Source organism: Microbacterium aurugineum (assembly GCF_023101205.1).
In the GTDB taxonomy this organism is placed as follows: domain Bacteria; phylum Actinomycetota; class Actinomycetes; order Actinomycetales; family Microbacteriaceae; genus Microbacterium; species Microbacterium aurugineum.
Window position 1 is genome coordinate 1,525,516 of the sequence record NZ_CP078078.1, and the last position, 653,795, is coordinate 2,179,310.

Here is a 653,795-nt window from a genome sequence, read left to right on the forward strand (position 1 = left end):
TCCGTCATGTCGAGTCCCAGGCGCGAGCGGCTCTCCTCGATGCTGTCGCGCGCTCTCTCGGACGGGTGGTGGCGGCCGGGGAGCTTCGTCGTGACGACGATCTCCGAGCGATCCACCTCTGCGGCGGCGACTCCCCGGCCGACCGAGCCCTCATTCTCGTAGTTGAAAGCCGTGTCGATGAGCCGGTAGCCCGCCCCGATGCCCCCGGCGACGGCATCCGCTCCGCTATCGCCGTTCAGTCGATAGGTGCCGAGGCCGATGGCCGGAAGGGCGAAGCCGTTGTGCGCGGTGAACGAGGGGACGACGGGTCGAGTGGTCACGATTCTCCTTCTGGGCGTTTCTCCCGAGCGTACGCTGGAGGGATGACAAAGGACGCGGACACGGCGCTGGATGACGCTTCGGCTGTCGAGACGTCGCGGTGCCCGTGCTCCTCCGGAGACGTGTTCGGACGGTGCTGCGCACCGTTGCTGCGAGGCGCACCGGCCCCGACCGCGGAACGGCTCATGCGCTCCCGCTACACCGCGTTCCGCCTCGGCGATGCCGCGCATCTGTTGCGGACCTGGCACCCGACGACGAGGCCCCAGGCCATCGAGTTCGACCCGGAGCTGCACTGGCGGCGTCTGATCGTCCTGGATCGCGGGGCGGGTGGTCCGTTCGATCGGGAGGGCGTCGTGGAGTTCGAGGCCTTCTGGCGCCAGGGCGCGGAGCGCGGTTCCTTGCACGAGCGCAGCCGCTTCGTGCGCGAGGACCGACAGTGGCTCTACGTCGACGGAGACGTCCGCTGATGGGCGGATGTCGCTGTAGCGACTAGATTTGAGAGCGTGAACGCCAGCCCCGAGAACCAGCGCACCCTGCTCGACATCGCCGACCTGGATCGGCGCATCGCGCAGGCAGAGCGTGCACGAACGAAGCCGAGTCAGGCGGGCCGCATCACCGAACTCGTCGCCATCCGTCAGGAGCAGCTCCGTGAGCTGACCGCTCTCACCGGTGCCCGCGATGACGTGCGCACCGAACTGACACGGCTCGAATCCGACGTCGCGGTCGTCGCGGCGCGTCGGAACCGCGATGCCGAGCGCCTCGCCACGGCCACGAACCCGAAGGACGCACAGGCCCTCGAGCACGAACTGGCGAGCCTCGCCAAGCGGCAGAGCGATCTCGAAGACGCGCAGCTCGACGTGATGGGACGACTCGAAGAGGCGGAGGCCTCCGTCGCCGCGCAGCAGGCGCTGCTGGAGACGACGACGGCGGAAGGCACGTCGCTCACGGCCCAGGCGAAGGCCGACGTCGCGGCGGCGACCGATCTGGGGAGTCAGCTCGCCCGCGACCGTGCGGCTGTCGCCGAGAGCGTGCCGCCGCAGTTGCTCGCCGAGTACTCGCGCCGCGCAGCGAACAGTGCGGGCGCGGCGTTGCTCACCCGGGGAACCTGTGAAGGCTGCCGCATCCTGCTCCCCAGCACCGACCTGAACGACATCCGTCGTGCGGCGGACGACCTCGTCGTGTCGTGCCCCGAGTGCGGCTGCATCCTGGTTCGTACCGAGGAGTCCGGGCTCGCATGAGCGGTGCCCGCACGCACCGCTCATGACGGTGCCGGCGTCGGGCGTCGAACGGCGGATCGCGCTGATCTCGCTGGGGCCGCAGGACCACGTCGCCATCGAGCTCGATGCCGACGACGAAGAGCAGAGCCGCACGCCACTGCGCTCAGACGATCTCGCGACGTGGGTGCAGTCCGTCGAGGCCGCCGACGCTCCGCGATGGATCATGCGTTCGGCCGTGGAGACGTACGCGCTTCTGCTCGCCGACGGGGTGCGGATCGCGCGCAGTCATGATCTGGTACTCTGCCACGCGATCCTCCGGGACACGTCCTCGGTGGAGACTCCGCTGCCGTCCTCCCCGGAATGGGAGCGTCGCGAGCCCACCGTGGCGTTGCCCTCGCTGTTCGATGTGTTCGACGATGAGCGAGGCGACGATCCGATCGCCTCGACCCTCGATCAATACCGTGCGCAGCGCCGGGTGATCGCTGGCGCGCCGGACGGACGCCTCACTCTGCTGTGCGCCGCGGAGTCGGCGGGCGGTCTCATCGCGGAGGAGATGCGGGTCGCGGGCCTGCCCTGGGATGAGGACGTGCACGATGCGATCCTGACCGAGACCCTGGGCACCCGTCCGGTCGCCGGAGGCGTGCCGAGCCGGATGGTCGAGCTCGGTGATCGCGTGCGAGACCTCTTGGGGGACGCATCCCTTCACCTCGACAGCCAGCAGAAGCTGCTCCGCGCGTTGCACCGCGTGGGGGTGCAGGTCGAGTCCACGAGTCGGTGGGAGCTCGCTGAACACGATCACCCGGTCGTCGAACCGCTGCTCGCGTACAAGAAGTTGTCCCGGCTCCTGAGCGCCAATGGCTGGGCCTGGCTCGCCGAGTGGGTGCATGACGGGCGGTTCCGTCCGGTGTACATCCCCGGGGGCGTGGTCACCGGACGATGGGCGTCGGCCGGCGGGGGAGCGCTGCAGTTGCCTCGCAGCCTTCGTCCTGCGGTGCGTGCCGATCCCGGATGGACCCTCGTCGTCGCCGACGTGGCGCAGCTGGAGCCCCGCATGCTCGCCGCGATGGCTTCGGACGAGGCGATGGCGCTCGCGGCGCGGGGGAGCGACCTCTACGCCGGCGTCGTCGACTCCGGTGCGGTCGCGACGCGGGAGGAGGCGAAGTACGCGGTGCTGGGAGCGATGTACGGCGCCACGACGGGAGACAGCGGACGATTGGTGCCGCGCCTGCGCAAGGTGTACCCGCGCGCGATGGCGTTGGTCGACGCGGCGGCACGCACCGGTGAGGACGGAGGAATCGTGTCCACGTGGCTCGGCCGTTCGTCGCCGCGGCCGTCGACGGAGTGGATGCGTCTGCAGTCGGATGCGACGGGGGCCGATGCCGAGCCGGCGGTGGTGGCGCTCGCCCGACGCAGGGCACGCGATTGGGGACGCTTCACGCGCAACTTCGTGGTGCAGGGAACCGCTGCGGAATGGTCGCTCATCTGGCTCGCCGAGATTCGTCATCGCCTGCAGCTGATCCCGGAGGTTTCCACGGCGGCCGCGGCCTCCGGTCCGTTCGCGCGGGTGCCGCACCTCGCCTTCTTCCTGCACGACGAGGTGATCCTGCACGTCCCGCAGGAGCATGCGGAGACCGCGGCTGAGGCGGTCCGGGAAGCCGCGTCCGTCGCCACCACCCGTCTCTTCGGCTCTTTCCCGATCGATGTGCCCCTCGATCTGCGCATCGCCGAGTCCGCCGAGAAGTAGCGGGAGCGTGCGCGGGGAGAAAGTAGACTGGGTATGCGAATGGGTCGACTGGACGGTCGCGTTGCGGGGAACCGCACCGAGGAACGTCCGGGCTCCACAGGGCAGGGCGGTGGGTAACACCCACCCGGAGCAATCCGCGAGAAAGTGCCACAGAGAGTAGACCGCCCCGCAAGGGGTAAGGGTGAAAGGGTGGTGTAAGAGACCACCGGGGGACATGGTGACATGGCCCGCCAGGTAAACCTCGTCCGGAGCAAGGTCAGACAGAGGATGTTGACGCGGCTCGCCGAGTCCTCGGGTAGACCGCTAGAGTGCCACGGCAACGTGTCGCCGAGAGAGATGACCGTCGAAGGGGCGAAGAACCCCGGAACAGAACCCGGCGTACAGGTCGGCCCATTCGCACCGCTTGTATCGATCGTCTCCTCCCGAAAGGGTGAGCGGCGGTTCCCGCACGAGGAGCCGCTTGCTACGTTCGCCTCCATCACGCACGAAACGACGGAGGAGAGCTCATGGCGAAGAAGCCCAACATCATTCTTTTCATGTCCGACGACGTCGGGTGGGGCGACCTCGGATGCTACGGAGGCGGCGAGAACCGCGGTGCTCCGACGCCGAACCTCGACCGACTCGCCGCAGAGGGACTGCAGTTCATGTCCTTCTACGGACAGCCGAGCTGCACGCCCGGACGCGCTGCCGCTCTGACGGGCCGCCTCCCGATCCGCAGCGGGATGACGACGGTCGCGTTCCCCGGAGACGGGGGAGGGCTGCCGGCCCCGGAGTGGACGCTGGCGAGCGTGCTGAAGAAGGCCGACTACGCCACGTGCCACATCGGGAAATGGCATCTGGGTGAAGCGGACTACGCGATGCCGACTGCGCACGGCTTCGACGAGATGTACAACACGACTCTCTATCACCTGAACGCGTACACCTACACCGACAAGGCGTTCAACCCCGACTTCCCGTTCGACGACGAGGCCACCATGAAGATGTGGGGCAACGTCATCGGAGCGCTCGACGGGAAGGCCGGGGAGGAACCGACCGAGGTGGAGAAGCTGAGTTCCGAGAACATCCCGTTCATCGACGAGAAGTCGACGGATCGCGCGATCGACTACATCGAAGCCCATGCGAATGCCGATGAGCCGTTCTTCCTCTACCTGAACACCGCCAAGCTGCACCAGCCCAACATCCCGCACCCGGACTTCGAGGGGGCTTCGATGGGCAAGTCGAAGTTCCTCGACTCACTCGTCGAGCTCGATCACCGTGTGGGGACCGTCATGGACAAGATCCGTGAACTCGGGATCGCCGAAGACACCCTCGTCGTGTGGACCACCGACAACGGTGCCTGGCAGGACGTGTATCCGGACTGCGGATACACGCCGTACCGCGGGACCAAGGGCACGGACTACGAGGGTGGCAGTCGGGTCCCCGCGATCGCCTGGTGGCCCGGAACCATCGAAGCCGGTCGTCGCAACTCGGAGATCGTCGGATCGCTCGACCTGATGGCGACGTTCGCGAGTCTGGCGGGAGTGGACCTCCCCACGGAGGATCGCGAAGGGGAGCCGACGATCTTCGACAGTTACGACCAATCGGCGCTTCTGAAGGGCGAGAGCGGCTCCACGCGAGACCACTGGCTCTACATGACGGAGACCGAGATGATCCCCGGAGCCGTGCGCGTCGGTAAGTGGAAGGCGATCTGGAACGTCCGGGATCAGTGGCGCGGGCCTTCGTCCTACACGGCGATCGTGCCCGAGCTCTTCGATCTCTGGCAGGATCCGCAGGAGCGGTACGACATCTTCATGACGAGTTTCGCGGAGAAGACGTGGCAGGCGCCGCAGATGGCAGCGCGACTGCTGAGCGTTCTTCCCAGTTATCAGAAGTATCCGAACCGACCTCTCCAGTCGGCCGGCATCAGCTACGCGATGTTCGATGTCGAAGATGCGCAGGTGCAGCAGCAGATCCAGAAGATGCTCCACGGCCTGACATCCAGCGCCTGAGTCCGCGCGGGACGGATGAAGGCTCCGACGACCGCGTCGTCGGAGCCTTCACTGTGTCTGGAGGGACGGGATCAGTCGCCGGCCAGAGACGCCGCACCGATGATGCCCGAGTTGTTCCGGTGGATCGCCGGGACGATCGGCGTCTTCAGGTCGAGCAGCGGGAGGAAGTCGCCGGCGTTCTTCGACACGCCACCGCCGACCACGAACAGGTCGGGGCTGAACAGGAACTCGATATGCGAGTAGAACGCCTGGAGGCGCTCCGCCCACTCGGCCCAGGTGAGGCCTTCGCGTTCGCGCGCCGACGTCGCGGCGTAGGTCTCGACCGACTCGTACTCGCGGAAGTTGAGGTGTCCGAGCTCGGTGTTCGGCAACAGGATGCCGTCGTAGAGGAAAGCGGAACCGATGCCTGTGCCGAGTGTCGTGAGCAGGGTGAAGCCACGCACATCCCTGGCCGCGCCGTGTCGGGCCTCGGCGACGCCGGCCGCGTCCGCATCGTTCACGAACACGATGTTGCGGCCGAGGCCGTCGCGGAAGAACCGCTCGGCGTCGAAGTCGATCCATTCCTTGGACACGTTGGCAGCGGAGAGCGTCTTGCCACGCTTGACGATCGCCGGGAACGCCACGCCGAGCGGAAGCGTGGATTCATGCACGTCAAGGGTCTTCAGGACCGTCTGCACGGCCACGAGCACGTCCTGCGGCGATGCGCCCGCCGGAGTGGGGACCCGCACCCGATCGGATGCCATGACACCGTGCTCGAGGTCGACGATTCCCGCTTTGATTCCCGTGCCGCCGATGTCGACGCCGATCGCTTTTGCCATGGGGGATAGCTTAGCGACCGCCGTGCACGCCAGTAGGATCGATGACATCACGTGAAGAAGGGGCAGCCATGACTGACGGTGACCACAAGTACTGGTACAACTCGGAGACCGGCGAGGTCGAGTTCGGGATGATCTCGCCCTCCATCGATCGCATCGGTCCGTTCGACACGGAAGCGGAAGCCCGCCGCGCGCCCGAGGTGCTCCGCGAGCGTTCCCGCGCCTGGGCGGAGGAAGAGGCCGTCGAGCAGGGCTGGGACGTCAAGGGCGACACAAAGGGCCAGGGCACGGAGTAGCAATGGACAAGCAGAGGGACTTCGTCCTGCGGACGATCGAAGAGCGCGGCGTCAAGTTCGTGCGCCTGTGGTTCACGGACGTCATCGGCACGCTCAAGTCGGTGGCGATCGCCCCGGCCGAGGTCGAGGGCGCGTTCGCGGAGGGGATCGGCTTCGACGGCTCCGCCATCGAAGGACTGACCCGTACGCAGGAGTCCGACCTGCTGGCCCAGCCTGATCCGACCACGTTCCAGACGCTGCCGTGGCGCGGCGAGATCGATCCGACGGCGCGCATGTTCTGCGACCTGACGACGCCCGACGGTCAGCCGGCCGTCGCCGACCCGCGGCATGTGCTCAAGCGCACACTCGCGAAGGCCGCGGACGCGGGCTTCACCTTCTACACGCACCCCGAGATCGAGTTCTACCTGCTCAAGTCGTCGTCGTTCGGGCCCGAGGGACCCGTCCCCGTGGACTCGGCCGGCTACTTCGACAACGTCCCCGGTGGCACGGCGCACGACTTCCGCCGCCGTTCGGTGCGCATGCTGGAAGACCTCGGCATCTCCGTCGAGTTCAGCCACCACGAGGGCGGTCCCGGACAGAACGAGATCGACCTGCGGTACGCCGATGCGCTGACGACGGCCGACAACGTGATGACCTTCCGCACCGTGATCAAGGAGGTGGCGATCGAGCAGGGCGTCTACGCGACGTTCATGCCGAAGCCGCTCAGCGGGCAGCCGGGGAGTGGGATGCACACCCACATGTCGCTCTTCGAAGGCGACCAGAACGCCTTCTACGAAGAGGGCGCCAAGTACCAGCTCTCCAAGACCGGGCGCCACTTCATCGCGGGCCTGCTGAAGCACGCCAACGAGATCTCCGCGGTCACGAACCAGTTCGTCAACTCCTACAAGCGGCTCTGGGGCGGCGACGAGGCCCCGAGCTTCATCACCTGGGGACACAACAACCGCTCCGCGCTCGTGCGGGTGCCCATGTACAAGCCGAACAAGGGGCAGTCGTCACGAGTCGAGTACCGTGCGCTCGATTCCGCGGCGAACCCGTACCTCGCCTACGCGCTCATGCTCGCTGCTGGGCTGAAGGGCATCGAAGAGGGCTACGAGCTCCCGCCCGAGGCTGAGGACAACGTGTGGGCGCTCAGCGACGCCGAGCGACGTGCGCTGGGCTACTCGGCTCTGCCGGCGAGCCTCGACCACGCCCTCGAGTACATGGAGGAGTCGGAGCTCGTCGCCGAGACGCTCGGCGAGCAGGTCTTCAACTACGTACTGCTCAACAAGCGCAAGGAGTGGGAGGCGTACCGGGGGCAGGTGACCCCGCTGGAGCTGAAGAACAACCTCGAGCTGCTCTGAGTCGCGCATGGTCCGTCCGGACGACTCCGTCTCGCTCTCGGCGCTGGCCCGGCTCGGCTTCGCGGAACTGAGCGAGGCCGCGGCTTCCCTCACGGAACTCGCCGAGATCCTCGACCGACCGCACGGCGTGCTGCTCGAAGCAGACGACGCCGCGGACCCCGATGCCGCCGTGCGCGGGCTCCTCCGAGTGGCGCGCCGGGATGCGGGACCCCTGCGGGCGCTTCTCGACGACGAGGTGACCCGTCGACAGGTGTGGCGCGTGTTCGGTGCGTCGGAAGGGCTCGCCGACTTCTTCCTCCGTCACCCCGAGCAGCTCTCGGTCCTCGAAGGCTCGGTCAGCGGTCTGCCGACCTCGCAGGAGATGCAAGAGCGTTTGCTCGCGTCGGTGGGCGCGCGAGACGGATTCGCGCAGACGGGTGATGACGACGCCGTGGTCGCGATCAGGGTCGCGTACCGTCGCAGCCTCGCCGCCATTGCGGCATACGACCTCACGCACCCGTCGCCCGCGACCATCGTCGCCGAGGTGTCGGCCGCACTCGCTGATCTCGCCGGCGCCGCACTCGAAGCGTCGCTCGCCGTCGCCAGGACGCGCCTCCAGGAGTCGTTGAGCACGGACGAGGTCGCCGCCACGCGCCTCGCCGTGATCGGTATGGGCAAAGCCGGTGCCAGGGAACTGAACTACGTCAGCGACGTGGACGTGATCTTCGTCGGCGGCACCAGAGACGAAGACGTCGTGAGCGAAGCGAAGGCGATGGACATCGCCACCCGACTCGCGCGCGAGACCATGCGGAATCTGAGCGGCATCGAAATCGAGCCGCCGCTGTGGGAGGTGGACGCCGCGCTCCGACCGGAGGGCAAGCAAGGAGCACTGGTCCGTTCCGTCGCCTCCCATCTGGCGTACTACGATCGCTGGGCCAAGAGCTGGGAGTTCCAAGCCCTGCTCAAAGCGCGCCCCCTCGCAGGGGACCCCGAGCTCGGTGCGGAGTACATCGCTGCCGTGCAACCGAAGATCTGGTCGAGCGCGGCCAGGCAGGACTTCGTCGAGAGCGTCCAGCGGATGCGTGAGCGGGTGATGGAGTACATTGACCCCGAAGACGTGCCCTATCAGCTCAAGCTCGGCGCCGGTGGACTCCGGGACATCGAGTTCACGGTCCAGCTTCTGCAGCTCGTCCACGGCCTCACCGACGAGACGCTGCGTACGCGCGGCACGCTCGAGAGCCTCGATGCACTGGTCGCCGGCGGATACATCGGGCGCACGGACGCGGCCACCTTCGCCGACGACTACCGGGTGTTGCGCCTGATGGAGCACCGTCTGCAGCTGCGCGAGCTCAGCCGGACCCACCTCATGCCCCGAACCCCCGCGGGGCTGCGGGTGCTCGCTCGTGCCACCGGATTGGCCGAGAGCGGTGGCGCGGTCTGGTCCCGCTGGGAGAGCGTGCGGCGTGAGGTGCGGGAGATCCACACACGGCTGTTCTACCGGCCGCTTCTCAGCGCGGTCGCCGGACTCCCCGAAGAGGAGCGCACGCTCTCGGCTGCGCAGGCACATGACCGACTGGCGGCGATCGGGTTCCGCGACCCCGCGGGAGCCCTCCGTCACATCGGCGCTCTCACGAGCGGGATCTCTCGCAAGGCCACCATCCAGCGTCATCTGATGCCCATCATGGTGCGCTGGTTCGCCGACGGGAGCGACCCCGACTATGCCCTCCTCGCCTTCCGGCGGATCAGCGAGCGCCTCGGCGACACCCCCTGGTTCCTCCGGATGCTGCGGGACTCCTCCGGCGCTGCCGAGAGCCTGACACGCTTGCTCTCCTCCTCGCGGTACATCGGTGAGCTGTTGGAGTGGATCCCCGAGTCGGTCGCGTGGCTGGACAGCTCCGGACGGCTGCGCCCCCGCGGAGCCGCGGCGTTGGATGAGGAGGCGCGGGCGATCCAGGCGCGTCACGAGACCATCGGCGACGCCCTGCGTGCCGTGCGCGCGCTGCGTCGCCGGGAGCTTCTCCGTACGGCGATGGGGGCGGTCCTCGGCGTGCTCACCATCGAAGAGGTGGCGACGGCACTCACGGACATCACCGAGGCGACCATCCAGGCCGCCCTGCGCGCCGTGCTCCGCGAGGTGGTCCCTGCGGAGGACGAGGATCTGGACTTCGCCGTCATCGCGATGGGGCGTTTCGGGGGAGCCGAACTCGGTTTCGGTTCGGATGCCGACATCCTCTACGTGTACGACGCGAACGGCGTCGACCCGCCGCGCGCGCAGAAGCTCGCCACGCAGATCGTCGCCGGACTCCGCGAGCACGTCACCGACCACAGGCTCCCGCTCGACCTCGATGCCGATCTCCGTCCGGAGGGGCGCAACGGTCCCGTCGTTCGATCCATCGAGGCGTACACCGAGTACTACCGTCGCTGGTCGTTGTCGTGGGAGGCGCAGGCGCTGCTGCGCGCACGAGGCGTGGCCGGGAGCACGAAGCTGATCGAGAAGTTCACCGCGCTGGCGGACACGATCCGCTATCCCGAGGCGGTCGACCTCCAGAGCACGCGCGAGATCAAGCGCATCAAGGCCAGGGTCGAGGGCGAGCGACTGCCGCAGGGCGCGGACCCCAGGCGGCATCTGAAGCTCGGCCCCGGAACGCTCAGCGATGTCGAATGGCTGGTGCAGATGCTGCAGCTCCAGCACGCTCATGCGATTCCCGGTCTGCGCACGACCTCGACGTTGGGCGCGCTTGATGCCGCCGTCGAAGCGGGGCTCGTGACCGAAGACGACGCCGAGCGGCTGCGCGAGGCGTGGCGACTGTCGAGCAGGCTCCGCTCGGCGATCACCCTCCTGACGGGCAAGACGAGCGATCTGCTTCCGGTGGATCGACGACAGCTGGATGCAATCGGTCGCCTTCTGGGCTATCCCGACCGGTCGGCGACCGAGCTCGAGGAGGACTACCTGGGTGTCACACGGCGTGCACGCAAGACCTTCGAGGACCTGTTCTACGGCTGAATCCGCGCCGCGAGTTTGCAGTATCGGGGCGCGTGTCCCAAGCTGACGATATGACTCACGCGCGCATCGGCATCGTCTGGAATCCTTCGAAGGTCGAGCAGGCGGATCTGCACGATGCGGTAGCCGGCGTCTTCGACGATTCGTATGACGTCCGTTGGTGGGAGACGACTCCGGAGGACCCCGGTCGCGGCATGGCTCGGGAGGCGCGTGCTGACGCCAGGGACCTGGTGATCGCGGTCGGTGGTGACGGCACCGTCCGCGCGGTCGCAGAGGCGCTGGCAGGCTCGGAGACGGCGCTCGGGATCGTGCCGCAGGGGACGGGCAACCTTCTCGCTCGCAACCTCGAGGTCCCGCTGAACGATGTGACCGCCGCGCTGGAACGCATCCGTGATGCCGAGGCACGTCGCATCGACCTGGGATGGGTGTCGTACGACGGAACCGAGCATGCGTTCGCCGTGATGGTCGGCTTCGGTATCGACGCGCAGATGTTGGTCGAGACCGACGACGACCTCAAGTCGAAGGCCGGATGGCTCGCCTATGTCGAAGCGATGGGCCGCGCCCTCGCCGGCACAGAGATGACGGAGATCACTCTCGCCATCGACGGGGAGAAGGCGGTCGCCCTGCGCGGGCACACCATGCTGATCGGCAACTGCGGGATGGTGCAGGGCGGGATCAGACTGCTGCCGGACGCCGTGCTCGACGACGGCAAGCTCGATGTGCTCATGGTCAGTGCAGACGGGGCGCTGCAGTGGCTCGACACCCTGCGGTCCTTCGTCTGGGACAACGGCATCCGCCGTCTGTTCGGCGCCACGGACGAAGCCGTCAGCACGGATTCCACACGCCACCTTCCCGTCGAGCGCATCGACGTCGAGTTGGCGACGCCGCTCATGTTCGAGATCGATGGCGAGGAGATGGGGGAAGTCTCCGCCTTCGAGGTGCGCGTGGAGCCCGGCGCCCTGCTCGTCCGGTAGGAACTCCGCATCCGCGAACGGCGGCGGAGTCCGATCAGTGCGACGTCGCCGGGGGAACGATCTTCCGGTCCTGCGCAGGGAACGTCACCTTCTGCACGATGATGATGATGCTCGCCGCGACCGGGATCGCGACGAGCGCGCCGAGGATACCGCCCAGCGTTCCGCCGGCCACGGCGGCGATCACCACGAGCGCTCCCGGCACCGCAACGGCTCTGCTCATGATGCGGGGGGAGAGCACGTATGCCTCGATCTGCATATAGACCAGGTAGTAGATGATCGCGATCAGGGCGGTCAGGGGTGACACGAAGAGGCAGATCAACGAGTTGATGATCGAGGCGGTCAGCGTTCCCACCAAGGGGATCAGGGACCCGATGAAGGCGATCAGGGCGAGCAGCGCAGGAACGGGCGCGCCGATGATGCTGAGGAAGATCAGGCTCAGGATGCCGTTGATGAGCGCCAGGCTCGCTTGGCCGATCACATAGCGGCCGACGGCGCCGGAGACGTCTTCGAGGAGTCCGCTGAAGGTGTCGCGCTGGTAGGCCGGCACGAAGCGGGCGGCCACGTGCTTCATGCTCCGCAGCGAAGCCATGAAGTACAGGGTCAGGATCAGGACGATCGTGACGCCGGTCACCCCGCCCGCGATGCCCGCTCCGACGGCGAAGACACCACCTCCGATGTCGAGGAAGTTGTCCGGGTCCTGGACGAAGTCGAGAACGCCCTGGACGGCGTCCGTGATGGTGGAGCCGAACTGGCCGCTGACGTCCTTGTACCAGGCGCTGGCCATGAAATCCTCGACCATCTGCGGGCCGTCCTTGATCAGGTTGCTGATCTGCTCGACGAGGAGCGGGATGATGGCGAGGATGATGCCCGCGAAAGCGAGGATCACGCCCGCTACGACGATCGTGACGGCTGCCGGTCGGGGGAGTCTCCGTTCGATGAACGTGACGATCGGGTCGAGGCCGAGCGCGAGGAACACCGCCACTCCGATGTACACGAGCACGGTGGCGAGCTGACCGATGACGCCGCCGATCGCCAGGGCCACGAGCACACCGAGTGCGCCGAGCAGGCCGAACTTGAACGGGTTCGTCCGCGCATACGCGCTGACGGCGTTCGATCGCTGTGTCGCGGTGTCTTCCGCGGGCGCGCGCAGCTCGGTCTTCACGGTCATTCTTCTACGGCGCATGGTTCCCCCGGTCGACGCTCAGACTCACAAGTTGATCACCCGGATGCCACGCGGTCAAGCGCGCCACGGCGCAACGAGCAGCGGGTTTCAGAGACGCGAAGGGCCCTACCGCCGCAGTCGCGACGGCAGGGCCCTCTCCGTGCCGTTCCGAGGTGGTCAGACCCCGAAGTACAGCTCGTACTCGAACGGGTGCGGGCGCTGTGCCATCGGCAGGATCTCGTTCTCGTACTTGTAGGAGATCCAGGTCTCGATGAGCTCCTTGGTGAACACGCCGCCCTCGAGGAGGAACTGGTGGTCGGCCGCCAGCGCGTCGAGCGAGTCGAGCAGGGAGTTCGGGACCTGCGGGATGTCCTTGGCCTCCTCGGGCGGGAGCTCGTAGAGGTCCTTGTCGACGGGCTCGTGCGGCTCGATGCGGTTCTTGATGCCGTCGAGGCCCGCCATCAGCTGTGCGGCGAAGGCGAGGTAAGGGTTGCCGGAGGCGTCGGGCGCGCGGAACTCGATGCGCTTGGCCTTCGGGTTGGAGCCCGTGATCGGGATGCGGATCGCGGCGGAACGGTTGCCGGCCGAGTAGACCAGGTTGACCGGAGCCTCGAAGCCCTTGACCAGACGGTGGTAGCTGTTCAGGGTCGGGTTGGTGAACGCGAGCAGCGCCGGCGCGTGTGCCAGGATGCCGCCGATGTACCAGCGCGCGATGTCGCTGAGCTGACCGTAGCCGGCCTCGTCGTAGAACAGCGGCTCGCCGTCGTTCCACAGCGACTGGTGCGTGTGCATACCCGAGCCGTTGTCGCCGTAGAGGGGCTTCGGCATGAAGGTCGCGACCTTGCCCCACTCCTGGGCGGTGTTCTTGACGATGTACTTGAACTTGAGGATGTCGTCCGCCGCGTGGACCATCGTGTCGAAGCGGTAGTTGATCTCCTGCTGACCGGCGGTTCCCACCTCGTGGTGCGAACGCTCGAGCGTGAACCCGGACTCGATGAGCTTGAGGGTGATGTCGTCACGCAGGTCGGCGGTCTTGTCGACCGGGCTCACCGGGAAGTAGCCGCCCTTGTACGGGGTCTTGTTGGCGAGGTTGCCGCCCTCTTCCTCACGGCCGGTGTTCCACGCGGCCTCCTCGGAGTCGACCTTGTAGAAGCTCTCGCCGGCGGTGACCGAGTAGCGGACGTCGTCGAAGATGTAGAACTCCGCCTCGGGGGCGAAGAAGGCGGTGTCGGCGATGCCGGTCGAGGCCAGGTACTTCTCGGCCTTCTTGGCGACCTGACGCGGGTCCTTCGAGTAGATCTCGCCGGTGCGCGGGTTGTAGATGTCGAAGAGCATGACGAGCGTGCTCGCCTCGCGGAACGGGTCGACGTACGCCGTCGTGACATCGGGGATGAGCTGCATGTCCGACTCGTGGATGCTCGCGAAGCCGCGGATCGAGGAACCGTCGAACAGCTGGCCGTCGGTGAAGAAAGCCTCGTCGACCGTCGATGCAGGAATGTTGAAGTGCTGCTGAACACCCGGGAGATCGGTGAAGCGGATGTCAAGGAACTTGACGTCGTTCTCCTTGATGTAGGTCAGTACTTCGGACGAATCTTTGAACATGTACGACTCCTGTAATGCGGATCGATGGCTTCACGGCCACTCTGCAGAGTACGGACGGGGGATTTCTCTACGGTATCCGCTTTGTTTCGGGCGTGTTACAGGCGTGAGGTCGTCACCGCGACTTTTCGGGCTCGGTAGGCTGGGGGAGTGACGGATGCTGTGAACACGTACCCCGGTGAGCGACTCGGACTCCCGGAGTCGGGTACCGGGAGCATCGCCCGCCCCGGTCGGCGCATCGGCGCTCTTCTGATCGACTACGCCGCGGCGACGATCATCGCGACGGGCTTTCTCGGATACGACCAGTTCGCGCTCCCCACGGAGGCCGGGCTCACCCAGTTCGCGCCGATGCTCGTGTTCGCGGTGCTTCAGATCCTCTTCATCCCGACGGCGGGCGGCAGCCCGGGCCACCGCATCCTCGGAATGCGTCTGGTGCGTCGAGACGGCGGCTGGATCGGTCTGTGGCGTCCTGTGGTGCGGACACTGCTGCTCATCGTCGTCGTCCCCGCGGTGATCTGGGACAGCGACCAGCGCGGCCTCCACGACAAGGCCATCGGGACTATCCTGATCCGCGCCTGAGCCGTGATCCGAGCCTGCGCCGAGGGCTCAGACCTTGCCGCGGTTGCGACGTCGCGCGTCGCGGGGTGCGCGGCCGCCGAGGAAGGATCGCGCCGGGTCGACGGAGAAACCCTGTCGAAGGGCCTCGCGTCCGATGAGCATGCGGAACCCCATCTCGTCGCGGTTGCTCAGCGTCACCTCCGCGAGCACTTCGCGGTCCACGAGACGGATCAGCAGCTCCACCACGAGACGCTCCTGCGCGTGCCCTGAGGAGCTTCGTACGGCCCGACGGTCGTGCACGGGGCACTCCACGACCACGGCATCCTCCTGGCTGTCCTGCCAGGGCTTGACCTTGAAGCGGACCCAGTTCTCGCCGTCCTGTGCGAACTCCACGATGTCGAAGGCGTGCAACGACGAGGTGCGCGCGCCCGTGTCGATCTTGGCCTTGATCCAGTCCACTCCGAGATCGGGCAGGCTCACCCATTCTCGCCACCCCGTAAGGGTGTTTGAATGGGGGGTAGACCTACTCACCTGATACATCCTGGCAGGAAAAATCCCCCGTGAAGATCGCAGTGCTCTCCCGCGCGCCGCAGGCGTACTCCACTCAGCGACTGCGCGCCGCGGCGCTTCAGCGCGGACACAACGTGAAGGTGTTGAACACCCTGCGTTTTGCGATCGATCTGACTGCCGATGAACCCGATCTCCACTACCGCGGTCGCCAGCTGAGCGACTACGACGCCATCCTGCCGCGCATCGGCAACTCGATCACGTATTTCGGCACCGCCGTGGTGCGGCAGTTCGAGCAGATGGACGTCTACACGCCGAACACCGCCAACGGGATCTCGAGTGCCCGCGACAAACTGCGGGCGAACCAGATCCTGTCACGGCACAACATCGCGATGCCGCCGACCGCGTTCGTGCGCAACCGCGCCGACGTGCGACCGGCGATCGAGCGGGTCGGTGGTGCTCCCGTCGTGATCAAGCTCTTGGAGGGAACGCAGGGGATCGGTGTCATCCTCGCTCCGCAGGTCAAGGTGGCCGAGGCGATCATCGAGACGCTCCACTCCACCAAGCAGAACGTCCTGATCCAGAAGTTCATCTCCGAGAGCCGTGGGCGCGACATCCGGGCGCTGGTGGTCGGCGATCGAGTGGTCGCGGCGATGCGTCGTTCCGCGGCCGGAGACGAGTTCCGCTCGAACGTGCACCGCGGCGGATCGGTCGAGGCGATCGAACTGGACCCCGTCTACGAGCGTGCGGCCGTGCGGTCCGCCCAGATCATGGGTCTGCGGGTGGCGGGTGTCGACATGCTCGAGGGCGACGACGGCCCGCTGGTCATGGAGGTCAACTCCTCGCCGGGCCTTCAGGGGATCGAGTCCGCGACGAAGCTCGACGTCGCCGGTGCGATCATCGACTACATCGCCGGGCAGGTCGCTTTCCCCGAGATCGATGTCCGCCAGCGTCTGACCGTCTCGACGGGCTACGGCGTCGCCGAGCTCATGGTGCACGGCGCCGTCGACCTGGTCGGGAAGACTCTCGGCGAGGCAGGGCTCTGGGAGCGCGACATCACGGTCCTCACGCTCCACCGCGGCGTCAGCGTGATTCCCAATCCCCGCAAGCACGTCGTGCTGGAAGCGGACGACAGGCTGTTCTGCTTCGGCAAGCTCGACGAGATGCGTTCGATGGTCCCCGAGCGACGCCGTCGTCGCGCGAAGGTCCGCCGCCTGCCACGTCAGCCGCTCTCGGAGTGAGCGAGAACGCGGCCGCCCTCGAAAGAGGACGGCCGCGTTCTTCGTGCGGGTGTCAGATCACCGCGGACGCTGTGAGCGTACCTTCGTGGGGTCGATCCCCTTGGGAATCGGCAGCGACGACAACGACTGCGACACGGACTCCACGCGGCGGATGACGGCAGCCATGGTGGCCTTGTCGATCGCCTTGGGGATCTTCTTGATCGTCTTCGCGAGGTCGGCGATCGCGACCTCGTCTTCCCCGTGTCCGACATAGATCACCGTGATCGGGACGCCGTGTGCGACGCGCTGGGCCTTGCTGCGCTCCTCGTTGACCAGGCGGGTGAGTCGGCCACGCGCGCCCTCGCCCACGACGACGATGCCACCACGGCCGATCGTGCGGTAGACGGCTTCCTGCGTCTTCGGGTTGATGCCGACCGGTGTCTCCGAGGCCTGCCACTTGCGGCCGAGACTGGTGCTGAGCACGTGGCCGGTGGCGCCGGGCATGCCGTCGATCTTCGCGTACATGGCCGACGTCGACAGGCGCGTCATGAGGAACAGCGCGCCGAGGATACCCAGCATCAGGCCGGTGATGCCCCAGAGGATGAGGGTCCAGACCTGGAAGGGCGGGATCAGATAGCCGGCGACGAGGCCGAGGAGGACGCCGCCGATGAGGATCGCGAGCTGTGCCCAGGGAAGCCACGAGTAGGCCTCGCGGGTGAACCGGAAGAGGGACTTGATCTGGGAGAAGAACCCAGGACGCTTTTCGGGTTCAGAAGCACGCTTTGCCATGAGGACCAGCCTACCGAGTCCTCGACCCTCCTGATGTCGGCGTTCGCGCGAAGCGGAGGCGCACGCACCTCTTCTGCACATGCGTGGAAACCCTCGGAGTCTATTCACAACGCCTCCGAACACCCCGTCGAGCGCGCTCGGTGCGCTCTGATGGAGCAATGGCGGAGATCGAAGCGGGTGCCCGACGGGGCGAGGTGCTCCTTCCCGGGGCGCACCGGGTGGTTCGGACACTCGATGGCGCGGAGGGGCCGTTCGCCGGTGCGCTCGTCACCTCTGGGGAGGGGGTGGCAGTGCGTGTCGATGCAGCGGCACTCAGCGGCTGGGTGGGGTGGCGCTATGCCGGGGCGGAGCATGTCGCTGCGCCTCTCGATGTGGTGCGTCGGAGGGGAGGGCATGACGTACTGCTGCCGTGGTGCACGGACCGGGTGCTGGGGTTCCTGGTCCGTCGCACGGCTGCGGGCACGGTGCTGACACCCGGGGAGTGCAGCACTCTCGTCATAAGCCTGTTGCGCGGTCTCCACGAGGTCGGGGAGGACCCCGGGGAGGCCCGCAGCGGGGAATGGTGGGTGACCGACGGCGGACGCCCCGTCTTCGTCGTCGGTCAGGGAGGGGATGTGCGGGAGGGCATCGGCGTCATCCTCGAACGGCTGCAGGAGCACAGCCCCGACAAGGTGGTGAAGCGGGTGCTCGACAGCGTCGGGCGAGGGCTGGAGAAGGCGGCTGCGCAGCCGCGCCTCCCGGTCAAGCTGCTGGCACAGTGGGAGCAGGAGTTGCTGGGAGTCGCTGCTCCGCAACCCCTCGATCGCGCGCTGCATGCTCCGGAGCGCGCGCGGGAGGTCGCGCGCGCCGTCACGTCGCACGACCTTCGCGTGTCACCGCGACGCGGGGAGCCTTCTCGATCCGCAGAGGGCCTGCGTGGTCGTCGTCGCGGGAGGAGAGAGTTCCGCCGCTCGCGGGGCGACAGGGACATCGCGGACCGGGTGCGGGCGGCGGGCGCCCTCGCGCGTGTGCTCGGCGTAGCGGTGCGGGAACGGACGGCGTTCGCCCGCCGGAACGGGCCCAGGCGAGCGACGGAGAGTGCGGGCGCCGGGAGCGCCGATGTGTCGCGGCGGCGGCGGGCTCTGCTCATCGCAGGTGCGGCCGCCGCGGCGGTGCTGGCCGTCGGGCTGCTGTGGCCCAGCGGGGGCGTGTCCGGAGAGGCTGCGGATGTGGAGGCAGCGGATGTGGAGGGCGGTGCGACTTCCCCGGAACCTTCCACTGCAGCGTCGACCGAGGCCGGGGCGGACTCCGAGGCGACGCAGGATCCCCGTCGACGCGCCGGGTCGCCGGACCCCGACGAGGTGTCGCCGGAGCCGGACGAGGTCACTCCCGCAGAAGACGACCCTGCCGCGGCGGCAGCGTCGTTGCTCCGTGTCATCGCGGACTGTCGGGTTCAGAGCGACGTGTCCTGCGAGGACGCCGTGGCGGAGGGGGCGACCAGGGTCCTGGATGCCCTCGACGCGGCGACGGACGGAACACCGACATTCGAGTTGGTGGATGAGTACGGGGACATCGCCGTCGTTCGTGTCGCCGTGGACGCAGAGGCGGATGCCGCGAACACGTCAGGGCGTCTCATCATGGTGCTTCTCCGCACGCAAGAGAAATGGCTGGTCCGCGACGTGTATGACGTCGCGGACCAGCCAGGGTGAACTCTCGGGTCAGGCGCCGAGCTGAGCGGCGAACTGAGCCGACTCGAGGCGTGCCTTGACGGCGCCCAGGAAGCGGGCAGCGTCGGCACCGTCGATGATCCGGTGGTCGTAGGAGAGTGCGAGATACACGTACGACCGGACAGCGATGGCATCTGCACCGCCGACCTTCACGAGACCGGGGCGCTTCACGACCGTTCCGGTGCCCAGGATCGCCGACTGCGGGAGGAAGACCACCGGAGTGTCGAACAGGGCACCACGGGAACCCGTGTTGGTCAGCGTGAACGTTCCACCGGCGAGCTCGTCGGGCTTCAGCTTGTTGTCGCGGGTCCGGGCGGCGAGATCGGCGATCTCATGAGCGATCTGCGCGATGTTCTTCGAGGCGGCGTCGCGCAGCACGGGGGTGAGCAGTCCGCGCTCGGTGTCGACCGCGATCGACACGTTCTCGCTTTCGGGGTACACGATGTTCTCGCCGTCGACCGTGGCGTTGATGATCGGGAAGGCCTGGAGGGCCTCGGCGGTCGCCAGCGCGAAGAACGGCAGGAAGGAGAGCTTGTCGCCCGTCTTCTCGAGGAAGGACGCCTTGACGCTGTCGCGGTACTCGGCGAGAGCCGTGACATCGACCTCGACGACCGTCGTCAGCTGAGCGGTCTGCTGCATCGACTCGACCGCACGCTTGGCGAGGACCTTCCGCAGACGCGACATCGGCTGGGTGGTGCCGCGCAGCGGGGAGACCTCGAGCGGCGCCGGGGCGGGAGCGCTGGCTGCGGCGGGCGCAGCGGACGCGGTCTCAGCGGCCTTGAGGACGTCTTCCTTGCGGATACGACCCCCCACGCCGGTTCCCTGGACGGAGGCGAGATCGACTCCCTGCTGCGAGGCCAGACGGCGCACGAGGGGCGTCACGTAGAGGTTGTCGCTCTCGGTCGGCAGCGTGAGCTTCGGTGCAGCGGGAGCGGCGGCGGGTGCCGGAGCAGCGGCCGCCGCGGGAGCAGCCGGAGCCGCAGCCGGTGCAGGAGCCGCAGCCGGCGCTTCGGTGGCCGGGGCCGGGGTAGCGGCGGGTGCCTCCGCAGCGGGTGCCTCCGCAGCGGGCGCTTCCGGCTCGGAGGCGGATGCCGGAGCAGCACCCGAACCGACGCGGGCGAGCACGGCGCCGACGGCGACGGTCTCGTCTTCTCCGGCAATGATCTCCTGGAGCACGCCGGCGACCGGCGAGGGGATCTCGGTGTCGACCTTGTCGGTGGAGATCTCCAGAAGAGCCTCGTCGACGGCGACCTCGTCACCCACCTGCTTCAGCCAACGGGTGACGGTGCCCTCGGTGACGCTCTCGCCCAGTTCCGGAAGCACGATGTCGGTCGCATCGCCTGCGGACGCCGACGGCGCGGACTCAGCGGCCGGGGCGGGTGTCTCCGCCGCAGGTGCGGGTGCCGCCTGCTCAGCCGGCGCGGATGCCTCGGGTGCGGCTTCGGCAGGAGCCTCTTCGGCAGCCGGGGCGGCAGCGGACGGGGCGTCCTGGGTCGGAGCGGCACTGCTGCCGTCGCCGATGCGGGCCAGGAGGGCACCGACCTCGACGGTCTCATCCTCGGCCACGAGGATCTCCTCGATCACACCGGTGACAGGGGAGGGGATCTCGGTGTCGACCTTGTCGGTCGAGATCTCGAGCAGGCCCTCGTCCGCCTGCACGGTGTCTCCCACCTGCTTGAGCCAGCGGGTGACCGTACCCTCTGTGACGCTCTCGCCGAGAGCGGGGAGGACGACGGATGTGCTCATGACTGAGTCTCCTTCAGGAAGTTGTATGACGCTTGTCTAGCTTAGTGACTCGGGCACCGGTTGGTGCTCAGAGGGCGTGCAGGGGCTTGCCGGCAAGGGCGAGGAACGCCTCGCCGAGTGCCTCGCTCTGGGTCGGGTGCGCGTGGATGAGAGGCGCGATGTCCTCCGGGTGCGCTTCCCAGGCGACGGCGAGCTGCCCCTCGGTGATGAGCTCGCCGACGCGGTCTCCGAGCAGGTGGACACCGATGACGGGGCCGTCCTTGAGGCGGACGACCTTCACGAGACCACCGGTTCCGATGATCTCGCTCTTGCCATTCCCCGCGAGGTTGTATTCGTAGGCGACGATCGCGTCCGCGCCGTGTTCGGCCGCGGCCGCTTCCTCGGTCACGCCGACCGAGGCGACCTCAGGACTCGAGTAAGTGACCTTGGGGATCTGCGCATCGGGGATGTTCACCGGCGAGAGACCCGCGATCCGTTCGGCGACGGCGATGCCCTGCTGGAATCCGCGATGCGCGAGCTGGAGGCCGGGGACGATGTCGCCGACGGCCCAGAGCCCCGGAACACCGGTGCGCAGGTCTTCGTCGACGATCACGAAGCCGCGATCGAGCGTGACGCCCGCCTCCTCGAAGCCGATATCGGCGGTCACCGGACCACGCCCGACGGCGACGAGCAGGTAGTCGGCGGTGAACTCCTTGCCGTCTTCGAGCGTGACGGTGACGGAGGAATCGTCTTGAACCGCGCTCTGGAAGCGGGTGCCGAGGGAGTACTGGATGCCACGTCGGCGGAACGCCCTCTCCAGCCCCTTGCTGAGGGCGATGTCCTCGTTCGGGACGAGATGGGGGAGCGCCTCGATGATCGTGACCTCCGAGCCGAACGAACGCCACACGCTGGCGAACTCGACTCCGATCACGCCACCACCGAGGATGAGGACCCGCTCCGGGATGACGTCGAGGGCGAGGGCCTGCTCGCTCGTGAGGACGCGTCCGCCGATCTCGAGGCCAGGGAGCGATCGGCTGTACGATCCGGTCGCGAGCACGACATCCGCACCGACATAGACGTCGTCGCCGACGCTCACGCTGCGGTCCGGGTTCAGGCGACCGAGTCCGGCGACCGTGGTGATGCCGCGAGCCTTGACGAGTCCCTCGAGGCCCTTGAACTTCTTGGCGACGATCCCCTCGCGGTACGTGCGGACGCCTGCCGGGTCGACGCCTTCCAGCGTGGCGGTCACGCCGACGGAAGCGGCATCGCGCACATGCTCGGCGACCTCTGCCGCGTGCAGCAGGGCCTTGGTGGGGATGCACCCGCGGTGCAGGCAGGTCCCACCGACCTTGTCCTTCTCGATCAGCGCGACGGACTTGCCGAGTTCACTCGCGCGCAACGCCGCGGCGTATCCGCCGCTTCCGCCGCCCAGGACGACGATGTCGAAGGTGTGGGTTGTCATAGGTCATGCCTCCTTGTGGGATGCTTCGGCGAAGGCGACGATCGATCGGACCATCGCTCCGGTGGGGCCCTTCTCCGTGAAGCCGTACGGGGCGCCGGCATGTTCGCCGGATCCCGCGATGTCGAGGTGCACCCAGGGGATGCGGGGGGCGTCCTCAGCGTCCGAGGTGCGCCCGACGAAGCGCCGCAGGAACAGGCCTGCATAGGAGGCGCCGCCCATCCGGTCACTCATATTCGCGTTCTGCAGGTCAGCGATGGGGGACTCGAGCGACTCCTCCATGTAGTCCGGCAGCGGCATGTGCCAGGCGGGCTCGTCGACCTGGGCGGTTGCCGAGATGAAGGACGAGACCGTCTCGACGTCGCCGAAGACTCCGGTGTGCCGGTGGCCGAGTGCGGCGACGATGGCGCCCGTGAGGGTCGCCACATCGATGATGACGTCCGGATTCTCGCGGCTCGCGGCCACGAGGCCGTCTGCGAGGACGAGCCGTCCCTCGGCGTCGGTGTTCTGGACCTCCACCGTGGTGCCGTCGAGGATGCGGATGACGTCGCCGGGGCGCAACGCACGACCCGAGGGCATGTTGTCGGTGATGCAGAGCCACGCGGTCACGTGGACGGGGAGGCCGAGTGCGGCGATCGCCCGGATCGCGGCGAGGGACGTCGCGGCGCCCGCCATGTCGAACTTCATGCCGACCATCGAGGCCGCGGGCTTCAGGGACAAGCCCCCGGTGTCGAACGTGATGCCCTTGCCGACGAGCGCGATGTGTCGCACAGCGTCGGCGGGGGAGTAGTCGAGGCGAACGAGACGCGGCGGTCGGTCGGAGCCCTGTCCCACGCCCAGGATGCCGCCGAAGCCCTGCTCGGCGAGGGCCTTCTCGTCGAAGATCTCGACCGTGACATCGAGGTCGGCGACGCTGTCAGCCGCGCTCTGAGCGAGCTGCGCGGGGCTCTGCCACTCGGCGGGCACGTTCACGAGGTCCTTGATGAGCGCGACCGCCTCGCCGATGACCTGGGCGTGCGCGACGTCTTCATCATCGAGCGCGGCGTGCAGCGTGATCTCACCGGCGCGCGTCTTGCCTTTCTCGGTGCGGTAGCCGTCGAACTTGTGTCCTCCGAGCACAGCGCCCTCTGCGGCTGCCGGGGCGAAGCCCTCGAGCCCGTCGGCGAGGGCGACCGCGACGTGCTCGAAGCCGGTCAGCGTGCGCAGCGCCGTTCCGGCCGCATTGCGCACCGCCGCGGCATCCGGCGTGCTGCCGGCGCCGACGACGGCGAACGGCAGGGAGGTCACCTCGGGGGCATACACGCGGGTGAAGGATCCGGCGGAGCCGGTGAATCCGACACCGGCCAAGGCATCCGCGAGGCCGGGATAACCGGCCAGTGATTCCGCCGACTCGGGGAGAGCGGCGACGACGAGCACTGCGGCATCGGCAGCGCTTCCGGGGAACTGAGCGGTGGTGTGCGAGAGCACGGGAAGCGTCATGCCTCCATCCTAGGATCTCCGCCGGTGCGGGGAGTCGCGCGCCGGGTGGGTGTGTTCGCTCTCAGCGAGACGGCTCGGGGCCCGGCACCGGGACCTGCTCGTAGCATGGACACATGCCCTTCTCCGGAGAGATCCACGAACGCGTCGCGAATGCGCCGACCGTGCCGCACGGCCTGCCACTGGTGCTGCTTCTCACCGGCTTCACCGACGCGGGGAGTGCAGTCTCCGGGCTCATCGAGCACCTGCGTGAGACAGCCTCTCCTGAGCCCGTCGTGGTCTTCGACAACGATGCCCTTCTCGACTACCGCGCGCGGCGGCCGGTGATCTCTTTCGATCAGGACCATCTCACCGAGTTCAAGCCATCGCGACTCGAGCTGTCGCTCGCGACGGACGCGCTCGGTCGTCCTTTCCTGCTCCTCGCCGGCTACGAGCCTGACTTCGCCTGGAACCGCTTCGCGGACACCGTCCTCGCGCTGGCTGCGGAGTTCGAGGTCTCCGGGTTCCACTGGGTCCATTCGATCGCCATGCCGGTTCCGCACACGCGTCCCATCGGTACGACGGTCAGCGGCAATCGTCGGGAGCTCACCGTCGCGCACTCCGTCTGGCGTCCGCGCACCCAGGTGCCGGCGACGGCAGGGCACCTGCTCGAGTTCCGTTTCGTCGAGCGCGGCGACCGCGCCGTCGGTTTCGTGCTGCTGGTGCCGCACTACCTCGCCGAGACGGAGAACCCGGATGCGGTGATCGCCGCCGCCGAGCGTCTGATGGCCTCGACGGGGCTCGTGCTGATGCTGGACGAGGTGCAGGAGCGTCGCGAAGACTACGTGGCGCGTGTCGACGAACAGGTCGCCGGGAACGATGAGCTCCAGCAGATGGTCCACAACCTCGAGCGCCGATACGACGCGTACATGGCGGGTCGGAACCCCGACGACGACTCGTACGACGAGGGCGGGTTCAGCGAGCGTGATCTTCCCAGCGCCGACGAACTGGCTGCGGAACTGGAGCGCTACCTCGCCTCCCGTCCCTCCGGCGACGAGGACAAGCCCGGCCGCGCCTGAGTCCGTTCGGGGAGAACTTGGTCGGAATGCGCCTGCATCGCCACACGTGTGCGATACTAGGACTCTGACCCGTTGTCAATCGGCGTTTTCGAGCGCTGGACTTGACAAGGGTCTTACTAGTGTCCGAAATGTCCCGGGGTGAGAGATTCGCCCCGTGAAAGGCGAAACGTGACTCCTGCCACGACGAAGAACACCCGGACGAAGAAGGCTGCCGCTGAGACCGCCGTCGACGCCCAGGTCGAGGCCGAAGCGTCTGAGAAGCCCGCGCCCTTGAGCGCTGCCAAGCGCGCTGCTGCCAAGCGCGCACCGGTCAAGAAGAAGAAGTCCGACGACGTCGTCGAAGAAGACGAGGCCCCTGTCGTCGCGGCGGAGGACGCCGACGAAGAGGACGAGGATTCCAAGCCGAAGTTCACCGAGCCGCTGCCGACCGGCGCGATCGTCATCTCGTCGAACGACGACGAAGACGTGCCGGTCTACTCGACGCAGATCACCGGCGCCACGGCTGACCCGGTCAAGGACTACCTGAAGCAGATCGGTAAGGTCGCTCTGCTGAACGCCGCCGAAGAGGTCGAGCTCGCGATGCGCATCGAAGCCGGTCTCTTCGCCGAGGAGAAGCTGTCAGCGATGACGCCGGCCGAGAAGACGAGTCAGCTCGGTCTCGACCTGCAGTGGGTCGCCCGCGACGGTCAGCGCGCGAAGAGTCACCTGCTCGGAGCGAACCTCCGACTCGTCGTCTCGCTCGCGAAGCGCTACACGGGCCGCGGCATGCAGTTCCTGGACCTGATCCAGGAGGGCAACCTCGGTCTCATCCGCGCGGTCGAGAAGTTCGACTACACCAAGGGCTTCAAGTTCTCGACGTACGCCACCTGGTGGATCCGTCAGGCGATCACGCGCGCGATGGCCGACCAGGCCCGCACGATCCGTATCCCGGTGCACATGGTCGAGGTCATCAACAAGCTCGCCCGCGTGCAGCGTCAGATGCTCCAGGACCTGGGACGCGAGCCCACTCCGGAAGAGCTCAGCCGTGAGCTCGACATGACGCCCGAGAAGGTCGTCGAGGTCCAGAAGTACGGCCGCGAGCCGATCTCGCTGCACACGCCGCTCGGTGAGGACGGCGACAGCGAGTTCGGTGATCTCATCGAAGACACCGAGGCCGTCGTGCCGGCGGATGCCGTGGGCTTCACCATGCTGCAGCGCCAGCTCGAGCAGCTCCTGGACTCGCTGTCCGAGCGCGAAGCCGGTGTGATCCGCATGCGCTTCGGCCTGGGCGACGGTCAGCCGAAGACCCTCGACCAGATCGGCGACACGTTCGGGGTGACGCGCGAGCGCATCCGTCAGATCGAGTCGAAGACCATGGCGAAGCTCCGGCACCCGAGCCGCTCGCAGTCGCTGCGGGACTACCTCGAATGAGCCAGGCGAACGACGGCAAGGCACTCGAGACGAGCGTCGACGGCACGAGCTACGCGCGCATCCCGCTGCGCACCCGCGTGGTCATGCCTGAGGACGACCTCGACGCGATCATCACGGAGTATGCGAAGGATGCGGTGCAGCCGGGCGACCTGCTGTTCGTGACCGAGAAGATCGTGGCGATCACCCAGGGGCGGTCGTACCGTCTCGACGAGATCAAGCCGCGCAAGCTCGCGCTGTTCCTCTCGAAGTACGTCACGCGCACGCCGTACGGGATCGGACTCGGCATGCCCGAGACGATGGAGATGGCGCTCCGCGAATGCGGCACGCCCCGAATCCTGTTCGCGTCCGCCGTGGCCGCCGTCACCAAAGCGTTCGGTCGCCGTGGTGACTTCTACCGCATCGCGGGTGACAAGGCGCGTGCCATCGACGGTCCCACCAAGCACACGATCCCGCCCTACAACGAGGCGGTCGTGCTCGGACCCAAGGACCCGGATGGCGTCGCCGCTCGGCTGAAGGCGTTGATCGGTGGCCAGGCAGAGGTCGCCGTCGTCGACATCAATGACCTGGGTGGCAACATCCTCGGCTCGACGCTCGACAAGAACGGTGAGCACCGGCTCGTGAAGATCCTCGGTGACAACCCGCTCGGTCAGGGACTGGAGTCCACGCCGCTCGGGATCGTCCGCGCGGTCTGATCCGCTCAGATCTACGGAGAAGGCCCCGGATGCGCAGAGCATCCGGGGCCTTCTCCGTTTCCTCAGAAGCCGATGACCTCGCGGTAGCGCGGCTTGTGGCCGGTGCGGATGCCGGTCACGCTGGGCTTGTTCTCGTACACTCCGGCTCCCCAGTTGCCCTCGACGAGAACGGGGCCGTCGGGGGAGACCACGATGTCCCAGCCCACGTACTGCACCTGCGGCACGACGCGCGCGACGTCGTCGATGAAGGCGCGAACCTCCTCCATGTACGGCAGCTGGAAGTCGGCGATGCGGAAGCCGGAATCCGGATGCGTCTCGTGCACATGTCCGTGGGAGTCGTACCCGGCGCCGATCGCGTGCCCGTTCTGGTCGAGCATCGTGTAGAAGCCGCCGAAGGTCATCTGGTCGCTGACAGCGCCACGGCCGAACTTCTGCGCGATCGCGAGGATGTGCGCTTTCTCACCGTCGAAGAAGGCGGTGATGCGCGTCGTGTTCACGGTGCCGGGGCAGACGGCGGCCAGGGCGTCGTGCTGCCGGATCACCTCTTCGATGAGGAGCTCGCCGCGGTCCAGCAGTCCGCGATGGAACTCGTCCCAGTCGTCGATGTCCGCCGCGTGATAGCGATGCACACCGGTTCCCGCCTGCCCGACCGGCTCCTTCGTGACGATCGTGCCGAGGCGCTCGGTCAGCTCGCGCACCGCGTCGGCGTTGCCTTCCTCGACCGTCATCCACTCGCGTTTCAGGAAGGGGGAGAACTGCTTGTCGAACTCGACCTTGTCCTGGAAGATCCAGCGGTAGTCAGGGTGGTCGAATCGCTGCGAGAGCTGGTTCGACACGGGGTGGGTCATGTAGGTCTCGCGCTCCGCCTTGGTGAGCATGGCGAAGTCGTAGTCGATGTAGTCCTGGAACCCGACGTTGTGCCGGGCCGCGGACCAGAGCATGTCGACGACGATGGCAGGGACGGCCTTGTGGTGCTGTTCCGATGCCTCCTTGGCCCGTTCCACCACCGATCCGACGTCGATGCGGCGAGCACGTCCCAGCAGGTAGCGGATGCGGGGCGCGAGGGAAAGACGAGACATATGGCTCCAGGGTCGGGGTCCCCACCAGTCTACGGGGGACTCGGAGGTCCACCTGGGAGGCGGAAGCTAGGGTGGAGGACGTGTGTGAGACGACTTCCAGCGCCCTGCCTTTCGCGATGATCTCCCGCTCGGCGCTGGCGGCAGGCGCGTCGGCGGCAGTGCGCGCAGGCGGACATGTCGCGGATCTGCGACGTGATGCCTGGGGCCACGGAATCCTCGCCGTCGCGCAGGCGGTGACCGCCGCCGGCGCCGAACGGGTGCTGGTCGATTCCGTCGGTGAGATCGAGGCGCTGCGGTTGGAGGGAATCGTCGGGGTGACCTCGGATGAGGCGGATATCGAACCGACTCTGCTCTACGGGCTGCCGGACGAGCACGGAGTCCTCTCGACGCAGCCGGTGATGCGCCTCAGCGGCCGAGTGATGTCCACCAAACGTTTGCGCGCCGGGGATGCGGTGTCGTACGGATACACCTACCGTGCGCCCGCGGAGACCACCGTGGCGTTGGTGACGGGCGGTTATGCGCAAGGGATCGTCCGTGCTCTCGGGAATCACGCACACGTCGACGTCGCCGGGACGGCGCGACCCATCATCGGACGGGTCGCGATGGATGTCTGCGTCGTGGACCTGGAAGGCCCGGAGAGCGACATCGCGCCCGGATCGGAGGTCACCTATTTCGGTGGGTGGGGCGCGGCCAGGGCCGGAGTCGCCCGATGGAGCGCGATCACCGGGCTGACGGCGGCGGAACTCGTCACGGTCGCGGGCGCGCACGCTGTGCGGGGGTGGGAGGCATGACCCGCCCGCAGCTGCGGATCCGCAGTGACGTCTTCCGCGCGAACGTCGATGCCGTTCAGGCGCGGATCGCACCGTCGACCCTCATGCTCGTGCTCAAGGACGATGCCTACGGCCACGGGCTCGCGTGGGCGGTCGAGGCCGCGTCGAAGGCGGGCGTCGACTGGTTCGGGAGCTACGACATCGCGGGCGGCTCAGAGGTTCGGCGCGTCGTCGGAGGAGACGCGCGCATCTTCGCCTGGGCTACCTCGACGGACGCGGAGGTCGATGACGCTCTGCTGCACCGCATCGATCTCGGAGTCGGCACCGCCGAGTATCTGCGACGGATCATCGCCCGCGTGGAGGCGCTGGGCGCACGGGCGCGCGTGCACCTCAAGATCGACACGGGCCTGCACCGCAACGGCATACTCCCAGAGGACTGGGCCGACGTCGTCTCCGAGGCCAGGGCCGCGGAGGCCGCAGGACTCCTCGAATTGGAGGGGGTCTGGAGCCACATCGCTGAGGCGAGCGATGCGGAGGACGACGAGGCGCAGGCAGTGTTCCTGGACGCCGTGCGAGTGGTGGGGGAGTCGGGTCCGGTTCCGCGCGCATTGCACCTGACCGCGTCGGCGGCATCCTGGTGGCGACCGGAGCTGCGTGGCTCGGTCTCGCGCATCGGAGCGTTCTGCTACGGCATCCGATCCGCGGACGGCCCGGACCTCGAGGGTGTGCGACCTGCAGCAAGCCTCGTCGCGACGGTCGTCGAGGTCGACGGTGATGATGCCGTGATCGCGATCGGCAGCTTCGACGGTCTCCCGTCGACCTTGGGCGGAGCGAGCGTGGGGACTCCCGGTGGAGCCCGAGTGCTCACCGCCGTGGGTCAGACGACGTCGATCGTCGACCGCTGGCCGGGAGCCCGGGTCGGCGACGAAGTGACGCTGTTCGGCGCGGGCGAATCCGGGGAGTCTTCCGCGACCACGCTCGCCGAGCGGATCGACACGGTCGGCGAAGAGATCCTCACCCGGCTCACCGCGCGAGTGCGCAGGGTAGTGATCGACTGACCGCTGGCCCGTCGAGGGTGATCAGACGGCTTCGATGAGACGCGCGGTCTCGTCGTGCCAGCTGGTTGCGACGCTGCGGAGCTTCTCTTCGTACTTGCGGCCGTGGTGAGCGCAGAACAGGAGCTCGGAGCCGTTCACCTCGGCGGCGATGTAAGCCTGCGCACCGCAGGAATCACAACGATCCATGGCGGTCAGGCGGAACTCGACGGTGGAGGTGTCACGTTCGGTCGTTGCGTTCATCTCGGTGCCTCCTCGGGTGTCGGCTTCGCTTCGTGATTTGGTCAATACAACCACGCTGTACCTGTGTGCATGCCCGGTTTGCGGCGTGTTTCGCTCAGCGCGTACGCGTGCGCCTCGGACTCGCTCCGCGTGGGGAGTGTCGGCAGCCCGAGCGGAGGTGGCGAGAATAGACTCGGAGATTGTGAATGCCGAGTATTCTGCCCACCATCTCCAGGTGCTTGAGGGGCTCGAGGCTGTCCGCAAACGCCCGGGTATGTACATCGGGTCGAACGGCTCCCCGGGTCTCATGCACTGCCTCTGGGAAATCATCGACAACTCCGTCGACGAAGCGGTGGCGGGCAACGGCTCGAAGATCGACATCATCCTGCACAGCGACGGCAGTGTGGAGGTGCACGACCGCGGGCGCGGAATCCCCGTCGACGTCGAACCCCGGACCGGTCTGAGCGGTGTCGAGGTCGTCTACACGAAGCTGCACGCGGGTGGGAAGTTCGGAGGCGGCTCGTACGCTGCGTCCGGTGGTCTGCATGGCGTCGGTGCCTCGGTGGTGAATGCGCTCTCCGAGCGGCTCGACGTCGAGGTCGACCGCGGTGGCAAGACCTATGCGATGTCCTTCCACCGCGGCGAACCGGGCATCTTCACGGACTCCGGCGAGAAGCGTCCTGACGCGCCGTTCACCCCCTTCGAGGAGAAGAGCGAGCTGCGGGTCGTGGGCAAGGCGCCACGAGGGGTCACCGGCACGCGTGTCCGTTACTGGGCGGATCGTCAGATCTTCACGAAGGACGCGGCGTTCCAACTCGCTGAGCTCGAGACCCGTGCGCGGCAGACCGCCTTCCTCGTTCCCGGTCTCGAGATCGTGGTGAAGGATGAGCGCGCCGTCGCCGTCCCCGAGCTCTCGAACGTCACCGAGGAGGAGGGCGCCGGGCCCGTCGCGGCCCCCGCGCCCGTGGAGACCTCGTACCTCTATGAGGGCGGTATCTCCGAGTTCGTCGACTACCTGGCGATCGACCCTCCGGTGACCGACACCTGGCGCATCCAGGGAGAAGGCACGTTCAAGGAGACCGTCCCGGTGCTCCAGGCGGACGGTCACATGATCGCCACCGAGGTCGAGCGTGTCTGCGCGGTCGACATCGCGCTGCGCTGGGGAACCGGCTACGACACCCGGGTCCGCTCGTTCGTCAATATCATCGCGACGCCCAAGGGCGGAACCCACCAGCAGGGCTTCGAACAGGAACTCCTCAAGGTCCTCCGGACCCAGGTCGAGCAGAACGCCCGCCGCCTCAAGGTCGGCAACGACAAGCTCGAGAAGGACGACGTGCTGGCCGGACTCACCGCGGTGCTCACGGTGAACGTTCCGGAGCCGCAGTTCGAGGGTCAGACCAAAGAGGTCCTCGGGACGCCGGCCGTTCGACAGATCGTGGCGCAGGTGATCCGCAAGGATCTCGCCCAGCGCTTCACGTCGACCAAGCGCGACGACAAGAACCAGGCATCACAGCTCCTGGACAAGATCGTCTCGGAGATGAAGGCCCGTGTCTCGGCGCGCGCCCACAAGGAGACGCAGCGACGCAAGAATGCGCTCGAGTCCTCGACGCTTCCGACGAAGCTGGTCGACTGCCGCACCAACGAGGTCGATCGCAGCGAGCTGTTCATCGTCGAGGGCGACTCGGCTCTCGGCACGGCCAAGAACGCACGCAACAGCGAGTTCCAAGCCCTCCTCCCGATCCGCGGCAAGATCCTCAATGTGCAGAAGGCTTCCGTGGGGGACATGCTCTCGAACGCGGAATGCGCATCGATCATCCAGGTGATCGGCGCCGGCTCGGGCCGGACGTTCGATCTCAGCGCGGCACGCTACGGGAAGATCATCCTGATGAGCGACGCCGACGTGGACGGCGCGCACATCCGCACACTGTTGCTCACCCTGTTCTTCCGCTACATGCGGCCGCTGATCGAGGACGGCCGTGTCTTCGCTGCCGTTCCCCCGCTGCATCGGGTGATCGTGATGAACCCGGGCTCGAAGCCCAACGAGACGATCTACACCTACAGCGAGCAGGAGATGCAGGCCTTGCTCACCAAGCTCCGCAAGGCCGGCAAGCGCTGGCACGAGCCGATCCAGCGCTACAAGGGACTCGGAGAGATGGATGCCGAGCAGCTGGCCAACACGACCATGGACCGCTCCGGGCGTCTGCTGCGTCGGGTGCGCATGGAGGATGCGGAGGCGGCAGGCCGTATGTTCGAGCTGCTGATGGGCAACGAGGTCGCCCCGCGGCGCGAGTTCATCATCGAGTCCTCCGACCGGCTCTCGCGCGAGTCGATCGACGCCTGACCTGAACTGATTGCGGGACGTCCGGGAGGCCGCCGATGACGGAGGCCTCCCGGACGACGTCACACGATCGTGCGTCCGATGGTCCCGATCACACCGTCGATGGGCTGGCCGGAGGCGTCGCGACGGGCACCGGCCTCGGGGAGCTTGCGCACCGCACCGGTCGGGTCCACGGCCTGCGCCGGACCGGGGCCCACCCACGCGACCGTGAGCCGATCCTCGCCCTTCAAGAAAGCGTGCGCGCGCACGCCACCCGTCGCGCGCCCCTTGGCGGGGTACTCAGCGAACGACGACACCTTCGCGCGACCCGGATCCGTTCCCGGCAGGATGCTTTCGCCGCCGGACACCGTGGCGACCACGGCATCGCTTGTCGGATCGACCACGCCGAAGAAGAGGACGGAGGTCCCGGGGCCGAGCTTGACCCCGGCCATACCTCCGGCGGGGGCACCTTGGGGACGTACCGATGACGAAGGGAAGTGGAGCAGCCGGGCGTCGGTCGTCACGAACACCATCTCGGAGTCGTCCGCTGCCTCCGCCGCGCCGATGACCGTGTCACCGGCCTTCAGGCCGATGACTTCGAGATCGGGGCGCGCGGAGAGTGAGGACGGAACGATGCGCTTCACCGTGCCCTGGGCGGTGCCGAGAGCGATCGGGATGTCGCTGTCGAAGCGCACGAAGCCGAGGACACGCTCGTTCTTGGTCGTGATGCCCAGGTAGTCGCGCAACGGCGTACCGGCCGCCAACTGCACCGAGGAGGAGGGGACGGAGGGAAAGTCGACGGGGGAGAACCGTACGACTCGGCCGAGACTCGTCAGCGCTCCGATCTCGGCGCGTACCGTGGTCTCGACCGTCGCGAGGATGGCATCGTGCTTGCTCCGACGCGCCGGAACCGTGAGCTCCTGGCCCTCTCCGAGATCGACGCGCACGGCTCTGCCGGTGGTCGAGAGGACGAGCACCGTGGGGGCATCGGCGATCTGCAGGTCGACCGCGCCCTTGGTCGCCCGGGGCTTCGGGGGAGCCGCGTTCATCAGGAGCGTCCGGCGAGGTGTGCCGTAGGCGTCGGCAGCGGCATCCAGCTCTCTCGCGACCGCCGCGCGGAGCAACACGGGGCTCCCGAGGAGTTCACGGAGCGAGGCGATCTCGGCCAGCAACGCGTCACGCTCGCTCTCGAGCTCGATCCGCGAGAACTTCGTCAGGCGACGCAGCCGCAGCTCGAGGATGTACTCGGCCTGGAGCTCACTCAGATCGAACACCGAACGCAGCCGGGTGCGGGCCTGCTCGGAGTCGTCGGAGGAGCGGATGACCTGGATGACCTCGTCGATGTCGAGGATCGCGATGAGCAATCCCTCGACGAGGTGCAGGCGCTCCTCACGGCGCGCGAGACGGTACCGGCTGCGCCGTGTGATCACCTCGAGGCGATGCCCGACGTAGACGCTCAGCATCTCCTTGAGACCGAGCGTGCGCGGCTGGCCCTCGACGAGCGCGACGTTGTTGATGCTGAAGGAGTCTTCGAGCGGCGTCAGGCGGTACAGCTGCTCGAGGACGGCGTTCGGGTCGAAGCCCGTCTTCACGCCGATGGCGACGCGCAGTCCATGGTTGCGGTCGGTGAGGTCGGTGACATCACTGATGCCCTGCAGCTTCTTCGCCTGTACGGCGTCGCGGATCTTCTCGATCAGACGCTCGGGCCCGACCATGTACGGCAGTTCCGAGACGATGATGCCGGTGCGCCGCGGGCCCAGAGGTTCGATGGACGTCTTGCCCCGGACCTTGAGGGCGCCACGTCCGCTCGTGTACGCGTCCTTGACGCCGTCCAGACCCATCAGGATGCCCCCGGAGGGGAAGTCCGGCCCGGGTACGAACTCCATGAGCTCTTCGGTCGTGGCGTCCGGATTCTCCAGCAGGTGGGTCGCCGCCGCCACGACCTCGATGAGGTTGTGCGGGGCCATGTTGGTGGCCATGCCGACCGCGATACCGCTGGCACCGTTGACGAGGAGGTTCGGGAACGCGGCCGGCAGTACGGCCGGCTGCTGGAACTGTCCGTCGTAGTTCGGAATGAAGTCGACGACATCCTCATCGAGGTTCTCGGTGAGGGCGAGCGCGGCGGCGGCCAGTCGGGCTTCGGTGTACCGCGCGGCGGCCGGACCGTCATCCAGGGAGCCGAAGTTGCCGTGGCCGTCGACGAGCGGGACGCGCAACGCCCACTCCTGGGCGAGGCGCACGAGCGCGTCGTAGATCGCGGAGTCGCCGTGGGGGTGGAGCTTCCCCATGACCTCACCGACGACGCGAGCGCTCTTCACATGGCCGCGATCCGGGCGCAGGCCCATCTCGGCCATCTGGTAGAGGATGCGGCGCTGGACGGGCTTGAGGCCATCGCGGGCGTCGGGCAGGGCGCGCGAGTAGATCACCGAATACGCGTATTCGAGGAACGAACCTTGCATCTCCGTGGAGAGGTCGATGTCCTGGATGCGCTCCTCGACGGGCTCGGGCGGCGGGGTTTTCGGCATGGACTTCCTGAGGGCGTACGGGAGCCTGTGTCAGACTGGCTCGGATGTCCTTCATGCTACCGTCCGACTCTGCGGGCGCCCGGAGCGTCGTCGGGGTGGCGGCGGACCTGTTCGCCGCCCTGCGCGGCGAGTCGGAGGTGCTGCCCCCGGCGGAATCGGTCGTGCTCGTCGTCATCGACGGGCTCGGCGCGATCAGCCTTCGCGGACACGCCGGACACGCTCGGGCGCTGACGGCGGGCATGGTGAAGAAGGACGTCGCCCAGTCGGTGTTCCCCTCGACGACGGCCGCAGCCCTCACCAGCATCGTCACCGGCGCGTGGCCGGGTGCGCATGGCCTCGTGGGGTACCGCGTGGTCGACCCGAGTCGCGACGTGCTCGTCAACCAGCTCAGCGGCTGGGAGAGCGACGGGATCGACCCGCTCGTCTGGCAGGCGGCGCCCACGATCTTCGAGCGCGCTGGACGCAGCGGTCATGAGAGCTTCGCCGTCGGTCTGGCCGCCTATGCGCACAGCGGTTTCACGAAGGCGACTCTTCGTGGCGCGGAGTTCGTCGCGGCGGACACCGCGGCATCGCGGATCGAAGCCGCCTACGCACTCGCTCAGACCCATCCGGGGGCGCTCGTCTACTGCTACCTCCCCGAGGTCGACAAAGCCGGCCACAAGCACGGGATCGCTTCGCGCGAGTGGGTCGCAGCGCTCGAGGACGTCGATGCGGCGCTCTCCGCACGCGTGCCTCCAGGGGTCGGCGTTCTCGTCACGTCCGACCACGGGATGGTCGACGTGCCGCAGAAGCGTCAGATCGTCCTGGAGGAAGCGCATCTCGCGGGGATCCGTCATCTGGGGGGTGAACCCCGGATGCTGCACGCCTACCTCGAGCCTGAGGTCGATGTCGCTGAGGTGATGACGCGCTGGCGTTCCGACCTCCACGGGTCGGCCGATGTCCTCACCCGCGGCGACGCGGTGGATGCGCGCCTCTTCGGCCCGACGGTCACCGATGCCGCAGCGTCACGGATCGGTGACGTGCTGGTGATCGCGCGCGGAACCTGGGCCGTGTACGACGGCACGGCCGCCGACCAACGCGGGCGGGCGATGATCGGTCAACACGGTGCTCTCACGCCCGAGGAGCGTCAGGTTCCGCTGATCAGACTCGGGGCTTTCGCCCGCTGATCGTCGTCGGTGCGGCGACGACGATGTGGCGTCATTCGTCCGTGCGAGCGCCGAAGACGATCTCATCCCACGAGGGCATCGCGTTCCGACGGCGACGGCGCCCACCGGACTCGCCGGAATCCGTGGGTGTGGGCTGCGACGATGCGGGCTGCGAGGCCTCCGGCTCCTCTTCCGGCTGATCCAGCGCGTCGAAGAGGGAGATCGGGTCGGAGCGCTCTGCGTCTTCCGCGTCGTCGAGCAGAGGAGCTGTCTCGCGCTGTCCGCGACGGCGTCGCAGTGCTTCGAGCAGGTCGGCCGTCTCGGGGTTCGTGCTCGGTGTCGAGGGCGCACGCTTGATCGCAGCGTCCTGCGCCGCGAGATCGGAGCGCTCCGGGAGGGAGGGATCTTCGAACTCCGCCTCCGGAGTCGGCAGGAGACGCGGACCGAACGCCCCCGAATCGAAGCGGCTCTCATCCTTGTAGGGCGATGTCGTACGTTCGGCGTCGACCGCACGCAGTCGCGGGATGAGTCCTTCCGGCAGGGATCCCTGCCGTGAGAGCTGGGTCGCGTCGGCGTTCAGGGGTGACAGTGCACTGCGGCGAGGATCGAAGCTCCAGCGCGCGTCGTGTTCGACATCGTTGGCCGTGAACTCGAGCTTGATGGTCCAGCCGGAGTCCTCTTTCCAACTGGCCCAGCGCTCTGCAGTCGCCTCGATCTCGGCCAGCTTGGCGCGGACGGCGACGCCGAAGGTGGGTTGCGCGTCGGGCTCGACCTCGCTGCCGATCAACACCGGCACAGCGAGAGCCTGGCCGATGATGTGCTCTCGCTCGGCGAGGACCGGACCTTCGAACCGGGCGACGTCCTCCACGCTGATCCCGAGCAGCTCGGCGACTTCGGGAGCTGTCAGCCCGGCGCGGATCTGGGCCTGGATGTCACGAGGGCTCGCCGCAAGTTTCTGAGCGGTCGGCTCGGCCTGTCGGGTGGCGCGACGGATCTCGCGCTGCAGCATGTCGTCGATGGGCAGCGCGAACCGCTCGCCCGACTCGGTCGCGAGTACGAGGACTCCTGCTTCTGTGCCGACGATGGTGACGTTTTCCATGCGAATGCCCCTCTGATGGGTGTCCGTTCATGGTGTCACGCGAGGGGGCTCGCGACCGGGAATAGCGTGGGCGTGCCGTGAGTTTCCTCTGTCGCACGGACGAGCATTTGCGTTATGACCTCGGGTCGTGCAAACTATGGCCGCCGAATACCCGACGGCGCACCACCCACTCGCACCATGAAAGTGGAGATCTACCGCATGGCAACCGATTACGACGCCCCCCGAAAGAGCGAAGACGACTCCGAGTCGATCGAAGCCCTGAAGGAGCGTGTGCCGGACAAGCTCTCCGGCTCAAGCGGGGACGAAGACTCCGACAACCCGTCGAGCTTCGACCTTCCGGGTGCCGACCTTTCCGACCTCGAGCTCGACGTCGTCGTGCTGCCCGCGCAGCAGGACGAGTTCACATGCATGAGCTGCTTCCTCGTGAAGCACCGCTCGCAGCTCGACCACGAGGGCGCATCCGGGCCCATCTGCAAGGAGTGCGCTGCGTAGCAGCCCTTCGAGCGACGTCTCACGCGCCCCCGACCATCGTGGTCCGGGGCGCGCTGTCGTCTCCGGTCAGGCGCCGGTCTGCGCCGCGCGGATCGCTGCGGCCAGGCGGTCCGGAGTCCGCGTGGAGATGGTCCAGGCGTCGACCGGGTCGTCGACATCGAGATTCGGCACGACGACGATGCCGTCGATCCCACCGCGGATGAGATGCCAACCGCGCGCCGGGAGTCCGGGCCCGCGTGCGTGACGCGCATCCGCTCCGGTCAGCGCCACGGGATCGCCGAGGTGCCCGACATCGATATGTGCGCGGCCGGCGCGCAGGATGGCGCCCTCGACGGACACGACCGGTGTCGCGGCGACGAACGTCAGTACCAGGAGCGCGGAGACGGCCGCTCCGACGACGAGCGCGACCGTCGATCCGATCGGGACGAAGACGAGCGACACCATCGGCCCCGCCACCGCGACGGTGACCAGCAGCCACAGGCTGGGAGCGAGTCGTTCGCGATAGCGCGGGCGTGTGTCTGTGCCGGTGTTCTGCATTAGCCTCATGGGGTGACCGATTCCGTTGATATCCCCATTATCGCCGCGGCGGTGCCCGGATACGCGCATCCGGGTGATGCTGGCGCTGATCTGGTGGCGGCCGAGGCCGTGCATCTCGGTCCGGGCGAGCGCGCCCTCGTCGGCACGGGCGTCCGTATCGCCCTCCCCGACGGTTACGCCGCGTTCGTGGTTCCGCGCAGTGGTCTCGCAGCTAAGCACGGGATCTCGATCGTGAACTCGCCCGGGACGGTCGACGCCGGATATCGGGGCGAGATCAAGGTGAGTCTGATCAACACCGATATCCACAGCGCGTACGATGTGGCGGTCGGCGATCGCATCGCACAGCTGATCATCATGCCGGTGACTCGCGCCACGTTCCTTCCGGTCGATGAGCTGCCGGAGAGCGTCCGCGGCGCCGGCGGATTCGGCTCCACCGGCTACCAGGCGGGGCACACGCAGAACGAAGCAGGGCAGGCCAATGACTGACAACAACGAGACTTCCCCGAAGTCGGCGCCCGAGAACCGCGCCACCGAGGGTCCCTTCGACGATTCCGAGGCGAATCCGGTTCGTCCCTACATCGACCTGGGTGGGATCAAGATCCTCCCCAGGGAGGGCCTGAACCTTCGGCTCGAGGTCGAGGAGCAGACCAAGCGCATCGTCGCCGTGGGGCTCGACTACGCGGACTCCTCGCTGCAGGTGCAGCCGTTCGCCGCACCGCGATCGGGCGGTCTGTGGGATGAGACCCGTGTGCAGCTGCGCGACCAGGTCAAGGCGCAGGGCGGTCGCGTCGAAGAGCGCGAGGGTCCGCTCGGCAAGGAACTCCTCGCCGAGGTTCCCGCCACCGCGAGCGAGGGGTCCGGGCTGCGTCTCGCGCGCTTCATCGGCATCGATGGTCCGCGATGGTTCCTCCGCGGCGTCATCGGGGGAGCAGGCGCGTCGGATCCGGAGGCGGGTGCGAAGGTCGAGGATCTCTTCCGATCGATCGTCGTGGTCCGCGGCGGCTCGCCGATGCCCCCTCGTGACCTTATCCCGCTCAAGATGCCGGCGACACCGGGATCCGCGTGAGCACCCCGGACCAGGACCCCGAGCGAGAGAAGCGCACCTCCGAGATCCTCGGTGAGGCGCTCGGCGGTGCCGCTCGCCGGGCCGGCCTCGACCCGGCGGAGAGTTCGAGCACGCACAAGGTCGTGTGGTCCGCGATGGGTGGGTGGCGCGGCATCCTCGAGTCGGTGCTGCCCAGCCTCGCATTCGTCATCATCTTCACGATCCGCCCCGAACCGCTGATCCTGTCGCTCGGCGTCTCGGTCGGGCTCGCGGCGGTCTTCACGGTCGTACGACTCCTGCAGAAGTCACCGCCGTCGGCCGCGCTCGGCGGTCTCATCGCTGCGGTGGCTGCCGCCGCCCTCGCACTGTGGACCGGTCGAGGGGCGGACAACTTCGTTCCCGGACTCATCACGAACGCGGTGTACGGGTCGGTGATCCTGGTGTCGGCCCTGATCGGATGGTCGCTGATCGGCCTCGCGGTCGGATTCCTGATGGGGGAGGGCACCACGTGGCGCAGTGATCGCCGCAAGCGCCGTGCCTACTTCTGGCTCGGGATCGCATGGGCTGCGCTGTTCTTCGCGCGGCTCGCCGTGCAGCTGCCGCTCTATCTCGCGGGAGACGTCACCGCCCTCGGCACCCTCAAGCTCGTCATGGGGTTGCCGTTGTTCGCTCCCCTCATCGCGGTGACCTGGCTGGTCGTCCGCGCTCTGCACCCGCGAGAGCCGGCGCGCGAGGATGCCTCCGAGGCGTGATAGATTTATCTTGATATCAAGATAAATCGCAGGCTTTCGCCCGCGGGCTGCGCGGAGCAGACTGGTTAGGTCCGCCTTGCTAGCCGCAGGGGCTCGCTGGCGAGCAAGATGGAGGCGCCTGTCGCTCCCATCCGAATAGAAGGAGACGGATTCGTGTCCACGGTGAACAGCTTCGGTGCCAAGAGCACCCTGACAGTCGGCAGCACCGACTATGAGATCTTCCGCATCGACACGGTGCCCGGTTTCGAGAAGCTCCCCTTCAGTCTCAAGGTCCTCCTGGAGAACCTGCTTCGCACCGAGGATGGCGCGAACGTGACGAAGGCGCAGATCGAGGCGCTGGGATCGTGGGATGCCGCGGCAGAGCCCAGCACCGAGATCCAGTTCACGCCGGCGCGCGTGGTCATGCAGGACTTCACCGGCGTCCCCTGCATCGTCGACCTCGCCACCATGCGTGAGGCCGTCACGGCACTCGGTGGCGACGCGAACAAGATCAACCCGCTCTCGCCCGCCGAGATGGTCATCGACCACTCCGTCATCGCCGACCTGTTCGGCTCGGAGAACGCCCTCGAGCGCAACGTCGAGATCGAGTACGAGCGCAACGGGGAGCGGTACCAGTTCCTGCGCTGGGGTCAGACGGCGTTCAGCGACTTCAAGGTCGTCCCGCCGGGAACCGGCATCGTCCACCAGGTGAACATCGAGCACCTCGCCAAGGTCATCTACGACCGCGACGTCAACGGCGTGCTCCGCGCCTACCCCGACACCTGCGTCGGCACCGACTCGCACACCACCATGGTCAACGGCCTCGGCGTGCTCGGCTGGGGCGTCGGCGGTATCGAGGCCGAGGCCGCGATGCTCGGTCAGCCCGTGTCGATGCTCATCCCGCGCGTCGTCGGCTTCAAGCTGTCCGGCGAGATCCCCGCCGGCGTGACCGCGACCGACGTCGTGCTCACGATCACCGACATGCTGCGCAAGCACGGCGTGGTCGGCAAGTTCGTCGAGTTCTACGGCGAAGGCGTCGCTTCCGTTCCGCTCGCCAACCGCGCCACCATCGGCAACATGTCTCCGGAGTTCGGCTCCACCGCCGCGATCTTCCCGATCGACGACGTGACGCTCGACTACCTGCGCCTCACCGGCCGCAGCGAAGAGGCCGTCGCGCTGGTCGAGGCCTACGCCAAGGAGCAGAAGCTCTGGCACGATGCCGCGCACGAGCCGACCTTCAGCGAGTACCTCGAGCTCGACCTCGGCACGGTCGTCCCGTCGATCGCGGGTCCGAAGCGCCCGCAGGATCGCATCCTCCTCTCCGAGGCGAAGTCGCAGTTCGAGCAGGACATCCTGAGCTACGCGTCGCCGTCCACCTCGGACTCGATCGTCGACCTCGAGTCGAAGCACTCGTTCCCGGCGTCCGACCCCGGTCAGGCACCCGGCGACGAGGAGCCGTCCACGCGTCCGGTGCACATCAACAGCGGTGCTCCCGCCAATGCCTCGAAGCCCGTGCCGGTCACCACGCCGTCGGGGGAGAAGTACATCCTCGACAACGGTGCGGTCACCCTCGCGGCCATCACCTCCTGCACCAACACGTCGAACCCGTCGGTGATGATCGCCGCCGGCCTCGTCGCACGCAAGGCGCTCGAGAAGGGCCTGAAGCAGAAGCCCTGGGTGAAGACCACGCTCGGTCCGGGCTCGAAGGTGGTCACCGACTACTACGAGAAGTCCGGTCTCGACAAGGACCTCGAGGGCCTCGGCTTCTACACCGTCGGCTACGGCTGCACGATCTGCATCGGCAACTCGGGTCCGCTGATCGAAGAGGTGTCGGAGGCGATCAACTCGCACGACCTCGCCGTCACGGCGGTCCTCTCCGGTAATCGCAACTTCGAGGGACGCATCAGCCCCGACGTGAAGATGAACTACCTCGCCAGCCCGCCGCTGGTGATCGCGTACGCTCTCGCCGGCTCGATGCACTTCGACTTCGAGAACGACGCGCTCGGGAAGGGCACCGACGGCGAAGACGTCTTCCTGAAGGACATCTGGCCGACGCCCGACGAGGTGCAGGAGATCGTCGACTCGTCCATCTCGCGAGACCAGTTCATCAAGCAGTACGCGACGGTCTTCGACGGCGACGAGCGCTGGCGCAGCCTGCCCACCCCGGATGACGCGATCTTCCAGTGGGACGAGAACTCGACCTACGTCCGCAAGGCTCCGTACTTCGACGGCATGACGATGGAGCTCACCCCGGTGAAGGACATCGAGGGTGCTCGCGTCATGGCGACGCTCGGCGACTCGGTCACCACCGACCACATCTCGCCGGCCGGAAACATCAAGCCCGGTACGCCCGCGGCCCAGTACCTCACCGAGCACGGCGTCGACCGCAAGGACTTCAACTCCTTCGGCTCGCGTCGCGGCAACCACGAGGTCATGATCCGCGGCACCTTCGCGAACATCCGTCTGAAGAACGCGATGGTCGCGGCCGTCAACGACGGACAGGTCGTCGAGGGTGGATTCACGCGTGACTTCACCCAGCCGGGTGGGCCGCAGTCGTACATCTACGACGCGAGCATGAACTACCAGGCGCAGGGCACGCCGCTCGTCATCTTCGGTGGCAAGGAGTACGGCTCGGGTTCGTCGCGTGACTGGGCGGCCAAGGGCACGAGCCTGCTGGGCGTCAAGGCGGTCATCACCGAGAGCTTCGAGCGCATCCACCGCTCGAACCTGATCGGCATGGGTGTCGTCCCGCTGCAGTTCCCCGCGGGCGAGAGCTGGGAGTCGCTGGGTCTCGACGGCACCGAGATCGTTTCGATCTCGGGTCTGGAAGAGCTCAACAACGGAGTCACGCCGAAGACGGTCAAGGTCACGGCCACCCCGAGCGAGAACTCGCCCGAAGGCAAGCAGCCGGTGGAGTTCGACGCGGTCGTCCGCATCGACACCCCCGGAGAGGCCGACTACTACCGCAACGGCGGCATCCTGCAGTACGTGCTGCGTTCGCTCGTATAGTTTCTGAACCGATGAGCGCCCCGTCCGGCATCAGCCAGGCGGGGCGCTTTGCGTTGGGATCGCTCATAGAATGACGGGATGAGCCGTCGCCAACGCTAGCCCCATCCAGGGGTCGCGATCGACGAGGGGATACCTCCATGCGCAAGGTGCTCTGCGACAGCCTCTATCAGCGCACCGGGCACCGTATCTGTTGCGGCCGCATACCGGCGTGGACCGCCTACGTCGGCCAGCGCTGGGACACCTACGACGTCGCGCCGTGGAATCTCTACAACATCGTCTGGCGGGCGCAGGAGTGGGTGCGTGGTGGGATGAGCTGACGCCCTCGCAGCGTCCGCCACACAGCGAAGGCCAGCTCTGTGCTACGGCCGCAGGCGCAGAACGTCGCCTGGCTGGATGGTGCCCTGCAAGTGAACGTCGTTGAAGTAGAACAGGCCTGTCCCGAACACGCAGAAGCGGGTAGCGATTCCCTGGATCGCATCGCCCGGTGCGACGGTGTAGGTCGTCGGGATGCCGTCGACTAGGCCGACCTCGCCCACCGCGAACTCGCGCGGACCGCTGTCGACGGGTGCGTCGAGCCGCGGCTTGGCCTCCGGAGTGTTCGGGTAGTACAGCGCCTCGCACTCGCCATGCGTGCGGTCCGTGATCGGCGCGGCAGACGTGACCGGCTCATCAGCCGGAGCGGCAGCGGCCGTATGGACCGGAGCGGCAGCGGCCGTATCGACCGGAGCAGCAGCGGCGGTCTGGTTGAACAGTGCCCAGCCGCCGACCGTTGACGCGACCGTGCCGACAACAGGAGCAGCGACAGCGGTGAGGCCCGCGACGACGAGCACGGACACGACGGTGGCGACCTTCTGAGAGCGGTTCATCCGTCTCAGCTTGGCACCGAACCGCTGTGGATGCCAGAGCCAGTGGGCAAGGACGGGACGTGCAGTGGTTCAGTTGTGGCCGACCCCACGACACGGCGGCGCCAGGTCTTGTTCGCCGCGCAGCAGCGCGAGCGTGGCGCGTGCCCTGGCGAACCGCGGGCGATGCGCCGGGGCCGACTTCACAACCGTGATGGAGATGTCGTGGTTCGCGCCGACGATTACGTACGAGAACTCGTGGACGTCGAGGTCGCGCAGCTCGTAGGCCTTGGTGCCGTCCTTGAGGGCGACCTCGGCGGCGTCGTGCACCTCGTAGGTGAACGACAGTGCGCGGTTTCTCGGTGTGAAAGTTGCCCTAGTAGCTCACAACTCACACCGCAGTACGTACTGCGTTCGCTGGTCTGATCGCAAGGACGATGGGGCTCGGGTCTTCGGACCCGAGCCCCATCGTCCTGTCAAGGGGGTCCTCGCTCACCCGGTTCTCCCGTGTGAGCGCGATAGGATCGGGATGGCGTCGGCGCCCTGTCCGACGCTTCCGGTGAAGCCTGTGAGGAGGCGCAGATGCCCATTCTTCCGAGCATCTCAGGACCCCGTGATCTGGATGCGCTGTCGACGGATCAGCTCGCAGAACTCGCCGCGGAGATCCGCACCTTCCTCGTCGAGAACGTGTCCCGCACCGGCGGCCATCTCGGCCCCAATCTGGGCGTCGTCGAGCTGACCATCGCTCTGCACCGGGTTTTCTCCTCGCCGGACGATCCGTTCATCTTCGACACCGGCCACCAGTCCTACGTGCACAAGCTGCTCACCGGGCGACAGGACTTCTCCGGCCTCCGGGTGCGCGGCGGGCTCGCCGGCTATCCGCAGCGCGGCGAGAGCGACCATGACGTGGTGGAGTCCTCGCACGCGTCGAGTTCCCTCAGTTGGGCGGACGGCATCTCCCGGGCGCTGACGGCGACGGGGCGTGCAGATCGTCATGTCGTCGCCGTCGTCGGTGACGGCGCGCTCACCGGCGGCATGACCTGGGAGGCGTTGAACAACATCTCCGACGACAACGACCGCAACCTGGTGATCGTCGTCAACGACAACGGCCGTTCGTATGCGCCGACGATCGGCGGCATGTCGCGGTATCTCAACCGCGTGCGCACCGCTGCCGCGTACAAGGATCTCCACCGCAAGTCGGACCGACTGTTCCGCGCCTTCGGTCCGGTGGGGCGTGCCGTGTTCCGCGGTGTCCGGGGCGGCACGCACGGGTTCCTCTCCCGTTTCGCCAACAACGAGGCGCTGTACTCGAACCTCGACATCAAGTACCTCGGCCCGGTCGACGGACACGATCTTCCCGCCCTCCTCGAGACGCTCGAGCTCGCGAAGTCGTACGGCGCACCGGTCATCGTCCACACGATCACCGAGAAGGGCCGCGGCTACCAGCCGGCGCGTGATGACGAGGCGGACCAGTTCCACGCCGTCGGCAAGATCGATCCGACGACCGGTGAGACTCTGTCATCGGGTGGGCGCGGCTGGACCGACGTCTTCTCCGATGCTCTGGTCTCGGTGGGGGAGCGCCGGAACGATGTCATCGCGATGACGGCCGCGATGCTGCGACCGACGGGTCTCGCGCCGTTCGCCGAGCGGTTTCCGGATCGGGTGTACGACGTGGGCATCGCCGAACAGCACGCGGTGGCGTCGGCCGCCGGACTCGCCTTCGGTGGGCTGCACCCCGTGGTCGCGTTGTACGCCACCTTCATGGGTCGCGCTTTCGACCAGGTCCTGATGGATGTCGCGCTCCACCGCGCGGGCGTCACCTTCGTGCTCGACCGTGCCGGCGTGACAGGCCCTGACGGCCCCAGCCACCACGGCATGTGGGACCTGGCGATGCTGCAGATCGTTCCCCACATCCGCATCGCGGCTCCTCGAGACGGCGCGCGGCTGACCGAAGCGCTCGATGAAGCCGTGCAGGTCGATGATGCGCCGACCGTCATCCGATTCCCGAAGGGGGAGGTGGCGCCAGACCTTCCGGCGATCGAGAGGCTGCATGACGGTGTCGACGTGCTCGCCCGTGGTGAATCCGAGGACGTGCTGGTCGTGGCGATCGGTCCCTTCGCCGAACTCGCGCTGGATGTCGCCGACAGGCTGCGGGCGCAGGGGATCGGGGCGACCGTCATCGATCCGCGGTGGGCCATCCCGGTGCAGCCGTCGATCGTCGAGCTGGCCGCTCACCACCGCCTCGTGATCACGTTGGAGGACGGCATCCGCGTCGGCGGGATCGGTACGCGGGTGCGGCAGGTGCTCCGCGAGGCCGGGATCGACACCGCTGTCGACGAGCTGGGCCTCCCTGACGAGTTCATCGATCACGCGTCACGGGACCAGATCCTCGGTGACGCGGGTCTGACAGCGCCGAAGATCGCCCAGGACATCGTGTCCCAGGTGCTCGGCACCCGGATCCCCAAGGCGCGTCACGCAGGGGAGACCGGGACGATCGACCTGCCACTGCGCGAAAGCCGCTGATACGGCGTCTGATCGTTCAGCCGAGGCCGGCGAGCGTGTGCGAGACGATCGGTGCGATGATCGGTCGGCAGCGTTCGCGATCGGCACCGACGAGACCGATGCGGGTACGGCGGTCGAGCACGTCCTCGACGGTCAGCGCCCCCTCGACGCGCACCGCGAAGTCGACCTCAGCATGGGTCAGGCCGGTGGACGCGTCGATCACCTCGTCGGAATCGGCGACCACTCGGTCGACGAGCCGGAGCGAAGAGGTTCTGCTGGACGATGCCGGCAATGCGCGCGTGCGGACGGCGACATCGACCGCGTCCTCGGCCATCCTCCGATAGGTCGTCAGCTTTCCGCCGAGCACGGTGATGAAGCCGTCGTCGGCCGTCGTCACCAGGTGCTTCCGCGAGACGTCCGCTGTCGTGTCGCTGCCGCTGTCGACCAAGGGGCGCAGCCCCGCGAAGGCGCCGCGCACCTGGTCACGCCGGATCGATGTGGCCACGACACGGTTGAGGCTGGACAGAAGGAACTCGATCTCGCGTTCCGTCGGCTCAGCGACCTGAGGCACCGGACCGGGGGCGTCCTCATCCGTGAGGCCGACGATCATGCGGCCGTGAGCCTGCGGCAGAGCGAAGATGTAGCGACTGATCGATCCCTCGTGCGGGATGGTGAGCGCGGCCGTCGGGTTCCCGAGATCGGCGGCGTCCAGCACGATGTGCGTTCCTCGACTCGGCCGCACGCGGATCGTCTGGTCGAGCCCTCCTGCCCAGACACCCGTCGCATTGATGACGGCGTGTGCGCGGAGCTCGAACCGCTCGCCGGTGATCGTCTCCTCCACGGATGCCCCATCGCCGCGCAGGGCGACGGCGCGGACCCGGGTGAGGATGCGGGCGCCGAGTGCTGCGGCTGTCCGGGCGACGGTCGTGACGAGCCTGGCGTCGTCGACGAGCTGGCCGTCGTAGGACAGCATGCCGCCACGGAGGCCTCGTGGATCCAGCGCGGGCACCAAGCGGGTCGCCGAGCGGGCCGACACGAACGAGGGGGCGGGGAGGACCGCGCGGGGCGTACGCGCCCGCATCCGAAGCAGGTCGCCCATTCCCATGCCCACCGCGCCCGCGACGCGCTGACGCAACGAGATGCCGGATGCGAACGGGAGGAGTTGTCCGAGCGGGTGGATCAGATGCGGGGCGATCGTCGTCAGGAGCAGATGCCGTTCGAGCGCGCTCTCCTTCGCTGTCTCGAAGTCGCCGGTCGCAAGGTAGCGCAGCCCGCCGTGTACGAGTTTCGAGCTGAAGCGGCTGGTACCGAAGGCGAGATCCTCCGCCTCGATCAGGGTGACGCGAAGCCCGCGGGATGCCGCATCGAGAGCGACGCCCGCGCCGGTGATTCCGCCGCCGACCACGAGGACGTCGACCTTCTCCTCCGCGGACCGCGCCAACTCCACGCGTCGCCGCGCGACGTTCAGTGCGGACGACTCGGACATCATGGCCGGAGCAGTCCGTCGAGTGCCGCCCGCAGCTCGCGTTCCCACGCGTCCTCGGAGATCAGCTCCGACACGGTCCCGTGCGACAGCACCGCGGATTGGGCCACGAGCAGGAGCATCACCGCGATCTCCGAGGGCGGCGCCGGGCGGACCGAGTCCTGAGCCTGCGCGGTGTCGATCGCGGTGGTCAGCCACTGCAGGATCAGGCGCTGGCTCGATCCCACCCGTTCGAGCGTGTATCGGGTGAAGGCTTCGGGTTCATCCGCGAGCAGGCGCGCGAAGAGCGGGTCGCGGCGGAAGAGGGCGGTGAACAGCAGGATGTCGTCGACGAGCGCCGCACGGGTGTGCACTCTGGCGGGGAGCGCGCTCAGGATGCGTTCGACCCTGCGCAGCAGCGTCGAGCGGACGACATCGTCGGCGTCGGCCCAGTTGCGGTAGATCGTGGGGCGGCTCAGCTCGGAGCGACGCGCGAGCTCTGCGATCGTGACACCGCGGACGCCGCGCCGTTCGAGGAGGTCGTCGGCGGCATCGAGGATCCGGGTCTGTGTCGCATCCCCGAGAGGTTGACGTTCTTCCATGATGTGTCACACTGTAACGCATGGCGCAAGGAGATGTCGTGGTCGATGCGGACCCGTCGATGAGATGGAACGGCTGGGGTGATCCGGCGAAGGCGAAGGACCTGCCGCTCGCCGTGCGAGCGTTGCTTCCGATGCTGCTCGGGCGGGTACGCAAGCCTGACCCCGCCGTGGAACTGGCACACGTGCAGTTGGCACCCTCACGGTTGACCGATGAGGACCATGCGGCGTTCTGCACCGCGGTCGGCCCGGAGAACGTCGATGCCGCCGCCGAGGCGCGTATCCGTCACGCCGGCGGGCGGTCGACACCGGACCTCCTCCGGCGCCGCGAGGTCCATCAGGTCGCGCCGGACGCCGTTCTTCGTCCCGCGGATCATGCAGAAGTCCGAGCGTGCCTCGACGTCGCCGTCGCACGGGGGATCGCGGTGATCCCGTTCGGTGGCGGTACGAGCGTCGTCGGAGCGCTGGATCCCGAACGGGGCCTGCACCACGCCGTCGTGAGCCTCGATCTGCGACGCCTGAGCGGTCTGATCCGGCTTGATGAGATCAGCGGGGATGCCGTGCTGGCGGCAGGAACGACGGGGCCGGAGGCGGAGGCGCTGCTGTCTGCGCGCGGATACGAGCTCGGCCACTTCCCCCAGAGCTTCCGCTACGCCACGATCGGCGGATTCGCGGCGGCGCGGTCCTCGGGGCAGAACTCCGCGGGCAACGGGCGCTTCGACACGATGGTCACCGGGATCAGGGTGGCGACACCCACGGGTGACATCGAACTCGGACGCTCTCCGGGGTCCGCGGCGGGGCCCGACCTGATCAGGATCTTCCTCGGTTCGGAGGGCATCTTCGGTGTGATCACCGAGGTGCGGGTACGTGTGCACCCGATCCCGCGCGACCGGTTGTTCGAGTCGTGGTCCTTCCCTGACTTCGCGAGCGGTGCGGAGGGACTCCGCGGGGTCGCCCAGCAGGGTGGCGGCCCCACCGTCATCCGGCTGTCGGATGAGGCGGAGACCGCGGTGAGTCTCGCCCAGGTCGGCAGGATCGGCAAGGCCCTCGCGAAGGGCGCGAGCGTGGTGACGGTCTACGAAGGAGAGGACATCGCCGAGCGGCGCGCCCGGACAGGAGCCCGACTCGCTGCCGCTGGAGGGGTCTCTGCGGGCGAAGGTCCGGCCGAGGAGTGGCGGAAGGGCAGATTCGACGGGCCCTACCTGCGCGATTCGCTGCTCGACGCCGGGGTCTTCTGCGAGACGCTCGAGACCGCGACGACCTGGTCGAACCTGAAGGCGCTGCGTTCGGCCGTCGAATCGGCGCTCAAGGCCGGCTTCGCCGACGTCGGTGCGAAGTCGTACGTCATGTGCCATGTGTCCCACATCTATCCGAGTGGGGCGTCGCTGTACTTCACGGTGCTCGCCGCCCTCCGTGGAGAGCCGCTCCGGGTGTGGGACGCGGTGAAAGCGCGCGTCAACGATGCGATCATCAGCTCGGGCGGGACCATCAGCCACCACCATGCGGTCGGCAGGGATCATGCGCCCTGGCTCCGTCAGGAGATCGGCGAGACCGGCATCCGCATCCTCTCCGCCATCAAGCGCGAACTCGACCCCGCCGGTGTCCTCAACCCCGGCGCTGTGCTCCCTCTCGAGCGGATGCACTGACGTGTCCGAGCACATCGCCGTGCTCGCGAACCCGTACGCAGGCAAAGGCCGAGGCGAGCGGGCGACCGAGACGGCCGTCCGTCTCCTCCGGGAGCACGGCGTCGACGTGCGCACCTACGCGGGTGTCTCGGCAACGGATACCGCCCAGCTCGCCGTGGCCGCGCTGGCGGATGAGCCGCGTGTCCTCGTGGTAGTGGGGGGTGACGGCACGCTCTCCGGCGTGCTCGACACGGTGTGCGACGCCGCCGTCCCCATCGTCCTCGTGCCCGCGGGCACAGGGAACGATCTCGCCCGGGCGCTCGGGCTCCCGCGCGGAGACGCCCGGGCTGCCGCCGAACTCGCCCTCAGGGGCGTGCCACGAGCGATCGATGTCGGCGTGGTCCGCACCGCGGAGGGCAGCCGGAGGTTCCTGACCATCGCGGCGCTGGGCTTCGACGCGAAAGTCAGTGATCGCACCAACCGGCTCCGCTGGCCGCACGGCGCGCCGCGTTACTACCTCGCACTGCTCATCGAGCTCCTGCGACTGAAGCCGATGGACTTCACGCTCGCGGTGGACGGTGAACCCGCCAGGAGGTCGCCGGGGACGCTCATCGCTGCCGGCAGCACCTCCAGCTACGGGGGCGGGATGCCGATCTGCGCCGGGGCTGTGCCGGACGACGGGTTCCTCGACATCGTTCATGTCGCCCCGCTGGGCCGACTGCGCCTGCTGCGGCTTTTTCCGCTGCTGCTCCGCGGAACGCATCTCGCGCGCGGTGAGGTCGCGCATCGTCGCGCGCAGTCGGTCACGGTGTCGGCCCCGGGTCTCGTGGTCTACGCCGACGGCGAGCGGATCGGCGAGGATGAGTGCACGATCTCGGTCATTCCGGGAGCGCTCACGATGATGGTGCCGAAGGAGGGCGATGACTGAGTTCGATGAAGATGTCGTGGTCGTGGGTTCCGGATTCGGCGGTTCCGTTGCCGCACTGCGACTGGCGGAGAAGGGATACCGTGTGCGCGTCTACGAAGCGGGGCGTCGCTTCGAGGACGACGACTTCGCGAAGACCAACTGGAACGTCCGCCGGTACCTGTGGGCACCGGCCCTGGGCTGCTACGGGATCCAGCGCATCCACCGACTGCCGCATGTGCTGATCCTGGCCGGGGCAGGCGTGGGAGGCGGATCGCTCAACTACGCGAACACGCTGTACCAGCCCGGATCGGCCTTCTTCGCGGACCCGCAATGGCACGGTATCGCGGACTGGGAGACGGAGCTCGCACCGCACTACGCCACGGCGAAGAGGATGCTCGGCGTCGTCGAGCACTACCCGCATACGGGACCTGTGGAGAGGATCATGGCCGGTGCCGCGGAGGACCTCGGCGTCGGCGACACCTTCCGGCGCGCGCCGGTCGGCGTCTGGTTCGGAAAGCCGGGGGAGCGCACACCAGACCCCTTCTTCGGCGGCGAGGGCCCCGATCGCACCGGATGCACCCTCTGCGGGAACTGCATGGTGGGTTGTCGTGTCGGCGCGAAGAACACACTGATGAAGAACTACCTCGCTCTCGCGGAACGCCGCGGGGTCGCGATCGAGGCGCTGCGCACGGTCAGCGAGGTGCGGGAGCTCCCCAGCGGGGGGTTCGCGGTCACGACACAGCGCAGCGGGGCGTGGCTCCGGCACGCGCGGAGGACGGTGACCGCCAGGCAGGTGGTGCTGGCGGCAGGCACATGGGGCACGCAGCAGCTCCTGCATCGGATGAAGGAGTCCGGCGCACTGCCGCGGATCTCGGGGTCGATCGGCCGTCTCACTCGCACCAATTCGGAAGCGCTGGACGGCGCGGTCGCCACGGACGTCCCGGAGTCTCTCCAGCTCGCTCGCGGCGTCGCGATCACGACCTCGTTCCACATCGACGAGCGCACGCACGTCGAGAACGTCCGCTACGGGCCGGGCTCGAACCTGATGGGGGCGCTGGCGACGGTCATCGTCCCCGGAGGGCGGCCGCTGGGGGTGCGGCTGCGCAGCCTCGTCGCGCAGGTGCTCCGCTCCCCGCTGCGGCAGTTCCGTCTGGGGAGCCTCCGGCGCTGGAGTGAGCGGGGGATCATCGCGCTGGTGATGCAGACGGCGGACAACTCGCTCACCCTCTCGCTACGCCGCCGCTTCGGTCGCCTCGTGATGACGAGTGCGCAGGGTCACGGATCGCCGAACCCGAGCTACCTGCCCCAAGCTCACACCGCGGCTGCGGCGATCGCCGCGCGGGTCGAGGCTGAGGGCGGGGTGCCCGCAGCTCCGCGCGGATCCTGGCCGGAGGTGTTCGGCATCCCACTCACGGCGCACTTCCTCGGAGGTGCCGTGATCTCCGCATCGCCGGCACACGGGGTCATCGACGCATATCACCGCGTCTGGGGGCATCCCGGGCTGCACGTCGTCGACGGTGCCGCTGTGCCCGCCAATCCCGGGGTGAACCCCTCGCTCACGATCACCGCGCTCGCGGAGAGGGCACTGTCGTACTGGCCTCGCTACGGTGAGGTCGACGGCCGACCGGTTCAGTCCGCCGGTTGAGCCTCGGCGACGGGAATCTGCGGTGCCGCGTCATCGCAGAGCGGACGACGAAGCGCCCCACCGGATTCGCGGGGAATCCCGTGGGGCGCGTCGCGTGATGGTGTTCGCGGTCAGCGGCTCTCGACGCCGCGGATCTGCGGAGTGTGGAACGAGCTGCCGAAGGCCCGCTCGGACGCTCCCTCACGGTCGAGGTACGGCGAGGCGCCCCCGTCGATGAACGGCCAGCCGGCGCCGAGGATGAGGCACAGATCGATGTCCTCGACCTCGGGCACGACGCCTTCGTCCAGCATCAGCTTGATCTCCTGGGCCAGGCCGTCCTGAACGCGCTGCAGGATGGTCGCTGCGGAGGCAGGGGTCTTGCCGACCGCCGGCTTCAGCACCTTCTCGGCCTGCTTGGTCCAGCCGATGACGCGTCCGCCCTTGTCCTTCTCCACGACCGCGTCGAGTTCCGCGAGCGCATGGAAGTTCTCGTTGGCGTAGAACCGGTCGGGGAAGGCGTGGACCATCGTGTCCTGCACGTGGGCGGCGACCTTCCACCCGACCAGGTCGATCAGCTGGAACGGTCCCATCGGGAGGCCGAGCGGGCCGAACGCCTTCTCGACGTCGGCGATCGGCGTGCCCTCGTAGACCGCGCGGGCCGCCTCGCCCATGACCTTGGCGAGCAGTCGGTTCACGACGAAGCCCGGCGCGTCGGCGGTGAGCACCGCGTTCTTCCCGAGATTCTTCGCGACGACGAAAGCCGTCGACAGCGCGGCATCGTCCGTCGCCGGTGTCTTCACGATCTCGATCAGCGGCATCACTGCGACCGGGTTGAAGAAGTGGAAGCCCACGAGACGCTCGGGGTGCGCCAGCTTGGAGCCGATCTCCTCGACGGACAGCGACGAGGTGTTGGTCGCGAGGATCGCGTCCTCGGCGATGACCTTCTCGATCTCGCCGAACACCTGCTGCTTGACGCCGACCTCTTCGAACACGGCCTCGATCACGAAGTCGCAGTCCGCGTAGAGGCTCTTGTCGGTGGTGCCGGTGACGAGCGCGCGCAGCTTGTTGGCCGAGTCGGCGTCCAGGCGTCCCTTCGCCTCGAGCTTGCCGATCTCCTCGTGGATGTACGCGACGCCCTTGTCGACGCGCGCCTGGTCCAGGTCGGTGATGAGCACGGGCACCTGTAGCTTGCGCACGAACAACAGCGCGAACTGGCTCGCCATGAGACCGGCGCCGATGATGCCGACCTTGGTGACCTTCTTCGCGAGCTGCTTGTCCGGAGCGCCGACAGGACGCTTCGCGCGCTTCTGCACGAGGTCGAACGCGTACATGGACGCCGCGAACTGATCGCCCGTGACGAGTTCGGCGAGCGCCTCGTCCTCGCGGGCGAAGCCCTCTGCCTTGGTTCCGGCTTTGGCCTTGTCAAGCAGGTCCAGTGCGGCATAAGGCGACTTCGGCACGGTGCCGATCTTCGACTCGAGCATCCCGCGTGCCATCTTGATGGCGATCGGCCACTTGGTGAGGCGTTCGATCTTGCCGGGCTCGTTCTTGCGCTCGACCTTCTTGCCGCCGAGAACGGCGTCCGCCCACGACAGGGAGTTCTCGAGGTAGTTCGCCGCGGGGAAGATCGCGTCGAAGATGCCCAGATCGAATGCCTGCTGAGGCTTGAGCATGCGGTTCTGCTTGAGCGGGTTGGAGATGACGACCTCGAGCGCGTTCTCGATGCCGATCAGGTTCGGCAGGAGGTATGCGCCACCCCAGCCCGGGATGATGCCGAGGAAGACCTCGGGCAGGGCCACTGCCGCCGCCGAGGCGTCGACTGTGCGGTAGCTGGAGTTCAGAGCGATCTCCAGGCCGCCGCCCAGAGCGAGGCCGTTCACGAACGCGAACGAGGGCACACCGAGATCGCCGAGCTTGCCGAGCACCTTGTGGCCGAGCTGCGCGATCAGGCGGGCGTTGTCACGCGAGCCGACCTTGCTGATGTCGGACAGATCGGCGCCCGCGGCGAGGATGTACTGCTTTCCCGTGATGCCGACAGCCTGGATCTCGCCCGCGGCCGCTCGTGCCGTGAGAGCGTCGAGTGTTTCACCCAGCTGAGTGAGGGTCGCCGGACCCAGTGTGTTCGGACGCGTGTGATCGCGGCCGTTGTCGAGGGTGATCAGGGCGAGCACCTTGCCGGAGGCGAGACGGATGTCGCGCACGGGCGACTGCGTGATGACCTCGCCCTCGGTGAGCGCCTGGATGGGGGAGAAGTCGATCTCGTCGTAGTTGGTCACAGTGGCGCTCACTTCTTCTTCTTGCCGTCGTAGTGCGGGTTCTCCCAGATGACCGAACCGCCCTGACCGAGGCCGACGCACATGGCGGTCAGACCGTAGCGGACATCGGGGCGCTCGGCGAACTGGGCCGCGAGCTGGATCATCAGGCGCACACCGGATGCCGCGAGCGGGTGTCCCAGCGCGATCGCGCCGCCCCACTGGTTGACGCGGGGGTCGTCATCGGCGATGCCGAAGTGGTCGAGCAGAGAGATCACCTGGATGGCGAATGCTTCATTGAGCTCGAACAGGCCGATGTCGTCGATCGTGAGTCCGGCCTTCTTGAGGGCCTTCTCGGTCGACGGGATCGGTCCGATGCCCATGATCTCGGGCTGCACACCGGCGAAGGCGAACGAGACCATCCGCATCTTCGGCGCGAGTCCGAACTCCTTCACCGCTCCGCCCCCGGCGAGCAGCGACATCGTCGCGCCGTCGGTGAGCGGGGAGGAAGTGCCGGCGGTGACACGCCCGTGCGGGCGGAACGGCGTCTTGAGGGACGCGAGATCTTCCATCGTGGTCTGCGGGCGGCGGCCCTCGTCCTCGGTCGCGAGGCCCCAGGCGCCATCCGGACCCTTGGTGGCAACCGAGACGAGGTCGGGCTGGATCTTGCCAGCGTCGTACGCTGCCTGCACCTTGTGCTGGCTGAGCATGCCGAATCGGTCCGAGCGCTCCTTCGTGAGGTGCGGGAAACGGTCGAAGATCCGCTCCGCGGTGACGCCCATGTTGAGCGCGCCGGGATCGACCATCTTCTCGGCGACGAAGCGCGGGTTCGGGTCGGCGTTGCCACCGATGGGGTGGTGGCCCATGTGCTCGACGCCGCCGGCGAGGGCGAAGTCGTACATGCCGACGCCGATCGACGCGCCCATGGTCGTCACGCTCGTCATCGCGCCTGCGCACATGCGCTCCACCGCGAGACCGGGCACGGTCTGCGGAAGGCCGGCGAGGATCGCCACGGATCGCCCGAGCGTCAGCCCCTGGTCGCCGGTCTGGCTCGTCGCCGCGATCGCGACATCGTCGATGCGGTCGGCCGGCACGGCGGCGTTGCGCTCCATCAGGCCGATGGTCGCCTTGACGGCGAGGTCATCCGCGCGGGTGTTCCAGTACATGCCCTTTTCGCCGGCGCGCCCGAAAGGGGTGCGTACTCCATCGACGAAGAAGACGTCCGAGATCTCGGCCACTCTGCCTCCAAGTTAGTGCGTGGCCTCAGTCTACGAAGCCGGTGAAAACCGGGAGGAATCGGTTGGATCGAACCTACGAAGCGGTCGCGGGGGTCGCGTCGGGCGTTTGCGCGGCTTCTACAAAGGCCGCAGCGATCTTCTGTGCGGTCTGTGCAATCTGCCAGGGGCGGGCGCCCAGTGCGGCCAGTGCAGCGCCGATCTCCTCCGGAGTCTCTCCCGGCAGCTCCCAGGCCACGCGGCGCAGATACTCCGGCGTCAGGAGGTTCTCGGTCGGCATCCCCAGCTCTTCGGCCGTGGCCTCCACGACGGGTCGCGCAGCCTTGAGTCGCGCATCCGCTTCGGGGTTCCGGTCTGCCCACGCGCGGGGCGGGGGAAGGCTGTCACTCGGCACGCGCTCACGGGGGAGGTCTTCCGTCGCCCTGCCCTCGACGATGGCCTGCCACCAGCGGTCGAGCTGTGTGCGACTGGCGCGCCCCTGGAACTCCTTGACGCCGGCCAGAGCCTGCTTCGACGGCGGGTTCGCCATGACCGCGGCCACCAGGGAGCGGTCCGGCACGAGTCGTCCGGGCGAGACGTCCTGGTCCTGCGCGTATGCCTCGCGGGCTTGCCACAGAGAACGGGCGACCGCGAGGTTGCGGGCGCCGCGCACCTGATGCAGGCCGCTGAGTCGGCGCCAGGGGTCTTCTCTCGGGGGTTTGGGTGCGCGTGTCAGGGTGGCGGCGAACTCCTCCGCCGCGATCTCCGTCTTGCCCTGCTCCTCGAGCTCCAGGACGAGGACGTCGCGGACGTCGATCAGATGCAGGACGTCGAGAGCGGCATACTCCAGCCAGGAGTCCGGAAGCGGACGCGTCGACCAGTCGGCGGCGGAATGCTCCTTCTTGAGCGTGATGCCCAAGGTGTCCTCGACGACCGCCCCGAGCCCGACGCGCTCGTGACCGAGCAGGCGGGAGGCGAGTTCGGTGTCGAAGATCGTCGGCGGTTCCAGGTGGAGCTCCCGAAGGGACGGGAGGTCCTGACTCGCGGCATGCAGCACCCACTCCACGTCGCCGATCGCGTCCTGGAGCGGAGCGAAGTCACCGATCGCCGGTGGATCGAACAGGAAGACCCCGGCGTCGCGACGGAAGACCTGCACGAGGTAGGCGCGTTGCGAGTATCGGAAGCCGGACGCGCGCTCCACGTCCACGGCCACGGGCCCGGTGCCGGCGGCGAGCACGGCGCACGCCGCGCGGAACTCCTCAGCATCCGAGATCACGGAGTATTCAGTCACGTACAGCCTTTCGCGCGCCGATCACGGCGATGCCCTCGGAGCCGGGCGGAAGTCCCGCCAGCATTCCGACCAGCTCGGCCCATGCTTCGACGTGGGGTCGGAACGGGCCTTCCGGAGTCCAGGACGCCCGCAATTCTATCTGGGCCCCGTCGCCCTCGATGGCGAGCCCGCCGAATCCCTTCGACAGCGTCTTGGTCGAGGTGCCCGATTCCGAGTGGTAGACGGCCTGACGGGAGTCGAGCGCATCGACCAGCCACGACCACGTCACATCGGCCAGGAGGGGGTCGGTGCCGATCTCGGTCTCGAGCGGGGCCTGCGCGAAGATGACGATGCGCCAGGAGCCGCCCCATGCCCCTGGTTCCTCCGGATCGTGCAGCAGGACGAACCGGCCGGTGCCGTACACGGACTCGCCGTCACCCTCCGGGCGCACATCGGCGGCGAGGGCGATGGCGAAGGGCGCGAGGCCCTGCGGTGTGGCGATCTCGCGCACCGTGATGTCATCGCGGAACTCGGTCGCGCGCAGTTCGGCCACGGCGCTCTCGAAGGGCGTCCCGGCTTCGGGGGGTGCGGTCACGGCAACAGGCTAGAGTCAGGAAGCGATGAAGAGTCTCAGGCACGCCGTTACCCTCCTTGTCCCCGCCCTGTTCGCTTTCGGGGCGGCGTTCGCTCTCGTCGTGTTCGCCGTGGCCCGGCGAGTGGTCACCCCCATGCGTCGCGCGACCGACACCGAGATCCTCGCCGTCGACACCGGCGCACAGACCATCGAGCTGCAGCGCACTCCCGACACCGAGCTTCCCGGTCGTTACGGCCTGTTCACGACGGGCACCTACGGCTATGTCAAGCTCGGCGCCGTGCTCAGCGCGGACGCGGGGACGGTGCGTCGCAAGCTCCTGACACAGATCGAGCCCGGTGCTCGCGTCGACCGCGCCGCGGCCTTCAGCGGTTACTACTACTCCTCGCCGAGTGAGCTTCATCTGCGGTGGGAGAACCTGCTGATCGGTTCGCCCGCGGGGCCGTGCCCGGCCTGGTATTTCCCGGCGTCGTCGAAGACTTGGGTGGTCCAGGTGCACGGCCGTGGGGCGACACGCGCCGAGTGTCTCCGTGCGGTGCCGGTGCTGCATGCCGCCGGCCTTCCCAACCTCGTCGTGTCCTATCGCAACGACGGCGAGGCCCCGCGCACGAGGGCGGGTGCGTACGCCCTCGGTGCCTCGGAGTGGCGTGACGTCGATGCCGCGATCGCTTATGCGTTGCGGCACGGTGCCGAACGCGTCATCTTGATGGGTTGGTCGATGGGAGGTGCGGTGTCGCTGCAGGCAGCGGTCACCTCCGGGCACCGCGATCGCATCGCCGGGATCATCCTCGAATCGCCGGTCGTCGACTGGCGCACGGTGCTGAGATTCCAGGCGAAGCTCGCCCGCGTACGGGCGCCGCTTCCGGGGCTGGCCATGGGGGCGCTGCAGATGCCCCTCACCGCACGCCTCAGCGGAGCGGATGCGCCGATCCCGTTCGACCGGTTGGACATGGTCGCTCGTGCGGACGAACTCACCGCGCCGGTGCTGATCCTGCACAGCGACGACGACGGATTCGTGCCGGCGGATTCCTCACATGCGTTGCAGGAGGCGCGCCCCGACCTCGTGACCATGCCGCGGTTCACGGTCGCCCGCCACACGAAGCTGTGGAACTACGATCAGGTCGGCTGGACGACTTCGATCACGGACTGGCTCGAGGCTCAGGGCTTCACCGCTTCTGAATGACCTGGTTTTTCGCGCGCATGAGCATTCCGGTCATGCCCCCGATCCGCAACGGCGATACGGCCTTGGTGAGTCCGATCGACTGCGGGTAGTCGTTCGGTATCGCGAGCACCTCATCGGTGGTGAGGCCGGTCAGGCCCTGGACCAGGATGCTCGCGAACCCACGCGTGGTCGGCGCCTCGGGCGGCGCTGAGGCGTGCATGGTGACGATGTCGTCGTCGACCTCGACGTGGATGTACACCGGCGACTGGCACTCGGCGACCCGTTCGTACATCTCCGGGTGCGCCGCGACCTCTGCGGACACGTCGGGAAGTTCGTCCGAGAACTCGAGCAGCAGCAGGAGACGGTCGGCTTCGGGAATCTCCAGGAATCCGTCGCGGATGTCGGCGAGGGCCTCAGGAACGTCGCTTGTGCTCATCCCTGTCATTGTCACATGCTCAGAGCGTGCCGGGCTCGGATCCGGTGACGATGGGAACACGTACAGCGCTACCCCACTCGGTCCAGGAGCCGTCGTAGTTGCGCACGTTCTCGAAGCCCAGGAGGTGCTTGAGGACGAACCAGGTGTGGCTCGAACGCTCCCCGATGCGGCAGTAGGCGACGATCTGATCGCCCTCGTTCAGGCCTGCTCCGTCGCGGTAGATCTCATCGAGCTCGGCGCGGCTGCGGAAACCGCCGTCTTCCGCGACCGCCTTCGCCCACGGCACGCTCTGCGCCGTCGGGATGTGGCCGGCACGGAGCGAACCCTCTTCGGGGTATGCGGGAGCCGTCGTGCGCTCTCCGTTGTACTCCTCGGGGGAGCGGACATCGATCAGCGGGTTGCCGATGTGGGCGAGGACGTCTTCCTTGTAGGCGCGGAGCACCGAGTCGTCGCGCTCGACCACCGGGTACTCGGTCGCCGGGCGGCTGGTCGCTTCGCGGGTGATCTCCCGGCCCTCGGCGATCCAGCGATCGCGTCCGCCGTCGAGAAGGCGGACGTCTTCATGGCCGAACAGGGAGAAGACCCAGAGGGCGTAGGCCGCCCACCAGTTGTTCTTGTCGCCGTAGATCACGACGGTGTCGTCACGGGAGATGCCCTTGCGGCTCAGCAGTTCTGCGAAGCCCTCGCCGTCGACGTAGTCGCGGACGACGGGGTCGTTGAGCTCGGTGTGCCAGTCGACCTTCACCGCACCCGGGATGTGGCCCGTCTCATAGAGAAGCACGTCCTCATCCGACTCGACGACGACGAGTCCGGGCGTCCCGAGTCGCTGGGCGAGCCACTCCGTGGTCACGAGGCGACCGGGTTCGGCGTACTCGGCGAACTTGGGGGAGGAGGAATCGAACTCGATGGCCATGGGATCTCCGAAGCGTGTGAGCGGACGAGGGGGTGATTACGGACGGCGTAGTGTTGATCCGTCCCTTCGACGATAGATCCCCGCCGAGCACCCTGCGCCCGATTCGTAAGACTTCGACACAGGCCAGCACCCGATTCAGGACCGTGATGACCGACACGACCAGCCGCACCGTGCACCTCACCGATCGTCAGCCGACGGTCACCGGACCCGAGATGCTGGCGAGCCTGGTGCCGCCGCCCCAGTTCGACACGGCGACTTTCGACAGCTATCGCGCGGATCCTGCCTATCCTTCGCAGGAGGAGGCGAAAGAGACGTTGATGCGTTTCGCGGGCCGCGGCCCCGCGGTGAAGCGCGGCGGCCTCTTTAGCCGCGCGAAGAAGGAACCCGAGCTCAAACCCGGTGTCTACCTCGACGGCGGCTTCGGTGTCGGCAAGACCCACTTGCTCGCCTCCATCTATCACGCGATGCCGGCCCGACGGAAGTACTTCGGTTCCTTCATCGAGTACACCGCCCTGGTCGGGGCCCTCGGGTACAAGAACACCGTCGACCTGCTCAAAGGCGCGGATCTACTGTGCATCGACGAGTTCGAGCTCGACGATCCGGGCGACACCATGGTCATGACCCGCCTCATCGGAGAGCTCGTTCCCACGGGGACCCGCCTGGCGGCGACCTCCAACACCCCACCGAACGCGCTCGGCGAGGGAAGATTCGCCGCACAGGACTTCCTCCGCGAGATCCACGCCATGTCCGACAGCTTCCAGACCCTCCGCATCGACGGAGTGGACTTCCGCCAGCGGGCGATCGACGGACACGCCGTGGTCCTGGATGACGACGCCTATGAAGCGGCAGCAGCGACGGCGGACGGCACGGCATCCGACGACCGCTTCGACGATGTGATCCGTCACCTCGCCCAGGTGCACCCGTCTCGCTACATCCGTGTGATCGAAGGTCTCGACCAGGTCGGGCTGCGCGACGTGCATCAGCTCACCGATCAGTCCGAGGCGCTGCGCTTCGTCGCCTTCGTCGACCGCGTGTACGACGCCCAGATCCCCGTCATCGCGACCGGGCTCGGGCTCGATTCGGTGTTCTCCGAGGAGATGCTGGCCGGCGGATACCGCAAGAAGTACCTGCGCGCCGTCTCTCGACTCAACGCCTTGACGCATTCTGCGTAACCCCGAAGGGCCGCGTAACGCGATGTTCATACCAGGAGCGGCGCTGTAACAGCGGGGAAACAAACCTCACGCATGCGCGAAACGGCGCGTCGTCACACTGAAGCTCTCAATTACTTCGGATGTGAGGTTTTCCTATGGATGCTCCCGGCAACATCTCGTGGGCGATCACCGCGACAGCGCTCGTTCTGCTCATGACGCCCGGCGTCGCCTTCTTCTACGGAGGTCTCGTCAAGGCGAAGAGCGTCGTCAGCATGATGATGATGAGCTTCGGCTCGATCGGACTTGTCGCCGTGCTGTGGATTCTCTTCGGCTTCTCGATGAGCGCCGTCGACAGCCCGACCGCCTTCGCAGGCAACCCCTTCGCCGACTTCGGGCTGTCCAGCCTGGCGTCCGGTGAAGGATCGAACGTCGCGCTCCTGGGCGTCGCTTACGGCGCGACCTTCGCGATCATCACCGTCGCGCTGATCTCCGGAGCGATCGCGGATCGTGCCAAGTTCGGCAGCTGGCTGATCTTCGCCGGCATCTTCGCCACGGTCGGCTACTTCCCGGTCGCCGCGTGGGTCTGGGGTGGCGGCTGGATCATGAACCTCGGCACGACGCTCTTCGGTGAGGACAGCGGCATCGGCGTGATCGACTACGCCGGCGGTACTGCGGTCCACATCAACGCGGGTGCAGCCGCCCTGGCGCTCGCTCTGGTCCTCGGAAAGCGCATCGGTTTCCAGAAGGGCATCCTGAAGCCGCACAACGTGCCGCTGACCCTCCTCGGTGCCGCACTGCTGTGGTTCGGCTGGTTCGGTTTCAACGCCGGTGCGGAGTGGCTCGCTGAGGACATGGGCGGAGTCGGACTCATCGGGCTGAACACGCTCGGCGCCACCGCGGCCGCGATCCTGGGCTGGATCCTCATCGAGCGCATCAAGGACGGCAAGGCGACTTCGGTCGGTGCAGCCTCCGGTGCCGTCGCCGGTCTCGTCGCCATCACCCCGGCCTGCGCCAACCTCACCCCGGGCTGGTCCCTCCTGCTCGGTGCTGTCGCCGGTATCGTCTGCGCCCTCGCTGTCGAGCTGAAGTTCCGTCTCGGCTTCGACGACTCGCTCGATGTGGTCGGTATCCACCTCGTCGGCGGTCTGATCGGAACCCTGTACCTCGGCTTCTTCGCCACCGACACGGGTCTGTTCGTCGGCGGCGACGCCCGCCAGCTCGCCGTGCAGGTCATCGCCGCGGTCGGCGTGCTGATCTACTCCTTCGTGGTCGCCTTCCTCATCGGCTTCGCGATCGAGAAGACGATCGGATTCCGCGTCACGAGCGAGGACGAGATCGCCGGTGTCGACCAGGTCGTCCACGGCGAGGAGGGATACGCACTCGTCGACGCGTGAACTGCGGTTAGGGTGACCGAGTGGGCAAGAGCAACAGCATCCTGACATCACTCCTGGACATCCTGCGCAAGGCAGTTCGTTCTGGCCGGGCGCCTCGGACATCAGGTCCGAGGCGCCCGGTCGCGCGTCTGCGGACCGAGGAGCAACGACCCGCGCCGTCGTCGTCGACGGTGGAGCGGGGGCGGATGAGTGGCAGCGAGACCGTTCGCGTCGATCCGGACCGGATCACGCGTCTGGAGGTCGCCTACGCGCCGCAGCGCGACGGGGCGCCGGATGCCGGGGAGATCGTCTGGACCTGGGTGCCCTACGAGGAGAATGACGGACGCGGCAAGGATCGTCCCGTTCTCGTGATCGGACGCGAGTCCGCTGAGCGCGTGTACGCCGTACGCATGACGAGCAGACCCCACGACGGCGATCGCGACTATCTCTCGATCGGCACGGGGGAGTGGGACGCGCAGAGACGCGAATCCTGGGTCGACATCGAACAGCTCTACAGCGTGCACGAGCGAGGACTCCGTCGAGAAGCCGCTGTCCTGGACCGACGCCGCTACGACCGGGTCGGTGCCGCTCTCACACGACGCTACGGATGGTCGGCCGCGGGGTGAGGGCGGGGAACGCCTGCAGCACCATGTCGACGAGTTCCCCCAGCGGGCGGGTCAGCGGATCCGTGGCGGGGAGGCCGGTGTCGATCTCGATCCCGTCGATCGCCGCTGTGAGCTGATCCGCGGAGAGGTTCTCGTGATTCACGGTCACACCGATCACACGCGTGTCGGCGAAGGCCTCGATGAGAGCGACCTCGCTGTCGACCGTCGGCATCGCGACCATCGGGAAGTCTCCGAGCACCGTGCGGCCCGGGGCATGCTGCACGATGACTCCGGCAGGCCGACTCCCACGGAGGATGTGCGCCGACGTGATGTACGCCGGGTGGCTGAGCGCGCCTTGCCCCTCGACGATGATCACGTCCGGGTCTTCGCCCTCGAATGCCGCGACCACCTGGTTCTCGACCTCACCTGAGCAGTACTGCGGGACGAGTGCGTCGAGCGCCACGCCGTAGCGGCCGCCCTGGATGATCGTGGTCTGCCCGGTGCCGACCATGACGGCATGGATGCCGCGTTCGTTCAGCGCCCGAACCAGGATCGTCGCGGTGGTGCGCTTGCCGATGGCTCCGTCGGTGCCGAGAATCGCGATGCGCGGACAGGTCACGTCGAAGATCCGCCCGGAGAACAGGTGGAGTTCCTTCTTCTCGCGCGGGCGGCGGATGTCGGTGATCGTCACTCCGGCCAGCAGCGCGGCGGCCACGAACTCGGCGTCGTCGGTGAGGAACTCGTGCAGACCGTTGATGATGTGCATGCCTCGAGCGATCCCGTCCAGGAGTACGGTGCGCTGACCTGCCGAGAGGAGGCCGTCTGCCGGTGCGACGCCGCAGATCAGGTAGTCCGGGACGTGACCGGCGTGCGCGATGCCGGTGACGAGATCACTGACGATCGGGAGGCCGTTCGCGGTGCCGTCCAGCAGCATGCCGGCATCCGCACCGGCGTGGGTGCTGTCGATGACACTGAGGATCTCGTACTTCTCGGAGTGGCGGACCAGTCCGTTCGCCGTCTTGCCGTCCTGCTCCCCGAATTGACCTTCGCAGTAGACGATCGCCGTCGAGCCGCTCGGGAGGGCGATGGGGGCGGCCCATGCGTGCGCAGGGTCTCGGAAGGCAGGGGTTGACGGGATGGGCATGACGCTCCTCGGGTTCACACAGAGGAGGCGACGGAGAACGAAATGACCGATGAGGCCCGTTGGTCGACGAGAAGTCTTCCCTGATGCCGGCGAGTTGCCGACTCTGCTCACCGTAGCAGCGCCGCCTGGGGCCGAGCCGCGAACACTCGTCCGCGACCCTTCCTCACGCCGCGGGCAATCCGATGCGAGGAGGGCTTCGAACCAGTGGTGAGTCGCGTTCAGCGGCGCCACACAAGGAGGAATCATGCGTTTCATTCCCACCAAGGTCCACGGAGCTCTCGACTACATCGTCGGCATCGCCCTGATCGCCGCGCCCTGGCTGTTCGGCTTCGCGAGCATGGGCGGACCCGCGGTCATCATCCCGATCGTCCTCGGCATCGGGCTCATCGTCTACAGCCTGTTCACGAAGTACGAGTGGGGGCCGTTCGGCTTCATCCCGATGCCCGTGCATCTCGTGTTCGACATCGTCGCCAGCCTGTTCCTCGCGCTGTCGCCCTGGATCTTCGGCTTCTCCGGAGAGGCTCTCAACGTCTGGCTGCCGCACGTCGTGGTGGGGGCAGCGGTGATCGTCGTCGTGCTCTTCTCGCAGCCGGAGCCTGCGAACGCACGAGGACGCGCAGCCACGGCCTGATCACCTCCCGATACGCGGTGCCGGGCGACTGGACTTCCCGAAGCAGTCGCCCGGCATCGTCATGTGACGGTCTACCCGCGGTCATCGTCTCCGTGCAGCGCTGCGCTCAGCCAACGCGCGTAGAGCACCCAGGGTTCGCCCTCGTGGTGGAGCTGCGAGACATGCGCGCGCAGAGCGGGCGTGAAGGTGAACCACTCGCCGCCCTCGCGGATGGAGGCGAAGTCGCGGTGTCGCTGCTGCTCCAGGGACCGCCCTCCTCGTTCGAAGGCGAGGAGCTCGTCGTGCCGGAGCGCGGCGAGGCGTCTGCGGGGGTTGCTGCTCGTCCCGATCTTCACGCGCTCGTCGAAGCGGATGTAGTAGACGACGTCGACGCGGGGGAGCGGGAGGTCGGCGTCCGGTACATCACCGTAGCCCCAGCCGCACGCCGCACAGCACCAGTGCTCCTCGGTGCGGAACCCCGTACCGCCGCCGCAGAGCGTGCACGGACCGGGGAGAGCGTGAGTTATCGACACCGGGGCAGACTACACGCACGGTCGGACAGAACCGACGATGCGACCGAGGAACGGTGCCCCCGGGTCTTCTGCCTGCGTGGTCGTGCGTTTAGCCTCGAGGGGAAGCGTACGGTCCGGAAGGAGCGGTGATGGAGTCGAAGGTGCGACGTGTCCTGTGCGCGTTGGGCATCGCGTCGTTGTCCGCGTTGCTTCTGAGCGCCTGCGCGCCGCTACCTCACAGCGTCTCTGAGGGCGAAGCCACGGGGGAGACCTCGACGGTCGTCGAAGATCTGGCCGCGCCGTGGTCCATCGCTTTCCATGAGGGGGCCGCGCTGATCAGCGAGCGCGACACCGCGCGGGTGCTGGAGATCTCCGACGACGGGGACGTGCGTGAGGTCGCCGTGATCGACGGCGTGGAGCCACGAGGCGAAGGTGGTCTCCTGGGCATCGCCGTCCAGGAGGGATGGCTCTACGCGTACTCCACTGCGGCAGACGAGAACCGGGTGCAGCGGTTCGCACTGTCCGGCTCCCCGGGATCGATCGAGCTCGGTGATCCCGAGATGGTTCTCTCGGGACTCGCGGCCGCGACGAATCACAACGGAGGCCGCATCGCGTTCGGTCCGGACGGCATGCTGTACGTGACCGTCGGTGACGCCGGCGAGCGCGAGAGCGCACAGGATCCGAGGAGTCTTTCGGGGAAGATCCTCCGCATCGCACCGGACGGCGGCATGCCCGAGGACAACCCGGTCGTGGGCTCACCCGTGTACAGCCTCGGCCACCGCAACCCGCAGGGACTGGCCTGGGACGATCGCGGCACGATGTACGCGAGCGAATTCGGCCAGGACACCTGGGATGAGCTCAACGTCATCGAGGCGGGCGGCAACTACGGGTGGCCGGAGGTCGAGGGCGTCGGAGATCGTGGCACCTTCATCGATCCCGTGCAGCAGTGGGCCCCGGATGCGGCGAGTCCCAGCGGGATCGCGATCGCGGACGGCGCGATCTTCGTCGCCAACCTTCGCGGTGAGCGGGTGCGTCGCGTACCGCTCGGCGACCTGTCCGCCTCCACCGAGTTCTTCCCGGGTGAGTACGGTCGGATCCGCGATGTGGCGGTGGCTCCGGATGGCGCGCTCTGGGTTCTGACCAACAACACGGATGGCCGTGGTCGCCCTGCGACCGGTGACGACAGGGTCATCCGCATCATGCTGGAGTAGCGGCGAATCGGAGGTTATGGTGGGCGATACCGGACTCGAACCGATGACCTCTTCCGTGTGAAGGAAGCGCGCTACCAACTGCGCCAATCGCCCATACCCGCGGGGTACGTCAACCGATACTACCCGACGCTCGGAGCCCTCGCGGACCAGTCAGCGAGACACGCGCGAGATTCGCAACGGGTTTGGCGGACGGGAAATCTTCGGCTAATGTTTCATGAGTGCCCGGGACAACCGGGAACGAAATGCGGATGTAGCGCAGTTGGTAGCGCACAACCTTGCCAAGGTTGGGGTCGCGAGTTCGAGTCTCGTCATCCGCTCGAGTGCAGAAGATCTTCTTCGGAAGGTCCTTCGCACGTGGGGTCAATCCACACGGTGGCGTGGCCGAGCGGCTAGGCACCGGCCTGCAAAGCCGTTTACACGGGTTCGAATCCCGTCGCCACCTCACGGGAAAACTGAATAGCCCCAACGGGCGCGATTGGCGCAGCGGTAGCGCGCTTCCCTGACACGGAAGAGGTCACTGGTTCGATCCCAGTATCGCGCACAGACAAACCCCCGGGATTTCCGGGGGTTTTTTCGTGTTCCCACCGAGTTGGGCAACATCTGGGGAATAAGAACCTGCGCGTCTCCCGCGACGGACTGTGGGTTCGAAACTACCCGCCGGGCGTGGCGGCTCACCCTGTCTATCACTCGCTCCCGCATGCCTCGGGGGGAGGGCAGTCTAGTGGGCTACACGTGTACGCGTCTGTAGGCCGAAGAGGGGACAGCGCTCGGCGCTCATCTGTTCGTAGGCTTCAGACCATGAGCGACCTAACGATTGGCGTCAGCGCGGTAACCGTGATGGACGGTGACCAGTTGACCACCTTCAGCTACAACGATCCTGACGCGCTGATTCAGGCGCTCACCGATGCGTTCGGATCCTCACCGAGCATCACTGAGGATCCGAACGGATACGAAGTGACTTTCTACGATTGGCAAGGCGCGCGGGTGCTGCGCCTAACTGACGCTCGTGCGAGCATTACGATCTCCGCTCCGGTTGTGGGTGGTGTGAACGCCGCAACGCTCGAGGGGATCAAAGTCGGTTCGGATCGTGCTTCGGCGCTGGCAGGTGAGGCGCGTGACGTCGGAGAGGGCGCGGACTTCCTCGGCATCACCGCCCGTGAGGCAACGAACACTCAATCGCTCACGAGGCCAGGCGAAGTGGGACTCGACTTCGTGAGGCTTCGCTTCAGCAGCGATCAGGTAACTCACATCCAAGCGCCCGCCTTCGACTACGGAGACGTATGACGGTCAAAGAAACTCACATCCTTCGAACAGCGAGATCGAGAGCATGACTGAATCGAGCGCACCTGTGTCCCCTGACATCCCGATGATGAGCGCGCACGGGATCTCGCGTCGAACGCTCCTATCGTCTGCCGGGGTTTTCGTCGCCGCATCGTCAGTCGGAGCAGACCTCTTCTCCAGACCTACGAGCGCGAGCGCAGCCTCTCTCGTGGTCAAGGCGGGCGCATGGGGCGGGCATGCGAACGGCAGGATCCCACTGTCAGCGCTGTCCACCGTGCCGTGGAACACTGCCCGACGGTTGCGTTCGGATGCTGTGACGGCATTGATCGCCTTGAATAAGGCCTTCCGGGCCGCATTGGGACGAGACCTGCCGCTAAGCGATGCCTACCGCGATTTCGCGGGCCAGGTTGAAGCCCGCAATTACTGGTGCGGTCAGGGGAACTGCGGGCTGGCAGCCGTGCCGGGGACATCCAACCACGGCTGGGCACTCGCGATCGATATCGGCGTCGGACGCACGGATTGGAGTAATCCCATCTACGTGTGGATGAAGGCCAATGCGCAAAAGTTCGGATGGTTCCATCCCTCCTGGGCGGAACCGAACGGAGCTCACCCAGAGGCGTGGCACTGGGAGTACTCAGGATCAACCACGCCCACACCACTACCGGAGGATGACGTGCCGATTTACCACCGCAAGCAAGGCGACTACACCGTGCCGATTGGTACGACATCGAACACTCGCCTGTACTTCTCATCGGGTGTGTTCGATATGGCCGGGGGAGCCGGAGGCGCGGGACTCTATCAGATCACCACCCATGCCTACTTCACGGGTCTTACGCCCGAAAAGACGCTCATGCTCCAGTACTACCTTCTGCACGCTAGCACTGGCGTGTACAGCGGTGGGTTCGCGGCAACATTCCCGGGCGTGACGGATGGCGTCGCACAGATCGAATTCAGCACGATCATTCCGGTGCCGGCGGGAAACTACTTGTTCGTGGCGGCGCGATCCCCGCAAGGTGGCGTCAACCAGACCCGAGTTGCCAAAATGAGCCTAAACTACGGCTCCGTCTAGAGAGCGCATCGGCGGCCCCATTCAACTTCGGTTGGGTGGGGCCGTTGCTCATTGGTGCCGGATCGGCGCGGAGGGGTGCGCATGCGGCGCCGCGGTTGGAGCGTGTTTGCGGGGCTTCTCTGACCTCCAATCCCATCGGTGACAGCAATCACAGATCGACCGAACCAATTGATTTCGCGCCTTCTCACGCTGGCTCAAGAACGCGAAAGGGCGACACGAGGATCGCGGCGCGGGCGCCGGTACGAAAGAACCTGTGCGTGCCGGAGCGCGCGTGGGGATCTCTCAACGTATCTCGCGTTCGCATGGCATGTCTGTAGGCAGAAGAGGGGACAGCGCCGCGTGCACGCCGATCGGTAGCGTGAACGTGAAACGCCCTCGGCCGCGGGTACCCATCCAACTTTAGGAACTGAAAATGAAGAGAACCCAGGCGCTTCGTCGCGCCCGAATCGGAATCATGACGGCTCTCGCGGTCGTCGTCGGTGCGCTCGTACCCTTTGCGGCACCGCCCGCTGCGCAAGCCGCATACGGCGTGATGATTCAACCGGCAACCGGATACATCGTGTCCCGCGTCGCCGATGGCTGCGGAGGCGAGCGGCCCAGCCACACTGGCATCGACATCTCGCACAACGGAGGAACGCCGATCGTGGCTGCCTACGGTGGGACGGTCAGCACTCGCACGTTTAGCAGCGGGTATGGCAATTATGTGGTGATCTCCCACCCGAGTGGATACACCACGTTGTATGCGCACATGGCGTCCCCCGGCTCAGTGAACCCTGGGCAGACGGTGACGAAGGGCCAGCAGATCGGCGTCGTGGGAAGCACCGGAAACTCAACAGGAGCCCACCTTCACTTCGAGATCTATCGCAACGGTACCAACGTCGCCAACCAGGGGTACACCTGCAAGACGAACGTCACACGAGGCGCCGCGATCCCCATGGACTTTCCGGGTCTCGGAGGCAGCAGTACCGGCGTCAATGCTGACTACAACGGGGATGGCAAGGCCGACGTGCTCGCAGTGTCGACCACCGGTCAGATGACCGCCTACAACGGCAATGGCAACGGTGGGTGGGCCACCGACACACTCGGCGGCGGCTGGGGAACGACTCGCGCTCTTATCCACGGTGACTACAACGGGGATAGCAAGGGGGACGCGATCGCTGTGCGGGACGACGGCACCCTCTGGTTCTACCGAGGCGTAGGAGGCAACTCGTTCCAGGCCTCTCAGGTTGGGCACGGCTGGGGAACCATGCGGCTAGTGACAGGGGGTGCCGACTTCAACAGTGACGGACGGGCCGACCTCGTCGCCATCGGCAATGACGCCAACCTCTATCTGTATCCGGGGAACGGCGCGGGCGGGTTCAACGGCGGAGCTATACAGATCGGAAACGGCTGGGGCAATTTCAGCATGATCCTCGCGGGAGACTTCGGGACTGACGGCAAGGGTGACATCCTCGCACGTGACACCAGCGGCAAACTTCTCCTCTATCCTGGCAACGGGTCAACGCTCAACAACCCTTACCAGGTCGGTCACGGCTGGAACACCATGACGGCGATCACGGGTGGCGTCGACTTCGGTGCGGACGGCTATGCCGACGTCCTCTCGCGTGACGAAGCAGGCGATCTCTGGCTCTACCCAGGGCTCGGTGGATCCGGCTTCGGCACTCGCATCAAGGTCGGACACGGCTGGAACATCCACCGACTGATCGCCTGACCTAGGCGTGACGAAAGACCCCCACCCGGGCGAAAGCCTAGGTGGGGGTCTCTCTCGCGAGTCGATCGCAGGCTGCACACCCGCGTGGGTCGACCCTCCTACGTGCGCCATGCGCTCACTCCAGAACGTCGCCTCATGTCAGGAGCGTCTCACCGATGAACCCGCCCTCCGCGCAACCCGGCGGGATCGCGAAGACGGCCGAGCCGATCGGGACCGTCCACTCGTTGAGCAGGTCGAGTTCGTCGAGCCTCCGCTGCATCGGGACGAACTGCGCGTCGACGTCGGCCTGGAAAGAGACGAAGAGCAGGCCCGACTCCGAGACGGAAGCGCCCGAAGGGCGTTCGTCGTAGTTGTACCCGCGCCGGAAGATCCGTTCGGCACCGTCGCCGCGGGCACGGCGGATGTGAGCGAACTGCGGGATGACGGGGAAGCCGAGGGATGTCTTCGCCTCGAAGTCCGGTTCATCGAACTCCTCGGCGCCGGTCAGCGGCGCTCCATTGGCGAGTGTCCTCCCCACCGATGCATCCCGTCCGCTGCGATCCAGCCGGTCCCACTTGTCGAGGTCCATGTGGATGCGTCGGAGCACCATGCCCGTCCCGCCGGCGAGCCAGCCGTCCGCACTCCACACGACCTCATCGAAGTCCGCCGTGCCGGGTTCCGGGTTGGTCGTGCCGTCCACCTGGCCGAAGAGGTTCCGCATCGTCGTGCCGGGGCGCTCCGTTCCGTACGCGCGGCGGAAACCCTGCTGCGTCCACCGGACGTCGGCGAAGCCCCGGGCGTCCTTCAACAGCATCCGGGTCGCGTGGGCCACGGTCAGCGGGTCATCGGCGGCGATCTGCAGGAGGAGGTCGCCGTCGGAGAATTCCGCTTGCAACCGGTCCACCCCGAAAGCAGGCAAGGTGGCGAGCCACGATGGACCCACGCCGCCTGCACGCGCGACGAAGTTCGGGCCGAAGCCGAATGTCACGGTCAGCCTCGCCGGAGCGAGCGCGAGCTCCGGCTCGGAGTCGGCGAGCGCGGCGCGGCCCTGCGTCAGGCGTGCGGCGTCATCGGTCAGGAGTCCCATCAGCCGGGCGAGCCCGTCGCGATCGACGTCGTCATGCAGGTCGAGGGCGACGAAGAGCCCGTGCGCCTGCGCAGCCGTGTCTATGCCCGCTTGATGGTCGCCGAAGAACGGTACGGTCTGCTCACCGTTCATCGGGGTGGAGGCGGGTGCCTGATCAGCATCCGCGCGGTTCAGGGCGAGATCCACTCCGACGGCAGCGACCGCGCCGACACCGGCGACAGCTCCTCCGAGAAGGAACTGTCGCCGGGTCGACCCGGAGCGTCGGGAGCGGGCGCCCTCAGAGGGCGCCGACATCAGTGATCCATACCCTCGTGCTCTTCGCCATCCTCATAGTTCTCGTTCGCGCCGGAGTAGTCCTTCACCGGGGCCGTGAACTCGTAGGTGGAGTCGTCCGAGAACGTCACGGTGAAGGTGACGTCGTTGCCGGCGGTGAGCGGGGCGCTCAGATCCATCAGCATGATGTGGTTCGCTCCCGGCTCCAGCGCGAGCGTCCCTCCGGCGGGGATGACGAATCCGCCGGCCTTCTCGCGCATGACCATCTCGCCTGCCTCGTTCTCGACGGTCTCGTGCAGCTCGATCATCGGCGACGCCTCGGACGTCACCGACACGACGGTCACGTCTTCGTCTCCGCTGTTGACGAGGGTTCCGAAGCCGGCGGACATTCCCTCTTCAGCCGACTTCACCCACGCATCCTCGATGGTGATGGTGTCACCGGCGGGACGCGTCGTGGGCTCACTCGTGGGGCTCTCAGGAGCGCACCCGGTGAGCGCGAGCAGGGAGACCGCGATCACAGCGGCGAGTCGGGGGAGGTTCTTGGTGGTGTTCACAATGGTGCCTTTCACAGGTCATCTGCTGTCGTCCGGGGACGACGAAGGAATCGAATGAGCACGAGGAGGAGGACGGCCACAGCCGCTCCCCCTGCGCCGATGAGCAGCACCCGGAGGGTGGTGCTCGAACCTGTTGCGTTCTGATCCGGTTGTTCTTCGCCTGCGGAGGATGTCGTCGCCGTGTCACCGGATGTCGGGACCTGCATCGGTTCGGCATCGCCGACCGTGAAGGGGATGACCCCGGCGATCGGGTGACCGTCTTCTGACACCACCTGCCATCGCACCTGGTAGCCGGCAACGGGCATCCCCGCTTCGAGTCTGGCGGTGACCGTGCGCCCGGCGACCGTGACGTCGCCGGAGACCCAGTCCTTCCCCGAGGCGTCGACGACCATGACGACAGCCCCGGTCAGCGACTCATCGAGGACCAGGAGCTCACCGGAGAACGACATCGTGATGTCTTCCGGCGCGGCCGCCAACTGCTCGTCAGCGGCCGGGGAACTGGATACCAGCTGGTCGTGGGCGGACGCGGGCGTGGCGATCGCGAGGGTCGCGATCGTCGCCAACGCCAACCCGGCCGCAATCCTGCGGACAGGGGACATGGGATGACCTCTCATCAGACGCCGCGTGTGCGGCGTTCATGCATGCGTTCAGAACCCGCGCGCGACGATCGCGCACGGTGTGACGCGCCTCTGGACCGTGAGGGTCCAGGGCACGGATCAGATCGCAGCGGAGAGAGGAGGAGCGCGGCCCCGAAGGGTCGCCAGAAGGATGAGGCCGCGGCTGCAGGCGAGGTCGAAGACGCCGCGCAGACGGCGGGGCAGACGGAGCGCCGGGAGGAGCAGGACGTGATCGACACGGCGGCGCAGCCATCGACTCAGCTGCCGGGCGAGGTCTCGCACGGCGAGGACCAGACGCTCGCCCCGGTACAGCGCGGCCACCGTCAGCAGTGCCGCGACCGTGTGGCCGAGCCACATCGAGGTGTCAGCGGCGACCGCCTCCGGGATGCCGGGCCCCGCGGGGATCACGAGCGGTCCACCGTGCACGTGCGGCGTCGAGACTCCGGAGGGTGTGACGGTGCCGAGCACGAACAGCGCATGGAACAGGAACTGACTCACTGCGACGGACACTCCGAGGCGGATGAGTGACAGAGAGCGCCCGGCGAGGAGGACGCAGACCATGAACGAGAAGATCCACGGGACGAGGATGCCGAGCGCGCCGGGCACCTCCCCGCCGCCGGTCACGTGGCCGGCGAGTGCGACGAAGATCGCGAGTGACGACGCAGCGAAGCCGCGGATGACGGCTGGCTTCCTGGATTCGGTCACGCTTCCAGTCTGGCACGGACGGCGCGAACCACCGTCGCACGCCTACCGATCGCGGACGCCGTCGTTCCCCTCGCGCCGTGTCTTCGGGGCCCGCTTGACGGCGTCGTACGCTGCGAGCGCAGCCTTCCGTGTCTCCGCGAGGTCGACGATAGGCTCGGTCGGCGCCTTCGATGCCCAACGCGAGATGTAGACGCCCTGCGGGTCGAACTTTTTCGCCTGGAGCTCGGGGTTGAACACGCGGAAGTACGGTGCGGCATCCGCTCCGGAACCCGCTACCCACTGCCAGTTGAAGGGGTTGCTGGCTTCGTCGGCGTCGACGAGCGTGTCCCAGAACCACTCCTCGCCGAGTCGCCAATCGACGAGCAGATTCTTGATGAGGAACGACGCCGTCACCATCCGCACCCGATTGTGCATGTAGCCGGTATGCCAAAGCTCGCGCATCCCGGCATCCACGAGCGGCACACCCGTCTCCCCGTGGTGCCAGGCATCCAGCTGCGACGGGTCGAGCGGCGGCCAAGGGAAGGCGTCGAACTCCGGCCGCAGGTTCTTCGCCGCCAGATCCGGGAAGTGGTACAGCGTGTGCCAGGCGAACTCGCGCCAGCCGAGCTCCGAGAGGAAGCCACCGGCGCCATCGACGCCGACCGCCTCATGCCAGACCGTGAACGGACTGATCTCCCCCCAGCGCAGGTGCGGCGACAGCAGCGAGGTGGCGCCCGCAGACGGCTCGTCACGGGCGCTGTCGTAGCCGGGAAGGTCGTTCTCGAGGAACTCCTTCACACGGCGCCGCGCGGCCGGCTCACCCGGCTCCCACGTCTCGCGGAGTCCCGCTGCCCAGTCCGGTGTCGTGGGGAGAAGCGCCCAGTCGTCGAGGGCGTCGGATGCCGGCGGACGCGGTGCTCCCGGGATCTCCCGGGGCTCGGGGAGGGGAGCGCGAGGCGCAGGGAGGGCGAGGCACGCGCGCCAGAACGGCGTGAAGACCGAGTAGTGGGTGCCGCTGCCGGTCGTGACCGTCCACGGTTCGTGGAGGAGCGACGCGGCGAAAGACGCGACCGTGACGCCCTCCGCGCGGAGGGCCGACTTGATGCCCGCGTCGACGGCGCGTTCCGGGCCGCCGTAACGACGGTTCCAGAACACGGCCCCGGCTCCGGCATCCGTCACGAGCTCTCTCAAGACGCCGGCTGCAGCGCCCCGCTTCAAGACGAGCGTCGCCCCCTTGTCATGCAGGCGTTCCGCGAGGGAGGCGAGCGAGTGGTGCAGCCACCACCGGGCTGCGCCGCCGAGCGGACGGAGCCCCTCGGATTCCTCATCGAGCACGAACAGCGCGATGATCGGCTCGCCGTGCTCGATCGCCGCACGGAGTGCAGGATTGTCTGCCAGGCGAAGGTCGTCACGGAACCAGACGATCGAAGGAGAGGACATCGCCCCATTGTCCCTGACCCCGAGGACGATGGGCGCTGTCCGCGGAGGCGGGTTCAGCGGCCGCGCGGGGGACGCTCGTCCGTCGCCCAGAGCGCCCACAGCACGAGCAGCGGCTGCAGGAAGAGGCGCCCGAGTCGTCGGGCATCCGTATCGAGTCCCGGGGTGGATCGTCCGGTCCGCCACTGATGGACGTTCCCGGGGAAGACGGCGACGAAGAACGCGGCGGTCGCCCAGCCGATCCGGCGACGTTCGCGGGGGAGCGCGATGAGGCCGGCGGACAGGGCGATCTCGGCGGCACCGGAAGCGAGGACGATGTCGTTCTTGTCGAGCTTCGTCACCTGCACCGCCCAGTCGGGCACGACGATACGGAAGCCGCGGGTCGAAGTGAAGTGCATGATGCCGATCGCGCCCAGCGCGATCGCAAGGATCCATCGGGCGACTGCTCTCATGCCCTCACGCTACGTGATGGTCCGGCGATCCGCGCCCTGTGAACTCATACCGAGGGGGCATACGAGGTCCGTACCCCGGTGGGTGGCGGACTCCGCCGGACGCTTCGTACGCTGAGACCATGCGCTCACGTCTCGTCGGTTCTTCCGTCCTCCTCCTCGCCCTCTCCGCATCGGCGCTGACGGGGTGCGCGTCGTTCGACGCGGGACCGGTCGTCTCGCAGGAGCGTGCGGTGCCGGATGTCGCCGCGGTCGAGCTCGACACCTCCGGCGATCTGACCGTGACTCTCGGCGCGACGCCCGCACTCACCGTGACGGCGGGCGAGCGGGTCATCGAGCACCTGACCGCCCACGTCGAAGGCGGCGTCCTGCGGCTCGGGATGAACGGCGAGCCGGTGCTCCGGAACGGCGAGATCCGCTACGAGCTGACCGTGTCGTCTCTCGAATCGCTCGTGGTGCAGGGGTCAGGCGATGCCCGCATCGACCTGTCCGGTGCGATCGCCCCGACGGTGACCGTGCGCGGCTCGGGCGACGTGGAGGCCACGGGGATCGATGCTGCGACGGCTGTGCTCCGGGTCGACGGCGCCGGCGAGATCGTCGCCCATGACACCGTCGTCGAGGACCTGACCGTGCGCATCGACGGCTCCGGCACGGTGGCGATCGACGGCGCGGCGCGCTCCCAGGACGTCTCGATCCGCGGTTCCGGCGAACACACGGCCGAGGATCTGCGCAGTGAGGACGCTTTCGTCTCGATCCGCGGTTCAGGGAGCGCAGATGTGACCGTGGACGGAAACCTCGCGGTCGTCATCGACGGCAGCGGCGACGTCTCCTATGGCGGTGAAGCCCGTGTCACCCAGGAGATCGCAGGATCGGGAGATGTCCGGCGCCGATGACGAAGAGCGGGTGCGACGCCGTCGCGTAGCGGTCCGGAGCGCCCGACCGTACCGGTAACCTGGGTACCGACCCAGATGGAGAGTTTCTGTGCCTGAAAACGCCCGGCCGAATGACGGCTTCGCCCTGTTCACTGACCGAAACGTCGTCGCGATGCGCGTCAACGGCGAACTCAAGGATCTCGCCACGACCCTGACCGACACCGACGAGGTCGAGCCGATCACGATCGACAGTCAGGACGGGCTGAACATCCTCCGCCACTCCGCGGCCCATGTGCTGGCACAGGCGGTGCAGCGCATCAACCCGCAGGCGAACCTCGGCATCGGTCCGCCCATCACCGACGGCTTCTACTACGACTTCGGCGTCGAGACCCCGTTCACGCCCGAAGACATCAAGGCCATCACCAAGGAGATGCAGCGAATCGTCCGCGAGGGCCAGCGCTTCGTCCGCCGGGTGGTGACGGACGACGAGGCGCGCGCCGAGCTCGCCGACGAGCCGTTCAAGCTGGAGCTCATCGGGCTCAAGGGCGGGAAGGAAGCGGCGGAGGGTGCCTCCGTCGAGGTCGGCGAGGGCGAGTTGACGATCTACGACAACACCACCCGCGACGGCGAGGTCGTCTGGAAGGACCTCTGCCGCGGCCCTCATCTGCCCAACACGCGCATGATCGGCAACGGCTGGGACCTCACCCGCATCGCCGCCGCGTATTGGCGGGGCAGTGAGAAGAACCCGCAGCTGCAGCGCATCTACGGCACGGCGTGGCCCACCAAGGACGAGCTGCGCGCGTACCAGCACCGGCTGGAGGAGGCCGCCAAGCGCGACCACCGTCGCCTCGGCAAGGAGCTCGACCTGTTCTCGTTCCCCGAGGAGATCGGCTCCGGCCTCTCGGTCTGGCACCCGCGCGGCGGCGTCATCCGTGGCGAGATGGAGCAGCACGCGCGCAAGCGCCACATCGAGGGCGGCTACACCTACGTGTACACGCCGCACATCTCGAAGGAAGACCTGTTCCTCACGTCGAACCATCTCGTCACGTACAAGGAGGGCATGTTCCCGCCGATCGTGATGGACGAGGAGCGCGACGACGAAGGCAACGTCACCAAGCAGGGCCAGGACTACTACCTGAAGCCCATGAACTGTCCGATGCACATCCTCATCTACAAGGAGCGCGCGCGCAGCTACCGTGACCTGCCGTTGCGGTTCGCCGAGAACGGCACGGTCTACCGCAACGAGCTCTCCGGCGCGCTGCACGGCCTCACCCGCGTGCGGGGCTTCACCCAGGACGATTCGCATCTGTTCGTGACCCCCGATCAGCTCGAGGCCGAGGTCGCCAAGGTCCTCGAGTTCATCCTCTCGATGCTGCGCGACTTCGGTCTGACCGATTTCGAGCTCGAGCTCTCGATGAAGGACGACGAGAAGTCGAAGTGGATCGGCACGGACGAGTTCTGGGAGTCGTCCACCGATGCGCTGCGCCGCGTCGCCGTCGCCTCCGGCCTCAAGCTGACCGAGGTCCCCGGTGAGGCCGCGTTCTACGGTCCGAAGATCGACCTCAAGACGCGCGATGCGATCGGTCGCACCTGGCAGCTCTCCACCGTGCAGGTCGACCCCAACCTGCCCGAGCGCTTCGACCTCGAGTTCATGGACAAGGACGGGCAGAAGAAGCGCCCGATCATGATCCACCGCGCGCTGTTCGGCTCGATCGAGCGGTTCTTCGCGATCCTGCTCGAGCACTACGCGGGCGACTTCCCGGTGTGGCTCTCGCCGGTGCAGGTCGTGGGCATCCCGGTCGCCGAAGACTTCGCCGACTACCTGGGCGAGGTCGTCGACACGCTGCGCGCCGAGGGTGTGCGCGCGGAGCTCGACACTTCGGACGACCGCATGCAGAAGAAGATCCGCACGCACACGACCGGCAAGGTGCCGCTGCTGCTGATCGCGGGGGAGAAGGACCGTGACGCCGGCACCGTCTCGTTCCGCTACCGCGACGGCGCCCAGGAGAACGGGGTTCCGATCGCGGACGCCGTGGCTCGGATCCGCGCAGCCATCGACAGCCACGCCCTGGTGCAGACAGCAGGGGACCTGGCGTGACCGAGGGGGAGCAGCCGCTGGAGGACGCCGGACATCTGGCCGGTGTGCCCGACGAGTTCCAGCGGCTGTGGACCCCGCATCGGATGGCGTACATCCAGGCCGGGCCTGAACCCCTCCGTGAGGAATGTCCGTTCTGCGAGGCGCCGAAGTTCCCGGACACCGAGCGCCTCGTGGTCGCTCGCGGCGAGACCGCCTACGTGCTGTTGAACCTGTTCCCGTACAACTCGGGCCATCTGCTCGTCTGCCCGTACCGTCACATCGCCACCTACGACCAGGCGACGCCGGAGGAGGTCGCCGAGATCGGTGCTCTCACGCAGACCGCGATGCGCGTGCTGCGGGAGGTCTCCCGGTGCGACGGCTTCAACCTCGGCATGAATCAAGGTGCGGTGGCAGGAGCCGGTGTCGATGCCCATCTGCACCAGCACGTGGTGCCGCGGTGGACGTCGGACGCCAACTTCTTCCCGATCATCGCGAAGACCAAGGCGCTGCCGCAGCTCCTCGGCGAGGTGCGTCACGCCGTGGCTGCCGCGTGGCCGCAGCCGGAAGGGCCTACCGAGAAGGTCAGCGCACCTGACGCGCCGTGAACTGCATCTGCGGGTTCGCGTAGAACTCCTGCGCCTCGACCAACTGGAGCTCACGCTCGCCGGACTCCAGCGTCGCCTTCAGCAGGTCGTACACGCTGGACGCCGTGCGTTCGAGCGCGACCTTCGCGCTCCCGGTCTCGACGTAATGCGCGGTGAACAGTGCTGCCGTCACGTCACCGGAGCCGTTCGCCTTCATCGGAAGGTGCGGGGTCTGCACGACCCAGGCACCCTTCTCGTCGGCGGCGAGCATCTCGATCGTGCCCTCTTCGCGGTCGGGTCGTTCGACGCTCGTCACGAGGACGGTCCGCGGACCCATCGCGTGGGCGAGGTCGACCGAAGCGAGCGTGGACTCCAGCGTGTCCGGCTCGGTGTCGGTGAGGAAACCCAGTTCGAACTGGTTCGGCGTGATGATGTCCGCGACCGGCACCACGCGCTCGCGCAGGAGTACGGGGATGGCCGGGGCCACGAAGCACCCCGACTTGGCGTTGCCCATGACCGGATCGCACGCGTAGACGGCGTTCGGGTTCGCCGACTTCACCCGCGCGACGGCGTCGATGATCACGTCGCCGATGCCCTCTCCGCCCTGGTAGCCGCTGAGGATCGCGTCGATGCCCCCGAAGACGCCACGCTCTTCGATCCCGGTGATGACCTCACGCACGTCATCGGGGGCGATCAGCGGTCCGCGCCACGCGCCGTAGCCGGTGTGGTTGGAGAAGTTCACCGTGTAGACCGGCAGCACTTCGACGCCGATGCGCTGCAGCGGGAACACGGCCGCCGAGTTGCCGACGTGTCCGTAGGCGACGGCGGACTGGATGGAGAGGATCTTCATTCTCCGACCCTTTCGTTCAGGGCGGGGCGTTGCCCGCGACAGGTGGTGGTCATCTTCCGGCGGCGACGAGGTCAGCGACGAGCGTCTCCGCGTCGGCATCGGACAGGTCGTGAACGGTCAGACGCAGGTGGTGGGAGGGCTCCGCGCGTTCGTCGAGCGCGAAGTCGTCTCCGGTGCGGGCGAGCCACCCGCGTCGCATGAGTCGATCGGCAACCGTCCGTGCGGGTTGCGACAGCTCGACCCACAGGCTGAGACCGTCGGACTCGGTCGCGTCGATCCCGTGCGCGCGCAGTCTCTCGACGAACGACGCGTTCCGCTCGGCATAGTGCGCAGCCGCCGCGGCGACCTCGGTCCTGACCGTCTCGTCGGTCAGTTGCGTCAGCGCGAGGCGTTGCAAGAGGTGACTGACCCACGTGGTTCCCGGGCTCAGGCGCATCGCAAGCCGTTCCGCGGTCTCGGCATCCGTCGCCGCGATCGCGAGGCACATGTCGGGTCCGAGGAACTTCGACACCGACCGCACGAGGGCGAACCGTCTGTGCTCGGCGCCGATGAGGGACTCGTAGGGCCGCTGCGACAGCATCGAGAAGTGGTCGTCCTCGATGATCAGCACGTACGGATGGTCGGCGAGGATCGCGCGGAGCTCGGCCGCCCGCGTCGCCGTGAGGCTCGCCCCGGTCGGGTTCTGTGCGCGCGGGGTGCAGATGATGGCACGGACGCCCGCGTCCAGCGCCGCTCGCAGTCCGTCGACGGTCATGCCTTCGCCGTCGACGGGCACGGGGACCGCCCGGTAGCCGCCCAGACGCACCGTGTGGATACTCGCGAGGAAGCAGGGGTCTTCGAGCGCCACGGCGTCGTCGCGCATGAGTGCCTGCGCGAGCAGACGCTCGACCGCGTCGACGGCACCGCTCGTCACCGTGATCCGGAAGTCGTCGGCGCGGAGATCGGACGAGATCCACTGCCGGGACCATTCTTCGAGGCCACGATCGATCACGGGCTCGCCGTAGAGCACGGGACGGGAGGCGATCGTCATCAGCGCGGGTGCCGGGTCGGGGATGAGCCGGGGATCGGGGTTACCCGTGCCGATGTCGCGAAGGACCGTGTCGGGCGCGTATCCCTCCTGGGCCACCGATTCGAGACCCGCCACGACGGTGCCCGCACGCCCGCGCGAGACGACGAGGCCGGCCTGGGCGAGCTGCCGGTACGCGGCCACAGCCGTGTTGCGGTTGACGCCGAGCGTGGCAGCGAGCTCGCGCACCGGGGGGAGGACAGCACCGACCCGGAGGATTCCGCGGTCGCGCAAGGAACGCACGCTGTCGGCGATGTCCGCTGCGGTCGTCCCGGTGATCTGGTCGCTCATGGTCCTCCTTTGTGATTCTAGGTCGAATCGGACAGTGCTATGTTTGACCTAGATCAAACCCGACTTCGGTGCATCCGACAGGAGTTCCCCATGGCAGAGCAGACAACCACCGGATCCGCGCGCGTCAAGCGCGGTCTCGCCGAGATGCTCAAGGGCGGCGTCATCATGGACGTCGTCACGGCAGAGCAGGCGAAGATCGCCGAAGACGCGGGCGCCGTCGCCGTGATGGCTCTCGAGCGTGTGCCGGCGGACATCCGTGCGCAGGGCGGTGTCTCCCGCATGAGCGACCCCGACATGATCGACAGCATCATCGACGCCGTCTCCATCCCCGTGATGGCCAAGGCCCGCATCGGGCACTTCGTCGAGGCGCAGGTGCTGCAGGAGCTCGGCGTGGATTACATCGACGAGTCCGAGGTGCTCTCACCGGCCGACTACGTCAACCACATCGACAAGTACGGCTTCACCGTCCCGTTCGTGTGCGGTGCGACGAACCTCGGCGAGGCGCTCCGCCGCATCAATGAGGGAGCGGCGATGATCCGTTCCAAGGGAGAGGCCGGGACCGGCGACGTCTCCGAGGCGATGAAGCACATCCGCAAGATCCGCGGAGAGATCGCCGCGCTCACCGCGCTTCCCAAGGACGAGCTCTTCGTCGCGGCGAAGGAGCTGCAGGCGCCGTACGAACTCGTCGCCGAGATCGCTGAGACCGGCACGCTCCCGGTCGTGCTGTTCGTGGCCGGAGGGGTCGCGACCCCCGCCGATGCCGCCATGATGATGCAGCTCGGTGCGGACGGCGTCTTCGTCGGCTCCGGCATCTTCAAGTCGGGCAACCCGGCAGAGCGGGCCAAGGCCATCGTCAAGGCGACGACCTTCTATGACGACGCCAAGGTCATCGCCGAGGTTTCGCGTGGGCTGGGCGAGGCGATGGTCGGCATCAACGTGAGCGACCTCCCGGCACCTCACCGACTCGCCGAGCGTGGCTGGTAGAGGCAAGGTCGGCGTCCTCGCATTGCAGGGCGACGTGCGCGAGCATGTCGCCCTGCTGACGGAACTCGGCGCCGATGCCACTCCGGTGCGTCGCCCCGACGAGCTCGCCGCGGTCGACGGACTCGTGATCCCGGGGGGCGAGTCGAGCGTGATCGACAAGCTCTCCCGGATCTTCGGCATGCAGGAGCCGATCCGCGACGCGATCGCCTCGGGCATGCCGGTGCTCGGCACCTGCGCGGGCTTGATCATGCTCGCGGATGACATCGTCGACGCGATCGACGGGCAGGAGTCGTTCGGAGGGCTCGACGTCGTCGTGCGCCGGAACGCCTTCGGTCGCCAGGTCGAGTCGTTCGAGGCGGAACTCGAGGTCCCTGCGTTCGGCGGGGGCCCGGTGTCGGCGGCCTTCATCCGTGGGCCCGTGGTCGAGTCGGTCGGTCCGCGCGCGACCGTGCTCGCGGCGCTGCCCGACGGGCGTGTGGTCGCGGTGGAGCAGGGGAATCTGCTCGGACTGAGCTTCCACCCCGAGATCACGGGGGAGCGCCGTTTTCACGAACGCTTCCTCGCACGGGTGGAGTCGCGGCACCGCACGAGGGCGCCGCAGAGCGCCTAGGTCCGTCCGAGCGTCGCGGTCAGACGTGGCGCCGGTGGGAGAGGAGCCAGTCGTACAGCTCGGGGTTCTCATAGGTCTCGGTCCAGGAATCGTGACCGACGCCTGCGTATCGAGTGAACCGGGCGTCGGCACCGAGGCCTCGGAGTTCGCTGATGATCTGTTCCGTGGCGGAGATCGGCACGACATCGTCGGCATCACCGTGGAAAGCCCAGACGGGGACGTCACGGAGCGGCGCAGCGCTCTGCATCCAGAGTCCTCCGCAGATCGGCGCGATCGACGCGAACCGTTCGGAATAGCGCACCGCCAGGCTCCAGGCCCCGAATCCGCCCATGCTGAGTCCTGTCACCGATATGCGGGACGCATCGATGCGGTGCGCCGCGACGACCTCGTCCAGCAGGACGGACAACGTCGAGAGCTCGGCGACCCACTGACTCGATTCGCCGCACTGAGGCGTGACGAGGACGAAGGGGAACTCCTGCCCGGCATCCGCCAGACTCGGCGGACCGTGCACGGCGGCGAGCTCGACGTCGGTACCGCGCTCACCCGAACCATGCAGGAACAGGACGAGTGGCCACCGTCGGTCGGGGTCGGCGTCGTAGTCGTCCGGGAGATGGAGCAGGTACCGCAGGGAGTCGGCCGGCGTCGGCTCGCCGTCCCGCACGTCCGAAGAGCGGGAGGCAGGAGTGATGTGTCGCGATCTGCGCATGCGTCCATCCTGCGCTATCCGTGGCGGTCGTCCGAGCGAACGATGTGCGGAGCGGGCAGCCGGATGTGAAGCCCACGGTCTCGGTCAACCGGCGGGTGACCCTGCGGCGACCAGGCCGCGGATGGCTTCGACCGTGCGGACGATGTCTTCCGGGGTGGTCGCCCAGGACGACATCGAGCACCGCAGAGCCGCACGACCTTCCCATTCGGCACCCGTCATCGCGGCCGTCCCGTCGACGAGGATCGCCGCGCCGAGCGCACGCGTCGCTTCGTCGGAGCCGAGGCGGAACATCACCTGTGTGTAGTCGACGTCGTTGATGACTTCCACCGACTCCACGGTTCGCAGTCCCGCCGCCATCGCGACGGCGTTCGCATGGAGGCGGTCAATGAGTTCCGCGATGCCCGACCGACCGAGACTGCGCAGTGCGGCCCACGCGGGAACCCCGCGGGCGCGTCGTGAGAGTTCCGGGGTGACATCCCACGGGTCGAGCCCCGAATAGATCAGATAGTCGCCTCCGGTGCGGAATGCGGCGATCGAGTCGGCCGGGTCGCGCACAATCGCGATGCCGCAGTCGTACGGCACGTTGAGCGTCTTGTGCGCGTCGGTCGCCCAGGAGTCGGCGTCCGCCATGCCGGCGGTGAGGTGGCTCAGCCCGGGAGACGCCGCAGCCCACAGTCCGAACGCGCCGTCGACGTGGATCCATGCACCGTGCCGGCGGGCAAGGGGGATCAACGCCGCGAAGTCGTCGAAGGCACCGGTGTGCACCTCTCCCGCCTGCAGGCACACGATGAGGGGTCCCTCCGCGCCGACGAGTGCCTGATCGAGCGCCTCCGGGCTCATGCGCCCTTGGCCGTCGGTCGGGACGATCGTGAGTTCGGCCCGCCCGATCCCGAGGAACCGGGCGGCGCGGTCGATGGAGCCGTGCCGGTGGGTGCCGACGACGAAACGCAGCGGCGGAGACCCGTGGAATCCCTGCTCGGCGATGTCCCACCCCGCGCGCGCCAGCACGGAGTGCCGCGCGGCGGCGAGGCACGTGAAGTTGGCGAGCTGCCCGCCCGTGACGAAGCCGACGCTGGCGGTCGCGGGGAGCCCGAAGGCCTCGAGCATCCATTGCCCGGCGATGCGTTCCATCGCCACAGTGGCCGGCGTGAGAGTCGACGAGCCCGAGTTCTGATCCCACGTCGAGACGAGCCAGTCCGCGGCCAGGGCTGCCGGATGGGTTCCGCCGATCACGAAACCGAAGAACCGGCCGCCGGGGATCGCGACGAGTCCGGGGTCGGCGAGCACGGACATCTCCTCCACCACTGCCGCCGCGTCCACGCCATGTTCCGGGAGCGGACCCCCGAAGGCGGTGAGCATCTCGTCGAGCGAAGCCCTCGGCCACACCGGCCGCTCGGCCACCGAGTCCAGGAAGCGGAGCGCGGCATCGTGCGCGGTCTCGAGTGCGCGGGTCCGGTCGTCGGGAGCCGTCTCTTTCATGCCTCAGGCCTACACCCGGAGGCCCCATCGCACCAGTGGTCACGCGAGGCTGACACGGTCGCAGTGGCTGCCCGCGCGAGACCCACGCGAGTGACGGCCGCGCGGTCGGCCGCGGTGGTCGCCACTCGGGCAACCGTGGCTTTTCGATAGAATGGTCGATGCCCTGGGCACGCTCCGGGGCGGATACGACGAGCGGAGACTTATGTCCGGGCATTCCAAGTGGGCGACCACGAAGCACAAGAAAGCCATCATCGACTCCAGGCGCGCGAAGTCCTGGGCCAAGCTCATCAAGAACATCGAGGTCGCGGCGAAGCTCGGCGGACCCGATCTTGCGGGCAACCCGACGCTCTTCGACGCGGTGCAGAAGGCCAAGAAGACCTCGGTCCCCAAGGACAACATCGACCGTGCGGTGAAGCGCGGTGCGGGCATCGGCGGCGAGGCCGTCGAATACCTCTCGATCATGTACGAAGGCTATGGACCCAACGGCGTCGCCCTCATGATCGAGTGTCTGACCGACAACAAGAACCGTGCGGCTGCAGAGGTGCGTACGGCTCTCAGCCGCAACGGCGGCACGCTTGCCGATCCGGGTAGCGTCGCCTACAACTTCAGCCGTAAGGGCGTCATCGTCGTCGGCTCCGAGGGCACCACCGAGGATGACGTCATGATGGCCGCGCTCGAGGCGGGCGCCGAGGAGATCGAGCCGCACGCGGAGGGCTTCGAGATCATCACCGAGGCGACCGACCTGGTGGCCGTGCGCACCGCGCTCCAGGAAGCGGGGATCGACTACGAATCCGCTGACGTCGAGTTCGTTCCGAACCTCAAGGTCGAAATCGACGCCGACACCGCACGCAAGGTCTTCCGTCTCATCGATGCGCTCGAAGACAGTGAAGACGTGCAGAACGTCTTCACGAACTTCGACCTGAGCCCCGAGGTCCAGGCCGAGCTGGAGAACGACGAGGCCTAGGCGCGCCGGACCCGCGGTGTCCGCTCCGCCGCCTAGCCTGGGGGAGTGGCTTCCTCTCTGCGCGTGCTCGGCATCGACCCGGGCCTGACCCGGTGCGGTGTCGGTGTCGTGGACGTCGACCGTTCCCGTCGGGGAACCCTCGTGCACGTGGGGGTCATCCGATCGTCGCCGGAGACGGAGATCGGTGATCGCCTCGCGATCGTCGCCGCAGGGATCCGCGCCGTGATCGCTGAGCACCGGCCCGATGCCGTCGCCGTCGAGCGGGTGTTCGCTCAGCAGAACACGCACACGGTGATGGGCACGGCGCAGGCCAGTGGGGTCGCGCTGCTGATCGCGTCCGAGTCCGGGTTGCCGGCCGCCACGCATACCCCGAGTGAAGTGAAAGCGGCCGTCACCGGGTACGGTGCCGCCGACAAGCGGCAGGTGCAGACCATGATCGCGCGGATCCTGCGTCTGGATGCGCTGCCCCAGCCCGCCGACGCGGCGGATGCTCTGGCGATCGCGCTCTGTCATGCCTGGCGTCGCGGAGGACCGACCGCATCCGGTCAGAGCGCGTTGACGCCCGCGCAACGCGCCTGGGCCGCGGCGGAGCGTGTCGCTCGAACATAGCTACGAGCGACACCGTAGGCTGAGACGATGATCTCCTCTCTGCACGGCGTCGTTCTGCACGCGACGTCCGATCAGGTCGTCATCGATGTGGGCGGGGTCGGGTTCGCCGTCGCCGTCCCGGCCGATGTCGCGCACACCGCCACGGTGGGGGAGAAGCTCCTCCTGCACACGAGTCTCATCGTGCGAGAGGACTCCCTGTCGCTGTTCGGCTTCGCGGACCGCGGTGAACTCGAGATCTTCGGCCTCCTGATCGGGGTGACCGGAGTCGGGCCGAAGTCGGCGCTCGGCGTGCTGTCGCACCTCACCACCGATCAGATCGCGGAGGCCGTCACCGCCGAGGACGATGCGCCGTTCCGGCGTGTCTCCGGGATCGGCCCGAAGACGGCCAAGCTCATCGTGCTTCAGCTCGCGGGCAAGGTGCAGGCGTTCGCCGCCCCGTCCACGTCCGTCGCCGCGGGGAACACCGATGTCGTCACCCAGGTCTCCGCCGCCCTGGTCGGCTTGGGGTGGTCGGAGAAGATCGCCGCCGAAGCGGCAGCCCAGACGGCGGAGGAGGCCACGGAGGCGGAGCGTGCATCTGTCGCGGCGCTGCTCCGACGCACCCTCGCCCTGTTGGGCCCGGCGAAGGGAGCCCAGCCGCATGTCTGACCCTCTCGACGCGTCGGAACCCTCGGACGAGACCGAACTCGCGATCGAGGGCGCACTGCGCCCCACGAGCCTCGGAGACTTCGTCGGGCAGCAGAAAGTCCGAGGACAGCTGCAGCTGCTCCTCGAAGCGGCGCGACTCCAGAGCCGGCCGGCCGATCACATCCTTCTGGCGGGCCCGCCGGGGCTCGGGAAGACGACGCTCGCGATGATCGTCGCGCACGAGAGCGAGCGGCCGCTGCGTCTCTCGAGCGGCCCCGCGATCCAGCACGCGGGCGACCTGGCGGCGCTACTGTCGAGCCTGGTCCCGGGGGAAGTGCTCTTCATCGACGAGATCCATCGCATGGCCCGCTCGGCGGAGGAGATGCTCTACCTCGCGATGGAGGACTACCGGATCGACATCATGGTCGGGAAGGGCGCGGGCGCGACCAGCATCCCGCTCGAGCTCTCGCCGTTCACTCTCGTGGGGGCGACGACCCGCTCCGGCCTGCTGCCCAACCCGCTGCGGGACCGCTTCGGGTTCACAGGGCACCTGGAGTTCTACGAGGAGTCCGAGTTGGAACAGGTCATCGCGCGCTCCGCCGCGGTACTGGGCGTCGACCTGCCGACCGACTCGCTGTCCGAGATCGCGCGCCGTTCTCGGGGCACACCGCGTATCGCGAACCGTCTGCTCCGCCGAGTCCGGGACTATGCGCTCGTGCACGGCCACGGCGCGGCCACGATCGGCGACGTGCGGGCGGCGCTGGAGCTCTATGACGTGGACGCGATCGGCCTCGATCGGCTCGACCGGGCGGTCCTCGATGCCCTCGTGCGGCGCTTCCGTGGAGGTCCCGTCGGCCTGAGTACCCTCGCCGTGGCCGTCGGAGAAGAGGGCGAGACCGTGGAGAGCGTGGTCGAGCCGTATCTCGTGCGCATCGGCTTCCTGGGCCGGACTCCGCGCGGCCGTGTGGCGATGCCCGACGCATACACCCACCTGGGCGTTCCTCATCCGGACGGGATGCTTAAGTTGGATGACCTATAATCACTGAAGACTTCCCGGATACCTTCGCGCGCCCAAAGGCTGGAGCGTGCACCTGAGAAAGGCGCTTCCCCCATGCCCATGGAATTCCTGCTCTTCGGCCTTCTTGCCGTCCTCCTCGTCTTCATGATCTTCAACACGCGTAAGCGCACGAAGCAGATGAAGGCCGAGCAGGAGGAGAAGGCGACCAAGACCGTTCCCGGCGCCAAGGTGCTCCTGCAGGGTGGCATCTACGGCACGATCGTCTCCTACGACCCCGAGGACCTCGACACCCCGGCGCTCGTCGAGATTGCGCCCGGCACGATCATCGACGTCCACAGCCAGGCGATCCTGCGCGTCGTCGAACCGAAGGACGCCGTCGTCGAGACGCCCGTCGACGCCGTCGAGGAGCAGGATGCGGACGAGCCGGCCGCGCCTCCGGTCGAGACCCCCGAGGAGACCCGGGCCCGCCTCGAGCGGGACGCCGACGACAAGTAAGTCCGCGGCCGACACGGCCCGCCGGATCTCCGTCCTTTCAGAAAGCTGAACACACGTGGCTTCATCCTCTCCCGTCCGTCACGCCTGGCGGGTCCTCCTCGGCCTGCTCCTCGTGACCGGCGTGCTCTTCGGCATCAACTCGCTCGGTGTGTACGTCTTCAAGGACGCTGAGGGGGCGCCGGCGAGTTCGTGGACGCCCGAGCTCGCGCTGGACCTCCAGGGCGGCACCCAGATCGTCCTGAGCGCCGAGACGGAAGACGGAGCTGCTCCCACGCAGGAACAGCTCGACCAGGCCGCGGCGATCATCCGGCAACGTGTCGACGCGTCAGGTGTGGCTGAGGCCGACATCACGACCGAGGGCGGGCAGAACATCGTCGTCCAGATCCCGGGCGAGGCCGACGCGCAGACCCGTGAGCGGATTCAGGCGAGTGCACAGCTCGAGCTTCGGCCCGTGCTCTACACGAACGCGGCGGGCACCGAGTTCGTCGGGGAGGATGGGAACTCCACGCCGTTCCCGACCCCCGATCCCACCCTGAACGCGACGCCGACCGCGACGCCGACCGATGCGAGCGATCTCTCCTGGGTGACCGAGAAGCTCGCGGCGGAGTTCCAGGCATACGACTGCGCGAACCCCGACAACGACCCGGCCCGGGCGCCGAAGGATGAGCCGGTCATCGCCTGCTCGCCGGATGACACGCAGAAGTTCCTGCTCGGTCCGGCCGAGCTCGACGGCACCGCCATCACCGACGCTTCCGCCGGTCGCGACCAGCAGTCCGGCGCCTGGATCGTCCAGCTCACCATGAACGGCGAGGGCGGAGACGCCTTCGGCAAGGTCAGCACGCGCCTGAACCAGAACCGCATAGATGGGCTCTCGCCGCGCGATCAGTTCGCCTTCGTGCTCGATGGAGACGTGATCAGCGCGCCGCGCATGAACGGCGTCATCCTCGACGGACGCCCCAGCATCTCGGGCAGCTTCACGCAGGAGACCGCGACCACGCTCGCGGATCAACTCAAGTTCGGTGCGCTGCCGCTCAGCTTCACCGTGCAGAGCTCCGACACGATCTCCGCGACGCTCGGTACCCAGCAGCTGCAGATCGGTCTGATCGCCGGTCTCATCGGTCTCGCCCTCGTCGCGATCTACTCACTCATCGTCTATCGCGCGCTCGGATCGGTGATCATCGCCTCCATCGCGGTGATGGCGATCTTGACCTACATCATCATCTGCATCCTGGCCTGGCGCATCGGCTTCCGCCTGTCGCTCGCCGGTGTCGCGGGTCTCATCGTCTCGATCGGCTTCACGGCCGACTCGTTCATCGTCTACTTCGAACGAATACGAGATGAACTCCGCGACGGCAAGTCCATCACGGCTGCCGTGGAAGACGGCTGGGGTCGCGCGAAGCGGACGATCTACATCTCGAAGTCGATCAACGTCCTCGCCGCTGTCGTGCTGTACATCCTCGCCGACGCCACCGTGAAGGGCTTCGCGTTCACGCTCGGACTCACGACGCTGATCGACGTGTTCATCTTCGTGATCTTCACGCACCCGGTGATGCAACTGCTCGCCCGCACGCGCTTCTTCGGCGGGGGACACAAGCTGTCGGGGCTCGACCCCGAGGCGCTCGGCGCCGTCTATCGGAGTCGCTCACAGTACCGGGAGGTCTCGACGGCCTCGGCCGGGCGCGGCGCGAAGAACTCGCGGTCCCGCGGCGAAGCAGAACGTCGACAGACCATCGCCGAACGCAAACGCGCGGAGGCGCTCGCGGGCGACAGACAGACCAACGCCGGAAGTGAGGGAGACGCCTGATGCCTTCCATGAATGAGTTCGGCAACAATCTGTATTCGGGGAAGACCTCCTTCCCGTTCGTCGGCAAGCGTCGGCTCTGGTTCATCATCGCGATCGCCCTCGTGGTCGGTTCCGCGCTCGTTCCGCTGTTCCGTCCCATCCAGTTCTCGATCGAGTTCACCGGCGGGTCGCAGTTCACGGTGCAGGCCCCCGAGACGCTCGACCAGGGCGCCGCGACCGAGGCCGTCCAGTCGGTCGTGCCCGGCGCTTCGACCAAGGTCGTCGTCGTGAACAACGCCGACATCCGCGTGCAGACCGACCAGATGAGCGCCGCCGAGACGCAGCAGGTCGCCGACGCACTCGCAGAGGCCTACGGCGTCGAGGCCGCCAACGTCACCTCGTCGTTCATCGGTCCGGCGTGGGGTGAGAACGTCACCAAGCAGTCACTGTGGGGTCTCGCGATCTTCCTCGCCCTGACCTTCCTGATCCTGGCGATCTACTTCCGCACCTGGAAGATGTCGGCCGCGGCGATCATCGGCCTGCTCGACGTGCTCGTGATCACGGTGGGCGTCTACGCCCTGGCCGGATTCGAGATCTCGCCGGCGGCGGTGATCGGCTTCCTGACGATCCTCGCTTACTCCCTGTATGACACCACCGTCGTCTTCGACAAGATTCGAGAGAACACGACGGAGGACGGGGAGAAGTCTGCCCGCTTGTTCGGTGAATCGGTGAACCTCGCGGTGAACCAGACGCTCGTGCGCTCGATCAACACGTCTGTCGTCGCCGCCCTTCCGGTCGGCGCGGTGCTCTTCATCGGTGCCTTCTGGCTCGGTGCGGAATCGCTCACCGACATCTCCCTGTCGATCTTCGTCGGCATCCTGGTGGCCACCTACTCGACGCTGTTCGTGGCCGCGCCGCTCTACTCGCTGTTCCGCGAGAACGAGCCGCAGCTCAAGGAGCGGGACGCACGCATCCGCGACGCCCGCAGCAGGGCATCCGTCGAAGCCTGATCGGCTGCCCGCAGCGGGAGCTCGGCCCGCACAGCACGCGTAGGATGAACTGATCGGGAGGTGAGTTGATGGCGGAACCGCAGACGTCGACGCAGGGTTCTAGTCTGCGACGACTGGTTCCCAGGATCTTCTCCCGCGCGTCGAGGATCAACGACCTCGACAATCTGATCCGTACGGTGCGTGTGAACCACCCCAAGGGTGACTTCTCGGTCATCGAGCGGGCCTATGCCGTCGCCAAGGAGAAGCACGAGGGGCAGAAGCGTCAGAGCGGTGAGCCGTACATCACCCACCCTCTCGCGGTCGCTCAGATCCTCGCGGAGCTCGGTCTCGGCCCCCGAGCGATCGCGGCCGCCCTTCTGCACGACACGGTCGAGGACACGGGCTATGCGCTCACTGATCTGACTGCCGAGTTCGGCGACGAGGTCGCGATGCTCGTCGACGGCGTCACCAAACTCGACAAGGTCAAGTACGGTGAGAGCGCCCAGGCGGAGACCGTCCGTAAGATGATCGTGGCGATGTCGAAAGACATCCGCGTCCTGCTGATCAAGCTCGCCGACCGCCTGCACAATGCGCGCACCTGGGGCTTCGTCCCGCCGGAGAAGGCGGCGAAGAAGGCCAAGGAGACCCTCGAGATCTATGCGCCGCTGGCGAATCGACTCGGTATCCAGGCGATCAAGTCGGAACTGGAGGATCTCTCCTTCGCGGTCCTGCACCCGAAGATCTACAACGAGATCCACAGTCTCATCGCCCAGCGCACGCCTCAGCGGGAGAAGTACCTGAACCAGGTCGTCGAGGAGATCGACGAAGACCTGCGCGACCTCCGCATCCGCGGCAAGGTCGTCGGCCGTCCGAAGCAGCTCTACTCGGTGTACCAGAAGATGGTCATCCGCGGCCGGGAGTTCGACGACATCTACGATCTGATCGGCATCCGCGTGCTCGTCGCGTCCGTGCGCGACTGCTATGCGGTCCTCGGCGCGATCCACGCACGGTGGACACCACTGCCCGGACGGTTCAAGGACTACATCGCCACGCCGAAGTTCAACCTCTACCAGTCGCTCCACACGACGGTGATCGGTCCGTCGGGCCGAACCGTCGAGATCCAGATCCGCACCCACGAGATGCACCAGCAGGCCGAGTACGGAGTGGCCGCGCACTGGATGTACAAGGAGCGGATGAACGGCGGCGGCAAGACTGAGGTGCGCGCCTCCGACACCGACATGGCGTGGCTCGCCCACATCTCGGACTGGCAGGCGGAGACCGCCGACCCGGGCGAGTTCCTCGAGTCCCTGCGTTTCGAGATCGGCGCGAAGGAGGTGTACGTCTTCACGCCGAAGGGGCGCGTGATCGGTCTCCCGTCGGGTGCCACTCCGGTCGACTTCGCGTACGCCGTCCACACTGAGATCGGCCACCGCACCATGGGGGCCAAGGTCAACGGCCGACTCGTGCCGCTGGAGTCCGAGCTCAAGAGCGGCGACGTCGTCGAGGTCTTCACGTCGAAGAACCCCGACGCCGGCCCCAGCCAGGATTGGCTCGGGTTCGTCGCGAGCACGCGCGCCCGCAACAAGATTCGTGGCTGGTTCACGAAAGAGCGCCGCGAGGAAGCGATCGAGCAGGGCAAGGAGGCCATCGCACGGGCGATGCGTCGACAGAACCTGCCGCTGCAGCGTCTGATGAGCCACGACTCTTTCGCCGAGGTGGCTCGGGGGATGCACTACGAAGACGTCTCCGCGCTCTACGCCGCCGTCGGTGAGGGTCATGTCTCGACGCAGTCGGTCCTGGAGAAGGTCACCGCTCTGGTGGCGGCGAACGACCCGACGACCGGTGCCATCGACCTGCCGGGCAGCGTACCGAGCCGGGAGCCGCGTTCCGGTGACTCGGGCGTGCTCGTCCGGGGGGCCAACGACATCCTCGTGAAGCTCGCGAAGTGCTGCACCCCGGTGCCCGGTGACCAGATCGTCGGCTTCGTCACTCGCGGCAGCGGAGTGTCGGTCCACCGGGCGGACTGCGTGAACGTGAAGGCGTTGGAATCCGAGCAGGATCGTTTCGTCGAGGTGTCCTGGGCTCCGACCACGAAGAGCGTGTTCCGCGTCCAGATCCAGGTCGAGGCTCTCGACCGGTCGGGGCTCCTCTCCGACGTGACGCGTGTCCTCAGCGAACACCACGTCAACATCCTCTCCGCCACGGTGACGACGACGGACGAGCGGTTGGCACTCAGCCGCTTCGTGTTCGAGATGGGTGACGCGGTGCACCTGGACCGCGTGCTCAACGCCGTCCGACGTATCGACGCCGTCTACGACGTCTATCGCGTCACCTCCTCCTGAGCGCGAGTCGTTCCAGCGCGGCCAGCCCGACACGGCTCCCCGGTACCCTCCGCAGATCGCGCAGCGCGGCGACAGCCAGCTCCGCAGTACCGGGGGCCGCGACGGCGAGTCGGTCCATCCAGACCAGGACGCGGGGGTCGCGATGGAGGGTCGTGGCGAGGTCGAGCATCGTGCGCCCCGGTGTCGAGACCGGAACGCCGCCGATCAGCTCGACATCGGCGTCAGGCAGCACGGTGTCGTGGAAGACCAGGCGCGCACTCGTGATCGGTCGGATCCGACGTTCGATACAGCGCCTCACATGATGAACGACCGGGGGAGCGTCTCCGGCGCCGTGGATCCATGCGGCCGTCTGCGTGCAGGCGGCCGTGCCCGGCTGGACGAGCGCGGCCACCGAGCTCGCGCGGACGTCGGGTCCTGCGACCAGGTCGGCCGGGATGTAGGCGTCACCCACCTCGACGACATGGCCGTCGATCCGTGCGGCGCTGAGCTCGCTCTCGCTCAGACGTTCGCCGGGTAAGTAGAGGAAAGCGGGGTGCATGACGTCAGTCTGACGTCTTGCACCCCGCCTGCGCCGTGGGCGCGGAGAACTGTGGAGAAACCGATCAGCCCCCGAGAGCGCTCAGCCAGGCGCGACGAGCCTCGAGGGCGTCCGTCGCTTCCTTCGCGGCCTTCTTGTCACCGGCCTTCTCGGCTGCGGCCACCTCGGCCTCGAGCTTCTCGATGGCCTCGAGCAGCTGCGAGCTCATGTCGTTCGCGCGCGCCTTGGTCTCGGGGTTGTTCTTCTTCCAGTCGACGTCCTCGCGGGCCTTGAGCGCCTGCTCGATGGTGCGGAGCTTGTCGTCGAGAGCACGCTCCTTCTCGCGGGGGAAGATACGACCGATCTCATCCCACTGCCGCTGGATACGCGTGAGAAGGGCGCGAGCGCGCTTGATGTTCGACTCGTCAGCGACAGCCTTGGCCTCTTCGAGGAGAGCTTCGCGTGCTTCGATCTTCGGCGCGGACTCGGCTTCCTCGGCGGCGGACTGTTCCGCGCGGGCGGCATACAGGGCGTCGCCTGCAGCCTTGAACCGGGCCCAGAGTGCGTCGTCCGCCTTGCGTCCTGCGCGTCCGGCGGCCTTCCACTCGTCGAGCAGAGTGCGGTACGCCGGAATGCCGTCCGTTCCGCGCGGGGCGAGAGCCTCGGCGCGCTCGACGAGACGTGTCTTCGCGTCGCGAGCGAGCTTGTGCGCATCGTCGAGCTCCGAGTAGAAGGCCCGGCGCTGCTTGTCGACCACGGCGCGTGCGTCTCGGAAACGCTTCCACAGCTGCTGCGAAACGCCCTTCGACAGACGAGGGCCGTTCTGCTGCTGGGCCTGCCAGGCGTCGAACAGTTCCCCGAGCTCGGCGGTCACCTGCTTCCACTGCACCTTGCTGAGATCGCGGGCGGCGATCGCCTCCGCCTTCTCCACCAGGGCGGTGCGCTCGGCGATCGCCTGGTCGACGAGCGCCTTGGCCTGTTGTGCCTCCTGCTCGGTGGCCTCGGACAGTGAAGAGGTGAGGGCGTTCAGGCGGTCGCGGAGTCCTTCGAGGTCGCCGACCGCGGCGGCATCCGTCGCTTCATCGATCAGGTGACCCGCCTGCTTGACGAGGTCGGCGGCCGATGCGCCACCGGACTGATGGCGCTGTTCGAGCGTGTGCACCTTGAAAGCGATGTCGTCGAACTTGCGCACGAAGTAGGCGAGAGCCTCCTCCGGTGTGCCGTCGGGGTACTGTCCGACGACGCGCCAGGCGTCGCCTTCGCGGACCTCGACGGTTCCGTCGTCGGAGACGCGGCCCCATTCGGCGGATGTCGACGATGCGGCCGGCACCGAGGCGACGGGCGCGACGGCGGCCGGCGTCGGCGCCTTTCGCGGCATCGGCACGGCGGGCGGTCCGGGGACGGGGGGAGTCGGCTTCGAAGGCTCGGTGGCAGACACGTGATTCTCCTTGCGCGGTAGGGCCGCGGGAGGCGGAAAGGACGAGGCTCAGCCTAGTACGCCCGAGCACCGGGGGTGAGGCCGTCGTGCCCGATGCCGCGTCGTTACCGTTCTGTGAGCAGAAAGTTCGACGGAGGAAACATTCGACGTCACCTCCGGGAAACACGACGCTCCTATCGTCACCAGGACGACAGTCTTCCGGTCGACAGGAGCACGATGAACGGCACGGCACCCGCGGCGAGCGAGATCCTGATCGTCGGAGCGGGTGTCGCAGCCCATCGGTTCGTCGAACAGCTGCTCCGCGATCCCGATGCGCCGGTGCGGGTGACCGTCATCGGTGACGAAGGATCGGGCCCGTACGACCGCTCGGCGCTGGTACGCGTGTTCTCGGGTGTCGGTGCGGAGGAGATCCAACTCGAGCGAAGCGTGTTCCGCGACGACCGGGTTCGGCTGATCCGCGACGACCGGGTTCTCCGGATCGACCCTTCGGGACACACGGTGCGGACGCGAGCACGGCGCACCTACGCCTACGACACGCTCGTGTTGGCGACCGGTTCCTTCGGGGCGAAGGTCGCCGTGGACGGCGCGAACCTTCCCGGGTGCTTCGGGTTCCGCACCGTCGAAGACGTCGAGGCGATCCGAGCGTTCGTGGGGTCGAGGTCCCGGGAACTCGGGCGTCCCTTGCGCGGGACCGTGGTCGGTGCGGGGTTGCACGGTCTTCAGGCCGCCGAGGCGTTGAACGAGCTGGGGGTCGACACGACGGTGATCGAGTTCTCGGACCGCGTGATGCCCCGCCAACTCGATCGGTCGGCCTCAGCCGTGGTGCAGGGCGTCTTCCGAAAACGAGACATCCCGGTGCGCACGGGCGTCCGCACGACGCGACTCGATCCGGACGAGTCGGGCTCGGTCGCCTCGCTGGAGTTTCAGGACGGCTCGTTCCAACGCGCCGACGTGGTGGTGTTCACCGTCGGGGTGCGTGCCCGCGATGAGCTCGCTCGCAACGCCGGTCTCGGTGTGCATCCTGAAGGGGGCGTGCTCGTCGACGAAAGAGGTGAGACCTCGGTTCCGAGCATCCTCGCGATCGGAGAGGTGGCGCGCCTCGAAGGACGAGGCCCCGGGTACGTCGGCGCGGTGCGGGTCACGGCTGACGTCGCCGCAGCGCACGTGCGAGGCAGGGACGCACGTCTCCCTCGCGACCTCGAAGGCGGGAACGTCGCGGTCGCCGGGGTCGACATCGCGACGTTCGGCGATCCGCTCGCCTCGCCGGCGTCCGCGGTCGAGATCGTCACGCACGATGATCCCCAGGCGGGGATCTATCGCAAGCTCGTGGTCTCCGACGACGGACGCACGGTGGTCGGGGGGATCCTGGTCGGCGACACGAGCGGGTATGCGGCGCTCCGGGCCCTGGTCGGAGAAGCGTGGCGGCCCGCTCACGCCGCACGCCTGCTCTCGGCGGTCGGCGGCTCGGATGCTGTGGAGAACTGCGATCACGCCACCCTGAGCGCGCACGACCTCCTTGCTACCGCGGCTGGAGCCGGCGAGGCGACGTTCACGTCGATCCGCGACCGTTTCGGCTTCGCACGTGGCTGTCGGCGATGCACACTGGCGATCGCTCGAGTTCTCCTGCAGATCGCCGTCCAGCGGGATCTCCGGCATGCGACGGCGGCGCCCGAGGCGCAGAGGGAGGGTCACAGCCGGGTCCTGGCGGACGGAACGCACGTCGTCTCTCCGGTGATGCGCGACGGCACGCTCACCCCGAAGGAGCTGCTGGCCATCGGGGAGCTCGCCGAGCGGTACGGATTGCGAGCACGGATCACGGACGCGAGGATCGAGTTGCGAGGGGTGCGGACCGAGCACCTGCAGTCCGTGCGTGCCGGTCTGGCTGCGGCGGGACTCGCGTCGGCGTCAGGCGCCGGCGAACAAGCGGTGCTCCTCGTCGCCGAGGATCTGCCGCGGCTGGACGGTCCGCGCGTGGCATCGGACGTGCAGGAGAAGGGCCTGCCGCATCAGGGGAAGCCGGGGAAAGCTCGCGCGGGCGAGGGGAGCGCCCGCCGAGTGCCGCTTCGTCGAGTGGGGAGTCCTGCCTCATGACCCCGGTGACCGGTCGACGCCCGCCGCTCGCGGGATGCAGGATCATCGTGTCGGATGATGCGAGATCTGCGGAGCCCCCGCGCGATGGGGTTGCCGACGGACGATCGGAAGGTCTCATCGGGGTGTTGACGGATGCGGGGGCGGCGTTGTTCCGCGTCGCGGTGCCGCGAGGGGGCGCGCGGACGTCCGCCTCGCTGCGGAGCGTCGTCCAACGTGCGGCGCGAGGCGGGATCGACGCCGTGCTGTTCCTGGCCCCGACAGCTCCCTGGCTCGAGACGGCCGAGAGCACAGGAGCGCTCGAGGCCATCCGCCGAAGATCGGATTCGGGGAGGTTGCTGCTCGGAGCGCTCCATCGGGAAGATGAGGACCGACTGCGCCTCGCCGGCCTCACCGTGATGCGCACGGAGGGATCGAGCGTCACAGCACTCGCCCGGGGGGTGGTCGCGCACTACGACAGCGGTACGGCAGCGCTGGTCACCGACGCGGGCCGCCTCGAGGTCCGCAGCGGTGGTGTCGTCGTCGACGAGCGGTTCATCCCCCTCTCTCGTGGGGCCACGGGCGTCATGGAAGCGCTGTTCCTCGCAGGTGGTCGGGTCCTCTCGCGCGCCGAACTCGGCCGAGGTCTCCCGGGTGGGGAACGCAGCGGCCGGGCGGTGGAGGTCGCCGTGGCGCGCCTTCGCGAGTCGCTCGACGGTATCGATCTGGTGCAGACCGTCGTCAAGCGCGGCTATCGCTTGGCCGTCACCGAGCAGTGATCAGGTCGCGGAACCTGCTATCCGGCCGGGGTGTCGGAGGGGAGCGGCGTGGGAGTCTCCGACGGGGCGTCCGTGGGAGGGGTCGTCGGTTCCACGGTGGGAGCGGGCGTGGGTTCCGGCTCGGGTGCGGTGACCTGTGCATGCACGACCTGGCTACCGATCGCGGCGACGACGATGAGGCTCGCGGCGACCGCGGCGATCGTGTTGTCCCGGACGCGACGACGGATCTGGCCCTCGTGCCACTGCGTGCGCGCGGCGTGCAGCCGTGCGCGCTCGGCTGACGTGCGCGACTGTGCCTTCTTGGAACCGCGTGCGGCCATGCCTCGATCTCCCATCCCGACGTCATGACACGACGTCGCCTGAGAGCCTACCGGGATGCGCGCGGTCGCCCGAAGTGTCCGAGCCCGCCGGTAGCCTGGATGGATGACGTCCCCCGCCGCGCTGCTCTCCGGGCAGACGCCCCTCGCCGTGCGCATGCGCCCGGTCTCCCTCGATGAGGTCGCGGGGCAGCGTCATCTTCTGCGAGCCGGTTCCCCCATCGTCGCCCTCGCCGACCCGCAGGCGACCTCGCCGGGTGCCGTGTCGATGATCCTGTGGGGCCCACCGGGCACGGGCAAGACCACGCTCGCTCAGGCCATCGCACGGTCCTCAGGGCGCCGCTTCGTCGAGCTCTCGGCGATCACCGCCGGTGTGAAGGACGTCCGCGAGGTGATGCAGGAGGCGATCACGCAGCGCGATCTTTACGGGCAGACGACGATCCTCTTCCTCGACGAGATCCACCGCTTCACCAAGGCGCAGCAGGACGCGCTGCTTCCCGGCGTCGAGAACGGTTGGGTCATCCTGATCGCGGCGACGACCGAGAACCCCTCCTTCTCGGTGATCTCGCCGCTGCTGTCGCGCTCCTTGCTGCTCACGCTCCAGCCCCTCACCGATGAGGACATCGGGGTGCTCGTCGATCGTGCGGTGACGGACGCGCGGGGGCTGAACGGCGCCGTGGTCCTGAGCCCCGAGGCGCGTGCATCTTTGATCCGGCTCGCGTCGGGGGATGCCCGGCGTGCCCTCACGGGTCTCGAAGCAGGCGCGGCGGTCGCTGTCTCGCACGCGGCCGACACCGGCGAAGAGGACGAGTCGGACGACGGAGCCGCAGCGGCGCATGCGTCGTCGGGCGCCGCGGAGATCACCGCCGACCACATCGCGCAAGCCGTCGACAAGGCTCTGCTGCGATACGACCGTCAGGGTGACGAGCACTACGACGTCATCAGTGCGTTCATCAAGTCGATCAGAGGATCCGACCCCGATGCCGCACTTCACTACCTCGCTCGCATGATCGAAGCAGGGGAGGACCCCCGCTTCATCGCTCGGCGTCTTGTCATCTCGGCCTCGGAAGACGTGGGCCTCGCCGATCCCCAGGCTCTCGGCATCGCCGTCGCGGCGGCAGATGCGGTCGCCTTCATCGGCATGCCGGAGGGGCGCATCCCGCTCGCTGAGGCGACGGTGTATCTCGCGACCACGGCGAAGTCCAATGCGGCCTACGTGGGCATCGACGCGGCGATCGCCGACATCCGCTCCGGCGGGTTCGGACGGGTGCCGCTGCACCTGCGCGATGCCCACTATCCGGGAGCGAAGCGTCTCGGACACGGCAAGGGATACGTGTACTCCCACGACAGCGAGTACGGCGTGGTGCCGCAGCAATACCTGCCCGACGAGCTCGACGGCAAGCACTACTACGAGCCGAAGAATCTCGGTGCTGAGCGTGACATCGCCGCGCGACTCGAGCGCATCCGCCGCATCCTCGGCGACCGCTGAGCCGCCACGCAGCTGCGGAACCGCGATCTGTTAGACTTGAGCGGCTCGAAACCGAGTTTTCGGGCATCTCCTCGTTCACACCCCACCTTGCTGGCGCCCCGGCGTGCGCTCCAAGGCAGAACGCGGACGATACGTCCGTGAGTCGTGAAAGACGCGACCACGTCATCGGAAGGAAAGCTTCGTGACCACGAAGTCCCAGGACCGTCGCAAGGTTCGTCTGAGCCGCGCCCTCGGTATCCCGCTCACCCCGAAGGCCGCCCGCTACCTCGAGAAGCGTCCCTACGCTCCCGGCGAGCACGGCCGCACCAAGCGCAAGGCAGACAGCGACTACGCCGTCCGTCTGCGTGAGAAGCAGCGTCTTCGCGAGCAGTACGGCATCCGCGAGAAGCAGATGCGCAACACGTTCAACGAGGCCCGTCGTCACGACGGCCTGACCGGTGAGAACCTGGTCGAGCTCCTCGAGATGCGTCTCGACGCTCTGGTTCTGCGTTCGGGCTTCGCCCGCACCACCGCGCAGGCTCGTCAGCTCGTCGTGCACCGTCACATCCTCGTCGACGGCCAGCTCGTCGACCGCCCGTCCTTCCGCGTGAAGCCGGGTCAGCTCATCCACGTCAAGGCCAAGAGCGAGGGCACCGAGCCCTTCCAGGTGGCAGCAGCCGGCGGTCACGCCGAGGTTCTGCCCCCCGTTCCCGGCTACCTCGAGGTCGAGCTCGACAAGCTCCAGTCGCGTCTTGTCCGTCGCCCGAAGCGCGCCGAGGTCCCCGTGACCTGTGAAGTGCAGCTCGTCGTCGAGTACTACGCAGCTCGCTGATACAGCGAAAGAGCAATCAGGCAGGAGGCGTCGGGATTCCCGACGCCTCCTGTCGTTTCCGCATACGATGGTGACACCGCGCCTTCGCGGGTCAAAGGCAAGGATGACGACATGAAGAACGTGCTGTGGTTCCTGATCGGTGTGATCGGCGGCTTCGTCGCGGCTCACTTCATGAACAAGGACCCGCGTGGTCACGACATCCTCGCTGAGGTCGACGCCCGGATCAACGGATTCACCGCGATCCTCGGCGACGCCTACCGCGAGCAGGAGGCACGGCTCACGGAGCCGGGCGACAACTGAACCACCGCAGCAGCGCCCCGGCGCGGCATCTTCACGCAAGGACACCCGGCACTCTATGAAAACTGCGGAGATCGCGCAGCGTTACCTCGACTACTTCGAGAAGAACGACCACCTCATCGTCCCCTCGGCCTCGCTCGTCAGCGACGACCCGTCGCTGCTGTTCACGGTCGCCGGCATGGTGCCGATGATCCCGTACCTCACGGGCGTCGTCCCTGCGCCGCATCCGCGGATCGCGGACGTCCAGAAGTGCATTCGCACCAACGACATCGAAGAGGTCGGTCGGACCGCCCGTCACGGCACCTTCTTCCAGATGCTGGGCAACTGGTCGTTCGGCGACTACTTCAAAGAAGGCGCGATCCGTTACGCCTGGGAGCTTCTGACGGGTTCCGAGTCGGACGGGGGGCTCGGCTTCGACGAGAAGGACCTGTGGGTCACCGTCTACGAGACGGACGACGAGGCCGAAGCCATCTGGCGCGACATCATCGGTCTCAAGCCGGAGCGCATCCAGCGCCTCGGGCGCGCGGACAACTACTGGAACACAGGGCAGCCCGGACCCGGCGGTCCTGATTCCGAGATCTTCTTCGACCGCGGGCCGGCCTACGGGAAGGACGGCGGTCCCGCCGTCGACGACTCACGGTTCCTGGAGATCTGGAACCTCGTGTTCATGCAGGACTTCATCGAGAACATCCGCAGCAAGACGGAGTTCGACATCGTCGGCGAGCTGCCGATGAAGAACATCGACACCGGGATGGGACTCGAGCGTGTCGCGTTCCTCAAGCAGGGCGTCGACAACATGTACGAGTCGGATCAGGTGCGTCCGGTGCTGGATCGCGCCGTCGAGCTCTCCGGCCGCCCGTACGGTGTGCAGCATGAGGATGACGTGCGATTCCGCGTTGTCGCCGACCACGTGCGTTCCTCCCTCATGCTTCTGTCCGACGGGGTGCGTCCATCCAACGAGGGGCGTGGGTACATCCTCCGCCGTCTGATGCGCCGCACGGTCCGCTCGATGCGACTGCTCGGCGTCGATGAGCCGGTGTTCCCCGAGCTGTTCGCCGCATCGCGCGATGTGATGAAGACGACCTATCCGGAACTCGAGAGGGACTGGGCGGTACTGTCCGCCTCGGCGTTCGCCGAAGAGGAGACGTTCCGCCGGACCCTCGTGGCCGGCTCCACGATCCTCGATCTCGCCCTCGACGAGACCAGGAAGGGCGGGGGGAAGACGCTCAGCGGTCCCGAGGCGTTCCTGCTCCACGACACTTACGGCTTCCCGATCGACCTCACGCTCGAAGTCGCTGAGGAAGCGGGACTGGACGTCGACCGCGCCGCTTTCGACACGCTCATGCAGGAGCAGCGTCAGCGGGCCAAGGACGACGCTCGCAACCGCAAGCGTCAGCTCGCCGACGTATCGGTCTACCGGGAGCTGCGCTCCCTGGGCGAGACCGGTTTCGACGGATACACCGCCCTCGAGGTCGAGTCCCGTGTGCTCGGACTCCTCGTCGACGGAGTGCCTGTGCGCAGCGCATCCGAAGGGCAGATCGCCGAGGTCGTGCTCGCCGAGACGACGCTGTATGCCGAGTCCGGTGGTCAGGTGGCCGACAAGGGCACGATCGTCGGCCCGGGCTACGCGCTCGAAGTGCTCGACGTTCAGAAGCCGGTCCCCGGACTCATCAGCCACACCGTCGAAGTCACGCGCGGAAGCGTGGCCGTCGACGACGTCGCGACGTCGGTGGTGGACGCGGCGAACCGCCGTGCAGCCCGCCAGGCGCACTCGGCCACGCACCTCGTGCACGCCGCGCTCCGTGACACCCTCGGTCCGACGGCGACGCAGGCCGGTTCTTTGAATCGTGCCGGCTACATGCGCTTCGACTTCGCCTGGTCGCAGGCGCTCTCGACCGATACGCGCAGCGAGATCGAGGAGATCACCAACCGCGCAGTGCAGGACGCCTTGGAGGTGACCACGCGTATCGTCTCGCTCGACGAGGCCAAGGAAGCCGGCGCCATGGCGCTGTTCGGCGAGAAGTACGGCGACGTCGTGCGCATGGTCGACATCGGTGGGCCATGGTCGCGGGAACTCTGCGCCGGGACGCACGTGACCACCAGTGCCGAGATCGGGCTGGTCAGCCTGGTCGGGGAGTCCTCGGTGGGCGCCTCCAACCGTCGTATCGAAGCTCTCGTCGGCGCCGATGCTTTCCGTGAGCTCGCGGCTGAGCGGGCGATCGTGTCGCAGCTGACGAGTTCCCTCAAGACGCCGCGTGAGCAGCTGCCGGAGCGGATCGCCGACCTGACGGCCAGCCTGAAGGCTGCCGAGAAGCGCATCGCGCAGTTCGAGGCGAAGGAGAGAGCCGGACAGGTGCCGGCCATCGTCGACGCCGCGACGCGCGTCGGTGCGTTCCGACTGGCCGCGCAGAGTCTGGGCGAAGTCGCATCGGCGGATGACGTGCGAGACCTCGTCAACGGCGTGCGCGATCGGCTCGGCTCGGATGCCGCTGTGGTGGCACTCGGCGCGGTCGTGGGCGGGCGGCCCGTCGTCGTCGTCGCGACCAATGACGCGGCACGCTCGGCGGGAGCGAAGGCCGGTGCGCTCGCGAAGCGGGCGGCCGGGGTGCTCGGCGGCGGCGGTGGCGGGCGCGATGATGTCGCGCAAGGTGGCGGCGCCGACACGGCGGCTCTGCCGTCGGCGCTCGAAGCCATCGCACAGGAGCTGCGCGGCGCGTGAGCACTTTCCGCCGCGGTGTGCGGCTCGGCATCGACGTGGGGCGCGCGCGGGTCGGTGTCGCGCGCTGCGACCCCGACGGGATGCTGGCCGTCCCCGTGGAGACAGTGCCTCGCGACGAGGCCTCGATCGCCCGGATCCTTCAGATCGCGAGCGAGTACGACCCGTTGGAGTTCGTGGTCGGTCTGCCGGTCAACATGCAGGGTGCGGATACCGCGTCGACCACGGACGCGCGGGAGTTCGCCGCCGAGCTCTGCCGGCGCAGCGGCACTCCGGTGCGGCTCGTGGACGAGCGGTTGAGCACCGTGACGGCGCATGCCGCATTGCGCAGTTCCGGGAGATCTCAGAAGAAGTCTCGTAGCATTGTGGATCAGGTCGCCGCCGTGGTGCTTCTGCAGCAGGCGATCGATATGGAGAAGAGCACCGGAAACCCGGCCGGTGCCGTCATCTCGCCTGACGAGGAGCACGCCTGACGATGTCCGAACGCGACAACGAAACGCCGCGGCACGACGCAGATTCCCGCCTGGGGGATCTCTTCGAGAACCTGCCCGAGCCGACCGCGCAGATTCCCACGGTCGACAACAGCGCGCCCGTTCCGGGCTCGCGTCGGGCGGCCAGAGAAGCGGCCGCGGGGGAGTCCCGCCCCGTCACCGGTGCCGATACTCCGGCCGAGGCTTCTCCCGTGCCGGTTCGCGCTTCTGCGGACGACGCCGTCGCCGCCGCCGGTGCGGTGCCCTCGCCGACTCCGCTCCGTGCCTCGGCGGATGCCGCGGACACCCCCACCCGTGCCGTGCCCCGGATCGAGTCGCCCTCGGGTGCCGCGGCGACACCGGAGCCTGTGCTCGGCGGTGGGCTGGACGACCTCTTCGTCCCCCATGACGATCACATCGACGCCGCGCCGAAGAAGAAGCGCCGCAAGGGGTGCTTGATCGCGCTGATCATCGTTCTGGTGATCTTCGGTGGTATCGCGGCGGCCGGAGTCTGGGTGGCGAACACCTACGGCGAGAAGATCAGTGACGCGATGGGCTGGGGCGATTCGAAGGACTGGGAGCCGGGTCTGGCGACCGGCGAGGCCTTCGTCACGATCAAGGAGGGCGACACCGGCTCTCCCGTGTCGACCGCACTGTACGAGGCGGGGGTGACGAAGACCGAGAGCGTCTTCTACGACTACCTCGTCGACGAGAACATCGCCGTGATCTTCTACCCGGGCGTGTACAAGCTGCAGACGAAGATGACGGCCGAGGCCGCCCTCGCGGCGCTCCGGGACGACGCGAACAAGCTCGAGAACACAGTCTCCGTCGCTGAAGGTGGAACCATCGTCTCCTCCCTCCCTGCCATGGCCGAGACCCTCGGTCTGCCGCTGGCGGACTTCGAGGCGGCCGTCAAGGATCCTTCGCAGTACGGGGTGGAAGCACAGAGCCTCGAAGGCTGGTTGTTCCCGGCCGTCTATACGTTCGATCCCGAGGTCACGGCCACGCAGGTCATCCAGCGCATGGTCGATCGCACCCGCGAATCGCTGGCCGCTGCGGGGGTCCCCGCCGGTGACGAGGAGCGCATACTGACCATCGCCTCGATCATCCAGCGAGAAGGTCGGCTCGACGACTTCGCGAAGGTCTCGCGCGTGATCCAGAACCGTCTCGATATCAATATGAAGCTGCAGATGGACTCGACGGCGCAATACGGCTACGGCTCGCTGCACGAGGGCGTCGTCTCGAGTTCCAAGGAAGCGCTGGAAGACGACAACGCCTGGAACACATACGTCCGGGAGGGCCTCCCCGCGACGCCGATCGCGAGCCCGAGTGACGCCGCGATCTCGGCGGCGATGAACCCCGTCGATGGCCCGTGGCTCTACTTCGTCACGATCAACCTCAGCACGGGGGAGACGCAGTTCTCCGAGACCATGGCCGAGCACGAGCAGGGGATCGAGAAGTGGCGCGAATGGTGCCGCGCGAACCCCGACGCCGGGTGCTGACTCGGTGACGCGCACGCGACTCGCGGTCTGGGGGGACCCGATCGCGCACTCCAAGTCCCCTCACCTGCATGCCGCCGCGTATCGGGTCCTCGGTCTGAGCTGGGAGTACGGACGGCGTCAGGTCTCTGCGGAGGCCTTCACCGTCGCACTCGGTGGACTCGACGACACGTGGCGCGGTTTGTCGCTGACCATGCCGTTGAAGGGGGAGGGCTACCGCGCCGCTGCGACGAGGGATCGCCACGCAGACCTCACGGGCGCCGTCAACACCCTGTTGCTCGGGGCGGCGCCCGCCGGTTTCAACACCGATGTCGGCGGGATCATCGACGCGCTGTCGGAGGCGGGGATCACCGCTGCGGAGACGGCGCGCATCATCGGTGCCGGCGCCACTGCCGCGTCCGCGCTCGTCGCCGCCTCCGAGATCGGGGTGAAGCACGTGGAGGTTCGGGCTCGACGCCCGGAGCGGGCGAAGGCACTCGTCGCCCTCGGCGACCGCTTGGGTATTCCGGTCGAAGTACGCTCCCTCGACGGCGGGCGCGACGCGGTCGACCTGACCCTCTCGACCTTGCCCAGTGCGACCGCCCTTCCTGTCGAAACCGCGGTGGGGTTGGCCGAGACCGGCGGAGCCTTGTTCGATGCTGCCTATGCGCCCTGGCCCTCCGCCCTCGCGTCCCGCTGGAGCGACGGCACGGTGGTGTCCGGCTTGGGGATGCTGCTGCATCAGGCCGTGCGCCAGATCCGGATCTTCCGGCACGGGGATCCGGCGCTCCCGCTGCCCGCCGAAGCAGAGGTCGTCTCGGCCATGCGCGCCGCGCTCTGAGCGGACGGCGTCGAAACGCGGCGCGGCGAGGGGGCCAACCCGTGGGAGACTGGAGCAATGCTCCGCGTGCTCACGGCCGGCGAATCGCACGGCCCAGAACTCATCGCCGTCATGGAGGGCCTGCCCTCCGGCGTCCCTGTGTCCTCCGAGGCCATCCAGGCCGATCTCGCTCGTCGCAAGCTGGGCTATGGCCGTGGCTCGCGCATGAAGTTCGAGCAGGACGCGCTGACCATCTCCGGCGGTGTGCGGCACGGCAAGAGCCTCGGCAGCCCGATCGCTCTTCGCATCGGCAACACCGAGTGGCCGAAGTGGATCGAGGTCATGAACCCCGAGCCCGTGGAGCTCACCGACAAGTCCCGTGGGCGCAGCGCGCCCCTCACCCGTCCACGTCCGGGGCACGCCGACCTCGTGGGCATGCAGAAGTACGACTTCGACGAGGCGCGTCCGATCCTCGAACGAGCGAGTGCTCGGGAGACGGCTGCGCGTGTCGCGCTCGGGGCGATCGCCCGATCGTTCCTCGGTGAGCTCGGTATCCGCCTGGTCAGCCACACCCTGTCGATCGGGCCGGTGCGGGTGCCCGAGGGGTCTCCGCTCCCCACGCCCGACGATGTCGAGGCGCTCGATGCCGATCCGCTCCGGTGCTTCGACACCGCGACCTCCGCTCTGATGGTGGCCGAGGTCGATGACGCGAAGAAGGACGGCGACACGCTGGGCGGCATCGTCGAGGTGCTCGCGTACGGCCTTCCTCCGGGACTCGGCTCCCACGTGCACTGGGACCGACGCCTCGACGCGCGTCTCGCTCAGGCGCTCATGAGCATCCAGGCGATCAAGGGCGTCGAGGTCGGCGACGGCTTCGAGACCACGCGCCGCCGAGGTTCGGCCGCCCACGATGAGCTCTTCGCCACCGCGGACGGCATCACGCGCGGCTCGGACAGGGCCGGAGGCACGGAAGGCGGCATGTCCACCGGAACCGTGTTGCGCGTCCGCGCCGGGATGAAGCCGATCGCGACCGTTCCGCATGCCCTCCGCACGATCGACACCGCCACGGGTGACGACGCCACCGCTCACCACCAGCGCTCCGACGTGTGCGCTGTGCCCGCCGCCGGAGTGGTCGCCGAGGCGATGGTCGCCGTGGAGCTCGCGAACGCCGTGCTCGAGAAGTTCGGTGGCGACAGCATCCGCGAGACCCGTCGCAACCTCGAGGGCTACCTCGAAGGCATCCCGGCGGGGCTGCGGACGACACCGGCGTCCGAGGCGGCGCTCATCGCGCATGACGAGCGCGGCTGATCCGCTGACGCTGGTGCTGGTCGGCCCGATGGCCGCAGGCAAGACCAGCGTCGGACGCCGCGTCGCTCGGCGACTCGGCGTCGCTTTCGTCGACACGGACAAACGCATCGTGGCGGAACACGGTCCGATCTCCGGCATCTTCGCCGAGTACGGAGAGGCGCACTTCCGGGAGCTCGAACGCGCCGCGGTCGCCCAGGCCCTCGCCGACGGGGGCGTGATCTCCCTCGGTGGAGGCGCGGTCACGCAGGCGGCCACCCGCGAACTCCTGAAAGCGCATCCGGTCGTCTTCCTGACGGTGAACCCAGACGCAGTGGCGGACAGGCTCCGCGGCAGCAACCGCCCCCTCCTGTCAGGGGATGAGGATCCGGTGGAGCGCTGGAAGAAGATCTTCGAGGAACGCCGGGGGTGGTACGCCGAGGTCGCCTCGACCACCTTCGACACCTCACGTCGTCCGATGCAGAAGATCGCGGATGACATCGTGACATGGAGGAGAGAACAGCGATGAGCACGACGACCATCGGCGTCACGGGGAACGACGCCTACGACATCACGATCGGACGCGGAATCCTGGATCGGGTCTCCGCCGCGCTCGCGCCGGGCGTCCGCAAGGTGCTGGTGGTGCATCCGCCCACGCTCGCGTCCCGCGCTGCCGAACTGCGCGACAGACTTCTCGCCGACACCACCGACGGTCCGCGCGAGGTACTGCTCGCGGAGATCCCGGATGCCGAGCAGGGCAAACGGATCGAGGTGGCGGCCTTCTGCTGGCAGGTGATGGGCCAGGCGGACTTCACCCGCAGCGATGCGGTCATCGGATACGGCGGGGGAGCGGTGACCGACCTCGCCGGGTTCGTCGCCGCGACCTGGCTGCGAGGCGTGCAGCTGATCCAGGTGCCGACCACGGTACTGGGCCTCGTCGATGCGTCGGTCGGTGGCAAGACCGGTGTCAACACCGCGGAGGGCAAGAACCTCGTGGGGGCGTTCTGGGCGCCGAGCGCCGTGGTCGGCGACCTCGACGAGCTCGCCAGCCTGAGTCCCAACGAGGCGACCGCAGGATTCGCCGAGGTCGTCAAGGCCGGATTCATCTGGGCTCCGGAGATCCTGGACATCATCGAGGCCGATCCGCTCCGCGCCGTCGACACGACATCCGAGGAGTTCCGCCGCGCGGTCGAACTGGCGATCGACATGAAGGCGAAGGTCGTCTCGGACGACTTCCGCGAGGCCGGACTCCGCGAGATCCTCAACTACGGGCACACGCTCGGACACGCGATCGAGCATGCGGAACGGTACCGCTGGCGGCACGGCGCCGCGATCTCGGTCGGGATGCTCTACGCCGCCGAGCTCTCGCGGCTCGCGGGTCGTCTGTCCGACTCCGCTGCCGAGCGGCACCGGACGATCCTGGAGTCGCTGGGCCTTCCGACCTCGTACCGTGCGGGGGCATGGCCGCAGTTGCTCGCCACCATGCAGCGCGACAAGAAGAGCCGCGGCGGGATGCTGCGCTTCATCCTCCTCGACGACCTCGCGAAGCCCACCGTCCTGCAGGCTCCTGACGAGTCGCTGCTGTTCGCCGCCTATCAGGAGGTCGGGGAGTGAGCCGCCGGATCCTCCTGGTCAACGGGCCGAACCTGAATCTCCTCGGTACCCGCGAGCCCGACGTGTACGGCACGGCGACTCTCGCGGACGTGGAGCGGATCACCGCCGAGGCCGCAGCCGCGGTCGGGTTCGAGGTCCGGGCGCTGCAGAGCAACCACGAGGGAGTGCTGGTCGACGCGATCCATGCGGCACGGGAGGACTGCGCCGGAATCGTGATCAATCCGGGCGGACTCACGCACACGTCGGTGGTGCTGCGTGACGCGCTCACCGGGGTGGCGCTGCCGTTCGCGGAGGTCCACATCTCCGATGTGCTCGCGCGTGAGGCCTTCCGCCACCATTCCTACCTGGAAGATGTGGCGGCCGTGCGGGTCGCCGGCCGTGGCGTCGACGGCTACGCAGACGCTGTGCGACAGCTCGCCGCACTCATCCCGTAGAATCGACTGTCGGTCTCGTCCGACCCCGCAGACACACGAACGGAACTCGCAGCGCATGGCATCTACCGCAGACATCAAGAACGGCGTCGTCCTCAGCATCGACGGGCAGCTCTGGAGCGTCATCGAGTTCCAGCATGTGAAGCCCGGCAAGGGTGGCGCGTTCGTGCGCACCAAGCTGAAGAACGTCGTGTCGGGGAAGGTCGTCGACCGCACCTACAACGCCGGCGCCAAGATCGAGATCGAGAACGTCGACCGCCGCGACTACACCTACCTGTACACGGACGGCGACGGCTACGTGTTCATGGACCAGACGGACTTCGACCAGATCACGGTCGGGGCCGCCACGGTCGGCGACGCGAAGAACTTCCTCCTCGAGAACCAGGCCGTCACGATCGCCCTGAACAACGGCAACCCCCTGTACCTCGACCTCCCGGCCTCCGTGATCCTGGAGATCACCTACACCGAGCCCGGCCTGCAGGGTGACCGCTCGTCGGCAGGCACCAAGCCCGCCACGCTCGAGACCGGTTACGAGATCCAGGTGCCGCTGTTCGTCGAGGCCGGCACCAAGGTCAAGGTCGACACCCGCACGGGTGACTACCTCGGCCGCGAGAAGTAAGGCGTGAGCGCCCGGACGAAGGCGCGCAAGCGCGCTCTCGACATCCTCTTCTCCTCCGATGTGCGCGGGGACGACCTCGCCGTGACCCTGGCCGCCGAGGCCAAGCGTGCCGCGAGTGAGCCCGCACGCGAGGCCTCGTGGCTCTACGCGCGCGAGATCGTCGACGGCATCATCGACACCCGCGACGAGATCGACGAGCAGATCACGACGCACAGTCGGGACTGGAAGCTGGAGCGCATGCCCGCGGTCGATCGCGCGCTGCTCCGGATCGCGGTGTGGGAGATCCTGTACAACGACGAAGTGCCGACTGCGGTTGCGATCGACGAGGCCGTCGAACTCGCGAAGGAGTTCTCCACCGACGACTCCGGGGCGTTCGTGCACGGCGTCCTCGCCCGGGTGGCTCGCGCAGCCTGACCCGTCCGACGCGTCGTACTGTCGGCGGTGGCGGAGAGGATGGAAGCATGGCTCTTCCGTTCGAACCGTCCCGATCCGAGGGGCCGCCGTACGCAGACTGGCGTACGATCCTCGGTCCTTCGCGTGACGACGCGAAGACGCCCCTCGCGCTCGGTGTCGAGTTGCGGGTGCGCGACGGACGCGGGGCGAACCCCTGGGCCTCGCGCCCGCAGCGTACGGCCACAGCCCGCGACGTGGCGAAGCGCACGGGGGAGATCCTTCTCGGGATCCGCCCGCTCGAGCGGAGCGCCGCGACGGATGCCTGGGTGCAGGGGTCTGCGACGTGGGACGCGGTGCGGCGTTCGTCTTCGCAGTACGGGCGGGATCGATCACGGTGGTTCGCCGACCTGCTGAGCATCGCCCGGGACACTCTCTTGTCGGGTACCGCCGGTGACTGGCTGGTCGCGGATCTGATCGAATCCGGCCTGCTGTGGGGGCACCTGCGAACCGCTGCGGACCTCGGGATACCGCTCGTCGCCACGCAGAAGAACACGAGCGTCGCCGTGGCGGAGCAGGCCACCATCGGCGCGACGATCGGACGCGCCGAGGACGGAGGACTCGTGGTGCGCCCCGACATCACGATCGACGGCCGCGAGGTCGAGCCCCGGGACGTCCGGGCGATCGGTCGCAGCGGCGTGTACGAGATCGCGCAGCACGGCACGCGCCTGCACGTGACACTGGCGGAGGTGCCGCTCAGCGAGCCCGTCCACGCCCTGATCGGTCCCGCGGCGGGTCTCGAGGTTCCGGCGGGCGACGAAGCGGCGTTCTTCCAGGATGCGTATCCGCTGCTCGGGCGTCGGATCACCGTGCGCTCCGCAGACCGTGTCGAACTGCCTGCGCTGCCCGCACCTCATGCCGTGCTGGAGCTGTCTTTCCGTCGGGGTGACACGGTCTCCTATACCTTCGCGTGGGAGTATCGAGGATTCGGACGGGTTCCGTTCGCCGCCAGCGACCATGCGGTGCGCGACACCACGGCGGAGGCGGCGCACCGCGACGCGCTTCAGAACGTCTGGACCGAGCATCTGGGGGAGGCTCTCCAGGCAGCGGGCTCGTTCCACGACGTCGCGGCAGCCGAGTTCGTCACCCGGATCGTCCCCGCTCTCGAAGCCCACGGCGTCACGGTCGTGGTCTCGGGTCGGCGCAAGAGCTATCACGAGCTGACGGGCGACCCGGAGATCACCGTGTCGACCGTGGAGAGCACGGATCCGGACTGGTTCGACCTCGGCGTGCTGGTCAAGATCGATGGGCGCACGATCCCGTTCGAACCGCTGTTCACGGCACTGAGCACCGGTCGGAAGAAGCTCCTCCTCGTCGACGGCAGCTACTTCTCGCTGAACCATCGCGCCCTCGATCACCTGCGTGAGCTCATCGACGAAGCGGGCGCGCTCGACGAGTGGGAGACGGGTCCTCGGATCAGCCGGTATCAGACAGACCTCTGGGAGGAGTTCGAGGACCTCGCCGACGAGGCTCTCCCGGCCGTCACCTGGCGCGCCACCGCCGACGCTCTGCGTCGTGCTTCCTCCGTGCCCTCGGTTCCGGTGCCGCCGGCGGTGAACGCCACGCTGCGGCCGTACCAGAAGGAGGGGCTGGATTGGCTCGCATTCCTCTGGAACCACGGCCTAGGAGGAATCCTCGCCGATGACATGGGACTCGGCAAGACGCTCCAGCTCCTCGCACTCATCACACACGCCAGGGAGGCGGGGGAGCATCGCCCGTTCCTGGTCGTCGTACCCACCTCCGTGCTGGCCACCTGGCGGAGCGAGGCCGCTCGATTCACGCCCTCGCTTCGGGTGCTGCTCCGGGCGAGCACCCAGGGTCCCGGGTTGGTCGACCACCTCGGCGAGACCGACCTCGTGATCACGACCTATGCCGTCGCCCGGCTCGACGAGGCCGAGTACGCGGCTGTGGATTGGGCGGGGCTCATCCTCGACGAGGCGCAGTTCGTCAAGAACCCCGCGACGAAGCTGCACCGCGCCGTCGCCTCCTTCTCGGCCGATGTGACCTTCGCCGTCACCGGAACCCCGATGGAGAACAGCCTCAGCGAGCTGTGGGCACTGTTGAAGCTAACGGCGCCCGGACTCTTCCCGTCGGCGCGGAAGTTCCGCGAGCGGTACATCCAGCCGATCGAGCAGGGCAAGGTGCCGGAGAACGAGGAGGGCGGCGAGTACCGGCAACGACGCCTCGCGCAGTTGCGACGACGGATACGCCCGTTGCTGCTGCGGCGCACGAAGGAGATCGTCGCTCCGGAACTCCCTGCGAAGCAGGAGCAGATCCTCGAGGTCGAGCTCGGTGCCTCCCACCGTGCCCTGTACGAGACGGTGCTGCAGCGGGAACGTCAGAAGGTGCTGGGCCTACTCGAAGACCTCGATCGCAACCGCTTCATCGTGTTCCGCTCGCTCACCCTGATGCGCATGCTCAGCCTCGCTCCCGGTCTCATCGACCCGGAAGACGCGAAGATCGGTTCGCGCAAGCTCGACGTCCTCCTCGAGCGGGTGATCGAGCTCCAGGCCGAGGGCCACCGGGCCCTGGTGTTCAGTCAGTTCACGTCCTTCCTCGACCTGGCCGCAGCCCGCCTGGATGCCGCGGGAATCCCCTACGCCCATCTGGACGGGACGACCAGGCACCGCCAGAAGGTGGTCGACGGATTCACCGGCGGGGAGCAGCCGGTGTTCCTGATCAGCTTGAAGGCAGGGGGATTCGGCCTCACGCTGACCGAAGCCGACTACGTGTTCCTCCTCGACCCGTGGTGGAATCCCGCGGCGGAGGCGCAGGCGATCGACCGCACGCACCGCATCGGACAGGACCGTCAGGTGTTCGTCTACCGGATGATCTCCACCGGGACCATCGAAGAGAAGGTGCTCGAGCTGCAGCGCCGCAAGGCCCGATTGTTCACCGCCGTCCTCGATGAGGAAGCGCTGTTCGCACAATCGCTGACCGCCGACGACATCCGCGGCTTGTTCGAGGGGTGAGATGAATACTCCCGGCTCGGTCGACCGGCCGCACAGGGAGCCCTCGGTACAATCGAACGGTTCACTTTCGGGAGGAATGCAATGCGGATCACCGGACTCGGCCACGCCGGGATGTTCATCGAGACCGTGGGCGGGAACATCATCTGCGACCCGGTTCTCGGACCCTCCTTCTACGGATCCTGGTTCCCGTTCCCGGACAACCGGGGGCTGGATTGGGAGCGATTCGGCCGCGAAGCCGACTTCCTCTGGATCTCGCACCGCCACCGCGACCACTTCGATCCGCGTCTCCTCGAGCGCTACATCCGCAAGGACATCGAGGTGCTGCTCCCGGAGTACCCGACCGATGATCTCGAGAAGGACATCCGCGCGCTCGGCTACACGAACATCACCTACGCTCCGGCAGGTCAGGTGATCCAGCGCGGCGACCTCAAGATGATGATCACGCCGCTGCGCGCTCCCAGCGACGGACCGATCGGCGACTCCTCGTTGAGCGTCGACGACGGCACCGGTTCGGTGCTCAATCAGAACGACTCGCATCCGCTCGACCTCGAGAAGCTGCTCGACTTCGGCACGCCCGACGCCTACTTCACCCAGGTCTCCGGCGCCATCTGGTGGCCCATGGTCTACGACCTGCCGCTCGACGCGAAGCAGAACTTCGCCCGCCTCAAGCGCGAAGCGCAGAACAAGCGCGCCATGTACTACATCGAGAAGGTCGATGCTCCGCACGTCTTCCCGATGGCCGGTCCGCCCATGTTCCTGCGCGACGATCTGTTCGACTTCAACGGTCTGGGCAAGAACGGCGAATCGATCTTCACGGACCAGAAGCAGTTCCTCGCGCACATGAAGGAGCTCGCTCCGCAGTACGACGGTCAGCTCTTCATCCCCGGGACCGTCGTCACGGTCGAGGGAGGCAACGTCACCTCCGAGCAGACGCTCTACACCGACGCCGAGATCGCTCACATCTTCGACGAGAAGTGGGAGTACCTCGAGGAGCAGCGCGCGAGCCGGCAGCAGGAGATCCGCGACGAAGAGGCGTCTCGTGCCGAGATCATCCCCCCGGCCGAGATGCTCGAGGCGATCAAGACCTGGTGGGAGCCGCTGCTGAAGAAGTCCCGCACGATCCGGTTGGGCGTCGGCGGATGTGTGCGCTTCCGCATCGGCGAGCTCGACATGGTCGTCGACTTCCCTCGTGCGAAGGTCCGCGAGTACGCGGGGGAGGAGTGCGTGTACTGGTACACCATCCCCGCAGATCTCGTCTCCACGAACATCGTCGATCACGAGATCGACTGGTCGAACTCGATCTTCCTCTCGATGCAGTTCTCGGTGGGGCGCAGCGGCAAGTTCAACGAGTTCCTCACCACGTTCCTCAAGTGCCTCTCGGTCGACCGGATCGAATACGTCGAGAACTGGTATCAGGAGCAGACGGATCAGACGGAGGATGCGGAGATCGGCGACTGGGTCGTCCAGCGGCGCTGCCCGCACCTGCGCGCCGACCTCACCCGAACGGGCACCGTCGACGAGGACGGGATCCTCACCTGCAGCATGCACGACTGGAAGTGGGACCTGAAGACCGGTCGATGCCTCTCCACGGCCGGGCACCCGATCCGTTCCGCCAAGGTCGACGACGTCACCGATCCCGTGCTGCAGGAGGCGAGCTGATCGCGGAGGGTCCGCGCTCCGATAGACTGGCCTGACTAGCAACCTTTAACACCGTCCTGTGAGGCGGAGAAGGGAGCGGCCGATGAGCATGCGCACCGTGCTGCACGAAGCCGACATCTCACGCGCGCTGACCCGTATCGCGCACGAGATCCTCGAATCCAATCGAGGAGCCGAGAACCTCGTCCTGCTGGGAATTCCGACCCGCGGCGTCACTCTCGCCCATCGCCTCGGGCTGCTGATCAGCGAGATCGCTCAACAGTCCGTTCCCGTCGGCGCGCTCGATGTCACCCTCTTCCGGGATGACCTCGCCAAGCACCCGACCCGTTCGCCGCAGCCCACGGATATCCCGGTCGGCGGCATCGACGGCAAGACGGTCGTGCTCGTCGATGATGTGCTCTTCTCCGGGCGGAGCATCCGGGCCGCACTGGACGCGATCCAGTCCATCGGCCGCCCCGCTGTCGTCCGGCTGGCGATCCTGGTCGACCGCGGGCATCGTGAACTTCCGATCCGGCCGGACTTCATCGGCAAGAACATCCCCTCCGCGCGCACGGAGCGCGTCAATGTGCGCCTCTTCGAGAACGACGGGGCCGAGGAGGTGACGATCGGCGAATGAGGCATCTCCTCGACACCCGCACCCTCGATCGGGCGACCGCACTGCGCATCCTCGATGTCGCCGAAGACATGGCGGACACGCAGTCCCGCGAGGTCAAGAAGCTCCCGACACTGCGCGGCAAGACCGTCGTGAACCTCTTCTTCGAGGACTCGACCCGCACGCGCATCTCGTTCGAGGCAGCCGCCAAGCGTCTCTCCGCCGATGTGATCAACTTCGCCGCGAAGGGCTCCAGCGTCTCCAAGGGCGAGAGCCTGAAAGACACGGCGCAGACGCTCGAGGCGATCGGCGCCGACGCGGTCGTGGTCCGGCACCCCGGCTCCGGAGCGCCGCAGACCCTCGCCACCAGCGGCTGGATCTCGGCCGGAGTGGTGAACGCCGGGGACGGCACCCACGAGCACCCGACGCAGGCGCTGCTCGACGCCTTCACCATCCGCAAGCGTCGCTTCGGTGGCGACAGCCGAGGACGGGACCTCAGCGGGCTGCGGGTCGTGATCGTCGGTGACGTGCTGCACTCCCGCGTTGCCCGTTCCAACGTCTGGCTGCTCACCACCTTGGGTGCCGACGTCACCCTGGTCGCACCACCCACGTTGGTGCCGCAGAACGTGTCTCTCTGGCCGGTGCGGGTCGAATACGACCTCGATCAGGCGCTGGCGGAGGACCCGGACGCCGTGATGATGCTACGTATCCAGCTGGAACGGATGAACGCGGCGTATTTCCCGACTGAGCGGGAGTATTCCCGCCGCTGGGGCCTGGACGCACGGCGTGTGGGCGGTCTTCCGGCAGGTAGCATTGTCATGCACCCCGGACCCATGAACCGGGGACTGGAGATCTCTTCGGAAGCTGCCGATTCCCCCCGCTCGACGGTGCTGGAACAGGTGACGAACGGGGTGTCCGTCCGCATGGCGGTGTTGTACCTGCTGCTGGCAGGAGAACGAGACGACGAACGAGGGGGAGACCTGTGAGCGAGACCCTCGTCATCACTGGCGCACAGTTGCTCGGTGCCGAGAGCGCCGACATCATCATCGAAGACGGCCGCGTCGCCGACATCGGTCAGGGATTGCATCGCGCCGGTGCGCGCATCATCGACGGCGCGGGGCTCGTGGCCCTGCCCGGGCTCGTCGACCTGCACACGCATCTGCGGGAGCCCGGCTATGAAGCGTCGGAGACGATCCTCACCGGGACGAGGGCCGCAGCCGCAGGTGGCTTCACCGCGGTGTTCGCGATGCCCAACACCTCTCCCGTGGCAGACACCGCCGGAGTGGTCGAGCAGGAGCTCGGCCTGGGCGAGGCAGCCGGTTATGCCACCGTGCAGCCCATCGGCGCCGTCACGGTCGGGCAGAAGGGCGAGCGTCTCGCGGAACTGGGAGCGATGGCGTCGTCCCGCGCGAAGGTGCGCGTCTTCAGCGACGACGGCTTCTGCGTGTTCGATCCGCTCATCATGCGCCGTGCGCTGGAGTACGTGAAGTCCTTCGGCGGCGTCATCGCCCAGCACGCTCAGGATCCTCGTCTCACCGAGGGTGCCCAGATGAACGAAGGCATCGTGTCGGCCGAACTCGGTCTGAGCGGCTGGCCCGCGGTGGCGGAGGAGTCGATCATCGCCCGCGACGTGCTGCTGGCCGAGCACGTGGGATCCCGCCTGCACGTCTGTCACCTCTCGACGGCAGGGTCGGTCGACATCATCCGCTGGGCCAAGAAGCGCGGCATCGACGTCACCGCCGAGGTCACCCCGCACCACCTGTTGCTGACCGACGAGCTCGTGCGCGGCTACGACGCTCGCTACAAGGTCAATCCGCCGCTGCGCCGCGAAGAGGATGTGCACGCCGTGCGCGAGGGCCTCGCCGACGGAACGATCGACATCGTGGCCACCGATCACGCTCCGCATCCGAGCGAGAACAAGGCGTGCGAGTGGCAGGCAGCGGCGAACGGCATGGTGGGCCTCGAGAGCGCGCTCCGCGTGGTGCATCAGTCGATGGTGCAGACCGGGCTGCTCGAATGGTCTGACGTCGCGCGCGTCATGAGTTCGACACCGGCACGCATCGGTCGGCTCGCCGGCCACGGCACTCCGCTCGACGTCGGACAGCCGGCCCACCTCACGCTGTATGACGCTTCTGTCGACGGCGTCTTCACGGAGGCGGATCTCCACGGCCGGAGCGTGAACTCGCCCTACCTCGGCCGGACGCTCCCCGGACGCGTGGAGTACACCATCCACGGCGGCACCCTCACCGTCGACGGCGGACACGTCGTCGAGGAGCTCCGCGCATGAGCGCTCGGGACCTCGCCGTCGCGATCATGATCGCGGTGGCGCTCCTGATTCTGCTGGCGATGCTCTTCGCCTGGCGACGACGAATGCGCCGCGATTCCGTGTTCACGGCGCCGCTCGGAGTCCCTGAGCATGCGGAGATCGTCCGCCGCGACGAGGTGCTGTACGTGTCGACGACACGACACGCGCAGCCGCTCGAACGCCTCGCGGTGTCGCCTCTCGCGTATCGGGCACGCGGCGAGCTCGCCCTCACGGATCGCGGCATCGCCCTCTGCCTCGACGGAACCCCGACGGTCTTCCTCGCGAACGACCGGCTCGTCACCGTCGATCGTGCCACCGTCACGATCGACCGCGTGGTCGAGCCCGGCGGCCTCGTGCGCATCGCCTGGAAGATCGCCGACGACACCGTCGTCGACAGCTACCTGCGCCTCGCCACCGGCGAGCCTCAGAACCTCATCTCCGACCTGCAGCGGCTCGTCCCCGCCGCCCCCGACACAGGAGCAAAGTCATGACTCTCTCGACACCCGCCGGGCAGGCCCCCGCGGCCCAGTTGCCCGACCCCGCCGTGCTCGTCCTGGAGGACGGCACGCGTCACGCCGGACGCGCCTACGGCGCACGCGGACGCACCCTCGGCGAAGTCGTCTTCGCGACCGGCATGTCCGGATACCAGGAGACCATCACGGATCCCTCGTACGCGGGCCAGATCGTCCTGCAGACGGCACCGCACATCGGCAACACCGGCATGAACGACGAAGACGCCGAGTCGCGTCGCATCTGGGTCTCCGGGTACATCGTGCGCGACCCTTCGCGCGTCGTCTCGAACTGGCGCGCCAACGCGTCGCTCGACGATGTGCTCGTCCAGGACGGCGTGGTGGGCATCAGCGGGGTCGACACCCGTTCGATCACGCGCCACATCCGCTCAGCCGGCTCCATGCGCGGCGGCATCTTCTCCGGCGCCGATGCGTCGCTCGACCCCGAGGAGCAGGTGCGCATCGTCCGCGAGGCACCCGAGATGGCGGGACGCAATCTGTCCGCCGAGGTCTCCGTCGACGTCGCGACCGTGACGACCGCGATGGGGGAGCGGATCGGCAACCTCGCCGTGCTCGACCTCGGTGTGAAGCAGGCGACGATCGACAATCTCGCGGCCCGCGGCTTCGAGGTGCACGTACTCCCGCAGAACGTGACCATCGATGAGATCAGAGCCGTGGACCCCGTCGCCGTCTTCTATTCGAACGGCCCCGGTGACCCCGCGGCCTCGGGCGATCACGTCGAGCTGCTGCGTGCGGTGCTCGACGACGGGCTGCCGTTCTTCGGCATCTGCTTCGGCAACCAGCTCCTGGGCCGTGCGCTGGGTCTCGGCACCTACAAGCTGCCGTTCGGCCACCGCGGCATCAACCAGCCCGTGCTCGACAAGCAGACCGGCAAGGTGGAGATCACCGCCCACAACCACGGCTTCGCCGTCGAGGCTCCGATCGAGGGGACCTTCGACAGCCCGAACGGGTACGGCAAGGTCGAGGTCAGCCATGTCGGGCTGAACGACAACGTCGTCGAGGGACTCCGCGCTCTCGACATCCCGGCCTTCTCGGTGCAGTACCACCCCGAGGCGGCAGCGGGCCCGCACGACGCCAACTATCTCTTCGACAGGTTCCGCGACCTGGTCATCGCCAGCCAGAAGGACTCCAAGTAATGCCCAAGCGCGACGACATCAACTCCGTCCTCGTCATCGGTTCCGGCCCGATCGTCATCGGCCAGGCCTGCGAGTTCGACTACTCCGGTACTCAGGCCTGTCGTGTGCTGCGCGAGGAGGGAGTCCGGGTCATCCTGGTCAACTCCAACCCCGCCACGATCATGACCGACCCCGACTTCGCCGATGCGACCTACATCGAGCCGATCACGTGGGAGGTCATCGAGACGATCATCGCCAAGGAGCGCCCCGACGCGATCCTGCCGACCCTCGGTGGACAGACCGCGCTCAACGCCGCGATCGAGCTCCACAACCACGGCATCCTCGAGAAGTACGACGTCGAGCTCATCGGCGCCAACTTCGAGGCGATCAACAAGGGCGAGGACCGCCAGATCTTCAAGCAGCTGGTCCTCGACGCCGGCGCCGACGTGGCAGACTCCCGCATCGCGCACACGATGGAGGAGGTGCTGGCCGCCGCGGACGAGCTCGGCTACCCGATGGTGGTCCGTCCCAGCTTCACGATGGGGGGCCTGGGCTCCGGCTTCGCCTACGACGAGGAAGACCTCCGTCGCATCGCTGGAGCGGGCCTGCGCGACTCGCCCACCACCGAGGTGCTCCTCGAGGAGTCGATCCTCGGGTGGAAGGAGTACGAGCTCGAGCTCATGCGCGACACGGCCGACAACACGGTCGTCGTCTGTTCGATCGAGAACGTCGATCCGGTCGGCGTGCACACGGGTGACTCGATCACGGTCGCGCCGGCACTGACCCTCACCGACCGCGAGTATCAGAAGATGCGCGACATCGGCATCGACATCATCCGCGCCGTGGGCGTCGACACCGGAGGATGCAACATCCAGTTCGCGGTCGATCCGAAGAACGGCCGGATCATCGTCATCGAGATGAACCCGCGTGTCTCGCGTTCGAGCGCCCTGGCCTCGAAGGCCACCGGCTTCCCGATCGCGAAGCTCGCAGCCAAGCTGGCCCTGGGCTACCGCCTCGATGAGATCCCGAACGACATCACCGGTGTGACGCCGGCGAGCTTCGAGCCGACGCTCGACTACGTGGTCGTCAAGGTCCCGCGCTTCGCCTTCGAGAAGTTCCCGGCTGCGGACGCGACGCTGACCACGACCATGAAGTCCGTGGGCGAGGCGATGGCGATCGGCCGCAACTACGCGACCGCCCTGCAGAAGGCGCTCCGTTCGTTGGAGAAGCGCGGGTCGAGCTTCCACTGGGGTGCGGAGGAGCGTTCCGTGGAGGAGCTGCTCGAGATCTCGAAGACGCCGACCGACGGTCGTATCGTCACGCTGCAGCAGGCATTGCGCAAGGGCGCCACGGTCGAGCAGGCCTTTGAGGCGACCGCGATGGACCCCTGGTTCCTCGACCAGATCGTGCTCATCAACGAGGTCGCGGAGATCGTGCGCACGGCGCCCGAGCTCGATGCGGCCACTCTCCGCTACGCCAAGGAGCACGGCTTCTCGGACGCTCAGCTGGCCGAGCTCCGCGGAACCTCGGAGGCGGAGATGCGCGGGGTGCGCCATGGTCTCGGGATCCGACCGGTCTACAAGACGGTGGACACCTGTGCCGGCGAGTTCCCGGCGCTGACTCCGTACCACTACTCGAGCTATGACTTCGAGACCGAGGTCGCTCCGTCCGATCGGACCAAGGTCGTCATCATCGGCTCCGGTCCCAACCGCATCGGTCAGGGTGTCGAGTTCGACTACTCGTGCGTGCATGCCTCGTTCGCGCTGTCGGATGCAGGCTTCGAGACCGTCATGGTCAACTGCAACCCGGAGACGGTCTCGACCGACTACGACACCTCGGATCGCCTGTACTTCGAGCCGCTGACGCTCGAGGACGTGCTGGAGGTGCTGGACGCGGAGGCCGCGAGCGGGACGATCCTCGGTGTCGTCTGCCAGCTCGGCGGTCAGACGCCGCTCGGCCTCGCGAAGGGTATCGAAGCCGCGGGCTACACCGTGCTCGGCACCAGCCCCGAGGCGATCGACCTGGCGGAGGAGCGCGAGCTCTTCTCCCGCCTGCTCGATGAGGCCGGTCTGGTCGCCCCGCGCAACGGCACCGCGATCGACGTCGAGGGCGCTGTGCGCATCGCCGAGGAGATCGGCTATCCGGTTCTGGTGCGTCCGAGTTTCGTGCTCGGCGGCCGCGGTATGGAGATCGTCTACGACACCGCGTCGCTCCGGGACTACTTCGTGCGCACCGCGGGTGAAGTCGTGATCGAAGAGGGCAAGCCGCTCCTGGTCGACCGATTCCTCGACGACGCGATCGAGCTCGACGTGGACGCCCTCTACGACGGCACCGACCTGTTCGTCGGTGGTGTCATGGAGCACCTCGAAGAGGCCGGAATCCACTCCGGCGACTCCAGCTGCACGCTGCCGCCCGTCTCGCTCGGCCGCACCGACGTGGATCGCGTGCGGGAGGCCACGCTCGCCATCGCGAAGGGCGTGGGCGTACGCGGACTGCTCAACGTGCAGTTCGCCATCAGCGCCGGAGTGCTCTACGTCATCGAGGCGAACCCGCGCGCCAGCCGTACCGTGCCCTTCGTCTCGAAGGCACTCGGCATCCCGATGGCCAAGGCGGCGAGCCGCGTGATGACCGGTTCGACGATCGCCGAGCTGCGCGCCGAAGGCATGCTCCCCGAACAGGACGGCTCGCGGGTCCCGCTCGACGCGCCGGTGTCCGTGAAGGAAGCGGTGCTTCCGTTCAAGCGATTCCGCACCGCCGACGGCAAGACGGTCGACTCCGTGCTCGGACCGGAGATGCGGTCCACCGGTGAGGTCATGGGGATCGACCGCGACTTCCCGACCGCGTTCGCGAAGAGTCAGGCCGCGGCCTACGGGGGCATGCCCACGTCGGGGACGGTGTTCATCTCGGTCGCCGACTCGGACAAGCGGGCCGTCATCCTTCCCGCGCACCGTCTGCGACAGCTCGGCTTCACGATCGTCGCGACCGAGGGGACCGCAGAGATCCTCTCGCGCAACGGCATCGCGGTCACCGTCGTCGAGAAGTACAGCTCGACGCAGGAGACGGGCGCGAAGAACATCGTCGACCTCATCAACGAGGGCGAGATCGACATCGTCGTGAACACTCCCTCCGGTGGCACAGCCCGCGCGGACGGCTACGAGATCCGTGCCGCAGCAGTCGCCGCCGACAAGGCCCTGTTCACCACGATGGCGGTGCTCGGGGCGGCCGTGAGCGGAATGGACGCCGCCCACGAGGGCTTCCAGGTCAAGAGCCTCCAGGAGTACGCACTGGACCGGAAGGCGGCACTGTGAGCGCACGCTTCGGCGAGCGGGTCCGCTCCGTGCTCGGCGCACGAGGACCCCTCTGCGTCGGCATCGACCCCCACGCCGCGCTGCTCGCGTCGTGGGGACTGTCGGACGACGCGCAGGGCGTGCGGGAATTCGGCCTGCGGACCGTCGAGGCTGCCACCGGGAGAGTCGGCTTCGTGAAGCCGCAGGTGTCGTTCTTCGAGCGCTTCGGCTCCCGGGGCATCGCCGCGCTCGAAGACGTCCTCGCCGCAGCGCGCGCGGCCGGCCTCATCGTGATCGCCGACGCCAAGCGGGGCGACATCGGGTCGACCATGGATGACTACGCGCGCGCCTGGCTCACGCCGGGTTCGCCGTTGGAGGCGGACGCACTCACCGTGAGTCCTTTCCTCGGTGTCGGAGCCCTCGACGGGGCCTTCGCCCTCGCCGGAGAGCACCACAAGGGGCTCTTCGTCCTCGCGGCGACCAGCAACCCCCAGGCCGAGGGACTCCAGCGGTCCACGGCGTCCGACGGGGCGACCGTGTCGGCATCGATCATCTCCGAGGTCTCGGGGCGCAACGCCGAGCAGGTCGGGGCAGGGGAGTGGGGGAGCTTCGGCTTCGTCATCGGTGCCACCGTGGAGTGGGCACAGGCGGGTATCGAGCCCTTCGAGCCCGTCGCCCCCATCCTGGCCCCGGGCTTCGGTGCGCAGGGTGCTGCTCCCTCCGACCTGCGGCCGCGCTTCGGTGCGCTGTCGGACGCCGTGATCGCGAGCGAGAGCCGCAGCATCCTCTCCGCACGCCCGGTCGACCTGGCCCGGACCGTCGCCGCACGCGCGGCCGAGTATCTCGAGGTGGCCGGTGTCTGACGCCCAGCGGACCGTTCCTGAGGTCGATCGAGCTGCGGCCGCCCGCCGTGCGGTCGAACGTCGCCGTGCCAGAGCCTCCGTCAAGCGCGACCTGACGATGCGGGTGGTCACGCCGCAGGCGGTGCTGCGTCGCGCCACAGCGGACGCCGACTCCGTCGAGGGGTCGATGCGCATCACCGACTTCCTGCTGGCTCTCCCCGCCATCGGTGCGGGCAAGCGCGACCGGATCCTGGAGGAGCTCCACATCTCGCCGGTCAAACGTCTCGGAGGCCTCGGCGCACGTCAGCGCCGTGCACTGGAGACGTGGCTCGACACGCGCTTCCCGGTACCGGAGCCGCGTGGAGAGCGGAGTCGCCTGCTCGTGCTCGCCGGCCCGACGGCCGTGGGCAAGGGAACGGTGGCCGCGCATATCCGTGAGCACAACCCGGAGATCCATCTGTCGGTCTCGGCGACCACGCGGCCGCCTCGTCCGGGCGAGATCGACGGTGTCCACTACTACTTCGTGGACGACGCGGAGTTCGACCGGCTGATCGCCGACGATGAGCTCCTCGAGTACGCGGTGGTCCACAACCGATCCCGGTACGGCACCCCGCGCGCACCGATCGATGCCGCTCTGGCCGAGGGCAAGACGGTCCTCCTCGAGATCGACCTGCAGGGGGCGCGTCAGGTGCGGCGAGCGGAACCCGCCGCGACGCTCATCTTCCTGCTGCCGCCGAGCTGGGATGAGCTGGTGCATCGACTGGTCGGGCGCGGCACCGAAGAGGCCGAAGAGAGGGCCCGCCGATTGCGTACCGCGAAGGTCGAACTGGCCGCCCAGAACGAGTTCGATCACCTGATCGTGAACGAGGACGTCGCCACCGCGGCCCGCGAGGTCGTAGAATTGTCTTCAAGCTCTGCGCGCTGAGCGTCTTCGCGCGCCTTTCGCACCGTCTTCGCGACGATCCCGTCGCCTGATCAGGAGGTCTCACCATGGCCGGACACAACAACGGCATCATCGATCCCCCCATCGACAACCTGCTCGACCGCGTCGACTCCAAGTACGAGCTCGTGATCTACGCCGCAAAGCGCGCGCGCCAGATCAACGACTACTACTCGGACCTGCACGAGGGCAACCTCTTCGACAACGTGGGCCCGCTGGTCGATTCCTCCGTCGAGGACAAGCCGCTCACCATCGCGCTGCACGAGATCAACGAGGACAAGCTCCGCCTGCGTCACGCGGAGTGATATTCGAGACTGCGCCTCCCGTCTGTCGGAGGCGCAGTCCAGAATGGGTGCCACACCCCCTTCTGTCCGTCCCGTTCTGGAGAATCGATGAGCGCGCTGCGTCTGTTCACGTCCGAGTCCGTCACCGAAGGGCATCCGGACAAGATCTGCGACCAGATCTCGGACAGCATCCTCGATGGTCTGATCGCGAAGGACCGCGGTTCTCGCGTGGCCGTCGAGACGCTCGTCACGACCGGCCTCGTCCACGTCGCCGGTGAGATCCGCACCGAGGCCTACGTCGATATCCCGACGATCGTCCGCCAGGTCGTGAACGGTATCGGCTACACCTCCAGCGAGACCGGCTTCGACGGCGCGTCCTGCGGTGTGAGCGTCTCGGTGGGGGAGCAGTCCACCGACATCGCCCACGGCGTCGACAGCGCGCAGGAGCACCGCGACGGGGCGTCCGTCGATCCGCTCGACGGGCTCGGCGCCGGCGACCAGGGCATCATGTTCGGCTTCGCGACGAACGAGACGCCCCAGCTGATGCCGATGGCTGCCTGGACCGCACACCGCCTGGCGGAACGTCTCACCGAGGTCCGTCGCAGCGGAGTGCTGCCGTTCCTGCGCCCCGACGGCAAGACTCAGGTCACGCTGGGCTACGACGGCTTCACGCCGAAGACCGTCGACGCGGTCGTCGTCTCCACGCAGCACCACCCGGAGATCTCCCAGGACGAGCTGCAGGATCAGGTGCGCCGGCACGTCATCGACCCGGTCCTCGCCACGACGGGCCTCGACCTCGACGACGTCACGCTCTACATCAACCCCGCGGGCCCGTTCGTCACGGGAGGCCCGAAGGGCGACGCCGGACTCACCGGACGCAAGATCATCATCGACACCTACGGCGGGGCAGCGCGACACGGCGGTGGAGCGTTCAGCGGGAAAGACCCGTCGAAGGTCGACCGCTCCGGTGCCTACGCCACGCGTTGGGTGGCCAAGAACGCGGTGGCGGCAGGACTCGCCGACCGTCTCGAAGTGCAGGTGGCCTACGCGATCGGCGTCGCGCGTCCGGTCGGCCTGTACGTCGAGACCTTCGGCACCGGAAAGGTCTCGGACGAGGTGATCACCCGGGCCATCACCGACGTGTTCGATCTGCGCCCGCAGGCGATCATCGAGCAGCTCGACCTTCTGCGGCCGATCTACGCCCAGACCGCGGCGTACGGTCACTTCGGTCGAGAGCTCGCCGACTTCACCTGGGAGCGCACCGACCGCGCCGAAGAGCTTCGCCGCGCTGCCGGGCTCTGATGGGACCACGGCCCTGATGCCTCCGGAGAGCCGGCGCATCGCGCGCGTGCTCCTCGATTCGCCGCTGCCTCAACTCGACCGGCTCTTCGACTACGCGCTTCCCGCAGAGCTCGGCGACGTACCGCTCGGCGTCCGGGTCCGCGTGCCGTTGCGCACCGCGGGGCGGGTGATCGACGGATACATCGTCGAGATCGACACCGAAGACGACGCCGACCGCCCGCTGTCCGAGGTCGAGAGCGTTGTCTCGGCCGTGCCCGTCCTTCCCGAGCGCCTCTACACGCTGGCACGTCGAGTCGCCGATCGTGCTGCCGGGTCGGCCTCGGACGTGCTGCGCCTCGTGATCCCCAAGCGTCAGGTGCGGGTCGAGAAGGCCTGGACGGCAGACTCGCCCGAAATGCAGCCTGATGCCGCCGCTCGCGAGATCGCGGAGGAAGCCATCGCGGCATACGACGGCCTCGGCGCCGTCCTCGATACCGGAGGACGCGCCGCGGTCGAAGCGATCCCGCAGCTCCTCGACGGCGTGCAGGGGTGGGCGAAACTCCTGGCCTCGGCTGCAGCGCGGACATTGTCGTCGGGTCGGTCCTCGATCATCGTCGTTCCGGACCATCGCGATCTCGATCGTCTGCTCGCCGCGCTCGAGCCGCTCGTGCCCGCTGGCACGGTGGTGCGTCACGACTCCCGGCAGACCAACCCCGACCGCTATCGGGCCTTTCTGCGCACACTCGAGGACGCTCCCTGCATCGTCGTCGGCAATCGCTCCGCGGTCTACTCGCCTGTGGCCGCCGGGCTGGTGGCGATCTGGGACGATGGCGACCCATTGCTCGGAGAACCGCTGTCGCCGTACGTCAATTCCCGTGACGCGGCGCTCCTCCGACAAGAGCTCGAGGGCTCCGCACTGCTGTTCGCGGGGCACTCGCGTACGACCGACGTCGAGCGCCTCGTCGTACTCGGTTGGCTGCAGGATGTCCGGGCCACGCGTCGCGTGCTTCCGCGGGTCGTCCTCAGCACGGCACAGGAGATGGAGCAGCCGACGGCTCAACGCATGCCGTCATCGGCGTTCCTCGCTGCGCGCAACGCCGCGGCCGAAGGACCCGTCCTCGTCCAGGTTTCGCGCCCGGGATTCTCCCCATCCTTGGTGTGCGCCGACTGCAGAGCACCCGCACGCTGCCCGCACTGCGGGGGACCACTCGGTGCGCGGCATCGTGGGGCCGTGCCGGTGTGCGGCTGGTGTGGGCGGGGTGCGAGCGCGTGGACGTGCCCGTCGTGCTCCTCGACGAAGCTGCGCCTCGCGTCGTCCGGGAGCGAACGCACCGCCGATGAGCTCGGACGCGCCTTTCCGGGTGTCCGCGTGATCGTCGCCGACAGTGCGCATCCGGTCGAACGCGTCACGGACAGACCCGCACTCGTGGTCGCGACCCGTGGAGCGGAGCCGATCGCCGACGGCGGCTACCGAGCGGTCGTCCTGCTGGACGGGCCGCGCATGCTCCAGGCCCCCGACCTGCGTGTCGCGGAATCGTGTCTGCGCTGGTGGTCGAACGCCGCGGCCCTCGCCGCGCCCGGAGCGCCCGTCCACCTGGTCGGAGTGAACGGCGCAGCGGCCAAGGCGCTCGCGACCTGGAACCACGCGGCCCATGCGCGCGCCGAGCTGGAGAGTCGGGCGCCCCTGCACATGCCGCCCACGACGCGCGTGGCACTCGTGCAGGGGTCGGCTTCTGCCGTCGGTGACGCTCTCGCCGCGCTCAAGGAACTCGCCCTCCCCAGCGATGCCGTCCTAGGACCTGTTCCCGTCGAGTCCGACGAGGTGCCTCCCCGCGTACGTGCCCTCGTGCGTTTCGACTACAGCGCCGGCAGCCGTGTCGCCACGGCCCTGCGCGCGGCAGTGGTCGCCGAAGCAGTGAGCGGCCGCCGACGCAAGGGGCGGTCGACGAAGAGCACACTCTCGGTCCGTCTCGATATCCTCGATCCAGAGCTCTGACCCTTCCGGAGAACCTTCATGCGCCTCGTCTTCGCCGGCACACCCGCTGCTGCCGTGCCCACCCTGCGTCGTCTCGCGACCTCGCACGACATCGCCGCGGTCGTGACGCGGCCCGATGCCGCACTCGGGCGTCGGCGTGTGCTCACGCCGTCTCCGGTCGCGCAGGCGGCCCTCGAACTCGGACTTCCCGTGATCAAGGCCGCTCGGCTCGACGACGCCGCGACCGCGGAGATCGCGGCCCTGGAGGTGGAACTCGGCGTGATCGTGGCCTACGGGGGCCTGGTCCGCGAGCCGCTCCTGTCCATGCCGACGAGCGGATGGATCAACCTGCACTTCTCTCTCCTTCCGGCATGGCGCGGAGCCGCCCCGGTGCAACGAGCGCTCATCGCGGGAGACGACGTTCTCGGCGCGAGTGTCTTCCAGCTGGTCGCCGAGCTGGATGCGGGCGACGTCTATGCGACGCGGGAGATCGGGGTCGCGGAGACCGCGACCGCGGGCGAGGCGCTCGAGACTCTCGCCCACGACGGTGCCGACCTGACGGCCCAGGTGGTCGACGCGATCGCTGACGGCACAGCCGACGCGCGACCGCAGGTGGGGGAGCCGACTTTCGCCGCCAAGCTGTCACACGCCGACGGCCTCCTCGATTGGAACGCGCCGCTCGACACGGTGTTCGCACGTTTTCGAGGTGCGACTCCCGAGCCCGGCGCGCACACGACGGTCGGCGGTCAGGCGCTCAAGGTGCTCGAAGCGGTGCCCGCTGCCGATGCGGAGCCCCTCGCTCCCGGACGTTTTCGCGGCACGAAGAAGGCCCTCCTCATCGGGACGGGCTCGGGGGCGCTGGCGGTGACTCGCGTGCAGCCGGCCGGCAAGGGAGCGATGAACGCGGTCGACTGGTGGCGCGGGCAGCGCGGTGGCGATGAGCTGCAGGCAGGATCATGAGCGGCGAAGGACGGGAGCGTCGCACCCCGAGACCGCAGGGACGACGTCCGTCCGGGCAGTCCTCCCGCGAGGGACGGGGATCGGTGCGGCGCGGTCCTGTGCGCGCTGTTCAACCCGCCCGTCGGGTCGCGTACGACGTGCTGCGCGCGGTGTCCGAGACCGATGCCTATGCGAACCTCGTGCTCCCGCCCGCGATCGCCGACGCGGGGCTCACGCCGCAGGACGCGGCGCTCGCGACCGAGCTCACGTACGGAACGTTGCGAAGGCTCGGCACGTATGACGCGATCATCGCATCGGCAGCCGACCGCCCGACGGACGGCATCGACCCTGCGGTGCTCGACGCACTGCGGCTCGCGGTGCATCAACTGCTCGCCACCCGCGTCGCTTCGCACGCGGCTGTGAACGAGTCGGTGAACCTCGTGGCGACGACATCAGGGCGTGGGGCGTCGAGCTTCGCGAACGCCGTCCTCCGTCGCATCACCCGCGACTCGGGAGAGGGCTGGCAGGCGCGCATCGAGGAGCAGGCGCGCTCCGATGACGAGCGGCTGGCACTGCGCACCGCGCATCCGGTCTGGGTCATCAGGGCGCTCCGTCGGGCCCTCGCAGCCGAAGGGCGCGGCGACGAGCTCGAGGCGCTTCTGGAGTCCGACAACATCTCGCCCGAGGTGACCCTCGTCGCGTTGCCGGGGCTGGCCGAGCCTGCCGAGCCTCGTCTTCCCTACGCGCCGACCGCTTTCGCGTCTCCTGGGGGCGACCCCCGGCGCTCGGTCGAAGCCTCCGGCGGTACTGTGCGCGTGCAGGACGAAGGCTCCCAGCTCGTGGCCCTCGCGCTGGCGGGCGCTGCGCCCATCGCCTCGGGGGAGCGCTGGCTCGACCTCTGCGCGGGTCCGGGAGGGAAGACCGCGCTCCTCGCCGCGATCGCGCTCGAGCATGACGCCACGCTGGAGGCGAACGAGGTCGTCCCCGTCCGCGCGCGACTCGTCCGCAAGGCTCTCCGGGCCGTACCGGGTGACATCGTCGTCCACGAGCAGGATGGGCGGGCTCTCGCGGCATCCCGACCGGGGGAGTTCGACCGGATCCTCGTCGATGCGCCCTGCACGGGTCTCGGCGCGCTTCGTCGCCGCCCCGAGGCACGCTGGCGGAAATCGCCGGCGGATGTCGCCGAACTCGTCCCGCTGCAGGTCGAGCTGCTGTCCGCTGCGGTCGATGCGCTCGCTCCCGGTGGCGTCGTCGCTTATGTGACGTGCTCGCCGCATCTCGCGGAGACCACCGGCGTCGTGCAGGAGGTGCTGCGGGCGCGCACGGACATCGTGGAGCTCGATGCCCGTGCGGCGATCGCGGATGTCTCGATGTCGCCGATCGATCTCGCGGTCGAGGGCCGTTCCGGCTCCGGCAGCGCCCAGCTCTGGCCGCACCGACACGGCACCGACGCCATGTTCCTCGCGCTCCTGCAGCGCCCATCGACCGAGAACACCTCATCCGGGAAGGAAGACTAGGACCGTGGATCTGCCCCGCGCCCCGCGCATCAACCCGAGCATCCTCGCCGCCGACTTCGTGAACATGCAGGCGGATCTCGCCCGGATCGCCACCGCGGACTTCGCCCATGTCGACGTGATGGACAACCACTTCGTGCCGAACCTGACGTTCGGCCCGCAGATGGTCGAGCGGATCCAGGCGACCAGCCCCATCCCGCTCGATGTTCATCTGATGATCACGGAGCCGGAGCGGTGGGCACCGGAGTACGCCGAGATCGGCGCCGCGAGTGTCACGTTCCATCTGGAGGCCGCGTCCGACCCCGTGGCGCTCGCTCGCCGACTGCGTGACATCGGATCCCGTGCGGGTATCGCGGTGAAGCCGGCCACGCCCGTCGACTCGTTGTTCGAGATCCTCGATGAGTTCGACCAGATCCTCGTGATGACGGTCGAACCGGGCTTCGGCGGGCAGAGCTTCATGCCGGAGACGATGCCCAAGCTCGAGGCGCTGGCGGCAGAGGCGCGTCGGCGGGGATCCCGGGTCTGGCTCCAGGTCGACGGGGGCATCTCCGATCGCACGATCGAGATCGCCGCGGCGGCCGGCGCCGACACCTTCGTCGCCGGATCGGCCGTGTACGGGGCTGATGACGTCGAGGCGGCCGTCACCCGGCTGAGAGACCTCGCCCGAGCCGCTAGCCTGGAAGCGTGAAGACTTTCGACGAGCTGTTCGCCGAGCTCAGCGTCAAGGCAGAGACCCGCCCTGAAGGATCGGGCACGGTCGCCGAGCTCGACGGCGGCGTGCACACGATCGGCAAGAAGATCGTGGAAGAAGCCGCCGAGGTGTGGATGGCGTCGGAGTACGAGTCCGACGACGCTGCCGCCGAGGAGATCTCCCAGCTGCTGTACCACGTCCAGGTGATGATGCTCGCGAAGGGGCTCAGCCTGCAGGACGTCTACCGACATCTGTGATGCGCTCCGTTCCGACCTCCTCGAACTGAAAGCCATCCATGCTGCGCATCGCTGTTCCCAACAAGGGCTCCCTCTCCGAGACCGCCGCCGAGATGCTCGCCGAAGCGGGCTACGCCGGGCGTCGTGATCCCAAGACCCTCCATGTCGTCGACGCCGAAAACGACGTCGAGTTCTTCTTCCTCCGTCCCAAGGACATCGCGACCTACGTGGGCTCCGGCGCCATCGACGTCGGCATCACCGGACGCGACCTCCTGCTCGACGCGCGGATGCCCGGCGCGCGCGAGATCGAGGCGCTCGGGTTCGCCGGCTCCACGTTCCGCTTCGCTGCACCGACGGGGCGTTACACCGACGTGTCGGAGCTCGACGGGCTGCGCGTCGCCACCTCCTACCCGGGCCTGGTGGATGCGTTCCTCGACGAGCGCGACATCGCGGTCGACCTGGTGCCGCTCGACGGCGCAGTCGAGTCCGCGGTCCGACTCGGGGTCGCCGATGCGGTCGCCGACGTCGTCGAGACCGGGACCACACTGCGTCAGGCGGGTCTCGATGTGTTCGGCCCCGTCATCCTGGAGTCGGAGGCGGTGCTCATCGCCGGACCGGTCGATGCGGACGGTGCGGAGACGCTGCTCCGCCGCCTGCGTGGCGTGATGGTCGCACGACGGTTCGTGATGATCGACTACGACCTCCCGGTCGCGCTCCTCGACGACGCTGTGAAGATCGCCGGAGGCGTGGAATCGCCGACCGTCTCCCCGCTCCGCGACCCCGAGTGGGTGGCCGTGCGCGTCATGGTCGCGCGCTCGCGCGTCAACCCCGTCATGGATGCGCTCTACGCCCTCGGCGCGCGCGCGATCCTGGTGACGGCCATCCACAACGCGAGGCTGTGATGACTCTCGCCAGTCGTGTCATCCCGTGCCTCGATGTCGCCGCCGGTCGCGTCGTCAAGGGCGTCAACTTCGAGAACCTGCGGGACATGGGTGATCCTGTCGAGCTGGCGCGGCACTATGCGGCACAGGGTGCTGACGAGATCACCTTCCTCGATGTGACCGCGACGGTCGACGCCCGGGCGACTACATACGACGTGGTGCAGCGCACCGCCGAGCAGGTCTTCGTGCCGTTGACCGTGGGCGGGGGAGTGCGCACCGTGGAAGACGTCGCCCGACTGCTCTCGGTCGGTGCCGACAAGGTGGGCGTGAACTCCGCCGCGATTTCGCGCCCCGAGCTCATCGGAGAGATCGCGGACCGCTTCGGCGCCCAGGTGCTCGTCCTGTCCCTCGACGTGAAGCGCGCCCCCACCACGTCCTCCGGGTTCGTCGTCACGACGCACGGCGGTCGCACGGAGACGACGCTCGATGCACTCGACTGGGCCCGTGAGGCCGTCGATCGAGGTGCCGGGGAGCTCCTCGTGAACTCCATCGACGCCGACGGCACGCGAGACGGTTTCGATCTCGAGCTGGTGCGCCTGATGCGTGAGGTCGCGTCGGTGCCCGTGATCGCCTCGGGCGGTGCGGGGAAGGCCGCCGACTTCGCTCCGGCCATCAAAGCGGGAGCCGACGCGGTCCTGGCGGCGAGCGTGTTCCACACCGGCGCGCTCACGGTCGGCGACGTCAAGGATGCGCTCCGCGCAGAGGGAGTGGTGATCAGATGACCACCGTGGACGAGCGCATCGCGCAGGTCGACTTCAATCCGGACGGTCTCGCCCCGGTGATCGTGCAGCAGTGGGACACGCGAGAGGTCCTCATGCTCGCGTGGGTCGACGCGGAGGCCCTGCGACGCACCCTGACCTCCGGCCGCGCCACGTACTGGTCGCGTTCACGTCAGGAGTACTGGCGGAAGGGCGACACCTCGGGTCACATCCAGGTCGTGCGCGAAGCGCGGCTCGACTGCGACGGGGACGCCATCCTGCTCCTCGTGGCGCAGCACGGTCCGGCCTGCCACACGGGTACCCGTACCTGTTTCGACACGACCGATCTCGGCGCCGTGGTGGGGGAGGAGCAGTCGTGACACTCGCGAAGCGCGGTCGCTCGATCTCGGTGTCCGGCTTCCTGCTCGCCGGCGCGATCGGCATCATCTCCTCGACCCAGACCTGGTTCACGGTCGAGCGCGCGGATGCGGGAGAAGCGATCCTCGTGCCCGGCGCGTCCGCCCTCGTTCTCCTCGCCCCGCTCAGCCTTGCGGTTCTCGCCCTCGGTGCGGCGCTCTCGATCGCCGGCAAGGCGGTCCGCTTCGTCTTCGGAGTGCTGGCGGCCGTGACAGCACTGTTCCTCGGCTGGTCGACGCTCCAGCTCCTGCTCACCGAGCCGTTCGGCGCCGTCGCCGCCACCGTGACCGAGGTGACGGGTCTGGCCGGTGGCGCGGCGGTCCACGAGACGGTCTCGAGCATCGTGCCTTCCGCGTGGCCGTACATCGCGCTGGTCGGCTGGGCGATCCTGCTGGTCGCGTGCGTCGTCGTCCTCGTGACCTGGCGCGGATGGAAGACGGGCGGACGGCGGTACCGCACCGATCGCGTCGACGTCGCCCACGATGGGCCTGTGGATGCCGTCGATTCGTGGGACGAGCTGTCCCGCGGGACCGATCCGACTCGTTGACCCCGATAGACTGATTCCGAACTGCACGTCGTCCCCCGGAGGAGAACATGACCAACCCGATCGCCGATCCCGGCCACGGACATTCGCCTGCCGCCTGGACCGCCGTCGTCATCATGCTGGTCGGCGTCGCCGCCGCCACTGTCGCGTTCTGCTTCGAGCAGCCGGTCCTCGTGATGATCTCGATCGCTCTCGTTCCCATCGGCGCGATCATGGGCTGGGTGCTGGCCAAGGCCGGCTATGGCGTGAAGGGTCCGAAGTACGCTCCGAAGGCGCACTAATGGTCCTCGCCGACCTGACGGCCGGCGCTGTCGCAGACGCTGAGCGTCGCGCCTCATCGCGCCCGTTGGCCGCCGTGGAGCGCGATGCGCTCGCGCGTCCCGCCGCGAAGGACGCGCTGGCGTTCCTCGCGCCGGCCGATCGTGTGAAGATCATCGCCGAGGTCAAGCGCGCGAGCCCCTCGCGCGGCGCTCTCGCGGAGATCCCCGACCCGGCGCTCCAGGCATCTCTCTACGAAGAGGGAGGCGCCTCGGCGATCAGCGTGCTGACCGAGGAACGTCGATTCGGGGGGAGCCTCGCCGACCTCGAGGCGGTCACCGCCAGGGTCTCGCTGCCGGTGCTGCGCAAGGACTTCATCGCCACCCGCTACCAGGTCCTCGAGGCCCGTGCCGCGGGCGCCGATCTCGTCCTCCTCATCGTCGCCGGTCTCGACGCCGAAGTGCTTCGCGACCTCTTCGGGTTCATCACCGAACTCGGCATGACCCCCCTCGTCGAGACGCATTCGGCCGAGGAGCTCGAAGCCGCCATCGACCTCGGTTCTCCGCTGATCGGTGTGAACGCGCGTGATCTGAAGACACTCGAACTCGACCGCGACCTGTTCGGTCGCCTGGTGGATCGGATCCCGGACACCGCGGTGAAGATCGCGGAGTCCGCAGTGCTCACCCCCGAAGACGTCGCGCACTACCGCTCCGCCGGCGCCGACGTCGTCCTGATCGGCGAGGCTCTCGTCACCGGCGACCCCGTCGCCACTCTCACGCGTTTCCTGGAGGCATGATGAGCCTGCGCGACCAGCACGGTCCCTTCTTCGGCGAATTCGGCGGGCGCTACATGCCCGAGTCGCTCATCGCCGCGATCGACGAGTTGACCGTGGCGTACGAGGCGGCGATCATCGACCCGGATTTCCGGGCTGAGCTCGCGCACCTGCTGAGCTCGTACGCCGGGAGGCCGTCCGCGATCACCGAGGTGCCGCGGTTCGCCGAGCACGCCGGTGGGGCACGCGTCTTCCTCAAGCGGGAAGACCTCAACCACACGGGTTCGCACAAGATCAACAACGTCCTCGGACAGGCGCTGCTGACCAAGCGGCTCGGCAAGACCCGTGTGATCGCCGAGACGGGCGCTGGACAGCACGGCGTCGCGACCGCCACCGCTGCGGCGCTGTTCGGCTTGGACTGCACGATCTACATGGGTGAGGTCGACACCGAGCGTCAAGCGCTCAACGTGGCCCGCATGCGCCTGCTCGGTGCGGAGGTCGTTCCGGTGACGTCCGGTTCCCGCACGCTCAAGGACGCGATCAACGATGCCTACCGCGACTGGGTGGCGTCGGTCGAGACCACCAACTACATCTTCGGCACCGCCGCAGGACCGCACCCCTTCCCGGCGATGGTCCGCGACTTCCAGAAGATCATCGGCGAGGAGGCGCGTGCGCAACTCCTCGACGAGGTCGGACGGCTCCCCGATGCGGTCCTCGCGTGCGTGGGCGGCGGGTCGAATGCGATCGGCATGTTCGATGCGTTCCTCGACGATGAGGGCGTCGCCCTCTACGGCGTGGAGGCGGCGGGCGATGGCGTCGACACCGAGAAGCACGCGGCATCGATCGAGCGTGGGCGGCCCGGTGTGCTGCACGGCGCCAAGACCTACGTGCTCCAGGATGAGGACGGCCAGACCATCGAGTCGCACTCGATCTCCGCAGGGCTCGACTATCCCGGTGTCGGCCCGGAGCACGCCTGGCTCGCGGACATCGGCCGCGCCGAGTACATCCCGGCGACCGACGACGAAGCCATGCAGGCTCTGCGTCTGCTGAGTCGGACGGAGGGGATCATCCCCGCCATCGAATCGGCTCATGCCCTCGCCGGTGCGCTGCGCGTCGGGCGCGAGCTCGGTCCCGACGGACTCATCGCCGTGTGTCTCTCGGGTCGTGGCGACAAGGACATGGACACCGCAGCCCGCTACTTCGAGCTCTACGACCAGGCCGCTCTGGCCCACGAAGTCGCGGAGGAGAGCGCCGAGGAAGAGCTCGCATCGAAGGGGGAGCCCCAGCTATGAGCCGAGTCGAACAGGCGATCCAGCGCGCCCAGGACGCCGGCCGCAGCGCGTTCGTCGGCTACCTGCCCGTCGGATTCCCCGACCTCGAGACGAGCATCCAGGCGGCCATCGCCCTCGCCGAGAACGGCGTCGACATCATCGAGCTGGGGCCGCCGTACAGCGACCCGGTGATGGACGGCGCGATCATCCAGGAGGCGACCACCACGGCTCTGGCTGCGGGCTTCCGGATGGCCGACCTCTTCACGGCGATCCGCGCCATCACGGCTGCGACCGATGTGCCGGTCCTCGTCATGACGTACTGGAACCCGGTCATGCAGTACGGCGTCGACCGGTATGCGGATGACCTGCTCGCCGCGGGCGGCGCCGGACTCATCACGCCCGACATCACGCCCGATGCCGCGGGGGAGTGGATCGCCGCGAGCGAGCGGACGGGCCTCGACCGCGTGTTCCTGGCTGCGCCCACCTCCTCCGACGAGCGGCTCGACCTCGTCGTGAAGTCGTCCACCGGGTTCGTGTACACCGTCTCGACGATGGGTATCACGGGCGAACGCGCCGAACTCGACCGCGCCGCACGCACCCTCGTCGGACGCCTGCGCGCGCACGGCGCCCGACGCGCGTGCGTGGGCATCGGCATCTCCACGGCCGAGCAGATCGCCGGGGTGTCGGAGTACGCCGACGGTGCCATCGTCGGCACAGCCCTCGTCCGTGCCCTGCGTGACGGCGGCGTCCCCGCCCTCGCCGAGGTCACCCGCAACCTGGCAGCCGGCACCTCGTCGGCGCGCCCCGATCACGAGAACTAGAATCGCACTCATGTCACTCGCGCTCCACAGCACCTTCACCGGTGTGCTCGCCAGCATCCCGAGCCCCCCGGTGTCCTACTTCGACCTCGGGCCCATACGGATCCACTTCTATGCGCTGTGCATCATCGCGGGCATCATCGCCGCGACGCTGCTGACCAACCACCGTCTCACCAAGCGCGGTGCGGAGCCGTGGGTCGTGATCGACATCTCGATCCTGGCGGTGCCCCTGGCGATCATCGGCGCCCGGATCTTCCACGTACTCACCCACCCGAACGACTACTTCGGCGAGGGCATCAACACCTGGAACCCCTTCCAACCGGGCTCGGTGTGGGCCATCTGGGAGGGTGGTATCGCGATCTTCGGTGCGCTCATCGGTGGCGCGATCGGTGCGTATCTCGGCTGCCGCTGGACCGGCATCCGGTTCTGGACGTTCGCCGACGCTCTGGCCCCAGGGCTGCTGCTGGCGCAGGCCATGGGACGCTTCGGCAACTGGTTCAACCACGAACTCTTCGGCCTCCCCACCGACCTGCCGTGGGGGCTGGAGATCGAGTCCACGAACTCCGCGTTCCCTCCCGGTCTTCCCGAGGGCACGCTGTTCCACCCGACCTTCCTCTACGAGGTGCTGTGGAACGGGCTGGGCGTCATCGTCCTGCTCTGGCTCGGTCGCAAGCTCTTCTTCCAGTGGGGTCGCCTGTTCGCGATGTACCTCATCTGGTACAGCGCGGGACGCATCGTCTGGGAGTCGATCCGCATCGACCCGAGCGAGATCATCCTGGGGCTGCGCAGCAACGTCCTCGCGGCCATCATCGGCGTCCTCGTGGGTCTCGCGATCCTCATCGTGCAGACGCGTCGCCACCCCGGTCTCGAGCCCTCGCCGTATCAGCCGGGCCGCGAACGGACCGACGCGGACGCTGATGTACAATCGCAGAACAATCCCTCTGACTTCGTAGACGTGAGCGAGCCTCCGACCGAAGAAGTCACCGCAGGAGCCACCGCCACAAGCACTGCTCCCACGAGCGAGGACGGCTCTCGATAACGCCGCCTCGTGGCGGGAGAACCATTGCACTGAACGAGCGGGCCGACGTCGTCCCCGGGTTTCACTCGACGATCTGAGGACGGTAACTGGTGTACTTCCAGCCCCCTTACGGCGCCTCCGGCGCATACCCCCCGAAGCAGGGCATGTACAACCCGGCGTTCGAGAAGGACGCCTGCGGCCTGGCCATGGTCGCCACGCTGCGCGGCGAAGCCGGGCACGACATCATCGCGTTGGCCCTTCAGGCTCTTCGCAATCTGGAGCACCGTGGTGCCATCGGTTCCGACGCCGGAACCGGAGACGGTGCGGGCATCCTGACGCAGATGCCCGATGCGTTCCTCCGCGCTGTGGTCGGCTTCGAGCTGCCGCCGGTGGGCGAGTACGCCGCGGGGCTGGCGTTCCTGCCTCGCGATTCGAGCGAGCGTCGTCAGCAGAAGGCCGGGATCGAGAAGATCGCCCGCTCCGAAGGACTCCGTGTCCTCGGATGGCGCGATGTCCCTACCGCCAACGAGAACCTCGGCAAGCTCGCCGATGAGGCGCGTCCCGCCTTCGAGCAGCTCTTCGTGAGCGCCGGGGGAGCGACCCACGCCGATGCGCCGCTCACGGGCATCGCCCTCGACCGTGTCGCCTACCGCCTGCGCAAGCGTGCAGGTCACGAACTCGGTGCGTACTTCGTCTCGCTCTCGGCCCGCACGCTCGGCTACAAGGGCATGGTCACGACGCTGCAGCTCGAACCGTTCTACCCCGACCTGCAGGACGAGCGTTTCGCGTCCGAGCTCGCGGTGGTGCATTCCCGGTACTCCACGAACACCTTCCCGTCATGGCCGCTCGCGCAGCCGCTGCGGATGCTCGCGCACAACGGTGAGATCAACACCGTCGGCGGGAACCGCAACTGGATGCGTGCGCGCCAGTCGCAGCTGGAATCGGAGTTGCTCGGCGACATCGATCCGTTGCTGCCGATCTGCACCGACGGCGCGAGCGACTCCGCCTCTTTCGACGAGGTGCTCGAGCTGCTCACACTCACCGGACGGAGCCTGCCGCACGCCATCATGATGATGGTTCCGGAGGCTTATGAGAAGCAGACCGACATCTCGCCGGAGCTGCGTTCGTTCTACGAGTACCACTCGAACCAGATGGAGCCGTGGGACGGTCCCGCTGCCCTCATCTTCACCGACGGCACGCTCGTCGGCGCCACACTCGACCGCAACGGTCTCCGCCCGGGACGGTGGACGGAGACGACCGACGGTCTGGTCGTGATCGGCTCCGAGACCGGTGTGCTGCAGTTCGAGCCGGAGCGCATCAAGCGTCGCGGCCGACTGCAGCCCGGAAAGATGTTCCTCGTCGACACGGCACAGCGTCGCATCGTCGAGGACAGCGAGATCAAGCGCGACCTCGCCACCATGCACCCGTGGCAGGAGTGGCTGGATGCCGGCGCCGTGCGTCTCGCCGAGCTGCCGGAGCGCGAGCACATCGTGCACCCTCCGGCCTCGATCACCCGCCGTCAGCGGACCTTCGGATACACCGAGGAAGAAGTCCGCATCCTGCTCACCCCGATGGGTCAGACCGGCGTCGAGCCCCTCGGTGCCATGGGCTCCGACACGCCTATCGCGGTGCTCAGCAAGCGTCCGCGACTGCTCTTCGACTACTTCACGCAGCAGTTCGCACAGGTGACGAACCCGCCGCTCGACTCGATCCGTGAAGAGGTCGTCACGAGTCTCAAGCTGGGTCTCGGGCCCGAGAGCAATCTGCTCTCCTGGGGGCCGGAGCACACCCGCACCGTGTCGCTCGATTTCCCCGTGATCGACAACGACGAGCTCGCGAAGATCCGTCACATCGACAAGGCGATGCCCGGCCGGTCGAGTGTGACCATTCGCGGCCTCTACCACTTCGATGCGGGTCCCCAGACCCTGCAGGACCGTCTCACGGAGATGTGCGCGGAGGTTGACGAGGCGATCGAGAACGGCGCCGAGTTCATCATCCTGTCGGACCGCGACTCGAACAAGGACCTCACCCCGATCCCGTCCCTGCTGATGGTGTCGGCGATCCACCACCACCTCATCCGGCGTGAGAACCGCATGAAGGTCGGGCTCATCGTCGAGGCCGGTGACGTGCGTGAAGTGCACCACGTCGCCACGCTGATCGGTTACGGCGCATCTGCGGTGAACCCGTATCTCGCGATGGAGACGGTCGAGCACCTCGTACGCACCGGCTACATCAACGGCATCACGCCCGAGAAGGCGGTCAAGAACCTGATCTACGCCCTCGGCAAGGGCGTGCTCAAGATCATGTCGAAGATGGGCATCTCTACCGTGTCGTCCTACGCGGGCGCTCAGGTGTTCGAGGCCGTCGGCCTCAGCCAGGAGTTCATCGACGCCTACTTCACGCGCACCGAGTCCAAGCTCGGCGGCGTCGGCATCGAGGAGATCTTCGCCGAGAACCAGGCGCGTCACGACTACGCCTACCCGGAGGACGCAGCGGCGCGTGCGCACGAGCGTCTGTGGACCGGTGGCGAGTACCAGTGGCGCCGTGACGGCTCTCCGCACCTGTTCAACCCGGAGACGGTGTTCAAGCTCCAGCACTCGACCCGTACGCGTCGCTACGACATCTTCCGGGAATACACGAAGCTCGTCGACGAGCAGGCGGCGGAGCTGAAGACGCTGCGCGGGCTGTTCACGCTGCGCACCGGCACCCGCAAGCCCGTCCCGCTGGACGAGGTCGAGCCGGTGTCCGCGATCGTCAAGAGGTTCTCGACGGGGGCGATGAGCTATGGCTCGATCTCCCGGGAGGCGCACGAGACGCTCGCGATCGCCATGAACAGGATCGGCGGGAAGTCGAACACCGGTGAAGGCGGCGAGGATCCGGATCGCCTGGTCGACCCGGAACGCCGCAGCGCGATCAAGCAGGTCGCCTCCGGACGTTTCGGTGTGACCAGCCTCTACCTCACCGAGGCGGACGACATCCAGATCAAGCTCGCTCAGGGGGCCAAGCCCGGCGAGGGAGGACAGCTGCCGCCGACCAAGGTCTACCCCTGGGTCGCCCGCACCCGTCACGCAACGGCCGGTGTCGGTCTCATCTCGCCACCGCCGCACCATGACATCTACTCGATCGAAGACCTCAAGCAGCTGATCTTCGACCTGAAGCGGGCGAATCCCGAGGCGCGTATCCACACCAAGCTGGTGAGCCAGTCGGGCATCGGTGCGGTGTCTGCGGGTGTCGCCAAGGCTTTGAGCGACGTGATCCTCGTCTCCGGCCACGACGGTGGAACAGGAGCGAGCCCGTTGAACTCGCTCAAGCACGCCGGCACGCCGTGGGAGCTCGGTCTCGCCGAGACCCAGCAGACGCTCATGCTCAACGGCATGCGGGACCGTGTCGTCGTGCAGGTCGACGGTCAGCTCAAGACCGGTCGTGACGTGATCATCGGTGCGCTGCTGGGAGCGGAGGAGTTCGGTTTCGCGACGGCGCCCCTCGTGGTCAGCGGCTGCATCATGATGCGGGTCTGTCACCTCGACACCTGCCCGGTCGGCGTCGCGACCCAGAACCCGGTGCTGCGCGAGCGCTTCACGGGAAAGCCGGAGTTCGTCGTGAACTTCATGGAGTTCATCGCTGAAGAGGTGCGCGAACTCCTCGCTGAGCTGGGATACCGCTCTCTCGACGAGGTGATCGGGCGCGCTGATCTCATCGAGGTGAACGCCGCCGTGGAGCACTGGAAGGCAGAGGGTCTCGACCTGACGCCCGTGCTCGAAGGCCCGGCCTTCCCGGCGGGCGAGCCGCGTCGCAGCGGCCGCGCGCAGGATCACGAACTCGAGAAGCACTTCGACGTGCAGCTCATCGACATCGCGAAGGGGGCGCTGCTCAACGGCGAACCCGTCGTGGCGGAGTTGCCCATCGCGAACACCGAGCGTGCCGTGGGGACGATGCTGGGGCACCAGGTCACGTCACGCCACGGCGCCGCGGGCCTCCCCGAGGGCACCATCGACGTCACACTGCACGGCACCGCGGGGCAGTCGCTCGGCGCGTTCCTGCCGCCGGGCATCGTTCTCCGACTCGAGGGCGACGCGAACGACTACGTCGGCAAGGGGCTGTCCGGTGGGGACATCACCATCCGCCCGCCGCGGGGGTCCGCCATCGCTCCGGAGGACAACGTGATCGCCGGAAACGTGATCGGCTATGGCGCGACGTCGGGGACGATGTTCATCTCCGGTGTCGTCGGCGAACGCTTCCTCGTCCGCAACTCGGGCGCGACCGCCGTCGTCGAGGGAGTGGGCGACCACGCGCTCGAGTACATGACGGGTGGTCTGGCCGTGATCCTCGGCTCGACCGGCCGCAACTTCGGCGCCGGTATGTCCGGGGGAGTGGCCTACGTGCACGCCCTCGACACCAGCAAGGTGAACGCGCAGTCGCTCGGAAGTGGAGAACTGCGGCTCGAACCACTTGATCGCGCAGATCTCGAGGTGCTGCGAAGCCTGTTGGTCGCGCACGCCGAGCGCACGGCCTCACCGCGGGCCTCCGCACTCCTCGAGAACTTCGATGACGTCGCCGCGGAGTTCGTGAAGGTGCTTCCTCGCGACTTCGCCGCGGTGCGGAGCATGCGCGAAGAGGCACTGGCCGAGGGGATCGACCCCGACGGCGACATCGTTTGGAACCGCATCCTGGAGGTGACCGGTGGCTGACCCCAAAGGCTTTCTGAAGGTGACCGAGCGGGAACTTCCCGCACGACGTCCGGTGCCTGTGCGCATCATGGACTGGAAAGAGGTCTACGAGCCGGGCGACAAGCAGGTCCTGCGTCGTCAAGCCGGACGCTGCATGGACTGCGGCGTGCCGTTCTGTCATCAGGGATGCCCGCTCGGCAACCTGATCCCCGAGTGGAACGACCTCACCTGGCGCGGTGAGGGCCGCGCGGCGATCGAGCGCCTGCACGCCACCAACAACTTCCCGGAGTTCACGGGGCGGCTGTGCCCCGCGCCCTGCGAGAGCTCGTGCGTGCTCGGCATCAACCAGCCGGCGGTCACGATCAAGCAGATCGAGGTCTCGATCATCGATGAGGCCTTCGCCAAGGGGTGGGTCGAGCCGGAGCCGCCCGAGCGCCTCACGGGAAAGACGGTCGCCGTCGTCGGATCGGGCCCCGCGGGTCTCGCTGCCGCCCAGCAGCTCACCCGAGCCGGGCACACGGTCGCGGTCTTCGAACGGGACGACCGCATCGGCGGCCTGCTGCGCTACGGCATCCCGGACTTCAAGATGGAGAAGACGCAGCTCGAATCGCGCCTTCGCCAGATGCAGGAGGAAGGCACGCGTTTCCGTGCCGGCGTGGAGATCGGCAAGGACATCTCCTGGCCCGACCTGCGTGCCCGCTACGACGCCGTCGTCATCGCGACGGGGTCCACGGTTCCGCGTGACCTCGCCATCCCCGGCCGTGATCTCGACGGCGTGCACTTCGCCATGGAGTACCTCGTCGAGTCCAACCACGCGGTCGCGGGCGACAAGGTCACCGACCAGATCAGCGCGGAGGGCAAGCACGTCATCGTCATCGGCGGTGGAGACACCGGCGCGGACTGCATCGGCACCGCGCACCGTCAGGGAGCTCTCAGCGTCACCAACCTGGCGATCGGCATGCAGCCGGGCGACGTCCGTCCGGACCACCAGCCGTGGCCGATGATGCCGACGATCTTCGAGGTGTCCTCTGCGCACGAGGAGGGTGGAGAGCGGGTGTACCTCGCGTCCACCGTCGAGTTCCTCGGCAACGACGTCGGTGAGGTGCGTGCGCTGCGCGTGGCCGAGACCGAGTACGTCGACGGCCGCCGCGTCCCCAAGAGCGGCACAGAGCGAGAGATCCCCGCGGACCTCGTCCTGATCGCGATGGGCTTCACCGGACCCGAGCAGGAGGGGTACACCGAAGACACGCTTCCGCAGGTTACCGACCGCGGCGCCTTCCGCCGCGACTCGTCGTACGAGTCGACGGTTCCCGGAGTGTTCGTCGCCGGAGACGCCGGTCGCGGTCAGTCGCTCATCGTGTGGGCCATCGCCGAGGGTCGCGCAGCTGCCGCGAACGTCGATCGCTTCCTGATGGGCACCACCGTGCTTCCCGAGCCGGTGCGACCGAGTGATGTCGCGATCGGTCTCCAGCCCGCGTAGGCTGAGGCCGGCACCGTCGCCTGATTTACATCCCCCATTTCTACCCTGGAGTATCTGTTGAGACGCGCGAAAATCGTCGCCACCTTGGGCCCCGCAACTTCCACGTATGAGACGGTGCGCGCACTGATCGATGCGGGGGTGGACGTCGCGCGACTGAACCTCAGCCACGGCGACTACTCGGTTCATGAGAACAACTACGCGAACGTGCGTCGTGCCGCAGAGGATGCCGGCCGGGCCGTCGCGATCCTCGTCGACCTGCAGGGGCCGAAGATCCGCCTCGGCAAGTTCGAGGACGGGCCGTACGAGCTCGCCAAGGGCGACATCTTCAAGATCACGACCGAAGACATCATCGGCAACAAGGAGATCTGCGGAACGACCTTCAAGGGCCTCCCGCAGGACGTCAAGCCGGGCGACTTCCTGCTGATCGACGACGGCAAGGTCCGCGTCGAGGTCGTCGAGACCGACGGCGTCACGGTGACCACCAAGGTCATCGTCGCCGGCGCCGTCTCCAACAACAAGGGCATCAACCTCCCCGGTGTCGCCGTCAACGTCCCCGCTCTCAGCGAGAAGGACGAAGACGACCTGCGTTGGGGACTGCGCATCGGCGCCGATCTGATCGCGCTGTCGTTCGTGCGCAATGCCGCCGATGTGACCCGCGTTCACGAGATCATGGCGGAAGAGGGCGTCAAGGTTCCCGTCATCGCCAAGGTCGAGAAGCCGCAGGCCGTCGATGCGCTGGAAGAGATCGTCGACGCGTTCGATGCGATCATGGTCGCCCGTGGTGACCTGGGCGTCGAGCTTCCGCTCGAGGCCGTGCCGATCGTGCAGAAGCGCGCCGTCGAGATCGCTCGCCGGATGGCCAAGCCGGTGATCGTCGCGACGCAGATGCTCGAGTCGATGATCAGCAGCCCGGTTCCCACGCGTGCCGAGACCTCGGACGTCGCGAACGCCGTCCTCGACGGTGCGGATGCCGTCATGCTCTCCGGTGAGACCAGTGTCGGCGACTACCCGGTCGTGGTCGTCGAGACCATGGCACGGATCATCGCCTCCACGGAAGAGCACGGCTTGGAGCGCATCCTGCCGCTGACGACCAAGCCCCGCACGCAGGGAGGCGCGATCACGCTCGCCGCTCTCGAGGTGGCGGAGTTCGTCGAGGCGAAGTTCCTCTGCGTGTTCACGCAGTCCGGGGATTCCGCGCGTCGTCTGTCGCGTCTGCGTTCGCGCATCCCGATGATCGCGTTCACCCCGGAGCCGGGAATCCGTCGCCGCATGGCTCTGACCTGGGGCATCCGCTCCACCCTGGTCGACATGGTCCAGCACACCGACCTGATGTATCACCAGGTGGACGAGTATCTGCTCGGCAACGGTCTCGCACAGGAGGGGGACAAGGTCGTCGTGATCTCCGGTTCCCCTCCCGGAATCGTCGGATCGACCAACGACCTGCGCGTGCACAAGGTGGGCGATGCGATCCGCGGCGCGGCACCGATCTACAAGGCCGGCGTCTGACATCGCGCATTGAGGGGGCGGAGCTTCGGCTCCGCCCCCTCGATGCGCGATCCGGTAGTTTTCCCTCATGGGTCCGCATCGTCTTCTGAGGAGCACGTCATCGGCGCGCTGAGGAAGGCGGGGTGGTGGTGCGCGGACTACGCGTACGCGGGGTTCTGGCAGCTGCGCGCGATGTTCGACCGCACGGATCCTGCGTCGTTCACCTCCGGGAGCGGTGCACGGATCGTCGTCCTTCCCGGCGTCTACGAGACGTGGAAGTTCATGCAGCCGCTCGTCGCGGCGATGCATGAGCGAGGCCATCCGGTCCAGGTCGTCGACACCCTCCATCGCAATCGACGTCCGGTGGTGGAGATGGCGCAGAGCGTCGGGGACTTCCTGGAGCGCCATGACCTCACGGATGTGATCCTGGTCGCCCACAGCAAGGGCGGGCTCGCGGGCAAGCTGGTCATGACGGGACCGGCGGCCGGCCGTGTGCGCTCGATGCTGGCGATCGCGACACCGTTCGGCGGTTCGAGCTATGCCCGTTTGATGCTCTCGCGGACGCTGCGGGAGTTCGCCCCCGATGACCCGGGAATCGTGAGCCTCACACAGAGACGGTCGGTGAACGATCGGATCGTCTCGATCTACGCGGAATTCGACCCGCACATCCCGGAGGGCAGCGAACTCGTCGGTGCCAAGAACGTCCGCCTCGACACCGGGGGGCATTTCCGGATCCTCGCGCATCCCCGGGTGCTCGCCGAGCTGGCTGTCCTCGCCGAGGAGCCCTGAGGACTCTCTTCATCAAACGGTGCCGGCGGTGGGACTCGAACCCACACGCCCTTTCGGACAAAGCATTTTGAGTGCTCCGCGTCTGCCATTCCGCCACGCCGGCTCGTGTGTCGCGTCTACGACTTTAGCGCAGCACGAGAGCCGGATTCTCCGCGCCGACCGCCTGGGGCCTGCGAACAGGGGCTCTCCACTAGGATGGTTGTGTGACAGAGCAAGAAGAGCAGGCTGAGCAGCCCACGTCATCCGCACCCCGACGCGTCGTCGTCGCTGAAGACGAGTCGCTGATCCGTCTCGACATCGTCGAGATCCTTCGCGACAACGGCTTCGATGTCGTGGGCGAGGCGGGGGATGGAGAGACCGCGGTCGCTCTGGCGACCGAGCTCCGACCGGACCTCGTCATCATGGACGTCAAGATGCCACAGCTCGACGGCATCAGCGCTGCGGAGAAGCTGCACAAGGGCAACATCGCGCCGGTCGTCCTGCTCACGGCGTTCAGCCAGAAGGAGCTCGTCGAGCGAGCGAGCGAGGCCGGTGCTCTCGCGTACGTCGTGAAGCCGTTCACTCCGAACGACCTTCTGCCCGCGATCGAGATCGCGCTGGCTCGCCACGAGCAGATCATCACCCTCGAGGCCGAGGTCGCCGACATGGTCGAGCGCTTCGAGACCCGCAAGCTCGTCGACCGGGCCAAGGGTCTGCTCAACGAGAAGATGGGCCTGAGCGAACCTGAGGCGTTCCGCTGGATCCAGAAGGCGTCGATGGACCGCCGTCTGACGATGCAGGACGTCGCCAAGGCGATCATCGAGCAGCTCGCCCCCAAGAAGTAGCGGTGAGCGCCGGCACGATCCGGCTCGATACCGAGCACATCCTGCGGCCGGTGAGGCGGGGGGATGGGGTTGCGCTCGCCCGCGCGTATGTCGCGAATCGCGAACATCTCGCGCCGTGGGAGCCGACGCGCTCGGAGGCGTTCTTCACCGTCGCCGCGCAGGAGCAGCACGCCCAGCTCTGCGTGGAAGACGCGGACGCCGGGCGGAGTCTCCGCTTCGTCATCGAATCCGATGACGGGGAGATCCGCGGTCGGATGAACATCAACAACATCGTCCGGGGGGCGTTCTGGAGCGCTGACCTCGGCTACTGGGTCGATGCCACGCGGCTGCGCCGCGGCCTCGCGAGCCGCGCGGTCGCTCAGCTCATCGAGTATTCACGGACGCAGCTCCGCCTTCACCGGCTCCAGGCCGCCACCCTGCTGCACAACCTCGGTTCCCAACGCGTGCTGGTCGGCAACGGCTTCGAGCGTATCGGCATGGCGCCGAAGTACCTCCGCATCGCGGGGGAGTGGCAGGACCATCTGCTGTTCCAGCGACTGCTCGAGGAACCGCTCAGTTCGCGGCGGGAAGGTCCTTGATCATGTTGGTGATGCGGATCGTGGAGCAGCGGCGTCCCTGATCGTCGGTCACCACGATCTCGTGCACGGTGATGCTCCGTCCCAGGTGCACCGGTGTGCACACACCGGTGACGACGCCTGACGTGGCCGATCGGGTGTGCGTCGCGTTGATGTCGACGCCGACGGCGAGACGGCCGGTACCGGCGTGCAGGTTCGCCGCCATCGAACCGAGCGATTCGCCGAGCACCACGTACGCGCCTCCGTGCATGAGGCCGACCGGCTGGGTGTTGCCTTCGACAGGCATCGTCGCGACACAACGGTCGATGCCGAACTCGACGAACTCCATGCCCATCTTCTCGGCCAGGGCGCCCATTCCGCGGGCCGTGGCCCAGTCGAGTCCCTCGCTCGTCGCGACGTCGCTCATGCATCCTCCTCAGCGGGTGTCTGTCGTCCTCGTTAGGCTGACAGGGTGACGGACTCCGCAAAGCCTACCCTCATGGTCGTCGACGGCCACTCGCTCGCCTACCGCGCTTTCTTCGCGCTCCCGGTCGACAATTTCACGACCAAGGACAATCAGCACACCAACGGCATCTACGGCTTCCTCTCGATGCTGGTGAACCTCATCAAAGCCGAGCAGCCGACGCACTTGGCGATCGCCTTCGACACCTCGCGTCACTCGTTCCGCACGGAGGAGTACTCCGAGTACAAGGCCACGCGTTCCGAGTCGCCGCAGGAGTTCAAGGGTCAGATCCCGCTTCTGCAGGACTGCCTCGCCGCCATGTCGATCCCTGTCCTGACGAAGGAGGGGATCGAGGCCGACGACATCCTCGCGACGCTCGCTTCACAGGGCGCCGAGCAGGGCTTCGACGTGCTCGTCGTCTCCGGAGACCGTGACACCATCCAGCTCGTGAACGACGACGTCACCCTGCTCTACCCGTCGGTGCAGGGCGTCTCGCAGCTGAAGCGCTATGACCCGACGACGGTGCAGGAGCGCTACGGTGTGCGTCCCGAGCAGTACCCCGACATCGCGGCCCTGGTCGGCGAGACCAGCGACAACCTGCCCGGTGTTCCGAAGGTCGGGGAGAAGACGGCGGTCAAGTGGCTCACGCAGTTCGGATCGCTCGATGAGCTGATCGCCCGTGCCGACGAGATCAAGGGAGTGGTCGGCGGCAACCTCCGCGACCACATCGACGATGTCCGACGCAACCGCAAGCTCAACCGTCTCCTCACCGATGTCGAGCTCCCGGTCGGGCCCTCCGACCTGGCCGTGGCACCGATCGATGCGCAGGCCGTGCGCGACATCTTCGCCCGGCTCGAGTTCCGCACCCTGCTACCGCGGGTGTTCGAGGCCGTCGGAGCCGGTGAGGTCGCCGATGACCCGGCGTCGGTCGTCGTGGTGCCCGCACCGGTCGAGACGTCACCGGCGGAGCTGGCGGCCTGGGCTGTCGCGCAGCACGGCGATGTCTCCCTGCGGATCATGACGCAGGGAGGTTCCCCCACACGGATCGGCGCCGCGACTCTCACCGACCTCCGCGAGTCGGATTGGACGGAGAGCGCCGCAGAGGCTCTGCGCGAATGGATCGAGTCCGACGCGCCGAAGGTGCTGCACGATGCGAAGCCGCAGGTGAAGGCCCTGATCCGTCAGGGAATCCGCCTCCGCGGTCTCGCCTACGACACGAGCCTGGCCGGCTGGCTCCTGCGGCCGAGCTTCCCCGACAAGACCCTGTCCGACCTGGTCGAGCGCTACCTCGGCGAGAAGCTGCCCGAGGCCGACCCGTCCCAGCTGGTGCCCGAGACCGAGGGAGCCACACCGTCGCAGGAGGCATGGTTCGCGTTGCGCGTCGCCGATGCGCTGCGTGAAGACATCCCCGAGTCGGTCGCCGCTGTCCTGGTCGACATCGAACTGCCGACCCTGCTCACACTCGCCGACATGGAGGTCGCGGGCGTCGCGGTCTCGCACGAGGTGCTCTCCACGTTCTCCGGCGAGCTCGCCGCTCGCGCCGAGGGACTCGCGCAGGAGGCGTTCTCGGTCGTCGGTCGTGAATTCAATCTCGGTTCGCCCAAGCAGCTGCAGGAGGTCTTGTTCGAAGACCTGCAGTTGCCGAAGACCCGCAAGACCAAGACCGGCTACTCCACCGACGCCGCGGTACTCGCCGACCTGCAGGAGAGCAACCCGCACCCGTTCCTCAGCCTGTTGCTGCAGCACCGTGAGGCCACCAAGCTCCGGCAGATCATCGAGTCCCTCGACACGGCGATCGGCGACGACCACCGCGTGCACACGACGTATGTGCAGACGGGGAGCCAGACCGGGCGACTGTCCAGTACCGATCCCAATCTGCAGAACATCCCGGTGCGTACGGAGGAATCGCGCCGCATCCGGAGCGCGTTCGAAGTCGGCGAGGGGTACGACGCTCTCTTGACGGCCGACTATTCGCAGATCGAGATGCGCATCATGGCCCATCTGTCCGGCGACGAGGGGCTGATCGAGGCCTTCAACAGTGGCGAGGACCTGCACCGGTTCGTCGGCGCCCGCGTGTTCGGGGTCGAGCCCAGCGAGGTGTCTCCGGCGATGCGCACGAAGGTGAAGGCGATGTCCTACGGCCTCGTCTACGGACTCTCGGCGTTCGGGCTCTCGAAGCAGCTGCGCATCGAGCAGTCCGAGGCCAAGCAGCTGATGGTGGAGTACTTCGCGCGATTCGGCGCGGTGCGCGACTATCTGCGCGCCTCGGTCATGAAGGCGAAAGAGGTCGGCTACACCGAGACGATCTTCGGGCGCCGTCGGCCGTTCCCCGACCTCGCGAGCCCGAACCGGGTGTTGCGCGAGAACGCCGAGCGCGCTGCCCTCAACGCGCCGATCCAGGGGAGCGCCGCCGACATCATGAAGATCGCGCTGCTCCACATCCACGACGATCTCCGCTCCCAGCAGCTGTCCTCGCGCGTGCTGCTCCAGATCCATGACGAACTCGTCGTCGAGGTCGCCCCGGGGGAGTGGGACGCGACGGAGCAGATCGTTCGCGCTCGAATGGGGGATGCCGCACAGTTGTCGGTGCCGCTCGATGTTCAGGTCGGGCGCGGCCGTGACTGGAACGAAGCCGCGCACTGACCTCCGCCACGGGAGGGGCCGGGGCTAGGCTGGCAGTTATGACTTCAGCTCCCCGCACCCCTTCCGCCATCGACGCCGTCGCCGATGAATGGGTCGACACGATCGCGGTTCTGGCACCCACTCTCGGCACCTACATCGGGCGCGACGAGGTGAACGACCGCTTCGGCGACCTGAGCCCCGCCGGTCATGAGGAGATCGCTGCGGCGACGCGTGCGACGTTGGACAAGCTCTCCGCGCTCGAGCCCGTGGACGCGATCGACGAGGTGACGAAGACCGACCTCGGTGCCGAGCTCCGGCTCGACCTCGAGCTGCACGACGCGAAGTGGCACCTGCGCGATCTCAACGTGATCGCTTCTGCTGCACAGGATGTGCGCGCGGCGTTCGACCTGATGCCCACGGCGACGGTGCAGGACTGGGACGTGATCGCGACCCGCCTCGCCGCGGTGCCCGATGCCCTTCGCGGCTACGTCGAGACCCTCAGGACGGGTATCGCGGAGGGCATCGTGCCGGCGCGCAGGCAGGTGACCGAGGTGGCGACGCAGATCGATCGCTACACCGCCGATGACGGCTTCTTCGCTGCGTTCGTCGCGAACGCGGACCCCGAGGAGGGGCAGCTGCCCGCGTCTCTCGCCCGCACTCTCGCCGACAATTCGGCCTCGGCCCGTGTCGCCTACGACGAGCTGCGCCGTTTCCTCGCGGAGGAGCTCGCTCCTGCCGCAGGCGACGACGACGCAGTGGGGCGTGACCTCTATGCGCTCAACTCGCGTCGCTTCCTCGGGGCGACCATCGATCTCGACGAGACCTACGAGTGGGGGCGCGTGGAGCTCGCGCGTATGGTCGAGGAGCAGACCGCGATCGCGAACGAGATCCTCCCCGGTGCGTCCGTCGAGGAAGCGGTCGCCCACCTGGAAGCCGACCCCGCGCGCAAGCTCGTCGGCACCGACGCTCTCCAGAAGTGGATGCAGGAGACGAGCGACCGCGCGGTCGCTGAACTCGGCGTCTCGCATTTCGACATCCCCGAAGCCATTCGCACGCTCGAGTGCATGATCGCCCCCACGCAGGAGGGCGGCATCTACTACACCGGCCCGACCGACGACTTCTCACGCCCCGGTCGCATGTGGTGGTCCGTCCCCGAGGGCGTCACGGAGTTCGACACGTGGCGGGAGCTCACCACGGTCTTCCATGAGGGCGTCCCGGGTCACCATCTGCAGATCGCTCAGGCGGTGTACAACCGGGCCGAGCTCAATTCCTGGCGTCGGCTGCTCGCGGGAACCTCGGGTCATGCCGAGGGCTGGGCTCTGTACGCGGAGCGTCTGATGGAGCAGCTCGGCTACCTGGACGACCCCGCCGACCGGCTCGGCATGCTCGACGGACAGCGGATGCGGGCCGCCCGCGTCGTCCTCGACATCGGTGTGCACCTGGGCAAGCCGCGTCTCGACGGCACCGGAGTGTGGGACGCGGAGTACGCACTCGACTTCATGCGCCAGAACGTGAACATGTCGGATCAGTTCGTGCAGTTCGAGGTGAACCGCTACCTCGGCTGGCCGGGCCAGGCGCCGTCGTACAAGGTTGGTCAGCGCATCTGGGAGCAGGTGCGCGACGGAGTCCGTGCCGCCGAGGGAGATGCCTTCTCGTTCAAAGACTTCCACAAGAAGGCGCTCGACCTGGGCGGCGTCGGCCTCGACACGCTGCGCAGCGCTCTGCTCCCACGCTGACGGGAATGGGATCCGGTCCACGAGTGTTCATTCACCTGAATAGAGAGGGATGACGTGGGCATCGAATTCGGACTGGACACCTTCGGCGACATCACGAGGGACGCGGGCGGGAAGCTCCTGACCGGGGCGCAGACGATCCGCAACGTCGTGGAGCAGGCTGAGCTCGCAGACACGGTCGGGGTGGACTTCTTCGGGGTGGGGGAGCACCACCGCGAAGAGTTCGCGGTGTCCGCGCCGGAGATGGTGCTCGCCGCGATCGCTGCGCGCACCGAACACATCCGTCTCGGCACGGCGGTGACCGTGCTGTCGTCGGATGATCCGGTCCGCGTGTTCGAGCGCTTCTCGACGTTGGACGCACTCTCGAACGGCCGAGCCGAGGTCGTCCTCGGCCGCGGCTCCTTCATCGAGTCCTTTCCGCTCTTCGGCTACGACCTGCGGGACTACGACGCGCTGTTCGAGCAGAAGCTCGAGCTGTTCGTCGAACTCCTCAAGGAGGAGCCCGTGACATGGTCGGGCACCATGCGCGCCTCGCTGGAGAATGCGAACGTGTTCCCCAAGACCGAGAAGGGTCTTCGTACCTGGGTGGGGGTGGGTGGCAGCCCGGAGTCCGTCGTACGGGTCGCGCGCCATGGCCTGGGGCTGATGCTCGCGATCATCGGCGGGCCGGCGGCGCGGTTCAAGCCCTTCGTCGATCTGTACCACCGCTCTGTCGCGTCTTTCGGAACCACCTCGCATCCTGTCTCGGTGCATTCGCCCGGCCACATCGCCGAGACGGATGCGGAAGCCTGGGACGCCGCCTACTCCGGGTTCGAAGCGATGAACAACACCATCGGCCGGGAGCGCGGATGGCCGGCGTACAGTCGCGCGCGCTTCCAGAACGACGTCGGGCCGGAAGGCGCGATCTACGCGGGTTCACCGGACCGCGTCGCCGCGAAGATCGCAGACACGATCACGACCCTCGGGCTCGGGCGGTTCGACCTGAAGTACGCCACCGGCACCCTGTCGCACGAGTCGATGATGCGCAGCATCGAGCTGTACGGGACCGAAGTGATCCCGCGCGTGAAGCGGATCCTCGACGCGCAGGACTGACGACATCCCGCGCAGGACGTCGGGCGCTCGGCTCTACGATGAAGAATATGGCCAACTCTGCCCTGCCGGGCCGCTCATCGCTGGCTGAGCGCCTGGACGTCCTGCCGTTCACACGTCGACACCTCCGCCTGCTGACAGGGTCCGGGGTCGGTTGGGCGCTGGACGCGATGGATGTCGGCCTGATCTCGTTCATCCTCGCGGCGCTCACGCAGCAGTGGGGGCTGACGAAAGGCGAGGCCGGCTGGATCGCCTCGGTCGGATTCATCGGCATGGCCGTCGGGGCCACACTCGGTGGGCTCCTCGCCGATCGTTTCGGCCGGCGGCAGGTCTTCGCCCTCACGCTGCTCGTGTACGGCATCGCGACCGGTGCCAGCGCCCTGGTCGGAGGACTGGTGGCGCTCCTGGTCCTGCGGTTCCTGGTGGGACTCGGCCTCGGCGCAGAGCTCCCGGTGGCGTCGACCTATGTGAGCGAGTTCGCACCCGCGCGGATCCGCGGCCGCCTGATCGTGGTGCTGGAGGCTTTCTGGGCGCTCGGATGGACCGCCGCCGCGGTGATCGGCTTCCTGGTCATCCCGGCTTCGGACGACGGCTGGCGCTGGGCGTTCGCGCTGGGCGCGATCCCCGCGGCGTACGCACTCTTCGTACGTTGGCGCATGCCGGAGTCACCTCGCTGGCTCGCCTCACGAGGACGCATCGCGGAGGCAGACCGCATCGTGTCGGCGTTCGAGACCGATGCCGGTGTGGAAGTCGCACCCGCGATCCGGAAGGAACCCGCCTCCCGTGCGATCGCGGTCACGGCGAGGGCGCGGCTGGCGACACTCTGGAACCCGGAGTTCCGGCTGCGCACTCTGTGCCTGTGGGTGGTGTGGCTGGGGGTGAACTTCGCCTACTACGGAGCGTTCATCTGGATCCCGAGCATCCTCGTCGATGCCGGGTTCGATCTGGTGCGTTCAATCGGTTTCACGTTGATCATCACGTTGGCGCAGCTTCCGGGCTATGCGGTCGCCGCGTGGTTGATCGAGGTGTGGGGGCGCCGTGTGACGCTGTCGGTGTTCCTTCTCGGCTCGGCGGTCTCCGCCGTGGTCTTCGGCACCGCGACGACAGAGGGTGCGATCATCGCGGCGGGCATGGCGCTGTCGTTCTTCAACCTCGGTGCGTGGGGTGCGCTCTACGCCGTGACGCCGGAGATCTATCCGACGTCGCTGCGGGGGACAGGAGCGGGCTGGGCTGCCGGAGTGGGCCGTATCGCGTCGATCGTGGCTCCTCTGTCCGTTCCCGTGCTGCTGGTCGCCGGGGGAGCGCCGCTGCTGTTCGCGGTCTTCGGGGCATGCTTCCTCGGAGCTGCCGCCGCCGCCTGGGGGCTCGTCGATCGGCGCGGGCGAGCGCTCGACGATCGCTGATCCCCGTTGTCGCCGACCCGCAATAGGCTGGGGCGATGGCAGATGTGCGGTTCGTGGCGATCGGCGACTCCTTCACGGAGGGGGTCGGTGACGTCCTTCCGGATGGGCGGGAACGCGGTTGGGCGGACCTCGCAGCTCAAGGATGGGCCGATGCAGCCGGATACCCGATCCAGTATGCGAACCTCGCGATCCGGGGCAAGCTGGCCTGGCCGATCGTCGAGCAGCAGTTGGAACCGGCGCTCGCGCTGCGCCCGACCCACCTCTCCTTCAACGGCGGTGGCAACGACATGCTGCGACCGCGTACCGACGTCGAGCACATCGCCGACGCTTTCAGCCGGGTGCTGCGTCGCTGCGACGAGGAGGGCGTGACCATGATCCTGCTTTCCGGTGCGAACCCGAGCGGGCAGCTGCCGATGGGTTCCCTCGTCCAGCGCAGGGGAGACCTGCTCTCCGAGGCGGTGCTCCGACGCATCGAAGGACGCCCCGACGTCATCCGGGCGCTCAACTGGCCCGATCGCGAACTCTCTCGCGGCGCGTACTGGGCCGACGATCGTCTGCACATGAACGCGGCTGGCCATCACCGTGTCGCTGCCAGGGTGCTCCACGCGCTCGGGTTCGAGCCTCCGGAGACCTGGTGGGCGCCGAGCGATCGCATGGGCGGAGGACCATCGGGCCTCGCGTACTACCGCGAGTTCGTCGGGCCCTGGGTGCGCCGACGAGTGACGCGTACCTCGTCGGGCGACGGCCGTGCGGCGAAATACCCGGCCTGGGTCGAACGGGTCCCGTCGTGATGCCGCGGAGTGACGCGAAGTGACCGACATCGAGCTCGCGCGAATCCCCGCCGGGGTCGTGACCCTCCGCGATGCGCGACGCGGTGAGCAGCGTGAGGTGACGCTCGAGCCGTACGAGATCGGCGTGTACCCCGTGACCGAGGCGCAGCTCACCGAGGTACTGGGCATTCCGATGCGCCACCCGCGTCGCCCCGCAGCCGACCTGAGCTGGTTGCGCGCCGTCCATTTCTGCAACGCCGCCTCCGAGTGGGAAGGGTTGGACCAGGTCTATCTGTTCGACGGCGAGGAGGTCGCCTGGGACACGACGGCCGACGGCTACCGACTGCCCACCGAGGCGGAATGGGAGTTCGCGTGTCGGGCGGGGTCGACCGGGCCGCACTATGCGCCTCTGGCCGATGCGGCGTGGACGAGTGCGGACGGCGTCTCGTCTCCGCAAGATGTCGGGGGGAAGCTCCCGAACCTCCACGGTCTCTTCGACACCCTCGGCAACGTATGGGAGTGGTGCTGGGACCTCCTGGATCCTGCCCGCTACGACGACTACCGGGTGTTCCGCGGGGGCGGATTCGCTGACGATGCGTGGAGTGTCCGCGCCTCGGTCCGCCGAGGGGGAGCGCCGCGGATGCATCACGAAGACGTCGGCCTCCGGCTTGCTCGAGGGGCGTTCGACACGCTCGAACAAGCGCAGGGGTGGTCGGCTCGAGCCGACCGCGAGCGTGCTGTGCAGGACGGGCCGCTTCCGTCGGGTTGGACGCCGCGTCGACGGTGACGTCTCTCTCGCAGTCTCCGAAGTCCGCAGAGGGAAGGCTCGCTGTCCGACGGTTTTGGCGGGGAGCAGCACGGGTGGAAAGCTGGTTCCATGGCATCGGAATATTCGCTCATCGTCTCCCAGGGCCGCGTCGCCGACCGCACCGATGGGGCGCTCGCGGGTGCACGACGCGTCGGCGAGGCGGTCTCGTCACTTCTCGCTGTCGACCCGCTGATCATCGGCACGCCGACACCGAGCGAGATCGATGATTGGTCCGTCGCACTTCCCGAAGCGGAGACGACGTTGAGAGGGCTGCGCACCGCGGTGAGCGAAGCCATCGCGGATGGCACGACGCCTCTTCTGATCACCAACACCTGCGCGGCGAGCCTCGGCACGTTGCCGACGGCGGCCGCGCATCATCCCGAGGCCGTCGTGCTCTGGATCGACGCGCATGGCGACTTCAACACACCCGATACGACCGATTCCGGGTATCTGGGAGGTATGGTCCTGGCCGCTGCGTGTGGGCTCTGGAACAGCGGGCACGGGGCGGGCCTCGATCCGAGAAAGGTGGTGGTGGTCGGTGGCCGGGACATCGACACCGCTGAGGAGCAGCTGCTCGCCGATGCCGGCGTCACCGTCATCCCCCCGTCGGAGAGCACGCCCGAGCGCGTCCTCGAGTCGGTCGCGGGTCGCCCGGTGTGGATCCACGTCGATTGGGACGTCCTCGAGCCTGGCTACATCCCTGCCGCGTACCGCGTCGGGGGAGGACTGCTGCCTCACCAGATCGCCGCGATCTTCGCTGCGCTACCGCCGGACTCCGTGCGGGGGATCGAACTCGCGGAGTTCGAAGCAGGCGATGCGGAGGTGCCGGAGCGCGTCAGCGTCGAGTTGATCGTGGAGACACTCCAGCACCTGCTCCGCTGAGCGTCCCTCAGCGCCGACGTTCCGGATCGAGGCCGATGCGGATCCGAGTGCGTTTGCGTTCGATCAGGATGAAGGTCACCCCGAGGATCCACAGCGGGATGGGCATGAGGAAGGCGATCCTGAAGGCCTCCAGCGAATAGGTCTCTGGGGTCCCCGCGCCCTGCAGGTCGAGCGCGAGTCCGATCAGGAAGATCGCGATCAATGCGGCGATGAAGCCACCCGCGTTCGTGACACCGGTCGCGGTGCTCAGACGATGACTCGGGTTGTGCGTCCGAGCGTGGTCGAAGGCGATCATCGAAGCGGGGCCACCGGTGGCGAGAGCGATCGCCAGCACGTAGAGGAGCCAGATCGGCGCCGCTCCGGGGAGAGCGATGACAGCGATCCACGCTGCCATCTGCACGCCGACGGCGGGGAGCACGAGCGCGAGTGAGCGGTGATTCGGGTGTCGGCGGGAGAGGTCGCCGATGATCGGCCCGAGAAACATTCCCGCAACGACATATACAGAGATGATGCCGGCGGCGTGCGCGGTGTCGAGACCCTCACCGGCGGTGAGGAACGGCATTCCCCACAGCAGCACGAAAGCAGTACCCGCAAAGGGAGTGGTGAAGTGCGACCAGAAGGCGAGCCTGGTGCCGGGGTGAGCCCACGCCGCGCGTATGCCGACACCGGTGTCTATCGCAGACGTGACGACGCGGACCACACCCGTATCCGTGTTGACGGTGACGTCCGCGCCCTGCTCCGGGGGATGGTTGCGGATCACCAGCGCCACGAGGATCGCGAACAGCAGACCGAGTCCCGCGATGCTTCCGAACGTGATGCTCCAGGTCGTCGCGTGGAGCAGCGCCGCGAGCGGGACCAGCGCGATCAGCTGGCCGGCCTGGCCGATGATTCCGGTGAACTGCACCATCAGCGGTCCGCGCTGCGCGGGGAACCAGGTCGCGACGAGTCGAAGCACGGCGGGGAAGATCGCGGCGTCGCCGGCGCCGAGCAGCACACGCGCGAAGATCGCGATCCCGATGTTCGGAGACAGCGCCATCGTCAGCTGACCAGCCGCCATGAGCAGCATGCCGACCGTCATGATCGGTCGTGATCCGAAGCGATCGAGGAGCACCCCGACAGGAATCTGCATTCCGCCGTAGACGGCGAGCTGCACCACGGCGAACAGGGCGAGCGTCGACGCATCCGCCTGGAACCGGTCCGCCGCTTCGACGCCGACCGCGCCGAGGGACGTGCGATTCGTGATGGCGAGGACGTAGGCCGCGACACCGACCGACCAGATGATCCATGCGCGCAACCCCGGGGTCGACACGGGAGAGGGGGAGACCGGCGGCACGCCTCAACGCTACTCCTCTGCCACCGGGCTTCAGTGCCCTCGGAGCGTTGTCGGTGACGGTGGCTACGGTGGCGTCATGACAGGTTCACCTCTGCACCACTCACTGGACTACATCGAGCTCGTCGTCACCGATCTGGAGAAGTCGAAGGATTTCTTCCGTGAGGCCTTCGGTTGGGGCTTCCACGACTACGGCCCCGGATACGCAGGGATCGTTTCACCGCGCGACGACGGCAATGAATCCGGTGGGCTGATGCTCGCGGATGAGCCGCGGCCGGTCGGCGGTCCTCTCGTGCTCCTCTACTCCGAAGACCTCGACGCCACGCAGGCTGCGATCGAGAAGGCCGGCGGCGCGATCCTCCAGGCGCCGTACGAGTTCCCCGGTGGACGACGCCTCCACTTCGCAGACCCGACGGGCAACGAGCTCGGCGTCTGGTCCACACAGTAGGAGTCCCGCCGGGGCTCTCATCTCACCGCGGCCCAGGCGCTACGAAGCGTGACGGAGACGTGCTATCCAGGGAGTTCGATCTCCCGCGCCTTTTGGAGCAACAAGCGGAACTCAGCGAGGTCAAGGTCGTCGACCGACCGGAAGGTGATCGCCGCAGCGCCGACCTTGACCTTCCCGAGCTGATGAGCGCGCGCACGCACAAGGTACTCGCCGTTCTCGGCCGCGTTCACGTAGACCGACAAGTGGCTCTTCTGCTCCGCGAGCCCCACGAGGAACCAGTCGACGCTTCCGCCCCGAGGGCGGGGCTGAGCGATCGTGCCGTAGCCCACGATCGCCTGTTCCGTGCCGCCCCACATCTTGCCTCGCCACAGCACACGGTCCACCCCAGGCAGCGCTTCACGGATGATCTCGTCCAAGCGCACGAGTTCATCGGCGCGTGACGCCGCCACCAGGAACCCATACACGTCATCTTTCACTCTGTCCACGATCGGAGCCTATCGCCGAGGTTCATTCGTCGATGCCGACTTCGGACTACGCGCTTTCGCTCGTCGGGTTGTGTAGCCCCGGACGCCCGAGGTTCTGCAGGATCGATGACACCAGTTCGTCGGTCGACACCTCGCGGCCCACTCGCGTCTCTTCGAACCAGGGGAGGGGCTGCCATCCGTCGTACCATTCGCGGAGCTCGTCCTCTCCGAAGGCGGTCGCGAGCGGTCTTCCCGCATGACGCCGAATCGTCTCGTCGAGCCCGACGTCAAACTGGTAGATGAGCGTGGTTCCGAGGTGATCGAGATGCAAGCGTTCGAAGATGTCGGAATAATCGCGGAGATTGAAGATCCCGTCAAGGATGACGTCATATCCGAGGTCCAACGCCTGTCTGGCTGCACCGATGATCAGCGTGCTCGCGTCCCGGGATAGCCGGCGCCGATCGGGGTCGTGCAGCACCTCGCGGCGAAAGTGATCCTGAGAGATGAGAGCCACCCGCCGCCCGAGGAGATTCTGCCGCAACGCCGTCGCCGTCGTCGTCTTGCCTGACGCGGCGTCGCCGCGCAGGATGACGAGACACGTGGAGTCACTGCCGGTGGGAGTCATCGAACCTATCCTCGCAGTTCCTGCCGCAGCGAGAGGAGGAGAGACCTGATCGACACAAACTGACATAATGTGCATTATCGGATATCACTCGAGCGAGAGTGGGGTGCTCGATAGGCTCGCTGCGTGAACGGGAACAACGTCGACATCGACTGGGAATCTGCGCGGCTGGCGAACCAGGCGAACTGGGAAGATCGCGTGCCTGTGCACGAAGAAGCGTACGGACTCGACACGTTCGACGACCCGGCTCATCTCAGCGACGTCGTGCGCGACGATCTGGTCGCGATGAAGTCGTTCCTTCCGTCCGGTTCGCTCTCCGGGCTCGACCTGTGCCATCTGCAGTGCCACATCGGCACCGACACGGTCTCGCTGGCTCGAGCGGGCGCCACAGTCACCGGCGTCGACTTCTCGCCGTCCGCGCTCCGTGCTGCCGCCCAGCTTGCTGCACGCCTGGGTATCGACGCCACCTGGGTGGAGACCGACGTTCTCGATGCGCGTGCCGCAGTCGACGGCGTCTTCGATGTCGTCTACACGAGCATCGGGACGATCACCTGGCTCAGCGACCTGGACCGGTGGGCCGCCCAGATCGTGGCCCTGCTGCGCCCAGGCGGCATGTTCTTCATCCGAGACGGCCATCCCGCGCTCTACGCACTCGATGAGAACGCTGCTGAGCTCACCACACGCTATTCCTACTTCGCGACCGGGCATGCGCAGCAGTGGGATGACGACAGCACCTACGTCGGCGACGGACGCCTCGCTCACACGCGTACGTACGAGTGGCCGCACCCCCTGTCCGAGATCCTCGGCGCTCTGTTGCGCGCTGGTCTCCGACTCATCCACTTCGACGAAGGCCGAACGCTGCCGTGGCGCTTCAGCGACCGCATGGTGGAGGTTCCCGGCGGCTATGCCTGGCCCGATGCAGAGCGCGACAAGCTGCCGTGCACGTACACGATCATCGCCCGCCGGGACTGAGACCGCGACGAAGCGGGGCGCAACGCCGGGCGGACTATCCCCCTGCCCGACTCACGCTCCGACGTACTCCGCGAGGTGCTCCCCCGTGAGCGTCGCCTTTTGGGATACCAAATCTCTCGGGGTTCCCTCGAAGACGATCTTCCCGCCGTCGTGACCGGCGCCGGGGCCGATGTCGATGATCCAGTCCGCGTGCGCCATGACTGCTTGATGGTGTTCGATGACGATCACGGTCTTCCCCGCGTCGACGAGTCGATCCAGCAGGCCCAGGATCTTGTCGACATCCGCGAGGTGCAAACCTGTCGTGGGCTCATCGAGCACGTAGACGTCGCCCTTCTCCCCCATCTGGATCGCGAGCTTGAGACGCTGGCGTTCGCCGCCCGACAGCGTCGACAGCGGTTGCCCGAGCGACAGATATCCGAGTCCCACGTCTTCCATGCGACCGAGGATCGCCGCCGCGGCGGGCAGCTTCGCCTCGCCGTCGCCGAAGAAGACCCGGGCCTCGGCGACCGGCAGATCGAGGACCTCGGTGATGTCCTTGCCCGCGAGCTTGTACTCCAGCACGCCTGCCTGGAAGCGCTTACCTCCGCAGTCCTCGCACGGCGTCTCGATCGTGTCCATGAAACCGAGTTCGGTGATGATGACGCCCGCCCCCTTGCATGACGGACACGCGCCTTCCGAGTTCGCGCTGAACAGCGCCGGCTTCACGCCGTTCGCCTTCGCGAACGCCTTCCGGATCGGTTCGAGGAGTCCTGTGTAGGTGGCAGGATTGCTGCGGCGGGACCCCTTGATCGCGGCCTGGTCGATCGCGACGACGCCATCCTGATGGGACACCGATCCATGGATGAGTGAGCTCTTGCCCGACCCGGCGACGCCGGTCACGACGGTGAGGACTCCGGTGGGGATATCGACATCGACGTCCTGCAGATTGTTCGCCGACGCGCCGCGCACTTCGATCTTTCCCGACCCCGTTCGCACCTCGTCCTTCAACGTCGCGCGGTCTTCGAGATGATCTCCGGTCTTCGTTCCGCTCGCTTTCAGCCCCTCGACCGAGCCCTCGTAGCAGATCTCTCCGCCCGCGCTGCCGGCTCCTGGCCCCAGATCCACGACGTGATCGCCGATCGCGATGGTCTCAGGCTTGTGCTCGACGACGAGGACGGTGTTGCCCTTGTCGCGCAGTTGCAGCAGCAGGCCGTTCATCCGCTGGATGTCGTGCGGATGCAGGCCGATCGTCGGCTCGTCGAACACGTAGGTGATGTCCGTGAGCGAGGAGCCGAGGTGCCGCAGCATCTTGATGCGTTGCGCCTCTCCCCCGGACAGCGTGCCCGACGGCCGCTCGAGGCTGAGGTATCCCAGTCCCAGCGTCACGAATGCGTCCAGGTTGGCGCTGAGCGCCTGCAAGAGCGGTCCGGCGCCGGGAAGATCGAGGCCGCGCACCCACTCAGCCAGGTCGGTCACCTGCATTCGGCACGCATCCGCGATGCTGACGCCCTCGATCTTCGAAGAGCGCGCACCTTCAGTGAGCCGCGTGCCGTCGCACTCCGGGCAGACCGCGAAAGTGGCGACGCGTTCGACGAAGGCTCGGATGTGCGGCTGGAGTGCGTCGAGATCCTTCGAGAGCATCGCCTTCGTGATCTTGGGGATCAGACCTTCGTAGGTCATGTTGATCCCCGAGATCTTCACCTTCGTGACCTCGCCGTAGAGGAACAGATGCCGCTGCTTGTCCGTGAACTCCGCGATCGGTTTGTCGGACGGATAGAACCCCGACTGGGAGAAGCCCTTCACCATCCACCCGTCGGCGGTGTAGCCGGGGACCATGATGGCGCCCTCATCGAGCGACTTGGACTCGTCGACGATCTGCGTGAGATCGAGGTCCGACACCGCTCCCCTCCCCTCGCAACGCGGACACATGCCGCCCAGATAGATCGCATCCTTCACGATCTTCTTCTCGCCGCCGGGACCGGTCATGACGCCGCTGGCCTTCTGCGTCGGGATGTTGAAAGAGAAGGCCGTCGGTCCGCCGATGTAGGGCTGCCCGAGCTTGCTGAACAGGATGCGCAGCATCGCGTTGGCATCGGTGACCGTTCCGACGGTCGAGCGCGGATTCGCGCCGAGTCGCTCCTGATCGACGATGATCGCCGTGGTCAGCCCCTCCAGGACGTCGACGTCGGGACGCGGCACCGACGGCATGAATCCCTGCACGAAAGCGCTGTACGTCTCATCGATCATCCGGCGGGATTCCGCGGCGATCGTGTCGAAGACGAGGGAGCTCTTGCCTGAACCCGATACGCCGGTGAACACGGTGAGACGTCGCTTCGGGATCTCTACGCTGACATCCTTCAGATTGTTCTCGCGCGCGCCCTGAACGCGGATCAGGTCGTGGGTGTCGGCGGGGTGCTCGGTGGTCATCAGCGTCCTTCGTCGATTCGGTGGAGGGTTCAGGCGGCCTGGTTGATACGGAGCAGGTTGCCTGCCGGATCCCGGAAAGCACAGTCGCGGACGCCGTAAGGCTGGTCCATGGGTTCCTGCACGACGTCTGCCCCGCCTTCGACGAGCCGTTCGAAGAGCCCGTCGAGGTCGTCGCTCGCGAGGGTGAGCGCGGCATAGCTGCCCTTGGCGATCAGCTCGAGGATCGTCTGCCGCTCGGCGTCGGTGATGCCGGGGTCGGTTGCCGGTGGGTGAAGCACGATCGATGTCTCGGGCTGTCCCTCCGGTCCGACCGTGAGCCAGCGGAGACCGTCGTACCCGACGTCGTTGCGCACCTCGAAGCCGAGCGCATCTCGGTAGAACCCGAGCGCAGCTTCGGCGTCGGTGTGAGGCAGGAAGGCGTAGTGGATGCTGATGTTCATGGTTTTCACGTTAGATGGGCATCGATGCGGGGTGCTTCTTGATTCCTGATCGGTCGTGTGACCTGCTTGGCCTGGAACGAGGGAATCCCTTCGACGTGCGCTGCTCGTTCACGGTACACGCGGGGTGAGACACCGACCAGCTCGGTGAACCGGGTGCTGAACGTGCCGAGCGATGAGCAGCCGACTTCGAAGCAGACCTCGGTGACCGTGAGGTCGCCACGGCGCAGGAGCGCCATGGCCCGCTCGATCCGTCTCGTCATCAGGTACGAGTACGGCGATTCGCCGTATGCGTCCCGGAAGCACCGACTCAGGTGCCCCGCCGACATGTGCACACCCCGGGCCAGCGCCTCGACATCGAGCGGCCGGGCATACTCGCGATCGATGCGATCCCGCACTCTTCGCATCACTGTGAGCTCGCGCAAGCGCGCATCATCCGGACCCGTCACGAAGTCGATAGTGCCATGACGCCGGGTGTCCTGGTGTGACGGAATGAAACGCGAACGGCGACTCCTCCCCATCTGGGGCGGTGAGGGCGCTACCCTGAGGAAGCATCCTCACAGGATCTTCTCAGAAAGGGGTCCCCCACCATGTCTGAACCACTCACCGAGGCGAAGTCACTGTTCAAATCGATTCGCATCTCGCTCGCCGTCGCCGGTGTTCTCGCGCTCGTCGCCGGAATCGTCCTCCTCGTCTGGCCGGTGAAGTCCGCGGTCATCGTGACGGCGATCTTCGCCTCCTACCTGGTCGTCGCCGGACTCGTCTACATCGGGCTGGGCATCTTCTCGAGCGCCAAGGGCGGATGGGCCCGCGTGGGGCACATCGTCCTCGGACTGCTCTACGTCGCGGCGGGCATCATCGCGTTCTTCAACTTGAATGCAGCCGCGGCCACGCTCGCGTTCGTGGTCGTGATCTTCATCGGCATCAGCTGGATCGTCGATGGCGTCGTGGCCTTGACGCTTCTGGGCAGCGATGGCTCGCGCGTCTGGACCGTTCTCTACGCGCTCCTGAGCATCGTCGCCGGAATCATCGTCCTGTTCTCGCCGCTGATCGCCGGCTTCGCATTCTGGCTGCTGCTCGGCATCTCGCTGATCGTTCTCGGCATCATCCAGATCGTGCGCGCTTTCACGCTCGGCAAGGACGAGAAGGAGTATGTGGCCGCCGTTCAGGGAGACACGGCCAGCTGATCTCCCCCGCGAACAGAACGGCCCCGTCCTGCATCCAGCAGGACGGGGCCGTTCCGTAGGTCGGAGGTCACTCCGCGGCGAACGCGCTCACATCGCCGACCAGGCGTGTGTTGTCAGCCGGAACAGGATCGACCGTGGCCTTGGCCACCTCGGCAGCGAACTCGGAGACGTTGTAGAGCTTGCCTGCCGACTCCCGCCGCTCGGCGATCGCGCCGGGGTTCGCCCGCTCCAACAGGGTCGCAGTGATCGTTCCCTCGATCATGTCTCCGGAGACGACCGTGAAGCCGATCCCCTTCTCGGCAAGGCTCGGGATGAGCTCACGAAGCGCGTCTTCCCCGGCTCGCTTCGACAGCGCGACCGGCTCGTACTCCGGCATCGTGGGCGTGGTGCGGATGAAGTGGGCCTGGTGGCTGGTGACGAAGACCACCCGTGCACCGTCTCCGAGCAGCGGCGTCGCAGCCTCGAGCACGTTCAGCTGCGCGTCACGGTTCAACGTGAGCGCGTAGTCCTCCGCCATCCCCGACTCCATGCCACCGGACGCGTTGAGCACCAGCACGTCGAGGCGTCCGTACTCAGCGCGGACCGCCTCGAACATCTCGGCGACCGAGGCCGGATCGGTGAGATCCGCGCCGACGACGAGCGCGCGGCGACCGAGCTCGCGCAGCTGCGTGGCGAGCTTCTCCGCACGCGGCGCCTTGTTGCGGTAGTTGATGACCACATCGGCGCCGGCCTCGGCGAGGTAGCGCACGGTGTCGGCGCCGATCCCGCGTGATGAACCGGTGACAAGCGCGACCTTGCCTTCGAGGGATCCTGCGGGAAGAACGTCGGTCACGGTGACTCCTCATGATGCGTGAAAAAGCCGTGATCGCACGGCCCTCTCACACTATCAAGCGCGCGCCGGGGCACCCCGATGGGCGGGCCTCCGCGTGGTACGTTGACCAGAAAGGAGGCCGCATGGACAACTTCACGACATTCGTCACGTTCATCGACCAATGGGCCTGGATCGGCTGGCTGGTCCTGATCGCCGTCTTCCTCGTCATCGAGATGCTCTCGCTGGACTTCACGTTCCTCATGCTCGCCTTCGGCAGCGTCGTCGGTCTCGTGACCGATCTGCTGGGTGTGCCGGTGTGGGTGCAGGTGATCATCGCAGCGGCCGCTGCGGCGGTCTTCATCCTCTTCCTCCGGCCCCCGTTGCTCAAGCGTCTGCACCGCGGGGAGGATCCGACGAAATCGAACGTCGACGCCCTTCTCGACCTGCGCGGTGTGGCCCTGAGTGAGATCACCCAGATCTCCGGGCAAGTGAAGCTCGCGAACGGCGACACCTGGACCGCGCGGACTTCGACCCCCGTTCCGATTCCCTCGGGGGCGCCGATCGCCGTGAGCGTGATCAACGGCGCCACCGCCATCGTCCGACCCGTCAACGACTAGGAGTTCCCGTGGACGACGCATCGTTCATCCCCGCAGCGATCGGATGGATCCTCGCCATCGCCGTGATCATCTTCGTGGTGGTCACCGTCGCACGGGCCATCCGCATCATTCCGCAGGCGACTGCCGGCGTCGTCGAGCGCCTCGGGCGCTACCACAAGACGCTCACGCCAGGTCTGAACATCCTGGTCCCCTTCATCGACCGTCTTCGTCCGCTCATCGACATGCGCGAGCAGGTCGTCTCGTTCCCGCCGCAACCGGTGATCACCGAGGACAACCTCGTCGTCTCGATCGACACCGTCGTGTACTTCCAGGTCACCGATGCCCGCGCCGCCACCTACGAGATCGCGAACTACCTCGGTGCCGTCGAGCAGCTGACCACCACCACCCTGCGTAACGTCGTGGGTGGGCTCAACCTCGAAGAGGCGCTCACCAGTCGCGACAACATCAACGGCCAGCTGCGCGTCGTGCTGGACGAGGCGACGGGCAAGTGGGGCATCCGTGTCGGACGCGTCGAGCTGAAAGCGATCGACCCGCCCATCTCGATCCAGGACTCCATGGAGAAGCAGATGCGCGCCGAGCGTGACCGTCGCGCGGCGATCCTCACCGCCGAGGGCACCAAGCAGTCGGCGATCCTCGAAGCGGAGGGCTCCCGTCAAGCCGAGATCCTCCGGGCAGAGGGCGACAAGCAGGCTGCGGTGCTCCGTGCCCAAGGTGAAGCCGAAGCGATCCAGAACGTCTTCAGCGCCATTCATCAGGGTGCGCCGGACGACAAGCTGCTCGCCTACCAGTACCTGCAGATGCTCCCGAAGATCAGCGAAGGCCAGTCCAACAAGCTGTGGATCATCCCGAGCGAACTCACCGAGGCGCTCAAGGGCATCGGCAGCGCGTTCACGCCGAAGCCGGGCCAGGGCCCGACCAACACACTGCCGGGCGCGTGACGCACCCGTACTTCTCGAAGGCACGGCATCCCCGAGTCCTCGCCCACCGCGGTCTGATCACCGCGGCCGGCGAGGACTCGGGCGTCTGGGAGAACTCGGCCGCAGCCATCGCCGCCGCCCATGCCGCCGGCGCCGAGTACGTCGAGACCGACTGCCAGGTGACCGCTGACGGTGACGTCGTGCTGTTCCACGATTCGACACTCGATCGCCTCCTGGGCGACAAGCGAGCCGTCCGCGACGTGCGCACGCGCGAACTGCGCGAGATGTTCGCCGACCATGGCGGGTTGCTCACCGTCTCGGAGGCGTTCGATTCGTTTCCCGAGGTCCGTTTCAATGTCGACGTGAAGACGTCCGCCGCTGTCGAGCCACTCGGGCCGATCCTCGCCGACCACACTCACCGCGTGCTGGTGACGAGCTTCTCTGACTCCAATCGCCGTGGAACGGTCGCGTCCGTGCTGAAGGCGGGCGCCGCGCTCCGACCGGCCACCTCCGGGGGGAGCCGCACCATCGCCGCTCTCCGAGCACTCTCCGCACTGCACCTCTCCCCCGGTCGTGTGCTCGAAGACATCGATGCGCTTCAGATCCCGGAGCGCCACGGGAAGCTGACCGTACTCACCCCGGCCCTGCTCCGCGCCGCACGCCGCCGCGGCGTCGAGATCCACGTCTGGACCGTGAACGACCCCATCGACATGCTCCGACTCGTTGCGGCCGGAGTGGACGGCATCGTGTCCGACCGTGCCGACGTCGCACTGGCCACGCTCTCTGCGAAGTAGACGCCGACGCGCCCCATAACCTCCGGCGCTGGGATTCGGCTGTGAATTCCGCCGCGAAGTCGCCCGCGTGGATGAAGCGCACAGGCTGGAGCGTTATACCTGACAGCGACGAGAGGACCACAAAATGGCAGATCGCAGCCTGCGCGGCATCCGGCTCGGCGCCCAGAGCCTACAGAGCGAAGAGGGCGTCGTTTTCATGGAGCGCCGCGAAACGACCTATACCTGTGACACGTGCGGACACGTCACGAACCTGATGTTCGCAGCGGACGCCGAGCCGCCCCAGACGTGGGAGTGCCGTGCGTGCGGCGCGGAAGCCCGTCTGAACGTCGACGGCGAGGCCGTGACGCTCGAAGCAAGCGATGAGAAGGCCGCACGCACCCACTGGGACATGCTGATGGAGCGCCGCACGCGTGCGGAGCTCGAGGAGCTCCTGGAAGAGCGCCTCGCCTTCATCCGCGCCCGTCGCGGTGCAGGAGAAGACCCGACGCGGGAGAAGATCGGGGCTTAACGCCCCCTGGCGCGCCACCACCCGAAGAGGAGCGCGCCGACACCGCCCCAGAGCAGCAGCTGCTGGATGACGGGGCCCAGGAGCACACCCGCTGTGAGGCCGGTACGAAGTTCGACATCGTCGAGCATCGCACCGGCCTCTCCTGCATCGAGGCTCGTGACGGTCGAACCGTCCGCGCGGATGACCTGGCTGGTGCCGACCGTCGACACGTTCACGACACTGCGACCGGTCTCGATCGCCCGCATCCGTGCGAACGCGAGCTGCTGGAGGTTCTCGTCGGTGCCGCGGAAGTCCGCGTTGTTGGTCTGGAACACCAGGACCTCTGCGCCGTCGTTCAGGCCTTCCCAGATGACGTCGTCATAGATGACGTCGAAGCAGATGGCCAGGCCGATCGTGACGCCGTCCACGTCGACGACCGGCGGGTTGGATCCGGGCGTGTACTCCCGTTGGATCAGACCGATCAGATCGGGCGCCAGCGCGTTGAAGAAGGGACGATCCGGAACGTACTCGCCGAACGGGACCGGATGTCTCTTGTCGTGCAGCTGCGTAGCCGTGCCGTCGGCCGTCCAGAGCATCGACGTGTTGAAGTAGACGTCATCGCGCCCCGTCGCCGCGTTGGCGAGCAGAGGCGCATCGATGCGGTTCGAGACGAGCGTCATCCGCCGGGCGATCGCGTCGTTCTGGAACGGATCGGCGTCCAAGGACCCTTCCGGCCACACGAGCAGGTCGACGTCTTCTCCGTACAGAGGTGCGGTGGCGTCCGTCTGCGCCTGGATCACGGCGAACGCTTCGCGCTCATCGAAGTATCCCGTCGGGCCGTTCCCCTGCACCGCCGCGATCCGCATCGAGCCCGAGGGCGAGGTCGGGAAGAGCGGGGTGAACAGCAGCACGAGGATGACGACGGCCGGCGCCGACAGTCGGAGCGGCCACCGCCACAGGCGCAGCCGCACCACCTCGACCAGCATCGCGACCAGCAGCACCATCAGGAAGCTGAGTCCGCTGACCCCGAGCCAGGAGGACACGGGGGCGAGCGGGCTCTCGGCCTGGCTCATGCCGAGCCGGGCCCATGGGAAGCCGCCGTAGGGCCAGGAGCCGACGAAGAGCTCCCTGCCGACCCAGAGAGCGGCCACGACAGCCGGAAGCCCCAGGAGGCGCCCTGCGGTACCGGGGAAGGCACGAGGCAGCCACCGGTAGGCCAGAGCGATCGGAATGAGGGCGAACGCGGTGAGTCCGCCTTCGACGACACTGAGCGCGCCCCAGGGGATGGGACCGAGATAGCGCGACGTCCACGACACCAAGAGCGCGAAGAAGAGAACCCCGTACACGAGTCCGACGAGCAGGGCGCCACCGAAGCGACGGCCGATCAGCGCGACGAGCAGAAGCCCCACGGCGGGGAAAGCGAGAACCCAGACGGCCCCCTCCGGATACGCCAGGTCCATGAGGACGGCGGCGACCCCCGCGGTGAGGACGGCCGCCCAGAGCGGGAGAAGGGCGCGCTGCGGAGCGGGGCGTTCGGGCATCGTGTCCACCCTCACATCGACGAGTAGGCCACGATGCCGCGGCGGACTCCGTCGAGAGCGCTCCGCGCGGTACGCGCCAGCGCGGCATCCTCCGCGACGATCGAGAGTTGATCCAGCAGATCGATGGTCTGCTTGGCCCAGCGCACGAAGTCTCCCGCTGCCATGTCGGCGTCGATCAGGACCCGGTCCAGCGCTCCCCCGCGCGCCCAGGCGTGCATGGCGCCCGCCAGACCGGCGGCGAGCGGCTCGCTGCCGGGAAGATGGTGGTCCTGTTCCAGGTCATCCAACTCAGCCCAGAGCGTGGTGGTCTTCTCGTAGGCGGTGCGGAATGCGCCACGCGGCAGGCCGCGCTCCCCCGAATTGGCTTCATCGCGTCGCGGTTCGTACACGAGGCAGCAGGCCATGGCTGCCAGCGAAGGAGCATCCAAGCCCGCCCAGAGACCCTGTCTCAGGGACTCGGCCACCAGCAGATCCCGCTCGCCGTAGATACGGCGCATCGTGCGTCCGGCATCCGTCAGCGTCGTGTCCGCGCCATCATGCGTCACGTATTCGAGTGTCTCCAAGACCTCGACGACGCGGTCGAACACCCGCGCGACCGTTCCGGTGCGTGTCTCGATCTGGCGCCGGATCCGGTCTGTCTGGCGCTTGAGCTTCCAATAGCGCTCCGCCCAGCGGGCATGAGCCTCGCGGTCGGGACAACGGTGGCACGGGTGGCGCTGCATCTGCGTACGCAGGGTCTGGATGCGCTTCATCCGCTTGTCCCGTGACGCTCGCGGCGCCTGGGAGTCCTGGCGGTTCTTCTTCTCGAGATCGCTCAGTTCGCGGCGGATCGCGGCGTACTCTGGGAAGCTCCCGTGTTCACAAGCCATCGCGCTCTGATAACCGGCGAGCGACTCCTCGGCTTCGCGCACCTGCCGAGCGAGGCCGACGACGGCACGATCCGCCTGGAACTGCGCGAAGGACGACTCGAGGATCTGCCGCGCTCGGGGTTTGCCGAACATGTCGATCAGATTCACGGCCATGTTGTATGTCGGACGGAAGCTCGAGTTCAGGGGGTATGTGCGTCGGGACGCGAGGGCAGCGACGGCCTGGGGATCCATCCCCTCGGTCCACTGCACGACGGCGTGGCCCTCGACGTCGATGCCACGGCGTCCGGCGCGACCGGTGAGCTGTGTGTACTCCCCCGACGTGATCGCGACGCGTGCCTCGCCGTTGAATTTCTCCATCTTCTCGAGCACGACCGTACGCGCCGGCATGTTGATGCCGAGAGCCAGGGTCTCGGTCGCGAACACCACCTTGACGAGCTTGCGCTGATACAGCTCTTCCACGACCTCCTTGAAGGCGGGTAGAAGACCGGCGTGATGAGAGGCGACACCGCGTTCGAGGTTGTCCAGCCACTCCCAGTAGCCCAGGACGTCGAGGTCTTCGTCCTGGAGGGTGCGGGTGCGGTCCTCGACGATGGCCCGGATCTCGGCTCTCTCCTCCGTCGACGTCAGACGGACGCCGGAGCGACGCACCTGCTGCACGGCCGCGTCGCACCCCACGCGACTGAAGATGAAGAAGATCGCCGGGAGGAGGTTCGAGCGCTCCAGAAGGCGCACGACACCCGGACGATCCATCCGTTCGATCCGGCGCGCATTCGCGGCACGGACGGGACGGCGGCCTCCTCGGGAAGGGCGCTGCGCCTGTCGGCCCGCATGCCGGTTGCTCCGATACGCCTGCGCCTGTCGGTTGTTGTCATACGTCGACGTGGTCGATGAGCGGATGCGCATCAACTCCTGGTTGACCTGGGCCGTGGCGAGGCCGGCGCGGTCATCGAACAGGGGAAGCAGGTCGTCCCGCACGAGCACGTGCTGCTCCAACGGCACCGGCCTGATCTCGGAGACGATCACTTCGGTGTCGCCGCGCACCGTGTCGAGCCAGTCCCCGAACTCCTCGGCGTTCGAGACCGTGGCGCTCAGGGAGACCAGCCGCACCTGCGCAGGCAGGTGGATGATGACCTCTTCCCAGACAGCGCCGCGGAAACGGTCAGCGAGGTAGTGGACCTCGTCCATGATCACGTAACGGAGATCCCGGAGCGCCGTGGAGTCGGCGTAGATCATGTTGCGCAGGACTTCGGTCGTCATCACCACGATGCGCGCATTGCCGTTGATGTTGGTGTCGCCGGTGAGCAGTCCCACCTGATCGGCGCCGTAGACGTCGACCAGCTCCCGGAACTTCTGATTCGACAAGGCCTTCATGGGTGTCGTGTAGAACGCCTTGTCGGTCGGCGTCTGCATCGCGAGGTGAATCGCGAACTCGCCGACGATCGTCTTTCCTGCTCCGGTCGGTGCGGCGACGAGCACGCTGCGTCCGTTCTCGAGCGCGTGGCACCCCGCCACCTGGAAGGGATCCAGCTGGAACTTCTGCAACGCCGCGAACGCGGACGACTCCGGGTGCTCGGCCGCCTGGCGCGCCCGGGCGTACTTCTCGGAAGGTGAACTCATACCGCGTCCGGCAGGAGCCCTGACGCATCGTCGCGCTTCCGCTTTCGCCGATCGAAGATGAGGGACAGTCCGGCGGCGGCGAAGAACAGGACGATCAGGATTCCGGCGAGCATCAGCATGCTGACCACGTCGGCTGCCGGCGTCGCCAGGGCCGCGAACACGGTCGCGATGAGGATGGCCACACGCCATCCCTTCAGGATCGCCCGGCCCGACATGACCCCGGACAGATTCAGCGCCACCAGGAACACGGGGAGCACGAAGGAGACGCCGATCACGATCATCAGCTTGAAGACGAAGTCGTAGTACTCCTGCGCGTAGTAGAAGTTGGTTGCGCCGTCCGGGGTGAAGCTCCACATGAGCTCGATCACGTGCGGCATGATCATCACGCCGAGATAGCAGCCGGCGAAGAACAGCGGAACCGCCGCGACGACGAACCCGACGGTGTACTTGATCTCCTTGCGGGTCAGTCCGGGCATGATGAACGCCCAGATCTGCCAGAGCCACACAGGCGCCGAGATGAACAGACCGATGGAGAAGGCGATACGCATGCGCATGTCGAACGCCGACGTGACCGTACCGAAGTTCAACGCGCTGAAATTATCGCCGCGCTTCTCCGTGATGATACGGATCGGTTCCGTGATGAAGTGGATCACGGGGTCCGCCACGATGAACGCGATGACCATCCCGACCACGAGTGCCAGCGCCGCGTACATCAGACGCTTGCGCAGTTCGACGAGATGCGCGCCGAGCGACATCCGTCGATCCCGATCCGCCTTCGGCATCACGGACGGTTCGATGGCTGCCACGGCCGGTCAGGCGCGAGGCGGAGTCTCAGGGTCAGCGCCCGAGTCCTTGGCCGAGGTGGGGTCGGCGACGGTCGAATCTGCGCGGGTCGCGTCTTCTTCCTTCATCGCCTTCATCTCGCCCTTGAACACGCGAGCGGACTGGCCCATGCTCTTCGCGAGCGCCGGCAGCTTGGCGGCACCGAACAGAAGGAGGATCACGGCGAGCACGATAAGCAGGTGCCAGCCTTGCATTCCAGCGAACATGTCAGGATTCCCGTCGTCGGTGAGCGTTCGATTCAGTCTACAGATCAATTCTTCGCATCGGGCTGGTGATACAGCGCGAGTCCCGAGGCGGCCCACTCCCTGGTGGCCGTGCGTGCGACACCGGGATCGATGACCTCCATCGCCCCGCCGAAGCGCGCCGCGAGCCGCTTGATCCCGCGCGGGTCGGCGAGGTGCAGTTGCGTGGCCACGAAACCGTCTACCACCTCGAGCTCCCCCGTGGGGACGAATCCGGCCAGCAGCGGGGCGAGGCGTTCCGGCACGCGCACCGTGACCTCGCGCTCGTCGTCGAGACCGGCGAACGCCTCAGGTACGTGATCCCCGCCGTGGGTGATCGGGATCTGCGTCAGCTGGGGCGCGCTCACACGATCGAGATGGAACGTGCGCATCGCCTGACGCAGGTGGCACCACCCCTGCAGGTACCACTGCCCGTTGGTGATCAGGATCTGCATCGGGTCGACCGTGCGTGTGGTCGGGGCGGCGTCAGGGGCCTGGTAGGTGAAGGAGATCGCGACACCGTCGTGAAGACCACGCGCGACCGCTTCGCGGACCTCGTCGACCGCGCTCGGCGCGACGACGACATCTGCGGGCGCATCGGCGGCGCCACGGGACAACTTCGAGATGAGACCCGCGACGAGTCCGGAATCCGACACCGCGGGCACGGCCGCGACCATCTGGAGGCCTGCGAGCAGGGCCGCGGCTTCACGAGCGGTGAACCGAGGCACTCGCCGCAGCGCGACGTCGTTCGTGATCTCGATGACGTCCTCGAGATCGAGCAGGTCCCAGTTGATGTCGAACATCTCCTGCGGCTGCTGCCAGTACCCGGACTCCCCGGGAAGCCCGATGACGGTGAGCTTCTCTACCATCCCGCGCATCTCCTGCGGCGTGACGCCGAACTCCTCCGCCGCTTCCGCGAGCGAGACCTGGCCGTGTTCGAGGAGATAGGGGACGAGCGTCAGATAGAGCCGGACCCGTTCGGCGGCGAGAAGCGGCTTGGGCTTCGGATTCATCCTGCGTCCTCCGCATCAGCATGCGCATCGACGACTGCTTGGAGCCGGGAGATCACCGCATCGCGGAGCGGGGCGGGCTCGACCACGCGGACCTCTGGGCCGTAGGACGCCAGCTCATCCGCGAGGATGTGCAGATCGACGAAGGGAACATGGATCCCCTGCGTCGCCGGAACCGCGCGTCGTCCGAGGCGGAGCGCGGCTTCGGTGCCGGGCGTGACCTCGAGCAATGCCGAGTTCTCCGACGCGACGCGTTCGAGCCCGGCGAGAGCCCTCTCCCCCGCACCGTCGCGCAGGGACGCATCGAAGCCCGTCGAACTCACCTTGACGTCTCCGACGATCCGGCCCAGCAGGAACGTCCGGTCCTCATCGACATCGACATCGATCCCGAACACATGCCACCGAGCCTCGTAGTCGACGAGGGCGAGGGGACGAATGCGTCGTCGCCGCGGCGCCTCCTCGCCGGGCTTCAGGTAGTCGAATGTGACGACACGACAGCGCTCGATCGCATCCTGGAGAGGAGCGAACGCCGCGTCACGCGCCGTGATGCGTGGGGCGAAGCCGATGATCGGCTCGTCACCGTCGATCCCGAGAGCGCGGATCTTGCGCACGCCGGACTGTGCATCCCCGGAAACGGACTCCGCGCTCCAGACGCTGCCGGCGAGACGCAGCACTGCCAGTTCCGCCGGAGAGAACACGATGTCACTCGGAAGGTCGTATTCTGCCTGCGGAATACGGTAGCGGGCCTCGCGGAGATCGTTCGGATCAGCGGCGTCACCGATCGTCTCGATCGGTACGCCGAGCGTCCGCAACTCGTCCTTGTCGCGTTCGAACATCTTCTCGAGCGCATCGGAACGCGTGCCCGCTTCCGCTCGTTGGCGGTAGCCGGAGACGTTGTCGAGGATCTGCTGCTTCGTCAGCCCGATCTCCGTGGCCATCAGCGCCACGACGAGATTCGTCAGGCGCTCCTCCGCGGGGATACGGGCGGCCATCACTGCGTCGGCGCCGCCACTGCGCCCAGGATGTCGACGACGATCGCGGTGGCGGGAGCGCTCTCTGTTGCGGGGAACACGACGAGGAGCTGCGAACCGACGGTGGCACCCACCATCTGCTCGGCGGCGACGCTCACGCTCGCGTCCTTGCCCCACGAGGACGTGGTCACGGTCTTCTCATCCCAGTCGACGCCCATGACATTGGAGACCACGATGTCGCCCTCCTCGACCTTCGGACCATCGCCCTTGATCAGCGTCTGCGTGACGATCTCGGTCGGCGCCGGAACGTCGGGGACGATGATGCCGGGTGTGCCGTCGGGAGCCCGCACGACGCTGGGAAGGCCGCGCGCGTCATTGAACTGCAACGCACCGGACGCCTTCGACGGCATGACATCGAGCACATCGATGACCGCGACGATGTTCTCCCCCTCGTCGAGTCCGAACGCCTGGACGTTCTGGGCCCCGAAGTCCTCCGGAGTCAGGACGGCGAGGACACGGCTGCCACCGGTGGCGCACTCCAGCACGTCTGCAAGACCCGCGGAACGCTGAGCCCAGTAGTCGATGCTGTGCACGCGGCTCGGGTCGCCGTTGAACTCGGACTTGTAAAGAGCCTTGCCGCTGTCTCCGCCGAAGAAGGCGATATCGAGCACCACGGGCTGGAAGTCCGATCCGAGTGCCAGACCGTCCCCGACGGTGACGTCGGCGAACGAGGTCTCGTCCGTCTTGACCGGGCCGAAGACGTCGACGTCGGGAACCGAGCCGAGGTCACCGCTCACGTCGGCGATGTTCAAGACCTTGTCGTCGGTGCCACGATCACAGGCGGCAGCACTGTCGGGCGACGCGACGGTGCAGCCGGTCAGGGCGAGGACGGCAAGGCTGAGGGAGGCCAGAACGGCGGACGTTTTACGCACGCGCTCCAGTCTATTCCGTCGGGTGCGAGGAATCGCGCGAAGCGGCCGCCAGGCGCGCCCCCTCTGCCGCCTTCTTGGCCTCCCGCGCGCGCTTGCGCAGATTCTTGTCGCTGATCTCGCGGTCGCCGACGGCTCCCGGCGTCCAGGCCTCCACGTCCTCGTCGCCGTAGCTGCTCTTGGACGCACGGCGCTTGACCGAAGGAGCGATCGCTCCCGGGGCGAGTCGGCGCGCGGTGAGGAGGAAGCCGGTGTGGGCGACCATCCGGTGGTCGGGGCGCACCGCGAGTCCCTCGACGTGCCATCCGCGGACCATCGTCTCCGACGCGTCCGGGTCGGTGAAGAGCCCGGTGCCCCTGATGTACTCCGCGACTCGCGAGAGCTGCGTCGCCGTCGCCACGTAGCAGAGGACCACTCCACCCGGGGTGAGCGCGTCGGCGACGGCGTCCATGCACTCCCACGGCGCGAGCATGTCGAGCACGACGCGGTCGACGGATGCCGCCGGCACCTCGGTCGGCAGGGCTTCGACGAGGTCTCCCACGACGACACGCCAGGTGTCCGGGTTCTCACCGAAGAAGGTCTCGACGTTCGCGCGCGCGACATCGGCGAAGTCCTCGCGGCGCTCGAACGAGATCAGTTTCCCTGCCGGACCCACCGCGCGCAGCAGCGACAACGACAGCGCACCGGAACCGACACCTGCTTCGACCACGGTCGCCCCAGGGAAGATGTCCGCTTGCATGACGATCTGGGCGGCGTCCTTCGGGTACACGATCGCCGCGCCGCGCGGCATCGACATCGCGAAGTCACGCAGCAGAGGCCGGAGCGCCAGATAGTCGTGCCCGGAGCTGTTCGCCACGACGGAACCGTCCGGAAGCCCGATCAGGTCACGGTGGCGCAGAACACCCTGATGCGTGTGGAGCTCTCCGTCCTCGCGGAGCGTCACGGTGTGCAGGCGTCCCTTGGGTCCCGTGAGCTGGACACGATCGCCCGCGCGGAACGGGCCGCTCGGCCGCGGCGCGGCGGTATCGGTCATCGGATCGCTCCCGTCGCGGCGCTGTGGCTGTCGAACAGGTCGGTGAGATCGTCGGCGCCACGTCCGGCGAGTGTCGCCCACAGATCGTGCGCACCGAGTCCGTCCAGCGGCACGATGTGCGGCACCGCCAGCGTCACTGCGCCCGAGGCAAGCCCCGCTCGCACCCCGGTGGGCGAGTCTTCGATGACGATGGCCTCGGCGATGTCGACGTCCAGGAGTGCCGCCCCCTGCAGATACGGCTCCGGATGCGGTTTCGGGTTCTCCACGTCATCACCGGCGACGACGATGTCGAACGCCTCGAAGTCGATCAGTTCCACGACGTCCAGTGCCATTCGGCGCAGAGACATGGTCACCAGACCGGTGGGGATTCCCGCGTCCCGGAGATCACGGAGCAGTTCGCGCGCGCCAGGCCGGAACGGGACACCCTGAGTGCGAAGCGACTGCTGCACGACGTCGGTCAGGTGCGAGACGATCGCCTCGGCTTCCATCGCCACACCCGCGTTCTGCAGGATCACGGCGCTGTCGATCAGACCGCTGCCGACGAGTCGCAATGCGTCTTCGTGGCTCCATGATCCGCCGAAGGACTCGACCAGCGCCGTCTCGGCGGCCATCCAATACGGTTCGGTGTCGACGAGTGTTCCGTCCATGTCCCACAGGACTGCGCTGGGCTTTCTGCTCACCGAACCCATGCTAGCCGGGGTGCCACCCGCATCCCGCCGTCGCGGACTAGCCTGGAAGGATCACATCTGCGAACTCGAAGGGAGCCCTCGATGGATGTTCTCGGTCCGCGCATCGTCATCGCCGCCTTCGACGGCTGGAACGATGCGGGTGAAGCCGCAAGCGCTGCGATAGAGGCACTGCGCACATCGACGGAGTACGACCTCGTGCACTCGGTCGACCCCGAGCTCTACTTCGACTACCAGTACACGCGACCGTCGACTCGCATGGATGCCGAGGGCCGCCGCCAGCTCACCTGGCCGGAAGCCGGGCTCTGGCGCCCACGGAACCCCGCGCCCGGCCCGGAGTTCTGGCTGCTCACGGGAGCCGAACCGGCACGTACCTGGCAGGCGTTCGCCTCGGAGTTCATCGACGTCGCTCTGCGCGACGACATCACGGGATTCGTCACCCTCGGTGCGATGCTCTCGGATGTTCCGCATACCCGGCCGATCTCGATCTTCGCGTCCAGTCAGAACGAGCAGCTCCGTGAGGCGCATGGACTCGAACGCTCGCTCTATGAGGGACCGGTCGGGATCCTCACCGTGTTCGAGCACTTCGCCGAGAACGCGGGAATCCCCACGGCGAGCCTCTGGGCCAGCGTCCCCCACTACGTTGCCTCGGCGACGCCTTCACCGAAGGTGACGCTCGCTCTCCTGGATCGGCTGGAGGAGCTCACGGGCGTCGACGTCGACCGCCAGGCGCTCCGCACCGAGGCCGCCGCCTGGGAAGCCTCGATCGATGCGGCAGCGGCCGATGACGAGGACATGGCCGAGTACATCCGCCAGCTCGAGCGCACCCGAGACACCTGGGACTCCCCCGAAGCCTCCGGCGACGCGATCGCGCAGGCTTTCGAGCGCTACCTCCGTCGCCGCGACGACGGACCGGGCGACCGCAAGCGCTGACGCCGGATCAGGCCGCGATCACGCCGGTCCCGAGCAGCACGAGCAGTACCGTGCCCAGCAGGATCCGGTAGATCACGAACGGCAGGAAGCTGCGCTTAGAGATCCAGCTCATGAAGAACGCAATCACCCCGAGTGCGACCACGAAAGCGATGCCGGTGGCCGCGAGAGTGTCCCCGAACGAGAAGAACGACGGCTCGTCCCAGCTCTTGAAGACCTGGTAGAAACCGCTGCCGAAGACCGCGGGAATCGCCAGAAGGAAGGCATAGCGAGCGGCGGCAGCGCGCTCGTAGCCCAGGAACAGCCCCATGGTGATGGTGCCACCCGAGCGGGACACCCCGGGGATCAGCGCCAATGCCTGAGCGAATCCGAAGGCGACGCCGTGGGGGTAGGTCAGGTCGTTGAGCTTACGACGCTTCGCACCGACGTGGTCGGCGACGCCGAGCAGGATTCCGAAAACGATGAGCATGATCGCGACGATCCACATCGACCGCAGGACGGTTTCGATCTGGTCCTGGAAGAGCAGACCCAGGACGACGATCGGGATGCTGCCGATGATGATCATCCACCCCATGCGGGCATCCGGATCGTTGCGCGGGGCCTTGCCGACGAGGGATCGGAACCACTGCGTGATGATGCGGACGATATCGCGCCAGAAGAACACGACGACAGCCGCCTCGGTGCCGATCTGGGTGATGGCGGTGAAGGCCGCGCCCGGGTCTTCCCCTGACGGAAGGAAGGTTCCGAGGATACGGAGGTGGGCGCTGGAGGAGATCGGGAGGAACTCGGTGAGTCCCTGGACGATGCCCAGGATCAGTGCTTCGAACAGGTGCATGGAGGGGCTTTCGGTGTTATCGCGGCACGGAGCGGCCGGCGCTCAGTACGTGCGCAGCAGATCGGCCAGCACACGCTGGCCGAAGACAAGCGATTCTACGGGCACTCGTTCATCGACTCCGTGGAACATCCCTGTGAAGTCGAGATCGGCGGGGAGCTTCAGCGGTGCGAATCCATACCCCGTGATCCCGAGGTAGGCCAGCGCCTTGTTGTCGGTGCCCGCACCGAGGAGGTAAGGGATCACCGGGATGCCCGGGTCGTGACGCCCGATGCTCGCGACCATCGCCTCGACCAGCTCGCCTTCGAATGGCGTCTCCATGCCGATATCTTGCACGACCGTCTCGATCTCGATGTCGTCCCCCACGATGCTCTGGAGCTCGGCGAGCACGTCGTCCTCGGTCCCGGGGATCACGCGGACATCGATGAGCGCCTCCGCGCGCTCGGGAATCACGTTGTGCTTGTATCCCGCGCTGAGGACCGTGGGGTTCGTGGTGGTCCGGAACGAGGAACGCAGGAACGCCTCGGCAGGTCCCGCGGCTTCCGCGAGGGCGTCGGGGTCGTCCACGCTGCGTCCGCTCAGCGCGCTGAGCCCTTCGAGCAGCGCCGTCGTGGTCGGCGTCAGGCGGATCGGCCACCGGGTGCGACCGATCGCCGCCACCGCTTCGGCGAGCTTCGTGACCGCGTTGTCGTCGTGCAGGCGACTCCCGTGTCCCGCGCGACCCTTCGCGACCAGACGGATCCAGATCAGGGCCTTCTCGCCGACTTGCAGCAGGTACGCCCGACGGTCGTCCACCGTGATCGAGTAGCCACCGACTTCGCTGATCGCCGCCGTCGCCCCGGCGAACCACTCGGGTCGGTTCTGCACGACGAGCGTCGACCCTTCGACACCGCCGTTCTCTTCGTCAGCGAAGAAGGCCAGCACCAGATCGCGCTCCGGGCGCTCTCCGGCGCGGAGGATGTCGGCGACTGCGGTGAGGATCATCGCGTTCATGTTCTTCATGTCGACGGCGCCGCGCCCCCACAGCATGCCGTCCTGCACGATGCCGGCGAAGGGGTCAACACTCCAGTCCTCGGCCATGGCCGGCACGACGTCGAGGTGCCCATGAACGACCAGTGCAGGCTTGTCGCGGTCGCGCCCGGGCACCCGCGCCATCACGTTGGTGCGCCGCGCAACGGGTTCGTAGTACTCGACCTCGAGCCCCAACGCTTCCAGGTAGGCCCCGACGTACTCCGCGGCCTCGCGTTCGCCCTTCGCGTTCCCTCCGCCGAAGTTGGATGTGTCGAAGCGGATCAGGTCGCTCGCGACGCGCGCGACCTCCGGGAGAGACGGATCGGTCATGGCTCCAGGCTATCGAAACCACGCGCCACGCCCGGGCGTATGGTTCGGTTCGAGTGCCCGCTGAGGACGTGGTAATGTCATTCTTCGGTCGGCAACGATCATCCAACACCTGCGCGGGTGGCGGAATGGTAGACGCGCTACGTTGAGGTCGTAGTGCCCGTAAGGGCGTGGGGGTTCAAGTCCCCCTCCGCGCACAGACAGCCCCGGAGCATGACTGGTTCGCCAGGAATGCTCCGGGGCTTCTTCGTTCCTGTTCCGGTTCGATCGTGGTCGCTACCTGGTCGGCCATCCGATCGCGGGATACTCCATCGGAGACCGCACCCCGGGCATCATCCATGACGAGGACGGCGCTCTGACGATCACGATCTCCTCGCCTGGATCGGTCAGACTGCCCCGACGCCGAAGAGCACGCCGAGCACATAGGTGATCGCTGCCGCTCCGAAGCCGATCGCGAGCTGACGGAGTGCGCGCCGCAAGGGCGGTCCGCCCGAGAGCACCCCGACCATGGCGCCGGTGCTCAGCAGCGCGATGCCGACCAGCACCAGTGCGACGACGATCGCGTTGGTTCCTTCCAGCCCGAAGATCCACGGCAGCACGGGGATGATCGCGCCGGAGGCGAACAGCAGGAAGCTCGAGACCGCCGCAGTCCAATCGCTGCCGACGATCTCATGGTCGTCCGCGCGCTGGGCGTTGATCGGACCGGTCGCGGCTCCGCGTACCCCGGCCTGCGCGGCGGTGACGATACGCCGAGCGCGAGCCAGCGACTCCTCCTGTTCCATGCCGCGCGCGCGATAGACGAGCGCCAGTTCGTTCTCGTCGATGTCGAGGTCTCCCGCGGACGCCGTGGCATCGTCGTTGGCGGCGGTGGCTGCGAGCAACTCGCGCTGCGACCGCACGGACACGAACTCTCCCGCGCCCATCGACAGGGCGCCGGCGAGGAGGCCGGCGATGCCGCTGAACAGGACGAACCCCGAGCTGACCCCGGTCGCACCGATGCCGAGCACGAGAGCGAGATTGCTCACGAGGCCGTCGTTGGCACCGAATACGGCAGCGCGAAACGAGCCGGAGAGGCGCCGTCGGCCTCGAGCCGCGAGCCCACGGACGACCTCATAGTGGACCTTCTCGTCGGCACGCATCGCCGGGGTCGCATACTGCTCGGAGTCATACGGCGAACGCGCTTCGGCGTTCTGCGCGAGGGCCAGCACGAAGATCGATCCGAACCGACCGGCCATCCAGCCGAGCATCCTCGACCGGACACCCGCCCGGGGGAGCTTCTCGGGCTCCGCTCCGAGCAGATCGAGCCAGTGCTGCTCGTGTCGACGTTCCGCATCAGCGAGGCTGAGCAGGATCTCCCGCTCCTCCCCCGTGCGTCGGGCTGCGAGCTTCTGGTAGACGGAGCCCTCAGCGCGCTCCTCGACGAGATAGCGGGCCCAGCGCCGACGGTCGGCGGGGGTCGGGGTGTCGGCAGCGGGCGCTGTCATGGATCCTCCAGAACGGGCAATGCCCGGGCGCGGGCAACCGTTCCACGCTATCCGGACCGCCCCGCCGACACCTCGCTCAGACGCGGATTGACAGCATTTCGGGGATCCGAATCGGGCGGCACGAGGTCGCGTCCGACACGCACCGATCGCTCAGCTCAGGAGCGCACGCGCTTGCGCAGGACCTCGATGCGCGACTGCAGTTGCGTCACCGTGGCTTGTGCGACCGCGGGGCCGCCGCAGATCCGCCGAAGTTCGGCATGGACCGCGCCGTGCGGTTCGCCCTTCTGCCGGGCGTACAGGCCGACGAGGCTGTTCAACAGCTGTCGCTGCTCCTTCAGCGTGCGGTGAAGCGGCGGGGGCAGCGTCGTCGTCTCGGCGGGGCCCGCGGAGGCCTCCCGAGCCTCCCGCAACCGGGATTGCCGCGATTGTCGCTGCATGAGCAGCTCATGCACGTGCTCGGGTTCGAGGAGCCCGGGGAATCCGATGAACTCCTCTTCCTCCGGCGTACCCGGCTCGGCCAGCTGACCGAACTCCTGGCCCTCGAACACGACCCGATCGAAGTGGGCGACCGAGGAGAGCGCCTGATAGCTGAACTCCTGTGTCAGCGCGTCAGACGTCTCCTCTTCCCGGTTCGCACTCTCGAGCAACGAATCATCGAGACCGTCTTCCTCTTTCGACTGACGGTCGAGCGCGTGATCGCGCTGTTTGTCCATCTCGTTCGCCAGGCCCATGAGCACAGGCACCTGCGGCAGGAACACACTGGCGGCCTCACCGCGACGGCGGGCTCGCACGAACCGACCGATGGCCTGCGCGAAGAACAGAGGCGTCGAGGAGGAGGTGGCGTACACGCCGACAGCGAGCCGCGGCACATCGACGCCTTCCGAGACCATGCGCACGGCGACCATCCACCGGTCCGTGCTCGCGCTGAACTTCTCGATGCGTTCGGAGGCCGTGGCGTCGTCGGAGAGCACGATCGTCGGCTGTTGACGTGTGATGCTGTGGAGGATCTTCGCGTAGGCGCGCGCGACCGTCTGATCCGTGGCGAGGACGAGCCCGCCGGCATCGGGAACGTGGTGGCGGATCTCGGTGAGGCGTCGGTCCGCTGCGGACAGCACCGCGGGCATCCAGTCGCCCTCGGGATCGAGTGCCGTGCGCCAGGCCTGCGACGTCACGTCCTTCGTGTTGTCCTGACCGAGATGCGTCTCGAGCTCGTCGCCCGTGGTCGTGCGCCAGCGCATCTTTCCGGCATACATGTGGAACAGCACCGGCCGCACGACGCCGTCCGCCAACGCCCGCCCGTAGCCGTAGTTGTAGTCGGTGCGTGAGACGCGCGCACCGGACTCGTCGGGGTGGTACTCGACGAACGGGATCGGTGCCGTATCGCTTCGGAACGGGGTCCCCGACAACAGCAGACGCCGCTTCGCGGGGCCGTACGCATCGCGGATGGCGTCTCCCCAGCTCAACGCATCCCCGCCGTGATGCACCTCGTCGAGGATCACGAGGGTCTTCGCGTCTTCCGTCAGATGCCGATGCACGGAGGACTTCGCCGCGACCTGCGCGTAGGTCACGACGGCACCGTGATAGTGCCGCGCCGGTGCCCAGTCGCTGTTGCGGAACCGAGGATCGAGGCGGATGTGCACCCGCGACGCGGCATCCGCCCACTGCGTCTTGAGGTGTTCCGTCGGCGCGACGACGATGATCCGATTGACCTCGCCCGTGCGCATCAGCTCGACCGCGAGAGTCAAGGCGAAGGTGGTCTTGCCGGCACCGGGTGTGGCCGCGACGAGGAAGTCCCGTTGGTCGTCGCGGAAGTACTGGTCCAGCGCTTCCTGCTGCCAGGCACGCAGCTTGCTCGCGGTTCCCCATGGGGCACGCTGAGGAAAGGACGGAGAGAGCATCGACTCCACGATAATCGTTGCCGACGACACTGCGTCACTCGCCGCACTCCCCCGCGCGCGCCCCGCCCATCAGTGGGTCCCTCGGGGTAGGATCTGTCACGGCGCTGCGGCCACCGCCGCTCCGCGGAACGTTCGCGAAGGAGAGCTGGATGACCGACCAGGATTCGACTCGGACCCCCTATGTACCCAACGAGACGGCGCATCCGTGGCGCCGGTTCGTGGCACTCGGCGACTCGTTCACCGAGGGGATCGGCGACCCCGATCCGGCACATCCGGGAAGCCACCGCGGCTGGGCTGACCGCGTCGCCGAAGTCCTCGCCGCGCAGGTGGACGACTTCGCCTATGCGAACCTCGCGGTGCGCGGCAAGCTGATCGCGCAGATCGTCGCCGACCAAGTCGAGCCCGCGGTGGCGCTGCGCCCGGACCTCGTGTCCATCTGCGCCGGCGGCAACGACGTGATCCGCCCGGGCACCGATCCGGATGCGATCGCCAGCCAACTCGACGACGCCGTCGCCCGCCTCGCTTCGACGGGGGCGGCAGTGCTGCTCTTCACCGGTATCGACACCGGCTTCACGCCGGTGTTCCGCGCCTTCCGAGGGAAGGTCGCGATCTACAACGAGAACGTCCGTGCGATCGCCGAGCGCCACGACTGCATCGTCGCCGACCAGTGGGCGCTCAAGGTCGTGCAGGACATGCGCTTCTTCGACGACGACCGCCTCCACTACAACGCACTCGGCCACCACGAAGTCGCCCGGATGGTGCTGCGCGCCCTCAACGTCCCGAACGATCTCGAGTCCATGCAGCCCGAGCCCTTCCCGCTGCGGACCTGGCGGGAGGCGCGGTCGGAAGACCTCGGCTGGGCACGGGAGCATCTGGTCCCGTGGGTGCTCCGTCGGCTGCGGCACCAGTCATCCGGCGACAACATCGCCGCCAAGCGGCCCGAGCCCTCGCCGGTCGTGCTGCCCGAAAGGGACTGAGCTTCAGCGCTGCATCGCCCAGAGCGCGACCGCGGCCGCCGATGCCACGTTCAGCGAGTCCACTCCCCCGCTCATCGGGATCGTGACGATGTGATCGGCCGCGTCGAGCGCCGTCCGGGAGAGACCGTCCCCCTCGGAGCCCATCACGAGTGCGACGCGCTCCGGCCGTGCGGCTGCGTACGCATCGAGCGACACGGCATCATCGCGCAAGGCGAGCGCGGCGATGTCGAACCCGGCGGCGTGGAGGTCCTCGACCGCGGAGCCCCAGTCGACGATGCGTGTCCACGGCACCTGGAACACCGTTCCCATGCTGACTCGGACGCTCCGCCGGTACAGCGGATCCGCGCCACCCGGCGACACCAGGACGGCATCGGCGCCCAGTCCGGCCGCCGCCCGGAAGGCCGCCCCCACGTTCGTGTGATCGCCGATGTTCTCCAGGATGAGGACGAGCGTCGCCCCTTCCAGCACCGTGCGAACGGACGGCAGCTCCGGGCGGTGCATCGACGCGATCGTCCCGCGATGCACGGCGAAGCCGGTGACGGCCTCGGCGACCTCGTCGGGGACGACGTACACCGGCACGTCGAAGGCACCGACGATCGCACGGATGTCCTCCACCCGGCGCTCCTGCACCAGGACGGAGCGCGGAAGGTGTCCGGCGGCGATCGCCCGGGCGATGACCTTCGTCGATTCCGCGATGTACAGCCCGCCCGCCGGTTCATTCAGTGCTCTGAGAGCCGTGTCCGTGAGCCCGCGGTAGTCGTCGAGGCGTGGATCGTGGACGTCGGTCACCGGGAACAGTTGCACGACTCCCACTCTGCCACCGCCGCGCTCGACGCGCGCAAGGGGCGTCTCGCGCGATCCCCCGTCGACGCCACACCGTAGACTCGCTCGAGGAGGTCCCCGTGAGCGTGTCGAACACCGCCGAGCTGTCGGCCACCGTCGCCTACGCCGCAGAGCTGCTGCACGGCAAGCGCATCGCCCTCTTGACCGGAGCAGGCATCTCCACGGACTCGGGCATCCCCGCCTACCGCGGCGAGGGAGCCCGAACGCGCAGCGACCCGATGACGATCCAGACCTATCTCGGCGACGAAGCGGCGCGGCGACGCTACTGGGTGGGCGGGCATCTGGGCTGGCGTGCCTTCGCCAGTGCCGCCCCCAACCCCGGGCACACAGCTCTTGCTCGACTCGAAGCCGCCGGCAAAGTGTCCGGGGTCACCTGCTCGCGGATACGCCGGCGAAGTCGAGATGGAAGACGTTCGTCGAAAAGTACCTGCCTGAGCGGGCGATCTGGACGTCCTTGTCGATCGCGCCGTTCTACATCGCGCTGATGCTCCTCGGTATCGGCGTGCTCGCCGTGTCGATCTGTTGAGCTCGCATCACCGATCCTGTCGAGGACGCCTCAGGGATTCGGGCTCATGGAACCAGCGGGCAGGTTCGGCGCCTAGGCAACACTCTTGACGCGCCCGGGTAATTCCGCGGTGTTGATGCCGGCGCGCCCTTGGCCGTCTCACGTGGGAGGACCGCGAAGTACGTTCTTGCCAACACGGCGTCGCCGACCTCGACAGGGATGTCACTGCAGATGTCGTCACTTGAGTTCGCGTAGAACAATTCGAGCGCCTTCAACGACGGGCTGCGGAGATTCGCGTCGTCGTGCGTGTGGTGCCATGCTCGGGACGGCGCGCACGAAGAAGTATCGAGGAGGATATTGCTCAGGCCTTGCCGACCTAGCGAAGCTTGTCGTCGCCCGACGCTCTTGTCGCGGTGCGCCACCCGGATCTGCATGGAGCCTGAAATGCCGTTGAACCTGCCCGAATTTCTCGCCGAGCATCCAGTGGATCGAACGCGAGTTGACGCGCACCATCAACGTCTACTCACTGAGGTTGCGAGGCTCGCCGCGGATAGCGCACGAAAAGATGACCAGCCAAATAACTGCTCACCCGCGCCTCAGCCCTCATCGCCAACGAGGCGCAGCACTGGGCGCTGATCGGGCTCGCCGAGCAGGTCACGGACCTGGGCAGGCGCCAGCCGCAAGATCTCAGCGAGCGCGGGCACCGTCGCCCCCTGCTCAGCGGCGAACTCCGCCGCCTTGCGCAGCAGTGTCGGCATCTCCCCCGGGTATGCGCTCGTCGGGTCCGCGGACGGATCGTCGACCTTGGCGAGGCGCTGATAGGCGCGTCGTGCCGAGGAGTCGGTGGTCCGGCCACGCTCCACCATCCGCCGAACGAGCGAGTGCGGCGAGACCCCCCAGGTCCGCCCGAGTCGATCGAGGGCCGCGAGGTCGAGACGCTGCGGAAGGGCAGCGTCCATCGATGCCGCCGGTGTGAGGAACGCCGCCGCGAACTCATCGGCCTCCCGCTCGATGGCGGTGCTCTGCTCCCCCGACTCGGCGTGGAGCAGCAGGTGGCCGATCTCGTGGGCGATCGAGAACCTGTGCCGGAAAACATTCTCGCTGCGGCGCGGCGTCGTGACCACGATCGGTCGGTCCAGGATCACAGACGAGAACGCGTCCACCGCATCGACCTCCCCCAGCGGGCGCACGACCACGACGATCCCCCGCGACTCCGCGGTGGCGACCAAATGCCGCACCGGCCCATCCGGCAGACCCCAGTGCCGACGCAGCGACGCAGCCGCTTCACCCGGGCTCGTCCCAGACAGCAACTTCGGAAGATCCGCCTCCGGGAGCTTGACGTACCGCTCTAGCGCGAAAGTCAACTCCCACACCAGCGTTGCGGTCGAGAGCGCTCGCTGGCGGTCGCTGACCCGCGCCGAGCGCAGGCTCCGGAAATGCGCGTGCACGGTGTCGATGCGCGCGAGCGGCCTGCCCACGGTGAAGAACCCGGGACGCACCTTCAACGTCGTCGCGATCCGCTCGACCACATCGGCACGAGGAGAGTTCACCCCCGCCTCGTACTGACCGATCGCTGCAGCCGAGACCCCGACCGCTGCCGCGAGCTCCGTCTTGCTCAGGCTCTGGCGCACGCGAGCCTGCGTCAGCCGCGCAGGCTCGAACCTCCCCTGGCCATCCGAGGAGCCTGGGAGATCGAACAGCCCAGGGTACTTGTCACGCATCCAACGACCGTCCCTGCTTCTGCAACTCGAGCGAAGGCACGATCGGAGTGCCGCTGTCGAACGACTCGACGTCGGCGGTCGCGTCGCCGCTCTCGGCCGGGTGCTCCCAGATGGTCTCCATGCCGAGAGGGCGCACCGTGCCGTCGACGTACTCGGCGACGGCCCACTCAATCGAGGTGAGCTGACGCGGAGTGGAGTGGACCATGACGAGCACCACGGACATGACCTCGCCCGCCGCGCGCACAGCACGTTCGAATTCCGCCTGCTCGCTCGCATTGCGGACATCGTCGCCACCCTCGACGAAGCTGGTGCCGAACAGCCCCACCGGCTCCTGCGCGAAGAACCCGTTCATGCGCGTCTTGCTCGACGCGAACCCGCCCACAGCGTCCGGCGTCGCCGGTACCCGCCAGACGAACAGCAAGCACCCGTTGACGATCGGCAGCCGGTAACCCGCGGGCTTGAGCTTGTACGGCAGATAGCCACGCTCCTTGAACGCGTCGACCGTGTCCTCCTGGAGATCCCGCCACTGCCCACCGAAGCCGATCGCGTACCGCGTCGCCGCCGCCTGGTGCGCATCCGCCGCCAGCGCATGACGCGCCTGCACGACCTCGACAACCAGATCACGCGCGCCTTCAGAATGAGCACCAAACGCTTCGAAGGGAGAACTCGGGACCATCGCGACCTCCAGAAAGTCAAACTCCGGTGCGCGCAGTTACCCGCCGGATATACTTTAGTATCGCACACGGAACGCGCGTAATTGCTTTACTGGAGTTCCGGCGTGTCCCATTCGTCGGCGCGGGTCAGCATGAAGCGCGTCTAGAGGTATCTGAATCCGCCGGAGCAGAAGTCGGGCGATGCTGCGGCCGCGGCGAGGATCGTGGGTCGCCAGTGGTTCACGCCTACACGCCGCGCCGCGCTTCTTGCATCGCGGTCCAAGTACTTCATCACGTCGGCCGCCCCACCATCGCCGAAGTACTCTTCAAGAGCTTCGCGGCGCTCAAGAAGGAGCTCAACCGACGCCCCCGAGTAGGCGGCGTCCAGTTCGAACAGCTCGAACTGTTGCGCAATGACGGTGAACTGCGATGCCGACATTCCTGCGGGTTGGACCACGTGAAACGACGGGGTCACCGTTGGCGCATCACTGAGTGAAGCTCGGAGGAAGGGAAGCGAGTCCGGGAGGTCATCGAGATAGGCATGAATGAAGGTCTGCTCGCCCCTCTCGTTGCGAAAGTCCCGTCGTTTCTTGTTGTTGCACACTGAGCAGGCAGGGACGAGGTTCAAGCTGAGGGCCGCAAACTCGGGGAAGTCCTCCTGCGGCAAGTAGTGATCGAGTTCACTCGAATCCCGTAGGGCGCAAAGACAGCAAAGACTGCTGCGCGCCAGGAGTTCCGCCCCTATCTCCTTGAGCGCGCCAGACCGCAGGACCCCGTAATTGGACCGAAGCACGTCCGCGACCGGCTTGTCCCCGAACGACGAATCAAGTTTCCACACCTCGCCGTCGACGTAGATGTCGTACGCCTCCATCACATCTCGTCGCGCTGCCTCGAGCATGGCCTTTCCAGCGCGATTGCGGCGTTGCGACAGAAGATCGTAGAGCTCAGGTTCGTCCGTCGAGGGCCAATCTACTGTGCGCATTCCTAGTCGGACTCTCGGCTCATTCTCAACGCGAGGGCTCGGGCCTGGCTGCTTGCCCCGTCGGCGAAGAGTCGCTCGAATTCTTCAACGTCCATGCGGGAGATCAAGTCGCGAATGACACCCCTGTGGCCCGAGATCGAGTTGTCCAGTCCGAAGGCTTCGGTCGTGAGTTCGCCCAAGCCTGCTGCGAACGTCTCGAGCTTGGGCGGCGCGGCTCGCACGATATCACCGAATCGCTCGACCACCAACACATCCTTGGCAGCCACCTCCTGAAGCACCACGGGCTGTGGGTGGCGACAACGGCGAACGAATCGAAGGCATCGAGCAAGTGATGGACGCCGCGAAGAAGCGCCGCGAGCAGTGGCGGGTGAAGATGCGTCTCGGGTTCATCGAGCAGCACGAGCGAACGCTTCCGCAAGTGCGCTGCGAGTTGGACGAGAATGTTCATCACAATTTTCTGACCCGAACTCAGGCGGGAAGGATACTCGGCAGGGATCTCCGCGGACGCCACCCACGTCGCCAAGCTAATTCCAGATCGACCAAAGGATGGATCGGACTCGATCGTCTCCATAACCTGCGTAAGCAGTGCCGAATCTCTCGCGCATGCTGTGGCGAAAGCGGTGACCAACTCATCGTCGAGCTCTCGAATCGACTTGAGACGCGTGGTTTGGGGATCCGCCTGTACCTGGCGAAGGCCGCAATAGGTGTAGCCGAAGCGAGTCGTTGACGAAGCTTCCTCTAGCTTGAGGTCATCCTCGCTCGCGTTAAGGATCGGCGGCAGTTGAAAGTGGTCGAAGGCACTGTAGGAGACGGCCACCACGGAGCTGAAGGATCGGCTGGCTCCAGATTTCGGATCTGCAGCGGCCAGTCCCACCCGGCTGACATCGCGCGCCAGCTCTGCGAGCAATCTAGTCTTGCCGACGCCGTTGTAGCCGATCAGGACCTTGCACCTCCCGGGAAGCGTACGGGTGTCGTCGAAGTGGAATTCAAGGTTGAGCCCGAGCTCGCGGCTCTGGTGGGAAAGCGTCGCAATTCCACCCGCGTTTGTCGCGGGCTCGAAGAGCGCGCTTGCCATGGCGAGCGTGTGCTCAGCCTGTCCGAACCTTGTGACTGAGGACGTCCACCCCTCCTCGTGCTCGAACTCGCGGGCGATGGTGCTGTCTACTGCAGCATCTCGCATGGCCACGAGAAAGGCATCTCTGACTTTTGTCGGAAGCTCTGCCAGCTTCTCGTAGTACTCGATGTCCTGCCCTAGCGAGCAGTAGCGCTCGTCGAGCGAGCGGAAGACAGGCTTGTCGAACTGAGTTCGACCTCCGGTCTGTCCAGCCTTCAGGATTTTCACCAATCCGACGTCGATGGTCTCTCCACGCGCAGGAGTGAACTCGGCGTGGAAGAGGGTTTTGAACCCGAAATCGTCCCACCCGTCGCGACGCAACACCACCAGGTCCTCGCTACTCTTCTTGTGCGAAGCAAACCGGTCGACGACTCGAATCTTCACTTGCTCGCTCTCCTAACGAAGGACCTCGCGGCCACCCATGATGCATAGAGTGCGGACTACACGGAGACAGCCCTGCAACTAAGCGCAGTTTGCCACGCCCAGGGATACTTACCGAAACTCTCGATTTGATTCAACGCGGCGGTGCACGCCGAACTTGATGAGGCGACGAACTGCTGGATCGTAGTGGTCGCGTCATGGGTCTCAACTTGGTGGGGATCGCCTCGTTGCGTAGAACGTGACGGCGGACGCTCCTGCGACGTTCAACGAGTCGACGCCGCTCATCATCGAAATCGTCACACGGCGATCGAGCAGCGCGTCGGTGTGAGCCGAGATGCCGAAGCCCTCGGAACCGAAAACAAGAGCGAGCCTCTCGTGGTCCTCGGCAACGAGCTCATCCAGTGTCACCGCTCCCTCTCCCCACGTCATCCCGGCGACCACGTAGCCGGCGTCCTTGAGATCCTTAATGCGTGAGGGCCATTCAGGGATGCGCGTCCATGCCATCTGGAAGACGGCGCCCATCGACACCCGGACGGAGCGGAGATAGAGCGGGTCGGCACAGTCGGGCGTGACCAGAACGGCATCCACGCCCAGCGCGGCGGCCGACCTGAACAGTGCACCGACACTCGTATGGTCGGTCACGCCGTCCAGAATCGCGACGCGAGATCGATTCTTGACCTTCGGTGTTCTTGAACACCCCACGTTCGTGTGGTCGCCGATGTTCTCCAGGATGAGGACGAGCGTCGCTCCTTCCAGCGAACCCGGTGACGGCGTCGGCGACCTCGTCGGAGATGACGTACACCGGCACGTCGAAGCCACCGCCGCGCTCGACCCGCGCACAGGGCGTCTCGCGCGATCCCCTGTCGACGCCACACCGTAGACTCGCTCGAGGAGGTCCCCGTGAGCGTGTCGAACACCGCCGAGCTGTCGGCCACCGTCGCCTACGCCGCAGAGCTGCTGCACGGCAAGCGCATCGCCCTCTTGACCGGAGCAGGCATCTCCACCGACTCGGGCATCCCCGCCTACCGCGGCGAGGGAGCCCGAACGCGTAGCGACCCGATGACGATCCAGACCTATCTCGGCGACGAAGCGGCGCGGCGACGCTACTGGGTGGGCGGGCATCTGGGCTGGCGTGCCTTCGCCAGTGCCGCCCCCAACCCCGGGCACACAGCTCTTGCTCGACTCGAAGCCGCCGGCAAAGTGTCCGGGGTCATCACCCAGAACGTCGACGGACTGCATCTGCGTGCCGGAAGCTCCCACGTGATCGAGGTGCACGGCACGATGCGCCGGGTGCTCTGCCTGCACTGCGGCCAGGTCTTCGATCGCCGCGACATCGCCGTGCAGATCGAGGAACGCAATCCCCGGATCACCGTCCCCGAGAACATCGCTCTCGCGCCCGACGGCGACGTCCTCCCCGAGAGCACGGACGGCTTCATCGTCCCGGTGTGCACGGTGTGCGACGGGATGCTGAAGCCGGATGTGGTCTTCTTCGGCGAGTACGTGCCGCAGGACCGCTTCCGCGCGGCCGAGTCGCTGCTCCGCTCCAGCTCCGCCCTGATCGTCGCCGGCTCGTCGCTCGTGGTCAACTCAGGGGTGCGCCTCGTCGAGCGCGCCCGCCGCCGCAGCATCCCCCTCATCATCGTCAACCGGGAGCCGACGCGTGCGGACACCTGGGCCGATCTCACCATCGCCGCAGGTACCAGCGACGTGCTCCCCGCACTCCAGGAGCTCCTCACGTGACCTACCTCACGCTCGTCCGCCATGGCCAGACCGACTGGAACCTCGCACGGCGCATCCAGGGATCGACCGACATCCCGCTGAACGAGACCGGTCGGGAAGACGCACGTTGGGCCGCGGAGAAGCTCGCGGGGACGACCCATCACGCCGTGTACTCGAGTCCGCTGCTTCGGGCCAGGGAGACGGCGGAGATCATCGCGGACAGGCTCGGACTGGAGCTCGCCGCCGTCGTCCCGGACATCCGTGAGCGTGAATTCGGCGACGGCGAAGGGCTGCTCGTCGAGGACTACATCCGCACCTACGGAGACTGGCACGCCGAGGTGCCGGGTGCGGAGACGCTGCACGAGGTGGGTGTGCGCGCCATCGCCGCGCTCCACGCGATCGACCGCGAAGCGCGGCGCCGTTCAGCTCCGCAGGCGGAGTCCGTTCTGGTCGTCGCGCACGGCGGCGTGATCCGCGCGGTGATCGACCACGTCTCCGGTGGCACGCTCCCCCGTGAGGGCGATGTCCTGCGCAACGGCTCCGTACACCGCTTCGTCGCGGCCCCCGGGTACCTGCGCCTGCTGGAGGAGTCACCGGTCCTCTGAGCTGATCCTCGCGCGCGCTGTCAGCGTGCGCGGTAGACGACGGAGCGCGCGTGGCGAAGCACGGGTTCGTCGATCATGCGTCCTTCGAATCGGAACACACCGCGTTCGCTCTCGGCGGCTGCGAGCACCGCACGCGCCCAGTCGATGCTCGTGTCATCGGGCCGGTAGGCGGCACGGATGAGCTCGACCTGACTCGGGTGGATGCAGGCGGTCGCGCGGAAACCGGAGGCGGCGGCATCCCGCGCCTCCCGCTGAAGGCCGTCCGAATCGTCGAGATCGATGTGCACGGCGTCGATGGCCGCCTTGCCGTGTGCGCCCGCCTCGAGGAGAACACGCGCGCGAGCGTACCGGGCGATGTCGCGATAGCCTCCGTCGGCGTTCCGTGACGAGGTCCCTCCGAGCGAGGCGACGAGGTCCTCGGCGCCCCACATCATCGCGGACACCGTCGGGTGCGCGGCGATGCGGTCCGCCGCGTGGACGCCACGGGCGGTCTCGCAGAGGGCGATCAGCGAGTAGCGCTCATCGAATGCCGCCAGGCTCTCCGCGCTCTCCGTCTTCGCGACCATCACGGTGCGGAAGTCGGTCTGCGCCAGCGCCGAGAGGTCGGCCATGAAGGCATCAGTGTCCGGGGCGTTGACCCGCACGATCACGCGGTGAGGATCGATGTCGGCGGCGATCACGTTCCGGCGCGCGGCATCCTTCGCATCCGGGAGCACGGCATCCTCGAGGTCGAGGATGACGGCATCGGCTCGCTCAGAGGCCTTCTGGAAGCGCTCAGGGCGATCGGCGGGGCAGAACAGCAAAGCGGGCCCGAGGTCGAAATTCACGCCGTGGCTCCTTCCGGAAGGCAGTGCACGAGCACAGAGCGCACGGCGGTGGCGACGACCGTCCCATCCTGGTTGCGTCCGGTGTGCGCGATCTTCACGATGCCCTGCCCCAGTCGCGATGAGGACAGCCGCTTCTCCACGATGACGCTCTCGGTATAGAGCGTGTCGCCGGCGAACAGCGGATGCGGGAATGCCACGTCACCGAAGCCGAGTTGTGCCACGAGGGTCCCCTGCGTCAACTGGGCGACCGACGAGCCCACCATCGTCGACAGGGTCCACATCGAGTTCATCAGCCGCGCGTGGAACGGATCCTGCGCATCGGCGAACGCCGCGTCGAGATGGAGCGCCTGCGTGTTCATGGTCAGTGTCGTGAAGAGAACGTTGTCGACCTCGGTCGCCGTGCGCCCCGGACGGTGCAGGTAACGGGCGTCGATCTCGAACTCCTCGTAGTACAGCCCCCGCTGGAGGATGTCGTGCGTGGTCATACCGGCCACGCTACCCGGCGAGCCCGAGACCCCGTGCGATCACGAGGAGCTGTACTTCGGTGGTGCCCTCACCGATCTCGAGGATCTTCGAGTCGCGGTAGTGACGCGCCACGGGGAACTCGTTCATGAACCCGTTCCCTCCGAAGATCTGGGTCGCATCCCTGGCATTGTCCATCGCGGCTTCGCCGCCGACGAGCTTGGCGATCGCCGCCGCTTCGGCAAAGGGTTTGCCCGCATCCCGCAGCCTGGCGGCGTGGTGCCAGGCGAGTCGGGCGGTATGCACCCGCGCACGCATCCGTGCCAGTGTGAACTGCGCGTTCTGCCGAGTACTCAGCGCGGCGCCGAAGATGGTGCGGCTCTTGGCGTACTCGACAGCGGCCTCCAGACACCCCTCGGCTGCACCGGTCGACAGCGCAGCGATCGCGATGCGCCCTTCGTCGAGGATGCTGAGGAAGCTGCGGAAGCCCGTTCCCCGCTCACCCAGCAGGTTCGATGCGGGCACCCGGACACCGTCGAAGGTCAGTGGATGCGTGTCGGACGCGTTCCAGCCCACCTTGTCGTACGGTGCCTCGACCGTGAACCCCGGCGTGCCGTTGGGGACGATGATCGTGGAGATCTCCTTGCGACCGCTCTCGTTCCCCGTGACGGCGGTGACGGTCACGAAGCGCGTGATGGGCGTGCCCGAGTTGGTGATGAACTGCTTCGAGCCGTCGATGACCCATTCGTCACCGTCGAGTCGGGCCGTGGTCCTGGTGGCACCGGCATCGCTTCCCGCTTCCGGCTCGGTGAGACCGAAACCCGCCAACGCTCGTCCTGCGAGAAGATCCGGCAGCAGCTCGCGGCGCTGCTCCTCGGTGCCGAAGCGGAAGATCGGCATCGCGCCCAGGCTGACACCTGCCTCGAGCGTGATCGCGATCGACTGATCCACGCGACCGAGTGCCTCGATCGCGATGCCGAGCGCCATGTAGTCGCCGCCCTGGCCGCCGTACTCCTCCGGGAACGGCAGTCCGAACAATCCGAGATCGCCCATCTGCGCCACGACATCCATCGACAGCGTGTGCGAGCGGTCGGCCTCGTAGGCCTGCGGCGCGACGACGGTGTCGGCGAACTCCCGCACCATGGCAGCGAGCTCGCGCTCCTCCTCGGACAGATCTTCCATGTTCAGCTCTCCTCCGTCGTCACACGGGCGACCGGTTGGTCGCGCCGTACCTGGTCGCCGACCGCGACCAGCAGATGCACCACCCCGTCGTGGGGTGCGAGCACAGAATGTTCCATCTTCATCGCCTCGATCGAGACGAGTGCATCACCGGCGGACACCGGATCCCCGTCCGCGACGTGCACCGCGACGACGCTGCCCGGCATCGGGGCGCGTCCTTCCGGTTCCGTCGCCGCAACCCCCGCGTCACGCGCGGACAGTCGTCGCAGCATCCGCTGTTTCCGGTCGAGGGGCCGGAGGCGCACGGTGCGGCCGCCCTCGGCGACCCACACGGCTCCATCGCCATCCACGGCGGCACGGATCGCTTCGCGCGACCCGGTGGGAGACGTCTCCGTGAGCGCGATCTCGTCGTCGGCGTCCGTGAGTGCGACGAACGGTGCGACTGCCACCTCTGCGGCCCCCAAGCGCCACCCCGGAAGCTCACGCCACAGGGGGCTCGTCCGCACCGGCTCGGAGTGCCCGGCTACCGCCTCCTGCGCCGCGGCGAGCTGCGCCGACGAAGGCCTCTCCGCGTCGAACGGAAGCAGGGTGTCGATGAGACCCGTGTCGAGGTCGCCGGCGAGGACACGCTCGTCCTGACAGAGGGCCCGGAGGAACGCGATGTTCGTCTCGACGCCCAGCACGACCGTGCGTGCGAGCGCCTCGTCGAGACGAGCAAGTGCAGTGGCACGGTCATCTGCGAACGCGATCACCTTCGCGATCATCGGGTCGTAGAAGCCCGTCACCGCGCTTCCTGACTCGATCGCCGCGTCGACGCGGACGCCGATGGGGGGCTCGAAGAGCAGAACAGTCCCGGTCGAGGGGAGGAATCCGCGCTCCGGCGACTCCGCGTACACGCGGGCCTCCACAGCGTGACCGCGTAGACGTGGTGCGATCGCGAGCGGAAGCCCATCCGCGGCACGGAGTTGAAGAGCGACGAGATCGAGCCCGGTGACCTCCTCGGTCACCGGGTGCTCCACCTGCAGCCGGGTGTTCATCTCGATGAAGAACACCTCATCGGGAGCATCGGCGTCGATGAGGAACTCGACGGTGCCCGCGCCGACGTACTCGACACTCTCAGCCGCGAGGACGGCCGCCGCGAGCAGCTGTTCCCGGGTATGTGCGGGGATCCCGGCGGACGGTGCCTCCTCGATGACCTTCTGGTGCCGTCGCTGCAGCGTGCATTCCCGTTCGCCGAGCGCGACGACCGTCCCGTGCGCATCTCCGAAGACCTGAACCTCGATGTGCCGAGGGCGCCTGATCAGGCGTTCGAGGATCAGAGCATCGTCCCCGAACGCCGCGGCCGCCACACGTCGTGCGGAGGCGAGCGCGCCTGGAAGCCCCTTCGCGTCGGCGACGACCTCCATACCTTTGCCGCCGCCGCCGGCGCTGGGCTTCACCAGCAGCGGGTACCCGACGCGCTCCGCCTCCTCGGCGATCTCGAGATCGGACAGGCCCTTGGCATCGAAGCCGGGGACCACGGGAACGCCGTGGCGCAGGACATGGTCACGAGCGCGCGCTTTGTCCCCCATGATCTGCAGAGCCTTCACCGAGGGGCCGATGAAGACGATGCCGCTCTCCGCGCAGGCCTCCGCGAGTCCGACGCTCTCGGAGAGGAACCCGTAGCCGGGGTGGATGGCCTGGGCGCCGGTGCTGCGGGCGGCTGCGATCACGGCATCGATGTCGAGGTACGACTCCGCCGCCGGTGCAGGACCGATCCGCACGGCAACGTCCGCCTCGCGCACGTGCGGTGCCGAGGCATCGGCGTCGCTGTACACCGCGACGCTGCGGATGCCGAGGGCGCGGAGGGTGCGGATCACGCGCCTGGCGATCTCGCCGCGGTTGGCGACGAGGACGGTGTGGAAGGAGATCTCGGGTGACGACGACATGGCACTCACATCCGGAAGACGCCGAAGCGCGGTTCGGGCAGCGGACTACGGGCGACGACATCGAGGGCGAGGCCCAGGAGGTCGCGGGTCTGAGCGGGATCGACGATGCCGTCGTCCCACAGTCGAGCAGTCGCGTAGTACGGCTCTCCCTGATGCTCATACTGTTCGCGGATCGGCGACTCGAAGGCGGCGCGCTCGGCACTGCTCCAGCTCTCGCCGCGCGCGGAGAGCTGGTCTTCCTTGACGGTCGCGAGAACCGAAGCCGCTTGCGTCCCGCCCATCACGGAGATGCGGCTGGCCGGCCAGGTCCAGAGGAAGCGGGGTGAGTAGGCCCGTCCACACATCGAGTAGTTGCCCGCCCCGAAGGATCCGCCGATGATGACCGTGAGCTTCGGCACCCTCGTGCTCGCGACAGCTGTCACCATCTTTGCGCCGTCCTTGGCGATACCACCGGCCTCGGCATCGGAACCGACCATGAATCCCGTGATGTTCTGCAGGAAGAGCAGAGGGATGCCGCGCTGGTCGCACAGCTCGATGAAGTGCGCTCCCTTGAGCGCGGACTCGCTGAACAGCACCCCGTTGTTCGCGACGACACCGACGGGATGCCCGTGGAGTCGGGCGAAGCCGGTGATCAGAGTCGTGCCGTACTCGGGCTTGAACTCGAGGAAGGTGTCGCCGTCGACCAGCCGCGCGATGACCTCGTGCACGTCGTAGGCGGCGTTGACGTCGACCGGAACCGCGTCGTAGAGACTGGATGGATCCGACGGCGGGCGGCTGGTGGAAACTTCCCACGCGGGTGCTGCGGGCGGGGGAAGCGTGGCGACGATGTCACGAAGGATCTCGAGTGCGTGCTCATCGTCTTCGGCGAGATGGTCGACCACGCCGCTGCGTCGTGCGTGCAACTCTCCGCCGCCGAGCTCCTCCGCGGTCACGACCTCGCCGATCGCGGCCTTCACGAGCGGTGGCCCGCCGAGGAAGATGGTGCCCTGCCCCTTCACGATCACCGTCTCGTCACTCATCGCGGGCACGTAGGCGCCACCCGCCGTGCAGGAGCCGAGCACGGCGGCGAGCTGCGGGATGCCTTCCGCGGACATGCGCGCCTGATTGAAGAAGATCCGGCCGAAATGCTCCCGGTCCGGGAACACCTCGTCCTGTTTCGGCAGGAATGCCCCTCCCGAGTCGACCAGGTAGAGGCACGGCAGACGGTTCTCGAGCGCGATCTCCTGCGCCCGCAGGTGCTTCTTGACCGTGAGGGGGAAGTAGGTGCCGCCCTTCACCGTCGCGTCGTTGCAGACGACCATCACGTGACGGCCGTGGACGAGACCGATGCCGGCGATCACGCCTGCTCCCGGGGCCTCTCCCCCGTACAGACCGTCGGCCGCGAGCGGGGCCACCTCCAGGAACGGGCTGCCTTCGTCGAGGACCCGTGCGACACGGTCGCGCGGGAGGAGCTTCCCCCGGGAGACATGGCGTTCTCGGGACGCCTCCGGTCCCCCGAGCGCGGCCGTCGCGAGGCGTTCTCGCAACTCCCGCGCGAGTGACTCCTGAGTTGCGGGCATCGTGATGTCCTCCTCGACCCACGTCCGCGCAGGCGACAGCCCTGGCGCGGTGCATGCACTTTCGGTTAGTGTTCACTAACCCGTTGCTTCAGGTTAGCGAGGATTAACTGAGATGACAAGCCCGGTCACCGCCCGAGACCGCGCCAAGGCCGAACGGTCCGATGCGATCCTGCACGCCGCCGCACGACTCTTCGCCGCGCGCGGGTACAGCGGCGTGAGCCTGGAAGACATCGGCGCAGCCGTCGGTGTCTCCGGTCCCGCCGTCTACCGCCACTTCGCGGGGAAGCAAGCCCTGCTGGGCGCAGTTCTCGTCAAGGTCAGCGAGGACCTCATCCGAGGGGGTCAGCGCGTCGCCGAGGAAGCTCCGACCGCCGACGAGCGGATGCGCGCGTTGATCCGATTCCACGTCGACTTCGCTCTGGGCAACGCCGAGGTCATCCAGGTGCAGGATCGTGACTTGGCTTATCTGAGCGACTCCGACCGCGCCGATGTCCGCCGATTGCAGCGCTCCTACATCGAGCTCTGGATGTCGGCACTGTCGCCGTTGCACGCGGCTGCCGAGGGCGGCGTCGACCAAGATGAACTGCGCCTTCGTGTCCAGGCGTGTTTCGGACTCATCAACTCCACCCCTCACAGCACGCGCGCCGCTGCCAGGCAGCGCTCCGCCACCGCGACCGTGCTGGTCGCGATGGCGGAGGCCGCTCTGCGCGCGACTACCTGAGGAGCATCGCTCTTCCCGGTTCCTCGAGGATGTCGGCGACGTCCTTGAGGAACCGCGCTCCTTCCGCGCCGTCCACCAAGCGGTGGTCGAACGAGAGGCTGAGCGTCATGAGGTCACGAAGCGCGATCTCGCCGCGGTGCTCCCATGGCTGTCGCCGAACAGCACCGATCGCCAGGATCCCGGACTGCCCCGGCGGGAGGATGGGCGTGCCTGCATCGACTCCGAAGACGCCGATGTTCGAGATCGAGAACGTGCCGCCCGCGAGCTCGGCGGGCGATGTCTTTCCCGCGCGCGCGACCTCGGCCAGCGACTTCACCGCATCCGCCAGGCCGAGCAGCGTGAGCTGTTCCGCGTCCCGGATCATCGGAACGATGAGGCCTCGATCCGTCGCGGCGGCGATCCCGAGGTCCACGTAGTTGTGCTGGACGATCTCGCCGGCAGCCTCATCCCACCGGGAGTTCAGACCAGGAGTGCGCCCCAGCGCGAGGCAGACCGCCTTCGCCACGACGGTCAGCGGGCCGATGCGGTGCTCGGCGAGCGAACGGTCTTCGCGGAGACGGGCGAGGAGTTCCATCGTCCCGGTCACGTCGACCGTGTGGAAGACGGTGACGTGCGGCGCAGTGAACGCGCTCTGCACCATCGCCGCAGCCGTGTGTCTGCGCACACCGCGGATCGGGATGCGCGTCTCGCGCTGTTCGTCGCCGAGAGCTGCGGCACTGGACGGCACGGTCGATCCGCTCACCGCGTCTTCCTCGCCCCCTGTCCCCACGGCGCCGACCCGCTCCGCATAGGCGTCGACGTCCGCGCGGGTGACGACGCGGTCGCCCACCTCGGCGGCGACGAGCACCAGATCGATCCCGAGACGTTTCGCATGGGCGCGCACCGGTGGTGTCGATCGCGGCCGCTCGATCGGGGCCTCGACGGCGGCGGACGAGGTGGCATCATGCGGCGCCGCCTCGAGGACCGCCGTGTCGACCGCAGTCGCGGTGACGCCGACTCGCCGGGCACGTCGCGCTGGACGTCCCGCAGACGTGGGTGCCGCTCCATAACCGACGAGGTTGGGCTGGGCCTTCTCCCCCGATGCGGCGGCCGGAGTCGGCCCGCTCTCGTCGCCGACCACGTCGAAGTCGATCAGGGGTGCTCCGACGGCGACGGTCTCGCCGGCCTCGGCGTGGAGCGTCGCCACCGTTCCGGCATAGGGAGAGGGAAGTTCCACGATCGCTTTCGCGGTCTCGACCTCGGCGAGCGTCTGGTTGAGCGTGACCGTGTCGCCGGGAGAGACCAGCCAGGACACCACTTCGGCCTCGGTGAGCCCTTCCCCGAGATCGGGAAGGCGGAACTCGGCGTTCATGCGTCTGCTCCCGTCAAGCTGTTCGGCCGATCCAGCACGCGATCGACCGCGTCGAGCAGGCGATCGAGGTCGGGCAGGTGGTACTTCTCGAGCTTCGCCGGCGGATACGGGATGTCGTGTCCGGTGACGCGCAGCGGCGCCGACTCGAGGTATTCGAAGCAGCGCTCGGTGATGCTGGCGATCACCTCGGCCGCGACGCCGGCCTCACGGGAGGCCTCGTGGGCGACGACGACTCGTCCGGTCTTCCGCACGGAGGCGGCGACCGAGTCATAGTCGACCGGCGAGAGCGAGCGCAGGTCGATGACCTCCAGGGAGACGCCCTCGTCCTGTGCAGCCTCGGCGGCCTGGAGCGCGGTGGACACCATGGCTCCATAGGTGATGAGCGTCGCGTCCGTGCCGGCGCGGACGACACGCGCCAATCCCATCGGAGGTGCGTCGGCGAGGGGTGCGTCGAGGTCGACCTCTCCCTTGTGGTGGTAGAGCCGCTTCGGCTCGAAGAAGATCACGGGATCATCCGAGGCGATCGCCTGCCGCAAGCTGCGGTACGCGTCCTCGGGATTCGAGACCGCGATCACGCGCAATCCGGCGGTGTGGACGAAGTACGCTTCCGGAGACTCGGAGTGATGCTCCGCCGCACCGATGCCTCCAGCCCACGGGATCCGGATGGTGATGGGCATCTTGACGCGCCCTTGCGTGCGGTAGTGCAGCTTCGCGACCTGCGCCACGATCTGATCGAAGGCCGGATAGACGAAGCCGTCGAACTGGATCTCGACCACCGGTCGGTAGCCGCGGAATGCGAGCCCGACCGCTGTACCGACGATGCCGGACTCCGCCAGCGGGGTGTCGATCACGCGCGCGGCGCCGAACTCGTCCAGGAGCCCATCGGTGATGCGGAACACCCCACCGAGCTTGCCGATGTCCTCGCCGAGGAGAACGACCTTGTCGTCGTCGCGCATCGCCTGGCGGAGTCCTGCGCCGAGGGCCTTTCCGAGCGTGAGTTCGGTCATGCTCAGACCTCGCCTTCGAAGGTCGCGAGGTACGCCGCGTACTCGTCGCGCTGGCGCTCGAGCCCGGTGTGCGGATCGGCGTAGACCCCATCGAACACGGCCAGCGGCGGGCGCGTCACCATGTTCAGGCACGCCGCCCGCATCTCCGACGCGATGACGTCGGCGGCCGCCTGAGTCTCGGCGAGATCCTCGTCCGTCAGGTCTCCGGTGGCGCGCAGGTGTGCCTCCAGCCGCGCGATCGGATCGCGGCGGCGCCACGACTCGAGTTCGTCCTGGTCGCGGTAACGCGTCGGATCGTCGGCCGTCGTGTGCGGACCCATGCGGTACGTGACCGCCTCGATGTAGGCCGGCCCCTTGCCGGAGCGCGCGTGATCGAGCGCCCAGCGCATGGCCGCCATGCAGGCGAGGACATCGTTTCCGTCGACGCGGACGCTGGGGATGCCGAACCCCGGCGCCCGCCCGGCGATCGGATATTGGGACTGCACCGCGACCGGCTCCGAGATGGCCCAGTGGTTGTTCTGGCAGACGAAGACGACCGGTGCCTGGTAGGACGCGGCGAAGATCATCGCCTCGTTCACATCGCCCTGGCTGGTCGCGCCGTCTCCGAAGTACGTCACCGCGACTTCGTCGGCACCGTCGTGCTGAATGCCCAGGGCGTAACCGACCGCGTGAAGCGTCTGCGCGCCGATGATGATCTGCAACGGAGCAACGCCGAGTGCAGCGGGGTCGTAGGCTGCCCCCTCTTCACCGCGCCACATGCGCACGTAGTCGCCGGGCTCTGCGCCGCGCGCGTAGATGACGCCGGTCTCCCGGTAGCTGGGGAACACGAAGTCGTCCTTCGCGATCGCCCGGGCAGTACCGATCTGCGTGGCCTCCTGGCCTTGGCAGGGAGCCCAGAGACCGAGCTGCCCCTGCCGCTGGAGCGCCACGCCTTCGGCATCGATCCGGCGGAGGATGACCATGTCGCGGAGCAGGGAGCGCAGCTGTTCGGCATCGACGTCCGAGACGAACGGGTCCAACCGAGGGTTCGAGACACGGCTTCCGTCCGGGGCCAAGATGCGCTCGGAGAGCTCCAGGTCCTGGGCGGTGTCTGCGATGGGGGTGATCTGCGGTGACATCATCGTCCTCCTCGTCCTCGGCGGCCCTCGTGAGGCTCCGCGCGGTGATGCCGGCGTCATCACCGGCATGGTCCGAGAGTACGTCTGCTGAACACCTCGCTCAAGCATTCGAACCCCGCTTGAGCATGTTGCTCAATTTGCGTCGGGGCTGTGCTGCTAAGGTTTGGCACTATGCCCGGACTGGACCGTATCGATCTCGAACTCCTCGCTGCTCTCGCCGACGACCCGAGGACGACGATCGTGGCGTTGGCGGAGAATCTGGGGCTGTCACGCAACACGATCCAGGCGCGGATGGCACGGTTGGAGCAGAGCGGGATCTTCCTCTCCTACGAGCGGTCCTTCTCCCCCGACGTCCTGGGCTTCCCGCTTCAGGCGTTCGTCAGCATCGGCGTGCGACAAACGGAACTCCCCCGCATCATCAACGAACTGGCCCGGATCCCCGAGGTCGTCCAGGCGCACGGACTGAGCGGGTCGATCGATCTGCTCGCGCGGGTCGCATGCCGCGATGCACGCCATCTCTTCGACACCGACGCCCGTATCCTGTCGATCGAGGGGGTGGAACGCACCGAGACGTCGCTCGCGATGGGCGAGGTCATCCCGTTCCGCGTCGCGGGCCTCATCGGCCTCGCACGACGGGAATCCTGAGGAAGCGACGCACCGCACCCGCCGCTTCGGCAGGCGTCTCATAGTGGATGAGATGACCGACGTGAGCGATCTCGACCAGTTCGGCATCCGGGAAGGTCTTCGCCAGCTTCCGCTCGGCCTCGATCGGGGTGATGTCGTCGCGCTCCGCAGCCACGAGCAGGGTCGGGACATCGATCTCGGGCGCGAACTCCCGGACGTCGTGCGAGACGCTCGCGACGAAGGCGTCGCGCAGCACGTCGCGGTCTGAGAAGCGCGAGAAGTAGGTGTCGTGCTGGTCGTGGATGAACCGGCGCAGCGCGGGATCCTTCGTCTTCGCCATCGTGATGCTCATCACCCGGACGATGACGCGGTTGCGCAGCAGCGCGGTTCCGAGCCGCTCCGGAAGACGGGCACCGAGCGCGTAATAGAGCACGGCAAGGCGCGTCATCAGACCTTTGGGGCCCTCCAGCGCCGGAGCACCGATCGGGTTCAGCAGGATCAGCCGGGGAGTGCGCAGACCTCGCGCGACGGCCGCTGCCGTCACGATAGAACCGAACGAGTGCCCGAGGATCACGGCACCCGGCGCCACCGTGGCCGCGAAGTCCATGAGCCAACCGGCGTACTCGTCCAGGTCGTGCCGCCGCCCGGGCAACGGTGCCGACTCGCCGAAACCGGGGAGGTCAGGGGCGATCACACGCACTTCGGGAAGGTAGGCCAACACCGGTTCGAGGCCGTGGTGCTCGCCGCGGAAGCCGTGCACGGCGATGACGGTGGTCTCGGCATCCTCGGGCCCGTACACCCAGTACGCGGTCATCGCACCCCGCACCTCGACCTCGTGTCGCTGCACGGGGAGGCGACGCAGGCGGTCTGCATACGGGGAAGGCACGGTCATGATCCGAGTCTACGAGCCGACATGCGTCTGCCCGACCCGGAAACGATCAGACACGGTGCTATACGCTCCTGGTGATGTGCTGCCGAGTGGGATCGCAGCGCGAGGAACAAGGAGCACGGCCATGCAGTTCACATCCACCGACATCGCACAGGTGGAGTCCACGTGGCACCAGTTCGTCCCCTCGTCGTCGCTGCAGAACGCCGACCCTCGCCACTTCCGCTTCGACTGGCATTCCGAAACCCTCGACAGCGTCGCCGTCGTGAACTACCGACTCGCCGCACAGATCCACTCCCTCGCCGAACCGCAGGACCAGTTGCTGGTGTGCCGTGTCGACGCACCCGACGCCAGAGTCTGGTCCGCTCGCCACTCGCTCGACCCGGGGCGACCGTGGATCTCGGACGGCACCCGCGTCGAGGCGAGATGGGATCGCGCTGCACGAGTCCGCGCGTTCGTCGTCGATCGCGCCGCCGCGGAGACCCGCGCTGCACAGATCACGGGGGCCGACGGACGAAAGCTGCGCACCACGGGATTCGCTCCGCCCTCCGCCGTCGCCGCGCAGCGCTGGGAGAGGGCTTTCTCCTATGTCGAGGGAGTCCTCGACGACGACGCCGCAGAGCCGCTCCTGATCGCCGAGCTCGAACGACACGTCCTGATGATGACCCTCGCCACCTTCCCGACGACGTTCTCCGAGTATCTCGATCGCCCGGCCCAGCGCGCCGCGGCACCGGCAGCCGTCCGGAGGGCGCTCGCGTACATCGACGAGAACGCGCATCGTGCGATCACCATCGACGATGTCGCCGCGGCGTCGTTCATCTCGACGAGGGGCCTGCAGTACGCATTCCGTCGGGCTCTCGACATCACTCCTGCGGAAGCGCTGCGTCGCGCACGCCTCGACGGCGCCCGGCGTGATCTCCACGCGGGCAACGGTCGCTCCGTCACGGAGATCTCCCGTCGCTGGGGCTTCAGCAACTCCTCGCGGTTCAGTGCCGCCTACCGAGAGGTGTACGGCAACACACCGTCGCTCACGGGACCGTGACACGGGGCGAACAATCTTTTCGTATCCGACGGCGAGTCGATCTCCCGCCCCCGTCGCTTCGCCGCCGTGTGGTTAGAGTTCAAGTACCCGGAGCACCCTCCCGGTCTGTCGCGCACACCGTCGAGGAGTCCCCATGATCCAGATCCGCTCTGACGTCGAAGCCTCCGCCCGCTGATGGGCAGTCTCTACTACGGCGACGCCCAGACTCCGATCCAGATCGACGACCGCGCGCTCGCGCACCTGAAGGTCGTCATCGCGACCAAACTCCGCCGCAACGAGAGCTTCACCCTCTCGTGGCGACACCCGGAAGGGGATGCACCCGGACGCTCGACCCTGTGGCTGCACCCCTCGATCCCGCTCCGGTTCGTGTTCCAGGAACCCGAGTCTCCGGAGCTGAGCCGGAAGTGGATCGAAGACCTCGCTCACTCCGCCAGCTCCAGTGGAGGGATCCTCCTCGTGGAGGAGCACCTCGAGAGCGGCGCTGCAGACTGACGGTCCCGGATGGCTCGACCACCCGGAACCGTCAGTCCACCCTCAGACCGCCTCGTCGCCGCTCGAACTGACGGAGCGGCGAGTGGTCGGTTCCCCGGTCGCGGGGTCGACGAAGGTGCGTGAGACGGTCTCGGTCCGACGACGACGGGCGAGGAGGATGATTCCGATCAGGAATATGACGACTCCGGCGCCCATGAGGATGTATCCGACCATGTCGAGGTCGACCCATTCGATGTCGACGTTCACCGCGAAGACGAGGATTGCTCCGATCACGAAGAGCGCGATTCCGCTGCCGATGCTCATGGTTTCTCCCGTTCTGCGACGCGATGCCGCTCCGTCGAAGAATGGCGTGGCAGAGTCACGCGCGGGAGGGGCTTGACAGCGGCGGATCGGCCCGGGCGCGCCCGTGTTCGTCTCACGAACGCAGGTAGCTCGCCTCGGGAGCGAAGAGTAGGGCGGGCGGGACTTGAACCCGCGATCGTTGGGTTATGAGCCCACTGCCTTAACCAGCTTGGCCACCGCCCCTTACGCACCTCAGCCTATCGTTCGGCGAGGTCACGCAGCGGTCACACAGAGGTCGCTGCGGAGTGCGTCTGCGAGTGCCCCAGATAGACGTCGGCATTGCTGATCAGGCCTGCACGCTCCTCCTCGCTGAGCGCACGGCGGACCTTCGCAGGCACACCGGCCACCAGTGAGCCCCCGGGGACTTCCGTCCCACCAAGGACGACCGCGCCGCCGGCGATCAAGCACCCCTCGCCGATCACCGCACCACTGAGGATCACCGCCCCCATGCCGACGAGCGATCCATCGCCGATCGTGCAGCCGTGCACCACGGCATTGTGTCCGATCGACACCTTCGTACCGACGATGACCGGGTGTCCTCCGTCCACATGGACGGAGACGTTGTCCTGCACGTTCGACCCCGGGCCGATGACGATCTCCGCCGAATCGCCACGGAGCACGGCGTTGTACCAGACGCTGGATCCTGCAGCGAGCGAGACGTCTCCGATGATGCGCGCCCCCGCGGCGACGAATGCCGTGGAATCGACCGACGGCGCGCTGTTCGGCAGGGCGAGGAGGGAGGCTTCCACGGCGATGGTCATGAGGCGAGACTACCCTCAGATCCGCGGAATGACAGGGAAGTGAGCCGAGCCTCAGCTTGCTTGCGGAATGTCTGAGCCTGAGTAGCGTTGTCTTCATCAGGTAAGAGAACCGTTCCAGGAGGAGCACAGGATGAGCAAGGCACAGACCGTTTCCACCACCGCCATCGACCCGACCGTGGCTGCGGGGGCGGCCCAGTTCCTCTCCCCCGTCGTCCTCGGCCTCCAGGCCCTGACCGTCAACGGCAAGCAGGCCCACTGGCACGTCCGCGGCGCGAACTTCGTCGGCGTCCACGAGCTGCTGGACACCATCGTCGCCCACGCCGGTGACTTCGCCGACACCGCCGCCGAGCGGATCGTGGCCCTGGGTCTTCCGATCGACGCCCGTGTGAGCGCCGTCGCCGACAAGGCGGGAGCCACCTCGGTTCCGGCGGGCTTCACGCAGTCCGACGAGCTGATCCGTGCGGTCATCTCCGACATCGATGCGATCCTCGTCGATGTCAAGGCCGCCGTCGAAGGCCTCGACGAGGTCGACCTCACGAGCCAGGACGTCGCGATCGAGATCCAGCGCGGCCTCGAGAAGGACCGCTGGTTCCTTCTCTCGCACATCGCCGCCTGACCCGTCATCCCGAAGGGCCGGTCCTCCGTCATCGGAGGGCCGGCCCTTTCGGCGTTCGACTTCGGACTATCCGAAATGGGTGACGTTTCCCGCCAGCAGGGTCGCGCTGATCGGCATCCGCCGCAGCGTGTCGCCGCTCGCCGTGAGCGGATCCGCACCGCACACGACGATGTCCGCCGGCTCGCCGGGGCGCAGCGCGGTCCGAACACTCGCATCGATGGCCTGCTCGACACCGAGCCGCTCCTCGGGGTGCCAGGGCGCGCGGTCATCGTCCGTGCGGGAGACGGCCGCGGAGATCGCATGCCAGGGATCGAGAGCCGCTACCGGCGCGTCCGAGCCGAACCGCAGCTCCGCCCCGGCCGCGTGCAGCGAGGCGAGCGGATATCCGATCGCCGTCTGCTCAGCCCAATGCCGCTCCACCAGATCCCGGTCATCGACCGCATGCTGCGGCTGGAGGCTGGCGACCACTCCGAGGCGCGCGAACCGCGCCAGGTCCGCGTGACGGACCAACTGCACGTGTTCGATGGAACCGACAGCCCCGGTCGTGGTGAAGGCATCCAGGGCGTTGGTGATGGCACGATCGCCGATGGCGTGCACGGCGACAGCCAACCCCGCCCCCGTCGCACGTGTCAGTAGGGAGACCAGCTGCTCGGCCGGCACGGTCAGCATCCCGAAGTTGTCGGGATCACCGGGATAGGGGTGCGAGCACGCAGCTGTGCGCGTACCCAGCGAGCCGTCGGTGATCATCTTCAAAGATCCGACATGCACGAGCCCACGCCCGCGTTCGGGGACGTTGACATCCTCACGGACGTCACCGGTACGGAGGCCGGCCTCGATGGCCCGATCGAGGTCGAAGGGATAGACGGCGAACTCGACGCGATGGGAGGCGAATCCGTTCCGAACTCGGCGAGGCCACGCCTCCGCGCCCCACGCCATGTCGAAGTCGACGAGTCCGGTGACGCCCCGAGAGGCCGCCTGCCGTCCCGCACGCTCCATCGCCTGATCGCCGTGCTCGGCCTCAACGGCGTTGAGGCGTCGGGAGATCTCGAACGCCTCCGTCTCCCGGAGCATCCCATCGGCACTCCGGAAGCCCTCCCGGGCCAAGGCCGCGCTGTTCAGCCACACGCTGTGGACGTCGGCATTGATGAGATATGTCGGCACCGCGCCGGTCTCGGCATCGAGGACTTCCTGCGTCGGCCGATCGGGCCACAGGGCATCACGGAAGCCGGTCCCCACACGGCGGCCGTCCGCCAGCGGTACGACATCGCGCATCGCCCGCGCCGCCTCGACAGCCGACCGGGCGTGTCCGAGCGGTTCCCGCTCCGACGTCAACGCCCATTGAACGGTGTGGACGTGGTTGTCCCACAGACCCGGCAACGTCCATGCGCCTTCGACATCGATGACCGTTCCCCCCGCACGCAAGGCTCCGGTCGGCGCGATGTCGACGATGCGCCCGTCGGCGATGTGGATGTCGACCGGTTCATCGTCGATCAGGAACTCGCGCCCCGGACCCGCGATCCGCGCGGCTCGGACGGTGCTGATCGCGGTTCCACGTTCGGTCACTGCGCTCCTCCGCGGCGTGCGTCCTGCGCGCGCCGCATCTCCGCGGCCAGAGCCGGGTTCGAGTAGGGCCCCTCCGCGTCGAGCGCGGCGATCACCGTCTCGATGGTCTCCGGAGGCTTGTTCTGGCTGAGCTTCCGCTTCGCGACGACGCGTGTCGGCACGAGCCGGAAGCCCACCGTCCCCGCGGCGAGACGTTCCACGAAAGCAGCGTCGTTCGGCCGCTCCCACATCAGCCTCGGGTCCGGCATGCGTGACTCGAATCGAGCGACCAGGCGATCGAGCACCCTGAGGTTCTCCTCGGCATCGAGGATCTCGGGAACGCCTGCGAGGTGGACGGCCGTGTAGTTCCACGTGGGAACCGCCGGCACATCGCCGTACCACCCCGGGGACACGTATCCGTGCGGCCCTTGGAAGACGACGAGCAGCTCACGCTCCCCCATGCCGTGGAGGAGATCGTCCGGCCGTCCGACATGCCCGACGATCGTCAAGTCATCGCGCCCCTCGTCGAGGAGCACCGCATAGTGGGAAGCGACGAGTCCGCCCTCACCCGCGCTCATGATCGTGGCCCACGGATGGGCGTCGATCACACGGCGGATCTCGTCGACATCCGCCAGGGTGAAGCTGGGGTTCTGTCGCATGCCAATAGCCTAGAGCCGCGACGTCGAGCCACTCGCCGCGTCAGCGTCGACGGCGCCCGACCACAGGGATCGCCTGCGTCTTCCACTCCTCCCACCCCGGAGTACCGGCCATGAAGGCATCGATCTGCGCGCGATCCGCGCGCAGCTTCGGATCGTTGTCGAGGTACTTCTTGGTCTCCCTCGCCACCAGGCCGGAGAGGAGCAGGAGACCGATCAGGTTGGGCAGCGCCATCAGGCCGTTCATCGCGTCCGAGAAGGCCCACACGACGCCGAGCTGCACGGTGCACCCGATGAACACGACGAGCGAGAAGATGATCCGGAAGGGCATGACGGCACGTCGGCCGATGAGTCGCTCGACGTTGCGCTCCCCGTAATAGGACCATCCCAGGATGGTCGAGCCGGCGAACATCACCAGCCCCAGCGTCACGATGATGTGTCCCCAGTCCCCGGGGAGTCCGTGGGAGAACGCCGCCCCGGTCATGAGAGCGGGACTCAGCTGCTCGCCCGTCTCAGGGTCGATCTCCTTCCACGTGCCGGTCGAGATGATGACCAGACCGGTGCACGTGACGACGATGATCGTGTCGATGAACGTCTGCGTCATCGACACGAGACCCTGCCGCACCGGGTGGCTGGTCTTCGCGGCCGCCGCGGCGATCGCCGCGGATCCCATTCCGGACTCGTTCGAGAAGATGCCGCGTGCGACACCGAACTGAACGGCGATGATGATCGCGGACCCCGCGAAACCGCCCACAGCGCTGGTGCCGGTGAACGCCTCGGAGAAGATCTGGGCGAACGCGGCAGGGATCGCCCCCACGTTCGCGATGAGGATGTAGAGGGCGCCGAGCACGTAGAAGATGATCATGATCGGCACCAGGCCTGCCGTCACACGCCCGATGGACTTGATGCCGCCCACCAGGACCACCAGGGCGAACGCGGTGAGGACGATGCCCGTCACCCAGGTCGGCACGTCGAAACTCGCCTGGAGGTTCTGCGCGATCGAGTTGCCCTGCGTCATGTTGCCGATGCCGAAGCAGGCGATCACCGCGAACACGGCGAAGGAGAGCGCCAGGACCTTGCCGAAGGGACCCCGGATGCCGCGCTCGAGGTAGTACTGGGGCCCACCGGACTTCTCCCCCGCGTCGTCGGTCTTGCGGAAGCGCACGCCGAGGAACGCCTCGGAGTACTTCGACGCCATGCCGAGCAGCCCGGTGATCCACATCCAGAAGAGAGCGCCAGGACCGCCGATGCCGATCGCCGTCGCGACGCCGACGATGTTCCCCGTGCCGACCGTGGCGGCGAGGGCCGTCGTGAGGGCCTGGAACTGGGAGATGTCACCATCGGCGCCGGGGTCGTTGCGCGTGAAGAGTCCGAGTCGCAGAGCCGAGCCGAGCCGGACGAACTGCAGGCCTCCCAATCGGATGGTGAGGTACAGACCCGTGCCCAGCAGCAACGGGATGAGGAAGAACGGTCCCCAGATGAATCCGCTCACGGTCTCGAGAACTGTCTGGAGGTTGGTGAGATCCATGTCGGCTCCTGTCGGTGTCGGCGTATTCGACGCTGTCACCATATTCACAGGAAGCGGACCGGAGCGGACCCCCACCCGCGTGTCCGGGGAACCGACCTCACGCCTGGCAGCGCGGGCACCAGTAGAGCTTGCGCGCGCCGATCTCCTCGAGAGCGATCTCGGTACCGCAGATCCGGCAGGGAAGCCCCGCCCGGTGGTACACCCAGTGCCGATCGTCGCGGTTGGCCATCGCCGCCCGGTAGTCCTCGCCGGTGAGACCGTCCATGGTCATCATCTGCCCGGTCTCGACGCCGATGGCGAGCAGACGCACCCAGTCGTGCCAGAGCGCCCGGACGATCTCCTCCGGAACGTCTCGCCCCGGCGTGTGCGGATTCAACCGCTGACGATAGAGCATCTCGGCACGGTAGACGTTGCCGATACCGCTCACGACCGACTGGTCCATCAGCAGCAGCGCGATGACCGTCGACTTCTTCCGCACGGCACGAACGAAACGCTCCTCGTTCTCCACCGGATCGCCGACCAGCGGGTCGGGACCGAGCTTCGCGATCGTGGCGAGCATCTCTTCGGGCGACTGCAGCACGCAGGCGGTCGGTCCGCGCAGGTCCGCGGCGGTGATGTCCGTCATGAGGCGCAGACGCACCTGCCCGACGACCGGAGGCGGCCATTCCAGCCCCTCGTCCGCGAGCCCCTTGGTCTGCTCCGACATGCGCACGTGGACCCGCGTGCGACGAGGTGCTCCGATCGACGCCAGCGAGTTCTCCCCCGCGTCGTCCAGGATCGGTTCATCCAGGACGGTTCCCCGCTGATTCGTCTGTCCCATCCGACCGTTCGCCGACGCGATGGTCGGGTCGACGAGGATGTCGCCCGCGAAGTCCCAGGCCCCGTAGAGACCGAGGTGCACCCGTAGCCAGATGTCCCCCTCCGCCTCCAGGAACATCTGCTTCCCGACGGCCTGCACGCTCACCGCCGCCCGCCCGTCGAGGACCGCGGCTCCCTCGGCGAATCGTCCTTGCGGGCTCGATGCACTCAGCGTCTTGCCGACGAAATTCCGATCGAACTGCCGCGCGATCCGGTGGACGGAATGCCCCTCGGGCATGTCAGGCCCGGGGATCCGGGAGAAGCGACCCGTCGCGCTCGAAGTCCGCGATCTGACCGATGCGACGGACATGGCGCTCGTCACCGGAGAACGGCGTCTCGATGAACCGGTCGATGAACGACGTGACCTCCTCGTAGGAGTGCTGCCGCGCACCGATCGAGATCACGTTGGCGTCGTTGTGCTCCCGGGCGAGCTCCGCGGTCGACAGATTCCACACGAGGGCCGCGCGGATTCCACCGACCTTGTTCGCAGCGATCTGCTCACCGTTCCCGGAGCCGCCGAACACCACGCCGAGCGCATCGACACCCGCACGCTGATCGGCGACGACCGCCTGCGCGGCGCGGATGCAGAATGCGGGGTAGTCGTCGACGGCGTCGTACTCGATCGGCCCGTGATCGACGACCTCATGGCCCGCAGCGCGCAGATGATCCTGGAGCTGGGTGGAGAAGTCGAGGCCCGCGTGGTCGGTGGCGATGTGGATGCGCATGGCTCCCATCCTAGAAGTGCCGGATCGCGATCGGGATGTCAGGGAACGAGGCCTGCGGCTGCCGGCTTGAAGCCCGCGCGCACGTTCTCGCAGCAGCCGGGACGGCACACGTCGAACGCTCCGGGAAGCGACGTCACGTGGGGTCGGTCCTCGTTGGGACGGCCCTGAAGACGCTCCTCGATCAGGTCGACGATGCCCGCGACGAAGGCAGGTGACACACCCGGGGTGGGAGTGCGGGTGAACGACAGGCCCGCTTCCTCCGCGGCTTCGGCCGCCTCGGTGTCGAGGTCCCAGAGGACCTCCATGTGATCGCTCATGAAGCCGACGGGGACCACCGCGACGGCTTTGCGCCCGCGGCTCGGCAGCTCGGCGATGACGTCGCACACGTCGGGCTCGAGCCACGGCTGCGAGGCGGGCCCGGACCGCGACTGGTACACGAGCTCCCACGACACGTCCTCCGCACCGGGTACGGTCCGGCGGACGCGGTCCATCACCCAGGCGGCCACGGCCAGGTGCTGCGCGGCGTAGGCGCCGCCCTCACCCCACTCGATGTCGCGGGCTCCGGAGCGTTCCGCGTCGGCCGTCGGGATGCTGTGGGTCGAGAACAGTATCTGGATGTCGGTGGCCGCGACGCCCTCGGCGAGGAAACCCTCGACCGCATCGCGCACTCCGGTCTCGAAGGCCTCGACGAAGCCCGGGTGATCGTAGAACGGACGGATCTTGTCGATCGTGACCGTCTCTCCCAGACCCGTCTCCTCCAGCACGCGGGCGAAGTCCTCGCGGTACTGGCGGCAGCTGGAGAAGGAGCTGTAGGCGCTCGTCGCGAAGGCGAGCAGGGAGTTGTGTCCGTTGACGGAGGCTTCGCTCACGACCTCCTCGAGATACGGAGCCCAGTTCCGGTTGCCCCAGTAGACCGGAAGATCGATGCCGCGCTCGACGAGGGCCTTCTGGAGGGCCTCCTTGAGCACGCGGTTCTGCCCGTTGATCGGGCTCACTCCACCGAAATGACGGTAGTGGTGCGCGACCTCTTCGAGCCGCTCGTCGGGGATGCCCCTTCCCCGGGTCACATTCCGCAGGAACGGGATCACGTCCTCCTGCCCTTCGGGGCCCCCGAACCCCGCGAGGAGGATCGCGTCATAGGCCACGGGCGTGGTCACGTACGGTGCGCCATCGGCGGCACCGGGCGAGGCAAAGGGAACAGCATTCGGCTCGATCGCAGTCACGACTCCATCCTTTCACCTCCGCCGCGTAGGAGCGTCCACCTCGATGCGGGTGGACATTCGCCGCTCTGGCGTAGGCTGTCATGGTTGCCGTCGGCGCCACCTGCGCCAAGCCCCGGTGACATCCCCTCACCCCTGGGAGTACAGCTGTGCCTGGAGAGAACCTCACCCGTATCGAAGCGCAGGAGCGCCGCGACGTCATCGACACGCAGTCCTATGAAGTCGCCCTCGATCTGACAAAGGGCGCCGAGGTCTTCGGCTCTCGCAGTGTCGTGCGCTTCACCGCGACGCCCGAGAGCTTCACCTTCATCGATCTCATCGCCCGGGATGTGCGCGAGATCTCCCTCAACGGCGAGCAGCTCGACCCGAGCGAGGTCTTCGCCGACTCCCGCATCGCGCTCACGGGGCTCCAGGCGGAGAACGTCCTCGTGGTCGATGCCGATTGCCTCTACACGAACACCGGGGAGGGTCTGCACCGCTTCGTCGATCCCGTCGACGGCGAGGTCTACCTCTACTCGCAGTTCGAGGTCCCCGATTCACGTCGTGTGTTCGCGGTCTTCGAGCAGCCCGACCTCAAGGCGACCTTCCAGTTCACCGTCACCGCTCCGGCGGCGTGGAAGGTCATCTCCAACTCCCCCACGCCGGAAGCCATCGTGCACGACGACGACGTCACCGCGACCTGGGGCTTCGAGCCGACCCCTCGGATCTCGTCTTACATCACCGCCCTCGTCGCCGGGCCCTACGAGTCGACCTTCTCGGAGCTCACGAGTGCGTCCGGCCGCGTCATCCCCCTGGGCGTGTACGGCCGCAAGAGCCTGTGGCAGCATCTCGACGCCGACTACATCTTCGACAAGACCCGCGAGGGCTTCGCCTACTTCGAATCGAAGTTCGGCGTCCCGTACCCGTTCGCCAAGTACGACCAGCTGTTCGTGCCGGAGTTCAACGCCGGCGCGATGGAGAACGCGGGAGCGGTCACGTTCACCGAGACCTACGTGTTCCGCAGCAAGGTGACCGACGCCGTCAAGGAGCGCCGGGTCGTCACGATACTCCACGAACTCGCGCACATGTGGTTCGGGGACCTCGTCACCATGAAGTGGTGGAACGACCTCTGGCTCAACGAGTCCTTCGCCGAATGGGCCTCGACCATCGCGACGGCCGAGGCCACCGAGTGGACCGAGGCATGGACGACTTTCAACGCCATGGAGAAGACCTGGGCGTACCGCCAGGACCAACTTCCTTCGACTCACCCGATCGTCGCCGAGATCAACGACCTGGAAGACGTGCAGGTCAACTTCGACGGCATCACCTACGCCAAGGGCGGCTCCGTCCTCAAGCAGCTTGCCGCCTGGGTGGGCATCGAGGCCTTCTTCGCCGGAGTATCCCAGTACTTCCAGAAGCACTCCTGGGGCAACACCGAGCTGAGCGACCTGCTGTCGGAGCTCGAAGCCACGAGCGGCCGCGATCTGAGCACGTGGTCGAAGAAGTGGCTCGAGACCGCCGGCGTCAACACGCTCGAGCCGGTCATCGCCGAGGGTGACGACGGCACGATCTCGCGCTTCGCCATCACCCAGACCGCGCCCGCAGACTACCCGACGATCCGTCCTCACCGCCTCGGTATCGGCTTCTACACGCTGACCGACGGCTCGCTCACCCGCACGCATCACCTCGAGGTCGATGTCGACGGGGACCGCACCGAAGTGCCCGAGCTGCACGGCCTCGCCCGACCGGACCTCGTCCTCCTGAACGACAACGACCTCGCTTACGCGAAGATCCGTCTCGACGAGAAGTCGCTCGCGACGGCGATCGCGCACCTGGCGGACATCCACGACCCCCTCGCACGTTCGCTCGTGTGGGGTGCCGCCTGGGACCAGACCCGCGACGCCGAGACCGGTGCATCGGAGTACATCGACCTCGTGCTCGGCAACATCGGCCGCGAGACCGAGTCGACCACCGTGCGCACCACGCTCGCTCAGCTCCGCTCCGCCGCGACGCTGTACGTCGCGCCCGCTGATCGCGAGGCTGCCCGCCTCAAGGTCGCCGACGGCCTGTGGAGCCTCGCAGAGGCAGCGGAGCCCGGCAGCGACAGTCAGCTGCAGTTCGTCACCGCGTTCGCGAACGCCCTGGTCACCCCGGAGCACGCAGGCATCGTCGGACGACTGCGATCCGGAGAGGACACCCTGCCCGGATTGGAGGTCGACGCCGACCTGAACTGGCAGCTCCTCGTCGGCCTCGCCACGATCGGTGCCACGGATGCCGCGACGATCGATGCCGCCCTCGCTTCGGACAACACGGCCAAGGGCGGAGAGTTCGCGGCGCAGGCACGCGCTTCCCTTCCCGACTCGGCGTCCAAGAAGGCGGCGTGGGCATCGCTGATCGAGCGTGACGACGCTCCGAACACGATCGTCCGCTCTGCAGCGCTCGGGTTCACGCATCCGGCAGGTACGGCGGTGCTCGCCGAGTTCGTCCCCGCGTACTTCGACATGCTGCTTCCGGTGTGGGAGTCGCGCAGCTATCAGATCGCGCAGTACCTGATCGTCGGACTCTTCCCGACGGCGCTGGCCGATATCGCGCTACGCGACGCGACCCGCGCCTGGCTGTCCGCCCACCAGGACGCGGCGCCGGCGCTCCGCCGACTCGTGCTCGAGAACCTGGCGGATGTGGAGCGCGCGCTGGCCGCGCAGGCGCGCGACGCCGAGGACTGATCCCCGACGCATCCGAAACGGAGACCATCCGTCCCGCACTCGGCGTGTCCCTCACCGACACGGCGACAGGGGGACGGATGGTCTCCGTTTTCGTCTGGTGCCCGCGCCCAGCCCGCGCAGAGAACCGATCGCTAGGATCGTGACTGATGATCCTCCCCTTCGCCGACACCGACTCACCCGCGGAGACGCCCCTCCCCGATGGAGTGGAAGCGTTGCTCGCCTGGCTGACGCAGGTCGGCAAGAACGCGCTCACCGTCGCGCTCATCATCGGCAGCTGCATCGTGATCGGCCTGGTGCTCCGTCTCATCATCCGACGGGTCGTGCGTCGCATCGTCGACAGCGCCAAGAACAAGGCCTCGGTCGACGACACGCAAGCACTCGAGCGCTCGCCGCTCGCAGACATGCGACTGGTGCAGCGCACCAGGACACTCGGCACGATCCTGCAGAACATCGTCAACGTGATGCTGGTCGTCATCGCGATCGTGCTCATCGTCAATGCTCTGAACTCGTCGCTCCTCGGCTCGCTGACGCTCCTCACGGCCGCCGTCGGTGCCGGATTGGGCTTCGGCGCACAGAACATCGTGAAAGACGTGCTCAACGGCATGTTCATCGTGGCCGAAGACCAGATCGGTATCGGTGACGTGGTCGACCTCGGCCTGGCGAGCGGGGTCGTGGAGTACGTCAGCGTGCGGATCACTCAGGTGCGCGACGTCAACGGCACCCTCTGGTACGTGCGAAACGGAGAGGTCACCCGCATCGGGAACATGTCCCAGGGCTGGGCGCGATCGATCATCGACATCGGTGTTCCTGCAGACTCCGACCTCGACCTGGTCGAACACACCATGCTGGAGACGGCACAGGGGCTCGCGAAAGACCCGAAGTGGCGCACCCGCATCATCGACAAGCCGGAGCTGTGGGGCCTCGAATCCATCGACGGCGACGCGCTCGTCGTCCGCATCGTGATCAAGGCCCGAGCCAACGCGAAGGACGATGTGGCGCAAGAACTGCGCCGCCGCCTGCGCGCGGCCCTCCTCGAGAAGGAGATCAGCGTCCCGCGGATGGCAGATGTCGTCCCCACCGGCCTCGACGGCGCACGCCGCGTGCGAGGCGCGAACCCGCCCAGGACGCGCCCGAACGCCGTCACCGGCGTTCCCGTCATCCCCGATCGCGGGATCTGGCGGCGCAAGAAGCCCACCGACGACGGGAGTACCCCGAAGTGACGTTCTACGACGAGGTCGGGGGTCACGAGACCTTCCGCAGGATCGTCTCTGTGTTCTACCGTGAGGTCGCACTCGATCCCGTGCTGAAGCCGATGTACCCCGAGGAGGATCTGGGGCCCGCAGAGGATCGGCTCCGCCTCTTCCTCGAGCAGTACTGGGGCGGACCGACGACCTATGGGGAGACCCGCGGGCATCCCCGGCTCCGGATGCGCCACATGCCGTTCCACATCGACCCGGACGCCCGGGATCGTTGGCTTCGTCATATGAGGACCGCCGTCGACGAGGCGCAGTTGTCCCCCCTGCACGAATCGACGTTGTGGGACTACCTGGAGCGCGCCGCCTATGCCATGGTGAACACATTCGAGCCGTCGGGCATCGGCGCCGCAGCTGGCGACCGTCCCACGCTCGAGACCCGCTCACGTCAGGAATCAACGGAGAACTCATGACGACAACGCCCCTGTCCACGGATGTCCTGGTGATCGGATGGGGGTTGTCCGGCCTCGTCGCCGCCGCAGAGGCGCTGGATGCGGGGCGGCGCGTGGTCCTGATCGATCAGGAGCCGCGCACCAATCTGGGCGGTCAGGCTTGGTGGTCTTTCGGCGGCCTGTTCTTCATCGATTCCCCCGAGCAGAGGCGTCTCGGTATCAAGGACTCGCTCGAGCTCGCGACGCAGGACTGGTTCGGCAATGCCGCCTTCGACCGCCCGGAGGATGAATGGCCACGGCGCTGGGCCGAGGCATACCTGCAGTTCGCGGCCGGTGAGAAGCGCTCCTGGCTGCGTGAACGCGGCGTCGGCTTCTTCCCGGTGGTGGGGTGGGCGGAACGAGGCGGATACGGCGCGATCGGCCCGGGCAACTCCGTGCCACGGTTCCACATCACGTGGGGAACCGGACCCGGGATCGTGGCACCGTTCGCCGCTGCCGTGGAGCAGGGCGAACGTGAGGGGCGCCTGACCGTGCTTCCTCGACACCGCGTGTCGGAACTGATCGTGACGGACGGCACGGTGACGGGTGCGCGCGGCAGCATCCTCGCATCGAGCGGTGCGGAGCGGGGTGAGCCGACCACCCGCGAGGTCATCAGGGAGTTCGAGATCTCAGCGGGTGCCACGATCGTCTCCTCGGGCGGCATCGGTGGCAACCACGACCTCGTCCGCGCCGCGTGGCCGTCGAGGCTCGGCGCGCCGCCCGCGCACATGCTCTCCGGCGTGCCGGCCTACGTCGATGGATCGATGCACGGCGTGAGCGAAGCGGCGGGCGCGCGGCTGATCAACGGTGACCGGATGTGGCACTACGTCGAAGGCATCACGAACTGGGACCCGGTGTGGCCCTCTCACGGCATCCGCATCCTCCCGGGGCCCTCGTCGCTCTGGTTGGATGCCACCGGACGACGTCTGCCGGTTCCGCTGTACCCGGGTTTCGACACCTTGGGCACCCTCGAGCATCTGCGCTCGACAGGGCACGACCACTCCTGGTTCGTCACGTCGCGGCAGATCGTCGAGAAGGAGTTCGCGCTGTCCGGGAGCGAGCAGAACCCCGACCTGACGGGCAAGGATGTCAGGCTGCTGCTCCGTTCACGGCTCGCGAAGGGTCCGACAGGTCCCGTGCAGTCGTTCCTCGACGAGGGCGAGGACTTCATCGTCGAGAACGATCTCGAATCACTCCTGGAGCAGATGCAGCGCCATCCCGGCGGAGAGCTGCTCGACATCGACGCCGTGCGCAAGGAGGTGGTCGCCCGGGATCGTGAGGTCGAGAACGACTTCACCAAGGACGCACAGATCGCGATGCTGCGGTCCATGCGGAACTATCGCGGCGACAAGCTCATCCGCACCGCCGCACCTCATCGACTGCAAGAGCGCAGCGCCGGCCCGCTCATCGCGGTGAAGCTGCACGTCCTCACGCGGAAGTCGCTCGGCGGCATCAACACCGATCTCGACGGTCGCGCATTGAACGCTCAGGGCGCACCGATCCCCGGGTTGTTCGCCGCAGGCGAGGCGAGTGGCTTCGGCGGAGGCGGGGTCCATGGCTATCGTGCACTCGAAGGCACGTTCCTGGGCGGCTGTCTCTTCAGCGGTCGTGCAGCCGGACGTGCGGCCGCAGCCGGGAGCTGATCCTCGGGTCTGCCGCGCGTGTCGCCGTCGACGTCTCAGCCTGCGGAGCCCGTGTCGCGGACGCCCGTGAGTCCGGAGGCGATCGGCCCTCGCACCAGGACATGACCGCGGCGGAAGGACAGCCGGGTCCACCGACCGGACCGGGTGACGGGCACCTGTTCGTCCCCGGAGATGAAACCCATGGCGTCGGCGGCGAAGGCGATGCCACGCGGCAGTCCGCCCAGCTCCTCATCCGGTTCCCCCCAGATCGCTGCGCGAAGCGCCCGGACGGCTTCCTCGCCCGATCCTGCACCCGCGCCCCGAGCCACCGCGGAGATCCCCCACTGCGCGCGCTGCGCAATCGTCGAGGCCGGGAGCGCGGAGGCCTGCTCCCATCCGGAGCGAGGCGGTGCGACGCCGGCCCACGCGGGCGATAGTCCCGTGTCCGGGAACGCGAGCTGGGCCTGCTCGTCCGTCGTGGTGAGCTGATCCACGACGACATCACAGCGGAGTTCAGGGTCAGCATGCACGATACGCATGGCGAGGATCGTCGGAGTCTGGTCGAAGAGACCGTGCGGCGCCAGCGCGGCGGTGGTCAGCGCGAGGACGCCGTTCGCTGCCTGCAGCCGCACCCCGTCGTCCGTGATCCGGGTCGCTCGACCGACGAAAGTGAGGACATCCTTCGCGGTGTCCGGGTCGGCGAGGAGGAGGTGATGCGGCACGCGTTCTAAACTACCAACGGAGCGGCGTGTGCGGTCGCGGGGAAGGAACATATGAGCGCGGAGGACCATGCCGTCCGGACCGTCGAGCGGCTGCGTGAGATCCTCGATCTCGATGCGACGCAGGCACGGACCACGGAGGACATCTTCACGGGTTCGTCGCATCCCATGCCGAGCGGACGCATCTACGGCGGTCAAGTCCTCGCGCAAGCGCTCCTCGCCGCCGAACGCACACTTCCCGAAGACCGGGCTGTGCACTCGATGCACGGCTATTTCCTGCGCCCCGGCGACGCGAGTCAGGGAATCACGATCGCCGTCGATCGGATCCACGACGGCCGTTCCTTCTCGACCCGGAGGGCGCAGGCCTATCAGAACGGTGTGCCGATCTTCTCGATGATCGCGTCGTTCCAAGACGGTAATCCCGGTGTGGAGCACGCCCAGCCGATGCCGGAGGGCATCCCTTCCCCGGAGGAGCTCACGCCGGACGAGGAGCGCGTTCACGGCCTTCCCGAGGGCACCACGCGCATGTTGAGCGAACGCGCTGCCGACATCCGGCACGTCGACTCTCCGCTGTATCTGCCGAGTGACGACCAGCGTGTCGCGCGCCAGGCGGTGTGGATGCGTCTGCGTGCACCACTCCCCGACGATCAGCGCCTGCACCGTGCCGCGCTCGCCTACCTCAGCGACATGACGATCCAGGAGTCGATCCTCCGCGCGCACGGCGTGTACTGGGCGTTGCCCGGGTTGAAGGTCGCGAGCCTGGACCACGCGATGTGGTGGCACCGTCCCGCCCGTGTGGATGAGTGGCTGCTGTATGTCCAGGAGTCCCCGAACGCCCGCGGTGGCCGCGGGCTCGCCACCGGACGGATCTACACACGCGATGGCTCTCTTGCGGCGAGCGTCGCGCAGGAGATCATGATTCGCGTCCCTGAAGACGCCTCCTGACGCCGCCCCGGCCTCGCGCTGTTCCGCGGGGGCCTCAGCGGTGGGAGTACTCGATCGATGGGCCCACGTAGGGCTCCCAGGCGTCACGCATCTCCGGGGTGAGCCGGGTCGGGCGCCCGGTCTGCGCATCGACGAGCACGATGATCGCGGTCGACCGCGCGTAGATCTGTCGGGGCGCGGCGGTGGGGTCGTTGTGGACTTCGTAGCAGACTTCGACGCTGGAGCCGCCGAGCTTGCCGAACCACATCTGGACTTCGAGAGGCCGGCGTTGATAGGGCACCGGTGCGAGATACTCGATCTCCTGGCGGGCGATGAGGGTCAGGATGCCCTCTTCAATGCCGGAATCGAGCACCGCGGTGGACGGCGCCTCTTCGCCGGGACCCGCCCGCCAGAATGCCCGCACGCGAGCCTCCTCGAGCAGTTTCAGCATCGAGGTGTTGTTCACGTGGTTGAAGGCGTCCAGATCCCCCCAGCGAAGGTGGATCGGGATGTGCAGGCGGGTCCCCGGCGACGTAGACATCGCGGTCTCAGTCGCGCGTCAGCTTGCGGTGCGTCGACCGGTGCGGCTTCGCGGCGTCCGGTCCGAGGCGCTCGATCTTGTTCTCCTCATAGGCCTCGAAGTTGCCCTCGAACCAGTACCACTGGTCGGGCTTCTCGTCGGTGCCCTCGTACGCCAGGATGTGCGTCGCGATGCGGTCGAGGAACCACCGGTCGTGAGTGATCACCACGGCGCATCCGGGGAACTCGAGCAGAGCGTTCTCGAGCGAGCTCAGCGTCTCGACGTCGAGGTCGTTGGTCGGCTCGTCGAGCAGCAGCAGGTTGCCACCCTCCTTGAGCGTCAGAGCGAGGTTCAGACGGTTGCGCTCACCGCCGGAGAGAACGCCGGCCTTCTTCTGCTGATCGGGCCCCTTGAAGCCGAACTTCGAGACGTAGGCACGCGAAGGGATCTCCGTCTTGCCGACGGTGATGAAGTCCAGGCCGTCGGAAACGACCTCCCACAGCGTCTTGTTCGGATCGATGTTGGCGCGAGACTGGTCGACGTAGCTGATCTTGACCGTCTCACCGATCTTCAGGTCACCACCGTCGAGCGGCTCGAGTCCCACGATCGTCTTGAAGAGCGTGGTCTTTCCCACACCGTTCGGTCCGATCACGCCGACGATGCCGTTCGGCGGAAGGCTGAAGCTCAGCCCGTCGATGAGTGAACGCCCGTCGAATCCCTTCTTGAGGTTCTTCGCCTCGATGACGACCGTGCCGAGACGCGGACCCGCCGGGATCTGGATCTCCTCGAAGTCGAGCTTTCTGGTGCGCTCCGCCTCCGAGGCCATCTCCTCGTAGCGAGCCAGGCGAGCCTTCGACTTGGTCTGACGGCCCTTGGCGCTGGACCGCACCCACTCCAGCTCCTCCTTGAGGCGCTTGGCGAGCTTCGCGTCCTTCTTGCCCTGGATCTCGAGGCGCTCGCCCTTCTTCTCCAGGTAAGTCGAGTAGTTTCCCTCGTAGCCGATGAGACGACCGCGGTCGACCTCGGCGATCCACTCGGCGACGTGGTCCAGGAAGTACCGGTCGTGGGTGATCGCGATCACCGCGCCCTTGTACGCCTGCAGGTGCTGCTCGAGCCAGAGCACGCTCTCGGCATCGAGGTGGTTCGTGGGCTCGTCGAGGAGCAGGAGGTCGGGCTTCTGCAGGAGCAGCTTCGCCAGCGCGACACGGCGCTTCTCACCACCGGAGAGCGGGGCGATCGCGGCGTCGGCGGGAGGAGTGCGCAGCGCATCCATAGCCTGATCGAGCTGGGAGTCGAGGTCCCACCCGTCGGCGGCATCGATCTCTTCCTGCAAGGTGCCCATCTCGGCGAGGAGGGCATCGAAGTCGGCGTCGGGCTCGGCCATCAGCGCGGAGATCTCGTTGAACCGGTCGAGCTTCGCCTTGATGGCGATCCCGTCCTGGATGTTCTCGATCACCGTCTTCGACTCGTCGAGTTCCGGCTCCTGCATCAGAATGCCCACCGAATAACCCGGGGAGAGCTTCGCCTCACCGTTCGAGGGGGTGTCGAGACCGGCCATGATCTTGAGGATCGTGGACTTTCCGGCGCCGTTCGGACCCACCATGCCGATCTTTGCTCCGGGCAGGAACGCCATGGTCACGTCGTCGAGGATGAGCTTCTCGCCCACCGCCTTGCGCGCACGCACCATCGAGTAGATGTACTCAGCCACCGAAAACCGCTCCTTCTGTTGGCGTCGAAGATCGACACCCCAGCCTACCGGCCCCTCGGCCCGTCACCAGTCGATCGGGCGCATGGTGCCTACGAGACACCGCCCCTCGGCGAGTTGCGGCATCACGGTCGCGACGACCTGACCCGTGGACGGTCCGACCTGTCCGACCAGGCAGGCTTCATCACCCCACCGCACGGAGAACTGAAGGCTCTCCGCCGGATTGCCTACCGTCGTCTGGTCCTGAGTCACCTGCATGGCGTCGCGATCGAAGCCGGCCTCGACCAGGGCATCCACGTATGCGCGGCCGGAACCACGCTGATCGGTCGCCCATACGCGCTCAGCGACCGCCGTGAAGACAGGAAGGTTCTCTTCTGCCGTGCCATCGGGAACCAGTGCCGGTTCGGGAACGGGCGTGGGGCCCGCCGACACCTGAGCCGTCGGAGAGGCGGAAGGCTCAGGTGTCGGCGCGCAACCGGCGAACAGGAGGACGGCAGCGACCGAAGCCACCACGCCGGCCGTGCGCGCCGGGGAGAAGACCGTTCGACGAATCACGTGCCGAGTCTACGGCTCCTGTCGAAGCGCCTCGGTACGTCACGGAGATCCCGCGTCGCCGTGGGAGTCGCGTGCGAGCTCACCGCACCGCTTCCATCGTGGCGCTCGACTCCGTCCAGGAGAGACCGAGCGGAGTCGTCTCCTCGCCGCGGACGGACTCGTCGTCTCGAAGGTCTTCGGCCGGCGACATGGACCGGTCGCTGTGGACAGCGTGCAGGCCCGGCTCCGCAGTCGGGCGGGCGCGCGGTCGATACGCCGTCGTCCCCCAACGCAGATCGTGTCCGATCGCATCGGCCTCGATATCGACACTCGTGCCATGCTTGCCGTTGCTCTCCCACTCGCGGATCTTCAATCGTCCGGTGACGATCACGCTGTCACCGGTGCGCAGTGAGGCCCTCACGTTCTCACCGAGCTGCCGGAACGCCGCGACGGAGAACCAGTTCGTCCCGGAATCCGTCCACTCCTGCGTCGCCGGGTCGAACCGCCGGTGGGTGCTCGCGAGACGGAAGTTCGTCACGGGTATACCGCCGCCCGTCTGCCCCTGCGTCGGATCTGTGGCGACTCTTCCCACGATGGTCAGCGTGTCGATCATGTCCTGTCCTTCCGGTGACCGGACGCGTGTCGTCCGGGTCTCCAGCCTGCATCCGCGACCACGACTCGATAGCTCGGAATCACGCGAAACGTGCACCGATCGCGTCCCGGGCCTGTCAGTGCAGAAAGGGCCGATCAGGCCGCGTGTCGGAGCGGAGACCGAATGTCGGAGGTCGGTCATATCTTCGAAGGAGCGAAAGGGGTTCCGATGTCCGACAACCTGATCACTGCCCTCCCCGACGTTCCGTACGCAACGCCTCGGCTCTCTTCCAGCCGTGAGCACCTCGTGCGTGCCGCAGATCACCTCTGGCGCGTGCAGGATCGGAGGGAGCACGTCCTCGGGCATCTCAGGCTCACGGCCGATCCGCTCGGGCTCCGGTATCGCGCCGAGCGCCTGCACCTGGCCACGGGCTCTTTTCGCGTCGTCGGCGAGTTCTGGAACGTGGACGACGCCGTTGCTGCGCTGCGCCACTCGTGAGACACGGACCACACCTGCCGACAGCTCAGGCTGACGCAGTCGAAGTGCCCCCGGCAGGATTCGAACCTGCGACCAAGAGATTAGAAGGCTCCTGCTCTATCCCCTGAGCTACGGAGGCGCACGCGTATAGAGTATCGCGGTCGTGCGGCCTTGCACGAAGCCCGCCACGTCAGCGATGTCGGGCCCGTCGATAGGATGGCCGCATGGTAACTGCGTCCGAGAACGACCGTCTCGTATGGATCGACTGCGAGATGACGGGACTCGATCTGGCGGTCGATGAGCTCGTCGAGATAGCCGTCGTCATCACCGACTTCGAGCTCAACCCTGTCGATCCCGGCTTCCAGGTGGTGATTCGCCCCAGCGCGGACGCTCTCGCGCACATGAACGACTTCGTCACGAAGATGCACGAGGCCTCGGGCCTGATCAATGAGATCGCCGGCGGTGTCTCCGTGGAGGAGGCCGAATCGCAGACCCTCGCCTACATCAAGCGCTTCGTGCCGCTGGAGCGCAAAGCGCCGCTCGCCGGCAACACGATCGGGACAGACCGGATGTTCCTCGCCAAGTACATGCCACAGGTCGACCAGTGGTTGCACTACCGGAACGTCGACGTGTCCAGCGTCAAAGAGCTCTCGCGACGCTGGTACCCGCGTGTGTTCTTCCAAGCGCCGACGAAAGACGGCGGGCACCGTGCGCTCGCTGACATCCTGGAGTCGATCCGAGAGCTCCGTTACTACCGCGAAGCGGTCTTCGTCGATGAGCCGGGGCCGTCCAGCGACGAAGCACGAGAGATCTCGACCCGCACGGTGTCAGAGTTCACTCCGAACATGTAATAGACTCGTATGGTTGCCCGCTCCGGTGGGCGCATGGTGGGTATAGCTCAGCTGGTAGAGCGCTGGCTTGTGGTGCCGGATGTCGCGGGTTCGAGTCCCGTTACTCACCCTCAGGAAGAAGGCCCGGGTCGAATGATCCGGGCCTTCTTCGTCCCCTCGTGAACAAGCCGGGCACGTCACCCCGAAGCTCTAGACTGACCTCGTGTCACTCGCGGTCTGGTTCTCGTTGCTGACCGCGTCCGTCGTGATCAGCCTCACGCCCGGTGCGGGCGCCATCAACACCATGTCCAACGCCATGAGCCAAGGGTGGCGGCGCTCGATCTGGGGCATCATCGGCCAGCAGATCGCTCTGGTCGTCCACGTGGCGATCGTCGCTGCCGGCGTCGGTCTCCTCGTCTCACGCTCGGAACTCCTTTTCAACGCCATCCGCTATGCCGGAGCCGCCTACCTCGTCTTTCTCGGGGTACGGCTCCTGCTCGCCCGGCCCGCTGCGGTCAACGTCGATGTCGACGCCCCGGCCCCGATCGACCTCCGTGAGAGCCACTGGTCGATGATCCGACGGGGGTTCTGGGTGAACCTCTTGAATCCGAAGGCGATCGTCTTCTTCCTGGCGTTCATCCCCCAGTTCGTGCGGCTCGATGAACCGCCACTCCCCCAGTACCTCACCTTGATCGCCACCGTGGTCGTGGTCGACGTGATCGTCATGTGGGGGTTCTTCGCTGCTGCCGCACGGCCCTTCCGACGTCTGACGGCGTCCGCGCGTGGACAACGTGTACTCAACGTGGTCTTCGGAACGCTGTTCATCGCCGTCGCCGGTGTCCTCGTCGTCGTGCACTGAGCGGGCGCCGGGCGGCTACCGCCTCTAGGCTGGATGCGATGGAAATGAACGCCGACGCCTTCGAAGAGCTCGTGATCGACGAGCTCGACCGGCTCCCCGATGACATGGTCGAGGGGCTGGAGAACATCGTGTTCGTTGTCGAAGATCGCCCGGAGGACGGCAGCCTCGATCTTCTCGGTCTCTACGACGGTCTGGCCCTCACCGAGCGCACCCAGTACGGCATGGGCGAGCTCCCCGACCGCATCGTGGTCTACCGTGACCCGCACCTGGCACAGTGCGATTCCGAAGACGAACTCCGCGATGAGATCCATACCACACTGGTGCACGAGATCGCCCACTTCTACGGCATCGACGACGAGCAGCTGCATGAGATGGGATGGGCATGACGACACCGGCTGCGCTTCCCGAGCTCGACGAGACCACCGATCTTCGGGCCGCTCCCCTCGAGCCGTGGCAGGTCGTCGTCTGGAACGACCCGGTGAATCTCATGAGCTACGTGGTGCGCGTGTTCCGGACGTACTTCGGCTACTCGGTCGACCATGCCACCGCACTCATGCTCGCCGTCCACCACGAAGGCCATGCGGTGGTCGCGACCGGCCCCAGAGAGACGATGGAGGTCCATGCCCAGGCGATGCACGACTTCGGGCTCTGGGCGACAGTACGGAAGGCGGCATCGTGACCGCTGAGCGCATCCTTCAGGAGATGACGTTGATCGAGGCGTTCCACCTCGCGCGACTGGTGGACGACTTCGTGGAACTCGTCACCGATTCCCGGGACATCGCTGACCCCGCCGTCGATCGGCTGACTCCGACCCCGTATCCGGAGGACTCGGACGCGGCGGCGGAGTTCAGCGTCGCGACGAGAGACGATCTTCTCGACCGTCGCCTCGCCGACGCCCGCATCGTACGGTCGGCTCTCGGCACACTGCCCCCGGACTCCGACGCGCTCACGGAGGACACGGCTCTCACGACGCGAGAGGTGTTCGTGTCCATCGAGAGCGTCGACGCCTGGCTGCGCACGCTCACTGCCATCCGTCTCGTCATCGCCACCCGATTGGGCATCACCTCCGACGAGGACCCCGGCGGGGACGATCGCCACGGCATCTACGACTGGCTGGGTTATCGCCTGGATCTGCTGATCCACGCTGCGGATGAAGCGGAAGGACTTCCGATCGACTGACCGCTAGGGGATCTCGACGATACGCGTCGCGAGCGCGCGTGGGTCGTCTCGGTCGATGTGGCGTCGCTCCTGGGCCGCCCATCGGTCCCAATGTGGGCGATAGGTGTCACCATCACGGGCGAGCGCGCGCCTCTTCCGGGATTCTTCCGTCGATTCAACCCAGATCCGGACGTCGGCGAGGCCTGCGGTCGACGGCCGCAGGATCCCGCTGCCCTCGACGATCACGCCGAGAGCAGGGTCGACGGCGTGGCTCTCGGCCTCGGTCTCCGCTTCCCAATCCCAGCGCCGCCAGGTCCCCAAGTACCCCCGCCCGTGCGGGCGCAGAATCCACTCGAGAGCGCGTTCCGCGCCCTGATCGAGCCCGTCCCAGCCCGGGTAGATCGAGTCGAGCGCGACGAGCTGCACGTGGCCGAGCACAGGCCAGCGCCGCACGAGCCGCGCAGCGAGGGAAGACTTGCCGGCACCGCTGCCGCCGTCGATGAGGACGACCGGGTTGGCCGCAGCCAGTGATCGGATGTCCTGCGCGATCAGGGTCGCCGCATGCTCGAGTGCTGCCGCGACCGGGTCGTCACTTCTTGAGGGCACGGATGATACGTGCGAACGCTCGTCCGGCGACCCAGACGAACGGCACGGCCACAACGAGCAGAGTGACGATGTTGGGCTCGAAGCGCAGGCCCTCTTCACGCCGCACGTAGACACCGACCGGAACGGAAACGCCTCCGCCTCCACCGCCTTCGGCGCCGTCCCCACTCCCCCCGCCGAATCCCGAATAGGTGAACGCGACCGGCGTGATGCTCACCCCATCCACGTCCTGCGGCTCTCCATACGCGCTCTTCACGCCGAAGGACGCAGCTTGCTTTCCGAGTTCCAGTGCAATGTTCGGCATAAGCCCACGGTAGTCGAGGAACGCCGAGCGTGTGGGATCAATCCACGCCGTGCGCCTTGGGATGTTGGGCCGCGCCTCGCCCTTCACCGCGTCCGATGTGCCGCGCGCGGCTGATCGTCGTCGAGCCGAAACGAGCCATGGCTTCATCGACCGCGCCTTCGACCTTGCGCCAGTCCTCGTCGTCGTCCCAGAGTGCCATTCCCGCGCCACCGGCAGGTCGCAGATTCTCTGCCCGAACCCCCACGAGACGGACGGGGTCGCGTCGGTCGATCTGCTCGAAGAGCGTCTGTGCCGCCTCGCCGATCCGCTGTCCGACTGCCGTGGGCTCCGTCAGAGTATGGGATCTGTTCACGGTGCGGAAGTCGTCGAATCGGATCTTGATCGCGACGGTCGACGCCTCCCAGCCGGCGCGTCGAAGCCGGACCGCGACCCGGTCGGCCAGACGCAGCAGTTCCGCACGGAGGAAAGGCCGGTCCAGGATGTCCGTGTCGAAGGTCTCCTCATGGCCGATGCTCTTCTCCACTCGCTCCGTATCGACGGCTCGAGGGTCTTCTCCGCGGGCGAGTTGTCTGAGGCGGGCCCCGAGCGCGGCTCCGACGGCACGATCGATCATCTCCGTCGGCGCGTCGCGGACGTCCTGCACCGTGCGGATACCTCGTGCTTCGAGCGCCTCCGCAGCTTTCGGTCCCACTCCCCACATCGCACGTACGGGCCGAGGCGCGAGGAAGTCGAGCGTGTCGTCGCCGGCGACGATGAGCATCCCGTCGGGCTTGGCGATCGTCGAAGCCATCTTGGCGACATGCTTGGTCGCCGCGACGCCCACGCTGCACGTGATGCCGACCTCGTCGCGCACACGTTCTCGAATCAGCTCGGCGATGCGCGCCGGGCTCCCCCACAGACGCCGCACGCCCTGCACATCGAGGAAGGCCTCGTCCACGGAAAGCGGCTCGACGAGCGGCGTGAACGACTCGAAGATCGCCATGACCTGTCGGGATACCTCTTGGTAGCGCGCGAAGTGCGGCGGGACGATGCGCGCGGACGGACACAGACGCAGCGCCTGCGACACCGGCATCGCGGCGCGTACGCCGTATCGCCGGGCCTCATACGAGGCGCTCGACACGACGGAACGACCATCCGGTGCACCGATGATCAGCGGCAGACCCCGGAGCGTGGGGTCATCCAGCACCTCGACGGCCGCATAGAACGCATCCATGTCGACGTGCAGGATACGCGTGCCGGTATCCTCCGCACCCGCGTCGGAGACGATCCGCCCTCTGCCGTCACCGTGTCCCATGCGAGGATTCTCCCCCGAGCCTCAGACATGAGGCCCGGGGGCGCGCGCTACTGCGCCGCGCGCTCGAGGATGAGCTCACGGACGCGCGCGGCATCCGCCTGGCCCTTCATCGCCTTCATGACCGCTCCGATGACCGCTCCGGCCGCCTGCACCTTGCCGTCCTTGATCTTCGCCATCACGTCGGGCTGTGCCGCCAGAGCTTCGTCGATCGCCGCGATCAGCGCGCCGTCATCAGACACAACCGCGAGCCCGCGGGCATCCACGACCTCCTGCGGAGTGCCCTCACCGGCGATGACGCCTTCGAGTACCTGGCGGGCGAGCTTGTCGGTGAGCGTACCCGCGTCAACGAGCCGCTGAAGAGCAGCGACGTTCTCCGGGCTGATCAGCGCGGTGGCGTCCTGGTCCTGGGTGTTGGCGATGCGAGTGATCTCACCGGTCCACCACTTGCGTGCAGTGGCGGGTGTCGCCCCCGCGGTGATCGTCGCCTCGACGACCTCGAGCAGGCCGCCGTTGCGGACGTCCTGGAACTCCAGATCGGTGAATCCCCATTCCGTCATCAGACGACGGCGGCGAGCCACCGGCTGCTCGGGAAGAGCCGCACGCAGCTTCTCGATCAGCTCGGCGGCCGGTTCCACGGGCAGCAGGTCAGGCTCCGGGAAGTACCGGTAATCATCGGCGTCCGACTTCGGGCGCCCTGGAGAGGTGGTCCCGGTGTCCTCGTGCCAGTGACGCGTCTCCTGGGTGATCGTGCCGCCGTCGGCGAGGATCTGCGCCTGGCGCTGGATCTCGTACCGCACGGCCCGCTCCACGGAGCGCATCGAGTTGACGTTCTTCGTCTCGGTGCGAGTGCCGAGCTCGTCGGTGCCACGTCGACGCAATGAGACGTTCGCGTCGCAACGCAGGTTGCCCCGCTCCAGTCGCGCTTCGGAGATGCCGAGGCCACGAACGATGTCGCGGATCGCCTGCACGTAGGCCTTGGCGACCTCCGGTGCACGGTGCTCGGTGTCGTAGATGATGTTCGTCACGATCTCGACCAGCGGGACACCCGCCCGGTTGTAGTCGACCAGCGAGTACTCGGCCCCCTGGATGCGTCCGGTCGCCCCACCCATGTGAGTGAGCTTGCCGGCGTCCTCCTCCATGTGCGCGCGCTCGATCGGGATCGTGATGAGCGTGCCGTCGTCGAGCTCGACCTCGACCGACCCGTCATAGGCGATCGGCTCGTCGTACTGCGAGATCTGGTAGTTCTTGCCGAGATCCGGGTAGAAGTAGTTCTTGCGGGCGAACCGGCTCGACTCCGCGATCGAGCAGCCGAGGGCGAGACCCAGGCTGATCGAGGAACGGATCGCCGTCTCGTTCACGACCGGCAGCGAGCCGGGGAGACCGAGATCCACGGGAGCGATGAGAGTGTTCGGTTCCGCGGCGTGGTAGGCCTCGTTGGCCGGGTTGGGCGCGTCGGAGAACATCTTCGTGTTCGTGTTGAGTTCGACGTGCACCTCGAAACCGAGGACCGGCTCGAACAGCTCGAGCGCCTTGTCGAAGTCCATGAGCTTGGCGGCGGCCATCAGCGGGTCCCTCCTGCGAGCTGGGGTGCGCGGGTGAGCAACGGAGCGCCCCACGAATCGACGAGCAACGTCTCCAACGCGGCGCCGACGCGATACAGGCGCGCGTCCTCACGCGCAGGAGCGATGAACTGGATGCCGACGGGCAGCCCGTCCTCGTCGGCGAGACCGCTCGGGATCGAGATGCCGGGGACGCCGGCGAGGTTGACCGGAATCGTGGTGATGTCGTTGAGGTACATCTGCAGCGGATCGTCGACCTTCTCGCCGATCTTGAACGCCGTGGTCGGAGCCGAGGGCGTCGCGATCACGTCCACCTCCGCAAAGGCGTTCGCGAAGTCCTGCTGGATGAGCGTGCGGACCTTCTGCGCACTCCCGTAGTAGGCGTCGTAATATCCGGCGGAGAGCGCGTACGTGCCGAGGATGATGCGGCGCTTCACCTCGTCGCCGAAACCGGCATCGCGCGTCGCGGACATCACATCCTCGACCGTGGGCGTGCCGTCGGGAGTCACACGCAGGCCGAAGCGCACGGAGTCGAACTTCGCCAGGTTGCTCGATGCCTCCGCCGGCAGGATGAGGTAATAAGCGGCCACGCCGTACTCGAAGTGCGGAGCACCGATCTCGACGATCTCCGCTCCCTGAGCCTCCATCATCGCGAGTGCGCTGCGGAACGACACTGCCACACCGGGCTGGAATCCACTGTCGGGCAGTTCACGGATGACGCCGACCTTGAGTCCCTTGAGGACGTCCCCTCGCGCGCCTTCGCGCGCCGCCTCGGCGAACGACGGCCATTCGTCACGCAGGGAGGTGGAATCCTTCGGGTCGTGCCCGGCGATCACATCGTGCAGCAGCCCCGAGTCGAGGACCGTTCTCGAGACCGGACCGACCTGGTCGAGGCTGGATGCGAGAGCGATCGCGCCGTAGCGGCTCACGCCGCCGTAGGTCGGCTTGACGCCCACGGTGCCGGTGACGTGCGCGGGCTGCCGGATCGAGCCACCGGTGTCCGAGCCCAGGGCCAGCGGTGCTTCGAAAGCCGCCACCGCCGCGGCCGAGCCGCCGCCCGAGCCGCCCGGGATGCGGTCGAGGTCCCACGGATTGCGGGTGGGGCCGTATGCCGAGTGCTCGGTGGACGATCCCATCGCGAACTCGTCCATGTTGGTCTTGCCCAGCGGCACCAGTCCCGCCGCCCGCGAACGGGCGACGACGGTCGCGTCGTACGGCGAGCGGTATCCCTCGAGGATGCGCGAACCACTGGTGGTGGGCTGATCGGTCGTGACCAGGACATCCTTGATGGCCAGCGGCACACCGGCCAGCGGGCCGAGAGTCTCACCCGCGGCACGACGGGCATCGATCGCCGCCGCGGCCTCGAGGGCACCCTCGTTGACATGCAGGAACGCGTGGACGTCGCCGTCGACCGCGGTGATGCGATCGAGATGGGCCTGCGTCGCTTCGACGCTCGACACCTCGCCCGCGACCAGCTTCGCGGCGAGATCGGCCGCGTTCAGTCCGATGATGTCGCTCACTGCTCTTCTCCCAGGATCGCGGTGACGCGGAAACGGCCGTCGGCGGCGTCCGGCGCATTCTGCAGTACCTGCTCGTGCGTGAGCGTCTGTCCGACGACGTCGGGACGGAACACGTTGCTCAGCGGGATCGGGTGGCTCGTCGCGACGATGTCAGCGGTGGCGACCTCCGACACCTTGGCGATGTTGTCGACGATGGCGTCGAGCTGGCCCGTGAGCCGCGTCACCTCGTCGTCGTTCAGCTGGATGCGCGCGAGCACGCCGAGATGGCGTACAAGATCAGGGGTGATTTCAGACACCCCTTCAGTCTAGTTGGCGCGTTCCCCGGTCCTCCGTCCCGACGAGCGACTCGACATATGCTGGGCGGGTGAGCACGTTCCAGCCCCCTCGCCCGTGGATCGCCAGCTACGCCGCAGGCGTCCCGGAAGACCTGCCTCCCGTCGACGGATCTCTCGTGGACATCGTCACCGCGTCGGCCCGCGACTACCCGGACGCACCCGCCCTCCAGTTCTTCGGGCGGGAGACGACATATGCGCAGCTGCAGACCGCGATCGACCGCGCCGCGACGGGACTGCGCGACCTGGGCGTCCGCGCCGGCGACCCGGTCGCGATCGTGCTGCCCAACTGCCCGCAGCACATCATCGCGTTCTACGCCGTCCTCCGTCTCGGTGCTGTGGTCGTCGAACATAACCCCCTCTACACGCCGCGAGAGTTGCGCAAGCAGTTCGAGGACCACGGTGCGAAGCACGCGATCGTGTGGAACAAGGTCGTCTCCACCGTGCAGGAGTTCCCCGCGGATCTTGCCGTGACGAACCTCATCGCCGTCGATGTGACGAGGGCCATGCCATTCCTCACCCGCGTCGCTCTGCGACTTCCCGTGGCGAAGGCGCGCGAATCCCGTGCAGCGTTGACCGAGAAGGTCCGCGGGGCGGTCGCCTGGGAGACGTTGCTCGCGGCGGCTCCGATCCCGGAATCGCATCCGAGACCGGGAACCGACGACCTCGCGATCATCCAGTACACCTCCGGCACGACCGGGACGCCGAAGGGCGCAGCCCTCACCCATCGCAACCTGCTCGCGAACGCCGGCCAGGCGCAAGCCTGGGTTCCGTCGATCGAACGCGGGAACGGCTGCGTCGTCTACGCCGTGCTGCCGATGTTCCACGCCTACGGCCTCACCCTGTGTCTCACGTTCGCGATGTCGATGGGTGCACGACTCGTTCTCTTCCCGAAGTTCGATCCCGACCTCGTCCTCGACGTCGTCAAGAAGCACCCCGCGACCTTCCTGCCGCTCGTGCCGCCGATCGCCGACCGTCTTCTCGCTGCGGCAAAGGCGAAGGACGTGTCGCTCGACGGCATAGAGGTCGCGATCTCCGGCGCGATGGCACTGCCGCATGAGCTGGTGGTCCCCTTCGAAGAGGCGACCAACGGCTACCTCGTCGAGGGCTACGGGCTCAGCGAGTGCTCGCCCGTCCTCATGGCGAACCCGGTCGCCGACAACCGTGTGCCCGGCACCGTCGGGCTCCCCCTCCCGGGGACGGAGTGTCGCGTCGTCGACCCGGAGAACCCCCGCCACGACGTCGAGGCCGGGGCGGCCGGCGAACTCGTCGTGCGCGGGCCGCAGGTCTTCTCGGGCTACTACGGCAAGCCCGAGGAGACCGAAGCCGTCTTCGTCGACGGGTGGTACCGCACGGGCGACATCGTCACGATCGACGACGCCGGCTTCGTACGGATCGTCGATCGGATCAAGGAACTCATCATCACGGGTGGCTTCAACGTCGCTCCCACCGAGGTCGAGAACGTCCTGCGCCAGCACCCGAAGGTCGCCGATGCAGCGGTCGTCGGTCTGCCGAGCGAGCATTCGGGCGAAGAGGTCGTCGCTGCGATCGTCGTGGACCCCGGAACCGATATCGATGTCGAAGAGATCCGTGACTTCGCGCGCAGCATCTTGACTCCGTACAAGGTGCCCCGTCGCGTCTTCGTGGTCGACGAACTGCCCAAGTCCCTGATCGGAAAGGTGCTCCGACGCCAGGTGAAGGAGCGGCTGCTCTCACTGACCACCGGCGTCTGAGGCCGCCCTCACAGGCGCCGAGCATCGCGGCGCGCTACCCTTGGGAAGTGACCCCTGAAGATGCAGTGCTGACCGACGCCCCCGAGGACTCCCCCGCGACCCCCGGATTCGAGGAGCTCGGCATCACCGGGCCCGTCCTCAAAGCCATCAAGGATCTCGGCTATGAGACCCCGTCGCCCATCCAGGCGGCCACCATTCCCACGCTCCTGGCCGGACGCGATGTCGTCGGGATGGCGCAGACCGGAACCGGAAAGACCGCGGCCTTCGCGCTTCCCGTCCTCGAGCGCCTCGACGTCTCGCAGAAGACCCCGCAAGCACTCGTGCTCGCGCCCACCCGCGAACTCGCGCTCCAGGTCTGCGAGGCCTTCGAGTCCTACGCCTCCAAGATGAAGGGCGTCCACGTCCTCCCCGTCTACGGCGGACAGGGCTACGGTGTTCAGCTGTCGGCGCTGCGTCGCGGCGTCCACGTCATCGTCGGCACGCCCGGCCGCATCATGGACCACCTCGCGAAGGGCACTCTCGACCTGTCCCAGCTCCAGTACCTCGTGCTCGACGAAGCCGACGAGATGCTGAAGATGGGCTTCGCCGAAGACGTGGAGCAGATCCTCGCGCAGACTCCCGAAGAGAAGCAGGTCGCCCTGTTCTCGGCGACGATGCCCCCGCAGATCCGCCGCCTCGCGCAGAAGTATCTGCGTGAGCCGGAAGAGATCAGCATCAAGTCCAAGACCGCCACCGGCACCAACATCACCCAGCGTTACCTCGTGGTGTCTTATGCGCAGAAGGTCGACGCTCTCACCCGGATCCTCGAAGTCGAGAACTTCGACGGGATGATCGTCTTCGTCCGCACCAAGAACGAGACCGAGACGCTCGCCGAGAAGCTCCGCGCCCGCGGCTACTCCGCGGCAGCGATCAACGGCGATGTCCCCCAGGTGCAGCGTGAGCGCAGCGTGAACCAGCTCAAGGACGGCAAGCTCGACATCCTCGTCGCCACCGACGTGGCTGCGCGCGGGCTCGACGTCGAGCGCATCAGCCACGTCGTGAACTTCGACATCCCCACCGACACCGAGTCGTACGTGCACCGCATCGGTCGCACGGGTCGGGCGGGACGCTCAGGCGACGCCATCAGCTTCATCACACCGCGTGAGCGCTACCTGCTCAAGCACATCGAGAAGGCGACCCGTCAGCAGCCGACCCAGATGCAGCTGCCGAGCACGGAGGACGTGAACACCACGCGTCTGAACCGCTTCGACGACGCGATCACCACCGCGCTCTCGGAGACCGGACGGATCGAGGCGTTCCGCGACATCGTCGCCCACTACGTCCGCCACCACGATGTGCCGGAGGGAGACGTGGCCGCCGCCCTGGCCGTCGTCGCTCAGGGCGACAAGCCACTGCTCCTGGACCCCGCGAACGATCCTCTCTCGAAGGCGGTCGAGGCCGACAACCGTCCGCCTCGGGAGCGCAGCGCCCGCGACTCGCGTGAGCCGCGCACCGAACGCCGTAGCCGCGGCGACTATGCGGCGTACCGCATCGAGGTCGGACGCCGTCACCGTGTCGAACCCCGCCAGATCGTCGGCGCCCTCGCGAACGAAGGCGGGCTGGGTCGAGATGATTTCGGAGCCATCAACATCCGCCCCGATTTCTCGATCGTCGAGCTGCCTTCCAATCTCGACCCCGCCGTCCTGGAGAAGCTCCGCGACACGCGTATCTCCGGTCGCCTGATCGAGATCAAGCCCGATCGTGGCCCCGGGGGCGCTCGGCGCACTGCTCCGCGCGACGGTGGCAAGTTCGAACGACGCGACCGCGACGACCGTCCGGCACGCGACAACCGCGACGAGAAGCCGTACCGCAAGCCCCGTCACAAGAGCTGACGCGTCGTCGCGCGCGGTGCGGGCTAACTGTGTTGTCCAGGCAGGTTGTTGAGCCTGGCGTAGGGCGTGTCGTTGATCGCTGAGTGGTGGCGGTGCTGGTTGTAGAAGTGCAGCCAGTCCGGCAGTGCGTCACGGCGGGCCGTGACTGCCCGTTCGAGGACGCCGATCGCAGTGATGGCTTTCTCATCGGAATGGATCTCGGCATAGGCGACGCGAGAGTGGCCATCGAGGACGGTATGGACGAACGCGGTGCCGAGGCGGGGTTCTGACCGACTGTTGCGCTGCCCGGTGCGGCGGGCGGTGGCCTGACGGTTCCAGTCGCCTTGCTGTTTGCCGACGAAGCGCCATCCGCCGCCGACGGGGATGTTGCCGAACTTCGTGACATCAACGTGGATCAGCGACGCCGGACGGTCGTGCTCGTAACGTCGCAAGGGTTCGCCCGACACCCGGCCGATACGGGAGAGGCGATTCACGTGGCATCGGACGTGCACCGCGTGAACCGTGGAGGCGGGGATACCGAGGCGGGCTGCGATCTGGGCAGGGCCGAGGCGCTGCCGCCAACGCAATGCGATGATCTTCCGCTTCATGTGCTCGCTTGTCCGATGCGGGATGCCGTGCGGGCGGCTGGACCGATCCTTCATCCCCGTCGCGCCCTCGGCGCGATACCGGTCTGCCCATTTGCGGGCGGGGACCGGAGACACCATGAACAGCTTCGCGACGTGGCTGACGGGATGCTTGCCGTCGACGATCATGCGTGCGAGTCGAAGCCGAGTGCGTGGCGTAAGAACAGCGTTGACGTGGGACATGAGGAACAACTCCAAGAGACAGCGCGCGGTCGGCGATGCAGAATCACGTCCAACCCGCGCAGAGACAGGGTTCAGAGCGGGCCGAGCACGCGTTTGGGGTCGGCATCGAGTGCGAGGGTCTCGAGCACCTCGAGGAGTTGCCGTTCCTCGTAACGGAAGTGGCTCTCCATGATCGCGGCGATCCCTTCCAGGTGCCGGGCGAGCTCGACCGGTGTTGCCGATGCGTCCACCGACGACTGCAACCCGCTCACAAGGTGAGCGATCATCGAGTGATCCTGCTGCAGATACCGCAACGTGTCCCGCAGTTCCGGGTGCGCGGCCGCGATCGCGGGGAACAGCTCGCGATCCTCGCCCTCGTGATGTCCGGTCAGTGCCGTGCAGAACCCATGGCAGAACAACAGCAGCTCACGCCCCGCGACCTCGGGAGATCGTCCCTGTGCGGCGGAGTCCTGCGCGACCCGCAGCGCCTGACGGAGCCGGTCATGCACCTGCCGCAGTTCGGCTGCCCAGGCGACCAAGCGCGCGCGCTCCCCCTCGAATGGCGGGACGGACGGCGAGCTGAGTCGCTGCAGTATCACCACGGGAATCACCCGCGACGTGCTCGCCTGATAGTCACCGAATTCCGGATCCTGCTCGACGACCTGCGCGAACAGCCGGTCGCGCTCTATGCCTGACGGAATCGACGCGAGTGCGTCGAATGACTCCGCTCCGACTTTGACGCTCACCTGGGGACGCGCGCGGACGTTCGCAAGCCATGCGGGGTGCCGTGGCCCGCCCATCGCCGATGCGACGACGGCGCGCATCCCGTTCAGCTCGAAGTACGCCAACGGTGTCGTGCGGCGGATGCCCGTGCGCGCGCCGGTCGTCGTGAGCAGAGCGAGGGTGAACCCCTCGAACTTGCCGCCGACGCGGCCGGCGTTCGCACGGAACTCGTCGATGACACCGCGATTGAACGCGTTGACAGCAGTGCTGTCGGTTTCGCCGTTCCGGGCTCCTGGCCCGGTGTTCTCGCCCTCAGTCACGAGAGGGCGAAGGGGTCGACATCATCTGTCGTCCTCCTTCATATCCCACGCCTCCATGCCTGACACGGACTGCCAACGACACGCGACGTTGGCATCAAGCTAACACCATCTGACGATGTCACCAAGGTCGCGAGGGACGGATCGACTCAAGGGAACAACCTCCCTGGACATCACAGCTAACCCGTTCCGCGCGCAAGCTGCGCCGCCACGTCGATCAACCGTTCCGGATGCTCGAGCAGTGCACGCTGTTCGGGGTGCGCGATGAGATGGGCGATCAGGCGGTGCGCCCCCGCGACGCTCGGAGCCCAGTATCCGCCGACATGATGGCGACTCAACAGCACGGTGGTGTTCTCACCATCGACCGTGAGGGTCGCGGTACCGTCCTCAGGTTCGACTCCGGGGTCGCTCAGCATCGCCGCGGTCACGGCACCGAGCACCAGCGTGCCGACCAGACCCGGCAGACGAAACCTGGTGGTCGGCACGTCGAGCACGACCCGTTCGACGCTCGCCCACGGCAGGATGCTTCGGCTCTCGACACCCGCCCGGATCATCACCGCCTCCGGCGTCAGCCGAAGATGATGGCGGCCGGGATCGCCGACGGCCAGCGCATCCGGGACGACGATCAGCGGACCGTACCGCTTCACGAACCCTCGCTTGCGGGAGGAAGCGCCTCCGGCCCTTCCGTCACCAGCACGTGGAACTGGGCTGCGTCGAGAATCCGGAGTCCGAGCTCTTCGGCCTTCGCCAGCTTCGACCCGGCACCCGGCCCGGCAGCGACGAAGTCCGTCTTCTTCGAGACGCTGGATGCCGCCTTGCCCCCCGCCTTGATGATGGCCTCCTGAGCGCCCTCCCGGGTGTATCCGTCGAGCGAGCCGGTGGCGACGATGGTCAGGCCTTCCAGGACGCCGCCGGCGGGAACCGCACCACCCGGACCGGGGTGACCGGGCGTCGACCACTGCACACCGGCGTCCGCCCACTGCTGCACGATCTCCTGGTGCCAGTCGATCTCGAACCAGTCGAGGACCGAATCCGCGATGATCCCCCCGACCCCCTCCACGGCGGCGAGCTCGTCGCGCGTCGCAGCGCGGATCGCGTCGAGAGAACCGAACCACTGGGCGAGTGCGCGCGCCGCGACCGGCCCGACGTGACGGATGTTCAGCGACACGAGCAGACGCCACAAGTCCTTCGTCTTCGCCTTTTCGAGCTCAGCGAGGAGCGTCAACGCCTGCGAGGAGGGCTGCGGCCCCTCGAGACCGGACTTCCTCTCAGCCGGGGTCGGATTCCTGCGGAAGGGCGCACGCGTCTTGACGACCCCGTCGTCATCCTCCTTCGGAAGCCCGGTCTCGGCATCGCGCACGAAGAGTTCGATCGGCACGAGTTGTTCGAGGGTGAGGGCGAACAGGCCCGCCTCCGTCTCGAGAGGCGGGATCGCCGGTGAGGTCGGCTGCGTCAACGCGGCTGCGGTGACCTCACCGAGAGCTTCGACATCGAGTGCCCCGCGTGAGCCGATGTGCTCGACGCGACCGCGGACCTGTGCGGGGCAGGAACGGGCGTTCGGGCACCTCAGGTCGATGTCGCCCTCCTTCATCGCCCGAAGAGGTGTGCCGCACTCGGGGCATTCGACGGGCATCACGAACTCGCGCTCCGTGCCGTCTCGTCTCTCGACCACGGGTCCGAGGACCTCGGGGATGACATCACCGGCTTTGCGCAGCACGACGGTATCGCCGATCAGCACGCCCTTGGCTTTGACCACGTCCTTGTTGTGCAGCGTGGCCTGACGCACCACGGAACCGGCGACGTGCGCCGGCGCCATGACGGCGAAGGGGGTCGCACGACCTGTACGACCGACCGAGACCACGATGTCGAGCAGCGTGGTCTGCACCTCTTCCGGCGGGTACTTGTAGGCGATCGCCCACCTCGGCGCACGACTCGTGGCTCCGAGTTCAGCGTGCAGCTCGAGCTCGTCGACCTTGACCACGATGCCGTCGAGCTCATGCTCGATGTCGTGCCGATGCTCGCCGAAGTACTCGACGAACGCGACGACGTCGTCGATCGTGCCGCAGACCTTCGTGTGCGGGCTCGTCGGCAGGCCCCATCCGGCGAGCACTTCGTACACCTCGCTCTGCGCTGCGACGGGAGGATTCGTCCACGCGCCGATACCGTGCACGTAGAGCGACAGGGACTCGATGCGTAGAAGTCCCGCTTCGAGCTCGAGCCCGTTCTTCTTGTCGATCTGCTGACGGAGCCCTCCACTGGCCGCGTTCCGTGGATTCGCGAAGGACGGGAAGCGTCGCGCGGCGGCGGTGCGCGCCTTCTCTTCGTCGAAGGGCTTCTTGACCCCGCTCCGCGCTTCCCACTTCGCGAGAGCATCGGCGTAGGCGCGATCGCGGTAGCTCGCCTGCGCGGCATTGAGGCGTTCGAAGGCCGCGACCGGGATGAACACCTCACCGCGCACCTCGACGATCTCGGGGTGTCCCTCGCCGCTCAGACGATACGGGATCTCCGGGAGACGCAGGGCGTTCTCGGTGACGACCTCCCCCACTCGTCCATCACCACGCGTCGCCGCGGAGGTCAGGACTCCGTTCTCGTACCGGAGGTTGATCGCGAGGCCATCGATCTTCAGTTCGGTGAGCCATGCGACGCGACGGCCGGCCGCGGCTTCGGTCTTCGCCGCCCAGTCCCTCAGCTCGTCGACGGAGAACACGTTGTCGAGGCTGAGCATGCGCTCGGCGTGCTCGATGGTCGCGAGGCCTGTGGCCTCGGCGGCGCCGACCATCTGCGTGGGCGAGTCCTGCCCCTGAAGCTCGGGATGAAGCCTCTCGAGTTCTTCGAGCCGGTGCATCCACCCGTCATACGTGAAATCGTCGACGAGCGAGGTGTCTCGGCCGTAGTAGGCCTCTTTCGCATCGAGAATGCGGGTGGTCAGCTCCTCGGCTTCGGTTCGGGCGTCTTCCAGCGAGATGTTCTCCGGCACCTCGACAGTCTATGAGTGGGCACCGACACCGGAAACGTCTACGCGCCGACCGGAACGGCCGAGACCGTGGTGTCGATCGTGAACTGTCCGAGAACGCGGGTGCCGACATACAGCACCGCCGTCTGCCCCGGCGCCACCCCGTCGAGCGGAACGTCCGGGACGACGCGGACGCCGGTGTCCGAAACCGTGGCCCGCGCAGGGACCGGTTCCGCGTGAGCGCGGATCTGGACGTGGCATTCGAACGCGGATTCGGTGGGTGCGGCGCCCGCCCAGCTGAAGCGCTCCCCCGCGATCTCCGCGATCGCCAACGCTTCCTTCGGACCGACGACGACCGTGTTCGACACCGGCCGGACCTCGAGGACGAACCGAGGCTTGCCGTCCGGGGCGGGGATGCCGAGCTTGAGTCCGCGACGCTGTCCTACCGTGAATGCGTGGGCGCCCTCGTGCGATCCGACGACCTCACCACTGCGATCGACGATCTCGCCCGTGGCGGTGCCGACCTTCTCCGCCAGCCAGCCGCGGGTGTCGCCGTCGGGGATGAAGCAGATGTCATGGCTGTCAGGCTTCTGCGCGACGCTCAGCCCACGCGACTCCGCCTCCGCGCGCACGATCGCCTTCGACGGCGTCGTGCCGAGCGGGAAGTATGTGTGAGCGAGTTGCTCGGAGGTCAAGACGCCCAGCACATACGACTGATCCTTGGCGTTGTCCGAGGCACGGTGCAGCTCCAGCCCCTGCTCGCCGTCGATGAGTGTGGCGTAGTGGCCCGTGCACACGGCGTCGAACCCGAGCTCGATGGCTCTTTCCAGAAGCGCGGCGAACTTGATCTTCTCGTTGCAACGCATGCAGGGGTTGGGCGTGCGGCCCGCCTGATACTCCGCGATGAAGTCCCCGATCACGTCGTCGCGGAAGCGCTCCGAGAAGTCCCAGACGTAGAAGGGGATGCCGAGCACGTCGGCGGCCCGGCGTGCATCGAGAGCGTCTTCGATCGTGCAGCATCCACGGCTACCGGTTCGCAGCGTGCCCCCGGCGCGGGAGAGAGCCAGATGCACACCGACGACGTCGTGTCCCGCCTCCACAGCCCTGGCGGCTGCAACGGCGGAATCGACTCCACCGCTCATCGCCGCAAGTATCCGCATGAGAACAGTCTACGAGCGTGTGCCTGTGCCGGCGCCGGATGCGCGGGCATAGGCATCGGCGATGACGGCGAGTACCGCATCGACATCCGCGGCCGTCGACGTGCGCCCCAGGGAGAACCGCAGCACACTGCGCGCCTCCCGCTCGCTCCGCCCCATCGCCATCACGACGTGTGAGGGCTCGGCCACCCCTGCCTGACACGCGGATCCTGTGGATGCGGCGACCCCGGCCACGTCGAGAAGGAACAGCAGGCTCTCCCCCACGGCACCGGGGAAGAGCACGTGCGCGTTGCCGGGCAGACGCTCGATCGGGTCGCCGAGGAGCACGGCGGAGGGCACAGCGGAGCGGATTCCCGTGATGAGGCGGTCGCGGAGACCGGCCAATCGTGCTGCCTCCTGTTCGCGCTCGGTCTCGGCGAGTTCGACCGCGGTGGCGAACGCCGCAGCTCCGGGGACGTCTTGCGTCCCGGCCCGGAGCCCGCGTTGCTGGGCACCACCGCGCAACAGTGCCGTGATCCGTGCGGTGCGCGCAGCGACGAGGACTCCGACTCCCACGGGCGCGCCGATCTTGTGGCCGGCCAGGCTCATCGCCACGAGTCCGACACCGTCGGCGACGTCGCCACGCATCGAGCGGAACGACACCGGAACATGGCCGAGCGCGGCCACGGCGTCGAGGTGCAGCGGCACGCGGGCGATCGCCGCATAGCGGGCCAGCATCGCGGCCGGGTTGATCGTGCCCGCTTCGTTGTTCGCGACGAGGGCCGTCGCGAGGGCGGCACCGGGAAGGCGTGCGGCGAAGACCTCGGGGTCTATCCGCGCGTGGGCGGTGACCGGCACCCGACGCAACTCGGCGCCGTCGTCGAGGAGAGCGGAGACGGTGTCCATCGTGGCGTGGTGCTCCGCCTCCGGCATCACGACCGCCGCTGTCCCGGTCGGGCGGGATCGCCACATCCCCTGCAGTGCCAGATTGATCGATTCGGTACCACCCGAAGTGAACACGATCTCGATGGGATCGGCGCCCAACACCGCGGCGACACGCTCGCGCGACTCCTCGAGCAGACGCCGGGCGTCCTGTCCTGCCCCATGTGTCGACGACGCGTTGCCCACGGTCTCGGAGGCATCCAGCCACGCGGCGCGCGCCTCCGGGCGCAGAGGCGTGGTCGCCGCATGATCGAGATAGTGCCGCATCCTTCGATTCTCTCGCGAATCGGCCTCGGTCGGGGCGTGTGGGCGTGGAACCCGGTACGCCCGGAGATGAGACGGCGACACATCGCCTCTAGTGTGTACTCATGCCCGTGTCCCCTGCCCTCGCCGTGCCCGGCGGCTCCACTCTCGACCACCTCGGTGTCCGTCTCCATGACGGCGTCGGCACGCTGCGCGTCTGGTCGCAGAACGCCTCCTCCGTCGAGCTCGTGGTGTTCGACGCCACCGACCTCGACTGGGCGACGGATGAGCTGGAACTCGAGCGCCGCCCCGGCGGTGTCTGGGAGATCACGACGGAGCTGTTGCAGCCCGGCGTGCGGTACGCCATCCGGGTCGGAGGGCCGCACGGGCCCGGGAACACCTTCAACCCGGAGACCCTCCTCCTCGACCCCTACGCCCGCGGCCTCGCTCAGGGCGACGGCTACGAGGAGTGGCGCTCGGTCGTGATCGTCGACGGCTTCGACTGGGGCGACTCGCAGAAGCCCCGGGTGCCCCTGGATCGCACGGTCATCTACGAGGGCCACCTCAAAGGGCTCACCAAGCGTCACCCCGACGTTCCTCCTGCTCTGCACGGCACCTACGCCGGTCTCGCGCACCCCGCGATGATCGAGTACTTCCACTCGCTCGGGATCACGTCGATCGAGCTTCTGCCCGTGCATGCCTTCGTGCCGGAGCCCCGCCTGCTCGAGCGTGGCCTCACCAATTACTGGGGCTACAACACCCTGAACTTCTTCACCCCGCACACGGCCTATGCCACCGAGGAGGCCCGCAAGGAGGGCCCCGAGGCCGTGCTCGCCGAGTTCAAGGGCATGGTCAGGCTGCTGCATGAAGCCGGTCTCGAGGTGATCCTCGACGTCGTCTACAACCACACGTCGGAAGAAGGCATCGGCGGTCCCCGCTCGAGTCTGCGCGGCATCGACAACGCTTCCTACTACCGACAGGACGAGTCCGGGGTCTACATCGACACCACGGGGTGCGGGAACACTCTGAACACGGCCACCGACGCCGGTGCGAGGCTCGTGCTCGATTCCCTCCGCTACTGGGCGCAGGAGATGCAGATCGACGGCTTCCGCTTCGACCTCGCGACCGCGATCGCGCGGGACGGCACGCACACCTACACACCCGATCATCCGCTCCTCGCAGCCATCGCGAACGACCCGATCCTGGCGGACACCAAGCTCATCGCCGAGCCGTGGGACGTCGGACTCGGCGGCTGGCAGACGGGGCACTTCCCGACCGGCTGGCAGGAATGGAACGACCGCTACCGTGACCGCGTGCGCAACTTCTGGCTGAGCGACATCGACTACGCGCGTCGCGCCTCAGCACCGGTGGGGATCGGCGGGTTCGCGACGCGGCTCGCCGGCTCCTCGAACACGTTCAGCGAGGAGCGCGGTCCCCTCGCCAGCGTGAACTTCATCACCGCGCACGACGGTTTCACCCTGCACGACCTCGTCTCCTATGACGTGAAGCACAACGAGGCCAACGGGGAGCACAACCGCGACGGCGCCGACATGAACCGCGCGTTCAACCACGGGATCGAAGGCCCGACGGACGACCCGACGATCCTGGCCGCACGGCGCAAGGCCATGCGCAACCTCCTGGGGACGCTCCTGCTGTCCGCGGGCGTGCCGATGCTCACGGCCGGTGACGAGGTCGGACGCACACAGCGCGGCAACAACAACGCCTACGCGCAGGACTCCGCCCTCACGTGGCTCGGGTGGGAGTTCGAACCGTGGCAGGAGGATCTGCGCGCGCATGTCTCCCGCCTGACCCGGCTGCGGCAGGAGAACCCCGCGCTCCGTCCCAGTCGCTATGCCCGACTGGGTGAACACATCCCGAACGCCTCCGTCATGGACTGGTACGACCAGAACGGCGAGACGATGGAGCAGAGCCAATGGGCGGATCCCGGCAACCGCACCCTGCAGTACGTCGCGGCATCCACTCCTGACGCCGAGGCGTACAACCGCATCCTGCTCATCGTGCACGGAACCGAGTCACCGATCGACGTGCGTCTCCCGGAGGAGATCGAGGATGCGACGCGCTTCGTCTCGTTGTGGTCGAGTGCGCAGGAGCGTCCCTCCGACGACGAGGAGGTCTTCGCCCCCGGAGACGTCCTGCCCGTATCGGGCACGTCGATGAGGCTGTTCCGGGTCGAATGACACCCGGCTCCGACGCACCTCACGGCGCGCTACCCGCGATCACGTCCGCGCGGTAGATTCGGGATGTGGCTGCACGTGCTGGTACTCGGTCCTCGGCTCTCCGGAGCCCCGCTCAGATCCCGGCGCGCGCGCCCGGGCACGTAGACCTCCCCGGTGCGTTGCGTACGACCCGGCTCCCGCTGCTCGACCCCTCGCCCGCAGTCCCCGGTGGTTTTCCCGCCAAGGCCTTCGTCGGCGAAGTCGTCCCCTTCCACGTGGTGTCCTTCCGCGAGGGCCACGACATCATCGGTGTGCATCTCCGCCTCACGTCGCCCTCCGGAGAAGAGACGCTCCACAGACTCTCCCCTCGTCACGACGGCACCGACACCTGGTCAGCAGACGTCGCGCTCGACGAGCAGGGCACCTGGCACTACCGCTTCGAGGCGTTCGCCGATGACTTCGCGACCTGGGCCCACGCGGCAGCGTTGAAGGTCGCCGCGGGCGTCGACGTCCCCGTGATGGCGGCCCTGGGCGCCGAACTGCTCGCGCGCGCCGCCACGGAGAAGGACCGCCCGGCCGCGCAGCGACGACGGCTGCTCACAGACGCCGAGTCACTGCGGAGCGGCGACGGCGCGGTGACCGCGGCCCTCGCCGCGGACCCCCAGCTGACGGAGATCTTCCGCGCCCGGCCTGTCACGGCGATCCGCTCCGCCACCCCCGAGCAGAGTCTCGTCGTCGATCGGCCGGCCGCAGGAGTCGGTGCCTGGTACGAGTTCTTCCCGCGCTCCGAAGGCGCCAAGCGGTTGAAGGACGGGACGGTACGGAGCGGGACGTTCCGCACAGCGACGAAGCGCCTCCCGGAAGTCGCGGCGATGGGCTTCGACGTGGTCTACCTCGTACCGATCCACCCGATCGGCATCACGAACCGGAAGGGACGCAACAACACCCTCACGGCGGAGCAGGGCGACCCGGGATCGCCGTATGCCATCGGTGCGGAAGAGGGCGGCCACGACGCGATCCACCCCGACCTCGGCACTCTCGCGGACTTCCGGGCCTTCGTCCGCGCCGCGCGGAAGGAGGACCTCGAGATCGCGCTCGACCTCGCGCTGCAGGCCTCCCCCGATCACCCCTGGGTCAGGGAGCACCCGGAGTGGTTCACCACGCTGCCCGACGGCAGCATCGCGTACGCGGAGAACCCGCCGAAGAAGTACCAGGACATCTACCCGCTCAACTTCGACAACGACCCTGCGGGGATCTCGGCGGAGATGCTCCGGGTGGTTCAGCACTGGGTCGCGCAGGGGGTGAAGATCTTCCGGGTCGACAACCCGCACACCAAGCCTCTGCAGTTCTGGGAGTGGCTGATCGCGGAGGTCAACGCGGTCGACCCTGACGTGATCTTCCTCGCGGAGGCGTTCACCCGTCCCGCGGTGATGCGCGCCCTCGCCGCTGTGGGGTTCCAGCAGAGCTACAGCTACTTCACCTGGCGGAACACGAAAGCGGAGCTCGAGGAGTTCCTCACCTCGGTCTCACACGAGACCGCCGACTACATGCGCCCGAACCTTTTTGTGAACACCCATGACATCCTGACCGAGTATCTGCAGTTCGGCGGTCGGGCCGCCTACCGGGTCCGTGCCTGCATCGCGGCCACGGCAGGACCGGTCTACGGCGTGTACGCCGGCTACGAGCTCTTCGAGAACGTCGCCCGCCCGGGTTCCGAGGAGAACATCGACAACGAGAAGTACGAGTACAAGTTCCGCGACTGGAACGGGGCCGAGGCTCGCGGGGAGTCGCTCGCGCCGTTGCTGCGCAGGCTCAACGAGATCCGCGCCGCCCACCCGGCGCTGCGTCAGCTCCGCAACTTCTCGACCCACTGGAGCGATGACGACGCCGTCCTCGTCTACAGCAAGCACCTCGAGGCGCCGTTCACCGGGAGCGGGCACGCGGACACGATCATCGTGGTCGCCAACGTCGACCCGCATTCGGTACGGGAGACCACCGTCCACCTCGACACGACCCGGTGGGGTGTTCCCCTCGGCCACCCGTTCGAGGTCGAGGACCTCCTCACCGGCGCGATCTGGACCTGGAGCGACCACAACTACGTACGACTCGACGCCTTCGCCGAGCCGGTCCACATCCTGAAGGTGAGGGAGCGATCATGAGCTACGCGGAAGACGTCGCCGCATCCACCGAATGGGAGGCGGTCTCGTCGGCCACCCACCATGATCCGCATTCCGTGCTCGGTGCACATGCCCACCAGGACGCCGCCGACCGGACGGTGACCGTCATCCGCGTCCGACGCCCTCTCGCGTCGGAGGTCGCCGCCGTCTTCGATGATGGAACCAGACTCGAACTCTCCCACGCCGCGCACGGCATCTGGGAGGGGCAGCACGTCGGTCCCCCTCTCCCCTACCGGGTCGCGACGCGCTACGCCGATCACGCGGAAACCGTCGTGGGCGATCCTTATCGGCACCGTCCCACCCTCGGCGACCTCGACCTGCATCTGATCGCCGAGGGGCGTCACGAACGCCTCTGGGAGGCGCTGGGGGCGCACCCCCGGACCTCGGAGGGCGAGCCGGGCGTCTCCTTCGCCGTCTGGGCGCCCAACGCCACCGCGTTGCGCGTGGTGGGTGACCACAACGACTGGAACGGCGAAGCCCACGCGATGCGTTCGATGGGGGTGAGTGGAGTCTGGGAGCTCTTCATCCCGGACCTGTCGGTCGGCACCCGGTACAAGTACCAGATCCGTACGCGTGACGGGGCATGGATCCTCAAGGCCGACCCCATGGCGCTCGCCGCCGAAGTTCCTCCGGACACGGCCTCCGTGGTGACTTCCTCGTCCTATGCCTGGTCCGACGGTGCGTGGATGACCCGGCGTGCGGCAACGCATGCCGTCGCGCAGCCACTCTCGATCTACGAGCTCCACGTCGGGTCCTGGCGTTCCGGACTCGGGTATCGCGAGCTCGCGGGTCCGCTGATCGACCATGTGACGGCGGCAGGGTTCACCCATGTCGAGTTCATGCCTCTGGCCGAGCATCCGTTCGGCGGCTCGTGGGGCTACCAGGTGAGCGGGTACTACGCGCCGACGAGCCGGTTCGGCAGCCCCGACGATCTGCGCTACCTGATCGATCGTCTGCATCAGGCCGGTATCGGCGTCATCATGGACTGGGTGCCGGGGCACTTCCCGAAGGACGCGTTCGCCCTCGCCCGCTTCGACGGTCAGCCGCTGTACGAGCACCCCGATCCGCGCCGCGGCGAACACCAGGACTGGGGAACGCTCATCTTCGACTACGGACGCCCCGAGGTCCGAGGATTCCTGGTCGCCAACGCTCTCTACTGGCTCAGAGAGTTCCACGTCGACGGGCTGCGGGTCGACGCGGTCGCTTCGATGCTCTATCTCGACTACTCCCGCGAGGCCGGCCAATGGGAGCCCAACATCCACGGCGGACGCGAGAACCTCGAAGCGATCCGGTTCCTGCAGGAGGTCAACGCCACCGCCTACCGCCTGCATCCGGGGATCATGATGATCGCCGAGGAATCAACCAGCTTCCCGGGCGTCACCGCCCCCACCGATCACGCGGGGCTCGGGTTCGGCTTCAAGTGGAACATGGGGTGGATGAACGACTCGCTCCAGTACATCTCACGTGATCCCATGTACCGCTCGCATCATGAGGGCGAGATGACGTTCTCGTTCGTCTATGCCTTCGGCGAGAACTACCTGCTGCCAATCAGCCACGACGAGGTCGTGCACGGCAAGGGGAGCCTGCTCACGAAGATGCCGGGCGATCACTGGCACAAGCTCGCCAACACCCGCGCGTACCTCGCATACATGTGGGGGCACCCGGGCAAGAATCTCCTGTTCATGGGACAGGAGTTCGGTCAGCTCGCCGAGTGGTCGGAGAGTCGCGAACTCGATTGGTGGCTTCTCGACCAGCCCTCGCATCTGCAGTTGCAGGATTTCGTGGGCGCGATGAACCGGACCTATCGCGCACAGGCACCGCTCTGGGCGCGGGACAACGACGGGTCCTCCTTCCATCGACTCGGTGCGCCGAACTGGAATCCGTCCGTGATCGCGTTCGAGCGGCGCGACGACCACGGAGGACGCTTGGTCGTCGTCAGCAACTTCGCCGGCGTCGAGCACGCCGGCTATCGCCTCGAGCTCCCCCGGGAAGGGGTGTGGCAGGAGGTGCTCAATACAGACGCCGCCGAGTACGGCGGCCGAGGCTCGGGAAACCTCGGCATGGTCTTCGCGAGCGCGGATGAGGGCGCCGCTCCCACCGCGGCGGTGACACTCCCCGCGCTCTCGACGCTCTGGCTGCGCCATCAGCCCGAGCCGCACGTGCCCACCGTGAGTCACGGGTGACAGTGCACCCGACCGGTTCCCGTCTTCCCTAGAAGAGCAGCGAAGAGAGCCGGTTGCGGGCGGAGACGACGCGCGGGTCGGCTGCCCCGATGAGTCCGAACAACTCGACCAGGCGCTCCCTGACAGGAGTGCGCTCATCGGAGGGCAGCTGCGCGAAGAGGTCGAGCAGTCGACCGAACGCATCGTCGACGTGGCCTCCCGAAAGGTCGAGATCCGCGACATCGAACTGCGCCTGGACATCGAGCGGACGCTCGGCGGCGGCCGCACGGGCCACCTGCAGATCGAGCCCCTGGACGCGATCGAGAAGGCGCACCTGTCCCAGTCCGGCGAGGGCTTCCTCGTCGCGCGGGTTCTCGGCCAGTGCCTTCTCGTACGCGCGGATCGCGGCGGCGTAGTCCCCAACCTCGATCGCGGCGAAGGCCTCGGCGTGCAGCGGCGGAAGCTCCGGCTCCTCCGGTGCACTCGGTGCGTCAGCAGCCGCCGTCTCCTCGACCGCGAGAGTGCCGGTGACACCGTTCTGTGCGGCGACCTGCAAGAGCTGGGCAAAGACCTCTCGCACCTGCTGCTCCGGCACCGCACCGGTGAACATTGGCACGGGCTGGCCGGCGATCAACGCGACCACCATCGGAATCGACTGCGCCCGGAAGCTCTGCGCGAGCTGCGGGTTCGCATCGACATCGACCTTCGCCAACAGGACGCGACCGCCGAGTTCGCGGGTCACCTTCTCGATGATCGGGCTGAGCTGCTTGCACGGACCGCACCACTCCGCCCACAGGTCGACGACGACCGGCACCGTGCGCGAGAGCTCGAGGATCTGGCCGAACGTCTCATCAGTGGCGTCGACCACGACGTCGACGACGCCGGGCGTGGCCGTGCTCTCGGACGGCGACGCCGGCCGGTTGCGGAGGCTCGAAAGGTCCACCGCGCCACGCAGCGCGGCCGGGGAGATTTCACTCACTTGATCACCTTCACGGAGAGGAGGTCCTGGTGGACTGCCAGGAGTCGGATCTGTTCCGTCGATCCCTGTGCGGGGACCGAGAAGAACAGCTGGAACTCGTACGTCGTCTCGACGCCCTTCGCGGACTCGGTCGCCCCCGTCAGCGCCTTCGCCTCGGCGTTGTCACCGAATCGGATCACCACATCCGACGACGTCGGAGTCACGGTCTCCTTGTCGGTGAGAGACACGGCGACGATCGCACCACTATCGAGAGTGGTCATCGAGATGGGCTCGGCTGTCGTCGGGGACATGTCGAAGGCTGCCTTCGACGTCTCTGACGCCCCCTTGTCGGCGAGGTTCTTCACGACGGCCTGCCTGCTGTCGGTGATCGAGCTCGCGAGATTCAACGCGAGGTCGTCGAAGAGACCGTAGTACTCGCTCTTCTCCCCGGCATCGACGACATCGGCGAAAGCCGGAGCGAGCTCAGCCGGTGGAAGCGTCAGGAAGGCGGAGTCGGACGGCACGAGGGAGGTGCCGAGCCAGGTGGCTGCGACGTCGGGGAACACAGCGTCCGCCGACATCTCCGCCATGTTGCTGATCCGGTAGTTCGACCACGGATCCGCCTGCGTCATCATGAGGAGGACCGGGGGCACGGTGTCGTCACCGGTGCTCTTCGACAGCATGAGGACCGTGCGGGGCCAGCGGTCGGTGGCCTCGGGGAGCACCACCTCGAAGTCGTCGGTCGGGATGGCTGCGGGTAGCGCCATGTCCGCGATCTTCGACCGCAATGCATACTCCGTGGTCCGCGCGGCGAGTGCGGGGCCGTCGAGACGAGTGGTCGCGAGGTCGAGGTCGAGCGCGGAGTCCGCTTCGGCGACGGTCTCGGACGCGGACTGCAGGATGCGCTTGGCCTGCGACTCCGTCACAGCGGGCGGCTTCTGGTTCTCGGGGGCGATCACCGTCGGGCTCGGCGACGGAGACGCCGAAGCGCCGTCGAACTGGGGCCAGGAGTCCGCCGAGCATCCGGCAGCGAGGACGGCCGTCAGACCGAGTGCCGGGAGTGCCAGCATCCGACGCCGCCGCATCGGGCGCGCCGCTCGCATGGCGTTCTTCGAGTCGCTTCCCTTGTGATCGTCCACGATCTCCGCATCTTCGGTCCCGTCGTCCGATGCTCCGTCGACGGAAGTCTGAGATTCCGATGTATCGTTCCCGGCTTCGAGTGCTGCGCGCTCCGCGGGCGGAAGCGCGGCGACGTCGATCGGCTCGGTCGCCGGAAGCGGGCCGGGACCCTTGCGACGAGGGCCGCGTCCTCGCCGCTGATGGCGGATCCCCAGCACGTACAGGATGAGTCCGATCAGCAGCACGATGCCACCGGCGACCATCAGCGGCCCTGCCAGAGGCGTCTTCGTGTCCAACGGCCAGGAGACCGTGATCTGGTCGGGCGCGTCGAGCGTGCCGTCGTAGGCGATCAACGTGCTCGTTCCCTCGGGCAACTGGATCTTGTCGACGGTGAGGAGGTTCTCATCCTCGAAGGAGTCCAGCCACAGGTCGGACCCTCGCGGGTCGCGGCCTACGGGTTCCTCGGTAGCCCCATCGCCCGCGTCCTCACCGGCGTCCGTCGAATCCGAGTCTTCGGGTGCCGTGACGTGCTCGACCGACAACTCGCCCTCGTCGTCCACCGTCACCCGGTTGTAGTCGGAGTCAGCCAGCCAGGCCTCCATGTCGGCGGTCCGACCGTAACTGCTGAAGATGTCTCCCTGGCCGCGGACGATCAGCTTCTGCGCACCCGGGTTCGTCCGCAGGACGTCGCCATCCAGCAGCACGAACGGTGCGGGCTCATCGATCTCGACCTGCGTCTGCTGCGAGTCGGGCCCCATGAATATGGTGCGCTGGGCGATACCCGCCCCGATCAGCACCGCGGCCAGCACGAAGGCCACCACGGCCCATACGAAACGCACGAATAGTCTCCTCACGCATCACCGGCATCTGCCCGCGACGCAACACTCGACATTTCAGACTAGCGAAATCAGCTGTGTGTTGCCCACGAGGAGGTGCAGTGCGGGCAGGAAACGGCACGTCGCCCGCTGCTCGAGGCTCCCGCTCGGTAGCCTTGCTGCAGCCGTTTCGAGGAGTCCACAGATGAAGATCCACAATCCCTTCCGCACCGCGCTGGTGGCGACCCTCGGAGTGGGGTTGGGGATCCTGCTGATCAGCAGCGTGCAGACGCTCTCCACGGTGCTCCTCTACGTCGGCACCGCGCTCTTCCTCAGCCTGGGCCTGGATCCGCTGGTCTCGTTCCTCGAACGCCGCAAACTCCCCCGGTGGCTCGCCGTGCTGGTGACCATCGTCGCTGTCCTCGCCGTGTTCAGTGGGATCGTCCTGATCATCCTCCCGGTGCTGGTGGACCAGATCTCTCAGCTCATCGCACAGATCTCGGCGATCGTCTCACGCGGGAACCTGATCCCCGATCTCAAGGAGTGGATGCAGGCCACGTTCCCCAACCTGCTCGTCGATGACGTCTTCACCTACGTGACGGAATGGCTCACGACGAACCTGGCCGAGATCGGCGGCTCGATCGGTCAAGGGGTCCTCGTCGCGAGCGGCGCCGTCCTCAGTGGACTCTTCGGGGCGTTCATCGTGCTCATCCTGACGATCTACCTGACCGCGTCGACCCCCTCCCTCAAGCGCGCCGTCTACCAGCTCGCCCCGGCCTCGAAGCGCGATCGGTTCATCGACCTCTCCGAGCAGATCACCGACTCGGTCGGCTACTACGTGATGGGCCAGGTCTCCCAGGGTGTGCTCAACGGCGTCCTGAGCGCCATCTTCCTCTCCATCATCAATGCGCCGTTCCCCACGGTCCTCGCGATCATCGCGTTCTTCTTCTCGCTGATCCCGCTCGTCGGCACCCTGACGGGCTCGACGATCATCGTGCTCGTATGTCTCATCCCCGGACTCGGCTCGCCGGGAATCGCGATCGCCGCTGCCATCTACTACTTGATCTACATGCAGATCGAGGCGTACGTGATCTCCCCGCGCATCATGAGTCGTGCGGTCTCCGTTCCGGGCGCCGTCGTGGTCGTCGCCGCACTCGCCGGAGGAAGCCTGCTCGGGCTGCTGGGGGCGCTCATCGCGATCCCCGTCGCCGCGAGCATCCTGATCATCTACCGTCAGGTGCTCATCCCCCGCATGAACGAGCTCTGAGGCGAGGCGGAGGGCTCAGTCGGCCTCGGGCCAGTGCGTCGCCAGCGGGAGCGCGGACGGGTTCACCGCCGCCACGATCTCGGTGAGCACACGCCGGGTCTGCGTCTCCCCGACCCACAGATGCTTGCCGCCGTCCACGGCGATCAGATTCGCGTGCGGGATCGACGCGAACCGTTCACGTGCCTCGTCCGGACGCAGGTAGTCGTCGAGTTCCGGCACCAGGATCACCACGGGCACGTCGACCGCACCCCAGGCAGCGACTTCCGCGTCCGTCGCGCGGTGCAAGGGCGGGGAGAGCAGGATGATGCCGGCGATGTCATGGTCGCGACCGTACTTGAGGGCGAGCTCCGTACCGAACGACCATCCGACGAGCCAGGGATTCGGCAAGGCGCGGTCACGGACGAAATCCATCGCCGCCGCCACGTCGAACTGCTCGGCGGCACCACCGTCGAACGCGCCATCGCTGGTCCCGCGCGGCGATGTCGTTCCGCGGGTGTTGAAGCGCAGGACCGCGAGGTCGGCAAGAGCAGGCAGGCGCGCCGCTGACTTACGGATGATGTGGGAGTCCATGAAGCCGCCCGCGGTGGGCAACGGGTGCAGCGTCACGAGCGTCGCCACCGGTGCGGTCTCCTGCGGCACGGCGAGCTCGCCGACGAGCGTGAGCCCGTCCGCGGTCGTCAGCTCGATGTCCTCGCGCTGCGCCGGAAGCTCCAACGGTCCTCGGATCTCCATGCTCACGCCATCCTCCAGCAGTGTGTGTGCCAATGTCTACGCGCGGCGAGGTCCGCCGCGTCGCCCAGCACTCCGTCGGCACGCCAGGTCACGAGGTGCGCCGTGCCGATCACGATCTGTCCACCGCAGCCCGGGCACACGTACGCCTTCTGTGCCTGCACGGCAGAGACCGGCTGCACGGTCCACTCCGTGCCGCGGCGCGTCTCGGTGCGCTTCCAGCCGGCGAGCAACCTGTCGAACGCGTCCTCGGGTTCCGGGCGCGCCGGAGGGCGTCTGCGTGAGCGTGGCATGGCGCCTGCTCACCACCAGTGGTTGTTGGTCCAGAAGTTGTAGGCGCCGGCCCAGCTGCCGTACCGTCCCGTGGCGTACCCCGTCGCCCACCGCAGGTTGTCGACCGGGTTGTAGCCGTTCCCCGGCACCTTGCTGCAGGGCAGTGCCTGAACCAGGCCGCACGCGCCCGACGACTGATTCGTGGCGTTGGGATTCCAACCGCTCTCACGCGAGACGATGTAGTCGACGTACTGCCAGTCGCTCTGGGCGATCCCGGCGGCAGCCATCCACTCGGCGGGTGCTCCGCCTCCCGAGTACGGGGGCAGGGACGATCCGCCGGACGACCCGGCGTTCGAGCTGGACGCGACCGTGGGAGCGGGCTTCGGCTTGGGCTTCGGCTTCACGTACACCTCGAAGGTGCCGCGCTCGATCGGCGTGATCGCGGCACCGCTCACGGTGACCGCGAGGTTCTGGGTATCGGCGAGAGCCAACGAGTAAGCCGAGTCGGGCGAGTCGGTCGGTGTGGGGTCCGCCAGCGCCACTCCGGTCGGTGCGACGAGTGCTCCGGCGAATCCGACCACGGCGAGGGCGCTGAAGACACTCACCACACCGCGTCGACGCGACCAACGGCGAGCACCCGGGCGCGCGGCTTTCACCCTGGCCGCGGGCACCGGCGAGGAGTCGCTTCGTTCGAGGTTCATGTCGTTTCGGGAGTTCACGATGAAGGACAGTCTACGCAAAGGCGCCTGAATCGACCATCAGGAACCTCAGCGGACGGCGAGAATGACGTCGATCGTCGCGTCGAGGAGCGCGTCGACCTGCTCTTCGCGGTAGCCACCGCGCTGCATTCGGAAGGCTGCCGAGCGGAGTTGTTCCGCGGTGAGCGCATCGCCGTCACGCAGATAGCGCACGATCCTCGTCGACACGTGGTCGACCTCGTCGATGCGATACCCGAAGGTCAGCACGCCGGTGCGAGCGAAACGATGACGACGGGGTCGGGCGAGGTGGTCGAGGATCACCTGCGCATCGGCTCTCGCCTGATCCACCCAGGCGCCGGCTCCCTGCGTGCGCACGACGCGCTCGCGCTCCCGAGCGGCGAACGCGTCTTCCACGCGACCGAGAGCCGCATCGACGTCAGCGACCACGTAGCCGCCCTTCACGAGCGGGAACGAGGCGATGCGGACGTCTTCCGCACTCAGCTCGTCACCCCCGGACTCGAAGGCACGACGAGCAGAGGCGAGGAAGGTGTCGACCGCTGCGCGATGGTAGCCACGCTCACGCCCGGTCGTCAGCGCGAACGCCGGCGGTGTCGTCGTCGCCTGTTCTTCGAGCTGTTCGTCACTCATCACATGACCACCCAGGGAGAAAGGAGGAAATACAGGCAGAGCGCGGGAATGGTCGACGGCAGGATGCTGTCCAGCCGATCGAGCAGTCCGCCGTGACCGGGCAGCCAGGAACTCATGTCCTTGATACCGAGGTCACGCTTGAGCATGGACTCGCCGAGATCACCGAGCGTCGCGGAGAGGAGGATGGATGCGCCGAAGATCAGGCCCGCCCACCAGGGCAGCTCCAGCAGGAAGATCGCGAGCAGCACCCCTGCGATCAGGGACGCGGCGACGGCGCCACCGAAACCTTCCCACGTCTTCTTCGGACTGATCTTGGGGGCCATCGGATGACGCCCGAACGCCAGCCCCGCGGCATACGCCCCCGTGTCGGCGGCCACGGCGATGGCGATGAAACTGAGCACCCACCACTGACCGCCCTCCTGCTCCAGCAGGATGAGGGCGACGCCGGCGAGGAACGGCACGTAGATCTGCACGAATCCGCTGATCACGGCATCGGTCAGCACGTCGCCGTAGGTACGACCGTCTTTCACCACCATCTGCGCGATCAGGCGCCAGACGACCACGAAGGCGACCGCGACGAACAGCATCACCCAGCACAGCCAGGGTTCGGCGAAGTACGCGGAGAGAACCAGGAAAGCCGCGGCGATCAGCTGGGGCACGACGTCGATCCGTCTGCCGGACGCCCGCAGCGCGCGGGAGAGCTCGTACACGCCCAACAGCGCGGCGGCGAGAGCGAACGGCACGAAGAGCGCCTTGATGAATAGCAAGGATGCGAGCAGAGCAGCGCCGAACGCAAGGCCGATCAGGATCGCGAGGATGAGGTCGCGACCCGTGCGCTGCTTGATCCGCTCGTTGGCCTGATCCAGCTGATCCCGTGCGTGTGAGACGTGGCTGCCGAGCTCGTCCCGTGCCGCTCGCCACTGTTCACGGATCGCGTTGTGGTCAGCTGTGTCCAGCGGCCCGACGGGGTCCTGGGATGTGTTCTCCGGCGTCACCGGAAGCGGCGGACGCGGCGGAATCGCGTCCGCGTCGAAGGAGGGAAACGCCGCGTCCACGAGCGGGATGCCGTCGGCCGGCGCACCACCACGCGCATCCCGGCGCGTCGGTGGCGTGCCGTCATCGGCATCTCGCGTTTCGTCAGACATCCCGACTACACCTCGAGGAGTTCGGCCTCTTTGCGCTTCAGCGCGTCGTCGATGAGTTCGACGTGCTGACGCGTCAGACCGTCGAGCTCCTTCTCACCGCGGGCGATCTCGTCCTCTCCGAGTTCGCTCTTGAGCGCGTCCAGCTCGTCCTTCGCCTTGCGACGGATACCGCGGACATGCACCTTGGCGTCTTCAGCCTTGGTCTTGACCAGCTTGACGTACTCCTTGCGGCGCTCAGCCGTGAGTTCGGGCATCGTGACGCGGACGAGGTTGCCGTCGTTGGTGGGATTGACGCCGAGGTTGGGCATGTCCCGGATGGCCTGCTCGATGGCCTTGAGCGCCGACTTGTCGTACGGCGTGATGATGAGGGTGCGCGCCTCCTGGTTCGCCAGCGATGCGAGCTGCGCGATGGGGGTCGGCGTGCCGTAGTAGTCCACGAGGACCTTCTGGAACATCTGCGGGTTCGCACGACCGGTGCGCACCGTGGAGAAGTCCTCCTTGGCAGCTTCGACCGCCCGGTTCATACGAGTGGTGGTTTCAGCGAGGACGTCCGCGATCACGGTGACTCCTATCGTCGGGGTGTTCTGGAAATTCTATCGGGCGGAGGCGGCTCCGCCGTGTCACACGCTCACGCGGTGACGAGGGTGCCGATGGCCTCTCCCAGCAGGGCGCGCGTCACGTTGCCCGCAGGCTCCATCCCGAACACACGCATGTCCATGCTGTTGTCCATGCACAGGCTGAATGCGGTCGAGTCGACGACCTTGAGCCCGCGCTGGAGTGCGTCACGGTAGGTGACCTGCTCGATGCGCTCGGCGTCGGCGTGCTTGTGGGGATCGGCGGTGTAGATCGCGTCCACCCCGTTCTTGGCGACGAGCACCTCATCAGCTCCGATCTCGAGCGCCCGCTGGGCCGCCACGGTATCGGTGGAGAAGTACGGGAGACCAGCGCCAGCACCGAAGATGACGACCCGCCCCTTCTCGAGGTGGCGCTCCGCGCGACGAGGGATGTAGGGCTCGGCGACTTGGGTCATCGAGATCGCCGACTGCACGCGGGTCGCGGCTCCGGCCTGCTCGAGGAAGTCCTGCAGGGCGAGGGCGTTCATCACGGTGCCCAGCATTCCCATGTAGTCGGCACGTCCGCGGTCCATGCCGCGCTGGCTGAGCTCGGCGCCGCGGAAGAAGTTGCCGCCACCGACGACGATCGCGACCTCCACCCGGTCGACGGCCGCGGCGATGTCCCGGGCGATCTGGGACACCACATCGGGGCTGACACCCAGCTGTCCCGCTCCGAAGGCCTCGCCGGAGAGTTTGAGAAGGACGCGACGGCGTCCGGTGCGTTCAGTCATGGGTGGGTGTCCTCTCGTCCCGATTCAAGATAGTGCCTCGTGGGCATGAAGAAGGGGTTCGGATCATGACGATCCGAACCCCTTCGACGTCGCTACGCGCCGACCTTGAAGCGCGCGAAGTCCGTCACGGTGATACCGGCGTCCTTCGCCACCTGGGCGACAGAGAGCTTGTTGTCCTTCGCGTAGTCCTGCTCGAGCAGGGCGACCTGCTTGATGAAGGCGGACACGCGACCCTCGACGATCTTCGGCAGAGCCGCTTCCGGCTTGCCCTCGTTGCGGGAGATCTCGGTGACGATCTCACGCTCCTTGTCGACGGCGTCCGCCGGCACGTCCTCGCGGGACAGGTACGACGGGTTGGCGAACGAGATGTGCTGCGCGATGCTGCGCGCGGTCTCGGCGTTGTCGCCCGAGTACGCGACGACGACACCGATCTGCGGCGGCAGGTCCTTGCTGGTGCGGTGCAGGTAGACCTCGACCTTGTCGCCCGAGATCGTGCGCACGCGACGCAGTTCGACCTTCTCGCCGATGATCGCGGCTTCCTCGGAGATCAGCTGCTCGACGCTCTTGTCGCCCGCGGGGGCGGCGAGAGCTGCCTCGATCGAGTCGGCCTTGACCGCAGCGGCCGCATCGGCGACCTTGTCGGCCAGCGTGATGAAACGCTCGTTCTTGGCGACGAAGTCGGTCTCGCAGGCGAGCTCGAGCAGGGTGACGGCGCCGTCCTGCTCACGAGCGACGATCAGTCCCTCGCTGGTGGAACGGTCAGCACGCTTCGCGTTGCCCTTCGCACCCTTCAGGCGCAGGATCTCGGTGGCCTTCGCGACGTCTCCGTCGGCCTCCTCGAGCGCCTTCTTGGTGTCGACCATGCCCGTGCCGAGCTGCTCGCGCAGAGCCTTGAGGTCAGCGATGGTGAAGTTGGCCATGTGTGGTGGCTCCTTGCTTCGTTAGGTAGGTGTGTACGAGGGATTACTTGGCGTCTGCGGCCTCGGCGGCGGCGACCTCAGCGGTCTCCTCACCGGAAGCAGCGGCGATCGCCTCGTCGTGAGCCTCGGCACCGGCCTCGTCGGCTGCGGTCTCGTCGGCAGCCGGGGTCTCGACGACAGCGGCCTCGTCGGCAGCGGTCACGACCTCAGCGGCGTCAGCGGACTCCTGAACCTCCTGGGCCGGAGCTTCGAGGAGCTCCTTCTCCCAGTCGGCGAGCGGCTCAGCGTCACCTGTCTCCGGGTTGTGCTTCTGCTGCAAGCCCTCGGCCGCGGCGTCGGCGATGATGCGGGTCAGCAGCGAGACGGAACGGATCGCGTCGTCGTTGCCGGGGATCGGGTACTGGAAGTCGTCCGGGTCCGCGTTGGTGTCGAGGATGCCGATCACCGGGATGCCGAGCTTCTTGGCCTCGTCGATCGCGAGGTGCTCGCGCTTGGCGTCGATGACCCACAGAGCCGAAGGCGTCTTGGTGAGGTTGCGGATACCACCGAGCGACTTGTGCAGCTTGTCGAGCTCGCGCTTCTTGAGCAGGAGCTCCTTCTTGGTGAAGCCGCTGTTCGCCGGCGTCTCGTAGTCGAGCTCCTCGAGCTCCTTCATGCGTGCGAGACGCTTCGAGATCGTGGAGAAGTTCGTGAGGAGTCCACCGAGCCAGCGCTGGTTGACGAACGGCTGGCCCACGCGGGTCGCCTGCTCGGCGAGGATCTCCTGCGCCTGCTTCTTCGTGCCGACGAAGAGGATGGTGCCACCGTGGGCGACCGTCTCCTTGACGAAGTCGTAGGCCTTGTCGATGTAGCCGAGCGACTGCTGAAGGTCGATGATGTGGATGCCGCTGCGCTCCGTGAGGATGAAGCGCTTGACCTTCGGGTTCCACCGACGGGTCTGGTGTCCGAAGTGCACGCCGCTGTCGAGCAGCTGGCGGATGGTGACCACAGCCATGGTCGTCTCCTGGTTCTGGCACATTTCTGTACCGTTGAGGTTGTCAAGCCGATCGGATGACCGGACTTCCTGGTGCCCGGCACGCACCCTCCCCCTCGGAAGAAGGACCTGTGGGTGTCGATGCCGCGATGAGATCGCTCTGGGCACGCGTAGTCACCCCGATATCGAGGTGCTCCTTCAGCATACAGGATGCCGCGGCCTCACTGCCTCTGCACCGCGGCGCTCCCCGCTGAGTTGATCACCGTCGCCATCCACACCGCAGGAACGCCGATCACGGACCGGAATCACGCGACAGGATCCCCGCATGAGCCTTCACTCTCGCACCAGGTCCGGCTCCGTGATCGGACTCCTTCTCGTCCTGCTCGCAACGCTGGGCTCGTTCGGCACTGCGGAAGCCGCGGACCTCCCTCGATGGCGATGGCCCCTCCTGGGCACGCGGGCCGTGGTCGAGCCCTTTCGCGCTCCTGCGCACGAATACGGCGCAGGGCATCGAGGCGTCGACCTGGTCTCGTCCGTCGGGGCGATCGCGGTCGCTCCGGCAGACGGGGTCATCGCGTTCCGCGGAACCGTCGTCGATCGCCCGCTGTTGACGATCACGCATGCCGACGGTCTCGTGACGACGTTCGAACCCCTGCGCTCGACGCTCGATCCCGGTGATGCGGTGTCGGCCGGCCAGGAGATCGGCGCGGTCGATGTCGGCGGGCACACGCCGTCGGGGGCCCTCCACATCGGTGTGAGACGGGATGGCGCCTACATCAACCCGCTCCTGCTCTTCGGTGATATCCCGCGGTCGATCCTGCTCCCCTGCTGCGCGCCGCTCTGATGCGCGGAGACGGTCGCCTCCGTGAGCGACGGTCACGCACGCGGGTGCGCGAGCCGATAGGTGGCCGTCAGACGCTCCGCAGAGACGTGCGTGTAGATCTGCGTGGTGCCGAGGCTCGCGTGACCGAGGATCTCTTGCACGGCGCGCAGATCCGCACCGCCATCGAGGAGGTGCGTCGCGGCCGTGTGACGGAGCGCGTGGGGTCCTATGGTCTCGGCACCGACGATCGGCGCCAGCACGCGTGCGACGAGCTCGTACACCGTCCGCGGTCCGACCCGAGAGCCCCGACTCCCCAGCATCACCGCGGGACTGAAGGTGCGTGCTCTGGCGACCAGGACGGGGCGCCCGCGTCGGAGGTAGGCGTCCAACGCGTCCCGCGCGGGCGCGCCGAAGGGGACGACTCGTTCTTTCGCCCCTTTGCCGAGCACCCGCGCCGTCGCTCGGTCGAGATCGAGGTCGTCGATGTCGAGCCCGCACAGCTCGGAGACCCGCATACCCGACCCGTACAGGAGCTCGAGGATCGCGTGATCTCGCAAGTCGACCGGGTCCCCTGCGGCGGCATCGTCACGATACTCATCGAGCAACGCGGTCATCGCCTCCCGCGACGCAACGGTCGGGAGAGTGCGCCCCCTCTTCGGGGTGACCAGACGAAGGCTCGGATCCTGAGAGACGAGCTCCTGTTCGTGCGCCCACCGGAAGAACGACCGTGCTGCCGCAGAACGCCGCGCGAGGGTCGAGCGCGCATCGCCGCGCTGCGTCGCGTGCCAGAGCCAGTCCCGGAGCGCGTCGAGGTCGACGTCTTCGAGCTGGACACTGCCCGTGGACGCGGCGAGGTCCCGAAGGTCGGAGCGGTAGGCCTTCACGGTCGCCGGCGACAGCCGACGCACCCGTTCCAGGTGATCGACGAACGCCTCGGCGGCGGCCGTGAGTTCCATACCTCCCACTCTGCCCCGGTCGGGGCACCGTGATCCGGAGCCTCGCCGCGGTGTCGGCCTGACCGTCACCCGCCTCGCGGGCGTGGTGCCCGACGCCAGCCCGTTCCGTCGGCATCGACCTCGCCCTCCAGGTGCAACAGCCCGAGAAGAGACCTCACCCGCTCGGCAGACAGGCCGGAGCGCCGGGCGATCTCATCGACGGAGAGCACCGACCGCGTGGTCAGCGCATCGAGCACGCGCGTCCTGTTCGGATCCTCGAGTGCACCGGCTGTCGGCACGCCATCGAGTTGCCCCCACAGCTCCCGCACCTCCGCTGCCGAAGTGACGCACTGCGCGTCGTACTCGCGCAACAGACGATGGCATCCCGCGGACGACGCCGAGGTCACCGGCCCCGGTACGGCACCGAGCGGACGACCGAGTGTCGCGGCGTGACCCGCGGTGTTCAGAGAGCCGCTGCGCCACCCGGCCTCGACGACGACCGTCGCCTGTCCGAGTGCGGCGATGAGGCGGTTCCGTGCGAGGAAGCGCCACTTCGTCGGGGCGGTGCCGCATGGCGGCTCGCTCACCACGGCCCCGTGCTCAGAGATCTGCTGCAGCAATCGCTGATGACCGACCGGATACGCGCGGTCCACTCCCCCGGCGAGGAACGCGATGGTCGCCCCACCGACGCCGAGCGCCGCCCGATGCACCGCCCCATCGATGCCGTAGGCACCGCCGGACACCACCACGGCCCCTGTCGAGGCGAGATCACCGGCCAGCTCAGCGGCCACCTGCTCCCCGTAACCGCTCGAGGCGCGGGCGCCGACCATGGACACACGCGGGGACGCTGTGAGCAGTTCCACGCGCCCGCGCACCCAGAGCGCGCTCGGCGCGTGGGGTCCGAGATCGTCGAGGGCATCCGGCCACTGCGGATCACCGGGGATCACCAACCGCGCGCCGATCTCGAGTGCTCCGAGAAAGGCCGATCGCACGGCCTCCTGCTGCAGCCGAGGACGCCATCGCGCTTGGGCTTCCCGAAGGGCGCGGAAGCCTACCTCGCCGGTGTCATCGGTGAACGGCGACCTGCTTCGACCTCCCGCTGCCACGGAGAGGGCCTCCACCGCTCCGAGGGCGCCGATCAGTGCGCCGGCGACCGCATCTCCCGGTTCGGCGATCACCGTCCAGGCCGCTCGCGCCACGCAATCCGCCACCGCTTCACCCCCGTGGATGCGGCGGGCGGCAGCCATCAGTTCGGTGTCCCCCAGCAGTAGCCGCATCATCTCGGCAATCCTCTCCGCAGGTGCAACGCACGCCCGATCTCCTCGACACCGGGTTGTTCGATCTCGGCCAGGTCCGCCATCGTCCACGCCACTCTCAGCACTCGGTCGTATCCCCTCAGGGTGAGCAGACCGCGCTCCAGCGCCCGGTCGAGCGGAGATCGCGTGGCCGCCGGAAGGCGCTGAGTGCCCTGACGCAGCCAGGTCCCCGGTACATCCGCATTGCGTCTCCACGGACTGCTCCGCCACCGATGCGCGGCACGCTCCCTGGCGGCTTGCACCCGGACCCGCGCCTGCGCCGTCGTCGTCTCCCCACCGGCCTCACCCATCGCCCGGGATGCCGCGACACGACTGACCTGGAGATCGATGTCGACGCGGTCACGAAGCGGACCGGACAACCGCGTGGAGTACCGACGGATAGACATCGGCGGACAGATGCATTCGGACCCTCTCACGCCATAGTTGCCGCACGGACACGGGTTCATCGCGAGCAGGAGCTGGAACTTCGCCGGGAACCGCGCCGTGAAGCCCGCGCGGTGGACCTCGATCGCGCCTGACTCCAGCGGCTGGCGCAGGGCGTCGAGCGCCACCCGCGAGAACTCCGCCGCCTCATCGAGGAAGAGCACCCCGCCGTGCGCTCTCGCGATCGCCCCGGGTCGTGCCGTCCGCGACCCGCCGCCGACCAGAGCAGCGACCGATGCGCTGTGGTGCGGCGCCTCCAGCGGCGGCACGCGATCGAGTGCGGCGACGGCTTCGCCGCTGAGCGATCGGATGGACGCAACCTCGAGTGCTTCCTGTTCGTCGAGCAGCGGCATGATCCCGGGCAACCTCCGAGCGAGCATCGTCTTGCCTGCTCCCGGAGGACCACTCAGCAGCATGTGGTGTCCGCCGGCCGCCGCCACCAGGAGCGCCTCCACCGCCTCACCCTGACCGACGACGTCGCACAGATCGAGTCTCGGGTGATCGGCCACCGGCACCGACGCCGATTCGACGACGTCGACGTCCGGCACCTCGACGTCGGCGCCGTGCCAGACCGCGACCTCTGCGAGTGAGCCCGCAGCGCGCACCTCGACCCCCGGCACGAGCCTCGCCTCCGACTCGTTGCCGCGCGGGACGATCACGGTGTCGAACCCGGCGCGTGCGGCGGCGAAGACCGCGGGAAGGACGCCCGGGACGGGGCGGATCCGCCCGTCGAGTCCGAGTTCGCCGATGTGAACCGTTGCCGCGATCGACCGCGACCCGATCGCCCCTCCTGCCGCCAGCGCCGCCATGGCGATGCCGAGGTCGAAACCTGCGCCGTGCTTGGGAAGACTCGCCGGGGAGAGGTTCACGGTGAGCCGGCGTCGAGGGAGATCGAGACCCGCGTTCTTGCAAGCGTTGTGGACCCGCTGCACGGCCTCGCCGAGGGACTTGTCCGGCAACCCGATGATGCGGAATTCGGGCGTCTGATTCGACAGGTCGGCCTCGACTTCGACGAGATGCCCGTCGACACCGGTGAGCGCCACCGCCCAGGTACGCGCAGTGCTCATCCGATGTCCACGAGATGCTCGAGCGCCCCGCGTGCCGGGTCGGCTCCCACGATCCCGATGACTTCGAGTCGCACGGCCCTCCCCCGTGCCGCCTCGGGATTCTCGCGGGCCCAGGCGTGCGCGAGTTGCCACAGTCGACGGCGCTTCCGCGCATCGATCGCTTCGAACGGGTGCCCGAACGCGATCGTTCGCCGCGTCTTCACTTCCACGATCGCCACGTGCTCTCCGAGCGTGGCGACGATGTCGATCTCTCCCTGCGCGCACCGCCAGTTCCTCGCGAGAACGGTGTAGCCGTTCCCCGTCAGGTGCTGCGCGGCGCGCTCTTCTCCGGCTCTGCCGAGTTCATCCTTCGCTGCCATGGACTCAGCATCACGCGGCACTCACGTCGCACGGCTCGATTCGACGTCGTCGGCGCGAGCCCTGGGGAGAACTCACCCGTGGGGTGGAGTGTGGAGAGAGTTACTCACCGTCGAGCGACAGCTCCTGCGGGAGCTCGAACTCGCGACGCTGCAGTTCCTCGACGTTCACGTCCTTGAAGGTGAGGACACGCACGGCCTTCACGAACCGGTCGGCACGATAGATGTCCCACACCCACACGTCCGTCATCGAAATCTCGAAGTAGAAGTCGTGCTCGCTGTCGCGACGCACGACGTTGACCTCGTTCGCCAGATAGAAGCGGCGCTCGGTCTCGACGACGTACTGGAACTGCGAGACCACGTCCCGGTACTCCCGGAACAGGGCCAGCTCGAGTTCGCGGTCGTAATCGTCGAAGGCTTCCTCATCCATGATGAGTCCATCCTAGAGTCGCAGGCCGCTGGGCGCGGCATCGCACCGCTCAGAACAGCGTGGGTACATCCGCGATCGCCCACGAGGCCCGATGGAACGGGGACAGTCCGTGGCTGCGGATGGCATCGCGGTGCTCCGGGCTCGCGTACCCCTTGTTCCGATTCCACTGGTACGCGGAATGAGTCTCGTGAAGCTCGGCCATGTACCCGTCGCGGGCGACCTTCGCGATCACGGACGCGGCGGACACCGATGCACAGTCGCGGTCGGCCTTGATCACCGGCCGGACACGCAGCGGCACGGGATGGATCCTCGAGACGTAGTCATGGTTGCCGTCAAGCAGGATGAGCGCGTCTTCGACAGTCGCGCCCTGATCGGCGATCGACTGTACCGCGCGCGAGGCGGCGAGGCCGAGGGCGGACATGATGCCGATGTCATCGACTTCCTGCGCGGTCGCCCATCCGACCGCTGATGCCTGCACCCACGCGGCCGCTCGCTCGGCCACCTCCGGACGCCTTCTCTCGGTCACGAGCTTCGAATCGCGAAGCCCCTCGGGGACACGCCGACGAGCACCTGTGGCATCCATCATGGCGGCGCCGACGGCGACCGGCCCCGCGAGTGCGCCCCGACCGACCTCATCGAGCGAGATGATCAGCTCGCACTCCCTCAGGAGCCGGCGCTCGAGAGTCAGTTTCGGGGTGATGACGGTCATTCGGGATCCGGAACCCCGGTGAAGATGTCGTGATGGCCGTCGATGGGCCCGATCCGGTTCAACGGCCACGTGGTCAGGAATGCCTTGCCCACGATGTTCTCCATGGGCACGAAGCCTCCGCTGGGAAGGTCCTGATGCGCACGGGCGTCGCGGGAACGATCACGATTGTCGCCGAGCAGCCAGACCGAATCCTCCGGCACCACGACGTCGAACGGCTCATTGGAGGCGGCGGTGTCGCCGTCGGGCAGGTTGAGATAGCTCAATTCGTCGATCGGAGCACCGTTGATCGTGATCTGACCCAGTGCGTTGCAGCAGACGACGTGATCTCCCGGAAGGCCGATCAACCGCTTCACGAGATGGTCCTGCGAGTCGGTCGCGGAGATGCCGACGAAGTTCAGCACCCAGTCGACCGCCTGGACGAGAGGGGGCTGAGCAGGCGTCTGCGGCTGGGGGTCGAGCCACCCGCCCGGGTCCTTGAACACGACGACGTCACCGCGTTCGTACGCCGCCCACCGCGGGGTGAGCTCATCGACGAGGATCCGGTCCTTCACGAGGAGCGTCCGCTCCATCGACGCCGAGGGGATGTAGAAGGACCGCACGACGAACGTCTTGACCACGAACGACACCAGTGCGGCGATGACGATGATCACCAGGACGTCACGGAGGAAGACCAGGAACCCGCGGCGACGTCTGGCCGTGCGCGCGGACGAGGATTCAGTCATCAGGTTCCTTCACGATCATGCACCGTCGTGCGGCGACGCTATCTAGGTTCGCACACCGGGGAGAGAACGAAGCACCCCGGGACATCGTGTCCCGGGGTGCTGTGGAGATGCTGCGACTCAGCGGTCGCGCTTCTCCTTGATCTTCGCCTTCTTGCCACGCAGCTGGCGGAGGTAGTAGAGCTTCGCGCGACGCACGTCACCGCGGGTGACGACCTCGATGTGGTCGATCACCGGGGAGTGCACCGGGAAGGTACGCTCGACGCCGACCTGGAAGCTGATCTTGCGGACCGTGAAGGTCTCGCGCACGCTGTCGCCCTGGCGGCCGATGACGACGCCCTGGAAGACCTGGATACGGGAGCGGTTGCCCTCGGTGATGTTGACGTGCACCTTGACGGTGTCACCGGGGAAGAAGTCCGGAATGTCCGAACGGAGGGAAGCCGCGTCGACGGCGTCGAGGATCTGCATGATCGTCTCTCTCTGCACCCGCCACAGGTCGCATGCATGTATTCAAAGGAACAAGAAAAGGGATGAACTGTACGGAGCTGATGCGTCCGCGGGCTCCCCTGTGGCAGAGCCGGTCACAGCACAAACACTCATTCTGCCATGGAAGGCGTGCTCGGCCAAAACCGTGACCTCAGTCGCGGCCGTCGGTCTCCCGCACCACGATGACCTCGTGCGCTCTAGTCGGAGGGGCCTGCTCGTCGGCGGTCGGGATCGTCGACCAGGTGATGGTCTCGCGCAGCCGCGAGCCGCTCCCCCTGGCCTCCTGCCACAACTGCCACACCTGGAGCCAGACGAGCGCGATGCCGACGACGATCGCGCCGGTGAGCACCCACGGGAACACCCCGTCGATGAAGAAACCGACCGCGATCGTCAGACCGTGCCAGAGCGTGAAGCCGGCCACATCCCACCAGGAGACCGCGCGCTCGATGCGAACGGAGGGACGCGAGCGCGTGAGGAGCGTCAACAGGAGCTGTCCGAGGAACACGGACGGCATCGCGATGAGCAACACCCAGAGGATCGCCCAGCCGCCCTGGAAGACTCCCCACCCGATCAGAAGCCACAGCGGCAGCAGGAACGCCGCCGGAAGAAGCCAGCGGAAGAACGCCCGTCGCAACCACATGCTCAGATCGTACGACGGGACACGTGCCCGTGACCCGATGTTCGCTGAGAGCGGTCGGAGATCCCGGGGCGTCGGATCAGGGAGAATAGAGATGACGAGAGGACAACCGATGATCGAACTGCGCACCCCTGCCGAGATCGACGAGATGCGCGCCGCAGGACGCTTCGTCGCCGAGACGCTGGCGACGTTGCGCGATGAGACCAAGGTCGGGACGAATCTCCTCTCGATCGACCGTCGCGCGCACGACATGATCCGCAAGGCAGGCGCGGAGTCCTGCTACATCGACTACCACCCGTCCTTCGGCGCGAGCCCGTTCGGCAAGGTCATCTGCACCTCGGTCAACGACGCCGTGCTGCACGGACTCCCCCACGACTACGCCCTGCGCGACGGCGACCTCGTGACGCTCGACTTCGCGGTGGCCGTCGACGGCTGGGTCGCCGACTCCGCCGTCTCCTTCGTCGTGGGCGCCGCGCGCGACGAGGATCTGCGCCTCATCGACACGACGGAGCGCGCACTGGCAGCAGCCATCGAGACCGCCACCGTCGGCAATCGCATCGGCGACATCTCGGCGGCCGTGGCGGCCGTCGCACACGGCGAGGGGTACTCGATCAACACCGACTTCGGTGGACACGGCGTCGGTCGCACCATGCACGGGGATCCGCATGTGCCGAACGACGGTCGCGCAGGGCGCGGCTTCCCCCTGCGCGCAGGACTCGTCCTCGCCTTGGAACCCTGGTTCCTCGCGACGACCGACGAGTTGGTGACCGACCCGGACGGATGGACCCTGCGCAGCGCGGACGGGTCCCGAGGTGCGCACTCCGAGCACACCATCGCGGTGACCGAGGACGGACCGATCGTGCTGACGGACAGGTCTTTCCTCGGCGTCGACTGACCGGGAGCCCGTGTGCCATCCTGAGTCCATGATTCCGCAGGATCGTCACGTCCCCGAGCGTCTCTTCCTCGCTCGGCACGGGCGGACGACCTGGAATCTCGAGCACCGGCTGCAGGGACAACGGGATTCGCCGTTGACGGATGAAGGGGTGGCGCAGGCGCACGCCGTCGCCGAGCGCCTCCGGGACGCCGGAGTCCTGACAGTGTGCACGAGCCCGTTGGGACGAGCCACGCAGACCGCGGCCATCATCGCGGAGCGGATCGGCGCCGAGATGATCGAGGTCCCCGAACTCGCGGAGATCGACCACGGCGAACTCGCGGGGATGACCTGGGACGAGATCGACGAGCTCTATCCCACGCTCCGGGAGGAGCGAGCTGCGAACCGCTACGGATGGGCGTTCCCCGGTGGGGAGAGCTACGCTCAGGCGCGCGTGCGCGCCCGAAAGGCGCTCAGCTCCTGCGGGTGGGCAGCCACCGGCGCGCCGCTGCTGGTGAGCCACGAGATGATCGGACGGATGCTGCGGGCGGAGTTGCGAGGACTCGACCCGACGAACGCGCTGGCACTGCGACATCCTCACGGCGTCGTCTTCGAGATCACCCGATCCTCGGAAGGCATCCTCTGACCGGGATCGCCGTCAGGATGCCGAGGTCTCGTCGCGTGGCAGGAGGTCGGGTCGACGCCGGCGCGTGCGCTCCCACTGCTGCTCGCGACGCCAGGCCGCGATGGCGGCATGATTACCGCTCAGCAGGACATCGGGCACCGATCGTTCACGCCATGACGCGGGCTTCGTGTACGACGGGTACTCCAGCAGGCCGTCCTCGTGCGACTCCTCGACGAGACTCTCCGGATTGCCGACCACTCCGGGGATGAGTCGTCCGACCGCCTCGATCATCGCCATCACGGCGACCTCTCCCCCGTTCAGCACGTAATCGCCGAGGCTGATCAGACGCACCTCGCCGAGGTCCGCGGCGTACTCGAAGACGCGCTCGTCGATGCCTTCATAGCGCCCGCACCCGAACACGAGATGCTGACGCGTCGCGAGCTGTCTGGCCGTCTTCTGTGTGAACACCTCGCCGGCGGGAGACGGGAAGATGATGGTGGGGCGCTCATCGACGTGCGATGCCGACGCATCGGTCAGCTCATCGAGTGCGAGCCCCCACGGTTCGGGCTTCATCACCATGCCGGCGCCGCCGCCGTACGGCGTGTCATCGACGGTACGGTGCCGATCCGAGGTCCAATCCCGCAGATCCCGAACACGGAGGTCGATGAGGCCGGACGCCTGAGCCTTGCCGAGCAGGGAAAGCGTCAGTCCGTCGAAATACGACGGGAAGATGGAGACGACATCGATGCGCACGGGTGAACCGTATCAGCGGTCACTCGGCCGCGTCGGCGCCCGAGTCCGCCTGCGGATCGGTGTCGGCGACGTCGGGAAGCTCCTCGAAGAGCCCCGCAGGAGGAGTCACGACGACACGCCCTGCGGCGACATCGACGGTCGGCACGATCGCCGAGACGAAAGGCACCATGACCTCGCTCTCACCGGCCTTGACGATGAGGAGATCCTGGGCGGGAAAGTGCTCGACACGGACGACCCGACCGATCACGGCGTCATCACGGACGACATCGAGCCCCACGAGCTGATGGTCGAACCACGCGTCGTCCTCGACCTCGTCGACGTTCTGGTCGATCCAGAGGATCGCCTTGACGAGGCTCTCGGCCGCGTCACGGTCGTCGACGTCTTCGAAGAAGACGACCGGGTTGCCGTTCATCACTCGATACTCACGTACGGTGATGTCCTTGCCGTGCCACGGAGATGCCTCAGGCACCTGCAACGTGAAACCGGCACCGGGGACGAATCGCCCCTCGGGGTTGTCGGTGTAGAGCTCGAGCTTGAGCCCACCCTTCAGGCCGTGCGCCTTGACGAGACGTCCGACGCGCAGCTGGTTCTTGCCCTGATTGCGGTCCTTCGACACCACGTCAGTCGTCCGCGACATCGACGCGGACCCGACGCCCGTCAGCAAGAGCGCTGACCAGCGTGCGAAGGGCCTTCGCAGTGCGGCCGCCGCGCCCGATCACGCGTCCACGGTCGTCGGGGTGCACGCGCACCTCGAGGAGATCGCCTCGCGGCGATGTGGATTCGTTGATACGGACATCCTCCGGGTGATCGACGATCCCCTTGACGATGTGTTCGAGCGCGGCGGCGAGCACGACGGATTACTCCGCGTCTGCGGCGGGAGCCTCAGCGGCCTCCGCGTCGGCGGCGGCGGGAGCCTCCTCAGCGGGAGCCTCCGCCTTCTTCTCGGCCTTGGGCTTGACGACGGACTTCTTGGACGCGTCGACCTCGAAGGGAGCCTTCGGCTCGGCGACCTTGAGCGTGGACTTCGCGTCCTTGTCGCCCTTGAACTTGCCCCAGTCGCCCGTGATCTTGAGGATGGCGGCAACCTGCTCGGTCGGCTGCGCGCCGACGGAGAGCCAGTACTGCGCACGCTCGGAGTCGACCTCGATGAACGAGGGCTCCTCGGTGGGGTGGTACTTGCCGATCTCCTCGATCACGCGACCATCGCGCTTGGTCTTCGAGTCGGCGACGACGATGCGGTAGTACGGCGCACGGATCTTGCCCAGGCGCTTGAGACGAATCTTGACAGCCACGATTCTCCTGAATTGTGTGGAAGGAAACGAACTGATCGCCTGGAGAGTGGGGTGCACACCCGGCGGAAGCTCAAAATGAGTGGTACCTGCTGGATAGAGGGTCGAGCAGGTGGTCCAGCCCTCTATTCTGCCAGATGCACGCGCCTGGCGCGAAACGCGATGAAACTGCTGTTGCCGTGTCGCGTCGCGCCCGTGCCAGACTGTGCGGGTGAAACTCGAGTTCGCCTCTTCGGCCCGCTCCACCGTCGGCCTCGAATGGGAGATCATGCTGGCGGACCCCACCAGCGGTGACCTGGTCGGGCGCGCCCCGGAACTGCTCGCCGCGCTGGAGACGGAGAGCGCGGACGAGCGCCACACGGTCACGGGTGAGCTTCTCACCAACACGATCGAGGTGACGAGTGGAATCGGCGACTCCGTGGCGCACGCCGTCGACGACATCGCCAACGCGATCACCTCCGTGCGTTCGGCGACGGACCCCGCCGGGATCGAGCTGCTGTCCGCCGGAAGCCACCCGTTCGCCCAGTGGTTCGATCAGCAGGTGTCGGACAAGTCGCGGTATCACACCCTGATCGAGCGCACTCAGTGGTGGGGACGCAACATGATGATCTGGGGCATCCACGTGCACATCGGAGTCGAAGACCACCGCAAGGTCTTCCCCCTCATCAACGCACTCGCCGGCTACCTCCCCCACCTGCAGGCCCTGGCGGCGTCGAGCCCGTTCTGGGCCGGCGAACGCACGGGCTACGCGTCGAACCGTGCTCTGGTCTTCCAGCAGCTGCCCACAGCAGGACTCCCGTGGCCGCTGCACGACTGGTCGCAGTACGAGTCGTACCTCGAGGACATGGTCCGGACCGGCGTGATGGAAGATGCCACCGAGGTGCGCTGGGACATCCGCCCCGCCCCACGCTGGGGCACGATCGAGGTACGCGCCTGCGACGGCCTGTCCACCCTCCCGGAGCTGGCGTCCGTCGCCGCACTCGTGCAGGTGCTCGTCGAGCACTTCTCGCGGCAACTCGACGAGGGCAGGGCTCTCCCTGAACTTCCCGCCTGGTTCCACCGCGAGAACAAGTGGCGGGCGGCACGATACGGACTCGACGCCCGCGTCATCGTCGACGCCGCAGGCACCCAGCGCCCCGTACGGGAGCACCTGACCGAGACGCTCGAGTCGCTCGCCCCCGTCGCGGTGGAGTTGGGGTGCGGACGCGAGTTCGGCGGCGTGGGGACGATCCTGGAGGGCGGCGCCAGCTACGCGCGGCAGCTCGCCGTCGCCGATGCCGCGGGCGGCGATCTCACCGCCGTGGTGCAGCACCTGATCCGCGAGTTCCGTTCCGGTCCGGAGTCGTCGACCGACGAGGACTGACACTCCCGGCGCTGTTCAGTCCTCCACGAGACGGCGTGCGAGACCTTCGTCGAGGACCACGTCGGTGATGAGTCCGGCCGCCAGAGCAGCCCGGAGACTCACCAACTTCGGGATACCGGAGACAACGCAGACCCGGCGAGGGACACGGCGCAGACGATCGAGCCCGGGGCCGGTCGCCCTCGCGTTGACGCGGATGTCCCGCCAGGAACCATCTGATCGGAAGAAGACCGTCGCGACATCGCCGATCGCGTGGTCCTCGCGCAGGCTGCGGTAGTCGTCACGCCCGAGGTAGCCGCCGACGTAGACCCGGCTCGGCACCTCCGCCGCAGGAGAGCCCAGGCTGAAGACGGCGACGTCCATCTTGGCCTGAAGGTCGAGCACACGCCGCGTGCTCCGCTCCCTCCACATCGCCTCCCGGGTCGCCGGGTCATCGAAGAAAGCGGGGACGGGGAACTGCTGCACCTGCGCGCCGAAGGCACTGCCGAACCGCTGCAGGATGTCGCTGGAGTATTCGACGCCGGTCGTCTGGGTGTTCCCGGCACCGTTGAGCTGCACGAACGTGGTGTTGTGCGTCTCCTTCTGTGTCAGTCCACGGCTCACCGCACTGATCGTCGAGCCCCACGCGACTCCGATGACCATGTTCGAATCGACGAACTGCGATAGCAGACGACCCGCCGTGAGCGCCACACGCTCGAGACGTTCGACTTCGCTGAGGATCTCCGGCATCGGCACCACGTGCGCAGCCACACGGTGCCGGTCACGGATGCGCTGCTCGAGCATCCCGAGACGTTCCAACGGCGAATTGATGCGGATGTCGACCAGGCCGCTTTCCCTGGCGAAGCTCAACAGGCGAGACACGGAGGATCGGGAGGTGCCGAGTTCCTGCGCGATGACTTCCATCGTCTTGTCCTGCATGTAGTAGAGCTGCGCGGCGGTGAGCGCCGCGATCAGCTTGCTGTCGCGCGTTTCCGCGGCCTGACCGACCATCGTGACCTCCTCACCCCCGATCCTTGCACATATGTGCAGTGGGCTTGCGCGAGATGCCACACAGGTCGATGCTGGTTGGCAAGTAAGGAAGAGAGGGTCGACGATGATCGATTCCACACACTCGTCTGCGGAGCGCGCAGAGGTCAGCACCGTCCGTGAGTCCGGACGTACGAGCGTCCTCGTCATCGGTGGCGGGATCAACGGAATCTCCACGTTCCGTGATCTGGCACTGCAGGGAGTGGACGTCGTCCTCGTCGAGCGCGGCGACTTCGCCTCCGGCGCGTCCTCCGCATCGAGCCACATGATCCACGGTGGGATCCGGTACCTCGAAAACGGTGAGTTCCGCCTCGTGCGCGAGTCCGTCGAAGAGCGCAACGGCCTGCTCAAGATCGCCCCGCACTACGTCAAGCCGCTGCAGACGACGATCCCGATCTACTCCACCTTCTCCGGCATCCTTTCCGCTCCCCTGCGGTTCCTCACGCACAAGAGCGGCAAGCCGCAGGAGCGCGGCGCCTTCCTCATCAAGGTCGGCCTCACGATCTATGACACGTTCTCGCGCGACGGCGGAATGGTCCCGCGGCACCGCTTCCTCGGTCGGAAGAAGTCGTTGGCCGAACTGCCTTCGCTCGACCCGCGGATCAAGTACACGGCGACGTACTACGACGCCTCCATGCATGACCCGGAGCGTCTCGCTCTCGACGTGCTCCAGGACGGACGCGCAGCTCACCCGGGCGCGCATGCGCTCAACTACGTCGAAGCGATCGCCCGCGACGGCGACAAGGTGATCCTCCGCGACCGCGAGAGCGGAACCGAGTTCTCCGTGCAAGCCGATGTCGTGGTGAACGCCTCGGGCCCCTGGACGGACGTGACGAACGATGCGCTCGGCGAGGACACGAAGTACATGGGCGGCACCAAGGGGTCGCACATCGTGCTCGACCACCCCGAGCTGCTCGAGGCCACGCAGGGCCGTGAGATCTTCTTCGAGCACTCCGACGGCCGTATCGTCCTGATCTACCCGCTCAAGGGGCGGGTCCTGGTCGGCACGACCGACATCGACGCCGACCCGCGCGAAGTGCCGGTGTGCACCGAGGAGGAGGTCGACTACTTCTTCGACCTGATCCACCACGTCTTCCCGACGATCCCGGTGGCGCGTGACCAGATCGTCTACAAGTTCTCGGGTATCCGCCCGCTGCCGCGTCATGAGGACACGGCACCGGGCTTCGTCTCCCGCGACTACCGCATCGAAGTCGACCAGAAGGGCGCGGTACCGCTCGTGAGCCTCGTCGGCGGCAAGTGGACGACGTTCCGCGCGCTCGGCGAGTCGCTCTCCGATGTCGTGCTCGGCCTGCTCGGTCGTACCAGGACGGTCTCGACTGCCGGGCGCGCAATCGGCGGCGGCCGCGAGTTCCCGCGTACGGAGAAGGCGAAGCGCCTCTGGGTTCAGGAGAACCTCGCCGGCGCCGGCGCACGTGCCGACCGCCTGATCGCACGCTACGGCACCCGCGCCGCCCAGGTCTGGGAGTATGTCGAGCAGGGTACCGACGAGCCGCTCGCGAAGGGCGACCTCTCGACCCGCGAACTCGAATGGATGGTGCACAACGAGATGGTGAGTCGCCTCGAAGACGTCGTGCTGCGGCGCACCAGCATCGCCTTCACCGGAAACGCGGACGCCGAGGTCCTCGATGAGATCGCCGATGCGCTCGCACCGATGCTCGGCTGGGATCGCTCGCGTCACGACGCCGAGCTCGACCAGACACGTCAGCTGCTCAACGAGCGGCACGGACTCGATATCCAGTCCCGCACCCGCGGCTGACTGGACTTCGGACAGCCGCCCTCCTCGCGGCGCAACCCCCATAACGTGTCGGGGCAGAGGGGCCTCGACACACAAGAAAGGTCAAAGAAGACATGGCTGATGTGAATCTCGGTCTCTACTTCCTCTCGGAGTTGGTCGGCACAGCGATGCTCGTCCTCCTCGGATGTGGTGTCGTGGCCAACGTAGCCCTTGCGAAGAACAAGGGCTTCGGCGGCGGCTTCCTGATGGTCAACTGGGGATGGGGCCTCGCGGTCTTCGCCGGTGTGCTCGTCTCCGCGTACTCCGGTGCGATCATCAACCCGGCTGTCGGCATCGGACTCTTCGTCGCCGGCAAGATCTCGTTCGTGATGTTCCTCACCGCGACGGCCGCTGAGCTCCTCGGCGCGATCCTCGGTGCGATCGTCGTGTGGCTCGCATACAAGCAGCACTTCGACGAGGAGCCGGAGGCCGCCAACAAGCTCGGCGTCTTCTCGACCGGTCCCGCGATCCGCTCCTACGGGTGGAACCTCGTCACGGAGATCATCGGAACGTTCGTCCTCGTGTTCGTCATCTTCGCGTTCGCGGACTACGGCGACATCCAGGTCGGCACGCCCGGAGGCCTCGGACCGCTCACCGCGCTCCCGGTCGCACTGCTCGTGGTCGGTATCGGCGCATCGCTCGGTGGTCCGACCGGCTACGCCATCAACCCCGCCCGTGACCTCGGCCCGCGTATCGCTCACGCGATCCTGCCGATCAAGGGCAAGGGCGCCAGCGACTGGTCCTACTCGTGGGTTCCCGTCGTCGGTCCGCTCATCGGTGGTGTGATCGCCGCACTCGCCGCGCCCGTGCTGCTCGGCCTCGCCGGCTGATCGACACCCCATCCGCACTGGAATTCAAAGGAGAGCACAAGTGGCTGACTACATCATCGCCATCGACCAGGGAACCACGTCGAGCCGCGCGATCATCTTCGACAAGAAGGGCAGCATCGTCGCGACCGGACAGAAGGAGCACGAACAGATCCTTCCGAAGGCCGGCTGGGTCGAACACGACGCGGCGGAGATCTGGCGCAACGTGCAAGAGGTCATCGGCTTGGCCCTGGGCCGCGCCGACCTGACGCGCCACGACATCGCGGCCGTCGGTATCACCAACCAGCGCGAGACCGCCGTCGTGTGGGACAAGAACACCGGCAAGCCGATCTACAACGCGATCGTCTGGCAGGACACCCGCACGCAGGAGATCGTCGACCGCCTGGCGGCCGACGGCGGTGTCGAGCGGTTCAAGCCGGTCGTCGGTCTGCCCCTCGCGACGTATTTCTCGGGGACCAAGATCGCGTGGATCCTGGAGAACGTCGAGGGGGCCCGCGAGAAGGCGGAAGCAGGCGACCTGCTCTTCGGCACCACCGACTGCTGGGTTCTCTGGAACCTCACGGGTGGCGCCGACGGAGGCGTGCACGCGACCGACGTCACCAACGCGTCCCGCACGATGTTCATGGACCTCGAAACCCTCGAGTGGCGCGATGACATCCTCGAAGCGTTCGGCGTGCCGCGCTCGATGATGCCGGAGATCCGTTCCTCGTCCGAGGTGTACGGCACTGCAGAGAGCTCCTCGCTCCTGCGGGAGACGCCGATCGCCGGCATCCTCGGCGACCAGCAGGCCGCGACGTTCGGGCAGGCCGCCTTCCAGACCGGCGAGAGCAAGAACACCTACGGCACGGGCTGCTTCCTGATCTTCAACACGGGCGAAGAAGTCGTCCACTCGAAGAACGGGCTGCTCACCACCGTCGGCTACAAGCTCGGCGACGGACCGACCCACTACGCACTCGAAGGATCGATCGCCGTCACCGGGTCGCTCATCCAGTGGCTGCGCGACCAGCTCGGCATCATCTCCTCGGCCCCCGAGGTCGAGAAGCTGGCCGAGCAGGTCGAGGACAACGGCGGCGTCTACATCGTCCCCGCGTTCTCGGGACTGTTCGCCCCCTACTGGCGTCCGGATGCCCGGGGTGCGATCGTCGGCCTCACCCGGTATGCGAACAAGAACCACATCGCGCGCGCCGCGCTGGAGGCCGTGGCCTTCCAGACCCGCGACGTGCTGGATGCGGTCAACGCCGATGCCGGTGTGGATCTGACGGAGCTCAAGGTCGACGGCGGCATGGTCGCCAACGACGCGCTCATGCAGTTCCAGGCGGACGTCCTCGGTGTCCCCGTCGTGCGCCCGGTCGTCGCCGAGACCACGGCGCTCGGTGCCGCCTACGCCGCCGGTCTCGCCGTCGGCTTCTGGAACGGTCTGGATGACCTCTCCGCGAACTGGCAGGAGGACAAGCGCTGGGAGCCGTCGATGGATGAAGCCGAGCGCGACCGCCAGCTCCGGTTGTGGCGCAAGGCCGTCACGAAGTCCATGGACTGGGTCGACGAAGACGTCAAGTAACAGCATCGAGTGAAGCGAAGCGGGTCCGGAGTTCACCTCCGGACCCGCTTCTCGCGTCTTCCTGCATTCTCACGAGGAGGACGAGGCTTCGGCCCCGTGCTCCCCCGGAACCGCAGCCAGCACCGCGAGGAAGGCCCTGGCCACCGTCCGGGGCGCAGCCTTGTCCCAGGCCACGTACTCGACGCGCCGGGGACCGTCGAGCACGTCGATGGTCACGACATCGGCGCCCGATCGCGCCACCGTCTCCGGTGCGAGAAGCGTGACCGCCAGCCCCGCCTCGACGAGGCCGAGGATGAGAGTGGCCGAGTCGGCTTCGAACGCGACATCCCTCGTCACTCCCGCGGACGTGAACGCGGCGTCGCTCTGCGCCCGGCCGGAGGTCGCAGCCGGGAAGTCCGCGAAGGTCTGATCGGCCAGGTCCTCGATCCGAATCGCTTCCGCGCCCGCAAGAGCGTGCCCGCGAGGGACCGCCGCCACGAGTCGGTCACGCGACAGGACACGTGATGCCACGCCGACCGGGTCCACGCCGTCGCGCAGGCCCAGGAGTGCCACATCGAGATCACCGCGACGAAGGCGGGTGACGAGCGTGTCGCTGTTCCCCACCTGCAGTTCGACTCGTGCTTGTGGGTGTTGTCCACGAAAGGCCATGAGCACGGCGGGGAGATCGATGGCCGTCACGGTCGGGATGACACCGATCCGGAGAGTCCCCACCACCGCGCCGTCGACAGCGGCGGCATCCTCCCGTGCCTGTTCCGCCGCCCGGACCGCGGCACGCGCATGCCCGACGAACGCCTCGCCGGCCTCGCTCAATCGAACGCTCCGACTCGACCTGATGAACAGTCGCCGGCCGAGTTCCCGCTCGAGTGCAGCAATCTGGTGGCTGAGGGCCGACTGAGTCACGAAGCAGCGCTCAGCGGCCCTGGTGAAGCTCGAGGTGGCAGCCACCTCCACCACGTACCGGAGCTGTTGGAGTTCCATGTATCCATGATCAACCCTCATGCAAGCTGTGACAACCATGCGTTGGACTCATCGACGCACGGCGCGCACGCTGGAGGTATGAACCGCGTGATGCTCGTGCTCCTCACCGCCCTCGCACCGATCTCCTGGGGGACCACCTATCTCGTGACGACAGAACTCCTCCCGCCCGGGCACCCTCTGTTCGCCGCGCTCCTGCGTTCCCTCCCCGCCGGCCTTCTCGCCGTGGTCCTGAGCCGACGGGTTCCGCACGGTTCGTGGTGGTGGAAGTCGATGGCACTCGGCGCACTCAACATCGGCGCGTTCTTCCCTCTCCTGTTCCTCGCTGCCGAACGCCTCCCCGGCGGGGTGGCGGCAGCGGTTGCCGGTGCTCAACCGGTCATCGTGCTGGCTCTCGGTTCGCTCGTGCTGCAGGAGCGCATCCGACCGCTCACCGCGGCTGCCGCCGTGGTCGGAGCAGGTGGTGTCGCCCTGGTCGTCCTCGGCCCTGCGGCGGATCTCGATCTCTGGGGAGTCCTCGCCGCGCTGGGCGGTGTCACCGCGACCGGAATGGGGATGATCCTCACCAAGAGCTGGGGCAGGCCGAGCGGGGTCGGACCGGTGGCCTACGCCGGCTGGCAGCTCAGCGCCGGAGGTCTTCTGCTGCTGCCGGTCACTCTGCTCGTCGAAGGGGTGCCGTCGCGGATCGACGGTGAAGCCACGCTCGGGTATCTGTGGCTCGGCACGGTGGGCGGCATCGTCGCCTACTCGCTCTGGTTCCGCGGGGTCCAGCAACTGCCGGTGATCGTGCCGGGGCTCCTCGCGCTGCTCTCCCCGATCGTCGCGACCCTGCTCGGCGCGCTCGTCGCGGGCGAGTGGTTCACGCCACTCCAGGCCATCGGGTTCGTGCTGACGCTCGGCGCGTTGGTGCTGGGCCAGATCGTTGCGCGTCCGGCAGCAGGACCGGGACGTCCCGCCGCCTCGGCGGTCGCGCCCGTGCTCACCGCACCGCGCTGACCAGGCTCAGCCCTTGCCGAAGAGCTTCTGGATCTCCGCGAGATCGGCCTCGCTGGGAGCCTGGGGGGCATTACCCAGCCCGAAGCCCGACCCCGTGGGTGCGGCCGAGGAGGTGATGCCCGCGTTCTCCGCAGCGCGCTTGGCCGGGTTACCCGAACGAGAACCGCCGGAAGACTTGCCCTTCTTGCCCTTCCCCCGCTTCGAGGAAGCACCGGGACGTCCCATGCCGGGCACCGCACCCATACCGGGGATGTTGGGCGTGCCCCCTCGGGCCACCGTCTTCATCATCTTCGCGGCCTGCTCGAACCGCTGCACGAGCTGGTTCACGTCGGTGACCGTCATGCCGGCACCACGGGCGATGCGCAGACGGCGCGAGCCGTTGAGCACCTTCGGGTTTCGCCGCTCCCCCGGCGTCATCGAACGGATGATGGCTTCGGTGCGATCGATCTCACGCTCGTCGAAGTCCTCGAGCTGCTGCTTCATCTGCCCCATGCCCGGAAGCATCCCGAGCATCTTCTTCATCGAACCCATCTTCTTCATCTGCTGAAGCTGGTCGAGGAAGTCCTCGAGGGTGAAGGCCTCGGTCGCAAGCTTCTCGGCCATCTTCATGGCCTCTTCCTCGTCGAAGGCCTGCTGGGCCTGCTCGATGAGGGTCAGGATGTCGCCGAGGTCGAGGATCCGGCTCGCCATACGGTCGGGGTGGAACGGCTCGAGGTCTTCGAGGCGCTCGCCCGTCGACGCGAAGATGATCGGACGGCCGGTCACGGAGGCCACGGAGAGAGCCGCGCCACCACGTGCGTCACCGTCGAGCTTCGACAGCACGACACCGGTGAAGTCGACACCCTCCTGGAACGCCTTGGCCGTGTTGACGGCATCCTGACCGATCATCGCGTCGATGACGAACAGGACCTCGTCGGGCGTGACCGCCTTGCGGATGTCGGCGGCCTGCTTCATGAGCTCGGCGTCGACGCCGAGACGGCCGGCCGTGTCGATGATCACGACGTCGTGCTGCTGCCGTCGCGCGTAGTCGACACCGTCGCGCGAGACCTTCACCGGATCCCCGACGCCGTTGCCGGGCTCCGGCGCGTAGATGGTGGCGCCGGCCTGCTCCGCCACGACCTGGAGCTGGTTGACGGCGTTCGGGCGCTGAAGGTCGGCGGCGACCAGGAGGGGCGTGTGCCCTTCGCCCTCGAGCTGCTTCGCGAGCTTGCCCGCGAACGTCGTCTTACCCGAACCCTGCAGACCCGCGAGCATGATCACGGTCGGAGCGGTCTTCGCGAACTGCAGCCGACGCTGCTCGCCACCGAGGATCTGGACGAGCTCCTCGTTGACGATCTGCACGACCTGCTGCGCGGGGTTCAGCGCCTTGTTGACTTCGTCGCCGAGCGCGCGCTCACGCACTCTGGCGGTGAAGTCCTTGACGACGACGAGCGCGACGTCGGCGTCGAGCAGCGCGCGACGGATCTCCCGTACGGTGCCGTCGACGTCGGCCGCGGTGAGCTTTCCCTTCGTGCGAAGGTTGCGGAAGGTCTCGGTGAGCCGATCGGAGAGCGTGCCAAAGGTAGCCATGGTGCTGTCGATTCTACGCGAGCGGAGCCTCCGCGCTCAGCGCGGCACGGAGCTCGGTCGCCTCGCGGGGGTCAGTCCGACCAGGGAAGGTCGTGGATCGTCCCCATCGCATCGGCGAGCAGGGCTTCCGGAGTACCCCGGCCGGCCCCCTGCTCGGCCCAGACCCGCAGCGACGAGAAGACGGCCGCGGCGTGCGCCGCGCCGAGGATGTCGGCACGCACCGCATCGACCCCGGAACCGCGAGCCGCGCGCGACACCCCTGCAGAAAGCTTCGCCAGACGCAGACCGGTGTCGCGAACGAGTTCGTCCTCGAGCCCCATGGCTGCCGCGTTACGGAGCGCGAGAGCCAATGCATCGGGCGCGAAGTCTCGGACGACGAGCAGAAGGATGCCACGGACGGCTCCCCCCGTCGCGCGCGTCCCGAGCTCTTCGAGGGACTCGAGCGCGTCCTCGATCCGCTCGTCGACGCCGGACCACAACACGTCGCTCTTCGAAGTGAAGTAGTTGAAGAAGCTCGATCGGCTCACGCCTGCGCGCTGAGTGATGTCGGCCACCGATGTGCCGTCGTACCCGCGTTCGAGGAAGAGCTCGCATGCGGCCTCCGCGAGAGTCTCGCGGGACGACGCCTTGGGGCGCCCTGCACGGCCGGTGGAACTCATGCCCTCACGCTACCGCGCGCGACCGGTATGCATCCGATGTGCCTCGTCGGGAGTATTGTTAGACCCAATCCAACTAGTCGATGATGGGAGACGTTCATGCTGGACATCCTCACTCCGGGACTGGCTCCGGACCTCGTACCGTACGCCGAAGGGTGGGAGCTGCAGCGCCGCGTTCACGCCGAGGTCGTGGACGGGAGTCGACCGGACACACTGATCCTGCTCGAGCACGAGGCGGTCTACACCGCCGGCAAGCGCACCGAGCCGCGCGAACGCCCTCAGGACGGCACACCCGTCATCGACGTCGACCGCGGGGGAAAGATCACCTGGCACGGACCCGGCCAACTCGTCGGGTATCCCATCGTCCGGCTCCCCGAACCGATGGACGTCGTCGCTCACGTGCGGCGGCTGGAACGCATCCTGATCGATGTGCTCCGCCCTCTGGGAGTGGAGGGGTACCAGGTCGACGGACGGAGCGGCGTCTGGGTTCGCCGCCCGCTCTCGGAGGACAAGGTCGCGGCCATCGGCGTGCGAGTGCAGCAGGGCGTCACGATGCACGGCTTCGCGATCAACTGCGACAACAGCCTGGTGGGATTCCGCGGGATCATCCCGTGCGGCATCACCGATGCCGGAGTCACCACCGTGAGCGAGATCGTCGGAGCCGACGTCTCCCCCGCCGACGTCATCGATCACGTCACGACCGCCTTCCTCACCGAGTACGCAGGAGTTCCCGCATGACCGCCGCCCCCGAAGGACGCAAGCTCCTCCGATTGGAGGTCCGCAACGCCGAGACCCCCATCGAGCGCAAGCCCGAGTGGATCAAGACCAAAGCGAAGATGGGCCCGGAATACACGGCGCTGCACTCTCTTGTGAAGAGCGAGGACCTGCACACGGTGTGTCAGGAAGCCGGCTGCCCGAACATCTACGAGTGCTGGGAGGACCGGGAGGCGACGTTCCTCATCGGGGGCTCGCAGTGCACCCGCCGCTGCGACTTCTGCCAGATCGACACCGGCAAGCCCGACGCCTACGACACCGACGAGCCCCGCCGCGTCGCCGAGAGCGTCGTGCGCATGAACCTCCGCTACGCCACGGTGACGAGCGTCGCGCGGGACGACCTCCCCGACACGGGCGCCTGGCTCAACGCCGAGACCGTCCGGAAGATCCACGAGCTCAATCCGAACACCGGCGTCGAACTGCTCGCGAACGAGCACAACGCCGATCCGGCCTTCCTCGGGCAGATCTTCGATGCCCGCCCTGAGGTGTTCGCGCACAATGTCGAGACCGTGCCCCGCATCTTCAAGCGCATCCGTCCGGCGTTCCGCTACGAGCGCTCACTCGATGTGCTCACGCAGGCCCGCGACGCCGGTCTGATCACGAAGTCGAACCTGATCCTGGGGATGGGCGAGGAACCGGAGGAGGTCGTCCAGGCGTTGCACGACCTCCATGACGCCGGCTGCGACATCATCACGATCACGCAGTACCTGCGTCCGTCACCGCGCCATCACCCCGTCGCGCGCTGGGTGAAGCCGGCCGAGTTCGTGGAGTTCAAGGAAGAGGCCGAGCGCATCGGCTTCCTCGGCGTCCTCGCCGGCCCCCTCGTGCGCTCGTCTTACCGCGCGGGTCGCCTGTGGGCACAGTCGATGGTGTCGAAGGGACGGGAGATCCCCAAGCACCTCGCGCACATCGCAGACAGCGCGGACCTCGGTTTCGCACAGGCCGTCTGACCACGCCCGGTCACAGGCGCCTCCCGCGGCGGTGGCGCCTCAGTCGGCGCTCATCACCGACTGGACGGAACCGTCCGAGCCGAGGTTCACGAGCAGGACATCGTCGGACGAGCTGTCGTCCAGGGCGTACTCGAGCACGGCGAAGGGTTCCGAACCGCCGTGCTCGTCGGCCAGGATCGTCATGCTCATCAGTCGGAGCGAGCGGATGATGTCCACCGCGGCGTCGCCCGACACATCGACGAGGACGTCAGGGAGGTCATCGCCGTAGGCCTCCTGCTGCTGCAGGATGTACTCGGTCACCTCGCTCGTGCGGTCGTCCACCTCGGCCAGCATGCCGCGACGTGCCGTCCCGTCCACGTTCTCGAGGCCGGCGATGAGTCCGGCGGCGATGTCGAGCGCGTCGGCGGACACATCGTCCTGGTCCGGCGCGGTCAGATCGACGGTGACGCTCTGGTCACCGAGCTCCACGGTCTCCGACCAGAAGATCGAGCCGTCGGGGCCCGAGGACAGGAGTCCGAAGTAGTCGTGTTCGATCGCCATAACGCTATGAAACCAGCCTCGTGCTCACGGCGGTAGTCCCGTCCTCAGCCGACCAGGGATTGGACGAAGACATGAGGCGTGAAACCGGTGAGATCGTCGATCCCCTCCCCCTGCCCGAGGAGCTTGACCGGGATGCCGGTGCGCTCTTGAACGGCCAGCACGAACCCGCCCTTGGCCGAGCCGTCGAGCTTGGTGAGGACGAGCCCCGTGACGCCCGCGTGCTCGAGGAAGGCCTCTGCCTGCATCACGCCGTTCTGCCCGGTGGTCGCGTCGAGGACGAGAAGGACCTCGCTGATGGGCGCCTGCTTCTCGATCACCCGCCGCACCTTGGTGAGCTCGTCCATGAGACCGCCCTTGGTGTGCAGACGCCCGGCGGTGTCGATGATCGCGATCTCGATGCCTTCGCGCTTGGCGTACTCGACAGTCTGGAAGGCGACGGAGGCGGGATCCTGACCTTCCTGCTGCGGGCGGACGATCGCTGCACCCCCGCGCTGCGCCCACGTGGCGAGCTGATCGACCGCAGCAGCACGGAACGTGTCCGCCGCACCGACCACGACACTGCGCTGGTAGCCGCGGAGGAACTTCGTGAACTTGCCGATGGTCGTGGTCTTGCCGACGCCGTTGACCCCGACGACCAGCACGACGGCAGGACGCTCGGTGAGCTTGAGGGTGGTGTCGAACTTCGCGAAGTGCTCCTCCAGGGTCTCCCGCAGCATCCGCTGCAGGTCCTGGGGATCGGTGGTGCGGTACTTGTCGACCTTCGCACGCAGTTCCTCGACGACGCGCTCACTGATGTCGGGACCGAAGTCCGCGGTGATCAGCGCTGTCTCGAGGTCCTCCCACGTGGTCTCATCGATCGTGGGTTTGACGAACATGCCGCGCAGTGCGCGACCGAGTGACCAAGACTTCTCCGCCATCCCTCCAGCCTACGGGTAGCGCGGGCGAATCGACCGCGAAGCCGACCTCGATCGGTCAGACGGCGGCGGCCGCCCTGTCTCCGACCCGCTGCCCGACGACCGCAGACACGCCGTCCTGACGCATCGAGACACCGTAGAGCGCATCCGCGATCTCCATCGTGCGCTTCTGGTGGGTGATGATGAGCAGCTGGGAGCTCTCCCGCAGCTGCTCGAACACCGTGAGCAACCGCCCGAGGTTCGCGTCGTCCAGCGCGGCCTCGACCTCGTCGAGGATGTAGAACGGGCTCGGTCGCGCCTTGAAGATCGCCACGAGCAGCGCGACGGCGGCCAGCGAACGCTCACCGCCGGAGAGGAGCGACAGCCTCTCGATCTTCTTCCCGACCGGACGCACCGACACCTCGATGCCGGTCGTCAGCAAGTTTTCGGGATCGGTCAGCGAGATGCTCCCGGTCCCGCCCGGGAAGAGCAGCGGGAAGACCTGGCCGAAGGCCTCCTTGGTGTCTTCGAAGGCGCTCGCGAAGATCGTCTCCATCCGTTCGTCGAGGTCGGCGATGATCGTCAGGAGGTCCTCCCGCGTCTGCGTCAGGTCAGCGAGCTGCTCCGTGAGGAAGGCATGGCGCTGTTCGAGCGCAGCGAACTCCTCGAGCGCCAGAGGGTTCACCCGGCCGAGTTGCGCGAGCTTCCGCTCCGCCTCGGCCAGACGACGCTGCTGGATGCGACGATCGAACGGGATGGCGGTGTCGTCGTGCGCGTCCTCGGCGGCCTGTTCCGTCCCCGGATCACGAGGAACCATCTGATCGGGACCATATTCCGCTACAAGAATATCTTCGTCGAGTGACAGCTCGGACGACACCCGCTCGAGCAGGCTGCTCAGGTGCAGCTTCTTCTCGTGGATCTGCAGTTCGAGCCCGTGCACGCTCTCCGTCAGCCCCGCCAGGCGTTCCCGGAGCGACGTCTCCTGGGCACGCAGGGCAACGAGTTCCTGGTTCTGCGCCGACCGCGCCGCCTCGGCTTCGGCGAGAGCGACACGGGCTTCGGTGACCGATCGGTCGAGCGAGTCGAGGATGCGCGGGAGTTCGTCGGCCACCCCGGAGGCAGCCTCGCGCTGAGCGCGACGGATCACGGCACGGCGTGCGGCTTCCGCCACGGCATCCCGCTCCTGTTCGCGTTGCCGTTCGAGACTCGCCACCCTCGCCTGGGCGGCACGCACCCGCTCACGCAGAGTCTCGATCTCGAGACGTGACCGCAGTTCTCCCTCCCGGGCGAGTTCGAGCGCCTCCAGGAGTCCGTCGCGAGCGGAAGCGTCGAGTACCGGGCGCGGTGTGGCGATCGCCTCGTCCAGTGCGGCTTTCGCATCGGTGGCCTTCGCCTCGGCGTCGGCAACGGCGGTCTGCGCCTGGGCGAGCCCCGTCTCGAGTCGTTCGCATTCGGCGACCGCGGACTCGTGCCGCACCGTGACCCGGTTCAGCTGCTCCGCATGCGTGGCGAGAGCGGCGTCGTGTTCGCGGAGAGCCCGCAGCGCATCCTTCGCCTGGCGCCGGGCCGTCTCCACCGCTTCGTTCGCATCCTCCCGAGCCTCACGGAGGGAGTCGACCACGATCTGGACCTCGGCGAGGCGTTCCGCTGCGGCATCCCGCTCCGCGGCGAGCTCGAGCCGTGAGCGCTCGCCTCCGGACCCGGTTCGCAGGGTGTGCGCCGTGATCACATCGCCACCGACAGTCACGATCGTCGTGGACGTGTCACCCGCCGTGTCGAGCGCTGTGCGCGCAGCACGAGCCGCATCCAGGTCGTTCGCGATGAGGACATGGGACAGGATGCCGAGAACACCATCGGGGGCGGTGACGGTCTCCACCGCAGGCGTGACACCGTCGATGGGTGCGACGACCACGGACCGGGGGGCAGGTACGTCCGCGACGACGAAGTCGACCACTCCCCGGCGATGCTCGGCCGCCTGCTCGGCCTGCGCGAAGGCATCGGCGGCGGTATCGATGAGCACGCCCTCGGCGAGCGGGCCCAGCACCGCCGCGATCGCTGCTTCGAAGCCGGCGCGGACCTGCACGGAGTCACCCACGAGCCCGCGCACGCCCCGCCCGCCGGCTTCGACGACCTCTGCCGCTCCACCGGACAGCGCCAGTGCACTGCTCAGCGCGGCGGCCTTCGCCGTCAGAGCATCGACCTCACGCTCAGCGGTGTGCAGGCGCTCGCGCAGGGTCTCCCGTTCCGCTTCCGCCGCCGTGGAGGCGCGTTGGGCACTGTCGTACGCGGCGGCGTACTCGACGGCGGTGCCCTCGGGCGCCTCGGCATCGTCGATCGCCTCGAGCGCATCCGCGGCCTCCCGACGACGCATGTTCGCCGCTTCGAGCGCATTCTCCTGCCGGAGAACGGCCCCACGCACCGCGGCGAGGGCCGAGGAGGCCGCGTCGGCCGTGCCACGCAGCGCGGAGATGCGCATGTCGTACTCGGAGACCAGTGCGCTCTGCTCGGCGATGTCCACGTCGAGCGTGTCCAGTTCTGCGCGGGCCTGCACCACTTCGCGGCTCGCCGACGCGGCCGCGTCCTGCGCATCCCCCAGCCCCGCGGAGATCACGTCGATCTCTTCCTTCGCCTCGTCGATCGTGGCCTGAGTGACGGTGACCGTGGTGACGGCGGCGTCGTCCTCCTCCGATCCGAGCAACGCGAGGCGCTGATTCGCCAGCGTGTAGAGGCCGCGCATCCGCTCCTGCACCTGCTCCAGCCCGAAGGCGACGCTGCGCGCCTCGTCGACGGCGACCGAGTTCTGCTCGTGCTCGAGGCGCGCGATGCTCGCCCGCACCGTCTCCGCCTGGTCCGACAGCACCAGGCGTTCGGTGTGGCGTTCGTGCTCGGTGCGCGTGTGGTCGGCCAGAGCGGTGCGCAGAGCGACGACGTCGTCGGCGAAGATCCTCGCCTTGGCATCACGGACCACGGCGGCGATGGTCTGCGCCTCCCGCGCGATCTCCGCCTGGCGCCCCAGGGGTTTGAGCTGGCGCCGGATCTCTCCGGCGAGGTCGCTCAGACGGGTGAGATTGGTCTGCATGGCGTCGAGCTTGCGGAGGGTCTTCTCCTTACGTCGCCGATGCTTGAGGATTCCGGCGGCCTCCTCGATGAAGCCCCGTCGATCTTCCGGGGAGGCCTGCAAGACCGTGTCCAGACGTCCTTGACCCACGATCACGTGCATCTCGCGCCCCAGACCTGAGTCGCTCAAGAGCTCCTGCAGGTCGAGAAGACGGCAGCCCTCGCCGTTGATCGCATACTCGCTCGAACCGTTTCGGAACAGCGTGCGGCTGATCGTCACCTCGGCGTACTCGATCGGCAGAGCGCCGTCGGCATTGTCGATGGTGAGCTGCACCTCGGCGCGCCCGAGCGGACCGCGGGTCGAGGTGCCCGCGAAGATCACGTCCTCCATCTTGCCGCCGCGCAGGGTCTTCGCCCCCTGCTCCCCCATCACCCAGGCGAGGGCATCGACGACATTGGACTTTCCGGAGCCGTTCGGACCGACGATGCAGGTGACACCGGGCTCGAACACGAAACTCGTCGGCTGCGCGAACGACTTGAACCCTTTGAGCGTCAGGCTCTTCAGATGCATGCGGGCACCGCTCGTCCGGGGAGAATCACGCGGCTACGCTACCGGAATTCCGGGCCGGAACGGTGATCCCGCGCGGATGCCCACGGAACCGGATGGCGGCGCGACACGCCGAGTCCGAGGCGAGATGCTTGACGTCTCCGGCGCGCGTTCGCTACGGTGGCGTGCGGATCGCCACACGAAAGGAGGTTACCGATGATGATTCAGCTCAACGCACAGGCCACTGGCCTCGCCGCGCCCGCGCATTTCGCGCCGCGCCCTGCGTTCTCGGTAACCGCCGGCGTCCGCTCGAGCGCGCTCTGCTAGAACCGCACCCCGAGAATCCCGGCCCGTAGTGGGCCGTCTCCGGTCGGTCCTTCCGCGCCCCACCCTCTGATCTGCTCCAGATCACGGATCTTCCGCCGCCTTCGGCATCTGCGTCTTCGCAGGACCGAGGAGCCGCATCCCTCCGCACCGTCCCCGACTGCTTCGGCGGTCGGGCGTCGGTGCTTCCGCACCCCATCTCACCATCACTCACGAAGGAATCACCGTGAACACCACGTTGCACCGCAGCGTCTCCCACCCGCCCGATATCGAGGACCGTGAGGTCCTCCAGATCCCCCGTCCCGACGAACTGCGCCGCCTCTCGCTCGCGGATCGTCTCTCCCTCCGGATCGGCCTCTGGCTGTTCCAGAGGGCGCAGCGCCCGCAGCGACACCGCCGCGGCCTGTACATCGACCCGTCCGAGCTCTTCCTCCTCGGAGAGCAGCGCCACCGCTCCGCCGCCGAGTCGTCCGCCCTGCTGACGTTCGACATGCAGCGGGGGATGCGCTGACGGACGTCCGACCGTGACAGCTCCCCCATCCCCGCGCCGCATCCGCCCGTGCTCGTCACGGGCGGATGCGGGCACCCGCTCCACACACCGGCTCCCTCGGAAGCCCCACTCGAAGGAAAAGACATGACGACCATCGAACCGACGATCACCCCCCTGGTGGTGCCGGTCTCCCTGGACGATGACGACGCCGCGGACTTCCGCGCATACGGCGAACTCAACCGGCGAATCTGCGACGAGCAGGTCGGTCTGCCCGATCTCGCTCCGGACGCCGCGCAGATGCTCCCGGACTGGCAGGACGACACCGATTCACTCGACCTCGGTTTCGTCGCCCGCCTGGACGACGAGATCGTCGGGATGATCACGGTCTCCTTCGCGCAGGAGGCCGAGGCGCACGCCGCGGAGCTCGACCTGCTGGTGCCGGAAGCGCACTGGGGCCGGGGCGTCGAGGATGCCCTGCTCGCGCGCGCCGAAGCGGAAGCGCGTGCGCGTGGTCGCAGTCTTCTGCAGCTCTGGAGCCTCCACCGGCCGAAGGAAGCCGACCGGATGCTCGTTCCGCGCACCGGGTGGGGTCGCATCCCGGCGACCCCGCTCTCCGACCTGGCCGAAGCGAACGGGTTCGTCCTGGAGCAGGTCGAGCGCAACAGCGAGTTCGACCTCCGGAGCGACCCTGCCCCCTTGCGCACCGCGCTGGACGACGCCCTCGCGGTGGCCGGAGCCGACTATCGCGTCATCGAGTGGAACATGCCGACCCCGCCGGAGCTGCGGGACGGCTTCGCCGGGGTCCTCGCGCGGCTGTCGACGGATGCGCCGAGCGGCGACATGGACTTCCCTGAGGAGGCCTGGGACGCGGAGCGCGTCGTGCGCCGCGAAACGCGTCTCCTCGGTGCAGGTCAGGCCGTCTCGGTCGTCGCCGTCGAACACGTGTCCACCGGAGAGCTCGTCGCCTACAACGAGCTTCTCATCGCGGCCGACCGCACCGGGGTCACGCACCAGTTCGGCACTCTGGTCAGTAAGGACCACCGGGGGCATCGTCTCGGCACGATCGTGAAGTGTGCGAACCTGCTCCGCTGGCGGGAGCTGATGCCGGATTCCACCGTGGTCTCCACCTTCAACGCGGAGGAGAACCGGCCGATGCTGAACATCAATGAGGCGATCGGCTTCGTCCCGGTGTCGTACGCCGGCGGCTGGCAGCGCGCTCTCTGAGACACGTGCGGACCCGATCTCATTCGACGGGATGATCTCGGGTCCGCATCGTCATCCGCCAGACCGACGACCCAGGGCGGGGCGACGGAGAGGCTGGGATCATGAGTGTTCCTGTGATCGAAGCCCACGCCCTCAGCAAGACCTTCGGGATGACCCGCGCACTCGCCGGTGTCGACCTCGCGATCGGTCGCGGCGAGTCCGTCGCGATCATGGGTGCCTCCGGTTCCGGCAAGACAACGCTCCTGCACGTTCTGGCGGGTATCACCGCGCCCGATGCGGGAAGTGTCGTCTTCCGTCCGGCCGAAGGCGCGCCGATCGAGGTCACCGCCCTCGGAGAGTCAGCCCGTTCCCGGCTCCGGCGCGAGCGGTTCGGCTTCGTCTTCCAGCAGGGACTCCTCATCCCGGAGCTCACCGCCGTGGAGAACGTCGCCCTCGCCTCCATGATCAACGGTGTCCGGAGACGGGATGCCGTCCCGCACGCGGCCTCCTGGCTCGCCGCGCTCGGGCTCGCCGGGATGGAAGAGCGTCGGATCGGCGAGCTGTCGGGCGGGCAGGCCCAGCGGGTGGCCATCGCCCGTGCGCAGGCCACCGGTGCAGAGCTGGTCTTCGCCGACGAACCGACCGGCGCCCTCGACTCGCAGACGTCGTCCGAGGTGATGGACGCACTCCTGTGGTCGACGACAGGTCAAGGGCGGACGCTCGTCGTCGTGACCCACGACCCCGATGTCGCCGCGCGCTGCACCCGGACGATCGCCGTCCGCGACGGTCGCATCATCCCCTCGGCGGTGGCCGCGTGAACGGTAACGTCCTGTCCATGCTGCTGCGCCCTGCTCCCGGGCAGAACAGCGTGCTCGCGCTCCCGGTCATCGCGTTCGGTGTCGTGACGACGCTCGTCCTGACGGTGATCGGTGGAGCCCAGTCGTTCTGGAGGTGGTCCGATGACTACGCCCCTCTGTATCAGGCGCTCGCGGCGATCGCCCTCGTGCTTCTCGTCGTCCCGCTGATGTCGCTCGGCGGCGCGGCGGCACGCCTGTCGGCGCGTCGCCGTGACGAACGACTCTCGACACTTCGCCTGCTGGGGGTCACTCCCGGTGGCGTCACCGTGGTCACGGTCGCCGAGTCTGCCCTCGTCGCCGCCGCCGGAGCACTCGCCGGTGTCCTCGGGCACCTCGCGATCAGCCCTCTGATCGGGCTCATCCCCTTCCGGGGCGAACCGCTCGGATTCGGCGCGGTCATCCTTCCACCGCCACTGATCGCCCTCGTCTTCGCCGGTGTGCTCGTGCTCGCGTCCGCGAGTGCGGTCATCGGCCTCCGTCGCGTCGTGATCTCACCACTCGGTGTCCGCACCCGCACGACCGTCTCGAGCGTGCACTGGATCCGCGCCCTTCTCGCTGCCGGTGCCATCGCCATCGCCTTCGTGCTGATCACGGTGTTCCCGTCGATCGGCGGCTTCGTCATCACCGTCGTCGTCCTCGCCGGACTGTTCGGCGCCGCCCTGGCCGTCCTCAACGTGATCGGCCCCTGGGTTCTCAAGGTCTCGGCGTCCCGCCAGCTGCGTCGTGCCGAACAGCCCGAGCGGTTGCTCGCGGCACGCATCGTTCTCGACTCGCCGAAAGCGGCCTGGCGTCAGGTCGGCGGCATCGCGATGGCGAGCTTCATGGCCGTGTTCGCAGGCACCGGCGTCGCGCTGATGAATGTGATGACGAGCGCGGATGCATCCGCCGCCGACTTCGCCCTCGCCCGTGATATCCGCACGGGTCTCATCATCACGTTGATCGGCTCGTTCCTCATGGTCGCCGCCTCCGTCGGAGTCAATCAGGCATCGGACGTGCTCGACCAGCGGGAGCTGCATCGCAGCCTCCATCACCTGGGCATGCCGGTGGAGACGGTGGATCGTGCCCGCCGTCGCGCGATCATGTCTCCCCTGCTCGTCACGGCGATCGGCTCGGCTCTGGTCGCGGCACTCCTGGTGTTCCCGCTCGTCGGGATCGCGGTGATCACCGCGCCCGTGTCGGTGCTGACGATCAGCGCTGTGGTCGGTGTCGGCATCGCCCTCGTGTGGGCCAGCACCTGGGCGACGCGTCCGCTCCTGCGAAAGGCGTTCCGGACCGCGTGACGCGAAGAGTTCAGCGCCGACGCTGGCAGGACGGGCAGAAATGCGACGAGCGGTTCATGAACGACACACGACGGATACTCGTGCCGCATCGTGCGCAGGGTTCTCCCTGTCGCCCGTAGGCGTTGAGGGAGTGAGCGAAGTAACCCGCCTGCCCGTTGACGTTGACGTACTGGGCGTCGAAACTCGTCCCGCCCTCGGCAAGTGCCTTCTCCAGCACGCTGCGCACTTCGGCCAGCAGCCTGCGCACCGACGGCGTCGACAGGCGGGCCGCGGGGGTCTCGGGGTGGATGCGCGCCGCCCAGAGAGACTCGTCGGCGTAGATGTTGCCGATACCGCTCACCACGCCCTGATCGAGGAGGACCCGCTTGATCGCGCTGCCACGCCGGGCGAGCGCCGCGCGGAAGGCGTCGTCATCGAAGCGGCTATCGAGCGGGTCGCGGGCGATGTGGACGACTTGGGTCGGAATCCTCGAACCGCCGTCGTCCACCAGGGCGTCGACCGCGAGCGAGCCGAAGGTGCGCTGGTCTGCGAACACGATCGCGAGTTCGCCATGTTCGGGATGCTCGATGCCGATGCGCACACGTTCGTGTCGCTCCGCGGTAGCCTCCGGCGCGCGCAGGAGCATCTGCCCACTCATCCCCAGGTGCGCGATCAACGCGGAGTCGTCATCATCGAGCGGAAGCCAGAGGAACTTCCCCCGGCGAGAGGCCGCGGCGAAACGTCGCCTCTCGAGCCGGGCGACGAAGTCCTCCGCGCCGGCGGAGTGCCGCGTGAGCGCGCGTTCATCGAACACGCTCACCGAGGTGATCAGGGATCCGACAGCGGCCGGCGCGAGGCCGGCGCGGACGACCTCGACTTCAGGGAGCTCAGGCACGCGCGCTGAGCGTGCGCCAGGCGCTGAGGGCGGCCGCCATCTCCGCGGTCTTCTTGCTGCTGCCGGTGCCGGTCATGGTCACGTCACCGACCACGACGGTCGCCGTGAAACGACGGTCATGATCGGGACCGCTCGCCTCGATCGAGTACTGGGGCGGCGTCGCACCGACGCGGGCGGCGAGTTCCTGCAGACTCGTCTTGGGATCCATCGCCGCGCCGTAGCGCTCCGGATCGGCGAGCAGTGGCTTCGTGAGACGCAGGACGAGTTCCGTGGCCGCATCCGGTCCTGCGGAGAGATAGGTGGCCCCGATCACCGCTTCCATGGTGTCGGCGAGGATCGAATCCTTATCGCGACCACCGGTCTGCTCTTCTCCGCGTCCGAGCAACAGGTGACTGCCGAGATCGATCCCCCGCGCCACCTCTGCAAGCGCGACGGTCGAGACGACGCTCGCACGTCGCTTCGCCAGCTCGCCCTCGTCGAGGTCCGGGTGCGTGGTGAACAGCATGACGGTCACCGCCTGCCCGAGCACCGAGTCGCCGAGGAACTCCAGGCGCTCGTTGTGCGGTATCCCGCCGTGCTCATACGCGTAGGAGCGGTGGGTGAGGGCCAACCCCAGAAGCTCCGCGTCGATCTCGACGCGGAGCTTATCTGGGAGAGGTCTCGTCCCCCCGGGGACCTCCGTCACGGTACGCGACTCAGACGTCGGCGACCTTGCGGCCCTTGTACTCCAGGAAGAGCTCGGTGCCCTGCGAGTCGGTGACGACCTTCGCCTGGTGCGGACGGCTGTAGACGACCTGACCGTTCTCGATGGTCTTGACGAGGGCGACGGGAGCCGCCTTCCACTGCGCGCGGCGCGAGCGGGTGTTCGAACGGGAAACCTTGCGCTTCGGGGGGTTACCAGCCATGACTAGCTCTCTTCTTTCTCGGCGGCGCGAAATTCTTCCGCGCCGTCTTGGTCTGTGATGTTCTGGAGCGCACTCCATCGAGGATCGATGGGAGCCACCTGCTCCGTTCCGGTGTTCACGGCCAGTCGCTCACCCGTTTTCGGGTCGAGACCCGGGCAATCCGGCTGACACACCGGCTGAAAAGGAAGCGACAATACGGCCGCATCCCTGACGAGAGTTTCAAGATCCACGTGGTCGTCTTGAACCTCGAAGTCAGTTTCTTCCTCACCAGGATACGCGAAAAGCTCCTGGAACTCGACTTCGACGGGCCGGGTGATGTCGATCAGGCATCTGCCGCAGACGCCGACGTATTCTGCATCGGCGGTTCCGGACACGAGAATCCCCTCGTGAACGGACTCCAGCCGCACATCGAGGGCCATCTCGGAGCCTGCTTCGAACGTCACGATGCCCTCGCCCCATGCCTCTTTGAGAGCCACGGAGAACTCGTGTTCACGCATCTCCCCCGGTCGCCGGACGATGTCGCGGACGGGGAGCACGAAGGGACCGTTCATTCGAGAGCGCACTCCGCCATGCTACCCGGGTCGCCCCAGGGTCGCGCCGAGCCCGTACTCAGGAACGGCGGTCAGATTCCGCGGGCCCCCGTGTCGAGGAAGTCTGCAACCGCCGGCGGAACGAACGGTGCGACGTCACCGCCGAGCGAGGCGACCTGACGCACCAGGGAGCTCGAGACCATCGCATGCGAGGGATCGGGCAGCAGGAACACGGTCTCGATGCCGGCGAGGTGCCGATTGACGATCGCCATCGGGGACTCGTACGCGACGTCGATCTGGGAGCGGATGCCCTTCACGAGCACACCGGCGCCGACATCGCGCGCATAGTCGACCAGCAGACCCATGGTCCATGACCCGATCACGATGTTCCCCGACATCCCGTCGTCGGCGATCGAACGCTCCAGCAGCGACAGGCGCTGTGCGATCGGGAGCATCGCCTCCTTGCCCGGGTTGTGCACCACGAGCACGTGCAGCTCGTCGTACAGGGCCGCGGCCCGACGGATCACATCGAGATGACCCAGGGTCGGCGGATCGAAGGAACCCGGGACGACGGCGATCCTGCTGCTCATGCCACCAGCCTAGGGCACCTCGCGCGCACCTCAGTTCTTCGCGAGCGCCGCACGGTCCTCGTCACTCACCCGGCGGGCGATGGCCTTACGCAGGCCCGGATGCGCCTCGAGAGCGGGGTCTGCAACGAGGATCGTCTCGGCCAGTTCACGCGCTCGGGTGATGAGACCCGCATCCTTCACGACACGGAGAAGCTTCAGCGAGGAACGCACGCCGGCTTGTGCCGCGCCGAGCACATCTCCCTCGCCGCGCAGTTCCAGATCGACCTCCGCCAGAGCGAAACCGTCGAGCGTCGCCGCGACCGCGTCGACGCGTTCTCGCGCGAGGGACCCGGATTCCGCTTCCGTGACCAGCAAGCAGAGACCAGGCACGCCGCCACGGCCGACGCGCCCTCGCAGCTGATGCAGCTGGGACACACCGAACCTGTCGGCATCGAGCACGATCATCGTCGATGCATTCGGCACATCGACGCCGACCTCGATGACCGTGGTCGCCAGGAGCAGATCGATGTCACCGCGCGCGAACGCCTGCATCACCGCATCCTTCTCTTCCGAAGGCATCCGGCCGTGGAGCACGGCACGACGGATCCCGCCGAGCGTCGGATGCGTCGCCAGCGCCTCATCGAGCTGCACCACCCCCCACCGGGGGCCGGAGGCCCCATCGGGGGCGAGAGGCGGCTGCTCACCGGCCTCCGCGGTCTTCTTGGCGGTATCGATCGCGGCGCACACGGCGAAGACCTGGCGGCCCTGCGCGATCTCCTCTGCCGCGCGCTCCCAGACCCGGTTGAACCATCCCGGGTGCTCGGCCAGCGGTGCCACGAAGGACTCGATGCCTGCGCGGCCGGCCGGCATCGTCCGGATGACCGAGGTGTCGAGGTCGCCGAACACCGTCATCGCCACCGTTCGCGGGATCGGCGTCGCCGTGAGGACCAGTGCGTGCGGACTCGACCCCTTGGCGCGAAGTGCCTCACGCTGTTCGACGCCGAAGCGGTGCTGCTCGTCCACCACCACGAGGCCGAGATCGGCGAAGGTGGTCTTCTCCCCCAGCAAGGCGTGCGTGCCGACCACGATGAGCGCCTGACCCGAGGCGACCCGGAGGGCGGCCTTGCGTCTCTCGGCAGCGGGAAGCTGCCCGGTCAGCAGCGTGGGCATCAGCAGCGGTGCCAGTTCCGGGCCCAGCATCTTCGCGATCGAACGCAGATGTTGGCCGGCCAGAACTTCAGTGGGGGCGATCAGAGCGGCCTGGCCTCCGCTCTCGGCGACCTGCAGCATCGCCCGCAGCGCGACGAGGGTCTTACCCGAACCGACCTCACCCTGGACGAGCCGGTTCATCGGCCAGGATCCGATCAGGTCGGCCGCGATCTGCGCGCCGACCGTCTCCTGATCGGGCGTCAGCGTGTAGGGCATCGCCGCGTCGAAGCGCTCCAGGAGTCCGCCGGGACCGGCTGGACGGGCCGTCGCCGAGAGCGCCCGGACCGCATCCCGCTGCTGCAGGAGCGCCGTCTGCAAAGTGAGAGCCTCATGCATCCGGAGAGTGCGGACCGCCGGATCGATGTCGTTGCGCGTCCGCGGGCGGTGGATACGTTCGAGCGCCTCGCCGGCCGTGAGCAGCTCTTCGCTCTCGCGGATGTCCTTCGTCAGCGGGTCGGGCACCTCGGCGAGGTCGTCCAGCACCCGTCCGATGAGCCGGGCGATCTGCCAGGTCTGGATCGTCGAGGTGGCCGGATAGATCGGGATGGGAACAGCCGCACGCGCGTCTGCGCTCCGCCGCGCGGAGTCTTCATCGTCGAAGAGCTCGTACTCCGGATGCGCGAACTGCGTCACTCCGTTGAACTCTCCGACCTTTCCGGAGAACACTCCCCGCCGTCCGACGGCGAGATCTTTGGAGCGCCATTCGGCTGCCCCGACGTTCTTCGCGAAGAACGTAAGCGACATGCGTCCGATGCCGTCTCCGATCACGACGTCGACCATGGCTCCCGGACGGTTGCGCATGCGCCGGAAGCTCGAGGAGAGCACCTCTGCCACGATGGTCACCGTCTCTCCGAGCGGCAGATCACGGATCGGGGTGAGCTCACCCGGGTCGGCGTACCGGCGCGGGTAGTGCGCCAGGAGGTCACCGACGCTCCGCATGGCGAACGCACGACCGAGCGTCTTGGCAGACGCCGCGCCGAGCGCATCCTCCAGCGACGAATCGAGCGAGAGCGACATGCTCCGAGTCTAGGGAACCCGACCGACACCGGCCGTACCCCGGCTGTCGTATCGTGAACGGGTGACGAGGATCATCGCGGGCAGAGCCAGGGGCACTCGACTCGAAGTACCCGGTGCGGGAACGCGCCCCACCAGCGACCGTGTGCGTGAGTCGCTCTTCGGCGCACTCGAGTCACTGAGTGCCATCGACGGAGCCCGGGTCCTCGACCTGTATGCAGGATCCGGTGCTCTCGGCCTCGAGTCGCTGAGCCGGGGCGCGGCGTCGGCGGAGTTCGTGGAGCGCGGACGACAGGCTGCCGCGATCGTGCGCCGCAATGCCGCGGCCGTGGCGAAGGCCGGCGGCATGGCGCCGGGCCATGTGCACGAGGGCGCGGTCCGCACGTTCCTGCAGCGGGCGACCGGCCCCTTCGATCTGGTCTTCAGCGATCCGCCGTACGACCTCGACGATGCCGCGATGACAGCGGATCTCGTCGCGCTCGCGCCGCTCCTGTCCCCCGATGCCGTCGTCGTGGTCGAACGTGCACGCCGATCCACGCCACCGGACTTTCCCGCCGCCGGCCTCGACCTGTTCCGGGAGAAGACCTACGGCGACACCGCACTCTGGTGGGCCGAGCCCCGGGCGGACGACGAGCCGAAGAAGTCCGACGCTCAGCCCGAGACCGAGTCCCAGTCGCGATAGGGGTCCCACCCGCTGACCTCGACCGGCGAACCGTCGCACAGCAGGTCCTCCTCGCCGCGCGGAAGCACCCGTCCGATCGCACGGAAGCCCGGCGGAAGCGCATCCGCGGGGAAAGTCGCGAGCAGCGCATGGTCCTCGCCACCGGCGATCGCACGCTCGGGGTCATCACCGAGTGTCTCGCGGTCGAGCGCGATGGTGACCTCGGAGGCCGCAGCCATCCGCCGGGCGTCGAGGGCGAGCCCGTCCGACACATCCATCATCGCGCTGGCGCCGGCCGATGCTGCGACCGCACCGAGTCCGATCGGCGGAGAGGGGCGCAATTGCGCGGCCACCGCCGCGCTCTCCCCTGCGGCGAGCATCGCCGGGTCGACCGCCACCGGCACGTCTCCGTCACGAAAGCGTCCGAACAGCACCGCCAGTCCGTGAGCGGCGTGACCGAGTTCTCCCGCCACCGCGACGACGTCGCCAGGACGCGCCCCGCTGCGGGTCACCGGCGCTCTGCCTTCGAGATCTCCGAGCGCCGTCACAGCGACCGTCAGCACATCCGACACCGTCAGATCCCCTCCGACGACCGCACAACCGGGCGCGAGGGCGTCACAGGCGTCCCGGAAGCCGTCTGCGAGCCTTTCCACGAAGGAGAGTCGGAGATCGGCGGGCACGGCCAACGCGACGAGGAGTGCCGTCGGACGTGCGCCCATCGCAGCGACATCCGCCAGATTCACGGCCGCGGCCTTCCAGCCGAGGTCGTATCCGCTCGACCAGGCAAGGCGGAAGTCGGGTCCGTGCACCAGGGTGTCGGTCGTCGCGACCACACTGCCCGAGGGGGTCGCCACGACCGCGGCATCGTCCCCCGGGCCGATGAGGGCGTGCGAGGCGGAAGACGTTCGGCTCAGGATCGCGTGGAGGATGCGTCCTTCGGAGACATCGCCGAGGCGTGGATCGTCGGCGTCGGGTCGGGAGGGCATGCTGTCAACGGTAGCCTGGAAGCATGCCTCGTTCCGGTCGCCTCGCTGCCCTCGCAGGCGCGGTGACCCTCTCCGCCGTCCTCTCCGGTTGCGCGACGACCGTGCACCTCGAACCGGCCGACGATGCGAACAATCCCGCATGCGCCTCGGTGTCAGTCCTGCTGCCCGACAACGTCGCCGGTCTCGACCGCGTGTGGACGGATGCCCAGGCAACCGGTGCGTGGGGCGAGCCCACCGCGGTCGCGCTGCGCTGCGGCGTCGAGCCGCCGGCTCCCTCCGCCCTCGTGTGCACCACGCTGGGGGGCGTCGATTGGCTGGTCCTCGAGCAGGAGGAGGAACGTCAGCGCCTCGTCACCTACGGCCGGGATCCCGCGGTCGAGCTGAACATCCGGCGCGGCGAGCAGATTGACTTCCAGTCGATCGTGGACTCGATCTCGCAGAGCATCCAGTCCGGGCTCGCCCCGGCCACGGCGAAGTGCACCGATCGGGTCGAGTTCCCCGCGAGCTGATCGCCACGGGGAACTCGATGTTCAGCGGCGGAGGCCCGCTTCGACCAGCTCGGTGATCAGTTCGCCGTAGCTCAGCCCCGAGGCGACCCAGCATTTCGGGAACATCGAGATCGGCGTGAAGCCGGGCATCGTGTTCAGCTCGTTGACGACCAACTCGCCCGTCGGGGTCAGGAACATGTCGACCCGGGCGAGTCCCCGGCCGTCCACCGCGTCGAACGCGCGGATACCCGCCTGCTGGATCGCCGCGGTCTCGGCATCGGTCAGCTCCGCCGGGCACACGACATCGACGCCGTCGCCGCCGAGGTACTTGCCCTCGAAGTCGTAGAAGCCGCGGGACGTCAGCACGATCTCGCCCGGCAGAGACGCCCGGACCCCGTCGGCGCCCTCGAGGACGGCGACTTCGATCTCGCGACCGCTCACGCCGGTCTCGATCAGCACCTTGTCGTCTTCCGCGAAGGCCACGGCCAGCGCGGCGTCGAGCTCGTCCGCGGTGTCGACCTTCGACACGCCCACGCTCGAACCGGCGCGCGCCGGCTTCACGAACAGCGGCAGACCGAGCGCGGCGGCACGGCGGCGTACGTCTGCGGCGTCCCCGTCCCATTCCCGGCGGCGCACGGTCACCCACGGGGCGACGGCGATGCCCGCGGCCTGGAGGGCGATCTTCATGAAGTGCTTATCCATGCAGAGCGCGGAGTCGAGCACGCCGCCGCCCGCATACGGGACCTCGAGGGTGTCGAAGTAGCCCTGGATCGTGCCGTCCTCGCCGTGCGGTCCGTGCAGGATGGGCAGCACCACATCGATCTCGCCGAAGCCTTCGACCGAGCCGTCCGCCTGCACGACGCGCAGTGTGCGGTCACCACCCGGCTCGGGCCACAGCACACGAGTGCCGTTGTCGACGACCTCCGGGAGATGCGCCGCATCCAGCGGGAACTTCGCGGGATCGTCGTCTTCCAGCACGAATGCACCCTCGCGGGTGATGCCCACCGGGATCACGGCATACCGGTCGCGATCAATCGCTCCCAGCACGCCCCCCGCCGTTGCGGAACTGATCGAATGCTCGCTGGAGCGCCCGCCGAAGAGCACCACCACCGTCTGCTTGTCCATGGTTGGTCCTCTCACCCTGCGGGGTGTCGTCGTCCGTCGTCAGGTGGGGTGCGATGTCCCGCGGATCCATCTTGCCGTCGAGCACCATCTTCACCTGCTCGACGATGGGCATGTCGACCTCGGCTTCGCGTGCGAGCTGCAGGATCGGAGCGACGGAGGCGAGACCTTCCGCCGTCTGCTGCATCTGCTTCACGACGTCCTGGAAGCTGTACCCCTGGCCGAGCAGGCGTCCCGCCGTGTTGTTCCTGCTCAGCGGCGACTGGCACGTGGCGATCAGGTCGCCGAGACCGGCCAGGCCCTGGAGCGTCTCCGGATGCGCACCGTTGGCCACCGCGAAGTCCGTCATCTCGACGAGTCCGCGCGTGATGATCGATGCCTTCGTGTTCTCCCCGTACCCGACGCCGTCGACGATGCCGATGGCGACCGCGATCAGGTTCTTGAGGACGCCGCCGAACTCCGTGCCGATCACGTCGGTGTTCACGAAGGTGCGGAAATACTGGTTGCGAGCCGCGCGCGCGACGACATCGGCCGTCTCTTGACTGCGGGAGGAGATCACGGCTGCGGTGGGCTGCTCCCGCGCGATCTCCAGTGCGAGGTTCGGCCCCGATGCCACGGCGATGCGGTCGGGATCGCAGCGGAGTTCCTGCTGGATCACCTGGCTCATGCGAAGACCCGTGCCGCGTTCGACGCCCTTCATGAGGCTGATGACCTTGGTGTCGCTGTCGGCGAGCAACGGGCGCAGCGCCTTCAGGTTCTCGCGGAGCGACTGGCTCGGCACCGACAGGTATACCTGTTCCACGCCGTCGAGCGATGTCGCGAGTTCGTGGGTGGCCGCCATCGTCCGCGGGAGATTGATGCCCGGGAGGTAGCGTGAATTGCGCTTGGCCTCGTTGATCTCGTGCGCGAGTTCTGCACGCCGGGCCCACATCGTGACGTGTGCGCCGCCGTCGGCGAGGATCTTGCCGAAGGTCGTCCCCCAGCTGCCGGCGCCGATCACCGTGACGCGCGGTCCGCTCGGAACGGTTCTCTTAGGAGTCAAGGCGCCCGGTCTCCTTCTGGCCGTGGTTCGCGGGGTTCCATCGCTCCGCCGGGGCCTTCTCGTCTCGAAGCTCCTCGAGCAGAGCGGTGATGGCGTTCATGAGTCGATCGGTGGCTTCATTGAGGGCAGCAGGCTCGCCCGCACGTTCACGCAGATCCGCGACATCGACCGGATCTCCGATGAGCACGCGGACCGGCTTGCGCAGCGGCCAGAGGCTGAGACCCTTCTGATAGCGCCCCATGATCGCCTGGGTTCCCCACTGGGCCATCGGGATCAGCGGGATGCCGTCGGCGAGTGCCAGACGCACCGCGCCCGACTTGCCGCGCATCGGCCACAGCTCGGGATCACGTGTGAGCGTGCCCTCGGGGTACACGATCACACCCCGACCGTGCTCGACGAGCTCTTCCGACTGCTTCATCGTCTGCCGAGCGGACGCGGCCGATGAAGTGCGAGCGACCGGGATCATCCCGGTGCGGCGCAGGAACCAGCCGAGCACCGGCACCCTGAAGAGGCTTTCCTTGGCCATGAAGCGCGGCGCACGACCGGCGCGCCAGACGGCGACGGCGACGATGAGCGGATCGAACTCCGAGTAGTGGTTCGGGGCCAGCACGAACGAGCCCTCACGCGGCAGCTTCTCCGCCCCGCGGACGCGGATCTTCGCGATCAGGGAGACCGGAGGGATCACCAGCGCCGCGAGCGGCCAGAAAATGCTCGGGCGCTTCGTCTCCGATGATCGGGACGCCACTTCGGTCACCGGATGACGTCGAAGTCGGCGCCGAGCGCGTCGAGCTTGGCGAGGAACTTCTCGTAGCCGCGGCTGAGGATGTCGACGCCGGACACCTTCGACTCCCCGGTGGCGGTCAGCGCCGCGATGACGTGGCTGTAGCCGCCGCGAAGGTCGGGGACCACGATGTCAGCGCCGTGCAGCGGCGTGGGGCCGGTGACGACGGCGGCCTGCTCGAGGTCGCGACGCGGGACCCGACGCGGGCCGTCCTGGAGACCCCGGGGGTGGACGACGATGTCGGCGCCCATCTTGACCAGCGCATCGGTGAAGCCCATCCGGTTCTCGTACACGGTCTCGTGCACGACGGAGCGACCGTGTGCCTGGGTGAGCGCGACGACCAGCGGCTGCTGCCAGTCGGTCATGAAGCCGGGGTGCACATCGGTCTCGATCACGACGGGCTTGATCTCGCCGTCGCGACGGAAGAGGATGCCGTCTTCCTGGATGTCGAACCAGCCGCCCGCCTTGCGGAAGACGTTGAGGAACGTCAGCATCTCCTGCTGCTTGGCGCCGCCGACGAAGATCTCGCCGTCAGTGGCCAGCGCGGCGGAGGCCCAGGATGCCGCCTCGTTGCGGTCGAAGATCGACCGGTGGTCGTAGCCGCGGAGCTTCTCGACGCCCTCGATCACGATGACGCGGTTCGGCTCGTAGGAGATGATCGCGCCCATCTTCTGCAGCACGGCGATCAGGTCCATGATCTCGGGCTCGATGGCTGCGTTGCGCAGCTCCGTGACCCCCTCGGCGCGGACGGCCGTGAGCAGAACCTGCTCGGTCGCGCCGACGCTCGGGTACGGGAGATGGATGTTGGCGCCGTGCAGCCGCGTTCCCCCGGTCGAGAGGCGGATGCCGCTGGGGAGCTTCTCGACGATCGCGCCGAACTTGCGCAGTGCGTCCAGGTGGAAGTCGATGGGGCGGTCGCCGATGCGGCACCCGCCGAGGTCGGGGATGAACGCCTGTCCGAGACGGTGCAGCAACGGGCCGCAGAACAGGATCGGGATACGGGAGGCCCCCGCGTGCGCGTCGATCTCCTCGAAGTGTGCGGACTCCACGTCGCTGGGGTCGAACACGAGCGAGCCGGGCTCGTCGCCCTCGGAGACCCTGACGCCGTGCACCTCGAGCAGCGAACGCACGACGGCGACATCGCTGATGGCGGGGACGTCGCGCAGCGTGCTGACCGTCTCGCCGAGGAGGGACGCGACCATGGCCTTCGTGGCCAGGTTCTTCGCGCCCTTGACGTCGACACGGCCGCGGAGTGGACGTCCGCCTCGAATGGCGAGGACGTCTCCGGTGAGTGCAGGGACTCCGTCCGGAAGAGCGTCGCGCACAGGTGTCGTCATTCGGAGCCTCACTTCATTTACGGATGTCGGGGGCGGGTTGCCCCTGGCTCCCCCGCCCCCACCGTCTACTGAACGGGAAGGGTCCGTGGCCGCCACGACTCGCGACGGGCCTCGAACTGCGCGATCTTGTCTTCGTTGCGCAGCGTGAGCCCGATGTCATCGAGCCCTTCGAGGAGCCGCCATCTAGTGTAATCGTCGATCCCGATGTCGGCCTGGACGTCGCCGATGGACGCCGTCCGCGCCTCGAGGTCGACGGTCATCGACACCCCGGGATTCCGGTCGATCTCGGCCCAGAAACGCTCGAGATCCTCTTCGGAGATGGTCGCCGCGAGGAGGCCCTGCTTGCCGGAGTTACCGCGGAAGATGTCGGCGAAACGAGGGCTGAGCACGACCTTGAAGCCGAAGTCGCGCAGGGCCCAGACCGCGTGCTCACGGCTGGAGCCGGTGCCGAAGTCGGGTCCGGCGAGAAGCACGGACGCGCCCTGGAACGCCGGCTGGTTGAGGACGAACTCCGGGTCCTGGCGCCATCCGTGGAACAGCGCATCCTCGAAGCCGGTCTTGGTGACCCGCTTGAGGAAGACGGCGGGGATGATCTGGTCGGTGTCCACGTTCGAGCGCTTCAACGGCGCCGCGATGCCGGTGTGAGTGGTGAACTTCTCCATGATTCAGAACCCTTCGGTCAGATCGCTCGGGCTGGACAGCGTGCCACGGATCGCGGTGGCGGCGGCGACGAGCGGCGACACGAGATGTGTGCGCCCTCCCTTGCCCTGACGGCCCTCGAAGTTGCGGTTGGATGTGGAGGCGCAGCGCTCCCCCGGCGCGAGCTGGTCGGGGTTCATGCCCAAGCACATCGAGCAGCCGGCGAAGCGCCACTCCGCTCCGAAGTCCTTGATGACCTTGTCCAAGCCCTCCGCCTCGGCCTCCAGGCGCACCCGCGCGGATCCGGGGACCACCATGACGCGGACGCCGTCCGCCTTCTTCTTGCCTTCGATGACCGAGGCGAAGGCGCGCAGGTCCTCGATGCGACTGTTCGTGCACGACCCCATGAAGACCGCATCCACCGGCACTTCCTTGAGCGGCGTGCCGGGGGTCAGGTCCATGTACTCCAGCGCACGCTCCGCCGCGGCGCGTTCGTTGGGATCGACGATCTGCGCCGGGTCCGGCACGGAGGCGGACAGCGAGCTTCCCTGACCGGGGTTGGTCCCCCAGGTCACGAACGGTTCGAGCTCGTCGGCGTCGATGAACACCTCGGCGTCGAACGTCGCGCCCTCGTCGGTCGGCAGCGTGCGCCAATAGGCGACCGCGTCCTCCCAATCCTGGCCCTTGGGCGCGTGCGGGCGCCCCTCGAGGTACGCGAAGGTCGTCTCGTCAGGGGCGACCATGCCTGCGCGCGCACCGGCCTCGATCGACATGTTGCAGATCGTCATGCGCCCCTCCATCGAAAGGGCGCGGATCGCGCTGCCGCGGTACTCGAGCACGTAGCCCTGTCCGCCACCCGTGCCGATCTTCGCGATCACCGCAAGGATGATGTCCTTCGCCGTGACCCCGGGACGCAGCGTCCCGTCGACGTTGATCGCCATCGTCTTGAACGGCTTGAGCGGAAGCGTCTGCGTGGCCATGACGTGCTCGACCTCGCTCGTGCCGATACCGAACGCCATCGCACCGAACGCCCCGTGGGTCGAGGTGTGCGAATCTCCGCAGACCACCGTGATCCCCGGCATGGTCAGACCGAGCTGCGGCCCGACGACGTGCACGATGCCCTGCTCCGCGTCACCGAGTGAATGCAGACGCACACCGAACTCCGCCGCGTTGCGTCGCAGGGTCTCGATCTGCGTGCGGCTGGTGAGGTCGGCGATCGGCTTGTCGATCTCCCAGGTCGGCGTGTTGTGGTCCTCGGTCGCGATCGTGAGGTCGAGCCGGCGCAGCGGTCGTCCTTCGGTGCGCAGCCCATCGAAGGCCTGGGGGCTCGTCACCTCGTGCACGAGGTGCAGGTCGATGTAGATCAGGTCGGGCTCGCCGTTGTCGCCCTTGACGACCAAGTGGTCGTCCCAGACCTTCTCGGCGAGTGTCCTGCGGCGTGACGGATCAGCACTGTGTGCGGGGGTGGTCATTGCGTGTCTCCTGTGGCTGACGGTTCGGCCCACGATGGACTCCGCGACGAGGAGGGGCTCTAGATCGAGGTCTCGTCGCGGCCCATAAGAAGAAGGAGCACGGTCCGCATGACGTCAGATTACCACCGCTCGGCCGTGCTCCGATCCGCCATGACACTCTGTTGAGCACCGAACGACCGAGAGGCACCGCATGACCGTCGCACACCCCCGCTTCGCCACCCGCGCGGTCCATGCGGCGCGCGACCGGGAGACCGCCGCATCGCGCGCGACACCGATCTACCTGACGGCGGGCTTCGAGTTCGACGACTTCGATCACGCGGCCGACCACTTCCGCACCGGAGCGGGCTTCGGCTACACCCGCACCGGGAACCCGACCGTCCGCGCCGTGGAACGCCAGCTCGCCGCGCTGGAGTCGGGCGCGGACGCCGTGCTCGTCGCCAGCGGCCAGGCGGCGGTCGCCACAGCCCTGCTCACCGTCGCGGCCGCCGGCGACCACATCGTGTCGTCCACGCACATCTACGAGGGCACCCGGGGCCTGCTCCTCGACAACCTCGCGCGGCTCGACATCGAGACGACGTTCATCGACGACATCGCCGACCCGGACGCCTGGCGGAGCGCGATCCGCCCGAACACCCGCGCGCTGTTCGCCGAATCGATCGCGAACGCCCGCAACGACGTGCTCGACATCCGCGCCGTCAGCACCGTCGGGGAAGAGTTCGCGATCCCGCTGATCGTCGACAACACCCTCGCGACACCGGCGATTCTGCGCCCTCTGGAACACGGCGCCGCGATCGTGGTCCACTCGGCGTCGAAGTTCCTCGCCGGGCATGGTTCCGTGCTGGGTGGCGTGATCGTCGACGACGGACGCTTCGACGCCGAAGGCGCAGGCCACAACGCGCCCCATCTCGTGCTCCCGGGCCGCGGCGACGCGCCCAGCGTCTTCGCGCGCCACGGAGGCCGCGCTCGCATCGCCTATGCCCGGGAGTCGGTGGCTCCGCGATTCGGCGCCTCGCCCTCCCCGTTCAATGCGTTCCTGATCGGCCAGGGCGTGGAAACACTCGGACTGCGCGTGGAGCGGCAATCCCGCAGCGCCCTGCAGATCGCCCGCTGGCTCGAAGAGCATCCGGAGGTGGAAAGCGTCGACTACGTCGGCCTGCCGTCGCACCCTGACCACGCGACCGCGAACCGGTACCTGGAAGGCGGATTCGGCTCGGTGTTCACGTTCACGCTCCGGGGCGGCCTCCCGGCAGCACGACGATTCGTCGAGCAGGTGCAGGTGTTCACGCACATGACGCACCTCGGCGATGTGCGATCCCTGGTCCTGCACCCCGGGACGACGAGCCATGCTCAGCGCACCGAGCAGGAGCGCGAGGGGCTCGGCGTGCGTGCGGGCACGCTCCGGCTCTCGGTGGGCATCGAGGACCTCGACGACCTCCTCTCGGATCTGGCACAGGTGCTCGAGGGCGTGCGGGAGACGGTGGCATGAGCCGCCTTCAGCACTTCGGCTGGTTCCTCGCCCGCGGCTTCGGGCCGCAGGGCTGGGGGTACCCGTCCCTCGACTGGGATTACGACTGGACGCGTCCCGAGGTCTATCAGGAGGCGGCACGGACGCTCGAGCAGGCGGGGTTCGACCTGGTCATCATCGAGGACGCGCCGTCGCTGGGTTCGCCCTCGACGATCGACCTGCGCGTGCGCCACGCGTTCGGCGGGCCGAAGCACGATCCGCTGCTGTTGGCCCCCTACCTCTTCCAGGCGACGAGGCATCTCGGTGTGGTGCCGACCGTGAACCCTGCGGCGCACCTCCCCTATACAGCGGCGCGCCAGTTCGCGACCCTGCAGCACGCGAGCGGACATCGGCTGGGACTCAACGTGGTCACCGACACCGGCAGCGCGCGTCACTTCTCCGACGCCCCGCAGCTCGGCCACGACGAGGCGTACGACCGCGCCGAGGAATGGCTCGCCGGGATCCGTGCCCTGTGGCACAGCTGGGAGGACGGCGCCCTCATCGCCGATCGCGCGACCGACGTGTTCGCCGACGGCTCGCGGCTGCGCGCTGTCGAGCACCGTGGCGAGCACTTCGCCTTCGACGGCCCGCTCAACGCCCTCCCCTTCACCGACGGCGACCCTGCGATCGTCTCCCCCGGAGGTTCCGGTCGCGGGCTCGGGTTCGCGGGCGCGAACTCCGATGTGCAACTCGCCCTCGCACCGCTGAACGAGAAGTCGGTGCGCGACTACCGCTCCCGGGTGCACGCGGCTGCCGTCGCCGAAGGACGACGCCCCGAGGACGTCAAGGTCCTGTTCGCCATCCAACCCGTGATCACGCCGTCGCGCGAAGAGGCGGATCGCGTCGTGGCGGCCTCCGCGCACCCCGACGACGGAGCACTCCTGCAGATCGCCCGCAAGCAGTCCAGCGATCTCGAGACCGATCTGACCTCCCTCGATCTCGACGAACCCCTGCCTCCCTCGCTCTTCGGCTCCCACGTCTCGCGCGGCAGCATTCAGCGTCTGATCGGCGACCGTGGAGAGGACGCCCCGTTGCGCGCGCACCTGACGGCGCTCGCCCGGACCGGACGGATCAGCGATCGGACGGGCTTCGTCGGAACCGCGGACGAGTTCGCCGACCTGATCGAAGAGCTCGGCGAATGGGGCAACGATGGCGTGCTGCTGTGGGGAGACTTCCATCCGGTCACGCTGCATCGCACGCTCGACGAGCTCGTGCCGATCCTGCGCCGTCGCGGCATCCTCCGCCGGGAGTACTCGCACGGCGGCCTGCAGGCGAACCTGCACGCGTTCTGACCGGCCGTCAGGCGACCGTCACCAGCCCAGCGAGCCCGGCCCGCCTTTGAAGGGACCGACGACGGACGAGGTGACCCACCCGCCGTAGTACCCGCCGGGTTGCGGTACCACGACCTCGCCGCCGACCGTGCACTCGTCCATCGGTGCGGCGTAGACGGCGACCCGATCGGTCAGCATCTCGAAGCCCGGAGAGGGATGCGGGTAGTTCCAGGCCGCCCCCTGGCGCAGGGTGTCTCCGCTGCGCACGTCGAAGTAACGGGCGGCCCCCTTGAACTCGCAGAACGACGAGCCCGAGGCCTCGACCAGTGCGCCGGGGACGAAGTCGGCCATCGGAAGGTAATACACCGGAGGGTGACTCGTCTCCAGCACACGCACGGCATCGCGGGTGTCAGCGATCAGGTTCCCCGCAAGGCGGATGGTGATGCGCTCGCCGACGGGCTCGACGCGCGGCGGCCTCGGGTAGTCCCAGACGGACTCCTGACCGGCGGCGGGGATTTCGGGGCGAGGTCTGCGCATCTGTTCACTGTACGTCTCTCGGTGTTGACTGGTGCCATGACCGCCCTCCCGATGTTCCCGCTCGGCTCGGTGCTGTTCCCGTACACCCCGCTTCCGCTCCGCGTGTTCGAGCCGCGCTATCTCACCTTGATCGGGCGGATTCTGGACGAGGATGACCCGCGATTCGGTGTCGTTCTCATCGAACGCGGCCAGGAGGTCGGTGGGGGCGACCAGCGCCGTCGCATCGGGACGACCGCGCGGCTGGTCAGCATCTCCACCGGCGCTGACGCGCTGGTCGCCGTCGCCGTCGGCACCGAACGGTTCTCGGTCGACGAGTGGCTGGCTGACGAGCCATATCCCCGAGCCGAGGTCACGCCGCTGCCGGAGCTCGACTGGAACGACCAGCTCACCCCGATGCGCACGGAGGCCGAGGCCATCGTGCGGCGCACCCTCGCGCGCGCCCCCGAGGCCCCGTGGGATTCCGGCACGGAGCTCTCGGACGATCCGATCGCCGCGGCATGGCAGCTCGCGGCGATCGCACCTCTCGGCGAGTACGACAGATACGCCCTCTTGCAGTCCGCCACAGTCGGGTCGCTGCTCCGTCAGATCATCGACCTCACGCTCGAGGCCGAGCTTCTGTGGTCAGACGAGTGAGACGTCGCTGACGCTGACGGAGCTCACTCCGCCGGCGTCGCGACCCTCGCCGCTCGCTTCTCCCGCGAGGAGGCGATCAGGCTCGCGATCGTCGCGATGGTCATCGACGCCAGGATCACCCCGAGCGAGACCATGTTGCTGATGTCGGGCACCCATTCGACGTGCTCGCCGCCGTTGATGAACGGCAGCTCGTTGACGTGCAGGGCGTGGAGGATCAGCTTGACACCGATGAAGCCCAGGATGACGGCGATGCCGTAGTGCAGGTAGCGGAGACGGTCGAGCAGGTCGCCGAGCAGGAAGTAGAGCTGACGAAGACCCATGAGCGCGAAGATGTTGGCAGCGAAGACGAGGAATCCGTTGGTCGTGATCTCGAAGATCGCGGGGATGGAGTCGATCGCGAAGATCAGGTCCGTCACTCCGATGGTGATGAAGACGATGACCATCGGGGTCCACATGCGCTTGCCGTCCACCGTGGTGCGGATCTTGGACCCGTCGTACGTCTCGCTGATGTCGATCCGACGCCGCAGCAGGCGGACGACGAAGTTCTCGCGCTGCACCTCACCCTCGTGGTCTCCGTCCGGCATGGCCTGACGGATCGCCGTCCAGATGAGGAACGCCCCGAAGATGTAGAAGATCGGCGAGAAGTTCTCGACGATCGCGACGCCCGCGAGGATGAACAGGCCACGCAGGATGAGGGCGATGATGATGCCGACCATCAGCACCTGCTGCTGGAGACGTCGCGGCACCGCGAACTGAGCCATGATCAGCACGAACACGAACAGGTTGTCGATCGACAGGCTGTATTCCAGTGCCCAGCCGGTGATGAAGTCACCCGCATTCTGCCAGCCGCCGACGTTGCCGAGGAGCACGGCGAAGAGGAGCGCGAGGCCGACGTAGAACACCACCCAGAGGGTGGACTCCTTCGTGGACGGGATGTGCGGCCGCAGCCGGATGAGCAGCAGATCGGCGATCAGGATGATCGTGAGGACGACCATCGACGTGATCTCGAACCAGACGGGGATTTCCAACGGCGCACTGCACCTTTCGCGAAGGGTCGGGAATGACTCGAAAGTCTCTCCCCCGCACAGTGGTGCGTCGCGCGCCCGGAGCAACGATGACGGTGCTCGTGATGACGTTACGCGCGGATCCGGGATACTCCCTCTCGCTCGGGCAATGCTACCGGAGTGCTGGGAGCGTGGGGAACCGCCCACGCGGCGGACATCGACGGAACAGGATCTGAGACGATGAGGACTCCGTCGACACTTCCCGGGTGAGAGACACCGAACGGAATCAGGATGCCCGTGCAGACGAGTGATCAGAAATGGGCGGCCCAGGCCGCGGCAGGCGACGAGAGCGCCTTCCGCGAGCTGTACCGCGCGCATGTCCGGCCGGTCTACTGGATCGCCCGAGGGATACTCGCATCGGCCGCCGATGCGGAGGATGTCACGCAGGAGACGTTCGTCGTCGCCTGGCGGAAGCTCCCCGCCCTCGACCTCCAGGGCGAATCGATCCTGCCGTGGTTGGCGACGATCTGCCGGTTCCAGGCCGCGAACCGGCTCCGCCAGCAGCGACGTGATCAGGCGCACACCGCCGAAGCCGTGGATGCGACGCTGTTGCCGGACACGATCAGCGTGGAGGAGCAGGTCATCACGTCTGAGCTCGCCGCACGGATCGCCGCCGAGGTGGGCACCCTGAACGAGCTCGACCGGGAGATCTTCCGACTCTGCGCGTCTGAGGGCTACGCCTACCAGGCGGCCGCCGAAGAGTTGGGCATCACCCACGCCGTCGTCCGAAACCGTCTCTCCCGAGTGCGCACCCGACTGCGCGGTACCGTCCAGGAAGCGAGAGACGCATGAACGATCAGAACCCCCACGGCGAGTTGCCGGTCGTGTCGGACGAGACCATCGCCCGCATCGAGGAGTCGGTGTTCGCCGAGATCGCCGCCGAGCGTGCGCCGGTGAACCTGGCTTCGGCCCGCGCACGCACGCGACGACGGCGCTGGCTGACAGGCGGTGGCATCGCCGCAGCCTTCGTCATCGGCGTGCTCGTGACTCCCCCGATCCTCGGCGCGGTCGGCGGCTCCACTACGGTCACCGCGGGCGGGTGGAGCATGTCCGGGGATGCCGCCACCGACGCTTCCTCCTCCTCGCCCGACCGCATGGCCGAGAGTGTTCCGGAGATGCTCGCCGAAGGGACCACTGATGCGGGCGGTGCCGTCGAAGGTGCCGTCGATGGCGCTGTCGACAGCGATCGGGAGATCATCGCCACCGCACAGGCCACGGTTCAGGTGCCGAGGATTCCCGAAGCCGCGACGACCATCGCCGCACTCGCCGCCGACCACGGCGGATACGTGGAGAGCACGGAGATCGGCAAGGCGGCCGCGATGGACGGCACCTCCGAGCCGGCGCCGACCGACTCCGCGTACGGGTGGATCAGCATCCGCGTGCCGTCCGATGACCTGCCCGAGGTGATCGCCGCGCTCGGCGACGTCGGGGATGTCCTCTCCTCATCGACGTCGAAGCAGGATGTGACCTCGATCTCCATCGATCTGCAGGCGCGGATCGACTCGACCAGAGCATCGGTCGATCGTCTCACCGAGTTGATGTCGCAGTCGGGCAGCGTGTCCGAGTTGATCGAGGCGGAAGTCGCGCTGACCGATCGGCAAGCGCAGCTCGAGTCGTACGAACAGCAGCTCGAGGCACTGCAGGACCAGGTGGCGATGTCATCCCTGCAGGTGCAGCTGACCCGGGAGAACTCTCCCACCACTGCTGACCCCGCCGGATTCAGCGACGGCCTCCTCGCCGGATGGAACGGCCTCGTGGTCTCGCTGAACGCGCTCGTGGTCGCGGTCGGATTCATCCTCCCGTGGCTGGCGATCGCCGGAGTCGTCATCCTGATCGTGTGGCTGGTCCGCCGGTCACGCCGGGCCCGTCGCGCCGCGCACGCGTCAACCGGAGACCGTACGGGCACCGAAGAAGCCTGATTTTCCGGGGTATACAAGAAGGCTTGTGCGTCTGCACGGGCGAGATTAGCGTCTTCTCCCGTGGAAGACATCTCCGTGATCACCGCCGTGCACCATCCGTTGCGCCGCCGCATCTACGACTACCTCCTCCTGTACGGGACGTCTCAGGTGACGACGCTCGCCCGCGCACTCGAGAGCCAGGTCGGCAGCATCAGCCACCACCTGCGCATGCTCGAGCGAGCAGGGGTCGTCGAGCGCGTTCCCGACCCGGACGGTGACAAGCGCACCAGCTGGTGGGCTGTCGCACGGAGAGCGTTGACCTGGTCGACCGACGACTACGCGGACTCCCCCTCCGACGCCCTTCTCGCCCGAGAGGCGCAACGCCAGGGCATCCGGATGCAGATCGAGCGACTCCAGCAGTGGCACAGGCACCGACACGATCCTGCCTACGTCGGGTATGACGGCTCCAACACCGAGACCACGACCTGGGCTTCTCCCGATGAGTTGCGAGATCTTTCCGCTCGACTCCTGGCGACGATCCGCGAGTGGCAGGACGGCATCGATCTCGCGGACGACCAGTCGCGCACGCCCATCTTCGTGTTCGCCCACGCCTTCCCGACGGTGCCGTGATGGCCACCCTCAGCGAGCCGACCGTGCTCCTCACTCCCCCGGAGTTCCGCCGCGATCACCGCGTGCACGCATGGATCGGCGTCAAGGCCCTCTCCGACGCGGGGGATGCACTCTGGACGATCGCACTCGCCTGGACAGCCGTGCAGATCGCGTCGCCGGCCGTCGCCGGCCTGATCGTCGCAGCCGGGACCATCCCCCGGGCGGCGATCCTGCTGTTCGGCGGCGTCATCGCCGACCGTGCCGATGCGCGGCGGATCATGCTCTTCTTCACCATCCTCCGCGTGGGCGTGCTCGTCACCGTGGCCGTGTGGGTCCTCACAACGCCCCCATCCGTGGCGATCCTGCTGTTCGCCGCGATCGCGTTCGGGGTGTGCGACGCGTTCTACGAGCCGTCGGCGGGCACCATCGCGCGGCAATTGGTCAGACCGGAGGATCTGCCGTCGTACGGGGCGGCCGCCCAGACCGCCTCACGTCTGGGCACCATGGGCGGCGCAGCGATCGGCGGGATCATCGTGGCGCATGCAGGACTCGTCGGTAGCGCCTCGCTGAACGCACTGACGTTCGCTCTCGTCGCCGCCTTCATCGCGATCTGGTTGCGACCGCGGTTCCGACTCGCCCGCGCAGACAAGGAGCCGGCGCTGCGCGGCATCGCGCGGGGGTTCGCGCACCTCTCCGCGAACCCCACCACGCGCACGCTCGTGATCGCGCTGTCGGGTCTGAACCTGGCCGTGGGCCCCGCTGTCGGAATCGGCCTCGCGTTGCGCGCACACGCCGAGGGCTGGGGCGCACAGGCGGTCGGCCTCTTCGAGGCCCTCCTTGGTCTGGGCGCGGCGATAGGGGCCGTCTCGGTCGCGAAGTGGCGACCCCGCCACGAAGCGCGTGCGGGGTTCTGGGCTCTCGTCGTCCAAGGCGCAGGGATCGTCGCGCTCGGCTTCGGGCCGGCGTGGACCGTGGCGACGGCCGCCTTCGCGATCGGAGCGACAGCCGGGTACGCCTCGGTCTTGCTGAGCGCGACCTTCTCGGCCACCGTCGACACCGCCTATCTCGGCCGCATGGGGTCACTCACCCGGTTGGGAGACGACTGCCTGATGCCTCTGGCCATGGCGGGATTCGGAGCGCTCGCCTCGCTCTCGAGCCTCTGGGTGCCGTTCACCCTGTTCGGCGGCGCGATGATGGCGCTGATGATCCTGCCCTTGAGCAACAGGACCTTCCGCACGATGTCGCTTCGCTCGGCCCCGGCGGAATAACGGCCCCTGAAAGCAAGAAAGCCTCCGGCGAACCGGAGGCTGGTTCAGCAAACGTCATCGTGACCGACAGGGCAAAGGACCGCGACCATCGCAACTCACGGTTCTCCTGCTTGAGCCGACGGACTCACTCGTCATCACGCCTTTCCATCTTCCCTGCAAACTCACGTCGGACTTCCCTGACCGCTCCGGCACGAAATCCAGCAACCGCACGCGTGTTCTCCCGCAGCCCAGTCAGCGCACGGCCCGACGCGTTGCCACGAGATGATCCGGACCGAGTGGCACCCGGACCGTCTGCAGCACCCGACGGACGATGCCGCCGACCGCCCGAAGTACCTGCGAAGCGGTCGTCCTGCGAACGCCGTCGAACTCCTACTGAGACTGCCAACGTTGCGGTTTGTCCCCCTAATGGCCTACATCAACCGGGCAGGATTCTCAGTATGGTGTGGAAAGACTCCGCCACACCACTGGTAAGAATTCGCATGGCTCGATCTAGGAGAAAGCATGATGACTCGTTTTCGGAAGACGGCGATCGCCGCGTTCGTAGCCGCGGCAGTTTCGGCGACGGCGGCAGCGCCCGCGTCCGCGTCCACCGCCGAACCAAGTGATTCGGCGGAGCTGAATGCGGTATTGGCGGCTGTGCCAGATGAATACGCAGTGGATGCGGCGAACGCCGACTCGCTCGCGGCAGAGATCTTGGGTGGGAGCCCCTTGGAAGTGCTAACGCCGACGGGACAAGAGACCGAAGTGGCAATCTCTGAGGTTTCCGCAGGACTCCCCCAGTCGGTTCTCCCCCTTGATGAAAACCAAGATGCAGTGGCCCGCGACGACGAAACGACAACAGTGGCTCAACAAAAGCTAGACGGATCCGTCCAGATAATCACGACTATCGAATCCTCATCCGCGCCTACAACGTATTCATACGACCTCACACTTCCGGAGAACACGACCTTACGGATGAATGACGATGGTTCTGTCGTCGCGTACGACGACACGGGGGCATTCGTAGCTGGCGTACACAAGCCGTGGGCCATCGATGCGACTGGTGCTGCTGTTCCGACTCATTTCGCGGTCGACGGCAACCGACTCACGCAGTTTGTCGAACACGACGCAGCTCATGCGTATCCGATTGTCACGGATCCCTGGCTCGGGGCGAATCTATACGGCAGTGTTAAAGCCACGAAGACTTCACAGGGGTATGTTCTGACGACGACTCCAACCGCGTGGGGCGCTGCATATTCCGGAGTGGCGAACCTCCCCATGTGGTGGGCGCATGCCGACGAGGTGAAGAACAAAGTTCCCAAAGGGTACGCGTGGTCTTTGAGCCTTCAAGAACAGCTCTACTGCCACATTGCAGGGTGGCCGGTAAGCGCTAATCCCAGTTACGACCTGGAGTCATGGAAGCCACATACGTATTGGGAGGCTCAGATACCTTCGAAGTGCCTAGGCGGATATTCACCGGGGAATTGACTGATGCGTAGGTTCACGACAGTCATCGCGTTGGGAGTGTGGACCGCCGTCGTGGCTGCATGCACGGCCTGTTCGACGGACTCGATCGTTTGGGGTTCTGAAGGTGCCGCCGTCAGAGCTTTGGCCGAGAGCGTCATCGATGACATGCAGACATCGGGCGACTCTCCGCATGTGTGCGAGGACGTCGCGCTCGACCTGAAGTCACCTCGGGCATGGGAGTCGATGGCGCCCGGTGAGCCTGAGAGATACTCAGGTGAAGAATGGGCCGACTACGCTGACCTCTCCCCGACGTGGCTCATCAATCTCTCACCGACCGAGGAGGCATCGGGCATGGCCGAAGTTCCCATCTTTCTGTTCTTGCGCGGGGCAGGCGATGACCTCTGCGTTGCGGCGATCGAATGGGGAGAGCTGAGCACGTCACCCTAGGCGTCTTGTCAACAGCATCGCCGATGCAACTTTGCAGTGGCACTAGCGATGAGCAGCGACTCAAGAACGCCACATGGACTCCCCCTCGAGAAATCGACGGGGAGTCCATCGTCTGGCACGGCCGACATGAACGAGGCATGGGATCGAAGTCACCGGCATCCGAGAGCACTCAGCGCCGGTGGTCGCGACTCCGGCGGAATAACGGCCTCGGAAAGCAAGAAAGCCTCCGGCGAACCGGAGGCTTTCTCGTGTTGTGTGACCCCAGCGGGATTCGAACCCGCGTTACCGCCGTGAGAGGGCAGCGTACTAGGCCGCTATACGATGGGGCCGTCTGGCGAAACGTTTCCGTCGCGCGACAACCGTTCAAGTATGCCACGGCGTTTCTCCGTCCGCAAAATCGAGGCCGCCTCCTCGTGACACCCGGGCGTGGCGCGCAGAATCCGTTTGCCGTGGAGCAGGCGAAGGAGTTGACTCGTCTCATGCGCGTCACCAAGTTCGAACATGCTGCTCTCCGTCTCGATGCGAATGACAGGACCCTCCTGATCGATCCGGGCTCCTTCACGGCACCCGTGAACGATCTCAGCGATCTCATCGGGATCGTGATCACGCACGAGCATCCCGACCACTGGACCCCTGAGCACTTCGACCGTCTGCTGCGCACGGCGCCCGGCACCCCGATCTTCGCGCCTGCCGGCGTCGCGCGCGCGGCAGAGGGCTACGACATCACCGTGGTCTCCCCCGGTGATGCCGTCGAGGTCGGCGGTTTCACTCTGCGTTTCTTCGGCGGCACGCACGAGGTCATCCACTCATCTCTCCCCTCCGTGGAAAACGTCGGCGTCCTCGTCAACGACGAGCTCTACTACCCCGGCGACTCCTACGCTGTCCCCGAAGGCATCTCGGTGGGCACTCTCGCCGCGCCGCTCGGAGCGCCCTGGTTGAGGATCGGCGAAGCGATGGACTACGTGCTCGCCGTCGCGCCACGCCGCGCGTTCGGCACCCACGACATGACGCTGTCGGTCATCGGCAAGAACATGCACCGGCAGCGCCTGCAATGGGCCACCGAGCAGGGCGGCGGCGAGTTCTTCGTGCTGGAGCCCGGCGACACCCTCGACCTGTGACCGGCGCAGCACGCCGCCTCCTCCCCTCGCCGACCGCCCGCCTCCGCTTCCGCGAGATGAGGGAGGACGACCTCGATCAGATCGCCGAGATGCTCGGCGATCCGGAGGTCATGGCCTTCTACCCGGCCGTGAAGACGCGCGCGGAGAGCGCCGAATGGATCGCGCGGATGCAGGAGCGCTACCGGGAACACGGGCACGGGCTCTGGGTGATCGAGACGCACGACGGTGAGTTCATCGGGGACTGCGGTCTGACCTGGCAGTCCGCGAACGACGCTCCGGTGCTGGAGGTCGGCTATCACGTCCGTCGCGCGAGTCAGCGCCGGGGCTACGCGACGGAAGCCGCGAGGGCATGCGTCGAACTCGTCGCCCGCGAACTCGCCCCCACCCTGCTGACGGCGATCATCCACCCCGCCAACACCGCGTCGCGCGGGGTCGCCGAGAACCTCGGCATGACGCACATCGACGACGACCGCGCCCACCCGTGGATCGTACGTACGGTCATGGGCATGCAGGTCGCCCCGGCTTAGCCCTCGGCGGACGCGTCCTGTGCGGCGCGTACCCGGAGGTCGCGTTGCAGGTGATCCCGCTGCTCGACGACCAGGCGACGAAGTGCGGCCGGGGCGGCCTCGTTGTCCGAAAGCCAGGCGTCGACGGGGCCGAGGGTGTCGCCCGCAGGGAAGAACCCGAGGACCAGCCTTCGAGCGATCTCGATGCTGCGTCCGCTCCATGCCGCACCGATACGGCGGAAATACTCCTCATCGAAGCTCGCGATGAGGTCTCGGCGTCCCCCGGCGCGGAAGCCGTCGATCTCGGCATCCAAGTGGTCGTTGCTGAGCGATTCGTCATTCCACGCCGACTCCCACGCGCCGCGTCGCACGGCGGTTTCCGGGCGCGAGGCACGTGCGCGCCGCGCCGCCGTGCGCCCACTCCCCGTGTCGTCGCGTTCCTCCTCGGCCGCGATGTCTGCGAGGTCGGCATGCCCCGTCGCGACGAGTGCCGTGAGGAGCTGCCAGCGCAGGTCAGGATCGACGACGAGACCCTCGGGCACGTCCCCGTCGAGCAGTGCGCGCACCCGTTCGCTGTGCACATCGTCGAACGCGGAGGCCGTCGCCAGAGCCCGCGCCCACGAGAGCTGCGCGTCGCTCCCGACGTCCGCGGCCTGAAGCGCATTCCACACGGAGTCGGTCCAGGTGCGCTGCTCGTCGTCGCGCCGGGCGGGTGCGACGAAGTGCCGGATCGTGTGGACCGCATTGGCGAGGACGCCGGACAGGAGTCCGCTGTTCGACTCCGCCGGAGCATGCGTGCGCACGATCGCGAGGTAGCGCGTCGCGCTGAGCTCGCCGTCGCGGGTGGCGTTCCACAGCGACGACCACACCAGGGCGCGGGCCAGCGGGTCTTCGATCGACGAGAGGGACTCCTCGACGGTGCGCAGGGAGGCCTCGTCCAGTCGCGCCTTCGCATAGGTGAGATCGTCGTCGTTGAGCAGCACCAGATCGGCGTCATCGAGCTCCACCTCGGTCCGTTCACCGAGCAGATCGAGTTCCTGCTGGTCCTTCCGGACGATGCGACCATCTTCGCGCCCGTAGAGCCCGATGCGGAGCCGGTGCGGGCGGGGATCCGTCTGCACGAGGAAACGGCGCTCGTCGTCGTCGCTCTCCAGCCGGATCGTCGACACGCCGGAGGTCTGCAGCCATGACGCTGACCAGTCGCTCATGTCACGTCCGGACACGGCACTGAGTTGCACGAGGAAGTCGTCCAGAGTCGTGTTCCCGAACGCGTTCGCCGCGAAGTAGCGACGGGCGCCCTCGAAGAACGCCTCGTCCCCGACGAACGCGACGAGCTGCTTCAGCACCGCAGCACCCTTGGCATAGGTGATGCCGTCGAAGTTGAGTTTCGCGGCTTCGAGATCGGTGATGTCCGCCACGATCGGGTGCGTCGTCGGCAACTGATCCTGCTGGTAGGCCCAGGCCTTGCGACTCGCGGCGAACTTGACCCACGCGTCGTGGAAACGCGTCGCGACGGCGGACGCGTGTGCGCCCATGTAGTCGGCGAAGGACTCCTTGAGCCACAGATCGTCCCACCAGGTCATGGTCACGAGGTCGCCGAACCACATGTGGGCCATCTCGTGGAGGATCGTGTTGGCACGCGCGGCTCGCTGCGCCTCGGTGGCTGCCCCTCGGGACAGGTATGCCTCGGTGAAGGTCACGAGCCCCGGGTTCTCCATCGCTCCGAGGTTGTACTCGGGGACGAAGATCTGGTCGTACTTGCCCCAGGGATACGGGTAGGCGAACGCATCCGCGAAGAAGTCCAGTCCCTGCCGGGTCACCTCGAGGATCTCCTCGGATTCCAGATACGGGGCCAGGGAGCGGCGGGCGAAGACTCCGAGGGCGACCTGTTCCTCGCCGCGCTTCCACTCGCCGTCCACCCGGGTGTAGGGGCCGGCGGCGACCGAGGTGATGTAGCTCGAGATCGGGAGAGTCGGGGCGAACTCGACGCGCTGCACGCCGACGCCGAGGTCCGTGTGCGTCGGTGACTGGTTCGAGAGCACCTCCCACCCGGACGGCGCGTCGACCACGAAGGTGTAGGACGCCTTCATATCCGGCTGCTCGAAGCACGCCATGACCCGGCGCGAGTCGGCGGGCTCGTATTGCGTGTACAGATACGTCTGGTCGTCGGCGGGATCGTGGAAACGGTGCAGTCCTTCGCCCGAACGGCTGTAGGCGCCGACCGCTTCGACCCGGACGACGTTGGACGGGCCGAGCCCGACGAGGGAGATCCGTGCGCCGTCATAGACGACCTCCTGCTCGACACCGTTCAGGACGACGCGGGTGACGGCCTCACCGATGAAGTCGAGCCAGGTCGCTTCGGTGGACGCGTCGAATTCGAGCGTCGTCACCGTCGGGAACCCGGTGCGAGCCCGCTCGGGGGCGCCGGTCAGGTCGAGCTCGACGCGAATGCGGTGCACGGTGACCGCTGCGGATCGCGCTGCGGTCTCCTCGCGGGTGAGGTTGGCTGTATCCATGTATCCATCCTGTCATCCGGATCGCCGCGTCCTCTTCCGCGACGTCGCCGGTCCGCCCAGCAGTCGGCGGATGGCCGTCTCGGGCGACACGGAGATGTCGAGGGTGCGCCCCCGCGCATACTGCGTGAACACTCTCGGATCGATGTAGCTGCCGCGTGCGACGGCGGTGGTGTTGCCGAGTGCGGTCGCCGCGGCCTGCACTGCGAGCCGCTCGGCCTGCTTGCGCTCGCTGCGACGATCGAGTTCGCCGATCCGGGCCAGGGCGTCGGCGGCGATGATCGTCCCGTGCAGAGTCCGGAAGTCCTTCGCCGAGAAGGAGGAGCCGGTGACCTCGCGCAGATACGCGTTCACTTCGGCCGGGCTGATGCGCACACGGCGGCGGCCGCGCCGATAGGCCAGCAGGAAGGCTCCGGACTTCCCCGCGGCGAAATCGGTCAGGGCGTCCGCGAGCGCCTCATCGGTGATCTCTATCGATGCCGTGCGCCCGCTCTTGGCGGGGAACGACAACGCCACCTCGCTCCCGGCCACGCGCACGTCACGACGTCGCAGGGTCGTGAGACCACGGCTGCCGTGACGCACCAGGTACCGCTCCGAGCCGATCCGGAGTGCCGCATCGTCGAGCAGGCGGAAGGCGATCGCCAGCGCGCGCTCCTTCGTCTGTCCATCCTCGCGGAGAGCCCGTGTCACGCGTGCTCTGGCACCGGGAAGCGCAGCGGCGAGTTCGAGAGCGCGGACGAACTTCTTGCGGTCGCGGCTGACGCGCCACAGCGGGTGGTAGAGGTACTGTTTGCGGCCCGCCTCGTCGACCCCGACCGCTTGGATGTGCGCCAACGGATCCGCAGCGATCCAGACGTCGCGCCAGGCCGGCGGAATCACCAGATCGTCGATGCGTTGCCGATCAGCTTCCGGGGCGGTCTCTCCCCCGGGACCCGCATACCGGAACCCCGATCCGGATCGCCGCCTGCGGAACCCGGGGTCCTCCCCCGGAACCACCCGGTTCAGTCTCGCCATCCGCTCTCCCTCCTCGACCCTCTCGCCTCAGACGAGGATGCCGCCTCGTCACGGCCGGCGATAGGGAGTGGCGTCGCGGCCCCGTGCGTGCTAATCGTCGTCGGAGGGAGGTGCGGCGAACGCACGACGCATGTGGTCGCTCGTCAGGAAGTCGGCGATACCGATCATGATGAGGCTGAAGATGATCTGCTCGGAGACCATCCACAGCGGATACAGGCCGGGGATGGCGGCCATCACGAGCGTGATGATCGGGAAGATCTGCGCGAACAGGCGCAGGCGCTGATACGCCCAGCGCCACCCTCGCCGGGCTCGCCACGCGAAGTAGAACAGCGTGACGGTCATCGCGAGGACCACGAGCGTCCGCATCCACACCGCGAATGAAACGGGCTCTCCGTCGACCGCGAGCACCAGCGCCACCACGACCGCCCCGACACCGATCACGAGCTCGACGACGAGAAGCCAGAGGATCCACGCGAAGGCGCGCACCGTCCGGGGATGGGTGCGGTCGGCCTCGCTGATGGCGACGCCGGCGTGGCGGCCGCCCGCGATCCGATCGAGACGGAGGAAGAGGGGTTCCAAAGCCATGTCTGGAGCCTAGGCGTTCCGATTCTCGGTGTCCTCCGGCAGGCCCACCTTCGCCTTCGCCCACGACCGCCCGTGCGTGTCCTTGAGGATGTCGTACTCGACATCGACGTGAGGCTCGATCGCGCTGTACTTGTCGTTCGGGGCGCCGATCACCAGCTGGAAGCCGAGACCTCTCCACGCACCGATCGCGCGCTTCGTGAAATGCGCATCGGCCTTGATCAGAGCCTCGTCCATGAAGACCGGGGCGTAGCGCGGTCGAGCCGCGCCCGCGTCTCCGAGCTGGTACCGAAGAGCGGCGCCGACGATGAACGCGACGAGCTCCTGCGACTCCCCTCCGGACTTCTCGCCGATGTGGTCGTAGAGCGCGACATGCGAACGCGTGGCGGCGTCCACTCTCTCCGCACTCACCCGCACATGGTTCCTCACGTCGATCAGCTCCGCGAAATCGGGGGCCGTGCGACGCATGCGTGCGATCAGCCGGCTCATCTTGCGGTAGACGGTCTCACGCTCCGCATCCGTCGACGCCGCATCGATGAGTCCGCGGACCTCACGGAGCTCCCTGCGGAACCGCTTGCGCGCCTCCGTCTGGTTCTCCCGCGGGGTGATCTGCAGCCGATGGTCATCGTCGTAGAACGGGAGCTCCTCCATGATCCTGTTGATGGGATCGATCCGATCCTTGATCTCTCGGAGGGAGCGGCTGAGCGTCGAGTCGAGGCTCGTCAGATCGTTTCCGGACAGCTTGAGGAGACTGTCGCGCCACTCGGTTTCGAGCTCATGCAGCCCGTTGGTCTGGAGCGCTTCGAGGATGCTCTCGAACTCGCCGACCGAGGCATCCGGATCGGGGAGGATCGTCAGACTGTCCCAGCGTTCGAGGAACCCGGTCATGAGTCGACGCATGCTCTCCCGCTGCTGCTCGTGAGCGTCGGCGGCTTCGCGGCGCTCCTCGAGGAGGCGCTGCGCGGCGGTCCGGAGCGCTGTGTCGAGATGCGACAGTCTCTGAGCCGCCGTCGGTGTGTCCCCGGTCTCCGCATGCAGGAATCGCCCGTCGAGGAAGGCCGCGTGCCCCTCCTCCAAGACGGTCCCCGACGACGCTGCCGCATCGATCACGGTCTGGCAGGTGTCGACGTCATCGGTCACCTGCCCCCACCGCTCCTGCGTCTGGGCGAGCTCATTGCCCAGACGCGCCTCGTCGTCGCGGAGGCGACCCGCACGGGCCCTCAACTCCTCGGCCTGGCTCTTCAGCTGCGCGATCTCGGGGCTGGCCGTCGTCACCTCGGCTTCGACCGCGAGCCAGCGCTCCTTCTCCGCTTCCACGGCGGCGACATCGATCTGCTCCCAGGTGAGGTCCTCGATCTTCGCGAGCGCGGTGGACGTCGTCTCGATCCGGTCGAGCGCGGCCTCGGCCTCCTGCGCCGCCGCGGCGGCGTCCTCGTATCGCTCGGCAAGTCGGTGGAGTTGCTCGTCGAGTTCCCGCAACCGGCGTTCGTTGGTGAAGCCGAGCACATTGGCACGGCCCTGACCGCCGTGACCGCCGCGGCTTCCCTGAGATACCTGACCGCTGATCGTGAGCGCCTTCTGGTGTTCGCTCAGCTGCGAGGGGGAATCCACGCAGACGTACCCGTAACGCTCCTGCAGTCTCTGCTGCAACCAGCCGGTGAAGGGCGATGGCAGGTAGTCGAGCCGGGCGGGAAGCGACTTCGGATCGGCAGGGCGCATCTCGGGCAGTCCGACGTGCACGCCTTCGTAGTTCAGGCGCTCGGGAGTGCGGACCGCGTTGATGGCGGAGCGGAACGTCGCCAAGTGCTCGGCATCGATCAGCAGCGTCCGGGCGAAACCGCCGAGAGCGAGGTTGAAAGCCTCACGCCAGGGCTCGAACTCGGTCCGCAGCTCGATGAGCTCCGCTACGAAGGGGAGCTCCGACGGGGAGAGACCCACCGCCTCGGCGAGCAGCGCCCGCGACTCGTCGAGACGCGCCGGGATGCTGCCCCGCACACGGCTCGTCCGCTCGCGTTCCTCCCGAACACCGCGCATCTCCGTCTCCGCGGCTCTCCGAGTCGTCTCCGCGTCGGCGAACGCAGCCCGTGCCCCGCGGCTGTCGGACTTCGCCGACGCACCGCGAGCCTGGGAGACGAACGCGTCGAACTGCGCCGCGGTTTCGACCTCTGCGCCGAACTCGCGGACGATGGCGTCGAACTTCGCCCGTTCCCGACGGACGTCCTCGAGCCGGCGTTCCGCGACGCGGAGCTCGCGCTGCGCGGTCTCGAGGCGATCGCCGCCGGACTGACGGAGGACATCGAGGAGTCCTTCGCGCTCGAGGTCGGCCGCGTCGACGAGCGCACGCTTCTCGCGGACGGCGAGGCTCAGGGCACGCGCACGGTCGCCCAGTTCGACCTCCACCTCGCGGAGCAGATCCAGACGTCGCTGCGCATTCCACAGAGCGGCGAGCGAGGACGGATCCGTGAAGACCCCGACCTCGTCGATCACCCTGACGCGCTCGGCAGCCGCGGCGATCCGCTCCTTGATCGCCCGGATCGGTTCGAGAGCGCTCACCTGCTGCTTGGCGGTCAGCATCCGGGTGCGCGTGCTCTCGAGCTCGTCGAAGTGCGCGACGACGGCGTCTGCGGTGGCCATGGTCTCGGGCTCTTCCAGGACGAGCTTCTTGTAGAGATCGTCGACCGTCGTGATCTGCTGTCCTGCCTGGATGCGCGCCAGCAGGCTGATGGCCTTCGAGCCGGAGCCCGCGGCACCGATCCCGAGCACGGCCTGCAGCCGCGCCGAGAACTCACGGTCGGTGGCGAGCGTCTCCAGCCCGGTCCCACGCACCGCCGAATCGGACAGGCGCTGCGCGGCCGCCTGCTCCAGCAGTCCCAGGTCGAAGGCGCCGCCGACCGTCGCCCGCACCCGGGTCGTGTCTTCCAGCGTGCGCGCGTCCGCCGGGATGTACCACGCACGCACCGCGGTGAACCGTGATCCGTCGTGATCCAGCCACGTCGTGGCGATCGCGCTCCAGGTGTCCTCACCGTCACCACGCAGCACGCGCAGTTTGGTGCCGTCCTCGGTTCGGGACTCGTCGATCTTCCCCCGCCCGTAGGAGAGGATGTTCCGCTGCTCCTCGCCCCGGGGGCGCCCGGTCACGCCACCGTTGGACGCGCCGTTGAACGGTGTCGTATGCGGCATCATGAGCGCGATGTACGCGTCCATCAGCGTGGACTTCCCCGACCCCGAACCGCCGCAGAGCAGGGTCGCATCCGGGGAGAAACGCACGCGGTGAGGGCCGCCGTCATAGCCGCCCCAGTTGATCAGCTGCAGCTCCTCCGCCACCCACTGCTGCCCTCGGGACCCCGAGGGGATGAGTCCGAACAGCGTGTCGACCATCGTCATCGTTGCACCACTTCCTGCGACCGCAGCCAATCCCGGAGCTCCTTGAGCGTCTCCGCGCTCAGCACCACTTCGACGAGCGCCGTGATCCGATAGCGACCACTCGTCTCCTCCTGGATGATCCCCTCACGGTCGAGACGGTCCATCGCGTTGCGAATCGCCTTCTGCTGTCGGGCGGTCCCTCCGTCGACATCCGTGAAGTAGCTCAGCACCGTCTGCTCGAGATCTTCGATGTCGATGCGGACGGAGGCCTCACCGGCAGCGGACTCCCGCTGATAGACGGTGCGCAGGTGCACGAGCACCAGGGTCTCCGCACGTGTGTACGGCGCATCCTTGAGGAGAACGGGCATGTCGATCTCGTCGGAGCGGAGCTGCTGCTTGTACGCGAATCCCCGGCCGTGGTCGATGACCAGGCGCAGGTACAGGTCGTTCAAGCGCGACTCGATCACCTGCTGATGGTCCAGCAGCAGGGTCCACTCCCGACGGTTGCGCTCCGCAGCGATGAACCGGCGCTGCAGGATGTGCACCAGCACACGTCGGATCTCCGGATCGAGCGTTCCCCGATCACCGGCGAAGTGCTCCTCGATGTCGTCTTCCATCGGAACCGGCGCGATGAACGGCTCATCGAGCGGCGCCTCGGTCGCGAGGCTCTGTTCAGGCATGTGCATCTTCCTTCGGGTTGCGCGCCGTGACGGCACCGAACGCGAAACGTCGTGTCGAGCCGTCCGGACGCAGGGCTTCGACCACCGACACCTCGTCGCTCTCGGTCATGCCGTTGCGGTGTGCGATCTCGAGCAGACCGAGAAGGTCGACGGGGCGGCGCGTGTCGTCCGCGGCTGTCGTGAACGCGGCGGCGAGGTCGAACTCCTCGCCGAGGGCGGAGACGTGTTCTTCGAGTTCGGTGTATCTCGGGCCTCCCCAGGCGCGACTGTCGACGTCGAGGAACTCGACGTCGTCGGCGTCCGTGAGGGGAGCGGGGGCGGCGGGAGGGCGAATGCTGCTCACCGTTTGCCGGAGGTGTCCGAGGTCGACGAGCGGGAGGCTGCGCACCGGCGCTGCGCTCGCGCCCGTGCCGTCCCAGACATGGAGGGCGGCGATCACATCGCGGAGCAGGTCGTCGATCTGACGGTCCCGCAGCGGATCGTGCGTCTTCACCTGCCCGGTAATGACGTGCGATGCGCGGCGCTGCGCGGCCAAGACCTCCTCGACGCCGAGTTCGACCCGGCGTCCGATGGCATCGAGATCGGCGCGCTGGTTGCTGTCGAGCTTGCGTGCGAACGGCTGCCGGAGCAGGCCGTGGAGTTGCTCGGACAGCGCGTCGATGCGCTCCGGGTCACCGATCAACCGCAGCGCCCCGGCGAACGCGCGCCCTTCGGGGGTGGAGTTCATGACGTCCTGCGCGCGCTGCAGATACTCACGGAGGACCTCGCCCGTCGGACGCTCGTCGCGACGCAGATGGGCGACGACATCGCGCTGCATGAGCTTCAGGGATTCGGCGACGCGCGTGAAGTCCGCCGGGAGCTCGCGAGCCAGATGCAGCACGTTCTCCGCCTCTTCGAAGAGCTCCTCATCATCGAGGGGATCCGCCTTGCCGGATTCCTCGATCCGGGCGATCTCCGCGTCGAGTGCCGTCCGCTCCTCGCGAAGGCGCGTGAGTCGTCGCTCCGGATCGGCCTCCGCACTGTCCGCCAAGTGCTCCACGGCCTCGAGGAGCGTGCGCACGCGGGAGTTCGAGACGCGTGTGCGTCCACCGCCCGTCCGGCCCGCGATCTCCAGCGCCTCCACCGCTTGCGCGGAGAGCCGATACACCTCGACGTCGTCATCGATCTGCTGGACCAGCCAGCCCAGGCGCACCCAGTTCCTCGAGACATCGCGTCCGGTCCCCGCCGGTGTCCGTCGCTCATCGTCATCGTCGTCCGCGCCCCTCAGCTCCTCGAGGATCTCGGAGAGCTCGGCATGGGCATCCGCGATCGGGATCGACGGCCGGTCAGCCGTGAACAGCAGAGAAAGCGAGGCGACGACGAAGGGAGCGTACCGACCGTGGAGCAGATCGAGGGTCGGAGTGCGGAAGGCGGTGACAGCGCGGGAGTATGCCGATTCCGCTCGTGTTCCTGTCACACATTCACATTAGTCGCGACGTCGGTCTTCCTCGGACGCGACGCGGGAGGATGCCGCGCGACGACCGGCCAGCTGAGCACAACCGCCCGAACACGAAGAAACCCCCGTCTGAGCGGGGGTTTTGATCTTGCTGGGGTACCTGGACTCGAACCAAGAATAACGGAACCAGAAACCGTCGTGTTGCCAATTACACCATACCCCAAGGGCGAAACCAGGGCCTCGCACCGAGAATCAAGCCTACCCGAGCGGCGGCGGAACACCAAAACCGGTGCCCTATGCCGCCGCCCGGGCGCGTCGCGGTTCAGCTCGCGAGGAACGTGGAGAGCGACCGCAGGCGACGCAAGGACTCCTCTTTGCCCAGCAGCTCCATCGACTCGAACAGCGGTGGCGAGACCCGGCGGCCGGTGATGGCCACCCGCGGCGGGCCGTAGGCGATGCGCGGCTTGAGCTCGAGCTTCTCGACGAGCTCGGCGGCGAGGGCCTCCTGGATCTTCTCCGGCGTGAAATCCGTCACCGGTTCGAGCGCGGTGACGCAGGCGTCGAGAACCTCGGCCGCATTCGCCGGAAGGCCCTTGAGCGCGTCCTCGGCATACGAGACCTCATCCGTGAAGAGGAAGCCGACCATCCCCGGCACCTCACCCAGCAGCTGCACACGTTCCTGCACGAGGGGCGCGACGCGGAACGCCATCACCAGTTGCTCATGCGTGGGCTCATCGAACAGACCCGCGGCGGCGAGGTACGGCACGGTCCGCTCGGCGAAGTCCTTCTCCCCCAGCATCCGGATGTGATCGCCGTTGATCGACTCGGCTTTCTTCTGATCGAAGCGCGCCGGGTTGGGGTTCACGTCGGTGATGTCGAACGCGGCGGTGAACTCATCGAGCGAGAAGACGTCGCGGTCGGGACCGATCGACCAGCCGAGCAGAGCCAGATAGTTGAGCAGCCCCTCGGGGATGAACCCGCGCTCCCGGTGCAGGAACAGGTCCGCCTGCGGGTCGCGCTTGGAGAGCTTCTTGTTGCCGGTCTCCCCCAGCACCAGCGGCATGTGGGCGAAGCGCGGCACGAAGGTCGTCACACCTGCATCGATCAGTGCCGCGTACAGCGAGAGCTGGCGCGCGGTCGAGGGCATGAGGTCTTCGCCACGCAGCACGTGGGTGATGCCCATCAGCGCATCGTCGACCGGGTTCACGAACGTGTACAGCGGCACGCCGTTCGGACGCACCACCACGAAGTCGGGGAACGAACCGGCGGGGAAGGTGACCTCACCGCGGATCAGGTCGACGTACGTGAGGTCCTCATCCGGAACACGCAGGCGGAGAGCGGGCTGACGGCCCTCGGCACGGAACGCCTCCTTCTGCGCATCGGTGAGGTCGCGGTCGAAGTTGTCGTAGCCGAGCTGCTTGGCGCGACCGGCGGCCTCGTTGCGCGCATCGATCTCCTCCGCCGTGGAGTAGCTCTCGTAGAGGGCTCCGGTGGCGATGAGCTTGTCGATCACCTCACGATAGATGTCGTGACGCTCCGACTGCCGGTAGGGCGCATGCGGACCGCCGACCTCGACGCCCTCATCCCAGTCGATCTTGAGCCAGGTCAGCGCGTCCACCAGCTGGCGGAAGCTCTCCTCGCTGTCACGCGCGGCGTCAGTGTCCTCGATGCGGAACACCATCTTCCCGCCGTTGTGACGGGCATAGGCCCAGTTGTAGAGAGCCGTGCGGACCATGCCGACATGCGGCAGACCGGTCGGCGAGGGGCAGAAGCGGACGCGGACGTCGGCACCACTGACAGTCGTGGTGAGAGGATGAGGGGTAGCCATAGCCCTTCGATTCTACGGGGACAGCGCTGGGCGCCGTCGGCGGGTCGCGGCGCTCAGCGACCGGCGCTCACCGCGATCGCCGCACGATGCTCCAGCGGCAGCGATCCGCGCACGCTCCGCTCCTCCACGACGGTGTCGAACGCGGTTCGGAAGCGCTGCCGCTCGGCCTGGTCGAGACCGGCGTAGAGAGCACCCGCACCGGCCACTCCCCCGTCGACCGAGAGCCAGAGCGAATCCGGGTCCGCGTTCCAGATCCAGTCGATCTCGGTGACCGCGACGTGCGGGAGTCCCGCCTCGTGCAGCATCCGCCCGAATCCGTCAGACGTCCGCTCGAAGTCCTCCGCGTCCGAGAGCCGTGCGCCGACGAACGGCGCGATCCCGGCACGCTCGGTGATCTCGGCCCAGAGCCAGGAAGGCGAGAGGGTCCAGACCGTCGCCACGACGACACCCCTGCTGACTCGTCGCAATTCCGCGGCGGCAGAGCGCGGAGAGTCGACGTGATTGAGCACGAAGTTCGCGATGGCCACGTCGAACTCTCCCTCCGCGAACGGCAGTGTGGGCAGGGCGCCGTCGATCGTCTCGATCCGAGGGTGCAACCGGCGGGACGCCGCGCGCATGGTGGGTTCCGGCTCACATGCCGTCACCGTCCATCCGTCGGCCGCCCACCTCGCTGCGAGCGTGCCGTCCCCCGCACCGACGTCGACCAGACTGCGACCGTTCCCTTCGCCCAGCACCTCCCGCATCGCCGAGAAGGTGCCCGCGCAGAGCGCGGCGTAGGAAGCCGAGTACGCGTCGCCGACGCCGGACCAGTCCTTCACCGTGCTCCGGAACGAGCCAGCGGAGCCAGCGCCACGATCGCGATGACCAGCACGAAGGCCGCGACCCCGAGCCCCGCGTACTGGAAGTTCGCCAGCACCACTCCCGCGAGCACCGAACCCGCCGCAGCGGACAGGCTCATCAACGAGTCGCTGCGGCCCTGCCTGCGCGTGCGGAGCTCAGGCGCGGACGCCTCGGTGAGGAGCGCGGCACCGGCCACCGTCGCGGCGCTCCACCCCAGACCGAGCAGGATGAGGGCGACCATCACGCCCCAGGCCTCGGTGCCCGTGAAGACCGCGAAAGCCAGCGCCCCCGCGAGGAGCGCCTGACCGAGGAGGACGACCTGGAGCCGGCCCCACCGGTCGGCGAGCACCCCGAAGACGGGCGACAGCGCGTACATGCCGCCGACATGGAGCGCGATCGTGATACCGACCAGCGCGGAGACATCCGCCGGGCTCGGCGCCATCCCGCCGGCGCCATGCGCCATGTGGGACAGGTGGACGGGGGTCATCGCCATGACCGATGCCATGACCACGTGAGACCCCGCGATCGCGAAGATCGCGTAGCGCGCGACCCGAGGCCGGTCCGCGACCGCGGTTCCCGTGACGGCGGCGGACGACTTCGCGAGACGCTGAGCGGCCAGCAGAGGATCGGGCCGCAGCGCGACGATGTAGAGCACGAGCGCCGCGCACTGCGCGACGAACGAGAACAGATAGGAGCCCGTCTGCGGAGGCATCCCGACCGCCTGCCCGACGATCTCGCCCGGTCCGAGCAACAGCGGGCCGGCGACACCGCCGATGGTCGTCGACCAGACGACGATCGACAGGTCGCGACCACGATGCTGCGGTGCGGCGAGATCGGTGGCGGCGAACCGCGACTGCAGGTTCCCCGCGTTGCCCGCCCCGATCAGCAGGATCCCGACGAGGAGCAGCGGGAAGACGCGCAGGGAGGCGGCGAGGATGACGACCGCGATACCGACAAGCGCGAAGAGGTTGCCGAGGGTGAGCGCGCGACGCCGTCCGACGCGCGCGGCGAGGCGGGCGAGCGGAATCGCGCATGCGGCCGCTCCGAGCGTCACGGAAGCCGTGGCCAGCCCGGAAAGCGCATCGTTGCCCGAGATGTCCGCGGCCAGGAGCGCGCCGAGGGAGACCGTCGCACCGAATGCGATGCCGCCGAGGACCTGTCCGAGCGACAGCACCAGGACGGTTCGCCGCTGGACCGCCGTCTGCTGCGCCGCCGTCAGGGCGACGGTCGTCATGGCACGGGAACGGCGTTGCGCGCGGTGTTGCGAAGGATGCCGAGTCCGGAGATCTCGACCTCGACGACGTCACCCGCCTCGAACGTGCCGACCCCGGCCGGCGTGCCCGTCATGATCACATCGCCGGGGAGAAGGGTGAAGACGGCGGAGGCGTACTCGATGATCGCCGGCACCGAGTGGATCATGTCGGTGAGTGGGGCGTGCTGGCGCACCTCGCCGTTCACCCGCGTCTCGATCGTCGCGTTGGCCGGATCGAAGTCCGTCTCGATCACCGGTCCCAGCGGGCAGAAGGTGTCGAATCCCTTGGCCCGCGACCACTGGCCGTCCTTGCGCTGCAGGTCCCGCGCGGTCACGTCGTTGCCGATCGTGTAGCCGAGCACGTAGTCGAGCGCGTTCTCGGCCTTCACGTTCTTCGCGATCTTCCCGATCACCACGACGAGCTCACCCTCATACTCGGTGCGCTCCGAGAGCGAGGGACGCACGATCGCATCACCCGGTCCGATCACGGACGTGTTCGGCTTCAGGAACAGCAGCGGTTCCTCCGGGGCCACTCCCCCCATCTCGGCGGCGTGATCGTGATAGTTCTTCCCGACGCAGACGACCTTCGACCGCGGGATCACCGGAGCGAGCAGCGCGGCGTCGGCGAGGGGCACACGAGCGCCGGTCGTCTCGTACCCGGTGAACATCGGATCCCCCGCGAGGACGACGAGCTCGCGCTCGTCGATGATCCCGTACATGATGGCTTCGTCGTGGCTGAACCGGGCGATCTTCATGGTGTCCAGCCTAGCGAGCACGGCACCCTGCACCGAGACCCCCCAACGCCGCCGAGACCCCGTCCTGCGTGCGCCGAGACGACGGGGTCTCGGCGAGAGGACGGGGTCTCGGCGTCGGGGGTCCGGCGTCAGGCGTCGAGGCGCAGGAGCCAGCCGTGCTTGTCCTCACGGCGTCCGTACTGGATGTCGGTCAGCTCTTCGCGCAACGAGAGAGCGAGTTCTCCCAGCGGCTGCGGCTCGTCGAAGCCGTCGCCCACGAGCGCGCCGATCGGGGTGACGACGGCGGCCGTGCCGCACGCGAACACCTCGACGATGTCGCCCGATGCCACGCCTTCACGCCACTCGTCGATCGAGATCGGACGCTTCTCGACCGTGTACCCGCGGTCCTCCGCGAGCTGCAGCAGCGAGTCACGGGTGATGCCCTCGAGGATGCTGTCCGACTCGGGGGTGACGACGCGGCCGTCCTTGAACACGAAGACCACGTTCATGCCACCGAGCTCCTCGACGTCGCGCTTCTCGTTCAGGAACACGACCTGGTCGCAGCCCTGAGCACTCGCCTCGCTCTGTGCGAGCAGGCTCGACGCGTAGTTGCCGCCGGTCTTGGCCTTGCCGGTGCCGCCCTTGCCCGCACGGGCGTATTCCTCGGAGAGCCAGATGCGCACCGGCTTCACACCGCCGGAGAAATAGGCGCCCGCGGGGCTGGCGATGACGTAGTAGGCGACCTTCTGCGCGGCGCGGACGCCGAGGAAGGCCTCCTTGGCGAACATGAACGGACGCAGGTAGAGGCTCTGGTCGGCCCCGCTGGGTACCCAGCGACCGTCGACCGCGATCAGCTCGCGCAGCGACTGGATGAAGTACTCGGTCGGAAGCTCGGGCAGCGCGAGGCGGCGGGCGCTGGCCTGCAGGCGCGCGGCATTGCGGTCGGGGCGGAAGGTGTGGATCGAGCCGTCGGCGTGGCGGTAGGCCTTGATGCCCTCGAAGATCTCCTGTGCGTAGTGCAGGACGGACGCCGCGGGGTCGAGCGGGATCGGTCCGTACGGCTGCACGCGGGGCCGGTGCCAGCCGCCCTTGACCGACCAGCAGATGTCGACCATGTGGTCGGTGAAGACCACACCGAAGCCCGGATTCTCCAGCACCTCGGCCAGCCGCGCGGGCGACGCGGCGGTCAGGTTCTTCGTGACGGCGAACTCCAGGGGAGCCACGGTCGCCTCGGCATCGATGGTCGTCATCTCATCATCCATTCCTCGTGGGTGGGCGCATCCTCGCGCCCGTTCAGCCTACGCCTGCGGTCAGAGTCGTGCGGTGATCGCGGAACCGATCTCCGCGGTCGTGCGCGCCGCGCTGCGGGCGGCGATGTCGGCCTCGACCGCGGCGCTCACCCGCGCGGATTCGGCGGAGAGGCCGAGGTGGTCGAGCAGCAGCGCGATCGAGAGGATCGCCGCCGTCGGATCGGCCTTCTGCTGACCGGCGATGTCGGGGGCGGAGCCGTGCACGGGCTCGAACATCGAGGGGAAAGCGCCATCGGGATTGATGTTGCCCGAGGCGGCGAGGCCGATGCCGCCCGTGACCGCTCCGGCGAGGTCGGTCAGGATGTCGCCGAACAGGTTGTCGGTGACGATGACGTCGAAGCGCGAGGGGTCGGTCACCAGGAAGATCGTGGCCGCGTCGACGTGCAGGTAGTCGACCGTGACCTCGGGGTGCTCGGCCGCGATCTCGTTCACGATGCGCTGCCAGATGGCTCCGGCGTGGACGAGCACATTGGTCTTGTGAACGAGCGTGAGCTTCTTGCGGCGACGCTCCGCGAGCTCGAAGGCGTAGCGCACGACCCGCTCGACACCGAATGCGGTGTTCACGGAGGTCTCGTTCGCGACCTCCTGCGGGGTGCCCTTGCGGATCGCCCCGCCGTTGCCGACGTACGGCCCCTCGGTCCCCTCGCGGACCACGACGAAGTCGATCTCCCCCGGCGCGGCCAGCGGTCCGGGAGCTCCGACGAAGAGCTTGGAGGGACGCAGGTTCACGTAGTGGTCGAGCGAGAAGCGCAACCGGAGCAGGAGTCCCCGCTCGATGTTCGCGTCTTTCAGTCGCGGGTCCCCCGGCGTTCCGCCGACGGCGCCCAGCAGGATCGCGTCGTGGGCGGCGATGGCGGCGAGGTCGTCATCGGTGAGCGTGTCGCCGGTCTCCAGGAAGCGGCCGGCGCCGAGCGAGAAGCGGGTCTTCTCGAACACGACGTCGCTCGCCGCGGTCACGGCGTCGAGCACCTTCTCCGCCTCGGCGATGACCTCGGGACCGATGCCGTCACCGGGGATGACGGCCAGCTTCACGACACGCGACATGACACTCCTTGCGCACTGCACGGGGATGGACCGGCCCAGACCTGCCGCAGGGCGGGGCGGGCCGATTCTCCCAGCGTACTGGTCAGTGCGAGGGGGCTTTGCGCAGTGTGACGGCGGCGATCACCCCGGCGACCACGACGAGCCCGGCTCCGATCAGCGACGTCACCGTCACACCGGAACCGAATGCGTCGGCCGCCGCGTCCCACAGGGCCGTCCCCAGCTGCGCCGGGAGCTCCTGCGCTGCGGTATAGGCGCCGGCGAGGGTCTCCTCCGCCGCGTGTGCGACATCGGCGGGCAGACCTGCCGGAAGCACGAGAGCGCCGCGGTAGAACGCCGTGATGATGCCGCCGAGCACCGCGGTGCCGAGCACCGCCCCGAGCTCGTACGCCGTCTCCGAGACCGCACTCGCCGCGCCTGCCTTGGCTGCGGGAGCGCTCGAGAGGATCAGCTCGTTGGAGATCGTCTCCGCCGCGCCGATGCCGATGCCCAGCACCACGAACGCCACCACGAGCGGCAGGACGCCGTGCTCATGCGTCGTGAACGCCACGATGAGGTAGCCGGCCACCGAGAACGCGAGCCCGGCGGGGACCACGATGTGCGGCGGCACGCGGCGCGAGACCGGCACGACGGAGAGCCCCGCCACGATCATCGCGAGCATGCCGGGGACCAGTGCGATGCCGGCCATCATCGGCGACAGGCCGAGGACCAGCTGCAGGTGCTGCGACACGAAGTACAGGAAGCCCACCAATGCGACCACGCTGAGCAGGTTCACCAGGATCGCCCCGGAGAAGGAACCGCGCCGGAACAGCGCCATGTCGAGCATCGGGCTCTTGACCCGCAGCTGACGACGGACGAACAGGTAGCCCATGCCGAAGCCGAGCAGAGCCCAGGCGCCGGCGGTGAGGCTCGGGCCGTCCACCGCGAGGGACTTGATCGCGTAGACCACCGGGATCATGGTCGCCATCGACAGCGCGATGCTGATCAGATCGATGCGACCCGGGTTCGGATCACGACTCTCCGGCACCAGCAGCGGTGCGGCGATGAGCAGGGGGATGAGCACCGGAACGGCGATCAGGAAGACCGATCCCCAGGCGAAGTGCTCGAGCAGGATGCCGCCCACGATCGGACCCAACGCCGACCCGGCGGAGAACGCCGATGCCCAGACCGCGATCGCCATGCGGCGCTGATCACGGTTGCGGAAGATCGACCGGAGGAGGGAGAGCGTCGACGGCATCAGCATGGCGCCGAAGAGACCCAGGAGCGCACGGGCGGCGATCAGCAAGCCGGCCGTGGGCGCGAAGGCGGCGAGTGCGGATACGGCGGCGAAGCCGGTCGCCCCGATCAGCAGCATCTTCCGACGTCCGAACCGGTCACCCAGGGTACCCATCGTGACGAGGAGTCCCGCGAGCACCAGCGGGTACACATCGATGATCCACAGCTGCTCCGCACCGGTGGGCGCGAGCGCGATGGAGATCTCGGGGAGCGCGAAGCTCAGCACCGTGTTGTCCACCGACACCAGAAGCACCGGCAGCATGAGGACGACGAGCGCCGCCCAGCCACGGGCTCCGACACGGGGAGCATCCGTCTCTGTCGTCGGGATCGACGCAGTACGGGTCATGGAACACCTCTCAGGATCGTGATCGACGGTTAGTGAACCGTCCGGCTGGTATAGTAACAGAATTCCGACCGCTCCCCCTGTGCAGAGGACCCACGATGCCCCGACCTCCCCTCGCTCGCGAGAAGGTGCTCGACGCCTTCGAAGCGATCCTGATCGAAGACGGCGAGCGTGCCGCGACCCTCGACGCGACAGCCAAGGCAGCAGGGGTCTCCAAGGGTGGTCTGCTGTACCACTTCGGCTCGAAGGAAGAGTTGGAGATCGGCCTGGTCGAGCGCCTCGACCGCCTCACGACAGCGGACCTCGAGCGGATGACGGCAGCCGAGGAAGGGCCCGTCGCTTACTACGTGCGCACCTCGGTGATGGAAGACGACGCCCTCGACCGTGTCCTGATCGCGACGACGAGGCTCGCGCAGGGCGGCTCGGTCGCTGCGGCCGACATGCTGCGCGAAACACGGCGACGTTGGGCTGAGACGATCCGTCCGCACGTGCGCGACAACGCGAGCCTCGACCTCGTGATGCTCGTCAGCGACGGCCTGTACTTCAACAACTCCCTCGACGTGCACGGACCCGAACGCCTGGTTCCCCGAAGCGACGAGCTCAAGGACCTGATCGCGCTGGTGCTCCGAGCCACGGCCTGACGGTCAGAGAGACGGGTGCTCAGACCTCGGTGATCTCGATCTGCCGGAAGAGGTCGGCGTCGATCGCGGCGCTCACGTCTTCGAGCAGCTCCTCCGACACCGGCGAGTCGAGCGTCAGCACGCTGAGCGCCTGAGCGCCCGCCGCCTGACGCGCGATCTGCATGCCGGCGATGTTGATGCCTGCTTCGCCGAACTTCTGCCCGTACACCGCGACGATGCCGGGGCGGTCGGTGTAGAGCATCACGACGTGGTGCTGCTCGATCGGCAGTTCGAGCGCGTGATCGTTGATCCCGACCAGCTTCTCCGTCTGCTTCGGCCCCGTCAGGGTTCCCGAGACCGACAGCTGGGTCCCGTCGGACAGTGCGCCCGTGAGCGTGATGACGTTGCGGTACTCGTCGCTCACGTCGTCCTTGATCAGACGCACGGCGATCCCGCGCTGTTCGGCGAGGAGCGGGGCGTTCACGTACGAGACGGTCTCACTCACGATGTTCGTGAACACGCCCTTGAGCGCGGCGAGCTTGAGAACGCTCACGTCGTAGGCGTTGAGCTCGCCGTGCACCTCGACGTCGAGACTCGTGAGAGGCGAGGTCGCCAGCGAGGCGAAGATCTGGCCGAGCTTCTCGACCAGGGAGATGCCGGGGCGCACGTACGGGTCGATCACGCCACCCGCGACGTTCACCGCGTCCGGCACCAGGTCTCCGCCGAGGGCGAGACGCACCGAGCGGGCGACCGAGACGCCTGCCTTCTCCTGCGCCTCCTCGGTGCTCGCGCCGAGGTGCGGCGTGACGACCACGTTGGGCAGGTCGAGCAGCGGGCGCGCGGTCCCGCCGTCCACGGGAGGCTCGGTCGTGAAGACATCGAGCCCGGCACCGGCGATCTCTCCTGCGACGAGCGCCGCGTGGAGCGCTTCCTCATCGATCAGTCCGCCGCGGGCGACGTTGACCACGAACGCCGTCGGCTTCATGGCCTGGAACTGCGCGGCACCGATCATGCCGGTGGTCTCCGGCGTCTTCGGCATGTGGATCGTCAGGAAGTCCGACTCGGCCACGAGCTCGTCGAGGGAGAGGAGCTGCACGCCGAGCTGCTGCGCGCGGGCGGACGTGACGTAGGGGTCGTAGGCGACAACACGCATGTCGAAGGCCGCGAGGCGCGCGGCGACGAGGGCGCCGATCCGGCCGAGGCCGACGATGCCGACCGTCTTCTCGAACAGCTCGGCTCCGGTGAAGGAGCTGCGCTTCCACGCGCCACCGGAGAGCGACGCGTGTGCGGCGGGGATGCGGCGGGCGAGGCTCAGAATGTGGCCGACCGTGAGTTCCGCCGCGGAGACGATGTTGGACGTCGGCGCGTTCACGACCATGACGCCCGCTGCGGTGGCTGCCTTGATGTCGACGTTGTCGAGACCGACGCCCGCACGGGCCACGACCTTGAGCTTCGGCGCGTGCGCCAGCGCCTCCTCGTCGATGCGCGTCGCCGAACGCACCAGCACGGCGTCAGCGTCGGCGAGTGCCGCGAAGAGCGCCTCGCGATCGGTACCGTCGACGTCGCGGACGTCGAAGTCGGGGCCGAGGGCCTCGATCGTGGCGGGAGAGAGAACTTCGGCGATGAGCACGACGGGCTTCGGCACAGTGGATCCTTCGGGGCAGCGCGGCAGGCGGGAGGGGCCGATGCGCCGCACACCATGGGGGCGCGATCGCGTCAACTCTACCCGAGGGCTCGGGGCGCTCCGTGCCGTGTGACGCCCGCGACTCAGGCGCTCGGCATCGTCAGGCTGAGCGCAATCAGGCTCATCCAGAACACCGCGACGACACCGAGTCCGGCCAGGAAGACAAGGAGGAGCTCCCCCACCCGCCGACGACGGCCGATCAGGTACGCGAAGACGAAGACGATCGCGGGGAACGCGACGCCGAAGAGCAAGGTCGCCCACCCGCCGGCGGTCAGTCCCGTCTGCGCCATCGTGATCAGATGCGCGACGGCGTTCCACACCGCGTATGCGTAGAACAGTCCGGCCAGGCCGACGACCAGGCCGACGAGCCAGCGCGGCGAACCGGCGGACACCGGCTCCGTGGTCGGGGATGCGCTCATGATCCGACCACCCCCACGGTGACGAAGGGCCAGGGAACCAGCAGGACGACTCCTGCGAGCAGCACGGCGACGCGGATCCACGAAGCCCTCCCCCTGGTCAGGACCCAGCTCGCGAGGAACCAGAGCGCCGGCGCAGCGATCGCCAGGACGAACCAGGGCAGGAACATCGCATCGGCGACCAGGAACGACGCCAGTGGCCGCAGACGCAGTCCGCCGACGATCCATCCGACCGTGTAGAGGAGATACACGCCGCCGACGATGCCGAGGATCAGCAGCATCGGCGTGCTCAGGCCGGCCTGTTCATCCGACCGGGCGGGAGTGATCGTTCCGTCCCCCTCGATCGTGCCGACGTCGCGACTGCCTTTCCCGACGGCGTTCCAGCCAGGGGGCAACGCGGGATCCTTCGGCGCGGAAGCCTCGTCGCCATCCCAGGTGAGGGCGTCGTCGGAGTCGGAAGTCATGCCCTCTAGCGTAGGACACCCGGTCCACTATGCTCAGGGTTGCCTTGAGCTGGAACGGCGGGCATCGGAGGGGAAAGGGAGCACCGTGGCCGAGAGTGACGACACCGACGCGCGGATCGAACCGTCCGCGACGAACGCGACTCCGGAGCCGCCCTCCGGCTGGACTCCCACTGCGGAAGCAAAGGCCAGGGCCACACGCTTCCGGTGGATCGCCGCGGTCCTCTGGGCGGTCGCGATCATCGGCGAGGGTGTCGGCATCTTCTGGCTCCTCCGCCAGCGCGAGTTCGTCGGCGAGGACGGCACTCTGCTCCGCGATCCCGACACCGGCCTGTTGGAGGAACAGGGCGTCACCGCGACGTTCCCGCAGTGGGCGTTCATCGCCCTGCTGGTGCTGCTGGTCGTCATCGCGGCGCTGTCCATCACCGGATCGGTGCTGTGGAAGAAGGCGAACCGCCTCGACCCCGCACGCAAGTCCGACAAGACGCGTTTCTTCGTGCAGAACCAGCTCGGCGCGATCATCGCAGTGGTCGCCTTCCTGCCCTTGGTCATCCTGATCTACCTGAACAAGGACATGGACAAGGGACAGAAGACCACGGCCGGCATCGTCGGCGTGGCTCTCGCGGCCCTTGCCGTGTTCATCGGCGTCGACTTCGATCCGCCGTCCGTCGAGCAGTACACGGCCGACCAGTCCGCCGTGATCCTGCTCCTCGGCAAGGACGAGGTCGTCTGGGTCGATGGCGGGAAGGTGTACCACGTGTGCGATGAGGTGTCGGCGATCCAGACCGGGAGCGAGATCCGCACGGGCACGACGGCGCAGGCGGTCGAAGCGGGGAAGATCCGGCTGACGCTCCAGTTCACGTCCGAGCTCCGGGCGTGCGGGCTCCCCGTTCCCGAGAACGACGAGGAGATCACCGAGGCACTGCGCGCGATCCAGGCCGGCCAGACCGACACCGTGCTCCCCGCCCCGGAATGGACCGACCCCTCCGAGGCGCCGATCGTCGTGGAGGAAGCGCCGGCGGAGTGACGACGGGCGCGACGCTAGTCCGCGTCGAGCGCCTCCACCAGCCGCTCCTCGGCCGATGACAGGTGAGCGTCGAGGAGGATTGCTGCTCGCTCCCCGTCTCCCGAGGCGACCGCAGCCAGGATATCGCTGTGCTGCGCCGCGATCGCCGCCGCGTCGAGCAATCGTCGACCCTGCACCTGCGCCATGCACAAGCGCACTTCGTCGAGGACGCTGCGGTACATCCGAGCGGTGCGTTCACTGTCGAGCGCCTCGATGAGAGCGGTGTGGAATCGCAGGTCGGGCGCGACGGTCGCCGGGTCCGGCCCCGGCGGCATCGCGAGGAGCTCCGCGTTCGCCTCGACGGCCGCGCGTGGCACCGTCCGCGTCACCGCGAGGTCGCGAAGGGCGGCGCTCTCGAGCCGCGTCCTGGTGCGATAGACATCCCGCACCGTCGCAGAATCGATCCCGACCACGCGCGCGCTGCGATGCGCCGTGCGCACCAGGAGTCCGCTCGCGACGAGCTGCTCGATCGCCGCCTTCGCGCTGGGACGGGCCACTCCGAAGGACTGCGACACAGCCGCTTCCGTGATCGGATCCCCGGAACGGATCTCGGCACGGAGGATACGGCCGCGCAACTGAGCGGTGACAGCATCCACGACGCCGACGATCCCCAGCGTTGCGTCCGAAGCGGTGGTCATGCGGGTCAGCCTATCGAAGCATCCAGGTATCGGTACACTTGTCTGACAATCTTTCGACGGAGCAGAGGAGCACCGTGCCGACCACCCTCGCCGAACCCCTGGACACCGCATTGCTGGGTACCAGGACGCAGGTCCATTCCCGCTCCATCGACCGCTTCGCACGGGCCCACGACGCGTCCCACTATCTGCTCATCCCGGATGCCGTCCTCTCCCCCGCAGACGCCGAGGGCGTGGCGCGCGCCTTCGGCGCAGTCCGCGCCGCCGGGCGCACGATGACGTTCCGGTCCGGAGGCACCAGCCTCTCGGGGCAGAGCGTGAGCGGCGACATCCTCGTCGACACGCGCAGCAACTTCCGAGACATCCGGGTGGAGGACGACGGGGCCTCGGTGCGGGTGGGACCCGGTGCGACCGTACGTCAGGTCAACACACGCCTGTCGCGCTACCGCCGCAAGCTCGGCCCCGACCCCGCGAGCGAGATCGCGTGCACGATCGGTGGCGTCGTCGCGAACAACTCCAGCGGAATGGCCTGCGGGATCACCGAGAACTCGTATCAGACGATCGAGTCGATGACCGTCGTGCTCCCGAGCGGGACGATCCTCGACACCGGCCGCCCGGATGCGGGCGAGGTGCTGCGCGCGGCGGAACCCGAGATCGTCGCGGGCCTGCTCGACCTGAGAGCACGCCTGCTCGCCGCCCCCGAGCACGTCGCCTTCCTCCGCCAGCAGTTCTCGATGAAGAACACCATGGGCTACGGGCTCAACGCGCTGCTGGACTTCGACGACCCGGTGCGCATCCTGGAGCATCTCATCATCGGGTCCGAAGGCACGCTCGCGTTCGTCGCGGAGGCTCGATTCCGCACGATCGAAGTGCGACCGTCGATCGCGACGGGACTTCTCGTGTTCGAGACGCTCTCGGCGGCGATGACGGCGCTCCCCCACCTGACCCGGCTCGGTCTGGCCACCATCGAGCTCCTGGACGCCGCATCCCTGCGGGTCGCTCAGGGACTGAGCGATGTCCCCTCTGCGATCGCCGAGATCGAGGTCCAGGGTCACGCCGCTCTCCTGGTCGAGGTCCATGCCGCCGACGCGGACGCTCTCACCGCGTCGAGCACGAAGGCGCAGTCGCACTTCGAGCAGCTCCCGCTGGCCGTGCCCCCGCGCCTCACCACGGATGCGAGTGAGCGCGCCGCTCTGTGGCATGTGCGCAAGGGGCTCTACACCGCGGTCGCCGGTGCGCGCCCGTCCGGTACGACGGCGCTGCTGGAAGACATCGTGGTACCCGTCCCCCGGCTCCTCGCCACCTGCGAACGCCTGATCGAGCTGTTCGCCGAGCACGGCTACGAAGGCTCTGTCATCTTCGGGCACGCCAAGGACGGCAACGTCCACTTCCTCCTCAACGAACGGTTCGACGACCCCGACAGCGTCGCGCGCTATCGGCGGTTCACGGACGACCTGGTCGAACTCGTCCTCGCGCAGCAGGGATCGCTCAAGGCCGAACACGGCACCGGTCGCATCATGGCGCCGTTCGTGCGTCGCCAATACGGCGATGAGCTCACCGACATGATGTGGGAGATCAAGGCGCTGTTCGACCCCGACGGCATCCTGAATCCCGGAGTCGTCCTCTCCGATGACCCTGACTCGTACCTGCACGACCTCAAGCGGGTGCCGACGGTCGAGAACGAGGTCGACCGCTGCGTCGAGTGCGGCTACTGCGAACCGACCTGCCCGAGCAAGAGCATCACGCTCACCCCACGCCAGCGCATCGTGATCCGCCGCGACATGGCATGGGCCGAGGAGCAGGGCGACACCGAGCTGCTGCGCGACCTGCAGAAGGACTACGACTACGACGGCGTCCAGACCTGCGCGGTCGACGGCATGTGCGGCGTGGCCTGCCCGGTCGACATCAACACCGGTGATCTGGTACGTCGGCTTCGAGCGGAGCAGTCGAACTCCGTCGAAGGCGCGGTATGGGGCACCGCAGCCAAGCACTGGGGCACGGTCACGCGCGCCGGTGGAGTCGCGCTCACCGTCGCCGATGCCCTCCCTGCGCCGCTCGTGCGCGGGGTGACGCATCTCGGCCGCGCCGTCCTCGGTGCCGACACCGTGCCTCTGTACGACGGCGGGCTCCCGCACGGTGGTTCGAAGCCGCCGCGCCCGGAGTCGCCGGCCGACGCGCAGGCCGTCTTCTTCGGTGCCTGCATCGGGACGATGTTCGGCGCGGAAGGCGACGGCGAGGGCTCTCGAGACGCACTCCGCGCCCTGCTGGACCGTGCGGGCATCGCCGTCGTGATCCCCGAGGAGAACGGAGGCCTGTGCTGCGGCACACCGTGGAAGTCGAAGGGGCACCTGGACGGTTACGCCCTGATGTCGGACCGGGTGCTGGAGTCGCTGTGGGAAGCCAGCAGGCACGGGGAGCTTCCAGTGGTGTGCGACGCGGCGTCGTGCACAGAGGGCCTGGACGTGATGCTCGCGCAGTCGGTCGCGAAGAACCCGCGCTACGCAGACCTGCGGATCGAGGACGCCACGACGTTCGTGGCACGCGAGGTGCTGCCGAAGGTCTCCGTGTCGGCCAAGCTCCCCACGGTGGCCGTGCATCCGACTTGTTCCACGACCGCGCTCGGCGCGACCGGAGCATTGACCGCGATCGCCGCGGCCGTCGCCGACGACGTGTTCGTCCCCGAGGGATGGGGCTGCTGCGCCTTCGCGGGCGACCGCGGCATGCTGCACCCGGAACTCACGGCCAGCGCGACCGCCCAGGAGTCCGCGGAGATCGCCGAAGCGGAGAGCACGCGCGGCGACTTCGACGCGTTCGTGTCGGCGAACCGTACCTGCGAGATCGGCATGACGCGCGCCACCGGCCGGCCGTACCGCCACGTGATCGAAGTCCTCGAGGAGCTCACCCGGCCCTGACACCCGGTGCACACAGCGAGGGCCCTCCCGAATCGACATCGGGAGGGCCCTCGCGTGGTCGCGATCCGGTCCGTCTCAGCCAGCGGACAGGACGGCGACAGCTTCCTCGCGCAGACCGGCCGGGATCACAGCGACCGTGCGGTCGTCCGTGGATCGCTCAGCGACGGAACCGTCGGCCCAACGCAAGTCGGAGCCCAGGAGCTCCGCGGGCAGCTCCAGCGTGCCGACGCTCGGGTCGAGCGCATGCACATGCACGGTCGAGCCCGTGGTCGTGTACCGCCGCGGCGCTCCGGTCCGCTCGCCCATTCGAACCCACGGACGGGTGCCGTAGATCGCCTCGCCGTTCGTCTCGAGCCACGTGCCCAGCTCGCGCATCGCGCGCCGCTGAAGTTCCGGGATCGACCCGTCGGCGGCGGGACCCACGTTGATCAGCAGGTTGCCGTTCTTGGCGACGACGTCGACGAGCAGCCGGATCAAGGCGGCTCCCGACAGCGAGTGACGCTCATCCTCGGCCTGGTTGAACCCGAAGGAGTAGCCCAGGCCTCGAGTCGACTCCCACGGCTCCGGGATGATCTCCGGGATGTCCGTGTACTCCCGCGTGAGGAAGCCGTGATACGGCACGCCCCACCGGTCGTTGACGACGCCGTCCGGGACGGCCTCGAAGTATCGCTCCAGCAGCGCGGCGACCGCATACTCGTCGCGCCCCTTGCCGCCGTCGGGCCACTCGATGTCGTTCCACAGCACGTCGGGTGAGAAGCGCGTGACCAACTCGTCGAGCTGAGCTGCCGAGTACCGCGCGAAATGGGCGTCGTTGCGGCGGAATCGGAACAGATCGGTGTCGGACTCGATCGGCGGGAAGTCGCTCACATGCCAGTCGAGCGCGCCCGAGTAGTACACGCCGAACTTCGCGCCCGCGCGCCGGGTGGCATCGTGGAACTCGGAGATCAGGTCACGGCGCGGCCCGCGCGCGACCGCGTTGAAGCCGGTGGTCTCGGTGCCCCACAGACAGAAGCCCTCATGGTGCTTCGTGGTCGGGATGATGTACCTGGCCCCTGCGCCGACGAGCTCGCCGACGAAGGCATCCGCGTCGAACGCCTCGGCGTCCCACCGATCGGCGAGGTCCTCGTAGGAGGTCCCCGGCCCGAACAGCTGCTGATGACGCTCCCAGGTCGGACTCCCCGCGATCCGCACGGTGTTGCCGTACCACTCGGCGTACTGATGCCAGGCGTACGCGTCCTCGGTCGGGATGTTCACGCCCTCGCCGTGCTGCACGGCCCACGCCGGCACCGAGTAGAGCCCCCAGTGCACGAAGAAGCCGAGCTTCGCGTCGCGGTACCAGTCGGGCACGCTCTGCGTCGGGTACGTCGGAGCATCCGCGCCGAGGTCCGGCCCGGTGCGCTTCTCGAAGTTCATCATGCGGTCGGCTCCTCTGCGACGCCGCGGCGGACGACCACGGCTTTCAGGTCGGGGTTTCCGTCGGGGTCGAAGGGGTAGACACCGGGGCGTAGACGGTGGTGACCGAGACGGAGGAGGTCCTGGTCGACACCTCCGGGAGTCAACGCGAGAGTCCAGCCCGCGGCGAGCTCGTACAGCTCGGGTTCGAGATAGCCGATCTTCACCACCACGATGTCCGCGGTCGTCGGCTCGAGGCCCAGCATCCGGAAGTCGGAGAGGTGATGGAACGGCTTGCGACGCTCCGTGATGATGGCGTGGAGTCCACCCGCCGCGATCACGACCTGCGTGCCTGCGTCCGGATCTCCGTCGGTGATCGAGAAGACGGTCCCGGTGATCGTCACGGGGCCGTGCGGGCCATCGTCGACCCGGGCGCCCGCCACGATCGTGATCGTCGCCCCGACGCCCGCTTCGACCGCCCGCGCGACCGCCTCGGGATCGAAGATCGACGCCACCAGGGTCGTGCGGTCGGGGCCGATGAGTTCGGAATGCGCGAGCAGGTGTGCAAGGGTCCACGTCACATCGCCCGCCCCGCCCGCCGTCGGATTGTCACCCGAGTCCGAGATGAGGTACGGGTGGGGCGCTCCCGGCGCGAGCGCCTTCTCGAGCGCCTCATCGAGCGTGCCCGTCTCAGCGACGAACACGAAGTCCTCGCGAGCCTCCCAGAACATGCGGGCCACCCGCTCGGCCTCACGCGCGATCAGCTCCCGATCGTCGCCGGTGACCACGACGTACGCCTGGCAACGGGGTTCGTCGGCCCAGGCGTAGCCGATCCAGACCGAGGCATCGACGACGCCCGGAAGCGCCTCGATCTCGGGCAGCTCGGCGTAGATGCTGCGTGCGGGCTCGAGCCGGGTGCTGGTCTTCTCGCCGGGGAGCAGGACCGGGACCGGCACCCACGCCACGAACGGCCGACGGCCCAGCGGGTCGGCGCCGTGCGGCCCCCGCAGCCGGGCGAGGAGGTTCCACACCGCCCGTTCCTTGGTGTTCATCCAGTCCTCGTGCGGCGCCATCCGGTAGCACGTGAGCAGGTCGACCGCGTCGCGCAGCACCTCGGAGACGTTGCCGTGCAGATCCATCGATGTCGAGACCAGCGTGTCCGGCCCCAGTGCCGCCCGCACCGCGAGCGCGAGGTCGCCTTCGGCGTCGTCGAGCCCGACGACGCTCATCGCTCCGTGGATGTCGAAGAAGAAGCCGTCGAAGGGGCCCTGCTCGCGGATGCCCTCGACGATGGCGTCCTTCATCCGACGGTAGGTCTCGGGCGCGACGGCACCACCGGGCAGCGAGCGACCATGGGTGAGGGGCACCCAGTCGGCGGCCGCAGCGAGCTCGCGCCCGTCGTCGAGGAACGGGTAGTAGCTGCGCAGAGCCTCACCTGTGCGAACCGTGAAGGCTTCGTCGCCCGAGATGTGCGGGGAGAACGTGCTCGACTCGATGGAGATCCCGGCGATACCGATCCGGGGCTGCGCGAGCCCCCCGTCGGCGACGGTCGGAAGCGGACCCATCCAGATCTCGTGGGCTTCGGGACGTACGGTCACGTGATGTGCTCCTTGTCGGTGCGGGAGGTCGGGCTCAGTGTGCTCCCGCCGGGACCAGAGCCCGGCGGGCGGTCTCGATGGCGCCGAGAGCGACGGCATCGGAACCGAGGACGGCGGGGACGATGCGCAGAGGGATCCCGGACACCGGGGAATCCGTGTGCAGAGTACGCGTGATCGCGGGCTCCAGAAGATCCCAGGCCGACGTCACGCCTCCTCCGACGATGGCGCACGGCAGGTCGAGGATCGTCGCTGCGCTGGCGCAGGCGAGGGCGAGTGCGCGGCCGGCGGCGTCGAACACCGCGATCGCCTGCACATCACCCGCTCGTGCACGATCCGCGACGACTCTCGCGTCGCGGACGATGTCGCCGGTGCGCTCCTGGTACCGCATCGCGATCGACGTACCGGACGCCAATGTCTCGAGGTGCCCGACCTGCCCGCAGGTGCAGACCAGCTCGCTGTAGCCGGGTGTGTGCCCGATCTCCCCCGCGGCACCGTGCGGTCCGTGGTGGAGCTCACCGTCGATGAGGAGCGCGCCTCCGACCCCGGTGCCGAGCATCACGCCCAGCACGTCGCGGTCCTCGCGGCCGGCGGCGGCGGCTTCGCCCAGGAGGAACGCGTTGACGTCGTTCTCCACACGCACCGGCACCCCCAGTCGCGCTTCCAGCTCCTCGGCGAGCGGGAAGCCCGCCCACCCGACGAAGGTCGCCGAGGCTGCGCGGATCGTGCCGGTCTCGTGGTCGATGACACCGGCAGCGCCGACACCGGCCGCCCCGAGCGGGACACCGGCCTCGGCAGCGAGAGAGGCGGCGAGACCCGCGGCTGCATCGGCCATCGCCGCACCGCCCTGCGCTGCGGGGGCGCCGACGCTCCCCCGTGCCAGCACCGTCCCCTCGCTGCTCACGAGGAGCGCAGCGATCTTGGTGCCTCCGATGTCGATACCGACGACTCCCGATCCGGATGTGCTCGAACGCGTGACGGGCATGGTGGTCCCCTGTTCCTGGCCGATCATGCTCAGCGGCCGCCCAGTCCTGCCATCGCGATGCCCTTGACCAGGTGCTTCTGCAGCACGATCACGAGAATCGTCGTCGGCACCATCGAGATGATCGCCGCAGCCATCTGCAGGTCCCAGCGCGTCCCGGTGAGTCCGGCGAAGCTCGCGAGACCCACGGGGAGGGTGCCGTGCGCGTTGTAGTCGACCGTCACGATGAGCGGCCACAGGTAACTGTTCCAGAAGGACAGGAAGGTGAACACGGCGAGCACCGCGACCGCCGACTTCGACAGCGGCAGGATGATCTGCAGGAACGAGCGCACGGGCCCGGCGCCGTCGACGCGCGCGGCCTCCTCCAGCTCATACGGGATGCCGCGGAAGAACTGCCGCATCAGGAACGTGCCGAACGCACCGAACGCGAACGGGAGCACGAGCGCCTGATAGGTGTCGACCCAGTTGAACCACTGCATCACCTGGAACATCGGGATCACGAGCACCTCGGCGGGCACCATGAGCGTCGCGAGGAACAGCACGAACACGGCGTCCCGTCCCTTCCAGCGCAACCGCCCGAAGGCGTACCCGGCCGTGGTCGACACGATCAGCACGACGAGCGTGCCGAGGATCGCGACGATGAACGAGTTCATGATGTAGGTGAGGAACGGGCCGTAGGCGAAGACGTCGACGAAGTTGCTCCAGCGAAGCTCCGACCCGACCAGGGTCGGCGGCATGGAGAACATCTCCGAATTCGGCTTGAGCGCCGAGAAGAACGCGTAGACGAGCGGGGAGATGAAGATCAGCGCTGCGACGTAGATCGCGACGTGCGCGAGGATCAGCCGCACACGCGACGCCGGTGTGGTCGCGGCACCCCGTGCGCGCTCGCGGTCCGAGCGGCCGGCGCGGCCTGTCGGGCGGACGAGGGTCTCAGTGCTCATAGTGCACCCACTTCTTCTGCGCGGCGAACTGGAGACCGGTGATCGCGATGATGATCGCGAAGAGGATCCAGGCTGCCGCGGCGGCGAGGCCGAGGTCGCCGAAGGTGAATCCCTGCTCCCAGATGTACATGACGAGCGGCTTGGTGGCGTTGCCGGGGCCGCCGCCGGTGAGCATCTGCGGCTGGACGAACACCTGCAGGGACGTGATCATCGTCATGATGGTGGCGAAGAAGATCGAGGGCGAGATCATCGGGATGATGATGCTCCACACCCGTCGGAGTCCTCGGGCGCCGTCGATGCTCGCCGCCTCCAGCACGCTCTCGGGGAGCTGCTCGAGTGCGGCCGAGAAGATCAGCATGTTGTAGCCGAGCCCCTGCCAGACGCTCATCACGACGACCATGATCATCGCCCACGACGGGTCGGCCAGGAAGTTTGGCAGCTCGATGCCGAACCACGTCTGCGAGAGGCCGTTGAAGAGCCCCTGTGGCTGCAGCATCATCTTCCACACCAGCACGTTCGCGACCATCGGGGTCACGACCGGGATGAAGAAGAGGACGCGCAGGGCACCTCGCCCGCGGATCCGCGACCCGAGGCCGAGAGCGAGCACGAGCGAGAGAGCGACACTCAACGGCACGTACAGCAGCGTGTACACCGCCGAGTTGCGCAGCGCAGGCCAGAAGTCCGGGCTGCTGGTGAACAGCTTGACGTAGTTGTCCACCCCGTTGAAGTTCCGCTCGCCGAAGGTCGGCCAGTCGAAGACGCTCATCACGATCGAAAGGCCCACGGGCACGATCGTGAACAGGGCGAGCCCGATCAGGGCGGGGCTTGCGAACCCCAGCGCCTGACCGGCCTCGACCTTGGCGAGCGATCGTCGACGTCTCGTCGTGATCGTCATCTCATATTTCTTTCTTTGTCACCACTGACGGCCGAAGCCGGATCACTCGCCGAACTGGGCCTGGGCGTTCGACAGCAGCTCGTCCATCGTCATCTGGCCGTTGTAGACGCTGACGAGGTTGGGCTGGATGTAGCTGTCGAGCTTCTGCCAGTTCTTGGTCATGTACAGCGGGACGGTGTCACCGAAGGCCGCCTCGAAGACCGACTGCACCTGCTCGCGGTACTCCTCATCGATGGACTCGAAGTACAGCGGCTGCGACGACGTGCGTGCCGGGTACGAGCGGCCGGACGATGCGATGTAGTCCTGAGCGTCCTCGCCGAGCAGCGAGCCCATGACCTTGAGCGCCGCCTCCGGGTTCTCGCAGTTCGCCGAGATGCCGTAGCCGGAGCCGAGGATCGGGCCGGGGTTGCCGTCGACACCAGCGGGCAGCGGGACCATACCGGCCGCGAAGCCGGACTCGTTGTTCAGGTAGCTGACGGCGTTCCACGTGCCGTCGACCGCCATGGCGGCGTTGCCACCCGTGTACTGGTTCTCGCCCCAGCCGGTGTCGGAGGCGGATGCCACGGGGGCGGCGACCTTCTTCTCCGTCACGAGCTCGGCGTACCACGTGGACGCGTCGACGAACGCCTTGTCGTCGATGTGCAGGGTGCCGTCCTCGGAGGCCGGCTGCGTCGCGGAGTACGCGATCGGCATCGACATCCACTGGTATCCGCCCATGCCCATGCCGAAGCCGTACTTGCCGTCCTTCGTCGCGTCGGCGGCGATGGCGTCGAAGTCGTCGAACGTCCACCCGATCTCCGGCGTCGCTGCGCCGGCAGCGGTGAGCATGTCCTGGTTGTAGTAGACGAGCATCGTGGCCACGTCGAACGGCACGCCGTAGACCTTGCCTTCGAAGCTGAGGATGCCGTCGGCGCTCGGGTTGAAGTCCGCCCAATCGATGCCGGCCGTCTTGAGGTCCGCGTCGCTCAGCTCACGGAAGGCACCGGTGTAGCCACCGAGCTGTGCGCCGCTCATACCGGTGACGCAGGCCATGTTGCCGCTGGCCATGTTCGTGGTCAGCTTCGTGAAGAAGTCGCTCCACGGCGAGGTCTGCAGCTTGATCTTGATGTCGGGGTTCTGCTCCTGGGCGAATGCGACCTGCGCCTCGAGGGCATCCACGTCGGACTCGCTGCCTGCCCACATGTCGACGACGATCGTGTCGCCGTCGGCGGAACCACCGTTGCCGCTGCTGCTCGCGCAGCCGGTCATCGCGACTGCGACGCCGGTGACGGCGACGACAGCCCCTACACGCAACTTCTTCATTGAATGCCTCCTGGAAGGGAACTAGTTGCTTCGCGGGTCGAAACAACCTAGTAGGATTTCGTATGAAGTTACCGTTTCACACTTCGCAAGAGGCCGCAAGCTGAACATCCGATGTTTATCGGAGCTTGATAATTCGTAACTCCCGGGAAACATGACCATCCCCTACTACGCTGACGAATGCTCCGACCAGGAAAGTGCTCCCATGCCAAACCCCGCTGACACCGCCGTCGACGACCCGCACACCCGCCGCATCCTCGACCTCGTCGCCCGCGGCGAGGCCCGCTCCCGCACCGAGCTCGCCGCCGCACTCGGCGTGGCCGCCTCGACCGTGGGCCTCCGCGTGCAGTCCCTTCTCGACGCCGGCGTGCTGCGCGAGGCCGGCGACGGCACGTCACGTGGGGGACGCCGCCCGCGGGTGCTGCAGATCTCCGCGGACGGTGTCGTGCTCACCGCCGACCTCGGCGGCGGCCACGCGCGTATCGGCAGGCACTCCCTCAGCGGTGCTCTCCTGGACAGTCGCTCGATCACAGTCGATGTGACCGAGGGGCCGGAAGCCACGCTCGACCGCATCGGCGAGGTCTTCGACCGACTCGCCTCCGAGTCGCGGGTCCACGCGATCGGCATCAGCCTGCCCGGTCCCGTCGACATCGCCACCGGCACGGTCGACCAGCCGTCGCGCATGCCGGGATGGCCGGGCTTCCGTGTCGGCACCCATCTCGCGACGCGCTACGGCGTGCCGGTCGCGGTCGACAACGACGCCAACCTCGCCGCACTCGGCGAGCATCGCGAACGCTTCGGGCACACCGGGCACAGCATCACGGTGAAGGCCGGCACCGCCATCGGAAGCGGCATCATCGTCGATGGACACGTCCACCGTGGGGCGACGGCCGCGGCAGGAGACATCACCCACACGCGGATCGACGGCAGCGGCGACATCCCGTGCTCCTGCGGCAACACCGGCTGCCTCGAGACGGTGGCCAGTGGGGCGAGCCTCGTGCGCCAGATGCGCGAGCGCGGCAACGAGGTGGTCCGCACCACGACCGACGTGCTGAGCCTGGCGCGCGACGCCGATCCCCTCGCGACCACCCTGGTCCGCACGGCGGGAACCCATCTCGGGCAGGCGCTGTCAGGCGTGGTGAACTTCTTCAACCCGCACGCGGTGTTCCTGACCGGCAGCATGAGCGCCTCGGAACCGTTCATCGCCGCCGTCCGCAGCCGCGTCTACGAGGCATGCCACCCCCTCGCGACCCAGCGACTGCGCATCGAAGCGGCGACGACCGGCGCCGACGCGATCCTCCACGGCGCCGCACGCCTTGCGCTCGAAGGCATGGAGATACCGGTGACGACGGCCTGAGCCGTCGCCACCGTGTGGATCATTCGTCGATGAGCGTCAGCTCGACCACCGGCACCAGCACCTCGGGACGCCGCACCGGCAGATGCACGGTGAGCGTCCCCTCCGCCTCCCCCGCGGGCGTCATCAGATCAGCCTGACGGTCCGGGTCGGACACACTGGTCTGCAGCCAGGATCCGTCGTTCAGCAGCCGCGCGTAGGAGACCTTTCCGGCGAGCTCCGGAAGGTGCACGAAGCCCATCGGCCAGCTGAACAGGCTCAGGTAGAGCTTGTTCGCGCGCCGGGTGTAGACGCCCTCGCGCGGCGGGGTGAGCGGCGCATGCCCGGCCCCGATCACGGCATGACGGTGCAGACGCATCCACTCGCCGATCTCCGCCAGGGTGCCGGCATCCCGGGGCGCGATCGCACCACGACCGTCAGGGCCGATGTTGAGCAGCATGTTCCCGCCCATCGACACCGAGTCGACGAGCATCTGCACGAGCAGTGTGGCGGACTTCTGGTCCATGTTGTCCCGGTGATAGCCCCAGGAGCCGTTGAGCGTCTGGCATGCCTCCCAGGTCAGCGGTACGCCGTCGCGCACGATCGGTGCGGTGGGCTGATACTGCTCCGGCGTGACGAAGTCGGCGGGGATCCCGAGCCGATCGTTGACCAGCATGTCGGGCTGGAGCTCACGGCACAGCGCGAGCAGGGTGGTCGCATCCCAGTCCTCGGGCCCCTTGCCCGCCCACCCCTCCTTGCTCTCGGGGTAGGTGAAGTCGAAGAAGAGGTAATCGATCTCCCCGTACTCCGTCAGGAGCTCTCGCACCTGACCGTGGAGGTAGGCGCGGTATCGGGCCATGTCACGCCCGACGTTGAGTTCGTGGGCGTTCTCGTCGTCGCGGCGCGGGTGGTTCCAGTCGACGGTGAAGTCGGGGTGATGCCAGTCGATGACCGAGTGGTACAGGCCGACCTTGATCCCCTCCGCGCGCAACGCCTCGACGTACTCACGCACGAGGTCGCGTCCGACGTTCACCACGGAAGTGAAGTCGGTGAGCTTCGAATCCCACAGGCAGAAGCCGTCATGGTGCTTCGTCGTGAGGACGACATAGCCCATGCCCGTCTCCTTCGCGGTGCGTGCGAGGGATGCGGCGTCGAAGAGATCCGGATCGAAGTGCTCGAAGTACGGACGGTAGTCCTCGTCCGTCAAACGCTCGTAGTTCTGCACCCATTCATGACGGGCTGCCCCGCTGTAGAGGCCGAAGTGGACGAACATCCCGAACCGGGCCCGGTCAAACCATTCCTGTCGCATGGCTCCCATCCTGACACAGACATCCGATGTCTGGCGTGATTTGGCGCAGACCACACAAAGAACGGGCGCCCCTGGAGGGACGCCCGTTCTTTCGAGAATCGAATCAGCGTGCCGCGCTGCCGTCGACGTAGTCCTCGTCCTGCTGCTTCCAGGCGAAGAGCGAACGCAGTTCCTTGCCGGTGACCTCGATCGGGTGCTGCTCCTCCTTGGCACGCAGTGCCAGGAACTCCTCCGCCCCGTTGTCCTGGTCATCGATGAAGCGCTTCGCGAAGGCGCCGGACTGGATGTCCGCGAGGACGCCCTTCATGCTCTCCTTGACGCGCTCGTCGATCACACGCGGACCCGAGACGTAGTCGCCGAACTCGGCGGTGTCGGAGATCGACCAGCGCTGCTTGGCGATGCCGCCCTCCCACATCAGGTCCACGATGAGCTTGAGCTCGTGCAGCACCTCGAAGTAAGCGATCTGCGGCTGGTAGCCCGCCTCGGTGAGCGTTTCGAAGCCCGCCTGCACGAGGTGGCTCACGCCACCGCAGAGCACGGCCTGCTCGCCGAACAGGTCGGTCTCGGTCTCTTCGGTGAAGGTCGTCTTGATGACGCCGGCGCGGGTGCCACCGATGGCCTTCGCGTAGGAGAGGGCGAGGTCCCAGGCGTGACCCGATGCGTCGCGCTCGACCGCGATGATGTCCGGGATGCCCCGGCCGGCGACGAACTCGCGACGAACCGTGTGGCCCGGAGCCTTCGGCGCCACGAGGATCACGTCGACGCCCTCGGGCGCGTCGATGTAGCCGAAGCGGATGTTGAAGCCGTGGGCGAAGGCGAGCGTCTTGCCGGCGGTGAGGTTCGGCGCGATCGACTCGCTGTAGATGATGCGCTGGTGCTGGTCCGGCGCGAGGATCATGATGACGTCGGCCCAGTCGGTGGCCTCCGCGACGGTCTTGACCGGGAAGCCCGCCTCTTCGGCCTTCGCAGCGGACTTGGAGCCCTCCTTGAGAGCGATGGCGACCTCGACGCCCGAGTCGCGCAGGTTCTGCGCATGCGCGTGGCCCTGCGAGCCATAGCCGACGATGGCGACCTTCTTACCCTGGATCAGGGACAGGTCGGCGTCGGCGTCGTAGAAGATCTCGGTGCTCACTTTGTGTTTCTCCTTGTTCGTGACAGTGGTGCACGCCCTGCACGTCCGAGGACGGCGGGGCAGGTAGGTGTGATGGTCTGGAAGGTCAGCCGCGCAGGACGCGTTCGGTGATGCTCTTGCCGCCTCGGCCGATGGCGAGAAGACCGGACTGGGCGATCTCCTTGATCCCGAAGGGCTCGAGCGCGCGAAGCATCGCGTCGACCTTGCCCTTGTCGCCGGTGACCTCGATCACGAGGGCATCGGAAGCGTAGTCGACGACGGACGCACGGAAGAGGTTCACGACCTCGATCACGTTCGACCGGGTGGCGTTGTCGGTGCGCACCTTCACGAGCATGTGCTCGCGCTGCACCGACGTGGCGAAGTCGAGCTCGACGATCTTGATCACGTTGATCAGCTTGTTGAGCTGCTTCGTGACCTGTTCGAGCGGGAGCTCATCGACGTCGACGACCACCGTGATGCGCGAGATCCCGGGGACCTCGGTCACGCCGACGGCGAGGGAGTCGATGTTGAAGCCGCGGCGGGCGAAGAGCCCCGCGACACGGGTGAGAAGACCGGGGGTGTTCTCCACCAGCAGGCTCAGCACGTGGGTCGACATGGCTCAGTCCTCCTCGTCGAATGCGGGCGCGTGCTCGCGGGCGTACTGGACATAGCTGTTGCTGACTCCCTGGGGGACCATCGGCCACACCATCGAGTCGGCGCTCACGACGAAGTCGATCACCACGGGGCGGTCGTTCGTCTCGAGTGCGAGCTGGATGGCGGCATCCACCTCTTCTTCCTTCTCCACGCGGATCGCGAGGCAGCCGTAGGCCTCGGCGAGCTTCACGAAGTCGGGGATGCGGATCGTGCCGTGCCCGGTGTTGAGGTCGGTGTTGGAGTGGCGACCGTCGTAGAACAGCGTCTGCCACTGGCGGACCATGCCCAGCGAGGAGTTGTTGATGATCGCGACCTTGATCGGGATGTTGTTGATCGCGCAGGTCGCGAGTTCCTGGTTGGTCATCTGGAAGCAGCCGTCACCGTCGATCGCCCAGACGGCGCGGTCGGGTTCGGCGACCTTCGCGCCCATCGCCGCGGGGACCGAGTAGCCCATCGTCCCGGCACCGCCGGAATTCAGCCAGGCGTTCGGGCGCTCGTACTTGATGAACTGCGCGGCCCACATCTGGTGCTGTCCGACGCCGGACGCGTAGATGCCCTCGGGTCCCGTGAGCTCACCGATCCGCTGGATGATGTGCTGCGGGGCCAGGAGCCCGTCGGTCGTCGGAGCGTAGCCGAGCGGGAACTCGGTGCGCAGGCCGTCGAGGTATGACCACCACTCCGCGATGTCGGGCTTCACGCCCGCGGTCGCTCCGCGGAAAGCCGTGTCGAGATCGGTGAGCACATCGCGCACATCACCGACGATCGGCACGTCGGCGGTTCGGATCTTGGAGATCTCCGCGGGATCGATGTCGACGTGCACGACCTTGGCGTTGGGGGCGAAGAGCGCAGCCTTGCCCGTCACGCGATCGTCGAACCGTGCACCGAGGGACACCAGGAGGTCGGCCTCCTGCAGCGCCAGCACAGCGGGAACCGTGCCGTGCATGCCCGGCATCCCGAGGTGCTGCGGGTGCGAGTCGGGGAACGCGCCGCGCGCCATCAGCGTGGTGACGACCGGAGCGCCCGTGGACTCCGCGAGTTCGAGCAGCTCGGCTGCCGCCCGGCCGCGGATCACTCCGCCGCCGACGTACAGGACGGGCTTCTTGGCCTCGGCGAGGAGGCTCGCAGCCGCTTGGATCTGCTTGCCGTGCGCCTTGGTGACCGGGCGGTAGCCGGGGAGGTCGATCTTGGGCGGCCACACGAACGGTGCCGTGGCCTGCTGCGCATCCTTCGTGATGTCGACGAGGACGGGTCCGGGACGACCGGTGCCCGCGATCTCGTAGGCCGCGGCGATCGCACCCGGGATGTCGGCGGCGTCCTTCACCAGGAAGGAGTGCTTCGTGATCGGCATCGTGATGCCCACGATGTCGGCCTCCTGGAACGCGTCGGTTCCCATCAACGTCGAGAACACCTGACCGGTGATGGCCAGCAGCGGCACCGAGTCCATGTAGGCGTCGGCGATCGCCGTGACCAGGTTCGTCGCTCCGGGACCGGACGTCGCGATGCACACGCCCACCTTCCCGGAGGCCGAGGCATAGCCCTCGGCGGCGTGACCGGCGCCCTGCTCGTGCCGCACCAGGATGTGGCGGAGCTCGGAGGCGTCCATGAGCGGGTCGTACACCGGGAGGATCGCTCCTCCCGGAAGCCCGAACACGTCGGTGACACCGAGCAGCTCGAGCGAGCGCACCACGGCCTCGGCGCCGGTGATCTCCGGCGCAGACGTTGGACGAGCGGGCGGCCTCGGCACGGCCGGGGCGGAATCAGCAGTCATGAGTTTCCTTCTGATGATCTCTGGAGGACGCCGGATGCCGGAGCGTCCGGGTCAGCCGGTGGTCGCTCCCTCGGCGGCGGACCGCACGAGGCGCGAGTACTTGGCAAGAACGCCTCGGGTGTAGCGCGGGGGAAGCGGCTCCCAGCCGGAACGGCGGGAGGCGAGCTCTGCGTCATCGACGAGTAGATCGAGAGTGCGAGCTGCGATATCGACCCGTATCAGATCACCATCGCGCACGAAGGCGATAGGACCTGCGTCCACCGCTTCGGGTGCTATGTGGCCGATGCACAGGCCGGTTGTGCCGCCTGAGAATCGTCCGTCCGTCAAGAGTAGTACATCTTTTCCGAGCCCCGCGCCCTTGATGGCCGCGGTGATGGCGAGCATCTCCCGCATACCCGGTCCGCCCTTGGGGCCTTCGTAGCGGATGACGATGACGGTGCCGGGCTCGATCTCCCCGTCGGCGACCGCATCCATCGCGGCGCGCTCGCGCTCGAACACACGGGCGGGCCCCTCGAACACCGCGGCGTCGAAGCCCGCGGTCTTCACGACAGCGCCCTCCGGTGCGAGCGAGCCGTGAAGGATCGTCAGGCCGCCGGTCGCGTGGATCGGGTTGTCGAACGTGTGGATGACCTCGCCGTCGATCGGCATGGGGTCGAGGTCCGCGAGGTTCTCGGCCAGCGTCTTGCCGGTGACGGTGAGAGCGTCGCCGTGCAGCAGCCCCTCATCGAGCATCGCCTTCATGATCACCGGAATGCCGCCGTGACGGTCAACGTCGTTCATGACGTACTTGCCGAACGGCTTCATGTCGGCGACGTGCGGGACCTTGTCCCCGATGCGGTTGAAGTCGTGCAGGCTCAGCTCGACGTCGGCCTCGCGGGCGATCGCGAGCAGGTGGAGCACAACGTTGGTGGAGCCGCCGAGAGCCATCGCCAGCGCGATCGCGTTCTCGAACGACTCCTTGGTCAGGATGTCGCGGGTCGTGATGCCCTGGCGGAGCAGGTTGACCACGGCCTCGCCCGAGCGGTGCGCGAAGTAGTCGCGACGACGGTCCGCGGCGGGCGGCGCGGCGGATCCGGGAAGGCTGAGACCGAGGGCTTCGGCGACCGAGGCCATCGTGTTCGCCGTGTACATGCCACCACAGGCTCCTTCACCGGGAGCGATCGCGCACTCGATGCGCTTGAGGTCCTCTTCGCTCATGAGACCGGCACGGCACGCCCCGACCGCTTCGAACGAGTCGATGATCGTGACGTCCTTCTCGGTGCCGTCGGAGAGCTTGACCCACCCCGGGGCGATCGAACCGGCATAGAGGAAGACACTGGAGAGATCGAGGCGCGCACTGGCCATGAGCATGCCCGGGATCGACTTGTCGCAGCCGGCGAGCAGGACGGAGCCGTCCAGACGCTCGGCCATCATGACCGTCTCGACCGAGTCGGCGATGACCTCGCGGGACACGAGCGAGAAGTGCATGCCCTCGTGGCCCATCGAGATGCCGTCCGAGACGGAGATCGTGCCGAACTGCAGCGGGTACCCGCCGCCGGAGTGCACGCCTTCCTTCGCTCCCTGAGCGAGCCTGTCGAGGCTCAGGTTGCAGGGCGTGATCTCGTTCCAGCTCGAGGCGATGCCGATCTGCGGCTTGTCCCAGTCCGCGTCCCCCATGCCGACGGCACGGAGCATGCCGCGGGAGGTCGTGGCCTCGATGCCGTCGGTGACGACGCGGCTGCGGGGCTTGATGTCGATGGGCGCGCTGCTGGCAGGATCATGCGAGGACATGACGGAAGTCTATTGCCGCGCGGCGGTGCGTTCGTCCGCCAACGCCTCCAGAAGCTCGGCGATCTGTTGTGGAGTGTCCACACGCAGGGTCGCAGCGCTCTCCCCCGGGCCCACCCGCACACCGAGATCACCCGGTCCCAGCACGCGCATCGCGTCCTCATCGGTCACGTCGTCGCCCGCGAACAGGATGCCGGTGGCGTCGAAGCGCTCCCGCAAAGCGGTCATCGCGGCGTCCTTGCCCTCCGTGCGCGAGGAGAACTCCAGCACACGGTGTCCTGCCCGACGGCGCCAGTGCGGGAAGCGCTCGGCGACCAGCGCATCGATCTCGGCGAAGACGCGCTCCTCCGTCTCGCGATCGGCGCGTCGGGTGTGCACACCCATACCGAACGTCTTCGGCTCGAACTCGGCACCCTCGTAGCGCGCGATGATCGGCTTCGCGGCGGCCCAGAGCTCTTCCCGGGTGCCGTCCTCGTCGAAGGCGTCATGGACGGCGTCGGGGTCATCGCCGGGGAACCAGTACTGGGCACCGTGCGAGCCCGCCAGTGCGATCGCGGAGTCATCCGTGTGCTCGGTGATCACGCGCAGATCGTGCATGCTGCGTCCGGAGACGTAGGCGACGACCGTGTCGGGCAGCGCCGCGAGTCGCTCGACCTGGACGGCGACTTCGGGGAGCGCACGCGCGGCCATCGGGTCGGGCACCAGGGGTGATGCGGTGCCGTCGAAGTCGAGGGCGACGACCAGCCGAGGCGTCGCCGCCAGCGCGCTCAGGTCTTCGTCGGCGGTTCCGGGGGTCCAGGGGCGCGTCACAGCTTCTCCAATCCGCGGGGCGTACCCCGTGTCTCCATTGCGAGGTCGATCAGCGCGCACGCACTTCGGCGAGCGCTGCCAGGAACGAGGAGGACCAGGCGTTGACGTCGTTGTCCAGAACACGCCGGCGAAGTGATCTCATGCGCCGTCCCTGGTCGGCAGGGGACATCTCCACCGCGGTCATGATCGCGTCCTTGAGGCCCTCGATGTCGTGCGGATTGACCCGCACGGCCTGTCGGAGCTCGTCCGCGGCACCGGTGAACTCGCTCAGCACCAGCACACCGCGGTCGTCCACACGGGTCGCGACGTACTCCTTCGCGACGAGGTTCATGCCGTCACGGAGAGCGGTGACCAGCATCACGTCCGCGGCGAGGTAGAGCGCCACCATCTCTTCGCGCGGGTACCCCTGGTGCAGATAGCGGATGGCGGAATGCCCGACCGTGTCGGTGTCGCCGTTGATGCGGCTGACCGCGAGCTCGATCTCGTCTCGCAGGTGCACGTATGCGTCCACGCGCTCCCTGCTGGGGCTCGCGACCTGGACCAGCGTCACGTCCTCGATCTTGAGACGCCCTTCCGCGAGCAGCTCCCCGTAGGCCTTGATGCGGTGGCGGATGCCCTTGGTGTAATCGAGGCGGTCGACGCCGAGCAGGATGCGCTTCGGGTTGCCGAGGCTGGCGCGGATCTCCGCTGCACGGGCCCGGATGTCCGCGCGCCCCGCGAGTTCGAGGTAGGGCGCGGTGTCGATCGAGATCGGGAAGGCCTTGGCCAGAGCCGGCCTCACGCCGTCGCCTTCGGGGACGGAGACGTTGGGCCCCTTCACCTCGTAGCGGAGCCGGCGGCGGACGGCCGTCAGGAAGTAGGTGGCGTCCTGAGCGCGTTGGAACCCGATCACGTCGGCACCGAGCAGCCCACGGAGCACCTGGTCACGCCACGGCAGCTGCGCGTACAGCCCGTGAGCGGGGAAGGGGATGTGGTGGAAGTACCCGATCGTCACGTCGGGCCGGATCTCGCGCACCATCTGCGGGACGAGCTGCAGCTGGTAGTCGTGCACCCAGACCGTGCCGCCCTCGGCCACCGCGGACGCCGCCGCCTGGGCGAATCGACGGTTGACGGTGACGTAGGCCTCCCACCATTCACGGTGATACTGCGGGGGCGCGATCACGTCATGGTAGAGCGGCCAGATCGTGTCGTTCGCGAAGCCCTCGTAGTACTCCGCGACCTCCTGCGCGCTCAGCGGGACCGGGACCAGTTCGATGCCACCGGCTTCGAACGGGGCCAACTCGACATCGGCCTGACCGGCCCAGCCGACCCAGGCACCGTGCACGTTGCGCATCATCGGCTCGAGAGCGGCAACGAGTCCTCCCGGCGACGTCCGCCAGACCTCCTCGCCGTCAGGCCCCTCCACCCGATCGACGGGCAGCCGGTTGGCGACGACGACGAAATCTGCAGCTGCCAAGGGGGCTCCTCACACCAGGGGGTTGAGTCCAACTTACCCAGGTTGGCGTGACTCTGCCGCGCGGTGTCAGACCGTCACGGACAGACGACGCCGCTCACCGCTGAGAACCCAGTTGGCGGCCCCGGCCGCGAACGTGATGAAAGCGGCGACCATCGGCAGGAGGAGAGCGGCGGAGGTGCCGATGCTCTCGGCGATCTCTCCGGTGACGGCTGCGCCGATGGACTGCCCCACGACGACGCCGGAGCCCAGCATCGTCATGACGGTCGCGGAGCGACCGAGCGGGCTGCGGGCGGCACCGAAGCTGTACTGGGTCACGAGGGTCGGGCCGATGCCGATGCCCATGATCGCGAGAGCCAGGACCATCGCGCCCGGCGAATCGACGACGCTCAGCAGGAGCGTGCCGACGAACAGGATTCCGGAGAAGACCAGCCAGCGCGCGCGCAGCGAGAACGCGGGCGGCAGCCAGGCCACGCCCAGGGCGAGCAGGGCGGAGCCGACCCCCATCACGCCGTAGAGAAGGCCGGCCTGCTCCGGAGCACCCCGATCCGCCATGAACGAGGTGAGCGAGGTGAGCATGGCTCCGAAGAACATCCCGACGCCGAGGATGCCGACGACGACGATCAGCAGCCGCGGGCGGAACAGCTCCGAGACGGCCGAGGGCGCTCTCCCGTCGGCGTCACGGTCCTGCGAGACATGGCGGCCGCTCGGGTGGAGGGCGAATGCCCCGACGAACACGACGGTGAGAACGGCGGCACCGACCAGCGGCGCCCACGGCGAGATCGCCGACGCCAGGATGCCGACCAGGAACGGGCCGAACACGAAGACGGTCTCGTCGGCGGCGGACTCGTACGCCATCGTGCCGGACACCGTGCGATCACGTCGGGCCTCCGGCATCCGGTCCCGGATGATCGTGACCAGTCGTGAGCGCGAGAGCGGAGCGACCTGCGGCGCCGTCGCACCGATGCCGACCGCGGCGAGCAGTACGAAGCCGTCCGCGGCCGTGCCGTAGACCACGAACGTGAAGAGCAGGAGCATCGCTCCGTTGGCCAGCGCGAGGATGACCAGCACCGCACGCTGGCCGAATCGGTCGGCGGCAGCGCCGAGCAGAGGCCCGAAGCACGCTGTGCCCAATCCGACGGCAGCCGACGTCAGGCCTCCGAGCGAGAGGGATCCGCGCGCGGAGACGACGACCGTCAGCACGCCGACGACCATCATCGCGAAGGGCAGACGTGCGATGAAGGCGATGAGGAAGTACGGGAGGCCCGCGATGCGGAGGAGGCTCGGGCTCTGCGAGGCGGATTTCGGTGATGCGGGTGCGTGTGTCATGGCTCTCGCGCGTCGATGACGCGATGTCGGGTGCCGCCGCTGTCCGCCGGATTGCCGGCGGCCGGTAGATACACGGTGTGTGCGGCCGCGGGCGAGCCGCGACGCACCCAGGATAGCGGATGTGGACGAGGAAAGCCCGGGAATCCGCCGGTGCAGGGAGGGTCTATCCTGGGCGGCACCCGTCTCACGCTGCCGCTCCCGAGGAGGATTCCGTTGCCCACCACCGCCCCTGTCGCCGCGGCGACCGTCCCGCTTCCCTCACGCTCGCAGCGGGCCGGAACGGCCAAGACTTCCCCGGTGCGTGACCTGCTCGCACTGACCGAGCGGCCGGAGGTCATCTCGTTCGCCGGGGGTCTCCCCGCCCCCGAGCTCTTCGACGTGGACGGCATCCGTGCTGCGTTCGACGCCGTCCTGGCCTCTCCCGGTGTGCTGCAGTACTCCACGTCGGAAGGCGACCCGCGGTTGCGGGAAGAGGTCGCGCGGCGCTATTCGATCGACGGACTGCCCACCGCCGCATCCGATCTGATCATCACGACGGGTTCGCAGCAGGGTCTCGGACTGCTCGCGACGACACTGCTCGACCCCGGAGACACGATCCTCGTGGAAGAGCCCTGCTATCTCGCCGCCCTGCAGACGTTCGCGCTGGCGGGAGCGCACGTGGTGGGCGTTCCCGCGAACGGTGATGACCTGGATCTCGAAGCGCTGGACCGACTGGCGTCGACGCACGGCCCGAAGTTCTTCTACACGGTGCCCACGTTCCAGAATCCGACGGGCCGAACACACGGGCTCGAGGCCCGCAGACGCATCGCGGAGATCGCGAGGAGCCGAGGATTCCGCATCATCGAAGACGAGCCGTACCGCCAACTGAGGTACTCGGGCGACCCCCTCCCCTCGCTGGCCGAGCTGGCACCCGAGCATGTCGTCAGCCTCGGCAGCTTCTCGAAGGTGATCGCTCCCGGCCTGCGGATCGGGTGGATCCGCACGACGGCCGACATCCGCTCGACCGTGACGATCGCCAAGCAGGCAGCCGATCTGCACACCTCGACCATCGATCAAGCGGCGGCCGCCCACTACCTCGTCTCCGGTCGCAGTGAGCCCGCGCTCGACCGGATCCGCGACGCGTACGCCGCCCGCCGCGACGCGATGCTCGAGGCGCTGCCGACCGTGCTGCCCGAGGGCAGCACGTGGACTCGACCAGACGGCGGCATGTTCGTCTGGGTCCGCCTCCCGGAGGGCTCCGACGCCACGACAGCGCTCAGGAGAGCGCTGTCTCGGGACGTCGCGTTCGTCCCCGGCACGTCGTTCTCCTCCGGCACCCCGGATCCACGGACGTTGCGCCTGTCCTTCACGACCTACTCCCCTGCCAGGATCCGGGAGGGCTTGTCAAGGCTCGGTGCGACATGGGGTGCGGACGGGTAGCGTAAAGGGATGCGCTACCTCTTCAGCACCGGACTCGTCGCTGCGATCTCCGCGGGTGTCTCCCTGCTGCGCGGCACCCGTGAACAGCCCATCACCTGGCGCGCCCTTCTGTCGTGGCTGAGCTGGGGCATCACGATGGCTCTGGCGATCGGAGCCGTCGTCGACATGAACCGTGAACGTCGCGGTGTGCTCGTCGACGCCGACTCGCCGCAGTCGGTCAAGAAGGCGAAGAAGGCCCAGCGGCTCCAGTTCCGTTCGCAGAAGGCTCTCGCCGACACGCAGGACCACGCCCAGGACGCACGGCGCTGAGTCCGAGCGCCCTGGACGGACACATCAGCGTGTGAGGATCAGCGCTTCGCCCTGACCGCCTCCCCCGCAGAGTCCGACGGCAGCAGTTCCTCCGCCTCGACGCACGAGTTCGTGCACCGCATGGACCACGAGACGGTTACCGGAGGCCCCGATCGGGTGGCCGATAGCGATGCCCCCTCCGTGGATGTTCACGATGCCCTCATCCAGTCCGAGCTCGGTCTGCGAGCGTGCCACGACAGCGCCGAAGGCCTCATTGATCTCCACGACATCGAGATCTGCGGGCGTGATGCCCTGCTTCTGACAGGCGCGCTCGATCGCGCGCGCCGGCTGCGCCTGCAGCGAGTTGTCCGGTCCGGCGGTCTGACCGCTCGCCCCCACCCGGGCCAGGACGGGCCAGCCCTTCGCCTCCGCCGTGCGCCGCGTGGTGACGATCACGGCCGATGCGCCGTCGGAGATCTGGGACGAGTTCCCCGCGGTGATCGAACCGCCCTCGGCGAAGGCGGCACGCAGTCCGGCCAGGGTGTCGACCGTGGTGTCGGGACGGACCCCCTCATCTTTCGTGAGCAGCGGCTCTCCCCGGCGCTGCGGCACCTCCACCGTCACGATCTCCGCATCGAAGACTCCCGCTTCCTGCGCGGCGGCCGCGCGCTGGTGCGACAGCGCGGCGACGCGATCCTGCGCCTCCCGGGTGAGCTCGAAACGGGCGTTGTGGCGTTCCGTGGACGCGCCCATGCTCTCGCGGTCGTACGCATCGGTGAGACCGTCGTAGGCCATGTGGTCGAGGACCTCGACGCTCCCGTACGTCCAGCCGTCGCGCGAGCCCATGAGCATGTGCGGCGCCCGCGTCATCGATTCCATCCCCGCTGCCACGACCACGTCCGCGTCGCCCGTGGCGATCATCCGCGCCGCGTCGATGATGGCCGTCAATCCGGACAGACACACCTTGTTGACCGAGTGGGCCGGCACATCCCAGCCGATGCCCGCGCCGATCGCCGCCTGGCGCGCCGCGTTCTGCCCCGAGCCCGCGGCCAGCACCTGCCCCACGATCACCGCGTCGATGTCGGCCGGATCGACCGAAGCCTGCGCGAGCGCGCCACGGATCGCGAAGGATCCGAGCTGCGGCGCCGTGAAGGCGGCCAGTTGTCCCTTCAGCCGCCCCTGCGGCGTACGGGCCGCGGAGACGATGACGATGTCGTTCTCGGTGTCGTTCATGGTGCAGGGGTCCTTCCCTCGAGGAGATCCGGGTGGATGGTGAGCGGGGGCTGTGTCGCGTCGACGACCTCGTCGACGGTGATGCCGGGCGCCGTCTCGACGAGGACGAGCCCCTCCTCCGTGACGTCGATCACGGCCAGGTCGGTGATGATCCGATCGACCACCGCACGACCGGTCAACGGGAGCGTGCATTCGTCGACGATCTTGGCCGAGCCGTCCTTCGCGACGTGCTCCATGAGCACGATGACGCGCGCTGCGCCGTGAACGAGATCCATGGCGCCACCCGGCCCCTTGACCATCTTGCCCGGGATCATCCAGTTCGCGAGATCACCGGCGGCAGACACCTGCATGGCGCCGAGGACGGCGGCGTCGATCTTCCCGCCGCGGATCATGCCGAAGCTCGTGGCCGAGTCGAAGAAGGCGGCGCCCGGGAGGGTCGTGACGGTCTCCTTGCCGGCGTTGATCAGGTCGGGGTCGACGGCCTCTTCCCGGGGGTAGGGCCCGACGCCGAGGATGCCGTTCTCCGACTGCAGCACGACGGTGGTCCCGGCAGGCACATGGTTGGGCACGAGCGTGGGCAGACCGATCCCGAGGTTCACGTAGGCACCGTCCGGGAGCTCGGCCGCGGCTCGGGCAGCCATCTGGTCTCGCGACAGTGCCATCTCAGGCTCCTTCCACGGCGACGGTCCGCCGTTCGATGCGCTTGGGGATATCGGTGCCGACCTCGACGATGCGGTGCACGAAGACTCCGGGGAGGTGGATGCTGTCGGGGTCGAGCTCGCCCGGCTCCACGAGTCGTTCGACCTGCGCGATGCAGATCCGGCCCGCCATCGCGGCGAGGGGATTGAAGTTGCGTGCGGCCTTGTTGAAGACGAGGTTGCCGTGGCGATCGCCTTGCGCCGCGTGCACGAGCGCGAAGTCGGTGACGATGGCCTCTTCCAGGACGAACTCCTGGGGCACGCCGTCCACGTCGAACGCGCGGACGTCCTTGACGGGAGAGGCGACGGCGATCGAGCCGTCCGCGTTGTATCGACGAGGCAGACCGCCCTCCGCGACCTGGGTGCCCACGCCGGTCTGCGTGTAGAAGGCCGCGATGCCCGAGCCGCCTGCCCGCAGCTTCTCAGCCAGGGTCCCTTGAGGCGTGAGCTCGAGTTCGAGCTCGCCGCTCAAGAACTGGCGCTCGAACTCTTTGTTCTCCCCCACATAGGACGACGTCATCTTCCGGATGCGCTGCGCGGCCAGCAGGACCCCGAGCCCCCAGTCGTCGACGCCGCAGTTGTTGCTCACGACGCTGAGGTCCTTCGTCCCCTGTGCCAGCAGTGCCTCGATCAAGGCGATCGGATTACCGGACAGGCCGAAGCCGCCGACGGCCAGCGAGGCGCCGTCCGGGATGTCGGAGACGGCTTCGGCCGGTGACTCCCATTGTTTGTCGATCACGTCTGCTCCTTCGAAAGCGTGCGTGTCTCCAGCTTCCCCCTCTCCCGGCGCCCGGGGGCAGTCCGTTCTTGTGATGTGGCCACATCCGGAGGTAGCGTCCACAATATGGAATCCCCCGACCGTTCCGTCCCCGGCGCACAGGCGATCGCCCGAGCGGCACGCCTCCTCCGCCTCGTGACGTCTTCCGGCGTGGACGGCGCGAGCCTGCACGACCTCGCCCGCGCCGCCGACCTGTCCCGCTCGACCGCGCACCGTCTCCTGAGCGCACTGCGGGCCGAGGGGCTCGTCGATCGAGACGAGGACAGCACGCTCTGGATGCCCGGCCCTGAACTGTTCCTCATGGGGTCCGTGGCGGCGGCGCGCTACGACGTGACCGCGCTCGCACGGGACATCGTGCGCTCACTGGCCGTCAAGACCGAGGAGAGCGCGTTCTTCTCGGTGCGCCGTGCGGACGAGACGGTGTGCCTGCTGCGCGAGGAAGGCTCGTTCCCGATCCGCTCCTTCGTCCTGAGCGAAGGAGTGCGGTTCCCCCTCGGTGTGGCGAGTGCAGGGCTCGCGATCCTGGCTTTCCTTCCTGACCACGATGTGGACGCGTATCTCGGCCGGCACCCCGAGCTCGAGAGCGGGTGGGGGCGGGCACACGGCCCCTCCGCTCTGCGCACCCGCCTGACCGAGACGAAGGAGCGCGGATACTCGGTGAACCCCGGCCTGATCGTCGAGGGCAGCTGGGGCATCGGCGCGGCCGTCTTCGATCGCAGCGGGCGACCGGAGTGGGCATTGAGCCTGACGGGCGTGGAGTTCCGATTCGGCCCCGATCGTCTGGCCGAGCTCGGACGAACCCTTCTCGCGCACGCCCACCAGCTCTCCGCCCGGATCGCCGGCGCTCGACGCTAGATCCGGTTACATACCACCGGGTATATACTCTCTGGTATGAATCGCTCGGATGTCATCCCCTCACTGGTGCTCTCGGGATATGCCCTCGGACGCATCGCCGCTCAGGATGCCGGCAACGAGGCACCCGCTGCACAGTGGCGAGTGCTGAGCCTTCTGGAGCAGTCAGGATCGCGACGTGTGGGAGAGCTCGCCGCTGCCGCCCGCACGACCCAGCCCGGGATGACCCGGCTCATCGGGGGCCTGGAACGCGAGGGACTCGTCCTCCGCTCCCCCGACGCCGACGATTCCCGCGCGACCGTCGTCGACATCACGCCGCAGGGCGCCGCCGCCATCGATGCGTGGCGTGCGGAGTTCCGGGAGACGCTGGCGCCTCGATTCGCGGCGTTGAGCGAGGAGGACTGGTCGGCTCTCACTCGTGCGGCGGAGATCCTCGCCGCACACACCGCCACAGAACGAACAGGAGAATCTCGGTGAACACCCCCACCACCTCATCGGTGTGGAAGCAGCCCGCGCAGGTCTGGGCGGTCGCGTTCGCGTGCGTGGTCGCTTTCATGGGCATCGGCCTCGTCGATCCCATCCTTCCCGCGATCGCCGATTCGCTCCAGGCGTCTCCGGTCGAGACGGAACTGCTGTTCACCAGCTATCTCCTCGTCACCGGGCTCGCGATGCTCGTCACCAGCTGGATCTCCAGCCGGATCGGCGCAAAAGCGACCCTGCTGATCGGGCTCGCGCTGATCGTGATCTTCGCGCTCCTCTGCGCCGTGAGCGGCAGCGTCGACGCGGTCATCGGCTTCCGTGCCGGATGGGGGCTCGGAAACGCGCTGTTCATCTCGACGGCGCTCGCGACCATCGTGGGCGCGGCGTCCGGCGGGAGCAGCGCGGCGATCATCCTGTACGAAGCGGCGCTCGGCCTCGGCATCGCCGTGGGCCCTCTGCTCGGCGGCATCCTCGGCGAGCAGAGCTGGAGGGGACCGTTCTTCGGCGTCGTCGTGCTGATGGCGATCGCCTTCGTCGCCGTGCTCGTGTTGCTCCGCGGTCCGGGTGAGAAGAGGGTGCCGGTGCCGTTCTCCGCTCCGTTCACCGCACTGCGTCGCCCGGCACTCGCGACCCTCGCGATCGCTGCGCTGTTCTACAACATCGGCTTCTTCGTGCTGCTGGCCTTCTCACCGTTCCCCCTCGGCTTCGGCGCGCTCGGCATCGGTCTCACTTTCTTCGGATGGGGAGTCGCCCTCGCCGTCACGAGTGTGTGGGTGGCCCCCGTGCTGATGCGTCGGATACCGCGCACCCGCATCATCCTTCTCGTCCTCCCCTTGCTCGCGGCCGATCTGGTCGTCGCCGGGCTCGTCGTCGGGAGCGCACCGGCCCTGGTGGCGTGCATCGTCATCGGCGGCCTGCTGCTCGGTGTGATGAACACCGTGCTCACCGAGGCTGTGATGGAGGCCACCGATCTCCCGCGCTCGGTCGCGTCCTCCGCGTACTCGGCCGTGCGCTTCCTCGGAGGTGCGATGGCGCCTCCGATCGCCGCCCTGCTGTGGCACGCGTTCAACGCGACGGTGCCGTACCTCTTCGCGGCGGTGTCCGTGTTGCTCGCCGCGCTGACCGTATTCCTCGGTCGACGCGTTCTCGCACACATCGACGACGAGCCGCAGGACACCGCCACCGAGGATGCGGCCGCGATCCTCGTCGGCGACGCCGGCTGACCAGGAGGACAGGCGGCGGAGCAGCATTGGATATCGTGGGGCGATGAGCGAAGGCACCCTCCTCCCGGAACGCAGCAGGCTCGTGCAGCAGCACCTGGTCGATGCGGGCGTGGACACCACGATCCGCGTCCTTCCCGACTCGGCGCGCACGGCGGCCGAAGCGGCGGCCGCGATCGGATGTGACGTCGCGGCGATCGCGAACAGCCTGGTGTTCCTCGCCGATGGCGAACCCGTCCTCATCATGACCAGCGGCGGACACCGCGCAGACTTCGCCGTCCTGACCGAGAGCATCGGGGCGGTGGAGATCTCGATGGCACCGGCGTCCGTGGTCCGCGCCGCTACCGGCCAGGCGATCGGCGGCGTGGCGCCCGTCGGACACCCCGCGCCGCTGCGCACCTTCCTCGACGAGGCGCTCCAGGATCACGATGAGCTCTGGGCTGCGGCCGGCCACCCGCACACCGTGATGCCCCTCACCTTCGAGCAGCTTCGGGTGATCACGAACGGGGCCGTCATCCCCGTCGCGTAGCACGGGTCGACCGAGCTGCGTCTCACTCCTGACGTCGGCGGGCGCGTGCCCCAGCGAACACCGTCAGAGCGATGCCGAGCAGGAGCGCTGCTCCACCGCCCCAGAGGTACCCCGCCGGCACGTCTCCACCGGTTGTGGCCAGTGATCCCTGCCCCGTCAGCGGAAGCTCGTTCGGCGGGGTGACCGCGTCGGGCGGGGTGACCGTGTCGGGCGTGGTCGGCGGAACCACCGGAGGCGCCACCGTGGCGGTGTTCGTGAGCGTGATCGCGATGGTCGCGCCCCCGCCGATTGTGAACTGGGCTGACCCCTCAGCACGCCCGCTGACGCCGCTGCCGGAGAACACAGGCGTACCCCACTCGACCCCCTCGACGGCTGGAGGCGTGAGTTCCACGAGGGTGACGACGGTACCCGCAGGCAGCGAAATTCGAGACGTGGCCTCTCCGGCAGCCACCGTGAGCGTCCGCTCCACCGCCGGTTCGCCGTAGCTGTAGCGGACCGTGTAGACCGCGTCGGCCGGAACCTCCGACGAGCCCGATCCTTCGAGAACCTTGGTCAGCGTGAAGTCACCCGACGCGCTGCCGTCGCCTGCGCCCCCACCCGTGACGCGCCAGGCCAGGTCATTCCGCAGCGTGAGACCGTTCACGTCGGCCACGTTCCCGTAGGTGGCGCCGGCGGCCTGCGAACTCGGCACGGTGAAGTACTTGACGAAGTAGGTGCGCGTCGGGTCGATCGGCCCGGGGATCACGAGATCGAACCCCGTTCCCTCCGCGTTCCAGCCGCCGGTCCAGTTCGACACGTCTTTGGCGTCCTGGTCGAGTCCGTCCGTGCTCCAGACGACGAGCGCCCCATCTTCGTTGTGATGCTCGGCGAACTGGTCGCCAGCCGTGGTCAGCATGTCGTGGATGACGAGGGAATCGACGTTCTGGAACTGTGCGCCGGGAAGGACCAGCTGCCATGCGATCCTGCCGTCGGCCGTCTGCCATGACCACTTCTGCGGTTCTGTGGGCAAGGGCGACGCCGGACCGATCCCGCCACCGGGGACCTCGACGGGCGTGATCTTGCCGTCGACGACGAACTCCACCGTGCTCTCGGTCGTCTGTTCGTCAGCGCTGGCTGCGAACCACAGCGATCCGTTGACCCCCGTGCGTCCGTCCACGAAGTCTGTGAGCGTGCAGGTGACGACGGGGGCGGCGTCGGCGCTCACGGTGCATTCGGCGACGGTCTGACTCGGATCCTCGACGGACGGCACCGAGAACGTCATCCCGGCGCGTCCGAACTGGCTCGGCAGCGTGAATCCGAACGTCTGCCCGCCGACGGCGCCGTCCGGCACCGCCCACTCGGCATCGACACGGATCTGCTGGTACTGCGTGACCGATGATCCACCGTTCGTCGTCGTGACGGTGATCGATGCCGCGTCGATGGCCGCGGGATAGTCGTACTCCGCGGCTGTCGCCGCTCCGGCGCCCACGAACGTCATGAAAACAGTGAGCGCTGTCGCGGCGATGGCCGTGATGGTCGTTCGGCGTGCGCGTGCACGTCCAGGATGTGTGTTCACGTTTCTCCCCAGTTTTCTTGACACGCCACACCCGGATCCTGCTGTCATACAGCAGCGCATCCGTACGAGGTGCGGCGTATCCCCACGGGGAGAGACGACGTCCTGCCGATTCCGTTACGCGAGTTCCCGGAAATCCGTCGGGAGATCTCCATGAACGACGAAAGGTCCTGAAACTGGCGAGAGTTTCAAGACCTTTCTGGTGCACCCCCTGGGACTTGAACCCAGAACCCACTGATTAAGAGTCAGTTGCTCTGCCGATTGAGCTAGAGGTGCGTGGCCCGGGAGAACCCCGACCGAGGAATTACATTACCAGCCGACGGACCCCATGTGAAATCGAGGTGGACTCGGGCGCGCCGCCGCCGACTCACGCGGAAACCTGGCCGTTCGACACTCTGGCCACGCCGTCGTGACGACTATTCTGAGACCGTGACCGACTCCCCCCTCACCGACTCCCTTCGCAGCGATCTCGAACTCGCACTCCGCCTCGCCGATGCCGCCGACGCCCAGTCGCTCCCCCGCTTCGACGCCGCCGATCTGAAGATCTCGACCAAGGCTGACAACTCCCACGTGACGGATGCCGACCTCGCCACCGAGCGCGCCATCCGCCGCGTCCTGGAAGCCGAGCGCCCCGAAGACGGCATCTTCGGTGAGGAGTTCGGCGCACAGGGAAGCACCCACCGCCAGTGGATCATCGATCCGATCGACGGCACAGCGAATTTCCTCCGTGGCGTCCCGCTGTGGGGCACGATGATCGCGCTCGCGATCGACGGAGTGCCGCAGGTCGGCGTCGTGAGTATGCCCGCTCTCGGTCGCCGCTGGTGGGCGGCCACGGGTGGCGGAGCCTGGACTGCCACCGAAGGCGAGCCCCGACGGCTGCAGACCTCGGCGGTGGACTCCCTCGACGACGCCAGCGTCAGTTTCCAGAGCATCGCGCAGTGGGCGGACGCCGGTCGTCTCGACACCCTGCTGAGCATCGGCGCACGGGTCTGGCGTGACCGCGCCTACGGTGACGTCTACGCGTACATGCTCCTCGCCGAGGGCCGCATCGACATGGTCGCGGAATTCGGCGTCAAGGAGTACGACATCGCCGCCGCCGTGCCGATCGTCCGAGAAGCGGGTGGCCGGATGACCGCCGTCGACGGAGACGAGACGATCTCGGCGCGCTCGACACTCGCAACCAACGGCCGTCTCCACGAAGACTTCCTGACACTCATCAACGACTGATCCGGACGAAAGGGGCCCGCGATGAAGACGCGCATCATGTCCGCCACCGCGGGCGTCGTGCTGCTCATCGCTGCTCTGACCGCGTGCGCGGCACCGGAGGCCTCGCCGGCCACGCCCACTCCGGATCGAGTGACCCCGAGTCCCGTGGCGACTCCCGAGCCGGCAGCATCGACGGCGCCCGAGCCTCCTGCCGAGGAGCTCACGTGCGAGTCCATGATCTCGGCGGGGACGGTCACCGCTCTCACGGACGCCGGATGGACCGCACAGTCCAAAGAGTTCGTCGTGGGCGGCGTCGAACTCACCGAAGGCCTGCTGTGCTTCTGGGCCGACTACAGCGTCGGTTCCGATCACGGTCAGCTCTACGGCTGGTCGCCGACGACATCCGAAGAAGCCGCCGACGCGCAGGCCGGTCTCCTCGCCGAAGGGTGGAAGCGTGAGGACGACGCCGCGGGCGTCTACTTCACCGAGGACCCTCAGTACTCGATGGGAACCGATGCGGACGGGTATGGGATGACCTACCTGTTCGGCGACGGATGGGTGAAGTTCGCCGACACCAGGCAGGGCCTGATCCTCGTCGAGTGGACGGGCTGAAGACGTCGCTACGGCCGCGCGGCGCCCATCGAGCTCTCTCTGATGCGTCCGAATCCCCGCGCGACCGGGGGTGACCACATCAGCGTGATGAGGGTCGCAGCCACCAGCACCGTCACCGCCGCACCCCAGTCCCACCGCTCGCCGAAGACGATGACGACGGCGTTGAGCGCGATGGCGACCCCGAGGAAGATCGTGAGCATGAGCCGCGAGAGTCCACTGCCACGACGTATTCCGGCAGCGACCGCGAGCACCAGAAGGCCGAACAAGGCGATCGCCGCACCGGCGAGGGAGAACGCCGACGTGCTCACATCCGGGTCGTAGCGACCGAGGAAGACGAGGATGCCGAAGCCCGTCGCGAGGACACCGAACGCATACGCGAGCACCACGACCACCGTCGTGATGATGCCCGCAACGACGCGAGCCGGAGGGGTCGTCGCCGTCGATGGCCGCGCGCCGACCCGCGTGGTCGCGGCCGTCTTCGGGCTCAGGACGAGGCGACGGTGAAGCAGACGCACCACCTCTATCGCGGCGACCATCACGATCATGATACCCGTGAGCGCGATGGCGAGGTCTTCACCCGGGTCGACCAGCACGAAGAACTCTCGGGCGAGCGGGATGGTGAAGACCGCGATCAGCAGGACGAACATCGCCCCCACGACGATCACCTTGAACCGGTTGAGCGGACGTGCGAGCACCGCCAAGATCCAGATCCCGACCACTGCGAGGATCACGGTGGCCCCCGTCCGCAGCTGTTCCTCGTGGACTCCGAGGCCTCGCGCGACGAACGTGTACCAGGTCAGGCCCAGGGCGACGACGACTCCCGAAGGGATCGCGAAGCTCAGCGAACGTCGCAGGAACCCCGGCACGTACCGGGCCGCGTTGGGCATGAGGGCGAGGAAGAAGGCGGGAATGCCGATCGTCAGGCCATCGGTGATCGACAGTTGGCGCGGCAGGAAGGGGAACTCGAGCACGAGCACCCCGAACATGATCGCGAGCAGTGTCGCGTACACGGTCTTGTTCAGGAAGAGCATCGACACGCGTTCGATGTTCGCGATCACCTGACGCCCTTCCGCGACGACATCGGGCAGGTGCGAGAACTGTCCGTCGAGGAGGACGAGCCTGGCGACCGCCTTGGTGGCGGGCGATCCGGAGTTCATGGCGATGCCGATGTCCGCAGCCTTGATCGCCAGGGCGTCGTTGACGCCGTCGCCCGTCATCGCGACCGTGTGCCCGTGGCTCTGCAACGCGGTGACCATGCGCTTCTTCTGCTCGGGGGTGACGCGTCCGAAGACCGCGTGCCGATCGAGGACGTCGGCGAGTTCGGCATCGCCTTCCGGCAGCCGCCGTGCGTCGTAGCCCTCCGCGACGTCGAGGCCGACTTCACGGGCGATCGCAGCCACCGTGCGCGGGTTGTCGCCGGAGATGATCCGGATGCCGACCTCCTGGCGTGTGAAGTACTCGAGGGTCTGGGCCGCGTCGGGCCTGACCTGCTCTCGGAAAGTGAGGACGAGGACGGCCGTCAGCTCACTCGGAAGCTGCTCGGACTCGATGTCCGCCTCGGACAGCGGAGTCTCCGAACGACCGAGGACCAGAGTGCGCCGACCGGTCTCGGCGAGGGTGGTGACCATGCGTCCGAGTTCGGTCGCGTCCGACGTCGCCGCGTCTCCGAAGACCATCTCGGGTGCCCCCATCACCCAGGCCCCGGGGATCTCCGAGAACGTCACCGCGCTCCACTTGCGCGCCGAGGAGAACGGAACGTAGCCGCGCACGACGAGAGGCTGCGTGACCGGATACGCCGTGGCCATCGATCGCGCCGTCGCGTTCGCATCCGGCGAGGCGGCGAACCAGGACAGGACCGCCGCGGCGGTGCCGGAGAGCTCCGTCGTGCTTCCGGCGAGGGGATGCGCCACGTCGAAACCGATCTCCCCGACCGTCAGGGTGCCGGTCTTGTCGAGGCACACGACATCGACGCGCGCGAGGCCCTCGACGGCGGGGAGCTCATTGACCAGCACCTGTCGACGCGCGAGTCTCGATGCCCCGACGGCGAAGGCGATGCTCGTCATCAGCACCAGGCCGAGCGGGATCATCGCAGTCAGCGCCGCGATCGTGTTCACGACCGCCTGCACCCATGCGCCGCTCGAGAACACCGTGGCGTATCCTCCACCGACGATGATCTGAGCGTTCAGCACCAGCAGCCCGACCGGGCCGATCACCCAGCTCACCCATTTCAGAACGCGGTCGACCGAAGCGCGGAGCTCGCTCGAGACGAGGGAGAAGCGCTTGGCCTCGCCGGCGAAGCGGTTCGCGTACGAGTCCGCCCCCACTCGGGTCGCCTGAGCAGTCCCTTCGCCGCCGACGACGACAGCACCCGAGAGAGCATCGTCGCCCGGTTGCTTCTCCACCGGATCCGACTCGCCCGTGAGCATCGACTCGTCGATCTGGAGTCCATGCGACGTGAGGATGCGGGCATCAGCCGGCACCTGTTCGCCGGCGCGCAGGATGAGCACATCGTCCAGGACCACTTCGCCGGGTGCGACCTCGGCTTGCACGCCCTCTCGGAGCACCAATGCTCGTGGCGCATTCATCAGCGCGAGGCGGTCGAGCGCGGACTTCGCGCGGAACTCCTGCACGCATCCGATGATCGCGTTCGCGAAGGCAGCGAGTCCGAACAGCGCATCCTGCCAGCGCCCCACGAGGAACAGCACGAGGAAACAGGCGAAGACGATGCCGTTGAAGAGCGTGAACACATTCGCCCGCACGATGCTCCACGCGCTTCGGCTCGTGTCCGCCGAGAACGCGTTCGTCTTCCCGGACGCGACACGCTCTGCGACCTCCGTGCGCGTCAGACCGTTCGTGTCGGTTTCGGTCGTCGACTCCACAGACCTCAATATAGGCCCCTGTAAAGGGGGCCCGTCGGATGGCTTTTGTTCTCCCCGGCCCCGACCGCGCTGGCGGATGAGAAGCCGGACACACAGCGAAGCCCGCCTCCCTCGTGGCTACGAGGGAGGCGGGCTTCAATTCCTGTGACAACGACGTGGTGGAGCTGGGGGGAATCGAACCCCCGTCCAACGCTGAGTCTCCACGCCTTCTCCGGGCGCAGTCTGTGAAGACGTTCTGCTCGGCTCCGACCTTTGTCACAGACACCTAAGTCGACGAGCCCAGCCTGGGAAGAGTCCCACGTGACGTCCAGACGCCATCACGCAGCAAGATTCCTAGATGACGCCAGGATCCGTATCGGAATCACATACGGCCTGACGGACTATCGGGCTCGCTTATGCAGCGAGGGCGAAGTCGTTGCGCTTGGTTTCGGCAACTATTTTTTTGCAGAGAGCGTTTACGAGATAACTCTGCATCCTCGGCCCGCTTCTCGTGGATTCACAGGCGCTGTCGAAACCGATCAGCCCCGTGGTCCTTCTCTCGAAGGAGCCGTTGTCACACTATGGAATTGCCAACCCGGATGACGAACACCCGAGCATCTCAGACTACAACGTTCGACGGCTCTCCGCCATTCCGCAGGGCGTGATGAGCTGGCGTAGAGTCGGCCCATGAGTGAAGTCACCGTCACCGTCCGCGGCGAGCACGAGAGGCGCGTCGCACCGGAGAGAGCAACCATCCGCGTGAGCGTCCGCAGCGAGGGGCCGGAGCGGACGGTCGTCCTCGAACATGTGATGCGACTGGCCGACCCTGTGCGAACCAGCATCACCGAGCGAGCCGACGCGGGCAGCATCGTGGACTGGACCAGCACTCGTCTCTCGGTGCGTGCGGAGCGGCCGTGGAGCAACGACGGCAAGCGCCTCGCACCCGTGTTCTACGCCAGCGTCGACTTCACCGCGACCTTCGCGGAAGCTCCCGAGCTTTCGATCTGGACCTCCGACATCTCGCCGTGGGACGGCGTCGAGGTGGGCGGGGTCGAGTGGCATCTGACCCCCGAAACCCGGACGCAGGTCGAACAAGAGGTCGCTGCGGAAGCTGTCGGCGTCGCCGTCACACGGGCTCAGGCGTACGCCGGGGCGCTCGGACTGGAGCAGGTCACCCCCATCGAGATCGCCGACGCGGGCTTGATCTCGAAGGCTCAGGGCTCCGCAGAGGCGCCGCTGATGAAGGCGCGCGGAGGTATCGCTTTCGCTGCCGACGCCGGCCCCGTGATGGAGTACGAACCGGACGAGATCGTCATCTCGGCGACCGTCGAGGCCCGCTTCCTCGCCCGCTGACCCGGATCACTCCGGCGTCGCGAAGGGAGCGAGCTCCGCCGCGAGCCGCTCGGACACCCGAGCATGAACGGCGGTTCCCTCCTCCCGATGATCCACGGCGAGCAACATCCCGGACTCGTGGATCGCGGCGACCAGGTCGCCGCGATCGTAGGGGATCACCGCGTGGACCTCGACTGCCGGCTTCGGGAGTGCGTCCTCGATGGCGGCACGCAGCTCCGCGATTCCCTCGCCGGACCGTGAAGACACGAAGTGCGCCTGCGGCTGAAGTCCGCGAAGCACCAGACGCTCGTCCTCGTCGATCAGATCCGCCTTGTTGAAGACCACGATCTCGGGCAGATCCCGTGCCCCGACATCACCGAGCACGTCGCGCACGGTCTGAAGCTGACCTGCCGGGTCGGGGTGCGAGCCGTCGACGACGTGGAGCACGACGTCGGCTTCGCCGACCTCTTCCAGCGTCGAACGGAAGGCCTCGACGAGCTGATGCGGCAGGTCACGGACGAATCCGACGGTGTCGGTCAACGTGTACACGCGTCCGTCCTCCGTCTCGGATCGGCGCACCGTGGCATCGAGCGTCGCGAACAGCGCGTTCTCGACCAGCACCCCGGCGCTCGTGAGCGCATTGAGCAGACTCGACTTGCCGGCGTTCGTGTACCCCGCGATCGCGACCGACGGAATCGCGTTGCGCTTGCGCTCGGCGCGCTTCGCCTCACGAGCCGGGCCGAAGTCTCGGATCTGGCGCCGCAGCAGAGCCATCTTGGTCCGGATCCGCCGACGGTCGAGTTCGATCTTGGTCTCACCGGGACCGCGCGAGCCCATGCCCGCGCCGCCGGCACCCACCTGCCCACCGGCCTGACGACTCATCGAGTCACCCCATCCGCGCAGACGCGGAAGCAGGTATTCCAGCTGCGCGAGCTCGACCTGGGCCTTGCCCTCACGGCTCTTCGCGTGCTGGCTGAAGATGTCGAGGATCACCGTGGTGCGGTCGATGACCTTGACCTTGACGACGTCTTCGAGTGCACGACGCTGGCTCGGCGCGAGCTCCGTGTCGGCGATCACGGTGTCAGCGCCCACGGCGGCGACGATGTCTTTGAGTTCCTGCGCCTTGCCGCGACCGAGATACGTGGCGGCATCGGGATGCGGCCGGCGCTGAAGCACGCCATCGAGCACCACGGCACCGGCGGTCTCCGCCAACGCCGCGAGTTCACGGAGAGAGTTCTCCGCGTCCTCCTGCGCGCCCTGCGGGTACACACCGACGAGGACGACGTTCTCCAGACGCAGCTGCCGGTACTCGACCTCGGTGACGTCCTCGAGTTCTGTCGAAAGCCCGCCGACGCGACGAAGCGCGTGACGGTCTTCGAGGTCCCACTGCGCACCATCGGTGCTGCCGTGGGAGGCCGTCGATTCATCCTGCAGCGCCTGTGCTGCGCCGAACACGTGCACGTCGGAACGCTTCTCTGCGCCCGCGAGTACGCGATCGACGGTGTGGTCGTCGGTGGAGGGGGTGGTGGTCTCCGTCATCCGTTCCTTGTCTCTGGGTTCGTAGCAAGCCTTAACCTTAGCCCGCGCTGTCCGGTACGCTCGCCCTATGGGGTCCGATCACTACTTCACTGCGGCCCCGGCAAGCCCCGAGAACCTTCGTAAGATCCGCGTATCGCTCGCAGGTCGAGAGCTCGAACTCACCACCGCCGGTGGTGTCTTCAGCCCGGATCGTCTCGACGCCGGCACTGCAGTGCTCCTCGCCAACACGCCTCCGGTTCCTCCGGGCGGCGACCTTCTCGACCTCGGGAGCGGTTGGGGTCCTGTCACGATCTCGATGGCCCTCGCCTCTCCCCATGCGACAGTGTGGGCCGTCGACGTGAATGAGCGCGCCCTGGATCTCGTCCGCCGCAACGCGGCTGCTCTCGGGCTCACCAATGTCAACGCATCTCTGCCCGACGATGTTCCCGCGCACGTGTCGTTCCGCACGATCCGCTCGAACCCGCCCATCCGCGTCGGCAAGAACGAGCTCCACGGGCTGTTGGAACGGTGGATCCCGCGACTCGACGAGCGCAGCGACGCGTGGCTCGTGGTGCAGCGGAACCTCGGGGCCGACTCGCTGCAACGCTGGATCGGCGCGACGTTCCATCCGGGCTACAGCGTCTTCCGGACCGCCACCGGCAAGGGGTACCGGATCCTGAAGGTCCGTAAGCACGGCACGCCCCCGACGGAGCCGATCGCACTCTCCGAGTTGTGACCGTCGCCGTCGTCTTGGACGACGGTCAGACGAGGTCGACCTCGCCCTGGAACACCAGCTGGGCCGGGCCTGAGAGCGCGACGTGCTCCCCGTCCTCGGCCGGGAACATGCGTACGCCGAGGGTGCCGCCCGGCACTTCCACCTGCCAGTTGTTCGGCGCCTTCTCCCCCGCCCAGTAGCGCACGGCCAGCGCTGTCGCGGCGACGCCGGTACCGCAGCTGAGGGTCTCGCCCACACCCCGCTCATGGACGCGCATGCTCACGTGCCCGACGCCATCGCGCACGAGCGGCTCCCCTGGCACGACGAACTCGACGTTCGCCCCCTCGGGAAGCGAAGGATCGAGATCAGGTGCGCGGTGCAGCTCGAGGCCGGCGAGCTCGGCTTCCGAGGCGAGCGCCACGACGACGTGCGGATTGCCGACATCGATCCCGAGGCCGGGACGCGTGACGGGGAGCCCGTCGACACGCACGAGCGGGTCGTCGCCCGAGAGCTTCCAGCGGCCGAGGTCGACCTGGTATCCGGTCGCGCTTCGAGTCACGTCGCGCACACCGGCCCGCGTAGCGATGGGCAGGGTGGATCCGGGCTCGATGGTCGCGAGACCGGAGCGAACCAGGTAGTGCGCGAACACCCGGATGCCGTTGCCGCACATCTCGGCGAGCGAACCGTCGGCGTTCCGGTAGTCCATGAACCACTCGGCAGCAGGTTCCTCCGCCAGCGCGGCCTCGCCATCGGGGATCGCCTCGGATCGGACAACGCGGAGGATGCCGTCCGCACCGATTCCGAAGTGGCGGTCGCAGAGGACGGTGACCTGTTCCACCGTCAGATCGAGTGCCCCGTCAGGGTCAGCGATGATGATGAAGTCGTTGCCCGTGCCGTGCCCTTTGGTGAATGCGACCATGCCCCCAGTCTAGAGAGCGGGGCTAGGCGTCGGAGACGAGACGCTTTCCCGTGTTGGCCACGGTGAACCGCTCGTACCCGAGGGCATCGTAGAAGCCGAGGACGTGTTCATTGCCCTCTCGGACCATCAGTTGCACCTTCGGGCATCCCATCGCTTCGAGCACGCGCTCGGCCTCCGCCACCAGTGCTCGCGCGATTCCGAGGCCACGGTGAGACGCTGCCGTCGCGAGGTAGTAGAGCCACCCTCGATGACCGTCATACCCGGCCATCACCGATCCGATCACCTCGTCGTCCTTCGTCACCGCGACGAGGAACCCTTCGGGCTGCACGGCGAGCTTGCGCTCGATGTCGACACGAGGATCATTCCACGGCCGCGTGAGCCCGGCTTCTTCCCAGAGAGCGACGACGGCGTCCGTATCAACGCGTTCGAACCGACGGACGGCCCAGTCCGCCGCACCGTCGGTCGGCGACTCGTTCGACACGCTCACGTCGACACCACGGAATAGCGTCCACACAGGAAGTTCCGATTGCGCGCGACCTCCAGGAGCTCGAGGTCGAGCCTGCGCGGGAGCAAAGGTGCGCCGGAGCCCAGCGTCACGGGCGCATACTGCACCCAGACCTCGTCCAGCAGCCCCGCATCGGCGAACTGACCCGCGAGGTCTCCCCCGCCGACGATCCAGATGTCCTGATCGCCCGCCGCCGCCGACATCTCGGCATGAATGCTCTGCACGTCCTGCTGGGTCAGCCGCACATCGGCGTTCTCCGGGAGTTCGAGCTCACGGTGGGAGAACACCCAGGTCGGCTGGCTGTATCCCCATCGACCCTCTTCATGTCGCATGACCCACTCGTAGGTCGATGACCCCATGGCCAGGGCGCCGATGTTCTTCTCGAACGCGTTGTACCCCATCGGACCATCGGGATCGACATCCTGCGTCAGCAACCAAACGAGCGAATGCTCGTCTGTCGCGATGAACCCGTCGAGGCTGGAAGCGGTGAAGAAATGGGTGACCATGCCCTCAGCCTCCCACCACTCACCGACATCGAAGGCGGTCGGTCACGACGACGCGGTCTCGGCTCCGAGGAGCGCCTCCGCGTCCGCGGGTGCGGTCCACCACTCCAGCTCCGGGTACCGCTTGAACCACGAGACCTGCCGACGTGCGTAACGGCGGGTCAGGGCTTGCGTCTGAGCGATGGCGGCGGCTTCATTCAGACTCCCGTCGAGCTGGGCGAGAGCCTGCGCATAGCCGATGGCTCGCGGAGCAGTGACACCACGCTCGAGGCCGTGCTCCCGCAGGCCTGCGACCTCTGCGACGAGACCGGCCTCCCACATCCGCTCGACGCGGGCATCGAGGCGAGAAACCAGGTCGGCTCGATCGACGTGCAGGCCGATCACCCGGGTTCGCGGGTGCCACAGCACGGGGCTTTCCGGCAAGGCGGCGCCGTGTGTACTGCTCCCCTGCTCGAGGACTTCGAGGGCTCGGATGACGCGGCGGCTGTTTCGCGGGTCGACCTTCGCCGCCGCCGCAGGATCCTGGGAACGCAGACGCTCGAGCAGTCCGGCGAGGCCTGCGGACTCCAACTCGCGCTCGAGGCGCTCACGGATCGCAGGGTCTCGTGGCGGGAAGTGGAACTCGTAGACGACGCTCGACACGTACAAGCCGGATCCACCCACGAGGATCGCGTCCCCGCCGCGCCGGTGGATCGCACCGATCGCCTCTCGCGCCACCGGCTGATACCAGGCCACCGCCGCTTCGTCGGCGACCTCACGCACGTCGAACAGGTGGTGCGGGATGCCGCGCCGCGCTGCCACGGGCAGCTTCGCGGTTCCGATGTCCATGCCACGGTAAAGCTGCATGGCGTCGGCGTTCACGATCTCGGCCGGGTTGCCCCGAGCACGCAACGCCTCCGCGAGATCGAGCGCAAGCTCGCTCTTCCCGGTGCCGGTCGCCCCGACGATCGCCCAGAGGCGCGGGTCGCTCACACTCCGACGCGCAGCGTGGGAAGGCCGAGCGAGACCGGTCGCGGGCCGCCCTCTGCCGCGGGCGTCGGGACCGCGCAGGACTCGGCCTGCCCGCGATCCCACGCGTCGCCGCCGCGGGTCCGACGGATGCGCAGCGGAGCGCTGGTCGGGTCATCCGCGAGCAGGTGGAACGGTGCGGCATGGGTCACCGTGACCGTCACGACGTCGCCCGGCCGCGGGAGAGCCGAGCCGTCGGTCACCTCGAAATGCACCAGCCGGTTGTCTTCGGCGCGGCCAGTGAGCCGGTGGGTCTCCGCGTCCTTCTTTCCTTCGCCGGTCGAGACCAGCACCTCGACCTCGCGACCGACCTGCTTCTGGTTCTCTTCCAGGGAGATACGCTCCTGCAGGGCGATCAGTCGGTTGTACCGCTCCTGCACGATCTCCTTGGGCACCTGGTCCTCCATCGTGGCGGCAGGAGTGCCCTCGCGGATCGAATACTGGAAGGTGAACGCGGCGGAGAATCGTGCCTGTTCGACGACGCGCAGGGTGTCTTCGAAGTCCTCGTCCGTCTCGCCCGGGAATCCGACGATGATGTCGGTGGTGATCGCCGCGTTCGGGATTCGTTCGCGGACCCGATCGAGGATTCCGAGGAAACGCTCGCTGCGGTACGAACGACGCATGGCTTTGAGGATGCGATCGCTTCCGGACTGGAGCGGCATGTGCAGCTGCGGCATCACGTTCGGCGTCTCGGCCATCGCATCGATCACGTCGTCGGTGAATGCCGCGGGGTGCGGACTGGTGAACCGGATCCGCTCGAGTCCGTCGATCTCGCCCGCCGCGCGGAGAAGCTTGCCGAACGCCTGACGATCGCCGAACTCGACCCCGTAGGAGTTCACGTTCTGCCCGAGCAGAGTGACCTCGATCGCGCCGTCATCCACGAGGAGACGGATCTCGTTCAAGATGTCGCCAGGACGACGATCCTTCTCCTTGCCGCGCAGGCTGGGGACGATGCAGAAGGTGCAGGTGTTGTTGCAGCCCACGGAGATGGATACCCAGCCGCTGTGCGCGGAGTCGCGCTTCGTCGGCAGCGTGGACGGGAAGACCTCGAGCGACTCGAGGATCTCGAGCTCGGCATCACCGTTGTGGCGTGCGCGCTCGAGGAGGCCGGGCAATGAGCCCATGTTGTGGGTTCCGAACACGACGTCGACCCACGGAGCCTTGTCGAGGACGGCCTGCTTGTCCATCTGTGCCAGACACCCGCCCACCGCGATCTGCATGCCGTGCTTGCGTCGCTTCACCGAGGCGAGGTGCCCCAGCGTGCCATACAGCTTGCCGGCGGCGTTGTCTCGCACGGCACAGGTGTTGATGATCACCACATCGGCTTCGGCGCCGTCGAGCGCACGCACATAGCCGGCGCTCTCCAACGAGCCGGAGAGCCGTTCGGAGTCATGCACGTTCATCTGACACCCGAAGGTGCGGACTTCGTAGGATCGCTGTCGCCCGTCGTCGTCGACGGCCGCCGACGACGCACTGATGATCGTCGGTTCACTGCGCGGAATAGTCATGATCAACCCATTGTACGAGCCGATTCCACGCGTGTGCCGCGTCGGGATCTCAGTCCGAGTCGACGAATCGGACGCCCGAGGTCGCCCTGCCGAACGTCGCCTCCTGCAATGCCGTCTTCGCCGCCTTCATCGCTGTCGATCCGTTGTAGCCGCGACGCGAGAGCTGCCCCATCAGACGCCGAAGCGCCGTGTCGTGGTCCAACCGGGCGAGCGAACGAGCCTTGCTCCGAGCGAACTCGAGAGCGCGTTCGTCGTCATCGTCGGGTAGCTCATCGAGCGCGACGTCGATAACCTCGCGCGGGATGCCCCGCTGGGCCAGCGCCCGGGAGAGTGCGACGCGCCCCTGCCCCTTCCGCTCTACTCCCGACGTCACCAGAACCTCGGCGAGAGCGGCATCGTCGAGGTAGCCTCTGCGTCCGAAGTCTTCGATCACCTCGTCGATCGAGGCGCTGTCGAGCTCGTGTCCCCGCAACATCTGACGCGCTTCGGAAACCGACAGCGAGCGGGATCGCAGCTTCCGTACGAGCGACTCCTCGGCCGCGGTACGGGCCTCGTCCGGATCAACCTCGTCGCCACCCGACACCTCGTTGGATGTGTCGAGCGCATGGAGACGGGAGCCGGAGCTCGCCTCGCCTGCTCGCCCGGCTCCCGGTCTCGCAGATGCTCCTCGGGCGGGATGGCGGTCACTGGGCGTGCGCGCATCGGACGTCGTACCGAGCGCGGATCCGCGAGGCGGAGTGTCCCACGTCGATCGCCACGCTCCGGCGTCGTTCGTGTGACCGGGCTCGGCTTCCGAGACGACGTCGCTTCCTGCCGCAGCGCTCCGGCCGGGGTCCCCCTGAGGGCGAGCACCGCCGAAGAGAGGAATGATGGGGGCGATCCGCTCGGAATCGCCCCCACGTGTGTCATTCATCAGGCCGGACGACGCTCGGCGAGCTCGTCAGCGGCGTCAGGAGCGACGAGCTGCGCACCGATACCGAGCTTCTGCTTGATCTGCGTCTCGATCGCGAGAGCGATATCGGGGTTGTTCAGCAGGAACGTACGGGCGTTCTCCTTGCCCTGCCCGAGCTGGTCGCCGTCGTAGGTGTACCACGAGCCCGACTTCTTGACGATGGCATGCTCGACGCCGAAATCGATCAGGCTGCCTTCGCGTGAGATGCCGACGCCGTAGAGGATGTCGAACTCCGCCTGCTTGAAAGGCGGAGCCATCTTGTTCTTCACGACCTTGACCCTGGTGCGGTTACCGACAGCGTCGGTCCCGTCCTTCAACGTCTCGATACGACGGATGTCCATCCGGACGGACGCGTAGAACTTCAATGCCTTACCACCGGCCGTGGTCTCGGGCGAGCCGAAGAAGACACCGATCTTCTCGCGGAGCTGGTTGATGAAGATCATCGTGGTGTTCGTCTGGTTCAGGCCACCGGTCAGCTTGCGAAGCGCCTGCGACATGAGTCGAGCCTGCAGCCCCACATGCGAGTCACCCATCTCTCCCTCGATCTCGGCGCGCGGCACGAGCGCGGCGACGGAGTCGATGACGATCAGGTCGATCGCCCCGGATCGAACGAGCATGTCGGCGATCTCGAGCGCCTGCTCACCGGTGTCGGGCTGCGACACCAGGAGCGCGTCGATGTCGACACCGAGCTTCGCTGCGTAGTCGGGGTCGAGAGCGTGCTCCGCGTCGATGAAGGCCGCGATACCGCCGGCGCGCTGTGCGTTCGCGATCGCATGCAGCGTCAGCGTGGTCTTACCCGAGGACTCCGGTCCGTAGATCTCGACGATTCGACCACGCGGGAGTCCGCCGACGCCGAGGGCGACGTCGAGCGCGATGGAGCCGGTCGGGATGACCGCAACGGGGGCGCGCTCATCACTGCCCAGCCGCATGACCGAGCCCTTTCCGAACTGACGGTCGATCTGGGCGAGGGCGGTCTCGAGGGACTTCTCGCGGTCTGCGGGTGATGGCATGATGTGCTCCTTCTGCGCGCGTGGTGCCGCCTGTAGGCTGTCGCGGCCCTCCCGGTTGGGAGTGACTCTCCGACAAGGCGTATGGCTCTTCGGCTTGTTCTCCACCGTACGAGGGGCCACCGACATCGTCTCGGCAAACTCACGTTCGGTGGACAATCACAGCTCTGAACCACCTGTGCAGAAGACTACGCTCTCTTCGAACGAATATTCGACGACACGCCGCCGATCGCACACCGTGTGCCGTAACCCGCGGACATCTCCGACGGAATCAGTGCCCGCGCGGCTCCAGACGGCCGACACCGTGACGCCGGTTCTCCGGGACGTCCATCTCCACGCACAGTGCGAGCCAGATCTCACGGGGCGGCGTCCCGTCGGCCAACGCCTCGAGCGCCGTGCGACCACGAAGAGCCGAGAGTCCAAGATCGTTCACCAATGACGATGCTCGCGCCTGGAATTCGGTGTCGACCGCGCGCAGAAACTCGCTACGACGCATCGTCACTCCAGCACCCTGCTCAGTGCAACGAGAGCTGAGGCTCGATCGACGCCACGAGGTCGTCCGGAACGACATCCGGGAAGACCTGGATACCCTCGAGAACCGAGATGCGGTCTCCGACCTCGCGCATGATCGTCGAGATGGGCACATCGAGAGCATCGGCGACGGATGCGAGGATCTCGCTCGAGGCTTCCTTCTGCCCACGCTCAACCTCACTGAGGTAGCCGAGCGCAACCGACGCCTTGCTTGCAACCTGCCGGAGCGTGCGCCCCTTCTGCAGGCGGAAGTCCCTCAGCACATCGCCGATTTCCTGTCGTACAAGAATCATCGGAACCTCCTCCCCGTGTGATCGTTCGGGGTCTCCCCCGATAGGACAGCCAGTCTAGTACGCCTGGCCTGCACGAAATCTACCCCTGCACTCTGTGGTTTGAATGTGAGCACATCATTGATAACCCGACCGGGGCGGACACTATTCCGCGACCAGGTCGAGCAGTGCTTCGAGCGCCGCAGCCACCGTCTGCGCCCGGATCGAATCCCGGTCGCCGCGGAAGCGGAATTCTCTCGCCTGCGCTCCGTTCGGCGTCACGATACCGATGTGCACGGTACCGACGGGCTGTCCGTCCGGCGAATCCGGTCCCGCGATGCCGGTGGTGGACACGCCGACATCCGCGGGCCGATCGTCTACGCTCACCACTCGCCGCACACCCCCGGCCATCTCCAGCGCGACCTGGGGGTGCACCGGACCGCGCCGGGCGAGAAGCTCGGCGTCGACGCCGAGCACCGTCGCCTTCACGGAGGTCGCATAGGCCACGACACCGCCGAGGAGAACGGCGGAGGCTCCGGGGACGGAGACGACCTCTGCGCACAGCGCCCCGCCGGTGAGGGACTCCGCCACTCCCAGTGTCCACCCGCGTTCGTCGAGCGCCGACAGAACGGCGGCGGCGCTCGTCTCGCTCATGCCCTCTTCTGCCGCGATCCGCGCACCTGCGCCACGATGTAGTCGATCCCACTCGCCACGGTCAGCAGCAAGACGATGATCATCAGGATGAACGTCACCAGTGTCCATGCTTCGAGACCGATGAGGACGTGCAGGGGAAGCAACGCCCATCCCAGGGCCACACCCTGGAACGCCGTCTTGATCTTGCCCATCCACGCGGCCGCGACCACATGCTCGCTCGCGACCATCAGGCGATGGATGGTGATCCCCCACTCGCGCACGAGAATGATCGCGACGATCCACCAGCTGACCTCGTCGAGGATCGCGAGACCGATGAATCCCGCCCCGGTGAGGAGCTTGTCGGCGATCGGGTCCCAGAGCTTCCCGAAATCGCTGACGATGTCGTACTTGCGAGCGAGGTAGCCGTCGACCCAGTCGGTGGAGATGCCGACGATGAAGATGATCGCAGCGGCCCAGCGCAGTCCGGGCTCAGCCAGGCCGTAGGTTCCTCCGAGCAGCAGCAGGACGAAGAACACGACGGCGAGCGGGATCCGCGCGACCGTGATGGCATTGGGCAGCTGCCGCGGGATGGCCATCAGTCACGCCCCGTCAGGCCCCAGGCGTCTTCGTCGCCCTCGGCCTCCACCTCGGGAAGACCGTCGTACTGGGCCGCGATCGGATCATGGGCCGGAGGCATCGGTGGGACCGGCGGGGCGGCAGGTGCCGTCGGCGCGGCGGAGGCGGCAGGAACGTCCTCGCCGCGCAGCTTCGCCATCACCTGCGGCAGCTGCTCAGCCGTGGCCAGCACGTCCCGCGCCTTCGAACCCTCCGAAGGCCCGACGATCTCGCGGGATTCCAGCAGGTCCATCAGGCGACCGGCCTTCGCGAAACCGACACGCAACTTGCGCTGGAGCATCGACGTCGACCCGAACTGCGACGAAACGATGAGCTCGGCCGCGGCGAGCAACAGCTCCAGATCGTCGCCGATGTCCTCGTCGACCTCTTTCTTCTTGGTCGGCTCCATCGCCTCCTGCACGTCGGCACGATAGTCCGGGCGCGCTTGGCGGGTGACGTGCTTGACGACGGCGTCGATCTCCTTCTCGTCGACCCACGCGCCCTGCAGTCGGAACGGCTTGGAAGAACCCATCGGCGAGAACAGCGCGTCACCCTGACCGATGAGTTTGTCGGCTCCCGGGCTGTCGAGGATGACCCGGCTGTCGGTGACGCTGGTGACCGCGAACGCGAGACGCGACGGCACGTTGGCCTTGATCAGACCGGTGACGACGTCGACGCTCGGACGCTGGGTCGCGAGGACGAGGTGGATACCGGAAGCGCGCGCGAGCTGAGTGATGCGGACGATCGAGTCCTCCACGTCGCGCGGGGCGACCATCATGAGGTCTGCGAGCTCATCCACCACAACCAGGAGGTACGGGTACGGCTTGAGAACGCGTTCACTGCCCACCGGCAGCTCGACCTCACCGGCCCTGACGGCACGGTTGAAGTCATCGATGTGGCGGAAGCCGAACGACGCGAGGTCGTCGTACCGCATGTCCATCTCCTTCACGACCCACTGCAGCGCTTCGGCCGCCTTCTTCGGGTTCGTGATGATGGGCGTGATCAGATGCGGAACGCCGGCATAGCTGGTGAGCTCCACACGCTTCGGGTCGATCAGGACCATGCGCACGTCGGCGGGACGCGCCCGCATGAGCAGACTGGTGATCATGGAGTTCACGAAGCTGGACTTACCGGAGCCGGTCGAGCCGGCGACCAAGAGGTGCGGCATCTTGGCGAGATTCGCGATCACGATGTTGCCGCCGACGTCCTTGCCGACGCCGATCGTCATCGGGTGCGTGCTCTTCTGCGCGGCGGGCGAGCGCAGAACGTCGCCGAGCGCGACCATCTCCTTGTCGGCGTTCGGGATCTCGATCCCGATCGCGCTCTTGCCCGGGATCGGCGAGAGGATGCGGACGTCGTTCGAGGCGACCGCATAGGCGAAGTTGTTGCTCAGCTGCAGGATCTTCTCGACCTTGACGCCGTGCCCGACCTCGACCTCGTACTGCGTGACCGTCGGGCCGCGCGAGAATCCGGTGACCTTCGCGTCGACCTTGAACTGCGACAGCACGCTCGTGATCTGCTCGATCACCTTGTCGGTCGCCTCGGAGCGCATCACGGGCGGCGGCCCTTCGACCAGCAGTCCCGGAGACGGCAGGACGTACGGGGTGACGGGAGCCTGAGGACCACGATCCCCCGGGCCCGCGGTCCCGAATCCGTCCAGGCCGGGGAGCTCGGGGACCTCGCCGGTGTCGGACGCGTCATCCAGCAGCGCTGTGTTCTGCTGCTCGGCGAGGGAATCCGCAACGGAGCGCACGTCCGAGAGAACCTCGGTGGCGGCGTCATAAGGATTCTCGACGACGACCGCCTGGTCGTACGCCGGGGTCGGCTCGGACGTCGTCAGCAGCGCGGTGATGTCGTCGGAACCGAGGGTGCCCTCGTCGGGGTCTTCTTCGCGCCCGGACTTGTTCCGCCGCCACCAGGGCAGCACGTCGGGGTCGTCGACCTTGTCGGCGTCGTCGATCGCCGCATCCTTCGCCGGCTTCTCCGGGCGCTCGGCGTCGAACATCCACGCGTAGAGGTCGCCGAGTCGGGAGCCGATGCGGTTGGGAGGGGTCTTGGTGAGGATCAGGATGCTCAGCGCGGCGAGCAGCGACAGGACGATGTAGGCGGGAATGTCGGTGAGGTAGCTGAGCGGCTGACCGAGCATCCAGCCGAAGAGGCCGCCGGATTCGCTCAGGGCGAGCATTCCCTCCCTGGGCTGAGGACCGTCGCCGGCCACGTGGCAGAAGCCGGCTAGCGTCAGGATGAAGAGCCCGAACCCGATACCGATGCGACCGTTGTCATGCACGGACGACGGGTGGCGGAACAGCCATCCGGCCAGCAGAAGCAGAAGCACGGGCATCACGAAGGCGACGCGTCCGATCAGCCCGCCGACGGAGTACGCGCTGATGTTCGCGGCGACCTCGTTGCCGATGAAGAACCACTCGTTGACCGCTCCGAGGACGGCGAGCACGACCAGGAAGAACGGGAATCCGTCGCGGCGATCGTCTTTCTCGAGCGTCTCCGGCCCGAACGCGCGGAAGAGTCCGCCGACACCGTGTGCCAATCCGACCCAGGCACGGACGACGATCGGAGGCTTCTCGGCCTCGTCGATGTACTTCTTCGGAGCGGGCTGGGCCTTGGGAGCCGTCTGCCGCTTGGGGCGCGACGGTGCGCTGGTCGACGCGCGCTCTGTCTTCGTGGAACTCCTGGCCATGCTCTCACGTTACGTCCAACAGCCGACATCACCGCGTAATGACGCGGCTTTCCGCGGATCCGGGAGGGCATCGACTAGGTGGTGGCACGGACCATCGTGTCGCGCGCTGAGCCCTGCCCCACCACGACGAACCCCTCCGCGCGATAGAGGTTGCGTGCGAAGTTGTCCCGTTCCACGCTCAAGCTGATCCGCGAGTGACCTTGGGACCCCGCGAGCTCCACGACTCCGCGCAACAAGGTGCGCCCGACACCGCGTGCCCGCCACAGCGGATGCACCCCGATGATCAGCTCCGGGACGGCGACACCCACGAAACCGAACCCGGGCGCATTCTGCGGAAGCACGCGATACCAGGCTGCGCCCACGGGCACGTCGTCCTCACCGGTGGCCACCAGTCCGTCGTCGGCCGACCTCTTCCACCCTGCGAGATAGCGCCGGTGCTCAGCCGACGTCAAGACCTCGTGCCGCGGACGCACTCCCCCGGCACGCCAGTTGGCGGCCTCGACGAGCATATCGCCGAGGAACATCGCATCCGTCTGCGCCGCCCTGCGGAGGGAGAAACCCCTGTACATGACGTGAGCCTAGGGCGCCGGTGTTACATCGGGATGACGGTCAGCCGTGAGTGGGGAGACGACTCCCCTGCACTCACGCTTCGATGACGAGCGGCACGATCATCGGACGACGACGCAGCCGCTGGTTGACCCAACGACCGATCGTGCGTCGCACGACCTGCGACAACGCGTGGGTGTCACGGACGCCGTTGCCCGACGCTTCCTTGAGCGCCGCGACGATCTTCGGCGTGACGTCGTCGAACACCGAGTCGTCCTCGGCGACACCGCGCGCGTGGATCTCCGGACCGGAGATGATGCGCCCCGTGCCGGCGTCCACGACGACGATGACGGAGATGAAGCCCTCCTCGCCGAGGATCCGACGATCCTTGAGGTCGGCATCGGTGATCTCGCCGACGGTGGAGCCGTCGACGTACACGAATCCGAGGTCGAGCTGACCGGCGACCTTCGCGACGCCGTCCTTCAGGTCGATCACGGTGCCGTTCGAGGCGATGATCGTGTTCTCCTCTGCGATGCCGGTGTCCTGCGCGAGCTTGGCGTTCGCGATCAGGTGCCGGTACTCCCCGTGCACGGGGAGGACGTTCTTCGGCTTGAGGATGTTGTAGCAATAGATCAGTTCGCCGGCGGCGGCGTGTCCGGAGACATGCACCTTCGCATTCGCCTTGTGGACGACGTTCGCACCGAGCTTGGTGAGTCCGTCGATCACACGGTAGACGGCGTTCTCGTTGCCCGGGATGAGACTGGAGGCGAGGATGACGGTGTCGCCCTCGCTGATCTCGATCGCATGGTCCAGATTCGCCATGCGGCTCAGCACCGCCATGGGCTCACCCTGGGAGCCCGTGGACATGTAGACGATCTGCTCGTCGGGCAGGTCGCGCGCCTTCTTGAAATCGATGAGCACCCCGTCCGGCACCTTCAGATAGCCGAGCTGCTCGGCGATCGTCATGTTGCGAACCATGCTGCGCCCGAGGAAGGCGACACGGCGGCCGTTGGCGTACGCTGCGTCGATCACCTGCTGCGCGCGATGGACGTGGCTGGAGAAGCTCGCGACGATGACACGACGAGGCGCCTTCGCGATCACCTGGTCGAGCACGGGGCCGATCGAGCGCTCCGTCGGCGTGAACCCGGGGACGTCGGCGTTCGTCGAGTCGACGAGGAACAGGTCGACACCCTCTTCGCCGAGGCGCGCGAAAGCCCGGAGATCGGTGATGCGACCGTCCAGCGGCAGCTGATCCATCTTGAAGTCACCGGTGGCGAGGACCATTCCCGCCGGGGTGCGGATCGCCACGGCCAGCGCGTCCGGAATCGAGTGATTCACGGCGACGAACTCGAGGTCGAACGGGCCGACCCGCTCCTGCTGACCTTCCTTCACCGTGAGCGTGAAGGCCTTGATGCGGTGCTCCTTGAGCTTCGCCTCGACCAGTGCAAGGGTGAGGCCCGAACCGATCAGGGGGATGTCGCTCTTGAGCCGGAGCAGATAGGGAACGGCGCCGATGTGGTCTTCGTGGCCGTGCGTGAGCACCACGCCCACGATGTCGTCCAGGCGGTCACGGATGGGCTCGAAGTCCGGAAGGATCAGGTCGACGCCAGGCTGGTGCTCCTCGGGGAAGAGCACACCGCAATCGATGATCAGGATCTTGCCGTCGTACTCGAACATGGTCATGTTGCGACCGATCTCGCCGAGTCCGCCGATCGGGATGACCCGAAGCGTTCCTTCGTCGAGAGCGGTCGGTTCTACCAGGGGAATGGACATGCTGTCTCCTCAGTCGGACACTCCGCGCGTCCGTTCGTTCGTGGCGACGCGACTCAGCGCGTCGTGCCGTGCACCTTCGGCAGGGCACCACCCGCAGCCGCATTGCGGTCGGGTCGGAAGTTCGAGAAGTCCGCACCGGGAACGTTCTGCACGAGGTCGAGCTCATCCTCGATGAGCGCGGCCTCCCATTCCTCGGGGCCGACCAGGGGAAGGCGGACGCGCGGGCTCGAGATGCGACCGAGTCCGTGCAGGATGTACTTCGCCGCGACCGTTCCCGGCACGTGGGTCATCACGGCACGCACGAGCGGCTCCAGGCGCTTGTGCTCCGCGGTCGCCGTGGCGAGGTCACCCGCGTTCACCGCATCGATGATCGTGCGGTACGGGGCCGCCGCGACGTTGGCCGTCACGCCGATGAGGCCCGTGGCAGCGATCGCGAGGTGCGGCAGCACGTTCGCGTCGTCGCCGGAGAAGTACATCAGGTCGGTCTGGTTGAGCACGCGGCTCACCTCGGAGAAGTCGCCCTTGGCGTCCTTCACAGCGAGGATGTTCGGGTGCTTCGCGAGACGCAGAATCGTCTCGTACTTGATCGGCACACCCGTGCGCCCCGGAATGTCGTAGAGGATCACCGGCAGATCGGTCGCGTCGGCGACCAGCCGGAAGTGCGTGAGGATTCCGGCCTGCGTCGGCTTGTTGTAGTAGGGCGTGACGATCATGATGCCGTCGGCGCCGGCCTTCTCGCTGGCCTTGTAGAGCTCGATCGCGTGAGCCGTCTCGTTGGAGCCACCGCCGGTGATGATCTTCGCGCGCCCCGCCGAAACGGACTTGCCGACCTCGACGAGCTTGAGCTTCTCCGGGTCCGTCAGGGTCGAGGTCTCGCCGGTCGTTCCCGTCACGACGATGCCGTCCGCACCTGCGGTGATCACGTCATCGATGTGCTTCTCGACAGCGGGCCAATCGACTTCACCGTCGGCCGTCATCGGAGTGACGAGCGCGACGAGAACCTGTCCGAAAGGGTTGCCCGAGTGCGTCATAAGCCCAGCGTATAGGTTCGACCGGTGGTCCCGCGGACGCGGTGACGCAGATGCACCTCTCCTCGGGGCGCACGGGTCCGAGCGCGTCCCCCGGGCCTGCGCACGTCTCTCGTCGACTCCTGTCGGCCTCAGACGCGACCGCGCCGAGCGACGCCGGACGTGAATGAGCGAGGCAGGACACGCGTCAGCGCCACGATCGCCTTGTACCGAAGTGACGGAACGGATACTGCTCTGCCGCGCGCCGCATCGCGCAGACCGGTACGGACGACATCGCGCGCATTCAGCCACATGATCGCGGGCACACCCTCCTCCCCCACGGCCAGACCCATCCGCTCATGGAAGGACGTGTGCGTGAATCCGGGGCACAGCGCGGTGACACTCACTCCGTCTCGTGCGTACTCCGCATTCGCCCAGCCGCTGAAGCCGATCAGCCAGGACTTGCATGCCGAATAGGTCGACCGGGAGATGAACCCGGCGACGGAGGCGACGTTGATGATGCGACCACCGCGCCCGCGCATCGTCTGCAGCGCCGCGTGCATCAGGCGCATCGACGCCTCGACGTGCACGCGGAGGTGTCGCACCTCGTCGTCGATGTCGTTGTCCGCGAACTGCAGCGGCAGACCGAACCCGGCGTTGTTGATCAGGAGGTCGACCGGGTCGGAGGTGTCGCGCAATCGGGCGGCGACGCGCTCGACCTCGCTCTCCACCGCGAGGTCGGCGACGAGGATCTCGACCGCGACACCGTACTCCGTGCGCAGCTCCGTCCCCAGCGCCTCCAGCGTCTCGGGTGTCCGCGCCACCAGGATGAGATCAGCTCGACGCCGTGCCAGTTGGCGCGCGAACTCAGCTCCCAGCCCCGCGCTGGCTCCGGTGATCAATGCGGTGGGCATCAGCGCTCGTACCCGAGGAAGCGGTAGCGGATGCCGGTGCGCGATGTCTGCCACTCGCCCTCGTCGACGAGTCGCCAGCCGGTCGTGGCGGGCGCATAGGCGTCTCCGGCGACGTCGATGTCGAGCTCGGTGACCTCGAGGCGATCGGCGTCGCCGATGACCTGACGGAAGATCTCCGCGCCCCCGATGATCCACGCCTTGTCCAGCCCGCGGACTGCTTCGGCGACGGTCGCCGCCCGTCGAGCGCCCTCATGGCTCCAGTCCTGTTGGCGCGTGATCACGATGTTGTCGCGCCCGGAGAGCGGGCGGAACCGTTCGGGAAGAGAGTCCCACGTCTTCCGGCCCATCACCACCGGTGCCCCGAGCGTGACGTCCTTGAAGTGAGCGAGATCCTCCGGAACGTGCCAGGGCATCCCGCCCTCCGCTCCGATCACGCCGCCGCGCGCCTCAGCCCAGATCAGCCCGACCCACGTCATACGGCCACCGCCGCCCGGATCGGCGCGTGATGCTGGTAGTCCTCGACGATGAAGTCCTCGTACCGGTAGTCGAAGATCGACTCCGGCTTCCTCGCCAGTCGCAGGGTCGGGTACGCGTAGGGCTCGCGGCTGAGCTGCTCGCGCACCTGCTCCACGTGATTGTCGTAGACGTGGCAGTCACCGCCGGTCCACACGAAGTCCCCGGGCTCCAGGCCGACCTGCTGCGCGATCATCAGGGTGAGCAGCGCATAGGAGGCGATGTTGAACGGCACACCGAGGAACATGTCGGCGCTGCGCTGATACAGCTGACAGGAGAGCTTTCCATCCGCGACGTAGAACTGGAAGAGCGCATGACACGGCGCGAGGGCCATGTCGGGGATATCTGCAGGATTCCACGCCGAGACGATCAGACGACGGGAATCGGGCGAGCGCCGGATCTGCTCGATGACCTCGGAGAGCTGGTCGATGCTGCCGCCGTCGGGAGTCGGCCAGGAGCGCCACTGCACCCCGTACACCGGGCCGAGATCGCCCGACTCGTCCGCCCATTCGTCCCAAATCGTCACGCCGTTGTCGCGCAGCCATCCGACGTTGGAATCCCCTCGGAGGAACCAGAGCAGCTCGTACGCGATCGACTTGAAGTGCACGCGCTTCGTCGTGATGAGTGGGAAGCCCTTCGCGAGGTCGAAGCGGATCTGCCGCCCGAAGACGCTCGTCGTGCCGGTACCCGTCCGATCCGACTTGTGCGTGCCGGTCTCCACGACATCGCGGAGCAGATCTTCGTAGGGGGTCGGAACGGCGGCGCTCATGACAGCCACGATACCTTCCCGCTCCCGTCACGGGGCGGATCCTGCACCGCGGAAAGCCCGTTCGTCATCATCGGAAACATCGACTCCCGATCCCACGAGGACGGCGTACTCTCGACGCATGTCGCCCGTGCTCGCCCTCGTGATCGTCCTCGGTCTCCTCGTGCTCGCCACGGCGGTCGGGGTCGTGGTTCGTCGGCGCGACGGGCGGCGGCGCGACGGGGGCAGGCTCCGGTTCGATGCCACGGACATCCCCTCGGCAGCCCTCGGCTCCCGCGCGACACTGGTGCAGTTCAGCACCGAGACCTGTGCCCGTTGCCCGCAGGTGCGACGGTTGCTGCACTCCTATGCGTCGGGCGACGACGGGCTCGCGCACATCGAGGTCGATCTGACGCACCGCCCCGACCTTTCGGCACGGTACAAGGTGCTGCAGACGCCGACGACCTTCGTCATCGACGGCTCGGGCACCGTCCACGCACGATTCCACGGTGTCCCCCACCGTCATGCACTCACCGAAGCGGTCGCGGCCGTCTGAGGCGCGAAGACTGGAAGCACACATGACCACACACGCGCGCATAGACCCCCGCGGTCCGCGATTCGCGGCCACGATCACCGCGACACTGCTGCTCGTGGCCACGTTCCTGGCGTTGACGGGGATATCCACCGCCCAGGCGGGCGCGGCGACGTTCGGCTGGTACGCCTATCAGCCGTCGACCGGCGCGACCTTCGTCCCCGGCGGATGGGCCGTGGCTGGAACGCCCCTCGTTCACCGTGCCCTGGACCCGGGATTCCTGCTCACGGTGATCATCGCCCTGCTGTTCCTATGGGCCCTCGTCTCGCCGAGGACGGCCCCCTGGGGTGCCCTGTTCCGCGCGCTGGTGCGCCCTCGGCTCGCGCCACCTGCGGAGCTTGAAGATCCGCGACCGCCTCGGTTCTCTCAGGGGGTCGGCCTCTTCGTGGTCGGCGTCGGTCTCGTTCTGCACCTCGTCGGGGTCCCCTGGGCGTTGCCGATCGCCACCGCTGCCGCCTTCATCGCCGCCTTCCTCAACGCGGCGTTCGGCTTCTGCCTCGGATGCCAGATGTACCTGCTGCTCCAGCGGGTCGGCGTGATCGGCCGGACAGCCCCCGCAGCGTGATTCCGGTTCCCTCCGAACCGAACCGTCGATAGGCTGGCCGCGACGTGACCCCTCATCCCTCGGGGCACGAGAACCGGAGGAACCATGCCCGTCACCAGCGAAGCCGCCAGCACCTGGACAGGATCGCTCATGGAGGGGTCGGGCACCGTGGCGTTCTCTTCGTCGAAGCTCGGCACCTTCCCGATCAACTGGAAGGCCCGCAGCGAAGGCAGCGACACCACGACCACGCCGGAAGAGCTCATCGCTGCCGCTCACGCCTCGTGCTTCAGCATGGCGCTCTCCCACGCCCTGGCCGAGAACGGCACGCCTCCCGAGCGAGTCGACGCGAGCGCGTCCGTCACCTTCAAGCCCGGTGTCGGCATCACCGGCAGCCACCTCAACGTCAACGCGACCGTCCCGAACCTCACTCCGGAGGCGTTCCAGGAGATCGCGAACGGAGCGAAGACCGGGTGCCCGGTGTCTCAGGCGCTCGCGGGCATCGAGATCACGCTCGAGGCGACGCTCGCCTGATCGTCGAACCCGACGTCAGGGCCGACGGAAGAGGCGGATCGCCTCGCGGATGCTGGCTCTGGCGTCTTTCCGGCGTCCGGCGGCGTCTTGCACGACGCCCAGGCGGTACCGTGCACGCCAGTCATCATGCGCGGCGTCCGCTTCCGCTGCGTACCGTGCGATGAGGGGGTCTGCGTCGGCGCGCGCGATACGCCCGCTCGGCGTCAGCTCGGTCTCCACCGGAGGCATTCCTCCCTCCGCGTCGAGCAGTCGCCCCAGGCGGTCCGCGCCGAAGCCGAACATCATCTCCCGGACGAGCGCCCAGGCACCGATCGGAGCCAGCACGAGGAGCGTGATGCCCATGCCGATCGAAATCGGAGTGCTGACCGAGATGAACATCACGGCGAGCCAGATCGCGACCGCAAGGTAGACGAGCAGCGCCGCCGCCATCAGCGCGACGCCGATCCGCGACATCACGAGCGGATGCCGATGTCGATCATGTGCTCGAGGCCGACGACCACGCCGGCGGCGCTTCGCGCGAACGGGACCGCGATGCGGATCCCGGGTGCGTAGGCGAGCGCCGAGTCCGTGGTGTCATGGGTGAACGTCAGCGATTCCCCCGGTCCGGACAGGATGACCTCCTGCTTGGCGACGACACCGGGGCGACGCAAGGAGTGAATGGGCACGCTTCCGACCTGCTGCCCCCGGGCGCGCTGATCGGCGTGCGGAGCGCTGACCGGCCCCTGCTCCGCGCGCGCGGCCGCGATGAGCTCCGCGGTACGCACGGCCGTGCCGCTGGGCGAATCGATCTTGGTCTCGCGATGCGCCTCGATGATCTCCGCGGAGCCGAAGAACGGGGCCGCCGCCGCCGCGAGGGCTGACCCGAGCACCGATCCGAGCGAGAAGTTGGGGATGAAGACCGCGCCGGTCCCGGCCGCCTCGACGAGGGGGCGCACCAGCGCGATCCGCTCGGCAGACCACCCCGAGGTCGCGACGAGCACATTGATCCCACGCTCGACGGCGGCGCGGACGACATCGATACTCACCTGCGGCGTCGATGCATCGATGACGAGGCCGGCGCCGTCCAGCTCGGAGAGTTCACTCGACGAGGTCAGCACACGGCTCACCTCGAACCCCTCGAGCTCGTCGACCACCGCATGGATGATCTGTCCGAGCTTCCCGGTGCCGCCGACGAGTGCTACCTGCGTGGTCATGCGTCCAGTCTATTTCGCGGACATCGCCCGCCATGCGGGGCGCGCGGGACCGCATCGCACCCGATTCGGGGAGCGCTCGACCTCACACGAGCAGTGCGTCGGGAATTCCGGTGCGCAGCTCCACCGGCAGGTGACCGGTGTCGTTGTGCGTGAGCAGCGTCCACGGCCGTCCCTGCTTCTGCGCGATCACCGTCAGGCCGCAGTGCGACTGGTTCAAGGTCATCCAGCGCCACTCCGGCGCCGCGAGCACCTCGCGGACGAACCAGGAGATCACGAAGTTGTGGGTGATGAGCACCTCGTGGACATCGCCGGTCTTGCGAACGAGGAACTCGTTGACGGCATCCGACATCTGTGCGCGCCCCGCCTCGATCTCCGCCTCGGTCACCGACCCGAAGAACGGTTCGAACGCAGACGGAGTGTCCTCGGTCATCCCGGTCGGCACGCAGTCGAAGAGCAGTGCCGTCGGTGCGGGGTCGACCGAGGGCAGTCGCGCGGCGATCGCCCGCGCCGTCTCGTTGGCCCGCAAGAGCGGGGAATGCCACACAGCATCGAGCGGAAGGCCGGACAACCGGTCGGCGATCAGCTCCGCCTGACGCTGCCCCCGCGGGGAGAGGGGTCCGTCGGCGAGACCATGTTCTGCGTCCTGATGTTCACCGTGTCTAACCAGATATATGTAGTGCGTCACAACTCGCTCGCTTCATTGCCAGCATCCGCCGGGCGTTCATTCCACCCTATGTCAACGGCGGACGATACTCAGTTGCCGGCCCGCGTGAGCTCGGCGAGGTGGCTCCGTGACAGCGAGACGCCGGCGCCCTGCATGAGCTCATCGACATGATCCGTCGCGAAAGCGTTCACGATCGGCGCAGCGACGGTGCGCTGCGCGAGAAGCCAGGCGATCGACACCGCCGCCACGGGCACGCCGAGCTCTTCGGCGACCTGATCGAGCGCGCGCAACACCTTGATGCCTCGTCGATTCAGGTGCCCACGCAACTGCTCGCCGCGCACGCCGCGCGAGGTGAGCGCCTTGTTGCGGTGCCGACCGGACAAGAACCCGTGCTCGAGCGCATGGGACGGCGTGACCGCCAGGTTCTGCGCGCCGGCCACGAGGCGCAGATCGCCTTCGAACGGCAGACGCCGGACCAGGTTGTACGGTGCGTCGATGACCTGCACCCGCGGGTAGCCGGCAGAGGCGAGGATGCGCGCCTCGACCAGCCGCTCCGGCGCGAGCCCGTAGGCGCCGAGCGCGCCGACCTTGCCCGCGTCCGACAGCCATTCGACGGTCGCCAGGGTGTCTTCGAGGTTGGTCGTCGCGTCGAGCGTGGCGTCGAGGTACAGCACGTCGATCCGCTCGACACCGAGTCTGGTGAGCGAGCCCTCGACCGCGCGCACGAGGTTCACGGAGCCGAGCCCGGGGTTGTCGGCATGAGCGCCGACGCGCACACTCAGGACGGCACGCTCGCTCTGTCCGCGCGAACGCAGCCACTGGCCGATGATGTGCTCGCTCCGACCACCGGAGAATCCGTCCGCGGTGTGGATCGCATTGCCACCGAACTCGACGTAGCGATCGAGGATGCCGTGGCTGGTCTCGAGGTCGACGTTCCAGCCGAACTCTGCAGCGCCGAGCATCAGCGGGAAGGTCTCGAAGCCGGTCTCGCCGAGTGGCACCCGGATGGATTCCCCTATCCCCGGACCGACGATGGGAATGGGCGCGGAGGGATGCTCGGCTGCGGCCGCGTGGTCGCGTTCCGCTGACGCTCCTGCGCCTACGCCGAACAACCGCATACTCTCTCACCCCCGCGTCGATCGGTGCGTCCCGACCTGCGTACCTGCTGGATCTGCACCCCCCGGTGCGTACTTCCGAGGGTAGGCGAATTCACACAACGTCCTGACCAATCCGGGGAACGTCGGGGAAACGCCCGATAACGATTTGGTCACACCGGAGACGACGGAACCCGGGCCCGTCCAGCGCGGACGGACCCGGGTTCCTGTTCGAGCTCTGGGCCTACTCCGCGGCAGCGGCCTCGGCAGGAGCTGCCTCGGCGGCCGGAGCGTCGTCGAGCACGGGCTCGAGCGAGAGCTTGCCGCGGTCATCGATCTTCGTGATCTTCACGAGGATCTTCTGACCGACCGACAGGACGTCATCGACGTTCTCGACCCGCTTGCCACCGGCGAGCTTGCGCACCTCGGTGACGTGCAGGAGGCCGTCCTTGCCCGGCAGCAGCGAGATGAACGCACCGAACGTGGCGATCTTCACGACGGTGCCGAGGAACTGCTCTCCGACCTCCGGGTTGGTGGGGTTCGCGATCGCGTTGACCTGAGCACGGGCGGCCTCGGCCGAGGGGCCGTCGGTCGCGCCGATGTAGACGGTGCCGTCCTCCTCGATGGAGATCTGCGCGCCCGTCTCGTCCTGGATCGCGTTGATCGTCTTGCCCTTCGGGCCGATCAGCTCACCGATCTTGTCGACCGGGATCTGCACGCTGATGACGCGCGGAGCCGTGGGCGCCATCTCGTCCGGAGCATCGATCGCCGCGTTCAGGACGTTGAGGATCGTCAGGCGAGCCTCGCGGGCCTGGGTGAGCGCACCGGCGAGCACCGACGACGGGATGCCGTCGAGCTTCGTGTCGAGCTGGATCGCCGTGACGAACTCGCTGGTACCGGCGACCTTGAAGTCCATGTCGCCGAGAGCGTCCTCGGCGCCGAGGATGTCGGTCAGTGCCGCGTAGCGGGTCTCACCGTCGACCTCGTCGGAGACGAGACCCATCGCGATACCGGCGACGGGGGCGCGCAGCGGCACACCCGCGTTCAGCAGCGACAGGGTCGACGCGCACACGGAGCCCATCGAGGTGGAGCCGTTGGAGCTCAGCGCCTCGGACACCTGACGGATCGCGTACGGGAACTCCTCGCGGCTCGGCAGCACCGGCACGAGGGCGCGCTCGGCGAGGAAGCCGTGCCCGATCTCGCGACGCTTCGGCGAACCGACACGGCCGGTCTCACCGGTCGAGTAGGGCGGGAAGTTGTAGTGGTGCATGTACCGCTTGCTCGTCGTGGGCGACAGCGAGTCGATCTGCTGCTCCATCTTGAGCATGTTCAGCGTGGTGACACCCATGATCTGGGTCTCGCCGCGCTGGAAGATCGCGGAGCCGTGCACGCGCGGGATGACCTGCACCTCGGCGTCGAGCGGACGGATGTCCGCCAGGCCACGGCCGTCGATGCGAGCGCCCTCGGTGAGGATGCGTCCACGGACGATCTTCTTCGTGACGGACTTGTACGCGGCGGAGAACTCCAGCGGAGCCGCGGCCGGCAGCGAGCCCGCCTCGGTGGCCTCGATGAGCTCGGCCTTGACGCGGTCCTTGATCGCGTCGTCAGCGGTCTGACGCTCGACCTTGTCGGCGATCTGGTAGACGTCGCTGAGCTCGGAGAAAACGCGCTCGGAGACGAAGCTGTAGACCTCGTCGCTGTACGCGGGGAAGACCGGGTACACGCCCGGCTCCTTCGACGCGGTGGCGGCGAGCTCGGCCTGAGCCTTGACGAGCTGGGCGATGAAGGGCTTCGAGGCCTCGAGGCCCTGCGCGACGATCTCCTCGTTCGGCTTCGTGGCGCCGGCCTTGATCAGGTTCCAGCTGTCCTCGGTGGCCTCGGCCTCGACCATCATGATGGCGACGTCTTCCGTGCCATCGGCCTTGGTGACCACGCGGCCGGCGACGATCAGGTCGAACACGGCCTCCGAGACCTGCTCGGCAGTCGGGAACGCGACCCACTGGTCCGCGTGCTGGCCGTTGCCGGGGATGAACGCGAGGCGCACACCGGCGACGGGGCCCGAGAAAGGCAGACCCGAGATCTGGGTCGACGCCGATGCCGCGTTGATCGCGAGAGCGTCGTAGAACTCGCCCGGTGCGATCGACAGGACGGTGATGACGATCTGGACCTCGTTGCGCAGGCCGTCGACGAACGACGGACGCAGCGGACGGTCGATCAGACGGCAGACGAGGATCGCCTCGGTGGAGGGACGACCCTCACGACGGAAGAACGAGCCGGGGATCTTGCCTGCGGCGTAGGAGCGCTCCTCGACGTCGACCGTCAACGGGAAGAAGTCGAAGCCTTCGCGCGGGTGCTTGCCTGCGCTGGTGGCCGAGAGGAGCATGGTCTCGCCGTCGAGGTACGCGGCGACTGCGCCCTGAGCCTGCTGCGCGAGGCGTCCGGTCTCGAAGCGGATGGTGCGGGTGCCGAAGCGGCCGTTGTCGAGAACGGCCTCGGTGGCGGTGATTTCAGGACCTTCCAAGAGGTCTCTCCTTCTTTGTTTAGACTCGCGAGTCCATGTGACGCGCGAGCGTGTTCAAAGGAGCGGAACGGAAGGGTTCGGGCGCGCGGGCACTCCCGCGAATCTCGCCTGCGCTGGCCACCAGTAGAAAGCCACCCGACACGTGCCGAGGAACCCACCACAGGGGACCAGCTTCTCCGCCGATCGCTCCATGAGTCGGTGTGAAGTTGTGCAGTTGACACACGTCAACCTCATCCACCCTACCAGCGCACACCCCGAATCCTGGTGTCGCTCCGAGCTTCGCGGATCCGACACGTGACGGTCAGATGCTGTTCATCCGCAGGATCCCGCGGCGCGACGAGGATCCGCTCTGCTGAGATCATGCGCATGTCAGTGATCGGCTGCGGGTACCTCGGTGCCGTGCATGCCGCGGCGATGGCCTCCCTCGGACACGATGTCACGGGTATCGACGTCGACGAGGACAAGATCGCCGCCCTCATCGCGGGGAAGGCACCGTTCTTCGAGCCTCGACTCCCGGAGATGCTCGAAGAAGGCCTCGCTTCCGGACACCTGCGATTCAGCAGCCGGATGGCGGATGCCGCGGGCGCGGACGTCCACTTCCTCGCGGTCGGAACGCCTCAGATTCCCGGAGGTCACGCCGCGGATCTCCGCTACGTCGATGCGGCGATCGACGCGCTGCTCCCCCACTTGCGCCGCGGGGACGTCGTCGCGGGCAAGTCGACCGTGCCCGTCGGGACCGCCGGGCGACTGGCACCGCTCATCGCCGCGTCGGGAGCGACCCTGGTCTGGAACCCCGAATTCCTCCGCGAAGGGTGGGCGGTGCACGACACCCTGACCCCGGATCGTCTCGTGGTCGGTGCGGAACAAGGGGGTGACGGCACGCGCGCCGTCGCCACCCTGCGCGAGGCGTACGCCGCGGCCGTCGACGCCGGAACACCCTTCCTGGTCACCGACCTCGCCACGGCCGAGCTGGTCAAGGGGGCGTCGAACGCCTTCCTCGCCACCAAGATCTCCTTCATCAACGCGATGGCGGAGATCGCCGAAGCCTCCGAGGCGGACATCACGCTGCTCGCCGATGCCCTCGGGCTGGACAGCCGTATCGGGCGACGCTACCTCGGCGCGGGTATCGGCTTCGGTGGCGGGTGCCTGCCGAAGGACATCCGCGCCTTCGCCGCGCGCGCAGATGAGCTCGGTCGCGGCGAAGCGGTCGGCTTCCTGCGCGAAGTGGACATGATCAACCTGCGACGCCGCGACCGGGCCGTGCGCCTGGTGGTCGATGCGCTCGGCGGACTCGTGTTCGGGCGCCGGATCGCGGTCCTCGGAGCGGCGTTCAAACCGTTCAGCGATGACATCCGTGATTCTCCGGCTCTGGATGTCGCCGTGCGCCTGCGAGGTCTCGGAGCAGACGTCGTCGTGACCGACCCTGCGGCGATCGACAACGCCGTCGCCGCGCACCCGCAACTGGGATATGCCCGCGAGCGCGACGACGCGCTGCGCGACGCCGATGCCGTGGTGATCGTGACCGAATGGGACGAATACCGGCGTGAGCTCTCGCCGGAGCACGCGGGCGGGCTGGTCCGCGGGCGGATCGTCATCGATGGACGCAACTGTCTCGACGCGGCGGCGTGGCGCGCCGCCGGCTGGCAATATCACGGCATGGGTCGACGCTGACCCCCCGTCCTGAGGGGACTCAGCCGACGAACGCGGATCGGGGAGCCGACGATCCTCCGAGGCGGACGTAGTCATCGTGCTTCGCCGTCCGCCCGTCGCCCGCAACGCGACCGTGCAGACGACGCCAGACCCAGGGCAGTGCGTGACGCCGCCACCACGCCCCCACGCCGAGGGGCTCGTGCTCGTGCAGTGCGGCATCGAGCGCTCCGAGAGCGTCGGCGTCCGGCACCCCGAGGAGCTCACCCGCCCGATACGCGAGGAAGCGATGCCCCCGGCTGCTCAGATGAACCAGGTCTTCGCCCCAGTTCGGGTGTTCGGCCAGCTGAGGGTGCAGATCCGTGTCGATCAGCATGGCCCCGGTGCGCGCCGCGATCCCGGTCAGAGCCGTCGCGTAGGCGGAGAACCTGCGGGTGTAGATCCACGCCGCACGGCGACCGGGGAGGAACGGCGTCACGAGGAGCACGTCGGCACCGATCGCCCGCAACCGCCGCACCGCGACCTCGAGCTCTGCGGCGAGCGCGGAGACATCGACACGGCGCTTCACGAGGTCGTTGGCTCCGATCAAGATCGACACGAGGTCCGGGCGAAGCTCGAGGGCCCTGGTCAGCTGGACGCCGGCGACGTCGTGCACTCGCTGGGAGCGGACGGCGAGGTTCGCGTAGTGCAGGTCGCCCCGGGCGGCGAGCAGCAGGGCGAGGCGATCGGCCCAGCCACGGAGGGTCCCGTCGGGGGCCGGATCGCACAGTCCCTCCGTGAGTGAGTCGCCGAGCGCGACATAGCGGTGCCACTTCCCATCGGTGACCGGCGCGGGCGGCTCCGGTCGCACGCGCCTGCGCGCGCGGGCGCGGGAATCCGCGTGGTGCAGCGCCTGCGCCTCGTCGAAGTACTCGAGGAGCCGGTCGCACACGCCGGTCCAGCTGCGGCTCTGCACGGCGTCGCGTCCGGCTTCCCCGAACGCCCGGCGTTTGCGGGTGTCGCCGGCGAGATCGGCCACGCGCGCACGGAGGTCGTCGAGGTCCCCCGGGCGGTACAGCCACCCGTCGATGCCCATGCGCACCAGGTCCAGGGGTCCGCCACGCCCGGTGGCGATGACGGGGACACCGCTGGCATGGGCCTCTTGCAGTGTCTGTCCGAAGGTCTCGCTCTCCCCCGGGTGCACGAACAGGTCGAACGACGCGATCGCTGCGGCGAGCGCGTCACCGTCGAGGTGTCCGAGGAAAAGGGCATCCGGGAGCACGGTCTCGAGCTGCGCTCTGCTGGGCCCGTCCCCGACGATCACGAGCCGGGCGCCCGGGATGTCGCGGAGGACGACGAGGTCCTCGACCTGTTTCTCGGGGGCGAGCCGACCGACGTAGCCGATCACGACGTCGGCGCCCCAGGTCGCACGGAGCGCGGGGTCGCGTCGCGTGGGTTGGAAGCGCTCGGCATCGACCCCTCTCCCCCAGCGGCGGACACGGTCCACACCGAGTGCGGCGAGCTGCTGCGCCGCATCGGCGGAGGGCGCGAGGGTCATCGTCGCCCGCCGGTGCAGTCGTGCGATGTGCGTCTGAGCGATCCCCGTGGTCGCCGCCATCCGGTACCTCTCGGTGTAGGCGGCCACGTCCGTCTGATACGCGGCGACGCTCGCGACGTCGAGCCGCTCGGCGGCGAGCACGCCCCGCCAGCCGAGAGCGAACGGGGAGGCGAGATGGAGGACGTCGGGCGCGAAGCGTCGCAGGGAGGAAGCGATGCGTTGCGCACCCGACGTTCCCACCCTCACGTCGGGGTAGCCGGGCAGTCCGAGACTCGGGATCGCCTCGATCGGGGCGCCGTCGACCTGTTCGGGGACGCCGACGGCGGCCGGAGCCACGACATGTGCCTGGTGACCTCTCTGCTCGAGGTGGCGCAGGATCTGGAGGACGGAGCCGGTGACGCCGTTCATGTGCGGAAGGAAGGATTCTGTGACGATCGCTACTCTCACATCCCCAGGATGACGGCACTCGAACGCCGCATCGTCGGAAGACGGCACTCGGCACCGGATGTTCACCGGATGCTGGTCGACGGGTCACCGGCTATCCGATCTCCGGTTCCCGAGTCGGTCGCTCCGGCGACCGACTCGGGCCCGCTGCTCGCCGGGTGCGCGATCGAGAGAGGGTGACCCGTTGCACCGGGTGCTCTAGGCTCAGGTCATGAGCACCGAAGAAGGCGCCTCCTCGTCTGAGGAGATGAAGCGCAAGTTCAAGGAAGCGCTCGAGAAGAAGAACGCGCACCAGCGGCAGGGCGAGGCACACCTCGACGGCGATTCCGCCGTCCACAGCGCGCACGCCCCGCAGACCCGGCGCGAGTTCCGACGCAAGAGCGGTTGACCGCGCGGATGCGGGAGTCCATTCCTCGGACTCCCGCATCCCTCTCTCCTTCTTTCGATCAGGCGCTTCCGGCCCGCATCCGAGCGCGCTCCTCTTTCGCCGCCATCTCCGTGAGAGCCGCCTCGCGCAGGTCCTGGACATCGGCCCCTTGCGACCCGCCCGATGTCGCGTGCGCGTCCACCCCATCGAGCAGCGATTCGTCGAACGGCAGCTCGCCGCCGAGGACCCGGCGCACGCGCGCCCGGTCGATCTGCTTCGTCCAGGTGCCGATCAGGAGCGTAGCCACAGCGTTGCCGGTGAAGTTCGTGAGGGCGCGACCCTCGGACATGAAGCGGTCGATGCCGACGATCACCCCGACGCCGTCGACGAGATCGGGACGATAGGCCTGCAGACCACCGGCGAGCGTCGCCAGCCCTGCGCCGGTGACCCCGGCTGCGCCCTTGCTCGCGATGATCATGAACACCAGCAGTCCGATCTGCTCGCCGATCGACATCGGCTGCCCCATCCCGGTCGCGATGAACAGCGATGCCATGGTCAGGTAGATCGCCGTGCCGTCGAGATTGAACGAGTATCCCGTCGGAACCGTGATGCCGACCACCGGCTTGGAGACGCCGACGAACTCCATCTTCGCGATCAGACGCGGGAGCGCGGACTCCGAGGAAGAGGTACCGACGATCAGGAGGTACTCCCGTCCCAGGTACTTCATGAGCGAGAAGATGTTCACCCGAGCCACCGTCCAGAGCAGCGCTCCCAAGACCACGACGATGAACAGGATGCACGTGATGTAGAACGCACCCATCAGGATGCCCAGGCTCCAGATCGCTGCGATCCCGGTCTTGCCCACCACCGCCGCGATCGCACCGAACGCCCCGATCGGGGCCAGCCACAGGATCATCCCGAGAATGCGGAACACGAGCTTCTGGAGTTGCTTGACCGCCTCCATGATGGGTGCCCCGCGCTCACCGAGCCCCTGCAGCGCGAAGCCGACGAGGAGCGCGATGAACAGCACCTGCAGCACACTCTCACCGGTGAAGGCCGAGAAGAACGTGGTCGGGATGATACCCAGGATGAACTCCTGCGTCGTCTTCGCCTCCGTGTCGGCCGCGTCATAGGTCGCGGAGGCCATGTCCAGTCCGGCGCCGGGGTGGATGATGTTGCCCACGAGCAGTCCGATCGCGAGTGCGAACGTCGACATCACCATGAAGTAGAGCAGTGCCAGCCCGCCGATCTTGCCCACGGTCGCGGCCTTGGCGATGGAGCCGACCCCGACGACGATCGTGCAGAAGATGATCGGCGCGATCATCATCTTGATCAGCGCGACGAAGCCCTTGCCGAGAGCTTCGAACCCCTGGCCGATCTCCGGCCAGACCAGACCCACCACGGCACCGAGCACCACGGCGATCAGGACGGACACGTAGAGCCACGTATGCCTGTCCCACGCGTGCTTCCCCCGTCGCCAGTTGAACTTCGGGAGTGCGAATCCTGTCGTGAGCGCCATGCGTCCTCCTTGATCGTCGACGTCGTCGTCCGGTGGCGGCTGCGGTGCCGCCGATCGGGTCCCAGAGTCGCCGACTTCGCGGCGCAGCACGATTTGTGGTCGTATTGGTCTCGGCACGGACCATCGACGATCGGAGGCACGCGATGACGCGCACCTCCCCCGGGCGCAGCACCGCCTCTCGCGTGTTCTTCGTGCTGCTCGGCGCGACCGTCGTGATCGGCGTGCTGGTGGCCGGTTTCCTCGTCGTGGAGGCCCAACGGGCGCTCCGGACCGAGGCGGAGCGGGTCACGGCTGCCACCGCGGAGGCCCTGGCGGTCTCGCCGGTGGTCGTGGCCGGGCTCGCCGGCACGGACGCCGAGGCAGCCTCCGACGTGCTCGAGCCCTACACGCTGGACGTGATCGCGCGCGCGGACCTCGACTTCATCACGATCATGACGCCCGACGGCATCCGGATCACGCACCCCGATCCGGCACAGATCGGCAAACGCTACCTCGGAACGATCCCGACCGCCGCCCGCAGCCTCACAGAGGTCTTCACCGGCACGCTCGGACCGTCCGTGCGGACGATCGTGCCCGTGACCGCCGTAGACGGAGAGGTGATCGGGTGGGTCTCGGCCGGCGTCACGACCGAGACCATCAGCGACACCCTGATCCGCCGGCTGCCCCTCACCCTCGGCATCACCGCCGGGCTGATCGCACTCGGCGCGGCCGGGGCCGTGATCGCGCGGCGGGCGACGCGGCGCATCACTGGAGATCTTCCGCCGGGGCAGCTGCGAGATGCGGTCTCTTCTTACGAGTCGATCCGTACGCTCGGCGATGCCCTCCGCGCCCAGACCCATGAACACGGGAACCGGATGCATGCCGCCGTCGCCCTGCTCGAGCTGGGTCGCAGCGCCGAAGCCATCGAGATCCTGACCGAGACGTCTCGCCAGAGTCAATCTCTCGTCGATCAGGTCACGGCGCGGCGTCACGGCGACCCGGCCGTCGGTGCGCTGCTCCTCGGGAAAGCGTCGCAGGCCAAAGAGCGTGGCATCGACTGGCGCGTGCACATCGAGCCGGAGACTCCGCGTACCCCGCTCTCGCCGGTCGACGCCGTCTCGGTGCTCGGCAACCTCGTGGACAACGCGATGGATGCGGCCGCCGAGTCCGAGGATCGCTGGGTGCGGGTGTCCCTGCGCTCCGGGGAGGAAGGTGAGGTGGTGCTCGAGGTCTCCGACAGCGGCCCGGGTATCCCGCGAGCCCAGCAGGACCGGATCTTCGAACAGGGCTACTCGACCAAGCCCGCGGACGCCCAGGGACGAGGCGTCGGCTTGGCACTCGTGCGGTCCGTGGTCACCGGAGCAGGCGGCACGGTCTCGATCAGTGACGGGCCGACGACGTTCCGCGTCGTCCTGCCCGCAGCGACCGGGCCGCGGAGGTCACGCCCATGATCCGCACGCTGCTCGTCGACGACGATGCCCTCACGCTCGAACTCCACCGCGACTACCTGGCCCGCCTCGACGGGTTCATCGTCGCCGGAGAGTGCAGCAGCGCCCGCGCAGCCTTGAACGCGGTGCTCGATCGGCCCGGCGCCGCTGCCTTCGACCTCGTCCTGCTCGACATCACCATGCCGGACGGGTCGGGGATCGATGTGCTGCGGACGCTGCGTGCTCGGGCGGAAGCCACCGACGTCATCGCGATCACCGGGGTGCGCGACGCCGAGACCGTCCGTCAGATGGCGGCCCTCGGCGTCTACCACTACCTGATCAAGCCGTTCCCGTTCGCCGTGTTCCAGGAGCGGATGGACGGGTACCGCGCCCATCGGGAGCAGGCCACGACGACCGCAGGCGAAGCGACGCAGGCGGAGGTCGACGCCCTCCTCGGCCGTGCCACGGGCACGGTCGCCGTGCCGAAGGGCCTGTCCGTCGCGTCGCTCGAGAAGATCAGCGCCGTGTTGCGGACCTCCGGCCCGCTGTCGGCACGGGAGGCCGCCGAACGGCTCGGGATGTCCCGGGTCGCCGCGCGTCGGTACCTCGAGCACCTCGTGGCGGAGGGCGTGCTCACGCGGGCGGCGCGCTACGGGACGCGCGGACGCCCGGAGACCGAGTACGACTGGAAGCGGCGGACCGGACCGACCGCCTGACCGTCACCCGTCAGGGGCGAGTCGTGCTCCGGCTCACTCGCCGGCCAGCCCGCCCAGCATGTGCCCGAACGAGCGCCCCTCGCCCAGGTACGTGGCGGGGTCGTACGGGTCTTCGACCGTCGTCTCCGCCCGACGGATGATCGCCTCTGCGAGCTCTCTGGCTCCTCGCTCCACACGCTTGCCGAGCGGAGCCACATCGTCGCCGGAACCACCCCAGTCGCTCGACGCGGCGAACACCCCGGTCGAGACGGCATCGGCGTGGAGGTAGGCGAAGAGCGGCCGGATGGCGTAGTCGATCGCGAGAGAGTGTCGCGCCGTGCCGGCGTTCGCACCGATCAGCACGGGCTTGCCCCGGAGGGAATCCGGGTCGAGCACATCGATGAACGACTTGAAGAGCCCCGAGTAGCTCGTCGAGAAGATCGGCGTCACCGCGATGAGAGCGTCGGCCGAGACCACGGTGTTGATCGCGGTCTCGAGCGCAGGCGGTGCGAAGCCGGTGAGCATGTTGTTGGTGATGTCGTGTGCGTAGTCGCGAAGCTCGATGACATCGACACTCGCCTGGATGTCCTGCTCGGCGAGCGCCTTGACGGTCTCGGTCGCGAGCCGGTCGGCGAGCATCCGCGTGGAGGACGGGTTCGACAGGCCGGCGGAGACGACGGCGATACGACGCGTGGTCATCTCACGCCTCCTTCCGGCCGAGCCCGAATGCCGCGCCGGCGGGGGCAGGAGAGTCCTGATACGGCGAGTCGCCGGTCAGGTTGTCACCGCGGTTGGCGCCGGGACGGGCCTGACGGGTCGGCCCGTCCCCGAACTCGGCCTTGACGCGTGCCGCGTGGGTCGGCGCGTCGGGTACCGCGGCAGGACGGTCGTTCGCGAGTTCCTTGCGGAGCACGGGCACGACCTCGGAGCCGAGGATGTCGAGCTGCTCCAGCACCGTCTTCAGCGGCAGGCCCGCGTGATCGATCAGGAACAGCTGTCGCTGGTAGTCGCCGTAGTGCTCCCGCATGGCGGCGTAGCGGTCGATGACCTGTTGCGGGGAGCCGACGGTGAGCGGAGTCATCTCGGTGAAGTCCTCCATGCTCGGCCCGTGGCCGTAGACCGGCGCGTTGTCGAAGTATGGACGGAACCGGTTGACCGCGTCCTGCGAGTTCGCAGCCATGAACACCTGTCCGCCCAGACCCACGATGGCCTGCTCCCTGGTCCCGTGGCCGTAGTGCTCAAAGCGCTGCCGGTACAGCTCGATCAGGCGCTGGTAGTGCTCCTTCGGCCAGAAGATGTTGTTCGCGAAGAAGCCGTCACCGTAGTAGGCGGCCTGCTCCGCGATCTCCGGGGTGCGGATGGACCCGTGCCAGACGAACGGCGGGATGCCGTCGAGCGGACGAGGCGTCGAGGTGAAGCCCTGCAACGGAGTGCGGAACTTCCCCTCCCAGTCGACCACGTCCTCACGCCACAGCTTGTGCAGCAGCGCGTAGTTCTCGATCGCGAGCGGGAGTCCCTGACGGATGTCCTGCCCGAACCAGGGATACACCGGTCCGGTGTTGCCGCGGCCGAGCATGAGGTCCATGCGGCCGTCGGACACGTGCTGGAGCATCGCGTACTCCTCGGCGATGCGCACGGGGTCGTTCGTGGTGATGAGCGTCGTCGACGTGGAGACGATGAGGCGCTCGGTCTGCGCGGCCAGTGCCGCCAGGAAGGTCGTGGGGCTGGAGGACCAGAACGGCGGGTTGTGGTGCTCGCCGATGGCGAAGACGTCGAGTCCGACCTCTTCCGCGTGGACGGCGATGGCCGTCGTCGCCTTGATGCGCTCCTGCTCGCTGGGGGTGATGCCGGTGAGGGGGTCGCGGGTGATGTCGCTGACCGACATGATGCCGAACTGCATCGCCTGCGCGCCTGACTGCTCGCTCATGATTGCTCCGTGTTCTCCGAACCGGATGACTCGCATCCGGTTCTATTCACTTGAATGTAACTGTGTCAACGCGCTCACAGCAACTTTATTCCCGGGCTGTAATCTCGGACGATGAGCAGTACCGGCGCCGACCTCACAGGGCCCACCACAGGTTCGATCCCGCGACGAAGACGGCGCGTGCCGTTCTGGGACAACGCACGATACTTGTGCATCGTGCTCGTCGTCCTCGGACACGCGATACAACGCCTCACCTACGACTCCGACATCGCGTTCGCCCTCTATCTCGCGCTGTACGCGTTCCACATGCCGGCGTTCGCGATCATCTCCGGGTACTTCTCCAAGTCCGGCTCCCCCACCAAGACGCAGATGGCCCGGGTGATCACGGACATCATCCTCCCCTACGTGATCTTCGAGACGCTCTGGACCCTCACCAAGTGGGCCGTGGAAGGCGAGGCATCGCCCAACTTCACGAAGCCGAGCTGGACGCTCTGGTTCCTCCTCGCCCTCGGCATCTTCCGCCTGATCCTCCCCTACCTCGCGCTGCTGCGCTGGCCGTTGCTGTGGACCGTCCTGATCTCGATCGGCTCGGGCTATCTCCCGAACGTCAACAGCACCTTCTCCCTGTCCCGCACGCTCGGACTCCTCCCGTTCTTCGCGCTCGGCTGGTGGCTCCACGAGCATGACATCGTCGATCGACTGCGGTTGCTCGACTTCCGCCCGTGGTGGATCCGCGCTGCCGCGGTCGCCGTCCTCGCCGCAACGGGCTGGGCGGCCTGGAACTGGCTGCCCCTCTGGCAGGCCATCGACCTTCGACACTGGCTGTTCTATGAGGACGCCTACTCCGATCTGGGCGGCGACCAGTGGTGGGCGGGCGGGATCCGGATCGCCCTGATGCTGCTGGCCGTCGTGCTGTGCGCGGCGTTCTTCCTCCTGATCCCCCGCGGTTCGTATTGGTGGACCTCCTTCGGTCAGTACACGATGTACGTCTACCTGCTGCACTCCTTCGTGCTTTATCCGTTCCGCGAGACAGGCGTCCTCCGAGACCTCGAACCCACCTGGCTCTGGCTGCCTCTGGTCACCGCACTCTCCGTGCTCGTCGCACTTCTGCTCGCGACCCGGCCGGTGCGCTGGGTCTTCCGCCCGCTGATCGAACCGCGCCCGGGGTGGCTCTTCGCCGACCCCGAGCTCACTCGACGGGAAGGGCGTCGCAACGATCCCACCGGCTCGCGGCGTCCGCGTCCGACCTCGTGACGGCCATGAGCGTGGCGCACACCGTGCGCGACAGCATCGTGGAGGCAGCCACGCTCTCCGGCTTCGGCGCACACGGACTGCACGTGCGCATCGGCGACGCCGAGGCCGAGCACCGGTGGACCGCCGACGTCCGGGAAGACGTGCACTCCGTCGCGAAGGGCGTCTGCGTCCTGGGCGCTGCCCTCGCCGCCGACGAGGGGCTGGTCGACGTCGACGAACCGGTGGTCGCCTCTCTTCCCGACTTCGCGCACGGTGAGGGGGTCGACGAGGTGACGCTGCGCCATCTCCTGACGATGTCGAGCGGGATCGATCTCCCCTGGTCGGAGACCCTGATGACGGATTGGCCCGACCTGGCGCGCGAGTTCCTCCGACGCCCATCACGCGGGCGCGTCTTCCAGTACTCCAACGCGAGCACCTACACCGCGATGACGGCTCTCGCGGCGCGAGTGGGCGACGTGGGCGAGTATCTGGATGCGCGGCTCTTCGCTCCGCTCGGCATCTCCGACGTCGCCTGGGCACGCTGCCCGAACGGACGCATCGAAGCCGGCGGCGGCCTCCCCCTTCGTACGAACGAGATGGCGCGCATCGGGCTGCTGATCCGAGACCGCGGGCAGTGGCGAGGGAGACGGCTGGTGTCGCCGGAGTGGATCGACGCGATGCATGAGGATGCCGTCGTCGCCGGCGAGAACCCCGGATACGACCGCTATGGGCTCGCGGGATGGGGCGGCCCCGGCCCTGCGTGGCGGCTGCATGGAGCGTACGGTCAGCTCCTGATCTTCCTCGACGACGCGGTCGTGACGATCAGCGCGAACGACCATGCCGGTGCCGACGCGATGGCGGCCTCGGTGGTCGCGATCCTCGAGGACGCCCTGCCGACGCCCTGAGGTCAGGCGAAGAGATCGGCTCCGATGTACGACCCCGGCTTCACCCCGGCGGGAACCGCCCAGATCCCTGAACCGACGTGCCGGATGTACTCGTTCATCCGATCGGTCGAGAGTCGCCGCTGCAGGGAGACGAACTGCGCCGGATCGCGCTGGTAGGAGAGGAAGAACAGCCCGGCGTCGAGTCGTCCGAGATCGTTGTTGCCGTCGACGTAGTTGTATCCACGACGAAGGATCCGGATGCCGTCGTTGTGCTCGGGATGCGCGAGGCTCATATGACTGTTCTCGTCGATCGCGGTGCCCTGGAAGTCGGGCGCGGTGAACTCGTCGCCCCCGGAGAGAGGCGCCCCCTCCCCCTTGTCCCGCCCGATGATCGCATCCTGCTCGGACAGGCGCACCCGGTCCCAGGTCTCGATCAGCATCGCGATCTTGCGGGCGACGAGGTACGAACCGCCGGCGAGCCACGCGGGCTCATCCTGGGTCGAGACCCAGACATGATCCCTGAGCGCGGCGGCGTCATCGGCGAGGATGTTCGCCGTACCGTCTTTGAAACCGAACAGGTTGCGCGGCGTCGCCTGCGTCGTCGTGGTGCGCGACGTCTTGCCGAACCCCAGCTGCGACCAGCGCAAGCGCGCGCGTCCGAACGCGATGCGGCTGAGGTTGCGGATCGCGTGCACGGCCACCTGCGGATCATCCGCACACGCCTGGATGCACAGGTCTCCGTGGGATGCCTGCGGGTCGAGGTCGTCCCCGAGGAACGCCGGCAAGCGCTCCAGCCCCGCCGGCCGCTGCGCAGCGATCCCGTAGCGGTCGCCTTCCTCGTTCTCGAACAGTCCCGGACCGAAACCGAAGGTGAGGGTGAGTCCCGAGGCAGGAAGGCCCAGGGCCTCACCCGTGTCGTCCGGAGGCGCTTCGGCCGACCCTCCGACGGCACCCGTCGCGCTGACCTCGAGGCCCTGCGCCATCCGCGAGGCCGCATACGACCAATCCTGCAGCAGCGAGATCAGGTCCTCCCGGTCCGTGCGCGGCATCATGTCGAAGCTCGCGAAGTGGAGGTGATCCTGCACCGGGGTGGTGATGCCGGCCTGGTGCTCGCCGAAGAAGCCGTACGCCGAGTGCGCGTCCTCCGCCGCTCGCGCGCGACCCAGCGCCACACCTCCGGCGAGCCCGGCGCCCGCTCCGACGGCGAGCCCCGCCACACTTCCGCCGATCGCCAGACCGAGGAGCCCTCGTCGGCTCAATCCACCGGGGGCGGATGCATCGCGCGTCGCCGCCTCGTCGGGCGCGGCGCCCTCTTCAGGTTCGTTCACGTCCGTGATGGTATCCGGTCGGTTCGGCACGCGGGTGATCAGTCGAGAACCGTGCTGGTGAGCTGCGAGAGCGGCTCGGCGAGGGCGTTGATCAGATCGGTGAACTCCCGCTTGTCGGCTTCCGTCAGCTCGGAGTATCCGACGAACCCGTCCGTCAGCGAACCGTGTGCGGCGAGCGAATCATCGAGGGACGCGTAACCCGCTTCGATCTCGCCGACGAGCGCCTTCCCGTCTTCGCCCTGCGCGACGGCGAAGTCCTTCACGAGAGAGAAAGCCATCTTGGACCCCTCGACGTTCGCCGCGAAGTCGTAGAGGTCGGTCCCGGACCACCAGTCCTCCTCGCCGGAGATCTTTCCCGTCGCGACCTCGTCGAGCAACGCGATGGCGCCGTTGGAGATCCCGCCGATGCCCTGGTCGTCGAGAGCCGTCGTGAAGTCGTCCGAGTGCACGTACTCGTACAGCTCCTGGACGTCGGCGAGAAGCAGGTCACCGTAGTCGGCGCGCTCCTGGGGCGTCGACGGCGCCCAGTCCTGCCAGGCCGACGTCTCGCCATCGGCGTTCAGCGCATCCTGCGCCGGCACCCACAAGTCCTTCTCGATGCGGTGGAAGCCTGTCCAGTCCAGCCCCTCGGCGACGGCGTCGACCTCACGGTAATCGATGCGCGGGTCGAGGTCGCCCAGCGCCTCGGCGACCGGTTCGATGCGCTCGTAGAACGCGCGGGTCTGCGGGAAGAGCTCCCGTGCAGCGGCGTCATCGCCGGATTCGTACGCGGTGACGAAGTCCTCGACGGCCGGGACGAGCTGGCCGACCTGGTCCTTCACGAACGCGGCGTAGAGGTCGACCGCCTGCTGCTTCTGCTCGGCGTCGGGTCCTTCGACAGCCACCCGATCGCCCGTGACGGTGAAGGCGGCCTTGCCTACTCCGTCACCGATCATGCCCGGCTTGCAGAGCGTGAAGTACTCTCCCGGCTGCGCCACGACCGTGAGGGTGCGGGATGCCGCGGGGGCGATGTTCTCGACCTCGCCGACGATGCGGAGACCGTCTTCGGCCAGGAGGTAGAACTCGGAGACCTGATCGGTGTCGTTCTTGACGTCGAAGGTGAGCGTCCCGCTCTTGGCCGTGGCCGCCGACACGGCGCAGTCGGTAGCGGTCGAGGACACGGCGAACGCGGCATCCGCGGCGACGTCGCTCTTCGCGACGCACCCGCTCAGGACGAGCACTGCGGCTCCCGCGGCCGCCAGGGTCCCCAGGACACGGTGAGAGGTGGTCATGCTGCTCCTTGTTGTGTGAGAGAAGTCGCTGGCGGCCCGGACTCGGGCTGCGGGGCGTCGTGTGACCGCACCGGACGCGGAGACCGCAGGCCCCGCACGTACAGTGATCCGACGACGAGGATGTAGAGGGTCCACGCGATGACCTGGACCCACGTCATCGCGGGCATGAAGCCGACCGTGGCCTGCAGCACCGCGGCCAGCGGACCACTCGGCGCGATGACGGACGACACGTCGAAAGCCCAGCCGAACGGGAACCCCGCTCCGCCGACGGCGACCGCGCCCGTCACGGGGTCGAGCGGTGCAGCGGCGGTGAACGGCCCGGGGAGGGCACCCGCCTCCTGCAGATCCATCAGCGCGTAGGCGAGCACGCCGGCCGCGACGATGACCAGGAAACCACCGGTCCACGCGAAGAAGCGGCGCAGGTCGAGCTTCACGGCTCCGCGGGAGATGAGCCAGCCGACGATGACGGCGGCGGCGAGGCCGAGCAGCGCACCGAGCAGAGCGGAGGGAGCGTCACCGAAGGCCTGCACCATCGACCACAGCAGGAGCGTCGTCTCGATACCTTCACGCGCGACGGAGACGAAACCGATCGCGACCAGCGCCCAGAGCCCGCCGGTGGTGAGCGCACGATCGAGACCGCCCTCCAGCGTCGCCTTCATCGTGCGTCCGGCGCGCTGCATCCAGAAGATCATCCACGTGACCATGCCCACGGCCAGGAGCGAGAGCCCGCCGCCGATCAGCTCCTGCGCCTCGAACGTGAGCTCGTAGGCACCGAAGGTGAGCACGGCGCCGATGCCGAGGGCGAGGGCGATCGCGAGTCCCACTCCGGCCCACATCTTGGGGAGCGCATCCTGACGGCCGAGGCGACGGAGATACGCGACGAGGATGCCGACGACCAGCGCGGCTTCCAGACCTTCACGGAGGCCGATGAGAAAAGTGGCGAGCACGGGAGAACTCTCTTGCGATGACTGAGGTAAGGCATCCCTTACCTCCAGGACTCTAGCATCTCCTCGACGCGATATCGGAACAGGATGCGTCGGGCTGGACGAACGTGCGCGGTAACGCGACGCAACAGTCACCCTCACTCCTGGACGGCCGACGTACCCTCGGTCCATGTCTGAACTCTCGCTCCCGATCCTCGACCTGTCCCAGCTCGATCAAGGCCCCGAGGCCGCGGCGCGCTTCTGCGAGAGCCTCAGGGCGGCGACGCACGATGTCGGCTTCTTCTATCTCACCGGCACGGGCATCTCCCCGGAGCTGGAATCACGTCTGCACCGAGCTGCGCGCGACTTCTTCGCCCTCCCCGAGGAGGACAAGCTCGCGATCGAGAACGTGAACAGTCCGCACTTCCGTGGCTACACCCGCATCGGCGGCGAGCGCACCCGGGGCGAGGTCGATTGGCGTGAGCAGATCGACATCGGGCCCGAGCGAGAGCCTCTGGACGACGGCCCCGCGTTCAACCGCCTGATCGGGCCGAACCTCTGGCCGGCTGCACAACCGGAGTTGGAGGAGGTCGTGGCTGAGTGGCACGAAGCCCTCTCGGAGGTCTCGCGCACACTGTTGCGCGCCTGGGCGCTGGCGCTCGGTGCCGACGAGACGTACTTCGACGAGCACTTCGGGGAGCCGTCGACCCTCATCAAGATCGTGCGCTACCCGGGCACCCATGAGCCGGAGCCGCAGCAGGGTGTCGGGGCGCACAAGGACTCCGGTGTGCTCACGCTGCTGTGGGTCGAACCCGGCAAGGGGGGACTGCAGGTCGAACGCGACGGCGTCTGGGTGGACGCTCCCCCGGTGTCCGGGGCCTTCGTCGTGAACATCGGGGAGCTGCTCGAGTATGCGACCGGCGGATACCTCAAGGCGACGAACCATCGGGTCGTCTCTCCGCAGGCACCGGATGACCGCATCTCGATCCCGTTCTTCTTCAACCCCGCGCTCGACAAGCGTCTGCCGTTGATCGAGCTCAGTGAGGAACTCGCGGCGGAGGCGAACGGGGTGACGGACGACCCGGACAACCCGATTCACGCGCTCTACGGCGAGAACGCGCTGAAGTCACGCCTGCGCGCCCACCCGGACGTCGCAGCGATCCACCATGCCGACCTCGTCGGCGCGCGAGTCTGAGCGGGAGCGCCCATCTGTCGCCTGTCTCCGCGACTGCGTGACCCACCACACATGACGAAGGCCGCCCCACACCGTGGGGCGGCCTTCTCAAGAATGTTCTGCGCGATTGAACGCTGGCGGAATCTGCCTTATCGGCGAAGACCCAGGCGCGCGATCAGCGAGCGGTAGCGCTCGATGTCGACGCTCTGGAGGTAGCCGAGCAGACGACGGCGCTGACCCACGAGCAGGAAGAGGCCACGACGCGAGTGGTGGTCGTGCTTGTGCTCCTTCAGGTGCTCGGTGAGGTCCTTGATGCGCTGCGTCAGCATCGCCGCCTGCACCTCGGGGGATCCGGTGTCACCGGGGTGCGTCGCGTACTCTTCGATGATCGCCTTCTTGACGTCTGCTTCCAGTGCCATAGATTCGATCCCCTCTCTGCTTGTTGCGCGGCGCCCGACGCCTGATACGTGGGCTCTCTTTATCCGCGGCCGATCGAACGGCAACCTGAAGAGTCTACCAGCCGAGCGCTCCCCCGTGTGACACGGGCGGATACCGCGCACCCCGGTGCAACTAGGCTCGAACGGTGCAGAAGAAGATCCACCGGTGAGCGCGCGCCGCGGTCATCTGATCGACCTCACCCCACTGAAGACCAGTCCCGCCTTCGCGCGGATGTGGATCGGTTCGACCCTGGCCGGTATCGGCGGGCAGCTGACGATCGTCACGGTGATGCTGCACGTGTTCGTACTGACCGGGAGCACCTTCGCGGTGTCGATGATCGCGGTCGCCGGACTCGTGCCGATGATCCTCGCCGGACTGTACGGCGGGATGCTCGCGGACGCATTCGACCGGCGGCGGGTGGCGCTGATCGCGGCCACGATCACGTTCGTCTCGACCGCGCTCCTCGCCGCCCTCACCTGGACGGGCAGTGAGACCATCTGGTGGCTCTATGCGTTGAGCATGATCAACTCAGCGGCGAACTCCGTCGGGATGGCCACCCGCACAGCCATCGTCCCTCGACTCATCCCCCGCACGCAGCTCGCCGCGGCATCCGCATTGAACGGGGTCGCGTTCGGGCTCACCGTGATGGCAGGCCCCGCACTCGCCGGGCTCCTGGTGGCGCTCACCGGCTACGGCTGGACCTACACGATCGATGTCGTGCTCATGCTCTCGATGTTCCTCGGGCTGTGGACCCTCCCGGTGCTGCGCCCGGAAGGGGATGTCGTGCGACCAGGCTTGGCATCCCTCGTCGACGGGTGGCGATTCCTCCGCAGGGCCGGCAACATCCGGATGCAGTACATCATCGACATCATCGCCATGACCTTCGGTCAGCCCCTCGTGCTCTTCCCGGCGCTGGGCACGGTCCTCCTCGGTGGAGGCGCCATCACCACCGGAATCCTGACCGCGGCCGTCGCCGTCGGCACCTTCGCCTCGAGCCTCTTCTCCGGACGCGTCGTCCAATATCGCTGGCACGGCCGCGGGATCGCGCGGGCGGTCGAGGCATACGGGGCATCGATCCTGCTGTTCGGTCTGGTCCTGCTGATCGGAGCCCTCTCGGATTCCGCGTCGGAGGACGCACCGAACGTCGGATTGATCATCGCCGCCTGCGCGGCACTCGCCCTCTCCGGGGCATCGGACAATGTCAGCTCCATCTATCGCAACACGATGATGCAGGCGGCCGTCCCGGACGCCATGCGTGGCCGACTGCAGGGGCTCTTCGTGGTCGTCGTCGCCGGCGGACCACGGGTGGGCGCCCTCTACGCCGGAACCCTCGCGACCCTGACGACGCTCTGGGTCCCTCCCCTGTTGGGCGGCGTCCTGGTGATCGCCCTGGTCGCGATGCTCTCCCGCCGGAATCGGCGTTTCCTCGACTACGACGCAGAAGACCCCGAGCCCTGAGGGCCCGGGGTCCTGGATGCTGAGCGCAGCGCGATCAGTCCTGCTGCAGGGCGCCCTGAAGGTCCAGGTTGATCGTGATGTCCTTGCCCACGAGCACGCCGCCGGTCTCGAGTGCCGCGTTCCAGGTGAGGCCGAAGTCCTCGCGGTTGATCACGGCCTTCGCAGAGGCACCCGCCTTGTAGTTGCCGTACGGGTCGGTGCCGAAGCCACCGAAGTCGAGCTCGAAGCTGACCGGCTTGGTGACGCCGCGGATCGTGAGGTCGCCATCGACGACGAGCTCGTCACCCTTGACGCGGGTCCCCGTGGAGACGAACTCCATGGTCGGGAAGTTCTCGGTGTCGAAGAAGTCTGCCGAACGGAGGTGCGCGTCGCGGCCCTCGTCGTTCGTGTCGACGGAGGTCACGTCGACGGTCGCCTCGACCTTGGCCTCGAGCGGGTTCTCGGGAGCGATCAGCGTCGCGTTCTTGACGCCGAACGTGCCCCTCACCTTGGAGATCATCATGTGGCGGACGCTGAACGTCACCTCGCTGTGCGAAGGGTCGAGCACCCAGGTGCCGGGACGGTAGCCGGGAATGTCGATGCTGGTCATGGTTTCTCCTTCGGAGACATCGGCCGCGGTTGCGGCGTCGGACAGGGGCCGCGGTGACGCGACCCTCGTGACAACTTACATTCACTCGAATGTATTCCCACGAATGAAGATCTCGTGCCCACACAGCACGAGACGCTCCTCTACAGACGAAGAGGAGCGTCTCGCAGGAACGTCGACGGGGTCAGACCGCGATCAGATCGATGATGAAGATCAACGTCTTCCCCGAGAGGAAGTGTCCGCCACCGGCCGGACCGTAGGCGAGGTGCGGAGGGACGATGAGCTCTCGACGACCGCCGACCTTCATGCCGGGGATTCCTTCCTGCCACCCCTGGACGAGCGCGGCGAGAGGGAACTGGATGGTCTCACCACGACCCCAGGAGGAGTCGAACTCTTCACCGGACTCGTACTCGACACCGGCGTAGTGGACGGTCACGGTGTCGCCGCGCTTGGCCTCCGCGCCGTCTCCTTCGATGATGTCGCGGATGACGAGTTCCGCAGGAGCGGGACCGGTGGGAGCGTCGAACTCTGGCTTTGTGCGATCAGTCATGCTTCCATCAAACCGAGCATCGTGGACGAGGTCAACGCGATCGCACTTGCTCACAGCGAACAGCGAGACCAGGCGTCGACACAAAACCCTCTTGACACTCGGCGAGAGCCGGTGCACCCTGTTTACAGATCAACTCAGCGCCCGGGAGACTCGCAGGCATCGCCGCAGCACCGGGCGCTGAGTCTTGCCACGGGGTCCGTCAGCGTCCGACTCAGTACGCCAGCAACGCCGCCCTGGCTGCGCGCGTACGGATCAGCAACGCGCGCTCGTCATCCACCGCGAGGGGATCGCGCCCGGTGATCGCACGCTGGCGGACAGCGGCCAGTGCCGTCGCGTCCTTGATGAATTCGCGCATGAGTGGCCTCCGGTCGCCTCGGAGTCCGCGTGCCCAGGCGAGGCCAGCCTTGCGACCGCTCGACGTGGCGAGCATCGTGACCTCTTCCGGGGTGAACCACCCCGCGCTCGCATACTCGGCGAGGCGGGCCCGGGTGAGGCGCGCCTCCTCGCGGCGCAGCGCGATGATCCCGAGGATGAAGCCGATGAAGAGCGGCACCTGGAGCGTGAAGTAGAGACCGAAGAAGTCGGCGAACGTCGCTGAGCCGTTCCACAGTCCGTGCAGCAGCACGGCCCCGAGCCCTCCCACCAGTCCGGCACCCAGCGCCGAGCCCGCCGAGCCGTGTCGACGCGCCACGAGGCCGATCGCGAAACCGGTGACGGCGGTGAACATCGCGTGCGCGAAGGGCGAGAGGATGGCGCGCACCGCGAACGTCACGGTCAGCTGCTCGCCACCACCCTCGATCAGGCTGATCGCGAAGTACTGGATGTTCTCGGTGAACGCGAAGCCGGCTCCCACGAGCGCCCCGTACACGACGCCGTCGACCGGACCATCGAAGGCCCGGCGGGCCAGAAGGAAGATCAGGAAGACGCCCAGTCCCTTCCAGAACTCCTCGACGATCGGGGCCTGCACCACCGCGGTGAACGCTTCGGAGGTGGGGCCGATCAGGATCGTCAGGCCGACATCGACGAGAAGTGTGAGCCCGACCGCCGCCACGGCTCCCCAGGCGATCGCGAAGAAGATCAGTCGCTTGGGTTCGGGCTCCCAGCGGTCGATCATGCGCACACCGAGGAACACGATGGTCAGAGGGATCAGCGCGAGGACCAGGCCGACCACCGAGGCGAATGCGCCCAGCGCCCAGCCGAAGTAGCCGATCAGAGCCAGGAGCAGGAAGCCCAGGAAGCCGAACAACCACAGCGAGATCGTCCGCCCCTTGCGCGTCGGTACCGGCAGCGCCGGAAGCGACTCCGCGGGCGAGGGTGCGACCGGGGCCGGCGGCGTGTACGGCGTCGGCTGGGCGAGCGCCGACGCGTAGCCCGACTGCCGAAACGCTGCCGTGGCCGGCGGAGGCGTGTAGGGCGAAGGCTGCTGCGGCGGGGGTGGTCCTCCGAAACTCATAGCCAAAGCCTAAGGGGCACAAGAGAGATGGCCTCGGTATGGCTGTGTCCTCCATCCGCGGACCGGCCGCCACCCGGTAGCGTAGGAGCATGCGGTTCGCTCATCTGCGCCGTCCTGACTCCCCTCGCGCGGTTCTCGCCGTGGTCCAGGACTCGGACGCCATCCTCGTCTCTGATCTCCTGACCGACGCCCCTGCCACGCTGCAGCAGCTCATCGAAGGTGGGGATGCTCTTCTCGAGGCTCTGCGCGTGGCGCTGGCCGCAGGTGCCGCCGTCCGTCATCCGCTCGGTGACTGGTCGTTCGATTCCGCGGTGCTCGCACCCCCGGCCGTCCTTGCCGTGGGGCTGAACTATGCCGCCCACTCGAGCGAGCTCGGCCTGAAGACCGACGCCGCACCCACGGTGTTCACCCTGTGGCCGAACTCGCTCACCGGCCACGATCAGACGACCTCCTGGCCGCGGGACCTCAGCGAGGCCGTGGACTACGAGGCAGAGCTCGGCGTTCTCATCGGCACCCCCGCGAAAGACGTCAGCGAGCAGGACGCCCTCACGCACGTCTGGGGTTACACCGTGGTCAACGACATCACCGCGCGGAACATCCAGTTCTCCGAAGCCCAGTGGTCCCGATGCAAGTCCTTCGACGGGTTCACACCGACCGGGCCCTTCGCGGTGACCGCGGACGAGATCCCCGATCCGCAGGACCTCCACATCTGGACCGTCGTGGACGGGCACACCGTGCAGGACGCGAGCACCGGACAGATGGTGCGCTCCGTCGCGAAGCTGATCGCCCACCTGTCGCAGTCCCTCACGCTGCTGCCCGGCACCCTCATCTCGACGGGCAGCCCCGGAGGCGCCGGGTACTCACGCGACCCGCAGATCTTCCTCCGCGATCACTCGACCGTGACCGTGGGCATCGACGGCATCGGCGAACTCACGACTCACTGCCGCATCACGGACTGAAACAGATCGGACACATGAGGGGACGGACGCCGTGGCGTCCGTCCCCTCGTGTGTTCCCGCGCTCTCAGATCTCGATCAGATCCTCCGGCGCGACGACCGGGATCGCAGCGGTGACCGTCTCCAGTCCTGACAGGCGTGCCGGCGACAGCTGCTTGACGACCTCGTCACGCGACATCAGGCCTGCCTCGACGACGAGATCGGCGACATTCCGATTGGTCAGCAGCGCGGTCTTCGCGAGCGCCGCTGCGGCCGCGTAACCGATGAACGGCGTCAGCGCGGTGATGACGCCGACCGACGCACCGACCATCGCCCCGAGGCGGTCGCGGTTCGCGGTGATGCCGTCGACGCAGTTGACACGCAGGGTCCACATCGCCTGGCGCATCCAGGTGATGGACTGGAAGATCGAGTGCGCGATCACCGGCTCGAAGGCGTTCAGCTGCAGCTGCCCGGCCTCCGCCGCCATCGTGACCGTCATGTCGGCACCGGCGACAGCGAAGGCCACCTGGTTCACGACCTCCGGGATCACGGGGTTCACCTTGCCCGGCATGATGCTGGACCCCGCCTGCATCGCGGGAAGGTTGATCTCCCCCAGCCCGGCCTGCGGTCCCGACGACAGGAGACGCAGGTCGTTGCAGATCTTCGAGAGCTTCATCGCGTTGCGCTTGAGCGTCGAGGAGAAGGACATGAACGAACCGGTGTCACTGGTGGCCTCGACGAGGTCTCCCGCGGTGCGCAGGTCGAGCCCGGTGATCTCCCGCAGGTGCTTCAGCACGGCAGGGGCGTAACCCCGATGCGTCGTGATGCCGGTGCCGATCGCGGTCGCCCCCATGTTGATCTCGAACATCAGCGAAGCGTTCTCGGTCAGGCGGGTGTGGTCGTAGCCGAGCGTCGTGGCGAAGCCGTTGAACTCCTGCCCGAGCGTCATCGGCACGGCATCCTGCAGCTGGGTACGGCCGACCTTCAGGACGTCGTGGAACTCCCGCGACTTGCCCAGGAAGGACAGTCGAAGCAGATCCAGCTCCTCGAGCAGGGACCGCAACGTCAGCGAGAGACCGATCTTCACGGCCGTCGGGTAGACGTCGTTGGTGGACTGGCTGCGGTTCGTGTGGTCGATCGGCGAGAGGAACGCGTAGTCGCCCTTCTCCCGGCCGGCGAGTTCGAGCGCGATGTTGGTGATGACCTCGTTCGCGTTCATGTTGGTAGAGGTACCGGCACCGCCCTGGATGACGCCCACCGTGAACTGCTCGTGGAACTCGCCGTCGATCACACGCTGCGCAGCACGATCGATCAGGTCGGCACGCTCGGCGTCGAGCACACCGATCTCACGATTCGCGCGGGCGCTCGCCTGCTTGACCATCGCCAGGCCGACCACGAGATCGGGGTACACCGAGATCGGCCGCTTCGTGATCGGGAAGTTCGCGTCGGCGCGGGCGGTGTGGATCCCCCAGTACGCGTCGACGGGAATCTCCATGCTCCCGAGCGAATCGGTCTCGGTGCGGGTCAGGGTAGGCGCGGCAGAAGCCATGTCACATCCTCGTGGGTCGTGGCGGGTGAGAAGAGTGGGGGATGTGCCCAGTCTACGCCGCTCAGCGCCCGGGTTTGCGGGAGAAGGCCTCGAGTCGCCCTTCCGGTGAGAGCTTCGACATCCGCTCCACCCAGGCCTCCGAGAAGTAGTCGCCGGTCACCGCGTCGGTCACCGGGACGACGGTGTGGGTGATCGTGTCGGGATACACGTGGACCATCTGGAATGCCTGCGCGGCGTCCATGCCGTTCACCTCGGCCGCCGGACGTGCCACGTTCATCGTGTAGCAGGTGGCCGACGCGACGCTGACCGGAACCCCGGCGAACATCCCGTGTGACGAATAGTGCAGATGTCCGGCGAGGATGCCACGGACATCGCTGCCGCGGATGACGTCGGCGAGTTCGTCCTGATGGCGCAGTTCAAGGATGTCGAAGAGCGGCAGATGGCTCGGGAGCGGCGGATGATGCATCGCGAGCAACGTGCCGTGCGGCGCAGGCCGGGCGAGCTGATCCGCGAGCCAGGACAGTTGACCGGCATCGAGATCGCCGTGGTGCCAGCCGGGGACGCTGGTGTCGAGGGCGACGAGACGCAGCCCGCCGAGGTCCCAGACCCCGGTGACGGGCTCTTCGGTCGGCTCGAGGTCCAGGAGTCCTGCGCGCAGGGCGGGACGCTCATCATGGTTGCCCGCCACCCAGACGATCGGCGCGCCGAGCTCCTCGGCAACCGGTTCGACGGACGCGCGCAGACGACGATAGGCGTCCGGCTCCCCCAGATCGGCGAGATCCCCGGTCACGACGATCGCCGTCGGGTGCGGGTGCACGGCACGGATCGCCTCCAGCGTGCGCGCGAAGTTCGCCTCGACGTCGTACCGCCCGCCCAGCGATGCGCCCCCGGCGAGGAAGTGCGGGTCGCTGACGTGGATCAGGACATGCGACGCCGGAGCGTGCCGACCGAAGGTGTACGCGTCACCGATTGCTGCGGACATGCCCTCAGCCTAGGCGTCTGGTCAGTACTGCAGGTGTAGTGATCAGATAGGATGCGGTGGTGGCGCGGAACGAAGGCAGAAGACAGGCGATCGCGGATGCGGGGCTCACCGTGCTCGCTCGCGAGGGCTCCCGTGGGCTGACCCACCGTTCCGTCGATGTCGCGGCCGGTGTGCCGACCGGCACCACGTCGAACTACTTCCGCAGCCGCGATGCGCTGGTGGCCGGACTGGTCGAACGCATCGGTGAGCGGCTCTCCCCCACACCGGAAGAGCTGGCGCGCCGCTCCGCGGGCGAACCGGGCCGCGCGCTGTTCGCCGACTACGTGCGCGACATCGTCCGCCGACTCACCGATGACCGGGAAGTGACGCTCGCGCTCTTCGAACTGCGGCTCGAGAGCAGCCGCCGCCCCGAAGTGGCCGCGGTGCTCGGCGCCTGGCAACGCGCAGGGCTCGAGGAGGACGTCGCCTTCAATACGAGGGCGGGCCTCCCGGGGGGACGGCGCGAGATCGCGCTGTTCCACTACGCGATCGACGGGCTCCTGCTCGACCGACTGACCACACCGATCGACCCGGAGTCACCGACCGATGACATCATCGACGACCTGGTGGAGGGTCTGCTGCGGTGATCTGAGGGTGCGCCGTGCGAATCAGTGTCCGATGACGAGCATGAGGATGCCGGCGACGACAGCCGCAGCGCAGAGCGCGAAGCACGCATAGGCGCCGATGAGAGCCGTCGTCTTCTGCCCCTCGGTGAGTGGGCTCTTCTTCGCCGCCTTCGCCGCCTGCTTCTCGGCGCGACGGAGCTCCTTCTCGGTGATCACGGTGATCGCGTCGGTGAACTCCGCGGGGCTCACGACCGGAGCACGCCCGCTGCGCACCAGCAGCCGGAGACCGAGCGCGTAGAAGGTGACGATCGCAGCCGCACCGATCAGCGCCGCCAGGAACACCTGGAGGAACGCGAGCCAGTCGATCACGATGTTCATTCGGACTCCTCCTTCCGCGTCGAATCCGCACTCTTCGACACGGCCCCGGCCTTCGCCGCCTTGCCGTCGGACTTCGCCTGAGCCTTCTTCTTTGCCTTGTCAGCCGCGTCCTTCTTGGCCTGCGCCTTCGCCTTGTCGCGCGCTTCCGCACGAGCCTTCGCCTCCGCCTTCGCCTCGGCGATGCGCTGCTGGCGTCGCGTGGGCGGTGGCGTGTCGGGGAGCTCGACCGCGCGTCCCGACTCAGCGACGTCGCTCATGGCGTTCGCGGGCGTCACGGCGTTGCGGCGCGAGCGCATGAAGAGCCCGAGGATGATCGCGAGTGCGAGGACCGCGTCGATCGCGACGCCCCAGTTGCCGAGCCAGACCACCAGGAGCGCGGCCAGCGCGCCGACACCGCCGGCTGCGGGCAGTGTGAGGATCCAGCCCACGCCGATCCGACCGGCGGTCCGCCAGCGGACCGTGGAGCCGCGGCGTCCGAGTCCCGAGCCGATCACGGACCCCGAGGCGACCTGCGTCGTGGAGAGCGCGAAGCCGAGGGCGCTGGAGGCGAGGATGGTGGCCGCGGTCGAGCTCTCGGCGGCGAATCCCTGCGCGGGTTTCACATCGGTGAGTCCCTTGCCGAGCGTGCGGATGATGCGCCAACCGCCCAGGTACGTGCCGAGTGCGATCGTGAAGGCACACGCGACGATCACCCAGAGCTCGGGCTCGTGATGCGCCCCCGACTGCCAGCCGATCGTGATCATCGCGAGAGTGATGACGCCCATGGTCTTCTGCGCGTCGTTGGTGCCGTGTGCGAGCGCGACCAGGGAGGACGTGAAGATCTGCCCCCACCGGAACCCGTCACGGCCATCCGGCTTTCCGTCGTAGCGACGGGTGATCGAGTACGCGATCTTCGTCGCGGCGAAAGCGATCAGGCCGGCGGTGACGGGTGCGATCAGCGCCGGAAGCACGATCTTCGAGAGCACCATGCCGAAGTCGATGCCCCCCACGCCCGCGCCGACGATCGTCGCGCCGATGAGCCCGCCGAAGAGCGCATGGGACGAGCTCGAGGGCAGTCCGAGGAGCCACGTGAGCATGTTCCACGTGATCGCGCCGATCAGGCCGGCGAAGATCAGCGAGAGGAAGAGGTCAGCCCCCGCGGAGAGGATCGCGTCCTCCCGGATGATGCCGCCGGAGATGGTCTTCGAGACCTCGGTGGACAGAAACGCCCCGATGAGGTTCAGGACGGCGGCGAGGAGGACGGCGGTCTTGGGCTTCAGCGCGCCGGTGGCGATCGGCGTCGCCATAGCATTCGCGGTGTCGTGAAAACCGTTGGTGAAGTCGAAGAAGAGTGCCAGCGCGATGACGAGCACGACGATGAGGGCTGCGGTTTCCACCGTTCGCTTTCGGTCGTTGAGGAAGAAGGAGTTGTCGACGATATCGACGTGCTGAACGAAGAGTTCACCGTGGGTTTGACTTCCGTTAACCGGCCCCGGTAAATCCTCCCACCCTCCCCCGCGCCGGTCAACTCGACCTGGGATAGCGTGGAACGGTGACTGACGCCCCGCTCGCTGCCCGCCGTTCCACCCTCCGCACTCATCATGGCGACACGTTCGATGACCCGTATGAGTGGATGCGGGCGAAGGACTCCGAGGAGGTCATCGCACACCTCGAGGCCGAGAACGCCTACACGGATGCGCAGACCGCCCACCTCGCCGCGCTTCGGACGAAACTGTTCGAGGAGATCAAGGCCCGTGTGCAGGAGACCGATCTCTCGGTACCCACCCGCCGAGGCGACTGGTGGTACTACAGCCGGACCGAGGAAGGAGCGCAGTACGGTATCCACTGCCGCGCTGCTGCCGACGCCGGCGAGTGGACTCCGCCCGTGCTCGAGCCGGGCGTCCCTGTTCCGGGTGAAGTGGTCCTCCTCGACGGGAACATCGAGGCCGAAGGGCATGAGTTCTTCTCGCTCGGCGCGTTCGACACCTCCGACGACGCCACGAAGCTGTTGTGGTCGACCGATTTCGAGGGCGACGAGCTCTACACGGTGCACGTGCGCGATCTGACGACCGGAGCGACTCTCGACGACGAGATCCCGAACACGGGCGGTGCCTTCTTCACGCCGGACGGCACCGGAGTCCTCTACACGACCCGGGACGACGCATGGCGGCCCGACACCCTGTGGCTGCATCGCCTGGGCACACCCGTCACGGACGACGTCCGGCTGTTCCACGAACCCGATGAGAAGTTCTGGCTCGGTGCGGGGATCACACGAAGTCGGCGGTACCTCGTGATCGGCGTCGGCTCCAGCATCACGAGCGAGGAGTACCTGGTCGATCTGACCGGCGATCTCACCGCCGAACCGCGACTGGTCTGGCCGCGCCGCGAAGGGGTGGAGTATTCGATCGATCATGCGGTGGTGGACGGCGAGGACCGGCTGTTCATCCTCCACAACGACGGCGCCCTGGACTTCGAGCTGGTCTCCGTCGCGGCCTCCGATCCCCAGGGTGAGCGGCTCCCGGTCGTCGCGCACGAGGCAGGACGACGCCTGCTCGGCATGGACGCATTCCGTGACTTCGCCACCGTCGAGTACCGACGCGAAGGACTCGAGCGCGTCGGTCTGCTCGACTACCCCACCAACACCCTCGACGAGATCCCCTTCGACGAACCGCTCTACTCCGCGGGCGTCAGCGGCAACCCGGAATGGCACTCGCCGTTCCTGCGCCTCGGATACACGTCGTTCGTCACCCCGGGGACGGTGTACGACCTCGATCTCTCGAATCGCGACCTGATCCTGCGCAAGCAGGTCTCCGTCCTGGGCGGCTATGACCCCGCGGAGTACGGCCAGCGGCGTGAATGGGCGACGGCCCCCGACGGCGTGCGTGTGCCCATCTCACTCGTGTGGAAGCGCTCGTTCGGCGAACCCGGCACGGACGCGCGGCCGCTGCACCTGTACGGATACGGATCGTACGAGCACTCGATCGACCCCGGCTTCTCGGTCGCCCGGTTGTCCGAACTCGACCGCGGCGTGATCTTCGCCGTCGCCCACGTGCGCGGTGGTGGGGAGATGGGCCGTCAGTGGTACGAGGACGGCAAGCTCCTGCACAAGCGCAACACCTTCACGGACTTCGTCGCCTGCGCCGAGCACCTGGTCGCGACGGGCGTGACGACGCCGAAGCGCCTGGTCGCCGAGGGCGGGAGCGCGGGTGGTCTGCTGATGGGAGCGGTCGCCAATCTCGCTCCCGAGCTCTTTGCAGGCATCCTCGCCGGTGTGCCGTTCGTGGACGCCCTGACGACGATCCTGGATCCGTCCCTGCCGCTCACCGTGATCGAGTGGGACGAGTGGGGCGACCCGTTGCACGGCGCGGACGTCTACGACTACATGAAGTCGTACTCGCCCTACGAGAACGTGAGAGACGGCGTCGAGTATCCGCGGATCCTCGCCGTGACCTCCCTCAACGACACGCGTGTCCTGTATGTGGAACCCGCGAAGTGGGTCGCACGTCTGCGAGAGGCCGGCGCCTCGGACGTCCTCCTCAAATGCGAGATGGTCGCGGGACACGGCGGCGTGAGCGGACGCTACAACTCCTGGAGGGAGCGGGCGTTCGAACTCGCCTGGCTGCTCGACACCCTCGGTCTCGCCGAAGACTGAACCGCCGTGGTGGGGCGCCCCGCACGGGGGCGCTCCCCCGCTCCGCGTCCTCAGCCGAAGAGTGCAGCGGCCTCGTCGTAGCGGTAGCGCGGCACCGTGTTCAGCTCGCCGAGAGCATCGGCGAAGGGCACCCGCACGATGTCGGTACCCTGCATGGCGACCATCTGCCCCCAGGCGCCGTCGACGAGCGCATCCGCCGCATGCAGACCGAGTCGCGTCGCGAGCACCCGATCGAACGCCGACGGCGATCCACCACGCTGGATGTGACCGAGGATCGTCGCCCGGGTCTCGATGCCGGTGATGCGCTCGATCTCCGGAGCGAGCATGTCGCCGATGCCGCCGAGCCGGGGACGGTTGAAAGCGTCGAGCCCCTTGTCGCTGTAGGCCTCTTCCATGCCGAGGAGCTTGAATCCCTCGGAGACGACCACCAGAGGTGCGCGACCACGATCGTGGGCACTGGTCACCAGCTCGGTGATGTCGTCGATCGACATCGGAACCTCGGGGATGCAGATGACGTGCGCACCGGCGGCCATGCCCGCGTGCAGCGCGATCCAGCCGACGTGGCGGCCCATGACCTCGGCGACCATGCAGCGCTGGTGGGAATCGCCGGTCGTGCGGAGGCGGTCCATCGCGTCGGTCGCGATGTTCACCGCCGTGTCGAAACCGAAGGAGTAGTCGGTGGCCTGCAGGTCGTTGTCGATCGTCTTGGGGACGCCGATGACCTTGATCCCGTCCTTCGCCAGACGGTCCGCAGCGGCGAGCGTCCCCTCGCCGCCGATCGCCACGATGCCGTCGATCTTGTGGCCGTACAGCGTCTTCGCGATGTTCTCGGCGCCTCCGCGCTCCCCCTCGTAGGGGTTCGTGCGGCTGGTGCCGAGGATGGTCCCACCGACCTTCGAGAGCCCCTTCACCTCGTGGCGCGTGAGCGGCATGAAGTCGCCGTCGACGAGGCCACGCCACCCGTCCCGGATGCCGACGAACTCCAGGTCGTACGTGGTGGTGCCCTTGAGCACGATGCCGCGGATGACCGCGTTGAGGCCGGGGCAGTCGCCGCCGCTCGTCAGGATGCCGATCTTCATGCTGGTGCCTTCAGACGTTCGGGTGATGGGGGAACAGGCGACGCTGCCTTCGATCGACACTAGTGCCCCCGCGCACTCGCGCGCCATTCGACGTCGACGAAAATCCCCGATCTTGACGTGGACGATGGAGGATATCGACGGACTTCCCGGAGATGCCCGATATTCAGCGCCGAAGTGACGTTAAGAACAGCCGTTCTTGGCGCCTACGCCGCACCGAGTGCCTGCCGCAGCAGGTGCATGAGTGCTGCCAGCTGCACCGGCTCCGCGGCCGACTCCTCCACGGCCTCGCCGTCGAGCGCCCGCGCCGCGAGGCCCTGCTTCTGGTCGATCAGCTCCGCGATCTTGGTGTCGATCGTGTGCGCCGCGATGATTCGCCAGGCGGTGACCGGCTCGTCCTGCCCGATGCGGTGCACGCGGTCGATCGCCTGCGTCTGCTCGGCGGCGGTCCAGGACAACTCGGCGAGCACGACGTTCGAGGCCGCTTGCAGGTTGAGCCCGACACCGGCCGCAGTGAGCGAGCAGACCGCGATGCCCACGGAGGGGTCACCGTTGAAGTCGTCGATCGCCTGCTGTCGCGTGGTCGACGACTGGTCGCCCCGGATCGACACCGCCCGGATGCCCGCGGCGGCGAAGTGCGCCTCCGCCTGATCCATCACGTCGATGTGCTTGGCGAAGAAGACCACCTTGCCGACCGAGCGCTGAAGCTGCGCCGCGTAGTCCGCTGCGAGGGGCGCCTTGGCCTGGCCGATGCGCCTGACCATCGTGAAGACGTTGTCTCCCCCGGTGCCGGCGGCCTTCGACTCCTCGAGTTCGTTCTGAGCGACGAGACGCACGATGTCCTCGTCGATCTCGCCGGGAACCAGTCCGCGATCGCCTCGCGCCTCGATGATGCGACGGTAGCGTGCGGCGAGCCGCTCCCCCAGCTCGCGCTCGGCCTGACGGATGCCGCGTCCGAACTCGTCGTCAAGCTGCACGGGCAGGTCGGCGATCAGCTTGTCCGGGAGGTCGGCGGCGACGTCCTTCTTCTTGCGGCGCACGATGCCCATCGAGATGACGGCGTCCCGTGCCTCGGGGTAGAACGCCTTGTCGGCCGGAGTGAACCCGGTCGCGTCCAGCTTCTCCATGAGCTCGGGGCCCGGCTTCTCGCCGGTCGTCCACCCCAGGAAACGCCAGATCGCGTCGAAGTCCTCGACGTCGTTGATCAGCGGGGTTCCGGTGAGGGCCAGCATGAGCGGATCGTGCCCCGGGGTGCGCTCGCGCACCTGTGCGGCCAGCGACAGGACGTTCTGCGACCGCTGCGAGGACAGGTTCTTGATGAAGTGCGCCTCGTCGACGACCATGCCGCGCAGACCGATGGAGGCGAGCCACGACATGTGCCGGTCGAGGATCTCGTAGTTCACGATGAACACGTCGGCGAACGCATCGATGTCGTCGCCGTCTCCCTGGATCACCGTCGCACGGCGCTGCGGAGTCCAGCGTTCGACCTCGCGCGCCCAGTTCATCTTCACGACGTTGGGCACGACGACGAGCAGCGGATACGCACCCGCGACGGACGCGGCGAGCACCGACTGCGCCGTCTTGCCGAGGCCCGGCTCATCAGCGAGCAGGAAGCTGCGGTGCCCCGCCTTGACCGCCTCGAGGAATCGGGACTGGTGCACCATGACCTCGAGGCCCTTGGGCGAGATGTGGTCGAACTCCGGCGCAGGCGGGAGATCCATCGATGCGGCGGATCCGCCCGCACCCGTCTCGAAGGCCTTGTACAGCGGGCCCATGAGCTCCCAGCCGTCGAGACGACGACGCGGGGTCGCCGCCGCACGCGGCGTCAGGTCGGGGGCGAGGAACGGGTTTGCCAGCTGACGTGCCTCCACCGAGGGCGGGGTGACCTGTCGCTCCGCGATCGCCGCGGGCACGACGGAGACCTGCACGGGGGCCGCATCGGCGATGATCAGGTCTTCGGGAGCGAGCTCGGCACCGGATTCGAGCAGCCAGTCGCGACGCATGCGCTTGGCCACCGGCGACGTCGCCTGGTCTGCTTCCAGCAACTGGATGAGCGACGTGTCGCGCGCAGCGGTCTTCGCGAGGATCGTGGCGACACCGTCGAGCCGCTTGAGCAGCTCGGCGCGCGCGGGATCCCCGATCTCAGCGTCGGCCTTCACCCGCGCACGTTCTTCGCGCACGAGGAAGGCGATCACCTGGAACTTCACCCGGTTCGTCGGACCGAGCTTCCCCCGCTGAGACTTGGCCTCGATCTCACGCACCTTGCGCGCGAGGATCGGGATGAGGGGTGCCTCGTCGTCACGACGGGACGTCTTCTTTCGCCGCGTGGCGGCGGTTGCCGTGGTCGGCATGCTCCTCCTGAGCGTGAAGGCTCCGGCTTCCCCAGGAAGCCGCCAGCCGTTCTCGTTGTCCGCGTGTGGCGTGAGCCAGGACCGTACGAACAGTGGATCTTCTTCCCGTCGAGGCACGCGAGAAGCGTGAGAATCGGCGGGAGCCGTTTCCCATTCTATGTCATGGTGCTCGCGTCGCGGATATTTCGGACGATCAGGAAGCCACGTCGAGCGCGCGGGCGGCATCGGTGACGTCGGCGGCCATCTGCTCCATGAGCTTCTCGATCCCCTCGAACGCGACCATTCCGCGCAGTCGCTCGACGAACTCGACGCTGACATCGTGTCCGTAGAGATCCAGCCCGGTCTCGCCGAGCACGTGCGCCTCCACCTGGCGCACGAGGACATCATCGAAAGTGGGGTTGGTCCCGACGGAGATCGCGGAGGGGTGCCGGATACCGGTGTCATGATCCACGAGCCATCCCGCGTACACGCCGTCGGCCGGGACGAAAGCATCGACGATCGTGGAGAGGTTCGCGGTCGGGAACCCCAGCTCTCGCCCGCGCTTGAGGCCGTGGACGACCTCGCCCCGCACATCCGGGTAGCGGCCGAGCACGGTCGTCGCCGTCGCGACATCGCCCTCCATCAGCAGCTCTCGGATCCAGCTCGACGACACGCGCCGCGCGGAGCCGGGGAGGTACACGTCGTCGACGACCTCGACGGAGAAGCCGTGCTCGGGCCCGAGCACGCGCAGGAGGTCCGGCGTGCCCGCTCCCCTGTTCCCGAACCGGAAGTCCTCGCCGACGAGGACCGTGGAGACTTCGAGCGCACCGACGAGGATGTCGGTGACGAAGTCATGAGCGCTGCGGGCGGCGAGTTCCTCGTCGAAGGTGAGCACCAGAGTCGCGTCGATGCCCATCTCGCCGAGCAGTTCGAGTTTGCGCTCGACCGTGACGACGTTCTCCGGGCATCGGTCCGGACGAAGGATGGCCAGGGGGTTGCGGTCGAACGTGACCACGACGGCGCGGCTGCCACGGGCTGCAGCGGCTTCGTTCAGCCGGGCGATCACCGCTCGGTGGCCGGCATGGACGCCGTCGAACTTTCCGATGGCGACCGCGCTCGGTCCGAAGCCGTCCGGGATCTCCTCCGGACTGCGGAACACGATCACGCGTGGACCTCGACCGATCGCGGGGCGTCGACAGGTCGGTGCGTGCGCAACCACCAGACGCCGAAGATCGGGAGCACCAACGGGACGAAGAGGTACCCGCGCCCGAACAGCGACCACACCGTCTCATGTTGGAACAGCGCCGGCATCAGGACGCTGAGCAGACCCACCACGAGCACCCCGGTCAGTTCGAAGACGATCGCGATCCAGGCCACCGTGTACCAGCCGCGACGTCGGGCGAGGACGAGCGCGAGGGTCGCGAGGATGTACACGACGGCGGCGAGTGCGGACAGCGAGTACGCGAGAGGTGCCTCGTCGAAGCGGCGGACGATCTGCACGAAGCTGCGTCCGGTGGCGGCCAGCGCCATCACGGCGTAGACGATCACGAGGACGCGACCGATGCCGGTCATCCGAGTGGGGGGTGCGGTGGAGCTCATAGCGCATTCCATCCTAGAGCCGCGGGAGGCGGCCGGACTCTGCCCGAGGTCTCAGCTCATGCGATCTGGACGGACCAGATGACCTGCATGCGCCACAGCATGATCGCGATCGCGAACGCCGCGACCCCGAGGATCACGGTGCTCCACCTGCTGCGCTCCATGAGCGCCCACAGCACGGCTCCGACGGGAAGCAGTGCGGCCGACACGAGGTAGACCCAGTACTCGAGCAGGTCCCCCGTCGGCGGGTTGCCGGCGAGAGGTGCGACGATCGCGACCATCACCTGGACGATCAGGAGGAGCTCGACCAGCGCGAGTGCACCGACGCTGAAGTCGCTCGGCCGGCGCCCGATGAGCCCCGCGATGAGGCAGAAGACACCCGCCGCGACGGCCACGACGACCTGGGCGATCGTGAACCACAGGATCATCGCACGGCCTCCGGCATGTTCATCGCACTCTTCAGGTCGGCTCCCCGCTTCGCGACGATGCCGACGAGGAGCCCGTCCTCGTCGATGGCGGCTGCGATCGGTCCGTCCAGGCGCGCGGCGTGGCCGGTGAGACGTTTGCCGTGCCGCAGGTCGCGCGCTTCCTCGGCCGTCATGTCCAGAACCGGGAGAATGCGTCGGGCCGCCTGCGCCGCGGTGAGAGTGGACGCCCCCTCGAGCGCGTCGACATCCACGGCGTCGCTCACATCGAACGGGCCGACCTGCGTGCGCCGCAGCGCGGTGAGGTGCCCGCCGACGCCGAGGGCGTCCCCGAGGTCGCGAGCGAGCGAGCGGATGTAGGTGCCGGACGAGCAGTCGACGATCACATCGAGATCGAGCGCTCCGTCGCTCGGCCGGCTCGCGATGAGGTCGAACCGGGAGACGACGACTTCTCGGGCTGCCAGGACGACCTCTTCCCCGGCACGGACGCGATCGTAGGCTCGACGCCCGTCGACCTTGATGGCGGAGACGGCGCTGGGCACTTGCGAGATCTCTCCGGTGAGGGCAGCGATCCCCGCGGCGACCGCATCGTCCGTCACAGCGTCCCACGCCTCCGCAGCGGCGGTCGTGAGGATCTCGCCTTCCGCGTCATCGGTGCCCGTGGTCTGGCCCAGTCGGATCGTCGCCGTGTAGGTCTTGTCCGCGCCCACGATGTAGGTCAGGAGCCTGGTCGCTCCCTCGATCCCGATGACCAGCAGCCCGGTCGCCATCGGATCGAGCGTTCCCGCGTGACCGACCTTCCTCGTTCCGAACGCACGACGGGTGCGCGCGACGACGTCGTGACTGGTCAGCCCAGCGGGCTTGTCGACGAGGAGGATGCCGGGCGAGACCATCCCCCCAGCCTACCGAGGCCACAGCGGTCGACCGTTCGCGAGCCTCGGTCGACGGCGTCGTTCCGGGCACGGCTGCGCGCTCCCGTAGGCTGAGGGGATGCCCGGATCGCAGGCCCTGCCCGACATCGTGTCGCGCCTGTCGGACTGGTATCGGGACGCAGCGCGTGACCTGCCGTGGCGCCGGGCCGCGTTTCATGACGAGTTCGGCGCCTGGGGCGTCCTCGTGAGCGAGTTCATGCTGCAGCAGACCCCCGTCTCGCGGGTCATCCCCCACCTGGAGGCGTGGCTGGCGCGGTGGCCGACCCCGGAGGCGATGGCCGCGGCATCCACGGCGGACGTCGTGCAACAGTGGGCGAACCTGGGCTATCCGCGACGGGCGCTCTGGCTGCACCGTGCCGCGGTGGAGATCACGGAGCGGCACGACGGCATCGTTCCCCGCGATGTCGACGCGCTCCTCGCGCTCTCCGGCATCGGCGACTACACCGCCCGAGCGGTCGCCGTGTTCTCCTACGGAGACCGGCACCCGGTGGTCGATACGAACACGCGTCGCGTTCTGGCGAGGGCGATCGACGGCCGCGCCCACCCCGCGCCGCCGTCTCGTCGTGACCTCGCACTGATGGAATCCCTGCTCCCGGCTTCGGTGCCCGAGTCCGTGGTCTTCAACGCCGCGGCGATGGAACTGGGCGCCACGGTCTGCACCGCTCGAGCTCCGCGCTGCGAGCAGTGTCCTCTCTCCGCGTCCTGCGCCTGGCTCGTCGCGGGCCGCCCCGACACCGGGGATGACCGACGACGCCAGGCATCGTACGAGGGATCGGACCGTCAGGCCCGCGGCCTCGTGCTGCGCCTTCTGCGGCAGGCGGCCCCCGACCCGGTGCCGCTGGTCGCCGTCCTGCCCGACTGGCCGGACTCGCCTCAGCGCGATCGCGCGATCGACTCGCTCATCGCCGACGGGCTCGCCGAGGCCGACGGCGAAGCCCTCTCGCTGCCTCGGTGACGACGCTTCAGAGGTGATGATCGGTGCGGTGTGCGAGCACCGTGAGCTCGACGCGGCTGCGGACGCCGAACTTCGTGAAGATCCACCCGAGGTGCACTTCGACCGTGCGGACCGACACGTTCAGCATCTCGGCGATGTCCCTGTTCGGGGATCCACCGACGGCGAGCATCGCCACCTCGAGCTCCCGTGCGGTGAGCGCAAGCGACCATGCGGCGCGACACGCGGAGAGCGGATCGGCCGCCGGAACGATGCTCCCCTCCCTGGCGTCGAGCCGGTCGATGCGGTCGCGGATGGACCGCGCCCACGCGGTCGCTCCCGAGACCTCGAAAAGACGCTCGGCACGGTGGAGGTGCACCCTGGCCGCCGCATGATCATCGTGGATCGCGTGCTGGGTTCCGAGCATGGTCTCCACTCTGGCTCGCGTGAACGGAGAGGCGAGCGTGCGTGCGGCCTCCGTCACGGCATCACGCTCCGAACGCCACCGAGCGTCCCCGGCCGTCGCGATGCGCACGCGCAGCCGCTGCGCGAGCGCGATCTCCGGCGGCTCGATCGAGCCGACCGTCATCGGGCGTGCCTCCACCGTGAGAGCGAGTTCGTCGATCGCCGGCACCGACATCGCGGTCCGCGGTGACCCGAGCTCGGCCCAGAGTCGAAGCGTGGCGGCGGCATCGTGGAAAGCGCCGGCGAGAAGCGACTGGATGCCCCGATCGACGAGCACATCGATCCGTGCCCCGTTCGGCAGGGCTGCCGTGAGTGAAAGCGAGAACGGACCGAGTTCGCCGAGCACGGCGAGATCGAGACGGCGCGCGAGGACAACGCCCAATCCCGCGAACGGTAAGGCGACCGGCAGCACGAGCGCGGCCTGGATCAGTCGTTCCCGCGCGAGGCCGATGTCGCCTCGCCACGCGAGCAGCAGGACGTCGACGACCCGGCGGTACGCCTGGATGATCGGGCTGTACTCGTAGCCGGGAACCAGAGGGTCCGGCGCGGAGCCGATCGCCGAGTCGTCTTTGGCGAGGAGACGTCGCGCTCGATCGATGTCACCGTGCAACGCTGCGCGCAGGGCACTCAGCATCCCCCCGCTCACCGGACCGGACCCCGCGACCTCATCGACGTCACGGTCTCCGGCGATGAGCCAGCTGAGGGCGATCGCCGGATCCCGCAGTTCGCGCTCCGCACCGGTGCGAGCTGCCCCCTCGCGGAGCGCATCGAGCCACACCCGCATCCCCCGCCGGTCACCTCGCTCAGCGCACATCACTGCCACGAGTGCGCTCGCGCGCGTCCAATGTCGCCAGTCCTCCGGGTCATCCGTCTCCGGACGCAGCGAACTCGGATCGATCTCGGGCACCGCCCCCTGCGCGAGCGTCTGGGCGACGAGGAGTGCGCCGAGGCCTCGCGAACGCCGGGGGTCGGAAGTCTCGGAGTACAGCGCGTTCAACCATGCCGAGGCCTCGGATACGAAGCCGGCTGCGAGCGCCGACGTGCCTGCGACCAGACGCGCGTCGTCTCGATCGCTTGCGGTGGCGTGGTCCGAAGCCTCGCGCGCGAGCAGCAATGCGCGCTCGGGATGGCCCGCGTCACTGAGTTGCCCGGCGATGTCGATGAGCTCGGGAGCAGCCGCAGGGTCGCCTTCCAGGGACGCCCGCGCATGATGCCAGTTCGCGCGCACCTGGTCGCCGCGCGCGCGGAAGACAGTGCTCAACCGCTCGTGGACGACCGCCGTGGTCGCGGCCGAGGAGGTGGCTCTGATCCAGATCGACAGGCGGGCGTCGACGAAACGAACACGACCGGCATGCACGCGGAGGCGGTCGCCCACCGGAGCGGCCGCAACCTCTGATGCGGTTCTCCCGTCGAACGCGAGCAGAGGTTCGAGGTCATCCTCCAGCGACACCGAGAGTGCGAGGAGCAACTGCCGGTCACGCGATTCGAGTTCCACGGTGTCGAACCTGCGGGCGATCGACGGGACCAACGGGAGCGGTGACGGCAACGGACGGTGTCCGTGTCTTTGCTCGGGCGTCAGACTCTCGACGACTTCGCGGACCGTGGGGGCATGCGCGTCGAGATCGACGGCGAGACCGGCGAGCACATGCGGTGCGCATGCGATATCCCGTTCGAGAAGCTCCTCGAGGATGATTCCCACCACCGCGGGCGCGACGAATCGCCCCCGCGCCATGCTCCGACCCACGATGCCGCCCCCCAGCTTCGCGGGATCTGGTCCCGCGAAGCTGAGCGTATCAAACGGCGATCACTCCGCGTCGTCGTCCGTGCGGTACGGGTCGGCGTCGCCGGCATGCGATGCCGAGGACGCGAGCTTCGCGACGTCCGCATCCCGCTGCTGGGCTTCGCGGAGCAGCGCACCGATGTGATCCGCGTTCTCCGGAAGCGCGTCGGGGATGAACTCGAGCGTCGGCACGAGCCTGGTGCTGAGCTGCCGCCCGACCTCGCTGCGCAGCATTCCGGTGGCCGAGGTGAGCGCGGCACCGCTGGAGATGCGCTCTTCCTCCGTGCCGAGCACCGTGTAGAACACCGACGCGTGCTGAAGGTCTCCGCTCACGCGGACGTCGGTGATCGTGACGAAGCCGAGGCGCGGGTCACGCAGCCCCTTCTCCAGTCGTTCAGCGAGGATCACGCGGATGCGATCCGCGAGCCGAGCCTGTCGTTCGCCTGCCATTGTTCTCTCCCTGTACGGAAACCTCAGGGCGTCCCCCGCTCCGCGCCCCGAGGGGAGCGGTGCGACGGACGCCCGAGAGGTTGTTCGAATCGATCAGCCGCGAGGCTTCTCGACGAGCTCGGTCGTCTCGATCTCATCACCGATCTGGATGTCGTTGTACTTGCCGAGGCCGATACCGGCCTCGTAATCCGTACGGACTTCGGTGACGTCGTCCTTGAACCGGCGCAGCGACTCGATGGCGAGGCCATCCGCGACCACGACGCCGTCGCGGATGACGCGAGCCTTGGCGTTGCGGGTGATCGTTCCCGATCGCACGATGACACCGGCGATGTTGCCGAACTTCGAGGAGCGGAACACCTCGCGGATCTCGGCCACACCCGACTGGACCTCTTCGAACTCCGGCTTGAGCATGCCCTTGAGCGAGCTCTCGATCTCGTCGATCGCGTTGTAGATGACGGAGTAGAAGCGGATGTCCACGCCCTCACGGGAGGCACGCTCGCGCGCCTTCGTGTCGGGGCGGACGTTGAAGCCCACGATGATCGCGTTGTCGATCGTCGCCAGGTTCACGTCGGACTCGGTGATCGCACCGACACCGCGGTGGATGATGCGCAGCTGCACCGAGTCGTCGACCTCGATCTTGAGCAACGACTCCTCGAGCGCTTCGACGGCACCGGAGACGTCACCCTTGATGATGAGGTTGAGCGACTCGACCTTGCCCTCTTCGAGAGCACGGGTGAAGTCTTCGAGCGAGATGCGCTTGCGGGCCTTGGCCAGCTGGGCGTTGCGCTCGACCGCTTCACGCTTCTCAGCGATCTGGCGAGCCATGCGGTCTTCCTCGGTCACGATGAAGACGTCACCGGCACGCGGCACGGAGTTCAGACCCTGCACCTGCACCGGACGCGACGGGTAGGCCTCGAGGACCTGCTCGCCGTTCTCGTCCGCCATGGCACGCACACGGCCGTACGCCGTACCTGCGACGATCGCGTCGCCGACCCGGAGCGTTCCGGACTGGATGAGCACCGTGGCGACCGAACCGCGGCCCTTGTCGAGCTTCGCCTCGATGGCGACACCACGAGCGGCCTTGTTCGGGTTGGCGGTCAGGTCGAGACCGGCGTCTGCGGTGAGCAGCACGGCGTCCAGGAGTTCCTGGATGCCGGTACCGGCACGTGCGGACACGTCGACGAACATGACATCTCCACCGAACTCCTCGGCGACCAGGCCGTACTCGGTCAGCTGCTGACGCACCTTGGAGGGGTTGGCGTCGGGCTTGTCGACCTTGTTCACCGCGACCACGATCGGCACGTTCGCCGCCTGCGCGTGGTTCAGCGCCTCGACCGTCTGCGGCATGATGCCGTCGTCGGCTGCGACCACGAGGATCGCGAGGTCGGTGACCTGCGCACCACGGGCACGCATGGCGGTGAACGCCTCGTGACCCGGGGTGTCGATGAACGTGATGGCGCGCTCGATGTTCTCGTGCTCGGTCCAGACCTGGTAGGCACCGATGTGCTGGGTGATGCCACCGGCTTCACCCTCGATGACGTTGGTCTGACGGATCGCGTCGAGCAGTCGCGTCTTACCGTGGTCGACGTGACCCATGACGGTGACCACCGGCGGACGGATCTCGAGGTCGTCCTCGCTCTCCGCCTCCAGCTCGGCCTCGAGGTCGAGACCGAAGCCCTCGAGGAGCTCCTTGTCCTCGTCCTCGGGCGAGACCATCTGGATCTTGTAGCCGAGCTCGGCCCCCAGGACCTCGAAGGTCGCCTCATCCAGGGACTCGGTGGCCGTGGCCATCTCGCCGAGGTTGAAGAGGATGGTGACGAGGGTTCCCGGCTGAACCGTGTAACCGGTCAGCGTCTCGATCTTGTCGGCGAAGTCCGCGATCGACGCGCCGCGGCGCATGCGGATGGTCTCTCCGTTGCCGCGGGTGACGTTGACGCCACCGACGACCGGAGCACTCCGCATCTCGAACTCTTGCCGCTTCGCCCGCCGCGACTTGCGCTGCTTGCTCTTTCCGCCACCCTTGCCGAAGGCACCTGCGGTGCCGCCACCGGGACCACGGCCTCGGCCGCCGCCCCCACCGGGACGACCAGCGAAACCGCCGCCGGGACGCGCGCCGGGACCACCGGCACCGCCGGGTCCGCCGCCGCCGGGACGACCGGGACCGCCGGAGCGCTGCTGGAACGGAGCACCCGGACGACCACCCTGACCGCCACGAGGAGCGCCGGGACGCGGCGAACCGGGACGCGGGGCACCCGGACGGGGTGCGCCGGGACGCGGAGCCTGCGGACGCGGGATGTTGCCCGGGGTCGGGCGCTGGCCCATGCCCTGAGCGGATGCGAAGGGGTTGTTGCCCGGACGGGGTCCGGCGGGGCGCTGACCCATCCCCTGCGCAGAGGAGAACGGGTTGTTGCCGGGACGCGGAGCCCCGGGAGTCGGTGCGCCGCCCTCAGCAGGCTTCGCCGCCTCGGGAGTCGCTGCAGCCGGAGCCTCTGCCGCGGGGGCAGGCGCCGGAGCGGAGGGCGCGGGAGCCGCGGGGGCCGGGGCCTCCGGGGCAGGCTTGGGACCGGGCTTGGGCCCCGGGGTCGGTGCCGGCTTGGCACCGGGCTTGACGGCGGGCTTCGCCGCAGCGGGCTTCGCGGCGGGAGCGGCGTCAGCCGCTGCCTTGAGCGAACCGTCGGCCTCGATCGCCGCACGCAGCTTGCGCGCCACCGGCGGTTCGATGGTCGAAGACGGGCTCTTCACGAACTCGCCGAGTTCCTTGAGCTTTGCAAGTGCGACCTTGCTGTCGACGCCGAGTTCGGCGGCGATCTCATGTACGCGTGGTTTACCAGCCACAATTCTCCTGTCTGAGTCGGTCCACCCAGACAGGGCAGACCACTAGTCGCGGACGGGTCTCATTTCGAGCCGTTCACTTTGTTTCCATAGCTGTTCAGCCTTTGTTTCTTGGTGGATGCTGTTCGAAGTTCCGCGTGTCCAGCTGAGTGGTCACGCGCAGTGCTCGTCCGAATGCGCGGCGCCGCAGAGCGGCATCCATGCATTCGCGTGTCTGATGGACCCACGCGCCTCGCCCCGGCAGGACAGCACTCTCATCGACGATGAGGGTGTCGTTCTGGGACACCACCCTGAGGAGGGCGGAGCGGGGAGCACGCGTGCGACAACCGACGCACGTTCGTACGGGTTCCATCTTACACCTGCGTTTCGCCCCGCCCTGCCCGTACGCGGGGCGAGCCGGGAGTCCGGAGCCGTTCAGTCGAGGATGCTGTCCGGCTGGATGTCGATCTTCGCACCCGTGAGCTTGGCGGCCAGACGCGCGTTCTGACCCTCCTTGCCGATCGCGAGCGACAGCTGATAGTCGGGGACCAGCGCACGGACGGCCTTGGTTCCCGCGTCGAGCACGAACGAGCTCGTGACCTTCGCCGGCGAGAGCGCATGGGCGACGAAGACCGGAAGGTCGGCGTCGTAGTCGACGATGTCGATCTTCTCCCCCGCGAGCTCCTCCGTGACCGCGCGTACGCGCCGTCCGAGTTCGCCGATGCACGCACCCTTGGCGTTGATCGACGGATCATTCGCCTTCACCGCGATCTTGGTGCGGTGTCCGGCTTCACGGGCCAGAGCCACGATCTCGACGAGACCGGCTGCGATCTCCGGAACCTCGAGGGCGAAGAGCTTGCGCACGAGTCCCGGATGCGTGCGCGAGACCGTGATCTGCGGGCCCTTGAGCCCCTTGGCGACGCTCGTCACGTACACACGCAGGCGCGACCCGTGCGTGTACTCCTCGCCCGGCACCTGCTCCTCGGGGGGCAGGATGGCTTCGACGGCGCCGAGATCGATGTGGATCATGCGCGGATTCGGACCCTGCTGCACCACGCCGGCGACGATGTCGCCTTCCTTGTCCTTGAAGTCACCGAGCACCACGTCGTCGGCGATGTCCCGCAGACGCTGGCTGATGACCTGCTTCGCCGCGAAGGCCGCGATGCGTCCGAAGTCGTCGGGGGTGGCGTCTTCCTCGCCGATGACGGCGCCTTCCTCATCCCGGACGACCTGGAGGACGGCGACGTGCCCGGTCTTGCGGTCCAGGTCGACGCGGACGCCCTCGGGGGTCACACCGTCCTCGGACACGTGCTTGGAGTATGCGGTCAGGATCGCCTGCTCGATGATCGCGACGAGTTCGTCGAACGGGATCGCCTTCTCCTTCTCGATCCCTCGCAGAAGACTCAGTTCGATGTCCATGACGGCCTCTCTATTCAGCTCTCGTCGCGCCTGTTCGCACGCGCGACATCCGTACCACGATACCCTGTGCCGACCGGCCCCTGCCACGGCGGCAGCGGAGGCGGCCGCGGACCGGCCCGAGGAGGACCACGTGAGCGCATTCGACACCATCGTCATCGGTGCAGGCATGTCGGGGCTGACGAGCGCCCGCATGCTCGCAGACGCCGGCCAGCGCGTCGTCGTCCTCGAAGCACGGGACCGCATCGGCGGACGGATGCACACCGATCGGAGCGCGGGGTTCCCCGTCGACCTCGGCGCGTCATGGATCCACGGGATCGACGGCTCTCCCCTGTGGGACCTCGTCCAGGCCCTCGGTGTCCCGACCATCGAGTACACGGTGGGCAGCTTCCAGGTCGGCGGGCGACCGATGGAGAACTTCGACGGCAAGGGGCGAGCGATGGGTGAAACCGCGACCGCCCAGTGGATCGCGGATGTCGATGAGGCCGATCGCCTGCTCGTCGAGGAGATCGCGGCATCCTCCTCGGGTGACACCTACCTCGACGTCACCGAGCGGGCCCTCGATCGTTCCGGGTTCTCGCCCGAGCGCATCGACGAGATCCGTGAGTTCTTCCGTCACCGGGTGGAGGAGCAATGCGGCGCCTGGATCGGCGACCTGGATGCGCACGGCCTCGACGAAGATGCCATCGAGGGCGACGAGGTGATCTTCCCGCGCGGGTACGACGAACTCCCCCGGCGCATCGGTGCCGGGCTCGATGTCCGCACCGATACGCCGGTCTCACGCGTGACCCGCTCGACGGCCGGCGTGGTCGTGCAAGCAGGCGACACGGAGTACACCGCTGACCGCGTGATCGTGACCGTGCCACTCGGCGTGCTGAAGACGGGAACGATCGAGTTCGACCCGGCGCTGCCGGACGCGGTCGCAGGCCCGATCGACCGGCTCGGCATGGGGGTCTTCAACAAGATCTTCCTGCAGTTCCCCGCACGTTTCTGGAACGACGAGAGCTACGTCATCCGTGCTCTGGGCGAGGCCGGGGAGCACTGGCACTCCTGGTACGACGTCTCCGCCGTCAGCGGACTGCCCACGCTGCTGACCTTCGCGGCCGGCCCCTTCGGGCGGCACATGCAGGAGCTGCCGGACGAGGAGGTGGTCGCTGACGTCCTGCGCGCCCTCCGCAGCCTGTACGGCGACGCGGTCGGCGAACCCCGCGCCCACTGGATCACGCACTGGGGGCCTGATGCGTTCTCGAACGGCTCCTACTCGCACCTGGCGGTGGGATCGACGCATCACGACCACGATGCCCTGGCCGGTCCGGTGGACGACGTGCTGCATTTCGCGGGCGAAGCCACCTGGGGCGACGAACCCGCGACGGTCGGCGCCGCCTTCTACTCCGGGCACCGAGCGGCGGAACGGATCCTCGGCCACACCGTCGACCTCGGCGAGTTCGCCGCCGGCATCACCGCGCGGGAGCAGAAGGAAGGGCGTTGATCGCCCCGATCAAGCGGAAGAGGTTTCCGACCTGGCGTTGATCCAAGTGGAGCGCCAGTCGCGGCAGTTCGAGTCGGTCGTCGTCGGCGACCTCGGGCTGCCGTGGATTCGTCCTCTCGATGCGACCCGAAGCCAGCATCGTGGCGAACTGCTCGTTGAGCGCTTCGACCTCGGCATCCGTCGGCTCTTCCCGCAGGCGCAGGATCAGCGCGTCGCCGACCCACCGCAGCGAGTCGTAGTTGTGCCAGAAGCCGGTGATCTCCGCGCGCGCCTCCTCCACGGAGTCGGTGATCACGACACGGTCGAAGTCCCCCTCCGAGATGACGCCGGTAGGAGCGAGGTGGTCGTCGATGAAGCTGCGCAGCCCCTGCCAGAACGTCCCGCCCGGCTGATCGAGGAGCACGATGGGCGTGGGCTCCGCCTTACCGGTCTGCTGGAGGGTGAGCAGCTCGAACATCTCGTCGAGTGTGCCGAAACCACCGGGAAGGCAGATGAACCCCAGCGACTCCTTGATGAGCATCAGCTTGCGCGTGAAGAAGTACTTCATCGCGACCACGTGATCCTGACCGGCGACGAAGCCGTTCGGCTTCTCCTCGAAGGGCAGTCGGATCGACACACCGAGCGAGAGCGCGGGCCCCGCCCCTTCGGACGCCGCCTGCATGATCCCGGGACCGGCGCCGGTGACGACCATCCATCCATCACCGGCCAGTGCCGCGGCGACATCGCGGGCGGTCAGGTACAGCGGATCATCCTGCCTGGTGCGCGCCGAACCGAAGACGGTGACCTTGGGCACGCCGCGGAACGGGGCGAACAGTCGGAAGGCGTCGCGCATCTCCGCCAGTGCCGCGGAGGCGATCTTCAGGTCGAGTCGGTCGGCACCGTCCTCACCCAGCAGGATCGCGGTCCGCAGCATCCGCATCACCAATCGTCGATCGGCGTGCACGCCCGCGTCGTCGAGGACGGTGTTGATCTCGGCACTGAGCGCTTCCGGCAGAGGTTCGTCGTTCATGCCCCCAGCGTGTCATGCGGCGCGAGGAGTGGGGGCCGCAACGCCGGGCACCGGACCGACACGGTCGGTCATCCCCTGAGCACGACACCGCGGCGGTGTCAATGCCCGTGACCACCATCCCGGCAGCGGGCACGCTGATGCCATGACGGAGATCACAGGACCCGAAGCCCTCGCCCGCGTCGCCGAGCTCGTGCAGGACATCGACATCACGATGCTGACCACCACGGATGACGAGGGCAACCTCGTCAGCCGGCCGATGTCGACCCGGCAGATGGACGATGCCGGGGACATCTGGTTCTTCACGGCTGAGGACACCGAGAAGGTGGACGAGGCTCGACAGAACCACGACGTCGGGCTCGCATACTGCGATGCCAAGGGAATGCGCTATGTGTCCGTCGCCGGGACAGCTGAGATCGTGCACGACCGCGCCAAGATGGAGGAGCTCTACTCCGCGTCACTGGAGATCTGGTTCGCCGACGGACTCGACACACCGGGAATCGCGCTGCTCAAGGTGACGCCGAAGGTGACGGAGTTCTGGGAGCCCGCCAAGGGCAAACTCGCTCTCGCCGCGGGGGCACTCAAGTCCCTCGTCACCCGCGATACACCGGATGACGACATCATGAACCACGGCCGCATCGTCTGCTGACGACGCGGCCCTGGTCTCACCGCGAGGCCGTGAGACGCTCGACGACCTCGTCGACCGAGATGGCGTCGCGGGCACCGGTCGCCCGGTCCCACAGCTCGACCTGCCCCTCGGCCGCGCCGCGTCCGACGATCACGATCTTCGGCACGCCGACGAGCTCGGCGTCGCCGAACTTCACTCCCGGCGACACCTTGGGACGGTCGTCGTAGAGCACGTCGAACCCGGCGGTCTCGAGCTGAGCGGAGAGGCCCTCAGCGACGTCGAACGCGACCTGGTCACGACCGGCTGCGACGACCTGCACGTCGAACGGTGCGATCGAGGCCGGCCAGATGAGCCCCTTGTCGTCGTTGTTGAGCTCGGCGATGATCGCCAGGATGCGGGTCACACCGATTCCGTAGGAGCCCATCGTGACGGTGACGAGCTTGCCGTTCTCGTTCAGCACCTTCAGGCCCAGCGCCTCGGCGTACTTGCGGCCGAGCTGGAACACATGACCGATCTCCATGCCGCGCGCGAGCTCGACGGGGCCGGATCCGTCGGGAGCCGGGTCTCCGGCACGCACGTTCGCGATCTCGACGATGCCGTCGGCGGCGAAGTCTCGTCCGGCCACGACGGAGTGGGCGTGCTTCTGGTCGATGTTCGCCCCGGTGATCCAGGTCGTCCCCTCGCTCACACGCGGGTCGACGAGGTAGCGGATGCCGGTCGCGGACTCCTCGCCCAACACGGCGCCGGTGGGTGACCACGGGCCGATGTAGCCCCGCACGAGCAGCGGGTTCTTCTCGAAGTCGTCGGCCGTGGCGGTCTCGACCTCAGCGGGAGCGAACGCCACCTCCGCACGCTTCTCGTCGACGTCGCGGTCGCCGGGGATGCCCACGACGACCAGCTCACGGGTCCCGTCGAGATGCGTGAGAGCCAGAACCACGTTCTTGAGGGTGTCCGCCGCCGTGTAGTCGCCGTCGAGCTCGCGGTTGCTGTGCGCCACCAGCGTCTCGATGGTCGGGGTGTCGGGTGAGTCGAAGATGACCGGCTCTGCGTCCGGGTCGAATTCGATCGCTTCGGGCACCGCGGTCGTGAACGCCTCGACGTTGGCGGCGTATCCGCCCGCGCTGCGCACGAACGTGTCCTCTCCGACCGGCGTCGGGTGCAGGAACTCCTCGCTGCGGGAGCCCCCCATCGCGCCGGCATCCGCCTGGACGATGGCGTACTCGAGACCGAGACGCTGGAAGATCCGCTCGTAGGCATCGCGCTGCGCCTGGTAGCTGACGTCCAGACCCTCGTCGGAGGAATCGAACGAGTAGGCGTCCTTCATCGTGAACTCGCGGCCACGGAGCAGGCCGGCCCGCGGACGCGCCTCGTCACGGTACTTGTCCTGGATCTGGTAGATCGTGAGCGGGAGGTCCTTGTACGACGAGTACAGGTCCTTCACGAGCAGCGTGAACGCCTCCTCGTGCGTCGGGGCGAGGAGATAGTCGCCCCCCTTGCGATCCTGGAGTCGGAAGAGCAGATCGCCGTACTCCTCCCAGCGACCGGTCGCCTCATACGCCTCACGCGGCATCAGTGCGGGGAAGTGGACTTCCTGCGCACCGGCCGCGGCCATCTCCTCGCGCACCACGGACTCGATCTTCGCCTTGACGCGCAGACCGAGTGGCAGCCACGCGAAGATCCCGGCGGCCTGCGGCCGGATGTACCCGGCCCGTATCAGCAGCCGGTGGCTGGCGACCTCTGCGCCTGCAGGGTCTTCGCGGAGCGTGCGGAGGAAGAAATTCGAAAGACGAGTGACCACGGAGCAAGTCTAGTGAGCCGTGGTCACTCGTCTCGTGTCAGTTGAGCGCGGGGAGGTTCGCGGGGACGACCCCACCGGCGTACAGGTCGGCCGCGAGTTCCTGCAGAGCGGTGAGAGCGACCCGCTGCGGAAGAGGACCGTAGGAGATGCGAGCGACGCCGAGCTTCTCGTACTCCGAGGCGGCGAGCGCTCCCGGAAGACCGATGACGCTGACCTTGCGCTCGCCGATGCCCTCGACGAGCTGACGGGTGACGTTCATGTCGAGGATGCCGGGGACGAAGACCGCCGTCGCACCGGCGTCGAGGTAGGCACGACCGCGCTGGATGGCATCGGCGACGCTCTCCTTCACGGAACGCCCACCGGCACGGACGAAGGCGTCGGTGCGCGCATTGAGGGCGAAGGGCACTCCTTCGCCCTCTGCCGCCTTGACGATCGCCTCGACGGCGGCGACGGACTCGTCGAGCGGCTTGAGCCGATCCTCGACGTTCGCACCGACGACACCGGCGGCGATGGCGAGACGCGCGGTCTCCCCCGCGTCCCCGTAGCCGTCATCGAGGTCGGCGGTGACGGGGACCTGCACAGCGGCGGCGATCCGCCCGACCATGTCGATCATCACCTCTCGCGGCGTGGCTCCGTCCTCGTAGCCGAACGAGGCGGCGATGCCGTGCCCCGCGGTGGCGAGCGCCTTCGTCTCCGGGAGCGCGGCGACGGCCTTCGCGGAGACGACGTCCCACACATTCACGACGCGGAGGATCTCCGGTGCGTCATAGAGTCCGACAAGAGTCTGGGCCTTGGCTGCAGTGGTCATGTAACCACGGTAACGCGACCCGCGGACGGTCGGGTCGGCTCCAGCGGATCCGGCATCGATGAGGGAGCCCGCATAGTGTGGAGCCATGCCGCAGCGCCGATCGCATGTGTCCTCCTCCGCCACTCGGAGCGGGCTCGCGGCCGCCCTGGCCGCGCTCCGGGAGTCTTCGGAGGTGCCGCTCGAGTTCCCGCCCGAGGCGCTCGCCGAAGCAGAGACCAGCACCGCGACCGCCCCGGAGCTCGACCTCCGGGACGTGCCGTTCGCGACGCTGGATCCGGCGGGTTCCCGCGACCTCGACCAGGCGTTCCACCTGGCTCGTGCGGGCACCGGCTACACGGTGCGCTATGCGATCGCCGACGTTCCGGGATTCGTCGTGCCGGGCGGAGCGGTGGACGCCGAAGCTCGACGCCGCGGACAGACGCTGTACGCGGCGGACGGATCGATCCCGCTGCATCCTCGAGCACTGAGCGAGGATCGCGCCTCGCTGCTCGCGAACGTCGACCGCCCTGCGCTGGTCTGGACCTTCGACCTCGACGAGGCGGCCTCGGTGCAGGACTTCCGCCTCGAACGCGCACTCATCCGCTCTCGCGCCCAACTCGAGTACGTGACCACGCAGCAGGCGTTGGACCGTGGCGACGACGGACCCGCGGCTCTGCTGCCGGAGATCGGAGCGCGGCGCCTCGAACAGGAACGGTCACGAGGCGGGGCGAGTCTCAACCTCCCCGATGAGGAGGTCGTCCAGGGTGCGGACGGCGCGTATTCGATCGAACGCCGCAGCCCTCTCCCCGTCGAGGAGTGGAACGCTCAACTGTCCCTCATGACGGGGATGGCGGCGGCGGCAGTCATGCTCGACGCCGGGATCGGTGTCCTCCGCACCATGCCGGAACCCGACGACGCGGCCTTCACCACGTTCCGGCACCAGACGGTGGCCCTCGGGCGACCGTGGACGTCGGGAACCTACGGGGAGTACCTGCGCCAGTTGGATCGCGCCGACCCCGTCACCCTCCCGGTGCTCGAAGCCGCAGCATCGCTTTTTCGCGGCGCAGGGTATGTCATCTTCGACGGAGCGCCCCCGGAAAACACGGTGCAGGCCGCGATCGGCGCTCCCTACGCGCACGCGACCGCTCCCCTGCGCCGACTGGTCGACCGCTGGAGCCTCGTCATCTGCCTTGCGGCATCGAGTGGCGCTCCGGTACCGGAGTGGGCCCGCGCGTCGCTTCCCGAGCTCCCCGCTCTCATGCAGGAGTCCGGTCAGCGCGCGTCGCGGCTGAACTCGACGACGATCAACACCGTCGAAGCCGCGCTGCTCGTTCCGTTGATCGGCACGACGATCGAGGCGACGGTCATCGAGTTGCGCGGTGAGCGCGCGAGCGTGCAGATCGCCGACCCCGCGGTGACGGCGACAGCACCCGTTCCCGCCGACGTGAAGCCGGGAGACCTCGTGCGCCTGCAGGTCGTCAACGCGGACATCGCCGCGGCCGAGGTCGAGTTCGCCGTCTGAACGAGCGTTGAAGTGTGTCATCACACTGGTACATAATGTATCAGCGTGATGATACACTAACGGAGGCGACGATGATCCTGTTCCTGCTTCTCATCTGGGGGCCCAGCGTGCTCGGCGCAGTGATCGCGCTCGCCCTCCGGCTGACTCTCCTGCGCGGAACCCCACGGCTCCCGACCAGAGACGCGGTGTTCACCGCGATCGCGGGTGGAGTGCCGGTGATCGTGTTCCTCGCTCCCCTCGCCGGAGATCTCGGCTTCGGCCCGCAGCTCTGGTGGGACCTCGGGAGCCGGACGGCACTTCCGCTGATACTGGGTATCGTCGGCGTGATCCTGCTCTGCCTCCCCTCACGGTCGACGCAGATGGACGCCTCGGCACAGCTCGTCCCGCGTACGGTCCGGACGTTCCTCCGCCCGAGACAGCCCATCCTCCTCGGGATCCTGGCCGCCGTCGCCGTCATTCTCGCTCTTGCCGCCGGGGCCGCGTCGGAGACGGATGAGCGGGGGCAGTACACGCAGTTCTCGATCAACCTGGGAACGTCGGGAACCACGTCGGCCTCCACCGGGATCTACGGCTGGCACTACTCGCTGCCGGCACTGGCACTGCTCGGCCTACTCCTCCTCACCACCGCGATCGGCTGGCTCCTGATCCCGCGTCCGGCGTGGAGCCACGACATCGAGCGGGACACCGCGAACCGGCGCCTACGGGCCGCCAACATCGCCCGGATCGCGTGCGGGGCCGTACTGCTCCATCTCGCCGTGGTGTTCAGCTCGCTCCGAGGCACCGCATCGATGATGCTGTCGGCACAGGCGGGCCCTCTCGGCATGGTCTCCCTCGGCACCCCGTTCGCCGCGATGGAGCCCGCACTGTTCGTGGCGTGGGCCCTCTCGACCACGGCAGGGATCGCGCTCTGGCTGCTCACCGCCCTCAGCGGTGTGCCGATGGGCGCGCGGACACCGAGTCGGGTGCGCACGTCATGATCATCACGATCCGCCGTGATACCGGAGAGTCGCCTGCAGAACAGGTCCACGATCAGATCCGGGGGTTGATCACGACCGGTCGGCTCCTGGCCGGTGACCGCCTTCCGTCCGTGCGTCAACTCGCCTCGGACCTGTCGATCGCCCCCGGAACCGTGGCGAAGGCGTATCGCCTGCTCGAGGAAGACGGGCTCGCGACCTCGCGCATCGGCTCCGGCACGCGGGTGAGCGATACGGCCAGCCCCGTCGCGGGCGGCATCGCCGACGCCGCCCACGCGCTCGCCGCCGTCGCCCGGGCGGAGGGCCTCACGCTCGCAGACACGCAGCGGGTCCTCCGCGCGATCTGGTGACCGCTCGCCGAGGCGAGGCCACCGGGCACGAACGACATCGGGGATACTCTGACGGCATGGATCATGCCGAGCGCGCCGAGCGGTTCATCGCCGGAACCTACCCCCGCGCGCGGATCGCGATCGTCGCCGGGAGCACAGCCCGTGAGGAGCGCACGGCAACCAGCGACACCGACCTCCTGCTCATCGGCGATCCGCTCTTCGACGACCCGACGCAGTCGAGCGAGGCGGCCACCCACGAGTTCGAAGGAGAGATCTTCGAGGTGTTCGCCTACACTCCGGACGGCTTCGCCGAGTGGGCAGATCGCGGGCTCGACAACCACCGCCCCGTCATCGTCCACATGCTCGTGGAAGGAATGCCGATCCGGGATGACGGGTCGCTGGATGAGTTCCGTGCGCACTGGAGCAGACTCCTGGCCGCGGGGTCGACACTCACCGCTGAAGAGTCCGCCTTCCGTCGTTACGTGATCACCGACCTCCTCGATGACCTCCACGACGCGGAGGATCCCCTGGAACAACGGGTCGTGGCGAACCTGCTGTTCGAGCGCATCGCAGAATTGATGCTCCTGTCCGAGGGCCACTGGGTCGCGACGGGAAAATGGCTTCCCCGTCGACTGCGTTCCCTGAGCCCCGAGCGGGCCGACCTCCTGGGCGACCCGCTGCTCGCCGGAGACATCGCGCGCTTCGCCGCACGGGTCGAGATCGAACTGCGGCGAGCGGGTGGCCGCGTGCAGGCGGGATTCGTCCGCTGAGGTCAGACCGCCGGGGTCGCGGTCGTGGTCATCACCAGGAGCTGCGGGTCGCTCAGATCGAACTCGACCACAATCGCGGAGAACTCCGTGAGACTGTCGACATGGGTGCCGCCGCAGAGGATCGCCGCGTGGCCCTCCGGCAGGTCGCAGTGCCACCGCCGGCGGTCGACGATCGTGGGCCCCTCCGTCCGGATGAAGCTGGCTGCGCCCGACGCCACCCACGCGGCGAGCCGGCTGTTGATCTGCTCCTCACGATCGGCGAGTGTCGCGGCGAAGGTCTCGGTGTCGAATCCAGCTCTGCGCAAGCTCTTGCCGAGACGGTACTCGTCGACGGCGCCGTTCTCGTGGATACGGCTGGACTGGTTCGCGCGGCCTTCGAAGTCGGGATTCCCGAGCGCATCCGTTCCCGGGTCCTTCCGCCACAGGTCGGAGACGGCGAGGTCGAGCGCGAGGGAGGCCAGGTGGCAGGCCGTGTGACCACGACTGAGTCCGGCTCTGCGCGTCTCGTCGACGGAAAGGCGGACGCGGGTGCCCTCTGCCAGCCCGTCGGGCACCTCGGCGTCGATACGGTGCCCGACCAGCCACGTCCACCCCTCCGCGCCACGCTTGACGGGGATGTCGCCGCCCACGGCGAAGGCGCCCTCCGCGGAGGCAGCGGCCATCACGGCCTCCGCGACCGGGAGAACCCGCCCGCCCGACGTGATCGTTCCGCTGTCGCCCGGCTGATCCGGCCAGGTGTGGTCGACGGGGTGGAAAGGAGTCGCGTCGACCACGACCACCGTTCCGTGCGAGCCCTGCTCGATGCGGGTGACGACGCCGTCACCGTCTACAGCGCCTTCGGCGAAGGTCACGATGGTGGGTGTCGACATGGATCTCCTCGGATTCGACGGTGATGCCGGAGTGCGGTCGGCGGCCTGTGGCGGCGGGGTCAGTGCGACGGCGGGATGGTGAAGCTGGCCAGCTTGTCGCCCTCGATCACGAAGATCCCGATCGCATCGACCATCGCCTGAACGGGGGCGGGAAGAGCGGCTTCGGACATGTCCGTGCTCCTCAGGACTCAGGCGGTGACGACCTGCGCGGTGCCGAGGGGCGCTTCCGGGCCCATCTCGGCGGCGATCCGGGTGGCCTCTTCGATCAGGGTCGCGACGATCTCCGCCTCCGGCACGGTCTTGATGACCTCGCCCTTGACGAAGATCTGCCCCTTGCCGTTGCCCGATGCCACGCCGAGGTCGGCCTCACGGGCCTCGCCCGGACCGTTGACGACACAGCCCATGACGGCGACGCGCAACGGCACCGTCATGTCCTTGAGCCCCTCGGTGACGTTCTCGGCGAGTGTGTAGACGTCGACCTGAGCGCGTCCGCACGACGGGCACGAGACGATCTCGAGCTTGCGTTCACGGAGGTTGAGCGACTGCAGGATCTGGTGCCCGACCTTCACCTCTTCCGCCGGCGGCGCCGAGAGGGAGACGCGGATGGTGTCGCCGATCCCCTCGCCGAGCAGGATGCCGAATGCCGTGGCGCTCTTGATCGTGCCCTGGAACGCCGGCCCCGCCTCGGTCACCCCGAGGTGCAAGGGCCAGTCGCCGCGCTCGGCGAGCTGACGGTAGGCCTTGACCATGACGATGGGATCGTTGTGCTTGACGGAGATCTTGAAGTCGTGGAAGTCGTGCTCCTCGAACAGCGACGCCTCCCAGACGGCGCTCTCGACCAGAGCCTCGGCCGTCGCCTTGCCGTACTTGGTGAGGATGCGACGGTCCAACGATCCGGCATTGACGCCGATGCGCAGCGAGACGCCGGCGGCCTTGGCTGCCTCGGCGATCTTGCCGACGTTGCCGTCGAACTCCCGGATGTTGCCGGGATTGACGCGGACGGCCCCGCACCCCGCATCGATGGCCGTGTAGATGTAGCGCGGCTGGAAGTGGATGTCGGCGATCACGGGGATCTGGCTCTTCATCGCGATGATCTTGAGCGCATCGGCATCGTCCTGATGCGGCACGGCGACGCGCACGATCTCGCAACCGGACGCCGTGAGCTCGGCGATCTGCTGAAGGGTCCCGTTGATGTCGGTGGTCTTCGTGGTCGTCATCGACTGCACACTGACGGGAGCGTCGCCGCCCACGAGCACCTTGCCCACTTTGATCTGCCGAGACTTCCGGCGCGGGGCGAGGACTTCGGGGATCTTCGGCATTCCGAGGTTCACTGCTGGCACCCCACCAGCCTACGCCGCCCGGATGCGAGAGGGCTGGACGGACGCACCTACACTGGTCGCATGGCGGTCATCCTCCTCACCGGCTTCGAGCCCTTCGACGGCGCCGCACGCAACCCCTCGGCGGACGCCGTCCGCGCGGTGGCGGCAGACTACGACGGCCCGCACGATCTCGTCATCGCGACGCTGCCCGTCGCCTTCGATGCCTCGGCGCTCCGCCTTCGCGACCTGATCGCGATGCACTCCCCCGATGCCGTGATCGCCACCGGGCTCGCCGGAGGCAGCCAGCGGATCGCCGTCGAGCGCATCGGCGTGAACCTGATCGACGCACGGATCCCCGACAACGACGGCGCGCAGCCGTTCGATGCTCCGAGCGAGATCGGCGGCCCCGCCGCTCGCTTCGCCAGCCTCCCGACCAAGCGTCTGTTCCAGGTGCTGACCGAGGAGGGGCTGCCTGCGCACCTCTCGCTGTCGGCGGGAACCTACGTCTGCAATCACGTGCTCTACACAGCCCTCGGCGCTGTTCGGGCGGACGCGCGAGCCGGATTCGTGCATCTGCCCTGGTCCACCAGCACCGCACCGGCCGGCGCAGCGCACCTCGCCGACAAGGATCTCGCACGCGCCGTGCGCCTCGTCGTCGATCACGCCCTCGATGCCGAGGTGACCCGGCCCGGCGGCAGTCTCTGGTGAGGCCCTGCCGCTCAGATCGGCACGGGCGATGTGGTAGTTTCAGGCCCATGCTCGCGAACTTCACCTGGTGGCCCGCCTTCTAGGCGGTGTGTTCGCGTTCCCACGAATCCAGACCGCCTCCGGGGCGGTCTTTTCGTTGCGCCGAGCCGGAGCACTGCACAGGAGACATCGATGACCCTCTCACGACTCGCCGAGCTCAGCGCCGACCCGACGGCATCCTTCGTGCTGATCGCCCGCGACGGTGCCGACACCGTCGAGCTGCTCAGCGGCGACGTGGCCGATGTCGACCTGCTCGCCGACATCCCGCTCATGCTCGACGGCACCCCGCGCGAGATCTTCGCCCTGGTCCCCTACCGCCAGGTGCGCGAGCGTGGTTTCGTCGCACAGGACGACGGCGCACCGCTGCGGTGCGTGATCGTCGACGAGCACCTCCACCTTCCGACTCCCGCTCTCCTCGAGCAGCTCCCGAACACCCCCGTGCCTCTCCGCGACGACGGCTTCGACATCGCGGACGACGAGTATGCGGCCATCGTGGAGAAGGTCATCGCAGACGAGATCGGGCGCGGCGAAGGCGCGAACTTCGTGATCCGCCGCGACTTCACCGCGAACATCGATGTCGACGACCGCACCGCGGCGCTCACCTGGTTCCGCGCCCTGCTCACGCACGAGCGCGGCGCGTACTGGACGTTCGCGGTCTTCACGCCGGGGCACATCGCCGTCGGCGCGAGCCCGGAAGCACACGTCGTCGCGCGTGAGGGCGTCGTCACGATGAACCCGATCTCCGGAACCTTCCGCCACCCCGCAGGGGGCGCGACCAAGGACACACTGATCGATTTCCTCGCCTCCACCAAGGAGACCGAGGAGCTGTTCATGGTCGTGGACGAGGAGCTCAAGATGATGAGCGCGGTCTGCTCCGACGGCGGGCGCATCACCGGCCCGCACCTCAAGGAGATGTCGCGGCTCACGCACACCGAGTACATGCTTCGCGGACGCAGTGCCCTCGACCCGCGCGACATTTTGCGGGAGACGATGTTCGCACCGACCGTCACCGGATCACCCATGCAGAACGCCTGCGCTGTGATCCGCCGTCATGAGCGCCAGCCGCGAGGCTACTACTCCGGCGTGGCCGCACTGTTCACTCCGAACGCGGATGGCGGACATGACCTGGATGCCCCCATCCTCATCCGCACCGTGTACCTCCAGGACGGCACGCTGCGCGTTCCCGTCGGTGCGACGCTGGTCCGCCACTCCGATCCTCTGGGCGAGGTGTCGGAGACGCACGGCAAGGCGGCCGGCGTGCTCGGCGCGATCGGTGCGATCGATCGCGATCGTGTGGCGGAGGCCCGGAGCGATGCCGATGCGCCGGGTGGGGAACGCGCCCTCGCCGACGACCCGGCGATCGCCGCACTGCTGTCTTCGCGCAACGCACGTCTGGCCGAATTCTGGCTCAACCCGCAGGGCGAGGACTTCACCGGACCGTTCGCGGGGCACACGGCTGTCGTCGTGGATGCCGAGGATCGCTTCACGACGATGCTCGCCCACCAATTGCGACACCTCGGTCTCGCCGTCACGATCGCGCCCTGGGACGAGGTGACGGACGCTGACATCGACGCCGCGGACCTCGTCGTCGCCGGCCCCGGCCCCGGCGACCCGCGGGACGCCACGAGCGCTCGCATCTCGCGGATGCGCGAGATCGTGGGACGCCGCCTCGAGGCCGAAGCTCCGCTGCTCGCGGTCTGCCTCAGCCATCAGATCCTCGCCGACCGGCTGGGTATCGCGCTGACGCCGCTCGCTGCGCCGCACCAAGGCCTGCAGAAGGCGGTCCCGGTGTTCGGAGAGGACGCATCGATCGGCTTCTACAACACGTTCACGGCGCGAGTGGCACCGGGGACGACGACCGTCGCATCGGCCGAGGTGTCCGCAGACGACGCGTCGGGCGACGTCTACGCCCTGCGCGGCGCGCACTTCGCCTCGGTGCAGGGACATCTCGAATCGATCCTGTCGCGCGACGGCATCCACACCCTCGAACGCCTCGTCTCCCACGCCCTGAGCTGAGCGGACGCCCAGTCGGCTCAGCAGAGTTCCCGCGAGCGGAGCAGCCGCCGTTCCGCTTCGTTGGTCGTCAGGCCGTGCGCCGTATGGAGCGCGCGGATCGCCTCCTCTTCTCGGCCGAGCCCGCGCAGCAATTCGGCGCGCACCGCATGCCAGAGGTGGAAGCGGACCATCTCGTCTTCCAGCGCCTCGACCTCGGCCAGCGCAGCCTCTCGTCGGCCGGTCTCCCCGAGCGCGACGGCACGGTTCAGACGGACGACCGGCGACGGGTCGTAGGCGAGCAGCATGTCGTAGAGGACGATGATCTGCTCCCAGTCGGTCTCCGAGAACACGCGGGCGTCGGAATGGCACGCTGCGATCGCTGCCTGGAGCTGCCACCTCCCCGGTCGCCGAAGCGCCGCCGCTGCCGCGAGCGCCCGATGCGCTTCCGCCTGTAGACCGACATCCCATCGTGAGCGGTCCTGGTCAGCGAGGAGCACGATGCGCCCGGCGACCGATCGCGCAGGCTCCCGGCTGCGATGAAACTTCAGCAGGGCCACCAGCCCGAGCGCCTCAGGCTCACTCGGAAGTGCGTGAGCGACCACATCGGCGAGCCAGAGCGCATCCTCGGCGAGGTCGCGATTCGCCTCCGCACCGCCACCGGCGGTGAGATGTGCCTCGTTGTACATGACCGAGATCACCGTGAGAACCACGTCGAGCCGGGGCGAGCGCTCCGCACCGATCGGAACACGCAGCGGGATTCCGGCCGCGCCGATCTTGCGCTTCGCCCGGACGATGCGCTGCCCGACCGCGGTCGGGGTGCTCATCGTCGCCCGAGCGATCTGCTCCGTCGTGAGTCCGCACACGGCGCGGAGCGTGAGGGCGAGCTGTGCCGACTCGGTCAGGGCAGGGTGGCAGCAGCCGAACAGCAGCGAGACGCGCTCATCGATCGCACTCTCGGAGGGGGCGGGTGCGCCGGCGAGGAGCTCGAGCTTCTTGCGATATCGCTGGTCGCGCCGCAGCCGGTCGAGCGCATTGCGCCGAGCCGCGACGGTCAGCCAGCCGCCCGGATTCGGAGGCGCACCGACCTCCCTCCAGGAGACGAGCGCCTCGGCCACCGCCTCGGCCACCGACTCCTCCGCGAGATCGAGGTTGCCCAGCGAGGCGGTGAGCGCCGCGACGATGCGAGCAGACTCCGCGCGGACCACGCGTTCGAGGGCACGATCGGATGCCGCGCCCGACGGCGACGCGGCATCCGATGCGGTCACTGCTCGAACTGGCTGTAGTCGGTGACGATGGGCCGGACCTCCACCGACGTGCCCTCCATCTCCAGCATCGGCCAGCTCTTCGCGAGAGCGATCGCCGCGTCGAGGTCAGGCACGTCGATGATCGTGAATCCGCCGACCGCCTCCCGGGCTTCGGTGAACGGCCCGTCGACGACGACCGCTCCCCGCGCACCGTGCCGGACGGTGGTCGCGGTTTCCACCGGCTGCAACTCGGCACCGCTGTCGTCGATCACCTCGGCGTTGTCCTGGAACCACTGGAACACGCGCCCGTAGACGTCCTGCGCGACCTCCGGCGCGATGGCGGCGTCAAGCTGCGGAGTCGAGGTGAACATGATGACGTACTTCATGAGGTTCGTCCTTTCGTCTTGAGAACCGTTTCACCCCCACAGCGAACGAGCAAGGACGAATTCGACACGTCAACCGAGAAGATTCACCGGATTGAAGAGATCGGCGATCAGGAGCAGTGCGCCCATCGCGATCAGCAGGACCGCGACCACCACGGTCAGCGGCACCAGCTTGGTCGCGTCGACAGGTGCAGGAGGGGGCCGCCGGAAGAGCTTCGCCCAGGCCCGCTTGATCCCATCCCACAGGGCGACCACGATGTGCCCTCCGTCGAGCGGGAGCAACGGGATGAGGTTGAACACGAACAGGGCGACGTTGAGCGAACCGAGCAGTCCGAGCAGGATCGCGAAGCGATTGAGGACGGGGGCATCCGTCGCCGCGACCTCGCCCGCCAGGCGCCCGACACCGACCACGCTCAAGGGTCCGTTCGGATCCCGCTCACCCCCGGTCACCAGGGAGACGCCGATGTCCCAGAGCCGCACGGGGAGCGTGACGAGCAACGAGCCGACCCTGGCGACGTTCTCCGCCGCCATCTGCGGTCCCGCGCTCAGCGGCTGCTGCACGTATCCCATCTGCGATCCCATGCCGACATAGCCGACCTCCTTGACGACGGGATCACCGGCGTCGTCCAGGATGGGCTGGCCCGAGGCATCCGTGATCGTGCGCTCGGCGGCCACCGGGGTGATGCTCAGGCTCTGCTCGGTGCCGTCCCGCAGGACCACCAGGTCGAGCGTCTCACCGGGCGCCGCCTGCACGATCGCCGTCGCCTCCGCGAAGTCCGACACCGGCTGGCCGTCAACGGAGACGAGCACGTCCCCCGGCTTGATCCCGGCTTCCGCAGCGGGCGACTTCGGGTCGTCCGCGGTGCACTCGGTCTGGGTGGATCCTGCGGGGACGACGCACTCGGTGACCGAAGCGATCGTCGTCGTCCCTTGCTGGACGCCGATACCGGACACCAGCACCGTGAAGATGACGGTCGCCAGGATCAGGTTCATCAGCGGGCCGCCGAACATCACGATGACACGCTTCCACACGGGCAGACGGTAGAAGACTCGGTCCTCTGCGCCTTCCGCGATGGTCTCGTCGTTGGCGGAGCGCGCGTCCTGGATCAACGACCGGAACACGCCGGATGCGGGTCCGGTGCTCTTCGACGGCGGGTACATCCCGGACATCGAGATGAAGCCACCGAGCGGCAGCACCTTGAACCCGTACTCGGTCTCTCCGATCCGCTTCGACCACAGACGCGGCCCGAAGCCGATCATGTACTGGCCGACGCGCACGCCGAAGAGCTTCGCGGGGACGAGATGGCCGACCTCATGCAGGCCGATCGACAGGCCGAGACCGATCAGCATGAAGAGGATGCCGCCCAGATAGAGCAGGAATTCCACGTGCCAACGCTACTGCCCCGAGCTAGGAATCCGCCCGGCACGCTCGTCCCGGCTAGGCTGTGAGCGTGAATGCCCGGCAGCTGCGACTCGTGCGCGCCGCCGCCGTCTCCTCCATCGCGACGCTGCTCGCCGGTGTCTCCCACACGCTCGGCGGAGGTTCCGCCCCTCATCCGCTGCTGATCCTCGCGGTCGCCACACTCGTCACGCCGCTGTCCGCACTGCTCATCGGTGCCCGCCCCTCGCGTGGCCGGGTCGCGGTCACCGTCCTTCTCGCACAGGCGGCCTTCCACGTGCTGTTCCAGGTGCTGGGCTCCCCGGTCGCGTCATCGTCCCCCGGCGGGCTCGGCCACGTGCACCACCTCGATCTCGCGCTGCTCGCCTCCACGCCGTCCGCATCGGCCGCCGGTGCCCCCATGCTCGTCGCCCACGTCGTCGCCGCCGTCCTCACCATGCTCCTGATCTGGCACGGCGAAGCGGTCGTGCGAGCGGTGGCCCGTTGGGTCGAGGCCCTTCTCCGGCGTTCCGTCACGACCACCCCGACCGACCACCGCAGGCCGTCCGGACTGCGTTCCCTCGATCTTCCTGTCCTCGAAGTCGCTTTCGCGGCCGCCGTGACGCGACGGGGTCCACCCGCGCTCATCCGCGACTGATCCGCACCGATCCGTCGCACGGAGTTCGCTGCTCGTTCCCGAGCGGCCTCACCCTTTCGCGGATTCGCGCCGTCCGGCGCGCCCGGACATCGAGCACCAGGAGATACACCATGTCCCGCAACACCCCCTCTCGCACGCGCCGCACCGTCCTCGCCACCACCGGCTTGCTCAGCGGTGCGCTCCTCGCCCTCGCGGTTCCCGCCATGGCGAGCGCCCATGTGGGCGTCAGCCCCGATGAACTCGTCGCCGGAGACCACGGCGTGCTGACCTTCTCCTTCTCGCACGGCTGCGAGAATTCGCCGACCACCGCCCTGCGCATCACGATGCCCGAGGGTCTCGCCTCCGTCGCGCCGACGATGGACGGCGACTGGAACATCGAGGTGGAGCGCGGGGACGACGGCCTCGTCAGCGCGGTGACCTACACCGCTGTCACACCGGTGCCGAACGACCTCCGCGGTGCGGTGAGCATGTCGGTCGGGCTCGACGAGAGCACCCCCGACACTCTGGCGTTCCCCGTCGTGCAGGAGTGCGTCGAGGGGTCGACCGAGTGGACGCAGCTCGCCGAGAACGGGGAGGACCCGCACAGTCTCGACGCACCGGCGCCTGTCGTGTCCGTCACGGAGGCCGCAACCTCGGGTCACGGTGACCACGAGGCTGCCGATGACCACGAGGCTGCTGAGACGACGGAGGAGAGCACCCAGGCCGCTGCGAGTGACCCCGTGGGCATCGCCCTCGGCGCCGGCGGGCTCGCGGCCGGTGTCGCGGCTCTCGTCGTCGCGGTCCTCGCCTACCGCCGAAAGGCCTGAGGCCGCGCGCGACTCCTCGCGCGCCGTGTTCCGGGCGTGCGGGGAGTCGTGCCGCAGGACGGTTCGCCGCGCCGTCATGAGATCATGGATGCGACATGTCGATTGAACAACAACCGAGCCTGCCTCCCGTGCTCCGCCCCGCGAACCCGCCCCGGCGTGAGCTGTCCGAACTCGCTTCCCGTTTCGCCCGTTCCGTACGCGGCGACATCGACGGGATCACCCTCTCCGGCATCACCTTGGCCACGGCGGACCTCCGTCCGGGTGAGGCCTTCGTGGCGATTCAGGGGGTCAACCGTCACGGCGCGGACTTCGCGCTCGCCGCTGCCGAGAAGGGCGCCGTGGCCGTCATCACGGACGAGCCGGGAGCAGCCATCGCGGAGTCCGCAGGGCTTCCGATCATCGTGGTCGACGACCCCCGCGCCGTCCTCGGCGACCTGAGCGCCTGGGTGTACGGCACGGGCGCCGATGATCCGTTGCCGCTGCTGTTCGCGACGACGGGGACCAACGGGAAGACCAGCGTCTCGCACCTTCTCGAGGGGATCCTCGACCAGCTCGGGGTCGTGACCGGGCTCTCCTCCACGGCAGAGCGCCACATCGCCGGGGAGGTCATCGTCTCCCGACTGACGACGCCTGAGGCATCCGAGATGCATGCCCTCCTCGCCCTCATGCGAGAACGAGCGGTCGAAGCGGTGGCCGTCGAGGTCAGCGCTCAGGCGCTGTCCCGGCACCGCGTCGACGGTCTCCGTTTCGACGTCGCCGGCTTCACCAACCTCAGCCATGATCACCTCGACGACTACGCCGACATGGAGGAGTACTTCGAGGCCAAGCTGCCGCTGTTCCGACCCGACCGTGCGAAACGCGGTGTCATCTGCCTCGACTCGCCGTCCGGGGCGATCGTGGTCGAACGCGCAGAGATCCCCGTGGTGACCGTCGGAACACCGTCGATCGCAGCCGACCCCGCCGCGGCCTCCGCGGCGGACTGGGTCGTCGTGATCGACGACGAGCGAGCGGCCGGCACCACGTTCACCATGACCGGCCCCTCCGGTTCACTCACGACGACGGTCCCCGTCATCGGTCCGCACATGGCCGCCAACGCCGCGCTCGCGATCGTCATGCTCCTGGAGGGCGGCTACACGTGGGACCGCATCGTCACGGCGCTCGCTCAGGACGACGGCATCCGCGCGTATCTCCCCGGCCGCACGCAACTCGTGTCCGGCGAGCGGGGTCCCGCCGTGTTCGTCGACTTCGGGCACTCCCCCGACGCGTTCGAGAAGACGCTCGCCGCCGTCCGTCGGGTGACACCGGGCCGAGTGCTGATGCTGTTCGGCGCCGACGGAGACCGCGATGCGAGCAAGCGGTTCGACATGGCGCGCACGGCGGTCGAAGGCAGCGACATCCTCGTGGTGACCGATCACCATCCGCGGTTCGAGGATCCGGCATCCATCCGCGCCACGCTCATCGCCGGCGCGCGACAGGCCCGGCCCGACGCGGAGATCCACGAGGCCTCACCGCCCGAGAATGCGATCATCACCGCTGTCGGACTGGTCGGCGACGGCGACGCGATCCTCTGGGCCGGCCCCGGCCACCAGGACTACCGGGACATCCGCGGCGTCCGCACGCCCTACTCCGCCCGTGAACTCGCCCGTCGCGCGTTGCGTGCGGCGGGATGGCCGGTTCCGGAGCCGCGCTGGCCCGTTCCCTACCCCGACGAGGACTGACCTCGTCGGGGCGGCGCCGGTCGCTCCGACCCCGGGCTCAGCCCGCCGCGATGATTCGATCGGCCGTCTCGCGCGCCCAGGTCTCGGCCGCCGCGAGCGTCTCGACGGTCAAGGCGTCGGGAGCGTCATGGGCGTCGATGACGCGGGCGATCGTGTCGACGATGCCGAGGAACGACAGCCGTCCCTCGTGGAACGCGTCGACGGCCTGCTCGTTGGCGGAGTTGTAGACCGCGGGGAAGGTCCCGCCGGCGCGACCGACCGCCTTCGCCAGGGCGACGGAGGGAAAAGCCTCTCTGTCGAGCGGTTCGAACGTCCAGGACGTCGCTTGCGTCCAATCCAACGGCCGTCCAACGCCCCCGACACGGTGCGGCCAATCCAGCCCCAGGGAGATGGGCAGGCGCATGTCGGGCGGTGACGCCTGCGCGATGGTCGAACCATCGATGAACTCGACCATCGAGTGCACGATCGACTGCGGATGCACGACGACCTCGATGTCGTCGTAAGCGACGTCGAAGAGCAGGTGTGCCTCGATCACCTCGAGCCCCTTGTTCACCAAGGTCGCCGAGTTCGTCGTGACCATGCGCCCCATGTCCCAGGTCGGGTGCGCCAGAGCCTCGGCGGGGGTCACCTCGGTGAGTTCTGCGCGGGAGCGCCCTCGGAACGGGCCGCCGGATGCGGTCACCACGAGGCGCCGCACCTCGGCGTGGGTGCCGGCGAGCAGCGCCTGCGCCAACGCCGAGTGCTCGGAGTCGACCGGGACGATCTGCCCCGGCGCGGCAGCGGCCAGGACGAGGTCACCGCCGACGATCAAGGATTCCTTGTTCGCCAGCGCGAGAGTGCGCCCCGCGTGCAGCGCGGCCAGCGTCGAGCCGAGACCGATCGAACCCGTGATGGCGTTGAGAACGACGTCGGCCTCGACGTCGCGCACGAGCTGCTCGGCGTCGACGGCTCCGAGCGCCGTGTGCTCGACGCGGAATTCCTCAGCCTGCGCCTCCAGCATCTCGCGGTTGGATCCTGCGGCGAGACCGACGAGTTCGAATCGCCGGGGGTTGGCGCGGATGACATCCAGCGCCTGGGTGCCGATGGAGCCGGTGGAGCCGAGGACGATGATGCGACGCATGACGCCAGCCTAGGACACGTCCTGGATACCGCCCCTGCTACTGCTGGACGGGCGTGGTGGCGAGGATGTCCACGACGAAGACGAGGCTCTCCTTCTGGAGCTCGTGACCTTCACTCGCGCCGTAGCCGTCGGACGGCGGCATCACGACGATGACCTGCGAGCCGACCTTCTGCCCTTCGAGAGCCTTCTGGAAGCCCGCGACGACGCCGGTGGTCTGGAACTGTGCCGGTGCAGCGTCGCGGCTCCAGCTCGAGTCGAACTCCTCGCCGTCCGACCACTTGACGCCCAGATACTGCACGACGACGAGGTCGCCGGCTCCGACGGTCGGTCCGTCGCCCTGCGCGAGGACAGCAACCTTGGTCTCGGTCGGTGCATCACCCTCGGGGATCTTGATCGAGGGTTTGCCGTCATCATCGAGCGTGACCGTCGGCATGCCGGGGGTCGGGTCGACGGGGGTTCCGGTGGCGATTTCGGGCAGCTGCTCGACGGCCTGTGCGTAGACGACCACGTTGTTCGCGCCCTCGCCCAGCGCACTGCCGGGCAGCGAGAGCACGACGCGTGAGCCGACCGGCTCGCACTCGAGAGCGGCGACGAAGAGCGAGGACTGGTTGGTGTCGAGGAGCACGGGCAGCACCCCTCCCTCGCCGCGAGCGGAGGAATCGAGCACCTCGTTGGTCGTCGCATCCACGATCTGGTACTGGACCGAGACCAGGTCGTTGACGAGCACGTCGTCCCCGTCGCCCGCAGAGACGACCGTCCGCTCGACGCCCGCGAAAGCCGCGTCAGACGGGACGGTCACCTTCGTGTCGGCGCCCTCTCCCTCGACGACGACGGCATCAGAGGTCTCACCCGGCTGCGCGTCCAGAGCACACGTGCTCGAAGCCGACGGGTCGGGCGTGCCGGAGCTCGACGGCGCGGAACTGCCGGAACAGCCCGCCAGCAGCAGGGTCGCCGCGGCGACGGTGGACAGGACGATGAGCGGACGCTTGCGCACAGTGGGACCTCGGGATCGCGGGCGGGACACCCCATCCTCCCCCATACCCCTTTGCCCCGGCTGGGAGGCGCGGCGGAACTCTTCATTCCCACACGAGCATGGATCCGGGAGTAACCTGCTCTGATGACCTCTGAGCAGTCCGTCGAGCCCGAATCGTCGCCCGCAGAGGGATCCTCGCCCGCTGAGACCGCGAAACCACGCCATGCCGGCTTCGCGTACACCCTCGGCCGCAGCCTCATCACCCCGCTCGCCCGCCTCGTGTACCGGCCCCGTATCGAAGGTCGCGATCGGGTGCCGCTGACCGGGCCCGTCATCTTCGCGAGCAATCACCTCTCGTTCATCGACTCGATCGCGATCCCCGTCGCCGCGCCCCGTCCGGTGCACTTCCTCGCGAAGTCCGCCTACTTCGAGGGCACCGGCTTCCAAGGCTGGATGAGCAAGACGTTCTTCGAGTCCATCGGAGCCATCCCTGTGCGACGCGGGGCCGGCCAAGCAGCACTGGACGCGCTGGATCTGCAGCGGCAGCTCCTCGATGAGGGCCTCGCGGTGGCGCTGTATCCGGAAGGCACACGCTCCACGGACGGTCGACTCTACAAGGGCCGCACCGGTGTCGCCTTCCTCGCCTTGCAGACAGGCGCGCCCGTCGTCCCGGTCGGGCTGATCGGCACGGACAAGGTGATGCCCGTGGGGGCCAAGGTCCCGACGCTCTCGGAGCGCATCACGGTCCGCTTCGGCGAGCCACTCGATCTGTCTCCGCACGGTCCCGCGACGAGCGGACGTGCGCGCCGCCTCGCCACCGATGAGATCATGGCCGCGATCCACGGATTGTCGGGCCAGGAGCTCGCGGGGGCCTACAACGAGGCACCGGCGCAGAGCACCATCGAGAAGATCAAGCAGGCGCTCCCCCACGAACGTCGCTGACGGTCCACCGCATCTCTACGCGAGCGCGCTGATCTTCGCCTCGTGGCGCACGGGGAAGTTCATCGAGTTGGCGATGAAGCACCATTGGTTCGCCAACTCGTGCGCCCGCTCTGCGGCTTCGATCATCGACGCCTCCGCGACCACGACATCGGGGCGGAGCATCACCTCCACGAAGGCCCCTCCCCCTTTTCCGTCCTCGCGCATCATCCCGCTGGCGTCGTCGCTGTAGGAGACGACGACCACACCCAGCGTCACGCAGGCATGCAGGTATGACAGCAGGTGGCACTCGGAGAGAGATGCCAGCAGCAGATCCTCCGGATTCCACCGTGCAGGGTCCCCGCGGAACGGTTTGTCGGCGGATGCGAGGAGCTCCGGCTTTCCGCTGACTTCGATGGTCACGTCACGGCGGTAGTCGCGGTAGCCGGATGTGCCTGTTCCGAGATTGCCGGTCCACGTCGCGGTGAGTGCGTAGTGGTGTTCGCCGAGGGCGCGGGAAGTCGACTGTGCCATGTCGCCAGTCTGCCAGCCCCGTGCGACGTCGGCGGAGCGACCAGGCCTCCGGCGATAGAGTTGACGGGTGCTGGAGACTCTCACCATTCAGGATTCCGTGGAACTCGCCGTCGTCGAGCGGAGCGGTTTCGTCGAATCGCGTCACGTCGGAGCCGCGGTCGTGCTGTCCTCCGACGGTGATGTCATCGCCCGCCACGGCAACGTCGACGCCCTGATCCTCCCTCGTTCGAGTCTCAAGCCCCTGCAGGCCGTCGCCTGCATCACCGCCGGTGCCGTCTTGGAGGGCGAGCAGCTCGCCATCTCCACCGCGAGCCACGTCGGCACCGATCGGCACGCCTCCGTGGTGCGCGACATGCTCACCGAAGGCGGGCTGACGGAAGACCACCTCGGTTGCCCGGCGTCGTGGCCGACCGACTCCGCCAGCCGCGACGAACTCGTCCGCGAGCACGGCGAGCCCTCGCGGGTACGGATGCCCTGTTCGGGAAAGCACGCCGCGATGCTGCGCGCCTGCGTGGCGACCGGCTGGCCGACGGACGGTTACCTCGACCCCGCTCATCCTCTCCAGGCGCACATCCGCGACGTCGTCGAGCGCCTGACGGGCGAGAAAGTGGCACACACGGCGATCGATGGCTGCGGCGCCCCCGTGCACGCGATCACGCTCACGGGCCTGGCGCGCTCGATCCATCGCATCGGCACGGCATCCGACCGTTCGCCGTTCGCCCTCCATCGGGTGGCGGGTTCGCTGGTCCGCGCAGTGCGGGAGAACCCCTGGGCGATCGAGGGCCCTGGTCGGCCCGACACCATCGCGATCGAGAAGCTCGGAGTGTTCGCCAAGTTCGGAGCCGAAGGCATCATGGTGATGGTCGCCCCGAACGGCACGACCGTGGCGCTGAAGGTCCTGGACGGAGCGACCCGCGCAGCGACGATCGTGGCCGCCACGCTGCTCGCCCGCTCAGGCGGCCTGGGTGACACCGACGTCGCGACGCTGGCGGAGGCTCTGCCCCTGGGCGTGTCCGGCGGTGGCTCGATCGTCGGGACCATCCGCCCGAGCGCCGCCATCTGAGGCGCGAGCGGTCGGCTCACGGGCTCTCGAAGATCCGCTGGTCCTCACGGCGTCAGCTCCGCGAGGATCACTCGGCGCGGCGACTCCGCTCCCCGAACGGACCAGGCCCGTCCTGCATGCGACCGTGCAAAGGGCGGGAGTTCGCGGACCCCCGCGAGCTGCCGCAGGTCCGCCGGCTGCTCCGCTCGGATCACGACCTCTCCTTCGGCGCGGATGCGCTGCCACGACGACCAGTTTCGTTGCCAGGTCTCGGCATCGGCGACCAGGATGCGGTGACCGTCCGGCAGGGTCGGCTCTGCACCGACGAGAACCACTTCGAAGCCGGCGTGCGCATCGCGTAACCGCGACGCTGTCGCCCTCGCGCCGGCGCTGACGATCGCGGTGACGGCACACGACGGCGACCACGTCGTCATCGCGGGCGGCTCGATCGGGTCGATCGGCTCGCCGACGCCGTCGTGGTCGTCATCGACCCAGGCGAGCTGGACCTCCCGGTCACCGATCCACGCGCGCCCGGGGCTGCGGTCGCGGAGGAACGCGGATGCCTCACCTCCGGCCGCGAGGTGCTCGACCCGAGTCGCCATGCGCAGGAGCGCGCGGCGCGGAAGTGCATCGAGCACGCGTCCCACCGCTCCCGTCGATCGGCCGGCGGTCACGGCGAACGTCGTCCCCGCGCCGGAGCGCAGCAGGTGTTCCCAGCGTTGGGCGAACTGCTGGCCGTAGTCCGGCGGGAAGCCCGCGACGAGCGCGTCGAGGTCGTCGCAGAGCACGAGAGGGGGGACCCGCTCCTCGCCCGAGCTCCATGCGTCGACGAGATCCCATGCGCCCTCGAGGTCCCGCGGCACCCAGACGGTGTCCGTGCCGGAGCGCTGCGCCGCGAGAACTCGCAGGGCCGTTGTGCGTCCCGATCCCGACGCCCCGAGGAACACCAGTCCCCGCTCCTGCCCGCAGTGCAACGTCTCCAGCGGTTGCATCTGCTGTGTCGGTTCGTCTGCCCGGCCGAGGATCACCACGTCACCCGACGCGCGGTCAGGCGCCGTGAGCAGATCGCCGAGCGGAAGCCGCGAGGGAAGCGCGGGAAGCCACGGGCTGCGTGGTGGCGCGGTCTCCGCCCAGCGCAATCCGATGCCGCGCAACTCGGTGGCTCCGGTGAGCGCGACCCGCACGGCGATCGGTTCCGAGTCTGAGGGTCGCCGCACGAGCCCGACCCCGCGGGAAGCAGCACCGCCGGGAAGCTCGGCCGCAGCATCGGTGCCGATCATCGCCCTGCTGTCGGCCGCGTCCCCCACCCGCAGACTGATACGAAGCGGACAATTGGCGGCGAGTGCGTCTCGCACCACACCGGTCGCGCGCTGCGTACCGAGGATGAGATGCATGCCCAAAGCGCGTCCTCGGGCCGCCACGTCGATGAACACCGCCCCGAGATCGGGGTGCTCGGCCAACAGCGCCGCGAACTCGTCCACGACGATGACCAACCGCGGAATCCCGACCTCACGCACATCCCGGGCCCCTGCGGCCGCCAAGAGCGCCTCACGCCGACGGAGCTCCGCAGTGAGGCTCGAGACGCCACGCCGTGCGCCTTCCTCATCGAGGTCCGTGATCACCGCCGCGACCTGTCGCAGCGCCCTCAGCGGCTCGAAGGCCGTGCCACCCTTGAAGTCAGCCAGGAGGAAGGTCACCCTGTCGGGGCCGTGGTGCGCAGCGATCGCGGTGACCCAGCTGACGAGCAACTCGCTCTTGCCCGTCCCCGTCGTGCCGGTGACGATGGCATGCGGACCGTCCTCGACGATGTCGAGCATGACATCGCCGTACGCGCTCCGTCCGATCGCCGCGGGCAGACCTTCGCCGGCGTGCGGCTGTTCCAGCTCGTGCAAGGAGACCACGTCCGGGAGCACGTCGGCGCCGTCGCTCCGCGCTGCGTGTTCTTCGGCGACCTGACCCACTTGGGCGAGCGACAGGCACTCGACCGCAAGCGTCGACGTCCCGTTCGGCGTACGGAGGTTCGCTCGTCCCGGCTCGATGACGTCGATCACGGTGGTGATCCCCTCGGGTACCTCTGTGTCGGCGGGGACGAGCCAGATCAGTGCATCCGCCTCCACGCGACCGGAGTCAGGCGTCCCGACGCCGAGGCGAAAGCTGCTTCGACGCGAACGTCGCGCATGCGGCAGCGCGGCGAGGCCGCAATCGTCGAGGGCGGTGCCCACCAACGACAGCTGTGCAGCACCGAAACGCAGACCGAGCTGCACCACCAACGCCCGCGCGACGGCGAAGATCACCGGTCGCGCCCCGCGTATGCAGACGCCCCCACCCAGTCGGACCACGATCGGCGCGTCTTCGAGGACGCCGGAACGTTGACGGAACTCGCGGCCACGGCTGTCGTCTCCCCCGCTACAACGGACCCCGCTCGCGACGCTGCCGGTGCCCACGACGAGGGAGGTCTCCGCATCGGGCGGCTGTGCCCCGCGGAGGGGCGGCTGCGTGAGGCAGACGGAAGCGTCGGGCAGACGGAGCCACAGCGCTTCACGCTCAGCCCGATGGCGGCGGATCAGGTCTGCGTCGACCGCGGCCCAGTTCCGCTCCGCATCAGCCTCACCCTGCCGACGTTCGCGGCGTCGGTTTCGGGCCGCATCGAGGAACGAAGCCGCCATCATCAACGGGCCCAATGCCGCGAAGCAGAGCGCGAACAGCGAACCGGTGATCAGCCACAGCGCCACACCCCCGACCACCGGGACGACGGCCGCCAGAAACGGCAGCCCAGCGCGGCGAGAGGCTGCGGGGGCCGCCGGGAGAACGATCGGAAGAGATTCCATGCCACCCAGTGGACCGCACGGACGTCAGAGGAACGGCGCTCTCCACAGCGCTGAGCGACTATTCCGAGGTGTCTTCGGGTGGGGAGGAGGAGTCGCTGTCGTCCTCGATCTGGACGATGATGAGCGTCACGTTGTCACGCCCACCGTTCTCCAAGGCGGCCGCGAGCATGGCATCGACGCCTGCCGCTGGATCGCTGTTGGCCCGGAGGAAGTGCTGGATCCCGTAGTCGGTGAGCTCCTTCGTGAGCCCGTCGGAGCAGATCACGAACCGATCCCCCGCGCGCACGTCTAGGGTGACGTAGTCCGGTGCAGTGAGTTCGCTCGCCCCCACCGCCCGCGTGATCACGTTGCTGTACGGATGCCCTTCCGCCTCCTCGGGGCTGAGCTTGCCTGCCGCGATCAGCTCCTGGACCACGGAGTGATCCGTCGTCACCTGTACGAGCCGGTCATCGCGGAGCAGATACACCCGCGAGTCCCCGATGTTCAACGCCACCCAGTGCGCATCTTCGCCGTCACCGACCAGGAAGACACCCGTGAGCGTGGTGCCGGTGCCTTCGTCGGTCGTCTCCGGGTGGTCGGCGATGTCAGCCACGGCCAACTCGAGTGCTTTCTCGATCGCCGGCCCGTTGACCTCACCGGCAGCGACCACGGCTTGGAGCCGCGCGACGGTGCTGCTGCTCGCGATCTCGCCGCCGGCATGGCCCCCCATGCCGTCCGCGACGATGAAGAGCGGGTACTCGGCGAGGAACGCGTCCTGATTGATCTCGCGGCGGCGACCGAGGTCGGTGGCCCCTGCCCAGGACAGCAGCAGAGGGCGCTGCGCAACCGTGACGCGATGCGTCTTCGTCTCAGCCACGTACTGCCTCCGATGGGCCTGCGACGGATCGGGCGACCGCAGGATACTCACACATCGTAGTAGAACTCCCCCGCACTGCGATCACACTCGTGCGCCCGGGTCTGCGGGCAGCGGGAACAGACGGTCGATGATCGCGAGATCGGCGGCGTCCGGACGCCAGGCATCACCCGCTGCCGCGTTGGCTTCGACCTGCTCCGCCGATGTCGCTCCGGCGATGACGCTGGAGACCGCCGGGTGCGCGAGGAGCCACCCGAAAGCCGCCTGCAGCATCGTGATGCCGCGGTCGTCGCAGAAGCGCCGGAAGTCCTCGAGCGCCTCCCACGGAGCGTCCTCCCAGACATGCCTTCGTGCGGACATGATCCTGCTCGACGCAGGCCCACCATCACGCGTGAACTTCCCGGTGAGGAGACCGTTGTGCAGCGGGAAGTAGGGGAAGAAGCCCAGCTCGTACCGCTCGGCGGCGGGGAGGACTTCGCGCTCGGCGGCACGCGCCAGCAACGAATAGTGGTTCTGCGCGGAGATGAACCGTCCGGACGAACGCGCACGGGTCGTGAACTCCGCCTCGGCGATCTCCCATCCGCGGAAGTTCGAGTGCCCGAAGTAGCGGATCTTCCCCTCGCGCACGAGTTCATCGAGCGCGTCGGTGGTTTCCGCGATCGGCGTCTCCGGGTCAGGCAGGTGCAGTTGGTAGAGATCGATCCAGTCGGTGCGCAGGCGACGCAGGGACTCCTCGACGGCGCGGCGGATGTATCGACGGGAGCCGCGGGCGGCGGGGAACGCATACCCCATGTCCCGCTCGTGGCCGAACTTGGTCGCGAGCACGACGCGATCGCGCCGCCCTTCGAGCGCTTCGCCCATCAGCGTCTCGCTCGCGCCGGCCACCGCACCGTACATGTCGGCCGTGTCGAAGAACGTGATGCCGTTCGCGAGCGCCGCGTCGATCACCTCTCGCGTTCCGGCAAGGGTCTCGGTGGCCGTCCCCGCGCGCCCGAAGTTGTTGCAGCCGAGGCCGGTCGCGGAGACGAGAAGACCGGATGCGCCGACTCGGCGCTGCGTCAAGACCATGTCTCCACGTTAGCGTCCGCTCGGGCCCGGAGACGATCGCACACAGCACAGAGCCCCCGACCGAAGTCGGGGGCTCTGTGTCAGACGGTCACGCCGGAGGCTGCGTGGGATCGTTCGGCGATGCGGGCGGAGCCGCAGGAGGCGCCGGCGGAGCTGCGGGCGGTGCCGGCGGCCCGGCAGGAGGTGCCGGCGGGGCTGCCGGCGGGGCCGCGGGAGGTGCCGGAGGCGTCGTCGGAGGAACCGGGGGAACCGGGGCTCCGGTCGCGGGCGCCGCAGGGCCTGCCGGCGGTGCGTACCCGGGCTGGGCCGGCGGTGCGTACCCGGGCTGGGCCGGCGGCGCATAGCCCGGCTGCGCGGGCGGAGCGTATCCCTGCGGCGCACCGTAGCCAGGCTGCGGGGCTGCAGCGGCCGGCTGTACGGGCACGCCGTTCCAGACCGTCCGGTCGCCGAGGAAGCCGTTCGAAGCCCACGATGCCGGCTGGATGTTCGGGTTCCAGCGAGACTTGTCGAACGCGTTGATACCGAGCCACACGATGCTCAGGAACACGTAGAGGACGACCCAGACGGCGTCCTTCTGAAGCTTGAGGCCGATGCGCCAGGCCGCGATCGCGGAGAAGACTCCGAGAGCGAGCGAGAACGCGTAGCCGATGCCGATCCAGCTGAGCAGCGCGGCACCAGCGATTCCGTAGAGGACGAGCCACGGGCTCAGGTCACCGAGCTTGAAGAAGATCATCGCGTTGTAGACGGGCACCCACGCACGCCACTTGCCCTCGACACCTGCTTTGTCGAAGATCTTCATCAAGAAGAGAGAGCCCAGCACGTACCCGGCAAGACCGATGATGACGCTGAAGATGACGATGCCGAAAACTACGGCGAGGTATCCCGAGTCGTAATAGGAGTCCATGATCCCCTCCGGATCTGAATGTACGGACGCGATTGACGCCGCGACACCACACTAGCGGTGCGCGCGATCCCCGGGCAACGAGGTCTGCGGAAGCGCGTCAGCGCCCGAAAGCGCCCGCTACTCCGCGACGACGAGTTCGATGGTGCCCCGATGATCGGTGTCGCGGAGCGTGATCCCCCGCGACTGCGCCCACGTGCGGAAGCCACGAAGAGAGGAGCTTCGGGGCCGATCCTCGGCGAGGGCGCGGACGAGCAGCCCCTTCGACTTCTTGTTGAAGTGGTTCAATGCCCTGCCGTGCTCGGTCACGACCCGCACGTACGCCGACGGCACGCTGTCCGGAACCGGCCCCAGAGCGACATACGCCTCGCTGCGCAGATCGAGCACGAACGACGGAGCGGCATCCACGAACGCCGCAGAGGTCGCATCGGCCCAATGGCGCCGCAGCGCGGGAAGTCCGGGGAGCGACGTTCCCGCCGCGAGACGATAGGTCGGTATCGGATCGAGGGCGCCGACCGGACCGAACGGTGCGCTGTGGATCCAGACATGGTCGCCCAACCACCGGCGGGACGCCGTCGAGAGAGACGGGGCGTCGAGCGCGTCGAACAGGACGCCCGTGTACCGGTCGACGGCGGGCATCGTCGGTGCCGTCCGCAGTCGCCGGTTGTGGGCGACATCACCGGCCTGACGCTCACTCAGCTTCAGCACACGCCGCGACTCCTGCTCGTCGGCTGCGAGATCGACGAGCGCATCCAGCACGGCGGCGCGGTGCGGGGCCAGACCGGGCAGGGCCAACGAGGGCAGGTCGAGCGGGACGTCGACGCCCCCCTCTCGCTTCGTCTCGGACGGAGGGAGCAGGATCTTCATGAAACCTCGGTGGATGCAGACGCGTCCGCCTCGGGACCCGAGCGGGTACCGAGGCGGACGCGTCGAAAGGAGAAAGCTAGGCGATGAGAGCCGCGTTGCCGGCCACGATCGTCAGGGTGTCGCCCTCCATCGAGAGGAAGCCGTCCTGCGCGTTGGCCAGCACCTTGGTGCCATCCGACTGCGTGATGCGAACCTGCCCCTCGGCGAGGATGGCCAGCACCGGCTCGTGGCCGCTCATGAAGCCGATCTCACCCTCGACGGTCTTGGCGACCACGAGGCTCGCCTCTCCCGTCCAGACCTCCGCATCCGCGGAGACGAGGCTGACATGCAGCGCCATGGTCAGCCGTTCTCCTTCTGGATCTTCGCCCACTGCTCTTCGACGTCGGAGATACCACCGACGTTGAAGAAGGCCTGCTCGGCGACGTGGTCGAAGTCACCGCGGGTGATCGCATCGAACGACTCGATGGTCTCCTTGAGCGGGACGGTCGAACCCTCGACACCCGTGAACTTCTTGGCCATGTAGGTGTTCTGCGAGAGGAACTGCTGGATACGACGTGCGCGCGACACGACGATCTTGTCTTCCTCGGAGAGCTCGTCGACACCGAGGATCGCGATGATCTCCTGCAGCTCCTTGTTCTTCTGGAGGATCTGCTTGACGGTCGTCGCGACGCGGTAGTGGTCCTCGCCCAAGTAACGGGGGTCCATGATGCGCGACGTCGAGGTCAGCGGGTCGATGGCGGGGTACAGACCCTTCGAGGCGATCTCACGAGACAGCTCGGTCGTGGCGTCGAGGTGGGCGAAGGTGGTCGCCGGAGCCGGGTCGGTGTAGTCATCGGCCGGCACGTAGATCGCCTGCAGCGAGGTGATCGAGTGACCACGCGTCGAGGTGATGCGCTCCTGGAGCACACCCATCTCATCGGCGAGGTTCGGCTGGTAACCCACGGCCGAGGGCATGCGGCCCAGCAGCGTCGAGACCTCGGAACCGGCCTGCGTGAAGCGGAAGATGTTGTCGATGAAGAGCAGCACGTCCTGCTTCTGCACGTCACGGAAGTACTCCGCCATCGTCAGAGCCGACAGCGCGACGCGCAGACGCGTCCCCGGCGGCTCGTCCATCTGGCCGAAGACGAGGGCGGTCTTGTCGAAGACGCCCGCCTCCTCCATCTCGTGGATCAGGTCGTTACCCTCACGGGTACGCTCACCGACACCTGCGAACACCGACACACCACCGTGGTCCTGCGCGACGCGCTGGATCATCTCCTGGATGAGCACGGTCTTGCCGACACCGGCACCACCGAACAGGCCGATCTTTCCACCGAGCACATACGGCGTGAGGAGGTCGATCGACTTGATGCCGGTCTCGAACATCTGAGTCTTGGACTCGAGCTGGTCGAAGTTCGGAGCCTTGCGGTGGATGGGCCAGCGCTCGGTGACCTCGAAGGTCTCGCCGGGCTCGAGGTTCAGCACCTCGCCGATGACGTTGAAGACCTTGCCCTTCGTCACGTCACCGACGGGAACCGAGATGGCCTCACCGGTGTCGCGAACCTCCTGACCGCGGACGATACCGTCGGTCGGGTTCAGGGCGATGGCGCGGACGAGGTCGTCGCCGAGGTGCTGAGCGACCTCGAGCGTGATCTCGGTGGACTCTTCGCCCAACTCGATCGTCGTCTTCAGGGCGTTGTAGATGTCGGGGATCGAGTCGTGCGGGAACTCGATGTCGACAACCGGACCGTTGACGCGTGCGACGCGCCCGACGACCGCGGTCGCCGGCTGGTCAGCCGGAGCGGTGAGGGTCATTTTCGTCTCTTTCCTGATGGTCTATTTGCTCGAGAGGGCGTCGGCGCCGCCGACGATCTCCGCGATCTGCTGCGTGATCTCCGCCTGGCGCGCATTGTTGCGCAGACGGGTGTAGTCGGTGATGAGCTTGTCGGCGTTGTCGCTGGCCGACTTCATCGCCTTCTGCGTCGCTGCCTGCTTCGCGGCGGACGACTGGAGAAGTGCGTTGAAGACGCGGCTCTGGATGTACACCGGCAGGATGGCGTCGAGGACGGTCTCGGCATCCGGCTCGAACTCGTACAGCGGGTAAACGGTGTTGCCCGCCTCCGACTCATCGGCTTCCGTGATCTCCAGCGGGAGCAGACGCACGGACTCCGGCGACTGCGTCATCATGCTGACGAAACGGTTGTACACGAGGTGGATCTCGTCGACGCCGCCGTCCTGTCCCCCGCGGGCGAAGGCTTCGAGCAGCGAGGCGGAGATCTCCTCGGCGGTGTGGAACGACGGGGTGTCGGTGTCACCGGTCCACTCCGCAGCGGCCGCGAGTCGACGGAACTGGAAGTATCCGACCGCCTTGCGTCCGATGAGGTAGAAGACCGGCTCCTTGCCCTGCTCGCGCAGGAGCTCCGCGACCTCGAGACCCTCACGGAGGATCTGCGAGTTGAAGGCTCCGGCGAGACCGCGGTCCGAGGAGAAGATCACGACCGCGGAGCGGGTGATGTTCTCGGACTCGCGGGTCAGCGGGTGATCCACGTTCGAGTGCGTCGCGACGGCCGATACGGCCCTCGTCACGGCTCGCGCGAAGGGGGTGGACGCCTTGACGCGTGCCATCGCCTTCTGGATGCGCGAAGCCGCGATGAGTTCCATCGCCTTCGTGATCTTCTTGGTCGTCTGAGCAGAAGAGATCTTCTGCTTGTAGACCCTGAGTTGAGCGCCCATATGTCAGTACCTCACGCGGTTACGCGCGACGACCCTTGACGATCTTCTCCTGGTTGACGTCCTCAGCCTCAGCCGCAGCGTACTCCTCGTGACCGGGGGCGCCGATGGCGTGACCCTTGCCACCCTGGAATTCCAGGACGAAGGCATCCGTCTGCTTCTCGAGCTCGGCGACCGTGGCGTCATCGAGGACGTTCGTGTCGCGCAGAGTGTCGAGGACCTTGGTGTTGCGACGCAGGTAATCCAGGAGTTCGCGTTCGAAGCGCAGGACGTCTTCGACCTCGATCGTGTCGAGCTTGCCGTTGGTACCGGCCCAGATCGAGACGACCTGCTCTTCGACGGGGTACGGCGAGTACTGCGGCTGCTTGAGCAGCTCGGTCAGACGCGCACCGCGAGAGAGCTGACGACGCGAAGCCGCGTCGAGGTCGGACGCGAACATCGCGAACGCCTCGAGGGAGCGGTACTGCGCGAGCTCCAGCTTCAACGTTCCCGAAACCTTCTTGATCGACTTGACCTGCGCGTCACCACCGACTCGCGAGACCGAGATACCCACGTCGACCGCCGGACGCTGGTTGGCGTTGAAGAGGTCGGACTGGAGGAAGATCTGGCCGTCCGTGATGGAGATCACGTTGGTGGGGATGTACGCGGAGACGTCGTTCGCCTTGGTCTCGATGATCGGGAGACCCGTCATGGAACCGGCACCGAGCTCGTCGGAGAGCTTCGCGCAACGCTCGAGCAGACGGGAGTGCAGGTAGAACACGTCACCGGGGTAAGCCTCGCGGCCCGGCGGGCGGCGGAGGAGGAGGGAGACGGCACGGTAGGCCTCGGCCTGCTTGGACAGGTCATCGAAGATGATCAGCACGTGCTTGCCGCCGTACATCCAGTGCTGGCCGATGGCCGAACCGGTGTAGGGCGCGAGGTACTTGAAGCCTGCGGGGTCGGAAGCCGGAGCGGCCACGATCGTGGTGTACTCCAGCGCGCCGGCCTCTTCGAGCGCGCCCTTCACCGAAGCGATGGTCGAGCCCTTCTGACCGATGGCGACGTAGATGCAGCGAACCTGCTTGCTGACGTCGCCCGACTCCCAGTTGGCCTTCTGGTTGATGATCGTGTCGATCGCGATCGCCGTCTTGCCGGTCTGGCGGTCGCCGATGATGAGCTGACGCTGACCACGACCGACGGGGATCATCGCGTCGATGGCCTTGATGCCGGTCTGCATCGGCTCGTGCACCGACTTGCGCTGCATGACGCCCGGGGCCTGGAGCTCGAGAGCGCGGACGCCCTCGGTCTCGATGGCGCCGAGGCCGTCGATCGGGTTGCCGAGCGGGTCGACCACACGACCCAGGTAGCCGTCGCCGACCGGAACCGAGAGGACCTCGCCGGTGCGGGTGACTTCCTGTCCGGCTTCGACACCGGTGAACTCGCCGAGGACGACGACACCGATCTCGTGCTCGTTGAGGCTCTGCGCGAGACCCTTGGTGCCGTCCGCGAAGATGACGAGCTCGTTCGCCATGACGCCGGGCAGTCCCTCGACGTGCGCGATGCCGTCTGCGGCGTCGATGACGGTGCCGACCTCGGTCGCCCCGGCCCCGGAGGGCTCGTATGCGGCGGCGAAGTCCTTCAGCGCGTCACGGATGACGTCGGGGCTGATCGATAGTTCTGCCATTGTCTTCCCTTTGTATCTGGGTGCGCGGTTCCCCGCGCGAAGTCGTGTTAGCCCGCGAGCTTCTGGCGAAGGTCGGCGAGTCGTGCGGAGATGCTGCCGTCGATGACGTCATCGGCGATCTGCACACGCAGACCTCCGACGACGGCAGGGTCGATGACGACGTTGAGCGAGACCTGACCGTCATAGCGACGCGAGAGCGAGTCGCTGAGACGGGTGCGCTGCGCATCGCTGAGAGGTGCCGCGGTGTGCACCGTGGCGACCACGCGACCGCGCTGGCTCGAGACGATGCTCATCGCCCGGTTCAGCAGTCGCCGGATCCGGCGTCCGCGCGGCTCGCGCACGAACGAGGTGATGATCAGCGTCGAGGCGGCGCTCGTGGAGCCCTCGGCCAGGAGACGCTCGATGAGCGCACTCTTGGCATCTTCTCCTCCGACGCGGCTGCCCAGAGCGAGCTCGAGCTCGGGGTTGGCGGCGATCACCCGGGAGAAGCCGAACAGCTCCCCCTCGATGTCGACGCCCGGCTCCGCGATCGCTGCCGCGCGGATCGCGAGCTCCTCGATACCGTCGACGAGCTCACCCGCGTTCGACCAGCGCTCAGCGACGACGGTCTTCAGAACGTCCTGAGCGCCTGCGGAGAACCCGCCGAACACCGCGGTGACGACGTTCTGTCGTGCCACGGCGGGAGCGGAAGGGTCAGCAAGCGCGCCGCTCAGCTGGGACGACTCGCTCACGGCACGCGCGGCAGCCAGCAGCTCCCGTGCGGTGTCGAGAGAGAGGTCCTTCGCTGCGGCAAGCGTCTTGATGGATGCCGCGAGTGCCTGAGTGGTCGCGCTGCCCATTACTGAGCCGCCTTCTCGGATGACTCGAGCTCGGCGAGGAAGCGGTCGACGACGGCCGTCGCACGTGCGTCGTCGGAGAGCGTCTCACCGACCACGCCACCGGCGAGGTCGATGGCGAGCGTTCCGACCTCGCTGCGGAGCGAGACGAGAGCGGTCTGCCGCTCGGCCTCGATCTGCGTGTGCGCGGTGGCGGTGATGCGAGCGGCCTCGGAAGCCGCAGCTTCCTTCGCCTCGGCGACGATCTTCTTGCCGTCCTCACGGGCGGCCTCACGGATCTCGCCGGCCTCGGTGCGCGCCTCAGCGAGCTGACGCGTGTACTCCTCGAGCGCAGCTTCAGCCTGCTTCTGAGCCTCGTCGGCCTTCGCGATGTTTCCCTCGATCGCGGCGGACCGCTTGTCGAGCATCGCCGTCAGACGCGGAAGCGCGAACTTCCAGACGACGAAGAGGATGACGATGAACCAGAGGCCCGACCAGATGATGTCGTACCACGCAGGGATGAGAGGGTTGTTCGGCTCACCCTCTGCTGCGAGGTTCGTGACAAGAGCGTTCAGCATCCTGTCTCCTTCAGAAGTCGGTGAGGATTACGGGAAGGGGATGAATGCGACGGCGATGCCGACGAACGCAAGCGCCTCGGTGAAGGCGATACCGATCCACATGAGGACCTGGAGACGACCGGCCAGCTCGGGCTGACGGGCGACACCCTCGATGGTCTTGCCGACGACGATGCCGACGCCGATGGCCGGGCCGATGGCTGCGAGGCCGTAGCCGACCGCTCCGAGGTGACCGTTGATTTCAGCGAGAACCGTAGTAGCGTCCACGGGTTTTTCCTTTCGTTGGGTGGGAAGGCGTATGCCTGCCCGCTCAGTGCTCTTCTGCGACCGCGAGCTGGATGTAGACCGCGGTGAGGACGGTGAAGACGTATGCCTGGAGGACGGCGACCAGAATCTCGAAGAGAGTGAAGGCGCCGCCGAAGGCGAGGGTTCCGACACCGAGCGCGGCCCAGCCGCCGCCTGCGGTGAAGAAGAAGAACTGGGTCGCGGAGAACGCGAGGACCAGGATCATGTGCCCCACGACGAGGTTCATGAGAAGACGCAGCGTCAGCGTGACGGGGCGGAGGATGAACGTCGAGATGAGTTCGATGACCGCGACGATCGGCATGGCGGCGACCGGCACACCCTGCGGGAACAGGGAGTTCTTGAAGAACTTGAAGCCATGGCGCTTGATGCCGGCGTAGATGAAGGTCACATAGCTGACCACCGCGAGCGTGAGCGGAACCGCGATGATCGCGGTGCCCGGCATGTTCAGGAACGGGATGATTCCCGTGATGTTCATGAACAGCACCATGAAGAAGATCGTGGTGAGGATCGGCAGGAACCGATCGCCGTCCTTGCGCCCGAGCATGTCGTGGGCGACGTTGGTGCGGACGAAGCCGAGGCCCATCTCCACCAGGCTCTGGAAGCGTCCGGGGACGACCTTCATGCGGCGGGTTCCGAGCCAGAGGATCAGCACCACGGCGATCACCGCGAGCAACTGGACCAGGTGGATCCGGTTCACGGGGACGGGGCCGACGTGGAAGAGGATCTCCGGGAAGAAATCGTCGATCGAAGGGCCGTGGAACTCACCGTCGGAGGCAAGTCGGGGGGTCAGGGTCGCAGCAAGATTAAACAGCGCGGGCTCCAGCTTCGGGGCACCGGTCTAAACCGGGGCGACGATGGTCGGTGTGCTACACAGCGCAAGCGCTCGCGGGCGAGCGGCGGGCACGGTTCAACAGTATCAGAATCTGAGGGGACCCTAAGACCGCGGGGCCTCGTCGACGGGCCCTTCTCCGATGTCGTTGGCCCTTCCGGGGGCACGGTCCTCCGGCACCTCCGTCGGAAGCGATATATCGCTTACGTTCGGCAACCGCATGCGGGTGAGGACGATGACGTCGATCGCGAGCGACATCAGCACGCCGGCGACGATCGAGAGGAAGAAGACCATCGGGTGCAGCCACGGCTGCCCCGCGAGAAGGATCATCGCCACCACGAACAGACCCAGCTTCAGCAGCCACCCCCCGAGGACGATGGCGAAGAAGAGCTGCACGTAGATCGGATCGCCGTACCAGCGGTTGGCGATGAGGATGCTGATCCCGGTGATGGCCAGGAAGAGTGCGGCGAGCAGCACGCCCAGCAGCCCACTGACCAGCCCCTCCCCCTGGGCCACGAGGTAGCCGACGCCACCGGCGATGATCGCGAGCACGGCGGTGGCCACGCCCGATGCGATGAGTGTGCGCCGGAGGATCGGCGTGCTGGAAACGGGGCTCGGGCTCATCAGGACTCCACGGGTGTCGGGTCGGTTTCGGCGGCCGCGGGGTTCTTCCTGCGGCGGGTGGGGCTCAGGGTGACGACGAGGCAGGCGGCGATGCCCACGATGCCGAAGCCGACGCCCGGGAGGTACTGTCCCGGCCAGTCCTCCCGCGCACCGACGTACATCAGGAGGACGGCGATCGAGATGACGGCCGTCCACGCGTAGAAGATGAGGACTGCGTCGCGGTCCCGGTGCCCGAGGTCGAGCATCCGGTGATGCAGGTGCTTGCGATCGGGCGAGAACGGCGAACGCCCCGCACTCATGCGACGGAGCACCGCGAGACCGAAGTCGAGCAGCGGCAGCAGGACGACGAGCAGGGGCAGCAGGATCGGCAGGAAGGCACCGACGAGCTGCGAACGTCCGAGACGCTCGGGGTCCAAGGCGGACGGGTCCATCTGCCCGGTGATGGCGATCGCCGAGGTCGCCATCAGCAGCCCGATCACCAGAGCGCCGGAGTCGCCCATGAAGAGCTTCGCCGGGCTCCAGTTCAGCGGGAGGAAGCCCAGGCAGGCACCGATCAGCACGGCGGCGAGGAAGGTCGACAGATTGAAGTAGCTGGAGGCGCCGGAGTCACGCGTGAAGATGTACGAGTAGGCGAAGAAGACACCGTTGGAGATGAGGCACACGCCCGCGACGAGACCGTCGAGCCCATCGATGAAGTTCACCGCGTTCATGACGATGACGATCGCGAACATCGTGATCGTGATGCTCAGCCAGCTCGAGACCACGATGAGATCGCCGAAGGGCAGGGACAGGATCTGCAGCCCCCCGCCGACCGTGATGAGGCCGGCGGCCAGGAACTGCGCACCGAGCTTGATCATCCAGTCGATGTCCCAGAGGTCGTCCACGACCCCGATGATCGCGATCAGCAGCGAAGCGCCGAGGATCGACCACATCGTCTGCGGCGGGATCCAGATGCTCTGGAAGAACGGGTTGATGGCGGAGAACCCGAAAGCGGCCGCGATGCCGAGGAAGATCGCCACACCGCCGAGTCGTGGCGTGGGCGTGGTGTGCACATCACGCTCACGGATGCCGGGATACAGCTTGAAGCGAAGGCTCAGTCGCCAGACCGCCCAGGTCAGCGCGAAGGTGATCGCTGCCGTGAGGATGACCGTGGCGAGATACTGCTTCACGAATCCGCGTCCTGCTGCTCCTCCGCGTGCTCGTGCCCCTCGTGCTGCTCCTCCGGCTCGAGGAGGTCACCCAGCACGTCGTGCAGCTGTTCACGCGTCACCGCACCGTCGCGGAGGATGCGCACCGTTCCGGCATCTGCATCCCCACCCCGGCGCACGAGGGAGGTGGCATCGACGATCGTGGAGGCGATGCCGTCCTTGCTCAGTCCATCGGCGAGGTACACGGCGACACTGTCACCCAGCATCTTCTCCGCATCGAGCGCCGAGATCGCCGCCGCCCGTCCGGTGAGGTTCGCGCTGGACACCGCGAGCGGTCCGGTCTCGGCCAGGAGCTCCAACGCCACGCGGCCTTCCGGCATGCGGACGGCGACGGTCCCCTGGGTCTCGCCGAGGTCCCACACCAGCGAGGGCTGTGCGGGGAGCACGATCGTGAGCCCACCGGGCCAGAACGCCTCCACCAGCCGCTCGACCGGTTCCGGCACGGACTCGGCGAGGGCGGCGAGCGTCTCCTTCGTGCCGATGAGAACGGGCGGCGGCTGATCGCGTCCCCTCCCCTTCGCATCGAGGAGCCGCTGCACGGCGGCCGGTGAGAAGGCGTCGGCAGCGACGCCGTAGACGGTATCGGTGGGCATCACGATGAGGTCGCCACGGCCGATCGCCTGGCGCGCATGGCGCATGCCGGCGAGCAGCTGCGATTCGTCGCGGCAGTCGAAGATGGTGGACATGACGGTTCGATTCTATGCGGCGCGGGTATGTCGGATGCTCGGAGGCTGCTGATCAGGGCCTGAGCGCCGTGGTGGTGCGGTCGCGCAGGGTGAGATCGCGATGCGTCGCCGTCGCCCGCCATCCGTCCGCAGCCAGGATGTCGCGGATCGACTCCCCCTGCAGCTCTCCGTGCTCGATGACCAGAAGTCCCCCGGGATGCAGCAGACGCAGCGCGCGGGAGCTGAGCGCCCGCACCACGTCGAGGCCGTCCTGTCCCCCGTAGAGCGCCAGCGCGGGATCGAAGAGCCGCACCTCGGGGTCGCGCGGGATCGCCTCATCGGGAACGTACGGCGGATTCGAGATCACGACCGTCGCCGTGCCGTCCAACTCGGGGAAGGCCTCTCTCAGATCGGAGAGCACGAGCGTCAGATTCTCGACTCCCGCGACGTTGCGCCGTGCCCACTCGTGCGCATCCTCGGAGAGCTCCGCAGCGAAGATCCGCGCATGCGGCACCTCGGTCGCCATCGCCAGCGCGATCGCGCCGCTCCCGGTCCCGAGGTCGACGCCGATCGGTGCCGACTCCGGGGAGTTCAGCAGCGCATCGATCGCGTACTGCACGACGGTCTCCGTCTCCGGACGCGGCACGAAGACACCGGGGCCGACGGCCAGTTCGAGGTGGCGGAAGGGCGCCGAGCCCGTGATGTGCTGCAACGGCTCGCGTGCGGCACGGCGGGTCACCAGAGCATCCAGCGCCGCCGCCCGCTCGTCGTCGAGGCCGTCTCCGCGGACGATGCCGGCCTGCACCTCGCCACGTCGACGGCCGAGGACATGACCTGCGAGCAGTTCGGCGTCGACCAGAGGATCCGGGACGCCGGCGTCGGTCAGGCGCTGGGCTGCGGCACGGACGTGCGCCGCCAGAGAGGTGTCGGACATGCCTTCCAGCGTAGAGTGCACGCGCCTGTCACATAGGCGCCGTCCACTCCCCTCTCCCCTAGGCTGGTCCGGCAGCGATCCCGCACAGGAAGGCTCCTCATGCCCGGCATCCACTCCGACATCACGACCGCGTTCGGCAACACGCCGCTCGTTCGTCTGAACCGCGTGACCGAAGGCCTGGGAGCCACCGTGCTCGCCAAGCTCGAATACTACAACCCCGCGTCCAGCGTGAAGGACCGCATCGGCATCGCGATGATCAACGCCGCCGAAGCCTCGGGCGAGCTGAAGCCGGGTGGCACGATCGTCGAGTCGACCAGTGGCAACACGGGCATCGCCCTCGCGATGGTCGGAGCAGCACGCGGATACCGCGTCATCCTCACGATGCCGGCCTCCATGTCGAAGGAGCGCCGGGTCCTGCTCAAGGCGTTCGGCGCCGAGATCGTGCTCACGGACCCCACCAAGGGCATGAGCGGTGCGATCGAGGAGACGAAGCGCATCGTGGCCGAGACGCCGGGCGCTATCTGGATCCGTCAGTTCGAGAACCCGGCCAACCCGCAGATCCACCGCGAGACCACGGCGCAGGAGATCCTCCGCGACACCGACGGCGCGATCGACATCTTCGTCGCCGGGGTCGGAACCGGCGGAACCGTCACCGGCACCGGCCAGGCCCTCAAGGCCGCGAAGCCCGGTGTGCAGGTCATCGCCGTCGAACCCAAGGACTCCCCCGTCCTCAGCGAAGGACACCCCGGCCCGCACAAGATCCAGGGCATCGGTCCGAACTTCGTCCCGGACGTGCTCGACCGCGACGTGATCGACGAGATCATCACCGCCGAATTCGACGAGTCCCTCCGCGTCGCCCGCGACCTCGCCGCCACGGAGGGTCTGCTCGTGGGCATGTCCTCCGGGGCCGCCGTGTCCGCGGCGCTGAAGGTGGCGGCCCGCGCCGAGAACGCGGGCAAGACGATCGTCGTGGTGATCCCGGACACCGGTGAGCGCTACCTCTCCACCGCGCTGTTCGAGGACCTGCGCGAAGACTGAGATCTCCGATGGGCATCATCGGGCGAATGCGCGAAGACATCGCGGCAGCCCGTCTCCGTGATCCGGCCGCACGCAGCGCCGTCGAGGTGGCGCTCCTGTACCCGGGACTCCACGCGATCTGGGCGCACCGCGTCTCGCACGCGCTCTGGCGACGGCGACTCCGACTGCTCGCGCGCGCCGGATCGCAGCTGTCACGCTGGATGACCGGGATAGAGATCCACCCGGGCGCGAAGATCGGGCGCCGCTTCTTCATCGACCACGGCATGGGCGTGGTCATCGGCGAGACCAGCGAGATCGGTGACGACGTGATGCTGTATCACGGCGTCACCCTCGGCGGACGCACTCGCACCGCAGGGAAACGCCATCCGACCCTCGAGGACGGCGTGGCCGTGGGCGCCGGCGCGAAGATCCTCGGCCCCGTGACGATCGGGGCCGCCTCCGTGATTGGCGCGAACGCCGTGGTCACGCGCGATGCGCCCGCCGACAGCGTGTTGGTCGGCGTTCCCGCGAAACCACGACAGCGCAGCGCCGGTGAGGACACCCGCGCGCTGCTCACCGCTCCGGACTACGCGATCTGAGCGTCGGGCGTCGCTGCACGACTCAGCGTCGTGCGCCCTTGACGGACTCGACCTTCTTGCGCAGGAAGATCAGCGGCAGCAGGACGCTGCCCAGCGCGGTGATCAACCACACGATCACCGATCCGAGAAGCCAGCCGGTGAGATCGGTGATGCGGAGTCCGCCGATGGGAAGCAGCACCACGATGATCAGCGAGATCAGGGTCGAGAAGATGCCGATGCCGCCCATGAGCACGGGCGCGTAGCGATTCGCCATCTTGCCGACCCACGGTGCCAGGACGCTCTGCAGGATCGCGAAGATCAGGATGCAGATGACGAAGCCCCACCACTTGTCCCATTCGATCTGGAACCCTTCGAGAGCGAGGTCGGCGACGATCAGGCCGAGGCCGGCCGATATCACGTACATCAGACCGCGGAACAGGAGTGTGATCACGGCCCGAGCCTAGCGCTCAGCGTGGCTTCGCGCCTCAGGATTCGGCGCCGAGTGCGGCGAGCCGCGCTTCCTCATCCGCGGTGATCGCGCTCTCGATCAGCGGGTCCAGCGCGCCGTCCATCACCTGATCGAGGTTGTAGGCCTTGAAGCCGGTGCGGTGGTCCGCGATCCGATTCTCCGGGAAGTTGTACGTGCGGATGCGCTCGGAGCGGTCCATCCCGCGGATCTGCGAACGGCGCGCGTCGGACGCCGCCGCGTCGAGCTCCTCCTGCTGCCTCGCGAGCAGTCGGGCGCGAAGCACGCGCATTCCGGCCTCGCGGTTCTGCAACTGCGACTTCTCGTTCTGCATCGACACGACGATGCCCGTGGGGACGTGGGTGATGCGCACGGCGGAATCCGTCGTGTTCACCGACTGCCCGCCGGGGCCGGACGAGCGGAAGACATCGATCTTGAGATCGTTCTGATCGATGTGGATCTCCTCCGGCTCATCCACCTCGGGAAAGACCAGCACACCCGTCGTGGAGGTATGGATGCGTCCCTGCGACTCGGTGGCCGGCACACGCTGCACGCGATGCACGCCCCCCTCGTACTTGAGATGCGCCCAGACGCCCTGCGCGGGGTCGGACGAGGAGCCCTTGATCGCGACCTGCACGTCCTTGTAGCCGCCCAGGTCGGACTCGTTGCGCTCCAGGAGCTCCGTCTTCCAGCCTTTGGAGGCGGCGTACTGGATGTACATGCGCAGCAGGTCGGCTGCGAACAGTGCGGACTCCGCACCGCCTTCACCGGCCTTGATCTCCATGATCACGTCACGCGCATCGTCCGGGTCACGCGGGATGAGCAGACGACGCAGACGTTCCTGGGACTCCTGCACCTCCTCCTCCATCGCGGGGATCTCCGCCGCGATGGACTCGTCTTCCCGGGCGAACTCGCGAGCCGTCTCCAGATCATCGGTCGCCGCGACCCATGCCTCGTAGGCGGCGACGATGCGCGACAACTCGGCATAGCGACGGTTCACACGCTTCGCGCGGGCGGCGTCGGCGTGCACCGCCGGGTCGGAGAGCTCCTCCTGAACCCGGCGGTGCTCGTCGATCAGAGTCTGGACGGACTCGAACACGGCTCGGCCGCTCAGCGGATGTTGTTGTCGTGCCCGTGCGCGCCCGAGGGGAGCGTGGGGATCGACTTCTGCATCTGCACGAGGAACTCGACGTTCGAGTTGGTCTCCTTGAGCTTGCCGAGGACGACCTCGAGGGCCTGCTGCTGGTCGAGGCCGGCGAGGGCGCGACGCAGCTTCCACGTGATCTTGACCTCGTCGGCCGACAGCAGCATCTCCTCGCGACGGGTGCTCGACGCGTTCACGTCGACCGCCGGGAAGATGCGCTTGTCCGCGAGCGCACGCGACAGGCGCAGCTCGCTGTTGCCGGTGCCCTTGAACTCCTCGAAGATGACCTCGTCCATCTTCGACCCGGTCTCGACCAGGGCGGTGGCGAGGATCGTGAGGGATCCACCGTTCTCGATGTTGCGCGCGGCTCCGAAGAAGCGCTTGGGCGGGTAGAGCGCGGAGGCGTCGACACCACCGGTGAGCACACGACCCGAGGCCGGAGCCGCCAGGTTGTAGGCACGGCCGAGGCGCGTGATGGAGTCGAGCAGCACGACGACGTCGCGACCGAGCTCGACCAGACGCTTCGCACGCTCGATCGCGAGCTCCGCCACGGTGGTGTGGTCTTCGGCGGGGCGGTCGAACGTGGAGGCGATGACCTCGCCCTTGACCGAGCGCTCCATGTCGGTGACCTCTTCGGGGCGCTCGTCGACGAGCACGACCATGAGGTGGACTTCAGGGTTGTTCTGCGCGATCGCGTTCGCGATCTGCTGCAGCACGATCGTCTTGCCAGCCTTGGGCGGAGCGACGATGAGGCCACGCTGTCCCTTGCCGACCGGGGCGACCAGGTCGATGATGCGCTGGGTCAGCTTCTCGGGAGCCGTCTCCAGACGCAGGCGCTCCTGCGGGTAGAGCGGAGTGAGCTTGCCGAACTCCACACGCGTGGCCGCGTCGTCGATCGACAGACCGTTGATGGAGTCGACCTTGACCAGCGCGTTGTACTTCTGACGGCCCTGCTGCTCGCCTTCGCGCGGCTGCTTGATCGAGCCGACGACGGCGTCACCCTTGCGCAGGTTGTACTTCTTGACCTGTCCGAGCGAAACGTAGACGTCGCTCGGTCCGGCGAGGTAGCCGGTCGTGCGGACGAACGCGTAGTTGTCGAGGACGTCGAGGATGCCGGCGATCGGGATCAGGACATCGTCCTCGCCGATCTCCGTGTCGAACTCATCGGTCGGAGCACCGTTGCGGCGCTTGTTGCGCTGGCGGTTGCGGTTGCTGCCGCCGGACTGCTCGTCATCCCCGGCCGGCTGCGCCTGCTGGTCCTGCCCGGAGCTGTTCTGCCCGCGTCCTCGGTTGCGGCTGCGGTTGCGGTTGCGACCACGCCCGCCCTGCTCCTCACCACTGTCGGAGTCGGAGCCGGAGTCGCCGTTCTGAGGCGCGTCGGCGGGAGCGGCGTCTGCTGCCGTGTCCTTCACCGGCGCGGCGGCATCGGCGTCGGGCGTCGACTTCTGCGCACCGCGGCGACCGCGTCCCGTCGACTTCGGTGCGGATTCCGCAGCGGCTTCGGCCGGGGCGGCGTCTGCAGCCGGAGCATCCGAGGAAGCGGTATCCGCGGCGGGAGCCTCGGCGTCCGCCTTCTTCGCGCGGCTCCGACGCGGTGTCTTCGCCTTCGGCGCCGCCTCGGGCGACTCGGCGGACGCCTCCGCAGATGCGGGCTCGCTCGTCGTGGCGGCAGCCGCCTTCGTCGTCTTCGCCTTCGTCGTCTTCGGCTTCGCGGGCTTCTCGGCGCTCTCGACCTTTTCCGCGTTCTCGGCCTTCTCGGCCTTCTCCGCGGTCGTGGCGGTGCTCGCACGACGCGGTGCGCGCTTGCGCGCCGGCGCCGTCTCGGTGGTCGCTGCAGCAGCTTCCGCGGCCGGTGCCGACGAATCGTTCTGGGTCTCGGAGAGGTTCTCCACGAGTACTCCCTTATATGTCATGGGGAATGAGCGTTGAACGCGCACAACGGGTGCTGCGCACGATCGCACGGGCCGGCGCTCAGCGCCAGCCAGCCTCGGCACTTGTGCCTCAAGGGTTTGCGTGCGGGTCTTGCAAGAGTTGCAATGGGGCCAGATTCACGTCGTTACGTGGAGCCCTCCGCTCGAGTCCCCACTGTACCACCACGAACGTCGACTGCGAGCAGGAGCGCCTCCCACGGGGTGTCGGTGACCTGGTCGGCCAGCTCCACCGCGTCTTGACGACTCCCCGGTCCGTCCGCGAGGACGAGAACGCTCGGCCCGGCACCGGAGACGACCGCCGCGAAGCCCGCCTTGCGCAGCGCCTGCACGAGTCGCTGGGTCTCCGGCATGGCCCCGGCCCGGTAGTCCTGATGAAGCCGATCGGCAGTCGCATCGAGGAGCAGTTCCGGGCTCTGCATGAGGGCGGCGATCAACAGCGCCGAGCGGGAGACGTTGAACACCGCATCCGCTGTGGACACATGGGGCGGCTGCAGCGATCGCGCCTGCGAGGTGGACATCGTGTAGGCCGGGACGAGGACGAGCGGCGAGACACCGCGGTGCACGAGCAGCTTCTTGTGCTGCGGGCCGTGCTCTCCCATCCAGGCGATCGTCAATCCGCCGAAGAGCGCAGGGGCGACGTTGTCGGGGTGGCCCTCGATCTCGGTGGCCAGGCGCAACAGATCGGTGTCGCCGATCTCGACGTCGCCCGCGAGGAGCCCCTTCGCCGCGAGCACCCCCGCGGCGACGGCAGCCCCGGAGGATCCGAGACCGCGGCCGTGCGGCACGCCGTTCTCGGCGACGATGCGCAGTCCGGGCACCGGTCGGCCCGCGTCCGCGAAGACATAGGCGATCGTCCGGACGATGAGGTTCGAGGCGTCGCGCGGAATCTCGGCCGCACCCGAACCGGTGACCTCGATGTCGAGTTCACCGGCCGGCAGCGCGGTGACCTGGAGCGTGTCGTAGATGCTGAGGGCCAGGCCGAGCGTGTCGAATCCCGGACCGAGGTTCGCACTGGTCGCGGGGACCCGCACCTCGACGGTGCGCCCCTCGACGGATACCCCGTCGACCGGGGGCAGTGCTGTCGCCACCGTCACTCGCCTTCCACGCGGAGCACCGACACGACCCGTGCCACGACGGCACTGTCGGCAAGGGCGTCGACGGTGGCGCTGAGTGCCTGCTCGGTCGCACGGTGGGTTCCGATGATCAACCGTGCGGTCGGCTCGTCCTCGCCTTCGACGGTCTGCACGACGGTCGCGACGGAGACTCCTCCGTCGCTGAGGATGCCCGCGACCGTGGCGAGCACTCCGGGCGCATCCGAGACCTCGAGCGTGATCTGGTAGCGCGTGGTGACGTGTCCGATCGGGACGACCGGAAGATTGGCGCGGGTCGATTCGCCCACGCCGACGCCGCCGGCGATGTGGCGACGGGCCGCCGAGACCACGTCTCCGAGCACGGCGGACGCGGTCTGGACGCCACCGGCACCCGCACCGTAGAACATCAGGGATCCGGCGGCCTCCGCCTCGACGAACACGGCGTTGTTGGCACCGTGCACCGAAGCGAGGGGGTGGGAGTTCGGGACAAGCGCCGGGTACACGCGCACCGAGATCGACTCGGCACCGTTCGCCTCGATCCGCTCGCACACGGCGAGCAGCTTGATCACGAAGCCCGCTGCGCGCGCCTCCTCGATCATCGACGGGGTGATCGACGTGATCCCCTCGCGGTACACGGCATCGAGCGGCACCGCGGTGTGGAAGGCGAGGCTCGCGAGGATCGCGGCCTTCTGCGCGGCGTCATAGCCCTCGACATCGGCGGTCGGGTCGGCCTCGGCGTACCCGAGGCGCTGCGCGTCGGCGAGCACATCGGCGAAGTCCGCGCCCTCGCTGTCCATCCGATCGAGGATGTAGTTCGTGGTGCCGTTCACGATGCCCATGATGCGCACCACCCGGTCGCCCGCCAGCGAGTCGCGCAGGGGGCGGATGATCGGGATCGCACCCGCCGCCGCGGCTTCGTAGTACACGGAGGCACCGACGCGGTCGGCCGCTTCGAACAGCTCGGGGCCGTGGGTCGCCAGCAGCGCCTTGTTGGCCGTGACCACGTCCGCACCGGCGCCGATCGCCTGCAGGATGGTGCTGCGGGCCGGCTCGATGCCGCCGATGAGTTCGATCACGATGTCCGCGCCGAGGACCAGCGATTCCGCATCGGTGGTGAAGAGCTCCGCGGGGAGATCGACGTCGCGGGGCGCGTTCACATCGCGCACTGCGATGCCGGCGAGTTCCAGTTCGGCACCCGCCCGGTCGGCCAGCTCGTCACCGTGTCGCAGCAGGAGCGCCGCGACCTGGGAGCCGACCGCTCCCGCACCCAGCAGTGCCACACGAAGTCGTCGGTAGTCAGTCATGGTTACTCCTTCGGAGGTGGGTCATTTGTCTCGATCGACGGCCGGCGCCCCGTCGATGCCCGTGTCACGGGCCAGCACATCGTCGAGGGTCTCGCCACGGACGATGACCGTCGACCGGCCTTCGCGCACGGCGACGACCGGTGGACGCGGAACGTGGTTGTAGTTGCTGGCCAACGAGACGCAGTACGCGCCGGTCGCCGGTACCGCCAAGAGGTCTCCGGGCACGAGATCGTCGGGCAGATACTCGTGATCGACCACGATGTCGCCCGATTCGCAGTGTTTGCCGACGACGCGGCTGAGGCGGGGCTCGCCCGCACCGACACGCGAAGCAAGCCGTGCGGAGAACTGCGCGCCGTACAGAGCGGGGCGCGCGTTGTCGCTCATTCCGCCATCGACGCTGACGTAGCGGCGCACGGCACCCGACTCCACCGTCACGTCCTTGGTGGTGCCGACCTCGTAGATGGTGACGCCGGCGGTACCGACGATCGCGCGGCCGGGTTCGAACGACAGGGCAGGCATCGGGATTCCGCGCGCGGCACACCCCTCCGCCACCGCGGCAACGATCTCGCCGGCGAGGTCCTCGATCGGTGTCGGGTCGTCCACGCGCGTGTAGGCGATGCCGAAGCCGCCGCCGAGGTTGAGCTGCGGCACCGGGCCGTCCTGGAGCAGGGTGGCATGCAGGTCGAGCACGCGCGACGCCGACTCGCGGAATCCCGCGACGCCGAAGATCTGTGAGCCGATGTGACAGTGCAGGCCCGCGAACACCAGCCCGGGAATCTCACGGATCCGGGCGACGGCGTGCTCGGCGTCCGGCAGCGGGAAGCCGAACTTCTGATCCTCGTGGGCCGTGGCGAGGAAGTCGTGGGTCTCGGCGTGCACACCGCTGATCACACGCACCAGGACCCGTTGCGTGGCGCCGGTGCGGGCGGTGATGGCCGCGAGCCGCTCGATCTCGATCGCGCTGTCCACGATGACCGTGCCGACTCCGACCTCGACGGCACGCTCCAGCTCGGCGACCGACTTGTTGTTGCCGTGGAAACCGAGGGACGCCGGGGCGACACCGGCAGCGAGCGCGACCGCGAGCTCCCCTCCGGTGCAGACGTCGATGCGGAGCCCCTCGTCGACAACCCAGCGCGCCACGGTCGTGCACAGGAACGCCTTGCCTGCGTAGTAGACCTGCGCCGTCGTCCCGTGCGCGGCCGCTGCACGATCGAACGCGACACGGAATCGTCGAGCACGACCCCGCACCTCATCCTCGTCCAGGACCAGCAGCGGCGAGCCGTAGGTACGGGTGAGCGAGGGGGCGCTGACGCCGGCGATGAGCAGCGCGCCGTCGTCGTCGCGCACGGCGGACTCGGGCCAGACGCCGTCGGCGAGATCGTTCGCGTCGTCGGGGACGACGAGCCATTCCGGAGCGAGCGAATCGGCAGGGGGAAGCACTGATCACCAATCGTGGGAAGGATCTCGGGCGAGCGGGCGCACATCGAGGTTGTCCCGATTCTAGGGCACCGGCCCCGCCACCCTGGTCAGAGTGACGCTCGACGTCAAGCCCCCTGTGATGAGCAGTTCACGGCTCCTAGGGTGGGGACGTGGCGAACACCGAAACACCGACAGACTCCCCCGCGCGCCCCGGACTGGTCGCGCGCATCACGGGCCCGCTCATCGCGTGGGCTCTGGCACGGCGCCCGGTGCGCGCGGCATTGCTGTACAGCGAGCGACGCGGGCCGATGCTCGCCGACAGCGTCACCTACCGCGCGTTGTTCAGCGTCTTCGCCGGCGTACTGCTCGGCTTCTCGATCGCCGCGCTCTGGCTTGCGGGGAATCCGGCAGCGTTGCAGGCGATCATCGATGCCGTCGAGGCGGCCGTGCCGGGACTGATCGGAGAGGAAGGGGTGATCGATCCGGACGCCCTCCGGGCGCCCGCGTCCTTCTCCATCGCCGGCATCATCTCCCTGATCGCCCTGGTGGGCGCCGCGCTGAGCGCCATCGGCTCGTTGCGCACGGCGGTGCGGGTCCTCGCCGGCACCCTGCAGGACGACATCCTGTGGATCTGGGTCATCCTGCGCAATCTCGCTCTCGCGCTCGGCATCGGTCTGGCGTTCGTCGTCTCGGCAGGACTCACGTTCGTCGGTCAGCTCGGCGTGACGTGGATCGCCGACATCCTGGGCCTCCCGTCCGATTCCCCTGCGGTGACGTGGGGCGTGCGTCTGCTCTCACTCCTGGTCGTGTTCGCTCTCGACACCGCACTCATCATCGGCGTCTTCCGCGTGCTCTCGGGAGTGCGCCCGGCCGCGCGCTCCCTGTGGCCCGGCGCGCTGCTCGGCGCCTTCGGCCTCCTGGTCCTGCAGGAGCTGTCCGGCCTGTTCGTGGGCGGCGCGACGAGCAACCCGCTCCTCGCCTCCTTCGCCACGCTGCTCGCGCTGCTCATCTGGTTGAACTTCTCCGCGCAGGTGATGCTGTTCGCCTGCGCGTACATCGTCACGGCCGAGGAAGAGGCCTCGGACCGCGTGCACGCACGTTATGCCGCGACCACCTTCCCTCAGCGGCGTCTGCAGCGGGCCGAGGTCGACGTGCGGATTGCGACGGCGGAGCTGCGGGCCGCGCAGGAGGCCGTAGCAGCGGACACGTCGTCCTAGCGTCACCGCGCCCCGCTACATCACCACGGCTCCGTTGTGACCATTCCGCCTATACTGGTCACAACGAGAGGAAGCCATGCACGCTCGACGACGGCGGATCGACCTTCCCCACGCCACGCTCTCCGCGCTGGAGTGGCGGCCGTCGACGGAGTCCGGGCCGCCCGTGCTGCTGTTGCACGGTGGAGGTGCCGACAGTGCCGCTCTCTCCTGGGGCGAGGTCGGCCCCGCCCTCGCCGACGCCGGACACCGCGTCTTCGCGCCTGATCATCCCGGCTTCGGACAGAGCCCGAGCGCCGCGTGGACCCTCACGCAGGAGAACCTCGTCCGCCACGTAGGCGAACTCGTCGACGCCCTCGAGCTGAGCGACTACGCGATCGCCGGACTCTCCCTCGGCGGCGGGATGACGATCGGGCATCTGTTCGACCGCCCCGCCGGGGCGCGCACCGCTGTCCTCCTCGGATGCTACGGAGTGATGCCCCGCCTCGCCGACGGCCCGCTCGGTCGGGTGACCCATCTGGCCTCCTTCCTCCTCCTGCGCTCGGGCCTGCTGGCTGCGATGACCCGCTCGTACGCGCGCAACGCCTCGGCGATGGAGCGCGGTCTGCGCGACCTGGTCCGCGATCCGCGTGCGCGCACACCGGAACTCGTGGACGCCGTGGCCGTCGAAGCGGCGAACGGAACAGGCTTGGCGACCTTCGGTCAGTGGCAGCGCGACCAAGTGCAGTGGAATCGGTTGCGCACGGTCTACACGGAACGGCTGCCGTCGATCCGCACCCCGACGCTGTTCGTGCACGGAACCCGGGACTCGGGCGTTCCGCTCGCACGCATCGAGAAGGCCTCTGAGCTGCTGCCGGATGCAGCCCTGCTCACGGTCCCCGAAGCCGGGCACTGGGTCCAGCGCGACCGGCCCGATCTCGTGATCCCCGCGATGATCGAACACCTGCGAAGGAGCGACGATGCCGCGACCGCGCGTCCCTGACCGGAGAGAACGCATCCTCGATGCCGCAGAAGAGCTCGTGCTCGCTCAGGGCTTCGACCATATGAGTGTCGCGTCCGTCGCCGCACGCGCAGGCATCGGCAAGGGCGCCGTGTATCTGGAGTTCGCCGGCAAACGTGATGTCCTCGATGCCCTGCTCCTGCGAGGGAACAGGCGCATGGCCGATCGCGTCCGCCGCGAACTGGGAGACCACCCTCGTCTCGGCGATGCCTGCCGGGCGACTGCGCGAGCACTGCTGGATGATCCGCTGATGACTGCGGCCTTCCTGGATGACCGGGGCGTGCTCGGCTCCCACGTGATGGAGGTGACCGACGACCGCTACCGGACACGCCATCACCGAGTGGTCGAGTGGTTCCGGGAACTGCAGGATCGCCACCTCATCATCGCCGACGTCGATCCCCGCTCGCTCGCCCTGGCCCTGTCGAGCACGACGATCGGGCTCCTCTCTGCGGCGCGTCTGCTCGGCCCGCTCGATCGGTCCGTGCTGGAGGACACGATCGACACCATCGGCCGGATGGCCGCGACCTTCGAAACGGAGCGATGATGCAACGGGAATCCTCCGCTCCGGCCCACGACGGCCCAGTGCTGCTCCTCCACGGCGGGGGCGTGGCCGGATGGATGTGGGATCCGCTGCGTTCCCACCTCACCGCGGAGCATCGCCTCCTCGTTCCGGACCTCCCGGGCCATGGTCGCAATGCGGCCGATCCGTATGTGTCGCACGCAGAGACCACCGCCGCACTCGCGCAACTCCTCGAGGAGGAAGGAGGTTCTGCGACGGTCGTCGGGTTCTCGCTCGGCGCACAACTGGCCGTCCGACTCGCCGCGGAACGGCCCGACCTCGTGGACCGCGTGGTCGTCATCAGCGCGCAGGCCACGCCGATGCGAGGCACCGCCGCGACGCTCGCGATGCTCGGCGCCCTGTCGTGGCTCGCGCGGCAGAGGTGGTTCGCGAAGCTGCAAGCGCGTCAGCTGTACATCCCCGATGAACTCCTCCCCGAGTACATCCGGACCTCCGCAGGCATATCCCGAGAGACCCTCCTGCGCTCCGTCGAAGAGAATCTCCGGTTCGTTCCCCCCACGGCGTGGGGAGCCTTTCCCGGCGACGCGTTGATCCTGGTCGGCGCCGCGGAGAAAGCACTCATGAAACGCTCTGCCGCCGCACTCGACGCGGCCCTCCCACAGAGCACGCTCCAGGTCGTGGACGGATGCGGCCACGGCATACCGCTGCAACGTCCGGCCTGGCTGGCACAGCGGATCGAGGACTGGCTCGCCGACACCGCTGAACGCCCCTAGCGACGCTCCCTCAGCTCGGGCAGACGCCCTTGTCCTGCAACGACGTGTCCGTGACGATCGCTCCGTCGACGTCGACGTCGATCACCGCCGCGCCATCGACGATCTCGAGCCCGGTGAGGGTGAGTCCGGCGGGGAGTTGATCGGCGATGCACACCCGCTGCGGTTTCGTGACCTCCTGACCGAGCGAGCCGAGCGTCGAACCGACCTGATCGAGGTCGATGTCGAGCCCGCCGATGCTGGCGGCCACCGGTGTGAGTTCGAGGTCGCCGTCGACGACTCCGGGGGTGACGGTCAAGGAGAGCGGCACGGACGCGCCGAACACGGTGATCGATCCGCTCACGGTGGCGTTCGGAGCCTCGAGCTCGACGGATTCGATGGGAAGGTCTGTGCCGGCGAGCAGGGAGGTGAACTGCCCCTGATCGATGCGGATCGTCCCGGAGGCGCCGCCGAGCTCACCGCCGCGCAGCGGGACGTCGGTCGCCATGACCTCCGCCGCACCCGTGATGCCTTCGAGGGTGACCGAATCGGTCGACAGACGCAGGGACTCCAGGTTTCCGCCGATGAGTTGCGGAAGCACCAGGCCGTGCGTCTCGACATCGAGCTGCTGATCGGCGGGCAGATCGAGCTGCTCCACGACGATCGACCGCACGATGCCCGGCAGCACGGCGCGCGCCACGAACTCGGCGGCGACGACGAGCGCTGCCAGAACGATCACCACGACCAGCAGCACCCAGGGCCAGCGACGTCTCCGGGTCGCTCCCTCGGGTGACTGCTCAGGCGAAGAACCGGGGATCACGAGCGTCGGATGCTCGGCACCGGCCTCCGGATACGGGAGGGTGTGGTTGTCGTCGCTCATGACGCGACCATCACATGCGCTCGGGTGCGCTGACCCCGAGGAGGTCGAGGCCGTTGCGGAACACCTGACCGGCGGCATCATTCAGCCACAGGCGGGTGCGGTGGACCGTCTCGATCGGGTCATCGCCCTGAGGGATGACGCGGCAGTTGTCGTACCAGCGGTGGTACAGCCCCGCGAGCTCCTCGAGGTACCGCGCGACACGGTGGGGCTCACGCACCTGGGCGGCGAACGCGACGATGCGCGGGAACTCCTGCAGAGCCCCGAGAAGGGCGGCCTCGGATTCGTGCGTGAGGGTCTCCGGGGCAAACTCGGAGCGGTCGACGCCGGAGTCGGCGGCGTTGCGGGCGACGTTGTGGGTGCGGGCATGGGCGTACTGCACGTAGAACACCGGGTTGTCGTTGGTGCGCTTCTGCAGCAGCTCGGGATCGAGATCGAGCGGGGAGTCCGCCGGCGAGCGCTCCAAGGAGTAACGGAGCGCGTCGGTGCCGAGCCAGTCGAGCAGGTCGTCCATCTCGATGATGTTGCCGGCGCGCTTGCTGAGTCGGGCACCGTTGATCGACACCATCTGTCCGATCAGCACCTCGACGTTCTTTTCCGGATCCTCACCCGCCGCTCCCGCGATGGCCTTGAGCCGGTGCACATAACCGTGGTGGTCGGCGCCGAGAAGGTAGATCTTGTTCTGGAACCCGCGGTCTCCCTTGTTCAGGTAGTACGCGGCATCGGCGGCGAAGTAGGTGTACTCGCCGTTCGAACGGCGGATGACACGGTCCTTGTCGTCGCCGAAGTCGGTGGTGCGCACCCAGACCGCACCGTCCTCGTCGAAGACGTGGCCCTGCTCGCGCAGACGGTCGACGGCCTGATCGATCAGGCTCGACCCCGACGCGTCCTTCGCGTGCAGCGTGCGCTCGGAGAACCACACGTCGAAGGGCACGTTGAAGCGGCCGAGGGAGGACCGGATCTCGGCGAGCTGGAATTCATAGGCGAGCTCGAGTGCCACCTCCGACTGCTCGTCGTCGGGCAGCTGGAGCAGATCCGGGCGCGCTTCGAGAACACGACCGGCGAGCGTCGTGATGTACTCCCCCGGATAGCCGCCCTCGGGGGTGGGCTCGCCCTTCGCCGCAGCGAGAACCGAAAGGGCGAAGCGCTCCATCTGCGCGCCGGCATCGTTGATGTAGTACTCCCGGACGGCGTTCGCGCCGCTCGCGAGGAGGAGGCGGACGATCGAGTCGCCGAGAGCGGCCCACCGCGTGTGTGCGATGTGCAACGGCCCCGTCGGGTTCGCAGAGACGAACTCCACGTTGACGCTGACGCCTTCCTGCGACGTGTTGGTGCCGTAGGCGGAGCCCGCGTCGACGATGACCTTCGCCAGGGCGCCGGCGGCGGCCGCATCGAGCCGGATGTTGATGAAGCCCGGACCGGCGACCTCGGCGCTCGCGATCCCCTCGACCCCACCGAGACCGTCGGCGATCTGCTGGGCGAGCTCCCGCGGGTTCGTGCCGAAGGGCTTGGCCAGGCGCATGGCGATGTTCGTCGCCCAGTCGCCGTGGTCGCGGTTGCGCGGACGCTCCAGCACGATGTCGGCGGCGGTGAGTTCCAGAGGCTCACCGGGACGTCGTTCCTCGGCGAGGGGTGCGAGGACGGCAAGGACGGCGGCGGCGAGCGATTCGGGGTTCATAGCCTTCTCAGTTTACGGGGCGCCACGTCGGCATCCGACGGCACGGGACGTGCGGAATTCGCAATCCGCTCACGGTGATCTACTCTCGTCCCATGAAGGCCACCGTCCCGCGCCGTCGACTGCACCGCGCAGGAGTGGCCATCGCCCTCCTCCTCGCCGTGACTGCGGGTGTTCTCGGAGTATGGCGACCGTGGATCCCCCTTCCCGCGGCGGCACCGATGGGCGCCGCGATCGAGGGTGCAGACGCCGCGTCCGAGGCACTCGCCCCTGCTCCCCTCACCCTGCCCGCGCACCCGACCGTTCTGGTCTTCGGCGACTCCTGGACCTACGGCTCTGCGGCGACGGTACCGACCCTCGGCTACGCCTACGTCCTCGCGAGCCTGATCGACGGCCAGACGATCGTGAACGGCGTCCGAGGGAGCGGGTACCTCAAGCCCGGTCTCGACGGCCCGGCCTTCGGCGAGCGCATCGCTGCACTCGACCCCGCCCTCTCCCCCGACCTCGTGATCATGCAGGGATCCATCAACGACCGGAAGCAGGGCGTCGCAGGCTACCGCGAGGCCGTCGCCGCAGCCTGGGACGCGATGGCTGCGAAGTATCCGGAGGCGGCAATCGTCGTGCTCGGCCCGGCACCGCACGAACTCCCCGTGGGCGCGACGACCGCTCGCATCGACACGGATCTGGGTGAGCTCGCCGCGGCACGGGGCTGGTGGTACATCTCCCCCATCGCCCAGGGCTGGATCACCGCGCAGAACTATCTCGATGTGATCGACGTCGATCTGGGACGCAAGCACCCTTCGACCGAAGGACACCGCTACCTGGCCGAAAAGGTCGCTGCCGCCCTCGACGAGATGCGCGCCGCGCCGGTCACCGAGGCGGGTGGGTCGGAGACGACCCCCGACGAGTGATATTGTCGATCGGTACGCCTCCGTAGCTCAGTGGATAGAGCGCCGGTTTCCGGTACCGTAGGTCGCAGGTTCGACTCCTGTCGGGGGCACAACACCATCAGAAGGCCGCTCTTCGGAGCGGCCTTCCGTGTTCCAGCCACCCCGATATGAGATTCGCGAGGTTCGGGCGCGACCAGGAGCCGACGATGGCAGCGTCTCCGGCGTGGTCATTCCGTCACGCGCCGCGCGGTGTACCCGGCAGCTTGGTCTCCGTCGAGCAGGATGACATCGCCGTTCGACAGCCGCGAGCACGGCTGCTCCGTCACCGTCTCGATGCCGAGCCGCAAGAGCGTGCCGTGCGCCACGACCACGGTGTTCACTCCCTCCCGAAGGAGCTCTCTCAGGGCACCGGCAGCGCGGTCGGCAGTGGCCGCGACGGATTCGGCACCCGGATACTCCTGGTCCGGCCACCGCTCCCAGACCTCGGCGATCGGCAGACCGTCGGCCTCACCGTAGTGCCGCTCGACGAGGTCCTCATGCACGCGGTAGTCCGCACGGGGGATGTGACCACGGATGATCTCGGCCGACTGCGCCGCACGTCGCAGCGGAGACGTGACGATCTGCGACCAGACTGCCCTCGCCAGCAGACGACCCGCAGCATCGGCCTGGGCCTCACCGACCCGATCGAGGGCGATGTCGGACTGCCCCTGCATTCTGCGTTCGTGATTCCACGCGGTCCGTCCGTGCCTGACCAGCGCGAGCGTCATGCCGACATCACCGCCTCGCGCGCGGCAGCGTGTCCCCCGGCCTGTGGATAGACCACCGCCTCTTCGATGTGGACGGAGACGGCATCCCCGACCAGATGACGGCTTCCGCTCGTCCGCGCACGGAGATGTGTGCCCTGCCAGTCCACGACGACGTCGCTGCCGTCGGGGGCGAAGAGCGAGGAGCGGATGACGGCATCGCCGCCCGGTGTGAGGGTGATGGAGCCGGGAAGGACCGCAGCGGTAGCCCGCGCAACGCTCGCCCGTCCGGGGCAGGGGACGCTCAGCGGATGATCGGCGGCAGAGAAGACGCCGTCGACGACATGTCCCTCCACGAGCGTGGCGTCGGAGAGGAACTTCGCGACGAACGGGCTGTCCGGGCGAGCGAGCAGGTTCGTCGGGGTGTCGACCTGTTGGATGCGTCCCCCGTCGAGCACGGCGACGCGGTCGGCGAGCGCGAGAGCCTCCGAACGGTCGTGGGTCACATGGACGACGGTCAACCCCATCTCCCGCGTGAGGGTGCGCAGCTCGAGACGAAGCCGATCACGGAGTGGTTCGTCGAGGGCGGAGAGCGCTTCGTCCAGGAGAAGCACGCGGGGGCGAGCGACCAGAGCACGGGCCAGGGCGACACGCTGTCTCTGGCCACCGGACAGAGTGGCAGGGTCACGGCGCTCGTAGCCCGCGAGTCCCACGAGGTCCAATGCCTCGCCGACGCGGGTCCGTCGTTCGGCGCGCGGGACCTTGGCGCGCCGCAACGGATACTCGACGTTGCGACCTACGTCCCAGTGCGGCCAGACGGCGTGCTGCTGGAACACCATCCCGAGCCGCCGCTGCTCCGGTGGCACGGCGACGCCCGGGCCGGCGATGACGCGATCGTCGATCAGGACCCGACCGGCCGTGGGCGTCAAGAACCCTGCGATACTGCGCAGCAGCGTCGTCTTCCCGGATCCGGACGGGCCGACGAGGGCGAGGAACTCCCCGTCTGCGATCTGCAGGTCGATGTCGGCGAGTCCGACGGCACCGGAGCGGTATCGCAGAGAGACGTGATCGAGCGTGACGGAGGCCATGGGCGTCCTTTCTGTTACTTCGTCTTCGGGATCGCAAGCCCGATGACGGCGAGTCCGAGCACGGCCACGATGAGCGACCATGCGGCGGCGGTGCTGAACGCGCCCGCCTGTTGAAAGCTGAAGATCGCGACCCCGAGGGTCTGCGACCCGGGAGAGAGGAGAAGCACCGAGAGTGTGAGTTCACGCACAGCGGTGACGGCGACGATCACGGCGCCGGAGAGAGCGGCGGGCGCCGCCATGCGGCAGGAGATGTCGATCAGGGCGCGCACCCGTGTCGCACCGCCGATCCGCGCCGCCTCTTCCGCACTGGTCGGTGTCGATGCGAGCGGAGCCGCGACAGCCTGCACCACGAGCGCTGTGAACGAGGTGACGTATGCCGCGAGGATCAGCCACGGTGTGTTGAACAGCCCCAGCGCAGGTGCGAGCACGAGCCAGGCCACGGCGATGACGATGCCGGGCACTGCCTGCGGCACCATCGCGACGGCCCCGAGCGCCCGGGTGGCACGACTCGGAACCCGCGACACGAGCAATCCGATGCCCAGACCCACGACGCCGCAGATCACCGCCGCCAGGACAGCGAGCATCACCGAGTTCGTCGCCCCCTCCAGCGCGTTCCTCGTGGTGAGTGCACGGATGAGGTGGTCCAGTGTGAGGTTGTCCCAGGTGAGGGGCACGCCGGGCGCGCGCAGCAACGTCTGCGTCAGCAGGGCGATGAGGGGCAGGACCGTGATGGTCAGCACCACGAGCCACATCGCCACTCCGAGCCCGCCCCGAGCGCGACCGAGCGAGACGCGTTCGATGACGGCGCTCGAGGAATCCAGTTCCCATCCGCGTCGTCCGATCATGGCATCGGCGACCAGCGCGAGGACCGCCAGCACCAGCAGGACGATGCCTATCGTCGCGACCACGGCCAGCGGGTCATCGACCGTGCCCGACTGCAGGTAGCGGTAGACGAGGGTCGCAAGGGTCGTGAAGCGCTCGGGCAACCCGATGATCGACGGGATGCCGAAGTCGGCGAGGTTCCCGACCGCGATCAGCACGAACGACGACAGGAGTGCCGGCCTCAGCAGCGGGATCGTGACGGAGGTGAGAGCGCCCACCGGCCCGGCGCCTCCGACCCGCGCGGCCTGTTCGAGATCGGTGGGGATGCGGCGCAATGCCGCAGAGACGATGAGCATGGCGATCGGGTAGCTGTGGATCGTGAGCAGCACGATGACGCCGTCCGCACCGTAGATCGACCAGAGCGGCCCGCCGAACATGTCGCGCCACCACAGGTTCAGCGGGCTGGTGGGGCCGGCAACACCGAGCCAGGCGATGGCGCCGACGAACGGAGGCATGAGCAACGGGCTCAGCGCGAGGAGACGAAGGGCTGAGCGCCCCGGCAGATCGGTGCGTTCCAGGAGCACCGCGAAGGCGGTGCCGACGACGACCGCCAGCACCGCAGAGACCCCGGCGGAGAGCAGGCTGTTCGCACCGGCTTCCAGGACGTCGCCCTGGAGAAGGACCTGTGCCTGCTGTCCTCCGCCTGCCAGCACCAGGATCGCGCCGATGGGGAGCAGGATGAACGCTCCGCAGGCCGCCCACAGGGCGACCGTGAGGAGACTGACCCCGTCGAACCCTCGGGACCCGTCAGCGCGGGTCCGGCGCGATGCCGGACCCGCGACAGGAGTGGAGATGTCGGCCATCTAGAGGAACAGCGAGCGGAAGGTCTCGACCGCGGCGTCCTGCGTGCTGCGGATCGTCTCGAGGTCCGGGGAGAGGATCTCGATGTCGTCCATCGACGGTGCACCGTCCGGCGTGCCGACGTCGGAGCGCACCGGCAGGTACGACTGCTCGACCGCGAGCTCCTGGCCGGCGGCACTCACCAGGAAGTCGACGAACGCCTTCGACGCTGCCTCCGCGTCGGTGTCCGCGAAGATCCCGACGGGCTGGGACACGTACGGCACACCCTCGCTCGGGTAGGACACGGCGATCGGCGACCCCTGTGCGGCGAGCTCGCGGACCAGGTAGTCGACGACGATGCCGACGGGCTGCGCGCCGGTGGCGACGGCCTGAGACACCGGACCGTTGCTGTCGGCGATGACCGGACGGTTCTCGGCCAGAGCCGTCATCCACTTCTCCCCCAGCTGGTCGTCGTCCAGCCACACGGCGGCGTTGTAGGCCGCGGCTCCGGACACATCGGGATTCGGCATCACGATCTTGTCGGCGTACTCGGCGTCGGTGAGGTCCTTCCACGACTCGGGGGCCTCGGTGACGATGCCGGTGTTGTAAGCGATGACGGTGGGGATGATCCTCGTGCCGGTGTAGAAGCCCTCGGGATCGACGACATCGGGATTCAGTGCATCCACGTCAGCCGGTGTGTACTTCAGCAGGAGGTCGTCCGCCGCGTACCCCTCGAACGTGCCGGCATCGGCGGCGAGGAACACATCGGCCTGGATGCCGCCCGACGCCTGCTCTGTCGCGACACGAGTGGTCAGGTCGCCGGTGCCGGCGCGGAAGACCTCGACGGTGATCTCGGGGTGGATCTCATTGAAGGCGGCGACGAGCTCGTCGGCCTTCTCCTGGGGTTCGGAGGTGTAGAGCGTGATGGTCGTCGGTTCCAGGGCCGCGGCGGACTCCTCGGATGTCGCGGTGGATGCCGGCGTCGGGGCGCAGCCGGCGAGGGCGAAGGCGGCGACGCCGAGCAGGGCGACGGGAGCGGTCTTGCGAAGGAATGACATGGTGTCCAATCAGGGTTCAGGTGGAGATGACGGAGGAGAAGATCGGCGCGGGCGAATCGAGCCCGACGTTGGTGACGGCGACCCCGCTCGGCAGGAGGTGCACGAGAGAGAACATCGCGAGGTCGTGTCCGCTCACGCGGTTCGGACCGGCATCCATCACCTGGTGATAGGCCAGCGAGGGACCGACGAAGACGGGGATGCCGCGCAGGGTCGCGGACAGCGGGTGATGGAAGTGCCCGGCGAGAACCGCCCGCACGTCGGAGCCGGTCATGTCGTCGAGGAAGTCGTCCCCGTCCCGCAGGCCCGCCTTCGCCAGCGTCGGCAACGGAGAACCCAGTGGCGCGTGATGAAGCGCCACGACCGTGCCGCTGCCGTGCGGCGTGCGCAACACGTCTCGGAGCCACGCACGCTGGTCGATACCGAGCTCACCGCGAGACGAATCCAGGATGACGAAGCGGAGCTCGTCGATGAGGTACACCCGGTGGTGGGTCCGCTCATGGCCGCGCAGCACACGCGCGGCATCGGGCTCGTCGTGATTGCCGAGTGCCGTGAGCACCGGTACGCCCGCAGTCTCCGAGAGCTCGTCGAATGCGTCGCGCAGCGCCGGGTAGGCGGCGGCGTTCCCCCGCTGCACCAGGTCACCGGTGACGACGATTGCCTCCGGCGTGATGCGGGCATCTCGCAGATAGGCACCGACGGCGCGCAACCGAGCGAATCCGTCGACGGTGTCGTAGAGAAGACCGCTGCTCGTGGCGTGGACATCGCTGAGGTGCAGCACCGTGAGCCGCCCGGTCTCGCGACTCATGCGGAGGCCCCTTCCTTGCGACGCAGCGCTGCGAGGCGGTCCGGAGCGAGACCGTGTTCGCGGAGATACGCCTCGGCCCCACCCTGTTCTCGGATGACGGCCAACGCGTGGGCGATGGCCTCCGGCGGGCTCTCCAGGTGCAGTCGCAGAACCTCGGCTCGCTCCCGGGCGTCGACGGAAACCGCGATGCGCTCGGCATGCTCCTCCCGCACCGGACGAACCTCCGGACCGGATCGCACGTAGTCCGCGATCACATCCTCTTCGCTGACCCCCGCAGCGAGTCGCGCCAGCGCGACGACGAGCCCGGTGCGGTCTTTCCCTGCCGTGCAGTGCACGAGGGCCGCTCCCTCGGCATCCGCGATCGCTCCGACCGCCGCGGTCAGCGCACGCCCCCTGGTTCGGAGCAACCCCTCGTAGATCGCTTCGAGGGAGCCGGTGGCTGGCGGCTCAGCCCCGTAGACGGGGACCGACGCGACACGGATGCGGTGGGAGACGGCTCCGGTCTCCGCGGGCTCGCGCAGATCGACGATGACGCTCACCCGCAGCGCGCTCAGAGCTATCTCTCCCGCATCGCTCAGCGACTCCGGCGCACCGGAGCGGAGTAGCCAGGGCGAACCCGTCGCGTTCGCCCGGACGTTGAACAGACCGTCCACCTCAATCGCCCGCATGAGCCCACCCCGCCGTTACATGTATTTCGAACCACACGAAACGTCATTACAGTCGGGGCGCCCCACCGTCTGCTGGCCCGGCGATGACGCGCTGCTGACCAGGAGGTGAACGGTCGGGTTCGCTACTCCTCGGTGATGGCTTCCGCGACGACGTGACGCATGCCCGCTGCATCCGACGGCGTCACATCGGACGCGAGAGCCGAGTGCAGCGCGTGAAGCACCACGGTGTGCCCGATTCGGGCGAGGAACGGGTCGACATCGTGCGTCACGGCTGCCGGCCCCGTCGCGATGACGATGTCGGCAGTGCGTCCGATCGGCGAGCGAGCGAAGCTGGTGACGACCGCGACGCGTGCTCCGCGATCCGCAGCGGCCGCGCACGCGCGGAGCGTCTGCACGTTCGCACCCGAATAGCTCAGCCCGAAGCACAGATCGCCTTCACCCAGGCTGTTGACGGCGAACTGCTGCGCGAGCGGATCGACGGGCGCCTCCACCGGGCGCCCCAGGATGCTGAGCCGCATCGCGAAGTCCTGCAGCGGTGGTCCGGAGAACCCGTTGCTGACGAGCACCACGCGGCGCGCATGCCGCAACGCCATCGCGGCCTCGCGGAGGAGCGCCGGGTTCACGCACTCCTGAGCCAGACGTACGGCCTCGACCGCATCGTCGAAGGTGTCGGAGCCGGCTTCCTCTTCGCGGGGCCGCAAGGGGGTCGAGCGGGCGAGTTCGAGCCGGAGATGCTGGAACCCGCGGAAACCCAGGCTCTGGCAGGCGCGAATCACCGTCGCCGTCGACGTTCCCGCCGCCTCCGCGAGTTCCGCCGTCGACCACACGACGACCTCGGTCGGACGCTCGATTATCAGCGCTGCCACCCGTGACTCACTGGGGCCGAGCAGGGACGACGAAGCGCGTACCCGAGCGAGCACGCTCAGATCAGGGCGCGAGATGACCATGGCTTCCTCACCGGCGCGCGTCGGACTGCGCCTGCATGGAATGTAGCGCCTGATGTCGAACAGGAAGCAAACGAGGTCGGGACCTTCCACCTCGATCACGAACGCACCCCCGTGTGCTGCTGGCACCGCGCAGCGATTCGCGGGAAGCTGAGGCATGAGGTTTCTCCCCCTGCTGTGGCGCTATCCGGCCATCACGATCACCGTCCTCGTGTTCGTCGGCGTGCTGGTCCTCCACGCGAGCGGAACGGCCGACCTCGGCCGATGGATCGCGACGGGCTATGTGGCGGTGTTCGTCGCCTGGACCCTGGTCGGGATGGTGCGCGACGTGCTCCGCGGTCACGTCGGGCTCGACATCCTGGCGGTGGTCGCGATGGTCGCCACGCTCGCGGTCGGCGAGTACATCGCCTCCATCATCATCGTGCTGATGCTCTCGGGAGGAGAGGCTCTCGAGGACTTCGCCGGACGCCGCGCGAAACGCGACCTGTCCGCGCTGCTGGATCGCTCCCCGCGCATCGCCCACGTGCTCGTGCATCCGGAGACCACGGAATCGGATGATGTCCGGGATGTTCCCGTGGATCAGGTCTCCGTCGACGACGTCCTCCTGGTGCGACCGTCCGAGATCGTCCCGGTCGACGGCACCCTCCTGACCGCGACGGGAACCTTCGATGAGTCCTCGCTGACCGGCGAGAGCATGCCTGTGACCCGCGAGGCTGGCGGAGAGGTGCTCTCCGGGGCGATCAACGGAACCCGCGCTGTGCGCATTCAAGCAGTTCGCACGAGTGCGGACAGCCAATACCAGCAGATCGTGGCACTCGTGCACGAAGCGGAGGCGTCCCATGCTCCGGTCGTGCGACTGGCCGACCGCTTCGCGATCCCGTTCACGGCGGTGTCGCTCGTGCTCGCGGGCGCCGCGTGGGCGATCTCCGGCGAATCGGCACGGTTCGCCGAGGTGCTCGTGCTCGCCACGCCGTGCCCCCTCCTGATCGCGGCTCCCGTCGCCTTCCTCGGCGGACTGTCGCGCGCAGCGAAGGCCGGAGTCATCATGAAGGGCGGCGCCGTCCTCGAACAGATCGCGCGCGTGCGGTCGGCCGCTTTCGACAAGACGGGCACGCTCACGCAGGGCAGACCGGAGCTCGTCGACGTGCGCCCGACGAACGGCTTCGATGCGGACGAACTCCTGCAGCTCGCCGCCTCGGCGGAGCAGTACTCGACGCATGTCCTCGCCGAGGGCATCCGACGGGCGGCCGAGCAGCGCGGTCTCCCCCTCCATTCCGCCGAGGAAGCGCGCGAGGAGGCGACGAACGGTGTGGTCGCCCGCATCGGCGGGCGGGTGGTGGTGGTCGGCAAACCGGCCTACGTCTCCTCCCACGCGCCCGATACGGTGCGCGCGACGCTCGACGTGAGCCAGGCCGCCGCGTATGTGTGCGTCGACGGTCGCTTCGCCGGCGTCCTCGTGCTCGCCGACCATCCGCGACCGGAGGCGGGATCGGTCGTCTCCTGGCTGCGCGGGAACAGCGTCGAACGGATCGTGATGCTCACCGGGGACGTGGGTCCGACGGCGGAATCCGTCGCCCATCAGGTGGGGATATCCGAGGTCCACGCGGAGCTGCTTCCTCCGGAGAAGGTGCGTCTGGCCGCCGAACTCCACCCGCGGCCGGTGATGATGGTCGGCGACGGGGTCAACGACGCGCCCGTGCTCGCCGCCGCCGACATCGGCATCGCCATGGGAGCGAAAGGAGCGACGGCCGCCGGCGACGCCGCCGATGTCGTGATCCTCGTCGATTCCCTGGCGAAGGTCGTGGACGCGCTCTCCATCGGCCGCCACACCCTGCGCGTCGCGCTCACGGCGATCTGGATCGGTATCGGGCTGAGCGTCGGGCTCATGGTCGTCGCGATGACGGGCGTGATTCCGGCGGTGGCCGGGGCTCTCGTCCAGGAACTCGTCGACCTCGCGACCATCCTGTACGCGCTCCGCGCGCTCAGCGGTCCGACCTCATCCCTTCCGCCCACGACGGTGCGGCCGCTACGCGAGGGCGCACGCGAGTCCTCCGGGTGAACTTCTGACGAAAACGCTCGCGTGCGGGGACAACGTGGATAGTCTGGCGTCATCGTGGGAGCCGCCGTCGCCGATGACGCAGCTCACGGCCGAGAGGACCATCGCATGACATCACCGATCCCCGGACGCCTCGCCGACGTCGAGATCGACATCGACATCCCCGCGCGCTCGTCCCTTCCGCTGATCTTCGACGAGCTGGACTACCAGCTGGCATGCCAGACCTACCTCTGGGCTCTACCCCTGGTCTCGTATGCGCAGTGGAAGACGCAGCACTACGACGTCTTCGGCGCGACGAGCAGCGATCTCGTGCGCTACCTGAGCTACCGGGACCGTCTCGGGCTGATCACCGCCAACGCGACGACCCCCTATATCCTCAACTTCTTCGACCTCGCAGAGACAGGGCCCCTCGTCATCGAACTTCCCGCCGGCCCGACGGCCGGGGGCGTCTCCGATTTCTGGCAGCGCGAGGTCGGAGCAATGGGCGAGATGGGCCCGGACCGGAGCGAGGGCGGGAAGTACGTCATCCTCGCACCCGCTGTCGCCGAGCCGGACGACCTCGATGCGGGATACCGCGTCCTCCACTCCTCCGGCGTGAACATCATGTTCGGGTTCCGCACCCTCGATCCCGATCCGGCGCGAGCCGATGCACTCGTGAACGCGGTGCGCATCTATCCGTACGCCGACCGTGCGAACCCCGCGCCGACGCGGATCGTATCCCCCGACGGCCGCGCATGGACCGGCGACCAGCCCCGCGGCCTCGAGTACTGGAAGCGCCTCCACGCGATCTACCAGAGCGAGGTCGTCGACGAGCGGGACCGCTTCTACCTCGCCATGCTCAAGCAGTTGGGAATCGAGAAGGGAAAGCCGTTCGCGCCCGACGAACGGCTCACGCGCATCCTCGAGCAAGGCGCGGCGGCCGGGGAGCTCATGGCTCAGGCGAACACCTTCGCGAAGCGCTTCGACGAGGTCAGGTACTGGCCGGACCGGGCGTGGGAACTGGCCATCGTGCTCGACAACCCCGCGCAGCGCGGCGACGGATACGACGAGCTGTTCGAGCGGGCGTCCTGGTTCTACGAGGCCGTGTCCTTCTCTCACGCGATGAAGAGCACCACGCCGGGGGTCGGTCAGGCGTACCTCGGTTCCTATGTCGACGGCGCGGGCGAGTGGCTCGATGGAGGCCGTGACTACACCTTGCATGTCCCCGCGGATGTTCCTGCCAAGCTCTTCTGGTCGGCCACCGTGTACGACGTCACGACGCGCTGTCTGATCGACAATCCTCAGCAGCGTGGTGACCGTGGTTCCCGGGACACCGACCTCACGCTCAACGACGACGGGTCGGTCGACCTGTACTTCGGTCCGGAGGAGCCCGCGGAGGGACCGACGAACTGGGTGCAGACCGTTCCCGGGCGGCATTGGTTCTCGTACTTCCGCTTCTACGGCCCCACCGAACCGTACTTCGACCGGAGCTGGAAGCTCGGCGACATCACACCGCGCTGACACGGGACGAGCAGCCGCCCGCGCCCGCTGCACCGCCGAGTCTCACCCGAGAGGGGTGACCGGCGGCCTCTCCACGCTTTCGTGGGATGCCAGCATGGAGCCGTCGAACCGCCGATCGATCGAGACGTGAGGATCCGAGATGACCGAGAACGCCGCCCTGCCGTCGTGGCGCGACACCCGCACACGGCGCGAGATCGAGGAGTTCGTCGCCTCCGTCACCGACGGCCCGGAGGCGGTACCGGTCGAGGAACGGGTCGCCGTGTTCGACAACGACGGCACCCTGTGGTCCGAGAAGCCGATGATCACGCAACTGCACTACGTGGTGGAACAGTGGCGCGCCGCCGCGGAACGCGATCCCGCGCTGGCCGAGAAGCAGCCGTACCTGGCTGCGGTGAGCGGCGACTTCGGTTGGCTGGGCACGGCGATCGACAAGCACTACGGCGGAGACGACTCCGACCTGAAGGTCATCATCCAGGCTCTCGTCGGCCTCACCGATGGCATGAGCGTCGAGGACTACGCCCGCTCGGTCGCCGAGTTCTACGAGGTCGCGCAGCATCCGACGCTGAAGCGCCCCTACGCCGAGACCGTCTATCAGCCGATGGTCGAACTGCTCCGCTACCTCGAGCTGCACGGCTTCACGTGCTACATCGTGTCGGGAGGTGAGCGCGATTTCATGCGCCCGATGACCCAGGCGAACTACGGCATCCCGCCGGAACGCGTCGTCGGGTCGGCGTTCGGCCTCGCCTGGGACGACACGGACGCGACCGTTCGCTACTCGCCGTCCCTGGCCTTCTTCGACGACGGCCCGGAGAAACCCATCCGGATCTGGACCCGTATCGGTCGACGACCCCTGTTCGTCGGCGGCAACTCCAACGGCGACGCCGCGATGATGGACTTCGCGCGCCGCGGACCACGGCCCGGATTCGCGCTCCTGGTCCACCACGACGACCCGGAACGCGGCGACACGCCCTACGACGCCGGTGCCGAGAAGGTGCTCGCAGACGCTGCAGACAAGGGCTACACCGTGGTCAGCGTGAAGGACGACTGGGAGACCGTGTTCCCCTCGTCGACGCGCGACCCGCAGGCATCCTGAGCCTGCGGGCCGAACGCTCGGTGGGGTTGTTCAGGGGGTCGTCGAGACGGTCGCTTCCGGTGCGGCCGCTTCCTCGTCGATGCCCTCTTCCCCGAGAACGTCCGTCGCGGTGGAGGGACGGCGCACGAGCTCGACCAGGATGAGGAAGACCACGAGACCGACCGATACTCCGACCACCGAACTGAACGAGACCGGTCGCGTCATGATGAGGATGAGCAGCGCGAGGGCCATGCCGGCGATGACGATCGGACCGTGGAATCGGTCGATCGCAAGGCCGAAGCGTCCCGTGGACACGCCGCGCCGTTCCCAGGTGTTCCGTACCGCAGCGAACCCGCTCGCCGACGCGCCCCGAAGCGCGACGGCACTGCGGCTCGACCCGGCGATCCAGGCCCACACCGCTACCAGGACGCCGACCAAGGCCAGCGCAGCGATCGTCGAACTGAGCAAGGACGTCACCTGATCGAAGAGGGACTCGGCCGCGGCAGCCGTCATGATCGACGGACTGACCGCACCGATGAAGAACACTCGGCCGATCCCCATCCCTGCGGACAGGAGCAGGAATGCCACGGCGAGCGCCGCGCTGGTCCAGAACAACGCACGTGGGCGGTTCCGGGCGATCAGGATCCCTCCGACCACCAGGCCGAGCACGACCCACGGCAGCCAGAAGCCCGCGGCGACCGCGATCTGGTAGACCGTCCGCACCAGCACCAGAGCATCGGCCTGCGCGATGGGGATCGAGCGATCGATCTGCGGGATCAGGTCCGCGAATCCGACGCCGCGTTCCGTCAGCACCGCCTTGACGCGCTCGACCACGAGACCGAGATCGATCGACAGCACGCCGTCGTCTGCGAGCTGAAGCGCGGTGTCCGGACTGTTCTGCATGATCGCCACGGCACGCTCATGACTGAAACGCAGCGACTGCGCCCAGATGTCGGCGAACTGGTCGGAGGCGACCACGTCATGGATCACGTTGTCGACGAGGGACGTGAGCCCGCTGGCAGCCGGCGCCTCCAGGAGACTGAGGGCGGAGGACGCGCGAGGGGGAAGGTCCAGCTCCCGCAAGCCGTCGAAGACCTCGCCCACGACCGCGTCGAGGTCGACCTGCTCGTGGATGGCGGCACTGACCTGGTCGGCGACGAAATCCTGAACGTCGGGATCCTCGGCCAGAGGCGCGAACGTCGCCACGAACCTGTCGGCATCGACGAGCTGGAGGCGCGCCCACGTGCCCATCGCCGCGATCGGTGCCATCAACACGGCGACGGCGAGCACGATCCCCGCGACGATGCTCCTCGCCACCGGGCGTCGGCGCTCCTTCTCCGCCGGCGATTTCTTGAGCGCCTCGTTCTCCTGCTCGAGCAGAAGAACGCGGGCGCGCAGATCCTCCAGTTCGCTCACGCGGCGTCCTCCTCCGTGTCGCCCCTTCGTGCGCCGGGTCCGACGCACGCCCCGATCGTCAGCTCAGCAGCTTCTGCTTCGCCGCGACGAACTCCTCCTGCGAGAGGACGCCCGAGTCCTTGAGCGCCGCCAGCTGCTGCAGCTTCGCGACCATGTCGTCGGGTGCCGCTGCCGCCGGGGGTGCCGCTGCTGCAGGTGCAGGTGCAGCGGCGTACTGCGCGGCGGCGTTCTGCGCGGCCGCATCGATCTGCGCCTGCTGCTGGGCGGCCTCGTACTGCTGCTGCTCGTACTGTCCCTGGGCCCGCTGCTGCTGGTTCCGAGACATGGCACCGCCCACAGCCGACGCCGTTCCTGCCACGACGGCTGTCCTGGCTGCCAGCCCGATCAGTCCGGGGCGGCCGAATCTTCTCATTGGCATGTCTTAACCTTCCTGATCGAGGATGTCCATCATGGCGTTCACGACCGGAGCGGGGACGCGCTCGCTCCGGAGCACCTGCCCGCCTGCGGCCGCGAGGCTCTGCGCCAGAGCGCGGGCGAACGTGAGTTCCAGGACGACGACGGCGGCGGACTGCCCCGGATCGAGGGCTGCAGCGAGCGCCTCCACGTCTTCCTCACCGGCGAGGCCTGCGGCGATCGGCTGGAAGTCGTCCAGCCCGAGATCCCCGTCATCGTCGTCGAGCTCGACGATCTCGACCTCACCGCTCGCCGACTTCGACAACACGACGAAGTCGAGCAACCGGACGACACCGCTGTCGATGAGGTCGGTCAGTGCTCGGAACGTCGCCGGGTCGGGACGCTCTCCCTCGAACCCGACGAGGTAGAACTCGGCGGGGCCGAATCGGAAGTCATTCATGGATTGTCCTTTCTCACGGTGACGAACCGGACCGTGCGCTCATGCTCGCATCGCTGTCGAGGCGGAGGTCCGCATTCTCACCCCAACCGGGTGAGCGCTCAGCCGTCCGGCGGCTCGGTCTGACTGTTCTGGCGCGGGATCCACACCTTGCGGACGATGATCAGGATCGACGCGGTCAGCGGGATCGCCACGAGCGCGCCGAGCAGTCCGAGGAGGGTGGCGCCGATCATCGCGCCGATGATCACGAGCACCCCGGGCACCGCGGCCGCCTTGCCCATGACACGGGGGGTGACGACGTACGCCTCCACCTGGATGTAGACGAGGTACGCGATCGCGAAGATCAGCGCGGCCAGCGGGCTGACGAACAGCGTCGCGACGCTGCCGATGACCAGGAAGACCAGAGACCCGATCATCGGGACCAGCGTGACGAAGAACGCGACGATCGCCATCACCGCGGGGATGGACGAGCCGACCGCGAACTGGATCACAAGCACGACCAGCGCGTTGATGATCGAGAGCGTCACGCCGCCGGCGACCACTCCCCCGACCGACTGCGTGATCTCCTCCAGCACGTCGGCGAATCGAGCCCGCCGGTACAGCGGGACCAGGGAGACGACCGCGCCCTTGATGCTCTGCAACGAAGACACGAAGTACAGCGTGAGGACGACCACCATGATGAAGCTCGACACCGCTCCGATCACGCCGAAACCCGCTTTGAGCACCCCTCCGGAGATCGCGAGAAAGGAGGACAGCGTGGTGAGCGAGTGGATGCCCTCGGCGACGACGGCCGAGAGGTCGACACCGAGGTTCGCCTCCAGTGCCAGGTACCACTCGCTCTGCTGCATCGCCGCGATGGTTTCGGGTGCCGCCTCGATCGCGGCGGAGACCTGTCGGATCGTCATCGGAACGAGGACGAGGAGGATCACGGCGACGACGGCCAGGAACACGGCGGCGACCACCGCGACACCGGCCGCACGGCTCATCCTCCGGCGTTCGAGAGCGCGCACCGCCGGATCCAGTCCGAGCGCGAGGAACATCCCCAAGAAGATCGAGATGAGAACGGTGGAGATGCCGGCGATCGTCGCTGCCAGGGCGATCGCGAGCAGGACCCCCACGGCGACGGTGAACCCCGACAGCAACGGCTTCGCCGGGAGCATGAGCTGCAGACGCGACAGGGGTCGACCGCTCTCCCGCTCCGTGTGCGTCACCGGCTTCGTCTCGTCCACACGGTGCACGTTACGCGCGAGGTTCCGACGGAGCCCCACCGCCTCACCCGTTCCTGGTGACCGTGCGAGGGTCGCCCGCTAGGGGTGAGCGAGCTCCCCGCCCTCCCGGTCGCGCTGTCACTATCGCGGTACGCAGTAACTCAACGAAAGGGGTCCGAAGTGTCGATTTGGACAAGCTTCTGGGACATCATCTGGTGGTTCTTCTGGGTCTTCGTGTTCATCTCCTACCTGATGGTGCTCTTCAACATCGTGGCGGACCTGTTCCGGGACCACGCCCTGAACGGCTGGTGGAAGGCCGTCTGGATCATCTTCCTCATCTTCGTCCCCTTCCTGACGGCCCTCGTCTACCTGATCGCGCGCGGCAGGGGCATGGGCGAACGCAGCGCTTCGGCGTACAAGGAGCAGCAGCAGGCTGCCGACTCCTACATCCGCAGCGTCGCCGGTTCCAGTCCCAGCGATGAGATCGACAAAGCGTCGAAGCTCCTCGCCGCCGGCACCATCACCCCCGACGAGTTCGCTGCCATCAAGGCACGCGCACTGAGCTGAAATCGTGCCTGAGGCGGTCGGTGTGACCCTGGAGGCGCTCGGTGACGTCGAGTTCGTCGTCGTGCGCCTCGAGGACGGCCGCCTCAGCCCGAACATCCTGGAGGCTCTGCTTCGACAGGTGGAGAGCGGAGCCATCCGCCTTCTGGACTTCCTCATCCTCCATCGACTGCATGGAGACGATTGGCGGCTGATCGAGATCGACACCGACGAGTTCGCGCTCGCCGGCCTCGGACTCGACACCCCCGGCCTGATCGGCGACGACGATGCGCGGCACTTCGCCTCGCGCCTTCCCGTCGGCACCGTCGCGGCGCTGATGCTCATCGAGCCGACGTGGAGCGAGCGCTTCTCCCGCGACGTCGATCGACGAGGGGACAGCATCCTGGCGATGCAACCGATTCCGGCCTCGATCGCGAACACGGTTCTCGCCACGGCCCTGCAGCACCACTGAGCGTCCCGCGTCGCCGGGTGCGGGGGGCTCAGACCGTGGTGCGCACGGCCTCACGCCGCGAGGACACCCCGAGCTTGCGATAGATCGCCCTCTGGTGCGTCTTTACCGTGTTGATCGACACCGCCAGCTCTCGAGCGATCTCGTGCAGCGTCCGCGCGGTCTGCAGCTGTTGGAAGACATCCCGCTCCCGCTCCGAGAGCGTCTCCACCAGCGAACCGGCGGCATCGTTCGCGAGGCAGCGTCCGATGAAATCCTCGAACTGCGTGCCGAAGTGGACGTGTTCGCCCAGCAGCTTGCGCACCGCCGTCTCGCGAGGCCCGAAGGGAAGCCGGATGTTCTCGCCGGAAGCGACGGCGACCGCCGCCTCGCACAGATCGTGCGCCTCGTCGTGATGACCACCCTGCCGGCGCAGCACTGCAGCCGTGATCAGTGTCGCCGACTTCACGTAGGAGATCTCGCTGAACTGACGGAGCGAGCGCAGCATCTCCAGCGCCGCGGAGTATTCGCCGGCCCGACGCAGGACCCCCGCGAGCGCGACGTTGACGACGGGGAGATCCGGGCACTGGATGTACTTCCTGGCGATCCGCATCGCCCGATCCTGACGCCCGACCGTCTCCTCGAGCAGAGCGACCGACGACTCCCGGAATGCCGGCCAGGAGATGCCGTGGATCACCTCGAGGGGAATGTCCTGGATGCCGATCGCCGCGCGACGGCACGCAGCGACGTCGCCCGTCTCCGCCGCCGCGTAGGCGGTCATCATGCGCGCGACGCTCGTGAAGGATCGGTCGGAACCCCCGTTGGCGATCACCGTGCCGAACTCCCGGATCGCCTCGGCGAACTCGCCCGACCAGTACGCGACATAGCCCGAGGCCGTCGCTGCGCTCCCTCCGGCGTACGTGCTCCAGGGAAGGGTGGCGTCCTCGACGTCGTACGCGGCGGCGAGGGACACCCGTGCGTCGGTGAGACGGCCGGCCCACGTCTGACCGAAGGCGAGATGCCCGAGCGAGCGCTTCGCCAGTTCGCGGTCCCCGGAGGTCTGCGCCTCCCTGGCGGCGACCGAGAAGTACTCCAACGGAATCATCGGGTTGCCGCGATGACGAATCTCGGTCCAGCCGAGGAGATAGTTGAGCGCCGCGCGATCCCCGAGTTCGGTCGAATCCCCCTCGAGGAGCATCCGGCGCACTCTGGCGCTCGCCTCAGCGACCTCGGTGCGTTCATCCGCGATGAACAGCCGGGCGATGAGCAGGACCGGGGGTTCCGCTCCCTCGCACGTCCGGGCCACCGTCGCCTCGGCGCGGCGGAACAGCTCGCGCGCCACACGATGGTCGCCCAACACGTCACTCGCGCAGGCGCGGACGAGGAGGACCTGCGCGTCGTCGGGGGTTCGATGCAGCATCTCCACCGCCGTGCGCTCGACCTCGGCGGCACTCGTCCCCACGACGAGACCGAGCCAATGGCGCAGCAACGTGTCTCTCGCGGTCACGGACTCCCCTGCGCGGAGCGAATGCGCGATCGACGCGATGGGATCAGTCCCCTCGAGCGCGCTCGCCGCACGACGATGGCAGGCGGCGGCGCGTACGGCATCGAGCCGCACGATCTCCGCGCACTGTCGTGCGAACGAGGCGTGCCAGCGGTACACGACCCCGTGCGAACCGTCGAACCGGTCGAGGAAGAGACCGAGCCGTACGCACGTCTCGAGGAGTTCGGCCGCGTCGGGACGCTCCGTGACCGCAGCGGCCAGCCCCGGGGTGAGCTCGCCGCAGACACTCGCGTCGAGCACGAAGTCGGCCACGTTCGGGGGCAATGCGCCGAGCACATGTTCGCGGACGTAGGCGCCGAGAAAGCCCGAAGCGCTCTGCGCCACGGAGTCCGGTCGAGCCCCACCGATCATCATCAGGCGGACGGCGATCGGCCAGCCCCTGGTCTCCTCGAAGATCGTGTCGGCGGCGAGACCGTTCGCCGCCGACGCCTGCAGACGCTCCACCTCCGGCGCCGTGAAGCTGAGGGTCTCCGCGCCCACGAAGGCGTCCGGATGCGTGATCCGATGCCGGGAGAGCGTGACCTCGAGCAGCGTCGTGCCGACGAGGACGATCCGCAGGTTGTCCGGACCCTGCTCCGCGAGCATGCCGAGGAGACCCCGACGCCAGTCCTCCCCGGCGCGCTGCGCGTCGTCGATGATCAGGTGCACGCGGTCATCGACGCCCTCGAAGGCGCTGCAGATCTCCTGGTAGGCGTGACTCGGGTCGTCCAGGTCCCGAGAGATGGCCAGCGACCGCCCTACTCTCTCGGCCCCGACCAGCAGGGCGTGCACGACTCCCTGCGTCAGCCGCGACGGATCGCAGTCGAACGAGCTGAGGCCCAACCAGGCGACCTGCTCGAGCCCGGAAGCCCAGTCAGCGACGGCGGTGGTCTTGCCGAATCCGCTGGGGGCACTGACCACGACCAGCGAGTCCGCCGCCGCTGCCGCCTCAAGCGCGTCGCTCACGCGTTCGCGACGGATGGCGCCTGGTTGCGGTGCCGGCGGTCGGAATCGCACCGTCGGTCCCGGCGTCGTCGAGCGTACGGGGGGCGACATGGCACCAAGGTACTGGCGTATCGGTTAGCCCTTCAAGGTGACTTTCGTCGAGTTCCGCCGTCCGAAGCCTCTCGCTCCGCGTCGCGCTTGAGCGCATCGGCCGTGCGGATGAAGAGGATGATCCAGCTGAAGACGACCGTCCCCGCCACCAGCTCGACCGCGGTGAGCGTGTAATAGCCGACGGCGAAGAACACCGAGAGCAGCAGGATCAGCAGGATGAACACGTAGCCGAGGATGACGAACGTGCGGGAGACACCGGGGATCCATCGCCGGATGGCGACCACGAGCACGGCGTACGCGACGACCATGCCCGAGGCCACGCCCGTGTGCAGCGCGAAGTGCTGATCGACGGGGAACACGCCGACGAGGCCGAGAAAGATTCCCACGATGACGAGGCACGTCCGCACGGCGACCACTCCGCGTGGATGCGTGGTTGGGATGCCCCGCGTGGCGTAGCGGGCCAGCGTCGTCACGAGGATGCCGGCGACGATCAACGTCAGATTGAAGGCGCGCGCCGAAAGATCGTCGGTCATACCGAGGGCACTCAGATTCTCCTTCCACCACTGCGGATCGCTCGCGGTGAGCATGCTCGCGAGGACTCCGAGCACGAGGAACACGGCGAGCACCGTCGCCAACAGCTGCAGATCGAGGTGGGTCGCGGAGTAGTAGGTCACGTACGCGGTGAGCGCCGCGGCGGCTCCGGCCAGCATCAGCACGGGTATCGGATACACCACGGCTCCGAGGAGCCCCTGCTCCATGATCGTCGCCGCGAGCGTCCATCCGAGCAGCGCGATCATGGCATGGGCGAACGCGAAAGCCGCGATGTCGATGATGTCGAGCACGCCGAGCCGCTTCTCCCGCGCGGGATCGGCGGCAATGATCCGCCCCAGCACGAAGACGACGATCGCCGTGACTGCCGACATCAGTGCGACGAACTGGCCGAGCGAGTCGGGGCCGGAGATCGGCGCTGAGCGCAGACCGAAGACGGGGAGGGCGACGAGTGCCGCGAGGATGAAGGCGAAGATCGAGATCTGGAGCCCGATGGCCTCCCGCGCACGCTCTCTCGTCGCTCCGCGCGAGCGTGCGGCCGTCAGCAGATCCGGCGTCGGCGGAGTCGTGGACATGGGCCCAGTGTCCCGGCGGTCACACGCCACCGCACCGCCGGGCTCACCCGCGCGGGGTGACCGCGGCGCACGCGCTGCGACCGGGTCGGCGCATCCTTGTCGCATGAGGCGGATGACCCGGACGAGCCCGAAGGAGCCGCGATCGTGACTCTGGAGGACCTGTTCCCCGACGGCCTCTCCGCCCTGCAGATCGGGCTGGCGGTGCTGTCGGTGCTCGTCGGGTGGCTGCTGTCGCGGTTCGCGCGCAAAGGCGTTCTGAAGCTCACGACCCGGACACCCGGCATCTCGGACTCCGTGGCGCAGCTCGCCGCGCGATTCACCCAGTACGCACTGCTCCTGGTCGGCATCGGGGTCGGCCTGGCCTTCCTCGGCGCGAATGTGCAGCCGCTGCTGGCGATGACGGCCATCGCGGTCGTCGTCCTGATCCTGGTGCTGCGAGGTGTCGCGGACAACTTCGCGGCGGGCGTCCTGATCCAGTCCCGCCAGTCGGTGAAGATCGGCGAGGAGATCGCGATCGACGGCCCGGACGGGGAGATCCGCGGCAAGGTGCAGGAGCTCAACGGACGCGCGGTGATCCTCACCACGGTGGACGGGCGCACGGTGCACGTGCCCAATGCCGCGCTGCTCACCGGCGTGCTCGTGAACAACTCCCGACACGGGGCGCGTCGAAGCGCGCTGGAAGTCAGGATCGCGCGGTCCGACGACCTCGACCTGGACGAGGTGATCGGGATCATCACCGACGCGGCGGCCACCGTCGACGGTGTGCACACGCGCGAGCGCCCGGGTGTGCGCATCAGCTCAGTCTCCCCGACCCGATGGATGCTGGAACTCCAGGTCTGGCATCACCCCCTGCACGGCGCCACCGTCGTCTCCGACACCGTGCGCGCAGTCGCCGAGGCACTGGAAGCGGCCGGCCTGCGCAGCGTGGTGGCGCCGGAGCAGAGCACGCCGCCCCTCGTCCCGCCCGAGCCGTACTGAGCGCCGGCATCCGTCCGCGGTGCCATCCGCGAGGCGAGCGCGATCACCCGCGAGCGACGGCTACGCTGGCCGCGTGACCACCTCATCACCGCCCGGGGGCTCCGGCGATCGGATGCTCTCCCCCAGTCTTCGAGTGCTCCTGGTACTCGCGGCGAGCGTGGTCACGCTGGCGGGCGTGTACTTCGTGCGCGACATCTTCGGACCGCTGGCTCTCGCGATCGTGATCGTGATCATCTGCGAACCCCTCCGTCGCCCGCTCGACCGCCGCGAATGGCCACGGTGGGCGAGCACGACCGCCGTCATCGTCGTCGCCTACCTGATCCTCCTGGCGATGGGCGCCCTGCTCTGGCTCGCCGGTACACAGTTCGCACGGCTCGTCGGCGATCTCGTCTCGGAGGGAGGCCTGGCGAACACCGCCGACGAGTTCATCGCCTGGCTGCAGGCCCTGGGCCTGGACGAGCAGGCCTCGGATGCGGCAGCCTCCGTGCTGGATCCCACCACTCTGCTGGGCCTCGTGCGCAGCATCGGCGGCACCGTGCTCAGCGTCGCGACCGCGCTGTTCTTCGTCTGCGCCTACATCATCTTCATGGCGGCCGACGCGGCACGATACCGGCAGGCGCCCGAACTCTTCGGCGCTTCGAAGGGTGCGGTGATCGCGCGCATCACCCACCTCAGTTCCGGAATCCGTCGCTACTACATCGTCAACGCCACCTTCGGCGCCATCGTCGCGATCATCGATGGCCTGGCGCTGTGGTGGATGGGCGTTCCCGCACCCGTCGTCTGGGCGATCCTCGCGTTCGTGACGAACTTCATCCCGAACATCGGATTCGTCCTCGGACTCGTCCCCCCGGCGATCCTCGCGTACGCGGTCGGCGGCTGGCCGCTCCTCCTCGGTGTGGTCGTCGTGTACTGCGTCGTGAACGTGGTGCTCCAGGTTCTCGTGCAGCCGAAGTTCGTCAGCGACGCGGTCGACCTCAGCCTCACGCTCAGCTTCTTCTCGGTGATCTTCTGGACGTTCATCATCGGGCCCCTCGGCGCGATCCTCTCGATCCCGCTCACCCTGCTGGCACGCGCACTCGTGCTCGAAGGCGATCCGGGGACCACCTGGGTGCGCTGGCTGTCCGGGGATCGCACGGCCGTGCCCACGATTCCGGACCCGGAGCCGGACCCCCAGCCCCGAGGCCGTCTGCGGCGACGGATTCGACGCAGCGTCTGACCTCCCGCGCCCCGATCCGCTCCGGCGGAGTATCACCCGGGGGAGGTTAGGCCCTGGTGGCCGCCGTCTTCCCGGACTGGAATGGTGGACGCGAACGCGCCCGACCGGGTGCGACTGAGGGAGGCGACGTGCAACGACCACTCGCGGGGCTCACCGGGCGGAACTTCGTGACCGAGCTGACCGCGGGTGTGACACTGCTCGCGATCGCCATCCCTCTGAACATCGGCTACGCGCAGATCGCCGGTCTCCCGCCGACCGCGGGGCTCTACGCCCTCGTGGTGCCGACGATCGTGTATGCCCTGGTCGTCTCCTCACGCCAGCTCGTCGCGTCTCCGGATGCCGCGGCCGCCGCGCTCGTCGCCTCGTCGATCGGTGGTCTGGCCGCCGCGGGCAGCGCCGACTACGCCACCCTGGCGCTCGCGCAGGCGATCATCTGCGGGGTGATGTTCGTGCTTCTGGCCGTGTTCAAGCTCGGCTTCCTGGCGAACTTCCTGTCGAAGCCGATCCTCGTCGGCTTCGTGGGCGGCCTCGCGCTCGACATCATGGTGAGCCAGGTGGCGAAGATGCTGGGCGTCAAGATCGACTCCGGGAAGGAGTTCACCGGCAAGATCGCCGATCTCGTGGGAGGCTTCACGACCCTCAACGGCTGGGCCGTCCTGATCTCCGTCTGCTCGGTGGCCGTCCTGCTGCTGGGGCGCCGCTTCCTGCGCGCGGTCCCGTGGGCGCTGATCGTGCTGGTCGTGACCACGCTCATGGTCGTCCTGACCGGCCTCGATCAGCGAGGGGTGGATGTGCTCGGTGAGGTTCCCGCGGGGCCGCCGGTGCTGACCTGGCCCCTGATCGACTGGTCGCTGTGGCTCGCGCTGGTGCCCTCCGCGATCGCGCTCACGCTGGTGACGACGGCGGAGGGTCTGCTCGTCTCCCGCTCCTATTCCGAGAAACACGGCTATCCGTTCCGCGCGAACCGTGACCTGTTCGCGTTCGGCATCTCCAACATCGCCGCGGGGGCGCAGGGCAGCTTCGCGGTGGGCTCCTCGACCTCCCGCACCGCGGCGATGGATCAGGCCGGATCCCGCACACAGTTCCCCGCTCTGATCCTCGCGGCGGGAACCCTGCTGCTCCTCCTGTTCGGCACGGCGCTGTTGGCAGACATCCCCTCCCCCGCGATCGGCGCGATCGTGGGCGTGGCCATCATCCCGCTTCTCGGCGTGCGCGACTTCATCGATCTGTGGCGCAAGGATCGGTTCGAGTTCCTCATCGGGGCGACCTGCTTCCTCACCACGCTCTTCGTCGGTTCGATCGCGGGCATCCTGGTCGCCTTCGTGCTCGCGCTCATCAACCTCGCCAAGCGCGCCTCGCATCCGGCGATCGATGTCCTGGAATCCAGCGGCGACCCCGGCGAGTCCCTGCTCGAAGACGCCCCCGCGGGGAACGTCACCGCCCCGGGAGTGATCGTGATCCGTCTCGCGGCCCCCCTGTTCTTCGCGAACGGCGCCGTCTTCTCCACCGCGGTGAAGGAGGCGATCCGCTCGGCCGGAACGGACTCGGTCCACCACCTCGTCGTCGACATGGAGGCCGTGACCGATGTGGACGTCACCGGAGCGGAGTCCTTCACCGCGCTCAAGGAATGGCTCGCGTCGCAATCCATCTCGCTCGCGTACAGCCGAGTCCGCCCCAAGACGCTGCACCGTCTCACCAGCCTCGGGTTGCTCGACACGGAAGAGGTCTTCTCGACCAACCGCGCCGCGATCAGCCACCTGGCCCCGCCGTCGGCGGAGCCCACGTCCTCAAGGAAAGCAGGTCACTGATGGGCACCGTCATCGGAGAGATCCTCCCGCTCGCCCTCGGCGTGGCGATCAGCCCGATCCCGATCATCGCGGCGATCCTCATGCTGCTCTCGCCGAAGGCCCGCGTCACGAGTGTGGGCTTCCTGCTCGGGTGGGTGATCGGCATCGTCGTGGCGGTGACGGTCTTCACGCTGCTGTTCGCCATCCTCCCGGAGGAGGACCCGGACGCTTCCCGTCCGATCCGCGGCGTCGTGCAGCTCCTGCTCGGGGTGCTCCTCTTCGTGCTCGCGTTCGGACAGTGGCGCAAACGTCCGAAAGCGGGCGAAGAGGCGGCCCTGCCGAAGTGGATGAAGGCGATCGACACGATCACCTTCCCGGTCGCCTTCGGACTCGGCTTCCTGCTTTCTGCGGTCAATCCGAAGAATCTCATCATGGCGGCCGGCTCCGGCACCGACATCGGCGCTGCGGCTCTTCCCGTCGGCTCGACGGTCCTCGTGGTGGTCGTCTACACGCTCATCGCGGCCTCGACGGTGCTCGTCCCGGTGATCGGCTACCTCATCGCGGCAGACCGGCTTCGAGCGCCTCTGAACGCCCTGCGCGGCTGGCTCGCCACCGAGAACGCGGTCATCATGGCGGTGCTCCTCCTGGTGATCGGGATGTCGATGGTCGGAAAGGGCATCGGCAGTTTCTGACCGATGTCCCGCACCAGGCGAACGTGAGACCGACGGTCAGCGTGGTTCGTCGGGTTCGGCAGGAGGCACGGCGTCGAGCGCGGCATCCGTATGCGTCGCGGCGATCGACGCGATCCCGTCTCGTACGGAGACATGCACCCTCCCAGCGGCGGAGAGCCGCAGGAACCAGGGGGTGTGCTCCGCGACCGCCGTCGCCGGTTCCGGAAGCGCAGCCAGGTGCAGGGAGACACCGCGCTGCGCCAGCTCGCGATCAAGGTCTTCGAGGGCGTCGAGCACCGTGATCGTCATGACTTCCTGCTGTCGCAGCCCGAGCACGAGCGCGCGGATGGGCTCGCTCTCGCGATCGACGAGCTCGAGCACTCGGCGCTCGTTGACCAGCGCGTTGGCGGTGTAGAGCCCCCGTTCGAGGTCGACGCCGAGCACCCCGTCGTTCCTGCCCACCACGCGCACCTTCGGCACGTTCAACTCGCGCAGCACGAGGATCAGGGTGACGACGACTCCGACCGCGACGGCCGGGAGGAGCCCTGCCGTGAGCCCGAGGACAGCGACGGACAGGGCGACCCAGAAGTCCACCCGACTGATCCGTGCCCACCGCAGCAGCTCGGGGATGTCGATGAGACCTGCGACCGCCACGAAGACCATCGCCGCCAGGGTCGCCTCCGGCAACAGACTCAGCACGGGGCCGAGGAACAACGACACGAGGAGGGCGAGCACGACCGTCACCACCGTCGCCAGCTGCGACGTGGCGCCCGCACTCCGATTGACGGCGCTCTGCGAGAACCCGCCCGCCGCCGGCATGGTGCCGAAGAACGCGCCGACCGTGTTCGCCGCCCCGGTCGCGAGAAGCTCCTGGTCGCTGTCGACCTGACGATCGGTCGCCGCGCGGAGACTCCGAGCCACCGCTGCGGACTCGAGGAAGGCCATGACCGCGATGGCGAGCGCACCCGGGAGCAACACGGGGATCCGTGCGAGGTCGGGGATGCCGGGAACGGGGAGCCCGCTCGGGACGGGCGCGATCAGGCGGACGCCGAGCTCATCGATGCCCCCGAGCCCGACGAGGAGGATGCCGCCGACCACGACGACGAGTGTTCCGGGGATCTTCGGGGCGACGAGCTTCAGGACGAGCAGCGCGGCGATCGAGCCGACCGACAGGGCCAGTGTCGGCCAGTTCACGCTGTCGAGAGCGTGCCCGACAGCCGCGAGCGACCGGAAGAAGCCATGTCCGGAGAAGTCCTCGCTCTGGCCCAGCAGCGTGGGCAGTTGCCCGACGGCGACCGTTGCGCCGACGCCGATCTTGAGCCCCAGCACCGTGGCGCCGCTGATGTTCTCCACGAGCGACCCGAGTCGACACAACCGAGCGAGGAGAAGGGTCACTCCGACAAGAAGCGTCAGCGTCATGAGGGCGCCGATCGCGTCATCGGCGCCGGCGGCCACGCCCGCGGTGACGAGAGTCGTCGCGGTGAGAGTCGCGATCGTCGACGTCGTCGAGACGCTCATCGCCCGGCTGCCGCCGAGGAACGCATAGACGAGCATCGGCAGGATGCACGTGTACAGACCCACTTGGACCGGGAGATCGGCGATCGTCGCGTAGGCCATCGCTTGCGGGATCACGACAGCCCCCGCCGACAGTCCAGCGATGACGTCGCGCGCGATCCAGCGGTGCCGGTAGCCGTCGAGCGTGCTGAAGAACCACGACGGTCTTCTCACTGCGCTCACCTGCTTCCGGCGGTCCGATGGCCCGAGCGTACTGCGACCGACCGTGGTCGACGCGAGGATCCTCACCCGCCGCGGGTGGGGTGGCGTACGGCTCACGAGGCGGTCCGAGAGATTAAGTTGTGCACAACTGACTTGTGTGCAAGCATTACCTTATGGCCATGACCGATGAAATGGTGTGCTTCTCGCTGTACTCCGCTGCCCGCGCCACCACTCAGGCGTATCGGGCACTGCTCGCGCCCTGGGGACTCACCTACCCGCAGTACCTCGTGCTCGCGGCGCTGTGGCTCGACGGCGAGCAGACCATCGGATCGCTCGGCGAGGTGATGCGCCTCGACTCGGGCACGCTCTCGCCACTCGTGCGACGCCTCGAACAGGCCGGTCTCGTGGAGCGATCCCGCAGCCGGACCGATGAGCGTGTCGTGACGGTGCAGCTCACCGCGAGAGGGAACGAGCTTCGTGCGGAGGTGGCGCCCATTCATGCCGCCGTCGCCGAAGCCGCCGGTCTCCGCGACGACGATCACCGCCGCGCGCTCATCACCGAGCTGCGGGACATCACCGACCGACTCCAGCGGGTGACCGCCGGCCTCGCCACGTCCGTCGACACGGACGACCCTCGTTGAATTCATTCACACAGGAACGGAACCCCATGCGCGCACTCATCCACCAGACGTTCGGTGATCCCGAGCAGGTCCTCCGGATCGAAGACCGCCCGCTCCCGGAACCGGGCGCGGGCCAGGTCCGCCTCCGGACGGTGCTCTCCCCCATCCACAACCACGATCTGTGGACGGTCCGCGGCACCTACGGCTTCACGCCCGAGCTCCCCGCGGCGTCCGGCACCGAGGCGCTCGGCGTCGTCGACGCGATCGGGGACGGCGTCGACAACCTCGTCGTCGGTCAGCGGGTCGCCACCGGCGGCACATTCGGCGCCTGGTCGGAGTACTTCCTCGCGAACGCGGCCGGCCTGATCGCGGTTCCCGATTCGCTCTCGGACGAGAGCGCCGCGCAGCTCGTCTCGATGCCGTTCAGCACGATCGCCCTGCTGCGGTTCCTCGACGTGGAGCCGGGCCAGTGGATCGTGCAGAACGCGGCGAACGGCGCCGTCGGTCGAATGCTCGCGCAGCTCGGAGCCGCACGAGGCGTCCGCGTCCTCGGCCTCGTCCGCCGTGGAGCAGGAGTCGAGGAGCTGCGGGCGCAGGGCATCGACGATGTGGTCGCCACCGATCAGGACGACTGGCGCGAGCAGGTCGCGCACATCACCGGTGGAGCACCCATCGTCGCCGGCGTCGACTCGGTCGGCGGTTCCTCCGCGGGAGACGTCCTCTCGCTTCTCGCCGAAGGAGGCACTCTCGTCGCCTTCGGGGCGATGAACTCTCCGACCATGGAGATCGCTTCCTCCGACGTGATCTTCACGCAGGCGACGGTGAAGGGCTTCTGGGGCAGCAAGGTGATCCCGCAGCTCGACCCGAGCGTGCGCGGCGAGCTGTTCGGTGAGCTGATCCAGCGGGTCGGCGACGGCAGCCTGACACTTCCCGTGGCGGGAACCTTCGACGCGGGAGACATCCGCGCGGCGGTGCAGGCGAGCAACACCCCGGGGCGCGTCGGCAAGGTGCTGTTGCGCTTCTGATCCCGCGATCCGAGGGCGGGGCCGGTGATGTCGGTTCCCCGCGGCAGAGTGTGGCCATGGAGATCACCCTCATGCAGCCCGAAGGGCTCGTCGCCAGCCCCGCCTTCAGTCACGTCGCCGTCGTGCCGCCGGGTGCGACCACGATCTACGTCGGTGGCCAGAACGGTGTGGATACGACCGGCGCGGTCGTATCTACGGATGCCGCGGAGCAGTCTCTCCGCGCCGTCGAGAACGCCCGCATCGCCCTCGAGTCGGCGGGCGCTGGACTCGCCGACGTCATCAGTTGGACCGTGCTGATCCGTCAGGATGCGGATCTCCGCGCGGCCTACGGCGCCGTCGCGTCGAGGCTCGCCAGAGACGGCGCCCCGCCCCTGGTCACCGCGGCCCTCGTCGCGGGCCTCGGTGTCCCCGGGGCTCTCATCGAGGTGAGCGCGGTCGCCGCAGTCATCCGCGACTGACCCGGAGATCCTCGATCGGAGCCGCCGTGCCCGGAGGAGGAGTCAGATCCTTCCGCGGACCGGCGTGCGCCCGGTGTCGTCCGCGGCATCGGGCATCGTCATCTCCGCGCGCACACCGAGAAGACGGACCTCGCGCTCGGCGTCGAGGGTCGCCGCCAGCGCGAGGGCCGCCGCCACGAACTCCTCACGATCCTCGGTCGCACCCGGCAGCTTCCGACCGAGCGTCTTCGTCTCGAAGGGCGCGTAACGAACCTTCAGATGCACACGCACGACCGGCCTACCCTCGGCGGTGCAGTCATCGAAAGCCTGGACGGCGAGCTCGCGAACGGCCCGCTCGATCTGGTCCGGTGTCGTGAGGTTCTGCTGGTAGGTCGTCTCCCGGCTGTGGCTGCGAGCGACCCACGGCGTGTCATCGACGACGGCAGGCCCCTGACCGGATCCGAGTCCGTGATACCAGACCCCCATCCGCGGGCCGAACTCCTCGACGAGAATCGCCTCCTCGGCGTCCGCGAGTTCCCGGACGGTCGAGATGCCATGTGCAGCCAGACGCTTCTGCACCTTCGAGCCGACGCCCCAGAGATCACGTGTCGATCTGTCGCCCATGACGTCGAACCAGTTCGCTTCGGTGAGCCGGAAGACCCCGCGGGGTTTGCCGAACTCCGTCGCGATCTTGGCGCGCACCTTGTTGTCGCCGATGCCGACCGAGCAGTGCAGCTCCGTCGCCTCACGCACGGCCTCCTGTGCAGCCCGCGCCACGCTCTCGGGGTCGTCCGTACTCACACCGAGGAAGCACTCGTCCCATCCGACGACCTCCACCACGACCTCCGGCAGCGCACGAAGCGCAGCCATCACGTCCGCGGAGGCGATCTCGTACGCCTGGTGATCGACCGGGAGGAACACGGCGTCCTCTGGGGCCTTGCGTGCCGCGATCTTCAGCGGCATCCCCGAGCCGATGCCGAAGGCACGTGCCTCATACGACGCGGTCGACACGACGGCTCGCTCGGTGGGATCCCCCCGTCCGCCCACGATCACCGGGCGTCCGGCGAGCTCGGGCCGCCGCAGCACCTCGACCGCGGCGATGAACTGATCCATGTCCACGTGCAGCACCCAGTCGGCCATGACACGAGTGTGCCGGGTGAGAGAGCGTCTGTCACCCCGTTCCCGGGCGACCCCGGGCGCGCGTCAGGAGATCGAGACGCCGATCGCAGTCACGATCACGGCGAGCAGAGGTAGCGTCCCCTGCATCGTCGCGGCGCGAGCCTTCGTGCGGTCCGCGAGCACCAGGACGAGTGCGGCGGCGAGCATCATGGCCGTGCCCGCGAACACCAGGGTCAGACCGACCGTCTCGGTTCCCACGATCACGAGACCGATGCCGAGCAACGTCGTCAGCGCCAGGAAGAGGTTGTAGAACCCCTGGTTGAAGGCGAGCTGCTTCATCGTGACGGCGTCCGCCTCGCTGGCGACGCCGAAGATCTTCCTGGTCTCGGGTTCGGTCCACCTCAGCGACTCGAGCGCGAAGATGAACACATGGAACGCAGCGGCAGCTGCGGCGAGGACGAGACCGACGATGAGCATGGGCTGATTCTCTCGTCCGAGAGCTCACCCAGCAAGCCCGCGAGGTCTCCGCGCGTGCTCAGACCAGGAAGATCGGAAGCAGCCCCGGGTTGTGCGCGTGGACGAGCACTGCGAACACCACGGCGTCGAACAGCAGATGCACGGTGACCACGTACGCGAGCGAATGGGTGCGCAGGAAGATGTATCCCTGCAGGAGCGCGAACGGGATCGTGAGCAGCGGACCCCACCCCCGGTACCCCAGCTCCCACAGGAACGAGACGAACACGACGGCCTGGAGCAGGTTCGCGATCGCGTTCGGGAAATGGCGACGGAGCAGGGCGAACACCGTGCAGATGAAGAACAGTTCGTCCCAGATGCCGACGGCGCCCACTCCGACGAAGAGCCGCGCGATGAGGTCGGGAGTGTCGACCACGGGCCAGTTCTGGTAGACGCCGCTCGTGATGAAGTAGAAGGGGAGGATCAGCCAGCCGAGGACGAGCACCGCCACCAGCCATCCCCATTGGAGCCTCCCCCATCGACGATGGGTCCGCCACGGGAAACTGATCGCACGGTCGCGGTACACGAAACGCGAGATGACGTAGGGCACGGCCACCGCGCCGCCGAGAGCCAGCGTGAACCGCAGCATCGCGAGGTTGTCCAACTCGGCGGCCAACGGGATGATGCTGACGATCAGCAGACCGACCGCGATCAGGGAGAGGTCGCGGACGAGCGACGGGGGGCGTTGCTCTCCCCCGCTCACGATCCGGCTCTCGGACGGCCGACGGCGTTCGATCACCCAGGCGGCACCGAGGCCCAGAGCGAGCAGCACCCAGCCGAGCCACGGGATCTCCGCCACGAAGAAGGCAGGAGCTGCGGCGCAGACGAGCCCCGCGGGGACGATACCGGGCCACGTCGCCGCCGCGGTCCGCGCCTCGGTCATGGGCGGGTCCGGCGCCGGTAGACGAGATCGCGGATATCGCGCCCTTTGGCGATGCCTTTGCGCTCGAAGGCGGTCATGACGCGACCGTCGAAACGCTCGGCCCACTCGCCGTCGAACGCGCGCTCGAACAGGGGTTCGGCATCGAGCACCTCGCGCATCTGCAGCGCGTAGTCCTCCCAGTCGGTCGCAAGCCGCAGCAGGCCGCCATCACGCAGCGCTCTCGCCGCGGTGTCACCGAAGCCCGGCCGCACGAGCCGACGCTTGGTGTGCCGCTTCTTGTGCCAGGGGTCAGGGAAGAAGATCCACACCTCTCGTGCCGCCCCCTCGGGCAGGTACGACGACAGCACCTCGGGCGCGTTCGCCTCGACGACACGGAGATTGCGTGCGCCCTCACGGTCGGCATCGAGCATGGTCCGGGCGAGCCCCGCGCGGAACACCTCGACGGCGAGGAAGTCATCCTGCGGGCGCGACGACGCCGCCGCGACGATCGCGTGCCCTTGCCCTGAGCCGATCTCGACGTAGAGGTCGGAGTCGCGACCGTACTCCACCGCAGGATCGAGACGCGCCTCCGGGTGCACCGAGGTCCAGGCGACGTCGCGCGGGACGTCGAGCAGGTAGTGCGGGCCGAGCTCGGTGAAGGCGCGCTCCTGCGCCTCGGACATCCGACCGCTGCGGCGTACGAACGACACCGGTTCGTCTCGGAAGGTACGGGGTTCGGGCATGATTCCAGGGTAGTCGCCGTGCCCGGGTCCGCCGGCGCACGCGGACCGCACCTCTGTCACTCTGCGGGAGCGGTGACGAAGTCGATGAGTTCCTCCACACGACCGAGCAGCGCGGGCTCCAGATCCCGATACGTGGTGACCTTGGAGAGGATGTACTGCCACGCGCGTCCGGTGTCGCCTGGCGCCTCGTACGGCCAGCCGAGAGCGCGGCAGATCCCCGTCTTCCAATCGGTGCCGCGCGGGATCTCCGGCCACTTCGCGATACCGAGGGCACGCGGTGTCACGCACTGCCAGACATCGACGAAGGGATGCCCGACGATCCGGAGGTGCCGCCCGTGCGGGCCGCGCGCGATCGCCTCGGCGACCCTGGTCTCCTTCGATCCCGGCACGAGGTGGTCGACCAGCACGCCATAGCGTCGCGTCGCCGTCGGCGGCTCGGCGGCGAGCAGATCGTCGAGGAGGTCGATTCCCTGGAGGAACTCGACGGCGACGCCCTCGACGCGCAGGTCTGCGCCCCAGACCTTCTCGACCAGTTCAGCGTCATGCTTGCCTTCGACGAGGATGCGACTGGGCAAGGCGACACGCGCCCGCTGATCGGCGACCGCGAAGGAGCCGGACGCGGTCCGGCGGCGGCCCTGTGCGGGGGTGGACGGACTGATGAGCCGCACGGGGGCACCGTCGATCAGGAAACCTCCGCCGAGCGGGAAGAGCCTCCGGCGTCCGCGTCGGTCCTCCAATTCGACGTTTCCCGCCTGCACGCGTGTCACGGCGCCACAGAACCCGTCATCGGCGACCTCGACGACCAGATCGGCCTCCGCCGCGACCTGTGGCACCTGCTTCGCGCCGCGGTCGCGCCAGCCGGTCGCCAGCACATCCGAACCGTACATGTCGTCCATGCCTTCCAGCGTATGTGCCTCCGCTGACGGCGAACGGCGAACCGCTCTCCAGTGCTGTCGCGTGTCGTAGTCAGTGCATAGACTCGACGCATGGGGCTCGGCTGCCGGTCGGAGGGAACACGATGACGAAACGGTGGCTCATGCTGACCGGACTCGTGCTGGCGATCGTCACAGGGGCACTCGCCCCGTCGGCTGCGTCCGCCACCGATCCGATCACGCTCGACGCCGGGTTCGTCACGGACCAGGCCGGCGTGCTCAGCGCCGACGAAGAGGCGACGGTCGAGGCCCGGCTCCAGGAACTGAGCGAGAACTCGAACTCCGACCTGTTCGTCGTGCTCGTCGACGAGTTCACCAACCCCACAGACGATGCGCAGTGGGCAGACACCGTCGCCGAGGCCAACAACCTCGGCACCGAGCAGTATCTCCTCGCCATCGCCGTCGACGGCCGCAGCCTCTACATCTCCGCGGCAGCCGACGGACCGCTGAGCTTCGGCCAGCTCGACAGCATCGAAGACAAGATGGTCCCGTTCGCCGCCGACGGCGACTGGATGGGGGCGATCACCCTCGCCGCCGATGAGATACAGGGAGACGGAGGTGCCGGAGCGCTCCGCATCGGCGTGATCGTCGTCGCCGTCGTCGTGCTTGCCCTGCTCGTCTGGCTCGTCGTCGCGCTGGTGCGCCGTGCGCGCCGAAGGGCCGAGATCCGCGAACGCGGCGCGATGCCGGAGACTCCCGATCCTGCCGACCCGTTCTCCACGCTCACCGATCAGCAGGTCGAGACGCAGGCCGCGCTCGCCCTCGTTCAGGCCGACGACGCCATCACCTCGAGCAGAGAAGAGCTCGGCTTCGCGGTCGCGCAGTTCGGGGAGGGCGCCACGGAGGAGTTCACCCGGGTGGTCGACGCCGCCAAGGCCAAGATCGCCGAGGCATTCGACCTGAAGCAGAAGCTCGACGACGAGATCGAGGACACGATCCACGATCGCCGCGCCTGGCACATCCGCATCATCCGGATCGCCGAGGAGATCGACGATGTGCTCGATGACAACACCGAAGCGTTCGACGCGCTCCGCAAGCTCGAGCAGAACGCCCCGCAGGAACTCGAGAGGGTCCGCGGCGAACGCGCGGCTCTGACCCCCGCACTCGCTGCCGCCGCACCCGCGCTCGCGGCGCTGGCAGAGACCTACGACGCGGATGTGCTCCGCACGATCGCCGACAACCCGGCCCAGGCGCAGGAGCGCGCCGAGCTGGCGGATCGATCGATCGACGCCGCCGCACAGGCGATCGCGGCGGGCAGATCCGGTGAAGCAGCCTTCGCGATCCGCACGGCCGAGCAATCCGTGGCGCAGGCGGCGCAGCTCACCCAGGCGGTGACGGCCCTCGGATCCGAACTGTCCGCACTCGAGACGAAGTCGCGTGCTCTGGTGGCCGAGCTGCAGGGGGACCTCGTCGCCGCCCGGCAGCTGCCCGACGCGGACGGAGCGATCGCCGCCGCGACCTCGGCGACCGCAGAGCAGTTGCAGCGCGCACAGGTCGACCTCGCCGGGTCCGCCCGCAACCCGCAGCGAGTGCTGGAGGCGCTCACCGCCGCGAACGCCCAGATCGACGGCGCCATCGCTCAAGGGCGGGAAAGCGTCGAACGCGCGCGCCGCGTGCAGCAGATGCTCGAGCAGACCCTCGCACAGGCGACCTCCGAGATCCGCGCGACTCGGGATTTCATCGAGACCCGTCGCGGCACCGTGGGCTCCACCGCCCGCACACGGCTCGCGAACGCGGAGGCGAGCCTGACGCACGCTCTGAGTCTGCGGGCCACCGAGCCGGATGCCGCACTGGCCGAGGCCAATCGTGCCCTCTCCCTCGCCCGAGAGGCGACGGCGGCCGCACAGTCGGACGTCCAGGCATACGCCCCTTCCTCCGACCAGGGCGGCTTCGGTGGCCTCTTCGGAGGCTCCGGATCGGCGGGCGGCGGCTCGGGCATCGGCGGCGACATCCTCGGCGGCATCATCGGCGGCCTGATCGCCGGCGGGGGCGGCCGATCCACGAGCCGCGGCAGCCGCAGTGGTTGGCGCTCCTCCGGGGGCGGCGGTTTCCGCAGCTCCGGCTTCGGCGGCGGCGGGGGTTCCCGCGGCGGCGGCCGTAGCGGCCGATCCGGAGGTAGACGCTTCTGATCCGCCACACAGATTCTTACGCCAAGCTCTCGAAGACGCCCTCTGAAAGGAACCACGCATGACCAAGCAGTCCATCTTCGGACGTATCTCGACCCTCGTCCGCGCGAACATCAACTCTCTGCTGGACTCTGCGGAAGACCCGCAGAAGATGATCGATCAGCTCGTCCGCGACTACACGAACAGCATCGCCGACGCCGAGTCCGCGATCGCGGAGACCATCGGCAACCTGCGCCTGCTGGAACGCGACCACGAAGAGGACGTCCAGGCGGCCACCGAATGGGGCAACAAGGCTCTGGCCGCCAGCCGCAAGGCCGACGAGATGCGCGCCAGCGGTGATGCCGCCGACGCCGACAAGTTCGACAACCTCGCCAAGATCGCGCTCCAGCGTCAGATCAGCGCGGAGCGCGAGGCCACCGGCGCCGAGCCGCAGATCGCCGCGCAGACCGAGATCGTCGACAAGCTCAAGAGCGGCCTGAACGGCATGAAGGACAAGCTCGTCGAGCTCAAGAACAAGCGCAGCGAACTGCTCGCCCGCGCCAAGGTCGCCGAGGCGCAGACCAAGGTGCAGGACGCGGTCGGCTCGATCAACGTGCTCGACCCCACCAGCGAGCTGGGCCGGTTCGAGGACAAGGTCCGCCGTCAGGAGGCTCTCGCGCAGGGCAAGATCGAACTTGCTGCGTCCAGCCTCGACGCGCAGTTCGAGAGCCTGGAAGACCTCGGCGAGCTCACCGAGGTCGAGGCTCGTCTCGCCGAGCTCAAGGCCGGTGGCAGCGCCCCCCGTCAGGCCCTCGAAGGCTCCTGACACGACCAGCGGATGCCCCGGACCTCGTGTTCGGGGCATCCGCGTTCTCCCTCGGAGGCACCCATGGTGCGATTCCTGGTCATCCCGCAGTGGCAGGGCTCACCCGCGCCACGGGCGATGCTCCTCGTCGACGGCGCGTCCGCGATCGCCGGCGATCTGCCCCGCGCGGCCACAACGGTGTTGGACGTGCCGGTCGAGGCCGGTGAAGCGCTCGGCACGGGCGTCCGCCGTCTGAGTGCGCTGCTCCGGACCCGAGAGCTCGTGCACGGTCATATCGACGCCGACACCGTGGTGATCGGCGGCGACTGCAGCGTCACCGTCGCCGCCCTCGATGCACTCCCGGGCGGCACCGAGGATCTCGCCGTCGTGTGGTGCGACGCACACGCAGATCTGCACACCCCCGAGACGTCGCCTTCGGGCGCCTTCTCCGGCATGGCACTGCGCGCGTTGCTCGGCGAGGGCGAGGAGCAACTGGCGCTCTCCCCCGCAATCCCTGCCGACCGCGTCGTGACCGTCGGCATGCGTACCCTCGATGACGCGGAGATCGCACCGCTCGCGCCGCTGACGAATCTCTCGGTCGCCGATCTCGAGCGCCCGGAGGCTCTGCTCGATGCGGTGCGTTCGACGGGCGCCTCACGCGTGTGGGTTCACATCGACGTCGATGTGCTCGATCCCTCGGACTTCGCGGGTGTGTCGTCGTCCGTGCCGTTCGGCCTCTCCCCCGCCGCACTCAGCACCGCCGTCCGAACCCTGCGCGGAGAGATCCCGCTCGCCGGAGCCACCATCGCCGGATTCGCTCCGCGGTCCCCGGCCGACGCCGTCGATGATCTCGGCGCGCTGCTGCGACTGATCGGAGCGGTGGCATGACGCCGGACTCGGAGTGGCGCGCAACGGCCGACGAGGTGCTCGCGCGCGGGCGCCGCTTCGACAGACGGATCCCCTCCTTCCTGCTGCGCTCCCCGATCAGCCGACTCGGCTACGCGTGGGGCACCTCCGTGGGCTGGATGTGGGGCGCGCTGTGGAGCACCGGCCCGGTGGAGAGACGCTCCGGGCTCTGGGTCTTCCGGGGCATGCCGAAATGGACCTTTCGCCGCGGCGGGGTCTGCGTCGGAGGCTGCTTCCTGACCGGTGACGCGCGTCCGACCGAAGCCGTGCTGCGCCACGAGGCCGTGCACAAGGCCCAGTGGCTCCGCTACGGCTTCCTGATGCCCGTGCTCTACCTGTTCGCCGGGCGCGACCCGTTGCGCAACCGCTTCGAGATCGAAGCGGGGCTCGAAGACGGGAACTACGTGCGGCGCACCCGCTGAGAGCTACGCCTCAGCGCTGCGCGGGCAGCAGGCCGAAACGCTCGGGCGTGCGGATCTGTGCCGGGGAGATCGCCAGGGAGCCGGTGAGGTGCTCGACGATGTCGGCCGTCCCCAGGTAGCCACCCAGAAGCGTGACGTGCGTCTCGATCTCGTCGTCGCACATCATCTCATCGGCCCACGCGCAGGTCGCCCGCGCCAGAGCCTGTCCCGGCGCGCAGGAGCGACCGCTGCCGGGCGCACCGGTGCGCTGCTCGCGCGCGAGCCAGGTCACCGTCATACGGCCCGGGGCGTCGATCACGCCGATGTCCGCGGCCTCGGGCACCTCGATGAAGATCCGCCCGGAAGCACACAGCGGCAGCGTGGTCAGGAACACCTCGAGCTCGGCGAGCGACTGCTCGTCGGCCGTGACCAGGTGGTGCGCGCGCTGACGTGCGGCGCGACGTTCCGCGCGCGTGCTGCGAGTCTCGAGCGAGGTGTTCATGATGACTTCATCGTACACCAAGTGAAGGCTTGCCTAACCTTGCTCCTGCTGTGAGAAAGCGTGCGCACGCACTACTCGCCCGGCTCGACGAGCGCCTGCGTCAGCGCCGCGAGCTCCCCCTCGGTCATCCCGTTGGCGCGCAGGTACCCGGAGACGGAACCCCAGCGCTCATCCACCTGCTCGAGAAGACGTCGCATCACCGGCGCAGGCGACTGCGTCGCGAGCGCGACGGCATGCACGGCGTCCGGGTGCTGAGACCGCAGGTACTCGGCGATGCGCCGCGTGCGCTGGGCGGGAAGCTGCGATTCGGTGAGCGCGTAGTCGGCGATCACGGCCTCCCTCTCGGCACCGACGGCGGAGAGCGCCAGAGCCACGGTCACCCCGGTGCGATCCTTGCCGACGGTGCAGTGCACGAGGGTGCGCTCGCCCGCGGCGATGATGCGGAGGGCCTCCACCAGTCGATCGCCGCTCTCCTCGAGGAGGTGCAGGTACAGCCCCTCGAGGCTGATGTCGGTTTCGAAGAACGACCGCACCGACCCCAGGAACAGGGGAAGGTGCGTGGTCTCCGGCCCGTCGATCTCCGTCGGCTCCGCCGCGACCTCCTCGCCGTCTCGAAGGTCGACGATGCGCTGCACGTGCTCACGGAGGAGGGCCGCCCCGGCGGGGGTCGCACCGGACAGCTGCCCCGCCCGCAGGAGGACACCGGCGCGGATGCGACCACCTGCTGCCGGGATGCCGCCGACGTCGCGAATGTTCGCCACCCCATCGACGCGGAGAACGGTCATGCCTGCGCCTGCGACGCACGCGGGGGCACCGGGTAGCGGCCGGCGATCACGATGCGGTTGAACGCGTTGATGGAAACGCACGCCCAGCTCAGAGCGGCGTATTCCTTCTCGGTGAACACGCTGCCGACGCGGTCGTACACGTCATCCGAGACGCCGTCCTCGGAGATGAAGGTGAAGGCCTCGGCGAGTTCGAGTGCCGCCCGCTCCCGGTCGCTGAAAACACCGCTCTCGCGCCACGTGGAGATCTGGGTGAGCACATCGGTGTCGACGCCGGCCGCGACCGCACGGTCGACATGGATCCGTACGCAGTACGCGCAGCCGTTGAGCTGGGAGCAATGGATCATCACGATCTCCTTGAGACGATCGTCGATGCCGTTCGCCGCGCAGATCTGGCCCACCGTCTTCGAGAACGCATCGAGCGCCTGGTACGCGGCAGGCTCGGTCTTGGACAGGTGCACACGCGTCTCACTCATAACTCCATGATATTCGTCGCGCGTCCGCTGGCCCCCCGCTCGCCCCAAGAGGTCGAAATGCAGACTGCTAATCCTGTCTGCACTAGAGGCGCCATAACTACAAGTGAACTCTGGGTTAGATTTAGCTTTTTGCTCTCGCATTTCTCCGTCTCCGGGCGCAGGGAGCAGAATGTGGAGGTGGCGATCGACATCAGCGAGTTCAGCTATCTTCCCGCACAGGCCGATGCGCTCGGCGTTCCGCTCCCTCCGGTGGAGCGTGTCGCCCTCCCCCTCGACGATGGGCGCGCGCTCAGCGCGCTGCGGTTCGGGACCGGCGCGCCTCGGGTCACCCTGCTGCACGGTGCCGGTCTGAACGCGCACACGTGGGACACGACGGTTCTGGCGCTTCAGGAGCCCGTGCTCGCGATCGACCTCGCCGGACACGGCGACTCCTCCTGGCGTGACGATGCCGACTACACCCCGCGCACGCTCGCCCGAGACATCGCGGCGGCCTTCGACGCGTGGGCGGTCCCGCCTCAGATCGTCGTCGGCCAGTCCCTCGGCGGACTCACCGGAGCTGCACTCGCCGCCGCGCGCCCGGATCTCGTGTCCGAGCTCGTCGTCGTCGACATCACCCCGGGCATCGACGTCACCGCCGGTCCGGCCGCACTGCGCGAGTTCTATGCCGGTCCGACCGATTTCGCCTCCCGAGACGAGCTGGTCGACAAGGCGATGTCGCTCGGTTTCGGGGGCAGTCGCGCCGAGACCGAGCGCGGCGTCTTCCTCAACACCCGCGTACGCGAGGACGGCCGCGTCGAGTGGAAGCACCACTTCGCGCACCTCGCCGCCCAGGCGCTCGCGGCCCACGATCCGGGCTCGGTGGCCGCGCCGTCCGTGCTGCACGAGACCGGGTGGGAGGATCTCTCCGCCGTCCGCGCGCCGATCACCCTGGTCCGCGCACAGCGCGGCTTCGTCAGCGAAGCGGACGCCGCCGAGCTGCACCGTCGCGCGCCCACCGCCCGCCTGGTCACGCTGGACGCGACACACAACGTCCAGGAGACCGCCCCCACTGCCCTCGCCGCCCTCATCGCGTCCCCCGCCGTCTCCCACGGAATATGACGCTTCGTTCCATACCCGACCCGCACCATCCCACGCATCTCTAGGCTCGATCAAACGGCACACAGCAATTGCCGCACCGAGAGGAAACGCCCATGTTCCGACGTACCCGACGTCTCTCGCTGATCGCCGCGCTCGCGGCGACCGCCGTCATACTCAGCGCCTGCGCAGGCTCCCCCGAGCCGACCGTCACCACGGGCACCGGCACGCCCGACCCCGACGCGACCCTGCACGTCGGCCTGGTCCTCGAGCCGACCAACCTGGACATCCGCCACACCAGTGGCGCCGCGCTCGAGCAGATCCTCATCGACAACATCTACGAGGGACTGGTCAGCCGGACGCAGGAGAACGAGATCGAGGGGCGTCTCGCCTCGGACTACACCGTGTCCGACGACGGCCTCACGTACACTTTCACCCTCAACGAGGGCATCCAGTTCCACGACGGCACGGCGCTCACCTCTGCGGACGTCGTCTCCTCCTACGAGACCGTGCGCACCGATGCCACCGTGCAGGGCAACGCCGAGTTCGCGAAGGTCTCCTCGATCACCGCACCCGACGCGACCACGGTGGAGATCGTGCTCACCGAGCCGGACCAGAACTTCCTGTTCACCCTGACGGGCCCCGCCGGGCTGGTCTTCAAGACCGGGGACACGACCGACCTGAAGTCGGCGGAGAACGGCACCGGTCCCTTCACCCTGACCCGGTGGAACAAGGGCAGCACCATCACCTTCGCGCGCAATGACGACTATTGGGGCGAGAAGGCAGGCGTCGCTCAGGTCGAGTTCCAGTACATCCCCGACTTCACCGCCGGTGTGAACGCCGCGCTCGCCGGCGACGTCGACGTGCTCACCGCCGTGGACCCGAACCTCGCCCCGCAGCTTGAGGACTCCGGAGAGTTCGCTCTCACGAAGGGCCGGACGACCGACAAGGCGACGCTGGCGTTCAACAACCAGAAGGCCCCTCTGGACGATGTCCGGGTGCGCGAGGCGCTGCGACTCGCGATCGACCACGACGCGCTCGTCGAAGCCGTCGGCGCGGGAACGACCCTGTACGGTCCCATCCCCGAACTCGACCCGGGCTATGAGGATCTGTCCGATGTGATCTCCTACGACCCGGAGAAAGCGAAGTCGCTGCTCGCCGAAGCCGGCCAGGAGGACCTGGAGCTCACCCTCACCATCCCCGCCTTCTACGGGACCACGGTGCCGAAGGTGCTGATCTCCGACTTCAAGAAGGTTGGCGTCTCCCTTGAGGTGAACTCGGTGGAGTTCCCGACCTGGCTGGAAGACGTGTACACCAACCACGACTACGACCTCAGCTTCGTGCTGCACGTCGAGCCGCGCGACTTCGGCAACTTCGCCGACCCGGACTACTACTTCGGCTACGACAACACCGAGGTGCAGCGTCTGTACGCCGAAGCCCTCGCCGAGGTCGATCCCGACAAGTCCGCCGAGCTGCTCGCGCAGGCCGCGCGCATCGTGTCGGAGGACCACGCCGCAGACTGGCTGTACAACGGCGAGACCATCACGGCAGTGAGTCCGATCGTCGCAGGCTTCCCGGAGGACTCGATCAACTCGCGCATCGACCTCGCCGGCGTCACCGTCTCCACCGACGGGTAACGGGCGGCCACCCCTCCGTGATCCGATACGCACTCACACGAGGAGCCCTGCTCATCGCAGGGCTCCTCGTGTCGAGCGTGCTCATCTTCCTGACTCTGCGCGTGTTCCCTGGAGACGTCGCGCAACTCATCGCCGGCACCCAGGCCTCACCCACCGAAGTCGACGCGTTGCGTGAATCCCTCGGCCTGAACCGCCCGTTGGTCGCCCAGTACACCGAGTGGATCGGCGGCATCTTCCGCGGCGACCTGGGGACCTCCCTGCTCTCCGGGGCCTCTGTCGGTGAGGAGCTTCTGCTCAAGGCGCAGGTCACCGTGCCCCTCGGCATCATGTCGCTCCTGATCGCCGTGCTGATCGCCGTGCCGTTCGGCATCCTCGCCGCACTCCTGCGCGGTCGCCGCGGAGGCACGGCTCTCAGCGTCGGCGCCCAGGCGCTGGCCGCCGTCCCCGTCGTCTGGGCCGGCATGATGCTCATCGTCGTGTTCTCGGTCTGGCTGGGCTGGCTGCCTCCACAGGGCTTCCCACGCACCGGATGGTCGACACCGTGGCGGGCGATCGAGTCGCTGCTGCTCCCCGCCTTGACGATCGGCATCGTGGAGGGCGCGATGCTGATGCGGTTCGTGCGCAGCGCCACGCTCCAAGCGGCCGGACAGGACTTCGTACGCACGGCCGCCGCGAAAGGCCTCACTCGCACGCGAGCACTCATCCAACACGGTATCCCTGCCGTCGGGCTCTCGATCGTCACCGTCCTCGGGCTCCAGGTCGCCGGGATCATCGTCGGATCGGTCGTGATCGAGCAGCTCTTCACCCTCCCCGGCATCGGACGGATGCTGGTCGCCGATGTCGGAACGCGCGACCTCATCAAGGTGCAGAGTGAACTCCTCGTCCTCACCGGCTTCGTGCTGGTCGTGGGCTTCCTCGTCGACCTCGTGCACCGCGCGATCGACCCCCGCCAACGGGAGGCCGCATGACTCCCCGATGGCTCGCCCGCCTCTGGAGCACCCCGACCGGGCGATTCGGGCTCGTCGTCGTGGCCGTGGTCGCGGGTACGGCGCTCGTCGCCCTGTGGTGGACCCCGTTCGACCCTCAGGCGTCGGAGATCGGAGAGCGGTGGCTCCCCCCGGGATGGCCGCACTTGCTCGGCACCGATGACACCGGCCGCGACATCCTGAGCCTGCTGATGGCGGGAGCGCGCACGACCGTGTTCGTGAGCGTCGGCGCCGGCGTCGTGGCGACGGTCGTGGGAGTCTCCCTCGCCGCGCTCGGTGCCCTCACCGCTCGATGGATGCGGGAGACCGTCGCGGTGCTCGTCGACATCCTGATCGCCTTCCCCGTCCTCCTGATCGCCATGATGATCTCCTCGGTCTGGGGCGGCTCGCTCTGGGTCGTGATCTGGGCCGTGGGGATCGGGTTCGGCGTGAACATCGCCCGCGTGACGCGACCGGAACTGCGCCGCGTGCAGCAGAGCGACTTCGTGCTGGCCGGTCGAGCCGCGGGGCTGACTCCGTCGCAGAGCCTGGTCCGCCACCTGCTGCCGAACGTCGCACCGGTCTTCATCGTGCAGCTCTCGTGGTCGATGGCCGTCGCCGTCCTCGCCGAGGCAGGGCTGTCGTACCTCGGCTTCGGTGCCTCCGTGGTCGAACCGAGCTGGGGGCTGTTGCTCGCCGACCTCCAGCGCTACATCGGGGTGCATCCGCTCTCGGTGATCTGGCCCGGTCTCGCGATCACGATCACCGTGCTCGCGCTGAACCTCCTCGGTGACGGCCTGCGCGAGGCGACCGACCCGACCCTGCGGCACCGTTCCGCCGAAGTCCATACCCCGGGGGTGGTCGCATGAGTCTCTCCGTGGAAGACCTCGTGATCGAGATCGACGGGCGCCGCGTCGTCGATGGCATCTCGTTCGAGGTTCCGGACGGTGCGCGCCTGGGTCTGATCGGCGAGTCCGGTTCCGGCAAGTCGCTCACCGCTCTCGCCGTGCTCGGCCTCCTCCCCGACGGTGCGAGCGCGTCCGGCAGTATCCGCTGGAACGGCGTGGAACTGATCGGAATGCCCGATCGCGAGCTGGCCCGGTTGCGCGGCGACGACATCGGCATCGTGTTCCAAGAGCCCCGCACGGCGCTGAACCCCATCCGCACCGTCGGGCGACAGATCGCGGAATCGATCCGCATCCACGAGGGAGTCGGTCGCCGCGAGGGCCGGGAGCGCGCGATCGCCGAGGCCGCGCGCGTGCGTCTGCCGGATCCGGAGTCGATCGTCGACCGGTATCCGCACCAGCTCTCGGGCGGTCAGCGGCAGCGCGTCGCGATCGCCATGGCTCTCGCCTGCCGTCCGCGCCTGCTCATCGCCGACGAACCGACGACCGCACTCGATGTCACGATCCAGGCCGAGATCCTGTCGCTGCTGCTCGCCCTCGTCGCCGAGGAGGGCATGTCCCTCGTCTTCATCACCCACGATCTCGCCGTGCTCGCTCAGGTCGCGACCGCGGGCGTCGTGCTCGAGCGCGGGCGCGTCGCGGAGTCGGGGGCGGTGTCGACTCTCCTCTCGGCCCCCTCCTCCCCGATCACACAGGGGCTGCTGCGGGACGCGACAGCGACCCTGTGGCGCCCGGACGGCGGTGTCTCGTGACCCTGATCGAAGCGCGGGGACTCGGACGGGATCACCGCCTCCCGAAGCGCTCCCTGTTCGAGCGTCCCCGAACGCAGACCGCGCTGTTTCCGACCGACCTGGAGGTCGCCGAGGGCTCATCCGTGGGGATCATCGGCGAATCGGGGTCGGGGAAATCGACCCTGGTCCGACTCCTCCTGGGGCTCGATCGAGCGACATCTGGCATCGTCACCATCGACGGACGCCCCGTGGACGCCACCGCATCCGCCAAGTCTCTGCATTGGCTGCGCCGCGAGACCGGGATGGTGTTCCAGGACCCGTTCGCCTCGCTCGATCCGCGCATGACGGCCGGGCAGATCATCCGCGAACCCCTCTGGGCGCTCGGCATCGACGGCGATCACCGAGCGAGGGTCCGCGAGGTCCTCGCACAGGTCGGCCTGGAGCCCGAGATGGGCGATCGCTACCCGCACGAGTTCTCCGGTGGTCAACGCCAGCGGATCGCGCTCGCCCGGGCGATCGTGCATCGACCTCGCATCCTCGTGGGTGATGAGCCCCTCTCCGCCCTCGACGTGACGGTGCGCGCGCAGATCCTGGATCTGCTGATGGAGCTTCGCCGGACGACGGACCTCACGCTCCTTCTGGTGTCGCACGACATCGGTGTGGTGCAGAACCTGTGCGACAGCGTCGCGGTGATGAAGGACGGCCGCATCGTCGAACGGGGATCGACGGAGGAGGTCCTCCTGCACCCCGCACAGGAGTACACGAAGTCCCTGCTGGCGGCGATCCCGGTGATCCCGCGCTCCGGGGACGTCTGAGCGCACATCGTCACCGCCGGTCGCCCTGCTCAGCGACGTGCCCCGAAGAGGCTTCCGCGCCGCCGTCCCGTCGGCTTGAGCACGCGCCGCATGTACACGGTGCCGAGGTCGCGGCCGAACTTGTACCCGACGCGCCCCATGCGCCCGGCCTCGACGAAACCGAGCTTCTCGTGAAGCCGTATCGACGCCTCTGCGCCGCGATCACTGATGACGGCCACCATCTCTCGAAGCCCGATCTGCTCACACGCATCGATCAGTGCCCGCAGCAGTGCGGCTCCGAGCCCCTTCCCGCCGGCCCCCGGGCCCAGGTAGATCGAGTCCTCGACGGTGTACTTGTAGGCGTTCTTCCCCGCCCACGGTTGGGCGAGCGCGTATCCCATCACGACGCCGCCCGGCGACACGGCGACGAGGAAGGGCAGCTCCAACCGCGTGAGCAGCGCGTACTTCTCGCGCCAGTACGGGATGCTGCTGCGTCGCTCATCGAGTGTGACCGCGGAATTGCTCACGAAGTGGTTGTAGATCTCTCGCACGTGAGGCAGGTCAGCCGGGCGGGCCGGCCGGATCGTGTAAGAGAAGATCTCGGGCGCGGCCTGCGGGCGAAGGTGGCGCGGGAGGACACGGCGACGGTCCCCCGGTTCGAACTGCATGCGCTCAGCTTAGAGACGGAGCGGCTTCGCCTTCCACCCTCCAGTCCACGGCTTCGGCCCCCTGTTCCGCGAGCAGGGCATTCGCACGCGAGAACGGCCGGGATCCGAAGAACCCGCGGCTCGCCGACAGCGGGGAGGGATGGGCCGAGACGATCACCGGCGTGTCACCGAGCATCGGCTGCAGATTCGCCGCGTCCCTGCCCCAGAGCACGGCTACGAGAGGCTGATTCCGGGCGACGAGGGTTCTGATCGCGAGTTCGGTGACCTTCTCCCACCCCCAGCCTCGGTGCGAGGCGGCCGCCCCTGGACGGACGGTCAGGACGCGGTTGAGCAAGAGCACGCCCTGATCGCTCCAGGCGGTGAGATCACCGTGCGGCGCCGGCGGTATGCCGAGGTCGCTCTCCCGCTCCTTGTAGATGTTCGTGAGGCTGCGCGGCAGCGGCCGTACCTCACGGTCCACCGCGAACGACAGGCCGATGGGGTGACCGGGCGTCGGATACGGGTCCTGCCCCGTGATCAGCACGCGCACGTCCGCGAGGGGCCGTCGGAACGCCCGAAGGACGTCCTCCCCGGCAGGCAGGTACCCGTGCCCGGCATCTTGTTCGGCGCGGAGCCTCTCCCCGAGTCCGGTTATCGTTTCCTGGACCGGGGCGAGTGCTTCCGCCCAGCCCGCGTCGATGAGGCCGTCCGCAGCGAGTTCGGCCAGCGTCCGCGCCATCGTCAGTCGATCGAGCGCACACGCAGCGGCCCGCGGGCGAGCAGGTGCTGTGCGGATTGGGCCACCGGACGCATCGTGACGAGGTCGAGGTTCACATGCCCCGGTGCCTCCAGCGCATAGGTGATGACATCCGCGACATCCTCCGCGAGGAGCGGTGCGTCGACGCCGGCGTACACGGCCTCTGCGGCCACGGCGTCGCCGCCCAGCCGGTTCAGCGTGAACTCCTCGGTGTGCACCATGCCGGGCGCGACCTCGACCACCCGGATCGGCTCGCCGTTCAACTCCTGGCGGAGCACCTTGACCAGCATGCTCTCGGCGGCCTTCGCCGCGTTGTACCCGGCTCCCCCCGCATACGCCGATTGGGCGGCCGTGGAGGTGACGAAGACCGTGTCCGCGTGCCCGTCCGCGTCGGCAGCTCGGCGCAGCAGCGGGAGCAGTCCCGCCACGAGCCGCTGCGTCGCGAGCACGTTCGCATCGAACATCCACTGCCAGTCCTCGACCGAGGCGTCTTCGATGCGATCGGTCCCGCGCGCACCGCCGGCCACCTGCACGAGCGCGTGCACCGGGCCCGACTCCGCGAGCGTGGAGACGAGGGCGTCGACGGCAGCCGGGTCGGTCAGATCGCAGGCGATCACGGAGGCTCCGGTCTCCGCGGCGAGCGCGGACAGACGGTCCTTGCGCCTGGCGACCCCGACCACATCCCATCCCCGCGACCGGAGTGCGCGCACCGTCGCCGCGCCGATCCCCGAACTCGCCCCTGTCACCACTGCACGTCTGTTGGCCATGCCTCCACCGTACGATGTTCGCCCCGGATTGCGGAGTCCCGCGCGGGCTGTCGAGGATCCCTCGCTCGCGCGACGGCGGGCACCGCTCTGTTACGTCACATTTCTCCCTCACTGTTGACACCGAGCGATATTCCGTACTCTCGCAGCAACGGCATCCGCCATCCGACCTTCCGACCACTCCTGGGGGAATCACATGTCCGCACCTGAGTCCTGGCGCTTCGAGACCAAGCAGATCCACTCCGGCGCCGCCCCCGACCCGGTCACGAAGGCGCGCGCCACGCCGATCTATCAGACCACCTCGTATGTCTTCGACAGCGCGGATCACGCGGCCAACCTCTTCGCCCTGGCGGAGTTCGGCAACATCTACACCCGCATCCAGAACCCGACCCAGGACGTGCTGGAGCAGCGACTCGCCGCACTCGAAGGCGGCACCGGCGCGCTCGTGCTCGCCAGCGGACAGGCGGCCTCGACCTTCGCCATCCTGAACATCGCGCAGGCCGGAGACCACTTCGTCGCCTCGAGCTCGATCTACGGCGGCACCTACAACCTCTTCAAGTACACCCTCGCGAAGCTCGGCATCGAGGTCACGTTCGTCGAGAACCAGGACGACCCCGAGGAATGGCGCCGCGCCGTCCGTCCGAACACGAAGCTGTTCTTCGCAGAGACGATCGGCAACCCGCAGATCAACATCCTCGACATCCGTACCGTCGCCGACGTGGCGCACGAGAACGGCGTGCCGCTGATCGTCGACAACACCATCGCCACCCCGTACCTGATCCGTCCGTTCGAGTTCGGTGCCGACATCGTCGTGCACTCGGTCACGAAGTTCCTCGGCGGCCACGGCACGACCATCGGCGGAGTCATCATCGACGGCGGCACGTTCGAGTGGTCGAAGAACGTCGACAAGTTCCCCGGCCTCACGGTCCCGGACCCCTCGTACCACGGCGCCAGCTACACCGCCGCCGTCGGCGACCCCCTCGCGTACATCATCAAGGCCCGTGTGCAGCTGCTGCGCGACCTCGGCTCCGCGATCGCGCCGCAGAGTGCGTGGAACCTCATCCAGGGCGTCGAGACGCTGTCGCTGCGCATCGAGCGTCACGTGCAGAACGCCCAGGAGATCGCCGAGTGGCTCGACGGCCGTGACGATGTCGCGACGGTCAACTACTCGGGGCTGCCCTCCTCGCCCTGGTACGCCAAGGCGAACGAGTACGCTCCCAAGGGTGTCGGTGCCGTGCTGTCGTTCGAGCTGAAGGGCGGCGTGGAGGCCGGGCGCGAGTTCGTGAACAGCCTGTCTCTGTTCAGCCACCTCGCCAACATCGGCGACGTCCGCTCGCTCGTCATCCACCCGGCGTCGACCACCCATGCGCAGCTCACCCCCGAGCAGCAGCTCACGGCCGGTGTCACGCCGGGCCTCGTGCGCCTCTCGGTCGGCATCGAGAACATCGAGGACCTCAAGGCCGACCTGGATCAGGCTCTCGCCGCGGCACGCGCCGTGTCGGAGGCCGCCCGCGCCTGACCCCCGCTGTTCCGGTCGACGCCCCGTCCTACCGTCGACGCCCCTCCTGAATCACGTCTCGCAGGAGGGGCGTCGACGCTGTGCGGGGGCGTCGACCGGAAGTGGGGGGCGCGAGAGATCGGGGCGTAACCTGCCGCCGATGTGTGCCGGGTCACGCGACAATGGAGGGATGGACTGGCAGACGACCTCCGAGGACACGGTGCCGTCGGCACCCGTGACGGAGGCCGACGTCCGTCTCCTCCGCGCCCGCCCCCCGGCGACCGGAGCCTGGCGTGATGGTGACCCGGTCGGCGGCAGGCGCTTCGCCGCCTTCGGAGCCTTCGCCACGGAGAGCGGTGCGGAGCTGCCCGGTATCCGGATCGCCTACGAGTCCTGGGGCGAGCTGAACGCCGCCCGCGACAACGCGATCCTCGTCCTCCATGCACTCACGGGCGACAGCCATCTGCGTGGCCCCGCAGGAGCGGGCCATCCGACCGCGGGCTGGTGGGAGGACATCACGGGCCCCGGCGCACCCCTCGACACCGATCGCTGGTTCGTGATCGCGCCGAACATGCTGGGCGGCTGCCAGGGCTCCACGGGCCCGGCGAGTGTCGCCCCGGACGGCTACGAGTGGGCATCGCGATTCCCCTACCTGACGATCCGCGATCAGGTGGCGGCGCAGGTGCGGCTCGCTGATGCGCTGGGAATCGACACGTGGGCGGCGGTCATCGGCGGCTCGATGGGGGGCATGCATGCCCTGGAGTGGGCCGCCACCCACCCCGAGCGCGTGCAGCGGCTCGCGGTCCTCTCCTCTCCGCCGGTGACGACGGCCGACCAGATCGCGCTGAACACCGTGCAGCTGGAGACCATCCGCATGGATCCGCGGTTCCAGGGCGGCGAGTACTACGACCTGTCCGACGGCGACGGCCCCCACCGCGGTCTCGCCCTGGCGCGGCGCATGGCCCTGCTGAACTACCGCAGCCCGATCGAGCTCAACCAGCGCTTCCAGCGGTCCTGGCAGTCGGAGGTATCGCCGCTCGGGCACGGCGGGCGCTTCGCGGTCGAGTCGTACCTGGACTTCCACGGCAACAAGTTCACCCGCCGCTTCGACGCCAACAGCTACATCACCCTCGTCGAAGCCATGAACTCGCATGACGTCGGGCGGGAGCGCGGGGGTGTCGAAGAAGCTCTGCGGGCGGTCACGGCGACCACGCTGGTCCTCGGGATCGACAGCGACCGGCTGTTCCCCGTCGACGGGCAGCAGCGCATCGCCCGCAGCATTCCGCACGTGATCGACGACGAGGCCGTGGTGCTCACCAGCGACTTCGGACACGACGGGTTCCTGATCGAGACCGAAGCCGTCGGGTCCCACCTCCGCCGGCTCCTCGACAGCTGAGCCTCCCGAACGCCTCAGCCTGCGACGAACCTCCACGGCAGCACGCCGGCCTCGAGGCGCCCTTGCTCCCAGGAGAAGTCACGACCGGTCTCGGTGTCGAGAACACGCGTCTGGAAGAGTTCCGCTACACCGCCGGACGACAGTGCCGCAGCGGCATCCGCGAACGCGGACAGGCGGTGCAGCGTGACCCACGTCGGTGGGTACAGCATCCACTCCCCCGCCCCGTGGCGCGCCAGTGCTTCCGTTGGCCGCGCCCAGGCCAACTCAGCGACCTCGTCCTCAGCAGGTGACGGCACCGCGTCCGACGCCGCGGCGAGGAAGAACCAGGTGCGGATGCGGGTGGGAGCCTCCATCGGCGGCTGCCACTCGGAGAGGACGACGAGATCGTCGACCACCAGCCCCACTTCCTCGAAGGTCTCCCGGATCGCGGCGCGGCGCGCGTCCTCGACGTCTCCTTCGCCGTCGCGTCGGTCCTCCGGCTCGACCTTGCCGCCCGGGAACACCCAGGCGCCTGGGAAGGATCCGCGGTCCGGTCGACGCAGCAGCAGCACCTCGAACCCGGGTTCCGCGGGCCGCAGCAGGACGACGGTGCCGGCGACGGGCAGGGAATCCTCGGGCGCAGTCATCCCGTCACTCTACGACGCGACGAGCTCAGAGACCTCGGGGCGACGCGCTTCGATGCGGTACGACAGCACGGCGATCAGGAGCCCGGCGACGGCGAGCGCTGCTCCGGTCCATGCCGGCGCGGTGAAGCCCCATCCGACGGCGATCACGACACCGCCCAGGAAGGCGCCGAGGCTGTTCCCGATGTTGAGCGCCGAGTGGTTCATCGCCGCCGCGATCGACTGGTTGTCACCGGCCACGTCCATGAGACGCGTCTGGATGGTCGGGCTCAGCACCGAGGAGACGAATCCGACCACGAGCACCGTCAGCCCGAGGCTCACGATCCAGAACGACAGGAAGGCGAGCAGGGAGAACACGATCGCCATCGCCGCGAGTCCCCACAGCAGGGTGCGGCGCAGATCGATGTCGGCGAGGTGGCCGCCCACGAGGTTTCCGGCGGTCATGCCGAGCCCCATCAGCACGAGCACGATCGGGACCGCCCACTCGGGTGACCCCGCCACTTCCGTCACCAACGGCGCGATGTAGCTGTACACCGCGAAGAACCCGCCGAAGCCGATCGCGCCGATGCCGAGTGTGAACCACACCTGCGCCCGCCGGAACACCCGGATCTCCTGACGCATCGTCCGCCCCGGATCGCCCGGGTGCTCGGGGACGAACAGGGCGATGCACAGCGTTGCGAGCGCGAACACCAGCGCCACGACGGCGAACGCCGCCCGCCACCCCCACTCCTGCCCGAGGAAGGTCCCCAGCGGCACCCCGATGACATTGGCGACCGTGAGGCCGGTGAGGATGAACGCCACGCCCTTGGCACGGTTTCCCGGACCCATGACATCGGCGGCGACGAGGGCTCCGATGCCGAAGTACGCACCGTGCGGCAGCCCGGCGAGGAATCGCGAGGCGGCGACGAGCTCGAAGGTCGGCAGCACCACCGTGAGGGCATTGAACACCGTGAGCGCGAGAGCGAGCACGATCATCACTCGATGACGCGGGTAGCGCGCCACGAAGCCGGCGATGGTCGGGGCGCCGATGACGACACCCAGCGCGTACAACGAGATCAGCCACCCCGTCTGGCTCAGCGCTTCTTCCGGACGGGTCGTCCAGAGCGCAGGCAGCAGGTCAGCGGCGATATTGGGCAGCAGGCCCATGACCACGAACTCGGTCATGCCGATGCCGAAACTGCCGATGGCGAGAGAGAGGAGCGCCCACTTCGCCGCACCCCTCGATTCATTCGAGGGATTCACCGGATCAGCTTAGCGGCCGTCGGGGGGCACGACCGCCGGGACGCCTCGTTCTCGCGTCATGAACACGTCCACGTCGTCCTGCGAGTCGACGGTGAACCCGTGACGCTCGTAGAGGCTGCGCGCCGGACTGCCCTGGAGCACGTTGAGCCGGTACCGCCGGTCGTCGTCGAGGATCATCGCCAGGACCCGAGTGCCGACGCCCCTCCCCTGGTGCGAGGCGTCGAGGTAGAGGTGCTCCAGCCACGTGATGTCGCCGTCTGGACGGAGGGCGACAGACCCGACATCCACAGCATCCACCACGATGATCCGCGTGTACGCCGGCTCGAACGCATCGCGGAAGCGTTGCCGGACACGCGTCGGGTCGTAGCGCCCCAGCCGCTCCAGGTCGGCGCGGAGCACGTCGGCGCGCAGCTCGGCGATCCACTCGGCGTCCTCGGCGAGCGCCGTCCGGAGAACGACCGATGCGAGCGGACGCGGATCAGTCACGGGACTCCGCGGCGGCCGCCTCCCCGATCGCCGACTCCAACCGTTCGATCTTCGCGTCGAGCTCTCCGGAGTACCCGGGACGGATGTCGGCCTTGAGCACGAGCGAGACCCGTGACCCGAACGGCATCACCGCTTCGGTCGCGCGCTTGACGACGGCCATGACCGTGTCCCAGTCCGGACCTTCGATCTCGGTGAACATGCTCGTCGTCCGGTGCGGCAGCCCCGACTCGCGCACGACGCGCACGGCGGCCGCCACGGCGTCGTGCACGGAGGCGTCGGTGCGCTGCGCACCATCGGCGGGGGTGCCACTCGGGGCGACGGAGAAGGCGATCAGCATGGGTTCACTCCTGGGGTTTCGGATGACGGGCGGGCACACGTGCGAGAGCACGGATGCTCAGGATGAGCAGGACGAGGAGAAGGACGTTGCGCACCGTGAGGACGGCGACGGCGAGGGCATCGGCCCGCAGCAGTGCGTCGTAGCCGATCGGGTAGACGAGGCAGGTGAGCAGGCAGAGCGTGAGGACGACGACGGCGGGAACGCGCGCTCTGACCCGATCGAGCACGAGCCAGAGGATCACCGGGGCGATCAGCCAGGTCTGGAACTGCGGCGAACCGACCTTGTTGGTGACGATCAGCAGCGTGACGAGCGTGAGGGCGAACGGAGGGAACAGCCGGGGGAAGGTCGCACCGCGCGCCGCTTTCCGCGCGCCCACCACCGTCACCGCGAGGACCGAGAGCGCCATCAGAGGTGTGAGCGCGGCGGCGACGGCGTCGACCCCGGGGGCCGTGATCTGGAAGGTGAGGATCTCGAAGCTGTACTCGATACGTGCGGCTCCGGCGACCGCGAGCCAGAGGAACGGCGTGGCGGCCACGGCCTCGATCTGCAGCCCCCGCCCAGTCTGCTCCGTCAGGAACCCGAAGATCTCGGTGTCCGCGCCGAGCAGGAACAGCGTCGCGACGACCCCGGTGGTGACGACCGCGGCAGCGAGGAGCACCCGCATCCTCGCGCGGAGCGCCACGACGGCCGCCAGGACCAGCGCCCCGGGCCAGATCTTGATCCAGGCGCCGATCGTGAGGAGGGCGGCACCGATCGTCGGCCGCGACACGAGCCAGAGCCCACCGATCACGGCGATCGGCACCGTGATCGCGTCGATCCGGTAGAGCGCGATGGGACCGAGCAGAAGGAGCGCCGCACACCAGAACCAGGCAGCCACACGACGTGCGCGCGACGGCGAACGGCCGACGAGCACACCGAAGGCGACGGCATCGAGGATGATCACGAGCGTCGCCCATCCGACCAGATACGCATGGGAGACGCCGAGCAGGAGTACGAGCGGCGCCGACAGGGCCGCAGCGATGAGCATCGGCACGAGGGCGAGCTGCGGGTAGACCCAGGTCTCGTCGATTCCGACGATCGGTCCCCCGCTGAGCGCCGACGTCGCCCAGGGCTCGTACACGAGCACGACATCGCCCATCGGCTGACTCGGATACACCCACCCGAGCCACGCCGTGAGCAGGTGCACGAGCAGGAACACGGCCCACAGCACGACCACCCTGCTGTTCGACGCGCGCCTCACGCGAGGACGTCCGCGATCGCGGGCGGCAACGCCGCGGCGACATCCAGCGCGACGATCGGATGCCCCGGGCTGCCGGCGGTCACGTCTGCGGCGATCCGTGCCGCGTGGCCGTGCACCCAGGCCCCCGCGGCGGCGATCTCTGCGAGCGGGGCATCGGGATTCGCGGCGGTCACCGCGCCGAGCACGCCGGCGAGCACGTCTCCGGTTCCCGCCGTCGCCAACCAGCCCGTCCCGGCCTCGATCGCGAAAGTCGTCCCGTCCGGGGCTGCGACCAGCGTGCGAGCGCCCTTGAGGAGCACGGTTCCGCCGATGTTCGCGGCGACCTGTCGGGCCCCTTCGGCGCGTTCGCCGCCTGGTTGCAGGCGCAGACGCTCCTGGAGCCTGGCGAATTCGCGTGCGTGCGGGGTGATGAGGAAGGGGGCGCGGGCACCGGGGGCGAGATCCAGCGCTCCGGCATCGATGACGACCGGCACGCTCCCCGCGAGGATCTCCCGGAGCGCGACGCTCTCCGCATCCGTCCGAAGGGCCGGATCCGTGCCGGATCCGATCACCCAGGCATCCACGCGGGAACGACCAGCGTCCGCTCCGACCACCGTCTCCGGGCGCCGGGCGAGCACGGCATCGGCCGCCCGCTCCTCCCCCACGTAACGCACGAATCCTGCACCGGTCCGCCACGCGGCCTCGACACCGAGCACCGCGGCACCGGGATAAGCGGCCGATCCGGTGCGGAGCGCCACCACCCCGCGCGTGTACTTGTCGTCCTCTGCGGCGGGCGCGCGGAAGTACCGGGACGTATCGCTGCGTGTCCACTCGCGCACCTCGACCATGACTCCACGTTAGTGCGGCGCTCCGCGAGGCGCGTCGTCGCGGTAGCGTCGAACGGTGAGTCTTCTCTTCTCCCCGCTGAGCATCCGTTCCGTCACGTTCCGCAATCGCCTCTGGGTCTCGCCGATGTGCATGTACAGCGCCGTCGACGGGCTGGTGCAGGAGTGGCACCACACGCACCTCGCACAGTTCGCTTCAGGCGGCGCCGGACTGATCGTCGCGGAGGCGACCGCGGTGGTACCCGAGGGCCGTATCTCGCCGCGCGACGCGGGTCTCTGGAGCGACGAGCAGCGCGACGCCTGGACGCCGATCGTCCGCGCTATCCACGACCGTGGGGCGTCCGCCGGGATCCAGCTCGCGCACGCGGGACGGAAGGCATCGACGTGGTGGCCGTGGGCACGGGAGCGGGGGTCGGTGCCGGCCGCCGAGGGAGGCTGGACGACAGCTGCGCCGTCGGCGATCGCCTTCGACGGCTTCGACGCGCCGGTCGCCCTCGACCTCGCCGGGATCGACCGCGTGGTCGAGGCCTTCGCCGACGCCGCGCGACGTGCTCTCGAGGCGGGCTTCGACGTGCTGGAGATCCACGGTGCGCACGGCTACCTGCTGCACCAGTTCCTGTCCCCCCTCTCGAACCGGCGAGACGACGAGTACGGCGGCTCGCTCGAGAACCGCGCGCGGCTCCTGCTGCGCGTCGTGGATGCTGTGCGCGAGGCTGCGGGTCCCGAGGTGCCGGTCTTCGTGCGGATCTCGGCCACCGACCACGCCGAAGGCGGTTTCGCCCCCGATGAGGCGTCCGCCGTCGCCGACTGGGCCACGCAGCGCGGAGCGGACCTGATCGACGTGTCGAGCGGCGGGCTCGTGGCCCATCAGCGGATCGAGGTGTTCCCCGGATACCAGGTCCCTCTCGCCGAGACCGTCCGCCGCGGAGGCCGCATCCCGGTCTCGGCGGTCGGGCTGATCACCGCATCCGCCCAGGCCGAGCAGGTGCTCGCCGACGGCGCGGCGGATGCGGTCTTCGCCGGCCGAGAGTGGCTTCGCGACCCGCACTTCGCGCTCCGCGCCGCACATGAACTCGGCGCCGAGGTCGCATGGCCACCCCAGTACGAACGCGCGCACTGGCGCTGAGCCCGGACCGAGACACGAAGGCCGCCGACTCCCCGGGGAGCCGGCGGCCTTCGTCCGTGTGATCGGGGTCAGCGTCCGCGGAAACGACGAGTCGCGTCCTGCACCTCTCCCACGAGCTCTTCGAGGATGTCCTCCAGGAACAGCACCGCGGTGGTGTTCCCCCGCGCGTCACGCACCTTCGCCAGGTGACGACCGGCGCGGCGCATGACCGCGAGGGCGTCCTCGAGATCCGTGTCCTCCTGGACGGGCACCATGTGGTGGATGCGCTTCGCCGGGACCGGTTCGATCATCTTGACCTCGGCATCGGGGCCCTCCGAGGCCCGGAGGATGTCCTTCAAGTGCACGTAGCCGATCGGCACGGACTCGTCGTCGACGATCACGTAGCGCGAGAACCCGTAGCGGGCGACCGCCTTCTCGATGTCGTCCGGCGTGGTCGACTGCGGAAGCGTGACCAGGTCGCTCAGGGGCACGGCGACGTCTCGCGCCTTCTTGTCGGTGAACTCGACGGCGGCCGCGACCGTTCCCGCGGTGTCCATGAGCAGGCCCTCACGCCGCGACTGGCTGACGATGGTGGCGACCTCGTCGAGGGTGAAGGTCGATGCCGCCTCATTCTTCGGCTCCACCCGGAACAGCCGCAGCACGCCGTTCGCCGTCGCGTTGAGCACCCAGATCACGGGCATGAACACCTTCGACACCCACACGAGGGGCGGGGCGAGGATGAGCACGGCACGGTCCGGCACCGAGAACGCGAGGTTCTTCGGCACCATCTCGCCGAACACGACATGAAGGAACGACACGATCAGCAGCGCGATGGCGAACGACACCGCGTCGACAGCGCCGTCTGGCCAGCCGAGGGCATGCAGCGGCACGGCCAGCAGGTGGTGGATCGCGGGCTCGGAGACGTTCAGGATGAGCAGCGAGCAGATCGTGATGCCGAGCTGCGAGGTCGCGAGCATCAGCGTCGCATGCTCCATCGCGTACAGCGCCGTCTTGGCCGCGCGCGATCCCTGATCGGCGCGGGGCTCGATCTGCGACCGCCGCGCGGAGATCACGGCGAACTCGCCGCCGACGAAGAAGGCGTTCGCGACGAGAAGCACGACGAGCCAGGCGAGTCCTGCCCAATCGTTCATCGGGTGGCCCCCTCTCCCTCGACGAGCGGACTCGGCACGTAGCGGACGCGATCGACGCGTCGGCCGTCCATGCGCACGACCCGGAGCGTGCCGCTGTCGAGCGGAACCTCGTCGCCGACCGAGGGCACGCGCTCGAGCACGCTCATGACGTATCCGCCGACGGTGTCGTAGACGTCGCCCTCCGGAACCTCGACCCCGGCGCGACGACGCAGCTCATCGGGCCGCAACTCGCCGGGGAAGGTGATGCCCTCACGGTTGCGGATCACTCCGGCCCGAGTGCGGTCGTGCTCATCGGCGACCTCGCCCACCAGCTCCTCGACGAGGTCCTCGAGCGTCACGAGCCCTGCCGTTCCGCCGTACTCGTCGACGACGACGGCCAGTTGGTAGCCGCGTGCCCGGAGCTCGGAGATCAGGGCGTCGACGTGGACCGTCTCCGGAACACGGAGGGGCTCGGTCGCCAGCGCGCCGACAGGCACCTCCGCACGGCGCTCGCGCGGCACGGAGATGGCAGCTTTCAGATGCACGACGCCCATGATGTCGTCGAGGTCGTCGTCGTAGACCGGGAACCGGCTGTGCCCGGTGCGGCGGGCGAGCTGGATGACATCGTCGGTGGAGTCACCGGCGGCGATCGCGTGCATGCTCGGGCGGGCGGTCATCACATCGGCCGCGGTGAGTCGGGAGAACGTCAGAGTGCGGTCGAGGAGCGTGGCCGTGTCGGCCTCGAGCATGCCCGCGCTGGCGGAGCGCCGGACCAGCGAGGAGAGCTCCTCCGCACTCCGCGCGCCGGAGAGCTCCTCTTTCGGCTCGATCCCCATGCTGCGCAGCACGCCGTTGGCGCTGCCGTTGAGCACGACCACGGCCGGCTTGAAGACCGTGGTGAATGCGACCTGGAAGGGGACCACGAGCTTCGCGGTGGCGAGGGGAAGAGCGAGCGCGAAGTTCTTCGGCACCAGCTCACCGAGGATCATCGAGAGCACGGTGGCGATGAACATCGCCACGATGGTCGCGATGGGCGAGACGGCGGCTTCCGGAATGCGCCAGGCCAGAAGCGTCGGCCGGAGGAGGTTCGACAGCGCCGGCTCCATCGTGTAACCGGTCAGCAGCGTCGTCAGCGTGATGCCGAGCTGGGCCGCGGAGAGGTGGGTCGACGTGTGCTTGAGGGCACTGATCGTGAGCGAGAGCCGGGACTCCCCCCGAGCCTGACGCGCTTCGAGGTCGGCGCGGTCGAGATTGACCAGCGCGAACTCGCTCGCGACGAAGAGGCCGGTGCCGACCGTGAGCAGGAGCCCCACGCCCAACATGATGTAGTCCATCAGAGGTTCCTCTCCGAGGAGAGAGGCGGACAGTGGGGCGATGTTCTACAACTGGGAGGGTCGTCCATTATGGGGACGATTGTATCGAATGAGGACGGGCTCGCGCTCGCGCTCACCAACTGACCGGCAGCGCCTTGCCCTCTTCGTATCCCGCTGCCGACTGGAGGCCGACGAGCGCACGGTCGTGGAACTCGGGCACGGTCGACGCTCCCGCGTAGGTGAACGACGAACGTACGCCCGAGGTGATCATGTCCAGCAGGTCCTCCACGCCGGGCCGCAGGGGGTCGAGGTAGATCTTCGACGAGGAGATGCCCTCGGCGAAGAGCTCCTTGCGCGCACGCTCGTACGCGTCGAGCCGGCCGAACCGCGCCTGCACCGCCTTGGTCGACGCCATGCCCCAGGACTCCTTGAAAAGACGCCCGTCGCCCTCGTGCTGCAGCTCCCCCGGAGCCTCGATGGTTCCCGCGAACCAGGAGCCGACCATGACGGAGGCCGCACCGGCGGCAAGCGCCAGCGCGACGTCGCGGGGGTATCGCACCCCGCCGTCGGCCCAGACATGTGCGCCGAGCTCCCGTGCGGCCTGCGCGGTCTCGAGGACCGCCGAGAACTGCGGTCGACCGACCGCCGTCATCATGCGGGTCGTGCACATGGCCCCGGGCCCGACACCGACCTTGAGGATCGAGGCGCCCGCGTCGACCAGGTCGGCGACGCCGTCGGCGGTGACGATGTTCCCCGCCACGATCGGGAGCCCCAGGTCGAGATCGGCGACCGCGCGAAGCGCCCGCAGCATGCCTTCCTGGTGTCCGTGTGCCGTGTCGACGACGAGCACGTCGACGCCTGCTCCGGCGAGTGCCCTCGCCTTGGCGGCGACGTCGCCGTTGATGCCGACGGCCGCGGCCACCGCCAGACGACCGTCAGCGTCGAGCGCCGGCCGGTAGAGAGTGGACCGCAAGGCGCTGCGTGCGCTCAGAGTGCCCACGAGGTGACCGTGGTGGATCACCGTCACCATCTCGACACCGGCGTCGGTGATGACGTCGAACGCGTGCCGCTCCGAACCGATGTCGTCGGCATCGATCGACGGCGTACCCCGATGGACGAGGTCGCCCAGTTGCGCATCCGGCAGCGCCGTGGCGAGTCGGACTGCGGGGAGGATGCCGACGATGCGCCCCACGTCGATCGGTGCGTCGCCGCGGGCCACGACGATCCCGTGTCCGCTCGTCGCCGGAAGCAGGCGGAGCGCATCGGCGACGGACGCTTCCGGCGGCAGCACGATCGGGGTGTCCCAGAGGACCGGCTGCGCCTTCACCTCGCGAATCGCGGAGTCGAGATCCTGCAACGGCAGGTCCTGCGGAAGAACACCGAGAGCGCCGCGTCGCGCGAGCACCGCCGCGATGCGCGGACCCGTCACGGAGTTCATGTTGGCGGCGACGATGGGCAGGGTCGCGGGGGTGCCGTCCAGGGGCGCCAGATCGACCTGGAGGCGGCTGCTCACCGCGGATCGGCGCGGCACGAGGAAGACGTCCGAATAGGTCAGATCGACGGCCGGCTGCGCTCCTGAGAATTCCATGTCTCCACGGTACCCAGATCCCCTCGCCACGGGCGCATGGCTTCGACGAATCCCCGAGCGAAACACGTTAGGCTTGTTGGTCGAGAGCGTGCGGGCCCGAACGCATCCTGCGACGACGTCCGCACCAGAGAGCTTCAGCGATGAAAGAGGGCGATCGAGCGTGTCGAACCAGGTGACCGGCGTCAACGGCGACGGGGGGTTCGGAGCCAATTCCTGGCTCGTTGAAGAGCTCTACGAGCAGTTCAAGGTGGACCGCGACTCCGTCGACAAGGAGTGGTGGCCGATCCTGGAGAAGTACCACTCCGACGCGGCGTCCGCGGCTCCTTCCACGGGCACGGCGACGGCTGCTGCGCAGGCACATCCCGTCACCGCCCCGATCCCCGTGATCGGCTCGCAGCCCGTGGCACGTACCACGGCCAAGCCGGCCGCGACGGCGCCGATCCCCGCCCAGGCTCCCAAGCCCGCGCCGAAGCCCGAGGCGAAGGACACCACGGACGTCGTCGAAGAGGACAAGGTCACTCCTCTGCGCGGCTTGCCGAAGACGTTGGCCGCCAACATGGACGAGTCCCTGACCGTCCCGACCGCGACCAGCGTGCGCACCGTGCCGGCGAAGCTGATGATCGATAACCGCATCGTCATCAACAACCACATGTCACGCACCCGTGGCGGCAAGATCAGCTTCACCCACCTCATCGGCTGGGCCCTCATCCGCACGCTCGACGAGTTCCGCAGCCAGAACGTGTTCTACGCCGAGGTCGACGGCAAGCCCTCCGTCGTCGCCCCGGCCCACGTCAACCTCGGCATCGCGATCGACCTGCCCAAGCCCGACGGCACGCGCGCTCTCATGGTGCCCAGCATCAAGCGCGCCGACACCATGTCGTTCACCGAATACCTCTCCGCCTATGAAGACCTGGTCACCCGCGCCCGCGGGAACAAGCTGACCGCCGGCGACTTCCAGGGCACCACGGTCTCCCTCACCAACCCCGGCGGTATCGGCACCGTGCACTCCGTGCCTCGCCTGATGAAGGGCCAGGGCTGCATCATCGGAGCCGGTGCCCTCGAGTACCCGGCCGAGTTCCAGGGCGCCAGCGAGAAGACCCTCAACGAGCTGGCGATCGGCAAGACCATCACGCTCACCAGCACCTACGACCACCGCGTCATCCAGGGTGCGGGGTCCGGCGAGTTCCTCAAGAAGGTGCACGAGCTGCTCATCGGCCAGCGCGGCTTCTACGACGACATCTTCGCCGCGCTGCGCATCCCCTACGCCCCGATCCGCTGGAACCCCGACATCGCGGTGGACCTCGCCGAGCGCGTCGACAAGCAGTCCCGCGTGCAGGAGCTGATCAACTCGTTCCGCGTGCGCGGTCATCTGATGGCCGACATCGACCCGCTCGAATACGTGCAGCGCTCGCACCCCGACCTCGAGATCGAGAGCCACGGCCTCACGTTCTGGGACCTGGACCGCGAGTTCGTCACCGGAGGGTTCGGCGGTCGCCGCGTCGCGAAGCTCCGCGACATCCTCGGTGTGCTCCGCGACTCGTACTGCCGCACCCTCGGCATCGAGTACATGCACATCCAGGATCCGGAGCAGCGCCGCTGGTTCCAGGAGAAGGTCGAGGTCAAGTACCAGAAGCCCGGCCACGACGAGCAGCTGCGGGTTCTCCGCAAGCTCAACGAGGCCGAAGCGTTCGAGACCTTCCTGCAGACGAAGTTCGTGGGTCAGAAGCGCTTCTCCCTCGAGGGCGGGGAGTCTCTGATCCCGCTCCTCGACGAGATCCTCCAGGGCGCAGCCACCGCCGGGCTCGAGGGCGCGGCCATCGGCATGGCCCACCGTGGCCGACTCAACGTGCTCACCAACATCGCCGGCAAGACGTACGGTCAGGTGTTCCGTGAGTTCGAAGGCACGCAGACCCCCGGCAACCAGCGCGGCTCCGGCGATGTGAAGTACCACCTCGGCACCGAGGGAACCTTCGTCGCCGATGACGAGTCCGAGCTTCCGGTCTACCTCGCCGCCAACCCGTCACACCTCGAGACGGTCGACGGGGTGCTGGAGGGCATCGTCCGCGCCAAGCAGGACCGCAAGCCGATCGGCACCTTCGCGTGGCTGCCGATCCTCGTGCACGGCGACGCCGCCTTCGCGGGCCAGGGCGTCGTGGTCGAGACACTGCAGATGTCGCAGCTGCGCGGCTACCGCACGGGTGGCACGATCCACGTCGTCGTGAACAACCAGGTCGGCTTCACCACCACCCCGAACGACGGTCGCACCTCGATCTACTCGACCGATGTGGCCAAGACGATCCAGGCGCCGGTGTTCCATGTGAACGGCGACGACCCCGAGGCCGTCATCCACGTCGCCCAGCTCGCGTTCGAGTATCGCGAGCGTTTCCACCGCGACGTCGTGATCGACCTCGTCTGCTACCGCCGACGCGGCCACAACGAGGGTGACGACCCCTCGATGACGCAGCCGCTCATGACCGACCTCATCCAGGCCAAGCGCTCGGTGCGCCGCCTGTACACGGAGTCGCTCGTCGGTCGTGGCGACATCACGGAGCAGGAGTACGACGAGGCCAAGGCGGACTTCCAGAACCGTCTGGAGATCGCCTTCGCCGAGACGCACGCAGCCGAGACCGGCGCCCTGGACGTGACCCCGGACGCCCCGCCCGTCGATGACACGGTCGGTGCTCCGGACGTGACGGGTGTGCCGAGCGAGGTCATCCAGCTGATCGGTGACGCGTTCGTGAACAAGCCCGGCGGCTTCACGGTGCACCCGAAGATCCAGCAGCTGCTGGAGAAGCGTCTCGACATGAGCCGCAACGGAGGCATCGACTGGGGCTTCGGAGAGCTGTTGGCCTTCGGCTCCCTGCTCGTCGAGGGCACTCCGGTGCGACTCGCGGGCCAGGATGCGCGTCGCGGCACCTTCGTGCAGCGGCATGCGACCCTGCACGACCGCGCGAACGGCCAGGAGTGGCTGCCGCTGTCGAACCTGTCGGACGCCCAGGGCCGCTTCTTCGTCTACGACTCGCTGCTGAGCGAGTACGCCGCCCTCGGGTTCGAGTACGGCTACTCGGTGGAGGCGCCGGAAGCCCTCGTCCTGTGGGAAGCACAGTTCGGCGACTTCGTGAACGGTGCTCAGTCGGTCATCGACGAGTACATCTCGGCAGCCGAGCAGAAGTGGGGCCAGCAGTCCAGCGTGACCCTGCTCCTCCCCCACGGCTACGAGGGCCAGGGCCCCGACCACTCCTCGGCGCGGATCGAGCGTTTCCTGCAGCTGTGCGCGCAGGAGAACATGATCGTCTCCCGTCCGTCGACGCCCGCGTCGTACTTCCACCTCCTGCGGCGCCAGGCGTACGCCCGTCCGCGCAAGCCGCTGATCGTCTTCACTCCGAAGGCGATGCTGCGCCTGCGGGGCGCGACGAGCCCGGTCGAGGCCTTCACCCAGGGTCGGTTCGAACCGGTCATCGACGACGACCGCGGTCTCGACCGCGCTGCCGTCAAGCGCGTGCTCGTGCACTCGGGCAAGGTGCACTGGGATCTGCGCGCCGAGCTCGAGAAGAACCCGAACCCCGAGGTCGCGCTCGTCCGGCTCGAGCAGCTGTACCCGACGCCGATCGACGAGCTCAAGACGATCACCGATTCCTACCCCGGCGCCGAGCTCGTGTGGGTCCAGGAGGAGCCGGAGAACCAGGGCGCCTGGCCGTTCCTCGCGCTCGCCTTCGCGGACGTCCCGGGAGACCGGTCGTTCCGTCCCGTCTCGCGCCCCGCGTCCGCCTCGCCGGCGACGGGCTCGTCGAAGGTGCACGCGGCCGAGCAGGCCGAACTGATCCACGCGGCCGTCACGCTCGACTGATCCGCAGACGAGGACGGGCGCCGCGACTTCGGTCGCGGCGCCCGTCCTCGTTTCCGTCCAGCTCCGGTCAGTACCAGATGTCGAGCGAGGGCGACGGGAACGCGACCAGCGCCTTGTCGAAGGCGTCGATCGCGGCACGATCCCCGGTGAGACGGCCGGCGCCGTGCAACGAGGACGCCCGAACCCCACCGGCGTAGAGCGACGACAGCGTCGAGACGTCGAGCTCGATGTCGGCGGAGCCTCCGTGCGCCTCCTCGACGGTCGCGATGCCCGACTCGTCCACGCGCAGCCGCCAGTCGCCGGCGGTGAATCCCAACGGGTCCTCGACCCGCAGGACCGTGTCGAGCGGTGCCGAATAACCCCGCGCGGTGAGGGCGGCCGGGAGGTCGAGGATGCGCAGCCAGCCGTGGTCGTGCACCTCCTGCTTCACGCCACGCGGATCGGCGACGAGCCACGGCAGCGGGTCATCCAGCGGACGGAGGTCGGCGACGACCTCGTCGACCAGATCGTGCTGCAGCACGAAGCGCCAGAGCGCGGTGCGTGCATCGGCCGTCTCGGCGACGAGCAGACGCACGTCCATCCGGAACCGGAAGGTGCCGCTCGCCTCGCTCACCGTGTACGCCAGGACGCCGCGGAGCACTCCGTCCTCGTCGAGGTAGCGCACGCCCCTGGCCTGGTCCCGATCCGGTGTCGGCGCGACTCCCGAGTACCCTTCCCATCGGCCCTGCCAGCCCGGGATCTGCCCGGGGACCTGTCGACGCGCACGCTCGTGCACGGTCCCGAGGTCGGCGGCCAGCGTGTCGCGATCGACGTATTCGAGGCGCCCGGGGGGCGTCGCACCGCCCCATCCCGCACGCCGCGTGTTCACGGTCAAACGTGCGACCGGTATCGCGGAGCCGAAGCCGTAGCGCCCGTAGATCGTCGCCTCGGAGACGGTGAGGCCCGCGACGGGAACGCCGGCCGATGCTGCGGCTCGCAACTCGCCCTCCAGCAGAGCCCGCGCGATCCCGCGGCGCCGGTGCGTCGCCGCGACGGTGACCGCGCTGATCGCCCACATGTCGATCTCGCCGCCGCCCGGGAGCGTGAGCGGCGTGATCCAGGCGTTCGTGGTCGCGATCGGAAGCGTCGCATCCGTCGCGTCGGGCTCGAACACGCCGATGTTGCGCCGAGCCGCGAAGGTCTTGGCGACCTGGGCGATCATGTCGCCCGTCGGCTCGGCTCCCAGGAACCCGCGGTCCACCGCGCGTTGGAATGCCGCCGAACGGGTGTCGTCCGACAGATCGACGACCCGGTATTCGAGCCCGGAGGTCGCCAGGCGTTCAGTCGAAGTGGGGTCTGCGGTCACGTCCCGCGCATCGATGGAGCTCATCCATCCACACTACCGAGGCGGTCGGACGCGACGTCAGTGCTGCGCGGCCTGAGCCTCACGCAGACGCGCGAACACCTGATCGCGCAGCTGCTCCGGAGCCGTCTCCTTGCAGGCGCGGGCGATGACCTCGGTGAGGGTCGTCGCCACCAGCGCCTCGTCACGGCACGAGGGGCAGTTCTCCAGATGCTCGCGGATCTCGGTGTGCTCGGTCTTGCACACCTCGTTGCGGAGGTACTCCTCCAGATCCTGACGCGCTTTCTCGCAGCCGCAGTCGCTCATCCCTTGCTCCTCGTGTCAGCCGCGGCGATGCCCCGCTCGGCGGCGTAGTCTGCCAACAGCTCCCGCAGCATCCGCCTGCCACGGTGCAGGCGGCTCATCACGGTGCCGATGGGCGTCTTCATGATGTCCGCGATCTCCTGGTACGCGAATCCCTCGACATCAGCGAGGTACACCGCGAGTCGGAAGTCCTCCGGGACGGCCTGCAGAGCGTCTTTGACGACCGAGGCTGGCATCCGGTCGATCGCCTCCGCCTCCGCCGAACGACTGTGCGACGCGGTGGTCGACTCCGCACCGCCCAGCTGCCAGTCCTCGAGCTCGTCGATCGTGCCCTGGAACGGCTCGCGCTGCCGCTTGCGGTAGATGTTGATGTACGTGTTCGTGAGGATGCGGTACAGCCACGCCTTGAGATTCGTCCCCTGCGAGAACGTCGACCAGGAGCCGTACGCCTTCACGAACGTCTCCTGCACGAGGTCTGCGGCGTCCGCCGGATTGCGCGTCATGCGCATCGCGGCGGCATAGAGCTGATCCATGAAAGGGATCGCCTGCTCCTCGAATTCGCGCCGAGGGTCGCTGACGGTGTCTGCGGTTGCGGTGTCGTCCATCACCGGCCAGTCTAGGCCGCTGAGGTCGATCACCTCGCGCTCCAACGTCGCCGGCATTCTCTCTCCTTCACCTCGGGAGCCTCGTCTGTCGCGCCGAAGCTCCCTGCGTTTACTAAGGTGAGAACCGATGAGCGCCAACAGGTATTCCCCCATCCGCGCGCAGGGTGCCTTTCCTGCGCCCACCACCGATGTGCCCGTGCATGCCGAGCTCACGATCCCCGGCTCGAAATCGCTGACGAACCGCGAGCTGATGATCGCCGCGATCGCAGACGGCCCCGGCCGGCTGATCGCGCCGCTGCACTCCGACGACTCCGCCCGCATGGTCGATGCGCTGCGCGCGCTCGGCGTCGGCATCGAGGAGGTGGAGGCCGGTCACGAGTTCGGTCCCGACCTGGTCGTCACCCCGGCGAAGCTCCGCGGCGGCACGACGATCGACTGCGGACAAGCCGGTACCGTGATGCGCTTCATCGCTCCGCTCGCGGGGCTCGCCGAGCACGACGTGCACCTCACCGCCCACGAGACGGCCCTGCACCGACCGATGGGCGGACTCATCAGCGCCCTCCGCGACCTGGGCGTCGACATCGACGATGAAGGCACCTGGTCCCTCCCGTTCACCATTCGCGGTCACGGACGCATCCGTGGCGGCCGCGTCGAGGTCGACGCCTCCGCATCGAGCCAGTTCGTCTCCGGTCTCCTGCTCGCCGCTCCCCGGTTCGATGTCGGGCTGCACCTCGTGCACACCGGCGAACACCTCCCGAGCCTGCCCCACATCGACATGACCATCGAGGCGCTGAGCCGTCGCGGCATCCGCATCGAGCGTCCCGCCGTCGGTGAGTGGCTCGTCGAGGCCGGCGTGCCGCGCGCCAAGGAGCTCGCGATCGAACCCGATCTCTCGAACGCGGCGCCGTTCCTCGCCGCGGCACTCGTCACCGGCGGTTCGGTGGCTGTCACCGGTTGGCCCGCGCACTCCACACAGCCGGGCGCGATGCTGCCGGACATCCTGCAGGCTTTCGGTGCCCATGTCGGACGCCACGGCGGCACGCTCACGGTGCGAGCGGGCTCGAGCATCCGCGGCCTCGATCTCGACCTCTCGGCAGCGAGCGAACTCACCCCGACGCTCGTCGGTCTCGCCGCCTTCGCCGAGACCCCCACCACGATTCGCGGCATCGGCCACATCCGCCTTCACGAGACGGATCGGATCGCCGCGTTGATCGGCAACCTCCGCGCGCTCGGCGGGGAGGCCGAGGAACTCCCGGATGGGCTGCGGATCATCCCGCGCCCGCTGCACGGAGGAGAGTGGGCGGCGCACCACGACCACCGCATGGCCACGACCGGCGCACTCATCGGGCTGCGTGTCCCCGGCGTCGTGATCGACGACATCGGCACGACCGCCAAGACCCTCCCGGAGTTCACGATGCTCTGGGAGCGGATGCTGCGGGGCTGACGGTGAGCTGGCTCGACGACACCGACGACCTCGACGACGACTTCGAGGACTACGACGAGAGCACCATCCGCACCCGTCCCAACCCGAAGGCCAACCGCCCCAGGACCAAGCGTCGCCCGGCGCATGAGGATGCCGAAGTCGGCAGGGTGCTCGGCGTGGACCGCGGTCGCTACTCCGTGCTCGTCGGCGAAGACACCCCCGACGAGCGCATGATCACCACGACGAGAGCCCGGGAGCTGCGTCGCATGCCCATCGTCACCGGCGATCAGGCGCGCGTGGTCGGCGACACCTCCGGTGACGAGGGAACGCTCGCCCGCATCGTCGGCGTCGTGGAGCGTACGTCCCTTCTCCGGCGCAGCGCCGACGACACGGACCAGGTGGAGCGGGTGATCGTCGCGAACGCCGACCAGATGCTCGTCGTCGTGGCGGCTGCCGACCCGGAGCCGCGTGCGCGTCTCGTCGACCGGTACCTGGTCGCGGCGCTCGATGCCGGGATCCGCCCCCTTCTCGTTGTGACGAAGACGGACATCGCGGACCCGACGGAGTTCCTCACCCATTTCGACGGCCTCGACCTGCGGGTGTTCACGAGCGCACAGGAAGAGATGCCGGTGGACGAGATCGGCGCCGCCCTGGTCGGGCACTCGACCGTCTTCGTCGGGCACTCCGGCGTCGGCAAGTCCACCCTCGTCAACGCGCTCGTCCCGACGGCCGGACGCGCCACGGGTCACGTGAACCAGGTCACCGGACGGGGGCGACACACCTCCTCCTCCACGGTGTCGCTCCGGTACCAGGGCGCCGAAGGGACCGGCTGGGTGATCGACACCCCCGGCGTCCGCTCCTTCGGTCTCGGTCACGTGGATCCGGCGAACATCCTCGCGGCCTTCACCGAACTCGCCGAGATCGCGGAGAACTGCCCGCGTGGCTGCACGCACCTGGCGGACGCTCCCGATTGCGCGCTCATCGAAGCCGCCGATCGGGGCGAGCTGGGCGAGACCGGGCGCGCGCGCCTCGACTCGCTCCAGCGACTGCTGCAGACCTTCGCCGACAAGGCGGAGCAGGCCCCCGGCCGGTAGGCTGGAGGCGTGACCCAGCGCCTGGAACCCGGTACCGCAGCCCCCGACTTCTCCCTCCTCGACCAGGACGGGAACCTCGTCCGTCTGGCAGACCTGCGCGGCGAGAAGACCGTGCTGTACTTCTATCCGGCGGCAATGACGCCCGGATGCACCACCCAAGCCTGCGACTTCCGCGACAGCATCTCCTCGCTCCAGGGCGCCGGCTACCGGGTCATCGGCATCTCACGCGACGAGCCGGCGACCTTGGCGAAGTTCCGCGAGCGGGACGCCCTCACGTTCCCCCTCCTCAGCGACCCCGACCACTCGGTCCATGTCGCCTACGGCGCCTGGGGCGAGAAGATGAACTACGGCAAGGTCGTCGAAGGCGTCATCCGCTCCACGTTCGTCCTCGATGAGGACGGGAAGATCGACATCGCCCTCTACAACGTCAAGGCCACCGGCCACGTGGCGCGGCTGCGCAAGCAACTCGGCATCGACGCCTGACCCGGTTGGCGGCGGCGCGGCCGCGGCGTCGACACGGGCACCGCACGGAGCTCACTCCGGCGCGCGCTGCGCGCCTTCTCGTCGTGCGCTCGTGATGAGCAGGGCGAACCCGAGCAGAGCCGGAAGTCCGACGCCGAGGGTGAACGTCCAGGAGACCGGTTGAACCGTCAGGGACGCGAGGGCGAGCGCGACGGCCAGCACCTGGAGCACCACCCCTCCCGAACGCGCCCACGACTTGCCGGCGCGCGTTCCGAACGCGAATGCCGCGAGAGCGGCCGCACCGATCAGCGTGAGAACGATGAGCGCGATGGCGGTCGGCAGCGACGACGCGTCGCCCGCTCCGAGACCCGCGAGTTCGATGATCGCGAACACCAGGAGCGCCACCGCTTCGAGGGCAAGGACCCCTGCGGCCGCGAGGGCGATTCCGGGTGCGCGCACAGTGTCTCCCAAGGATCGAAAGAGGAGAAAACCCTTGATTTCAGGGTATTCATGTAACAGAATAGAGAAAGTCATGTGCTCCCACAGCGGCGTGGGGCGGGCGTTCACGCTCGCATCACAATTCGCGGCATTCCGTCCGCATCTCAACAGGGTAGCCGAACCCGAACAGCTACCCGAATCCGAGAAATCGCACCGCGACATCTCTTGAAATCCACACCGAGGAGCCCCCATGGACTGGCGCGATAAGGCCGCCTGCCTGACTGTCGACCCCGAGCTTTTCTTCCCCGTGGGGAACACCGGCCCGGCCGTCGACCAGATCGAGAAGGCGAAGACCGTCTGCGCCACCTGCACGGTCACCGAGATCTGCCTGCAGTACGCCCTCGAGACCAGTCAGGACTCGGGCGTCTGGGGCGGCCTCTCCGAAGACGAGCGCCGTGCGCTGAAGCGCCGCGCCGCTCGCGCCCGCCGCGCCTCCTGAACTTCCGAAAGCGGCCCGAGATCGACTCTCGGGCCGCTTTCGCGTGTGCCGGGAGCGCCGGCCCTCAGCGGTCGAGCCAGCGGAGCGGGATGTCGATGACCACCTCGGTGCCCTCGCCGTCGCTCCCCCGCCACTCGATCGTGCCGCCGAGCTCGCCCTGGATGAGTGTGCGGATGATCTGCGTCCCGAGCCCCTGACCGATCCGGCCTTCCGGCAGGCCCAGACCGGTATCGCGCACCGTCACGCGGAGGTTCTCCTCCGTGCGCTTGGCGTCGATGGTCACGATGCCCTCTTGGCCTGCCAGACCGTGCTCGACCGCGTTGGTCACGACCTCGGTGAGCGCGAGAGCGAGCGGTGTCGCATACTCGCTCGGAAGCACACCGAAGCGCCCGGTCGACTGCGTGCGCGCGCGGGTGCTCGGCGCCGATGCCACCTCCGCCACGAGCTTGAGCACGCGGTGGAAGACCTCGTCGAAATCGACCTTCTGCGTGAGTCCCTGCGCGAGCGTGTCATGCACCACCGCGATGGCGTCGACACGGCGCATGGCCTGTGTGAGCGCGTCTCTGGCCTCATCGGAGTGCGTGCGGCGGGCTTGGATCCGCAGCAGCGAGGCCACCGTCTGCAGATTGTTCTTCACCCGGTGGTGGATCTCGCGGATCGTCGCATCCTTGGTGATGAGCTCCTGCTCCTGGTGACGGAGTTCCGACACATCGCGGCACAGCACGATCGCCCCGATGCGGGTGCCGTGGTCCTTCAGCGGGATCGCACGCAAGGACACCGTGACACCCCGCGCCTCGATGTCGGTCCGCCAGGGGGCGCGCCCTGTGACGACGACCGGGAGTGACTCGTCGACCTGCCGCGAAGGCGGCACCAAACGCGTGGTGACTTCGGCGAGGGACTCCCCCTCGAGTTCGTCGTCGAAGCCCATCCTGTTGAAGGCGGACAGAGCGTTCGGACTCGCGAACGTGCTGATCCCGTCCACGTCGATGCGGATCAGGCCGTCCGACGCGCGAGGGGCGCCTCGGCGCGGCGAGGTCGGTGCTGCGAGGTCGGGGAAGCTCCCGTCCGCGATCATCCGGAACAGGTCGTTCGCGCACTCGTCGAAGGTGATCTGCTGGCGAGACGGCGTCCGCAGCTCACCCAGGTTGGTGTGCCTGGTGACCACGCCGATCGCTGTGGGGGCTGTGCCTGTGTCCCGGCGTTCGGGCACGATCGGCACGGCTCGGACCCGCGTCGGCGTCTCCTCGAACCAGTCCGGCGATGAGGAATCCACGATCTCGGCCGACTCGAAAGCGCCCTGCACCTGCGTACGCCACTGAGGCCGGACCCGCTCCCCGACGATGTCACGATAGAAGAGCGTGGCCGCACCACTCGGGCGTGCGTGCGCGACCGCGATGAAGGAGCCGTCCTCGGTCTGGATCCAGATGACGATGTCGGCGGACGCGAGATCGGCGAGGAGCTGTCCGTCTCCGGCGAGACGATGGAGCCACTCCACGTCGCTGTCGGTCAGGAGGCCCTGGGCATGGGCGAGATCGCTGAGGGTTGACACCCTTCCAGCCTACGGTCAGATCGGTCAGAGAATCGCCAGGGAGGTCGCGCGCCAGCGTCGGTCGATCCCATCCAGTCTCACCGCGACCGCCCGCGTGCGCCCCGGTCCGGCCACCACGACGACCGCTTCGATGACCCCGTCGATCGGAGCCGTCACCCGCAGGGACCGGATCTCGAACGTCGGGCGAGCGGGAGCGACCCCGCGCGCGCTGCGCGCCCTCGCCGACAGGTTCGCCCGGGTCACCAGGCTGCGGAACGCGTCTTCGCTGAACCACCGCGCGAGCTGATCGACCTCACGGACGCCGGCGAGCACTTCGAGCACACCGCGGGTGAGACTGCGCAGGAGCGGTGCGGGATCGGGCAGTTCGCTGGTCGGTGTCGGCTGCGGAGCGAAGTACTCGTGAGGCGTCATGTCGATCTCTCGGTCGGGAAGGTCTGCGAGGTCGTCAGTACAGCACCGACCGTCGGGCTCCCGAACGCTGATCGAGGAAGTATGTGGATAACTCGTACGTCCGAAATCGGCGTCGCCTACGCTCGGTCGGGTGCACTGGGACCGACTGTTCGAAGACCTCGAGGGCCAACTGGCGTCCGAGTGGGAGGCCGAACGCGCCGTACTCGATGCGGAGTCGGAGAGGCTGCGCATCGCCCGGTTGGATCTGCGTGCGCGGCTGCGGGTTCTCTGCGGCTCCGACACGGACGCCCTGATCGACCTCGTGAACGGTCAACGCCTTCCGGTGACGGTGCGCACTCTCGGGGCCGACTGGATGGCCGTCGAATCGCGCGGCACCGGGGATGCCGTCCGCGCCCCGGCGGCCGCCCTTCTCGTCCCGCTGCACGCGATCGCCGGCATCACCACCGACCACGGCATGATCCTGGCGAGCCTCGAGGAGGCCCCTGTCAGCGAGCACGCACTCCGGGAGAGGATGACACTGGGCTTCGTGCTGCGTGATCTCGCGCGGCGCCGCGTCCCCGTACACCTCACCACCCGGGTGGGTGAGGTGCACGGCACGATCGATCGCGCGGCCGCGGATCACCTGGATCTGGCGGTGCACGACCCGGGGCAGGCGCGCCTCGCCGGTGCGGTGCAGGGCTTCCGCATCGTCCCGTTCTCCGCACTGGTCGCGGTGCGTACCGCGGGAGATCAGTTGCCGTGAGCCGACGAGATGCCCCAGACCTCGGGGAAGCTCGCCACCTGTGATTGCCTCCACAGCGCCATACGGCGAGACGTCTCCGATTCCTCGGCCAGATAGCCTTCCAGGCTCGACTCCTCCACGCGCCAGCGCGGCGGCGACCCGAGCTGAGTTCCTCGCAGTCTGCCCTCGTGCACGAGCTCGATCACCTCGCCCACTCCGATGCTCAGCAGCTCGGCGACCTGCGCGGGGGCGAGGAATCGCGGCGCGCGCGAGGACGGGGCTGACATGCCCCCATTCTCCCTGACACGCTCCCCCGGATCGGGTCGGACGGAACCCTGTGGATAACCGAGGAAGTCCTGTTTCGATCTCTGTGACGATAGCGCCATGCCTTTCCTCTCCCGACCTCGGCGCGCGTTCTGGGGCGACCTGCGGTTCCTCATCGGGATCGCTCTCGTCGCGCTCTCGATCACCGCCGTGTGGCTCATCATCGATGCGGCAGACGACGCGGAACCGGTACTCCGAGCCGACCACACCATCGTCGAGGGCGAGACCCTCACCGCGGACGACTTCCAGGTCGTCGAGGTGGGACTCGGGTTGCTGAGCGACGACTACCTCGGCCCCGAAGACCTGCGATCGGGGCAGATCGCGGCACGGACGATCGAGAAGGGCGAGATCGTGCCGTTGTCGTCTCTCACCGACGCGGACCGGAGCCGGAAGACCACGATCGTGATCGAGAGCAACACCGGCATCCCGGAGGAGGTGGAGCCCGGCACCGTCGTCGAGGTCTGGCACGCTCCGCCGATCGACGACGGGCGCTCGCGCGAGGCGCCCCGTATCCTCGTCGCCGACGTGATCGTGCGCGACGTGATCGAGCCGGACGGGGTCCTGGCTTCGGCGGGCACCCGGCTCGAGCTCGTGATCGACCGATCCGACGCGGCGGAGGTCCTCGCCGCGGTCACCGGCGGATCCGCCCTCTCGGTGCTGCCTGTCGGAGGCGCCTCATGACCGCGGTGGTCGTGGCAATCGCGGAGCCACGCGCGAGCGCACTGGCCGCCGAACTGGAGCTGGAGGGGATCGACGTGCTCGCGGTCCTGACGGCCGGCACTCCGGTCGTCGATCTGCCTCCCGGCACCGAAGCGCTCATCGTTCCGGCGACCCGGGCCGTGCTGACCACCGAGCTGATCTCGACGTGTGATCGTGCGGGAGTGCGCGTCCTCGCCCTCGGCGGAGCGGACAGCCGCCTGCGCGGACGACTCGGGTTGTCTGCACCACTGCCCACCGAAGCCACCGGCTGGGAGGTCGCCGCGGCGCTGGGCACCGAGACCGTCGACGCGCCACTGCCTCACGGCCCCGAGCCCCACCGCGTCATCGCCGTCTGGGGACCGCACGGCGCCCCTGGACGCTCGACTGTCGCGATCCAACTCGCGGTCGAACTCGCCCGGGCCGGCCGCCGCACGGCTCTGATCGACGCCGACACCGTCGCGCCGTCGATCGCCCTGCTGCTCGGGCTCAGCGACGACGCTCCCGGAATCGCCGCCGCCTGTCGTCGAGCCGAACGAGGTGCCCTCGACGACGACGAACTGTCCCGCTTGTCCACCCGAATCCTGAGCGGAGGTCAGGACGTCGAAGTTCTGGCGGGGATCAATCGCCCGAGCCGCTGGCCGGAACTGGCATCAGCCCGTCTCCGCACCACGCTGCAGGCCTGTCGTGGGTGGAGCGAGGAGACGGTCGTGGATGTGGCCGCAGCCTTCGACGCGGACGACGAGGTCACGTACGACCTCGCCGGGCCCCGTCGACACGCGGCGACCTCGGCGACGCTGATCGAGGCGGACCTGATCGTGGCCGTCGCGGCGGCGGATCCTCTCAGCATCAGCCGGTTCCTGCGTGACCACGCCGAACTGCGCCGCCTCACGGCCCCGACGCCCCTCGCCGTGGTCGTCAATCAGGTCAGGCAGGGTCCGCTCGGCATCGATGCGCGCAGGCAGGTCCGGCGCACCCTCGAGCGATTCGCGGGCATCACCGAGGTCACGTTCCTGCCCTTCGATCAGCGCGCTGCCGATGCCGCACTGCTGCACGCCCGGCCGATGACCGACGTCACGCCCCGTTCACAGCTCGTCGCCGGTGTGAGGAGACTGGCCGCGACCCTGTCTCCCACACGTCCGGAGCTTCCTACTGGCGGTAGCTCGAGAGGAAGTTCCCCAGTCGTTCGACGGCTTCGCTCAGTACTCGCGGCTCGGGCAGCGTCACCAGTCGCAGATGGTCGGGGGTCGGCCAGTTGAAGCCGGTGCCCTGCACCAGGAGGATGTGCTCGGAGACGAGGAGGTCGTAGACCAGGCGGGCGTCGTCCCTGATCTCGTGCACGTTCGGATCGAGACGCGGGAATGCGTAGAGCGCACCCTGAGGCTTGACGCAGGACACCCCGGGAATCGACTCCAGCCCTTCCCAGGCGATGTCTCGCTGCTCGCGCAGACGCCCGGTGGGAGCGATCAGCGCCTCGATGGACTGCACGCCCGACAGCGCGGCCTGGACGGCGTGCTGCGCAGGGACGTTCGGGCACAACCGCGTCGACGCCAGTAGCGTGATCCCCTCCAGGAAGCCCTTGGCGTGCCCCTGCGGGCCGGTGATGACCATCCACCCCGAGCGGTATCCCGCCACCCGGTACGTCTTGGACAAACCGTTGAACGTGAGGCAGAGCAGGTCGGGAGCGAGTGTCGCGGTCGGGATGTGGACCGCGTCGTCGAACAGGATCCGGTCGTAGATCTCGTCGGACAGGAGGAGCAGCTGGTGCTCCCGCGCGATCTGCACGAGACCTTCCAGGATTTCACGCGAATAGACGACACCCGTCGGGTTGTTCGGGTTGATGATGACCAGAGCCTTGGTGCGAGGCGTGATCTTCGAGCGGATGTCCTCGAGATCCGGCTGCCACTCGTCGTCCTCGTCGCAGAGGTAATGCACGGGCGTGCCTCCCGCGAGACTGGTCATCGCGGTCCACAGCGGATAGTCGGGGGCGGGGATCAGAACCTCGTCGCCCTCGTCGAGCAGAGCCTGCATCGTCATCGTGATGAGTTCGGACACGCCGTTGCCGAGGTAGACGTCATCGGGGTCGAACCGGGGGAACCCCTCGATCTGCTCGTACCGGCTCACGACCGCGCGGCGGGCGGAGATGATGCCCTTGCTGTCGCTGTAGCCGTGCGCCGTGGGCATCGCGGCGAGCATGTCGTGCACGATCTGGTGCGGTGCATCGAAGCCGAAGATGGCCGGATTGCCGGTGTTCAGCTTGAGGATCTTGTGACCCTCCGCTTCCAAGCGCGCCGCCTCGACGAGGGCGTTTCCGCGAATCTCGTACAGGACGTTCTTGAGCTTCGACGACTGGTCGAAGTTGCGCGTTGGGGTCATCGACCAAGCCTACAGCGACGAAAGGAGGGCCAATCCACCCGGACTGGCCCTCCTCCTCACCGAACGCTACTTCTTCTTCTTGCTCTGCGCACGACGCTGTTCACGGTTGCCGGCGGCCGGTGCGTCGCCGTCCGTGCGCTGCCCGAACGCACCGCGGGGTGCCTCCTCGGGCTCGGTCTGCGGAGCCTGCGCGCGCACGGCGGCCTGACGGACGCGATCCGTCGCCGCCTGCTGAACCTGGCCGCGGTCGTTGCGCACCTCGACCTCGCCCGCATCGTTCGCGGCGGAGTACTCGAGACGCTGCTCGCCTCCGCCCGCGGCGAGGCCCTTGGCTTCGACCTCGGTGGTGTCCGAGTCGGCGGCACGGCGCACCTCGACCTCGAGGTTGTAGAGGTAGCCGACCGACTCCTCCTTGATCTGCCCCATCATCGACTGGAACATCGCGTAGCCCTCACGCTGATACTCGATCAGCGGGTCGCGCTGCGCCATGGCTCGCAGGCCGATGCCGTCCTTGAGGTAGTCCATCTCGTAGAGGTGATCCCGCCAGCGGCGATCGAGCACCTGCAGCACGACGCGTCGCTCGAGTTCGCGGGTCGCGGCCTCGCCCAGCGACTCCTCGCGGGCTTCGTAGGCGATCTTCGCGTCGGAGAGCAACTCGCGTGTGAGGCCTTCCGCGGTGATGCCGCCCTTGCGCCCTGCAGCCTCCGAGACGACCTCGTCGATGGTGACCCCGACCGGATAGAGCGTCTTGAGCTCCGTCCACAGAGCATCGAAGTCCCAGCTCTCGTTGTGGCCCTCGCCGGTGTGGTCGCGGACGACTCCGGCGATCGCGTCCTCGATGAAGTGCTGCACCCTGTCGGCGATGTCGTCGCCCTGCAGGATGTGACGGCGGTCGGCGTAGATCGCCTCGCGCTGACGGTTCAGGACGTCGTCGTACTTGAGCACGTTCTTGCGCATCTCGGCGTTGCGCGACTCGACCTGCGACTGCGCGCTGCGGATGGCGCGGGAGACGAGGCCGGACTCGATCGGCACGTCGTCCGGGAAGTTGGTGCGCGCCAGGATGGCCTCGGCGGCACCGGACTGGAACAGTCGCATCAGGTCATCGGTGAGGCTCAGGTAGAAGCGACTCTCACCGGGGTCGCCCTGACGACCCGAGCGACCGCGGAGCTGGTTGTCGATACGGCGCGACTCGTGACGCTCGGTGCCGAGCACGTAGAGCCCGCCGGCCTCGATGACCTTCTCGGCCTCCTCGGCCACGACGCTCTTCATCGCCTCGTAGGTCTCGTCCCAGGCGGTCTCGTACTCCTCGGGGGTCTCGACCGGATCGAGGCCCTTGGCCTTGAGATCCTGCACCGCGAGGAACTCGGCGTTCCCGCCGAGCATGATGTCGGTGCCTCGACCTGCCATGTTCGTGGCGACGGTGACCGCTCCCAGGCGACCCGCGCGGGCGACGATCTCGGCCTCACGCGCGTGGTTCTTCGCGTTGAGGACCTCGTGCTTGATGCCCTTCTTCGCGAGCAGGCGGGACAGGTACTCGCTCTTCTCGACGCTGACGGTTCCGACCAGCACCGGCTGACCTTCGGCATGACGCTCGGCGATGTCCTCGACGACCTGCGCGAACTTGGCGGTCTCGTTCTTGTAGACGAGGTCCGACTGGTCCTTGCGGATCATGGGACGGTTCGTCGGGATCGGGATCACGCCGAGCTTGTACGTCGACATGAACTCAGCCGCTTCGGTCTCGGCGGTACCGGTCATGCCGGCGAGCTTGTCGTAGAGGCGGAAGTAGTTCTGCAGCGTGACGGTCGCGAGCGTCTGGTTCTCAGCCTTGACCGGCACGCCCTCCTTGGCCTCGATCGCCTGGTGGATGCCCTCGTTGTAGCGGCGTCCGACCAGGATGCGGCCGGTGTGCTCATCGACGATCATGACCTCGTCGTTCATGACGACGTAGTCGGTGTCCTTCTTGAACAGCGCCAGTGCCTTGATCGAGTTGTTCAGGAACGAGATGAGCGGAGTGTTCGCGGACTCGTACAGGTTGTCGATGCCGAGGTAGTCCTCGACCTTCTCGATCCCGGGCTCGAGCACGCCGACGGTGCGCTTCTTCTCGTCGACTTCGTAGTCCTCGCCCACCTCGAGGGTGCGGGCGATCTTCGCGAACTCGGCGAACCAGCGGTTGGCCTCGCCGGAGGATGGTCCGGAGATGATGAGCGGCGTACGGGCCTCGTCGATGAGGATCGAGTCGACCTCGTCGACGATCGCGAAGAAGTGCTCGCGCTGGACGAGGTCTTCCTTCCGCCACGCCATGTTGTCGCGCAGGTAGTCGAACCCGAATTCGTTGTTCGTGCCGTAGGTGATGTCTGCGGCGTACTGCTCACGGCGGATCGCCGGCGTCTGACCGGAGACGATGATGCCGGTGGTCATGCCCAGGGCACGGAACACGCGCCCCATGAGTTCCGCCTGATAGCTCGCGAGGAAGTCGTTGACGGTGATGACGTGGACGCCCTTGCCGGCGATCGCGTTCAGGTACGCGGGGAGGGTGGCGACGAGGGTCTTGCCCTCACCGGTCTTCATCTCCGCGATGTTCCCGAGGTGCAGCGCCGCGCCACCCATGATCTGCACGTCGTAGGCGCGCATACCGAGCGTGCGCTTGGCGGCTTCGCGCACCGCGGCGAACGCCTCGGGCATCAACTGGTCGAGCGTCTCACCCTTCTCGTACCGCGCCCGCAGCTCCGTCGTCTCGTTGCGCAGTTCGTCGTCGGTGAGCTTGGAGATGTCCTCTTCCAGCGCTCCCACTGCCTTGACGACCTGATTCAGGCGGCGGATGACCCGCCCCTCGCCCGCACGCAGCAGCTTCTCAAGAGGATTGGCCACGGATGTCATCTCCCTGTCAGTGGGTAAATCGCCGGCCATCGGTGGACCCGACGCCAGGCATACTTCGCCATGTTACCGGGCCGTGACCTCCACGTCGCCTGCACGTCGCCTGCAGGACGACCCGCGCGTCACGACGAGAGCATGCCCGGTAACCATATACTCGGTATCGCATTCGGCCCGATCACACGAGGAGACGACGATGTCCGTACGCCAGAGCATGCTCGCCATCCTCGCCCAGGGACCCTGCTACGGATACCAGCTCCGGCACGAGTTCGACCGACGCACCGGTTCGGTCTGGCCGTTGAACGTCGGCCAGATCTACAACACCCTCGAACGACTCGAACAGGACGGCCTCGTGCAGCGCGGCCACACCGATGAGCAGGGGCATGTGTACTGGCGGATCACCCGCGCCGGAGAGGCGGAGGTCGCACGGTGGCTCGCCTCCCCCCTCGCGCGTGCCAAGGGAGCCCGCGATGAGCTGGCGATCAAGCTCGCCGTCGCCGCGACCCTCCCCGGTGTCGACGCCGCGGCCACGATCCACGCCCAGCGCGCGGCATCCCTGGAGCATCTCGAGACGTTGCGGCAGGTCAGACGGACGAAGCGCGGTGAGGACGGACCCCAGGGACTCGCCTGGTCACTAGTGGTCGACTCGATGATCTTCTCCGCCGAAGCCGAGGTGCGCTGGCTCGACCACGCCGCCGAGCGCCTCACCGGACACCCGCAGCACGCGATGGCGCTCGAACTCACGGAGGAGCGACCCAAACGCGGACGCCCTGCGAAATCCGGCGCCGCGATCACCGATGCCGAGATCACCGGTGCCGAGATCACCGAAACCGCGCCTGCAGCCTGAGCGAACATCGTCGCGACGACCACAGGGCCGCTCGACCGAACTTCCCCGTTCGCCCGGAGCGGATGCTCAGCCGGCTCATGCGCCGGGGAAACTAGGATCGACCCATGGCTGGTTTTTGGGGCAAGCGCAAACGCGAACAGGAAGAGCTCGCCGCTCGGGACGCCGATCTGGCTCGGCGTGCGGAGCAGGCCCTCGTCGGAGCGGACGAGCGGATCCGCACCACAGCCGACGAGCTCTCCTTCGCCGAGGCCGAACTCGGCGAAGGCCTGACCGCCGACCTGCGGACGGCACTCGCCGCGGTGCGCACCCATCTGCGCGAGGCGTTCCAGCTCCACCAGCTGAATCACGATGAGATCCCCGACACGGACGAAGAGCTCCGCACCCGCAATGCACGCATCCTGCAGCTGTGCGACTGGGCGCAGGACCTCCTCGACGAGAAGACCTCCGAGCTCGCGGAGTCCGTCTCCACGGTTCGACGCGCGCCCGAGATCATCGCACGGGTGAGAGCGGAGGCTGAGGCGCTCAGCGCCCGCATCCCGCAGACCAACGAGGCTGTCGCACGTCTCTCCGCACGCTACGCCGATTCCGCGATGCACCAGATCACGGCCAGCGCCGCCGAAGCGGAGCAGCTCATCAGCTTCGCGACCCACAGCGCCGACGTGTCGGAGCGCCGTCGCACGGCGAAGCAGAACGAAGAGGCGAACGTCGCGCTCGAGACCGCGACCGAAGCGACCCGGCGAGCATCCGCGCTCCTCGACGCGGTCGAGGACTTCGAGATCGAAGCATTGCGCGCCGAATCCACGCTCGCCGAAGTCGTGGCAGACTCCCGCAACGACCTCATCGCCGCACGCAACGCTCCCGCGGTACCGGCGGTGGCCTCAGCCGTCGCAGACCTCCAGGCCGCGCTCTCGGCGCTGACGCCGTCGGGACAACCCAACGATCCGTTCGCGGAGCTCTCCCGCTTGCGTGACGCCAACTCCGCGCTGGACGACGCCATCGCGAAGGCACGCCACCGCGCCGAGAACCCGCTCCCGAGCATCGCCCAGGTGCAGCACGCGATCGACGACGCCGACCGACAGCTGGGCGTGGCACGCGGCTTGATCGCCGGTCATCGCGGCTGGATCGGCGCGGACGCCCGCACACGCCTCGCCGAGGCGGAGCGACTTCGTGTCGACCTCTCCGACCTCCTCCCGGCCGAAGAGACCCGCGAAGCCGCCCTCGTGCAGGCACGACGGGTCGCACACCTCGCCTCCGAGGCTCTGCAGCTCGCCCAGCGCGACATCGATTCGTCCCGCCCGCAGGACGAGGGCTGGGGCGGCGGCGGATGGGGAGGCGGCGGCGGACGACGCGGTGGCGGCGGTGACCTCGCATCCGGCATCCTCGGTGGACTCGTGATCGGCAGCCTGCTCGACGGAATCTTCGACTGACCCGAGCCCTCACGCCTCCCGGACGTCGAAACGGCCCGGTCCCTTTCTCGGGGCCGGGCCGTTTCGCAACGTCGATCAGGAGGCGAGGGCCTCGGACGGCGGAGCCTGGGTGCTCAACGCGATCACGCCGTAGTCCCAGCCCTTGCGCCGGTAGACGACACTCGGGTGGTCGGTGCGGACGTCCACGAAGAGGAAGAAGTCGTGTCCGACCAGTTCCATCCGGTCGACGGCCTCCTCGACGGTCATCCACTCGGCGTCGAAGCTCTTCGTGCGGATGACGACGGGCGAGTACTCCTCCTCTTCCGTCTGCTGCACCGGCACGTTGCCGGTGGCGACGGCATGCAGGACATCCGCCGACGCCGGCTGGACGTCGATGCCCGTGAGAGCTCCGCTCTCCTTCTCGAAGTGAGCGCCGCGGGGGTGCTGTCGTCCATCGACCCGCTTCTCCTTCGCGCGACGCAGCTGCTCGGACATCTTGTCCACCGCGAGATCGAGAGCGACGAACTTGTCTCCATCGGTCGCTTCGGCTCGGACGACCGGTCCCTTCCCGATCAGCGTGAGCTCGACGGTCTCATCGGGCACATGACCGTTGCGATACACGCGATGGGTGACCTTCACATCCAGCCGCTGCGCGCGAGACGCGAGCATCTGGATCTTGGCGATCTTCTCTTCGACAACGGTTCGGAAGCGATCGGTGATACCCACTCCGACGCCAACGATGCTTGTTTCCATTGCTGCCTCCTTGTCCCGGTCCTCCCGGCCAAGGGCGGACCGTGGTCGCCTTGTGTCCCCCCACCGTAGTCCGCCCGTCGACGGATGTCACGAGCTGGTTCTCCTGTGTCTCCGGTGGGTTGTCGATGAGGTTCATGCGAATCCGCCACGAAGCGGCGTGGCGGCGAGCGCGACGGCCGCGACGACTCGGAACCCGGCCACCGTGAGGGCGCGCGCTGCCTCGTCGAATGTCGCCCCGGTCGTGATCACGTCGTCGACGATGACCGCCTCGGCTCCCTCCCCTCGGTGCCGTGCACGCATCGCTCCGCGGACGTTCGTCTGGCGTGCGCGAGCGCCCAGCCCGCGCTGATCCGGGCGCGCTCCCTCGACGGCGAGCACGGCCTGCGGATCCGCGTGCGCACGGCGGACCAGCAGGTCCGGGACACGGTAGCCCCGACGTCGGAAAGCGGCCCGGCTCGTCGGAACGGGCACGATCCACGTCGCCGATGTCACCAGCGGGCTGAGGACGCTCGCCAGCGCCGCACCGAGCGGGCGCGCGATGAGCGTGTCCCCCTCCCCCTTGAGCCGCCGGATGCAGCGCGCCGCCACCCCGTCGAACTCGAGGGCGGACCAGACGGGCAGCCCCGCCGGTGTCACCGACTCCTGCGCCCGCGGCGCCAAGGCACTCCGACAGCCTGGGCACAGCAGGAGGCCGGGCTCAGCGCAGCCCGCGCAGTTCGCGGCGAGCAGGAACGCGGCGACCTCGGCGCCGATCCGAAGGAGACGGGATTCTTCCTGCATCCGACGATTCTGCGACTCCTGGCATCGGTGACGCCGCCGAGCCGCCGGCCGTCCTGCACAAGCCTCGTGCGGGACTCTGCCGTGCAGGAAGGGTCATTCGCCTGCGCGGGTGGCGAGGACGGAGATCCCGGACGCGACTTCACGCCAGGCCGTCCCCGCATGTGCGAACAGCTGTCCGCCCGCACCGAGGATGCGCACTCCCGCGGTCGTCCGCGCACCGGCGGCGGAGATCGCATCGCCCGGAGCGGCCTCCGAGGTACCCGGCCCCCCGACCATCTGAGTGATGAGTTTCGGACTGCTCGGGTCCATCAGCACACCCAGCTGGTCGGGACCCAACCACACCAGGCCCGTCGCCGGCTCGGAGAGCTGGATCAGCTGCTTGGCATCGCTGAGCTCGATCGGAACACCCGCGGCGTCGCGGACGACGCCGGCCACGACCACCCAGTACTGCCTGCCGACCGTGATGACCGCGGCAACCCGACTGCCGTCCGCGGCGACCCGGAGGTCCGAGATCGCGGAAGCATTCGGCCAGGCGTTCGCCACCGTCTGCGGAACCACCTCAGCGTCCCAGGCGCGTAGGGCGGAAGGATCCCCTCGCGGCACCGACCAGGTGTACCCGTACGGGTCGAGTGAAGGATCGATGAGCCCGGTACGCGAATCCAGCTCGATGCGGCTGCCGTCGCGGACGAGGTAGACGTGACCGTCTCCGAGTCGCGCCGCGACCTGGGACTCGTCCGCCGCCACATCGAGGGAGAGGATGGGTTGAGCGATCGCGGCGATCTCGGTGCTGATGCCGGGGAGCGGCGAGATCTCATCTCCCACGATCTTGCCGAAGACCCCGTCCTTCAGGACGAGCGTGCCGATCTCGGTCGAAGGTTCGATCACGTCGACCACGCCGGCATCGAGGTCGCGGCCGTCCACGGTGAACTGCACGCGCGTGACTGCGACCCCCGCGGCCCTCAGCGTCGCCTGCAACTGGGTGCGCATCCGCGCGAGCGTCGTCTCGTCGAGCGCGACCGCAGGACGGGTGAGCGCGACTTCGGCCACCTGCCCGGTGATCGGAACCGCGTCCTGGGCCAGCTGGACGTCGGCGGGGAACGAGTTCTGCACGACGGGATCCAGCCAGGCGCTGGGCACACCGCCGATCAGTGCCCGCGTCACCGTCGTCGCCGGACTCTGGCGCCGAGGGAACCACCTCATGTCGGGGACGAGTCGCGACCAGCTGACGTCGAAATACTGCAGCGGGTAGGCGTCGTACACCTTGTCGAACCGCGGGTCGTCGATCACGACCCCGTCCAGCGCTTCCGTGATGCGCCATTCGCCGTCGTCCATCCGCTCGAGGGCGAACGGCATGGTCGAGGCACCGGGCGCATCCGCGTAGGCACCGGATTCGTCGACGCTCGCGACCAGGTCCAGCTCGACCTGCACCTCCGCCGAATCCGCCTCCTCGACCAGCTCTTCGGGGACCGTCGAGGTGAGCGTGCGGGATTCCGGGCCCGCGTCGACGGACACGCCGGACGCGGGTCGCCAGGTCCGCTGCAACGCCGGCGAAAGGAACTCGCGTGCTGTGGCCCAGTTGTCAGCCGTGGTGATGCCGGCCTCCAGGAAGCCCTCCACGATCCGCTCGGGGCCGGCCCCCTTGACCGGGCCCGAGGCGACCGGGAAGAAGTCGATGTCCTGCGACGATTCGCCGAGCTTGAGGCCGACCGTCACATCGCCGCTGGTCGGAAGCCCTGCACACGCCGGCAGCAGCAGCGCGGCGATCGCCAGCGCCGCGCCACGCAATCGTCTCTTCGATCGTGCGCGGATCATGGCCTCTCCCCCTCGTCGAACAGCTCGATGCGACTCTCGGCGAGCGAGATCGGCTGTGTCGCGTCGCCCAGTTCCGCCAACGGCTCCTGCGGCTCGACGGGAACCGGGCTCGGTCCGTCCAGCGTCCCCTCGTGCCGAGGAATGGTCAGCACGAAGTTCGTCCCGACCCCGAGTTCCGACCAGACCGCCAGCGTTCCGCCGTGCAGGGTGGCGTCGCCGAGAGCGATCGACAGCCCGAGCCCCGTGCCGCCGATGGTGCGCTGTCGCGACGGGTCCGCCCGCCAGAACCGGTCGAACACCCGCTCCGCGTCACCCGGCTCCATCCCGAGACCGAAGTCCCGGACGCCGGCGGCGACCGCGTGCTGGTTGCTGTCGACCGTGATGACGACCGGACGGCCCTCACCGTGCTCGATCGCGTTGCCGATCAGATTTCGCAGCACCCGGCGCACCCGGCGGGGGTCCATGTCCACGGGCGAGTAGCCGCCCGGCGCCACCAAGCGCAATTCGGTGCCGTGGCCATCCGCGAGCGGCCTCATCTGTTCGATGATGTCCTCGGCCAGGTGCGCGAGACTCGTGGCCTCGAGCTCGAGCTGCACCGATCCCGCGTCGTAGCGACTGATCTCGAGCAGATCCGAGAGCAGCGTCTCGAACCTCTGCACCTGCGCGTGCAACAGTTCCGCCGCGCGCGCCGTGGTCGGCTCGAACTCCGCACGCTGGTCGTTCAGCATGTCCGCGGCGAGTCGGATAGTGGTCAGCGGTGTACGCAACTCGTGCGAGACATCGGAGACGAAGCGCTGCTGCACCATCGACAGCTCGCCGAGTTCCTTGATCTGCGCCTCGATGCTGTCGGCCATGGCGTTGAACGAACGCCCGAGGACGGCCAGCTCGTCCTCGCCGTGCACATCGATCCGCACCCCCAGATCGCCCGCGGCGAGTCGCGCACTCGTCTCGGCGGCCTGGACGATCGGTGTCGACACGGCTCGCAGGACGATCCAGGAGATCGCCGCCACGATCGCCACGAGCCCGATTCCGGCGATCCAGAGCGTCCGTTGCACGAACAGGAGCGTCTGATCGGCATCGCCCAGGTCATAGGCGAAGTAGATCTCGAACGGCCCCGCTTCCGGGACCTGGAGCTGCTGCCCCACGACGATCCCGGGGACCACCCCGCCGTTCTCGACCGGGAGCGCGACGGACTGCCACTCCTGGCGGTCATCGAGCTCGACCACGCGCCTGCGCAGTTCCGGGCTCAACAGGCTTTCGTTCAGCCCGGCCTCGAACCCGTTCAACGGCGAGGTGTCGGCGCCCGTCTCGATCTTGTATCCCGCGAGCTGGTCGGTGCTCGACGTCCGCGCCAACGTGTCCCTGATGCCGTCCCAGAGAGTGCTGAGTGCAGCCGGGTCGTCGCCCACCTCGGCCACATCGAGGATCCGCTGCGCCTGGTCGACCGCCCGACGGGCGTCTTCGAGGGCGACGTTCTTCCGTGAGATGAAGAGGTCGTTCTGGATCGCGAGAGCCATCGTCACGCACGTGATGAAGATCGCCAACGAGGTCGCGAGCAGCGTGATCGAGAGGGTGCGGAACCGGAGGGACCGTCTCCACAGGAGACCGAACATCGTCGGCCAGCCTCGCCAGTCGCGCAGGACGGCGACCGTCGTCGTGGTCGCTGTCGTCGCAGCCATCGTGCTCCTAGCCCACGCTCCCGGCACGGTAGCCCACACCACGCACCGTCATCACGATCTTGGGGTTGTCCGGGTCGAGCTCGACCTTGGCGCGAAGGCGCTGCACGTGCACGTTCACGAGTCGCGTGTCGGCCTTGTAGTGGTATCCCCACACCTGTTCCAGGAGCATCTCCCGGGAGAAGACCTGCTGCGGCTTCGAGGCGAGAGCGACGAGCAGCTGGAACTCCAAAGGCGTGAGTGCGATCGGGTCCGTCCCTCGACGCACCTCATGCGCGTCCACGTCGACGGTGAGGTCACCGACCCGCAGCTGTTCGCTGGTGGCCTGCGGCGTCGGGCGGAGACGAGTACGGATCCGCGCCACGAGTTCCTTGGGGTTGAACGGCTTGACCATGTAATCGTCCGCGCCCACCTCGAGCCCACGGACGACGTCGGCGGTGTCGCTGCGTGCCGTGAGCATGATGATCGGCACCCCGGATTCGGCGCGGATGCGCGTGCAGATCTCGATCCCGTCCATCCCGGGGAGCATGAGGTCGAGCAGCACCAGATCGGGTCGCTGCGTGCGCCACTCCTCGACGGCTCGCGCTCCGTCCGCGCAGAAGACCGGCTCGAAACCCTCGGTGCGCAGCACGATTCCGATCATCTCGGCGAGTGCTGTGTCATCGTCGACCACGAGAATGCGTGAGGTCATAACTGTTACCTTATGGCACCCAGTCCCAGAGGCCCCAGGTCTGCGCACCACGTCGTGGATATGACACGATGGGACCGCACGATGGAGGGAGTGCCTTTTGAGTGGCCAGACATGGACGCCCGCCCCGAAGAAGGGGATCATCCCTCTTCATCCGCTGACCTTCGGAATGCTGCTAGGGAAGGCCTTCGCGGCGCTTCGGCACAACCCGAAGGTGCTGTTCGGGTTCGCCGTCGTCATCCAGCTCGTCGTCGTTCTCGTCACCGCGGGCGTGATGGGGGTCGTGTTCTTCACGACGTTCTCCCGGTTGGAGACGGTCTCCCCCTCGTCACCGGACTTCGAGGCGGTGCTGGCCGGGACGGTCGGGATCAACCTCATCGCCGGAATCGCCGTGGGCCTCGCGACGATCGCGTTCACCGCGGTCATGCAGGGCGTCGTCGCCGCCGAGATCGGCTACGCAGCCGTCGGCGTGAAGGCCACGCTCCGGATGCTCTGGCGCAGGATGGCGCCGTCGTTCTGGCGGCTCGCCGGCTTCGCGTCGCTGACGGTGGCCGCGGTCTTCGGGCTCTTCGCGATCGTCGCGGCGATCATCGCCGCGTTCGTGGCGGGTGGCCTGGGTGGCAGTGCCGAGCTCATCGGGGTCGTCGTGCTCACGGTGATCCTCATCGCGCTGGCCGCCATCCCGCTGTTCGTGTGGCTGACGACGAAGCTGCTGCTGGTGCCGTCGATCCTCGTCCTCGAACGCGCACGCTTCCGCGACGCACTCGTCCGGTCCTGGCGCCTCACCCGAGGCCGCTTCTGGGTCGCCTTCGGGGTCGTGTTCCTCATCAACCTCATCATGGGTGTGGCGATGCAGGTCGTGAGCATCCCCGCGACGCTGCTGAGCACGCTCCTCACTCCCGTGATCGCGCCCACCGGCGCCGTGGAACCTGCGGCCGTCGTCGGTTTCGTCCTCGCGATCCTCGCGCCGCAGATCCTGATCCTCGTGATCCAGGCGATCGCGGCGGTGGTCCAGAGCACCGGTGCCGCACTCATCTACGTCGACTGCCGGATGCGGTACGAGGGCCTGGATCAGACACTCCTCGCGTATGTGGAACGCCGGGACCTCGGCTGGACGGATGAGCAGCAGGGTGACCCGTTCCGCGTGGACCCCGCCCGTGCCGTCAGCTCCGCACCACCGCCCCGACAGGTTCCCGAGCACGTGCAGATGACCCAGGGCTACGCCTCTGCTCCGTACGGCACCGCACCGGGTGCTCCCTCCTCCCCCTACCCGGCAGCACAGCCCTACCCAGCAGCACAGCCCTACCCGGCAGCACAGCCCTACCCGGCAGCACAGCCCTACCCGGGACAGCCTTCACCCCCGCCCCCGGCGCAGCCCTCCGCACCACAGGTGGCGACACCATCGCCGGGGAGCACGGGATCGATGGGGACCGCGCCGACGGGGTTCCCGCCCCCGCCTCCGCCCGCACCGCCCGCACCGCCCGCACCGACCGCACCGACCGCACCGCGGGAGACCGGGTGGGCTGCGCCCGGCGGCGATGACACGGCATGATCCGACCGTTCGACGACCTGTTCGTCCCCGACGGCGACGAGGCGCGACGCTGGGCCGAGGAGGAACTCTCCAACCCGCGCTATGCCGACGCGAAGCCGACGTGGTTCGACCTCTTCGCCCGTGACGTGGGCCGTTTCCTCGCCGATCTGTTCAACGCCGACAACAGTGCGAATGTGGGGCCGGCCGCCCTCATCATCGTGATCACCCTCATCGTCGCCGCGTTGATCGCGGCCCTCATCATCTGGGGTCGGCCTCGAAGGTCTCGCACCGTCCGACGCGGCCGCGCGGATCTCCTGGGCGCGGCCGATGATCGCTCGGCGTCACAACTGCGCAGCGACGCCGAGCGCCGAGCACGCGAAGGCGATTGGAGCACGGCGACGATCCTCCGGTACCGCGCCATCGCCCGGAGCCTGCTGGAGCGGGATCTGATCGATCCCGCCCCCGGCGCCACCGCGCAGTCCATCGCGCGCGACGCGATCCGGGTGTTCGAGCAGGAGGCGGAGGCGATGCGCCGCGCGGCCACTGCGTTCGACGACGTCCGCTACCTCGGGCACGCCGCGACGGAGCAGACCTATCGAGAGCTCGCCGCGACCGACGCCCGACTGCTGTCGCTTCGCCCCGAGGAGGTGCCGGCGTGAGCATGACCGCTCAAACCCCGTCGGTCCCGTCGACCGCCGAGCACCGACCGCGCAAGACGAAGGCGATCGTGGGCTGGCTGATCGTGGTGACCCTCGTGCTGATCGTCGCCTTCGTCGCGCTCCGTGTCAGTGTGTCACCGCCGGGAGCACGGGGAGCGCTCGATCCGGAAGGCCGGGACGACGCGGGCGCGCTCGCCCTCGCCGAGATCCTTCGCGACCGAGGAGTCGACGTCGACGTCGAGCGTTCCCGGACGGCCGCGCGCGCGGCGATCGGCGACGACACGACCCTCGTCATGGCGAATCCGTACACGTTGACGGACGACGCCTTGGAGACGCTGATGGAACCGGCGGACCGCATCGTGTTCCTCTCCGCAGGCACCCATCTCCTGAGCGCACTCGACATCGGCGAGAACGCCTCGGGGACGCTTCCTGCGGTGTCCGCCGAGTGCGATGTCGCCGAGTTCGCGCGAGTGGGGACGATCCGCGCGGACAGACTCTTCTCCCCCACGAGTGGGGTGGTGCCCTGCTTCGGCGATGCGAACGGCGCCGCGGTGCTCGTGGACGACCGCACGGACGACCGCCGCATCGTCGTGGAGGGCTCCAGGCTCTTCGGAAACGCCTCCCTCGCGGAGAACGGCAACGCTGCGCTGGCCCTCGCCCTGCTCGGGCAGACGGACCACGTCGTCTGGTACGTCCCGAGTTTCGCGGACTCCGACATCGAGGGCGAGTCGATCGACACGCTCGGAACCTTGACACCGCCCTGGGTCACCCCGGTGATCCTCCTGCTGCTCCTCACGGGGATCGCCGCAGCCGTCTGGCGCGGTCAGCGCTTCGGCCCGCTGGTTGCCGAGACCCTGCCCGTGACCGTCCGCGCCTCCGAGACGATGCACGGACGCGCGCGTCTGACGGCCAGGGCCGCGGACTCGGCGCACGCCGCGGAAGCTCTCCGCGACGGCGCCCAGCGCCGACTCGCACGACGACTCGGGCTCGCCGCACACGCCGGCGCGGACGAGGTCGCTGACGCGGCCTCCGACCGACTTCGGATCCCGCGCGGCACCCTGCAAGCCCTGCTGGCCGGGCCCCTGCCCACCGACGACACAGCCCTGATCGATCTCGCACGACGACTCGACGACCTCGAGGCCGCAGTGGAGTCGAGCACGCACAGTGCGAGGCATGACGAATGATCGAACGAACCGACCCTTCCATCCACCCAGAGAAGCCGAGGGAACCCCGTGACCGTTGAGAACCTCCCCGCCGACGACGCCGCGCTTCGTCAGGCCATGCATCGGGTCCGCACCGAGATCGACAAGGCCGTCGTCGGGCAGGCCGGCACCGTCACCGGACTCCTGGTGTCCCTGCTCGCCCGGGGCCACGTCCTCCTCGAGGGCGTGCCCGGGGTCGCGAAGACGCTGGTGGTCCGGTCCTTCGCTCGAGCGCTCGGCCTCGACACGAAGCGCGTCCAGTTCACGCCCGACCTCATGCCGGGCGATGTCACCGGTTCGCTCGTGTACGACGCTCGCACCGGTGAGTTCGATTTCCGGGCCGGCCCCGTGTTCACCAACATCCTGCTCGCGGACGAGATCAACCGCACGCCTCCGAAGACGCAGGCAGCCCTTCTCGAGGCGATGGAGGAGCGCCAGGTGTCGGCCGACGGTGTCAGTCGTCCTCTGCCGGATCCGTTCCTCGTCGCTGCGACCCAGAACCCGATCGAGCACGAGGGCACCTACTCACTGCCCGAGGCACAGCTGGACCGCTTCCTGATGAAGCTCGTCGTCGGCATGCCCGAACGCGATGCCGAGCTCTCGGTGCTGCGCCGCCACGCCGACGGCTTCTCCCCCCGCGAGCTGACGGGTATCGATCCGGTGGTCTCGCCGGACGAGATCCGTGCCGCCCAGGAGCGCGCGGCGGCGGTCGAGGTCACCGACGACGTGCTCGGTTACGTCGTCGACCTCGCGCGCGCGACACGCCAGTCCCCCTCGGTCGAGCTCGGTGCCAGCCCCCGCGCCTCGACGGGACTGCTCGCGGCGGCCAAAGCCTGGGCCTGGCTCAATGCCTCCTCCGCGGTGACCCCCGACCACGTGCAGACCATGCTGGTTCCGGTCTGGCGCCATCGGCTCCAGTTGCGGCCGGATGCCCAGATGGAAGGCGTGTCGGCCGATGCGGTCCTCACTTCCGTGGTGCAGCAGACCCGGGTGCCGATCTAGGTGTTCGTCACCGGCCGGCTCACCATCGCCCTCGCCGTGGGCGTCCTCCCGCTCGTCCTCATCGGACTGGCGGGCTATCCGGCGTACCCCGCCCTCGGGGCTTGGATCGGCCTGTGCGTGCTGCTGGTCGCCCTGGATGTCGCACTCGCTGCGAACCCCCGATCGGTGACCGTGAGCCGCCGGGTGCCCCAGCGAGCTCGTCTGGGCGAGCAGGTCCCGGTGAGCGTCGCCGTCCACAACCACGGCACCAGGACACTGAACGCCGTGATCCGCGACGCCTGGCAGCCCACGGCCGGGGCTCCCGCCGAACGCCAGCACCTGCGTGTGGCGCGGGGGGAACGCGCCCGGGTCTCGATCACCCTCCGCCCCCGGCGACGTGGGGAACTGGTGAGCGAGTTCGTGATGATCCGCTCGCGCGGCCCGCTCGGCCTCGCCGGCCGACAAGCGCGACACGTCGTCCGCGGCGCGATCCGGGTGCTGCCTGCCTTCTCCTCGCGAAAGCACCTGCCCTCGCGCCTCGCACGGTTGCGCGAACTGGACGGCAACACCAGCATCCAGGTGCGCGGTCAGGGAACCGAGTTCGATTCGCTGCGCGAATACGTACGGGGCGATGACGTGCGCTCGATCGACTGGCGGGCCACGGCTCGAGCCGGAACGACGATGCTGCGCACGTGGCGTCCTGAGCGCGACAGGCACGTGGTCATCATCATCGACACGGGCCGCACAGCCGCTGCCCGAGTCGGGGACGGCACCCGTGTCGATGCCTCCCTCGAGGCCGCTCTCCTCCTCGCCGCGCTCGCCTCCCGTGCCGGCGATCACGTGCACCTGCTCCTGTACGACCGCGTCGTCCGTGGCAGGGTGACCGGTGTCGACGGCAGCGCGCTGCTCCCGGCGATGACCGACGCGATGGCCCCGGTGCACGCACGCCTGGTCGACACCGACTGGCGCGGTGCCTTCGCCGCGGTCCGCTCGCTCACCACACGACCGTCGCTGATCGTCGCGCTCACCGCGCAGGATGCCGCAGAATCGGCGCGCGGCTTCCTCGGTGCCTTCCCCCGGGCGTCACGGGCGACGACGGTCCTCGTCGGTTCGGTGACGGACGACGGCATCGGTGCTCTCGCCCGAGAACGAGGTTCCCGGGAAGAGGTGTATCTCGCCGCCGCGGCCGAACGCACCCTCCGTGACGCGGAGAACGTCGCCGACGCGATCCGCAGAGCCGGTGGAGAGGCGATCGCCGCCGACCCGGAGGAACTCCCCCCTCGCATCGCGGATCGCTACCTCGAGCTGAAGGCCGCAGGACGCCTCTGACCTGTGCCGTGCCCGTGCGCTGAGGGCGATCAGCCGGAGATCAGCCGCGGAGTCCCCGCCTCGTACTCGACGAGGTCGCCGGTCTCCCCCGCCCGGTGCGCACGCCCGCCGATGACGAGCATGTAGATCAGGAACACCGCGAGCGCGGCCGCACCGATCCCGATCTTCACCGGCCACGGGAGACCCCAGCCGGTCACGAAGCCCTCGACGAGCCCCGACAGGAACAGCGCGAAGATGAGTCCGATCGCGACCGTGGCGAGTGCCCTCCCCTCCTCGGCGAGAGCCTCCCCGCGGGTGCGGTGCCCGGGAGCGACCCAGGCCCAGAAGATGTGCAGCCCCGCGGCGCCGGCGACGAAGATGCAGGTCATCTCGAGCATGCCGTGCGGGAGGATGTAGAGCACCATCAGATCGGCCTTGTCGTGCGCCGCCATGATCGCGCCGGCAGTGCCGATCCCCATCGCGTTCTGCACGAGCATGTAGACGGGCCAGATCCCGGTGACGCCGAACAGCACACACTGCATCGCGATCCAGGCGTTGTTCGTCCACACCATGCCCATGAACGTGGCCGCGGCGTTCTCGGTGTAGTAGCCCGTGAAGCTCTCGTCCGCGTACTGCTCGAGGGCGTCGGGCGGACCGAGGGTCGCGATCAGCGCCGGGTCGCTCGCGATCCATGCGGCTGTGCCGACCGCGACCGCGATGAAGGCGACCGCGATCACCAGAGTGGTCCATCGCAGACGATAGAGAGCGGCAGGAAGCTGCAGTCGGAAGAACCGTGCCGTCTGGGTGAGGATGCTGTCGGACGCGCCGGTGAGGCGGAGCCGGGCTCTCACGAGGATCGTGGACAGGTACGCACCCTGCGGCGAGTCGCCGACCGAGGTCTTCAGTTCGGCGAGGTCGGCCGACGCGGCGCGGTAGCGGACGATGAGCTCATCCACTCCGGCGCCGTCGAGTCGGGCGCGGCTGAGCTCGTCGAGCCGTTCCCACTCGGCACGGCGTGCATCGGTCAACGCGTCGGCATCCACCTGATTTACTGTACTCATGTCCACCCCGATCGACGTCTCCGACGAGGTGCTCTCCGGCGAAGCCGTCGCCATCGATGTGCAGCCGGTCGGCTTCCTGCTGCGCGCGCTCGGTGCCGCCATCGACATGCTCCTCGGATACGCCGTGTTCGCGCTGTGGCTCTTCCTGCGCATCTGGCTGCTGAACGCCGGCGTGCTCGACGATGCCACCGACCGCATCGCGACGGTCGCGGCGATCGTGGTCAGCTTCGTGGTGCTGCCGATCACCATGGAGGTCGCGCTCAAGGGCCGCAGTCTGGGCAAGCTCGCGATCGGCGGACGCATCGTCCGCGTGGACGGAGGCGCCGCCGGATTCCGCCATGCCTTCATCCGCGCGCTCATCGGCGTTCTGGAGATCTACATCACGTTCGGCGGCATCGCCGTGCTCACGGGCGCCTTCACGGCGCGGTCCCAGCGGCTGGGCGACCTCGTCGCGGGGACCTACAGCCAGCGCGTCCGCACTCCGGCCCTCATCTCGCACGCCCCCGTGCTGCCCCCGGCGCTGGCCGGGTGGGCGCAGATCGCCGACGTCGCGCGAATGCCCGACCGGCTGGCTCGGCGCATCTCGCAGTTCCTGGTGAGCGCTCCGCGGATGATCCCCGCCGCGCGGGCCCGCGTCGCGCAGGAGCTGCTGGCGGAAGCGACACCGTTCGTGTCGCCGGTGCCGCCCGTGTCACCCGAGCACGTTCTCGTCGGCATCACCGTGCTGCGCCGCGAACGGGAGCGCCGAGCGCTGGAGAACGCCGACCGCCGCGCCGAACGGCTCACCGGACGTCACGTCGGCGTCTGAGTCCCGCCGGAGGACGAGCTCCGAAGCGCACGAGCGCCGACGCGGACGCGGTCAGTAGCGGTAGTGCTCGAGCTTGTACGGCCCCTCGACCGGCACGCCGATGTATGCGGCCTGCGCGGCGCTGAGCGTGGTCAGCTGCACCCCCAACGCGTCGAGATGGAGGCGGGCCACCTTCTCGTCCAGGGACTTGGGAAGCACGTACACGCCGATCGGGTACGCCTCGATGTTCGTGTAGAGCTCGAGCTGCGCCAGCACCTGGTTCGTGAAGGACGCACTCATCACGAAGGACGGGTGGCCGGTGGCATTGCCGAGGTTCATCAAGCGGCCCTCGCTGAGCACGAGCACACTGCGTCCGTGGGGCAGACGCCACTCGTGGACCTGCGGCTTGATCTCGATCTTCTCCGCGCCGTCGAGGGCTTCCAGACCCGCCATGTCGATCTCGTTGTCGAAGTGCCCGACGTTGGCGACGATCGCCAGGTGCTTCAGCGCCAGCATGTGCTCGGTCGTGACGACATCGCGGTTGCCGGTCCCGGTCACGACGATGTCGACCTCGCCCGCGACGTCGAGCAGACGCGCCACCTGGAAGCCGTCCATGGCGGCCTGGAGCGCGCAGATCGGATCGATTTCACTGACGATGACCCTGGCGCCCTGTCCACGGAGGGCTTCTGCCGCCCCCTTGCCGACGTCGCCGTACCCGCAGACGAAGGCCACCTTGCCGCCGATGAGCACGTCGGTCGCGCGGTTGAGCCCATCGGGGAGGGAGTGGCGGATTCCGTACTTGTTGTCGAACTTGCTCTTGGTCACCGAGTCGTTGACGTTGATCGCCGGGAACAGCAGGTCTTCGGAGGCGGCGAGCTCGTAGAGACGATGCACGCCCGTCGTGGTCTCTTCCGTGACCCCGATCAGCCCTGCGGCGAGCGCCGTCCAGCGATCGCTCGACTCCGCGAGGGAGCGGCGCAGGAGGTCGAGGATGATCGAGTATTCCTGTGAATCGGTCTCGGTCGGAGCAGGTACTGCTCCGGCCTTCTCGAACTCGACGCCCTTGTGCACGAGCAGAGTCGCATCGCCGCCGTCGTCGAGGATCAGGTTGGGTCCGTCGAACCCGCTCGACGACCAATCGAAGATCCGCGCCGTGCAGGCCCAGTACTCTTCGAGGGTCTCCCCCTTCCAGGCGAAGACGGGCACGCCTGCCGGGGCGTCGACGGTGCCTTCGGGACCCACGACGACGGCGGCGGCCGCCTCGTCCTGCGTGGAGAAGATGTTGCAGCTCGCCCACCGGACCTCGGCGCCGAGGGCCACGAGCGTCTCGATGAGGACCGCGGTCTGCACCGTCATGTGGAGCGAGCCCGCGATCCTGGCGCCCTTCAGCGGCTGAGCACCGCCGAACTCCTCCCGGAGTGCCATGAGTCCGGGCATCTCGTTCTCCGCGAGCCGCAGCTGGTGACGGCCGGCTTCGGCGAGGGACAGATCGGCCACACGGTACTCGAGCTCAGGCATGCGCTCATTCTTCCATCATGTCGGCCCCTCACGACCGTGTGTGTCAGAAGCGGATCGCGTCGATCACCTTCACCCGTAGAGCCACGAGCGCGGGGATGAACCCCGACACGGCGCCCACGACGACCGAGGCGATGAGTCCGACCAGCGCCGCCCTCATCGGGAACGGCGGGACGTCCTGGATCCCGTAGAACATCGTGGTCACGATCCAGTCCGATCGCAGGACGGCGACGACGATCGCGATCCCGATGACTCCGGCGACGGTCGTCGCGACGAGGCTCTCGAGGAAGACCGAGAAGAAGACCCGGCCCGAACTGGCGCCGAAGGCGCGTCGCACGCCGATCTCCCGCACGCGCTGCCGCATCGCCACGAGCTGGATGTTGATCAGGCTGAGAGCACCGAGGGCGAGGATCAGCGAGGCGATTCCTCCCGTGATCATCTCGAAGGTCGCCTGGACGTCCAGAGCGCCCGGCTGCGCCGCCCAGTCGGTGCGACTCACCGAGATCGTCTGCCCCTCGGGCAGCCCCGCGCGCAGATCCATCGCCAGCACCGGGCCGATCTGATCGGCTTGATCGACACCGACCCACACCTCGTACTGCGTCGAGACTTCCGCGGGCAGAGCGTCAACTCTGTCGCGATAGTCGTCGTACAGCAGATCGACCCGCAGCTCCTCGTCCCCGAAGCCCTGCCGGGGAACGATGCCGATCACCTGATAGGTGCCGCCTGCCGCGCCGCCGAACTCGACGGTGGGGTGCTGAGACAGCGGCACCCTCCCCAGACGGTCCCAGAGCGCCTCCGTGATCACGACCGGAGGTGCCATCGCCTCCAGGTCGGAGTCGAGGAACCAGCGCCCCTCCAGGAGCTTCTCGCGATGGATCTGTGGGAATGCCGGGTCCATGATGCGCGCGGGGACCGAGGTGATGCCCTCGGGAAGATGCACATCCAGCATGACGCCCTGCGCGATCCGCGTGGTGTGACTGAAACCGAACCGCTCGGACACCCGGGTGAAGCGATCGTCGAATTCGTCGGCGTCGATCGGCGTGCCGTCGGCCGTGCTCGCCGAGACGGCGATGGTCGCGGCGCGTCCGCCCCACCGGTCGGACTGCTCCGCCTGGAACTGGCGCTGGTACTCCGAGATCGCCACGACCGCGGTGAGTGCGCCGACCGAGACGGCGATGCCGATCAGGCTCAGCAGCACTCGCAGCTTGTGGACGCGGATCTCCGCCCAGGCGTCGGAGAGCGCGCCGAGGAACCCGGTCACGAGACGGACTCCGCCACCGCGGGTGTCCCCTCCGACGGCACGGACGCCGCGAGCGTCGAGGCCTCGAAGGCGCGGCCCAGGTCCACCGGTTCCAGGCGTCCGGCATCCAGGCGGTAGTGCCTGCGTGCGCGCGCGGCGACGTGCAGGTCGTGCGTGATGGTGACGAGCGCCGCATCGGTCTCGGTGGCGACCTCGTCGAGAAGGGACATCACGGAGGCCCCGGTATCGATGTCGAGGGCGCCCGTCGGCTCATCCGCGAGGATCAGGACGGGCTTCCGCACCAGCGCCCTGGCGATCGCGACCCGCTGCTGTTCACCCCCGGAGAGCTTGTCGGCGATCTGGTCGATGCGATGGCCGAGGCCGACACGCTCGAGCATGTCCGCGGCGATCTGTCTGCGGTTCCAGAACATCCGGCCCTTCGCATGTCCGAGAGGCATCGTCACGTTGTCGAGCGCGGTGCGCCCGGGGAGCAGATTGAACTGCTGGAAGACGAAGCCCACGTTGTCGCCCCGCAGCCGATCGAGGCGCCCCGATCGCATCCGGCGCACTTCACGCCCTTCGAAGGAGACGGAACCGGAGGTCGGCGCATCCAGCATCCCGAGGATGTTGAGCAGCGTCGACTTGCCGGACCCCGAGCGTCCGACGATCGAGACGTGGTCCCCTGCACCGACTTCCACGGTGATGCCGCGAAGGATCTCGAGCCACGAGTCGTCCGGGAGCAGAACGCTCTTCGCGACGTCGTCGAGAGCGACGAGGCTCACCAGCTCATCCCGCTGTCGCACTGTTCGACCCCCGGCGACACTTCGTAGCAGAACTCCTCGACGGGGGCGACGAAACCGGGCACGAACTCGCGGATGCTGTCGCCTTCCGCCAGTCCCTCCGTGACCTCGACGATCACCCCGTCGTTGACCCCGAGCGTCACCGTGCGCTCCTCCGGCTCGGAGCCGTCAGCCGCGTCCACCCAGACGACGCCTGATCCGGCACCGCCCTGCACCGCGGTGACCGGGACCACGAGTGCGTCGTCGACCTGGCCGAGGGCGAGGTCGAGGGTCGCGGGAAGCCCGGCGAAGACCGTCTGGTCCTTCGGGATGGCGCACCGCACGCTGGCTGTCCCCTCTGCCGAGACCTGGACGCGCACGCCGGTGCACGCGAACGGGGCCGGTCCGCCCGTGATGGTGATCGTGGCCTCGCTCGGCGCGTTCACGAGACGGTACAGCTGGACCGGGTCGACGGTCGCCAGCAGGTGGTAGCGCGCGGGCGTGAGCTTGTACGTCTCGGTACCGACGGACGTCATCTGCCCCTTCACGAGAGCGATCTCCGACACGTCGCCGGCTTCGGGGGCGAGCACGTCGATCTCCTTCCGGGGATACTCCTGACGAACGGTGAAGAGCTTCTGACCGGCGCTCACCGCCGCGCCTTCGCTCACGTGGACGGCCGTGACCGTCCCGTCGAGTTCGCTGCGCACCCCGAAAGTCTCGTCGCGAGCGATGTTGCCGGTCAGGGTCAGAGCATTGACGACCGAACCACGTTCCACGGCGATGATCGGGTCGGTGATCCCGGCATCAGGGCTGACGATGGTCTCGGCCCTGTCGGGGAAGAAGGCGATCTTGACGAGCGCGGCGGCGCACGCACCGAAGACCACGACGAGAAGCAGGGGGAAGATCCAGCGACGCCAGACGATCACGAGTGCCTTTCCGGCTGCGCCGCCCTGGCACGCCTCGGGACAGCGTATCCAGGCTCAGGCGTTCTCCCGCGGCGGCGGACACCGCGTGTCCGGCCCGAAGGGGCGCCGTCAGACGCGGAGGGCTTCGTGGCGGACGACGAGCCAGCCGGCCGGGACCGAGAGTCGATCCGCGTGCGGCGAGCAGAGGTCGTGGGCCTGAGGGTCGTTCGCGGCACCGAGCGGTCCGAGCGCCGCCATCTGGTCGCCATAGTCATAGGTGAGGGTGGCCACGGCTTCTCGCACGCAGCCGACCTTCGAGCACAGTCGTCCGTCCATCTCCGCCAGCGTACGGCTGCCGTCCGTCGACGCTCGGGATGCCGCGCCGCAGACGCGGACACCACCTAGACTTTCGTCATGCCCCGTCGTCGCACTGCCCACACCTCCGCCGCCCCTCGGCGTGGTGCCCGGCACGGACGTCACGGACGTCTGGGCCGCAGCGAGGTCGTACGGCCTCCCCTCGCGCCCCTCGACGGACGCCTGGACCGCTTCGACCTCACGGTCGGCACGGCGGTCGAGTTCCTCCGTGGAACCTGGCCGGAGCTGCAGGAGGTGCGATTCGAGATCGGGGCGATCCCGGGTTTCGACGCGACCGACGAGGTTCCGCGCTGGTACCTCGACCGTGAGAACCGACGCATCGTGCTGTTCCGTCTGCCCATCGAACGGTTGCTTCCCCCGGGTCACGACGACGCGCCGCATCGGCGGATGGCGATCGAGAGCGCCGTATTCCGGGCCGCCGCCGAGTACGTCGGTCGCGAGCCGTGGGATCTGGGCCACGAGCACTGACCTCTCCCCGCGGGAGATCAGGGGTAGACCGTGATCGCCTTCTCCACGCCGGCGCTGGCCTGCACGGGTGACACGGCGATCGCTCCCGGGGCGGTGAGGGTCAGGGCGGCGCGAATCGAGCCGTCCGTCCTCATCCGATAGGTGGCGCCGGGATCGACTTCCACGCCGAGCGACTCGCCTGCGGCGATGACCATCTCCTCGGGCAGACCCCCGTCCGACGTCTCGAGGGTGACGGTCACATCCTGATCCGACGTGTTCGCGAGCTGGACCCGGGGCGCCGGCCCCGACGGCACGGCGAACAGGACATCGCCCTCGATCTCCGGCGCCGGGGTGATCCAGGCGAAGTCGGAGTCGCGACCGAAGCCGTCCTGCTCCCGGAGCGCGGCCACGACCGGAGCGTCCGAAACGACGTCGACCGTGTACGAACCCGGTGCCAGGCCGGTGAGCGCGACCTGCGCGGGCAGGTCGGCTTCGACGGGGACCGAGAACTCATCGACCACGGCGGACGATCCCTCGGCCCGCACCCGGACCTGCACCCGAGCATCCACTCCCGGTGACAGCACTCGGAGGACGGCCATCTCGGCATCGTCCCCTGCGGACGCGAAGACTTGGACCCCGGCCAGCACGAGGTTCTCCTGCGGGCCCGCGACGGCGTCCTGCAGATCGATACCCGCCGGGTCGAGGACCTGCACGAGGGAGGACTGGAGGACGGCACGGACGGGTGCCCCCACCGCCCCGACGCGAACCACGGGCGTGGTGTTCCCCGCCGCGATCGACGTCAGCGGGACCGCGGTCTGCGTGCGAGCGGGCACGATCACGGTGCGCGCGCTCCTCGTCTCTCCATAGACCGAGAGCGTGACGGTCGACGGCACCTCGGCCGCGTTCGTCAGGATCACGATGTCTTCGGTGCCGGTCGCGGTGCTGCCGCCCACGAGCCACGAGTCCAGCTTCGGAACACCGCAGGGGGCGGCCGCGTATCCGGCGAGATCCTCTGTCGCGATGCTGACCGACTCGGCGGCGGCGATCAAGGGAGCAGTGCGTCCTTCCACAGTGCCGGTGAGCACGCGGACCTCGCCGGCATCCGGCACATCCTTCACGGCGAGCCCCTCGGACGCGGGGTCTCCCGAGGTTCCGCCGAGGGTCACGGTCGGCCGCGCGGCGGACGACATGCTGAGCGGATCGATCGCGTCGCGACCGAGCGCGCGGAGGTCCCCGTTGCAGACGAGCACGCTGTCGCCGGGAAGGGGGGTGACCTGCATCTGGGCCGCGTCGTGGCTGATGCTCGGCCAGGGCGCATGCACGGCCGCAGCGATCCCTGCCACACAGGCGACGATGACCACGCCTCCCGTGACCAGGCGCGCGCTGGTGGCGGCGACGCGGATTGCGCGTGAGCGGCTCATCGGTCTCCCTCCACGGACCTGTCGGGGCCGTCCTCATCAGCGCCTGCCGGTGGGGACGCGTCGTCCGCTGCGGCAGCCTCATCGCCGCTCGGCTCGGGGTCGGTCTCAGGTTCAGCGATCGGCATCAGCGCCTCATCGTTCAGGGCAGCGGCATCCTGCGGCTCCTCGAGAGCACCGACCGGAGCCTGCTCCTCGAGATCGTGCCGGTCCTCCGCATGCCGCGGAAGCACCAGAGGCTCATCCGGAGCGCGCCCGACGATCCGGGACTGCGCGCGCGCCGCGCGTCGCGAGGCGCGCGTGGGGATCGACAACAGCAATGCGGCGAGCACCGCCATCAGCTGGAGCGTGAGGACGAGCCTGACCGTCCCCTGCTGAGCGGCGCTGAGGGCAGGAGAGGCCACAGCCTCCGCCTCCAGCCGCCAGAGCACCCCGCGATCCGTACGGCCCGCATGCACGAGCCCGGGACGCTGATCGATCGAGGCGATGGCCATGGCACGGAGGGCACGCGCCTTGTCTCCGTCGCTGCCGGCGCCCTGAGCGACCAGCACGTAGCTGATCCCCTTCGCCGCCAGCTCACCCGGCGCATCGAACTCGCGAGCGGACAGCAGGTCCACCGCGAGGGTGGAGACGTCCGCCCCCTGCGGTTCCGTCGCCGTCGAGGTCATGGTCGTCTGCGACCCCAAGGTCTTGCTCGCACCCCGGACGACCTCGACCGCGAGTCCGCCGTCGTTCTTCGGGGTGAGGACGAGCGTCGCGACGTCGCGATCACCCGCTGCCTGGGCTGCGACGTAGGCGGGCAGAGTGGATTCGGGACCGTTCGTGAGGAGGGAGCGATCCGTGTGGAAAGCCGTGAGCGCCGGGACCGCGCAGACCGCGAGGGACAGGGCCGCGACGGTCGCTGCGACACCTCTCAGGCGAGGCGCAGTGATGGCCGTGTCCAGCGTGACGAGCGCAGCGCCGAGCACCCCGATCCAGGCCAGACTGAGGCCTGCCCCCGGCCAGATCGCCACTCCAGCGCCCTGGTCGAAGCTCACGGTGACGCCCACGGCGAAGAAGGCGGTGGCGAGGCCGGTGACCGCGACGACGAGGAGCATGATCCCCGCCCGCCACCGCGGCGCCAGGGCCGAGCACAGAGCGAGGAGCGCGGTCGGGGCACAGAGAACCCAGACCCAGGGTGTGACCGCTTCGGGCGCGAATGATGCCCACCCGGCGAGGTCCGTGGTCGGGAAGCCCATCGCGAGGGCCAACCTGCCCGCGGCGTCGGCTGAGGCCTGCGAGCCCGCCCAGATCAGACCGGGGTCGCCCAGGACACCCCACGGTGTCCCGTGCGCGAACTGCCAGAAGACGAGGGGGGCGAACAGAGCCACCGTCGGAACCGGCAGCCAGAGCAGACGCACGGCCCCCCGGAACTGCGCCGTGCCGAGCACGATGCCGAGCGCCACGATCCACAGCAGGACCAGCGCGGGCGCCAGCGAGGGCGCGCACGCGAGGACGGCCGCGAGCAGCAGCGATGCACTGCCGGCGGCTCCCCACGACCGGTGGGCGACCACGGCGGTGTGGAAGAGCCAAGGAAGGAGGAGATGTACGAGGACGGCGCTCGGACGCCCCTCAACGAGCGCCGTGAGGAACGGAGGGGTGAGCGCCCATGCGACGCCGGCGAAGATGCGCAAGCCCGACCGGTCGGTCACCCGAGTCGCGGCGAACCATCCCCCGAGGACGGCGAGCGGGAGGGCGAGGATCCACAGGAGCACCATCGCGAACGACGGACCAGCAGGCCACAGGGTACCGAGCACCGCCACGACCGCTGCGAACGGATCGGCAGGTCCGATGAGGTCGACGGCGGTGCCCCGAAGGCCCCAGGCCGCGTCGCTCCACAGCGTGGCGACGGTCTGACGGAGCGGGAGGAGTCCGCCGCCGCCGAGTGCCGGCCACGCCAGGAGGGTGGTGAACGAGGCGATGCTGACGACGAGCGCCCCGAGCACGGCCCACGCTCCCCCTCCGGAGAAGAAGCGGAGTTCGCTGACCGCGCCGCCCTCGCTGCCATGCCCGTCGTCGAGGTGCCGACGCAGATCCGAGGAGGTGATGCGCAGCGGCGCGATGCTCGCCCACGTCGACGTTCGGAAGGCGCGGATGCGCGACCTCGATCGCGCGATCGCTCCGAGGCGGATCATCGCGGTGAGCGCTGCCCCCCATTCAGGGAGCACGGCCTCGGGCCGCTTGCCGATGAGGTGGGTGAGGGAGCGCCACAGCGCGAGCGGAAGCAGGCTCAGCCAGTGCAGCGGCACCGCCGCGGCGGGAGCGTAGGCCAGGCGTCGATGCAATTGGGCGAGCCGCGTGACGTACGCCCGGCGCGACCGCCCGGACGGCAGCGCCGCAGGACCACCGGGAGCAGCCGAGATTCGTGCGCTCGGTGCGAGTACGACGCGTCCGCCGCCCAGGCGTGCCCGCACCCCGAGGTCGAGTCCCTCATCGGCGCCGGCGAGGGCGGGGTCGAGACGCAGAGCATCGCGGACTTCGCCCCGGATGAGGATGCCCCGCACATCGGACCCGAGAGCGTCATCCATGCGATCGTGCTGGCCCTGGTCGAGTTCGCCGGCCGCGAGCTCGACCGAGCGGCCGAGAGCGGTCATCGTCACCCCGAGGGAGACGATCTCGCGGTCGTTGTCGGTCGCGACGAGCTTGGGCGCGATGATCGCTGCGGAGGGCGAGCGTTCCAGCGTTCCGCGAAGACGCTCCAGTGCGCGCGGATGCGGGGCCGTGTCCTGGGCGAGCAACCAGATCGCTGAGCCTTCGAGCACCCGCGGCCGAGCGAGGTCGACCGCCTCGGCGAAGGAGGTGCTGGCGCGTGCCTCGATGATGCCCTCGACCGTCGCGGCGACCGCTTCGCTCTCCCGCATCGAAGACGAATCCCCGCAGACGACGAGCGTCACGGCGTCCGCGGGTGCGGTCTGGGATCGCACGGCGTCGAGAGTGCGGAGGAGCTGCGCGCGGGAGGCGGATCCGGGGCGCGCGACGATGATGGCGTGAACTCGGGCTGGCATGTCCTCGTCAGCCTATGCGCGGGTCAGGCGGCGCTGGAGCAGCCCGTGCGGCGCGCCCGCGAAGCCGTGCCACGCGGAGACGATGCGGACGATCAGCTGGCGCGACGCTTGAGCTTGCGGCGTTCGCGCTCCGAGAGACCGCCCCAGATGCCGAAGCGCTCATCGTTGTTGAGCGCGTACTCGAGGCACTCGCTGCGGACGTCGCACGTCGTGCAGATGCGCTTGGCGTCCCTGGTGGATCCACCCTTCTCAGGGAAGAATGCCTCCGGGTCCGTCTGCGAGCAGAGTGCGTCGCTCTGCCAGGCGAGGGCGTTGTCATCGTCGGATGCTTCGGTCCGTCGAACCCCGGGAACACCGAGGTTGATCGGATCGACGAACCAGTTCTCCGGTACGTCGGAACGGTATCCCGTCATCTCGATCTCCAACCCTGTCTCCGCCCCCCGGCGGGCCGTGCTCATGACTAATTACACCCGTGTCATTCGCTCCGGTCAAGTCGCGGATCGTAAACCCTCAAGCGGCTCTTTAAGGTTCTTGAGGGTCGATCGGCGTGTCGCGCGGTCGGGTCTGCTCAGCGCCCGGGGCTCGCGATGAAGACCTCGCCGACGCCGGAAACGGAGAGGGTGTCTTCGTCGGCACTCGCGAACGCCGCTGCACCGACCACGACGTCGATTCGCTCGCCGTCCGCAGAAGCGACGGCGACCTGCCCGTCCGTCGCGAGCACCATCGTCGGCCCGGACACGTCGAGGGCGACGGGGGTTCCGTCGAGCTCGATCCTCGTGAGCGCGAAGTCGGGCACCGGAACCGGATACGCCGTGACCCCGCCGTCACCGTGGGGGCGCAGCACCGGAACCTCACCGGGAGTGGCGTCGAGGATCGCGAGCAGTTCGGGGACATCGATGCGTTTCGGGGTGAGCCCGCCCCGCAGCACGTTGTCGCTCGCCGCCATGATCTCCACCCCGAGTCCGGACAGGTACGCATGGAGCAGACCCGCGCGCAGGAACACCGCCTCGCCGCGACGCAGGACGACGTGGTTCATGAGCAGGGCGACCACGACGCCCGGATCCCCCGGATAGTTCTCGGCGACGCTCGCGATGGCACGGAGCGTCGTCCCCCACTCCCCCGTGTCACCGTCTCCACGCACGGACGCGGCCACGACGGCCGAGATGATGTCGTCGACCGCAGCGTTCGCTCCGCCCCCGAGCAACCAGCCGATCGTGTCCCGCAGGGAATCGTCGCCGGCGCCGAGTCGGTCGCGCAGCTGGACGACGCCCTCGCTCTCGTCGAGCAGCCCCAGCAGCGCGAGCGTCTCGTCGACCGGACGAAGACCGCTCAGCGACTCGAACCGCTCGCTGAGGGCGACGATGAGCTCGGGCTTGTGGTTGTCGTCCCGGTAGTTGCGCTGCGGATCATCCGCAGCGAGTTCACTCTCGCGCTCCCAGCCCGCGCGTGCCTGCGCGATCGTCGGGTGCACCTGGATCGAGAGCGGACGCCCGGCCGCGAGGAGCTTGAGCAGGTACGGCAGGGTCCCTCCGGTGACCTGATCGAGGGTTCCCCCTCCGGCGACATCGGCCGGATCTCCGGGGTGGTCCCCGAACCACACCTCAGCCTCCGGCGCGCCTGTCGGCGTGCGCCCTTCGAGTCCGGCGAGGAGGGAGTCGGATCCCCACGCGTAGTCGCGGGGAGCATTCGTGAGGCTCAGCAGCATGGTCCCAGCGTAGGGTGCACTGCGGCGTTCAGCGACGCGCCGAGCGCGGCGCGGTAGCCTGAACGCGATGGCCCAGTACACCAAGCACCCGGTGGCAGCCCCGCCGACACCGCCGGAGCGCGAGTCGACGGGGCATCTGATGCTGCGCGGCTACGTGATCCTCGTGTTGATCGTGACGTTCGCGCACACCGCGGTGTACAACCTCGTCGGCATGGAGGGGGCCGGTGCCACTCTCGTCGCCTTCACACTCGCGACGCTGGCCATCGGCGTCCCGATGCTGGCCCGCAATCACCCGCAGCCGTTCCGCTGGCGGCGCCTGCCCTGGACGGCGATCGGCTACACGGCGTTCGCCCTCCTGTCCGTCGCCTGGTCGCAATGGCGGGGGCCGACTCTGATCACCTGGTTCCTCCTCGCCGCGGTGACCGTCAACGGCCTCTTCATCGCGCACGTGCTCACCTGGCATGAGATCGTGCGGGCCCTCTCCTCCGCGTTCAAGTGGATCCTCGGCCTCTCGCTCGCCCTCGAGCTGTGGGTCTCACTCGTCCTGCACGGTCCGCTCCTGCCGAATTTCGCGACGCTGCCGGACGGCCGGATCGACCCGCAGCTCTACTGGGTGCGCGACAACCTCTTCGACGGCGGCAGGATCCAGGGGATCGTCGGCAATGCGAACGTGCTCGCGATCATCTCGCTGTTCTCGATCATCACTTTCGGGGTGCTGTTCGTCGCCCGCGCGCGCTGGCGCACCACGCTCGCGCTCTGGATGCTCCTCGCGGCATACTTCCTGTTCCGCACGTCCTCCGTGACCGCGTTCATCTGCGCAGCCGCGACCGCGGTCGTCCTCGTGGTCGCACTCCTCATGCGTCGCGCCCGCACTCCCGGCGCACGAACGCGCATCTACGTCGTCGCCATCGGCGGGACGGCTCTGGCCGCGGCCGTGGTCTGGCTGCTTCGAGAGCCACTCCTCGGACTCGTCGGCCGCACCTCCGATCTCACCGGACGTTCCGATCTGATCTGGGCGAAAGTCCTGGAACGCGTCCGCGAGCACCCGATTCTCGGCAACGGCTTCTCCAGCCCCTGGATCCCCACCGACCCGTCGTTCGATCACTGGATCACCGATCACGGCATCACCGTCTTCCACGCGCACAACATGTGGCTCGATGTCCTGTTCCAGCTCGGCGTCGTCGGCGTCATCCTGATGGGCGTGGCGTACCTGAGCCTGTTGTGGCGCTCCTGGTTCTTCGCCGTCGATCGCCCTCGGTGGGATCTCGATTCCGCGCGCCCCTTCTCTCCGCTGACTCTGCTGCCCAGCCTGTTCACCGTGGTCCTCCTCGTCCAGGGGTTCGCCGAGTCGACGCCGATCATGCTGTGGGGCTGGATGCTCGTGGTGCTCCTGTCGTTCAAGCTGAAGTCGGTCCCGCTGGTCGGGGTCGGCGAGCGCGACCTCGTGTTCGAGCGCGGTGCCCGGCAACGGCGGGTTCCGTGACGTCGTCGCGCCCCCTGGTGCGGCTGCTCGGATCGGTCGAGCTGGCTCGCGCCTTCGCCCTCGCCACTCTGACCACGATCTTCGCCTCGTACGCGATCGAGCGGATGACGTCGAAGGTCACGCTGGCCACCATCATCACGGTGCTCTGCCTCCTGGGCGCGGCGATCCTGTGGGTCCGACGGGATGAGCTGTCCCTTCTCCGGATCGCCCCGTCGTCGCTCATCGCCTTCCTCGGCTGGGCTCTGGTGAGCTTGGTGTGGACGACGGACCGCTCGGACACGCTGTTCGGCTGGATGTCACTGTTCGGCTACGCGTTCCTCGCGATCACGATCGGCCACATCCGTGACACCCTCCAGACCGTTCGCGCGATCGGCGACACCCTGCGCGCCCTCCTCGCCGTCTCGCTGGGGATCGAGATCCTGTCCGGCATCCTCCTCGATCTCCCGTTCACCTTCCTCGCGATCCAGGGAAACCTGGCGGAAGGCGGTCCGATCCAGGGCCTGTTCGGCAGCCGCAACATGCTCGGGTTCATCGCGGTCATCGCCCTCATCACGTTCGTCATCGAGTGGCGCACGCAGTCCGTGAACCCGCCACTCGCCGTGGTCTCGATCGGCCTCGCCGGTTCCCTGGCCTTCCTCTCGGCATCGCCGACCGTGCTCGTTCTCGCCGTCGCAGTGGGCACCGTCACGCTCGCGCTGACGATCGTGCGACACACGTCACCCGCGCGGCGCAACATCGTGCAGCTCGTCCTCGGGATCCTCGTGACCCTGACGCTCGCGATCGCGTTCGCGCTGCGCCACCAGATCATCGCGCTGCTGGATGCCGGATCGGACTTCTCGATCCGCGCGTCTCTGTGGAACACGATCCTCGACTTCGTCGCCGTGAGACCGATCAACGGGTGGGGATGGTTCGGTGAGTGGGCCCGTGGCGAATACCCGTTCACCTTCATCAACTTCCAGCTGGACGACCATCACCAGAGCGCACTGAACGCGTTCTTCGATGTGCTGCTCCAGCTCGGCGCGGCCGGTCTGGTGCTGTTCCTTTTGCTGGGCGGCGTTGCGCTGATCCGCTCCTGGCTGGTGGCCAGCGTGCGACGCTCGGTCGTCTACGCCTGGACGCCGATCATGCTGGTCACGTTGGCCGTCGACTCGATGTTCGAGAGCTTCACGCTGGTCGGCGCCGGGTGGTTCATGCTGGTGCTCTGCGCGTTGCGCGCCGGACAATCGCGGTCCTGGCGCGAGAACATCGACGCTGTGCACACGGGCGCGATCCCGACGCTCCGCCCACAGGAGTGACCGCCCACAGGGGTGGCTGAGGGCGCCGCGGCGCGCTCAGCTCAGCGAGCGCAGCTTCTCGGCCCAGGCGATCGCGTCGCGCACACCATCGTCGACCGAGCGCTCTGCACGCCAGTCCAGCACCTCGGCCGCACGGTCGACGATCGCGAAGGCACCCGCCTGGTCACCGGGGCGGCGATCGGTCTCGATCACCGCGAGAGGTTCACCGGTCACGCGTTCGAACGCGGCCACGAGCTCTCGGACCGTCACACCGTCGCCGGTGCCGAGGTTGATCACCTGGTACGGCTCATCGTGGGTGGCGACATCGTCGAACTTCTGAACCGCCGCGACATGTGCCAGAGCGAGATCCCAGACGTGGATGTAGTCGCGGAGACCCGAGCCGTCGCGTGTGGCCCAGTCGGTTCCAGTGATCGTGAAGGGCTCTCCGGACGCGCTGGCCTGCATGATCTTTCCCAGCGCGTGCGAAGGAGTCGGATTCTGCAGGCCGGTGCGCAACTGCGGGTCGGCCCCGATCGGGTTGAAGTACCGCAGCGCGATCGCGCGGAAGTCGCCGGCGTTCGCTGCATCGTCGAGGATCTGCTCGACCATCGCCTTGCTCGTGGCGTACGGGCTCGCCGGCGCCAGTCGGCCGGCCTCATCCACGCCGTCGCCGCCCTCCCCGGCGTACACGGCCGCCGAGGAGCTGAACACGATGCGAGGGATGCCCGCGTCCCGCAAGCGCTGGAGAAGCACGATCGTCTTCCCGACGTTCGCCTCGTAGTACCCGAGCGGGTCGGCGACGGATTCCGGGACGACGATGCGGGCGGCGCAGTGAATGACCGCATCGATGTCGGGGTGATCGGCCAGAAGTCGGTCGACCACGGCGACGTCGGCGATGTCGCCGACGTACAGATCGCGCCCCTCACCGAAGGACCGGAGCCCGCGGGAGAGGTCGTCGAGGAGGACCACATCGAGACCCGCCTCGATGCACGCCGTCGCAATGGTCGAGCCAATGTAGCCGGCGCCGCCGGTGATCAATACCTTCATCGCGGTCAGTCTAGTCAGTGCATCTGCAGGGCCGGAGGGAGACTCTCCGCAGATGCAGAGGTCATCGACGGTAGGCTACTCACTGCTCGTCGAGTCCCGCGCTGTCCGCTGACAGCGGCCTGTGGCATCAACATCGGAGAACCTCCCAGTGGCCCACGTGCTTCAGAACGTCGTCTTCCCACTTGATCGCGACCCCGACCTCCTTCCGCTGTATGCCGATCCGGAGACGTGGTCCGTGATCGAGAACGAACCCGTCCGCGTCTCGAACCGCGCGCACCTGGGGAACATCCTGGGCAGGAATCGTGCCCGCATCGTCGCCGGACGTCGCGTGTCGATGGGGACGTACTTCAATGCCTTCCCCGCGTCTTATTGGCAGCACTGGACGAGTGTCCGCCAGGTTCAGCTCACCGTGCGCACCACCGGCCCGGCGACGATCCTGGTGTACCGCTCCAACGGATCGGGCGTGCGTCAGCGTGTCGCCACCCGCGAAGTGACCGGCGAAGCGTCGACATCCTTCGACCTCGAGCTCACGCAGTACAGCGACGGCGGGTGGATCTGGTTCGACATCGTCGCGGATGAGAAGCCGGCCGTGCTTGAAGGCGCGGAGTGGACCACCGAGCAGGACCCCGCCCGCAGGGGCAAAGCCTCTCTGGGGATCACGACCTACAACAAGCCGGACTATTGCGTCGAGACCCTCCGCGCGCTGGCCGCGTCGCCCGACGCGCTGGAGTTCATCGACCGCATCTTCCTGATCGACCAGGGCACACAGCTCGTCGCCGAACAGGACGGTTACGACGATGTCGCGGAGAGCCTCGGGGAAACACTCCAGGTGATCCGCCAGGACAACCTGGGCGGCTCCGGAGGATTCGCCCGGGCGATGCACGAGACGCTGCAGCGTCCGGAGAGCGATTTCGTGCAGCTGCTCGACGACGATATCCGTCTCGAACCGGAGTCGCTGCGCCGCTCCATCGTCTTCGGTCGGTATGCGACCACCCCGGTCCTGGTCGGCGGTCACATGTTCGACCTACTCGACCGCCCGAAGCTGCACGGATGGGCGGAGGTCGTCGACGAGGGCCCGTTCATGTGGCGAAACCTCTATCAGGAGAAGATGCCGCATGACTTCGGCGTCTCGAACCTGCGCCAATCGACTCTTCTGCACATGCGCATGGATGCCGACTACAACGGCTGGTGGATGTGCTTGATCCCCCTCGACGCGATCAGGAAAGTGGGGCTGTCGCTCCCTGCCTTCATCAAGTGGGACGACGCCGAGTTCTGCCTCCGCGCGGGTGAAGCCGGCTTCCCCACCGTGTCGATGCCCGGGGTCGCGCTCTGGCACGTCTCATGGGTGAACAAGGACGACTCGATCGACTGGCAAGCCTACTTCCATGCACGCAACCGCCTCGTCGCCGGACTTCTGCACTCCAACACCCCGCGCGGCGGACGATTGATCCGGCACAGCCGACGCGTCGACCTGAAGCACCTCATGATGATGCAGTACTACCCCGTCGCGCTCCGCGCGCAAGCGCTGCGCGATGTCCTCTCCGGCCCCGACCACATGCGGCAGAACCTGGCGACGGCGATGCCCGCGGCCCGCGTGATCGCCGCGGACTACCCGGAGACGGTCGTTCATCGGGACCCGACCACGGTCCTCCACTCTCGGCGCGGTCGCCAGGTGTACAAGAAGCTGTCGAAGAACGACTTCGACAGCCCGAAGGGTGTGCGGCTGCGCTTGTTCACACTGTCGACCCTCGTCTCCCACTGGATGCATCGGCCGGACCCGGCGAACATCGCGCAGCCCGAGGTCGAGTTCGGTAAGGAGGACGCGCACTGGTGGCGCGTCCCCGCATTCGACAGTGCCCTGGTGAGCGCGGCCGACGGTTCCGGGAAGAACATCTACACCCGCGACCGCGCGAAGTACCGGCGCATGCTTCGAGACACGATGCGACTGCACGCGGAACTCCGTCGCCGGTGGCCCGAATTGCAGCAGCAGTACCGCCAGGCGTTGCCCGATCTCGTCTCCCCCCAGTCCTGGCAGAAGATCTTCGAGGAGAAGGCATGACCGCGGCGACCGCTGCATTCGACCCGAAGGCCGCCACGATCGTCATCGTCACCTTCAACCGTTCCCACCTTCTCTCTGGCCTGCTCACGAGCATCACCGCGATGGACCCCAAGCCGGGCCACGTCGTGATCATCGACAACGCCTCGGCTGACGACACCACCGACGTGGTCGAGTCGTTCCGCGATGACATCGGGACCGAGATCGTGTACCGACGTCTGGAGACGAACACCGGCGGCTCGGGAGGCTTCAGCGAGGGCATGCGCACCGCATACGACCTCGGCTCCGAGTGGATCTGGATGATGGACGACGACGTCGAGGTCCTTCCCGAGGGGCTCGCGAGAATGGGAGCCTGGAGCAGCCGGTTCAAGAGCATCCAGGGCCGTCGATTCGACTACGACGGCAGCGAATTCTACTGGCAGTACCGCATCGCCGAGCGCATGGGCATCCCGATTCCGTTCGCTCCTTCCGCCTTCGATGAGAGCGGATACAAGGAGATGAACAGCGGTTGCTTCGAGGGCATGTTCATCCACCGCTCGCTGGTGCAGCAGATCGGTCTGCCCGATCCGCGCTTCTTCATCTACTGGGACGACCAGATGTACGGCTGGTTGGCATCGCGACTGACCACCGCGGTCATCGTCGATGAGTTCGTCCTGCGACGCACGCGGGAGATCAAGCAGTGGGACATGGGCATCCGCCACATGAACGCCTCGAGCAACGCCTACCGCTACTACATCATGCGCAACCGCGGCTTCATCAAGCAGTATTACCGGGTCCACGGCGTCTACAACCCGCTCCTCTTCGGCCTCGGCACCACGGCGACGTTCTTCAAGGAGCTCATCCGCCTCGTCTTCGTCGAGCGGACCGTTCGCGGCACGAGCAACCTCTTCCGCGGCATCCGTGACGGCGGCAAGGTCGGACGTGACCGCAGCTGGCAGCCGATGCCCCCGTTGGAGGCGTGACGATGGACGAACCGCAGCCCGAGCTCCGCTGGGCCCCGCTGCCCGCGCAGCCGAAGAAGACCGGAAAGGTCTGGCTGATCGTCGGGCTCGTCGTCGCTGCACTCGCCATCGTCGGTGCACTGTTGTTCTTCTTCCTCCCGCGCGGGGACGCGCCGGCACCGACGGATTCCGCCTCACCGTCGCCCTCGGCCACCTCAACCCCGACTGCGACTCCGACGCCGACCTCCTCACCCACCCCCGAACCGGTGCAGACGCCGCAGGTCACAGCGCCGCCGGTGGCTGATCCCTCGATCGAGGTCTTCCGCGAACGAGTCAGCGGATGGCTGGGCGACGCGCCCCGAGGGCTCGACATCATCGCCGGTGCGAGCGGCCAGGACGCACTGCCGGTCCTCGACACGCTGCAGCAGGACGCGCAACGGCTGTCGGACGCGCTCCCTCCGTCCTCGATCGAGCAGCAGTGGCGCGAAGGAGTGTCGACCTACGCCACCCGCCTCACCCAGCTGCGCAGCGCCATCACCGACGGCTCAGGCGTCGCCGCAGCCGTCGAGGCTGCCCGGTCGTCGGTTCAGCAACTGAGGAGCCTGGCCGGACTCTGAACGACCGTCACGCCGCGTAATCGGCGTTGTAGCGGTCCAGAACCTCGCCGATCGGCGCATCGAGAGCGAGCTCGCCCTTGTCGAGGTAGAGGCCCCGCGTGCAGAACCGACGAAGATCTCGTTCGTTGTGACTGACGAAGAAGAGCGTGCGTCCGTCGGCGAGCAGCTCGTCGATGCGCTTGTAGCACTTGTCGCGGAATGCCTTGTCGCCGACCGCGAGGACCTCGTCCACGAGCAGGATGGGCTCGTCGAGCTGGGATACCACGGAGAAGGCCAGACGGACCTTCATGCCGTTCGAGAGGTGCTTGTAGGGTGTCTCCTCGAACCCCGCCAACTCGGCGAACGCGATGATGTCGTCGTAACGACGCGACACCTCGTCACGGGACATCCCGTGCAGGCCCGCCGTGAGCCGGACGTTCTCGCGCACGGTGAGATCGCCCACGAAGCCTCCGGTGATCTCGATCAAGGGAGCCACGCCGCCGTTGACGCTGACCGTCCCCTCATCGGGGAGCAGCACCTTCGCGACCAGGCGAAGCAGCGTGGACTTGCCCTGACCGTTGCGTCCGACGACGCCGATCGACTCACCGGGTTGCACGGTGAAGGAGACGTTGCGCAGCGCCCAGAACTCCCCCGGACGAGACCTGCGGGAGGCACCGGCGAAGAGATCCTTGAAACTCCGGCGCCCGCGCCGGTTTCTTCGGAAGTGCACACCGAGGTTCGTGACTTCGATCGCCGCAGCCATCACAGCTCCTTCAGCACGGGTCGCTCCAGGCGTCCGAACGTCCACATCCCGAGCGCGAGAATTCCCACGCACATCACCGCGCTGATCAGGATCGGCATCGGATCCCAGAGGTCGGCGAAGAAGCCCACGCGGTAGAGGGTGAAGATCCCGGCGAGCGGGTTGAAGGCGCCGATCACGTCGAACGGCGCCGGGAGGTCCCGGAAACTGTAGATCACCGGCGAGGCGTAGAAGAGCGCCCGCAGGATGAGCGCCGTCGTCCGTTCCAGGTCGGTGTAGAGCGCGCAGAGCGGCGCGACCAGGAGCCCGAGCCCGACCAAAAGCATCGTCTGCAAGACGACCGCCACCGGGAACCACAGCAGCAGCCAGTTCACATGCGCACCGCTGAACACGGCGAAGAGCACCAGGACCGGCATCGAGAAGAGGAACTCGATGCCCTTGCTCAGCACGATGCGGTTGACCCAGATCGAGCGCGGGATCGCCGTCGAACGGACGAGCCGGGCATCCTTCTTGAACGCGCGGGTGAAGTCGGACACCGAGGTGTTGAACCATACCCACGGCAGCAGCGCGACGATGAGGAAGACGATGTAGGGGTCTTCCCCCACGTCACGGTTGAACACCTGCGTGAACACGAACCAGTAGATCGCGCTCATCACCAAGGGGTCGAGGATCGACCAGAGGTATCCGAGGGAGCTCGTGGCGTAGCGGACTTTCAGGTCGCGAGCCGAGAGCAGCCACAGCGAATGCAGATAACGCCGGGGCGTCCCGGGCGCCCCGACAGCAGCGTGACTCACGATGTCGAGTCTAGGAGAGAGTGTTGTTCCAGAGCGACAGCGCCGAGCCGATGGCCATGTGCATGTCGAGGTACTGGTATGTGCCGAGGCGCCCGCCGAAGTGCACGCCGTCCTCCCCCTTCGCGAGCTCGCGATAGGCCAGCAGCCCCTCACGGTCGCTCGGGGTGTTGACCGGGTAGTACGGCTCGTCCTCGCGCTCGGCGAACCGGGAGAACTCCCGCATGATGACGGTCTTGTCCGAGTCGTACACGTCCTTGCGCTCCGGGTGGAAGTGCTTGAACTCGTGGATGCGCGTGTAGGGCACGTCCATGTCGGGGTAGTTCATGACGCTGGTGCCCTGGAAGTCACCGACGTTCAGCACCTCCTGCTCGAAATCGAGCGTGCGCCAGCTCAGCGCCCCCTCGGCGTAGTCGAAGTAGCGGTCGACCGGGCCGGTGTAGACGACGGGAACCTGTCCGACGGTCGCCTTCTTGCTGAGCGGGTGGGTGTCGTCGAAGTAATCGACGTTCAGCTTCACCTCGATGTTCGGGTGATCCGCCATGCGCTCCAGCCACGCGGTGTAGCCGTCTGTCGGAAGCCCCTCCCACGTGTCGTTGAAGTAGCGGTTGTCGTACGTGTAGCGCACCGGCAGGCGGCTGATGATGTCGCCCGAGAGCTTCTGCGGGTCGGTCTGCCATTGCTTCGCGGTGTAGTCGCGGAAGAACGCCTCGAACAACGGGCGTCCCACGAGGGCGATGCCCTTCTCCTCGAAGTTCGAGGCCGTCTTGACGTCGAACTCCCCCGCCTGCTCCTTCACGAGCGCGCGGGCCTGGTCGGGTGTGTACGCCGACTGGAAGAACTGGTTGATGGTGCCGAGGTTGACCGGCATGGGGAAGACCGTGCCCTTGTGCGTCGTGTAGACGCGGTGCACGTAGTTCGTGAAGCTCGTGAAGCGGTTGACGTACTCCCACACCGTCGCGTTCGAGGTGTGGAACAGATGCGCTCCGTAGCGGTGGACCTCGATGCCCGTCTCGGGCTCCGCCTCGCTGTAGGCGTTTCCTCCGATGTGGTGGCGGCGGTCGATGACTGTCACCTTGCGGCCGGCTTCGGCGGCACGCTCGGCGATGGTGAGGCCGAAGAAACCCGACCCGACGACAAGAAGATCCATGTCGTCCATCGTATCGGCGTCTGGCTGGGAGCTTCAGCCAGCGACCCCCATCGCCTGGGCGAGCGGCGGCGCCAACCGACGGACGTAGTCCAGATTGAGGTGATCGGCGTCGTAGTAGACAGACACTCCACCGATCACGGCGTAGCACGCGTCCGAGTCGCAGAAGTAGGGATCTGCATCGAAGGCGCGGATCGCCGGCGACGCCGACTGTGCGGCCGCGACGAGATAGGGGTCGCTGGGCTGCGCCTCCGATCTCGGAACGGCGCAGGCGCCAGGGTTGCCGGCGTTCACCACCACGCAGTCGGGAGAGCGCACCTCTCCGTTGAACGGCACACCGCCGAGGGGGATGACGGTGATGCCCGCATCAGCCCACTCCGTCCAGGTACGCACGAGCCCGTCGGCGAACTGGACGTCCTGAGGACGACCCGACCCGTCCGCGACGAGCTGTACGCGGCCGGCGGAGGAGGTCAGCACGAAATCGGGCTTCTGCTCGACGACGGCTGCGCGCACGGCCGTCGACCAGTCCCGACACTTTTGCTGATCGGCTCCGGGTGCCGCCTTGCGAAAGCCGACGAACGGGACATCGATGACGGGGCATCCGCCCCCGAAACTCGCCGTCACCGACCAGTGGTTCTGACGCGCGAGATCGAACACCGCCCCCTGCCACTGCTGCGCGTGCGAATCGCCGACGAGCCAGACTGTGGTCGGATCCTCGGTGCCATCGCTGAAGTCGCATTCCACCGTGGCGGTCTTGTCGCCGAACGGCAGCAGGTCCCGGCGGGCGACGCACTCTGCCGGGACGTGGAAGTACGAGTTCCGCGGCCCCATGACGGTCTCCACGGCTGGAGCGAAGCGGTCTTCGCAGCTCACCGACTGCGGCATTGCCTGCGGTCCGACACATTCCTGGATGGTCACGGAGATCGGCGGCACGTCCGCTGCCGCGCGGACGTTGCCGGCCAGCATCAGGGCACCTCCGGCGACGATCACAGTCGCCATGCCTGCCAGCATGGCAAGGAAGGTACGCCGATTCGACGCGGCGACCAGGCGCCAGCGTTGCCCGGGACGCTCCACTAGCCGATACGTCAGCCAAGCCAGGACGAAGGCGACACCGAGGATGCCGACCTTCATCATTGTCGTCATCGTGCTCGCCAGTGCCGACGGGACAAGGACGATCAGCGGCCAGTGCCACAGATAGAGGGAATACGACACGTCCCCGAGCCATTGCACGGGGCGCAGGGAAGTGAGCCGCGAGTGCCACAGCCGCTGCGTGACAGTGCCCGCGGCGATTACCGCTCCCGCGCCGAGTACGGGGAGGAGCGCATACGCGCCAGGGAACGGCGTCTCCGGCCCGAACGCCACGGCCGACACGGCAATCACGACGAACCCGATGATCGCGACGACGTTGGCTGCGAGCCGTGGCAGTCGTCGGAACGTGACGAGAGACAGGAGGCCGCCGATGCCGAATTCCCACGCACGCGTGTAGGTGACGAAGTATGCCTGACTCGGCATCCCCGCGGTCGCGAACATGCTGATCGCGATGCCCAGCGTGACGACGACGCTGAGCGTGATCGCGGCCACGAGGCGCGGACGCCACGCCTTCTTCGCAGCCCACCACCAGGTGGCGAGGAGGAGAAGTGGCCAAACGAGGTAGAACTGTTCCTCGACCGACAGAGACCAATAGTGTTGCGCCACGGTTGCCTGGTCGTTGAGAGCCGAGTAGTCGACCGACATCGCGGCGAGGAACCAGTTCTCGACGTAGCCGGCACTCGCCATGATCTCGGCTCCGCCGCGCGTCCATCGCGGGTAGGGCAAGACCAGGAGGGTTCCGACCGCGCTCACGAGGAGTACGAGGAGCGCGGCCGGGAGCAGTCTCCGCACGCGCCGGGCGTAGAACGACGCGAGCGCGATACGTCCGCTCGAGGTCGCGTCGCGGACCAGATGACTCGTGATGAGGAATCCGGAGATCACGAAGAACACATCGACACCGATGTATCCACCGGTCAAGCGCGTCGGCCACAGATGATTCAAGACGACCGCGAGGATCGCGATGGCGCGTAGCGCCTGGATGTCAGGGCGGAAGCCCCTCCTGACAGACGACGGGGCTTCCGGCGTCTGGATCAGCGTCAGCGTCAGGCCTCGGTGTGCGCAGTGCCGACGACGATGCGCGGCGTACCGGCCCAGCGCGCCGCATCTGTCGCCGCTCGTCCGTCGACGAGAAGCTTGATGCCCGGCAGCTGCGCAGGCGTGAGCTCCCTGTAGTCGGCGTGATCGGTCTGCAGGATCGCGAGATCGACTTCTCCGCCGATCGTGTACGGCTCGAAGCCAAGGCCTCGCAACTCCTCGTCGGTGTACAGCGGGTCATGCACGACGACCTCGGCACCGCGATCCTCAAGGGCCTTCACCGTCGGGAAGACGCCGGAGAACGCCGTCTCCTTGACGCCGCCGCGATAGGCCGCGCCGAGCACGACCGCGCGCTGCCCGCTCAGGTCGCCCAGGATGCCTTCTGCCTGCGCGACGAGCCGCTCCGGCATGGAGGCGTTCAGCTGACGCGCCACACGGACGATGTCGGCATCGGGGTCCGTCGACAGGTACAGACGCGGGTAGACGGGGATGCAGTGGCCGCCGACGGCGATGCCGGGTCGGTGGATGTGGCTGTAGGGCTGCGAGTTGCAGGCTTCGATGACCTTGTAGACATCGATCCCGTGCGAGGCGGCGAAGAGCCCGAACTGATTCGCGAGGCCGATGTTCACGTCGCGGTAGGTCGTCTCGGCGAGCTTGGCCATTTCGGAGGCCTCTGTCGTGCCGAGGTCCCAGACCCCGTTCGGACGAGGAAGGTCGGGGCGCTCATCGAACTGCAGCACCGCCTCGTAGAACTCGCGTGCGCGGCGGTTGCCCTCGTCGGAGAGCGCGCCGATGAGCTTCGGGTACTTGCGGAGGTCTGCGAACACCCGACCGGTGAGCACCCGCTCGGGTGAGTATGCCAGGAAGAAGTCCTCACCCTCGACAAGTCCGGAGCCCTCCTCGAGCATCGGCTTCCAGCGGGTGCGGGTGGTCCCCACGGGGAGCGTCGTCTCGTAGGAGACGAGGGTCCCAGGGGTCAGGTGCTCGGAGAGCGAGCGGGTCGCGGCGTCCATGTACTTGAAGTCCGGTTCCCAGGTCTCATCGTTCACGAAAACGGGAGCGACGAGCACCACGGCATCCGCACCGGGGATCGCATCACCGTAGTCGGTGGTCGCCCGCAACCGTCCGGAGGAGACCAACTCGGAGAGCCGCTCCTGGAGTTCGGCCTCGCCGGGGAAAGGCTCCTGCGCTGCGTTGATCGTGTCGACGGCCTTCTGGTTCACGTCGACGCCGATCACCTCGTGACCGGAAGAGGCGAACTGGACGGCGAGGGGAAGCCCGATCTTTCCGAGGGCGACGACGGCGATACGCATGGTCTTCATTCTATGGTGCGAGGACCACGTGAACGCCATCCACGCTCCCGGCGTCAGCACGTCCGGTCAATGCTCAGGCGAGTCTCAGGCAGAATCGAAAGGTGGATTCCCTCATTGGGCGCCGGATCGCGCTCGTCTCGCGCATCTTCACGCCCGAACCCGGCGCTGCCTCTCTGCGTTTGCGAGCGCTCGCCCGTCGTCTGCACGACGGAGGAGCGAACGTCGCAGTCTTCACGAGCGCCCCTCCACGTGGCACTCCGTCCGCCGAGCCCTCCGAGCACTACTCCGTCTCCCGCGCGCCGGTGCTACGCGATCGCGCCGGCTATGTCCGCGGGTATCTCCAGTATTTGAGCTTCGATGTGCCCGCCTTCTTCCGCGTGCTCTTCGCGCGCCGATTCGACGCGCTCATCGTTGAACCCCCGCCGACCACAGGCGTCATGATGCGCGTCGCTGCTTGGGCGCGCCGCACGCCGTATCACTTCTACGCGGCCGACGTGTGGTCAGAGGCAGCCGCTGTCGCCGGCGCGCCCGCTTTCGTCGTTCGAGTGGTCCGCTCGTTCGAACGTTTCGCCTATGTAGGTGCGCGTTCGGTGCTCGCTGTCTCGGAGTCCGTCGCTGAGCGCGTTCTCGCGGTGTGTGAAACCGCTACGGTCACCGTCGTCGGGAACGGTTTCGACACCGAGGTCTTCCGCCCCGACGGCACCATGATCGTCTCCGAGCGACCGTACCTTCTCTACGCCGGCACGGCTTCAGAGGTTCATGGAGCGATCATTTTCATCCAGGCCCTGCCTCTCGTTCTCAGCGAAGTTCCGGATGCGAGAATCGTGTTCATCGGACAGGGTTCGGAGAGAGACGCGATCTCCGAGGCTGCTGAAGCGCTGGCACCGGGTGCCGTCGAATTCATGTCACGCATGAGCGCTGAGGAGACGGCGATGTGGATCCGCGGAGCACGCGCTACCTTGGCGAGCATGCTCCCGCACGGCTACGACGCGTTCCCGACGAAGATGTACGCATCCGCTGGTTGCGGTGTCCCTGTGGTCTATGCGGGTGACAATGCTGACCAGGAGTTCTTCGATCAACCGGGATCCGGATGGACCGCGGACTACGAGCCTGCTGCTGTAGCGAACGCGATGCTCGAAGCGCTTCGGCACGAGCGCGACGAGCAGGAGACCCGACAGCGGGCAGAGTGGGCAGAGGCGAATTGGTCACTCAGGGCCGTGGCCGATCGCATCGTCGACAGGCTGAACCCCGAAGCGAAACCCCACCCAAGCCGAGAAAGAGATGCCACAGAATGAGCAACGAGCGGCCACGCATCCTGTGCATATCCCTCTCCCCTCTGCGCAGCGACGCGCGCGTCCTCCGACAGATCTCGCTTCTGAGTGAGATCGGTGATGTCACCACGGTGGGCTTCGGAGCGGCTCCCGACGGCGTGTTCGCGCATCACCAAGTTCCCGAAGGCCTCTCGACCCTGCCCCAGACGCCGCTCGGAATCGTGCGCCTCGCATTGCGAATGCACAGGTCGGCTGAGATCTCCGCGCCGGCTGTTCGTTGGACAGCGAACCGCGTCGGCGGGCATACTTTCGACTTGGTCGTCGCGAACGAGGCACGAGCGCTGGGCGTGGCGCACCGCATAGCCGACGGAGCTCCTGTCTGGGCGGATATGCATGAATGGGCCCCCGAAGAGCGCACGCACATTCTCCGTTGGCGCTTGCTCGTCGCCCCGTTCATGGTGCATCTATGCAGGACGTATCTGCCGCCGTCGGCGCTCGTGACCACCGTAGGAGACGGCATTGCCGCCCTCTACCGGCAGCAGTTCGATGTGCCTGCCTTGGTCATGCGCAATGCCGGCGGATTCCGCGCCCTCAAGCCTTCGCCCGTGAGCGACGAACAGATCAGGCTCGTCCACAGCGGAGCAGCGATTCACGGGCGACGACTCGAACTCATGATCGAGACAATGAAACTGCTTGATGCGCGCTTCACTCTAGATCTCTATCTCATGCCCGGCGGCGACGGAGGAGCCTACCTGCGAGAGCTCCGTGCGTCAGCCGCGCCGGACAGCCGGATCACCTTCCACCCGCCAGTCCCGCCGGAAGACCTCCCCCGAGTGCTCAATGCGTACGACGTCGGGGTGTTCTGGATCCCCCCCACTCACACGAACGCACGCCTGACCTTGCCCAACAAGTTCTTCGATTTCGTACAGGCGCGTCTGATGGTGGCTGTCGGCCCGTCGCCGGAGATGGCCGAGTTGGTCACGCGCCACGACCTGGGTGTGATCAGCCATGACTTCACACCGGAATCGTGCGCACAGTCGCTAACGTCACTCGACATGGAATCCGTAAGATCAGCGAAGGCCGCCTCGGATGCGGCAGCGCAGGAGCTCAGCTTCGAAAACGACGCGGCTCACATCCGCGCAGTCATCGAGCGCATCCTGGGTGCGCGGTCCGGCGGCGAAACCCCCCCACAGGAGGAGAAAGCGTGAAGATCGCTCTGAACCTCTATCGCGAGCTCCTGCAGGCGCTTCCCACGGACGCACGTCGTTTCCTCAACGTCTACGCCACACTCCTCGCGTCACTCGCCGTGTTCGACGCTGCTGCCTTGGCTCTGCTGGCCGTCGTGATCGGCCCACTTTCCGTCGGCAATGCGGTGACCCTTCCGCTCGTCGGCACTCTCGACAGCGCAGGTGTAGTCGTCGCGATTCTCGTCATCTGCGCGCTGATGATCACGAAAGGCGCTCTTTCCGCGCTCGTGATGCGCTGGGGATCGCAGCGCATCGCCACCTACGAGGTCGCTCTCGGGGATCGACTGTTCCGGGCCTACCTCGGCGCATCCTGGCAGGAACGTCTCACGAAGAACTCCACAGACATGCTCCGTTTCACAGACGGCGGTGTCGACGCCGCAGTGAACTCGTTCATTCGGCCCGGAGCAACGTTGCTCGGCGAGGTAGTGAGCATGGTTGTGATGGTGGGCACCATAGCCATCGTTCAGCCGCTGATCGCTCTGGTGACTCTCGTCTATCTGCTGGCGCTGGCAGCCGTGCTCTATCTGTGGATCGCTCGCCACTCTCGCCGCGCCGGCGAGATCAACGTCGAATCAACGATCCGCACCTCCCGTCTCATCCTTGAGGTGATGTCGGCCCTGAAGGAGGTCACCCTCCGCCGAAAAGAGCCTGAGGTGGCCGAGGTCGTCGAGCGGAGCCGAACACGCAGCGCACGGGCACGGGCGAACATCTATTTCCTGGGTCAGGTGCCTCGCTACGTTTTGGAATCAGGAATCATCGGCGGCTTCATCGTCGTCGGCGGTGCCGGATTCCTGATCGGCGGACAGGAGCAGGCGATTACCGCCGTGGCGCTCTTCGCCCTCGCAGGGTTCCGCATGGCCCCCTCCGTGATCCGGTTTCAAGCGGCAATCTCGCAGATGCTGGCTGCTTCGATCTACCCCCGGCGTGTCATCGACGAGCTCACCGCTGCGGAGCACCACATCACTTCGGTCAACGAACGACCGACCGTGCCGCTGCCCTCGCCGATCCACAGGATCAGCTTCCGTGACGTCACCTTCGGCTACGACTCGACCGCTGACCCCGCGGTCGAAGGTGTCTCGTTCGACATCGATATCGGAACATCGGTGGCGTTCGTCGGCTCTTCGGGCTCGGGGAAATCCACCCTGGTCGATCTCCTCCTCGGACTTCTCGAGCCGCAGTCTGGACGCATCGAGATCGACGGGCTGGATGTGCAGCATGTCGCGAGGGCATGGCGAGATCACGTCGCGTATGTGCCGCAGGAAGTCGCGCTCTTCGACGCGAGCCTGGCACAAAATGTTGCTCTCACCTGGACGGATGACTACGACGAACAACGCGTCATCGAGGCGCTACAGAGCGCCCACGTTTGGGACATCGTCGCGAGCCGCCGAGATGGAATCCGGGGATCTGTGGGAGAGCGCGGCATGGCACTGTCGGGTGGGCAACGACAGCGCATCGGGATTGCCCGGGCGTTGTACTCCGATCCCCTCGTTCTCGTCATGGACGAGGCAACCAGTGCGCTCGACACGCAGACTGAGGCCGCAGTGAGCGATTCCATCCGCGCCATGACCGGCGAACGCACCATCGTCACCGTGGCGCATCGGTTGGCAACCGTGAAGCACGCCGATCAGATCTTCTTCATGAAGGGCGGCCGTCTTGTGCACTCGGGAACATTCGATGAAGTCGTCGCGGCCGTGCCAGATTTCGCGCGGCAAGCGGCGCTTGCAGGTCTTGCGCCCATGCCCGCTGAGGGAATCGGCGGCGCTCAGCCTTCGGGACCGCACGAAGTGTAATCTTGACGAAGAATTTCTGTCGCGCACACGCGACGAAGAACCGTCCCCACGACGAACCTCGGCGTCACCGAGGGATCAAGGAGCAACAGGTTGGCAATCGTAAACGGAGAATCCGTCCAGACTCCTGACGAGTCTCGGCCGTATCAGCGGTGTGTGCGAACCATCATGGACACCACCGATCCGGAAATCTGGTTCGACGAGCAGGGCGTCTCCTCTCATGCGCTCCGCTTCGATGAAATGATGCGGGCTGACGTTGAGGCAGCGCAGAGCGGACAGCGAGCTGGCGAACTCGACGAGCTTGTTGCAGAGATCAAGCGCGCCGGCCAAGGCAAGCCCTATGACTGTATCGTCGGCGTCTCCGGCGGGGTCGACAGCACCTTCCTCATTCTCCAAGCGGTCAAGCTCGGCCTCCGCCCCCTTGCCGTGCATTTCGACAGCGGCTGGAACTCAGAGCTCGCCGTCGACAACATCCACAACATCGTCTCCCGCCTCGATCTCGATCTCTACACCCACGTCGTCGACTGGCGGGAAATGAAGGACCTGCAACTGTCCTTCTTCAAGGCCTCAGTGGCCAACTGCGATATCCCCACCGATCACGCCTTCGGCTGGGTCGCCTACCAGCAGGCCGTCAAGTACGGGATCAAGTACATCCTCTCGGGGGCGAACCTCGCGAGCGAGTCGATCTTGCCTCAGTCCTGGGGATACAACGCCTCCGATGCCAAGCACGTCAAAGGCATCCAGAAGCGGTTCGGCTCCGTCAAGCTCAAGACCTATCCGTTGATGGGGCTCTTCAAGCGCCACATCTGGTACCCCTACTTCCGCGGTGTGAAGACCGTCAAGCCGCTCAACCTCATGCCCTATCGCTACAAAGATGCGAAGCGGGAGATCACCGAGGAACTCGGGTGGCGAGACTACGGCGGTAAGCATTACGAGTCTGTGTTCACGCGCTACTTCCAGGGTTACTACCTCCCCATGAAGTTCGGATTCGACAAGCGCATCGCTCACTACTCCTCGCTGATCCTGTCCGATCAGATGACTCGCGAGGAAGCGCTCGAACTCATGGAGACGGAGAACTACCCCGAGGGACTCCGGAAACAGGATCACGAGTTCATCGCCAAGAAGCTGGGCGTCAGCGTCGACGAACTCGAGCGCATCTATGCGCAGCCGCCGAAGGACTACAGCGAGTACCCGAATGCGAAGAAGCAATGGGAGCTCGCAATGGCACTCGTTCGTGTTCCCATGAAGGTGCTCAGGGCGCTCGGGATTCGCAAATGACTGTTTCCCTCGTCGACTACGGTCTGGGAAATCTCGGGTCTGTCGCGAACATGCTCAAACGCGTCGGCGTCCAGAGCAGGCGTGTGACGACCCCGGAAGAGGTTCTCGACAGCGAGCGGGTACTTCTCCCGGGGGTCGGAGCGTTCGACGCCGGGGTCCGCCTCCTCAAGGAGAGCGGTCTCCATGAGGGACTGCAACAGTTCGCGCGCACGGGGCGCCCGCTCTTGGGCATCTGCCTCGGGATGCAGTTGCTCGTCGACACGAGCGCCGAGGGAAGCGAACACGGCCTCGGCCTGATCCCCGGGCATTGCCAGCGCTTCGTTGAGAGCCCCCGGCTCCGCGTTCCCCACATGGGGTGGAATCACGCACGAGCTTTGCGCTCGGACTCCCTCCTCCATGGTGTCATGGAGGACAGCCGCTATTACTTCGTGCACAGCTACCATGTCGTCCCCTCGGCGACGGAAGATGCGCTCGCGGAGACTGAGTACGGCAACACCTTCGTCTCGATGGTCCGCCGCGAAAATGTCATGGGCGCCCAGTTTCACCCCGAGAAGAGCCACACCTTCGGCATGACCATTCTGAGGAACTTCGCGAACATATGAGTGCATTCCCCCGTGTCATCCCCGTCCTCCTCGTCAGCGACGGCTATCTTGTGAAGCCGGTGAAGTTCCACGGCGACAAGTACATCGGGGATCCGATCAACGCCGTACGCATCTTCAACGAAAAGCAAGTCGACGAGCTTGTTATTTGTGACATCGACTCGTCCGTCAAAGGCGCGGGGGTGAACTACTCACTCATCGAGGAGATCGCCAGCGAGGCCTTTATGCCCGTCGGTTACGGCGGCGGAGTGTCATCCGCCGCCGAAGCTCAGCGCATCACCGGTATCGGTATCGAGAAGGTGATCTTGAACTCTGCTGCTTTCAACAGACCCGAGGCGATCGGCGAGATCTCGGCTGCGCTCGGTTCTTCGAGCACGGTGGTGAGTGTCGATGCGAAGAAGCGCCTTACGGGGGGCTGGGATACGTACTCGCAACGGGGGAAGAAGAAGCTCGGGATGACGCCCGCGGAGGCCGCGCGGCTGGCCCAAGAGCACGGAGCAGGTGAGATCATCGTCTCTGCAATCGACCGGGAGTCGACGTTCTCTGGCTATGACCTCAAGCTCGTCACTGCCGTCTCAGAGGCAGTAACGGTGCCGGTGATCGCGCTTGGAGGCGCCTCCGGGTACGCAGACTTCGCGCCGGCTCTGGAAGCAGGCGCGTCCGCCGTTGCTGCAGGCAGCATGTTCGTCCTGAACGGCAAGCACCGCGCCGTGCTGATCACCTATCCGACGCCGGATCAGATACGCGCGTTGAAGTCCTGAGCGCGCCCGCCCCTTCCGTCGATCGAGGAGCTTCCTTGTGACCGTCCGTCGAAAAATTCTCGTCCTGACTTACACGCCCATCGCGAGGGAACCGCGAGCACTCAAGCAGATTCGATTCCTCCGGCAGCACCATGACGTCACGACCGCCGGATTCGGGCCGGCTCCTTTCGATGATCTCCCCCATATCGAACTGCACGATAGCCGACCGTATCGCGGAGGTCTGCTCGGGCGCGCGCTCTACCTGGCCCTGCTCCTTCTGCGTCTCTACCCGTTGGTCACGTCGCTCAGTCCTCGCGACGACGCCGCACGCTCGCGACTGGCAGGCACGCAGTGGGACGCGATCATCGCACACGATCCGCAGACAAGTGCCCTCGCGAGCTCTCTGTCGACGACGCACGGAGTGATCGCAGACCTGCACGAATACTCGCCTCGGCAGAATGAGCATTCGCGGCTCTGGCGCATCCTCATCGCTCCGTACGTGCGGTGGCTGTGTCGCACATACGTGGCCAAATCGGCCGCGATCGTGACCGTTGGGCAGGGCATCGCCGACGAGTACTACCGAAACTTCGGCATCGTGTCCACGGTCGTGATCAACGCGACGCCTTTCCACGACCTGACGCCCGGCGCTGTCAAGCAACCGATCAAGCTCGTCCATTCAGGCGTCCCCGGCGTCCAGCGCAAACTCGAGATCATGATCGACGCCGTCCTACAGACGCGGGCAGACGTCACCCTGGACTTCTTCCTTGTCGACGATGGTTCTGCCTATCTGCAGTCCCTGAAGGAACGCGCTGGCGGTGATGAGCGGATCCGGTTCAACGACGCGGTTCCGTATGCCCAGCTCGTGCCCACGCTCAATCGCTACGACATCGGTCTGAGCATCTTCGCTCCGACCACCTTCAATCTTGCCTGGTGCCTCCCGAACAAGTTCTTCGACTTCATCCAGGCCCGCCTGGGAGTCATCGTCGGACCGTCGCCGGAGATGAAACGCATCGTCACGAGGAACGGTATCGGCCGGGTAATGCCCGACTTCGAGGCGTCTTCTCTCGCTGCTCTTCTGAGCGAGATCACGGTCGACGACGTGGAATCCTGGAAGAGCGCCTCTTCCGCGCACGCCGTCGAGCTTTCGAGCGAGAAGCAGTCGGAGATTTGGGGCGACATCATGGAATCGGTGTTCGGAGACGACGAGCAGGCGCGATGACCCCCTCAACGGGCCTGCCCTACAGCCGATCGGTTCGTCTACTTCTCGACGTCGAGGATTCCGAGCCCTCCGAACTCCTGGAACCGCTCCCCGGCACAGCATTGCCGCTCTGGCCTCGGGTGCGCATGTTCTTTGCGAGCGCCCTCGCCGCCGTGGAACTCGGCGAAACCGGGGTGCCCCAACGGCAATCTCGGGCGAAGACCTATCGCAGACTCGCACGGTCGTTCCTCCCTTCCAGGCATGACGCAGCGTGGCTTCGGGGGCGCTCCCCCGTTGTCATGGTCGCGAGCGGCGTCACGACCTCCCGGGAGGGCGGGTACGAGCGCAATTGGCTCGTCGGCGATCTCGCAGAAGCCCTCGGCCCGGAGGCAACTCTGCTCCAGTGGACCCCGCCGCACCCCGGAATCAAGCCGGCCTTCCCGCGCACGCGCAGCCTGGACGCGATCAACGCACGCACGGATCTACGTACGTATCGAAGAGAACTGTCCACGGAGACGGCAACAGCGATCGATGTTCTCGTGCACCGCTATGCGGCGCTCTTCTCTGGTGCGATCTCCGCTGAGCAAGAGCGGACGATCGCAGCGTCGGTTCGCTACCAGGAACGGCGAGCACCTCTCCTGCAGGACGCATTTCTCACGGTCATCGATCGTCTCGACCCTCACACCGTTGTCCTGGAGGACGCGTCCTACGGTCACCGCGGCGGACTCATCCAAGCGATGAAAAAAGATGGCCGACACGTCGCAGAACCTCAGCACGGGTGGATCGGCCCGTCCCACGCTGCCTACAACTATGGCAGCATCTTCCGCCATGAGGGCCTGCATTCGCAGATTCCAGACGAGCTGCTTCTCTTCGGCGAGTACTGGGGCCGCAGTATCCAGCATCCTGCAACGCTGACGACTATCGGCAAGCCGCATCTGCAACGGGCGATGGCGTCGGCACCACCGGTCGCAGACCGCGAGAACATCGCCTTGATCGCCAGCAGCATCACTGACCCCGATGCAACGACGAGTCTCATTTTGGCCCTACGCAAGAAATTGCCGGGCTGGCGGTTACGCTTCCGTCCGCACCCCTCCGAGCGCGCGACTCTCGCCGACCGGTATCCCTCTCTGATCGACGTCGTCGGTGTGGAGATCGACCCCCACGACGACCTCTACGAGTCGCTCGCCGACTGCCGCGCGGTGGTCGGCGTAGCCAGCACCGTCCTCTTCGAAGCGGCCAGCTTCGGTTGCGACGTCCTGGTGCGTCGCAGCCCCTTCACCGAGTACTACGTGGGCGAGCTGTTCGGACCCGCCTACGATGATGCTCGAGACGTCGAGGCCATGGCAGCTCGTCTGCGCGCGGGCAACACGCCCGTCGACGTGGAATCGTTCTGGGCGTCACACAGTCTCGATCTGGTCCGACGTTGGGCCCTATCGACAGGAACGGCAGACTAGAGTTCCCTGGTGCGCTCAGGCCGCTTCACTCGACTACCGCGGATGGTCGATGCAACAGTCCGTCCGCGGCCATCCTTTCAGCAATCTGCACCACTTTGGCCCCCTCGTCGAGCGTCACGATACCTTTCGCCGCCCCGTTGATCACCGAATCGCGGAAAGCCTCGTGTTCGGCGAGTAGCGGTTCACGGCGCTCGAGCGCGAAACGGGTGACATCACCTTCGACGACACCACGGAAGGTCGAGACCTGCTCCCATTCGCTGCGGATCGTCCCGTTCTTGAAATACGTCAGGTCTGCCGTCAGCGTGTCCGCGACGAGCGAGCCCTTCTCGCCCGTGATCACGGTCGTGCGTTCCTTGAAGGGCGTCAACCAGTTCACCGTGTGCGACGTGATCGTTCCCGAAGAAAGCGTCCCCACCGCCAGCACCATGTCCTCATGCGGACGACCACTGCGGAACGTGGTGCGTGCATTGACAGACACGTACTGCTGTTGTGTCACCCACGCCGTCAGGTCGATGTCGTGAGTCGCCAAGTCCTTGATCACCCCGACATCCGCGATGCGCCCAGGGAACGGACCTTGGCGCCGCGTGGTCACCTGATAGATGTCACCCAGAAGGCCGGCCTCGATCCGCTGACGCGCGGCCTGCAACGCAGGATTGTATCGTTCGATATGGCCGACACCGCCGATCAGCCCCTTCGCGTCGAAGAGATCCCGCAATGCGCGAGCATCCTCGCTCGTGGAAGCCACCGGCTTCTCGATCAACGCGTGGATGCCACTCTCCGCCAAACGCGTACCCATCTCGAGATGGTAGACAGTCGGAGCGGCGACGACCACGTATGAGAGGTCTTGGGCGAGGAACTCGTCGAGGTCGCGGAACACAGGGCGGTCGTGAACGAAATCCGGTGTGGATTCCGCCGGGTCAAAGACACCAACGAACTCGACTCCCGTGAGCCCGGCAAGAATTCGCGCATGATTGCGCCCCATCACTCCCAGCCCCATCACGCCCGCACGCAGAACCATCAGGCGCCTGCCTTCGCGACGGCGTTCACCGCGGCGACGACGCGCTCGAGGTCGTCACTGCTCAGCGACGGGTGCACGGGCAGCGATGCGACCTCGCGCGCGGCACGCTCCGTCTCCGGAAGGTCGAGCCCCGGCGCGAAGTGCGTCAGCGAAGGCAAGCGGTGGTTCGGGATGGGGTAATACACGCCCGCACCCACGTTGTACTCGCTCTTGAGCGCGGCGACGAATCCATCGCGGTCCTCGGGGACGCGGATCGTGTACTGGTGGTACACGTGCACCGCTCCGTCGGCGACCGGCGGGACGACGACGCCCTGCAGGTTCGCGTCGAGGAACGCGGCGTTGGACTGGCGGGTCTTCGTCCAGGCGTCGACCTTGGTCAGCTGCACGCGACCGATCGCGGCGTGGATGTCGGTCATGCGTGCATTGAAGCCGATGACCTCGTTCTCGTACTGGCGCTCCATGCCCTGGTTGCGCAGGAGCTTCACCTGACGTGCGAGCTCATCGGTCGCGGTCGTCACCATCCCGCCCTCGCCGCTGGTCATGTTCTTCGTCGGGTAGAGACTGAACATCGCGAACTCGCCGAACGAGCCGACCGGACGACCGTCGAGCGACGCACCGTGCGCCTGCGCCGCGTCCTCATAGAGAGCGACGCCGCGCTCCGCCGCCAACGCCTCGAGCTCACGCATCCGCGCGGGGTGCCCGTAAAGGTGCACCGGGAGGATCCCTTTGGTCTTCGGGGTGATCGCGGCCTCGACCGCCGCAGGGTCGAGAGTGAACGTCTCCGGCTCGATGTCGACGAACACCGGCGTTCCGCCCGTGAGCGCGACCGAGTTGCCGGTCGCGGCGAAGGTGAACGAGGGCACGATGACCTCGTCGCCCGGTCCGACCCCGGCCGCCAGGAGGCCGAGGTGGAGGCCTGCCGTACCCGAGTTCACCGCGACGGACGGTCGACCGGGCACGAAATGCGCCGAGAACTCCTGCTCGAAGGCGGCGACCTCCGGCCCCTGCGCGACCATGCCACTACGGAGCACACGATCGACGGCCTCGCGCTCCTCGTCGCCGATGATGGGCTTTGCCGGGGGAATGAACTCGCTCACACGATCTCCTTGGTCAGTGTTCCGTCAGTCTCGATGTAGCGCGCGCCCGTCGAGGGGCACACCCAGGTGTTCTCGTCATCACCGACGACGAGCGGTACACCCGACTCCCCCACCCAGCCGATGCGCTTCGCGGGGACGCCGGCGACGAGCGCGAAAGCGGGGACGTCCTTGACGACGACGGCGCCGGCAGCGACCGTCGCCCAGGCGCCGATGGTCACCGGCGCTACGCAGGTGGCCCTCGCGCCGATGGCCGCCCCGCGCTCGATCGTCACGCCGACAGGCTCCCAGTCGTGCGCGCTCTTGATCGTGCCGTCCTCGTTGATCGCGCGAGGGTACGTGTCATTGGTGAGAACCACGGCGGGACCGATGAAGACGCCGTCGCCCAAGCGCGCCGGCTCATACACGAGCGCGTAGTTCTGCACCTTGCAGTTGTCTCCCATGACGACGCCCGTCCCGATGTACGCGCCTCGACCGATGATGCAGTTCTCGCCGAGCTGAGCCTGCTCACGCACCTGAGCGAGATGCCAGATGGACGAGCCGTCCCCCACACTCGCGGCCGGGGACACATCTGCGGATTCGACAATCCGGACGGGAGTAGGGTGGGTCACTTCGCACGCTTCCTGCGCCACCGTGACATGGCAGTCGCACTCCCTAGTCTATCGGCTGCGGGTGCGACACCTGGCGAATGGCCGAAAGCACGCACCCGCCCTGTCAGAATGGTTGCATGAGCGAAACACCGATCGGCTCCGAAGCCGACAGCACCGCATGGATCGTGATACCGCTCTACAACGAAGCGAGCGTCATCGGAGACGTCATCACGAGCCTCCTGCCACATTTCCCCCACGTGGTCTGCGTCGATGATGGGTCGACCGACGGCTCTGCCGAGGTCGCAGCGCGAAAGGGGGCACATCTTGTGAAGCACCCCGTCAATCTCGGACAGGGGGCCGCGCTCCAGACCGGGATCGAGTACGCTCTGGCCCACGATTCCTGCGAGTACATCGTCACATTCGATGCGGACGGTCAGCATCGGATCGAAGATGCCATCGAAATGCTCGAGTTCGCCCGAACTGAAGACGTCGCCATCGTGTTCGGATCGCGATTCCTCGACGATCGGACGGACCCGGGTTGGATCAAGAAAGTCGTGTTGAAGACAGCCATCCGCGTCACGAACCTCACGACCGGCATGAAGTTGACCGACGCGCACAACGGGCTCCGTGTGATCAGGCGCGACGCCGCCGCAAAGATCGACCTCAAGCAAGACAGAATGGCGCACGCCACGGAGATCGTCCTCGAACTCGGGCGCACGGGCCTCCCGTGGCGTGAGCACCCGGTCGAACTCCTGTATACCGACTATTCCAAGAGCAAAGGCCAGAGCGTGCTCAACTCCGTCAACATCCTCGTCGATCTGGTGGTGCGCTGAGCATGTGGATCCAGTTCCTCCTCATCGCCGCGATCATCGTTCTCGGACTGATCGTGATGCGTCGAACCGGTGCCGACAGTCACCTCGCTATCCGCCGCCTACTCATGATGCTGTTCATCCTCGCGGCGATACTTTCCGTGCTCTTCCCGCAGTGGCTCACATGGATCGCTACCCTCATCGGTGTCGGACGAGGCACAGACTTGCTTCTCTACGCCCTTGTCCTGATGTTCCTCACCTTCGTCTACACGCAGTATCGAAGGAACCTGCAACTACAACGACAGCTGACGTTGCTGGCACGTAAGATCGCGTTGCTCGACGCGGAAGAAGACGAGGACCGCACTACCCGCAGCCAGTGACCTCATAGAGAACGGCGTCGCCAACGCGATCGACCTCGCTGAGCAACGGCGAATCGGCAAGGTGGTGCAGACCATCGAACGTTGTCCAGTGATTCTCAAACAGCTGACGATCCCCAAAGTCGAGCACGAAGGTCACTCCAAGACGCGCGGCCGCATCACACACGACCTCGCCTCCTTCAGAGAAGCTGCGTGCCAGCAGCTCAGCGTCGGCTCCATAGCGGCCGGTGACGTGAGGGAAGACCACACGGTGCCCGGTGTACGCGAAGAGGAGTCCGGCCCCGGTCAAGGGGTCGCCGAGCACGATGTCTTCACTGTTCAGCCGCCCCGCGATCTTCTCGAACAGGGCCGCTTCATCAGACGAAAGACCCTGCGAGTCCGGGGTGAACGCGAAACTCGAATTCCTCATGTAGGAGAGGTCATTGACGACCGCAGGAATGTGGGTCGCAGCGCCCAGCACCAAGAGCCCTGAGATCGCGCCTGCGAGAAGGCGGGATCCATTGCGCCAGCGGTCACCCACCCAGGAGACGACCACGGCGGCTCCGAGTCCGGCCAACGGGATGCCCCACATCGCGAGAAGCGCTCCCACCCGGGTCGTGTCGTCATACCAGACGCCGACGGCAAGGCTTCGGAGCGACAGCACAGGGAACCACGCCGAAGCGAGATAAAAGGCGATGCTCACGCCATACGAGTACAGGATCCACCACTGACGATCCTTCACGACCCGCCAGATACCGATCGCGGCGAGAGGACCGAGAAGGAGACCCGCAGTGCGCCCGACCGGGCTCAGGAACGCCACCTCACCGAATGCCTGGCTCATGGTTTCGTTCGGCAGCCATTCATGAGTCGTCACATTCGCGGCGAGCCAGACCGCGATCAGCAGTCCGCCGCCGAGCAGCAGCGATCCGACAAGCACCACACGACGCGTCGTGCCGCCCGTCGGCCAGAGCCGAAGCGCTCTCCACACCACGAACGGCACGCTGAGGGCCACGCCCGCGAGAAGAGATGACGGATGGGCAGCAGCGACCGCTGCGGCTGTTGCCGCTGCGGTGAGGATCCACAGGGCCTTCCCTGCTCTTCCGTCGCCGGGCTCGAAGCATCGCACGATGAAGGAAAGAAGAAGAGGGAGAAGCAGGTTGCCTAGGAGGTTCGGATACAGCACCCCCCAGGTCAGGAAGCCGAGCGGAAAGACACTGAAGCCGAAAGCAACCAACGGCGCCCACACCGCCACCGACGGGCGTGAGGGGAAGAGAATTGATGCCAGACAAGCCATCGCGAGCGGCCAGATCACGGCGATCACCGCCACCGTCACAGTGTTCGTCGCGGTGACCACGCCTCCTGAGACAGGCACGACCAAGGCGACGATCGCATGCCACAGCGTGGGATACGTGCCCGTCGCGGCGCCAGGCGTCACCATCGTCATGTGGAGGGGCGACGCATCACCGGTCTGGGTGATGAACTCGACCGCGTTCAGATGGAATAGTCCGTCGTAGAGCTGGCTAGGGTGCGTCGGATCGGCAATACCGAGCGCCACGACCACGACCCAGCCGGTGAATGCGGCACCCAGCGCGCCCCAGACAGCAGGTGTCCGCGAACCACCGAGCCCAGGAACGCCCCGCCCTGTCCAGCGCAGCAACGACGCGATAGCAGTGACGATCGATGCGACGATGGCTACGGGCAGCGGAGACCATGCGAGGCCGAAGACGGGCGCGATCACGGTTGCCGTGGCAACGATCCCGAGCGAAAGCGCGACGGCGGCTCCCGCCCGCAGCAATGGGCTAGCCCTCAGGCACATCGCGGCTGGCAGGCCAGGCAACACGATGACCGCTATGGCGACGAGGAGCGCGGGAACTTGCCCGGCCCACGACAGCATCAGGCGTCCACCAGGGCGATCGCACCCTCGACGTCACCGTCGTAAACGACTTCACCTCGGTTGATCACGATGCCTCTGGTGCAGAGTTCCCGAACCATCTCCATGTCGTGACTCACGATCACGAGCGTCTTGCCCTGAGCAATCAGCTCCTCGAACTTCAGACGGCACTTCTCTCGGAACGGAGCATCGCCGACAGAAAGGATCTCGTCCACCAACAGCACGTCGAGTTCTACGTGAATGGCGACGGAGAAGGCCAGACGCATGAACATACCCGACGAATAGTGCTTGACTTCCTGGTCGATGAACTGTTCGATCTCGCTGAACGCCACGATCTCGTCATAGCGCCCCTCGATCTCATGCTTCTTCATTCCGAGGATCGCGGCGTTGAGGAAGACGTTCTCCCGGCCGGACAATTCCGGATGGAAACCCGCACCGACCTCGATGAGTCCAGCCACGCGTCCCCGAGTCAACACCTGCCCTTCATCAGGTTCCATCACGCCGGAGATCAGCTTGAGCAGCGTCGACTTCCCCGAGCCGTTGAACCCGAGGATGGCGACTGACTGCCCCTCGCCGATGCTGATGTCCACGCCCTTGAGCGCTTCGAACTGGCTCGTGAGCTTGCGCCGCTTGAACCAAGAAACGACGGTGTCCTTGAGCGAAAAAGCGTGATTGAGCGTGAAGTGCTTCTTCACGCCGTCGATGATGATGCTGGGACGAAGTGTCTGCGTCGTGCTCATAGATCCTGGGCGAACTTTCCCTCGAGGCGGCGGAAGACGAACTGGCCGATCAACAGTGTCCCGATCGCGATGATGAACGTCCAAAGCGTGTTCATCGCAAGGCCGGGCGGGAGAGCATCCATAGGAAGTCCGGCATAGCCGGGGGCTGAGGTCATCGCCTCCGTCGCGGGACGCCAGAACGCGAAATGGAAGAGCTCGACGCCTTGCGTGAGCGGATTTAGTAGGTAGACCTCGACGAGCCACTGCGGCCAACCCAGGGTCTTCACGACGGCGTCCTGAACCATGACCCACGAATACAAGACCGGCGATGCCCATGTCGCAAGCAACAAGAACAACTCGACGATGTTCTCAGCGTCCCGAAACCGCACGTTCGCAGCACCGAAGAGCAGGCCCAGGCCGAGCGCGAATACCATCACGATGATCATCGCGGCCACGATCGCGAGCACCGCGAGAACGGACACGTGCGCGAACCAGCCCAGGAGAGCGCACACAATGAGGAGAAGCCCGACTTGCGGGAGGAAGTGCACGAAGGCCACGATCACGGCGGATACGGCAAAGAGCTGCCGAGGGAGGAACACCTTGCGCACAAGAGGCGCGTTGCCCACGATCGAAGTCGTCGCGTTCTTGAACGCCTCGGAGAAGAGGTTGATGACCACGATTCCGGAGAAGAGGTAGACAGCGTAGTTCGGGATGCCTTTGTCGAGGTTCATGAAGAGCCCGAGAACGATCCAGAAGACGAGGAACTGCGCTGCAGGTCGCACGTACGACCAGGTCCATCCCAACACGGAGTTGCGATAGCGCGTGGTCACGCCTGTGCGCACCAGAAGGCTCAGAAGATAGCGCCAGCGCACGACATCGATCAGCCCGCGGCTTTTTCCCGGGGTATCGAACTCGGAACGCGGGACGGCGGCAAAAAGATCTCGGGTTTCAGTCACTGGCCCACTCATTCGGACGCGACGGCGGGTGCCGTCGCAAGCCCGAGTAGTCTATCCCCTGGCCCGGCGAGACAACTGAACGACGCAGAGATCACCCTTGATCGGACTCGCGCCGAACCAGCTCCGGGTTCTCCTCGAGCAGCGCAAGCACCTCCGCCTGGCCGAACGCCGGCTGCTGATCGTAGAGACGCTCGTAGATACCACGAGCAAACTCCAGATCTGCCGGATAGTCCACGGTCCAACGAAGATCTGATCGATTCTGCGGCTGCGTGACGGAGTGCAGTGCGAAGACGTCAGGACGTCGATAGATGCCTAGAGTGACATGTTCTCGTTCGTCCGGCGCGTTCGAGATCCGATCCGCTTCCCGGAGAGCGGCTGCCCGGATCACCTCGACGTCGAGCCCCCTGGGATACGAACGTTCCAGCGTGTTCGCCGTGTAGTCGGCCCCGCTTCGCTCATGCGCGTCGATCACATCGTCGATCACCGAAGGATCGCAGAGTGCGTTGTCTCCGGTGAGGCGCACGATCGCCTCGGAATCGTCCTCACCGGAGATCACTTGGATGAATCGGGTGAGCACGTCGTCGAGCGGTCCACGGTGCACCCGATACCCCGCGTCTGCGACAGTTTCCGCAAGCAGATCGTCACTCCGATCCGTGGACGTTGCAAGAACGATCGCATCGATCCGCTGGGATCGGGCGATTCGCTCGAGAGCACGAAGGATCAGCGGAACTCCGAGAATCGGTGAAAGCACCTTGCCAGGGAGCCGTGCAGAGCTTGTTCGGGCCTGGAGGATCGCGAGCACCATGTCCCTAGTGTATTCGGGACGACGGTTAGGATGATCACCGTGATCATCATCCGCGCCGTAACGCCCGGGGACGCTGGTCTCCTCCTGTCCTGGCGGAATGATCCCGAGACGCGTGTCGCCTCATTGAGTTCCGCGAGCGTCGATTGGGAGACCCACGTCGCCTGGCTGACACGTACACTCAGCGATCCTCTCCGCACGCTGTACATCGGCGAGGTGGGTGGGACAGCGATCGGAACGGTTCGCTTCGATCAGGACGAGGCGGGCGCCGCCGAGGTCAGCATCACGGTTGCACCGGCCCAACGAGGAAGACGGCTGTCTTTGCCACTTCTTCGGGCGGGGATGGCCACCTACGCAGCGGCGCACCCCTCGACGACGAACGTCATAGCGCGAGTCAGAGAAGAGAACACCGCTAGCCGATCTCTGTTCGCTGCGGGCGGGTTCACGGAGATGGACCGGTCAGCAGATGGCGTTATCAGGATGACATCGGCTCCAGCAACGTCCACGCAACTCAGCGGAGAAGGTCCCAACTGACCGGAGTTCCCTTTGCCGCCGGCCTGACGAAGGTTCGCTCCAGCACGCGCGGCAGGTCCGAAGGTGGCAGGCCGCCCGCAGGCCTCACGCTGCGAACGTTGTGGGTCGTCACGGCATCACCTGCCTTTACATCTGCGGCGACGTAAAGCGACGGGCGGAGCCGGAGAGACTCGGACTCCGCACCCGTAGCCCACACGTCCGCACTACCAAGCGCGCGCACAGCCGCATCGCAGCCCTCGACCAGCAGTCGAAGCTCCTCGGGTTCCAGAGAGAATGCCGAATCCACTCCCCCGTCCGCGCGACGCAGGGTGACGTGCTTCTCGATCACTGTGGCCCCCAGCGCGACAGCCGCGATCGACACCCCGACGCCCATCGTGTGATCGGAAAGGCCGACGTCGACGCCGAACATCTCTTTCATCACCGGAATCCGCCGCAGGTTGGCGTCGTCCGGCTCCGCAGGATACGAGCTCGTGCACGCCAAGAGCGTCAGATCCGCACATCCGCCCCGCCGGGCGGCCTCCACCGCCTGCGCCACCTCAGCGATCGAGGCGGTCCCCACGGAGAGGATCACGGGCTTGCCGGTCGACGCGACCTGCTCGATCAGCGGCAGATCGACGATCTCCAACGAGGCGATCTTATACATCGGTACGTCGAGACTCTCCAGGAACTCGACGGCCGTTTCATCGAACGGCGTGCTGAAGGCCAGCATCCCGAGCTCCTGCGCCAGAGCGAAGATCGGGGCGTGCCATTCCCAGGGCGTGTGCGCCTCCTCATATAGGGAGTGGAGCGTTCGCGCGCCCCAGAGGGAATGATCGTCGCTGACACGAAACGCTGGCGTGTCGACATCTAGGGTTATCGTGTCCGCCGTATAGGTCTGGATCTTTATGGCGTGCGCACCGGCCTTCGCCGCTGCCCTGACGATCTCCAGCGCTCGCTCGAGTGATCCGTTGTGGTTGCCCGAGATCTCGGCGATGATCAGGGGGCGCTGTTTCGTATCGTTCACAATGTCTCCTCAAGCGAGAATCGAACGCAGAGCTTCGATCACGCGGTCCTGGTCGCTTGCGTCGAGATGCGCGTACATGGGCAAGGAGATCTCTTCGCTGTAGTACCGCTCCGCGACGGGGCACAGCCCCCGACGATACCCGAGGTCCTCGTAATAGGGATGCCAGTACACAGGCATGTAGTTGACCTGGACGAGAATGCCCTCCTCGCGCAGGCGCTCGAAAACCTCGCGGCGACGACCATCATGCACGCGCACCGGGAACAGATGCCACATGGGGTCCACGTCGCTGCGTTTCGTGGGAAGGGTGAGTCCGTCGAGGTCGCCGAGTCCGTCCTGGTAGCGCTCGAACACCGCGGTCCGTGACGCCTTGAACTCGGCGAGCCGGCGGATCTGGTTGACTCCGAGCGCGCAGAGGACATCGGGGAGTCGATAGTTGAGCCCGAGCTTGTGGATCTCCTGATGCCACGGGCCCTCGTTCGGATACCGCTGCTCAGCTCGGTCGCGGACGAGTCCATGCCCCCGGAATCCCCGAGAGGCAGTGATCAGAGCTTCGGAGTTAGAGACGACGGCGCCCCCTTCCGCCGTCGTCATGTTCTTGGTCGGGAAGAATGAGAACGTCGTCAGATCGGCGAGGGAACCAACCGGGCGCTCTCGGAGAGTCGAGCCGATGGAGTGCGCCGCGTCCTCCAAGACCAAAGCCCCAGCCGCGCGGGCGATCGGCAGCAGCACATCGATATCAGCCGGATGACCCGCGTAGTCAACGGCCGAGATGACGGCCGTCCGCTCTGTAGCGAGGGCCGCGACCGACTCAGGGTCGATGTTGCCGGTGTCTTCCTCCACATCGGCGAAGACGATCTCCGCCCCGAGCAACGATGCGGTCGACGCCGTCGCGGCGAATGTCAGAGCGGGCACAATGACCTGGTCCCCGGAAGTGACTCCGGCGGCCGCGTACGCGACGTGGAGCGCAGCGGTTCCGCTCGTCACCACCACAGCGTCGTCCGTCCCGGCGATCGCGGCGATCTCGGCCTCGAACGCGGCGACCGTGGGACCTGTGGTCAGCCACTCGCCTCGCAATGCTGCGGCGACAGCGGCGACATCCGATTCATCGATGTACTGATGACCGTAGGGGATCGGCTGTGCCACTAGTCCAAGGTTTCCAGGATCTCGCGGATTCCCTGGGCATCGAGCCACAGGTCGTTGCTGTCGGACTGGTACGCGAATCCGTCCGGGAGATCCTCACCCTGTGGCGGATTGAAGCCCCAGTTGGCGATCGTCGGCAGCACCACGAATCGATCGCCCAGTCGAAGCGTTCGTCGCGCGTCGTCGAGGCTGATCATCTCTTCGTGCAGCTTCTCGCCTGGACGGATCCCGATCTCGTACGTCTCGGCTCCGGGCGCGATCGCTTCGACGAGATCCGTGATCTTCATGCTGGGGATTCGCGGCACGTACAACTCGCCTCCCTGCATCTGATCGAACGAGTCGACGACGAACTCCACGGCCTGAGGGAGCGTGATCCAGAAGCGTGTCATCCGGCTGTCAGTGATCGGCAGCGGCTTCCCCTCGGCCGCGAGCTTGCGGAAGAAGGGAACGACTGAGCCGCGGCTTCCCATCACATTCCCGTACCTCACCACGCTGAAACGAGTCACGTAGCTCGCAGCATAGTGATTCGCCGACTGGAAGAGCTTATCGGCGGCGAGCTTCGTTGCACCGTAGAGGTTGAGAGGGCTCGAGGCCTTGTCGGTCGACAACGCGACGACCTTCTTCACACCGGCGTCGATCGAGGCTTCGACGACGTTCTGCGAGCCGACGATGTTGGTCTTCACGTACTCGAAGGGGTTGTACTCAGCGGTGTCGACCTGCTTGAGTGCCGCTGCATGCACGACATAGTCGACCTCATGCATAGCCCTTCGCAGTCGATCCTGGTCGCGGATGTCGCCGATGAACCAGCGCAGACGCGGGTCATCGGCGAACATCTGACGGGCCTCGTACTGCTTCAGCTCATCCCTCGAGTAGATCACGATTCGACGGGGACCGAGGTTGTCCAATGCGTAGCGAATGAACGCCTTCCCGAACGAGCCAGTGCCCCCCGTGACGAGAATCGACGAGTCCTGCAAGATGGTAATGATGATCCTCCAAGTCCGGGAACGACGGTCGTACTCTGAGAATCACGTTGACCGCCGACTGTCTAGGATATTACCCGTGAGGTGCCTGATCCGCGCAGACGCGACGTTCGAGACCGGCACGGGCCACGTCATGCGGTGTCTGACGCTCGCCGAAGAGCTACGCGCACGCGGTCATGAAGTTCTTCTCCGTGGCGAGCTCGGCGGAATCACCTGGCTGATCGAGCGTGTGGCAGAGGCGGGCGTACGACACGAGCATGTGCAGGCACACGACCTCGCCTGGGCCGATGAGGATGCATATTCCTTCGACGTGGTCGTCGTGGATTCCTACGTGATCGACGTCGATAGCGTGAACGCGATGGCTCGCGTGACGCCGACGCTCGCCATCGTCGATGCGGATCACCGTGGTCTCATCGTGGATCTGTATCTGGATCAGAACCTCGGTGCCGCGGACTTCCCGTGGGAGCACTCTCTCATCGGGGCTCCATTCGCGCTCGTGCGGGCCGACATCGTGCGCCTCAAGCGGGACCGGCTTCGTCCCCTGACGTCGCCTCCGCAAATCCTGTCCTTCATGGGAGGAAGCGACCCGACCGGAGCGATCGTGACAGTCACGCGCGAGCTGCTGTCGTTGCCGATGCCGGTCGAGGTGACTCTCGTCGTGGCCCCGCGTTGGCAGGACGACGTAGACGCACTGATCGCCGACCGGCCCGGCTTCCGCTCATTGGCTCCGACACCGGCTCTCCCCGAGCTTCTCGCTGGCGCCGACGTCGTGGTGTCGGCGACGGGGACAAGCGCCTGGGAGATCTGCACGATCGGCGTTCCCTCGATGTTCATCGCGGTCGTGGACAACCAGAGACCGGGCCTGCGCGCATTGGTCGAGGGTGGGCTCTCGTTGGGCATCGATCTGACCGACCTTCCGGCGCCCCCGGGGACCGCGCCGGAGATCGCACACGGGGTCGAGCGGCTCATCACAGAAGAGTCGCTTCGTGAGCGGCTCTTCTCCGCGTGTAATCACGTATTCGACGGACAGGGAGCGCGTCGCGTGGCCGCAGCGCTCGAAGACATCGCGCGCTCGGGACGTTAGCGGGCGATCGTCACCTTCCCCGTGCCATCCACATTGATCGTCCCGTTCTGGAACGACTGCGAGCAGCCACCATTCGGCAAACCACATGCCTGCGCCGCCGTCGGCCATCCCAACGGACCTCCCACGCCACCGGCCTTGCCATGCGCATCCCGGATCGCGCCCGTCATCAAGAACGCACCAGCCGGCCCCGCATTCACCAGACCATTCGTGAAAGCCTGCGCAACACCGCCACCGTTCGCCGAAACCGGAATCGTGTCACTCACCGGATAACCCAACGCACCCGCCGGACCACCATTGGACTGATAGAACGTCGCAACCGGACCCTTCGACACGACCCGAGCCACACCACCGACGACATAGATCGTCCCGTTCTGGAACGACTGCGAGCAGCCACCATTCGGCAAACCACATGCCTGCGCCGCCGTCGGCCATCCCAACGGACCTCCCACGCCACCGGCCTTGCCATGCGCATCCCGGATCGC

The 653,795-nt window shown here is 67.7% G+C and carries 614 protein-coding genes, 13 tRNA genes, 2 other RNA genes and 1 pseudogene (1 of these 630 running past the window's edge); 279 read left to right on the top strand and 351 right to left on the bottom strand.

Annotation, left to right across the window (positions count from 1 at the left end):
* Window positions 1-320, bottom strand: the 5' portion of a protein-coding gene (locus tag KV397_RS07435) for an aldo/keto reductase (protein WP_261812546.1). The gene continues 529 nt to the left of window position 1, outside the view; only the first 320 of its 849 coding nucleotides appear in the window; it begins with the start codon at window positions 318-320; its stop codon lies beyond the left edge, outside the window.
* Between the two features lie 42 nt (window positions 321-362).
* Here KV397_RS07435 and KV397_RS07440 point away from each other — a divergent pair, with 42 nt between their 5' ends.
* The 5 genes from KV397_RS07440 to KV397_RS07460 all read left to right on the top strand — a co-directional run bounded on the left by KV397_RS07440 (window position 363) and on the right by KV397_RS07460 (window position 5,267).
* Complete coding sequence (locus tag KV397_RS07440; protein WP_134353798.1) at window positions 363-785, top strand: YchJ family protein; 423 nt, start codon at window positions 363-365, stop codon at window positions 783-785.
* Window positions 786-821: 36 nt separating this feature from the next.
* The gene (locus KV397_RS07445) at window positions 822-1,556 is read left to right on the top strand and encodes a zinc ribbon domain-containing protein (RefSeq protein WP_047520074.1); all 735 of its coding nucleotides are present in this window, start codon (window positions 822-824) and stop codon (window positions 1,554-1,556) included.
* Between the two features lie 22 nt (window positions 1,557-1,578).
* Entirely contained in the window at window positions 1,579-3,279 is a 1,701-nt protein-coding gene (locus KV397_RS07450) for a bifunctional 3'-5' exonuclease/DNA polymerase (RefSeq protein WP_131491143.1), read from the top strand.
* A 40-nt stretch (window positions 3,280-3,319) separates the two neighbouring features.
* Window positions 3,320-3,676, top strand: an RNA gene (gene rnpB, locus KV397_RS07455) — RNase P RNA component class A.
* Between the two features lie 109 nt (window positions 3,677-3,785).
* Window positions 3,786-5,267 (top strand): arylsulfatase, encoded by a 1,482-nt coding sequence (locus KV397_RS07460; RefSeq protein ID WP_153244175.1) that lies wholly within the window; start codon window positions 3,786-3,788, stop codon window positions 5,265-5,267.
* A gap of 71 nt (window positions 5,268-5,338) precedes the next feature.
* Here the strand turns inward: KV397_RS07460 and ppgK are convergent, their stop codons facing one another.
* Window positions 5,339-6,085, bottom strand: a complete 747-nt coding sequence (gene ppgK, locus KV397_RS07465; RefSeq protein WP_047520080.1) for a polyphosphate--glucose phosphotransferase — start codon at window positions 6,083-6,085, stop codon at window positions 5,339-5,341.
* Window positions 6,086-6,153: 68 nt separating this feature from the next.
* On the opposite strand from ppgK, the gene KV397_RS07470 reads away from it, so the two are divergent.
* The 4 genes from KV397_RS07470 to KV397_RS07485 are packed head-to-tail and all read left to right on the top strand — an operon-like array spanning window position 6,154 to window position 11,672.
* Window positions 6,154-6,378 carry a hypothetical protein gene (locus KV397_RS07470; RefSeq protein WP_047520082.1) on the top strand — a complete coding sequence of 75 codons (225 nt, stop codon included), beginning with the start codon at window positions 6,154-6,156 and terminating at the stop codon, window positions 6,376-6,378.
* A gap of 2 nt (window positions 6,379-6,380) precedes the next feature.
* Complete coding sequence (gene glnA / locus KV397_RS07475; RefSeq protein ID WP_047520084.1) at window positions 6,381-7,718, top strand: type I glutamate--ammonia ligase; 1,338 nt, start codon at window positions 6,381-6,383, stop codon at window positions 7,716-7,718.
* A gap of 7 nt (window positions 7,719-7,725) precedes the next feature.
* Window positions 7,726-10,701: a bifunctional [glutamine synthetase] adenylyltransferase/[glutamine synthetase]-adenylyl-L-tyrosine phosphorylase gene (locus KV397_RS07480; RefSeq protein ID WP_261812547.1), complete on the top strand. Its 2,976-nt coding sequence runs from the start codon at window positions 7,726-7,728 to the stop codon at window positions 10,699-10,701.
* Window positions 10,702-10,751: 50 nt separating this feature from the next.
* Window positions 10,752-11,672, top strand: coding sequence for a diacylglycerol/lipid kinase family protein (locus tag KV397_RS07485; protein WP_131491140.1), 921 nt, complete (start codon window positions 10,752-10,754; stop codon window positions 11,670-11,672).
* Between the two features lie 34 nt (window positions 11,673-11,706).
* Here the strand turns inward: KV397_RS07485 and KV397_RS07490 are convergent, their stop codons facing one another.
* Together KV397_RS07490 and glnA (KV397_RS07495) are read right to left on the bottom strand one after the other, a co-directional pair.
* Window positions 11,707-12,840 (bottom strand): AI-2E family transporter, encoded by a 1,134-nt coding sequence (locus tag KV397_RS07490; protein WP_261812548.1) that lies wholly within the window; start codon window positions 12,838-12,840, stop codon window positions 11,707-11,709.
* 171 nt (window positions 12,841-13,011) lie between these two features.
* The gene (glnA, locus tag KV397_RS07495; protein WP_226533076.1) at window positions 13,012-14,436 is read right to left on the bottom strand and encodes a type I glutamate--ammonia ligase; all 1,425 of its coding nucleotides are present in this window, start codon (window positions 14,434-14,436) and stop codon (window positions 13,012-13,014) included.
* A gap of 147 nt (window positions 14,437-14,583) precedes the next feature.
* On the opposite strand from glnA (KV397_RS07495), the gene KV397_RS07500 reads away from it, so the two are divergent.
* Window positions 14,584-15,012 carry an RDD family protein gene (locus KV397_RS07500; protein WP_047520095.1) on the top strand — a complete coding sequence of 143 codons (429 nt, stop codon included), beginning with the start codon at window positions 14,584-14,586 and terminating at the stop codon, window positions 15,010-15,012.
* Between the two features lie 27 nt (window positions 15,013-15,039).
* On the opposite strand, the gene KV397_RS07505 is transcribed toward KV397_RS07500, so the two are convergent.
* Window positions 15,040-15,531, bottom strand: coding sequence for an ATP-dependent zinc protease family protein (locus KV397_RS07505; protein WP_052193283.1), 492 nt, complete (start codon window positions 15,529-15,531; stop codon window positions 15,040-15,042).
* A 20-nt stretch (window positions 15,532-15,551) separates the two neighbouring features.
* Between KV397_RS07505 and KV397_RS07510 the strand changes: the two genes are divergently transcribed.
* On the top strand, window positions 15,552-16,739 hold the full coding sequence (locus KV397_RS07510) for a RimK family alpha-L-glutamate ligase (RefSeq protein ID WP_047520097.1): 1,188 nt from the start codon (window positions 15,552-15,554) through the stop codon (window positions 16,737-16,739).
* Between the two features lie 57 nt (window positions 16,740-16,796).
* Here the strand turns inward: KV397_RS07510 and KV397_RS07515 are convergent, their stop codons facing one another.
* Complete coding sequence (locus tag KV397_RS07515; protein WP_047520099.1) at window positions 16,797-17,507, bottom strand: DUF4191 domain-containing protein; 711 nt, start codon at window positions 17,505-17,507, stop codon at window positions 16,797-16,799.
* Between the two features lie 158 nt (window positions 17,508-17,665).
* Between KV397_RS07515 and KV397_RS07520 the strand changes: the two genes are divergently transcribed.
* A complete protein-coding gene (locus KV397_RS07520; protein ID WP_261812549.1) occupies window positions 17,666-19,195 on the top strand; it encodes a hypothetical protein in 1,530 nt (509 codons plus the stop codon).
* 9 nt (window positions 19,196-19,204) lie between these two features.
* Here KV397_RS07520 and sucB read toward each other — a convergent pair whose 3' ends face one another.
* From sucB to KV397_RS07535, 3 genes are all read right to left on the bottom strand, one after another.
* A complete protein-coding gene (gene sucB, locus KV397_RS07525; RefSeq protein WP_261812550.1) occupies window positions 19,205-20,959 on the bottom strand; it encodes a 2-oxoglutarate dehydrogenase, E2 component, dihydrolipoamide succinyltransferase in 1,755 nt (584 codons plus the stop codon).
* A 67-nt stretch (window positions 20,960-21,026) separates the two neighbouring features.
* Window positions 21,027-22,400 (bottom strand): dihydrolipoyl dehydrogenase, encoded by a 1,374-nt coding sequence (gene lpdA / locus KV397_RS07530; protein ID WP_261812551.1) that lies wholly within the window; start codon window positions 22,398-22,400, stop codon window positions 21,027-21,029.
* Window positions 22,401-22,403: 3 nt separating this feature from the next.
* Window positions 22,404-23,876, bottom strand: a complete 1,473-nt coding sequence (locus tag KV397_RS07535) for a leucyl aminopeptidase (protein ID WP_131491134.1) — start codon at window positions 23,874-23,876, stop codon at window positions 22,404-22,406.
* 113 nt (window positions 23,877-23,989) lie between these two features.
* On the opposite strand from KV397_RS07535, the gene KV397_RS07540 reads away from it, so the two are divergent.
* From KV397_RS07540 to KV397_RS07550, 3 genes are all read left to right on the top strand, one after another.
* A complete protein-coding gene (locus KV397_RS07540; protein WP_131491133.1) occupies window positions 23,990-24,931 on the top strand; it encodes a proteasome assembly chaperone family protein in 942 nt (313 codons plus the stop codon).
* 168 nt (window positions 24,932-25,099) lie between these two features.
* The gene (locus KV397_RS07545; RefSeq protein ID WP_047519402.1) at window positions 25,100-26,341 is read left to right on the top strand and encodes an RNA polymerase sigma factor; all 1,242 of its coding nucleotides are present in this window, start codon (window positions 25,100-25,102) and stop codon (window positions 26,339-26,341) included.
* Window positions 26,338-27,033, top strand: a complete 696-nt coding sequence (locus KV397_RS07550; RefSeq protein WP_047519404.1) for a coenzyme F420-0:L-glutamate ligase — start codon at window positions 26,338-26,340, stop codon at window positions 27,031-27,033. Before KV397_RS07545 ends, KV397_RS07550 begins: the two co-directional genes overlap by 4 nt.
* A 62-nt stretch (window positions 27,034-27,095) precedes the next feature.
* On the opposite strand, the gene KV397_RS07555 is transcribed toward KV397_RS07550, so the two are convergent.
* Window positions 27,096-28,112, bottom strand: coding sequence for a sugar-transfer associated ATP-grasp domain-containing protein (locus KV397_RS07555; RefSeq protein ID WP_047519407.1), 1,017 nt, complete (start codon window positions 28,110-28,112; stop codon window positions 27,096-27,098).
* Between the two features lie 80 nt (window positions 28,113-28,192).
* On the opposite strand from KV397_RS07555, the gene KV397_RS07560 reads away from it, so the two are divergent.
* Both KV397_RS07560 and KV397_RS07565 read left to right on the top strand, forming a co-directional pair.
* The gene (locus KV397_RS07560; protein WP_261812552.1) at window positions 28,193-28,903 is read left to right on the top strand and encodes an alanine racemase C-terminal domain-containing protein; all 711 of its coding nucleotides are present in this window, start codon (window positions 28,193-28,195) and stop codon (window positions 28,901-28,903) included.
* Window positions 28,900-29,940 (top strand): alanine racemase, encoded by a 1,041-nt coding sequence (locus KV397_RS07565; RefSeq protein WP_261812553.1) that lies wholly within the window; start codon window positions 28,900-28,902, stop codon window positions 29,938-29,940. The genes KV397_RS07560 and KV397_RS07565 overlap by 4 nt, the downstream gene beginning before the upstream one ends.
* A gap of 21 nt (window positions 29,941-29,961) precedes the next feature.
* On the opposite strand, the gene KV397_RS07570 is transcribed toward KV397_RS07565, so the two are convergent.
* Window positions 29,962-30,180 (bottom strand): DUF7455 domain-containing protein, encoded by a 219-nt coding sequence (locus tag KV397_RS07570; protein WP_047519411.1) that lies wholly within the window; start codon window positions 30,178-30,180, stop codon window positions 29,962-29,964.
* 181 nt (window positions 30,181-30,361) lie between these two features.
* Here KV397_RS07570 and KV397_RS07575 point away from each other — a divergent pair, with 181 nt between their 5' ends.
* The gene (locus KV397_RS07575; protein WP_407665288.1) at window positions 30,362-32,500 is read left to right on the top strand and encodes a DNA gyrase/topoisomerase IV subunit B; all 2,139 of its coding nucleotides are present in this window, start codon (window positions 30,362-30,364) and stop codon (window positions 32,498-32,500) included.
* Window positions 32,501-32,559: 59 nt separating this feature from the next.
* Here KV397_RS07575 and KV397_RS07580 read toward each other — a convergent pair whose 3' ends face one another.
* Window positions 32,560-35,001 carry a DNA gyrase/topoisomerase IV subunit A gene (locus KV397_RS07580; protein WP_261812554.1) on the bottom strand — a complete coding sequence of 814 codons (2,442 nt, stop codon included), beginning with the start codon at window positions 34,999-35,001 and terminating at the stop codon, window positions 32,560-32,562.
* Window positions 35,002-35,045: 44 nt separating this feature from the next.
* Between KV397_RS07580 and KV397_RS07585 the strand changes: the two genes are divergently transcribed.
* Complete coding sequence (locus tag KV397_RS07585; protein ID WP_261812555.1) at window positions 35,046-36,167, top strand: alkaline phosphatase family protein; 1,122 nt, start codon at window positions 35,046-35,048, stop codon at window positions 36,165-36,167.
* A 31-nt stretch (window positions 36,168-36,198) separates the two neighbouring features.
* Here the strand turns inward: KV397_RS07585 and sepH are convergent, their stop codons facing one another.
* Window positions 36,199-37,245 (bottom strand): septation protein SepH, encoded by a 1,047-nt coding sequence (sepH, locus tag KV397_RS07590; RefSeq protein WP_047519417.1) that lies wholly within the window; start codon window positions 37,243-37,245, stop codon window positions 36,199-36,201.
* 198 nt (window positions 37,246-37,443) lie between these two features.
* Between sepH and KV397_RS07595 the strand changes: the two genes are divergently transcribed.
* Window positions 37,444-37,737: a DUF4193 domain-containing protein gene (locus KV397_RS07595; RefSeq protein ID WP_029259298.1), complete on the top strand. Its 294-nt coding sequence runs from the start codon at window positions 37,444-37,446 to the stop codon at window positions 37,735-37,737.
* Window positions 37,738-37,803: 66 nt separating this feature from the next.
* Here the strand turns inward: KV397_RS07595 and KV397_RS07600 are convergent, their stop codons facing one another.
* Window positions 37,804-38,274 carry a DUF3093 domain-containing protein gene (locus tag KV397_RS07600; protein ID WP_131491129.1) on the bottom strand — a complete coding sequence of 157 codons (471 nt, stop codon included), beginning with the start codon at window positions 38,272-38,274 and terminating at the stop codon, window positions 37,804-37,806.
* Window positions 38,275-38,286: 12 nt separating this feature from the next.
* Here KV397_RS07600 and dut point away from each other — a divergent pair, with 12 nt between their 5' ends.
* The 5 genes from dut (at window position 38,287) to KV397_RS07625 (ending at window position 43,376) form a co-directional block, all read left to right on the top strand.
* Window positions 38,287-38,760, top strand: coding sequence for a dUTP diphosphatase (gene dut, locus KV397_RS07605; protein WP_131491128.1), 474 nt, complete (start codon window positions 38,287-38,289; stop codon window positions 38,758-38,760).
* Window positions 38,753-39,340 (top strand): DUF3710 domain-containing protein, encoded by a 588-nt coding sequence (locus tag KV397_RS07610; protein WP_047519423.1) that lies wholly within the window; start codon window positions 38,753-38,755, stop codon window positions 39,338-39,340. The genes dut and KV397_RS07610 overlap by 8 nt, the downstream gene beginning before the upstream one ends.
* Window positions 39,337-40,071: a DUF3159 domain-containing protein gene (locus KV397_RS07615; RefSeq protein WP_134353779.1), complete on the top strand. Its 735-nt coding sequence runs from the start codon at window positions 39,337-39,339 to the stop codon at window positions 40,069-40,071. The genes KV397_RS07610 and KV397_RS07615 overlap by 4 nt, the downstream gene beginning before the upstream one ends.
* A 153-nt stretch (window positions 40,072-40,224) precedes the next feature.
* The gene (locus KV397_RS07620) at window positions 40,225-43,059 is read left to right on the top strand and encodes an aconitate hydratase (protein ID WP_047519427.1); all 2,835 of its coding nucleotides are present in this window, start codon (window positions 40,225-40,227) and stop codon (window positions 43,057-43,059) included.
* Between the two features lie 137 nt (window positions 43,060-43,196).
* The gene (locus KV397_RS07625) at window positions 43,197-43,376 is read left to right on the top strand and encodes a hypothetical protein (protein ID WP_261812556.1); all 180 of its coding nucleotides are present in this window, start codon (window positions 43,197-43,199) and stop codon (window positions 43,374-43,376) included.
* 42 nt (window positions 43,377-43,418) lie between these two features.
* Here KV397_RS07625 and KV397_RS07630 read toward each other — a convergent pair whose 3' ends face one another.
* Window positions 43,419-43,925: a hypothetical protein gene (locus KV397_RS07630; protein WP_261812557.1), complete on the bottom strand. Its 507-nt coding sequence runs from the start codon at window positions 43,923-43,925 to the stop codon at window positions 43,419-43,421.
* 69 nt (window positions 43,926-43,994) lie between these two features.
* On the bottom strand, window positions 43,995-44,231 hold the full coding sequence (locus tag KV397_RS07635) for a hypothetical protein (protein WP_261812558.1): 237 nt from the start codon (window positions 44,229-44,231) through the stop codon (window positions 43,995-43,997).
* Window positions 44,232-44,483: 252 nt separating this feature from the next.
* On the opposite strand from KV397_RS07635, the gene dxs reads away from it, so the two are divergent.
* Complete coding sequence (dxs, locus tag KV397_RS07640) at window positions 44,484-46,424, top strand: 1-deoxy-D-xylulose-5-phosphate synthase (RefSeq protein ID WP_261812559.1); 1,941 nt, start codon at window positions 44,484-44,486, stop codon at window positions 46,422-46,424.
* Between the two features lie 16 nt (window positions 46,425-46,440).
* On the opposite strand, the gene KV397_RS07645 is transcribed toward dxs, so the two are convergent.
* Window positions 46,441-47,892, bottom strand: a complete 1,452-nt coding sequence (locus KV397_RS07645; protein ID WP_131491125.1) for a glycerol-3-phosphate dehydrogenase/oxidase — start codon at window positions 47,890-47,892, stop codon at window positions 46,441-46,443.
* Entirely contained in the window at window positions 47,889-48,467 is a 579-nt protein-coding gene (locus KV397_RS07650; protein ID WP_131491124.1) for a TetR/AcrR family transcriptional regulator, read from the bottom strand. The genes KV397_RS07645 and KV397_RS07650 overlap by 4 nt, the downstream gene beginning before the upstream one ends.
* Before the next feature lie 20 nt (window positions 48,468-48,487).
* Here KV397_RS07650 and KV397_RS07655 point away from each other — a divergent pair, with 20 nt between their 5' ends.
* Genes KV397_RS07655 through KV397_RS07665 form a run of 3 tightly spaced genes read left to right on the top strand, consistent with a single transcriptional unit; the run spans window position 48,488 to window position 52,641 of the window.
* Complete coding sequence (locus KV397_RS07655) at window positions 48,488-50,110, top strand: FAD-binding oxidoreductase (RefSeq protein ID WP_261812560.1); 1,623 nt, start codon at window positions 48,488-48,490, stop codon at window positions 50,108-50,110.
* Window position 50,111: 1 nt separating this feature from the next.
* Complete coding sequence (locus KV397_RS07660) at window positions 50,112-51,017, top strand: YegS/Rv2252/BmrU family lipid kinase (protein ID WP_131491123.1); 906 nt, start codon at window positions 50,112-50,114, stop codon at window positions 51,015-51,017.
* Window positions 51,010-52,641, top strand: coding sequence for a GMC family oxidoreductase (locus tag KV397_RS07665; RefSeq protein ID WP_153244161.1), 1,632 nt, complete (start codon window positions 51,010-51,012; stop codon window positions 52,639-52,641). Before KV397_RS07660 ends, KV397_RS07665 begins: the two co-directional genes overlap by 8 nt.
* Window positions 52,642-52,751: 110 nt before the next feature.
* On the opposite strand, the gene KV397_RS07670 is transcribed toward KV397_RS07665, so the two are convergent.
* The 4 genes from KV397_RS07670 to KV397_RS07685 form a co-directional block, all read right to left on the bottom strand.
* Window positions 52,752-54,896: a 3-hydroxyacyl-CoA dehydrogenase NAD-binding domain-containing protein gene (locus KV397_RS07670; protein ID WP_248540745.1), complete on the bottom strand. Its 2,145-nt coding sequence runs from the start codon at window positions 54,894-54,896 to the stop codon at window positions 52,752-52,754.
* Between the two features lie 8 nt (window positions 54,897-54,904).
* The gene (locus tag KV397_RS07675) at window positions 54,905-56,110 is read right to left on the bottom strand and encodes a thiolase family protein (RefSeq protein WP_047519437.1); all 1,206 of its coding nucleotides are present in this window, start codon (window positions 56,108-56,110) and stop codon (window positions 54,905-54,907) included.
* 73 nt (window positions 56,111-56,183) lie between these two features.
* A complete protein-coding gene (locus tag KV397_RS07680; RefSeq protein WP_261812561.1) occupies window positions 56,184-57,377 on the bottom strand; it encodes a ribonuclease D in 1,194 nt (397 codons plus the stop codon).
* Window positions 57,370-57,951, bottom strand: a complete 582-nt coding sequence (locus KV397_RS07685; RefSeq protein WP_047519441.1) for a DUF3000 domain-containing protein — start codon at window positions 57,949-57,951, stop codon at window positions 57,370-57,372. Before KV397_RS07685 ends, KV397_RS07680 begins: the two co-directional genes overlap by 8 nt.
* A gap of 25 nt (window positions 57,952-57,976) precedes the next feature.
* Here KV397_RS07685 and KV397_RS07690 point away from each other — a divergent pair, with 25 nt between their 5' ends.
* On the top strand, window positions 57,977-59,131 hold the full coding sequence (locus KV397_RS07690; RefSeq protein ID WP_261812562.1) for an alpha/beta hydrolase family protein: 1,155 nt from the start codon (window positions 57,977-57,979) through the stop codon (window positions 59,129-59,131).
* Here KV397_RS07690 and KV397_RS07695 read toward each other — a convergent pair.
* Together KV397_RS07695 and KV397_RS07700 are read right to left on the bottom strand one after the other, a co-directional pair.
* Window positions 59,115-59,546, bottom strand: coding sequence for a SufE family protein (locus tag KV397_RS07695; protein WP_047519445.1), 432 nt, complete (start codon window positions 59,544-59,546; stop codon window positions 59,115-59,117). The two genes, KV397_RS07690 and KV397_RS07695, sit on opposite strands and share 17 nt — an antisense overlap.
* Window positions 59,547-59,565: 19 nt before the next feature.
* Window positions 59,566-60,459: a sulfurtransferase gene (locus KV397_RS07700; protein ID WP_261812563.1), complete on the bottom strand. Its 894-nt coding sequence runs from the start codon at window positions 60,457-60,459 to the stop codon at window positions 59,566-59,568.
* Window positions 60,460-60,605: 146 nt separating this feature from the next.
* Between KV397_RS07700 and zapE the strand changes: the two genes are divergently transcribed.
* The 3 genes from zapE (at window position 60,606) to KV397_RS07715 (ending at window position 63,609) form a co-directional block, all read left to right on the top strand.
* Window positions 60,606-61,631 carry a cell division protein ZapE gene (gene zapE / locus KV397_RS07705; protein ID WP_134353770.1) on the top strand — a complete coding sequence of 342 codons (1,026 nt, stop codon included), beginning with the start codon at window positions 60,606-60,608 and terminating at the stop codon, window positions 61,629-61,631.
* Between the two features lie 134 nt (window positions 61,632-61,765).
* On the top strand, window positions 61,766-63,004 hold the full coding sequence (locus KV397_RS07710) for an ammonium transporter (protein ID WP_047519451.1): 1,239 nt from the start codon (window positions 61,766-61,768) through the stop codon (window positions 63,002-63,004).
* Window positions 63,005-63,024: 20 nt separating this feature from the next.
* Window positions 63,025-63,609: a type II toxin-antitoxin system PemK/MazF family toxin gene (locus KV397_RS07715; RefSeq protein WP_261812564.1), complete on the top strand. Its 585-nt coding sequence runs from the start codon at window positions 63,025-63,027 to the stop codon at window positions 63,607-63,609.
* Here the strand turns inward: KV397_RS07715 and KV397_RS07720 are convergent.
* Window positions 63,575-64,732, bottom strand: a complete 1,158-nt coding sequence (locus KV397_RS07720; protein WP_261812565.1) for a DUF1611 domain-containing protein — start codon at window positions 64,730-64,732, stop codon at window positions 63,575-63,577. The two genes, KV397_RS07715 and KV397_RS07720, sit on opposite strands and share 35 nt — an antisense overlap.
* A 244-nt stretch (window positions 64,733-64,976) precedes the next feature.
* Here KV397_RS07720 and KV397_RS07725 point away from each other — a divergent pair, with 244 nt between their 5' ends.
* Window positions 64,977-65,363: an SPW repeat domain-containing protein gene (locus KV397_RS07725; protein WP_047519453.1), complete on the top strand. Its 387-nt coding sequence runs from the start codon at window positions 64,977-64,979 to the stop codon at window positions 65,361-65,363.
* A gap of 71 nt (window positions 65,364-65,434) precedes the next feature.
* On the opposite strand, the gene KV397_RS07730 is transcribed toward KV397_RS07725, so the two are convergent.
* Window positions 65,435-65,875 carry a GIY-YIG nuclease family protein gene (locus KV397_RS07730; protein WP_261812566.1) on the bottom strand — a complete coding sequence of 147 codons (441 nt, stop codon included), beginning with the start codon at window positions 65,873-65,875 and terminating at the stop codon, window positions 65,435-65,437.
* 128 nt (window positions 65,876-66,003) lie between these two features.
* Between KV397_RS07730 and KV397_RS07735 the strand changes: the two genes are divergently transcribed.
* Entirely contained in the window at window positions 66,004-67,065 is a 1,062-nt protein-coding gene (locus KV397_RS07735) for a PQQ-dependent sugar dehydrogenase (protein WP_261812567.1), read from the top strand.
* 17 nt (window positions 67,066-67,082) lie between these two features.
* On the opposite strand, the gene KV397_RS07740 is transcribed toward KV397_RS07735, so the two are convergent.
* Window positions 67,083-67,158: transfer RNA gene (locus tag KV397_RS07740), tRNA-Val, on the bottom strand.
* A gap of 151 nt (window positions 67,159-67,309) precedes the next feature.
* Between KV397_RS07740 and KV397_RS07745 the strand changes: the two genes are divergently transcribed.
* The 6 genes from KV397_RS07745 (at window position 67,310) to KV397_RS07770 (ending at window position 71,126) form a co-directional block, all read left to right on the top strand.
* Window positions 67,310-67,382 (top strand) — tRNA-Gly (locus KV397_RS07745).
* A 54-nt stretch (window positions 67,383-67,436) separates the two neighbouring features.
* Window positions 67,437-67,507, top strand: a tRNA-Cys gene (locus KV397_RS07750).
* A gap of 27 nt (window positions 67,508-67,534) precedes the next feature.
* Window positions 67,535-67,606: transfer RNA gene (locus KV397_RS07755), tRNA-Val, on the top strand.
* A 257-nt stretch (window positions 67,607-67,863) separates the two neighbouring features.
* Window positions 67,864-68,349, top strand: a complete 486-nt coding sequence (locus tag KV397_RS07760; protein ID WP_153244157.1) for a hypothetical protein — start codon at window positions 67,864-67,866, stop codon at window positions 68,347-68,349.
* A 43-nt stretch (window positions 68,350-68,392) separates the two neighbouring features.
* Complete coding sequence (locus KV397_RS07765) at window positions 68,393-69,415, top strand: M15 family metallopeptidase (RefSeq protein WP_131491083.1); 1,023 nt, start codon at window positions 68,393-68,395, stop codon at window positions 69,413-69,415.
* Window positions 69,416-69,869: 454 nt separating this feature from the next.
* The gene (locus tag KV397_RS07770) at window positions 69,870-71,126 is read left to right on the top strand and encodes a VCBS repeat domain-containing M23 family metallopeptidase (protein WP_248569479.1); all 1,257 of its coding nucleotides are present in this window, start codon (window positions 69,870-69,872) and stop codon (window positions 71,124-71,126) included.
* Between the two features lie 133 nt (window positions 71,127-71,259).
* Here the strand turns inward: KV397_RS07770 and KV397_RS07775 are convergent, their stop codons facing one another.
* The 6 genes from KV397_RS07775 to KV397_RS07800 all read right to left on the bottom strand — a co-directional run bounded on the left by KV397_RS07775 (window position 71,260) and on the right by KV397_RS07800 (window position 76,209).
* On the bottom strand, window positions 71,260-72,486 hold the full coding sequence (locus tag KV397_RS07775; RefSeq protein WP_131491081.1) for a Dyp-type peroxidase: 1,227 nt from the start codon (window positions 72,484-72,486) through the stop codon (window positions 71,260-71,262).
* The gene (locus KV397_RS07780; RefSeq protein WP_261812568.1) at window positions 72,486-73,034 is read right to left on the bottom strand and encodes a copper chaperone PCu(A)C; all 549 of its coding nucleotides are present in this window, start codon (window positions 73,032-73,034) and stop codon (window positions 72,486-72,488) included. Before KV397_RS07780 ends, KV397_RS07775 begins: the two co-directional genes overlap by 1 nt.
* Entirely contained in the window at window positions 73,031-73,618 is a 588-nt protein-coding gene (locus tag KV397_RS07785; protein ID WP_153244156.1) for a copper resistance CopC family protein, read from the bottom strand. Before KV397_RS07785 ends, KV397_RS07780 begins: the two co-directional genes overlap by 4 nt.
* Before the next feature lie 117 nt (window positions 73,619-73,735).
* Complete coding sequence (locus KV397_RS07790) at window positions 73,736-74,341, bottom strand: hypothetical protein (protein ID WP_232761805.1); 606 nt, start codon at window positions 74,339-74,341, stop codon at window positions 73,736-73,738.
* 42 nt (window positions 74,342-74,383) lie between these two features.
* On the bottom strand, window positions 74,384-75,760 hold the full coding sequence (locus KV397_RS07795; protein WP_261812569.1) for a cryptochrome/photolyase family protein: 1,377 nt from the start codon (window positions 75,758-75,760) through the stop codon (window positions 74,384-74,386).
* A gap of 53 nt (window positions 75,761-75,813) precedes the next feature.
* On the bottom strand, window positions 75,814-76,209 hold the full coding sequence (locus KV397_RS07800; RefSeq protein WP_153244153.1) for a DoxX family protein: 396 nt from the start codon (window positions 76,207-76,209) through the stop codon (window positions 75,814-75,816).
* 119 nt (window positions 76,210-76,328) lie between these two features.
* Between KV397_RS07800 and KV397_RS07805 the strand changes: the two genes are divergently transcribed.
* The 3 genes from KV397_RS07805 to KV397_RS07815 all read left to right on the top strand — a co-directional run bounded on the left by KV397_RS07805 (window position 76,329) and on the right by KV397_RS07815 (window position 79,760).
* Window positions 76,329-77,099 carry a DUF2807 domain-containing protein gene (locus KV397_RS07805; protein WP_261812570.1) on the top strand — a complete coding sequence of 257 codons (771 nt, stop codon included), beginning with the start codon at window positions 76,329-76,331 and terminating at the stop codon, window positions 77,097-77,099.
* Window positions 77,100-77,250: 151 nt separating this feature from the next.
* Entirely contained in the window at window positions 77,251-79,176 is a 1,926-nt protein-coding gene (gene thrS / locus KV397_RS07810; protein ID WP_227992078.1) for a threonine--tRNA ligase, read from the top strand.
* Window positions 79,173-79,760 carry an HIT family protein gene (locus tag KV397_RS07815; protein WP_131491074.1) on the top strand — a complete coding sequence of 196 codons (588 nt, stop codon included), beginning with the start codon at window positions 79,173-79,175 and terminating at the stop codon, window positions 79,758-79,760. The genes thrS and KV397_RS07815 overlap by 4 nt, the downstream gene beginning before the upstream one ends.
* Here KV397_RS07815 and pdxY read toward each other — a convergent pair.
* Together pdxY and KV397_RS07825 are read right to left on the bottom strand one after the other, a co-directional pair.
* On the bottom strand, window positions 79,738-80,589 hold the full coding sequence (gene pdxY / locus KV397_RS07820; protein WP_131491073.1) for a pyridoxal kinase PdxY: 852 nt from the start codon (window positions 80,587-80,589) through the stop codon (window positions 79,738-79,740). The genes KV397_RS07815 and pdxY overlap by 23 nt on opposite strands.
* A gap of 49 nt (window positions 80,590-80,638) precedes the next feature.
* Window positions 80,639-81,946, bottom strand: coding sequence for an aminotransferase class I/II-fold pyridoxal phosphate-dependent enzyme (locus KV397_RS07825; RefSeq protein WP_261812571.1), 1,308 nt, complete (start codon window positions 81,944-81,946; stop codon window positions 80,639-80,641).
* Window positions 81,947-82,036: 90 nt separating this feature from the next.
* On the opposite strand from KV397_RS07825, the gene pdxS reads away from it, so the two are divergent.
* Together pdxS and pdxT are read left to right on the top strand one after the other, a co-directional pair.
* Complete coding sequence (gene pdxS, locus KV397_RS07830) at window positions 82,037-82,930, top strand: pyridoxal 5'-phosphate synthase lyase subunit PdxS (protein WP_047519474.1); 894 nt, start codon at window positions 82,037-82,039, stop codon at window positions 82,928-82,930.
* The gene (gene pdxT / locus KV397_RS07835) at window positions 82,920-83,540 is read left to right on the top strand and encodes a pyridoxal 5'-phosphate synthase glutaminase subunit PdxT (RefSeq protein WP_131491070.1); all 621 of its coding nucleotides are present in this window, start codon (window positions 82,920-82,922) and stop codon (window positions 83,538-83,540) included. Before pdxS ends, pdxT begins: the two co-directional genes overlap by 11 nt.
* A gap of 19 nt (window positions 83,541-83,559) precedes the next feature.
* Here the strand turns inward: pdxT and KV397_RS07840 are convergent, their stop codons facing one another.
* The gene (locus tag KV397_RS07840) at window positions 83,560-84,246 is read right to left on the bottom strand and encodes a carboxylesterase family protein (RefSeq protein WP_261812572.1); all 687 of its coding nucleotides are present in this window, start codon (window positions 84,244-84,246) and stop codon (window positions 83,560-83,562) included.
* 84 nt (window positions 84,247-84,330) lie between these two features.
* Window positions 84,331-85,725: a pyridoxal phosphate-dependent decarboxylase family protein gene (locus tag KV397_RS07845; RefSeq protein WP_248569482.1), complete on the bottom strand. Its 1,395-nt coding sequence runs from the start codon at window positions 85,723-85,725 to the stop codon at window positions 84,331-84,333.
* A gap of 202 nt (window positions 85,726-85,927) precedes the next feature.
* Between KV397_RS07845 and KV397_RS07850 the strand changes: the two genes are divergently transcribed.
* The 8 genes from KV397_RS07850 to KV397_RS07885 all read left to right on the top strand — a co-directional run bounded on the left by KV397_RS07850 (window position 85,928) and on the right by KV397_RS07885 (window position 94,552).
* Complete coding sequence (locus tag KV397_RS07850) at window positions 85,928-86,689, top strand: YebC/PmpR family DNA-binding transcriptional regulator (protein WP_261812573.1); 762 nt, start codon at window positions 85,928-85,930, stop codon at window positions 86,687-86,689.
* Between the two features lie 45 nt (window positions 86,690-86,734).
* Window positions 86,735-87,298: a crossover junction endodeoxyribonuclease RuvC gene (gene ruvC / locus KV397_RS07855; RefSeq protein ID WP_261812574.1), complete on the top strand. Its 564-nt coding sequence runs from the start codon at window positions 86,735-86,737 to the stop codon at window positions 87,296-87,298.
* A 27-nt stretch (window positions 87,299-87,325) separates the two neighbouring features.
* Complete coding sequence (gene ruvA / locus KV397_RS07860) at window positions 87,326-87,946, top strand: Holliday junction branch migration protein RuvA (protein ID WP_131491066.1); 621 nt, start codon at window positions 87,326-87,328, stop codon at window positions 87,944-87,946.
* Window positions 87,939-88,964, top strand: coding sequence for a Holliday junction branch migration DNA helicase RuvB (gene ruvB / locus KV397_RS07865; protein WP_047519487.1), 1,026 nt, complete (start codon window positions 87,939-87,941; stop codon window positions 88,962-88,964). Before ruvA ends, ruvB begins: the two co-directional genes overlap by 8 nt.
* A gap of 72 nt (window positions 88,965-89,036) precedes the next feature.
* Window positions 89,037-89,438 (top strand): preprotein translocase subunit YajC, encoded by a 402-nt coding sequence (locus KV397_RS07870; RefSeq protein ID WP_372491375.1) that lies wholly within the window; start codon window positions 89,037-89,039, stop codon window positions 89,436-89,438.
* 55 nt (window positions 89,439-89,493) lie between these two features.
* Window positions 89,494-91,242 (top strand): protein translocase subunit SecD, encoded by a 1,749-nt coding sequence (gene secD / locus KV397_RS07875; protein ID WP_131491065.1) that lies wholly within the window; start codon window positions 89,494-89,496, stop codon window positions 91,240-91,242.
* A complete protein-coding gene (secF, locus tag KV397_RS07880) occupies window positions 91,242-92,231 on the top strand; it encodes a protein translocase subunit SecF (RefSeq protein ID WP_134353751.1) in 990 nt (329 codons plus the stop codon). Before secD ends, secF begins: the two co-directional genes overlap by 1 nt.
* Before the next feature lie 68 nt (window positions 92,232-92,299).
* Complete coding sequence (locus tag KV397_RS07885) at window positions 92,300-94,552, top strand: RelA/SpoT family protein (RefSeq protein WP_047519493.1); 2,253 nt, start codon at window positions 92,300-92,302, stop codon at window positions 94,550-94,552.
* Here the strand turns inward: KV397_RS07885 and KV397_RS07890 are convergent.
* Complete coding sequence (locus tag KV397_RS07890; protein WP_131491063.1) at window positions 94,539-95,090, bottom strand: type IV toxin-antitoxin system AbiEi family antitoxin; 552 nt, start codon at window positions 95,088-95,090, stop codon at window positions 94,539-94,541. The two genes, KV397_RS07885 and KV397_RS07890, sit on opposite strands and share 14 nt — an antisense overlap.
* A 64-nt stretch (window positions 95,091-95,154) precedes the next feature.
* Complete coding sequence (locus KV397_RS07895) at window positions 95,155-96,507, bottom strand: DUF349 domain-containing protein (protein WP_194239231.1); 1,353 nt, start codon at window positions 96,505-96,507, stop codon at window positions 95,155-95,157.
* Between the two features lie 216 nt (window positions 96,508-96,723).
* On the opposite strand from KV397_RS07895, the gene KV397_RS07900 reads away from it, so the two are divergent.
* Window positions 96,724-98,598, top strand: a complete 1,875-nt coding sequence (locus KV397_RS07900) for an FAD-dependent oxidoreductase (protein WP_261812575.1) — start codon at window positions 96,724-96,726, stop codon at window positions 98,596-98,598.
* The gene (locus tag KV397_RS07905; RefSeq protein WP_261812576.1) at window positions 98,595-99,353 is read left to right on the top strand and encodes a winged helix-turn-helix domain-containing protein; all 759 of its coding nucleotides are present in this window, start codon (window positions 98,595-98,597) and stop codon (window positions 99,351-99,353) included. The genes KV397_RS07900 and KV397_RS07905 overlap by 4 nt, the downstream gene beginning before the upstream one ends.
* A gap of 17 nt (window positions 99,354-99,370) precedes the next feature.
* Here the strand turns inward: KV397_RS07905 and KV397_RS07910 are convergent, their stop codons facing one another.
* Window positions 99,371-99,673 (bottom strand): hypothetical protein, encoded by a 303-nt coding sequence (locus KV397_RS07910; protein ID WP_227991631.1) that lies wholly within the window; start codon window positions 99,671-99,673, stop codon window positions 99,371-99,373.
* A gap of 103 nt (window positions 99,674-99,776) precedes the next feature.
* Here KV397_RS07910 and KV397_RS07915 point away from each other — a divergent pair, with 103 nt between their 5' ends.
* The 43 genes from KV397_RS07915 to KV397_RS08125 all read left to right on the top strand — a co-directional run bounded on the left by KV397_RS07915 (window position 99,777) and on the right by KV397_RS08125 (window position 148,466).
* Window positions 99,777-101,159, top strand: a complete 1,383-nt coding sequence (locus KV397_RS07915) for a replication-associated recombination protein A (protein ID WP_081996884.1) — start codon at window positions 99,777-99,779, stop codon at window positions 101,157-101,159.
* Window positions 101,160-101,340: 181 nt separating this feature from the next.
* Window positions 101,341-101,970: a 30S ribosomal protein S4 gene (gene rpsD, locus KV397_RS07920; RefSeq protein WP_047519497.1), complete on the top strand. Its 630-nt coding sequence runs from the start codon at window positions 101,341-101,343 to the stop codon at window positions 101,968-101,970.
* A gap of 111 nt (window positions 101,971-102,081) precedes the next feature.
* The gene (locus KV397_RS07925) at window positions 102,082-102,270 is read left to right on the top strand and encodes a hypothetical protein (protein ID WP_017202147.1); all 189 of its coding nucleotides are present in this window, start codon (window positions 102,082-102,084) and stop codon (window positions 102,268-102,270) included.
* A gap of 55 nt (window positions 102,271-102,325) precedes the next feature.
* Window positions 102,326-104,986 carry an alanine--tRNA ligase gene (gene alaS / locus KV397_RS07930; protein ID WP_131491058.1) on the top strand — a complete coding sequence of 887 codons (2,661 nt, stop codon included), beginning with the start codon at window positions 102,326-102,328 and terminating at the stop codon, window positions 104,984-104,986.
* Window positions 104,983-105,456: a Holliday junction resolvase RuvX gene (gene ruvX, locus KV397_RS07935; protein ID WP_047519501.1), complete on the top strand. Its 474-nt coding sequence runs from the start codon at window positions 104,983-104,985 to the stop codon at window positions 105,454-105,456. Before alaS ends, ruvX begins: the two co-directional genes overlap by 4 nt.
* Before the next feature lie 2 nt (window positions 105,457-105,458).
* Window positions 105,459-106,955, top strand: a complete 1,497-nt coding sequence (gene mltG / locus KV397_RS07940) for an endolytic transglycosylase MltG (RefSeq protein WP_131491057.1) — start codon at window positions 105,459-105,461, stop codon at window positions 106,953-106,955.
* A 4-nt stretch (window positions 106,956-106,959) separates the two neighbouring features.
* Window positions 106,960-107,772: a shikimate dehydrogenase family protein gene (locus KV397_RS07945; RefSeq protein ID WP_131491056.1), complete on the top strand. Its 813-nt coding sequence runs from the start codon at window positions 106,960-106,962 to the stop codon at window positions 107,770-107,772.
* A 57-nt stretch (window positions 107,773-107,829) separates the two neighbouring features.
* The gene (aroC, locus tag KV397_RS07950; RefSeq protein ID WP_131491055.1) at window positions 107,830-109,059 is read left to right on the top strand and encodes a chorismate synthase; all 1,230 of its coding nucleotides are present in this window, start codon (window positions 107,830-107,832) and stop codon (window positions 109,057-109,059) included.
* On the top strand, window positions 109,043-109,564 hold the full coding sequence (locus KV397_RS07955) for a shikimate kinase (protein ID WP_131491054.1): 522 nt from the start codon (window positions 109,043-109,045) through the stop codon (window positions 109,562-109,564). Before aroC ends, KV397_RS07955 begins: the two co-directional genes overlap by 17 nt.
* Window positions 109,561-110,649: a 3-dehydroquinate synthase gene (gene aroB, locus KV397_RS07960; RefSeq protein ID WP_261812577.1), complete on the top strand. Its 1,089-nt coding sequence runs from the start codon at window positions 109,561-109,563 to the stop codon at window positions 110,647-110,649. Before KV397_RS07955 ends, aroB begins: the two co-directional genes overlap by 4 nt.
* Window positions 110,646-111,083, top strand: coding sequence for a type II 3-dehydroquinate dehydratase (locus KV397_RS07965; protein WP_261812578.1), 438 nt, complete (start codon window positions 110,646-110,648; stop codon window positions 111,081-111,083). Before aroB ends, KV397_RS07965 begins: the two co-directional genes overlap by 4 nt.
* 55 nt (window positions 111,084-111,138) lie before the next feature.
* Entirely contained in the window at window positions 111,139-111,699 is a 561-nt protein-coding gene (gene efp / locus KV397_RS07970) for an elongation factor P (protein WP_047519512.1), read from the top strand.
* A gap of 3 nt (window positions 111,700-111,702) precedes the next feature.
* On the top strand, window positions 111,703-112,113 hold the full coding sequence (gene nusB, locus KV397_RS07975) for a transcription antitermination factor NusB (protein WP_047519514.1): 411 nt from the start codon (window positions 111,703-111,705) through the stop codon (window positions 112,111-112,113).
* 47 nt (window positions 112,114-112,160) lie between these two features.
* Entirely contained in the window at window positions 112,161-115,121 is a 2,961-nt protein-coding gene (locus KV397_RS07980) for a DEAD/DEAH box helicase (protein ID WP_261812579.1), read from the top strand.
* Between the two features lie 81 nt (window positions 115,122-115,202).
* Window positions 115,203-116,780 carry a Rieske 2Fe-2S domain-containing protein gene (locus KV397_RS07985; RefSeq protein WP_131491051.1) on the top strand — a complete coding sequence of 526 codons (1,578 nt, stop codon included), beginning with the start codon at window positions 115,203-115,205 and terminating at the stop codon, window positions 116,778-116,780.
* An 82-nt stretch (window positions 116,781-116,862) separates the two neighbouring features.
* On the top strand, window positions 116,863-117,393 hold the full coding sequence (gene pyrR / locus KV397_RS07990) for a bifunctional pyr operon transcriptional regulator/uracil phosphoribosyltransferase PyrR (RefSeq protein ID WP_261812580.1): 531 nt from the start codon (window positions 116,863-116,865) through the stop codon (window positions 117,391-117,393).
* Window positions 117,390-118,355 carry an aspartate carbamoyltransferase catalytic subunit gene (locus tag KV397_RS07995; protein WP_261812581.1) on the top strand — a complete coding sequence of 322 codons (966 nt, stop codon included), beginning with the start codon at window positions 117,390-117,392 and terminating at the stop codon, window positions 118,353-118,355. The genes pyrR and KV397_RS07995 overlap by 4 nt, the downstream gene beginning before the upstream one ends.
* Window positions 118,352-119,656 carry a dihydroorotase gene (locus KV397_RS08000; RefSeq protein ID WP_261812582.1) on the top strand — a complete coding sequence of 435 codons (1,305 nt, stop codon included), beginning with the start codon at window positions 118,352-118,354 and terminating at the stop codon, window positions 119,654-119,656. Before KV397_RS07995 ends, KV397_RS08000 begins: the two co-directional genes overlap by 4 nt.
* Complete coding sequence (locus tag KV397_RS08005; RefSeq protein ID WP_232761831.1) at window positions 119,653-120,165, top strand: PH-like domain-containing protein; 513 nt, start codon at window positions 119,653-119,655, stop codon at window positions 120,163-120,165. The genes KV397_RS08000 and KV397_RS08005 overlap by 4 nt, the downstream gene beginning before the upstream one ends.
* On the top strand, window positions 120,162-121,340 hold the full coding sequence (carA, locus tag KV397_RS08010; protein ID WP_131491047.1) for a glutamine-hydrolyzing carbamoyl-phosphate synthase small subunit: 1,179 nt from the start codon (window positions 120,162-120,164) through the stop codon (window positions 121,338-121,340). Before KV397_RS08005 ends, carA begins: the two co-directional genes overlap by 4 nt.
* Complete coding sequence (gene carB, locus KV397_RS08015; protein WP_047519528.1) at window positions 121,340-124,627, top strand: carbamoyl-phosphate synthase large subunit; 3,288 nt, start codon at window positions 121,340-121,342, stop codon at window positions 124,625-124,627. The genes carA and carB overlap by 1 nt, the downstream gene beginning before the upstream one ends.
* Window positions 124,624-125,469 carry an orotidine-5'-phosphate decarboxylase gene (gene pyrF, locus KV397_RS08020; protein ID WP_261812583.1) on the top strand — a complete coding sequence of 282 codons (846 nt, stop codon included), beginning with the start codon at window positions 124,624-124,626 and terminating at the stop codon, window positions 125,467-125,469. The genes carB and pyrF overlap by 4 nt, the downstream gene beginning before the upstream one ends.
* Entirely contained in the window at window positions 125,462-126,373 is a 912-nt protein-coding gene (gene gmk / locus KV397_RS08025) for a guanylate kinase (RefSeq protein WP_131491044.1), read from the top strand. Before pyrF ends, gmk begins: the two co-directional genes overlap by 8 nt.
* Window positions 126,374-126,438: 65 nt before the next feature.
* Window positions 126,439-126,693: a DNA-directed RNA polymerase subunit omega gene (gene rpoZ / locus KV397_RS08030; RefSeq protein ID WP_017204385.1), complete on the top strand. Its 255-nt coding sequence runs from the start codon at window positions 126,439-126,441 to the stop codon at window positions 126,691-126,693.
* A gap of 87 nt (window positions 126,694-126,780) precedes the next feature.
* Window positions 126,781-127,974, top strand: coding sequence for a methionine adenosyltransferase (metK, locus tag KV397_RS08035; protein ID WP_261812584.1), 1,194 nt, complete (start codon window positions 126,781-126,783; stop codon window positions 127,972-127,974).
* Between the two features lie 16 nt (window positions 127,975-127,990).
* On the top strand, window positions 127,991-129,949 hold the full coding sequence (locus KV397_RS08040; RefSeq protein WP_047519535.1) for a primosomal protein N' family DNA-binding protein: 1,959 nt from the start codon (window positions 127,991-127,993) through the stop codon (window positions 129,947-129,949).
* An 18-nt stretch (window positions 129,950-129,967) separates the two neighbouring features.
* The gene (gene fmt, locus KV397_RS08045; protein WP_261812585.1) at window positions 129,968-130,888 is read left to right on the top strand and encodes a methionyl-tRNA formyltransferase; all 921 of its coding nucleotides are present in this window, start codon (window positions 129,968-129,970) and stop codon (window positions 130,886-130,888) included.
* The gene (locus KV397_RS08050) at window positions 130,885-132,384 is read left to right on the top strand and encodes an RsmB/NOP family class I SAM-dependent RNA methyltransferase (RefSeq protein WP_261812586.1); all 1,500 of its coding nucleotides are present in this window, start codon (window positions 130,885-130,887) and stop codon (window positions 132,382-132,384) included. Before fmt ends, KV397_RS08050 begins: the two co-directional genes overlap by 4 nt.
* 4 nt (window positions 132,385-132,388) lie before the next feature.
* Complete coding sequence (gene rpe, locus KV397_RS08055; RefSeq protein WP_261812587.1) at window positions 132,389-133,069, top strand: ribulose-phosphate 3-epimerase; 681 nt, start codon at window positions 132,389-132,391, stop codon at window positions 133,067-133,069.
* Entirely contained in the window at window positions 133,066-133,329 is a 264-nt protein-coding gene (locus KV397_RS08060; RefSeq protein ID WP_047519541.1) for a phosphoribosyl-ATP diphosphatase, read from the top strand. The genes rpe and KV397_RS08060 overlap by 4 nt, the downstream gene beginning before the upstream one ends.
* Before the next feature lie 38 nt (window positions 133,330-133,367).
* Window positions 133,368-134,210 carry an ATP phosphoribosyltransferase gene (hisG, locus tag KV397_RS08065; protein WP_047519543.1) on the top strand — a complete coding sequence of 281 codons (843 nt, stop codon included), beginning with the start codon at window positions 133,368-133,370 and terminating at the stop codon, window positions 134,208-134,210.
* A complete protein-coding gene (gene hisF / locus KV397_RS08070; RefSeq protein ID WP_047519545.1) occupies window positions 134,210-134,971 on the top strand; it encodes an imidazole glycerol phosphate synthase subunit HisF in 762 nt (253 codons plus the stop codon). The genes hisG and hisF overlap by 1 nt, the downstream gene beginning before the upstream one ends.
* Window positions 134,968-135,327: a phosphoribosyl-AMP cyclohydrolase gene (gene hisI / locus KV397_RS08075; RefSeq protein ID WP_131491036.1), complete on the top strand. Its 360-nt coding sequence runs from the start codon at window positions 134,968-134,970 to the stop codon at window positions 135,325-135,327. The genes hisF and hisI overlap by 4 nt, the downstream gene beginning before the upstream one ends.
* Window positions 135,324-135,911: a Trp biosynthesis-associated membrane protein gene (locus KV397_RS08080; RefSeq protein WP_261812588.1), complete on the top strand. Its 588-nt coding sequence runs from the start codon at window positions 135,324-135,326 to the stop codon at window positions 135,909-135,911. The genes hisI and KV397_RS08080 overlap by 4 nt, the downstream gene beginning before the upstream one ends.
* A 47-nt stretch (window positions 135,912-135,958) precedes the next feature.
* Window positions 135,959-136,189: an HGxxPAAW family protein gene (locus KV397_RS08085; protein ID WP_047519551.1), complete on the top strand. Its 231-nt coding sequence runs from the start codon at window positions 135,959-135,961 to the stop codon at window positions 136,187-136,189.
* On the top strand, window positions 136,189-136,962 hold the full coding sequence (trpC, locus tag KV397_RS08090; RefSeq protein WP_047519553.1) for an indole-3-glycerol phosphate synthase TrpC: 774 nt from the start codon (window positions 136,189-136,191) through the stop codon (window positions 136,960-136,962). Before KV397_RS08085 ends, trpC begins: the two co-directional genes overlap by 1 nt.
* Complete coding sequence (gene trpB / locus KV397_RS08095; protein WP_131491108.1) at window positions 136,962-138,230, top strand: tryptophan synthase subunit beta; 1,269 nt, start codon at window positions 136,962-136,964, stop codon at window positions 138,228-138,230. The genes trpC and trpB overlap by 1 nt, the downstream gene beginning before the upstream one ends.
* On the top strand, window positions 138,227-139,030 hold the full coding sequence (gene trpA, locus KV397_RS08100) for a tryptophan synthase subunit alpha (protein WP_131491034.1): 804 nt from the start codon (window positions 138,227-138,229) through the stop codon (window positions 139,028-139,030). Before trpB ends, trpA begins: the two co-directional genes overlap by 4 nt.
* Window positions 139,031-139,040: 10 nt before the next feature.
* Entirely contained in the window at window positions 139,041-140,066 is a 1,026-nt protein-coding gene (gene lgt / locus KV397_RS08105; RefSeq protein WP_047519559.1) for a prolipoprotein diacylglyceryl transferase, read from the top strand.
* Window positions 140,067-140,209: 143 nt separating this feature from the next.
* On the top strand, window positions 140,210-144,733 hold the full coding sequence (gltB, locus tag KV397_RS08110) for a glutamate synthase large subunit (RefSeq protein ID WP_261812664.1): 4,524 nt from the start codon (window positions 140,210-140,212) through the stop codon (window positions 144,731-144,733).
* The gene (locus KV397_RS08115; RefSeq protein ID WP_134353723.1) at window positions 144,726-146,192 is read left to right on the top strand and encodes a glutamate synthase subunit beta; all 1,467 of its coding nucleotides are present in this window, start codon (window positions 144,726-144,728) and stop codon (window positions 146,190-146,192) included. The genes gltB and KV397_RS08115 overlap by 8 nt, the downstream gene beginning before the upstream one ends.
* A gap of 57 nt (window positions 146,193-146,249) precedes the next feature.
* On the top strand, window positions 146,250-147,698 hold the full coding sequence (gene pyk, locus KV397_RS08120; RefSeq protein WP_131491032.1) for a pyruvate kinase: 1,449 nt from the start codon (window positions 146,250-146,252) through the stop codon (window positions 147,696-147,698).
* A 42-nt stretch (window positions 147,699-147,740) separates the two neighbouring features.
* A complete protein-coding gene (locus KV397_RS08125; protein ID WP_153244126.1) occupies window positions 147,741-148,466 on the top strand; it encodes an esterase/lipase family protein in 726 nt (241 codons plus the stop codon).
* Between the two features lie 20 nt (window positions 148,467-148,486).
* Here KV397_RS08125 and KV397_RS08130 read toward each other — a convergent pair.
* A tRNA-Leu gene (locus tag KV397_RS08130) sits at window positions 148,487-148,569 on the bottom strand.
* Window positions 148,570-148,669: 100 nt separating this feature from the next.
* Here KV397_RS08130 and KV397_RS08135 point away from each other — a divergent pair.
* On the top strand, window positions 148,670-149,290 hold the full coding sequence (locus KV397_RS08135; protein ID WP_017830602.1) for an ANTAR domain-containing response regulator: 621 nt from the start codon (window positions 148,670-148,672) through the stop codon (window positions 149,288-149,290).
* Window positions 149,291-149,292: 2 nt separating this feature from the next.
* Complete coding sequence (locus KV397_RS08140) at window positions 149,293-149,868, top strand: GNAT family N-acetyltransferase (protein ID WP_261812589.1); 576 nt, start codon at window positions 149,293-149,295, stop codon at window positions 149,866-149,868.
* On the opposite strand, the gene KV397_RS08145 is transcribed toward KV397_RS08140, so the two are convergent.
* Window positions 149,843-150,271 carry a hotdog fold thioesterase gene (locus KV397_RS08145; protein ID WP_153244124.1) on the bottom strand — a complete coding sequence of 143 codons (429 nt, stop codon included), beginning with the start codon at window positions 150,269-150,271 and terminating at the stop codon, window positions 149,843-149,845. The genes KV397_RS08140 and KV397_RS08145 overlap by 26 nt on opposite strands.
* A gap of 45 nt (window positions 150,272-150,316) precedes the next feature.
* On the opposite strand from KV397_RS08145, the gene polA reads away from it, so the two are divergent.
* The 7 genes from polA to KV397_RS08180 all read left to right on the top strand — a co-directional run bounded on the left by polA (window position 150,317) and on the right by KV397_RS08180 (window position 159,614).
* Window positions 150,317-152,950: a DNA polymerase I gene (polA, locus tag KV397_RS08150; protein WP_261812590.1), complete on the top strand. Its 2,634-nt coding sequence runs from the start codon at window positions 150,317-150,319 to the stop codon at window positions 152,948-152,950.
* A gap of 38 nt (window positions 152,951-152,988) precedes the next feature.
* Window positions 152,989-154,665, top strand: a complete 1,677-nt coding sequence (locus KV397_RS08155) for a DUF885 domain-containing protein (protein ID WP_261812591.1) — start codon at window positions 152,989-152,991, stop codon at window positions 154,663-154,665.
* A 54-nt stretch (window positions 154,666-154,719) separates the two neighbouring features.
* Window positions 154,720-155,754 carry an LLM class flavin-dependent oxidoreductase gene (locus KV397_RS08160; RefSeq protein ID WP_261812592.1) on the top strand — a complete coding sequence of 345 codons (1,035 nt, stop codon included), beginning with the start codon at window positions 154,720-154,722 and terminating at the stop codon, window positions 155,752-155,754.
* Between the two features lie 47 nt (window positions 155,755-155,801).
* A complete protein-coding gene (locus KV397_RS08165) occupies window positions 155,802-157,154 on the top strand; it encodes an MFS transporter (RefSeq protein ID WP_261812593.1) in 1,353 nt (450 codons plus the stop codon).
* Window positions 157,155-157,189: 35 nt separating this feature from the next.
* On the top strand, window positions 157,190-157,945 hold the full coding sequence (locus KV397_RS08170; protein ID WP_261812594.1) for an SGNH/GDSL hydrolase family protein: 756 nt from the start codon (window positions 157,190-157,192) through the stop codon (window positions 157,943-157,945).
* A 19-nt stretch (window positions 157,946-157,964) separates the two neighbouring features.
* Window positions 157,965-158,711: a formylglycine-generating enzyme family protein gene (locus tag KV397_RS08175; protein WP_131491026.1), complete on the top strand. Its 747-nt coding sequence runs from the start codon at window positions 157,965-157,967 to the stop codon at window positions 158,709-158,711.
* 90 nt (window positions 158,712-158,801) lie between these two features.
* Window positions 158,802-159,614, top strand: coding sequence for an arginase family protein (locus KV397_RS08180; protein ID WP_131491025.1), 813 nt, complete (start codon window positions 158,802-158,804; stop codon window positions 159,612-159,614).
* Between the two features lie 7 nt (window positions 159,615-159,621).
* Here the strand turns inward: KV397_RS08180 and KV397_RS08185 are convergent, their stop codons facing one another.
* The gene (locus tag KV397_RS08185) at window positions 159,622-160,947 is read right to left on the bottom strand and encodes an MFS transporter (protein WP_131491024.1); all 1,326 of its coding nucleotides are present in this window, start codon (window positions 160,945-160,947) and stop codon (window positions 159,622-159,624) included.
* A gap of 76 nt (window positions 160,948-161,023) precedes the next feature.
* Here KV397_RS08185 and KV397_RS08190 point away from each other — a divergent pair, with 76 nt between their 5' ends.
* Window positions 161,024-161,392, top strand: a complete 369-nt coding sequence (locus tag KV397_RS08190) for a VOC family protein (RefSeq protein WP_261812595.1) — start codon at window positions 161,024-161,026, stop codon at window positions 161,390-161,392.
* Window positions 161,393-161,454: 62 nt separating this feature from the next.
* On the opposite strand, the gene KV397_RS08195 is transcribed toward KV397_RS08190, so the two are convergent.
* Together KV397_RS08195 and KV397_RS08200 are read right to left on the bottom strand one after the other, a co-directional pair.
* The gene (locus tag KV397_RS08195) at window positions 161,455-161,877 is read right to left on the bottom strand and encodes a DUF1801 domain-containing protein (RefSeq protein ID WP_165875368.1); all 423 of its coding nucleotides are present in this window, start codon (window positions 161,875-161,877) and stop codon (window positions 161,455-161,457) included.
* Between the two features lie 46 nt (window positions 161,878-161,923).
* Window positions 161,924-162,481 (bottom strand): AAA family ATPase, encoded by a 558-nt coding sequence (locus KV397_RS08200; RefSeq protein ID WP_261812596.1) that lies wholly within the window; start codon window positions 162,479-162,481, stop codon window positions 161,924-161,926.
* A 123-nt stretch (window positions 162,482-162,604) separates the two neighbouring features.
* Here KV397_RS08200 and KV397_RS08205 point away from each other — a divergent pair, with 123 nt between their 5' ends.
* Window positions 162,605-163,450, top strand: a complete 846-nt coding sequence (locus KV397_RS08205; protein ID WP_261812597.1) for a class I SAM-dependent methyltransferase — start codon at window positions 162,605-162,607, stop codon at window positions 163,448-163,450.
* Between the two features lie 51 nt (window positions 163,451-163,501).
* Here KV397_RS08205 and KV397_RS08210 read toward each other — a convergent pair whose 3' ends face one another.
* Genes KV397_RS08210 through KV397_RS08220 form a run of 3 tightly spaced genes read right to left on the bottom strand, consistent with a single transcriptional unit; the run spans window position 163,502 to window position 166,700 of the window.
* Window positions 163,502-165,856, bottom strand: coding sequence for an excinuclease ABC subunit UvrA (locus tag KV397_RS08210; RefSeq protein WP_261812598.1), 2,355 nt, complete (start codon window positions 165,854-165,856; stop codon window positions 163,502-163,504).
* Window positions 165,857-165,885: 29 nt separating this feature from the next.
* Window positions 165,886-166,296: a VOC family protein gene (locus KV397_RS08215; protein WP_153244117.1), complete on the bottom strand. Its 411-nt coding sequence runs from the start codon at window positions 166,294-166,296 to the stop codon at window positions 165,886-165,888.
* Window positions 166,297-166,301: 5 nt separating this feature from the next.
* Entirely contained in the window at window positions 166,302-166,700 is a 399-nt protein-coding gene (locus tag KV397_RS08220; RefSeq protein ID WP_131491104.1) for a helix-turn-helix transcriptional regulator, read from the bottom strand.
* Between the two features lie 183 nt (window positions 166,701-166,883).
* Here KV397_RS08220 and KV397_RS08225 point away from each other — a divergent pair, with 183 nt between their 5' ends.
* The gene (locus tag KV397_RS08225) at window positions 166,884-167,480 is read left to right on the top strand and encodes an HdeD family acid-resistance protein (protein WP_047519592.1); all 597 of its coding nucleotides are present in this window, start codon (window positions 166,884-166,886) and stop codon (window positions 167,478-167,480) included.
* A gap of 67 nt (window positions 167,481-167,547) precedes the next feature.
* Here the strand turns inward: KV397_RS08225 and KV397_RS08230 are convergent, their stop codons facing one another.
* A complete protein-coding gene (locus KV397_RS08230; protein ID WP_047519594.1) occupies window positions 167,548-168,312 on the bottom strand; it encodes an SDR family oxidoreductase in 765 nt (254 codons plus the stop codon).
* Between the two features lie 122 nt (window positions 168,313-168,434).
* Here KV397_RS08230 and KV397_RS08235 point away from each other — a divergent pair, with 122 nt between their 5' ends.
* From KV397_RS08235 to KV397_RS08250, 4 genes are all read left to right on the top strand, one after another.
* Window positions 168,435-168,908, top strand: a complete 474-nt coding sequence (locus KV397_RS08235) for an NfeD family protein (protein ID WP_047519596.1) — start codon at window positions 168,435-168,437, stop codon at window positions 168,906-168,908.
* Between the two features lie 8 nt (window positions 168,909-168,916).
* The gene (locus tag KV397_RS08240) at window positions 168,917-169,846 is read left to right on the top strand and encodes an SPFH domain-containing protein (protein WP_052193254.1); all 930 of its coding nucleotides are present in this window, start codon (window positions 168,917-168,919) and stop codon (window positions 169,844-169,846) included.
* On the top strand, window positions 169,843-170,619 hold the full coding sequence (locus KV397_RS08245) for a glycerophosphodiester phosphodiesterase family protein (protein WP_261812599.1): 777 nt from the start codon (window positions 169,843-169,845) through the stop codon (window positions 170,617-170,619). Before KV397_RS08240 ends, KV397_RS08245 begins: the two co-directional genes overlap by 4 nt.
* A gap of 124 nt (window positions 170,620-170,743) precedes the next feature.
* Window positions 170,744-171,127 (top strand): RNA polymerase-binding protein RbpA, encoded by a 384-nt coding sequence (locus KV397_RS08250; RefSeq protein WP_047519600.1) that lies wholly within the window; start codon window positions 170,744-170,746, stop codon window positions 171,125-171,127.
* On the opposite strand, the gene lnt is transcribed toward KV397_RS08250, so the two are convergent.
* From lnt to KV397_RS08295, 9 genes are read right to left on the bottom strand one after another with little or no spacing between them, the layout of a single operon-like run.
* The gene (gene lnt, locus KV397_RS08255) at window positions 171,124-172,647 is read right to left on the bottom strand and encodes an apolipoprotein N-acyltransferase (protein ID WP_261812600.1); all 1,524 of its coding nucleotides are present in this window, start codon (window positions 172,645-172,647) and stop codon (window positions 171,124-171,126) included. The two genes, KV397_RS08250 and lnt, sit on opposite strands and share 4 nt — an antisense overlap.
* Window positions 172,648-172,658: 11 nt before the next feature.
* The gene (locus tag KV397_RS08260) at window positions 172,659-175,133 is read right to left on the bottom strand and encodes a DEAD/DEAH box helicase (protein WP_261812601.1); all 2,475 of its coding nucleotides are present in this window, start codon (window positions 175,131-175,133) and stop codon (window positions 172,659-172,661) included.
* A complete protein-coding gene (tatC, locus tag KV397_RS08265; RefSeq protein ID WP_131491103.1) occupies window positions 175,130-175,888 on the bottom strand; it encodes a twin-arginine translocase subunit TatC in 759 nt (252 codons plus the stop codon). Before tatC ends, KV397_RS08260 begins: the two co-directional genes overlap by 4 nt.
* 57 nt (window positions 175,889-175,945) lie before the next feature.
* Window positions 175,946-176,182: a twin-arginine translocase TatA/TatE family subunit gene (tatA, locus tag KV397_RS08270; protein WP_047519604.1), complete on the bottom strand. Its 237-nt coding sequence runs from the start codon at window positions 176,180-176,182 to the stop codon at window positions 175,946-175,948.
* Between the two features lie 44 nt (window positions 176,183-176,226).
* Window positions 176,227-177,210 (bottom strand): helix-turn-helix transcriptional regulator, encoded by a 984-nt coding sequence (locus KV397_RS08275; protein ID WP_131491014.1) that lies wholly within the window; start codon window positions 177,208-177,210, stop codon window positions 176,227-176,229.
* Window positions 177,207-178,199, bottom strand: coding sequence for a helix-turn-helix transcriptional regulator (locus tag KV397_RS08280; protein ID WP_232761860.1), 993 nt, complete (start codon window positions 178,197-178,199; stop codon window positions 177,207-177,209). The genes KV397_RS08275 and KV397_RS08280 overlap by 4 nt, the downstream gene beginning before the upstream one ends.
* Window positions 178,199-179,110, bottom strand: a complete 912-nt coding sequence (locus KV397_RS08285) for an FKBP-type peptidyl-prolyl cis-trans isomerase (protein WP_153244112.1) — start codon at window positions 179,108-179,110, stop codon at window positions 178,199-178,201. The genes KV397_RS08280 and KV397_RS08285 overlap by 1 nt, the downstream gene beginning before the upstream one ends.
* Window positions 179,111-179,120: 10 nt before the next feature.
* Window positions 179,121-180,140, bottom strand: coding sequence for a tRNA (adenine-N1)-methyltransferase (locus tag KV397_RS08290; protein WP_261812602.1), 1,020 nt, complete (start codon window positions 180,138-180,140; stop codon window positions 179,121-179,123).
* Window positions 180,137-180,820 (bottom strand): HAD family hydrolase, encoded by a 684-nt coding sequence (locus tag KV397_RS08295; RefSeq protein ID WP_256536394.1) that lies wholly within the window; start codon window positions 180,818-180,820, stop codon window positions 180,137-180,139. The genes KV397_RS08290 and KV397_RS08295 overlap by 4 nt, the downstream gene beginning before the upstream one ends.
* A gap of 90 nt (window positions 180,821-180,910) precedes the next feature.
* Here KV397_RS08295 and KV397_RS08300 point away from each other — a divergent pair, with 90 nt between their 5' ends.
* On the top strand, window positions 180,911-181,759 hold the full coding sequence (locus KV397_RS08300; protein ID WP_261812603.1) for a PAC2 family protein: 849 nt from the start codon (window positions 180,911-180,913) through the stop codon (window positions 181,757-181,759).
* A gap of 7 nt (window positions 181,760-181,766) precedes the next feature.
* Here the strand turns inward: KV397_RS08300 and KV397_RS08305 are convergent, their stop codons facing one another.
* Window positions 181,767-182,591 carry an undecaprenyl-diphosphate phosphatase gene (locus KV397_RS08305; protein ID WP_047519616.1) on the bottom strand — a complete coding sequence of 275 codons (825 nt, stop codon included), beginning with the start codon at window positions 182,589-182,591 and terminating at the stop codon, window positions 181,767-181,769.
* Window positions 182,592-182,633: 42 nt separating this feature from the next.
* Entirely contained in the window at window positions 182,634-183,929 is a 1,296-nt protein-coding gene (locus KV397_RS08310) for a M20/M25/M40 family metallo-hydrolase (RefSeq protein WP_261812604.1), read from the bottom strand.
* A 111-nt stretch (window positions 183,930-184,040) separates the two neighbouring features.
* Between KV397_RS08310 and KV397_RS08315 the strand changes: the two genes are divergently transcribed.
* Window positions 184,041-184,123, top strand: a tRNA-Leu gene (locus KV397_RS08315).
* 189 nt (window positions 184,124-184,312) lie between these two features.
* Here the strand turns inward: KV397_RS08315 and KV397_RS08320 are convergent.
* Together KV397_RS08320 and KV397_RS08325 are read right to left on the bottom strand one after the other, a co-directional pair.
* Complete coding sequence (locus KV397_RS08320) at window positions 184,313-185,410, bottom strand: VIT1/CCC1 transporter family protein (RefSeq protein ID WP_047519620.1); 1,098 nt, start codon at window positions 185,408-185,410, stop codon at window positions 184,313-184,315.
* 155 nt (window positions 185,411-185,565) lie between these two features.
* The gene (locus tag KV397_RS08325; RefSeq protein WP_131491007.1) at window positions 185,566-187,308 is read right to left on the bottom strand and encodes a DEAD/DEAH box helicase; all 1,743 of its coding nucleotides are present in this window, start codon (window positions 187,306-187,308) and stop codon (window positions 185,566-185,568) included.
* Window positions 187,309-187,457: 149 nt separating this feature from the next.
* Between KV397_RS08325 and KV397_RS08330 the strand changes: the two genes are divergently transcribed.
* A complete protein-coding gene (locus KV397_RS08330) occupies window positions 187,458-188,285 on the top strand; it encodes an SGNH/GDSL hydrolase family protein (protein ID WP_131491006.1) in 828 nt (275 codons plus the stop codon).
* 3 nt (window positions 188,286-188,288) lie between these two features.
* Here KV397_RS08330 and KV397_RS08335 read toward each other — a convergent pair whose 3' ends face one another.
* A complete protein-coding gene (locus tag KV397_RS08335) occupies window positions 188,289-189,089 on the bottom strand; it encodes a TrmH family RNA methyltransferase (protein WP_131491005.1) in 801 nt (266 codons plus the stop codon).
* A gap of 98 nt (window positions 189,090-189,187) precedes the next feature.
* On the opposite strand from KV397_RS08335, the pseudogene KV397_RS08340 reads away from it, so the two are divergent.
* Window positions 189,188-189,514: pseudogene (locus KV397_RS08340) on the top strand (Sir2 family NAD-dependent protein deacetylase); the annotation flags it as partial.
* Between the two features lie 715 nt (window positions 189,515-190,229).
* Here KV397_RS08340 and KV397_RS08345 read toward each other — a convergent pair.
* The 5 genes from KV397_RS08345 to KV397_RS08365 all read right to left on the bottom strand — a co-directional run bounded on the left by KV397_RS08345 (window position 190,230) and on the right by KV397_RS08365 (window position 195,126).
* Window positions 190,230-191,354 carry an XRE family transcriptional regulator gene (locus tag KV397_RS08345; RefSeq protein WP_261812605.1) on the bottom strand — a complete coding sequence of 375 codons (1,125 nt, stop codon included), beginning with the start codon at window positions 191,352-191,354 and terminating at the stop codon, window positions 190,230-190,232.
* Window positions 191,347-191,958: a hypothetical protein gene (locus KV397_RS08350; RefSeq protein ID WP_261812606.1), complete on the bottom strand. Its 612-nt coding sequence runs from the start codon at window positions 191,956-191,958 to the stop codon at window positions 191,347-191,349. The genes KV397_RS08345 and KV397_RS08350 overlap by 8 nt, the downstream gene beginning before the upstream one ends.
* Window positions 191,959-192,170: 212 nt before the next feature.
* Complete coding sequence (locus tag KV397_RS08355; RefSeq protein ID WP_261812607.1) at window positions 192,171-192,878, bottom strand: HNH endonuclease; 708 nt, start codon at window positions 192,876-192,878, stop codon at window positions 192,171-192,173.
* Between the two features lie 214 nt (window positions 192,879-193,092).
* Window positions 193,093-194,487 (bottom strand): ATP-binding protein, encoded by a 1,395-nt coding sequence (locus KV397_RS08360; protein WP_261812608.1) that lies wholly within the window; start codon window positions 194,485-194,487, stop codon window positions 193,093-193,095.
* A 201-nt stretch (window positions 194,488-194,688) separates the two neighbouring features.
* Window positions 194,689-195,126 carry a TrmH family RNA methyltransferase gene (locus KV397_RS08365; RefSeq protein ID WP_315972137.1) on the bottom strand — a complete coding sequence of 146 codons (438 nt, stop codon included), beginning with the start codon at window positions 195,124-195,126 and terminating at the stop codon, window positions 194,689-194,691.
* 258 nt (window positions 195,127-195,384) lie between these two features.
* Here KV397_RS08365 and KV397_RS08370 point away from each other — a divergent pair, with 258 nt between their 5' ends.
* On the top strand, window positions 195,385-196,224 hold the full coding sequence (locus KV397_RS08370; protein ID WP_261812609.1) for a Sir2 family NAD-dependent protein deacetylase: 840 nt from the start codon (window positions 195,385-195,387) through the stop codon (window positions 196,222-196,224).
* Window positions 196,221-196,808 carry a histidine phosphatase family protein gene (locus tag KV397_RS08375; protein ID WP_047519628.1) on the top strand — a complete coding sequence of 196 codons (588 nt, stop codon included), beginning with the start codon at window positions 196,221-196,223 and terminating at the stop codon, window positions 196,806-196,808. Before KV397_RS08370 ends, KV397_RS08375 begins: the two co-directional genes overlap by 4 nt.
* A gap of 20 nt (window positions 196,809-196,828) precedes the next feature.
* Here the strand turns inward: KV397_RS08375 and KV397_RS08380 are convergent, their stop codons facing one another.
* From KV397_RS08380 to KV397_RS08400, 5 genes are read right to left on the bottom strand one after another with little or no spacing between them, the layout of a single operon-like run.
* A complete protein-coding gene (locus KV397_RS08380) occupies window positions 196,829-197,635 on the bottom strand; it encodes an HpcH/HpaI aldolase/citrate lyase family protein (protein WP_248569495.1) in 807 nt (268 codons plus the stop codon).
* On the bottom strand, window positions 197,632-198,120 hold the full coding sequence (locus KV397_RS08385; protein ID WP_261812610.1) for a MaoC family dehydratase: 489 nt from the start codon (window positions 198,118-198,120) through the stop codon (window positions 197,632-197,634). Before KV397_RS08385 ends, KV397_RS08380 begins: the two co-directional genes overlap by 4 nt.
* Before the next feature lie 10 nt (window positions 198,121-198,130).
* Entirely contained in the window at window positions 198,131-199,279 is a 1,149-nt protein-coding gene (locus KV397_RS08390) for an acyl-CoA dehydrogenase family protein (RefSeq protein WP_248569496.1), read from the bottom strand.
* A 2-nt stretch (window positions 199,280-199,281) separates the two neighbouring features.
* Window positions 199,282-201,204, bottom strand: a complete 1,923-nt coding sequence (locus KV397_RS08395; protein WP_261812611.1) for an ATP-binding protein — start codon at window positions 201,202-201,204, stop codon at window positions 199,282-199,284.
* 5 nt (window positions 201,205-201,209) lie between these two features.
* Window positions 201,210-202,763, bottom strand: coding sequence for a carboxyl transferase domain-containing protein (locus tag KV397_RS08400; protein ID WP_261812612.1), 1,554 nt, complete (start codon window positions 202,761-202,763; stop codon window positions 201,210-201,212).
* A 112-nt stretch (window positions 202,764-202,875) separates the two neighbouring features.
* Between KV397_RS08400 and KV397_RS08405 the strand changes: the two genes are divergently transcribed.
* On the top strand, window positions 202,876-203,484 hold the full coding sequence (locus tag KV397_RS08405; RefSeq protein WP_131490998.1) for a TetR/AcrR family transcriptional regulator: 609 nt from the start codon (window positions 202,876-202,878) through the stop codon (window positions 203,482-203,484).
* Here the strand turns inward: KV397_RS08405 and KV397_RS08410 are convergent.
* From KV397_RS08410 to pdhA, 3 genes are read right to left on the bottom strand one after another with little or no spacing between them, the layout of a single operon-like run.
* Complete coding sequence (locus KV397_RS08410; protein ID WP_153244108.1) at window positions 203,477-204,835, bottom strand: dihydrolipoamide acetyltransferase family protein; 1,359 nt, start codon at window positions 204,833-204,835, stop codon at window positions 203,477-203,479. The two genes, KV397_RS08405 and KV397_RS08410, sit on opposite strands and share 8 nt — an antisense overlap.
* Window positions 204,832-205,842 carry an alpha-ketoacid dehydrogenase subunit beta gene (locus KV397_RS08415; RefSeq protein ID WP_261812613.1) on the bottom strand — a complete coding sequence of 337 codons (1,011 nt, stop codon included), beginning with the start codon at window positions 205,840-205,842 and terminating at the stop codon, window positions 204,832-204,834. The genes KV397_RS08410 and KV397_RS08415 overlap by 4 nt, the downstream gene beginning before the upstream one ends.
* 2 nt (window positions 205,843-205,844) lie before the next feature.
* On the bottom strand, window positions 205,845-206,960 hold the full coding sequence (gene pdhA / locus KV397_RS08420) for a pyruvate dehydrogenase (acetyl-transferring) E1 component subunit alpha (RefSeq protein ID WP_153244746.1): 1,116 nt from the start codon (window positions 206,958-206,960) through the stop codon (window positions 205,845-205,847).
* A 171-nt stretch (window positions 206,961-207,131) separates the two neighbouring features.
* Here pdhA and KV397_RS08425 point away from each other — a divergent pair, with 171 nt between their 5' ends.
* Window positions 207,132-207,605: an Lrp/AsnC family transcriptional regulator gene (locus tag KV397_RS08425; protein ID WP_028501915.1), complete on the top strand. Its 474-nt coding sequence runs from the start codon at window positions 207,132-207,134 to the stop codon at window positions 207,603-207,605.
* Here KV397_RS08425 and KV397_RS08430 read toward each other — a convergent pair.
* Complete coding sequence (locus KV397_RS08430) at window positions 207,577-208,476, bottom strand: alpha/beta fold hydrolase (RefSeq protein ID WP_261812614.1); 900 nt, start codon at window positions 208,474-208,476, stop codon at window positions 207,577-207,579. The two genes, KV397_RS08425 and KV397_RS08430, sit on opposite strands and share 29 nt — an antisense overlap.
* 121 nt (window positions 208,477-208,597) lie before the next feature.
* On the opposite strand from KV397_RS08430, the gene KV397_RS08435 reads away from it, so the two are divergent.
* Window positions 208,598-209,512 carry a helix-turn-helix transcriptional regulator gene (locus KV397_RS08435; RefSeq protein ID WP_261812615.1) on the top strand — a complete coding sequence of 305 codons (915 nt, stop codon included), beginning with the start codon at window positions 208,598-208,600 and terminating at the stop codon, window positions 209,510-209,512.
* A gap of 174 nt (window positions 209,513-209,686) precedes the next feature.
* Window positions 209,687-210,004 (top strand): DUF7882 family protein, encoded by a 318-nt coding sequence (locus tag KV397_RS08440; RefSeq protein WP_131490993.1) that lies wholly within the window; start codon window positions 209,687-209,689, stop codon window positions 210,002-210,004.
* Window positions 210,005-210,046: 42 nt separating this feature from the next.
* On the opposite strand, the gene KV397_RS08445 is transcribed toward KV397_RS08440, so the two are convergent.
* The 3 genes from KV397_RS08445 to KV397_RS08455 form a co-directional block, all read right to left on the bottom strand.
* Complete coding sequence (locus KV397_RS08445; protein WP_261812616.1) at window positions 210,047-210,307, bottom strand: DUF6458 family protein; 261 nt, start codon at window positions 210,305-210,307, stop codon at window positions 210,047-210,049.
* Between the two features lie 148 nt (window positions 210,308-210,455).
* Window positions 210,456-210,529: transfer RNA gene (locus tag KV397_RS08450), tRNA-Ile, on the bottom strand.
* Between the two features lie 41 nt (window positions 210,530-210,570).
* A complete protein-coding gene (locus KV397_RS08455) occupies window positions 210,571-211,107 on the bottom strand; it encodes a gamma carbonic anhydrase family protein (RefSeq protein ID WP_261812617.1) in 537 nt (178 codons plus the stop codon).
* 130 nt (window positions 211,108-211,237) lie between these two features.
* Between KV397_RS08455 and KV397_RS08460 the strand changes: the two genes are divergently transcribed.
* Complete coding sequence (locus tag KV397_RS08460; protein ID WP_047519653.1) at window positions 211,238-211,723, top strand: Dps family protein; 486 nt, start codon at window positions 211,238-211,240, stop codon at window positions 211,721-211,723.
* 66 nt (window positions 211,724-211,789) lie between these two features.
* Here KV397_RS08460 and KV397_RS08465 read toward each other — a convergent pair whose 3' ends face one another.
* From KV397_RS08465 to KV397_RS08490, 6 genes are all read right to left on the bottom strand, one after another.
* Window positions 211,790-213,286 (bottom strand): amidohydrolase, encoded by a 1,497-nt coding sequence (locus KV397_RS08465; protein WP_261812618.1) that lies wholly within the window; start codon window positions 213,284-213,286, stop codon window positions 211,790-211,792.
* Entirely contained in the window at window positions 213,283-213,924 is a 642-nt protein-coding gene (locus KV397_RS08470; protein ID WP_261812619.1) for an FMN-binding negative transcriptional regulator, read from the bottom strand. Before KV397_RS08470 ends, KV397_RS08465 begins: the two co-directional genes overlap by 4 nt.
* Before the next feature lie 40 nt (window positions 213,925-213,964).
* Window positions 213,965-215,449, bottom strand: a complete 1,485-nt coding sequence (locus KV397_RS08475; RefSeq protein ID WP_047519659.1) for an alanine/glycine:cation symporter family protein — start codon at window positions 215,447-215,449, stop codon at window positions 213,965-213,967.
* 97 nt (window positions 215,450-215,546) lie between these two features.
* Complete coding sequence (locus KV397_RS08480) at window positions 215,547-216,545, bottom strand: Fpg/Nei family DNA glycosylase (protein ID WP_047519661.1); 999 nt, start codon at window positions 216,543-216,545, stop codon at window positions 215,547-215,549.
* A gap of 1 nt (window position 216,546) precedes the next feature.
* Window positions 216,547-217,032, bottom strand: a complete 486-nt coding sequence (locus KV397_RS08485) for a ribose-5-phosphate isomerase (RefSeq protein WP_047519663.1) — start codon at window positions 217,030-217,032, stop codon at window positions 216,547-216,549.
* Window positions 217,033-217,070: 38 nt separating this feature from the next.
* The gene (locus KV397_RS08490) at window positions 217,071-218,255 is read right to left on the bottom strand and encodes a ferrochelatase (RefSeq protein ID WP_134353688.1); all 1,185 of its coding nucleotides are present in this window, start codon (window positions 218,253-218,255) and stop codon (window positions 217,071-217,073) included.
* A 146-nt stretch (window positions 218,256-218,401) separates the two neighbouring features.
* Here KV397_RS08490 and pepN (KV397_RS08495) point away from each other — a divergent pair, with 146 nt between their 5' ends.
* The 4 genes from pepN (KV397_RS08495) (at window position 218,402) to KV397_RS08510 (ending at window position 224,281) form a co-directional block, all read left to right on the top strand.
* The gene (gene pepN / locus KV397_RS08495; RefSeq protein ID WP_134353687.1) at window positions 218,402-220,954 is read left to right on the top strand and encodes an aminopeptidase N; all 2,553 of its coding nucleotides are present in this window, start codon (window positions 218,402-218,404) and stop codon (window positions 220,952-220,954) included.
* A 146-nt stretch (window positions 220,955-221,100) separates the two neighbouring features.
* The gene (locus KV397_RS08500; RefSeq protein ID WP_261812620.1) at window positions 221,101-222,174 is read left to right on the top strand and encodes a mechanosensitive ion channel family protein; all 1,074 of its coding nucleotides are present in this window, start codon (window positions 221,101-221,103) and stop codon (window positions 222,172-222,174) included.
* A complete protein-coding gene (locus KV397_RS08505; RefSeq protein WP_227992075.1) occupies window positions 222,129-222,620 on the top strand; it encodes a globin in 492 nt (163 codons plus the stop codon). The genes KV397_RS08500 and KV397_RS08505 overlap by 46 nt, the downstream gene beginning before the upstream one ends.
* Window positions 222,617-224,281, top strand: coding sequence for an FAD-binding dehydrogenase (locus tag KV397_RS08510; protein WP_261812621.1), 1,665 nt, complete (start codon window positions 222,617-222,619; stop codon window positions 224,279-224,281). The genes KV397_RS08505 and KV397_RS08510 overlap by 4 nt, the downstream gene beginning before the upstream one ends.
* Window positions 224,282-224,316: 35 nt before the next feature.
* On the opposite strand, the gene KV397_RS08515 is transcribed toward KV397_RS08510, so the two are convergent.
* Window positions 224,317-224,982, bottom strand: coding sequence for a hypothetical protein (locus tag KV397_RS08515; RefSeq protein WP_047523317.1), 666 nt, complete (start codon window positions 224,980-224,982; stop codon window positions 224,317-224,319).
* A 51-nt stretch (window positions 224,983-225,033) separates the two neighbouring features.
* On the opposite strand from KV397_RS08515, the gene KV397_RS08520 reads away from it, so the two are divergent.
* On the top strand, window positions 225,034-225,924 hold the full coding sequence (locus KV397_RS08520; RefSeq protein WP_261812622.1) for an acyl-CoA thioesterase: 891 nt from the start codon (window positions 225,034-225,036) through the stop codon (window positions 225,922-225,924).
* Between the two features lie 34 nt (window positions 225,925-225,958).
* Here the strand turns inward: KV397_RS08520 and KV397_RS08525 are convergent, their stop codons facing one another.
* From KV397_RS08525 to KV397_RS08540, 4 genes are all read right to left on the bottom strand, one after another.
* Window positions 225,959-226,444, bottom strand: a complete 486-nt coding sequence (locus tag KV397_RS08525) for an acyl-CoA thioesterase (RefSeq protein ID WP_261812623.1) — start codon at window positions 226,442-226,444, stop codon at window positions 225,959-225,961.
* A gap of 7 nt (window positions 226,445-226,451) precedes the next feature.
* Complete coding sequence (gene ettA / locus KV397_RS08530; protein WP_047523319.1) at window positions 226,452-228,131, bottom strand: energy-dependent translational throttle protein EttA; 1,680 nt, start codon at window positions 228,129-228,131, stop codon at window positions 226,452-226,454.
* 63 nt (window positions 228,132-228,194) lie between these two features.
* Complete coding sequence (locus tag KV397_RS08535) at window positions 228,195-228,683, bottom strand: DUF6993 domain-containing protein (RefSeq protein ID WP_261812624.1); 489 nt, start codon at window positions 228,681-228,683, stop codon at window positions 228,195-228,197.
* Between the two features lie 79 nt (window positions 228,684-228,762).
* Window positions 228,763-229,275 carry a single-stranded DNA-binding protein gene (locus KV397_RS08540; protein WP_153244093.1) on the bottom strand — a complete coding sequence of 171 codons (513 nt, stop codon included), beginning with the start codon at window positions 229,273-229,275 and terminating at the stop codon, window positions 228,763-228,765.
* Window positions 229,276-229,482: 207 nt separating this feature from the next.
* On the opposite strand from KV397_RS08540, the gene KV397_RS08545 reads away from it, so the two are divergent.
* Window positions 229,483-229,752, top strand: a complete 270-nt coding sequence (locus KV397_RS08545) for a hypothetical protein (protein WP_131490978.1) — start codon at window positions 229,483-229,485, stop codon at window positions 229,750-229,752.
* Window positions 229,753-229,797: 45 nt separating this feature from the next.
* Here the strand turns inward: KV397_RS08545 and KV397_RS08550 are convergent.
* Window positions 229,798-229,870 (bottom strand) — tRNA-Arg (locus KV397_RS08550).
* A gap of 85 nt (window positions 229,871-229,955) precedes the next feature.
* Here KV397_RS08550 and orn point away from each other — a divergent pair.
* From orn to KV397_RS08580, 6 genes are all read left to right on the top strand, one after another.
* Entirely contained in the window at window positions 229,956-230,582 is a 627-nt protein-coding gene (gene orn / locus KV397_RS08555) for an oligoribonuclease (RefSeq protein ID WP_261812625.1), read from the top strand.
* Between the two features lie 36 nt (window positions 230,583-230,618).
* Window positions 230,619-230,691: transfer RNA gene (locus KV397_RS08560), tRNA-His, on the top strand.
* 93 nt (window positions 230,692-230,784) lie between these two features.
* Window positions 230,785-231,420: a LysE family transporter gene (locus KV397_RS08565; RefSeq protein WP_047523325.1), complete on the top strand. Its 636-nt coding sequence runs from the start codon at window positions 230,785-230,787 to the stop codon at window positions 231,418-231,420.
* Between the two features lie 38 nt (window positions 231,421-231,458).
* Window positions 231,459-231,806, top strand: a complete 348-nt coding sequence (locus KV397_RS08570; RefSeq protein ID WP_047523326.1) for a metallopeptidase family protein — start codon at window positions 231,459-231,461, stop codon at window positions 231,804-231,806.
* Window positions 231,803-232,099: an ATP-dependent Clp protease adapter ClpS gene (clpS, locus tag KV397_RS08575; protein ID WP_194239217.1), complete on the top strand. Its 297-nt coding sequence runs from the start codon at window positions 231,803-231,805 to the stop codon at window positions 232,097-232,099. The genes KV397_RS08570 and clpS overlap by 4 nt, the downstream gene beginning before the upstream one ends.
* Window positions 232,096-232,599 (top strand): DUF2017 family protein, encoded by a 504-nt coding sequence (locus KV397_RS08580; RefSeq protein WP_131490974.1) that lies wholly within the window; start codon window positions 232,096-232,098, stop codon window positions 232,597-232,599. The genes clpS and KV397_RS08580 overlap by 4 nt, the downstream gene beginning before the upstream one ends.
* Before the next feature lie 3 nt (window positions 232,600-232,602).
* On the opposite strand, the gene KV397_RS08585 is transcribed toward KV397_RS08580, so the two are convergent.
* The 6 genes from KV397_RS08585 to gatC are packed head-to-tail and all read right to left on the bottom strand — an operon-like array spanning window position 232,603 to window position 238,154.
* Entirely contained in the window at window positions 232,603-233,184 is a 582-nt protein-coding gene (locus tag KV397_RS08585) for a nucleoside/nucleotide kinase family protein (RefSeq protein WP_131490973.1), read from the bottom strand.
* Entirely contained in the window at window positions 233,168-233,485 is a 318-nt protein-coding gene (locus KV397_RS08590) for a hypothetical protein (protein ID WP_047523330.1), read from the bottom strand. Before KV397_RS08590 ends, KV397_RS08585 begins: the two co-directional genes overlap by 17 nt.
* A gap of 37 nt (window positions 233,486-233,522) precedes the next feature.
* Window positions 233,523-234,779 carry a DNA polymerase IV gene (gene dinB / locus KV397_RS08595; protein WP_261812626.1) on the bottom strand — a complete coding sequence of 419 codons (1,257 nt, stop codon included), beginning with the start codon at window positions 234,777-234,779 and terminating at the stop codon, window positions 233,523-233,525.
* A gap of 47 nt (window positions 234,780-234,826) precedes the next feature.
* Window positions 234,827-236,341, bottom strand: coding sequence for an Asp-tRNA(Asn)/Glu-tRNA(Gln) amidotransferase subunit GatB (gene gatB / locus KV397_RS08600; RefSeq protein ID WP_261812627.1), 1,515 nt, complete (start codon window positions 236,339-236,341; stop codon window positions 234,827-234,829).
* Complete coding sequence (gatA, locus tag KV397_RS08605; RefSeq protein ID WP_261812628.1) at window positions 236,341-237,858, bottom strand: Asp-tRNA(Asn)/Glu-tRNA(Gln) amidotransferase subunit GatA; 1,518 nt, start codon at window positions 237,856-237,858, stop codon at window positions 236,341-236,343. Before gatA ends, gatB begins: the two co-directional genes overlap by 1 nt.
* Window positions 237,855-238,154, bottom strand: coding sequence for an Asp-tRNA(Asn)/Glu-tRNA(Gln) amidotransferase subunit GatC (gene gatC, locus KV397_RS08610; protein ID WP_047523335.1), 300 nt, complete (start codon window positions 238,152-238,154; stop codon window positions 237,855-237,857). The genes gatA and gatC overlap by 4 nt, the downstream gene beginning before the upstream one ends.
* Window positions 238,155-238,222: 68 nt before the next feature.
* Here gatC and KV397_RS08615 point away from each other — a divergent pair, with 68 nt between their 5' ends.
* Both KV397_RS08615 and KV397_RS08620 read left to right on the top strand, forming a co-directional pair.
* The gene (locus KV397_RS08615) at window positions 238,223-239,923 is read left to right on the top strand and encodes a long-chain-fatty-acid--CoA ligase (protein WP_261812629.1); all 1,701 of its coding nucleotides are present in this window, start codon (window positions 238,223-238,225) and stop codon (window positions 239,921-239,923) included.
* 47 nt (window positions 239,924-239,970) lie between these two features.
* Window positions 239,971-241,794, top strand: coding sequence for a DEAD/DEAH box helicase (locus KV397_RS08620; protein WP_372492636.1), 1,824 nt, complete (start codon window positions 239,971-239,973; stop codon window positions 241,792-241,794).
* A gap of 23 nt (window positions 241,795-241,817) precedes the next feature.
* On the opposite strand, the gene KV397_RS08625 is transcribed toward KV397_RS08620, so the two are convergent.
* The 6 genes from KV397_RS08625 to KV397_RS08650 all read right to left on the bottom strand — a co-directional run bounded on the left by KV397_RS08625 (window position 241,818) and on the right by KV397_RS08650 (window position 248,917).
* Window positions 241,818-242,600, bottom strand: coding sequence for a helix-turn-helix domain-containing protein (locus KV397_RS08625; protein WP_261812630.1), 783 nt, complete (start codon window positions 242,598-242,600; stop codon window positions 241,818-241,820).
* 71 nt (window positions 242,601-242,671) lie between these two features.
* Complete coding sequence (locus KV397_RS08630) at window positions 242,672-243,622, bottom strand: nitroreductase/quinone reductase family protein (protein WP_131490968.1); 951 nt, start codon at window positions 243,620-243,622, stop codon at window positions 242,672-242,674.
* A 176-nt stretch (window positions 243,623-243,798) separates the two neighbouring features.
* A complete protein-coding gene (locus tag KV397_RS08635) occupies window positions 243,799-244,266 on the bottom strand; it encodes a hypothetical protein (protein ID WP_131490967.1) in 468 nt (155 codons plus the stop codon).
* Entirely contained in the window at window positions 244,263-246,596 is a 2,334-nt protein-coding gene (gene ligA / locus KV397_RS08640) for an NAD-dependent DNA ligase LigA (protein ID WP_261812631.1), read from the bottom strand. Before ligA ends, KV397_RS08635 begins: the two co-directional genes overlap by 4 nt.
* A 38-nt stretch (window positions 246,597-246,634) precedes the next feature.
* Window positions 246,635-247,732, bottom strand: a complete 1,098-nt coding sequence (gene mnmA, locus KV397_RS08645; protein ID WP_261812632.1) for a tRNA 2-thiouridine(34) synthase MnmA — start codon at window positions 247,730-247,732, stop codon at window positions 246,635-246,637.
* A 9-nt stretch (window positions 247,733-247,741) separates the two neighbouring features.
* Window positions 247,742-248,917: a cysteine desulfurase family protein gene (locus tag KV397_RS08650; protein ID WP_131490964.1), complete on the bottom strand. Its 1,176-nt coding sequence runs from the start codon at window positions 248,915-248,917 to the stop codon at window positions 247,742-247,744.
* Between the two features lie 101 nt (window positions 248,918-249,018).
* Here KV397_RS08650 and glgX point away from each other — a divergent pair, with 101 nt between their 5' ends.
* The 3 genes from glgX (at window position 249,019) to glgB (ending at window position 255,430) form a co-directional block, all read left to right on the top strand.
* Window positions 249,019-251,091, top strand: a complete 2,073-nt coding sequence (glgX, locus tag KV397_RS08655) for a glycogen debranching protein GlgX (RefSeq protein WP_261812633.1) — start codon at window positions 249,019-249,021, stop codon at window positions 251,089-251,091.
* A 65-nt stretch (window positions 251,092-251,156) separates the two neighbouring features.
* Window positions 251,157-253,229, top strand: a complete 2,073-nt coding sequence (locus KV397_RS08660) for an alpha-1,4-glucan--maltose-1-phosphate maltosyltransferase (protein WP_407665292.1) — start codon at window positions 251,157-251,159, stop codon at window positions 253,227-253,229.
* Window positions 253,226-255,430 carry a 1,4-alpha-glucan branching protein GlgB gene (glgB, locus tag KV397_RS08665; RefSeq protein ID WP_261812634.1) on the top strand — a complete coding sequence of 735 codons (2,205 nt, stop codon included), beginning with the start codon at window positions 253,226-253,228 and terminating at the stop codon, window positions 255,428-255,430. Before KV397_RS08660 ends, glgB begins: the two co-directional genes overlap by 4 nt.
* A gap of 28 nt (window positions 255,431-255,458) precedes the next feature.
* Here the strand turns inward: glgB and KV397_RS08670 are convergent, their stop codons facing one another.
* Window positions 255,459-256,388: a tetratricopeptide repeat protein gene (locus KV397_RS08670; RefSeq protein ID WP_261812635.1), complete on the bottom strand. Its 930-nt coding sequence runs from the start codon at window positions 256,386-256,388 to the stop codon at window positions 255,459-255,461.
* Window positions 256,385-258,325 carry a glycosyl transferase gene (locus tag KV397_RS08675; protein WP_261812636.1) on the bottom strand — a complete coding sequence of 647 codons (1,941 nt, stop codon included), beginning with the start codon at window positions 258,323-258,325 and terminating at the stop codon, window positions 256,385-256,387. The genes KV397_RS08670 and KV397_RS08675 overlap by 4 nt, the downstream gene beginning before the upstream one ends.
* A 181-nt stretch (window positions 258,326-258,506) precedes the next feature.
* Here KV397_RS08675 and KV397_RS08680 point away from each other — a divergent pair, with 181 nt between their 5' ends.
* Window positions 258,507-259,568, top strand: coding sequence for an AI-2E family transporter (locus tag KV397_RS08680; protein ID WP_047523349.1), 1,062 nt, complete (start codon window positions 258,507-258,509; stop codon window positions 259,566-259,568).
* Between the two features lie 15 nt (window positions 259,569-259,583).
* Here the strand turns inward: KV397_RS08680 and KV397_RS08685 are convergent, their stop codons facing one another.
* From KV397_RS08685 to rpsB, 9 genes are all read right to left on the bottom strand, one after another.
* Window positions 259,584-260,300, bottom strand: a complete 717-nt coding sequence (locus KV397_RS08685; protein WP_047523351.1) for an alpha/beta hydrolase — start codon at window positions 260,298-260,300, stop codon at window positions 259,584-259,586.
* Between the two features lie 2 nt (window positions 260,301-260,302).
* Window positions 260,303-260,590, bottom strand: coding sequence for a hypothetical protein (locus KV397_RS08690; RefSeq protein WP_153244010.1), 288 nt, complete (start codon window positions 260,588-260,590; stop codon window positions 260,303-260,305).
* Window positions 260,591-260,599: 9 nt separating this feature from the next.
* On the bottom strand, window positions 260,600-261,289 hold the full coding sequence (locus KV397_RS08695; protein WP_261812637.1) for a lytic transglycosylase domain-containing protein: 690 nt from the start codon (window positions 261,287-261,289) through the stop codon (window positions 260,600-260,602).
* 48 nt (window positions 261,290-261,337) lie between these two features.
* A complete protein-coding gene (locus KV397_RS08700) occupies window positions 261,338-261,916 on the bottom strand; it encodes a DivIVA domain-containing protein (protein WP_153244009.1) in 579 nt (192 codons plus the stop codon).
* Window positions 261,916-263,061, bottom strand: coding sequence for a phosphatidate cytidylyltransferase (locus KV397_RS08705; RefSeq protein ID WP_261812638.1), 1,146 nt, complete (start codon window positions 263,059-263,061; stop codon window positions 261,916-261,918). Before KV397_RS08705 ends, KV397_RS08700 begins: the two co-directional genes overlap by 1 nt.
* Before the next feature lie 5 nt (window positions 263,062-263,066).
* Complete coding sequence (frr, locus tag KV397_RS08710) at window positions 263,067-263,621, bottom strand: ribosome recycling factor (RefSeq protein ID WP_047523362.1); 555 nt, start codon at window positions 263,619-263,621, stop codon at window positions 263,067-263,069.
* A 68-nt stretch (window positions 263,622-263,689) separates the two neighbouring features.
* Window positions 263,690-264,406: a UMP kinase gene (pyrH, locus tag KV397_RS08715; RefSeq protein ID WP_047523364.1), complete on the bottom strand. Its 717-nt coding sequence runs from the start codon at window positions 264,404-264,406 to the stop codon at window positions 263,690-263,692.
* Between the two features lie 92 nt (window positions 264,407-264,498).
* Window positions 264,499-265,326 carry a translation elongation factor Ts gene (gene tsf / locus KV397_RS08720; protein WP_047523367.1) on the bottom strand — a complete coding sequence of 276 codons (828 nt, stop codon included), beginning with the start codon at window positions 265,324-265,326 and terminating at the stop codon, window positions 264,499-264,501.
* Between the two features lie 43 nt (window positions 265,327-265,369).
* Window positions 265,370-266,320: a 30S ribosomal protein S2 gene (rpsB, locus tag KV397_RS08725; protein WP_047523368.1), complete on the bottom strand. Its 951-nt coding sequence runs from the start codon at window positions 266,318-266,320 to the stop codon at window positions 265,370-265,372.
* A gap of 304 nt (window positions 266,321-266,624) precedes the next feature.
* Between rpsB and KV397_RS08730 the strand changes: the two genes are divergently transcribed.
* On the top strand, window positions 266,625-267,143 hold the full coding sequence (locus KV397_RS08730) for a murein hydrolase activator EnvC family protein (RefSeq protein WP_261812639.1): 519 nt from the start codon (window positions 266,625-266,627) through the stop codon (window positions 267,141-267,143).
* Window positions 267,144-267,175: 32 nt separating this feature from the next.
* Here the strand turns inward: KV397_RS08730 and KV397_RS08735 are convergent, their stop codons facing one another.
* The 9 genes from KV397_RS08735 to KV397_RS08775 all read right to left on the bottom strand — a co-directional run bounded on the left by KV397_RS08735 (window position 267,176) and on the right by KV397_RS08775 (window position 274,203).
* Window positions 267,176-268,078 (bottom strand): tyrosine recombinase XerC, encoded by a 903-nt coding sequence (locus tag KV397_RS08735; protein WP_261812640.1) that lies wholly within the window; start codon window positions 268,076-268,078, stop codon window positions 267,176-267,178.
* 65 nt (window positions 268,079-268,143) lie between these two features.
* Window positions 268,144-269,337, bottom strand: a complete 1,194-nt coding sequence (dprA, locus tag KV397_RS08740; RefSeq protein WP_261812641.1) for a DNA-processing protein DprA — start codon at window positions 269,335-269,337, stop codon at window positions 268,144-268,146.
* Entirely contained in the window at window positions 269,334-270,863 is a 1,530-nt protein-coding gene (locus KV397_RS08745; RefSeq protein ID WP_261812642.1) for a YifB family Mg chelatase-like AAA ATPase, read from the bottom strand. The genes dprA and KV397_RS08745 overlap by 4 nt, the downstream gene beginning before the upstream one ends.
* Complete coding sequence (locus KV397_RS08750) at window positions 270,860-271,222, bottom strand: YraN family protein (protein WP_261812643.1); 363 nt, start codon at window positions 271,220-271,222, stop codon at window positions 270,860-270,862. The genes KV397_RS08745 and KV397_RS08750 overlap by 4 nt, the downstream gene beginning before the upstream one ends.
* A gap of 100 nt (window positions 271,223-271,322) precedes the next feature.
* Window positions 271,323-271,649: a DUF2469 family protein gene (locus tag KV397_RS08755; protein ID WP_047523373.1), complete on the bottom strand. Its 327-nt coding sequence runs from the start codon at window positions 271,647-271,649 to the stop codon at window positions 271,323-271,325.
* Window positions 271,650-271,698: 49 nt separating this feature from the next.
* Window positions 271,699-272,358, bottom strand: coding sequence for a ribonuclease HII (locus tag KV397_RS08760; RefSeq protein WP_131490948.1), 660 nt, complete (start codon window positions 272,356-272,358; stop codon window positions 271,699-271,701).
* Entirely contained in the window at window positions 272,355-273,080 is a 726-nt protein-coding gene (lepB, locus tag KV397_RS08765; RefSeq protein WP_047523375.1) for a signal peptidase I, read from the bottom strand. The genes KV397_RS08760 and lepB overlap by 4 nt, the downstream gene beginning before the upstream one ends.
* Window positions 273,081-273,197: 117 nt before the next feature.
* Window positions 273,198-273,545, bottom strand: coding sequence for a 50S ribosomal protein L19 (gene rplS / locus KV397_RS08770; RefSeq protein ID WP_045265383.1), 348 nt, complete (start codon window positions 273,543-273,545; stop codon window positions 273,198-273,200).
* 169 nt (window positions 273,546-273,714) lie between these two features.
* Window positions 273,715-274,203, bottom strand: a complete 489-nt coding sequence (locus KV397_RS08775; protein WP_047523376.1) for a hypothetical protein — start codon at window positions 274,201-274,203, stop codon at window positions 273,715-273,717.
* A gap of 109 nt (window positions 274,204-274,312) precedes the next feature.
* Between KV397_RS08775 and map the strand changes: the two genes are divergently transcribed.
* The gene (gene map, locus KV397_RS08780) at window positions 274,313-275,095 is read left to right on the top strand and encodes a type I methionyl aminopeptidase (RefSeq protein WP_131490947.1); all 783 of its coding nucleotides are present in this window, start codon (window positions 274,313-274,315) and stop codon (window positions 275,093-275,095) included.
* A 28-nt stretch (window positions 275,096-275,123) separates the two neighbouring features.
* Window positions 275,124-275,717: a histidine phosphatase family protein gene (locus KV397_RS08785; RefSeq protein ID WP_131490946.1), complete on the top strand. Its 594-nt coding sequence runs from the start codon at window positions 275,124-275,126 to the stop codon at window positions 275,715-275,717.
* A gap of 12 nt (window positions 275,718-275,729) precedes the next feature.
* Here the strand turns inward: KV397_RS08785 and trmD are convergent, their stop codons facing one another.
* From trmD to rpsP, 4 genes are read right to left on the bottom strand one after another with little or no spacing between them, the layout of a single operon-like run.
* Complete coding sequence (gene trmD, locus KV397_RS08790) at window positions 275,730-276,449, bottom strand: tRNA (guanosine(37)-N1)-methyltransferase TrmD (protein ID WP_047523379.1); 720 nt, start codon at window positions 276,447-276,449, stop codon at window positions 275,730-275,732.
* Window positions 276,450-276,468: 19 nt separating this feature from the next.
* Entirely contained in the window at window positions 276,469-277,086 is a 618-nt protein-coding gene (gene rimM / locus KV397_RS08795) for a ribosome maturation factor RimM (protein ID WP_131490944.1), read from the bottom strand.
* A complete protein-coding gene (locus KV397_RS08800; RefSeq protein ID WP_017830729.1) occupies window positions 277,070-277,300 on the bottom strand; it encodes an RNA-binding protein in 231 nt (76 codons plus the stop codon). Before KV397_RS08800 ends, rimM begins: the two co-directional genes overlap by 17 nt.
* 6 nt (window positions 277,301-277,306) lie before the next feature.
* Window positions 277,307-277,741: a 30S ribosomal protein S16 gene (rpsP, locus tag KV397_RS08805; protein WP_047523381.1), complete on the bottom strand. Its 435-nt coding sequence runs from the start codon at window positions 277,739-277,741 to the stop codon at window positions 277,307-277,309.
* A gap of 208 nt (window positions 277,742-277,949) precedes the next feature.
* Between rpsP and KV397_RS08810 the strand changes: the two genes are divergently transcribed.
* Window positions 277,950-279,101: a glutamate--cysteine ligase gene (locus KV397_RS08810; RefSeq protein ID WP_131490942.1), complete on the top strand. Its 1,152-nt coding sequence runs from the start codon at window positions 277,950-277,952 to the stop codon at window positions 279,099-279,101.
* Window positions 279,102-279,116: 15 nt separating this feature from the next.
* Here KV397_RS08810 and KV397_RS08815 read toward each other — a convergent pair whose 3' ends face one another.
* Entirely contained in the window at window positions 279,117-280,088 is a 972-nt protein-coding gene (locus KV397_RS08815; protein ID WP_047523383.1) for a sugar-binding transcriptional regulator, read from the bottom strand.
* 103 nt (window positions 280,089-280,191) lie between these two features.
* Here KV397_RS08815 and KV397_RS08820 point away from each other — a divergent pair, with 103 nt between their 5' ends.
* The 3 genes from KV397_RS08820 to glpK all read left to right on the top strand — a co-directional run bounded on the left by KV397_RS08820 (window position 280,192) and on the right by glpK (window position 284,304).
* Entirely contained in the window at window positions 280,192-281,901 is a 1,710-nt protein-coding gene (locus KV397_RS08820; protein ID WP_131490941.1) for a glycerol-3-phosphate dehydrogenase/oxidase, read from the top strand.
* Window positions 281,902-281,993: 92 nt separating this feature from the next.
* Complete coding sequence (locus tag KV397_RS08825; protein ID WP_047523385.1) at window positions 281,994-282,749, top strand: MIP/aquaporin family protein; 756 nt, start codon at window positions 281,994-281,996, stop codon at window positions 282,747-282,749.
* A gap of 40 nt (window positions 282,750-282,789) precedes the next feature.
* A complete protein-coding gene (gene glpK / locus KV397_RS08830) occupies window positions 282,790-284,304 on the top strand; it encodes a glycerol kinase GlpK (protein ID WP_131490940.1) in 1,515 nt (504 codons plus the stop codon).
* A gap of 69 nt (window positions 284,305-284,373) precedes the next feature.
* Here the strand turns inward: glpK and KV397_RS08835 are convergent, their stop codons facing one another.
* The gene (locus KV397_RS08835; RefSeq protein ID WP_261812644.1) at window positions 284,374-285,282 is read right to left on the bottom strand and encodes a LysR family transcriptional regulator; all 909 of its coding nucleotides are present in this window, start codon (window positions 285,280-285,282) and stop codon (window positions 284,374-284,376) included.
* A gap of 78 nt (window positions 285,283-285,360) precedes the next feature.
* On the opposite strand from KV397_RS08835, the gene KV397_RS08840 reads away from it, so the two are divergent.
* Complete coding sequence (locus KV397_RS08840; RefSeq protein WP_261812645.1) at window positions 285,361-286,275, top strand: EamA family transporter; 915 nt, start codon at window positions 285,361-285,363, stop codon at window positions 286,273-286,275.
* Between the two features lie 6 nt (window positions 286,276-286,281).
* On the opposite strand, the gene ffh is transcribed toward KV397_RS08840, so the two are convergent.
* The gene (gene ffh, locus KV397_RS08845) at window positions 286,282-287,844 is read right to left on the bottom strand and encodes a signal recognition particle protein (RefSeq protein ID WP_261812646.1); all 1,563 of its coding nucleotides are present in this window, start codon (window positions 287,842-287,844) and stop codon (window positions 286,282-286,284) included.
* A 71-nt stretch (window positions 287,845-287,915) separates the two neighbouring features.
* The gene (locus KV397_RS08850) at window positions 287,916-288,503 is read right to left on the bottom strand and encodes a TetR/AcrR family transcriptional regulator (RefSeq protein WP_261812647.1); all 588 of its coding nucleotides are present in this window, start codon (window positions 288,501-288,503) and stop codon (window positions 287,916-287,918) included.
* Window positions 288,504-288,599: 96 nt separating this feature from the next.
* Between KV397_RS08850 and lipB the strand changes: the two genes are divergently transcribed.
* Complete coding sequence (gene lipB, locus KV397_RS08855) at window positions 288,600-289,238, top strand: lipoyl(octanoyl) transferase LipB (protein ID WP_261811098.1); 639 nt, start codon at window positions 288,600-288,602, stop codon at window positions 289,236-289,238.
* Window positions 289,235-290,224, top strand: coding sequence for a lipoyl synthase (gene lipA, locus KV397_RS08860; protein ID WP_261811099.1), 990 nt, complete (start codon window positions 289,235-289,237; stop codon window positions 290,222-290,224). Before lipB ends, lipA begins: the two co-directional genes overlap by 4 nt.
* 39 nt (window positions 290,225-290,263) lie before the next feature.
* On the opposite strand, the gene KV397_RS08865 is transcribed toward lipA, so the two are convergent.
* Genes KV397_RS08865 through smc form a run of 3 tightly spaced genes read right to left on the bottom strand, consistent with a single transcriptional unit; the run spans window position 290,264 to window position 295,285 of the window.
* On the bottom strand, window positions 290,264-290,764 hold the full coding sequence (locus KV397_RS08865) for a DUF2004 domain-containing protein (RefSeq protein WP_047523392.1): 501 nt from the start codon (window positions 290,762-290,764) through the stop codon (window positions 290,264-290,266).
* Between the two features lie 44 nt (window positions 290,765-290,808).
* The gene (ftsY, locus tag KV397_RS08870) at window positions 290,809-291,681 is read right to left on the bottom strand and encodes a signal recognition particle-docking protein FtsY (RefSeq protein ID WP_047523393.1); all 873 of its coding nucleotides are present in this window, start codon (window positions 291,679-291,681) and stop codon (window positions 290,809-290,811) included.
* Between the two features lie 55 nt (window positions 291,682-291,736).
* Window positions 291,737-295,285 carry a chromosome segregation protein SMC gene (gene smc, locus KV397_RS08875; RefSeq protein WP_261811100.1) on the bottom strand — a complete coding sequence of 1,183 codons (3,549 nt, stop codon included), beginning with the start codon at window positions 295,283-295,285 and terminating at the stop codon, window positions 291,737-291,739.
* A 526-nt stretch (window positions 295,286-295,811) separates the two neighbouring features.
* Between smc and KV397_RS08880 the strand changes: the two genes are divergently transcribed.
* From KV397_RS08880 to KV397_RS08895, 4 genes are all read left to right on the top strand, one after another.
* A complete protein-coding gene (locus tag KV397_RS08880; protein ID WP_047523395.1) occupies window positions 295,812-296,096 on the top strand; it encodes a hypothetical protein in 285 nt (94 codons plus the stop codon).
* A 123-nt stretch (window positions 296,097-296,219) separates the two neighbouring features.
* Complete coding sequence (locus KV397_RS08885; RefSeq protein ID WP_261811101.1) at window positions 296,220-297,299, top strand: GNAT family N-acetyltransferase; 1,080 nt, start codon at window positions 296,220-296,222, stop codon at window positions 297,297-297,299.
* 101 nt (window positions 297,300-297,400) lie between these two features.
* The gene (locus KV397_RS08890; RefSeq protein WP_261811102.1) at window positions 297,401-298,096 is read left to right on the top strand and encodes an ABC transporter ATP-binding protein; all 696 of its coding nucleotides are present in this window, start codon (window positions 297,401-297,403) and stop codon (window positions 298,094-298,096) included.
* Window positions 298,097-298,113: 17 nt separating this feature from the next.
* Complete coding sequence (locus KV397_RS08895; RefSeq protein ID WP_261811103.1) at window positions 298,114-299,415, top strand: FtsX-like permease family protein; 1,302 nt, start codon at window positions 298,114-298,116, stop codon at window positions 299,413-299,415.
* 10 nt (window positions 299,416-299,425) lie between these two features.
* Here KV397_RS08895 and mutM read toward each other — a convergent pair whose 3' ends face one another.
* The 6 genes from mutM to KV397_RS08925 all read right to left on the bottom strand — a co-directional run bounded on the left by mutM (window position 299,426) and on the right by KV397_RS08925 (window position 304,519).
* Complete coding sequence (mutM, locus tag KV397_RS08900) at window positions 299,426-300,289, bottom strand: bifunctional DNA-formamidopyrimidine glycosylase/DNA-(apurinic or apyrimidinic site) lyase (protein ID WP_261811104.1); 864 nt, start codon at window positions 300,287-300,289, stop codon at window positions 299,426-299,428.
* A complete protein-coding gene (gene rnc, locus KV397_RS08905) occupies window positions 300,282-300,974 on the bottom strand; it encodes a ribonuclease III (protein ID WP_047523957.1) in 693 nt (230 codons plus the stop codon). The genes mutM and rnc overlap by 8 nt, the downstream gene beginning before the upstream one ends.
* A 10-nt stretch (window positions 300,975-300,984) precedes the next feature.
* Window positions 300,985-301,194 carry a 50S ribosomal protein L32 gene (gene rpmF, locus KV397_RS08910; protein WP_017830754.1) on the bottom strand — a complete coding sequence of 70 codons (210 nt, stop codon included), beginning with the start codon at window positions 301,192-301,194 and terminating at the stop codon, window positions 300,985-300,987.
* Window positions 301,195-301,196: 2 nt separating this feature from the next.
* Window positions 301,197-301,745 carry a YceD family protein gene (locus KV397_RS08915; protein ID WP_261811105.1) on the bottom strand — a complete coding sequence of 183 codons (549 nt, stop codon included), beginning with the start codon at window positions 301,743-301,745 and terminating at the stop codon, window positions 301,197-301,199.
* A 71-nt stretch (window positions 301,746-301,816) separates the two neighbouring features.
* Window positions 301,817-302,314, bottom strand: a complete 498-nt coding sequence (gene coaD, locus KV397_RS08920; protein ID WP_047523955.1) for a pantetheine-phosphate adenylyltransferase — start codon at window positions 302,312-302,314, stop codon at window positions 301,817-301,819.
* Between the two features lie 30 nt (window positions 302,315-302,344).
* The gene (locus KV397_RS08925; protein ID WP_261811106.1) at window positions 302,345-304,519 is read right to left on the bottom strand and encodes an ATP-dependent DNA helicase RecG; all 2,175 of its coding nucleotides are present in this window, start codon (window positions 304,517-304,519) and stop codon (window positions 302,345-302,347) included.
* 61 nt (window positions 304,520-304,580) lie between these two features.
* On the opposite strand from KV397_RS08925, the gene rsmD reads away from it, so the two are divergent.
* Window positions 304,581-305,198 carry a 16S rRNA (guanine(966)-N(2))-methyltransferase RsmD gene (rsmD, locus tag KV397_RS08930; protein ID WP_261811107.1) on the top strand — a complete coding sequence of 206 codons (618 nt, stop codon included), beginning with the start codon at window positions 304,581-304,583 and terminating at the stop codon, window positions 305,196-305,198.
* Here rsmD and thiL read toward each other — a convergent pair.
* Complete coding sequence (gene thiL / locus KV397_RS08935) at window positions 305,168-306,163, bottom strand: thiamine-phosphate kinase (protein WP_261811108.1); 996 nt, start codon at window positions 306,161-306,163, stop codon at window positions 305,168-305,170. The two genes, rsmD and thiL, sit on opposite strands and share 31 nt — an antisense overlap.
* Before the next feature lie 23 nt (window positions 306,164-306,186).
* On the opposite strand from thiL, the gene KV397_RS08940 reads away from it, so the two are divergent.
* Window positions 306,187-306,672, top strand: a complete 486-nt coding sequence (locus KV397_RS08940; protein WP_261811109.1) for a DUF3515 domain-containing protein — start codon at window positions 306,187-306,189, stop codon at window positions 306,670-306,672.
* 21 nt (window positions 306,673-306,693) lie between these two features.
* On the opposite strand, the gene KV397_RS08945 is transcribed toward KV397_RS08940, so the two are convergent.
* From KV397_RS08945 to leuC, 6 genes are all read right to left on the bottom strand, one after another.
* Window positions 306,694-307,776 carry a D-alanine--D-alanine ligase family protein gene (locus KV397_RS08945; RefSeq protein WP_261811110.1) on the bottom strand — a complete coding sequence of 361 codons (1,083 nt, stop codon included), beginning with the start codon at window positions 307,774-307,776 and terminating at the stop codon, window positions 306,694-306,696.
* Window positions 307,682-308,815 (bottom strand): NAD(P)H-dependent glycerol-3-phosphate dehydrogenase, encoded by a 1,134-nt coding sequence (locus KV397_RS08950; protein ID WP_153243991.1) that lies wholly within the window; start codon window positions 308,813-308,815, stop codon window positions 307,682-307,684. The genes KV397_RS08945 and KV397_RS08950 overlap by 95 nt, the downstream gene beginning before the upstream one ends.
* Window positions 308,805-309,569 carry a lysophospholipid acyltransferase family protein gene (locus KV397_RS08955; protein ID WP_047523948.1) on the bottom strand — a complete coding sequence of 255 codons (765 nt, stop codon included), beginning with the start codon at window positions 309,567-309,569 and terminating at the stop codon, window positions 308,805-308,807. Before KV397_RS08955 ends, KV397_RS08950 begins: the two co-directional genes overlap by 11 nt.
* Complete coding sequence (murA, locus tag KV397_RS08960; RefSeq protein ID WP_131490919.1) at window positions 309,566-310,933, bottom strand: UDP-N-acetylglucosamine 1-carboxyvinyltransferase; 1,368 nt, start codon at window positions 310,931-310,933, stop codon at window positions 309,566-309,568. The genes KV397_RS08955 and murA overlap by 4 nt, the downstream gene beginning before the upstream one ends.
* 65 nt (window positions 310,934-310,998) lie before the next feature.
* Window positions 310,999-311,595, bottom strand: a complete 597-nt coding sequence (gene leuD / locus KV397_RS08965) for a 3-isopropylmalate dehydratase small subunit (protein ID WP_047523946.1) — start codon at window positions 311,593-311,595, stop codon at window positions 310,999-311,001.
* A gap of 3 nt (window positions 311,596-311,598) precedes the next feature.
* Window positions 311,599-313,044, bottom strand: coding sequence for a 3-isopropylmalate dehydratase large subunit (gene leuC / locus KV397_RS08970; protein ID WP_047523945.1), 1,446 nt, complete (start codon window positions 313,042-313,044; stop codon window positions 311,599-311,601).
* Between the two features lie 190 nt (window positions 313,045-313,234).
* On the opposite strand from leuC, the gene KV397_RS08975 reads away from it, so the two are divergent.
* Entirely contained in the window at window positions 313,235-314,530 is a 1,296-nt protein-coding gene (locus KV397_RS08975) for an O-acetylhomoserine aminocarboxypropyltransferase/cysteine synthase family protein (protein WP_153243989.1), read from the top strand.
* The gene (locus tag KV397_RS08980) at window positions 314,527-315,840 is read left to right on the top strand and encodes an LLM class flavin-dependent oxidoreductase (protein WP_153243988.1); all 1,314 of its coding nucleotides are present in this window, start codon (window positions 314,527-314,529) and stop codon (window positions 315,838-315,840) included. Before KV397_RS08975 ends, KV397_RS08980 begins: the two co-directional genes overlap by 4 nt.
* Before the next feature lie 18 nt (window positions 315,841-315,858).
* Here KV397_RS08980 and KV397_RS08985 read toward each other — a convergent pair whose 3' ends face one another.
* Window positions 315,859-316,356 (bottom strand): DUF427 domain-containing protein, encoded by a 498-nt coding sequence (locus tag KV397_RS08985; protein WP_131490917.1) that lies wholly within the window; start codon window positions 316,354-316,356, stop codon window positions 315,859-315,861.
* Between the two features lie 36 nt (window positions 316,357-316,392).
* Here KV397_RS08985 and KV397_RS08990 point away from each other — a divergent pair, with 36 nt between their 5' ends.
* Window positions 316,393-316,989, top strand: coding sequence for an LON peptidase substrate-binding domain-containing protein (locus KV397_RS08990; RefSeq protein ID WP_261811111.1), 597 nt, complete (start codon window positions 316,393-316,395; stop codon window positions 316,987-316,989).
* Between the two features lie 23 nt (window positions 316,990-317,012).
* Here KV397_RS08990 and KV397_RS08995 read toward each other — a convergent pair whose 3' ends face one another.
* Window positions 317,013-318,017, bottom strand: coding sequence for a TerC/Alx family metal homeostasis membrane protein (locus tag KV397_RS08995; protein ID WP_131490915.1), 1,005 nt, complete (start codon window positions 318,015-318,017; stop codon window positions 317,013-317,015).
* Between the two features lie 267 nt (window positions 318,018-318,284).
* Between KV397_RS08995 and KV397_RS09000 the strand changes: the two genes are divergently transcribed.
* From KV397_RS09000 to KV397_RS09020, 5 genes are all read left to right on the top strand, one after another.
* Window positions 318,285-318,845 carry an RNA polymerase sigma factor gene (locus tag KV397_RS09000; protein ID WP_261811112.1) on the top strand — a complete coding sequence of 187 codons (561 nt, stop codon included), beginning with the start codon at window positions 318,285-318,287 and terminating at the stop codon, window positions 318,843-318,845.
* Window positions 318,842-319,972 (top strand): DUF4349 domain-containing protein, encoded by a 1,131-nt coding sequence (locus KV397_RS09005; protein ID WP_153243984.1) that lies wholly within the window; start codon window positions 318,842-318,844, stop codon window positions 319,970-319,972. Before KV397_RS09000 ends, KV397_RS09005 begins: the two co-directional genes overlap by 4 nt.
* Window positions 319,973-320,032: 60 nt before the next feature.
* Entirely contained in the window at window positions 320,033-320,581 is a 549-nt protein-coding gene (locus tag KV397_RS09010; RefSeq protein WP_261811113.1) for a winged helix-turn-helix domain-containing protein, read from the top strand.
* Complete coding sequence (locus tag KV397_RS09015) at window positions 320,581-321,828, top strand: MFS transporter (RefSeq protein WP_261811114.1); 1,248 nt, start codon at window positions 320,581-320,583, stop codon at window positions 321,826-321,828. Before KV397_RS09010 ends, KV397_RS09015 begins: the two co-directional genes overlap by 1 nt.
* Before the next feature lie 501 nt (window positions 321,829-322,329).
* Window positions 322,330-323,295 (top strand): hypothetical protein, encoded by a 966-nt coding sequence (locus tag KV397_RS09020; protein WP_261811115.1) that lies wholly within the window; start codon window positions 322,330-322,332, stop codon window positions 323,293-323,295.
* A gap of 682 nt (window positions 323,296-323,977) precedes the next feature.
* Here KV397_RS09020 and KV397_RS09025 read toward each other — a convergent pair.
* Window positions 323,978-324,050 (bottom strand) — tRNA-Glu (locus KV397_RS09025).
* A 150-nt stretch (window positions 324,051-324,200) separates the two neighbouring features.
* Here KV397_RS09025 and KV397_RS09030 point away from each other — a divergent pair.
* Window positions 324,201-324,839: an MBL fold metallo-hydrolase gene (locus tag KV397_RS09030; protein WP_261811116.1), complete on the top strand. Its 639-nt coding sequence runs from the start codon at window positions 324,201-324,203 to the stop codon at window positions 324,837-324,839.
* Window positions 324,836-325,366, top strand: coding sequence for a GNAT family N-acetyltransferase (locus KV397_RS09035; RefSeq protein WP_227991616.1), 531 nt, complete (start codon window positions 324,836-324,838; stop codon window positions 325,364-325,366). Before KV397_RS09030 ends, KV397_RS09035 begins: the two co-directional genes overlap by 4 nt.
* Here KV397_RS09035 and pepN (KV397_RS09040) read toward each other — a convergent pair.
* The 14 genes from pepN (KV397_RS09040) to KV397_RS09105 form a co-directional block, all read right to left on the bottom strand.
* On the bottom strand, window positions 325,363-327,861 hold the full coding sequence (pepN, locus tag KV397_RS09040) for an aminopeptidase N (protein WP_261811117.1): 2,499 nt from the start codon (window positions 327,859-327,861) through the stop codon (window positions 325,363-325,365). The genes KV397_RS09035 and pepN (KV397_RS09040) overlap by 4 nt on opposite strands.
* 12 nt (window positions 327,862-327,873) lie before the next feature.
* Window positions 327,874-328,872 (bottom strand): DNA topoisomerase IB, encoded by a 999-nt coding sequence (locus KV397_RS09045; protein WP_131490909.1) that lies wholly within the window; start codon window positions 328,870-328,872, stop codon window positions 327,874-327,876.
* 90 nt (window positions 328,873-328,962) lie between these two features.
* Entirely contained in the window at window positions 328,963-329,457 is a 495-nt protein-coding gene (locus KV397_RS09050) for a hypothetical protein (protein WP_153243980.1), read from the bottom strand.
* Window positions 329,458-329,466: 9 nt separating this feature from the next.
* Window positions 329,467-332,838, bottom strand: a complete 3,372-nt coding sequence (locus tag KV397_RS09055) for an ATP-binding protein (protein ID WP_261811118.1) — start codon at window positions 332,836-332,838, stop codon at window positions 329,467-329,469.
* Window positions 332,835-333,497, bottom strand: coding sequence for a DUF4194 domain-containing protein (locus tag KV397_RS09060; RefSeq protein WP_047523930.1), 663 nt, complete (start codon window positions 333,495-333,497; stop codon window positions 332,835-332,837). The genes KV397_RS09055 and KV397_RS09060 overlap by 4 nt, the downstream gene beginning before the upstream one ends.
* A complete protein-coding gene (locus tag KV397_RS09065) occupies window positions 333,490-334,953 on the bottom strand; it encodes a DUF3375 domain-containing protein (RefSeq protein WP_261811119.1) in 1,464 nt (487 codons plus the stop codon). Before KV397_RS09065 ends, KV397_RS09060 begins: the two co-directional genes overlap by 8 nt.
* 130 nt (window positions 334,954-335,083) lie before the next feature.
* Window positions 335,084-335,155 (bottom strand) — tRNA-Gln (locus KV397_RS09070).
* A gap of 99 nt (window positions 335,156-335,254) precedes the next feature.
* The gene (gene gltX / locus KV397_RS09075; protein WP_261811120.1) at window positions 335,255-336,760 is read right to left on the bottom strand and encodes a glutamate--tRNA ligase; all 1,506 of its coding nucleotides are present in this window, start codon (window positions 336,758-336,760) and stop codon (window positions 335,255-335,257) included.
* Window positions 336,761-336,813: 53 nt separating this feature from the next.
* On the bottom strand, window positions 336,814-337,578 hold the full coding sequence (locus KV397_RS09080; RefSeq protein WP_153243976.1) for a class I SAM-dependent methyltransferase: 765 nt from the start codon (window positions 337,576-337,578) through the stop codon (window positions 336,814-336,816).
* On the bottom strand, window positions 337,575-338,834 hold the full coding sequence (locus KV397_RS09085; RefSeq protein WP_261811121.1) for an MFS transporter: 1,260 nt from the start codon (window positions 338,832-338,834) through the stop codon (window positions 337,575-337,577). The genes KV397_RS09080 and KV397_RS09085 overlap by 4 nt, the downstream gene beginning before the upstream one ends.
* On the bottom strand, window positions 338,831-339,607 hold the full coding sequence (locus KV397_RS09090) for a fumarylacetoacetate hydrolase family protein (protein WP_047523926.1): 777 nt from the start codon (window positions 339,605-339,607) through the stop codon (window positions 338,831-338,833). Before KV397_RS09090 ends, KV397_RS09085 begins: the two co-directional genes overlap by 4 nt.
* A gap of 128 nt (window positions 339,608-339,735) precedes the next feature.
* A complete protein-coding gene (locus tag KV397_RS09095; RefSeq protein ID WP_134353616.1) occupies window positions 339,736-340,836 on the bottom strand; it encodes a branched-chain amino acid aminotransferase in 1,101 nt (366 codons plus the stop codon).
* 60 nt (window positions 340,837-340,896) lie between these two features.
* A complete protein-coding gene (locus tag KV397_RS09100) occupies window positions 340,897-341,940 on the bottom strand; it encodes a 3-isopropylmalate dehydrogenase (protein WP_261811122.1) in 1,044 nt (347 codons plus the stop codon).
* 82 nt (window positions 341,941-342,022) lie between these two features.
* Entirely contained in the window at window positions 342,023-343,558 is a 1,536-nt protein-coding gene (locus tag KV397_RS09105) for an MFS transporter (RefSeq protein ID WP_047523924.1), read from the bottom strand.
* Window positions 343,559-343,653: 95 nt separating this feature from the next.
* On the opposite strand from KV397_RS09105, the gene KV397_RS09110 reads away from it, so the two are divergent.
* Window positions 343,654-344,196, top strand: a complete 543-nt coding sequence (locus KV397_RS09110) for a TetR/AcrR family transcriptional regulator (RefSeq protein ID WP_047523923.1) — start codon at window positions 343,654-343,656, stop codon at window positions 344,194-344,196.
* Between the two features lie 19 nt (window positions 344,197-344,215).
* Here KV397_RS09110 and serA read toward each other — a convergent pair whose 3' ends face one another.
* The 3 genes from serA to KV397_RS09125 form a co-directional block, all read right to left on the bottom strand.
* Window positions 344,216-345,820, bottom strand: coding sequence for a phosphoglycerate dehydrogenase (gene serA, locus KV397_RS09115; protein WP_261811123.1), 1,605 nt, complete (start codon window positions 345,818-345,820; stop codon window positions 344,216-344,218).
* Between the two features lie 122 nt (window positions 345,821-345,942).
* A complete protein-coding gene (locus KV397_RS09120) occupies window positions 345,943-346,278 on the bottom strand; it encodes a hypothetical protein (protein WP_047523921.1) in 336 nt (111 codons plus the stop codon).
* On the bottom strand, window positions 346,275-346,739 hold the full coding sequence (locus KV397_RS09125; RefSeq protein WP_131490898.1) for a hypothetical protein: 465 nt from the start codon (window positions 346,737-346,739) through the stop codon (window positions 346,275-346,277). Before KV397_RS09125 ends, KV397_RS09120 begins: the two co-directional genes overlap by 4 nt.
* Before the next feature lie 85 nt (window positions 346,740-346,824).
* On the opposite strand from KV397_RS09125, the gene KV397_RS09130 reads away from it, so the two are divergent.
* Entirely contained in the window at window positions 346,825-347,763 is a 939-nt protein-coding gene (locus KV397_RS09130; protein WP_261811124.1) for a hypothetical protein, read from the top strand.
* Window positions 347,764-347,777: 14 nt separating this feature from the next.
* Here KV397_RS09130 and KV397_RS09135 read toward each other — a convergent pair whose 3' ends face one another.
* Window positions 347,778-348,440, bottom strand: a complete 663-nt coding sequence (locus tag KV397_RS09135; RefSeq protein ID WP_153243974.1) for a GntR family transcriptional regulator — start codon at window positions 348,438-348,440, stop codon at window positions 347,778-347,780.
* Between the two features lie 74 nt (window positions 348,441-348,514).
* Here KV397_RS09135 and KV397_RS09140 point away from each other — a divergent pair, with 74 nt between their 5' ends.
* Window positions 348,515-351,349 carry an FAD-binding and (Fe-S)-binding domain-containing protein gene (locus KV397_RS09140; protein WP_153243973.1) on the top strand — a complete coding sequence of 945 codons (2,835 nt, stop codon included), beginning with the start codon at window positions 348,515-348,517 and terminating at the stop codon, window positions 351,347-351,349.
* Between the two features lie 75 nt (window positions 351,350-351,424).
* Here the strand turns inward: KV397_RS09140 and KV397_RS09145 are convergent, their stop codons facing one another.
* The 6 genes from KV397_RS09145 to KV397_RS09170 all read right to left on the bottom strand — a co-directional run bounded on the left by KV397_RS09145 (window position 351,425) and on the right by KV397_RS09170 (window position 358,456).
* Window positions 351,425-352,765, bottom strand: a complete 1,341-nt coding sequence (locus KV397_RS09145) for an alpha-L-fucosidase (protein ID WP_248569520.1) — start codon at window positions 352,763-352,765, stop codon at window positions 351,425-351,427.
* Window positions 352,762-354,306, bottom strand: coding sequence for a M81 family metallopeptidase (locus KV397_RS09150; protein WP_315972140.1), 1,545 nt, complete (start codon window positions 354,304-354,306; stop codon window positions 352,762-352,764). Before KV397_RS09150 ends, KV397_RS09145 begins: the two co-directional genes overlap by 4 nt.
* A gap of 67 nt (window positions 354,307-354,373) precedes the next feature.
* Window positions 354,374-355,321, bottom strand: a complete 948-nt coding sequence (locus tag KV397_RS09155; RefSeq protein WP_227991615.1) for an ROK family protein — start codon at window positions 355,319-355,321, stop codon at window positions 354,374-354,376.
* Between the two features lie 29 nt (window positions 355,322-355,350).
* Complete coding sequence (locus KV397_RS09160) at window positions 355,351-356,259, bottom strand: carbohydrate ABC transporter permease (RefSeq protein WP_134353608.1); 909 nt, start codon at window positions 356,257-356,259, stop codon at window positions 355,351-355,353.
* Complete coding sequence (locus KV397_RS09165) at window positions 356,249-357,154, bottom strand: carbohydrate ABC transporter permease (RefSeq protein WP_047519224.1); 906 nt, start codon at window positions 357,152-357,154, stop codon at window positions 356,249-356,251. The genes KV397_RS09160 and KV397_RS09165 overlap by 11 nt, the downstream gene beginning before the upstream one ends.
* Before the next feature lie 42 nt (window positions 357,155-357,196).
* The gene (locus tag KV397_RS09170; RefSeq protein WP_047519229.1) at window positions 357,197-358,456 is read right to left on the bottom strand and encodes an ABC transporter substrate-binding protein; all 1,260 of its coding nucleotides are present in this window, start codon (window positions 358,454-358,456) and stop codon (window positions 357,197-357,199) included.
* Between the two features lie 202 nt (window positions 358,457-358,658).
* On the opposite strand from KV397_RS09170, the gene KV397_RS09175 reads away from it, so the two are divergent.
* Window positions 358,659-359,810 (top strand): ROK family transcriptional regulator, encoded by a 1,152-nt coding sequence (locus tag KV397_RS09175; RefSeq protein ID WP_134353607.1) that lies wholly within the window; start codon window positions 358,659-358,661, stop codon window positions 359,808-359,810.
* Between the two features lie 19 nt (window positions 359,811-359,829).
* Here KV397_RS09175 and KV397_RS09180 read toward each other — a convergent pair whose 3' ends face one another.
* The 8 genes from KV397_RS09180 to KV397_RS09215 form a co-directional block, all read right to left on the bottom strand.
* The gene (locus KV397_RS09180; RefSeq protein WP_407665258.1) at window positions 359,830-361,104 is read right to left on the bottom strand and encodes an alpha-L-fucosidase; all 1,275 of its coding nucleotides are present in this window, start codon (window positions 361,102-361,104) and stop codon (window positions 359,830-359,832) included.
* 94 nt (window positions 361,105-361,198) lie between these two features.
* A complete protein-coding gene (gene ilvC, locus KV397_RS09185) occupies window positions 361,199-362,227 on the bottom strand; it encodes a ketol-acid reductoisomerase (protein WP_134353605.1) in 1,029 nt (342 codons plus the stop codon).
* Between the two features lie 85 nt (window positions 362,228-362,312).
* Window positions 362,313-362,822, bottom strand: coding sequence for an acetolactate synthase small subunit (gene ilvN / locus KV397_RS09190; RefSeq protein ID WP_017830816.1), 510 nt, complete (start codon window positions 362,820-362,822; stop codon window positions 362,313-362,315).
* Window positions 362,823-362,825: 3 nt separating this feature from the next.
* Window positions 362,826-364,628: an acetolactate synthase large subunit gene (locus KV397_RS09195; protein ID WP_047519234.1), complete on the bottom strand. Its 1,803-nt coding sequence runs from the start codon at window positions 364,626-364,628 to the stop codon at window positions 362,826-362,828.
* Window positions 364,629-364,679: 51 nt separating this feature from the next.
* Entirely contained in the window at window positions 364,680-366,398 is a 1,719-nt protein-coding gene (gene ilvD, locus KV397_RS09200) for a dihydroxy-acid dehydratase (RefSeq protein ID WP_047519236.1), read from the bottom strand.
* A gap of 9 nt (window positions 366,399-366,407) precedes the next feature.
* A complete protein-coding gene (gene otsB / locus KV397_RS09205) occupies window positions 366,408-367,205 on the bottom strand; it encodes a trehalose-phosphatase (RefSeq protein WP_153243967.1) in 798 nt (265 codons plus the stop codon).
* A gap of 49 nt (window positions 367,206-367,254) precedes the next feature.
* Entirely contained in the window at window positions 367,255-368,661 is a 1,407-nt protein-coding gene (locus KV397_RS09210) for an alpha,alpha-trehalose-phosphate synthase (UDP-forming) (RefSeq protein WP_047519238.1), read from the bottom strand.
* A gap of 66 nt (window positions 368,662-368,727) precedes the next feature.
* On the bottom strand, window positions 368,728-369,987 hold the full coding sequence (locus KV397_RS09215; RefSeq protein ID WP_261811127.1) for an MFS transporter: 1,260 nt from the start codon (window positions 369,985-369,987) through the stop codon (window positions 368,728-368,730).
* 213 nt (window positions 369,988-370,200) lie between these two features.
* Here KV397_RS09215 and KV397_RS09220 point away from each other — a divergent pair, with 213 nt between their 5' ends.
* Together KV397_RS09220 and KV397_RS09225 are read left to right on the top strand one after the other, a co-directional pair.
* Window positions 370,201-371,406, top strand: coding sequence for an aminotransferase-like domain-containing protein (locus KV397_RS09220; RefSeq protein ID WP_261811128.1), 1,206 nt, complete (start codon window positions 370,201-370,203; stop codon window positions 371,404-371,406).
* Between the two features lie 9 nt (window positions 371,407-371,415).
* The gene (locus KV397_RS09225; RefSeq protein ID WP_047519243.1) at window positions 371,416-371,715 is read left to right on the top strand and encodes a hypothetical protein; all 300 of its coding nucleotides are present in this window, start codon (window positions 371,416-371,418) and stop codon (window positions 371,713-371,715) included.
* 24 nt (window positions 371,716-371,739) lie between these two features.
* Here the strand turns inward: KV397_RS09225 and KV397_RS09230 are convergent, their stop codons facing one another.
* The 3 genes from KV397_RS09230 to KV397_RS09240 are packed head-to-tail and all read right to left on the bottom strand — an operon-like array spanning window position 371,740 to window position 374,364.
* On the bottom strand, window positions 371,740-372,927 hold the full coding sequence (locus KV397_RS09230; RefSeq protein WP_261811129.1) for an acetyl-CoA C-acetyltransferase: 1,188 nt from the start codon (window positions 372,925-372,927) through the stop codon (window positions 371,740-371,742).
* Window positions 372,924-373,589, bottom strand: coding sequence for a CoA transferase subunit B (locus KV397_RS09235; RefSeq protein ID WP_261811130.1), 666 nt, complete (start codon window positions 373,587-373,589; stop codon window positions 372,924-372,926). The genes KV397_RS09230 and KV397_RS09235 overlap by 4 nt, the downstream gene beginning before the upstream one ends.
* Window position 373,590: 1 nt before the next feature.
* Entirely contained in the window at window positions 373,591-374,364 is a 774-nt protein-coding gene (locus KV397_RS09240; protein WP_261811131.1) for a CoA transferase subunit A, read from the bottom strand.
* 105 nt (window positions 374,365-374,469) lie between these two features.
* Between KV397_RS09240 and KV397_RS09245 the strand changes: the two genes are divergently transcribed.
* Genes KV397_RS09245 through KV397_RS09260 form a run of 4 tightly spaced genes read left to right on the top strand, consistent with a single transcriptional unit; the run spans window position 374,470 to window position 377,484 of the window.
* Window positions 374,470-375,258, top strand: a complete 789-nt coding sequence (locus KV397_RS09245) for an IclR family transcriptional regulator (RefSeq protein ID WP_047519248.1) — start codon at window positions 374,470-374,472, stop codon at window positions 375,256-375,258.
* Between the two features lie 36 nt (window positions 375,259-375,294).
* The gene (locus KV397_RS09250) at window positions 375,295-375,732 is read left to right on the top strand and encodes a MarR family winged helix-turn-helix transcriptional regulator (protein ID WP_047519251.1); all 438 of its coding nucleotides are present in this window, start codon (window positions 375,295-375,297) and stop codon (window positions 375,730-375,732) included.
* On the top strand, window positions 375,723-376,958 hold the full coding sequence (locus KV397_RS09255; protein ID WP_407665297.1) for an MFS transporter: 1,236 nt from the start codon (window positions 375,723-375,725) through the stop codon (window positions 376,956-376,958). The genes KV397_RS09250 and KV397_RS09255 overlap by 10 nt, the downstream gene beginning before the upstream one ends.
* Window positions 376,959-377,001: 43 nt before the next feature.
* On the top strand, window positions 377,002-377,484 hold the full coding sequence (locus KV397_RS09260; protein ID WP_134353598.1) for a YbaK/EbsC family protein: 483 nt from the start codon (window positions 377,002-377,004) through the stop codon (window positions 377,482-377,484).
* Between the two features lie 22 nt (window positions 377,485-377,506).
* On the opposite strand, the gene KV397_RS09265 is transcribed toward KV397_RS09260, so the two are convergent.
* Both KV397_RS09265 and KV397_RS09270 read right to left on the bottom strand, forming a co-directional pair.
* Window positions 377,507-378,961, bottom strand: coding sequence for an Ig-like domain-containing protein (locus KV397_RS09265; RefSeq protein ID WP_261811133.1), 1,455 nt, complete (start codon window positions 378,959-378,961; stop codon window positions 377,507-377,509).
* 275 nt (window positions 378,962-379,236) lie between these two features.
* Window positions 379,237-379,312 (bottom strand) — tRNA-Lys (locus KV397_RS09270).
* A gap of 153 nt (window positions 379,313-379,465) precedes the next feature.
* Here KV397_RS09270 and KV397_RS09275 point away from each other — a divergent pair.
* A complete protein-coding gene (locus tag KV397_RS09275; protein ID WP_261811134.1) occupies window positions 379,466-380,263 on the top strand; it encodes an inositol monophosphatase family protein in 798 nt (265 codons plus the stop codon).
* A 21-nt stretch (window positions 380,264-380,284) separates the two neighbouring features.
* Window positions 380,285-380,854, top strand: coding sequence for a hypothetical protein (locus KV397_RS09280; protein WP_134353595.1), 570 nt, complete (start codon window positions 380,285-380,287; stop codon window positions 380,852-380,854).
* Between the two features lie 8 nt (window positions 380,855-380,862).
* Here the strand turns inward: KV397_RS09280 and KV397_RS09285 are convergent, their stop codons facing one another.
* Complete coding sequence (locus KV397_RS09285; protein WP_261811135.1) at window positions 380,863-383,733, bottom strand: HAD-IC family P-type ATPase; 2,871 nt, start codon at window positions 383,731-383,733, stop codon at window positions 380,863-380,865.
* Between the two features lie 156 nt (window positions 383,734-383,889).
* Window positions 383,890-384,259: a transfer-messenger RNA gene (gene ssrA / locus KV397_RS09290) on the bottom strand.
* 140 nt (window positions 384,260-384,399) lie between these two features.
* Here ssrA and KV397_RS09295 point away from each other — a divergent pair.
* The gene (locus tag KV397_RS09295) at window positions 384,400-385,065 is read left to right on the top strand and encodes an SIMPL domain-containing protein (RefSeq protein ID WP_131490878.1); all 666 of its coding nucleotides are present in this window, start codon (window positions 384,400-384,402) and stop codon (window positions 385,063-385,065) included.
* A gap of 6 nt (window positions 385,066-385,071) precedes the next feature.
* Here the strand turns inward: KV397_RS09295 and hflX are convergent, their stop codons facing one another.
* Window positions 385,072-386,583 carry a GTPase HflX gene (hflX, locus tag KV397_RS09300; protein ID WP_261811136.1) on the bottom strand — a complete coding sequence of 504 codons (1,512 nt, stop codon included), beginning with the start codon at window positions 386,581-386,583 and terminating at the stop codon, window positions 385,072-385,074.
* Window positions 386,584-386,650: 67 nt separating this feature from the next.
* Between hflX and KV397_RS09305 the strand changes: the two genes are divergently transcribed.
* Complete coding sequence (locus KV397_RS09305; RefSeq protein ID WP_047519272.1) at window positions 386,651-387,298, top strand: class I SAM-dependent methyltransferase; 648 nt, start codon at window positions 386,651-386,653, stop codon at window positions 387,296-387,298.
* 25 nt (window positions 387,299-387,323) lie between these two features.
* On the opposite strand, the gene dapF is transcribed toward KV397_RS09305, so the two are convergent.
* The 18 genes from dapF to KV397_RS09395 form a co-directional block, all read right to left on the bottom strand.
* Complete coding sequence (dapF, locus tag KV397_RS09310) at window positions 387,324-388,196, bottom strand: diaminopimelate epimerase (RefSeq protein WP_261811137.1); 873 nt, start codon at window positions 388,194-388,196, stop codon at window positions 387,324-387,326.
* Between the two features lie 22 nt (window positions 388,197-388,218).
* A complete protein-coding gene (locus KV397_RS09315; protein ID WP_131491093.1) occupies window positions 388,219-388,677 on the bottom strand; it encodes a GNAT family acetyltransferase in 459 nt (152 codons plus the stop codon).
* Between the two features lie 2 nt (window positions 388,678-388,679).
* Entirely contained in the window at window positions 388,680-389,207 is a 528-nt protein-coding gene (locus KV397_RS09320; protein ID WP_261811138.1) for a dihydrofolate reductase family protein, read from the bottom strand.
* 42 nt (window positions 389,208-389,249) lie between these two features.
* Complete coding sequence (gene miaA / locus KV397_RS09325) at window positions 389,250-390,176, bottom strand: tRNA (adenosine(37)-N6)-dimethylallyltransferase MiaA (protein ID WP_131490875.1); 927 nt, start codon at window positions 390,174-390,176, stop codon at window positions 389,250-389,252.
* Window positions 390,173-391,720 (bottom strand): tRNA (N6-isopentenyl adenosine(37)-C2)-methylthiotransferase MiaB, encoded by a 1,548-nt coding sequence (gene miaB / locus KV397_RS09330; RefSeq protein WP_261811139.1) that lies wholly within the window; start codon window positions 391,718-391,720, stop codon window positions 390,173-390,175. Before miaB ends, miaA begins: the two co-directional genes overlap by 4 nt.
* Before the next feature lie 49 nt (window positions 391,721-391,769).
* Entirely contained in the window at window positions 391,770-392,633 is an 864-nt protein-coding gene (locus KV397_RS09335) for a regulatory protein RecX (protein ID WP_261811140.1), read from the bottom strand.
* Window positions 392,633-393,682, bottom strand: a complete 1,050-nt coding sequence (gene recA, locus KV397_RS09340) for a recombinase RecA (protein WP_047519284.1) — start codon at window positions 393,680-393,682, stop codon at window positions 392,633-392,635. The genes KV397_RS09335 and recA overlap by 1 nt, the downstream gene beginning before the upstream one ends.
* Before the next feature lie 268 nt (window positions 393,683-393,950).
* Window positions 393,951-394,250: a DUF3046 domain-containing protein gene (locus tag KV397_RS09345; protein ID WP_372492639.1), complete on the bottom strand. Its 300-nt coding sequence runs from the start codon at window positions 394,248-394,250 to the stop codon at window positions 393,951-393,953.
* The gene (locus KV397_RS09350; RefSeq protein WP_017830901.1) at window positions 394,195-394,503 is read right to left on the bottom strand and encodes a helix-turn-helix domain-containing protein; all 309 of its coding nucleotides are present in this window, start codon (window positions 394,501-394,503) and stop codon (window positions 394,195-394,197) included. The genes KV397_RS09345 and KV397_RS09350 overlap by 56 nt, the downstream gene beginning before the upstream one ends.
* A gap of 141 nt (window positions 394,504-394,644) precedes the next feature.
* A complete protein-coding gene (locus KV397_RS09355) occupies window positions 394,645-395,133 on the bottom strand; it encodes a CinA family protein (RefSeq protein ID WP_131490872.1) in 489 nt (162 codons plus the stop codon).
* Window positions 395,130-395,708, bottom strand: coding sequence for a CDP-diacylglycerol--glycerol-3-phosphate 3-phosphatidyltransferase (gene pgsA, locus KV397_RS09360; RefSeq protein WP_047519289.1), 579 nt, complete (start codon window positions 395,706-395,708; stop codon window positions 395,130-395,132). The genes KV397_RS09355 and pgsA overlap by 4 nt, the downstream gene beginning before the upstream one ends.
* Complete coding sequence (locus tag KV397_RS09365; protein WP_261811141.1) at window positions 395,708-398,422, bottom strand: DNA translocase FtsK; 2,715 nt, start codon at window positions 398,420-398,422, stop codon at window positions 395,708-395,710. The genes pgsA and KV397_RS09365 overlap by 1 nt, the downstream gene beginning before the upstream one ends.
* A gap of 74 nt (window positions 398,423-398,496) precedes the next feature.
* Entirely contained in the window at window positions 398,497-398,991 is a 495-nt protein-coding gene (locus tag KV397_RS09370) for a GNAT family N-acetyltransferase (RefSeq protein WP_131490870.1), read from the bottom strand.
* Between the two features lie 73 nt (window positions 398,992-399,064).
* On the bottom strand, window positions 399,065-400,741 hold the full coding sequence (locus KV397_RS09375) for a ribonuclease J (protein ID WP_261811142.1): 1,677 nt from the start codon (window positions 400,739-400,741) through the stop codon (window positions 399,065-399,067).
* Between the two features lie 53 nt (window positions 400,742-400,794).
* Window positions 400,795-401,772: a 4-hydroxy-tetrahydrodipicolinate synthase gene (dapA, locus tag KV397_RS09380; protein WP_261811143.1), complete on the bottom strand. Its 978-nt coding sequence runs from the start codon at window positions 401,770-401,772 to the stop codon at window positions 400,795-400,797.
* Window positions 401,773-401,900: 128 nt separating this feature from the next.
* Window positions 401,901-402,662 carry an SDR family NAD(P)-dependent oxidoreductase gene (locus KV397_RS09385; RefSeq protein WP_047519297.1) on the bottom strand — a complete coding sequence of 254 codons (762 nt, stop codon included), beginning with the start codon at window positions 402,660-402,662 and terminating at the stop codon, window positions 401,901-401,903.
* Window positions 402,662-403,138 (bottom strand): dihydrofolate reductase, encoded by a 477-nt coding sequence (locus tag KV397_RS09390; protein WP_261811144.1) that lies wholly within the window; start codon window positions 403,136-403,138, stop codon window positions 402,662-402,664. Before KV397_RS09390 ends, KV397_RS09385 begins: the two co-directional genes overlap by 1 nt.
* On the bottom strand, window positions 403,135-403,944 hold the full coding sequence (locus KV397_RS09395; protein WP_131490865.1) for a thymidylate synthase: 810 nt from the start codon (window positions 403,942-403,944) through the stop codon (window positions 403,135-403,137). The genes KV397_RS09390 and KV397_RS09395 overlap by 4 nt, the downstream gene beginning before the upstream one ends.
* Before the next feature lie 118 nt (window positions 403,945-404,062).
* Here KV397_RS09395 and KV397_RS09400 point away from each other — a divergent pair, with 118 nt between their 5' ends.
* The 3 genes from KV397_RS09400 to KV397_RS09410 all read left to right on the top strand — a co-directional run bounded on the left by KV397_RS09400 (window position 404,063) and on the right by KV397_RS09410 (window position 405,587).
* A complete protein-coding gene (locus KV397_RS09400; protein ID WP_261811145.1) occupies window positions 404,063-404,476 on the top strand; it encodes a thioredoxin family protein in 414 nt (137 codons plus the stop codon).
* Between the two features lie 22 nt (window positions 404,477-404,498).
* Window positions 404,499-405,077, top strand: a complete 579-nt coding sequence (locus KV397_RS09405) for a DUF4395 domain-containing protein (RefSeq protein ID WP_261811146.1) — start codon at window positions 404,499-404,501, stop codon at window positions 405,075-405,077.
* An 84-nt stretch (window positions 405,078-405,161) separates the two neighbouring features.
* Window positions 405,162-405,587: an OsmC family peroxiredoxin gene (locus KV397_RS09410; RefSeq protein ID WP_047519305.1), complete on the top strand. Its 426-nt coding sequence runs from the start codon at window positions 405,162-405,164 to the stop codon at window positions 405,585-405,587.
* 15 nt (window positions 405,588-405,602) lie between these two features.
* Here KV397_RS09410 and KV397_RS09415 read toward each other — a convergent pair whose 3' ends face one another.
* The 5 genes from KV397_RS09415 to KV397_RS09435 form a co-directional block, all read right to left on the bottom strand.
* Window positions 405,603-406,040: a hypothetical protein gene (locus tag KV397_RS09415; protein ID WP_153243948.1), complete on the bottom strand. Its 438-nt coding sequence runs from the start codon at window positions 406,038-406,040 to the stop codon at window positions 405,603-405,605.
* Window positions 406,040-406,780: a 4-hydroxy-tetrahydrodipicolinate reductase gene (gene dapB / locus KV397_RS09420; RefSeq protein WP_153243947.1), complete on the bottom strand. Its 741-nt coding sequence runs from the start codon at window positions 406,778-406,780 to the stop codon at window positions 406,040-406,042. The genes KV397_RS09415 and dapB overlap by 1 nt, the downstream gene beginning before the upstream one ends.
* A gap of 82 nt (window positions 406,781-406,862) precedes the next feature.
* Window positions 406,863-407,465: a histidine phosphatase family protein gene (locus KV397_RS09425; RefSeq protein WP_047519311.1), complete on the bottom strand. Its 603-nt coding sequence runs from the start codon at window positions 407,463-407,465 to the stop codon at window positions 406,863-406,865.
* Between the two features lie 68 nt (window positions 407,466-407,533).
* Window positions 407,534-408,562: an aldo/keto reductase gene (locus KV397_RS09430; protein WP_047519313.1), complete on the bottom strand. Its 1,029-nt coding sequence runs from the start codon at window positions 408,560-408,562 to the stop codon at window positions 407,534-407,536.
* A gap of 220 nt (window positions 408,563-408,782) precedes the next feature.
* Window positions 408,783-411,059: a polyribonucleotide nucleotidyltransferase gene (locus tag KV397_RS09435; RefSeq protein ID WP_153243946.1), complete on the bottom strand. Its 2,277-nt coding sequence runs from the start codon at window positions 411,057-411,059 to the stop codon at window positions 408,783-408,785.
* A 360-nt stretch (window positions 411,060-411,419) separates the two neighbouring features.
* On the opposite strand from KV397_RS09435, the gene KV397_RS09440 reads away from it, so the two are divergent.
* Window positions 411,420-412,730: a UDP-glucose dehydrogenase family protein gene (locus KV397_RS09440; protein WP_261811147.1), complete on the top strand. Its 1,311-nt coding sequence runs from the start codon at window positions 411,420-411,422 to the stop codon at window positions 412,728-412,730.
* 19 nt (window positions 412,731-412,749) lie between these two features.
* Here KV397_RS09440 and KV397_RS09445 read toward each other — a convergent pair whose 3' ends face one another.
* Window positions 412,750-414,651 carry a GDSL-type esterase/lipase family protein gene (locus KV397_RS09445; RefSeq protein ID WP_261811148.1) on the bottom strand — a complete coding sequence of 634 codons (1,902 nt, stop codon included), beginning with the start codon at window positions 414,649-414,651 and terminating at the stop codon, window positions 412,750-412,752.
* 247 nt (window positions 414,652-414,898) lie between these two features.
* Between KV397_RS09445 and KV397_RS09450 the strand changes: the two genes are divergently transcribed.
* Window positions 414,899-415,075 carry a DUF5302 domain-containing protein gene (locus tag KV397_RS09450; RefSeq protein WP_165875365.1) on the top strand — a complete coding sequence of 59 codons (177 nt, stop codon included), beginning with the start codon at window positions 414,899-414,901 and terminating at the stop codon, window positions 415,073-415,075.
* Window positions 415,076-415,133: 58 nt separating this feature from the next.
* On the opposite strand, the gene KV397_RS09455 is transcribed toward KV397_RS09450, so the two are convergent.
* Window positions 415,134-416,573 carry a cation:dicarboxylate symporter family transporter gene (locus KV397_RS09455; RefSeq protein WP_131490858.1) on the bottom strand — a complete coding sequence of 480 codons (1,440 nt, stop codon included), beginning with the start codon at window positions 416,571-416,573 and terminating at the stop codon, window positions 415,134-415,136.
* Between the two features lie 143 nt (window positions 416,574-416,716).
* Here KV397_RS09455 and KV397_RS09460 point away from each other — a divergent pair, with 143 nt between their 5' ends.
* Both KV397_RS09460 and KV397_RS09465 read left to right on the top strand, forming a co-directional pair.
* On the top strand, window positions 416,717-418,003 hold the full coding sequence (locus tag KV397_RS09460) for an ATP-binding protein (RefSeq protein ID WP_261811149.1): 1,287 nt from the start codon (window positions 416,717-416,719) through the stop codon (window positions 418,001-418,003).
* A complete protein-coding gene (locus tag KV397_RS09465; RefSeq protein ID WP_261811150.1) occupies window positions 418,000-418,695 on the top strand; it encodes a response regulator in 696 nt (231 codons plus the stop codon). The genes KV397_RS09460 and KV397_RS09465 overlap by 4 nt, the downstream gene beginning before the upstream one ends.
* Before the next feature lie 33 nt (window positions 418,696-418,728).
* On the opposite strand, the gene KV397_RS09470 is transcribed toward KV397_RS09465, so the two are convergent.
* Window positions 418,729-419,373: an FMN reductase gene (locus KV397_RS09470; RefSeq protein ID WP_261811151.1), complete on the bottom strand. Its 645-nt coding sequence runs from the start codon at window positions 419,371-419,373 to the stop codon at window positions 418,729-418,731.
* 1 nt (window position 419,374) lies between these two features.
* Entirely contained in the window at window positions 419,375-420,601 is a 1,227-nt protein-coding gene (locus KV397_RS09475) for an LLM class flavin-dependent oxidoreductase (protein WP_131490854.1), read from the bottom strand.
* 111 nt (window positions 420,602-420,712) lie between these two features.
* Between KV397_RS09475 and KV397_RS09480 the strand changes: the two genes are divergently transcribed.
* Together KV397_RS09480 and KV397_RS09485 are read left to right on the top strand one after the other, a co-directional pair.
* Entirely contained in the window at window positions 420,713-421,852 is a 1,140-nt protein-coding gene (locus tag KV397_RS09480) for an acyltransferase family protein (protein WP_261811152.1), read from the top strand.
* Between the two features lie 5 nt (window positions 421,853-421,857).
* Window positions 421,858-422,736: a serine hydrolase domain-containing protein gene (locus KV397_RS09485; RefSeq protein ID WP_261811153.1), complete on the top strand. Its 879-nt coding sequence runs from the start codon at window positions 421,858-421,860 to the stop codon at window positions 422,734-422,736.
* Window positions 422,737-422,738: 2 nt separating this feature from the next.
* Here the strand turns inward: KV397_RS09485 and efeB are convergent, their stop codons facing one another.
* Genes efeB through efeU form a run of 3 tightly spaced genes read right to left on the bottom strand, consistent with a single transcriptional unit; the run spans window position 422,739 to window position 426,261 of the window.
* On the bottom strand, window positions 422,739-424,043 hold the full coding sequence (gene efeB / locus KV397_RS09490) for an iron uptake transporter deferrochelatase/peroxidase subunit (protein ID WP_261811154.1): 1,305 nt from the start codon (window positions 424,041-424,043) through the stop codon (window positions 422,739-422,741).
* A 38-nt stretch (window positions 424,044-424,081) separates the two neighbouring features.
* Window positions 424,082-425,314 (bottom strand): iron uptake system protein EfeO, encoded by a 1,233-nt coding sequence (gene efeO, locus KV397_RS09495; RefSeq protein ID WP_261811155.1) that lies wholly within the window; start codon window positions 425,312-425,314, stop codon window positions 424,082-424,084.
* Entirely contained in the window at window positions 425,311-426,261 is a 951-nt protein-coding gene (gene efeU, locus KV397_RS09500; RefSeq protein WP_261811156.1) for an iron uptake transporter permease EfeU, read from the bottom strand. Before efeU ends, efeO begins: the two co-directional genes overlap by 4 nt.
* 166 nt (window positions 426,262-426,427) lie before the next feature.
* On the opposite strand from efeU, the gene KV397_RS09505 reads away from it, so the two are divergent.
* On the top strand, window positions 426,428-427,432 hold the full coding sequence (locus KV397_RS09505; RefSeq protein WP_261811157.1) for an isopenicillin N synthase family dioxygenase: 1,005 nt from the start codon (window positions 426,428-426,430) through the stop codon (window positions 427,430-427,432).
* 128 nt (window positions 427,433-427,560) lie between these two features.
* Here KV397_RS09505 and rpsO read toward each other — a convergent pair whose 3' ends face one another.
* Window positions 427,561-427,830, bottom strand: a complete 270-nt coding sequence (gene rpsO / locus KV397_RS09510; protein ID WP_017203073.1) for a 30S ribosomal protein S15 — start codon at window positions 427,828-427,830, stop codon at window positions 427,561-427,563.
* A gap of 184 nt (window positions 427,831-428,014) precedes the next feature.
* On the opposite strand from rpsO, the gene KV397_RS09515 reads away from it, so the two are divergent.
* Window positions 428,015-429,307 (top strand): MFS transporter, encoded by a 1,293-nt coding sequence (locus tag KV397_RS09515; RefSeq protein WP_261811158.1) that lies wholly within the window; start codon window positions 428,015-428,017, stop codon window positions 429,305-429,307.
* A gap of 34 nt (window positions 429,308-429,341) precedes the next feature.
* On the opposite strand, the gene KV397_RS09520 is transcribed toward KV397_RS09515, so the two are convergent.
* From KV397_RS09520 to KV397_RS09530, 3 genes are all read right to left on the bottom strand, one after another.
* Window positions 429,342-429,896 (bottom strand): YceI family protein, encoded by a 555-nt coding sequence (locus tag KV397_RS09520; RefSeq protein WP_047519339.1) that lies wholly within the window; start codon window positions 429,894-429,896, stop codon window positions 429,342-429,344.
* Window positions 429,897-430,077: 181 nt separating this feature from the next.
* Window positions 430,078-430,443, bottom strand: a complete 366-nt coding sequence (locus KV397_RS09525) for an FKBP-type peptidyl-prolyl cis-trans isomerase (protein ID WP_047519341.1) — start codon at window positions 430,441-430,443, stop codon at window positions 430,078-430,080.
* 211 nt (window positions 430,444-430,654) lie between these two features.
* On the bottom strand, window positions 430,655-431,896 hold the full coding sequence (locus tag KV397_RS09530) for a PrsW family intramembrane metalloprotease (protein ID WP_261811159.1): 1,242 nt from the start codon (window positions 431,894-431,896) through the stop codon (window positions 430,655-430,657).
* Window positions 431,897-431,985: 89 nt separating this feature from the next.
* Between KV397_RS09530 and KV397_RS09535 the strand changes: the two genes are divergently transcribed.
* The gene (locus KV397_RS09535) at window positions 431,986-432,855 is read left to right on the top strand and encodes a fumarylacetoacetate hydrolase family protein (protein ID WP_047519345.1); all 870 of its coding nucleotides are present in this window, start codon (window positions 431,986-431,988) and stop codon (window positions 432,853-432,855) included.
* A gap of 64 nt (window positions 432,856-432,919) precedes the next feature.
* On the opposite strand, the gene KV397_RS09540 is transcribed toward KV397_RS09535, so the two are convergent.
* Together KV397_RS09540 and KV397_RS09545 are read right to left on the bottom strand one after the other, a co-directional pair.
* Window positions 432,920-434,380, bottom strand: a complete 1,461-nt coding sequence (locus KV397_RS09540) for an aspartate ammonia-lyase (protein WP_047519347.1) — start codon at window positions 434,378-434,380, stop codon at window positions 432,920-432,922.
* A 61-nt stretch (window positions 434,381-434,441) separates the two neighbouring features.
* Entirely contained in the window at window positions 434,442-435,362 is a 921-nt protein-coding gene (locus KV397_RS09545) for a phosphodiesterase (protein ID WP_261811160.1), read from the bottom strand.
* 59 nt (window positions 435,363-435,421) lie between these two features.
* Here KV397_RS09545 and KV397_RS09550 point away from each other — a divergent pair, with 59 nt between their 5' ends.
* The gene (locus tag KV397_RS09550; protein ID WP_261811161.1) at window positions 435,422-435,988 is read left to right on the top strand and encodes a TetR/AcrR family transcriptional regulator; all 567 of its coding nucleotides are present in this window, start codon (window positions 435,422-435,424) and stop codon (window positions 435,986-435,988) included.
* 21 nt (window positions 435,989-436,009) lie between these two features.
* Here the strand turns inward: KV397_RS09550 and KV397_RS09555 are convergent, their stop codons facing one another.
* Together KV397_RS09555 and KV397_RS09560 are read right to left on the bottom strand one after the other, a co-directional pair.
* The gene (locus KV397_RS09555) at window positions 436,010-436,345 is read right to left on the bottom strand and encodes a peptidase (RefSeq protein WP_131490844.1); all 336 of its coding nucleotides are present in this window, start codon (window positions 436,343-436,345) and stop codon (window positions 436,010-436,012) included.
* Window positions 436,342-437,721 (bottom strand): inorganic phosphate transporter, encoded by a 1,380-nt coding sequence (locus KV397_RS09560; RefSeq protein WP_261811162.1) that lies wholly within the window; start codon window positions 437,719-437,721, stop codon window positions 436,342-436,344. Before KV397_RS09560 ends, KV397_RS09555 begins: the two co-directional genes overlap by 4 nt.
* Window positions 437,722-437,876: 155 nt before the next feature.
* Here KV397_RS09560 and KV397_RS09565 point away from each other — a divergent pair, with 155 nt between their 5' ends.
* Complete coding sequence (locus KV397_RS09565) at window positions 437,877-439,976, top strand: S9 family peptidase (protein WP_261811163.1); 2,100 nt, start codon at window positions 437,877-437,879, stop codon at window positions 439,974-439,976.
* 50 nt (window positions 439,977-440,026) lie between these two features.
* On the opposite strand, the gene KV397_RS09570 is transcribed toward KV397_RS09565, so the two are convergent.
* From KV397_RS09570 to truB, 6 genes are all read right to left on the bottom strand, one after another.
* The gene (locus KV397_RS09570; protein WP_047519389.1) at window positions 440,027-441,055 is read right to left on the bottom strand and encodes a 6-phosphofructokinase; all 1,029 of its coding nucleotides are present in this window, start codon (window positions 441,053-441,055) and stop codon (window positions 440,027-440,029) included.
* Window positions 441,056-441,258: 203 nt separating this feature from the next.
* Window positions 441,259-443,403 carry a DEAD/DEAH box helicase gene (locus KV397_RS09575; protein WP_134353562.1) on the bottom strand — a complete coding sequence of 715 codons (2,145 nt, stop codon included), beginning with the start codon at window positions 443,401-443,403 and terminating at the stop codon, window positions 441,259-441,261.
* A 193-nt stretch (window positions 443,404-443,596) separates the two neighbouring features.
* Complete coding sequence (locus tag KV397_RS09580; protein WP_153243940.1) at window positions 443,597-444,547, bottom strand: bifunctional riboflavin kinase/FAD synthetase; 951 nt, start codon at window positions 444,545-444,547, stop codon at window positions 443,597-443,599.
* Complete coding sequence (locus tag KV397_RS09585) at window positions 444,544-444,981, bottom strand: hypothetical protein (protein ID WP_227991603.1); 438 nt, start codon at window positions 444,979-444,981, stop codon at window positions 444,544-444,546. Before KV397_RS09585 ends, KV397_RS09580 begins: the two co-directional genes overlap by 4 nt.
* A gap of 56 nt (window positions 444,982-445,037) precedes the next feature.
* Window positions 445,038-445,406: a hypothetical protein gene (locus KV397_RS09590; RefSeq protein WP_153243939.1), complete on the bottom strand. Its 369-nt coding sequence runs from the start codon at window positions 445,404-445,406 to the stop codon at window positions 445,038-445,040.
* Window positions 445,403-446,296, bottom strand: coding sequence for a tRNA pseudouridine(55) synthase TruB (truB, locus tag KV397_RS09595; protein ID WP_261811164.1), 894 nt, complete (start codon window positions 446,294-446,296; stop codon window positions 445,403-445,405). Before truB ends, KV397_RS09590 begins: the two co-directional genes overlap by 4 nt.
* 115 nt (window positions 446,297-446,411) lie before the next feature.
* Here truB and KV397_RS09600 point away from each other — a divergent pair, with 115 nt between their 5' ends.
* Complete coding sequence (locus tag KV397_RS09600; RefSeq protein ID WP_261812666.1) at window positions 446,412-447,290, top strand: HhH-GPD family protein; 879 nt, start codon at window positions 446,412-446,414, stop codon at window positions 447,288-447,290.
* 7 nt (window positions 447,291-447,297) lie between these two features.
* Here the strand turns inward: KV397_RS09600 and KV397_RS09605 are convergent, their stop codons facing one another.
* From KV397_RS09605 to nusA, 5 genes are all read right to left on the bottom strand, one after another.
* A complete protein-coding gene (locus KV397_RS09605; RefSeq protein WP_261811165.1) occupies window positions 447,298-449,463 on the bottom strand; it encodes a helix-turn-helix domain-containing protein in 2,166 nt (721 codons plus the stop codon).
* Between the two features lie 72 nt (window positions 449,464-449,535).
* Window positions 449,536-449,961, bottom strand: a complete 426-nt coding sequence (gene rbfA, locus KV397_RS09610) for a 30S ribosome-binding factor RbfA (protein ID WP_021199404.1) — start codon at window positions 449,959-449,961, stop codon at window positions 449,536-449,538.
* A 93-nt stretch (window positions 449,962-450,054) separates the two neighbouring features.
* On the bottom strand, window positions 450,055-452,796 hold the full coding sequence (gene infB / locus KV397_RS09615; protein WP_261811166.1) for a translation initiation factor IF-2: 2,742 nt from the start codon (window positions 452,794-452,796) through the stop codon (window positions 450,055-450,057).
* 94 nt (window positions 452,797-452,890) lie between these two features.
* A complete protein-coding gene (locus KV397_RS09620; RefSeq protein ID WP_261811167.1) occupies window positions 452,891-453,145 on the bottom strand; it encodes a YlxR family protein in 255 nt (84 codons plus the stop codon).
* A 62-nt stretch (window positions 453,146-453,207) separates the two neighbouring features.
* Window positions 453,208-454,191, bottom strand: coding sequence for a transcription termination factor NusA (gene nusA / locus KV397_RS09625; RefSeq protein WP_047522603.1), 984 nt, complete (start codon window positions 454,189-454,191; stop codon window positions 453,208-453,210).
* A gap of 130 nt (window positions 454,192-454,321) precedes the next feature.
* Between nusA and KV397_RS09630 the strand changes: the two genes are divergently transcribed.
* Window positions 454,322-455,677: a flavin monoamine oxidase family protein gene (locus KV397_RS09630; RefSeq protein ID WP_261811168.1), complete on the top strand. Its 1,356-nt coding sequence runs from the start codon at window positions 454,322-454,324 to the stop codon at window positions 455,675-455,677.
* Here the strand turns inward: KV397_RS09630 and KV397_RS09635 are convergent.
* On the bottom strand, window positions 455,646-456,686 hold the full coding sequence (locus KV397_RS09635) for an LOG family protein (RefSeq protein ID WP_134353555.1): 1,041 nt from the start codon (window positions 456,684-456,686) through the stop codon (window positions 455,646-455,648). The genes KV397_RS09630 and KV397_RS09635 overlap by 32 nt on opposite strands.
* A gap of 142 nt (window positions 456,687-456,828) precedes the next feature.
* Here KV397_RS09635 and KV397_RS09640 point away from each other — a divergent pair, with 142 nt between their 5' ends.
* On the top strand, window positions 456,829-457,332 hold the full coding sequence (locus KV397_RS09640; protein ID WP_131492120.1) for a pyridoxamine 5'-phosphate oxidase family protein: 504 nt from the start codon (window positions 456,829-456,831) through the stop codon (window positions 457,330-457,332).
* A 16-nt stretch (window positions 457,333-457,348) separates the two neighbouring features.
* Here KV397_RS09640 and KV397_RS09645 read toward each other — a convergent pair whose 3' ends face one another.
* Both KV397_RS09645 and KV397_RS09650 read right to left on the bottom strand, forming a co-directional pair.
* On the bottom strand, window positions 457,349-459,109 hold the full coding sequence (locus KV397_RS09645) for a proline--tRNA ligase (RefSeq protein WP_131492121.1): 1,761 nt from the start codon (window positions 459,107-459,109) through the stop codon (window positions 457,349-457,351).
* A 37-nt stretch (window positions 459,110-459,146) separates the two neighbouring features.
* Window positions 459,147-459,917 carry an isocitrate lyase/PEP mutase family protein gene (locus KV397_RS09650; RefSeq protein WP_047522617.1) on the bottom strand — a complete coding sequence of 257 codons (771 nt, stop codon included), beginning with the start codon at window positions 459,915-459,917 and terminating at the stop codon, window positions 459,147-459,149.
* 85 nt (window positions 459,918-460,002) lie between these two features.
* Here KV397_RS09650 and KV397_RS09655 point away from each other — a divergent pair, with 85 nt between their 5' ends.
* From KV397_RS09655 to KV397_RS09670, 4 genes are all read left to right on the top strand, one after another.
* On the top strand, window positions 460,003-461,418 hold the full coding sequence (locus KV397_RS09655; protein ID WP_261811169.1) for an RNB domain-containing ribonuclease: 1,416 nt from the start codon (window positions 460,003-460,005) through the stop codon (window positions 461,416-461,418).
* Window positions 461,419-461,489: 71 nt separating this feature from the next.
* The gene (locus KV397_RS09660) at window positions 461,490-462,395 is read left to right on the top strand and encodes a hypothetical protein (protein ID WP_261811170.1); all 906 of its coding nucleotides are present in this window, start codon (window positions 461,490-461,492) and stop codon (window positions 462,393-462,395) included.
* Window positions 462,392-462,742: a GntR family transcriptional regulator gene (locus KV397_RS09665; RefSeq protein WP_047522581.1), complete on the top strand. Its 351-nt coding sequence runs from the start codon at window positions 462,392-462,394 to the stop codon at window positions 462,740-462,742. Before KV397_RS09660 ends, KV397_RS09665 begins: the two co-directional genes overlap by 4 nt.
* 56 nt (window positions 462,743-462,798) lie before the next feature.
* Window positions 462,799-463,491 (top strand): hypothetical protein, encoded by a 693-nt coding sequence (locus tag KV397_RS09670; protein ID WP_261811171.1) that lies wholly within the window; start codon window positions 462,799-462,801, stop codon window positions 463,489-463,491.
* A 2-nt stretch (window positions 463,492-463,493) separates the two neighbouring features.
* Here KV397_RS09670 and KV397_RS09675 read toward each other — a convergent pair whose 3' ends face one another.
* Together KV397_RS09675 and ispG are read right to left on the bottom strand one after the other, a co-directional pair.
* Window positions 463,494-464,360, bottom strand: a complete 867-nt coding sequence (locus tag KV397_RS09675; RefSeq protein ID WP_261811172.1) for an alanyl-tRNA editing protein — start codon at window positions 464,358-464,360, stop codon at window positions 463,494-463,496.
* 188 nt (window positions 464,361-464,548) lie between these two features.
* A complete protein-coding gene (gene ispG, locus KV397_RS09680; RefSeq protein WP_047522577.1) occupies window positions 464,549-465,679 on the bottom strand; it encodes a flavodoxin-dependent (E)-4-hydroxy-3-methylbut-2-enyl-diphosphate synthase in 1,131 nt (376 codons plus the stop codon).
* Window positions 465,680-465,760: 81 nt separating this feature from the next.
* Here ispG and KV397_RS09685 point away from each other — a divergent pair, with 81 nt between their 5' ends.
* Window positions 465,761-466,387 carry a pyroglutamyl-peptidase I family protein gene (locus tag KV397_RS09685; RefSeq protein WP_131492127.1) on the top strand — a complete coding sequence of 209 codons (627 nt, stop codon included), beginning with the start codon at window positions 465,761-465,763 and terminating at the stop codon, window positions 466,385-466,387.
* A 171-nt stretch (window positions 466,388-466,558) separates the two neighbouring features.
* Entirely contained in the window at window positions 466,559-468,442 is a 1,884-nt protein-coding gene (locus KV397_RS09690; RefSeq protein WP_261811173.1) for a chorismate-binding protein, read from the top strand.
* A 17-nt stretch (window positions 468,443-468,459) separates the two neighbouring features.
* Here the strand turns inward: KV397_RS09690 and KV397_RS09695 are convergent, their stop codons facing one another.
* From KV397_RS09695 to KV397_RS09705, 3 genes are all read right to left on the bottom strand, one after another.
* Window positions 468,460-469,686 carry an RNA polymerase sigma factor gene (locus KV397_RS09695; RefSeq protein ID WP_131492129.1) on the bottom strand — a complete coding sequence of 409 codons (1,227 nt, stop codon included), beginning with the start codon at window positions 469,684-469,686 and terminating at the stop codon, window positions 468,460-468,462.
* Entirely contained in the window at window positions 469,683-470,051 is a 369-nt protein-coding gene (locus KV397_RS09700; protein WP_131492130.1) for a YciI family protein, read from the bottom strand. Before KV397_RS09700 ends, KV397_RS09695 begins: the two co-directional genes overlap by 4 nt.
* A gap of 69 nt (window positions 470,052-470,120) precedes the next feature.
* Window positions 470,121-471,434: a M50 family metallopeptidase gene (locus KV397_RS09705; RefSeq protein WP_131492131.1), complete on the bottom strand. Its 1,314-nt coding sequence runs from the start codon at window positions 471,432-471,434 to the stop codon at window positions 470,121-470,123.
* A gap of 65 nt (window positions 471,435-471,499) precedes the next feature.
* On the opposite strand from KV397_RS09705, the gene KV397_RS09710 reads away from it, so the two are divergent.
* The 3 genes from KV397_RS09710 (at window position 471,500) to KV397_RS09720 (ending at window position 474,608) form a co-directional block, all read left to right on the top strand.
* Complete coding sequence (locus KV397_RS09710; RefSeq protein ID WP_131492132.1) at window positions 471,500-472,084, top strand: hypothetical protein; 585 nt, start codon at window positions 471,500-471,502, stop codon at window positions 472,082-472,084.
* Window positions 472,085-472,194: 110 nt separating this feature from the next.
* Window positions 472,195-472,890, top strand: coding sequence for a YcnI family copper-binding membrane protein (locus tag KV397_RS09715; protein ID WP_248569544.1), 696 nt, complete (start codon window positions 472,195-472,197; stop codon window positions 472,888-472,890).
* Between the two features lie 95 nt (window positions 472,891-472,985).
* Window positions 472,986-474,608, top strand: coding sequence for a Mur ligase family protein (locus KV397_RS09720; RefSeq protein ID WP_261811174.1), 1,623 nt, complete (start codon window positions 472,986-472,988; stop codon window positions 474,606-474,608).
* Between the two features lie 37 nt (window positions 474,609-474,645).
* Here KV397_RS09720 and dxr read toward each other — a convergent pair whose 3' ends face one another.
* Entirely contained in the window at window positions 474,646-475,728 is a 1,083-nt protein-coding gene (gene dxr, locus KV397_RS09725) for a 1-deoxy-D-xylulose-5-phosphate reductoisomerase (RefSeq protein ID WP_261811175.1), read from the bottom strand.
* A gap of 37 nt (window positions 475,729-475,765) precedes the next feature.
* The gene (locus tag KV397_RS09730; protein ID WP_261811176.1) at window positions 475,766-476,752 is read right to left on the bottom strand and encodes an FKBP-type peptidyl-prolyl cis-trans isomerase; all 987 of its coding nucleotides are present in this window, start codon (window positions 476,750-476,752) and stop codon (window positions 475,766-475,768) included.
* A 93-nt stretch (window positions 476,753-476,845) separates the two neighbouring features.
* On the opposite strand from KV397_RS09730, the gene KV397_RS09735 reads away from it, so the two are divergent.
* Window positions 476,846-477,643 carry a lysophospholipid acyltransferase family protein gene (locus KV397_RS09735; RefSeq protein ID WP_047524516.1) on the top strand — a complete coding sequence of 266 codons (798 nt, stop codon included), beginning with the start codon at window positions 476,846-476,848 and terminating at the stop codon, window positions 477,641-477,643.
* Window positions 477,644-477,658: 15 nt separating this feature from the next.
* On the opposite strand, the gene KV397_RS09740 is transcribed toward KV397_RS09735, so the two are convergent.
* Entirely contained in the window at window positions 477,659-478,153 is a 495-nt protein-coding gene (locus tag KV397_RS09740) for an OsmC family protein (RefSeq protein ID WP_131492136.1), read from the bottom strand.
* Between the two features lie 67 nt (window positions 478,154-478,220).
* Here KV397_RS09740 and KV397_RS09745 point away from each other — a divergent pair, with 67 nt between their 5' ends.
* Entirely contained in the window at window positions 478,221-479,216 is a 996-nt protein-coding gene (locus tag KV397_RS09745) for an asparaginase (protein WP_261811177.1), read from the top strand.
* A 44-nt stretch (window positions 479,217-479,260) separates the two neighbouring features.
* Here the strand turns inward: KV397_RS09745 and KV397_RS09750 are convergent, their stop codons facing one another.
* The 17 genes from KV397_RS09750 to prmC all read right to left on the bottom strand — a co-directional run bounded on the left by KV397_RS09750 (window position 479,261) and on the right by prmC (window position 496,040).
* Window positions 479,261-482,023, bottom strand: coding sequence for an FtsK/SpoIIIE domain-containing protein (locus KV397_RS09750; protein ID WP_261811178.1), 2,763 nt, complete (start codon window positions 482,021-482,023; stop codon window positions 479,261-479,263).
* Window positions 482,024-482,081: 58 nt separating this feature from the next.
* Window positions 482,082-482,879, bottom strand: a complete 798-nt coding sequence (locus KV397_RS09755) for a PP2C family protein-serine/threonine phosphatase (protein WP_153243923.1) — start codon at window positions 482,877-482,879, stop codon at window positions 482,082-482,084.
* An 81-nt stretch (window positions 482,880-482,960) separates the two neighbouring features.
* A complete protein-coding gene (locus KV397_RS09760) occupies window positions 482,961-483,944 on the bottom strand; it encodes an aldo/keto reductase (RefSeq protein ID WP_261811179.1) in 984 nt (327 codons plus the stop codon).
* Window positions 483,945-484,032: 88 nt separating this feature from the next.
* Complete coding sequence (locus KV397_RS09765) at window positions 484,033-484,848, bottom strand: large exoprotein (RefSeq protein ID WP_261811180.1); 816 nt, start codon at window positions 484,846-484,848, stop codon at window positions 484,033-484,035.
* A 117-nt stretch (window positions 484,849-484,965) separates the two neighbouring features.
* On the bottom strand, window positions 484,966-485,712 hold the full coding sequence (locus tag KV397_RS09770) for a YaaA family protein (protein WP_261811181.1): 747 nt from the start codon (window positions 485,710-485,712) through the stop codon (window positions 484,966-484,968).
* Window positions 485,713-485,788: 76 nt separating this feature from the next.
* Window positions 485,789-486,049, bottom strand: a complete 261-nt coding sequence (locus tag KV397_RS09775; RefSeq protein ID WP_046748245.1) for a F0F1 ATP synthase subunit epsilon — start codon at window positions 486,047-486,049, stop codon at window positions 485,789-485,791.
* Between the two features lie 2 nt (window positions 486,050-486,051).
* Entirely contained in the window at window positions 486,052-487,506 is a 1,455-nt protein-coding gene (atpD, locus tag KV397_RS09780) for a F0F1 ATP synthase subunit beta (RefSeq protein WP_261811182.1), read from the bottom strand.
* A gap of 21 nt (window positions 487,507-487,527) precedes the next feature.
* The gene (locus tag KV397_RS09785) at window positions 487,528-488,424 is read right to left on the bottom strand and encodes a F0F1 ATP synthase subunit gamma (protein WP_047520473.1); all 897 of its coding nucleotides are present in this window, start codon (window positions 488,422-488,424) and stop codon (window positions 487,528-487,530) included.
* Between the two features lie 19 nt (window positions 488,425-488,443).
* On the bottom strand, window positions 488,444-490,084 hold the full coding sequence (gene atpA / locus KV397_RS09790; protein WP_047520471.1) for a F0F1 ATP synthase subunit alpha: 1,641 nt from the start codon (window positions 490,082-490,084) through the stop codon (window positions 488,444-488,446).
* Between the two features lie 47 nt (window positions 490,085-490,131).
* Window positions 490,132-490,923, bottom strand: a complete 792-nt coding sequence (locus KV397_RS09795; protein WP_131492143.1) for a F0F1 ATP synthase subunit delta — start codon at window positions 490,921-490,923, stop codon at window positions 490,132-490,134.
* A complete protein-coding gene (locus KV397_RS09800; RefSeq protein ID WP_047520467.1) occupies window positions 490,923-491,477 on the bottom strand; it encodes a F0F1 ATP synthase subunit B in 555 nt (184 codons plus the stop codon). Before KV397_RS09800 ends, KV397_RS09795 begins: the two co-directional genes overlap by 1 nt.
* 27 nt (window positions 491,478-491,504) lie before the next feature.
* Window positions 491,505-491,741: an ATP synthase F0 subunit C gene (gene atpE, locus KV397_RS09805; protein ID WP_017830994.1), complete on the bottom strand. Its 237-nt coding sequence runs from the start codon at window positions 491,739-491,741 to the stop codon at window positions 491,505-491,507.
* A gap of 43 nt (window positions 491,742-491,784) precedes the next feature.
* Window positions 491,785-492,477, bottom strand: a complete 693-nt coding sequence (atpB, locus tag KV397_RS09810) for a F0F1 ATP synthase subunit A (RefSeq protein ID WP_227991600.1) — start codon at window positions 492,475-492,477, stop codon at window positions 491,785-491,787.
* A 237-nt stretch (window positions 492,478-492,714) separates the two neighbouring features.
* Entirely contained in the window at window positions 492,715-493,233 is a 519-nt protein-coding gene (locus tag KV397_RS09815; protein WP_047520463.1) for a hypothetical protein, read from the bottom strand.
* The gene (locus KV397_RS09820; protein WP_047520461.1) at window positions 493,233-494,402 is read right to left on the bottom strand and encodes an MraY family glycosyltransferase; all 1,170 of its coding nucleotides are present in this window, start codon (window positions 494,400-494,402) and stop codon (window positions 493,233-493,235) included. The genes KV397_RS09815 and KV397_RS09820 overlap by 1 nt, the downstream gene beginning before the upstream one ends.
* The gene (locus KV397_RS09825; protein WP_047520460.1) at window positions 494,399-495,127 is read right to left on the bottom strand and encodes an L-threonylcarbamoyladenylate synthase; all 729 of its coding nucleotides are present in this window, start codon (window positions 495,125-495,127) and stop codon (window positions 494,399-494,401) included. Before KV397_RS09825 ends, KV397_RS09820 begins: the two co-directional genes overlap by 4 nt.
* A gap of 52 nt (window positions 495,128-495,179) precedes the next feature.
* Window positions 495,180-496,040 carry a peptide chain release factor N(5)-glutamine methyltransferase gene (gene prmC / locus KV397_RS09830; protein ID WP_153243922.1) on the bottom strand — a complete coding sequence of 287 codons (861 nt, stop codon included), beginning with the start codon at window positions 496,038-496,040 and terminating at the stop codon, window positions 495,180-495,182.
* Window positions 496,041-496,139: 99 nt separating this feature from the next.
* On the opposite strand from prmC, the gene cysK reads away from it, so the two are divergent.
* Window positions 496,140-497,078: a cysteine synthase A gene (cysK, locus tag KV397_RS09835; RefSeq protein WP_047520456.1), complete on the top strand. Its 939-nt coding sequence runs from the start codon at window positions 496,140-496,142 to the stop codon at window positions 497,076-497,078.
* An 8-nt stretch (window positions 497,079-497,086) separates the two neighbouring features.
* Window positions 497,087-497,656 carry a serine O-acetyltransferase EpsC gene (epsC, locus tag KV397_RS09840; RefSeq protein WP_131492147.1) on the top strand — a complete coding sequence of 190 codons (570 nt, stop codon included), beginning with the start codon at window positions 497,087-497,089 and terminating at the stop codon, window positions 497,654-497,656.
* 22 nt (window positions 497,657-497,678) lie between these two features.
* On the opposite strand, the gene KV397_RS09845 is transcribed toward epsC, so the two are convergent.
* The 6 genes from KV397_RS09845 to lysA form a co-directional block, all read right to left on the bottom strand.
* Window positions 497,679-498,086, bottom strand: a complete 408-nt coding sequence (locus tag KV397_RS09845) for a phage holin family protein (protein WP_153243921.1) — start codon at window positions 498,084-498,086, stop codon at window positions 497,679-497,681.
* A gap of 34 nt (window positions 498,087-498,120) precedes the next feature.
* Window positions 498,121-499,200 (bottom strand): peptide chain release factor 1, encoded by a 1,080-nt coding sequence (gene prfA, locus KV397_RS09850; protein WP_131492149.1) that lies wholly within the window; start codon window positions 499,198-499,200, stop codon window positions 498,121-498,123.
* Window positions 499,201-499,211: 11 nt separating this feature from the next.
* Window positions 499,212-501,158, bottom strand: a complete 1,947-nt coding sequence (gene rho / locus KV397_RS09855) for a transcription termination factor Rho (RefSeq protein ID WP_131492150.1) — start codon at window positions 501,156-501,158, stop codon at window positions 499,212-499,214.
* Between the two features lie 143 nt (window positions 501,159-501,301).
* A complete protein-coding gene (thrB, locus tag KV397_RS09860) occupies window positions 501,302-502,264 on the bottom strand; it encodes a homoserine kinase (RefSeq protein ID WP_372492640.1) in 963 nt (320 codons plus the stop codon).
* A 2-nt stretch (window positions 502,265-502,266) separates the two neighbouring features.
* On the bottom strand, window positions 502,267-503,571 hold the full coding sequence (locus KV397_RS09865) for a homoserine dehydrogenase (protein ID WP_131492151.1): 1,305 nt from the start codon (window positions 503,569-503,571) through the stop codon (window positions 502,267-502,269).
* A 21-nt stretch (window positions 503,572-503,592) separates the two neighbouring features.
* Complete coding sequence (gene lysA, locus KV397_RS09870) at window positions 503,593-505,011, bottom strand: diaminopimelate decarboxylase (RefSeq protein WP_261811183.1); 1,419 nt, start codon at window positions 505,009-505,011, stop codon at window positions 503,593-503,595.
* Between the two features lie 149 nt (window positions 505,012-505,160).
* Here lysA and KV397_RS09875 point away from each other — a divergent pair, with 149 nt between their 5' ends.
* The 4 genes from KV397_RS09875 to KV397_RS09890 all read left to right on the top strand — a co-directional run bounded on the left by KV397_RS09875 (window position 505,161) and on the right by KV397_RS09890 (window position 508,497).
* Window positions 505,161-506,207, top strand: a complete 1,047-nt coding sequence (locus KV397_RS09875; protein ID WP_131492153.1) for a YihY/virulence factor BrkB family protein — start codon at window positions 505,161-505,163, stop codon at window positions 506,205-506,207.
* Window positions 506,208-506,283: 76 nt separating this feature from the next.
* A complete protein-coding gene (locus KV397_RS09880) occupies window positions 506,284-507,186 on the top strand; it encodes an alpha/beta fold hydrolase (protein WP_261811184.1) in 903 nt (300 codons plus the stop codon).
* A complete protein-coding gene (locus KV397_RS09885; protein ID WP_153243918.1) occupies window positions 507,164-507,748 on the top strand; it encodes a TetR/AcrR family transcriptional regulator in 585 nt (194 codons plus the stop codon). Before KV397_RS09880 ends, KV397_RS09885 begins: the two co-directional genes overlap by 23 nt.
* On the top strand, window positions 507,745-508,497 hold the full coding sequence (locus KV397_RS09890) for an alpha/beta fold hydrolase (RefSeq protein ID WP_227991598.1): 753 nt from the start codon (window positions 507,745-507,747) through the stop codon (window positions 508,495-508,497). The genes KV397_RS09885 and KV397_RS09890 overlap by 4 nt, the downstream gene beginning before the upstream one ends.
* A gap of 10 nt (window positions 508,498-508,507) precedes the next feature.
* Here KV397_RS09890 and KV397_RS09895 read toward each other — a convergent pair whose 3' ends face one another.
* Window positions 508,508-509,353: an LmeA family phospholipid-binding protein gene (locus KV397_RS09895; RefSeq protein ID WP_261811185.1), complete on the bottom strand. Its 846-nt coding sequence runs from the start codon at window positions 509,351-509,353 to the stop codon at window positions 508,508-508,510.
* Window positions 509,354-509,363: 10 nt separating this feature from the next.
* Window positions 509,364-511,028, bottom strand: a complete 1,665-nt coding sequence (gene argS / locus KV397_RS09900; RefSeq protein WP_261811186.1) for an arginine--tRNA ligase — start codon at window positions 511,026-511,028, stop codon at window positions 509,364-509,366.
* Window positions 511,029-511,246: 218 nt separating this feature from the next.
* On the opposite strand from argS, the gene KV397_RS09905 reads away from it, so the two are divergent.
* Together KV397_RS09905 and KV397_RS09910 are read left to right on the top strand one after the other, a co-directional pair.
* Window positions 511,247-511,936 carry an SGNH/GDSL hydrolase family protein gene (locus KV397_RS09905; protein ID WP_261811187.1) on the top strand — a complete coding sequence of 230 codons (690 nt, stop codon included), beginning with the start codon at window positions 511,247-511,249 and terminating at the stop codon, window positions 511,934-511,936.
* A gap of 16 nt (window positions 511,937-511,952) precedes the next feature.
* A tRNA-Arg gene (locus tag KV397_RS09910) sits at window positions 511,953-512,025 on the top strand.
* A gap of 117 nt (window positions 512,026-512,142) precedes the next feature.
* On the opposite strand, the gene KV397_RS09915 is transcribed toward KV397_RS09910, so the two are convergent.
* From KV397_RS09915 to KV397_RS09945, 7 genes are all read right to left on the bottom strand, one after another.
* The gene (locus KV397_RS09915; RefSeq protein WP_131492158.1) at window positions 512,143-512,682 is read right to left on the bottom strand and encodes a histidine phosphatase family protein; all 540 of its coding nucleotides are present in this window, start codon (window positions 512,680-512,682) and stop codon (window positions 512,143-512,145) included.
* Window positions 512,679-513,746, bottom strand: coding sequence for an ABC transporter ATP-binding protein (locus KV397_RS09920; RefSeq protein WP_131492159.1), 1,068 nt, complete (start codon window positions 513,744-513,746; stop codon window positions 512,679-512,681). Before KV397_RS09920 ends, KV397_RS09915 begins: the two co-directional genes overlap by 4 nt.
* Window positions 513,747-513,760: 14 nt before the next feature.
* Window positions 513,761-515,431 carry an ABC transporter permease gene (locus tag KV397_RS09925; protein WP_261811188.1) on the bottom strand — a complete coding sequence of 557 codons (1,671 nt, stop codon included), beginning with the start codon at window positions 515,429-515,431 and terminating at the stop codon, window positions 513,761-513,763.
* Window positions 515,432-516,466, bottom strand: a complete 1,035-nt coding sequence (locus KV397_RS09930; protein WP_261811189.1) for an ABC transporter substrate-binding protein — start codon at window positions 516,464-516,466, stop codon at window positions 515,432-515,434.
* Between the two features lie 16 nt (window positions 516,467-516,482).
* On the bottom strand, window positions 516,483-517,271 hold the full coding sequence (locus tag KV397_RS09935) for a metallophosphoesterase family protein (protein WP_153243914.1): 789 nt from the start codon (window positions 517,269-517,271) through the stop codon (window positions 516,483-516,485).
* Window positions 517,268-517,939, bottom strand: coding sequence for a tyrosine-protein phosphatase (locus KV397_RS09940; protein ID WP_261811190.1), 672 nt, complete (start codon window positions 517,937-517,939; stop codon window positions 517,268-517,270). Before KV397_RS09940 ends, KV397_RS09935 begins: the two co-directional genes overlap by 4 nt.
* A gap of 122 nt (window positions 517,940-518,061) precedes the next feature.
* The gene (locus KV397_RS09945) at window positions 518,062-518,886 is read right to left on the bottom strand and encodes a MurR/RpiR family transcriptional regulator (protein WP_261811191.1); all 825 of its coding nucleotides are present in this window, start codon (window positions 518,884-518,886) and stop codon (window positions 518,062-518,064) included.
* A gap of 154 nt (window positions 518,887-519,040) precedes the next feature.
* Between KV397_RS09945 and KV397_RS09950 the strand changes: the two genes are divergently transcribed.
* The 3 genes from KV397_RS09950 to KV397_RS09960 all read left to right on the top strand — a co-directional run bounded on the left by KV397_RS09950 (window position 519,041) and on the right by KV397_RS09960 (window position 523,532).
* A complete protein-coding gene (locus KV397_RS09950; protein WP_261811192.1) occupies window positions 519,041-520,942 on the top strand; it encodes a heavy metal translocating P-type ATPase in 1,902 nt (633 codons plus the stop codon).
* A 105-nt stretch (window positions 520,943-521,047) separates the two neighbouring features.
* Entirely contained in the window at window positions 521,048-522,439 is a 1,392-nt protein-coding gene (locus KV397_RS09955) for a DUF1254 domain-containing protein (RefSeq protein WP_261811193.1), read from the top strand.
* A gap of 139 nt (window positions 522,440-522,578) precedes the next feature.
* Window positions 522,579-523,532 (top strand): HAD family hydrolase, encoded by a 954-nt coding sequence (locus KV397_RS09960; RefSeq protein WP_261811194.1) that lies wholly within the window; start codon window positions 522,579-522,581, stop codon window positions 523,530-523,532.
* A gap of 30 nt (window positions 523,533-523,562) precedes the next feature.
* On the opposite strand, the gene KV397_RS09965 is transcribed toward KV397_RS09960, so the two are convergent.
* The 4 genes from KV397_RS09965 to KV397_RS09980 form a co-directional block, all read right to left on the bottom strand.
* Window positions 523,563-524,927 (bottom strand): hypothetical protein, encoded by a 1,365-nt coding sequence (locus KV397_RS09965; RefSeq protein ID WP_261811195.1) that lies wholly within the window; start codon window positions 524,925-524,927, stop codon window positions 523,563-523,565.
* A gap of 58 nt (window positions 524,928-524,985) precedes the next feature.
* Entirely contained in the window at window positions 524,986-525,345 is a 360-nt protein-coding gene (locus tag KV397_RS09970) for an SHOCT domain-containing protein (protein WP_232762081.1), read from the bottom strand.
* Between the two features lie 3 nt (window positions 525,346-525,348).
* The gene (locus KV397_RS09975; RefSeq protein ID WP_131492168.1) at window positions 525,349-525,780 is read right to left on the bottom strand and encodes a DUF6325 family protein; all 432 of its coding nucleotides are present in this window, start codon (window positions 525,778-525,780) and stop codon (window positions 525,349-525,351) included.
* Window positions 525,781-525,878: 98 nt separating this feature from the next.
* Entirely contained in the window at window positions 525,879-527,006 is a 1,128-nt protein-coding gene (locus KV397_RS09980) for an AI-2E family transporter (protein WP_261811196.1), read from the bottom strand.
* A 159-nt stretch (window positions 527,007-527,165) separates the two neighbouring features.
* Between KV397_RS09980 and KV397_RS09985 the strand changes: the two genes are divergently transcribed.
* Together KV397_RS09985 and KV397_RS09990 are read left to right on the top strand one after the other, a co-directional pair.
* On the top strand, window positions 527,166-527,552 hold the full coding sequence (locus KV397_RS09985; RefSeq protein WP_047520406.1) for an SHOCT domain-containing protein: 387 nt from the start codon (window positions 527,166-527,168) through the stop codon (window positions 527,550-527,552).
* A 4-nt stretch (window positions 527,553-527,556) separates the two neighbouring features.
* A complete protein-coding gene (locus KV397_RS09990; RefSeq protein ID WP_248569553.1) occupies window positions 527,557-528,000 on the top strand; it encodes a DUF6325 family protein in 444 nt (147 codons plus the stop codon).
* Between the two features lie 28 nt (window positions 528,001-528,028).
* Here KV397_RS09990 and KV397_RS09995 read toward each other — a convergent pair whose 3' ends face one another.
* Together KV397_RS09995 and KV397_RS10000 are read right to left on the bottom strand one after the other, a co-directional pair.
* The gene (locus KV397_RS09995; RefSeq protein WP_261811197.1) at window positions 528,029-530,485 is read right to left on the bottom strand and encodes a LuxR C-terminal-related transcriptional regulator; all 2,457 of its coding nucleotides are present in this window, start codon (window positions 530,483-530,485) and stop codon (window positions 528,029-528,031) included.
* A 122-nt stretch (window positions 530,486-530,607) separates the two neighbouring features.
* Window positions 530,608-531,699 (bottom strand): DUF998 domain-containing protein, encoded by a 1,092-nt coding sequence (locus KV397_RS10000; RefSeq protein ID WP_165875427.1) that lies wholly within the window; start codon window positions 531,697-531,699, stop codon window positions 530,608-530,610.
* Window positions 531,700-531,843: 144 nt separating this feature from the next.
* On the opposite strand from KV397_RS10000, the gene KV397_RS10005 reads away from it, so the two are divergent.
* From KV397_RS10005 to KV397_RS10020, 4 genes are all read left to right on the top strand, one after another.
* Window positions 531,844-532,677 carry a mechanosensitive ion channel family protein gene (locus tag KV397_RS10005; RefSeq protein WP_165875428.1) on the top strand — a complete coding sequence of 278 codons (834 nt, stop codon included), beginning with the start codon at window positions 531,844-531,846 and terminating at the stop codon, window positions 532,675-532,677.
* A gap of 73 nt (window positions 532,678-532,750) precedes the next feature.
* Complete coding sequence (locus KV397_RS10010) at window positions 532,751-533,893, top strand: AI-2E family transporter (RefSeq protein WP_227991590.1); 1,143 nt, start codon at window positions 532,751-532,753, stop codon at window positions 533,891-533,893.
* 128 nt (window positions 533,894-534,021) lie between these two features.
* Window positions 534,022-535,701, top strand: coding sequence for a SulP family inorganic anion transporter (locus KV397_RS10015; protein WP_261811198.1), 1,680 nt, complete (start codon window positions 534,022-534,024; stop codon window positions 535,699-535,701).
* Complete coding sequence (locus tag KV397_RS10020) at window positions 535,701-536,372, top strand: GAP family protein (protein WP_131492173.1); 672 nt, start codon at window positions 535,701-535,703, stop codon at window positions 536,370-536,372. The genes KV397_RS10015 and KV397_RS10020 overlap by 1 nt, the downstream gene beginning before the upstream one ends.
* 36 nt (window positions 536,373-536,408) lie before the next feature.
* Here KV397_RS10020 and KV397_RS10025 read toward each other — a convergent pair whose 3' ends face one another.
* A complete protein-coding gene (locus tag KV397_RS10025) occupies window positions 536,409-538,079 on the bottom strand; it encodes a SulP family inorganic anion transporter (RefSeq protein WP_261811199.1) in 1,671 nt (556 codons plus the stop codon).
* Between the two features lie 167 nt (window positions 538,080-538,246).
* Between KV397_RS10025 and KV397_RS10030 the strand changes: the two genes are divergently transcribed.
* Genes KV397_RS10030 through KV397_RS10040 form a run of 3 tightly spaced genes read left to right on the top strand, consistent with a single transcriptional unit; the run spans window position 538,247 to window position 540,170 of the window.
* Window positions 538,247-538,708 (top strand): MarR family winged helix-turn-helix transcriptional regulator, encoded by a 462-nt coding sequence (locus tag KV397_RS10030; protein WP_372492641.1) that lies wholly within the window; start codon window positions 538,247-538,249, stop codon window positions 538,706-538,708.
* 26 nt (window positions 538,709-538,734) lie between these two features.
* A complete protein-coding gene (locus KV397_RS10035) occupies window positions 538,735-539,712 on the top strand; it encodes a zinc-binding dehydrogenase (RefSeq protein WP_131492175.1) in 978 nt (325 codons plus the stop codon).
* Between the two features lie 56 nt (window positions 539,713-539,768).
* Window positions 539,769-540,170, top strand: a complete 402-nt coding sequence (locus tag KV397_RS10040) for a RidA family protein (protein ID WP_131492176.1) — start codon at window positions 539,769-539,771, stop codon at window positions 540,168-540,170.
* Between the two features lie 42 nt (window positions 540,171-540,212).
* Here the strand turns inward: KV397_RS10040 and KV397_RS10045 are convergent, their stop codons facing one another.
* The 5 genes from KV397_RS10045 to KV397_RS10065 form a co-directional block, all read right to left on the bottom strand.
* Window positions 540,213-541,289: a DNA polymerase IV gene (locus tag KV397_RS10045; protein ID WP_194239208.1), complete on the bottom strand. Its 1,077-nt coding sequence runs from the start codon at window positions 541,287-541,289 to the stop codon at window positions 540,213-540,215.
* 63 nt (window positions 541,290-541,352) lie between these two features.
* Window positions 541,353-541,745 carry a DUF1304 domain-containing protein gene (locus tag KV397_RS10050; RefSeq protein WP_261811200.1) on the bottom strand — a complete coding sequence of 131 codons (393 nt, stop codon included), beginning with the start codon at window positions 541,743-541,745 and terminating at the stop codon, window positions 541,353-541,355.
* 58 nt (window positions 541,746-541,803) lie between these two features.
* Window positions 541,804-542,664: a CPBP family intramembrane glutamic endopeptidase gene (locus tag KV397_RS10055; protein ID WP_261811201.1), complete on the bottom strand. Its 861-nt coding sequence runs from the start codon at window positions 542,662-542,664 to the stop codon at window positions 541,804-541,806.
* Window positions 542,661-543,386 (bottom strand): tRNA (guanosine(46)-N7)-methyltransferase TrmB, encoded by a 726-nt coding sequence (trmB, locus tag KV397_RS10060; RefSeq protein WP_261811202.1) that lies wholly within the window; start codon window positions 543,384-543,386, stop codon window positions 542,661-542,663. The genes KV397_RS10055 and trmB overlap by 4 nt, the downstream gene beginning before the upstream one ends.
* Before the next feature lie 56 nt (window positions 543,387-543,442).
* Window positions 543,443-544,282 (bottom strand): DUF3097 domain-containing protein, encoded by an 840-nt coding sequence (locus tag KV397_RS10065; RefSeq protein ID WP_134353501.1) that lies wholly within the window; start codon window positions 544,280-544,282, stop codon window positions 543,443-543,445.
* A 122-nt stretch (window positions 544,283-544,404) separates the two neighbouring features.
* Here KV397_RS10065 and KV397_RS10070 point away from each other — a divergent pair, with 122 nt between their 5' ends.
* The 4 genes from KV397_RS10070 (at window position 544,405) to KV397_RS10085 (ending at window position 548,556) form a co-directional block, all read left to right on the top strand.
* Window positions 544,405-546,447 carry a TPM domain-containing protein gene (locus KV397_RS10070; protein WP_261811203.1) on the top strand — a complete coding sequence of 681 codons (2,043 nt, stop codon included), beginning with the start codon at window positions 544,405-544,407 and terminating at the stop codon, window positions 546,445-546,447.
* Window positions 546,448-546,505: 58 nt separating this feature from the next.
* A complete protein-coding gene (locus tag KV397_RS10075) occupies window positions 546,506-547,249 on the top strand; it encodes a PspA/IM30 family protein (protein WP_047524088.1) in 744 nt (247 codons plus the stop codon).
* A gap of 63 nt (window positions 547,250-547,312) precedes the next feature.
* On the top strand, window positions 547,313-548,116 hold the full coding sequence (locus KV397_RS10080; protein ID WP_131492183.1) for an arginase family protein: 804 nt from the start codon (window positions 547,313-547,315) through the stop codon (window positions 548,114-548,116).
* On the top strand, window positions 548,113-548,556 hold the full coding sequence (locus KV397_RS10085; protein WP_047524086.1) for a hypothetical protein: 444 nt from the start codon (window positions 548,113-548,115) through the stop codon (window positions 548,554-548,556). The genes KV397_RS10080 and KV397_RS10085 overlap by 4 nt, the downstream gene beginning before the upstream one ends.
* Window positions 548,557-548,566: 10 nt before the next feature.
* On the opposite strand, the gene KV397_RS10090 is transcribed toward KV397_RS10085, so the two are convergent.
* The 3 genes from KV397_RS10090 to KV397_RS10100 all read right to left on the bottom strand — a co-directional run bounded on the left by KV397_RS10090 (window position 548,567) and on the right by KV397_RS10100 (window position 550,295).
* Window positions 548,567-549,037 carry an SIP domain-containing protein gene (locus KV397_RS10090; protein ID WP_081997082.1) on the bottom strand — a complete coding sequence of 157 codons (471 nt, stop codon included), beginning with the start codon at window positions 549,035-549,037 and terminating at the stop codon, window positions 548,567-548,569.
* 71 nt (window positions 549,038-549,108) lie between these two features.
* Window positions 549,109-549,822 (bottom strand): tyrosine-protein phosphatase, encoded by a 714-nt coding sequence (locus KV397_RS10095; protein ID WP_261811204.1) that lies wholly within the window; start codon window positions 549,820-549,822, stop codon window positions 549,109-549,111.
* Window positions 549,819-550,295 carry a carboxymuconolactone decarboxylase family protein gene (locus tag KV397_RS10100; protein WP_047524084.1) on the bottom strand — a complete coding sequence of 159 codons (477 nt, stop codon included), beginning with the start codon at window positions 550,293-550,295 and terminating at the stop codon, window positions 549,819-549,821. The genes KV397_RS10095 and KV397_RS10100 overlap by 4 nt, the downstream gene beginning before the upstream one ends.
* Window positions 550,296-550,466: 171 nt before the next feature.
* Between KV397_RS10100 and KV397_RS10105 the strand changes: the two genes are divergently transcribed.
* From KV397_RS10105 to KV397_RS10130, 6 genes are all read left to right on the top strand, one after another.
* Window positions 550,467-551,393, top strand: coding sequence for an alpha/beta fold hydrolase (locus KV397_RS10105; protein ID WP_261811205.1), 927 nt, complete (start codon window positions 550,467-550,469; stop codon window positions 551,391-551,393).
* Window positions 551,394-551,485: 92 nt separating this feature from the next.
* A complete protein-coding gene (locus KV397_RS10110; protein ID WP_047524083.1) occupies window positions 551,486-553,006 on the top strand; it encodes an ABC transporter substrate-binding protein in 1,521 nt (506 codons plus the stop codon).
* Between the two features lie 17 nt (window positions 553,007-553,023).
* On the top strand, window positions 553,024-553,974 hold the full coding sequence (locus KV397_RS10115; protein WP_131492186.1) for an ABC transporter permease: 951 nt from the start codon (window positions 553,024-553,026) through the stop codon (window positions 553,972-553,974).
* Window positions 553,971-554,840, top strand: coding sequence for an ABC transporter permease (locus KV397_RS10120; protein ID WP_131492187.1), 870 nt, complete (start codon window positions 553,971-553,973; stop codon window positions 554,838-554,840). The genes KV397_RS10115 and KV397_RS10120 overlap by 4 nt, the downstream gene beginning before the upstream one ends.
* Entirely contained in the window at window positions 554,837-555,628 is a 792-nt protein-coding gene (locus KV397_RS10125) for an ATP-binding cassette domain-containing protein (protein WP_256536221.1), read from the top strand. Before KV397_RS10120 ends, KV397_RS10125 begins: the two co-directional genes overlap by 4 nt.
* Window positions 555,625-556,422, top strand: coding sequence for an ABC transporter ATP-binding protein (locus KV397_RS10130; protein ID WP_134353492.1), 798 nt, complete (start codon window positions 555,625-555,627; stop codon window positions 556,420-556,422). The genes KV397_RS10125 and KV397_RS10130 overlap by 4 nt, the downstream gene beginning before the upstream one ends.
* A 29-nt stretch (window positions 556,423-556,451) precedes the next feature.
* Here the strand turns inward: KV397_RS10130 and KV397_RS10135 are convergent, their stop codons facing one another.
* Genes KV397_RS10135 through KV397_RS10145 form a run of 3 tightly spaced genes read right to left on the bottom strand, consistent with a single transcriptional unit; the run spans window position 556,452 to window position 558,572 of the window.
* On the bottom strand, window positions 556,452-557,069 hold the full coding sequence (locus KV397_RS10135; protein WP_256536220.1) for a GNAT family N-acetyltransferase: 618 nt from the start codon (window positions 557,067-557,069) through the stop codon (window positions 556,452-556,454).
* Window positions 557,070-557,073: 4 nt separating this feature from the next.
* Entirely contained in the window at window positions 557,074-557,787 is a 714-nt protein-coding gene (locus KV397_RS10140; RefSeq protein WP_261811206.1) for a uracil-DNA glycosylase, read from the bottom strand.
* 2 nt (window positions 557,788-557,789) lie between these two features.
* Complete coding sequence (locus KV397_RS10145) at window positions 557,790-558,572, bottom strand: SDR family oxidoreductase (RefSeq protein ID WP_248540145.1); 783 nt, start codon at window positions 558,570-558,572, stop codon at window positions 557,790-557,792.
* Between the two features lie 193 nt (window positions 558,573-558,765).
* On the opposite strand from KV397_RS10145, the gene KV397_RS10150 reads away from it, so the two are divergent.
* Window positions 558,766-560,088, top strand: coding sequence for a bifunctional o-acetylhomoserine/o-acetylserine sulfhydrylase (locus KV397_RS10150; RefSeq protein WP_131492192.1), 1,323 nt, complete (start codon window positions 558,766-558,768; stop codon window positions 560,086-560,088).
* 169 nt (window positions 560,089-560,257) lie between these two features.
* A complete protein-coding gene (metX, locus tag KV397_RS10155; RefSeq protein ID WP_131492193.1) occupies window positions 560,258-561,463 on the top strand; it encodes a homoserine O-acetyltransferase MetX in 1,206 nt (401 codons plus the stop codon).
* Window positions 561,464-561,477: 14 nt separating this feature from the next.
* Here the strand turns inward: metX and KV397_RS10160 are convergent, their stop codons facing one another.
* From KV397_RS10160 to KV397_RS10185, 6 genes are read right to left on the bottom strand one after another with little or no spacing between them, the layout of a single operon-like run.
* Window positions 561,478-562,089, bottom strand: a complete 612-nt coding sequence (locus KV397_RS10160; protein ID WP_131492194.1) for an NUDIX hydrolase — start codon at window positions 562,087-562,089, stop codon at window positions 561,478-561,480.
* 9 nt (window positions 562,090-562,098) lie between these two features.
* A complete protein-coding gene (locus tag KV397_RS10165; protein ID WP_261811207.1) occupies window positions 562,099-563,328 on the bottom strand; it encodes an MFS transporter in 1,230 nt (409 codons plus the stop codon).
* A gap of 9 nt (window positions 563,329-563,337) precedes the next feature.
* Window positions 563,338-563,814: a GNAT family N-acetyltransferase gene (locus tag KV397_RS10170; RefSeq protein ID WP_261811208.1), complete on the bottom strand. Its 477-nt coding sequence runs from the start codon at window positions 563,812-563,814 to the stop codon at window positions 563,338-563,340.
* Window positions 563,807-564,151, bottom strand: coding sequence for a thiamine-binding protein (locus tag KV397_RS10175; protein WP_261811209.1), 345 nt, complete (start codon window positions 564,149-564,151; stop codon window positions 563,807-563,809). The genes KV397_RS10170 and KV397_RS10175 overlap by 8 nt, the downstream gene beginning before the upstream one ends.
* Window positions 564,152-564,155: 4 nt before the next feature.
* Window positions 564,156-565,391 (bottom strand): hypothetical protein, encoded by a 1,236-nt coding sequence (locus KV397_RS10180; RefSeq protein ID WP_261811210.1) that lies wholly within the window; start codon window positions 565,389-565,391, stop codon window positions 564,156-564,158.
* Window positions 565,388-566,218 (bottom strand): NAD(P)H-hydrate dehydratase, encoded by an 831-nt coding sequence (locus tag KV397_RS10185; protein ID WP_153243889.1) that lies wholly within the window; start codon window positions 566,216-566,218, stop codon window positions 565,388-565,390. Before KV397_RS10185 ends, KV397_RS10180 begins: the two co-directional genes overlap by 4 nt.
* Window positions 566,219-566,273: 55 nt before the next feature.
* Between KV397_RS10185 and KV397_RS10190 the strand changes: the two genes are divergently transcribed.
* The gene (locus tag KV397_RS10190; protein WP_261811211.1) at window positions 566,274-567,341 is read left to right on the top strand and encodes an NADH:flavin oxidoreductase/NADH oxidase; all 1,068 of its coding nucleotides are present in this window, start codon (window positions 566,274-566,276) and stop codon (window positions 567,339-567,341) included.
* Window positions 567,342-567,409: 68 nt separating this feature from the next.
* Here KV397_RS10190 and KV397_RS10195 read toward each other — a convergent pair whose 3' ends face one another.
* The 3 genes from KV397_RS10195 to guaB1 all read right to left on the bottom strand — a co-directional run bounded on the left by KV397_RS10195 (window position 567,410) and on the right by guaB1 (window position 571,351).
* Entirely contained in the window at window positions 567,410-568,471 is a 1,062-nt protein-coding gene (locus tag KV397_RS10195) for a hemolysin family protein (RefSeq protein WP_047524382.1), read from the bottom strand.
* Window positions 568,468-569,784 (bottom strand): hemolysin family protein, encoded by a 1,317-nt coding sequence (locus tag KV397_RS10200; RefSeq protein WP_261811212.1) that lies wholly within the window; start codon window positions 569,782-569,784, stop codon window positions 568,468-568,470. The genes KV397_RS10195 and KV397_RS10200 overlap by 4 nt, the downstream gene beginning before the upstream one ends.
* Window positions 569,785-569,896: 112 nt before the next feature.
* Complete coding sequence (guaB1, locus tag KV397_RS10205) at window positions 569,897-571,351, bottom strand: GMP reductase (protein ID WP_131492199.1); 1,455 nt, start codon at window positions 571,349-571,351, stop codon at window positions 569,897-569,899.
* A gap of 160 nt (window positions 571,352-571,511) precedes the next feature.
* Between guaB1 and KV397_RS10210 the strand changes: the two genes are divergently transcribed.
* A complete protein-coding gene (locus KV397_RS10210) occupies window positions 571,512-575,198 on the top strand; it encodes a multifunctional oxoglutarate decarboxylase/oxoglutarate dehydrogenase thiamine pyrophosphate-binding subunit/dihydrolipoyllysine-residue succinyltransferase subunit (protein ID WP_248569563.1) in 3,687 nt (1,228 codons plus the stop codon).
* A gap of 67 nt (window positions 575,199-575,265) precedes the next feature.
* Here the strand turns inward: KV397_RS10210 and KV397_RS10215 are convergent, their stop codons facing one another.
* Genes KV397_RS10215 through KV397_RS10225 form a run of 3 tightly spaced genes read right to left on the bottom strand, consistent with a single transcriptional unit; the run spans window position 575,266 to window position 577,505 of the window.
* Window positions 575,266-576,567 carry a GNAT family N-acetyltransferase gene (locus tag KV397_RS10215; RefSeq protein WP_261811213.1) on the bottom strand — a complete coding sequence of 434 codons (1,302 nt, stop codon included), beginning with the start codon at window positions 576,565-576,567 and terminating at the stop codon, window positions 575,266-575,268.
* Window positions 576,568-576,600: 33 nt separating this feature from the next.
* Window positions 576,601-576,846, bottom strand: a complete 246-nt coding sequence (locus KV397_RS10220; RefSeq protein WP_047524397.1) for a zf-HC2 domain-containing protein — start codon at window positions 576,844-576,846, stop codon at window positions 576,601-576,603.
* The gene (locus KV397_RS10225) at window positions 576,843-577,505 is read right to left on the bottom strand and encodes a sigma-70 family RNA polymerase sigma factor (protein WP_047524398.1); all 663 of its coding nucleotides are present in this window, start codon (window positions 577,503-577,505) and stop codon (window positions 576,843-576,845) included. Before KV397_RS10225 ends, KV397_RS10220 begins: the two co-directional genes overlap by 4 nt.
* Before the next feature lie 70 nt (window positions 577,506-577,575).
* Between KV397_RS10225 and aroA the strand changes: the two genes are divergently transcribed.
* Genes aroA through bcp form a run of 3 tightly spaced genes read left to right on the top strand, consistent with a single transcriptional unit; the run spans window position 577,576 to window position 580,448 of the window.
* Window positions 577,576-578,892 (top strand): 3-phosphoshikimate 1-carboxyvinyltransferase, encoded by a 1,317-nt coding sequence (gene aroA / locus KV397_RS10230; RefSeq protein ID WP_261811214.1) that lies wholly within the window; start codon window positions 577,576-577,578, stop codon window positions 578,890-578,892.
* Window positions 578,893-578,894: 2 nt separating this feature from the next.
* Window positions 578,895-579,965 carry a ribosome small subunit-dependent GTPase A gene (rsgA, locus tag KV397_RS10235; protein WP_261811215.1) on the top strand — a complete coding sequence of 357 codons (1,071 nt, stop codon included), beginning with the start codon at window positions 578,895-578,897 and terminating at the stop codon, window positions 579,963-579,965.
* A 9-nt stretch (window positions 579,966-579,974) separates the two neighbouring features.
* Complete coding sequence (bcp, locus tag KV397_RS10240) at window positions 579,975-580,448, top strand: thioredoxin-dependent thiol peroxidase (RefSeq protein WP_047524401.1); 474 nt, start codon at window positions 579,975-579,977, stop codon at window positions 580,446-580,448.
* A gap of 51 nt (window positions 580,449-580,499) precedes the next feature.
* Here bcp and KV397_RS10245 read toward each other — a convergent pair whose 3' ends face one another.
* A complete protein-coding gene (locus KV397_RS10245) occupies window positions 580,500-580,886 on the bottom strand; it encodes a hypothetical protein (protein WP_227991555.1) in 387 nt (128 codons plus the stop codon).
* 229 nt (window positions 580,887-581,115) lie between these two features.
* Between KV397_RS10245 and KV397_RS10250 the strand changes: the two genes are divergently transcribed.
* Window positions 581,116-581,364 carry a WhiB family transcriptional regulator gene (locus KV397_RS10250; protein ID WP_017203224.1) on the top strand — a complete coding sequence of 83 codons (249 nt, stop codon included), beginning with the start codon at window positions 581,116-581,118 and terminating at the stop codon, window positions 581,362-581,364.
* Window positions 581,365-581,428: 64 nt separating this feature from the next.
* Here the strand turns inward: KV397_RS10250 and KV397_RS10255 are convergent, their stop codons facing one another.
* Window positions 581,429-582,913, bottom strand: coding sequence for a sensor histidine kinase (locus KV397_RS10255; RefSeq protein ID WP_047524403.1), 1,485 nt, complete (start codon window positions 582,911-582,913; stop codon window positions 581,429-581,431).
* Window positions 582,914-582,937: 24 nt separating this feature from the next.
* The gene (locus tag KV397_RS17425; RefSeq protein WP_047524404.1) at window positions 582,938-583,324 is read right to left on the bottom strand and encodes an Rv3235 family protein; all 387 of its coding nucleotides are present in this window, start codon (window positions 583,322-583,324) and stop codon (window positions 582,938-582,940) included.
* Window positions 583,325-583,454: 130 nt separating this feature from the next.
* Here KV397_RS17425 and KV397_RS10265 point away from each other — a divergent pair, with 130 nt between their 5' ends.
* Window positions 583,455-584,066, top strand: coding sequence for a hypothetical protein (locus tag KV397_RS10265; RefSeq protein ID WP_261811217.1), 612 nt, complete (start codon window positions 583,455-583,457; stop codon window positions 584,064-584,066).
* Here the strand turns inward: KV397_RS10265 and KV397_RS10270 are convergent.
* Window positions 584,054-584,332 carry a helix-turn-helix domain-containing protein gene (locus KV397_RS10270; protein ID WP_131492206.1) on the bottom strand — a complete coding sequence of 93 codons (279 nt, stop codon included), beginning with the start codon at window positions 584,330-584,332 and terminating at the stop codon, window positions 584,054-584,056. The genes KV397_RS10265 and KV397_RS10270 overlap by 13 nt on opposite strands.
* A gap of 97 nt (window positions 584,333-584,429) precedes the next feature.
* On the opposite strand from KV397_RS10270, the gene KV397_RS10275 reads away from it, so the two are divergent.
* Both KV397_RS10275 and KV397_RS10280 read left to right on the top strand, forming a co-directional pair.
* Window positions 584,430-585,050, top strand: a complete 621-nt coding sequence (locus tag KV397_RS10275; protein ID WP_261811218.1) for an SAF domain-containing protein — start codon at window positions 584,430-584,432, stop codon at window positions 585,048-585,050.
* Complete coding sequence (locus KV397_RS10280; RefSeq protein WP_261811219.1) at window positions 585,047-586,324, top strand: AAA family ATPase; 1,278 nt, start codon at window positions 585,047-585,049, stop codon at window positions 586,322-586,324. The genes KV397_RS10275 and KV397_RS10280 overlap by 4 nt, the downstream gene beginning before the upstream one ends.
* Here the strand turns inward: KV397_RS10280 and KV397_RS10285 are convergent.
* Complete coding sequence (locus tag KV397_RS10285) at window positions 586,215-587,441, bottom strand: pyridoxal phosphate-dependent aminotransferase (RefSeq protein ID WP_047524408.1); 1,227 nt, start codon at window positions 587,439-587,441, stop codon at window positions 586,215-586,217. The two genes, KV397_RS10280 and KV397_RS10285, sit on opposite strands and share 110 nt — an antisense overlap.
* A gap of 66 nt (window positions 587,442-587,507) precedes the next feature.
* Window positions 587,508-590,309: a preprotein translocase subunit SecA gene (gene secA / locus KV397_RS10290; protein WP_047524419.1), complete on the bottom strand. Its 2,802-nt coding sequence runs from the start codon at window positions 590,307-590,309 to the stop codon at window positions 587,508-587,510.
* A 199-nt stretch (window positions 590,310-590,508) separates the two neighbouring features.
* On the opposite strand from secA, the gene KV397_RS10295 reads away from it, so the two are divergent.
* Window positions 590,509-591,159, top strand: a complete 651-nt coding sequence (locus KV397_RS10295) for a PadR family transcriptional regulator (protein WP_261811220.1) — start codon at window positions 590,509-590,511, stop codon at window positions 591,157-591,159.
* Between the two features lie 104 nt (window positions 591,160-591,263).
* Window positions 591,264-592,586, top strand: a complete 1,323-nt coding sequence (locus KV397_RS10300) for a coiled-coil domain-containing protein (protein WP_131492210.1) — start codon at window positions 591,264-591,266, stop codon at window positions 592,584-592,586.
* A gap of 75 nt (window positions 592,587-592,661) precedes the next feature.
* Here KV397_RS10300 and hpf read toward each other — a convergent pair whose 3' ends face one another.
* From hpf to mtrA, 5 genes are all read right to left on the bottom strand, one after another.
* On the bottom strand, window positions 592,662-593,318 hold the full coding sequence (gene hpf, locus KV397_RS10305) for a ribosome hibernation-promoting factor, HPF/YfiA family (RefSeq protein ID WP_047524410.1): 657 nt from the start codon (window positions 593,316-593,318) through the stop codon (window positions 592,662-592,664).
* 132 nt (window positions 593,319-593,450) lie between these two features.
* Entirely contained in the window at window positions 593,451-594,098 is a 648-nt protein-coding gene (locus tag KV397_RS10310) for a ComF family protein (RefSeq protein WP_131492211.1), read from the bottom strand.
* A 93-nt stretch (window positions 594,099-594,191) separates the two neighbouring features.
* On the bottom strand, window positions 594,192-595,910 hold the full coding sequence (locus KV397_RS10315) for an LpqB family beta-propeller domain-containing protein (RefSeq protein WP_227991549.1): 1,719 nt from the start codon (window positions 595,908-595,910) through the stop codon (window positions 594,192-594,194).
* Window positions 595,907-597,589, bottom strand: coding sequence for an MtrAB system histidine kinase MtrB (gene mtrB, locus KV397_RS10320; RefSeq protein ID WP_261811221.1), 1,683 nt, complete (start codon window positions 597,587-597,589; stop codon window positions 595,907-595,909). Before mtrB ends, KV397_RS10315 begins: the two co-directional genes overlap by 4 nt.
* A 7-nt stretch (window positions 597,590-597,596) precedes the next feature.
* Window positions 597,597-598,277 carry an MtrAB system response regulator MtrA gene (gene mtrA, locus KV397_RS10325; RefSeq protein WP_047524414.1) on the bottom strand — a complete coding sequence of 227 codons (681 nt, stop codon included), beginning with the start codon at window positions 598,275-598,277 and terminating at the stop codon, window positions 597,597-597,599.
* A gap of 97 nt (window positions 598,278-598,374) precedes the next feature.
* On the opposite strand from mtrA, the gene KV397_RS10330 reads away from it, so the two are divergent.
* From KV397_RS10330 to KV397_RS10350, 5 genes are all read left to right on the top strand, one after another.
* Window positions 598,375-599,826 (top strand): hypothetical protein, encoded by a 1,452-nt coding sequence (locus KV397_RS10330; protein ID WP_261811222.1) that lies wholly within the window; start codon window positions 598,375-598,377, stop codon window positions 599,824-599,826.
* Window positions 599,823-600,464 carry a DUF4129 domain-containing protein gene (locus KV397_RS10335; protein ID WP_232762135.1) on the top strand — a complete coding sequence of 214 codons (642 nt, stop codon included), beginning with the start codon at window positions 599,823-599,825 and terminating at the stop codon, window positions 600,462-600,464. The genes KV397_RS10330 and KV397_RS10335 overlap by 4 nt, the downstream gene beginning before the upstream one ends.
* Window positions 600,465-600,466: 2 nt before the next feature.
* On the top strand, window positions 600,467-601,648 hold the full coding sequence (locus KV397_RS10340; protein ID WP_261811223.1) for a DUF4350 domain-containing protein: 1,182 nt from the start codon (window positions 600,467-600,469) through the stop codon (window positions 601,646-601,648).
* Between the two features lie 96 nt (window positions 601,649-601,744).
* Window positions 601,745-602,668 (top strand): AAA family ATPase, encoded by a 924-nt coding sequence (locus tag KV397_RS10345; protein WP_261812667.1) that lies wholly within the window; start codon window positions 601,745-601,747, stop codon window positions 602,666-602,668.
* Complete coding sequence (locus KV397_RS10350) at window positions 602,669-603,976, top strand: DUF58 domain-containing protein (RefSeq protein ID WP_261811224.1); 1,308 nt, start codon at window positions 602,669-602,671, stop codon at window positions 603,974-603,976. It begins immediately after the preceding gene.
* A gap of 29 nt (window positions 603,977-604,005) precedes the next feature.
* Here KV397_RS10350 and KV397_RS10355 read toward each other — a convergent pair whose 3' ends face one another.
* Window positions 604,006-604,998 (bottom strand): stage II sporulation protein M, encoded by a 993-nt coding sequence (locus KV397_RS10355; RefSeq protein WP_047523006.1) that lies wholly within the window; start codon window positions 604,996-604,998, stop codon window positions 604,006-604,008.
* Window positions 604,999-605,014: 16 nt separating this feature from the next.
* On the opposite strand from KV397_RS10355, the gene KV397_RS10360 reads away from it, so the two are divergent.
* The gene (locus KV397_RS10360; RefSeq protein WP_153243880.1) at window positions 605,015-605,824 is read left to right on the top strand and encodes an RDD family protein; all 810 of its coding nucleotides are present in this window, start codon (window positions 605,015-605,017) and stop codon (window positions 605,822-605,824) included.
* A gap of 51 nt (window positions 605,825-605,875) precedes the next feature.
* On the opposite strand, the gene ahcY is transcribed toward KV397_RS10360, so the two are convergent.
* The 5 genes from ahcY to KV397_RS10385 form a co-directional block, all read right to left on the bottom strand.
* Entirely contained in the window at window positions 605,876-607,321 is a 1,446-nt protein-coding gene (ahcY, locus tag KV397_RS10365) for an adenosylhomocysteinase (RefSeq protein WP_261811225.1), read from the bottom strand.
* Between the two features lie 43 nt (window positions 607,322-607,364).
* On the bottom strand, window positions 607,365-608,579 hold the full coding sequence (locus tag KV397_RS10370) for an ABC transporter permease (RefSeq protein ID WP_248569569.1): 1,215 nt from the start codon (window positions 608,577-608,579) through the stop codon (window positions 607,365-607,367).
* The gene (locus KV397_RS10375; RefSeq protein ID WP_261811226.1) at window positions 608,576-609,340 is read right to left on the bottom strand and encodes an ABC transporter ATP-binding protein; all 765 of its coding nucleotides are present in this window, start codon (window positions 609,338-609,340) and stop codon (window positions 608,576-608,578) included. The genes KV397_RS10370 and KV397_RS10375 overlap by 4 nt, the downstream gene beginning before the upstream one ends.
* Window positions 609,337-610,263 carry an efflux RND transporter periplasmic adaptor subunit gene (locus KV397_RS10380; RefSeq protein WP_153243877.1) on the bottom strand — a complete coding sequence of 309 codons (927 nt, stop codon included), beginning with the start codon at window positions 610,261-610,263 and terminating at the stop codon, window positions 609,337-609,339. The genes KV397_RS10375 and KV397_RS10380 overlap by 4 nt, the downstream gene beginning before the upstream one ends.
* A 108-nt stretch (window positions 610,264-610,371) precedes the next feature.
* Complete coding sequence (locus KV397_RS10385) at window positions 610,372-610,578, bottom strand: DUF3499 family protein (RefSeq protein ID WP_047523011.1); 207 nt, start codon at window positions 610,576-610,578, stop codon at window positions 610,372-610,374.
* Window positions 610,579-610,656: 78 nt separating this feature from the next.
* Here KV397_RS10385 and KV397_RS10390 point away from each other — a divergent pair, with 78 nt between their 5' ends.
* Window positions 610,657-611,085 carry a hypothetical protein gene (locus KV397_RS10390; RefSeq protein WP_227991546.1) on the top strand — a complete coding sequence of 143 codons (429 nt, stop codon included), beginning with the start codon at window positions 610,657-610,659 and terminating at the stop codon, window positions 611,083-611,085.
* 17 nt (window positions 611,086-611,102) lie between these two features.
* On the opposite strand, the gene KV397_RS10395 is transcribed toward KV397_RS10390, so the two are convergent.
* The 4 genes from KV397_RS10395 to manA form a co-directional block, all read right to left on the bottom strand.
* Window positions 611,103-612,485, bottom strand: coding sequence for a DUF5719 family protein (locus tag KV397_RS10395; protein WP_261811227.1), 1,383 nt, complete (start codon window positions 612,483-612,485; stop codon window positions 611,103-611,105).
* Entirely contained in the window at window positions 612,482-615,526 is a 3,045-nt protein-coding gene (locus KV397_RS10400) for a glycosyltransferase (RefSeq protein WP_261811228.1), read from the bottom strand. Before KV397_RS10400 ends, KV397_RS10395 begins: the two co-directional genes overlap by 4 nt.
* A gap of 92 nt (window positions 615,527-615,618) precedes the next feature.
* Window positions 615,619-615,939 carry a WhiB family transcriptional regulator gene (locus KV397_RS10405; RefSeq protein ID WP_081997016.1) on the bottom strand — a complete coding sequence of 107 codons (321 nt, stop codon included), beginning with the start codon at window positions 615,937-615,939 and terminating at the stop codon, window positions 615,619-615,621.
* A gap of 155 nt (window positions 615,940-616,094) precedes the next feature.
* Window positions 616,095-617,231, bottom strand: a complete 1,137-nt coding sequence (gene manA / locus KV397_RS10410; protein ID WP_261811229.1) for a mannose-6-phosphate isomerase, class I — start codon at window positions 617,229-617,231, stop codon at window positions 616,095-616,097.
* A 67-nt stretch (window positions 617,232-617,298) separates the two neighbouring features.
* Here manA and KV397_RS10415 point away from each other — a divergent pair, with 67 nt between their 5' ends.
* Together KV397_RS10415 and KV397_RS10420 are read left to right on the top strand one after the other, a co-directional pair.
* Entirely contained in the window at window positions 617,299-618,714 is a 1,416-nt protein-coding gene (locus KV397_RS10415; protein ID WP_248569573.1) for an O-antigen ligase family protein, read from the top strand.
* Window positions 618,711-620,009 (top strand): O-antigen ligase family protein, encoded by a 1,299-nt coding sequence (locus KV397_RS10420; RefSeq protein ID WP_153243873.1) that lies wholly within the window; start codon window positions 618,711-618,713, stop codon window positions 620,007-620,009. Before KV397_RS10415 ends, KV397_RS10420 begins: the two co-directional genes overlap by 4 nt.
* Window positions 620,010-620,045: 36 nt before the next feature.
* Here KV397_RS10420 and galE read toward each other — a convergent pair whose 3' ends face one another.
* The gene (galE, locus tag KV397_RS10425; RefSeq protein WP_153243872.1) at window positions 620,046-621,035 is read right to left on the bottom strand and encodes a UDP-glucose 4-epimerase GalE; all 990 of its coding nucleotides are present in this window, start codon (window positions 621,033-621,035) and stop codon (window positions 620,046-620,048) included.
* A gap of 148 nt (window positions 621,036-621,183) precedes the next feature.
* Between galE and KV397_RS10430 the strand changes: the two genes are divergently transcribed.
* Genes KV397_RS10430 through KV397_RS10440 form a run of 3 tightly spaced genes read left to right on the top strand, consistent with a single transcriptional unit; the run spans window position 621,184 to window position 624,649 of the window.
* Entirely contained in the window at window positions 621,184-623,094 is a 1,911-nt protein-coding gene (locus KV397_RS10430) for a glycosyltransferase (protein ID WP_261811230.1), read from the top strand.
* A complete protein-coding gene (locus KV397_RS10435; RefSeq protein ID WP_153243870.1) occupies window positions 623,091-624,053 on the top strand; it encodes a glycosyltransferase in 963 nt (320 codons plus the stop codon). Before KV397_RS10430 ends, KV397_RS10435 begins: the two co-directional genes overlap by 4 nt.
* 2 nt (window positions 624,054-624,055) lie before the next feature.
* A complete protein-coding gene (locus KV397_RS10440) occupies window positions 624,056-624,649 on the top strand; it encodes a hypothetical protein (RefSeq protein WP_261811231.1) in 594 nt (197 codons plus the stop codon).
* A 7-nt stretch (window positions 624,650-624,656) separates the two neighbouring features.
* On the opposite strand, the gene KV397_RS10445 is transcribed toward KV397_RS10440, so the two are convergent.
* The 5 genes from KV397_RS10445 to KV397_RS10465 are packed head-to-tail and all read right to left on the bottom strand — an operon-like array spanning window position 624,657 to window position 630,763.
* Window positions 624,657-625,391, bottom strand: coding sequence for an ABC transporter ATP-binding protein (locus KV397_RS10445; RefSeq protein ID WP_131491967.1), 735 nt, complete (start codon window positions 625,389-625,391; stop codon window positions 624,657-624,659).
* The gene (locus KV397_RS10450) at window positions 625,391-626,182 is read right to left on the bottom strand and encodes an ABC transporter permease (RefSeq protein ID WP_261811232.1); all 792 of its coding nucleotides are present in this window, start codon (window positions 626,180-626,182) and stop codon (window positions 625,391-625,393) included. The genes KV397_RS10445 and KV397_RS10450 overlap by 1 nt, the downstream gene beginning before the upstream one ends.
* A gap of 10 nt (window positions 626,183-626,192) precedes the next feature.
* Window positions 626,193-627,329 (bottom strand): UDP-galactopyranose mutase, encoded by a 1,137-nt coding sequence (gene glf, locus KV397_RS10455; RefSeq protein WP_261811233.1) that lies wholly within the window; start codon window positions 627,327-627,329, stop codon window positions 626,193-626,195.
* Window positions 627,330-627,362: 33 nt separating this feature from the next.
* A complete protein-coding gene (locus tag KV397_RS10460) occupies window positions 627,363-629,510 on the bottom strand; it encodes an acyltransferase family protein (RefSeq protein ID WP_315972141.1) in 2,148 nt (715 codons plus the stop codon).
* Window positions 629,459-630,763 carry a nucleotide sugar dehydrogenase gene (locus tag KV397_RS10465; RefSeq protein WP_261811234.1) on the bottom strand — a complete coding sequence of 435 codons (1,305 nt, stop codon included), beginning with the start codon at window positions 630,761-630,763 and terminating at the stop codon, window positions 629,459-629,461. The genes KV397_RS10460 and KV397_RS10465 overlap by 52 nt, the downstream gene beginning before the upstream one ends.
* A 101-nt stretch (window positions 630,764-630,864) precedes the next feature.
* On the opposite strand from KV397_RS10465, the gene KV397_RS10470 reads away from it, so the two are divergent.
* The 8 genes from KV397_RS10470 (at window position 630,865) to KV397_RS10505 (ending at window position 640,337) form a co-directional block, all read left to right on the top strand.
* Window positions 630,865-632,058: a glycosyltransferase gene (locus KV397_RS10470; protein ID WP_261811235.1), complete on the top strand. Its 1,194-nt coding sequence runs from the start codon at window positions 630,865-630,867 to the stop codon at window positions 632,056-632,058.
* Window positions 632,055-633,242: a glycosyltransferase family protein gene (locus KV397_RS10475; RefSeq protein ID WP_261811236.1), complete on the top strand. Its 1,188-nt coding sequence runs from the start codon at window positions 632,055-632,057 to the stop codon at window positions 633,240-633,242. The genes KV397_RS10470 and KV397_RS10475 overlap by 4 nt, the downstream gene beginning before the upstream one ends.
* Window positions 633,239-635,071: an ABC transporter ATP-binding protein gene (locus tag KV397_RS10480; protein ID WP_261811237.1), complete on the top strand. Its 1,833-nt coding sequence runs from the start codon at window positions 633,239-633,241 to the stop codon at window positions 635,069-635,071. The genes KV397_RS10475 and KV397_RS10480 overlap by 4 nt, the downstream gene beginning before the upstream one ends.
* A gap of 153 nt (window positions 635,072-635,224) precedes the next feature.
* Window positions 635,225-636,346, top strand: a complete 1,122-nt coding sequence (locus KV397_RS10485; RefSeq protein WP_227991543.1) for an N-acetyl sugar amidotransferase — start codon at window positions 635,225-635,227, stop codon at window positions 636,344-636,346.
* On the top strand, window positions 636,343-636,948 hold the full coding sequence (gene hisH / locus KV397_RS10490; RefSeq protein ID WP_131491958.1) for an imidazole glycerol phosphate synthase subunit HisH: 606 nt from the start codon (window positions 636,343-636,345) through the stop codon (window positions 636,946-636,948). The genes KV397_RS10485 and hisH overlap by 4 nt, the downstream gene beginning before the upstream one ends.
* Window positions 636,945-637,706: an AglZ/HisF2 family acetamidino modification protein gene (locus KV397_RS10495; protein ID WP_131491957.1), complete on the top strand. Its 762-nt coding sequence runs from the start codon at window positions 636,945-636,947 to the stop codon at window positions 637,704-637,706. The genes hisH and KV397_RS10495 overlap by 4 nt, the downstream gene beginning before the upstream one ends.
* A gap of 37 nt (window positions 637,707-637,743) precedes the next feature.
* Window positions 637,744-638,904, top strand: coding sequence for a glycosyltransferase family protein (locus tag KV397_RS10500; protein ID WP_131491956.1), 1,161 nt, complete (start codon window positions 637,744-637,746; stop codon window positions 638,902-638,904).
* Window positions 638,905-639,182: 278 nt separating this feature from the next.
* Window positions 639,183-640,337 carry a hypothetical protein gene (locus KV397_RS10505; protein WP_165875419.1) on the top strand — a complete coding sequence of 385 codons (1,155 nt, stop codon included), beginning with the start codon at window positions 639,183-639,185 and terminating at the stop codon, window positions 640,335-640,337.
* A gap of 25 nt (window positions 640,338-640,362) precedes the next feature.
* Here KV397_RS10505 and KV397_RS10510 read toward each other — a convergent pair whose 3' ends face one another.
* From KV397_RS10510 to KV397_RS10520, 3 genes are read right to left on the bottom strand one after another with little or no spacing between them, the layout of a single operon-like run.
* Complete coding sequence (locus KV397_RS10510) at window positions 640,363-641,355, bottom strand: Gfo/Idh/MocA family protein (protein WP_131491954.1); 993 nt, start codon at window positions 641,353-641,355, stop codon at window positions 640,363-640,365.
* A complete protein-coding gene (locus KV397_RS10515; RefSeq protein ID WP_131491953.1) occupies window positions 641,355-642,452 on the bottom strand; it encodes a DegT/DnrJ/EryC1/StrS family aminotransferase in 1,098 nt (365 codons plus the stop codon). Before KV397_RS10515 ends, KV397_RS10510 begins: the two co-directional genes overlap by 1 nt.
* Window positions 642,449-643,018 carry an acyltransferase gene (locus KV397_RS10520; protein WP_227991542.1) on the bottom strand — a complete coding sequence of 190 codons (570 nt, stop codon included), beginning with the start codon at window positions 643,016-643,018 and terminating at the stop codon, window positions 642,449-642,451. The genes KV397_RS10515 and KV397_RS10520 overlap by 4 nt, the downstream gene beginning before the upstream one ends.
* A gap of 158 nt (window positions 643,019-643,176) precedes the next feature.
* On the opposite strand from KV397_RS10520, the gene KV397_RS10525 reads away from it, so the two are divergent.
* Both KV397_RS10525 and KV397_RS10530 read left to right on the top strand, forming a co-directional pair.
* Entirely contained in the window at window positions 643,177-643,872 is a 696-nt protein-coding gene (locus KV397_RS10525; protein ID WP_131491951.1) for a glycosyltransferase family 2 protein, read from the top strand.
* Window positions 643,873-643,874: 2 nt separating this feature from the next.
* Complete coding sequence (locus tag KV397_RS10530) at window positions 643,875-644,228, top strand: DUF2304 domain-containing protein (RefSeq protein WP_131491950.1); 354 nt, start codon at window positions 643,875-643,877, stop codon at window positions 644,226-644,228.
* Here the strand turns inward: KV397_RS10530 and KV397_RS10535 are convergent.
* The 4 genes from KV397_RS10535 to KV397_RS10550 form a co-directional block, all read right to left on the bottom strand.
* The gene (locus KV397_RS10535; protein WP_131491949.1) at window positions 644,212-646,098 is read right to left on the bottom strand and encodes a DUF6541 family protein; all 1,887 of its coding nucleotides are present in this window, start codon (window positions 646,096-646,098) and stop codon (window positions 644,212-644,214) included. The genes KV397_RS10530 and KV397_RS10535 overlap by 17 nt on opposite strands.
* Window positions 646,098-646,835 carry an ABC transporter ATP-binding protein gene (locus tag KV397_RS10540; protein WP_131491948.1) on the bottom strand — a complete coding sequence of 246 codons (738 nt, stop codon included), beginning with the start codon at window positions 646,833-646,835 and terminating at the stop codon, window positions 646,098-646,100. The genes KV397_RS10535 and KV397_RS10540 overlap by 1 nt, the downstream gene beginning before the upstream one ends.
* Window positions 646,832-647,770, bottom strand: a complete 939-nt coding sequence (locus tag KV397_RS10545; protein ID WP_227991538.1) for an ABC transporter permease — start codon at window positions 647,768-647,770, stop codon at window positions 646,832-646,834. The genes KV397_RS10540 and KV397_RS10545 overlap by 4 nt, the downstream gene beginning before the upstream one ends.
* A gap of 91 nt (window positions 647,771-647,861) precedes the next feature.
* On the bottom strand, window positions 647,862-648,575 hold the full coding sequence (locus KV397_RS10550) for a cytidylyltransferase domain-containing protein (RefSeq protein WP_131491946.1): 714 nt from the start codon (window positions 648,573-648,575) through the stop codon (window positions 647,862-647,864).
* 30 nt (window positions 648,576-648,605) lie between these two features.
* Here KV397_RS10550 and KV397_RS17450 point away from each other — a divergent pair, with 30 nt between their 5' ends.
* A complete protein-coding gene (locus tag KV397_RS17450; RefSeq protein ID WP_131491945.1) occupies window positions 648,606-649,106 on the top strand; it encodes a GNAT family N-acetyltransferase in 501 nt (166 codons plus the stop codon).
* On the opposite strand, the gene pseI is transcribed toward KV397_RS17450, so the two are convergent.
* The 3 genes from pseI to pseB are packed head-to-tail and all read right to left on the bottom strand — an operon-like array spanning window position 649,084 to window position 652,223.
* On the bottom strand, window positions 649,084-650,109 hold the full coding sequence (gene pseI / locus KV397_RS10555) for a pseudaminic acid synthase (RefSeq protein WP_227991535.1): 1,026 nt from the start codon (window positions 650,107-650,109) through the stop codon (window positions 649,084-649,086). The two genes, KV397_RS17450 and pseI, sit on opposite strands and share 23 nt — an antisense overlap.
* Window positions 650,110-650,118: 9 nt before the next feature.
* Window positions 650,119-651,252, bottom strand: a complete 1,134-nt coding sequence (locus KV397_RS10560; protein WP_131491943.1) for a DegT/DnrJ/EryC1/StrS family aminotransferase — start codon at window positions 651,250-651,252, stop codon at window positions 650,119-650,121.
* Complete coding sequence (pseB, locus tag KV397_RS10565) at window positions 651,252-652,223, bottom strand: UDP-N-acetylglucosamine 4,6-dehydratase (inverting) (protein WP_227991530.1); 972 nt, start codon at window positions 652,221-652,223, stop codon at window positions 651,252-651,254. The genes KV397_RS10560 and pseB overlap by 1 nt, the downstream gene beginning before the upstream one ends.
* Before the next feature lie 85 nt (window positions 652,224-652,308).
* Between pseB and KV397_RS10570 the strand changes: the two genes are divergently transcribed.
* Window positions 652,309-653,313, top strand: coding sequence for a PseG/SpsG family protein (locus KV397_RS10570; protein WP_153243863.1), 1,005 nt, complete (start codon window positions 652,309-652,311; stop codon window positions 653,311-653,313).
* Here KV397_RS10570 and KV397_RS10575 read toward each other — a convergent pair.
* Window positions 653,310-653,795 (bottom strand): LGFP repeat-containing protein (locus tag KV397_RS10575; RefSeq protein WP_407665259.1); only part of this gene is annotated, 486 nt, incomplete at its 5' end. The two genes, KV397_RS10570 and KV397_RS10575, sit on opposite strands and share 4 nt — an antisense overlap.

Coding starts and splice junctions, on each gene's coding strand:
- KV397_RS08440 (WP_131490993.1), top strand. CDS start 209,687: ATGGGCAGTCTCTACTACGGCGACGCCCAGACTCCGATCCAGATCGAC.
- murA (WP_131490919.1), bottom strand. CDS start 310,933: ATGACGACACCTGTGCGCGACGCTCTTCCGGACGGAGTCCCTGCACTC.
- KV397_RS09165 (WP_047519224.1), bottom strand. CDS start 357,154: ATGACGATCACGACGAGACGTCGACGATCGCTCGCCAAGGTCGAGGCC.
- miaB (WP_261811139.1), bottom strand. CDS start 391,720: ATGACTATTCCGCGCAGTGAACCGACGATCATCAGTGCGTCGTCGGCG.
- KV397_RS08685 (WP_047523351.1), bottom strand. CDS start 260,300: ATGGAGATCCGAGGACCGTTGGAGCTTCCGGCGCAGCGCGAGGACATC.
- KV397_RS08310 (WP_261812604.1), bottom strand. CDS start 183,929: ATGACCGATCCGTCTCTCCCGGAGGTCGCGCGCGTCGCGAGCGACCTG.
- metX (WP_131492193.1), top strand. CDS start 560,258: ATGGACTGGCAGACGACCTCCGAGGACACGGTGCCGTCGGCACCCGTG.
- alaS (WP_131491058.1), top strand. CDS start 102,326: ATGAAAACTGCGGAGATCGCGCAGCGTTACCTCGACTACTTCGAGAAG.
- KV397_RS07610 (WP_047519423.1), top strand. CDS start 38,753: ATGACTGACAACAACGAGACTTCCCCGAAGTCGGCGCCCGAGAACCGC.
- KV397_RS09250 (WP_047519251.1), top strand. CDS start 375,295: ATGAATCGCTCGGATGTCATCCCCTCACTGGTGCTCTCGGGATATGCC.
- KV397_RS10400 (WP_261811228.1), bottom strand. CDS start 615,526: ATGCCAGCCCGAGTTCACGCCATCATCGTCGCGCGCCCCGGATCCGCC.
- KV397_RS07450 (WP_131491143.1), top strand. CDS start 1,579: ATGACGGTGCCGGCGTCGGGCGTCGAACGGCGGATCGCGCTGATCTCG.
- KV397_RS07850 (WP_261812573.1), top strand. CDS start 85,928: ATGTCCGGGCATTCCAAGTGGGCGACCACGAAGCACAAGAAAGCCATC.
- KV397_RS10215 (WP_261811213.1), bottom strand. CDS start 576,567: ATGAGCTCCATCGATGCGCGGGACGTGACCGCAGACCCCACTTCGACT.
- KV397_RS09135 (WP_153243974.1), bottom strand. CDS start 348,440: ATGACCACCGCTTCGGACGCAACGCTGGGGATCGTCGGCGTCGTGGAT.
- hisG (WP_047519543.1), top strand. CDS start 133,368: ATGCTGCGCATCGCTGTTCCCAACAAGGGCTCCCTCTCCGAGACCGCC.
- pgsA (WP_047519289.1), bottom strand. CDS start 395,708: ATGGCCATCCCGCGGCAGCTGCCCAATGCCATCACGGTCGCGCGGATC.
- KV397_RS07905 (WP_261812576.1), top strand. CDS start 98,595: ATGACCCCGGTGACCGGTCGACGCCCGCCGCTCGCGGGATGCAGGATC.
- KV397_RS07980 (WP_261812579.1), top strand. CDS start 112,161: ATGGCTCTTCCGTTCGAACCGTCCCGATCCGAGGGGCCGCCGTACGCA.
- KV397_RS08825 (WP_047523385.1), top strand. CDS start 281,994: ATGGCTGATGTGAATCTCGGTCTCTACTTCCTCTCGGAGTTGGTCGGC.
- KV397_RS09945 (WP_261811191.1), bottom strand. CDS start 518,886: ATGGTCATCTCGCGCCCTGATCTGAGCGTGCTCGCTCGGGTACGCGCT.
- lepB (WP_047523375.1), bottom strand. CDS start 273,080: ATGACTGAATCCTCGTCCGCGCGCACGGCCAGACGTCGCCGCGGGTTC.
- recA (WP_047519284.1), bottom strand. CDS start 393,682: ATGCCATCACCCGCAGACCGCGAGAAGTCCCTCGAGACCGCCCTCGCC.
- KV397_RS08220 (WP_131491104.1), bottom strand. CDS start 166,700: ATGCGAAGAGTGCGGGATCGCATCGATCGCGAGTATGCCCGGCCGCTC.
- KV397_RS09720 (WP_261811174.1), top strand. CDS start 472,986: ATGTCGATTGAACAACAACCGAGCCTGCCTCCCGTGCTCCGCCCCGCG.
- KV397_RS10110 (WP_047524083.1), top strand. CDS start 551,486: ATGTTCCGACGTACCCGACGTCTCTCGCTGATCGCCGCGCTCGCGGCG.
- KV397_RS10095 (WP_261811204.1), bottom strand. CDS start 549,822: ATGACCGTTCTCCGCGTCGATGGGGTGGCGAACATTCGCGACGTCGGC.
- KV397_RS08355 (WP_261812607.1), bottom strand. CDS start 192,878: ATGGAGGCGTACGACATCTACGTCGACGGCGAGGTGTGGAAACTTGAT.
- KV397_RS07760 (WP_153244157.1), top strand. CDS start 67,864: ATGAGCGACCTAACGATTGGCGTCAGCGCGGTAACCGTGATGGACGGT.
- KV397_RS10440 (WP_261811231.1), top strand. CDS start 624,056: ATGGACGAACCGCAGCCCGAGCTCCGCTGGGCCCCGCTGCCCGCGCAG.
- carB (WP_047519528.1), top strand. CDS start 121,340: ATGCCCAAGCGCGACGACATCAACTCCGTCCTCGTCATCGGTTCCGGC.
- ilvD (WP_047519236.1), bottom strand. CDS start 366,398: ATGTCCTCGCATGATCCTGCCAGCAGCGCGCCCATCGACATCAAGCCC.
- KV397_RS10185 (WP_153243889.1), bottom strand. CDS start 566,218: ATGGTCGAGGTGCGCGAGTGGACACGCAGCGATACGTCCCGGTACTTC.
- KV397_RS07440 (WP_134353798.1), top strand. CDS start 363: ATGACAAAGGACGCGGACACGGCGCTGGATGACGCTTCGGCTGTCGAG.
- mtrA (WP_047524414.1), bottom strand. CDS start 598,277: ATGACCTCACGCATTCTCGTGGTCGACGATGACACAGCACTCGCCGAG.
- rpoZ (WP_017204385.1), top strand. CDS start 126,439: ATGGCCGGACACAACAACGGCATCATCGATCCCCCCATCGACAACCTG.
- KV397_RS10080 (WP_131492183.1), top strand. CDS start 547,313: ATGGTGCGATTCCTGGTCATCCCGCAGTGGCAGGGCTCACCCGCGCCA.
- KV397_RS09175 (WP_134353607.1), top strand. CDS start 358,659: ATGCCAAACCCCGCTGACACCGCCGTCGACGACCCGCACACCCGCCGC.
- dapA (WP_261811143.1), bottom strand. CDS start 401,772: ATGACGCACTCGGGCAACCCTTTCGGACAGGTTCTCGTCGCGCTCGTC.
- tatC (WP_131491103.1), bottom strand. CDS start 175,888: ATGTCGCTCGGCGCGCATCTCGTCGAACTGCGCAAGCGTCTGATGTAC.
- KV397_RS08785 (WP_131490946.1), top strand. CDS start 275,124: ATGATTCCGCAGGATCGTCACGTCCCCGAGCGTCTCTTCCTCGCTCGG.
- lipA (WP_261811099.1), top strand. CDS start 289,235: ATGACCGCCGCCCCCGAAGGACGCAAGCTCCTCCGATTGGAGGTCCGC.
- KV397_RS17425 (WP_047524404.1), bottom strand. CDS start 583,324: ATGACGCCTCACGAGTACTTCGCTCCGCAGCCGACACCGACCAGCGAA.
- efeO (WP_261811155.1), bottom strand. CDS start 425,314: ATGACCACCTCTCACCGTGTCCTGGGGACCCTGGCGGCCGCGGGAGCC.
- dxs (WP_261812559.1), top strand. CDS start 44,484: ATGCCCATTCTTCCGAGCATCTCAGGACCCCGTGATCTGGATGCGCTG.
- KV397_RS09430 (WP_047519313.1), bottom strand. CDS start 408,562: ATGCGGTTGTTCGGCGTAGGCGCAGGAGCGTCAGCGGAACGCGACCAC.
- KV397_RS09885 (WP_153243918.1), top strand. CDS start 507,164: ATGCCGCGACCGCGCGTCCCTGACCGGAGAGAACGCATCCTCGATGCC.
- glgB (WP_261812634.1), top strand. CDS start 253,226: ATGAGCTACGCGGAAGACGTCGCCGCATCCACCGAATGGGAGGCGGTC.
- KV397_RS09365 (WP_261811141.1), bottom strand. CDS start 398,422: ATGGCCAGGAGTTCCACGAAGACAGAGCGCGCGTCGACCAGCGCACCG.
- KV397_RS08190 (WP_261812595.1), top strand. CDS start 161,024: ATGACAGGTTCACCTCTGCACCACTCACTGGACTACATCGAGCTCGTC.
- pdxY (WP_131491073.1), bottom strand. CDS start 80,589: ATGAAGATCCTCTCCATCCAGTCCGCCGTCGCCTACGGACACGTCGGC.
- KV397_RS10035 (WP_131492175.1), top strand. CDS start 538,735: ATGCGCGCACTCATCCACCAGACGTTCGGTGATCCCGAGCAGGTCCTC.
- KV397_RS08885 (WP_261811101.1), top strand. CDS start 296,220: ATGACGACCATCGAACCGACGATCACCCCCCTGGTGGTGCCGGTCTCC.
- KV397_RS07655 (WP_261812560.1), top strand. CDS start 48,488: ATGGCGCAAGGAGATGTCGTGGTCGATGCGGACCCGTCGATGAGATGG.
- KV397_RS07580 (WP_261812554.1), bottom strand. CDS start 35,001: ATGCCGAAAACCCCGCCGCCCGAGCCCGTCGAGGAGCGCATCCAGGAC.
- smc (WP_261811100.1), bottom strand. CDS start 295,285: ATGCATCTGAAGAGCCTGACGCTCAAAGGGTTCAAGTCGTTCGCGCAG.
- KV397_RS10415 (WP_248569573.1), top strand. CDS start 617,299: ATGGCCCAGTACACCAAGCACCCGGTGGCAGCCCCGCCGACACCGCCG.
- KV397_RS07520 (WP_261812549.1), top strand. CDS start 17,666: ATGGCGGAGATCGAAGCGGGTGCCCGACGGGGCGAGGTGCTCCTTCCC.
- zapE (WP_134353770.1), top strand. CDS start 60,606: ATGACCGACACGACCAGCCGCACCGTGCACCTCACCGATCGTCAGCCG.
- KV397_RS08050 (WP_261812586.1), top strand. CDS start 130,885: ATGAGCGGCGAAGGACGGGAGCGTCGCACCCCGAGACCGCAGGGACGA.
- KV397_RS08545 (WP_131490978.1), top strand. CDS start 229,483: ATGTCCGACAACCTGATCACTGCCCTCCCCGACGTTCCGTACGCAACG.
- KV397_RS09700 (WP_131492130.1), bottom strand. CDS start 470,051: ATGAAGTACGTCATCATGTTCACCTCGACTCCGCAGCTTGACGCCGCC.
- KV397_RS07770 (WP_248569479.1), top strand. CDS start 69,870: ATGACGGCTCTCGCGGTCGTCGTCGGTGCGCTCGTACCCTTTGCGGCA.
- KV397_RS09650 (WP_047522617.1), bottom strand. CDS start 459,917: ATGACCACTGCAGCCAAGGCCCAGACTCTTGTCGGACTCTATGACGCA.
- KV397_RS10525 (WP_131491951.1), top strand. CDS start 643,177: ATGAGCGAAACACCGATCGGCTCCGAAGCCGACAGCACCGCATGGATC.
- KV397_RS09955 (WP_261811193.1), top strand. CDS start 521,048: ATGACATCACCGATCCCCGGACGCCTCGCCGACGTCGAGATCGACATC.
- KV397_RS09375 (WP_261811142.1), bottom strand. CDS start 400,741: ATGTCCATTCCCCTGGTAGAACCGACCGCTCTCGACGAAGGAACGCTT.
- KV397_RS09120 (WP_047523921.1), bottom strand. CDS start 346,278: ATGAGCGCATCCCCGACCACGGAGCCGGTGTCCGCCGGTTCGCCGCGC.
- KV397_RS07665 (WP_153244161.1), top strand. CDS start 51,010: ATGACTGAGTTCGATGAAGATGTCGTGGTCGTGGGTTCCGGATTCGGC.
- KV397_RS10065 (WP_134353501.1), bottom strand. CDS start 544,282: ATGGACGACATGTACGGTTCGGATGTGCTGGCGACCGGCTGGCGCGAC.
- KV397_RS07885 (WP_047519493.1), top strand. CDS start 92,300: ATGGCGGAACCGCAGACGTCGACGCAGGGTTCTAGTCTGCGACGACTG.
- KV397_RS08865 (WP_047523392.1), bottom strand. CDS start 290,764: ATGGCGATCGAACACGACTACTTCGGACTCCTGTCCTCGGGCCCCGAC.
- KV397_RS09620 (WP_261811167.1), bottom strand. CDS start 453,145: ATGGAACCCGTACGAACGTGCGTCGGTTGTCGCACGCGTGCTCCCCGC.
- rplS (WP_045265383.1), bottom strand. CDS start 273,545: ATGCAGATCCTCGACGCCGTCGACGCGGCTTCCCTCCGTTCGGACATT.
- KV397_RS08395 (WP_261812611.1), bottom strand. CDS start 201,204: ATGTCGTCGTCACCCGAGATCTCCTTCCACACCGTCCTCGTCGCCAAC.
- KV397_RS09470 (WP_261811151.1), bottom strand. CDS start 419,373: ATGACCACGCGTCGTATCGCCGTCGTCTCCGCCGGCCTGTCGAACCCG.
- KV397_RS07925 (WP_017202147.1), top strand. CDS start 102,082: ATGAAGAACGTGCTGTGGTTCCTGATCGGTGTGATCGGCGGCTTCGTC.
- KV397_RS08455 (WP_261812617.1), bottom strand. CDS start 211,107: ATGACCATCGCCGTGGAAGCCTCCCTCCTCGCCCTGCCGAACAGCGCG.
- mltG (WP_131491057.1), top strand. CDS start 105,459: ATGTCCGAACGCGACAACGAAACGCCGCGGCACGACGCAGATTCCCGC.
- ftsY (WP_047523393.1), bottom strand. CDS start 291,681: ATGGCGGAGAAGTCTTGGTCACTCGGTCGCGCACTGCGCGGCATGTTC.
- aroB (WP_261812577.1), top strand. CDS start 109,561: ATGAGCACGACGACCATCGGCGTCACGGGGAACGACGCCTACGACATC.
- KV397_RS07555 (WP_047519407.1), bottom strand. CDS start 28,112: ATGTCTCGTCTTTCCCTCGCGCCCCGCATCCGCTACCTGCTGGGACGT.
- dprA (WP_261812641.1), bottom strand. CDS start 269,337: ATGATGCGGCTACTGCTGGGGGACACCGAACTGATGGCTGCCGCCCGC.
- KV397_RS10200 (WP_261811212.1), bottom strand. CDS start 569,784: ATGGACTACATCATGTTGGGCGTGGGGCTCCTGCTCACGGTCGGCACC.
- KV397_RS08040 (WP_047519535.1), top strand. CDS start 127,991: ATGCCTCCGGAGAGCCGGCGCATCGCGCGCGTGCTCCTCGATTCGCCG.
- KV397_RS09180 (WP_407665258.1), bottom strand. CDS start 361,104: ATGGGAGCCATGCGACAGGAATGGTTTGACCGGGCCCGGTTCGGGATG.
- KV397_RS08200 (WP_261812596.1), bottom strand. CDS start 162,481: ATGACTCCCACCGGCAGTGACTCCACGTGTCTCGTCATCCTGCGCGGC.
- KV397_RS08400 (WP_261812612.1), bottom strand. CDS start 202,763: ATGCCCGCAACTCAGGAGTCACTCGCGCGGGAGTTGCGAGAACGCCTC.
- KV397_RS10435 (WP_153243870.1), top strand. CDS start 623,091: ATGACCGCGGCGACCGCTGCATTCGACCCGAAGGCCGCCACGATCGTC.
- gltX (WP_261811120.1), bottom strand. CDS start 336,760: ATGGCTACCCCTCATCCTCTCACCACGACTGTCAGTGGTGCCGACGTC.
- KV397_RS08305 (WP_047519616.1), bottom strand. CDS start 182,591: ATGCACCTGTTCGAAGCACTGATCCTGGGCATCGTCCAGGGACTCACC.
- KV397_RS09785 (WP_047520473.1), bottom strand. CDS start 488,424: ATGGGCGCTCAACTCAGGGTCTACAAGCAGAAGATCTCTTCTGCTCAG.
- KV397_RS10195 (WP_047524382.1), bottom strand. CDS start 568,471: ATGAACGATTGGGCAGGACTCGCCTGGCTCGTCGTGCTTCTCGTCGCG.
- KV397_RS09295 (WP_131490878.1), top strand. CDS start 384,400: ATGAGTGAAGTCACCGTCACCGTCCGCGGCGAGCACGAGAGGCGCGTC.
- KV397_RS08835 (WP_261812644.1), bottom strand. CDS start 285,282: ATGGAACTCCAACAGCTCCGGTACGTGGTGGAGGTGGCTGCCACCTCG.
- KV397_RS09675 (WP_261811172.1), bottom strand. CDS start 464,360: ATGTCGACACCCACCATCGTGACCTTCGCCGAAGGCGCTGTAGACGGT.
- KV397_RS09030 (WP_261811116.1), top strand. CDS start 324,201: ATGCGCGTCACCAAGTTCGAACATGCTGCTCTCCGTCTCGATGCGAAT.
- KV397_RS09225 (WP_047519243.1), top strand. CDS start 371,416: ATGCGCTACCTCTTCAGCACCGGACTCGTCGCTGCGATCTCCGCGGGT.
- KV397_RS09445 (WP_261811148.1), bottom strand. CDS start 414,651: ATGAACGGCGTCACCGGCTCCGTCCTCCAGATCCTGCGCCACCTCGAG.
- KV397_RS08590 (WP_047523330.1), bottom strand. CDS start 233,485: ATGCCGAACATTGCACTGGAACTCGGAAAGCAAGCTGCGTCCTTCGGC.
- ilvN (WP_017830816.1), bottom strand. CDS start 362,822: ATGTCGACCCACGTGCTGAGCCTGCTGGTGGAGAACACCCCCGGTCTT.
- trpA (WP_131491034.1), top strand. CDS start 138,227: ATGAGCCGAGTCGAACAGGCGATCCAGCGCGCCCAGGACGCCGGCCGC.
- KV397_RS09480 (WP_261811152.1), top strand. CDS start 420,713: ATGAGCAGTACCGGCGCCGACCTCACAGGGCCCACCACAGGTTCGATC.
- KV397_RS08320 (WP_047519620.1), bottom strand. CDS start 185,410: ATGACAGCGCCCGCTGCCGACACCCCGACCCCCGCCGACCGTCGGCGC.
- rpmF (WP_017830754.1), bottom strand. CDS start 301,194: ATGGCTGGTAACCCCCCGAAGCGCAAGGTTTCCCGTTCGAACACCCGC.
- rbfA (WP_021199404.1), bottom strand. CDS start 449,961: ATGGCAGGCGAACGACAGGCTCGGCTCGCGGATCGCATCCGCGTGATC.
- KV397_RS09970 (WP_232762081.1), bottom strand. CDS start 525,345: ATGCCAATGAGAAGATTCGGCCGCCCCGGACTGATCGGGCTGGCAGCC.
- KV397_RS10335 (WP_232762135.1), top strand. CDS start 599,823: ATGATCCGACCGTTCGACGACCTGTTCGTCCCCGACGGCGACGAGGCG.
- KV397_RS09345 (WP_372492639.1), bottom strand. CDS start 394,250: ATGTCGTTCCGGACGACCTCGTGGCGTCGATCGAGCCTCAGCTCTCGT.
- KV397_RS09230 (WP_261811129.1), bottom strand. CDS start 372,927: ATGAACGACACCGAGAACGACATCGTCATCGTCTCCGCGGCCCGTACG.
- KV397_RS09685 (WP_131492127.1), top strand. CDS start 465,761: ATGGCGGTCATCCTCCTCACCGGCTTCGAGCCCTTCGACGGCGCCGCA.
- KV397_RS09825 (WP_047520460.1), bottom strand. CDS start 495,127: ATGTCCACCATCTTCGACTGCCGCGACGAATCGCAGCTGCTCGCCGGC.
- KV397_RS09145 (WP_248569520.1), bottom strand. CDS start 352,765: ATGATGAACTTCGAGAAGCGCACCGGGCCGGACCTCGGCGCGGATGCT.
- KV397_RS08005 (WP_232761831.1), top strand. CDS start 119,653: ATGAGCGCTCGGGACCTCGCCGTCGCGATCATGATCGCGGTGGCGCTC.
- KV397_RS10300 (WP_131492210.1), top strand. CDS start 591,264: ATGGCTGGTTTTTGGGGCAAGCGCAAACGCGAACAGGAAGAGCTCGCC.
- pdxS (WP_047519474.1), top strand. CDS start 82,037: ATGGCAGAGCAGACAACCACCGGATCCGCGCGCGTCAAGCGCGGTCTC.
- KV397_RS10175 (WP_261811209.1), bottom strand. CDS start 564,151: ATGCTGATCGCCTTCTCCGTCGCCCCGAGTGGCACCCCCGCCGATGGT.
- KV397_RS10340 (WP_261811223.1), top strand. CDS start 600,467: ATGACCGCTCAAACCCCGTCGGTCCCGTCGACCGCCGAGCACCGACCG.
- KV397_RS08690 (WP_153244010.1), bottom strand. CDS start 260,590: ATGCCACGCTCACGCAGACGCCCTCCGGCGCGCCCGGAACCCGAGGAC.
- KV397_RS09940 (WP_261811190.1), bottom strand. CDS start 517,939: ATGCGGGCGATTGAGGTGGACGGTCTGTTCAACGTCCGGGCGAACGCG.
- KV397_RS09925 (WP_261811188.1), bottom strand. CDS start 515,431: ATGGCCGACATCTCCACTCCTGTCGCGGGTCCGGCATCGCGCCGGACC.
- KV397_RS07565 (WP_261812553.1), top strand. CDS start 28,900: ATGACCCGCCCGCAGCTGCGGATCCGCAGTGACGTCTTCCGCGCGAAC.
- KV397_RS08820 (WP_131490941.1), top strand. CDS start 280,192: ATGATCGATTCCACACACTCGTCTGCGGAGCGCGCAGAGGTCAGCACC.
- KV397_RS10475 (WP_261811236.1), top strand. CDS start 632,055: ATGAGCAACGAGCGGCCACGCATCCTGTGCATATCCCTCTCCCCTCTG.
- KV397_RS09260 (WP_134353598.1), top strand. CDS start 377,002: ATGAGCGAAGGCACCCTCCTCCCGGAACGCAGCAGGCTCGTGCAGCAG.
- KV397_RS10505 (WP_165875419.1), top strand. CDS start 639,183: ATGGTCGCGAGCGGCGTCACGACCTCCCGGGAGGGCGGGTACGAGCGC.
- KV397_RS09590 (WP_153243939.1), bottom strand. CDS start 445,406: ATGATCCTGTGGTTCACGATCGCCCAGGTCGTCGTGGCCGTCGCGGCG.
- KV397_RS10345 (WP_261812667.1), top strand. CDS start 601,745: ATGCATCGGGTCCGCACCGAGATCGACAAGGCCGTCGTCGGGCAGGCC.
- thiL (WP_261811108.1), bottom strand. CDS start 306,163: ATGCCCTCCCGACCCGACGCCGACGATCCACGCCTCGGCGATGTCTCC.
- KV397_RS09540 (WP_047519347.1), bottom strand. CDS start 434,380: ATGGCTTCTGCCGCGCCTACCCTGACCCGCACCGAGACCGATTCGCTC.
- KV397_RS08260 (WP_261812601.1), bottom strand. CDS start 175,133: ATGAGTTCACCTTCCGAGAAGTACGCCCGGGCGCGCCAGGCGGCCGAG.
- tatA (WP_047519604.1), bottom strand. CDS start 176,182: ATGTTCGCTGGAATGCAAGGCTGGCACCTGCTTATCGTGCTCGCCGTG.
- KV397_RS10100 (WP_047524084.1), bottom strand. CDS start 550,295: ATGAGTGAGACGCGTGTGCACCTGTCCAAGACCGAGCCTGCCGCGTAC.
- KV397_RS07915 (WP_081996884.1), top strand. CDS start 99,777: ATGACGTCCCCCGCCGCGCTGCTCTCCGGGCAGACGCCCCTCGCCGTG.
- KV397_RS09320 (WP_261811138.1), bottom strand. CDS start 389,207: ATGGTCACCCATTTCTTCACCGCTTCCAGCCTCGACGGGTTCATCGCG.
- KV397_RS10150 (WP_131492192.1), top strand. CDS start 558,766: ATGTCCGCACCTGAGTCCTGGCGCTTCGAGACCAAGCAGATCCACTCC.
- ppgK (WP_047520080.1), bottom strand. CDS start 6,085: ATGGCAAAAGCGATCGGCGTCGACATCGGCGGCACGGGAATCAAAGCG.
- KV397_RS09915 (WP_131492158.1), bottom strand. CDS start 512,682: ATGACGCTCGCGCTGGTCAGGCACGGACGGACCGCGTGGAATCACGAA.
- KV397_RS08735 (WP_261812640.1), bottom strand. CDS start 268,078: ATGGAACTCACGGCCGCCGCCGAGGCGTTCGTCGATCACCTGGAACGG.
- KV397_RS09535 (WP_047519345.1), top strand. CDS start 431,986: ATGCGGTTCGCTCATCTGCGCCGTCCTGACTCCCCTCGCGCGGTTCTC.
- KV397_RS08215 (WP_153244117.1), bottom strand. CDS start 166,296: ATGAACATCAGCATCCACTACGCCTTCCTGCCTCACACCGACGCCGAA.
- KV397_RS09110 (WP_047523923.1), top strand. CDS start 343,654: ATGCCCCGACCTCCCCTCGCTCGCGAGAAGGTGCTCGACGCCTTCGAA.
- KV397_RS09585 (WP_227991603.1), bottom strand. CDS start 444,981: ATGAGCTCCACCGCACCCCCCACTCGGATGACCGGCATCGGTCGCGTC.
- KV397_RS09895 (WP_261811185.1), bottom strand. CDS start 509,353: ATGAGCGACGACAACCACACCCTCCCGTATCCGGAGGCCGGTGCCGAG.
- KV397_RS09575 (WP_134353562.1), bottom strand. CDS start 443,403: ATGCCGACCACGGCAACCGCCGCCACGCGGCGAAAGAAGACGTCCCGT.
- KV397_RS08760 (WP_131490948.1), bottom strand. CDS start 272,358: ATGACCGTCATCACCCCGAAACTGACTCTCGAGCGCCGGCTCCTGAGG.
- KV397_RS07805 (WP_261812570.1), top strand. CDS start 76,329: ATGCGCTCACGTCTCGTCGGTTCTTCCGTCCTCCTCCTCGCCCTCTCC.
- KV397_RS10140 (WP_261811206.1), bottom strand. CDS start 557,787: ATGGCGCGGACGCTGGCCGAACTCGCTGCGGACGGCCTCATCGACGCG.
- KV397_RS10530 (WP_131491950.1), top strand. CDS start 643,875: ATGTGGATCCAGTTCCTCCTCATCGCCGCGATCATCGTTCTCGGACTG.
- argS (WP_261811186.1), bottom strand. CDS start 511,028: ATGAACCCCGAATCGCTCGCCGCCGCCGTCCTTGCCGTCCTCGCACCC.
- KV397_RS07800 (WP_153244153.1), bottom strand. CDS start 76,209: ATGAGAGCAGTCGCCCGATGGATCCTTGCGATCGCGCTGGGCGCGATC.
- epsC (WP_131492147.1), top strand. CDS start 497,087: ATGGGCATCATCGGGCGAATGCGCGAAGACATCGCGGCAGCCCGTCTC.
- glnA (WP_226533076.1), bottom strand. CDS start 14,436: ATGTTCAAAGATTCGTCCGAAGTACTGACCTACATCAAGGAGAACGAC.
- KV397_RS09245 (WP_047519248.1), top strand. CDS start 374,470: ATGGAATCCCCCGACCGTTCCGTCCCCGGCGCACAGGCGATCGCCCGA.
- KV397_RS07595 (WP_029259298.1), top strand. CDS start 37,444: ATGGCAACCGATTACGACGCCCCCCGAAAGAGCGAAGACGACTCCGAG.
- KV397_RS09530 (WP_261811159.1), bottom strand. CDS start 431,896: ATGAGTTTCGGAGGACCACCCCCGCCGCAGCAGCCTTCGCCCTACACG.
- prmC (WP_153243922.1), bottom strand. CDS start 496,040: ATGTCCGACACCTCTCTGGCGGCGCACGTCCGTGCCGCAGCCCAGCGC.
- KV397_RS09455 (WP_131490858.1), bottom strand. CDS start 416,573: ATGGCGCTCACGACAGGATTCGCACTCCCGAAGTTCAACTGGCGACGG.
- map (WP_131490947.1), top strand. CDS start 274,313: ATGATCGAACTGCGCACCCCTGCCGAGATCGACGAGATGCGCGCCGCA.
- mtrB (WP_261811221.1), bottom strand. CDS start 597,589: ATGGCTGCGACGACAGCGACCACGACGACGGTCGCCGTCCTGCGCGAC.
- KV397_RS09880 (WP_261811184.1), top strand. CDS start 506,284: ATGCACGCTCGACGACGGCGGATCGACCTTCCCCACGCCACGCTCTCC.
- sucB (WP_261812550.1), bottom strand. CDS start 20,959: ATGAGCACATCCGTCGTCCTCCCCGCTCTCGGCGAGAGCGTCACAGAG.
- lipB (WP_261811098.1), top strand. CDS start 288,600: ATGCTGGACATCCTCACTCCGGGACTGGCTCCGGACCTCGTACCGTAC.
- KV397_RS08460 (WP_047519653.1), top strand. CDS start 211,238: ATGAGCAAGGCACAGACCGTTTCCACCACCGCCATCGACCCGACCGTG.
- KV397_RS09750 (WP_261811178.1), bottom strand. CDS start 482,023: ATGGAATCTCTTCCGATCGTTCTCCCGGCGGCCCCCGCAGCCTCTCGC.
- KV397_RS09660 (WP_261811170.1), top strand. CDS start 461,490: ATGATCCTGTTCCTGCTTCTCATCTGGGGGCCCAGCGTGCTCGGCGCA.
- KV397_RS09090 (WP_047523926.1), bottom strand. CDS start 339,607: ATGAAGATCGCCCGGTTCAGCCACGACGAAGCCATCATGTACGGGATC.
- coaD (WP_047523955.1), bottom strand. CDS start 302,314: ATGAGCAGCAGGATCGCCGTCGTCCCGGGTTCCTTCGATCCGCCGACC.
- KV397_RS09605 (WP_261811165.1), bottom strand. CDS start 449,463: ATGGCGCGGGGGCGATTCGTCGCGCCCGCGGTGGTGGGAATCATCCTC.
- KV397_RS09520 (WP_047519339.1), bottom strand. CDS start 429,896: ATGACCAGCATCGACATTCCCGGCTACCGTCCCGGCACCTGGGTGCTC.
- KV397_RS09795 (WP_131492143.1), bottom strand. CDS start 490,923: ATGGGCAGCGCGACCACTCAGGCACTCGCGGCATCCATCAAGACGCTT.
- KV397_RS07480 (WP_261812547.1), top strand. CDS start 7,726: ATGGTCCGTCCGGACGACTCCGTCTCGCTCTCGGCGCTGGCCCGGCTC.
- KV397_RS09815 (WP_047520463.1), bottom strand. CDS start 493,233: ATGAGCCCGAGCCCCGTTTCCAGCACGCCGATCCTCCGGCGCACACTC.
- KV397_RS07585 (WP_261812555.1), top strand. CDS start 35,046: ATGTCCTTCATGCTACCGTCCGACTCTGCGGGCGCCCGGAGCGTCGTC.
- fmt (WP_261812585.1), top strand. CDS start 129,968: ATGCGCCTCGTCTTCGCCGGCACACCCGCTGCTGCCGTGCCCACCCTG.
- KV397_RS10020 (WP_131492173.1), top strand. CDS start 535,701: ATGGGCACCGTCATCGGAGAGATCCTCCCGCTCGCCCTCGGCGTGGCG.
- KV397_RS09395 (WP_131490865.1), bottom strand. CDS start 403,944: ATGAGCGCCGCCGTTCCGACCCCCTACGAAGATCTGCTCCGCGATGTC.
- dxr (WP_261811175.1), bottom strand. CDS start 475,728: ATGCGTCGCATCATCGTCCTCGGCTCCACCGGCTCCATCGGCACCCAG.
- KV397_RS10145 (WP_248540145.1), bottom strand. CDS start 558,572: ATGGCCAACAGACGTGCAGTGGTGACAGGGGCGAGTTCGGGGATCGGC.
- KV397_RS08705 (WP_261812638.1), bottom strand. CDS start 263,061: ATGTCTGACGAAACGCGAGATGCCGATGACGGCACGCCACCGACGCGC.
- KV397_RS07995 (WP_261812581.1), top strand. CDS start 117,390: ATGAGGCATCTCCTCGACACCCGCACCCTCGATCGGGCGACCGCACTG.
- trmB (WP_261811202.1), bottom strand. CDS start 543,386: ATGCCCGAACCCCGTACCTTCCGAGACGAACCGGTGTCGTTCGTACGC.
- KV397_RS10250 (WP_017203224.1), top strand. CDS start 581,116: ATGGACTGGCGCGATAAGGCCGCCTGCCTGACTGTCGACCCCGAGCTT.
- KV397_RS09740 (WP_131492136.1), bottom strand. CDS start 478,153: ATGGCACAGTCGACTTCCCGCGCCCTCGGCGAACACCACTACGCACTC.
- hisH (WP_131491958.1), top strand. CDS start 636,343: ATGACTGTTTCCCTCGTCGACTACGGTCTGGGAAATCTCGGGTCTGTC.
- KV397_RS08170 (WP_261812594.1), top strand. CDS start 157,190: ATGGCAGATGTGCGGTTCGTGGCGATCGGCGACTCCTTCACGGAGGGG.
- KV397_RS07735 (WP_261812567.1), top strand. CDS start 66,004: ATGGAGTCGAAGGTGCGACGTGTCCTGTGCGCGTTGGGCATCGCGTCG.
- KV397_RS09125 (WP_131490898.1), bottom strand. CDS start 346,739: ATGACTTCCGACTCCGACGACGCCCTCACCTGGGATGGCGACGAGGCT.
- KV397_RS09935 (WP_153243914.1), bottom strand. CDS start 517,271: ATGAGTCGCGAGACCGGGCGGCTCACGGTGCTGCACCTCAGCGATGTC.
- KV397_RS09215 (WP_261811127.1), bottom strand. CDS start 369,987: ATGACACACGCACCCGCATCACCGAAATCCGCCTCGCAGAGCCCGAGC.
- dinB (WP_261812626.1), bottom strand. CDS start 234,779: ATGGGACACGGTGACGGCAGAGGGCGGATCGTCTCCGACGCGGGTGCG.
- KV397_RS08745 (WP_261812642.1), bottom strand. CDS start 270,863: ATGAGCACTGCGCGTACCTGGGCGGTGGCGCTCACCGGTGTCGACGGG.
- KV397_RS07695 (WP_047519445.1), bottom strand. CDS start 59,546: ATGAGCACAAGCGACGTTCCTGAGGCCCTCGCCGACATCCGCGACGGA.
- KV397_RS07870 (WP_372491375.1), top strand. CDS start 89,037: ATGCCCATGGAATTCCTGCTCTTCGGCCTTCTTGCCGTCCTCCTCGTC.
- KV397_RS10280 (WP_261811219.1), top strand. CDS start 585,047: ATGACCGCGGTGGTCGTGGCAATCGCGGAGCCACGCGCGAGCGCACTG.
- KV397_RS09085 (WP_261811121.1), bottom strand. CDS start 338,834: ATGACGACCGTCGCCCTGACGGCGGCGCAGCAGACGGCGGTCCAGCGG.
- KV397_RS07625 (WP_261812556.1), top strand. CDS start 43,197: ATGCGCAAGGTGCTCTGCGACAGCCTCTATCAGCGCACCGGGCACCGT.
- KV397_RS10160 (WP_131492194.1), bottom strand. CDS start 562,089: ATGACTGCGCCCGAGGATTCCCTGCCCGTCGCCGGCACCGTCGTCCTG.
- KV397_RS10120 (WP_131492187.1), top strand. CDS start 553,971: ATGACTCCCCGATGGCTCGCCCGCCTCTGGAGCACCCCGACCGGGCGA.
- glgX (WP_261812633.1), top strand. CDS start 249,019: ATGCCCGTGTCCCCTGCCCTCGCCGTGCCCGGCGGCTCCACTCTCGAC.
- KV397_RS08445 (WP_261812616.1), bottom strand. CDS start 210,307: ATGAGCATCGGCAGCGGAATCGCGCTCTTCGTGATCGGAGCAATCCTC.
- KV397_RS08700 (WP_153244009.1), bottom strand. CDS start 261,916: ATGAGTGACGAACAGCTCGAAGAACAGGCGACGACGACACCGCCGGCG.
- KV397_RS09465 (WP_261811150.1), top strand. CDS start 418,000: ATGATCCGCACGCTGCTCGTCGACGACGATGCCCTCACGCTCGAACTC.
- secF (WP_134353751.1), top strand. CDS start 91,242: ATGCCTTCCATGAATGAGTTCGGCAACAATCTGTATTCGGGGAAGACC.
- pdhA (WP_153244746.1), bottom strand. CDS start 206,960: ATGTCACCGCAGATCACCCCCATCGCAGACACCGCCCAGGACCTGGAG.
- pyrH (WP_047523364.1), bottom strand. CDS start 264,406: ATGACTGAACGCACCGGACGCCGTCGCGTCCTTCTCAAACTCTCCGGC.
- KV397_RS07550 (WP_047519404.1), top strand. CDS start 26,338: ATGAGCCAGGCGAACGACGGCAAGGCACTCGAGACGAGCGTCGACGGC.
- KV397_RS07645 (WP_131491125.1), bottom strand. CDS start 47,892: ATGATGTCCGAGTCGTCCGCACTGAACGTCGCGCGGCGACGCGTGGAG.
- KV397_RS10040 (WP_131492176.1), top strand. CDS start 539,769: ATGGAGATCACCCTCATGCAGCCCGAAGGGCTCGTCGCCAGCCCCGCC.
- ffh (WP_261812646.1), bottom strand. CDS start 287,844: ATGGCTACCTTTGGCACGCTCTCCGATCGGCTCACCGAGACCTTCCGC.
- KV397_RS08500 (WP_261812620.1), top strand. CDS start 221,101: ATGATCCTCCCCTTCGCCGACACCGACTCACCCGCGGAGACGCCCCTC.
- pepN (WP_261811117.1), bottom strand. CDS start 327,861: ATGGATACAGCCAACCTCACCCGCGAGGAGACCGCAGCGCGATCCGCA.
- hisI (WP_131491036.1), top strand. CDS start 134,968: ATGACCACCGTGGACGAGCGCATCGCGCAGGTCGACTTCAATCCGGAC.
- KV397_RS07630 (WP_261812557.1), bottom strand. CDS start 43,925: ATGAACCGCTCTCAGAAGGTCGCCACCGTCGTGTCCGTGCTCGTCGTC.
- KV397_RS08235 (WP_047519596.1), top strand. CDS start 168,435: ATGGACAACTTCACGACATTCGTCACGTTCATCGACCAATGGGCCTGG.
- glnA (WP_047520084.1), top strand. CDS start 6,381: ATGGACAAGCAGAGGGACTTCGTCCTGCGGACGATCGAAGAGCGCGGC.
- KV397_RS09405 (WP_261811146.1), top strand. CDS start 404,499: ATGACCACACACGCGCGCATAGACCCCCGCGGTCCGCGATTCGCGGCC.
- lpdA (WP_261812551.1), bottom strand. CDS start 22,400: ATGACAACCCACACCTTCGACATCGTCGTCCTGGGCGGCGGAAGCGGC.
- atpD (WP_261811182.1), bottom strand. CDS start 487,506: ATGACCCTCACCGCTCCGGCTGACCAGCCGGCGACCGCGGTCGTCGGG.
- KV397_RS09775 (WP_046748245.1), bottom strand. CDS start 486,049: ATGGCGCTGCATGTCAGCCTCGTCTCCGCGGATGCGGAGGTCTGGACG.
- KV397_RS09400 (WP_261811145.1), top strand. CDS start 404,063: ATGTCGCCCGTGCTCGCCCTCGTGATCGTCCTCGGTCTCCTCGTGCTC.
- KV397_RS08435 (WP_261812615.1), top strand. CDS start 208,598: ATGCAGTTCACATCCACCGACATCGCACAGGTGGAGTCCACGTGGCAC.
- KV397_RS08430 (WP_261812614.1), bottom strand. CDS start 208,476: ATGACCGTGCCTTCCCCGTATGCAGACCGCCTGCGTCGCCTCCCCGTG.
- ruvA (WP_131491066.1), top strand. CDS start 87,326: ATGATCTCCTCTCTGCACGGCGTCGTTCTGCACGCGACGTCCGATCAG.
- KV397_RS07690 (WP_261812562.1), top strand. CDS start 57,977: ATGAAGAGTCTCAGGCACGCCGTTACCCTCCTTGTCCCCGCCCTGTTC.
- lgt (WP_047519559.1), top strand. CDS start 139,041: ATGTCACTCGCGCTCCACAGCACCTTCACCGGTGTGCTCGCCAGCATC.
- trpC (WP_047519553.1), top strand. CDS start 136,189: ATGGTCCTCGCCGACCTGACGGCCGGCGCTGTCGCAGACGCTGAGCGT.
- KV397_RS07785 (WP_153244156.1), bottom strand. CDS start 73,618: ATGTCCCCTGTCCGCAGGATTGCGGCCGGGTTGGCGTTGGCGACGATC.
- KV397_RS09760 (WP_261811179.1), bottom strand. CDS start 483,944: ATGGTCTTGACGCAGCGCCGAGTCGGCGCATCCGGTCTTCTCGTCTCC.
- KV397_RS10030 (WP_372492641.1), top strand. CDS start 538,247: ATGACCGATGAAATGGTGTGCTTCTCGCTGTACTCCGCTGCCCGCGCC.
- KV397_RS09015 (WP_261811114.1), top strand. CDS start 320,581: ATGGCCACCCTCAGCGAGCCGACCGTGCTCCTCACTCCCCCGGAGTTC.
- KV397_RS08480 (WP_047519661.1), bottom strand. CDS start 216,545: ATGCCCGAGGGGCATTCCGTCCACCGGATCGCGCGGCAGTTCGATCGG.
- KV397_RS10495 (WP_131491957.1), top strand. CDS start 636,945: ATGAGTGCATTCCCCCGTGTCATCCCCGTCCTCCTCGTCAGCGACGGC.
- KV397_RS09715 (WP_248569544.1), top strand. CDS start 472,195: ATGTCCCGCAACACCCCCTCTCGCACGCGCCGCACCGTCCTCGCCACC.
- KV397_RS09370 (WP_131490870.1), bottom strand. CDS start 398,991: ATGTACAGGGGTTTCTCCCTCCGCAGGGCGGCGCAGACGGATGCGATG.
- KV397_RS10310 (WP_131492211.1), bottom strand. CDS start 594,098: ATGCAGGAAGAATCCCGTCTCCTTCGGATCGGCGCCGAGGTCGCCGCG.
- KV397_RS08510 (WP_261812621.1), top strand. CDS start 222,617: ATGACGACAACGCCCCTGTCCACGGATGTCCTGGTGATCGGATGGGGG.
- KV397_RS09655 (WP_261811169.1), top strand. CDS start 460,003: ATGCCGCAGCGCCGATCGCATGTGTCCTCCTCCGCCACTCGGAGCGGG.
- galE (WP_153243872.1), bottom strand. CDS start 621,035: ATGAAGGTATTGATCACCGGCGGCGCCGGCTACATTGGCTCGACCATT.
- lnt (WP_261812600.1), bottom strand. CDS start 172,647: ATGCCCGAACGCCCCGCTCCGCAGCGCGCCCTTCTCCCGCTCTGGGCG.
- KV397_RS09105 (WP_047523924.1), bottom strand. CDS start 343,558: ATGACCCGTACTGCGTCGATCCCGACGACAGAGACGGATGCTCCCCGT.
- efp (WP_047519512.1), top strand. CDS start 111,139: ATGGCATCTACCGCAGACATCAAGAACGGCGTCGTCCTCAGCATCGAC.
- KV397_RS07840 (WP_261812572.1), bottom strand. CDS start 84,246: ATGCGCAGATCGCGACACATCACTCCTGCCTCCCGCTCTTCGGACGTG.
- KV397_RS10225 (WP_047524398.1), bottom strand. CDS start 577,505: ATGCCGGCGACGTTGGAGCGCGAGGTGATCGACCTCAGCGGCCTAGAC.
- KV397_RS08210 (WP_261812598.1), bottom strand. CDS start 165,856: ATGACCACCGAGCACCCCGCCGACACCCACGACCTGATCCGCGTTCAG.
- KV397_RS07650 (WP_131491124.1), bottom strand. CDS start 48,467: ATGGAAGAACGTCAACCTCTCGGGGATGCGACACAGACCCGGATCCTC.
- KV397_RS09335 (WP_261811140.1), bottom strand. CDS start 392,633: ATGAATGACACACGTGGGGGCGATTCCGAGCGGATCGCCCCCATCATT.
- KV397_RS10295 (WP_261811220.1), top strand. CDS start 590,509: ATGTCCGTACGCCAGAGCATGCTCGCCATCCTCGCCCAGGGACCCTGC.
- manA (WP_261811229.1), bottom strand. CDS start 617,231: ATGCTGCTGAGCCTCACGAATGCTCCCCGCGACTACGCGTGGGGATCC.
- KV397_RS07890 (WP_131491063.1), bottom strand. CDS start 95,090: ATGCACCCCGCTTTCCTCTACTTACCCGGCGAACGTCTGAGCGAGAGC.
- KV397_RS09415 (WP_153243948.1), bottom strand. CDS start 406,040: ATGTCGCGGATCGGCGTCGCGCTGATGGCGGCGGCGCTGCTCGTCTAC.
- KV397_RS08165 (WP_261812593.1), top strand. CDS start 155,802: ATGGCCAACTCTGCCCTGCCGGGCCGCTCATCGCTGGCTGAGCGCCTG.
- KV397_RS09060 (WP_047523930.1), bottom strand. CDS start 333,497: ATGCCTGAACAGAGCCTCGCGACCGAGGCGCCGCTCGATGAGCCGTTC.
- KV397_RS08750 (WP_261812643.1), bottom strand. CDS start 271,222: ATGGCAGCGAAGGATGAACTCGGCAGAGCCGGAGAAGAGCGCGCCGCG.
- KV397_RS07570 (WP_047519411.1), bottom strand. CDS start 30,180: ATGAACGCAACGACCGAACGTGACACCTCCACCGTCGAGTTCCGCCTG.
- hisF (WP_047519545.1), top strand. CDS start 134,210: ATGACTCTCGCCAGTCGTGTCATCCCGTGCCTCGATGTCGCCGCCGGT.
- KV397_RS08945 (WP_261811110.1), bottom strand. CDS start 307,776: ATGGACAAGCAGACGGTGGTGGTGCTCTTCGGCGGGCGCTCCAGCGAG.
- KV397_RS09485 (WP_261811153.1), top strand. CDS start 421,858: ATGAGCGTGGCGCACACCGTGCGCGACAGCATCGTGGAGGCAGCCACG.
- dapB (WP_153243947.1), bottom strand. CDS start 406,780: ATGACCACGCAGGTAGCACTCGTCGGCGGCACCGGGAAGCTCGGACAG.
- KV397_RS08345 (WP_261812605.1), bottom strand. CDS start 191,354: ATGCGTGACAAGTACCCTGGGCTGTTCGATCTCCCAGGCTCCTCGGAT.
- rpsO (WP_017203073.1), bottom strand. CDS start 427,830: ATGGCACTGGAAGCAGACGTCAAGAAGGCGATCATCGAAGAGTACGCG.
- gltB (WP_261812664.1), top strand. CDS start 140,210: ATGTACAACCCGGCGTTCGAGAAGGACGCCTGCGGCCTGGCCATGGTC.
- KV397_RS09410 (WP_047519305.1), top strand. CDS start 405,162: ATGCCCGTCACCAGCGAAGCCGCCAGCACCTGGACAGGATCGCTCATG.
- pyrR (WP_261812580.1), top strand. CDS start 116,863: ATGAGCATGCGCACCGTGCTGCACGAAGCCGACATCTCACGCGCGCTG.
- KV397_RS08525 (WP_261812623.1), bottom strand. CDS start 226,444: ATGTCTACGTCGCCGGGGACCCGCCTGCACATCCCGATCCACCTTCGC.
- mnmA (WP_261812632.1), bottom strand. CDS start 247,732: ATGCGGATACTTGCGGCGATGAGCGGTGGAGTCGATTCCGCCGTTGCA.
- KV397_RS08840 (WP_261812645.1), top strand. CDS start 285,361: ATGAACCGCGTGATGCTCGTGCTCCTCACCGCCCTCGCACCGATCTCC.
- clpS (WP_194239217.1), top strand. CDS start 231,803: ATGACGACACCGGCTGCGCTTCCCGAGCTCGACGAGACCACCGATCTT.
- KV397_RS09440 (WP_261811147.1), top strand. CDS start 411,420: ATGCGCATGTCAGTGATCGGCTGCGGGTACCTCGGTGCCGTGCATGCC.
- KV397_RS08815 (WP_047523383.1), bottom strand. CDS start 280,088: ATGGTCGGTCAGGCCGCGGAAACGCGCGACAGCAAGCTGATCGCGGCG.
- KV397_RS09355 (WP_131490872.1), bottom strand. CDS start 395,133: ATGAGCGAGACGAGCGCCGCCGCCGTTCTGTCGGCGCTCGACGAACGC.
- KV397_RS09770 (WP_261811181.1), bottom strand. CDS start 485,712: ATGAAGATCCTGCTCCCTCCGTCCGAGACGAAGCGAGAGGGGGGCGTC.
- KV397_RS09055 (WP_261811118.1), bottom strand. CDS start 332,838: ATGACGATGGTCGACACGCTGTTCGGACTCATCCCCTCGGGGTCCCGA.
- aroC (WP_131491055.1), top strand. CDS start 107,830: ATGCTCCGCGTGCTCACGGCCGGCGAATCGCACGGCCCAGAACTCATC.
- KV397_RS07700 (WP_261812563.1), bottom strand. CDS start 60,459: ATGGCCATCGAGTTCGATTCCTCCTCCCCCAAGTTCGCCGAGTACGCC.
- KV397_RS09975 (WP_131492168.1), bottom strand. CDS start 525,780: ATGAATGACTTCCGATTCGGCCCCGCCGAGTTCTACCTCGTCGGGTTC.
- KV397_RS08275 (WP_131491014.1), bottom strand. CDS start 177,210: ATGAATCCGAAGCCCAAGCCGCTTCTCGCCGCCGAACGGGTCCGGCTC.
- KV397_RS08385 (WP_261812610.1), bottom strand. CDS start 198,120: ATGACCACGCACGACATCCTCCAGCGGGGGCTGTACTACGAGGAGTTC.
- KV397_RS08155 (WP_261812591.1), top strand. CDS start 152,989: ATGACTTCAGCTCCCCGCACCCCTTCCGCCATCGACGCCGTCGCCGAT.
- KV397_RS08755 (WP_047523373.1), bottom strand. CDS start 271,649: ATGGATGAGGAAGCCTTCGACGATTACGACCGCGAACTCGAGCTGGCC.
- KV397_RS17450 (WP_131491945.1), top strand. CDS start 648,606: ATGATCACCGTGATCATCATCCGCGCCGTAACGCCCGGGGACGCTGGT.
- leuC (WP_047523945.1), bottom strand. CDS start 313,044: ATGACCACCCCCGCACACAGTGCTGATCCGTCACGCCGCAGGACACTC.
- KV397_RS09640 (WP_131492120.1), top strand. CDS start 456,829: ATGACGGAGATCACAGGACCCGAAGCCCTCGCCCGCGTCGCCGAGCTC.
- KV397_RS08940 (WP_261811109.1), top strand. CDS start 306,187: ATGCCTCGTTCCGGTCGCCTCGCTGCCCTCGCAGGCGCGGTGACCCTC.
- hflX (WP_261811136.1), bottom strand. CDS start 386,583: ATGACGGAGACCACCACCCCCTCCACCGACGACCACACCGTCGATCGC.
- KV397_RS10045 (WP_194239208.1), bottom strand. CDS start 541,289: ATGGCCGACTGGGTGCTGCACGTGGACATGGATCAGTTCATCGCCGCG.
- KV397_RS08540 (WP_153244093.1), bottom strand. CDS start 229,275: ATGATCGACACGCTGACCATCGTGGGAAGAGTCGCCACAGATCCGACG.
- KV397_RS09020 (WP_261811115.1), top strand. CDS start 322,330: ATGATGACTCGTTTTCGGAAGACGGCGATCGCCGCGTTCGTAGCCGCG.
- KV397_RS07515 (WP_047520099.1), bottom strand. CDS start 17,507: ATGGCAAAGCGTGCTTCTGAACCCGAAAAGCGTCCTGGGTTCTTCTCC.
- KV397_RS09670 (WP_261811171.1), top strand. CDS start 462,799: ATGGATCATGCCGAGCGCGCCGAGCGGTTCATCGCCGGAACCTACCCC.
- KV397_RS08980 (WP_153243988.1), top strand. CDS start 314,527: ATGAGCCGCCTTCAGCACTTCGGCTGGTTCCTCGCCCGCGGCTTCGGG.
- KV397_RS10550 (WP_131491946.1), bottom strand. CDS start 648,575: ATGGTGCTCGCGATCCTCCAGGCCCGAACAAGCTCTGCACGGCTCCCT.
- KV397_RS09890 (WP_227991598.1), top strand. CDS start 507,745: ATGATGCAACGGGAATCCTCCGCTCCGGCCCACGACGGCCCAGTGCTG.
- KV397_RS09950 (WP_261811192.1), top strand. CDS start 519,041: ATGAGGTTTCTCCCCCTGCTGTGGCGCTATCCGGCCATCACGATCACC.
- KV397_RS07720 (WP_261812565.1), bottom strand. CDS start 64,732: ATGCCCATCCCGTCAACCCCTGCCTTCCGAGACCCTGCGCACGCATGG.
- KV397_RS08895 (WP_261811103.1), top strand. CDS start 298,114: ATGCTGCTGCGCCCTGCTCCCGGGCAGAACAGCGTGCTCGCGCTCCCG.
- KV397_RS10270 (WP_131492206.1), bottom strand. CDS start 584,332: ATGTCAGCCCCGTCCTCGCGCGCGCCGCGATTCCTCGCCCCCGCGCAG.
- KV397_RS10535 (WP_131491949.1), bottom strand. CDS start 646,098: ATGCTGTCGTGGGCCGGGCAAGTTCCCGCGCTCCTCGTCGCCATAGCG.
- rho (WP_131492150.1), bottom strand. CDS start 501,158: ATGACATATAAGGGAGTACTCGTGGAGAACCTCTCCGAGACCCAGAAC.
- KV397_RS07485 (WP_131491140.1), top strand. CDS start 10,752: ATGACTCACGCGCGCATCGGCATCGTCTGGAATCCTTCGAAGGTCGAG.
- KV397_RS09800 (WP_047520467.1), bottom strand. CDS start 491,477: ATGCTGAACGCTCTTGTCACGAACCTCGCAGCAGAGGGTGAGCCGAAC.
- KV397_RS08290 (WP_261812602.1), bottom strand. CDS start 180,140: ATGACCGATACCGCCGCGCCGCGGCCGAGCGGCCCGTTCCGCGCGGGC.
- KV397_RS07955 (WP_131491054.1), top strand. CDS start 109,043: ATGACGAGCGCGGCTGATCCGCTGACGCTGGTGCTGGTCGGCCCGATG.
- KV397_RS09865 (WP_131492151.1), bottom strand. CDS start 503,571: ATGACTGACTACCGACGACTTCGTGTGGCACTGCTGGGTGCGGGAGCG.
- KV397_RS09920 (WP_131492159.1), bottom strand. CDS start 513,746: ATGGCCTCCGTCACGCTCGATCACGTCTCTCTGCGATACCGCTCCGGT.
- aroA (WP_261811214.1), top strand. CDS start 577,576: ATGAGCGCCAACAGGTATTCCCCCATCCGCGCGCAGGGTGCCTTTCCT.
- KV397_RS10000 (WP_165875427.1), bottom strand. CDS start 531,699: ATGTCCACGACTCCGCCGACGCCGGATCTGCTGACGGCCGCACGCTCG.
- KV397_RS08990 (WP_261811111.1), top strand. CDS start 316,393: ATGACCGCCCTCCCGATGTTCCCGCTCGGCTCGGTGCTGTTCCCGTAC.
- KV397_RS07795 (WP_261812569.1), bottom strand. CDS start 75,760: ATGTCCTCTCCTTCGATCGTCTGGTTCCGTGACGACCTTCGCCTGGCA.
- KV397_RS09475 (WP_131490854.1), bottom strand. CDS start 420,601: ATGAGCGAGCAGTCAGGCGCGCAGGCGATGCAGTTCGGCATCATGTCG.
- KV397_RS08180 (WP_131491025.1), top strand. CDS start 158,802: ATGGCATCGGAATATTCGCTCATCGTCTCCCAGGGCCGCGTCGCCGAC.
- KV397_RS09555 (WP_131490844.1), bottom strand. CDS start 436,345: ATGAACATCGTGATCGACTGGCTCGCGTTCCTCCAGGTGTTCCTGGCG.
- KV397_RS08775 (WP_047523376.1), bottom strand. CDS start 274,203: ATGTGGTTGCGACGGGCGTTCTTCCGCTGGCTTCTTCCGGCGGCGTTC.
- KV397_RS08425 (WP_028501915.1), top strand. CDS start 207,132: ATGCCCGGACTGGACCGTATCGATCTCGAACTCCTCGCTGCTCTCGCC.
- KV397_RS08405 (WP_131490998.1), top strand. CDS start 202,876: ATGACAAGCCCGGTCACCGCCCGAGACCGCGCCAAGGCCGAACGGTCC.
- ispG (WP_047522577.1), bottom strand. CDS start 465,679: ATGCCGAAGATCCCCGAAGTCCTCGCCCCGCGCCGGAAGTCTCGGCAG.
- KV397_RS07765 (WP_131491083.1), top strand. CDS start 68,393: ATGACTGAATCGAGCGCACCTGTGTCCCCTGACATCCCGATGATGAGC.
- KV397_RS09305 (WP_047519272.1), top strand. CDS start 386,651: ATGGGGTCCGATCACTACTTCACTGCGGCCCCGGCAAGCCCCGAGAAC.
- KV397_RS08225 (WP_047519592.1), top strand. CDS start 166,884: ATGTCTGAACCACTCACCGAGGCGAAGTCACTGTTCAAATCGATTCGC.
- KV397_RS09350 (WP_017830901.1), bottom strand. CDS start 394,503: ATGATTCTTGTACGACAGGAAATCGGCGATGTGCTGAGGGACTTCCGC.
- KV397_RS10445 (WP_131491967.1), bottom strand. CDS start 625,391: ATGGCTGCGGCGATCGAAGTCACGAACCTCGGTGTGCACTTCCGAAGA.
- KV397_RS07710 (WP_047519451.1), top strand. CDS start 61,766: ATGGATGCTCCCGGCAACATCTCGTGGGCGATCACCGCGACAGCGCTC.
- KV397_RS08680 (WP_047523349.1), top strand. CDS start 258,507: ATGAAGATCCACAATCCCTTCCGCACCGCGCTGGTGGCGACCCTCGGA.
- KV397_RS09960 (WP_261811194.1), top strand. CDS start 522,579: ATGACCGAGAACGCCGCCCTGCCGTCGTGGCGCGACACCCGCACACGG.
- KV397_RS08625 (WP_261812630.1), bottom strand. CDS start 242,600: ATGTCCCACGTCAACGCTGTTCTTACGCCACGCACTCGGCTTCGACTC.
- KV397_RS09905 (WP_261811187.1), top strand. CDS start 511,247: ATGGGCGCCGCGATCGAGGGTGCAGACGCCGCGTCCGAGGCACTCGCC.
- KV397_RS08325 (WP_131491007.1), bottom strand. CDS start 187,308: ATGCTCTCTCCGTCCTTTCCTCAGCGTGCCCCATGGGGAACCGCGAGC.
- KV397_RS10050 (WP_261811200.1), bottom strand. CDS start 541,745: ATGCTCATCGTCGGTCTCGTCCTCGCCGCAGCTGCCGCTGCGTTCCAT.
- hpf (WP_047524410.1), bottom strand. CDS start 593,318: ATGGAAACAAGCATCGTTGGCGTCGGAGTGGGTATCACCGATCGCTTC.
- KV397_RS10070 (WP_261811203.1), top strand. CDS start 544,405: ATGACGAAACGGTGGCTCATGCTGACCGGACTCGTGCTGGCGATCGTC.
- KV397_RS08730 (WP_261812639.1), top strand. CDS start 266,625: ATGAGCCTTCACTCTCGCACCAGGTCCGGCTCCGTGATCGGACTCCTT.
- KV397_RS10090 (WP_081997082.1), bottom strand. CDS start 549,037: ATGAACACCTCGCTCGAGACTCGCAGCACGCGCGCGGAACGTCGCGCC.
- KV397_RS09385 (WP_047519297.1), bottom strand. CDS start 402,662: ATGCCCACCGCATTGATCACCGGAGCCAGCGCGGGGCTGGGAGCTGAG.
- KV397_RS10465 (WP_261811234.1), bottom strand. CDS start 630,763: ATGCGTATCGCCGTCGTCGCCCTCGGAAAGATCGGGCTTCCCCTCGCC.
- KV397_RS07600 (WP_131491129.1), bottom strand. CDS start 38,274: ATGCAGAACACCGGCACAGACACACGCCCGCGCTATCGCGAACGACTC.
- KV397_RS08570 (WP_047523326.1), top strand. CDS start 231,459: ATGGAAATGAACGCCGACGCCTTCGAAGAGCTCGTGATCGACGAGCTC.
- KV397_RS08085 (WP_047519551.1), top strand. CDS start 135,959: ATGACCAACCCGATCGCCGATCCCGGCCACGGACATTCGCCTGCCGCC.
- guaB1 (WP_131492199.1), bottom strand. CDS start 571,351: ATGGAATTCTCAGGAGCGCAGCCGGCCGTCGATCTGACCTATTCGGAC.
- sepH (WP_047519417.1), bottom strand. CDS start 37,245: ATGGAAAACGTCACCATCGTCGGCACAGAAGCAGGAGTCCTCGTACTC.
- KV397_RS10220 (WP_047524397.1), bottom strand. CDS start 576,846: ATGAGCGACTGCGGCTGCGAGAAAGCGCGTCAGGATCTGGAGGAGTAC.
- KV397_RS09100 (WP_261811122.1), bottom strand. CDS start 341,940: ATGTCGCGTGTCGTGAAGCTGGCCGTCATCCCCGGTGACGGCATCGGT.
- KV397_RS09570 (WP_047519389.1), bottom strand. CDS start 441,055: ATGAAGATCGGCATCCTGACGAGCGGCGGCGACTGCCCCGGCCTCAAC.
- KV397_RS08850 (WP_261812647.1), bottom strand. CDS start 288,503: ATGAGTTCCACCGGCCGTGCAGGGCGCCCCAAGGCGTCGTCCCGCGAG.
- KV397_RS10385 (WP_047523011.1), bottom strand. CDS start 610,578: ATGGACGGACGACTGTGCTCGAAGGTCGGCTGCGTGCGAGAAGCCGTG.
- KV397_RS08145 (WP_153244124.1), bottom strand. CDS start 150,271: ATGAGCGACGTCGCGACGAGCGAGGGACTCGACTGGGCCACGGCCCGC.
- KV397_RS09005 (WP_153243984.1), top strand. CDS start 318,842: ATGAACGATCAGAACCCCCACGGCGAGTTGCCGGTCGTGTCGGACGAG.
- tsf (WP_047523367.1), bottom strand. CDS start 265,326: ATGGCCAACTTCACCATCGCTGACCTCAAGGCTCTGCGCGAGCAGCTC.
- nusA (WP_047522603.1), bottom strand. CDS start 454,191: ATGGACATCGAACTGAGTCTTCTGCGAGGGATCGAGAAGGAGAAGGCG.
- KV397_RS07725 (WP_047519453.1), top strand. CDS start 64,977: ATGCGTTTCATTCCCACCAAGGTCCACGGAGCTCTCGACTACATCGTC.
- KV397_RS08125 (WP_153244126.1), top strand. CDS start 147,741: ATGCGCGATCCGGTAGTTTTCCCTCATGGGTCCGCATCGTCTTCTGAG.
- KV397_RS08280 (WP_232761860.1), bottom strand. CDS start 178,199: ATGGCCGCCCGTATCCCCGCGGAGGAGCGCCTGACGAATCTCGTCGTG.
- rpsB (WP_047523368.1), bottom strand. CDS start 266,320: ATGGCTGTGGTCACCATCCGCCAGCTGCTCGACAGCGGCGTGCACTTC.
- cysK (WP_047520456.1), top strand. CDS start 496,140: ATGCCCGGCATCCACTCCGACATCACGACCGCGTTCGGCAACACGCCG.
- KV397_RS10055 (WP_261811201.1), bottom strand. CDS start 542,664: ATGACCGAGGCGCGGACCGCGGCGGCGACGTGGCCCGGTATCGTCCCC.
- truB (WP_261811164.1), bottom strand. CDS start 446,296: ATGGTCTCGCCCGGCATCCTCCTCGTCGACAAGCCCGCTGGGCTGACC.
- KV397_RS09545 (WP_261811160.1), bottom strand. CDS start 435,362: ATGTCCGCAGCAATCGGTGACGCGTACACCTTCGGTCGGCACGCTCCG.
- KV397_RS10395 (WP_261811227.1), bottom strand. CDS start 612,485: ATGAGCCGCTCACGCGCAATCCGCGTCGCCGCCACCAGCGCGCGCCTG.
- atpA (WP_047520471.1), bottom strand. CDS start 490,084: ATGGCAGAACTATCGATCAGCCCCGACGTCATCCGTGACGCGCTGAAG.
- KV397_RS10285 (WP_047524408.1), bottom strand. CDS start 587,441: ATGACCCCAACGCGCAACTTCGACCAGTCGTCGAAGCTCAAGAACGTC.
- KV397_RS10360 (WP_153243880.1), top strand. CDS start 605,015: ATGTCCACCCCGATCGACGTCTCCGACGAGGTGCTCTCCGGCGAAGCC.
- KV397_RS07985 (WP_131491051.1), top strand. CDS start 115,203: ATGCGGATCACCGGACTCGGCCACGCCGGGATGTTCATCGAGACCGTG.
- trpB (WP_131491108.1), top strand. CDS start 136,962: ATGAGCCTGCGCGACCAGCACGGTCCCTTCTTCGGCGAATTCGGCGGG.
- KV397_RS08985 (WP_131490917.1), bottom strand. CDS start 316,356: ATGCGCAGACCTCGCCCCGAAATCCCCGCCGCCGGTCAGGAGTCCGTC.
- KV397_RS07775 (WP_131491081.1), bottom strand. CDS start 72,486: ATGTCGGCGCCCTCTGAGGGCGCCCGCTCCCGACGCTCCGGGTCGACC.
- KV397_RS09155 (WP_227991615.1), bottom strand. CDS start 355,321: ATGCCCGTCACGCGTTCGAGCACATCCGGATCGGGAGTCGTCGGTATC.
- KV397_RS08330 (WP_131491006.1), top strand. CDS start 187,458: ATGACCGACCAGGATTCGACTCGGACCCCCTATGTACCCAACGAGACG.
- KV397_RS09735 (WP_047524516.1), top strand. CDS start 476,846: ATGACCTCTGAGCAGTCCGTCGAGCCCGAATCGTCGCCCGCAGAGGGA.
- KV397_RS08925 (WP_261811106.1), bottom strand. CDS start 304,519: ATGTCGCTCTCGCTCGATTCGTCGCTGGAGGATGCGCTCGGCGCGGCG.
- KV397_RS09765 (WP_261811180.1), bottom strand. CDS start 484,848: ATGGACTCCTATTACGACTCGGGATACCTCGCCGTAGTTTTCGGCATC.
- KV397_RS09505 (WP_261811157.1), top strand. CDS start 426,428: ATGTCTGAACTCTCGCTCCCGATCCTCGACCTGTCCCAGCTCGATCAA.
- KV397_RS09930 (WP_261811189.1), bottom strand. CDS start 516,466: ATGTCATTCCTTCGCAAGACCGCTCCCGTCGCCCTGCTCGGCGTCGCC.
- KV397_RS10075 (WP_047524088.1), top strand. CDS start 546,506: ATGACCAAGCAGTCCATCTTCGGACGTATCTCGACCCTCGTCCGCGCG.
- dapF (WP_261811137.1), bottom strand. CDS start 388,196: ATGGTCGCATTCACCAAAGGGCACGGCACGGGCAACGACTTCATCATC.
- KV397_RS09195 (WP_047519234.1), bottom strand. CDS start 364,628: ATGACTGCTGATTCCGCCCCGGCCGTGCCGAGGCCGCCCGCTCGTCCA.
- KV397_RS09160 (WP_134353608.1), bottom strand. CDS start 356,259: ATGAGCACTGAGACCCTCGTCCGCCCGACAGGCCGCGCCGGCCGCTCG.
- KV397_RS09045 (WP_131490909.1), bottom strand. CDS start 328,872: ATGGCGAGACTGAACCGGGTGGTTCCGGGGGAGGACCCCGGGTTCCGC.
- KV397_RS10390 (WP_227991546.1), top strand. CDS start 610,657: ATGCCCCGTCGTCGCACTGCCCACACCTCCGCCGCCCCTCGGCGTGGT.
- carA (WP_131491047.1), top strand. CDS start 120,162: ATGACTCTCTCGACACCCGCCGGGCAGGCCCCCGCGGCCCAGTTGCCC.
- KV397_RS07460 (WP_153244175.1), top strand. CDS start 3,786: ATGGCGAAGAAGCCCAACATCATTCTTTTCATGTCCGACGACGTCGGG.
- KV397_RS10125 (WP_256536221.1), top strand. CDS start 554,837: ATGAGTCTCTCCGTGGAAGACCTCGTGATCGAGATCGACGGGCGCCGC.
- KV397_RS10315 (WP_227991549.1), bottom strand. CDS start 595,910: ATGATCCGCGCACGATCGAAGAGACGATTGCGTGGCGCGGCGCTGGCG.
- KV397_RS07825 (WP_261812571.1), bottom strand. CDS start 81,946: ATGAGCGACCAGATCACCGGGACGACCGCAGCGGACATCGCCGACAGC.
- KV397_RS10135 (WP_256536220.1), bottom strand. CDS start 557,069: ATGCAGTTCGAACCGGGGGACCGTCGCCGTGTCCTCCCGCGCCACCTT.
- glf (WP_261811233.1), bottom strand. CDS start 627,329: ATGGATCTTCTTGTCGTCGGGTCGGGTTTCTTCGGCCTCACCATCGCC.
- KV397_RS08520 (WP_261812622.1), top strand. CDS start 225,034: ATGAGCGCGGAGGACCATGCCGTCCGGACCGTCGAGCGGCTGCGTGAG.
- ahcY (WP_261811225.1), bottom strand. CDS start 607,321: ATGCCTGAGCTCGAGTACCGTGTGGCCGATCTGTCCCTCGCCGAAGCC.
- gatB (WP_261812627.1), bottom strand. CDS start 236,341: ATGGCCGCCGCCAAGCTCATGGACTTCGACAAGGCGCTCGAGCTGTTC.
- KV397_RS09235 (WP_261811130.1), bottom strand. CDS start 373,589: ATGGCACTGTCGCGAGACCAGATGGCTGCCCGAGCCGCGGCCGAGCTC.
- KV397_RS07900 (WP_261812575.1), top strand. CDS start 96,724: ATGAACGGCACGGCACCCGCGGCGAGCGAGATCCTGATCGTCGGAGCG.
- KV397_RS09450 (WP_165875365.1), top strand. CDS start 414,899: ATGAGCACCGAAGAAGGCGCCTCCTCGTCTGAGGAGATGAAGCGCAAG.
- KV397_RS09280 (WP_134353595.1), top strand. CDS start 380,285: ATGAAGACGCGCATCATGTCCGCCACCGCGGGCGTCGTGCTGCTCATC.
- KV397_RS10275 (WP_261811218.1), top strand. CDS start 584,430: ATGCCTTTCCTCTCCCGACCTCGGCGCGCGTTCTGGGGCGACCTGCGG.
- thrS (WP_227992078.1), top strand. CDS start 77,251: ATGCGCGTCAACGGCGAACTCAAGGATCTCGCCACGACCCTGACCGAC.
- KV397_RS09635 (WP_134353555.1), bottom strand. CDS start 456,686: ATGAACGACGAACCTCTGCCGGAAGCGCTCAGTGCCGAGATCAACACC.
- KV397_RS09095 (WP_134353616.1), bottom strand. CDS start 340,836: ATGACGACCATCGATGCCGAGGCGACCGTGGCTCCCCTGGAGTTCGCC.
- KV397_RS08250 (WP_047519600.1), top strand. CDS start 170,744: ATGGCAGATCGCAGCCTGCGCGGCATCCGGCTCGGCGCCCAGAGCCTA.
- leuD (WP_047523946.1), bottom strand. CDS start 311,595: ATGGAGAAGTTCACCACTCACACCGGCATCGCGGCGCCGTTGAAGCGC.
- KV397_RS07490 (WP_261812548.1), bottom strand. CDS start 12,840: ATGACCGTGAAGACCGAGCTGCGCGCGCCCGCGGAAGACACCGCGACA.
- KV397_RS08975 (WP_153243989.1), top strand. CDS start 313,235: ATGACCGTCGCACACCCCCGCTTCGCCACCCGCGCGGTCCATGCGGCG.
- KV397_RS08470 (WP_261812619.1), bottom strand. CDS start 213,924: ATGCGACAGAACCCCAGCTTCACCCTGGCGGATGTCGACGAGATCCGC.
- KV397_RS09050 (WP_153243980.1), bottom strand. CDS start 329,457: ATGGCTTTGGAACCCCTCTTCCTCCGTCTCGATCGGATCGCGGGCGGC.
- KV397_RS08475 (WP_047519659.1), bottom strand. CDS start 215,449: ATGGATCTCACCAACCTCCAGACAGTTCTCGAGACCGTGAGCGGATTC.
- rimM (WP_131490944.1), bottom strand. CDS start 277,086: ATGTCGCGGACGACTGACGTGGTGTCGAAGGACCGCAATCAGGGCAAG.
- KV397_RS09390 (WP_261811144.1), bottom strand. CDS start 403,138: ATGACGTGGGTCGGGCTGATCTGGGCTGAGGCGCGCGGCGGCGTGATC.
- KV397_RS08915 (WP_261811105.1), bottom strand. CDS start 301,745: ATGAACGGTCCCTTCGTGCTCCCCGTCCGCGACATCGTCCGGCGACCG.
- KV397_RS10405 (WP_081997016.1), bottom strand. CDS start 615,939: ATGACGGGATACCGTTCCGACGTACCGGAGAACTGGTTCGTCGATCCG.
- KV397_RS08390 (WP_248569496.1), bottom strand. CDS start 199,279: ATGGAAGATCTGTCCGAGGAGGAGCGCGAGCTCGCTGCCATGGTGCGG.
- KV397_RS07470 (WP_047520082.1), top strand. CDS start 6,154: ATGACTGACGGTGACCACAAGTACTGGTACAACTCGGAGACCGGCGAG.
- ruvB (WP_047519487.1), top strand. CDS start 87,939: ATGTCTGACCCTCTCGACGCGTCGGAACCCTCGGACGAGACCGAACTC.
- KV397_RS09000 (WP_261811112.1), top strand. CDS start 318,285: ATGCCCGTGCAGACGAGTGATCAGAAATGGGCGGCCCAGGCCGCGGCA.
- KV397_RS07540 (WP_131491133.1), top strand. CDS start 23,990: ATGCCCTTCTCCGGAGAGATCCACGAACGCGTCGCGAATGCGCCGACC.
- KV397_RS08300 (WP_261812603.1), top strand. CDS start 180,911: ATGGATGTTCTCGGTCCGCGCATCGTCATCGCCGCCTTCGACGGCTGG.
- KV397_RS10085 (WP_047524086.1), top strand. CDS start 548,113: ATGACGCCGGACTCGGAGTGGCGCGCAACGGCCGACGAGGTGCTCGCG.
- KV397_RS07845 (WP_248569482.1), bottom strand. CDS start 85,725: ATGAAAGAGACGGCTCCCGACGACCGGACCCGCGCACTCGAGACCGCG.
- KV397_RS07505 (WP_052193283.1), bottom strand. CDS start 15,531: ATGTATCAGGTGAGTAGGTCTACCCCCCATTCAAACACCCTTACGGGG.
- KV397_RS10540 (WP_131491948.1), bottom strand. CDS start 646,835: ATGAGCACGACGCAGACACTTCGTCCCAGCATCATCATCGACGGCGTG.
- KV397_RS09150 (WP_315972140.1), bottom strand. CDS start 354,306: ATGGGTCCGCTTCCGACCGTCGCCGACGGGGGGCTCGCGCAGCCCCGG.
- KV397_RS09265 (WP_261811133.1), bottom strand. CDS start 378,961: ATGACGTTCGTGGGCGCCGGAGCGGCGACAGCCGCGGAGTACGACTAT.
- KV397_RS09665 (WP_047522581.1), top strand. CDS start 462,392: ATGATCATCACGATCCGCCGTGATACCGGAGAGTCGCCTGCAGAACAG.
- KV397_RS08410 (WP_153244108.1), bottom strand. CDS start 204,835: ATGAACGCCGAGTTCCGCCTTCCCGATCTCGGGGAAGGGCTCACCGAG.
- KV397_RS09460 (WP_261811149.1), top strand. CDS start 416,717: ATGACGCGCACCTCCCCCGGGCGCAGCACCGCCTCTCGCGTGTTCTTC.
- orn (WP_261812625.1), top strand. CDS start 229,956: ATGGTAACTGCGTCCGAGAACGACCGTCTCGTATGGATCGACTGCGAG.
- KV397_RS08415 (WP_261812613.1), bottom strand. CDS start 205,842: ATGACCGAACTCACGCTCGGAAAGGCCCTCGGCGCAGGACTCCGCCAG.
- KV397_RS09690 (WP_261811173.1), top strand. CDS start 466,559: ATGACCCTCTCACGACTCGCCGAGCTCAGCGCCGACCCGACGGCATCC.
- KV397_RS07535 (WP_131491134.1), bottom strand. CDS start 23,876: ATGACGCTTCCCGTGCTCTCGCACACCACCGCTCAGTTCCCCGGAAGC.
- metK (WP_261812584.1), top strand. CDS start 126,781: ATGAGCGCGCTGCGTCTGTTCACGTCCGAGTCCGTCACCGAAGGGCAT.
- KV397_RS09170 (WP_047519229.1), bottom strand. CDS start 358,456: ATGAAGAAGTTGCGTGTAGGGGCTGTCGTCGCCGTCACCGGCGTCGCA.
- KV397_RS08485 (WP_047519663.1), bottom strand. CDS start 217,032: ATGCGCATCCACATCGCCACCGACCACGCGGGCCTCGACTTCTCCACC.
- KV397_RS07910 (WP_227991631.1), bottom strand. CDS start 99,673: ATGGCCGCACGCGGTTCCAAGAAGGCACAGTCGCGCACGTCAGCCGAG.
- KV397_RS09525 (WP_047519341.1), bottom strand. CDS start 430,443: ATGACTGATCGCACAAAGCCAGAGTTCGACGCTCCCACCGGTCCCGCT.
- KV397_RS10510 (WP_131491954.1), bottom strand. CDS start 641,355: ATGGTTCTGCGTGCGGGCGTGATGGGGCTGGGAGTGATGGGGCGCAAT.
- KV397_RS08650 (WP_131490964.1), bottom strand. CDS start 248,917: ATGCGGCACTATCTCGATCATGCGGCGACCACGCCTCTGCGCCCGGAG.
- KV397_RS08890 (WP_261811102.1), top strand. CDS start 297,401: ATGAGTGTTCCTGTGATCGAAGCCCACGCCCTCAGCAAGACCTTCGGG.